A 922,746-nucleotide genomic window follows, 5' to 3' on the forward strand; every position below is an offset into this window, starting at 1 on the left:
CCGCGCCTGTGCCGGCGAGAGCCCGGCGCTGAGCGGCCAGGCGAGGTTGAGGGCACCCGCGGCGGCCGCGGCCTTGAGCATGTCACGGCGGTTCAGCTTCACGACGACCGGCCTCCGGCAGCGGTGGTGGGGGTGAGCGTCAGGGAGATCGCGTCGGCGTAGCCGTCGTTGGAGGTGCCGCTTCCGGTGCGGGTGAAGACGAGCAGCAGGCGGGCGCTTCGGGCCCCGGGCGGCACGGCGGCCGTGGCCTTGCGCTCGACCAGCGCGGTACGGCTGCCCCGCTCGGTGGCGGCGACCGGGCCGAGCACGGCGAGTGCGAGCGGCGTGCCCTTGGCGTCGCGGAACTCGACGGACAGCCGGGCCCCGTCCTCCTGAGTGGCGTAACCGCCGAGCCAGGCGGCGAGGGTGAAGCGCACCTTCCCGGCATCGACGGCGGTGCGGCCGCTGGTTCCGTCGGCGGACAGGACGATGTCCTGGATCAGGGCGGTACGGGGCGAATTGCCGCCGGAGAAGAAACGGCTGCCGCGCTGGGCCGGGCCGGGGTCACCGGTGGTGGGGTAACCGCCGCCGAACGCATAGCCGATGAGGGCCGGCGCTCCCTGGGTGATCCGCCACCCGGTGACGGACCCCACCGGCTCGGGTGTCCCTCCCGGTCCGCTCTCGGCGTCTCCGTTGACGACCAGATTCATATGCGCGCCTCCATGTGGGGGGTGACGCGTGCGCGTCACGCGCCCCGCATCCCACCAGGGGCACATGAACTCGCGCAAGACGCCCACTGAACGTTGATCTCACCCGCCGAGCCGCTCCGCGCCAAACCCGGCCCGCACCACCGGTCGCTTCCGGCCGCGCCCTCAGTGGTGACCGCTATGGGGCAGACGCTGGGGCAGCATCCCGCCTGAGCGACGGCCGCGTCAGCGCGGCGCCCGGCGGTCAAGGTATTGGACGAGACCGGTCAGGCCCCGCTGGGTACACCGGAGCCGCCGCCCAAGGGCAGGTAGAGGGACGGCGGATGTTCGGAGGCTCGTCACCATAGCCGCCCATATATCGGCAACCGTCTGTGTTCCTGCCTCCGGAAAGGAACACCAGATGCAGCGTCAACGGGCGAGCCGCAGAATCCTGTTGGGCACGAGCGCGGCAGCGACAGAAGGTGCCGTACTCTCCGCATGCGCAGGCCAAGCTCGCCGCGTCCGTTCCACCGCCCAGCAGAACGCGTTGAAGTACTGGATGAAGCAGTACCAACAGGCGTGCCCCGGAGTGCAGGTCCGCTACTTGTCCACTGGCTCCGGTGCTGAACCGAGCTGCGCGGCCGTGAACTTCTTGCGCCAGGCCAGGGACACATACACCAGCGCGACCAGGACGGGGACCTCGATCAGCGGCCCGACGACTCCGGAGAGGGCCTGGCCGCTGGTCACACCGAAGGTGGCGATGGCGACGGCGATGGCGAGCTCGAAGTTGTTACCGGCGGCCGTGAAGGCCAGGGTCGCGGTCCTGTCGTACGCGAGACCGATGACCTTTCCGAGGGCGAAGGTGCCGAACCACATGATGGCGAAGTAGGCCAGCAGCGGCAGCGCGATCCGGGCGACGTCCAGAGGCTGCGAGGTGATCGTCTTCCCCTGGAGGGCGAAGAGGATGACGATGGTGAACAGCAGGCCGTAGAGGGCGAACGGGCCGATCTTCGGCAGGAAGTGGGACTCGTACGTCTCCCGGCCCAGCTTCTTCTCGCCCAAGCGGCGGGTCAGGAAACCGGCCAGTAGCGGAATGCCCAGGAAGATAACGACGTTGAGGGCGATCTTCCACATCGAGATGTCGAGCTGCTCGCCGTCGCCGAGGCCGAGCCAGCCGGGCAGCAGGTCCAGGTAGAACCAGCCGAGCAGGCCGAAGGCCAGGACCTGGAAGGCCGAGTTCAGAGCGACCAGGACGGCGGCGGCTTCGCGGTCACCGCAGGCCAGGTCGTTCCAGATGATCACCATGGCGATACAGCGGGCCAGGCCGACGATGATCAGGCCGGTGCGGTACTCGGGCAGGTCCGGCAGGAAGATCCACGCCAGCGCGAACATCACCGCCGGGCCGAGCACCCAGTTGATGACCAGCGAGGAGACCATCAGCCTGCGGTCGCCGGTGACGGCGTCGAGCTTGTCGTAGCGGACCTTGGCCAGCACCGGATACATCATGATCAGCAGGCCGACGGCGATCGGCAGGGAGATCCCGCCGATCTCGACCTGGGCGAGGGCGTCGTTCAGGCCGGGGATCAGGCGTCCGAGCCCAAGGCCGAGCCCCATGGCGATCAGGATCCAGACGGCCAGGAAACGGTCCAGCGTCGACAGCTTGGCGACGACCCCGGGCTCGGGCTCCGGGGTCGTCTTCGTGGTCGTGGACGGTTCGGTGCTGGTCACGGACAGGCCCTCTTCTTGTTGGCGGCGTCGGCGGCACGGGCGGCAGCGGCGAGGGCCGAGAAGGAGCCCGCCACGGCCTCGATGACGTCGGGGCGCAGCTTGTAGTACGTGTAGCGGCCGCACGGCTCGGTCTCCACCACGCCGGCCTCACGCAGGACGCGAAGGTGGTTGGAGAGGTTCGTCTGTCTCGCGCCGGTCTCCTCGACCAGGTGGGTGGTGCAGAGGGTCTCGTGGGCGAGCAGGGACACGATCTGGAGCCTGAGGGGGTCCGCGAGAACCCGGATCAGGTCAGTGTCGACTGACGTCATCATGGACTGATACTCTCACATCAGTGGCGGCTGACGCCACCAGGTGCTGATGTCACTCGCACCTGATGCCGTCGCCCGGTTTCGTCGCCTGATTTCGTCATGAGACACCCGATTTCGTCGCCTGATTCCGTCGTGAGACAAGAGAGACCCTGATGTCCGAGAAGCCTTCTGTGCTGTTCGTCTGCGTCCACAACGCCGGCCGGTCCCAGATGGCCGCCGCGTGGCTGTCCCACCTCGCGGGCGACCGCGTCGAGGTCCGCTCCGCCGGCTCGGCCCCCGCCGACACGGTCAATCCCGCGGTTGTCGAGGCGATGCGCGAGGTCGGCATCGACATCGCGGCGCAGACGCCCAAGATCCTGACCGTCGACGCGGTCAAGGCGTCGGATGTCTGCATCACCATGGGGTGCGGCGACGCCTGCCCGGTCTTCCCCGGCAAGCGCTACCTCGACTGGAAGCTCGAAGACCCGGCAGGTCAGGGCGTCGACGCCGTACGCCCCATCCGCGACGAGATCAAGACCCGCATCGAGGCGCTGATCGCCGAGATCGCCCCGGAAGCAGCCAAGTGACCACCGAGATGACCAGCGCCGACGCCGACATCCGCAACGCCATCGTCATCGTCATCGGCTGACCATCGAGGTCGGGAACTTCCCCGGCTTCGCCGAGGGCATCCAGGGCCCGGACCTCATGGACGGCATGCGCGCCCAGGCCGTCATCGTCGCGACCGGCTTCGGATACCGCAGGCTCGGCCCGTCCGACGAGGAAGCGGACGGCGAGCTCGCGGGCCTCGTCCTGCGCGACGCCCTCACCGGCGCCATTCGCGAACTGGTCGCCACCGGCCTGTTCATCGCCATCGGCACGACCCGCGCACCGAACTGTTCAACGGCCGACCGGAGTTGGACGACGAGGGCTGCCTCAAGGTCGAAGCGCCCTCGACGCGCACGAACATCGCCGGCGTCTCCGTCGGCCTCTTCGCCGCCGGTGACGTCGTCGACCACACCTGCCGCAGGCCATCACCGCCGCCGACACCGGATGCGCAGCCGCCCTGGACGCCGAACGCTACCTCGCCGCCCTCTCCGACGGCGAGAACAGCGAGAACACCGCCGAGCCGGAGAAGGTCACAACGGCGGTCCGACCCAACTACGGCAGAAGGCCGCCATGTTCGGCAACGGGCCGCCGGTCCGGTGTGGGCGTAGGGTCGGGAGCCGATATCGGTTTCGTCACTGCCGGAGGTGGACGGAGTGCGGGAGTTCCAGCGGGGTGCGGTGCGACTGCACATCCTGCACCACGCGGCCAAGGACGAGATCCACGGCGCGTGGATGACCGGGGAACTGGCCCGCCACGGCTACCGGATCAGTCCCGGCACGCTGTATCCGACGCTGCACCGGCTGGAGGCCGACGGGCTGCTGACCTCCGAACAGCGTGTCGTCGACGGCCGGGCCCGGCGGGTCTACCGCGCCACGAAGGCCGGGAAGATGGCCCTGGCCCAGGACCGCAAGGCCCTGGCGGAGCTGGCCCGCGAAGTCCTCGGCGACGCCGCGCCGTAGAAGCCCGTGCCGTGGAAGCCGCGCCGGCAGTCAGCGGCGCCCGGCGCCAGCCGCGCCGGCCAGGGCGGTAGCGCGGTACAGCCCGGCGTCCAGGGAGTAGGCCCCAGCGCCGACGATGAGCAGGAAGAGGCTGCCGCACAGCTGGGCGAGGTCGGTGCGGGACTCATGGGCGAAGTCCCACCAGCCGGATTTGCCGTCGAAGAGCGGGGCGTCGCCCCACAGGATGGGCAGCTTGGTGATCAGCAGCGCGCCGAGCATGTTCACCACCATCGGGATGGCGGCGAGCCGGGTGAGCAGCCCCGCCAGGATCAGCAGGCCGCAGCCGATCTCGAAGACCCCGTCGAGCGGCCCGACGAAGCCCGGGGCGGGGACGCCGGCCTTGTCGAACCGGCCCGTGCCCTGTGTGTCCGGGCGGACGAACTTCAAGATCCCCTCGGAGAGGAAGACCACCCCGACGTACAGGCGGACGAGGACCACCGCCGCGGGCGCGCTGGTCGAGGTCAGCCGGGCCTGCCATGTGCTGAGCCGCGTCATACGAGGGTGCCCTTCCGTCCCAGGGACATCGGATGCCGAAATCGTCCCGCGGAGCGGAAGGGCATCGGCGGTTTCGCGTCTTCTCCGACCGGCGCGTCGTGCTCGGCCTACGGCTCCCGGCGGGCGGCGACCGCACGGCGGATGCCGAAGGCGGCGGTGCCGACGGCCAGGACCGCGGCCCCGGAGATCACGGAGGACACCGGCAGGGCGAAGGCGAGCACGAGGCAACCGGCCAGCCCGACGACGGGAACTACCGGAGCCGGACGGCCCTCTTCCGGGGTGAGGGTCCAGGCGGAGGCATTGGCGAGGGCGTAGTAGACCAGCACGCCGAAGGAGGAGAACCCGATGGCCCCGCGCACGTCCGCCGTCGCGGCGACCACCACCACCACGGCGCCGACCACCAGCTCGGCCCGGTGCGGCACCTTGAACTTCGGGTGGACGGCGGCCAGGGCGTGGGGCAGGTGCCGGTCGCGGGCCATGGCCAGGGTCGTGCGGGAGACGCCGAGAATCAGCGCGAGCAGCGAGCCGAGCGCCGCGACGGCCGCACCGACGCGCACGACCGGTACCAGCCAGTCGGCGCCCGCGGCCCGGACGGCGTCCGACAGCGGAGCGGTGGCGTCGGCCAGCTGTTGCGGGCCGAGCACCGTCAGGACGGCGATGGCTACGACGGTGTAGACCACCAGGGTGATGCCCAGCGCAAGCGGGATCGCTCGGGGGATGGTGCGTGCGGGGTCGCGGACCTCCTCGCCGAGGGTGGCGATGCGCGCGTACCCGGCGAAGGCGAAGAACAGCAGGCCCGCCGCCTGGAGCACGCCGCCGAAGGTGGCGTCCGCACCGATGTCCAGCCGGACGGCGTCCGCCTCGCCGGAGGTGAGGGCCGCGACGGCCACTGCGGCGAGCACGGCCAGGACCACGGCGACTACGGCACGGGTGAGGAGTGCGGATTTCTGCACGCCGGCGTAGTTCACCGCTGTCAGCGCCACCACAGAAGCCACCGCCACGGCGTGGGCCTGACCCGGCCATATATAGAAGCCGACGGTGAGGGCCATGGCCGCGCAGGAGGCGGTCTTGCCGACCACGAAGCCCCACCCCGCGAGGTAGCCCCAGAAATCGCCCAGCCGCTCGCGGCCATAAACATAGGTGCCGCCGGAAGCCGGATACCGGGCGGCCAGCCGTGCGGAGGAGGTCGCGTTGCAGTACGCCACCACCGCGGCGAGGGCGAGCCCGAGCAGCAGCCCGGAGCCGGCCGCGTGCGCCGCCGGGGCCAGGGCGGCGAAGATCCCCGCGCCGATCATCGACCCGAGTCCGATCACCACGGCGTCGGACAGCCCGAGCCGCCGCCGCAACTCGTCCGGGGCACCGCCGACGGTCGAAGGATTGCTCATGGGCACACTCCTCGGCGGCCTGGCCGCACCCTTTACGGACTCCGATATCGGCAGACGATATATGCCGGGGCCGGGACCCGTCGCGCCTCAGGTCCTGACCGCCCCTGCCACGTACAGCTGCCACTCGGACCGGGACGGGCGAACTCCGTATCCAGGCTGACGATGGTGCCCGAGCGCAGGCCCGTGTAACCCTTGAGGGCCACGTCGGCGACGAACTCGCCGTCGTGGCCGGGCAGCAGGACGGCCCGCTCGACCGTCAGGGGGAAGCATCACTGCTCCCCATCAGTTGCCGCCTTCAGTTGCCGCCTTTGCCACCCAGCCGAGCGGCATCGGCCAGATCCTCCAGGAGTACGTCGGCGATCAGTTCCTCGACCACGGCGGTGCCGTGCTCGGTCATCGCCATGGTCAGCTCCGGGTCCCAGGGCGCCTCGGTGAGACGGCCGGGCGAAGGGCCGTGTGGCGTGCGGGCGACTGCGGCACGGTAGTCCGCCGCCGTCATGCGCCAAGGCCGCGCGGGCGTCTTGTCCAGGACGTACGCGGCGATGCGGATGCCTTCGCCGTCGAAGTCGCCGTGATAGCTCAGGGCGGCACCGTGGTCCGCGAGCACGCGAAGGAGGCGGATGGCCGCGCTGTTGGGCCAGCCCGACGTACAGACGAGTGGCGGGCAGTCCGGGCCGAAGCGGCGTAGGGCGAGGGCCAGGACGCTGGGGTTCTCCACGATGTGGACGACGGGTGCGGGGCCTGTGGTGAGGGTGAATGTGCCTGGGGCGCGCAGCTGGGCGAGGGTGAGACTGGCCGCCTGTCCGGCCTCGGCGCACACGCATGCCACCCGGGCGAGCAGCCCGTTGCCGAGGGGGCGCAGCCCGGCGGCGAGGACGGTGGCGGACAGCTCGTCGTCGGCGATGCCCGCGCGGTCCCACAAGGCCCGCCGGTCCGCTGCGGACTGTGGCGGGTCGGTGTCGTGGACGGTCGCCAGGGCTCGCAGTACGAGGGAGGACAGGCGGGTGCCGTCATCGAGCGCGTGGGAGTCGCCCTTCAGGACCCGGGCGGCGAAGGCCGGCAGCGGCTCTCCCTGGGCGGGGAGTGCCGCCAGCACCGCGAGTGCGTCGGTGAGCAGGGCGCGGGTGCGCTCCGGAGAGCCGCCGACCAGGCCGGCGGCCCGGCAGGCGGCCGCCCAGTCGGCGAGCGCGGGCTGAGCCCGTACGGTGCCGTGACCGTCCAACCACGCCCAGAGGCCGACCCGTTCGTCCTCCTGGCGGCGCCGCTCGGACGCCCGGTCCACGAGCGGTCCGACCAGTTCGGCGACGACGTCGCGCACCGTGCGGCCGCAGGTCTCGGCCACCGCCTCTTCCAAGCGGGTCAGGAGGACGGAAGGGCGCGCGTCCGGCAGGCGGTCCAGGCCGAGGAGGTCGGCGAGGGCGTGGCGTTGCGGGTCGTCGAGGGATCCGAGGCGCACGCGGGTGACCGGTCGCCCGGAGGAGAGGCGGTCGTGGACGGCCTGCCACAGCGGGCGCAGCTCGGGGCGACGCAGGGCCCGTTCGCCCGGGGGCGTTCCGCTGTGCGTCATGCCGACGGCTCCGCCCTCGTGCCCGAGGGCCCGCCCTGTTCGCTCGCCGTGGTGGCGGGCTGTTCCCGCGGCTCAGGTCCGTCCTGGCCCGCCTCCAGATCGGTCCCGTTCCATACGAAGCGGGCGCTGGTGACCGCGTCGTCGTCCGCGCCCGTGAGGAGCTGGTGGACGGCGATGCCGGGCAACTCCCCGTAGGTGCACCACTCGTGGTCGGAGGTGAGCATGAGGTCCAGGTCGAGCGCCGTGAGCAGGGCGAAGATCTGTCCGCGGTTGACGGTGTCGACGCCGACGAAGACCTCGTCCAGCAGGATCAACCGGGGCGCCTCGGGGACGGCCTCGTAGTGGGCGGAGACGGCGGCGAACAGCGGCAGGTGCAGGGCGATGGCCTTCTCTCCGCCGGACAGCGCGCCGTGCAGCTTCTTGGTCAGCGGCTGCCAGCCCGTCCCGTTCGCGCGGTCGAGCCGGACGGTGAACTGGTGCCAGGCGGTGTAGTCGAGCACTTCGCCGAGCTGCTCCTCCCAACTCGCCGCCGTGTCAGTGGCCTTGGCCTCCTCGATACGGGACCGGAAGAAGGAGTGCAGCGCCTCCCGGTCGGTCTCGGTGACCCTGCCCGGGTCCTTGAGCAGCAGCTCGCGGGCGGTGCGGGTGCCGTCGGGAAGGTCCGGACGGATCTGCCACACCAGCTGGACGGCGATGTGCGAGGCGGTGCGGACGCGCTCCAGGTGGCCGTTCATGCGGTCGACGAGTTCGCCGGCCTGACGGATACGGGCCGCGAGGTGGCGACGGATGTCGCCGGTGAGGATCTGGTCGAACAGGCGGCGCTCCGCGGCGGTGATGTCGTCCCGACTGCGGTCGCGCTCCTGCGTCAGCGTGGTGAGAAGGCCCGTCGCCCCGACGCGTACGCCGTCGAGGGTGGCGGTGAAGAGCTGGATATCCTCGTCGGCCTCCAGGTCCAGGTCGGCGCGGGCACCGAGGTGCTGGCGGGCCTGGTGGACCGCTTCGGACAGGCGGGTGGCGGCGTCGCCCAGGTTGCGTGGGGCGTGCGGGATGCCCGGCCACGTCGCCGCGGTCGAGCGGGCGGCCTCCAGGGTGGCCTTGGCGCCGTCCTCGGCACCGAGCTCCAGTGTGATATCGGCGTCTTCGGCCATGCCGACCAGGCACAGGTGCCGGAAGCGGCGCGCTGCGTCGTCCCGGGCCCCGATGGCCTGCTCTCGCCGCTCGGCGTCCCGTTCACTGGTGGTCCGCAGCTCTCCGATACGCCCCTCCAGCCGGAGCAGGTGCTCGCCTGCGAGCCTGGCTTCCTCCCGGCAGCGGGCCAAGTCGGTCCGTGCCTCGGCGACGCGCGCGACGACGTGCCGGTAGTCCTCGCCGACGGTGGACTCCACCGCCTCCAGGCGCGCCCGCAGCCCCTCGGCCTCGGCCTCGGCAGCTGCCGCTTCCTCGGCCTGTTCGCGGGCGGTCTGCAGTGAGCGGGCCGCCTGAGCGGCCAGCTGCCCGGCACTGTCGGCCGCCGCGGTCGCGTTCAGGCGGGCATCCACCCAGGTGTCGGCGGTGTCCCGGAACGCGTCGACGGCGGTGGACAGTTCGCGCAGCCGTCCGCGGTCGGTGGGCAAGCCGTGTTCCGCCGACTGTCGGCTGAGCGTGCGCAGAGCGGACGCCACGTCGTTCTCTCGTTGCTCCAGGCGCACCGCGGCATCGCGTACGGCGTCGTCCCGGGCGGCCACCCGTTCCTCGGCGCGGTCCCAGTCACGTCGCCGGGCGTCGAGTTCCCGGTGGTCGGGACGGGCCGCCCGGTCGGCGTCCAGGCGGGCGCGGCGGACGGTCAGGGTGCGCAGCTGGTCGTCGAGCGTGGCGAGCGAGGCGTTCATCTCGCCGATCCGGTCGGTCAGTTCGCCGATCCGGCGCTGCCGGGCCCGCTGCCGGGCGAGGGCGCCGATGTGCGCGGGCTCCGGTTTGCTCCAGGTGCCCGTGGCGGATGCGAGGCGCCACGCACCGTCCGCGCCGATGGCTGCCGGGTGTCCGCCGGGCAGGCACGTACCGTACGCGACGCCGGCGAGGAGACGAGTCACGGTCTCGGCCGGGACCGGGATGTCGTCCTCGGGGCACAGCACCTCCAGCACACTCGGGCCCGGGGCGGGCAAGGCCAGGGCTGCGTCAGCGCGGGTGTCGTGGCCGGGCAGTGTGACGCCCTCGTGGGGACTGACCCAGGCGTCCAGCAGACCCGACGCCTCCAGCGCGGCCTCCACCCCTGCCTGTACGGCGGCGGGGACGTCCTCGCGGAAGGCGACCAGCCGCCACAGCGGCGCGCCCACCATGGTCGAGCGGTCCGCGGTGCGGGTGGGCGGGGGCAACGGTGGCAGGTCGGTCTCCTGGCGCAGCCGCTCCACCTCCTCCATCAGGCCGTTCCGCTCGTCCAGCAGGCTCCGGCGGGCGGCCCGGGCGGCGGCCTCCCCCTCGGTGATCTCCCGCTCCGCCGTGCGCGCGGCGGCCTCCACCAGTGCCGTCACCTCGACCTCGGAGGCTGTTCGAGCCGCCAGTTCCTCGGGGTCGGCGAGCCGGAGTTCCGTACATGCCGCGGCCCAGGCGGTCAGCCGCTCCGCCTGTCCGGCGAGGGCGTCGTCCCAGGCAAGGGCCGCTTCGTCACGCCGGGCGGCTGCCTCCGCGAGTCGGATACGTGTCCGTTCCAGCGTCTCCTCGGCGGCGCCGCGGTCCCGTACCGCCCGCTCGTGCGTGTCCATCGCCTCGGCGACGAGCGTGATCTGATGCCGCCGGGCGGTGACCGCGCCGCGCAGCACCAGCCGGGCCTGCCGGGCCCGGTCCTCGCCCGCCGGACCACCGGCCGGTGCGTCCTCGAAGGTGCCGGTGCGCATCGCCCGCGCCGTGCCGCCCGCAGCAGCGCCTAGCATGTCGAGGAGCGACTTCGCCTCGTGGTGGATGGACTCCAGGCCCGCGGCCCGAGCGGACCGACGGGCCTCCTCAGCGGCTTCGTAAGCGTGGTCGTCCAGGGTGCGAGCGCGGCGCGCGACGTCGTCGGCGCGCCGCTGGTCCTCCTCCGCCCGGTCTCGCGCTGTCTGAGCGGTGCCGCGCAGCCGCCGGGCGGCCGCTGCCGCGTCCTCGGTACGGCGGCGGAGCCGGTCCAGTTCCTCACCTTGCTGGTACGCGTCACTCTCCCGCAGACCCTCGATGGTCTCCTCCAGCGCGTGCCCGCGCCGCTCCTGCTCCTGTCGTCGCTCCTGGGCCGACTCCCGCTCCCCCAGGGCCTGTTCATGCTCCTGGGCACTGAGGCGGGCGACCCGGGTGAAGTTGTCCATCTCGGTGGTCGCCGAGATCAGCGCGGCCGAGCCGGCGCGCAGTACCCGCCGTGCGTAACCGCGCTGGCGGAATGCGACGGTCTCGGCCGCCGTCACCTCCTCGTCGAGCTGCTTGAGGTGTTCGCGCTGTCTGTCCAGCCGTTCGAAGCCCTCGGCGAGTTCGGCGATCTCGCCCTCGCCCAGCGGGGGCAGGGCGCGGGACAGCAGGGTGGAGAGCAGGGACGGGTCGAGCCGCTCGGACAGCTTGGGCTGGCGCAGCTGGAGCAGGGCGGTCAGGAGCGACTCATAACGCTGCTCGCCCATGCCCACGAAGAGCTCGCGCCGGACCGCCGTGCGATAGTCGGCTGCCGAGGTGTGCGCCTCGCCGCGGCCGCGCACGGCCTCGGCGAGGGCGGCACGGGTCAACGGCTGCCCCGCCTCGTTGACGAGGGACACACCACCAGGGTGGGCGATCCCGCAGGTGGTGGTGAAGTAGTCGGCGTGCACCCCGCTGGTGTGCACGCTCGCCTGCAGGCGCGCCCCGCAGCCGAACCACCGCTCCGCGCCGTCCTCGCCGACGCGGCGGAACTCCATCCACACGTACCCGACGCGGGTCTTGCCGGAGGCGCCCTCGCCCAGCAGGTTCCAGTGCATGGTGCGCTCCGAACCACCGAACGTGGACAGACGGTTGGGGCGCAGGCTGGCGTCGAAGAGGAAGGGCAGCAGCAGCTCCAGGGCCTTTGACTTGCCCGAGCCGTTCTGGCCACGCAGCAGTAGGCGGCCCTGGTGGAAGGAGAAGGTCTCGTCGTGGTAACGCCAGACGTTGAGGATGCCCGCGCGGTGCGGCTGCCAGCGGATCCGGGCCGCGTAGTCCCCGAGCTCCCCAACCGGCTCGCTGGACTCCTGCGACCGCCGCAGCGGAAGTTCCGTCACGCTCACTGCTTGTCTCCCTCCTCCCGACCGCCGCACGCGGCCGTCGTGCTCGCCGTCTCGCGCGGGCGGGTGCCCTTCCCCTGCCTGTGCCTCTCGTCCGCGCCCGTGCTCGTCGTCTCCGCGACGCGGTAGCGGTACGCGGCCGGGCGTGCGACGACGCGGCCCCCGGCCCGGCGGACCAGCCCGACGTCGCACAGCACCCGCACGGCGTCCTCTGCCAGCCGCGCCGCCCCGTCCTCGGACTGGTACGCCTTCGCCCAGCGGGGAAAGCGGCGCAGGAGATCAGCGCCGGCCTCGGCGAGCTGTTCGGGCAGCATCCCCGCGGGCATGGCGCAGACCGGCTCCAGAAGCAGCAGCGCGGCGACCCGGGCGGTGGACGTGTCGTCGGGGAAGCGGAAGTCGGTGGCGAGCGCGTCCGGATCGACGAGCAGGAATCCCTCGGCTCGTTCCTCCAGGACGAAGCCGGCCTGATCGACCGAGCGGCGCAGGAGCTGGCGGCCTGTCAGGGAAGTGACGTACGTCAGCTCTTCCTCGGTGAGGTCCGCTCGGTAGAGGACGGGGTCGTCGAAGAGGCGGCGCAGCACCGAGTGGCGCAGCCGCAGATTGCGCTGTGCGTCCGAGGCGGCGGGCTCGCTCCGCACCTCCTCCATCGTCCCGTCACCGGCCGCTTCGGGGCTTCCGCCGTAACGCCGTTCCCGCACCAGCCCGGCGAGCAGTTCCGCGAACCGCAGCGGCACCTCGTCCGGCGGCACGGCCAGCCGGGAGGCCCCGACAGGCGCCGCGGACAGCCGCATCAGCAAGGTGGTGTCCACGCGGTAGAGCACCTTGGCCTCCGCCGACTCCACGTACGCCTCCGTCGCACCGTCCACGGCCCGCAGCACACCGTATGACTCCAGCAGCTTCAGCACGTCGACGAACGCCATCCGCTCCGACCGGTGGACCGGGTCGAAGGCGGGCAGCGTCTGATCGGCTGCCGTGGCCTGGACGACGCGGTCGGCGAGCAGGCCGATGGTCGTCATCGGCACCGACAGCAGCTCGGCCGCGGTCACGCACAGCAGCACATAGCGCCGACGGTCGAAGGGGGCCCGGCCGGAACGCGGCCTGCGAGCCGGGCGGGAGGCATCGGCGTCGGCACGAACCTTGGCCAGCCGCGCATACCCGCGGCGGGGCTCCACCACCAGGCTCCAGCCGCAGGTGTAGTCGAACCACTTGGCCAGCGGCTCCCGGCGGCGCCGTACCAGATCGAAGCCGGGCGGGTCGCCGGCCTCGGTGAGCAGTGGTCGGGCAAGCAACAGGCGGATGCCGCGGGCTACCTCTTCCCGTTCGGCGGCGGCCAGCTGGTTGGCCAGCGTGCTCATCCCGCCACCTCCTGCCTCGCGGCGCGTGGCGCCGGGAAAGCCCCCGCTCCGCCCACCGCCGTGATGCAGACGGTGTAGTCCGGCCCGGCCAGCACGCCCTTCGCGGTGCGCAGCACGGCGGTGCGGTCGTCGGGCGGAGGGGACAGGGCGATCTCCACCCGGCCGTCCCCGGTGGTCGCGCGCCGGAGTCCGGTGACATCCGGGCGGGCGGACAAGGCCCGGCCCAGCAGGTCGAGCAGCCGCTCGAAGACCGCGGGGTCCAGCTCGCCGAAGGAGGACAGCCGAACCGGTCCGCCGGTCGCCAAGTCCCGCCAGGCTCGTGCGAGTTCGGCGCGTTCCTGGCGGGCCCGCGCGGCGCGCTCCTCTCTAACCGCCGCGACGTCACGCACCCTGGCCGTGCGGGTGAACCGCTCGATCCTCCCGCTGGTACGCAGCAGTGCGGACACCTCCACGGGCGGGGCCTGGGACCACGGCAGCGAGGACGGGGTCAACTCCGGGTCGGGGTGGCTGAGATGGGCATGCCGCGCGGAGCCCAGGCCGAAGGCCGCCGACCACAGCCGGTGCAGATCGTCCTCACCCGGCGCCGCGGCGAACCAGCGCGCCAGCTCCCGGAAGTCCTGCACGGCACTGGAGGAGCGGCGCCGCGATTCGTTGATCCGCTCCAGGACCTGCAAGAGGGAGACGATGGCCCGCCGGGCGATGTCGTGCAACTGCTCGATCCGAGGCCGTACCCCCTCGTCCGGAAGGAACCACGCCCGCAGACCCGCCCAGCGCGCCCGCCGGCTCTCCAACCACCCGGGCGCGGGATCCTCACCGGCCACCGGTGGCAACTCGGCTCCCCGCAAGGCCCGCTCGCGCAGCACGGCTATCCCCCGCTCCTCCACCCGGGCCGCGGCAGCGGCGACGGCCTGCCCGCGCCGGTCGAGGTTGACCAGAAACTCCTGCAGATACGCGACGGTGGCGGCCTTCACCTCGCGGAACACCTCCAGATCCGCGCCCTCGGCGCGCAGCAGCCGCTGCAGCTCGCCGTTGAACGCCTTGGTGTTCTCCACCAGGGCCTCCAGGTGCCCCTCCAGCTCCCGCAGCGTGCTGAAGATCCGGCGATCGGCCGAGGCGGGCTCGTCGGACAGCAGGCACAGCTCATCGAGACGGTCGGCGATCGCCTCCAGCACGGCGGTCTGCAGCGCCCCCGTCGAGGCGAGGACCTCCAGCGCGTGCCGCACCCCGGCGAGCGCGGCCTCACCCCGGCGGGTCAGGGAGTACTGGAGGTTGCGCCGCTCGTACTCCTCGGCCGTGTGGTAGTTCTCCGCGTGGTTCTGGACGACGTCCAGCAGCTCCCAGCGCACCAGTTGCTTCAGCGACTCGTGCAGGTCCTCGTCCTCGACCGCCGCCAGCCATCCCACCGCGCGCAGCCCCTCGCGTACGCCGTCGAGCCCCAGCGCTGTCTCCAGGCGCTCACTGGCCGCACCGAAGGCGTCCAGCACCGCCCCGTACAGGTCGGCCCCCTCCCGTGTGGTGAACCGGAACATCTCCGGTGGAACCCTGTGCACGCCCCTCGGCCCCTCCGCCATCACCTCGGCAGCATCTGGTCCCCCCACCGTAGAGGTCAGCACTGACATTCAGGTGCGAGTCCGGATCACCGGGGTCCGTCTGCCAGTTCCGCCAGTCCCGCGGCGAGTCGCCATCTCGGGCCCGTACGCTGACGCAGCGTACGGGGCGCGGCGCTGGCGAACGCCCCCACGCGCCCGCCACCGTGTCCCGTGATCACGATCGGCGCCCAACTCCCGACCGTCATCCGTACGTTCGCGCAGCTGCTGTCGTCCACTCGGCGCGGGGCCTGCGTCGCCCGCGAGGGCCTCCTGGCGGATATCACGGCCGTGGCGCACCAGATGACCACCAGATGACCCGTGCCTACTCCTGGAACAGGTCGTGGCACAGGGCGGGTTGCCCCTCCTGGTCGTGGGAATCGTCGGTTTCCTGCACCTCCGGCTCTTCCTCCAGGCCCGGTGCGGGGTACCGCGCGGATCGGGTTCGGCGGCCGGAGCCGCGTCGTCACCGCGTATGATCCCGTCCCCGGCCCGCTCGCTCGCGGCCGTTCACGAACAGCGCCGAGCCCTTCAGACGCAGATCGAGGCCCTGCTGGAGGCGCACCCTCTTCTCCCGGTCCCGACCTCGATACCGGGCGTCGCGGTCAGGACCGCACCGTCCTGGTGATCACCGTCGGCGACGGAACCAGTTTTCCAGCGCCGCCCAGCTGGCTTCGCCCACCTGACCTTCTACGCTCAAGAACCTCTATGGCACCGGCGGCCAGGAAATCCGGCCGGCGACGCGCTGCCCGGCGTCACTTCAACCGCAGGCCTGTGCCTGTCTCTCTCTTCGCCACATAGACGGTGTTGGCCGCTGTTCCCCCCTGCAGGGGATTGTCGAAGTTGACGACGTGGGCTTCTGATTCCGTGAAGACCTCCGTGAGCACGGAGTTGAACTCTTCGTCCGGCGGGTCGTTCGACCACAGAGCGAAGACACCGCCGGGGTGGAGGCGATGGGCAAGGGCGCGCATCCCCGCAGGCTGGTAGAGCGCCGCGTGCCGTGGGTGCAGCACTTGGCGTGGCGAATGGTCGATGTCCAGCAGGATGGCGTGGAAACGGCGGTCCGGTGTCTGGGGATCCAGGCCGCGGGAATCGCCGACCATCGCGAAGAAATCGCCCTGGACCAGTCGGCAGCGGGTATCCGACGTCAGACGAGCCCCCAGCGGTACCAGCCCGCGCTTGTGCCAGTCGATCACTTCGCCGAGCGCCTCGACCACGGTCAGCGAGCGGACCCGCGGGTCGTCCAGCGCCGCTTGGGCGGTGTAGCCGAGGCCGAGTCCGCCGACGGCGACGTCGAGTTCGTGGAGTCCGGTGCCCGGCAGCTTCGCCAGGCCGAGCCGGGTGAGCGCGGTCTCCCCCGCCGTGAAGAGGCTGGACATCAAGAACTCGTCGCCGAGCTTCACTTCGTACACGTCGTCACCCGAGACCGGGTCCCGCCGGCGCCGCAAACTGATGTCTCCCATCGCCGTCGGACGCCAGTCGATCTCTTCGAAACGCGCGCTCATCCGTTCACCTTTCTGACGTGCCACCGTTCACTCTTCTGACGTGCCACGGGTGCCGGCTTTCTGACATGCCACGGGTGCCGGCGAGTTGGCGCCTGGGCCGCCGGTCTTCGCGCGCCAGGTACCAAGTCGACCCCGCCGCCGACCATGGCAGGGACGGAGAGTAGCCCGGAAACAGATCAACGGGTCAGGCGTCGATGATGACGGGGATGATGAGGGGCTTGCGGCGGTGGGTCCGAAACGCCCAGGCCGCCACGGCGCGGGCGATGAGCTGTTCGAGCTGGTGCGCCTCGCCGACGCCTTCCTCGGCCGCGGCGGCCAGGGTCTTTTCGATCACGGGGATGGCCGGCTCGAAGGTGGTGTCGTCGTGGACGAATCCGCGCGCCAGGAAGTCGGGGGTCTCGGCGAGGGCGCCCGTGTCGGCGTCGACGATCGCCACGACCGTGACCACGCCTTCCTCCGCCAGCGTCAGTCGGTCCTTCAGGGACGCTTCGGTGGCGCCGCCGACCTCCATGCCGTCCACGTAGACGTAGCCGGCGGGCACCTTGCCGGTGATCGACGCGCGGCCGTCGACGAGGTCGACGACGACGCCGTCCTCGGCGATCACCACCCGGTCGGGGGCGACTCCGGTGCGGACGGCCAGATCGGCGTTGGCCCGCATGTGCTTCCACTCGCCGTGCACGGGCATGACGTTGCGGGGCTTGACGATGTTGTAGCAGTAGACGAGTTCGCCGGCGCTGGCATGCCCGGAGACGTGCACCTTGGCGTTGCCCTTGTGGACGACGTTCGCGCCCCACCTGGTCAGCCCGTTGATCACCCGGTAGATGGCGGTCTCGTTGCCCGGGATCAGGGAGCTGGCGAGCAGGACGGTGTCCCCCTTGCCGATACGGATCACATGGTCGCGGTTGGCCATACGGGACAGCGCGGCCATCGGCTCGCCCTGGGAACCCGTGCACACCAGCGTGATCTTGTTCTCCGGCAGCTTTTCGAGTTCCTTGACGCTGACCACCAGGCCGGGTGGAACGTTCAGATAGCCGAGGTCGCGGGCGATGCCCATGTTCCGGACCATGGAGCGGCCCACGAAGGCGACCTTGCGGCCGTGCTGGTGGGCGGCGTCCAGCACTTGCTGGATGCGGTGCACATGGCTGGCGAAACTGGAGACGATGACCCGTCGCGGGGCGGTGCGCAGGACCTGTTCGATCGCGGGGTTCAGCTCGCGTTCGGATGTGGTGAAGCCGGGCACCTCGGCGTTGGTGGAGTCGGTGAGGAACAGGTCGACGCCTTCCTCGCCGAGGCGGGCGAAGGCGCGCAGGTCGGTGATGCGGTCGTCCAGGGGGAACTGGTCCATCTTGAAGTCACCGGTGTGCAGCACCATCCCGGCACCGGTGCGGATGGCGACCGCGAGACCGTCCGGGATGGAGTGATTGACCGCCACGAACTCGCAGTCGAAGGGCCCGAACCCGCGCCGGTCCCCTTCGCGTACCCGTGCCGTACGCGGCTTGATGCCGTGCTCCTTGAGCTTGGCCTCCAAGAACGCCAGCGTCAGCTTCGAGCCGACGACGGGGATGTCGGCCCGCTCACGCAACAGGTACGGCACCCCGCCGATGTGGTCTTCGTGACCATGGGTCAGCACCACGGCCACGACATCGTCCAGCCGCTTCCGGATCGAGGTGAAGTCGGGCAGGATCACGTCCACGCCGGGCTGATTCTCCTCGGGGAACAGCACCCCGCAGTCGACGATCAGCAGCTTGCCGGCGTGCTCGAAGACGGTCATGTTGCGGCCGATCTCACCCAGGCCACCAAGGGCGACGACCCTCAACCCTCCGACGGGCAGCGGCGGGGCGGCTTTCAGCTCTGGATGCGGATGACTCATACCCTGACGCTACCGAAGAGTGTCGAAGTGATCCACTGCTTGCACAACCAGCCGGCTCAACGCTGCGCAGCCGAGGCGCTGCTCCGGCTCGACGGAGAGCTGCCGGGCGATGCCCGTTCGCCGCTCGTGGCCGTAGATGTCCGTGCCACCCTGAAGGCCAGGGTGGCCGCGCGGGGCTTGACGCCCTTCACGGCGATCGCGACGGTGCGAGCTCGACGACCGTGCCGATCCAAAGGTGACATCGGTCGCGGTGATGTCGTTGTCGGTGATCTTCGGCACGCCGACGATCGGCAGCCCCGCGCCGGAGAATAGCCGGGGCGCCTTCAGCCTGCCCTCGCCCCCGGTCGGGATGATCGCGTCCGGAGCGGATGACGGCGTTCGAGCCGGGGCAGTCGCCGCCAGAAGTGGGCACACCAAGACCGAATGCCGGTGCCGGCGGCTCGGCGGTACGGACTGCTGATCGGTATCGGGCGGTCGGCGGCGCAGCGGGTCCCGCCCGTGTGATGGTCTGGGGGCGGCGCCGCCCCTCGGGGGACGACGGGGCGGCGCCGCCTGACGACGACGGCGGCCTCTGTCGGAGCCGCCCTCGTTGCAGCGATTGTCAACCTACCCTAACGTCACGGTAGATTTGTAGTCGGCAAGGGTGCCGGGCGAGCGACGCGAGGCGGTGGAGCCGTGGGCGGAAGGCTGATGCAGATCGGCGAGGTGTCCGAGCGCACGGGGCTGTCCCTGCGCACGATCCGCCACTACGAGGATGTCGGTGTGGTGGCCCCCAGTGAACGCAGCATGGGCGGCTTCCGGCTCTATACGGAGGCGGAGGTGCGACGGCTGGCGCTGGTGCGCAGGATGCGTCCGCTCGGCTTCTGTCTGGAGGACGTGCGGGCGCTGCTGGACGTCCTGGAGCAGCTGCCCGACGCGGGCGGACCGTTGCCGGAGACCGATGAGCAGGCGTACGAGGAGCTGGTGACGAGGTTGCGGAAGTACTGGGTGCAGGCCGATGCGCGGTGTGAGGACCTGCGCCGGGAGCTGGGGGCGGCCGAGGAGTTCGCCCGTTCCCTGCACGGACATCTGGCCCAGCTGCTGGATGCCCCCGTCGTGGTCTCGAAGGCGGCACGGTGAACGCCACGGGCATTGGGGGCTCCCCTGCTCGAACGGAGTTGAGAGCTTGGGGACGGGCGGCGAGCGAGGCGGCCCGACGGCGCACCTTCGCCGTGATCAGCCACCCGGACGCGGGCAAGTCCACACTCACCGAGGCCCTGGCTCTGCACGCGCACGCGATCACGTCGGCGGGCGCGGTGCACGGCAAGTCCGGGCGGCGCGGGGTGTCCTCGGACTGGATGGAGATGGAGAAGGCCCGCGGCATCTCCGTCACCTCCGCTGTCCTGCAGTTCGCCCACCGTGGCTGCGTGCTCAATCTGCTGGACACCCCCGGTCACGCCGACTTCTCCGAGGACACCTACCGGGTGCTGGCGGCGGTGGACTGCGCGGTCATGCTCATCGACGCCGCCAAGGGCCTGGAGGAGCAGACCCGCAAGCTCTTCGACGTCTGCCGGCATCGCGGCATCCCGGTGATCACGTTCGTCAACAAGTGGGACCGTCCGGGGCGCGAGGCGCTGGAGCTGCTGGACGAGATCGAGCGGGAGTTCCGCCTCAAGCCCGCTCCGGTCACCTGGCCGGTCGGCAGCGCCGGATATCTGCGCGGCCTGGTCGACGTGAACTCACCCGGCCGGATGCTGCGCTACACCCGCGCCCCCGGCGGCACACACGAGGCGGTCGAGGAGCCGATCCCGGCCGAGCAGGCCGCCTTCGAGGAAGGAGCCGACTGGGAGCAGGCCACCGAGGAACTCCAGCTGCTGCAGGCCGACGGGGCCGAGTTCGACCGCGCCTCGTTCCTCGCCGGCACCTCCACCCCGGTCTTCTTCGGCGCGGCGATCTCCAACATCGGCGTACGACTGCTGCTGGACGCCGTCGTCGACCTCGCCCCACCGCCGGGTGCGCGCGAAGTGGAGGGCGGCGGCAGCCGCCCGGTCGACGCGCCCTTCTCCGGCCTGGTGTTCAAGGTGCAGGCGAACATGGACCCCTCCCACCGCGACCGGATCGCGTTCCTGCGCGTGTGCTCGGGCGTCTTCGAACGCGGCGCGACCGTCACCCGCGCCGCCTCCGGCAAGCCGTTCGCCACCAAGTACGCACACAGCGTCTTCGGGCAGGACCGCTCCATGGTCGACACCGCCTACCCCGGGGATGTGGTCGGCCTGGTCAACGCCACCGCCCTGCGCGTCGGCGACACCCTCTACGACGGAAAGCCGGCCCTCTTCCCGCCCATGCCCACCTTCGCGCCCGAGCACTTCGCCGTCGTACGCCCGGTCGACATCGGCCGCTCCAAACAGTTCCGGCGCGGCATCGCCCAGCTGGACGAGGAGGGCGTGGTGCAGGTCCTGGTGTCCGACGTCCGCGGGGACCAGGCGCCGGTGCTCGCCGCGGTGGGACCGATGCAGTTCGATGTCGTCTCCGCGCGGATGGCGGGCGAATTCTCCGCCCCCGTACGACTGGAGACCCTTCCGTACCGCCTGGCACGGGCCACCGACGCGGCCGGGGCCGAAGCCCTCAACCGCTCCCGGCTCGTCAGGGGCGAGGCGCTGACCCGCATCCGCGACAAGGCGCTCCTCGCGCTGTTCCCGGACCGCTGGCAGACCAACTCCTTCGAGCGGGAATTCCCCGACGCCCGCCTCGAACCACTCCTCGCCGCACACGAATAGGGGCCGCACACGAATAGGGCAGGCCGCGCAAGGCCGAGCGGCGACCGCCACGGAGCCACCCGGAGCCTCCTCTAACGTTAGGGTAGACTTGAGTGGCTCGCTCAGTCGGATGAGGCTCGGACAAGGCAGCCGGGAGGGAAGGGCCCATGACGGGTGTGGCGCAGTGTCCGTCGTGCGGGGAGGGGGAGGAGCTGCGCGGAGAGCCCTGCGAGGGCGACATCCGGGTCACCTGCCTGTCGTGCGGCGCCCAGTGGATGCGGGGCGCTCCCCGCTGTGCGGGCTGCGGCGGCCAGGACATCATGGAACGGCCGCAGGCGATGACCCGCCACTCGCGCGGCACCCAGCTCGCCCACGCAACCCCGAGCGGCGCGCAGCCGCCCCCGCCCGGCCCCCTCCGCCGCGCCCACCGTGCGGCAGGCGATCGCCGCCTTCCTCGCCGAAGCCTCCGGCGAGGTCGACCACACCGCCATGCTGCTGCTCGGCACCCACCTCGGCTCCTACAACCGGCTCGGCATCCTGGACGCACCCGACGCCGCCGACGCACTGGCCGCCTGGTGCGACGGACACTGGAACGACCGCGACAGCGCAGGCGCGCAGCGCGCCCTGGACACCACCCTGCGGGCCGTCGACTTCTGGGGCGCCCGCGGCTGGCTCACCTCCGACCCCGCCGCGAAACTCTGCCGAACGGGCGACTGAGACAGCAAGGGAGGCGGCCCCGACCGCCGGAGAATCGCACCGGGACCGCCGCGTCGGCGCCTCACCGGCCCACTCCGCTGCGCCGACCGACCCACCGTATCCTCACGCCACGAGAGAGTCGTTCGCCCGGAAAGGCGTTGCCCTGCGGCTCGTCAGCATGCGCGAGTGGATGCCATTTGAGCCAACTGACGACGAGAAGCGGGTGACTTGTCATCCCACTCTACCCTTGCGTTAGAGTAACGTTGCTCGCCGACCTGGTCGGCCTGCTTCCAAGCCGTTCCCGGGCACCGGCGGATCCATTCCCTCGCCACCGCCCGGGACCGGCGGAAGCCGCCCGTCGGGGCTGCCGCGACCTCCACCCGCGCAGCCATCCGCTTCAGGCGCGCACTCGCCAACTGGGAGTCTTTTCATGACTGATGACGTCACCCGTAGGGAAATCGCCGAGCACCTGTCCCCGCTCTTCGCGAACAGCGGGGTGAGCACACACGATCTGCTCCTCGGGGCGTCCGGCGCCCGCCCCGAGGTCCGCAAGGTGCTCGAACAGCTGCCGCCCGACCGCCGCTACACGGAACTGCGGCAGGTCTGGGAGGACCTCCCCGCGATCCCCGTCGGACTCTGAGCGGCGCGGAGCACGGACAATGGCCCTCTTCATGCTGCAACTCGCCCACGGCGAGGACACCGTGACGGAGGCGGACGCCGCCGGGCGCACGGCGTCCGGCGAGATCGCGCTGGAACGTTCATGGCGAAACCGACCGTTGCCCGGCAGCGCCAGGCCCTGTCGTCAAACTCACGGCCTCGCCGAGGACGTTTTCCCCGGGGATCTCCGAGCGGATCGAGGGCCGACCGGCCGACACGGGAGGAGGTCGCTCCTCGCGCGCCGCCGTCAGCTCTCCGCGCCGAGCCTGCGGCGGAGGGTGGCGGCGAAGTCCTCGGCGGCCATCATCTGGGCGCGCAGCGTCTCGCAGCGCGCGTCGGCCACCTTGCGGTAGGAGTCGAGGCGCTCGCGCAGCCGCTCCCGCTCCTCGTCGGATGAGGTCTCCCCTGCTCCGTCCGAGCTTGGGGAAGGGTCGCCGGTGGCCGCGACGCGGTCGGTGATCTCCAGCAGGTCCCGCATCTCCTCCAGCGAGAAGTCCAGCGGCTTCATGCGCCGGATGACCATCAGCCGCTCGACGTCGGCTTCGGTGTAGAGGCGGAAGCCGCCCTTGCTGCGCGCGGAGGGAGCCACGAGGCCGACTTCCTCGTAGTGGCGGATCGTGCGCAGCGACAAACCGGTCCGCTCGGCCACTTCGCCGATCTGCATCTGCCGCTCACCCATCGTCGAGTCTTCTCCTTCTGCGTTCCGCCGCATGTCCACCCCATGCCCACCAGATCGAAGCGCTCCAGCACACGTGTCTGGAATCACATGATCCGAGGAGGTGTTTACCCGCATTTCATAAGCCGCAGGTCGCACCCTGCCCTCACGTCAGGGTAGAGTCTTCGGCGAGGGCAGCCACACTGTAAAGACGCAGCCAGGTCCGCCCCCGCCAGTGCGGGCCCGGACCGGGGCTTGCAGGCGCCCGCAGACTTCCGGGAGCGCGTCGCGCACCTGGCCCAGGTCTCCGGTGTCGTCGACCCGGACGGCAAGCAGGCCGTCTACGCGGTCACCGGCGAGCTGCTCTTCGCCTCCTCCAACGACCTCGTCTACCAGTTCAACTACAAGGACGACCCGGACGACGTCGTCATCGACCTCACCGACGCCCACATCTGGGACGCCTCCTCCGTCGCCGCGCTGGACGCCATCGAGACCAAGTACGCCGACCGCGGCAAGAAGGTCACCATCATCGGCCTGAACGAGCCCAGCGCCGAGATGCACGACAAGCTCGCCGGCCAGCTCACCGCCGGCCACTGACAGACCGGCCGCCCCTTCCCGCCGACCACGGATGACGGGAAGGGGCGGTCTTCTGCGCGCGGGCCGGAGTGCTCGCCTGCTGCGACGCCTGCAACGAAGACGGCCCGGACGGCCGGCACCGGGTGCGGGTGCGGGTCACGATGTGGAGGAACGGGCCCTGCCGGGGCTGGTCGTGTCGGAGTGGGGCGCGTCGTCGTCACCCGGGTGGGACGTGGTACGCGGGCTCCGTACGGAACGGTGTCGGCGGGTGGCCCAGTGCACTGCCCAGCCCGCCACGAGCAGTACCGCGACGGCGGTCAGGACCGGGGCCGGGCCGAGCCCGTCCAGCCAGCGGGTGGCCTCGCCCTGCCAGCGGGTGGCGGCGCCGACCACCGGGTCCTCGGTCACGTGGCCGTGCAGGAGCCGGAGTTCGTACCAGCCGTAGTACGCGACGTAGCCGCCTGCCGACAGCAGGAGCGCGCCGGAGGCCCGGGTGACGTACGGCAGTGCCCGGCGGATGCGGCTGATGAGGGCTTGGCGGGAGAGGGCCACGGCGAGGGTGAGTACGCCGACGACGGCGCCCATCCCGGCCGCGTATACGGCGAAGACCCCCACCACGCCGGGCAGGCTGCCGGTGCGGAAGGCGGCGGAGGTCAGCGCCAGGAACGGGCCGATGGTGCAGGACAGTGAGGCGATGGCGTACGAGATGCCGTACAGGGTCATCGTCCAGGCCGAACCGGCGGGGCGGGACGTGGCGCGCACCTTCGGTACGGGGACGCGCAGTTCGCGTCCGGTCAGCAGCCAGACGCCGAGGGCGAGGAGCACGAGGCCGATGGCGACGGTCACCCAGGGCAGCCAGCGCTCCACCGACAGCGCGAGCGGGCAGACGATGAGTGCGAAGGCGCCGAAGACGGCCGCGAAGCCGCCGGTCATCGCCGCCGTCGCCACCAGGGCCCGCACCAGCGAACTGCGCCTCTCAGGTTCCGTACGTGAGTTGTCCGTGCCGGAGACGAACAGGGTCAGGTAGGCGGGCAGCAGCGCGAAGCCGCAGGGGTTGATCGCGGCCAGCATCCCCGCGGCGAACGCCAGCGCATAGGGTACTGAGCTCATTTCCGCGTCAGCCGTTCCACCTTGTCGTTCAGCTTGGTGGCATCGAGGCCGCCGGGGACGACGTCGATGGTGCCGTCGTCGTCGACGAAGGCGAGAGCGGGCTGCGCGGTGACGCCGAAGCCTGCCCAGAGCGAACCGTCGGTGTCGACGGCGTGCTGGATGCCGTCCAGTCCGGTGTCGGTGACGAACTGCTTCATGTCGGCGGTGCGGCCCCGTCCCGGCACGCCCACGAAGGTGACCTTGTCACCCCACTTGGCGGCGGTCTTGGCGATGGTCGGCGCTTCGGACCTGCAGACGGTGCACCAGGGGGCCCAGAACCACAGGACGGCGTGCTTGCCGGCCAGCGAGGCACCCTTGAACTCCTCGCCGTCCACGGTGCGGGTGGTGAAGTCGAGTTTTGTCGGCACCTTCGGCGTCGCACGGTCTTCGGCCGCCTGTGAGGAAGCCCCCGGGTCGACGGGCCGGGTGGCGGATGCCGCCGAGGACGGACGGTCGCCGCCGGTGCCACAGCCGGTGGCCAGCAGGGCGAGGGCGAGGGCGACGAAGGTGGCGGTGACGGTCGTGCTGAATCGCCGAGTGCGCATGGGATTCCCTTCTCTCGGAGTGTCGCCGGCGGGTGTGCGAGCGGCCGACCAGAAGGGAACCCGCTCTCCCCCGTGCTCGATTCCGCCCGCCCCATCTGTCCCGTCTGTTCCATCCGCTCTGTCTGTTCCGTCTGCTCTATCTGATCTGTCTGCTCTGTCTGCCGGCGAAAGGGCGCGCTATTGGCGGCCGCCCGATGACGAGGTGACTCAGGGTGCCCTCTCGCGGTGGGAGAGGGAAGCCGTGTGCGGGTGACTTCCTGGTCGCCCCGCGGGGGACGTGTGGAGCCGACCGCGAGGGTTCGTACGGTCGGCCCCACCGCTCCGGTGGACGGTGATACGGGGGATGCCGTCCACCGGGGACGGGCACGGGAGCCGGGCGGGCCGGTGGAGAACAGCGTGACGACGTACCGGCCCGTACGGACTCGCGCTGCCCGGCGGGTGCCGCGGCGCCAACCGTGCCCTTACGACCTCAGTCGGTACGGGCCGTGCCGCGGCGGTATCGCTGTGCCAACGACGGTGCGCGGGGGAGGGAACCCGCTGGGCCACAGGGCGCCGTCCCCAGTGTCAGCGAGCTGACACAATCCGGCATTTGCGCCTACTAATGTCTGCTCGGGGGATTCAGCCGGGTGGCGGTGCGGTGCTCAGTGCGGCAGCGGCAGCTCGGACTGCGGAACCCCGGAGGGTCAGGACGTAGCTCGTGGGGCTGCCCGGCGGCAGGCCGAGCTGTTCGGGCGTGTCGGGGGTCGGGTGCGGGTGCAGGCAGATCGCGGTGGCTCCGAGGCCGTTGACGCGGTAGTCGAAGACTTGCAGGTTCGATGTGCCGGGCGAACTCGGCCCGGTTGGCCGGGGCCAGCATGATGGCCGGCTTCGGGCGTGCGTGGGCGAACGGCACACCGTCCTGGCCGACCTGGTGCAAGGTGTGCTGGTCCACGTGCAGCCACATCAGCCGGTGCGGTGCGGCGTTCAGCACCCGCCACCGCTGGACCTCCCCCGGACGCATCCGCACTTCCGGCGTGAGCTGCCCGTTGACGGTGAACAGCCACTCGGTCGGTACCGCGGGGACCGAGGTGAACGGGACCGACCCGCCGGACGGCAGCGGGACCGCGTTCGGCACCTCACCGCAGGCGCCCCGACGACACCCAACGGCCCGCCGGTGGACACGAAGTGCTGGCCGGTGCCATCCGCCCCGCCGACTCCTCCGGCGCGATCGACAGCCAGGCCTGTCTGACCACTCTTCTCGGCGGCACCCTGATCCAGCAGACCGCCGCCCCGCCGTGGCCGTAGCCCCAACCCCAGCCGCAGCAGTACTGCGGGGCGCTGGTGGGGAAGGTGACACAAGTTCTTTTGTGTCAGCGTGCGTGCGGAGGAAATGCGTGGGAGCCCTGGCGGGTTTCCCCAGGGACTCCGCAGCGCCGACGGCGTGGCGGCAGGCAGATGCATACAACCTAGGAGGGTCATGTCCAGGATTCCCGTCCACACCGTCGACAGCGCGCCTGAGGCAGGCCGGGAAACACTGTCGAAGCTGGCGAAGCGTTTCGGGAAGGTGCTGAACATCCACGGCGAGATGGCCCATGCGCCGGTCGTGCTGGAGACCTACGCGGCCATGAACGCGGCGATCACCCGGCACGGCACCTTCGACGCCCGCACCCGCGAGGCGATCGCCCTGGCCGTCGGTGCGGTCGACCACTGCAGTTACTGCCAAGCGGCGCACACCCTCTCGGCCAAGGCCGCCGGCCTGACCGAAGAGCAGACGGTGGCCATCCGCCGCGGCGCCGCGGACTTCGACGACCCGCTGGACGCGCTGGTGCGTGTCGTACGGGAGATCGCCGGAGAGATCGGTGAGGTATCCGACGACACCTGGACACGCGCCCGGGAAGCGGGCTGGAGCGACGCACAGCTCACCGAGGCGTTCGCCCATGTCGCGGTGAACATGTTCACGAACTACTTCAACCACTACGCCCGAACCGACCTCGACGTCCCCGCAGCCCCGGCCCTGCGCGGCTGACGACCGTCTGCACGCCCTGTCCGTCAGCGGCGTCCACGGGACCCTCTCCCGTCCCCTTCTACCTCGGCATCCGCTCCGGCTCCGGCGGCGTCTCCGGAGCCGGGCGCGTGAGGAAGAACGGGATCATCAGCGATCCGAAGATCAAGGGGTGGGCGAGCCCCCCGAAGATCTGGAACGCGACGTGGGAACCGTCGAAGGCCGGGAAGACGGTTTTGCCCAGGACGTGGAGGTTGAACACCCACAGCGCCAGGCCATAGCCGAGTGCGCCGCCCACCAAGGCGGGCACGGTGCGCAGCCAGGGCACCAGCGCCAACGCGAAGCCCATGCCGAATCCCAGTGACAGCGTGATGTGCATGGTCAGGCCCAGCACCGCCTCGGCCGCAGTGGGCACAGGCGCGCTGGAGGCGTCGAAGACGGTCGCCATGATGTGCAGCGGGGAGAGTGCCGACATGCCCCGGGTCACGGCAAACCACATGTGCGCCAGCAGGAACGCCAGCCCGGCTACGAGTCCGGCGGCCACCCCACGGGTCAGCAGACCGCCCAGGTCGAGCGGGCGCAGTTCCCCCACGCTGATCACGTCGAGCATGCGCGGCATGCCCAGGCCGGTCTTACGGAGCCGCTGTCGCTGGAGTGTCATGACTGACTCGCCTTTCCTCTGGCGCATGAGGCGAAAGGCCCCGGGAAGGGATCCGTCTCGCTTCGATCCGAACCGTCCGGAAACCCGTCGGCCGTGAAGTCTCTTCCCCTGCCGGTGAGGCAGCCTGCTGCCGTAGGAGTGAACCGCTGGTCGTCATGCGGCAAGTGAGGGGCGTCAACTGACTCGGCGCTGGGCGGATGGAAGGGGAATGCGGGTCAGGGGGTGGGGGTTTCCGGTCCGTGGAAGAACAAGGCCCCCCACCCGATTCCGGTATGGACCGCACCGTGCCGACCGGAGAAAGTCGGCACGGTGTGGCCGCCGGGCGGGATGCGCCGCTCCGCCCGCCTGTGGGACACGACCGCGGCGAGGTATCAGAGGAGCCAGCTCAGCAGGCCGCCGTAGCCATAGCCGTAGGGGCCGTAGCCACCATGCCCGTATCCGCCGTAACCGCCATGCCCGTACCCGCCGTAACCGCCATGGCCATGCCCGCCATGGCCGTGGCCGTAGCCGCCGTGGCCGCCCCGGCAGTCGTGGTGACCGTGGCCGCCGCCGTGGTGACCGTGGCCATCGGAACGCGCGGCCGATTGTGCCGAGGCCGAGCCGTGATGAGCAGAGGCGGCCGACGCGGTACCTGGCACCGGTGACCACAGCTCCTGCCGCCAGAATCGAAGCCGCGGCCCCGAGCGCAGCGCGGCGCAGCAGCCCGAGGGCAGCGCGGTGCATCAGATGGATACGCATCACAGGGTTCTCCTTTGTGCGGGGGCGGCGGGCGCCGCCCTCGCCTCACAGGTATGCCGCCCCCGTCCCCTGCTATCGCCAAGTGCGCCGACCAGGTGACCCATTGGTCAGAGGAATGACAAGACGTGACACACCGTGATGCAGACCGGCCGCCCGCAGCACCGGCCCCGGCTGCGCAGCGCGCGGCGGTATGGGCCCTGCGCTGTCCGGGAGGCCGCCGCCCGCCCGGCCGTCGGGACACCGAGGCGCTGGCGGCTCGTGTGGAGTCGCGTGTGCTGGAGCCCGGCACGGTGGTCTTCGCTCAGGGGCAGGTGCCCGACGGGGTGTGGATCGTACGCAGTGGAACGCTGGAGCTGGTCTCGGGCACCGGCCGACGGCGTGTGGTGGTCGGAGTGCTGTCGGAATGCGGAATCGCCGGGGACGTACCGCTGTTGCTGGGACGCCCCGCGGTGTGCACCGTGCGGACGCTGACCACCGTGCAGGCCGTCTTCCTCCCCGCCGGGACCCCGAGACCTACATCCTGCGTCTCCTGGTCGGCGTACCCCAACCACTTCAGCTCAGCCTGCCCTCCCCGCTGTAGCGGCGGAACCGGCCGTCGCGCTGTACCGCCGGTTCCCGGTGCGGTCCACAGGCCGGGTACACGGCTGCGGCGACCCGCTTCCACTGCTGTCACGCTCTTGCGTGGGTCGTGTTGACCTTGACCCGGGGGCAAGGTTCCACGATGGGGACGCAGCCGGGACAACCCGGTTGCGTCCCCATCCATCGAGGAGTGAAGAGGTACACCATGTCGATGCGTGAAGGCGAGATCTACACCTGTCCCTGTGAGAACTGCGACTGCACGGTCAAGGTCCTGGTCTCCGCCCCGGCGAACTGCTCCGGTACGGCCCCGACCTGCTGCTGCGGCAAGGTCATGATCAAGACCGAGGCCGTGGCCGGAACCGAGCAACCGTAGGGATTCCGGCGTCAGCGCAGCGCCGCGAAGACTCCGGCCGACGCCAGTGCGGCAACAGCCGGAGTCAGCGTCCAGGCGATCGCGGCTCCCGTCGACCGGCAGAGCTGGTGCCCTGTCAGGAGACGGGTGAACGGGACGGCTTGGTGGCGCCGGGCCTCGAAGGTCCGTTATGGCGCCGGTCGCCGTGACGGCGCCGCCGATGATTGCCGTCCGCACACCGCCGCTCCGCGCGCCGCCGGTCCCAGGGGCGGTGAGTCCCCTCGGACCGGCGTAGGCTGCTGCCGCAGCCCGTACTGCGTCTACTCCTACGAGGCCGTCGAGATCCTGCGGCCCCGCGGTTTCACCGTCCGGCGCCTGGTCGGCGGCTTCTTCGAGTGGCGCGCCGCGGGCCTTCCCCTGCAGCGCGCCTGCCCCCCTCCCCCGACTCTCCTTGAGAGGTCCTCATGACCGGATCCGTATCCGCCACCGCCTCCGCGAGCAGTCCCCCGGCTGACATCGGTTGCCGTTTCGAGATCACGGACAGTTTCACGGTGGACGCCCCGGAACGGTGCCGACGGCTGCGGCTGTGGGCGCCGGTGATCCCCGATGTCCCGCACCAGCGGGTCCTCGACCTGGCCGTACGCGCCGACCTGCCCGCGGAGCTGACCCGGGAGGCCGAGTTCGGCAACACGCTCCTGCACGCCACAGCCCCGGCCCCCACGGCCGGGCGGTACTCCTTCGAACTGCGCTACGCCATCAAGCGGGTCCCCCGGCCCGGCACGACGGACCCGGCCCGCGCCACGGCTCTCGCCAGCCCCGAGCTGTTCGCCCGGACTCTGCAGCCCGAGCGGCACGTCGACGTCGACGACCGCACCCGGGCCCTGGCCGCCGAGATCGTCGCGGGCGAGACGAACCCGCTGGAGCAGGCCCGCAGGATCTACGACCACACCACCGGTGCCATGACGTACGACGCCACCCAGCAGTCGTACCGGGGCAGCACCGAGCACGCCCTGGTCTGCCAGGTCGGCAACTGCAATGACATCCACGCCCTGTTCGTGTCCCTGTGCCGCTCGGTGGGCATCCCGGCCCGCTTCGTCCTGGGCCAGGCCCTCGAAGCCCCCACCGGCACGGCCGAGGACTGTGAGGTGTGCGGCTACCACTGCTGGGCGGAATTCTTCATCGCCGGGCTCGGCTGGCTGCCCGCGGACGCCTCCTGCGCCTGCAAGTACGGCACCCACGGACTCTTCGGCCGTCTGGAGTGCAATCACATCGCTTTCTCCACCGGTCGCGACCTGCTCTTCGACCCGCCGCAGCACGCAGGCCGCGCCCTGTTCTTCGCCGCCCCCTACGCCGAGGCCGACGGCGCCGCCGTCCCCGTGGAGCGCCGCCTGGCCTTCACCGAAGCGCCGTGAGGGAGACTGCCCCGGCGTCCCTCCGTCGCGGGAGTCGACAGCGGCCGGGTGGTGCGTGCCGTCACGGTCCGGCTGCTTCCCCTGCTGCTGGCCCTGTACGTCGCCAACTTCATCGACCGGGTGAACATCAGCGTCGCCGCACTGCGGATGAACGCCGACCTGGGCCTGTCGACCACCGCCTACGGCCTGGCCTCGGGCATCTTCTTCACCGGTTATCTGCCGTGCCAGGTCCCGGCCGGCATCGTGCTGCACCGACTCGGCGCCCGCCGGTGGATCGCCGCCATGGCCATCGGCTGGGGCATCTGCTCGGCCGCCACCGGCCTGGTCACGACCCCCGGACAGCTCTACGCGGTCCGCTTCCTGCTCGGCGCCGTCGAAGCGGGCTTCTTCCCCGGCGTCGTCCACTACCTCGGCTGCTTCTTCCCCGGCCCGGCCAAGGCCCGCGCCACCGCGTACTTCCTGCTCGGCGTGCCGATCGCCAACGTGGCCGGAGTCCCCCCTGGCCGGACTGCTCATCGAACACGGCGGGACGGGCACGATCGCGGGCTGGCGCACCATGTTCTGGCTGCTCGCCCTCCCCTCCGTACTGCTCGGCCTGGCCGCCCTGCGCGTCCTGCCCGACACCCCCCGCCACGCCCCCTGGCTCACCCGGGCCGAAGCCGCCTGGCTGACCGCGACCACCGCCGCCGAGCACACCCCGATGGCCGACCCGCCACGCCGTCCGGTGCTGACCGCGCTCCGCCACCGACGGCTCCTCGCCCATGCCGCCGTGTACGCGGGCCTCTGCTTCGCCCTCTACACCCTGCAGTTCTTCCTGCCCCAGATGGTCGCCGACGCCTTCGGCAGCGACTCGGTCACCCGCGTCTCCGCTGCCGTCGCGCTCTGTTACACCCTGGGCGCCGCGTGCATACTGGCCGTCAGCCGCCGCTCCGACCGCACCGGCGAACGCACCGGCCACCTCTCACTGGCTGCCCTGACCGGCGCGCTCGCCCTGGCCCTGGCCCCGGTGGTCGCTTCCCCGCTGCTTGCCGCGGCCACGCTGACGGTTGCCCTCGCCTGCGTCCTGGCCGCCGTCCCCGTCTTCTGGGCCCTGCCCCTCGCCCTGCCCGCCGGTCTGTGCGCTTCGGCCGGAGTCGCGGCGGTCAACTCCCTGAGCAGCGTCGCCAGTTTCCTCGCCCCGTACACGACCGGCGCCCTCAAAGACCTGACCGGCACCTACGGCGCGGCCCTGCTGAGCGCGGCCGGGCTCCTCGTCCTCAGCAGCGGCAGCGCCCTGTTGCTGGGACGGACGCGCCACCCAGCCGGAACGTAGGCGGAGCCGACCCCGCTGACCTGGCCGTATCGGTGCCCGGCAAGTAGGTGTGGAGGCGGCTGCCCTCCGGGGGCCGGGCTCCACCCGCCGGCTGTGGTGCCTGGTCCTGCTCCTGCCGCTGCCTGCCCTTGCCCGAACAGCGCCTGGCTCGGCCGGGATACGACGGTGGGGCAGCGCGGGCCGCTGGTCACCGACTGGGGTCGGGGCCGGTCTCGATGATCCGGCACACGACGGCGTCGCCGCCGGCCCTGCGGGTCTGGTCGGCGGTGCGGCGGGCGTCGAGCAGCGCCGCGCGGAGCCGGCGCAGCTCGGTCAGGGTGCGGTTGATCTGGTCGAGGTGGGCGTCGAGGAGCTGGGTGACCCGGGCGCAGGGCTGGGCGCCACCGCGCTGCAGGTCGAGGACGTCGTTGATCTCGTCCAGGGTCAGGCCGAGGGCCTTGGCGCGGCGGATGAAGCGCAGCACTTCCAGATCGGCCTCGTCGAAGAGCCGGTAGCCGGCCTCGGTCCGCTCGGCCTCGGGCAGCAGCCCCTTGGCCTCCCACAGCCGGATGGCTTTGCGGCTCACCCCGGCCAGCTCGGCCGCCTTTCCCACGGTCACGCCTCGCATGCGCTGCCCCTTTCTCCCCTCGCCCGCCAAGCTTGACCTTACCCCTCGGGCAAGGTTTCAGCGTCATGGCAGAGCGAGGTACGAGCAGCCTGAGGGCTGTTCCCGGCCTCTGGAGGAGCGATGGGCGCAAAGGATGCGCAGGACCTCCTGCTGTACGTACAGGGCATGACCCGCACCGGCTGCGAGGAGCGCGTCGGCAGGGTGTGTCCCGGCTGGTCACCGGGGACAACCCCCGGGCCGCCCATCACGTCGCCAGGCAGCTGGGCATCGCCGAGGTCCGTGCCGAGGTCCTTCCGGACCGCCAGGCCGCCCTGGTACGCGAACTCCAGGCCGACGGCGCCAAGGTGGCCATGGTCGGGGGACGGCATCAACGACGCCCCGCCCTGATGCAGGCCGACGTCGGCATCGCGCTGGGCAGCGGCACCGACATCGCCACCGAATCCGCCGACATCATCGCCGTCCGCGACGACATCTATGGCGCGGTGCGGCGGCGCCAGGGCAGCCATGCCCGCCGTGGTGCGGCGCCGGCGGCTGGGGCAAGGTGCGGGGCATGTGCACGGACCATGGCCAGCACCTCGCGCGCGCTGGGGTTGGTCAGGGCCCGCCCGGCCACCTCCACGGTGGGGACGGTCTCGTTGCCGCCGTTGAGGGACCGCACGTACGCCGCGGCGCGGCCGTCCTCCCAGATGTCGTGCCACTCCACGGGCAGGCCGGTGCGCTTCAATCCGTGGCGCAGCATCGCGCAGTACGGGCAGCCGGGCCGCCAGTAAACACGGACGGCCTCCGTTTTCGGGGCCTTGGGGTCGCTCATGCCGGTCTCCACTTCGTCTGTGGTCCAGAAACCCGCCGGGACGTCGTCGGCATTCCGGCGTGCAGGGCACGGGGTGGCTTCGTCCGGGCGATGGGCTCACCACCGGGGCCCGGTGTGCGGGGGTTCGCGTGCGGTGCAGGCGAGTGCGGCCGGCTGGGTGGGGAAAGGGGGAACGAGCGGGCGGGGCGGTGGCCGCGTGGACACCGACGAGGGAGGCGGTGGCCCTGCTGCTGCGGGGTGCACGGTGCGTACTGCCGTGCCGGTCGCGGCGGTGGTGGGGAACGGAAGTCCCCTCCGGCGGCGATGGTGGGGAAGGGAAGCCCCCTCCGGCGGGCTGATGTCTCCTTTACGAGGCGGTCGGCACCTCCGTACATGGCTGCCCGGCCGGGGGATGCGCCGACACGACCGCGTCGACCTGTTCGTACCCGGTGCGCAGGAGGAAGGTGTTCAGGCGGCCGTAGGACTTGGCGCCGAGGATGAAGAAGCCGGGTTCGGGGGTGCGGAGTTGGTCGATGCCAGGGGCGGGCTGGGCGAGGCAGTCGCCGCCCGCTGCTCCTAGGAGGGCGGCGGAGAGGTTCATCGGGGCGCCGGTGGCGTAGCACTCGTGGACGTGGAGCTGGCGGTAGAGGCTGTGGTCGCCGGTGTAGCCGGTGAGCGAGATGACGTGGTCGCAGATCACCGAGCGGGGGCCGGCGGCAGTGGCGAGGCGGGCGCACATTGGGGCCTCCCCTGCGCAGGGAGGTCCCCCCTGTTCGAGCGGAGTCGAGAACGTGGGGAAGGAGTCGAGAGCTGGGGGAAGGTCGCCGTCGGGGTGCAAGGACTGGACGTGTGCGCCGGTGTGGACGGTGACGCGGTCGCAGGAGCCGTCGGCCAGGTGCTGGGAGGTGTCGACGAGTTCCTGGCGGCCGGGGAGGGTGTCGTCGGTGATGGCGCCCCAGTCGGGGGCCGGGCTGCGGACGGCCCACTCCAGGCGGGTGCCTGGGAGGGTGGCGAGATCGCGGGCGGCGGTCTGGGCGGACTTGCCGGCGCCCACGAGCAGGACGGTGCCTGCCCAGCGGTCCGGGTCGTCGACATTCGGGAGGGTGCGGGTGATGCGGTGGGCGAGGGCGCGCTCGCCGGGGGCGGGGATGCCGCCGTTGCCGAGGGTGTTGGGGTGGGAGTAGGTGCCGGTGCAGTCCAGGACGAGGTCGGCTTCGACGGTGTCCTCGCCGTCCGGGGTGTCGAGCAGGAGGGTGAAGGGAGCGGTGGCGCGGGCGGGGGTGCCGATCTGTTCGTGTTTGAGCAGTCCGGTGCGGGCGATGGCGGCCACACGGGTGCGGTAGCGGATGCGGCCCGCGAGGGCTGGTGATGGGGCGAGTGGCTCAAGGAGCTGGGTGACGAGTTCGCCGCCGGTGGGGCAGCGGTCGCCGGACGGGACGGGGTGGCCCGCGCGGGTGAGATGGGTGCGCATCCGCCAGGAGGTGTTCAGGTCCCAGGGGGTGAAGAGCCGTACGTGGCTCCAGTCGCGTACGTGGCCGGCGATGGTGTCCGATGCCTCGTAGACGGTGAACAACCATCCGGCGTCGGCACAGGCGAGTGCGGCATCGAGGCCGACGGGGCCGGCGCCGAGGATGGCGACGTTCGGCTGCATCAGGAACTCCCTCGTGGTGATGTCAGATGGCGCAGTGGACAGGGCGGGGCAGGCTGCCGTCGGTGAGGCGGGCGGTGAAGAACCGCTCGGTCACGAGCTGCTTTCCCGTCTCCAGTGGGGTGCCCGTGGGGGCGAGGTGCATATCGGGGCTGGTGGCCGTGTCGGCGCCGACGGGGTGCCAGTGCAGGCCGTCGGCGGTGACGGTGAGTTCGGGGATGCTGGAGTCCTCGCCGATCTCGACGCCGGTGTCGGAGAAGCCGCGGCGGAGGAGGGGGCGTACGGCGAAGTGGTCGGCGGGCAGGCCGAGTTCGGTGAGCAGGGCGGCTACGGCGGGGATTTCGGCGGTGTTGTCGGAGGTTTCGGTGAGGGCGACGCGGGGTGGCAGGCCGAGGTCGATCAGGTGGCGGATGCCGTCGAGGGTGCGGGTCCAGGAGCCGGGGCCGCGGTGCAGGTCGTGGACGTGGGCGGTGGCGCCGTCCAGGGATGTCTGGACGGTGAGTTTGCGGCCGGCGAGCGCCCCGAGGCCATCCGCTCGTCGGCCGTGCAGCAGCATCGCGTTGGTCATGGCGACGGTGGGCAGCTGGGAGCCGGCGTAGTCGAGGAGTTCAACGATGTCGGGGTGGAGGAAGGGTTCGCCGCCGGTGATGTAGAGCTCGGTGAAGCCGGCTTCGACGGCTTCGTCGACCAGGGTGCGGAAGGTGGCGGCGGGCAGGGTGCGCGGGGCGGCCTTCGGCGAGGAGGCGACGGCGCAGTAGTCGCAGGCCAGGTTGCAGTGGAAGTTGGTGTAAAGCCAGAGGCGGGAGGGGAAGTAGGGGCTGCCGAACAAGGGGACCACCGGCCGGTCGCCTTCCAGTGCCTGGGGCGTGGTCTCGCCCCAGCCGTCGTCGGCGGGCCGGAACCCGGACGGGAGGGTGGAGCGGTAGAGGTGGTAGCGGCCCCGGGAACGCTCGGCCGGGGGCAGGACCTCAAGGCACGTGGTCCACCAGCCGGTCTCTACGGTCTCCACAAAGATTTCAGGAAGTCCCGCGTCACGCATGGAGCGGGCCTGTGCCTGCCAGTCGTACCCGAGCGGGATCAGCTCGGCCTCAGCCTTGCCGTCCTCGATGTCGAGGACCGCGTACCAGACCTCGCGACGGCCGTCGTTGGCAGGTTTCCCCAGGACGCCGACGTTGACCGCGAGGGTGTCACCGATGCGTCGCCGCCAGGGCAGTCCGCTGTGGGTGCACAGGATGACGTCCGCGCCGGATGCCTCGGCGCGAAGGCGATGCCGGTCGTCGGGCAGGGACTCCCACCAGAAGTCGTTCAGCGTGAGAGTGGAGCCGTGCACCATGTGCACATCCAAGCCACCGATCATCTCGCGGTGCTCGGTGGGCAGGGTCCCCATCCAGGCGGCGAAGTCGCGACTGGTGGTGGCGAGGGTGTGGTCGTAGACGATCTGGGCGTACGCGTTGTCCTTCGGGTCGCGGTAGCCGCAGCCGCAGTCCGTGTCGCCGCGGGCGATCGCCACGTCGTAGTTGCCCGCGATGCACTCGACGCCGGCATCGGTCAGGATCGGCCACAGGGCGTCGACGTCGGCGCCGAAGCCGCCGAGGTCGCCCAGGCAGAACAGCCGCTCGGCGCCGCGCGCTCGGGCGTCGTCGACGAAGGCTTGCAGGGCGTACGGGTTGCCGTAGGGGCCGCCGCATACAGCGATCCGCATGAGGGGTCTCTCCAACCTGGTGCGGGAACGGGATGGTTCAGGGACGGTCGACACCTTCATGCCGTCATGTCATGGCGTCATGCCGTCTCCAACGGGTCCAGCAGGGCAGCGATACGCTGCGGCAGGAGCGGGGCGTCGCGCAGCGCGGCGGCGTCTTCGGGGGTGTCCAGGTCCCGTAGCGGGGAAATGAGTTCGGCATGCAGCCCCGTGTCGGTGGCGAGCGCGAAGGTGGTGGCCAGCACCTTGTCCGTGCTCCAGCAGGCCGTGTCGAGGGCGAAGAGCTGGGGGTGCGGGGAGTGCATCCCGATCAGGTAGTAGCCGCCGTCCAGGGCCGGGCCCAGCACCACGTCCCTGCTCTCCAGGGTGGTAAAGGCGGCGGCCAGGTGGTGTGCGGTCAGGGTCGGGGCATCGGTGCCGATGACCAGCAGTGGTCCCGCGCCGTCGGCGAAGACCTCGGCGACGGCGGCCGTCAGCCGTTGTCCGAGGTCCCCGCCGCGCTGAACGAGCAGCCGGACCGCGGCCGGTGCCAGGTCGCGCACGCCGTCCTCGTCCTCCCCGCCGTCCGGGGCGTACGCCAGGTAGGTGCGCAGCCCCTGGGCCGTGGTTGTCTCCAGGGTGTGGCGGATGAGTTCGGCTTGGAGGACGGCGCAGCGCTGGGGGCCGAGCAATGGATGCAGCCGGGTCTTGACGGTGCCGGGCCGGGGGGTCTTCGCCATGACGAGTACGGCGGGGGTGCGTGCCGTGCTCATGAGTCGAATCGGTGGACGAACCCGGCGGGGGTCGCCGCGTTCAGAGTGGGCACGGCGCGTGCGACGAGTTCGGCGAAGATCGTCTTGCTGGCTGCCATCCGGTTGAGGAGTGCCTGCACGGGTTCGGGTTCGGGGGCGATGCCGTTGGCGTAGTCGGTGACGAATCCGACGAGGGCCAGGGGCAGTTCGGCTTCGCCGGCCAGTACCGTTTCGGGCCCGGCGGTCTGGCTGACCGCGGTCACTTTCGCGGTGGCGAGCGCGGCGATCTCGGCGCGGGAGTTGAAGCGGGGGCCGTCCACATGGCCGTAGACGCCCTGTTCCACGACCGGTGCCCGGGTCTCGTGGGCGGCGGTGATCAGTGCCTGGCGCAGGGGTTCGCTGAAGGGGCGGTCGAAGATCCAGTGACCGCGCCCTGCCTTGCCCGGGGTGTCGTGCCAGGTGCAGGGGGTGCCGTCGGGTAGCCGGTTGGCGGGGAAGTACAGGTCGTCGAAGATGATCAGTGAGCCGGGCGGGGTGGCCGGGTCGACTGCTCCGCACACCGTCAGGGAGACCACGGCGTCGACGTTGGCGGCCTGCAGTGCCGTGAGGTTCGCCTTGTGGTCGACCTGGTGTGACAGCCGGTGGTGCCCGGCGCCGTGCCGGGACAGCTGGACGATCTCCACCCCTTTGAGGCGGCCCTCGGTGACCGTGACCTGGCCGTAGGCGGTGGTGACGGTTTGTGGGGCCGCGCTTGCCATGTGGGGCCAGTCATAGCTGCCCGATCCGGTGATGACGCCGATACGCATGGACTACTTCTTCTCCTTGGGGACGGGGCGGGAGACGGGTCGGGAGGCGAGGCAGTCAACGGGGTTGGCGGTGGCGGCGAGCAGGGCGGGCGGGGTGCCGGTGGTCAACAGCGCGCAGTGTCGCCACGAGTCCCATCAGCTTGCTTCCTGCTCTCTTGGTGCGGCGGCCATGCGGTCGAGTACCGGGTCGGTCAGGGCGGGGGCCCGACGGCTGGTCCTGCGCAGCAGCAGCCAGGCGTACAGCAGCATCAGCGCGTCCTCGACGAGGACCCACCACCGCAGCGGCTGGCTGAAGTAGCTACCGAAACAGCCGCAGTTGTCGATGGCCAGTCCTCGTGCGTATGCCTGTACGGCGAGGGCTGCCCACAGCAGTGACACCACCGTGTAGATCCACGCCGGGGCCATCGCCGTGGAGCGGGGCCGGGCCAGGAACCACACCCCCGCGACCGCCTCACCGGCGATCAGCACCACCGCCAAGACAGTCGAGGCCGCCCCACCGGTCACCCCGTACGCGCCGAGGATGTCCCCCATCGCGTCGAACGAGGCGAGCTGGCCCAGCGCCATCGCCGCGAAGACAGCACCGAGGACGAGCCGCAGGATCATCGCACCACCTTCCTGCGCAGGCCCAGCAGCGCGCCCGTGGCCCGCTGGTTCTCGAAGAGCCGGGCGTAGACGTCGCTGAGCGCGGCGTGCCAGGGCCCGTCCGCGTATGTCGGATACGGGTGCACGGTCTTGGCGTAGTGCGAGGCCGTCCAGCCCAGCCGCAGGTCCCGCTCGACCAGCAACGAACGCGCGCCGAACCGCCCGGCGGTGCGCGCCGCCGTCAGCCCGGCACTGCCACCACCGATGACCACCAGGTCGTATGCGCTCATGCTGCAGTCTCACTCCGGCTCTCAGATGGGTGCCGACGGACTTGCCTGTGGCCGGCGGCATGGGAAGGAAACCCGCTACGACGCTTCACCCTTCCCCCTGGGCACAGATTTGCGCACAGACTTTCGGTGGCGAGCCGCCGATCCGGCCTTCCTCCCTCGTACGGCGTGTCCCGGACGGAATGCCGCAGGGACCGGCCGGGTTCCTTGCGGCAGCACGACGGCCTCGTGCGGCCGATCACACCGGACGGCAACGCATGACCGAACAGGAACCGGCCGAACAGGACAGACACATATGAGCCGTCACGAAACCGTGTCCCCCACACCCGCCTCACTCTCATCGCATTCGGCGGAAGCGGAAGCGGAAGCGGAAGCGGAAGCGGAAGCGGAAACGGAAGCAGAGGCGAAGGCGGACGCAGAGGCACCGGTCGGAGAGAAGCGACCAGCCTCCACCCGAGGCGCCGTGGTCAAGCTGCTGGTCCTCGCGTCGCTGCTGGTCGGTCTGGGCTGCTGGGTGGCGCTGGGCGGCGGAGGGACGCTTGCCGACCTGGGACGGTGGACCGAGTCGCTCGGCTTCTGGGGGCCACTGGTCTTCGCTTTCTGCTACGCCCTGGCGGTAACCGCGCTGCTGCCCGGGTCGGTGCTCACCGCGTCCGCCGGGGCACTGTTCGGACTCCCGCTGGGTGCGGCGGCGGTGCTGGTGGGTGCCACCGCGGGTGCCGCGCTCTCGTTCGGCCTCGCGAGGCCGCTGGGACGTCCGGCGGTAGCCCGGTACACGGGCTCGGGGCGGCTGGCCGCTCTGGACGCCCACCTGTCGCGCCGCGGCTTCACCGCCGTACTCCTGCTGCGCCTGGTGCCGCTGTTCCCGTTCGCCGCGGTCAACTACGGCGCGGGGGTGGCCGGAGTCAGGTTCGCGCCCTACGTGACCGCCACCGCACTGGGCATCGTGCCGGGCACCCTCGTCTACACAGGCCTCGGCGGGGCACTGCGCGATCCCGGCTCCCCGGTGCTGTGGATCGCGCCGGCCGGGCTGGTGGCCCTGAGCGCCGGCGGGTGGTGGGCGGCGCGACGGGTCCGTTCCCGTACGCCGGACGAAACCCGCTCCCGCACGCCGGACGAGATCTGCTCCCGTACGCCGGACGTCAGCACAGCACGCGGTAGCCGGTGACAACCCGGTGGACGGCGGTGACGGCCACCACGGCCGCCCATCCCCAGGCCACCGTGTGCGCGTAGGCGGGCAGCAGGCACCACAGGGTGTGGACGGCGATCGTCTTGCCGCCCTCGGCCAGTCCTCCCAGGAAGTTCAGCGTACGTCCGCGGGAGAGCGGCTGCGCGCCTTCGGCACTGCCCTGCTCAAGACGCCCCCCAGGTCGCACAGGACGTACAGGACGGAACGGCCTGCCCCGACGGAGCCTGAGCGGGGCGGCGCGCGTACCCACTCGCCTGAGGACGCGTACCCGCTCGAAGGAGGACGAGCCCAGCATCGAGGCGGAGTGGGTCGGCGGCGGATGCCCGTACTGGGGGTGTGTCCCCAGCACGAGGATGATCCGCGCCGCGAATCCGCCGACCGAGGTCCGCGCGCAGAGGGCCGATGCCGTGGAGAGGGCCGATGCCTGGGGCCGTAGGGGCCGACCCCGGGGCGAGTTCAAGCCCCTGCTCCGGACCGGGGATCACCGGCCCAGCAGAAGTCGCCTTCCGCCACCAACTCCTCCTGGTGCTCAGCTTCGAACTCCGCGATCCGGCGCAGCACTTGCTGCTGTGCGGCGATGCGCTGCCGAAGCCGCTCGCGGGAACGGCGCAACAGTTGCGCCAGGCGAGGTCCGGCCGGCCCGTCGGCACCGTCGAGAGATGCGGTGGCCAGCTCGCGGATCTCGGCCAAGGTCAGCCCAAGTCCGCGCAGTTGGCCGATGAAACGCACGCACCACAGGGCGTCGGCGTCGAACAGCCGGTAGTTCGACGGACTGCGGCCGAGGGTGTAGATCAGCCCGAGATCGGTGTACTCGCGGAGCGTCTTGACCGGCACACCGGTGCGGCGGGACAGCTCACCGACCGTCATGGGACGGGGCCGCTTCATGCTCCGATTCGCGTCCATGGACATTGCCTCCGATCTTCTTCGGTGCCTCAGCCGGCGCAGCAGGAGAGCCTGGCGACATCGCTGGTGAAGGTCTGGGCGGCCAGCTTGAGGGCTTCGGCCATGGTCAGGTACGGCGCCCAGGCGTGGGCGAGCTGGTCGACGGTCAGCCCGGCGGTGATCGCGTACGTGGCGGCGGTGATGAGGTCCCCGGCGCCGTCGGCGATCGCATGGACGCCGAGCACCCGGCCGGTGTCGGTGTTGACGACGAGCTTGACCAGTCCGCGGGTGTCCCGATTGACCAGGGCGCGCGGCACGTACTGGAGCGGCAGGACCCGGCAGTCGCAGGGCAGCCCGGCCTCGGCCATCTGCGCGTCGGTCATCCCCACCGCCGCGATGGCCGGGCTGGTGAACGTCACTCGCGGCAGTGCGGTGCAGTCCAGCGTCCTGCCGGCGGCGCCCAGGGCGTTGTCGACGGCCAACGTGCCCTGGGCGGCCGCCACGTACACGAACTGAGCGCCTCCGGTGATGTCGCCCGCGGCCCACACGCGCTCGTTGGTGGTGCGTTGGTGGTCGTCGACCATCACCTCGCCGCGTGTGCCGGTCTGCACGCCGACGGCGTCGAGGTTCAGCCCCGTGATGTTCGGGCGGCGGCCGGTCGCGATCAGCAGATGACGGGCGCGCAGCTCCACGGTTTCACTGTCGCGAGTGCGGACGGTCGCGACCCTCTCGCCGCCGTCCGTACGTACGGAGGTCAGGGTGGCACCGGTGTGGACGGTGATGCCCTCGTCCGCGAACACGCTCTCGATCACCTGCGAGACCTCGGGCTCCTCGAACGGGGCGAGCCGGTTCAGTGCCTCGATGACGGTTACCCGGGTGCCCAGGCGGGCGAAGAGCTGAGCCTGCTCCAGGCCGACCGCGTTGCCGCCCACCACGAGCATCGACTCCGGGAGAACAGTCAGCTCCATCGCGGTGGTGGACGTCAGGTACCCGGCCTCCTCCAGGCCCTCGACGGGCGGGGCCCACGGGGCGGATCCGGTCGCGATCAGGTAGTGGCCGGCCTCGATCCGGCGGGAGCCGCCCTCGTTCAGCGCGACCTCCAGCTCCGGGGCGTCGACGGTCCCGGCGAAGGTGGCGGTGCCGTGCACGATCTCCCAGCCGTAGTCGTCCGCGAGATCGGCGTACTTCTCCGCGCGCAGCTCCTCGACCAGGGCGTCCTTGCCGCCGATCACCTCACCGAAGCCGGCCGGCGGTTCGGCCGGGGCCAGGCCGGGAAAGCGGTCGGCGACAGCAGCGGTATGGCGGGCCTCGGCGGCGGCCAGCAGTGCCTTGGACGGCACACAGCCGACGTTCACGCAGGTGCCGCCGATGGTGCCGCGCTCGACCATCACCACCCGCCCGCCCTGGTCGGTGGCGGCGATGGCGGCGGCGAACGCGGCCGAGCCGGAGCCGACGACCGCCAGGTCGAAGCCGGGTTCCGTCGTGGTCACGGTGCTGCCTCCTCGTTCGGGCCCGGGATTCCGGGCCCGCTGCTATGCGCGTTGCCGAATAGGGCGATAGATCCATAGTATGCGCCTAGGCAAATAGCACCAGTGGCCAAGAGTTCCATTTATGGAGGCCGGACGTGGCCAGTAGTTCCAGTTGTGGAGGGCGGACGTATGCCCCAGCGCCATAACACCCCTGCCCCGTCCGCCCCGGTTGCCGATGAGGTGCCCTGCACACATCCGGACACGGTGGCGAAGTTCTTCCGCGCCCTGGCGGACCCCACCCGGCTGAAGCTGCTTGAGTACATCCTCAGTGGCGAGCGCACCTCGGCCGAGTGTGTTGAGCATGCCCGGATCTCCCAGCCGCGCGTGTCGGTGCACCTGTCCTGTCTCGTGGACTGCGGCTATGTGACCGCCCGCCGGGACGGCAAGAAGCTGCGCTATTCCGTCGGCGATCCGCGCGTCGCGGACCTGGTCGTGCTGGCCCGCTCGCTGGCCGCCGACAACGCCACCGCCCTGACCTGCTGTACCCGCATCCCCGACGGACAGGACTGAGCCGCAAGGAGAGTTCGTCATGCCTGCCACCCACCGGCCCCCGCGTCGCGGTCAGGAGCGCTCCGGCAGCGGCACGGCCGCCGCCGGGTTCGGCGTCGCCCACCCCGGCGTGCGGGTGCTCGTGCTGACCACCTACGACACCGACGCCGACATCATCGCGGCCATCGACGCCGCGCGTCCGGCTACCTGCTCAAACGGCCCGGCAGGCACGAGCTGTGCACATCGACGCCACGGACTCCTGGAACCGCCGGCCGCTGCTGCAGGCCGTGGCCGGCGGCAAGATCGCCGCCGTCGGCCACCTGCTCGCCCACGGGGCCGACGCCGACCAGGGGGACGCTGAACACCGCACGGCACTCGAACTGTGCCGCCGGCACCATCGGGCAGGCAGCCTGGTTCGTGCCCGGCTGGAAGCGCTCCTGGCCCCGGTCGCCGGGACCGATGGCAGCGCCACACGGCCGGATCAGTGATCGCTGCCGACCTCCGTGTCGCTGTGCGGCCGGTGGAGCGGTGGCGGGGCTTGGCCGCAGGGCGGATCGGGGCAGCGCCGCGGCCGCCCGTGCCTCGCATGCTTCGGCTTCAGCGGGATGTTCAGTCCAGCGTCCTCCCGCGGGTCTCCGGGAGCAGCAGGAGGTAGACCACTGCGGCAATGGCCTCCAGGCACAGGATGTATGTGCCGAGTGCGAGTGTGTGGTGGTGGGCGATGGTCCAGGCCGCGATGATCGGGGTGCTGCCGCCGAAGAGTGTGGTGGCCAGTTGGTAGGGGACGCCTATCCCCGAGGAGCGGACTCCGGTCGGGAAGAGCTCGCAGAACAGGGCGGCCATGTTCCCGTAGCTGAGGGCGAGGAGCGCGTTGCCGGCCACCGCCACCAGCAGGTATCCGGCGGGGGTCGGGTTTTGGAGGAGGGCGAGCATCGGGTAGGCGAGGACGGCGAAGCCCAGAGCCTCGGCGATGATCAGGGGCGGCGCCCGGTCACGCGGTCGGACAGGGCGCCGACCAGCGGGAGCAGCAGGATGAAAGCGGCCAGCGCGATCGCATTCAGGGCCAGGCTCGTCTGCAAGGGGAATTCGGCGACCAAGTGGGCGTACGTGGGCAGGAAGACCTGCCAGGTGTAGTAGGTGACCTGGCTGAACTGGAGCACCACCACCAGCAGTAGGCTCCGCCGATGCTGCCGTACGGCGGTGCGCAGCGGTCGGCGTTCGACCTCGCCGGCGGCTCGCAGTCTGGTGAAGGACGGGCTCTCCGGCACGGCCCGGCGCAGCCGGACGCCATACAGGCAGAGCAGGGCGCCCAGCAGGAACGGTACCCGCCAACCCCAGTCGGCCATGAGCGCCTTGGGCAGGTTGGCGGTGAGCGTGACCGAGACCAGGGTGGCCGCGAGAAGCCCGGCCCCGGCGGTCATGTACTGGACGGCGCCGACCGATGCCCGGCGGTCGGGCGGGGCGTGTTCGACGATGAAGGTGGTGGCCGCCTGGTACTCGCCGGAGTTGGAGACGTTCTGGATCACCCGGCCGAGGACGAGGAGGACGGGCGCGAGCGGGCCGATGGTGCGGTAGGCGGGGGTCAGGCCGATCAGGAGCAGGCCGGTTCCCATGATGAACAGGGTCAGCGAGAGCAGCTGCCGGCGCCCGTGGCGGTCGCCGTAGGGCGAGAGCACCAACGTGGCGAGGGGACGCACGATGAAGGCGATGCCGACCACGATCCCGTAGGTGTAGTGCAGTGCGACCGCCTTGTTGTCGACAGGGAAGAACTGCTGGGAGAAGACAGGTGCGAGCAGTGTGTAGACGGCGGCGTCGTAGAACTCTATGAAGTTGCCGATCGCGGCTGCCGTGATCGCTTGCCGGGAGAAGCGGGTGGCCGAGCCGGTCGCGGGTACGGCATGCCCTGAGACCGGCTTCGTCGGCTTCACCAGGCGACCGCTGGTGTGGGCAGGCCCTGCGGGCGCGAGTGTTCCTTCCGGACCGCGTCGGCGTCGGCTTCACCAGGCGACCGCTGGTGTGGGCAGGCCCTGCGGGCGCGAGTGTTCCTTCCGGACCGCGTCGGCGTGGGCTTCGGCACGGCGGAGGGCCGGAGAAGGTGCCGGCAGGCGCGCCAGGCCGACCCGGCGTTCCGGTCTGGCCAGGCGGGATACCGGACGGCGGTGGATACCGTGCCCGGAGGCGGGGTGGTGGTTGTCCGACCGGGCGGACATCTGACGCTCCTTTCGGGCTTCAGGGCTTGTGGAACGACGGGTCGTGCCGCTCGCCCAGGGCCGCCCGGCCGATGGTGGCCAAGATGTGGTCGTCGTTGTCATGTCGCTGATAAACCGTCAGGTCGCGCAGGATCCGCTCCACGGGCGCGGGCCGTACCAGGCTGCGGGCTCCGCAGGCACGGATGCAGTGGTGCACGGTCTGCTCGGCCAGGTGCTCGATCGCGTGGCGGGCGCGGCTTCCGGCGATCCTCGCCTGGTCGAGCCGGCCCTCGTCCCGGTGGCCCCGGCCGGGCCGAGGTGCTCGCAGAGCCGGGTGTGGACGGATGCCTGAATCCTGTGGGCGCATGCGCGATATGCCTCGGGTGATCGGCCCGCCGGATTCGGGATGTCTCCGGCCGGGTCCAGGCAGACCACCCGCCCGTCGAGCCCGGGGGCGAGTGTGGCCACCTGGTCGCACTGCGCCCGGGTCATGCAGTAGATCACGGCGCTGCTGTGGCAGAGCGCGGGTGTCACCGGTCGGGCCCGGTGACACCGGTACGCCGCCGGCGGGATGTCCAGCCCCGCGAGCGCGGTCTGCGCGCCCTCGCTCATCGTCGCGCCCGGTCGCTTCACCTCCAGCCCGGCGCTGGCCACCCTCAGCGGCATCACCCTGGTGCGTGGCGTCAGCGCGGCCAGTTCGGCCCTGGCCATCGACTCCGCCATGGCCGAGCGGCTGGTGTTGCCGCCGCAGACGAACAGCAGTCGGCGGCGACTCCGCCTGGCCGCCAGGGACGGATAGGACAGGGCCAGCGCCGCGCACAGCACGAAGACCAGAGCGACCAGTTGGGCGCTGCCGGGCGCCGCGAGCCCGGCGAGCCAGACCAGGGCGTACGAGGCGACCAGGCCGGAGAGCAGGCTGGCACACCGGTTGGCCGGGACGCACCAGCTGTACTCTCGGCGGTCGAGGTAGATCAGGGTGCCGAAGACGAAGAGTGCCTCGTATCCGACCCCGATCGCGGCCGCGCCCAGGGCCACGGGCGTGGTGAGGAAGGTGGTGAAGCCCTCCCGCAGCTGCGGCTGGCCCAGGATGGCACCGAGCGCGAGCAGCAGCAGCTGCCAGGCAGGGGCGGCAGCGTGCTCCTCGACGAAGTAGCGCCGATCGGTCGCCACGGTCCCCGTCTTGGCCACCCGGCTCATGATCTCGAATCGGCCCACGTATCCCGCCTGGTAGACCACCAGGCTCAGGACGGCGCCGACGGTCAGTCGGTGGCCCGTCACATCGCCGAGCGCCACGCCGACCGCGACCAGGCTGAACGCCACGGCCACCCAGGCGGAGGCCCTGACGTGCCGTCGACGGAGGGCGTCCATCACGGGCGAGATGATCAGCACTCCGCCGCGCATCAGGAGCAGCATGAGCAGGATCGAGACACCGGCGAAGGTGTAGTTGAGCGTGGTCGTGGCGATGATCAGCGCTGCGAAGAGCCCCGACACCACCGCGCCCCGACCGGGGCCCGGTAATTGACGGCCCATCAACTCATGTCGGCGAGCGTACCGCCACCATCCGGACGCGGCCAGGAACACCGGCATGACGACCAACTGGCCCATCGCTGCGGCGGGTAACAGGACCAGCCCCCGACCGGGTCGTGGGCGCCGGGCAGCACACCACTGGAGAGGGCCTTCACCAACATCGCGTAGGGAATATAGGAGACGAAATATCCGAATGCGAGCCATCCCATGCGCCCACCCTGAAATCGGGATTCATGTGCAGTGTGACGGTCCGACATGGGGATGACAAGACGCCACATTATCCGCCTTTAACTAAGGGACCGTAAAGAATCAAGGTGTGGGTTTTGCTTGTGGCGTGAGAGTGACGCCGTGCGCCGTGGCGTAGACGAGGAGGCCGGTGAGGGTGCTCAGGTGCGCCGCTGCGGGCCCGAGGGAGTGCCCGTGCTGGACCATCAGCTGTCTGATCTCGCCGGTGGCCTCGCGGATGGTGTCCTTGCTGACGGTGAACAGGCGGGCGAGCGCGGTGGGCGGCAGGGCGAGGTGTTGCTGCAGCGCGGTAGCCAGGACGCGGTCGGCCAGGTTCAGTTTGGCTTTGCGGCCGCCTCCCGGGGCCCGGCGACGTGTGCCGCCGTCGCGTCGGGTGGTGTGGTCCGGGGCGTGCAGTGCCTGCCAGGGGGCGGCCAGGGCCGTGGTCAGCTCGGTCAGTGTGGTGCTGGTCATGCCCGTCAGGGCGGGGTGCGACAGGGCCCCACGGTCGAGGCCGACGGTCGGCCCGCTGAGGCTCGCCGGCTCGGTGAGGCGGGGGTGCACGGTGTAGTTCCACTCCCCGTGGAAGGCGTGGCCGGTCAGCGGCACCGCGTTCATCTCGGCGTCGCTGACCTTCACACCGGTGGGGTAGCGGCCGGGGTCCAGTTCGGCGTGGACGGTGAGCCCGGTGCGTGTGGTGGTCGCGGCGATGCTCTGCACGACGACCTCATAGCTGGTCAGCGGACGGCCGCGCCAGTTCATCGTGATCGCGGAGAACAGCCGGTGCTCCACCTTGTTCCATTTCGACGTGCCCGGAGGCATGTGACAGACAGTGACGGCCAGGCCCGTCTCGGCGGCGAAGGCCGCGAGTTCGGTCTTCCAGGCCCGGGTGCGGTAGCCGTTGGAGCCACCGGCGTCGGCGATGATCAGCAGCCGGGTAGCGCCGGGGTAGTCGAGGCGTCCTCGCCCGTTCCACCAGCGGCGGATCGACTCGACCGCGAAGGCAGCGGTGTCGTGGTCACAGCCGACGCTGACCCAGCCGGTGTTCGAAGTGATGTCGTAGATCCCGTACGGGGCGGCCCTGCCGAGCTCCTGATCGGGGAAGTCATGGGTACCGACCCGCACCGGCCGGCCCGTCGGCCGCCACTCGCGGCCCGCGTTCTTGAACTGGCCGACGACTTCCTTCTTTTTCGTATCCACGCTGACCACCGGCTCGCCGCCCGCCTGATGGTCCCTGACCTGGTCGTTGATATACCGGAACTGCGCATCCCGATTCGGGTGCTGGGCTCCCTCCAGGGTCTTCGCGTTGGCCTGCAGGCTGAAACCGTTCTCCCGCAGCAGCCGGCCCACGGTCGGCGCCGACACAGCATGGCCCTGCCGAGTCAGCTCCCCGGCCAGACACCGCAGCGACTTGGTCGTCCACCGCAGCGGCGACATCGGATCGCCCCGCTCATCCGGCTCCACCAGCGCCAGCAGAGCCGGAACGAGCAGACGGTCAAGCTCCTCGGCGCTCTTGCGACCGCCGCCGTCGCGGCGCACCCGGCCATCGGGCAGTGGGTCCTCACCACCCTCCAGCTCGAAGACTCCTTTCCGCACCGTCGTCTCGCTCACCCCCGCGGCACAAGCGACGGCCCGGACCCCACCGTGCCCCAGCAGCCGGGCCTCGGTAGCCAGCGCCAGCCGCTGCTGCCGCTCATTCAGATGAGGGAACAACACTCCGAATCTCAGGGAAAGTTGGTCACGAACCTCGCTCGGTATGCGCATACCACACCAACGACAGGAACACCGGGAAGCAGCATGTTGATTCTTTACGGTCCCTAACGGGACGGAAGAGAATTGCGGCAACCCGGGTGGTCAGAATTCACCCCGAGTGCCGAAGCGTCTGCCGAGACGATTCAGCCACCATCCGGCTCAGAATTCCCACCAGGACGAGTCCGCAGCCGGCCGCACTCGTGGTGAAGGCCATGCGGTAGCCCGCGTCGCCGGGCAGGCCGTCGGCGGCGGTGTGAGCGGCCAGCACCGCGCCGGTCGCGGCGCTGCCCAGAGTGGAACCGGCGATCCGCAGCACATGGTTGAAGCTCAGTACGCTTCCCAGCTCGCCGGCGGGTACCGCACCATGGACGAGCATCGGCACCGACGTCCAGGTCAGGCCCGTCCCCAGACCGAGGAGCGCTATGGCGAGCAGCAGGTGCCACAGCCGGTAGTGGTAAGCGCTCAGGCAGAGTTGGGCGACGGCCACCAGGGCTGCGCCCGCCGCGAGAGTCGCCCGCGGCCCGGCCTTCGCGGTCAGCCGGCGGCTCAGCCGTCCCGCCGACTGGCTGCCGGCCGACATCGGCAGCATCAGGCACCCCCCTGCGAAGACCGACAGGTCGAGGCCGTACCCGGTCGAAGCGGGAGCCTGCGCCATCGTGCCGACGGCGGACAGGCCGACGAAGGCGGCCGCGCCGAGCGCGAATGCGGCGACATTGGCCAGCACGACGTCGGAGCGGCCGAGCAGCGCGGGTCGTACCAGCGGCCGGCCGGTGGGCCGCTCCCACCACGCCCAACCACCCGCGGACAGCAGGGTGCCCAGAAGCAGCCCCAGGACGGCCGGCGAGCGCCATCCCCACTGCGCGCCCTGGCCGGCCAGCAGGATCAGGCAGACCAGCCCGGCGGCGAGCAGCGCGACGCCCACCGGGTCGGCGGCGGGACGTGGTTCCCGGTCCGCACGGTCGGGCGGCAGGATCAGCAGTACGCCCGCGAAGGCCGGGGCGACGAACGCCAGCGCCAGCCAGAACGCCCAGTGAAAGTCGAGGTGTTGGGCGATGAAGCCGGTCAGCGGACAGCTGAGACCCGCACCGGTCGCGGCCGTGACGGCCAGCGTCGCGATGGCCCGCCCCACCCTGTCCGACGGCAGATGGCGGCGTGCCAGGGCCATCGTCACCGGGACCATCCCACAGGTCGGCCCCTGAAGTGCCCGACCGGCCAGCAGTTGCGGGAAGGTCTCGGCGGTGGCCGCGAGCGCCGAGCCCAAGGCCACCACGGTGAGCGCCAGCAGGAGCATCCGTCGGCTGCGCGGACCGTCGGCCAGCCGGCCCAGGACCGGGGTGGTGACGGCGCCGACCAGCAGGTTCCCGGTCAGCATCCACTGGGCCGTGCTCACCGGAACCCGCTGGTCGGCCGCCACCGCGGGAATGAGCAGCGCCCCGAGCGAGCTGATCACCGTGGTGCACAGCCCGCAGTACACCAGCAGCGGCAGGACGGCTCCGGCCCGCCGCACCCTCCAGGCGTCCATGGAGCAAGCCCTTCGCGAGCCCCCTCGTCGGCCTCTGCCGAAGGTTGACACGCCCCAACCGCCCCAACCGCTCCTTACCTCCGCCCGAGAGCGTGTCTTTCACCCGAACGGAGCCGGATGTGGCGAGGTGCGTGTCGCACCTACAACGGAGGACATGTGAGTGTGCAGGGCGGGGTGTTGCGGCTGTCGATGGTCGGCCGGTCAGGCACGGCAGCGCAGCATCTCCAGCGGCGGGTTCGCGAGGAGGTCCGCCCAGAAGTCCTCGCCGAACTCACGGATGCCGGCATCGGACACCTGCAGCGGAACCCACTCCACCGCAACGAACCCGGTCACCCGCAGACACTCCTCGTAGACCTCGCGGCGCGGGGCCGTGGCGACAATGCTGATCGGCTGCGGGTCGAGGAGAGCCGTGACCCGCGCCCGCGGACCCGTCTCGCTTTCCTCGCCGGTCGGCTCACAGCGGAACCCGTACTTGTCCAGGGACGGACAGTCGAACCGGTAGTCGGGCTTCTGGGCGAGCACGAAGAACGCTCCACCCGGCACCAGGCTCCGGTGGATGGTGCGGCACATCCGCTCCATCGCCGCGATGTCCTCGGCGTAGTTGAGGCACTGCACTCCCACCGCGATGTCGAAGCGCCGGTCGACAGGCCGCAGCTCGGCCACGTCACCGACCTCGTAGCGCACGCCCAGCGGGTCACGCTGCTCGCTCTCCCGCGCGGCGGCGATCATCTCGACGGAGATGTCGACACCGAGGACATCCTCGGCGCCGCGCCGCTTGAACTCCCTGCTGTAGAAACCGGTGCCGCACGCCAGGTCGAGAACCGACTTGCCGCTCACGTCCCCGACCATGCCCAGGAAGCTCGGCACCTCCCCGTAACGCATCAGCGGCAGGGACTTGAACCCCTCGAATGCCTCGCCGATCTCGTCGTACTGCTGCACGCTCACGTGCCGCCCCCTCCTGCGCTTCGTCCTGTACGTGGCCGCGCCGGACCTCCGGATTCAGAGGCTCGCCGGGTCGTGGTCGTGGCAGAAAGTCTCCTCCGCGCTGCCTGGCCGTCGTACTGGCAGATGACACAAAGAAGTTGGCCGGTGACCCTCGTATCACCCAACACCACCTCGCAAATCCGATGCCTACCGGACGGGCACAGCGCGCGGAGTGCCGACACGGGCGCGAGCCATCCACCTCCTCGGCCAGATGCTGACCAGGGCCGGAACCAGACTCACCCGGTCACACGCCAGGCAGCGACGTCACCGCGGGCACGGCGCACCGCTCACGGCCCTGACTCGGACCCGGCGAGGGCGTACATAGACGTGCTCTCCACCAGTTGCGCCCCACCAGCACCGCACCGTCGGCACACACCGCTGGATATGGACCCAGCTCCCCGGCGAACTCCCCCCGGAACAGCACCTCGACCACCTCTGCCGCAACCGCGCCTGCGTCACCCCCGACCACCTCGAACCGGTGTCATGCGCCGAGAACCCGCGCCGCGGTCACCGCGCACGGGACGTACATCGGTCCCGAGTCGCCTCTTCGCGCACGTGAACGGTCCGACCGGGCTGCGCCGGCCGGACCGTTTGCCCGCATTCCTGGTTACGAGGACCTGACGCGCCCGTCCGGCTCGTACCAGACGACGCCGTCACCGCCGTCGTTGCCGATGGTCTGCGCCATGACGTTGCCCTCCTGCACGTACTTGGGGTGCTGGTTCAGGAAACCGGGTATGGACTGGACCGAGGTGGCGTCGCACGCCAGGTCGGTGCGGATACAGAAGCGTTGCACCGGGACGCCGTCGAACTTCGCCGGACCGGCGCCCGTGGACGTGAATCCCAAGGCGCTCCACCCCTTCGGAACCCGGGCCCAGATGCCGGTGTCGGGCTGCATGGGGTCGGAGTACAGCATGCCGTTCACCTGCGAGCGGGGGATGTCGGTGCCGCCCTTGGCTATCGTCTGGAGCACCAGATCGGCCACCTGCGCGCCCTGGGAGTAGCCGACGATCGTGAAGCGGGCGCCCGGATCGCGACGGTAGGTCTCCTCGGCCTTGGCCAGCAGATTGCGGTACCCCTCGCGCACACTGGCGTCGAAGCTCGGTGCGTTGATGTCCGGCTTGTTGTGTCCGTTGAGCCAGGGGCCGGCGCTCGCCGGATAACAGACCGGCACCGGGATACCACCGTTGAGGTGCTTGTTGGCGATTGCGTAGGTGCCGCTGCAGTCGGGCGCGGGCGCCGCCGCACCCGTACCGCCGACCTCCAGGTAGTAGTGATGGACCGGTTCGGCGTGGGCAGCGGTGGGTGCGACGGCGGTGGCGGCCACCATGGCTGCCACCGCACCGCCCACACCAATCGCCCTCTTCCCTTTGTTGGCCAGGGTCATGCTCTGCTTCTCCTCGACGAGTTGAGGTGGTGCACAAGTGACGAATCGAGCGGTGCACGAGTGGTGCACCACTGCACTGCTGTGCTCGGCCCTGACGTTAGGGACGGCCGCTGGAATTGCGATGAAGCGACGATGAGTGGGCTGCCGGCGCCGGATCCGGACCCACAACTGCGGTGCGTCATCGGACTCCCGCATCGGCGGATGCGTCATGACCGGCTCATCCTCATGAGCGCGCGGCGTCTGTCCGAAGGCGCTCGACGAGTGCGCAGAAGACCAAGAGATTGGGGATCCGGGACACCGTTGGCCCCATCCCGTGCCAGTTCCCGTCGATATCGAGGCTGATGGCCCCTTTCTCGATCTCGCACCGCCGCACCTGCTGCCACCGCGCGGACACCTCCCCGGATCCGACCTTCTCCCTGGTCAGCCAGATGTCCCCGAAAGTGAGTCGCTCGCCCTTGTCGAGCGCGGCCAGTGCCCGGGGCACTTGGGCACGGGCGACGGCCCGTTGGATCTCATGCCCCCACTCCTCCGATTCCTCCGCTTCCTCCGCATCGCTGTTCTCCGGAACGCCGTGCAGCACGACCCGCTTTCCTTCGACATCGGTGAGCGTGTAGGTCGTGTAGGTACGAGTGGTGCCTATGCGGGCCGAGCCGTGCGGGTGCCGGGTGCTGTTCTGGAACACAGAGGTGGTGTCGTACTGGAACACGGAGGTGGTGTCGTAGCGGACGACGTGGATCCGTCCGTTGACGGCAACCGTCATCCCGTGCTCGTACAGGTCCACTCGCGCGTCCGCGCTCGCCTTCGTCGCGGAAGGCCGGCCGTATCGGACGAAGGCCAGCAGGGCCCGGATCCCCCGGACCGGCACGGCATGTGCGTGGGCCGGGTGCGCGGCTCCCCCGTAGGTGGCACATCGCTTGCCGAGGTGCTCGCGGCCGGCCGCTGCGGAGATCCTCGCCAGCAGCAGCTCCTCACCGCGGGTGGGCGGCGTCGGCGGGGTCACGGCGTGGTTCGGGTGAGGCCGAGGCCGGCGTCGTACCCACGCAGGATCATCCGGTGCGTCCGCCTCAGCATCGGGCCCGGAGACACCCCGAGGTCGTCGGCCAGACGGCGGCGGGTGCGGTCGAACACGGTCAGCGCGTCGGCCTGTCGGCCGCTGCGGTACAGCGCACTCATCAGCATCGCGGCGACCGGTTCGTTCAGGGGCTGTGCCGCGGCCAGGGCCCACAGCTCGGCGATCGCCTCGGAGTGCCGGCCCAGCCGCAGCTGCCAGTCCAGCTTCCGCTGTACGAGGGCGATCCTGCGCTCGGTGAGCCGGAGCCGCTCCATCTCGGCGAACGGTCCGGGCAGGGCGGCCAGGAGCTCCCCGCGGAACAGATCCAGCGCCTGGGAGCAGATGCGGACCGCCTCGGTCAGTTCTCCGGCTCGCTCGGCCGTCCCCGCGGCGGTGACCAGTTCCTCCATGCGCGCCACGTCCACCTTGACCGCGCCGGGGACCAGCCGGTAGCCGCACCGCTCGCGCTGGATCACCGCGTCCGGGCTGTCCCCGATGCGCAGGACCTTCCGCAGTCGGTAGATGTAACCCGGCACCACGTTCGTGAGCGGCGGCTCCATCCCCCAGACTCCGTCGAGCAGTTCCTGCCGGCTGACCGTCCGGTCCGGGCACAGCGCCAGCGTTGCCAGTACGGCTTGCTGGCGGAGGTGGCCGAGGTCCACGGGCTGTCCGTCGCGCCACGCCCGCAGCGGTCCGAGCACGGAGATCCGCAACCGCGGTTCCCGCGCCGGGCCGATGACGGTCCGCGGCACCGGGCTGGCCGTCTGCCTGCGGGGGCCGTGGCCGGGGACGACCAGGCCGCAGTCGAAGGCGTGGACGATGGCGGCGGCCCGGTCACGCAGCCCGAGTTCGGCGAGGATCCGCGCGAGGTGTCCGGCCACGGCGTCCTTGGGGATGGCGAGGGCGGAGGCGATCTCGGCGTCTCTCAGGCCACAGCCGACCGCGTGGAGCACCTCGCGCTCCTCATGCGTGAGCGTGGTGGCGGTCGGTTGGTCCATGGTCGCGGTCGTCGGCATCGCGGCTCCCCTGCCTCCGGGTGGTCGGTCTGGCGGATGCCGTTGACGCTGGCCCGGGCACCGGGCAACGGACAGGCCAGCAGACCGGCCGTATCCGGCCGGTGGCCGCGCTAGAGTCCCTCACCTGGGGAAATCGACATGCGGGGGAAAGGCCATGACCTGTGACCAGTGAGTTCAGCGCGCTGTTACGGCGGCTGCGGCGCGAGGCGGGGATGACTCAGGAGGCCATGGCAGAGCGCTCCGGAGTGGGCGTGCGCACCATCCGGGGGTTGGAGACCGGCGAGCGCGCCGACCCCAGGGTGACCACGGTGCGGCTGCTGGCCGACGCGCTCGGGCTGAACCCCGAGGAACGCGAGGAGCTGCTGGCGGCTGCCGTCCGCCGCACCGGGGACGGGAGCCGGCCTGAGGGCTCAACCGGGGATGGGAGCCGGCCGGTGAGCAAGACCAGGGACAGGAACCCGCCGGACGACTCAACCGACCGCATGGAACCTGACGCGGGCGGGCGGCCGGGGTCGGCGTTGCACGCAACCCTGGCCGACGTCGCCGAGCAGCTCGCCCAGACGGTGGCCGCCCGCTGGCAGCGCGAGGAGGAGCAGCGGCAGGTCCACGATCCTTACCCGCTGCCGGTGCGCTGGCGGCCGGTTGCCGAAGAGTTGACCGATCACTGGGCCAACATCCGCCGGCTGCCCGCCGGGGGCAGGCACGGGCCCATGGACCTGAGCGGGACACTGGACGAGATCGTGAGCGTGTACCGGCGGATCCCGTCGGGGCGGCTCGTGGTGCTGGGGCGATCGGGCTCCGGGAAGACGATTCTCGCCGTGCGGTTCGTCCTGGACCACCTGAAGTCGAGGGGCCGCACCGAAGCCGTGCCGGTGATCTTCAGCATCGGCTCGTGGGATCCGACCGCCCTCACGTTCCGGGACTGGCTGGCCGCGCAACTGACGCGCGATCACCCCGGCCTTGCCGCCCCGGGACCCGGCGGGTCGAGCCTGGCCGCAGCACTGGTCGAGACCGGCCGGGTGCTCCCCGTGCTGGACGGCTTCGATGAGATCGCCGGCGGCCTGCGCCGTCCCGCGCTGGAGGCGCTCAACGCCACCACCCTCCCCCTGCTGCTGACGAGCCGTCCGTCCGAGTACTCCGCCGCGGTCGCGGAGACCGACGTGCTCACCTCCGCCGCCGCGGTGGATCTGACCGATCTCACCCTGAGCGACCTCGCCGACTATCTGCCGCGCACCACGCGCAAGGCCCGTGGCGGGGCCCTCGCGGCGACCGACTGGGATCCCGTGCTGAGCGAGCTGCGCAAGCGGCCGCACAGCCGGGCCGGTGCCCACCTCGCCGCGGTGTTGACCACTCCGCTGATGGTCACGCTCGCCCGCGCCGTCTACAGCGACACCCCCGACAACGACCCGGCCTCGCTTCTGGACACCCAGCGATTCGGCAGCCCCGAGGAGCTGGAGGACCACCTCCTCGACAATTTCACCCCCACGGTCTACCGCCCTCGGCCCGAGCACCGCCCGGGCAGCGGGCCGCCCTACGCCGTCGACCCGGAACGCGCCCAGTACTGGCTCGGCTACCTGGCCCACCACCTGACCCGGCTCGATACCCCCAACCTGGAGTGGTGGCGGCTCGGTTGCGGGCTGCGTCGCACCACGCGCACGCTGGTGACCGCGCTGGTGATCTGTCTGGCCATCGGGCTCGTCGACGGCGCCGTCGGCACCCTCTTCGACACCGTCGCATTCCAGCTCGCGGACGGGTTGGTGGCGGGGCTCCTCTCCGGGCTCCTGTTCGGGATCACGTACTGGTTCATGGTCGCGGCCAAGGACGCGCCGGTGGAGCCGTCCGGCGTGCGCATGAAGATATTCGGCAGGGAGGGGAAGGCCAGGCGGAGGTGCCTCCCCCGACTGGTGATCGGGTTGCTGTGCGGGCTCGTGTTCGGCGTCGGCTACGGCCTCGTACGCGGAGTGCTCAACGGCGTCCTGTCCCACGCCGGCCTCCCGACGATCCTGGCCGTCGGCCTCGGCGACGGCATCATCTACGGCCTTGTGTTCGCGCTGGGAGCCGGCCCCACCTTCGGCCTCCTGACCTTCTTCGAGACCCCTCTCGACATCCGATCCGCCGTCAATCCGGTCAGCCTCCTGCGCACGAACTGCCGCACGGTCGCCACCCAACTCCTCCTCTGGGCCCCCACCTTCGGACTTCTGGTCGGCTTCGGGTCCCTGGTGGTGATCCGGCCCGCGCCGGCGATCCTGGGCCCGGTCGTCTGGAATCTCACGGCCGCGCTCAAGCTCGGCGTCATCAGCGGGCTCGGTGGCGCCCTCGGCTACGTACTCAGCCTGACCGCCTGGGGCCAGTGGGCGGTCTTCTCCCGGATCTGGCTGCCGCTGACCGGCCGGCTGCCCTGGTCCGTCGTCGCTTTCCTCGAAGACGCCTACCAGCGGGGCGTGCTCCGCCAAGCCGGCGCTGTCTACCAGTTCCGCCATGCCCGCCTGCAACACCATCTCGCCCGCGCCTACCGGTCACCCCGTGTCCCACAGCGGCCCACCGGACCGGGTAGGCGCACGCGCACGCGATGACAGCGCCCCGCCGCCACCTCATGTCGACCGCGCGATCCGCTCGGGCCCACCCCTCACGTACACCTCCGGCCGGTGGGAGGGCGCTGCGCCGCGTACGTCTCGCCGGGCACAGCGGGCTGCTCCAGGACCGCTGCGCGACCGGCAGGTGCCTGGACGCGTCGGAGGAGCCTGCAGCCGTGCGACCGCTCGGCGAGCCCGCGGCGTGCAGGCCCGCCGCCCTCGTCCATGGGTGGAGCGGGCGCGCACGCCGGCCCGTCCCGCCGGCGTCGGGCCGGAGAAGCGGTTTCCGCTCCGGCTATGAGCAGATCCAGCAGCGACAGCAGGGCACCGCGCGCATCCGAACGGGAGCGGGCGTCAAGCATGGGGATGGGCGTATTCGGGTCGCTCAGGTGCAGGGCCGCCTTGATCTGCTCGGCGCTGTACGGCTGCTCGCCGTCGAAGCAGTTGGCGCCGACGACGATCGGCAGCCCGCGGTTCTCGAAAGAATCGACGGCCGGGAAGCTGCGGTCCAGCCGCCGGGTATCGACCAGGAGGACCGCCCCGAGCGCTCCTTCCAGCAGGTCGTCCCACATGAACCAGAAGCCCGGTCCACGCAGTCCAGCCGTTGGGCGCCGCCGGCCCGAGGGCTGTGCGGCCCGTTCCGGAAAGCACTATTGGGCAGGGACGGTTGACCGACTCCACGGTGAGCCGTCGAAGAGCGAGCCGCGGTCGAGAGCAAGAGGCGGTCGTGCCACTTGAAGTCACCCCGACCAGCACCGTCTGATGCTGGTCGAGGGCGCTGAGCCCGCAGCCGGTGGGGAGCTCCTGCGACGTGCGGGCGCCTGGCGTCCCTCCCAGCAGTGGTTCCTACGGTGCTGTCGTGGCCTCGGAGTACTTCTTGATGAGTTCGTAGGAGCGAATGCGGTCGCGGAGGTTGTAGACGGGTGTGGTCAGCATCAGTTCGTCTGCTCCGGTCTCACCAACGAGTCGGGCAAGCCGGTGTACGACGGTCTCGGGTGTCCCGACGGCCTGCTGTGCACGGAAGCCGGCCAGCGCCCGCCGCTCCTGTGCTGTGAAGGGGTGTGCGGCCGCGTCCGCGGGCGTGGGGAAGGGGATCTCGCTCTGGCCTTTGAGGAGTCCGGCTTTGACGACGTCCATCGGTCCGACTCGCCACGCGGCTTCTTCTTCCGTCTCGGCGCACACCGCCTCCACGCACACCAGCACCCGAGGTTGCTCGCACCAACGGGACGGGGTGAACGCCGCCCGGTAACGGTCCAGCGCCGCTCGGGTGTTGTCCGGCCGGATGTGGTGTGCGATGGCGATCGGCAAGCCGAGTCGTGCGGCGAGAGCGGCACCTGCGGTGCTGGAGGACAGCAGCCATGGTTCCGGCAGCGGGTCGAGTGCGACTTCATCGATCAGAAAGGACAGGATCGCGGCCACGTCGCCGTGGTACTCCGCATCCGTCGTCGGTCCGGCTCCGCGGCGCAGTGCCCGTGCGGTGGCCTCGTCAAAGGTGCCAGGGCCGCGGCCGATCCCCAGGTCGACGCGGCCCCGGTGCAAGGCGGCCAGCGTTCCGAACTGCTCCGCCAGCATGATGGGTGCGTGGTTGGGTGCCAGCACGCCGCCCGACCCAAGGCGGATGGCCGAGGTCGAGGCAGCGGAGTGAGCGGTCAACACAACTGGGGGGAACGCGCCGATTGCGGGCGAGTGGTGATGCTCGGCGTACCAGATCCGGTGGTAGCCGAGCCGTTCCAGTTCCTGCGCGAAGGCGGTGGTGTCGCGCAGGGTCTCCACGGCTCGGGTGCCCGTTTGGACCATCGCGACTTCCAGCGCTGAAAGCGGTACATCGATCATGTCGCCAGCATAGAGATCGAGTGTTCGACGAGGGTGCGTTGATCTTCCTGTGCGCGCTACGGAGCGCAGGCTGGTGCGGCGAGTTGGAGTGACGCGGTGTGAGCCCGCGGTTTTCGGCGCCTCGGGCATCCACGCGCACGGCCTGGCGGAGCGGGTCGGTTTGGCGAGCGACCATCTGTCTGTTCGCGCATACCGCCGTTGCATCTGGCACGCGTCCGGCGGCCGGGGCCTACAGTTCGCCCTCTCGCCGGAGGCGGAGCGGGGAAGCTACGCCGCGGCGTTCAGCCTCGGCCCGACCGCCGAGGAGATGATCGCCGAGGGGATGGCCGGTCCCTCCCTGATCGCGGCCGGGATCGTGGCTGCGGGCTCGATGGGTGGCTGGCGCTGGCCGTGGCTTTCCTGGTCGGCGGGCTGGGCGCGGCTGCGGTCACGGCGCGCGCCGCTTCCCGGCCGCGATCCGGATCGGGCTCGAAGACTGCTACATCGTTGGCGGACGGTCGTGCAGAATCCGCTGGAACAGCCGATGATCCTGCCACTGCCCATTGATGTGCGGATAGCGGGGTGCGATGCCGATGGCCTCGAAACCGCAGCGCTCCAGGACGCGTTGGACCGTATGTTGTCCAGCAGCGTGGTGGCCTCGATCCGGTGCAGCCCCAGTTCCTCACCGGTCACACGGCACACCCGCTCGACCGCCGCAGTGGCCAGGCCCCGGGCCTTGGTGGTCGGCGGCCGTCCAGTAGCCCAGATAGGCACTATATATCGGCTCACAATGTATCCTCACAGACATGGCGTCGAAACCACTGACCGAGGCGGTCTTCTTCGTGCTCCTGGCGCTGCTCGACGAGCCGCGCCACGGGTACGGCATCAAGCAGGAGGCCGCCGCACTCTCCGACCAGCGGGTCGATCTACGCGTGGGCACTCTCTACGGCGTCCTTGACCGGCTCACGGCCGAGGGCCTGGTCGAGCACGACCGCAACGAGGTCCACCAGGGCCGGCTGCGCCGCTACTACCGCCTCACCGGCGACGGGACCCGGGCCCTGGAGGCGGAGAAGGCGCGGATGGCCGCCAACGTCAGGGTCGCCGAGCAGCGCCTGACGGGCTCCGGTTCGGACGTCGACGCCCCCGCAGCACCCAAGTCCCGCGGGCGGGCCCGGCCTGCCGGAGCAGGAGGTATCGCATGAACACGTCGGACACGCTGCTGGAGGCCCGGTTCCGCGCCGTCCTACGCGTTCTGCCCGCCTACTACCGACAGGAACGCGAGGAGGAGATGGTCGACACCTTCCTCAGCGACCACGAGCCGCTCGACGAGGACACGGCCCTGGGCCGTCCCGGGCCCCGCGAGGTCGCGGGCGTCCTCGTCCTGGCGGTCCGCACCCGCCTGGCCGGGCCGGGCGCCCCCGCCCGTTACGTCGCCTACGGCCATACCGCGCGACTGGTCGGGCTCTTCGGGGTGGCCCTGCTCGCCGCCTCGACGGCGGTGAGCTTGCTGGCCGAGGTGGCCGTCCTCCTGGCGGGTTCGGCTCAGGAGAGGCAGTTGGTGCTCGGCGCGTTCGTCGGGCGGTCGCAGGGATCGACGCCGGACGCCTTCACCACGGGCTGGGCCTTGATGGTCGAGCTTCTCCCCCTGGGCTGGATCGCCGCCGCTGTGGCCCTGGGGACGGGCCACCGGCGACGGGCCGCGGTCTTCTGTGCTGCGGCCGCCGTGCCCACGTTTGTGGATCTGGGGCAGTCGGCGAGACTCGGCTTCCTGCCGAGCGCTTCGTCCCTGGCCGCCATCGCCCTCGTCGTCGCTGTCACCGCGTCCGTGACGATGGCCTTCCATCCCGCGGCTCCCCGCGTCGAGGTCTCGCGCCTCACGAGCGAGTGGATCCCGGTCGGCTGCTTCCTGATCCTGCTCGCCGCTGTCGTGGCAGGTCGGCTCGTCCTGGGCTTCGACGACGGGAGCTACGGGTGGGCGTTCCTGGTCGGCGGCGTGGTCTGCCTGGTCCTTCGGGTGCGGAACCGCGACCGGCACCCGGATGCTCCGCCCCTTCACGGAGCGGATCCGCGCGCCTTGGCCTCGGGTCCCGCGCTGCCCGCGGCCTTGGCCACTCTCGGTCTGCCCGTCCTGACCATGCGTCTCGACGCGGCGGCCTTGTTCACGAGCACTCCTGGGGTTCCCGCCGAGGCACTCGTCACCAACGTGGCCCAGTCTGTGGCTGTCGCGATCCTCGAAGCCACGCTACTCGTGGTCGCGGTCCGCGCGCTCCGGCGTGAATCCCGTACGTGGCCTTCCTCGACCGCCGTCTCCGACTACTCCTGCGCCCCCGGCTCCCACCCGTAACTCCCCTCCCGCATATGCGGGGCAACCTGCGCGAGATCTCGGAAGAGGGGGCCTTGGAGCGGCTGCGTCAGCCGTACGGGACAGAGACGGGTACGGGTACGGGAGCCTGCCTCTCGCGCCGCATACCGCAAGGACATGTGGCGTGCGCACACCGAGGGCCCCGGCGAAGTGGTCAGCCGCTGCTGCTGACCGCATCTCCGTGGCCGCGGCGCGACGCCCCCGGTCAGCGCGTGGCTATCCGCGCGGCCACGCAGGGGTCCTCGTTGCGGTAGCCGAGGCGGGTGTAGAGCCGTTCGGCGGGGGAGTTGTCGGCGAGCTGCCACAGCGTGCAGAACCCGTGCTGCCGTATGGCATGCCGGGTCAGCCACGAGGTCAGCGCCGCGCCGAGCCCCTGGCCGCGCAGGCCGGCGTCCGTCGCGACCGACGCCATCAGCGGAGCGCCGCTGTCCCGCAGGCTGCTCAAGGCACCACAGGCCACCAGCCGCCCGTCCGCGTCGCGTATTCCGACCCACAGGGTGACGTCGGAGGAACCGGGCCCGGTCGAGTGGTCCGGGCTGTGTTCGTTGAGGAAAGCGAGCAGCTCCTCATGGTGCGCCTCGTCGAGCTCGACCACTCGCTCCTCGGCCCGGTGGACAGGCGGTTCCTCCAGCGTCCAGCGGAAGACCCACTCGACGACATCGGTCACCGCCAGATGGCGGCCGACCAGGACGTCGGTGCGACGGGGCCCGGTGAACTCCCGCACCTGGCCGGGAAGTACGTGCGCGGCACGCAGGACGAGTCCGGCGGCGGCCTCCGGTTCGCCGACACTCCACACGTGACCGCGGGCGTCGTCGAACCAAGCGGCGGCACCGTCGCCGGACCAGCCGATCCGGTCGTCCTGGCGCTGCCGCGCGGCGCCGAAACGCAGCAGGGCGGCACCGGCCTGGGATTCCAGGCCCTGGTCGAACAGGTCTTCCATCCGGTGGACAAGGGTCGTTGCCTGCATTGCTCTCTGAGGAAGGACGTACGGGGGCCGACAGGGCCCGGACACGCGTGGACGCAGCCGGAACCGTCTGTCTCAGGTATGGGGAGCCCGGTAGCGGCTGCGCACGAGGCGCGCCCGGCCGACCGGACGGCCCACTGTCGCACACCGCCCCTGGCGTGGGGCAAATTCTCGACTCATCCGCCGACGACGCCTGGGCCTGCCGGTGGATGCCCTCCGTACACGTGCCCCCTGGGCCGACCCGGCTGCGCGGCTACTTGCCTACGCGGTACGGCGCGATTCCGCTCAAGCCCCGTGTGCGCATTGCCATGGAGGCGGACCAGGGCCCAGTCCCCCGGCCGCCATGAGGTGGCAGCAGTGGCGCGACAGGGCGACCAAGCCGACGCAAGGCGATCAGCGGCGCCGCGTCAGACACCTGGCCCGGCTCGAAGCCCTGCCCGAAACGGCCCACCAGGGGTCTTCCGGAGAATCCGACTGGCCGTCATGGAAATTCTGGATTCATTTCGCCAGGAAACGAAGAACCAGAAACGGAGAACAAGCCAAGCTGCGGTACTTGCCGCTGGCTTCATTACTCTGTACTACCCGCCAGTCGGCCTGCCCCAGCATGGCGGATCAGTGTGTGCGCAGCGTTTTCCTTTCCCTCTCTGCACAGCGCTTTCACGCCGAAAAGCGTGTTTACGCCACAAGGGCGGTGGCCGGTTCTCGGTACCAGCCCGATGACGCGGGGTTGAGCGGCCCCAGCGAATCCGGGAACCTGAACGCTCGCCATCCGCGGAAGGATTTCCATGACCCGTGACACCCCACACCTCTGGACCGAACAGAAACTCGACGCGCGTTACGAGAATTTGTTCGGGCGGGCGGCCGGATATCTGCCGGAGAACCGGGCAGCACTCGACGCGTGGCTGGATGACTTCAGTCGGGACGTCCATGAGCGGCGCGCCCGGAACGCCATCGTCAGGCACCCGTCCGTGGCGGACCTGGCGCGACTCATCGAGCGCGACAGAATCGTACGCATGTATGTGAGCCGCATGATCAACGAGGCCCACCAACGGGACTGCAAGAACACGGTGAACGACATTCCCGATCTGCTCGATCACCTGGACTGCATCGTCACCAGCACGCCCAAGTACCAGGGCCCCACCGCCTTCCCCATGTCGGCCCTGTTCACCTACCTGATGATGACGACCGATGGTTACGCGGTATTCCGTGACCAGGGATTCAACAAAGCGCTGCTCGGCATCCTGCGGGAGTGGTGCGCCCACCTGGACAGCAAGGACAGTCAGGAGGTCCTGAACCAAAAGAACGGCTGGCTGTCCCCGGCCGCCTTGGCGGACAAGAAACTCAATCTCCAGGATTTCCAGATCAATCTGCAGGACCCCTACGGCGGATTTCCCTCCTTCAACGCGTTCTTCCACCGCGAGCTCAGGAAAGACAAGGACGTCCGGCCGATCGACGATCCGGACGACCCGCGGATCATCGTTTCGGCGAACGACGGAAAGGTGGTGCGGATCCGGCGGGACATCAAGCGGAGCGACGAATTCTGGGCCAAGGGACAGCGCTACTCCCTCTACGACATGCTCGACGGAAGCGACCTCACCGACCTGTTCGTCGGTGGCGACGTCTTCCAGTCCTTCCTGTCGGGCGGTGATTACCACCGCTGGCACGCGCCGGTGAGCGGCGTCGTACGCAGCGCGCGGGTGGTCGAGGCCCTGATGTTCACCGAACTGGAGCACACGAGCGGGCGCGATGCCGGCACGGAGTCGCAGGTCTACGGAGCGTCGGTGAACACCCGGGGTCTGGTGTTCATCGAATGCCCGCCGCCGATCGGCATGGTGTGCGTCATGCCTCTGGGCATGACCGAGATCTCATCGGTCACGCTCACGGTGCAACCCGGCGACCAGGTCACCAAGGGCCAGGAGATGGGCTACTTCAGCTACGGCGGCTCCAGCATGTGCCTGCTCTTCCAGAAGGGAGCCATCGAGAAATTCTTCCCGAAGGACAACACCGGGGACATGGAGGAAGGCGACCCGATCAAGGTCAACGCAAGGATCGCGCAGGCCGTCGGCGACGAGGCCTGAGGGGAGACGGGGATGGCAGGGAAGGCATGAGAGGGGAGAGGCACACCATGGCCGCGAAAGAGTCGCCAGGAAACGCCTGTGGCCGGCCGACCGCAGGAGAGGAACTCCACGTCTGCATGGGTCTCAACGCCTGCGCGGGCCAGGACGTCGGCGGGAAGGCGACCATGGCCGGCACCGGCCAGTGCGCCACGGTGCAGCACGTCTGCCACGGTGAGGGAGCCTGCCGTGGCCAGGGCGGCTGCGGTTACGCCGGGGACGACTTCGAGCAGTTCCACCCGGGTGAACAGTCCTGCCGGTACAACGGCAGCTGTGCCAGCCCCATCAACGAGAGCCGGGTCTTCTCCGCCGGCCCGTTGAAGGGCAGGAGCGTCTGGCAGCAGGCGCGCCGCCTCTTCGAAGCGCGGATGTACGCGGCGGGCAAGGCATTCGGCCCGTCCCCCGGGCAGGGCGTCCCCGATGACCGCTTCCCCGACTACGACCGTCTGGAGCCCGGGCACACCCCGGTGCCGGGATCGTCCGACGAGGCCACCGCTCTCTTCCGGGCCTCGGCGGACAATCCTCGCCGGCACGAGGGCAAGGCTTTCCCGGACCTGCAGGCCATCGCCCGCAATGGCATCGGTCGGCACCTGCCGAACGTGAGCATCACCTTCACCATCCCGCCGAGCGCCTCCTCCCTCCTGTACTTCCAGCGGGACGGTGAGGCGAAGACCAGCAGCTGCACGGTCGCCACCGGCGCCACGGGGGTGGCCACCGCCCTCCCCCTCTACGCCGGACACACCAGCCCCAACGACCAATGGGTGACCGTGACCGCCACCGGCCCCGTCTACGCCAACGGCTCCGCCACATGCGAATTCCATGTCACGGTCCTGGCGCCCGAGGAGCAGCAATAGCGCCGGGAGAGGCGGCCGGCACGGCGACGCGGACAGGCAGCGCAGCCCAACGCACCACCCCTGATCTGGGGTTCGGACTCGGACTGCGCGGACCTCACATCCCGTATATCCGCGAGCACCGGCCGCCCGTCGACTTCTTCGAGATCATCTCCGAGAACTATCTGAAGCCCCGGACCGCCCGGCGACGTGCCCTGGACGAGATCGCCGAGCGCTATCCGATCGTCCTGCACGGGGTGTCCCTGTCGATCGGGAGCACCGACCCGCTCGACCTCGACTACCTGCGTCACCTGAAGCGCCTGGCGGACGCCGTGGACACCCCGTGGGTGTCGGACCATGTGTGCTGGACCGGAGTGCTCGGCGTGCACACTCACGACCTGCTGCCGCTCCCCTTCACCGAGGAGTCGCTACGGCATGTCATCCAGCGCGCCCGCACCGTGCAGGACATGCTGGAGCGGCCCCTCCTCCTGGAAAACCCCAGCAGCTACCTGCAGTTCCGCGCTTCGACGCTCACCGAGTGGGAGTTCCTGGGCCGGCTGGCCGAGGACGCGGACTGCGGACTGCTGCTCGACGTCAACAACGTCTACGTCTCCGCCGTCAACCACGGCTTCGACCCGGAGACGTACCTGAAGGCTCTGCCGCACCACCGCGTGGCGCAGATGCACCTGGCCGGACACACCGACTACGGCACGCACCTGATCGACACCCACGACGCGGACGTGCCGAACCCGGTCTGGGAGCTGTACCGGCTCGCCGTGGAGCTCACCGGGGGCGCCGCCGCCACCCTCATCGAACGCGACGACGGTCTCCCGCCCTTCCCCGTGCTCCGGGCCGAACTCGACACGGCCAGGGCAGTGGCCGCGGCAGCCATCGGGCAGGAAGGCGGCGGCGATGACTGACGTCCCGTGCTCGCTCGCGGCGATACAGCGGTGGATGCAGGGCGCGCTGCTGGCACCGGGCGGGGCCGCGCAGGCGACGGAGGGGGCACAGACGGCGCAGGTGGCGGAGGTGGTCGCCGCGCCCGGGCGGCTGACGGCCGAGGAGTGCTTCGGTATCTACTACCGCGGCTACCGCCTCCGGCTGCTGCGCTGCATGCGCGACCAGTACCCCGGGATGGTCCGTCTACTGGGCCGCGAGCTCTTCGACCGGTTCGCGCTGGACTACGTGGACGCGCACCCGTCCCGCTCGCCGAGCCTCGACGGCCTCGGCGCCGGCTTCCCCGGCCATCTGGCCCGTACCCGACCGGACGCCGCCTCGGACGGCGCGCCACGCGAGGAGTGGATCGACCTGCTGATCGATCTGGCCCGGTACGAGCGGGATTTCGCGGCCGTCCTCGATGGCCCCGAGGCCGACGGGGGCGCCGCCCCGTGGACCGAGCCGGAGCCCGGCTCCGGGGCCGACCCGGGCTCCGGCTCGGGGGCGGGCCCGAACTCCGGCTCGGGGACACGGCTCTTCGAGGCCCAGTTCCCCGTCCACCGCTACGCCGCCGCCGTCCGCCGCGGGGAAGACCCGGAACCGCCCACCGCCGAACCGGTCTTCCTCGCCCTGTCCTGCCAGAACGGCACCGTCGTCGTCCACGACCGCGCCGAATCCCGCTACCGGACCCGTCAGACGGCGCACCGGCCGTCCCCTGCCGCATGACGTCCGCACTGGAGGAACCCCATGCCCCACCTCACGACTCCCCTGGCCGTCCGGGCGATCGACGGCATCACCACCCGCGACGAACTGGCCGATCACCTCGGCGACGCGGCACGCATCGAGCTGTCGACCATTCCGCCCTACCCCTACGCGGCGTACTCCCTCAAGACGCCCGGCTACTCGCAGCGGGCCCAGGGCGCATCAGCGCAGCGCACCCTCATCGGCATCGCGATCGAGGAGATGCTGCACATGGCACTGGTGCGGAACGTGATGGTCGCCACCGGCTGCGAGACGGTGAAGACGAAGGACGGGAATCAGCGGAAGGCGTCCCGCTTCTACGACAAGGACAGCATCCCCACCTACCCCGGTGACATGAGCCACCGCACCCCACCCCTGCCCCTTCACCTGCAGCGCATCTCCACCGCCGCCGTTGAGGGGTTCATGGAGGTCGAGCTCCCCGAGACCGCACAGCAGCAGCTCCTCACATCCGCCGACGACTACTCGTACCAGACACTCGGCGAGCTGTACGACGCGATCGGCAAGGGCATCGTCCACCTGACCGGAACGAAAGACATCACCTGGGGACTGACGGAGTCCCGCTGGCAGCAGCAGTACCTGCGGGCGTTCTGGAACCAGTGGGGAGGCCCGCCCAAGCCCATCCCGGTCGTGGACCAGGGGAGCGCACTCGACGCCCTCTACATCATCGTCTCCCAGGGCGAGGGCGCCCCCGACGAGCAGGAGGAGTCCCACTACGAGAAGTTCACCCGCATCCGCGACCACGTGGACGGCATCGGTGTCGTGTGCGACGACTCCGGACGGCAAAAATACACCATCGACAGCGGAGACGAGGCCGTCTGGCCGGTGGTGACCGACCCGAACGCCTCCGACTTCACCGGATCGCTCAAGCAGCTGGCACTGCTCTCCGACGCGGCTTACTGCTATGTGCTGGCGCTGCTGGACAAGCTCTACCTGACTCCGGCGGACGACCCCGACTCCGGCCCCGGGCAGGGCGAGCCGCACCCGACGTCCAAGCGGTACGCCCTCGAACGCGGCTTCATCGCCGCCATGCAGGGAGTCCTCTCTCCGGTCGCCAACATCCTGGTGAGCACACCCCTCACCGACGGGCCGAACGCCGGCCGGCACGCCGGGCCCACGTTCGGCCACTACGACTTCCAGGGCGTGCCGCCCAGGCAGGCTCTCCTGGACCTGTGCACCGACAAGGACCTGGCGACGGACTTCCCCCAACTGGGCGGCAGCGACGGCGTCCTGAACCAGATCAGGCTGCTCCCCGACTTCACGATCTAGGGGTCGGTGGGCCTGTCCCAGAACCCACGCGACACGTGGACGCCCCGTAGACGACCGCAGGCGCCCCCGTAAGCGACACCCTCGATTTCGTCGTCACCTGGGCGCCGGCGTTCGACCGGGACCCACGCAAGCAGATCTTCCTGCCGATGTCCGCGCTGTTCGGCTATCTGCGTCTGACGCCGGCGGGCGCGGTCGCCTTCCGCCTGCCGCAGTTCAACGACGGTCTCCGGGCCATTCTCCAGAGGTGGTGCACGTACCTGAACAGCCCGGAGAGCGCGCACGTGCTCAACACCCGTGACTGGTTCTCCCAGTCCGCCATCGAGCTGAACAAGCTGTACGAGTACCAGTGCTGGGACTGCCGCGACCAGGAGCACTGGGGCTTCTCGTCGTTCAACGCATTCTTCCACCGCCCGATCAAGGACGAGTACCGGCCGCTGGCGGGCCACGGAGACCCCGCGCCGTCGTCGCGCCGAACGACGGCACCGTCCACCAGATCCGGCGCAATGTGGCCAGGCAGGCGGACTTCTGGCTCAAGGAGCAGTACTCGCTGGAAACCATGCTCAGCGGACCGGAGTGCGGAGCCGAGTACGTCAGCAGGTTCGTCCGCGGCGATGTGTACCAGTCATTCCTGTCGGTCAACAGCTTCCACCGGTGGAACGTCCCCGTGGACGGAACGATCAAGCACCTGGAGATCGTGCCGGGCCTGATGTTCAGCGCCGCCGACCACGAGAGGCCCGGACCCCGAGACCTGGACGCACTCGCAGAGCTACCAGGCACATGTGAACACCCGCGGCCTGGCGTTCATCGAGTGCGGTCCGGAACTGGGCAGCCGCATGGTGTGCGCGGTGGTGATCGGCATGGACGAGGTCTCCTCCATCTCCTGGTCGGTCTCCGTGGGCGACACCGTCCAGCGCGGCCAGGAGCTGGGCTGGTTCAGCTACGGCGGTTCCAGCATGGCCCTGGTCTTCGAGCCGGGCATCGTCGATGAGTTCACCGTTCCGTTCAACGACCCGCACGAGCACCCGGACGACGGCCCGACCGTCTTCGTACGCTCGCAGATCGCGCGGGCCCGATAACCGCTCGCCGCACCGCACCACGGCCGCCGGCCTCACCGTTCACGCGGCGGGGGGCCACAGGGCCGGAGAGGCTCAGGGCCGCAGGCTTGACGGGCTCGACGCGGCCCTTGCGGTCCTGAGGAGTTGTGCAGCTCACGCACCGAGGCCGGGGTCCCACCACCAGGCGACGGAAGGGATGGGCACAGGGCTGGTGTCCTTCGGCGGGGTGGAGGTCGTGGAGCCGGAGGTGGTGACGGCGTCAGGGGATCGTCCGTCGGGGTTGCGGTAGCGGTCTGCTGCCAGCCCCCAGGCGAGGTTCCCGGGTATCAGATGGGACAGGTGGTCCAGGTAGGCGCTCAGCGGAGCACTGGCGCGGGTCAGCACGCGATCGCGTAGTTCGACGAATCGGAGGGTGAGCCGATCGCACAGCTGCCCCGCCTCCCGCAGGGCCTGTTCGTAGGAGTGACCGTATTCGTGCCGCAGGATGTCGACCAGGTTGAGCCGGCAGGGAGACGGTGTGCGCTCACGGCGGGCGAACCACAGCTCCTTGCCATAGGAGAACAGGTCGTCGTCCCAGGCGGCGGTGGTGAAGGCGAGTTCAGTCAGGGCACGCACCGCAGGCGCATCAGATTCCCGGCCGGGGATCTCCTCACCGTCGACAATCTCCGCCCAGGCGAGCGTTGCGGAACCCGCTGCGGTGTGCTGCCGCATGGAGGCGTAGTCGTTCAGTGCGGGTGTGATGCCCGCAGTGCGGTGGCCCATCTCCCAACACTTGCGCGCTTATGCACGAGGCGAACGGCGCAACTGCACTGGACCCCGGTCGTGTTGCTGCGGGGGCTTGCTGGAACACCCATGGACAGGGGGTGCGGAGGTTCACCGGCACCAGCGACGTCTCCTTTCGGACCGAAGCCGGTGTCGACCGTCGGACCGGGGTCGCCTACGCCAAGGCCGATGTGCCCTACGACCGGATCCGCTCCGACTCGCCGGTGCGCGCTCTGTTCAGGAGTCCGTCTCCTCGACAAGCCGCCGGCGCAGGCCACCCGCCGCCCGGCACCGGCCGAGCGCACCTCGCGGCCGAAGCCGAAGCCGCCCTTGCACGAGCAGAGAGTAATGCTCGCTCCTTGAATCGCGCTACCACTCCGCCGCAAGCGCCTAGTTGACAAGGTCATCTCCAATCACCACTCTCATGCCGGCGTGAGCGCCGCGCAAAGCTCTTGCGTCCGTTCGGGGGAAGGGCGAGGGCGCAGAGGTTGCGGAAAGCCGAGGCAATCTGAGCTGGGAAACTCGCGGTGGTATACGGGATGCCGTACCGCTCACAGATGTTCCGGACCTGATATGAGATCTCGCGGTAGCGAGACGAAGGGACATCCGGGAAGAGATGATGCTCGATGTGATGAGTGAAATGGCCGGCAAGGATGTGCAGCATTCGACTGCCTTCGATGTTGGCGGCGCCACGGATCTGTCTGACGTACCGCTGGCCTCGTGTCTCGTTCTCCAGAACGTCCTGGTTGAAAACTGTGACGTCCTCCGGATAGTGGTTGCATAGTGAAATCGCGAAGATCCAGAGATTTCGGAGAACGAGGGCCGAAGAGTTGGCGATAAGCGTGTCCCCGGCCCGGCGTCCTGAAAGAAGCGGGAACAGGACGAGGTCCTTGGCCGCTTGCCGGGCGGCTTTAAGGAGGATGTCCTGACGTAGCCGCTTCGGGGTCGACTTAAGGTCGGACGAAGTGCTGCCGCGCCCAATCTCGTCCGCGGCGTGTAGTGCGATGGCCAGTTCAGCGATAGGGGCAGTAGCGAGAAGCAGCAGAGGACCAGCAATGTGGTGAGGCTGCCATGGCTGCTGCACAGAGAGGCGAATCGGCCCGGCTCTCAGGTTCTCGTCCAGGCCGTAAATGTTGGCATAGACGTGGTGCACGAAGTTGTGCTGATAGCGCCACAGGCGCGCCGGTAGGATCGTGTCCCATTCATAGGAGTCGGAGTGGAGGTGGGGATCCTTCGCCCAGTCGTACTGTCCGTGGAGGACATTGTGGCCGATCTCCAGGTTATCCAGAATCTTTGCGGCTGCCAGCGCCAGTACACCCGCCACTCTTGCCGGACGGGAGCGCCCGAACTGGATAGTGCAGCGGCCAGCTGCTTCCAGGGCTCGCTGAGCGCGTACGATGGATCGCAGGTAGCGGACGTCGTTCTCATCCAGTGTGCCGATAGTCCGGCTGTAGACGTTGTCGAGTTCGGCGGCCAAATCTGCCAGCTGTTCTTCGGGAACGTGTGACGGAGTGACTTTCGGATATGTTCTACTCATGATGGCTTTCAGTCCGTACCGTTAGTCAAAGGTCGAGAACGACGTCGCTTTCAGGGACACAGACGCACAGCCGGACAGGGGACCCGGGCTCGCTGATCGTGTTTCCTGCCGCCACATCGCTGACGCTGCCCCTGATCAGGGGGCGGATGCAACGACCGCAGATGCCTTGCCGACAACCGTATTCGGGGGTCAGCCCCATGTTCTCTGCTTGGTCCAGCAAACACTCCCCGCTGGATTGCGCCCGACGCCCGCTGGTGGCGAATTCGACAAGCCACCGTCCCTCGGACTGTCGATCGGTGGGTGTTGCCGGCTGGAAGCATTCGGCGTGTACTCGGGTCCTGGGGTGCCGGGCGTTGAAGTGGGTCGTGACTGCGCTGATCAGCTCAGCTGGCCCGCTGACGAAAACCTCTCTGGCTGCGTATCCCGGGATTTCGTTCAAGTGCCGTTCACTGAAGTGCACGGAGCCCGTCGCGCGTTGGCCGCGGGTAAAGAAGGTCAGGAGTTGCAGCGCGGAGTGGCGCTTGGACAGAGCCTCGGTCTGACGTCGGTATAGCTGCAGGTCGGGACTGCGACTGTAATGCAGTAGACCGACTGGCTCCGTGCGGTTGCGCATGACGAGGGTGCGGACCATCGAGAGGGCCGGGGTGATGCCGCTCCCGCCGCAGATGAACAGCAGTCCCTCTGGGGTGTGCTGGGGCAGGACGAACTGCCCCTGGGCAGTGGACAGGGCCACCACCGTGCCAACGCGTACCTTGTCGCGGAGGTAGGTGGTGAATCGACCGCCGGTGCAGGTGGCAGTGATCTCCAGCAGCCCATCGGGCCGGTCAGGGCTGGATGCGATGGAGAAAGTGCGGGCGCGGCGGACGCCTCCGATCTGTACCCCTAATTGGACGTGCTGGCCCGGCATATGGCCCCGCCATGCCTGGTTTGGGCGCAAAGTGAGAGTTACTGCGGCTGCGGTCGGATGCTCGACACGGGTGACGATCGCCCGGACCTCTGACCGGGTCCAGGCCGGGTGGATCAATTCGAGGTAAGTGTCCACACTGTGCGGCGATGTGAGCAGACCAGCGACCGGCCGGAGCATATTTCCGATGATCCGGGCAACCGTTGCTCCTCGGCTGCGCCGCGGCGCAGTGGGAGTCGTCATGGCAGGTCCCAACGCACGGCTGTCATCCCGTGTCCGTAGAGGGCAGTTGGGTGGACGTGCTTCCCATTCGTGCCCGAACACCGCCGTCCCTGCGCGGGCGGGCCTCCGTATGGGCAACGCCGGCAGTGGTGGCGAGCTGGGCGCGGAACAGGACGAGGTTCAGGTCTATGAGGCACGCTTCGAGCACGAGGCTGTCGGCACCGGAGCGGCCATGGAGGGGTGGCGCATGGCCGGACGCTCTCTCCAGCAACTTCCCGTGCCGCGTGGGACCGATCGCGGGATTCGCCGGCCTTGGAACAAGGGCGGTTTGGGGAGTCAAGGGTGGGCATCCATTCGGCGAGCACCTGTGGAACCGCCCCAGGATCGCCTGCCAGAGCAGTCGGATGGTGCCATTAACCCATCTGTGGGCAAGTCTGATGAAAGGGTTTCGGTGCCCGAAAGTAGGGTTCCGGCCCCTGACGCGCAGGCCGTGGCCGAGGTGACAGAGGTCAGCAACGTGGCCTTGATGGCCCGCGCCGACCTGGCGGTCCGTAGCTCCCATGACCAGGGGAGGCATGACCAGGGGAGGTGCGACGTCTCACTCGTACGGGAAAGAGCGTGATCGTTCCTCCTCTGCGTACGAGACAGGGGCGCCATCGAACCCCCAACCGAGTCACACGGGCCTCGCCTGCGCCTGCACCGGCAAGCCGGTGATGCGCACCGGGGTGTACGTATCCGGCGTAGAGTCCGGGATGATGCCTTCTTTACGCCCTACCTGCTCGAAGGCCGTCAGAACCTGCTCCAGATGGCCGTCCGTATGCGCCGCGGTCAGCGTGATGCGCAATAGCTCACTCCCCTCAGGCACAGCGGGATAGACCATAGGAGTGCTGAACACCCCCGCTTCACACAAGGCCTGCCACGTTCGGAAGCAGCGCATTCTCTCCCCGACATGAACCGGCACTACCGGCGTGGTCGAACCGCCTGTATCAAACCCCATCGCCCGGAGTCCGTTATGCAGCCGCTCAGCCAGCGTCAGCAACCGGATGCGGCGCTCCGGCTCGCTCTGCAGGATCTCCAGGGCGGCAAGAGCCGCCGCGACGTTGGCTGGAGAGGCGGCCGCTGTGAAAGTGAAGGCCCTGGCGTGGAAACGCAGATAGTGGATCATCTCCGAGGGGCCGGCGATCACCCCGCCGACCGAGGCCAGGCTCTTAGAAAGCGCACTTGTGACGATGTCCGCACCGGTGCCGAAATGTTCTGTGACCCCGGCGCCGTTCACGCCGAGCACGCCCAGGTCATGCGAACTGTCCACCACGACCCGGGCGCCGCAGGCCCGCGCGAGCCGAGTGATGCCAGGAAGGTCGCATACATCCCCGTCCACTGAGAACATCCCGTCGGTCAGGACCACCTTGCCGGCCTGGGACGGCGCCGCATCGAGCATCTGCTCCAACTGCGCCAGGTCGGCGTGCCGGAACCTCCTCTCCTCACCCGCGCTCAGACCGACGGTCTCGCGCAGTGAGGCATGGTTGGCGAAGTCACTGAAAGCTACGTCGCCAGTGCCCAACAGCGGGGCCAGCATCAGGTTCGCCTGGAAGCCCGAGGGCACCACTGCCGCGGCCTGTTGCCCGAGCATGCGCGCCAGCCGGTCCTCCAGGTCCTCGTGCAGCGCCAGTGAGCCGCTGACCGCCCGGGAACATCCAAGCGAAGTGCCATAGCGGCGAACGGCCTCGACAGCCGCCTCACGGACCCGGTCATCCCCAGAAAGGCCCAGGTAATCGTGTGAGGCAGCTATCACTACCCGCCTGCCTTCGAAATGTGCCTCAGTTCCGCCGAAGCAATCATCAACGGTTCGGTAGTAGGAGTCGAGCCCAATGCTCCGCAGATGGTCCGTAGTCCAGGAGCGGCACTTATCCAGCACATCCATCGCATGTTCTCCCGTTCGCCGACGAGGGTAACTATCGAAACTCCAGGAGGTCCTGTTCGTACTGCGTTCGTACTGCCCTCAACTTGCGCGAAAATCGGCGTCGCGCGCACACGACTGGTGCTGTTCACCCCCTGCGGCGGTGAAATCGGTTACTAGGCCGGGGGCCATTGTGAGTACCTGGGGAGCATACTTGACCAGGGAATTAAGGAACTTATAGCGGATGCTGGGGACATAGGTGACCGGCGGGCTGGGGCGGTGGATTGCTCGGACAGCTGCGTTGGCTATAAAGCGAGCAGGGAGAGTGATAACCCTCGGGGAGGGCGGAATTCCGGCACGTTTGTGAAACTCGGAGACCGTGTGGCCCAGCACCAAGCATGTCAGCCGTACGTTCGATGCACGGATCTCCCGAGAGCGGCTGATCGACTGGGTCAACGCCAACAAATAAGCCTTGCTCGGGCCATAGGTTGATGACGCCCAGACCGGAGCAGTCCCGCTTACTGAGCCGATGTTGAGGACCCGCCCGAAGCCACGCCGCATCATCTGCGGAAGCGCCGCATGGATCAGGCGAGTCGGTGCACTGACATTGAGCGCGAGCATTGCCTTCTCGGTGGCTTTCTGCCCTTCCCAAGCAGTACTCGTAAAAGGGGCAGCGAGAGCTGCGCCGGCGTTGTTGACAAGGATGTCGATGGCGCCTGCCGAGTTGGCGACCAGCTCCAGTTCACCCGGGGCGGCGAGGTTCGCCGGCAGAACTGTCGTACTGACTGTGTACCGGGATTCGACGTCGTGGGCCAGGTCGTACAGGGCGTCAGCGCTCCTGGCGACCAGGATGAGGTCGTATCCACGTGCAGCCAGCTCGTGGGCAATTTCGTGACCGATGCCGTAGCTGGCGCCGGTCACCAGCGCTGTGGTCATAGGTGCCTTCTAAAGCGCAAACCGAGTTGGAGTGGGCCGCACAGGTGCGGCCTGATCATTGTTCCTATCTCGCAAGATCTTGCTCGTTCCTCGCCAAGACAAGCGTCGCTACCGGACAGCAAGGCCGAGTTCGTCAGACGCCGCCTACGTAGCGCACGACTTCACGAAACCAGAGGTTCCCACCCAGTGCCACTTGCCGCCGCTACCCCACCATGCGAAGCACCAGTGCCGTGCCCGATGCCCTGACCGGATGTGCAACCGCTCTTGCCCAGCATTTCCCGGGCTCGGCCACACCAGTTCTGGGCTGTCAAAATCCTGTGGGAACCCCGCATTCCACCTACTAGCGGCGCACCCGAGTGGGTGACGCGTTCGGAAAGTCGATGCGACAGGGGCTACAGACCGAAGGCGACCCAGACCTGGCTGCGTAGACGAGGCATACACACCGTGTTCCCGAACCGGCCGACCAGGAGCGCAACCAGCACCGGCACGGCTGCCGGATGCGACCCCGAACCTTCGGATACAGCTCTACACCCACCGCACCGTGGTGGCAGACTGTTCCAACCGCCTGAAACAGTGGCGCGGCATCGCCATCCGCCCCGACCGTTTCCACGCGATACCACTCGACCTCGACCTCGACCTCCCTAAGTCTTGCGACGCTGCGGGTGATCAGTCCAGTGCCTTGACAGCCGCGAAGCTTCTTGAGCAGCTCCCTCGCGCGGTAGCTACTCCCATGCCTGGCTGACGATTTGCTTGTTATGTCGCCGCCACAGTTCCCCTCCGCCATAGTTCCTCTCCGTCATAGTTCCTCTCCGTCATAGTTCCTCTCGACCACTATCGCGACGGCCGTAAGCTCGAAGGCTGGTAGCGCTTCATGTTTTTTTGTACCGATCTTGGCTGGTCGGGGGCGCGGTGGCATGGGGAGGTGGAACGGCTCCGGGGTGCGTTGTTCGGAGTTCGTTGCTGATATGTTCGCCTCGCTATCCGGCGGAATCAGCGTCGGTGGGGTGGGTGTTATCTGCGCGTCTGATGCCGGACGGTCGACGTAAGCCGATACAGGCGATGGCCGAGCGACTGCCGGACAGGAACATGCAGGCTCTGCAGCAGCTCGGCAGGCTCTTTCCGCTTCATCACGTCCAGCCCGTGGGATCCGGCGCATGTGGGACCGGGGCGCGTGGAAGATGCAGGAAGACGCAGAACGTCATCGAGCCGAGCGCATTGGTCATCGATGACACAGGCTTCCTCAAGGACGGCGAGGCGTCAGCGTGCGTGTCGCGGCAGTACACCAGCAACTCCGGCAAGTTCACCAAGTGCCAGGCAGGGAGTCCCTCTTCACCTGGCCTCCGACCACGCCTCGGCCACTGTGAACTGGCGTCCGTTCCTCCCCAAGACCTCGAACCCGCCTCGCCGAGGGCTGACACCGATCGGCGCGGCCGGTCATCTCCGAGGAGGGTGAGAGCCCGGCCGGCCATCGCCGAGGAGGAGGACGCTGATCGGCCAGACGCCCGCCGGGGACGCCGGTGGACGCATGAGCCGGGCAGCGGGCGGTGGCCCACCTGTGCCGCGGCGGCCGCCACGTCGAGTCCGACGGCACGCTCGCCCGTCCCGGCCGCCTAGGTGCGGACCTGGTGGGCAATGCCTGGCCGCCTCGATGAGGCGTGGAGACGGTCGCCCCTCCCCTCGTCGTGCGCGGCGGTCCGGCTGCGGTCTGCGTGGGTGGGCATGCTACGATGATGGGTTGACGCGCCTGCCGGGGGCGGCTTCGCCGGCGGGCGACTGGTCCTTCTTGTCGGCGCTGGACCAATCGGGCGGCTGCTGGTCGGTGTCGACTTCCAGGCTCTCCGCGAAGATCGCGTTCAGGACGTAGTGACCGATGAGCATGGTGGCGATCGCTACACCGTTGTCGCCCAGCGCGGCGCGGGCGGCCTCGAAGGATTCGACGCTGGCCTTCCGCTTGGTCACGCATTCCTCTGCGTAGCGCAACAGCGCGGCCTGTGTAGGGTCGAGGGCGGAGAGGTCGCCGGTCGTGGCCGCGACGATGTCCTTGTCGGAGGCCCCCACCTGTTTCGCCCGCGGCTCATGGTGGTGGCGCTCATAGTCGCAGCCGGTGAGGGCGGCAACCCGCAGGATCGTGAGTTCCCGCAGCGGAGGGCTCAGTGCCGAATTCTGCAGTGCATTGCCCTGACGCAGGAAAGCCTCCGTGACATCGGGGTCCGCGACGAGCATGGCCCGTACCAGGTTGATGGGGAACAGGTCGTAAAGCTCCCGCTCACGCGGGGTCATCGTGGCGGGGTCGCGAAGCGTGATCCGGGCCATCGTGGACCTCCTCTGTCGAGTCTGCACGGTCCTCACTCAGAGCGAACGCCGAAGCGAGTCGGCTCGACGGGGGGGGTGGCAGGTCCGGTGGGCCCACCGCCGGCGATGAGCACCCGCGCCGCCTGCGTACGTGCCCGGGAGCCCCAAGGCTGGATGCCTGGGGTCACAGCTGTTCCTTCGGCCGGCTCCGACTCTACTCACATTACGACATATCGACTCATAAGAGGGAAAAGCATGCTTTAAACCTGGAACGGACCGCGTCGGCTTCGGCCCACGTCAAGCCGACGCGCCCGGGCGTCCAGGAGAACGGCTGTCCATTTGTACGGGGGACCCGGCAACCGAGCACAGCCGGCCCTCGGCAGTGGCCCGCCAGCCGCACCCAGTGCTCCCCCGCACGGCCGGCAAACACACCGCGACCCGGCCACCAACCGCAGCCGCTCCCGGCGTCCGCTCGTGGGCCAACGGCCCGGCGGTGGCGGCGAACAGCACCCGCAGCGGCTCCGACCCCAGCCGCTCCCTCGCCCACCGGCACCACCCCCGAACACCGCGCCGGCAGCGCACCCCCCGAGCCGGCGAAGGCTGAGGACAACGGCATCGGCCCTAAGCGTCGATCCGGTACACGCGCATGGCGTTGTCGCGGAACACCTTGCGCAGGACGTCTTCGCCGCGTGGTCCCAGAACGTTGACCAGCATGCCGATGATGTCGGGCAGTGAGGCGTTGGGCTTGTCCATGGGAAAGTTCGATCCGAACATCACACGGTCGGGACCGAAGGAATCGGTCACATGATCGACCATGGGCTGCAGGAGTTCCTGGAGCTTTTCGAGGCCGCCGATGTTGCCGTCGGGTGAGTGGCCAAAACCCAGTTGCGGGAACGCGCAACCGGAGTGTTTGGCGACCACGTTGGGGCGCTCTGCCACGGCGGCGATGTTGTCCTTCCAGGTGCGGTAGATGTCCGCGCGTTTGGCAGCGGTGTCCCCGGTGTCGGTGCCCGTGGGACCGAACACGCCGACTGGCGTTGCGTAGTGACTCACGATGATGGTCGTCTCGGGGTATTCATGCGCCAGGATCTCGACGTCTGGGAGCTGGCCGGAGTAGACCGTGGCCTCAAAGGGCAGGCCCCGTTCGGCGATCGCGGAGAAACCGGCGAGGAAGTCTCGGCTCTTGAGGAGCCCAGGTTCGTCGAACCAGTTCAGGACCTTGGGGTCAGGGTGCCAGGCAGCGAGCTGACGTATGCACGTGACCTTGGGACTGGCCTGCAGGTGGGCATCGATCAGGGTGCCGCAGTGCGGGTCGGTGGGGTTCGCGTGCGCCGTGATCGCGACCAGGTCCGGTAGACCGTCACTGCCCCAGGGAAGGGAGATCAGCCACTTGGTCTCCTCCACCGGCGCCAGCGGCTCCTTGCCCTGCCATCCCGCCTCCACATGCACGAGGGCGACGACGGGCGCTCCTACGACCTTGGCGACCCCCTCGGCGTCAGCGGCGTACTGTTCGGGCAGGAAGGGCTGTGCCACGTACCTCGGAGTCAGGATGAGCTGCCGCTGCTTCACCGGCGCCAGCTTGCCGAATGCCTTCTCGACCAGGTGCGGTGCCGCCCGGTAGAACTTCGCCGCGGGACTGGCCTGGCGCGGCGTCGTAAAGGGATCCCATTGGTGGACGTGGGTGTCGATGATCCCATCGACAACGCCCGCGAGACTGTGTGTCATTGCCCTTTTCTCCTCTGAAGTGTCCTGGCACGTTCTCCTCTGAAGCGTTCTGGCACCGTTCTCCTCTGAAATGTTCTGGCGCGTCACGTCGCAACAGCGAGCGCCGAGCTGAAGGGCTGTCCACCACAACGTGATCCCGCACGTGCGTTCCTCGCGACAGCGCACCGGGCCTTGTCCGTCCCAGGTGCTGATCGTTCCGGTGGCGCAGTGGATCACCGCGCCGGTGCCGGTGAGATCAGCGTGGTGGAGCCGTGTACTGCTTGCTGCTGTCGACGACCGCCGTGCCCAGCGGCTTGTCAATGTCGACGTCGAGGGTGCAGGTGATGCGGGCCATGGTCCAGTAGTAGCCGACGACCAGGATCACCTCCACGATTTCCTTGTCCGACAGGTGCTTGGTGAGCGGTACGAAGTCCTCGTCATCGCCCCGAGGCCGCTCCACGATGCCGGCGGCGAATCCGACCAGGGCGCGGTCGGCGTCGGACAGAGCGCCCAGGTCACCGCGTCGGATCGCCTCCCGTTCGGTGGCGGTGACGCCGACGCTTTCGCAGGTGACCTCGTGCTGGACCCACTCGTACCCACCGTCGGCGGCGTTGACGGCGGCGAGGATGGCCGGCTCCCGCTGCCGGGCCGACAGGGTGAGGGCGGTCAACTGGGCCGCTCCCAGTTCCAGCCGCGGCTTCAGCGCCCCCGCGGAATGAGCCATCATGTCGTACAGCACGAGCGGCGGTACCTGCTCAAGAATCCGCCGTGTCTCGGCAGGCCGGCGCGGTCGGGATACGGGATGCGGGGCATGGCACTCCCCTTGGCAATCTGGTGTTTGCCCGGTGACACCCCGCAAAGCCTTTGATCACGGACGCCACCGGATCGATGTCTGGATGGTGCTCTCCCTGATCGCCGGTGAGATCCTGACGCCGCACCGGTGAACGTGGCTCTGCAGGAACCAGATGCTGCCATTCATTCTCCCACGCGCGATATTTGGCGCAAACCGGTCGACGGGAGGTGCCATATGTCATGGAACGCTCATCATCCGGTGGCGGCCTGGATCTCGTGGCATGGCGCGTAGGCCCGCAATGATCCCCTTGCCGCGGCAGAAGCGCGGCGGCCCATGGATGGCTCCCGCGCCGGGTCATCGTCCGCCAGCACCATCTCGAACACGCGCTGAACTGGTCCTGCTGGCGACGATGGCACCGGGCCGCCACCCCCGGTGCCTGGACGCAAGGACCATCAACTCCGGCCGGGTGGCCCGGCGACCGAGTGCCGTACCCGGCGCATGGCGACCGGGCAGCCGCTACGAGACGACGTCCCGTAGCGAAACCTCACTCAACCGGGCAGTGGCCAAGGGCAAACTCTCCGAACCGGCCGGCAAAGCCGCCCTGGACGGAATCTCTCTCACACCCGACATCAAAGAACTGGCCGACCGGCAGTTGGTTATCGAGTCCATCAATGAGGACGAAGCCGCCAAGGCCGCGTTGTTCAAAACCCTGGACCGTATCGTCGAGGCTTCGGACGCCCTGCTCGCCTCCAACACCTCATCCCTCCCCGTCATGCGGCTGGCCCGCGCCACCACCAGGCCCCAGCGGGTCATCGGCATGCACTTCTTCAGCCCCGTGCCGGTGCTCCCTCTGGTGGAGCTGACCGGTTCCCTGCTCACCGACGAGACGGCGTGCGACCGCGCCGAGCGCTTCGCGACCGAGGTACTCGGCGCGGGGTCGGCTGGGGCCGGTCGGCAGGAAGAACGGCTGGCAGCTCGCGGAAGTACGCAGGTCACGGGACGACGTCCGTGACCGAATCGATCTTGCCGGCGGCTCCCGCGCCGTATCGCTCGTACCTCACCCCGTACCGCGCGACCCGAATGGCCGCTGTCACCGTCCGAACCGCAGGTGCAGACCTGGGTCCTGCGCTGTGTGCCGCGCTGGCGCGACGCCAACGCCCGCCACCCCGACGTACTGGACCCTGTCGTCGAACTCCCGCCTGCCCCGCGCCCCCTGGCACGCGCTCCCCCAGCTAACGCTGGGAGGTGCCCCCAGCGGGGCCCGCCCTTCGGGCGAACGACGGGAGTTCGACGTCAGGGCCTAGCGCCGCGGAAGTTCCGCCGATGGCTACTGGGCGGTGAGGTGTTTGTTGATGGCCTTGATGTCGAGGTGGTCGGGATCGAAGGCGCCGCCGATTGACGAGGCAACCGGTTTCGTGGTGGGCGTGGTGTTAGCGTGCCGCAATGCTGACCGTCGATCAGCGGCAGGCACGCCGGTTTCGCCTCGCCCGCCACCACCTCCTCAAGCCCGCACGACGCAGTGCGTTGCTCACCGTCGCCGGAGCAACCGGTATTCAGCACACCCCGCCGGGGTCGGCCGCCCAGTCGCTGCATGTCCGGCTTGACGGGCTCACGCCCGAGCACGTCACCGCCGCGCTGGCCGAGGACAAGACCCTCGTACAGGTCTGGAGCCTGCGCGGTGCGCCCCATGTGGTCGGTGTCCAGGACGCGGCGGTGTTCACCACCGGACTACTCCCCGACGACGAGGACTCCTGCCTCGCCTTCATTCCGGGCGTCCAGCGGCATCTGGCGGCCTTCGGGCTGACCGCGGGCGCTGCCGTGGAGCACACCCGCGAAGCACTCCCGCAGGTCCTGGACGGACGTCAGTTGACCAAGGACGAGCTGGGGGTGGCGCTGGCCGAGCACGTCGCGGTGCGCGTTCCCGGCGTCCGGAAGGGGCCGTGGGAGGAGCCCGACGGACTGGGCCACAACACCTACGGGCAGAGCCTGGTGCGCTTTGCGCTCTACGTCGCCGGGCTGTACGGCACCGTCTGTTTCGTGCCCACGCGGCAGGGCGCAGCCCGGTTCGCGCTCACCGAGCAGTGGCTCGGCACGCCGCTGCCGCGGTGGGACGCCGCACGCGCGCGTGCGGAGCTGCTGCGGCGCTATCTGCGCTGCCATGGGCCGAGCACGGCACGGGAGTTCGCCGCGTGGACCGGCGTATCGACGGCCTATGCGTCCCGGAGCTGGGAGCTGCTGGCCGGGGAACTGGCCGAGGTGCGGTATCGCGACGCGCCGGCCTGGGCCCTGGATGCCGATGTGGACCTCCTGCGCGACCCGCCGGAAGCCGTGGGGGTCCGGCTGCTCCCGCCGTACGACCCGTATCTGGCGAACCAGGACCGGGCCTGCCTGCTCGCTGACCCGGCGCTGCGGCGGAAGGTCTGGCGCACGACGAGCAACCCGGGCGTGGTCCTGGTCGACGGTGACGTCGCCGGTCTGTGGCGGCCTCGGAAGCAGGGCCGGCGACTGACCTTGCTGGTCGAGGCGTTTGCCCGGCTGTCGGCTGGGACCAAGGCCGCGATCAGGGATGCCGCTGCCGAACTCGCGCCGTTCCGCGGGGCGGAGACAGTGATGGTGGAGTTCTAGCTGCGCCGCGGAAGTTCGGCTGATGGCTATTGGGCGGCAAGGGCCTTGTTGATGTCTTCGACGTCGAGCTGACTGGAATCGAAGGCGCCGCCGGCCCACTCCAGGAGTTCGTCGTGCTCCTCGTGCCCGGGGTCGGCGATGGCCTCGGTGAAGTTCGCGTAGCCCCACGGGCCGCCGCAGTCCTCCGGCGGGCAGGCCCGGCGGCCGGTGAGGCAGCGGGGGTAGGTCGTTCCTGGCTCCCGGGGCAGGGCCTTCTCCGCCTCGATGCGGTGCACCCAGTCGTCACCGACGTCGTCGGTGTAGCTGATCTTGTCCCCGATGGCGGGGGGCGACAGCGTAGAGCGGGACATTGCGTTCGTCGCGGTGGCCGAGCTCGCTGTCGCGGCGCCCGTAGTCGCCGGCCGGGGTCGCGGCGGTGACCGAGACGGTGCCGTGGCGGATGTACTCGAACTCCCGCAGGCGCACCCGTCCGCGGCCGGGCGGCCGGGCGGGCTGCTTGCGGGAGCGGGCGGCCATCGCGGTCTTCTCGTCCACCGACACCACCACCGAGCGCGGCGGGCGACTGCGGTAAAGAGCGCAAGAACAGCCACGCGTACCAGTCCCTGACCAGAGGCAGTTGACCGGCATCGGCGTCCGGATGGCAGGAGGCCGTCAGCAGGCCGTAGTCGGCCGACTCGAAGGACGCCTCGCTCCAGACACCACCGGACTCCAGCATGCCCATGCCACCGGGCGGTACTCCCCCCGCATGCTCCACAGTCTGCGCGGGTGCGATGGTGCGACCAGCACGGAGCGTCCGTTGTCCACACTTACCAGCGCCCGGACCGCATCCGACGATTCTGGGTGGGCGTACTCGTTCGTCGCGGCGCTGGAGCCGGGGATCCCCGAATGCCGAAACCAGCGGACCAACCGCCGGCGTCGTGGCAGCGCCGACGGACGTCCTTTCGGCTTCGACAGTTCGATGCACAGGCGCCGTAACGAGGTTGAGCGAACGATCAACGCCCTCAAGGGCTTCCGGGCCGTTGCTACACGCTTCGACAAGCGAGCGTATGTCTTTCACGGCACCGTGACCGTCGCCGCTGTGCGCCCGTGGCTCCGCTCATGACCCGCCGAACAGCCTCTGGCCTGCTGGTCTTCGGGAGGGGTGACGTGCTCTGCTGGCGCACCGTCATCCGGCTGGGACCGCGGAGTTCCCGTCCGCGGTGGTGGCTGCGCCCTGGCTGGGGGTGAGGAGAAGGTCCTCGTAGGTGTGGTGATGGCGGGTGGTGGTGCGGTGGTGGAGCAGATGGGTGGCACGTTGGGGTTGGCCGGCGTCGATGAGGGCGCGGGCGAGGGTGTCCTGGATGATTTCGCGTTCGACGCGGACGCCGCCGATGCGTTGGGCCTGGTCGCCGAGGGCGGTGAGGAGGTCGACGGCGTGCCCGGGGCGGCCGGTGGTCAGGTGCGCCAGGGCCTTGGCGACGGGGGCGAGAACCTCGGCGTAGTCGGGGCGGGGGTCGTCGGCGGCGCGGCGGGCGAGGGCTTGCAGGGCATCGGTGTCGGTGGCGACGGCGAGGCCGAGGGCGAGTTGGAAGGTGTGGAAGACCTCAGCCCAGCCGCCGGGTTCGGACAGGAGCCGGTGGATGTGGTCGAGGTCGGCGGTGCGGGCGGGGGTCTGTCCGGCGAGCAGCAGGCGCCAGTTGGTCGCCGAGCGCATACCGACGTCTCCGTAATGGAGTTCGGCATCGGCGCGACGGCGGGCGTCGGCGAAGTCGCCTGCGGCGATGGACTGCAGGGCAGCGTGCCATTGCAGGTGGCGGCGCTGCACCGCGTGCGGGTCGGCCTCCAGCCAGGTGTCGATGAAGGCGGTGTATCCCGGGCCGGTGCCGTGTTCGTGTTCGGCGTGGGCACGGGCGTGGGCTGCCGGGCCCGAGCGGGGATTCAGCCGCAGGGCGTGCTCGGCCAGGGACCAGGCGTCGTCCGGGCGGCCCTGCTCGGCACGTGCCCCGGCCAGCCAGGAGGCCCACGGCCACGCCTCGGGCCCGGCAAGGGCGTACTGCTGCTCGGTGAGCGCCTGGCCGTGCTCCCGGTACTCCACAGGCCCCGCCAGGTCGAAGGCGCTCAGCATGCTGCCGGCGATCTCGTCGGCCGGGAACTGCGCGAAATGCACGACCAGGTGATCGGCCGCCGCCTGGTAATGCCGGTGAGTGAACAGGTAGATCCCGTAGACCAAGGACTGCTCACGCGCGCCGGCCTCCCGGGCTTCCTCGTGAGCGAGTACCAACTCGCGGCGTAGTGCCTCGTCATCCAGCGCGTCACTATCCGCCAGCACCACCAGCGCCCGGGCCAGCCCGCACCCGGCGCGCCGCCGTACAAGGTCCTGGAGCGCGGCGGCGGAACGACCGGTCGCGGCCAGCCATTCACCCACCGCAGGGTCGTCCACCGACAGGTCCGCAAGCACCGGTGTCATCACCACACCTCTCCACGGGGGGACGCAGTGCGCAGCATGGGCATCACTTAACCGGCAGTTGGATGGTGCCGACATCAGAGTTGGATGATGCCGACATCAGAATCGTCGACCCCAATCGCGTCGGAAACACACGTGAGGCCGCTGTTGCCGCAGTGGTTCCGGGGCAGCCCGACCGGCAGCTTCCCGGCATTGCCCGCCACGGTCCCCTTGCCGGATGTCGTCGCACCGGCTGCCCGTGCACCTCCCGCCTTGGCACAGACGTTGCCGAACGTGGGGTTCCCGACACCGATGACCGCGTGCGCCGGCGCCGCCGACAACGCCACCGCGCCCAACCCCGCGCCGACCAGCACCGCCTGCCTCCGCACCGACCTGACCCGCGTCGCCGCACCCATACGCCACCCTCCATTCCGCCCGACCCGGCGCCCCGACTGAACCGCTGACACCTTTTTTCCAAGCAACGACCGAACCGCCACTAGCGACACGACATCGCCACAGGTGTCATTCCGAGACCAACGACGCTTCCACCGCCCAGGCACCCGAGGAGACGTGGGTGCGGGTCCAACCGACCCCGCATCGGACAGCTCACCCCGCCCCATGCGACCGTGAACGATCCACGATGCAGGCCGTCACCGACCCGTCGGACTCATCCAGCGAATCCCGGCGATCCGCGCCGGGGTCCGGGCGATGGTGCCGCCTGGCGCGTAGGCGAGGCAGTAACGGTCTCGTCGCGTCTGGCCAGGCTGCGGCGGGGCCGGCACCCACCGCTGGATGGGTGGCTGGTCGCCATCGAAGTCCGCGATGGCCGGCAGGTGTCGGCCGCCCAGTGGAGGCGTGGTCCCTTGGCGCCGTCCCGCACGAGATCCGCTCCCACGTCTCCTCGATGCCTGGGCAGTGGTGTGGTCGATGCTGGATGGCGGGGAGGGGACGGCCGACGGCCGAGCTGGTACTGACCGATGACGAGCGTGAGACCTTGACCCGCTGGGCCAGGCAGGCGCCGGACCTCGTCGCAGGGCCCCTGGCCCTGCGGTGCCGGACCGTGCTGGAGAGTGCAACCGGCGCATCGAACAAGGACGTTGCCCCCGGCTGGGGATCGAGGCACATACGGTCAGCCGGTGGCGGGCCCGCTTCGTCCGCGACCGGCTCGAAGGGCTGGTGGACGAGCCGCGTCCGGGTGCCCCGCAGATCACCGACGAGCAGGTCGAGGACGTGATCGTCGGGACGCTGGAGGCCGCGCCGAAGGATGCCACGCACTGGTCGACACGGCCGATGGCCGGGGAGACGGCCTGTCGCAGACGGCCGTCTCCCGGATCTGGCGGACCTTCGGCCGCAAGCCGCACCTGGTGGACACCTTCAAGCTGTCGAAGGATCCGCAGTTCATCGAGAAGGTCCGCGACGTGGTGGGACTGTATCTGGCGCCGCCCGAGCACGCGCTGATGCTGTGCGAGGACGAGAAGACGCAGATCCAGGCGCTCGACCGGTCCGCTCCGGTGCTGCCGATGACGGTCCCAGCCGCCGAGCACCGTCCACGCCCACCGTGGGAGACGCTGCGCCGCGACATGACGCCGTCCCCCGGAAGTCGCACGCCCCCGATGGCCGCCGGCTCGGCAAAGCCTCATCTGGGAGGACACGGGTCAACGGGAAACGCCGGACCTCTCTTACTTACGGCCGGGATCACAACAACGTTGCACGGTGCGACTGCCGACGGCCGGAATCTCCCGGTGACTGAGCGTCGCAGTCGGCGGATGAGCGCGATGGTTGGCGAGAGTCGGCAGGTGACGCGCTCCGCGACCAGGGGTCCTGACCCTGCTGCGCCTGGGTGTCAACTGGGACACCGTCCGCTCGGCGTTCGACGCCTGATGACGTCCTCATTGGGGGCGCCCGGAGTCGACGGTGCTGCTCGCGGATCAGGAGCCGACGCTTCCGGGGTCGGACCAGACGTCGAGCGGAACCACGCCGACGGACCGAGCATGCGGGTCGAGGATGTGGCCCAGCAGTTTCTCGTGCCGCAGAGTGATGACCCGCTCGGCGATGTCGAGGCTGGGGTGGGTGGTGGCAAGGTGGGTCTCGAAGCGGAGGACATCGGCGACCGAGTGCAGACTCGCCTGCAGGATGAGGTTCTGAGTGCCGCTGACGGCGGCGCAGTTGCGGGTCTCCGGCAGCCGGATGAGGGAGTGTCCGATGTCCGGCAGGTCCAGGGGGGGAACTTGGGCCCAGAAGGTGACGGCGACGGGCCAGCCGCCGAGAGGGCGGGCGAAGTCGCAGCGGAAGCGGAGCAGGCCGAGTCGGGTGAGCTGGTCGATGCGCCGTTTGACCGTGGATGCGCTGGTACCCAGCGCGGCGGCCAGTGCCTGGTAGGAGGCTCTGCCGTCGCGTACCAGGCGGGCGATGATCGCTCGGTCGGATGGAGTGATCTGGCGTGGCCCCCGGTTGGTGGGCGGGGTTTCGGCGTCGGCGCTGAGCTGGGCACGCTGCCCGGAGGCGAGTGCGGCGATCCGCCAGCGCCCGCCCTCGGCGAACATGTGGGTGACGATCCGGGCTCGTACGGCGCTCACGCCGGGGACCGAGGGCAGCACATCGAGGGTGTAGCGCGACATGGCGGGCAGGTCGCGTGTGGCCACGGTCGCGAGGAGGTCATGGGCGCCGGCCGCCCGCTCGATGGTGAGCGTGTGGGGGTGGCGGCTCAGTGTCCGGACCACGGTGGCGGGGCTGCCCACGGCGCAGTCGATCTCGATGAAGGCCACACAGACCTGCTCGAACAGGTGCGGGCCAGGCGAGACGCCGACCCATGCCTCGCCACGCGCGGACAGGCGGCTCCAGCGCCTGGACACGGTGACCGGATCCACCCCAAGGGCGCGCCCGAGTTCGGTCCACGAGGCCCGTGGATGCAGTTGGAGGGCGTGGATGAGCGCCAGGTCATCCTCGCTCAGCAGCTTCGCCGGATCCTGCATCTGCGTCTCTCTTCGTGCGGGATTCCTGCAATCAGGGGACGGGCGCTGACCAGTATCGCAGCCTTCTCGGAGGCACACTGTGTCCGTTGCTGCTGGTGCGGGAAGGGAAGAGGTTGGCTGATGCGTCAGGCGTTCGGCTCCTATCAGGACGAGATCTACCTCAACGGGCTCGGCGGCGTCATGCCGCGTTTCCCGATGAGCTCCGCGGAACTGGAAGCCCGGGCGGAGGCTGTGCTGCCGCCCTCCGTGTGGTCGTACGTCGCCGGCGGCGCCGGGGACGAGCGCACCCAGCGAGCCAATGTCACCGCCTTCGACCGCTGGGGCCTCATTCCCCGGACGTTCGTCGGCGCCGCCGAGCGTGACCTGTCGGTCGAGCTGTTCGGGATGACGTTGCCCTCGCCCGTGCTCATGGCGCCGGTCGGTGTCATCGGCCTGTGTGCGCAGGACGGGCACGGCGATCTGGCCACCGCACGGGCCGCCGCCCGCACTGGGGTGCCGTTGATCGCCTCCACGCTCTCCGTCGATCCGATGGAGCAAGTCGCCGCCGAACTCGGCGACACCCCGGGGTTGTTCCAGCTCTACACTCCGACCGACCGGGACTTGGCGGAGAGCCTGGTGCGGCGGGCCGAAACGGCCGGGTTCAAGGGCATCGTGGTCACGCTGGACACCTGGATCACCGGCTGGCGTCCGCGTGACCTCGCGACCAGCAACTTCCCGCAACTGCGCGGGCACTGCCTGGCCAACTACACCTCGGACCCGGTCTTCCGAGCACAGTTGGAACGTACTCCGCAGGAGGATCCGCAAGCCGCCGTCCTGCGCTGGGCACAGGTCTTCGGCAACCCGCTCACCTGGGCGGATCTGCCCTGGCTGCGCTCCCTGACCGACCTGCCGCTGATCGTCAAGGGCATCTGCCACCCCGAGGACGTACGCCGCGCCAAGGACGGCGGTGTGGACGGCATCTACTGCTCCAACCACGGCGGCCGGCAGGCCAACGGAGGGCTGCCCGCCCTCGACGTGCTCCCCGCGGTCGTGAAGGCCGCCGACGGGCTGCCCGTCCTGTTCGACTCCGGCATCCGCAGCGGAGCCGATATCATCAAGGCCATCGCCCTGGGCGCCACCGCCGTCGGGATCGGCCGCCCCTACGCCTACGGTCTCGCCCTGGGCGGCACCGACGGCGTCGTCCACGTGCTCCGCACACTGCTGGCCGAAGCCGACCTGATCATGGCCGTCGACGGGTACCCCACCCTCGAGCAGCTCACGCCCGAAGCGCTCCAGCGCGTCGCATGACCGTTCCGGCTCGGCCTGCGTACCCCGAGCACGTGCGGCTACAGAGAGCTGCACAGGAGCCCGGGCCCGCCGGTCGAGGCCGCATCGGCCACCGCGGCGGCCGAGCCGATCCGGATCGGGTACGCCCGCTGCTCACCTCCCCGCCCCACCGCTCGGCTGTGGTCCGGTCGACTCGCAGAATGCGCTGACCCGTTTGGCCACGTAGTCCTTACACCGCCGCTTGTCGGCCTCCGCGATCACCTGACCCGCAGCCCTGTGTGAAGGACGGCCAGGTCCGCTCCCGAGCGGGGCCGCCTGCGGATCCCGCGTGGGCCAACTGCGCCTGCTCTGAAGGTGTTGACCTGCTGGACTTCGCCGGGCGGCGGGCCCTCCATGAGCCGTGGTCACAACTGCGTCGACCGCGTTGTGCACGGTGCAGGGCATCACATCGCGCACTCACTGCTGCGGGACTGCTCGCGCAGCGGAACGAGCAGCCGCACGACCCGGGACGGCCTTGGCGTGCGGCCGTTCCCGGCTGGGGCCTTCAGGGCGATGCGGCGGGGCCCGGGCCACATCGGCAGGAGTGACACCTCGCTCCGCCCCACGCCCGGTCGCCAGGAGTCATGTGGGGCCCTTCGCGCCGCCCGGCGTCGGCCGGGACCGGTCCGGGGCGGCACCGGAACACCCGGGGAGTGGCGGCCGCGAGTGGCCGATTTCCGCCCTCCCCCATTGGTCCGTACCTGCTAAACCTCTGAGGTGTACACGCAACGCTCTGGACACTCCAGTGCGCTCGCGTGTCATACCCCCCACACCGCGCCGAAAGGAGCGACATGCACCCCGTCAGACCTTCGCGCATCGCAGCTGCCGTCCGTCCCACGCGATTAGCCGCCGCCCTGGCCGGACTCGCCCTGATCCTCACCGCCGGCCCCGCCGCAACCGCGGTACCGGCGGACACCGCCGAGCCGCGGCCGCGGTCCGTCACCCTGGAGGAGGCCGTGACGACCGCGATGCTCGGCCAGAGCCGCGCGGAGCGCTCGCCACTGGCCGAGCGCAACGCGGGCACCGAGGTCAACATCCAGCGCCGACACGGCGGTTGGGTCTTCGGCTCGGCCGTCATCAAGGCGCCGAAGGAGCGGCGGGCCCACCCGCGGGGGTGGCTGTTCCTCGCGCACGAGCAGGACGGCGGCGGCTGGAAGAGCGCCCTCGACACGGATCCCGCGTTCGCCGCGCTCGTCCAACGGGCCCCGGCCGCGGTGGTGAGCGCGGGCGAGAAGAAGACCTTCGCGGCGAACGCGATGAACGCGCAGGACACGCCGAGCACACAGCCCCCGCAGAACGCACGGATCACGCAGAACGCGCCGGGCTCCCGACAGGAGAAGACCGGCCTCGCCCTGCCCTACACCCTCGGCAAGACCTGGAAGATCATCGGCGGTCTGCACGGCTGGAGCGGACAGCCACGGCCCTGGAGCTCCATCGATCTGGACAGCCGGGAGTCCAACCGCGAGGTCCTGTCCGCCCAGAGCGGGCGTGCGTACTGGATGTGCAGCAACGGCGGGCACCTCCGCGTGGTGCACGACAACGGCTGGACCACCGAGTACTACCACCTCCTCGACGAGATCAGGCCGGACGGGGACCCGGTCCGGCTCGGCGAGTATCTCGGCCTGACCAGCACCCGGATCCCGTGCGGCGGTTCGGCGGGCAGCAACCATGTGCACTTCGCCCTCAAGAAGGGCGGCTCCTTCGTGCCCATGGCCAGCAACGTCATCGGCGGCTGGGATTACTTCGAGGGCAATTCGGCGTACGGCGGCGGCGCCGTACGCGGCGACGACTACCGCTACACCGGGGACGACCTGCGCAACTACGGGCCTGAGGACGGCCGCACCTTCCACCGCGAGGGCCGCACGGACATCCCCGACCCCGGCGAGGCCACCGCGGCCGTGAAGGTGTCCGGCATCGAAGGCAACGCACCGGCCGACCTCCAGGTCTACGCGGACATCCACCACCCCTACCGGGGCGACGTCCAGCTCGACCTGATCGCCCCCGACGGCACCGCGTACCGACTGCGCGACGCCGACCCGAACGACGGCGGGGACCTCATCCACGAGCAGTACACGGTCGACGCGTCGGCGGAACCGGCCAACGGCACCTGGCGGCTGCGCGCCACCGACACGGACGGGGGCGACAACGGGTACATCGACGCGGTGTTCCTGACCTTCTGACCCCTGAACGTCGTACGGCACCACGGCCGCCCGGCGCGCGGACCGCGGCTCACCCCTACGCGGACCGCGGCTGACCGTACGCCGGCCGTGGTCGCCCGGCCACGGATCACGACCGCCCGTACGGGGATCACGAGCGCCCCGTACGGGAGTTCCGGTCCCACCGGCGCGCGCCGCGCGACGATACCGGCACGACGGACGACCGGCAGCGACGCGCCCACGACCCCGCCGCCCTGGTCACCCCGCCGCACCCCACCACAGCTTCCCCGCAGCGACACGGTCACCATCGGAGTCGACGACAACGCCGAAGTCCCCCTCGATGCTCCAGCCATCGCCGGTGGCTGCAGCTGGAGTGGCCCCGGCGCCGAGAACGCCGCCCGCGCCCTGCTCACCGGCATCCTCACCGCAGCCGAACGCATCGTTGGTCCCGTCGACCTCGGCTGGCACTTCCTCGACCGAGGTGTCACAGGAGCCGGGGACTTGGTGGACTGGCGGTATGACGCCACCGCCGCACCAAGTCCTCCGAGCTCTCGACCAGTTCGATGCCGCCCACCCCTGGGACCACAACGCCGCCCTCACGATCAGGTGGGCTGGTCTGCGGCGCTGTCGTGGTCTTGGGCGTCGGCGGCAGCGATCCGGCGCGGCAGCTTCGCGGCAACGACGATCGTCACCAAGGTGAGAGCGGCCGCGACGCCGAAGGCCAGCTTCATCCCGCTCAGCTGTGCGGGCACGGCGGCGACGCCGTCGGCGACCAGGTGCCCGGTGCGCGCGGACATCACGGTCACCACAAGCGCGGTCCCGAACGCTGCGGCGACTTGCTGCAACGTCCCGAGCATCGAGCTGCCGTGCGAGTACAGGTGCGGGGGAAGGGCCCCCATGCCAAGCGTGAAGACGGGGGTGAACGTCGCCGCCAGGCTCACCATCAGCAGCGCGTGCAAGCCCAGCACTTGCCAGTACGGCATCGTCATCGAGACCTGGGTGAACCCACCGAGGGCGAGCACCATGCCGATCGAGCCGGGCAGCACCAGCGGCCGACTGCCGAACCGGTCGAGCACCTTTCCCACGGTCGGTCCGAGCAGTCCCATGGCCAGACCGCCCGGCATGATCAGCAGGCCGGTCTCCAGCGGGCTGAGGCCGCGCATGTTCTGCAGGTACAGCGGTAGCAGGATCATCGACCCGAGCATCGCCAGGAACCCGATGGACATAAGGGCCAAGGACAGGCCGTAGGTGCGGTGCCCGAGGGTGCGCAGGTCCATCAGAGGCACACCGGTGCGTTGCAGCTTGAGCTGGCGGATCACGAAAGCCGCGATGGCCGCGACCCCGGCGATGACGATGCCGATGCCGAGCCCGACTCCGCCGTCGGTCTCGCCGAAGAGGCTCAGGCCGTACACCAGGCCGCCGAAGCCCAGCGCCGCCACGGTGACGCTGAGCCAGTCGATGGAGCTCACCTGCGGCTCGCTGATGTTGTCCACCTTGCGCAGCCCGAGCAGGGTCACCAGAGCCGCGATCGGCAGGACGACCACGAACAGCAGTCGCCAGGAGCCGACCTGCAGGATCAGCCCGGACACGGCAGGTCCGAGCGCGGGCGCCACCGAGATCGCCAGAGTGACGTTGCCCATCACCCGGCCGCGGTCGTGCTCGGGCACCACGATCATCAACGTGGTCATCAGCAGCGGCATCATCACGGCTGTGCCTGCGGCCTGCACGATCCGACCCAGCAGCAGCACCTCGAAGGACGGCGCGACGGCTGACAGGACGGTACCCGCGAGGAACACGCCCATCGCGATGGCGTAGGCCTGGCGGGTGGTGACCCGCTGCAGGAACCAGCCGGTGATCGGAATCACGGCGGCCATGGTCAGCATGAACGCGGTGGACACCCACTGCGCCGACTGCTCGGTGATGCGCAACGAATCCATCAACCGCGGGATAGCGTTGATCAGGATCGTCTCGTTCAGTATCACCACGAACGTGGCCAGCACCAGCAGCCGCACCACGGCCGGTATGCGGCCCGCCTGCACGGCCGGTCGTTCTTGGATCACAGCTGACATGGCAGCACCTCGCTGGGGTTCCTTGTCACAGTCGCCTCGCAGCCAAGGGCCGTCGGCATGGACGTGGGGTGGTGATACCGGTAAAGACCGGCACGCCTGGCAGAACTCATCGGTCGGCCCGAGTGTTCCGCATCGTCGCGCCGATCTCACCCGGATTTTCGCCTGCTCACGAAGGTATCCGTCGACGACGCCGCGGTCGACGCGCTTCGTCGACACCCGCTACGACGCCGGGACCAGTGAAGCAGCAGGCCCCGCACGCCACGGAGCACGTCCATCCAGCCTGGGGCATGCTCGCCCTGGTTTTGCTCGGTCTGCTGTAGGGGGCCTTGAGGACCAAGCGCCCAGTTGACGTTCTTGCCGCCGTCGAAACCGCCGCCGTCCGATCCGGCGACGGCGTACACCTTGGCCGATTGCGAGTCGATCACCTCGGTGTCGGCTCGCTGTCCCGGCCCAGCTTCTCGCGGGCGCACTGTTGTTGACGCCACGTCAATTTCCCCCTCTGTCCGACAGTCCCCGGGTGACGAGGCTGAGTGCGTTGGCAAGGTCTTCGCGATGCCGTTGCAGCGTTTGGGGGGTGACGCCATTTTGGGCCGTGTCATGGGCGAGGCGGTCGGTCGCCGCTTTGAGTACGGCGTTCATGGCGGCGGCTTGCACGCGGACTTCGAACGCGTCGGCCGGCACGCCCATACGTTCGGCGAGCACTTCGGTGAAAGTGTCTTCCGCGCGCTCCCGGAGCGCGAGGTACGCGGCGCGCAGCGCGGGTTCGCCATGGGTCATCCGGACCACGGAGAGAACCGTCTCGACGTCCACGCCGGATGACGAGCCGAGGACAGGCTGGTAGGCCGCTCGCAGGTGCTCTGTCAGGGCGAGTTCGGGCGGCCAGGCGTGCAGTACTGTCTGGAAGGCGTCGATCATCTTCGTGAGCAGAGGCTCCACGCAGCTTTCCTTGGTGGGGAAGTAACGCCACAGCGTGCGTTCGGAGACTCCGGCGGCCCGCGCGATCTGCTCCCCGGCGGTGGCGGCCACGCCCTGTTCGGCGAACAACCGAACCGCGTGGCGGGAGATGACGAGGCGTTGCTGTTGGCGTTGCCGGTCGCTCACCGGCGGCCGTCCCCGGCGAGGCACACCGCCGCTGTCCGCCATGAAGTCCTCCATCGGGCGATCTAAGCATGCCTCCACGGCACAGACCGTCCGAAACTTTATTGGCAGCTACTGCCAATAATGCTACGGTCAAGCCATCCGGGAGATCACATTCGCAGGTCCCAGGAGGAGAGCCATGAGCATTGCCGCCGAGCGTCCACAGTTACCCTTCGCCAGGCCGAACATCCTCGATCTCGCGCCTCTGTATGAGGTGCTGCGCCGGGAGGCGCCGGTCACACTGGTCACCACACCGACCGGGGATCCCGCCTGGCTGGTCACACGCTTCGAGGAGGTTCGTGCCCTGCTCGGCGACAAGCGACTCGGCCGCTCCCATCCCGAGCCGGAACGGGCGTCACGCATCACGACCGCCGCGGTACTGGACGGGCCCTCGGGCGACTACGACACCGAGGAGGCCGACCACACACGGATGCGCCGGCTGCTGACCCCGGCGTTCTCGGCCAAGCGGATGCGGGCGCTCTCGGACCATGTGCAGCACCTGGTCGACGGCTGTGTCGACCAGCTGCTCGTCGAGCATGTCACCACCCCCGAGGGGGTCGTCGACCTGCAGGCCGGGCTGGCCTTCCCGCTGCCGGTCGCGGTCATCTGCCGGCTGCTCGGGGTGCCCGAGAACGACCGCGAGTACTTCGCTTCGTTATCGGAGCGCATGGCCAACTACGCCATCGGCGACGACGCCCACCAGGCGCGGGACGAGTTCAACCACTACATGGCCGGTCTCGCCGAGACCAAACGCGCGCGGCCGGGCGAGGACGTGATCTCCGACCTCGTACGTGCCCAGAGCGCCGACGCGGACTTTGACTACGCCGACATGGTCCAGCTCTGTGTCGGGCTGCTGTTCGCCGGGCACGAGACCACGGTCAACCGCATCGGCCTGGGCATGCTGTTCCTGCTTACCCGCCTCGACCAGTGGCAGGCGCTGACCGCCGACCCCGCCGGCCGGGTAGACGCCACCGTCGAGGAGATCATGCGCCTGGGCGCGCCCGGTGACCTCGGTCTGCTGCGGTACGCCCACACCGACGTCGACGTCGCCGGTGTCACCATCCGCCGCGGCGACGCCGTGATCCTGTCGGTCAACTCCGCCAACCGCGACCCGTCCGTCTACACCGACGCCGAGACCTTCAACCCCGACCGCTCGGAACGCACCCACCTCGGATTCGGCCACGGTACGCACTTCTGCATCGGCGCGAGCCTGGCCCGCATCGAGCTGCGCGTCGTGTTCGCCACCCTGGCCCGCCGCCTACCCAGGCTGCGGCTTGCCAAGAAGCTCGATGAGCTGGAGGTGCGCACCACGCTCACCGGTGGTGTCACCGACCTTCCAGTGACCTGGTGAACGCCCCCCGGGACGTCAGCAGGCCGCCCGCATGATGACCGTTCGGGGTGGGAGCGACGGGCATCACCACCTCCGCACCCACCACAACGACCGCCTCCACTGCGGCCGTTCAGATCTGCCACCGGCAAGGTCGCTCGACGTACTGGACCATCTGCAGGTGGTACCAGAGTGACCGGCTAACCGATCCGGCGACGTACCGGCCCACCCCCACGACGGACATGGGCAGCGCTGCCGCCAGCAGGCGAGCATCTCCCACCAGGGACGGGGCCGCAGGCATTGCGCGGATGGAATCATGTCGCGGAAGAGAAGCGCTGCGCACGGGTGGGCGCGGTCGGCGGAATACGGCACCGCGAGCAGGTAGACGAGCCAGGCCACAACCCTGCAGCCACGAGCAGGGCCGGTGGCCTGAGTTGGGGACTGTCTTCAGATATCCGGCGAGGCGTTCGAGAATCTCGTCCGCGGTCGTGGCGTCCCTCGGCGTGGTCTCCGGCGTCTTGACGACCACTTCGTCCACCTGAGCGTCAGCGATCTTCCGGGGCCCACCCGGGCACGGCTCGTCGGCCAGCCCTTCCAGCCGGTCGCGCACGAAACGGGCCCGCCACCGGCTCACCGTGTGCTCCTCGCCCCCCAGCCCGCCAGCAACATCCCTGTTCATCGCGCCCGTTGCGCACTCCAGCACGATCCGGCACCGCAGAGCCAGGGCGGGCCTGCGACGAGGTCCGGCGCCTGACTGGCCCAGCGGGCAGCCGTCTCTCACGGATGGGCCGTCCGTGGGTGCGGTGCTGTGGCCGAAGCGGCCCCGTCAGTGGAAGCCCGGTATTCCGGGTGAGTCGATGTCGACGGTGACCACGCCGGGTGGGTAGGCGCCCTCGTTGGCAGTCAACAGGATCGACATGCCGGTGAACTCGGGGCGCGGCAGTGCGCAGTACAGGGCGTGGCAGGTGTCCGGGCCGCCGTAGCCGTCGCGGATCACGGCGCCGACGCTGACGGCGGCCATCCTGTCGAGACTGTCGACGACCACGGCGGAAAAGGCGAGTACGCGCAGCGAGAGGTTCTCTTGATCGGCTTCGGCCTGAATGAGGCACAGGGCGGGGATGCTGAGGTGTTCGCCGGGTGTCTTGGCCATGTTGCCTGCCAGGAGGTTCAGCGTTTTGTGGCCGCCGGCGAGCGCCCTGACGGCGCTGGTGTCGAGGATGATCACGCTGCGGTGCCTCTGTCGGCCCGGACCTTCTCGGCAGCGATCTTGTAGATGTCGGCGAGCACGCCGGACGCCTGTTCGAACCCCTCGTCGCGGATGCCCACGCCCATCATGCGGCGTACCACCTCCCGGTCGGCGGCCAGCCGCGCTGCCCGCTGCGCCGCAGTCGGCTGCTCCGCGGCAAGCGCTTCGACCAGCTGGCCGATGCTCACACCGCGCTCCTTGGCGAGCTCGGCAAGGTGATCACGGGTTTCTCGCCGGACCTGAATTCACACGTTCGCACTGATGACCGATGGTGCCGCCGGACGGGTGTTCAGCGGACCGCGGAGGCCCACAGAGGGAAGGCTTCCGACCGACGTCGTCGCAGCACCGACTCTCCCGCCGAACGGACCGTCCCATGAGCCGCAGGGAATCCCCCACCAGCCGCCCCTTGGACTCACCCGCCCGCGCCAGGGGGCGGAGCAGCCGCGACGTCGACGGCCGCCGACACGCCCGACCGGTCCCCTGGCCCTGGGCTGCGGCGGCCGCTTTCCTAGCTGCCTGCCTCTCAGCGGGCTGCACCGCCGACCCTCCGGAGCCCCGGGAAGCCGGCCGTGCCGCCACGACCACTCCGGCGCCCACCATGACGCCCCCCCACGCCAGCCAACTGCAAGCCGACTACCAGCGCATCGTCAAGGAGGCCCTGCCCTCTGTCGTGCAGATCGACACACCCAGGGGTCAGGGCTCCGGGATCGTCTACGACAAGGAGGGGCACATCGTCACCAACGCCCACGTCGTCAGCGGCTCCCGAACCTTCAAGGTCATGCTGGCCGATGCCGAGGAGCCCCTGGACGCCAGTCTCGTCGGCAGCCACACGCCGGAAGACCTCGCCGTCATTCGGCTCGACAATCCACCGTCCGAACTGCGGCCCGCCGCTTTCGCGGACAGCTCCAAGACCGCGGTCGGCCAGATCGTTCTGGCCATGGGAAACCCGCTGGGCCTGTCCGGCAGTGTGACGCAGGGCATCGTCTCCGCCACCGGCCGTACGGTCACGGGCCCGCCCACTGCCGACCGGCCCGGTGCCACCATCCCGAACATGGTGCAGACCTCCGCAGCCATCAACCCGGGCAACAGCGGTGGGCCACTGGTGAACCTCGCCGCAAAGGTGATCGGCGTCAACACGCTGGCAGCCACCGAGGCGGGTGCCGACCGCGACGCCTACCCCGGCATCGGTTTCGCCGTGCCCGGCTCCACCGTCACCCGCATCACCCGACAACTGATCGAGAAAGGCAGGGTTGTCGACAGCGGCCGCGCCTCCCTCGGAGCGGCCGTGCGGACCGTACTAGGACCTCGTTTCGAGCCAGTGGGAGCCGGAGTCGTCAGGGTTGAAGCCAACGGCCCGGCCCACACAGCGGGGATCCGGGCGGGCGACGTCATCACCCGACTCGACGACACGAAGATCACCACGGTCGCCGACCTCGCCGAGACCCTGGCCGGCGACCACCGTCCAGGTGACCGCGTGCGGATCGGCTACACCCGCGACGGCCGGTCACACGCCGCGGACGTCGTGCTCGGCACCCTCGGATCATGACATCCCGCCGCACCCGCGCCCCGGCCGCACTTCGAATCGTGCCCAGCCGCAGGCCCAGCCGGAGACCCAGCCGGAGGCGGTTTCACGTGTGCGTACCGCCTCCCGGTTCGTTCCGCGGCCCGGTCTCCTCATACGCTGAGTTCGGCCCGACGACAGGCGGGACACACAACGCGCCGGGCGGGCACCTCGCTGGTTGACTTGCCCAGTCCCGCCTTCTTGGACATCGGCTGCGTCTCCACGTAGAGATGGCCTTCACATAGCGCCACTCCGCATTCGCGGCATACAGCCACTGCCGAGGCGGAACGGTGGAGCGAGTGGCACTCATAGCATTCCATCGCTGACCAGATCCCTTCGCCGCCGTTGCTCCGCCCTTCCCGGGTACCGGCGGCCGGTCATGCACCTCAGTACCGTTTTACCCGTTTGTTATGGATTCACGTGGCTTGAGCCGAATCAGTCGGCGGGCGGGGGCATACCTTCGCCTCATGGACTCAACATCACCGCGGAGCTCGTCATCGAGCAGGAACGGGAGCTGACCTGATCGACGATCGCGCGGTGTGCAGTGTCCAGCCGGAGGGTGTCGGAGATCCACCGGAGGGTGTCGGAGGTCCACCGGAGGGTTTCGGAGGTCCACCGGAGGGTTTCGGAGGTTCATGAGTGCGGCAGTCGAGGTCACGTCGTGTGCACCGCATGTGGCGTCACTGTCGCTTCGAGTAGTCCCCAGTGGGGCCTGTCGGATAGTCAGTCGTCAGTGTTTCAGGAAGGATCTAGTGTCCTCGCTTGTGACTGAACTTTCCTCGTATCACCGTGCGACAGCTGATGCCTACGATGCCGTCGCCGTTCTCTATGCCGAACTCGCCCGCAATGCGCTCGACGCTCTTCCGCTGGATCGCGCGATGCTCGCCGCGTTCGCCGAGACCGTGCGGGCCGCCGGCTCCGGGCCCGTCGCCGAGCTGGGATGCGGCCCTGGAAGTGTCACCGCACACCTGCGGGATCTGGGGCTGGACGTCTTCGGCGTCGACCTGTCGCCCGTGATGATCGATCTCGCCCGCGAGACATACCCGGACCTGCGCTTCGAGGTCGGTTCCATGGACGCCCTGGACCTGGCCGACGGTCAGCTGCAAGGCATCGTGTCCTGGTATTCGGTCATTCACACCCCACCGCAGGACGTGCCCCCGTACTTCGACGAGTTCCGTCGGGTACTCGCGCCCGACGGAACACTTCTGCTCGCCTTCTTCGAGTCGGAAGGTGAGCCGACCACGGCGTTCGACCACAAGGTGGCGACAGCCTACCGATGGCCGATCGACGACCTCGCGGGGCTGGCCGGTGAGGCCGGCTTCACCGAGGTCGGCCGGATGCTGCGTGAGCCATGCGAGGGGGAACGGTTCCGCCGGGGGCATCTGCTGATGCGCGCAGGAAAGTAACTCAGGTCGTCGCGTGCCGCTATTGATGGCACGCGGCAACCTGGGCTGCCTCAGCCGCGTTGGTTGAGAGCTCTGGTCAGATCCCGGTTGGCCGACCTCGCGGCATCCAGATCGGACCGGGCCTCCTCCAACGCGGAGATCAGCTCGACGTTTTGTTGCTCCAGTCTCGTGATCTTCCGTTGAAGTTCGTCGATGTCCGTTGGAGCTCCGTGCCCCGACGCCTGCCATGCGTGAACGCCCAGCGCCTGCGAGAGCCGTTTCTCCAGCTGCTGGATGCGGGCGGCCAGGCGGCTGTTGTGGGCCTGGGCGTTGGCGAGGTCGGCTTGGAGTGAGGCCCGGCTCACCCGGCGAGCCGCCGACCGTGACCTCGTCGTCCGCTGCGATGTCGGGGTAGTGCTGCGGAAACCGGGCCAGGAGGTCCGCCGTCCCCCTTCGGCGGACGGTGATACGTCCGGGACCTTCCGCCCCGCGGGCCGCGTACGCGGTACCCCGGGAGATCCGTCACCGAGAGATCCGTCACCGTGCGTCGCGTAGCTGAAGAAGGTACGCCGCAGTCAGCGCAACGGCACGGTCCTCGTCATGCGACAGCTCCACGAGTGCACGTGACGCCGTCGTCCCCGGGATGCCCGCCAGCGCCTGGGTCAGCCGTCCACGTGCAGGCGCTTCAGTGGTGTCGTGGGCGAGGCAATCGACGAGCCTGGTCGCGATCTGATCCGCCGTCGTGGCGTCGCCCGCCAGCACGCTCAGTGCATCGGCCGCATCGGTGTCGTTCTTTCCCTCCACGATCAAGTCGATGAGCGTGGGGACCGCATCGGCCACTCCACGTGTCCCGAGCGCCAGAGCCGCATACCCGCGGACCACGACGTCGGGGTTCGCGAGAGCTTCCCGCAGCTGCGCGGTAGCCTCACCACCGGGCATCTCGGCGAGGGACTGAACGGCACGTTCCCGCACCGCTGCCACCGGTGAGCCGAGGCCCTCCGCCAGCAGTGCCGGGGCGCCGTCGCCCGATCGCGCCAGCGCCCATCGAAGGGCTCCGGCGACGTTCGGCTCCGTCTCGCTCAGTGCCGCCTCGACCAGGGCCTCCACCGGCACCGGAACCTCGTCGACCGAGGAAAGGGCCGCGCGCTGGCGCGCGTCGGCGCTCTTCGACCCCAGTGCCTGGAGGAGCGCAACGACCTGGAGGACGTCCTCCCAGCCGGCGGGGTCCGCGGCATCGATCCGGCGCAGCCGCGTGAGCAGCTCGGTCTCGGCCGCGATGCGGTCGCGTGTCTGACGGATGAGGTCGCCGACGAGCGCCGAGGGTGTGAAGCCGGGATCGTCGAGCGCGCGCCCGATCTCACGCAGCGACAGACCCAGCGACCGCAGGCTCTCGATATGGAAGATCCGCCGGATGTCCTCACCGGAGTACTCCCGATAACCGGAGCCCGTACGGCCCGAAGGCCGCACCAGGCCGAGCGATTCGTAATGCCGGAGCATGCGGGCACTGACCCCGGACCGTCGCGCCACCTCACCGATCAACACGTCCTATTGTCCCTCCTGACCGGAGCCGCCAAGGGCCACGACGCGCTTGGCCTCCTCGATCGCGAACTCGAATCCGGCGTCCGGGTCGCGTAGCAGCCGTTGTGTGGCGAACGCGTGCGCGCGAACGCGCGGGGCAGGGGCCGTCGTCGCAGCACGCAGAGCCGGCACAATCACTTCCCCCAGCGCGACCAGCGCCCGGCTGAGACTCAGCTGTGTCTCCCGCTCACCGCGCCCGAGCTGCGTCACCAACCCCGTGGCCAATGCGGACTCCTCGCCTTCCGGCACGAGCACGACCGCGGCCCGCCAGGCGCTCCGCGCCACCTCGTCGTCGGCGTCGGACAGCAGCGCCTGTGTGATCGCCGGCCACGCCTGCCGGTCCCCGATCTTGGACAGCGTGTGCAGCGCCTGGCTCCGTGCCTGCACACGCTCCGAGCGAACTTCGCGGACCAGCTCGGGCAGCGTCATGGACACCGGGTGGCGGGTGAGCGCCCAGGTCAGCATGTCGCGGACGAAGAACTCGGGCTCGATCGCGCATCGCTCGATGAGCTTGTCGACGCAGCGCGGGTCAGGTGTCGTGCCGACCGCCAGAGCAGCCCGCAGTCGCACGGACGTACGGCCGTCCTCCAGCCCCTGGAGCGCCCGTATCGCATCCGTGTCCTGTCTCGTGATCGTCATCGAGACCACCTCCTTGGCAAGCAGTGAAGGCCCTGTCACCGTGTCAAGGTCAATCAGGGCAAGGAGGCGCACAGAGCCGACCTCGCGGTCGAGAGCCAGGAAAACGTCCACTTCACACGGACCTGGGCGGACCCCGAGTCCGGTCAGGTCTACTGCCCGTCCGAGGCCCCCTCGGCCGAGGCCCCCTCGGCCGAGGCCGTGCAGCGCGTGCACGAGCGTGCCGGTCACGAGGCGGACGAGGTCCACCCGGTGCCGCTGACGGTGTGATGCGGCCCGGACACCGCAGCGGCCCCCACCGGCAGAACGCCGACAGGGGCCGCTGTCATCGCACTGTCGCTCCCGCGCGCGGGCCCGTCTGCGGTAGGCCCCCCGCACAGGCCGCCGACCGGCAGCCGCAGCCGCTGCGGCAGGGCCGGGAGTACGGAGCGCCGCTGCACCGCGGCCCGGCGTCCGGGCTGGGTCAGAGGTGGCGCATCCGCCCGGCGAGCAGGTGTCCGGCGAGCAGATAGATCGCGGCAGGCAGACCGTAATTGAGGACGACGCGCAGCCCTTCGGTGTCCATGGTGAAGATGTCCCGCGCCCACCAGGCGAGCGGGTCCGCCACGCCCTTCACGAACTGGACGAAGACGTTGCCCTGGTTCGCGTCGAGCAGGAAGAGCAGAACCCAGAGCCCCAGGAACGCGGCGGCTATGTCGACAATCGTGTGGATGACCAGGGCCGCCCGCTTTACGGCGGTGCCACCACGGCTGCCACCACGACCACCACCACGGCCGCCGCTGTACTGATCGTCTACGGGTGGAGATTCGCGCATGTGGCTCATGGGAGTCGCGATCTGACGTACGCAGCGCCTCGACAGCAGGAAGGAGCGAGCACGGCCAGGGTGGCCACCCCCCACAGGAGTCACTCTGGCCGTGATCGCATACGGGGGCGACCGCGCGCGCCCGTATGCAGTTCTGCGTCGCAGCATGCCGCCGCGTTACCCGACCGAGCGATACATCCCATATACGCAGGCATTTGCACTCTTCCGTCATATGCACTCTTCCAGACGCCTGGCCGTGCGGGTGTGACAAACGATCAACCGGTGGCGCAGTAGAAGTAGCCGACTGGTCATCGGCGCACGCGGATCCGACGGTTCCCCCCGTGCCGGCGAGTCCGCCACCCGGCGCGGGCTGCGCCACCTCCCTCTGCGGCCCCGCCCGCGCCGGCCCCACACGCCCATGAGCCATTGACAGTGCGTGTTCCGCTCGTGGATGCCCTGAGCCATCGTTCAGGTGTCGGGTCCCACAGAGGGTGGTGTGCGTACGTGCTGACCGCAGACCGGTATCGGCTGCTGGAGGTGCTGGGCCGCGGCGGAATGGGCGAGGTATGGCGGGCCGAGGACACCACGCTGGACCGCGAGGTCGCGGTCAAACTGCTGCTGGACCGCACGGCGGTACCCGATGCGGTGGAACGTTTCCGCCAGGAGGCGCGGACCGCGGCCGGGCTGGCAGCCGCGCACCGCGCCGGGGTGGTGCACCGCGACATCAAGCCCGGCAATCTGCCGCCGGACCGGCCGTGTGCGCCGTGCCGCCGCCCTCGCCGGCGCGGCGGCCGCACTGTGCGCGGCCTCGACCGCCGTGGGCCATGCCCTCCTGCCCGGCACCGGCGGAAAGGCAGGCCCTCCGCCCCGTACCACCGAATCCGCGCCCCCCCGCACGCCCGTCCGCCACTCACGCGGACCGCCGTACCTCCGGTCCGCAGCCCGCCGGAGCTACGGAACAGCAGCGCCCCCGGCGCCCCGCACCGGTGACCGTGCTCCCGCAGGGCGGGGACGCCGAAAAGGCCCCCGGTGCACAGAAGCGGGCCGAGAAACAGGCCGGCAAGGCAGGCGGAGCGGACCGCGGGCGTCATGAACGGGAAGAGCGGAAGAAGGCCGCGGCGGGGCCCGGCAAGAGCGTGCAGGGGCGGCGAGGCGAAACCCGCCGGCTAGGCGCAGCGTTCGCCCACTGGTGTGCTGTTGCCATGACGCCAATGGCGCGGGCGGCCGGCTGGGGACCGCCCGCGCCTCGCACGGCGACTTGGGGCGGGGGACCGCGGACATCAAGGCACCGCGCGGCCGATAACGATGGCCCTTCCCGCTGCGGCGCCGCCGGGCGAATGTGTCACACCCGGCCGCCCGCCCGGGAGGCCCGGTCGCAGCCCTCGCAGGCCGAGGTCCTTGAAGTATTCGAGGTCGCAGCAGAAGTCCGGGACGGCGACGTACAAGCGGGAGGTGATCCCGCCACGGCGGAACGGCGAGGGGTGGCTAACCTCGACCCTTGAGCGTGACGGACCACCAGTCGGCCGTCCCTGCTCGGTCGGTGCGCCCCAACAGGTCGGACAAAGGGGGTGAGCGGGACTTACGGGCGGGCAGCCGTGTTGGAAACAAGCCAGCGAGGCATTAGGTTAGGCTCACCTAAGCGTTTGTGGCCGAATGTGGCCGCCTGACTCCGTTTCCCTCGGAGGGACCGTGCCTCGTTCGATCAGTTCCATCACGCCCAAACCCATGGGCTCGCCGACCGGATTGGCGATCGAGTACCACGGCGGAGCCGCCGTCGCCGCGCATCCGGAACGGTGGGCACGAGCCTACGAGGACGTCTACGCCGAGGGGCTGGGGCTTGCCGACCACTGCGACCCACCGATCTCGGACCGCCTGATGCGGCATGCGGAGCGCCCCGGCTTCGCACTGGTGGCCGCACTGGACGGCGATGACGTGGCCGGATTCGTCTACGGATACACCCTGCCGCCCGATTCGCTGTGGTGGGACGGCCTGACGCCGGACCCTGGGGCGGAGTTCCGCCGTGAGTATCCGGACCGCACGGTAGGCGTGTGCGAGTTGCTGGTGCGCTCGTCATGGCGGCGCTCCGGTACCGCGGTCTCGCTGTTCGAGGCGTTTCTCGCGGAGCGGCGGGAGGAGCGCGCCGCGGCCCTTGTGGCCGCGGACAACGACGTGACGATCGCCCTCTACGCCAGGTACGGGTTCAGGCCGATCGGCCGGATGGCACCGTACCCCGGGTGGCGGCCGCACGTGATGATCGTGCGCGAGCTCGGCCGCCGCTGAACGCTTCGACATTCCTTTTCCACCTTCCGACCTACCCCGACCTGAGGCAGAGCCGTGTCCATTGAGTTGCCGCCCTCCGCAGCCCCGCGATCCGCTTATCCCCTGGACGTGCTCCCCGGCACGGTCCGTCAACGGCTGCTGGAATTGACGCAGGCCGGGACGCCGGTCTCGGCCTATGTGTATGACGGCGCGGTCGCCGCCGAGCGTGCGCGCGAGCTGCGCACGGCGCTCCCGGAGTGGGCAGCCGTCTACTACGCCGTGAAGGCCAACTCCTTCCCGGGGATTGTCGAGGCGCTCGCCCCGCACGTCGACGGGTTCGAGGTCGCGTCCTGCTCGGAGCTCGAACTCGCCGCCCCGGCAAAGCCGGTGACCGGGGGCACCCCGATACCCGTCGTCGCGGCCGGCCCCGCGAAGTCCGTCCCCGTCCTCACTGCCCTGGTCCGCGCCGGAGTTGAGGCGATCAACGCCGAGAGCCTGCTGGAGCTCCACCGGATCAGCAGGATCGCGGTGGGTGAAGGCGTCCGTGCCAGGGTGGCGCTTCGCGTCAACCCCGCGAGCATCCCGGTCACCGGTTCCCTGCACATGGGCGGTGTTCCCGCCCAGTTCGGGGTCGCGGAGCCCGACGTGCCCGAGGTGCTGCGCGAGGCATTGCGGCTGCCCGGCCTGGACGTGATCGGCTTTCACATCCACGCGGCGTCCAACAACCTCGACGCCGAGGCGCATGCCGCGTATCTGCGCTGGTGCGTGGAGTGGAGTGTGCGGACCGCCCAGGAGAACGGGGTCGACCTGCGGCATGTCGACATCGGCGGCGGCATCGGCGTCGCTTTCGAGGGCGAGAAGCCCTTCGACATCGTCCGCTTCGGCGAGCTGGCCTGTCAGGTCGACGTCCCCGCCGGGGTGAAGGTCGTGCTGGAGCCCGGCCGTTTCCTGGTCGCCGACTGCGGCTGGTACGCGGCCGAGGTGACGGACGTGAAGCAGTCCTACGGCGAGGCGTTCGTCGTCCTGCGCGGCGGCATCAACCACTTCCAGCTGCCCACGTCCTGGGACATCGTCCACAACATCGCCGTACTTCCCGTCGACAACTGGACCGAGGACTGCCACCGCCCGGCGGCCGAGAACACCCGTGTGACCGTCGTCGGCGAGCTGTGCACCCCTGAGGACACCCTGCTGCGCGACGTCCACGTGGACCGAGTACGCGCCGGTGACCTCGTCGTCTTCCCGTACGCGGGCTCCTACGGCTGGGAGTTCGCCATGCACCGCTTCCTCGGCCACCCCGTCGCCGACCGCCTCCTGGTCTGAGGCGTGAGTCCCATGGGCCGCGCCGGCCCTCGCGCCCGTCCTCGGCGCCCGCTCGCTTCCCTCCCCTCCGCCCCCTGGAGCCGTACGTCATGACTGTGCACCCCACCGACCACCCAAACCTCGATCATCCCCCGGGCAAAGCGGATGCCATCCTGCAGCGTCAGCGGGCGCGGGAGTCCTCGGCCCGCACCTACGCCCGCTCGTTCCCGATCGTCCCGGCCCGTGCTCAGGGCATGACGATCGAAGGCACCGACGGCCGCCGCTACCTCGACTGCCTGTCCGGCGCCGGCACCCTGGCCCTCGGTCACAACCACCCCGTCGTGCTGGAGGCCATTCAGCGGACCGTCAGCAGCGGTGCCCCGCTGCACGTCCTGGACCTGGCGACCCCGGAGAAGGACGAGTTCACCGACGCGCTGTTCGCCACTCTGCCCAGCAGCTTCGCCGACAAGGCCCGCATCCACTTCTGCGGGCCCGCCGGGACCGACGCGGTCGAGGCCGCGTTCAAGCTGATGCAGACCGCCACGGGGCGGCGGGGGCTGCTCGCCTTCACCGGCGCGTACCACGGCATGACGGCGGGAGCCCTGGCCGCCTCCGGTGGTGTCACCACCAAGCAGCCGGTGCCGGGGATCGCCGCGGACGTGACCCGGCTGCCCTACCCGTACTCCTACCGCTGCCCGTTCGGCGTCGGCGGGGAGGGCGGAGCGCAACTGTCCGCCCAGTACACCGAACGGCTGCTGGACGACCCCAACGGCGGCGTCGTACCGCCCGCCGCGATGATCCTCGAAGCGGTGCAGGGCGAGGGCGGCGCGGTACCGGCCCCGGACGCCTGGCTGCGCGAGATGCGGCGGATCACCGCGGAGCGGGAGATCCCGCTGATCGTCGACGAGGTGCAGACCGGGGTCGGGCGCACCGGCGCCTTCTGGGCCGTGGAGCACAGCGGGATCGTGCCGGACGCCATGGTGATGTCCAAGGCGATCGGCGGCAGCCTGCCGCTGGCCGTGCTCGTCTACCACGAGGACTACGACGGCTGGCTGCCCGGCGCCCACACCGGCACCTTCCGCGGCAACACCCTGGCCATGGCCACCGGAACCGCCACCCTGCAGCACGTCGCCAAGGAGGGACTGGCCGAGCGGGCAGCCACCGTCGGCGCCCGGATGACGGCGCGGCTGGAGGGCCTGCGCACCGAACTCCCCACGATCGGCGACGTCCGCGGCCGCGGCCTGATGATCGGCGTCGAGCTGGTCGACCCGGAGGGCGAGCCCGACGCGTGCGGTGCCCGGCCCTTCGCACCGCAGCTGGCCAGGCAGGTGCGGGCCGCCTGCCTCGACCGGGGCCTCATCGTGGAGTTGGGCGGTCGCCACGACTCGACCGTCCGGCTCCTGCCGCCGTTGGTCATCACCGACGAGCAGGCCGATGCGGTGCTGGACCGGCTGGCCGACGCCATCACCACGGTGACGGCACCGCAGTTCACGGGGGTGCAGGCATGACGGGCGAGATCCACAGCCTGGAAGCGCACCGCCGGGAAACCGCGTCGGGGCAAACCGCCGGCATGCCGTCACGCGGGGGACTGAGCCTCGCGCCTGAACCCACCCCGGTGGAGACCGGTCTTCTCGACGAGGCCGTGGCCGGATTGCTCCCCGGTGCCATGGCCTCAGGCACGGGGATCCGGCAGACCGCGCTCTCCGGAGGCGGGCAGGGCCCCGGCGCGCTGGAGCCGCTGGTCCAGACCGTGTTGGAGGCGCTGGCCAAGGGCGCTGTGCGGCGCGGGGGCCCCGTTCCCGCCGGGACGCCCCAGGAACTGGCCGCAGACGTCGAGCGGGTATGCGCCGAGGCCGACGGCGATGACGCCCTGCACCGGCTGACCGAACTCCTGGCCCATGGCAGCGCCGACCCCGCCGACCCGTCCTGCGCCGCGCATCTCCATTGCCCGCCGCTCGCCGTCGCCGTCGCAGCCGATCTCGCCGTCTCCGCGCTCAATCCCTCCCAGGACTCCTGGGACCAGGCGCCCGCCGCCACCGCTGTGGAGACCCTGCTGTTGCAGGAGTTGGCGCAGCTCGTCGGGTACGACCCGGCGGAGGCTGCCGGTGTGCTCACCTCGGGCGGCACCGAGTCCAACCTCATGGGCCTGATGCTCGCCCGCGACCGTGTGCTCGGCCGCGCGGCCGCGCGTCAGATCGAGCTGAGCGGCGTGCCGGGCACCGGTCCCCGTCCGCGGATCTTCGCCTCCGCCGCCGCGCACTTCTCGGTGCAACGGTCGGCGGCCCTCCTGGGCCTCGGCGAGGACGCGGTCATCCCCGTCCCGGTCGACCACGAGCTGCGGATGAAGCCTGAAGCGCTGGCGACCGCCCTCCGCGACTGCGTCGCGCGCGGTGAGGTGCCGGTGGCCGTCGTGGCCACCGCCGGAACGACCGACACCGGTGCGATCGACCCGCTGGGCACCTGTGCGGCGCTGGCCGCCGAGCACGGCGCCTGGCTGCATGTGGACGCGGCCTATGGCGGCGGTGCCCTGCTGTCCGACGAACTCGCCCCGCTGGTCGGCGGCATCGCGCTGGCCGACTCCGTGTCCCTGGACTGGCACAAGCTGGGCTGGCAGCCGGTCGCCGCGGGCATCTTCCTGGTCCGGCGGGCGGAGACCTACGCCTCCCTCGCACGACGCGCGGTGTACCTCAACCCGCAGGACGACGAGGAGGCCAGCTACCCCAGCCTGCTCGGCCTCTCGCTGCGCACCACGCGCCGCGCCGACGTCTTCAAGATCGCTGTCACGCTGCGCACCCTGGGGCGTGCGGGCTTGGGCCAACTCGTGGACGCCTGCCACGAGCTGGCGCGCGGCGGTGCGGAGGCGGTACGGGCACATCCCAGGCTGGAGCTGCACGCCGATCCCGTCCTGACGGCGTTTCTCTTCCGCTACCTGCCCGAGGGCGCCGATCCCGCACACACCGACCAGGTGAACGCGGCGCTGCGGCGCAGGCTGCTGCGCGAGGGGCGGGCGGTCGTCGGCCGCACCGAGCTCCCGGGCGAGGGGCCGGGCCGGGTCCGCCTGAAGCTCACACTGCTCAACCCGCACACCACCGCCGCCGAGGTCGAGCGGCTGCTTCACGCTGTCGCCGCGGCGGGCCAGGCCGAGGAGGAGAACCAGTGAACCGGCCCAACGATGTCGGGCAGTCGGCAGCGGCGGTGACGCCCGCAGACACGCTGGCGGCCCCCGCAGCCGGCCCGGACCCGCTCGACGCCGCCGACGCCCTGCGCGCCGGCGACGCCGCCGCCATGGAGACGCTGCTGCGCGCCTACGTACGCGAGACCGGAACCGAGGTCCCGCCGACCGGCCAGGCGCTCCTGCTGGATCTGCCGGCCAGCCGGCTCACGTTGTCGGTGCCCGTGCGGTACCGGTCGCCCACCGGCTGGCACCGGTTCGGTGCGCCGTGCGTGGCCACCACCGAGGACAGCCACGGTGTCCCGGCCGATGCGGCCCTGGTGGCCGCCGGGCTGATCCGGGAGACCACGCTGGGCCGAGGTGTGCTCCCGCACCACGGGGGTGACGCCACCGCCCGGGTGCTGGACTCCGCCCGGCGCACCGCCACGCACCTCGCCCGCCGGCGCGCCGAGGGCGAGCACGGCCGAGGGCCGACGCCGTTCCTCGACAGCGAGCAGGCGTTGCTGCTCGGCCACCCCTTCCATCCCGCGCCCAAGAGCCGCGAGGAGGCGTCCGACGCCGAGCTGGACGCGTACTCCCCCGAGTTGCGTGGCTCGTTCCCGCTCCACTGGTTCGCCGCCCACCCCGACGTCGTCGTCGGTGGGAGTGCGGACGGCAGTTCTCCCGCGGAGCTGCTGCGGCCGCTTGCCGCAGGGCTGGAGGTGCCCGACGGGATGGTGCCGGTGCCCGCCCACCCGTGGCAGGCCCGCGAGGTCCTGGCCCGTCCGGAGGTCGCCGCGCTTGTGGACGCCGGACTGCTGCGTCCGCTCGGCGCGGCCGGACCGGCCTGGTATCCCACCTCCTCCGTGCGGACCGTGCAGCGGCCGGACGCCGAGGTGATGCTGAAACTGTCCCTCGGCATGAGGATCACCAACTCCCGGCGGAACAACCTGCGCAGTGAGATGCGTCTCGGCGTGCGGGCCGCACAGCTGCTGGCCGCGGGCCCCGCGGACTGGCTGCGTGCCGAGCACCCGGAGTTCGGCATCCTGCGTGACTTCGCCTGGGTGTCGGTCGGCACCGACGGACCGGAGACCGGACTGGAGACCGCGATCCGTGACAACCCCTTCCGGGGCGGCGGCGACGGCGCGCCGGAAGGGCTGTGCGTGGCAGGTCTGCTGGCCGAGCGGACGGGTCCCGGTGACGGCACCCCGCCGCGGCACCGCGCCTTGCTGTGTGAAGCGGCCGAGCGCGCCGCTCGCGCGTTCGGTGTCCCGGTGGCCGAGGCGTCGGAGCGTTGGCTCGCCCGCTATCTGGAGGTGCTGGTCATTCCCCTGATCCGCCTTCAGGCGCGGTACGGCATCGCCCTGGAGCCGCACCACCAGAACACCCTGGTCGCCCTCGACGCGCACGGACTGCCCCGCGCGGGCTGGTACCGGGACAGCCAGGGCTACTACCTGGCCGCTTCCCGCACCGCCGACATCGAGCGCCTCCTGCCGGGCGCCACCGACGGCGTCGATCTGGTCTTCGACGACGCCTTCGTCGACGAGCGGGTCGCCTACTACCTCGGCATCAACAACCTGCTCGGTCTCGTCGGAGCATTCGGCACGCTCCAACTGGCCGACGAGGGCCGCCTGCTGCGCGTACTGCGCGGCGCGCTGGAGCGGCTGCGTACGGCCGAGCCCACCGCCAAGGGCCTGCTCGACCTGCTGCTCGACGCGCCCGTGCTGCGCTGCAAGGGCAACTACCTGACCTGCGTGGACGGACTCGACGAACTCGTCGGTGACGTGCACACCCAGTCCGTCTACATCGATCTCCCCAACCCTCTTACGGAGGCCCAGCGGTGACCGCTCCCTCGTCTTCCCCCGACCACAGTCGCCCCTACGACCTGGTCGGCGTCGGCATCGGCCCGTTCAATCTGTCCCTGGCCGCGCTGGCGGACGGCGTACCCGGCTTCCGGTCCCTCTTCCTTGACGCCAAGCCGGCGTTCTCCTGGCATCCGGGACTGCTGATGGAGGGAACGACACTTCAGGTGCCGTTCCTCGCCGACCTGGTCACCATGGCCGACCCGACCAGCCCGTGGTCATATCTGAACTACCTCCGCTCCCACGACCGGATGTTCAAGTTCTTCTTCTCCGAGCGCTTCCACATACCGCGCCGGGAATACGACCACTACTGCCGCTGGGCCGCCGAGCGGCTGCCCTCGTGCCGCTTCGACGCCGAAGTCACCGCGCTGGAGTGGGACGAGAGCGCTGACGCGTTCGCTGTCGTCCACCGCTCCGCCTCAGGCGCCGAGACCCGCGTCCTGGCCCGTCAGGTCGTGCTCGGCGTGGGCACCAACCCCGTCGTCCCCGAGCCGCTGCGCCCGTTGCTGACCGACTGCCACACCGGTCGCATCCTCCACAGCGCCGACTACCGCACCTACCGGACGCGGCTCTCCGCCGCCGACGACGTCACGGTCATCGGCGCGGGCCAGTCCGGCGCAGAGGTCGCGCTCGATCTGCTCCGCAACCAGGACGGCGACGGCCAGGGCGGCCCGTACGTCCGCTGGCTGGCCCGCACCACGGCCTTCGCGCCGATGGAGTACTCGAAGATCGGCCTGGAGCACTTCACCCCGGACTACATCCGGTACTTCCGCCACCTCCCGGAGGCCACCCGAGAGCGGCTGGTGCGCGAGCAGTGGCAGCTCTACAAGGGCGTGAGCGAGGAGACGCTGGGCGAGATCTACGATGAGCTGTACGAGCGCACCATCGGCGGCGGCGAGCCGCGCGCCACCCTGCAGCCGGGCGTGGAGATCGTCGCGGCGGAGGCCGACGGCGAGGGGTATCTGCTCACCTGCCGGACTCAGCAGCAGGACACGCTCTTCGAGATCCGGACCTCCGCCGTCGTCTCCGCCACCGGCTACGCCGCCTCCCGTCCGGCCTTCCTGGAGTCGATGGGCGACCTGGTCGACTGGGACGACAGGGGCCGCTACCAAGTCGACGGGGAGTACCGGGTCGCGCTCGACCCGCGGGTCTCCGGCACGCTCTACGTGCAGAACGCCGAGATGCACACGCACGGCGTGGGCGCCCCCGACCTCACCCTCGGCGCCTGGCGCGCCGCGACCATCCTCAACACCGCCGCTGGGCGCAGCGTACTGCCCGTTGCCCCGCGGCAGGCTTTCACGACCTTCGGGGCACCGGAGGTTCCGGCGTCCGTCGAACCCGCGGCCCCGGTTCCGGACGAGACTGCCACCACGCCCTCTGGTACGCCGCGATGACGGTCGTGGAGAAGACCGGCGCGCCGGCCCCGGGGGGAACGGCGCGCCACGCCAAGACCGTGCTCATCTCCGTCATCGGCCTCCACCTGGTCGCCGAGACCGCACTGACACCGTTCCTCCCCCAGCTGTTCCAGCGGCTGTACGGCATCGAGGATCCGGAAGCTACCGGGCTGTACATCTGGATCTGCCGCATCGTCGGGCTCGCCGCCCTCCCCCTGTGGGGGCTGGCGGCCCGGCGTTGGTCACTGCACAAGCTGGTGCTGGCCGGGTTGTGCGGGTCCGCCGTTCTCGATCTGCTCCTCGGCCTGGCACCCAGCTATGCCGCGTACACGGTGCTGTCGACGCTCATCGTGACGACCAACAGCGCCCTGCTGCTGGCCTATCCGGCGTTCATCGCCGAGCACGGTGACGAATCGGAGGGCGGCGAGCGGGCCCGGCTGGCCGGGGTCTGCACTCTGGTGGTCGTCTTCCATCTGTCCGTCGTCGTCTCCACGATGGTGGGCGCGGGAGTCCTCTCGCTGCCGGAACCGCGCATCGGCATCTCGGCGTTCGCGGTCCTGGACACCCTCCTGGCCGTGGTCACGTACCGGATCCTGGGCCGACGCCCGGACCTGAAGACCGACGGCTCCGCCGCCGACGGTGCATCGGAAGCGGCGCCTGCCCGCGCCGGCGCGGCAGCCGCCCCCAGCGCGCGTTCTTCGAGCCGTGTCTCGTGGTTCATGATGCTCGCCTACGCCGCCCTGATCGGGGTCGCGTTCGACTTCTCGGTCAATGTGTCGCGCCCCTTCTTCACCGAGTTCTCCGACAGCCTCGGCAGCGGCTCGGTCGGGTCCGCCGTGCTGTTCTTCCTGCCCAGTGTCTCCGCGCTGGCCGTGCTTCCCTCGGTACGCCGCTGCTACGACCTGCTCGGTGACCGGCTGCTGCCGCTGGCTCTGACCGTGGGCGCGGCCGGGCTGGCCTGGACATGGCTGGCCGACGGCCTGCCGGGGCTGGTCGGCGGCCGGCTGCTGTTCGGCGTCGGGCTCGGCCTCGGCCAAGTCGCCGTCGAGCTGCGGATGTTCCGTGCGACCGGCACGAAGGGCCCGGCGTTCACCGCCGTGGAGACCGCCCGCTCCGCCGGTCTGCTGGCCGCACCGCTGGCCGCCACCGCCGCGGTCTCCTACGACCTGGCGCTGCCGCTTGCGGTCGCCGCGGCCGTACAGATGGGCGCCGCCGCCCTGTCCCTGAGGCGCACTCGAAGCGCAGCCGCCCCGGCATCGGCCACGCCCGATCCCGCCGTGTCCGAGGCCGGGGCGGCCAGGCCCGCCATTCCCAGGCAGGCCGGGCCGGTTGCGACCGCCCCGGAATCCCCAGGTCCCCGGCCTGCCCTGACAGCCCCCGCCTCCCCCGCGCACTCCGAGGAGAAGCATCGATGAACCGCACCACACGTGAAGCCTGGGCACAGGCGGGCGAACGGCTACTTGTCAAAGCCGTGGAAGAGTTCGCGTACGAGGAACTGCTCGTCCCCGAGCCCGACGCGTCGGCCGGCGCCCCGGACGCGTACCGGCTGGACCTCGCCGACCGTATCCACTGGACCTTCCGGGCAGCCCGCGGCACCTTCGGCACCTGGCGGCTCGTGCCCGGCACCCTGCGGCGGCACCCCGCGCCCACCGGCGGCACGGCCGGCCCCGAGCAGCTGCTGCTCGACGCCCGCCCGGCCCTCGGATGGGACGGGCCCACCACCGCCGAGGTGCTGCGCGAACTCACCGCCACCCGGCGGGCCGAGGCCGAGGTCATCTCCCGTGCCCTGCCCGCGGCCGAACTCGCCGATCTGGACCACCTCGACCTGGAGGCGCATCAGGACGGCCATCCGTGCATGCTGCTCAACAAGGGGCGGCTGGGCTTCTCCGCCTCCGACGCCGCCTCTTACGCACCTGAGGCAGCCGGTTCGGTGCAGCTGTTCTGGGCCGGCGTCCACAGCAGTCTCGGCTCCTACTCCGGTGTGCCCGGTCTCGACGCGGACACCCTGCTGACCGAGGAGCTGGACGAGGTCACCCGCAAGCGGTTCGCGACAACCCTTCAGCGAACGTGCGCCGAAACCGGCTACCACGCCGCCGACTTCTGCTGGCTGCCGGTGCACCCCTTCCACTGGGACGAGGCCGTCGCGACGCTCTTCGCCCCGTATCTCGCCGACGGCCGGATCGTGCTGCTCGGTGTGGGCCCGGACCGCTACCGGCCGCTTCAGTCCATCCGCACCCTGGCGAACCTGGACCACCCGCACCGCCGCAATGTGAAGGTGCCGCTGTTCATCCGCAACACCCTCGTCTGGCGCGGCCTGTCCACGAAGCCGACCGAGGCCGCACCCGATGTGAGCGCCTGGCTGCACGCCGTCCGCGACGCCGACCCGTATCTCCGCGACGAGCTGCGCTTCCACCCGCTGGGCGAGGTGGCGGGCGTGGCCGTGCACCATCCGCTGTACGAGTCGGTGAAGGACGCCCCGTACCGCTACCACGAACTCCTCGGCGCGGTCTGGCGGGAGCCGGTCGCTGCGCTGCTGGGCGACGGCGAGCGGGCCCGCACCATGGCCGCACTGCTCAAGAGCGGATCCGACGGCCGCGCTCTGGTCAGCGAACTGGTCGACAGGTCCGGGCTCGCCCCACGCGCCTGGCTCGACCGCTTCTTCCGCGCCCTGCTGCCCGGACTGCTGCACTACCTCTACCGGTACGGCGTGGCGTACTGCCCGCACGGCGAGAACACCGTCGTCCTCTACGACTCCTCCGACACCCCCATCGGCATCGCGGTCAAGGACTTCGCCGAGGACGTCAATCTGCTGCCCGGCAGCCATCCCGAGTACGCGGGCCTGTCCGAGCGCGCTGATGCGCTGCTGCTGCGCTGGCCCGCCGGCGAGCTGGCCCACTCGCTGCTCAGCGCGATCTTCGCCGGCCACTTCCGGTTCTTCGCCCCGCTGGCCGCCGAGCACCTCGGGGTTCCGGAGGAGGAATTCTGGGCCATGGTCCGCGCCGAGATCGAGCGCTACCACGCCCGCTTCCCCGAACTGGCCGACCGTTTCGAGGGCTTCGGCCTGCTCGCCCCGGAGTTCGACCGGGTGGCGCTCAACCGCGAACAGCTGCTCGGCGGTGGCTTCCACGACCGCGCCGAGAAGGACGAGGGCTTCGACGTCGTCCACGGCACCCTCGCCAACCCCCTCGCCGTCGCAACCGGCGTACCTCAGGAACCTCAGGAGCAGATATGACCACCTCGCCGTACGAGCGACTGCGCGCCGACGCCGAGGAGGGACGCGTAGAGGAAGTGATCGTCAGCGTCCCGGACCTCCAGGGGAGGCTCCAGGGCAGCCGCCTGTCCGTGCCCTATTTCCTGGACGAGGTGGTCGGGCTGGGGGTTCCCCCGACGGAGTCAGGGGGAGGCTTCGGCGCCTGCGTCTATCTGCTCGCCTCCGACGTCGAGATGGACACCGGTCCCGGATACGCCATCGACGCCTGGCAGAGCGGCTTCGGTGACTTCGTCCTCCGTCCCGACCCGGCCACGCTGCGCACCCTCCCCTGGGACCCGGGTACCGCGCTCGTCCTCGCCGACGCCGTCTGGCCGGGTGGCGAGGCCGTCGAGATCGCCCCGCGCCAGGTACTGCGCACCCAGCTCGACCGGCTCGCCGAGCGCGGGCTGACCGCCTTCGCGGGCACCGAGCTGGAGTTCCTCGTCTTCCACGAGTCGTACCGTCAGGCATGGGACCGTCGTTACCACGGCCTGGAGACGGCCACCGCCTACAACGTGGACTACTCCCTCCAGGGACTGGCCGGGATCGAGCCCGTGGTGCGCCGTATCCGCCGGGAGATGGTGCGCGCCGGGCTCACCATGGAAACGGCCCGAGCAGAGGTCCATGCCGGCCAGTACGAGATCGTCTTCCGCTACGACGAGGCGATGACCACTTGTGACAACCACGTCCTCTTCAAGAACGGCGCCAAGCAGATCGCCGCTCAGGAAGGGGTCGCGCTCACCTTCATGCCCAAGTACGACGAGGGCGAGGGCAATTCCTGCCACATCCACCTGTCGCTGCGTGGCACGGACGGCTCTGCCGCCCTCGCCGACCCGGCGGCGGAGGACGGCATGTCCGATCTGATGCATCACTTCGTCGCGGGTCAGCTCGCCTGTCTGGCCGACTTCGCGCTGCTGATGGCGCCGAACATCAACTCGTACAAGCGCCTTCAGCCGGGCGCTTTCGCCCCGACCGGCATCACCTGGGGCCGGGACAACCGCACCTGCCCGGTCCGCGTCGTGGGCTCGGGCCACTCGCTGCGGATCGAGCACCGGGTGCCCGGCGGGGACGCCAACCCCTACCTCGCCGTCGCCGCCGCGGTGGCCGCCGGCCTGTACGGCATCGAGAACCGTCTCGCCCTCCCGGCGCCGCACACCGCGAACGCCCTGGCCGATCCGTCGGTGCCACGGCTGCCCGGCACGCTCACCGAGGCCCTGCACCGGTGGGAGAACAGCGAGATCGCGGCCAAGGTGTTCGGCGAGGCGGTCGTCGGCCACTACGCACAGGCCGCCCGTACGGAGCTGGCCGCCTTCGAAAGGGCGGTCACCGACTGGGAGCGGGTCCGCGGCTTCGAACGCCTGTGACGTGCTGAGCCTCCGCAACGACTGCGGCCCTGGCCACGGATGTTCCGTGGCCAGGGCCGCAGTCGTCGTGTCCGGTACCGCCGTTACTTGAGGCTCTTTTCCATCTCGTCGAGGATCTGGTTGGCGCCGGTGTAGCCGATGCCGAGCATCCACAGGCTGTCGTCCACCTTGAACGCCTTCTTGTTCTTCACGGCGTCCAGCCTCTTCCACAGCTTGCCGCCGGTGACGCTGGTCTCCTTGGCCTTCGCCGGGTCACCGTAGGTGGAGTAGAAGATGACGTCGGAGTTGCCCTCGCTGATCCGCTCGGGGCTGATGTCGAGAGAGAAGCCGGTCTTGTCCACGTTGGCGGGCCGGCCGACCTTGAGGTCCTTGAGGATGCTGCCGACGAACGTGTCGTTCATGTACAGGCGGGTGTCCGCGCCTTCGATGAAGCGCACGAAACCGACCTTGGTCTTGGCGGCCTTGTCCGCCCCGCCAAGGGCGTCGGTCACCTTGGCGATGTGCTTCTCGTACGCGGCGACGACCTTCTTCGCCTTGTCCTTCTTGCCCAGCACGTCGGCGTGCAGTTCGAAGTTCTTCCGCCAGTCGGGGCCGGTCGTCTTGGTGAAGACGGTCGGCGCGATCTTCGACAGCTCCTTGTAGCTCTTCTCGTCGCGCTCCTTGCTGCTGATGATCAGGTCCGGGTTGAGCCCGTCGATCGCCTCCAGGTTGGGCTCCATGATCAGGCCGACGTTCTTGATGCCCTTGATCTGGTCCTTGGGGAGGTAGGTGGACATCGGCGCGCCGGCCTCGGACGTGACGGCACCAACCGGCTTGACACCGAGGGTGATGGCCGAGTCGAGGGCGTCGGTGTCCAGGACGACCACACGCTTGGGGCTGTCGGAAACCTCCACCTTGCCCATGGCAGTGGTCACGGTGTGCTTTCCGCCCTCGGCGGCCGACTTGGCGTCGTCCTTGCCGGAGCCGCATGCGGTGGCGGTGACGGCGAGCACGACAACGCCGGCGAGAGCGGCGGCACGGCGATTGAGGGATGGGGCCATGAGGGAAGAGCCTTTCCTGACGGTTGTACTGTCGGCGCGGGGGGTGAACTTAGGTAAAGCTAACCTTACAAAAAAGCCTGGGCAAGGCCGTCAACATCACAACTCGGACTACGCGGCGATACGCCCGACTTCGCCCCCGCCTGCACACCGAACGGGTATCCGCTCGCGCGAACGCGAATGCACGGTTGAACAGTTCCGAAGAGTCTGAAGAGTGCTGAAGAATTCAGCCGACCTCTGCCGAGACCGCTGCCGCGGCGGAGGCGTCTGCTGCGGCGGAGGCTTCCTCGGCTTTCTCTTGCCAGGGGCTGCCGGGGACGACCAGCGGGCTGCCGGTCACCGGGTCCGGTACGACAACCGATGCGAGACCGAAGACATCACGCACCAGATCCACCGTGACGATCTCCGAGGGGTGTCCCTGCGCGACGATGCGCCCGGCCTTCATCGCCACCAGGTGATCGGCGTACCGCGCCGCCTGGTTGAGGTCGTGGAGCACCGCGACAACCGTCCGGCCGCGCTCCCGATTGAGCTGCCGGACCAGGTCCAGCACCTCCACCTGGTGGGAGATGTCCAGGTACGTGGTGGGCTCGTCGAGAAGCAGCAGATCGGTCTCCTGCGCAAGCGCCATGGCGATCCACACACGCTGCCGCTGACCGCCCGACAGTTCATCGACGGGCCGCGCGGCGAGGGCGGTCACATCGGTGCGGTCCATGGCGCCGGTGACCGCCCGCTCGTCCTCCTCCGACCACTGCTGCCACCAGCGCTGGTGCGGCTGGCGGCCGCGCGCGACGAGATCGGCGACCGTGATCGCCTCCGGCGCGACCGGCGTCTGCGGAAGCAGCCCGATCGACTGCGCGATCGTACGGGTGGGTGTCCGGTCCAGCGCCGTACCGTCCAGGAGCACCTCTCCTCGCCGGGGTTTGAGCAGCCGTCCGAGGGCACGCAGCAGCGTGGACTTGCCGCAGGCGTTCGGGCCGACGATGACGGTGACGCGGCCGTGCGGGATGTCCAGGTCGAGGTCCTCGACAACCGTGCGTTCCTCGTAGGCCAGGGTCAGGTCGCGGGCTGTCAGCCTGCTCTCGGTCACGCTCTTCCTCCAGTACGGCTGCGGATGCTGCGGTCTTTCACAATGAGCCAGATCAAATACGGCGCGCCGACAGCTGCCGTCAGGACACCCACGGGCAGTTCGACCGGCGCGAACAGCAGCCGCGCCGGCAGGTCGGCGGCCACCACGATCAGCGCACCGAGCAGCGCCGAGCACAGCAGCGGGATCTGCGCCGTGCGGGTCAGCCGGCGGGCGATCTGCGGAGCGAGCAGGGCCACGAAGTCCACCGGGCCGGCCGCACCCGTCGCCACCGACGCGAGGAAGACGCCCAGCAGCGCCAGCCCGAACCGCGTCCGCTGCAGCGGCACGCCCAGCGACGTCGCGGTGTCGTCGTCGAAGGCGACGTTGCGCTGCGCCCGTGCGGCCCAGACCACACAGGGCACCAGGGCGAGCAGCGTCCAGCCGAGCGGTGCGGCCTCGTCCCAGCCGCGCCCGTTGAGTGAACCGGTGAGCCACACCTGTGCCTGATGGGCGACCAGATAGTCGCCCTTGGTGATGAAGAGATGGACGATGGACCGCAGTGCGATGGCGACACCGATCCCGATGAGCACGAACCGCGCCGCCTGCAGACCACCACGCCACGCGAAGAAGTAGACGAGCACCGCGGCGATCACCCCGCCCGCGACCGAGAAATACGGCAGCACGCCGAACGACCCGACACCGAACGTCAGGGCGCCGATGGTCAGGGCGCTGGCCCCTTGGGAGACGCCGATGATGTCGGGGCTGGCCAGTGGATTGCGGGCAACGGTCTGGATGAGGGCACCCCCGACCCCAAAGGCGGCACCGACCAGCAACCCCAGGACCATCCGCGGCAGTCGCAGCTCGCCGACCACGAAATCGGCCGTCGACGACCGGCCGGCCAGCGCGTTGAGCACCTCGCCCGGCTCGACGTACCTCTCACCGAGGCAGAGATACGCGAGGCAGACAGCCGCCGTGAGCGCGGCGAAGGCACCCGCGACCACCGCGGCACGCCTGTGGACGAGGAAGGAGGCGCGTTCGCGTCTCACGAGCCCGTACCCGTCAGGGCAGGCGCCCGCCGCCCGGCCCTCGATGAGCGAGGACGTCATGCGCTCACCGCCTTGCGGCGGCACATGACGATCAGGAACGGCACACCGATCAGGGCGGTCATCACACCCGCCGGCACCTCGCCCGGCGGGAAGAGGATCCGTCCGATGACATCCGACACGAGCAGCATGACCGGGCCGAGCAGGGCCGCCATCGGCAACACCCAGCGGTGGTCGCTGCCGACGATCGCGCGGGCGATGTGCGGAACGGCCAGGCCGATGAAGGCGATCGGCCCTGCGGCCGACACCCCGACGCCGGTCAGCACCGTCGCACCGATGCCGCCCACGATCCGTACGGCCGCCACGTTCTGACCGAGCCCCTTGGCAACGTCGTCGCCCAGCGCCAGGGCGTCGAGCCCTCGCGCCACCGACAGCACCAGTACCACGCCCACCACAAGGAACGGCCAGATCTGACCGGCCACTTCCGCGCTCCGCCCGGCGATCGAGCCGACCTGCCAGAAGCGGAACTCGTCCAGAGACGCGGCGTCCGTCGTCAGCATGCCCTGGATGACGGAAATGAGCAGTGCGTTGATGGCCGCGCCGGCCAGCGCCAGCTTCACGGGCGAGGCCCCGCCCCGCCCGCTGGAGGCGACGGCGTAGACGGCCACCGACGCGACTCCGGCACCGACGAACGCGAACCACACATAACCGGCGAGCGTGTGCACCCCGGCGAACGCGATCGCCAGCACCACACCCACCGCGGCCCCCTGGCTGATGCCCAGCACGCCGGGGTCGCCGATGGGGTTGCGTGTGATGCCCTGAATCACGGTGCCGGCCAGGGCCAGACCCACACCGACCAGCACGCCGACGAGGGTCCGGGGCACCCGCAGCGACCGTACGATCTCGGCGGCCTCGCTCGTACCGTCGTGCAGCAAGGCATCGAAGACCTCACTCGGGGCGATCTGGCGGGCTCCGACGGCAAGACTGAGCAGCACCGCAAGCAGCAGCGCGACAACGGCCGCCGTTGTCCAACCTATTCGGCGGCCGACGAGGGCGGCTCTCGGGCTGCTTGTCGTGGCGGCTGTCATCGCATCCATTCCGATGTCATGGCATCCATTCCGGCGTGACGGGATTCTCGGTGATCACATACTTAGGCGACCCTAAGTGTACGGGTGACTCCGCGGCCGCGTAACTGGCCGGAAGGAGGCGCATCCGCGAGCTCAAACGACAACGAAACCCACGGCATCTGCCCCATTTTCGCCAGCCATGAGCCGGAGCTCTCGCGCCAGGCTAGATCATCCACGAAAGGAAAAGCGCAGCGATAGCGCCACCCGCACCGGCGCCATGCATCCTCCCGCTCATGACAACGCCTCAAACGGAGCCACCTCGGCCCGGGCCCAGGTGTTCCTGGAAGCTCTGCGAGACGGCGAGACGGTGGAGCAGTCCGCGGCCCGAGCCGGTCCATCCCGAGGAGCCTTCCATCGGCTGACCGACGGCGCACCACGCGATGATGCCGCCGGTGAGGCTGCGGACATCACGATGCCCCATGCGCGGAAGCGACCGGCTCGGTGCGAGGACGCCGGATTCAGCCGTCCGCTCGTCATGCGCCCGGAGCCAGGCTGCTGCCTGTCCGGGCGACAGGAACAGCGAAGTGCCCCTCACCCTCATCCACACACGCACGGCGCCGTTCACCGGCCCCACCACGGACCGGTGCGCCGCAGTTCAGGAGGTTTCCGCACCTCCCGGCCCCCGAACGAACATCATCACTGGGTACTGCTGGCCGTTGTGCGGGCTTTGGCGGTGGGGAAGGCACCCGCGAAGCGGGTGAGGACCGGGCCGGTGATGGCGAGGACGAAGACGTAGGCGGTGACCAGGGGGGCGAGGTTGTCGTGCATCGTGCCGACCAGGCCGATGATGACGAGGGAGAACTCGCCGCGTGCGATGAGGGCGGTTCCGGCCCGGAGCTGACCGCGGCGTCCGACCTGTTCCCGCGAGGCGGCGTAGTGACCGGTGACAAGTTTCGTCACGGTCGTGACCGCGGCCAGTGCGAGGGCGGCCGGCAGGAGTGGCAGCAGGTCGTCCGGGCTGACGGAGATCCCGATGGCGAGGAAGAAGACGGCGGCGAACAGGTCCCGCAGAGGGCTGAGCACGGCGCGGCTGCGGTTGGCGGTCTCGCCGGTGAGGGTCAGTCCGACGAGGAAGGCGCCGACCGCCGCGGAGGCGTGGATGAGTTCGGCCCCTGCGGCCACGATCAGGGTCAGGCCGAGCACCCGCAGCATGAGTTGTTCGGCATCGGGGGGTGAGAGCAGTCGGCCGAGGTGGTGGCCCCATCGGTAGGAGGCGGCGAAGGCTGCGAGGACGGCGCCGACGGCGGCGAGGACGCCGAGTGCGGCTTGCCACCAGGGGCCGCCGGCGGCGAGGACGGCCAGGAGGGGCAGGTAGGTGGCCATGGCGAAGTCCTCCATGACCAGCACGGAGAGGATCGCCGGTGTCTCCCGGTTGCCCAGTCGGCGCAGGTCGGCCAGGAGCCGGGCGACGATCCCGGAGGAGGAGATGTACGTGGCGCCGGCCAGCGCCAGGATGCCGATGCCGTCCAGACCGAGCAGCCACCCGGCCACCGCGCCCGGCGCGGCGTTCAGCACCAGGTCGACCAGGGCAGAGGGCACGTGCCGACGAAGGCTGGCGGTGAACTCGATGAGGGAGAACTCCAGGCCGAGGGTGAGCAGCAGCAGGACCACGCCGATGGCGGCTCCGATTTCTACGAACTCGCCGGCGGCGGGGATGGGGGCGATGCCTCCCTTGCCGAGGGCCAGACCGGCAAGCAGGTAGAGCGGGACGGGCGACAGCGAGAACCGCCGTGCCACGGCACCGAGCACACTGAGGGCGGCGAGGATGATCCCGAGCTCGAACAGCAGCGTGATGGGCGTCTGCACGCTCAGCCCTGAACGATCTGTTCCACGCCTGCGATCCCCTCGCGGGTCCCGATGATCACCAGCACATCACCGGCTCGGAGTACCTGGTCCGGGCCCGGTGAGGCGATCACGTCCTTGCCGCGGACGATCGCCAGGATCGAGGCACCGGTACGGGTCCGCGCCCTGGTGTGGCCCAGCGGCTGACCCACGTAGGGGCTGCCGGCCCGCACCTCGGCCTGCCCCGACTGCAGTCCGGGCACCTCCTTGGTGAGATCGGCGAACCGCTCGGCGATACGCGGGGCCCCCAGGATCTCGGCGACCGTATCGGCCTCCTCGCTGTTGAGCCGGACCACGGGACGGGCCTCGTCAGGGTCACCGCCTGCGTAGACGACCAGTTCGAAATCGCCCGCCCGTCCCGCGACGATGCCGACGCGGTCCCCCTCGTGGTTGGTGAATTCGTAGCGGAGCCCGACCCCCGGCAGGAGTACCTCGGTGACGTCCATGCGCTCATCATCGCGGGATTGCGTAGGTCCGGCGGGCATGCACGTGAGGCGTGTCAGCCCCACGGGAGACGACCTCTGTAGTTGTTGTCGGGGCGCCGGCGCAAGGGTGAGCCCGTCCGGCCGCGCCGTCGGGCGGCCGGACGCCAGGCCAGGTGAACGAGGCTCGCCGGCCACATCACGATCAGTACGGTGAGCGGGAGAGCACTGGAGGCGGAGGCTTCAAGATCATCCCAGTGCCCCGTTGCCGCGTATCCGGGTCATACCCCTCAGCGGGTGGGGGCCCAGGCTCGTCCCGGTACGGCCGGTCCAAGCGACGCGGTCACGACTCCGCGGGGCGGAATCCCCTTCACGAACCGGTCTTTGCAGGGCCACGGCCCGTTCTTCCGTTCTCAGCCGTCGAGTGCTGGGATCTTGCCATGCCGAAGACGCCGACGTACGAGAGAATCCCTGGCGGTCGCGCCCGCCCTCGCCTGATGCGCGGGGCCGCCACCGTGCTCGCGGCCGGACTGGCCTGGACCGCCGTGCCCGCGCCTGCCGCTGCGCGGCCCACTGCCGCGCCGGAGTCCATGCGGGTCCTGTCCTGGAACATCTTCCACGGCGGCAAGGACGCGGAGCTGGGCGGCGCGGAGAACCTACCGCGCGTCATTGATCAACTCGTCGACATCGCGCCGGACGTCTTCTTCTCCATCGAGACCTACGGCTCTGCGGAGGACATCCGCACCGCTCTGTCCGCACGGGCGGGCAAGGGCCGCTACACCGCGGTACGGGTCACTTCGGGCAGCAGCGACAACCTGTGGGTCTTCACCCGCTACACAGTGGTGACGACCTTCCCGAAGCCGACCGGCAACGCGGTGAGCGACTTCAACATCGGGGGTGCGCGCGTGCAACTCCCCAGCGGGCGGAAAGTGAATCTCTTCGACACCTGGCTCTCGTACACGAACCCATGGATCGGCGACATGATCGACACCAATGCGCACGATCTGCAGGCGGGTCGCACGCCCCGCTACACCCGGCAGCAGGTGGCCGCGGCCGAGGCAGGGGCGCAACTCCCGCAGATCCGGGACGTCGTGCACCGACAGGTGCCCGCCATGCTCGGCGGAAACACCGATCCGGTGCTGCTCGCGGGCGACTTCAACACCGTCCCGGCCGTCGACTGGAACGGCCGTTGGGCGCACTGCGCGGACCACTTCGGCATGAGCTACGAGCTCAGGACCACCGAGGTCCTCGCCGACGCGGGCTTCCGGGACACCTATCGTGAGGCGAACCCGGACGTGTGCGCCGCGCCGGGCCGGACCTGGAGCCCGCAGCCCGAGCACGCGTCGTTGATCACCCCGGACCGTATCGACTTCATCTTCGCCAAGGGGGCCCCGGTGCAGGTGCGCGGCTCGTACACGGTGGACGAGCGGCTGCCGCAGCACGAACCGGGCCGCTTCTACTCCGACCACGCCGCGGTCGTCACCGACCTCGTCGTGAGCTGATACGACGTTCCGTCGGGTCCCACAGGTCCCGGGACGCTCCGAAGGCCGGCGCGTCACCGCGGTGGTACGGGCGGCCCGGGGAAAGGCCGATGTCGCCGCGGAGTTCCGCCGGGGACGGAGCCTCCGGCTCAGCGAGCCGGACCTTCCGTGAGGTCGTGGACGGTCAGGGCCGCGGCCAGGAGCCGGACGCTGTCGGGGTGGGCGGGATTCAGGCCGGTGAGCGCGGCCACCCGGCGCAGCCGGTAGTTCAGGGTGTTGCGGTGCACGTGGATCGCGCTTGCGGCCTGATGGCGGTTGTAGCCGTGCGCCACGTACGAGCGCAGCGCTTCGGTCAGGTGCGGATGGCCGGCGAGCGGGCGGAGCATCGCCGTCAGGCGGTCGCGGGCAGGGCCCGGCCGGGAGAGCTGGTGCTCGATCAGGACGTCGTCCAACCGGTACAGGCCGAACGGCCGGCCCAGCCGTGCGGCCAGGTCCGCGGCCTCGCGGGCCTCCCGCACGGCCGCCGGAACGGCCTGCAGGTCAGGGGCCGAGGCGGCTCCGGCGTGCACGTCGCCGCCGATCCGGGCGACCAGGTCGGCGAGGCGTTTGAGCTCGGTGTCCAGAGTCGTCTCGTCGGCCGACACCAGCACCGGCCCGCCGGTGGCGTCCAGGGCCGCCAGCACGTGGCCTCCGGCGGGGGTGTGCGCATCGAGCTCGGCCTGCACCAGGCGCAGCATCCGGCGGGTCGCCACCGCCGAGGCCCGGTCCACGGTGGGCCTGGGATGCAGCACGAGGATCGCGTAGCACGGCGCGAGGTCCAGGCCGGCGCGTTCGGCCAGCTCTGCGAGGCGGAGCTGGTCGTCACCGGCGAGCAGGGCCGCCACCAGAGCCCGCCGGACCGCGCGCTCCTCGCCGTGCAGGGCCTGCTGTTCCTGGATGTAGGCGTCGGTGACGACAGGGATCATGCTCTGCAGGTAGCGGACGGCGCGCGGCCCGGCGGCGATCAGGGCATCGGTGTCCTCGGGGCCGGCCAGCTCGCCCAGCATTTCCAGCGCCACCCGGGCACCGGTGTGGCAGGCCGCGAGTATCGCGTCCAGGGGGATCCGCTCCTGGGCGCGGCGCGCGGCGGAGGACGCAAGCTCCGCCAGCTCCCATTGCTCGGGCTCCCGGTCCCCCCGGACCACCCGGTAGAACAGTCGCATGTTGGTCGCGGCGGTCTCGGTGATCTCGCCGTCGAGCAGCTCGCGAGGCAGCACCCTGTAGAACGGCACCTCGGCGGCGAGTGTCGCGGTGATCCGGGCCGCCGCCTCGGGGATCCGGGCCGCCGCGCGCCGGTAGAGCGGAGCGTCCATGCAGGGATCGTAGTGGGCGGCTAGCCCGACCGCTTGACGACGAAGTCGGCGAAGGTCTTCGAGACGATTTCCGGCTTGCCGTTGTTCTGCCTGGCCGCGGCCGCCGCCATGTCGATGTGGTGGTAGCCGCGTGCGAGGACGGCGTCCTTGGGCACCAGCCCAATGAGCTGCCAGTACTTGATCGGGCTCTCCTCGGCGATGGCGCTCACCTGCGGATTGCGCTTCGGGCCGTCCTCGTGCTTGAGGTGCGCCAGGTCACCGGAGCGGACCCCGGCGAGCGCCAGCCCCCACTCGACGGCCAGCCGGGTCGGGAAGTACCACTCGTCCACGTCGGCCGGGCCGGGGCTGGACAGCGAGACCGCCAGCTGCTTGATGTCGGTGACCACCTTGCCCGGCGTCACGTACGGCTTGCCGAGGTCGTCGACCTGCTTGGGCGCGTCCGGGGCGCCCACCTGGTCGTAGTTGCGCCACCGGTACAGCTTCTTGGTGTCCGTGGGCGCGTACTGGTTCACCAGCCCGGCGGTGTTGGCGAGCAGATCGCCGAGGAACGGGATGTGGCCGAGCTGTCCGGGGACCGGGAAGTACTTCTGCCCGACCGGCCCGCCGTCGAGCGTGCCCAGGCCGAGCTGGAGCAGGCCGAGCGGCTGGGAGGCGCGGTTGAGCATCACTCCGAGCGCGGCCTCCCCGGTGAAGCGGAAGTCGCGCAGCTGGGGTTTGCCCGAAAGGAACTGGCCGTAGGTCCGGGAACTGGTGAGCCGCAGGGCCAGGTCCACCTGATCGTCCTTGGGGAGCCGCTTGTAGACATCGGTCTCGCGGTTGCCGTCGTAGCGGGCGGCGAGGCCGAGCAGCGCGACGGTGGCGAAGACCTTCGGCGACATGATCTGGGTGAAGCCCAGGCTCCGCGGGCCGTTCTTGATGACCGCGTTCAACGTCCCCAGGGTCGGGCCGCCGAGCGTGTCGAGGACCTGTTTGAGGAAGGGGAACGAGCGGAGGGCGAGCGGATCGGTGCTGATGAAGGTGTCGATGGAGAAGTACCCACCGCGGCACAGCGACCATCCGGGCGTGCCGTTGAAGTCCCAGGAGGCGAACATCGCCGTCAGCGGGCCGCCCATCGAGTGGCCGCCGCACAGCGTCCGCCGCGGGTTCAGCCCGGCCTCGGAGATCAGGGCGTGCCAGTCGTCCATGGTCCGGGCCAGCCCGATGTCGCCCAGCACACCGAGCTGCTTGTCACTCGGCCAGCCGGCGAACTTGTGCCCGTCGACCTCCTTGCCGTGCCAGTAGTAGTCGATGGCGACGTCGGGGTTGTGGGTGCGGTTGGCGGCGTCCAGACCGCGGTGGTCCTCCAGGCAGTTGGCGCGCCGGTCCATCGCCCAGTACTCGACGTGCTTGCCCTTGGCCAGGGCCTTGTCGACGGTCTGGGCGCCGTTCTGGGTCAGCATCGCCGCGCCGCCGGTGAAGCCGGGCATCGAGGTCATGACGGCGTCGGCGGCCTTGGAGTCACGCGGCCCGCTCTTGGCGCGGAAACGCAGGTAGCCGATCCAGTCGCAGGCCTCGGGGTGCGGCGCCCCGCCCATGGGGACGCGCAGTTTGACGTAGGTCTCCTCGACCGTGTCGGGGATCGTCGGGTCTTTCACCACCGTCTCGACCCGTTCCGTCTTCGCCTTCGGGGCGGCCGAGGCGGAGGAGGGGAGAGCAGCCAAGGCGGGGCCGGGCAGGACGGCCGCCGCCACCACGGTGATCAACGCCGCGATCACGGCACCGATGACGCGGGCTCGTCGATGAACTCGTCGATGTGGGGTCACGACAGCTCCTTTGCACAGCGCCGGGAGCGGGCAGTGCGCACATCATGGCGGTGGGCACCCTCCCGGTCTGTATGCAGGCAGCGCAACCTTTGGGCCACCGCCTTGTGCAGACCGACGAACAGGCGGCCCCCGCTGCCATACCGCTCCACCAGCCCCACCCGATGGGCGATGTTCCCCAGAAGCAGCTCGCGGCTACCTGTCCTAGGCGCCCCGCATGAGCACCTTTTGTGCGATATCGCGTGGGTTCTCCTGATCCCTGCTGAGCCCCCGACCCCGTGGCCAGGGGGTTCTTCCTCATTTGAGTGCTCTGCGGCTCTGTGACGTCACTTCGGGATTCCTGAAGCGCTCGGGCCCTGTCCGACCGTTGTGCAGTCGGGCTGAAGACGAGGAGGCTTGGGTTGGCGGGGCTGGCGGTCGTGCGGGACCTGCGTGAGGGATGTCCATGAAGGCGCGGAACTCTTCGACGATCGCTGCCATCTGCTGACGTCCAGGCGCCGACGCAACTCGCGGTCGTCGGCGAGCCGTTCCCGTACCAGCGCGAGCAGTTCATCACGGGGCAGCGATTCCAGCCATGCCTCCAGAGCTCCGGCCCTGGAGGCGGCAGCGGCCCGCTGCCGCGGAATCAGTCCACCTGCCGCAGCACCATGAGACCCACCGCAACGCGGTGCTTGCAGAAGTTGCCCGCTGGCCGTACGGGCAGTCGCACTCGCCAAGCGGCACCGTCAGCCCCAGTCACACGACCGGGTGACCAGTTGCCCACCGACCCGGCACCGCCCTGCTGACCAACGCCATCGTCGGCGGAACCCCCGCCCATCGCCGCGAATTCCCCCAGGGCGACACCCCACAAGGGCCCGACGACTGGGTCGCCCGCGCGGTCCTCGATTCCGCCCGCCCCCTCTCCCGCGAGGCCCGCTATCTGCCGGCGGAGGAACCCGACCTCCACGACGTCGCGCTCCACCACTCCGTACTGGCCGCGATCGCCGGCGGCAACGCCTCACCCGGCGGCACCGCCGACTACCTCGGCCGCGAATCCACCGACCTGGCCCACCCCTCAGCGGCATCACCGGCGCGCCGCCCCGCGGTGCCGCGCAAATCGATGCCCAAAGGCACGAAGCGAGTTGCGCCCTCCTGACGGCACCGGCACAGTGCGGAGTCATCCCATTCGGCAGGAACCTTGGGTGGACACGCCGGCAGCGCGTACCCGGCGACACGCCTCCAGTCAGCCTCGGCGTCGTCACGAATTCATGCCGCGGGCAAGCACCACCGCCCATGTCAGGATCGATCTTCCTTCAGGCGGTATTCGCTCCGTAGTCCGGGTCGTACAGCCGCAGCATGGATACGAAGCGGTCGAGCAGGTCGAGTTGCTCATGCCTGAGCGACGGCGCGTTGAAGTGCATGACCGTGTTGCGGACGTCTTTCACGCGACTGAGCAGTCCGACGAAGTGCTCCCTGTCAACACCGGGCCAGCCCAGTTTGCGCCAGCGTTCCTCATTGTCCAGGAGCCGGATGTACTCGCCGAACATCATCTCGTCGACGGATGTCTTCTTCTTGTGCACCTTCTGGACGTCAGCCTCACCGTAGACCCGGCCCAGAGAACGCCGAAGTCGCCGCTCAATCTCCCCAAGGGTGAAGAAGGGCCGGGCGACCGCACCGAACTCCCCGGCAAGGTCAGCAGAGGTGACGATGCCGCTCACCCGCCCGTCCGCAGTTCGGACCAGGACGAACTCGTGGGCCTGGATGAGCGGTAGCACCGGCAAAAGGTGAGCCGACGCATTGACGATCTCGTACTCGCTGGTGATCGCACTGGCGAGGCACGGCTTGCGACCGGTCGCGTGCATATGGGCAATCGATGCCCAGGTAATGACCCCATGCAGAGTACCTGCGATGTCGAGCACGGGAAGTTGTGAATATCCGTGCTCCGCCATCCTTCCCATCGCGAGCGGGAGGGGATCGTCAGGGGCGATCGATGTGACTCCATGGGCAGATGGCAGGTCGTGGACCCGCATCGCCGCCTGCGGGAACATACCGACGGATTCTTCGATGTCCTCAGTTCCGTCGGCGGCCTCCGGAGCAGAGCCACTGTCCGCATCATCGGTGCCGACGCACCCGTCCTGCTCACGAGTGACCGGGACGACGGCAATCTTGTCGTCCAGTGCCCCGACGGCAAAGTCCGGCACTGTGGTCAGGCCGACATTTCTCAGATCGAGTTCGACCTGCGGGACGGACACGTGGTCACGGATCCGGAATCCCCACAAGGACAGGATGTCGCGGATCGGCAGGGTCGTACCTTCCAGCCCTTTGACGGTCGCGTCATCCGGCGTAGCCATCGCTCGCCCCCTCACGGACCGCGGCTTTGCCCATCTCCCGCTCGACGAGTCCCAGAAGTCTGACCGTCCGGTCCCGGTAGAAAGCCTCGAAGTCGTCCGTGCGCAGCGTCTTGGAATCAATCAGATGAGTGCTGACGATGTCATCGAACCAGTCGCCCGGACTACCGGTATGCCGTTCGAAGGAGGACAGGAAGGCCGAGGGTTCGCTGGTCCCCATGATCTGCTGCGCACGGTAGGACAGCGGGGTCTTGTTCACAATGCTGTTCATACGGGTGCTGTCCATGCCGTTGTGCTCGAACCACGTCTTCGGGAAGACCTGACGGATGTCCACGTACTGCCCGATCACCGACTGCTCGCTGATCGGCTCTCCGTGGAAGTACCAGTCAATTGCCCCATCCTTGATCAATAGAGCGTAGATTCCCTTGTACGCTGCGCTGTTGCGAGAGGAGAGCCGGTGCAGGCGCTGTTCCTGGAAGGTCGCTTCCGTGAGGGTGTCGGGCTCCGGACCACCGTCCCTGATCCAGCTGACCACCTGCTCGACATCCCGGACGAACCGGGTGTCCGTGACCCCTCCGTAGAGCTCGCCGAGCACTCCACACCAGTACCAGCGTGCGAGCCTTTCATGGACGCCCGGGTCCTCCACCGTATCTCCGAGGATGACCCCGATGGCCGCAAGGGGGACCACCTGAGATCCATAGGGCAGGTCGCGCTCACGGAACACATGCTGTTTAGCCAAAAACCGGCCGACCCAGGAGAGCGCTTCCGCCGTTTTCGGGGCGATCTGCGTGTAGTCGGCGAGCGGGAGGTGCAGCAGATCCCGACGTTTACAGCTCACCGCCGGCGGATTCGTCGCACCCGGATTCTCTGCCAGGAAATCCCGTTTACGCCGGTACGTTCGCACCAGAGCGATGGCCTGGAGAAAATCCAAACTGGTGAGCCCGGTCTCCTGGCCGCTCTCCTTGTCCAAAGTGCCGAACACCGGGTAATCGGAGCACAGTGCGGCCTTGATCGCCCGCCAGTCCTCGATGAGGCTGAAATCCTCGCCACCGTTTCGCTCGGCATACAGCGCGTCACCCGCGTAGGTCGCTGTGAGCAGTTCGAATACGTTGAGGACGACGCCACCGGTATTCACCCGCTCAAAGACCGAGCACACCGCCTCCTTGCGGGTTTCCTTCGGCAGACGGATCAACGGGACCTTGAACCCCTTGACCGTGTCGATGACCCGGGCCTGGAACGCCGACCACAGGTCCCAGCGGTCGTCGGCACCGCTGACATAGGCACGGTGCCACTTCCCGGTCTGCTCCGGCTCGAAGAGCAGATTCAACGGGAACAGACCGCTCTCACACTCTTTCTCCCGCGTCGCAAGGTTCCAGGCCGTGCCACGGCCGAACGCGCCCCGTACGATCCGGTCCTCCGGGACAGAAAGGATGGCCTCATCCCGGTCCGCCGTGTCGTCCACCGCCTTGGCGATGTCGATGTAGTACCAGCGCCTGAGCGGCTTGTTCCGCGCACCGGTCGTCTCCACCGGACGCTCCGATTTGAGCGCCTGGAACAACGACGTCAGCCGCTGCTGTCCGTCGAGGAGCAGCTGTTCCGGGACGACGACCGGGTCCACCCCGGTGCCATGCAGCGGCCGGGCCTTGAACTGAGCCTCACCGCCGGTCTCCAGCGTCATGGCAACACCCAACGGATAGTCAAGCGTCACTGTCGCCAACAGGGCACGGATCCGATCGTCGTCCCACTTCCACTGCCGCTGGAAGTCGGGGAGCTGGATCCTCCCTTCCGCGACGTCTTCCAGCATCTTGCCCAGGCTCGGCCCGTCCAGCGCCACCCCACACCCCCAGTAACAAGGACGCTTTTCTGCGTCACGAGGCAGACATGTTACTGGCCGTCACTTCACCGCGCGCGGCGTTACATGATCTGCCGGATGGCACCCTTCGAAGTGCACTGTGGACGGCACCGCACGCCTGTCGACATGTCTTCTTCATCCAGCCTGCTGGCGCTCACGCCGAGGCCGGCATCGACGGCCGCGCGGTCGAGTTCGCGGCCGGTGGCGAAGGCATGCAGGTAGGGCAGGTCGACGGCACGCGCGCCGCTGATCCACTTCGTGGGTGCGGCGTCGTTGCCCAGGGCCGGGGAGAAGGTTTGGCGAACTGGCGGACCAGTTGGGCGAGGGCGGTCATTTCGGGGCAGGCGGGGCCACACGCCAGCCTCGGTCCAGTCCCGCAGACGGCGCCAGCAGGTCACCCCGCTGCAGCCGATCCGCTCGGTCGGGACATCCCGCCAGCTCACCTGCTTGCACAGCACGTAGACGATGCCGGCCAAGGCAACGCGGTCGTCCACCGGCAGCCTGCCGGGGAAGCGGCGCCGCCGCGGCGGACGAGCCGGGAACAGCGGGGCGATCCGCTCCCGCAGATCATCAGGAACAAGAGCGTGACACCCCGCAGCCCTGTCTGACGTCGCCCTCAACTACCAACCGCCACACCGAACTCATTCTGAAACGATCAGTAAGAGCGACGGGCCGGTACCGCCCCAAGACGCACGGTACCGAGCCCGCCATCATCGCCCCACCGCGGACGTACGGAGCCGGCACTCTGCCGCAGGCCGGAAGAGCCGCCGCGGACCGCGGCTACCACACTTTGGGAATGAGGCGGGGGGTGGTGGCGGCGTAGTCGGTGTAATCGGGGCCGAGGTGGTGGATGAGGATGGCGTCTTCGGTATGGATGCGGTACAGCAGTGCGGCCACGGTGCTACCGGTAAGGACCAGCCAGGCAGGGGCATCGTTGAGCACGGCGGCGGCGCCGGCCACGGCGAGCAGGCCGCCGGTGTAGGAGGGATGGCGGACATGCCGGTACGGGCCGGTGCGGACGACGGGCTGGTCTTCGCGGATGTCGATGGTGGCGCGGAAGTGGGTGCCGAGGGTGCGCACGGCCCACCAGCGCAGGGCGAGGCCGGCCCACACGGCGGGCAGGGCGGCGGCCGCCGCCCTGGTGCGGTCGGCGGCCAGGGGCACGGTCGGTGCGCGCCAGGCGAGCGCCACCGCGCCGACTTCGCCGAGCACACCCGCGCCGACCATGATGAGGGTGCTGCGCCGTTCGGACACCAGCGGCTTGCCACCGCTCCCCCGCCGCCTGGCCATCCAAGTGGCTTCCGCCGCGGACCAGGTCGCGTAGGTCAACCCGACGGCGGTCCAAACACCGACTCGCCAGTCCATCATCGCTCGTGCCCTTATCTCTATGAATGTCGCTAATGTCTGGGTATGCACGAGGATCTGATCTGTCGCCCGCTCCGTGAGGAGGACCTGCACCTGCTCGACCGCTTCGCCCAGGACCCCGCGATGCTCGGCCCGTACGCGTGGACGGGCTTCAGCAGCGGACTGCGCCGCCGCTGGGCGGAAACAGACCTGTTGGGCGACGACGGCGGAGTGCTGGCCGTGGTGGACCAGGACAAGCCGATCGGACTGGCCTCCTGGCGGAGGATGGCCTACAACACCACCTCCCACGCCTGGAACCTCGGGCTGTGCATGCTCCCGCAGGAGCGCCGCAAGGGAAGCGGTGAGCAGGCGTTCCGGTGGCTGATCGACTACCTGTTCGCGCACACCCAGGCCAACCGGCTGGAGGCGCACGTCGACGCCGAGAACGTCCCGGCGCGCACGGGGATGGAGAAGGTCGGCTTCGTCTGCGAAGGCATGGCGCGCGGCGCCGCGTTCCGCAACGGGGCCTGGCGGGACGTGTGCCTGTACGGCCTGCTGCGCGAGGATCTCCACCCGGCGCCACCCACGCCCGCGCGGGTGTGAAGCACACCTACCGCCCGCCTGCACGCCGCGCCCGGCGGCACCGCTGCCGGCCCGATCCCGCCGGTGCCGGTCAGACGGCCGTGCGCATGCGGGCCAGCACCTCGCGGTCGAAGGGGCGGGCGGGCAGCGGCGGCACCACGAGCGTGGAGATGGCCGTCAGCTGCGTATCGGCCAGCTTGGCCAGCGGCACCGGGCTGATCCGCGGCGGTGTCACCGGATACGGGGACGCCTCGTACACCGTCACCTCGTGATCGCCGCCGTACGCCGCGACCAGCCGCTCAGCCAGCAGCGCCGCACCGTCGCGCGCGTCGAAGTCCAGGTCGCGGTCGGTCATACCGATCACACCGACCTGCCACAGCACCAGCAGGCTGGTCGGATCGAAGATGCGCCGGCGCAGCAGGAAGTCGCTCGCCTCGAAGCTCTGACACCCGGACGTCGCGGGGTCCAGCCCCAGGTCCGCGAACAGCCAGTCCTCGGCCGAGGAGCCCGCGAGCATCCGCGCCGGGATCCCCTCCAACCTGGTCCGGCGCACGGCCTCATGCCCCGGGTAGGCGAACACCCCCGGATGCCCGTACAGCGCGCAGCACACCAACCGGTCCCGGCGGACCTCGGCCAGGATCTCCCGCACCATCTCCTCGTAGGACTCCTGCCGCCGCTTGCCCTTGGCGTAGAAGCCGTCCAGCGTGCGTACCGACGGGTTCAGCCGCGCCAGATAGCCGGTGACCATGGGATCACCGACCAGGCACAGCACCGTGTCCGCCTGCACGATGCTGGCCTTCGCCTCCAGTGTCAGATCGCCGATGGCCCGGTAACCGGTACCGACCACAATGAGTTCTGCCCTACTGCTGGTCACCGTCACCGGGCCACCCACTCCTCAAACTCGAATCCGCAGTCTGCCGCTGCTCAGTCCTCGTCCGGCGCGATCGCGACGACGACGATGATGGCGCCCGGGCGCTCCTTCACCGAGCTGTGCTCGGCCATCATCGACCGCACCTGCTCCGCCTCGCCCGACAGCACCGCCTGCCGCTGCTGCTCCGGCAGTCGCGAGTCGGCGAGGTACTGCTCCGGTGCCTCACGGAAAGCGCGCTGCTTGGCGACGTCCGTCGCGAGGTCCTCCATGAACTCCACAACCGCGGGTGACATAGCTCCTCCTCAAGCCAGGAAAAGAACTTATCGGGCATAGTCATTGCACCCCACCCTCACCCACCTCGCCACCGCAGACCCGCGCCTGACAACGCCGTCACCCGAACAGCGCACACTGCCCTGCCAGCACGTTCTGACCGCGATGGTCTGCAACCTCATCCGCGTCGCCGACCGGATCAGTGAACCCCGGACGACCCACCGCTGATCAACCCACTTCCACGCACTCTGCGCCGCCGCGGCATGAACCCGAGAAGGTGCGGGGCGGGGGAACTGGAGGGTGGCGAAGCGCCGCGCCGTCGCTGCCGGCCTCACCACCCCGCACCACAACGGCCGCCGAAGGAGATGCACGGCCGAGCCGGATTCACCCTCATCCGCCGCCGCATCCTCCTCCGGTGATCGCTGCGGGCTGCAACCACCGATTACGCGACAGAGCCGATTACGTGACAGAGCCCGATTGCGTGGCAGAGCCGTTCTCTGTACAGGCCCGCACATCGCAGCCGGGCTCTCGGCTCACGGCCGCGGGGCATACGCGGTCTTCGCGTCTGTGGTCGATGGTGCGGTGTTGGGAAGGTGGTGCTCGACGAGTTCGGTGAGGTGTCGGTGGACGCGGTCCAGGGGTTGGAGCGAGCGTGAGCAGATGGCCAGGACGACGGCGCCTTCGACCGAACTGATCGCCATGGTGGCCAGCGATCGGGCGGCCTCGGGTTCGATCCCGGCGGTGGCCAATTGCGCGGATATCAGGTCGTTCCATTCGGCGAAGGCGGCGGCGGCGACCGCGGGCACCCCTGGGGCATCGGTACCGGCCAGGGCGGCGGCCACGATCGGGCACCCGGCGGTGAAGTCACTGGCAGTGAGGGTGTCCTTCCATCCCCGTACGAACGACGCCAGGCCGTCGAGCGGGTCGTCGGTGGTGGCTGCGGTGGCGATCGCGGCACTGATGGCCTTCCCGGCAACGCGGGTGGATTCCGCGATGAGTTCATGCTTGCCGCCGGGGAAGTGCTGATACACCGACCTGCGTGCGGCGTTGCTGGCCGCGAGCAACTCGGTGATTCCGGTGCCGGCCACGCCGTGGCGGCGGACGAGGCCGATCGCGCTGCTGATGAGTCGCTCACGCGGCCCGGGGGCCATATCGAAGCCTTCCCTTCGTCACGATGTCTTGTGGTAGACCGTTCATTCTATTACTCTGCGGTAGGTGTTACTAGCAGTAACACCTAGGTGGGCCTGCGTATGACATCGGAGGCCGACGCCACAGCAGCCCCGGAGAGAGGAAACCACGATGGAGCCGTCCGAGACGCGTTCGGGACCCGATACCCACCGCTTCGACGCCATCGTGGTCGGTTCGGGAGTGGGTGGAATGGTCAGCGCCGCCTATCTCGCGGCGGCTGGCAAGCGCACCCTGGTCCTGGAGTCCTACGACGTGATCGGCGGGTGCACCCACGTGTTCCGGCGTGCCGGGAAGTGGGAGTTCGACGTCGGCGTGCACTACTTGGGCGACTGCGGGCCGGACGGCCAGATCCCGACGATTCTGCGAGGTGTCGGTCTGGACAAGAAGGTCGAGTTCCTGCCGCTGGATTCTTCGGGATTCGACACCATCGTCTTTCCCGATTTGACGTTGAAGATCCCGGTCGGCTGGGACAATTACGTGCGTAACCTGTGCGCTGCCTTTCCCGCCGAACAGCGGCAGATCCGTAAGGTCGTCGGCATACTGCGGCGCATCGGTGGCAGCATCGACCACAGCAGCACCCCGGCCTCGCTGCGCGGCTACGCCATGTTCGCGCAACGGGCCGGGTTGGCGGCGCGATGGGCGATGCTCCCGCTGACGCTGCTGCTCAATGCGTACCGGCTCAGCCCGCGGCTCAAGGCCGCCATGGCGGTGCAGTACGGCACCTACGCCAGCCCGCCGCATCGCACACCCGTGGCCGTGCACGCGTTCATGCTGCAGAACTTCCTCAGCAGCGGGGCCTGGTTCCCCCAAGGCGGCGGACAGGTGCTCTCGGCGCGCCTCGGCGAGGTTGTCGTGGCCCACGGTGGCCAGATCCGTACCCGCTGCCCGGTCAAGCGGATCCTCGTCGAGGACAAGACCGTGACCGGCGTCGAACTCGAGAACGGCACCCGGTTCACCGCGCCGATCGTGGTCTCCAACGCCGACATCAAGAAGACCTATCTCGACCTCGTCGGTAGCAGGCATCTGCGCCGCTCTACCGTCCGGCGGGTGGAGCGTTTCCGGATGTCGCAGTCGTTCTTCAACTGCTACCTCGGCGTGGACATCGACCTGAGCGAGCGGATCCCGAACACCAACTTCTACTCGGTCCCCACCTCCGAAGACGTCACCTCGCTGTTCAAGGACCTGGCTGAGAACAGGGGAGGGTACACCCTCGACGAGCGCATCGAGCAAGCACGCAAGCGGCTGCCCGCCTATATCAGCGTGACCACCATCAAGGACCCGGACAACCCGACGGCTGCCCCGGCGGGCTCATCGGTGCTAGAGGTGATGACCCTGGTGCCGGACGAACCTCAAGCCTGGGGGCTCGGCGGCTGGCCCGAGGTCGGTGACGACAGCTACCGAGCCGACGTCGACTACCTCCGCATCAAGGAGGCCTTCACGGAGATCATGATCCAGCGGGTCAGCGAGGTCATCCCCGGCATCGAGGACCACATTCTCTGGCGCGAGGCCGCCACGCCGGTGACCCAGCATCGCTACACCCGATCCAGTGCAGGCACCCCCTACGGGCTGGAGATGTCCATCACCCAGTTCGGCCCCTTCCGCCCCGGCGTGCGCACCGAGATCAACGGCCTGTACCTGTGCGGCGCCTCCACTGCGTGGGGTCCCGCCGTGGAAGGAGCCATGCTCTCCGGACTGCACGCCGCCGGCGCCGCGCTCAACCGCGACCTGGGCGCGGAGATCCACGCCGGCACGGTCCTGGGCAACGGCCACCCCCACCACGACCCCCACAACTGGGATCCGCTGGCGGCCGCCAAGAAACTGGCGACCCGCACCCCCCGAACGCCCCCGACAACAATCGGGGTCGGACGACAGCGGCGATGACCAGCACCGTGACCCTGTCGAACCCGCTGACGTTGCCCGTGCAGCCCCAGCGTTGCGAACTACTCGGCCGCTCGGATGCCGTCCCGCGTCATACAGCCCGGTTTCCTGGCCGGGCACCGCGAGGCGCTGTTCCCGGCGGTGATGTTCGCGGGACATGTACGTGTCGGCGAACGGCCGTCCGGGCACGCCCCCGTAGACCCTGGCCGGGACGATCATCCAGCAGGCTCTGCACGGGCTCTCGGACTTCGAGACAGTCCAGGAACTGCGCTGCGACCTGCGGCGGAAGGCCGCTTGCAGGCCGACTACGCTGACCCGGGCAACTCGCATCGCCCGGAACGACGAACAGGCCCGCGCCGCGCTGGTCGATGCCCTGGTGGGTGACGCGCTGCGGCTGCTGGGTCACCTGCCCGAGCAGCAGCTCGGTGACAGGGCCACGAACGCGGTCGGCATCCTGACCCTGGCATCGGGCCAGGACGTCGAACCGGCTTCAGACTCCGATGGCCGCGACGGGTGCTGGCGCATCACCGGGGGCACCGCCCCCGACGGGATGGTCTCCACCGTCGCGCCCGAAGGCCGGCACGTGCACAAGACCGCAGCCACTAGCAGGGACCGAGCGATCACCGCCCGCCTGGTACGCGACGGCAGAGCCTCCCACCAGGCTCATCCGCTGCCGGAGACCCGCAACTGCGCCGCCGTCAGCGGCACTCAGAACCTCATCCTGCAGGCGAGTCTGCACTCGGTCGCCGATGCCCTCCGCTTCGAGACCCACCTTGCCACCACCCACCCCAGCCTCGACATCGCCGAGCGGGTCAACACTCCGCGGCACGAGAAAACGAAGCCACCTCCATCATTCCCGGCTGCGCCGGCCCCCCGCCTGCCCTTCACGGGCTGTCGATGAGAACCGTCGGTACCGCGGTGTGTGAGGGACGTCGTCCCCCGGCACCGGCTGGCCGGTGGGCTGCGGGGCGTACTTGTCCGTTGCGGTGGGCGCTGATCGTGGTCACTGGCTGGTGTGCTGAGCGGTTTTTCGGGAGAGCCAGGACTGGACCGCCGGCAGGAGGAGCACCATGAGGAACAGCCGCAGGGTCTGCACACTGGAGACCAGTCCCAGATGTGCATGGGTGGCCGAGGCGCTGGCGAGGACCGCGTTGATCCCGCCGGGAGTCGTCGCAAGGTAGGCATCGGTCCGACTCACCCCGAGTGTCGAGGCCAGGCCGATGGCGATCAGCCCGATGACACCGCTGAGCAGCAGGATGGCTCCCAATATCAGCGGGATCATCCGTGAGAGCGCCTTGATGGTCCCGCGGTCGAAGCGCAGGCCCACTTCGAGTCCGACGAGAACCATCAGCATGTGCTTGAACGGCCCTGTCGGCGAGTAGCCGTGTGTCAGTCCGAGAGCTGTGACGAGCCCCGAGAGCAGCATGCCCCCCAGGAGCGCCGGGCTGGGCAGTCCGATACGTCGGGCCAGGCGCGTACCTGCGGTGGCCAGGACGAGGGCGACGCACACTCCGGCGAGCTGGTCGCCTCGCGGCACCACGCTCCATGTCCACCCACCCGCCGCGCTCGCACCGTCCGCTCCGGAAGCAGCGGCCTGCGGCTCGGCGATGATCACGGACACCAGCGGCGCTGTGGCTGATATCAAGGCAACCCTTGTGAACTGCATAAACGCTACGACCCGGGAATCCGCCCCCAGGTCCTTCGCAGAGGACGTCACGGCTGCTGACCCGCCGGCGATCATGCCGAGCGTCGCGGTGATCCGGTCCATTGTGCCTGTACGGGCCACCATGAGAGCGATCCCCAGGCTGAGCACGGTCGTCACCAGGGTGAGCAGCGTCAGCGGAAGCATGGCACCGATCGCTTCGCGCAGCACCGAGACCTGGAGGTAGGCGCCGATCATGACGCCGATCAGCCCCTGCACCCCCTGGTCGAGGTTGTTCGACAGCCGGCGAGGCGCTCTGCCGCGCAACGCGATGACGGCCCCCGCAAGCATACCGAGGAGAAACTGAGGTGCTGGAACACTCAGGCGTTCCAGCACCTCCGAGACGACAAGAATCCCCATCGAAACGAACACGATTTCCAATGGGCTGCCGAGAGAAATCCGGGCCCATATCGGGAGCCGCTCAGCCAAGCGCATGGCATAATCTCCGAGGTTTTTCGTAAGCTAGCGGCCAGGCTAGGCAGCCCAATGTTTCTACTCCGCGAATTCGAGCTTTAATTCGGGTTAGCTGTAGCGACACCCGTAAGTTCCCCTGAGCCCTGCTGAGCCCCTGGCAGCCCCGAACAGGACACTGCCGCAGCCCAGGCTGCCCGCGCGCTGATCGCCGACTGTGATGCCAAGCGCCACTCACCGCGCCGCATGAAGCCGGCGCCGGCCCCGCCCTCGTCACCCAATGGACCGCCGAAACCCAGGCCAGCCGAGCCCGCGCCGAAGCCGAGCTGCGCACTGCCGCCAAAGGCCCCAGCGGCCGCATGTCCCGTGACGAGATCGCCCGCCTCGTCCGGTCCGTCAGCGACCTCGCCGTCGTCGTCCCGCAGGCCGAACCCGAGGACGAAGCCGAGATCCACCAGCAGCTTGGCTCACCTACGACATGACGTTCCCTGCCTCAGCATGGCGATGTACTCGGTGGCCCGTGGCCGTCCGTCCTGTCCATTCGCGGCACGGTGCTGGTGGCGGCCGGGCAGCGCCTCGGTGCCAGGGTCCACGGGTCGCTGAGGATCGCCAGGATCCGGTCCACTGCGTGCAGCGAGCGGGGCGGCACGACGCCGAGGTAGGCGAAGGCCGCGGGCTCCCCGTCGGCGTCCCTGACCTGAAGGGTGCCGGTCGACGGGTCGTGGCTGATGGTGGAGCCCCGTAGATCCCGCGCGGCACGGCCGAGCTCGGCCAGCTCGGGGCCCCAACCGACACGAGGCAGGCCGCGCACGGCGGGGCGCTGGAATTCGATCCAGTCCGCGTGGGCCGACATCCGGTAGACGCGGCATCCCGGGTGCAGGTCATGCAGCCAGCCGGTGACGGCCTCGTCGACCCGCTCGTGCAGCGCGGGGATGGCCGCCCACCGTGCGACCACCCCGCTGAAGCCGCTGTACACGCGGTTCACGACGAGCAGAGGGCGGGCGTTCGGCGGTTCTCCGGTGCGGTCGTCCGGAAGAAGACGGTGTGGGCGGCACACGGGCGAGCGTCCGGTGCCCGGCGAGCGCACCCGGGCCGGGGACGGCACCGCTCGCACCGTCCTGGCGCGCGTACCAGAACGGGTCGTCCGGGCCCGTGGTGAGGAACTCGTAGCAGAACCCGAGCAGATCGCGTGTGCCGTCCGCGCCGTGATGCCGTAGAAATGGTTCATTATCCGGTCGTAGAGGGCCGACCGGCGGATCCACGCCTGGATGCCCATACCCGTCTCCCGCAACTGCTCACGGATTTCGGGGCCCAGCGACGGACGCTGTTCCGGGGCGTGGGACACGGCCTCGTGCAGCAGCCCTGTGTCCGGGAGCGCCGACCAAACCCGCTGGGCTCCGGAGACGTCGGTGATCTCGTCCTCACGCGGAAAGACCCCGCCCGCGTGAACGAGGGCTTCGGACTCACCCTCACCCTCGACATGAAAAGAGGGCTGTGACTGTGGAATCACAACCCTCTTCTTTTCATGTGCATAGGGAGAGTGTCCGAGGGGACGAGGGGACACGCACCATATGCACATGCCGGTGATGCGGGGTGAGTTGCGGCAGGGGTTGTCCCGTAACTGATCTTTGGCACGAGGGGGTTGGCCGGGATTGGATTCTGGGTCCCACCCTTTGGAGGCACCGACATCGTTCACCCCTGCGACCGGACGACACAGCAGCGGCTAGCAGGGACCGTCCTCCCGACAACGTGCGGATCCCTACCGGGAGATGAGCAACAGAGTCCCCCTGCTACGGTGCGCCGATGTCATCGATCAAGCAGTTCCAAGTCACCTTCGACTGTGCGGAACCTGAGCGTCTCGCTCGCTTTTGGTGCGAGGTGTTGGGGTACGTCGTACCGCCGCCACCGGCGGGGTTCGCCACTTGGGACGATGTCAACCGCTCCCAGGCTCCCGAGGATCAGGGTTCATGGTTCGCCTGCAGTGATCCCTCAGGTGTGGGCCCGCGACTGTACTTTCAGCGCGTCCCCGAAGGCAAGGTCGCCAAGAATCGGCTGCATCTTGACGTGAGGGTCGGTACCGGACTCGTGGGGGAAGAACGCCTGGCCGCGCTCGAGACCGAATGCGCACGACTGGTCCCGCTCGGCGCGGTACGCGTGCGACTCCTGTATGACGGCAATGATTCGTGCATCGTGATGCAGGACATCGAGGGCAACGAGTTCTGTCTCGACTGAGCATCCTCCGAGCAGGAGAGGTCGGGAGCCGCCTCCCTGGGACCTCTCCGGTCTCCTAGGGGTCGGGAGTTATCCCGTGAGGGCGTGGTTGTGCAGCCGGGCGATGCCAGCATCGCGGTGTGAACGCCGTCGCCCTTCAGACGGCAGTCGCGAAGGACCTTCCAGGTCTTCATCCGCGCGAAAACATGCTCGACGCGGGCCCGGATCTTGCGGTGGGAGGCGTTGTACTCCTCCTTCCATGCGTGCAGTTCGGTCTGTCCGCGTTCGCGGCGGTGCGGGATGACCAGGCCGGTGCCCCGGTAGCCGCCGTCCGCGATGACCGTGGTCCGGCCGACGGCGGCCTTCGCACCGGACAGTTCCCACGCCTTGCAGTCGTTGCGGTTGCCGGTGACCGGCCGGCCGCCGGCGACGACGAGTCGGGTGTCGGCGTCGGTGACGACCTGGTGGTTGATCGAGTACCGGTAGTTCTTCGACTGCTCGGCAACCGTATGATCCCGCGTGGGGACCAGGGTGCCGTCGACGATCAGCACGGCGTCTTTATCGGCCGACGGCGTCCCGGAAGGGGCCGCCCCCCGAAGGGGGCGGACACCAAGGCCAGCCGCCCTCCTGGCCGAGCCCGCCGAGCCCGACCGCGACTTCGACGCCTTCGTCATCGTCATCGGCTCCAGTGAACGCGCCTTCCACGGCACCCAATTCACCGTCATGGCGCCGCTCTTCGCCCACTACATGATCCCCGTGTGGATCCCTGAGCTGGGCGGCGCCGATCCACAGACCGCCGGTCACGAGGAACTCATGGTGCGGCTCGGCATCCTGGCCAAGCGCGAGGTCGCCCGCGCCCGCATGCGCGCCTTCACCTCGATGACCGTCCAAGCGCGCGACCAGGGCCTATCTCGGCGACCGCCCGCCCTACGACCACCGGCTCGCGGACGCCGGCCCCCACCCCAACCGGGGCCTGGCGCCTGGCCCGACGCGGCGTACGCGCTCACCGCCTCGTCCCGGCCCCACCACCGGCCCCGTCGTCACCTGGCTCTTCACCCAACGCCTCGCCGGCCACAGCATGGCCCGCATCGCGCGCCTGGAACGACGCGGACATCCCATGCCCCTCGTTCCCGTCCGCACGACGGCCTGCTGAATCACCCACCAGCCGAACCGTCATGCGAGCACGCCCCGCGATCAATCGCGGCGCAGCCCGTAAGCAGTCTCGGTGAAGTCCGCTACTGATCCTTGGACGCGGGCTCGTTGGCGGATCAGGCCCGCCGCCGGCGAAACGGTGCACCAACTCACGCCCCGTATGCGGATCGCATTCCAACACCCATGAGGGCTGGGGCTGTCAAGGCGCACGACGCACCTCGGTTCTCGGTGGTCCTTCAGGCGGTGCAGTGCTTCTGTGAGTCCAGGCGCACCTTGCGGCCGGTGAACTCTTCCAGGATGGCGATGTTCTGCGGGGCGTAGTTTGCCGCGGTAATCTTGTCGGCATCCTTGCTGCCCAACTTGCCGGTGTAGGGTGCGGACTTCTCCAGCCAGTAGGCCGTCCGCAGGAACTGGGTCAGGACCAGGTCTCTCAGCTTGGGCTCGGCCTTGATCTTGGCCCAGTAATCGGGGTGCTTGTCCTTGGCGACGCGTAGGTAGAGCAACAGGTACCGCAGGTTGGTGGCGGCGATGTCCCGGGCGTTACTGGCACCGATCCCCTTGATGTACTCCTGGAGTACCGTGACCGCCGGCAGTCCGGTCAGCCCTGCGTTCTGCTCCGCCAGCACACCCTGGAGGCGGTACTCCCCCTGCGTCTCGTCCCGCAGATAGATGTCGTCCATCGAGGAGGAGAGGCTGTCCTTGATCAGCGGCAGGATCTCCTTGCGGGGGAAGCCGCCGTGCAGGGGCACCGTCAGCGCCTGCTGATGGCTGTTGATCCACGCCGCGGTGTGGACGTCCCACTCGGTCCGGGACGGGTCGAGGTCCCACATGTGGGTTTCCTCGTGGATCGCCACCATCATCGACTCGGCGAAGCCCTCGAAGCTCCGCTTGTCCACGAACTGGTCCCAGTACTTGTCGTCGGCCTGGGCGATCGCCAGCGCCTCCCCGCTGGGCCAGCGCCGCTTGTACATCGCCTGGAGTATCTGCATCCAGTTCGAGGAGTTGAAGGCCGCCTTGAGGTCGCTCAGGTCGGCATCAGGCTGCGACGGTTCGTCGTAGCAGTAGGGATCGGGGATACGGATCTGGCCGGTGTCCTGGGCGGGGCCGGCCGACGCGGGACCGGAGGCGGCCATGGTGCCCGCTCCCAGGGCCAGGACAAGACATGCGGTCAGCAGACGGGGGGAGATTCTACGGCTCACGAGGACCTCGTCTCGAAGCGATCGTGTGGGGGTAGCGGTAGGGCAGGGCGCTGCACCGCCCATCGCTGACGACGCAACCTATTGCCCCGCACGCCTCGCGTCTACTGTCATTGAATAACATTCAGACATGAGTTCCCGCTCGCGGAATCCCGTACGTGCAGACCGCCACGGCGGCTGGAGAAGAAGGCATCGGCACCGCCGTCGACCGGGAACTGGCCTGACAGGAACCCGCGTCCAAGGATCAGTAGCGGACTTCACCGGAGCCGCTTACGGGCTGCGCCGCGATTGATCGCGGGGCGTGCTCGCATGACGGTTCGGCTGGTGGGTGATTCAGCAGGCCGTCGTGCGGACGGGAACGAGTTCGGTGCTCGGCTTGTGCCGGGTGGCTCGCTTGGTGGCGCGGTCGGAGGCCAGGCCGGCGATGGCGCGATACGTGGTGCCGTAGTCCTCGCGACGGCCGGTGCACCGCTGCAGCGGGCCCCACTGGCGGCGTTCGGCGTTGGCCTTCACGGTGGGATGTCGGCGGAACTGCCCGCGAGCCTTCGGTGCGCACGCAGGTCTGGTCATGTATCCGGCCGGAACGCACCGCAACGGACCACAGGGTGCGGCCCTGGCGGCCGCTGATCGTGGTGGTCTCGATGGTGTTTCTGCCGGCGCTTGCCGGAGACGAAGGCCAGCCTGCCGGGAGAGTGCGCCTTGGGGCGCGGACCTGGGTCTTGGTGCCGTCGAGGCGCAGCGTGATGTTCTCGGCTGCGGCGTAGGCGAACACGTCCTCCAGGGTGCGCAGTCGGATGCCGGGCCGGTCGGGACGGCGAATCCGCGGCCGGCAAGCCGATAGCGGATCCCGCTGATCGCGCGGCCGATGGTGGAAGAGCCGACCTCGTAGATCACGGCCAGGACCTGGTGGGTGAGGCCGGTCCGCAGATGGACCAGGGCGGCCGGCAGCCGGTCGGTGAAGGCCGGTTCGCACTTCGGCCCGGCACCGGCCCGTCGCCGATACGAGCGGCCCGGCGCCGCTGGTGGCGCGCGGACTCGCAGCGCGCTTCCCGGCGTGGCGCGAGTTCTTCGGTCAACTCGCCGAGATGTTGGCGCGTGACGCCGCACAAGGCAGGATGCGACATGGTCGCGCGGGCCTGCTTGATCTTCACACCTCAAGAACCCCCGCGGCCTTCGCCATCTCACGGCCACTCCGCGATCAATCGCGGAGCAGCCCCTTAGAAGGGCTTGGTGGGCAGGTACTTGCCGTCCAGGGTGATGACGGCGCGCTCGCCGCCCTCGGGGTCGGCGACCTTCTTCACATCGAGCTTGAAGTTGATCGCGGAGATGATGCCGTCACCGAACTGCTCGTGGACCAGGGCCTTGAGCGTGGTGCCGTAGACCTGGAGGATCTCGTAGAAGCGGTAGATCGTCGGGTCGGTCGGGATGCCGCCCTCGATGGAGCCGCGGGTCGGGATCGTCTGCAGCAGCATCACCGCGTCCTCGTCCAGGCCGAGCAGCTCGGCGACCGCCTTCGCGGACGCCTCCGGCAGGGCGTGCTGGCCGAGTACGGCGGCGGTGACGAACGCGACGGACAGTCCGGCGACGTCGGCGATCTGCTGCCAGGTGAGGTCCTTGCGGGTCTTGGCCTCGACCGAGGCGATCGCGAGCTGCTGACGGGCGTTGTTGTCGAACTGGGCGTGCACCATGGGAATGCTTCCTTTCGGACGGCCCGTCCCCTTGAGGTTGCAGGGGATCGGGAAGAGTGGCCCCGGAAACCGGCAGGCCGGGCGGGAGAGGGGAAGAAGGACGGGTCAGGCCACGAGGGCGGGGCGCGTGCCGGCGTCGAGTTCTTCGACGGTGCCGGTGGGGATGTCGAAGACCCAGCCGTGCAGCAGCACGCTGCCCTCGGCCAGGGCACAGGCCACCGAGGGGTGGGTGGCCAGGTTCGCCAGCTGGGCGGCGACGTTCTCCCGCACCAGCGCGGCGACCTTCCGCCCGCTCTCGGCGGCTCCGGTGCGGGCCTGGGAGGCATCCGCGTGGCGCAGCCAGTCGGCGACGGCCGGGGCGGCGCTGAGGTCGTGGCCTTCGGCGAGGGCGGTCATGGCGCCGCAGGCGGAGTGCCCACAGACGATGACGTCCTGCACACCCAGGACGGCGACCGCGTACTCGATGCTGGCGGCGACACCGTCGGCGCCGGGGGTGTAGGCGGGGACGAGGTTGCCGGCGGTGCGGATGACGAACAGCTCGCCCGGGTCGGTCTGGGTGATCAGCTCGGGCACGACGCGGGCGTCGGAGCAGCTGATGAACAACGTGCCGGGCTGGTGGGTGGTGGCCAGGTGGGCGAAGAGCCCGGCCTTGGTGGGGAAGACCTCCCGCTGGAAGCGGTCGACTCCCTCGGCGAGATGACGCATGGCCTATCACTTCCTTTGATCGGGATAACTCCCTTTGAACGGCGCCGTCGGTGCGGCCGACGTCATTCACCATGCATGACCAGTGCCTATAGAGTCCAAGAGCGAATAGCACTAGAAGTCATCGATGTCACCTATAGTTGCTCCATGAAGCCGGAACTGCGTCATCTGCGCTATCTGCTCGCGGTCGCCGGGCACGCCAACTTCACCCGCGCCGCCGAGGAGCTGCGGATCTCCCAGCCCACCCTGTCCCAGCAGATCAAACAGCTGGAGACGGCCCTGGGCGTTCGGCTGCTGGACCGCACCGGCCGCACCGTCCGCCTCACCGACGCCGGGACCGCCTACATCCACTACGCCCGGCGCGCGCTACGGGATCTCGCGGCCGGCGAGCGGGCGGTGCTGGATGTGCAGGACCTCTCCCGCGGGCACCTCCGACTCGCCGTCACCCCCACCTTCACCGCCTACCTCACCGGCCCCCTCGTCGCCGACTTCCACACCCGCCATCCCGGCATCACCTTGGACGTACGCGAGTTGGCCCAGGACCGCGTCGAAGCGGACCTTCTCGACGACCGACTGGACCTCGGCATCGCCTTCGCAGGCGCCCATCTTCCGGGCGTTGAGGCCACCGCGCTGTTCACCGAGACCCTCAGCCTCGTCGTCGGCCCCCACCACCCCGACACCGCAACCCCCGGCCCCCTGCCTGTCACCGCCCTGCACGAACGCCATCTCGCGCTGCTCAGCGGTGACTTCGCCACCCGTCGGCACATCGACGAACACTTCGCCGCACACCACGTGCAGCCGCGGATCGCGGTGGAGGCGAACTCCATCAACGCCCTTACCGAAATCGTCGCCCGCACCCCGCTGGCCACCGTCCTGCCCGACGCCATCAGCCGCGAGCACCCCCACCTGGCCCCCATCCCGCTCACCCCCGCACTCCCCTCCCGCACCGTCACTCTCCTCCGCCGCGAAAGCACCTACCAAAGCGCCGCCGCCCGTGCCTTCACCCACCAGACCACCCAGTGGGCGCACGCCCTGGGATACACCCTCGACTGAAGCCGGACTTCGGGGCACCACCCGCTGATGGGCTTCGCCGACCACGGCCGCGCGAGTCGCTGGCCGGGCTGAGCAACCCCGAGCTCATCCGCAAGTGTTCCGGACGGGAAACCGCGTTCGGGACCGGCCCGGCAGCGGCGGCTCTACCAGACGGTCAGTTCCGCCCAGGCGGAACGCAATGACACCAGTGTCTGCCAGTTGACACCCTTAGGGGCATCAGCCGGGGCCGGCACACCCGCAACCACCCAACAAACCGAAACGGTCCACCAGATGAGCTGACGGGCATCAGGAAAGATCGACGTTGGCCGGGCATACACCAGCAGAGCCGTAGACGCCGCCCTCGCGGCTCTTCGCATGTGTGGCTCGCATCAGCAAAGGTCGCGGCCATATCCACCAGCCGGCTGGTCGTCCTCTCTGACTGGCCTGGCCGCACGCACCTGACGGCCCAACAGCGCATCAGGGGATTCAGCATATGAGTTCATGCGATGGCTGACGCGGGGAAGGGCCAGCGCCGGGGACTTGCACCTGCCATCCGTCGAAACACAGCGGTGCTGCACTTGATGCAACGCTCGCCCACCCCTTCCGGAGCGCATTCCCGGGGCGTCCCTGGAAATGTTGATCGGAACCTCAATGAGTTACTGATGCCATATCAACTCACAAAGAACAGAGCCTCCCCCTCCCACCGCCACACACTGTTCTGCCGACTATAGCCGCCAATTGACAACTGTACTGGCGCAACAATCGCGACATGAATATTTAGCACTGCAGCTCATGTTTCGCCGGTCGGGCAGCCATCTCCCCGTAGGATCTGCCCGGCTTTGCTGTTAAGTGAGCTCAAGCGCCCGACTGTTCGGCTCCGACGGATCTGTGTATCGGCACGACCGGTCTTAGCGGGCGCGTAGTGGTAGTTCTTTTCATCCGAGCTGAGCCAGGACCTGTTGCCGCTGGCAAGGGGCAGGTATATCTGCTCGTCTAGCATTTTTGGGGTCTGTTCATGCCGCGTGACCGACGTCATGTCCCAAGGTCGCAGCGTGGACTGCTCACGGTGCCGGCGAGGCTGGCCTGCGGACGCCCCTGGCTCCTGCTCGCAGTCACCGGGGTGCTCCTCGTCCTCGCCGCTGTGCTCGGTGGCGGAGTCACCGAGCAACTGCGCCACGGCGGCGGCGAGGATCCGGCTGCCGAATCCTCCCGCGCGGCCCGGCTTTTGGAGCGGAATTTCCCGCGCAGTCGCCCCGATCTGGTACTCATGGCCACCGCTGAGCAGGGTGTGGACCATCCCCTGGCGGTGCGCCGGGGACGCGCCCTGACGGACCGGCTCACCAGCGAACGGGGTGTCCTTGCCGTCACCTCCTACTGGACCACCAGGGCGAAGTCCTTGCGCGCGGACAACGGGCGCGAGGCGCTCATCGTGGCTCGTCTCACTGGCGATGAAGGCGATGCCGTACGCGCCTGGGAACGGATCGCACCGCGGTATCGGGGAGACCACGGCGTCCTGCGGGTCCGGGCCGGCGGCACCGCGGGTATCCGCCACGTCATCCAGACCACCATCTCCGAGGACCTGGTCCGCGCCGAGCAGATCGCTCTGCCGGTCACCTTGCTGATCCTGGTGTTCGTCTTCAGAAGCGCCGTAGCGGCCTTGCTGCCGGTATGCATCGGGGCCATAGCCATCGTCGGAACCAATGCGGTACTGCGTGCTCTCGCGGCCATCACGGAGGTGTCGGTCTTCGCACTGAACATCACCACCGCATTGGGTCTGGGGCTCTCCATCGATTACGCGCTGCTGATCGTGCGCCGCTACCGGGAAGAGCTAGCGGATGGAAAGGACATACGCGCTGCCATATTCGTCACTTTGCAAACCGCAGGCAGGACTGTGTTGTTCTCGGCTGCAACAGTCGCCGTCTCACTCTCCGCGATGCTGAACTTTCCGCTTTACTTCCTGCGTTCCATGGCCTATGCCGGAGTGAGTGTGGTGGCCCTCTCCACAGTCGCTGCCCTTGTGGTGCTCCCCGCGCTGCTGACGGTTCTCGGACCGCGCATCAACGCACTTGACGCTCGCACACTCGTCTGTCGCCCCAGTGGCCGCCATGCCGCGCCCCGTTACATGCGAGAGTGGACTCGCCTGACCAACCAGGTGATGCGGCGTGCACCGTTCTTCGCAGTCGGCACGGTCGCCTTCCTCATACTGCTCGGAATGCCGTTCCTCGGCGTACGTTTCGGTACCTCCGACGACCGGCAACTTCCCCCTGGAGTTGAGGCTCGCATCGTCCAGCAGCAGATCCGCGACGATTTCACGGAGAATGGTGCAAGTGGAATCGATCTCATCACCCAGCGGGCTGACGTCGCCGATCTCACCCAGTTCTCCCGTCAGTTGTCCAAGCTCGACGGTGTGAAGCGGGTGGACGGGCCGACCGGACAATACAGCCACGGTTCACGATTCGGGCCTGGCGACCGATCGCGCACCTCAGGCACGACATCGTGGCTCACTGTGGTGCCCACTGCTGACCCTGCCTCAAAGGAGAGCGAGGACCTGGTACGCGCCATACGAGGCATGCGTGTTCAATTCCCGGCGTACGCCACGGGGATTGCCGCGGTCTCCGTGGACAGCCAGGCCGCCATTGGCACCCGTCTGCCCCGGGCAGCGATCTTCATCGCCATGGCGACGCTGAGTCTTGTCCTCTTGCTCACCCGCAGCGTTCTGGTGTCACTGCAGGCCGTGGTGCTCAACGCCCTCAGCCTCACCGCGATGTTCGGCGCCGTGGTATGGGTCTTCCAGGACGGCCACCTCTCCGGACTACTCGGCTTTACGCCGACCGGGTCGATCGATGCCCTGTTGCCAGTGCTCATGTTCTGCGTGGCCTTTGGGCTCTCGATGGATTACGGGGTTTTTCTGCTCTCCCGGATCAGAGAAGAGTTCCTGCGCACCGGCGACCACCGGGAAGCCGTACTTGAGGGAATGCGGCGAACCGGAGGAGTCATCACCGCCGCGGCCGTGATCCTCGCTGTCGTGCTGGCCAGCGTCGGCACATCGAGAACGACCAACACCAAGATGCTGGGACTGGGTGTCGCGCTGGCTGTCCTGGTGGACGCCCTGGTGGTCCGCACCCTTCTGGTGCCTGCGGTCCTGGCACTCACGGGTCGGGCAGCCTGGCGGTTTCCGGTACCGCCGCGGCGCCCCCCTGAGATCGGCGGCCGCGCTGCAGCTCGGCAAACGCGCATACCCGCACCGGACCCGCCGACCTCACTGAACCGACCAGAGCAATCCCCGAAAGTGAGGAATTCATAGAGTGGGTGCAGCTCGGCGACGACGGCGTCTTCGCTCTTGTCGAGCACGCTGAAGACGGCCTTGCCGATGCCGTAGTGACGGTGGAAGAGGCCGTCGGCCTTGGCCAGCGTGTGGTGGACGGCGTCGGCTGCGGTGTTCCGGACCGTGACAACGGCACCGGCCCGCACAACTTCCCGGATATCGGTGGCGTGACCAAGGTGCGGCGACCGAAGAACGTCCGAACGAAGGCCAACGCCGGCCCAACCGGTGTCTCATAGGTGGCCCGGCGTCAAGGCGTCGTGCACCCGGTTCGTGGAGTCGCAACGGTGAACCGAGATGATGGGGCCCTGATCGTGGCGTGCCGATGTTGACCGCAGCGCAGACGGGGGACGGGTGACGGAACCCGCCTGTCAGGCGGCGGCATTGGGCGGGTGACGGGCGGGCGATCCGGCCGGGGCGCGCGTCCCTCCGGGCACCCCGCCCGGTCCCCCGCCTCGGTCGGCTTGCTCAGCGTGCCTCGCCGATGACCAGGACCGTCGTCGCCCCCTCCCCCTCGAAGACGAAGACCGCACTCGGGGTCTTCACCCGCACCGCGCCGTCCGGCAGATCCGTCGCCCTCACCCCGGCCCTGAGGTGGTTCAGCGCGGCGGTGTAGTCGTGCCCGGGCACGGTGGCCGCCTCGAGGTTGTACAAGGCCGCCAGGACGTGAAGGCCGTGTTCACGTCGGTCGGCGGGCCGCGTGCCCGCCATGAAGCCCTTGCGGAAGGCGTCGCTCGCGTAGCGGGCCTCGTTGGCCGCCGCGACCTCCTGGTGGTACTTGGCCTTGTCCGGCCTGTTCGCCACCGCGTCGTAGGCCTTGTCCCGCAGCCTCGTGGCCATGATCACGGTGTTGGCCGAGCTCTTCTGGCTCTCGTACACGATGAAGTCCAGGGCCTGGTCGTAAACGGCCCGGTATTCCTCCCGGCTCACGACTCCCGGGAGACGCTTGAGGATGTCCTCGAACCTCTCCAGGTCGGTCTTCCGCGCACCGCCGCCCCGCCCGTTACCATAGGCCAGATTCGTCACCCGCAGCCGGAATTTCAGGCCGAGCGTCTTGGTCTTGAACGCGAAGGGCAGTTCTTCGGTCACGGTGTACTCGGACTCGTCGGCGATCCGGTGGAGATCGGGCACATAGGCCGCGTCCCCCATGTGATAGTCCTGCCCGTTCCAGGTCCGCCAGAGTTCGACCCGGAAGGGGTCGCCCTCGCCTTCCGCGCCGAACCGATGCCGTGCCTCGAGCGGCGGGAAGATGCTGCCGTCCTCGTCGAAGTAGCTCCGCTTTCCGTCGAGCGTCAGCCAGTACTTCCGGACCGGCGGCTCGGACAGGCCGAGAATCTCCAGCTTGAGGTCGAACCTGGCCGGCTCATAGCGGATGTCGTCGTACGTCGTCGTCTCGCTCATCCGCGCGGGAATGTTGGTGTCCAGCGTCTTGAGGACGAAGCCCATGGGGCTGTAGTCGGCGAGACTGGGCAGCTGGTTGAAGTAGTCGGCGAGCTTGCGGCTCTGGAGGAGGTCGTGAATGGGCTGGGCGCTGCCGCCGATGTTGATGAGGTTGATCTCCGCCTCTCGGTTGATCTTCTTGTACTTGGCCTCAAGCTCCGCGTCGACCTGCGCCGCACCGCTGTAACCGAAGTTGAGGGCGGCGGTGATGTCCGTGATGCTCTCGGAGGAGGTGAAGGTAAACATCAGGATCCTGCCGTAGGTCACCGACGCGACCACGAGAGGGGGATTGTCCACCCCGATACGGCCGTACTTCTTCAGCTCCTCCAGGACCTGGTAGGTGAAGGCCTCGTTCATCCAGGCGTTGGGCAGTCGGTTGGTGTCGCAGGAGGCCGTGAACGCCGACTCCTTGAGATAGGCGACGATCGTGTTCTTCTGCTGTTTGCGGCTGGCCTCGATCTTGGTGCTGCTGCTGAATCCGGAGTACGAGGCGGAGAAGCCGAAGTTGAGGGCGATCTCCTCGTCGCTGAACGCCTCGCGCATGTGGAAGACCTGGCTGCGGTGGCCGCCCGACACCCCCTGGACCATGCGCTTGATGGCGTCGGTGACCGTGCCGGTGTCCGGCTGGCTCACCACCTCGGAGGGCTTGGCCGCCAGGTTGTCGATCGTGATCCGCACCGGATTGCGCTGCTCGCCGGTGATGCCGATCTCCCTGAGCAGACCGTTCTTCGCGGTCTGCCCGGACACCAGCGCGCCGGGCCACAGCCCCTCGGCGTTCGGGTTGAACGTGATGATGTCGCCGGGCGTCCGGGTGAGGGAGTAGGTTTTGCGGACCTCGACGACGTAACCCTTGTCGGTGGTGATGTGGGTGACCTGCGTCTTGCCGTGTTGTCGCTGCTCGTCGGGCTTCTGCGGTGCGATGTGTTCCCACTTCCTGAGCGTGCTCAGGAAGTCGCCGAAGTCCACCGGGTCCTTGGGCTGTCCCGGCAGCACGTCCTTGACCTGGTCGGGGTCTCCAGACCTGGCGAAGGACACCAGCACGTATTCGCCCGGCCCGCGAGTGCCGTAGTCCGGGTCGACGATTTCGCCGCCGCCCGACGATCCCTCGCTCACCAGCTCCGGAAGGCCCTCGGCGGGAATCCACCACAGTTCCCAGGGCCCGGTTCCGGTGGCGCTCCTGCCGGTGCCGGTGGCCGGCAGGGCCTCCGGGACCACCCGCAGCCCCTGGTCGCCTTCCCTCGCCCAGACAGGCCCGCCGTTGTCGTGTTCCGCCACGGTCGATCACTCCTCGCCAAGAAGGAAGGGCAGCACCGGTGTGTGCTGCCCACTGGGACGCTTCTGGGTTCTGCGATACGTGCTAGCCGTCGGCGGATTTCCCCGGGCCGTTGCCGTTGCGGGTCGGCTGCTCCCGGGCGTCGACCACGGTGACGGTGATGGATTCGGTCTCGTTCAGACCGATGAATCCGTCGAGAGTGGCGATGATCTCCGGGTGGGAGGTCTCGACGTTCACGATGTTCGTCGTTCCGGGCACTCCCGGCATGTCCCAGCCGATCTTCACCCAGGCCGACTCGTCACTACCGACCTGATAGACGACCAAGCCCCTCACATAAGGGCTGCGGGTCTGGCGGATGACCTCGATCTCCTCGGCCTTCTTGCGTCCCGGAATGACCTCGGGGTAAACGACCCACCTGCCCAAGGGTAAGTCGGTGCTCTGCGGCCTCATTTCGTCGTACGCGAGGTTGTTGATCGTGCAAACGAACGGGGCTTCACTCACCGATGACTCCTTCCGCCGGTCGAATTGTGGTCACTTGATGCGGCCCACCGTGATGGTCACCGATTCCGTGCTTCCGCTGCCCACGAAGCCGTCCATGGGCGCAAGGATGTACTTGTTGGAGGGCGTCACCTTCACTGTGTTCGACGAACCCGCGACCCAGGGAACATCCCAGTAGATCTCCACCGTGGCCGTCGATTCGTCGCCGATCTGGTAGACGACCTTGCCCTCGGTCCCGGAGGAGCTGCTCTGCCGGCCGCTGGTACGGAACGCCTGCCGACGCTCGCCGGCCGGGATCTCCACGGGCTCGTGATTTCCGCGGTCGACCCACTTCCCCCAGTACAGCTCCTTGGATTTCACCTTGAGCGGGGAAGCTGTGAGGTTCTCGATGGTGCACACAAACACCAGGGTTTCAGCCATCGGCTCTCCTTCCAGGGGCGGATTCGCCGATGCTCAACGTAGGTGTACGGGCAGGCCGTCGTGTACAGCCGATCCGGCCACGGGTAATGGCCCGAACACATCAGGCCAGGGCGGAATTCGGCCGGGCCGGCCTGCGGGTTCGCTGCATACGGCGCGAATTTATCGATCAATGATTCGGCTGCCTGTAAGTGCGTGAGCCATGGTCGGCCCCTGACCTCTGGCGAGACGTTTCACCGGTCCAGTGGCCTGATGGCATGTGCCGGTGGCGGGCCTGCCACCGGCACATCCCTGATCGGCCGGGCAGGCCGTCTAGACGGTGGTGCCCTCTAAGGCGTGTCTGACGGCTCTTGGCCGGTGTGGTGGGTCTCAGGCCGTCGCGGGCAGGAGCCTGGCATGACGCGTCGGCATGAACTGACCAACGCTCAGTGGGAACGTATCGCTCCGTTGCTGCCGGAGGCCGGCATGCGGGGCGGGCGGTGGGCGGATCACCGAAGGGTGGTCAACGGGGTGCTGTACCGGACCCGGACCCGGATTCCCCTGGTGTGACCTGCCTGAACACTACGGCCCCTGGCAGAACGTCAATGAGCGCCCCGCTCGGTGGAACGCTGGAGGCGGTCCTGGCGCGCGAACGGCATTGATGATCTTCGTAGTTCGGGGTCGGCCAAGGTTCCGAAGGTGGGCCCATAGGCCTTCGTCACGGTGGAGGAACAGCAGGGCGGAGGCGACGACGGCGTCAGTGGTGGTGAGAGGCATGGTGTTCCTCCACGTGTGCGGTGGTGCGGAAGTGTTGGTAGAGGTCGGCGTCGTAGTCGCCGGCCAGGGGGCGGGGAACTGCCGCTGCGGAGAGGGCGACGGCATCGCGCAGCAGGTCGGGCCACGGCTGCCCGACGGACAGTCCGGCGGCGAGCGCGGCGACGCATGCGTCGCCGGCGCCGGTCGGGTTGCCGGTCAGCCGCTGCGGCGGGACGGCACGCCAGCACCCGGCCGGTGTGACGGCGAGCAGGCCGTCAGGGCCCAGGGAGGCGACGACGCTGCGGGCGCCCTGCGCGCGGAGTGCGGCGGCCGCGCGCAGGATGTCCTTGTGGCCGGTGGCGTCCAGGATCTCGGTGGCGTTGGGTTTGGCGAGGGACGGTCCGCCGCTGAGGCCGTCCAGCAGAGCGGGCCCGCTGCTGTCCAGGATCGTCGTGGCGCCCGCCTCCGTAGCGGTATGGATCAGCTCGGCGTACGCGTCGGAGGGCAGTCCGAGCGGCAGGCTGCCGGAGAGTACGACCACCCGGGCGTCACGTACGAGAGGGCCGAAGCGGGCCGTGAACCCATCCCAGGCCGCTGCGTCCGCCACTGGTCCGGCCTCGTTGAACACCGTGGCGTCTCCGTCACGGCGGGAGACCACGGTCATGGTGCGGCGGGACTCGCCGATCATCGGCACCAGTTCGTCCCTGAGCCCGGCCATGCGCAGGTCGTCGCGGATGAGTTGGCCCGTCGCTCCACCAGCGAGCCCGGTTACCACAGTGGGCACACCGAGCGCGGCCAGCACCCGGGAGACATTGACGCCCTTGCCGCCCGCGCGCTTGTGGATGACCTTGGTGACGCGGTGTGAGCCGTGCGGGACGAGCGCTTCGACTTCGTAGGTGACGTCGAGCGCGGCGTTGAGGGTGACTGTGACGATCACAGTGCCCACCTCCTCGTTCCGTCTGCCTGCTCGTGGAGTTCGGCGACCGGTTCGTGCGCGCGCTGCCATGCGAGGAGGCCGGCGCCCAGACAGCCGGCCTGATCCCCCAGGGCGGCTCGGACCAGAGACGGGCGTCGCTGGAAGGTGAGACGTCCGGCGAGGCGGTCGCGCAGCGGGTCGAGCAGCAGCTTGTCGGCTTGGGCGAGTCCGCCGCCGAGGACGACGAGTTCGGGCGCGAGGATCGCGCCGACCGTCGCGAGAGCCACGGCCAGTGCGTCAACCGCGCGGCCCCAGACGGCCTGCGCATCGCAGTCGCCGGCCCTCAGCAGCGCCGCCACGGCGGCCGCGCCGTCCACCCGGCGGTTGGTGCGGGCGGTGTAGTCGGCGGCGATGGCCGCGGCCGAGGCGATGGTCTCCAGGCAGCCTCTTCCGCCGCAGACGCAGGGCTTCCCATCGGGTTCGACGGTCAGATGGCCGAGTTCGCCCCCGTAGCCCCCGGCCCGTACGGGGTGCCCGTCGATGAAGACGGCCGCGGATATCCCGGTCCCGATGGCCAGGAAGAGCGCGTCCCCTGTGCCCCGGGCAGCGCCGATACGGCTCTCGGCCGTACCGCCGGCCCGTACGTCGTGCCCGAGGACGACCGGGAGTCCGAGCGCCGGCGTGAGCCGGTCCGTGAGGGGCAGGTCGCGCCAGCCGAGGTTGGCGGAGTACACCGCCATCTGGCTCTTCTCGTCGACGATGCCGGGCACCACCACGCCCACGCCGTGGACGGTCGCGCCCCGCGCGTCTGCCGCGTCGTACAGCTCGCGCAGCGTGGCGACGATGGCCGTCACCACGGTGTCCGGGCCCGCGCGGCAGGGTGTCGGCCGACGGGTCGTGCGCAGAGGCCGCAATGCGCGGTCGAGCACCGCCCCTTTCATGTTGGTGCCGCCGACATCCAGCGCGATCACGCAGTCCGTCGCGGCCCCGGCGTCACGCATGGGGCCCGAGAACGACAGACCGGGTGAGGTTGCTGGGACGGTCCGGATCGAGACCACGTGCCTCGGCGAGGAAGACGGCGAGCCGCTGAGCTCGGATCAGGTCCGCCATCGGGTCCAGGTCCGAGACGGAGGTCCCGGACCGGGCGACGTATGTCCCACCGACACGTACCACGTCGTCGGCCAGACCCTCCGGCACGCCACCGAACACCCACGTGACGCGCCCGGGACCGGTGACACTGATCGGGCCGTGGCGGTATTCCATGGTCGGATACGCCTCGCTCCACGCCCCGGCGGCCTCCCGCACCTTCAGCGCCGCCTCGAGCGCGAAACCACAGGTCCATCCGGTGCCGAGGAAGGTGAACTGTTCGGCTGCACACACCCCGGCTTCAAGCGCCGCGGTGACGGCCCGCTCCGCGTCGGTGATCGCCCGCACCATCGGACGCACTCCGGTCGGCAGGGCATCCGCCACCTCCAGGTGCCTGCGGAGCAGGGCGAGGGTGGCGGTGGCGAAACGGGTCTGGACGACCGACTCCTCGTCAGCGAAATCGAGCACGGCCACGGCGCCGGCCGCCGCGACGAGGGGGGTCCGAGGGGTGGCGGTGATCGCTCCCACCGGTGTCCCACCGCTGACACGGGAGAGCAGGTCCAGGACCTCCGTCGTGGTACCCGAGCGGGAGATCGCCAAGATCCGGTCGTAACGGCGGCAAAGAGGGAACTCGGAGGCGGCGAAGGCGTCCGTTTCGCCGTGGCCGCCGGCCTCCCGCAGCTCCGCGTACACCTGGGCCATGAACCAGGAGGTGCCACAGCCGACGACGGCCACGCGCTCGCCCTTGCGCGGCAGTACGTCACCGACGTGGGCGACGCTTTCGGCCGCGCGTCGCCAGATACGCGGCTGCGAGGCGATCTCGGTCGACGTACGGCTCTTGACCGGCCCGAACGACGTGGACATGGGGCGGACTCCTTCGTGGTGCGCAACGGGTGACGGCGACGGCCCTCGGGGCGGCGCTACTTGACGGATCCGGCGGTGAGCCCGGAGACGACGTGCCGCTCGATGACGGCGAAGAGGATGACGACGGGGATGATGGCGACGACCGAGGCGGCGAAGAGGTAGTTCCACTGGACCGTGTAGCTCCCGATGAAGTTGTTGATGCCCACGGTCAGCGGCTGCTTCTCCGGCTCGGTGGAGAGCGTGAGGCCCATGATGAACTCGTTCCAGGACGAGATGAACGTAAAGATCACCGCCGTCACCACGCCCGGCAGCGCCAGCGGCAGCGTCACCCGCATCATCGCCCCGAACCGACTGGTGCCGTCGACCATCGCGGCTTGCTCCAGCTCGGGCGGGATCGAGCCGATGTAGGCCGAGAGGATCCAGACGGCGAAGGCGAGGTTGAACGCGGCGTTGCACAGGATCAGCGTCCAGACCGAGTTGAGCATGTCCAACTGGTGGAACTCCCGGTAGAGCCCCACCACCAGCGCCGTCGGCTGGAACATCTGGGTGACCAGCACCAGCAGCAGGAACCACTTGCGTCCTCGGAAGCGCACCCGTGCCGTGTAGTAGGCGGCGGGCAGCGAGACCAGCAGCACCAGCACCGTGGCGCCGCCTGCGATCAGCAGCGTCACCTGGAGGTTGTCCCCGAGCGAGGACTCCTTCCAGACGTCGACGAGGTTGGACCACTCCAGCTTGTCGGGGGCGTACGTCCGATCGCGCAGCTCGTTCGCCGGGCGCAGCGCCGTGATCACCATCTCCAGATACGGCGCGAGAAAGACCGCGGCCAGCAGCCAGGCGACCGCGGTGATCACCAGCGTCCGGGGCCGGAAGTTCCGCTTCGGCGGCCGGACCTTCGGGGGCGCGGGCGGCGCGGTTGAGGTCGGGGGGACGGTCGTCATGAGTCCTCCTCGTTCCACCGGCTGACCTTGAGGAAGATCAGCACCAGCAGCACGACCATCGCGAAGTTGACCGTCGACATCGCGGCGGACTCCCCGATATCGGTTTCCTTGAGCTTGTACATGAACACCGTGCTGGTGGCGGTGTCGCTGCCCGGTCCGCCCTGTGTCATCGCCCAGATGATCGGGAACGAGTTGAAGACGTTGATGAGGTTGATCACCACGCCCACGAGCAAGGCGGGGCGGAGCAGAGGAAGGGTGATGCCCTTGTACGTCTGCCAGGAGCCCGAGCCGTCGATACGGGCCGCCTCGTAGACGTCGTGCGGAATGGTCTGGAGCCCCGCCAGCAGGGTGTAGGTGGTGAACGGCAGGGAGACGAAGACCGCGACGAACATCATCCAGGGCCAGGCGGTGCCCGGCTCGCCCAGCCAGTCCCTCGACCTGTCGATGATGCCGAGGTCGATCATCACCGTATTGAGGACGCCTGCGGTCCGGTTGAGCATCCACTTGAAGCCGATGGCGGTCATCAGCACGGACGCCGCCCACGGGGCGATCAGCGCCCAGCGGGTGATGCGGCGGCCGGGAAAGCGCTGGTTGAACAGCTGGGCGAGGCCCAACGAGAGCACCATGGTGACCCCGACGACCACCACGGTCCACAGCACGGTCCAGAGCAGGACGTGCCCGAAGTCGGTCTCCTCGAAGAGCTCTTTGAACTTGTCCGTGCCCGCCGAGCCGCGCACCTTGCCCGCGATGCTGATGTTCAGAAACGAGGTGCGGACCAGTTCAATGATCGGATAGACAACGACGGCGAGGATCAGCAGGATCACCGGGGCGATCCAGGGAAGCGGGCCCAGCCGGGCGAGGCCACCGCGCGACGCACGGCGCTTCGTCCTGGCGGGGGGCCCGCCCCGTCTTCGGCCGCGGGCCGGGGACGGCGGGGCTTTGATGGACACAGAGACTCCTAGCGGTGCGGGTTCAGCGATGAAGAGGGCGCCAGCGGCTGATCGGCCGGACACGGCCCGTCACTACTTGTCGGCGACCGCTTCCTCCGCCTTCTTCTGCAGGTCGCCCAGCACCTTCTTCGGGTCCTCCTGCGCCGCCTTGCCGACGGTCTTCTTCATCTCGGCCGAGACGACGTCCCAGGCCGGATCGCCCACCGGGTAGAACGACGCGTTCGGCAACTGCTGGAAGAACGGCTCCAGGTCTTTGTGCTTGCCGTTGGACTCCATCGTTTCGAGGGCGTCCTCGGTGACCGGCATGAAGTTGTACATCTCGTCGAACTTCAGCATCTTCTCCGAGTAGGTGAAGTCGAGGAACTTCCTCACCTCTTCTTTGTTGTCGCCGTCTTTGAACGCCATCATCCAGTCGGCCACGCCCAGCGTGGACTTCAGCGGCCCGTTCCTGCCGGGGATGGTGGTGACGCCGTAGTCGACCTTGCCCCCCTTGGCCATCCGGACGAGGCTCGGGTGGCCGTTGAGCATGCCGACCTTGCCCGCCGCGAAGTCCGCGAAGGCGGTCTTGCGGTCGGTGGTGGCCGGGTTCTCGTAGGTGAGGCCGGGCTTCACCAGGTTGTCCTGGAGCCACTTGAAGGTCTCCACGTTCCTGGCGCTGTCCAGCTGGTACGTGCCGTCGCCGTCGGTGTGGCCGCCGCCGTTGCCCAACTCCCAGATCATCGACTCGCCCTGGGCCTCCTCGGGGCCGAGCGGCAGTGCGTACGGGATGTCGGCGGCTTTCTTCGACTTGATCTTCTTGGCCGCGGCGGCGAGTTCGTCCCAGGTCTTCGGCGGCGCCTTGACGCCGGCCTCCTTGAGGACTGTCTTGTTGTAGAAGAGCACGCGGGTGGAGGAGACCCAGGGGATGCCGTACTGGATGCCGTCGACCTCGCCGGCCTTGGCGAAGGAGGGGATGAGGTTGGCGCGGGTCTCGGCCGAGGTGACCTCGTCGGCCTTGTAGAGCAGGTCGTCGGCGACCTTGTCGGCGTAGCCGCCGGTCTGCAGCAGGTCCGGAACGTTTCCGCTCTGGATCATCGTCTTGACCTGCTTGTCGATCTCGTTCCAGTTGATCACCTGGACGTCGACCTTGGTGCCCGGGTTCTGCTTCTCGAAGTCCTTGACGACGTCCCGCCAGTAGAGCTTGGAGGCGTTGGACGCCTTGTCGCCGTAGTCGGCGGCCACCAGCTTGATGGTGGTCTTGCCGTCGGAGCTCTCGCCGTCGCTGCCGCCGCACGCCGTGAGCCCCAGGCATCCGATGAGGACCAGGGCGCCCACGGCGCGGGCCGGGGGGAGCCTTCGTGGCTGCTTCATCTCGCGCTGTTCCATCTGACTGACCGCCTTGGTGACGTGTGACCGTTCACTGCGAACCCGGACTGCGCAGGTGCCGTGCACCGTAACTGGCGAGAATTGCTTGATGCAATGGCTCTGCAAACAAAAACATGCGTATTCTATGAGCAGCTTCGACATCCGTGGTCGACCCGGAAGGCCTGCTCGCAGCACGCCACGGTTCGGACTCTAGAGTCGAGGCTCAGTTCTGCGTCCCGACAAGGAGTTCTGCGCATGTCCAAGCGCGAGCGGTGGAACCGGCTGCTGGAGTCGCTGGCCGCCGAGGGCAAGCTGGAGGTCGATGCAGCGGCCACCGCTCTTGAGGTGTCCAGTGCCACCATCCGAAGGGATCTGGACGAACTCGCTGAGCAGCAGATGCTCGTCCGCACACGGGGCGGCGCGATCCCGCACGGGGTCTCCTACGAGTTGCCGCTGCGCTACAAGTCCACCCAGCACGCATCCGAGAAGCAGCGCATCGCCACGGCGACGGCTGATCTGCTCAACGACGGCGACGTGGTGGGCCTCAACGGCGGCACGACCACCACCGAAGTCGCCCGTGTCCTGGCGTTGCGGACGAACGGTGGCCAGGAAGCAGCGGGGGGCGTCGCCGCGCCGCTGTTCACCGTGGTCACCAACGCCCTGAACATCGCGAGCGAACTCGCCGTACGGCCGCAGATAAAGATCGTGGTGACCGGCGGGGTGGCCCGCCCGCAGACGTACGAACTGATCGGCCCGCTGACCGCGGGCGTGCTCAACGAGGTGGTCCTGGACACCGTCATCCTCGGCGTCAACGCCGTGGACCCGCAGCTGGGCATCATGACGCACCATGAAGAAGAAGCCAGCTTCAGCAAGCACTTCGCCGAACGCGCCCGCCGCGTCATCGTCGTCTGCGACTCGTCCAAGATGGGCCGCCGCGCCTTTGCCAGAATCTGCGCACTGGACGCCATCGACGTACTGGTGACCGACACGGGAGTTCCGGCGGACACCGTCGCCTGGCTCAAAGACGCAGGAATCGACGTCCGCGCCGTATGACGGCCGGTCCTGTCACGGCGGATATGCGATGCGCCGTGACAGGACCGGTGTCCATGCGCCGTGGTGTCAGGCCCGGTTCAGGACTTTCCGGCCAGCCAGCGTTGCTGCTCCTTTCCCGCGTCAGTGGCCTGTGCGAGGCCATCCCCGGTGGCGGTCAGCGCGAGGCCGCTGTGCTGTGCCTTCAGCGTCAGCCCGTCGCCGTCCGCGTTCTCGGTGACGGTCCAGCGCTGGTTGGGGGTCTTGTAACAGGGGAACTGGTTCACCTCGGTGCCGGTGGCCCGCCCGCTCCTGGGCACGTCGGCGCACAGGCCGCTGCCTGCGTTCTTCACCTGGTAGGTGCCGTCGCCGTTGTAGGTGAGCTGCCACTTCTGGTGGTCGGAGGCGGACTTCTTGCCCAGCCGCAGCCGTCCGTTGCTGGTGTCGCCGGGTGCTTCGAGCCGCCCGTCTCCGGCGGCGCTGTCCAGGGTGTACGTGCCGTCGGCCAGCGTGGGGGTGCCGCCGACGGAGCCGGCTCCGTCGACCGTGACCTCCAGCGACTGCCCGGTGGACACCTCGGCGGTCTTCACCTGCACGGTCCCGGTCCTGCCGTCGTACCACCAGCCCGAGTCGGCCGCGTCCAGCTCCTTCTTCGACCGCACCTCGGTCAGCCGCTGCCCGGCGGCAAAGACGCCGGACGGGGCCGCGTGGGTGTGCACGCTCAGGCCGTAGCGGCGCTGGGCGGGCTTGCCCGCGTACTCGCCGTCCAGTGAACCGACGGAGACCTTTATCTGGCCCCGCTTCCCGGCCTGCGGTGCGGTCACGTCGATCTTCTGGGTGGCGGACTTGCCGGAGGCGTGCTCGCGGGTGCGACCGTCGTCCTCGCGGAGGGTGAAGGAGTTCTGCCCCTCGGGGTAAATGTCCAGGTCGAGGCGGCCGGCCTGCTTGCCTTCGGCCCAGTCGGTCGTGCCCTCGGGAAACATCGGCACGATGGCCCCGGCCCTCACGAACAGCGGCAGGGTGTCCAGCGGCGCCTTGTAGCCGTCGATCGTCTTCCCGCCCTCGTGGACCTCGCCGGTCCAGTAGTCGACCCAGCGGCCCTTCGGCAGGTAGATCCCATCGCGGGTCTCACTGTCCTTGTAGACCGGCGCGACGAGGAAGTCGTCGCCGGCCAGGAACTCGTACTTGGCCTTGTCGCCCCAGGTGTTTGGGTCGTCTGGATAGTTGAGGTAGAGGGGGCGGGTGGGGCCGACACCGTTGTTCGAGGCGTTCGCCATGTGCGTGTCGAAGTACGGCAACAGCCGCTCGTGCAGCTTCAGGTACTTCCTGTTGATGGCGGTGTACGGCTCGCCGTACCGCCACGGCTGCTTGTCCTGCGGCTTCCCCTCCGCGTCCGTCGCCCAGCCGCTCATCGAATACGTCATCGGCAGGAACATCTTCCACTGCAGGTCACGCACGTACGTCTGGGCACTGCCGCCGTGGATGCCGTCGATGTCGCCGGTCGTGGCGTGCTGGCCTGACATGGTGGATCCGGCGTAGGTGGGGATCTGCCAGCGGATGTAGTCCCAGGAGCCGTGCTGGTCGCCGCTCCACATGGCGCCGCAGCGCTGGGTGCCTGCCCAGCCCGCGAGGGTGAGCACGTTCGCGCGGTCGAGGCTGTGCTGCTGGATGCCGTCGCGGGACTTCTCGCAGGCGTCGAGTGCCATGCGGTAGCCGGGGCCGACCCACTTGACGTCGGTCTTGCGCACTCGTACCCCGGCCTTGACCTCGGCCTCCTGCTCGGTCAGGTCGGACTCGGTCCACAGGCCCAGCTCGGAGCCGCTGCCATGCAGCATGTCGCCGGTCTGGGGCAGGTCCTCGTAACCGCAGCCGTAGCCGTCGTTGACCAGCATCCAGCCCAGCGGGATGCCGCGGCTGCTGTAGCCTTCGGCTACCTTCTTCGAGTCGCGGAGGGTTTTGCGCTTGCCGCGGTTCTCGTTGTGCAGATAGCAGTCGGCGTCGCCGACCTCCAGGGCGGACATCGGTATCCGCAGCGGGCGGCCGGTCAGCTCGGTGTAGCCGTCGATGGCCTGCTTGGCGTCGCCGACGAAGTAGTAGGCGTCGAAGCGCTGTTCCTGGTGCGTGGTTCTGACCGGGGCGCCGAAGTCGTACGAGCCGGGAGCGAAGGTGTTGCGCAGGACGCCGTAGCCCTGGCTGGAGAGGTAGAACGGGACGGCGTTCGGGTTGCCGCCGTCGTTCCACCTGCCGTTCCCGTCCTCCTCCCCATTGGTGATGTCGATCTTCTCGCCGCGGTGGCTGAAGCGTCCGTTCTGCATGCCGCCGCCGAAGAACTGCTCCTGCCCGCCCTGCGCCAGGGTCTGCACCGTGCCCGCGTCCGACCAGGCCAGCGGCTCGGCCTCCCGCCACAACTCGGTGCCGTCCGCGTCGGCCAGTGCCAGCGTGACCGGCGACTTGGTGACGGTCAGCGTCGCCTTGTCGGTCTTGATGACGTACGCGTCGTCGGATTCGGTGTGGGACGAGCCCGCGCCCTCGTAGTCGCTCTTGACGACGATGTCGGCGTCCGGGGCACCGGGCTTGGCCGGATCGTCATTGGCCGGATCGGTGAACTTCCCGTCCGGGGCGAGGTGGACGCGGAAGAGGTCGTCGTTGTGGAAGTCGATGCGCAGCTCCGCCTCCCCGGCGGTGACCGTGTAGGTGTCACCGTCCGCGGTGAAGCCCGTGGCTTTGCCGAGCCGGTCGCCCGCTGCGGGCTCGTCCGCGCCCGCGTACACCGGCACCACCACCGTGATCAGTGCGGTGGCCAGCGCGGAGACGAGCAGCCGTGCCCTGGTCTGTTTGTTCATGGGGGGTCTCCAGTCCGTCGACAGGGGTACGGAGATCCAAACCCTCCGGTCGATCGCAGTCAACACTTATGCTGCAACCTTTTGTTCTTTGATATCGGCAAGCAATCATGTTCCTGCATGTCGATCTTCGAATAGCTCGGTGGGGATCCGTGGCGCCGATGACGCCGACGTGGACGCTCACACGGCGCGCGTACGCCTGGACGGAGGGTGCGACCGCGGTCCGACCAGGAAGGCGGGGCCGGAGAGCCCGGCGGTAGAGGAACCACCCGCCCCCGTAGGGGAGTTGAACAGAGCGGCAGGTGCGTCCGTGCCGCCGCGCGGTCCATCCGCACTCGGGCGGGTCGCGGACCACGTGCCGAACACGTCAACCCACACGAGCCAACGCGCGTAGGCGCGTTGGATCTTCGCGCGCGCGTGCCGCGCAAGCAGCTCAGCGACCGGAACCGTGGGACACTTCGGCGTGTTCACGGTCGCTCACCTACGTCCGCTGCTTCCGCCCCGCTGTCGTTCCACGGCTGTCGTTCCACGGCGCCGCGCTCAGTGTGGCATCCTCCCCCTCGGCGACCTCGAACCAGACCGACACCTCCCGGTTTCGTCCTCGTGCCTGCCCCCCGCTTCGCGCAGTCACTCACTATCAGGAGGCCGCGCGCACCGACATCGCTCGGTCGCGGCCCTTTCACGCGGGGGATGCGCGCCGTCTGAGGGTGGTCCGTTACGCGGTCCAGGACGCGATGGTCCGTTCGGTCGGCCAGGCCGTGGAGCTGCTGGGCGGGATGCCCATGTCTCCTCCTCCGGCATCGGACGTCGCCAAGGCACCACGCCTCTACGACTGGGCGGCCGCCCACCTGCCGGCCATCGCGGACTTCGATGGCGACCAGCCACCCACCAGCGGTGGGTGCCGGCCCGCCGCAGCCTGGCCAGACGCGACGAGACCGCGCCCACGCCGGCCACCAGCGACACCGCTTCGAACACGCGCTGACCTGGTCCCGCTGGCGGCGGCGACACCAGGCGACCGCCCGCACGTGCCACTACCGACAGCGCACCGCGACGACACGTCACGAACCGCCATCACATGACGCGCCGTCAGCCAGATAGCCTCAGAAACAGCCCCCTGACCAGCACAGACACCGAAACGCTGCTGGAGTACCAGGTGTGCTGTCCGGCAGATCCACCGGAGCCGGCCTGCTCCCACGGCACTCCGCCATGCGGTGGATCTCCATGGCCGCACCTCCGCCGCATGGGGGAAGCGGATCATGCGCCGGCCCGATCCCTGCACGCTGCGGATCCAGCACAGTGATCCCATGGCAATCAGCGAGACGAGTCCAACGACGGCGGTCGAGGGAACCGAGCGGCCTGTGCCGCTCTGGGCAGAGCACATTGCCCGAGATTGGGAGCCACCCCTATCGGGTGACATACGACGCTGCCGGGATGGGTGGCGGAGTGTCTGTGCGAGCGGTCCACGCGCGGACCGCTGTCTGGAGCCCCGAGTATTCCCAGTCCGCACGTCCGATGAGAACGACGCCCACCCTTCCGCCGTTTCCCGGCAGTCAACTGTCCTGAGGACGATGAGGGACCATCTGTGACGATTTGGCTCATGTCATTCCCGGCGTTCGCGTGTCTACTGGTCCTGTTCGCCCTGGTGGAGAGCGCGTGGCGATGGTTCACGGGGCTGGGCTTGATCCCGTGGCTACACAGGCGCACGGGGCAGTCGTTGTCGAACACGGCCTTCGATGAATTCACGGCGGTCGTGAACGGAAACAAGACGGTGGAGCTGGAGCAGCGTCGGGTGGAACTGCTGCGGCGGGACGACGAGAGCGACGGTGCGCCGCCCCGCTCCAGCATCGACCTGACCAAGGGCACCGCGTTCCTCGTGTTGCCCCAGGAAGCGGACGGCCCGTGCGCTGACAGGCGCGATGCCCTTGAGGGCCGGCGGTGAAACGCGAACGGGAGGGAACGGGTGCAGAACCGTCCACGTCGTGGGGGCGTATCGCATGCGTGTGGGCGGCCGCGTTCGCCGGGGTGCACTTCTACTGGGCCGTCGGCGGTGATGTGGGGCTGAGCATCTCCGCCGGTCCGCTGGCCACCGAGCGCCCGCCGTGGTTCGTCATAGCCGGTTTGTGGGGTGTGGGTGTGCTCTGTCTCCTCGGCGCCCTGCTGGCATGGCTGCTTGCCCGGTGCAGGCTCCGGGGCGTTCCCGCTCTGCTGGCCAGGTGTCTGGGGTGGGGAGTCGGTGCCCTCCTACTGGCCCGTGGCATCGGTATCGAGGTGCTGCTGCTGACCAGCACGACGCACCTGGACCTCTCCGTGAGCGCGGAGCAGCGGGCCTGGACGCTGGCCCTCTGGAACCCCTGGTTCATCGCCGGAGGACTGGCCTTCGGCCTCGCCGCCCTCCGGTCCCGCAGGCATACCGACGCAGAACCGCTACCCCCGTCCAGAAGCTGATTGCTCCGCCAGCCAGCCCGCCACTCAAACAGCGGCGGGTCACACGCCATCAGACAGGGTGGCTCCCCACTTCGTTGCTGCACGTCGTCGGGTGGACGAGCTGCGGGAGGAAGCTGACCGTGTCCAGGCCGAACTGGCCGTGGCCGAGCGGGAAAGGCAGACCACGGCCCCAGCCTGGTGGATGTGTTCCACGCCGCCTTCCCGAGGCGGCGGTCGGTATCTGGTGAGACACCGTCACTGCTGCGAAGGCGGGCGTGGTCGCTCAGAGGTGGAAGGTGGTGAGGACGGCCAGGTGGTCGGAGGGCCAGCCCGAGCCGCCCCCGAAGGTGTGGGACGTGACGGGCTTCAGCGAGCCGCCCTTGTGCAGGATGAAGTCGATGCGGTCCTGAGGCTCCGGTTTGTTGCCGTAGTCACTGTTCTTCTTCGTCACGGGAGACCAGGTGTTCCCCGGCACCTTCGCAGGGCTCGGGTGCAGCTCACGGTAGGAGTCCTTGAACCCCTTGTCCGAGAAGACCTTGGTCGCGGGCCATTCGACCGCCGAGTTGCAGTGCTTGGCCTTGGTCCCCTCGGTCCAGTCCAGGTGGGAGGGCGTGTTGAAGTCTCCCGCGACGATCGCCGGTGCCGAGCCGGTCCACTCCGCTATGTCCTGGGCCTGGGCCTTGCGGCTCGCCTCGTCCGCGTAGATCTGCTGGTAGCCGTCCTCGTCGAAGCAGGCGTTGTACGGGCCGTACTTCGTGTAGTCGAGGTGAATCGAGTACACCCACACGCCCTGGATCTTCGCGGCGATCGCCTTCGCTCCGGAGGACTTCTTCGAGAACGAGTCGGTCTTTTCGATCGGCTTCTTGCTGATGACATCGACGTCCGTGCCGCTGGCCGTGTGGTACTTCCACCCCAGTTTGCCCGCGATCTCCTTGGCGACCGGGCTGGAGGATTCCTGCAGGGCGACGATGTCGGCGCCGGAAGACTTGACCTGGTGTGCGATCTTGTTGACCCCGTCCGAGACCTTCGCGCCACCGTGCCAGGTGTTCAGACTCATGACCTTCAGGGACTGCGCGGACGAGTCCCCGCTCGTGCCGGCCCCACCGGTGGAGGCCGCCACCGCGGTCGCTGCCACGGCCAGTGCCGCCACTCCGCCGGTCAGGCCGAAGACGAGTCGCCGCTTGTTCCTCGCGTAGTTCGGGTCGTCCGAGTGCTTCGCGCTCTCGCTCACGTGGTGCTCGTTCCTCTCGTATGCCGGAAGAACCGGCAGGTGTGGGGGAAGGAGCCGGGCGACGGCCACTCCATCACCCATGAGGCTCCCGTCCGGCGCCTCTTGCCGGACGCCGGAGACCTAAACCGGCTCCCCCGCCCGGCAAGGCGGTCTATTACAGGGCTGTGACAACGCAACCGCGCTTCATCCGGCAGCTCGCGCGAATAGCCGCGATCAGCGGGTTGACGTGGGCTTGGCCAGGGTCGTCATGGAGGTCCATGAACACCCTTCCCGAGCGCCGGGCGCCGAGCGACACCCGCGTACCGCGGCCACGACCCCGGCAGCACGTACCGGATGCCACTTCTGGCGTCTTGGATACGCTGAGATCAGGTGTTCATCATGGACTGGCCGACAAAGCTTCCGGTGATCGCACGGCTGATGCGTACGCATATGTGGCGATCGTGCGAGCGACTGGTCACGGTCCACTGGGCTCAGCTCGCCGCCGCCATCACCTTCACCAGTTTCATCGCGCTTTTCCCCCTGATAACCGTCGGGGCGGCTATCGGCGCCAAGCTGCTGAGCGACGACCAGCTCGGGACACTCCAGAACGAGATCGCCGAGCAGGCGCCGGGCCTTTCCAGCCTGCTCGACCTGGACAGCCTCGTCGCGCACGCGGGAACCGTCGGGCTCATCGCGGGCGCGCTGCTGCTCGTGATCGGCATCAACTGGGTCGGCCACCTGCGCGGGGGCCTGCGCGCGGTATGGCAGAGGGAACAGGCCCCGGGAAATCCGTTCCTGCTCAAGCTCAGGGATGCCGGTGTGCTGGTCGGGCTCGGCGCGGTCGGGCTGGTCGCGATCGGCAGTTCGGTGTTCGCGAACGCTGCGGTCGGCTGGACCGCCGACAGGGTCGGGATAGAGGGCGGGGCAGGTCGGGTGCTGCTGTTCTTGGGCGGCCTGGGCACCGCCCTGCTCGTCGACTTCCTGCTGTTGATCTACCTGCTCACCCGGCTGCCGCGGGTCCATCCCGGCCGACGTGCGGTCGTGGTCGCCGGTCTGATCGGTGCCGTCGGCTTCGAACTGCTCCAACTGCTGCTGACCGGCTACTTGCAGGGCGTCGCGGTGAAGAGCATGTACGGCGCCTTCGCTGTGCCGGTCGCCGTCCTCCTGTGGATCAACCTCGTGGCCAGGCTGCTGCTGTTCTGCGCCGCTTGGACCGCGACAGCGGTGCAGTCCAGCGAAACAGCTGCGGATGAGGCCCTTGGGCCCGGGATCAGCCCCGCAGTCGGGGACCCACCACAGCGTCGTAGGCCAACGGAGGCGCACCAGCAGCACCGCGCCACCGAACGGCGCCTCCAGCGCGCGGCCCGTGATGCCGAGCGCCGTAGCGAATCAAAGTAGCGACTCATGTGTTCGACCCGCCCTCACCTGCGCCGCTTCAGCGCGTGTGACAGGCGCGGCAACTCCCCGTGCAGAACGCGGCCCACCGGCGCACCGCCGAAGACAACAACGCCCACGCCGACCAGCCAGGACCGGATGACCAGAACGGTTCCGAACGCGCCGTAGGTGACAGCGTTGGATGCGATCAACGGCGAGAAGACGAGCCGGGAGAAGCCCCTGAGACCGAGCGACCCGATCACGATGGCCACCGCGCCGGGCAGGGCACGCCGGGCAACCCGCCCGCCGAGCAGCGTCCGTTGCGACCACCAGAAGAACAAGATGGCGCTCAGCGACGCGGCGAACCCACCGGCCGGGCCACTTGCAGCGGCGTCGTGGTCGCGGAGACGAAGAGGTATCCCGTGAGGACGCCGAACCACACCAACATGCCGCCACCTGGCCCACCAGCGAGCCGACGGAAGATCCCAGACCCTCTCATAGCCGGTCTGCACCGCCGCCCCGAAGGTCAGGCCGAAGACGGTGAGGGCAGCGATGCCGAACGCGGTCGTGGTCTGCAGTGCCTGGCCGGGCAGGGTGAACAGTTCCTCGACCTCCTCTCCGGAGGCCGTGGACACGTCGAGCCCTTCGCCGAGCCAATGCGCAATCCCCTGCCCGTGCTCGGGATCGACCGAGGAGACAATGATCAGTAGCGGCACCAACGTGAGGAATCCGAGCGCAGCGAGCCCAGGGAACGCGGCAACAGTTCGAGATCGCTGCTCCGTCTCCATCCGCCTCCGACAAGTGAACGGCTGATTACCCGGTGTAGCCGCCCGAACAGAGATGGACGGCCTGTTGTGCTGGAGGGCTGCGTCGGCATGCCTGTCGACTACCACGGTAGATACCGTCACCGCGCGAGGGTGCGACGCAGGGATTCCCCAATACCCTGGAAGGGCAAAGGGCTACCGGTCCCGGCGGTGCGGCGACTACTCGTGGACGGCTCGCACCCGCCCGGGGGAACGGCTCAGGAGGATAAGCCATGATCCATGCAGCCGATGTCCGTGAGTGGCGCAACCACAACGTCCTCGACCCGAAGGGCCACAAGATCGGCGTGCTCGAAGCGATCTACGTGGATACCACCACCGACGAACCGGCCATGGCCACGGTCCGGGCCGGACTCCCCACCCGTCACCGCCTGGCCTTCGTCCCCCTCGACGACGCGACCCTCGGGCCGGACTACGTCAAGGTCTCCTACGCCAAGGCGCTGGTGAAGAAGGCGCCTTCGGTCGGTATGGATGACATCCTGCCCGCCGAGGCAGAGGAAGCGATCTTCCAGCACTACGACATGACCTACCAGGCGGGCGCAGGCGGCGAGCGGCAACTCGCGCGCCGCTGACCACCCATGCTCAGCCCAACGTCGAAGACGAGCCATGACCGACGTGCTGGACGCGCGCTGGGGCCGGATCACTCATGTCACGGTGAACCCGACTCGCTGGCCCGTGGTGCCGCGAAAGATGCCGGTGACCGGGCATACGGTGCACGTGGGCTGGTTCGCCGAAGAGCAGGCCCCGAACAGGCTGGTCCTCCTCTCCTGCACCGCGGGTCGCTGGGACCTGCTGGTGATCCCGCCGGAGACCGGCGCTGCCGCCGCCGCCCGGCTGATGTCCGCCGCGGCCACTCCCGGCGGCCTCCGCACCGCCAGCGCGCTGATGGCGAGCGAGGACACCACCTGCGAGGATCCGGACGGCGGAGCCGCCCGAGCCGCCCGGAAAAGGTCGGTGTCATCTGCGGCCCTCCACCTCACGTGCACGCTCACGCGTGACTGATCGACACAACGGCACGCGGGCGGGATCCGTGAGTTCACGTCCGTGGACATGGTCTGCAGCGAACACGGTTCCAGCGCTCCGCCTTGCCGGGACTCGGTACGCGTGCCCTGCCGCGATCGGGCTTCTCGGGCGGGAGCATCGGCTCTTGGACGCTCCCGTTCGGCTCGGGGAACCAGGACGGCCTTCGGCGGACCGACCGGCGCGGGAATGCCGTACACCCCGCACCACGGCGGCCCCGCTGCCGCACCCTGGGGGCGATACGGTCACCCCATGGCTGACGTGCGGTTGACGACCTCCTCCTACCTGGTGCTCGGGATCATCGACAAGCTGGGCGAGGCGAGTGCCTACGATGTGAAGGGGGAGGCGGCGCGGACGGTGGCGCCGTTCTGGTCGGTGCCGCACGCGCAGGTGTACGCGCAGTGCGACCGGCTGCTGGAAGCGGGTCTGCTGTCGCAGGTACGGCAGGAAAGCGGACGCAACCGCAGAGTGCTGGCGCTGACCGAGCGGGGCCAGGCCGCCCTTGAGGAGTGGCTCGACAATCCCGAGTTCGTGCCGGTGGAGGCGAGGGAACGCGGCATCCTGAAGCTGTGGTTCGGGGGCCGACCGGAAGTGCTGGCCCCGGTTCAGCTGGACGAGCACCGGCGCACCCTGCGTTCGTACGAGGAACTCGCCGACGAGGTAGGGGAGTTGCTGGAGCCGGGGCAGCGCGAGGCGCTGGAGTTCGGGATCCGTTACGAGCGGATGATGGTCGACTTCTGGAAGTGGGTGCGGCGCCGGGAAGAGCGTACGGCGGGCTCCTGACGGCCATGGACCGTTGACCTCGGCGGCGGTTCGCTCTACCGTCTCGATAGTCCAACATGGACTATTGGCTGGCCGTGTAGCGGCCAGGAGCAGGAGGTCGCCGTGCGTCTTCCGACGAAAAGGACCTGGCGCCGTGGTGCTGCGATCGCGGTGACGGTCGTGTGCGTCGCCTACGCGCCGATCGCGATGACCGAACTGTGGCCGTACGCTCGCTCCGGCGCCCCCGCGTTCGGCGAGTGGCTGCTGTCCCGCGCCGTCTCGCCGCGCTATGTCGCCGACGCCCTGGCCACCAGGATCGAGCCCTACCGGCACAGTCTGCTGCCGATGATCCTGCACTCGGTGCTCGGTGGCGTACTCATGCTCCTCGGCCCTGCGCAGCTGCTGACGGCAGCGCGGCGGCGTACCCGGCTGCACCACGCGCTCGGCGTGGTCTTCGCGGTCACGGTGTACGCCTCGATGGCGGGCGCCGGACTGTACCTGGTGCGCACCGCTCCCGAAGACGCCTTCAGCGGGGCGGCGTTCTGGATCGTGCTCGCCACCATACTGGTGGGCACCGTGCTGAGTGTGACCTTCGGCATCCTGGCCGCCGTCGGCGGCTTTCCGGACCTGCACCAGCGGTGGATGCTGCTGTGCTACGGCTTTCTGCTGACCGCGCCCCTGCTGCGCCTGGAGTGGGGCGGTCTGCCGTTGCTGCTGCCGGGGCTGTCCATGGCCGAGATCAACCAGGTGGCGATCATGCATCTGGGGTCGGTGGTCGCCTTCGGCGCTCTCATCGCCTCGCGCACCCTGGACCGGCGCACGACGGTTGACGGGGTGTCCGGGTCGTGGGCCCCGCTGCCGGTGCTGGCCGCGGCCCACCTGGCCGGCGCCGCCGCTCTGACCTGGATCGCCTCCTCGTACCTGGACTTCGGAGCGACGGGGCGGCGTCTGCTGCTCGCCTACTTGTTGCCGTACGCCGTCACGTACGTCGTCATGGTCACCAGCGCTCGGCGAGCGGGGCGGCAGGGGCGCACCTGGGCCCGGGAGGAGTGGCGGCTGCACCTGACGGCACTGTGTCTGGCCCCGGTGCTGTCGGTCGGCGCGGCCCCGGTCTTCGAGCGCACCCTCGGCCTCGACCACCACACGGCGCTGTCCGCCGGCGTCACCATCGGGTGCGGACTCCTCGCCGTCGCGGCGACCTCGGTGGTGAGCCTCCGTGTCATGTACGCCCGCGAGCTGCGCAAGCGGGCCGCCGTTCCTGTCGCCCGGCCCACCTCCCCCACCGCCTCACCCATCCCGTGACGCGCACCGCGGTACGCGGTCACCCGCCCCGGCACATCGCCGCAACCGGAACCGTCCGCACGCTCCCCAGGCCGCCCCGCCCGGAAACGGAAGCCCTCCTCATGCCGCATCAAACCGACGCATCCAACACCCCCGAATCCGCCGAGCCGGGCACCCCGGCACCCGTGTCCGTGCCCCCGGCCACGGCGCGCACGGCCGCCTCCGGCGGACGCCGCCTGACCGCAGGAGTGGCCATGCTCGCCACCGCGGTGGCCGTGACCAGCCTCCTCGTCGGCACACTCCTGACAGCCGTCAGCCTCACCGGCCACGTCTTCGGCGCCTGGCCATCCCCCGAGTCGCTGACCCCGGGCCTGATCGGCGCCGCCATGCTGGGGACCGCGCCGGGCCTGTTCGCCGTCAGGCGGGCGGGGCGCTGGGAGGAAGCGCGCACGCTTCTCCACCCCTTGGCCATCGCCCTCGTCGGACTGTTCACCGTGGGCCTGCTCAACGTCGGCCGGCTGTACGTCGCCGAGGGCGGAACCGTCCTCTCCGTGCTGTTCAGCCTGGGCTGGCTCTTCGTACTGGGCCTGCTGTGCGTATGGGCCGTGATCTCCCTTGCCCTGCAACACCTCGTCCCCGCCGAACCGCTCAACGCCCCCGCCGTGCCCCTGCCCAGCTGGTCCAAACCACCCATGGCCGTACTCGGCTCGGCATGGCTGGGCATCGGCACCGGCCTGCTGATCCGCCCCGGCTTCTGGGCCGACTTCGTCCCCTGGAACACCAACCGCCTCGACGCACAGGCACTGGGCGTGTGGGCCCTCGCCCTCGGCGTCGGCGTCCTGGGTGCTCTCGCCGAGGACGACCTGACCCGAACCCGCCCCGCCCTCCTCGCCCTGCCGGGCACCGCGGCCGCCATGACCGTCGTCCTGGCCTGCCGCGCCGCCCACGTCGACTGGACCTCCGGCCCCGCCCTCAGTCTCGTCTTCATGGTGACGGGCTTGCTGTGCGCGGGCGGGAGCGGACGCGTCCTGCTGTCGAGGTCCTCGGCACCCCACAACTGACGACAACTGACGAGGCCCGCACGGACAGCCCGGCTTCGACGCATGAGACGGCCGCCCTGGGAAGTCTGCGTTCGAGCTGTCCCGCACGCAGTCGTTCGTCGAGAGCCACCCAGCCACCCCTGCCGCCGGTGGCTGGGGCCCCCACCGCGCCGCTGCGCTGGATTCGGCGCGCTCAGCGTGCGTAGATGGCATCGATCACCCGGGCGTAGGCCGTCTCGATCGCGCGGCGCTTGATCTTGCGCGAGGGCGTCATCAGGCCGTTCTCCTCGGTGAAGGGGGTGGGCAGGATGCGGTGGGCCCGGATGGACTCGGCCTTCGAGACCAGGGTGTTGGCGGCGCTGATCGCCCTGCGGATCTCGGCTTCCAGGTCGGGGTCGCGCACCATGTCCGGGTCCGGGTATGCGATGTCGAACGGCCGCTTGCCGCGCAGGGACAGCCACTGCTCCAGCGCCTGCAGGTCCAGGGTCACCAGGGCGGCCACGAACGGCCGGTCGTTGCCGACGACGATGCAGTGCTCGATGAGCGGGTGTTCCCGTACGCGCTCTTCGAGGATCGCGGGCGACAGGTTCTTGCCGCTGGCGGTGACGATGAGCTCCTTCTTGCGGCCGGTGATGGTGAGGTAGCCGTCCTCGTCGAGGGAGCCGAGGTCGCCCGTGGCCAGCCAGCCGTCCTTCAGGGCCTGCGCCGTGGCCTCTGAGTCGCCCAGGTAGCCGGAGAAGACGGTGTCCCCGCGCAGCATGATCTCACCGTCGTCGCCCAGGCGCAGGCTCATGCCGGGGACGGGACGGCCAACGGTGCCGAAGCGGACCTCGCCGGGCGGGTTGGCGGTCGCGGCGGCGGTGGACTCGGTGAGGCCGTAGCCTTCGTAGATGGTCACCCCCGCTCCCTCGAAGAACAGTCCGAGCCTGCGGCCCATCGTGGAGCCGCCGCTCACGGCGTTCTGCACCCGGCCGCCCATCGCCTCGCGCACCTTGCCGTAGACGAAGGTGTCGAAGAAGAGGTGTTGCAGACGGAGCGCCGGGGAAGGTCCGGGTCCCTTGCCGAAGGCGGACCGCTCCCGTGCTTCCGCGTAGCGGACGGCGACGTCCACGGCCCGGTCGAATGCCGCGAGGTTCCCCTCCGTTTCGGCCTTGAAGCGGGCCGAGTTGAAGACCTTCTCGAAGACGTAGGGGACGGCGAGGACGAAGGTGGGCCGGAAAGCGGCGAAGTCCGGCAACAGCGCCTCGGCAGACATGTCGGGCTGGTGGCCGAGGCACCCCCCGGCCCGGACGGCCCCGACCTGGATCATCCGTCCGAAGACATGGGCGAGGGGCAGGAAGAGGAGGGTGGACGGCTGATCGCCGTTCGGAGGCTCGAAGATGGGGCGCCAGCGGGCGATGAGGTTGTCGCACTCGGCCATGAAGTTGCCGTGCGTGAGGACGCATCCCCGGGGCTGTCCTGTGGTGCCGGAGGTGTAGATGATGGTCGCGACGGCGTCGGGTGTGACGGCGAGCCGGTGGCGGTGCACCACGTCGTCGCCGATCCGCTCGCCGTCCGCCACCAGGATGTCGACGGCGCCGGCGTCGAGCTGCCACACCCGGGTGAGCCCGGGAAGCCGGTCGATGACCGAGGCGAGGGTCATCGCATGGTCCTCGTGCTCGACGACGCAGCCCTGGGCGTGGGTGTCGTGCAGGATCCAGGCGAGCTGCTCGGCGGAGGCGGTGGGGTAGACGGGGACGGGCTCGGCGCCGATGCTCCACAAGGCGAAGTCGAAGAGCGTCCACTCGTACCGGGTACGGGACATGACGGCCACCCGGTCGCCGAAGCGGATGCCCTGGGCGAGCAGCCCCTTGGCAAGGGCCAGTACCTCGTCGCGGAACTCGTTAGCGGTCACATCCCGCCACCGGCCGTCCACCTTGCGGCCGAAGAGCACCCTGTCCGGTGTCTTCTCGGCATGGCCGAAGACCGAATCGGCAAGGCCGCCGACACGGGGCGCTGTCTCCAGGGACGGCACGGTGATTTCGCGCACGCGTGATCCTTGCGGGAGTGTACGGGGAGGGGGTGGCCGTAAGGTACCTGTTCTCCCGGCGTCCGTCCCGTCACCCACCGCAAGGCGAAAATCAGACAATTATTCAACTTGCTGCCCTGACCTGCTCGGCCATGGCCTCTCGATGACCGCCGACGCGCCAGATCCCGCTAGCAGCCACCGGGATCTTCACCAAACCTCCTCTCAAAGCATCGCATCGATGAGCTCTTCACCGGCTCCATGTGCGCCATGGCACAGCGCCACGGCGTCCCGGCTTTCCCGGCCGCTTCGGTGGCGGAGGTGTCAGTCCGCGAGGACGTTACCGCCGACGACGGCCGATACGTCACCGCCTACCGCTACGAGGTAGGTGCTGTGCCTGGTGCATACCTGGGAGAGGCCGGCAGCTGATGCCACGCACCGCCTGCTGCTCCAACAGCGCGTCATCGAAGCCGGCGGCCGTACAGCCACCACGTTCGACGAGTCTGCCCGGCCCGCCCCGAGCGCCCTTGTCGTCGGGAGGATCCCGTGACTCCTCACCGGCGGCGGACGACAGCGCTGGACGCGATCGAGGCCGCACGATGAGCGGCCGTCAGCATCCACAGATCGGCGATGAGGTCGAGCACGCCACTGACCGCCGGACGATTGTCACGGACATCAGGAACGGCATTCCGTACCTGCCGAGCGGTGGGGCATGGGGTGTGGGCGGCTGAGGAGCCGGACTCACTGAGGGTGGTACGGACGCGGTCGCAGCGGTGTGGTGCTTGGTGCGGGCGTAGTGCAAGAACGGGTCGGGATGTCAGTCCAGGGTCATGCCGCGGCGGCCGATGCGGTTGAGGTCGTCGAGGGTGGAGCGGCCGGTCCAGGTGCGCTCGTAGTGCTCGGAGGGGAAGTCGCTGGGGCTGGAGCCGGTGAGGAAGGCTGCGCGGACTTCGTCGGCGTAGCGCTCGTTGCGGGGGCACCAGGGGGCGGCGGGGATGTACATGACGTTGCCCCACCCCTTCTGGTCCTTGACCGGGGCCACGCTGTGGATCATGTCGCAGTGCCACCAGACCGAGTCGCCCGCGCGCACGTCGGGGATCGGGGTCAGGGCTCGATACAGCATCGGGTGCCAGCGCTTGGTGACGGGGAAGACCTGGTTGACGGTCACGCCGCACATGGAGTCTTCGGGGACGTCCGGCAGCAGGGGCCGCAGCAGCAAGTAGGCCATGATTTCGGGTATCGGCACCGTGTGCAGCACGCCCTGGTCGGCGTCCATGTCCGACAGTGCGGTCCAGCCCTGGAAGGTGCGGAACGCGGAGCACATGGTGGAGCCCGGGTACTGGGGTCCGGTGGTGCGGTGGGCGGCGTCCCAGGGGTCGTACTTCTCGGCGGAGCCGTCGAAGAGGTGCCGGAAGGCCTTCTGGTACTCCTCGGTCATCCACAGGTCCAGGGTGCCCGGGTCGCAGTGGGTGCCCAGGCCGGAGGAGTCCGTCCCGGGCGGACGGCGGCGGATGCGGTCGGGGTACAGCGCATCGCGGTCGGGGTCGAACCACTGCGTGCCGTCGGAGGTGTGCTTCCAGAACGAATTGAGGAAGGACTGGACCGTGGCCATGCGCTCGGACTGCCGCGCCTGCATCTGGGCCCGGGACCAGTAGACGGGGTAGATCTCGGGCTTGGAGCCGACGCTGCCGAAGAAGTCGTCGCCGGGACCGGCGTAGTTCTCGAAGAACCCGTTGCGCCCGACGTAGTCGACGATGTCGGCGTCCCAGGCCAGCGCCTGCTCGCGCGGGAAGTGGCCGCGTACGACGAGGCACCCCCGCCGCTTGATTTTGGCCATGTCCGTCGGCGTGACGGTTCCGTCGTGGATCGCGTCGTAGTCCAGGACCGGCCACACCTCCTCACCGCGTTCCCGCTCGGCCTCGATCTCGGCGATACGGGTCTCGATGTGCTCTTCGATGATCGCGAGCACCTCCTGGACCGTGCGGCCCGAGGCTTCGATGCGGGCGCGCAGTGCGGGCTTGATCTCGCGGATGGCGGCCCCGAGGTCGTCCGGGGTCTCCTCCCAGTGCGGCAGGACGGGTGCTTGGTGTGACTCGGCGGCGAGCGTCATCGCTCGACTCCTTTGGTGAGGGCTCCTTACTGAATATGACGGTAAACCTCCTCCGAACATTTGGGCAAGAGTCCTTACTAGCATGGCGTTCATGGCCCCACGGAAACCGTCGCTGGAGATGCTGCGCGCCCTGACCGATGAGAACGTGTTGCGCTCCCTCATGACGCACCCGCGCCTGACCCGGGCGGAGATCTCCGCCTGCACCGGCATCTCCAAGCCCACGATCTCCGACAGCGTCCGACGCCTGAGCGAAGCCGGCCTGGTCATCGACACCGGTGAACGCACCACCGGGCGAGGACGCGTCGGCTCGTACTACTCACTCGCCCCGCAGCTCGGCACCGCACTGGTGGCCAGCATCACGCCGCACGAGGTGGTGGCCGAAGCCGTCGACGCGCTCGGCGATGTCCAAGGAGAGGTGCACACCGCACTGGGGCCGAGCGCGGGAGTGCAGCTGGCCACCGAGTCCCTCGCCGCGGCAGTCGGCCGACTGGCCGAGCAGACCACCGGAGAATTGCGCACCGCGGTGGTCAGCGCCGCCGACCCGGTGGACCGCACCACCGGCCGGCTCGTCCACCTGCCCGACGCCCCCTTCCTCGTCGGCGACCTCGACCCGCCCGCCGTCCTGGCCACCCGCGTGACCGGTCCCGTCCTGGTGGACAACGACGTCAACTGGGCCGCCCGCGCCGAGCACCACGCCGGCTGCGCCGCCGGTGTCGACGACTTCATCTATCTCCACCTCGGCGAAGGCCTCGGCTGCGCCGTGGTCAACGACGGCGCCGTCCGGCGCGGCCACCACGGACTCGTCGGGGAGATCGCCCACCTCTGTACGGCAGGCCCCGACGAAACGGCCATGCCCTTCACGGAGGTCTTCGCCGCCCTCGGCCTGCGCCGGCCCGCCTCCACCGCCATCGACGTCACCGCCCTCCAGGCGCTCCTTGACGGAGACGACAAGCAGACAGAGCAGACCTGCACCGCCCTCGCCCGCGCGATCGGTGGAGTGCTGGCCGCGGCCGTCTCCCTCGCGGACCCGCAGATGATCGTCATCGGGGGCGAATGGGGCGGCCACCCTCGCATGGTCACCGCGATCGACGACCACTTCAGCCACACCCCGCGGCCCGTCCCCGTCACCGCCGCCGCACTGGCCTCACCCGAACTGGCCGGCGCACGCACCCGCGCCGTGGAAGAACTCCGCTCACTCATCGTCCAATCGGCGCTTCCCACCGCGGACCAGTGACCCGGGCGGATCCCGCCCCTTTCCACTCTCACAGGTCTCCCATGACTTCACCGCACCGCTCACGGCACCTGTCCACCGCATGCCCCGACAGCGGCTCGTCGTTACCGACATGGACGGCACTCTCCTGGACGACGGCATGGTGTACATCGCCGAGAAAGGCACCCACATCGTCCGAGACGGCATTGAACTCGGCGCCGACCCTCTCGACTCTGCCGTCACGCCGCGGATCGTCAAGTCCGCGCGACAGTAATCCACTTCTCCGACCAGTCCTCGTCTCATGCCCGTTGCTCCGGCTCGCCCGATAGCCCCGACCGCCGCCGAGCGCGAGCGGCTGAAGAAGATGGCCTACGGCCACAAGACCGGGCACCGGCCGCGGATGCGCGCGCAGGTCGTCGTGCACGCGGCGCGCGGACGCTCCAACGCGCGCGTGGCCCGAGAAACCGGCCTGCACCTGGACACCGTGCGGACCTGGCGGGACCGGTTCGACGACCAGGGCATAGCCGGGCTGACCGACCGCCGCCGCCCGGGACGCCCGGCCGCCTTCACGCCTCTGCAGCGAGCCCAGGTCACCGCGCTGGCCTGCCAGTTGCCCGCCGAGAGCAGCGCACCGCTTTCGCCCTGGTCAGCTCCCGAACCGGCCGGGAGGCCATCGTGCGCGGCATCGGCGGCCTTCGTGTCCGCATCCACGGTCCGCCGCTGGCTGAAGGCCGATGCACAGACGGTATCCCGTGCCCGTCCGCACACGACCCACGGCGCAATCCCCACCGGGAAGGCAACGCCTGGAGGTCTATTCACGGGGCTTTACCAGCCTTTCTGTAGAAGGCGAGGGCAGTGACAGCCTTGGCGACGAGGGCGAAACGGGCGCGTCATCGACCGCACCGTCGGATTCCCGACAACATCGGCACCGGCCTCGACGCGAACCACACACCAGGAGCAGGGGAACGCTGCCGCATCGCATCCCCGACGCTGGGCCGGATCGGACGCATGGCCAGATACCGTCCTACGTGACAGATTGGCCGGTTTTAAAGCCATGACGTTGTCGGGGAGCTAATACGGAGACATGATCACTGCTCGTATCAACCTGATCACTCATCCAGGAGCCGAGACGTGATACGTCGAACCGCTTTCCGCGCCCTCACCACCGTCGCCGTGACCGCGGCCCTCGCCCTGCCCCTCGCCCAGGGAGCCCAGGCGGCCGCCCCGGATACGACCGCCCCGGCGACCGCCGCCACCGCTGCCACGATCAACGCGAACGACGACAACCCCTTCCGCTGGATGGAACTGGACGGCCTGCGGGCCGACTTCCAGTTCATGTGTCCCGCGGGCCACTGTGCGGGCCTCTGGTCCCTGGTCCTGACGGACAACGTCGCGCAGCAGAGGTTCGAGGGCCGCAAGTTCTTCGTCTACGCCCCGGCCACGGGTGAGTTCAGCTTCTTCCTCGACACGGACATCGCCGTGCGCACGGTCGACCACCCCAGTCAGGTCCGCCTGGTCGACACCGACTTCATGCGCTCCCACCCACGCGTCGAGGTCCGCTACGGGGACCCCGACCACCCGGACCGGGCCCGCGTCGTCGCCTCGGCGACGACCCTGATGTAGCGAGCCACCGGCGACGACCGCACCGCCACCGCCGTCTCCCGCATTTACTGCATCTCGATCCGCATCGCGGCGGCCTTCCTGCCGCCGGCGCAGCGACGCAGGACAGCTCGGCCAAGGCCCTGAGCGGCAGCTCGCCGCAAACCCCTCCACTGCGTCGTTCTCTCACATGCCCTCGTTTCATGAGATTTCACCACAAGGGAGTTATTGATTTTCATGTATAAACGTCAGAGATTTCTTGCCTTCGCCACTTTGGGTGCGGTCATGTGCACCGCTGGATTCATGCCGTCGGTCAGCCAGGCCGCCAGCAGCGGCCACGGGGAAAAGAAGGGGTCCTACGCCGAAACGCACGGCCTGACGGCGGATGACGTCAAGAATATCAACGCACTGAACGAAAGAGCTCTGACTCTGGGTCAACCTGGCAAGTCTCCGGCGGAATTGCCGCCGAGCGCCAGCGCGTTCTTCCGGGCCCCCGACTTTGTCGGCGATAGGGAAATACCTCCCGCCGAGCCGCTCAACAGGATGCCTGACGCGTACCGAGCCTACGGAGGTAGGGCCACTACGGTCGTCAACAACTACATACGCAAGTGGCAGCAGGTCTACAGTCACCGCGACGGCAAACAACAGCAAATGACCGCAGAGCAGCGAGATAAGCTGTCCTACGGTTGTGTTGGCGTCACCTGGGTCAATACGGGCCCCTACCCGACGAACAAATTGGCGTTCGCGTTCTTCGACGAGGACAAGTACAAGAACGACCTGAAAAACACCAGACCCCGACCCAATGAAACGTATGCGGAGTTTGAGGGACGCATCGCCAAGGACGCCTTCGACGAGAGGAAGGGTTTCAAGCGGGCGCGTGATGTGGCGTCCATCATGAACAAGGCCTTGGAAAACTCCCACGACGAGGGTACGTACATCGACAACCTCAAGACAGAGCTCGGGAACAAGAATGACGCTCTGCGCTACGAGGACAGCCGCTCGAACTTTTACTCGGCGCTGAGGAACACACCGTCCTTCAGAGAAAGGGATGGAGGCAACTACGACCCATCCAAGATGAAGGCGGTGATCTACTCGAAGCACTTCTGGAGCGGGCAGGACCAATGGGGCTCCTCTGACAAGAGGAAGTACGGCGACCCGGATGCCTTCCGCCCCGACCAGGGCACAGGCCTGGTCGACATGTCGAAGGACAGAAATATTCCGCGCAGTCCCGCCAATCCTGGCGAAGGTTGGGTCAATTTCGACTACGGTTGGTTTGGGGCTCAAACAGAAGCGGATGCCGACAAAACCATATGGACCCACGGCAACCACTATCACGCACCCAATAGCGACCTGGGCCCCATGCACGTATACGAGAGCAAGTTCCGGAACTGGTCTGCCGGGTACGCGGACTTCGACCGCGGAACCTACCTGATCACGTTCATACCCAAGAGCTGGAACACCGCCCCCGCCAAGGTGAAGCAAGGCTGGCCGTGACAGAATCGGGTAGAGGGGCCGGTTCGCCCGGCCCTGTTCAGCCCTCCCCAGCCCGCCACACACCGGCGGCCATCCCGGCTGTAGTACGGCCTCTGCTGACTTGTGCCCGGTCAGCCCGAGCCTCTCGACGCGGACCGTCGGCGCGGCGACAACCTCAGCACGACCGACACCCGAGCAGACTTGCCCGGATAAGAACGACCACTGTCCCTGGAGGCCTGCTTACAGAGGTTTCGGCTCGCTGTACTTGATCACGAGGGCGGCCCTGCTCGGTAGCGACGCCTGAGTCAACGTCAGTTCCCTACCGGGGCAAGGCCGTTTGAGCTGGAACGGTCTCCCAAGCCACCGTCGCGCGCCGTTGGACCGCCTTGCTGCCGGTCGTGGAGAAGGAACCGGCTGTACCGCGCCCTCGGGCTACGCATGACGTACGAGCCCGCACAACGCATCATGCGGGTCGGGATCACTCCCGACCCGCATGATGTTGGTGAATGGTCGGTGTCCGAGGGGGACTTGAACCTTACGCACATGCCGGTGATGCGGGGTGAGCTGTGGCTGCCTCAGGGAGAATCGAGGCCCAGCGCGAAGGCCGGCGAACCCTCGAACGCCCGCAGAGCGACCGGCATGAACCAGAACCGCCCCGGCGGAACAGCCGACGATCGCTACGCATATGGGTCGTCTGGCCAGTTCAGCTCCCAGTTGAATCCGAGGGCGAAGTAGCACCAGCTCAGCGACCGGCTGCCCCTGACGCCCAACGGCAAGATCGACCGTGGACGGCTGCCCGAGGCCCGCGTCCGGTCCGCCGCCGCGCGCCGCCTGTCTGCTGCTGGTCATGGCCCTTGGCGCGGGGGCGCTGCTGCCCCGGCGCTGAGGTCGGCCGGGGCGGCGACGCCCGCCGTCGCCGATGTCTCCCAGCGGCCGGACTCCCCCGGCCGGTCGCTGGGTCTCTCTCACTGGGGACCGCGACGGGCCGCTCAACGGGCGGCCCGTCGTCCCGCGTGGCTCTCATGACCCTCGCCGGGCTGCCGGAAACGAGATGACAGGTGGCCGCCGACGGGCCAGAGTTGGCTGGTGCTTGATCGTGTGGAGACTTCTTCCGGCCTGGTGCCGCGCAGGTGGGCGTCGCGCGACGCGAGTTCCCTGAGGACCGCGTTCGCAGGTCAAAGCTCTGACACCGCAGCGAAGCACGCCTCGAACGCACACAATCTTCACATGAACCCGACACGAACCCCCACGGCCTCGCTCGGAAGGAAGTCCAGGTCAGCACGCTGCTCTGCCGAGAGTCACGTATCCGAACTTCGAGCGCCCGGTCGAACCCTTATGCAAATCGCCTGGTCAGCGCACTGACCAGGCGATTTTGGGGTGAGTGTCCGAGGGGCGAGTTGGACCAATTCCCCACGGATTACGCCGCTTACTACCGAGCTGGAGCTACTCCAATAGTCCATTTGCTATCTCTACGGTACTCAGGGGCGCCGGGGCCGTCATCACTCAATCGTGTGACACCCGCTATTTGTCTGCGCGGGCTCGACCGTGTGGTTGCCGCAGCGAGGCTGTGGAGATGCCGTCGACTGCTTCGCGTTCAGCGCCGCCGCCAGTCTTCGGCGCGGTTCCGCGTCGAGCACGCCAACACCGAACTCAAGCAGTGGCGGCCGCTCCAGCGGTTTACCGACCGGCGCGAGACCTACGCAGAGACCCGTCTCGCGATCGCCGGGCTGGTCTCCGACCGCTCCGCCCGCAGGGCCACCCGCCGCAAGACCAGCACCGAACTGGCGCTCGTCCGGCAGATAGCCTGCTGATCAACCACCAGCTGAACCGCCAGGCCCAGCACGCCTCGACCTCAATCGCTCCCAAAATCGTAAGCCGCAGGTTCTCGTCTTGGGCAGGAGCCCCAAAACATGGGAAGCCGCATCGTCGCGGGTCAGCGGTGGGTCGCTGGTGGTGGCGGTGGCCGTCTCGCTTTGAACGCGACGCCCGCGTGGTGGCCGTGCCTTCGCGCAGGTTCGAATCCCCGGCGGGGGAACCAGACCATGGGGATCGGTGGAAACCATGACCAATGGGGGGCAGCTGGTGATCGAGATGGTTATCGAGCTGAAGCGGTAGACCGCCGGTACTTGGCCGTGAGTTCGAATCCCTCGCAGGGCGCGACGCCCGGAACAGGCACGAGATGTGGTTCTGCGGATCCATAGTCACCGTCGGCGTCACGTACTATGTGGCAGGACGTGCGCGATGCCGTCCTGCGAGCGCGTGAGCGCAGTGACTTCAATGAGCGACACCCAGAGCGGTTCTGTGGGGTTCTGGCCATTGGCCAGTCTAAGCGGCGCACCGACGAAAATGTGGCTGGTCAGGCCCACTGCTCGGCATCCGACGATCATTCCCCCGACCGGCGGTCCGCCCTATTCCACCGACCAGGCCAGAGGCTCGATCCGGCATGGCGGCGGTCAGGGTCGCCCTCGGTTCAAGGAGTGTGCGAGCCCGGCGCCGCGGGAGGCAGCCAAGTGGCCGTTTCGTCGGCCATTCGGTACGCGATCCGCTTCTGAGGCGAACGGTACCCGGTCTTCGAGGGCACTACAGGGGATGGATGCCGGAAGATCCGCCTGGCGACGACGAGCTTTCTCGCGCGGCGGGAGCACCGCGCGAGCGGAACGGCTGCTGGATGGTGGTTCAGTCTGCGATGCCGTGGAAGGCGATGGCGCGGTCGACAGTGGCGCGCACCAGGTACTCGCCTGGCACGGAGTTACGTCGCCCGTAGGCGTCAGCGTGGTCGTATCCCATGTAGCGCGCTCCAATACGGGTTGCCCAGGAGAGCAACTCGCTTGGGTTGTCAGTGAGTTCGGCCGTGCACTCCAGCGTGACGTAGCCGTAGGGCGGCTCCTGGTCGTCGACGCACAGGGAGAAGCGCGGTTCGCGGCATAGCGCTTTGTACTTCAATGATTTGTGCCAGGTGGTGAAGACCACCTGGCCATCGGCCTCCTCGTCGAGGAGGAACCAGACGGGGGTGACGTGCGGGCGGCCATCCTTGCGGTTGGTGGCCAGTTTGCCGGTACGTGTTCCCGTGAGGACGAATGAGCGCCATTCGTCCTGGGGCATGGCTCGCACAGAGTCTCTCCTATCCCGTCTAGTGGGGGCTCAGGGCTTCGATGGTCTCTTCCAGCCAGGCGAGTTCGGCCTGCGAGGTGGCCTTGGCGATGGTGAGGACGCCGCGTCGGAAGGGGTCGTCGACATCCTTGATGCTCAGGGGGCGATCCCCGCTGTAGAAAAAGCTGCTCGGTTCCCGGAGGAAGGCGAGGCGCCGGCGCAACACGTTTGCCTGTGCCTCCCGATCCGGCAGGTGGCGCAGGAAGGCGAGGAGCGTGAACCAGCGGTTCTCGTCGGTGATGAAGGGATCGTCGGGCTTGCGGAGTTGTTCCAGCAGGGCCTGTTTGCCTTGATCGGTGAGGCTCAACATGTGCCGGGGGGCGGCCGCGGCACCGGGCTGCGACTCGCGAACCAACAGGCCAGCTTTCTCCATGCGCTTGATGGCCGGATACAGGGTGCCATGGCTGATCGCTCGGACGTGACCGGTCAGCCGAGTGATGCGGGTGCGCAACTCGTAGCCATGAAGGGGCTCTTCGTAGAGGAAGCCCAGGGTGGCGAGATCCAACATGCTTGACATGGTCGGACAGCATAGGGCTAAGGTTGGCCATAGGTCGATGCGACTCATGGCGTAAATGACATATATAGATAACGACGCCTGGCTTGCTGCGTGTCTTTCATTCGCGGAACCGGGCAAGGAGGTACAACCTTGTCGGCCTCATCCATGCCACAGACCGACCGGAGTGCACAGGATGGCGGGTTAACGGACATCGAGTTAACGGCCGTCGAGCCGTCGCGCTCGACGTTCCCTGTTGCGGCACTGGCGGCCTTGTCGCTCTCGGTGTTCGCCCTGTGCTCAGCGGAATTCGCCCTCATCGGTCTGCTGCTCAACGTCTCCGATGACCTGCACGTCTCGGTGGCCAGTGCGGGCCAGTTGCTAAGTGCCTATGCGATCGCGGTGGCCGTTGGCGGGCCGATCGTCACCGTTGCCACCGCGCGCGTCCCCCCAAGGTGCTGGCGCTGATCCTGCTACTCGTATTCGCCGTTGCAAACATTCTCGGAGCCCTCGCGCCATCCTTCTCCATGCTCATGAGCGCCCGTGCCCTGGGCGCACTGACCCACAGCACCTTCGCTGCCGTGTGCATCCTCATCGCCGTGCGCCTCTCACCGCCGGACCGTCGGGCCTCCGCTATCGCCTGGGTGGCAGGCGGGCTGGGCTTGGCCACTGTGCTGGGCGGGCCCATCGGCACCGCGATCGGTGAGGAGTGGGGCTGGCGGGCCACGTTCTGGTGCGTGGCCGGCGCGGCCGTCGTCGGGTTCGCCGCCCTCTCCCTCCTGGTACCCGGCCGACTGGGCCGTGGCGAGAGCGATTCCATGCGCAGCGAGCTGGGCATCCTGCGCCGTCCACAGGTGCTATGCGCGTTGGCGGTCACCGCGGTTTCCCAGGGTGGCTGGTTCATGCTCTACAGCTACATCTCGCCGCTGCTGCAGAACGTGACCGGATTCGGTGCAGGAGTGGCCACGATCTTGCTCTTCGTCTTCGGCTTCGGCGGCTTCGTTGGCAACGCACTGGGCGGCAAACTGGCTGATCGCACCCTTCGCGGCACACTGGGCGGCATGCTTGTCCTGCTGGCCGTGACGTTGTCGGTACTCTCCTTCGTTGCCGGGTCCAAGGTTGTCGTGCCGGTCGCCGTCTTCCTCATCGGCTTGGCGTCGGGTGCGTTGGTGCCCCCGCTGCAGTCCTGGGTGCTCGGTGCGGCGGGCGGTGGTTCCGCGCTGGCTCTGGCCGCCAATACCTCCGCTTTCAACCTCGGCAACGCCCTGGGCTCCTGGTCCGGATCGCAATTCCTGGACTCGGGGACGGATGTCACCGCGCTGGCCTGGATCGGTGCCATCGTGGTGGTGGTGGTGGCCCTCCTCGGCGCCTTGGCTGCCCTCGGCCGGCGCCGGGAGCGCGGTACCACCTCTGCCTAAAGACTGCGGGCCTGCGCGGAGAACCCCCGCTCCGCGTGGGCCCGCTCTTCCTGTGGCCCGGGGCCTGACCTTCCAGGCCCCGGGCCCTCATATACGGGGCCGGAGCGATGAACCGGCGGAACCCCAGGCATGAACAGCGAAGGTCCCACCGAAGCCGCGGCCGGGTCCACGCCGTCTGGCTTTGATACCGGTCGTCGTCCACGAAGAAGGCGAACCGCCGGGACGACGGTCGCGGCGCGTCAGCGGCGGTGTGTCACCAGCTCCCGACGGGGGCCAGCGAGGGGTGGCTCGCGTGGTACACGCCAGCTGATACGAGCGAGGAGGAGAGGGGCTGTGGCGGAAGGCGACGTGGGACATCGCCAGATCGCTCGACAGGCACGCAGGAGGGTGTCAGGAGCGGATCGCCGGGACCTTCGCTCACCGGCAGGCCATCCGCGTCGAGTTGGAAGTAGATCTCCGAGAGGTGAAGTGGTGCCCCCTCAAGGGAGACTCCGTAGTCCACGCGGGTGATCAGGAGAGCCGCCGGCCAGATTGTCTCCGCCAGGTGCGGCTCGCATTGCGAGCCTTCCACGGGGATGGAGAAGGCGTGCCCGCACGGCCATGGGGCAGTCGCTGGCAACGGCCATGGGGCAGTCGCTGGCAATGCGTTGACCTGGCCTTGTCGGCAAACGAGGGGCAGCAACCTGGAGTTGGACGGTCGGTGAACGAGCGGGCACAGCTTTGGTACTCCAGCAGCGTTTTCGGTATCTGTGCTGGTCAGGGTGCTGTTTCTAAAGTTATCTGGCTGACGGTGTGCCATGTAGTTGTGGTTCGTGATCCGTGGTGGTGCGGCGGCGGCAGTGACACAGGCGGGCGGTTGCATGGTGCCGTCGTCACCAGCAGGACCAGGTCTGTCGGTCGGCAGGGTCGATGCGGGCTGCATCCATGAGCCGCCGCACTTACGCCACGGTGAGGGGAGCAACGCGGGAACCATCGTTCTTACGCGGAACGCGGCTCAGGCCGCCGGCCGGTGGAACCCGGTTGGCTTGGCCACCGGATCGCCGACGACCGCCGTCTCAAGCGACGGCGGTCGCTATGCCAGGAGTGGCGTCGATTGCCGGCACACCTCACCCTCGCTGGGTAGGCGAGCGGGCCGGTAACGTCTGGCTCTGCCCTAATAGGACTCCGTTAGGTCTGTCTCGATCTTGGTGTCATGTGTGTCCTGGTGGGCAGGCGTTGTTGGCAGGTGGTGCAGATGCCGGTCCAGCACCTCAAGACGTCCTGGAGGGCGTCGAGTACTTGGTAGAGGGTGAGACCGGCGTGGGCACTTTTGGGGCCAGGCGCTGTTCGGTGAGGAAGGCGTGGGCGGCGGTGACGAGGGTGACGTGGTGGTGCCAGCCGGGCCAGGAACGGCCTTCGAAGTGGTCCAGGCCCAGGCCGTGCTTGAGTTCGCGGTAGTCGTGCTCGATGCGCCAGCGGACCTTGGCCAGGCGGACCAGGTCAGCGATGGGTGTGTGCGCCGGTAGGCTGGACAGCCAGTAATTTGTGGGTTCCTCGCTGTCTTCGGGCCATTCGATCAGCAGCCAGCAGTCGGGCAGGATTCCGTCCCACCAGCCCTGTTCGGCTGAGGCGGCGGCTCGGATGGGGCGTTCGACTGCCTTGCCGGCCGGGCGTACACGCACGGCGGCGAAGCGGGAACGTAACTCCCCTCGCGAGCCTTGCCGCCACGTCACGGGGGTGAAGGCATCCGGCCCAAGGCCTGAGGCGAGAGCTGCCACGGACGGTGCGGGTTCCCGGTATCGGGGCTGGGGCCGGCAGCCGACGGTCCCGTTGCGGCGTGGGGTCACGGGTTTCGCGTCGAAGGGGTGGGCGGTCACATCAGCGCGGACGGCCAGCACGTAGGCGAGTTGGCGGTCGGACAGAGCCGCCCGCAGGTGCGCGTTGGTGCCGTAGGCGGCGTCGGCCACCACGACTGGTGGTGTCATGCTCCAGGTGGCGAGCGTGTCGAGCATGTCCAGAGCCAGGCGCCATTTCTCGCGGTGTGTGACCTCGGGCGGGATGCGGGTCCTGGCCCGCCGATCGGTGTCCCAAGCCCACTCCTTGGGCAGGAACAGGCGCCATTGCAGCGGGCAGGAGGCGGTGTCGGTTGCGGCATGGACGCTGACCGCGACCTGGCAGTTCGCCCGTTTCCCCAACGCTCCGCAGTACTGCGGAGCCACCCCGACCGACATCCGGCCGTCCTTGGGCACCGACACGTCGTCGATCACCCAGGCGGTCGGGCCGATCAGTGGCAGCATCCGCTCGGCGATCCGCCGCTGCACCGGCACGGGATCCCACGTGGACTGGTTCACGAACTGCTGCAGGTTCTGCTCGTTGCCGTCCGGCAGCCGCAAAGCCATGGCCTGGACGGACTTGCGGCGACCCTCCAGCATCAGACCCCGCAGATAGCAGTCGCCCTTGGCCCGCTGGTCCTTGCGCGGTACTGAGGCGAACACATCCTCCACGAACAACGCCAACTTCGCCCGAACCCGGTTCACTTCAAGTGCATCCACACACCCAACATGCTCCTGATCTAGCACAACAGGAAGACCTAACGGAGTCCTACTAGGACGTGACAGGCGTGCACCCGAGCCCGCACACCAGCGTCAGCTCCGCAGGTGTCCCAGCGCCACGTGCCCAACGGGGCAGGGTCTGATGGGACGTCGCCGCAGGGTGGCCCCGCCCCGTGCGAATCCGTCGCAGGGACGCGGGGCCACCCCAGGTGGTTCAGGGGAGGTGTTCTGCTAATCCTGGCGCTTGACCCATGACATCGGAACCGAGCTGCCAGGTGCCTGTATCAGGACACGTGCCGGGATGAGGACCATCTTCTGCTTTCGGTTGTTGTCGGCGTTCGTGAAGTCGAGCTTGTAGACGACGTACCCGATGTACTTACCGCCGATGGCGCGCCCTTGGACCCACCCGTTGACGCGGTCCGGGACTTGATAGGTGTTCGTCTGCCGGATCAAGTTCGTCCACTTGTTAGTGGTGGTTGTCGACTCGCTGTAGGTGAAGTTGAGTTCCGTGCCGGCCTTGCCGCCGCCCGGTGTGCCGGGGGTCGTCAGTTCTGCGGTGACCTTTCCGCCGACGGACCAGCCACTGGTCATACTGCTGTCCTGTCCGATAGTGGCCTGGGTCGTGTAGGAGAACTCCCCCTTGCCCATCACCTTTGTCGAGGACTGCATGACCGGGTACTTCTCGTCGAGCACGCCGACGAAGCCGCACGGCATCGGCTCGCCGCCGGGCTTATGGCTGGGCTGGCCGCACATCGACTTGGCGTCCCAGTTGCTCAGCCACGGCTCCCTGTCGTCGCTGCTGCTCTTGCGGATGTCGGGGTCCTCGGTGGTGATCGTCGATGGGAGGTTGAATCGGCTGCCCAGCTTGGTCGGGATGTCCTTGAGCGCCTGGTCGTGCGGGTAGGCCTTCTCGACGTCGTCGAGCTTGACCTGCTGTGAGTCCTGTCCCTGGACCGGGTAGCCCTTGATCGCTTCCTTCTGGTTCAGGGGCGCGCCCTGCTTCAGGAAGTCGAAGACTTCCTGCTCGGTCTTGAAGTAGGTGTTGCCGTCGGCAGCGCGAGCCGGGGCGGGGGAGCCGATCAGCGACATGCCGGTGAGGAAGGTGGTGGCGAGGGCACCCGCCACCAGGCCGCCGCTCCGTCGGCCTCGAAGGGCAGGGGTAATGCACCGTGTGGACACGCGGATCTCCTATCTTGTTGGGAACTTCTCGGCGTCGGCCGCTTGTCGGTCGCGCCGTATTCAGAGGGCTTGTTCAGGGGCTGATCGCTCCGCCACCGGGGCGCAGGCGGGGTGCCGCCCCTGGGTTCAGGGCTCAACTCGACTGGATCGAGCGCAGCATGTTCAGGCGGGCCGCCCGGCGGGCCGGCCAGATCGCGGCCAGGACGCCGATCGCCAGCGCCAGGGCCAGGAAGGTCCCCAGCCTGTCCCACGGCAGGACCATCTCGTACTCCTGCATCGAGGACGTGGTCAGGCTGCCGCCGGCCCAGGCCAGGAAGATGCCGATGCCGATGCCGAGCACCGCGCCGAACAGCGAGATCACCACCGACTCCAGCCGGACCATCTGCCTGATCCCGGCCCGGTCGAGGCCGATGGCCCGCAGCATCCCGATCTCGCGGGTGCGCTCGAAGACCGACATGGCCAGGGTGTTGACGACGCCGAGGATCGCGATGACGACGGCCATGCCCAGCAGCCCGTACATCATGTTGAGGGCCATGGTGATCGCCCCGTTGTTCTCCTTGATGAGCTGCTCCTGGCTTCGGACCTTCAGCAGCGGGCTGTCGCCGAGAGCGGCACGGATCTTCCGCTCAAGGCCGGCAGCCTTGCCGGGCTCGGCCTTGACCAGCAGCTTGTCGGGCTGCTTCGTCACGGAGTACGGGAGCACGTCGTCGAGCGTGCCCAGCGCGTCGTCGGTGGCGCGGGTCTTGGCGTAGATGCCGACGACCGTCAGCTTCTTCTGGGTCTTGCCGGTTTCCGTGCCGGTGTCCATCTCGGCGCCGATGGTGGCGCCGACGTCGATCCTGGCCTGATAGGCGAACTCGTCGGAGACCGCGATCTTCCCGGGGCCGATATCGCGCAGCGAGCCGGTGCGGAAGTCGAGTTGGGCTGCCTTGCCGAACGCGTTCGGGTCGGTACCGGTGATGACGGCGTACCTGCCCTGGGTGTCGAGGCCCGCCGAGGTGACCGGGGCGGCCGCGGCGACCCCGGGAACCCGGGCGATCTTGGCGGCCGCGTCCTCGTCGAGCCCGCGGGCGGTGTTGTAGTTGACCTGGTAGTCGGCGGCCAGGCCCTGTGTGGCCTCAATTTCCATGGCGCGCTGGGCGGAGTGCCCGCCGACGGTCAGGCCGGTGATCAGAGCGAGCCCGATCATCAGGGCGGACGCGGTGGCGGCGGTGCGGCGCGGGTTGCGCAGCGCGTTCTGTTTGGCCAGCTTGCCGCTGACGCCGAAGAAGCGGGTGGTGACCCTGCCGGCCAGGGAGATCAGCGGCCGGGAGAGCAGCGGAGCCAGCACGATCACGCCGCCGAGCGTCAGTGCACCACCGAGCATCGCGATCAGCAGGTTCGACTCCTTGCTGGTCTTGAGCGTGGAGACGTACAGCATCACCAGCACCCCGGCCCCGGTGAGCAGGGTGCCGAGCACGTTGCGGACCCTCAGGGCGCGGGCGAGCGGGGCCTGGTCGACGCTGTTGAGTGCCGCGACGGGGGCGATCTTCGCGGCCTTGCGGGACGGCAGCCAGGCCGCCAGAACGGTGACGAGGACACCGACCGCGAGCGACGACAGCGGGGCGGCGGGCGTGATGACCAGCGGCCCGTCGGGCAGTCCGGCACCAGTGGTGTTGAGCAGCGGGCGCAGGGCGGTGGCGATGCCGAGGCCGAGCGCGAACCCGCCGGCGGAGGCTACGAGCCCGAGGAGGGCGGCCTCGACGAGGACGGAGCGGACGACCTGCCGGCGTGAGGCGCCCACGGCACGCAGCAGCGCGATCTCGCGGCTGCGCTGGGCGATGAGCATGGTGAAGGTGTTGGCGATGAGGAACACGCCGACGAACAGCGCGATGCCGGCGAAGACCAGCAGCGTCTTGGTGAGGGAGCTGGTGTTCTTGGCGATCCGGGCGGACTGCTGGGCGGCCAGGTCGGCGCCGCTGGTGGCCTTGGCGCCCTGCTCGGGGAGCAGCGCCTGCACCTGGTCGGTCAACGCGCGCTCGTCGGTACCGTCCTTGGCGGCGACAGCGATCTCGTCGAACTGGCCGGGGTGGCGGAACAGTTGCTGCGCGGTCCGGGTGTCGAAGAGCGTGAGGGTGCCGCCGGCGGTGATCTGGGGGTCGTCGGTGGAGACGATGCCGACCAGCTTCTTGGTCAGAGCGGGCCCATCGATGGCGTAGCGGACGGTGTCGCCGACCCGGTAGCCGCCCCTTTCGGCGGTCTTGGCGTCCAGGGCCAGTTCACCCTCGGCGGCAGGACCGCGGCCTTCCTTCAGCGGGAAGTGGCTGTCCTTGCCGTCCTTGCCGGGCAGGTAGTTGGTGGCCAGGTTCGGCCAGTTGCTGTCGGCGTTGACCGGACGGCCGTCCTTGGCGGCCAAGGTGGCCTCACCGTGGACGGTCGGACGCACCGATGCGACACCGGGCAGCCGGCCGATCTTCCCCGCCAGCGCCGTGTCGAGGACAGTGGTCCGCTTACCACCCTCGCCGTCGGTCGGATCGGTATCGGTGACCGCCTCCGCCCGCACGGAGACGGCCACGCCCTTGAGGCTCTGGGCTGAGGCGTTGCGGAACGCGCTCGCGGTGGTGTCGGCGAAGACGAGGGTGCCGGAGACGAAAGCGACACCGAGCAGGACCGCGAGCGCGGTCATGACCAATCGGGCTTTGTGCGCAAGGACGTTGCGTAGGGCGGTACGCAGCATGGTGATCGGTTCCGTCCTGGAGTACGAGGTACGTGGTGGGGATGGGGAAGCCGTACGGGAAGGGAAGCCGTGCGGGCGGGACGCGTCAGCTCGTCCGTCCCTTGGCGTCGAAGCGCCGCATACGGTCCAGTACGGCCTCGGGGGCAGGGGCGGGCAGATCGTCGGTGACCCGTCCGTCGGCGAGGAAGACCACCCGGTCCGCGTAGGAGGCGGCCACCGGGTCGTGGGTGACCATCACCACCGTCCGCCCCAACTCGCGTACGGAATCCCGCAAAAAGCCCAGGATCTCCGCGCCGGAACGGGAGTCGAGGTTGCCGGTCGGCTCGTCCGCGAAGACGATCTCCGGTCGGCCGGCCAGCGCGCGGGCCACGGCGACCCGCTGCTGCTGGCCGCCGGACAGCTGCGAGGGGCGGTGCCGCAGCCGCCCGGACAGGCCGACGGTCCCCACGATCAGCTCCAGCCACTCCCGGTCGGGCTTGCGGCCGGCGATATCCATCGGCAGCGTGATGTTCTCCAGGGCATCCAGCGTGGGCAGCAGGTTGAACGCCTGGAAGACGAAGCCGATCTTCTCCCGGCGGAGCCTGGTGAGCTGACGGTCGTTCAGCCCGGACAGTTCGGTGTCACCGATCCGGGCAGAGCCGCCGGATATGGCGTCGAGGCCCGCCATACAGTGCATCAGCGTCGACTTGCCGGAGCCGGACGGGCCCATGATCGCGGTGAATTGGCCGCGCCCGAACTCCACGGTCACCGAGTCGAGGGCGACGACGCGGGTCTCGCCCTCGCCGTAGACCTTGGTCAGCCCCGTCGCGCGGGCGGCGACGCCGGAGGGGGCGCGGAGGCAGGTGGTAGCAGTGGCAGGCTGCGGCATGGGAACTCCTGGAAGGGGCGTGAAACTCCCGACCATCGTGGCCGCGACGCACCCGCGAACACGTCGCTCTCAGGTCGGGAATGCCCCGCCTACCGAACGGCAGACCCACCGCCGTCGTGTCCCTCGCACGGACCACGGCCCCTCTCCCCACAGAGAGAGCCGACACCTCTACCCGAAGAGCGAGCCAACGGCCCCGGCACGGGGCTCAGCCCATCAGCCCGGCCTGGTGCGCCAGCAGCGCCGCCTGCACCCGCCCGCTGCACCCTGTCTTCTCCAGGATCGACCTCACGTGGGTCTTGACCGTCCCCACGCCAATGCCGAGCCGCTTCCCGATCTGCGGATTCGACAAGCCCTCCCCCAGCATGACCAGCACCTCCCGCTCCCGGCCCGTCAGCCCCGCCACCCTGCTGCCCGGGTCGGTGGCTCCACCGCCGCTCAGCATCCGCCGGATGACAGTCCCGGTGACACCGGGCGAAAGCACCGCATCCCCCACTGCCGCCGCCCGCACCGCACGGATCAGCTCCTGCGGCCCCTCGTCCTTGAGCAGGAAACCGGTGGCGCCGGCCCGCAGGGCGCGGGTGACGTTCTCCTCGTCGCCGAAGGTGGTGAGCATGACCACCTGCGGGGCGGGGGCGAGGGCGACCAGCGGTTCCACGGCCGCCAGCCCGTCGAGCACGGGCATACGGACATCGAGGAGCACCACATCGGGCCGGTACTCGGCAGCGAGCCGAACGGCCTCAGCGCCGTCGACCGCCTCGCCCACCACTTCGATCCCCTCGGCGTACCGGAGAATCAGCCGGACGCCGTGCCGGATCATCTCCTCGTCGTCGGCGAGCAGCACCCGGATCGCCGAACCCGCCCCGGATCCTGCGGAGTTGGCCTGGTCAGTCATGCGTGCTGCTCCTACGGGGCGGCTCGGTCGGCTTCTCCGTCACCATCGGTACGATGAAACGGTCGATCGCGATCAGCGTGTCGGACCGGAAGCAGTAGCGGACGATCTCCACTCCCCCGCCCTTGGTCTTTCTGTCTGTGTACGGATACAGGCAGTCCGTGGCAGAACCCGGACGCGGCGGCTCGTGCCCGACAGCGGCAGCACGCGTCACGGAGTCATCACCCGCCACGTTCCGCACCACCTGCTCCCGCGACATCCCCACCCGCGGCTGTTCGGGAGTCCGGTGCGCGGGCCCGCGCGCCTCAAATACCAGCACGACCCCGAACAGCATCATCACACCCACCCCCGCCAGACCCAGCAACCCGGTGACGGCACCGGCGACACGCCGCTGGAGGACGGAGAGCCCGCCGCGGGGCTCATCGGCACCGGCACTCGGCCCCTTCTCGTACGGCACCACGTCCTCCGCCTCCGCGCCGGGCCCGGGGTCGGCGGGGATATCGGCCGTCACAGCGAAGCCGCCGCCAGGCGCCGCCCCGGCCTCCAGGTCACCGCCGAGCAGCGCCACCCGCTCCCGCAGCCCGATCAGCCCGCGCCCGGTGCCGAGCCCGGTCGCGGCGGCGGGCCGTACGGGCGGAACGCCGTTGCGCACCCGCACCTCCACCCGGTCGCCGGCGTGGCGGACGGAGACGGTCACATGGGCCCCGGCCGCATACCGGTGGACATTGGTCAGCGACTCACGCACCACGCGGTGGACCGCCCGTCGCACCCGGGCCGGCCGCGCGTCGAGATCGGCCCCCTCCCAAGAGAACTCGACGGGGATGCCGCCCCCACGTGACTCCTCGACCAGCGCCTCGATGTCCGCGCGCGTCCCCGTAGCGTCAGTCAGCGCATCGGTGCCCGTATCCCGCTCCAACGGGCCGAGAACCCCGAGCACCTCCCGCAGCTCCCGCATCGCCTCACGGGCGGCACGGCCCACCACAGCCACCTCGTCCCGCAGCCCGGGCGCCTCCTTGCGCAGCGCCACCTCCAGCCCGCCCGCATACAGCGAGACCAGGCTCAGCCGGTGCCCGACCAGATCGTGCATCTCCGCAGCGATCCGCGACCGCTCGCGCATACGGGACTCGCTGTCCGCCAGCCGCCGCGCCTCCTCGGCAGCGGCCGTACGCTCCCGCAACGCCCGCAACAAACGGTCCTGCTGCCCCGCAGCGGTACCCACCAGCCCGGGCACCACGACCGTGCTCGCGGCGAGCACCGCACCCAGCGCAAGGCCGAACGACCAACTGCCCACCCCCACCACAGGCGCGAACACCGCGCCGGCCACCATCGCCACGGCACCCGCCCCGAGCAACAACAAAGCCCGCCGCCGCGGCGTCTCCACCTGCCGGGTCGCCGTGTAGGAAGCCACCGCGGTCAGCAGCGCCAGGGCAGGCACCACCCCCATCAGCACAGCCAACCCGACCACACTGGCCACCGGGAACCGACGCCGCACCAACACCAGCCCCATGCCGATGAGCCCCAGGGCCGTCACCGCCGCCCAGCCCACCTTCAGCCTGGTGTCGATCTCCGACTCACCCGTGTAGATGAGCAGCACCAACGCCCCGGCCAGAACCGCCTCCCCCACCGCCCGCCACAGCAGCGGGCCACGCTCCCCGGCCCGGGCGAAGGGGCCGCGGGAGGGGTGATTCCCGATGGTCGGTGGAGCACTGGACGACATGACGTCGATTATCAGGGGCCCGGTACCCGGGTTCCCTGCACCTTGCGGATGATCCGCCTCTACCGAAGGACAGAGGCCCGACCGAAGGGCAGAGGCCCGCCTGGCGGCTGCGAACGGGAGGAGCCATGGGGCGGTCACCCTCCCCGTGCCTCACCCCGTCCACGGGCCACCGCTTCAGCTGCCCGGCGAGCTCGCGAGAGAAGGCCGCGACCCGGGTGTAGACGCCGAGTGCCGGTGTGGCGGCGTTGTCGTGGGAGAGCCAGCTGACGACCACGATCAGCTTGCCTCCCGCGACGAGCGGACCCCCCGCTGTCACCCTCCGCACGATGGTCACCGGTGACCGGATTGTTCGCGCAGACATGCGTCCTGGGGTCGAAGTCCCCGGGGTTGAGCCGCGCGCACGTCCGGTCGGGCAGGACGCGCAGGTTGGCCGACCTAATGGCAGCCGCGCATAACCGACAGGAATGCCTTTAGGCGAAGACGAAGACGAGGACGAGCAGCACAACGAGAACGGCGAGCGTCTCCCACGCCTCTGGCCGCCTGGTGTCGACCGCACGGTTCGCGCGGCAGCATCGTCAGCCAGATCCCCGACCCGCCATTCCCACCCCAACGATCAAATCATCGTTGGAACACGGCCCAGGCGTCGCTCGACAGACGAGCCAACATCACTTTGGGCAGCTGGGGATAACCAGGTACTGTGCAATGCATGGAACCTGACATCGCAGGTAAGCCCGTCGCAAGCAAGGCGGAGAGCCAGCTCCGCAAGGGGGTGCTGGAGTACTGCGTGCTTGCGATCCTGCGGGACGGCCCGCGCTACGGCGTCGAGCTGCTCGAAACCCTCGGCGCGGTGAACGTCATGGTCACGAGCCAAGGGACCATCTACCCCTTGCTGTCGCGGCTGCGCCGTGACGGACTGGTGGAGACCCGCTGGCAGGAGTCCCCCAGCGGGCCGCCCCGGCGCTACTACGAGCTGACACCGCCGGGGCATGCGGCGCTGAAGGAGTTCACCGCTATCTGGCCGCACTTCCGTGACGCGGTCGACCACTTCATCACCGACTGACAGGAGACCACCATGACGATCACCGAGCACCCGCTGGTGAAGAAGTACCTGGCCGCCGTGGCGCGTGAATCGGCCGGACTCAGCCCGGAACGCCGCAACGAACTGCTGGCCGACCTGGAGGAGCACATCGCCGTGGCCCTCGCGGAAGAGTCCGCCTCCGGCGACGACGAGATCCGCGCCGTGCTCGCACGCCTCGGCGACCCGCGCACGATCGCGGCCACCGTACTCGGCGATGAGCCCCCCGCTCCGCAGGTGAGCCGGGTGCGTCCTCTCGCCCTGCTGGTGCTGCTGGCGGTGGCCGGCCCGCTGATGGTCTTCCCCCTGCTGGGCCTCCCGGCCCTGATCTGCGCGATCTGGTTGCTGTGGACCGCGCCGCAGTGGCGCAACCGCGACAAGGCGATCGGAACGGCAGCCGCCCTCGCGCCGCTGCTGTTCTGGGTGGCGCAGTTCGTGGTCTCCGCGGGCACGCTGAACTTCGGCCTCGGAGCATTCATCCCGGCCATGCTGGCCGTCCTGGCGCTCCCGGTCGCCGCCGCCGTCTATCTGCTGTGGGCGGCGAGGCGCCGGTCGTGACAGGGGCTTACCTGCTGCCGATCGGTACGGCTGCGCTGCTCTTCCCCGCTCTGGCCTTCGCGATGTTCGTGCCGACGGCGGTCGTCCTCTACCGGCGGCACGGCGTCATGACCCGCTGGCGGGTGCTGTCGCTGTACGGCGGCGTGTACTACGCGCTGACCGCCTTCTGCATGACGATCGTGCCGCTGCCGAAGCCGTCGGTTGATGTCTGCACGGCGTATCCGTCCTTCGTCGACCCCCAGTTCACGCCGGGCGTCGCCTTCTCAGACATCTGGAAGGAGGCACACCACCGCGTCACCCTCGACGCGCTGATCCTGCACAACCCGGCTCTCTGGCAGACCGTGTTCAACCTGGTCCTGCTGCTGCCGCTGGGTGCCTTCGTACGGATCCACTTCCGCCGCGGCCTCGCCGCTGCCACGGCGGCCGGATTCGCCGGATCGCTGTTCTTCGAACTGACCCAGTACAGCGGGCTGTGGGGCCTCTACGAGTGCCCGTACCGCCTCTTCGCCGTCGACGACCTCATCGTCAACACGGCGGGCGCCGCCCTCGGCTGGGCGGCCGCCGGGCCCCTGGCCCGTGCGCTGCCCGCCCTGGACGCCCTGGACGACCGCGCGCTCGCCCCGCTGGCCGCCGGAAAGGTCCCCTTCGGCCGCCGCCTCGTCGCCCTGCTGCTGGATGTCACGGGCACCGTGCTGCTGACCCCGGTCGTCGCGGCCATCGGATATTTCGTGCTCGGCGCGGAGACAGTGCTCTTGGCGCCGCCGGTCGCCTTCGGACTGTGGTTCGTTCTCATCCCGTGGCTGACGGGCGCGACACCGGGCAAGCACGTGCTGCTGCTGCGACTGGTCACGCCGGACGGCGGACGGCCGAGCCCCGCCCGGCTCGCGCTGCGCGCCCTGCTACTGAGTCCTCTCCTGCTGCTCACATGCCTCGGCGGGGGTGCGGCCCTTTCCCTCGCCACCAGTGCGGTCTTCGTCGGCGCCACCGCTTCCGCCGCCAACCCCGCCGCGCTGATCGAGATCGCGGGCCAGTTGAACTACCAGGAGGTCGCGTACAGCCTCGCGGCCGACCCGGTAGCCGGACTCGTCCTGTTGCTACCCCCGGCCCTCTGCCTGACCCTGATCGGCGCCTGCGTGAGAGCCATCCGCCGCCACCCCCAGGGCCTGGGCCCACACGAAACCCTCTCCGGCATCCGCAACCACGCCCTCCCCCACACGCGCGCACGCACCAGCCCGGACGCGCCCGAGCCGGCCGATCCACACATGCCGGCGCCGGTGGCCGCGGCCGATGGCTCCCACACAGGTGGGTAACCGCCTCACACCTGCGCCCACACACCTGGTGCGCCACTCGCCCTCACCGCCGGGCACCACACGTCCAACCCCACCGACGAACTCTGAGAATCCCCCACCAGCAAGAGGAGAGAACAATGCAAACGCAGCTCGCACACCAGATGGCCCTCGCCCCTACGGGCGACATCATGATCGCCGGCGCAGTAGCCGCCGTGGCCCTCGGCGCTCTCGCGTTGTTCTTCGGCGCCCTGCTCAGCATCGTCAGGTCCGACCTCACCAGCGGGATGAAGCTGGTCTGGCTCGTTTTCTCCTTGATGGCCCCCTTCCTCGGGAGCCTGCTCTGGTTCCTCATCGGTCGCCGCGACTCCCAGCATCGGGCCGGCATCGCCTGATTCCAAGAGCGCCCCGTCACCGTCTTCGTGTCCTGCAACGGGGCTCCCCGTATCCGCTTGGCGCGGTCTCCCACGTCATCACCCGCAGCCCCGCAGGAGGACCGATGCGGTGCGCCGGGTTCGCGGTCACCGACGACCGCGAGTGGACCTCCCGCGGCCGATGCCTGGCTGCAGGGTCCGCGACTCCATGCGCAATGTCGACGCTCGATGCGCAGTGAATGCGCAAGTCCGGGCCTCGGTGCGCGCTGACTCCGGACCGCAACTACTGGGTGCTGATCTCTTCTGATCCTTCAGGGGGCACCCGCACATACTCGGCTCCGACATGAGTAGCCGTACTCATTGCTCCCCGAACCCGGGCCCCAGCACGATGGCGCCACCTGCACCAAGGAGCCCACCCATGCCCGAGCCCCTCCTCACCTCGCTCACTCGACGCCCGGTGTCCGGGAAACGCGTACCGCGGCGGCCGCTGCCGACCGCACTCGTCGTGGTCGTCGTCGCGGGCATGGCGCTCTCCGCCTGGCACCCGTACGACTCGACGACGTGGCTGCTGGAGACTGTGTGGGTGCTTGTCGGGCTGCCTTTGGTCGTGCTGAGCCGACGGTGGTTCCCTCTCACGAATCTGCTGTGCTGTCTGCTCGCGGCGCACGCGCTGGTGCTCGCCGTGGGCGGCCATTACACGTACGCGCAGGTCCCGTTGGGCGACTGGGTGCAGGGCGGGCTCGGACTCGCCCGCAATCCTACGACCGGTTCGGACACCTCGTGCAGGGCTTCGTGCCCGCCGTCCTGGTGCGGGAGCTGCTCAGCCGGACCTCACCGCTGCGCGGCAGTCGCTGGCTGGCGCCGCTGACCGTGTGCGCCTGCCTCGCCTTCAGCGCGATCTTCGAGATGTTCGAGTGGGCGGCCGCGGAGATCGGCGGACACACGGCCAACGACTTCCTCGCCACCCAAGGCGATGTGTGGGACACCCAGTGGGACATGTTCTGCGCGCTGATCGGGGCGACTGTCTCGGTGCTGCTGCTGAGCCACGTGCACGACCGTCAGCTCGACGCACTCGCGGCGGCGGAGCGGCGGTAGTGCCGTAACAGACGGCCGCCCGGTCGTATGTCGTTCCTACCAGCAGCCCTCCACCTGCTTTGATGTGATCGCTGAACGAGTCTGCTGGGAGCCGAGGCGTTCCAGAGGACCACTCCTCGACCAGACCGCCGAGATGTGGGCGGGAGATGCTGGTGAAGGCAGGATGGGGCAGGGCCGCACGGGCGCACTCCTTCGTCATCACACACAAGGAATCCGTGCGGCCGTCTCCACGTCACGCGACGACGTGGCCCGCGGCCTGGTCAATCCTGGTCTCGGTCGGTGAGCGCCGCTGCGGTAGCGCGGGCGAAGGCTTCCGGGTTGTCCAGCATGATGTTGTGTCGGCAGTCCGGGATCGCGACGACGGACACCCCGGCTTCGGTGAGGGCGTCGGTGCCCGGAAGCGGGCCGTCGGCCTCGGGGAGCAGGTAGGTTCGAGGAGTCTTCAGGTCCAGCAGAAGCTCGCGCACGGTGGGGACAGTGCCGCGGGTGAGGTGGACCGCGCTGCGATGCAGGGCCTCCGGCCGGCCAGCCGCATCGTGGACCACCAGTGGGCGCCGGCCGGTCCCGGACGTCCTCCCACCCGCCGGCCAGAAACTCGTGCTCGGCATAGGCGGCAATCCCGCTGCTGCCTCCCGAGCCGGGCGTGGGCTCGATTGGGTCGAAGAGTCCCCGGAAAATGCTGGTGAGCCTTTGCCTGCCCCCGGTTGTCCTGCCTCGTCCTGAACAGGCCAGGGAGGTCCCCCACCGTGAGCAGCACCACGTCGTCCTTTCCCGAGCGGATCGAGCTCTCGGGGAAGGGTCTCGTCCTCCGCGACTGGACGGAGGCGGACCTGGCCGCGATGCCGGAGCTGTTTGACCACCCCGACATCGCGTACTGGACACCGATCGTCTCCCCCTTCGACAAAGCGGCCGCCCGCGCACGGCTGGACCGGGACCGGCAGCTGCGGGCGGAGGGCACGACCATCCTGCTCGCCATCACCGTCGACGGCGACGCACCGCTCGGCGAGGTGATGTTGCGGCGTGCCCCGGAGGGCACGGAGCTCGGCTACGCGGTCGGCCCGGCGCACCGCGGCCAGGGGCTGGCGGCGCGGGCGGTGCGGGTGATGGCCGCGTACGCCTTCGAGCAGTTGGGCACGGGGCAGGTGATCCTGGAGCTGGAGGCCGAGAACGCCGCCAGCGTCGCCGTGGCCACCAAGGCGGGCTTCAGACTGCTCGACGTGCCGCTGATCACGGGTGAGGAGAAGGGGCGGCCCTACGCCCTGCAGACGTGGGGTCTGAACCGCCCCTGACCCTCAGCCTCCACCACGAGCACCCGATCGCACGCTCACCCCAGGACCATGACCGCCAGCTTCCGGATGAACAAACCTCATTGAGCTGATTCCAACTTGAAAACTGCTGGTCAGTGGGGATGGAGGGGCACCGGCTCACCTCAGGGACGACGGTCGCCCCTCGAAGCCGGCACGAGCATGCCCAGCGATCACGCCGTTCCGTCCGGGACTCTCAAGGCCCCGACAGAATCACTTCTCTGGCGGGGCATCAGTTCCTTCTGTTGCTTGCAACCCTCTTTCACTGCCATGTGAACTGTGAAATTGTACGGTCACACTTTCCGCGAGCATGACAGCTCCGAAAGTGTGCAACTTCCCTTGCCATCACGGTCCGCACCCCCCACCCCCGTGCCCCACGCACGGCTGCCGACCGGCCTGGAGGCCATCGCTATGCGCAGACCCCCCACCTTCAAGAAACTCGCCCAACTGCTGATACCTACCGTGGCCGCCGCCGGTCTGGGGCTCACCATGCTCGCCCCCAACGGCGGGGCGGCACCGGCCGGCGCCGAGGCACCCAAGCCCGCACCGAGGTCGGCCCCCGCCCCACAGCCCGCCTCCGCCACCGTGCTCGCCGCCGATCTCGCACCCGGACACGCCGCCGACCCCGCACGATCGGCCACGAACGCCGCGCAACGCCCTCCGCGCCCCGCGGCCCAGAACGCCGCAGAGCGCAAGAAGGCCCGCTCTGCGGCGAAAGCCGCGGCGGACTGTAACGTCAGCGACTTCACTTCGAAGACCGGTGCTGCCCTGGTCGAGCAGATCAAGCAGTCGGAAACCGCCTGCATCAACACGCTGTTCAACGTGGCCGGTGAGGACTCCAAGGCCCTCTTCCGCGAGGAACAGATGGTCACGGTGGCGAACGCGTTCAAGGATGTCGCGACCAACTACCCAGGGGACAACAGCACTTCCGCAACCCAGATGGTGCTGTACCTGCGCGCCGGCTACTACATCCAGTACAACCAGCCGGAGAACGTCGGCGAATACGGCCCGACGCTGAAGAGCGCCATTCAGGGCGCCCTGGACGGCTTCTTCGGCTCGTCCCACGCCTTCGACGTCACCGAGGCCAACGGAGAAACCCTGTCCGAGACGGTCACCCTGATCGACAGCTCCGAAGAGAACGCCCGCTACCTCGACGTGGTCAAGCATCTGCAGAAGGACTACAACTCGTCGTACGACCAGTTCTACGGGATGCTCGCGGCGGTCAACAACACCTACACCGTGCTGTTCCGCGGGCACCAGCTGCCGGAGTTCGCGGAAGCCGTGAAGGCCGACCCGAGCGTCCTCACCGGACTGCGTGACTTCGCCGTGGCCCACGACGATCTGCTCGGCACCGACAAGTCCTACCTGGCCAGCAATGCCGGACGCGAACTCGGCCGCTTTCTTCAGCACGCCGGCCTCAAGGACACCGTCAAGCCGCTGATCAAGGAGCTGCTCGGCCGCAGCGAGATCACCGGGCGCACCGCCCCGCTCTGGGTCGGCATCGCCCAGATGACGGATGAGTTCGACAAGGAGAACTGCGCCGAGTACGACACCTGTGACCTGCAGAACCGCGTGCGCGACGCCGTGCTGACGGTCAAGCACACATGCGGTCCGAGCGCGAAGATCCTCGCGCAGGAGCTGACCACGTCCGAACTCTCGGCCACCTGCGACAGCATCCTCAAGCAGGACCCGGTCTTCCACGACATCGTCAAGGACGACGGCCCGGTCAAGGACGACAACAACACCAGCATCGAGATCGTCGCCTTCAACTCCAGTACCGACTACAAGACCTACGCCGGTGTCGTCTTCGGCATCGACACCAACAACGGCGGCATGTACCTGGAGGGCGACCCGGCCGCCGAGGGCAACCAGCCGCGCTTCATCGCCTACGAGCAGCCGGCCGAGGACGGCTCCTTCCAGATCTGGAACCTCAACCACGAGTACACCCACTACCTCGACGGCCGCTTCGACATGTACGGCGACTTCGCAGCCGGGCAGACCACACCGACCGTGATGTGGATCGAGGGTTTCGCCGAGTACCTCTCCTACTCCTACCGCGGCATCACCTACGACCGGGCGATCGAGGAGGCGGGCAAGAGCACCTACAAGCTCAGCCAGCTCTTCGGGACCACCTACGACAACGCCGACACCACCCGTATCTACCAGTGGGGCTACCTGGGCGTCCGATACATGCTCCAATCGCACCCCGAGGACGTGGCCACCCTGCTCGGCCACTACCGCGCAGGCGAGTACGACGCCGCCTACAGCCTGCTTCGCGACACCATCGGCACCCAGTACGACGCCGGCTTCACCGACTGGCTGAGCAAGTGCGCCGGCGGCGACTGCGGCCAACTGCCGGCCCGGAGCGGCCGGTGACCGGGGCCTCGGTCACCGGCAAGAACTGAGCCAGGAGAGCCTGGTGTCCCGCGCATCGTTCGTGCGCGGGACACCAGGCTTCTCAACTGTCCCGGTTCGTCATGGGAGGCCCGGTGCACGGTGTCGGCGACCCGGATGGCCAGACGGGTCTTGCCGGCCCCGCCGGGACCGGTGAGCGTCAGCAGACGGGAGCCGGACAGCAGCCTTTTCGCCTCGGCGATCTCGCGTCGACGGCCGACGAAGCTGGTGACATCGGGCGGCAGAGCGCCGACGCCGTCCGGGGCGATGGTTTCGGCTTTCACGTTCTTGCATCCGCGACAGACTGCTGATCCACAACAGAGTGCCGACAAGTCGATGGCAGTTCAGTGCGCGGAACTCGGCCTGCCGGGCTGCTCACCTTTCAGCCTAGGTGCTCGCGTGAATACGTACCCATATACGTATTTTCCCCATCGTCCCGGGCGCCTCCCCCCGCGCATGGTGAACCTCTCATTTCCCATTCGACGCGGGACGTCCCATGCACCAGGCCATCCTCACGTGCTCCCTCACCGACACCGCCTCCGTGGGCACGATCCTGCCGCCCGTCGCATCGTCGGTGCGGCAGGCACGGGCCCTCACCCGCTCCGAGCTCGCCTCCCGAGGGCTGACCGACCACGAGGGCACCGCCGAGCTCCTCGTCAGCGAGCTGGTCACCAACGCGCTGCGTTACGCGGCCTGCGCGGTCCGGCTGTCCCTGTCCTTCCGGGGCGACACACTGCACTGCGAGGTCGAGGACACCAGCCTTGGTCCATCGGTCGTGCGCGGAGCCCGCGAGGAGGACGAGAGTGGCCGCGGCCTGCTGCTGGTCCAGGAGCTCGCCCGAGCATGGGGCAGACGTGACTCGCGGGTGGGCAAGGTCGTCTGGTTCGAACTCGGGCTGTGAGACTTCTGCACGCGCCCTCCCCAGTCGTGGACTCCGAGCACGGGCTGCGGCTCCGGCGGCGACCCCCACGCCCCGATATCCACAGAGGCCGACGCCGCACCGCCACGAGAGCCGCCGTCGGCCCTGCTCTGCCTGTGCTGGGACCAGTGGCAGCCCTGCGTGGATGTCGGTTCCCTGCAGGCCGAGGACGACGTCCTCCTGCGGGTTACGACCTCGTGATACGCACGGTGTCCCCGGAGCGGCCCCCCGCACGTACCTCGATGCGGACCCCGGTAGCCGCGTCGGTGAAGGTCTGGCCCGGGCCGTGGGCGGCCATGTCCAAGGGGCCGCAGTCGGAGTCGGCCTGGGGAGGGGTGACCGGGGTGGCGGGCATGACTCTGATCGGGCCGTCTCCGGTCTGGGTGGCGGAGTCGACCTTGTAGATCAGTACGCCTGTCGAGCAGGGGGTGGGGTCGTTGCCCCTGGCCCGGCGGGATTCCGCCACGTAGGCCGTGCTCTCGCCGGTACGGACCACGGCGATCTTGGTGCCGCCCGGCCGCTCCACGGGAGTCAGCCGGACCGTCCGCCGGCCGGGTGCGTCCAGGCAGGCCACCTGGCGGTCCCGGGTCCAGCCCAGCTTCCAGGAGTGCCAGCCGAGGTACTGCGGGGCGTGACCCGCGATGTTTCCCATGACGTCCCAGCCGCCCACGTACCGGTGGGTCTCACCGGTGAAGGCGTACAGATCGGGCAGCCCGAAGGTGTGGGCGGTTTCGTGGGCGGCGACCTTGTGGCCCCAGCGCCAGATGTCCTGGCCGAAGGTGACGGCCCACTTGACGCGGGTGCCGTCGGCGGTGACGCCGGTCGTGGCCGGGTCGTGGAGGTACGTGGGTGAGAAGGAGATCGCCTTCGCAGCCTTCGTAGCGACGACATAGACCATGTCGTAGCGGGAGAAGTCGGCGTACGGGTCGGCGGCCTTGACGGCGTCGCGCATGTACCGCTCGTGAGTCTCGAAGGTCAGGCCGCGCTCGAAGCCGTAGGAGGTGGACTGCGCCGGCATGCGGATCCAGCGGTGCAGCGGGGTGATGTCCAGTCGGGCGCGGCCGTAGGAGGCCCGGCGTATCCAGTCGGCGGCGGGGGCGAGTTGGGCTGCGTAGGGCTCCGTGGAGTCGGTGGCCTGGGCGTCGGGGAAGTCCACGAAGAGGGTGAGGGTGCGCAGCCTGCCGGTGGACCGCTGGAACTGGACCGGGTCGGTGTCCAGGCCCTCGTCGGTCCAGCCGGTTCTGCCGGGGAGGGCGCAATCGGCGGCGCGGGGTGCCGGGTCGGTGTGGGGTCTGGGTTCCGCCTGCGCCGTTGTGGCGAGGGTGGAGAGGCATGCTGTGAGGGCGAGGGCCGCCGCGGTGAGGGGCCGCAGAGGGGTGGGGACGGTGGGCATGGCTGTCCCTTCCGGGTCAGGGAATCATCGGTTGGCGCTCATGGGTGCGTGGTTGGCCGTGATATCCGTGCTCATGTGGTTCATGTGGTTCATGGGTGGTTACGCGCGGCCTGCTGCGAGGTCCATCAGGCGGGACAGCACCTGGCCGCCCGAGGCGGTGATGCCGTCGTGTTCCCACTCGTTGGTGATCCAGGTCCGTACGGCGCCGACGTCCCGCGCGGTGCGCAGGGAGAGCCCGGCGTCCACGTACATGTCGTCGTGGTAGACCACCGCCGCGAGGGGGACCTCGTTGGCGGCCAGGCGGTGCCGGTCGTACAGCGGCGGCCAGTCCGTCCGCTCGGCCAGCAGATCGGCGGCCTCGGCGAAAGGACGCAGTCCCGCTATCTCCTGGAACATCCAGGGGTAGATCATTTCGCCGGTGAGCGTGAGGGGGTCCGCGTCCTCGGAGAACTCGGGGAAGCCGACCTGGGCCCGCGCCGCGGCCCAACCCGTGGGCTTGTCGCCCTGCCCGTAGAGCGTCTCCTGCATCACGGCGAACAGCGGGTTGTCCGTGAAGCCGGTCAGGCCCATCACCTGGTGCAGGAAGGTGGTGGTCAACTCGCCGTGGGCGTCGAGGGCTTCGTCGAGCAGCCAGTGCACCCGCTCGAAACCGTCGCCCATGCCGAAGGCGAGGCCGAGTGTACGCAGCCGACGGGGGGTGAGCCGGTCTCCGTCCGGCAGGCGGACATCGGAGGTGGCCAGCAGGTCGGCTATCCGCCGCAGCGGGCGAGCGTCGCCCGGGTATCGGTCGTAGTACTCCAGGACCCGATCCGCCACGCGGGGATAGGTGCGGGCGTATACGTCGTCGGCGGTGGCGGTGAGACCGGGCAGGCCGCCCGCGACGTAGCACGCCCGCAGCCCCTCGGGGGCCTGGGAGAGATACGTGAGAGTGATGAAGCCGCCGTAGCTCTGGCCGAGCGTCTCCCAGGGCTCGTCGCCGCAGAGCTCGCGGCGGATCAGCTCGGCGTCCGCGACGATGGAGTCTGCCCGGAAGTGGGCGAGATACGTGGCGAGTTGGGCGGCCGTGGCGAAGCGGGAGGCCGCGCGGGTGGTGACGGGGGTGGAGCGGCCGGTGCCGCGCTGGTCGAGGAGCAGTACCCGGTGGGTCGTGAGCGCGTGTTCCAGCCAGGCCGGGGAACCGGCGGACGGGCGGGGTGACTTGCCTCCGGGGCCGCCCTGCAGGAACAGCAGCCAGGGCAGTTTCTCGGCCGCACGGGCGGGGTCCGCGACCTCGCGGGCGAACACCTGGATTCGGGGGCCGCTCGGAGCGGCGTGGTCCAAGGGCACGCTGAAGACGTGGTCGGTGGTCGCGTACGCGGGGTTCATGCAGGTCCCTTCACGGCCAGGTGCGTCAGGGGAGGGTCGGGGCTTACAGGTATGTGACGTGTGACGTTGTACTCATGCTCAGAGTCCTGGACCGCAGGCTTCGCCGACAGCTCCCACTTGGCCATAACCCGGCGCTATGTCACCGGGCCGCCGCGCTCAGCGGGTCGCGCTCAGCTTCCTCCGGGGACCGGGGCTCTTCCTGGCCCCCGGCTGCTTCTCCCCCTTGCCCTTCGCCCACAGCGAGCGCACATGGCCGAGGTGCCGCGCCATGCACTTCTCGGCGCCCTTGGCGTCGCCCGCCAGCATCAGGTCGAGGAGTTCGAGGTGCTCCTCCGCCGAAGGGATCAGCTCGCCGCGCTCGTCCAGGGCGGTCAGCCCGTACAGGCGCGAGCGCTTGCGCAGATCGCCGACCATTTCGACGAGCCGTTCGTTGCCGGAGAGCGCGAGCAGGGAGAGATGGAACTGGCGGTCGGCCTCCAGATAGCCGAGGAGGTCGTGTTCGCGCGCGGCGCGCACGATCTCCTCGGCTGTCGGGCGCAGGGCTTCGAAGTCTTCGCGGGAGGCACTCCGGGTGATCCGGCCGACGGTCGGGACCTCGATGAGGGCGCGGATCTCGGTGTACTGGTCGAGGTCGCGCTCATTGACCTCGGTGACCCGGAAGCCCTTGTTGCGGACGGGCTCGACCAGGCCCTCGCGGGCGAGGTCGAGCATCGCCTCGCGCACCGGGGTGGCGGAGATGCCGAAGTCCTCCGCGAGCCCTGGCGCGGAGTAGACCTCGCCGGGGCGGAGTTCGCCGGAGATCAGGGCCGCCCGCAGGGCGTGGGCGACCTGGTCGCGCAGCCGCTCCCTGGTGGTGATGAGGTTGCGGTGCTTCAGGTGCCCCATGGTGTTCCCTGTTCCCTTTTCCTCCGTGCCCGACCGGGCCACCAGCGTACAATGTCACGTTGTTTTCGCAGGTGCCAGGGTGTAGGTGCGGGACGAGGTGTAGAAGTCCAGGGCCGCTCGCCCTTGCTCGCGCGGGCCGTAACTGGATGCCTTCGCGCCGCCGAACGGCAGGTGGAAGTCGACCCCGGTGGACGGTGCGTTGACACGGATCATGCCGGTGTCCAGCTGGTCGAGCCCGTGCAGGGCTGCATCCAGGTCGGTGGTGTGCACCGAGGTGACCAGGCCGTACGGGACGGAATTGGTGATGCGCACGGCATGGCTCGGATCGGCGGCGGGCAGCAGCGCGGCGATGGGGCCGAAGACCTCGTCCCGCAGCAGCGGATGGCCCGCCGGTACGTCCTCCACCAGGGTGGGGGCCGCGTACCAGCCGGGGACGTCCGGGCCGGCGCTCTCGGCGAGGACGCGTGAGCCCTCCCGGGCCTGCTCCACCCGGGAGCACGCCTGCTCGGAGATCAGCGGCCCGCACACCGTGGCCGGATCGGCGGGGTCGCCCACCGGGAGCGCGCGCAGTGCGTCGGTGAGGGCCTCGCGCAGCGGGCCGAGGGCGGTGCCGACCGCAATCACCCGGCTCGTGGCCGTGCACTTCTGTCCCGCGTATCCGGCGATCGCGGCGGCGATATGGGCGGCGGCCTGTCCGATGTCGGCATCCGGCAGGACGATCGCCGCGTTGAGTCCGCCCATCTCGGCCTGGACGGGGATGCTCCGGTCACCGGCCGCGCGGACGACCGCACCGCCGACGGCGTCCGAGCCGGTGAAGGAGACGACATCGACGGCGGAAACGAGGGCGTTGCCCTCGGTGGCGTCACCCTGGATCAGGGTGAACACGCCGTCCGGAACGGCCTGTTGGACGATCTCGGCCAGGCGCCGGGCGCAGGCGGTGGCCTCGGGCGCGGGCTTGAGGACGGCCGCGTTGCCGGCCGCCAGCGCCGGGGCCGCCTTCCAGCTCGGGATGGCGAAGGGGAAGTTCCAGGGCGTGATGAGCCCCGCGACACCGTGCGGGCGGCGCCGGGTCAGCAACAGCCCGGGGCCGCCCGCCGTTTCGTGCACGGCGCCGGTGGGCTCGTACGGGGCCTGGGCGTAGTAGCGCCAGATCGCCGCGGTACGGGCCACCTCGGCCCGCGCTTCGGCGAGCGGTTTGCCCACCTCCCGTACGGCGAGCGCGGCCAGCTCCTCGGCCGCGGCCTCGATGGCGGAGGCGATCGAGCCGAGCGCACAGGCGCGGGCGGCCGCGCCGCCGAGGAGCCAGTTGGGCTGGGCCACGCGGGCCCGCTCGACGGCGTCGACCGTGGCGAAGGCCCCGGCTGCCGGGACCTCGGCGAGGATGTCGGAGGGGTCGGCCGGGTTGTGCGATACGAGGATGGAGGGGGAGGTGGTCACAGCAGGAAGCCTCCGGGGAAGGGGTCGTCCGGGTCGAGGAAGTACTGGGCGGTGCCGGTGATCCAGGCGCGGCCGGTGATGGTGGGGACCACGGCCGGCACCCCGCCGACCCGCGTCTTTTCGACCAGGCGGCCGGTGAACCGCGTGCCGATGAAGGACTCGTTGACGAAGTCGCGGCCCAGCGGCAGCTCGCCGCGGGCGTACAGCTGCGCCATCCGCGCGGAGGTTCCGGTCCCGCACGGCGAGCGGTCGAACCAGCCCGGATGAATGGCCATGGCGTGGCGCGAGTGGCGCCCGTTCGAACCGGGGGCCGCGAGGTAGACGTGCTTGACACCGCTGATCTCCGGAAGGTCCGGGTGGACGGGCCGATCGGGCGAGGCGTTGATGGCCTCCATGATGCCGAGCCCCGCGGCGAGGAGGTCGTCCTTGCGGGACCGGTCGAACGGCAGGCCCAGCGCGTCGAGTCCGACGAAGGCGTAGAAGTTCCCGCCGAAGGCGAGGTCGTAGGTCACCGCCCCGTAGCCCGGCACGTACACCTTGCGGTCGAGTCCGACGCAGAACGCGGGCACGTTGGTGAGCGTGACGGCCTTCGCCGCGCCGTCCCGGACGTGGACGTCGACGGAGACCAGGCCGGCCGGGGTGTCGAGGCGGACCGTGGTGACGGGCTCGACGGCCTGCACCATCCCCGTCTCGACGAGGACGGTGGCCACGCCCATGGTTCCGTGCCCGCACATCGGCAGCACACCGGAGACCTCGATGAAGAGGACCCCGTAGTCGGCCTCGGGGCTGGTCGGTGGCTGGAGGATCGCTCCGCTCATGGCGGCGTGGCCACGCGGCTCGTACATCAGCAGCGTACGGAGGTGGTCCAGGTGCTCGATGAAGTGGAGTCTGCGCTCGGCCATGGTGGCGCCGGGGATCACCCCGACGCCGCCGGTGATGACGCGGGTGGGCATGCCCTCGGTGTGCGAGTCGACGGCATGGAAGACATGACGAGTGCGCACGAAGGTCCCTTTCCGTGGTCGGCGGTCAGCGGTGCCCGTCGGCGACCGCCTTCTCGGTGGCAGCCCGCACCGCCGCCCCGGTCTCCCCGGTGAGCGGGACGCGCGGCGGCCGAGTTGGGCCGCCGGGGCGGCCGACGATATCCATGGAGAGCTTGATGGCCTGGACGAACTCGGTCTTGGAGTCCCAGCGCAGCAGCGAGTGCAGGGACCGGTAGAGCGGCAGCGCCGTCTGGAGGTCCCCGTCGACGGCGGCGCGGTAGAGCTCGGCGCAGGTGGCGGGGAAGGCGTTCGGGTACCCGGCGATCCAGCCGACGGCACCGGCGACGGCGAGTTCCAGGAGGACATCGTCGGCCCCGATCAGCAGATCGAGCTCCGGGGCGAGTTCGGCGATCTCGTACGCCCTGCGCACATCACCCGTGAACTCCTTGACCGCGACCACATGGCCCTCGGCGTGGAGCTGAGCGAGCAGCGCCGGGGGCAGATCGACCTTGGTGTCGATGGGGTTGTTGTACGCGACGACGGGCATCCCGGCCTTCGCCACCTCGGCGTAGTGCGCACGCACGGCGGCGGTGCCCGCGCGGAAGGCGTTCGGCGGCAGCAGCAGGACGGAGCCGCAGCCTGCTTCGGCGGCCTGCTCGGCCCAGCGCAGGGCCTCGCCGCTGCCGTACGCGGCGACCCCGGGCATCACCCGCGCGCCGTCGCCCGCCGCCTCGACGGCCGTGCGGACCACGCGGGCGCGCTCCTCGTCGGTGAGGGTCTGGTACTCGCCCAGGGAGCCGTTCGGCACGACCCCGTCGCAGCCATTCGAGATGAGCCAGCGGACGTGCTCGGCGTAGGCGTCGTAGTCGACCGAGAGGTCCTCGCGCAGGGGGAGCGCGGTGGCGACCATGATGCCGCGCCAGGGGCGGTCGCTGTTCCAGGTGGTGGCGGTCATGCCGTCAACCCTTCTATGGTGTGTGACATTTTACTTATGTGTATGCAGGGTCCCGCAAGGGGTGCCCCACGGGTCAGGAGGTCTTCATGTGTCGGGCTCGTCGAGCGAGCCCAGCACCCCGAGCGGTATCGGCACGGCGAGCGGCCGGCGCTCCGCGGACGGCGGTACGGCCGCGCCGCCTCCGCCCGCCGCGAGACAGGCCACGGCCGTTCCGCACATCCGGCCCTGGCACCAGCCCATGCCCGCCCGGGTGAGCAGCTTGACGGTGCGCGCGTCGCGGGCGCCGTAGTCGGCGACCGCCTCGCGGACGCGGCCTGCGGTCACCTCCTCGCAGCGGCAGACGTCCGTGGCGTCGTCGAGCCAGTCCGTCCAGCCGGGGCCGGGCGCGTGGGCGGCGGCCATGGCGTTGGCGAAGGCGCGCAGACGGTCCCGGCGGCGCCGGAGCTCCCGGACGCGCTCGCCGCCGAGGAGCGCGGGCCGGTCGTACAGTCGCGCCGCCACCGCGGTGCCCGCCACTTCGCCTTCCAGCTGCGCGAGTTGTGCGCCGCCGATCCCGCCGGTCTCACCCGCCGCCCACATTCCGGAGACCGAGGTCTCCTGGGAGTCGTCCAGGGCGAGGGCGCGCGTCCCGTCGGGTGTCGTACGGGTCGCACAGCCGAGCCCCGTCGCCAGCTCGATCTGCGGCGCCAGCCCGTGCCCCACGGCCAGGGCGTCGCAGGCGATCCGGCGGTCCGTCCCCTGGACGGGCCGCCAGTCGCGGTCGAGCCGGGAGACGGTCACCGCCTCCACCCGGTCGGTGCCGTGCACCCGAGTCACCGCACTGCGCGGACGCAGCGGTACCCGGTGGCGCAGCAGGGCCGAGCCGTACACCAGCGCCTCGACCAGCTTGCGCGGGTTGGCGGCGAGGGCACGCGGATGGCGGGCGTACCCGAGATAGCCGGATGCCTCGACCACCGCGGGCACACGTGCCCCGGCCGCGGCGAGAGAGGCGGCGACCGCGAGCAGCAGCGGCCCGCTGCCCGCGACGACGACCCGCCTGCCGGGCAGTACAAGACCGGACTTGAGCATCGCCTGGGCACCCCCGGCGCCCACGACCCCGGGCAGGGTCCACCCGGGGAAGGGCAGCTGCCGCTCGTACGCACCGGTCGCCAGCAGGACGGCCCGGGCCCGGACGCGTACCGGACGCGGCTCGTCGCCGTCGGCTCCGGTGACGGCATGCACCGTCCACAGGCCGTCGCTCTCGCGCGTCACCGTCCAGACGTGGTGTCCGGCGCGGTGGTCGATGCCGCTCGCCCGCAGGCGTTCCCGCAGCTCGGTGAAGGAGTGCCAGCCATGGTGCAGGGCCTGCGGCCGGGTGGCTCTCAGGTCCGGGGCCGGATGCCGGTAGAACTGTCCGCCGGCCTGCTCGGAGGCATCCAGCAGGGCGACTGAGAGGCCGAGTTCGGACGCGGTGACGGCCCCCGAGAGACCGGCGCAGCCCGCACCGATCACCGCGAGGTCACAGGGGTCGTGCGGGTCAGACGCCGAGCCCGTCATGGCCGTTTCCCTCCTGGGTGGTGATGACGTCGCCGGGGCGGGCCGGGACCAGGCAGGCCCTCCTGTTGGGCTCCCCGTTCACAGTGGCGAGGCAGTCGTAGCACTGCCCGATGCCGCAGAAGGCGCCGCGCGGGCGGCCGCCGAGGCGCGTGGTGCGCCAGGCCAGAATGCCGGCACTCCACAGTGCGGCGGCGATCGACTGACCGGGCAAAGCGTTCACCGGACGGCCGTCGATGGTGATCGCGAACGGCGGGGCGAGCTGCGCCCCGACCAGTTCGGCGGGGGTACGGGCCACTGCGGGCCTCCTCTCGTGGGATGCGTCGGACGTTCGGGACTCGTCGGGGGCGGAGCCGGTCAGGCCGCGGCCGGGAAGCGGCCGGGGCCGAACGGGGTGATGTCCATCGGCGGTTCGGCGCCCGTCAGCAGCCGAGCGATCAGCAGTCCGGTGGCCGGGGCGAGTCCGATGCCCGCGCCTTCGTGACCGCAGGCGTGCAGCAGCCCGGGGGCATGGGGATCGGGGCCGATCGCGGGCAGATGGTCGGGCAGATACGGCCGGAACCCCGCGTACGTCCGGATCGCCCTCACCCGGGTCAGCACCGGGAACAGCGCCGTGGCCTGGGCGGCGAGGCGCCGGAGCACCTCCGTCGACAAGGTGCGGTCGAAGCCGACCCGCTCGCGGCTGGCGCCGATGAGGACCGGGCCTGCCGGGGTGCCCTCGACCACAGCCGAGGTCTGGAGCGCCGCCGCATCGCTCGCCACATCGGCCACATAGTCCGCCGCGTACACCTTGTGGCGCACCACGCGGGGCAGTGGCTCGGTGACCAGCACGAACCCGCGCCGGGGAAGGACGGGCAGGTTCACCCCCGCCAGCCGGGCCAGTTCACCACCCCAGGCCCCGGCCGCGTTCACCACGTATGGGGCGTGCACATCGCCGGCCGGGGTCCGTACGCCGCGCACCTCGCCGTTCGCGCCGGTGAGGATGCCGGTGACCTCCTCACCAAGCCGGAGGCGGGCACCCGAGGCGCGGAGCAGATGGGCGGCGGCGAGGGCGGGCTGGACCTGGGCGTCCTGGGGGTAGTGGACGCCGCCCGCCAGGCCCGGGGCGAGGTGCGGCTCCAGCTCGTTCAGCCGGTCGGCCGGGACCTCGTGCGCCGTGACGCCCGCCCGCCGCTGCGCCGCGGCGAAGGTCCGCAGCGCACGTATCCTCGCCGCGTCCGAGGCGACGACCAGGCCGCCCTTCGTCTCGTACTCGATCCGGGGCGGGAGCAGTTCGGCCAGCTCCCGCCACAACCGCGTGGAGAGCAGGGCCAGTTCCAGCTCGGGGCCCGGTTCCTTGTCGGAGACCAGGAGATTCCCCTCGCCGCCCCCCGTGGTCCCGCCCGCGACGGAGCCACGGTCGATCACGGTGACGGAGAGGCCGCAGCGGGCGGCGTAGTGGGCGCAGGCGGCGCCGACCACTCCCGCCCCGACGACGATGACATCCGCGGAGTTTCTCGTGAGCACGAGAGTAATATTTCACATTGCACTGCGTCTTGCCAAGATCTCCCCGCAACCGGCTTTCGAAGGACTGCCGGGCCCGGTCAGCCGTAGAGCAGCGCGCCCATCCAAGCCTCGACGGCGTCGGGAGTGCGCGGCAGCGCCTGCGACATCAGCCGCGCCCCCTCCGACGTGATCAGCAGATCGTCCTCGATCCGCACGCCGATGCCCCGCAGTTCGGGCGGGAGCGTCTCATCGTCGGGCTGGAGATAGAGCCCCGGCTCGACGGTGAGCACCTGCCCCTCCTCCAGCACGCCGTCCAGGCACGTCTCCGCGCGCGCCCGGGCGCAGTCGTGGACATCCAGACCGAGCATGTGTCCGCTGCTGCACAGCGTGTAGCGGCGGTGGAAGTCACCCTCGGCGCTCTTCAGCACGCCCCACTCCGCCAGCCCCTCCGCGATCACCCGCATGCCCGCCCGGTGGAAGTCGCGAAAGCTCGCGCCCGGCTTCAGTGCGGCGATGCCCGCCTCCTGCGCGGCGAGGACGAGTTCGTAGACCTGGCGCTGTACGGGTGAGAAGCGGCCGGACAGCGGGAGGGTGCGGGTGATGTCGGCGGTGTACAGGCTGTCGGTCTCCACGCCCGCGTCGAGCAGCAGCAAGTCGCCAGGGTCCAGCGGCCCGTCGTTGCGGATCCAGTGCAGGACGCAGGCGTGCGCGCCGGACGCCGCGATGGTCTCGTACCCGGTGCCGTTGCCCTCCGCGCGGGCGCGCAGCTGGAAGATCCCCTCGATCCAGCGCTCACCGCGCGGGTGCGCGAGCGCGCGCGGCAGCGCCCGTACGACGTCCTCGAATCCGGCGGTCGTATGGTCCACGGCCAACTGCAGCTGGGCGACCTCCCAGGCGTCCTTGACCAGACGCAACTCGCTCAGGACGGAGGCCAGTTGGGCGTCGTTCGGCGCGTCGCGCCCCGGCGGCGGCTGTCTGTACGCGTCCAGGTGCGCGCAGCGGATGCCGGTCATCCGCTCGGCCTCGGCGAGGTCGGGGCGCCGGCCGACCCAGAACTCGCCGTAGCGCCGGTCCCGGTAGAACTCCGTACCGCTGCGCGGTGAGCGCGGCCGTATGTACAGCACCGCCTCGTGGCCGTGCGGACCGTCCGGCTCCAGGACCAGCACATGGCCCGCCTGGTCCTCGCCGGTCAGGCCGGTGAGCCAGGCGTAGGCGCTGTGCGGGCGAAAGCGGTGGTCGCAGTCGTTGGAGCGGACCTTGAGCTCTCCGGCGGGGACGATCAGCCGCTCGCCGGGGAAGTGCGCGGACAGCCTGGCCCGGCGAGCGGCCGCCGGGTCCGCCGCGGGCAGCCGGATGCCGGAGGGCAGCGGGGTGGCCGACCAGTCACCGGTCATGAAGCGTTCGAGCTCCGGCGACACGGGGAGGTCGTGACTCACGGTCCCGGGGGCGGCTGGTTCCTTCATGCGGGGTCCTCCTCGGACACGGGTGGATAACGCACATCGCCGCTATCTTGCGCAGTGCAATTTCACATTACTATGTTACGGGTCACATTTCAGCTTCCCCAGCTGTCCGACCCGTGCACGGAGACACCCATGAAGAAGCGCAGTTGTACCGCCGTCGCCCTCGCCGCGACCCTCGCACTCGGAGCGACCGGCTGTACCGGCGACGACCAGTCGCGGTCGGGTGCCGACCGAAACCCCGCCGCCGAACTCGAAGGCCAGGTCATCGGCGGCACCCCGAAGAAGGGCGGCACCCTGACGGTCCTGTCCCAACAGGACTTCACCCACCTCGACCCGGCCCGCAACTGGGTCATGAGCGACATGGCGTTCGGGACCCGCCTGCTCTACCGCACCCTCGTGACCTACAAGGCGTCCCCCGGCACGGCAGGCGGCGACCTCGTCCCCGACCTCGCCAGCGACCTCGGCACCCCCTCCAACGGCGCCAGGACGTGGACCTTCAAGCTGAAGAAGGGGATCACGTACGAGGACGGCACACCGGTCACCGCCCAGGACATCAAGTACAACGTCGAGCGCTCCTTCTCGCCCGACCTCCCCGGCGGCGCCGACTACGCCGCCCGCTATCTGGCCGGCGCCGAGGGCTACAAGGGCCCCGCGCACGGCGAGCACCTCGACTCGATCAAGACCCCGGACGACCACACGATCGTCTTCGAACTGCGCAAGCCCTTCGCGGAGTTCCCCAACGTCACCGTCATGCCGACCTTCGCGCCCGTACCGAAGGCCAAGGACAAAGGCCCGCGGTACGACAACCGGCCGTTCTCCTCCGGCCCGTACAAGATCGAGTCGTACGCCCGTGGCAAGAAGCTCGTCCTGGTCCGCAACACCCACTGGTCGCCGGATACCGACGAGGTACGCAAGGCGTACCCCGACAAGCTGGTCGTGGTGATGGGCCTGAAGCAGAACCAGGTCGACGACCGGATGATCGCCAGCCAGGGCGCCGACGCCTCCGCTGTCTCCTGGTACGCGCTGCGCCCGGAGAGCGCGGGGAAGGTGCTGCCCAACGCCGAGGTGAAGAAGCGGATGCTAGCCGAGTCCACCAACTGCACGGACATGGTCCAGATGCACACCGGCCGGGCCCCGTTCGACAATGTCAAGGTCCGGCAGGCGGTGCAGCACGCCCTCGACAAGGACGCCGTCCTCACCGCCTCCGGCGGCCCCGCCTTCAACGACCTGTCCACCGCCTACATGCCCACCACCCTCTTCGACGGCAAGCAGCCCGACACCCTGAAGATCCCCGCCACGGGCGATGCCGAGAAGGCCAAGCAGCTGCTGAAGGAGGCGGGAAAGCCGAACGGCTTCTCCACCAAGATCACCGTGTCGACCGGGGACAAGGGACGGGCCGAGGCGATCCAGCAGTCGCTCGCCAAGGCCGGCATCAAGGTCACCATAGAGACGGTCGACCCGTCCGCGTTCTACGCCACCATCGGCGACACCACGAACCGCACCGACATGGTCTACACGGGCTGGTGCCCGGACTACCCCTCCGGCTCCACCTTCCTGCCCTTCGTCTTCGACGGCCGCTACATCAAGGAGAAGGGCAACTCCGGCAACCACTCCCTCTTCCGCGACAAGGCGACCATGAAGCGGATGGACGAGATCGCCGCGATGACCGACGTCAAGCAGGCGGACAAGGCCTGGCGGCAGCTCGACGGCGAGATCCTCGCCAAGGCCCCGGCCGTCCCGGTGCTGATGCGCCGTTGGCCGCTGGTGCTCGGCACCAACATCGCGGGCGCGTACGGCCAGACCTCCTTCGGCGGACAGCTCGACTACGCCACCGTCGGTCTCAAGGACCCGGCCAAGAGCAAGAGCTGAGGTCCCCGCACCATGACTTCCCTCAACACCTCAGCCGCGGCGGCCCCCGCCGCCCTCGCGGGCAGCAGCCCCTGGCAGCTCGCCCGCAGGGAGCTGCGCCGCCGCACCTCCGTGAAGGTCTCCCTCGGCGTCGTCTCCCTCTTCCTCCTCATGGCGGTGGGCGCCCCGCTGCTGAGCGCGCTCGGCGGCTGGTCGCCCGAGGAGTTCGACAAGTCCGCCGTCGACCCGTACCTCGGCGGCCAGCCGATCGGTCCGCTCGGCGGCGTCTCCGCCGACCACTGGCTCGGGGTCGAACCCGTCACCGGCCGCGACCTGTTCGCCCGGGTCGTGCACGGCGCGCAGGTCTCGCTGCTCATCGCCTTCGCCGCCACCGCGATCGTGGTCATCGTCGGTACGGCGGCCGGGATCGCGGCCGGCTACTTCGGCGGCCGCACCGATGCCGTGCTCTCCCGGCTGATGGACCTCACCATGTCCTTCCCCTCCCTCATCTTCATGATCGCGATGATGTCGGTGGCGAAGGACGTCAACCGGATCCTGCTGATGACCGTCGTCATCGGCCTCTTCGGCTGGCCCGGTGTCGCCCGCGTCGTCCGCGGCCAGACGCTCTCGCTCAAGCACCGCGAGTACGTCGACGCCGCCCGCGTCGGCGGCTCCGGCGCCTGGCGGATCCTCACCCGCGACATCCTCCCCGGCGTCTCCGGGCCGGTCATCGCCTACACCACCCTGATCATCCCCGGGATGATCGCCACCGAGGCGGCGCTGAGCTATCTCGGCGTCGGCGTCCGGCCGCCCACCCCCTCCTGGGGCCAGATGATCGCCGAGAGCGTCGCCTTCTACGACACGGATCCCATGTACTTCGTCATCCCCAGCACCTGCCTCTTCCTCACGGTGCTCGCGTTCACGCTGCTCGGTGACGCGCTGCGCGACATCCTCGACCCGAGGGGCAGCCGCACATGACCCTCTACCTCGGCCGCAGGCTGCTCGGCGTCATCGGCGTCCTGATCGCCATCGCCGCCGTCACCTTCACCATCTTCTACGTCCTGCCCTCCGACCCCGCGGCCGCCGCCTGCGGCAAGTCGTGCAGCGCCGAACGCCTGGCGGCGATCCGCACCCACATGGGTCTCGATCAGCCGCTGCTGCGGCAGTTCGCCGACTTCGTCACCGGCATCTTCACCGGCCGCACCATGGGCAGCGGCCAGTACGCCCTGCACTGCGACTTCCCCTGCTTCGGCTACTCGTACGAGAACAGCGAGGCCGTGTGGGACCTGCTGATGGACCGCCTCCCGGTCTCCGCCTCGCTCGCGCTGGGCGCCGCCGTGCTCTGGCTGCTGCTCGGCCTGACCGCCGGAGTCGCCGCGGCTCTGCGCAAGGACACCCTCACCGACCGCGTCCTGATGGTCGGCGCCGTCGCCGCGGCCTCGCTGCCGGTCTACTTCACCTCGATGATGCTGATCTACGGCCTGATCCGGGTCGCGGGCCTGCTCCCGTACCCGCAGTACGTGCCGTTCGGCGAGGACCCCGCCCACTGGGCGTCCAACCTGCTGCTGCCCTGGTTCGCGCTGGCCATCCTCTACGCGGCCATGTACGCGCGCCAGAGCCGCAGTTCGATGATCGAGACGATGGGTGAGCCATTCATCCGCACCGCCCGCGCCAAGGGCCTGCCGCGCCGCACCGTCGTCGTCAAACACGGGCTGCGGGCGGGCATGACGCCGATCCTCACCATCTTCGGCATGGATCTGGGCGGGCTGCTCGCGGGCGCCGTCATCACCGAGTCCATCTTCGGACTCCCCGGCATCGGGCGGCTCTTCTACGGTGCGCTCTCCACCGGTGACCAGCCGGTCATCCTCGGCGTCACGCTCCTCGCCGCCACCTTCATCGTCGTCGCCAACCTGGTCGTCGACCTGCTGTACGCCGTCGTCGACCCGCGAGTGAGGTTCTGATGGCCGATCCACAGCCGATCCTGGACGTCCACGACCTGACGGTCACCTTCCGCACCGAACGCGGCCCGGTGCGGGCCGTCGACTCGCTCGGTTTCTCCGTGCGCCGCGGACAGACCCTCGGCATCGTCGGCGAGTCCGGTTCCGGCAAGTCCGTCACCTCCCTCGCCGTCATGGGCCTGCACCGGGGCGCCGAGGTCACCGGATCCATCACGCTCGACGGCCGCCAGCTGACCGGGCTCGCCGAGCGCGAGTTGGGCAGGCTGCGCGGCCGCCGGATGGCGATGATCTTCCAGGACCCGCTCTCCAGCCTCCACCCCTACTACACGGTCGGCGAGCAGATCGCCGAACACCACCGCGTCCACTTCGGATCGGGCCGCTCCGCGGCCCGCAGACGCGCCGTCGACATGCTCGGCGAGGTCGGCATCCCGGAACCCGCCCGCCGTGCCGGCGAGTACCCGCACCAGTTCTCCGGCGGCATGCGGCAGCGCGTGATGATCGCCATGGCGCTCGCCTGCGAGCCCGAACTGCTCATCGCCGACGAACCGACCACCGCCCTCGACGTCACCGTCCAGGCCCAGATCCTCGACCTGATCGCCCGCCTCCAGGAAGAGCGCGGACTCGCCGTCATCATGATCACGCACGACCTCGGCGTGGTCGCCCGCGTCGCCCACGACGTGCTGGTGATGTACGGCGGCCGGGCGGCCGAACAGGCCCCGGTGAACGACCTGTTCGCCGCTCCGGCCCACCCGTACACCCGGGGCCTGCTCGACTCCCTGCCCCGACTCGACGACAGCGACGACGAACCGCTGCGGGCCATCCCCGGCAGCCCACCGTCCCTCCTCACCCCCACACCGGGGTGCGCCTTCGCACCGCGCTGCGCCCGGGCGGCGGCCGCCCCGGCGGACGCGCGCGGGCGCTGTGCGGAGGTCCGGCCCCAACTCACCGCCGAGGGCGGGCACGTGGTGGCCTGCCATCTACCCCTGCGGCCGGCCACCACCAAGACCCAGCCCCGCGGAGGCACCCCATGAACAACACCCCAGAGCCCCTGCTCACCGTACGGAACGTGACGATGACCTTCCCCAGCCGCCGACGGCGGGCGGCTCCCGTACGGGCCGTCGACGACATCAGCTTCGAGGTCGCGGCCGGCGAGACCCTCGGCCTGGTCGGGGAGTCCGGCTGCGGCAAGTCCACCACCGGCCGCATGATCGTACGGCTACTGGAGCCCACCACCGGGGCCATCACCTACGGCGGCCGGGACATCAGCCACCTCGGTCAGCGTGAGCTCAGGCCCCTGCGCCGGGACCTCCAGATGGTCTTCCAGGACCCGCACTCCTCCCTCAACCCGCGCCAGACCGTGGCCCGGATCATCTCCGACCCCCTGCTGGTGCAGGGCAGTTCGGCCGCGGAAGCCCGCAAGCGGGCCACGGAGCTGATGGAGCTCGTCGGGCTGATCCCGGAGCACATCGACCGCTATCCGCACGAGTTCTCCGGCGGGCAGGCCCAGCGCATCGGCATCGCCCGCGCGCTGGCCACCGGCCCCCGGCTGGTCGTCGCCGACGAACCGGTCTCGGCCCTCGACGTCTCCGTCCAGGCCCAGATCGTCAATCTGATGCAGCGGCTGCAACGGGAGCTCTCGCTCGCCTATCTCTTCATCGCCCACGATCTGTCGGTGGTGAAGCGGGCCTGTGACCGGGTCGCCGTGATGTACCTGGGCCGCATCGTCGAAATCGGCCGCAAGGAACAGGTGTACGCGGCCCCCGCCCACCCCTACACCCGGGCCCTGCTGTCCGCCGTACCGCTGCCCGACCCCGCAGCCGAGCGGACCCGGGAGCGCATCACCCTGCTCGGCGACCCGCCGAGCCCGGCGGCACCCCCGCCTGGCTGCGCCTTCCACCCGCGCTGCCCCAAGGCCCAGCAGATCTGCCGGACCGAGGCGCCCCTGCTGCGGGTGACGGGGCCGTGGGAGGAGCGGCAGGTGGCCTGCCACTTCCCCGAGGCAGCCTGAAACGGTCTGTGCCCTGGATCCGGGGGGGGATCCAGGGCACAGCCATGGTCTGCTGCTGGTGTCTTACGACTTGGTGATGCGGACGGTATCCCCGTAGCCGTCGGTGGCGGTGACCTCGATCTTCACTCCGGCGTTGCTGTCCTCGAACGACTGGTTGATCCAGTACGGCGCGTCGTCCAGCGGGTGACAGCCGCTCTTCGGCACGTCATTGGGCTTGGCGTCCATCACGCGTATCGGCCCCTCGCCGGTCTTGACGGACGTGTCCACCTTGTAGACCAGGGCGCCGGTCGAGCAGGCGTTCTCGTCGTTGTGGACCGCCCTTCGTGATTCGACGACGTACGCGGTCGTGGAGCTTGTCTTGATCACAGCCAGCTTCTTGTAGCTGGTGTACTCGACGGCGCTCAGATACACGGTGTCCGTGCCCGCCTTGGCCCGGCAGAGGACCTGATCGTCGGCGGTCCAGCCCAGCTTCCAGGAGTGCCAGGCGAAGAACTGCGGACCCTTGCCCGAGACGTTCCCCATCACGTCCCAGCCGCCGATGTAGCGGTGGATGTCGCTGCTGGAGTCGAAGGAATACAGGTCCGGCAGGCCGAAGGTGTGGCCCGTCTCATGGGCCGCCACCTTGGGGCCGAAGTCCCACATGTCCTGGCCGAAGGTGACGGCCCACTTGACGATGGTGTTGTCGGCGCGGATGCCGGTCGTGCCCGGATCGTAGACGTAGGTGGGGGTGAAGGAGATGGCTTTCGCGTTCTTGGTGGCTACGACGTAGACCATGTCGTACTGCGAGAAGTCCACCTTCGGGTCCGCCTTGGTCACGGCGTCCTTGATGTACTCCTCGTGCGTCTCATGCGAGAACCCGCGCTCGAATCCGTACTCGGTGGAGTTCTTCGGCATACGCAGCCATTCGTTGTGCTGGCTGATGTCCAGCCATGTCTTGCCGTACGAGGCCTTCCACATCCAGTCCTTGACCGGTGTGAGCTGGGCGGCGTCGCTGGACGTGGTCTCGGTGGCGGCGGCGTCCGGGAAGTCCGCGAAGAGCATGATGACCTTCTTGGTCCCGGTGGGCCGCTGGAAGACGTTGTAGTCCGTGTTCTGGCCTTCGTCCGTCCATCCGGTGGTGCCGGACAGCCTGCACGAGGACACGGGGTCGGCCGCCTGGGCGGACGGCGTACCCAGCAGGAGCAGGGCGGCAAGCACGGCCGACGCGATCGTCGGCCGCGCGGTCCGCGGGGAGATGGGTATTCGGCTCATCGCTTCACAACCTCCGTGTGAATGACACGTGACATTTGACATAAGGCTGTGACCGCACGGGCCTGTCGGGAAGCTCTCGGCTGTGCATAACATCCGCGCCATGGATCTCGAGGTACGCCATCTGCGAGTGGTGTGCGCCATCGCGGAGTCCGGGAGCCTCACGCGCGCCGCCGCGGCGCTGCGTATGACCCAGCCGGGGCTGAGCGCCCAGCTGCGGCGCATCGAGACGGTGCTGGGCGGGACGCTGTTCGAGCGCGGGCGCGCCGGAGTAGCCCCGACCGCGCTGGGCGAGCTGGTGCTCGGCCGGGCGCGCGCCCTCCTGCCGGGCATCGACGGACTGCTCGCCGACACCGCCCGCGCCGCCCGCTGCCATGCCGCGCCCGCCCGCATCCGGCTCGGCTCGGTGGGCGCGCCCCTGCTGGGGCATCTGATCCTGGCAGTACGGGAACTGCTGCCGGAGGCGGAGGTGACGACGCGCTGCCAGTACTCCTCCCTGCCGCTGCTCGACGACCTCGCCGCCGGCCGTCTGGAGGCGGCCGTCCTCGGCGACAACCCCGGCTGTGAACTGGCGCCCCGGGACGGGGTGATACAGCAGCCGCTGGTCACCGAGCCGGTGTTCGCACTGCTTCCCGCGGCCCACCCCCTGGTGGCGGGGAACGAGGTGAGTCTGGCCCGGCTCATGGAGGAGGAGTGGGCCGTACCCCGCCTCGACAGCGACCGCACCCGCGAGTACTGGTCGTCGATTTTCGCCCTGACCGGCCGGCACCCGCACACACCGTACGAGGCCGAGGGCCGTCAACTGATCGAGATCATCCGGGCGGGCCTGGCCGTCAGCCTCTGCCAGGCAACCTTCATCGAGGTCCCGGGAGTGGTGGTCCGTCCCCTCGCCGGGAACCCGCTGTGGTATCGCCACATACTGGCCTGGCATCGCGACAGCCCACTCGCCGCGCACGGCCCCGAGATCCTGCGCGGGGTCCGCGACGGCTACCTCGCCATCCGCGCCGCCAGCCCGGCGTACGCGGCCTGGCGGGAAGGGTATCCGGGGAAGGCGCCGCTGCCGGAGTGAGACCGCGTCCGCACTCCGTCCGCCCAAGTCCACGGCCGCGCCGGGCAACTGAGACCAGAACTGAGATCACGGCACGTCGAAGGCCCCGACTGTGATCGGTCGGGCGGTGGGCACGATCCGCGGGTCGGCGGTGAAGACGCCGTCGACGTCGGTGTAGATCTCGCACAGGTCGGCGCCGAGGGCCGCGGCCGGCGCGACGGCGGTGGTGTCGGAGCCGCCGCGCCCCAGGGGCGTCACTTCCTGCGTGTCCTGTGGGATTCGGCGTCGGCCACCGAGGAGCCGCCGTACTTCTGCACGACGAGCGCCATCCGTTGTCCTTTCTCCACCCTGCGGGTCCGCGCCCGCAGGGTGTTCGCCCCGGGGCTCGCGCTCGGGCGCCGGGAAACAGCGCCTGGATCTAGAGGTCGAGCAGTTCCTCGACCGTGGAGCTGCAGCCACCGCAGCCTGTGGTGGCCCTGGTTCGTTCCGCGACGGCGGCCAGGTCGGAAGCGCCCGCCGTACGGCAGCGCAGCAGCGCGCCCTTGGTGGCGCCGTTGCACTGGCAGAAGACGGTGTCGCCCAGCAGTACCGCCGGCGCTGGTGGCGCCAACATCCTCGCCAAGATGAACTGCCCCAATCGCACCCAGGCGGCGGCCATCGCCGTACGCGAGGACCTCGTGGCCGCGAACCGTCCCGTCACCTCCAGGCAGTGATAGGCACCGTCCGGCCGCCGCCGAACGGACGCTCCGTGGCGACCGGACCCGTGTCCGGTCGCCACGGTATTGGTCACGAGGGCCTGCACTTCTCCCAGCGACATGGGGCCATCACCCTGGGCGGGCTCTTCCGGGATTCCCGACAAGCGTGTGTGGGGCGTCGAGCCGTTCGTCCAGGGCGCCGAGCGCGGCCTCGTGCTGCGCCGCACCAGCCCGCACGGCGAGATGGGCTACCCGGGCACGCTCCGGGTCGCCGTCACATACACGCTGACCGCGCGCGGCGACTGGCGCATCGCGCCCCGGCCGGACACACCGGTCCGACCACGGTGCGCTCCTGCGGAAGCTGAGCAAGGTACTCGGTCTGTGCGGCCTACCCCTCGCGTGGAGTGGAGGAAGGGGTGTGGGGGTCGGCGTGGGGGGCGCGGGCGGTGACCGCAAGCAGCTGATCGACCAGCGGGAGCAGCGCGTCGGCTCCGTGGAGCAGGAGTCGGCCCGCCGCGGTCGGCGTGGCGCCGTGGTGGCTGCGGTGGAAGACGATGAGGCTGGTGGTCCGTTCGATCCGTTGCAGTCGACGGCTCAGATTGCCCTGGTGGGTGCCCAATTCACGGGCGGCTCCGGCCAGGCTGCCGGTCTCGGCGACAGCTCGCAGGAGGCGCAGGTCGGATATCTCGATCTCCATGGTGGCCAGGTATTCATCGGTCGGTACGGGAGGGGCGGAGTCGTGGACCACCGGCCGTACGGGCGTCCATGGCGGCGGCCCGACCGGTGAGCCGGCCAGGTGTCCCGCTCGCCAGCTCTTGATATGCCTGGCCCAGGAGTTGGACCAGCAGGGGGACCTGTGCCGCGAAGTGGCTGTCGCGGCGGATGGCGACCGCGTGCCGGACCAGCAGCGGCAGGTCGGCGATCTCGCGGTAGACAACTCCCGGGCCCACCGGGCGCATGGGCTGAACGAGCGTCACACAGCGCTGGTGGCGGATCACATCATTGCGCGGGCCGCTGACCGGAATGTCGTGGCTGATGCGCGGGGTGAAGCCGAATGCCCCGCATAAGCGGCGTAGTTCCTCGTGGCATCTGTCCGGTCCATATACGGATATCCAGTCCTCCTCGGCGAGTTCGGCCATGGTGACGGCCGGGGCGGTGGCCAGTGGGTGGTCGGCGGCGAGTGCGAGCAGCACCGGGCTCTCGGCCCATACGATCTCCGAGACCAGGTCGTCGCCCGGCTCGGCGGAGGCGCGCCGCGTGGCGGCCGGCTCGTCGCTGACGCGGTCGCGCAGCGCCACATCGACGTCCCCGGCGCGCAGCAGTCCGGCCATGCTGCGGGAGGAGTCGGCGACGACGATGCGCGGCTGTCCGTTGCCGGGGAGTTGGCGCAGGCTGTGCAGCAGCGGTTCGTGCAGCGCGCTGGTCGCCCAGCAGGCCCGCACGCCGCTGCGCCGCTGCGCCGCTGGAGCCGATGGGCTCGGAGCTGCTCACCGAGGTGGTCGGAAACCCGGATGATCGACTCGGCATGGCTGATCACCTCTGAGCCGAGGGCGGTGGGCCGTACCCCGTTGCAGTCCCGCTCGAAGAGCGGGCCGCCGAGCAGTTGCTCCAGTCGCCGGACCTGGCGGCTCAGCGCCGGCTGGGGAAGGCAGAGTGCTATCGCTGCGCGGTTGAAGCTTCCCGCGTCGGCAATAGCACACAGATTACGTAAGTGTCGGAGCTGGAGGTCCATAGGTCAGAAGATAACCGCGTTTAAGTGGCCGCGACCAGGCCCGGACATGGAATCCGGAGGGGTTTATCGGCGATGCCACGCGCGTAGCGTATCGGGCAGTTCTCGTCGTAACGCAGAGCCTTCCAGCGGCGACCCGAGCCCACCCGAGGGTATGCGTTCACGGCATAACTGGCTGACAGTACCCAGAACCTGCCACATCGAGCGACGATTTGAGTCCCGCAGGCGTTTCCTCTCCCCCACCTTATTGGTCCAGACCAATATGCGAGGAAGTCATGTTCGATGCCCAACCCCTCACCGAGAATTGCTGTGCAGCACAACGAAAAGCATCGCACGCATGCATCGGAGTCAGCCCGTTCAACAGCTACTTCACCACCAAACGACTGGTCGCATTGGCAGACTGGGCATTGTCGAGATTCGACAGCTGCCACTTCTTCGTCCCCGACACGGTCGCGGCCTACACGCTGGAAGCGCTCGGCTATCCGCCGGACCGCGCCCGGCACAAGGCCCAGCGCCAGGGCCAGTACGTGCACAACAAGATCACCACGGCCCTGCGCACCCTGTCGGTCGACGACCCCACCCGGCTGATCCTCGGCATGGCCCGGCTGGACGGTAACCCCCGCTACCGCGAATTGCTGGACCATGCCCACGGACTCTTCGCCGACGACCCGATATTCCAGCAGGCATGCCTGGACGCCGCCCACTGGGTGCTCGACCGCAAACTGCCGCCGGATACGCCGCCGAGCCAGGAGCAGCTCCATCTCGCGGTCCGCTATTTCCTTGCCGAGCTTCCACTATTCGTCGACTCCGGCAGAATAGCCCAGAGCGGGCCTTCGGTGTTCGTTTATCACCATCCCGTGGATTTTTTGGAGCGCCTCTACCGGAATGAGCTGCCCTGGTCACCGGTACCGGGCCAGGGATTCCTGGTCGTACAGGAACGGGAAAGCGCGGGCCCGCGACACGGCGCGCGGCAGACCAGCGAAGCAGAAATCTGATGGCTGCCGCAGCGCAGCCCGGTAATCCACCCAGCCATCCGGATGAGCGGCTCGACGACTACTCGCTGACCCGGGTGCCGGAGGAATCCCGGCATTCCTGGTTTTCCGTCGCCTGTCCAGCGATTCGGGCAGGTGTCGTCGTTCCAGCAGTTCATGGTCGGGGCCGTGCTCGGTTTCGGTATGGATTTCAGCGACGCGGTCCTGGCGATCACCATCGGATCGGTGTTGCTGGAGGCCATCACGATTCTGCTCGGCATCGCCGGTGTCCGGGAGGGGTTGTCCACCTCGGTGCTGGCCCGCTGGTCCGGGTTCGGGCGCAAGGGCTCGGCCCTGGTGGGCCCGCTGATCGCGCTCAGCCTGGCCGGCTGGTTCGGCGTACAGAACGGGGTCTTCGCTCAGGGCATGCACGATCTCGCGGGCTGGGCACCGGAATGGATCTGGGCGCTGGTCGGCGGGAGCGTCATCACCGCGATCACGGTGCGGGGTTTCCGGATGATGGCCTGGACCGCCTATCTCACCGTGCCGGCCTTCCTCCTGCTCACCGCCTCTTCGATGGGGGACGCCCTAGCGGACCGTTCACTGGCCGACCTGATCAGCTCCGCTCCCCCGGGGCCGGCGATGTCGCTGGCCGAGGGCACCACCCTGGTAGCCGGCGCGTTCATCCTCGGCGCGATCATGACGCCCGACATGACGCGGTTCAATCGCCGTCCCTCCGACGTCGTCAAACAGACCGTCATCGGCGTGACGCTCGGGGAGTATCTGATCGGGCTCACCGCGGTGCTGCTCTCGCACGCCGCCCGCACCTCGGACATCGTCGGGATCATCACCTCCTCCTCGGGATTCCTCGGGACCCTGATTCTGGCGACGGCCATCCTCAAGATCAACGACTGGAACCTCTACTCGTCCTCACTGGGCCTGGTGAACTCCATCGACGTGCTCCTCGGCCGACGGGTGGGCAGACGACCGGTCACCCTGCTGATCGGCGTCATCGGAACCACCCTGTCCGCCATGGGAATCGTGGACAACTTCTCCGATTTCCTGGAGACCATCGGCATTCTGGCCCCGCCGGTGGCCGGGATCATCATCGCCGAGTACTTCGTGGTGCGGCAGTTCCGCGCCGCACTCGACCGGGCCCGGCACAGCGGTGTGATGCCCGGTGAGAGCGCTGACTGGATGCCGCTGTCGCTGGTGTGCTGGGCGGCCGGTGCCGCGGTCGGAAAGTACCTGGACTACGGGATTTCGGCCATCAACGCGGTGCTCGTCGCATTCCTGCTCTACGCGGCCATCGGCCGGATCGCCCCCACACGTGCCGCGCCCCGGTCCGGCCGGGCATCGCGCCGAGCCAGGCGCCAAACCCCAACCCCCGAAGCCGACTTGACGAAATCCGGAGGCTGACGTGCTACCGCTGGTGAAGAGGGAAGAGCTCAAAGCCGAAATCGAGGCCGGGTCGGTGACCGTGGTCGACACCATGCCGGTGGACTACTACGAGCGCGAGCATCTGCCGCACGCGGTGAACATTCCGGGATTCCCGTACGAGGACGCATTCCGTTTCACCGATGAACTCGCCCCCACCGTGCTTCCCGATCGCTCCGCCCCCATCGTCGTGTACTGCGCCAATGTGCCCTGCCGCAACAGCGAACTCGTCGGCACCCGGCTCGTGGAACTCGGATACACCCATGTCCGCAAGTACCTCGAAGGCATCGAGGACTGGGTGAGCGGCGGCCTGCCGACAGAGAAATCCCCTGCCGGCTGACCGACCGGCTCATCCGGCCGACCGGCCGCCAAGCCCGGCGACCGGCGGCCCGATCCGTACAGCGCCATCCGCAGCACCGCGCGTGCCGCGCCTGCGGCACAACCCACACACCCGCATATTCCGAAACGAGAGGACACCTCCATGCTCCGCAGGTTCACCGTCACAACCGCCGCCGTCGCCGTGCTGGCCGGTGTCGCCGTCGCACCGGCGATGGCCGCGCCGACGCCCACCCTCACCGCCGCGCCGTCCACCGCCGCCGAGATCCCCAACGAGGTCGATGTGGCCTCGGCCAACTTCGACCAGGTCATGGAGTGGTCGAAGACCAAGCCGGTGGTCCTGGACTTCACCGCCTCCTGGTGCGGCGCGTGCCAGGCGCAGAAGCCGTATCTGGAGAAATACAACAAGGAAGACAACGGCAAGTGGGTCTGGGCCCGGGTCGACGTCGACACCAATCAGGAACTCTCGGACCGCTACCACATCGAGTACATCCCGACCCTGATCGACATCAAGAAGGGGGAGGAAGCGGGCAGCCGCCAGGTCGGCTTCGACGCCCCCGAGTCGCTGCGTGCCTGGCTGAACAAGCTGTAGCCGCCGCCTGCCGGCGGGCACGCCCTTTCTCCCCATCCCCCACGCCTCGGGGCAGGGCAGGACGGCCTGCCCCGCCCCGAGGTCACCGGTCACCACCGGCCCGATGCGAAAGGCACCCCCCACACCATGAAGAAGACCCCGTTCCGTGCGACTTCGCGCCGTGCGCACACTGTCGCGGTGGTCGCGGCCGCCACGGCCGCGCTGGCCGCTCCCCTTCTGTTCGCCGGCCCGTCCGCGACGGCGGCCGAGCCCCACTCCGTCGGCACCGTGCACATCGTCCAGATACGAGGCGTTGCCGCCTCCGCCGACGAAGTGACCAAAGTGGCCACGGAGATGACCGCCCAGAACGGCGGCGAGCTGCGCCGGATCTACTACTCGGCCTCACAAAGCTTCTCCGCGACCCTGACCGACGACCAGGTGGCGAAGTACCTCAACGACAGCCGGGTGGACTCGGTGACGAAGGACCACACCTACCAGGTCGCCGGGGAGCCGGGCGCCGCCCCCAGCGGCTTCGGCGGCTTCGGCGGCTTCGTTCGTTCCGACGACGGGCCCTCGGCACCCGGCTGGGGACTGGACCGTATCGACCAGCGGGAGCTGCCGCTGGACGGCGGCTACTCCGCGCCCAACACCGCCTCCGATGCGCGCGTCTACATCGTGGACACCGGACTCCGCACCACTCACGAGGAGTTCGGCGGGCGTGCCCACACCGCGTACGACGCCATCGCCCAGACCCGCGGCGAGGACGGCGACTGCCATGGGCACGGCACCGCCTCCGCCGCGATCGCGGCCGGAGAACGGTCGGGTGCCGCCAAGGAGGCCGGGATCGAGTCGGTGCGGGCGTTCGGCTGCGACGGCACCGGTTCGATGGAGCACATCATGACCGCGGTGGACTGGATCACCGCCCATGCCGAACGGCCCGCGGTGGTCAGCCTCGGCTTCTCCGGCGAACCCGGCACGGTGGTAGACCGCCAGCTGTACAACATGACGCGCCTGGGCATCCCCTACACCGCGGCGGCCGGTGGCGGCTCCGGCGGCTCCGGCAGCGACGCCTGCATGCAGAGCCCCGGCAGGCAGACCACCGGGATCACGGTCGCCGCCACCGACCAGCGGGACAGCCGCCCCGCCTGGTCCAACTACGGGGCCTGTGTGCACCTGTTCGCGCCGGGCGAGAACATCCCCACCGCCGGGGCCGCGAGCGACGACGCGTACCGCAGCCTGTCCGGGACCTCCGCCGCGACCGCCGAGGCCACCGGTGCCGTGGCGATGTATCTGTCCGACCACCCGGACGCCACCCCGGTCGACATCGACAAGGCGCTGATAGAGGCGTCCACCAAGGATCACGTGCAGGATCCGGGCACCGGGTCCAAGAACCGTCTGCTGTACGTCGGCGACGGGTCCGCCGCCGGAGACCCCCGGTGAGCGCCATGGCCGTTGGCGACGGCGGTGAAGTCCGGGACGTCGTCGTCATCGGCTCCGGCCCAGCCGGATACACCGCGGCCCTCTACGCCGCCCGCGCGGGCCTGTGCCCCCTGGTCTTCTGCGGCAGCCTCTTCATCGGCGGCTCGCTGGCCACGACCACCGAGGTGGAGAACTATCCCGGCTTCCCGGCGGGCGTCCAGGTCCCGGATCTGATGGGCGCGATGCGGGCCCAGGCCGTCCGCTGCGGCGCCCAGATGGTCGACGACGACATCGTCGAGGTCGACCTGATGGGTATGACCAAGCACCTCACCGACGCCCACGGCCACACCCACCGGGCGCGGGCCGTGATCGTGGCCACCGGATCCGGCTATCGCAAACTGGGCCTGCCGCGCGAGGACGAGCTGTCCGGACGCGGGGTGTCCTGGTGCGCCACCTGCGACGGGTTCTTCTTCAAAGGGCAGCATCTGGCCGTGGTCGGCGGCGGGGACACCGCACTGGAGGAGGCCACCTTCCTCACCCGCTACGCCGAGTCGGTCACTCTCATCCACCGCCGCGACACCCTGCGCGCCTCCAAGGTCATGCAGACCCGCGCCTTCGCCGATCCGAAGATCTTCTACGCCTTCGACAGCGAGGTGACCGAGCTGAGGGGCCAGGAGCGACTGAACGGGGTGGGGATCCGCAACACCCTCTCCGGCAGGACGCGGTAGTCGGCAGCCTGCCACCCTTCACTCTCTAGTCAGCACGTACCACCAGCGCGAACCCCTCGCCCGCGAACTCCTGGCCCAGACCACCCGGCCGCGCTCCGCGTCCCAGATCGGCCCCTCCCCCAGCTCGACGTCCTCCCGGACCGCGATCTCGAACGGGCTCACACCGCGCGCCGGTGCTCCAGCCGTGCGGAGAGGTCAGCGGCCCCCTGGACGGCAACCTCCTCCAGCACCGTGCGGCGATAGGAACTGCTCCAGGGCGGGCGCGAAGTCGCCGGAGGACAGACCGTGCAGATAGAGCAGCGGCAGCACCTCGCTGATCTTCGGGGACTTGCCGCACCACGGCGGCAGGATCGCTGAGGAGAACCGCTTGCGCTCGCCCGTCGCCTCATCGACACGCTTGTCGTTCACCCGCGGCGCCTGCACCTCCACCACCCCGGCCGCCGTGGTCACCTTGCGCGGCTGGTGATAGCCGTTGCGCACCACCAGACGGCGCCCGGTCTCGTCCCGACGATCCGCCAACTCTGCTATATACGCGTTGACTTCGGCCTCAGGCGCGGCGGCCAGCATCCGCCTCGCGCCCTCGCGGACGATCTCATCGATCAGGGAGGAGCCGTCGGCGGTGGGTGCCGTCGGAGTTCACTACGCTGAGCACGGGCGTGCCTTCCCGACCCGCGCGGCAACGCGGGCCTACTCGATACCAGTCGATCGATCACTCGGGAAGGTACGCCCTCCCGAGCCGATCCACAGGATCTGAGCATTGCTCTGGCTGAAGCCGCGCTCGAAGTGGTAGTCCGTGGAGTCGGGGGCATCCGCACCCAGCGCTGGTGCTGGGTGATGGCGAGCCATGCCTTGCCGTACGACGCCTGCCACACCCAGTCCGCGCCGGGCGCGACTTGGGCCGCGTCCGTCGGCCGGGGACTCGATGGCAGGGGCATCCGGGAAGTCCACGAAGATCATGCCGACCTTGATAGTCCCGGCCGGGCGCTGGAAGCCCGGCCGGGCGCTGGAAGACGGAGAAGTCGGTGTCATGGCCCTCATCCGTCCATCCGGCGAGACTCGGCAGCGCGCAGTCAGCGGCACTGTCCGCCGCCTTGGGGCTATCTGCTGCCTTGGGACCGTCCCCGCGGAGCGCCGGTCGTGTCCGCGGCGCGGCTCCGCTGATCAGCGCCCTGCGCGACGGCGCCGCGCGATCAGGAACGCTGCCCCGCCGCCCAGCGCGACAGCGGCGGCCGCCCCCGCCCAGAGGGGGGCGGACGACGACGTGGCGGCCTTGTGTCCATCGGCGGACTGGGCCGACGCCTCGGCGGCCGGCCGGTCCTTCTGCCGGTCCTTTGGCGGGTCGGCGGGCGGGCTGGTTCGGTTGTCGGTGGGCTTGTCGCCGGCGGCGGGCACGTTCACGGTGGCCTCGCCATGGCCGAGGTCGGGGAAGCCGCAGTCCACGGTCACCTTCCAGCGGCCGGGTGGCAGCGCCTTTTCGGTGGTGTAGGTGGCTTTCTCCCCGGGGACGGGGACGAGCTTGAGGGGGCCGAGGGAGCGGCCGTTCACATCGACGGCGGAGAGTGTGCCCGCGATGGATTCGGTCACCGGGTCCTTGTCGTTCTCCCAGGTTGCGACGGTGCGCACGCGGCCGTCGGCAGGCTGTGTGGTGACGATGTCGATGTCGATGGTGTCGCCGTGTGCGGAGGCCGGCGGGGCCGGGGCGACGGCAAGCAGTGCGGCGAGCGCGGCGACCGGGGTGAGGCGGGAGGAACGGGAGGAACGTGGGTGTCGCACAGGTGCTCCTGGCGCTGGAGGGCGATGAGGGGGGGGGAGGTGTGATGAAGGCGAAGGGCCGATGGATGAGCCGGCGACTGCTAGGGGGCGAGCAGCCGCCGGCTCGGTCACTGGGCCGTCAGGCCGTCAAGGGTCGAGTGACCACCGGGCGCCGCTCAGGAGGAGCGCTGCAGGGTCCACTTCTGGTAGCCCTCGTTGTTCTGCCGCTGTAGTTCGAGCAGCCAGCCGCCGTAGTACCAGCGCTTGCTGACGCCCAGGACGAGTTTCGAGCCTTGCGGCTGGAGCACATACGAGCCGTCTCCGCCGTTGCGCAGCCGCCACTTCTGGGACGCGGCATCGCTGCACGGTTGCTGGGCGACGTACTGGCCCGCGGTGGCGGAGTTGAACTGCAGGCACTTGCCGGAGACCGCCGAGGTGACGGTCACGGCGCTGTCGCCGGCCTGCTTGAAGGTCCACTGCTGGTTGGCGTAGCCGGTGCGCTGGTAGGCGATGGCGACCGTGCCGTTGTTTTTGGAACCGCCCCAGATGTCGGCGGCGTGCCCGGTGAGGGCGTTGACCATCACGTACTTCGTCCCCGGCCGGGTGGGCTTGTCACCGTCGGACGCGGTGAGGGTGCGGAAGGTGCTGACCGGGCCCGGCTGCGAGGTCTTGCCGCCGGCGTACCGCGCGGCGATGGTGATCCGGTAGGAGGTGTCGGGCGTCAGCCGGACGACGCGGGTCGCGATGTCGCCCACGTCGGCGAGTTTGCTGCCGTTGAGGAAGACGGTGTAGCCCGTGGCGGAGGGCACCTTGGTCCAACTGGCCACGGCGGAGTTCGCGGTGATCTGGGTGACCTTGGCGGCGGGGCCGGTGCCCGGGTTGGGCGTGGAGGTCGGGGACGGCGTCGGGGTGGGCTTGCCGGTCGGGTTCGGGTCGGGCTTGGTGCCGTCACCGCCGTCGGATATCAGGAAGCGGTTGTTGGCGACGTTCCAGTGGGAGGCCAGGTAGCTGCCGGGCTTGGGGGCGGTGTTGTAGTAGTCGTCGTGGTGGCAGTCGAGCCGCTCGTCACCGGTGCGCTCGGGGCACAGGATCTGCATCTTGGGGTAGTTCGGGTAGTCCGAGTAGCACATGATGTCCCACTCGTCCACGCAGTGTGCGCCGCCGCTGGCGTGCGGGGCGTTGTTGTTGACGGCGCCGAGGTTGTGGCCCAGTTCGTGGGCCGGGGTCGAGCCGCCCCAGCAGCCGGCGTCCGTACGTCCATAGGAAGGGCCGAAGTTGCTGAGGTTTTTCGGCCCGGGGCGCTCGTCGCCGTTGAAGGAGCCGATGCCGCAGTAGACGTTGGAGTCCACGAACATCATGTACTTGCGGTCGCGGCGGTTGAAGCCCTTGGCGGCCAGCGCGGTGTTGGTCGCGCCGAACTCGCTCAGGGCGGCGGCCGAGACCTCGACATTCAGGACGTTGGCGGTGCAGTCGGAGTCGGTGACGAACCGTATGTGGCGGCGGCCGCCGGTCTCCTTGGCGCTCTCGTCGTAGATGACGTCGGCCTCGGCCGCCCACTTCTTGAACGAGGCCGCGTACTTGGCGAACCGGTCGTTGCCGGGCGCGTGCACGTAGAGCACCTGGACACGGTTGCCCGAGGAGCCGTCGCCCTCACAGACCACCTTGGAACCGGCATCGGCCGCGGCACCGGTGGCCGAGCCGGAGGCGGCCGAGGCGGGCCGCTGCGCCTTGCCGGTACGTGCGTCGAGCGCGGGCATACCGCCGGGCAGTACGTCGGAGGCGTCCGGGGCGCTGCTCGTGCTGCCCTTGAGCGCAGGGGCCGGGGCGGTCCGCCGTACCGCGGGCGCGGCGTCCTTGGTGATGTCGACGCCCTTCGGCGGGGCGTCAGGGCCGTGCGTGCACAGCTTCGCCTTGGTCTTGGACACGACGTAGACACCGACGCAAGGGTCACCCTCGGGAGCCGGCTTGAGCCCCTGGTAGACCATGCCGCGCCGCTCGTTGCTCTTGGGTACGTCGCTGAGCGGCTCCGGCGGGGTCTCGTGGAGCGGTTCCACGCCGGGCGTGGCCCTGCCCGCGGCGCTCGGCCGGTCGCCGGGGCTGGCCGATCCGATGGTGACCACGCCAACAGCGAGACCGACGGCGGCCGCGGTCGCCGCGGTCACCACCGCCACACGGCGCTTGGCTCTGCCGCGCCGGTGTGTCGAGCGTCTTATGTTCATAAGGGGATTCCCGTCTGTACTCGTGGGGGATGAGAGCGGAGAGGTGGCTGAGGGGCGCCAGGGCGAAGGCCCGGTGCAGTGGGGACTGAGGAAAGCGCGGCGCGGCGGCCGGTGGCCCTGTCGGCGTGCGGCGATGCCCTCGCCCCGTAGGTCCGCCACGGGTACCGGCGGCGGTGATATCCGCTCGCCGGCGAGCCGGGGGCGGGGGCGGGGTGTGATCAGACGCCGCCGCTGGATGGCCCGCGCCTTGCGTTGCCTCCGCAGGAAACGGGGCCACCTCAGGTGGTTCAGGGGGTGTGCGCCGCTACCCCTGGCGCTTGACGAACGTCATCGGAACCGAGTTGCCGGGCGCCTGGATCAGGACACGTGCCGGGATGAGGACCAGCTTCTGCTTCCGCTCGCCGCTGGCGTTGGTGAAATCGAGCTTGTAGACGTTGTATCCGGTGTACCAACCGCCGTTGGCGCGCCCCTCGACCCACCCGGACACGCCGTCCGGCACGTCGTAGGTGTTGTTCTGCTCGGTCATGGTCGTCCACTTGTTGTTGGTGGTGGTCGACTCGCTGTAGGTGAAGTTGGCCTCCGGGCTGGGCTCGCCCGGAAGACCAACGGACACGCTGACCTTTCCGCCGACGGACCAGCCACTGGTCTGGCTGGTGTCCTGGCCGACCGTGGCCCGGGTCTTGTAGGAGAACTGCGCCTTGCCCATCACTGCTGCTGAGGTCTGCATGACGGGATACGCCTTGTCGAGGACGCCGACGAATCCGCAGGGCTGCGACTCGCCGCCCGGGTCGTGGCTGGGCTGGCCGCACATCGACTTGGCGTCCCAGTTGCCCAGCCACGGCTCCTTGTCGTCGCGGCTGCTGTAGCGGATGTCGGGACCCTCGGTGGGGATGGTCGGCGGCAGGTTGAACCGGCTGCCCAGCTTGGCGGGGATGTCGTTGAGCGCCTGGTCATGCGGGTAGACCTTCTCGACGTCGTCGAGCTTGACCTCCTGCGAGTCCTGACCGCTGGCCGGGTAGCCCTTGACGGCCTCCTTCTGGTTCAGGTGCACCCTCCGGCTGACGAAGTCGAAGACTTCCTGTTCGGTCTTGAAGTAGGTGTTGCCGTCGTCGGCCATGGCCGGCGACGCCGCGCCGACCAGCAGCGGCACGGCTATGAGGGCGGACGCCGCAAGGACGGCCGTGCATTTCCCCGTTCGGCGCGGTGCCTTGTGTACAGGGGAGGTGACGGGAGTGGTCATGTCCGTCTTCGCTTTCTTTCGGCAGGAGTTGAGGGGTACCGCACGCGCAACGTGAAACGCGCGGGAACTCAGCCGCAGGCACGTGGGGGGTGGCTAAGGCAGGATGCGACACCGCACCCGTCTGCGTTCCCCCGGATGTTCGCCGGCGCTTTGGAACGCCTCAGCGATGGGTGTGAGGGCGCGGGAGAAAACTAGGAAGCTACTGTTGCGTTCATCCGTCAACTTTGTAACAGAAGCCCCACGGTCATCACTTGTCACAGTTGCACCAGTAGTCCCATGCCGGCCTGTGTGACGTGCGGCAAACGTAAGGTGACGAAAGGTCAGGAATGCAGGAACGCAGTGTGGTGTTTCGGCAACAGTCGGGTACCCACTGGCTGACTCCAACAGACCGACATGCGCACGACTGCGCCGGGCACCGCACTGCTCTCAGCTTGGCGTTTAACCTCGCCGGGTCACCTGACCTGCTGATCTTGGCTTCTTCGTGAGACAGCAGGGCGGCCGTTCTTCACGCTTCGAGGTGTCGAGCAACGTCGCGTGAAGGAACGGCCGCTGTGAAGAGTCTGGCTTGTGCAGGTCCCGCTGACGCCGCGCTGAGCGTGCTGTCCCACTTTCGTGTCGAGTTCCACGACTGCCTCTACTCCCGTGCGGATGCGCTCTTCGACCTCACCGACGCGGTGCTGTGCGCGGACAGTCCGGTGACGTCGCTGGCCGAGCTGACGCTTGCGGCCGAGCACCGGCGCGGGCACGGAGTGATGTACGACGCCGTCAATCACGGCTGGCTGGAGCCGCGCCGCCTGCGCAGGCTGCTCGCCTCCACGCCGCTGCCCCGTGCGGCCGACGGTCGGATCGTGCTTGCGGTGATGTGAGCAACTGGCTGCGTCCTGACGCCCGACCAGCCCGGAGTTGCTGTTCTGCCACGTCTACGGGCGGGCCGCAGCGCGGATCAGTTCATCCCCGGCTGGCCCCCCGTATGGGCCAACGGTCCCGATCACTCCCGTGGCGCGACCTGAGCGGCCTCGATGACCGTGAACCGCCGCGGCTTGTCACCGGTCTGATGTGCCAGACCGAGCGTCACCAGCGTGTCCAGGGCGTTGCTGATTGCGCCCGAAGACGCCTCCAACCGGCGTGACAACCCGGTCGGCCCCCACTCCTCACCCGGCCGCTCGCGCAGAAACTCCAGTATGCGGTCACGTAGTTGGCCCGGGGCCCGCAGCGGGCGCTCCCCGCTCGGGACCACCGCCACCGCTCGGAACTTCGCACCGTCCTCGTCCATGCCGTCACGCACAGCCTGCCCTTCGGCGGCCAGCTTCTCGAGGGTCTTCCTGACGGCCTCGTCGGTCACTTTCACCTCATCCGTGTCCCCGGATGACCCACATACGTCCCGATGGTCGGCCAGGGCGAGCTCGATAAGCCCCATGCGCTCTGCGGTACCGAAGTCTGAGGGCTCCAGGCAGCTGTCCGGATAGCAGAACGTCGTCCGCTCCAGCGTCCGGGCGGTGAGCCGGAAGTGGGAGCAACCGAAGCGCGGCGCCGCGCCGACCGGATTGTGGCCGAAGTTCAGTGCCCCATAGACGGCCGCTCGCTGGCAGCGGCGTTGTCGTAGGCGCCGTTGAAGATCCGGCTCTCCCACCGCCACCGGTTCCCGCCGGGGTAGGCAGTCAGGCCGCCGTTGCTCGGGCCACCTCTACGCGTGATCCATTGGGATCGGCCAGCGCCACCGGCGACTACACCGAGCTGCGCGACAGTACGTCCGGGACCCGCCTCACTTCGTCGCCGAACGACACGACGGCGACCGAGCACAGAGCGCCGACCCCGGGCGGGCAGTTCTACGCCAAGAGTCACGGCATCTACGTGAATCCGGACACTCCGCTCGCGCTCCGCGTCGCGCACAACGACTGCGCGCCGCGCAACGTCGTCCTCGCGGAGTTCAATCTCTGCATCCACCCGGCCGCCGGACCGGCCCTTTAGCCCGCCATGTCCCCTTCCGCGGAGGTAGTCCCATGCCCGACCAACGGCCCTCGGTCGGCCGGATCGTCCACTACGTCAGCCACGGCACCCCCGTGAGGAGCGACGGCTCCCAGGCGTTCGCGTCGGCATGCCGCGCCGCCATCGTCACGGAAGTCGCCGCCGACGACCCCGGCCGCGTCGGGCTCGCCGTCCTCAACCCCACGGGGCAGTTCTCCCCCCGGTTATGTTTCTTCGCGGTCCTGCAATGGGGCCGCTGGCCTCCGGGCCCGGCATGACTGTGTCCCCTGTCGAAGGCATGACCTGGGGGGTGGTGTCACCGGGCCCGAGGGGGGCCGTTGGAGACGCTGATGAGAGGTCCGGCTACCGCCAGGCCTGCGCAATGCCCGGCCGTTCGCGGGCGGCAGGTCTGCATAACGTGGATGCGCGCGTACGGCACCACCGCCCTGGCCAGCACCGCACGAGCCCTGGCCGGAGGCCGAGTGATGTCGGACTCGATGACCGCCGCACGCTTCCTCCAGGCCCTCCACGACAAGGACGTGGACGTCGTCGAGGTCGGCAACTGGCGTACGCACAACCGCAACAGCAAAGGCGCGTGAGGCGGCGTGCACGGTGTGATAACCCATCACGCCGTGACCAAGGGCACCACAGACACGGTGCGGATCGTGCGGGACGGGTACAGCACCCTCCCGGGCCCGCTCGCACACGGAGTGATTGCCAAGGACGGGCGGGTCCCCCTCGTCGCGTACGGCCGGGCGAATCACGCCGGGCTTGGCGACCCGACGTCCCTCTCTGAGGTCATCGCGGAGCGCGCTCTGCCCGCCGACAACGAGCCGACGACGGACGGCAACCGGGCGTTCTACGGGTTCGAGTGCGAGAACCTCGGCGACGGGAACGACCCGTGGCCCAGCGCCCAGTTGGACTCGATCGAGCGCGTGAGCGCGGCTATCTGCCGCGTCCACAACTGGAGCGCCCGCTCCGTCATTGGACACCTGGAGTGGCAGCCCGGAAGATCGACCGCAAGGGCTTCACCATGCCGGGCATGAGGGACCGGACCTCGTCCCGCCTCGGCCAGAGCAAGCCCCGCGCGCTCCCGAGCCCGTCCTGGCCGAAGGTCTTCCTGTCACGGCTCATCGCTGCGGCGAACGCAGTACTCCGCCGGCGAAGGGCTAGCCCGTCACCTACAGCGGCGTCAAGACGTACGAGGCTGCTCTTGTCGACGAGGGCCTGCTGGCCAAGACGTACCTCGACGGCCACTTCGCTACGAGCGAGTGGCAGGAGCGGTGCGGCCTCCGGGGCCGAAAACCGGGCCAGCCCGCGGACGGCATCCCCGGGTGGGACTCCCCCACCTGCCTCGGCAAGAAACACGGTTTCGACGTAATCGACTGAAAGGACTCTGATCATGGCAAACAAGCCCGTTGAACGGAAGTGACCGCGTCGTCCGCTGCCGCCTACCTCGCATTGTCCGGCCTCCTCGGCGTCCTCGCCGCGGTACAGGACAACGCCAGGCTGCTGGAGTGGATGCCGGACACCCTGAGCCCGTTCGTCCTCGCGATCGTCCCGACGCTCGTCACCTTCGCAGCTGGTTGGAAGCCGAAGCACACCCGCGCACTTCGGACGGCATCGAACCGACCGGAGGGGTGAGCGTGGAGGCGACCGGCATCCCGGCTCTCGACGCGGCGCTGGTCTGGGGCGGTGCGATTACCGTCCTGGCCAGGCATCCGGGGTGTCTGTGTGGGGGCAAGGGCGTCCCCTCCGTACGCGGTCGCCCGGCTTCAGGCGGTCGCCCCAGCTTCGCTTGGATCTCCACGCCTGCGCCCGCCTGTACCGGGGCCAGTTCGACCACATCCACCGGGCCGCCGCACGCCAGGGGGACGGACATCTCCAAATCCGCCCCGGGCGGGGTTGCCGGGGAGGCAGGCGGGGATCCGTCCAGTGAACACAAAGTTGCGCGGACATGAGCGCTACGACGCGAGGTATCTACGACAGTGCCGGCCGACGAGTCAGGAAGATACTCGGAGGCTCACTCACTCGGCGCTCCAGTGGTAGTCGCCGGGGGACTCGCTAACGATCTGGTTTGGTCTGGTCGGCACACCATGGATGCCGTCCACATAGATGACCTCAACACCGTCGCCGAGCTCCTCCTGGAGCTCGGCGGCAAGATTCGAGCCGTCCTCCGTGAACGCTTCACGCTCACTCGGGTCATCACTCTCGAACGCGGCGGAGGAAAATCGGTAGTTCCACGCTTCCAGCTGCTGAGCCAGCTCGTCGCTCAGCCCCAACTCATCGTAATCGATGGAGTCATTTATACGACCAGGGGTCCTGTCCCACAGAGGGGTAGCGACGTACTCCGCTTTCAACAGGACATGAGTGTAAAGGTGCTTCCCTCGGTCGCCAGGGTTACTCATGCTTCCTCCCACCTTTACATTGACCGTGCGTCTGCATAGGGTACTTGGCGCTCTGCTCCGTTGACCAGGGGCCCGGCCTCCAACGGGCTGGCGGAACGGAAAGACCGATTGAGGGGGATTTTTTTCATGATATCTCGTGGGGCTCGCCGACTCCTTGTCGGCTCCTTGGCAAGCTGTCTCCTTTTCACACCAGAAGTAGCAGCCGCCGACCCCTCGCAACCCCACAGCAGTACGCAGCAGGACGTTGAGTACTACTCCGGGAAAGACGAGAAGGGGCAGACTTGGACAGTGTCGACCGAGCCTCTTGACCGGGAACAGCTCAAGAAGGCCGACGACACCGCCCACGCCAGAGCGCAACTGAAGGGTCGCCCGCTCCCTCCCGCCAATTGGCACGCCTGCGCGTGGAATGCCAAAGAGACCAAGCTGGTCCACAGCTACCTGCGCATCCGCGTCCGCTACGGCAACCGCATCAAAGGTACTCATGCGTCACTTGAGTGCGGAAACGCGAAGTTCGGCTACAAGCACATACTAAACGGACACCAAGATGACTGGTCTCAGGAGTCCTGGTACATCGGGCAGAACTGGCGTGATCTTGCCGGGTTTTCCATCAAGCACATTCTCAGCGATCCCGACAAAGTCGTCAGTCGCAAAGACAAGTCCTGGTGCTGGTCGAGGGCGATTTTTCTCTACAAATGGAGTGGCGCCGCTCTCGAAGCTGGAAACGCTGGTCCCGCCATCGAGACGGTCACCATCAATTACGAGGACGTCGACGTCGAATTCCCATAAGTCGCAGGCTCCAGCCGCTGAGAGGCCCCCACTTGTGGTGAAGGACCTCTCGGCGTTTGGCTAGGTAAGTGGGCTTTGGCGTGCGCCTCGCGATGTGGTGCTACGCGTTACGCCGACCATTCCACCGCGGCCTTGACAATTCCCTTGGTCGGCTTGGACTCATCAAAGGTGTTGTCTGCCTTCTTGGTGTCCAGCTCCGGGTACCTGAAGATCTTCCCGCCGTAGAGGTGAAGCGTGTCGATGTAGTCGGCGCGGAACTTCTCTGACTGGCCCTCACGGAAGCCCGTGAACTGGCTCGCGTAGGTGGCGAATGCCTTGTGTCCGGCCACGATGTCCACGCCCTTGGGCATGGCGGTGGTGGAGGCTACGGTGAACCCGCCCAGACGCGCCACGACGCCGTTAGCGGTCACACCTCCCTCGCCATAGGCGGCGGCATTGGCCACGGCCGGATGCTCCACGAGGTAGCGCTTCACTCGGGGCGAGACGACCACATATCGGCCCGAGGGAACGTCGTTCTCGTCCAGGGCCAGCATCATGTCCAGGATGGTGCCGTACATGGCGGCAGGGATGTTCCCAGCGGTCGCCTTAATCTTCGGCAACTCCGTGGCACCCTTGGTGATCACGTTGCCCATGAACGTGTCGGTCTCCCGGGCCAGAGCCCGGATCATCTGCTGGTTGATCGGGGAGTTCATGCCCCCGGCCGCCTGGTACTGTTCCACGGTCTCGATGAGGACCTGAAGGTACTTGGCCTCAGTGATCGGGAGCTTCTGATCCACGGTCTCCGGCCGCTGCGCGGTCATGCCGTCGGCAATGGTGTAGTCGCCAACAGTGGGGCGCATGAGCGAGTTGATGTGGACGACATCGCCCATTTTCTGAATGGTGCCCTCGTAGTCGTTGTTCGCAACGAACGGGGCCGCCCACACCAGCAGCGGGTCAAACTGTGTCAGCAGCTCGGCATCCCACAGCTCCGGAACGAACGTGTGGGTGGCGGGGTTCTGGTAGGCAAAAGTCATAGGGGTACTCCTGGTTAGCGGTTACGGATGTCGAGAGAAACGCGGGGGACGGACCGGAGCGGTGCCGGGTAATAGCCCATACCCTTGAGCTGGGGGAACTCAGGCTCAGCAGGCTTCAGCGGCTCAAGAGCCTTCGCAATGACCTCGGCTGACGGAGCGCCGTCCTCATTCAGGAGCTTGGAAGCGTCCAGGTAGTCGGTGAAGCCGTCGCTCAGCTTGATGCCTGCCTGGGACCGAAATGTTGGCCCTGCGAGGGGCAAACGCCGGTGCAATACTCAAGAAGATCAACCCGATCGTGCGGGGTTGGTCGGCCTACTACCGGACGGTGGTGTCCAGCGAGATCTTCACGGCGCTGGACAATCACATGTGGAAGCTCGCTTACAAGTGGGCCAAACACAGCCACCCGAACAAGCCGAAGCACTGGATATCCGACAAGTACTTCGGCCGGTTCAACAGGACCAGGAAGGACCGATGGGTGTTCGGCGACCGCGACAGCGGCGCTTACCTCCTCAAGTTCTCCTGGACGAAGATAGTCCGGCACCAGCTGGTCAAGGGAAAGGCGTCCCCGGACGATCCCACCCTGGAATCCTATTGGGCTCAGCGGCGCCGCAAGGGCACCCCTCTACCAGTCGACGCCATGACCGTACGCCTACTACAGGCACAGCACGGCCGTTGCCCGATCTGCGGAAGGCTCCTGCTGCACGCCGACCACTCGCCACAAAGCCCACGAGAATGGGAAGCGTGGCGGGTCGTCATCCGGAAGGCGATCTCCAAGCAATACATCGCGTTTCCAGACGAGAGCACGCCGGACGGTCAACGAATCCGTCTCCTCCACACTCATTGTCAACGGCGGAATGGAGCCGCCGCAATGACAAGTCCAGCACCTTCTCCTGTCAGCCAGCCTTTGGGGCTTGCTTGAGCCGTGTGCGGCGAATAGCTGCTTGCACGGTTCTGAGGGGGCGGGGACGCAGTAATGCGTCCCCGCTACCCGACTCATCATCGGCACCGACCGGTCCGCGATCGGCACGCTCGTGGAGCGCACGACCAGGTTCACGATGCTGCTGCACCTGCCACGGATGGAGGGCCACGGGATCGAGCCGCGGACGAAGAACGGGCCAGCCCTGGGCGGATACGGCGCGGAAGCCATGAGGGACGCGCTCGCGGCCAGGATCACCACCCTTCCTGAGCAGTTGCGCCGCTCGCTGACCTGGGACCGCGGCAAGGAGCTGGCCCAGCACGCTCAGCTGACGATCGAGACCGGGCTGCCAGTCTACTTCGCCGACCCGCGCAGCCCGTGGCAGCGCGGTACCAACGAGAACACCTATTGGTGCAGCCTTGGCGGGCCGGGCTTCTTCGACGGGAGGAGTTCGGCGAGACCGCTGGGTGACTCGGAGAACACGTGCCGGAAGGCTTTCCGTTGAGATGTCCACGGCGGTCTGCAGGGCGAGAGCCCTGACCGGGAGTGACTTGATAGAAGCCTGCTGAGCCGTCAACTCGCAATAGGTCTGTCCCCTGGCCAGGGCCCTCGCGTCTGTCCCGTCATCCGCGAAGCAGACAAGAGGACATCTCGATGGTGACAGTGGGGATCGACCCGCACAAGCACGTCCACGTCGCAGTGGTGATCGGTGCGGACGGCAGGCGGGTCAGCCGGCCGCTGACCGTCAAGAACGACGCGGCCCTGATCGGCGTACTACTCAAGTGGATCCGCTCAATCGCCGACGGCACGCCTGTCACCTGGGCCATCGAGGACGGCCGCGGCTTCGCCCGCCGCCTGGCCGACAGCCTGCTGCTGGCCGGCCACAAGGTGGTCTGGGTCCCCACCCGGCTGATGGCCGCCCACCGCAAGCTGCACGCCGCCACCGGCTCCAAGTCCGACCCCGTCGACGCCGTCGCGGTCGCCCATGCCGCGATCGCCACCCCCGGCCTAGACCGCCACCGCATCGACGAGCGCGTGCGCGAGCTGCGCGTCCTGGTCGACTTGCGAGCCGACCTCGTCAGGCGCCGAACGATGGTGATCAACCAGGTCAAGGCATACACGCACCTCTGGCTCGACCACACGCCGGGCGACCTCACCCGCCAGCCGGGCATGACCTCGTTGACAACGCTGCTGGACACCACTGAGACGAGCGCGCACGTTCGCCGGGTGCTGGTCGAGATGGTCACGGAGATAGCCGAGCTGAACGAACGCGTCCGCGGACTTGAGGCCACGATCCGGGAACTGGTCAGCCCGCTGGCCCCCGCTCTCCTGGAGATCACCGGCATCAGCCACGTCTCGGCAGCGGTCCTGCTCGCCGAGATCGGCGACATCACACGCTTCACCAGCTCGGCCAAGCTCGCCCGCTACACCGGCTGCGCTCCGATCCCGGTCTACTCCTCCGACAAGGAACGCCACCGCCTGCACCGAGGCGGCAACCGGCGGCTGAACAGCGTGCTCTACACGGCGGCCATCGTCCAGAAGCGGTTCCACCCCGGAGCACGAGCACTACTGGCCCGCCACGAGCCCCCCAAGGGAGCCCGCGGAGCCCGACGCATCCTCCAACGCCACCTGATCGACGTCATCCACCGCGCGATGACCCGGGACAGGGCTTCCTGGCAGCACCACGTCACCCGACATCAACTTGCTGCTTGACATAGAAGCGTCAACGGCCTGCTGCGGCAGTACTTCCCGAAGGGCACGGACCTGTCCCGCTGGAACGTGGACGAGATCGATGCTGTCGCCACCACCCTGAACTCCAGGCCCCGAAAGACACTCGGCTGGAAGACACCCGCAGAGGCCCTCAACGAACAGCTACTGTTGATCCAACAGGCCGGTGTTGCGACGACCGGTTGAACCTGGGCTGCGAGCCGCGATCGGAATGCACGATGCACCCGGCCACCTGGCCGCGGCGGGCGACGGCGGATTCCAGGGCGGTCACCGCGAGGCGGGACTTCATCCGGGAGTCGACGGAATAGCCCACGATGCGGCCGGAGAACGCGTCCTTGACGGCGCACAGATACAGCTTGCCCTCGCCGGTTTGGTGCTCGGTGATGTCGGTGAGCCACAACCGGTTGGGGGCAGTGGCGGTGAAGTCCCGCCTCACCCGGTCGTCGTGGACCGGCGGCCCGGCCTTGGCGTTCTTGCCGCGGCCCTTTCGCTTGCCGAAGGCGCTCCACCAGCCGTTGTCCCGGCAGATCCGCCAGGCGGTCCGCTCGGCCATCGCCTCGCCCGCGGCACGGGCCTCGTCGAGGAGGAACCGGTGCCCGAACTCGGGATCGTCCCGGTGCGCGTCGAACAGGGCGTTGGCCCGATACGCCTCGGCCAGCTCGGCATTGGTGACCCGACAAGCCAGCCACCGGTAATAGGGCTGGCGGGCCAGCCCGAGCACCCGACACGTCACCGCCACCGGCACCCGCACGGGCACATCGGCGGCGGCCAGCTCATGGACGAGCGGGTAGATCATTTTGCCGGCAGGTTCGCCTGCGACAGGTAGGCCGCAGCCCTCCTGAGCACCTCGTTCTCCTGCTCCAGCATCCGGATCCGCTTGTGGGCCTCGCGCAACTCAGCCGACTCGCTCGAGGTGGTCTCTGGCCTGGCGCCCTCGTCGGTGTCGGCGCGGCGCAGCCACTTCGTCAACGAGGCCGGATGGACGCCGAAGTCGGCGGCCACCTGCTCCAGGGTCACTCCGGGCTCACGGTTGCGCGCGACCCGCACGACGTCCTCGCGGAACTCCTTCGGATACGGCTTGGGCATTGCAACATCCTTCCAGCCCGCCTCTCAGCAAGCCAGGTCAGGGGTCACCAAACCCTGCAGCAGTCCCGTGCAAGCTGCCGCAGCGTCAGGTTCGTTCGCCAGTAAGCGGTGAGCAGGAGCACTCGGTCGGCCAAGGGAAGGCTCCAGGGTCGGCCTGCGCGGGCATGGTCGATGCCTTCGCGCCGGAGCGCGTTCACCAGTTTGGTGAAGGATCGCGGGCTGAGCCCACTGAACGGCGCTATCCAGGACGGTTCCGCTGCGGTGATCACTTGAGGCATGCGGTGAGGATCTCACCACGTGCTCGTGGCACCGCTCAGTCCTGCGAACCCTCCGTGAGCAGGGACTGCAACCGTCTCACCTCAGCGATCAGGAGAGGTACGTATTGACGGGCACATGCGATGAAGTCAAGATCTGCATCCAACTGCCGGTCCGGGCCGAGAACCTGCCGAGCGCCGACGAGCCGGTTGACATAGATTTCATCATCTTCCTCGCCATGCTCGGGGTCGACCTGGATGAAGCTCCCGCCCCCTGTCGCTCCGCGCGTCTCCAGCCAAGGCACCCACGGCCTCCGGCGATGCGGCTGCAGCCGCTCAGCCATCGCATCAAGGTCGGCTTCGGAGAGTGCCTCGTCCATGGACATGCTCAGATCATTCATCCCAGTCAACCCGCAATCCATAGCGCAGAACTGACGCCTCAACCGTCACACCCGTGACGGGACAGGCCACACCCCGCGGCGCCCACGTGCGCATCACCCGCAGCGGGTGGTGCGCTCATTCATGCTGTCTCTCGGTTTGCATCGGTCCAGCCGTCGACGAGATCCAGAATGGTTCCCAGTGTGCGAATGTGGAAGTACTCGCGCCCCCGAACGGGTTTCTCTCCGGCGTCCCGCATGGCGGCTATACAGGCGTCCTCCAGCTTGCGTGCCTCGGGATTGCCCTCCATCAGACGAACGATCTGGTCAAGCCCGTCACGCTCGTGGTGAGATAGGCGTAGACGCGGGTTTCCGGAAGTGATGCCGAACTTAACGACCTCGTTTACGTCATCCGTGACGACGTAGAAGACGTCCCAGGCCTTACCTGCGCAGATGCGGCATATGCCGCACCCCGCGCGGACGTTACTCGGGGTGGGCGTTCCCGTATGCCCCTTGGCGCACCGCACCTGATGCGGCGCGTGATTGCCGAGCCACTTCGGCTCAAGGACCGTTCCTCCGAGCTTGGCAACCCTTACGCGGAAGGCGACCTCGGCGGTCTTCGGGTCCTTTCCAGCGCAGACACGGCAGATCCCCTGCCCCCGCTGGACACCGGACGGCCATGGAGCACTGACGTGGCCCTGGGCGCATCGGACTCGATGCGGCGTGGTCGCTCCAAGCCACTGCGGCTCAAGGACAACGCCCCCAGCTCCGCGACCCGGGCCCTGAACTTCGCTTCGACGATCTCTGGGTCCCTCCCGGTGCAGGTTTGGCAGATGGCTGCGCCACCTCGCACCAGGGCCGGCCTGGGGCGGCATTCATGCCCGTTGGGGCAGCGAACCCGGTGCGGCTCGTTTGCGCCGAGGTACACCGGTTCCAGGAGTGATGCGCCTACCATTGCAAGAGCGCCCCGGAAGGCGCCTTCGGCCACCTCCTTATTGTTTCTGGCGCACGTGGAACAGATTCCTTCGCCCTGCTGTACGTGGGCCGGTCGCGGTGCGCATTCGTGCCCGTTGACACAACGGGCACGGTGAGGCTCGTGGTTACCAAGCCAGCCCTCCTCAAGCACGATCCCGCCCAGTTCAGCCACCCGTTCCCGGAAGGCTGCCTCGGCCTCCTGGGAACGCGCCTGGTGGGCGCAGGTGCGGCAGATGCCCTTGCCGGCCAGGACATTGGTCGGATAGGTCGCGTGCTCGTGTCCCGCCCCGCATCTCACCCGGTGAGGTTTCCGGGTGCCGAGCCACTCGGGTTCGAGGACCTCGCCACCCAGGTCGGCCACGCGCGCTCGGAACAGTGCGTCGGCTCGCATGGAGCTCGCCCTCGACGCGCTCACGACCCACTCACCCTGTGCGAAGCCGGAACGTTGCCCACCTCTGAGGGCGGGGTTGTCGCCTGATCCTCGGCAGGGTGGTGCTTGTCTGCCGGAGTGGTTGCGGGCGTCACGCCGCTGGTCATGTCTCCCCACGTACATCTCCCCATGACAGGGGATCATCGCAGGGGCCACTGACATCCGAGTTTCAGGCCGCACTCTCGCCAGCCCCGTTCACGAGCCGGCCAAGAAGCATGGCGGCGGTGTCGTCGGTCCTGCGGATCACCGTGTAGACCATGTCGGGCTCAGCAATGGCCGTGCCGATGTGAATGCCGCAGCACGAGACGACGTTGCCCTCCTCGTCCAAGACGAGGAAGCCCGTCGTTCCTACAGGGCGCCGGGGTCTTGAGAGTGGTGTGCCGGCACATGCTGGTCATGATGGTGCCCAGCCGTCGCCCTGAAAGTAGTGGGGCTCACCGTCGACATCGGCGAGGCCGGCACGCGGGAGCACAACCGGTCCCACAAGCAGGTCCGGGCCCGTGTCGAGCACGTCTTTGCCCGCATGAAGACCTGGAAGGTCCTCCGCGACTGCCGCCTCAAAGGCGACGGCGTCCACCACGCCATGCTCGGCATCGCCCGGCTACGCAACCTCACCCTCGCCGGATAGGAGAGTGGCCCGTACCTCGGGCGATCACAGCCCAGGCCACTCGGAGAGAGCAATGCTCATGACCTGTGGATCGGCCTCGGGTAGGACGCGAAGGGCGTACCTTCCCGAGTGATCGACTTCTGGTCATCGAGTAGGCCGACGTTGCACCGTCGGTCGGGAAGGCACGCCCGTGCTGAGCGTAGTGAATGCCGATGGAACGACCGAGACCGGCTCCCTGATCGACGACATTGTCCGCGAGGGCGCGAGGCGGATGCTGGCCGCTGCCCTGGAGGCCGAAGTCAACGCCTATATAGGTGAGTTGGCTGATCAACGTGACGAGCACGGGCACCGCCTGGTCGTCCGCAACGGCTATCACCAGCCGCGGTCGGTGACGACCGTGGCCGGGGCGGTCGAGGTGAAGGCGCCGCGGGTGAATGACAAACGTGTCGATGAGGCGACGGGTGAGCGCAAGCGGTTCTCCTCGGCGATCCTGCCGCCGTGGTGCCGCAAGTCCCCGAAGATCAGCGAAGTGCTGCCCTTGCTCTACCTGCACGGCCTGTCGTCGGGCGACTTCGTGCCCGCGCTTGAGCAGTTCCTTGGTTCCTCGGCCGGCCTGTCCCCGTCCACGGTGACCCGGCTGACGGCCCAGTGGCAGGCCGACCACAAGGCGTTCGGCGAGCGCGATCTGTCCGCCACGGACTACGTCTATGTCTGGGCCGACGGCATCCACCTGCGGATACGTCTGGAGGAGGCGAAGGCCGCGGTCCTGGTCGTCATGGGCGTGCGCGCGGACGGCACCAAGGAGCTGATCGCGATGGCTGACGGCTACCGCGAGTCGTCGGAGTCCTGGGCCGGCCTGCTGCGGGACGGCCAGCGGCGCGGCATGCGTGCTCCCGTCCTCGCCGTCGGCGATGGCGCACTCGGTTTCTGGAACGCACTGAACGAGGTCTTTCCCGAACCCCGCCACCAAAGGTGCTGGGTTCACAAAACGGCCAACTGCCTCGACAGCCTCCCGAAGTCGGCCCAGCCCGCTGCGAAGAAGGCCATCCAGGACATCTACAACGCCGAGGACCGCGAGCACGCGGCCAAGGCCGTCGCCGCGTTCGCCAAGCAGTACGGGGCGAAGTTCCCCAAGGTCGTCAAGAAGATCGTCGATGACGAGGCCCAGCTGCTGGCGTTCTACGACTTCCCGGCCGAGCACTGGATCCACCTGCGGACCACGAACCCGATCTGGGTGTTGTACTTCCCCTACCAGTCGGGGAGTTGCTCCCCCGGCTGGCGCTCGAAACGGCCCGCCCTGACTCTGAATCCGATTGGCGCCGGAAGGTTGCCTTTGATTCGAAGTGTCGGGCGGGCCGTCGGCGTGGCCCCCGGACGCCTGGCTTGAAGAGAGCCTGTCCGACTCAACCCAGATCTGCCGACGTCGCGGGGCCGCGCTGCCACCGTATCGGCAGCAGGGAAGGCACAGGAGTTGGAAGCACGCCATGGCGTCGCCGGAATCGACCCGCACAAGCACAGCGCCACCATCTCGTTGGTCGACCGGAGAGGCGAAGCGGGGGAAGCCGCTTCCTTCGCCGTCACGCCCGACGGGATCACTGAACTGTTGGGCTTCCTCAGCGACAGTGAGTTGGTGATCGACCGGATCGGTATCGAGGGATCGTCCAGTCTGGGACAGCCACTCGCCCTCGCCCTGGCCGCGGCCGGGTACGACGTGCGCGAGGTGCAGCCGAACCGCACCGCCGAACGCCGCAGGTGCCGACGCCGCGCCAAGACCGACATCGAAGACGCGGAAGCAATCGCCCGCGAGACACTGTCCGACCCGCACCTGCCCCCGGCCGGCAAGCACTCCGCGCCGGATGCTGTCTGGGACGAACTCACCGCCATCCATGACTGGCGGTCCTCCCTGGTCCTGCAGCGGACACGCCAGCTGAATGAGGCCGAGGCCGTCCTCGTCTCGCTGCCCATGGCCATCCGGGCCGAGCTTCCGGCGACCAGCCGCGTGCTGCCACAGTTGGAGGCGCTGGAGACCATCGCCCGGCAGCAGCCCGAGGTGTCTTCTGCGACCTTGATACACATCGACCGGCTGGTCGCCGCCCTCAACGACATCCGCTGGCTGACCCGGCGGATCAAAGACCTCGACAAGAAGGTCCCCGCGCTGCTGTCCATGCTGGGCTGCACGCTGACCGAAATCTGCGGCATCGGCACAGTCACCGCCATGGAGCTGTTGGTCGAGGTCGGAGACCCGTGCCGGTTCCGCACCGAGGCCCAGTTCGCCCGCTGGTGCGGTGCCGCTCCGCTGGCCGTCTCCTCCGGCGAGGGCCACGGCCGGGCCCGCCGCCACCGGCTCGACGTCGGCGGCAACCGCAAGGTCAACTCTGTGCTGCACATCGTGCACGTCACCCAGGTCCGCTGCCACGAGCCCGCTCGCTCCTTCATGGCCCGCAAGATCAGCGAGAACGTGCCCAAACGGTCCGCGCGCCGAGCCCATAAACGTCAACTTGCCAACGTGATCATCCGACACATGTGGAAGGACGCAGAGCGTCGAACCGCTCAACCACCCGCATACAGGGCAGCTTGACAAGAGAGCTTCGAGTCGACCTTCGCGGCTGTCCGACTGCGGACGAAGGTCACCAAAGGGGCCGGTTCCCGAGCGGCCGCTCTGGCGATGGTGTTCAAGCTCGTGGAGTCCGCCCAGGCCCGCTGGCGAGCCGTGAACGCACCCCACCTCGTCGCTCTCGTCCGAGCCGGAGCCCGCTTCGAACGCGGCGAGCTCGTCGAACGACCCGAGGCCCTCGCAGCGTGAACAACCTCAACTGATCCACAGGAATTGACAATTACTCACTCGGAGATCTCTTACGGGACAGCCCTTAATACTCAGGCACAAATAACCGATCGGTACACCGCTGCGGTCACCAATCTGGGTAGCGAGCAATGGCCGTGATGGTCGGCTATGACCAGGGTGTGGCGTGCCTGGGCGGGGATTTTCTGGCGAATGCGTTCGCGGGTGCCGCGCTGCTCGTGGGGATCACCCTGCCGGTGTTCTACGTCGCGTCCTGGATGGTGGTGGCCGTGCGGCGACGATCGGCGGGCGCGCCCAGACAGTGATCAGCCGGACGCTATCCCGTGGAGGGGTTACGGACCCGACCCGCCGCCGAGCTGGTCCGGGCCCGTGTCAGCACGCCTCAGGGGTGGAGTACCCGACCTACCCGGCCCCGGCGGTCTGATCCCGGCGCACGGGACGACTCGTCCGCGAACTGTGGCCCTGACCAGGGAACTCTCCCCATCAAGGCCACAGCTCCTACGGGCGAAGTGCCCGCTCCTGCCAGCGGATTCCCGAGTGGCCCCGCGTGGGTGTTCCCGCGTGGGTGAGCACGCAGGGGAGGGGCCGTCAGGGGCGGGCGGCGTTCCCCAAGTGCTGGAGCATGAGCCGGATCGCGGGCACCGACTCGTAGGCGGGCAGGGTCAGGGCGACCACGGCCCGCTCGATAGTGGGAACGATCGGCGCCAGGCGGATCGCCTCGGACCGCATAGAGCTGAGCGCAAGCTCCGGCAGCACCGCGACCCCCATGCCCGCGCCGACCAGACCCATCACCGTGGGGTAGTCATCCGTGGCCAGATCGATCCTGGGGGTGAACCCGGAGCGCTCGCAGAGCTTTACCACATGGCCGCGGCAGCTCGCGCAGCCGACGATCCAGGTCTCGTCGGCGAGATCGGTGAGTTCCAACTTCCCGGCGTCGGCGAGTCGATGGCTCTCCGGGAGCAGGCCGACCAGCCGGTCGGTCAGCAAGGGGTGCACGACAAGACCGTTCCAGTCGGTGCCCGCCGCCCTTTCCGCGTCCGGGGTATCCGGATGGGCGCCGGGGGGCTGCGGATACCGGAAGGCCAGGGCGATGTCGCAGTCCCCGTTGCGCAGCATGTCGATGGCGCGCGGCGGGGTGGCCTCGTTGAGCGTAACCTCCACCTCCGGCTGGGCGGCGCGCACTGTGGCCAGGGCGGGCGGGACCACGGTGGAGGTGCCGCTGAGGAAGGAGACAAGCCGCACACGGCCCGCGTGCAGGCCCGCGATGGCCGCTATCTCCTCCTCGGCCGCGGTCAGTCTGGTGAGAACAGCAGCGGCGTGCCGGGCGAGTATCTCGCCGGCTTCCGTGAGAAACGCATTCCGGCCCGAGCGGGCCAGAATCGGCGTGCCCACAGATTTCTCAAGGGCTTTTATCTGCTGGCTGACCGCCGGTTGCGTGCACCTCAGCTCACGTGCGGCTGCGGTGAATGAACCGGCCTGCGCTACGACCTGCAGTACACGAAGGTGCCGGGGCTCGATCATGCGGCGAGCATACGGAATTGCCGCATTGATGATCAACCCCATCAACCCCATGAGCCGCGGCACCGAAACGGCTGAGTAATCCTTCCGAGAGCTCCATCCCAGTACTGCATGCCACCAAGGTCATCCCATCTCCAGGTAAAGATGCGGGATGCAGGGAAGTGGAATTTACAACTCCAGAGGGCCTCGATGGCAGCCTGAACTGGTGCAGATCAGACCACAGTTGAGCCCACGAGGCGCCTCAAAATGCCCAAACAGGGTAAAATGGACGAAAAATTCTACACCCAAAAGAACATTTATAGGAGCCCAAAGGGAGTCTTGGATTGCGATCCTGATCTTGGACGTATAGAACTGTCCGCATGCCTGCCGAGATAGTAACCACGGTCCATGGCACTTTCGGAGAAATTCTCCAGGGGTATACCTTTGGTGCGCATGGGTTCGAGCATTTTCTCTTTACTGCTCCAGTCGAAGAGTTAAGAAGCAGGGCGCGACTGCGCCCACATGACGGCACCGCGGAAAGACGGCTCCATGTCACTCCGAGCGACCGGTCCAAGGCCCTTTCCGCTTTTGAAATGCTGAGCGCCGAGCTGGGACACGGTGCCCTTAACTGCACCATCGAGATCGAGTCCAACATCCCGGTGGCGAAGGGGTATGCCAGCTCTACCGCGGACATTCTGGCCACCGCTCAGCTCTGCATACGCAGCCTGCACCCGGACACCCCGGACGAGGTCGTGCAGGCGCTGGCGCTCTCCGTGGCCCGGCAGCTGGAGTACGGCGACTACCTCCTGCACCCCGGCGTCGCGGCCTGCGCCCAGCGCTCCCAGCGGCTCCTGGCCGCCTACCGCACGGATCTGCGCTGGACCATCGTCGGCGTCGACGAAGGCGGCTGGGTGCGCACCGAGGAGTTCCACCAGGAACGCCCCGAGGATCTAGGCAAAGCCCGTGTCTACGAACAGCTCTTTGCGCAGCTCGACACCGCTCTGCGAGCGAACAATTACGTGGCCGCGGCCGAAGTTGCCTCCCACAGCGCCGAGTTGCACAATGACCGGCTGCCCAAGAAGTCACTGGACGACCTGTGGCGGATCCAGAACGAGCTGGGTGCCCTGGGCATCTGCGTCGCGCACAGCGGCACCCTCGCGGGGCTCATCTTCTCCCGTCATCAGCCGGACCACGACCTGCGGGTCCGGGAATGCCGATCGGAGCTGGAGTCTTGGGGATACTCCAGCGATATGTTCACCCTGAAAGAGGAACAGCGTTGACGACCAGCACCACCAGCACGCCCCCGGACCCGGGAGCCGCTCCCGAGCCGGCCGACGCCCCGCCCGCCGCGCAGGCCCCGAGCCCACCGCCTCCCCGGACACAGGCCCGCTACCAGGGCATGGTGCTGCTCGCTGTGTGCTGTCTGGCTCTGGGCGGTGTGTTCGTACGGATCAGTGAGGTCGGCCCGGTCGCCACCGGCGCGTACCGTTCCCTTTTCGCCATCCCGCTCCTGCTCGGGATGTCCGTCGCCCTGGCGCGGCACGCGGCCAAGTCGGTCGGCGCCGCGCAGAACCCGGGGGAGAGCGGCGCCCCGGCCAAGCAGGCCAAGGTCACGCCGCGCGACCGCTTCCTGATCGTGCTCGGAGGGCTGTTCCTCGCGGCCGACCTGTGCCTGTGGAACATCTCGTTCCTCTACACCTCGCTGGCCGAGGCCAATCTCCTGGCCAACCTCGTGCCGTTCATCATCGCCCCGCTGCTGTTCTTCCTCTTCGGGGACCGTATTCCGTGGAAGCTTCTCTTCCCGGCGCTGCTGGCACTCGGCGGCTTGTACATCCTCGTCATCCTGGGTACCGGCCTCGACCCGGAACACTTGCGCGGTGATGTGCTCGCCCTGCTGACCGCGGTGTTCTACGCCCTCTTCCTCGTCGTGACCAAGGGCCTGCGCGAGCGCTACGAGGCGACCCGCATCATGGCCACCCTGAGCCTGGCGTGCGCCGTGGCCTGCTTCGTCGTCGCGGCCGTCCTCGGAGAGAGCCTGTGGCCGACGACGGCCAAGGGCTGGCTGGTGCTGATCGCGCTCGCCGTGACCTCACAGGTGCTCGGGCAGACCCTCATGGCGCACGCGGTGAAGTTCCTGCGGCTGCAGCTGGCCGCCGTCTATGTGCTGCTCCAGCCGGTCGCCGCGGCCGTGTACGGCTTCGTCCTGTTCGGCCAGGAACTCAGCCTGGTCCAGCTGGCGGGCATCGCCATCCTCCTCATCTCCATCTTCTGGGCCAAGAACCTTTTGGAGGGCCGCTCATGACCATCGAGCATCTGGCCTCCGCGCCCGCGGACCACGTCGATCCCTACGCCGTCATCGACGAGCTCAGCCGACTGACCACCCTCAACGTCGGACGCGTCGACGACACCCGGCTCAGCCTGCGCGCCGTCCACGGCAGCCCCGCCACCGAGACCAGCTTCAAGTCGATCCTCGGACTCGGCCTGCTGCTCCTGGCCAAGGAGCGGGGACTGCTCGCCGAGGGCCGACCGGTGATCGAGTCCACCTCCGGGTCACTGGGCCTGGGCCTCGCGGCCGCGGGCCGCCTGCTCGGCCACGAGGTCCATCTGGTGTCCGACCCCGGAATCCCGGCCGTGACCCGGCGCAAGATCGAGCTGGCGGGCGCCGTGCTGCACCTCGCGCCCGAGCCGCACCCCGTACTCGGCTTCCAGCAGGCCCGTGACGACCTGCTGCAGATGCTGCGGGCACAGCACCCCGACTACTACTGGACCAATCAGAACGACAGCCCGCTCAACCCCGAGGTCTACAGCCGCTGGGTGGTCCCCCACCTGATGCGCACCCTGGACTTCTCCCGTATCGCTGCCGGGATCTTCTGCGTCGGCAGCGGCGGTCACTTCTCCGCCCTGTCCGCCATGCTCGATGCCAAGGGCATCCGTTCCTACGTCGCGGACCGGCACGGCTCCATTACCTTCGGCGGCGACCCCGCCCCCAGCATCCTGCGGGGCACCGGCAATCAGAACCGCATACCGGCCGTCATCGACTCCGTCCGGGACCGCGTGACCGGAGTGTTCGAGGTATCCGACGCCCAAGCCTGCGCAGGGGTCCAGGAGTTGGCGGCCCGCGGGATCAGTGTGGGCGGCTCGTCCGGCGTCTGCTACATGGGAGCACGGCAGCTGGCCGCCGCTCTGGGCCCGGACGCCGAGGGCGAGATCCTCACCTTCTTCGCCGACCGCGGTGAACTCTATGGCACCACGCTACTGACCTGGGGAGACAGCAGTGATTGAAGCCGCCCTGTGGAGCTCTTGCCCACCCACCAAGCAGCTCTACCACCACGATCCATATGCGACGACGGGCACCGCGACGGTCCTGGCGGCCAGTGATCGCTACGCCATCTTCGACCAGTCCGTCTTCTACGCCGAGTCCGGCGGCCAGGTCGCCGACCAGGGCACGGTGAACGGGCAACGCGTCATCGACGTACAGAAGGCAGGTGGCCGTCCGTTCCAGCTGCCCAACGGCGAAGTCGCCACCATCGAGGCGGTGTTCTACCACGAGTTCGAGGAGCCCTGCGCCCTCACCGTGGGCGAGCAGGTCACGATGGAGATCGACTGGGAGCGGCGGCTGCACAACATGCAGATGCACACCCTGGCGCACTTCCTCTTCCACGCGACGGGCGAATACCTGGAGTCCCAGGGCCTGACACGGTCGACGCGCGGCTGCCACATCAGCGACAGCTCCGCCCGCTTCGACTTCAACTGCGCGATCGCGACGGACGCCGTCCCTGGCATCCAGGAACGCGTCGTGGATCTGCTGGCCGGTTCCCCGGAGGCGACCGTCGACCCGCTGCCCGGCACACAGGACGTCTTCGTGTGGCGCTCGGGCGACATCGAAATCCCCTGCGGCGGTACGCACGTCAGCCACCCGAAGGAGATCCAGGGCAAGGTGACCGTGCGCCGCCGGACCAAGGGCAAGGGCGGTACCCGGCTCTATGTCGAACTGGACCGGAATGCCGAATGACCTGGGGGCGGCGATAGCGCGGGAGCCCGCGCTCTCCCACGCCGGCGCGGCCGCGCACGTTCGGGCACCGGCGCGGCCGCGCTTCATCGCCGACCTCGACCTGCTGCGGGCCCGCCGCACCCTGAAGTGGCGGATCGGTGCAGACGACCCCGACCGCATCTGCCTCGGCGTCGCCGAAATGGACCTGCACCCACCGGAGTTCCTGCGCTCCGCTCTCGGCGAGGCCCTCGACCTCGGTGAGACCGGATACGGGCTGCCCGAGGCGCAGGAGGCGGCGTGCGGGAGCTATCTGGCCGAGCACCATGACGCCCACGTCGCCGGAGTGCGCTGCACCACGGACGTGTTGACCGGGCTGCGCACCCTGATGCGGTCCGGCCTGGCGCCGGGCAGTCCCGTCATCGTCGAGACGCCGGTGTACGGCGACCTGTTCACGGTGGTCCGTGAGGCGGGCCTCGAACCGGTGGCCGTGCCCCTGATCCGCACCGACGCGGACTGGCGGCACGACTGGGCGGCGCTGGCCACCGCGGCCCGCGAAGGCGCCCGGGCCTGGATCGTGTGCCAGCCGCACAACCCGGTGGGACGAGCCTGGACGCTCCAGGAGATGTCCCAGGCCATCGAGGTGTGCCAGGAGCATGAACTGCTGCTCCTCGCCAATGAGGTGCACATTCCGCTGGGGATGCCCGGCCGCCCGGTGCCCTCGGCGTTCGCGGACACCGCCATCCACGGGATACGCGCCTTCGGGCTCACCTCCGCGTCGAAGGCGTTCAACATCCCCGGGCTCAAGAGTGCGACCGTCTACGGCTCGGAGCACTCCGCCGCGGCCCTCGCAGAGCTGCCGCTGAGCCTTCTGGGACGGCCGGGCAGCCTCGGCACCATCGCCACCGTCGCTTGCTACCAGCAAGAGGGCGTCGCATGGCTGGACATCCTGCGCGAGGAACTTGCCGAGCGGGTGCGGCTCGTCCTCGACGAACTGGCGAGCCTGCCCGTGCGGATCTCCGCGACCGCCCCCGACGCCACCTACCTGGTGTGGGCCGAGATCGCCGACGAACAGGACGCGCGACGGCTGAGCCAGGCGCTCGACACGAGCGGCATTCACGTGCTCGCCGGGGAGAGCTTCGGCGGTAGAGCGTACGACCGCTGCTTCCGCATCAACGCGGCGAGCCATCCGGCAGTCCTGCGCACGGCCTTCACCCGGCTGCACGCCGCGCTCCGCTGACGGGAGTGTGTTGCACGCTTGCTCCACCATTCCTGAAGACCTCCAAGCTGCTCATGCGCCTCCCCGTCCGCCGCGATCACTACGAACGGATCCAGCCAAAGAGATGCCTATTGCGCGAGATCTGGCGGTGATCTACTGATGGCACATACACATGACTAGATTGCTCGTATGAATCCATTGAGTGAGCGTTCCGGAATGGACCGTCCCGCCCTGCTTGCTGCCTCGGTCACCGTAGTCTTATGGGCTTCGGCCTTTGTATCCATTCGTGCGTCGGCGGACCATTTCGGGCCCGGTGCCCTGGCCCTCGGGCGGCTTGCAACGGGCTCCATCGCGCTGGTGTGCGTCCTGCTGGTCAAGCGGGGCGGTGTACCGCCGCGTAAGGCGTGGCCCGGGATCGCATGCTCCGGAGTGCTCTGGTTCGGGTGCTACATGGTGGCGTTGAACTGGGGCGAGCAGCTGGTCGACGCCGGCACGGCTGCCATGGTCGTCAACATCGGGCCGATGGTGATCGCGGTGTTGGGTGGCTGGCTGCTCAAAGAAGGGTTCCCGGCCCTGCTGCTGGCTGGCATGGCGGTGTCGTTCGTGGGCGCGGTCGTGGTGGGCTTCTCCACGTCCGGAGGCGGTTCGTCGTCTGTGCTGGGCGTGGCGCTGTGCCTGCTGGCCGCTGTTGCCTACGGGGCCGGTGTCGTATCGCAGAAGCCCGCACTGCGGCATGCCACACCGATGCAAGTGACAACGTTCGGCTGCCTCATCGGCACCGTGGCATGCCTGCCGTTCAGTGGGCAGCTCGTCTCGCAGGTGTCCGCGGCGCCGCTCTCGGCGACCCTCAATGTCGTCTATCTTGGCCTGTTCCCGACTGCCCTCGCCTTCAGCACGTGGGCCTACGCGCTGTCGCGGACCAACGCGGGCCGGTTGGGGGCGACCACGTACGCGGTGCCCGCGGTCGTCGTTCTCATCTCCTGGGTTGCCCTGAAGGAAGTGCCCGGCTGGGTCACGCTCCTAGGTGGTGTCATCTGCCTGGGCGGCGTCACCGTTTCCCGGCTGCGCCCCAGCCGCGCCCCTCAGACGCCGCCGACTGCAGCCCCGCCGATACAGGACAGCGTCCCGTCTTCCTCAGCCGAGCCGACACGTTGACCCGAGGGCGGTGAAGGGACGCGCACACGGGCGGCCCTTGCCCGCCTCCCCGCATACGCATAAGCGCCCCCCTGGAGGTTGTCCTCCGTGGGGGCGCTCATCATGTGGCGCTCACGGCATGGCCTTCACAGCACGAGCGTAGTCTCGTCTCTGCCCAGCAGGTAGCCGAGCTGCAGCCGCGTATGTGCCCCCAACTGCTGCTTCATCGTTGCGATATGACCTTGCAACGACCGTTCGCTGATGCCGAGCCGGCGCGCGATCCGCTTGTCCGAGTAGCCGCTGATGAGCAGCCTGCTGATCGACTCGCGCAACGACGGGATGACGTCGTCGGCCGCCTTCGCGGCGTGCAGGGGGACGAATGGGAAGGACTTCGCGCGGTCCCAGGAGCGTTCGAAGGTGTCCTTGAGGAAGCGCACGATCGCCGGCTCCCTGATTGCCAGTCCCGTGGTGCGGCTCTCGTTGGCGGAAATAAATGCCACGGAGTCGTCGACGATGATGAGACGGTCGAAGAATTCAGCCAGGGTCCGTATCCGTACCCCGTAATTGGTGACCGCCCGCACATAATTCTTCGTCGCCTCATCGAAACGCGTCGTGTGCTGATAGAGCGTACGCATAGCGACCCCGGCCTCGATATGGCGACGCACGGATTCCAGGGCCGTATCGAGAACTGGTCCGGGGCGAGGGCCATCAGGTTGGGCTGTCAGTATTTCACGATGTGCGCCGTTGAGTGCCTCGTCGATGGCGGACCTTATCGCGTCCAGCCCGTGAAGGTATGAAATACGAGGCTCTTCGGGAATTGGTGCATCCTCCAACTCCTTTGTTTCGCTGACGTCAATGGGGTGTCTGCCGGTTCGTCGGTGCAGCGCACTCAGCTGTGCAGTAATGGATCGCAGGGCGCTCTCCAGTCCTTCCGGCCGCATGGACACGTTTGCGTCAACTTGCACAAAATGATCCCCATTTGAGCGCTCTGCCGAGCTCACGACTCCCCCTCTGATGTCCGTTATTGGCATCTACGCCCTAGAATGTGTCCCTCAGTTTCCGGCAGTGCGGAAACCTGAGCCATCTTAAAGCTTCAATCCGGGCTTGCGGCAAGGAAGATTGAAGCCAAGTGATCAGCTTGAGCCGCGCTCGCTTCATGAGTCGGTGAGGGGAAACCCCCTCTCCATCTACTGGTCATTTTCCTCGAGTCCTACGTGCGCAGACGGAAAGAGAGGTGTAGGGTACATGCGGTCAAATCCTTTGCCCTTACGCATGCCCGGACGAGCTTCGCTCTTAGTGCGTGCCAGATTCGCCGCTACAGGTGTTCTGATGGGAGCGTTGGGGTTTTGCGCACTTCCGCACATGGTCTCTCAGAACCCGGCCGAAGCGGTAACGCTCGCCGACGTCGGCTGGAATGCGACCGGTCCCCGGCCGGCTTCCTGAACGCCCCATGGTGCGAGAGATCGGTGGATTGCTGTGACTTCTTCTCCGTGGTTTCTGCGCGACTCGGCAGTGTCTGAGCGCGCTGCCCGCATCTACTGCTTCCCCCACGCAGGAGGCAACCCGCGCTCGTTCCTCGGCTGGCAGCGGGATATGGGGGACGATGCTGAGATCGTCGCGGTCTGTCCCCCAGGCCGTGGCCCCCGCTACCAAGAGCCTGCCATCACCGACGTGATGGAGCTCGCCGACGGTGCGGCGGCCTCCATTGTCGCCACTGCCGACCGGCCCTTCGTCCTCTTCGGACACAGCTTCGGAGCGGTCCTGGCCTTCGAGGTCGCACGCCGCATTGGCGGTCTGCCCGACTTCCGCCACTTGGTTGCCTCCGGATGCGCGGCGCCGGCACTGCTGCCCACTCGGCGCGTGGTGGAGGCTGCGCGCCTGGAGGGCCGTGCGTTCACCGAGGCCGTCGGCTTCTTCGGCGGACTGCCGCCTGAAGTCATCGCCGACGAGGCATTGCAGGATCTGCTGCTGCCGCATCTGAAGTCCGACTTTCGCATGGTCGCCCGGTACACCCACCGGTCGGCCACCCCCCTGCACGTCCCCGTCACTCTCGTCAACGGAGCCGACGACCCGCACGTCAAGGAAGCCGATCTCGAACTGTGGGCGCGCGAATGCACCGATGAGCCAGCCCAGCACTGGCCCGACGGCGGCCACTTCTACTTCGACGGCAGGCCCAGCGCCATCACTGACCTCCTTCGGCCGCTCGTCCGTGCCGAACATGGCGCAAATCCGCCTGCCAGCATGCATGTTGAGGTTATTTGAGAAGTGCCTCACACCTGGCTCACGAGCACCGCAGAGGGGACACCACCATGAACCGCTCCGCCACAGACCAGTACCGACGGGCTGCCACCTTCCACAAGCTCCACGAGGGTCCCGACCCCTTCGTCGTCCCTAACCCGTGGGATGCGGGCACCGCACGCATCCTGACCCGGCTCGGCTTCCCAGCGCTCGCCACGACCGGCGCGGGCCTGGCCCACGGCCTCGGTCAGCCCGACGGCTCCCTTGCCCGCGAGACCATCCTGGGCAACGCCAGGTCGATCGTCGCTGCGACCACCCTGCCGGTGACCGCAGACCTGGAGAGCGGATTCGGTGACACCCCAGAGGAGGTCGCAGAGACCATCCGGCGCGCCGCCGCGGCGGGCCTGGTCGGCGGCTCGATAGAGGACTCCACCGGTCGCGCCGATGACCCCGTACGCCCCCTTGAGGAGGCCGTCGAGCGCGTGGCCGCGGCCGTTGCCGCTGCCAGGGAGCTCGACTTCCCCTTCACGGTCACTGCGCGGGCTGAGAACTTCTTCCAAGGTAGGCCCGATCTGCCGGACACCATCCGCCGCCTGAAGGCGTACGAAGCGGCCGGCGCTGATGTGCTCTACGCGCCTGCGCTACCGGACGCCGACGCGATCCGCGCGGTGTGCTCCTCCGTAGGGCGCCCGGTCAATGTCCTGATGGGTTCGCCCGCACTGCCGCTGACCGTGGCCGAGCTCGGCACCCTGGGTGTGCGACGGATCAGCGTCGGCTCGGCACTGTCCCGGGCCGCACTCGGCGCCGTCGTCTGCGCGGCGAAGGAGATCCGTGACTTCGGCACCTTCGGGTTCGGGGCCGACGCAGTCCCGTACCCCGAAGCCAACAAGATGATGGCGTTGGTCCACCCGGCCGACCCAGAGAGTGATCCCGCACGGTGAATGTCGCCCCGGTGTATCTGTCCAGCCCCCGCTACGTCCTCGGCGAGACCGAGCACGAGCACACCTCGATCGAGAACCTGCTCCGCAAAGCCCACGAGTTCGGCATGCCTCCCAAGGCATCGATATGGGGCTGGGGCAACGTCCGACTCACGGACGAGAGCCTGGAGACCCTGGCCGTGCGCAGCGGTCTGGCGGCGCTGAACGCCGCCGGGACCGCCCCCTCGTCCGTTGACTGCCTCGTGCTGTGTTCCACAGAATTCCCCGGCGGGCCCCGTACCCACGGACAGTTCGTCGAGACGGTGATGTCCGGACTCGGCCTGGGCAACGCCGCCTTCACCGGCATCACCCTTAACCGCTGCACCAACCTCCTGGTCGGCCTGCGCACCGCACAGGCCCTCGTGGCCGCCGGACACCACCGCACGGTGCTGGTCGTCACCACCGACCGGATCACCGACGAATCGGTGCGGATGGAGAACTTCGCCCTGTTCAGCGACGGCGCCGCCGCCGTTCTGGTGAGCGATGCACCCCAGGGCCAGGACTCCTACGAGATCGTGGCCGGGGCGTCCGCGCAGGAAACCCGGGCCCTGGAGTGGACCAACGAGATCAGCTCGGACCTGGCCCGTGCGGTCAACGAACGCATCCTCGACGCTGCCGACATGAAGATCGGCGACATCGACGGCGTCCTGCACCCCAATCTCTACAAGCCCATCGTCGCGCTCAAAGAACGTCAGGCCGGATTCACGCAGGAGCAGTTGTTCCTCGACAACATCCCTCGCCTTGGCCACTGCTTCGCCGCCGATCCGCTCATCAACCTCGCGGACCGGGCCACGGCCGGGCAGCTACGGGACCACGGCCACTACCTGCTGGTGGCGAGCGTGCCCGGCGTCCGGGTAGGCGTGCTGCTGCGCAAGCTGCCCGCCGCACCGACATCCGAGGCGGCGGCAACCGAAACCCGGGAGCTTCGATGAATGTACACACCGGATTCCCCCTTCCCGACCTGACCACCTCACTGCCCCGCGCCCCGTTCCACTTCAGCCCGAAGGCCGCGAGGGAGGCTACGGCGGTCATCGCCGGGAAACCCGCAGGCATCTTCCGGCAGCTGCTCGGCGACCAGGAGAGTGAGACCACGCTGCTCGTCGCCCGCCGCACTCTGGAGGCGTTCCTCACCACCGCTGAGCCACAAGCCTGCACGGACGCCGACGCCATCGCCGCGTGGGTGAAGCAGACCCGCACCGAACTCGTGCCGGCCGTCACCGCGCTGCGTGAGGCCGCCCCCGAGACGCGCGAGCTCGTGCTGCGCCAGCGCGCCCCACTCACGCTGCTGGGTTGCTGCTGGCTCGACACCGTCTCGCAGGCCGCCACCCAGCCGTCCGTCATCGTCAACCAGCTCTTCGGCCAGCACTTCTTCCTGCAGGGCGAGGGCATTCCGCAGCGCGGACAGCTGGCTCGGCGCCGTCGCGCCCTGGCCGAACTGGGCGTGCACTTGCCCGAGATCGAGGCCGCCGACTTCCTCCGACAGGCCGCGGTCCGCCCGCTGACTGCCCTGCACGCTTCCTTCTACCTCGCGCTCTCCCGGCTGCCCGCCTCTTTCCTGCCGGAAGTGCTCGGCGTGCACTATGCCATGGCCGCACTGGGCGTCGACGACCTGCTCTTGGGCACCGAGCCGCACCTGCCGGAGGCCGAGGCCCGCGCTGTCCTGGCCGACTACCTTGCGCTCACCGACCAGTCACCGACTGGGGACGAGGACCGGCGTCGCATGCTCGCCGCCATCGCCCTCGTCCTGCGGCTAGAGCATGAGCACACCACCTTGCTCACTGAACTGGCCACCTGGTACGAGGGGCTCTCCCTCGACGCCAGGGTCGCGCAGATCGTAGCCCGCCACGCGTCATTCGCCGGCCGCCAGCACCGCAGCGTCCGCATGGGCGACCGGCGGCTGTCCGACTGGCTCGACGGCGAGCCTCTCGACCTGGCCGAGTTCGTCGCCGAATTCCGCGCCTCGCGGCAGATGAAGCCCGCCCGCGACGGAACCTGCCGTTTCCTGAAGTCCATCAAGTTCGGCGGTCCGATGTTCGGCATCTTCGACGAACGTGAGGCGGCCACCTTCACAGCATGGGCGGAGACGATCTCAGCCGGCGAACCCGCTGACCTCGACTTCGTCCCCAATACCGCCGGAGACGACCGGGCCGTTGGCTGGGCCGAGGCCCTGCGCGGAGCAGAACCTCAGGACGTCGTCATCGCCGATGCCGAAAGCGGGCTGGAGGACCGGCAGTTGTTCCACCGCATCGTCAACGTCGAGCAGTTCGCCCACATCATGGCGGCTGCCCGGGACCGAGCCGAGGCCGGTCTCGCCGATGCGGAACTCCTCTTCACCCACGGAGCCGACGGACGGATCACCAACGCCGAGTACTTCGACTACACCCCCGAGGCGCTCATGGAGCGCGTCGAGCGCATCTACTGGGACAAGTTGGTTAACCCCTACCAACCGCTCACCGAGATCCCCGACCGCGACGAGGTTATCTTCGAGCAGACCACCTACGCGCTCGCCAGCCTTGTCGACGGCAGCTGGGCCCACCGCATCGGCAACCTCGGCCGCAACCACCGGCAGAGCGACGCCATGCTGTTCGCTATCTACGCCGACGAAATGGGCCGCGGCGACATCACCAAGAACCACATCACGCTCATCCACCAGGTCCTCGCCAGCATGGACATCCACCTGCCGCACATCCGGCAGCCGGAATTCCGCAACCAGGGCGACCTCCCCGACCCCACCTACGGGTTCTCCATCCACCAGGTCTGCCTGTCGCTTTTCCCCGACACGCTCTACAACGAGATCCTCGGCTACAACCTGGGCATCGAGATGTTTGCCCTGGGGGAAATGCGGCTCCACGAGATACAGAAGCTGCGCCGGCACCACCTCGATGTCTCCTACGCGGAGGCGCATCTGTCGATCGATAACTTCTCCGCCGGCCACGCCCGGCAGGCGGCCGACATCATCGTCTCGTACCTCGACGACGTGCGGCGCAACTCCGGCGACGAGGCCGTCCAACGGGAATGGCGCCGCATCTGGCGCGGCTACGCCTCCTTTGCTTACTTCGTCGAGCGCCAGCTGGTCAAGCAGGTCCGCGAACAGCAGCAGGCCCCGGCCGCTCCCTCGCCCGCCGCCCCGGCCGACAGCGTTGACCTGGTCATCTGACCCCCGTGCACCATCACTGAACCACTCACCCTCGTCCTCGCACGGAGAAGCACCTTGGAACTCACCACGAGCTTCGACCCGGAAATCCTCGGCCTCCCCTTCTACGACGACCGGCACCGTCGCCTCGCCGACGCCATAGGCACTTGGTGCGACGGCCGCACCGCACTGTGGGACGAGGTCCGCGCGGAGGAACCGGACAAGGCCGGGCTACGCCTCGTACGGCAGCTGGGGGAGGATGGCTGGCTCGCCTTCCTGGACCCCGACTCCGAGCCCGATGCGCGACCGGGCGACTACCGCACCATCTGCCTCATGCGTGAAGCCCTCGCGTACGCCGAGGACCTGGCCGACTTCGCCTTCTCGATCCAGGCGCTGGCCGCAACTCCGCTGATCCGCTTCGGCAATGACGAACAGAAGCGCCACTACCTGCCGCACATGGCACAGGGCTCGCTCGTCGGCGCCTTCGCAGTCTCGGAGGAGCAGGCGGGCTCCGACGTAACCGCCGTCGGCCTCGCCGCCGCACGCACCGACGACGGTGGTTACGTCCTCAACGGGCACAAGGCATGGATCGCCAACGGCACCCTCGCCGATGTGTACGTCGTCATCGCCCGCACCGGCGAAGGCCCTGGCCCCCTGGGCCTGACGGCCTTCCTCGTGCCCGCCGACACCCCCGGTGTGCGGGTCCGCGACCGGCTGACCCCGGTAGCCCCCCGCTCGTTCGCCCACCTCGCCTTCGAGGAATGCCGGGTGCCACGCGAGGCTGTGCTGGGCAAGCCCGGTAAGGGCTTCGTCATCGCCATGGACCTGCTCGAACGCTTCCGAATGACCGTGGGCGCGGCGGCGCTCGGCTTCGCCCGCCGGGCCGCCGACACCGCCCTGGCACGCGCCCGCACCCGGCAGGTCGGCGGGGCCTCGCTCATCGACCAGCAACTGGCGAAGGTGTCCCTGGCCGACATGGACGTCCAGCTGAATGCGGCCGCCCTACTGGTGGCCCGCGCCGCCTGGGAGGCCGATCGCGGCAGCCCCGGCTTCGCCCGCCACTCCAACATCGCCAAGCTCCACGCCACCGAGGAGGCCCAGCGCATCGTCGATACCGCCGTCCAGCTGCTCGGTGCCTCGGGCGTCGTCAAGGACAGCGTCACCGAGCGCCTGTACCGGCAGATCCGCTCCCTGCGCATTTACGAGGGCACCTCTGAAGTCATGCGGCTGACCATCGCGGGAACCCTCGACATGCGGCGTGCGGACCGTGCCGCCCGGGCCCTTTGACCCCCCAGTTCCGCCGTTCCACCAACAAGGAGTTCCCGGGTGACCACCCCGATCGAAGCGGTCCGGCTGCCAGACCCGTACGGCTACTACGCGACTCTGGTGACTGAGCGTCCCCTGGCGTTCGACGAGGCCGTGGGCGCCTGGGTGGCGTGCGACGCGGCGGCGGTACGAGCCGCGCTGGCCTCCGGTGCCCTGAGGGTGCGCCCAGCCGTTGAGCCGGTGCCCGCCGGAATAGCCGGGACCCCCGCCGGTGACGTCTTCGGCGACCTGGTGCGGATGACCGACGGCGAACTCCAGCGCCGCCTGAAGGCCGTGGTCGTCGACGCGCTGGGGTACGTCGATCCAGCGCGCGTCGCCGGCCTGGCGGCAAAGCGGACCCGCGACGTCCTCGCGGCAGGCAGTCGACCGCCCTTCGAGGAGCTGATGTCCGGCGTGCCCGTCAGGGTGGTGGCGGCCCTGTGCGGCCTGGACCAGGGGGCGGACGCCGAAGCCACCCGGTTCATCGGCGACTTCGTGCAGTGCATCCCGGCCTCCGCCACTCCCGAGCAGCAGAAGACCGCGGCGCTCGCGGCCGGCCGGTTACAGGAGCTACTGGGGCCCGGCATCGAGCAGGGGGAGGGCGGCACGGGTCTGCTCGCCGACCTCGTACGGGCCGCGCACCGTGCCTCCTGGTCCCGTACCGCGCCGCTGCTGGCCAACGCGGTCGGCTTCCTGTCCCAGACCTACGACGCAACGGCCGGCTTGATCGGCAACACCCTGGTGGCGCTGGCCCGCGGTGCGCAGGTGCCCGCCGACCCCGCCGATGCCGAGACGTTCGTCCGCGAGGTCGTACGCCACGACGCGCCGATCCAGAACACCCGCCGCTTCGCCGCCGAGCCGTTCCGCCACGGCGAGGCCGAGATCGCGCCGGGCGAACACGTGCTGGTGGTCCTCGCAGCCGCCAACCGCGACCCGGCCGCCAACCCCGATCCGCACGCCTTCCGGCCCGGCCGCATGGACCCCGCAGTCTTCACCTTCAGCGCCGCGGCCCACCGCTGTCCGGGGGAGACCCTGGCCGTCACCATGGCTGTTGCGGTCGTCCGCGAGCTGCTCGCGGCAGGGTTCGACCCGGCGGAGCTCCCGACCGAGGTGACCTACCGGCCGCTGGCCAACGCCCGCATCCCGGTGCTCTAGCCACCGCACGACTCCCCCACGCACAGCAATCCCTCGAAGAGAAAGTGCGAAGCTGATGTCGGACATGCCACGCCTGTGGATGCGACACGAGTCCCGTACCAGTGAGCGCAGGGCACCGCTCGTCCCCGAGGACGCCGCGCGGCTCGTCGCGCACGGCGTTGAGATCACCGTCGAGGAGTCGCCGCAGCGCGCCTTCCCGCTCACGGACTACGTCGCAGCCGGCTGCCGCACTGCGCCGGCCGGCAGCTGGACCGATGCCCCACGGGACCACTACATCCTGGGCTTGAAGGAACTGCCCGACGAACCCGCTTGCCTGATCCACCGTCATATCTACTTCGGCCACGCTTACAAAGGCCAGGCCGGCGCCCGGGAGCTGCTTGGCCGGTTCACGGCCGGTGGCGGAACACTGCTGGACCTGGAATACCTGACGGACAACGACGGCCGGCGCGTGGCCGCGTTCGGCTACTGGGCCGGCTACGTCGGCGCGGCTCTGGCCGTGCTCCACCACCGTGGCCTGCTCCGGGCCCCGCTGCGCCCCCTCGACCGGGCCGCACTGGACGCCCAGCTCTCCGACAAAGGATCCCCGGCGGACGAGAGAGCCCTGGTGATCGGTGCGCTTGGCCGCAGCGGCCGCGGCGCGTGCGACGCCCTGGAGGCGGCCGGCATCACCCCCACCCGCTGGGACGTGGCGGAGACCCGCGCGCTGGACCGGACGGCGCTGCTTGGCCACGACATCCTCGTGAGCACCGTGCTCACCACACGGGCCGTAGCACCCTTCCTCACCGCCGCGGACCTCGACGACCCCAAGCGCCGCTTGTCCCTCATCGCGGACGTCACCTGCGACGTCACCTCCGAGTGCAACGTCCTGCCGGTCTACGACGAGATCACCGACTGGGAGCACCCGGTCCGGCGGCTACGCGAGGGTGACCGGCCCGCCGACATCATCGCCATCGACAATCTGCCCTCGCTGCTGCCCATCGAGTCCAGCCGCGCCTTCTCGGCCGAGCTGCACCCCCAACAGTTGCGCCTGAGCGACACCGACCCAGTCTGGGCGCGCGCGCTGCTCGCCTTCGAGACCGCGGTCGCCACCAACCACGAAGGAAGCACCTATGCCCATTAGCCGGAACACAAGCGAAGGGGTCGCACCGGTCCCCGCAAGCGGCACCGTCCACTGGATCGGCACCGGCCTGTCCACTGGCCCGTCTGGCCTCGGCCTGCTGTGCGACCGGGCCGAGCGCGTGGTGCTGTGGGACCGCACCGCCGAGCGCGCCGCCGAACGCCTGGCCGCCCTCGGCCTGGCCGGCCGTGCCGAGGTCCGCACGCTCGCGGATGACGCCCTTCAGGACACGGTCCGCGCCGGCGATGTGGTCGTCTCTATGCTGCCCGCCGCCGAACACCCCCGCCTGCTGTGCCTGGCCGTCGACCGCCGGGCCCACTTCGCCTGCACCAGCTATGTCTCCGACGCCATCGCCGAGCAGGCCGCGGTCGCAGCCGAGGCGGGCGTCGTGGTACTTACCGAGGCCGGACTCGACCCGGGCATCGACCACCTGATGGCACACCGGCTCATAGAACGCGCCCGCGTGGCGGTCGGCGACACGGCCGAGTCGGTCGACTTCACCTCCTACTGCGGCGGCATACCCGCCGTTCCCAACGACTTCCGCTACCGCTTCAGCTGGGCGCCCTACGGCGTTCTGGCAGCCCTCGGCTCCCCAGCCCGCCACATCGACGAGGGCCGGGAGCGCACCGTCGTCCGCCCCTGGGAGGCCACCCGCATCCACCGCCTCGGCGGCGAGGATTTCGAGGTCTACCCCAACCGCGACAGCATGCCGTTCGTGGCCCACTACGGCATCCCGGACGGCTGGCAGCTGCGAACCTTCGTCCGCGGCACCCTGCGCAACGCGGGCTGGCGGCAGGCATGGAGCGATGTCTTCTCCACCGTGACCACTGGCGAGCAGGAGCGGATCCGTTCCCTGGCCAAGGACCTAGCCGCCCGCTATCCCACTACCGACGCCGACCGCGACCGCGTGGTGCTCTCCGTCGGGCTCGACGTCCGCGCCGCCGGTGGCGAGCGCTGGCAGGGTGCCTACCTGCTGGACCTCACCGGCGACGAGACCGAGAGCGCCATGGCCCGCCTCGTGTCCCTGCCGCTCGCCCTCGGTATCACGCGGATGCTGGCCGGCGCGTTGCCTGCTGGCCTGAACCGCGCCGCGGAGTCCGCCGACGAGGCCGCCCGCTGGATGGAGTTCCTGGACAAGGCCGGGCTGCGCAGCACCTTCGCCGACAGCGTCCCCGCCCCCCACAGAGAGAAGGCATAACCACGATCCCACGCCTCGGAGCCTCCGTTCTCACCCCCTGTTGACGTTCGGCCCCGGGAGCGCGGTCGACCCGCTGGCCGGCAGCCGGCTCTTCCTGCACCTGGGCGGCGGCCCGGTCCGGCCGTCGTGGCTGTCGGGTCCTTCCTCGCCGCAGTCTGCGGCCTGGCCGCTGTACGCAGGCCCAGGCCACCGCAGCCGCCCGGCGGACCTCCGTCCAGGCCAGGGCGCCGACCGCCGGATCACCGGCCTGCCCCTTACGACACCCCGCACCGCCGGCCACCTCATCCCACACGTCCACGCAAACAGGCATGCCTTTTCGCCGATCGATCCATCACTGTTCCGCACCCTCTATCCGGTACGTCCCGAGCCGGCGCGCCGCCGGCACCCGTCCGAAGGAGAGATCCGACCATGGGGCACGAGAAAGCCACGCCTGACTCCGCGCACTACCGCTGCGTGGGAGTCGGCGTGGGACCTGCCAACCTGAGCCTGGCGTCACTGCTGCACAGCCGACCGGAAGTGCGCAACCTCTTCATCGACCGCAAGGAGTCCTTCGGCTGGCACGACAGCCAGCAGATCCCCGGCACGACCCTCCAAGTCTCCATGTTCAAGGACTTGGTCTCGCTCTCCGACCCCAAGTCCCCGTTCTCCTTCCTGGCCTATCTGCACGACCAGGGGCGGGTGTACCACTTCCTTAACGCCCAGTTCGACGACGTGCCGCGCCTGGAGTTCCGCAACTACTTGGCCTGGGCAAGTCGACGTAACGAGAACATAGTTTTCGGCGAGGTGGTCGAAGAGGTCGGCTTCGACGGCGTCTTCACCGTCCGCACCGACCGTCGCACCGTCACCGCCGACAATATTGTTGTCGGCGTGGGCAACCAGCCCTGGGTGCCGGTGCAGGGCCGCAGGCACCTCGGCGCCACCCAGTTCCACGTCAACGACTTCATGACCTCGGCCCGGAACCTGGGCGGCAAGCGGGTCGTGGTGGTCGGCGGCGGCCAGTCCGGCGCCGAGGCATTCTCGGACCTGATCTCCCGCTCCGGCGCCGAACTGCCGCGGCGCGTGTCATGGATATCGCGGCGCCGCAACTACTTCCCCATCGACGACTCGCCGTTCACCAACGACTACTTCATGCCGGACCACTCCGACTACTTCTACAGCCTGGGAGCCGAGGCCCGCGCCGCGTTCAACGCTCAGCACATCCTCACCAGTGACGGCATCTCCGAGTCCACGCTGCGCGACGTCTACCAGCGCATCTACGTCCACCGCTTCGTGGAGGGCAACCCCGACCTGGTCGGGCTGCACCCCAACCGCGAGGTCGTCGGCGTCGAGGCCGGCGCGGCAGGCGACTGGGGCATCACCGTCCGGCACAACGACAAGCCCGACGCCCTGGAGCACTTCGAGGCGGACGTCGTCGTGTGGGCCACCGGCTTCAGGCCCGCTGCCATGGACTTCCTTGCCCCGATCGCCCACCGCCTGGAGCGCCACGGCGACGAACTGCGCATCGACGAGGACTACGCGGTGTGCTGGGACGGCCCGGCCGATCGCAGCATCTTCGTGCAGAACGCCGCTCGCGGACAGCGCGGTCTCGCCGACCCCAACCTCAGCCTCAACGCCTGGCGCAGCCAGCGCATCGCCGACCGGTTGTGCGGCGTGCGCAGTGACGAGCAACTGGCGTCCTTCATCGAATGGTCGACCAAGACCGGCACCAACGTCCCGTGGGGGGCATGATGACGACGCGGCGCACCGACTACGCGGTGATCGGCGCTGGAGTGCTCGGCTGCCTGATCGCCCGGGAGATTCTCACTCGCGACCCGCACGCCTCCGTGGCCCTGTTGGAGCGGGACGCCGTCGCCAGCGGCGCCACCCGTCGCTCGGCCGGCCTGCACTTCCCGCGCGGTTCCTCTCCACGCGTGCGCCGCATGGCCTCGCACAGCCAGCAGTGGTACGCGGCCCTCAAGGCCGCCCGCCCCGAACTGCCCGTGCACAGCCTGCGGATGACCGTCGTCGCCCCCACCGCGGAGGAAGCACAGCTGCGCCGCACCTACCTGCCCGAGGCGAAGCTACGGCCCGCAACCGAACTGCCCGCGACCATCGGCCCGCTACCCGCGGGCATGAGCGCCTGGGAGGGCGACGGCTGCCAGTACGCGGACGTCCACGCCCTCACCCAGGTCCTGGCCCGCGAACTGCGCCCGACCGCCGAGTTCCGCGAAGGAGTCCAGGTCACCGGCGTGACCCCCACCGCGGACGGGGTGCACCTGGACCTTGGCACCGGCGATGCCCTCACCGCCGGGCACGTGGTTCTCGCCCCCGGCCCGTGGCTCGCGGCCCCGGCCTGGAAGGACCTCGTCGCCCCGCTCGGTGCCCGGGTGAAGAAGGTCGTGGCCCTGCACATCGAAATACCGCCGGCTGCCGACGAGCGGGCCATCATCTTCCAGGACGAGGACGCCTTCCTTCTGCCCTATCACGAGCGCGGCCACTGGCTGTTCAGCTACACCTGCCAGGAGTGGGACGTCGACCCCGACACCGTCCCCGCGAGCCTGTCGCCCACCGGCCGTGGCGAGGCCCTCGCCACCCTGCGTCAGTACGCCCCCCACCTGGTCAAGCACTGCACCTCCGGGCGCGTCTTCTGTGACGCGTACGGGCCCGACGCCGAGCCGCTGGTCCGCGCACTTACGGAGGACGGGCGCGTGGTCTTCGCAGGCGCCGCCAATGGCTCCGGCTACCGGCTCGCCCCGGCCATCACGGCCGAAGCCGCCGACCTGCTCCCGCTCCCGCCCGAGCGAAACCTTCCGTCCCAGCGAACCCTCCCGTCCCAGCGAAAGGACGCGGCGTGATCATCAACACGTACGACGACAACGCCCTCTCCGAGGCGTTCGGCATCGACATGAGCAGCATCGAGGGCCTTGGCACGGGCGCCGGCTGGGGACGCGTCGCCCCCGGCCGGGCCTCCGACAGCCATCAGCACGACGAGACCGAGGTCTTCGTGATCGTGGCCGGCCGCGGCGAGTTCATCGTCGACGGGCAGCGCCACCCGGCGGCCCCCGGCACCGTGGCGCTCTTCGAGCCCTTCGAGTCCCACGTCCTGGAGAACACCGGCGATCAGGACCTCGTCTTCCTCACCCAGTACTGGCGTGACGCCTCACGGGCCCTGGTCTCCGCGCAGAACACCGAGCGCAAGAACTTCGGCGAGCGGCCGGTCTTTGTCTTCTCCACCCCGCCTACCCCCAACGGCGATCTGCACCTGGGTCATCTCTCCGGGCCGTACCTCGGCGCCGATGTCTTCGTCCGCCACCAGCGGATGAACGGCACCAACGCCTGGCACCTGACCGGCAGCGACGACTACCAGAGCTATGTGCCCGCCGCCGCCCGCGCCGAGGGTCGCGAATCCGCCGAGACCGCGGCCCACTACAGCGCCGAGATCGCCGCGACGCTCGCGCTGATGGACATCACCCCTGACCAATACACCGTCACCAACAACGACCCCGCCTACCGCGGCGGCCTGCAGGACTTCTTCTCCCGTGTCGTCTCCTCCGGCACCGTCAAGGTCACCGAGGCCGCCGCGCTCTTCGACGCGGAGAGCGGCCAGTACCTCTACGAGGTCGACGTCAAGGGCGGCTGCCCTGGCTGCAGTTCGGGCACCAGCGGCAACATCTGCGAGGAGTGCGGCGAGCCCAACACCGTCACAGATCTCGCCGAGCCCGTCTCCACCCGCTCGGCCACGGCCCCGCGCCGCGCCCGAGTGGCCCGCTGGACGCTGCCCCTGCACACCTTCCGCGACGACATTGCCGCCCACCACCAGCTCGGCCGAGTGCCGGCGCGGCTGCGAGAGCTCGCCGACCGGCTCTTCAGCCGCCCGAGCCTGGACATCCCGATCACTCACCCCTCTTCCTGGGGCGTCCCCCCGGCCGAGAAGGACGTGGACGGCCAGGTCATCTGGGTGTGGCCGGAGATGTCGTACGGCTTCCTGCACGGCATCCAGACCCTCGGCGCCCGGCTGGGCGAGAAATGGAAGGCAGCCGAGCCCGGCCAGGACTGGAAGATCGTCCATTTCTTTGGCTACGACAACAGCTTCTACCACTCAGTGCTCTACCCGGCCCTGTACCGGCTGGCGTTCCCAGGATGGGCACCCGACATTGACTACCACGTCAACGAGTTCTACCTGCTGGAAGGCAGCAAGTTCTCCACCAGCCGGCGCCACGCCATCTGGGGCAAGGAGATCCTCGGCCCCGACTCCGTCGACGCCGTCCGCTACTTCCTCGCCGCCACCCGCCCTGAGGGGACACGTACCAACTTCCAGCGGGCGGCTTATGAATCGGCCCTGACCGACACCCTCATCGGCACCTGGCAGACTTGGCTCAACGACCTCGGCTCCCGGATCGCCAAGCGCTACGGCGGCACGGCCCCGGACGCCGGCAACTGGACACCCGAACACTCCGCCTTCCTCGGGCGGCTTGGCTCCCGCTTGGCCGCGGTCACCGGCGCCCTGGGCTCCGACGGCTTCTCCCTCAACCAGGCTGCCGTCGAACTCGACGGTATTGTCAACGACACCCTGCGCTTCTCCCGTCAGGAGGCGCTCCTCGCCGAGACCGCCGGTTGGGAGAACGAGGCCCGCACCGCCATCACCCTGGAACTGGCCGCGGCCCGCCTCCTCGCCCACTCCGCCGCCCCCATCATGCCGCGCTTCGCCGCGCGCCTGGCCGAGACGCTCGGCATGCCCGAGCCGTCTACCTGGCCGCGCACCGTCGAACTCGTCGCCCCTGGCAGCGAGATCCACCTCGCGGACGCTGTCTTCTTCCTGCCGATGCAGCTCCCAGTGGCGCCCAGCCCTGCACCCGTCGGCCCGCAGCTCGTGCCGTGGCTGAGCACCCTCGTACGGACCCTGCTCCAGCTCCCCGAGGACGAGGTGGTCTGCGACCGCAGCCTCAGCCAGCTGAACACCAGCTCCCTGCAGGCCGTCACCCTCCAGTACCAGATTCTCGAAGCCCTCGACGTGGACGTCAGCGTTGAGGAACTCCTCGGCAGCCAGGACATCAACGCCCTCGCCACGATCATCGATGAACGCGCCGAGCCCGCAGCCCTGGCCGCGCTCGCCGAGGCGGACGCCCGATGAGCTACCGCGACGTATTGCGCGAGATAGAAAGCCGCGGCCTGTCCGTCTCCCTCTCCGGCAACGACCTGCGGCTCCAGGGCGGCCGCGAGCGCATGGACCCGCAGTTCATCGCCCGCATCAAGAGCGTGAAGGAGGAGCTGATCGCCCACCTCGCCGAGGAGGAGCGACACGGTCCGGGCTTCCCGCTCACCACGCTTCAGCGCGCCTATCTGCTCGGGCGCAGCGGCATCTTCGAGATCGGCGACGTGGCCAGCCACGTCTATCACGAGATCGAGGGCGTGTGGGATGTCGACCGCCTGGAGTCCGCGCTGGAAGCGGTTGTGGACGCGCACAGCGCGCTGCGCTCCCGCTTCGTCGGCGACGACCGCCAGATCACCGAGTTCCGTCAGTATCGGCCCCGCATCCCCTGCCTGGACTTGCGTGGAGAGAGCCCCGAGGAACAACGCCGCATCCGCCGCGAACTGCGCGAGCAACGCTCCCACCGGGTGCTCGCCGCCGACCAGGTGCCGCTGATCGCCGTAGAAGTGACCATCCTCGCCGATGACCGCATGGTGCTCCACGTCAGCCACGACGGGCTGGTCATGGACGGCATCAGCATGTTCCTGTTCTTCCACGCCTGGTGGCAGTGCTACCGCGACGGCATCGACGAGGGCGCGCCCCAAGAGCTGCCGTATGCGGAGTATGTCGCGGCGCTGGAAGTCGGTCGAGACCGGGCCCCCGCCCGCCGCTCGCGCGAGTACTGGCTCGCACGGATCGACGAACTCGCGCCGCATCCGGACCTGCCGCTGCGCACCAGCCCGTCCGCGCTGACCACTACCCGCTTCTCCCAGCGCGAGGTGCGCGTGGGCGAGCAGGAGTGGACCACGCTCAAGGAGCGGGCCGCCTATGCAGGGCTCACCCCCTCGGCGCTGCTGCTCGCCGCCTACGCCGAGACACTGGCAACCTGGGGCGCCGACTCACGGTTCACCATCAACACCACGGTCGCCAACCGCCCGCCCATCCACCCTCGCGTCTTCCAGGCCATCGGCAATTTCTCCGACACCATGCTCGTCGAGGCCGAGGTCGACCGGACCCGCACTTTCGAGGAGCGGGCCCGTGCCTTGCAGGCTCGGCTGCGGCGCGACCTCGACCACCGGCACTTCTCCGGCGGTGACGTCATGCAAGAACTGGCTCGCCGCCGCGGCGGCGTGGCCGGCGCCCGGATGCCGTTCACGTTCAACAGCGCGATCGGTCATATGGGCGGAGAGGTCGACGGCTCCGCGCTGGAACTGTTCGGGCCGGAGGTGTACACCGTCAGCCAGACCCCCCAGGTGTGGCTCAACGCCTTCGCGATGGAGCAGCACGGCGGGCTCGTCGTCCAGCTGGACGGCATCGACGAGCTGTTCCCCGAGGGGATGCTCGACGATCTCGCCCACGGATACCGCACACTCCTCGACACGCTCGGCGACGAGGCCGCCTGGCAGCGCACCACGTTCGACCTGTTGCCCGAGGCCCAGCGCGAGCGGCGCCGCGAGGCCAATGACACCGCCGTGCCCCTGCCCGAGACCATGCTCGGCGACGCGTTCACCGCTCAGGCCGAGCGCGTCCCGGACGCGCCCGCCATCATCACCTCCGGACGGCAGATCAGCTACGGTGAACTGCTACGCCGTGCCGCCGCAGCGGCATGCTGGCTGCGTGCGGGGAATGTCGGCCGCAACGAGCTGGTCGGTCTGGTGATGAGCCGTGGCCCCGAGCAGATCGTCGCCATCCTCGCCACTGTGCTGGCCGGTGCCGCCTATCTGCCCGTCGACGCAGCACTGCCCGCCGAACGGCAGAACTACATGCTGCGCGACGGCCGGGTGCGCCGTGTGCTCACCAATACCGGATGGCAGGACACCAGCGGCGAACGACAGGTGCTGCACCTGGACGTCGCCGGGGCCGCCGACGGGACGCCGGACCTTCCGGCCCTGCTGCCCGGTTCCCATCCCGACGACCTCGCCTATGTGCTCTACACCTCCGGCACCACGGGTGAGCCCAAGGGCGTCATGGTCAGTCACCGCAACGTCGCCAACGTCGTAGCCGACTGCCAGCGGCGGTTCGGCATCACGCCCGCGGACCGGTACTTCGCCATCAGCGCGTTCAACTTCGACCTGTCGGTGTGGGACGTCTTCGGCGCGCTGTCGGCCGGGGCGGCCCTGGTGATGCCCGACCGGGACCGGGCCGTCGACCCCGCCCACTGGCTGGAGCTCTGTGAGAGCGCCGGGGTGACCGTGTGGAACTCGGTGCCCGCCATCGTCTCCCTCCTGCACGACCAGGCCGTCGCCGACGGCACCGTGCCGCCCGCACTGCGCCTGGTGATGATGAGCGGCGACCGCATCCCGCCGGCCCTGCCCTCCGCGCTGCGCCAGATGAAGCCCACCGTGGATGTCGTCTCGCTCGGCGGGCCGACCGAGACGACGATCTGGAACATCCTGCACCCCGTCGGCCCCGATGAGGACGGCAGCGAGTCCATCCCATACGGTCGTCCGAACGCCAATAACCGCGCCTATGTGCTCGACCGGGATGGACTGGACTGTCCCGACTGGGTGACCGGCGAGATCTGCGCGGCGGGTACCGGCCTGGCCCGCGGCTACTGGGGCGACGAGGCGCGCACCGCCGAGCGGTTCTTCCACGACGGCCGTCGTGGGGAACGCCTGTACCGCACCGGTGATCTGGGTCGCTATCTACCCGACGGCAACATCGCGATTCTCGGCCGCAGCGACTTCCAGATTAAGGTCAACGGCTACCGCATCGAGGCCGGCGAGGTCGAGACGCGGCTGGTCGCCATCGACACCGTGGCCAAGGCCGTCGTCGCCGGTCGCCCCGGTGCCCAGGGCGACCGCCTGGTGGCCCACCTGGTGCCGGTCGGCGAGCAGCGGCCCAGCGTGGCCGAATTGCGCGACGCCCTACGCCGCGACCTGCCCGACTACATGATCCCCACAGCCGTGATCTGGCACGACGAACTACCGCTGACCAAGAACGGCAAGGTCGACCGGGGTAGGCTCGCCGACGTCCCGGTCAAGGAAACGGCGCCCGCCGCCGACGCCCCGGTCAGCGGCGGCGAACCCGAGACGGACACCGAGAAGGCCCTCGTCGAGATCTGGTCGCAGGTGCTGCGCGGCACACAGGTCGGCGTCCACGACAGCCTGGGCGCCCTCGGCGGCGACTCCATTGCCGCGGCCCGCATCCTCACCGCCGTCCGCAAGCGGTTCGGCGTTGCCATCCCGCTCGACATGTTCGCCGAAATGGACACCATCCGGGCCATGGCCATTGCCCTTACCACCCGAGAGGAGGCTCAGTGACCGACCATTCGACGATCAATCACATCGTCTCCATCGCACCGATCGCCGGACGCATCTCCTTCGCCCGGCTCGACGGTACGCAGAGCATCGGCCTGCCGGAGCTGTACGAGATGGCCGGCCGCCTGGCACGGCGGCTGCGGGAACGCGGTATCGGACCGGGTGACCGGATCGGCATCCTGGCCGCCAACAGCCTGGAGTGGGTGCTGCTCGACCTTGCCGCACTGCGACTGAAGGCCGAAACCGCGGGCTTTGAACCCGGCAAGTTCGACCCCGACGACCAGCTCACCACGTGCTACCACGTCAAGCTGCTGTTCACCGATCGGCCTACGAACGCCCCCGGGACCGTGCCGATCGGCGAGGTCCGTGCCCTCGCCGAGGGGCCGGACGGCGCGGACGCCGAGCCGCTGCCCCCTGTCACCTGGGCGCCGCGCGACGTGACGACCATCAAGTTCACCTCGGGCAGCACCGGTACCCCCAAGGGCCTGGGCGCGACCGTCGGCAGCATCGACAGCTCGCTGGCCGCGGTGCAGGAGATCTTCGAACACAAGCCCGGGGATGACCTGTTCGTCTTCCTGCCGCTGTCGCTGCTCCAGCAGCGCTACTGGATCTACTCCGCGCTCGCCCACGGCCACGACGTCACCATCAGCACCTATGAGGCGGCATTCGCGGCGCTGCGCCGCGTCGAGCCCACCGTCGTCATGGGCGTACCCGCCTTCTACGAGACGGCCAAGCGGCAGATCGAGGCACGGTTGCGCCGCGCGGACGGCACGGAGACCCTCCAGCAGGTCGCCCGCCGGATGTTCGGCGACCGCATCCGCTACCTATGGACCGGATCCGCCCCCGCCGCTTCGGCGATGCTGCGCTTCTTTACCGAGGCCGGGCTGCCCATCTACGAGGGCTACGGGCTCAACGAGACCTGCATCGTCACCAAGAACCACCCCGGTGCCAGCCGCGAGGGCAGCGTCGGCAAGGTTCTGCGCGGCAAGAAGGTGCTGCTGGACGAGGACGGCGTCATCAGCGTCCACAGCGACCACCCCGTCGGGTACGGCTACGCATACGCCGCCCCAGGCGACTCCGAGCGGGTCTTCGGCCGCGATGGCTCCGTACGCACCGGCGACCTTGGGTACGTCGATGAGGACGGTTTCCTCTTCATCCGGGGCCGGGCCGACGATGTCATCGTCCTGGACAACGGCAAGAAGGTTGTCATCCGGCCGATCGAGGAGAGCATGCGCAGCAGCCCGGCCGTCGCTGAGTGCGTCCTGTTCTGCCCCACGCAGACCGACCTGGTGGCCGTCGTCTCCCCGGCCACGGTGCCCGCCGACCGGGATGGCATCGCTGCCCAACTCTCCCTGACCAACGCATCGTTGGCCAAGGATGAACGGATCAGCAGGGTCGTCGTAGCCGAGACCCCGTTCAGCATCGAAGGCGGCCTGCTCACCTCCCAGTACAAGCCCAAGCGCAAGCAGATCCTCGACGCCTACCGGGCCGAGATCCACGACAGTAAGGAAGGTATCCATGCGGCCTGACATCGAAGGCGCGGCCAGGGACGCTCTCTCTGCGGTGCTCAACCCGTCCGTCGCCCCCGACGACATCGACCTCGATGCAGACATGGCCGGCACCTACGGCCTGACCTCCCTCAACAAGGTCCTCTTCCTGACCGAGGTGTGCGAGGCGACCGACACCGACCTGGCCAACTTCACCGAGCACGACCTCGCCGAGATGCGCACCCTGCGCAGCGTCGCCGAGTCCCTGACCCGACACACGAACAAGGTGGCCTGACCATGACCTGGGCACAGAACGCGGCAGCGGTCCTGGAGAACGAGCACGTCCTTCTGCGACCGGTCACCGAGGCCGACCGCGAGGGCGTACGGGCCGTGGCCATGGACCCCGACATCTGGCGCTACTTCGTCTCCGCCGTCGAGACCGACACCGATTTCGAGAAGTTCTTCGACGCCTGCCTCGCCGACCAGGCGGCCGGCCGCCGCGTCGTCTACGTCATCACCGACAAGGCGAGCGGTCGTATCGCGGGCAGCATGAGCTACGGCAACATGGCCGAGGTCGACGCCCGCCTGGAGATCGGCTGGTCCTGGCTCGGCCGTGATTTCCGGGGCCAGGGCATCAACCGCTGGGCCAAGTACCTGCTGCTGGAGCACGCCTTCGAGAAGCTCGGCGCCGAGCGCGTCGAGTTCAAGACTGACATCCTCAACACCCAGGCCCGCCGTGGTCTGCGCAACATCGGGGCCGTCGAGGAAGGCACCCTGCGCAGTTTCAACTACATGCCCGGCGGTCGCCGCCGCGACGCGATCTTCTACAGCGTGTTGCGCGCCGAATGGCCACGCGTGCAGCAGGAGCTCGCCACCAAGCCGAAGGTCTCCCAGCTGGACGCCGTCGGATGACCGCAGGCGGGGGCATCCCCTTCATCCGTGCGTCCGGCGATCCCTTCGCCGTCGGACGCGCTCATGGCGAGGCCCTCGCCGGTCCGCTGCGCACGTTCCTCGACGACTCGCTCTGCCGCCTGAACAAGGTCATGCCGGAGCCGGTCACCCGGGACGGGCTGCTGCCGTCGATCGCCGCCTACCGGGCGGCGGTCGCGGCGGCCCTGCCGGACCAGGCGGAGGAGGTGGCGGGCCTCGCGTCCGGCGCCGCGATCACCCAGGACGAGGCATGGCTGCTCCAGCTGCGCCGGGAGATCATGGGCTACCACAAGGTACCGACCGCGGGCGACTGCACGACGTACGCCCGCACCGCCCACAGCGCTCCGGTGCTTGCGCAAACTATCGACCTCAACGGCGACCTGGATCACTACATCAGCGTCCTGGAGATCGCCCGCAGTGACTGGCCACGCCGCTCGGTCGTGCTCAGCTTCGGCGGTCTGCTCGGCTATCTGGGCCTCAATAGCGACGGCCTCGCGGTCGGTCTCAACCTGGTCCTGGGCGGCGACTGGCGCCCCGGAGTGCCGCCCTATCTCGCCATTCGCCACCTCTTGGACACGGCACGGGACGTCACAGAGGCATTGGAGATCCTGCGCACCCTGCCCCTCGCCAGCTCCCGCACGCTCGTGCTGTGCGACCGGGAACGCGCCGTGTGCGTGGAGATCCTCGGGGACAAGCTCAGGACCATCGAGGACGCGGAGGTCGCGCACACGAACCACTTCCTGCACCCCGATTTCGTACCGGGCGACGAGATCAACGTCTTCGCCCGCAACTCGTCGGTCCGCAGGCTGAAGGCGGCCACGGCCGGACTCGACGAACTGCCCCCTGAAGCCGGCCCGGAGGAGCATTTCACGCTGTTGTCACAGTCCCCGATCTGCGTACCGAACCGGGGAGACATCCGCGCCGAACGCACCGTCGCCGCCGTCGTGCTGCTACCGGACCGCGGCGAGCTGCACGTACGCCCCGGCGACCCGTCACTGTCGCGGACGCAGGTTTTCCGCCTGTAACACCAACGGCCGGTGGGCTTTTGGAGCGCACCGGCGCTTTGAGGCTTTCGGGGTCCGGGGCAGATCGCCGGGCAGCGGTGGAAAGTTCGGCTTGAAGAAAGGGATCTGTCACGTGCAGACATGGCTGGTGAACCTGGACGCGAAGGAGCCGACCTGGGCACGCGATGGCGCCCTGACGGAGGAGGAGCGGCGGCGCGGCGCCGAGTTCGCGGACACGCTCCTGGCACGTCGCTTCCTGCGTTCCCGGCTGACCGTGCGCCATCTGCTGGGGGAACGGCTGTCCGTTCCCCCAGCGGAGCTGCACATCGCGTACCATCCTGGCGGCAAACCCTATCTACCGGACCATGCGGGGCTGCAGATCAGCTGGTCGCGTTCGGAAAGCCTGCTGCTGCTCGGCGCATCGAGCAGTGGGCCCATCGGCGTGGACATCGAGAGGCAGCGGCCGGTGCCGACACCTCTGGACGTGCTCGCCACCGTTTACCCCGCCCTTCCGGCCGCCGTCGGCCCTGAGTCATTCCTCCCCGCGTGGACGCTTCTGGAGGCGGCGGTCAAGGCGACGGGCCGCGGTCTGTCCCGCGGCGCACGAGACGTCGATCTCGTATTTGACGTCATGGGGGCAGTCGCCCTGCGCGGAATCCGCGGCCGAGGTTTGGGCGCCTGGTCCGGCCGTACGGGTGTGCTCCCCGCGCAGGGCGGCACACCTGCGGCTGTCGTAGCCGTCGTGGTCCAGGGCGAGATGGTGGGGTCCTGCTTGTCCTCGGTCAAGGTGCGGCCCTAGATGTTCTGTCCGGGGAGGTTGTGGACAGGTGATGCAGCTCTCGGGTGAGGGATCTTGAAATGGGTGAGGGCCTTCTGGCTCGGTGTGGATTGCGACATCTCCACCGAGCACCAAGAAGGCCCTCATGCCCCACCGTAATGCACCCCTGACCGAGACCGGCCGCCTGCGTCTGGCCCGCTGCATCGTCGATGACGGCTGGCCCCTGCGCCGGGCCGCCGAACGCTTCCAGGTCTCACCGACCACGGCCCAGCGATGGGCCACCCGCTACCGCGAGCTCGGCGAGGCCGGGATGAGCGACCGCTCCAGCCGCCCGCACCACAGTCCACGCCGCACCCCCACCCGCACCGAGCGCCGCATCATCAAGGTCCGCGTCCTGCGCCGCTGGGGACCGGCCCGCATCGCACACCTGCGGCACCTGGTGCCCTCGACCGTGCACCGGGTGCTGACCCGCTTTGGCCTGGCCCGCCTCACCCACCTGGACCGGGCGACAGGACGGTCCGTACGCCGCTACGAACGCGCCAGGCCCGGCGAGTTGATCCACGTCGACATCAAGAAGCTCGGCAACATCCCCAACGGCGGCGGCCACAAGACACTGGGCCGAGCCACAGGCCGCAAAAACCGCGCGAACGCCGGCTACAGCTACATCCACACCGCCGTCGACGACCACTCCCGCCTCTGTAGGTGCCGATAATTCATCCGCCCAGCTCAAGCTGCATGTCGATACTCGCGAAGGGTTCCGCCGAGCCGGTCTCGTCGGCGGATCTTCAGGCGTCTGATCTGTCCTGGCTCGGTGATCGGTTCGGGTAGCGGACGGAGCGGAGCTGCTTGATTCAGGGCCCGGTGCGGCCGGTGCCCGTTGTAGTACAACTCGAACTCGCGCAGAGCATGGAGCAGATGGCGCTGGTCCCAGATGAGGGTGCGGTCCAGCAGTTCGTGTCGGCAGGTCTGTATCCAGCGCTCCATGATGGAGTTCATCCGCGGCATCTGGATGCCGGTGGTGACGACCTCCAGCCCGGCATCGGTCAGCACAGCATCGAAGGTGCCGTGAACGTGGAGTCTCGGTCGCGTATCAAGAACCTGGCCTTGCTGTCTGCGTCCTCCAAGTCCATGACGAGGTTGCGTCCGAGCTGCACCATCCAGTCCGCGCTGCGGTGTGCGGTGGCACCGAGGATCCGGATACGTTTCGTGGCGTGCTCGATGGCCGCGAAGACGTACAGGCGCGCCCCGGTCAGGGTGCGGGCCTCGAAGAGATCGCACGCAAGCAGCGCCTGGGCCTGGCTGCGCAGGAAGTCGGCCCAGGTCGTGCTCTGGCGTTCCGGCGCGGGCGGGATGCCGTGCTCGCGGAGGATCTCCCAGACCATAAGGCGGCGACCATGATGCCCAGCGCCGCGAGCTCGCCGTGGATTCGACGATAGCCCCACGAGGAATTCTCGTGAGCCAGGCGTAGGACCAGTGCGCGGATCGAGCGGACGGTGGGCGGGCGCCCACGTCGCTTCGGCACGCAGGTCGCGGCGTGGCGCCGCTTGAGCAGGTTGCGGTGCCACCGCATGATCGTGTCCGGGCGTACCAACAGCAGGAGCTGGCGCAGCTTCCCCATCGGGAGGTGGTGGAGCAGGCCGGCGAGGACAGCGCGGTCGGGGTCCGTGAACGTGGGTTTGCCGACCTGACGTTGCAGTACGAGCAGTTGGTGCCGCAGGGCAAGAAGGGACTGCTGCATGATTTGGTGACAGCGGGGTTTATGCAGCCAGGGCTGCGGGTGGGGTCATGATGGTCTCGTACTCGATAGGGGTCAATCGGGCCAGGCGTCTTTGGCGTCGGCGCCGGTGGTAGATGCGTTCGGTCCAGGTCACAATCGCGATCCGCAACTCCTGCCGGGTGGCCCAGGTGCGGCGGTCGAGGACGTTCTTCTGCAACAGTGCGAAGAAGCTCTCCATGGCCGCGTTGTCGCCCGCCGCCCCGACCCTGCCCATCGAGCCGGCCATGCCGTGCCGGGCGAGAGCGGACACGAACTTCCGTGACCGGAACTGCCCAGGTTCAACCGGTCGTCGCAACACCGGCCTGTTGGATCAACAGTAGCTGTTCGTTGAGGGCCTCTGCGGGTGTCTTCCAGTCGAGTGTCTTTCGGGGCCTGGAGTTCAGGGTGGTGGCGACGGCATCGATCTCGTCCACGTTCCAGCGGGACAGGTCCGTGCCCTTCGGGAAGTACTGAAGTTCCCCCGCGATCTTGGACACTCGATCCTTACGCTGCGAGGACGTGACCTTGCTCGTGCCGCTGCCGTGTCTCCAGGGGAGTGAGGTAGCCCCACTCGGGGTGCTTGCGCAGTCGGCGGCGGTTATAGAAGGTCTCGATGAAGGAGAAGATTTCCGCGCGGGCGGTGGCCCGGTCGGGCCAGAAACGGGTTCCGATCTCCTCTTTCAGCACGGCGAAGAAACTCTCGGCCGCGGCGTTATCGTAACAGGAACCCGTTCTTCCCATGCTCTGCCTCAGATTCAACTGGCGTATCTCACGGCACAGTTCATCTGAGGTGTATTCGCTGCCGCGGTCCGAATGTGCGATGCATCCGGGCTTCAGGCGGCCGCGTCCGGCGGCCATCTTGAGTGCATCGACCACGAGCGTGGCCCGGTGGTGGTCGGCCATCGAGTAGCCGACGACCTCGCGGGTGGCCAGATCAAGCCACGAAGCGAGATAGAGCCAGCCCTCGCCGGTGGCGATGTACGTGATGTCGCCGACAAGCTTCGTGCCGGGCGCGTGCGCGGTGAAGTCGCGGCCGATCAGGTCCGCAGCGGGCACAGCCCTCTTTGCCTGCCTCGTGAGGCCGCAGCGCCTGCGGCGGGTGTGGCCGGCAATGCCCCGCTCACGCATGACCCGTTCAATGCGCTTACGGTTCACCCGCTTGCCCAGGCGCCGCAGTTCGGCGTGGATGCGCGGGGCACCGTAGGTGCCTTTCGAGGCGATGTGGAGCATGGTGATCTCGTGAGCGAGGCGTCGTCGGCGGCTTCCCGGGCCGCGCGGGCCTTGGCCGCGGCCTGCCAGGCGTAGAAGGAGGAGCGGGCCACCTTCAGCAGCTGGCACAGGAAAGCGACCGGGTGGGTGGTCTTCTCCGCCTCGATGAACGCGTACACCTCGTTCACCGATCGCTCTCCTTCGCGAAGAAGACCGTCGCTTTTCGCAGGACCTCGATCGTCCGGGCCTGCTCGGCGGCGAGCTTGCGCAGCCGCTTGAGCTCTTCACGCTCCTCGCTGGTCAGCTCGCCGGCCTGGCCCTGACCCCGGTCGATCCTGGCCTGCCGGTACCAGCCGCGCAGCGACTCCGGGCTGACCCCCAGCTCCCGGGCGACCTCGGTCACCGTCTTCCCGGACGAGTCGACGAGCGCGATCGCGTCCCGCTTGAACTCCGCCGTATACCGCTTCTTGTAGTTACTTCCCACCTGGCACTGCTTTCCCTGGGCTCACTCGTCCCAGTGTCCAGGTGCCCAGCTCACCGGGGGAACTTCAGTACGAGATATGGAATCAAGACACGCGTGACGTGCTGATGACGTGCTCGCTCCAGACCCACATCTGGTGGATGCCTGCAAGGACAGTGGCGCCGGAGGCCCGAGGTCGCGACCATCGAGCCGACGGCGGCTATCGTGGGCGATGGCCTCGGTCAGCCGGTGCATCACGTGCGGACCGGGGAGTTGGTCGGCTACCTCACCCCCGAGAAGTTCTTCCCGATTGACCAAGTGGAGAAGCGTTGAATAACGAGCTGGCATGCCTGGATGCCCGGCACAGTGGATGTGCCGGGGAGGTGCTGTACCGCGAGAGCCTGAGCGGCACCGGTACCGCGATCCCCAGGTGCGACCAGCACCAGGCCCTCGCGGAGGCACGCGCCGAGAATGGCCGTCGAATCCAACCCGGCTGAGCAGCTCGTAAGCCTCTCGATGAACTCATCGAGATCCTTCGGGACGCCCCTAAGACTGGAGGAGGGCCGAAGTGGGATGAGCGGAACGCCCTCGACATCAGCAATAGCTACCGCAAGAACATCATTCAGAAGGGTCCCCGATTCGGAGACGTTGCGCTTTAAACGCAGAAAGGCGCCCTCCCCGGCCATACGGCCGGGGAGAGCGCTGAATGGTGCTGGGCATGCCGCTGAAGCGCCCCGATTCGTTCGGGGCGAGGTCCGCCGTTCGGCCTACTTTGAGCATCGCGCGGCAGTACCGCTCTATCCGGACGCCGGACTGCGGTGAGGACTGGCCCCATGGGCCCGGCACACCCCTGGTCGCCCTCGGGACCGGGCTCAACAGCACCAGGCCCCCTAGATGGCATACACCAGGTGGTATCTGCCGCACGCCGATGGATCATGGAGGTACGGCTTCTCTCCAGCCACCCGCGGCCTGAGATGGGGTTCCGCCCAAGCTCACGGGACGGACGAGAGCAACAGGCACGCAGCATGGCTCGGAGCGTCCTCCGTGACGTCCCGGCAAGGAACGCCTGGACGTCACGGCAGACCGAAGCCTGATTCACCACCGAAACAGCCCAAAGGAAGGAACACCGTGACACGTATCAGACTGGCCGCCGGAGCCCTTGCCGCCGCAGCGCTGCTGACAATCTTCGGCGGAGGCGTCGCCAACGCCGCACCCTCAGACAACTACGGCGTTGGCCACTGCAGGGCGGAGGGGATGTTCGGAGACTGCTACGGCGTCTCGTGATCTGCCCGGCAGGCACGTAGCCAAGCCGCTTGTGGTCGTCTTCACTTACCAGTCTTGGCAGGTGAAGACGGCCGCACCGGGGCGGGAACGACCCGGCGAGGGCCATGAGCATCTGCTGACGCTCCGCCACCGCTGAAACATCAAACGCGACTGGCGGACGGCACGCCTCTCCAGCATGGATTCAATAATTCATTCATTCGCTATGGCGTTCTGATCCTCTTCGATCTCGGCAAGCCGCATGTGGATCTTGGCAAGCTCGTCATTGGGGGAGGAGACATGCAGAGCATCGTGGGTCTTGCGGTCCTCGACGCGCTGGGCGACTTCTCCGGCACCCAGGAGGGCGCCGGCGACGGCGGCCAGGCCGTACCAGTCAATGCCCGGCCAGCGGGCGACAAGCATGGGCAGTAGCGCTCCAATGGCCGCCACGATGCGGACTGAGTGGGTGCGGAGGAAGGTCAAAGGCGATTCCTTACTTGCTGGTGGGCTTAGCGCTCGGCACGTCAGGGGTGGGCTCGGTCTGCGGTTCGTGGGCCGGCGGCACGCTGTCCGTCTCGGAGCGCTCGGCTCCGGTCGCCGAGTCCAGCCTCGGCATCTCCACGGGCTTCTCGACGGGCTTGGGTTCAGGCTTCGGCTTCAGCTTGTCGACCTTGCCGGAGACCTCGTTGAGCTTGCTTTTGACCTCGCGCAGCTCCCGCTCGATGCGGGCCAGACGGTCATCCTGAACGGCCGACCGAACCGGAGTCGCAGCCGGGCGCGTGGCAGGACGGGAGTGCTCACGGGGCTTCGGCTCCTTTCGCGCCACTGAGGCCGTGACCGAGGGCGTCACAGCAGCGTGCTTTCCGGGTCGGACCTTGATTCGCTGGCCTGGATGGATCAGGTTCGGGTTCGCGGCCAGCGCCGGGTTCCAACTGAGGAGTTGGGACAGGGTGGCCCCGGAGCGTTCGGCAATGGTCGACAGGGAGTCGCCGTTGCCCACGGTGTACGTGGTGCCGCTGATCGGGGGGGGCCGAAGGGTTCGGCGGCGCCGGCTTCTCCGGAGGCGTGGTCGGCTTCACTGGACTCGTGGGGGGCGCAGGCTTCGCCGGAATGTTGATCTCCTGGTCTGGGTGGATCAGGTTCGGGTCCTTGATCTGTGGGTTGGCCGCCAGGATGGATGCCAGGGACACGCCGAGCACAGCGGCGATGGCGCCGAGGGTCTGTCCCTTCTTCACCTTGTACTTGCCCGTGGACGGTGCCGTGCCCCCCCCGAACCGGTGGTCGGCCCCGAGGCCTCGGCCTTGTAGGTGAACCCGGCCCGGCCCTTCAGAGCCGGGTCTGCGGTGACGATGCCTTCGGAGTACGCGGGCAGACCGTAGCCATGGACGTAGGTGTCGCGGCGGCGCCGCTTCCTGGCCATCACGCCGTTGCCGTTTGCATCGTTCGTGGTCGAGGTGTTGCCTTCGACCGTGTAGATCCACGTCTCGTCGTAGCCGACACAGAGACCGGTGTGCGTGCTGCCGGTCGTGCCGTAGATAACCTGCGCACCGACCGCCGGATAGGCGGACCAACGTCCCTTGTTCCTGAACCACTGCATTGCGGACCATACCGAGGCAGTACGTGGAAACAGGCTGGAGACCCCAGCCTTCAGCGCAACCCACGAGGTGAATGTGGCGCACCACGGCTGGTAATTCGACCACTCAAGGCCGGGCACCTGACCGCTGTATTTCTGGTGGCCACTCGGCCGCTCTCCGGGCGCACGCTGCGCTCGGTATCCGACCTCCCTGGATGCCACGGAAATAACCTTGGATGCTTGACTCAAGCTGCCTCCTTCAGGCATGAAAAAGGCCCGGCGCTCAATAGCCGGGCATCGGTAAGCGTTTGGGTCAGATTCGGTGGGAGGTCACTCGCTCGGGATCCAGCGCCATCAGAAGCTGGACTAGGCGCTGATTCTCCGTCTCGATTCGAGTCAGCCGCGCCTTGATCTCTTCCATGTCGGCCTGGAGCCGGTCAGCGCGGGTGCGCTGGGCTTCGGCCTCTTCGCGCCAGACCTTCGAGGTCTGTGTCTGCCACGCCGCCTTCACCAGAACAAGAGCCGCCACGACCGAGGCGGCCGTGCCGGCGTAGCTGAAGATGTCGTTGGGCGTCATCAGGCTGCCTTGGTTGTCTCATGGGTGTCGCTCAGGGGCTGTGGGGGCTGAGTCGCGTCTCGGCCGGGGACCGTGATCAGGTACAGGCCGGCCAACGGTGTCCTGGTGTTGAGCAGCAGGCTCCCGGAGACGCCTGCCTTGGAAGTGTCGGCTGTGACGAGGCTGATGCCCACCCGACCGAAGGTGGCTTTGCGCGCTTCGCGGGGTGTAACTCCTTCGGGCCAGCGGAAGCTGGAGAAGTCCTTGGCGACCACAACGGCCGCGAACACCGAGGTGTACTTCTCTGACGGCATCAACGGGATTTCACTCACATCCCGGAATTCCCGCCCAGCCGATATGGGAGTGACGCTCGTGTTCGCCAAGTCGCCATACCGGTACAGCAAGTTGATCACCACACCTTGTTTGGCTCGCTCACCCAGGTCCCATATCAAGCTGTCCTCGGTGCCCAGGTAGGGGATGACGGCGGCGGAGAAGTACACGCCGTCCTCGGAGGTGTAGGTCTGCGGCAGCCTGGTTAAGCTCGACGGCTACCTCCACGAACGCACCGACGGCGCGATCGACAGCCTCTCCCAACTGGTTCGAGGGGCTGCCCTTGAGGCCATCATCAGCGGCAACGAGGCCATCACACGCAAGACCCTCGACACCATCGAAGTTGACCAGACCGCCGAGGACGCCCGCACTGAACGGAGCCGGGCCCGCAAACCCCGCCGTCGGAGGCCGCATGCCGACGCAGCCTGACCAACTCCGCCCGCTGCCCGTCTCTCCCGGCCCCGTCCACAACGAGACGCTCGGCTCCTACCTGCACCGCCTGGCCATCGCGAACAACCGATCCGCAGGCGTCCTCGCCCGACTGCTGGGCCCCCTCCCCCCAGAGTTCTCCCCGCTCAGCGACACCACAGCCACCTGGACTCCTCGATCACCGCACGGCCTGGCCACCCTCGCCGGACGCCCAGTGACCGAGCTTGCCAGGGCCCTGCCCGCACTCGCGGACTTCCTCAACCCCGACGGCCCGCAGCCCCGACCGCACCGGGTGATCGGCCGTCCCTGCCGATGCTGCACCGCCCACCGCAGCCCCACGGCATCCCTGGTGATTCTGGTCCTGCCCGCTCACCAGCACCTGTGCTGGCGTCACCAACGCTGGACCCGCTCGACCCACGACATCCCGCTCACGCATCTGCCGGAAGTCATCCCAGCTCAGCGGCGACTCGATCAACTCGCCCGCCGCCACCGGCACCTCGGACAAGCTCTCGACCTTGCGCGGAAGATCGTCGAGGAGTGGTCTTTCTCCGGCATGCCGATCGACCTCGCCAGCGAATGGACCGACCGCCTCGATCGCATCGAGAGGCACCCCGCCAGCATGAGGATCCCCGCCGAGGACCGCCACCACCTCGCGGCCTTCCCCGAGATCGCGGTGCTGGCGAACCTGATCATCGACCCTCCCACCCACACCATCGATCCCAAGGAGCTCTACATCGCCACGACAGCAGAACTGAGAGGTCGTCTGGTTCATGAAGTTTGTGAGTGATTGTGGTTTATGCGTCTCGCCAGGTAGGGGTTGTTTCGCTGGTTGCTCGCTTCGCGAGGTTCGAGATCATTGCGAGGCGGATCATGCTCTCGGAGTGTTCGGGCTTGGTCTCGTAGTCACGGGCCAGTCGGCGGTGCATCATGATCCACCCGAAACTACGCTCCACTACCCAGCGCCTTGGGGTCACCGAGAAGCCCTTGACCTGCGTGTTCCGTGGCACGACGTCGACGTCGATGCCAAGGGCGGCTCCGTGTTCGATGGCCTGATTCTTGTAGCCGGTGTCGACCCACGCTTTGGTGACGGTGGGGTGGTTGGCGGCGAGTTGGGTGAGGAGCTGTTTGCCGGCTTCGTTGTCGGAGACGCTGGCCGCGGTGACCATGACCAGCAGCAACAGGCCGAGGGTGTCGACGACGATGCTGCGCTTGCGTCCCACGATCTTCTTGCCGGCGTCGATCCCTTGGGTGCTGGTGGGGACGCTGGGGGCGGTTTTCACGCTCTGGGCGTCGATGGCGCAGGCGGTGGGCTCGGCCTTGCGTCCCTCCTGCTCGCGGACGAGGCGGTGCAGGCGGATGCCGAGCTTCTCGATGGTGCCGTCTGAGGTCCAGGCGCTGAAGTGGGAAAAGACGGTGGTGTGCGCAGGGAAGTCGTGCGGCAGGTAACGCCAGGGGATGCCGGTGCGGTTGACATAGAGGATCGCGTTCATGACTTCGCGCAGGTCGGCGAGCTTGCCGCCGAGGTTGAGCGAGGTCTTCTGCCGCTCGGCCCGCCAGGCGGTCAACGTCGGCTCCATCAACTCCCAGCGGGCGTCGGACAGGTCGCTCGGATAGGACTTGCGTGGTGGCTGAGTCGTCATGACAGCACTGATACGTTCTGGGGCTGCAAGCTGGGTATCGCTCGTCCGGGGGACTGGCGTGGACTGATCCAGGCATATTCGAACCGGACAGGAGCTATCCGGGTGAAACAGGGCGAAGCGAGCTGCTGAAACCCGTCACGACTCAGGGGCGTTCGGAGCGAAGGGCCTCTAGGTACTCAATTCGGGCGCACGGCAAAACGGTCAAAGGCTCACATCAATAACAAGAACGTCCTCTGAGCCGACGATTCGCCCGGATCTACACCACCTTCGGAACCCAGGATCCGCTCTACCAGCGCTTCTGCAAACCCTTCGCAGCCCAGACACCCGATTGATCAGTACGGCGTCCAGGACTGCCGTCTTGCCGGACGCCGAGATCTACTGGAGATCCCCCCAACGCGGAGCCGGAACGGCACCATGTGACCATGCCGAAATGACATCTGGTCGGATCATCTTCCTCAATGGCACCTCCAGTTCAGGGAAGTCGAGCATCGCCCGAGAGCTTCTGGACATCCTGGATGACGGCGTTTTCTTCCACCTGGCGGTCGACAGCTTCAACGCGATGCGCAGCAAGCGGGAGCTCGAGGCGGAGGAGCTCGACGCCGCGCTGCGGCGGACCAGGATGGGCTTCCACCGCTCGATTGCGGCCATGGCCGAGGTGGGCAACGACATCGTGGTCGACCATGTGCTGAGCGAGCCGTGGCGACTACTCGACTGCCTGACGGTGCTGCCACCCGAGGACGTACTGTTTGTCGGCGTCCACTGCCCGCTGGACGAGCTGGCCCGCCGCGAACTGGCCCGGGGCGACCGCCCGTCGGGCCTCGCGGCACACCAATACGACCTGGTCCACGCCCACGGCGACTACGACGTGGAGTGCGACACCAGCACGGCAAACCCACGCGAATGCGCACAGCGCATCAAGGAGCTCCTCCCGCACCGCCCCAGCCCCGCCGCCTTCACCCGCCTCCGACGACGCTACCTGACGGGCAGCCAAGAGCCGCCGACGGCGAAGCACAGCCTCTTCGGCTAGGGCCAAACGCGCTCATGCCACGCTGGACTTCCACAGAAGCCAGGTGCAGTGACAATCCTGAGCCATGCCAGTCTCACCCCAACTGGCAATACCGCAGCTCAGCGCGAGATCCACAGTCAACCTCGCTCCGACAGGACACGGCTCTCCAGATCGGCCACGACCGGTCTGTTGGCCTCCGCCCATGTACGGGCATCAGGCACTGCAGGTTTCGGGTTGTCGACACACCAGCGCAGGACATCCAGCATCAGCGTAACCGCCTTGTCTGCGGAGCCCGTGGAGTAGTCGACGTACTCCGGGCCGGTGTGCGTGCCCAGTGACGGATGAGAGACCGTCTTCTTGGGCTTCTCCTCGTGGTGAACCGCCGCATCCCGAAGGTCAAATAGCCACTCGAAGTCGGCGATCCAATCTGCGTTGAATGGCCCCGAAACGAACACAAGCTTCAGGGCCTCGCGGATATTGCTATGCCGGTTCTCCCCCAGCTTCCGGCCTTGGACCGCCGCGCGTACCACTAGGGAGCCGTAGAGAGCATCGAGCGCGTGCGCTGAGGCGGCCACAGCGACCAGCGATGCGTCGAACTCCTCACCCAACGCGTAAGACTCCGCAGCGGAGACAGGCAATGCCTCGGCCCGCTCACGGGCCCGGCGGGCCACCAGTGCCCTGTCGATCGCAATACCTGCCCAGCACGGCCAAAGATGAGCCGTGATCTTGATGTCTACAGTGTCGCTGAGGGGCGCGGAAACGGCGGCGTGGCCAGCAGGCGCCTCTACGCTGACGCTGCTGCTCCCGCACTGTGGACAGCGCTGGTCCTCCGGCACTGTTTGCTGGATGACAGTGTTCGGGTATTGGTATCTGCACTGGCTGCAGAAGTGAGCCATGGAGAGGCGGTAGTCAGAGCGGTGGAAGATAACACTCGACACGCGCGACAGATGATCTGCCGGGAGACGCCCGGCACCCGGATGGTTCCGCAGTTCAGGACGCGTGCCGGTGGCCAGTTAGATTTCCCCGCCCCGCCCGACGAGCAGGACCCCGGCCACCTCGACCACACGCTGCAACCCAGGAGCCCTTAAATGACATGCCGTCAAGCCCGTTTTACTCGGCGAAGGTAACCCGTCGGACAGGCTGTGTTTTCTCAGTACAGTCGGCGCACGCTCAAGTCGATCCGCACCACCGGCCGTCGAGACATCGGCGAGGCCTCATCCTGACGCCAGATCAGTTCTCGAGCGCAGGGATCAGCTGTCCGGCGGTGGCCTCTGTCAAGAGGCTCTGCGTGCTGGGATGACGTTGGTACAGGGCATTGATTTCGCGGGAAGCGGCTGCATCGTCATGAGGGAACGCGAGCTGGCGCGCAACAGCGCCCCTGATTTCGTCAGCAATGCCTTCGTCCAGGTCGGCGACACGCAGTCCCTCGACAATGCCCGTGCCAGAATCAACGAGCACCATGTATGCGGGGAAAGGCTCTCCTTCCCGACCCGGCACTCCGACAACGCGGTCGCGTTGGCGATGAGCCTCCCAGGGTGAGTCGCCCCAGCCGAGAGATGCGGACTGGATCCCTGGCCTCGTCGGCACCTCGAAGCGATAGCACCACATGAGATGCCGGTCGCCAGGGACGATAGCGAACGCCGCCGCTCCTGTATTGAACGCAGCCCGCTCGTCGGGTGTGAGGCCGTCGAACGCATAGATGATCTCTACGTATGCCTTGCTGAGTACGAGATTGGCCGCAGATTTTGGCCAGTTGACCTCCTTGGGGTAGGGAGCACCTACCTCTAATGAGTACCCCATGAGCTGTCCCCTCTTCGGTCTGTGGCGCCAGACCGGCTGATCGGTTCTGTTTCGGTGTCGAGTCGCCATTCGACGGTCGGCTCATGGTCGCCTGTGCTTCGAGCACGACTGAATGGTCTGACGATTTCGCACGGGTCACTGCTCGCCTGATGCGGTCTTGGTTCCTCCGCCGTGCTTGGTCACCCGGGGGCGGCACCGGATGCGGACGGCGCCGTAGGTGAACGCCGGGTCGGTTGCCTTGCTCGACCAGACGTACGCCTCACCGGGACCGAGCTGGGCCAGCTGCTCGGCGGTGAGTCCTGACAGGGCGGCGTTCGCCTTCTGCAGATGCTTCAGCCAGGCCGGGGAGGTGCACTTGTGCAGGATCACATGGTTGGACAACTCGATCAGCTGGACGGGCACAGAGGGCGGGTCCTGGCTCGCGACAAGGATGCTCATGCCCTTGTGGCGCATCTCTCGGGCCGTCTCGACGAGACCGGCCACGAGGTCGGGGCTGTCGATGTACTTGTGTGCTTCGTCGAAGACGACCAGCTTGTTGAAGCGGCGGTCGCCGTCCCGGGCGTCTGCGAAGAGCTGCATGAGGACGACGAACAGGCCGAGAGCGTCGTCCTTTTCGATGAGATCGTCGCGCAGGTCGACGATGACGAGTCGGCCGGGGCGGATCTGGCTGGTGAGCTGGACGCTGTCGTCGATGTACTCCTCGGCGAGGTCAAGCCGGTCCTCAGCGAGGTCCTTGATGTGGTCGGGCATCCGCGAGTGGGCCAGTTCCTGACGGATCGCATCAAGACTGAGGTCGTTGCGCCGCTTGCGGATGGCCTTGGTTATCTGCTTGATGTAGGTGGACCGGTTTCCGACAGCGCCGAGGAGAAATCTCCAGTGCTCGGCCTTGAGTTCGGACGAGGAGAAGGTCAGGGGCTGTACCTCGATCCCGGGATGTTCCGCGCGCCGGTCGTCCACCTGGGCCTCCGGCGCGAGAAGCAAGACGTCGGTCAGGGCACGCGGTTCCGCCCCGTAGCGGTCCTTGAGGGCGGCTAGCTGGGCACTGTCGTCGTTGGGATGGACCATCGAAGTGAACTCGGGTGCATAGGCATCGGTCTTGCTGTAGTGGAAGACGATGGTGGCCAGCGGGTGCGGGAGGGCGTTGACGGGCGGGGCCGGCAGGGAGGCTGCCTCGATGATGCTGCCCAGGGTGTAGCTCTTGCCGCCTCCCTGGACTCCGAAGAGGCTGATGGTATGGGTCTCGTAGAGGTCGAGGGCAACTTTGCGCCCGGCGACCTCGCCCAGCACGCCGTACTGGGGCGAGGGGCGGGTGACTCCGAGGGTGATGTCGGGCCACTGGGCTCCAGTGACGGGCGGACCTACGGGGGCTACGGCGGGGCCTGAGGCTTCGGTGGTGGGCGTGTTGTGGAAGCTTTGCTGGTCGAGGACTGTGGCCGAACGAGGGGGCTGATCGACGGATTCGGGCGCGGGGGTGTCCAGCGGGCCGGACGTAGCCCCCTCTCGTTCGCTCTCTCCTGCCGTTGGGTGTACGTGCTCCGGCTCCGGCTGGTCTTTCGGTGGCGGTTCGTGCTGCTCGGTGGAGGGCTGCGGGACGTCGGCCTGGGGCGCCTCCGCGGCATGGTCCTGTGCCGGTTCCGCGGCTGCTTCGGTCGCCTCCCCCTCCTCCTCGTCCGTCACTGCGGGGTCCTTCGCGCGGAAACCTGCGTCGGCGAGACGCGGCACCGAGAGACGCAATAGTGCCAGGGTGGGCGCCGTGGCCGCTCCGTCCGTCTCTGGTGCCGCGTCGGCGTCGTATTCCGGGACGATGCTGCCCAGGGAGGCTGGTGCGCCGGGCCGCACCGTGGGGATCGCCTGGATCAGTTCGTCGATCAGGTCGCGGCCGATCCGGTGGAACTCCACTCCGTCGTCGGTCTCCCGGTCGGTTCCGCTTCGGGCGAGGTCGAAGATCAGGCCGCTTCGGGTGAACCGCAGCTGGTAGCCGTCGTCGAGGCTGTCGAGCAGCTGGTGTGCGGCCGTGCGGGCAGTTGGGTTCATGGTGCCGTGGCGGGCGGCCCGTTCCAGGTAGGAGCGGAGCATGGCGCCGAGGACGAGGTTTTTGACGGGGCGGTCGACGCGGTCGGGGGTGTTGAGAGTGGGGTCGAAGGCCCCGGCGAGTATGGTCTGGCTCCGTTCCAGCTGCCGGGCGACCTTCGTCTTGAGGTGCTGGTAGGCGCTGATGTCGTCGAGCGCGGTGTAGCACTTCACTTCCACGAGGCGGCAGGTGATGGTCCGCTCGCGTGCGTTGAGGTGGAAGAGGGCGAGGTCGCTGCGCTGGAAGGAGAGCACGTCGCCGAGTTCGCGGGCCTGGCGGCGGGCTTCGGTGTACAGCTCTGGGTGGGCGTCGAGGGGAACGACGATCTGGTTGTGCAGGACATCCTGGTAGTCGAGGTAGAGGCGGGCCAGGGAGAGGCCGAGGACCTCGGTGCGCTGGTTGGGGGCGGTGGAGGCGAGTTTGAAGGCGAGGTTGCCGGACAGCAGCCGGAGCTGGTCGAAGAAGGTGTTGAGGTGGCGTTCCTCGACGTCGAGGCCATGTTGCCGGGCCGTGGGGCCGAGCAGGGTGCGCAGTTCGTCGGTCGAGTTGGAGCTCACCATGATCTGGTGTCCGAGTCCGCTGCTCTGGGAGGGTGCGTAGTCGATGACGTATTCGGGCCTGCCGTGCTGTCCGGCGTGGTCGAAGTATTCCAGGCCGAGGGTTCGGTCGATGGTGACGACCCAGTCGCTGGTCTGGTGGGCCTGGTAGAGGAGGGCGCGGTCGGCGGTGTCGAGGGAGAGGACGGTGCACGGGACGTTGCGCGGCGCCTGTCCTGCGGTGGCCACGCAGGCGGCCGCGGTGGCGAGGAGCGCCGGCAGTCGGCTCATCAGAGTGGCAAGGTCTTCGGCGTCCTCCATAGCCGGCGCCGCGCCGTGGCAGGGGGCGGTGCGCCAGACGATCTGCTGGTCGTTGTCCTCGTAGGTGGAGGTGGTCGCCTGCACCAGGCCGTGGACGGGGGCGTGGGCGATGGTCCGACGTGGGGTGGAGGAGTGCTGTTCGCCGCCGAAGGCGTCGATGAGGACGGTGAGGTGGGCGTCGAAGTCGGCGGGCTGCCGGATGAACTCTTCCACCGAGCGTACGGAGTGGACGAGCTTGGCCGTACGAGCCGGGCCGGTTGTGTGCAGGAACTCCTCGGCCTCGGCGGAGGAGATTTGGCTCTGCGCGCTCTGCAGTTCCGTCAGGGCCGCCCCGGTCTCCGGCGCCTCTGGGTCGGTCACGCACAGGCGGATGTCGTACGTGAGGTCGCGGGTCGGGGTCCGGCGCTGTAGTTCTAGGAGGGCGTCGGCGACGATTTCCGCGCGGCCCGCGTTGACGATGTTCAAGACGAGGGTGCGGACGTACGGATGGAGGCGGGTATACCGCTCGATGCGGTCGGCCAGGGCCGTTCCGGACAGTGCACCGGCGCCGTTGGCGGGGCGCGCTCCCGTGACCGGGAGGCGCAGTGCGGCAGCGAGACGGCCGAGGAGGCCGCGGGGGTCGGTGGTCTCGCTGGGCAGGTAGGCGCCCCAGTATGGGGTGAGGTTGTCTGCGGCGGCCATCAGTCGGCCGTCCTGGCGCGGGACGGCGAACGGGAAGCCGAGCGGTGCCAGGGAATCCTGCAGAGAGTCCTTGGCAGTGAGTACAGCCTTCTTGTCCCCGGCGTCGAGCCGTCCGGTCCAGTCCAGGCCCATGGCGGACCAGGTGGCCAGCCAGAGAGCCCGCAGCGGGTGAGTAGGTGAGATGAGCAGGACGGTGTCCCGTCGGCCAAGGCCATCGGTGAGGGTTACTGCCACGCAGTCAATCTGCTGGATTCTGGCCAGTGCCACCAGGGCGCTGCCCCGGGCTGCATCCGTGGCTCGTTCGAGGTGAGTTGACTGGACGTCGACCAGTTCGGCGTATGCCTCGACGTAGGCGACGAGTTCGTCCCGAACGCTTTCGAAGTCGACGGCCTCGCTGACCAGGAGGTTGGCCGGATTCACCGGACCACCCTCCGCGTCAGCGCTGCTGACCGCGGTGAAGTAGGCGTGCCGCGCTGCGAGGAAGGTGTCGTACGCCTCGGCGGCCTGTCCCGTCAGGGACTGCCGTAGGTCCTCGTCAGATCCATTTACTGTCTCGGCGGTGCCGTCGGGGTGTAGGAGCAGGCGGCGCAGCGTGGTGTCGCCGGGCCGCGCCAGGAGGTCCTGCTGGGCCTGTACGAGCCAGGGAGAGAGCCGGATCTCGGCACTGCCCGCCGGTTGGATCTTTGCGCTGAGGCTCCGATGCGGGCTGCGGGCCGTCGCTGTCTTCCAGCGGATGTCGGTCACCACGACACGTGCTGGGTCCTCGCTAGCGGCCAATGCGTCGAGCTGCAGTGAGCGAAGCGACTGGGTGACGCCGGCGAAGCGTCCGGCACTGCGTTCCGGGGGTTCCTCGGTCTCGGCGTTGGGGATGACGTAGAAGCGCTCGCTCTCGCCGCCGGGCAGGTCGTGGGCGCCGGGCGCAACGTCGAGGGGTCCGTCGTCCGCGTCGAGCGGGACGACGCGGACGTAGTGCCACCCCTCCTCCCAGTCGATCTCGTTGAGGCGGCGCAGCGGCGCCTTGTACTCGGCTTTCGCGGCCTTCCCCTTGTCGCGGTGTGCGATCCTCCCGGTCGGCCCACCGTCTTCGGAGACGATCTCCACACGGAACCGTTCGAGCCCTTCCACCCTGCGGGGGTCGGGCTGTACCGCGAAGCGCGCGGCGATCTCGCGGACCCCCTTCTCGCCGGCGAGCAGGTAGGGCTGGCCCTCCATGGCCGAAAGTGCCGGGTAGTTGCGTACGTCCTCGGCGTTGTCGCCCGCTGCGGGCAGGCCAAGTTCGCGTACCTCGATGGAGACGGTGGCGCGTCGCCGCTCGTCGATGCGCCAGTTGCTGAAGGACAGCCCCCAGTTCTCCCGGTCGACCACAATGCGGCGGGTCCACACCACAGGGTCTTCCAGGCCACAGCGGGTGGCGAACAAGGCGAGGCGTGCCGCGAAGTCGCCGTCGCTCAGGCCGAGGTCCAGGACGCGCTGTCGTTCGGACCGGGGCGAGGCGGTCAGCTTTTCCACCAGGCTGTGGTTCTTCTCGACGCGCTCGCGCACGAGCGCGGGGTCGGCAAACAGGTCAAGTCCGGTACCAGCCCGAAGTGGTACACCGCTGCCCCGGCGACCTGGTCACGGTAGGCGTTGGCCTGCAGCGTGAGGAGGTACTGGGCGACGGCCCGGTCGCCGACGCGGCCCTCCGTGCGGTCCCGCAGGGCGGCGAGCAGTTCGTCAACGCCTGGGCGCAGCCTCTCGGGCACCTGCTCCAGCAGGTGGTCGGCAAGGTGGGTGTAAGCGTCGCCGAGCGGTACGTCTTCGAAGGTCGCGATGCCGAAGGAGTCCTCGGCGCTCACCCGGGTGCCGGGCGGCACGAAGACGAGGAGCGGTCCGGGCAGGACGCCTTCACCCTCGCTGCGGTTGCGGAGTTCTACCAGCTTGGTGCTGGTGACGCCCACGTCGTGGAACCGCTGGTCCGGGGCGAGCTCGTCGGCAGTGGCGAGCAGGCAGACGGTGACGTCGGGGCCCAGGGCCCCGCGCAGGCGGCGTACTAGCGAGGCCGCGAGTTCGGCCTCTAGCTCAGTGATCCGCATGCAGTGGCCGGCACTCCGCTCGCCAACGAGTTTGGCGAGCCGGGGCACGAGGACGCCTTCGAGTGCCTCCCGGAGGTCCCTCGGGGTGGTCTCTGACATTCCGGTCGTGCTCATCGGGCGCCCGCTCCCGTCCGTGCCGTGGTCCCGATGGCGTACCGGGGGGTGATGGTCTGCGTCAGATAGGCGTCGGACATGTCCTGGTAGTAGCCGATCTCGCGAAGCCGGTTGAGGAACGCTGTGGAATTCGCGCGCAGCGCGGCCTGGTCGTCAAGGTGGGCGCCGGTGAAGCCGTCGCCGACCGGAAGGCGGTCGATGTAGAGCCCATAGCGATCCCTCAGCAAGGCAAGGAACTCGTCAACCCGCATCGGCGAGGTCGCAAGGTCGCCGGACCCGTCGCCGCCCTCTCTGAGCAGCGAGACCTGGAGGAGCACTTCGAGGAGTCGGGCGTCCAGGACGAACCTGCGGGCGGAGGCGTCGCCCCCACGTCCGCCGCGCGGCTGAGCGAGCAGGGCGCCGGGCCGGTGTTTCAACAGCATCGAGTCAAGGCACTTCACGAACTGGCCTCGGTAGTACCGCCCTTTATAGTGCATCAGCATCTCGGTGTACTCGTCGAAGGGGTCGAGCCCAAGCTGGATGATCCGCTTGAGTTCGGGGGGAAGCTCGTCCTCTTCGTCCCGCACCCGGTTGACCCTTTGCAGGAAGAAGGCGTCGCGGTCTTTGCGGTAGGACTTGCCGAGCAGCCGCAGTGCCTCTTCCGGGGTGAAGTAGCTCCTTCCATTGGGGCGGCTCAGGGTGCCGGTCTTGGCGGCGAGGTGTTCAGCGAAATCATCGAGCTTCTTGATCTGGTACGTCGCCTGGATGAAGGGCGGGATGCGCCGGTACCAGATGTCCGCGCTGTGTTCGGCCAGGGCGGCGGCCGGCGTGCCCGGGGTGCCCTCCGCGTCGAGGAAGAGCCGTACCCGGTACGGGCAGCGGTCGGCTGCCGCCGTGCCGGTGTGGCCCTTGCGGCAGGACCCTGGAACTGTGCTGGCATCGACGACCGCGGGCAGCAGCTTCATCATCCGCAGGTGGTAGAGCGACAGATGGAAGGCGAACAGCACCTTCAGGTAGTCCACCAGGACGGTGCGTGGCATGTGGTCCTGGTGGTAGAGCAGCCGCATGACGTCCTGGCAGAGCAGCTGTGCGGGTTCCGCGCACAGCTGCGGGTACGGAGTTCGGGGCTTGCCGGTGTCCGCCCGGTCCTGCATCTGGCCTCCGGCCAGCTCCACCAGGTGCAGCAGCGCTTGGGTCTCGACGTCGGTGCCCGCGCCGGGTGTGATCGTTCCGGTGGCGCGGTCCACGTCGGAGAAAAAGAACTCGCGGAGCCCTTTGAGGGCTCCCTCGTCTGCGGTGAGCATCTCGTACAGCTGCTCGTCGGCCCCGTAGGGGCGTGACTTGCGGCTGTTGCGGAAGCGGTAGGTGAATCCGTGCAGTGGCCGTGGGCCCGCCACCGACTCGTCTGCCTTGCCCCGGTTGACCAAGTCCAAGAGGTGGGTGGCGATCCACCGGGTGGTGTTCTCTCGATCGAAGCCCTCGAAGGCGTCGGGGTGCTCCAGGAACAGCTTGACGAACACCTCGACATCGAGCGTCCGGGATCGGCTGATCTTGCTGGGCAGGCCGCGGTGCCACAGGCGTGCGAGCAGCGCGGTGAGGACCCGGTCCATGTCAAGGGGCTTGTAGTCGATCCGGCTGACGCCCGGATGGTGAAAGGTGCCGAGCGCCCCGGTCAGCGCCATGCCGCCTCCTCTGCCCCGTCGGTGGCTCGTCCTTCGGCGGCCGAGCCATTGCTTTCCTGGCCGTCCTCAGCCGGTCCCGCTGTCAGTTCTTCCATGTGCAGTACGGAGTCCTCGGTGCGATGGATCCGGCGCAGGTCGTGCCCATGGGTGGTGAGGAGCACCTCCTGGTACGGGACGGCGGACAGCCGGTTCTTGAACACGGCGAGGGCGAGCTGTTGGCCCTGGAGGTCGGCGACCGACGGCCGGTAGCCCTGCTCGAACCGCTGAAGCAGTTCGAAAAGATCAAGTCGGATCTCCATCTCGGCGTTGCCGCCCCGACTGCCGACGGGGTCCCGGTAGCTGAGGCGCAGCGCGGTGCGGCCGGATTCGACGTATGGGGAGTCGGGTGCGGCGCCCGGTTCGAGGCGGAACCCTGCGGCGGGGAAGCGGCGGAAGCTGCGGATGGTGCCGCCCGACACGTTGCGGACCTTCAGCGCGAGTGCGCTCCCGACGCGTTCCGGCGCCATCAGTCCTTCGCCTCGGTTGAGGGCGCGCAGGACGGCGTCTCGCTCCTGGTCAACTGAGGCATCGGTGGTCAGGAGTTCCATGAAGCGCAGCACCGAGGGGTAGGGCAGCATCCTCTGGGCCCGTTCCTCGTCATGGAGTTCGAAGTAGAGCAGGCGGCGGACGGCGTCCAGGTAGCGGCGGTGTTCTGCCGCCTGGTCCCCGTGGGAGGTACTGGCCCGGCCGAGCTCCTCGAACTGCCGGCCGAGCAGAACGCGGTCGCGGTCACCGCGCCCGTCCACAGTGACCAGCGCTCCGTCCTCCAGAAGGCCGGTGTAGTCCAGTCGACGGTCGAGCCGGGGCTGGGGCGCGGCGGCGACGTCGGCTTCGCGGAGCAGGGACAGTAGACGGTCGCGTTCCCGCAGACTCCCGTCATCGGCCGGGGGTGTACCCAGGTGCGCGGAGAAGTAGAAGCTGTCGAGGATCTGCTGGGTATCGCCGGCTGCGTACAGCTGGTGGATCTCGGAGCAGTCGCGGCCCGAGGTGAGGGTGTAGGCGAGGGCCGAACGCAGATCGCGCAGGGTGATGTGCAGCTTGCCGCGGAGCTGGGTGAGCTGGGGCTGGACGTAGTGAAGTCCGCAGACGAAGTCGCCACGTGCAGATCCAGCTCGCGGGCTGTGCTGGTCAGGCGGTGGCGTAGGGCCTGGTCGCGGGACTGGGTGCGGGTGTGGATGAGGAGGGCGGGGCGGGTGTCGGTGGCGGTGGTGAAGGCGGCGTAGCCGGTGAGTTTGGCTTCGACGCGGGGCAGGGGTTGGCTGCCGGTGTCGTATTCGAGGAAGAACGGCAGCAGACGGTCGCCGTCGTGCCAGTGGGCGTAGGCGTCGGGGCGGATGATGTCGCCCCAGCGGCGGGCCGTGGAGCGTTCGGACAGCCACAGGCGTAGTCCGGTGTCGGGGGTGGTGTGGGCTTTGGCGGCGAGGTGGGTGAGGAGTTCGTTGACGCCCAGGTCGTGGCCGAGGGATGGGGAGTAGGCGATGCGGCCGGTGTGGGTGGGGCGCCAGCCGAGTGCGGAGGTGTCCAGGCCGGCGTGGGCGGCGAGAAGGGCGGCTCCGAGGGGGCCGAGGGTGTAGTGCTCGGGGGCGGAGCCGGTGGCGGTGAGGGGGCGGAAGGAGTCGAGGACGGCGTGTTGGTGGAGGGTGCGCAGGCGGCGTTGGGCGGAGCGCAGTGAGATGTGGGCGAGGCACGCGAGCTGATCTGTTGTCAGGACGCGGTGCTCGTAGAGCATCCGTGCCAGCCACAGGTCGCGGGCGGTGAGTCGGCGGGCGAGCTCGGCGACGTCCGTGTGTCGGGTGGTGCGGGGGCGGGTGGTGGCGGCGCGGGCGGTGTAGCGGGAGCCGGGGCCGAAGGCGGGGCGCGGGAGTGCGGGCATGACGGATCACCACACGGTGCTGAGTCGGGGGATGAAGGTTCAGGGGCGGGCGGCGGGTCGGGGTCCGTTGCGGCCGGCGGCTGCTGCCCGTAGGTCTTTGGCGCGGCCGGGTACGGCGGGTGGTAGGGGGCGGGTGGTGAGGGTGAAGGCGGTGGATTCCGCGCCGCTGGTCAGGAGGTGGGCTGTGGCCTGGTACGGGCCGAGGTGGGCCAGGTCGTGCGCGGCCAGGGAGGGAAGCGTGTGGCGTTCCAGGGCGTTGGCGTCTTCGGGGGAGGCGTTGAAGAAGACCTTGTTGCGGGCGTTGGCGGAGATGCCTTCGCGCAGGTCGCGCGGGAGCTGGGCGAGGTGCTGGTGGGCCAGGAGCATGGACAGCCGGTAGCCGCGGGCTTCGGCGAGCATGTCCTCCAGCGGGTAGGGCAAGTTCAGGAAGTTGTGGGCCTCGTCGATGCTCAACGTGGCGTCGACCCGCCGGTGTTCGGGCATCCGTGCGCGGGCAGCGGCGGCCTGCCAGGTTCCGGCGACGATGAAGGAGCCCAGCAGGCGGGCGGTTTCTTCGCCGAGGGCGCCTTTGGGGAGGCGAGCGAGCAGGATGCCGCCGTCGAGGACTTGGGTGAGGTCGAAGGTGGAGGGGCCGGCGGCGATGGCGCGGCGGGCGAAGTCGCGCAGCAGGAAAGCGCGCAGCTTGTTCATCACTGGGCCGACCACTGCGGCGCGGGAGGGTTCGGACATGGACTCGTACCAGGCCCAGAAGCCCCGCAGGACGGGGTCTTGGAGGGCGGGGATGATGCGTAGCCGGTAGGCGCTTTCGCCGAGCAGGCGGGGGATGTCGGCGAGGGTGACGAGCTGGTGGGTGCGGTGGCGGTGTTTGAGGAGGGTCAGGCAGGCGGCGCGCATGACGTCGTCGGTGCGTGGGCCCCAGAAGGCGGTGAAGATCCGGCGGAAGATGCCGGTGATGTTGTCGACGACGACATCGATGTCCGCGCCGTCGAGCACGTTCAGGCACGGGGGCAGGTGCGGGTCGTCCGGGTCGATGAGCACGAGACGGTCGGCGCAGGTGTCGGGGAGGCGGTCCAGCAGGTCGGTTACCAGGTCGCCCTTTGGGTCGATGACGATGACGCCGCGGTGCTGGCGCACGTCATCGAGCGCGAGGTTCGCGATCAGGGTGGACTTGCCCGACCCTGTCGCACCCATGACATGAAGATGGTGGCGGGCGTCGGGCACCGCCAGACCTACGCCCCGGCGGGCACCCGTATCGGAACGCCCCAGAGGCTTGACCCCGTTGCCAGGCGCAGGCTCGGGGATCTGCGGCGGTGGCAGGACGGAGCGTGCCCCGGCCCGCCGAATACCTGGCGCATCTGCGTCGAAGGGGAGGTGGGCAAGGGCGGCGAGTTCGGGGACAGACAGCAGCGTGGTGCGGGAGGAAGAAGGGTAGTGGCGTGCGCTCAGGTGGGGCTCGGGGTGGGCCAAGCGGGTGCGGGCGAGGTAGGTGCGGTCGGCGAACAGGCCGAACGCGGACGCCAGCGCATGCGCCCGGCCCCGCGCCGCATCCTGCGCTCGCTCGTGTTCGGGGGCGCAGGATGCGGCGTAGGTGAGGACGCACTGCCACTGAGAGCCGGAGAGCTTTGCCGCCGACTGCCGTACCGCAGTGCTGTGTTCGGGATCCTGCTTGCTCGTGGCGGAGGGCTGGGCACGGTGGAGGAGAAGTGCGGCCAGGGCGGGCAATCGGGCGGGAGTGCGCCCGGCTTTGAGGCGGCGGGCCTGGCGGTGGGCTCGGCGTAGTGCGCTGCCGGTGGCCGGGCGGGCCAGGATCTGCACGCACGCGGACTCCTCGTCGGCCATGCCGGTGGCGGCCTGCAGCAGTGCACGCAGGGGGTCGGTGGGGTGGTCGGTACGCAGAGGCAGGACATCGGGCCGGGCCAGTCGCAGGTGTCCGGCAGTGACCGGGTGCCTGTCCGGGAGGAGGGAGGCGGGTTCGGTGACGCGGGTGTGGGCGCCCGGCCAGGCGGCCTCCACCGCGCGACGTACCAGGCCCAGCGGCACCGTGCCCGGGACCCACAAGCGGATACACAGGCCGGTGTGTGACCAGGTGTATTCGAAGGCGAGGTGGGGCTGCCCGGTGGTGATACGCCGCCACCACGGACGCAGGAGACCAGACAGCTGCGCCCACAGCACTTCCCCGCCTTTCGGCGCGACGTGTGGCGGGGCGAGGACCTCTACGCAGCGGGCGCCGTTGGCGAACTTCCGTTGCTGCCAGCGCAACAGGCGGCGCCAGCCGGTGTACCCACATGCCGTGGACACGAGGGCGGCGGGAATCAGGAGAGGTGCGGACGCAGCACACCGGTCTAAGGCTGTGCGGATGGCCGTGATCCCGAACGACTGCGGGTGGGTGAGGAAGTCGACCAGCCATCCGTGCGGCTGGGCGGCAGAAAGCAGTTCGTACGCTGTCACGTCTCCCACTCCCCGGCGCTGGCGGCCTGATCGATGTACCCGCCATCGGGATCGAGGCCGTCGTTCAAGTGCTGGGCGGCGAGCTCGCCCGGGTCCGTCGTGATCACGTCGTGTTCGCCGGGCGCTGCGACGCTGATCAGGGCGACCTTGTGGCGGCGGTCGCCGGTCAGCAGCAGTGCCTCGCCACGGGAAGCCGAGAGCAGAAACTGCCGCTCGCCGTGGCAGAGGTGGAAGTTCTCGCTGATCGTTTCGATGGCCTGCGGGGCCTGGCGCAGCAGGATCTGGGTGGCGGCGTTCGAGACGATGGCCCGCCCCAGCGGAGAGCTGAGCACATCATCGGCGTCCTGGGTGATCACGTCCAGACCGGTCCAGTACTTGCGGGCGGCTTTGGCCATACGGAACAGGAACTGGGCGCCGGCCCCCTCGCGCATCAGCAGCCACGCCTCGTCCACCACCACGAGATGGCGGCCGGCTTCGGGACGGGAAGTGACCTGCCGCCAGATCGCGTCCAGGGCGAGCAGCATCGCCGGTGCCTTGACTTCTTCCGGCAGCTGGCGGAGTGCGTAGATCACCAGATGACCGGAGGTGGCTGTGGTGCTGGGGCCGTTGAACAGCTGGGCGTGGGAGCCGGTGGTGTACGGGGCCAGCCGGTCGTCGAGATCGGCTGCCGCCTGGCTGCCGTCCTCGGCCAGGACAGCGGTGAGGTCGGCGAGTGTCGGTGGGGTGCGGGTCCAGGTGCGCGCGTCGCCGGTGATCCCGGCACGTGCGTACGCGGCGAGGACTGCCCGGTCGAGCACCGCCTTCTCCGCCGGAGTGAGGTCGGTGCCCAGGAGGACGGCCAGGAAGGTGTGCAGGAACAGCACCCGGCGGGTCAGGACATCTTCCTCGCCATCTTTTGCAGCCGGGAGGTCGAAGGGGTTGAGGCGTACTCCATCGGCGCCGAGCGCTACGACCTGTCCGCCGACGGTTTCGGCGAGGCGGACATACTCGTCTTCCGGGTCGATCACGGAGGCGGTGACGCCGGTGAACAGCAGCCGCAGCAATTCGAGTTTGGCGAGATAGGACTTGCCGGCGCCGGAGCGGGCCAAGGTGATGGAGTTGTAGTTGTCCTGCGCGAAGCGGTCCCACAGCACCGGCGCCCCGGAGACCGCGTTGAGCCCGTACAACACCCCCGCGGCTTCGCCGTCCGCACCGGTCGCGGGCGGCAGGTCGGGGCTGGTGAAGGGGAAGCACGTGGCGAGGGCGGCGGTATCGAAGGTGCGGCGGATCTTGAGCGTATCGATGCCGAGCGGGAGGGTGGCGAGCCAGCCGGGCAGCGCCCGGTAGGTGGTCGGCGCCACCGACATGAGCAAGGACTCGGCGATAGCGCGGACGGCGGCGGCCTGCTCGGCGAGGGCGTCCTCGTCCGGGGCGTGGACGGTCAGGTAGAGGGCGACGTGGAAGAGTTTTCCCTCGCCACGAGCGATGCGGTAGGCGAGTTCAGCTGCGTCCGCAGCAACGGCCTCCACCTCCGGATCATCCAGGTTCCCCTTGTCGAAACCTGCGCGGCGGCCGGATTCCAGCCGGGCGCGCTGCTTCTTCAGCCCGGCTGCGGCCACCGGGTTGGGGACCGGTTCGATGTGCAGAGCGATATCGAGATGCCCGGGGAAATTCAGCAGCGGGGCGAGCCAGCCAGGGGTGACCTCGGCCGGGTAACCCGTGACCACGAGCGTGGTGGCCAGATGGGCGCCGATCGCCAGGGCTCGGGCATGGACTTCGATGGCCTCGGGGCCGGCCACGTCGAGCAGTGCCGCACCGTCGAGGGCTGGGTCTGGGGAGGGGCGGCGCCAGCGGCCAGGGAGCAGGCGAGTCACGTGCGGTCACCGTCCGATCCGTCGGCGGGCAGGGTGGGGGTGTCGGGGTTGCAGGCCGCGCTCACCAGCTCGGCGCTCTGTGGGCCATCCAGGGGCGTGAGGGTGATCTCGGCCGGAGTCAGAGCACGGGCGGCCTCGTCCAGGCGCTGCAGCACCCGCCCCTCACCCGAGCTCCGCCGCACGCCGTGCGCGGTGGATTCCTCGCGGGCGACCAGAAGGACCTGACGTCCCAGCAGGTTGTCGCCCGCAGCGAGGTCGGCGAGGAAGTCGGCATGCGCGCGGGCGGCCTGCTCCAGCGCCGGGTGCGGCAGTGCGGCGGCATGGTGGTGCAGCGTGGCGGCGAGGGGGGTGAGGTTGATGCGGTGGCAGCGCACCAGCAGCTGGGTGGGGCCGGTCAGAGAATTGAGCCAGCGGGCGAAGGCGGCGGTCAGGCCCTGTTGTTCGGCGCCCGAGCGCAGTTCGAAGTTGACCGTGGAACACGTCGCCACGGCGGAATTCCCCTCGCCGCCCAGGTCGAGCACCCCATCAGGGGTGATGCCGTCATAGGGCATACGCATGGCGGCTGGAGGTGCTCCTGCGGCCTTCGCCCAGCGGGAGGGGACGACGGTGGGCAGGGGTGGTACCCCTTCGGGGGCATGCACCCGGCGTTTGGCGGTGCGGGCGTGGGCGAGGGCGGCGGCCAGGAAGCGATCCAGACCGATGCCCTCCCGCTGGCCGAGCGCGAGCGCGGCGACCGCCCCGGCGACGGGAATCACCAATGCCGCGTAGGTGAAGGGCGTCATGAAGGAGCGGGTCGCCCACCAGCCGCCGTAGAGCACCGCGGCTGCGGAGGCGAGGATGGCGGTCTGCCTGGCGGTAAAGGGGCCCAGAAGGCGGTCGGGACGGGAGATGTCCGCGGGGATGCGCGTGCCGTGCGGAGCATCTGCCGGGTCGTCAGGTCCGTTCATGTGGGTTACCTCCGTGGGGGTTCGAGGGGGAGCCGTAGCTGCATCGGGCGGGGTGGGCGCACACGTACGCGGTCGGCGGGGATGCGAAGGGGCAGCTGACGCGCACCCGGCACCGTGGCAGGGCGTGACGGTGGCGGGGGTGGCAGGTTGCGGGAGGGCGGCCGTGGCTGGGCGGGGGCGTGCCCGGCGCGGATCGGCAGCCACATCTGGGTGGGTCGGGGCGGTCGGGCTGGGACGCGTGCGGCGGCGATGGGCAGGGAGAGCTGTCGGGGCCGACGGGCTTGGGCGGGATGGGGCACTGCGCGGGGACCTCTCGGTGCACGGGTGAGGGGAGGTGCGCTCGGACCACGGCGCCGGGGAGTTTGGCCGCTGGATGGAGTGGGCGCTGCGCCGGAAGGGCTGGTCAGGGCGGGCGCCGAGAGCGTGCCGCCGACAGCGCCCGCTTTGTGTGCGTCTCGTGCGGCCGGGGTGCCGGGTGCGGATTGGCGGGTTGTGCCAGAGCGGGGAGTCGGACGGCCCAGGGCAGAACGGCCGCGAGCGATCCGTGCGCGGCTCCGGCCCTGGCCTCGTGCGCTCCCGCCGCGCCCAGGGCCGGGCGCAGGTGGCCGACCGCCACCCCCGCCAGGGCGGCCACCTCCCCCTCCCGGCCCACCCCGGCCTCCGCCGAACCCTGCCGCTCCACCTCCGCCTCGGCCGGGCCGGCGCCGCAGCAGACTCATGCCGGGCAGGTAGTGGTCCATGAACCGGTACATCGCAAGGTGCCGCAGCATCCGCACGGCAGGGGGAGCGTGCGGATTGTGGGCCGGGGTGCCGCGCAGGATGACTTGGAGCGTCCAGCCGGGGATTTTGAACAGGACCCAGAACAGGCCGGACCCGGCGAGCATCGTGCCCAACTGGTCGGACTTCGGGATGCCCAGTGTCGTGGCGCCGGGAGCGAAGAACAGTTTCACGGCGAGGACGAAGGTGATCGATTGCGCGACCTGTATGGCCAGGCACCCGCCCAGGGCCCGCCACCACAGCTTCGCGACCGGATCGGTCAGCGGGTGGGCGTGACATGCCAGGGCGAGGGGCGCGCACACGGCCAGCAGTGCGAGCACGGCGACGCGCATCATAAAGCCGATCAGGACCGCGAGGACCAGCGCGACGATCGTGATCGCCAGCAGCAAGAGGTACAGCTTGAGTCCGGCGGCTCCGAACAGTGCGAAGGGCAGGACGCGTTCGACCATGCCCTGTCCGGCATCCGCCATGTCGGTGGCCATGATCGCGTGGGCGAGGGCGCTGGCCAGGCCGATGGCCTTGCCCATCACGGTCAGGGAGGTGGTTGCCGCGGCCATGCCCAACAGCAGGCGGGGCAGGATCTGTTTGAGGGCGTAGCGGGTCTGGACGGTCTCGTAGCCCATGACGGTGATGCCGCCCGCGGTCACGAACAGCACGTAGATGCCGCAGGTGATCTCCAGCATGACGGTCCACAGCCGCTTGACGTCGGCATGCTTCGTGACGTCCGGGGTGGCCAGCAGGGTGTCGGCGAGGAATTCGCGGACCGGTTTCATGACCTGCTCGATCAGCAGGCCGAGGAACGAGGTGATCGCGTTCACGATCATTGCGGGGAAGTCGGTCAGCACATCCCAGCCCGAAGAGGTGTCCTTGACGCACTCCCTTCCCATGGCCTCACACGCGGGAGGCGTCGGCCCCGGCGCGGGCTCAGGGGACGCGGGCCGCGAGGGCTTCGGGGAGGGGCGGCCCGGTGCGGGGGTCGGCCCGGGGGCGGGGTCGGGCTGCGGTGACCCCTGATGCGACTGTGTGGGGGTGGGTCCGGGAGCGGGCTGAGGCTCGGGCCGGGGCGGCCCCGGTTCCGCGGGCACCTGGACAGCAGCATGCGCGAAGGCTGGCTGGGCGGACACCGGGGCCAGGACAAGGACCGTCAGGGCGAAGAGCGTGGGCACGGCGCGAGCGAGGTAGCCGGTGCGGTTCACTTTCCGCCACCGCCGTTGCCGCCTGCGCCGACGATGCCTTGTAGCACGGTGACCAGGGCGGGGGCCAGGATCGCCAGCCCGTAGCCGATGGCCGCGGCCTTCAAGGCCCGCTTGGCGGACTCGACTTCACCGGGATCGCCTCCGGCCATCAGGTAGCGCAGCCCGCCGAAGGTGAGAAACAACGTGGCGAGCCCGGAGAGCATGCCGACGATCCAGTTCCGCAGATTCCTGATCACGGTCGGGATGTTCGCGACCGCCCACACCTGCGAAGAGCTCGCCAGCAGCACGAACACGGTCAGTGCGGTGATGAAGGTGAGCCGGATCGTCCAGCGGCCCACCGGCCAGATCAGCCGTCGGCGTGACCGGCGAAGTTTCGCGAACATGGCGGACGCACCTCCAACAGGCACAGCACGGCGGAAGAGAAGAGCGGGATAAGGGGAAGACGACGCGGCGAGCTGCGTCGCGTGGTGTGTGCGGTGTGGGGCGAACACGGATCCCGGCCCGGGGCCGTCCTCCTCCAGGAGCGGCAGCGGAAACGGGGGTGCTCGGGTGTCAGCACGAGACGGTGCGTCCACCCCACACGGCAACGGCCTGGCAGCAACCGCGGGACGGGGCTGTGCCGGGAGACTGCGCCGCCGGTGATGGTGCGCATCCGGCGGCGCCGCTTACCCGTAATAGAGATTCACGGCCCGGAAATTGACATCCGACGCCGGAAGTTCCCCCAGGCGGCGCTGTTACTGCTCGCGCTGCTGGTGGTGCAGATAGGCCGCCAGGTGCTGCTCGGCGGCGGCACGGTGGCGGTAGAGCTGACGCGCACTCACACCTCGTTCGACAGCCAGGCGTTGCATCGGCTCACCCTCCAGCCGTGTACGGGCGATCAGCTGCGCCTCGTCGATACCCACCACGCGGGCCCGCACCGCACGGGCCAGCACGGTGTACTCGTCGCCTCCTTCGGCACCCGGGTCAGTGGCCTGACATCCGCTCTGGGCCAGGCGGCCCAGGTGCACCGCCTGGGGACCGGTCTCCCGCTGGGTCCGTCGGCGCGCGGCGTGCACCAGCCGGTGCACGGCCCGGTCGGCTGCCGCGAACAGCTCCCGGGCAACGTCCACAGCGTTCGCATCCACCAACGGCAGGGCGGAAGCGACGGCGGCGAGAGCCTCCTGCTCGATTTCGGCGCGCTCCAGGTGGGCGGGGCAGGCCAGACGGGCCAGCATCCGGCGCAGTACCGGCACGGTCATCGCGACGGCCACAGTGTCCCAGGGCTCGCCCAGTTGCTGGGCGCGGCGTACGACCTCACGCCAGGTCTGTTCACGCAGGGTCGGCGAAGTGGCGGAGTGGGCGAGGCGGGTGCGGACCTGGTCGACGGGCAGCGCCTGCTGCTCCGGCTCCTCGCACACCAGGTACGCGGGCAGCGTGAGCGGCTGGGGCGCAGTGCAGAGCGCGAGGAAGGACTCCTCCAGCGTCTGCAGCGGTGAGTGGCCAGCCGTACGTGTACAAGCGATGCGGCTGTTGGCCGGGTGGGGGGCGTGGCTCATGCGGGGGGGCTCCTTGCGGAAGTGGCGGACAACGTCTGCCGAAGCCCTGTCACCGCCCCGTGTCACCCCCGGACCGGTCGCGTGCCAGCCCGTGCGATCTCTGAGCCAGTGGCTCGCTCTGTGCGAGGGGTCGGCGCTGGCTCGCCCCTGATGACCAGCACCACTCCACAGCATCACCCGATCGGAATCGAACACAAAGAAATTCTGGACGGTGCTGGGTGAGCTCACCGAGCCACCCACAGAGTGGCTCGGCAGTGGCTCGCAGGTGGCTCGCCACTGGACCGCTGGGCCGCTGAACTGGGCAAAGATGACGGGCTGGCCGAGGCCGAACCTCAGCGGACGAGAGTGTCCTGCTGTCGCTGGCCAGGTTCGAACGCCTTCGGCGGCGATGGCAAAATCGCCCTGCCCTATTACTCACGTCAGCACCAGACGGCATGGACCCCGCATCCCGGGCGCCACCCACCGATGCCCACCACCAACCGCCCCACTCAAAGCACCGCTCGCCGCCACACTTCCCGGCCCCTGCCAACCACCCTCTGGCTCCCTGCCCCCGACCAGCCCGACGCCGTGCCCGCCCCCGGCACCGTGCTGCCCGGCTGGGCGATCGAGCGGATCCGCACCGAGTTCACCACCCGCCCCGGCCAAGCCCCCGCACCCCTGCTCAAAATCTCCGTCCGGGATGCCGAGCCGGGCATGGACGCCCGCACCCCCGTGGTCACCTACACCGACGGCACACCCAGCAGGCTGTCGATGCTGCTCGCCGAACTCCACCCCAACGCCCTGCCCGCCCGCACGGACACCCTCACCGGCGGGGCTGTCAGCGAGATGCCCGCAGCCATGGACGAGGGCTGGTCCGGCTTCTTCCACCGCGCCCACCGCCTCCTGCCCACAGACGGACTGCTGCTGCTGGCCACCCGCCAGCGCCGCGACGCCGACGCAGGACTCACCGACCCACTGGGCTCACTCATCGCCTGCGCACGCACCGCCGGATTCCGCTACCTGCAGCACCTCATCGTCGCCCACGCCCACCCCGCCGGCGATCAGCTCATCCCCGCCCCGCCCGCCGACGCAGACCCCGGCGTCATCCACAGCGATCTGATCGCCCTCACCGCCATCCACCACGCCTGAGCCCAAGGAGCCTGCTCGTGACGCTTCCCCTCTCGGTGTGGAACACCGCCCCCACCTCCGCCCCCGCCCAACGCAAAGGCCGCTACCTCCCCGGCTCGGCCGCCCACCCCGCCAAAATGCTCCCCGGCATCGCCGCTCACGCCATCACTACCTACACCCGCCCCGGTGATCTGGTCCTTGACCCGATGTGCGGCATCGGCACCACCCTCGTCGAAGCCCTTCACCTCGGCCGCAACGCCGTCGGCGTCGAATACGAACCGAAGTGGGCCCACCTCGCCCGCCTCAATGCCGCTGCAGCCGCACACGAAGGCGGCACAGAGGGTGCAGTCTGTACCGGAGACGCCCGTCAGCTCACCAGCCTCGTCCCGCCCGCACTCCACGGCCAGGTGGACCTGGTGGTGACGTCACCGCCTTACGGGCCCAGCGTCCACGGACAGGTCCGCTCCACCCGGGAGACCGGCGAACGCGGCGTGGTCAAGAAGGACTTCCGCTACAGCCACGACCCCACCAACCTCGCCCACGTCTCCACCGCCCACCTCCTGGACGCCTTCACTCAGATCCTCACCCAGTGCCGCACCGTGCTCCGCCCCGGCGGCACAGTCGTCGTCACCACCCGCCCCTGGCGCGAACGCGGCGAACTCATCGACCTGCCCTCCGCCGTCCTCGCCGCAGGCAAAGCCGCCGGCCTCACCCCCACCGAACGGTGCGTCGCCCTCCTCGCCGGCATCCGCGACAGCCACCTGGTAACCCGCCCCTCGTTCTTCCAGATGAAGAACGTCCGCGACGCCCGCCGACAGGGCATCCCCCTCTCCGCCGTGCAGCACGAGGACGTTCTGGTCTTCACCAAGCTAACCGGCAAGCCATGCCCCAAGAGCGGCGACTCGACGTGCGCTGCGGCGTTCCGCTCCCGAACCTGCCCCGGCAGACCCCGTCGTGACCACTGAAGGCAACGAGGGGCGTGTCGACGTCAGCGTCGACTCCGTGGAGGCTGGGCCGTCAACTGCGCCCATGGAATCCCCCGACACGGCTGAACGACGGGCACCGCGCCCAGAGCCCGTTGGCGAGCTGACCGTGCGCCTGCCCGACACGCCACCGCACCTCACCGACAGCGCCGCAAAGGGCCTGCTGCACTTCATCCGCCAGGAGTACAACCGCCTGGCCGACGCGCAGCCACCTCACACAATCCTGTGAATCAGCGGGCACGGTGGACGACTGGCCCTCTTCGCCAAGCAGGAGGTACCACGGACCACCGTCATCCGCCGTGCCCGCAGCACACCAAGCCAGAGAGCCAACGACCCATGGTCCACTTCGCTTTCGCCGGACGCTGCTCCACCGAGGACCTCCAGGACCCTGAGACCTCCCGCAACTGGCAGCTCACCCGCGCCCGCGCCCTCATTGAACCCGCCGGGGGCAAGATCGTCACCGAGTACTTCGACGCCGGCCACTCCCGCGCCCTGCCCTGGAAACGCCGCCCCCAAGCAGCCGCACTGCTCAAAGCTCTCCGCGACCCGCACCGCGGTTTCGATGCCGTCGTCATCGGAGAGCCCCAGCGCACCTTCTACGGCAACCAGTTCGGCAACACCTTCCCCCTCTTCGTCCACTTCGGCATCCCGCTGTGGGTCCCCGAGGTCGGCGGAGCCATCGACCCGAACAATGAGGCCCACGACTTGGTCATGTCCGTCTTCGGCGGCATGAGCAAGGGCGAACGCAACCGCATCAAGATCCGCGTGCGCACCGCCATGGCCTCCCAAGCCCAGATCGAAGGCCGCTACCTCGGCGGCAGACCCCCCTACGGCTACCGGATCGCCGATGCGGGCCCGCATCCCAACCCGGCCAAGGCCGCCGACGGAAAACGCCTCCACCGTCTCGAACCCGACCCCGCAGCCGCACCCGTCGTCGTCCGCATCTTCACCGACTACCTCCGCGGCAAGGGGTACTACGCCATCGCCGAGAGCCTGACCCGTGACGGCATCCCGTGCCCCTCCGCCCACGACCGCGCCCGCAACCCCCACCGCCCCGGCCACGACTGGTCCAAGGGCGCCGTGCGCGCGATCCTCCGCAACCCCCGCTACACCGGCCACGAGGTCTGGAGCAAGCAACGCAAGGACGAAGTCCTCCTCGACATCGAGGACGTCACCCTCGGCCACCGCACCAGACTCGCCTGGAACACTCCGGACCAGTGGGTCTGGTCGGCGCAGCCCGTGCATGAGCCGCTGATCAGTATGGAGATCTTCACCCGCGCCCAGGCCAAGAACTCCGCCCGCGGCTCGGCGGCGTCCGAGCGCAGCCCGCGCCCCACCGACCGGCCCTACGCGCTCCGTGGTCGGCTGCGCTGCGGCATCTGCCGTCGCAGGATGCAGGGCAACTACAACAACGGCCAGCCGTACTACCGCTGCCGCTACACCGCTGAATACGCCAAGAACACGGCGCTCAACCACCCTCTGACCGTCTACCTGCGGCAGAACGAGCTCCTGCCGGTACTCGATGCCTGGATTGCCCGTTTCTTCGCGCCCGGGCATCTGGGCCGCACCCTCCAGGCCATGTGTGAGAGTCAGCAGCGGCACTCGCCAACCGACCCTGCCCTGGAAGCGGCACGGCGGACCATCACAGAGACGAATCGCAGCATCGCCCAATACCGGGCCGCGCTGGACGCCGGAGCCGACCCCGTCATCGTCGCCGGCTGGATCACGTCTGCCCAAAACGAGCAGGCCGCCGCCCGACAGCAACTCGTCGCAGCGGCACGCTCTTAAGAGGAAGCTCTCACCGAGGAACAGATCCAGCACATGATCAAAACGCTCGGCGACATGGCCGACCGGCTTCAAGCCGCGGACCCCGAAGACAAAGCCCCGATCTATGCCGACTTCGGGCTTGAGCTGGAGTACCACGCAAATCAGCGGACTGTGATCGTTCAATCACAACCCGCTGATATGTGCGTATTTGAGTGTCCGAGGGGGGACTTGAACCCCCACGCCCGATAAAGGGCACTAGCACCTCAAGCTAGCGCGTCTGCCATTCCGCCACCCGGACCAGGTGTGATCTTCACGGGGCGTTCCCCGCGGCGACAGGGACAACAATACCAAGGTTTCGGAGTGGCTTTCACCTGCGTATCCGCGCGCACATAACCTGGGCTTATGGGTAATGAAGGACAGCTCGCGCAGGGACGGACGCCCGGTGGGGCCCTGTGCGCCGCGGGCGCTCTCACCATTGCGGGAGCATCTGCGGGACACATTCTGGGTCGCGCCGACGGCGGGGCCGGGGGTGGCGCCGCTGTGGTGGGCGGCGTCGGCGCTGGATGTCGAAATAGTCGCCCGTCCGCATGGGTGCGACGGCTTATGACGAGGTCAGAGACCTGGTCACGATCGCTATGGCGCCAAGACGATCATGACGACGGTCAGCTCGGCGATGATGACCTTCATCGGCGTCGTTTTCAGCATTTCGCTGGTCGCGGTGCGGATGACGAGCGGGCAGCTCACTCCTCGGGTGGTGCGGATCGTTCTCCGGAGCTGGATCAGCAAGCTCACGCTCACCCTCTTTCCGGCCACGTCTCTGTCCTCGCTGCTGGTCCTGATCTCGCACGAGAGAGAGGGTCGATGTGCGGCGGATCACCTCGGTGCCGCTGGTGCAGAGCCTACTGACTCTGGTGCTGGTGGGCTCAGCCTGCTGCTGTTCATTGCGTATGTGTCGGCGATGCTGCAGGTGGTACGGGTGGTCGACCGGATCGCACGGCAGGTGGTCGTGCTGTGCCCACGGCTTGGGTTGCGGCAGCTTTCGGATCTCGCGCTGTGGGCGATATCGCCTGCTGTGAATGATCCGACGACAGCCGTGCAGCGTCTGGACCGGATTGTGCAACTTCCTGGCCATGGTGGTGGGCCAGCCCCTCGGGCGGTGCATTACCGGGACGGGAAGAGTGTGGTGCGGTTGGTGCAGGACGTTCCGGGGTGGCGAGATCTGGTGGATCTTGGGCTCGCGGGGATTCGGGCGTGCGCGATCGGGAGTCCTCAGGGGACGCGGCGGCTGCTGGCCGGGATCGATGAACTGTTGCGGCTCGCGCCGGAGGATCGGCGGGAGCCGCTGGTGCGGCACCGTACGCCCTGTTCCAGGCGGTGGAGCGCACGGTGCCGACGGCCGCCGAGCGGCGGTTCGTGTCGTATCCGGTCGGCAGGGGTTCGGGGAGAGAGTCGGGAGGTGGGCGGGGACGGGCGAGGGACCTGGCTGCCTGGGGCTGGCGGCTTACGGCAGCAGGTGGTCGTCGGGGAAGTTGCGTTGCGTGGGAGGCGGTCTGCCGGTGGGCCTTCGTCCACCGGCCGTCCTAGGAGTTCGCCAGGAGCTCGCCCCCTACGAAGACACCGCTCCGGGAGTTGCCGAAGCCGCCGAGGAGTTCGCGGTCGCCGGGCAAGCGGAGTGTGCCGTGGACGGCCTTGTAGGTGCGGATCTGGGGCCGAAGTCGAGTTTGGAGAAGGGGACGTTGGGGTCGGTGATGGCCAAGGAGGGCCACGCTGCGCGTGGTGCGTACGGCCGGTGGAGAGGCGACCAGAAGTCGGCGAACGCAGGGCCGCTGAGCGGCGCCAGGGGGGACACGTGCGTTGCCGTGTTGCCAGGTGGTGGTGATGGTGCTGATGGACCGTGGTGGTGCTGCGGGACGATCCGGCGTCGGGGATGGCGAGTGTCGCTCGCGGGTGGACCGTGCGACGGCGTAGGTGATGGTCTATGTGAAAGTGAAACCTGCCTCCGATTGGGCGAGTTGAGATGACGTCGGTGACGGCGCGCATCTGTCCTCGGACGCGCTCGTGCCTGTTCAGCACGCGCGCCACCTGGCCGGCCGGCGAGGGTTGTTAGGGGCGGTCTGATGGTAGGAGAGGTGGTGGGGTAGGGGGTTGGGCTGGGGGTGACGGTTGTATGGAGGTGACGGGTTGTCTGGGGCCGGGGGCGAACCGTACTGGGGTTCCCTAGCGGCGCCTGAAACCTCACCACTACACCCACCCGCCCCCGAAGGGGGGCGGGTGGCGGGGTTAAAAGAAGAGGCGCAGCTTTGCGGGCCACCAAGAGAAGAGGTGCCGTTTTGCGGTGCGCTACGGGTGCGCCGGGCACTACGGGCTTGCCCGGCGCTCAGGGGTACGCACGCGCGGACGCTACGGGCACTCAGCAACTCAACAACAGGGCGCGGGGCACCTCAGCCGACGGCCGGTCCGTCCGGCTCCTCCGGTGTGCGGTCGGCGATCGCCCGGTGGTGGCGAACGACCTCGCCGATGATGAAGTTGAGGAACTTTTCCGCGAACGCCGGGTCCAGCCGGGCGTCCGCCGCCAGTCTGCGCAGCCGCTCGATCTGTGCCGCCTCACGGGCCGGGTCGGCGGGCGGCAGGCTGTGCCGGGCCTTGAGCTCGCCGACCTGCTGGGTGCACTTGAAACGCTCGGCGAGCAGATGCACCAGGGCCGCGTCGAGGTTGTCGATGCTGCTGCGCAGATAGAGCAGCCGCTCGCGGGCTGCCTCGTCGGCGACGGAGGCCGCGTCGTCGGCCGCCTGTGCTGTCCCTTCGCTCATGTGCGTCTCGCCATTCGTGGTGGGGTGCTCGGTGCGTGAAGCGGGGTGTACGTGATGCGTGTGTACGTGGCGTGTGATGCTGATGCGTAATGCGTGATCTGTGTGGTGCGTGATGTGTGTTGTTCGGTGAGGCGTTGATCAGTGGTGTGGTGATCGGCTGCAGATTAGCCGAATGACGGGAGCCGACCGGGAATGGTCTCGCGTATCGGACCGTTTCCCTGGCCAACCTGCGCCCCCTCCCCCGCCCAGGGACAGCGTCGCGAACCATCAGCCACTCTCGCCCTCGTTCTCGCCCTCGACCCTGATTTCGCGCTCGTGGTACGTACGGCGGGTGTGCTCGTGCGTCCGCATCACGGCCGCGGCGCGCGCCTCGTCGCGGTCGGCGATCGCCGCGATCAGCTCACGGTGCTCGGTCCACGACTGTCGGCCGCGCTGCCGGGCCACCGGGGTGTTGAACGGCGTTGCCGGCCAGCTCCATCGCCTTGGCATGGAACTCGGCATGGGCCGCCACCGCGGTATCCACGTCACCATCCGCCACGGCGCGTTCGCCCTCGGCGCACAGCCGCTTCAGCTCCGCGATCCCGGCCGAGTCGGCGTTCGCCGCCGCGAGCCGGGCCGCCTCGGCCTCCAGCAGGGTGCGTACCGTCAGCAACTGATCCGCCTCCTCCTCGGTGGGCTCACGCACAAACGCACCCTGCGCCGGTCGCAGATCGACCCAGCCATCGGTGTTGAGCCGCTGCAGGGCCTCGCGGGACGGCTGCTGGGAGACGCCCAGATAGCCCGCGAGCTCGTTCTCGACCAGGTGCCGGCCGGGCCCCAGCGCATGCGTGGTGATGAGTTCGAGCAACGCTTCGTAGACGCGCTCTCGCAGCGGGCCGGGCCGGGCCGAGCCGTTCAAGCCTGGGCCCGGCGCCCTGCGGTAGCCCTGTGGGCACCATCGAGGTCCCTTCCGACCGATTGGTTATTGTCTACAGACTACGAATACGCACAAAAATCCACGAATATGCACGAACACGCGAGCGAGCTGACGGGCCGGGACGACCACCGTCCGCGCGTACTGCGAAGTGGGCTGAAACCTCACCTTTCGCGTGCAGGACAATGACATCGTCAAGGTCTTCTCGCCGGACGACCGCCCGGTGACCGTTGACGAAACCGGACACACAACGCGGGCAATGCAACATCGGCACGTACAACACCGGCACATGCAACACCTGCACATGCAACACCGGCACGTACCGCAGCGCGCTGCCTCACACGACTGGGACTGATCAGACATGGGACGGGTCACCGAGCGACGTCGCGTCATCCGGGTCCGCGACGGTGTCGTGAGCACCCGACCGGACACCCTCGTCGCCGAGGAGCCACTGGAGATCCGCCTGGGCGGCAAGCCGCTGGCGATCACCATGCGTACGCCCGGCGACGACTTCGCACTGGCCGCCGGCTTCCTCGTCAGCGAGGGCGTGCTGGCGAGCGCCGACGAGCTGGCGAACATCGTCTACTGCGCGGGAGCGGCTGAGGACGGGCGGAACACGTACAACGTCGTCGATGTGCGGCTCGCGGACGGGGTGCCCGTCCCGGACATCACCCTGGAACGCAACGTCTATACGACGTCCTCCTGCGGACTGTGCGGCAAGGCCAGCCTGGACGCGGTCCGCACCAGCGCCCGCTGGACCCTGGACACCTCGCCCGACACCCCGGTCCGCATCGAACCGGCGACGCTGGCCACCCTCCCCGACCGGCTGCGGGCCGCCCAGCGCGTCTTCGACCGGACGGGGGGCCTGCACGCCGCCGCGCTGTTCACCCCGGATGGCGAACTGCTGGACGTCCGGGAGGACGTGGGACGTCACAACGCCGTCGACAAAGTCGTCGGGCGCGCGCTGCAACAGGGGCTCCTGCCGCTGTCCTCGTGCGTGCTGATGGTGTCCGGCCGGGCGTCGTTCGAGCTGGCGCAGAAGGCCGTGATGGCGGGCATCCCCGTCCTCGCCGCGGTGTCCGCCCCCTCCTCGCTCGCCGTCGACCTGGCCGCGGAGACCGGGCTGACCCTGGTCGGGTTCCTGCGGGGAGCGTCCATGAACGTGTACGCCGGCGAGCACCGCCTCGCCCTGCGCGCCACGACCGCTACCACCTCCACGGGCTGAGGCCGCGCATCCAGTGCGCACGGCCACCGCTACGGGCTGAGGCCGCACGTCCGGTGCGTACGGGGGCACTACCGGGCTGAAGCCACACGCCCGCCACACAAACCGACGGACCGGGCGCTCACTCCCTGGGCGCGGCAATACGGGTGAGCAGGTCGATCAACTGCGCCCGCTCCTCCGGGGTCAGGGCCGCCGTCAGTTCCGCGTTGGCTTCGTCGCCGAGGCGCTGGGTACGACGCAGCCGCCGGCGGCCCGCCGCCGAGATCCCGATGGCGTTCTTGCGCCGGTCGTTGGGGTCGGGGGTGCGGGTGACCAGCTCGTCCTTCTGGAGGTCGTTGACGATGGCGACCATGTCCTTGGGGTCGATGCCCAACGTCCGTCCGAGCTCCGCCTGGGAGACCGGGCCGAGTTCGGCGACTGCCGAGAGCACGGCGTGATGCATCATCCGCATGCCCTCGGCGGCGAGGGCATCGGCGACGAGGCGGTGGCCGCGGGCGGCGGCCCGGCCCAGTAGCCAGCTGGGGAGAGCGCGGATACGGCTGGGGGCGTACGGGAGGTCGGACATGGGACCACCGTACCGAGATTCATTGGCGGACCCAATGGAAAAACATGGGTGGGGATAGTGGAAACTTATTGGCCTACCCAATGGATTAGTGGTTATCGTTGGGGGAGCCAATGAACGGGGGGCGCCGTGCTGCTCATCGCCCTCACGTCTCACATGGTCACGTCTCGCGTGCTCATGTCTCGCGAGCGCATGTCTCGCGAGCGCATGTCTCGCGAGCGCATGTGCTCACGTGCTCACGAGCTCCCCTGCCCACACCCGCTCTCCGACCGACGACCCATCCCTATCCGATCGGTTCGCGCCGATCGACGCCCCCGGAGGTGCCCCCATGCGCCGAGTCCGATTCCATGCCTACGGAGGCCCCGAAGTCCTGCGCGTCGAGGAGGCCGAGGCACCCGACCCCGGCCCCGGCGAACTGCTGGTGCGTACCGAGGCGATCGGCGTGACGCTGCCGTGCGTGCGGCGGGTGCGCGGCGACGGCGACGGAGGCGGTGATCCGCTGCCGGGCACGCCCGGTGGCGAGATCGCCGGTGAGGTCGTCGCACTCGGCCCCGACGTCACCGGATTCGCCGTCGGCGACCGCGTCACCTCGCTCACCCTCGGCGGCTCGTACGCCGAACTCGCCCTCGCCCCGGCCTTCCTGGCCAGCCGTATCCCCGACGACGCGAGCGCGGTGCGGGCGGTGGCGCTGGTCCGTCCCGGACATGTCGCGCTCGCCGCGCTGAGCACCGCCGCGCCGACCGGTGCCGAGTCCGTGCTGATCACCGGGGCGGCCAGCGGCACCGGGCACCTCGCCGTCCAACTGGCCAAGCTGCAGGGCGTGTCACGGGTGGTGGCCGCGGTCAGCTCCACGGCCAAGGCGGAGTTCCTGTACGGGCTCGGGGTCGACGAGGTGGTGACGTACGACGAGGCGCCTTGGGGCGAGCCGGTCGATATCGTCCTGGACGGTGTCGGCGGCGACCTGCTGCCGCGGGCCCTCGCCGCACTCGCTCCCGGCGGGCGGCTGATCTTCTTCAACTCCGGTGGCGGCACAGTCCCCGCGTACGAGCTGCTGGCGGGCTCCAAGACCATCACCGGGCTGACGATGCGGCGCTTCTCCACCGTCCATCGGGAGCTGTACGAGCGGCACCGCGCGCGGCTGTGGGAGCTGGCCGGTGCCGGGCGGCTGCGGGCGGTCGTCCATGCCGAACTGCCGCTGGCCGACGCCGCGAAGGCGCACGAGATCATCGAGGCGCGGGCCAATCTCGGCAAGGTGGTGCTCCGGCCATGACGCCCCGGCCATAATGCCAGGTCACATGCGGGGCAGACGGCGCATCCTGCACACGCGGCGCATGCACCGCACCCCACGCTGCCGGCCTGCACAGCGCACGCACCGCACCCCGCACTCCCGGCCCGCACAGCGCACACGGCGCAGTGTCCGCGGGCCGGGAGAGTGAATTCCCGTCCTGGGACGGAGAACCGACGCAGGCTCCTTGTCGCGGTCCACGGGCGGCAGTAGCTTCCGACGCAACGCACATAGGACGTCGGATGTCCTGATGGCCCGTCTGGGCTTCCTGATGACCCGTCGCCGACGCCTCGAAGGGCAGGCCGGACCATGACGTCAGTTCTCCGCGCTCACCCCAGCCCCGGCAGCAGACCACGGCGACACCGCGCCGCCGCCGTGCTCGCCGGGCTGGCCGCCGCGGCCCTCGTCCTCCCCCCGACCTCCTCCGCACAGGCCGCGTCCGACGCGACGTCGGAAACGCCCACCGCATCCGCCGCATCCACCGTGTCCATCGCACCCGCCACACCCGCCCCGGCGTCCCCGACGTCCCCGGCGGGCGGCTTCGACCAGCAGGTCCTCTTCAAGGCCGACCACGAACAGGGCTATGCGTGCTTCCGCATACCGGCCGTCGTGAAGTCCGTACGCGGCACCCTCCTGGCCTTCGCCGAGGGCCGGGCCCACGACTGCGGCGACGCGGGCGACATCGACCTCGTCCTCAAACGCTCCACCGACGGCGGCCGCACCTGGGGTCCGCTCCAGATCATCAATCACGGCAACGGCGACACCCACGGCAATCCCGCCCCCATCGTGGACCACCGCACCGGACACATCGTCCTCGCCGAGACCTACAACAAGGGCCGCGACGACGGCCTCAGCTGTGACGTGCCCTGCGACCGCACCCCGCACCTCCAGTACAGCGACGACGACGGCGCCACCTGGTCCGCACCCCGCGATCTGACCCCCGCCATCCGTCCCCCACAGTGGAACTCCTGGTACGCCACCGGCCCCGTGCACGGCATCCAGCTCACCCATGGCCGGCACGCGGGCCGCCTGGTCTTCGGCATCAACGCCGAGAGCTACGCGGACGATCGCGTCACCGCCAACCACGCGGCCCTGGTCCACAGCGACGACGGCGGCGCCACCTGGCGGATCGGCGCCCTGGACACCTGGCCGATCGCCGACGACGGCACCTTCCGGCAAAAGCCCTCCGAAATGACGCTCCTGGAACGCTCCGACGGCTCGATCTACGTCAACGGCCGCGAACAGGACGGCACCGACCTGGGCCACCGGGACGCCACGGTCAGCCGCGACGGCGGCAACACCTTCGCCGCGCCGTTCCGCGCGATCCCCGACCTCTACAGCCCGATGGTGCAGGGCTCGGCGCTGCGTCTGCCGTCGTCCCGCTACACCGACGGCGGCAGCCGTACGCTCTTCGCGGCGCCCGCCGACCCCGATCGGCGCCGGACCATGACCATCCGCTCCTCCTGGGACGAGGGCCGCACCTGGGAGGGCGTCGACCGGGGCGCACGGGTGACCGGCGACTGGTCCGGCTACTCGGACATGGTCGCCATCTCACCCGACGTCATCGGGCTGCTCTACGAGGGCGGCACGGCGGACGCCCGCGACGAGATCCGCTTCGCCCGCTTCACCGAGGACTGGCTCGGCCCGCGCCGCGGCCCCGACCCGACGACCCGCGACGACGCCCGGGGCGCCCGCCCCGCACTCGTACTGGGCGGCGCACACACCACCGACGGCGTCTTCGGCGACGCGCTGTCCTTCGACGGCAAGGACGACGCCGTACGCCTGCCTTTCCGCGACTCCCTCCCGCTCGGCACCCACGACTTCACCTGCACGCTCTGGTTCCGCTACACCGCCACCAGCGGCGAGCAGCCGCTGCTGTGGATGGGCGGTGTGGGCAGCGGGTCCCCGCAGGTCGCACTGCGCGCCGACCCGGCGGGCGGCCGGATCACCGCGCACCTCACCACCGTTGACGGCGCCGCACCACCCACCACCGTGCAGGCCGCGACGACCAAGGCGTACAACGACGGCGCATGGCACCATCTCGCGCTGCGGCGCGCCGGCGGTCTGCTCCTGCTCACCGTGGACGGCTTCGACACCGTCGTCGTCCCGGACGCCTCCGGGTCGGTCAGCCAGGGCTCGGTCTTCGGCGTGCACCTCGGCCAGAAGCCGGACAGCCGAGCGCAGTTCACCGGTGCGCTGGACGAAGTACGCGTCCACCGGCACGCGCTGACCGACGCCGAGCTGTCCGCCGTACGCGCCGCCGATGCCAGGCCGACCGGCGACCTGGTCCTCGGGCTGTCGCTGGACGAGGTGCGTCGGGGCGGCCGGGGCTGAGCGGAGCGGTGCTGCCGGCCAGGGGCTCTGACCCGGGCGGGAGCGGCGTTGTCAGTGGGCGATGGTAACTATGTGTGCATGAACGACGACACGCTCAGTGATGCCAACCCGCTCAGTGACACCGATTCACTCACGCTGCCGGAGCCGTACCGCACCCCCGTCGCCGAGATCGCGGACGGGTGTGCGGGCGGGCCGCCGGACTACGAGCTCGTCCCGCTGGCCGCGCTGCCCGACGACCGGTCGGACGGTGCTGCCGAGCGGGCTCTCGACGCACCGTTCGCGCTGACCGAGGCATGGTTGTGGGACGAATGGGACGACGATCCACGGCCGTCCGAGGAGATCGAGCCGCTGCTGGCGCCGGTCTCCGATCACGATTCCGTGGTGCTCGGCACGGACGGCTGCGGGATGTACTGGCTTCTGATCGTCACCGGTGAACACGCGGCCATATATGGCAGATCACCGGCGATGGCGCGGCCCCGTTCGGAGCGCCGTTCGGCCATACGACGGCGGAGCCGGCGTTCGCGGGTGGGTGCGCCACTGGGCGCGGGAAAGGACTGGTGTGACGTGTGCGACGTGGCGTAAGGCAGTGGGCGGGAGCGGGAACGGAAGCACGGCTAGCGTGGCACGCCGCCTGCGACGCCCTTGGGCTCGGGCTCGCCCTGCGTGTCGGCAGGCGATGCGGAAGGGGACTCGGCAGGCGATTCAGCAGGGGATTCGGGAGCGGCATCAGGGGCGCCGTCGGGGCCGGCCTCCGCCTCCGCCTGCCGTGCATAGCGCTTCGCCAGCACCGCGCACACCATCAACTGCATCTGGTGGAAGAGCATCAGCGGCAGCACGGCAAGCCCGGCCTCCGCGCCGAAGAGCACACTGGCCATCGGCAGTCCGGCCGCGAGGCTCTTCTTCGAGCCGGCGAAGGTGATCGCGATCCGGTCCTCGCGGGGGAAGCCCAGCTTCTTCGAACCGTACGTCGTGCTGATCAGCATCAGCGTGAGCAGTACCGCCTCGACGCCCAGCAGGCACAGCAGGCGCAGCGGTGAGACCTGGTGCCATATCCCCTCGTTCATGCCGGCGCTGAAGGCGGAGTAGACGACGAGCAGTATCGAGCCGCGGTCCACATAGCCGAGGACCTTCTTGTGACGGGTGAGGGCCGCTCCGATCCAGCGCCGCAGCAACTGCCCGGCCACGAAGGGGAGGAGGAGCTGGCAGGCGATCGAGAGCAGCGAGTGGGCGGAGAATCCGGCGCCGCCGCCGTTCAGGACCAGCGCCGCCAGCAGGGGCGTGAGGACGACGCCGATGATGCTGGAGAAGGAGCCCGCGCAGATCGCCGCCGCGACGTTGCCGCGGGCGATGGAGGTGAAGGCGATCGAGGACTGGACGGTGGAGGGCACCAGGCACAGGAACAGCAGCCCGGTGTAGAGGGCGGGCGACAGGACGTACGGGACCAGTCCGCGGGCGGCCAGTCCGAGCAGCGGGAAGAGCACGAAGGTGCAGGCCAGGACGGTGAGGTGGAGTCGCCAGTGGCGCAGCCCTTCCAGGGCCTCCCGGGTGGAGAGCCGGGCGCCGTAGAGGAAGAAGAGCAGTGCGACGGCCCCTGTGGAGGCGCCGTCCGCGACGGTGGCGGCCGAGCCGTGCGCCGGCAGCAGGGCTGCCAGAGCGACGGTCGAGACCAGGGCGAGGAGGTATTTGTCCAGGGGCAGCCAGGAGGGCAGCGGGATCAAAGGACGGCGCATGGGCTCTCTTCGCGTCGTTCGGGGCTGGGGGACGGCAGCCTGCACCGGGCCCGGTCAAGCACGGGAGTCGGTACGGCCGGCGCCGGCTCCAGACTGCCCGCCCTAGCGGCGATCGGGAACCCCGCTTACCGTAGTCACTGTCATTTTGAATCGCGATGGACCTCGTCACGCGATGAGTCGGATCCCGATGAGTCGGATCCCGATGAGTCGGATCGCGATCAGTCGCCGATGAGTCGCACCCAGCCCTAGCTAGGCCCTGACAGCCGACCGGAAGGGCGAGCCCATGTTCGATCCCACGCAGCTGCGCACCTTTCTCACCGCAGCGCAGACGCTGAGCTTCACCCAGGCCGCGCACCGTCTCGGGCTGCGGCAGTCCACCGTGAGCCAGCACGTACGGAAGCTGGAGGAGGCCGCCGGGCGGCGGCTGTTCGTCCGGGACACCCACGCCGTGGAGCTGACCGAGGACGGCGAGGCGATGCTCGGCTTCGCGGGCACGATCCTGGAGGCGAACGAGCGGGCCGCCGGCTTCTTCGCGGGGACCCGGCTGCGCGGCAGGCTGCGGTTCGGCGCATCGGAGGACTTCGTACTGACCCGGATGCCGGAGGTGCTGGAGGGGTTCCGGCGCGAGCATCCCGAGGTCGATCTGGAGCTGACGGTCGAGCTGTCGGGGACGCTGCACCAGCTGCTGGCGGCCGGCCGGCTGGATCTCGTACTCGCCAAGCGGCGCCCGGAGGAGGCGCGCGGGCGGCTGGTGTGGCGCGACCGGCTGGTGTGGGTGGGCACCGAACGGCTGCGGCTGGATCCGGAGCGGCCGGTCCCGCTGGTGGTCTATCCGACGCCGGCGGTGACCCGCGCCCGCGCGCTGGAGGCGCTGGAGCGCGCGGGCAGGGAGTGGCGGATCGCCTGCACCAGCGGCAGTCTGAACGGGCTGATCGCGGCGACCCGGGCGGGCCTGGGCGTCATGGCGCACACCCTCGGCATGATTCCGCCCGGTCTGGTCCGGATTCCGCCACGCGCCGGGCTGCCGGAGCTGGGCGGGGTGGAGTTCGTCCTGCTGCACGGACCGCGCGACACGGCGGCGCGGGGTCCGGCGGAAGCGCTGGCCGAGGCGATCCTCGCGGGCGGGGCCCGGCTGCATATGCCGTAATGGATATGCCGTAATCACCACCCAGACGGCGCGAAACGCCGATACGCCCGGCGGCAAGTGCAGAGATTTGGTGCAGATTCCGTTCCGGCATGGTGATTTTTCGGCGTCCAAGTGGCCGGATCATGTCCCTCCTTACCCGGAGTAACCCAATTTCGCCCGTTGGCCAGTTCCCGCACCACCGGTTCCGGTCCGTGGTAAGGCACTGCCGCTCGTCGTCGCCTTGGGGTACGGTCGCGGCCCTGTGAGAGCACCATGAAGGGCCGAGGAATTGCGCGAGTTCACCGTCCCGCCGCTGGCTACCGCGCCCCAGGTCGGCGGGCTGGCGGACGCAGTCTTCGACAACGCCGACACCGATCCCGGCCGGGTGGCCCTCGCCCGTAAGAACCCCGAGGGGCGGTGGGAGAACGTCACCGCGGAGCAGTTCCGGGACGAGGTCCTCGCACTGGCCAAGGGCCTGCTCGCCCAGGGTGTCCGGTTCGGCGACCGGGTCGGCATCATGTCGCGTACCCGCTACGAGTGGACCCTGTTCGACTTCGCGGTGTGGTCCGTCGGCGCCCAGTCCGTGCCGCTGTATCCGACCTCGTCGGCCGAGCAGGTCTTCTGGATGCTGCACAACGCGGGCGTCTCGGCGTGCCTGGTCGAGCACGAGGACCACGCGATGACCGTCGGTTCGGTCGTCGACCGGCTCCCCCGGCTCCGGAAGCTGTGGCAGCTGGACTGCGATCCGATCGCCGAACTGACCGCGGCCGGTGCGCATATCGAGGACGATGTGGTGCACCGGCACCGGATGGCCGTCACCGCGGATGCCGTCGCGACCATCATCTACACCTCGGGCACCACCGGCCGCCCCAAGGGCTGCGTGATCACCCACGCCAATTTCATGTCCGAGGCGGACAACATCGTGATGCGCTACGAGACGGTCTTCCACTCGAAGCCGGGCGACGAGGCGGCCACCCTGCTCTTCCTCCCCCTCGCGCACGTCTTCGGGCGGATGGTCCAGGTCGCCGCCATCCGGGGCCGGGTCAAGCTGGCCCACCAGCCCGAACTCGCCGCCCGCGCGCTCCTGCCCGATCTGCAGACCTTCCGGCCGACGTTCATCCTGGCGGTGCCGTACATCTTCGAGAAGGTCTTCGCCGCGGCCCGCCGGAAGGCGGAGGCGGACGGCAAGGTGGGGCCCTTCGACAAGGCCGTGGACGTCGCGGTGCGCTACGCCGAGGCGCTGGAGCACAAGGCGTTCGGTATCGCGTCCGGCCCCAGCGCGGCACTGCGCATGCAGCATCAGCTCTTCGACAAGCTCGTCTACAGCAAGGTCCGCGAGGCGATGGGCGGCCGCGTCCGGCACGCGATGTCCGGCGGCTCGGCGATGGAGCGCCGGCTCGGGCTGTTCTTCGCCGGCGCGGGCGTGACGATCTACGAGGGCTACGGCCTTACGGAGAGCACCGCGGCCGCCACCGCGAACCCGCCCGAGCGGACCCGTTACGGCACCGTCGGCGTCCCCGTTCCCGGCACCACCGTGCATATCGCGGAGGACGGCGAGGTCTGGCTCTACGGCGGCCAGGTGTTCCAGGGCTACCACGACGACCCGAAGGCGACCGACGCCGTGCTGCACGACGGCTGGTTCGCCACCGGTGACCTGGGGTCCCTGGACGAGGACGGGTATCTGACGATCACCGGGCGCAAGAAGGAAATCCTGGTCACCTCGGGTGGCAAGACGGTCTCGCCGGTGGTGCTGGAGGAGCGGGTGCGGGCGCATCCGCTGGTGGCGCAGTGCATCGTGGTCGGCAATGACCGGCCGTTCATCGCCGCGCTGGTGACGCTGGACCCGGAGGCGGTCGCGCACTGGCTGACCATGCGCGGCAAGCCGGAGATGCCGCCGACGGACCTGGTGCGCGACCCGGATCTCGAAACGGAGATCCGACGGGCCGTGGTCGCCGCCAACACACAGGTGTCACAGGCCGAGTCGATCCGTACCTTCCGGATACTGGCCCACCAGTTCAGCGAGGAACACGGTCTGCTGACGCCGTCCCTGAAGCTCAAGCGGAAGGCGATCGAGGGGGCGTACTCGGTCGAGGTGGACGCGCTGTATCGGACGTGACGGGAGCCGTATCGGACGTGGGAGCCGTATCGGACGCGTAACGCGCGCCGTATCGGACGCGTGACAGGAGCGGCCTCAGCAGGGACCCGGCGCTCCCCCGTGTGGCGGAGCCGTACCGTCCCGGCGCCGGACGCCCGGTCCGCGCCCGCCCAGCAGACTCCTGGTCCAGGGGCTGCCCGCGCTCACCGGGGCGGCCGGTCTGCTGCTGCTTCTCTCTCCCCGCCTGCTGCCTGGCCGTACGCTGCTCGCCCGGCTCCGGCTCCGTACGCCGCTCGCGCTGGCCTGGGCCGGCAGCGCGTCGGCCTTCGCCCGCGGCGGTCTGACGTGGCCGGTCGGGACCGTCTCCGCCGGCCTCGGCCTGGCGGGTCGCCGGACCCGGGCGGGCTCCCCGGGCTGGTCGGCGCCCTCGAACTTGTCACCGGGCTGGCGGTGCTCTGCGCCGGCGCCTTCACCCTCTGCGAGTGGGCGCGGTGACCGGCCCCGGGAAAATACGGGGTAATCCGCAATCGTGAGGATGCGCGGGAATGCATAACGGCGGATGATCGTTGACGACTACAGCCGGCTCATCTCCGGACAGCCGGTACACCAGCACAAGAAGTCGACGTAAGGATCGAATCCCCCGTGAGCAAGGTCCCCTCCATCACGCTCAACAACGGCACCACGATGCCGCAGCTCGGGTTCGGCGTCTGGCAGATCCCCGACGACGAGGCGTTCACCGCCGTCAACCACGCCCTGTCCGCCGGATACCGCAGCATCGACACCGCGGCGATCTACGGCAACGAAGAGGGCACCGGAAAGGCCCTCACCGCATCGGGCATCCCCCGTGACGAACTGTTCCTCACCACCAAGCTCTGGAACAGTGCCTCCGAAACATGGACGCGGGACAGCGTCCTCCGCGAGTTCGACTTGTCCCTCGACAAGCTTGGGCTCGATTACATCGACCTCTACCTGATTCACTGGCCGCGCGCGATGCGCGACGACTACCTCACCATCTGGCGGACCTTCGAGGAGATCGCGAAGAGCGGTCGCGCGAAGGCGATCGGTGTCTCGAACTTCCTGCCCGAGCACCTGGAGCGGCTGCTGGGCGAGACCTCGGTCGTGCCGGCCGTCAACCAGATCGAGCTGCACCCGCAGCTCCAGCAGGCCGAGTCCCGCGCCTTCCACGCCCGGCACGGCATCGCCACCGAGGCATGGTCGCCGCTGGGCCAGGGTAAGGGCCTCCTCAGCGACCCGAAGATCGCCGAGCTCGCCGCGAAGCACGGCAAGACCCCCGCCCAGGTGGTCCTGCGCTGGCACCTCCAGCTCGGCAATGTCGTCATCCCCAAGTCCGCGACCGCGTCCCGGATCAAGGAGAACATCGACGTCTTCGACTTCGAGCTGGACGACGAGGACCTGAGCGTGATCGCCGCGCTGGACGAGGGCAAGCGTCTGGGGCCTGACCCTGCCACGTTCGACGTGTGATCTGGTCCCGGCGACTCCGCCGCTGCCCGCAGCTCGGTGGCAGCGGCGGAGTTTCTCACTGGCGGGACGTCAACGGTGGTCGCGGTGGCTGGGGCACCGCCGCTGTGACGCGCGGAGGGTTCTTGATGCCGCTCGTGCACGACGTGACGCGCAGTCGGTGCGCGAGGCCGCTCAAGCTTTTACCGGGGTGGCCTGAGGAAATACACCTTTCTCACATGGCGAGAGGGACGATACGAGATAGCCAGACATTGGCCTATTACGGAGCTATGTGGCCGCTAAGCGGCAGGTGGCCGCGTTCCCGAACGGACGGAGACCCATGGCACGGCTGTCCGGCTACGCCAACGTCGGGGTGCTGAACCCCGAGGAGGCCGCGGGACACCGCAAGGCCGTCTCGATGCTGCCCTGGTGGCACATGAGGCCTTCCGGGAGATTCCCCAGCGTTCCTCGGCTGCGGCAAAACTTCTCCGGATCTGTAACGTGGTGAGTCACACCAATCAGCATGGCTCCTCATCCCTCTTCTATGGGCCTGAAGGACGGAGCCGAAGCCTTGCTCATCGACGTCGAGAACAGTGCCTACGATGGTGCAACGGCGCGCGATTCGTCAGTGCTCATCGCCGGGAACGGCCCGGCCGGCATCAGGGGCTTGGGGGCAACCCTCGTGTTCAGTCACGGAGTCATCCTGTTGATCGCGGTGGCGGTCCGCTATCCGTAGAAGTACTCACGTGCGACGGTCGTCTCCGACGCGCCGCCTGGCCGGGTAGGAATCGACATGGCCGCCCATCGGTTGTGACTGAGCGGCTCAGTTGGCGGATGTGCGCTTGAGTCGGCCGGGCTGAGCATTTCGGTTGGCGGGCAGGTGAGCCGTGACGCGTCAGTTGGAACCTGGTCACGCAAGGTGGAACCGCGCGATGTCCGCGCCCATGTCGACACAGTGCCCGCGGACCTGCGCGGCTTTGGGAACCGGGTTGATGCGCCGCCCCCCGCCCCCCTGCGTACCCTCTTCCCCGTGCCAGTCTCACCCCTCTATCACGTCGCCGTCCTCGTGCTCGAAGGCGCGAAGCCTCTCGATGTGGGTATTCCTGCGCAGGTGTTCACGACCCGCGCGAGCATGCCGTACGAGGTGCGGGTGTGCGGCGCGGCACCCGGCCTCGTGACCGGCGGCGACGGCCTGTCGTACCACGTCGCCCACGGCCTCGATGCGCTTGCGTGGGCCGACACCGTCTTCGTCCCCGGCTACCGGTTCCCGGACCACGACGACCCGCCGCAGGCCGTCGTCGACGCGCTGACCGCCGCACACGATCGGGGCGCGCGGCTCGCCGCCATCTCGACGGGTGCCTTCGCGCTCGCCGCCACGGGCCTGCTCGACGGCAAGCGCGCCACGACACACTGGCACTACACGCGGGAGCTCGCGGCGAAGCATCCGCTCGTTCAGGTCGACGAGAACGTTCTGTTCGTCGACGAGGGCAGCGTGCTGACGTCGGCCGGCGCCGCCTCCGGCATCGACCTGTGCCTGCACATTCTGCGCGGCGACCTCGGAGTGGCCGCGTCCAACCACGCTGCCCGGCGCCTGGTCGCGGCCCCCTACCGCAGCGGCGGACAGGCGCAGTATGTGCCGCGCAGCGTGCCCGAGCCGCTCGGCGAGCGGTTCGCCGCCACCCGCGAATGGGCGCTGCACCGGCTCGGCGAGCCACTCACCCTGGAGGTGCTCGCCCGTCATGCGGCGGTGTCGCCGCGCACGTTCTCGCGGCACTTCGTCACAGACACCGGGTGCACGCCGATGCAGTGGGTCATGCGCGCCCGGATCGATGTGACCCGCGAGCTGCTCGAACGTTCGGAGCGGAGCGTCGAGCAGATCGCCGCCGACGTCGGTCTCGGCACAGGTACGAATCTGCGGCTGCACTTCCAGCGCATCCTCGGCACCACGCCGAGCGAGTACCGGCGCACCTTCACCCGGGGCGAGTAGCCCGCCGCCGCATGGCGCGATCCTTTCGAACCGTGGCGCTCACGCCGCTGCCACGGGGCGGATGCCGCGCGCGAACCTGGTGGCGAACCGAAGGGACACCACTCTTGACTCGCATCGCCATCAACGGATTCGGCCGCATCGGACGCAATGTGCTGCGCGCACTGCTGGAGCGCGACAGCAACCTTGAGGTCGTCGCCGTCAACGACCTCACGGAGCCCACCACCCTCGCGCGGCTGCTCGCCTACGACACGACGGCCGGCCGGCTCGGCCGCCCGGTGACCGTCGACGGGGACGCCCTCGTCGTCGACGGCCGTCGCATCACGGTGCTCGCCGAGCGCGAACCGGTGAAGCTGCCGTGGGCCGAGCTCGGCGTCGACATCGTGCTCGAGGCGACCGGCCGCTTCACGTCGGCCACGGCCACTCGCGCCCACCTCGACGCGGGCACGAGGAAGGTGCTCGTCAGCGCGCCATCGGACGGCGCCGACGTCACGCTCGCGTTCGGGGTCAACACCGACGCGTACGACCCGGCCGCGCACACGATCGTTTCGAACGCCTCGTGCACGACCAACGCGCTTGCGCCGCTGGCCGCGGTACTCGACGAGCTCGCCGGCATCGAGCACGGCTTCATGACGACGGTGCATGCCTACACGCAGGAGCAGAACCTGCAGGACGGTCCGCACCGCGACGCGCGACGCGCCCGCGCCGCCGCTGTCAACATCGTGCCGACCACGACGGGCGCCGCCAAGGCGATCGGCCTCGTGCTGCCGAACCTTGCCGGCAAGCTGTCGGGCGACTCGATCCGGGTACCGGTTCCGGTGGGCTCGATCGTCGAACTCAACACGACCGTCGCCCGCGACGTGACGCGCGAGGACGTGCTGGCGGCGTACCGCGCCGCGGCGCAGGGGCCGCTCGCCGGCGTACTCGAGTACTCGGATGACCCGCTCGTGTCGTCCGACATCACGGGCAATCCGGCCTCGTCGATCTTCGACTCGGCTCTCACCCGCGTCGACGGCCGCCACGTCAAGGTGGTCGCCTGGTACGACAACGAGTGGGGCTTCTCGAACCGCGTGGCCGATACGCTCGAACTCCTCGCCACCAGCTGACCGGAAACCGGGCAGTGCTTCTGCGGAGGCCGCGCTGCCCAGCGTCTCCTGTTCGTGCTCCAGTTGGCCAGCCGGGCCAACTGGAGCACTCAGCCAGTTACTTCCTGCCAATGTCAGACGCTGGTGGGCGATCCGAGGCCGGTGCAAACAAGCGCGGCAAAGCACCGCAGGTGCCGACAAGAATGTCCTGTCGGTTCCAACTGCAGTGTCCCGCCGCCCGAAGGGAAGCAGGTCGCCAGACCCCCGCAGTTCCCACTACCCCGTCCCGGCACAGCAGGGTAGTTGTTGGGCCGGGCTGGTGATCCCGTCTTCGGTGAAGTGGTAAGGGCGCTGTACGCGAGGGCTGCGCTGGATGCGGAGCTCTGGGGCTGTACGCGGCCGAGGCAGCTGTTACGGCCCCAGCAACATGCGCCAGCTGTGTCGCCGCTCCCTGGAGGGCCGCACAGTCCTCTGGCCCGCGGCGCGCCCGTCACTCATCGTTCGGCGACGACGCTCAGGCTTCGCTGCGAGAGGTCACCTTGGCGGCGGGGTCCGGGGTGCTGTGTCGAGTGAACGCCCACAGCACGAGCCCGAGGCAGCTGAACGCGGCACCCAGTGCGCATACGGCGCCCCAGCCGGCCACCGTGTAGAGGGAGGTCGCGGCGATGGCACCGGTGGCGCTGCCGATCGAGTAGAAGACCATGTATCCGCCGATCAGCCGGCTGCCCGCGTCCAGGTGCAGCGCGTAGACCAGGGTCTGGTTGGTGACATGGACCGCCTGCACGGCGAGGTCGAGAAGGATCACCCCGACGACCAGGCCCCAGAGCGAGCTGCGGGTGAAGGCCAAGGGCAGCCAGGAGGCGGCGAGCAGTGCCAGGGCGATGCCGGTGGTCCGCCGGGAGAGTCCGCGGTCGTTCAGGCGGCCCGCCACGGTCGCGGCCAGGGCGCCGGCGACACCGATCAGCCCCAGCGCCCCGATCGCGCTGTGGGGCAGAAAGTACGGGGCCTCGCTGAGCGGCAGCGCGACGCTGCTCCAGAGGGTGCTGAAGGCGGCGAAGATCAGCAGACCGAACAGGGCCCGGAGCCGCAGCAGTCGTTCCCGTGCGAACAGGGTGATCGTGGAGCGCAGGAGCTGTCCGTAGCGCAGGGTTGTCGGCTGAGCGTCACTGTGGCGTGGCAGCACTCGGTACAGGATCAGGGCGAGCAGAGCGGTGAGCGACGCCGAGGCGAGGTAGACGGAGCGCCAGCCCGCGAGATCGGCCATGAGGCCGGATGCGGTGCGGGCGAGCAGGATTCCGATGACCACGCCGCTGGTGACCAGACCGACGACCCGTCCGCGCCCGGCGGGAGGGGCCAGTGATGCCGCGAAGGCCACCAGCGTCTGCGTGACGACCGCGAGAAGCCCCGTCGCGGCCATGCCCGCGAGCAGGATCGCCGCCGTGTGGGCGGCGGCTACCACGGCCAGCGCCACCACCAGGAGCAGCAACTGGGCCACGATGAGCCGTCTGGGGGCGGCCACGTCGCCCAGCGGCACGAGGAAGAAGAGTCCCAGCCCGTATCCGACATGCGTGAGGGTGACCACGCTGCCGACAAGCGCCGGGCTCATGGCGAGGTCGTGGCCCATGGTCACCAGGAGCGGCTGGGAGAAGTAGACGTTGGCCACCGCGGCCCCGCAGGCGACGGCGAACAGTATGACGACGCCACGGGACAGGACGAACGCGGAACCTTCCCGGCTTCGGGCCTCGGTCCGTCGTGTCACAGCCTCACCGTTGCCGGGCATCGGCACTCCCCCGCATATCTGGTTTCATCTTGCTACCAATGGCGACGGCGACGGTAACCTTTTTGGTAGCATGTTGCAACCATTGAGAGTGAGGGACGCCATGGTGACCAGGACGCGCTTCGACGACAGCGAATGTCCCGTCGCCCGGTCGGTGGACGCGATCGGCGACTGGTGGTCCCTGCTGATCGTGCGGGACGCCTTCGACGGAAGCCGGCGCTTCGGGGAGTTCCAGCGCAGCCTCGGCGTGGCGAAGAACATCCTCACCGCGCGTCTGCGCACCCTGGTCGCCGGCGGTGTCCTCGAATCCGCTCCCGCCTCGGACGGCAGCGCCTACCGCGAGTACGTGCTGACTCCGAAGGGCAAGGCGCTCTTCCCCGTCATCGTGGCACTGCGGCAGTGGGGCGAACAGAACTTCTTCGCCCCCGGCGAAGCACACTCACAGTTGGTCGACCGCCGACAGGGACATCGCCTCCGCGCACTGGAAGTGCTGTCCGCGGACGGGCGACGACTGAACCCCGACGACGCCACCGTCCACAAGATCTCCACCCAGTGACCCGAGCCGGACACCCGGTGCCGCACCACGGCTTCGGCTACCCGACCACAACTGCTCGCCAGCTCCGACACGCGACCGCCAAGCGAGGCGCTCAGTCACATCGATCGGCGTCACATTCACCCGTGAGCGCGCTGCACCATAATTCGAACATGTGATGCAATCTCGGGGTGATGCCTTACGCCTTCCCCGACGACCTCCTGCAAGCCCAGCGCGACTGGTACACCGCGTACCGGCAGCTCGCCACGACAGAGAATCCCGCCCAGACCACGGTCCTGCGGCGCACGCTGCAGCGGCTGTCCGTACGAATCACCACCCATCCGTACTGGGCAACCATCCCGGGCCGGGCGCCAGCTGCCCGTATGGCGCTGAAGCAGCAGGCATGGGAGCCAGAAGAGGCCAGCTCATGACCGCCGGCTACCTGGCCCACCCGCAAATACGGATCGCGCGAGCCATCCGCGAGCTGACCGACAGCGCCGGCTATCCGCCGTCCATACGAGAGATCGCGGACGAGGTCAGGTTGAGTGCTTCGACGGTGGCCTATCACCTGCGGGCAATGGAGCGTCACGGGATCGTCACCCACACCCCGCGTCGCAGTCGTTCGTACCAGGTGCTGCAGTAGGCGAGATCGGGCCGAGCCGGGCGGCCGGCGATCCTGCCGCCGTAAGCATGTGCATGCCGCCGCCCAGTGGCAGCAGCAATCAGCTGGGGGCTGGGCTGCCTACGCCGCCGACGTTACCCGCCGCGCCCCGGAGAACCGATGAAGCTACCCATCACCATCCATCAAGCACGCCTCGGGCCTGTGGAGTTCAAGGTGATCCGACCAGCCCGGCCATTGGCCCGCGCCGCGCTCATCGAGCACGACCGTGTTTGCCCGCGGCTGACGGCCCAGCGTGGCCGGGCACGCCGTAAGCGCGCGGGCCAGCGGACGGAGGCCGAGGAAAAGTGTCCGGTGCGAGGCCGGAATCAGTCTGGGCCGCAGTTTGGGGCCCAGCCCCGTTCCCAGGGCCGCCTCCAGGAGCCGTGGGACGGGCAGTCCATCACTGGGCCGTTGGGCAGTTACTGCCGCCGCTTCTGCCCCAAGGCTTGCGGACGGAAGCTGACCGCAAGCCTCCCTACGGTCGTTCCATGACGCAGAAGCAGAAGATTCTTGTCACCGGCGCTACCGGAACCGTCGGCCGCCAGGTCGTCGCCGAACTACTCGCCCGCGGCCACGCGGTCCGCGCCCTCACCCGGGATGCCACGAGCGCCGTCCTCCCGGACGGCGTCGAGGTCGTCCAGGGCGACCTGGCCGAACCCGACAGCCTGATCCCGGCCCTGGAGGGCGTCACCGGCCTCCATCTGATCACCTTCGGCGGGGCCTGCTTCACCCCGCTGGAGAGCGGCCCGCGGATCCTGGAGCTGGCCCGCGCGGCCGGCGTACGCCGGGTCACCGTGCTGCACGGCGGCGGACCGTCCCTGCTGGAGGACGCGGTGCGTGCCGACGACAGTGTGGACTGGACCGTGCTCATGCCGGTCGAGTTCATGGCCAACGCCCTGGAATGGGCGGACCGGCTCGTGGCCTCGGGCGAGGTCCGCGAGCCGTTCGTCTCGCGGACCAGCGCCATGGTCCACGAGGGCGACATCGGCGCCGTCGCCGCGGTCGCGCTCACCGAAGAGGGCCACGGGGGCCAGGAGTACGTGATCACCGGTCCCGAACTGCTGACCGTCGGCGACAAGGTGGCGACGCTCGCCGCCGCCCGCGACCGGGAGATCGCCCTGGTCGAGCTGACCGAGGCAGTGGCGCGCGATTGGACACCCGGAGGACGTGATCGGCTTCCTCATCGAGGCGTACGGGAACACCCCGGAGGTGAGCCGTACGGTCGTCGACACCGTCGAGAAGGTCACCGGCCACCCGGCCCGCACCTTCGCCCAGTGGGCCGCCGAGCACGCGGACGCCTTCACGGCGCAGTCCCCCGCGGCCACGGCATAGCCCGGACCGTACGCGGGACGGACGCGGAAGGATCCGCATCACAGGTGACAACCGCGTCCGCCCCCGCCCGCGCCCGACAAGGCCGGGGCGACTTCCGCTCTCCTCAATGCGACATTGAACGCAGTCGACCACCGCGTCGAGGGACGTGGATCCCTGCTGCCAGGACCTGCGAGATGACGCCCGGAACGGATGCTCCGCAGGGCCGAGACATCGTTGAAGCAGGCTGGCATGCCGTTCGTGAGGACGGACGAGTCCGAGATGAACTGGTTGACGCTGCCTGCCAGGAGCCCCGCCCGCGGCAGTTGTTCCCTTGGACCGGCATGGGTGAACTGCACTTCAGTCGTTGCACCGAATGCCGCCGGAGCTGGGACATTCCCGAAATTCAGCCCGCAAGAGGCGGCGGCTACTGGATCTCCGGCCCTCTCCGCCACGAGTTGGTCGGCCCGGCAACAACCAAGGGAGAGGCGGTCGCCATGGTTGTCGAGCGACTCCCTCTCGGGTGCGGCCCAGCCTTCGCGGAGACGCCCGAAGAGCTCGCGGACTATGAGGCCGCAGCACCGCCCCTGCATGGCAGCAGTACTTCCAAGCCCTGATCCGGCACCCGCTCTCGGCCACCCCTCTGACAGCGAAGGCCGAGCGTGCGTAACTGCCGCCCCGCTCCGGTAGTTCGCCGGTCCCGTGCTGGAGCGAGGCGGCAGTGCGGCAGCGTGTAAGTGTGGGTGCCAGTCAGTGCCCGTTGGCGGCGCGGCGACGGGAGGCGATGACCAGGCCCGCGCCGGCGTACAGAACGGCGGCGCTGCCGCCGATGGCCCAGGGGGGTGGCCGAGCTGGCACCGGTGGAAGCCAGCTGTGCGTCCCAGCCCGAGGATTCGGCGCAGCCAGGCAGCAGTTGGCACCCGCACGTACACCGGCACTCAGCTCAGCACCGCCGGCCGGGTCCGCTACGAGTACGACGCCGCAGGCCGCACCACGCAACGTCAGATCACCCGCCTGTCGAAAAAGCCCGCCACGTGGCACTACACCTGGGACGTCGAGGATCGCCTCACCCTCCCTGGCCCCTACACCATGAGCTGGGACCACCGGGGCCTGCACCCGCTCGCCCAGACCGAGACCATCACGACACCGGCCACGGCCGACACACCGCAGGACCAGATCGACCGCCGCTTCTTCGCGATCGTCACTGATCTCGTCGGCACCCCGACTGAACTCGTCGACACGGCCACGAACACCATCGCCTGGCGGGCCACCCCGACTCTCCGGGGCCACACCACATGGGCGGCCGATCGGCGACCGGCCACGAGAAGGCCGTGAGCGACGCGATGCCCGACGAATCGCAAGGCACGGACGGACGCCCGCCTGGTGTGTGCGGAGAGCCGCGGATGTTCACCAATGCGATCAAGGACGGTGCAGATCCAAAGAACATCGATCTGGTAACCGTCAACACCAAGGGCAAGAAGTTCAAGATGTGCGACAACTGTAAGTCGTGGGTTCCCGATTTCGGGGGAGAGGTTTTGACAGGATGAACGACAACCCTGAGCGACCGGCGATCCAGAAACTGCGGGACGCCCTGTCGGGAGCCGCGAACTTCGAGGTCCACCCGCTGGACATCGAGGAGGCCTGTCGCCGGTACGCCGAGGACGGGTACGAAGTCACCCCTCAGCTCCGGGAGTTCCTTGAGAACTACGGCGAACTCACCGTGACCTGGCGATTCCGGGATTCGGAGGTGGAGGTCACGACGTCGGTCGAGAGGACGCTGGAGGCTACGCACGCCACGCCCAGGAACGCGCGTATCTTCGCCAAACGTCTCGGCGAGCCCGTCCTGGTGGTCGGTCCCGCTTTCGAGACCGAAGAGTGCGTGCTGCTGGCGGAGAGCGGCGACATCCTGCTCGCCGGAGACGCCGGATTCCAGAGAGTCGCGAACGGCTTCGGAAACGCGATTCGCGCCCTCATCGCAAGCGACCTGGACAAGACGTTCTTCTGATTCTGGAGCGGTCCCTGGGAGCTTGTCTCACCCACCAGGGACGGCCTGAGTCCGCAATTCCGCCCAACCGGACACAGGCCAGGGGCTCTTTCGTTGGTCACGCACCTTGCGACCATAAACGCGACGGCAGCCGGTGAACGGTAGCGGTGGAGTTGGCGAGTCGATCAATCCGGAAAGGCCGAGCAAGTCCCGACTTCCTCCCCGAACGCGTATCCTCCTCAGGAACTGAGCGCCTCGTCGTCCCGAGGTCTGCGACAGAGCCGGAATGTGTGCCCCTCGACAACAAGCGCGCACGCAGACGGCCTCGACTCCGGCAACCGCCTCGGCCCGGCCCCACCACCTTCGAGCTGGGCTGACCGGCATCGACATCGGCATCCGTACCCGGCGGTGACGGCCGGGACGCGGACGGCGAGGACCTGTCCGGTCAGGCCCTACGGCCCGCTCGCCCTGTCCCGGGCGGGCGGGCCGTTCCGGTGCCGCGTCGCCGAGTGGCGGGCTCGGCGGGCGGCGGCAAGTGTGGAGAAAGGGGCCCTTCGACGGGTCCACAGACCGAAGGGGCAGGCCCCGCTCCCGAGGAGGCACCGATGCCCGACGTCACCGCTCCCTACCAGCCCGGGACTCCCTGCTGGGTCGATCTCGCGGCCCTCGACCAGCAAGCCGCCCTCGACTTCTACTCCCACGTCTTCGGCTGGAGCGGCGGGATCGGGCCACCGGAGCACGGCGGCTACTCCGTGTGCCTCCTCGACGACAAGCCGGTGGCCGGCATCATGGCCGCGACCCCGATGGACGACCAGCCCGCGCCGCCGACCGTATGGACCACCTATCTGGCATCGGCCGACGCGAACGCCACCAAGCAGGCCATAGAATCCGCCGGCGGCACCGTGGTCATGCCCGTCATGGACGTGACGACGCTGGGCCGGATGGCCATCGCGGCCGACCCGACCGGTGCGGTGTTCGGCATCTGGCAGGCCGTCGACTTCCCCGGCGCCGGCATCGTCAACGAGCACGGCACCGTGATCTGGAACGAGCTCAACACCACCCATCAGGACGCGGCAGCGGCCTTCTACAAGACGGCGCTGGGCATCGACAGCGAGGCCGTGAAAGGCGCCGAGGACTACTTCGCGCTCAAGGTGAACGGCCGCCCCGTCGGCGGCATGCAGTCCCTTCCGCCGGATCTGCCGCCCGGCGCACCCTCCCACTGGCTGACGTACTTCGCGGTGGCGGACACGGACGGAACGGTCGCCAAGGTGACGGCGGCCGGCGGCTCGGCGCTCAGGGAGCCGTTCGACATGATCGCGGGCCGGATGGCCGTGGTGACGGACCCGCAGGGCGCGACCTTCGCGGTGATCGCCCCGAAGCCGATGAGCGAGGGGTGAGACAGGGGAGCTGACGTGGTGTCAGGCGCTGCTCGGCGTGACACCGCTGACGCCGCCGGTCACGGCCGCGCGGTGGAGGCACGCGTTATCCGTCAAGCCTTGTCGCAGGTCAGGGACTGGTACAAGTCTTCAGGCAGGTAAGCCACGTTGCTGTGTGCCTGCGGGTCCAGCGGGTTCGTCGAGGCCCTTGCGGCAGCGCACCCATACCTCGCCGAGCTGTACGGCCTCGGCTCGGTGACCGAGGTCGACAAACATGTGCTCGATTCCGGCCGACCGTGCTCGTCCCCGCCCATGGCGATGGGTCCGGTCGCACCTAGAATCAGGGCAGTCGTACAGGACGAATGATCAGGGCGACCGCCCTGGAAGGAGGGGCGTGTGACATCTTCGGCGGCGGCGCGCGGACATGAGGTACGGCAGCGGCTGCTGACCGCCGCAGTCGAGCTCATCCCCGAGCGCGGCTGGACCGCGGTGAGCACGCGAATTCTGGCCGAACGTGCCGGGGTGACGCCGAGCGTTGTGCACTACCACTTCCCGTCCCTGTCGGCGTTGCTGAACGAGGCCGTGGTCGGCCTCATGCGCCGGGCACTGGCCGAGCTGGACGCCCTCCTGGACACCGCGCGTACCCCTGTCGACGCGGTCGACGCGATACTCGCGTCGGTGGACCAGTACACCGGGGCCGATCCGACATCGCTGCTGACCGTCGAGGCGTACCTGGCGGCCACGAGGGACGAGCGGCTGCGCGAACAGATCGGCGACGTGGTCGAGGTCTTCCAGCAACGGTTCGGCCGCTGGCTGGGCGAGCGTGGGGTGCCCGCACCCGACGAGACCGCCGCCGTCCTGGTGGCCGCCGTCGACGGCCTGCTCCTGCATCGCGGGCTGGGCACCGGCCCGGACGCCGGGCCCGTGGTGACCGTCCTGCGCAGGCTTGTCAGCGAGAGCACCGCAAAGGAGGAGCACGGATGCGAATAGTGATCTGCGGGGCCGGGATCGCCGGTCTGACCCTGGCGAACCGGGTGTCGGCGCTCGGCGGCGAGGCGGTGCTGCTGGAGCGGGCACCCGGCCCCCGCTCCCAGGGGTACATGATCGACTTCTTCGGACCGGGCCACGACGCGATCGAGGCGATGGGGCTGCTGCCCGCGATCGAGGAGGTCGCCTACCAGCTGGATGAGGCAAGCCTGATCGACGAGTACGGCCGCCGTCGTGTCGGTGTGGAGCCCAAGCAGTTCGCCAACGGCCCCCTCTTGAATCTCATGCGGCCCGACCTCGAACGGGTGCTGCGCGAACACCTGCCGACGGAGGTCGACCTGCGGTTCGGTACCGGTCCGGTCGCCGTGGTCGACCACGGCGATGGAATTCGGGTCACGCTCGACGATGGCGCGGAAGTCGAAGCCGACCTTCTTGTCGGCGCCGACGGCATCCATTCGACCGTCCGCCGGCTGGTGTTCGGGGCAGAGTCACGGTTCTTCCGTTACCTCGGTTTCCACACCGCAGCCTTCTCCTTCGACGCCCCGGAGATCCACGCGGCGACCCGGGGCCTGTTCTGTCTCACCGACACCGCCGACAGGCAGATGGGCTTCTACGCTCTCCGCGACGGTAGCGTCGCCGCCTTCGCCGTGCACCGCACGCCGGATCCGGCGTTGCCGGACGATGTCCGGGCGGCCGTGCGCGACTCGTACGGCGGGTTGGGTTGGGTGGTGCCCAAGGCGCTCGACCAGTGCCCGCCGTCGACGGAGATCTACTACGACCAGGTCGCGCAGATCGACATGCCCACCTGGAGCGAGGGAAGGGTCGTACTGGTCGGGGATGCCTGCTACGCCGTGTCGCTGCTCGCTGGTCAAGGCGCGTCACTGGGCATCGCCGGCGCATACCTGCTGGCCGACCAGCTGGCCCGGGCGCAGTCGATCGGCCAGGCTCTGGCGGAGTACGAACGGTTGTTCCGTCCGGTGACGGAAGAGAGGCAGAAGGCAGGCCGTACCAGTGCCCGCTGGTTCTTGCCCGAGTCCGCGTTGCAGCTCCGAGTACGCCGAGCCGCGCTGCGAATGGCCCGGCTACCCATGATCAATCGCTACGTGGCCGCGACCCTGGCCGGTAGATCCACCGCGCTCATCACGAAGACAGCAGTTCACTGACCAGCGGGAATGCGAGTCGGCACGCGGCGGTACGGCGAGGAGGCCGGCCATGGCTACTGCGCGCGGGCCGTGTGGACGGTCTGGGCCGACAGCAGGAAGGCGTCCGGGCGGCGGGTGATGCCCGCGGGGTCGTCGGGGTCGGTGAGGCGGCCGAGGGTCGTACGGTCGTCCTCGTCGAGACGGTCGCCGTACACCTCGACGCTGCGGAGCAGGGTGGCGCGAAGGTGCTCGCGCGCCTCGGCCGACAAGGGGGCCGGCAGGTCCAGCAGGAAACTGCGGGTGCGCGGGGTGCGCAGTCCGGCGTCGGCGAGGAAGGCCGGCCAGTCCTCGACGGCGTCCACGGCGTCCGGCAGCGCCGCCCGCATCTCGGTGAACGCCTCCTCCCCCACCGCGTCCAGGCGGGACTGCAGCCCCGGGCGGCCGATGCCGATGTCACGCGGCAGGAAGCGGGGGTTGAGGCCGCCTTCGAAGACGGCGAGCAGGCCGCCGGGCCGCAGATGGCCGGCGAGGGCGGCCACCGCGCCCCGCTGGTCGCCGACGTGATGCAGGGCCTTGCTGGACCAGATGAGGTCGGCCCCGTCGAGGGCGTCGAGCCCGCCCGGGAGTTCGGCGAGGTGGGTGCGGACGCGGTCGCCGAGCCCCAGGCGGGCGGCGCGGTCGCGAGTGCGCGCCAGGAGGGCTTCGGTGGCGTCCACCGCTACCGCTTCGGCGTCGGGGAAGGCTTGGGCCAGGAGGCAGGTGGTGACGCCCGGTCCACTGCCGACGTCGAGGATCCGGCGTACGGGGTGGGGGCGAGGGCCGGTACGGGGGCCGGTGCGGGGGCCGTCGGGACCGGCGTCGGCGGTCGCGGCGGCCTCGGGGGCATCGGCATCCGTGAGCAGCTCGCGCAGCCAGGCCGCCGCCGCTTCGAAGAACGGCGCCTGGACCTCGGCGCCCTGTTCGAGGAGCGGTCCCAGCACCGCCCAGTCGATGTGCGTGATGTGGTCGTGCGTGGTGTGGTCGCCGATGCCGTGGTCGCTGAGGTGCCTCTGGCCGGGGTTGTCGTGATCGCTCATGGACGGGAGCCTCCGACACGGGAGCGTGCGCGGGCAATCTTCCTTGCCGGTTCGGCAACCCCCGATTCCCGGCGGGCTCCCGACTCACCGTAGGGTCTGGCCTGTGGGTACTCCGGGATGGATGCCGCCGACCGAGACGGAACGGCGGCTGTGTGAAGCGACGGCGCGTGGTGACTGGGACGGACAGGTCACCGCGATCGCCGGTGAGGATCTGTATCTGGCGGCGCCGCAGCAGGGCCAGGACCCGCTGCCCGTCTGCATCGACCCCTCGACCGGCGCCACCTGCATTCCCGTCCTGACGCGCGGCATGCTCCCGCCGTGGCAGCCGCAGCAGTTCTTCGACCGGGTCTCGGTCGAAGAGCTGGCGCAGGACTGGCCGAACGACAAATGGCAGCTGGCGGTCAATCCGGGGACGCCGTGCGCGGTGTATCTGGCCGCCTCACCCATGCACCGCGCCGCCTGGCTGCGGATCCGCGCACACGTCGGCATACGGCCCGGCGGGCTGCTCACCACCCTCCTCCATAGCCCTCAAGGCATGGGAGGTGCCCCCATCGGCGGTCCGCTGCACGGTCCGCTGGCCCATGGGCTGGCGTGCGGCGCGCCGATCGCGGTGCACCACAGCGTGCCGTGGAACGAACTCGGCACGGTCTTTCTCGACCATGCCGCGGACGCGCAGACGCTGCGTGAACAGTGGTCGGTGGTCGATCCGGCCTCCTGGCAGCAGCGCCTTGACCAGCTGCTCGGCGGGCAGTTCGTACCGGCCGACACGGAGGCGGCGCTGCGGGCCCGCGCCGCCAAGGGGCCGAAGGGCGGGGAGGGTCCGCAGTTCGCTGCGGACGCCAAGGGGCCGGAGCGGGATGGCGCCAAGGACACCCAGGGCCGCCAGGGGGACGGCGCCGAGGCGGCCGCGCCCGAGATCCCTGAGATCGTCAGCCGCTATGAGGAGCGGTTCCGTACGGACGGGCTGCTGCCGGCGGACGGCCGGGTCGGGTCGCTCGTCGCGCTCGACCACGCGCACGCCGTCGGCCTCGTCCGCTGGGGGCTCGGCGCCCGGCTGTGCGGGCCGCAGCAGGCCGAACAGGCCGTGCAGCGGATCGGAGCACAGGCCAGGGAGGTGTACGGCTCGTGGCAGGAGTTCGCCGCCGGCTATGCGCTGGGCCGCGTGCTGGCCTTCGACAACGGCTGGTTCGGCCCGCAGTACGCGGAGACCGTGCATATCCACCGGGTCCTCACACAGGACCCGGGCTCCCCATGGCGGGCCCTGGCATTCGCCTGACGCCCGCGCCACGGCGGCAGCGCCGTTGCCGAGACCTGCTCCCGCGCACTCGCGGGAGCGACGGAGAAGGATCGACGAAGTGGACGGACCGGACGAAGCACAGCACGAAGTACAGAACGAAGTGCCGGACCACGCAGAGGACACGGGCGTGATCGGTGTACGGACAGCGGCGGCCGACGTGAAGCGCACCGCACCGGCGACCTGGGCCCAGTACCGCACCGCCCTGCGCCGTACCCCGGTGTCCGTCTGGAACGACGATGTGACGGACTGGGCGGCGAGCCTGACGTACTACTCGGTGCTGGCGTTGCTGCCGACGCTGATCGTCACGGTGTCGCTGATCGGTGTAGCCGATCCCGCGGCCACCGAACAACTCATCAACCAGATCAGTGAGATCGCGCCGGCGGAATCGAGTGCGACCGTGCGCCGCGCGCTGATCAGCATGGCCCATCAGCACACCGCTGCCTGGGTGGTGGTGGGCGGCGCGCTGGCCAGTGCGCTGTGGTCGTCGTCCAGCTATCTCGCGGTGTTCCGCCGCGCGCTGCACGCCATGCACCGTACGAAGGACGACCGCCCGCCGTGGCGCAAGGCGCCGCGTATTCTCGCGACGGCGCTGGTGCTGATGGCGTTGCTGATCAGCAGTGCCGTGGCACTGCTGGCCAGCGGGCCGATAGCGCGGGCTCTCAGCCGGACGCTCGGTCTCGGCGAGACGGGCGAGACGACCTGGAACCTGCTGAAGTGGCCGTTGCTGCTGCTTCTGGCCACCGTGCTGGCGATGGTGCTGTTCCGTTCCGGGCCGCCCAGTTCGCGCGGGGTGCGCCGGGCGGCGCCCGGCGGGGTGGTCGCGGTGCTGCTGTGGCTGGTGTCGTCGGCGGGCTTCGCGCTCTACGCGTCGTACGTCGGCACCTTCAACCGGCTCTACGGCTCGCTCGCCGGCCCGGTGGTGTTCCTGATCTGGCTGTGGTTCTCCCATCTGTCGCTGCTGTCCGGGGCGCAGTTCAATGTGGAACTGGCGCGCGCGGGGCGGGTCGTGAGGGCGCGGACCCACTCCTGAGAGCACCCTGTCCGATCGCTTCGTGTCCTCAACGCGCTCGTGTCCTCAACGCGCTCGCGTCCTCAGAGGGCTGGTGTCCTCAGCGCAGTCGTGCCCAGCGCGGTCGGCGTCCTCAACGCGCTCCGTGGCAGGGGGCGATCGCCTCGATGCGGGTTGCGAGGCCGAAGTCGAGTTCGGTGATCCGGCCGCCGATGCTGCGGGTGTTCACCGAGACGGTGAGGCGGTTGTAGCCGAGGGTCAGGTCGGCGTGATGCCCCAACTCCTCCTGGATCTGTGCGATATGGATCACCATCGCGGCGGCCGGAAGGTGCCGTTTGAAGGCGTAGCGACGGCACAGCAGCTCGCCCTCGACGGACCAGCCCGGCAGTTCCGCGAGGCGGTCCTGGATCTCCTTGTCGCTGAGCGGTTCCACCTGCTCGTTCATGGCGCTCGCCTCCCGAGATGTGTCCGTCGCGGCCCGCCGTCGGTCACGGCCCGCCACCCCTCGCCGTCCGTCATCCGTCGCCGCCCGTTGCCCATGGCGCGTGCTTCGCCATTCCAGCCTGTCACACGCCGAGGGCGCTTTCGCGTCAATGTACGGAGGGGTGAGCCGGTGACCTTCCGTGCTGCATGTGGCCCTTCTAGGCTCCCGCTCCTGATGTGGCGCGTCACCGACGGTAGTGGGGGCGAGATGCGGGACGGTCTGCGCGGCGACACCGGCATGGCGGGCGGCACACAGGGCGATCGGCACGGCACCACACAGAGCACCAGCCGCCGCGGCTTCCTCGGCGGGGCCGTCGGAGGAGCGCTGGCCCTCGGCGGTGCGGCCGCCCCCGGCAGTGGCGTCGTCACCGCGCCCGAGGCCGCCGCGGTCCCGCGTCGTACGACCGGGAAAGGACGGCGGGCGGCCCGCCGGGTCGCCGTACTGGGCGGCGGCGTGGCCGGCCTGACCGCCGCGCACGAGCTGGCCGAGCGCGGCTTCCAGGTCACTGTCCACGAACGCAAACCGCACGGGCTCGGCGGCAAGGCCCGCAGCATGGACGTCCCCAACAGCGCTCACGGCGGCCGGAAACCACTGCCCGGCGAACACGGCTTCCGCTTCATACCCGGGATCTATCACAACCTCCCCGACACGCTCCGCCGTATCCCCTTCCCCGGCAACGCCAACGGCTGCCATGACAACCTCGTCGCCTCCACCGAGGTGATGCTGGCCCGCACCGGCGGCCGCGAGAACATCCGGTTTCCTTTCTCCTCCATCGGCACCCCTCCACCCGTACTAACACCGGACGCGTTCCTCCGGTTGCTGACCGGCCAGCTGGAGACATTCACCCGCCTCCCCGCCCACGAGATCGCCTACTTCGCCAACCGGATGCTGGTCTTCTTCACCAGCTGCGAGCAGCGCCGCCTCGACGTCTGGGAGCACACGCCCTGGTGGCGCTATCTGCGCGCCGACGACATGTCCGCCGACTACCAGCAGCTACTGGCCATCGGGATGACCCGGAACATCGTCGCCACCAAGGCCGAGATCGCCTCCACCAGGACCGTCGCCACCTGCGGTGAGGCATTCATCTTCAACCTTCTGGGGCGGGGCGCGGACGGCGAACCGGACCGGGTGCTCAACCTCCCCACCAATGAGGCATGGATCGATCCCTGGGTGGCCTGTCTCCGCTCCCTGGGCGTGGAGTTCAAGGTCGGCTGGTCCGTACGCGATCTGACCTTGGCCGGCGGACGGATCACCGAGGCCGTCGTCACCGACCCCCAAGGCGCCCGGCACGCCGTCACCGCGGACCATTTCGTCCAGGCGATGCCCGTCGAGCACGCCCGCGCCACCTGGAACGCGTCCGTACGGGCCGCCGATCCCCAACTGGTGCGCTGCGACCGGCTGGAGACCGACTGGATGACCGGCCTGCAGTTCTATCTCACCGAGCCGACGCCCATCCTCCACGGGCATATCAACCACATCGACACCCCCTGGGCACTGACCGCCGTCGCACAGGCCCAGTACTGGAAGGACCGTGACTTTCCCGCCGACTACGGGGACGGCACGGCCGCCGACTGCCTCTCTGTCGACATCTCCGAATGGAACCGGCCCGGGCTCCTGTACGGCAAGACCGCCAAGCAGTGCACCAGGGAAGAGGTGGCACGGGAGGTCTGGGCCCAGATGAAGGCCGGACTCAACGACACCGGTGCCGCCGTCCTCCGCGATGCGACCGTCCACTCATGGTTCCTGGACCCGGCCGTGGACGGCCTCGGCACCCCACACCCCGCCAACGACGAACAGCTGCTGATCCATCCCACCGGCACCTGGTTCAACCGCCCCTCCTCCAGGACCGCGATCCCCAACCTCTTCCTCGCCGGGGACTACGTCACCGTCGACATCGACCTGGCGACGATGGAGGGGGCCAACGCGTCCGCGCGGCAGGCGGTGAACGCGCTGCTGGACGAGGACGGATCGAGCGCGGCGCGCTGCGAGGTCCAGCGCCTCTACCGTGCCCCCGAGTTCGAGCCGCTCAAGGCGGACGACGCCAGGCGCCACCGGCTCGGCCTGCGCAACGCCTTTGACCTGGGTTGACGTAGCTACCCCGGCTCCCCGTCGGCTACCGTCCTCCCATGACCACTGCTGCGGCGCCCTCACCGGGACGACGACGGACGTAGGGACGCTGTTACGCGAATGGCGTGACCGGCGCCGGATCAGCCAGCTGGAGCTGGAGCTGCGCGCCGACTCCTCCGCCCGGCACATCAGCTTCATCGAAACCGCGACGCTGTACGACGAGGTGAGCGGCTATCCGCTGCCCGAGGGCGGCCGGGAGTCCGCGGTGGCCGGGGACCACCTTCCCTTCGCCCTCCCGATGCGGATCGAGCACCGCGGCACAGTCCTGTCCTTCATTTCGTCCATCGCCACGTTCAACACCCCGATGGATGTGACCGTCTCCGAGCCGGCGATGGAGACCTTCCTGCCCGCCGACCCGGAGACGGCCGACCGGCTGCGGACGCTGACGCCGTAGCGGCGGACTCCGGTCGGCCGGGATCCGGCCCGTCCGGAGAACCACCGGAGAACTACGTGACGTCGGCGGCCACGGCCGGCGCGGTGGATGCAGCGGACGCGGTGGATCCGGCGGACGTAGTGGACCCGGTGGACGCGGCAGCCACCGCCGCCGTCGGCTCGGGGGCCGTGTCCCGCCCGCCCCGTCCCGCCTTCCTGGCCGCCATCCACGCATAGACGAGGATACCGGCGAAGAGGAACAGCACGCCCTGGTAGATCGCGGCGTAGCCGGCGCCCGCGACGAGCCAGAAGGTGAAGCCGAAGGCGGTCAGGGCGAGCGTCAGATCACGGGCGAAGCGGGCCGGGCGGACCTTGTCGCGGCGGCCGGTGAGCAGGAAGTAGAGCTGGGCGCCGGCCGCGAGCAGGTACGGGACGGTGGCCGAGAAGGTGGTGATCAGTACCAGGATCTCGAAGACGCCGCCGACGCCGATCAGGTAGTTGACCACGGTGAGGGCGCTGGCCAGCACGGCGGCGGCCAGGACGCCGAAGGTCGGCACACCGCGCCGCTTCGTCAGGAAGGCGGCCGGGAAGAGCCCGTCCTTGGCCGCGGCGTACGGGGACTGGGCGCTCATCAGGGTCCAGCCGTTGAGGGCGCCGATGATCGAGACGACGGCCGCGCCGGCCACGACGGTGCCGCCCCACTGGCCGCCGAACATCGCGTTCACCGCGTCCGAGAACGGCGCCGTGGAGTTCACCAGCTCGTCGTGGGCGACGGTGCCGAAGACGGCGAGGGTGCCCAGCAGATAGACGACGGCGGCGCCGATGGTGCCGAGGACGGTGGCCCGGCCGACGTTGCGCTCCGGGTCGCGGACCTCGCCCGCGCTCATCGCGGCGGACTCCACCCCGACGTACGAGTAGAGGAGGATCGCGGCCGCCGCGGACATTCCGCCCACCGCACTGCCGCCGCCCGCGTTGAACGGGCCGAGCTTGCCGGGGTCGAAGAAGAACAGGCCGACGACGGCGATGAAGAGGAGGGGGACGAACTTGAGGACGGTGGAGACCAGCTGGACCGCGCCCACGTAGCGGGTGCCGGCGAAGTTGGCGAGCGCCGGGAGCCAGAGGGCGCCGAGCGCCACCGCGAGGTTGACGCCGGGGGACGCGTGGCCGGGGACGAGAACGTGCACATAGCCAACGGCGGCGACCGCGAGGGCCGCGTTGCTGACCCAGGTCATGGTCCAGTACGACCAGGCGGACAGGAACCCGGCGAAGTCGCCGAACGCCTCGCGGGCGTAGACGTACGGGCCGCCGGTGTCCGGGTGGCGCTCGGCGAGCCGTCCGAAGACCAGGGCGAGGGCGATGGCGCCGATGGTCAGCAGGCCGAAGGCGGCCAGGCTGACGGTGCCGAAGGGGGCCACCGAGGCCGGCAGCAGGAAGATGCCGCCGCCGATGATGTTGCCCATCACCAGGGCGGTGGCCGTCATCAGATTCATCCGAAACGGCCGCTTTGCTTGAACGTGCTGGTCAGAGGCGGTAGGGGGGACCTCTGCGGCAGGGTCGCGGTGCATGGTGTGTGACGCGTCTCTCATCGTGCTGGCTCGCCGGGGTGCCGACTGCGCCTATGGTCACCGGCAGCACGCACGGCTCAAAATCGCCGCGGATCCTCCTGCCAGTGCCCCTCGCCGGGCGAATATCTTCGGCTGCGCCGTGTCTCTGCAGGACATGCGCCGAGCCTCCGATCGCATCGGCTTCCGTGCGCAGTGCGCCGCGACTTCGCCGCGCACGGGTGTCTCATGCGGTCCTGTCACATCCTGCCGAGCTGTTCCGTCGAAGAGGTGTCACCACAACAACGGCAAGGAGTGCACCATGAATGCTCGCTTGAACCTCTTCGGCAGCCCGGTCGCGACCAATGCCCTGAAAGGCATCATCTCGGCGGGCAAGGTGGTCTCGGACTCGACGCTGCCGGCCGCGACGCAGGAGCTGGTGAAGATCCGCGCCAGTCAGATCAACGGCTGCGGTGTCTGCACCGACATGCACACCAAGGAAGCCACGCAGGCCGGGGAGACGTCGGTGCGCCTCAACCTGATCGCGGCCTGGCGGGACGCCACGGTGTTCACCGACGCCGAGCGGGCCGCCCTGGAGATGACCGAGCAGGGCACCCGCATCGCCGACGCGGCCGGTGGTGTCACGGACGAGGTCTGGGCGAAGGCCGCCAAGCACTACGACGAGGACCAGCTCGCCGCCCTGGTGTCCCTCATCGCGCTCATCAACGCCTTCAACCGTGTGAACGTCATCGTCCAGCAGCCCGCCGGTGACTACCAGCCCGGCCGGTTCGGATAACCATCGGCTCACCAGGAGTACCTGGCTGGGACCGCTGGTGGCGTCTCGCACCGGCAGCAGCGCACGCCCCGGGCACCTCTCGCGGGAGCCCGGGGTGCGGGTGTTGCGAGCGTGGCCTGTCGGGGTCAGGCGGCCGGGACGGTGTCCTCGAAGGCGGTCCCGGCGGCGCGGCGCTCGTCGACCCCCGCCTTGATCTGGGCGGGCGTGAGCACCTGGTCCTTGACGTGCAGCACATGGTCCACCCGCTGGTCATAGCCGCGGGACTCGGTGCCGGTCTGCCCTTCGAGATCGATCAGCCACTCATTGAAGTCGATCGACATCGGCTTCTCCGGGAGGTACTTGGGGTCGTGCCGGGCGAATTCCCGTCCGTCGACGTAATAGGCGATGCCGGTGGTGTCGATGGTGACCGCGAGGTCGTGCCAGCCGGCGAAGCTGCGGCGCTCCTCGGTGTGCTGGTTGACCACTTCCCAGGGGTCGGGGCGGAAGGTTTCCCAGGAGGTCGTGTGGAGGATGTCGCCGCTCTCGCCCCAGCCGCCGTTGGGCAGATACTCGAAGTCGTACTCGGCGTAGTCCTCGTCCATCGGGGCCTTGAGCTCGTTGATGGCGAAGAACGCCTGGTTGACGTGGTCACCATCGGGTCCGGATGCCGGGGCGTCGGGGCCGGGGGTCGGCGCGTCACTGAACTTCACCCGCGCCGCGTAGGTGCCGTACCCGAACTTCATGCGCTGGGTGTGGAGTTCGGCCTGCCTGGTGCTCTCGGCGGTACCGGATGTGGAGGTCCGCAGGGTCAGCACGGAGTTGCCGCCGTCCTTGGCGAAGGTGATGTTCTCCGGTGCCCAGGTGGCGCCCGGCACTCCGGGGCCGCCGGATCCGGAGCGTACGGTCCAGCCGTGCGCGCCGAGGGCCGGGTCGTCGTGCCCGGTGTAGTCGAAATCCTCGAAGAGGACTTCGCCGGCCAGGGCCGAGGATCCCGCGGTGGTGGCGGTCGCCGTCGCGGTGGCGCCGGCGGCGAAGCTCGTCACGGAGAGCGGTCCCGCCTGCCCCGCGGCGTCCGACGCGGGCCCTAGCTAGGCGGAGTCCTGCCAGGAACGCCGGAGTTCGTCCGCCTCGGGTCTGACGGGCTGACGCGGGCCCGCCGCCTCGCTCAGCCAGCGCCGGAACACCCGGTGCACCTGTTCGGCGCCGGTCAGCGGCTCGCCGTCCGGTGTGGGCGGGGTCAGTTCCACGGGCCACAGGAGGAAGGGGCGGCTCTGAGCTCCGCCGAGCCCGCCGTGGGAGCCGATCTGCTCCTCGAAGGCGTGCACCGTGCCCGTCACGGGATCGTAGGCGGAGTTGATCATGAGGTCGGCGGCATGCGGGAAGCGGTCGGTACGGCGTACCGCCTCGGCCGCTCCGGGGCCGAACGCGGCGAGCGGATCGGCGCCGGTGATGTGGCCGGTGTCGAGGTGGTGCTCGGCGCCGGCCGGGCCCAGCACGACCGCGCCGTGTTTCCCGGAGCGGACGAGGACGAAGCCGATGCCGGGGTGATTGGCGAGGGTGCCGAGCAGTGCGGGGTGTCTGCGGTCCAGTTCCTCCCGGGTGATCCGGCCGGGCACGTCGGGGAAGGACACCAGCCCGAGGTTCCCGGAGGTCAGCACGAGGGGGTGCGAGCCGCCCTGCCGCTCCTTGCCCTCCGGGCGGTGCAGTGCGGCACGCGCCGCCTCCCTGGCCTCGGCCCCGCTCGGCGTCCGCCCGGCGCGCCGCGGCACCGGCAGCCCGCACCCGGCGCGTACCAGATCGGCCAGGCTCAGCCCGTAGCGGTCGAGGAAGGTCACGCCGTGGCTCTGGCCGTGGTCGGAGAGCAGCACGATGCGGTACGGGCGCGGTGCGTGCCGGGCGACCTTGGCGATCAGTGCGACAGCGCGGTCGAGGCTGCGCAGCACCTGATGGGTGTCGCGGTGGCCGGGGCCCGAGTGGTGCGCGACCTCGTCGTAGCCGACGAGATCGGCGTAGACGGCGGTGCGGCCCGCGAGCATGTCGCCGATGACGGCCGCGATCACCACATCACGTTCGACGATGGTCGCGAAGGCCCGGAGGACGGGGTAGAGGCCGCCCCGTTTGACGCGCGGTGTCTCGCGCCGGAAGCGGGCGCGCAGTGACTGGACGAGCTCGCGGACGACCTCGGCGACGAAGGAGACCGCGGTACGGGTGGCGTTGGCCGGGTCGGAGAAGTACGCGAAGTAGCCGGCACGGGAGCGGTTGTGTTTGTCACGACGGGCCGCCACCGACATCACCAGGGCGACCTGGTCGGCGCCGCCGCTGAAGAGATTGCCGCGGCTGGCGCCGTCGTGGGCGAGCAGTCCGCCGTCCCCGGTGCGCTCGACGGCCCGCCGCTGGAGTTCGGCGGCGCTGGTGGGCCGGTTGCTGACGATCAGGGCGCCGGATTCCTTCTCGTACCAGCGGAAGGCGGGCAGATCCTCGTTGCTGCCGTGCAGGATGCCGAGCTGGCTGGCGCCGGTCTGGCTGGACCAGTCCGTGTGCCAGGGGGTGAGCCGGTGGCTGCCGCCGGTCCAGCCGGCGACGGTCGCCATCAGCGGGCGGTCGCCGTGGGTGGCGGCCCGTAGCAGGTCGTGGCCGAGGCCGTCGAGCTGGAGGAAGACCGTGCCGGGGGTGACCGGGCCGGGTACGGCGGCCCGGCCACGGCGGCCGGCGAGCCGCACCAGCCGGCGGTGATACGCCTCGTCGTTGCGGACCGCCAGGAAGGTGGAGGTGGCCGAGGAAGCGGCGGACATCGCGGCCGCGACGATCACAGCGGTCTCCGGTGCGGCCTGCCCGCGCGGCTCCGGGATCAGATTGAGGGCGACCAGCAGCAGGGTGCCGTTGAGGAAGAAGACGAGGAGGCCGAGCACAAACGCCGGCACCAGCAGCAGAGCACGTACGAGAACCGGCCACACCAAAGCGCTGAGCAGGCCGAACGCGCCCGCGCCAAGCCCTGCGGTGAAGGCGGTACGGGTGAGGCTGTCGCCGCTCGGGGACTGCAGCCGGAAGTCGGGCAACAGCGCGGCGAGGACGAGCAGGGTGAGGCTGGACACCAGCCAGACCGCGAGCACCCGCAGCACGGCACCGCTCAGCGTCTTCCACCGTGGCGTCCGCACGCCGTCCCACCTCACACTCCGGCCCGCGCCGGCTGCACAGGACTGCCGACAAGCGTGTCACAAGTGGTGGGGTTGGAGGCTTATGTCCGGATGGGGCGGTGGCCGGTGCCCGGGCGGCTTTCGGCGTCGGCGACGGTGGCGGCGCCGGTGTGGAAGCCGGCGTCCGGACGGCCTGCGGTGGTCGGTGCCCGTTCGGCCTTCGGGGGACGCATGAGGGAGGATCGGGACAGATGGAGGATCGGGTCAGCGGGACGGACGAAGGTTCGGTTCGGTTCAATTCGGCGATGGGGAGGGTCGGGAGGTCATCGGTGTCGGTGCGGGTCACATGGTGGGGACATGCCACCGTGACGGTCGAGGACTCCGGGGTGCGGGTGCTCACCGATCCGCTGTTCGTGCGCCGACTGGCCCATCTGCGGCGCCGCCGGGGCGCGCCGCCGCCCGCCGAGGCCGCACGTGCCGACCTCGTACTGGTCTCCCACCTCCACGCCGACCACCTGCATCTCGCGTCCCTCGCCCGCCTCGCGCCCGGCACCCGGCTCGTGGTGCCACACGGGGCGACGACGGCGGTGCCGGGGCTGCGCCGGGTGGCCGGAGCCCACAAGCTGTCCGTCACGGAGCTGCGGCCGGGCGAGGAGTTCACGCTCGGAGCGCTGACCGTACGGGCGGTGCACGCGGCGCATGACGGGCGGCGGCTGCCGTACGGGCCCCACCGGGTGCCCGCGCTCGGCTATGTCGTGCGCGGCGCGGCGCGGACCTACTTCGCGGGCGACACCGGGCTGTTCGAGGAGATGGCCGACGAGGTCGGGCCGTGCGATGTGGCGCTGCTGCCGGTGGGCGGCTGGGGACCGTTCCTCGGACACAGTCATCTGGACGCGCGGCGGGCGGCCGTGGCGACGGCCCGGCTCGCGCCGCGCAGCGCCGTCCCGGTGCACTACGGCACCTACTGGCCGATCGGACTGGACGCCGTCCGGCCGCGTGAATTCCACGCTCCTGGCGAGGAGTTCGAGCGCCTCGCGGCCCGGCTGGCGCCGGAGGTCGTGGTGCACCGGCTCGGGCACGGTGAGTCCGTATGGCCGGCGGTGGCGCGATGACGCCGTGGGGCGAGGCGCTGCGGAGTGTGCCGCCGGAGTCGACCCAGCAGGTGGTGGGCTATCCGTCGCTGTTTCTGCTGGTCGTGCTGGGGTCGTTGGTGCCGGTGGTGCCGACGGGGGCGGTGGTCAGTTCGGCCGCGGTGGTGGCGTTCCATCAGTCGTCGCCGTTCCCGCTGCTGATCGTCTTCGGGATCGCGTCGCTGGCCGCGTTCCTCGGTGACCTGGGGCTGTACGCGCTCGGGCGGCGCGGCAGCCACTCGCGGACCGGCGACCGCTGGCTGACCTGGATGCGTGCCCGCGCCGCGCCGGATCGGCTGGCGCAGGCACAGCGGAGGCTGCGGCAGCACGAGGTGCTGGTGCTGGTGCTGTCGCGGCTGGTGCCGGCCGGGCGGATCCCGGTCATGGTGGCGTGTCTGCTCGCGGCGATGCCGCTGCGGCGGTTCGTCCGGGGGAACGTTTCGGCGTGCCTGGCGTGGGCCGCGATGTACGGACTCATCGGACTGCTGAGCGGCTCGCTGTTCCCCGAACCGTGGCAGGGCGTGACGGCGGCGGTCGGGCTGACACTGGTGATCGGCGGGGCACCGGGGGTGTGGCGGCGGGTGCGGCGGGCGGAGAGGTCCTGACGGCACGGGCCGGGCCCGTCCAGGAGGAGGACGGGCCCGGGATGTTCTCCATGGGTACCGGGGTCAGAGGTAGATCCCGAGCGTGGCGAGCGTGTGCACGAAGGCCCCGACGGTCGGGCCGAGGCCCGTGTGAATTTCCGCGGCGTGGGCCGGTGCCGCGAGAACGATGCTTCCGAGGGCGAGCAGGGCGGTGGTGAGCGTGGCGACGATGCGGTGACTGCGCTGCAAAACAGCCCCTTTCAGTCCGTACGCGGGCAGCGGCGACGTGCGCACGCGACCGCGTGGTCTCTTGATCAGGGCGCCCTGAGGGGTGGTGAAGCCGATCCGCAAAGAGGCTGTCCTGCCCGCCATTCGGGCTAACGTCATGTCACCCGTACGTGTCTCCCAGCACCCGCGACGCCCCCACCGCCAGGTCCCACAGGTCCTCCCGAGGCCGCCCGGTGGCGGCCCACGCGGCGCGGACGCGGCGCAGCGGCTCCAGCGGCGGTTCGGCGGAGAGCAGGAACGTGGACCAGTGCATCGGGACCAGGGCCCGTGCGCCGAGATCCTGGCAGGCCCGGACGGCCTCCTCCGGATCGGTGTGCACCGGCCGCAGCATCCAGCGCGGGTCGTACGCCCCGATGGGCAGCAGCGCCAGGTCGATGCCCGTGTAGCGGCGGCCGATCTCCTCGAACCAGTGGCCGTAGCCGGTGTCCCCCGCGAAGTGGATCCGCCGTCCGTCGGGCGCGGTGAGCATCCAACCGCCCCACAGGGAACGGCAGGTGTCGGTCAGTGTCCGCTTGCTCCAGTGGTGGGCGGGGACGAAGTCGAAGCGTACGGGGCCCCCGGGCGCGGGCAGTTCGACCGCCTCCCACCAGTCGAGGTCGGTGACGTGGGTGAAGCCTCGGCGGCGGGCCCAGGAGGCCAGACCGGCCGGGAGCAGCAGCGGGGTCTCGCGTGGCAGCCGTTTGAGGGTGGGGGCGTCCAGGTGGTCGTAGTGGTTGTGGCTGATGACGACGGCGTCGATGGACGGCAGATCCTCCCAGCGGACGCCTACGGGGGTGACCCGCGCGGGCGTGCCGAGGATCTTGCGGGACCAGACCGGGTCGGTCAGTACGGTCAGCCCGCCGATCCGGATCACCCAGCTGGCGTGCCCGGCCCAGGTCAGGGCGAGGGTCGTGGCATCGGCGGCCGGCATCGGGCCCGGTTCGAAGGGGAGTTCCTGGATCTCACGGAGCGCCTCGGGCGCCGGGCGCAGCTTGCCGTCCCGGGCGATCCGGGCCAGCGCGCGGACACCGGGCAGCGGTGCGGTCAGCCGGTCGGTGAAGTCGCGGGGCCAGGTGCGCTTGCCGCCCAGGTGGCGCGGCTCGGGGAGCGGCGACGGGGCGAGCGGGGGCTCGGTGGACGCGGCATCCGTGGGGGCGGGATCCGTGGGGGCCGTGAGGGCGGGATCCGTGGGGGCGGAATCCGTACCGGGCTCGGGTGGCACGGACTCGCCGCGGGAGGGCTCGGTGAGGGAGCGCTCGGTCTGTTCGGTCATCGAGGGGCTCCATTCGGTGGACAGAACCAGAGGGTGCGGGGCGACGGGATACGGGTACTTCCCCAGCTCCCTGCCGGGGCGCCCCACCCATGCCCTTAAGGCAGGGGAGGGTCAGCCGGGCCCTCGTCCACCGGCGTTGCAAGTGCGGCCAGCGCGCGCGACAGGGTGTTCAACGCATCGCGGACATAAGGGAGTTGGAGAGGGTCGGGGGCGTCCAGAGCGCGCCCGCGCAGCTCCGTGTCGGCGCCGAGCAGCCCCTCTGCGCCGAACCGTACCCGCAGGGCGCCCGGCTCGTCACCGTAGTGGTGGCCGCCGCGCGCTGCCCAGGGTGCCAACTCCCGCTCCAACGCCACGGAATCGGTGATACCCCGGGCCGCGAGGGGCCTGCCCAGCGGTTCAAAGTCGGCGTACACATGGCTGCCGGAGTGCGGCGGACGGCAGACGGCGCCGGCCTTGGTGAGGCTGCGATACAACGCCCAGGTGAGGGCCCCGTAGACCCGGGCGAGGGCGGACGTCCTCGCGCGTACGGAGTCGGGTTCGCCGAGCGCGTGGGTGACGGCGCGGGCGAGCGGGCCGGGCAGCGGGGTGCCCAGGACGGACAGCGCGTCCAGCGTCGCGGACCGCAGTGCGGTGCCCCCGTCGGTGTCCGGGAAGCGGGCGAGCACGGCGGGCCAGGTGGCGGGGACGAGCGTGGCACGCAGGTCGGTCAGCACCACGACCTCGTCGGGCAGCATCTCGGCGGGGCTGAGCACCACGGTGTCATGCGGATCGTGCAGCAGATCCCGGCGCGATTCGTCGCTGATCACCCACAGCCCCTCCTCCGCCGCCGCTTCGCAGACCTCGTGCAGCTGCTCGGGCACCGGGCAGGTGCCGGTCGGTTCGTCGGCGACCGACAGCACCAGGGCGCGCGGTGTGTCGCCGTGCATCCGGATCCGGCGGACGGTCTCCAGCAGCGCGAACGGATCGGGCATCCCGCCCGACTCGGCCGGTACGGGCGCGAGGTGCACCGGTCGGCCGAGCAGCCGGGCGGGGGACGCGTACCACCCCGAGCAGGGGCGCGGCAGCACCACGGCACCGTCCGCCGCGGCGTACAGGGCGAGCAGCAGGGCGCCCGCCCCCGGGGTGGCGACCACCTGCTCGGGCGCGGTATCAAGACCGCGGCGTTCCCAGTAGCCGCAGGCGGCGGTGCGCAACGCCGGGGAGCCGCCGACGGGTTCCGGTTCGGCGCTGCCGGCTGCCGCGGAGAGATGCGCGGCGAGATCCGGAAGGACCGGCAGACCCACCGGGGCGTCCGGGTCCGGCTCCCGCGGCGGATCCGGGGCGGTCCGCTGCATCCGTGCCTCCACACTCCACGACGGCTGGTCGATCGTGGGCCCATCACATGAGTGAGGGGGCCCCGACCACCTTTACAGATCCCGGGGCCGGGGCGGGGGCGACACGTCAGCGGAGCGAGAGCACCGGCCGCCCGGCGGGACGCCGTGGGGCAACGCCCGCGCCCGTATGGGGCATCCACTCGCTCACCCGTACGAGTTGCCGCACGCCCGGCTGGGCCGGCCGCCTCTTCCGTCGCCCGTCCCCGCTCACCCACTCAGGGTTGACCGAATGGCGAGACGGGACTCTCATCATTCGAGATCGCCTACTACGGTGTACACCACACCGAAAGGCACCGCCGCGGGAGCTCATCACCCACGTCCGATCCAGGCCCGATCCACACCGTTCCACACCTGATCGCTTCCGTCCCCCGCACCCGGTGACGCAAAGGAGCCGACCATGCCGCAGGAGACCGCCGTCTACACCCACGGCCACCACGAGTCCGTACTGCGCTCCCACACCTGGCGCACCGCCGCCAACTCGGCCGGATACCTGCTGGATTCGCTGCTGCCGCACATGCGGATCCTGGACATCGGCTGCGGCCCCGGCACCATCACCGCCGATCTGGCCGCGCTGGTGCCGGACGGCGAGGTCACCGGCCTGGATCAGGTCCCGGCCGTCCTGGAGCAGGCACGTGCCACGGCCGCCGGACGAGGGGTGGCCAACGTCCGCTTCGCGGTCGGAGATGTCCACGCACTGGACTTCCCGGATGACAGCTTCTGTGTGGTGCACGCCCATCAAGTACTGCAACATGTGGGCGATCCCGTCCAGGCGCTGCGCGAGATGCGCCGGGTCACCAGGCCCGGCGGGATCGTCGCCGTCCGCGATGCGGACTTCTCGGCCATGACCTGGTACCCGGAGGTCGACGGGATGACCGACTGGCTGGACCTGTATCTGCGGGTGGCCCGCTCCAACGGGGGTGAGCCGGACGCCGGTCGCCGACTGCACGCCTGGGCGCGGCAGGCCGGTTTCGACCCGGCCGCCCTCACCGCCACCGCCGGCACCTGGTGCTACCGCACTCCGCGGGAACGGTCCTGGTGGAGCGAGCTGTGGGCGGACCGCACGATCGCCTCGGCATACGCCCGAATCGCGGTCGACGGCGGGCATGCCACGCCGGACGAGCTGGCCCGGATCGCGGAGGCATGGCGGGAGTGGGGCTCCCAGGAGGACGGCTGGTTCACGGTCCTGCACGGCGAGATCCTGTGCCGCGTCTGAGATCCGGACGCCGATCGCCCTCGGCCCCACCTCCGCACCCCTTCAACTAGGCTTGCCCGTATGGACATTCTGGGGACCTCACTGCGGGTGTGCGTCGGCGATCTCGATGCCGCGATCAGCGTCTATGAACGGCTGACCGGCGCCGAGGCCATACGCTTCCAGCGCGGCGGTGTCGCGGTCGCGGCCGTCGGGTGCTTCTTCCTGATGAGTGGTCCCGAGGCCGAGTTGTCGGTACTGCGGAAGATCACCGCGACCCTCGCCGTGCAGGACGTGGACGAGGCGCTGGCCGATCTGAAGGCCGTCGGCGCGGACATCATCGCCGGTCCGCTGCCCACGCCCATCGGCCGCAATCTGGTCGCCCGCCATCCGGACGGTTCCATCTTCGAGTACGTCGACCGGAGACAGGACGCTTGAGGGCATGACCGGCCGGCCGCCCCCACGCCGGACCGCGACGAGCCCGCCGACGCCCCCGCGCTGCAACGGCCGCCATCCAGAACGGCCGGGCAGCGCGCGGCAACGGCCGCCCGACGCTGGTGGGCTGAACAGCCCCCATGAGCCGAGCGGCCGCCCGTACGCCGAGCGCTGACGGCGCGCTGAGCGGGGCCGTGAGCCGAGCACCGACTGTGAGCTGAGCACTGTTCCCCGAGGTGGGCAGTGGCGCCCGCCTCACGGCACGGACACCTCCAGGACGATCTTGCCGCGCGCCCGGCCGGACATGCTCAGCCGGAACGCCTCGGCCGCCTTCGCCAGCGGGAACGTCGCCTCGACCGGAACGGTCAGCTTCCCGGCGTCCGCGAGTTCGGCGAGCGCCGTCAGATCCGCGGCGTCCGGCCGCACCCACACCAGATGGCCGCCCTTCGCCGTGGCCTCTCCGTCGGCGATGGACACCACCCGCGTCCGGTCCTTCAGCAGCTGCTGCGACACATCGATGACGCCGTCGCCGACGAAGTCCAGCGCGACGTCCACCCCCTCGGGGGCCAGCGCCCGCACCCGGTCGGCGAGCCCCTCGCCGTACGTCACCGGCTCGGCGCCCAGGGACCGCAGGAAGTCATGGTTGCGCTCACTGGCCGTGCCGATCACGCGGGCGCCCTGGGCCACCGCGATCTGTACGCCGAGCGAGCCGACGCCACCGGACGCGGCATGCACCAGGACCGTCTCGCCCTGCTTCGCACCGCCCCGCTTGAGCGCCTGATAGGCCGTCAGTCCGGCCAGCGGCAGCCCCGCGGCCTGCTGCCAGCTGAGCCTGGCCGGCTTGCGCGCCAGCGTCCGCACCGGGGCGGCGACCAGCTCGGCGTAGGTGCCGTGCTGCACCTCGTCCTTGCGGACATAGCCGATGACCTCGTCGCCGACCGCGTACTCGGTGGCGTCCGCGCCGACCGCCTCGACCACACCCGCGACATCCCAGCCGGGAATCAGCGGGTAGTGCGCGTGCAGCATGCCGTCCAGATAGCCTTCGACGATCTTCCAGTCCACGGGATTGACACCGGCAGCCCTGACCCGGACCAGCACCGAATCGGGACCCACCTTCGGGTCGGGCTGCTCGGTGTACTCCAGGACCGAGGGCCCGCCATAACTGTTCGTGGTAATTGCCTTCATGGCCGTTACAACGCGTGACGGTCACGGATCATTCCCGCCCTCCCGCACACGCTCACCGAATGGCGTAACTCCCCCGCGACGATTCCTTGTCGATCCGCCGTCCCCCTGAGGCGCCGTCATTCCACCGGCTACGACACCGGCATTTCACCTGCTGCGACACCGGCATGGCACGGCATCACACCGTCCGCATCCGGTACTCGTACCGCCCGGGAAGCGGGTGCTCGGTCCGGGCCTTGGCGCGTACGTCGTCGGTGACCGGCCCCTCGCCCGCGACGAGGCGTTCGGCGATGGCGTACCAGGTGTCGCTGAGGGTCTCGGCGCCCTCCCGGAGATCGGGGATCTCGAAGCCGGCGTCGAAGATCTCGCGCGCGGCGGCCGGTTGCCCCTGGGCGAGCAGGATCTGAGCGGACATCAGCCGGAACCGGCCGCCGGCCAGAACCTCCTGGGGCAGCCGTGCCAGGAGTTCCGCGGCCTCCTCGGCCCGGCCGGCGGCCAGCAGCATGGGCACCGCCTCCCGGGCGAGCGCGGACAGCACCGCTCGCCAGACGCGGGCGGACGGATCCGGCCCGATACCCTCCACCCCCCGTGCGATCGGGTCCGGCCCGGCACCCTCCGCGGCCCGTGCCGCATGGGCGAACGCCTCCGCGTACCGGTCGGCGGCCCGCGCCGTTTCACCGGCCTCGGACTCGGCGACCGCCAGGCAGTACAGCGGCAGACAGCCGACGTGGTGCGCCAGCGCGCGCTCCCAGCTGCGGACGGCCTGGGCGCGGTCGCCCGCGTGCCACTGGGCGAGGCCGAGGTGGTAGTCGGTGGACGGGCCGGACGGCGCGGACTCCAGCAGATCCCGCCAGGCGGGGGCGACCACCGTCGCCCCGGGGAGGGGCCCGCCGTCCGGCAGATCGCCGGTTCTCAGCAGGGTCAGCCAAGGCTGCTGCTCCTCGCCCAGCGTCGCCGGGCCGAACGGTGTACCGGGCAGGACAAGGCCCCCACGGGCGACTTCGAGGGCTCCCCAGCCGGAGCCGGTGGCCAGCGACTCCTTCGGTTCGGCGTCGGCGTACGGCCGCCAGGCGGCGTAGGCGGCATCGACGTCCGCCCGCGGCAGGGCCGCCTCCAGCCGCGCCGCGACCTCACCACACGCCGCGCCCCAGTCCGCGCCGTGCACCGCGGCGGGGTCGGCGGACAGCGGCCCGTACGCCTCCAGCCAGGCGAACTCGGCGCCCCCGTCGAGCGGTACGTGCTCCAGTTGTGTACGGGCCAGTCCCGCCTGGATCTCGGCGTAACCGCCGGCGCCGGGCTCGGTGAGCCACTGCTGCCAGCGCCGCCCGGCGCGCCCGCTGCCCCAGAGGAAGAGCTTGCGGCCCCGGAGGGTGTCGGTGGAGGTCTGCACCAGGCCGCGGCCGTCCGCGTCGAGGGCGGTGATCCAGCGGCGGGCGCCCTCGGGAACGTCGTAGAAGTAGTCGGCGGGGAACGCGCTGCGCAGCGGGTAGCTGCGGTCGGCGCCGTCGGCGTGGGGGACCGGGACGCGGCGCAGGGCGCGCTCGTAGCCGAAGTACCAGGCCGCGTCCGCGGGGGCGAGGACGCGAGTGCCCGCCTGCGTGACCGCTGACGGCACGGCGCCTTCGGGGACCGCGATATTGGACCACCAGTAGACCGGGGCCGTTTCATGGTGCGGGTTGCGGACGCGTACGCCCACGTAGAGGAACTCGGAGCCGTCCGGAAGCCACAGATCCACTTGGAACGGCAGATCGCTCAGTCGCTCCCACTCCCACAGCCGGAGCATCTCCCCGCCATCCGGCGCCGGGACGCGGGCGGTGTGCAGCGGGGCGCAGGCGAGGGTGGAGTGCCCGGTGGCGCCGATGTTCCATTCGATGCCGCCGGAGAACCAGGCGCCGTTGAGGGCGAACGCCGCGGGCTGAAGTACCGGGTTGCGGTAGAGCAGTTCGCGGTCGGTGGGCTTGTGGTGCAGGGAGTACACCCGGCCGCCGAGGCCGGGCAGGACGGTGGCGCGCAGCCGGTCGTTCTCGATGACGAGCGCGTCCAACGCGGTGTCACGGCGTTCGCGGCCGTATCCGTCCCGCAGCCGCGCGGGCAGCAGCGAGCGCAGCGGACGGTAGCCGATCTGGCGCGCCATGTCGGCCGGCAGTGCGGCGCTCCCGGTGATCTCGACACGGTGCGGATCGGCCGCGCCGCGCAGCGCGGGGAGCGGGTTGTCCGGGCCGATGGGGGCCGCGGGAAGGGTCAGGGTGGTGCGTCGCACGCTCGTGGCCACGGCTGCCTCGCAAGGTAGGACCGGGCCGCCTCGGCTGCGGCGGCCCCTGTTGACCATGGAACATCGTCAACGCCCGGCTGAACAGGGCCTCTTGCGACGCGATCGGCGCAAGATCGAGTCAGGATCGAGTCAGGATCGAGTCAGGGCTGCGCAAAGAAGCTCTCCAGGGGGCCGACGAGCGGCACCGCGCCGGCGCCCTCCGGGGCGCGGTCCGGATAAGATCCGGAAGACCGGCACGGTACGGCGGAAGACGATGCCCATGGCGGACCTGGCATCACGCCGATGCCATCCCGACGTCCCGGACCGGGCATCACCCCGCGTCCTCGGGCAGCATCTCCCTGGTGATCGCCCAGCGCTCGTGGTCGCGCCAGGCCCCGTCGATGAAGAGGAAGTCCGGGGAGAAACCTTCCAGCCGGAACCCGGCGCGTTGCACCAGGGCGATCGACTGCACATTGGCCGGCTGGATGTTGGCCTCCAGGCGATGCAGCCCCATCGTCCCGAAGGCGTGCCCCATCACGAGCCGCAGCCCCTCGCTCATCAGCCCGCGCCCGGCGGCATGCGCGAACACGCCATAGCCGATCGCACCGCACCGGAACCCGCCGTAGACGATGTTGTTGATCGTGACGAAGCCCGCGATCCGGCCGCTCTCGCGCTCGCAGATCAAGAAGCCCGCGCGCACCGGCTCCTGAAGCCTCCGGAAGTAGCCGTCGTACGCCTCGTCGGTGACGGGCGGGAACAGCCAGGGATGGTGCAGCTCCGCGCTCTCCCGGGCCGCCGTCGTGAACTCGTCCCGGTCGGCGGCGGTGAAGGGCCGGATGGCCACCCGGGGGCCACGTGCGAGGTAGCGGTCATTGGGCCTCATCGGGCGATCGTACGAAGGGTGACGGTCCCTGGCCAGGCTCCGCGCCCGGCGTCCGGCAAGCCCCGCGCCTCGTGCGACACACCATGCGGCCCGGGGCGCTCAGCAGGCCCTGCCGACCGGTGCGGCGCGCGACGGCCATCTCGACTCGGTCATCGACACTCTCTGCTTGGACGGAACGGAGTGGAACGGGATGGGACAGGACGGAACGGAACGAAACAGGACGGGACGGAGCTGGACGGAACGGCGGCATACGGACTGCCTTCGCGAGACACTCCCCTTCACTGTGACGCGCCGTCACATCGCGCCCCAGAACCGTGACGGAGCCATCGGAAGGCATGCGAGCGGGCCGAACACGTCCGAAAACGGCGCAAGTTGGCCGAACTGCGCGTAGACGTTCCCGGTACGCCTGACTTGAAGTGGAGATCTGCGCCGCGAACACGGCGGCATCAGCGTTGACATCCGACAACGCGAGCAGCTCAAGTCACTCGTCCCAGGAGGCGAGAGCCGTGACCGAAGCAGTCTCCTTCCCTCAGGACCGCACCTGTCCCTACCACCCGCCGACCGACTATCAGCCGCTGCGCGAGGCGGGCCCGCTGTCGCACGTCACCTTCTACGACGGCCGGTCGGTATGGGCGGTGACCGGCCACGCCGAGGCGCGGGCGCTCCTCGCCGACCCGCGCCTCTCCGCCGACCGGCAGAATCCGGCGTTCCCGATACCCGTCGAGCGCTTCGCGGACGCCTCCCGGCGGATCAGGACACCGCTGATCGGCGTGGACGACCCGGAACACAACACCCAGCGCCGGATGCTGATCCCCAGCTTCAGCCTGAAACGGACCATCGCGCTGCGGCCGGAGATCCAGCGCATCGTCGACGATCTGCTCGACCGGATGCTGGCCCAGGGCCCGCCCGCGGAACTGGTGTCCGCGTTCGCACTGCCCGTCCCGTCGATGGTGATCTGCTCGCTGCTCGGGGTGCCCTACGCCGACCACGAGTTCTTCGAGGAGCAGTCCCGTCGCGCCCTCCGCGGCCGTACGGCGGACGAGGCGGAGGACGCGCGCCGCAAGCTGGAGGACTACTTCACCGAGCTGATCGCCCGTAAGGAGCGGGAGCGGGGCGACGGGCTGCTGGACGAGCTGGTCGAGGACCAGTTGCGCACCGGCTCCCTCGAACGCGAGGACCTGGTCCGGATGGCCATGATCCTGCTGGTCGCCGGCCATGAGACCACCGCCAACATGATCTCACTGGGCACCTTCACCCTGCTGGAACACCCGGAGCAGCTGGCGAAGCTGCGGGCCGACGAGAGCCTGGTGCCGGCCGCGGTGGAGGAGCTGCTGCGGTTCCTGTCCATCGCCGACGGCATGCTGCGGGTCGCGACGGAGGACATCGAGATCGGCGGCCGGACCATCCGGGCCGACGACGGGGTGGTGTTCCCCACGTCGCTGATCAACCGGGACGACACCGCGTATCCCTCGCCGGACGCACTGGATCTCGGCCGCGCCGCCCGCCATCACGTGGCGTTCGGCTTCGGAATTCACCAGTGCCTGGGCCAGAACCTCGCCCGCGCGGAGATGGAGATCGCACTGCGCTCGCTCTTCCGCCGGATCCCGGATCTGCGACTCGCCGTGCCGGCTGCCGAGATTCCGTTCAAGCCGGGTGACACTTTGCAAGGCATGATCGAACTGCCTCTGGCCTGGTAGCGACGGCGGAGGCGGACGAGTGAGAGACGAGTGAAAGGGGTCCCGGATGCGGATCACCATTGACAAGGAAACCTGTATCGGCGCCGGTCAGTGCGCCCTGACGGCGCCCAGTGTGTTCACCCAGGACGACGACGGTTTCAGTGCCCTGCTGCCCGGCCGTGAGGACGGCGGGGGTGACCCTCTGGTGAAGGAGGCCGCCCGCGCCTGCCCCGTAGGCGCCCTCACCATCGAGGACGACTGACGCCACCCGGCACGGGCGGCCGACGCCCTGTCGCGGTACGACGCGGACGACGCGGAGGCCGCGGACGGCGCACGGCCGCAGCCCGGCGCCCGCCCCGCGCACGACCCGTGCCGCTGTCCATCCTCATACCTACGGCATCCACCTCATCCGCTACCGCAACGTCCCCTGCGTGACGGGTAGTTCGAGGACACCCGTGTCCTCGGGCGTGCTGGTGACCGTCACCGGCTTGACGCCGCGATTGCCCGTATAGGCGGAGTCGCTCGCGGCGACGACGAAGCGCAGGCGGTGCCCCGGCCCGAAACGGTGCACGATGCCCGGGAGTTCCACGGTGAACCGCCGCGTCACATCGGGCACCCGGGCCGGGGCCACCAACCGGTGCACCAGCTTCTTCCTGCCGTCCGGCGCGACGTCGTACAGCTTCGCGAAGAGCACCAGCTTGTCGGCCGCGTCGGCGGAGTTCTGCACCCGCTCGGTCTTCGGCGAGGCGACCTTCAGCGTCACCCTGGGCACGCCCACGACGTCCACGGGGCCGCCCGTCACCGGCTCGGACGTCCAGCCCAGGTACGTGCCCTTCGTGTCGAACGCCGCGGAGTCCGGCAGTCCGCGCAGCGCGGCCATCGAGTTCTCGGAGTGGCTGCTCGCCACCCGCTTATTGCGGTACGTCCGGCTGCCGGCCGCCACCTTGCCACGGCTGCCGACGAGCTTGCCGTCGCCGGAGAGGAAGAGCCGCTGCTCGCCGCCCACCGGATAACCGGACGAGGTGGCGTAGGCCGGCCCCTTGCTGACCCAGTCCCGGTAGTACGCGAAGACCGGCCCGGTGCCGGTCGCCTTCCGGTGGCGCAGATAGCGGTCGAACCAGGCGAGGATCCGCCGTCCGACGTAGCTGGTGTCCAAGTTGCCCTGGGCGAGGTTGAGTTCCCCCTTGACGGGCTTCCGCATGCCGCCGCTGTGCCCCCAGTGCTGCCAGATCATCTTGGTGTCGGTGCCCTGGGCGGTGAGGGTCCGGTAGGTGGTCACGGCCTCGTTGAGATTGAAGAGGGTGTCGTCCTGGCCCTGGACCAGCAGGGTCGGCGCCTTGACCGACTTCAGATACGAGACCGGGGAGACGCTCCGCGCGTAGGCGACCACCACCTCGGTCCGGCCGTCCGGATACTTCCCGGAGTCCAGCAGCCGCTTCATCCCGCAGGCCGCCTCGACGAAGTGCAGACAGCCCGCACCGCCCATCCGCGAGCGGTCCAGCCGCGGCATGACCAGCCCCTGGGCCTCGCCGAGCAGAAAGAACCCGTTGGTCCACTGGTACTTGTACGCGCCGGGCACCGACGCACTGACGCCCTTCGTGCGGCCGATGTTGTTGGGGTCCAGGGAGTAGGAGAGGTCGTTCCAGGTGATGAGCGGGACCAGCGCGTCCACCCGGTGGTCGACGGCCGCGGTGGCCAGCTGGACCGCCCCGCCGTACGACCCGCCGATCATGCCGACCCGGGGGTCCTTCTTGCCGTCCTTGGTGACGTAGTCCACGCGGGTGCCGTTGTCGGCCCTCCGGGCACCGGCCAGGAAGTCGATGAGCTGACGGGCCGCCATACCGTCGATCTGGGGGTCGTCGAGGGAGATCGGGCAGCCGGACTTGCCGAAGCCGAGCCCGGAGTAGGCCAGCGCGACATAGCCGCGGGTGGCGAACGCCTTGGCGCTGGCGGCGGTCGCACTATCCGACTTACTGCCGCCGAAGCCGTTGGTGGTGACCACGGCGGGCGCCGGATGTCGGGCGTTGACACCGGACGGGCGGTAGAGGTCCGCGTCGACAGCGCACTGGCGGCGGCCGGCCTGGACGGTGATCTTCAGCGCGGTGACGGTGTACGGGTTGGTGGCCTCCGAGGTCGCGGGGGCGGCCAGGGCCAGGGGCGCGGCGAGGGCGGTGCCGGCCAGCAGGGCGACAGAAGTGCGGAGCAGAGGCCTTGACACGGGTCGGGACTGGGCTCGGGACACGCCTGGAGACCTCCACAGAACGGAAAATTTCGTACCAACTAGTCGGTAAAGGCGCGCTCATGCTGTGACACGAATAACAGAATGTCAACGAAACCGGGCACGAGTCGGCGATAGGACGTCAGTTCAGGGGCTGTGCGTGGGGCGTGGACGGGCGCAGGGAGGTGACATCAGGACCTGGAAGGGTGAACGAAGCGTGACGGCGCGTCAGGCCACCTCCTTCCGGTTCACTGCGCATGCCGGTCAGGTCAGCGCCCCGAGCCCGCCCGGCCGGTCCACCAGCACCTGCCGCAGTCGCTCGTACGGGCCGCAGCGCGGAGGGTGGATCAGCCGGGCGCGTCACGGGAGGGGGAGGCGGATCAGCCGGCGGGCGGATCGGCGGGGGCACCGTCATCTGCGGAGCTCAAGGGTGGGGACGTCGTCGCGAGGGAAGCCGAAGGTCTGGGCGTAGAGGGAGAGTTCGGCCTCCACGGCGCGCACCATGGTCTCCTCGCGGCGGAAGCCGTGGCCCTCTCCGGGGAACGTCAGATAGGCATGCGGGATGCCGCGGCCGGCGACCGCGGCCAGGAACCGGTCGCACTGCGCGGGCGGGCAGACCGCGTCGTCCAAGCCCTGGAGCAGGAGGAACGGCGCGGCGATACGGTCCGCGCGGTGCAGCGGGGAGCGTTCCCGGTAGCGGTCGGGGACGTCGGCGAGCGGGCCGACCAGCGACTCCAGATAGTGCGACTCGAAGTCATGGGTCCCGCCCGTCGCCCAGCCGGCCAGGTCCAGGACCGGGTAGCTGATCGTGCCGCAGGCGTAGAGGTCGGTGGCGGTCAGCGAGACGGCGGCCGTCCAGCCGCCGGCGCTGCCGCCTCGGATGGCCAGCCGGGCGCGGTCGGCGGTGCCCTCCTCGGCGAGTGCGCGGGCGACCGCCGCGCAGTCCTCGACGTCCACGACGCCCCACTGGCCGCGCAGCCGCTCGCGGTACTCCCGGCCGTGGCCCGTCGAGCCGCCGTAGTTGACCTCGGCGATGCCGATGCCGCGGGAGGTGAAGTAGGCGATCTCCAGGTCGAGCACCAGGGGGGCGTGGCTGGTGGGGCCGCCGTGCGCCCAGACGACGAAGGGCGGCAGCTCGCCCTCGGGGGCGGCGTGGCCGGGGTTGTGCGGCGGGTAGATGTGGGCGTGGATGTCCCGGCCGTCGGGCCCGGTGAAGGTGCGCTCCTGCGGCCGGGGGTAGTAGGCCGGGTCCAGGACATCGGTGTGCCGGGCGGCGATCGCCCGGGAGCGGCCGGTGCAGGTGTCCAGCTCGACGATCTCGTACGAGCGGTGCGGGCCGGCGGCGATGCCCATGACGCGGCTGCCGTGGACGGCGAGTGTGGGGGCCCAGGCCGTCCAGGGGCCGACCGTGTCGACCAACTCGCCGGTGACCGGGTCGAGGATGCCCAGGGTGTTGGCGCCGCGGCCGTGGATGACCGCCAGGGTGCCGTTCTCCAGCGGCAGGAACCAGCGCTGGCCGACGGCCCACAGCGGACCGCCGAACTCCTCCTCCCGGGCGGGGCACAGACGGCGGCTCGCCGCCACGCCATCGTCCCCCGGTCTCGGCTCCTCCCCCACGCTCGGCTCCGCTCGCGCGGGGGGACCCCCATGCCCGGGGGGACCCCCGCCGTCAGGGTCGATGCGCTGCAGCTCCCACCAGCCGCTGAGGTCGGAGACGAACAGCAGCGAGCCGTCGGCGGACCATTCGATCTGGGCGATGGACTCGCCAGGAGCTCCGCCCGGCGCGCCGGTGCCTGCGGCGCCGGCGTCGCCGACGAGCGGCCGGGCGTCCGTGAACTCCCCTTTGGCGGTGATCTCGGCGAGCATGACCAGCGTGCCGTCCCACGGCATCTGGGGGTGGTCCCAGACGATCCAGGCCGCCCGGCGGCCGTCCGGGGAGAGCCGCGGGCCGGTGACGAAACGATGCCGGTCGTCACTCAACTCCCTTACGGCACACCGGTGTTCGGTGGCCGAGCCGTCCAGGGGCACGGCGGCGATCACCCGGCGGACGTCCGTGGGCAGTTCGCCGGTGAACTCCTCCAGGACGCACCACACTTCCCCGCGGTCCGGGAGCAGCACCGGGTCGACCCAGCGCAGGCCGCCGCCTACGGAAGACAGCGGGGTGAGCGGGCGCGGGGCGACGCCGCTGTCCGGTTCGTAGGCGTACAGCCGCTGGTCGGCGAAGTCGCTGAAGACGATCAACGGTCCGTCCTCGGTGACCGTGCCGGCCCAGGGCTGGCCGCCGTACTCCAGCACCCGGCTGCGGACGTTCCAGGGCGCGGGCAGCACCGACTCCTCTGCGCCGTCCGGCCGTCGGCGTATCAGCGCCCGGCGGCCGCCCTCGGCGGGCCGCGGCTCCGTCCACCAGACCTCATCGCCGACCACACCGAGGAATGCCGGGCGGCCGTCATGGCCGGCGACCGTCCGGGCGTCTATCGGGGACGGCCAGGTTCCGTACGGGGCCGTGGTCACCATGCTGGAAGCCTCCTCTGCCGGACACCCCGGGGGTGCCCTACGCCGTTCGCAGAAAGTGGTCGAGTACCCGGACACCGAAGTGCAGTGCGTCGACGGGAACACGTTCGTCCACGCTGTGGAAGAGCGCCTGGTAGTCGAAGTCGTCGGGGAGTCTGAGCGGGGAGAAGCCGTAGCCGGCGATGCCGAGCTGGGAGAACTGCTTGGCGTCCGTGCCGCCCGACATGCAGTACGGGACGACATGGCCCCGCGGGTCGAACGACTCGATCGCGGCCCGCATCGCGGCGAACGTCGGGGAGTCCGTGGGGGCCTCCAGCGCGCTCGCGCCGTGGTGGTAGTCCCACGTGACATCCGGTCCGGTGAGCGCGTCCATGGTCGTGCGGAACTCGGCCTCGGCGCCGGGGAGAATCCGGCCGTCGACATAGGCGACGGCGGTGCCCGGGATCACATTGATCTTGTAACCGGCCTCCAGCATCGTCGGGTTGGCGCTGTTGCGGACGGTGGGCTCGACGAGCTTGGCGGACGGGCCGAGCTTGCCCAGCAGGGCGTCGACGTCGAAGTCGGGGGCGTCGATGTTGACGTCGATACCGTGCAGCGCGGCCAGTTCGCGGAGCGCGGCCCGCACGGTCGGGGTGAAATGGACCGGCCATTCGTGCTGGCCGATGCGGGCCACGGCGGCTGCCAGCCGGCTGACGGCGTTGTCGTGGTTGACCTTCGAGCCGTGCCCGGCCCGCCCATAAGCCGTCAGTTTGAGCCAGGCCGTGCCGCGCTCGCCGGCCGCGATCGGGTACAGCTGCAAGCCACCGCCGGCGTGGAAGGTGAACGCCCCGGATTCGCTGATGCCTTCCGTACAGCCCTCGAAGAGATCTGCATGGTGGTCCACGAGGAACCCCGCGCCGTAGGTGGCGCTGGACTCCTCGTCGGCGGTGAAGGCCAGCACGATGTCGCGCCGCGGCCGTACCCCCGCGCGCGCCCAGCGGCGGACGACGGCGAGCATCATCGCGTCCATGTTCTTCATGTCGACGGCGCCGCGGCCCCAGACCACGCCGTCGCGGATCTCCCCGGAGAACGGGTGCACGCGCCAGTCGGCGGGCTCGGCGGGCACCACGTCCAGATGGCCATGGACCAGCAGGGCGGCGGCCGCCCGGTCGGTGCCCTCGATACGGGCGACGACATTCGTCCGGCCCGCGCGGCGCTCCAGCAGGGTCGGTTCGATACCGGCCTCGGCCAGCCACTCGGCGACATACTCGGCGGCGGGGCGCTCCTGGCAGTCGCCGTCCCCGGCATTGGTGGTGTCGATACGGATCAGTCCGGAGGTGAACCGGACGACCTCGTCGAGGGCCTGCTGATCGACCGGCCCGGTGTGGTCAGCCATATTGTTCCTCCACGGCGGACGAGACGACGGTGGTGACCGCCTTGAAGCACCGGATGGCTTCATACATGTTCTGACTGGTATACGCGACGCGGCGCTCCGCGCTGCGCTCCACGCCGGGGACGACGGTCGCCGCGCCCGCCAAATGCTCGGCGTCGAACTCCATCTCCAACCGGAACGGGCCACGCCGGGCCGGCTCATGACGCTCCGCCAGCGCCGCCCCCTCGCGGGCCGCCGCCCGGATATCGGCCGCCGTACGGGCCGGCGGGCGGCACACCGCGGCGTAACGCGACACATAGTCCTTGACCGCGGCCTTGGGCGCCTGCGGCGCATAGCCCAGCGCGTCCTCACACGTCAGGTCGTCACCGGTGACGAGCACCACCGGCACGCCGTATTCGGCTACCACGAGGGAGTTGAGATAGCCCTCGCTCGCGCGGGTGCCGTCGACCCAGACACCGGTGAGGGAGTTCGCCAGGTACGTATGCGCGAGCACGCCCTCGGTGCCCGCGCCGGTGTGGTAGCCGACGAACGCGATCCCGTCGACATTGCCGTGCTGCACGCCCTCCACCATGCTCAGCGACTTGTGCCGCCCGGTGAGCATCTGCGCGCGCTCGTCGAGCTTCTCCAGCAGCAGATTGCGCATCGACCAGTGCGCCTCATTGACCACCACCTCATCGGCCCCACCGTCGAAGAACCCGGCGATCGCCGCATTGACATCGGAGGTGAACAAATGGCGGCAGCGCTCCCACTGCGCCGTGCCGGGCAGTACGTCGGCGGGCCAGGTCACGCCGGTGGCGCCCTCCATGTCCGCGGAGATGAGGATCTTCATGCCGTCACGGTACGCGCGACCGAACAGCCGAACCAGGCCTGTGGATAACTCCGGAGGTCTAGTCCACCGAAGATCGACCCGGGTGGCTCAACAGCACCTGCGGTTCAGCTGAGGCCCCGAGGCGCTGCGAGGCCGGACGCCGACGCGCATCCCCAGCCACCCCGAAACCACACCACTACACCCGCCCACCCCCGAAGGGGGTGGGCGGCGGGGAAAAACAAAAGGGGCGGGTGGGCGACGGCGAACAGGGGGTGGCGGGGAACAAGGGGGCGACGGGGCACAGGAGGGCGGCGAGGAAGAACAATAAGGGCGGGTGGGCGGCAGGGGAACAGGAGCGGCAAGGAACAAGGGCGGCAAGGACACAAGGGCTGAGGCCCACCCGCTCAGGACACCGCCTCCTGAGCGGAGCGGGAGGTGATCCAGCGGTGGCTTACGGCCCACGTGCCGCCGTCGGGGGTGGCACCGCGGAGGCCGTGGAGGGTCTCCGGGCCGGCGAGCGCGGGCAGGGCGGACTGGCGCAGCGAGGCGAAGGCCACCGTGCGGGCCGGGTCCCAGTCGGTGCTGTGCCGCAGCCGGCGGCTCATCTGGGCCCAGCCGAGCGGGGCGGCGGCCACGACCCACGCGTCCGGTGTCTGCGCGGTCAGCCGCCGGGCCGGACGCAGCCAGGAAGCGGCCGTCTCGGGCCAGTCGACCACCGCGATGACCCGGTGGCCCAGCTCCCGCCAGGCGGTGGTGAAGGCGTGCGCGGCGGCGCGGGAGGGGGCGTCGCGGCCGTGGCCGACCGTCACGGTCTCGACGCGCGGCTTCCACCGTCCCAACATGTCGATGAGGGCGGCCAGTTCGGCCTCGGTGTGTGGGACGGGCTGCGGCAGGTCGCCGTACTGGGCCAGGTCTTCGGCACCGATCAGCGGCGAACGGCAACGGGAGGGATGGGGGGAGGTACTCATCGCTCCGGGCGCCTCCCCCGACGAGGTGACCTCGCCCGCCGGACCACCACGCCCTCACGCCGCATCATGAAACACCAGCCCCAGCGCCCGCCGCCGCCCCGAGCGGACGGTGCTCACGCCGTGTCGCATGGCTCCTGCGGACCAGCCGCGTTTGCTGGCGACGGGGCGGTCCCGGGTGGTGAAGATCAGACCGTGCCCCTGTCGCAGGACGGTGCTGGTGCCCCGGGACTGGGCGCGGGGGCGCTGTTCGACGAGCAGGAACTCGCCGCCCGTGTAGTCGGTGCCGTACGCGTCCAGGCCGATGACGACCTGAAGGGGAAAGAGCATGTCGCCGAAGACGTCACGGTGCAGGGCGTTCCAGTCGCCCGCCTCGTAGTGCAGCAGGATCTGCGCCGAGCGGGCCTGGCCCGCCTCGTGGCACATCGTCAGCCACTCCTCCAGGGAGTCCGGCCAGGGCGCCGGGCGAGCGAGCCGGGCGGCCCAGTCGCGGGCGATGGTCAGCAGATGCGGGTAGAACGCGGCGCGGAGTTCGGAGATCGGCTCCGGCAGGTCATGGCGGAAATAGCGGTACTGGCCGGAGCCGAAGCGATGACGGGCCATGTCGACGGTGTTCCGGAACAGCTCCGTCCGGTCATAGAGACCGGCGATCTCGCGGCACTCGGCGGGTGTGAGCAGCTGCGGGGTGAGCGCGCACCCGTGGGCCTCCAGCTCCTCTCCCAGTGCGGCCCAGTCGGCGCCGTCGATATGCGGTGTGAGCTGTGCAGTGGCGGTCTCGGTGGTCGTCATGGCGGGCCTCAGGCCGCCCGCGTGGCGCCTTCGAGCAGCAGAAGCTGCTGCTTGCGCTCCAGGCCGCCGGCATAACCGGTGAGCGCGCCGTCGGCGCCGACGACACGGTGGCAGGGGCGCACGATGAGCAGCGGATTGGCCCCGATCGCGGTGCCGACGGCGCGGACCGCGGTGCGCGAGGCGCCGATCCGCGTGGCGATCTCGCCGTAGCTGCAGGTCTTGCCGTACGGGATGGTTTCGAGGGCCTGCCAGACCTGCCGCTGGAAGGGGGTGCCGCTGGTGACGTACTCGATGTCGAACCGGGAGAGGGTGCCCTCGAAGTATGCGGTGACCTGGGAGGCGATTTCGGTGAACGCCGCCGTGTCCTCGGTCCAGCCGTCCTGGACGGTGACGCCGCCCTTCTGCCCGGGGACCGACAGCGAGGCGAGCGCGGTGCCGCCGGGGGCGGTGGCGGACCTCTCGCCCACCAGCAGCAGCTCCCCCAGAGGGCTGTCGATTGTTGTGTAGACCGTCATCGGTCAGGGTCCTTCCTCATGTCCAGCGCCACGTCGCACTGCGCCGCGTTGTTCTCGTCGATGCGTTGCGTCGCACTGCGCGGCGTCGTTCTCGTCGACGCGCCGTACTCGTCGACGCGTTGTTCTCAACCTCTTCAACGACAACTCTGCGGCCGTCGAACCCAAATATCTGGCGGGTTTCGGACATCGCATTGGGGCACGGAGCGGCCGCGCACGCAGGCGTAGGCAGCGCCTTTCAGAGCACGTCGCCGGCCGAATCCGCCGGCCTGCGCCGGGCCGCGCGGGCGGCCGGCAGGACCGAGGCCGCCGCCGCGGCCACCACCGCGAGGGCGCCGACCAGCAGCAGGACGCCCAGGCCGGGTGGCTGTGCGAGGCCGGTTCCCCAGCCGCTGGTGCGGCCCTGGAGGTCGATGAGCCAACCGGAGGCGGAGCCCCCGAGCACGGTCCCGGTGATCGCGGCCGCCAGGGCGATGAAGACGGTGGCGGACACGATCACCGCGCTGACCTGACGTGGGGTCAGTCCGATGGCCTTCAGGGCGAGCAGGTCGCGGCCGCGTTCGCGGACCCCGGCGCTGACCGTCGTCGACAGTTCCGCCAGCCCGATGAGGACGAGGACGGTGATCAGGCCGGCGGTGACCGCGCGGACCGCCGACAGCTGGTCGGCGGGGTTGGGGATCTCGCGTATCTCGACGCGGCCGTCGGAGGCCCGGGTCAGGGCGTCGCGGACCTCGGCGGGGTCGGCTCCGGGGCGCAGCACGAGGTGGTAGAAGTCGGCGTGCAGGGCCGGATCGGTGTCGCGCAAGGTGTCCAGGGCGGTGGAGATCACCCGGCCGCCGTCGGACGGTTCGATGCTGCGGCCGACGATGTGGAGGACGTGCGGCCGTCCGGCGACGGTCATCCGTACCCAGTCGCCGACCCGCGCGTCCAGGAGGTCGAGCAGCCCCTGCCCGGCGATCGCCTCGTCGGGGCCGTGCGCGGCGCGGCCCTCCACGAGGGAGAACGGGTAGGGCCGGGCGTCCGTGCCGAGGCCGCGCAGGGTGATGGTGCCGGTCTGGCCCGGTACCAGGGCCTGAACCTCGACCCCCGGGTAGGCGGTCACTTCCGGCCGGTCCGTGAGCCGCTGTCGCAGCTCCCGCTCGCCGAGGCTGTCGGAGCGCGCCGTGAGCGCGGCGGGCAGGCCGACGTCCTCCGGGTGGGAGGAGAAGCGGTCCAGGGTGGACCAGGCTCCCAGCGCGATGGTGATCAGGAGGAGCGGGACGGTCAGCCGGCCGACGGCGGCCAGGCCGCGCAGCGGGCGGTGGAAGGCGCCCCGCCAGCCGAGCACCAGGGCCGGTGGGAGCCGGAGGCCGAGCGCCCGCCGGGTGGTGGCCAGCCGGCGGCCGGCGGCCACGGCGGCGCGGGCGACGGGGACCGGTGGTACCCGCCCGGCCCGCCAGGCGGCCAGGCAGGTCGCCGAACCGATGAAGGCCACCACGCCGCCGGAAATGGCGTAGGGCAGCCAGGTGTGCTCGGGGAGCTGGTGCCACAGGGCCATCGCCTCGCCGATCCGGCCGGGGACCAGGGTGCCGAGCGCCTGGGTGAGCACCACGCCGAGCGCCACGCCCAGCAGCGCGAAGCCGAGGTGCAGCGCGAGGAACATCCGGACGACCTGGCCGGGGGTGAATCCGATGGCCTTGAGGACCGAGATGTCCCGTAGGTGGCCGCGGACCCGGGTGCTGATGGCGCCGCCGACCGCCAGTGCGGCGGCGAGCAGCGCGCCGAGCCCGAACAGGCCGAGCAGCCGGCCGAGCAGCTGGTTGTCGCTCCCGGCCTCGGCCTTGGCCTGCCGCCAGGTGGAGACGTCGGTGATCTGGTCGGCGCCCAGCCGGGTGACCGCCCGTTGGACGACGTAGTCGGTGTCCTGCTGGTCGGCGAGCCGAAGGCCGATGGTCCGGCCGCGCTGGTCGGGGCCTGCGTGCGAGGCGTCGAGGGCCGCGGGGAGCACCCAGGCCACGCCCGGCGTCTCGCCCGCGCGGAACGCGGCCTCGGCGGTGTCCGCGACGCCCACCACCCGCAGGGGCGACGGGAAGCCGCTCAGCGCGAGGGAGTCCCCCGGTTTGACCCACAGTGCCCTGGCCACCGAGGCGTCCAGGACGATGCCGTTGACGGCGTCCGCGTCGGTGTCCGGATCGAGCCAACGGCCCTCGGTGATCTGCGGGGCGGCGGTGGCGGGACGGTGCGGTGTGCCGCGGAGCTCCAACGCCGCCTTGGATCCGCCGAGTTGACGGCTCGCGGTGCTGCGGACCGTACGGAAGGGGCCGGAGGCGGCGCGTACCTCGTCCAGTTCGGCGAGTGATCCGGCCGGGGCCCCGGCCTGGGTGTGGATCCATACGTGGGCGCCGGAGGACTGGGTGAAGACCCGCTGCCAGGGGTCGGCCGCGTAGGCGAACAGGGTGGTCGCCAGCAGCAGCGAGATGGTGATTCCGGCCGTCGCCAGCACGATGAGCACGGCCGCGGCGCGGTTCGCTCTGAGGTGCGCGTGTGTCCAGCGCGCCGCTGCTCGCACGGCGGGTCAGCCCTTGAGCTTGAGGACGTCGGCCACACCGGCCTCGGGGCGGGTCCGGCCGCCGTCGAGGCGCGCGTCGTCGGCCACCTGGCCGTCGAAGAAGCTGATCACCCGGTCCGCGGCGCTGGCCATGCGCGCGTCATGGGTGACCAGCAAGATCGTCTGGCCGCGCTGGTGGAACCGGGTGAGCAGGCGCAGCACCTCCCGGGTGCCCTTGCTGTCCAGGCTGCCCGCGGGTTCGTCGGCGAGCAGCAGGCTGGGGGCGTTGACCAGCGCGCGGGCCAGCGCGACACGCTGCTGTTCGCCGCCGGACAGCTCGCCCGGCGTGCTGTTCTCCTTGCCCGTCAGGCCCAGCTCTTCGAGCAGTTCGACGCGGTGCGCGCGGGCCTTCCGCGGCGAGCTGCCGGCCAGCAGCGCGGGCAGCTCGACATTGTCGGCGACGCTGAGGTTGGAGACCAGGTTGAAGAACTGGAAGACGATGCCGATGTGGTTGCGGCGCAGCACGGCCCAGCGTGCCTCGCTGCAGGAGTCGACCCGGCGGCCGTCGAGCCAGATGGCACCGCTGTCGGGCCGGCCGAGGCCGCCGAGCAGGTGCAGCAGGGTGGATTTGCCCGCTCCGGAGGGCCCGGTGACGGCCACGAACTCGCCACGCTCGATACTCAGGTCGACACCGCGCACCGCGTGGACCGGCGCGGCACCTTCCGGCCGGTGGGTCTTGACCAGGCCGGCTGCCCGCAGTATCGGGCCGGACGGCTCGTCCCGGTTCATTCCAATTCCTCCTGACAGCGCTCCAGCCAGTCCAGATCCGCCTGGAGATGCAGCATGGCGCCCTCGATCAGCAGCTGCGCCACCCGGTTGTCCCGGTCCTCGACCGCGGCGAGCTTCGACAGATCGCGCATGGTGTTGAGGTAGTGCCGTCGCTGCTTGTTGATCAGGGTGATCTGGTCGGCGATGCCGGTGCGCGGGGCGAGCGCGAGCTTCATGAAGAACTCGTCGCGCACCCGCGGCTCGGCGGTGGTCTCCTCGAACCACGCGTCCACCGTCTCGCGTCCCGCCGCGGTGATCCGGTAGATGCGCTTGTTCGGGCGGTCGGCCTGCTCGACGTCCTCTCCCTCGATCAGGCCCGCCTTCTCCAGCCTGCCGAGGGTGACGTAGATCTGGCCGACGTTCGGCTGAGGGTATGCGGCTCCCAGGAGGTTCTCAAGGGCCTGCTTGAGTTCGTAGCCATGGGCGGGTCCGCCGACCAACAGCGCCAGGAGTGCCAGCCGCACGCTCTCCCTCTCCCTCCCCGCGGTACCTGTCGGTTAGCTGAACCCGTTCCGGTGTGATCAGGCTCGCTGTCGCATCTTCCTGCGACATCTAGTATCCCGCATGCCTAACAGGTATACAGGGGTCGGCCATCGGGCCAGCGTCAAGGACGACGCCTGTACGAGGAGGAGCTCATGCGGTGGAAGCGTGCCGCGGGTCGCCTCCTGCTCGTCTGCTCGCTGCTGTTCGCGGGCCAGGCGGGTGCACAGGCCGGTGAGCCTACCCTCGACACGGACAGGCGGGGCCCGCTCACCCTGGTGACGGGCGGCGATCTCACCGGCTATCTGCGCGGGGTCCTGGACGGCTGGAACAAGCGGCACCCCGGCGAGAAGGTGACGCTGGTCGAGCTGCCGGACGCCGCCGACGAGGTGCGCGCCCAGATGGTCACCGAGCTGCGCTCCGGCAGCGACCGCTTCGATGTGCTGAACATCGACGTGGCGTGGACATCGGAGTTCGCGGCCGCGGGATGGATCACTCCGATGGACGGCGGGCAGTTCCCGCTGGACCGTTTCCTGCCTCCGGTGGTCGACACCGCCACCTTCCGGGGGCAGCTCTACGCCATCCCGTATATCACCAATGCCGGACTTCTCTACTACCGCAAGGACATTCTCGACCGCGAGGGCGCGCGACCGCCGCGCACCTGGGCCGAGTTGAAGCACCTGGCGAAAACGGTCGCGCCCAAGTACGGGCTGGACGGTTACGCGGGCCAGTTCCTGCCGTACGAGGGGCTGACCGCCAATGTCGGCGAGGCCGTGCAGTCCGCGGGTGGCTCGGTGCTCGCGGGTGAGGGCACACGCGTCACGGTGAACTCCCCTGCGGCTCGCCGGGGCCTGTCCTTCCTGCTCGACGGAGTGCGCGAGGGGTGGATCCCCCAGCGGGCGCTGGCCTTCAAGGAGGAGGAGTCCCGCAAAGCCTTCGAGGACGGCCGGCTGCTGTTCCTCCGGAACTGGCCGTACACGTACACGCTGGCCAACGCGGAATCCTCGAAGGTGGCGGGAAAGTTCGGCGCGGTGCCGTTGCCGGGACCGGACGGACCGGGTTCCAGCGTGCTCGGCGGCTCCAATCTGGCGGTCAACACACACTCGCGGCACCAGAAGTCGGCCGCCGACCTGATCTCCTATCTGACGAGTGAGCCGGTCCAGCGCGAGGTACTCACCAAGGGGGCGCTGCCGCCGGTGTGGGCGGATCTGTACGGGGAGCCGCAGTTGGTGCGGCGCTTCCCGTACCTCCCGACGCTGAAGCGGAGCGTGCTGACGGCCCGGCCCCGCCTCAAGAGCCCGCGGTACGACCAGGTGAGCCTGGCGATCCAGGCCGTTGTCCATGACGCGCTCACCCACCGTCGGAGCACGGACGCGACCGTCGCGCGCCTGACGCGGGAGCTCCGGGCCATCGTCGCCCGCGGCTGACCCCGACCGGAACGGCCGGGCCCAGGCCGTTCCACTCACACTCCATCCATCTCCCTCTACTTACTTGTTATGCACACACAGCAGTGATCGCAATACACCACAAAATCGGGTATCTCGCAGCCATTTTCGGTCTTTCCGTTGACACCTGGAAGCCACGTCTACTTAACATGCATGCATAACAGAGGCCCCGCAGGCCGCACGGCATGCCCAGGTAAGAACGGGATCACGGCAGATGCTCATCGCCACCGCAGGAGACGGCCACCCGGCCGACCCCGCGCCCTCCGCGTCACTCCCCCGCCCGACGTCCCCCGACGCGGTCTCCCAGAAAGCCGCGGTCTCGCCCGCCACTGAAGGCGTGTCACACGGCACGGCACAGCGCTGGTGGCGCGACGCGGTCATCTATCAGGTGTACGTCCGCAGCTTTCTGGACAGCACCGGCGACGGCATCGGCGATCTGGCCGGAGTGCGCGCCGGGCTCCCGTACCTCCGCAGGCTCGGCGTGGACGGCGTCTGGCTCAGCCCCTTCTACCCCTCCCCGCAGCACGACCACGGCTACGACGTCGCCGACTACCGGGACGTGGACCCCGTCTACGGCGATCTCGCCGAATTCGACCACCTGGTGGCCGACGCGCACCGGCTGGGCCTGAAGGTGCTCCTCGACATCGTGCCCAACCACTGCTCCAACGCCCACCCGTGGTTCCGCGCCGCCCTGGAGGACGTGCCGGGCGGCCCGTCACGGGCGCTGTTCCACTTCGCCGACGGGCGCGGACCGCACGGTGAGCTGCCGCCCAACAACTGGCGGGCCATGTTCGGCGGCCCCGCATGGTCCCGGGTCGAGGAAGCGGACGGCACGGACGGCCAGTGGTACCTCCACATGTTCACGCCCGAGCAGCCCGACCTGAACTGGCGGAACCCCGCCGTGGCCGCCGACTTCGACAAGGTGCTGCGCTTCTGGCTGGACCGCGGCGTCGACGGCTTCCGCATAGATGTCGCCGCCGGGCTGTTCAAGCACCCCCAACTCCCCGACTCCCCCGACCCGTCGGCCGACGAGCGGACCCGCGACTCGGTCAACCCGCTGGCCTGGAACCAGCCCGAGGTGCACCAGGTGTGGCGCGACTGGCGCGCGCTGTGCGAGGAGTACACGGCCCGGGACGGCCGCGACCGGCTGCTGGTCGGCGAGGTCTCCGTACGGACACCGGGCGAACAGGCCGCCTACGTCCGGCCCGACGAGCTGCACCAGGCGTTCTTCTTCCATCTGCTGACCGCCCGCTGGGACGTCGACACCTTCCGCACGGTCATCTCCGAGGCGCTGACCGACATCGCGGACACCGGCTCCACCGTCACCTGGGTGCTCAACAACCACGACCAGGTCAGGACCGTCACCCGGTACGCGGCCGAACCCGGAGGGGAACCGGGCGAACTGGGCCCGGCGCGCGCCCGCGCCGCCGCGCTGCTGATGCTGGCGCTCCCCGGCGCCGCGTACATCTACCAGGGCGAAGAACTGGGCCTGCCCGAGGTCGTCGACCTGCCGGACGAGGTCCTCACCGACCCGATCTTCCACCGTACGGGCAGCCGGCAGCACATCCGCGACGGCTGCCGGGTGCCGCTGCCCTGGACCGGGGACGCCGCCCCGTTCGGCTTCACCAGGGGTACCGACGCGGCGCCGCCCTGGCTGCCCCAGCCCGCGTGGTTCGCCGCACACGCCACGGACCGGGCGCTGGCCGACACCCGGTCGTTCTGGCACCTGTACCGCGAGGGTCTGCAGCTGCGCCGCAGCCTCCCGCAGCTCGGCGAGGGCACGCTGCGCTGGCTGGAGTCCCCGCCCCAGGTGCTGGCGTTCGTCCGCGGCGACGGACTGGTCTGCGCCGTCAACTTCGGAACCGAAGCGGCGCCCGCCCCCGTGCCCGGCAGCCCGCTGCTCGCGAGCGGCGACTGCCCGGCCGGCACGCTCCCCGGCTCCACCGCCGCCTGGTGGACGCACACCCCCGACCCCGACCTCCGATAGCCCCACCGAAGGGAATCCCGCCGTGAGACACACCACACCACGACGCAACAGCCACACCAGAACCGCCATATCCGGCGCGGCCGTGCTCGGCCTGGCGCTCACCGCGACCGCATGCGGCGGCGGAGTCTCCGCCGGGGGCGGCGAGCAGAAGCTCAGCGGCCAGACGCTGACCGTCGCCGGCGTCTGGACCGGCGTGGAACAGGCCAATTTCCAGAAGGTCCTGGACGCGTTCTCCGCGAGGACCGGCGCGAAGGTCACCTTCTCCTCCACCGGCGACAATGTCTCGACCGTCGTCGGCAGCCAGATCGAGGGCGGCAACGCCCCCGACGTGGTGATGGTGCCTCAGGTCGGCGTGCTCCAGCAGTTCGCCGAGAAGGGCTGGCTCGCGCCCCTGTCGGCGAAGGTCGGCGCCAACGCGAAGGCCAACTTCGCGAAGGTGTGGAAGGACTACGGCACGGTCGACAAGTCCTACTACGGCCTCTACTTCAAGGCGTCCCACAAGTCGACGGTCTGGTACAGCCCGGAGGCGTTCGAGCAGGCCGGCGTCAAGCCCGCGAAGACGTACAAGGACATGCTGAAGGCGGGCCGTACGCTCTCCGAATCGGGCGTACCGGCGTTCTCCGTCGCGGGCGAGGCCGGCTGGCCGCTCACCGACTGGTTCGAGAACATCTACCTCTCCCAGGCGGGACAGGACAACTACGACAAGCTCGCCGCCCATCAGATCCCGTGGACGCACCCCACCGTCGTCAAGACGCTCACCACGCTCGGCGAGCTGTTCGGCGACAAGAACCTGGTGTCCGGCGGCGGGGCGGGGGCGCTGCGCACCGACTTCCCCGAGTCCGTCCAGCAGGTCTTCGGTCCGGAGCCGCAGGCGGCCATGGTCTACGAGGGGGACTTCGTCAGCGCCCTGATCACCGAGGAGCTCCACAAGGAGGTCGGCACGGACGCCAGGTTCTTCCCCTTCCCCGCGGTCGACGACGGCGAGGCGCCGGTGGTCAGCGGCGGTGACGCGGCCGTGGTGCTCAAGGCCGGGAAGAACAAGAAGGCCGCGATGGAGCTGGTGGAGTATCTGTCCACGCCCGACGCGGCCGCCATCTGGGCCAAGGCCGGCGGCTTCATCTCGCCCAACAAGAACGTGCCCGCCGACGCCTACCACGACGCGATCACCCGCAGCGCGGCCAGGTCCCTGACCGACGCCGGGAATTCCGTGCGGTTCGACATGTCCGACCAGGCCCCGGCGGCCTTCGGCGGCACCCAGGGCGCCGGTGAGTGGAAGCTGCTGCAGGACTTCCTGCGCGACCCCTCCGACCCCAAGGGCACGGCCGCCAAGCTGGAGGCCGCCGCGGCCAAGGCGTTTCGGAACTAAGGATCACCAGGACCCACAGGACCACGAGGCCGATCCATGCCTGTCACCACATCTGAGGTGCCGCCCGCCACGACGGGCGGCACCCCGGCCACCCCGCCGCCCCCCGCACCCGGCACACGCGGCGCCGCTCCCCGGCGGCGCGCCGTCCGCCGGCGTCGTCTCATCGCCGCGGTATTCGTCTTCCCCGCGCTGTTGCTGCTGGGCGCGCTGGTCGCGTACCCCATCGGGTTCTCGGTCGTCCGCAGCCTGTACGACGCCTCGGGCAGCACCTTTGTCGGAGCCGGCAACTACCACGAGATATTCCAGGACCCGGCGACGCTCCGGGCCCTCCGGAACAGCGCCGTCTGGGTCGTCTTCGCCCCGGCGCTGCTGACCGGACTCGGCCTGGTCCTCGCCGTGCTGACGGAGAAGATCCGCTGGAAGACGGCGTTCAAGGTGCTGATGTTCATGCCGATGGCGATCTCCTTCCTCGCCGCCGGCATCATCTTCCGCCTGGCCTACGAGCAGGACCCGCAGCGCGGTGTGCTCAACGCCGTCGCCGTCGGGATCCACGACGGCTTCCGGGGCGACACCACCTCCTACCCGACCGCCAAGGCCCGTATCGGCGACAAACAGCTGGTCAAGGGCGAGGACGGCGGCTACCGCACGGCCGGCCCGGCCGAGCCGGGCAGCATCGTCAACCTCGGTCTGGTCGGCGTCCCGCCCAAGGAGCTGCCCAAGGACGCGAAGCCCGCGGCGGAGGCGGCCGAAAAGCCCGCCGCGAGCGGCGCGTTGCGCGGCGTGGTCTATGTCGACTTCACCCCCGGAGGCGGCGGCGAGCCCGGTGTCGTGGACCGTACGGAGCGGGGGCTGCCCAAGCTCACGGTCGAGGCGGTCGACGCACACGGCGAGGTGGCGGCCGAGGCCACCACCGGACCGGACGGTTCCTACCACCTGACCGGCCTGCCCGCCGGGTCGTACACCGTCCAGCTCCCCGCCGAGGACTTCGCCCCGCCGTACGAGGGCATCTCCTGGCTCGGCCCGGCCCTCATCACCCCCGCCATCATCGGCGCCTACATGTGGATCTGGACCGGCTTCGCCCTCGTCCTCATCGGCGCGGGACTCTCCGCGATGCCACGGGACGTCCTGGAGGCGGCCCGGATGGACGGCGCGAACGAATGGCAGGTCTTCCGCAAGATCACCGTGCCGCTGCTCGGCCCCGTCCTGGGCGTGGTGTTCGTGACCATGGTGATCAACGTGATGAAGGTCTTCGACCTCGTCTACATCATCGCCCCCGGCCCCGTACAGCAGGACGCCAATGTGCTGGCTCTGCAGATGTGGCTGGTCTCCTTCGGCGGCGGCAACAACCAGGGGCTGGGCAGCGCCCTCGGTGTCCTGCTGCTGCTCCTGGTGGTGCCGGCCATGGCCTTCAACGTCCGACGCTTCCGCAGGAGCCAGTCATGACCACCATTCAGGATGCCGTCGCCGTGTCCCGGAGGCGGGCGAAGGGCGGGCCGTCGAAACGGATCGGCCGCGCCGTGATCCAGGCGTCGCTGCTGATCATCGGCCTGATCTGGCTCACCCCGGCCGCCGGTCTCTTCCTCTCCTCGCTCCGTACGGACGAGGCCAATTCCAGCAGCGGCTGGTGGCAGGCGCTCACCGCGCCCGGCCGGCTCTCCTTCGACAACTACGCAGCCCTGCTCAAGGATTCCGGCATCACCCAGGCGTTCTGGAACACGGTGCTGATCTCCGTGCCCACCACCCTCGCCGTCGTGGTGATCGCCGCCCTGGCCGGATACGCCTTCGCCTGGCTGGAGTTCCCCGCACGGGACTGGATCTTCCTGCTGGTCGTCGCGATGCTGGTGGTACCGGTCCAGATCGGACTGCTGCCGGTGGCCAAACTGTTCGGCGCGCTGGGCCTGTTCGGCTCCATCCCGGGAGTCATCCTCTTCCACACCGCGTACGGCCTGCCCTTCGCGATCTTCCTCCTCCGCAACTACTTCGCGGAGATCCCCAAGGAGATGCTGGAGGCGGCGCGGATGGACGGCGGCGGGGAATGGCGGATCTTCTGCCGGCTGGTCCTGCCGCTGGGCCGGCCGGCCATCGCCAGCCTGGCCATCTTCCAGTTCCTGTGGGTGTGGAACGACATGCTCGTGGCGCTGCTCTTCGCCGACAACGGGTCACAGCCGCTGACGGTGGCCCTGCAGTCGCAGATGCGGCAGTTCGGCAGCAATATCGGTGTGCTGGCGCCGGGCGCCTTTCTGTCCTTGATCGTGCCGCTGATCGTGTTCTTCGTGTTCCAACGGCACTTTGTCCAGGGCGTGATGGCGGGGTCGGTGAAGTGACGCGCGGGTGATCGGGTGGCGGCGCCGGACCGTGTCCGGCGCCGCCGGTATCCCCCGTACTCGTCCGGCCAGCGGTTCGGCCCACCGTAACCTCCTCCGCGCGAACCTCCGCCCGAACCGCGGGCAGGCGTGGAACGCTGTGGCTCATGATCGAGGAGCGCACATGAACCGCGAGACCGTCCGGTCCGTCTGGTACGCCGCATACGGCTCCAACATGCGTCTGGAGCGGCTGGTTTACTACCTCGCCGGAGGCCGTCCGCCCGGCGGCAGGCGTACATATCCCGGATGCCGGGACCCCCGACGGCCCGCCCGTTCGGTGCCGGTCATGCTGCCGGGGCTGATGTATTTCGCGACCGAATCGCCGGTGTGGACGGGCGGCAGGGCGTTCTACGACCCCGACGGGCACAGGCACGTGCCCAGCCGCGCCCATCTCCTGACCCCTGGCCAGTTTTCGGATATCGCGGCACAGGAGATGTACCGGGAGCCCGGACAGGACCTCGATCTGACGGAAGTGCTCACGCACGGGCGGGCACAGCTGGGTCCGGGGCGGTACGAGACGCTGGTGTGCACCGGGGAACTGGAGGGGTACCCGCTGCTGACCTTCACCGCCCCGTGGCGTAGGGAGGACGTCACGGCGAACCGGCCCGCCGCGGCCTATCTCCGGCACCTCGTGGCGGGAATCGTGGCGGCACATGGGTGGAGCGCGCGCCGGGCCGCCGAGTACCTGGCCGGCTGCCCGGGAGCCGAGGGCGAGTGGACGGTGGCGGAGATCGCGGCGTTGGTCGCCGAGAGGTCTTGAGGGGGCGGCGTACCGGAACGGGTTGCCGGAAACGGCTTGCCGACCGGGGTTGCCAGGCCGGGGCCGAGCCAGGTGGCGGCCCGGATCATCGGCTGGTCACCCAACCGGCCACCTCCCCTACCCACTGCCCCCGTTCGCCCCCTCCGCCCGCTCCAGCAGCGCAGGCAGATCGGCGAACGAATCGAGAACATGGTCCGGAGTGCCGTCCGCCGCCTCGTGCGTCTCCGGGAGGTACTTGCCCGTCTTGACCAGAACGCCGGTGATTCCGCTGCGCTGAGCCGCCAGTACGTCGGACTCGATGTCGTCGCCCACCATCAGTGTTCCGGACGGGGTGGCGTCAAGGTGCGCCAGGGCGGCGGCGAAGAACGCCTCGGCGGGTTTGCCGGTGATGACCGCCTCCGTCCGTGCAGCGCGTTCCAGGCCCAGGAGGAAGGCCCCGGTGTCGAGGTCGAGCCCGCCCGCGGTGCGCCAGTACAGGTTCCGGTGCATGGCGACCAGCGGGACGCCGCGCTGCAGATGACCGAAGGCGGCGTTGAGTGCCGGGTAGGTGAAGGCGTCGCCCGCGCCGCCGAAAACGATCACGTCGGGTCGGGCGGCGTCCTCGTCCCCGGCGGCCTCCGTCGCGTCGACGAGGGTGATGCCGCTCAGGTCGTCGCTGACGTCACCGGTGTTGAGCAGCAGGCAGCGCGCGCCCGGGTAGTGCCGGCGCAGGTACGCGGCGGTGGCGGCGGGCGCGGTGAGGATGTCGTCGACGCCCACGGGGAAACCCGACGCGGCGAGTTTCCCCGCGATCGAGGCGCGGGTCCGTGAGGTGGTGTTGGTGACCAGCAGCAGGGGGAGCCCGTTGGCGCGCAGTCTCTCCATGGCCTCCACAGCGCCGGGCAGGGGCTTCCAGGACACCGTGAGCACACCGTCGATATCGATCAGGACCGCTCCGATTCGTTCCATACGACGACGGTAGCCACGTCGTGCGGCGGGCGTGGTGCGCAGGCTGCGACACTTGCAAAATGCCCGCAAATGGGGTTGTTTCGAAGTAGGTGTGGACGTGGTTCCATCTCCCCTGGGTAGGGGGTGCTACACGTGCTGTTCACTGATCGCACGGATGCGGGGCGCCGTCTCGCCGACGCGCTCCAGCATCTCAAAGGGGAAGATCCCGTCGTGCTGGGCCTGCCCCGGGGCGGAGTCCCGGTGGCCTTCGAGGTGGCGCGGGGGCTCGGTGCCCCGCTCGATGTGATCGTGGTCCGTAAGCTCGGCGTCCCGTACCACCGTGAGCTGGGGTTCGGCGCCATCGGCGAGGGCGGGGTGCGGGTGATCAGCGACGACATCGTCCGGCGTGGCGGGGTCAGTCGGCAGGACGTCGCCACCGTCGAGCACTCCGAGGAGGCGAAACTCGCCCGGCAGGCACGGAGGTTCCGCGGCGACCGGCCGCGGCTGCCGCTCGACGGCCGAACGGCGATTCTGGTGGACGACGGCGTCGCGACCGGCGCGTCGGCGGCCGCCGCCTGCGAGGTCGTACGGGCGCAGGGCGCGGCCCGGGTCGTCCTGGCCGTGCCGGTGGCGCCGCCGGACGCCGTGAACTGGTTGCGCACCAAGGCCGACGAGGTGGTGTGCCTGTCGACGCCGGTCGGCTTCTCCGCCGTCGGCGAGTGGTACGAGGACTTCTCCCAGACCCCGGACGAGGACGTCGTCTCCCTGCTGGAACAGGCCAGGGCCGATCCGCCCCACGAGTCCGGGCCGCTCACTCAAGCCGAGGTGGAGATCGACGCGGGCGGCGTACCGCTGGCCGGGGATCTGACACTGCCGGAGAACGCCGGGGCGGTCGTGATGTTCGCGCACGGCTCGGGCAGCAGCCGGCACAGCCCACGGAACCGGCTGGTGGCGCGAGCGTTGAACCGGGCGGGTCTGGGCACCCTGCTCTTCGACCTGCTCACGCCGGTGGAGGAAGCCGACCGGGCCAACGTCTTCGACATCGAAACCCTGGCCCTGCGGCTGGCGGACGCCACCGACTGGCTGGGCGCCCGGGTGTCCATCCCGATCGGCTACTTCGGGGCGAGCACCGGAGCCGCCGCGGCGCTGCGGGCCGCCGCTGTTCCCGACTCGCGGGTGGGCGCGGTGGTCTCCCGCGGCGGGCGGCCGGATCTGGCCGGTGCGGGGCTCGGCGACGTACGGGCGCCGACGCTGCTGATCGTGGGCGGCGACGACACCCTGGTGCTCGATCTCAACCGGCAGGCGCAGGCGCAGCTGCGCTGCGAGAACGACCTGAAGGTCATTCCCGGGGCCACGCACCTCTTCGAGGAGCCCGGGGCGCTGGACGACGTCGCCGATCTCGCCCGGGACTGGTTCGACCGGCACCTGGTGCCACGGGTCGGGTAACAGCGTTACAGGCCCGTGCCATGGCCGTTCCGGCGGACGGTCGGCGCTCTCGGCTGTGCCTGGCCGGTCCTACGGCGTCTCGTCGCACGGCCACCAGTCGCACGGCGTCAGCCAGTCGTACGGCCATCAGTCGTGCCGCCCTCAGCCACTCCACCTCCCGTCACGCCGCCCTCCGTCACGCCGCCCTCAGCCACACCACCCTCCGTCACCCCGCCCTCAGTCATGCGGCGGAAGATGCCCCAGCTGGTGGTCGGCGACGCTCAGCGCCTCCTCCACCAGCCGGCGGAGATGCCCGTGCCGCAGGGTGTAGATCACCCGGCGGCCTTCCTTGCGCCCGGTGACGAGTCCGGCCAGACGGAGCCGGCCCAGATGCTGACTGACGGCGGGCCGCGCCGCGCCACAGGCGTCGGTGAGGGTGGTGACATCCGCCTCCCCCTCGGCCAGGCGCTGTACGAGGGCCAGCCGAGTGCGGTCCGCCAGCAGGGCCAGGACCTGCGCGGCGACGGTCAGCCGCGCGCCCGCGTCCCGGTCGCCCGCGTCTCGCTGCTGCGAGCCGTGCGCATCTGATAGGTGCATGCGTGCGCTCATACGCACATAATGGGGAGACGGTCGGCCGGTGTCCAGGAGGCCGGTCGCTTCACCCCGCGCGACGGAAGGCGTGAGCTGCCGTGAGTGAGATGCGCGAGCCGGCCCCGGTCCATGAGCCGCACGGACATCGCCCTCACAAGCCGGGCCGCCGGTCGCGGTTCCGGCACCGGATCGCACATCTGGTCACCCCGCACCACCACGAGGCGTCCGACAAGGTCGACCCGGCGATGAAAGCCTCGGCGGAGGGCATGCGCACACTGTGGATCTCGCTCGCCGTCCTGGGGGTCACCACGGCGCTGCAGGCCCTGGTCGTGGCGCTGTCCGGGTCGGTGGCGCTGCTGGGCGACACCCTGCACAACGGCGCCGACGCGCTGACCGCCGTGCCCCTGGGCATCGCGTTCCTCCTCGGGAGGCGGGCCGCGACCCGGCGGTTCACCTACGGTTTCGGCCGCGCCGAGGACCTGGCCGGCCTGGTCATCGTGCTCACCATCGTCGCGTCCGCCGCGCTCGCGGCCGCCACGGCGATCGAGCGGATGCTGAATCCGCGCGAGATCACGCATCTGCCCGCGGTCGCCGTCGCCGCGCTGATCGGCTTCGTCGGCAACGAATGGGTGGCCCGCTACCGCATCCGCACCGGGCGCCGGATCGGCTCCGCCGCGCTGGTCGCCGACGGGCTGCACGCCCGCACGGACGGCTTCACCTCGCTGGCCGTCCTGCTCGGCGCGGGCGGCGCGGCGCTCGGCTGGCACCTCGCGGACCCGGTCGTCGGCCTGCTGATCACCGTCGCGATCCTGATGGTGCTGGGCGGCGCGGCCAGGGAGGTGTTCCGCCGGCTGATGGACTCCGTCGACCCCGCACTGGTCGACACCGCCGAGCGCGCGCTGCGCGCGGTGTCCGGTGTGCGGGAGGTGGGTGAGCTGCGGATGCGGTGGATCGGCCACCAGCTGCGCGCCGAGGCCGCGGTCGTCATCGACGGGGGCCTGGACCTGTTCTCCGCCCATCAGGTCGCCGTCGAGGCCGAACACGCCCTGCTGCACGCCGTCCCGCGGCTGACCGGCGCGCTGATACACACCGACCCCACGCCCCGTACGGGCGCGCGGGATCCGCATGCCACGCTGGCCCACCACCGGGCCCCCGCCCACACCGCATAACGGCCCTCCGTAGGGGCGCCGGCCGGGTCAGCGCCCAGCCACCACCCAATTCGACGGCAGTTCGATCCGCGCTCCGTCCCTCCTGTCGAATTCGGTGGTCGCCAACGGCAGCTGCCCCTCACCGATCACCCGGAGCCCGCATTCCCGCATCAGTTCCGGGAGTTCGGAATCGGCCATCTCGGCGGGTGCGAGGCCGTGCGAGATGACGGCGACCAGCTTCGGCGGCGCTCCGCCGGGGTCCTGTACGAGGGACATCAGGACCTCCTTGACCGCCTGGGCCGGCTCGACGGCGAAGATCCGGCCGCGGGTGCCAAGGAGACCGGCGATGTTCGCCGCGATCCGCGCGCGGTCCTCGGGGGCGCACTGGTGCAGCACACCGCGCATATAGATATGGGCGTCGCCCAGTTCCTCGTGCAGGGCGTGCATCGTGTCCGCGTCGGCGGCGTCCAGCTGACGGTATGCGGCCACGCTCTTCTCGTCGGCGGCCCGCGCGAGCCCGATCGCCGCCGCGGAGAGGTCCACACCGAGGACAGGGGCGTAGCGGCCGGCCAGGAAGCGGGTCTGGGTGCCGTTCCCGCACCCCAGGTCGACGACCGGCAGTCCGGCGTCGAAATGCTCCTCGAAAGAGGCCAGATGGGACTGTACGGTCAGGGTGGGATCGGAGTCCCAGAAGACCTCGCCCTCGCCGGTCGGGGCATCGCCCCAGAAGCCTTCCCATGCCTGCAGATACTGGCTCGAAGCGTTCATGGCCAATTGCTATGCCCGGGGGTGACCGACCCGCAAGGGCGCCAACGGGCTTCACCCGACGTTTCACAGGGTGTTCGAGCCCGGTCGGCGCCGGGCCCCGGCGTCGGTTCCCAGGATGGGATTGCGGGTAGGCATCGGTCTGGGGCGCTGTGGACCCTTACGGGATTTCCCCTAAGGGTCCACAGCGCCCCAACCTGTCTCTACCCCGCCACGCCCCTGCGGACGCCCGGCGCGCACCCGCGGACGCCCGGCGCGCGGCAGCGACTGCTCGAACCAGACCGTCTTGCCGGTGGACGTCCGGCTCGTCCCCCATTCCCGGGCCAGCCGGCTCACCACCCGCAGCCCGCGCCCGCATTCATCGGCGGGGCCCGCGCTCAACAACTGCGGCAGCGCGTGGTCATCGTCCGAGACCTCGCACAGCAGGGCGTCGGTGTGCACCAGCCGCAGCACCACATGCTGGGTGTGCGCATGCCGTACGGCGTTGGTGACGACCTCGCTGACCATCAGCTGCGCCGTCTCGACGGACGAGTGCAACCCCCAGCGAGCGAGCTGATTCCCCGTCAACCGCCTGGCCCGGCTGACTTCCTGGGGATCGATGGCGAGGCGCCATTCGGCGACCACGTCCGGTGCGATGCCGTTGAGCCGCGCCATCAGCAGCGCCACATCGTCCTTGCGGTCGTCGGTGACGTTCAGCGCCCGGATGATCGCGTCGCAGGCGTCGTCCATGGAGGCGGCCGGGTGCGCGGCGGACTCGGCGAGCGCCGCCAGCCCTGCCCCGATGTCCCTGCCGCGCACCTCCACCAGGCCGTCCGTACACAGGACGAGCCGGTCACCGGGCTCGACCGGCACCGTCACGGCCTCGAAGGGCACCCCGCCGACACCGATCGGCGCGCCCGTCGGGAGCCGGAGGAGCTCGCTGCGGCCGTCCACGGCACGCACCAGGACGGGCGGGATGTGCCCGGCGTTGGCGATCGTGAGCCGCTGCCCGATCGGGTCGTAGACCGCGTACAGACAGGTGGCGAGGTAGTTGTCGCCCAGCCGCTGGGCCAGGTCGTCCAGGCCGCGCAGCAGTTGGGCGGGCGGCATGTCGATCGCCGCCATGGTCTGTACGGCGGTCCGCAACTGGCCCATCATCGCCGCCGAGTTCAGCCCGTGGCCCATCACATCGCCCACGACCAGGGCGGTCCTGGACCCGGGCAGCTTGATGGTGTCGAACCAGTCGCCGCCGACCCGGCCGAGGCGGGTGCCGGGCAGATAGCGGGTGGCGGTGTCACAGCCGGCCATCCGGGGAGCGATATGCGGCAGCATGCTGTCCTGGAGCGTCTCGGCGACGTTCTCCTGGAACGTGTACATCCGGGCGTTGTCGAGCACGAGCCCGGCGCGGGCGGCGAGTTCGGCGCCCGTCACCCGGTCCATGTCGTTGAATTCCGTGCGCTCCGGATGGCGCAGCAGAATCATGAAGCCGAGGACCACATTGCGCGCCTTGAGCGGGACGACCAGCAGCGACCGCCCGTTGATCAGTGGGCTGATGTCACGCTTCTCGAACTGCGCGGCGATGGCGTTGCCCATCTCCTCGCTGATCCGCGGTACCAGGACCGGCTGCCCCGTGGTCATGCACTGGAAGAACGGCGTCTGCACGGGGAACGTCATCGACTCGCCGACCGGGACGACATCGTCCCAGCGCCCCGGCTCGTCGTTGTGCTCGACCGCGACGCGGTGCCACATGGTCATCGCGTCCGGTGGCCCGTCGGGGAAGCCCTCGCCCGCGACGACCTGTTCGCGGAGATAGGTGCCGGCGACATCGGTGAACCGGGGGACGACGGCCTCGCTGACCTCCTGGATGGTGCGGGCCAGATCCAGCGAGGAGCCGATCCGGCCGCTGACCTCGTTGAGGAACTCCAGCCGCTCGCGGACCGCGGCGTATTCGAGATCCGACTCCAGCTCGGCGGCGGCCGCGGCGGCGGCCCGCGGGTCGTCCGCCACCGCGCGGGCCGCGCGCAGCAGACGGTTGCGCCGCTCGACACGGCGCGGCACACCCCAGTCGGGGGTCACGGGGAAGCGCTCCTGCCGGCTGACCTCCAGCACCGGATAGCCCAGTTCCAGTACCTGGGCGACGATCCGGGCGCTCTCCTGGGGGCTCATGCTCGGCAGGATGTGCGGCAGCCGGCGGGCGAGCTCGTCGGAGCCGGGAAGCTCGGTGTGCAGCGCGAAGGCGGGGGCGAACCGGCGCCGCTCCCCGCCGTCGTCCTCGCTCTCGGCAGGCACCTGGGCGGCGTCCGCGGCGAGTACGAGCAGCCGCTCTTCGCCGGGCCCGACGAGCGGATACGCCCACCAGAGCACATCCGCCACGGCGGCCCCTGCAGCGGCCATCCGGGCCCGGCCGGCCGTGGGATAGGACGTCGCGCCGCCCAACGACGCTTCGAGGCCGGGGCCGTGGCACTCCTCGGGGCCGTCCTGGCGCCCGTTCCATTCTTTGCCGCCGAGCGCGCCGGTCACCGGCAGCAGATCGAGGACGCAGGAGCCCACGGCCTCCTCACGGCTCGGTCCGAAGAGCCTGCGCGCACCGCTGCTCCAGTGGGAGATCCGCCCGTTCGCGCCCACGACGACCACGGCGAGCGGAATCCGTCCGGGAACGGGGCCCCGTGGCGCGGGCACCCGCGGTGCCGCACTGGCGGCGGCGTTCACGGTGTACTCGCCGTGCGACTGGCCACGCTCCATGGGCGGTTGCTCCTTCGTACACCGATCTTGCACCACCACGACCACGGTACGGCTGCCGGGCAATGCGGTGGGCCGCATTCCATGAATAGGGGGTGCGCTGGCGCGAACGCGCACCCCTCCGCCGAGACGCCCGGCTGCTCTTCGCTAGTCCTCGTGCCCGACCTGAAGGTCGCGTTCGGTGCGTCCGCCGCCCGCCACCTGCAGAACGGTGGCGACCGGCGGATATCCGGCGGCGATCACGGTGTACTCGCCGGCCGAGAGGTCCACGAAACGGAACAGGCCGTCGGGGCCGGTCGTGGCGGTGTCGACGACATTGCCCGCCACGTCCAGGAGCGTGACCCTGGCGTCCTCGACGGGGCGGCCGCCGCCGGCCCGGACGGTCCCGCGCAGGACCGCGCCGCCGGCGAGTTCGATGTCCTGCCGGGTCTCGCGCGACGCCTGGACGGACACCGGCAGGGCGGTGGGCCGGAAGGCCGGGGCGCTGGAGGCGAGGGTGTATTCGCCGGCCACCAAGTCCCCGATGACATAGGCGCCTTCGCGTCCGCTGCGGGTGGTGGCGACCACATCGCCGCGTACGTCGGTGAGGGTGACCATGGCATCGCGTACGGGTGTGCCGTCGGCGGTGGTGACGACCCCCGCGAGGCGGCCCGCGCCGCCGAGCACCACATCCAGCTCGACCGGCCGCTCGCCGACGGTGACGCTGACCGCCTGCGGCTGATGACCCCCGGCGGCCGCGATCAGCACATACGCGCCGGCGCCCGGGGTGCTCAGCGCGTACCGCCCGTCCTCGCCCGTGGCGCCGCGGCCGATCTGCCGGCCGGCGACGTCGATGAGGGTCAGCGCGGCGCGCGGGACGGTGGTGCCGTCGTGATGCTGGACGGTGCCGCACACGGGAGTGCCGGCCGGGGTCGGGGGCTGTCCGGTGGTGCCGTACGGGCGGGAGTAGGCAGCCGTGGAGCCGTGGGGGTTCGGGGACGCGGCATACGCGTCCGACGCGACGGCCGATTCCGCGGAGGCGGCGGACCGGGCCGGTGGTACGGCGGCGGGGCTCTCGGGGTCGCCGTAGGGCGTGTGCGGGGTCTGGGGGGCCTGCGGAGCGTGAGAGGCGTGGGACACCAGGGGGTTCTCTTTCAGGAAGAGGGCGAACAGGAAGCCCAGGACGAGCACCGGCACGAGGTAGAAGAAGAGCCGCGGCATGCTGAGCAGCTGCGCGGCGACGAAGGTCTCGCGCACCGCGGCGGGCAGGGCGTCCACCAGTTGCGGAGTGATCGACTCCGGGGCCGGCGGCCGTCCGGCCACGGACGGTGCGGGGGCGGACTGCCCGGCGAGACGGTTGGCGAAGAAGGCGACGAAGAGGGTCGCGCCGACGGTGCCGCCGATCTGCCGGAAGCAGCGGCGGGTGGTGGCGGCACCCGGGCCGGCACGGCGTACGGAGTTCCGCACGGCGAGCACCAGCACCGGCAGGACGAAGCCGATACCGAGGCCGAGGATGCCCGTCCAGAGGCTGTGGACCTCGCGGGAGGTGTCCTCCGCCATCCGGGACAGCAGCCACATCCCCTCGCCGGCCACCGCACAGCCGAGGATCGGGAAGACCCGGTAGTGGCCGGTGCGGCTGATGATCCGGCCGGAGACGGTCGAGGCGATCACCAGGCCGACCGTCATGGGCAGCATCAGCAGTCCGGACGCGAGGGCCGTGCTGCCGCCGGTCATCCGCGGAAAGGCCGGCAGATAGCTGGCGGCGCCGAAGAGCGCGAGGCCGACTGCCGCGCCGACCAGGCCGGTGACGTTGAAGACGGCGTCACGGAACAGCCGGAGCGGAAACAGCGGTTCGCTGACGAAGTGCTCGACGGCGAGGAACAGCAGGGCCGTGCCGAGCGTTCCCGCGGCGAGCCCGAGCACCACCCGCGAATCCCAGGCGTACTCCGTGCCGCCCCAACTCGCCAGCAGGGCAAGGAAGGTGAAGAAGGCCACCAGCAGAAGCGCGCCGACGATGTCCACCTTGGGGCGGTCGAGGGGCTTGGGCAGCCTGAGGGCGAACGCGATGAGGAGGACCGTCAGGACGCCGAACGGGATGTTGAGGTAGAAGCCCCAGCGCCAGGAGAGGCGTTCGGCGCAGAGGCCGCCGGCCAACGGCCCGGCCGCGAGGGCGAGTCCGAAGGCCGCGCCGGTCAGGCCCATACAGCGGCCGCGGGACTGCGGCGGCACGACGCCGGCGATGATCGCCTGGGCGCCGATCAGCACACCGCCGGCGCCGGTGCCCTGGACGGCGCGGAAGATGATCAGCGCATCCATGGAGTGCGCCCGGCCGGCGAGCGCCGAGCCGGCGAGGAAGACCACGACCGCGATGAGGAAGACGGCCTTGCGGCCGAAGAGATCGGCGAGCCTGCCGAAGAGCGGCAGTCCGGCGGCCGAGGCCAGCAGATAGCAGGTCACCGGCCAGGACAGGGTGTCCGGCCCGTGGAGCTCACCGGAGATGTCCGGGAGTGTGATGGCGAGAACGGTCTGATCGAGGGCGGTGAGCAGCAGCGTCGGCAGCAGGCCGACGAAGACGGTACGGACCCGGCCCTTGCCGAGGGGGATGTACGCGGCACCGTCGATCCCGGGGCCGTCCCAGGGATCCGGATCGGGTTCCGGCCCGTGCGCGGGCGACCCGGGCCGCCGGCCCTGTTTTCTCAGGGTGGTCCCGCCCACGTACTGCTCCCCTCATCACGCCTGCTGTCGGCGCCCATTTCTCGCATCGGGCGACAACAGCGATCAAGCGGGACGAATCGAGCGTGCGGGGCGGGAACTGACATCAAGTACGTTGCCCGGGGTGCCTATTGGGCGCCCATCAGGGGTTTCCGCGACGCGGTCACCCGGCGGTCCGGGCAGCGCGGCTCACCGGAAACCACCCGAACCGGTGAGCATGACGAGATCTCAAGCTGGTTACGGAGCGGCCGGCGCTCACTTCTCCATCTCGGCGGCGAGGTTGGCAAGGATCCGGTCGTAGATCCGGCCGAGCCCCTTGGGCGCGAAGGTCCGCTCGAAAAAGCCGCCGATACCGCCCGCGCCCTGCCAGGTGGTGGTGACCACGACACGGGCGCGGCCCTCGCCCGCCGGGGTGACGACCCAGGTGGTCACCATCGAGGAGTTGCGGTCCGTCTCCACCAGCTGCCCGTCGGTCGGCTCGTCGACCTCCAGCAGGCAGTCACGCACCCGCTTGCTGGTGGCCTGGAGCTTCCAGTGGACGACGGTGCCCTTGCCGTCGCCGCCCTCGCGGACCTCGTACTCGCTGAAGTGCTCGGGCAGCAGCTTCTGGCGCGTACCGCTGTAGTCGGCGAGCGCGTCGAACACGTCCTCCGGGTCCGCCGCGATCTCGCGCTGCGTGGTGGCCTCGACCTGACCCATGTGTGTCTTCCTCCAGTAGTCGGCTGCCGGTCCTGCGGTGCGCCGCCAAGCCAACCACCACTGGGCGGCCCGCCCAAAATCGGGTTGACAGACCCGAAGGGAACGTGTGTTCTATTTATCGAGGCCGGGGACTCGGCTCATCGAGGCCGGGGACTCGCCGGGGCTCGGCACGATTCCCGGCAGGACGCAGAAGGAGGCCCGATGCGCTGGGACAATCTGGGCGACGGCCCGGCCGCCTTGTTCGGCACGGACGTCGTCAGCCGGACGATCGACACCCCCGAATTCCGCGGCATCACCTTCCACGAGGTGCGCGCCCGCTCGATCGTGAACCGCGTCCCGGGCGCCTCCCGGATGCCGTTCGCATGGACGGTGAACCCGTACCGCGGCTGCAGCCACGCCTGCGTCTACTGCTTCGCCCGCAAGACGCACAGCTATCTCGACCTGGACACCGGCCTCGGCTTCGACTCGCAGATCGTGGTGAAGGTCAACGCCCCCGAGCTGCTGCGCCGCGACCTGGCCGCCCGCCGCTGGCGCGGCGACCACATCGCCATGGGCACGAACGTCGACTGTTACCAAAGGGCGGAGGGGCGCTACGCGCTCATGCCCGGCATCCTCACGGCGCTGCGCGACCACGCCAACCCGTTCTCGATCCTCACCAAAGGCACGCTGATCCTGCGCGATCTGGAGCTGCTGCGGCAGGCCGCCGACGTCACCGACATCGGCATCTCCGTCTCCGTCGGCTTCCTGGACCGGGATCTGTGGCGCACGGTCGAACCGGGCACCCCCGCCCCGGAACGCCGGCTGGACGTGGTGCGCACCCTCACCGCGCACGGCATCCCCTGCGGCGTGCTGATGGCACCGGTGATCCCCTTCCTGGGGGACAGCCCGGACCGGCTGCGTGCCACGGTCCGGGCCATCGCGGAGGCCGGCGCCGGCTCGGTCACCCCGCTCGTCCTGCATCTGCGGCCCGGCGCCCGCGAATGGTTCATGGCGTGGCTCGGCCACCACCACCCGCATCTGGTGCGCCGCTACGAGCGGATGTACGCCGACGGCTCGTACGCCCCCAAGTGGTACCAGCGCCGTATCACCCGCCAGGTCCATGAACTCGCCACGGAATACGGCATCGGGCCGGCCCGCTCCGGCGAGGCACGCAACATCACCGCACCCGAGACACCCGACACGCCTTCCGAACCAACTCAGTTGACCCTGCTCTGACCCCACCGACCGGCTACGACGGGGCCGGAACCGCCTCCAGGGCCCGCGCCAGCCGGTCGCGTGCCGCCAGCTGGGCAGCGATCCGCTCGTCGATGACGGCGAGGCGCTCGCGGGCGATACGCAGACCCTCGGGTGAGGGCGGGGCGGTGCTCATATCGCCGTCCAGGCACGGGCTGAAGCAGTGGACGTCGGCGAGCGTCAGCCCCGCGTCCAGCAGATACCTGATGTTGCGCACCCGTATGACCGCGACGGCGTCGTAGACGCGATAACCGTTCGCCGCCCGCTCCGAGGCGATCAGCCCCTCACGCTCGTAGTTGCGCAGCGCGCGCGGTGACGCCCCCGTGATCTGCGCCAGCTCCCCGATCCGCACCGGGCCCCCTTCCCTCAGAGCCCGTTTCTACCAGCGAGCACTGACAGGGCCACCGCCGACCACCAGCTACCGGCCACTGGCTGCCGACCGCCGACCGCCTCAGCCGACCACCGCTCCCCCGTCGACCGGGAGGACCACCCCCGTCACGAACGACGCGGACGGCGCGGCGAGCCGTGTGACGGCCCAGGCCACTTCCTCCGGGCAGCCGATCCGCCCCAGGGGCGTGTGGTCGATCTGCCACATCCGCAGGGCCCTCCGCCGCTCCGGCGGCCAGCCCTGGTGCAGGGCGATCGGGGTGTCGATCGCCCCGGGCGCGACGGCGACGACCCGGATGCCGCGCGGTGCGAGCTCCACCGCCCAGCTACGGGTGAGGAGTTCGAGGCCCGTCTTGGTCGCGGCATAGACCGAGTTGCCCGGCCAGGCCCGCTGTCCGACCGAGGTGCTGAGGTTCACCACCACCCCGCCGGTCCGCTCCAGATGCGGCACGGCCTCCTGGGTGAGCAGCACCGGGGCGACGAGGTTGGTCGCCAGCAGGGGAGCCATCCGCTCCTTGGTGTAGGTGCCGAGCGCACCGTCGCCCACCACCCCGGCATTGTTGACCAGCACATCCAGCCGCCCGTAGGTCCCGGCCACCTGCCGTACGAGCTCGTCCGGCGCGCCGTCCGGGGTGATGTCGCCGGCATACGGGATGATCTCCCCTCCCCCTGATTCCGTCCCGGCACCCGTTCGCGGCCTCCCGGCCCCCGCCGCCGTCTCCTCCAGCGGTTCGGCCCGCCGCCCCACCGCCACCACGCGCGCCCCTTCCGCCGCAAAGGCGCGGGCGGTGGCACGCCCGATCCCCGTCCCGGCTCCGGTGACGATCACGACCCTGCTCTGCTGCCCGGACGTTTCGGGCCCGGCGCTCATTGTGTGTTCCATGCCGGGAGTCTCGAACGTTGCCTCTGGGGTCAAGGTCAAGCGGACGACCCGACGGAGGGGCTCACCGGGCGCCGAAAATTCCCTTGACCGGCGCCCTGATGGCAGCAGGGATGGAGCGCGCACGGGCGTCCGGGTTCCGCTCTCTCCGTCTATGGGTGGTGCGGGGCAACGCCCGCGCCCAGCGGTTCTACGAGCGGGCCGGATTGGCGCCGGACGGGTCGGAGGAGGCGTACGAGGTGGGTGGCATCAGCGCCCCCGAGCTGCGCTATTGGTGTCCGCTGCCCCCTGGATCCGGCCCGTTCGCGCCACCCGAAGCATGACCGCTGCCGTCCCGCCCTCACCCCTGCCTCCGTCACCCACCCTTACCCTCTTCACTCACCCTTGTTCGCTTTGCTCCCCTTGTCCCCCACGTCCTCGTGCACCCCCAGCCGCGCCAGCGAAGCCGCCGCCGCGGCCGCCAGGCGGGGATGGGCGACGGCGGCGGTGAGGGTGGGGACGGCGCGGCGGTCGCCCAGCGCTCCCAGGCCCTCCACACAGGCGAGGGCCACCCGCCAGTACGGGTTGTGCGGGGTGAGCAATCGTTCCAGCGTGGCGATCAGGGCCGGCACGGACTGCGGGGCGCGGAGTTCGGCGAGCAGGCGTACGGGGTGCAGGGCGTAGGCGGTACGCAGGGGATTGGTGGCGAGTGCGGCGGCGGCGCGGGCGGTGCGCGGGTCGCCGAGCCGGGCCAGGGCGCGCGCGGCGGTGGCGCAGCGCACCGGGTCCCGGTAGTTCAACAGCAGCACGAGCGTCTCGAAGGCCCGCTTGTCGCCGGCGCAGCCCAGGACGAAGGCGGCGATCTCCCTGGCCCACAGGGGCCGTTCGACGGCGACCAGTATGCGGGCCAGCTCCTCCCGTCCGGCCGGGGTGTTCTTGCGGGCGAGTCCCAGCAGCCGCTCGTAGGCGACCAGATCCTGCGGGGAGCGGAGTTCGGCCCGCACCCGGTCCGTCAACTCGTGGAATTCGTCTTCCATTTACCGTTCCCCTCCCGCTGAGCCTCCGCGGTTCGCGCGACGTGGCCTGCGCCACAGCCTAATGACGGCCACTACCCCTGGCGCTCTGGTTACCCACCGGTTAACCTTCTGGCACGAGCAGCACCCCTGCTCGGGCGGCCTGGTGACGCAGCCGCCCAAGAGTGAAGTCGGTTCGGCACCGCACAGCACCGTATTTTTCACGGAGCGTACGGCTCGGCCCCGGGACAGGGCCGGTCGCGTCTTCTCTACCGCCGGCGCTGCCCGCAGTGGTCGGCGGCCTCCCGCGGCTCACCCCGCTCCCTGCGGCCGCGCGCTGCCTCTCGTCGCGTCTGCGCGGACGCTCCTCAGTCGTCACCTCTCCCCTGCCCTCAGGGGAACACCCTCAGGAGTCTCGCGATGGGCACTCAGTCCACCCCAGACCGCTCAACTGATATCTCCCCCTTGTCCCTTTCCACCGTGGCCGTCGTCGGCCTCGGCACCATGGGCACCGGTATCGCCGAGGTGCTCGCCCGGGCCGGCCGCGAGGTCGTCGGTATCGACACCGACGACGGCGCGGCCCGCAAGGCCGTCGCCGCCCTCGAATCGGCCACCGCCCGCGCCGTGCGACGCGAGCGGATCACGGAGCGGGAGCGGCAGGACATCCTGGCCCGTTTCCGTACTTTCCCCGATCTGCAGGCCGCCGCGGACGCCGATCTCGTCATCGAGGTGGTGCCGGAGGACTACGAGCTCAAGCGGCAGGTCGTCACCGCGCTCGACGGCGTTGTGCGACCGGAGGCGATCATCGCCACCGGCACCAACGCGCTGTCCGTGACCCGGCTGGCCGCCGACTCGCAGCGGCCCGAGCGGGTGATCGGCGTGCACTTCTTCAACCCCGCGCCGGCCATGAAGCTGGTCGAGGTGGTCTCCTCGGTGCTGACCGCGCCGGCCGCGGTCGCCGCCGTCACCGAGCTCGCCCGCGACCTGGGCAAGGACCCGATCGCGGTCGGCGACCGTCCCGGATTCGTCGCGGACGGCCTGCTGTTCGGCTATCTGAACCAGGCCGCGGCGATGTACGAGTCCAAGTACGCGACCCGTGAGGACATCGACGCCGCGATGCGGCTCGGCTGCGGGCTGCCGATGGGCCCGCTGGCGCTGCTCGACCTGATCGGGGTGGACACCGCCCGCACGGTCCTGGAGGCGATGTACGCCGACTCCCATGACCGGCTGCACGCCCCCGCGCCGATCCTGGGGCAGCTGGCCGAAGCCGGGCTGACCGGCCGCAAGGCGGGCCGCGGCTTCTACACGTACGAGGCTCCCGGGAGCGCCACGGTCGTGCCGGACGCGGAGACCCCCGCAGCCGCCGGCGGGCAGGCTGCGGGCCGTACGGTCCGCAGCGTCGGCGTGGCCGGGTCCGGGACGATGGCCGGCGGTATCGCCGAGGTCTTCGCCAAGGCGGGCTTCGACGTCGTCCTGGCCGCCCGCAGCCTGGAGAAGGCGGAGAAGGCGAAGGCGAGGATCGCCAAGTCGCTGGGGCGGTCCGTGGACAAGGGGCGGCTGGCCGCGGAGGCACGGGATGCCGCGCTCGCGGCGATCACCCCGGCGGGCTCGCTGGACTCCTTCGCCGAGGTCGACCTGGCCGTCGAGGCGGTCGCCGAGGACCTGGAGGTCAAGCAGCAGCTCTTCGCCACCCTGGACAAGGTCTGCAAGCCGGGTGCCGTCCTGGCCACCACCACCTCCTCGCTGCCCGTCGTCGCCTGCGCCCGCGCCACCTCGCGCCCGCAGGACGTCATCGGTATGCACTTCTTCAACCCGGCTCCGGCGATGAAGCTCGTCGAGGTGGTCCGTACGGTCCTGACGGCGGACGAGGTGCACGCCACCGTGCGGGCGGTCTGCGCCACGGTCCGCAAGCACCCGGTGGACTGCGGCGACCGGGCCGGTTTCATCGTCAACGCGCTGCTGTTCCCGTACCTGAACAACGCGATCAAGATGGTCGAGGAGCACTACGCCTCCCTGGACGACATCGACGCCGCCATGAAGCTCGGCGGCGGCTACCCGATGGGTCCCTTCGAACTCCTCGACGTCGTCGGCCTGGACGTCTCGCTGGCCATCGAGAAGGTGCTGCACGCCGAGTTCCGCGACCCCGGGCTGGCCCCGGCGCCGCTGCTGGAGCACCTCGTCGCCGCGGGCTGCCTCGGCCGCAAGACCGGCCGAGGCTTCCGTGAGTACGCCAGGCGCTGACGGGTGGGGGCGTCCCCGGCCGGGAGCCGGGGCGGCGTGGGGCGGACTGCTGGCACCATCCGGCGGTCCGCCCCAGGTCAGGGGGGCGGAGACGGCACCGAATACCGCGGGCCGCGGCAATATGCAGTACCGTCCCCACATGTCCCAGCCCGTTCGCACGCAGCCGTCCGACGCACCCGACACCAGCACTCCCGGCGCCCGCCGCGCGGCCGCCCAGAAGCTCAAAATGCGCCGCGAACTGTCGGCGGCGGCGATGGAGCTGTTCGCGACCAAGGGATACGAGGCGACGACGGTCGACGAGATCGCGGCCGCCGCGGGCGTCGCCCGGCGCACCTTCTTCCGCCACTTCCGCTCCAAGGAAGAGGCGATCTTCCCCGACCACGACGACACCCTCGTACGCGCCGAGGCCGTCCTGGACGCCGCCCCGCAGCACGAGAACCCGCTCGACACGGTCTGCCGCGGCATCAAAGAGGTCATGCGGATGTACGCGGCCGCACCGGCCGTGTCCGTGGCCCGTTACCGCCTGACCCGTGAGGTCCCCACGCTCCGCGAGGCCGAGATCGCCTCGGTGGCCCGTTACGAACGCCTCTTCACCCGCTACCTCCTGGGCCACTTCGACGAGGGCGCGCACCGCGAGGGCGACGACGATCCGCTGCTCGCCGAGGTCGCCGCGTCGGCCGTCGTCACCGCGCACAACCACGTACTGCGGCGCTGGCTGCGGGCCGGCGCTCAGGGCGATGTCGAGGCCCAGCTCGACCACGCCTTCGAGATCGTCCGGGAAACCTTCGGCACCGGCATCGGCGCGGGCCGCGCCCTCACCGGCGAGCCCCCGGCGACCGTCTCCCGGGAGGGCGAGGTCCTGGTGACGGTGGCCCGCACGGACGCACCGCTGGACGAGATCATGCGCACCATCGAGAGGGCGCTGAAGAAGCGCTGACCGGGGCGCTGGCGGGCCCGGCGGGCCCGCCGGCCCGCCCCCACATGAACGATCATCGCTCAGATGTGACCGGCAGGTTTCAGCTGAGAGAAATTCCTGGCACTCAGTGTCTTGCCGCCTGGCACGCGGTGTCATACCTTGAGGGTGTCCGGGCGGCCGGCGCGCAAAGCACCCTCGTGCGCCGGCTGTCCCAGCAAGCCACTTGTGGCCCGCCCGCCCGGACGCCTGCGTCACAGGCAATTTTCCGCGCCACCCGCGCTGCCAGGCCCCGCGGCCGACGGCTCTGCGACCACCACAGAGACGGCGGAAACGGAGCCACCCCGGCCGAACCGACGGCACCACCTCCGCACCACCCCGACGTTCCCTCAAGCCGTTCCCTCACGCGCTTCGCCGGAGGCACACCGTGAATGAAATCCTGGACGCGATCCTCGCGCCTGACAGCAAGAGCGAAGACTTCGCCAACCTGTCCCTCCCCGAGTCCTACCGCGCGGTGACCGTGCACAAGGACGAGGCCGAGATGTTCGCAGGCCTTCCCGCCCGGGAGAAGGACCCCCGCAAATCGCTGCACGTCGAAGATGTGCCGGTGCCCGAGCTCGGGCCCGGTGAGGCGCTGGTGGCCGTGATGGCCTCCTCCGTGAACTACAACTCCGTGTGGACCTCGATCTTCGAGCCGATGTCGACGTTCGGGTTCCTGGAGCGCTACGGCCGCCTCTCCCCGCTCGCCAAGCGGCACGACCTGCCGTACCACGTCATCGGCTCCGACCTGGCCGGCGTGGTGCTGCGTACCGGCCCCGGCGTCAACGCCTGGGGCCCCGGCGACGAGGTCGTCGCCCACTGTCTCTCCGTCGAGCTGGAGTCCTCCGACGGGCACAACGACACCATGCTCGACCCCGAGCAGCGGATCTGGGGCTTCGAGACCAACTTCGGCGGCCTCGCCGAGATCGCGCTGGTCAAGTCCAACCAGCTGATGCCCAAGCCCCAGCACCTGAGCTGGGAGGAGGCGGCGGCACCGGGACTGGTCAACTCGACCGCGTACCGCCAGCTGGTGTCCCGTAACGGCGCCGGGATGAAGCAGGGCGACAACGTCCTGATCTGGGGTGCCAGCGGTGGACTCGGGTCGTACGCCACGCAGTTCGCGCTGGCCGGCGGCGCCAACCCGATCTGTGTGGTCTCCAGCGATCAGAAGGCGGAGATCTGCCGGAAGATGGGCGCCGAGGCGATCATCGACCGCAACGCCGAGGGCTACCGGTTCTGGAAGGACGAGCACACCCAGGACCCCAAGGAGTGGAAGCGCTTCGGGAAGCGGATCCGTGAGCTGACCGGCGGTGAGGACGTCGACATCGTCTTCGAGCACCCGGGACGGGAGACCTTCGGCGCGTCCGTCTACGTCACCCGCAAGGGCGGCACCATCGTCACCTGCGCCTCGACCTCCGGCTACCAGCACGAGTACGACAACCGCTACCTGTGGATGTCGCTGAAGCGGATCGTCGGCTCGCACTTCGCGAACTACCGGGAGGCGTGGGAGGCCAACCGCCTGATCGCCAAGGGCAAGATCCACCCGACCCTGTCCAAGACCTACACCCTTGAGGAGACCGGACAGGCGGCGTACGACGTGCACCGCAACCTGCACCAGGGCAAGGTCGGAGTGCTGGCGCTCGCACCCGAGGAGGGGATGGGCGTGCGCGACGAGGAGATGCGCGCCAAGCACCTCGATGCCATCAACCGGTTCAGGAACGCCTGAACCACGAGGATACGGGTCAGTTATGACTGAGCGTCAGAAGGATCGTCCGTGGCTGATGCGGACATACGCCGGGCACTCCACCGCCGAGGCCTCCAACGAGCTGTACCGGCGCAACCTCGCCAAGGGCCAGACCGGCCTGTCGGTCGCGTTCGACCTCCCGACGCAGACCGGTTACGACCCCGACCACATCCTCGCCCGCGGCGAGGTCGGCCGGGTCGGGGTCCCGGTGTCCCATCTGGGTGACATGCGGCGGCTGTTCCAGGACATCCCGCTGGAGCAGATGAACACCTCGATGACCATCAACGCGTCGGCCATGTGGCTGCTGGCGCTGTACCAGGTGGTGGCCGAGGAGCAGGGCGCCGACATCACCAAACTGGCGGGGACGACACAGAACGACATCGTGAAGGAATACCTCTCGCGCGGAACGCACGTCTTCCCGCCGGGGCCTTCGCTGCGGCTGACCACCGACATGATCACGTACACGGTCAACCACATCCCGAAGTGGAACCCGATCAACATCTGCAGCTACCACCTGCAGGAGGCGGGGGCCACTCCGGTCCAGGAGATCTCGTACGCGATGTCCACCGCGATCGCCGTTCTCGACGCGGTGTTCGCGTCCGGCCAGGTCCCCGAGGACCGCAAGGGCGATGTCGTCGCCCGTATCTCGTTCTTCGTGAACGCGGGTGTCCGGTTCGTCGAAGAGATGTGCAAAATGCGGGCGTTCTCCCGCATCTGGGACCAGATCACCCACGAGCGGTACGGCATCGAGAACCCCAAGCAGCGCCGCTTCCGCTACGGCGTGCAGGTCAACTCGCTCGGTCTGACCGAGGCTCAGCCGGAGAACAACGTCCAGCGGATCGTGCTGGAGATGCTGGCCGTCACCCTGTCGAAGGACGCCCGCGCGCGCGCCGTCCAACTCCCCGCCTGGAATGAGGCGTTGGGCCTGCCCCGACCCTGGGACCAGCAGTGGTCGCTGCGTATCCAGCAGGTCCTGGCGCACGAGAGCGACCTGCTGGAGTACGAGGACATCTTCGCCGGCTCGCATGTCATCGAGGCCAAGGTCGACGGCCTGGTCGAGGACTGTCTGGCCGAGATCGCGCGGATCCAGGAGATGGGCGGCGCGATGGCGGCCGTGGAGTCCGGCTATCTCAAGTCGCAGCTGGTCTCCGCGCACGCCGAGCGGCGGTCCCGGATCGAGGCCGGCGAGGAGAAGATCGTCGGGGTGAACTGCTTCGAGTCCACCGAGCCCAATCCGCTCACGGCGGATCTCGACACCGCGATCATGACCGTCGACCCGGCCAACGAGGCACGTGTCGTCCAGGCGCTGCACGACTGGCGGGACAACCGGGACGAGACGCGTGCGCAGGAGGCACTGTCGGCCCTGAAGAAGTCCGCGGCCGGCGACACCAACCTCTTCGCGGCCACCCTCGAATGCGCACGCGCCGGTGTGACGACCGGCGAGTGGGCCTGGGCGCTGCGGGACGTCTTCGGCGAGTTCCGGGCCCCCACGGGCGTCTCCAGCGCGCCGGTGGCGGTCGCCGCCGAGGAAGGCACCCCGCTCGCGGCGGTCCGCGAGAAGGTCGCGCGGACCGCGGCCGAGGTGACATCGGCGGCAGGCGGCGCGGGCGGCGGCGGCAAGCTGCGTCTGCTGGTCGGCAAGCCCGGCCTGGACGGGCACAGCAACGGTGCCGAGCAGATCGCCGTACGGGCCCGGGACGCCGGCTTCGAGGTCGTCTACCAGGGCATCCGGCTGACCCCGGAGCAGATCGTCTCGGCGGCCGTCGCCGAGGATGTGCACTGCGTCGGCCTGTCGATCCTGTCCGGTTCGCACGCCGAGCTGGTGCCGGATGTGCTGGCCCGGCTGCGCGAGGCGGGCGCGAGCGACATCCCCGTCATCGTCGGCGGAATCATCCCCTCCGCCGATGCCACCGCGCTCCGGGAAGCCGGGGTCGCGGCGGTCTTCACACCCAAGGACTTCGGTATCACGGAGATCATCGGCCGTATCGTCGACGAGATCCGGAAAGCGAACAAGCTCGACCCTCTGGAGGTCCCCGCATGAGCCCCGTCAACCGCCTTCGCCCGCGCCGTTCCTGCCTGGCGGTCCCCGGCAGCAACCCGCGGTTCCTGGAAAAGGCCCAGGGCCTCCCGGCCGACCAGGTCTTCCTCGACCTGGAGGACGCCTGCGCGCCGCTGGCCAAGGAAGGCGCCCGGCACTCCATCGTCGACGCGCTGAACAACGGCGACTGGACCGGCAAGACGCGTGTCGTGCGGGTCAACGACTGGACCACGCACTGGACGTACCGGGACGTCATCACGGTCGTCGAGGGCGCGGGCCCCAACCTCGACTGCATCATGCTGCCGAAGGTGCAGGACGCGCAGCAGGTCGTGACGCTGGACCTGCTGCTGACGCAGATCGAGAAGACCATGGGCTTCGAGGTCGGCCGGATCGGCATCGAGGCGCAGATCGAGAACGCCAAGGGCCTGGTGAACGTCGACGACATCGCCGCCGCCTCGCCGCGCCTGGAAACCATCGTCTTCGGCCCGGCCGACTTCATGGCGTCCATCAACATGAAGTCCCTGGTGGTCGGCGAGCAGCCCCCGGGCTACCCGGCGGACGCCTACCACTACATTCTGATGCGCATCCTCATGGCGGCCCGCACCCACGATCTGCAGGCCATTGACGGTCCGTACCTTCAGATCAAAAACGTTGAGGGATATCGCGAGGTGGCGGACCGAGCGGCCGCCCTGGGCTTCGACGGCAAGTGGGTGCTGCACCCGGGTCAGGTCGACGCCGCCAACGAGGTGTTCTCGCCCTCCCAGGAGGACTACGACCACGCCGAGCTGATCCTGGACGCCTACGAGTGGTGCACCTCCGAGGCGGGCGGCAAGAAGGGTTCCGCGATGCTCGGCGACGAGATGATCGACGAGGCGAGCCGGAAGATGGCGCTGGTCATCGCCGGCAAGGGCCGGGCCGCCGGCATGACCCGTACGTCCAAGTTCGAGGCCCCGGAGGCGTAAGAGCGATGCAGTTCGGCCGTACCTACGAAGAGTTCACCGTCGGCGATGTCTACAAGCACTGGCCGGGGAAGACCGTCACGGAATACGACGACCACCTCTTCTGTCTGCTCACCATGAATCACCATCCGCTCCACATGGACACGAACTACGCCGAGCAGACAACGGACTTCGGCAAGAACGTGGTGGTCGGCAACTACATTTATTCACTGCTGCTCGGCATGTCCGTGCCGGATGTTTCCGGGAAGGCCATCGCGAATCTGGAGATCGAGTCGCTGCGGCATGTGGCGCCGACCTTCCACGGCGACACGATCTACGGCGAGACGACAGTGCTCGACAAGACGCCGTCGAAGTCCAAGTCGGACCGCGGCATCGTGTACGTCGAGACCAAGGGCTACAAGCAGGACGGCACCCTGGTCTGTGTCTTCCGCCGCAAGGTGATGGTTCCGACGGCCACCTACATCAAGGAGCGCGGCGGCGAGCAGCCCGGCCGCCCGGAGCTGCAGGCCCCTCCGGCCAAGAAGGAGAAGTAGCCATGGCGCGCCTCGCACAGACCGAGGGTCTGACCGACATCCAGCGGGAGATCCTCTCCACCGTCCGCGATTTCGTGGACAAGGAGATCATTCCGGTCGCGACGGAGCTGGAGCACAAGGACGAATACCCGACGCAGATCGTCGAGGGCCTGAAGGAACTCGGCGTCTTCGGTCTGATGATTCCCGAGGAGTACGGGGGTCTTGGCGAGTCGCTGCTCACCTACGCGCTGACGGTCGAGGAGATCGCCCGCGGCTGGATGAGCGTCTCGGGCATCATCAACACCCACTTCATCGTGGCGTACATGCTCAAGCAGCACGGCACGCAGGAGCAGAAGGACCACTTCCTGCCGAAGATGGCGGCCGGTGAAATCCGGGGCGCCTTCTCGATGTCGGAGCCGGCGCTGGGCTCGGACGTCTCGGCCATCTCCTCCAAGGGCGTCAAGGATGGCGACGATTACGTCCTCAACGGCCAGAAGATGTGGCTGACCAACGGTGGTTCGTCGACGCTCGTCGCGGTGCTCTGCCGTACGGACGAGGGCCACCCGGAGGGGACCGCTCCGCACAAGTCGATGACGACCTTCCTCGTGGAGAAGGAGCCCGGCTTCGGCGAGGTGCGGCCCGGCCTGACCATCCCGGGCAAGATCGACAAGATGGGCTACAAGGGGGTCGACACCACCGAGCTGATCATGGACGGCCTGCGCATTCCGGCCGATCGCGTGCTCGGCGGCGAGACCGGACGTGGCTTCTATCACATGATGGACGGCGTCGAGGTCGGCCGGGTCAATGTGGCCGCGCGCGGCTGCGGTGTCGCCCAGCGCGCCTTCGAGCTGGGGGTTTCGTACGCGCAGCAGCGTCACACCTTCGGCAAGCCGATCGCTCAGCACCAGGCCATCCAGTTCAAACTGGCGGAAATGGCGACAAAGGTCGAAGCGGCCCATGCGATGATGGTTAATGCCGCCCGCAAAAAGGACTCGGGACAACGAAACGACCTCGAAGCGGGCATGGCGAAGTACCTGGCCTCCGAGTACTGCAAGGAGGTGGTCGAGGACGCTTTCCGCATCCATGGCGGCTACGGCTTCTCCAAGGAGTACGAGATCGAGCGTCTCTACCGGGAGGCCCCGATGCTCCTGATCGGTGAAGGTACGGCTGAGATCCAGAAAATGATCATTGGGCGCCGGGTACTGGAGGAGTACCGAATCCAGGGGTGAAAGTCCCCTTTGGGGCGTTTCCTTCTAGACGAAGATCACACCCTGTCATCGTACTTCGGCCACGGATTGGCTCTGGCTCTTGGCCAGTTGCCGCTCGCAACCGATAGCATCCACGGAAAGCCGCCGTCCCCCGTATCCATACGCGGCATCCTCCGCTACGAAGGTCATCCATGCCCCACAGCCAATCCTCTGCACCACGCGGTCGCGTCCGCCTCGCGCGCGGAGCGTCGCCGTGGCTCCTCCCGACCGTGGCAACGGCGGCGGTGAGCCTGGCCCGCTCCCGTCGCTCGGGACGCTGGGCTGCCGTCGCCGTGCCCACCACCGCACTCGCGGCGGGCATGCTGTGGTTCTTCCGTGACCCCGAGCGAGAGATCGCTCAGGGCCGGATCATCTCTCCGGCGGACGGCGTGGTGCAGAGCATCATGCCGTGGAAGGACGGGCGCACCCGCGTCGCGATCTTCATGAGCCCGCTGAATGTTCACGTCAACCGGGCGCCGCTGGCCGGCACGGTGACGTCCGTGGAGCACATCCCCGGCGGATTCGTTCCGGCGTTCAACAAGGAGAGCGAAAACAACGAGCGGGTCGTCTGGCACTTCGACACCGAGCTCGGCGACATCGAGATGGTGCAGATCGCCGGCGCGGTCGCCCGCCGCATCGTCCCCTACGTGCCCGAAGGCACCAAGGTCGAGCAGGGCGAGCGAATCGGCCTGATCCGCTTCGGCTCGCGCGTCGATGTGTACCTCCCGGAGGGCGTCGAGGCGGCGGTCGAGGTCGGCCAGGCCACCACCGCGGGGGTGACTCGCCTTGACCGTGATTGATCCTGAGACACAAGCGGGCTGGGCGCCCGAGAACGAAGAGGACGGGGACGACATGCCGCTGTCCACGCGGCTGTCAATAGCGGACACCCTCACCCTCGGCAACGCGATCTGCGGCTTCATGGCGGTGTACTTCACCACCACCGGCGTCCTCATCCCACATCTGACGGGCACCGAGGACGGCGGGATGGCCCGGCACAGCGCGGCGATGGCCGTGATCCTGATGCTGCTCGCCTCGGTCTTCGACCTCTTCGACGGGCTGGTGGCGCGCAAGCTGCGAGCCTCGGCGATGGGGGCCGAGCTGGACAACCTCTCCGACCTGATCAGCTTCGGCCTGGCTCCCGCGTACTTCGTGGTGACCTGGGGCATGGTCGCCCAGGACGCGAACCAGCGGGTGTCGGTGGTCGCGGCCGTCGTGGTGCTGCTGGCGGTGGTGCTCCGGCTTGCGCGGTTCTCCTGCGTCACGCTGCGCGACGGCATCTTCCAGGGCATGCCGAGTCCGTTCGGCGCCCTGACCGTCGTCGCCATCGTGCTGCTGGAGCTGCCGTTCCTGCCGACGCTGCTGGCGATCATCGGGGTGGCCTGGCTGATGGTGAGCCGGGTCGAATACCCCAAGCCGCGGGGCCGGCTCGCGGTGGCGATGCTCAGTTGGATCGTGCTCAGCATGGGCATGCTCGCGGCCTGGGCGCTGGACGCCCCCGGCGGCCAGCTGCTGCTGCAGACCGGCTGCGCCCTGCAGGTGGTCATGGGCGCGATGATCCCGCTGTTCGCGACGGCCCGGAGGGTGAACACCTTCCGTGACAACCGCCGTGAGTCGCGGGCGGAGGCCCGCGCCGCGCATCTTCCGTAGGGCGGCGTTAGGGCGGCTTCCATAAGGCCGCCGCCGTGAGGCGGGACGACATCTCGAGAGCCCCGAGCGAGTGATTCGCTCGGGGCTTACGGCCTATCCGGTGGTGGGGCTTACCCAGTGGTCTGGCCCCGGCGTTCTCGGTGCGGCACGGCGTTTCCGGGGACACGCGGCCTGCGGCGCCGCCCCCGGGAGGGCCGCACTCCCCCGGCTCAGACCAGGAAGTCCCGGGCCAGGCTCTCCGCCGCGCGCTCCAGGAGCGGGCCCGCCTCGGCCATGCAGCGGGCCGGGTCGGGCTCCAGGTCCGTCAGGGCGTAGGCACGCTGGATCCCGGCCGCGGTGAGCGCCTCGGCGGGCAGCGCCAGGCGGCCGCAGACCGCGACGACGTCGATGCCCGCGGTGCGGGCCGCGGCGGCCACGCCGGCCGGTGCCTTGCCGTGCAGCGTCTGCTCGTCGAGCGAGCCCTCGCCGGTGATGACGAAGGTGGCCCGCTCCAGGGCCGGGGCGAAGCCCAGGACGTCCAGCATCACGTCGATACCGGGACGGAACGTCGCGTCGAGGCCGACCAGCGCGCCGTAGCCGATGCCGCCAGCGGCGCCCGCCCCGGGAGCCAGCGCGTGTTCCGCGGCCCTGGGGCCGACGGCGGTCCCCAGCACCTCGGCGTAGTGCGCGAGGGCCGCGTCCAGAGTGGCGACATCCGCCTCGCTCGCGCCCTTCTGCGGCCCGTAGACGGCAGGCGCGCCCTTGGGGCCGGTGAGCGGGTTGTCGACGTCGCTGGCGAGCACGATGTCCGTATGGGCCAGCCGGGGGTCGAGGCCCGACAGATCGGCCGTGGCCAGGTCCGCCAGGGGACCGCCGCCGGGGCTGATGGTTTTCCCGTCCGCGTCCAGGAACCGCGCGCCGAGGGCGGCGAGCATGCCCGCGCCGCCGTCGGTCGTGGCGCTGCCGCCGACACCGAAGACGATGGACGTGGCACCCGCGTCCAGCGCCGCGAGCAGCAGCTCGCCGGTGCCGTACGTGGACGCCGTCAGGGGCGCGAAGACGCCCTCCGGGAGGTGCTGGAGGCCGGACGCCTCCGCCATCTCCACCACCGCCGTGCCGTCACGGCGCAGCGCGAAGGTGGCCGTCACCGGCTCGCCCGTAGGGCCGCTGACCCGCGCCTCGTGGCGGGTGAAACCGGCCGCCAGCGCGGCCGCGACCGTACCGTCGCCGCCGTCCGCGACCGGGACCGCCGCCACGTCCAGATCGGGGACCACACGCCGCAGACCGGCCGTGACATGCTCGGCGACCTCGACGGCCGTGAGCGAGCCCTTGAACTTGTCCGCGGCGATCAGCACGTGTGCTGTGCTTGTCCTTGCTGCGTCCGCCACCGTGTTTCCCCTTGCTTTCGAACTGGCAGTCGCGCCGCTGTGACCTTATCCGGCGAGGGGCCCGGCGAACAGGGCAGAGGGCTCCAGAAGACTGCCGAAAGCCTCAGCAAAGGGATTTTTTATTTCTCTTAGCGCTATTGGTGTTAACGGCGCTAACAGCGGGATGACCGGTGATGGTGGGTCGGTGGCGGGCGGTGCGGTGTCCCCGCGGACCGTGCGCCGTATGGTCTCGGGAATGCCGACGGGCGACTTCGCTTGCCCTCGCCCGCCTCCCGGCGGCCTCGGGGCAGCCTCTGCCGGCTTCTGCTGACTTCCGACGGTTTCCGACGGCTTCTGGCGGCTTCCGGACTTCGGGATGGCCGCCGTCGGCGTTCCGTTTAGGCTCGCGGGGTGACAACCGTGGATTACGCCACCTACATCGCAGGCCTGCCCCGTGTGATCGCGGGTGCGGGAGCCATCTTCCGGGACACCGAGGGCCGCGTCCTGCTCGTGGAGCCGAACTACCGCGACACCTGGATCCTGCCGGGCGGCACCGTCGAATCGGATACGGGCGAATCGCCCCGGCAGGCCGCCCGCCGTGAGACCGCCGAGGAGATCGGCCTGGATGTCGAGCTGGGCGCGCTGCTCGCCGTCGACTGGGTGCGCGGGGAGGATCGGCCGCCGCTGGTGTCGTATCTGTACGACGGCGGGGTGCTGGACACGGCGCAGCTCGCGGCGATCCGGCTGCAGGAGGAAGAGCTGCTGTCCTGGCGCCTGGTGCATTGGGACGAGGGCCAGAAGCTGGTGAAGCGGGATCTGGCATTGCGTATCGGTGCCGCTCTGGAGGCCCTTGCAGGCGGTCGGGGGCCTGCGGAGCTGGAGGACGGTCTGCCGCCGAAGGGGAGCGTCCCAACCACAGGTTGAGAACTCCAACTACAGGTTGAGAACCGTGGGGAGCGCTGGAACGTACCCTGCCAAGGTCACATCGCGTCGCACATCGCACAGCACATGGCCCGCGCACACCCGCCCCCGTCAGTCGCACGCCTCCGCCGGGAACAGCGCGCCGTCTGCGCGCTCGAAGGCGAGCAGACGGCGCTTGCGGTCGAGGCCGCCGCCGTAGCCCGTGAGGCTGCCGTTGGCGCCGACGACGCGGTGGCAGGGGACGATGATGCCGACCGGATTCCGCCCGTTGGCCAGGCCGACGGCGCGGGCCGCGGATGGAGCGCCGAGCCGTTCGGCGAGCTGCCCGTAGCTGACGGTCTCGCCGTACGGGATCGTGCACAGCGCGGCCCAGACGCGGCGCTGGAATGGCGTGCCGCGCAGTGCGAGCGGCAGGTCGAAGCTGGTCAACTCGCCGCGGAAGTGGGACCGGAGCTGGGCGATGGCCTCGGCGAACGGCGCGTCTCCGGGGTCTGCCGGGTGTCCGAAGGTCTCCTGTGGCGGACGGTGACGCTGGTCCGTCATATAGAGACCGGTGAGAGCGTCCCCGGCGGCGACGAGGGTGAGCGGGCCGACCGGGGTGTCGTGCAGGACGCTGTGCGTGAGGTGGGCGTCGGGATCGGGTGCGTCAAGGGACATGACCGTGGGCTCAGTTCGTAGGCAGGTGGTTGATGGGGTGGTCGTAGGTCGCCCATAGGTACTGGACGGCGTAGGCGCGCCAGGGGCGCCAGATCGCGGAGTGCCGGACGAGGGCCGCGGGTGTGGCGGGCATACCGAGCCCGGCGGCGGCGCGGCGCAGGCCGAGGTCGGTGGGGGTGAAGGCGTCGGGGTCGCCGAGCGCGCGCATGGCGACGCATTCGACGGTCCAGGGGCCGATGCCCGGCAGGTCGGCGAGCGTGGCTCGGGCCGCGTCCCGGTCGCTGCCGACGCCGAGCTGCAGCGCACCGGAGGCGAGGGCGGCGATGACACCGGTGAGGGTGGCACGGCGGGTGCGGGGCATCGCCAGGGACTCTGGGTCGAGTTCCGCGAGCGCGTGGACGGTGGGGAAGAGGTGGGTCAGGCCGCCGCCCGGGTCGTCGATCTGCTCGCCGTGGGCGCGGACCAGCCGCCCCGCGTGGGTGCGGGCGGCGGCGGTGGAGACCTGCTGGCCGAGTACGGCGCGGATCGCGAACTCGTCGGCGTCGACGGTGCGCGGCACACGGCGGCCGGGTGCCTTGTCGACCAGGGAGACCAGCTGCGGGTCCTCGCGGAGCAGCCCGTCGACGGCCTCCGGGTCCGCGTCGAGGTCGAGCATCCGGCGGCAGCGGGCGATGGCTCCGGCGAGGTCGCGCAGATCCGTGAGGGCCAGTCGGCAGTCGATGTGGTCGGGGCGGGGTGCGAGGGCGACGATGCCGTGGCCGTACGGGAGGCGCAGAGTGCGGCGGTAGGCGCCGTCCCGCCATTCCTCGACTCCGGGGACGGCGGTGGCGGCGAGGTGCCCGAAGAGGTTGTCGGGGTTGAGCGGGCGACGGAAGGGCAGCCGCAGGACGAGCGTGCCGGGCAGTGCGGTGCGCGGGCCCGGCTCGGCGCGCTGCCGCAGTTCCGTCGGGGCGAGCCCGAAGACCTCCCGTACGGTCTCGTTGAAGCTGCGGATGCTGGCGAATCCGGCGGCGAACGCGACATCGGCCATCGGCAGCGCCGTGGACTCCACCAGGAGCCGGGCGGTCTGGGCGCGCTGGGCGCGGGCCAGGGCGAGCGGTCCCGCGCCGAGTTCCGCCAGCAGCTGGCGCTCGATCTGGCGGGTGCTGTAGCCGAGGCGGCCGGCCAGGCCCGGGACACCCTCACGGTCGACGATCCCGTCGGCGATCAGCCGCATGGCACGTGCGACGAGGTCGGCCCGCTCGTCCCACTGCGGCGACCCCGGGCCGGCGTCCGGCCGGCACCGCTTGCAGGCCCGGAACCCGGCCTGCTGCGCCGCGGCGGCGCTTGGGTAGAAACGCATGTTCGCGGGCTTGGGCGGCACCACCGGGCAGCTCGGGCGGCAGTAGATGCGAGTCGTGAGTACGGCGGTGTAGAACCAGCCGTCGAAGCGGGCGTCCCTGGACTGCACGGCGCGCAGACAGCGCTCGGTATCGGTGTGCATGGCCTCAAGGATTCCTCAGCCGACGGGAGGCCGGCTGGCGGAAATCCGACATCAACGTTCGGGGACCCGAGGTCAATGTTCGGCCTTCCGGCAGGCGGACTCCCGCTGGGCGTCTAGACCCTGCAACCGGGGCGGGACTTGTGCCATCGGGACGGGACTTCGCCGGGCGCCGGGGGCGCTGCTCGCGCCAGTGTGGGGCGCCGGCCACTGGCGCCAGCCTGTTCGTGCGGCCTGGGCGCCGCCCTGCCTCGTCCCTGCCTGGCCCCCGAGTCGTCTCGCCTCGCGCACGGCCGGTGCCTCGTCCCGCCTGGTCGGTGGGTCGTCCCGCCTGTGTGACGCCTCCGGCTTGCCTGTGTGCCGCCTCCTTTGTGCCGCCAGATCCGCACCAGGGCCTGGCGGGCCACCGAGGGCCGGTCTTCGTAGGGGGTGGGCGCGCCGTGCGGCTGCAGAGAGAGCACCGCGTCCTCCCAGGCGCACCAGTCGGCGGTCGCCTTGTCCCGTACCGCGGGGTCCGGGTCCTCCATCAGGCGGGCGGAGGCGCCGACGATGTCCCCGTCCCGGTCCACCCCGGGGGCGCCGGCCAGGAACCGCTCCCACTCCTCCGGGAAGAACCGGCCGACGCCCCGGTAGAGCCAGTCGATCTCCGAGCGCCGGGTCGTGGTGACGCTGGGGATGACGATGTCCGATACCCGGTCCGGGTGGCGTTGCGCATACGCCAGGATCAGGGCCGAGCCCCATGAACCGCCGAACAGCAGCCAGCGGTCGATGTCCAGGTGTTCGCGCAGCCGCTCCATGTCGGCGAGCAGATGCTCCGTCGTGTTGTGCCGCATGTCGGTGGCCGGATCGCTCGCATGCGGGGTGCTGCGGCCGCATCCGCGCTGGTCGAAGAGGACGACCCGATAGCGGTCGGGGTCGAAGTACCGCCGCACCCGTGCCGTACAGCCCGAGCCCGGGCCGCCGTGAACGACCAGGGCGGGCTTGCCGTCCGGGTTGCCGCGGACCTCCCCGTACGCGCGGTTGCCGTCGTCCGCGTCGAACATGCCGACGTCGAACATGCCGCTGTCGTAGGGGGCGATCGCCGGATACAGGGAATGCCGGTCCGCGACGGTGGATTACTCGACATGCGCGGATCGCTCGACATGTGCGGATCGGACATGCTTGGTGTACGACGGGCTGAGGTCGAGCACGTCCACGGATGCGTGTACCACCGTGTCGGGCACGGAGGCCGTGTGGGTGCGTACCAGATCGAGTACCGCGCGGCTCAGCGCGGTCTTGATCTCGGTCGTACGGCCCGGCAGGATCGCGAACTCGACGTGGATCAGGGCCTGGCCGGGCTCACCGTCCGCGATGACGACCTCATCGACGGACCGGAAGCGTGTCTTGCAGCTTTCGACGGTGATGCCGTCGACCGTCTTGGCCGCCAGCGAGTGAAGTGCGAGCGCGAAGCGGCGGCGGTCGAAGGAGTCGTGCAGGGGCTTGTCGTAGTCGACGGTGATATGCGGCATTCAATACTCCGGGATGAGGGGCTGGTTGAGGGTAGTCGTCCGCGTACCAGGACGGCAGGGCAGGGGCAGGGGCCGCTAACGGACTGCCCAGCCGCGCTCGCGCAGGGCGTCGGTCAGTGGGCGGGCCGCGTCCGGGGCGACCAGGAGCTCGACCGCACCGTGCGGCGGCGCCGGCGTGTCGGGGAACGCCATGTCCTCCAGGTCCACGCGCGCCTCGCTCACATCGTCGAGCAGCCGCTCCAGGCGGCGGTCCTGTCCGCTGATGGAGACCGAGAGCGAGGTGGCGGAGCCCATCCCCCCGCCGCCGTACGGTGCCGTGATACGGGCCCGGCCCTCGCTGCCGCGGCGGAGGACGTCGGTGAGGTCGGCCAGGGCACCGTGCTGCTGTTCCGGGTCGCCGTCGGTCAGTCGTGCCAGTGCGTCGGCCGTTCTGCGCAGGTCCGCGGTGAGTTCGGCAAGCAGCACGCTGACGGCGGCGGCGTTGGCGGCGAGGATGTCGGTCCACAGCGCGGCGTCGCCGGCGGCGATCCGGGTGACGTCCCGCATGCCGCGGCCGGCCAGCCGTACCGCCTGGTCCTCGCCCTCCAGCAGCCGGGCCGCGGTGAGGCTCGCCATCAGGTGCGGCAGATGGGAGACCAGGGCCACCGCCCGGTCGTGCTCGGGTGGGTCCAGCAGCACCGGTACGGCGCCGCACAGGGAGACCAGTTCCAGGGCCCGGTTGAGCGCGTCTTCACTGGTTTCCGAGGTCGGGGTGAGCACCCAGTGGCGGTCGTGGAAGAGATCGGCGCGGGCCGCCAGCGGGCCGGAGCGTTCCCGTCCGGCCAGCGGATGCCCGCCCACCAAGGCGGTGGTGTCGCATCCGAGGGCCAGGCACTCGGCGTGCGGCAGGGCCTTGACGCTCGCCACGTCCGTGTAGACCTTGGCCAGTCGGGCCTTCTGGTGGTCGGCGATGGTCCGGGCGATCTCCGACGGCGGGACGCAGATGACCGCGATGTCCACGGGCGCCGACGGCGGTTCGGGGGTGCCCGCGCCCCGTGCGGCGGCGATCCGTACGCGGTGCCGGTCGCGGTCGATCACATGGGTGGTCACTCCCCGGGCGGTCAGTGCCAGGGCGATCGATGTGCCGACGAGTCCAGTGCCGACGACTGCAGCGGTATGCAAGGGGTCGCTCCTCGACCGTGGTGAGTGGGATGGCGCGGCGCGGCCGTTCAGCCCGCCGGGCTGCGGACGGACAGCGGACGGACTACGGACGGGCTGGGAACGGGCTACCGGTCGGCCGCGCTCGGTGCCGTCGGCTCCGGTTGTGCCGCCTGCTCCGCGGGGAACCGGTTGCCGGTCAGGCGCCGTAGCAGCGCCGGATTGGTCAGCATCACGGCATTGCCGACCAGGATCAGGACGACGCCGGTCAGATCCCGTACCGTCCAGTGGAATTCCTCGAACACCGTGGACAACAGCAGCGCCACGATCGGGAAGAGCACCATCGCGTAGGCCGCACGCTCCCCGCCGATCCGGCCGAGCAGGGTGAGATAGGCGCCGAATCCGATCACCGAGCCGAAAACGGCCAGGTAGAGGAGCGAGCCGGTGTACTGGAGCGCGGGGTCGAACAGGCCGCCGTCCCCGAGGAACCCGGCGAACGGGGCCATCAGCAGCGCCCCGTAGGCCATGGCGTAGCCGGTGCCCTGGACCACCGGGATGCCCGCGGCCTGGGTCTTGCCGGAGACCACATTGCCCAGGCAGAACACCAGGGTGCCGAGGGCGGAGAGCGCGATGCCCTGTCCCGTTCCGGAGGTGAGGCCGAAGTTCTGGAATTCCGGCCAGAACACCGTGGCGATGCCCAGCAGCCCGATCCCGCCGCCGATGAGCATCTTGGCGGTGATCGCACGCTTGAAGAAGAGGCGGGCGAACGCCATGTTCACCACCAGCGACATCGCGAAGATGATCGAGACGAGGCCGGTGGTCAGATGCTGTTCGGCGAAGTAGAAGCAGACGAAGTTGGTGGAGAACATCAGCCCGCCCATGAGGACGAACTGTCCGTGTACACGGAGCGGATAGCGCAGGGGCAGTCCACGCAGTCGCGCCCACGCCAGCAGGATCACGGCCGCCAGGGCGAACCGGTAGGCGATCGATGCCGTGGGGTGCACCTCTCCGAGCTGGCCCTTGATCGCCAGCCAGGTGGAGCCCCAGATCAGCACCGTCACCATGTAGAGGACGGCGTTCACAGGCAGCTCCGTTCCAGCAGGGCCACCAACCGGCGGGCTCCTTCGGTGACTTGTTGCGGCGTCAGGTAGCTCAGCGAGAGCCGCATCTGATGTCCGCCGCCGCTGTCCGGGGCCGGATCCGGATCCTGGTCCGGGCCCGCGCCCCCGTCCGCATCCCCGTCCGCGTCCGGATAGAAGTACCTCATGGGCGTCCAGATCACCCCGTGCTCCCGTGCGGACTCTTCGAGCAGCGCGTTGTCCGCCGGGACGGGGAGGGTCAGGGTGAGGAAGAAGCCGCCCTCGGGCGCGTTCCAGTGGATCCCGGCCGCCTCGCGCCGTTCCGGGGGCAGCAGCCGTTCCAGGCAGTCGAGCAGGACCGCCAGGTTCTCCCGGTAGAAGTCGGCGGCCGGTTTGTTGGCCTCCCGCAGGCGGAAGTCGTGGGTGAGCAGCATGCCCCCGATGACCGCCTGGCTGATGGCCGGGGTATTCACCGTCACCATGCCCTTGATCTTGGACAGTTCGTCCGCCAGCAGCGTACGGCTGCCGTCCGGCGCCTGGACCTGCTGGTCGGCGACCACATAGCCGACCCGGGCGCCGGGGAAGCAGGTCTTGGCGAAGGAACCGAGGTAGATCACCCGCTGCCGACGGTCCAGCGCCTTGAGCGTGGCCAGGCCGCTGCCGGTCCGTGTGAAGAACCCGTACGGGTTGTCCTCCAGGAGGAGCAGGTCGTCCTCCTCGGCCAGTTCGAGCAACTGGTGGCGGGCGGGCAGGGGCAGACAGGTGCCGGTCGGGTTGGAGAAGTCCGGCACCAGGTAGAGGGCGCGCGGCCGCTTGCCCGCCGCACGCAGCCCGGCGACGGTCCGCCGCACCGTCTCCGGGTCGGTCCCGTTCTCGCCCTCCGGCACGTGTACGGTCTCGATGTTCAGCAGCCGGGCCGCGCCGGTGACCCCGACGTAGCAGGGCGAGGAGACCAGCAGGACGTCCAACGGGTCGCGGAACAGTGCGCGGAGGGCGAGGAACATGCCTTCCTGGCAGCCGACGGTGACCACGAGGGACTCGGGGGACACCTGGATGCCCTCGTCGTTGCGCAGGGCGCGGGCCACCAGTTCATGGATCTGGCCGTTGGTCCGGCCGTACTGGAAGAGCATCGTCCGGACCTCGTCGGGGGTCCGGCCCAGCTCCTCGGAGAGATACCGCTTGTAGGCGTCGAGGTAGTAGCCGATCCGCTCGACCTCGAACAGCCCCTCATAGGGGCGGCCCGGCCCGAAGGAGATCGCTTCCGGATAGCGGGAGGTGACCTCGTTGAGGAAGTTCATCACCTCCATCAGCGGGTCGCCGAGCGAGCCGTGCAGATCGTCGGCCGACAGCACGGTGGCGGGGGAACCGTGACTCACCGGGGGTCCTCCCACAGGACGGGGCAGAAGTCCGGGTCGGTGTAGTCGGGGTTGCCGTTCGCGTCCGCGCGGACGAGCACGTCGTTGTTGTAGACGACGCGGTTGCCGGTGGAGAGCTCGTAGGGCCGCCACTGGTTGGTCCGGTCCTGCAGGTGCAGGGAGATCGCGCGGCGCGGCCGGTCGCTGAGGTTGTAGCCACTGCCGTGGTAGGTGCGGCAGTGGTGGAAGCTGATGTGGCCCTTGGGGATGTTCACCGGGACCTTGCGGACCTCGCCGTTGTTGAAGGCGGCGTTCTCCTGGAGCATCTCCTCCAGCTCCGAGCGGTCACGATCGGCGAAGTGCCGGCTGGTGGAGTCGTCGCCGCCGGTCTCCTTCCAGCGGTGGCTGCCGTCGACCATCGTGATCGTCCCCATCTCCTCGTCACAGTCGTGGAAGGGGATGAAGGCGGTGAGCATCTCGTCGGAGGAGCAGGTCTGCCAGTAGTGGCGGTCGAAGTGCCAGGGCACGATGTTGCGGGCGTCGTCCGCGCGCTGCGGCTTGTGGATGAGGGTGCTGTTCCACAGGCGTATCTGGCCGGTCTGCGCGATACGTGCCGCCACCGCCGCGATGAGCGGCTTGGCGAGGATGGAGCCGATGGTGTCGTGCTCGTAGAAGATGTAGTCGTTGTGCCGGTGCACATCGCCCTGCTCGGGCTCCCAGTACGCCAGGCGGGGCGGCCGCTGGGGCAGCGTACGGTCCCGGTGGCCGGCGTAGAAGCGGTCGGCCGCGGCGTTCATGAGGTCGACTTCCTCGTCGGTCAGCAGCTTCTTCGACAGATACCAGCCGTGCTCCTGGTAGAACCGCACCTCTTCGTCGGACGGCAGCAGATCCCGCTCGGCGTCGGTCAGCGTGAAGCGTGCGTCGGTCGGCGTGCGGCGTGCGTCGGTCAGCGAGTGGCGTGCGTCGTTCGTCGTCATGCCATGTCCTTGTCGTTCGGGGTGGGGTGGTGGGGGAGGCGCGCGGAACGGTGCAGGAGGTCCCGGTCGATCAGGTCCAGGCGGGGGCGGCCGGTCAGCGCCATCGCCTCTTCCAGCTCGGCCCGGAGTGTGCCGAGGACCCGTTCGACGCCGTCGGCGCCGTCGACGGCGAGGCCCCAGAGCACGGGGCGGCCGACGAGCACCGCGCGGGCGCCGAGCGCCAGTGCCTTGAGGACGTCCGTACCGCGGCGGATACCGCCGTCCACGAGGACCTCGCAGTGGGCGGGCACGGCGTCGACGACTTCGCGGAGCGCGTCCAGTGCCGGTACCGCGCCGTCGAGTTGGCGGCCGCCGTGGGTGGACACGATCAGCCCGGCCACCCCGAGTTCCGCGGCCCGCCGGGCGTCCCGCGCGGTGAGGACGCCCTTGAGCACCAGCGGCAGGCTGGTCAGCGAGCGCAGCCAGGCCAGGTCCTCCCAGGTGAACGCGGCGTCGTGGTGCAGGGCGGCGTGTTCGGCCAGTGTGGAGCTGCCGGAGCGGCCGCGGTGCAGTCCGGCCCCCTGGCCGTCGTCGAGATTGGCCGGCCGGACGTACGGGGGCAGGCCGAAGCCATTGCGCAGATCGCGTTCCCGGCGCGCCATCCTCGGGGTGTCGACGGTGATCACCAGGGCCCGGTAGCCGGCGGCCTCGGCCCGGCGTACGAGGGACTCGGTGATCTCCCGACGGCGCATCACATACAGCTGGAACCACAGCGGGCCGGTCGCGGCCCGTGCGGTCTCCTCCAGCGTCTTGCTGGCGAAGGTGCTGGCGATGGTCAGCGCGCCCACCGCACCGGCCGCGCGGGCGGTGGCGATCTCACCGTCCGCGTGCACCAGTCGGTGGAAGGCCATGGGCGCGATACCGACCGGGAAGTCCACGGGCCTGCCGAGCAGGGTGGTCCCCAGCTCGCAGTGCGACACATCGACGAGGGCCGAAGGACGCAGCCGGTAGCGGTCGTAGGCCGCGCGCTCCTCGCGCAGGGTGACCTCGTCGCCGCTGCCGCCGGCGATGTAGTCCCACACGGACCGGTCGAGCCGGGCGCGTGCCGCCGCCGCGTAGTCCTGCGGGGTCAGGAGCGTGTCCGGCCGGTCGTCGGAGGGTTCGGCCCGTCCGGCCCCCGGTGCGGTCATGCGTCGGCCCCCGCCGCGGCACCGACCGGTACGGCGGCGCTCGGGGCATCGGCGCGCTCACGCTCCACGGCCTCGTAGAGGGCCTTGATGTTGCCGCTGCCGAAGGTACGTGCGTCCAGCCGCTGGATCAGCTCGAAGAACACCGTCCGGCGGGCGTAGGGAGAGCGGGTGAACACCTGGATCAGGTGGCCCCATTCGTCCCGGTCGGCCAGCAGGCCCAGTTCCTGCAGCACCGCCGTGTCGATGTCCACCTTGATGCCCCGCTCGGCCAGCGCGGAGTAGTATCCGGCCGGGGTCTTCAGCAACTCCACGCCGGAGGCGCGCAGTTCACGGGCTGCCCGGACGATGTCGTCGGTGCCGTAGGCCACATGCTGGACGCCGGGGCCGTCGAAGCCTTCGAGGAAGTCGTTCAGCTGCCCGCGGTCACCGACCGGATCCGGTTCCACCATGGTGAAGGTGACGCCCCGGGTCTCGTCCTGGACGACCTTCGAGGCCATCGCCTGACCGCCGACGACGATGTACTCGTCGTAGGTGTGCCGCAGCCCCAGCGCCCGCCGATAGAAGTCGACCATGGTCTCCAGGGATCCGGCGCGCAGGCACAGGGCCAGGTGGTCGACCGAGCGCAGCAGCTCGGGGCCCGGCTCGGCGACCTCGGGGAAGGACTGATATCGCCGAGGCAGGAAGGATCCCGCGGGCTCCGGCGTTCCTGATGCGCCGTCATTTTCACGCTGTATCAGGGTGTGGACCAGGTCGTTGGTGGCGGCGATGGTGGCCCGGGTGACCCGGCCGGTGGCGTCCTCGAAGATCTCCGGCTCCGCGACGGCCTCGGCCCCGGCGGCCAGCGCCCGCTCGAAGTCGCCGGCCGCGTCGTCCGTCCGGAGGGCCACATCGCGCACCCCGTCGCCGTGCCTGCGGACGAAGCGGGATGCCGCGTGGTCGGCGTGCAGGGCGGAGGTCAGCACCAGGCGCACGCCGCCGTGCGCCAGCACCAGCGAGCGGGCGCCGGCCAGTCCGGTGAGCGGCCCCGCTTCGGCTACCACCCGGAATCCGTAGGTGCCGCAGTAGTAGTGGGACGCCTGGAGGACGTCCCCCACGAAGAATTCGACATGGTCGACGGAATGGACAGTCACATTGATCCAATCGCTGGTTCAGATCGCCGGTTCAGATCTCTGATCACTACTGATCACTGGGGTTCGGATCAGTGGTTCAAGACGTTCGGAAAGACGCGGGGACGCGTTGCGGGAGCGCCCCGGGTCCGGCGCGGAGGTGGTCGGTGGCGATACGGGCGGGGCCGTCCGTCGCGGGGTTCCGGCCGGGTGACGAATCAAGAAGTCGTCAGGTGCCGCATGAGTCATGGACCAAGGCGGCGATGTTCAGCCGTTCGGGCGTCGCATCTGGGGCCGTTCACACCGCTCCGGTCGCCTCCGCTTCCGTTGCGTCGGCGAGAGCGCGGAAGACATAGGCGGTCGAGGTGGCCCCCGGGTCCTGGTGACCGACGCTGCGCAGCCCCAGATACGACGCCCGGCCCTTCCCGGCCTGCATCGCGACGGTGGCCCGCATCCCGGCTTCGGCCGCGTCGGCCGCGGCGTGTGCGGCCGTACGGAAGTCGGCGCCGGAATGCGCGGCGTCGTGGAACGCGCGATAGGCGGGCGCGTAGGCGTCGATCATGGTCTTGTCGCCGGGCACCGCAGCACCCAGCTGCTGGATCTTTTCGAGCCCGGCGGCGAGCGCCGCCGCGAACCGCGTGGCGTCGGTATCCGTCTCTGCCTCGTGGTCGGTCCCGGTGCCCAGCTCGGTGCCGTTCTCGGTGTCGTCCTCGGTGCCGTCCTCGGTGTCGAGGGCCGCACCGAGGGCACGGAAGGCGCTGCCGAACAGCGGGCCGGAGGCTCCCCCGACGACGGACACCAGGGTCCTGCCCGTCTGCACGAGTATCTCCTCGGCCGTGGCGGCGGACCATGTGCCGCTGTCGAGACCGGCGCGCACCGCGAAGAAGCCACGGGCCATGTTGGCCCCGTGATCGCCATCCCCGATGGCCGAGTCCAGTGTGGTGAGGTGCTCCTGGTTCCGGCTCATGGCAGAGGCGATGTTCTGCACCCAGTGACGGGCGAGCGAAACATCCACCGGTACTCCTTCGGTTTCACGGTTCGTCGTGCGCTTCGCGGGTCGTCGTGCGAATCTTCGCGGGTCGTGCACTTCGGGGTCGTCGTGCCTTTCGCGGTCGGGGTGCGCTTCGGGGTCGGGTCCCGGAGCTGCGGGACTGCTCACGCCGGGTTCCGCGGGGACTACCGAGGACTACGTTGGCCTCGGCGAGGACGTCGAACCCCAACAGGGCGGTGTCACCATGGAGGTCGACGGAGACGAGAGTGCCTGAGGTGAGGCACGCCGACCGCCCGACGGCGGTACGGACTCGGCTGAGTTGACGGGCTTCTTCGCAGTCTTCCGCATGGCAGGCGCTCCTTCGCTCCCCCGTGATCGCAGCCGTGAGCGGTGAGTCGGACCACTGGCAGGTCCCGAAAGCTGTTCGGCATTACCGAATGACCACGGGAAGCAAAGCCCACTGACCCCGGCCCCGTCAAGGGCTTGCCGCAGAGTGGCCCGGAAGACCGCTGATCTTGACCGAACGGTCGCTCGCGCATGGCGAGTTGATGCGCCCTCAATGACGCCGAGGGCGCTCCGAGGCGTACCCCTTGGGGACGCCCAAAGGAGTGCCCCAGGGGACACCCCGAAAGGCGTCAGCCGCAGGCGCGCAGACCCGCGTCACGCGGTGCGCCGAGATCCCGCGACAGACTGCGGGCCACTTCACGGACCGCGATGGCACACTCCTGACGTGCGCTGTCGGCGAGCAGCCGCTCGACGGGTCCCACCACGCCGAGGCCGCCCACGACCTCGCCGGTACGATCGAAGACGGGCGCCGCGATGCCGGCGTCGCCCAGCGTCAGCTCCTGGTCGTCCACCGCGTATCCGGTCTCGCGCACCCGGTCCAACTGCGGGGCGAGGCGCGCCGGATCGTCGATGCTGGCGCCGGTGACCCGGAGCAACTCGCCCGCCAGCAGCTCCTTACGGCGTTCGGCGGGCAGGAAGGCCGCGACGGCCTTCCCCAGGGCGCAGGTGTTCCAGGGCAGACTGGCCCCGGTCTCCAGGACCTGCGCCGCTCCCCCGGGACGGAACGCATGGTGCACGACCAGGACGCGGCGGTCCGTGAGGACTCCCGCCCACACGGCGGCGCCGGTCTGGGTGGCCAGCAGATCGGCCCAGGTCACCGCGCGGGTGCGCAGCTCGTGCGAGTCCAGGTAGGCATTGCCCAGGACCACCAGGCCGGGGCCCAGCTGATACTTGCCCGTCTCCCGGTCCTGGACGACCATGCCCTCCATCTCAAGGGTGCGCAGCAGGGCGTGCACGGTCGGCTTGGCGATGCCGACGCGGTCGGCGAGTTCCGTCACGCCCAGGCGCGGGGTCGCCGTGGCGAGCTCCCGGAGAACGTGGATCGCTCTGTGCACCGCCTGGACCATGAAACAACTCCTGTTCGGTATTGATGAACGGCGTTCTGACTCGTAGAGTCCTCGTTCATGACACCGTTGGTTGGCATCGTACTTGTGTCGCACAGCGCGGAGATCGCCCACGGCATACAGTCCCTGGTCGGACAGCTCGGTTCCGGCCAAGTCGTCGTCGCCGCGGCCGGCGGTATGGAAGACGGTGGTATCGGGACGAGTTACGCCCGCATCCGCGACGCACTGCGCACCGCCGATACCGGCGCCGGCGTGCTGGTCCTCCCGGACCTGGGGAGCTCGGTCCTCACCGCACGCCTCGTCCTGGAGGACCACCCGGAGATCCAAGCCGTCCTGGCCGACGCCCCGTTCGTCGAGGGCGCCGTCGCAGCCACCGTGTCGGCCGCATGCGGCGCCGATCTGTCCACCGTCGCCAAGGAGGCCGAAGAGGCGCGCCATATCAGCAAGTTCTGACGCGCCTGACCCGATGCTGCTTGTCCTGAGGGGCTTGAGGGGCGCCGACGCCCGTCCTCCAGAGCGCGCGCCGGGCGGGACCTTTTTGCCGGGGCGGCACACCCGTCGCCACCCCGCAACCGGTCTGGGTTCCGGCGCCGGCTCCTTTCTGAGTGCCGGGCAGCAGCACGGCGGGGGACCCGGTGCACCGGCAAAGGTGCACCGCCCGGCAGCGTGCTCCGCGGCCGCACCGGTTGGCACATACCGCGCCCCGATCAGGGCATGCGAGGCGGCCAGCACAGCCTCGGAAGAGGGCGGCACGCAATCTCCCATCGGGCAGCACGGAGCCTCCCGTCAGGTGGCAGAGCCTCCTATCGGAGCACGTACTCTCCGTCAACAGCCCTGACCACTCGCGAACTCCCCGTCGCTCTCACTGCACCTGCGCCGCGAACGCCGCATACGCGTGCTCGTCGAAGAGGACGAAGCACACCTCCTCCACGGCCGTTTCCGTGTCGCACACCGTCTGGACGGCGATGCGGGCGGCGTCGTCCATGGGCCAGCCGTAGATGCCGGCGGAGATGGCCGGGAACGCGACCGTCCGCGCGCCCAGTTCGTCGGCGACCCGCAGCGATGCACGGTAGCAGGAGGCCAGCAGGTCGCTGCGGTCCTCGGAGGCGGCGTACACCGGGCCGACCGTGTGGATGACCCACCGGGCGGGCAGCCGGCCGGCGGTGGTGGCGACGGCCTCGCCGGTGGGCAGGCCGCGGCCGTACTTCGAGGCGCGCAGGGCGCGGCACTCGGCGAGGATCTCCGGTCCGCCGCGCCGGTGGATCGCGCCGTCCACTCCCCCTCCGCCCATGAGCGAGGAGTTGGCTGCGTTGACTACAGCGTCCACGGCCTGTTCGGTGATATCGCCCTGGACGAGGGTGAGGGCGGGGGCGGAACGGGAGGGCGGCGAGGTGCTCATGTGCCCGAGCGTAGGCAGGCTCGCGCGGGGCGGCCAGTTGACGACGGGCGCGTCGCGCCGACCAGAGGCGGCGGTTCGCCCGTACGGGCAGGGAGGATGGGGCTGCGCAGCCGCAGACCAACGACGCCCGGCACGAAGACGGCGCCAGACGCGCACCTGCTGATCAACGACGACCCGCACGCAGCCACCGCCAAACGGTCCTGGCCGCATAATGCCCCGACATCCCATGCACCCCCGGGCCCGGCGGCGTCGCCTGGGAGCAGAGGAAGACGGCGGGGTGGGCGGTTTCGTAGGGGATGCGGGTGAGTTTGGGGCGGATGAGCAGGCGCAGCCCGGCCGCGGAGCCGGTGGCGGTGTCGCCGCCGATGTAATTGGCGTTGCGGGCGGCGAGTTGGGGCGGGCCGGCGACCGCGCGGGCGAGGACGAGGTCCCGGAAGCCGGGGGCGAAGCGCTCGATCTGGCGCTCGACGACGTCGGTGGCGTCGCCTTCCCAGCCGTTGGGGACATGGCCGTACGCCCAGAAGACGTGCTTGCCCTCGGGGGCGCGGGTGTCGTCGATCAGGCTGGGCTGGGCGGTGATCAGGAAGGGGGTGGACGGGTCCTGGCCGTGCGTGGCGGCGTTGAGCGCGGCGGCGATGTCGCCGCTGGTGGGGCCGATATGGACGGTGCCGGCCCGGCGGGCCTCCTCGGCCGTCCACGGGACGGGGCCCGACAGCGCGTAATCGATCTTGAAGACGCTGGGGCCGTACTTCACCTCCCGGTACGCGTTGCCCAGACCGGCGATCCGGGCGAGCGCGGTCGGCGAGGTGTCGAAGACATAGGCGCGGGCCGGCGGCAGATCGTCCAGCCGCTTGACCTCGAAGTCGGTGTGCACGGCGCCGCCATGGGCCCGCAGCAGCCCGGCGAGCGCGTCGGAGATCGCCTGGGAGCCGCCGCGCGCCACCGGCCAGCCGTTGGCGTGCGCGGCGAGCGCGAACACCAGGGCGAGGCCGGCGGTCCCGAAGCTGCCGAGCGGCGCGATGGCGTGCGCCGCGAGGCCGGCCATCAGCGCGCGGGCCTTCTCGTCCTGGAAGCGGCAGTTGAGGAGCGTGACCGGCTGCATCGCGACCAGCCCGAACCGGGCGTAGGTCAGCGGGTCGCCGGGCAGGCCGAGCCACTGGGTGCGCAGGAAGTCATGCGCCAGGGCGTCCCATTTGCCGACGAAGGGCGCGACGAGCCTGCGGTACGTGCCGGCGTCGCGCGCGCCGAACGACATCGCGGTCTGGCCGACGGAGTGGGCCAGCACCGCGGCCGTGCCGTCCGGGAAAGGGTGCGCCATCGGGAGCTCGGGGTGCAGCCATTCCAGGCCGTACCGGACCAGCGGCATGGCGTTGAAGGCGGGCGAGCCCGCGCCGAGGGGGTGCACCGCCGAGCAGGGGTCGTGGCGGAAGCCGGGGAGGGTCAGCTCCTCGGTGCGGGCTCCGCCGCCGATGGTGGACCGGGCCTCGAAGACCTCGACGGACATCCCGCGGCGGGCCAGCTCGACGGCGGCGGTCAGGCCGTTGGGTCCCGCCCCGACCACCACGGCATCGAGCATCCTCGGCACCTGCGCCACTCCCCTCACGTCCGACCCTCGGCGTTGAGGATCAGTTGGCGGCTGCCAGCAGTCCGAGGATACGCCGCGCCGTTTCGGCGTCCCGGGCCGCGGTGAAGGGCAGGGCGTTGCCGCCTTCGATACGGAACGGCTGCCCGGCGACCGTGCCGCTGGCGCCGCCCGCCTCCTGCACCAGGAGCAGCCCGGCGGCGTGGTCCCAGGCGTTTTCCCAGCTGAACGCGATGGCGTCGATCTCACCGCGGGCCACATGCAGATACTCCAGGCCCGCCGAGCCGCAGGGGCGCGGGGCGACGCCGCCGGTGTCCAGGGTGGCCAGCACTCGCTTCTCGTCGTCGTTGGTGAAGTCGAAGTGGGAGGTGGCGACGTTGAGGATCGCATCGGGGGCCGGGCTGCCCGCGCGCAGCGGTATGCCGTTCAACTCGGCGCCGTGGCCTCGGCGGGCGATGGCCATCAGGCCGAGGGCGGGGGCGTACGTCCAGGAGGCCAGCACCTCGCCGCGGTGGGCGAGCGCGACGAGGGTGGCGAAGCCGGGGTCGCCGTGCACGAACTGGCGGGTGCCGTCGACCGGGTCGACTATCCAGACGGGAGCGTCGCCGTGCAGTGCGTCCAGCACGCTCGGGTCGGCGTGCACCGCCTCCTCGCCGACCACCCGGGAGCCGGGCAGCAGGGCCGTCAGCGCGGCGGTGAGGTGCTCTTCGGCGAGCCGGTCGGCGACCGTGACGAGGTCGTGCGGCCCGTTCTTCTCGACGATGTCCTCGGCGGCGAGCTGCTGGAAGCGCGGCATGATCTCGTCGGCGGCGGCCTGGCGGACGGCGGCCTCGACGGCGACCAGGTCCGGCGCGGAGAGGTCCGGCTCCGCGCGATCCGGCGAGGACGGGTGGGCGGGGGCAGTGGGGGTCAGGGCCACGGCCGCATCACCGTTCGTGACAGCGGCGCCGTGCGTTACCGCGCCGTTCGTGGCATCGGTGCTGCTCAGGGCGTCGGTGATGTCCGTGGTGTCTCCCTGATCTTGGGTACGGAATGCTTCGATCATGCGTCAATCGAACCACGCCCCACTGACACTCCGACTGGCCGCCAGGTGAACTCCCGGTGCCGCGGAGTGCACAGGGCGGTGGTGCGCACACCCGCCGTGACGGTCCGCGTGCCCTCCGCGTCGCCCACCATGCCCCCGCCGTCCCACCGCGTCCCCGCAGCGTCCCCGCCCCGCCATTCAGCGCCCCACCGCGCGCACCCCGCATCCCGCACGGATTCAGCGCCCGACCGCGTACCCCTGCATCCCCCGAGGATTCGCCGCCGCCGACAGCACCCCCGTCTCCGGATCGCGGGCAACCGCGCACAGCCGCCCCTCCGACCAGGGGCCGCCGACCGTGACCCGATGACCGCGCCGCCGCAGCTCATCGACGGTCTCCGCGCCGATCCGGGACTCCACGGTGACGCTCCCCGGCCGCATCCCCCGCGGGAAGAACGAGCCCGGGAACGCGTCGTTGTGCCAGTTCGGGGCGTCGATGGCGCCTTGGAGGTCGAGGCCCCCGCACACCGCCGGCCGCAGCGCCACGGCCAGGAAGAAGTGCACCTGCCACTGGTCCTGCTGGTCCCCGCCCGGCGTGCCGAAGGCCATCACGGGGACCCCGTCGCGCAGCGCGAGGGACGGAGTGAGGGTGGTGCGGGGGCGGCGCCCGGGGGTGAGCGAGTTCGGCAGCCCCTCCTCCAGCCAGGCCATCTGCAACCGGGTACCGAGCGGAAAGCCGAGCGCCGGGATGACGGGGTTGGACTGCAGCCAGCCACCGGACGGTGTCGCGGAGACCAGGTTTCCCCAGCGGTCGACGATGTCGAGATGGCAGGTGTCGCCCCGGGTGGCCCCATTGTGGCCGACCTCGGGCGCGACGTCCGAGGGCACGGAGTCCCCGGGCACCGGGTCTGCAGGCACGACGTCCGAGGGCATGGGGTACGCGCCCCCGGCGTCCGAAGGCAGATCCCCGGACGCAGCACCCGACGGCGCGCCCCCCGACACAGCCCCCCGCCCCACCGTCGGCTCCCCCACCCCGCTCCCGGAGGTCCCCATCGGGTCAAAGCCGCCCTCGCCCGCCACGACCGCCCGCGCCTGCTTGCTCAGCCGCGGCGTACGGCCGTCCGGGCTGCCGGGCCGCAGCTCGTACGAGGCACGCTCGCCGATCAGCTTCCGGCGGGCGGCGTTGTAGTCCGCGCCGAGCAGCGTGCCGAGCGGCACCTCGGCGGCATCGCCGTACCACGCCTCCCGATCGGCCATCGCGAGCTTGCAGCCCTCGATCAGCAGATGGACGTACTCGGGACTGCCGTGGGCGGGCAACTCACTCGGCAGCAGGGCGAGTTGCTGAAGGAACACCGGTCCCTGGGACCAGCCGCCGGCCTTGGCGACGGTCCAGCCGTTCCAGTCACAGGTCGCCGGAGCCTCATAGGTCGCGGCGAACGCGGCCAGGTCGTCGCCGGTGAGGGTGCCCGCGTGGCGCTCCCCCGAGGTGTCCATGGCCGGACGGGCGGCGAAATCGGCCAGCGCCTCGCCGATGAAACCCTCCCGCCAGACGCTGCGGGCGGCCTCGATCTGCGCCTCCCGGCCGGCGGACACGGCCTCCACCTCAGCGATCAGCCGGCGCCAGGTGGCCGCCAGCGGACGGTTCCTGAGCAGCTCTCCGGGCGCGACGGCACGGCCGCCCGGGAGATAGATCCCGGCCGAGGAAACCCATTCCCGCTCGAAGAGTTCCCGCACCGTCTCCACGGTCTCCCCGACGCGCTCGACGGCGGGGTGACCGTGCTCGGCGTAGCCGATGGCGTACCGCAGCACCTCGGCCAGCGACTTGGTCCCGTGGTCGCGCAGCAGCAGCATCCAGGCGTCGAAGGCGCCGGGGACGGCTGCGGCCAGCGGTCCGGTGCCGGGCACCAGGTCGAGGCCGAGCGCGGAGTAGTGCGCCACCGTCGCACCGGCCGGCGCCGGTCCCTGGCCGCACAGCACCCGCACCGGCCCGTCCGCGGGCGCGAGAATGATCGGCACCTCACCCGCGGGACCGTTCAGATGCGGCTCCACGACATGCAGCACGAAACCGGCGGCGACGGCCGCGTCACAGGCGTTGCCGCCGTCCTCCAGGACGGCCATCGCGGACTGGGACGCCAGCCAGTGCGTGGTGGAGGCCATCCCGAAGGTGCCTTGGAGAGTGGGACGGGTGGTGAACACGGGGGCGGCTCCTCAGCGGGGGTGGTGCGGCCGATGTGCCTGACGGGGTTGTCCTCTTGGGTGTCCCCTACCCTCACCCCATGGCCACGCACCACACGCCCCTCCCCCGCTCGGCCAGCGGCGTCCGCTGGGACGGCCTGGCCCCGACCGTTACCGGACCGGCCCGCCCGCCGCTGCGCTGCGGAGTCGCGGACGGGCGGCGGCTGGGCGCAACCTGCTGCCGGTGCGCCCGCTCTCCGCGCCCGACGCGCCACGGGTGAAGGCGCACCGCCGTCAGCACCACGAGGGCATACTGCCGCCCGCCCTGCTCTGGTGGGTCGGCGGGCTCGACTCGCTGGTGCTGCTTGACGGGCACGACCGGCTCGCGGCGGCGCTCGCCGAGGGCGGCCGCCCGGCTGCCCTGGCACTCGCCCGCGAGAGACCGGAGCGCCGGGTGAGGTGGGCCGTCCAGCCGATCGTCCGCGACTACGAGGAGCGCCTCGCGCCCCTGGAGCGCGCACGCGGGCTGAGCAGGGATCGAGGGACCGGGGGACCGACTGAGCGGGGATCGAGGGGCCGGCTGACGGGGATCGAGGGGCCGGCTGACGGGGATCGAGGGCCCGAGGAGGGACCGGCTGAGCGAGGATCCAGGGACCGGCCCAACCGGTCCCCGCGCCAGACCCCGTTCCCCCTTCGGCCCCCTTTGTCGGGAATGCCGGCGCCCGCGTTACGGTTGATCCCGCTGCCGGCCGCGTGGGCCGTGTGGCGGACGTGACCGGAGAAGGAGAGCGCCGTGCAGGGCAAGCACCACGGTGAGTACAAGGTGCCGGGCGGCAAGCTCGTGGTCGTCGATCTCGATGTGGTCGACGGGGCGCTGCGCGGGGTCCGGGTCTCCGGGGACTTCTTCCTGGAGCCGGACGAGGCGCTGGACGCGATCAACGGAGCGCTGGAGGGCGCTCCTACGGAGCTGGACGCCCGGGGGCTCGCGGCCAGGATCGACGCGGCACTGCCGGCCGGCACGGTGCTGTTCGGCTTCGGCAGCGAGGCGGTGGGCATCGCGGTCCGGCGGGCCGTCGCGGGCGCCGCGGAGTGGACCGACTTCGACTGGCGGATCATTCATGACGGGCCGCAACCGCCCGCGCTGCACATGGCGTTGGACGAGGTGCTGACGGGCGAGGTCGCGGCGGGACGGCGGCCGCCGACGCTGCGGGTGTGGGAGTGGGACCGCCCCGCGGTGATCATCGGCAGCTTCCAGTCACTGCGCAACGAGGTGGACCGGCAGGGCGCCGACCGCCACGGCGTGACGGTCGTCCGCCGGATCAGCGGCGGCGGTGCCATGTTCGTGGAGCCCGGCAACACCATCACCTACTCGCTCTGCGTCCCGGACACGCTCGTGCAGGGGCTCTCCTTCGCCGAGAGCTATGCATATCTGGACGACTGGGTGCTGACCGCGCTCGGCGACATGGGCATCAAGGCCTGGTACAAGCCGCTCAATGACATCGCCACGGACGCCGGGAAGATCGCCGGCGCCGCTCAGAAACGCCTCGCCACGGGAGCCGTGCTGCATCACGTGACCATGTCGTACGACGTCGACGCGGACAAGATGGTCGAGGTGCTGCGGATCGGCCGGGAGAAGCTCTCGGACAAGGGCACGACCAGCGCGAAGAAGCGGGTCGATCCGCTGCGGCGGCAGACCGGGCTGCCCCGCGCCGAGGTCATCGACCGGATGGTCACGTCGTTCCGGACCCGCTACGGCGGGGCGGCGGGCGCGGTCTCGGACGACGAGCTGGCGCGGGCGCGGGAGCTGGCGACGGGCAAGTTCAGCTCGGCGGAGTGGCTGGCGCGGGTGCCGTGAACGCCTGCCCGGAAACCTCAACTCACCCCGCACCGGGCCCCGCTCCCGCACCGGCGCCCCTGTTCGCTCCACAACTGCATGGGAAATCAGTGACTGCACCAGCCCGACGAGAGGTCAGCGGAGCCGATGGAAGAGCTGTCGTCACCGAGAGCTAACTGCCTGGCATGATGCGGGCGTTGCGGCTGCTTATGCTGCCGCGCCGCACACGCTGGTGCGGACGATCGGCTATCCGGCCGTATTCGCTTCCTTGCGCCCGGGCCGACCGGGCCCGGTCACGCTGCTCGACTACGGCTGCGGGCCGGAGAACGCGGCCCGCGCGGCCGCACGTGTCTTCGGGGCCCGCGTGTGCGTGGTCGATACCTCTCCGGCGATGCTGGAAAATCGCCCGCAGTCGACCGGTTCCGCAGGTTGACTACCGGCTGAGCCGCGATGGCGGCCTGCGGTTTCTCCGGAACGCATCGGTGGACGCAGCCATGTGCTGCTTCGTCTTCGTTTGCGTGCCCAGCCGAGACGAACTCGGCTCCATCTGCGCCGAGATCCATCGGGTCCTCCGTCCCGGCGGCCGGTTCGCGGTACTGGATCGGAGAAGACCGCGTCGGGCGGACAAGTCCGACCGTACGCCGGGCTCAGTTCCGCAGAGCAGGGACAATGCCCGCCCCGTACCCGTCGATGACGTTCTCCCGGGCGTCATGCATGGCGTAAACCGCGAACTGGTCGACGCCCAATGCCTTCAGCTCCCTCAACTTCTTGATGTGTTGCTCTTTCGTGCCAATGACGCAGAACCGGTCGACGATCTCGTCGGGCACGAAGGCGGTGTCAGGATTCCCGGCGCGACCGTGATGGGCGTAGTCGTAACCCTCGCGTTCCTTGATGTAAGCGGTGAGGGCCTCGGGTACCGCGTCGGAGTGTTCCCCGTACTTGGCGACGAGGTCGGCGACGTGGTTGCCGACCATGCCGCCGAACCATCGGCACTGCTCGCGCGCATGCGCAAGCGCGGCAGGCGAGGTGTCGTCGGTGAGGTAAGCGGGTGCGGCCACGCAGATCGTCACCGACGACGGGTCGCGGCCCGCGGCAGCCGCCGCGTCGCGTACCGCCTTCACCATCCACTCCGTCAGGTACGGGTCGGCCAGCTGGAGAATGAAGCCGTCGGCCTGCTGTCCGGCCAGGGACAGCGCTTTCGGGCCGTACGCCCCCATCCATACCGGAAGGCGCCCGTCCCGTACCCAGGGAATCCGCAGTCTCCGGTCATCCACCTCGGCCTCCCGGCCCTCCGCCAATTCACGGATGACATGGATCGCCTCTCCAAGCGTGGCCAGCGTGTTCGGCTTGCGTCCGGCCACCCGCATCGCCGAGTCGCCGCGACCGATACCGCACACCGTGCGGTTGCCGAACATGTCGTTGAGAGTCGCGAACGTCGATGCGGTGACCTCCCATGTGCGGGTCCCCGGGTTCGTCACCATCGGGCCGACCGTCAGCTCGGTCGTATGTTCAAGAATTTGGCTGTAGATCACGAAGGGCTCCTGCCAGAGCACCGCCGAGTCGAAGGTCCAGCCGTAGCGAAAGCCGTTGCTCTCGGCGCGCCGCATCAGATCGACGATCGCCGATGCGGGCGGGTCCGTCTGCAGGACGATTCCGAAATCCACGGGAGTGCCTCCTATTTCAGGTACTGACAGGTGGCGCGGGGCGTATACAGGCCGTGGCCCGCACGGCCGGTGAACTCGCGTTGGTCGATGACGGGTTCACCGCGTGACAGGACGGTCTCCACGCGCCCCGTGACCCGCTTGCCCTCATACGCCGAGTAGTCGACGTTCATGTGGTGCGTCGCGGCCGACATGACCTGCTCGGCGGCCGGGTCGTAGATGACCACGTCCGCGTCCGCGCCCGGTGCGATCGTGCCCTTCTTGCCGTACAGCCCGAACATACGGGCCGGGTTGGCGCACGCGATCTCGATCCAGCGGCGGCGGCTGATGCGCCCGTCCACGACCGCCTGGTGGAGCAGGTCCATACGGTTCTCCACCCCGGGCAGACCGTTGGGGATCTTGGAGAAGTCGCCGCGGCCCAGTTCCTTCTGGCCCGCGAAGCAGAAGGGGCAGTGGTCGGTGGAGACCACCTGAAGGTCGTTGGTGCGCAGGGCCCGCCACAGCGCCGCCTGGTGCTCATGTGGCCGCAGAGGGGTGCTGCAGACGTACTTCGCGCCCTCGAAGTCAGGCTCGGCGAGGTTGTCCGTGGACAGATACAGGTACTGCGGGCAGGTCTCCCCGAATACCGGCAGCCCCTTGTCCCTGGCCGCCGTCAGCTCCGCGACGGCCTCCTCGGCCGACACATGCACCACATACAGCGGGGAACCCGCCACCCGCGCGAGCTGGACCACCCGGTGTGTCGCCTCCGCCTCCAGCAACGCCCTGCGCACCTCACCGTGATACCGCGGGTCGGTCTCGCCTCGTTCCAGCGCCTGCCGCACGAGCACATCGATCGCGATGCCGTTCTCCGCGTGCATCATGATCAGCCCGCCGTTGTCCGCGGCCTGTTGCATCGCCCGCAGGATCTGCCCGTCGTCGCTGTAAAAGACCCCCGGGTACGCGGTGAAGAGCTTGAACGAGCTCACTCCTTCGCTCACGAGCCCGTCCATCTCTCGCAGCGATGACGCGTTCACGTCGGACAGAATCATGTGGAAGCCGTAGTCGATCGCGCACTGGGCGTCGGCCTTGGCGTGCCAGACATCCAGCCCTTCCCGCAGCGACCTGCCGGCCGGCTGGATGGCGAAGTCGATGATCATGGTGGTGCCGCCCCACGCTGCCGCGCGCGTGCCCGTTTCGAACGTGTCGGAGGCGAAGGTCCCTCCGAACGGCATTTCCATGTGTGTATGCGCGTCGACACCACCCGGAATGACGTATTTGCCCGAAGCGTCGATGACACGCTCCGCGGTCCATTCCTGCGTTCCGGCGGAAGCGATGGCCACGATGCGGGTGTCTTCGATCAACACGTCCGCGTGGGTCTCGTCGGCGGCCGTGATGACCAGGCCACCGGTGATCAGAGTGCGGGTCATCCTTCGCGCCTCCCTGCACCCACCGGGCACTTCCGTGATCCCGGTGTAGTCGTCGAGTCGAACCTGATCCTGCGCGCCCGCCGATGACGGCGCGGCACGTGCGGTGGAACCGGTCGTGGCACCCCGGCCTCACCGGTGCGAGTCGGTGTCCGCATGAGTCCCAGCGGTCTCAGCGCACTGGGCGTCGGACCCGGCGTGCCAGAGGCCCAGGCCCGCGCGGAGCGACCGGCCGCGGGCTTGGACGGCGAAGTCGTCGATGGTGGTGGTACTGCCCATCGGCGTGCCTCTCATCGGCGGCGGTGATGATCAGTCCGCCCCGGACGACCGTACGGCTCACCATCTCAGCTCCCTACCTGACGCCACGCCATAGCGGGTCTACACCCGTAGATTCCGGTGGAGAAGGAGACACCGTAGAAGCATGTCACCCGATGTGGCAATACCGTGACCGTTAATCAGCGGGGACGTTCGTGTTGCCGCGACGATCAACCGGCCGGTTCAACGGGCGGGCGGTCCGTGGGGGTGTTCCGGCGCGCGGAGGGGTGCGGAGCGGCCGTGGTGGGCAGGTAACAGCCGACACCGGCGGGCGGTCCTTGCCATTGGCCCTTGCCGGGGGAGCCCGTATGCCGTACGCGGAGGACACCGGGGCGGGCTCGGGTCCGACGCATCGGAGACACGCAGGACGGACAACCAACCCCACGGACAACGTAGGAGCCACGTCAGGATCACCTACGAACCACGCACGAGCCGCACCAGGACCTCGCACGGGCAACGTACGAGCGACGCAGGACCCGCAGGACCACGCACGAACGACGCGCCAACGACACAGAGATCACGCACGCACCATGCACGGACCACAAACCACGAACCCGACGAACGAGGAACTCGACGAACGAGCACACAGGACATCAGAAAGGGCGACACGTCATGGAGCAGAGCACGCCGTGGGAGTTCTCCGACGACCGCGGGCGCCTGGCGGTGGCCGGGGGCCGACCGGCAAGGATCGTCGCGTACATACAGGCGGGAGCGACGCTGTGGGACCACGGCATACGTCCGGTGGGGCTCTTCGGGTCCCCGCACGACGGCACCGGGCCCGACCCGGCCAAGGGAGGTGAGCTGCCGCTCACGGAGATCCCGTATCTCGGTTCGGGTGGCGCGCTGCACCCGGACACCCTCCTGGAGGCGGAACCGGATCTCGTGGTGGCCGTGACCTACGACTGCGAGCAGGTCTACGGCCTGGAGTCGAAGACGGCGCTGGAGCTGGAGGCGCATGTCCCCGTGGTGACCGTCGCGGTGGGGCCGGGGCGGGGGCTCGCCGAGGTACGGGAGCGGTTCGCGGCGCTCGCCGGGTCACTGGGGCGAGGTGAACCGCTGTCGGTGGCACGGGAGTTGGACGCCGCGGAGGATGCCCTGCGGCAGGCGTCCGGGGGCCCCGACGCTCCCCGGGTGCTGGCGCTGTCGGCCGCGGGGCCGGAGCGGGTGCATCTGGCCCGGCCCGGCTCCTGGCCGGACCTGCGGGCACTGGCCGAGCACGGCGTCGGGCTGCGGGAACCGCCGGCGGGCCCCGGCACGAACTGGACCACGGTCGGCTGGGCGGAGGCTGCCGAGCTGGCTCCGGACATCGTGCTGAGTGACGCCCGGTTGAACGCCGCCCGGCGCGAGGAGCTCCGGGCCGTCGCGGCCTGGCGCGCGATCGAGGACAGCGCGAGCGTGCTGCCGTGGAATCCGGAGTCCCCGTGCAGCCGTCGCGCACACACCCGCTTCTTCACGCTGCTCGCGGAGACGATACGAGAGCGCGCCGCCAGGGCGTAGCGGGCAGAGTCCCCGCGCGTCGGATACCGACCTGCCGAGCCCGGTCCCGGGAGCGCCGGATCGCCCGGCGGTCCCGGACGCACAGCGAGACGCGGCACTTCCATGACCGCCACCGCCTCTCTCAGCGGAACTCCCACGGCTGTCACCGCCTCTGTCAACCGCATCTCTCAACAGCGCCACGGAGGGCAGGAAGTTACGAGGACGTCACGGCAGCCCGGTGACCCCACACCGACGGGGGGCGGGTGACAACGCTGCCCGCCCCCACCACAGCTCTCCCCTCCCGCTAAGAAGCCGCCGTCCGCGACTGCGCCTCCCGCAACGCCTCTCCGAGCAGCCCGGCGCCCTCCTCCGCCTCCGCCACGGTCAGGGAGAGCGGCGGCGCGATCCGCAGGGTCGCGCCCGTCTGGCCGCCCTTGCCGATGAGCAGGCCGCGCTCCCGGGCCGCCTCCAGTACCAGTGACGCCGCCTCGGGCGACGGCTCGTCCGTGCCGGGGCGGACGACGTCGACGCCGATCATCAGGCCCCGGCCGCGTACTTCCCGTACGGCATCGAGCCCGGCGGCAAGGGCCCGCAGCCGCTCGATGAGCAGGCCGCCGACCCGACGGGCGTTGCCCTGGAGATCGTGTTCGAGGAGGTAGGAGAGGTTGGCGAGGCCGGCGGCCATGGTGACCGGGCTGCCGCCGAAGGTGGAAATGGAGTTCGCGGAAAGGGTGTTCACCACCTCGGCACGGCCCACCACACCACCGATCGCCATGCCGTTGCCGATGCCCTTGGCGAAGGTGAGCAGATCCGGCGGGCCCTTGCCGGCGTGTGCCTGCCAGCCCCAGAAGTGGTCGCCGGTACGGCCCCAGCCGGTCTGCACCTCATCGCTGACCCAGAGGATCCCGTGCCGGTCGAGCACCTCGCGGAACGCCGCGTACAGACCGTCCGGCGGCGCGGTGAACCCGCCGACGCCCTGCACCGGTTCGGCGATCAGCGCGGCGACACCGCCCGCGGTCTGCTGGAGCATGTCCTCCAGGTCCGCGACGCAGGCCGCGATGTACTCCCCGTCAGAGAGACCGGCGTACGGGCCCCGCGAGCGCACCCCGCCGTGGACGTACAGCGTCTGGAAGGGCGAGAGGCTGGTCGGCGACCAGCTGGTGTTGCCCGTGACGCCGACGGTGGAGAACGAACGGCCGTGGTAGCTGTTGCGCATCGCCAGGATCTGGTTGGAACGGCGGTACGCGGTGGCCAGCAGTATGGCCGCATCGTTGGCCTCGGTGCCGGAGGTGGTGAAGAAGACCCGGGCGTCGGGGATGCCGGAGAGCGCCGCGATCCGCTCCGCCAACTCGACCATGGGGCGGGAGAGATAGAGCGTCGAGGTGTGGATGATGCGGCCGGCCTGTTCGCTGACGGCCTTGGTCACCTCGGGCAGCGCATGCGCCGTCATGGTGGTGAGGATGCCGCCGAAGAAGTCCAGATAGCGGTTGCCCTCGGCGTCCCAGACGTGCCGTCCCTCGCCGTGGGTGAGCTCCAGCGGATGTTCGTAGTAGAGGCTGAGCCAGGAGGGCAGGACGGCTTGGTGGCGGGCGTGCAGGGCGGCGGTGTCCTGGGGGGTGTGCGTCACGGCCGCACCAGTCCCTCGTACGCGTCGGGGCGGCGGTCGCGGTAGAACGCCCACTGCTGACGCACCTCGTCGATCATCCCGAAGTCGAGGTCGCGGACGAGCAGCTCCTCCTTGGAGTCGCCGGCGACGTCACCGACGAACTGACCGCGCGGATCCACGAAGTAGCTGGTGCCGTAGAAGTCGTTGTCGCCGTACTCCTCGACGCCGACCCGGTTGATCGCCGCGATGAAGTACTCGTTGGCGACGGCGGCCGCTGGCTGCTCCAGCTTCCACAGGTAGGCGGACAGACCGCGGGAGGTGGCGGAGGGGTTGTAGACGAGCTGGGCGCCGTTGAGGCCCAACTGCCGCCAGCCTTCCGGGAAGTGGCGGTCGTAGCAGATATAGACGCCGACCTTGCCGACGGCGGTGTCGAACACCGGCCAGCCGGCGTTCCCCGGCTTGAAGTAGTACTTCTCCCAGAAGCCCTTGACCTGCGGGATGTGGTGTTTCCGGTAGGCTCCCAGGACCGTTCCGTCGGCGTCGATCACGGCAGCGGTGTTGTAGTAGAAACCGGGCTGCTCGACCTCGAAGACCGGGACGACGATGACCATGCCGGTCTCGCGCGCCAGGTCCCGCATCCGGCGTACGGTCGGACCGTCGGGCACCGGCTCGGCCCAGCGGTAGTGCTCCGGCTCCTGCACCTGACAGAAGTACGGGGCGTTGAAGACCTCTTGGAACCCGATCACCTTCGCGCCCTGCGCGGCCGCCGCTCTGGCGTGTTCCTCGTGCTTCGCGATCATCGATTCGGTGTCGCCGGTCCAGGTCGCCTGGACCAGTGCGGCACGCACAACATCGGCCATGAGCTGCTCCTTTGTCGATGCGCCAGCCTGCGGCCACGCGGGATCCACGACGCTGATCTACGCGTGTGGAGGTGACCGTAAGCCCCGTCACGCACGGTGGCAAGACCATCTCCCACGCGGCGCGTCCGAGACGGGCGGCGGACAGCGCTCAGGCATGGACGTCGCACCCCGCGGCGCGCAGGGCGTGCGCGATATCGCTGTGCCGGTCCCGCGAGACGGTCGCGGCCGCGTCGAGGAGCAGCGGCCCGAGCGGGTCCGGGGCGACGGCTGCCGCCGCTGCGCACTCCTCCGCCGTACGGACCCGTACGAGCGCGGCCAGCAGCTCCAGAGACTGTGCGGCGCGCCGCCGGGCGAGCAGCTCCAGGGCGGCGTGTGCCACCTCTTCGACGGGGCGTGCCACGCTCTGCCGGAGCAGGCCGGCGCTGTCCTCCGTACGGTCTGCGGCGGCCAGCGCGTCGGCGGCCGCGGCGAGCCCGGCGGGTGGTAGCGAGGCGACTTCCCAGAGCAGGGTGGGGACATCGGAGCCGAGGCCGGAATCCTCCAACCAGTCGATGAACAGCGGCAGTTCGGGAGCCGGGCGGCTCGCGGCCGTACACAGTTCGGCATACGCCGACCCGCCGCCCCCGGACGCACGCAGCCGCGCCAGGCGCGCTACGGCGTCACCGATGGCCTGCCTCGCCTCCTCGTCGACGGGGGGCACGGCCGGGACGGACGCGGCATCCGCGCCATCCCCCGGCGGCCCTTCCTCATACGCCCCGGCGAAACGGGCGCCGCGCGGGGCGGTCACGGGCTCGGCCGGCGCGCCTCCCTCGGCCGGTGCCCCGTCGAGCGCAGGCTCCGGGGCCATCGACGGCAGCAGCGCCGCGACGTCCTGCTCGTCCGCGCCCTCGTCCGCCGGCTCCAGCCCGGCGAAACGGGCGCCGCGGGGGCGGGGGGTGTGCGCCTTGGGCTTGCCCTTGTTCCTGCCCTTTCCCTTGTCCTTGCCCTCGGAGAACTTCTTGCCCTCGGGGAGCTTCTTGGCCTTGGCGAGCCTTTTGGTTTTGGTGCGCGGTCGGGCGGGCTGGTCGGCGGCCGGCCCGGGAGCCGGGTCGGCGGCCGGGTCCGGCATCTGGCCAGTGGGCGGCTCGGGAGTCGGACCGGCGGGCGCGTTCACGGCCGGTTCGGACACCGGCCGTCCCATCGACCGCGTCTCGGTCCGGGTGAGCGTCTCCAGACGTGCGCGGAGCTCGCGGACGCGGACGCCGGCGCGGGCGTGGTCGTCGTGGGCCCAGGCCAGCTCCTCGGTCAGACGCGCCTCCTCCGGGGTGCCCACCGCTGCCCACACCGCCCCCTGGAGTTCACGAGCGCGGAGCGCCGCTTGCCGGTGCTCGCGCAGCATGACCTCCAGACGGTGCTGCAGTGCGGGCTTGCCGCCTGGCTGCGCGTCGTGGTCCGCGACCGCGCGCGCGTGCAGCCGCCGGGCGCGCGGGCCCGCGGTGCGTACGGCCTCGTCACCCTCCAGCCCCGCCAGGTCGTGCAGCATCGACTCGACCACGTCCCACGGCGGTACGTCCCGCCCGTCCAGACAGGCGCGCAGGCCCTCCGGGTCGCGATGCGCGAAGACTCCGTACCAGCCGGACTCCGCGTCGAGCAGCGACGCGAGCCCGGTCAGGAAGTGTGCAAACTCCTCGACCGGTCCGAGGAGTTGAGTGTCCGACATGCCTTCACCTCTCCCCCCGTAGACCGGACCTACCGGCCCGCCCGCATTTCACACCAGACATGTTTCGGCAGGGATAACAGCAGCGCTCCAGGGAGTTTCCCGGAGCGCACACCGGCCATCACCGCGGGGCCGGCTCAGAGGTCCGACTCCGACCGGCTGGTTCTCGACGAAGAAGTCGCCTTCGATGTTCTCCCGGGACCATTCCGTGGCGCGATCCAGCTCCGCTTCGCGGAACGCCGTGAGGATCACCCGGTTCCCCGTCAGGGGCGTCGATGGTCACGTCGGAGGTGAACCAGGCGGTGTCCGCGGGGCCCTCGATGCGCACTTCCCTCGGGGTGGCGGCTCGGAGGGCGGTCGCCGGCTCCGCGAGGTCCTGCCCGCCGGCGGCGAAGCTCACGGTGGTGCTCCCGCGGCTCCGGCTCACCAAGAGACGAGCAGGAGGTCCTGGTACCGCATCCGCCGTAGGCGCACCAGGACGGGGGAGCCGTCCGGTCCCGGGATGGCGGCCAGGACACCAGGCGTCAAAGCGCTGGGTCCGGCTCCTGAACCGGGCCCTGCGAAGGCCCGCCGCTGCCCGGCACCGGGTGGCCGGCCGGCCATCGCTCATGCCAGCGCAGCGCGTCCTCCAACTGCGCGGCCAGCGAGATCAGTCGCGGCTCGCCGTGCGCCGGGCCGAGCAGCTGGGCGCCGAGCGGCAGCCCGTCCGCGTTGAATCCGGCGGGTACGCTCACGCCCGGCCAGCCCAGCACGTTCCACGGCCAGGCATACGGGCAGGCCGCGATCATGGCTCGATCCGTGCGCCATCCGTTGAGCTTCGCGAGCGTCCCGATGCGCGGCGGCGGGGTGGCGGTGGTCGGCGTCAGCAGCACGTCGTACGGGCCGAACAGCGCGCCGATACGCCGCTGTTGACGCTGCTCGACGGCCCGCGCCCGGCGCAGCACGGGCCCGCCCAGCAGCCGCCCCATCCGGGCCGCGCCGCGCGTACGGGGGTCCAGCAGAGCACGGTCGGGGACCCGGGCCGCCCACTCCCCGACGCCGACCGTGGCGCGCGGCAGGAAGGCCAGCCCGATCAGCCCGTAGTCCGGTTCCGCCGGCTCGACGACATGGCCGAGGCGGGTCAGCGTACGGGCCAACTCGGTGACCGCTACCCGGACTTCGGGGTGCAGTTTCTTGGGCGTACCGGTGAAGGCCGGTGTGAAGGACAGCGCGATGCGCAGCCGTCCCGGGTCGCGTCGTGCCGCTTCACGCGCCGCGATGGCGGGCGGACGGTGCAGATCGCCGTCGTGGTTGCCGCTCGCGACGTCCAGCAGCAGCGCCGCGTCCTCGACCGTACGCGCCAATGGGCCGATCCCGGTGATCCCTTGGAAGGCTTCGGCGTCCGGCCAGGTGGAGATGCGGCCGCGCTGCGGTTTGATGCCGACGAGATGGGACCAGGCGGCCGGGATACGGACCGAACCCGCGCCGTCCGTGCCAAGAGCGGCGGGGACCAGTCCGGCGGCGACCGCGGCGGCCGAGCCGCCGGACGAACCGCCCGGAGTGTGGGCGAGACTCCACGGATTGCGGGTGTCGCCGAACGCCGGCCCCTCAGTGAACGGCCATTGGCCCAGCTCACAGGCGTTGGCCTTGCCGACGATGACAGCGCCGGCCGCACGCAGCCGCCGGACGACCTCGGCGTCCCGCTCCTTGGGCGGGAACTCCCCGGCGCATCCGAACGCGGTGGGCTCACCCGCCACATCGGTGTCGTCCTTGACCGCGACCGGCACCCCGAGCAGCGGCAGCCGTTCACCGGCGGCCAGTCTGCGGTCGGCGTCCGCGGCCTCCGACAGCGCCGCCTCGGCCCGTACCCGGCGGAAGGCGTTGACACTGCCCTGGGTGGCTTCGATGCGTTCCAGCGACCGTTGCACCAGCGCGGCCGAGGTCACGCTCCCGTCGGCCAGCGCCCGCGCCTGCTGGGCGAGCCCCTCGCACTCCCCGGCGGGCGCGCCGGTGTGGCCCGCCGGGAAAGGCCTGGTCTCCCTGTCACGGCTCTCGTCAACGCTCACGGTACGCGCCCTCCCTGGGACCGCCCATTCGAACGAACGGTCCCAGGAGGCTAATCGCTCCCGGCCGAGGCCAGCAATCACGCCGCGCGGCAGGGCACATGGACGACACACGGACGGCACACGCCGGACCGGGACGTGCCGGTGAGGTTACGGCGGCAGAGTGTGGTGACCTGGCGGCGGACGGACCCGGGTGACGCCACGGCGCCAGGGCCCCGGTGACCTGACGACGCAGGCCGGGTGACATGACGACGCCGGTCCGGGTGGCATGACCACGGGCCCGGGTGACATGACGAAGCGGGCCGTCCGCCGGACGGGCATAGCGGGGCAAGCCCTCCCAGCCGCCCGCCCCGAACTCGAACACAAACCCGGTCAACCGCTACGCTCCCCGCCCATGGACGACACCCTGCTGCTCCTGATCGTGGCGGTCGCGGCCCTTCTCGTCGGCCTGGCAGCCGGCTGGGCGGGACAATCCGCCGCGTCCCGCCGGAAACTCACCCGCGAGCAGAGCTTCTTCGGGCTGCCGGACGGTTCGGAGTGCGTACTGGTCACCCACCGGGACAGCAACTCGCCCCACTGGAGCATCCCGCGCCATGACGCACTGGCCCTGCTCGGACTGGCCTCGGTGGTCGAGAACTGCGGCGCGCACCCGGAGGTGGCGCCGCATGACACCGCCCTCCAGGGCTTCGGGGCGCGCACCGAGTTCTGCGTCGGCGATCCCACCGCGCACCGGCGGCTGGCGGCCCATGTCGCCAATCTGCTGCCGGGTGTCGCGGTGCACCCGGGCGACGAGTCCGGCGCCGGCCGTGGCACCTTCACCATCGGCGGTTCGACGTACCGGATGGAGCCCGGCGCGGTCGAATACGTCCTGCTCGCCCGGCTGACGGCCGGCGAGACCGGCCGTCCGGTGTTCCTCGCCGCCGGCCAGCGCCCGGTCACCCACCGGGCCGCGGTCCGCCACCTCGTACGCAACCGGGCCCGGCTGGCCCGGAAGCACGGCGCCGACGGCCAGTTCTGTCTGCTGCTGAAGGTGATCAACTCGCAGGCGTACGGGCCCGATGTCGTGGAACTCGTCGCCGACGTCACCAAGGCCGCGACCGCCCCCACAGAGTCGAAGGGACACCGGGCGGCGGTCTGAGGGAGCCCGCCCCGCGGCTCCTGCCCCAGACCCTGTGTCGCAGGTCCTGTGACCCAGGTCCTGTAACCCAGCCTGTGACCCAGGTCCTGTGATGCAGGTCCTGCTGTGACGTGGTCCCCGTGTGACCCAGTTCCTTCCGGCCGGTTCCGCGGCCTGCCTACGCTGCTGACGACCGACCCCACCACCCGCTCCCTCCAGAGCGCAGACCGGTCCGGAAGGAGATTTCTTGACCAGCGCCCCCGTGCCCCACGCCATCACCGTGACCCACGACGGCCAAGCCGTCGTCACCTTGGAGGGCGAGCAGGACATCCTCACCGCACCGCGCGTTCTGAAGCTGCTCACCGCGGCCGCCGCGAACCGGGACCGGATCGTCGTCGACCTCCGGAAGGTGACCTTCATGGACAGCACCGGCCTGGAACCGCTGGTCAGAACCGCCCGCCGGCTCCTTACCACCGGCGGCGGCATCACGCTCGTCATCGCCGATCAGAGGCTGCGCAAGCTCCTGGCGCAGAGCCGCGTGGACGATCTGTTCACCCAGGTCAGCTCGCCGCGCTACGGCCACAGCGCCTTTCTGCCGGCCGCCGGCGCGTGACAGCCGTCACTCGCGGCACCAGAACACCGAACAATGGTTTATCGTTAAATTGCAAGCGGGTGCTGCGATGACGGTGCCCCGGGCCAGGGCGCCCCTCGCCGGGAGACCCGCCCGCAGCCGTACGGCAGCCTTCCCCGTGAGGTGACCGCCGTCACCACCCGCACCCCATAGCCGCCTCGGCCGGTCCCCCCCGTCCGGCCGAGGCCGCCCCGGCCGGAATCCCCCGTCTGGCCGGGGCCCCTCTTTTCCGCACCAATGCGTCATTGCGTCACTCGTCCGCACCACTGCGTCACTCGCGGCTCACCCCGGCGTCGCTCCCGGCACCGTCGCGTCACGCCGAGCGACCCCGCCTCATGCACATCACCGCAGGTGGGACGCCCCATTCACATCGAGGACGGCACCCGAGGACCAGACCGCCTCGGGCGAGGCCAGGTAATGGACGGCGGCCGCCACATCCCGCGGCGCCGCCACCCGGCCGAACGGGCTCTGCTGCCGGACCTCGTCCGTGATCCGGTCCGCGACCCGTTCCGTCGCGACGAACCCGGGGGCGACCGACGCGACCCCGATCCCGTATGACGCCAGATGGACCGCCAGCGACTGCCCCATGGCGTGCAACGCCGCCTTGGACGCGCCATACGCCGGATGGTCCGGCTCACCACGGAACGCGCCGCGCGAGCCGATGTTGACGATCCGGCCCTCCACCTCGCGCTCGATCATGTTCCGTGCCGCGCAGTAACTCATATGTGCGGCACCCAGCAGGTTCACGTCCACGACCCGCCGCCAGGCGTCCTGCCAGTCCTCGAAGGACGTACGGTCCAACGGATGCACCACATTCGCCGCGGCATTGTTCACCAGGACATCGATACCGCCGAGCCCGGCCACGGCCGCCTCCGCGATCGCGGCCGCGCCGTCCGGGGTACTCACATCCCCCTGCACCAGGACATGCCCGCTGCCCTCCAGCGCCGCGAACGCCTCCGCCGCCGCCTCGCGCCGCGACGCGTAATGCAGCGCGACGCGGTCCCCGTGCGCGGCGAAGAGCTCCGCGACCGCCCGGCCGATCCCCCGCGAGGCACCGGTCACCAGTACCGCCCGGCTCACCGCGGCCCCTCCGACGTCCCGAACGGCCGGGGCCGACTCCGCTGACTCCTCTGATCCCGCAGACTGCGCTGATCCATCGGCATTCCTTACCTGGCGGCGGCAAACGATCTCAAGGAATCGTAGGCAGCCGCACGGGGCGGATAATCGAGCGAGGTGGGCGGCCGTGTCCGCGGCGATGACGAGTCATGAGCGTGGTGGCGGGAGTGACGGTGCCGGAGGCCGGGAGGAATGGTGCCGCGAGGGTCCCGGGGTGGTGGTACGTCGCCGACGTCGGCTCAGGCATAACGGGCCCTTACGCGTTCTCGAGGGTGCTTACTCGGGTGTGCGAGAGCGGGCCATCCTGGCCGCCAGGGTGCGCGGCGCATGACGTACCGCCAGGGCGTACGCCTTGTATTGCCAGCCGGTGATGCTGACGGGCTTGCGGCGCCCGAGGTCCTTGAGCGCCTGGTCCACGACCCTGTCGGCCTCAAGCCACGCCCACGTCGGCAGGCTGCTGACATCCATTCCGGCGCGCTCTTGGAATTCCGTACGCGTGAAACCCGGGCACAGGGCGAGCACCCGTACGCCGTGCGGGGCGAGGTCGACACGGAGGGATTCGCTGAAGGCGGTGAGCCACGCCTTCGCGGCGCCGTATGTACCGGTGGGCAGCAGTCCCGCGACCGAGGAGACATTGAGTATGACTCCCCGTCGACGAGCTGTCATACCGGGCACAGCGGCGTGCGTGAGCCGTAGCGGGACCTTGGTGAGAAGGTCGAGCATCCGCTCTTCGTCATCAACGGGACTGTGCGGGAAGGGAGCGGGAAGTCCGAAGCCGGCATTGTTGACAAGGACGTCCACGGGATGCGCCGATGAGGCGAGACGTTCTTCCACGGCGGCACGTCCGGTGGCGTCGAGGAGGTCGGCGGCGATTGTCTCGACGTCGACGCCATAGCCGGTGCGCAGTTCTCCGGCCGTACTGTCCAGGCGCTCCCTATGACGAGCAACCTGTACGAGGTCGAATCCCTTCGCCGCGAACCGGCGGGCAAAGGAAGCGCCGATACCGGAGGTCGCACCGGTGATCAGAACTCTCGTCATGGGGAACCCGGCTTCCTTGTCTCTTGGGGTCAAGGCTTACCGAAACGCGCTGGCGCTACGCGCAACGTGCTACGCGCAACGTGCAACGTGCAACGTGCAACGTGCTACACGTCATCCCGTACGCGATTTCGGTATCCGACTACTCTTACACCCGGCCGGACGCCGAGCCGATCGGATCAAGCCGCTGACGGAATGTCTTGAGCAGGGGCGATGTGTACTCCTCGGCGGCCTGGAGGAGGAACGCCTTCTCGTCCGTGAAATCGCCGCTGTCATGCCCCAACGGCCCTATGGGATTCGGCCTGTGGGGAAGACCGGCGAGCTTGCTCCGGCGGGCCTCCCCCATGACACACGCCAGCACGGCGGCCTCTCTCCTCGGCTCCGGGATGCCCGAGTCGTCCACGAAATCGCGTGCGGCGGTGAGCAGCGCGGAGTCGACATGACTGTGCAAGACAAGGAGGGCATCGCGCGTTTCGATGACCTTGCGATACACAAGAAGTCTCCAGGGAGTGAGCGGCCACAGAATCTCAAGTGCCCGCGGCCGCGCCCGGGACAGTGCCACCTGCGGCACCGCGTCCATCAGATCGCGCCAAAGCGGCCACAGGCACCACACCGTTCTGATGTCCGTCACCGCGCGGCGGCCGGCGGCGAATGTCGGTACGAGGATCGCCATGGCGCGGAACAGTGCATGCGCTCCCATGACCATCGTCATGCCGGGCGTTATCCAGTCCGCGCTGCTGAACAGCCGGACGACATGGCCGAGCCAGTAGACGCCGGCGAGCGCGGTACCGAGGCCGAACAATTGCAGGCTCGACCTCAGCAGCGGCGGAGCGCTGGACCGGCCGTAACGCCAACACATCAAAACGCACGCCGTGTTCGCGGTGAGGTGCGCACTAACCAGGATCAGACAGTAGGCGACCGCGGTGGGAGGGGGATCCGTCCCGGCGAGGGGAAAGACATAGCTTTCTCCGTCCACCCACAGCAGTGCGGCCAAGGCGGCAATCGTGACGGCCATCGCGCCGTACAACCGCCGCCCGCAGCGCCGGCCGCCCACGGTCATGGTGAGGAAGAACAGCACGGCGCCCACCGACAGCACACCGAAGAAATTGGTCGTGATGTGGATGAGGCGCATCGATGCGCCATCGCCGCGGAACTCTTGCCGCACGACGGGAAGGCTGAGCGTCATGGCCATCGCGGCCGTTGCCACGGCGAGCCACAGGCCACGTTGACGACGGCAGCGCACCGCCGAGGGCAAGCGGACCAATACCGCGCCCCATAAGCAGATCGCGCCGACGGTTTCCAGTCGATCCCCGAACAACGCCAGGTCAAGCCTCATGAGAGGGCCCCAGCCCCAGGCCGGCGCCGAGCCTGGCCAGCACCTCGTCCCGCTGTCCTTGACGTGGCGGGCCGCCCGCGGAGTCCATCCTCGTACGCATCAGGCTGGCGATCATTTCCGCCTCGCGCTCCTGGGACGTGGAATAGTTGGTGCGGCCCAGCAGCCGGCCGACAAGACCGAGGTCCAGATCCGGCAGGAGTTGACCCGTCCAGCTCTCCACCGTGTCCGACGTACGATGGTCGAAAAGTATATGCCCGATCTCGTGCAAGACGATGTGTTCTCGATGCACGCGCGAGGTCTGCTGCTCGTAAAAGATGTGGTCATCGACCGACGTGCCCAGCCAGAGTCCGTAGGCCCCGGCCATGACCGTCTGCATGGGCAGCGCATGGAGATACAGCGGCCGCCCACGCCGCTCCCCCATGTGCCGGCACAATGTCTCGATCGAAAAAGGCTGGGGCGGGCTGAATGTGCTGAGTACCGCATGACAACGGCGGCGCAGAGCTATGTCCCTGTACGGCATGCGTAACTTCCCTAGCCCCTGTCCGGGGCAACGACGGTAGGCGTGACACACGGACTGACATCGCTCCTCCCGGCCCGCAAGCGGCCGACGTCGCGGCGGAGCGCGCTTGCGACGTACGCTGAACCGCGGGTTTCACGCTTTGGGTTCGGCGGGATCAGCGGTGGACGTGGCGCGCCGATCGGCATGAGCGGGGACATCATTACCGGCCGGCAGGTTCTGGATCCGCCGGGCTTCGTTCACCATGGTGAGCAAGGCGTCCAAACTCGCCGGGGACAGCCCGTCCGCACGAAGCGCCAGGCTGCGGACCCGGGTGTCGCGCAGCGCGGTAGCCAATTTCAGTTGGGTATTGACCTTTTCAGTGACCTCGTCGTCGAAGAAATACGCGGGAGGCACTCCGAAGAATTCCGCCAGCGCCGCCAGATGCCGGAGCGTCGGATTGTCCCGCTGTCCCTTGCGGAGCAGCCAGATATAACTTCCGGAGATGGAGACTCCGCGTGCCGAAATCGCCTGGGCGGCTTCTTCGGTGCTGTACGACCCACGACCGGCCGGCACCACGGTCCGAAAAAGGTGATTGATTTTGTCAGCGAGACTGAGCCCAGCCGAGTTGGCCGTTCCGGACATGGTCACGCCCCTCCAATCCCCATACGTTTCCCCACTCGTGTGCGGCAAGGCCATCGTGAACAGCGGGCACGGTCAGCGGTTCCGCATCCTACTACCCGTCAACCCGCGTTGGCAGCCGAACCGTTGGCCCGCCCGGGGCTCGGAGCTGTGGACGTCCTGCGCAGGCACCTGCCGGCAGGTCCGTGCGCCACCGCTTCGCCGACGGGAACCAGCGGTGGTCGGTCGGCGGCCGCCAGCCATGAATGAATCATTCCGCATAACCCGCGGAAATCGCTCGTTAACATTTCACACGCGCCGGATTCCGCGCCACCACCGCTCCCACCACCGGAGAAGGCAGCCGATAACGGTCCGCAGCCCTGCCAAAAGTTAACAGAATCCACGGGGCCCATCTGCAGCGCAATACCCATATTTCCCTGAGAACACCAGGATCCGCGGGCTCCCGAATGAGGGCGGCGGCGCACCCGATCTGCGAACATGCCCCCGGCCCCCGATCATCGAAACATGGCCCCCACCGCCGAGCGCGGCTTCGCCCCGTACCCCGTGATCCGGCCGATGCTGGCCGCCGTCGGGCCGCTGCCCGCCGAGGGCGACGACGCGGCATGGGCGTTCGAGGCCAAATGGGACGGGGCGCGCTGCATCATCAACACACCGGGCGACGGGACGATCCGGCTGATCACCCGGGCCGGCAACGACGCGACGATGACGTACCCCGAGCTCGGCGCCCTCGGTGAACAGCTGCGCGGCCCGCCCGCCGTTCTCGACGGCGAAGTGGTGGTGCTGGACGCGCAGGGCCGGCCCGACTTCGGGCTGCTGCAGCGCCGGATGGGCGTGGTCAATCCGCGCCGCACCGCCCGTCTGGCCATGGAGCATCCCGTCCATCTCGTGCTGTTCGACGTGATGTACCTGGGGCGTTCGCTGCTCGACGCGCCGTACCACGAGCGCCGGTCCGTGCTCTACGGGCTGGACCTGCGCGGTCCGAACTGGTCGGTGCCCGCACATATGGAGGGTCACGGCCGGCAGGCATGGGAGGCGTCGTTGCGGAGCGGCATCGAGGGGGTGGTGGCGAAGAAGCTGAACTCCGTTTACACCCCCGGGGTCCGGTCACCCGACTGGCGCAAGACGAAGCATGTGCAGACGCTGGACGTGATCATCGGCGGCTGGGCGGAAGGCCGCGGCGGACTCGCCGGGCTGCCGGGGGCGGTCCTGGTCGGCGTCGAGGACCCGTTGGGGCTGCGGTACGTGGGCTCCGTCGGGTCGGGCCTCTCCGACCGCGAGCGGCGTGACCTCGCCCAGTACCTGAGCGTGATCGCCCGCGCAGAGTCCCCCTTCATCAACCCCGTGGACGTCCCGGGCGCGCACTGGGCCGAGCCCCGGCTCGTCGCGGAGATCACCTTCTCCGGCTGGACCTCGGCCGACCGGCTGCGGCATCCGATCTGGCACCGGCTGCGGCCGGATCTGACGCGCTTGGGCTGACGTGCCCGGGCTGACGCGGGCCGGGACGGCTGCCCCTCGCCGCCCCGTTCTCGGCCGCCCTCACCTCGGCCGCCACGCCTGCCACCGCGTCACGACCGCTCCCGCGTCACGGTCGGCAGAACTCCGCAGCGGCGATCGATCCGCCGCCGTTCTCATCGTCCGTGCCCAGAATTCCCTTACCGGACCACCCTCTGCCCGGCCATCCCTGGCCGTACCGTCCCTTGCCCGACCTCGGCGGACAGGCGAGCGCCTCGATCTTGTGCCCGGGGAACGTGGCAAGGTGTCGCGGCACGTCCGGGACATGCAGGCGAAGCTCGCTGCCGACGGAGACGCGTCCGGCACGATAAAGCGCGGAGTCGTACGGACCGTCATCACCCGGGTCCGAGGCCGACGAGACAGGTGTATTCGGTACGCCGTCCCACTACTGGCGAGTGCCACATACCCACCGTCCCGGCCCGGCACGGCTCAGCGCGTCAGTTTGTCGAGCGTCTATCGTCGTTACGCGCCCCAGGCATGCCGACTACGGGCGCCCCAGGCATGCCAAGGGGGCGGCGGCGCATGACCCGACCCGAGTCAGCAGCCGCAGGCGCGCCCCGGCGTCCCGCCCGCCTCCGGCTGGATGTCGCGCCTGCCGCGCGGCCGCCCGAAGGTTCCGTTTGGAGCAAGACGAGAAACCTCAATACGATCCGGCGATGATCATAAGAAGATGGCTGGCGACCGCCGTGTCCGGCCTGGTCGCCGCCCTGGCCGCCGGGCTCCTCGCGACCCCCGCCGCCGCCGATGAACCGGACGCCGAGCCGTCCCGCAAGCCCTCCCCCAAGGTCGAGTTGGTGCTCGACGTCAGCGGCTCCATGAGAGCGCGGGACATCGACGGCCAGAGCCGGATGGCCGCCGCGAAGCAGGCGTTCAACGAGGTGCTGGACGCGGTACCGGAAGAGGTGCAGCTCGGCATCCGCACCCTCGGCGCCAACTACCCCGGCAACGACCGCAGGACGGGCTGCAAGGACACCGAACAGCTCTACCCGGTCGGGCCGCTCGACCGCACCGAGGCCAAAACCGCGGTGGCGACGCTCGCCCCGACCGGGTGGACGCCGATCGGCCCGGCCCTGCTCGCCTCGGCCGACGACCTCAAGGGCGGCGACGCGACCCGCAGAATCGTCCTCATCACGGACGGCGAGGACACCTGCGCCCCGCTCGACCCCTGCGAGGTGGCGCGCGATATCTCGGCCAAGGGGATCCATCTCGTCATCGACACCCTCGGGCTGCTGCCGGACGCCAAGACCCGTAGTCAGCTGAGCTGCATCGCCGAGGCCACCGGCGGTACCTACACATCGGTGCAGCACACCGGCCAACTCCGTGACCGTGTCCGTCAGTTGGTGGACCGCGCCGCCGATCCGGTCGTCACACCGGTGGCGACCGAGGGCGCCCGGCAGTGCGCCGACGCCCCGAAGCTCACCCCCGGCCTCTACAGCGACCGCGAGAAGTTCGGCGAGCACCGCTGGTACCGGGTGGAGGTGCGGCCGGGGCAGGAACTGCGGGCGTCGGTGAGCGTCGCCGCGGACCGCGCGGTCAACAACGACTACGGCGTGATGCTGCGTGCCTCGACCGTGCACGGCAGGGAGATCGTCCGCGGCTCGGAGGCGGGCAACGGCCGTACCGATGTGATCTCGTCCGGGCTGCGCTATCCCAAGGCTCCGGCGGACGACGCGGACAGGGACGGGGACGGCAAGCCCGCCGCGGAGACCGTCTGTCTGCAGGTGAGCAACTCCTTCTCCGCCCCCGCGTCGGTGAAGACATCGCCAGGTCTGCCGGTCGAGCTGGCCGTCGACCTGGTCGACGCGCCCGACGACGCCTCCGATGTGGCGTCCTTCGGGCTCGGCCACGGCTGGTGGCTGCTGGGCGTACTGGTCCTGGTCGGCCTTCTGGCCGGTCTGCTGTGGGGCTGGATCTCCCGCTGGCGCGTCACCGTCTGGAGGACCAACTGATGCGTGCTGTACGAACATTGACGAGTCTGCTGCTGGTGGGCGGCGGTATGTTCGGCGCGACGGGCACGGCCGTGGCGGACGCGACTTCAAACGCCCCTGCGGACAGCCCGTCAGCCGGCTCCTCGGAGAGCAGCCCTTCGGGGACCCCGAGCCCGAGCGGGAGTGCCGCCGGCCCGACCGAGGCGGGCACCTCCTTCCGCACCGCGGCCAAGATGAAGCTGGACCAGCGGGCCGTCGCCGACGCATCCACGGGCGACTACCTCTACTGGGTGCTCCCCCTGGACAGCGGTCAGCGCGCCACGGTGAAGGCCGAGGTGAAACTGCCCGAGGCCGCCCGGCACGGCACCGCCACCTGGCAGCTCGACGTCTATGACGGGCTGCGGCGCCGGCAGGCGTGCAGGTACGGCGCGCAGAGCAGGGCGGCCGCCGAGGACGCCGGATCCGTGGAGCTGTCCTGCACCCTGCGGTCGGTCCGCGCCTGGGCCGAGCCATGGGCCAACGATCCGCTGCCCGGCAGCTATTACGTACGCCTGACGGTTGTCGATCTGCCGCAGGAGGACCTCGGTCTGCCGGTACACGCCGAGGTCGAGGCCACCGCGGCGGACACGGGCGGCAGCCAGGCGGTGGACGGCGCGCTCTCCGCCCCGCTGGTGCCCGGCATCAGCACCGGCACACCGCGGGCCGATGACAAGGGATCCGACGGGGGATCCGACGGCGGACCTGATGGTGGATCCGACGACGGATCACAGCCTGACGGAGGCGGTTCGACGGAGCGGGCCGCCGCCTTCGGCGAGCCGGACGGCGGCTGGTCCTCCGGCTGGTGGTCCGGCCGCTGGATCTGGACCGCGGCCGGCGGGCTGCTCGGCGCGCTCGCGGGCATCGCGGGCTACTCCTTCACGCGAGGGTCCGGCCGCCCGTCGCGAGTGCCGCCGGGGCCTGATCCCGGGGCCTGACCCCGGGGGCCCGACCGATGGGGAGCGGCCGAGGTGCCGAGCCACGACCGCCCCCATCGTCAACTCAATGTTGACGCATCTTGTCCGTCAACTTATCGTTGACGCATGACGAAACCAGTCCAACTGACGCACCCCGTACGCCTCGACGACCTGATCGAGGCCATCAACAAGGTCCACGCCGACCCCCTCGACCAGCTCTCCGACGCGATCATCGCCGCCGACCACCTCGGCGATGTGGCCGACCATCTGATCGGCCACTTCGTGGACCAGGCGCGGCGCTCGGGCGCCTCCTGGACGGAGATCGGCAGGAGCATGGGGGTCTCCAAACAAGCAGCCCAGAAGCGGTTCGCCCCGAAGGACCCCGGCGCGTCCGCGAGCCTCGACCCCACTCAGGGGTTCGGCCGGTACACCGAACGGGCGCGGAACGTCGTGATGACCTCGCAGAACGAGGCCCGCGCGGCGGGCAACGACGAGATCCGCCCCGAACACGTGGTCCTGGGCCTCCTCTGCGAGCCGGAGGCGATCGCCGCGAAGGCGATCGTGGCGCAGGGCGTGACGCTGGAGGCCGTACGGGAGGCCGTCACGGCGACGCTGCCCGCGGCGGCGGAACGGGTGCCCGACCTCATCCCATTCGACGCGCAGGCCAAGAAGGCGCTGGAACTGACCTTCCGCGAGGCGCTGCGGCTGGGACACAACCACATCGGGACCGAGCACATCCTGCTGGCCCTGCTGGAACTTGAGGACGGCCAGGGCGTGCTCGCGGGGCTCGGGATCGACAAGGCGACCTCCGAAGCACACATCGCGGACATCTTGGCAGGAGCCTGACCAATCGACCAGGCTCCCGTCCGGCCGATCTCCCGGTGACCGGCCCCGACCGGCTGACGCCCCGACTGACCGACGCCCCAACTCGCCACACTGCCGGGCCGGCCGGCCACCACACTCATCGGTGGCCGGCCCCTCCCTCCCAACTGAAGGGCGTCCATGACGTCGTGGGGCGCGACGACACCGACCCTGCCCACCAAGCGGCCAGACCCGCCCCACAGAGGGAAACACCTCAGCCATCCCGCGCCCTCCACCTCACCCCCATGGCGTTACCCAGCCGTAACCTACCGATGGGTTACCCCAGGTAAGTAGCGGACCTTACTCTCCAGTTAACTCGGGCCGCCGTACGCCCCTCCTGTCCTCGGACAGCGTTCGGCCGGCCCGCTTCGAGATCTGGAGCAGAAGATGACGCCCTCCCGCACGACCTTGCGCGCCGCGATCGGCACCGTCTCGGCAGCGGTGCTCGCTACCACGGTTCTCACCGGCGCACCGGCGACCGCCGACGCCACCACGGCGGCAACCCCCACGTCAGCAATGTCCACCGGCACCACATCCGTGAAATTCGTCGACATCAAGGGCGATGGCGGCACCACCCTCAAGGCGAATGTCGTCACGCCGGCCGGCGCCGACGGAACCCGGCGCTACCCGGTCATCGTGCTGCCCACCAGCTGGGCGTTGCCACAGGTCGAGTACCTGGCGCAGGCCGAGAAGCTGGCCAACGCGGGCTATGTGGTCGTTGAATACAACTCGCGCGGCTTCTGGCAGTCCGGTGGCCGGATCGAGACGGCCGGCCCGAAGGACATCGCCGACGCGTCGAAGGTCATCGACTGGACGCTGGCCCACACGCCGGCCGATCCACAGAAGATCGGCATGGGCGGAGTCTCCTACGGCGCCGGCATCAGCCTGCTGGCGTCCGCGTTCGACAAGCGGATCAAGGCGGTCGCGGCGCTGAGCGGCTGGGGCGACCTCATCGACTCGATCTACAGCGGCCGTACCCAGCATCTCCAGGCGGCGGCGCTGCTCGGTGGGGCCGGTGCGCTGACCGGCCGCCCCAGCGCCGAACTCCAGGAAATCCTCAAGAATTTCCTCACCTCGAACCTGTCCAAGGAAAAGGAGATGATCGCCTGGGGGAAGAAGCGCTCTCCCGCCACCTATCTCGACAGGATCAACGCCAATGGCGCGGCGATCATGCTCGGCAACGCATGGGGCGATTCGCTGTTCCCGCCCAACCAATACGCCGACTTCTACGAGAAGCTGAAGGGACCCAAGCGGCTGGAATTCCGTCCCGGTGACCATGCGACGGCCGAAGGCACCGGTCTGCTGGGGCTGCCCAATGACACCTGGACCAATACCAAGCGGTGGTTCGACCACTATCTCAAGGGCGTGGACAACGGCGTCGACCGTGAATCGCCGGTGCTGCTCAAGTCCCGTTCCACCGGTGCGTACGAGGGGTACAAGAGCTGGCGGGACGTGCCGTCCGCACACCGGAAGATCGCGCTGAACGACACCCGGCGGATCCGCACCAATATCGATTCCGGTGCCAACGGCGGGCTGATCTTCCTCTCCAGCATGCTGGACCAGTTCCTGAGGATGCCACCCATGGCCTCGATCCCGCTGCTGCCCCGATCAGCGGCCGCCGTCTGGCAGTCCGAGCGCTACGCGACCCAGCAGCGGGTACGTGGCACCACACGCCTGCACACCACCGTGACCGGCACCGCGGAGAGCGGAACCGGTATCGCGTACCTCTACGACGTGGGACCGCTCGGCCTCGGCAGGCTGGTCTCGCACGCACCCTTCACCTTCCATGGCAAAACCCCGAACCAGCCGTTCGGGGTGGATCTGGAGCTGTTCTCGACGGCATACGACGTCCCGGCCGGGCACCGGTTGGCGGTGGTCGTGGACAGCGTCGATCCGCTGTATATCGAGCACAATCCGGATGGCGCCCGGCTGACGTTCTCCTCTCCGGCGAGCGATCCGTCGTATGTCTCGGTGCCGGTGCGCGAATAGGCCGAACAGGCCGAACAGCCTTGAGTGGACCGAATAGGTCGAGTAGGGCACATGGGCTGAATGGGCTGAATGGGCTGAATGGGTCGACGGGGGTCCGTCACGGCCTGGACCATAAGGGTCCGGGCCGTGGCCGCCAAGAACCCGGTGGCGGGATGAAGTGCCCCATAAGGCATGATCGCCGTCATGGTCCCTCCGCATCTGCCGACCACCGAAGCCGCCGTCACCGCGATCCGCGCGGTCGCTGACGAGTACGAACTGGAGCCGACGGTCACCCACGACATCGGCGCGGATCAGACCTCCCGCCGTACCGCGGCCGGGGCGTTCACCGCCCTGGACCCGGACGGCTCGCTGCCGCACGAGGCGTTCGTCGAGCTGGGCGGGTCGCCCGACGTCACCGTCCAGATCTTCCCGGAGGACGATGCGAAGATCACCGTCGACGGAGTGGGGTTCGCGGACGTTCCCCGGGACTCGGTGCCGGCGTTTCTGCGGTCCGTGTACGGCGGACTGGCCTACGTGAAGCCGCGTTTCTTCCCGCCGGGCCAGTGGCTGATCGTGCCGCTGCCGGGCGATGAGACCTACAAGGAGCTGGTCCTCCGCGGCGCGCTCAGCCCGTGGCTCGCCCGCAGCATCCGCTGAGCGGGCCGCGGGCCGGCCCCTGAAGACGTCAGGCGGTGGGCGGCTGGTGCCCGCCCGGCAGCGGTGGGCCCGGTTCCGGAGCGGCCACCACCTCGACCGCCTCGACCTCGGGACTGCGCTTCTGCCGCTTGGAGACCCAGTTGGCGAACCGGGAGAGCAGCATGCACATCCCGATGTAGATCGGCGAGATGACCATGACGACGGGGATGAACGGCAGTCCGTAGTTGAGGTTGGCGGCGATCAGCTTGCCGGCGTGCAGAAATTCCTCATAGGAGATCAGAAAGCCCAGAGAGGTGTCCTTGAGCGCGACCACCAGCTGACTGATGATCGCCGGGAGCATCGCGCGCACCCCCTGCGGCACCAGGACATGCGTCATGACCTGCGTCTTGCGCATGCCGAGCGAGTACGCCGCCTCCCGCTGGCCGCGTTCGACGGAGTTGACGCCACTGCGGAAGACCTCGGCGAGCACCGAACCGTTGTACAGGGTCAGGCCCGCGACCAGGGCGGACAGCGGCTCGACCTGCAGCGCCACATAGATGAAGAAGATCATGACGAGTACGGGCATCGCGCGGAAGAACTCCACCATCAGGGTGCTCACCCAGCGGATGAGCCGGTGCTCGGAGAGCCGGCCGGTCGCCAGCACCGCGCCCAGCGCCAACGACAGCACCGCCGCGTAGCCGAACGCCTTGAGTGTGTTGCCCAGGCCGCGCAGCAGCAGTTCCTGAATTCCCTCGTAGGTGAAGGGACTCCATTTCTCGGCGACGAACTGGCCGGTGTCGAAGAGGAGATAGATGACCCAGGCGATGAGGGCGACGATCACGGCGCTGGCGACGAGCCCGTAGACGAGATGCCGCCGCCTGGTCCTCGGTCCCGGGATGTCATAGAGGACGGTGGTCATCGGGCGACTCCGAAACGCTTCTCCAGCACGTTGAACACCGCGCTGATGGTCAGGGTCACGATCAGATAGCCGACGGCGATCCAGATGAAGCTCCAGATGATGCTGTAGCCCCGCTCGTTGAGCGGCTTGTAGACACCGAGCAGCTCGACGACGCTGAAGGAGCCGGCGATCGCGGAGTTCTTCGCGAGCGCGATCAGCGTGGAGCCGATGGGCGGGATGACGGACCGGAACGCCTGCGGGAGCACCACATCGCCGAGGGTCTGCGGGAAGGACATGCCCAGGCTGCGGGCCGCCTCGCCCTGTCCGACCGGCACCGTGTTGATGCCGGAGCGCACCGCCTCGCAGATGAAGGCGGAAGTGTAGCAGCCCAGGGCGAGGACGGCGAACAGTTTGAAGGGCAGCACCACTCCGAAGCGCGGCAGCCCCAGCACCACCCCGAAGAACAGCAGTGTCAGCGGCGTATTGCGCAGCACCGTCACCCAGGTCGTGCCGAAGGCCCGCAGGGACCGGACCGGCGCGACACGGAAGGCCGCCATGACGAAGCCGAGGCCGAGCGCCAGCAGCGAGGCGTAGACGGTGAGTTCGACGGTGCCCAGCAGCCCGTCCCCGTAGATGGAGAAGTTGTCGAGGAGAACGTTCATCGGTCAGGTCCTCGATCCTCAGCTCGCCGGATAGCGGTCGACCGGCGGCGGCTTCGGTGCGGGCACTCCGGACAGGCCCAGCGTCGCGTCGTACGCCCTCTTCCAGTCACCGTTCTTCTCGTCCGCGACCAGCGCGTCGTCCAGCGCGAACCGCAGGGCGTTGTCGCTGCGCGGGACCCCGATGCCGTACGGCTCCTGGGAGAACGGTTTGCCGACCACCTTCAGCTCGTCGGGCGCCTTGGCGGCGTAGCCCAGCAGGATCGCGTCGTCGGTGGTGACCGCCTCGACCTGATAGGTCAGCAGGTTGTCCACACACACCGAGTAGGTGTCGTAGGCGACCAGGACCGCCCTGGGGTAATCGGACTGGATGCGCTGGTACGGGGTCGAACCGGCCGCCGAGCAGACGCGTTTGCCGGCCAGGTCCTGGGGCCCTTTGATGTCGTCCTCGTCGGCGCGGACCAGCAGCGACTGGCCGGCCATGTAGTACGGGCCGGCGAAGCCCACCAGTTGCTTGCGCCTTTCGTTGATGGTGTAGGTGCCGACGTAGAAATCGATCTGGCCGTTCTGCAGGGCGGTCTCGCGGTTGGCGGAGGCGATCGTTTTGAACTCGATCGCCTCCGGGGGGAATCCGAGCGACGCGGCCAGCATCTTGGCGATCTCGATGTCAAAGCCCGTGTAGCGGCCGGACGCCGGGTCCTTCTCGCCGAGGTAGGGCTGGTCCTCCTTGGCGCCGATGACGAGACGGCCGCGCTTTTCGGCCTTCACCCACGTCGGCGACTCGGGCAGCCGGAAGTCCTCGGCAACCGTGTAGCGGGGAAGGTCGCTGCCTCTGGGACCCTTGACGGGCGGGCTGCCTTCCCGGCCACAGCCGGCGGCCAGCACGAGAGCGGTGAGCGCGACCGCCGCCAGGACGACGCGCAGGCGGGTGAAGTGGGGATGCATCGCGCCCCCTTCAGTGCTTGAGGATCTTGGAGAGGAAGCCCCTCGCCCGGTCGCTCTCCGGCGCGGTGAAGAAGGCCTCGGGGGTGCGGTCCTCGACGATGCGGCCGTCGGCCATGAACACCACACGGTTGGCGGCGGAGCGGGCGAAGCCCATCTCGTGGGTGACCACGACCATGGTCATCCCCTCCCGGGCGAGCTGCTGCATCACCTCCAGCACCTCGTTGATCATCTCCGGGTCGAGGGCGGAGGTCGGTTCGTCGAAGAGCAGCGCCTGCGGGTCCATGGCAAGTGCACGGGCGATGGCGACGCGCTGCTGCTGGCCACCGGAGAGCTGCGCCGGATACTTGTCGGCCTGGGATGCGAGCCCGACCCGGTCCAGGAGTTCGCGGGCCCGCCGGGCGGCCTCGTCCTTGCTCTTCTTACGGACCTTGACCGGCGCCAGCATCACATTGGCCAGCACGGTCTTGTGTGCGAAGAGGTTGAAGGTCTGGAAGACCATGCCGACGTCGGCGCGCATCTGGGCCAGCGCCCGGCCCTCTTCGGGCAGCGGCTTGCCGGCCAGGGTGATGCTGCCCGACTCGATCGCCTCCAGGCGGTTGATGGCCCGGCACAGGGTGGATTTGCCGCCTCCGGAGGGCCCGATGATCACCACCACCTCCCCGCGGCCGACGGTGAGGTTGATGTCCTGGAGGACATGGAGTTGCCCGAAGTACTTGTTGACCCCGCGCATTTCGATCAGCGCCTCACCGGCCATGTGCAGACCTGCCCACTCTCATCCGTACAGCGGAGAGCCCGCAACTTACCGGCAGGAAAGGGACGCACTTCTACTGACACGCACAGACAGGGTTATGTGCGGCGATAAGCCCAGGGGTTCGGGCACGGTCAGGAGAATCGTTGCTCATGCGGCCTCGTATGCCCGTCCCGGCGGAGCGCAGCATCCCTCTCTCGCCGGCGTCAGCACTCCGAGCACTCGGCGTAGACCCGGGACAGCTCGGGCGCCCCGACATCGGCCCAGTCATGCCCCGCCTGCACCACATCGATCTCCCGTCCCGATGCCAGCCGGACCACCGGCTGCCCGTGCGGCCACACCTGCCATACGGCGCCGGCCACCGTACGCACCAGCACGGTGCCGAGGTAGAGACCCGCGTCGTTGCCGAGCCAGGGCACCGCCTCGGGGTCGTCCCGCCAGACCGGCCGCAGCTGGTCCAGTTCCTCCAACGACCGTACGGAATCGTCCAGTTCCACTCCCGCGGCGGCGGCCTGGACCCGCAGCAGCTCGCATTCGGACAGCAGCTCGATGACGCTTCCGGGGTCGGCGCGCACCGACTCCGCGAGCGACACCGGATGGTCCGCGCGCGGGCGCCTGCGCCACTTGTCCAGAAAAGACATGTTCATGGTGTGCAGGGTCCCACCCACCCCGGGGGCGCGGCCACAGGCGCGCGGCGGGTCGGTCACCTGACCCGTCACGCGGCACGGCGACCCGACCATCACACTGCACGGTGCCCCGACCGTTCACCTTGACGCTCCCTGTCGGCCTCCCTACTTTCATGGCGCTCGGATCGGATCTGTGGGATCCGCAAGAGCTCCCCCAACCTCTCGCGGGAACGGACGGATCGCAGCTCAGCACCTGCCTGTTGACGCCATCGGGAGGGAACGGTTCATGCGCGTACGACGATGTCTCGGGGTCGGCACCCTGACGCTGCTGCTCTGCGCCGCCGGTTTGCCGGGCGGCACCGCGGTCGCCGCAGCGGGCACGGCGGCTCCGACGGTCCCGACGGCCCCAACGCCCTTGGCAGCCCCTTCCGCCTCAGCGATTCCATCGACTCCATCGGCTCCATCGGCTCAACACCCGCCCGGTTCGAAGCCCTTGGCGCGCTTCTTCGACAACACGGCGATCAGCGACGACTCCCGGCCCGGTGCCGCCGACTTCGACGGTGCGGGCCGTTCGCTGTCGGCGCAGGACCTGGCCGCGGCGGGTTGGACGCGGGGCAGCGTACTGACGATCGACGGAACGCGGCTCGGCTGGCCGCGCTCGGCCGCCGGGAGCCCGGACAATGTGGTGGCCGACCGGCAGGCGGTGACGGTGACCGGGCGCGGCAACGGGCTGACCTTCCTGGTCGCGGGCACGGGGGTCGGGAACGGGCCGGATGGCGGGAGCGACGCGGACGGGGGGAGCGACGCTTCGGTCTCCGGGACGCGCACCGGAAGCGGCATGGCGGTCTCCGGAACGGGTACCGTCCGCTATCGCGACGGCTCCAGCAGCCGCTACGAACTGACCGCGCCCGACTGGCGGTCGGGGCCCCTGAGCACCAAGGCGGTGGCACTGCCGCACATCAACGGCGAAGGCGGGCAGACCACGGAGACGGCCCGGCTGTACGCGGTGACCGTACCGCTGCGGGCCGGGCGCGAGGTGACATCGGTGGTGCTTCCCGCGGACCCGGGCCCGGCAGGCGATCTGCATGTCTTCGCAGTATCGGTACGCGTCAACGAGCGGGGCAGGACGGGGAGTTGGGCGGCCAGCACGGCCGGCTACCGGGCGGTCGGGCCGTGGCAGGACCGTACGCTGCGGCTCGTCGTGCACACCGGTGCGGGCGGGCCGAGGGCGCGGATCCGGCTGGCGAACACCTTCGCGGCGGCGCCGGTCGACATAGGCGCGGCGAGCGTGGCGGTACAGGACTCGGGGGCGGCGGCCCAGGCCGCGCCGGTGCCGCTGACCTTCGGCCGGGGGCACACCGGGACCCGCATCCCCGCAGGCGCCGAGGCGTTCAGCGACCCGGTGGACTTCACCGTCCCGGCCGGTACCACTCTGCTGGTGAGCATCCATCTGCCGGGGACGGTAACGGCCGCGCCGGTGCACCAGAAGGCGACCCAGCTCTCGTATGTGAGCGCTCCGGGGAGCGGCGACCGCACCGGTGACCGCGGTGGCACGGCCTACCCGGAGACCATGTCCTTCTGGCCGTTCCTGACCGGCGTCGATGTCGAGGGAGGGCCGGGGTCGGTCGTGGCACTCGGTGATTCGATCACCGACGGGGTGAAGTCGACCAGCGGCGCGAACCGGCGCTGGCCCGATGTGCTCGCCCGCCGCTTCCAGGCACAGAGCCGGCTCCCCCGCTACGGCGTGATCAACCACGGCATCTCGGCGAACCGCATTGTCACCGACCGCTATCAGGGCGACGGGGTCAGCAAGGACACCGGCGGGGTCAGCGCCCAGCACCGGCTGGAGCGGGATGTACTGGCGCAGCCCGCCGCGCGGACCGTCATCGTCTTCGAGGGCATCAACGATGTGCGGTGGGGCACCGCGGCGGGCAAGGTCATCGACGGCCTGCGGGCCATCGCCCGGCGGGCACACGAACGCGGCCTGCGGGTCGTGGCGGCCACCATCGCGCCCTGCGAGGGCTACCCCGACTGCACCCCCGCCGTCGAAGCCCGCCGCCAGGCCGTCAACGCCTTCATCCGTGCCCATGGCGGCGTCTTCGACGCGGTGCTCGACTTCGATGCCGTACTCCGCGATCCGCAGCGCCCCCAGCGGATGCTGCCCGTCTACGACAGCGGCGACCATCTCCACCCCGGCGACGCGGGCTTGAAGGCACTCGGCGACTCGGTGGACCTCAGGGCGCTGGTGCCGCCGGAGCGAAACAGCTGAGGACGGGCGAACCGGGGGCCGCAGACAGGCCATCATCCCCGACCCGGGCGGGGCGCCGCTGACGACAGGCAGGCCCAGGGCCGTCGCCAAGCCGTCATCCGCGACCCGGACGGGGGGCTCTGAGGACGGGCCCGGCCCGGGACACCCCAGGCCGCCATCCGCGCCCGGGCAGGGGCTGCTGAGGATAGGCAGGCCCGGCCCGGGACCGCTGCGGAAAGGCAGGCCGGCCCGGTCCGGGACCGCTCCTAAACATCCAGATCCACCACCACCGGTGCATGGTCCGAGGCACCCTTGCCCTTGCGCTCCTCGCGGTCGACAAAGGCGTCCGAGACGGCCTTGGCGAACGGTTCGTTGCCGTAGACCAGGTCGATACGCATGCCGTTGTTCCTGGGGAAGGCGAGCTGACGGTAGTCCCAGTACGTATACGGGCGGTCGTACTTGAGGGGGCGGGGTACCACATCCGTCAGGCCCGCCTCGCGGAGCGCGGACAGCGCGGCGCGCTCGGCCGGGGTGACATGGGTGGCGCCGTCGAAGACGGCGGGGTCCCAGACGTCCTCGTCGGTCGGCGCCACGTTGTAGTCGCCGAGGACCGCGAAGGGGCGGGAGCCTGCGGCGTCCTGGGCGACTGCCGTCTTCAGTGCCTCGAACCAGTTGAGCTTGTAGGCGTAGTGCGCATGGCCGACCTCGCGGCCATTGGGGACGTACACCGACCAGACGCGGGCCGGGCCGCAGGTCACCGCGATGGCGCGGGGCTCCTGCACGCCGTCGTAGTCCGGACCGCCGGGCAGGCCGCAGACGACGTCCTCCAGACCCACCTTGGACAGGAGGGCAACGCCGTTCCACCGGCCGTTGCAGTTGATGGCGGCTTCATAGCCCAGCTCGCGCAGCTCGTCGTGCGGGAACTGCTCGGCCGAGCACTTGGTCTCCTGAATGCACAGCACGTCCGTGCCGGTGCTCTCCAGCCAGGCCAGCAGCCTCGGGAGGCGGGCGGTGATCGAATTGACGTTCCAGGTCGCGATGCGCATATCCGTAAACCTACAGCCAGGGTCTGACAGTCAGCCGAGTTCGGTGGTGGTGCCGGGCGCGAGACGGCCGTGATCCGACCCGCCCAGTTTGTCGATCATGGAGTCGTAGACCGGCCGGGCGTGGTCCTGGAGCAGGCTGTCGTGGATGTCGATGGCCCGGCGGGGCGCGACCTCCCGGACGTAATCGATGACCTCGGCGACCTTGTTCCAAGGGGCGTGGACCGGCAGCAGCAGCGTGTCGACGCTGCGGCCCTCGGGGACGGTGAGCGCGTCGCCCGGATGGAAGACCGCTCCGTCGAGGAGATATCCGACGTTGGTGATGCGCGGGATGTCGGGGTGGATGACGGCGTGCAGCTGTCCGTGCACCTCGATGTCGAAGCCCGCTGCGGTGAAGGTGTCCCCCTCCCCCACGGTGTGCACCCGGCCGGGGAACGCGGCCGAGATCTGCTCGGCGACGCTGGCCAGCGTCCAGATCTCGGCGGCCGGATTGGCCTCCATGCCGGACCGCAGCCGCTGCTCGTCGAAGTGGTCCATGTGCTCATGGGTGACCAGGATCGCGTCCGCGCCGACGGCCGCGTCCTCCTCGCTGAAGAGACCGGGGTCGATGACGAGCGTCTGCCCGTCCTTCCGGAACCGGACGCAGGCATGGGTCTTCTTCGTGAGTTCCATACGGCCATCTTGCCGGGCGCGGGGGGTTGGGAGGGGCACGGGGCGCGGGATGGGAGGGGGCACGGGGTGGCAGGGGCGCGCGGCGCCGCGTGAAACTGCGTCGCTACGGGCGCCGACCGGAACCGGGCCCACTACGGGCGCGGCCGGAAACCACACCACTACACCCGCCCACCCCCCGAAGGGGGGTGGGCGGCGGGGAAAAATCCAGGGGCGCGGCGCACGAACGAGAGCAGTCCCCGCACGAATGAGGGCAGGCGCAACGGGGCCAAGCCCCGCGCGAGCGAGGGTCAAGCCCCCAGCGCCCCGGGCCCCGAGAGAAGCCCCTCCCCGCTCACCCCTTCCCGCTCCCCCTTCCCACTCATCCCTCGCCCCTCACCCCTCCGGCGTCGTCTCCTCCTGTATCACCCGCTGGGCCACCGCGAAGGCAGAATTCGCGGCCGGGACGCCGCAGTAGACCGCGGTGTGCAGCAGGACCTCCTTGATCTCCATGGGAGTGAGGCCGTTGCGCAGCGCCGCGCGGGTGTGCAGCGCCAGTTCTTCCTGGTGGCCGCGGGCGACCAGCGCGGTGAGCGTGATGACGCTCCGGGTGCGGCGGTCCAGCCCGGGCCTGGTCCAGGTCTCGCCCCAGGCGTAACGGGTGATGAAGTCCTGGAAATCGCCGGTGAAGGCGTCGGACGCGGCCTCGACGCGGTCGACATGGGCGTCGCCGAGCACCTCGCGGCGGATCTTGATGCCCTGCTCGTACGTGCCACCACGGGCGTGTTCCGGCTGGGCGAGGCCGGACTCTATGGCGGCCGGGGCCTCCTGCGGGGGCGGCGGAGGCCCGATCTGCGGCTTGGGGGCGGCGGCGCCGATCGCGGCCGGCGTACCGGGGCCCGGCTTGTCGTGCCAGGCGGTGGTGAAGTGTCGGATGAGGAGTTCGGTGACGGCCGCGGGCTGTTCGACGGGCGCGAGGTGCGAGGTGCCGGGCACCAGCGCGAGGCTCGCGTCCGGGACGCCGGCGACCAGGGTACGGGCGTCGGTGGTCGGGGTGACCTGGTCCTCGGAGCCGACGACGACGAGCGTGGGCACACCGACCCGGCCGAGGGAGGACCGTACGTCGTACGAGGCGAGCGCCTCGCAGGCGGCGATGTAGCAGCCGGGGTCTGTGGTCCGCACCATCTGGACGGCCCACTCGACGATGGCCGGCTGGGCACCCGCGAAGCCGGGTGTGAACCAGTGCTCGGGGGCGGTGCGGGCGATCGGGTCGAGCCCGTTCGTACGGATGACGACACCGCGTTGCCGCCAGGCGTCGGCGGTTCCGTAGCGTGGCGAGGAGGACACCAGCGCCAGGGAGGTGACCCGGTGCGGGCGTGTGAGGGCCAGCTGGGTGCCGATGGCGCCGCCGATGCTGCAGCCGGCGTAGCCGAAGCGCTCCACACCCAGTCCGTCGAGCGTGGTGACCAGGCGGTCGGCCAGTTCGGCGATGGACGAGGCCGGGTGGGCGGGCGAGCCGCCGTGACCGGGCAGGTCGAAACGGATGACGCGCCAGTGGCGGGTCAGCTCGGGAATCTGCCGGTCCCACATGTGCCATGTGGTACCGAGCGAGGCGCCCAGTACGAGTACGGGGGCATCGTCGGGGCCATCGATCCGGTGCTGCAGGGTCTTCTCGCTCACCCGGCCACGCTACCGAACTCTCTGACGCGGTCCTGACACCCGGGTCAGGAAGAGCCGACACGAGGGGCCAAGGCGTGGCCGCCAGCCGCACCCAAAGCGGGGAAGCGCAGGTCAGAGTCTCACGGTCGAGACGGCGTAGACGACCGGGTGACCCGACTCGACGTAGCTCACCATGATCCGCTGTACGGATGCGGTGCCTTGCTCGTGATCAGGACCGGGGCGTCTTCTGGCCCATCAAGGCGGTACTGGAGAGTGCGCGTCGGTATCTCGCCACGCCCTGCACGCTCTCACATCTCACCTCCACACCCTCATCCAGGTTTGCCCCTGGCCCAAGCACGCGGCGACGTACGCACGGATGATCCACGCCGATCACGCCCGCCAGATGCTGCGCATGCACGCCGAACGCCTGGCCCAGACCGCGACCGACACCACCTTGCCCAACCCGGCCGCCACTACCCTCCCCCAGGCCGACACGCTTGGAGGGTTCCTGGAGGAACTCACCGGCCAGTTCGCCCCGCACCCCGGCTCACTTCCCCGCACCGTGCTGCCCCAGACACCTCCGCGGGACACCGGCGAGGAAGCCCTGGACGAGGAACGGCTACTGCTCGCGACCGCGACGCGCACCCCGCAGGGCTCAAAGACATGCGGTGGCTGATGCCCGAGGACTTCGCCCTGCCCCTGCACGCCGCCCTCTGGCAGTGCCTGACCTCGCTCGTCCACCGCGGTGATCCCGTCGATCCGGTCACCGTGCGGTGGGAGGCCCAGCACCGCGGCCTCCTCACCAAGGACGTCGCCCCGGCCGACCTCATGACTCTCGTCTCGACGCAGGCCGGCTCACCCGAGTACTGGGGCGAGAAGGTCTTGCACCGCGCCCTGCTCGCCCGCGCCCACACCGTCGCCGTACGGATCCAGGCGTTCACCGACGACCCCGCCAACACCCCCCATCAGCTGATCACCGGCAGCCGCCGCGCCCTGGCCGACCTGACCTCCCTGCGTACCCGCTGGCAGCACGCCACCGCGCCCCCTCCCCCTACGAGGCCGCACGCATCGCGCACCCCGGCGGCCACCCGGGCTGGGCCGCCACCCACAACCGCCGCGCCCGCAGCCCGAGCCACCCGATGAACCACCCCGCTCCGGTCGGCATGATCTATGACACCCCCGGCGAAGCCATCGCAGAATTCGAGCGCCTCAACGGCGACGCCGTCCGCCCCGGTCCTGCACCCGCCACCACCACCGAACTTCAAGCGGCCAAGGCACTGGCCACCACGTCGTCGGGAGCAACCACGATCCCCTCACACGACACATCGTCCGAACCCTCTCGGTCGAAGACGGAGACCATCCCCGTGTACGCCGCAGACCCCGGCGACCACGAGGCGCTGCTGAGCGACTTCTTCGAGTGCCAGGTTGGGTGGGAGAAATGCGCACCTAGGACGACAACACCACCATCGCCACGACGAATCGCTCACCCTGCGCGTCCTCTTCGACCACGACGCCGAATCCCGTGACACGAAATGGACCATCGCCGCCTACGAATCCCCCGTCAGCGACCGCATCTGGCACGCCACCGCCACCGCAGCCACCCCCGTAGAAATCGTGGGCACCCCCTCCTCGACACTGTGGCCTGCGAAGACCCGTGGGCCACCGGGCTGGGGACCAACGTCACGGAGAAGACCATCGCCGAGGCCACCCGCCCCCTGGCCGACGCCGGCTGGCCGCAAACAATCGAAGGACGTTGGATCCAGTGGACTCCGGCGGACGACAACGCCGCCGGCGTCCAGTTCGACGCCTTCGCCGCCCAGAAACACAACGCCCGCTGCCGACCTGGACCATGTAGGGCGGCAACACCCTCCACCAATCCACCTGGGCCCTGCACTTTCCCCACACACACCGGCCGGGCTGCTGCAGGACATCGCCGCCGAACTCGCCCACGGCCAATCCGTAAGACAAACTCCCCACCCACGTCCTGCCAGCAGGCAAACTTCGCCATCCGCCCAGGCGCCTGCCAGCTGCCCCCCTCACCCGCCGGGGTGTTCGAGTCGAGTGCTGGATGCATGCCTTCTGAAGAACGGGCCTCGATGCCTCTCGCCAGATCGGTGGCATCCAGCACCGACGCGTCAACATCCATCACCTCTGCCACTCGTTGGTGTTGGTGGTGCGAGCCCGCCGCATGGTGACCTCTTGGTACCCCGAGCCGTCCGAGCTCCCACGCAGACCGGGCCCGTGAGGCGCGCTGGTGCCACGAACGGCTAGTGAGGTGAAGGTACGTCCGCAACGCGGTCGATGCCTGGGATTAGTGCGACGCGTGGCCCGCATGCGCTCGTGACCAGCGCAAACCCCAGAGCGTCGGGAAGGAATTGCCCTGATCTACTGCGGAATCGACCGGGCTGAACGCACGCACGACGTCACCCTGGTCGACGACACCGGCATGCTGGTGGCCAAGCGGCACATCACGGACGACGCTGCCGGTTACAAGCTGCTGCTGGAGCTGCTCGCCGAGCACGGCGACACCGAGGATAGCCCGATCCCGGTGGCCATCGAGACTTCCCGCGGCCTGCTGGTCGCCGTGCTGCGGACCGGGAAGCGGAAGGTGTACGCGATCAACCCGCTGGCCGCCGCACGCTACCGAGACCGCCACAGCGTCACGCGCAAGAAGTCCGACCCGGGCGACGCCCTCGTCCTGGCAAACATCCTGCGCACCGACATACACGCCCACCGGCCCCTGCCCGACGACTCCGACCTCGGCCGGGCGATCGCCGTCCTCGCCCGAGCCCAGCAGGACGCGCTGTGGAATCGGCAGCAGACCGCCAACCAGCTCCGCTCCCTGCTGCGCGAGTACTGCCCCGCCGCCCTGGACGCCTTCGCTACCTGGACCAACGGCCTGTGCCGCCCCGAGGCACGCGAACTGCTCAAGACCGCCCCGACCCCGACACGGGCCAGGCGACTGACTCGCAGCCAACTCCAGGCCACCCTCAAGCGCGCCGGACGCCAGCGCGGCATCGAGGCCGAAGCCGACCGCCTCCGCGACGTCTTCCGCGCCAAGGGCGCCCACCAGCCGCCGCTCGTCGAAGACGCCCTCGGCCAGCAGAGGCTCACCCTCCTCCTCCAGCTCGACGCCGCCTGCACGGCCGCCGACCAGCTCGCCAAGGCGGTGGAAGAAGCGTTCCCCCAGCACCCGGACGCCGAGATCCTGCTGAGCTTCCCCGGACTCGGCATCCAGCTCGCCGCCCGGATGCTCGCTGAGATCGGGGACGACCGCACCCGCTTCGCCGACGCCCGCGGGCTGAAGGCATACGCGGGCTCCTCGCCCATCACCCGCGCCTCCGGCAAGAAGTCGAGCATCACGCGCCGGCGGGTGAAGAACGACCGCCTCAGCCACGCCGGATACCCGTGGGCCTTCTCCGCTCCCAACGGATCGCCCGGGGCCAAGGCCCACTATCGTCGGCGCCGCGACGAGCACGGAGACTGGCACGCGGCCGCCCTGCGGAACCTGTTCAACCGCATGCTCGGACAGCTCTACCACTGCCTTCAACGACGCGAGTTGTTCGACGAACGCACCGCTTTCCCCACCGAACTCGCCCATGCCGCTTGACACATCGGCAACGTGAGGTGTCTGGCGCATCCTCACCAAGCTCCGCTTGGAAGCTGGAAGTCCGTCACGCCACCACGCTGTTGCGTGCGCTCCTCGTGCTGACCAACCTCGAAGTCACGCGCTGACAGACGATCTTGACGCCGGACAACCGCCCCAGACCAGCACGAGAACACGATCAACGGCTCACACCAGCCCCGTGACCAGCGACTTCAAGATGGCGGAGCTTCAATGAAGGTGATCTGGCCGGCACCGGGCAGCAGCGGGGTGTGCGCGGCGAGTTGGCTGAGGAACCTGCGGTGCACGGCGTGCAATTGCAAGGCATGGCCGTGGGTGAAGGAGCGCAGGAACGTTCCCAGCGTCGACGGGGCCCGTATCCCGCCGAAGAGCAACGGCATGGCGCCGTGCCGCCGCCGGTCGGCGTCCTCGATGCTGTCCGCGCCGGCACACATCGCCGCGATCAGCGACGTCACCTTGGCCGCCGGGTTCGTCCTGCCGCTGTTGTCCGCACCGTCGATGCGTACGGTCTCGCGGACGAGCTCCGACAGCTGCCCGCGCGCGGCGAGGCGCATCACGGGGACCAGGCCGGTGTGCGCGACCAGGTTGGAGTCATCGAACGCTGCGGACACCGCATGTGGCGACATGGAAGAATGCATCCCGGAGATGCGCCTCCGAACTGGTCGAGTAGAAACCTAGAGAACTCCTATTCTCCCAGGTCAGAGCGCATCTCCACTTTCATGTCCAGGCACTGGACCGACCGTGACCCGGTGGATCCGGGCTTACGACGTTGTCGGCTATTGAAGATCGGGGCCGTGGCCGTGACATGCAGGCGGCCGCCCGGGTTCCTCGTGTGTGACGACGAAGGAATGGGCCGTGCGGCCTTGTCCCATCCTGCCTTTACTGGTGTCTCCCGTGCACATCTCGGCGGTTTGATCGAGGAGTTGGCTGCCCCATGGCAGGCCCGGCGGGAGTCCGAGCTGCGCGAGTGGTGTGGTGGGGATCGTCGCCGACAGGCCGGGGCCGGCCGCAAGCACGAGCTGGTGTTCACCGACCCGGTGCTGGTCACCCTGGCCCACCTGCGCACCCAGGCTCCCGCACGCCGCGCTCGCCGAGCTGTAGGGCGTGGGCCGTTCCACCGTCACCGGGGTCATCGGCGCAATCCGTCCGCTGCTGGCCGACCGCGGGTTCGCTGCCCCTGACCGGCCAGGAGTTCGGCTGCGGACACTGGCCGATGCGTTCGCCTACGCGGAGGCGGAGGGCGTGAAGCTGCGGATCGACGGCACCGAAACCCAAGTCCGCCACCCGAAGGCCCACCGTCCTGGCCGTTGCGCGTTCGTCTCCGGGAAGAAGAAGCAGATTCCCAATGGACTTGTCAAGCCGGGGAAGTGGCTCTCCGTGAGGGGGTCATGCTGCTGCGGCATCTGTTTGAGGCGGAGCGCTCTCGAAGGGGCGCCCGTCGCGTATGAGCGCCCACAGGACGTTGAGCCGAAGCCTGGCGAGGGCGAGGAGTGCCTGCTTGTGTCCTTTGCCTTCGCTGCGTTTACGGTCGTAGAACCGCTTGGAAACAGGGCAGCTGCGGGCCGCGACCTGAGCAGACAGGTAGAAGACCCGCAGCAGTCGGCGACTGTAGCGGCGTGGTCGGTGCAGGTTTCCGCTGATACGCCCGGAGTCCCGGGGCACGGGGGCCAGCCCTGCGACGCCGGCCAAACGGCCGGAGGTGCCAAAGGCGTCCATAGAAGCCGAAGGAGGACGCCCCGCTGGGCGAGCAGTACGCCTGGCGCGAGCGGCGGCGCCAGTCCTCCGCGCGGATCTGCGTCGAACACGCCAACCCCGAACACAAAAAGTGGCGCCCACTGCAACGCTTCCTCGGACGCCGCGAACACCACCCCGCCACCCAACGGGCCATCGCCGGCCTGGTCTCCGACCGCGCCGCCCAGCGGACCACCCGACGCAACACGAGCACCGAACTCGTGCCCGTCAGCGTGACGGTCTGCTGTATCACCCACCAGCCAAACCCCCAGGCCAGCACACCCGATCTTCAATAGCCGACGACGTCGTTAGGCCGGACCGCGGCGGAATTGCACCGAACATCAATTCACCAGTCGCACACATTGCCGCATTTTGGTGCCTCGGTATGAGAGTGTCGCTCACTCACGGGAAACAGTAACCACTTCCGGCATCAGCCGTTCACGGCCCGGACATTGAATTTGATGCGACTGTATTTATTTCCTATGCGGGCTTGCCGCATAGAGCAGATGCGGTGCTAGTATTTCCATTCGATCAAGTCCCTGGCATGTGACAGGTGATTGTGTCGATCACGACTGCGCCGGGATCAGTGCATGTCAATTCTCGGTTCGGCCAGGGTGACAGGTACACCAAAGATCACTGAGGAGACGTCATGAAGAAGGCGTACGAAGCCCCGACCCTCGTCCGGCTCGGCACGTTCCGTAAGCGGACCGGTCTCTTGCAGCGCAACGGCAACGACCGTCTGATCTTCAGCAAGAACTAAGGCAATCGGCGCACGGAATCGACGCCATGCCTACGTCGTATGAGACGGGGGGAGTGGGCCCCGGTGACGCGCACTTCGCGGTCCTTCCGGACTGCGCGGACGCGGTCGCCGCGGCCCGCTCCTTCCGCCGTCCAGAAGCCAGGACTCTGGCGCATCCCTCGGGCCGGCCGTGGCTGGTCGGCCGGTGGAGCGACCAGGAAATCGTTACCGCGCACGCCGGGTGGGCCGCCATCGCCGTGGTGGGTTGCTGCCCGGTCGGCCCGGACGAACTCAAGGGGTACGCAAGCCGGTTACGGGACCTCACCGAACTCGACGCACTGGCCCGAAGGCTCTCCGGCAGCTTCCACCTCGTCGCCGCGCTCGACGGACGGCAGCGCGTGCAGGGGACCGCGTCCGGTCTGCGCCTCGTCTTCCACGCGGCCGTCGACGGCGTGCGGGTTGCCGCCACCAGTGCCGATGAGCTCGCCGCCGCGATCGGCGAGGAGCCGGACGAAGAACGGCTGGCCGTACGGCTGTTGTGGCCGGCGCCCTACCCGCTGTCGGAGACTTCGCTCTGGCGCGGCGTGACGGCCGTGCCGCCCGAGGACGCGCTGATCGTCGCGCCGGACGGGCGGACGGCTCGGCACTCGCGCTGGTGGACTCCGCCCGACCCGGTGCGCTCCCTGGCCGAGAACGCGCCCCTGGTGCGGGAGGCGCTGTCGGATGCCGTCGATGCCCGTACGAGCGCGGGCGGCGTGGTCAGTTGCGACCTGTCCGGCGGTCTGGACTCCACCTCCGTCTGCTTCCTGGCAGCGCGGTCACCGGCCCATGTGGTGGCCAGCACCTGGCCCGGCCGCGACCCCGCCGACTCCGACCTGTACTGGGCGCAGAAGGCCGCCGGCTTCCTCCCGGACGTCGAGCACGTGATCTGGGACGCCGACGAATCCCCGCTGGTGTACGACGACCTGCTGGCGGTCGACGACCTCATCGACGAGCCGACCATCGGCGTCATGGACCGGTCACGCGTCCTGCACCACTTGCCGGCGCTGGGGCAACGAGGCAGTCGGCTGCATCTCACCGGCATCGGAGGCGACCACGTCGCGTGGTGCTCCGAAGCCTATTACCACCGGCTCATCCGTACCCGCCCGCTGCTCGCCCTCCGGCACCTGCGCGGCTTCCGGACCCTGTTCCACTGGCCGCTGGGCGCCACCGCGCGCGCCCTGGCCGACTCCCGGTCGTACGGCCAGTGGCTCGCGCACGCCGGCCGACAGCTGCGCGAAGCGAAGGCACCGCCCGTCAGCGGGACCCTCGGCTGGGGGTCACCACCGCGCCTGTTCGACTGGATCACCCCCGAGACGGCACGCATCGTCGGGCGGGCCCTGCGCGACGCGGCCGAGAGCGCCCAACCGCTCCACCCCGACCGGGGCATGCACGCCGACCTCGAGCAGATCCGCGTCTGCACGAGGATCGTCCGGCAGTGGGACCGGATGGCCGCCCGCGCGGGCGTGCCCATGGCCTCACCGTTCTTCGACGACCGGGTGATCGAGGCGTGCCTGGCCGTCAACCCCGTCGAGCGCGTCACGCCCTGGGCGTACAAGCCCCTGCTGACCGCCGCCATGCGGCAGATCGTGCCGGACGTGTGCCTGGAGCGCGCCAACAAAGCGCAGGCGTCCATGGACGCCACCAACGGGTTGCGCGAACGACGCGGCGATCTCATGGAGTTGTGGGAGGACTCGCACCTGGCCCGGCTCGGCCTGGTGGACGGCCGTGCATTGATGGAGCTGGCCCGGCGGCCGTCCACACCCGGTCTGAATGAGGGGAACTTGTATTCGACGATCGCCTGCGAAGTCTGGCTGCGAAGCCTTTCGCGTAAGAGGCGAGAGGTTTCCAGCGGCTGAAAGCTCAAGGGTTCGCCGGCTTACGGCAGAAGAGGACTCCCCATATGGCACTGCGTTTCGCCTCTGACATCACCACTGCGGAGACCGATTACGGCACCGTTCTGCTCGACCAGCGGAACGGTCACTACTGGGAGCTCAACCCCACCGGCACGCTGGTGGTCCGGACACTGCTCGAAGGCGGCGAGGAAGCGGACGCCGTCGACGCGGTCATCGCCGAGTTCGACATCGACCGCTCCCAGGCCACGCAAGACGTCGCGGCACTCATCGAGTCGCTGCGGACCTCGGGGCTGACCGCATGACGACACCGAGTGCGCTGACGCGGCCTACGGGTGTCCCGCTTGCCCGGCGGCTGGTCGCGCGGCTCGTCTTCATCGCCGCCGTTCTTCTGTCCTTCCTGCCCCCGCGCCGGATCCGGGCGGTGCTCGAAGCCGTACGCCACGGTGCGGCGCCCGCCTCCGCCGCACAGGCCAAGTCCGCACGGGACGCGATGTGCGCCGTCAGCCTTCTGTGTGCCGGCCCCCGCGGCTGCCTTCCGCGCTCCCTGGGCACCGCGCTGCTGTGCCGGCTCGGGGGAACCTGGCCGACCTGGTGCACCGGGGTGGGCAAGGTGCCCCCGTTCATGGCACACGCCTGGGTGGAGATCGACGGCCGGCTGGTGGGCGAAGGAGTACCGGACGACTACTTCAACCGCCTGCTGACCGTCCCTCCGGTACGGCGGGCGACTCGGTGAGCGGGAAGGCCGCGGCCGCGCGTGCGGACGGCCCGTCGGTGCGGGGCGCGATCGCCGCCATGTTCCGGCTCACCGCCGGACACAGGTCGTCGATGACCGTCGCCTCGGTGCTCACCTTGGGGGGATCCGCCCTCGGGCTGGCCCAGCCGCTGCTCGCCAAGACCATTGTGGACGCGAGCGCCCACGGCCACGTCGTGGGGCCTGTGCTGGTCCTCGCGGCCCTCTTCGTCGCCGAAGCGGCGACGGGCGCAGTCGGCCGGTTCGTCCTGGAACGCATGGGAGAAAGGGTCGTCCGCGGCCTGCGCAGCAGTCTGGTCAGCCGGTTGCTGCGCCTGGAGATGAGGGAGTACGACAGGCACCGCACCGGCGATCTGATTTCCCGGGTCACCACCGACACCTCCCTCCTGCGCGAGGTCGTCTCACAAGCACTGGTGGACCTGATGACCGGCTCCCTCGTCGCCCTGGGAGCCGTGGCGCTGATGCTGTGGATCGACCCGCTGCTGCTGCTCCTGGTGACGCTGACCGTCGTCGCGGCGGTCAGCGTGATGGCCTCGCTGCTGACCGGACTGCGCACCGCCGCCGAGCACATGCAAGGAGCCATCGGGACGGTCGCCGCCGAACTGGAACGGGCGCTGGGCGCACTCCCAATGGTGCGGGTGCACCGGGCCGAGGAGCGGGAGGCCGAGCGGATGGGGAGGTGTATCGACACGGCGTACAGCGCAGGCGTGCGCACCGCGCGACTGTCATCCGTGCTGAGCCCCGCGGTCGAACTCGCCGTGCACGGCTCGTTCCTGCTCGTCCTGGTCATCGGCGGCCTACGGGTGAACGGGAACGCCAACACGCTCGGCGACCTCGTCGCCTTCATGCTCTACGCCACCTACCTGGTGGTGCCGCTGTCGTCGGTGTTCCGGGCGGTCGGCCTGGTACAGCGGGGCATGGGAGCCTTCCAGCGCATCGACGAGGCGCTCGCCCTGCAGGCGGAGCCCGCGGAACCGGAGCCGCCGGCACGGCAGGCGCCCGCCCGCTGCTCCCCACGGCCCGCCCCGGCCGCGCCGGAGCCCGCCCTCGCCCTGGACGACGTGTGGTTCGGCTACCGCCCCTGCCGCCCGGTCCTCCAAGGCATCTCCCTGACCGTGCCGCCTCGTCGGCAGGTTGCCCTGGTCGGCAGGTCAGGCGCCGGAAAGAGCACGATCTTCGCCCTGATCGCGCGCTTCTACGAGCCGGACTCCGGCACGCTCCGGTTCGACGGGCGCCCGGCGGCCGAACTGGGCCGCAAGGAGTGCCGGGCGCGCATCGCCGTCGTCGACCAGAACACCCATGTCGTCCACGGCTCGCTCTGGGACAACATCACTTACGCGGCGCCCACGGCGAGCCCGGCCGAGGTCCAGAGGGCGGTGGAACTCGCCAACCTCACCGACGTGGTCAACCGCCTGCCGGGCGGTCTGGACGGCACCGTGGGCGAACGGGGCAACACCCTCTCGGCGGGAGAACGCCAACGCGTGGCCCTCGCACGGGCCCTCCTCACCCGCCCCTCCCTCCTCCTCCTGGACGAGCCCACCTCCCACCTGGACGCCATCAACGAAGCGGCACTCAGCCACGTGCTCCAGGACGTCACCCGCCAATGCGCCCTCCTGGTCATCGCCCACCGCCTCTCCACGGTCCAGAACGCCGACCAAATCATCCTGCTGGAAGCAGGCCGCGCCATCGCCTCGGGCCGCCACGAGGACCTCCTGACGACCAGTGCCGCCTACCGGGAACTGGCGTCGGGGCAGGCGCTGCGGACACAGGGCACGAACGGGCGCGGGGCGATGCGGCTTCACTGACCTCAGAGCGGGCACACACCTTGCGCCACTGGTGATCTTCGTCGCTTCGCACCGGGAGAAAGACCGCATCGCCGCTCATACCCCGCCCGGTCAGCGCATCGTGGGTTCCTGCGGTGCCCACAGCTCTACAGAGATCGTGTAGCTCGGCGCCGACGGGACGATCGAAACGCGGAGACGGCGATGATCCGCGCTGTACTCATCGGCCAAGTGCAGACCACGGCCCACCTCACTGCCGCGCTGGGCATGGGCATGCCTCTGGGCGCCTTTCGAAACACCGAGCCCCGTCCTTAGCCGACGCGCTGGGTACCTGAGGGCTGTCGCACACAGGGCGGTCGCCTCTCGCGAGCGTTCGTCCCGGTGCGAACGTTCCGCTGGCTTACGCCACTTCGCGTGGCCCGATGCCAGACCGGACCAGGTTGAACACTTCTCGGGCGGCGTAGCGTTCCAGACAGCGGATGATCTCGCGCCGGGTCTTGCCCTCCGCGGTGCGCCGCTCGTAGTAGTTGCGGGTACGCGCATCGAACCGGAGCCGTGACTGCACGATCCGATACAGGGCGCCATTGGCTCTTCGATCGCCACCACGGTTGAGCCGATGGCGACGCTGACGACCGGAGGAGTACTCGACGGGGCTGACCCCGCAAAGCGCCGCGAACGACGCCTCAGTGCGCAGACGTTCCAGGTTGTCCCCCATCGTGATCAGCAAGGTGGCGGCACTATCCGGACCGATACCCACCGGGATAAGCAACTGCGGAAAGTGACGCTCGACCAGCCCAGTCAGGCGCCGCTCCAAGTCAAGAATCTGCCCGGTCAGCTGATCGATCCGCTGAGCCAACAGACACAGGGCGATGCGGGTGGCCTGCCCGACGGCATCCCTCTCACCGTCGTCCCCCGCACGCTCTTCGAACTGCGCGCAAGTCCGGACCAGGGCTGGAGCCTTCAGACCGGCCAGCTGCTCGCGCAGGTCCGGATCGGCGGTGATCAGGACCGCCTTGAGCTGATTGATCGCCTGCGTACGGGCCTTGACAGCGGAGTCCTTGGCCAGTTTGAACAGACGGGCGCACTGCACCGGCCCATCCCCAGCCTTGGCCTGGGAGTGAGCGCGGCCACTAAGCACCGACCGTGCCGCCTCCTGCGCATCCACCGGATCCGACTTACCACACCGTCGACGAACCGAGCGATCAGGCCGGTTCACCTCGAACACCTCGACCCGGCGAGCCAGCAAGTAGCGGGAGAGGGCAGCTCCGTAGCTGCCGGGCCCTTCCACCCCAGCCTTGTGCACCGTACCCAGCCGGCTGGCCCACTCCCAGAGTTCGCGATAGCCCACCGCCGTGGCGGGAAAGGACGCGGTGTCCATGACCGCCCCTAGCGTGGAGAGCACGGCGGCCACAAGAGGGTTGCGGCGTCTTGTGTCCGCTTGATGGCCGAGAGGTGCGCGGTGGCGTCGGTGCTGGGAATGCTGGAGGAGCGGGAGGCGGCTGCCCGGGTACGGGTGGAGGGTCTGCGGGAGGAAGCCGCGCGGCTGGCTGCGGTGTTGGAGGCCGCGGAGATCGAGCTGGACCGACGGGTGATCGCGCGGGAGGAACTGGTCGAGGCCCTGGCCGCCTCCGCGGCCGAGTCCACTGCCGTGACCGAGGCCGAGGCCGAGGCGGAGGCGGAGAAGGGAACCGTGCCCGTGTCGGTTCCGATGCCGGGCTCGACGGTGCCGTCCTGGCGGGAGGGGCTGCCGGTGACGGTGCTGGCGCCGGACTACCAACGGATTGTGGGCGTGCTGGATGAACAACGATCAGCGGGCAAGGGACCGGTGAAGGCCAAGGAGGTCGCGGTGGAGCTGGGCCTTCAGGCGACGCCGGCGAAGGTCGAAGGGGTGCGTTCGAAGGCCAGACGTCTGGCGGAGCGCGGATGGCTGCTGCAGGAGACGTCGGGGATGTTCAGTGCCGGCCGGCGGCCCGTGGCCGCGCCAGACGCCGGCTCATCCGCGTGACCATCGACCACCGGATCATCGCCTCACCGCAAGCGGGCAGAGTCTCGTAATCACGGGCCAGACGGCGGGAGTTCATCAGTCAGGCGAACGTGCGCTCCGCCACCCACCGTCTCGGCATTACCACGAACCCCGTCGTGTCGTCGGTGCGCTTGACGATCTCCAAGGTCAGAGCGAGTTTGTCCCGGCACCAGTCGACGAGGGAGCCGGTGTAGCCGCCGTCGGCCCAGACGAGGGTGATGTCGCGGTGCAGACGACGCAGCCGCGTCAGCAGGCCCAAGGCGGCGTCCCGGTCTCCGATGTTCGCGGCGGTGACCGCGACGACCAGGAGCAGGCCGAGGCAGTCCGTCACGATGTGCCGTTTGCGGCAACGGACTTGAACGTGATCTCGACGCTGTCATCGCGGGCCTCACCTTGCCCTGGAACTCGGGAATCGTGGAAGGCCATGTCAACCGGATCATTCTGTGGAATCAGAATTGTCAAGCTTGCGGTGCTTTGCCCTGCTGGACGTCGACGATCGGCAGGAGGGTCGCGTTCGGCGGGACGTCGAACTGGCGGGGTGTTGGCCCGGCCGGGGTGGGGATGTCGGCGAGGCGTCCCAGGAGACGGTCGAGGGCTGCCTGGCCATCGTCGACGGCGGCCTGCTCGTCCTCGGACAGGGGGATCATCGCTCGCATCTTCTGCAAGTTGCCTTTACCTTCGAGTAGTTGGGCCTTGCTGGAGTCCTTCGGGGTGTAGAAGTCGCAGCGTGCGCAGGCCATGCGGTGCGGGCATTGCTCGAAGAAGGTGTAGGTGCAGTAGCCATGCCCGAGGTCGTAGTGCTGCCAGGGTTCGCCGGCCGCGGCGGCGCCAGAGGTGACCGCGTCGCGGTCGACCAGGACCTCGATCGTGCGAACGTTGCGGGAGAAGTACCCCGCGTCGTCGTAGGCCCGGGTCAGCGTCGTGGGGCTGATCTTCGCGTAGAACTGAGTGGACTGCGGTGAGCTGTGTCCGAGCCAAGCCTGCAGCTCGAACAGCGTCATCGGCTCCTTCGCGTTGTAGAGCTGGCTGGCGATCGTGGAGCGGGCCCGGTGGCTGGTGATGTTCCCGCGAACGTCTGCTGCGGGGACGCCGGCCTTGCGGCAGAGCATCGGGATCACGGTGTTGTTGATGTAGACGGAGGAGACCTTCCGGGCCCGAAAGGCGAACAGGGGGTCCACGAGTTCACCGGTGCGGCGGTCGGTGAACTTCGGCTGGACGGGGCGGACGGCCTGCCAGGTATCGAGGGCCTGGCCCAGGATCGGATCGACCGGCTTGGTGAAGGCGGTGCCGGTCTTGTGGGTCGGCACGTCGAGCAGGCAGACCGCGTCACGGGCCAGAACCTGCTGCGAGTCGCCCGCGATCACGGTCCCGTCGTGCTCCCAGCGGATGCAGCCGGTCCGCAGCCGGGCTATCTCATCGCTCCTCTGCCCGGAGAACAGCCAGGTCAGCGTGACCGCGCGGACCAGTTCCAGAGGGTAGAAGTTCCCGGCCTGGGTCTGCGGGAGGTCGTCCTCTGTGAGGTTCAGCCCAGCCCACATCAGCTTCGCCCATATGTCGTCCGCGATCACGCGCGGGTCCGGGCCAAGCAGGGCCGCGATGCTGCGCGGGGTGCCCAGTGCGCGCTGGGGATCGAAGCGCCTCGGTATCCACTCCCATTCCTGGAGATCGCGGAAGAATGTACGGACTGCGGTGAGATGCCCCGCCTTGGACGGCGCCTCCAGCGGTTTGCCGAGGTGATCCTTTAGGCCAGCGGTGCGCTGGAGGTAGTCGCCGACCTTCATCCGGTCCACCGCGGCGACCCAGGTCGCGCAGGTCTTGCGGGTCCACTCGGCCGGATCGGCGGCCTCGGGGTGCTCGGCCTCGATCCACCGGCCGACCTTGAAGAGTGTCGCGCGCAGGCTCCCGCGGACCCGGGTCGTGAGCGTGGAGGTGTCGTACCAACGCTCCACCCACGTCGCCCAGGCCGGGGAGCCCCCGCTCGCCCGCGCCGAGTGGCGGCCCGTCATCCGCTGCGGCGGGTCGCAGAAGCCCAACTCGGCGACGGCCCGCTGCATGGCATGCAGCGTGTTGCCCCGTGCCGCCGGCAGCAGGCGCTCGGCTCGGATCTGTTCGAAGAGATTCGTGGTCAAGTCCTCCAGGTGCGGGCTGCGGTTGAGGAGGAGGACCTGGCAGACCACCATCGGCAGTAGCTGGTCGTCCTCGCGGCCGAGCTGGTAGCCCCATCTGGCGAGGACCTTGCGGATCCGGCGGATCTCGCCGTCCACGCGGTCGCGGCCGAAGACGCGCCAGGCCAGCGCGAGACGTCCGAAGCTGCCCAGCTTGTAGAAGTCGGCGAAGCCGCCGAGCAGGAAGGCGTGCACGGCCAGTTGGGGACGCGCCGCCTCCTCCGCCCAGGCGGGAACGCTCGCGCGGAAACCCTGCAGATCCTTCCCGAGCAGATGGGCCCACTCCTCGCCGCTCCAGGCCCAGTAGGAGCGGCCGGTCTCCGCGCACCGCAGCAGGACCACCGCGGCGGCATCCAGACGTCCCCGCCGCCGGTGAGAGGTGGCCGGCTCGTGCAGTGCGGCGGCAACGTCGTCCAGGGGTCGCAGCAGCCGCCGAATCGCTTTCCAGCCCGGGGCGTCAGGATCGTGACGGGCCATCCGGCGCAGGTTGACCAGGCCCAGCTCCGCGATGGCCCGCTTCTCCGCAGGCCGCACCGCAGCCGCGGTGTCATAGCGGCCCGGGTCGATCGGCCATGCCCAGCGGTCGGCCAGATCCGGGTTCGTCGAGGGTGAGACGAGCGCGGTCACCGGCCGGCCTCCCCAGCAGCGTCATCCCTGGTGAGTGCCTGGATGCGCCAGGCGTGGATGTGCTCCATGCCGCGGCTGAGCTTGTCGGCCAGATCGCGGCCGGACAGGTGGATGTACTGCAACGTGGAGTCGGTGTGCCGGTGCCCGGCGAACGAGGCAATGGCATGCACTTCCCAGCCCATCCGTGCCAGGTCCGTCAAGCACAAATGCCGGGTGGTATGCGTGGAAAACCGCTCAACCCCCGAGGCCAGCGCAATCCTGCGGATCACCTTCGACCACGTCCACAGACTGAGCGGCTGGGCGTGGTTGCGGCGCGACTCCGACAAGAACAGTGGCCCGCGGGCGCGGCTGATCGAGGCCCGGTGGGCGAGGTAGCCCGACAGCAGCACCCCGGTCGATGCCGAGTACGGCACCACCCGCTCCAGCCGGTTCTTCGTCGTCTCCGCCCGTATCCGCAGCGTGCGATGGGCCGGATCGAGATCATCGGTCCGAAGTGAGCAAAGCTCCTCGCGACGCAGAGCGGCGTCGTAGGCCAGGGCGAGCATCACACGGTTGCGGACCGGCTCGTGCCGGGCCACCTCCAGGATCTGCAGCCACTGCTCTTCGCCGGGAATCCACGGTAGCTTCGTCAACCGCGGCACCAGCCCGCGCTGCTGGCCGCCGCCTTGTCGGCCCGGGGTGTACCGACCACGACCGACAGGGTTGGACTCCCGCAGCCCCTCCTCCATGAGGAAGTCGTAGAACAGGCGCACCGGCACCAGCCGCTGCTGGATCGTCGCGTTCGCCAGCCCGGCCCCTGAGTCGATCGAGATCACGTTCACGCCCCAACGATGCGGCCGTGAGGTCAACTCGCGTACGTAGATCGCGACATGGGCACGGTTCGCCGTGACCGGATCGACGTCCTCGCGCTCGCACATCAGCAGGTACTCGGCCAGCCCTCGGCCGTAGGCGTCAATCGTGCGCGGGGCACGTCCGAGGTCCGTCCAAATCGTCAGCCAGGCCGCCGCCTGCTCGTGCCGGCCGAGCACCGGCCACTTCTCCGTCAGCACCGTCGTGCCGCTCAAGCCATCTCCCAAGTCCGTGGTTACGCCGGAGAGACATGATTACCCCGGCAGATTCCACGTAACTTTTAAAGTGATCAGGCGTCAAATGTACGGCCGAGCTGGGTTCGCACTTCTACGGAAACGCGTCCTCCTGGCCTGATGTTGACCACAGCGTGTGACCATCACCCGGCTCGCAATCACCCACCCAAGGTGCCGCCCCCTCCTGACACGATGGGTGCGAGAGCGATGCACCCAAGGCCGTCGGGCCGCGCCCGGAGCCGAATGCAGTCAAGCCGCAGGGGCGGCTGCGCCGGATGCCGACCGCGCCCGCCGCGCAGTCCGGTGGGCATCTGCGTTTTCCGCATCTGAACGGTGAGCTGGTCTGCTTCGCCGCCGAGGACGAGCTTTGGGTGGCGCCGATCGCTGCGGAGGGGCGAGGATCCCGGACGGGCCTGGCAGCTGACCATAGACAGCACCCGGGTCGGTCAAAAGGAGTCTCGCCTGATGTGGGGCCACTGGGAGCCAACCCTCTCCCCGAACCCTCCCCAAAGCACGCGAGATCCACCGATCCCAATGACCTGACCTGCGGAAACACCAAACAGGCAGGTGGCGTTCTTGTCCGAACCTCTTTCGGGACGAAGAGGTAGCCGGCTCAAGTCCGCCCGCCATGACTGCCGGCTATCGGCCTCCCGACCCGCGTGAGTCTGGCGGCTCCCAGGCCGTGTTTGAGATGTACTCACAGCGCCTGCCGTATCAGGGCGAGTTGGCGGTGGGAGCTGCAACTGTGCCTGAAGCCGCTCCCACTGCGCCGTAAGATCGTCACGAGTCATCCCGAGATCGCTCAGCCGCCTTGATCAACATCCTGCGCCATCGGGGATGGGCTCGCTGTGCGGCTGTCACCAGGCGACGGGGAGGCTCGCGGGTTTGATGAAGACGAGGTTGTCCTCCCAGGGGATCTCGCGTTCGGGGAGGGCGAGGAAGAGGGACGGGAAGCGGGTGAAGAGGGCCCGGTAGGCGGTCTGCAGGAAGAGGCGGGCCAGGGGGGCGCCGAGGCAGAAGTGGGGGCCGGCGCCGAAGGTGGCCGAGCCGTCGGTGGTGCGGTGGATGTTGAAGCGGAAGGGGTTGGGGTAGTGCGCGGGGTCGTGGGTGGCTCCGAGCATGGGGCAGCAGACGCCCTCGCCTTTGCGGATGGTGACGTCGTGCAGCGTGACGTCTGTGGTTGCGACCCGTGGCATTCCGAGTACGCCGTTGTGGTGGTAGCGCAGGATCTCTTCCACGGCTTTGGGCCACAGGTCCGGGGCCGTGATGCACTCCCGGAGTTGCCGGGGGTTGGTGAGGAGGGTGACGGTGCCGGTGCCGAATGAGGCGGTGAGTGGTTCGGATCCGGTGACGAACAGGTACGAGGTGGTGCCGATCAGTTCGTCTTCGCTGATGAGGCCGTCGTAGCGGGCCAGGATCAGTGCCCCGATGGGTTCGTTGGGGTCCGGGTGCCGTCGTTTGGTCTCGATGACTTCTTTGGTGAAGTCGGTGATGGCCGCGGTGGCCTCCGCGACTGCCTCTGCGGATGCGGCGAGGTGGGTCTGGGTGCGGAAGCAGCTGTGGTAGAGGCTGTGCAACTCGGATGGTACGGCGAGGATTTCACGGGCCACGTGCAGGGGGAGCGCGTCGGCGTAGGCGGGCATGAGGTCGGCCGGGTTGGGGCCGTGGGCCATGTCGTCGAGGAGCTGGGCCGCGTGTTGTTCGATCATCGGCCGGTGGTGTTCGACGGCGCTGCGGGTGTAGAAGCGGCTGATCACCTGGCGGACCCGGGTGTGGTCGGGTGGGTCGAGGTTGAATATCCCGCCCGGGACGGAGGTGAAGTCGTCGCCGACGAAGCGGGGTGCCCCGGGGTAGGTGAGGTTGCGGGAGAAGCGCGGGTCGGTGAGGACGTGCGTGATGTCGTCCTTGCGGGTGACCATCCATACGCGGTCGCCGCTGGGCAGCGCGACCGGGCACACCGGCTGTTTCTTGCGGGCCCAGGCCAGGACCGGTGGGGGCGTGCCGAGCTCACCCGGTGGGAAGGGGTAGCGCAGCGGTAGGCCGGGGTCGTCGGTGGGGTGCGTCATGTTTGGGGCTCCGTTCGCTGTCATGAGTGGCGGGCGGGTGAGGCGGCGGGCTGGGGTGCCTTCACCACGGCGTATCCCTGTCCGGGGGCGGGGCGGAGCCGGGTGGTCTTGCCGGTGATGAAGGGGGCGAGGAGATCCATGTCCCGGTGGATTCCGTTTCGAAGATCGCCGGTGCGTCGAGGACGAGGGGCAGTTCGGCGATGGCGTAGCTGACGGCCTGGTCGATCTGCTGCTCGGTCGGCTCGTGCCCGGCGGCGTGCAGCACGGCCCCGCGGGCGGTGAGGCGGCATGCACGGCGCACCGCTTCATCGGTCCGGTAGGCATGACGCACGCGCTTCAACGTGTGCTGGTAGGCGGGGCGGTTGACCAGTTGTGTCCAGCTGTGGAAGCGGAGCTCCGGGTCGGTGATACCGGTGCGGCGCAGGGCGCGCTGGGCCGGGTTGCGCAGCTGACTGACGGCGCGCCGGGTGCGGTGGACCGCTTCGCGTGGTGGGAGGCCGGCCGCGGTCAGGGTGTGGGCGGCCTCGTATCCGGGGACGAAGACGTCCACGGCCGCGAAGTTCGCGCAGGCCCATTCCACCAGGGCCTCGACGGTGCGGGGTTTGTAGTAGCCGTTCCAGGGGCTGAGCCCGATCAGTACGTGCTCGGCGCGGTTGAGGATGTTCCGGCTGTCGTCGGTGCACGGCCGTATGAGGAACTCCACGTCGGCGGTCCTTTCAGCGGGTACCGCTGCCGGGGGCGTCGTCCGGCCCCGCGATGGCGTCGATGATCAGCGCGTGCGGGCAGGAGAGGTAATTCGTCCAGTGGTCGTCCCCGAACCATCTGCGACCCGCCTCGGACACTTCGGGCCGGATCCAGTCGACCGTGGTGAACCCGGCGGTCCGCAGGGCCCGTTCATGGACGCGGGCCGACCACCGGCGGGCGTCGACGTCGATCACGTGGTCGCCGACCCGCGCTGTCAGATGGACCGTGGCCCCTTCGCCGCCGGGCCGGTCCGTGGTGAGCGTCATGCCGTAGCTGCGGTACCAGTCGGGGTGGGTGGCGAAGTCGGGGTTGAGGGTCATCGCGACGAACCGCCCCCCGTGGGGACAGCGCCTGACGGGCCGTCGCGCACATCCCGGCGAGATCGTTCTCCGACGTCGCGTAGGGGAGTACGTAGACGGATGTCACCAGGTCGAAGGCGCCGGCGAGACCGTCGTCGAGGGAGCGCGTGGCGTTGTGGTGCACGTACGTGATGCCGTGTCGCTCCTGCTCCTCCTTGCGGCGGGCGTATTCGATCATGGACTGCGACGTATCCATGCCGACCACCCGCTTGGCACCCAAGGCACGGAAGCGCCGCGCATACAGGCCCGTACCGCAGCCGAGGTCGAGCACGGCAAGCCCCGTCAGACTGCCGATGGCCTTCAACAGGCTGTACGCCTCGACGTGCTCACGGAACGGCAACCGGTTCATGCTCTGCTCGTACGCGGCAACGATGGAATCGAACTGACTGTCCAAGACGCTCTCCTGGTCATTCGTCGGATGGAGCGATGCGCCACAGGTCCCTCCGTAGGGCCGGAAGGAACAGGCTCGCAGGACTCAGGAAAGCGTGATCCGTGCCGCGTCTCCACGGACTCGAATGTGCCTAAGGCATGCCTTGCCCCGCTCCACGGACTCGGATGTGCCTAAGGCGTGCCTTGCCCCGCTCTGCTGGTGCGGGGACCCGAAAGAGCTCTCTACGATTCGGTTATCTTTCAATTACCCACGAGGGTGATATGTACCAGAGGCCAGGTAAATCCGGGATTGTGCGGCACCCGTTGAAGGCGGCACGGGAATCGCTCGGCCTCTCCCAGACCGCGTACGCACGGCTGATCGCCAAAGCCCACAACGAACTCGGCTTTGGCCCCAAAATGGTCAAGACCCACTACACGGTCTTGCACTGGGAGTCCGGGCGGAACGAACCCGAGCCCAACACACAACTCGCCATCGCACACATCCACGGGGTGAACCTGGAGGACGTGCTGCGCCTCGGCTGGCCCCACTGGCTGCACCTGGCCACCGACGACGCCACACTGCTGAACCAGTCGTGGACCCCCCAGAGCGCCATCGATGCCCTGCACAGCACCGCGCGCCTCGCCGATACGAGACCCCGCTCCTACCTCGCCGTCACCGGCCCCGCCCTCGACTCCCAGATCAGGGCGACGCTTGCCGCCCTGGCCGACCCGCAGCCGCCACCTTCCCGCGAGGGACGCCGCGTCACCCCCGACACGCTGACCCGTATCGAAGCCCGTATCGAAGCACTGGAACTGCAGGAGGCAAGGGCATTGACCACACCGATGGCCCTGTACTTCGCCACCCGCGCAGAACACCGGCTGCTCACCACACTCCTGACCAGCAGCGGCTACGACCACAAAGCCGGGGCCCGGCTGCTGCTCCTCGCCGCGCGCACCGCCGCGCTGTGCGCATGGCTCAGTGGGTGCCTGGGAGAGGACGCCAGGGCAGAACGGTACGCCCTGGCGGCGATCCGCGCCGCCAGCGTCGCAGGCGCGCGACGGCACGTTGCCGCGTATATGCCCGACCTGGCATTCCGTCATCTCGTAGCCGGCGACCCGAAGGACGTGTTGTCCTTGGTTCATGCCACACGGGCGATCGTCCGGCACCCCTCGCCCGGCCTCGCGGTCACCCTGCACAGCAGGGAGGCCCAAGCCCTCGCCCGCCTCGGGGACATCACCGCCAGCACCCGGGCGCTGGATCGAGCCGTCAGCACACTGGTCACCGGGCCGACCGAGGTGGACCCTACGATCGACCCGCTTTCCATCAACGTCGACGAGGAATGGCTTGACGTCTCCTCCGGGGCCGCCTGGCTTCATCTGGGCCGGCCCGAGAAGGCACTGCCGCACTTGACCACACTGCTCGACGACGGCCCCCCTTCGCGCCCGCCCACCCCTCCCTCCCCATGCGCAGCCAGCCGCCTCCTATATGTGGTCGACGCACAGCTGGCCCTCGGCGAACTCGACGCCGCCACCCACAGCGCCCACCGCGCCGCCGCCCTCGTCGGTAACCTGCCCCCTGACCTCGCCCACCAGTTCCGGCAACGATTCGCCCCCCACACCACCGAACCCGCCGTGCGAGACCTCATCGACACCCTGACCGAACACCCCACACACTGACCCCGGCATGGAGAAATCCGCTCTCCACCCAGCCCACCCCACCCAGCCGGCGACACCATCGGCAAACCGAAGGCGGCGCGAGGTGTTGATCAAGGTCTTGGAACGATCTCGGGTTGGCTCAGGCGAACTGACGGCAGCACAGCGAGAGCAGCTTAAGGTGCTGTTGCCACCGATGCCGCGGATCGGGCGCCCGCCCCGGACTGGCCGCAGCACCTACGCCCGTCTGTACGGCCACGCGGCCGCGCCCCAGCAGGCGGCCGGGCATGAGCGCGTGGCCCGCCGTACGCGATACCCGGCGCGCGGCACCGTCTCCACCACCGCCGGCTCCCCGAGCCTTGACCGCAGCCGGCTGACCGAGATCCGTACGGCATTGCCGCCGGCGCCCAGGTCCCCGCCTCACACCTGCGCCATCAGCTCCTCGGCGGACTCCTTGCCCGCGCCCTTGATCCGGCAGGGGTTCCGGCGGATCAGCTCGTCATCGGCCGCGATTTCCATGATGGCGCTCAGCAGCCGGTACGACTTGGCGACGGTGGTCGCGCCCTTCCTGGCGCTGCTGCGCCCGGACAGCGTCTCCAGCCGCTCGACACGGTCTTGGTCGCGAAGGTCTCCGGCGAACGGCGGCGCAGACCCGTGGGGTTCACATAGCTCGCCGTCCAGCGCCCGGACGCGGGCGAAGCGGCTCACGGAGCGGCTGGGCCCTGAAGCAGGGCGAAGGGCGAGAAGCGGAGGGCGTCAGCGATGGCGACGAGGTCGTCGGCGTCACAGCAGCGCTGGGCGCGCTCGATGCGGGACAGCATCGTGTTGGACATCGGTCGGCCGAGTCCGGTGACGCGATCGGCCAACTGACGCTGCGCGAGACCGCATTCGGTGCGGACAATTTCGATAGTGCGGGCGGTCCGCATTCCTGCCGGACCGATTTCCAGGGATCAGGCTGCCATGACTCAGTTTTAGCTTTCGGTCGCGGGTTTCGGTAACCGGGCTTTGTCGGCTATATATCGCCCAGCACGGTGGCCAAGCAGGCATCCGACGCGGGCATGCGGGTCTCGGACGAGATTGCCGTCCAGTTTTCGAAATGGCCTTCTGACCTGGTGTGTTGTGTTGTAGCTTGCACCGCGGCGGGCGGTCAACAGTTTCCCGATGTGATCCTTCTGGCTCGGCCACTGGGCGGCTGATTTCGGCAACCGGGGGTCCGGGTCTACTGTTTTGAGACTGTCGCGCAGAGCCCGTTCGCCGTGAGCTGTTTGCTTTCTCGGCGGAATGCTGGACTTGCACGGGCGCGTGTGACTTTCTTTGCCATACGCGCAGGAACACCCGTGCCGAGGACATGGAAACCGCGGCATGCCAATGCAGGGGCCAAGGAGTCCCGCGCGGCATCGCCCGTGTCCCACGAACCGGACCCATGGTCGTCCCGACTGCCCCTGCTCACACCCGCGGCCCTCACCAAGACCCTTGACGTCGCGCCAGTCCGGGGCAAAACTTCCGTTCACCGGTCGGCATTGCCGAACACTTACCGGCAATACGCGATGAGTGTGGCAATGCCAAGGGCCGGCAACGCCCTCACCTGAGGGCGCGGACCACCGGAGGGGACCCGGGTGTTCCCTGGCATCACCCACTGCCACGGTGCCGCGTCCGGCCCGGCCGATCGAAATCCGATGGGTCCTCAGGGCCGTTCCCGCATATCCCGCTGCCTCCGCGCCTGTCGTACTCCCCCTTCACGAGGACCTGATGACACAACACATACCGGAGGCGGTGTTCTGGTGCCTCGCCGCGGTCACGCTCGCCGGAGTGTCGCTGCTGGTACGCCAGTACCGGATCACCGCCGCCCTGCGCCGTCGACTGACGATCCACGAAGCCGGCCTGCTCGCCCGGGAGGAGGAGGTCCGGCACCTCTCCGAGGTTCGGCTTCCCGCACTGGTCGAGGCGGCCCACGGCAGCGCACCCGTGCCCGGGCCTCTCGATGCGGATCTCGCCGGAACGACGTACGGAAAGAACCTGCAGCAGATCGTCGAGCAGTTCACCGGGGCCGCCGAGGCCACGCGATCCCGGGCGGACAGGTCGGCGAAGGCGACACTGAAGTCGGCGATGCGCGCCCTGCAGGCATTGGCGAACGAGCAGCAGGTGTCGATCTCCGACATGCAGGACCGGCACGACGACCCCGATGTGCTCCGGGACCTCCTGGAGATCGATCATGCAAATGCGCAGTTCGGCCGGAGGACGCAGGCCATCGCCATGCTCTGCGGCTCGTGGCCCGGACGGCAGCGGACCGCGTCACCGCTGCTCGACGTCGTACGCGGTGCGACATCGAGGATTCGGGACTACCGACGCGTCAAGGTGCACTCGCGCGTCGACATGGACGTCGTGAGCCGAGCCGTCGAGCCGGTCGTCCTCGCGGTCGCCGAGCTGCTGGACAACGCGGCGCGGCACTCCCGACCCAACACCACTGTCGAAGTCGGCATCCAGCCCGCCCACAACGGCGTCAGCATCGTCGTCGACGACGCCGGCATCGGCATGGACGCGCGCGAAACCGAGGAAGCCGGCCGGCGTCTGTCCGGCCTGGTGGACATCGACATCAACAAGCTCGGCAGCCCGCCGCAGTTCGGCTTCGCCGTCATCGGCGCACTCGCCGCCCGGTACGGATTCAGCGTCTCGGTCAACACGCAGTCCCCGTACGGCGGTGTGCGGGCCGTGCTCTTTCTCCCTAACGCGCTCCTCAACCGGGTACGTTTCATGGGCCCGCCGATCCCCGCGCTGGGAGCCGAGACACCGCCCGCCCCGGAGCCGGCCTCACCCGGCGCGTCCGAAGAGGCAGCGCCGTCGTCCACCGCGGGTGGTCTGCCCAAGCGCCGCCGATGCACGCAGCAGCACCAGGCAGCCGACGGCGGCCCCGAGGCCCCGGCCTCCACTCCCGCGCTGGTCCGCCCCGCCGCCGAGACCGCCTCCCGTATGGGCGCGTTCGCCCGCGGCACCCGCTCCGGCCGCGACTCCTCCCCCGACACCGAAGGAACCCCCCAGGAATGACCGGCCAGATGACCAACGAACTCGGATGGATGCTCGACGAGGTCCTGAAGGTCCCGGAAGCCCGCCACGCGATCCTGCTCTCCGCGGACGGCATGCTCCGCGCCCACTCCCAGGGCATCAAGCGCGACGAGGCCGAGCGGCAGGCCGCGGCGTTGTCCGGACTGCAGTCCATCAGTCGCAGTACCGCCGAGTTCTGCGGGCTGGAGACCTCGCCGTGGCAGCAGACACTGGTCGAGTTCGCCGACGGGTACGTCTTCCTGGTGGCCGCCGGCACGGGCGCGTATCTGGCGGTCTCGGCCGGCCAGGACGTCGACATGGAAGCCGTCACCTACAGCATGCACAAGTTGGTCGACCGGCTGGGCAAGGAGCTGACCAGTCTGCCGCGGCAGCATTCCGTACCCGGCAGGCCGGACGACTCCGGTACGGCATGACCCCGCCGCGCCCCCCGCACGACAGAGGACTCGTACGGCCGTACGTCGTCACGGAGGGCCGCGCCCATCCGACGCGCAACACACTGGACGTTGTGGCGCTGGTGACGGCCGTGCACGACCGTCCCCTGAAGGGGCTGAGCCCGGAGAAGCGGCGTGTGATCGAACTGTGCCGACCCGGGGCGCTGTCGGTCGCCGAAGTGGCCGGGCATCTCACTCTGCCGATGAGCGTCACCAAGGTCCTGCTCAGCGACCTCGTCGACAGCGGCCATGTCCACGTCCGGCCTCCCGTCCCCAAGGCACAACTGCCCGACGCCCGATTCCTGCAGGAGGTGCTGGATGGGCTCCGCTCCCGTTTCTGACCCGGTCGACCCGATCTACGTCTCGGACACGGTCACGACCGCGATCAAGATCCTCGTCGTCGGCCACTTCGCCGTCGGCAAGACCACGTTCGTCGGCACCCTCTCCGAGATCCGGCCGCTGCGCACCGAAGAGACCATGACGCAGGCCGGCGAGCTCGTCGACGACCTCGCGGGCGTCCCCGACAAGACCACGACGACCGTGGCCATGGACTTCGGCCGCCTCACGCTCAACGAGTCCCTGGTGCTGTATCTCTTCGGCGCCCCCGGGCAGAAGCGCTTCACCCAGCTGTGGAAGGACATGCTGAACGGAGCTCTCGGCGCACTTGTGCTGACGGACACCCGAAGGCTCGACCAGTCGTTCGACATCATGGGCCTGCTGGAAGAGCACGGCATGCCGTACGCGGTCGCCGTCAACCAGTTCGACGGCGCGCCGGTGTTCCCCGAGGCGGAGATCCGCGAGGCTCTCGACCTGCTGCCGGAAACCCCCCTGGTCACCTGCGACGCGCGGGAAGCCACGTCCGGTGCCGGAGCGCTGATCTCCCTCATCGAGTACCTCCAGACCCGCACCCCTCAGGAGCAAGAATGACGACACCCCGGCCCGCACACCACGCGGCGCCTCCTCTCGACTGCCCGGCGCACGCCGGCGCACGTACGGTGGAGCGGCTGTACGGCCCGGAGTTCGCCGCCGACCCCATGGCGTCGTACACCCGACTGCGCGCCCACGGCTCCGTCGCGCCCGTGGAGATAGCGCCCGGCGTGCGCGCTTCTCTGGTCATCGGCTACGACACCGCTCTGGAGGTACTGCGCAGTCCGGAGCGCTTCTCCAAGGACCCGCGCCGCTGGCGGGCTCTCGCCGACGGGACGGTGCCGGCGGACAGCCCGGTCGTGCCGATGATGGCGTACCGGCCGAACGCCCTGTGGACCGACGGCGACGACCACAGCCGACTGCGTGGCGCCATCACCGACAGCCTGGGCCGCGTGGACCCCGACGCGCTCATGCGCCACGTGGAGCACAGCGCCGACACCCTCATCGACCGGATCGGCCCCAAGGGGCGGGCGGATCTCCTCCACGAGTACGGTGCTGTCCTGCCCCTGCTGGTCTTCAACGAGCTCTTCGGCTGCCCGCCCGCCACCGGGGACAAGCTGGTCGAGGGCATGTCCGGGATCTTCGACGCCGACGCCGGCTCCGAGAAGGCGAACGCGGTGCTGGCCGAGGGCGTCGCCGAGCTGGTGGCACTCAAGCGGGCAGAACCGGGGCCCGACGTGACGTCCTGGCTGATGGCCCATCCCGCCGGGCTGACCGACGAGGAGATGTCGCACCAGCTGGTGGTGCTCCTGGGCGTGGGCACCGAGCCCCAGCTGAACCTGATCTGCAACGGCCTGCGGCTGCTGCTGTCCGACGACCGGTTCGCCGGTGATCTCGCACGCGGCACCATGCCCGTCGAGGACGCCATCGACGAGGTGCTGTGGACCGACCCGCCGATGGCGAATTACGCCGTCCACTATCCGATCCACGACCAGGAACTCGACGGAACCCTCGTGTGCGAGGGTGAGCCCATCCTCATCAGCCTGGCCGCCGCGAACACCGACCCGGGCCTCAGCGGCGAACGCCGGACCGGCAACCGCGCGCACCTCGCGTGGAGCGCGGGCCCGCACACCTGTCCGGCGAAGGGCCCGGCCCGGGTGATCGCCGCGGTCGCCCTGGAGAAGCTCCTCGACCGGCTCCCCAACATCGAACTGGAAATCCCGGTCGAGAAGTTGGAATGGCGGCAGGGCCCCTTCCACCGGGCTCTGGCCGGCCTGCCCGTCCGCTTCCCACCGATCAGCCGGCGGGTCTGACGGTCTCCGGTGTGACGACGTGGTCGGCAATTGAGATAGGGGTGTGTCGGCCTGGCGGTTCGGCTGGCGGGTGATCAGCGGGAAACCCGGTGGGCGAGTACCGGTTCGGTGCTCGGCTTGCGGACAGTGGCCCTGCGGGCGGCGCGGTCGGAGACCAGACCGGCGACGGCTCGGTGGATTTCCGCGTAGGTTTCGCGGCGGGCGGTAAACCGCTGGAGCGGACGCCAGTGCCGGTGCCCGGCGTTGGCGTGTTCCACGCGGATCCGGGCGGCGGGGCGGCCATGCCACCGCGGGCGCGGTCCTGGTCGGCCCCGACGGCCGCATCCTGCACATCCACCACCTCGCCACCGGCAAGTGGCTGCTGCCCGGCGGCCACCTCGAACCGGAGGACAACACCCACCTGCAGGCCGCCGGCCGCAAGCTCACCGAGGAGACCGGTATTCCTACCCACGTGCTCACGCCGCACGGCGAGACCCCGCTGCAACATCGACGTCCACCCCATTGACGCCAACCCCGCCAAGCACGAGCCCGCCCACCAGCACTTCGATTTCCGCTTTCCCTTCCACACCACCGCCGACATCGGAGAACTCCAGACCGAAGAGGTCTCCGACGCCGCCTGGCGCGAGATCGACACCATCAGCGACGCGCCCCTGCGGCAGCACATCGCCGAGGCCCTGCTCAACCCGACAGCGACGCCGCGATGACCGGCCAGCCGCCCCCTTGCCGAGCCCTGGCCGATCACGGGCGAGCGAGAGCGGCAGGGACAGACAGGGACACGCCTGATCCACTTAGGCAGTGTCCTGGCGATCAATCCACACCCTCAGCCAGCGGGGGGCGGTGTTGGGGTGGCAGCAGAGGCGGCCCTGAGGATGGATGTGCCCAGGGTCGCGATGGGACGGCGGGGCCACAGTCGGCGCAAAGTGGTCTGGGCCGTGAGGCGCAGAGGCGGCTCTGTGGGGAGCCAATACTGTCCAGCGGTTTCTGTGTGGCGTTTGCGAGCTGGTTCCTGTTCCGTCGTAGACCGCAACCGGCGCGTACCGCCGGTGAGGCCGCAGCGTGGCCTGTCTGGGCAGGGAACGATCTTCGTGAGCCACAAGCGCACCGTGGCATCAAGGTCCTGGGTACCCGGATGGCGCAGGGTCGGTGGTCGCGGGTTCCGAAGGCTGCATCCCGCTTACGGTGTTCCTGGAGTTGGGGTGGGGGTGTCCGGGTTATCGGTGTGCCCCGGTTCGGTGCGTACGGACGAGATGCCGATCGCGAGGCAGCCCGATGAGGTGCCTGCGATGAGCATGCCGTGGCATGCAGCCAGTGCGTGAACTTTTGTCGCCAGGGGCAGTGTGTGCCCTGTTCGTGATTGCGGGTTCCAGATCCGTACCGTCTCGTCGCCGCCGCCGGTGGCCAGGCGCGGGTTGCCGTCGGCCGCGGTGAACGCCGCCACCGCCCGCACCGCGCGGTGGTGGCCGGTGAGGGGTTCGCCGATCTGGGTACCGGTGGCCGGGTCCCAGATCCGCACCGTCCCGTCGTCGCTGCCGGTGGCCAGGCGGACCGTGCCGTCCGCTGCGGTGAACACCGCCACCGCCCGCACCGCGCCACTGTGGCCGGTGAGGGGTTCGCCGATCTGGGTACCGGTGGCCGGGTCCCAGATCCGCACCGTCCCGTCGTCGCCTCCGGTGGCCAGGCGGACCGTGCCGTCGGCCGCGGTGAACACCGCCACCGCCCGCACCGCGCCACTGTGGCCGGTGAGGGGTTCGCCGATCTGGGTACCGGTGGCCGGGTCCCAGATCCGCACCGTCCCGTCGCCGCCGCCGGTGGCCAGGCGCGGGTTGCCGTCGGTCGCGGTGAACGCCGCCACCGCCCGCACCGCGCGGTGGTGGCCGGTGAGGGGTTCGCCGATCTGGGTGCCGGTGGCCGGGTTCCAGATCCGCACCCTCTCGTCGCCGCCGCCGGTGGCCAGGCGGACCGTGCCGTCCGCTGCGGTGAACGCCGCCACCGCCCGCACCGCGCGGTGGTGGCCGGTGAGGGGTTCGCCGATCTGGGTGCCGGTGGCCGGGTCCCAGATCCGCACCCTCTCGCCGCCGCCGGTGGCCAGGCGCGGGTTGCCGTCGGCCGCGGTGAACACCGCCACCGCCCGCACCGCGCCACTGTGGCCGGTGAGGGGTTCGCCGATCTGGGTGCCGGTGGCCGGGTTCCAGATCCGCACCGTCCCGTCGCCGCTGCCGGTGGCCAGGCGGACCGTGCCGTCCGCTGCGGTGAACGCCGCCACCGCGTACACCCCGCAGTGGAGGGTGAGGGGTTCGCCGATCTGGGTGCCGGTGGCCGGGTTCCAGATCCGCACCGTCCCGTCGTCGCTGCCGGTGGCCAGGCGCGGGTTGCCGTCGGCCGCGGTGAACGCCGCCACCGCGTACACCCCGCAGTGGAGGGTGAGGGGTTCGCCGATCTGGGTGCCGGTGGCCGGGTTCCAGATCCGCACCGTCTTGTCGTCGCTGCCGGTGGCCAGGCGCGGGTTGCCGTCGGCCGCGGTGAACGCCGCCACCGCGTTGACCCAGCGGTGGTGGCCGGTGAGGGGTAAACCGTCCCGAGTACCGGTGGCCGGGTCCCAGATCTGCACCCTGTTGTCCTCGTCGCCGGTGGCCAGGCGCGGGTTGCCGTCGGCCGCGGTGAACGCCGCCACCGCCCGCACCGCGCGGTGGTGGCCGGTGAGGGGTTCGCCGATCTGGGTGCCGGTGGCCGGGTTCCAGATCCGCACCCTCTTGTCGTCGCCGCCGGTGGCCAGGCGGACCGTGCCGTCCGCTGCGGTGAACACCGCAACCGCCCGCACCGCGCCACTGTGGCCGGTGAGGGGTTCGCCGATCTGGGTGCCGGTGGCCGGGTTCCAGATCCGCACCGTCTCGTCGTCGCCGCCGGTGGCCAGGCGGACCGTGCCGTCCGCTGCGGTGAACACCGCCACCGCGTACACCCAGTCACGGTGGCCGGTGAGGGGTTCGCCGATCTGGGTGCCGGTGGCCGGGTCCCAGATCCGCACCGTCCCGTCGCCGCTGCCGGTGGCCAGGCGCGGGTTGCCGTCGGCCGCGGTGAACACCGCCACCGCCCACACCGCGCGGTGGTGGCCGGTGAGTTGCAGGTGAAGTTGGCGTCGCTGGACGGCGCCGGCAATCAGGGTGGGGGGCCACTGGTTCGGGTGGTGGGAGTGCGTCTCGGTGGGGGGCGTGGCGCCTTGGATGTAGGTGGTGCCGAGTCGGCGCCACCACCGGCGCCATCCGGTTGTGCTGCCGGCCTGCTGGTCGGGGGCGGTGTCGCGGGCGTGGTGCTGGAGCAGGACGGTTCCGGCGATGGCGGGCGGCAGGTAGTGGGAGGGCAGGCCGTGGTTGAAGGCGGCGGTGGTGATGCTGGTGAGGTCGAGCGTGTCGAGTACGTCGATGTGGTCGGCGAGGGTGTCGAGGGCTCCGGCGACGTGGCCGAGGCGGGCGTGGGCGGCGAGGTGGTGGCGGATGTAGGGGCTGACGACCAGGGGCGGTGGTGGGGTGGTGGTGTCGTCGCTATGGGTGTCCAGGGTGTGGCGGGCGTGGTGGGTGAGGGCGGTGGTAAGGAGGGCGTGGGCCTGTGCGGCGCCGGGCGCGGTGGTGAAGTGTTCGGTGAAGGTGCGGTGGGCGAGGCGGTAGACGCTTCTTTCGTGTTCGTGGTCGAGGGCGAGGTAGGGGGCGGCGTCGCGGAGCAGGTCGGGGATGCTGCTGCCGGTGTCGGTGGGGGTGAGGGCGTCGGCGGCGTGGGCCCAGATGCCGTCCTGGTCGGGGAGGCCGCGGCCCTGGGCGAGGCCGAGGGAGTGGAGCAGGGGGGTGTAGGCGGGGTTGGTGTGGTGGAGGCGTTGGAGGGCGCGGGTGAAGAGTTGGCGGTGGGTGCGGCCGATCAGGGGGGTGGGGTCGGTGAGGAGGGTGGGGTCGTTGAGGAGTTCGTGGGCGGCGAGGCGGGCGTAGAGGAACTGCTGCGGTTCGGCGCCGTTGTGCTGGTGGTCGGTGACGAGGCGGTGGACGGTTTCCGCGATGTGGGTGTCGTCGGCGTGAAGGGTGCCGCGTCGTTTGGCGGCGTCGAGTTTGGCGCGCAGGTATCCGGCGAGGGCTTCCGGGTCCTGGGACACCTCGACGTATTGGAGGTCGCTCTCCGGGTCGGTTCCGTGGGCGGTCGGCCGGGGCCGGAGGGTGTCGAGAATGTCGGTGTCGGTGGGGGCGGGCTGGTCGGGGCCTTCGTGGGTGGAGCGGCGGGTGCCGATGACGACGCGGACCGTGGGCAGGGCGGCGAGGGGGCGCAGGAGGAGGTCGGCGATGGTGAGGGGTTGTTCGGCTTCGTCGAGGGCGTCGAACAGGAGGGTCAGCGGGGTCTGTCGTGTGCGGAGCCGGGTGATGAGTTGGGCGGTGAGGTCGGCGGGGGGCCGGCTGTCGGCGGCCTGCTGGGCGAGGTCGGGCAGGTCGGCGGCGTCGGCGAGGAGTTGGAGTGTGCGGGTGAGGGTGAGGCCGGAGAGGTGGGTGACGAGGTCGAAGGGGTCGTCGGGGCAGGGGGTTCCGGCGGGGAGGGGGTGCAGGTGGCCGTGGCGGGTGAGGATGTCGCGCAGGTGGCTGCGGGTGTGCAGGAGGACGTGTCCTAGGAGGGCGGATTTGCCGGCGCCGGCGGGGCCGGTGACCGCGAGGGCGCCGTGGGGGGCGGTGGTGAGCCAGTGGAGAATGCGATCGCGTTCCAGGGTGCGGCCGTGGAAGTACCAGGCGAGTTCGCCGAGTTCGGCGCCGGTGGCTTTGGGAAGGAAGTGGCGCTGTTCGTCGGTGGGGAGCTGGTCGATGACGGCTTGGAGTTCGGCGAGCTGGTCCAAGGGGGCGGAGCCGGTGGTGGCGGCGTCGGGGAGCAGGCGGACGAGCTGGTCGCGGCGGTCGTCGGCGGTGTCGGCGCGGTAGCCGCCGAGTTCGGCGGCGAGGTGGATGCCGAGGGTGGCGAGGCCGACGGCCGGCTGCCCGCGGAAGGTGACTGTCAGGGCCCGGTCGAGCGTTCGGGTGAAGGAGCCGAGTTCGGCGTAGCCCTCGGCCGCGGTGGACAGCAGCAGGTAGCGGTCGGCATCGGGGTACCGGGTGAGGAGTTCGATGTGGACGGCCTGGGCGAAGTTGCGGGAGAAGCAGGCGTCGAGGACGACGATGGCCCAGTTGCCCGCGGTATCGGGGTGGAGCTGGCGGCTGCCGATGGCGCGGGCGATCTCGTGCGCGGAGACACCGCTGGTGTTGCGCGCCGGGCTGCGGTAGTGGGCGAGGCTGTCGGCGCTTCCGTGACCGACCCAGTAGAGCACCGTGTTGCCGCTGCCGACAGGGGCTGTCTCGCCCGTCCAGATGCCGAGCCGGTCCTCGACCGCCTGCCTGTCCCGTTCCTCCCCCGCGACGGCCCACCGGTTGAGGCGCAGGCCGTAGGGGGCGAGCAGGTCGGCGATCGCCCGCACATGCTTGTCGGTCTCCAGGTGCGGGTGGTGCCGGTAGGTGGTGAAGTTCACCGGGAACAGTTCGACCGCGCCGTCATCGGCACCGGCAGGGGCCGGGTGCGGGGTGTCGGCCGGGGTGGTGGGAGTGGTCATGGCGTGCTGCCGGGTTCACGCGTCGGGCGGGCTGACGAGTACGAGTTGGGAGATGGGCACATGGGATCCGGTGTCCAGGACCACGCGGTACAGGTCCGGCGCGTCGGGGGTGAAACGGGCGGACCAGGTCCGGTCGGGGCCGCCGGTGAGAGTGAGCGGGTGGTTCAGGCGGCCGGTGGTGGCACTGCGGACGCTCAGGCGCACGCCCGCGGGGGTGTCCAGGCCGGTGACCCTCAGGGTGAGCGGCTCGCCGAAGTTCCCGCCGAGGTGGGGAGTTTCCAGGCCGGGCCCATCCCCGCTGCCGTCACCGCCCAGGTGGGCGCCCTGCGGGCGCTCCAGGGCGATACGGCGCACCTGGCGCAGGACTTCGTCGTGGCGGGGCAACGTGCCGTGCTGGCCGAACACGTAAATGTTCGCCTCGGTGCCCGCCTGGGCGGACGGCCCGTGGACGGTGCCGTCGCCGTAGGTGTTGCGCCGGGCGGGGATCCCGGTGAGCGAGTCGCGGACGAGCTCGCCGTCCTCGCCCACGTCGAAGGCGTGGTGGCGGCCCACGGCGACCCCGCGGCCGGCCCGCTCATGCTCGTCCAGGGTCTGCACGGTGACCTGGGCATCGCCGACGATTGCCCGGTGCCCCGGCATCGTGAACGGGCTCTCGCGGTGGCGCGTGTGCTCGTCGAGGGCGCGCGCGGCCAGGTGCGCGTCGCCGCCGAACCGGGCGACGTCCGCGGGTGTGAGGCGCTCGACGTCGAGGCCTCGGTCCAGGCAGCGGTAGCCGGGCAGCAGGTCGTGGACGCCCGGCAGCGTCGCCGCCATCGCCTGGACGTGCCGCAGCAGCCATGCCGGCTTCGCCCCGGCGTGCAGGAGGTTGAGCGCGAGGACGGACTTCGCCGAGCCCAGGAACGGCGTCCCGACGGTGATCACCGCTCGGGTGTCGGCCGCGAGTTCCGGGTCCTGTTCCAGAGCGGCCCGCACCACGAGCCCGCCCATGGAGTGGGCGGCGAACAGCAGCCGCGACTGCCGCTCGCCTGCCGCGCGCCACTCGGGCCGGGCTGCCACCTGCTCCCGCCACCGTGCGAGGTGCGCACGGGCCTCACGGGCTAGCAGGGCCCCGTTGTAGGCGACGGCCAGGCGCCAGTCGTACGGGAATGGTGCCACCGCGCGCGGATTTAGGGTGACGCTCTGCAGCGCCTTGTGGAGGTCGGTGTAGGGGTCGAGGCCTTCGAAGACTGGCAGCCACCATGGTTTGGTCAGCAGCGTGGTGGCACGGATGCGGGTCAGCGGGTTGCGCCGGGCGGTGTCGTCGTCGGCGGCCTGCTCCTGCCCATTGGCGTGCAGAGTTCCGAGGAAGCCCTTGCCAGTCAGCGGGTCGGTGAGCATCCCAGGGTCCGCGCCCCACAGCTCGGCGCCCGTCGCGGTGTCCTCCAGGACGCTGCCCATGATGCCCGGCACGACGATGCAGGCGTCCCTGGTCCGGTCCTCGAACACCGGCGGCACGCCGGCGTACGGCACAGCCCGGCGGTGCCCGTCCCCGTCATCCCCCACAATCCCCATGCCACCGACGATAAGGGAGCACACCCACCGCCCGCGTGGGCTTCGCCGAGAACGCCCCGCGGCCCAGGAGCCGATCGCAATACCCAGTGTTGGTGTTCCTCCGAATCGTCGGCCGGGCCAGGCCCCACGACTGGACCGTATCCCGGCGATCCGGGGAGCCGTTGACAGGACCATGGGATATAGGGGCGACCTGACGGATACCCAGTGGGCGCGGCTGGAGCCGCTCCTGCCGGTGAGCAACGGGCGTTGCGGCAGGTGGCGGGACCATCGCCAGGTCGTGAACGGGGTGCTCTACCGGATCCGGACAGGCGTGCAGTGGCGTGACCTGCCGGAGCGGTATGGGCCGTGGAAGACAGTGCACGAGCGGCACCGACGCTGGTCAGCAGACGGAACGTGGGAGGTGCTCCTGCAACGGATCCAGGCCGAGGCCGACGCGGCAGGCGAGATCGACTGGGACATCTCAGTCGACTCCACCATCGTGCGGGCGCATCAGCACGCCGCCGGCGCCCGCACCGACCCGCCGTCGGCTCCTGTGTCAAGGGGGGACGGACCAGCAGAACACCAGGGCGAGACACCGTGGCAGAGCCTCGTCGCCCGCCTGGTGGAGGCGGCGCGGGAGGCGAGGGCCTTGGTCGCTCGCGCGGCGGGTTCACCACCAAGCTCCACCTGAGTGTGGCGGACGGCCGCTGCCGGCCGCTCTCCCTGGTCGTCACACCAGGACAGCGGGCGGACTGCACCCAGTTCAAGCCCGTGCTGGAGAAGATCCGCGTCCCCCGTATCGGGCCGGGCAGACCCCGCAGTAAACCTGACACCCTCGCCGCGGACAAGGCATACAGCAACGGGCCCTGCCGCGAGTACCTGCGGCACCGGGGCATCCGGCATACCATCCCGGAGAAGACCGATAGCCAGGCCGCCCGCCTGCGCAGAGGTACACGTGGCGGGCGCCCACCGGGGTTCGACGAAGAGCGGTACAAGAAGCGCAACACTGTCGAACGGGCGATCAACCGGCTCAAGCACGCACGAGCCGTAGCGACCCGTTATGACAAGCGCGGCTACATCTTCCTCGGCACGGTTACCGCAGCAGCCTTGGTCATTTGGCTTCGAACGTGATCGTCCGGACAAGTCCTAGACCCCTGATTCGTTCCCGAAGATCGTTTGGGAGAAATCCGCGAGAAGATCTTGGTCGGCTTCACCCAGGCGGATGGCCTCCGTTGAGCCAGCCCCACACTGCGGGTCTCGCCGACCCCCGGCCATGTCCCCAGCTAGGCCGTGTCTCTTAACTGCGGGCACGCGCGAGGGGCTTCGGCCGAGCCTCGTAGAATCGCGGTATGGCATTCACAAGCACTCCGCACTGCTGCTTCCACTGATCGGGAGGCTGTGAGGGCGATGCCGGACGGCATCGCCCTCCTTGGTGTGCCTGCCGCATGACCCGCGTTTCGGCGCTGCCCGCATCGAGGGCCGACGCCGATCCGTTCCTCCTGGGACGGCCATCTTCTGAGCGCGCGTTGCAGGCACGGTCCCTTCCCTTCACCGTTGCCAGGAGTGTCTTATGCCTGTTTCGCTTCACCCTGCCCTCGAATCGTTCCTCGCTCTCCTGCGCTGTCCGACGTGCGGCGCTTGTCTCCACCCCGACCGCGGCGCGCTGCGCTGCCCGGCGGGCCACACCTTCGACATCTCCCGTCATGGCTATGTCAGCCTCCTGACGGGCACCCGCGCCACCAGCGGCGACGACGCGGCCATGGCCCGAGCCCGGGACCGGTTTCTGGCCACCGGCAGGTACGGGCCGATCCGCCGGATCGTGGCTCACCTGGCGGCCGACACCGTGCCCGGGCAGAGCACCGTGGTGGACGTGGGGTGCGGCACGGGCTACTACCTGGCCGGCGTCCTCGATCAGCTGCCCGATGCCCGCGGTCTGGGCCTGGACACCTCGGTGCGCGCCCTGCGCGCGACGGCCCGTGCCCATGAGCGAGCAGCTGCCGCGACCTGGGACGTCTTCCGTCCCCTCCCGCTGGCCGACGGGATGGCTGACGTCGTGCTGGACGTGTTCGCCCCGCGCAACCCATCCGAGTTTCACCGGGTGCTGCGCCCGGGCGGTCGGCTGGTCGTAGTGCGTCCGACCGGGCGGCACCTGCGTGAATTGCGCAGCCAGGTGTCCGGAATGGTCGCGATCGACCCGGCCAAGGAACGTCGCCTGCACAAGGTGCTGGCCCCTTTCTTCGAGGCCGCGGGCACCGAGCTGGTCGAGTACGTCACGTCCTTGACCCGACCGGAGGCCCTTGATCTGGTGGGGATGACGCCGAGCGCACGCCATCTGAACGGTGCGGACCTGGGCGATTACGGTCTCGTGCCCGACAAGGTCACCGTCTCCGTGCTGGCCACCGCCTACCAGCCTCGGTGACCACAAGCGGGCGCACGCGCCTACTGGCCGACGAGCAGTGGGCACGTCTGGCGCCCTGCTTTCCCTGCAACACGGGGAAGGTAGGGCGCCCGTTCGCCGACCACCGCCGCATCATCGAGGGAATCATCTACCGGTACCGCACCGGCATCCCCTGGCGAGACCTGCCCCACGAGGTGTTCGGACCCTGGCAGACGGTGTGGACGACATCGCAGGTGGGCCGCTGACGGCACGTGGGACTCGGTTCTGGCGCAACTGACCTCCCAGGCAGACTCGGTCGGCGAGATCGACTGGACGGTCTCAGTGGACTCGACGATCAACCGGACTCATCAGCACGCCACGAACACGACTCGGCCGGAGTCGGACACCAGCGCCGCCACCCGCCGCGGCCAGAGCGAGGCTACGGTGATCGACCGTGAACCTGCGGCGCACGCAGTAGGCCGATCCCGCGGCGGCCTGACAACCAAAATCCATCACGCCGTGGACGGCAACGGCCGCCCACTGGCCATCGTGGTCACCCCGGGCCAGGTCCACGACGGACAGATCCTGCCGCTCCTGCTGAGCGATATCCGGGTCCCGCGATGCGGCCGAGGCAGGCCACGAACCACACCGGACGCCCTGCTCGGAGACAAGGCGTACTCCTGCAAACAGATCCGCGCAGACCTCGCGTGCCGCGGCATCCGCGCTGTCATCCCCGAACGTACCGACCAGCAGGCAAACCGCAAGAGAAGAGCCGTGACGGCGGCAGGACCCGCATCCTGGACACCGAAACGGGTCTGTAAAACGTTCGGCCCTGTCTCATTTTCGGTGGTGACGGAGCGCTGCTATCCGAGGAGGATGCGGTGGCGAAGCAGGGTGAAGCCTGCTCGTCCGTGCATCTGGCGCGCGATCCGCTTGGTCTTGGTGTTGACACCCTCGGTGGGGCCGTTGCTGTACGGAAGCGTGAGCCCGGCGATCACGGCGTCGAGGTCCCGGTCCAGGCCCCGGGCGAAGGCATGCAGGTGGGGCAGGTCGGCGCCGCGGACCTGGGTGGCCCAGCGCGTGAGCGCGTCGGCATTGTCGGCGTGAGGCGCAAGCAGCGGGGCGAAGGCCCTGATATCTGCAGCCGGTTGGGTCATCTCGGGGCAGGCGGCGGTGAGCTTGGCCAGGAGCTCGTGTTGCTCGTCCTTGAGGTTGTCGGGCCTGGTCAGCAGCATCCGGGCGAGCCTGCGTGGGGAGATATGGCTGCGGTCGGAGTCCGTACGGCCCTGGTTGATGTACTTGTGCAGGAGGTTCAGGCAGCCCGTGAAGCCGAGGGCCTTGATCTCTTCGAAGAGGTGCTTGACGGGGACGCCGGGGTCCTGGGCCCGGCGTCTGCGCAGGTGCTCGCGGTAGGGATCGACCAGGCGCGGTACTTGGGGGCGCGGAGCATGCGCTCGGGCCGGTCGGCGCGGGCATGGCGTTTGACGGTATTCAGGGCCAGTTGCAGGCGGCGGGCGCATTCGAGCAGGCCCACGCCCTGGTCGAGCAGGCCGTGGACCTGGTGCCAGCGTTCGAGGGTGGTCCGGGCGCGGGGCCCGTCGTGGATGGGCTCGCCCAGTACGGTGGCCCAGCAGGTGCTGTGCGCTTTGACCTCGCTCAGAGCGGCTTCGCACAGGTTGTGCCACACATGCCGGCGATCGGCAACCTGGACCGCGTCAGGCAGAGCGCGCCGGATCGCCTCAGCACAGGTCGCCGAGCCGTCACGGCACACGACCTCGACGCCCGGATGCTCGCGCAGCCACACCTGAAGGGTGTCGGCCCTGCGGCCGGGCAGCACGTCGATCCGCTCATGGGTCTCGGCGTCGATGATCACGGTGGCATAACGGTGCCGCCGGCGCAGAGCGAAGTCATCGACACCGGTCACCCGGGGCACCCGCCCAGACGGGCGGCGGGATCCGCAACAGCGTGCGCAGAGCCGTGTGACGCGACAGGCTCACCGCCATTATCGCCAGCAAACGCGCCCCGGCTCGGCCCGCTAACTCTTGACCACGGTCTTGACTTGCCTGGTCAGACGGACGGTTCGCCGCTGGTATCGGTCCAGCACTCCGGGCACCTGCTCGCGGAAGGTGCGGCGGCAGCCGCGCGTGGGACACACCGGACGCCGCACCCGCACACGGACCACCACCCGGCGTTCATCGACCGGCACGTCGGCCACCGTCCGCCAGTGATAGCCGTGCACACGTTCCGACGAGGCCCCGCACACCGGGCAGACCGCAGTGTCCCGCGGAGTCCGTGCCCGCACCACGATCCGCTCACCTTCGTCGACCACATCCTCGATGACCAGCGGGGACAAACCCGAAAACACCGTCTGCACGAGCTCATTGACATCCTTCACGCGAATGTCAACGACCCATCACGACTCTCCGTCACCACCGAAAGTGAGACAGGGCCGTTCGTTTGACAGACCCCTCGCCGGGCGCGTACCGGCGTCGAATCTCTGCAATGCCGTTGGCGAGTTGTTCGTCGGCGAATGACGACAGCATCGACATTCACCGGTTGGCCACCAGCCCCATCCAGTGGTTCCGGTCGACGCGTACCTGATATTCCTCGCACCCGTAGTTGGTGATGAGTCCGGATTCCCGCATGTGGTTCGGCGATGGTCTCTGGCCGCCTGACCGTCTTGCCCACGTCGTAGCGGGTGGCGGGTGGCGGTTCTTCGAGCCGAGCGGCCTGCCGGGGCCAGGCCGGTTGCCCCAGATCACGGGCGAGGAAGGCGAGAGCACCCCGGGCAAACGGGAACGAAGGCGCAGCCGACGACGACGCCGAGCACGCTCGAAGGCCGCCCGGCTAGGCCGCTCACGCGGCGGAGGACTGACCGGCAAGGTCCACCTCGCCGCCGAGCGACGCTGCCGCCCGCTCTCCTTCGAGCTGACCGAGGGCCAGGCCGCCGACACCCCGCACTTCATCCCGATCCTGGACAAGGTCAAGGTCCGCGGCTCCATCGGACGCCCGCGCACCCGGCCCGACGCAGTCGTCGGAGAGAAGGCGTACTCCTCCAAGGCCAAGGCGCCTATCTGCGCGAAAGAGAGGTCAAGGCGGTCATCCCAGAGAAGACCGACCAGGCGGCCAACCGGAAGAAGAAGGGTAGCCCGGGGCGGGCGTCCCATCTCCCATGACGCCGAGCTCTACCGTGACCGCAACACGGTGGAACGCTGCATCAACAAGATCAAGGCATGGCGGGGCTCGCCACGCGCTATGACAAGACGCCCGAGAGCTACCTCGCCGCCCTCCACCTGCGCGGAGCGGTCATCTGGCTCCGCAGCCTCCACCCCACCGCATGATCACGACTCGAGACAGGCCCTAACTTGCCGGGCGCTTCAACTACCCCCGGGCGAAGAGTCGTTGCCGACTGTAGGGGCACCCACTGACAATCGGGCCTCCAACGCCCTGACCCGCCCATCACGCCGTACGCCGGATCGCCGGGGCCTGCGGCACAGGGACCGCAGGTCCGGCCTGCTGGGCAGCACGCTCAGCTCGGGCACGGCGCAGCGCCATGGCGCGCACGGCATCGGCCTCCCGGCGACGCTGGGCGCGGACGGTCTCGATCGGGCTCGGCCCGTCGTCCGCAGCCGGCTCCGGAAAGGCGCGCTGGCTCAGCTGACGCAGGGCGCGGTTCTGCCGCTCTATGGCGGCCGCGATGGCCGGTCGACGTGCCGCTCGGGCCGGGCCTGCTGGTGCGCGGCAAGCGCTTGGCGGAAGCCGTCCGAGGCCTTTTCACGTGTCTTGACCGGCTCCTCGGAGGCGGGTGCCGCCGCCGTGGCGGGTATCGGCTCGCGGGGTGCCGGGGCTGTCGCACCGACGGGAAGGACGCGGACCGTGCGGACCGCTTGCGTGCCTGTCACTCGTTCGCCGCGGCGACGATCCGGTCGCTGACCAGCCGGAGCTGGGTGGCGTATGCGGGCGAGTCGGGGCGCAGGTCCAGCTGCCCGTTCTCCGGGTGGAAGGCCACGGCCCGGACGTGGTCGGGCAGTTGCGGTGCGACGGCGGCTGCGATGTCCGGCCACTGGTCCAGCACGGTCCCGCCGGCCGCCGGGAGCTGCCAGGCCCGGTCGGCCATCAGGCTCTGGAGAACGGCGGCGAACCCTTGCGGGTCCCGCCCGTCACGCCGAACGACACGTTCCTGACGGCGACGCGGCGCACGGGCGTCGGTGGCGCCGCACTTCTTCGCGGCCTCGCGCGCGGCGTGCAGGGTGACCCGGGCCAGGTCGACACCGGACAGCACGAGAAGGATGGCTGGGCGACGTCGAGCAACTGACCGTCAGCCTCACCGCCACCGACGACAAGATCAGCCAGATTGAGGCCAATGAGAGACGGAAGAGCTCGCCGGTGTTCGTCGGCACGCCGCCGATCAACCAACTCGTAGTTCGGGAAGCCCAAATCCAGAACAAGACCGAGTAGCCGCGACGCAGTCGGACGCCAGGCAGTGTCCGATAGGTCGTGTGACTGGGCCGTGGGCGTCCTTCTCGGCCTGTTGGGCCGCTTCACTGGCCGCTGGTTCGGCGCACTGCGGTGAGGGCGGCGCGGATAGCCGTCGTCGTAGGGTGCCCCGCTCCCAGCAGCCGTACCGCGTCGGTGAGGGCTCGCTCGTACAGGGGGATTGCGAGGTCCGGGCGCCCCGTCGCCGCGTACGCGGCGGCGAGGTCGAGGCGTACCGCCCCGGTGTCCGGATGGTCCTCCCCGACACTGCGTACCGTGGCGTCGAGGGTCTGCTCGAGCAGTGGAACGGCCAGGTCCAGGTGGCCTCTGCGCGCGTGTGTGGCGGCGAGGTTGTGGCGCACAGTGCGCGTCAGCTCATGGGTGTCCCCCAGGTTGCGCGCCGCGTCGCGAAGGGCCTGCTCGTACACCGGAAGGGCCCGGTCGGGGCGGCCCGCCGCCACGAGCGCGCCTGCGAGGTCGTTGCCGGAGACAACGGTGAGGGGAGAGCCGGCTCCGAGGACCCGCTCCCGGTCGGCCAAGGTCTGCTCGTATAGCGGGATGGCCCGTTTCAGGTCTCCCGCCGCCTCATAGGCGTCGGCGAGGCCACCACGCGTCGCGAGGGTGTGCGGGTGGTCGGCTCCGAGGAGCCGCTCACGGTCGCCGAGGACCCGCTCGTACAGGGGGACGGCGCGGCCGAGGTCACCCACGGCCGCGTAGGCGCCGGCGAGGTTGTTGCGCATGATCAGGGTGTGCAGGTGGTGCTCGCCGAGGATCCGCACCGCGTCCTCGGCGATCTCGCGGTGCAGCGGAAGGGCCCGCGCGGGGTCTCCCGCCGCCGTGTAGGCGAAGGCCAGGTTGTTTCGCGCGATCAGGGTGTCCGGGTGGTCCCGGCCAACGGTGCGGATCCGGTCGTGCAGGGTCTGCTCGAACAGCGGCAGCGCCCTGGCGAGATTCCCGGCCGACTGGTGAGCCTGGGCGAGGTTGTTGCGCGTGGACAGGGTATGCGGATGGTCTGTGCCCAGAACCCGCTCCCGGTCCCTGAGGGTGTCCTCCAGGAGGGAGAGGGCCCGGGCCGCGTCTCCTTTGAACTCGTATGCCCGTGCAAGGTTGTTGCGCACGGTGAGGGTGACGGGACCGGTGTCGCCCAGTTCCCGTGCGGCGGCGGTGAGGGCGCGTTCGTAGTAGGTGATCGCGCGGCTCGTGTCGCCCTGGTGGGTGAGAAAGAGGCCGGCCTCGTTGAGCACCCTTCCGATGTCTTCGGAGGTGTCCGTCTCGGGGGGCGAGTGGTCGATGAGGGCGTCGATGTGCGGCGTCAGAGCCCGCCAGGCGGGCCAGGTGGCGGGGTCCAGCGATGTGGCGGGCAGCGCCGCCTGCAGGTGGGCGGCCGCGGCCCGGCGGGCGCGGTCGACGAGGTCCGGGGTGCGGTGGGGGTCGCGGGGGTCGGGGGTGCGGGCCAGGGCCTGCACGAGGCGGTGCACGGCGAGGGTGCCGGTGGCGGGGTCGGCGGTCGCCATGCTGTAGGCGGTGAGCAAGCCCAGGGCGCCGGTGGCCTCCGGGGTGCCCGGCACACCGCCGAGGAGGCCGACGGGGATGCGGTCGGGCGCGTACCAGGCCAGGAGACGCAGCAGGTCGGTGGCCAGGGGCTGGGTCCGCCGGATCCGGTCCAGCGTCAGATTCCAGACGCGGGCGACAGTGCGTTCGCTGTCGGCGCCGGGGACGCCGCCGGCCCCGTAGAGGTCCGCCGGGTACCGGGCCAGGAGGCCGAGGTAGCCACGGGGCGTCAGCAGCGGGGCCTGGGCGAGATAGGCGGCGGCCTGCTCGACGGCAAGGGGCAGGTGACCGAGCTCGGCGCACAGTTCGGCGGCGCCGTCCATGTCGCGCGGGTCGGCGCCGGCCGTGGCGATACGGGTGAGCAGCGCCAGTGACGCGTTCTCGTCCAGGACGTCCAGGCGGACCACGGTGGCTGCGTCATGCCACACGGTCGCGAGCCTGCTGGTGATCAGGAAGCGGCCGCCTCGGGCTCGGTCGAGCAGAGGGGCGATATCCCGGGGATCATTGACGTTGTCCAGCACCAGCAGCCAACCGCCGTGGGTGGCCAGCCACTGCAGGGCGCGCTCGGTCAGGTCGGCGGCGCGCAGCACCTCGGCCAGGGCGGGTTGCAGCGCGCTGGCCAGGTCGGCGAGGCCCCGCTGGACGGAGGCGGCGCTGTCGGCGGTGATCCAGCGGATGGGCGCGCAGCCCGCCGCGTGGGCGCGGGTGACCGCCCAGTGGGCGGCCAGGGCGCTCTTGCCGATGCCGCCGAGCCCGTGCACCGCCTGCACCACCACCTCGCCGGGGTGGGAAAGGACCTTGTCCAGCCGGTCGAGTTCGGCAGTGCGTCCCACGAAGGCACCCCGCCGGGGAAGGTTATCCAGCCCGGGCGGGGCGTCCACATCAGCGGGCGGCAGCAGAGCCTGGGGTGGCAGCATCAGGGCACGGGCGCCGTCTCCGGTCTGCGCGACCCCGTAGAAGCCGCCGGGCGCCGCGATGGCAATGGAGCGCGGGCCCGACGCGTCGGCGTGGACAGGCGTAGGCGGACCCTGGGCATGCCGCTGATCACGCGCCGGCCGCTCACGTCGGCGCTTGCGGAACAGAGGCGTCATCGCGGTGCCCCGCCGGAGGTGTCACCGGTGGCGAGGCGGCCGTGGTTGTCGCCTGCGATGGCGATGGACTGGTCACCGGACGCGGTTGCAGTGGCCGCAGACGGCGGAGGCCCGGAAGGGGGCGGTGCCGGAGGATCCGGAGAGGGCGGCGACACGAGCCCGGGAGATGCCGCACTGGTGGAGATGTCACCCCTGTTGCAGCCGCCGATGGCCACCGAGCCCGCTCCCGAGGCGGTCGCCGACGCCAGGTCCGCGCCGGGCCGGCCTGTGGCGGGTGGGGTGCCGCAGGTGGCGAACCCGTGACCCCACATGGCCGCCAGGGCGGACAGAGCCGCCCCCACCCCGCAGGCCACGGCCCACCGCACGGCCGGGTCCTCCATCACGGAGCGCAGTAACGCCCCACAGATCCAGGTGCCACTGGCGAACGCGGCCACCGTCGCCACGGCCGCGACCGCCCATCTGCCCAACAGCCCCATAAGCCCCCCCGGCGCGATCACTCTCGGCGCTTCCACCATGCCACTAAGGGCCCGGACTCGTACCCCTTTCGATGATGCTTGTCCGGCCAGCCGTCGGGGCGGCGCGGCCAGGCGCAGCAGTCCGTGTCCAGCCCCGCCAGCAGCCTGTCGGGACAGCACACCTGGATGCACCTAGATGGCCTCTCTCGCTGCTCTTCATGGGCATCGCGGGCGGTCTGGAGGCCCACACGTTCAACATCAACATGGTCGCCCGTCCTTTTTCCCAGGGCCTGCCGTCCGTGCGGGACCGCAGCCTCCGCGTACGGCAGGGGCTTGAGCTTGCGGTCCATGGTGTTGTTGCCGGGTGATACGAGCTCGGCGACCAGCCGCGCCCAAGCTCGCCGGACGGTTCTGCGAGCGGCGGCGGTGAGATTCCCGCCGCCGACTCACCTAGATCCGTATCGGCCCCAGCGCCGGAGGGACAAGGGGACGAAGTCCCCCCCAATGGCGTAATCCGCGAAGGCGGCGACAGACGGGAGACGAAGGGGGGATTCCACGCGTGGCCGCCCCTGGCGAGAGCGGCTACCGTCGAGAAGCGGATGAATCGGATACGCATAAGGCTTCGGGCCGGTGCCGAAACGTGCGCCGTGCCGTCACCTCGTTGCGCCGGTGCTGCCACAAGGAGTCACGATGGATACCTTGCGTCCTATGTCGGCGATCGATTCGACCGAACGCATCGAAGACGTCGTCGCCAAAGTGGTCCAGGAGTGCCAGAACGGCTTGCCCAGCCGAGTGCTTTCCCTGGTGGCCGAGGTGCCCTGGAATGAATTGAACGAGCGCATCATGCATTACGCGGACTGTACCGAGGCGCCGTACTCCTGCCGGGCGACCGGCATCGATATATGGGTGGCGCGAGCGATCGTGACGGTGGAGTGGCTGGCGGGTACCGTCCTCGTATGCGGTCACCGCATGGGCCCGCCGGTTCTGGCGGACCACGATCACAAGGTACTGCCTTCTGACGGCGCGGCCGAAGTCTGGCGGCAGGCCGACCGGTTGATGGAGCTTGTGTCCGGGGTGTCGACCGAGGAGCCCGGCCGTATCGAGGGATTGTTGAAGCACGACAGCTGGCTGGTCGCGACCTTGGCCTCCGACGTGCTCAACCGCATGGGAATACCAGCGGTTCCGCAGTTCGTGCGCGACCACGAACCACATCTTGAGCCCAACGGCCCTGCGGCCACCAGCGTGCGGCCTGTGGACGGCAGATTCACCGAGACCTGGGAATCACGGATCAGCGTCGACGAGTACGCGCTCTTCGAGGCCACTCACCCCGCGTATGCGGTGCAAATGGTGGAACTCGGCCGCATGGTGCGTACGCATTCCCGGCAGCGGGCTGATTCCATCCTCGATGTGGGCAGCGGGCCCGGTCTGCCGACGGTCATGCTCGCCGAGATGTTCCCCGACGCCGATATCGACGCGGTGGAACCCAGCGCGGCGGCATTCCCGCACTTGCTACGGAACACCTCACGGCACCGCATCACCGCACACAACAGCGGCATCGTCCAATTCTCCGGGCGGGACGACTACCCTCTCACCGTGTCCGTGGGAGCCTCGCACCATCTGGATACCCGCATGTTTCTGCGCGGTATGAAGCGACACACCGCGCAGGGCGGTCTGATCATCGTTGCCGATGAGATGATCGGGAAATTCACGTCCGCCGATGAGCGATCGCGGATCATCGCGGACCATCATCTCGCTTACATCGAGCAGACGCTCGCCCATATCTGTGAAGAGGACCTTCCGCCGGCAGAGCAACGCAGGCTGCGGGCCATCCGCGACGTCGACCGACGAGCGCCGGGAGCTCTGCACGAACTCCTCGACGAAGTGCGCCGTGACCGGGTCTTCTACCGTGGCGACGACAGTCCATGGCATCGCGTGCGGTTCACGGTGCTGGAGCTCGAAGCCCTGGTGGCCGGCATCGATTACGACGTCGAGCGCAAGACCTACCCGGAGAACTTCCTGGCCCTCGCCGAGGACGAAGGGCTGGAGGTCATCGCGCACAAGCGCGTGCACGCAACCTTGGGGACCAGCGATCTCGACGCGGGCACGCATGTCGTCGCGCTGCGCAACGGGTGCTCGTCTGACGCCGCCACCGGGCCGTCATGACGGCAGAGCCAAACGGCTATCCCGCTCAAGTCTCCATCGAGAGCCGGGAATGCAGCCCACAGCTCCTGGAGCGACTGATCGGCGCGACACTCTTTCCGGAGCGTCTGGTGGGCTCGGCGATCATCAACACGGTGTGCCGAGCCGGCGGGCGTCTCCTCTATGTCACGGCGCCGCCGATGCTCGAAGCCGACCAGCAAGTGGACTACTACCTCGGGCTGCCGGGCGGTGGCCACGACAGCGGCAGGGCCCGGGTCCACATGGTGAGTCTGGATGATGCCACCTCCCGCTGGCTGAGTGAGAAGGTTCTCGACCCCGAAAACCCGCAGGCTGCACAGGTTCGCGAGGTGATCCGCGAGTTCGTGGACAGAGAGCGGCGCAACGGCGCGGATGTCCGGCTGAGTTACTTCGAACCGTCCAAGCCGCTGGAGCGCTTCGCCCAGGCCCTGGGAGTGCCGGGTAACCAGTCGCGCTCACCCCACATCCCCCTGGGTACCAAGCACGCCGGACGCCAACTCTTCACCAGCGTCGGCATCGATGTCCCCGCGGGCACCGGGCCGTGCCGCAACACCACCGAACTCGCCGAAGAAGTGGCCCGGATGAGGCTGTCGGGGCATCGCACCGTAGTGATCAAGCTCAACAGCACCGCGTACGGGGGCGGCCTCGGCAATGCGTTGCTGGATCTCGGTGACCTCGTTCCTCCCGGGACGCACGACGATGCCGCCCTGGCCGAGCAGGTCCTTGCCGCGCTGCCGCAGGCCACCTTGGTGGACACCAAAATCACCTGGAACGACTTCGCCGGGATGATCGAAGAGTCCGGTGCCATCGCGGAGGAATGGGTCGAGGGCGGTGCGGCCCGCAGCCCCAGCTTCCAGGGCAGGCTCACAGACGAGGGCGGGGTCGAGGCGGTCTCGACCCATGACCAAGTGCTCAGCGCCCACAGTCAGACCTATACCGGGTGCTTCTTCCCGGCGAGCGTCGAATACCGGCGGACGCTCATCGACTACGGGCTACGGATCGGCCGGGCCCTGCTGGAGCAGGGCGTCGACAGTGGCGACTACGGAGTCGACTTTCTGGCGATGCGCACCTCTGCCGGATGGCGGCTCCTGGGATGCGAACTCAATCTCCGCGCCACGGGCACCAAGCACGCCTTCACCACGGTCACGGGGCTGCTCGGGGTTTCCGCCACGGAAGACGGACGGTTGCTCATCGATGGTTCGGAGCGTGCCTACGAGGCGTCGGACAGCATCATGGACCCCCGCTATGTAGGACTGCGCCCGACCCAATTGATCCGCGCGGTCGCCGGATCTCGCCTCGGTTACGACCCCACACGTAAAAAGGGAGTCGTGCTGCACATGATGAGCGCCGTAGTCAGGTACGGGAAATTCGGCGCGGTATGCATCGGCGAAAATCAGGCGGAGGCGAGAGCCCTGATGCGGAGTCTTCGTGAACTCGTCAACGGCCTTGCAGAGCCGCAGGCATCGAACGGCGTCCTGATCGGATAAGGCCGGCCACTACGTGGCGAGTTGGCCGTTGATCCGGCCCCGGGGGTGTGGGGGCGGCCGCACCAGACCGTGCTCGACGAAAACGCCGCACAGGATCTGGCGCCCGCTGGTGCTAATTTAGGTACAGGGAGGTTGGAAAAATGGCGTAGGCGCCTCCTTCGGGCGGCCCCTGCTACCAGGGAAGCGTGTAATAATGAATATTCTTCCGTCCGTGATCGAAGCCATCGGCTCCACGCCCCTAGTGCGGCTTGACCGGATCACAGAGGGGATGAACGGGGCGATTTTGGCAAAGCTGGATTACCTCAATCCAGGTCTATCCAAAAAAGATCGCGCGGCCAAGTGGATCATCGAGGAAGCAGAGCGGTCGGGCCAACTCAAGCCAGGGCAACCTGTGGTCGAGCTCACCAGTGGAAATATGGGTACCGGGCTTGCGATTGTATGCGGCATTAAGGGCTATCCATTCATTGCAGTCATGTCAAAGGGAAACTCGCAGGAGCGGGCGGACATGATGGCGGCACTCGGGGCCGAGGTGGTCCTGGTCGATCAGCTGCCGAACTCCATTCCGGGGCAGGTCTCGGGTGGAGACATCGAACTCGTCGAAATCACGACTCGCGAGATCACTCGGGAGCGTGCGGCTTTCCGGGCCGATCAGTTCGAGCGTGACGGCAATTGGATCGCTCACTACAAGGGGACTGGTCAGGAGCTGTGGGGGCAGAGCGGGGGCGACATCAGTGGATTCGCGGACTTTATCGGCTCCGGGGGGACGTACGCCGGCGTGACGAGGGCGCTCAAGGAGCATGATCCCAGCATTCGGTGCTACGCGGTTGAACCCTCAGGTGCTGCGATCCTGGCAGGCCAGCCCGTGACGAGCCCTGATCACCCGATCCAGGGCGGCGGCTATGCCATGGGCGACCTGGCCTTCTTGCGCGGCATACCCATCGACGGGTTTGTTCAGGTTACCGGGGGCGAGGCCAAGGCTGCTGCGCGCAACCTCGCGACCAGGGAGGGAATTTTCGGCGGGTTCTCGTCCGGTGCAAACGTTGCAGCTGCCCTTAAGTTGTTGGAAGGGGAAATGCTGGGAATGACCATCGCGGTGGTGATCTGTGATTCTGGGCTTAAATACCTGTCGACGGATCTCTGGACCGACTCTTGAAAACAGCTGGACCGACTCAGGGGGCGGCCGCAGGGCCCCGGGGAGAGTCGCGTTCGTCCGATTTGCTCATGGGATTTCGTGGAGTGTGAGGGCGATGCCGCCGACGCCGCCGAACCGTGATGCGGTTTTGCAGGCGTTCCAGGCCGGTGGCGCGGGCGTAGAGGTAGACGGCGGCGACGATGCACCGTTCAGCACAAGATGTCATCCGTAGCGTGCCAGGGCTTCGGCGAGCGGGTGGTGGCAGACCTCGCAGACCGGCTGGCCCCCTTGCCGGGGCACCCGCCGCATGGGTGGCGGGGCGTGCTCGTGGCGGCGCCGGGCCTGTCGGGTGGCGGCTTCGCGCCGCCACCGCTCGGCCTGTTCGCGCCGCCACCGCTCGGCCTGTTCGTGCCGGCGCCGGGCTTGGTCGGCGTCCCGCTGGATGCGGGCGGGCTCTTCGGCCAGGCGCTCTTTTATGGCGGGCGGGAGCGGTCACGCCGTCGGAGTCAAGGCCGAGGTCGGCGAGCGGGAAGCGTTCGCGGACGACCGGGTCGCCGGGGCAGGGGGATGGTGAAGCCCGGACAGGTGCAGGTCCTTTGTCCACCACTGCGGGCCTCGCGTGTGCGGCTGCCCCAGCCACCCAGCAACGCGCTTCTCCAAGGTGTCGGGAAGAACGCGCCAGAGGGGAAGGTCACCAGGAGCTCACCGGTCGACACCCGCACCACGACCGTGCCGACCGGGTCCTCCGGACGGTCTGTCGCCTCCCGCGGCGTGACCCGGTCCCCGGGCACGAAACGCCGGGAAGCAGCAGAACCCCCCAGTCGTCCTTCTCCAGACATGAGTCGCGTCCGTTCGGGCCCTTCTGCCCGTTGGTCCAGTAGGCCGTGATGATGTCCTTCTGGCCCATGTTCTGTCCAAGGAAAGTGGAGTCGACGCAATCGACGAACACGCACATCGTGCGCTTCTGTGAGCCCTGCTTACAGGGATGGCGGTACAGCGTGTCGGCATCGCTCGTCCGAGAGGCATCGCCGTGACCATCGGGTACGAACTCGCGAACCGACGTGTCACCCTGCGCCTGAACGGGCACCTCCCGCACGTCCACGACGGCGTGCTCGCCATGACGGTTCCCGCGTCGATCGACGCTGACCAGCGCACCGGTCCAAGGAGCAGCGACCGGTCACCCGCTTCAGAGCGAAGATTCATGCACCAAGGCTCTCACCGCCGTCATCGAGCAGCGCGCGGATCCCGGCCCGATCGATCGCGTAGACGCGGGACGAAGTGGCCGGTCACGTACTTGGGTGTGCCGGGCTTGAGCAGGCCGTCCAGGGCATGGAGTTCGCAGGAGTTGGTCTGCTTGTCGCTGGAGTGCCGCGAGTACAGGCGGTCGGTCACGCGCCGTCCCCTCTTCGCTTTTGCGGCAGAGTGCCGGATCGCGACCGCAGGGGGCCCCACTGGAGCACCCCGCCCGGCTCGACCGGGTGGACTCAGTTCCGCGGACTCAGTCCCGCGCCTCGCGGAACCGCTTCACCACCGCGCCCGCGCCCACCGCCAGGATTCCCACCACCGCCACGGTGCAGAAGGAGTCCGGAGTCTGCCAGCCACCGTTGACCTCGGACAGGAAGGCCGGGTTGAAGAACTCCTGCCGATACAGGACCCACGCCAGCGGCAGCGTGAGGACTGCCTGGGCGACGGCGCTCCAGACCGCCAGCGAACGCGTCCACACCCGCACCGCCCGGATCGCGTCGAGCGTCACGAGGCCGACGAGCCCGGCCAGGATCGGCCAGATCCAGCCCGACCACAGGCCCGGGTTGAGCACGTCGAGGCGTGTGCCGCCGTCGGTCCGGTACGGCTGCGCGGTGTGCTGCCAGACGATCAGGGCGATCAGCAGCGCGTGCCACGCCACCGCGGCGTAGGCCGCCGCGTCGCGCTCCTTCGGCACGCGGCGGTCGGGCAGGTCGTCGGGCGTCCAGGTTCCGCCGACGGCGCCGGCCCGCTCGATCAGGGCGAACACCACGGTGAGCCAGGCGATCATCTGGGCGCCGGCGGAGAGCACCACAGCGACGGCTCCGGCGATCACCTCGCCGACCCCCTGGCCGTCCAGGACGTCGAGCACCGCGGTCACGGCGGTGACCACCGGCAGCACGGTGGACAACAGGACCGTGAGGAGTCGTACGTACGTCGGGTAGAGCCCGGGCCCGATCAGTGCGAGCGGCCGGTCCGCGTACCGGGCGGCGAGCCGGATCGGGTCGCCCATCTCCGTGAGCACCTCGCGCTCGGCGGCCTCCGGGCCGGCCGGGCCGCGGGCCTCGACGGTGTCGGCGATCGTGGCACGCAGCTCGTCGGCCACGTCGCCGCGCTGGTCGGCCGGGATACGCCGGACGACCTCCGCCACGTAACGGGCGGTCGGCGTGCCGGTGTCGGACGCATGCGACTTACTCAACGGTCCCCCTTGGTCAGTCGTGATATCGCGGCGCCGAGGTCCTGCCACTCGCGCAGCAGTCCGGTGCGGACCCGAGCGCCCTCGGGGCTGACCCGGTAGAACTTGCGCGGCCTGGACTCGTCGGTGTTCCACTCACTGATGAGCAACCCCTGCTTCTCCAGGCGGCGCAACAGCGGATAGAGGGTGTTGCCGTCGACGGTAATCCCGGCATCGCCGAGCGTTTCCAGGAGCGCGTAGCCGTACTGCGGCTCCTCCAGGAGCGCCAGGCAGGCCAGGACGACTGTGCCGCGGCGTAGCTCCTGGGCCTGACTGAGGATCAGTTCATCGGTGCCCACACAGGACACGATACTGTGTGTCGCACACCAATGTCACCCCCACAGTATTGGGAGGTGCTGGAGACCGCCCCCGCGACTTCACCGCGAAACCACGGGCCCACCCCCTAACATCAGGGCATCGGACCCTCGGGTTCCCGTTGAGAACCCTTCAGTTTTCGCGAACTCGCGGGGGTCTCCGGGTGTGAGTAGTTGAGCAACAGGAAATCCCGGCGAGATTGATCTTGCTGGGATTCCCCTACTCCAAAGAGCGCTCGGGGCGCTGTGCCCGGGTCGGCGTGTTGTCCTCTTCGGGATCCGCGGGGCCGGGCCAGGGGCCGAAGGGCCCGTGTTCTCCAGGTCCGGTGGCGCCGAGGACGCCGGGTCCCTTCCAGCGGTGGGGCGGCATGGGGTTCACCGGGTGTCTCCGTTCCGGCCTGTGCGAGCAGTTGGCCACCACGTCGTCGGAGGCGTCCTCGGCCTGGCGGGCCAGGTCGTCCAGCACAGTGTCGCCGTCGAGGGCCTGTGCAGTTGCGGTCGAGCCAGGCGGCGACGGCGAGCACGGCGAAGAACATCGCGCCCATGCCGTTGGGGTCAGGCCGACGACCTCTACGAGCTGGTCAGCGAGCGGCAGGGCCGGTCCTTGATCATCACAAGCAACCGGGCGCCCAGCGACTGGTATCCGCTCTTCCCCAACCCCGTTGTTGCCGAATCCCTCCTCGACCGGCTGATCAACACCAGCCACCAGGTCATCATGAGCGGCCCCAGCTACCGGCCGAACAAACGGCCCAAGAACCACACCGACAAGACCACGGCCAAGTAGGTCACCGAGGCTCATCGCACCCGGTGGTGCGTGCACCAATGCAGTGGCGTTCTCCCGAGGTCGCAGGGACAATCCACGGATGCGTGATCGAATGTGGTTGCCGACCGGGCTGCGTTTACGTCCGTGGGAGTCATCTGATGTCCCCGTCGTGCTGGAGGCGTTCGCAGAACCGGTGATGGAGCGGCAAGCCGACGCAGCCATCACCACAGCCGCAGACGCCGAGCAATGGGTCCAGCAGCGGCAGAACCAGTGGCACCAAGAGGTGGCCTACGGCTTCGCCGTCACCGACAGCACCAACGTCGCGTTGGGCGGTATCGCGGTCGGCGACCTCAACCCCCAGCACGCCACCGGATGGGTCTCCTACTGGACCACTGCCGCCGCCCGCGGCAGGGGCGTGGCATCCCACGGCTGCCGGGCGGTGGCCAATTGGTGCTTCGCCGACCTGGGACTCTTCCGGCTGGAACTGGGACACCGCACCAACAACCCTGCTTCCTGCCGGGTCGCCCTCGCTGCAGGCTTCGCACCCGAAGGACTGCAACGGCAAAAACTCGCCTACGACGGCGTCCGCTACGACGTCGAGATGCACGCACGACTCGCGACGGACGCACAGCCGCGATAGCCGACAAGCCGTCTCACAGAGAACCGGAGAAGCCCCAGCATCAGGCGAGCACCTGGGGAATTACGCCGACATGGGCGTGGGGAATATCGCCGACGTCGACACCGACTGCTACCACTTCCGCGGTGACCCGGACTGCGTCGAATGGGCCGAGACCCACGGCCTGAAGGCCAGCGACGTTGGACGCTGCCCTCTGTGGCTCGGCCGGCGCGCGAGCCGACGCTGCGCCAGCCAGACCCGCCAATGCGCCCACTACGGCAATGCCAACAGCACCTCTGACAGCAGCTGGATGGATCACACCACCGCCTGGCTCAGGACGGCGAGCCTGCTGTCCTCACCACTGCGCCCTACGCCGTCAGCGCCCGGGACTGCCCGCTGAACGTGAACTCGCAGGTATAGCTGGTGATCGCGGAGTAGTCGGGCCGAGGGTCCTGGATCGCGTAGTCCACGAAAGGGTGCTGCACTGACACGATCAGTCGGCCGCCGGGCCTGAGCACGCGCCGCATCTCGGCCAGCGTCGGGCCCCAGTCCTCCAGGCAGTGCAGCACCAGCCTCCAGGTAGTGCAGCACCAGCGACGCGACCACGTCGTCGAACGCACCGTCGGCGAACGGGAGGGGGGTCGCTCAGGTCGACCACGTGCAGGGCCGCGTCGGCACCGAGCCGCCGCCTGGCCAACGCCAGCATCCCGGCGCTGGCGTCAATGCCGGTGACGTCGGCACCGCGGTCGCGTAATGCAGCGGACAGGCGTCCCGAGCCGCAGCCGGCGTCCAGTATCGGCGGCCGGCCACGTCTCCGGCGAGGGCTATCATCGCGGGCCGCTCGTAGTACGTGTTCAGGAGGTTGTTCTCGTTGTCCGCCGCGTACGCCTCCGCGAAGCTGTCGTAGTCATCCGCCTGGGCCGGATCTGCACGCTGGGCGAGAGTCTCGGGCATGTCGGTTACTCGGTCCATCGTCGCAGCCTGGTGTTCACATGATCCGCCGGGCACAACCTAGTCGAGTCGGCCGTCGCCCGCCCTCGACTCCTCAGTCGATCGATCCCCAGGCCCGGTACGGCCGTTGCGGCTCGGGGGCGTTCTGGACCGCGGCAGGTTCGTGCCGCCTGCGGGAGCGGTGCTTGAGAAGAGCAACCAGGCCCGCTACGAGACCCCCAGCAAACGGGAGGAAGAGCAGACCGGCCATCACCAGCATGCCGATACCCCCCACCTCATTCCCGTCCCGCAGCGCGCCAATGCCGGAGACGATGAAGATCACGATGAGTGTGATGGGAGGCAGGAGCCATGGCCACCAGTTGGGCTCAAGGGTCTCCCGGAGAGCTGCGTACCAGAAGCGGGCGCACCACCAGGCGACCACGAAGGTCGAAAGCGCAAGTGCGGCGAAGGCGATCATTGGCAGAGGGCGGTCTGCGCTGCTCGCAGCCACGATGGAAAACACCACCCCCATCAGAGCCATGAAGGGTCAGCGTCCCTCCCACGATGAGGCGTCGACTACGGGGGCCGCTGAGTGCGTTGGACGGAATGTACATGACCAAGCACCCTAGGGCCTGTCCGACGGATCATGCCGGTCACGCACCCCGGGGCAGGTGTCAGCGGCGCACGTCGACGATCCACGGGAACTCGTGTGGGGTCGCCTCGTACACGGTCTTCCACTTACCGAAACGCGCCGGTAGATCCCGCCACGGGACTCCGGGATTCGAGGTCGTGCTCCCAGACCGGCGTGTCGAACGCGAACAGCCGCTCGCCGCCCCAGACATCGTTGACCAGCACGTCGAGCCGTCCCTGCTCGGCGTCGATGCGCTCGGCCAGCGCACGGACCTGCTCGGCCCCGGGTGGTCGGTCGGCACCGCGATGCCGGTTCCGCCCGCGGCGGTGACGAGTTCCGCGGTCTCCTCGATCGTCTCGGGCCGGTCGCACTCCGAGCGCCGTTCCCGAGCCGTGCGGCCGGTGACGCAGACCGTCGCACCCGCCCGCGGGCGAGCAGCACCTGAAGCGCCGGCGAGTGGTCGGCGCAGTAGTCGAACAGTTCGCCTACGAACTCGGGGGAATGCGGTCGGCGTTCAGTTCGACCTCACCGGCGAGCCGGTCGACTGATCGGCGAACTCGGCGAACTCGGCGAACTCGGCGACAGCGAGGATCCGTTTCTTGGCGGGCGTGGTATCCCGGGGCATGGCATGAGCGGTCCGTCACACTCGTATCGAACGAACCGGTTCGCGTGATACTTTGCGCCGGATTTGACCAAGACGGCCCGCAGAAGCCGTCGGCACCACGGGGAGCGAGGACAACGGGGAGGAAACCAACCATGTCCGCATCGTGTGCCGAACCTGCCAGCAGCGTGAGTCGAAGGAACATGCTGCGGACGACCGCGGCCGCCGGACTGGCCGGTACGGCCGCGCTCACCGCGGCGCGCTCGGGGACGGCACAGGCCGCGGAACAGACCATGGCACAGGCCGGAGCGGACGGCCGCAGCGGGGTACACCTGCGGTGGCTCGGCGTAGCCGGCTGGGAAATGGTCTTCGACGGACACCGGCTGCTCATCGACCCGTACCTCACACGCCAGCAGTACGCGGGCCCCGACGGCACGATGGACATGCAACGCCCACTGGAGGTGAACTCGCGGATCATCAACTGGGTCCTGAGTGAACACCTGGGTGGCGCACCGGAGTTCATCCTGGTTACCCACGGGCACTGGGACCACCTCGCCGACATCCCACCGCTGCTGAACCATCCGCAATGGACCGACCAGCAGATCCGGGTCCTCGGCGGCGAAACGCACCTGAACCTCATTCGCGCGATGGGGATCCCACCGGAGCACGAGTCCGACCTGGTACTGGTCACCGGCGGCGAACACCTGCGCTACCCGCTGCGCAGCCCCGAACGGCCGCACCCCGACTACACCATCGAGGTGTTCCGCAGCCTGCACAGCCAGCTGGGCGGTTACGGCTTCGCCCCCGTCGGCACCCTGACCACTCCACCGGAGAAACCAACGAAGCTCGGAGAGCTGTTCGAGGGCGGCTCGTTGGGCTACCAGGTCACCGTGGGCGACCGGCTGCGCGTGATGTTCCTCAGCGGCACCGCCAACTTCGCCGAGCGGGAAGTCGCCGGGGCCAGACCGGACGTGCTCGTACTCGGCGCGAGCGGCAACGCGGCGGTGCACGACTACTTCGAGCGCGTGCTCCAGACGCTGGGCTGGCCGCGGATCGTTGTTCCCTCCCACCACGACGACCTGGTGACCGCCCTGGACGACCCGGAAGTGCACGACGGCGTCAACCGTGAGATCGTCGCCACCTTGCAGAACATCATGGGCAACCGGGGCCGCGTCCTCGACCCACGCCACCTCCAGCCATTCCAGCTCTGACATCGATGATGTTCGTGGTGACTCCGCTGGCAGGTCCGCCCCGAGCTCCGACAGTCAGTGGCCGGTCACGCGGTCGTCTTCTTGTCGGTGGGGGGAGCGGGCCCAGCTTGCGCGCCTCGGCGATCCACCGGCCCGCAGTTGCCCCGGACTTCCCCAGCGGGCCGCGATCGCCCTGCGAGGTGGCGTCTTGTTGGCCACTGCCCACCGGTATACGCGGGCTAAGGCCCGTGCGTGTTCGTCCCCTCCCCCGTATGGACGCGCAGCGGCCTCCGGCGCTACCGACTCGCCGAGTGCCTTGGTCTTCTCCTCGGATGCCGACTTCATCAGGCGGCCGCAGGGAAGGCGGCGCTTGAGGGTCGGTGTCATGCTGACAGCGGCGAGGGCTTCATCCGTGATGCGCACGTAGAAACCGTTGAGTACAGGCTGGCCCGCACGTAGCGTGTCGGCCACGAATGAGCCGTAGAGCCCACCACTGATGCGCAACCAGAACAACGCCACGGAGCACGCTCCGTGGCCTCGGTACATCCGTGCCCGTGAAGGCCACGACCCTAGTCTGCCGCGCAACGTTTCCCCCCGCCTTCTGCTGCACTTCGGCCACCGCACCCGCATCGTCACCGCTGCCCTCCCCACGCCATCGAGAACGGCGAGCCGGAGCACAGCAAGACCGCGTCGAACACCACGCACCAGGCCCATCCCCGAACACAGCAACCCCCGCCGGAGCCAGCCGACGCGCCCCCTTCCCTTGAGCCCCTCAGTCGGTACGGGCCGATTCAGGGGCGGCCGATTCGGCCGCGGTGGCGATGTTGCGGGCCATGCCGCCGAAGACCGCGGCGTGGAAGGGGGCCACGCCCCACCAGTAGGCGTGCCCGGCCAGGCCGTGCGGATGGAACAGGGCCCGCTGCCGGTACACCGTGCGCCCCTGTGGATCCCGGTCGACGGCCATCTCCAGCCAGGCCAGGCCAGGCAGCCGCATCTCCGCGCGCAGCCGGAGCAGGCGGCCCGGCTCGATCTCCTCCACTCGCCAGAAGTCCAAGCTGTCGCCGACCCGCAGCCGGGTCGCGTCCCGGCGGCCCCGGCTCAGGCCGACACCGCCCACCAGGGTGTCCAGCCAGCCCCGCAGGGACCAGGCCAGCGGCGAGGAGTACCAGCCGTTCTCACCGCCGATCGCCTCCACCACCCGCCACAGCGCCTGCGGCGACGCCGCGACCGTGCGCTCACGGTGATCCGTGTAGAGGCTCCCGCCCGCCCAGTCGGGGTCGGTCGGCAGCGGGTCGCTGGGGGCGCGGGGAGTCGAGGCCGAGGACCACCTAGTGGCCACGTCCGCCTCCTGCACGCGCCTCAGAGCCAGCCGGATCGCCCGGTCGAGGGTGACCGGGCCCTCCGGCGGGTCCGGCACGTAACGGACGATGTCCCGCTCGGCGCAGACCACCTCGTGCTTCAGTGACTCGACCAGCGGGCGCGCGAGAGCGCCCGGCACCGGGGTGACCAGACCGACCCAGAGGCTGGACAACCGGGGGGTGAGAAGCGGAACGGGCAGGATGACCCGCTTCGGCAGCTCCGCGATGGCGGCGTACCGCCGCATCATCTCCTGGTACGTGACAACATCTGGCCCGCCGATGTCGAAGGCTCGGTTCACGTCGTACGGCAGCCGCGCGCACCCCACGAGGAGGCGGAGCACGTCGCGGACGGCGATCGGCTGGATGCGGGTGCGCACCCAACTCGGGGTCACCATCACGGGAAGCCGCTCGCTCAGATGGCGCAGCATCTCGAACGAGACCGAACCCGAACCGATGATCACGGCTGCCCGCAGTACGGCGACCGGCACGCCCGAGGCCAGGAGGATGCGGCCCACTTCGGCGCGGGACCGCAGATGGGGTGACAGTGCGTGCTCGGGTACTCCGGAAGGGCTCAGCCCGCCGAGGTAGACGATCCGCCGGATTCCGGCGGCACGCGCCTGCTCACCGAAGATCCTGGCCGCGCGCCGGTCGGTCTCCTCGAAACCCCGCCCGGTGTCCAGCGCGTGCACCAGGTAGTAGGCGACGTCCATTCCCTCCATGGCCGCGCGCACGGACTTCTCGTCCGTCACGTCCCCGCGCACGGCCTCCGCCTGCGCGGCCCACGAATGGTCCCGCAGCTTGCCGGGCAAGCGGGCCAGGCAGCGCACCGAGTACCCGGCGGCCAGCAGCTCCGGCACCAGCCTGCCGCCCAGGTAACCGGTGGCGCCGGTGACCAGACAGCGCAGCGGCCGGTCGTCGTCGGTCATGCCGATCGCACTCGTGCCGGTCGGGTGCTCTTTGTCCGGCGACGGCCGGCGGACCGGGCCGCAAGAAACGTCATGGCTCTCATGTCTTCCCGGGACGTGCGCCCCTCCGAGGGGCTCTGTCGCTGTTCTCCTGAGCCCATGCTTGGGGCCGAGGACGAGCCCCGCAACCTCGCCGATCCCGGCCGGAGGGTGACAGCGGGTCGGCGCACGGGCTTAGGCCGGTCTGGCTATCGATGTTCAGGCGTGCTGGCCTGGAGGTTCGGCTGGTGGGCGATTCGACAGGTCGTCGTGTGGACGGGCCGAGCTCGGTATCGACCCCGGCTTCGATATCCGGGTCCAGGCGGCGCCGTTCGGCGATGCCCTCGGTGCGGACCGCGGTCCGATCGTGCATGCGCCCGGGGCGGGCGACCTGCCGGGCCAGGCGTTCCTGGCTCATCACCACGCGGCGGGTGCCTTCCACCAGGTAGGGCAACTACTACCTCTCCAGCCCTGACCTGCGCCGGGAGATCCACGGCGGCCTCCAGGTCGTGGAGAACCGGAGCAGCGCGAACATCGTCATCCGCTACGGCAAGTACGCGTCCTGACCGGCCCGGACAAGGGGCACGCCGAGACCTCGATGCTCGCCCGGCACCTGCTCCAGTCCGCGTTCGTGCACGTCTTCTCTGGTCCAGCAGGTCCGCGCCGAACCGGCCTGGGCGAAAAAGCGGACAGACGAGGACCGGCGCGGGCTGACCGCGCTGTTCTGGTCGAAGACCAACCTGTACGGAACTTTCCGCCTGGAGATGGACAAGCGGTTGGACCTCGGGCTGCCTGTCGCGGCGCCCCGACCGTAGTCCGCAAAGGCCGCCGCGGCAGTGGCCGCTATTCTGCGCCCGGGATGGGCGGCTGGCCCCATCGGGCCTCCAGCGTCGTCCGCAGGGCATCGACCCTGTCCTGGCCGATCCGCCCGGCGAGCTGCTCTTCCAGCCGTTCGAGGATGAGGCCGGCCCGCCGGTGCGCGTGTTCGCCTTCCTGGGTACGCCGGATCAGCCGCTGCCGGGCGGAGGCGGGGTGGGGAACCTGTTCGAGCAATCCGGCGGCGACCAGGCCGTGCACGGCCTGGTGCGCGGTCTGCCGGGTGACGCCCATGCGCCGGGCCAGCTCCGACACCGTGGTGCCCTGGTCATCCAGTACGGCGAAGAGCTGCACCTGTGTCGGGGACACCGGCGTGGCGCCGTCCGCTTCCAGGGCTGCCAGCAGTCCTTCTTCGAACCAGCGCCGGGCGTCACCGAGCAGTTGGGGGAGGTTGCGGCGGGTGGATTGCATCTGTTCCTCACGATGGCAGGAGGCGGGGACCGGGATCACCTCCGCGGTTTGCCCACCGGCATTATCTTATGTCAGGCTGCCTGACATTCTGTCAGGGAAGTCGGTCGAGGAGACTGCATGACCATCGAGTACGCCACCCGCTACCGGCGCGCTTCACGCATACCCGACGAGCCGGGCAAGCCCTACTTCATCGAGAAGGGCGAGGGGGACCGCGCCCACCTGTTCGGCGACCTGGTCACCATCTACGCCGGCGGCGAGCAGACCGAGGACACCTTCAACTTCTTCACCGTCGAAGGCCCCAAGGGCGACCTCATCCCGGCCCACCTGCACCCCGACACCCACGAGGTCTTCTACATCGCCGCCGGCGCCGTGCGGCTGTTCGTCGAGGACACCGAGGGCAACCAGCAGGAGAAGCTGCTGACCCCCGGCGACTTCGGCTTCGTGCCCAAGAACTGCCCGCACGCCTACCGCATGGAGCGCCACCACAGCCAGGTCGTCGGCGTCGCCGCCGGCCCCGGCGGCACCTTCGAGCGGTTCTTCGAAAACCTCGGCGCGCCCGCCGAGCACCTCGGCCTGCCACGCAAACCTGTCCTCCCCGAGCCCCACAAGTTCGCAACCGTCCCCGAACGGTACGACGTGCGCTTCCTGCCCGACCACCAGTGGCGGACCCGATGACGCCAACGGAGCCCTCGCTGAGGGAACTGATCGCCGCGCCCCACCCCGACCGTGCTTCCCTGCCGCCCGCAGCGCCCGGCGTACGCGAACTGCGCGGCGTACCCTACGGCGAAGTCGAGGGCAGCCGCCCGCTGGAACTCGACCTGTGGCTGCCCGAGACCGACCAGGCGGCCCGGCCTGTTCCGTTGGTGCTGTTCGTGCACGGCGGCGCCTGGCACCGGGGGCGGCGCGACGACATGGGCCTGCGCACACGCCACTGGGCTCCCAGCCCCTTCGCGCACATCGCGGCCGCGGGCTTCGCCGTCGCCTGCGCCGACTACCGGCTCAGCGGCGAAGCCACCTTCCCCGCCCCGCTCGACGACCTGCGCGCCGCCCTGCGCTGGCTCACCCTCCGCTCCGCGGAACTGGGCATCGACACCGAGCGCACGGTGGTGTGGGGAGAGTCCGCCGGCGGACACCTCGCCTCGCTCCTCGCCCTGACCCACACCGACCCTTCCCCCAGCCCTGCGAGCAGGGGATACCCCATGCCGGCCGGTGCCGTGGTCTGGTACGCACCGAGCGACCTGACCACCGCACGGGGCTGCTTCACTCCCGAAGACGCCGCCACCCCCGAGGCGCGCATGCTCGGTTCGGCCCCGGCCACCGTCCCGGAGCGGGCCCGCGCGGCCAGTCCCCTCGCCCACGTCCGCTCCAGCGCGCCACCATTCCTCCTCATCCACGGTGACGAGGACACTCTGGTGGACCGCTCGCACAGCCAGTCCCTCGCCACGGCACTGGAGCAGGCCGGAGCGCCGGTCGACCTGTTGAAGGTCACGGGGGCCGACCACGGCTGGCACCGGCTGCCCGATGCTCACATCGAGGAGATCTTCACCCGCTCCCTGGCCTTCGTCCGTCGCCTTCTGCCCTGACGATCTCGGGGGAAACTCGGGCGGTACCGGTCGGGCCGTGACATGAGCAGGGCGGCACGGGTTCTTCGGGTGTGAAGACGAAGTGGGCCGTGCGGCCTTGTCCCATCCTGCCTTCTGTGGTGTCTCCCGTGCGCATCTCGGCGGTCTGGTTGAGGAGTTGACCGGTCCGTGGCAAGCGCCGAGGGAGTCGGCGCTGTGCGAGCGGCGGGGCGGCGAGCACCGTCGGCAGCCCGGGGCCGGGGCAAGCACGAGCCGGTGTGCACCGACCGGTCCTGGCCACCCTGGTCCACCTGCGCACCCAACTCCCGCACGCCGCACTCGCCGAGCTGTATCGCCGAGCAGCTCCGTCTTCCCCCACCGAACCATCGCCGCCCTGGTCTCCGACCGCGCCGCCCAACGGCCACTCACCGCAAGCCGAGCACCGAACTCGTACCCGTCAGCACAATGGCCTGCTGAATCACCTACCAGCCCAATCTCAGGCCCAGCACACCCGAACATCAATAGCCGACACCGCGTAAGCGGGCTCGGCGGCGTGCGTGGGGGGCAGCATCCGGCCGGGTGGCCAGGGCGAGAGGTTAGGAGTACGAGCGCGATGACATCCCTTCCGGCCGACAGGAGGGGGCTGTCCCGGTCGTGTGACTGGTGGGCTCGCATGTTCAGGTGTCGCGTATTCGCAACCATGGCGCTCGCCGGCTCCCCGTGAGCCGGGCGCGAGGGGGGCGGGACTTCCGGTGACGCCGGGAGTGCACCAGGATGTCGCCCCTACGCCTTCGCCCGGCCCCACGCACGACGACCGTACTCGCCCCGCACGGCGCAGGGCCGCACGCCGCGTGCGGGGAGACAGGAGAATCCGATGGACATCGCCGCCGCCCCTTCCGCCGCCCATCCGGTCGACGCCGTCGTCGTAGGGGCCGGGCTCTCCGGCCTCTACCAGCTCCACCGGCTGCGTGAACTCGGTTTAACGACGGTGGTCTTCGAGGCCGGTGACGACATCGGCGGGACCTGGTACTGGAACCGGTACCCCGGGGCCCGCTGCGACGTCGAGAGCTTGTCGTACTCCTACTCCTTCTCCCCGGAACTGGACCAGGAATGGGAGTGGAGCGAGCGCTACGCGTCCCAGCCGGAGATCCTGCGCTACATCCACCACGTCGCCGACCGCTTCGACCTGCGCAGGGACGTCACGCTGCGCACCCGCGTCACCCGCGCCGCGTACGACGAGGACCGTCACGTCTGGCGGGTCTCCACGGACACCGGACGGACCGTCACCGCCCGGTTCGTCGTACTGGCCTCGGGCTGCATGTCGGTCCCCAAGGACCCCGGCGTCCCCGGGGCCGGCAGCTTCACGGGCGCCGTCTACTACACCGCCCGCTGGCCGCGCGAAGAGGTCTCCTTCACCGGCAAGCGGGTCGCCGTGATCGGAACCGGATGCTCCGGTGTCCAGGCCATCCCCGTCATCGCCGAGGAGGCGGCCGCACTCACCGTCTTCCAACGCACCCCGGCCTACGCGCTGCCGGCCCACAACCGCCCGCTGCGTGGCACGGAAATCGCGGAACTCAAGGCCCGATACCCGGAGTTCCGGCGAGCCCAGCGGCTGTCCAGGGGTGGTACCGTCTTCGAGCCGCCGACCCGGTCGGCCCTGGAGGCGGACGAGGCGGAGCGCAGAGCCGCCTACGAGGCAGCCTGGGGCTCGGGCCTGCTGAGCGGCCTGCTGCGCACCTACACCGACATCCTGACCGACGAGAAGGCCAACGAGACCGTGGCCGAGTTCGTACGGTCCAAGATCCGGTCGATCGTCACCGACCCGGCGACGGCCGAACTGCTCTCCCCACGCACGTTCCCGTTCGCCACCAAGCGTCCCTGCCTGGACACCGGCTACTACGCCACCTACAACCGGCCACACGTGACGCTGGTGGACCTGCGCACGACGCCGATCGAGACGATCACGCCCCGGGGCATCCGGACCTCGGACGGCAGGGAGCACGCCCTCGACGCGATCGTCTTCGCCACCGGCTTCGACGCCCTGACCGGCTCCCAGCTCGCCGTCGACATCGTGGGCAAGGGCGGCGTGACGCTCCGGGAGAAGTGGGCGGACGGCCCGCGGAACCACCTGGGGCTCGTCTCGGCCGGCTTCCCCAATCTCTTCACCGTCCTCGGGCCCCTCAGCCCGTCCGTGCTCACCAACATCGCGGTGTCCCTGGAACAGCAGGTGGAGTGGATCACCGATTGCATCGCCCATCTGCGGAGGAACGGCCTCACGGAGATCGACGCCGCTCCAGCGGCCGAGGCGGACTGGGGTGCCCACGTGGCGGAGCTCGCCGCCCGGACGCTCTACCCGGCCGTGGCCTCCTGGTACACGGGAGCGAACATACCGGGCAAACCCCTCGTGTTCCTGGCCTACGCGGGCGGGCTGGACCGGTACCGGGAGGAGTGCGACGCCGTGGCCCGGAGCGGTTACACCGGTTTCATCCTCTCTGCCACCTCCTCCTCATAGGCAGCCTCGCCCCGCAGCCCTGTTCCGCAGTTTTCCATTGTCCGGGTGTCGAGGGAGGTGGAGTCACGCCAGGCTGGTCTTGTTGTCCGCCTGTGAACGGTTCAGACGCCCGGCGCGGGGGCAGCTGCTTCCTCCGGCAGGCCACGGGACGTGACGAGCTGGGCACTGCCGTCGGCCAGCCGGTAGGACAGGCCCACTACGGCCGTCTTTCCGGCGGTGACCCGGTCGGCGAGGAGCCGGGAGCGGTCCAGGAGCAGGTCGACCGTGTGCCGTATGTGCTCGGCGATGATGTCGTCGTCCCCGGTGACCCCGGCGGCGCGAGCGGCCAGGACGCTGGTCGTGACGCGCTCGATGACGTCGCGCACGTACCCGGTGGTACCAAGACCGTCGGTCAGAGCGGCACGGGTGGCCGCGACCGCGCCGCACGAATCGTGGCCCAGCACCACGACCAGCGGACAGTCCAGCACGCTCACCGCGTACTCGATACTGCCCAGCACCTCAGGCCCCGCCACATGGCCCGCGGTGCGGACCACGAACAGGTCGCCCAGGCCCCGGTCGAAGACGATCTCGGCGGCCAGGCGTGAGTCGGAGCAGCCGAAGAGCACGGCGAACGGACGCTGGCCGGGTGCGGTCTCGGCGCGGCGCGCGGCGTCCTGGTTCGGGTGCTCCGGCGCGCCCGCGACGAAGCGCTCGTTGCCGGCCAGCAGCAGCTCAAAGGCTTCGGACGGAGTCAGGGGCAGGTCGTCAGTCATGGCCGCAGGGTACGGCCGAGCCCGGCTCACCGCGATGGCGGGGGCCACCGGCAGCGGCGCGGGCGCGGCGGTCGGGGACTGGGCGCCCTGGTGTCGCCGGCATCCCCAGGCGCTGGGCGACGGCGGCTTCCAGCAGGATTCTCAGTGCGCGGCGGACCTGGTCACCCTGGTAGGGCTGCCGGTTGCCGTCGGGCACCTGGGCAGCGTCCCGCGCCCCGCCGCCCACGCGCTGTTCGCTGTGCACCGCCATACCGTGCACAACGACGGCATCGCGATCATGAAGGCCGCCGAACGGGTGGCCGAAGCGGCTGCCGCGCCGCCCTGTGCTGTCGCCGGCGAGCCGGGTCACGGCATGTATTCCTCATACCGCGGGGCAGCTCTCGACAATCAGCCCGAAGTCAGCCATTTCGCGAATCGGTAGGGTGGCGGCGGATGGCACCGGAGCGTGCGTCCGCCTGCCCGCATCGACACCACTCATCAGGGGGACCGCCGTGCCCGTTCCACGCCTGAGCAGTACACCTCTACCGGGAATCGGGGTCCGCTACGACCTCACCACCCGAGAGCACCGCCGCCTGTCCGTGGTCGCCCACCGCGACGGCGCCCGGACCGTCAACGCCTACCGCAGGGACGATCCGGAGGAGTGCGCGCTGTCGGTGAGGCTCACCGCCGGTGAGACGGAGGCGCTGATCGACGCGCTGATGCCCTCGCACCACAGCCCGAACCTGCTGTCGACCACCGATCTCGGGCTGGTGGCCGAGCGCATTGAGCTGTCCTCCGTCTCGTACTGGAACGGCCGGGTGCTGGGTGATACCCGGATGCGCACGGAGACCGGAGTGTCCATCGTGGCGGTGCTGCGCCGGGCCGAGGCGATTCCGTCTCCCGGGCCCGAATTCCGGCTGGCCGGCGGGGACATCCTCATCGTGATCGGCACCCGCGAGGGCCTGGAGGCTGCCGCCACGATCCTGGGACGGGACTGATCCGGTGCACTCGTCCGCTGTCTTTCTGATCGAATTCGGCGCGATCATCCTCGGCCTGGGACTCCTGGGCCGCTTCGCCGGACGTTTTCACTTCTCTCCGATCCCTCTCTACCTACTGGCCGGGCTCGCCTTCGGTGAGGGCGGTCTGCTGCCGCTCGGTACGAGTGAGGAGTTCGTCGCCATCGGCGCCGAGATCGGCGTCGTCCTGCTCCTGCTGATGCTCGGCCTGGAATACACCGCCAGCGATCTGGTCTCCAACCTCAAGACCCAGTACCCGGCCGGGCTCCTCGACGCCGCCCTGAACGCCCTGCCGGGCGCGGCGATGGCCCTGCTGCTCGGGTGGGGCCCGGTGGCCGCCGTGGTCCTGGCCGGGGTCACCTGGATCTCCTCCTCCGGAGTCATCGCCAAGGTCATGGGCGACCTCGGGCGGCTCGGTAACCGCGAAACCCCGGTCATCCTGAGCATCCTGGTCCTCGAAGACCTCGCCATGGCCGTCTACCTGCCCATCATCACCGCCCTGTTGGCGGGGGTGAGCCTGGCGGCCGGCAGCGTCACCCTGGCGATCGCGCTGGGCGTCGCCGGTCTCGTGCTCTTCCTCGCACTGCGCTACGGACGGGTCATCTCCCGTTTCGTCTCCAGCGACGACCCGGAGAAGCTGCTGCTCGTCGTGCTCGGCCTGACGCTGCTGGTCGCCGGCATCGCCCAGCAGCTCCAGGTGTCCGCCGCCGTGGGTGCGTTCCTGGTCGGTATCGCCCTGTCCGGGGAGGTCGCCGAGGGCGCGCACAACCTGCTCAGCCCGCTGCGGGACCTGTTCGCGGCGGTGTTCTTCGTCTTCTTCGGCCTGCACACCGACCCCGCCAGCATCCCGCCCGTCCTCCTCCCGGCACTTGCCCTGGCGGTGGTCACCGCCTGCACGAAGATCGCCACCGGGTACTGGGCGGCGAAGCGCGCCGGGATCTCCGCCAAGGGCCGGTGGCGGGCCGGTGGCACGCTGGTCGCCCGTGGTGAGTTCTCCATCGTCATCGCCGGACTCGCCGTCACCGCCGGCATCGAACCCTCCCTCGGCCCGCTCGCCACCGCCTACGTGCTGGTGCTGGTCATCATCGGCCCGCTCACCGCCCGCTACACCGAACCCCTCGCCACCCGCCTGACCGGGCGCCGCAAGCAGCCTCCCGCAGCCCGGGCCACGAAGACGGAAGCCCTCCCGGAGGCACTGGAGCCGGTGGACGACGGCACAGCCGACCGGGCATGACCCGCGACGCCTGGGCGGCGATCACGGACCGGGACACCGTCCTGCTGCTCGCGGCCCTGGCTGTCCCCCTCGGCGGCGTCGCCCCGATGAGGACCGTGAGTGGGAGCTGACCGTGCTTGGGCGCGGAGGGTCCGGGGCCGGACACCAAGGAGCTGAACCGCCTCGCCGAGCGAGCAGACCCCCGGCCGAGCCGCCGGGTGGGCTTCCGCGGTTCCCCTCGGCCGCTGTCCTCAGCGGAACCATGCGTGGGTGGAGAGTTCCGGACGTATGCCGCGCTGGGTGCGGGCGAGGACGACGGCGCTGGAGAGGAAGCCGACGTGGCTGAGTGCTTGGGGATAGTTGCCGAGGAAGGAGCGGTCACTGGGGTCGATCTGCTCGGCGAACAGGCCGAGCGGGCTGGCGTAGGAGCACAGCTTCTCGAACAGTTGGGAGGCTTCGTCGACGCGGCCTTGGCCCGCGAGGTTGTCCACGAGCCAGAAACTGCACAGCAGGAAAGCCCCCTCCGGCTGGTTGATTCCGTCGGGTGACTCCTGCGGCAGGTAGCGGTACAGCAGGCCGTCGCCCGCGCCGAGCCGTTCGGCGACCGCCCGCGTGGTGGCGACCATGCGCGGGTGATCGGCGGAAAGGACGCGTCTGAGCGGCAGGGCAAGGAGCGAGGCATCCAGTCCCCCTCCTGGACCGAGGTGCTCGGTGAGGGAGTTCATACGCTCGTCCCACGCATCGCCGATGATCCGACCGCTGAGGTGACGGGCCTCCCTGGCCCAGGTGGTGGCGTCGCCGGGGAGGTCCAGGCGGGTGGCGAGGCGTGCCGCGCGGTCGAGCGCCACCTGGCACATCGCTGCGGAATACGTGAAGGGGCGCCCGCGGGTGCGTACCTCCCAGATTCCGTGATCCGGCGTCTTCCAAGCGGTGCGGGCTTGTTCGGCCAAGCCGGCCAGACGGTGCCACAGGCCGTCACTCAAGGTTCCGCCCGTGGCCGCCCACTGGAAGGCGCAGTCCAGGATCTCCCCGTAGACGTCATGCTGCACCTGCTCGGCCGCGGCGTTGCCCCAGCGCACGGGAGAGGAATTGCGGTAGCCCCCCAGTTCGTCATCGATCACTTCCACCGGCGGCGGCCGGCCCTCTACGTTGTACAGGACGCGCAGCCGCCCCTCCCGCTGGGCGGCGGTCAGCGCCCAGTGGACGAATCCTCCCGCTTCATCGGGAAGCCCGATCCGGCGCAGGGCGAAGACGGTGTACGCGGCATCGCGGATCCACGCATAGCGGTAGTCCCAGTTCCGGTCGCCTCCGATGTGTTCGGGCAGCGATGAGGTGGGAGCGGCGACGATGGCACCGTTCTCGACGTGATCCAAGAGCTTGAGGGTGATGGCTGAGCGGCGTACCAGGTCCGCGCGAGGCGTGTCGCCGACCACGTGTGCCGACCAGCGCCGCCAGACCCCTTCGGTGTCTTTGATCCGTCGATCGATCGATGGGCTCATGTGGGGAGCTCGTCGCTCACTCCAGCGCAAGGCCACCCAGACGTCTTCCCCTTCGTTCAGGGGCAATGTGCACTGAGGGCCTGACAACGGCCGGGAGGCGCTCAGGTACAGCTTCAGGGACTGCCGGGGGCAGGTCAGCTCCCACCCCCCGGCACGACGCTCGGATTGGGCGCCACCGCGCGGTCGCAACGCCACCGTCAGATCGACGCTGCCGCGCGTGACTCTCGCGTGCCGGACCAGTTCTCCCCTGCCGGCTGGGGCGTCTTCCTCCAGGCGTGCACCCGGTTCGAGGAGGAATGCATCGGTGACCTCAACGACTCCTGTGTCCGCGTGCAGATCTGTCACGAGGACACCGGTGTCCTCCACGTAGTGCTGGCGGCTCTGCCGCAGCCTGTCCGGTGCCAGCAGGAAGGATCCGCCGAGGTGCCGGTCGAGCAGTGAGCAGAACAGGGGTGGAGCGTCGAAACGTGGGACGCACATGAAGCTGATCGCACCGTCGCGGCCCACCAGGGCACAACCGCGGCCGTCGCCGATCAGGCCGTGGTCTTCGATCGGCAGATACCCCTCCGCCGGCGCTGGCGACCACTCGCTCATACTTGATCCTGTACCCACTGAGCGCGGCAAGGATCAGTCGACGGGGCGGAGGGGTGAAAAGGACGGCCCGGGGGACGGCATCCCGGGCCCCCGGGTGGTCACCGTGACGGGCGACTCATACAGGCACTTCGCCGCGTGCGCCGCCGATCACGGCCAGGGCCCCGGAGCCGGAGTCGCCTCCGGAGGTTCCTGCACCGAACCATCGCCACCCGCCTGGCCGTGCGCCGCAGGCAGCCTTCCGCAGCCCGGGCCAGGAAGACGAAGCCCTCCCGGACGCGCTGGAGCCGGTGGACGACGGCACGGCCCGCCGGGCATGACCGACGACGCCTGGGCGGCGTCCACGGACCGGGACACTCCTTCTGCTCGCCGCCCTGGCCGTCTACCTCGGCGTCGTCGGCTTCACCGGAAGCCTGCCGCGCCTCCTGCTCCGCTACCAGGGGATGGCGGCGGGACACCGCGGGGCATCCCGCCTCCAGTGCCCTGACACTCATCCTGCTGATCACGTTGTGGCCGGTGAGCATCCTGTATCCGGCCTGGCGGATCGCCGTCCGACGACGCGGACGGACCCGCTGACCCCTCAGCCGGTGACCCGGCCGGTGGGCCCCGGATCGCCTTGCTCACCGAACCAGCGGGCGAGTTTGCCACGGCGGCCGACGGCACGCAGCCGTCGTTCGGCGGCCTCCCGCACCTTCGGTGTCGTGATCAGCAACAGCTCGTCCCCCGTACGCAGCACCGTGTCCTGACGCGGGACGATGGTGACGCCGCCCCGGACGATCAAGGTGAGCATGGTCGGCGGCGGCAGGCGCAGTTCGAAGACGGCCACCCCTTTGAGCCGTGAACCGGGCGGGATGATGACGGTGAGCAGGTCCGCATCCAGCACGTCCAGTGGGGCCGTCTCGACCTGGACCTCCCGCAGGGCATCAGGACGGACCAGGCCGAGCCTGCGCGCGACGGCGGGCAGGCTGGGGCCCTGGAGCAGGGTGAACAGGACCACCAGGACGAAGACGATGTTCAGCACGTCGATGGCGCCGCTGACCCCTTCGACGATGGGGAAGGTGGCCAGCACGATCGGGACCGCGCCGCGCAGTCCGGCCCAGGAGATGAACGCCTGCTCGCGCCACGGCAGCCGGAACGGCAGCAGGCAGGCGAGCACGGAGACGGGCCGGGCCGCGAGCACGAGAACGAGCCCGACCGCGACGGCCGGGAGGACGGCGGAGGGCAGCTCCCTTGGGGTCACCAGGAGGCCGAGCATGACGAACAGGCCGATCTGGGCCAGCCAGCCCGTTCCCTCTGCGAAGGAGCGGATTGCAGCGCGATGCGGCAACTTGGCGTTGCCCAGGACGAGCGCGGCGAGGTAGGCGGCGATGATGCCGCTGGCGTTCACGGCGCCGGCGGCGGCGAACGCGATGATGCCGAAGCCCACCGTCGCCAGCGGATACAGGCCCGTGGCCGGCAGCGCGATGTGCCGCAGGGCAGCGACACCAAGGCGCCCCATGGCCAGCCCCAAGGCACCGCCCACGCCGAGCTGGTACACGACGTTGCCGACGATGTGCGCCGCATCGGGCAGGTCCTCGGCCGCGGTGCTGAAGACCAGCACCAGGATGATGGTGGGCGCGTCGTTGAACCCCGATTCGGCCTCCAGCAGCCCCGACACCTTCTGCGGCAGCGGCAGCGCCCGCAGTACCGCGAAAACCGCCGCCGCATCCGTGGACGAGACGATCGCACCCAGCAACAGCGCCAGATGCCAGTCCATCCCCAGAAGCCAGTGCGCCCCGGCCGCGGTGACCATCACCGACACGGCCACACCCACCGTCGCCAGCACCCCGGCAGGCAGCAGCAGCCGCCGGACGTCCGTCCACTGCGTGGTCAGACCGCCCTCGACGAGGATCACCGCCAGAGCCGCGATGCCGAGGGACTGGGCCAGCCCCGCGTCATCGAACTCCAGACCGAGGACGTCCTCACCGAGGATCACGCCAACGGCGAGGAACAGCAGCAGACCGGGCAGCCCGATCCGGTGCGCCATGCGGGCCGCGGCGATGCTGGCCAGCAGCACCGCGCCGCCGACCAGCAGGGCCAGATACAGCTCCTGCAGCGTCACCAGACCGCCCCAGCACCCCTATACGCGCGGTGCACCAGCGACATGCCGCGCTCGGTCACACTGGTACATCTCACGGCTGGTCCAGGAAATGCTCCATCAACCGAGCCGCGCTGATCGCGCCCGCGGTCCGTGTCCGCTCCCCAACGATCGCGTACGGCCGGCCATCACGATCGAGCACCAACAGCGCCGGCAACCGCCGCTCCACGGACAAACGAGCCGCGTCGACGGCGTCATCATCCGTACACACGGTCGGATACGGCTCCGCCGGATCGCCCGCACGCATACGCGTCCCCTTGCGTCACCGGGGCAGCATCACGCCAGCCTTGGCCAACGCAACGGCCAGCTGACCACGACCGCCAACCAGACTTCCGTACATACCACCCCGGACCCTACCGCCGCCCTCCCCGCACATGCGGATATCCACACGGAAGCCCGTCGCCGCGCCGCATGATGAGCAGGCCGATGCCGAGATAGGCCATGCCCAGGAGAGAGCCGGTCATCATGAGCGTGATGTCGAGTGGCACGGGAAGCACGGCTGGCTCCTGACGGTGATCGGTCTCAGGAGGGGGGATGGAGCAGGAAGTGCCAGCCGCGGACGAAGGTGTGCCGGCCGAACCACAGCCACGGGGCGAACAGCGCCCAGCGGCCGGCGGGGGAGCTGATGACGGCTCTGGGGGCAGTCGGGGTTGCGGGATCAGCTCGCCGGGCGCGGCGGATCATCCGGTTCCTGGGGTTGCTCAGCGTGACCGCTGCCGGTCCCGCGGTTCTCGGTTGCCGCGTCGGACGGAGCGGCCGCCTTCTCGTTCGGAGCGGCTGGAGCGGTGGGGGGTGCGGCGGGTCGGCGCAGGCTGAGGACGACGGAACCGGCCAGGACGATGACGATGATCGAGAGGCTGATGAGTGAGGGGATCTCCGGGATGCTGGGGCTGATCGTCTTGTGGGACGCCTGGAGGACGAGCTTGACGCCGATGAAGGCGAGGATGATCGCGAGGCCCTTGCCCAGGTAGTGGAAGCGGTCCAGGAGGCTCGCGAGCATGAAGTACAGGGCTCGCAGGCCGAGGATGGCGAAGGCGTTGCTGGTGTAGACGATGAAGACGTCGTGGCTGATGGCGAGGACGGCGGGGACGCTGTCGACGGCGAAGATCAGGTCGGCTGCCTCGATCGCGGCAAGCACCGCGAGGAGCGGGGTGGCCACGCGTTTGCCGGCTTCCTTGACGAAGAACTTCGTGCCGGCGTACTCGTCCCGGACCGGCATGATCCTCCGGAGCAGCCGTACGGCGAAGCTCTTGCCCGGGTCGAAGCTCTCCCGTTCGTCCTTGAGGAGCTTGTAGGTGCTGTAGAAGAGGATGGCGGCGAAGGCGAACAGCACGGCCGTGAAGCGGTTGACCACGGCGACGCCGACCGCAAGGAAGATTCCGCGGAAAACCAGGGCGCTGATGACGCCGAAGAACAGCACGCGGTGCTGGTAGGCGCGGGGCACCCTGAAGTAGGCGAAAATCACGGCGAAGACGAACAGGTTGTCGACCGACAGGCTCTTCTCCAGCAGCCACGCGGTGGTGTATTCCATGCCGGCTCTCGTGCCGAGGACGAGGAAGACGACGCCACCGAAGATCAGGGCGAGGCCCACCCACAGGCCGCTCCAGACGGCGGCCTCCTTGAAGCCGATGACATGCGCCGCGCGGTGGGCCAGCAAGTCCACCGCCAGCGACACCACCAACGTCGCGGCGAACGCCCCCCACAGCCAGAGCGGGACCTCAAGCACACCGGTCACTTCCCGACGGTCCGCGCGCCCATGCACGGACCCTTACACGGAGTCTGCGGGATTTCGTCCCACTGAGCGACACCAGGAGCGTGGAAGATGTTGGCATGCCCCGGCCACCTCGCGGCAAGTGCGCCGACCGCAGCGACAGCCGAGGCAGAGGCGCGGCGCGCGGGCACGTGCGCGTGCGCACGTCACGGCGGTGGACCCGGCCGCCCTGTAGCGGACGGCGAGGGCCAGGGGGCACCTTGGGAAGAGACGGCGTCGCGGCGACGGTACCGGTCGGTAGAAGCCGTACCCACCCGCACCGGGCACGTCGCAAGGGACGGGCCCCAGACAGGAGAAACAGACGATGAACGGTCCGGTGGTCGTGGGCGTGGACGGCTCGCCATCCGCCCTGGAAGCGGTGGACGCCGCGGCCCAAGAAGCACAGCTGCGAGACGCGGAACTGCGTGTTGTGCACGCGTTTCTCTGGCCCGGGCTGCACGCACCGCCCGGCTCGTCACCGCTGGGACCTCCCACAGGCGCCCTGTACGAAACGGTCGAACGGATCGTGGTTGAAGCCCTGGAACGCGCCCGAAGCCGGGCGGCGGGCCTACACGTCAGCCACGCCGTGATCGCCGGTGAGGCGGTGGCGGCCCTGCAAGCGCAGTCTCGCACCGCGCAGCTCATCGTCGTCGGTCACCGAGGCTCCGGGGGCTTCGCCGAGCTCCTTCTGGGATCCACCGCCGTACAACTGAGCGCGCACAGCGACTGCCCAGTGATGATCGCCCGTGGGCGGCCGGCCCCGACCGGTCCGGTGCTGGTGGCTGTCGACGGGTCTCCCCAGGGGCAGCCCGCCATCGCCTTCGCCTTCCTCGAAGCCGCCCTTCGGGGCACGGAGCTCGTCGCATTGCACGCCTGGAGCACCAGGTCCGACCACGGCGAGCATGCGCTGGGCCGCCGGGTGGACATGGCGGACCCGGGGGGCGACGTGGATCACCTCCGGCAGCAGGAAGAGCGCGAGCTGACCGAGGCCCTGGCGAACCACCGCAAGCAGCACCCAGGCGTGACCGTGCGGCCCCGCCTGGTTCGCGGGCGCACCCGCCCGGTACTGATCGACGCGAGCGCGGACGCCCAGCTGATGGTGGTCGGCGCACGTGGACACGGCGGATTTGCCGGCCTGCTGCTGGGATCGGTCAGCCAGGCCACCCTCCATCACGCCCACTGCCCGGTAACTGTGGTGCGAGCCAATCCCTGACCAGGACCACACCGGTGGCGTGGGCGCAAGGCCGCGGCCAGACCGTGGATTCGAGGACAGAGCCTTCGGATACACACCGGGCAGCGGTCCGCACCCCGCTCGATCGGCGGCGGCTCAGGATCTCCCCAGACCTGCTCACCGTCGTTCCCCGTCCCATCGAGCGCTGGCAGCGAGGGCGTGCGGGGCGGGAAATCCAGATGGTGGAGCGGACGTGGTGCGACGGTGCCGGGTCCGGGAGTCGGCCCGCCCGGCCAACGGGTCCCGGTCCCGGAGCCTGTTCCGGTCCCGGAGCCTGTCCATGCCTTGAGTCGCTTCGACTCCCTGATGGTGGTGGCGAGGGCGAACCTTGTTTTTCGTTGCCACCCGTCGCGATCCGCCCCGCTGTCGCATGTGCGCGGCCGGGAATCCTACCGGGCCTTCCTGCCGCCGGCCTCGTTGACTTTGTAGAGGAGAAGGAGGCCCACATGACCGAGCTCACCGGCCCGGCGCGCACCCACACCAACCGCGCCAGCCTTAGCCACAAGATCCGTTATGCCGTGCAGAACCCCGACCGCGTGCGGCCTTATCTGCGTCGTCTCGCCCGTGACTGCAGCCTGCGGCTGACCACCCGCGACCACGTCGCCTACTACCGGGCGGTCATGAAGGCCGACGCCGCCACCAGCCCCTCGGCCGCCGTCGGCAGCGCCTCACACGAGCGGTGGCTCGCGCTTGGCCAGATGCAGTTCGACTACCTGATCCGGCACGGCCTCACCTCCAAGGACCGCATGCTGGAGATCGGCTGCGGCAACCTGCGCGCAGGCTGGCGCTTCATCGACTACCTGGATGTCGGCCACTACTACGGCATCGACATCTCCCCCGAGATCCTCCTCGCGGCCGGGGACACCTTGGTCCAGCAGAGGCTCCAGGACAAACGTCCCCATCTGAGTCTCGTCCGCGATCTGCGCCTGGCGGCCCTGCCCGACGCGTACTTCACTGTGGTGCACGCTCACAGCGTCTTCTCCCACAGCCCCATCGAAGTCATCGACGAGTGCCTGGCACACATCGGCCGTGTCATGGCCCCGAATGCCTTCTTCGACTTCACCTACAACCGCACCGACGGCACGGAACACCACGTCCTGCGCGAGGACTTCTACTACCGCACCGGCACCCTCACCGCTCTCGCCGAAACCCATGGGCTCACCGCCCGCCCGATGGAGGACTGGGATCAGCTTCCCCACAAGCAATCCAAGATCCGCATCACTCTCTAGCAGCCCAGGAGCGCGGAGAGATGAGAATGGGGCCAAGGAGCGGTCGCTCCTGGCCCTGCTCCTGACGCTCCGGCGGCGGGTCCGACAGCAATCCCAGCTCCAACCCCCGTGCCCAACGGCGGGGTTCGACTCGGGCGAAGCGGCCGGCGTTCCGGCCCATCAGGTCCTCACATCCCTCCCGCCAGCCTGATCACGAAGTACTGCTGCCGTAGCCCTGCACAGCGGCCCCCTCGCTCTTTCGCACCATCGTCAACCAGCTCGGCCACTGAGCGCCGGGAAGATCCCTGGACGTCGGGCGGGAGAGTTCCGCCGTCGCCAGGCAGGTGGTGGCAAAGCAAAATGCGTCGTATCAGGCCGTGGTCGTACGCGGGCTTCCTCCTGGGCGGGGGCCGATGAGGACGCGGGACAGCAGGCGTGGGTCGGCCAGTGTCAGGGGCCTCGCGGTCATGTGGAAGAGGCCGGAGAACGCGGTGTAGAGCTGCGGGTCGTGGGGGACGGTGTCGATCAGGCGGTTCATGAACCAGTTGCCGGCCTTGACGGGCCAGGCGGGCCGCGACTGCTCCCAGGCTCGGTCGGGGGTGGTCGCCATCAGCCATGAGGAGGCGGTGACGCGGGCCAGCCGCTTCTGGAAGACCTGCCCGTCGAGGGGAGTGCGGGCGCGCCTGTTGCCGAGCATCTGCTCCAGGAGACGGGCTTCGAGGGCGGCGACGGTCATGCCCTGACCGTAGGCGGGGTTGAAGGTGCACACCGAGTCCCCCAGGGCGATCAGCCCGTCGGGCCAGCGGGCAAGGCGGTGGTAGGCGATCTTTCGGCTGACCGTACGGGCGTAGCGGCGCACGGCGGATGTGGGGGTGAGGGAGGCGATGGTGTCGGCGACAGGGCCGCGCAGTGTTTTGGCGAAGGCGAGGAAGTCGTCGTCGCTGTGGGGAAGTTGGGTTCCCTTGGCTCCGTGCAGGGTGACGTGGAGCGCATTGTTCTCGATCTGGATCGCGTAGCATCCCTTGTGGAAGTCGGGGGCCCGCAGGGGCTGCAGCACGCCCATCCATGAGGGCGGGGCCTGTCCTTCCGGGTAGGAGTAGGTGCGTGAGGCGTAGCCGAGCTGGGCGTCGACGGTCGTCGTACGGGGGCTGGGCAGGCCGAGGGCGGCCAGCCATCGCGGCAGGTGGGAGGAGCGGCCCGAGGCGTCCACCACGAGGTCCGCGGCGATCTCGTCCTCGCCGTCGCCGTCCTTGACGCGCACCCCCGTGACCTTCCCAGGCGTGGCCGTGCGCAGGCCGGTGACGGCCAGTCCGTCCCGTAAGGTGACGGGCTCCAGTGCCGTCACCCGTTGACGGAGAACATGCTCCAGGAGAGGACGGGAGAAGGTCTGGATAGGCATGCCCATCGGTGTGGGCGGTGGGGTGCCGTTGGGCAGCACGGCACACAGCCCTTCGCCCCAGTCCCACACCGGCGCACCGGCCTGTTCCAGCTCGGCCCGCAGCCCGGGGAAGTACCCCTCGAACACCTCGGCGCCGAGGGCCAGAAGGCCATGGACATGGTGCCCCTGCGGTGCCCCGGCCCTGGGTGCGGACGCTTTCGGAAGCGTGTCGCGTTCGATGACGGTGACGACCTCGAAGCTGTCGGCCAGGACACGGGCGGCGGCAAGTCCCGCCATGCCCGCCCCAATCACCACCGCGTGCCGGACGTCCGTATCCATGAGCATGCTGCTCCCTCCCTCTGCGGACCGAACCCCGCTGCTCCCGGGCCCTTCCCTGCCCCGAACGGCCGACAGGTATTCCGAAAGGCGTAAGCCACTGAGCACGCTCCGTAATCAGGGTGATACTGCCCCGAGTCCGCCGGCGGCTCGACCCGGCCGTCGGCCTGGTCGTCGCGGCCACCGAGACGTTCCTGGTGATCTCGCGGCACCGAGCCGGAACCGCAATGACGGTCTCCTCGCCGCCGTCCCTCCTCGACCTGTTCCCGGCCATCGACCGGGACGACGCCAGTACGGGCCGCGGCGATGGCGGTCCGGGGAGTACGGGAGAAGTCAGAACTTGACGGTCGAGACCACGTAAACGACCGGATGCCCGGGTTCATCAAAGCTGACCATGATCCGCTGCGCCGGCTGCGGCGGCTTCGCCTCGACCGTCGTCCCGGCCCACGGCCAGTCGACGCCGAAGTCCCAGCCGACCTTCGCCGCCTGGCCGGACGGGATGGTGATGTGGTCCTTCTTGAGGGCGGCGGTGCTGCTCCCGATGGACTTCAGATAGTGGTCAAGGCCCCAGTCGTTGGTGCGGAACTGCACGAACAGCGAGCTCGTTTCCCAGGAGTTGGTCTCGTAGTAGTAGACCGGGGTGGAGCCGATCGGCACCGGGACGTTGTAGATCCGCTGCTGCACCCGGGAGGGGAAGGCATTGGTCAGGCCGGTGGCGGCGGCCTCCTGTTCCTTGTCCTCCCCGCTTTCGCGGCTCTGTTCGGCGGAGATCACGATATAGCCCGCCGGGATCGCGATCAGCAGGAAAATGATCAGCGCGGACAGCCATCTGCGACCGCGCCTGGCACGGGTCGGCAGGGCGGGCTGGCGGTCGTCGTTCATCAGCGGATCCGGTTCAGTCATCGTCGGCCGGCCCGTTCGTAGCGCTCATAGCGCTCGACGCGGCGCCGGTTGGCACGGCGGAAGCGGCGGGCCACCAGACGTGCGAGGTCGGCGGCGCCCACCATGCCGGCCTCCGGGCCCAGCTGGGCCTTGGCGATCCGGGCCTCCGGGCGGTAGCCACGGCCGGTGAGATGGCGCCGGAAGGCGTCCCTGGCCGGGCCGATCAGCAGGTCGTCGGCGGCGCTGACGCCACCGCCGATGACGAAGCAGGACGGGTCGAGGGCGGCGGCGAGGTTGGCGATGCCGACGCCGAGCCACTGGCCGATGTCCTCAAGGAGTTCGACGCACATCGCGTCGCCCTCCCGGGCCAGCTCGGTGATCAGCGGTCCGGTGATGTCGCCGACCCGCCCGCCGACCCGGTCGATGATGTTGTACGCCACCGGGGAGTCGGCGGCGGCCAGCTCGCGGGCCTCACGGACCAGGGCGTTGCCGGAGCTGTACTGCTCCCAGCAGCCGCGGTTGCCGCAGGGGCAGCGGTGGCCGCCGGGCACGACCTGCATATGGCCGAACTCGCCGGCCACGCCGTACTTGCCGCGCTTGACGGCGCCGTCCTCCAGGATCGCGCCGCCGATCCCCGTACCGAGGGTGATCATGACGAGGTGGTCCTCGCCGCGTCCGGCACCGAACCGCCACTCCGCCCAGGCGGCGGTGTTGGCGTCGTTGTCGACCATGACCGGGACGGCCAGACGGCCGGCGAGGCGATCGCGCAGAGGTTCGTTGCGCCAGTTCAGATGGGGGGCGAAGAGCACCTTGGAGCGGTCCGCGTCGACCCAGCCGGCCGCGCCGATGCCCACCGCGTGGACGTCGTGCCGGTCGGAGAGGTCGAGCACCAGCTCGGTGATGGTGTCCTCGACGACCTCGGGGCTCTTGGACTTGTCCGGCGTCTCGGTGCGGACCTTCTCCAGGATGATGCCGTCCGCGTCGACCACACCCGCCATGACCTTGGTGCCGCCGATGTCGATGCCGACGGTGGGCACGCGGGGCGCGGTCAGATGCGAACGCCGCTCCCGGGTGCCGACCGTGCGCAGGACGGTGGCCCGCGCGGTGCCTCGGTGCACCCGTTCCCGGTACGTGCTCATCGACCCACCCCTTTCCCGTGACGTTCTCCGTTACGGATGCCGTTACGGTCGCGGCGGCTGCGTGCTCGCAAGAGTCGTCTCGTCCCTGCGGGTCTCAGGAGGCCGGGGCCTCGGCGTGCTTCGTTTCGGTGCGATTGTGCATCACGCGCACCGTCCGGCGCACCGCGACGTGGGGCAACGCGCCCCGCGGCCGGTGGGTCGGCCGCGGGGCGCGTCGGGGGCGAGGCCGTGCTATTCAGGCCGGTGGCCGCCGGGGAACTCCGGCGTCGCCGTGCGGGCGAGTTCGTGGCTGAGCTGTTCCAGCTCGCTGCCGCCCGCCATTTGGCGGGTGAGCTCTTCCAGGGCGATCTCCGACTTGGCATGGCGTCCGGCCATCGCGCCGCGCTTGAGGAGCACGAAGCGGTCGCCGACGAGGTAGGCGTGGTGGGGATTGTGGGTGATCAATACCACGCCGAGTCCGGCGTCCCGGGCGGCCGCGACGTACTTCAGGACGACGCCGGACTGCTTGACGCCGAGCGCCGCCGTCGGCTCGTCCAGGACGAGGACCTTGGCGCCGAAGTAGACGGCGCGGGCGATGGCGACGCACTGCCGTTCACCGCCCGAGAGAGTACCGATGGGCTGGTCGACGTCGCGCAGGTCGATGCCCATCCGCAGCAGCTCGCTGCGGGTGGTCTCGCGCATGGTGCGCACGTCGAGCCGCTTGAACGGGCCCACTCCCGTCCTCGGCTCGGAGCCGAGGAAGAAATTCCGCCACACGGGCATCAGCGGGACGACGGCGAGGTCCTGGTAGACGGTGGCGATGCCGCGGTCCAGCGCCTCCCGCGGGGAGGAGAGCCGGGCCTCCTCGCCCTCGATGGTGAAGGTGCCCGTGTCGTGCTGGTGCAGCCCCGCGACGATCTTGATGAGGGTGGACTTGCCGGCGCCGTTGTCGCCCAGCACACAGGTGATCTCCCCGGCGTGCACCTCCAGGGATACGCCTGCCAGCGCCTTGATGTTGCCGTAGAACTTGCTGACGCCGGTCAGCTCGACCAGGGCCGGCTTCCGGTCCGGTGCGGTCTTCTCGTCGAGCTTCTTTTCCAGGGCCGTCATGATCTGTCCTCCGCCCGCTTGCGGACCCATGCGTTCAGGAGCGTGGCGAGCAGCAGCATCGCGCCGAGGAAGAACTTGTACCAGTCCGGATTCCACTGCGCGTAGACGATGCCCTTGCTGGTCATGCCGAAGATGAAGGCACCGACCGCGGCGCCGATCGCCGAGCCGAAGCCGCCGGTCATCAGACAGCCGCCGACCGCCGCCGCGATGATGTAGAGGAACTCGTTGCCGACGCCGTCGCCGGACTGGATCTGGTCGTACGAGAACAGCAGATGCTGGCCGGAGACCCAGGCGGCGAAGGCGACGCCCATGTAGAGGCCGATCTTGGTCTTGGTGACCGGGACACCGACCGCCCGTGCCGCGTCGGCGTTGCCGCCCACCGCGAAGATCCAGTTGCCGACGCGGGTGCGCAGCAGGATCCAGGTGGCCACCGCGACCATCGCGATCCACCACAGGATGGTGATCTGGATGTCGACGTTCCCCACGGTGACGTGGGAGGCGAAGACCGCACGGGCCGACTCGAAGCCCTCCATGTCGGCGATGGACTTCGTGGAGACGGTGCCGCTGATCAGCTTGGTGAAGCCGAGGTTGAGGCCCGTCAGCATGAAGAACGTGCCGAGCGTGATGATGAAGCTGGGGAGTTTCGTACGGGTCAGCAGCATCCCGTTGAACACCCCGAAGGCGAGGGTGACCACCAGCGACACCCCGACACCGACCCAGTTGTCGGCCGTCATCTGGTAACTGACCATGGACGAGATCAGCGCCGAGCTGACGACCATGACACCGGCCGACAGATCGAACTCGCCGCCGATCATCAGCAGCGCCACCGGCACCGCCATGATGCCGATCGTCGAGGACGCGTACAGCACGGTGGAGAGGCTGGACGCCCGCAGGAACGGTTCGGCGGCGATCGCGAAGAAGATGAAGACGGCGACGGCGCCCACGACCGAGCCCAGCTCGGGGCGGCTCATCAGCCGACGCACCAGGGAGCGGTGCAGCAGGCGCTCATCGTCGGTGCCCTCGGCGGGTGGACCCGCGGGCTGCAGAAGGGGGGCGTCGGTGGTGCTCATCGTGTGCCCCGCTTCGTGTACTCCTGCAGCGCGGCGGCGTCCTTCTTGGTGATCACCTGGGGGCCGGTGAGCACCGGCTTGCCGCCGCCGAGCACGTCGGCGTTGTACCTGTAGAGCCAGAGCAGGTCCACCGCCTCATAGCCCTGGAGGTAGGGCTGCTGGTCGACGGCGAAGCCGAGCGAACCGTCCTTGAGGCCGTCCGCGACCTGCGCGTTGAGGTCGAAGGTGTCGATCTCGGCGTCGCTGCCGGCCTGGTCCCTGGCCTTGACGGCGGTGGCGGCGAACGGCGCGCCGAGGGTGACGACGGCGTCGATCCCGCGGTCCGACTGGAGCTTGGACTCGATCGAGGACTGCACATCGGGCATGTTCGTGCCCTCGACGTAGAGCCTCTGCAGATCGCCCTTGAAGGTCTTCTCGGCACCGTCGCAGCGCTGCTCGTGACCGACGTTGCCCTGCTCGTGCAGCACACAGAGCGCCTTCTTCCTACCGCGCTCGTTGAGCTGCTCGCCGACGGCCTCGCCGGCCACCGTCTCGTCCTGGCCGATGTGGCTGAGCGCGCCGAACTCCTTCGACTCCGCAGCCCCGGAATTCACCGTGATCACCGGTATCCCGGCCTTCTGGGCCTTGAGGACCACGTCCTTCATGGCCTTCGGCTTGGCAAGCGAGACGATCAGCCCGTCGACCTTCTGGTCGATATAGGTCTGCACGAGCTGACTCTGCCGGCCGGCCTCCTTGTCGTGCGCGTAGACGAAGTTGATGTTGTCCTTGTCCGCGGCCTGCTGGGCACCGTTCTGCACGATGTCCCAGAAGGTGTCGCCGTCTCCCGAGTGGGTGACCATCGCGAACGTCCACCTGGGGGTGTTCACCGCGGCCTTGCCACCGGCGGCCTGGGCGGCACGCTCCTTCTCCGCACGCAGGCCACCGGTGCTGCTGCATCCCGCCAGCGACGCGCCGAGCGTCGCTGCCAGAACGACGCTCACGACGCGTCCCCTTCTCCGAACCCTTGCCACGAGGACTTGCCCTTCCCGCTGATGTCACGCTGTGTCGGCTGTATTGGCTGTCTCGACCGTGTCGGCTGTGGTGACGGTGTCAGCCGCGCCGGTCGCCTTTTCCTTCTATGTACGGTTTCGCGCACCGGCGCCGAGCGGCCGGCCCCAATCGCACAAGTATCCGTTACCGGTGATCTGTACCGGTTCATCGGGTCCCGCCTCCCCTGGGGCTTCACCGGGTCCCGCGCCCGGTGTACTCCTCCAACTTCGGTACGTCCTTGTCGCTGACCAGGGCGGGTCCGGTGAGCACCGGCTTGCCGCCGCCCAGCACATCGGCATTGGTCCGGTGCAGCCAGAGCAGGTCCACCGCCTCATAGCCCTGGAGGTAGGGCTGCTGGTCGACGGCGAAGCTGACGTTCTTGGTCTTGAGCAGCCTGACGACGGCGGAGTTCAGGTCGAAGGTCGCGACCTGTGCGGCACTGCCGGCGGCCTCCTTGGCCTTGACGGAGATCGCCGCCATCGGCGCGCCGAGCGTGACGACCGCGTCGATGGACGTGTCGGACTGCAGCTTGGCCTCGATCGAGGACTGCGAGGCCGGGGCGTTGGTGCCGTCGATGTTGAGGCTCTCGACCGTTCCCCGGAAGCCCTTGCGGACACCGGCGCAGCGGTCCTCCAGCGATACGTTGCCCTGCTCGTGGATGACGCACAGGACCTTCTTGGCGTGCCGCTCGTCCAGTTCGTCGCCGACCGCCCGGCCTGCCACCGACTCGTCCTGGCCGATATGCGTCAGCGCGCCGAACTCCTTCGAGAACTCGCCGCCGGCGTTGATGGTGATGACCGGAATGCCCGCCGCGACGGCCTTGCGGACGGCGGCCTTGACGGCCTGCGGCTTGGCGAGGGTGACGATCAGCCCGTCGACCTTCGCGTCGATATAGGACTGCACCAGCTCCGCCTGCTTGGCGCCCTCTTTGTCGTTGGCGTAGAGGAACTTCACGTTGCCCTTGGCGGCGGCCGCTTCGGCGCCGTTCTGGACGATGTCCCAGAAGGTGTCACCCGCACCGGAGTGGCTGACCATTCCGATGGTCATCCGGGGCGTACTGACGCCCTTACGTCTGGCCGACTCCCCGGACGCGTCCTCGGACTCCTCGCCTCCGGAATTGCCGCACCCTGCGACCAGCGTGAAAACCGCCGCCAGGGTCGCCGCGCTGAGGACTTTGACGGGTCGAGCCATACGTACGTTTCGCACGCCGATCATCGTGGGACCGCCTTTCTCCCGGCCGCCTGAATGCGGCTGGAAGAGTTCTAAGGCGCGTATGGAGCCACGTCAATACTTTGTCCGAACATTCTGACGCTGGGGTGTGGCAGATCGGGGCATAACGGTTCATACGGGCCGCCACCAGCCCTCCCGGCGGACTCGGAGGCAACTGAGCGCGGGCCCAGGGCGGGGCCGAGAGCAAGAAATGGGCAACCGGACATGTCAGTCCCGGGCGCCCAGAATTCCGGCATTCCGCCCTCGGAATTCCAAGATCGGGAAACTCGCCCCACCCGAGGTATTTACGGAGTTCGGCGCTCAGGGGCGAACCAGCAGCTGGAATTCGAAGGCATAACGGGACGCGCGGTAGACATGCGAGCCGAACTCGACCGCCCGCCCGGTGTCGTCGAACGTGGTGCGCTGCATCGTGAGCAGCGGGGCACCCTCGGGCTCGTCGAGCCGCTCGCCCTCCTCCGCCGTCGCGGCGCGCGCACCGACCGCCTGACGGGCGCTGTGCAGGGTGATCCCGGCCGTCCGCATCAGGCGGTACAGGCCGGTCTCCTCCAGGCCGGCGGTCTCCAGCTTCAGCAGCCCGACGGGGAGGTAGTTGCGCAGATGCGCGACAGGCTCACCGTGCGTGAGGCGCAGCCGCTCGACGAACGCGACCTCCGCGCCCTCGGCGATCCCCAGCGCGGCGGCGACTTCGGCGTCCGCTTCGGTGGTGGTGTTGAGGAGCACCCGGGTGGCGGGCTTCTGCCCGGCCGCCTCCAGGTCGTCATAGAGGCTGCTCAGCTCCAGGGGGCGCTTGACCTGACTGTGGACGACCTGGGTACCGATGCCCCGGCGACGGACCAGCAGCCCCTTGTCGACCAGCGACTGGATCGCCTGCCGCACCGTCGGCCGGGACAGGCCGAGCCGGCCGGCCAGCTCGATCTCATTGCCGAGCAGACTGCCCGGAGCCAGCCTGCCGTTCTCGATCGCGGCCTCCAGCTGCTGGGACAGCTGGAAATACAGCGGGACCGGACTGCTCCGGTCCACGCTGAACTGAACGGGGCTCTCGGCACCCGCGGCTTCTGTCTCGCGTTTCCCCACGCCCGCGAGCGTAACCGTCCGGGCAGATGACGGGAAGTCCAGAGGTCACATTGTCCGGACAAGATGGGGTGGGGGTGAGCGGAGCGGGTCAGGGGAAGTACGGACCGACGCGAGCCACGCCGGTCACTTCATCCACGCGTCCTCGTACTTCCGGTACGTCCCGTCATGGGTGGCGAGGTGCACCCACTGGTCCACATACGCCTTGAACGCGTCGTCGCCGCGCGGGAGGGCGTATGCCTTCTCGGAGAACGAAAAGGGCTTGTCCGGGTGGACCGAGCACAGTTCGGGGTGGATCTTGGCCTGATAGCGGGTCTCGCCGGCGTCCGTCATCATCACATCCGCCCGGCCCGCGATGATCTCGTCGAAGATCGTGGTGTTGTCGGGGTGGACCTTGAGGGTCGCGCGCTTGATGTGCGCACGGGCGAATTCCTCATTCGTGCCGCCGGGGTTCACGATGACATCCGTCCCGGGCCGGTCGATCTGCTCCAGCGTCCGGTACCTGTCCTTGTCCTCACAGCGCACGATGGGCGTCTTGCCGTCCGTACGCGTGGGCTCGCTGAAGTAGGCGGTACGGGCGCGTGCGAGGGTGATGGAGACGCCGCCCATGGCGATGTCGCAGCGGCCGGCCGCGAGGTCGCCGACGAGCTCGGCCCAGGTCGTGGCGACGTAACGCGGCTTGGCGTCCAGGCTCTCGGCGAGGTTTTCGGCCATCTCGATGTCCACGCCGCTGTATTTGCCGGTCCTGGGGTCGAGGTGGGTGAAGGGGCGGTAGTCACCGGTGGTGCAGACACGCAGCACACCGCGCCGTGGAATGGCGTCGAGAAGCGTACGGGGGCGCTGGGCGCGCTTTGTGGCGGTGTGGGCGGCGGCCGTCGGCCCGTCGGCGGCGACAGGTGCGGCCCCCGGCGTCGGTGCGGGGGTGACGTGGTGGCCTTCCGGGCCCGCCGGGGCGGCAGCGGTGACGGCGAGCAGGCAGGCCAGGACGGGGAGCGTGACGGCGCGCTTCATGGGGACTCCTGTACGCGGCGGGAGGTGGACGGTTGAGACCGGGCGACCGGGCGGCTGGACGCGGGGCTCGGTTCACGGTCGGTTCGACCGCGCGACCTTCAGTCGTCGGCCGACCGGACCGCGATCACGTGTGATCGAAGCGCTCAGGTTGGCAGAGCTCACGTGCCAGGTGAACCCCCTGACCGGCCGGTGGGACGCCGAGCAGCGTGAACACGATCGGGCGCCTCGGTAAGGAAGTTGACGCCCGGTCATGCCGCTCGCGTCCTCGTACCCGTTGTGCCCTCGTCTCCCGTCGTCCCCTCGATTCCGCCGGGTCCTCGTCCCCGGCATGCGCCCGCTTCCGCCGCTCCCTCGTCCCCGCCGCGTCTCCGTCGACTCGTCTCCGTCGCCTCAGTCGTCGTAGAGGCCGCCCCTGCCCCCGGCCCCCAGCCCGTCAGGGGTGATCTCGGCCAGGCGGGTGAGGAGTTCGGCGGCGCGCTTGGCGACGGTGTCGCGGTCGCCGTCCGAGAGAGCCGAGCCCATGCCGACCGCGACCGCGCCGGCCGCTACCCACTCCGGCGCGCTCTCGACCGTCACCCCGCCCGTCGGCAGCAGCGGCGCCTGAGGCAGGGCGGCGCGTACGTCCTGCAGCCAGGACGGGCCGTACCCGGAGGCGGGGAACAGCTTGAGCGCGTCCGCCCCGAGCTCCAGGGCGCGGACCATCTCGGTAGGCGTCGACACCCCCGGGAAGACCGGGACCCCATAGCGGTGGCCGGTACGGATGACCTCGGCGTCCAGGCTCGGCGACACCAGGAAGCGGGCACCGGCGTCCACCGCCATCCGGGCCGACATCGCGTCAAGGACCGTGCCCGCGCCGATGACCGCGTCATCGCCGAGCTCGCGGGTGAGGGTGGTGACGGCCTCCAGAGCGAACGGCGTGGTCAGAGATATCTCCAGGCTGGTGATCCCCGCGGAGAGCAGGGTGTCGGCCGTGGCGCTCGCCTCGTCGTAGGTCTTGCTGCGGACGATGGCGAAAACACGCTGCGCCAGTGCGGCCCGGGTGATCTCCCAGCGATACACGGCAGTTCGCCGCCCTTCCTTGTCTCCACGCGCATACCGCCTCGCCATGACCCACGGCGAACGCGGCACTGCCTGCGGCACGCGCCGCGGCGACCGACCACCATGGCCCCTTTGCCGCCGATGCCCGCCCACTCCTCGTTTCTGCCGAAACGCTACCGGGCCCCACCGACAGTCCTCCTCCGGGGGTCCTTACCGCGCTCCTCTTCCGCCGAGAACGCGGAGAGCCGCCGTGGACCGGGCGCGCGAACGGAGGGCACGGAGAGCGCACAACACGGCGGCGGCCGGGATGCCCATGCACCCGGCCGCCGCTCTCCCGGCCGCGCGTCAGCAGCCGCGATCGATGAGGTCGAACGACTTGTAGTGGTCAGCGGTGTAGTAGTCCTCGTCCGCCCGCTCACCGGTCACGATGCGGCGGGCGCCACGGTCGGGCGAGCCCGGTGTCTTGACGGTGTACTCGTGGTAGTAGCCGGAGTTCTGCTTCGGGAGGATGCCCTCCCGGTTCTCGAAGACCGTGCCGTCCTGCGGATACGGGTAGGGCCCGCCCTGCTCGATCAGGTCCAGCGTGTCGTGGGCCTGGGACGGGAGCTTGGAGTAACAGATGTCGCCGACGGCGTTCACGCGCGCGGACGCGGCGTGCGCGCCCGAGGGGTGAGCGGTTGTGGTGTGCGCCGTCGCGGCGTACGCGGTGGCCGGGTGCGCCGTGGCGACGGCGGACGGGGCGGCGGCCGCGGATCCGCCGATGAGAAGGGCCGATACGAGGGCGCCCGCGGCGCCGATCCTGGTGATCCGTGGGGGGATTCTCATGCCCTCCAGAATGACGCGCGTAGACATGACCCTGTCAATCCCACGTTCATAAGTTTCCCGGGAGTTCACACGGTCAAATGGGGCAGGCCGGGGAGAGGAGGGCCAGGGCGCCACGTGGGAGGGGGGTCGGAGGAGCACCCCAAGGAGTGTTTGCCTACGGCACCACGGTATCCGACCTGCTCGTCGAGACCGCGCCCGAGCCGGACCCGATCGTACGGGCCGGCCGTACGGACGCGTCGGAGGCCGGTGGCTGGACGTACTGGACCGTGGGCGGTGCAGGGCGGGCGATGCAGGCGCTGCGGGTGCATGTACCGAAGCGCGCCCAGGGCGACTTGGTGCGCGTCCATCCGGGCCTGGCGTTCCCGAGTCTGCTGGTCCTCATCGCCAAGACGCGCTGAGGGCGGGCCGGATGCGGGCGCCCGTTTCGGTCGACTCGGCAACGTCCATCCATCCAGCGGGAAAGTCCATTGCCCCGCACTGGTAACCGGGTGAAGCCTGCTGCCGCGCCCCACCCTCGCCCATGCACCCGCACTCCCGCCCGCCCGCGGCACCGAGGAGGACCGAAGGATGCACCGTACGCGCACCGCGGCGGCCACCGCGCTCGCCGTAGCCCTCGCTCTGATCCCGCTGACGGGCATGGCGGGGCCACCGGGCGCGGCTACCGGTGACCACGACGGCGCCCGGGACGAATCCGACGCCGTCCGGTCCCTCTCGCCCACCCCCAGGTCCGTCCACCCCCGGCACGACCGGGTCACCATCACCCCGTCGGTGACGGTCGTCGCGGGGCCGAAGACCGATGCCCCGGCCCTGGAACTCGTCGAGAAGTCCCTCAAGGAGGCCGGCGCCGAGCGGATCGTCCGGACGGAGCGTGCCGGGCGGACTCGGGCCGGCCGCCTGACCGTGTACGTGGACGGGCCGGGCGCGGCACGGACCCTGGCGGACCTGGGCGCTCGCGGCACCGGCGGACTGCCCGCGGAGGGCTATGCCCTGGCCGTGGGCGAGGGCCGGATCACGCTGTCCGGTAAGGACGCCACCGGCACGTACTACGCCGCCCAGACGCTCCGTCAGCTGCTGCCGCGCCGCGACCGGCCCGGCGCCCGTGTCCAGGGGACCGCCGTACGGGACTGGCCGGCCACCCCGCTCCGCGGCGTCATCGAGGGCTTCTACGGCACCCCGTGGTCGCACGCCGCCCGCCTCGACCAGCTCGACTTCTCCGCCGAGCACAAGATGAACATCTACGTCTACTCGCCCAAGGACGACGCCTACCTGCGCGAGAAGTGGCGCGCCCCCTACCCCGAGGACCGTCTCGCACAGATCGCGGAGCTGGTGGACCGGGCGCGGTCCCGGCATGTGGAGTTCACCTACGCGCTCTCCCCCGGCCTGTCCGTCTGCTACAGCTCCGACGCCGACCTCAAGGCGCTGACCGCGAAGTTCCAGACGCTGTGGGACATCGGCGTACGGACCTTCGCGGTACCGCTGGACGACATCAGCTACACGGACTGGAACTGCGCCGCGGACAAGGACAGGTTCGGGACCGGCGGCGGGGCGGCCGGTGCCGCGCAGGCGCATCTGCTCAATCGCGTCAACCGGGAGTTCATCGCCCGGCATCCGGGGGCCGAGCCGCTGCAGATGGTGCCGACCGAGTACTACGACGTGAAGCCGTCCCCCTACAAGAGGGCGCTGGCCACGCGGTTGGACAGGGATGTGCTGGTGGAGTGGACGGGCGTGGGCGTGATCGCGCCGACGATGACCGTCGCGCAGGCCGAGCGGGCCCGGGAGGTCTTCGGGCATCCGATCCTGACGTGGGACAACTATCCGGTCAACGACTATGTGACCAACCGGCTGCTGCTCGGGCCGTTCAACGGCCGGGAGAAGGGGCTGCCGGGGCGGCTGGCCGGGATCACCGCGAATCCCATGATCCAGCCGGCCGCGTCCAAGATCGCGCTGTACACGGTGGCGGACTACGCGTGGAACGACCAGGCGTATGACGCGCGCGCGTCCTGGGGCGCGGCGATCGAGGAGCTGGCGGGCGGCGACACCCGTACGGTACGCGCGCTGCGCGCCTTCGCGGACGCCAACTACTCCTCGTCCCTCAATCCGCGACAGGCACCCGAACTTGCCGCCGTCATCGCACGGTTCGGCAAGGACGGAGACGCGCGACGGCTGGACGCGGCACTGCGCACGCTGCAGGACGCGCCGGCCGTGCTCCGCGAGCGGCTCGCCGATCGCGGATTCGTCGAGGACAGCGGGCCATGGCTGGACGCGACGCACGCCTGGGGCGAGGCGGCGCGTACCGCCCTCCGGCTGATCGAGGCGGTCAAGGCGGGCGACGGCGCCGAGGCACGGCAACTGCGCCAGATGCTGCCGGAGTTGGTGACCACCGCGAAGTCATTTGGGTATGTGGACCTGACGGGGAAAAGGATTCCCGTGCTGGTCGCGGACGGGGTGCTGGACGCCTTTGTCGACGACGCCATCGGCGCGCACGATGCGGCCCGGGCGTGACCGGCCGCCCCAAGGCGTCCACCGATCTGGCCGTCTACCAGGACAACGCCGCCTCCCGGATGACCGACGGCAACGACGCCACCTACTTCTGGAGCGCCGCCGGCCCCAAGGCCGGTTCCTCGTTCGGCCTGGATCTGCACGACGAGCGCGCGCTGGGTACCGTCACGCTGACGATGGGCGAGCGCGACAGCCCGGACGACTATCTCCGGCACGGCGTCCTCGAATACTCCTCGGACGACAAGAACTGGACGCCGCTGGCCGCCTTCGAACGGCAAGGCGGAGGTGACCGCCGAGCCGCCGCCGGGCGCCAAGGCCCGGTACGTACGTGCCCGGGCCACGCAGGCGCAGGACACATGACGCGACTCCCGGCGGGCGACGACACCATCGAGGGCGTACGGCTGGCTTGGCGGGGTGGGGCGGCGGCGCCAGTGGTGCATGAGGCGGTGGTGCACTGATGCGTCTGGCGCGACACGGAAGGTCCGCTGATGTGTCTGGTGTGACACGGCAGTGCGCTGAGGTGACACGACAGGTCCGCTGAGGCGGGCTGTCTGCGGTACGTCCGGCACATGGGAGCTCGGCCGATACGGGGCCCGATACACGCGGCCCGCTCGACGCTGCCCGCGGTCCACTCCGCCGGAGTCCGCTCAGCCCGGAGTCCACTCCGCCCGGAGAGCGCTCAGCCCGCGATCCGCCCGCGCCCGGCCCGCGTCGCCTGTACGCCGCGGCACCATCCGCCGCCCTAGCCTGGGGCCCCGGCCACCGCGCCCCGCCCCGGAGGAGACCGAGACCATGGCCCGCCGACCCGCCGAAGCCCCCCGTCCGACCGCGGCCGCCGTCCTCGATGACGCCGTACGGACACTCGCCCCGAACGCCGACGCCAACCGGCTCGTGCCACGTATCGCGGCGGGCGAGGCGCCGCGCAGCGTATTCGCGACGTTCGCCCTCGAACAGCACCAGGTGATCGCCTCCGACCGGCTCAGCTTCCAGCACCTGGCGCGTCGGGCCGACGGCGATCCGCCCATCGCCGACTTCTTCGATCTGCTCGCCCAGAGCGAGACCCTGGCCCTGGAGCAGCTGGCGGGCCTGGCGGAAGCCTGCGAACTGACCGGCCGGCAGATCACCGAGTACCGGCCGCGGCCCGGCTGCCAGGCGTATCCCTCCTACGCTGCGCGTCTCGCGCTCGGCACCACGCCCGCCGATGTGGTGATCGCCGTCACCGCCAACTTCGCCTCCTGGTCCGGCTATTGCGCCACCGTCGCCACCGCGATGCGTGACCACTACGGCTTCCCCGAAGCGGCCCGCGGCTTCTTCGCGTTCTTCGCCGAACCTGCCGCGGACCTCGGCGCCAAGGCCCGCGCGGCGGTCCGGCACGGCCTGGACACCGGCCAGGCCGTGCCGGCGACCGCGTACCGCTACGGCCATCTCCTCCAGGCGTACGAGCTGATGTTCTGGAACTCCATCACGGACTGACCGGAACGCCATCGCGGGCTGATCGGTGCTCACCGCGCTGACGGCGCAGCGGGAGGACGGACCTTGCATCCGGGCGTCTGGGCTTCCCGGCTTCCGGACGTCAGGACGTCCTGGGATCAGCCGCCCAACTCCTGGTAACGGGCGGTCAGCCGCCGCTCCCCCTCCCCCGTCAGCGCGCCGTGCAGCCGCAGCCGGGCGATGCCGCCGTCCGGGAAGATGTCGAGCCGGACGTGAGTGACGGCCGGTGCGTCGGCCAGCAGGAAGCGGTGGACGGTGTCGGGCTGCAGGCGCGTACGGGGCAGCAGCTCTCCCCAGTCGCCGCGCTCACCGTCACGTCCGTACAGGGCTGCCCAGCCCGCCGATTTCCCTTTGAGGTAGTTGGTTTCGTCGATCTCCACCGCGCGGATCACGGCCTGCCCGGTGAGCCGGTAGCGGACCCAGTCGTTGCCGGTGGCGCGGCGGCGCCGGGTCTCCCAGCCGTCCATGATCTTTCCCCTGGGACCGAATGCCTCGGGGGCGAAGTGAGCGGGCTCGGGCTTGAGGAGGTTCGCGCACTCCGCGAAGAACTCGTCGTTGGCGGCGGTCACCCCCGCGCCGAGCCGACGGTCGGCGAGGTCGGGGAGGTGGCTGAAGGGGAACCCCGAAGGGCCGGGGGCGCGGTAGTCGGCATACGGGTCGCCGCCCCCGTAGGGGGCGGCGTCACCTGTTAAACGGGGGAGGTCGGCGCTGGCCATGCGGTGTGCCTCCGATCGACAAGCTCGCCCGTGGGCTCGGCCAGGGTGGCGCCGTCGTTGATCTGCCGGCCGCGCAGCCAGGTGGACCGGACGACGCCGTACAGGGTCTTCCCAGCGTATGCGGTGATCTTGTTGCGGTGCTGGAGTACGGCCGGATCCACGGTGAAGGTCTCGTCGGGGGCGAGGACGGCGAAATCGGCGTCCCGGCCGGGCTCGATGGCGCCCTTCCGGCCGAGGCCGACCAGCGCGGCGGGGGCGGTGGCCATCCAGCGGACGACATCGTCCAGGGTGTGCCCGCGCTCGCGGGCGGCGGTCCAGATGGCGGGCAGGCCGAGCTGGAGGGAGGAGATACCGCCCCAGGCCGCGCCGAAGTCGGCGGTCTTGAGGTCGGCGGTGGAGGGCGAGTGGTCGGAGACGATGCAGTCGATGGTGCCGTCGGCGAGGCCCTGCCACAGCGCGTCCTGATTGGCGGCCTCGCGGATCGGCGGGCAGCACTTGAACTCCGTTGCGCCGTCCGGGACTTCTTCGGCGGTCAGGGTCAGGAAGTGCGGACAGGTCTCGACGCTGACCTTGACGCCCTCGGCCTTGGCGGCGGCGATCAGCGGCAGCGCGTCGGAGGAGGAGAGGTGGAGTACGTGCACCCGGGCGTCGAGCCGCTTGGCGAGGGCGATCAGCCCGGCGATGGCGTCGTCCTCGCAGACCCGGGGGCGGGAGGCGAGGAAGTCGGCGTACTTGGGGCCGTGCGGTTGCGGAGCCGCGTCCAGGTGCTCCGGGTCCTCGGCGTGCACGATCAGCAGACCGTCGAAGCCCGCGATCTCCCCGAGGGCGGCGGCCAGTTGCTCCTGGTCGAGCTGGGGGAACTCGTCCACGCCGGAGGGCGAGAGGAAACACTTGAAGCCGAAGACCCCGGCGTCGAAGAGCGGACGCAGGTCCTTGACGTTGCCGGGGACGGCGCCGCCCCAGAAGCCGATGTCGATATGCGCCTTGCCGCGCGCGACCTCGCGCTTGGTGTCGAGGTTGGCGACGGTGGTGGTGGGCGGGAGGCTGTTGAGCGGCATGTCCACGAGGGTGGTGATACCGCCGGCCGCGGCCGCGCGGGTGGCCGTCCAGAAGCCCTCCCACTCGGTGCGGCCCGGGTCGTTGACGTGTACGTGGGTGTCCACGAGGCCGGGCAGCAGCACGTCGTCACCGAAGTCCTCGACCCGCGCTCCGGCCGGGGCCTCGGCGTCGTACGGCAGGACCGCCGCGATCTTGCCGCCCTGGACGGTGACGGACGCGGCGCGCGTCCCCTGCGGGGTGACGACGCGCGTGGAGCGCAGCACCAGCTCTGTTTCGGACACCCGGTCCCCTCCTCGTATCGTTTCTTCCCGGTCGCTGATTCAACAGTCTGTTGAATCGGAGTCTTCACTCAGGGCCCCCACCCCGTCAAGCGATCCGCTGCGCTTCACCTGAGCGTTCGCCTGCGGCGGGCCTGCGCCCCACGTTGTCGGCTGTCCCGCCGTGAGGGGTTCGCCTGCGGCGGGCGTGGGTTTTTCGGGTGCGGTGACGGGCCTCCGGACTCCGTCCTGCGGCCCTCCCCTCCCCGGCGGGTAGAGAGGGGCCGGTGGGGGCGCATGACCGGCTACGTGTCCCCCCAACGTCTTTTCCCCACCTCCCTCGGGAGGCGCTGGACCGCGGGACGGAGTCCGGAGGTCCGGCGCCGCTGCCGAACAGCCCCGCGCAGCGGTAACAGCCCACCGCAGGTGCAACGGCGGGACAGCCAAAACGTCGACTCAGGCCAGCCGCAGGCGAACCCCCACGGCGGGACAGCCGACAACGTGGGGCCCAGGCAAAGCGCAGCGAACCCCTTTGGATGATTCCACAAAATGGACAGTATTTTTCGCATAGCAGAACATAGCTACCACCCAGGGGATTCCGGCCGACACCCCGTACTGTGGAAGAAAAAGGGCCCTGACCGGCGGGAACGGGCGTGAGAGAGACAGTGTTTCTTCCCCAGGGGACCGGTAGGCTGCTCCGGTCGGGCCCGGCGCCCACAAGCCCTAGGGTGGCACCCTAGGGCCCACCTGCCCCGAAAGGAACGCGACGTGCCGCCGTCCAGCGCCAGCACCTCCGCCGCCGATGCCAAGCCCGCGGGCGCCGGCGGCGGCGTCCAGTCCCTTGAGCGCGCCTTCGACCTCTTGGAGCGGATGGCCGACGCCGGGGGCGAGGTCGGCCTGAGCGAGCTCTCCACCAGCAGCGGCCTGCCGCTCCCCACCATCCACCGCCTGATGCGGACCCTCGTCGCCTGCGGCTACGTCCGCCAGCAGCCCAACCGCCGGTACGCGCTCGGCCCCCGTCTGATCCGGCTGGGCGAGAGCGCGTCGCGGCTGCTCGGGACGTGGGCTCGGCCGTACCTCGCCCGGCTGGTCGAGGAGACCGGCGAGACCGCCAATATGGCGCTGCTCGACGGCGACGAGATCGTCTATGTCGCCCAGGTGCCGTCCCGGCACGCGGTACGGATGTTCACCGAGGTCGGCCGCCGGGTGCTGCCGCACTCCACCGGCGTCGGCAAGGCGCTGCTCGCGGGCCACCCGCCGGAGGAGGTCCGCGCCCTGCTCGGCCGTACGGGGATGCCCGCCGCGACCGAGAAGACGATCACCGACCCGGACGCCTTCCTCGAAGCTCTCGCCGAGGTCCGCAGGCTCGGATATGCGGTCGACGACAGCGAACAGGAGGTCGGCGTCCGCTGCTACGCGGTGCCGGTGCCCGACTCCCCCACCTCGGCGGCGATCTCCATCTCCGGCCCGACCGGCCGGGTGACGGAGGCGTCGAAGGACAAGATCGTGCCGGTGCTGCAGGACATCGCGGCGCAGCTGTCGGTCGCGCTCGCCGATCAGACACCCGCGTAGGGCGGCCGGGCGTACGGGGCCTTGCACCGTCACATCACACGGGGACTGTGCACCGTCGAGCAAGAGGGTTCTTCCGCACCGTCAAAACAAGCGAGGCCCCTCCGCCCACGACGGCGGCGTGTACGCCTCCCGGCCGGGAGGCGTGCCCCCCTCCCGGCCGCGCGGCAGCTCCCCGAAGCGGTCGATCCCCTCACGCACCTCGGTCAGCGCGGGCGACAGTGCGCTGACCGAGCCGACCGCCCCGGCGATCAGCAGCAGCGAGCGACGCAGCCGGGGCACTTCCGGCATCCCGTGGCTCACCATCGCGTCCAGCGCGGCCAGTTCCTCGTCCGCGGCCGCCCGGTCCGGTAACTCCACCGGAAGCATGGCTAGTTGACGACGAAGCCGGGCCACCGCCCCACGCAGCACCTGGACCCGTGCGTCCTCCTCGACCCCGGTCACCATTCGCTTCTGCCTCTGCCTCTGCCCCTGCTCCACAACGGCGGCGCCCTCCCAGGCCGTTGGCCGCTTCGCAATGCGGGCCAGTTAACGCCACTCTGTGGTCATCGCGCCATACGGAGAGCGAAAAAACCGGATCATCGACCAAATCCACGCGCCGGGGGCGCAGTGCGGCGATCCCCGCCGGGCCGGAAGGAGCGGGCCCTGACGGGGATCGTCAAGCCGAGGTGATCAGTTGTGCGGCGGTGCTCACGGGGTCGCCTCGGGCGTCACCGCGTTGCGCCACACACGCACATCGACGGTCATATAGCTGCTGGGGCTCGACTTCGGCGCGAAGCCCTTCAACGTGATCAGCGCGACATGGCCGTAGTCGGTGGTCAGACACATCTGCGCGTCCTTGGTGAGCTGCTTGGTCAGGATGCGCTCGGTGAACCGGGTCTCGTTGCGGCAGGTGTCCAGCGAGCCTTCCTGGCCCGCGGTGAGGAGCACCAGCTTGCCGTTCTCGGTGCTGACTCTGTCGTCCGAGTAGTTGTTGTCCGTGTAGGTGAAGTCTTCGTCCGTGTCGTTGTCCGCGTTGCTCGGCTTGACCGGCTCGTCGGACATCGACAGGTGGTACTCGTCGGGCAGGTCGATGCCCTTGTAGTCGACCGGTTCCGGGTCCTGCGCCGGGGTGGCGGGGGCGGAGGGGTCGCCCCCCTCTTCGGGGGTCGCCGATGTCCCGCCGGTGGCGTCCGGAGCGCCCTCGGCGCCCTTCTTCTTGTCGTCGGCCTGGTTGCTCGTCTTCTTGGCGTCGCCCTTCATGAAGTAGTAGACGACGCCACCGCCCACTCCCGCGAAGACCAGCAGGCACACCAGCACCAGGGCCGTGATCAGCCCCTTGCGCTTCTTCTTCGGCGGCTGCGGGGCGGGCACCGTGGTGGTCGGGCCGGTGCCCGAGGAGCCGCCGGGCGGCGTCGCAACGGGCGCCGACGCGGCGGGCGTTGCGCTGGTGGCGGTCGGCGCGTAGGCCGCGGGACCGAAGCCGGGCGGCGGGGTCTGCGGCTGGTTCAGCGTGGTCGGGACCGGCTGGGCAGGGGCCGCGGGCTGGGTGGGCGGTGCCGGGGGCTGGGCCGGCTGGGCAGGGGGCTGGGCCGGGGTCTGCGGGGCGACCGCCGGCTGGGCCGGTGCCTCCAGCGGGGGCGGCGGCGCCTGGGCGGGCGCGGGGGCCGCCGAACGCGTGGTGATGTCCGCGGCGACGGCGGTGGGCAGCCACTCCTCGGGGCGGCGCAACTGCGTCTCCCCGGAGGCCGCGCCGCACAGCTCGATCACCTCGGCGACGGACGGCCGGGCCGACGTGTCCTTGGTCAGACAGCGGGTGACCAGCTCGTGCAGTTCCTCGGGGAGTCCGGTCAGATCCGGCTCCTCGTGGACGATGCGGTAGAGCACACCGTGCGAAGTGCCCTCGCCGAAGGCCGGGTTGCCGATGGCCGCGTACGCCGCGACCTGGCCGAGCGCGAAGATGTCGGTGGCCGGGGTGATGGTGCTGCCGGCGGCCTGCTCGGGCGCCATGAAGGTGGGGGTGCCGACGGTGACGCCGCTGCTGGTCAAGGATGTGGCGTCGGCGGCGCGGGCGATACCGAAGTCGATGACGCGCGGGCCGTCGGCGGCCAGCAGCACATTGGACGGCTTCAGATCACGGTGCACGATGCCCGCGCCGTGGATGACCTGCAGCGCCTCGGCGATACCGGCCACCAGCAGCAGCACGGTGGGAACCGGAAGCCGGCCGTGTTCGGCGACGGCCGCGGAGAGCGAGGGGCCGGGGACGTACGCGGTGGCGAGCCAGGGGCTGGGGCCGTCGGCGTCGCTGTCGATGACCGGGGCGGTGAACAGGCCCTGGACGCGCTGTGCCGACTGCACTTCCTGCTTGAAGCGGCGGCGGAACTCCGCGTCCTCGCTGAACTCCGGCCGGATCACCTTTATGGCCACCGGCCGCCCGCCGGGCGTGTAGGAAAGGTAGACCTTGCCCATACCGCCGGAGCCGAGCTTCGCCGAGAGGCGATAGCCCGCGATCGCCTTCGGATCGTCGTCCTCCAGCGGCTGGAAGATCCCGGACGGGTCCACACTGTTCACCACTCGGTCCCCCGACTCAAAAGGGCCGTCATGTCGGCTCGACGGCCACGGTGTCCGCAACGGGGCAGCACTTTATCCGGCCATGGGCCGCGCCGTGACATCGAAGGCGGGGAACCGTACGCCATGTCCGAAGAGCCGGTTTCGCTCCCGGTTCACGCTGGGTTTCGGCGGCATATCGCGCGTTGCCCCTGGGTGGCCTGATCGTGCGTCAGACGCGTGTTCCCCCGGGCACCCGTTGGCGTGGGTGTATGCGCTCCGATGCGTGCGGCGCGGCAGGATGGAGCATTCTCCCTTCCGGGGAAATATCCGGCATATCACTGGATCGGAGACCGCCATGGAGCCTGACCCCGACCCCGAGACCGGCCCCGGGACCGGCCCCGGGACCGGCCCGCACCCTCGCCGCCTCAGCATCGTGCAGCTGATCTGCCGCGCGTACGGCCTCTCCGACGCGTCCGAGATCACCGTCGAGCACATACACCGCTTCGTCACCGAACGACGGCTCACGGACGCACGGACCCGGCAACTCCGGGACCGTTTCCGGCCGAGAATCCCGCGCCAGAGGGCGTCCGGCGGCACGGCCTGACCCACCGCGCCGCGGCGCAGAGTGCCATGAGGTAAGCAGGGCCCATGGCACCGCACGCAGCAACACCAGAGTCATCCGCGCAACTGACACCTGCACATACAAAGTCACCAGCACTTACAGAATCACCAGCTCAAGGGGCATCTGCGCAGCAGACATCAGCACGAGGGGCGTCCGCGCGACCCGAAGGAAAGGTCGCCGGGCTGCTGTTGGCCGCGGGCGGCGGGCGGCGGCTGGGCGGGCGGCCCAAGGCGCTGCTCGACCATCGAGGACGCCCCTTGGTGGAGCACGCAGCGCGCGTGCTGAGGGACGGCGGCTGCAGCCCGGTGCACATCGTGCTGGGCGCTGCCGCCGATTCCGTACGCCAGCGGGCCGACCTCTCCGCGTACACCACGTCGGACAACCCGGACTGGGCGCAGGGCATGGGCTCCTCGCTGCGGGTGGGACTGGCGGCACTGGCCGGCTCGGGGGCGGACGCGGTGGTGGTGGCACTCGTGGACCAGCCGGGAATCGGTGCCGCCGCGGTGGCGCGGGTGGTGGCCGCGTACGAGGGCCGCGCTTCGCTCGTATCGGCGGCGTACGGAGGGCGACGCGGCCACCCGGTCATGTTCGGCGCCGATCGTTGGGCGGACGTCGCGGCGAGCGCGGAGGGCGACCGCGGCGCGCGCGCCTATCTGCGGCGGTACGCGGATGCGATCACGCTGGTGGAGTGCGGGGATGTAGCGGAGGCGTACGACATCGACAGCCCCGAGGATCTGCACAGACTGGAGTGACGGGCGGAGCGACGGGCCGCCGGGACACGCCACGCGGTCGGCCACGCCGACGCAATGGGCCACGCACCGCGTAATCGACAGTGACCGCCATGGCACTGAGAGCCATTCGATCACCACTTCTGTCGAGTCAGAGAATCTCGACGTCAACAAACCATTGAAGTTCCGCAATAAGGAAACTACTCTCCACTGGTCAGAAGCGACCTGAACCCAGACGGCGCCCGCGACCGCACTTCGGAGCCGGCGGCACCCCGTGCCGCTCGGGTGCCCAGGCGGCCGCCAGGCACCGCCGCTGAATGGAGTGACACCTCATGTCCGCACCAGCGCCGTCCCCGCTGGCCATCGTCGACGTCGACCCCGACCACACCCCCGCACGGCAGGCCGAGGTGCTCACCGACGCCGCACTCGCCTTCGTGGCGGAGCTCCACCGACGGTTCACCCCGCGCCGCGACGAACTGCTCACCCGCCGCGCCGAGCGCCGCGCCGAGATCGCCCGGACCGCCACCCTGGACTTCCTCCCGGAGACCGAGCGGATCCGCGCGGACGACAGCTGGCGGGTCGCCGAGGCCCCCGCCGCGCTCAACGACCGCCGCGTCGAGATCACCGGCCCCACCGACCGCAAGATGACCATCAACGCCCTCAACTCGGGCGCCAAGGTCTGGCTCGCCGACTTCGAGGACGCCTCGGCCCCCACCTGGGAGAACGTCGTCACGGGGCAGCTCAACCTGATCGACGCCTACGAACGCCGGATCGACTTCACCGACCCCGGCTCCGGCAAGTCGTATGCCCTCAAACCCGCCGAGGAACTCGCGACGGTCGTGATGCGGCCCCGCGGCTGGCACCTGGACGAGCGCCATCTGCAGTGCGAGGGCCGGTCGGTCCCGGGCGCTCTGGTCGACTTCGGCCTCTACTTCTTCCACAACGCCGAGCGGCTGCTCTCCCTGGGCAAGGGCCCGTACTTCTACCTCCCCAAGACCGAGTCGCACCTGGAGGCCCGCCTCTGGAACGACATCTTCGTCTTCGCCCAGGACTATGTCGGCATCCCCCAGGGCACCATCCGCGCCACGGTCCTGATCGAGACGATCACGGCCGCGTACGAGATGGAGGAGATCCTCTACGAACTCCGCGATCACGCCTCGGGGTTGAACGCCGGCCGCTGGGACTACCTCTTCTCCATCGTCAAGAACTTCCGTGACGGCGGCGCCAAGTTCGTCCTCCCGGACCGCAACGCGGTCACGATGACCGCCCCCTTCATGCGCGCCTACACCGAACTCCTCGTCCGCACCTGCCACAAGCGCGGCGCCCACGCCATCGGCGGCATGGCGGCCTTCATCCCCAACCGCCGCGACCCGGAGGCCAACGAAAAGGCCCTCGCCAAGGTCCGCGCCGACAAGGACCGCGAGGCCGGTGACGGATTCGACGGCTCCTGGGTCGCCCACCCGGACCTCGTCCCGATCGCCCGCGCCTCCTTCGACGCGGTCCTCGGCGACAGGCCCAACCAGAAGGACCGTCTCCGCGAAGACGTCTCCGTCTCCGCCGCCGACCTCATCGCCATCGACTCCCTCGACGCCAAGCCCACCTACCAGGGCCTGGTGGACGCCGTGCAGGTCGGCACCCGCTACATCGAGGCATGGCTGCGCGGCCTGGGCGCCGTCGCCATCTTCGGCCTGATGGAGGACGCCGCGACCGCCGAGATCTCCCGCTCGCAGATCTGGCAGTGGGTCGACGCGGGCGTCGTCTTCGAAAGCGGCGAGCACCAGGGCGAAAAGGTCACCGCGGACCTCGTCCGCAAGGTCGCCGACCAGGCACTCATCGACATCCGCACCGAAGTCGGCGAGGAAGCCTTCACCTCGGGCAAGTGGCAGCAGGCGCATGACCTGCTGCTGCAGGTCGCGCTGGACGCCGACTACGCGGACTTCCTGACACTGCCGGCTTACGAACGGCTGGTCGGCTGAACGCCCGCCGAGAGACTCCGAAGGGCCGTTACATACCGCCGCATCGGGGTATGTAACGGCCCTTCGTCATACCCACGACGCTTCCCGCCACCGCCTGCCCGCCCATGCTGTTCTGTGTCTGCTCCGTCATGCGTCAACTCCAGGCGGCAGCGCTGACAACGGACCGTCACCGACCGCTGCGGTTCCGAACGAGCCCGGCGCATGTACGACGAGAGTGGCGGGTCGAGGCGGTAGCGGTGATGCCGAAGCGGCGCCCCTCGCCCCATGTCTCCGTGACAATGCCGGTATCGCCGTCGACGGTGGCAGCGTGGACGCAGCGGTGTGAATATGCGCGGCGGACGAGGACGGCAGAACGGACAGCAGGAGCGGGTGGCGTGGCGCGACGGCGGGATCAGGTACTGGACGCGGCGATCGAGGTCCTGGGGGCCGAGGGCACACGGCGGTTGACGTATCAGGCCGTGGACAGCGCCGCCGGGGTACCCACAGGCACCACGTCCAACTATTTCCGCAACCGCACCGCCCTGATCGACGGCATCGTGGATCACCTCCAGGCCCTGGATCGGCGTGAGTGGGAGGCGTTCGCGGCCGACACCGACCCGGCCGACCACGGCGAACTGGCCGATGCGATGGCCGCCTTCGTCCGGCACGCCACCGGCCCCGCGCGCGCCCGGACCGCCGCCCGCTTCGCGCTCTTCCTGGAGTCCTCGTCCCGCCCGGAGCTGCGCGCGCCGCTCGCACGGGGGCGCGCGGCGGTCCTCGCCTGGAGCACGGAATGGGTACGCCGCTTCGGCTCCGCGGCGCCGGAGCGGCACAGCCGCATGCTGCTCGATCACCTCGACGGCGTCGTTCTGCATCAACTCGCTTTCCCTGAAGAGGACTTCGATCCGACGGTGGATCTTCGCGAGCTGTTGAGCGGATTGCTGACCTAGCTGAACCGAGTGGGCCGATCGGCGCACTCCTCGCCGCACACCGCGCGGGCCGGGGTCGGGCTCGACGATCCGGCGAAGAAGGAAACCGCCATGCAGTTGGTGTCGAGCGCGGAGAACTCCTCACTGCACAGGCCAGGACGACAAGGCGGGGACGACAAGGCCGGTACGGCGGGGAGTCAAGTCGCCGCTCCTCGATGGGCCGCTGCCAGTGGGGAGGACCGTTCAGTGGGCCGAAGGGCTCGACTGGGCCGACGGTGACGCGGGCTCGCCCGAGTCGTCGGCCTTGCCCCGTTCGGACTGCTGCGGAATTTCCGGGGCTCCGCGACCACTCCCGTCACCGTCGCCACGACCGGCTTCGCCACCATGACCGGCCGCATCACCGTCACCATGACCGACTTCGCCGCCACGACCGGCCGCATCACCGTCACCGCGACCGCTCAAACCCTCCCCTGGCGCCACACCCGCATCACTGACCACACCACCGCTCGCCTTCCCCTTTGCCTCACAGTGGTTGAACGCCAGGTTCAGGACGATCGCGACCAGGCAACCGGTGCTGATGCCGGAGTCCAGGACCACCAGCATGTCCTTGGGGAAGTGGTGATAGAACTCCGGCGCCGCGATGGGGATCAGGCCGATGCCGACGGCGGCCGCGACGATCAGTGCGTTCTCACCCTTCTCCATCGCGGCGGAGGCCAGCGTCTGGATGCCGCTGGCGGCCACCGAGCCGAAGAGGACGATGCCCGCGCCGCCCAGGACCGGCAGCGGGACCAGTGAGATGACTGAGGCGGCCACCGGGCTCAGGCCCAGCACGATCAGGATCAGACCACTGGTCGCCACCACGTAGCGGCTGCGCACCTTGGTCATCGCGACCAGGCCGATGTTCTGGGCGAAGGCGCTGTTGGCGAAGCCGTTGAACAGCGGGCTGATCGCCGTACCGAGGGTGTCGGCGCGCAGTCCGCCCTCGATGGTGAGCTCGTCCGCCGGGCGGTTGACGATCTTGCCCAGGGCGAGCATGTCGGCCGTCGACTCGGTCATACAGACCAGCATCACGATGCACATCGAGATGATCGCGGCGATCTGGAACTGCGGGGCCCCGAAGTGGAAGGGCGTCGGGAAGCCGAAGAGGTCCGCGTCGGCGAGGGCGGAGAAGTCGGTGATGCCGACGGGTATCGCGATCAGCGTGCCGGCCACCAGGCCGAGCAGGATGGCGATTTGCTGGAGGAAGCCGCGGAGCATCCGACGCAGCACCAGCACGATGGCGAGGGTCAGCGCGGCCATCCCGATATTCGTCAACGAGCCGTAATCCGAGGCCTGTTGATTGCCGCCCTGGGACCAGTTGAACGCCACGGGGAGGAGGGAGACGCCGATGAGGGTGATGACGGTGCCGGTGACGACCGGTGGGAAGAAGCGTATGAGTTTGGAGAAATAGGGGGCGAGGACGAAGCCCAGCAGGCCGGCCACGATCACCGCGCCGAAGATGACCGGCAGTGCGTTCTCGGGGCTTTCGGACGTACCGATGGCGATCATCGGGGTGACACCCGCGAACGAGACGCCGTTGACGAACGGCAGTCTGGCGCCGACCTTCCAGAAGCCCAGGGTCTGCAGCAGTGTCGCGATGCCCGCGGTGAAGAGGCTGGCGCCCATGAGGAACGCGGTTTCGGTGGGGCTCAGGCCGCAGGCCGGTCCCACGATCATCGGCGGGGCCACCACACCCGCGTACATCGCGGCCACATGCTGGAGGCCGCTGGTGAACATCCTGAAGGGCGGGAGAGTCTCGTCGACCGGGTGCTTGCGGTCTCCCTCCGGCTGCTGCCCGGGAGTTGCGGCCACTGCGGGCCTCCTTCGATTTCTGCGCCGCCGGAACGACGGTGCGAGGCTGTCACGGAGGTGTGCGATGTGGTGCGGTGGTGCGGGTAGCCGCGCTGGTGGGCGGTGCGTTGGTGAGGGCTGCGTTGGTGGGGAGTGGCGCTTGTGGCGCGCGAGGGCAGCAACCCCTCGGTCCCGGAGCGGTGACCGGCCCGGGGGTACGTGGTGCAACCGCGCACCCCCGGGGTCCGGCGCTTGTGGATCCCACTCGGATCCACAAGCTCGGCCGGGAGCCGTCCCTCCCGGCCGAGTCATGGGGTGTGACACCTCCGATCACGGTCACGGGGTGTGTCACATCGAGGGGATCAGCCCTCGGCGGCGATACGGGCCAGACGCTGGGCCTCGGCACGGGCGTTCCGCGCGATGGCGTCCTCGTCGACGTTGGTCAGATGGCTGTTCTCGACGACCGGCTCGCCGCCCACCAGCGACAGCGTGACCGGGGCGGCCGCGCCGAAGACCAGGGCGGTGACCGGGTCGGCGATGGAGGAGTGGCCGAGGCCGTCCAGCTTCCACAGCACCAGGTCGGCGAGCTTGCCGGCCTCCAGCGAGCCGATCTCGGCGGTACGGCCGAGGACCTGCGCACCGCCGTAGGTGCCGAGCCGCAGCGCCTTGCGGGCGTTGAGGGCGGCCTCCTTGTGGGCGCCGAGGCGGTTGATGAGCAGTGCGTTGCGCAGCTCGGTGTGGAGTTCGCCGGACTCGTTGGAGGCGGTGCCGTCCACGCCGAGGCCGACCGGGACGCCGGCCGCGAGCATGTCCGGGACGCGGGCGATGCCGGCGGCCAGACGGGCGTTGGAGGAGGGGCAGTGGGCGACGCCGGTGCCGGTGCGTGCGAAGGCGGCGATGTCGGAGTCGTTCATGTGGACGCAGTGCGCCATCCACACGTCCTCGCCCAGCCAGCCGGTGGACTCGAAGTAGTCGGTGGGGCCCATGCCGAAGAGCTCATGGCAGAACTTCTCCTCCTCGACGGTCTCCGAGCCGTGGGTGTGCATCCGGACGCCCTTGCGGCGGGCCAGCGCGGCGCCCTCCCGCAGGAGTTCGGTGGAGATGGAGAACGGCGAGCAGGGCGCGGCGGCGATATGCACCATCGAGCCGAACGAGGAGTCGTGGTAGGTGTCGATGGCCTCCTCGGTCGCCAGCAGGGCGCCCTCGGTGGTCTCGACGGCGAAGTCCGGGGGCAGACCGCCGTCCTTCTCGCTGCGGTCCATGGAGCCGCGGGCCAGGGTGATACGGGCGCCGATCTCGGCGGCAGCGGCCAGCTCGGCGCCGACGAGGTCCCCGGAGCCCTGGGGGAAGACGTAGTGGTGGTCGGAGGCGGTGGTGACGCCGCCCTTGACCATCATGCCGAGCGAGCCCTGGGTGGCCGCGGCGAGCATCTGGGCGTCGATCCGGGCCCAGGTCGGGTAGAGCGCGACCAGCCAGTTGAACAGGTTGTGGTCGGTGGCCAGGCCCCGGGTGATCCACTGGTAGAAGTGATGGTGGGTGTTGATCAGGCCGGGAGTGACCAGGTGTCCCGTGCCGTCGACTCGGCGGACGACGTTCGCCAGGCCCTCGGGGGCCTTGCCCGCGCCCACCGACTCGATGACGTTCCCGGCGACGACGATATGGCCGGTGGCGTATTCGGTGTTGTTGGCGTCGACGGTCGCGATGGCACAGTTCTCGATGACAATGCGCTCGATCGCGCTGTCATGGGCTGCCGGTGCTGCCATGGTGCGTCCTCGTGCTTTCTTGATGAGTGGCGATTGGGGCACGGCATGGCCCTGTGTATTTGAGTGCCGGAGCCGGGCGCGGCGGCTGACGGTGCCGCTGCCGGGGTGTGCTCCGGGTGCCGAGGTGGTGGAAGAGCAGGTTCAGGGGACCGCGGTGCGCATGGTGTGCCATGGGTCGTTCCCCTCGGTTTTCGCGTCCCTCCCCCCGCCGCGGGGTGGGGAGGGACGCGCGGCACGGCGCCGCGTATCGGCCCGTCAGAGGTTGGTCAGATCCACCGGGATCCGGGCTTCGACACCGTCGCGCAGAACAGTGGCTTCGATCAGGCCGTACGGGCGGTCCGCCGCGTAGTAGACCTCGTTGTCGTTCTTGAGCCCGAACGGCTCCAGGTCCACCAGGAAGTGGTGCTTGTTCGGGAGGGAGAAGCGGATCTCGTCGATCTCGGAGCGGTTGTTGATGACCCGCGCACCCATTTGGTACAGGGTCTGCTGGAGAGAGAGGCTGTAGGTCTCCGCGAAAGCCTGCAGCATATGCTTCTTGACCTGCTCGTACGACCGCTCCCAATTGGGCATCCGCTGGTCGTCGTCGGTCCAGTTGAACCGCCAGCGGCCGGATACCTCGGTGGCGAGGATACGGTCGTGCGCCTCCTTCAGCGTGGTGTACTTGTCCTTGATGTAGCCCCAGAATTCCGAGTTGGTGGAATTCATCACGATCAGGTCCTTCAGCCCCGAGATGACCTGCCACTTCTCACCGTCGTAGGTGATTTCGGTGAGCCGGGTCTCCTGGCCCTTGCGGACGAAGGAGTGGTTGACCTCGTCCGCGCCGATGAAGCGGGAGTTGCTGTCGGAGCTGGCTATCCGGTCCCAGGCGTACTCCTCGATGCGGATACGGGCCTGCTTTATCGGCTCCTGGCTGGTCACGAAGTGCCGCGCGAGGTGTATGCCGAACTGTTCGGCCGACTCGATCCCGTATTCCTTGGCGAAGGCGAACACGGTGTTCTTGGTCGTGTCGGTCGGCAGGCAGTGGGCGTTGGAGCCGGAGAGGTGGACCTCTTCCAGGTCGCCGGAGAGCGCGACCGAGACGTTCAGGTCCTTTATGTGATGGGTGCCGCCATCACGGGTGATCTTGACAACACGGTTTTCCGCTTTGCCGTACTGGTTCTGGCCGAGAATCACCGGGCGGGACGGGTGGGAATGGGCAGTCATGTCGGTGCTAGCTCCCTCGGTATACGGAGTAGCCGAACGGGTTGAGCAGCAGCGGTACGTGATAGTGCTCGCCCGGGTTGACGGCAAAGGTGATTGCCACCTCCGGGAAGAAGGCTCCGCTGTCCCTTACGCGGGGGGCGTCCTGCTGTTCCTCGGCTTGCTGGTTTGCCTGGTGGTGTACGCAGTGCTTGTTGGAAACGCGGTGTTCGTTTGAAACGAAGTAGTCCTCGACGGCGAAGTCGAGGCGTACGTGGGTGGTGCCTTCCGGCAGGGCCGGCAGGGCCTTGCAGCGCCCGTCGGCATCGGTCTCGGACGCGCCGTGGGCGGTCCAGGCGGCGTCGCGGCCGGAGCGCACCGAGAGCGTGAGGGCGACGCCCTCCGCGGGGCGGCCCACGCTGGTGTCCAGGATGTGCGTGGACACCGACGTCGGTGCGGCCTTCTCGCTGCTCATGCTGCGTCTCCTTCCGCGAGTTCCGCGATACGGGACAGGCGTATGCGGTTGATCTTGCCGAGTTCCCGCCGAACGATCTCTCGTTCCTGTTCCGGCGTGTTGTCGATCCGGTTACGGATCGCGTCCCGCATCTGCTCCCCGGTCCGGCCGGAGGCGCAGATCAGGAAGACATGGCCGAACTTCTCCTGGTAGGCCAGATTGAGTTCGAGCATCTCCGCCTTGAGCGCGTCGGAGGCGCCGGCCATGCCGCGCTGTTCGCGGGCGGAGGCCGGGTCGCCCGGCTTCGGCCGGCCGATCGGCGGGTGCCCGGCCATCGCCTCGGCGAGATCGTCCGCGGTGAGCTCGCCCATGGCGGCGTCGCTCGCGGCGAACAGGGCCTCGGTGGTGGCGTACGGGCGCTGGGCGAGGATCCTGTTCCCCCATGCCCGGCTGGCACATACCTCGTGCAGCGCGGCCTCGGCCGTACCGTCGTCGGCGGTGTTGAACCGGGAGAGCCCCGCGGGGGCCTTGGGGGCCTCCGCCGAAGGGCTCGGTGAACTCGAAGACACGGGAAAGCCTCCGTGGCCTGGTGCTGGACAGCTTTGGTCTGGCTGGAAACAGCTAAGACCCCTGGCAACTTCTCGTCAACACTTTGTTGAAAAGTTGGCCACGCAAAAACCGCCGCCCGGAGGTGTCGGACGACGGCTCCGGGGATCGGCACAGGCCGCGACCAAGCCCTCTCAGTCGGCGCCCTTCGCGGCGTTTTCCCTGTTCAGATAGTTGTAAACAGTGAAGCGGCTGACGCCTAGCGCGCTCGCGACGGTCTCCACGCCGTGCCGGACGGAGAAGGCACCACGGGTCTCCAGAATCCGTACGACGGTTTGCTTGGTCTTGCGGTCCAGCTCCGACAGCGGCATGCCGTGCCGACGCTGCAGCTCGGCGAGGATGTGGTCGAGCGAGTCCGACAGATGCGGGAGCCGTACGGCCACCCGGTCCTGCCCCTCCCAGGCCAGCACCACATCGTCACCCTGGGCCTGGTCCGGCGCGACCATCTGGCCGCCCATCGCGTCCACCAGCGGCTTGACCGCCTGAACGAAGGGGTGGTCGGCGGGCTGCGTCACGAGCTTCTCCCCTCAGCCCCCGCGGCATCCGCGTCGGACCCCGCGGCATCCGCGATCACATTGACCTGCAGGGAGACCCGGGTGGCGCCCGCCTCCAGGGACCCGCGCAGCAGCTCGGCCACCGCGCCGAGCACCTGGTCCGCGTCTCCCTCGGCCGTATTGCCGAACGGACCGACATCGACGGCGTCCAGCTCGGCGCCGGTGACGATGTCCCGCGCCACCAGCGCATGGGCCGGCGCCTCGTCCAGGTCGAACGGCTCCGTCGTGAACTCAACTCTCAATCGCACGCCGCTCAACCTACGCGCGGTTCGGCCAGGCCACCAGAAATTGCCCGGAGTCCCCCTTGACAGCCTCGGAGCCCGCCAGGCAATGTTCCATTAAGCAGAAAGTAAGTTCCACAATTCGGAAGGAGCGCCGACGGCTCCATGGGTTTCACGGACACGCGCTTCAACGTCAACCTGTCGATCCTGTTCACCGAGCTTCCGTTGCTGGAGCGGCCGGCGGCCGCGCGGGCGGCGGGGTTCACGGCGGTGGAGCTGTGGTGGCCGTGGGTCTGTGCCCCGGTCCCGGAACCCGCCGAGCTGGACGCGCTGCGCGAGGCCCTCGACGACGCCGGGGTGCGGCTGGTCGGCCTGAACTTCTACGCCGGGCAGCTGCCGGGCCCCGACCGCGGGGCCCTGTCGATCCCGGGGGAGGAGTCGGACAGGTTCCGCGCCAATGTGCCCGTGGCGGTCCGGTTCGGAGCGTCGCTGGGATGCACCGCCTTCAACGCCCTGTACGGCAACCGCGTCGAGGGCGTCGACCCGGCCGCGCAGGACGCGCTGGCGCTGGAGAACCTGGCCTTCGCCGCCCGTGCGGTGGGTGAGGTGGACGGGACACTGCTGATCGAGGCGCTCAACGCACCCGAGTCGCCCACATGCCCCCTGGTCTCCGCACCGAAGGCCATCGAGACCGTCGACGCGGTCAACGCCGCCACCGGGCTGGACAACGCCAGGTTCCTGATGGACCTGTACCACCTGTCGATGAACGGCGAGGACCTCGACGCGGTCATCGACGCCTACACGGCCAAGACCGCGCACGTCCAGATCGCCGACAACCCCGGCCGCGGCGCCCCCGGCACCGGCACCCTCGACTTCCCCGCCCTGCTCGACCGCCTGAAGAAGAACGGCTACGACGGCTGGATCGGCCTGGAATACAAGCCCGGAAACGCCCCCAGCGCCTCGTCCTTCGCCTGGCTGCCGGCCCCGCTGCGCGCGGCCGCCTCCTGACCACCAGCTTTTCGAAAGAGGCTTCGCTATGAGCAATCTCCCCAAGATCGCGTGGATCGGTCTGGGCATCATGGGCTCACCCATGGCCGAGAACCTGATCAAGGCCGGCTACCAGGTCACCGGCTACACCCTGGAGCAGGACAAACTCGACCGGCTCGCCGCCGCCGGCGGCACGGCGGCCGCCTCCATCGCCGAGGCGGTCCAGGACGCCGACGTGGTGATCACCATGGTCCCGGCCTCCCCGCAGGTCGAGGCCATCGCCTACGGCCCCGACGGCATCCTGGACCACGCCAGACCCGGCGCACTGCTGATCGACATGTCCTCGATCACCCCGCAGACCTCCATCGACCTGGCCAAGAACGCCGGCGACAAGGGCATCCGCGTCCTGGACGCCCCCGTCTCCGGCGGTGAGGCCGGCGCCATCGAGGCCGTCCTGTCGATCATGGTCGGCGGGCAGCAGGCCGACTTCGACGCCGCCCGGCCCCTCTTCGACGCCCTGGGCAAGACGATCGTGCTGTGCGGCCCGCACGGCGCCGGCCAGACCGTCAAGGCCGCCAACCAGCTCATCGTCGCCGTCAACATCCAAGCCTGCGCCGAAGCCGTCGTCTTCCTGGAGAAATCCGGCGTCGACCTCACCGCCGCCCTCGACGTCCTGAACGGCGGACTGGCCGGCTCCACCGTCCTCGCCCGCAAGAAGGACAACTTCCGCACCCGCGACTTCACGCCCGGCTTCCGCATCGACCTGCACCACAAGGACATGGGCATCGTCACCGACGCCGCCCGCACCGTCGGCGCCGCCCTCCCCGTCGGCAGCGTCGTCGCCCAGCTCGTCGCCTCCCTGCGCGCCCAGGGCGACGGCGGCCTGGACCACTCCGCCCTCCTCCGCGGCGTCGAACGCCTCTCCGGACACACCACCGGAAAGTGAGGCCCCCTGCCGGCCGTACACCGGGGGCCGGCCGGCCATGCCCCCCCGGCTTCCGGGCGGCGGTCGCGCTGACACCTGTCCTGTCGCGCCCAGGCGCGGCCGCCGCCCGGAACACCACCCCGCTTTGTTTTCAACAAACTGTTGACGTTTGGTCGGAGCTGTTCTTACGCTCCGACATGCGGAAGCCAACTTCCGCGCTCTCGTACGGAAGGTCACCATGTCGAAGCCCACGCTGACGACCGAGTCCGGCGCCCCGGTAGCCGACAACCAGAACTCCTCAACCGCCGGCGTCGGCGGCCCGATCCTCCTCCAGGACCAGCATCTGCTGGAGAAGCTCGCGCGCTTCAACCGCGAGCGCATCCCGGAGCGCGTCGTGCACGCCCGTGGCTCCGGCGCGTACGGCTACTTCGAGGTGACCGACGACGTCACCGCCTTCACCCGCGCCGACTTCCTGAGCGCCGTCGGCAAGCGGACCGAGACGTTCATCCGCTTCTCGACCGTCGCCGACAACCTCGGCGGCCCGGACGCGGCCCGCGACCCGCGCGGCTTCGCCCTGAAGTTCTACACCGAAGAGGGCAACTACGACCTCGTCGGCAACAACACCCCGGTGTTCTTCATCAAGGACCCCCTCAAGTTCCCCGACTTCATCCACTCGCAGAAGCGCGACCCCTTCACGGGCAAGCAGGAGCCGGACAACGTCTGGGACTTCTGGGCGCACGCCCCCGAGGCCACCCACCAGGTCACCTGGCTCATGGGCGACCGCGGCATCCCGGCCTCCTACCGCCATATGAACGGCTACGGCTCGCACACCTACCAGTGGACGAACGCCGAGGGCGAGGCGTTCTTCGTCAAGTACCACTTCAAGACCAACCAGGGCATCCGCTGCCTGAGCAGCGAGCAGGGCGCCGAGCTGGCCGGCAAGGACCCCAACAGCCACCAGACCGACCTGCTGCAGTCCATCGAGCGCGGCGTCTACCCCTCGTGGACCCTCTACGTGCAGATCATGCCGGCGGCCGAGGCGGCGGACTACCGCTTCAACCCGTTCGACCTGACGAAGGTGTGGCCGCACGCCGACTACCCGCTGCAGCGCGTCGGCCGGCTGGTCCTGGACCGCAACCCGGACAACGTCTTCGCCGAGGTCGAGCAGTCGGCGTTCTCGCCGAACAACTTCGTGCCCGGCATCGGCCCGTCCCCGGACAAGATGCTCCAGGGCCGGCTGTTCGCCTACGCCGACGCGCACCGCTACCGCCTGGGCGTCAACCACACCCAGCTGCCGGTGAACGCCCCCAAGGCGACCTCGGCCGACAACTACGGCCGGGACGGCTTCATGGCCACCAACCGCTACGACCGGTACGCCAAGAACTACGAGCCCAACTCCTACAGCGGCCCGGTGCAGACCGACGTGCCGCTCTCCGCTCCGCTCGCCGTCACCGGCCACGTCGGTACGCACGAGGCTCCGGCGCACTCCAAGGACGACGACTTCTTCCAGGCCGGTGAGCTCTACCGGCTGATGTCGGAGGACGAGAAGAAGCGCCTGGTCGACAACATCGCCGGCGGCCTCTCCCAGGTCGGCCGCGACGATGTGATCGAGAAGAACCTCGCCCACTTCCACACCGCCGACCCGGACTACGGCAAGCGCGTCGAGGAGCGGGTCCGCGAGCTGCGCGAGGACTGACGGGAGGTCGGTTCCTGGCGCATCCGTACCGGCCGGCCCGTTGAGGGGTGGCCGGCCGGTACGGAGAGGTTGTGCGGAGCTCCGCGGCATCCGGGGAGAAACCAGTGCGGTGGAGCACTCGCCCGACAGGGAAGGGCGAGCCTCTCCCGCCGCGGAGCCCGCCTCCTCCAGCAGTTCCCGCCCCTCTCCACGACTCCGTCCGGCGGTGCGATGTCCCGTCGCGCCCATCTCTCGCGCTGCCGGACGGGAACCACGCGCAGGGCCCGGACTCCGTACGGTCACGGAATCCGGGCCTTGTGTGCGTCCCGGTCGCCACTGTGCGCTGTTTCCGGCCGGCGCTGCCGTTCTCCGGGCCCTGTGCGTCCCGTCGCGCTGGTGGTACGTCGCGCTCCGGTGGTGCCTCCGTGCGCCGCTCGTGTGCCCCTTGTGCGCTGCACTGCGCCCCGTATGCGCCGCGCTCCCCCGCTTTTCTCGCCCGACGTGCGGTTCGCGGCGCAAAATCTGCCCCCGGCGCCAGTTTTTGGAGAGACCATGGACGTCAGCAGCAGTCCGTCCTGTCTGCCTCTGCCGACCTACTGCCAGGAGCCGACCATGGCCGACAGCGTGCCGGTGCGGTGCCCCACGTGCCGCCGCGAGAACGCCTTCACCCCGCCCACCTTCCCGTGCGCGTGCGGTGCCCCGCTGACCATGCCCGTACTGCGCGGTGGGGTGCCCGTCGAGATAGTGCACCGCACCTGGCAGGCGTCATGGGTGACGGTGCGCTGCGACGTCTGCGGACGCCAGGACGAATGGCCGGCACCGGAGTCCGGCTGTGCGTGCGGCACGGTCGTCCGCGTCCCCGTCGTTCCCCCGTCCAGCTCACCACCGCCGGGCCTCCCGGCCCTCGGTACGCACGGCACCGCCACTCCCCGGCCGTCGTCCGGCACGCCGCACACCGTGCTGCGGCCCGCGTTCCGCCCGGTCACCATCCGTACGGCCCGCGACTGTGTCACCGCCGCCGCCCAGTACCTGAAGTGGCTGGGCTACACCGATGTCGCACGGACCCAGGAGCGGACCGCCTCCGGCGTGGATCTGCGGGGCACCGGGGTGGTGGCCCAGGTCGACCCCACCACCCGCTCCACCAAACTCCGCGAGATCGAATGCGTCTGGCTCAACGGCCTCAACGAATCCGCCATCGCGGTCTTCTTCTCCCTCGCCGGCTACGCCCCCGACGCCCGCTCGCGCGCCGACGAACTGCACATACCGCTGTTCGTCATGGATCTCACCGGCACCCCGCAGCCGGTGAACGACCCAGCCGACGATCTGATCAGGTACGGCGCACAGCAGCGGTGACGCGGACGGAGCGCGTGCTGCGCCCGGAGCGTCAGGACGGCAGGAGCGCCAGGACGGCGTCCCGGCCGCTGCCGGAACCATGCCGTGGAGACCCGGCCGCCTCCGACACCCCGTCGCCGCGGAAACCCGGCCCCGCCGCCGATTCCCGGCCGCCGCCAAAACCCGATCGCCACGGAAACCGGTCGCCGGACGTGGCCGAACCGGCGAAACTGGCCGGATGATCATTCGTACCCCGTCCCTCGCCGAACTGCCCCTGCTGCGTGACATCGAGCGGGCCGCCGGGGAGCCGTTCCGCCCCCTCGGGATGGCGAGGATCGCGGACGATGAACCGCCCTCGGTAGCGGAGTTGACGCGGCATCAGCGAGTGGCACGCGTACTGGCCGCGTACGACTCCTGCGACTTCTGCGACGCCTGCGGCCGCGATGACACCCACGGCCGCTCTGATGCCCACGGCCGTGACGATGCCCCCGCTTCGTCCGTCGATGGACCGCCGGTCGGCTATCTGCTGTGGGAGCCGGTCGACGGATGCACGCATATCGAGCAGGTTTCGGTACGCCCCGACCACGCCCACCGCGGCATCGGCCGAGCCCTCATCGACCGCGCGATGCTGGACAGCCGGGCGGCGGCACTGACACTGACCACCTTCGCCGAGGTGCCGTGGAACGCGCCGTACTACACCCGGATCGGCTTCCGGGTGCTCCCGGACTCCGAACTCAACCCGGGCCTGCGGGCCATCCGCGCCCGGGAGGCGGAGCTGGGGCTGGACCGGTGGCCGAGGGTGAGTATGCGGCGGTCGGCGGTCGGGGATCCGGCCGGGGCGTAGGGCAGGAATCGACCAGGATCCGGTCAGGGAGTCCTCGCCCGCTCCTGCTACGCCCGCGCCGTCCGCCCCAGTTCCTCCGCCAGCCGCTCCCGCAGCTCCACCTTGCGGACCTTGCCGCTGACCGTCATCGGGAAGGTGTCGACGATGTCGAGATAGCGCGGGACCTTGAAGTGGGCGAGCCGGGAGCGGCAGTAGCGGGCCAGCTCATCGCGGGTCAGCGGGACTTCGGGGTCGCGGAGGATGACACTGGCGGCGATCTCCTCGCCGTACTTCTCATCCGGAACGCCGACGACCTGGACATCGGCGATCTTGGGATGGGAGTGCAGGAACTCCTCGACCTCCCGCGGGTAGACGTTCTCACCGCCCCTGATGATCATATCTTTGATCCGGCCGACGATCCGGACATAGCCGTCGTCGTTCATCACCGCGAGGTCGCCGGTGTGCATCCACCGTGCGGCGTCGACGGCCTCGGCGGTGCGGTCCGGCTCCTCCCAGTAGCCGAGCATCACGCTGTAGCCACGGGTGCACAGTTCGCCCGGTGTGCCGCGTGGCACGGTCACGCCGCTCACCGGGTCGACGACCTTCACCTCGATGTGCGGGAGCACCCGTCCGACGGTGGCGGTGCGATGCTCCAGGTCGTCGTCGCGGCGGGTCTGGGTGGAGACCGGCGATGTCTCGGTCATGCCGTAACAGATGGACACCTCGGCCATGTGCATCTCGGCAACCACCCGCTTCATCACCTCCTCCGGGCACGGCGAGCCCGCCATGATGCCCGTACGGAGCGAGGAGAGGTCGTACGAGCCGAAGTCGGGGTGGTTGAGTTCGGCGATGAACATCGTGGGGACGCCGTAGAGCGAGGTGCAGCGTTCGTCCTGGACGGCCTGGAGGGTGGCGGCGGGGTCGAAGGCGGGGGCCGGGACGACGATGCAGGCCCCGTGCGAGGTGGCGCCGAGGTTGCCCATGACCATGCCGAAGCAGTGGTAGAAGGGGACCGGCAGGCACACCCGGTCGTGTTCGGTGTAGCCGAGGGTCTCACCCACCCAGTAGCCGTTGTTGAGGATGTTGTGGTGGGAGAGGGTGGCGCCCTTGGGGAAGCCGGTGGTGCCGGAGGTGTACTGAATGTTGACCGGGTCGTCGGCGGTCAGGGTCTTCTCGCACTCGGCGAGCCGGGTGTGCGGGACGCCGGCCCCGGCGGCCAGCAGTCCGCCCCAGGTCCGGTCCCCGATGTAGACCACATCGCGCAGCGCCGGGCTCTCGGCCCGTACCTGCTCGATCATCCGGCGGTAGTCGCTGGTCTTGTGGTGGACGGCGGAGACCAGGACGGTGATGCCGGCCTGCCGCAGGACATACGCCAACTCGTGCACCCGGTAGGCCGGGTTGACGTTGACGAGGATCGCGCCGATGCGGGCGGTGGCGTACTGGACGAAGACCCACTCGGCGCAGTTGGGCGCCCAGATGCCCACCCGGTCGCCCTTGCCGACGCCCTTGGCGAGCAGCCCGAGCGCCACCTCGTCGACGGCGCGGCCCAGTTCGGTATACGTCCAGCGGCGGCCGCTCGCCACCTCGACCAGCGCCTCGCGGTCGCCGAACCGGGCGATGGCGCGGGCCAGATCGGCGCCGATGGTGTGGCCGAGCAGCGGCCGCTCGGCGACTCCGCTCGCGTAGGACAGCTCTGGCTGCGGCTGGCTCATCGGGGGTTCTCCTCCCAGTACTCGGCAACTCCGGTCGCCGGACGCGCTTACAGGGGCCAGCACCTCAGGGAGTGCTCGAAGAGCAGTTTCGCGGTCTCCGGGCCCGGGTGTCAGCGAAAGTCCGCGGCGTGGTCGGATACCTCTCCACGGTAGGTGTGTGCCGGTGTACCTGTGACCGTCTCGACCGTGGAGGCGGCGGCGGCGGGCAGGGGCGTCGAACCGAGGGCGTCCGGGAGGGTATCGACTCCCCCCGTCAGTTTCGCCGGGACGAGCTGGGTCTGGGGCCTGTCCGGCCGCGACCCAGCCCACAGGGCCTAGCGCCCCTGTGGTGGGGCGGCGGAGCCCGGTTGCTGTTCCAGCCCTGTTCGAGGGGCGGGCACACGCTGTGGGGGCCGGTGCCCCCGCTCGGTGCGGTGAGCAGGCCGGTGAGGGGGGTGACGGCGGCGGTGGTCAGCAGTGCGATCAGGACGAGCATCGTGAACAGCTTGTCGCCGATCAGTCCGGCCTGACGGCCCATGGCGAGGACGACGAGTTCCGTTACGCCGCGGCAGTTGAGCAGGACGCCGACAGCCGCCGACTCCCGCCAGTTGGCGCCGAAGGCCCGGTGGGCCAGGGCGGCGCCGGAGAACTTGCCCACCCAGGCGGCGACCAGCAGGAGCACGGCGCTGAGGACGCCCAGGCCGCTGAGCGTCGTCAGGTCGGCGGACAGGCCGGTGACCACGAAGAACGCGGCGAGCAGGAGGGAGCCCATCTGCTGGAGGGGAGCGACGATGGCCTGGCGGGTGGCGGGATCCTGATGGCGGGGCATGGCGACGCCGAAGGCGAAGGCGCCGAGGGCCGCGTGCACGCCGATCCAGGCGGTGACGCCGGCGGAGAGAAAGAGCCCGGCGCTGACGACGGCGAGCGCGAGCGAGTGGTGCTGAGCGAGGTCCATGCGGTCGGCGAGCCGGCGCAGCACGGGGCGGATCAGGAAGGCCATGACCAGGCCGTAGCAGACGAGTTCGGCGGCGGTGCGGGCGATCTGGCCCGTTCCGCCCCCGCTGCCCAGGGCGATGACGGCGGTGACCCCGCACCAGGCGAAGACCTCGCCCACCCCCGCCGCGGCCGTCGTCATGGTGCCGACCGGTGAGTTGTGCAGCCGGTTCTCGTGCAGGACACGGGCGAGGACGGAAAAGGCGGTGATGGACAGGGCGGTGCCGACGAAGAGCGAGAAGGCGAGCGGGTGTACGTGGCGGGCGGGGAGAGCGGGGTGGACGGCCTGGACGGCGAAGGCGGTCGCGGTGACGCACAGCAGGGGAAGGGCCATGGAGGAGACGGAGACGGCCACGACGGCGCGGCCGCGTCCGCGCAGGGCACCGAGGTCGAGTTCCCAGCCCGCGGCGAACAGGAAGAAGACGATGCCGATTTCGGCGATCACGCCCAGGTAGGGGCGCACTTCGTCGGGGAAGAGCAGATGCGGCAGGTCGCCGGGCATCTGGCCGAGCACGCTGGGCCCGAGCAGGATGCCGACGGCGATCTCACCGATGATGACGGGCTGACGCAGCCGTCTGCACACGGGGACGAGGGCGATCCCGCACAGCAGGATCACGGCGAGGCCGGTGAGGGCGACGACGGGGGTGGGCCCGTGGGCCTGGTGCATGGGCATGGTGATCCTCTTCACGGGGGTGCCGTGATGGCAGGCGGTGGTCGCTCGCCCGGTGGGCGCGGCGGCCGTGCGGGGGGGGTCGGTGTCCGATGGGCAGGGCCGTCTTCGCTGCCCGGGACTGTGTCCGACGCATATGACCTAGAGGGAATCACCCCGGATTTACCGCATTCCCCTATTCCCCGGAAATGCCGGATTATTTCTACCTGTTGAGTTGCTCTCATCCGTACAGATATCCCTTTCTCGCCATTCCGTTCGCTCATGACGACGGGATGTCGCTCAACCGGTTTCTCGCGCGTCGCGCACGTCGTGCGCCGCACCACCTGCGCCATTTCCACGCCATCGGGCGTCGTCGCACTTCAGATGCCCCAACTCCACCCCGCGCGCTCCCTCCGGCCGGTCAGGCCCTCCAGCACACTCTCCGTGGCGTTCTGCGCAGAGATGAGGGCAGAAATGAGGAGGGATATCAAGCCAATGGACAGCTTCACGAGCCCAGTTGGCCCGCTCTACGGCACCCGCCGCAGACGGGGCGGACATCCCGCGGCCCCTTGCGCCGACGACGGACTCATATCCCGCGTGCGCGCCTTCCCCTGGGCGGTATGCGGCCTGGCGCTCCTCATCGGGGCCGGCACGGCGGTCGGGGCGGCGGGCGTCGCGGGCCTGGTCACCGGCCTCACCCTGCTCTTCACCGGACGTTCGGACGGACCGTCCGGGAGCTCGCCGGCGCTCCTGCTCGCCCCCGTCCTCGGCGGCCTGATCGCCGGGCTTCTCCTCCACAGCGTCACACCGGGCAGCAGCGGCATACCCGAGCTGCAACGGAACCTGAAACGTGGGGTACGCATCGACCCGGCAGGCCCCGTCGCCCGCGCGCTGGCGGCCGCCTCGACCGTCGGCTCCGGCGGCTCACTGGGCACCGCCGGTCCCGTGCTCCACCTCAGCGCCGCCCTCGGCTCCGTCCTCCACTCGGCAGGTACCCGCATGGGAACCGCGATCGCGGCGCATCACCGCCTGCTGACCGTCTGCGGGGCGGCCGGCAGCATCACCGCCGTCTTCCACGCGCCACTGGCCGGCATGCTGTTCACCGTCGAACTCCTCGGCGCCCAGGGGGCGGTCGCCCTCGCCGCCACCGCCCTCGCCACCGCGGCAGCAGCCACCACCACCCACCTCCTCCTCGGCCCCACTCCCCTGCTCGCCCTCCTCCCCGCCCCACCACCGCCACCCGCCGCCTACGCCCTGTTCGCCGTCCTCGGACTCCTGGCCGGCGCCGCTGCGGCATGCCTGCACCACCTCCTGACCGTCATCAGGCGAGGCTGCGCCGCCGCCTGGCGCGCCTGCCGCGTCCCCACCTGGCTCCGCCCGGCCTGCGGCGGCCTCGTCCTCGGCGCGTTGCTGCTCGCCCTGCCCTGGATCTACGGCAGCGGACTCACCGTCATCGGGCCCGCGGCGCACGGCCGGTACGCGGTGGAGCTGCTGCTGCTCCTCCTGCTCGGCAAGACCCTCGCGACATGCCTCACCATCGGCACCGGCGGCTGCGGCGGCCTGCTCGCACCGCTGCTGAGCCTCGGCGGCCTCCTCGGCAGCCTCTGCGGGCAGACCGCCGCCGGGGTCTTCGGCCAGGGCGTAACGGGCTCCCCGGCCCACTACGCCGTAGCCGGCACCGCCGCCCTCGTCGCCGGTGCACTCCGCGCACCCGCCACAGCAGCCCTCCTCGCGCTGGAACTGTACGGCCGGTACTCCCTCGCCCTGCCCACCGCCGTGGCCGCCCTCACCGCCGCGTTCACCACGCGCGCCCTCTTCCCCGCCCCGCGACGCCGCCAATGGCGACGTGCCTGAGGACGAGCCGCTGTGCATCGACCACGTCGGACCGGCGTAGCCGACGCACAGCGGATGAGTGGATCACCCGCTTGCCCCTCCTCCGCCCCGACGATCTGACCTCGCTGGTCCTGCGCACCGACTTCAACGACGACGCGTCCTGGGACGCGGTCCGAGCAGCGGTCGACGCCGCGGACCATATGTCCACGCCACCTACGTCAGCGATCCTCGCTTCACCGGGGTGAGCGTCCAGGCCCTGATCGACGAGGAAGCCGCAGCCGACGAAGACGACGAGGAATTCCACATATTCCACGCGTTTTTCGTGGACACGACCACCTTCACCGACCCGTCGCGCCCACTGCTGGCCGTCGACCTGCACAACGAACCCGGGCGGACGTTCCGGGTTCCAGCCCGGTGGTTTCCCCAGATCTCCGCCAATCCGAGCATCGCCGATATGGACGTCGCCGAGTACGCCGACCCCGCTGACGCTTCAGGCGCGTTCCGCGGCTTCGATGACGGCTGAAGGTGACGGCTGACAACCGCACCCGCGGAACTCCCGGTACGGGCCGGCTTCCTGGCCGGTCCGCCACAGCTGACGGCTCGCAGCGGACGATGGCGCGGCCGGCGGCGCGGACTCGGGCCGGGCCGCCGCCTCGGTCGTCTGCCGGCCGACCAGGGCTCCGCCTGCCGAAGCACCACTCCGGCGACGCACTCGCGGAGCCCGGCCCGCCGCCGCGGTCAGTTGACTCCCCTGTCGAGGCCGGACCAGTACGGCCGGCGGAGCTTGAACTTCTGGACCTTCCCGGTGGCCGTGCGAGGGATGGCGTCGCGGAACTCGACGGATGTCGGAGCCTTGTAGCCGGCCATGCGCTCTTTGCAGTGGGCGATGATGTCGGACTCCCGCACCGTCGCACCCTCGGCGAGGACCACCAGGGCCTTGATCGTCTCGCCCCACTTCTCGTGCGGCACGCCGATGACGGCGACCTCGGCGACCGCCGGGTGACTGAAGACCGTGTCCTCCACCTCGATCGACGACACGTTCTCGCCACCGGTAATGATCACGTCCTTCTTCCGGTCCGAGATCGTGAGGTGGCCGTCCGTCGCGTCGAGCGTGCCGCCGTCGCCGGTGTGGAACCAGCCGTCCTCAAGCGCCTCCGCCGTCTCCTCGGGCTTGTCCCAGTACCCGTCGAGCACCGTGTTCGAGCGGGCCAGCACCTCGCCGGACTCGGAGACGTTCAGCCTGACGCCGAGCGCGGGCAGTCCCGCCCGGGACAGCTTGCGCGCCCGCTCCTCGGCGGGCAGCTCCGCGTCGGCGGGCCGGGTGCGGTTGAAGGTGAGCAGCGGGGACGTCTCGGTCAGGCCGTAGATCTGGGTGAACTCCCAGCCCAGCTCCTCCCCCACCCGCTGGATCGTCTTGCTCGGCGGCGGGGCGCCCGCGCAGATGACCCGTACGCGGTCGCGCCCGGGGATCTCGCCCTCCCACATCGCCGCCGCGTCCAGCACCGCGTTCCAGACCGCGGGCGCACCGCACATCAGCGTGACGCCGTGCTCATCGACCCGCCGCAGGATCTCCGCGCCGTCGACCTTGCGCAGCACCACTTGCCTGACGCCGAGTCCGGCCATCACATACGGCATCCCCCAGCCGTTGCAGTGGAACATCGGCAGCGTGTGCAGATAGACATCGCGCTCCCACACCCGGGTGTGCAGGCCGAAGGTCAGGCCGTTGACCCAGATGTTGCGGTGGGTCAGCTGAACCCCCTTGGGGCGGGCCGTCGTTCCGGAGGTGTAGTTGATGGTGGCGGTGGCGTCCTCGTCCGGGTACGACCACGGGCGTGGCTCGACGCCGAACCGCATCAGCCCGGTCTCGGTCTGCTCGCCGAGGACGAAGCGGTGGCGCGCCGTGACGCCGGAGAGCGCACCGTCCAATTCCGGGTCGACGAGCAGAACCGAGGCACCGCTCTGCCGCACCACGTAATCGACCTCTTCCGGCTTGAGACGGAAGTTCGCCGGGACGCAGACACGGCCGCTCATCGGCACCGCGAACAGCAGCTCCAGCAGGCGCGCGGAGTTATGGCCGACCACCGCCACCCGCTCCCCCTCACCGACTCCGAGGGCGTCCAGTCCCGCCTGCCAGGCACGGACACGTTCGCCGAACCGCCCGTAGGTCGATTCGGGCACCGGCGGGGCGGGCTGACGCTGCTCGTCAACCACGCCGGGGCTGTCGCGGAACCCCAGCTCGGCCCGGTAGAGGAAGTCCGCAATCGTCATCGGTGTCCGCATCGTTCTCTCCTGTATCCGGAAGACATACGTCTGTGGTGGGAGTCTGGCGGAATTGGGGGGTGGCGGTTGCCGATTCCATGATGCGCCGGGCGGACGCGTCCCTCCCTCCCTTCCTGTCCTTTCCGAGCCCTTTCAGTCCCGGCGACGCCCCGGGGCGGGCGGCCGTTCAGTTCCCTTGCCGTGGCAGCTGCCGCCCCTGCATCATCCCTCCGTGATCAATACCAGCGCGCTCTCCGAGAAACCGGTGCTGTACGGCGCCCGGGTCCGGCTCACGCCGCTCTCGTGACGGCACGCGGCCGCGTTCCACGACGTATGTCTGGAACCGGAGATCCGCCGACTGACCGGTACCCACCGGCACTTCACGCGGGAAGAAATCGAGCGTTGGTGCACCGGCCGCGCCGGCTGCGAAGACCGCCTCGACCTCGCCATCGAAGACCGGGAGACCGGGCACTTCCTGGGTGATCTCGCGCTCAACCAGATCGACAAGGACAACGCGCACGGCGGTTTCCGGATCGCGCTCATCCCGGACGCCACCGACCGCGGCATCGGCAGCGAAGCGATCCGTCTGCTGCTGGACTACGCCTTCGAGCGCGTCCGGCTCCACCGTGTCCAGCTGGAGGTCTTCGCCTTCAACGACCGGGCCAGGCGCGCCTATGAGAAGTGTGGCTTCGAGGTGGAGGGCCGGAAGCGCGAGGCCCTGGTCTGGGGCGGCGAGTGGCATGACGTGCTGATGATGGCGGCGCTGTGCGACCGACGCCCGGCGGCGGTGCGGTGACGCCCCTCCCCCTCAGTAGTTCTCACCGGTAAACGGCAGCCACTCCGTCTCCAAAGCGGTGTCCAGGCGACGGACCGCACCCGGAGTGTGCTCGGTGACCAGACCGGCGTGCGCGAGGTGGCGCAGGCGGGTGCCGCCCAGGTAGCAGGCGCCCAGCTCCCTCACGTCGAGGGAGATATCGGGTTCTTCAACGGTCGGGGTCCAGGTGGCTGTGCCGCCCGCCGTCCAGGTCGCTCCGGGTTCGGCTCCCTCACCTGCTGCGGTCAGGCGGAACCGGCCCGCGTTCGCGGGCAAGGCCGTATCGCTCAGGTCGAGGACCAGGTCGACCGGGGCCGCCCAGGAGCGGGCGGTCAGTGCGGTGCGGACGTCCACGAGGCGGACCCACAGGCCGATTTCCTGCCGCGTCACGCGCACCTGGTCGCGGTCGGCGGCGAGGTGCAGCAGCGGGTCGTCGGCGGGCCGGGCCTGGACGCGTACGGTCGTCGTCAGGTCGATCGACGCGAGGTACGACCACAGGGCGGCGGCGGCCGGTGCGGAATCGGCCTCCAGCTCGTCGAGCGTGACGGTACCCGGGCTCGCCTCACCCGGGCCGCCCGTGCGGTAGAGGGCATACCCGGCCGGGGTCTCGCCGGGCGTCCCCAGCACCACCACGCGCGGCGCCCCGGAGCGCTCCGGTCCGCCGCTCTCGCGAGCGCCGTCGAGGTCCAGCACCTCCGTACGCCACCATGCCGTATCACGGGTGAACCGACCGGCGCGGTGGGCCAGGGTCGCGTCGAAGAGCGGCCCGAGGACGGCAGGGGCCTGGGCCGGGTCGATCAGCCGCAGCGGACGGCTGTCGGGGCGATCCGCAGCGCGAGCGGCCGGGCGGAGTCGATCTCGATGCGGTACGCCTCGGTGGCCGGGGCGTAGCCGAAGCGGCCGTAAATGGCGCTCTCGGAGGCCCAGAGGCAGGAGAGCGGCTGTCCGGCGGTGGCACAGCAGCGCCACAGCCCGTCCACCATCGAACTCAGTATGCCGCGGCGGCGGTGGGTGGGCGCGACGGAGACGAAGTCCAGGGCGGCGCAAGGGAGTTGACCGCCCGGGATGGAGAGGGCGAGGGGGTGCGCGGCGGCCAGTCCCGCGAGCAGTTCACCGTCGTAGGCGCCGATGCGGGCGCAGCGCCGTAGCAGTTCGCGGTGGTGGGTGCGCCGCTTGTCTCCGGGGGCGAGGTGGAAGGCGAGGTAGACGAGGTCCAGGGCCCTGTCGAGTTGTTCGTCGGGGAGGTCCCGGATGTCGTTCCGGCCGGGCGCGATGGCGGTGCGGGTGGGGGTGTCCGTGGTCACTCCGGGACGCTAACCCGAGGCACGGTGCCCGTCATCTCGTTTTCCCCGCGACGGAGACGGTGGGGGCAACCGCTCGCCTCCAGGCCCTTACCCGCGGCAGGTTCGTCCTCAGCGGCAGGGGGCGCCGCGATGTCCCTCCGGTCTCCTCGGCGGCTTTTGGTCATTCGCCGTGGCTTCATCCGTGCGGCATACTCAGCTCAACTGCGGTTCGTGCGGCCGGGGCTGTGCGGAACGGCAGCCGCGACGACTTTCCGATGCGTCGCACGGCGGAGCCCGTACTCCTGGGGAGGGGGTACGGGCTTCTGCTGTTGCCAGGGTCCGCCTGGCCTGTTTTGCCTGCCTGGCCCGCTTGTCTGGCCCCGGCGTGAATGGACGGCCAGGATGTGATGTGCGTGGGCCGAGCGGGGTGAACAGCCGGGGGGCGTGTGGCGGTGGAACGCGGGGTTGGTGGCTGGGCTTTTCTTCGGGGCTGTCCTGCGGAGATGGTGGCCGGGCGGCCGAGGGAGGTGCGGGACGACGGAGCGGAGGCCGAACGTGGCCTCGGGGCACCGCGGTCGATCGTCGGCCACCGGGAAGCCCGGCGGTTCCTGACGGACCCGAGCCGGCGTATCGCCCCTCGGCGCCCACCGATCGGCCCGGCTCCGTGATGTCGCCCGCTGAGGCGAACCCGCCTCGGCACACCCGGACACGGGCCCTGCTGAACGGCGCGTTCGCGGCCAGGGCGGTGCGGCTGCGCCGGCCTCGGCTGGAGGCGCGCGCCCGTGCGCTGGCGGCGTCACTGCGCACGGCCGGCCGACCGTGCAATGTCATCGCACAGTTCTGTACGCCGTTCGCCTTCGCCGTGCACTGCGACATGCTGGGCACGCCCGAGCGGCTCCGGCCGGAGCTCTTCCGCTGGTCGCTGGCGCGCTCAGGCGATCCCGATGCCGGGCCGTACGAGATCTACCGGGCGGAGATGCGGCTGCACCGTGTGGTCGTCGAGATGCTGGACGAGCTGCGCCACCGCCCGCGAGCGGGCGTACTGGCCCACCTGTTGCGGGTGCGGGCCCAAGGCTTCCTCAGCGAGGGCGAGTTGACGGGCCTGGCCGCGTCGCTGTTCTTCGACGGGGCGCATCTCGTCTCCGCGCAGTTGGCGAGCGCGCTGCTGTGCCTGCTCGTTCACCCGGAGCAGCTCGCCCGGCTGCGGGCGGAGCCGGAGGCGCTGCTGGCACCCGCCGTCGAGGAGGTTCTGCGGTACAGCCCGGCGATCGCCCTCGGGATGACCCGCGTCCCAGCGGCGCCCTGGGCGGGACCGGCGACGGCGGCCACGGTCGCGTTCATGCCGGTCAACCGGGATCCGTCGGTCTTCGAGGCGCCGGAACGCTTCGACATCACCCGCCGCCCCAACCGCCATCTGACCTTCGGGCGGGGCATTCACCACTGCCTCGGCGCCGAGCTGGCGCGCCAGGAACTGCTGGTCGGCCTGGGCACCCTGCTGCGCGAACTCCCCGGGCTGCGGCTGGCCGTGGACGAAAGCCGCCTCCGCTGGGCGGCGAGCCCGGCGATACGGGGGCTGATCACGCTCCCGCTGGCCTGGGACTGAGCACCGCGCGGCTGGGACTGAGCAATTCGTGGGTCCCCAGGGAGCGGAGGCGGTCGCCTCCGCTCCCGCCGGCGCCTGGGACGGAAACCGCACGGCTGGGACTGAGCACCACGGCCCGGGGCCTGGTGCCTGGGGCCCGGCCCCCTCAGGCCACCGACCCGATCCTCCCCACCGCCCGCCCCCCGTCATGGTGGATCGGCGTGTGCGCCCCGGTCAGCGGTACGCCCGTACCCCCGCGTCGGTTGGCGACGATTTCGGCGGCGATGGAGAGGGCCGTCTCCTCGGGGGTGCGGGCGCCCAGGTCGAGGCCGATCGGTGAGCGCAGGCGGTTGAGTTCGAGTTCGGTGAGGCCGACGTCGCGCAGGCGCTGCAGGCGGTCCAGGTGGGTGCGGCGGGAGCCCATCGCGCCCACGTAGGCGACGGGGAGCTTGAGCGCGCGTTCCAGGAGGGGAACGTCGAACTTGGCGTCGTGGGTGAGGACGCAGAGGACCGTACGGGAGTCGAGGTCCTGGGAGTCCAGATAGCGATGGGGCCAGTCGACGACGATGTCGTCCGCCTCGGGGAAGCGGGCGCGGGTGGCGAAGACGGGGCGGGCGTCGCAGACCGTGACCTGGTAGTTGAGGAACTTGCCGACTCTGACCAGGGCCGAGGCGAAGTCGATGGCGCCGAAGACGATCATCCGGGGGGCGGGGACGGACGATTCGACGAGGAGGGTGACCGGCCGGCCGCAGCGGGAGCCGTCGGCGCCGATCTCGATGGTGGTGGTGCGGCCGGCGTCCAGCAGAGCGCGGGTCTGCTCGACGGCGGTGTGGTCGAGGGCGGGGTGGCCGCCGAGAGTGCCGGTGTGGCTGCCGTCGAGGCGGACGAGCAGGGCGCGGCCGAGGAGTTCGGCGGGGCCGTCGACGATCCGGGCGACCGCCGCCGCCTCTCCTCGGGCGGCGGCGGCCAGCGCGGCGGCGAGCGTGTCGGCGGTGCTGTCCACCGGCTCCCCGGATCCGCTGTCGCGGGCGGATCCGGGGGCGCTCGTCCGTACCGGGGTGACGAGGATGTCGATGATGCCGCCGCAGGTCAGGCCGACGGCGAAGGCGTCCTCGTCGCTGTAGCCGAAGCGTTCCAGGACCGGTTCGCCGGTCCGCAGAGCCTCCTGGCACAGCTCGTACACCGCTCCCTCCACACAGCCTCCGGAGACCGACCCGATCGCGGTGCCCTCGCTGTCGACGGCGAGGGCGGCGCCTGGCTGGCGGGGCGCGCTCCCGTTGGTGGCCACGACGGTGGCCACCGCGAAGTCACGTCCCTGCTCGACCCACCGGTTCAGCTCTTCGGCGATGTCCAGCATGTCGGTCTCCTTTACGGATGGTGGGGAGGGGAGCGGGCGGTCTCGCTACCTCAGGCCCAGCAGCTGCTCGATCGGGTGCAGGGCGAAGTAGACGGTGAAGATGCCGGTCAGCACCCACATGAAGGCACCGACCTCACGCCACTTGCCCTGGGCCGACTTGATGGCGGCGTAGGCGATGACACCCGCGCCGACACCGGCGGTGATGTTGTAGGTGAACGGCATCAGGGCCACGGTCAGGAAGACCGGGATGGCCACCGAACGGTCGCGCCAGTCGACGTGGTTGGCGGCGCTCATCATCATCGCGCCGATGACGACGAGGGCGGCGGAGGCCACCGGCGCCGGCACGATCTGCGTCACCGGGGTGAAGAACAGACACAGTGCGAAGAATCCGCCCGTGACGATGCTGGCCAGGCCCGTACGGGCGCCCTCGCCGACGCCGGTGGCCGACTCGATGAAGACGGTCTGCCCGGAGGAACCGGTGACACCGCCGACCGCACCGCCCGCGCCGTCGACGAACAGTGCCTTGCTCAGTCCGGGCATCCGGCCCTGGGAGTCGGCCAGCTTGGCCTCGGTGCCGACACCGATGATGGTGGCCATGGCGTCGAAGAAGCCGGCCAGCACCAGGGTGAAGACGAGCATGCCCACGCCCAGGGCGCCGATCTGCTCCCAGCCGCCGAACTCGACGGCGCCGAAGAGGCCGAAGTCCGGGCTGGACACCGGGTTGCCGGGCAGCTCCGGAGGGGCGCCGCCCCAGTCCTTGACGTTGGTGACGCCGATGGCGTTGGCCGCCACGGCGAGGACCGTGCCGGCGGTGATGCCGATGAGGATCGCGCCGGGGACGTTGCGGGCCTGCAGCATGAAGATGAGCAGCAGGGTGATGGCGAAGAACAGGACGGGCCAGCCCTGGAGCGTGCCGTCGAGACCCAGCGCGACCGGCGGACCGTGCTCCGGGCCCTTGCCGACGAAGCCTGCCTTGACCAGGCCGATCAGCGCGACGAACAGGCCGATGCCCATCGTGATGCCGTGCTTCAGCGGCAGCGGGATGGCGTTCATGATGAGCTCGCGGAGCCCGGTGACCACCAGCAGCATGATCACGACGCCGTACATCACGCACAGACCCATGGCCTGCGGCCAGGTCAGGTCCTTGATCACCTGACCGGCGAGAACCGCCGAGACATTGAGTCCGGCTGCCAGAGCCAGCGGTACCTTGCCGACGAAACCCATCAGGAGGGTGGTGAAGGCGGCGGCGATTGCGGTCGCGGTGATCACTGCGGTCGGGCTCAGCGTGTGTCCGCTGGCGTCCGGCCCGCCCAGAAGAATCGGGTTGAGGAGGAGGATGTACGCCATCGCCATGAAGGTGGTGATGCCGCCGCGGATCTCGCGGGAGATCGTCGATCCTCTGTCGGATATGTGGAAGTACCGGTCGAGCCAGGACCGGCCGGCGGGCTGACGCGTGCCCTCGCCCGCGTCTTCCGCCGTGGTCTGCGGCTCTGTGGACTGCTGGGTCATGGTGCCTGACTCCCAAGGTTCATAGGGACACTCGCGAGGGGGGTGCGAGATTTGGGATGGATCTTCGGCTGCACGACCCGGGGGACGGCCCGAGACGAACGTGGGTACTGCCAACGTGGTACGCCGGGCAGCGACTGCGGTGTTGCTACGTGGGCTCCGGGCGGTGCGCGGAGGAGGACGGACAGGGACACCCCTATCGCGCGCCGCCCGGAGGTTCGGGGGGTTGTCCGGGGCTGGGCGGGCCCCGGAGTTCCGGGGGTTGCCCCCAGGGGATTCGGTCAGGTGCCGGTGAGGTGCTCGGGGCGTACCGGTGTCTTGTCGAGCTCCAGCCCGGTCGCGTTCCGGATCGCCGCGAGGACGGCCGGAGTCGACGAGAGGGTCGGGGCCTCACCGATGCCGCGCAGCCCGTACGGGGCGTGGTCGTCGGCGAGTTCGAGCACGTCGACCGGGATGGTCGGGGTGTCGAGGATCGTGGGGATGAGGTAGTCCGTGAAGGAGGGGTTGCGCACCTTCGCGGTCTTGGGGTCGACGACGATCTCCTCCATGACCGCCACGCCCAGGCCCTGGGTGGTACCGCCCTGGATCTGGCCGACGACGGAGAGCGGGTTGAGGGCCTTGCCGACGTCCTGGGCGCAGGCCAGCTCGATGACCTTGACCAGGCCGAGTTCGGTGTCCACCTCCACCACCGCACGGTGCGCGGCGAAGGAGTACTGGACGTGGCCGTTGCCCTGACCGGTCTTCAGGTCGAACGCCTCGGTGGGGCGGTGCCGCCACTCGGCCTCGATCTCGATCGCCTCGTCCTCCAGGACGTCCACCAGGTCGGCGAGGACCTCGCCGCCGTCGGTGACGACCTTGCCGCCCTCCAGGAGCAGCTCGGCGGTGGCCCAGGCCGGGTGGTAGCTGCCGAACTTGCGGCGGCCCAGCTCCAGGACCTTCTCGCGGACGAGCTCGCAGGAGTTCTTGACGGCGCCGCCGGTGACGTACGTCTGCCGGGATGCGGAGGTGGAGCCGGCCGAGCCGACCTGGGTGTCGGCCGGCTGGATGGTGACCTGCTGGACACCCAGCTCCGTACGGGCGATCTGGGCGTGGACGGTGACACCACCCTGGCCGACCTCCGCCATCGCGGTGTGCACGGTGGCGACCGGCTCGCCGGCGACGACCTCCATCCGCACCCGGGCGGTGGAGTAGTCGTCGAAGCCCTCGGAGAAGCCGACGTTCTTGATGCCGACGGCGTAGCCGATACCGCGGACCACGCCTTCGCCGTGGGTGGTGTTGGACAGACCGCCGGGCAGCGCGCGGACGTCGGCGCCTTCACCGGCCGCGAGCCACTGCTGCTCCGGCGGCAGCGGCATCGCCTTGACGCGGCGGAGCAGTTCGGCGACCGGGGCCGGGGAGTCGACCGGCTGCCCGGTCGGCATGACCGTGCCCTGTTCCATGGCGTTGAGCTGCCGGAACTCCACCGGGTCCAGGCCCAGTTTCGCGGCGAGCTTGTCCATCTGCGCCTCGTAGGCGAAGCACGCCTGGACCGCGCCGAAGCCGCGCATCGCGCCGCAGGGCGGGTTGTTGGTGTAGAGGGCGAGGGCCTCGATGTCGACGTCGTCGACGACGTACGGGCCGACGGAGAGGGAGGAGGCGTTGCCGACGACCGCCGGGGAGGCCGACGCGTAGGCCCCGCCGTCCAGGACGATGCGGCACTTCATGTGCGTGAGCTTGCCGTCCTTGGTGGCGCCGTGCTCGTACCAGAGCTTCGCCGGGTGCCGGTGGACGTGCCCGAAGAAGGACTCGAACCGGTTGTAGACGATCTTGACGGGCTTGCCGGTGCGCAGCGCCAGGAGGCAGGCGTGGATCTGCATCGACAGGTCCTCGCGACCGCCGAACGCGCCGCCGACGCCGGAGAGCGTCATCCGCACCTTCTCCTCGGGCAGGCCGAGGACCGGGGCGATCTGGCGGAGGTCGGAGTGCAGCCACTGGGTGGCGACGTACAGATCGACGCCGCCGTCCTCGCCGGGCACCGCGAGGCCGGACTCCGGGCCGAGGAACGCCTGGTCCTGCATGCCGAAGACATACTCGCCGGAGACGATGACATCGGCCTGCTCGGCGGCCTCGTCGGCGTTGCCGCGGACGATCGGCTGGCGGTGCACGATGTTCGGGTGCGGGACATGGCCGGAGTGGTGGTCGTCGCGGTTCTCGTGGACCAGGACCGCGTCCTGGGCGAGCGCGGACGCCTCGTCCGTGATGACCGGGAGTTCCCGGTACTCGATCTTGATCTTGGCGGCCGCGCGGCGGGCGGTCTCCGGGTGGTCGGCGGCGACCAGGGCCACCGGCTCGCCGTGGTGGCGGACCTTGCCGTGCGCGAGAACCGGGGTGTCCTCGATCTCCAGGCCGTAGTTCTTCACCCCGGTGGGCAGGTCGTCGTAGGTGAGGACGGCGTGGACACCGGCGGTGGCCAGCGCCTCGGCGATGTCGATCGAGACGATCTCGGCGTGCGCGACGGTGGAGCGGAGCGTGAAGCCCCACAGCATGTCCTCGTGCCACATGTCCGAGGAGTACGCGAACTCGCCGGTCACCTTGAGGGTGCCGTCGGGCCGCAGCGTCGACTCACCGATACCGGCCTTGGTCTTGCCGCCCTGCGTGAGGTTGGTGGGTGTACGAGTGACTCCCATACCGGTCAGGCCCCCGTTCCAGCGGTCTGCTGCTCGCCGCGGGCGGCCGCCAGCCGGACCGCGTCGAGGATCTTCTCGTAGCCCGTGCAGCGGCACAGGTTGCCCGACAACGCCTCACGGATATCGGCGTCCGACGGGGAGGTGTTGCGCTCCAGCAGTTCGTCGGCGGCGACCAGCAGGCCCGGGGTGCAGAAGCCGCACTGCACCGCGCCGGCGTCGATGAACGCCTGCTGGATCGGCGAGAGCGTCGCATGCGGGAGGGTGCCGGTTTCACCGGTTTGTGAATCCGCAGGCCGGGCTTCCCAGCGCTTCGCGTCGTCCAGGCCCGTCCCGCAGGCCCCTGTGCCACAACCGCCGTGCTCGGCGCGCTGCTTGGCGTAGTCCGCGAGTCCCTCGACGGTGACCACCTCGCGGCCCTCGACCTGGCCGGCGGCGACCAGGCAGGAGCAGACCGGCACACCGTCCAGACGGACCGTGCAGGAACCGCATTCGCCCTGCTCGCAGGCGTTCTTGGAGCCCGGCAGGCCCATCCGCTCGCGGAGGACGTACAGCAGGCTCTCGCCTTCCCAGACGTCGTCGGCCGTCTGCTCACGGCCGTTGACGGTGAAGTTCACGCGCACTGTGCGCTCCTCTCATTGCCGCGGTAGGACTCCCAGGTCCAGCCGAGGGTGCGACGCGCCATGATGCCGACCGCGTGCCGGCGGTACTTGGCGCTGCCGCGCACATCGTGGATGGGGTTGCATGCGCCGGTGGCGAGCTGCGCGAACTGCTTCGCCACGGACGGGGGTATGGGGGCGCCGGACTCCCAGAAACCGCCCTCCGCCAGCGCCGCGGTGAGGAAGTCCTCGGCCTCACGGGCCCGTACGGGGGTGGGCGCGGCGGAGCCGATGCCGGTGCGTACGGTCCGGGTCTCGGGGTGCAGCGCGATCCCGAAGGCGCACACCGCGATGACCATGGCGTTGCGGGTGCCGACCTTGGAGAACTGCTGCGGCCCGTCGGCCTTCGGCAGATGCACCGCGCGGATCAGCTCGTCGGGCGCCATCGCGTGACGCTTGACGCCGACATAGAACCCGTCGATCGGGATCATTCGGATGCCCCCGCGTACCGACTCGACCTCGACCTCACCTCCGGAGGCGAGCAGCGCGGGGTGCGCGTCACCGGCCGGGGAGGCGGTGCCGAGGTTGCCGCCGACGCCGCCGCGGTTGCGGATCTGCGGGGACGCTACGGTGTGCGAGGCGAGCGCCAGACCGGGCAGCTCGGTCCGCAGATTCTCCATGATGTTGGTGTAGGACACGGAGGCGCCAAGACGTACGGTCTTCTCCCCGACCTCCCACTCGCTCAGGTCACCGATACGGTTCAGATCGAGCAGGTACTCGGGGCGGCGGTGGTCGAAGTTGATCTCGACCATCACGTCCGTGCCGCCCGCGATGGGCACAGCGGTGGGGTGCTCGGCCTTAGCGGCGAGCGCCTCCTCCCAGCTGGCGGGGCGAAGGAAGTCCATGGGTGGCCTCTTCTACGAAGATCGGGGCGTTCGCTGCTCATGGTGAGGACCTTTGGCCCTCGTCGCCATCGAGCCGTTCATGTCTCGTTAACGAGCTTGGCTTCAGTGAACGCGCCCACAACCCGCCCGGTGCAGTCACCGAAACCATGAAGCGGTTGGCTGGCCAAAGGACCCGTCTTGTAGATTCGAACGAAAGACGAGGCTCCGAAACCTCGCGGCATTCCACCGGCAACACCAGACGGCAAAGAACGGCGGGCGAGGACATGCGGCTCCGCGCACTCCTGGAAACGACCACCCTCGGGCTGCGGCTTCTCGGGGGCGAGGAAGAGCTGGACCGCACCGTACGCGGGGTGATGACCACCGACCTGCGCGACCCCAGCCGGTACCTGTCCGGCGGCGAGCTGGTGCTGACCGGTCTGGCCTGGCGGCGGGAGCCGGAGGACTCCGAGCGGTTCGTCCGCATCCTGGCCGGCGCCGGGGTCGCCGGGCTCGCGGCGGGCGAGGCCGAGCTGGGCGCCATCCCGGACGATCTCGTGGTGGCCTGCGCACGGCACCGGCTGCCGCTGTTCTCGGTCGTCGAGGACGTCTCGTTCGCCTCCATCACCGAGCATGTCGTCCGCCAGGTCTCCAGCGAACGGGCCGGTGATCTGGCCGCCGTGGTGGACCGGCACCGGCGGCTGATGACGTCGGGCCCGGCCGGCGGCGGCCCGGAGGTGGTACTGGACCTGCTGGGCTCCGACCTGGACCTGCGGGCCTGGGTGCTCTCCCCCACCGGACGGCAGATCGCCGGTTCGACGCTGGCGGACTCCGGGCCCGAGCTGCCCGGCGAGCTGGGCGCCCGGCTCGCGGGCGAGCATCTGGCCGCCGCCCGCACCGGCCGCCGCGGCCCGCACCGCGTCACGATCGAGGAGGACGGCGCGCAGCGCCTCGATGAGGGGCGGCGGTCGGGTGGCGGGCCGGGGACCACCACGTACTCGCTGTTCCCCATCCGCAACGACGGCCGCGATCTGCGCGAGACGGTGCTGTCGGACTGGCTGCTGGCCGTCGAGGCGGACGCCGGTGACTGGTCCGAGGAGCGCCTCGACCTGCTGAACGGCGTCACCCAGCTGATCGCCGTGGAACGCGACCGGCGCGATGCCGCGCGTACCGTCCGCCGGCGGCTGGCCCAGGAGGTGCTGGAGCTCGTCCAGACCGGCGCGCCGCCCGCCGAGATCGCGGCCCGGCTGCGGGTGGCGGCCCCGGTGCTGCTGCCCGGCCTCGGCACCGCCCCGCACTGGCAGATCGTGGTGGCCCGGGTCGAGTGGGCGGACGGCGACGTCCCCGGCGGCCCGGTGGCGCAGTCCCTCCTGGAGGAGGTGCTGGTCGATCCCGGCACGTTCGGCCCGGAGCCCTCGGACCGGATCGCCGTGGCGCACACCGGGGACGAGGCGGTGGCGCTGGTGCCGCTGCCCGCCGTCCCGGACGAGTCCGGTGACACCGGGGCACCCGGTCTGCACGCCGACGATCTGCTCACCGCCATCCAGGAACCGCTGGGCCGCGGCCTGGCGGACGACGGCCGGCTGACGGTCGGCGTCAGCGCCTCGGTGCATTCGGCGGACGGGCTGCGCGGTGCGCTGGAGGAGGCCCGGCACGCCCGCCGGGTCGCCGCCGCCCGGCCCGGCCGGGTCTGCGCCGCCGGACACGAGGAGCTGGCCTCCCACGTCCTCCTCCTGCCCTTCGTCCCGGACGACGTCCGCCGGGCCTTCACCGCCCGGCTCCTGGACCCGCTGCGCGAGTACGACCGCAAGCACCGCGCCGAGCTGATCCCCACCCTGGAGACGTTCCTGGACTGCGACGGGTCGTGGACCCGCTGTGCCGGCCGCCTCCACCTGCATGTGAACACCCTCCGCTACCGGGTGGGGCGCATTGAGCAGCTCACCGGCCGCGATCTGTCCCGCCTGGAGGACAAGCTCGACTTCTTCCTGGCGCTGCGGATGAGCTGACGGGGCGGGCGGCCGGGCGGTGGAAGGCGGCCGCTCGGGGTGCTCCGCGAGCTGTGGAATCCCTCCAGCGAGGCGGGGCGGGTCTTGTGGCCGGGGCGGGGATGACGGTGGGGTCGGGTGGACGGGCCCCTAAGGGGTGGGCCTTAAGGGGCACCGATGCGGCGCCCGGCGAACCCGCACCCGTCCGTCGGGCAGTAACTCGATCGGGCGTCATCGCGTCAACACCGTTACGGCGGCCGGCGACCCGGCCGTGCCGCAGCATGGCCGATCAGGGCCGCTTTCCCTTGCACACAGGCCCTGTTGGCGATTGTGAAATCATTCACCCACCCCCTTGGCCGCACCACGGAATTCGTGCTGAGATTCGCCCACTGCATCCAGTTCCAGCTCAATGGCGCGCTCGGGGAGGGCAATGTGGCGGACACCGCCATGTCAGGATCCGCGGATTCCGCGGATTCCATCAGGTCCGCGGAATCGGGATCAGAACCCGGATCGACATCCGGATCGGACTCCGGATCACAACCGGGATCCACGTCAGGACCGGCATCGGTAGCGGTGCCCGGACCGGCACCCGCACCGGCACCCGCACCGGTGGTTCCGGCATCCAGAGCGGTCGAGGGGGACAACCCCCTCGACCGCGCCGTTTGGCGGCTGCGGTCCCGCGGCTGCTGGGCCGACGCGGCCGCGCTGCTGGAGCCCCACTCCGCCCATCACGCCCCCTCCGCGCTGCGTCGCGCGGCCCTCCTGGTGGAGCGCTGTATGTTCACGGCCACCGGGTGGGCCGAGGCCGAGGACGCGCTGCGCAGCGCCGAAGCGCTGGCGGGCGACGACGACGAACGGGGCGGCGCGGCCTGTGAGCGCGGTCATCTGGCGTACGCCGCCACGGTCTTGGGCGTCCGCGACCGGGCCGACGAGGCACGCTCGGCGCTCGGCCGGGCCGCCGCGCTGCTCGCCCCGGCGTCGCCCGGCCGCCCGCTGCTGGACTTCCGGCGCGGGCTGATGGCCGAGCACATCGCCGACAGCCCGGACGCGGCGCGCGCCGCCTACCGTCGCGCGCATGCGGGCGCCACCGTCCAGGGCGACACCCTGCTGCTGTCCTTCACCTGGCGCCATCTGGCCGGACTCGCCCTGCGTGAAGGGGAGTTGGCGGAGGCCCGGCACGGTTTCGCCGAGTCCCTGCGGATCCGCGAGGAGCTGGGCTTCCTCGTCGGTACGGCGCCGGCGCTCGCGGCCCTGGCCGACGCCGCCCCGGACGGCGAGGCCGAGCGGCTGCGTACGGAGGCCGCCCGGCTGTTGCGCCTCATGGGCGGTGTGCCCACCTGGTTGGCGGAACATCTCCCGCCGGCTCCATAGCGCGCACGGGTCGTAGCGCGCAGGGGGCGTAGCACGCACGGGTCGGGACGCGCGCCACGCGACGCCCCGGGGAAGCGCGTCCGGGCCGTGCAGGGGTTGCGGAGGAACCTGGTGAAGATCACGCAGGAAGCGTGTAGGGGGCGCGACGCAATACCCGGCGCCGTCCCGTCAACCCCTCGTCGTCGGCCATGCCCGCCCCGGCAAGGATTGGCCGAAACTGTATGCAGTCGCCGGTGCCTCGGCCGGGCCGCGGCGGCGCCGGGGGCGGGCCGCCGGGCCCGGCTCCGACGTCCCGCCGGATCGCCGCGGGGACCGACCCCATCAGGCGGAATCCGGCCGTCCGGGGCCCGGCGGCCCGGCCCGAACAGGCTCCGCGACGCGACGACGAGCGGAGTGAAAGACGAGGTGAGAAGATCGGGGAATGACGCGGGACCAGTGTGCCACCCCGCGTCCCACACGCCCCGAGAATGGCCGCAAGTCGCACTGTAAGGCGGTGGCGGGGCCTGGATGCTGGTCCGGAACCAGCGCACGCCCACTCTCTGGCAGCCTTTCAGGAGGCCCATCCGTGGCAGCAGGAGCAATCAATACAACCGCTGGATCCGACTGGGGCAAGGCGGATTTCGAGGCGATCTACAACTGCCCTGATCCCCGTCGGTACTTCACCACACTGCAACCCCTGGAGTATCAGATTCCGCACCACGGCCAAGCGGTGTTCCGCGCCGTGGCCGAGGTGCTGCGGCGCCGCCGGCCGAACCGTACGCCACTCAATGTCGTCGACCTCTGCTGCTCATACGGGGTCAACGCGGCACTGCTCAACCACCGGCTGGACCTCGGCGATCTCTACCGCCGGTACACGGCGGCCGACCCCGGCGCGTCCCAAACGGAGCAGCTCGCCCACGAGGACCGTACATTCTTCGCCACCCGGCGTCTCCCCGGAGCGGCCCGGGTGATCGGCCTCGACGCCGCGAAGAACGCGGTCGACTACGCACAGACGGTCGGTCTGCTCGACCACGGCTTCGCCGAGAACCTGGAGTGCGACGAGGTGAGCCCGGCGCTGCGGAAGGCGCTGGCCGGCACCGACCTGATCACCGTCACGGGCGGCGTCGGCTACATCACCGAGCGCACCTTCGGCCGGCTCGTCGACTGCATGTCGACACCGCCCTGGGTCGCGGCGTTCGTCCTGCGGGAGGTGTCCTACCAGCCGGTGTCCGCGCTGCTCGCCCGCGCGGGCCTGGTGACGGAGAAGCTCGCCACCCGCACCTTCCGGCAGCGGCGGTTCGCCGACGCCGACGAGCGGCGGGGGGCGTTCACCGCGCTGACCGCCCGCGGGCTGTCCCCCGAGGGCAAGGAATCGGACGGCTTCTACCACGCCGAGCTGTATCTCTCCCGGCCCGCCGCCGATGCCGCGGCGCTGCCGCTGCCGGAGCTGCTGCCCGACTGAGCCGCGCGGGTCCGGTGCGGCCGGATGGCCGCCGCCGAGCCGGCAGCCGCCGCGTCCACGACCGCCGACCGGTCAGCGCCCACGACCGACCGGTCAGTGCGGGTGGCGCGCCACCGAGAGATGATCGCGCGCGATGCGCTCGACGACCGCGTACTCCTGGGAGATCAGGGCATCGAGCAGCGCCGTGTGCTCGGAGGCGTCGGCCAGCAGCTCGGCGGTCCGCAGCCGGGGGCCCCCGCTCGCCGGCCACTGGGCGCGACGCAGCAGATCGTCGGCGACCTCGGTGAGCCGACGATTCCCGGTGAGCGAGATCACCGCGTGGTGGAAGGCGTGGTCCGCCTCGGCGTAGCGGACGCGGTCTCCGCGTGCGGCGGCCGCGACGCCCTCGGCGGCGAGCGGGCGCAGCTCCTCCCAGCGCGCCGGCGGCACCGCCCTGGCCAGCCGGATGATGGCGGGCACCTCCAGCATGGCGCGTACTTCGGCCAGCTCGGCGAGGTCGCGGGAGCTGCGCTCGCAGACCCGGAAGCCGCGGTTGGGCACGACCTCGACGGCGCCCTCGCCCGCGAGCTGCTGCATGGCCTCGCGGACGGGGGTCGCGGAGACGCCGTAGCGCTCGGCGAGCGCGGGCGCGGAGTAGACCTCGCCGGGGGCCAGCTCGCCGCCGAGCAGCGCCTGGCGCAGCGCCGCCAACACCTGGCCGCGGACCGAGTGCCGCTGTGGCCGCGGGGCCGGCTGCCGAGGCACCGGCGGCGGCTCCGCGGCCCCGGTGCGGGGCGGCGGCGCGGGACGGTCACGGGGGCCGTGCGGCGTCGCGAAACCGGCTCGCGCGGGCATCCGCGCCCGCGTGCGCGGCTCCCGTTCCACTGCGCCCTGCTCCATTGCGGCTCCTTCTGACGTTCCCAGCACCATAGGCGGCGTTGGCAACAGTTCACATCCGAGAGGGTTCGGGTAAAGTCTCCGGATAAGGTTAGGCTTACCTGCTAACGATCGCGATTCGGTGGTCTCCCCCATGACCCGTGCCCTCGCCGCCGTGCCCCTCGTCCAGCCCTTCGCCGGTGCGTATGCCCGGCTCTCCGAGGCGTTTCCCGCCTTGCGGGTGTCCGAGTGGCACGCGGCGCCGCCGAGCGGCGACGGCTGGGTGTGCGCGGCCGGTCTGGCGGACGGCGGTGAGACCCTGGACACCTTTCTCTCCTGGGACGACGAGCAGATCCTGCGGGAATACGGACAGCGCGCCCGCCCCGACGTCGTCGCCGGCTTCGCGCTGCATCGCTACGCCTGGCCGGCCTGTCTGCTGATCACCATCCCCTGGTTCCTGCACCGCCGGGTTCCACGGCTGCCGGTACAGGACGTCTCCTTCCAGCGGGAGTTGGGTCAGATGGCCGTCCGCATCGGCTCGTTCGCGTGCCTGCCGGACGATCCGGCCGCCGCGCTGCCCCACGCCCGGGTGGTGCCGGACGAGGAGGCGCTGCGCGCCGAGGTGCGGGACGCGGTCGCCGAGCATCTGCGGCCCGTACTGGACGGCTTCCGCACCAGGATGCGGCGCGGCCCGCGCGCACTGTGGGGCATGGCGTCCGACGAGATCGTCGAGGGCCTCTGGTACCTCGGCCATCTGCTCGGCGAAGAGCCGCGCGCGGTGGCCGAATTGGAGCGGTTGCTGCCGGGTGCCACCGCCCCGTACGTGGGCAGCGCGGCGTTCCGTGAGCTCACCGGACCCGGCGGCGAGGCACTGCCGACCCGGGATCGGGCCAGCTGCTGCATGTTCTACACACTGCGCCCGGAGGACACCTGCGTCACCTGCCCGCGCACCTGCGACGCGGACCGCATCACCCGTCTCACCGCCACCGCCTGACAGCACACGTAACCCTTTCGGGGGACTAATTCGAACTCAACTCGACTCCCCCACAAGGGCGTTCGGTGCGACAGTCACATATCCGCCAGCCCGGCACCCCCTTGGCGTTCTCTTGCTCCGAAACCCTCTGTGTGGGGGACGTCCTCCGCCAGGATGTCGCGCGAAACCGCCCACGCGATGCAAGGGACCAAGAATGATCATGACCGAAATATCGCTGGATTGGCTGGTTCCGGCAGCCCTGGTGATCGCCGGCGGCTCGACCGCCGTGGCCCTGGTGCTGCGTGGCAAGCGCGGGTCCACCCGGTCCGCCAGTGACGACTCCTGGGAGCGCAGCGAGGAGCGCCGCCGCCGCAAAGAGACCCTCTTCGCCTCGGCCTCGTATGTGCTGCTCTTCTGCTGTGCGGCGGTCGCCGCGGCGCTCTCCTTCCACGGCCTGGTCGGCTTCGGCACCCAGAACCTCAACCTCACCGGAGGCTGGGAGTACCTGGTGCCCTTCGGGCTCGACGGCGCCGCGATGTTCTGCTCCGTCCTCGCGGTGCGCGAGGCCAGCCACGGGGACGCGGCGCTCGGCTCACGCATGCTGGTGTGGACGTTCGCCGGTGCCGCCGCCTGGTTCAACTGGGTGCACGCGCCCCGGGGTCTGGAGCACGCGGGCGCACCGCAGTTCTTCGCCGGTATGTCGCTGTCGGCCGCGGTCCTCTTCGACCGGGCGCTGAAGCAGACCCGTCGGGCGGCGCTCCGCGAACAGGGCCTGGTGCCCCGCCCACTGCCGCAGATCCGCGTCGTCCGCTGGCTGCGCGCTCCCCGCGAGACCTTCGCGGCCTGGTCGCTGATGCTGCTGGAGGGCGTACGGACGCTCGACGAGGCCGTCGAGGAGGTCCGCGAGGAGCGCCGGGCGAAGTCCCAGCGTCGCCACCGCAGGCGCAAAGAGGGCAAGCTGGACCGGGCTCGCATCAAAGCCATCAACCGGCAGCACCGCTCCTGGGGCATCAGCAGAGGCAGCCGTCAGCTGACGGTGGCGCAGGCCGCGGCCGCGGAAGTGGCCGGCCCGGACTCCGCCATAGCCGGCGAACGGGAATCGCTGACCGCAGGAGAACTGCCGGTGCGCTCACGCCCGGCCCTCAAGGCCGTGACCGGCGCTGAGCCCGGCATCACCGGCTACCCGGCCGAGCCCCGGCTGACCGTGGATCTCACGGCCGAGGACGACACCCAGACGATTCCGCGCCTGGACTCACTGGAGGAGAAACTCGCCGCGATCGAGCGGCAATTCGGCTGAAAAGCGCTCGGCGGACCGCGCCGACGTGACGCCCCCGGCTTTTTGCGCCCACGAGAAAATGTCACCGTCAGGCCGGTCCGCCGCCCAGCTCGAACCACACGCTCTTGCCCACCGCGTGGGACCGTACGCCCCACGCGTCCGCTAATGACCGCACCAGCGTCAGCCCCCTGCCGGACGTTCCGTCAGCGCTCGGCGTGCGCGGCTCGGGGCGCTGGGGGGCGAAGTCCCGGACCTCCACCCGCAGCCGGTCGGTGACCATGGCCCGGACCACCGCACCGCCCTTCGCGTGCACCAGGGCATTGGTGACCAACTCGCTGGTCAGCAGGGTCGCCGTCGCGGCGGCATCGGCGCTCACCGCCCAGCGGCCGAGCAGCTGGCGCAACTCGCCGCGCACCTCGCCGACCGCCCGCAGATCACCCGGCCGTACCTTGCGCTCCAGCACCCGTGGATGCCATGCGGCAAGCCCGCCCCTACGGCTCCCCTCGGCCGCCGTCTCTGGTCTGTCACGTTCCTCGCGTCGCACAGGCTGACGCATCTTCTCCCCCGCCCCCGGACGAATCGTCGGCCCCCGGTCGAACAGCCTCACGCTCAGCATGCCCATAGGACCAGGCACCATGCTTGGGCCCGCGGGCCATAATCCGGGGCGCCCCGTCCCGTCCCGGCCCCGGCTCCGCCGCCCGCGTGCCCGGTGGGCCGACCCGGCCGCCAGCGGGTATGCCTGCCGTGACCGCCCCGGACAGGACGGATCGCCCCTACGACCGTGAGGAGCCGCTGTGCACGACGACCGACTGCTGGTGGAGGGGCGCCTGGAGCGGGCGCTGGGGCAGTTCATCAGGCCCGCGCAGTACGCGGCACGGCTGCCGCTCCGGCTCTCCGTATGGCATGCGCCGGGAGAACCGGTGCCGGTACGGGAGGCATTGGAGGCCGCATACGAGCCGTTCACGGCCGGTGACGTCTGGGGGCCGCCATGGTCGACGAGCTGGTTCCGGCTGGCGGGCGAGGTGCCGCGGGAGTGGGCCGGGCGCCGGGTGGAGGCCGTGATCAACCCCGGTTTCAGCGGCGACGGGCCCGGTTTCCAGGCGGAGGGCCTGGTCTACGAGACCGACGGGGTGCCGCTCAAGGGCATCCACCCACGCAACCGGCACATCCCCATCGGCTCCCCGGCACAGGGTGGTGAGGAGGTACGCCTGCTGCTGGAGGCCGCCGCGAACCCGGCCGTGCTGCGGGACTTCCGCCCCACCGATCTCGGCGACGTACGGACCGCCCCGCGGCAGCCGCTGTACCGCTTCGCGTCCGCGGATCTCGCCGTCCTCGACGAGACCGTCTGGCAGTTGACCCTCGACATCGAGGTGCTGTCGGAGCTGATGTACCAGCTGCCCGCCGACCGCCCGCGCCGGCACGAGATCCTGCGCTCCCTGGAGAACATGCTGGACGCCCTCGATCTGCACGACGTCCGCGGCACGGCGGCCGCGGGCCGGGCCGAGCTGGCGGACGTCCTGAGCCGCCCGGCCCACGCCAGCGCCCACCTCGTCGCGGCCGCCGGACATGCGCATATCGACTCCGCCTGGCTGTGGCCGCTGCGCGAAACCGTACGCAAGGCGTCCCGCACCTTCGCCAACGTCACCCACCTGGCGGGCGAATACCCGGAGTTGGTCTTCGTCTGCTCGCAGGCACAGCAGTACGCCTGGGTCAAGGAGCACCAGCCGCGCATCTGGGCACGCATCAAGGAGGCGGTCCGCCGGGGGAACTGGGCGCCGGTCGGCTCGATGTGGGTGGAGTCGGACGCCAACATGCCCGGCGGTGAGGCGCTGGCCCGGCAGCTCCTCCACGGCAAACGGTTCTTCCTGGAGGAGCTGGGGGTGGAGACCGAGGAGATCTGGCTGCCGGACTCCTTCGGCTACACCGCCGCGTTCCCGCAGCTGGCGCGGCTGGCCGGGGCGAAGTGGTTCCTCACCCAGAAGCTGTCGTGGAACCAGACCGACCGGATGCCGCACCACACCTTCTGGTGGGAGGGCATCGACGGCACCCGCGTCTTCACCCACTTCCCGCCGGTCGACACCTACAACTCCCAGCTCCACGCCCACGAACTCGCCCACGCCGAACGGAACTTCGCCGACAAGGGCCGCGCCACCCGCTCCCTGGTGCCCTTCGGCTGGGGCGACGGCGGAGGCGGCCCGACCCGGGAGATGCTGGAGCGGGCCCGCCGGCTGCGCTCCCTGGAGGGCTCGCCCCGGGTGGAGATCGAGCCGCCGGCCCGGTTCTTCGCGTCGGCGCACGAGGAGTACGGGGCCGCCGCGCCGGTCTGGTCGGGCGAGCTGTACCTGGAGTTCCACCGCGGTACGTACACCTCGCAGGCGAAGACGAAGCAGGGCAACCGGAGGTCCGAACACCTCCTACGGGAGGCCGAGTTGTGGGCCACGACCGCCGCCGTGCGAGCGGGCGGCGCGTCGTACACCTACCCGTACGACGCACTGGACCGCCTCTGGAAGACCGTTCTGCTGCATCAGTTCCACGACATCCTGCCCGGCTCGTCCATCGCCTGGGTCCATCGCGAGTCCCGTGCCACGTATGCCGCGGTGGAGGCGGAGCTGACCGCGCTGATCGACGAGGCGCTGGCGGCGCTGGGCGCGTCGGACGGAGCGGGGGCCGCGCTCCCCGCGGTGTGCAATGCCTCGCCGTACGACCGGGACGAGATCGTCGAGCTGCCGGCGGAGACGGGAACGGGGCCGGCGGCAGGGGCGGAACCGGGAACAGGAACGGGTGGGCCCAGCGCCGTCGCCGTCCATGTCCCCGCGCTCAGCGCGGCCGCCGTCGTGCCTCGTGCGGACGCCGCCGTGCTCCCGCCCCTGCGGTCGGAGGCCGACGGCGGCACCCTCACCCTCGACAACGGCCTGCTGCGGGTGTGCGTCGACGCCGACGGGCTGCTCTCCTCCGTACGTGATCTGCATGTCGGACGGGAGGTCCTGGCTCCGGGCGCGCGCGGCAATCTGCTCCAGCTGCACCCCGACCACCCCACCGAATACGACGCCTGGGACCTCGACCGGCACTACCGCAACCGGCACACCGATCTGACCGACGCCGAGTCCGTCGAGCTGTCCGCGTCCGGGCCGCTGTCCGCGACAGTGCGGGTGACCAGGGCGTTCGGCGCTTCCCGCGTCACCCAGGAGCTGACGCTGCGCGCCGGCTCGCGGCGGCTCGACATCACCACCGACATCGACTGGCACGAGTCCGAGAAGGTCCTCAAGGCCGCCTTCCCGTTCGACGTACACGCCGAACGGTCCACCTCCGAGATCCAGTTCGGTCATGTGCACCGCCCCACGCACACCAACACCAGCTGGGACGCGGCCCGTTTCGAGATCTGTGCGCACCGCTGGCTGCGGGTCGCCGAACCGGGCTACGGCATCGCCGTGCTCAACGACTCGACCTACGGCCATGACGTCACCCGCACGCCGCACGAGAAGGGGCTGGGCACGACCGTACGGCTCACCCTGCTGCGCGCCCCGCACAGCCCGGACCCCGAGACCGACCAGGGCACCCACCGCTTCACCTACGCCCTGCTGCCGGGCGCCGAGGTGGGCGACGCGGTCGCCGAGGGGCTGGCCCTCAATCTCCCGCTCCGGCCCGCCGCCCTGCCGCCGTCCGGCCACTCCGCCGCCGCGCCGCTCGTCGCCCCGCTGATCCGCGTCGACCACCCGGCGATCACCGTCGAGTCGGTCAAGCTGGCCGAGGACCGCAGCGGGGATGTGGTGGTGCGGCTGTACGAGTCGCGTGGCGGTCGCGCCAACGGCACGGTCTCCCCCGGCTTCGCCGTCGAACGGGCCACCGTCACGGACCTGTTGGAGCGGCCGCTGCACGAGGAGGAGGGAGGGCCGACATCGGACGTGACGGTCGACCTGCGTCCGTTCCAGATTCTGACGCTGCGGCTGCGGCCACAGCATCCGCCGGGGACGTGACGGGGTGCCGATGAAGTGATGGGGCCGATGAACGGAGGGGGCGCGCCCGCTCGTCCGGGCTCCGGGCTCCGGGCTCCGGGCTCCGGGCTCCGGGCTCCGGGCTCCGGGCTCCGGGCTCCGGGCTAAGACTCCCACACCCCCACGGCCGTCCGGTCCTGCGCATGACCCTTGATACGCAACTGTGCCGCGCCCAGGAACTCGACGAGGCCCGGCGCCTCCGTACCCGACCACTGGCCGGCCAGTCGGGCTGCGAACGCGGGCTCCTCCCTCAGCGGCTCGGCCAGCCCTGCACTGCACAGCAGCAGGGTGTCTCCCGGCCGGGCATCGGACACACGGAAGAGAAATGACTCCGGCGGCGCCACCTCGTGGTCCGGACCGCGGACCGGTTCCCCATCGCTGTCCATGGCAGCGGGCTCCAGATCCTCCCAGGCGCCCCCGTGCAGTCGGAACAGCCCGCCCTCGCCGACGCCGAAGAACACCCGGGTACGGCACTCGGGGTCGGCGGGGAGCAGCAGACAGCGCAGCGCGGCGGTGTGCTCCTCCGGGGCGGCGTCCAGCTGTGCAGCCTGGCCGCGCAGCTTGCCGTAGCTGTGGTCGGTGAGGCGCTGCAGTCCGGACTTGAGGGCGCTGCGGCGGTCCGTACGGATGTCCTCCGCCAGGTGGGCGCAGCTGCGGCCGACCGCGCCGCCGATCCAGGCGCAGGCGTCGTGGGCCGCGCGGTGGGATCCCTCGACGGCCGGGCGGCCGGTCGCGACGGCGACCAGGATCAGGGTGTGCCGGCCGGTGCCGAAACGTGCGGTGAGCAGGGCGTCGCGGCGCGGTTCGCCGCGGTAGCGGGCGGAGTCGCCGCGCAGGGAGGCGGCGCGGAGCGTCAGCGAGCCGTACGCGGCGCCGTCCAGGACGGTGTCGGGCACCAGCGCGTCGAGCGCGGCGGGGTCGGCGGCGGGCAGTGCGACGGGCTCGGGGTGGTAGGTGGGCGGCCGGTCGCCGATGAAGGCACGGGGGGTTCTGGGCGGGGGCGGCTCCGGCGTCCCCGCGGACGGCTCAGGGGGTGTCGGCTGCCGGGGCGCGACGGGCGCGCCCGGTAACGCCGCTCGGGGCGCCTCCCCACACGCTCCCCCGGGCACCTCCACAGACGCCTCCACAGATGTCTTCGCCGACACCTCCGCATCCGCATCGACCTCAACCTCCACCTCCACCAGAGGTGAACACACCGCCCGCAGCGCCGAATTGACCCGCTCGTCGAGCGTGTCCGACGCGTCGGACGGTCCGGCGTCCCGCACCGCGCCGCGCCCCGGACGCCCCTCTCCCCCACCCTCCCCGTACAACTGCCGCCACCAGTCGTCCTCGTGGCCGCGTCCGCGGTATGCCCCCTGCTGCTTCATGAGCCGTATTGTCCACCGGCGGACGCACCGGAAACAGGGCGCCGAAGGCGATCCGCCGAGCGGCCCACCCCCCACAGGTGACCGCCCGGCGGAGCTCAGAGGCCGGCCGCGCCCACCGGCTCCCAACTGGTGTTGTGGTGCCGACACCTTGGCAGAGCGCGGGTCGGTACGGGGATGATGTCGGCGGCGGATTTGCGCCATGGCTCGTTCCCGCCACCTGACCAGTGGAGGGAAGACGGATGCGGCGGACGCGGCGGAGGGGATGCGGATGCTGAGTGCCATAGGGCTGGACGAGGCACAAGAGTCGGCCTACCGGACGCTGGTGGGGCTCGGCGCCGCCGACGTCTCGTATCTGGCACACCGGTTGGCGCGCACCGAGGACGAAACCATCGGCACCTTGCGGCACTTGGAGCGACGGGGGCTCGCCGCCCAGTCCTCCGTCCGCCCCGGCCGCTGGGTCGCCCGCGGTCGCGCTGGGGGCGCTGCTCACCCAGCAGCGGCACGAGTTGGAGCGTGCGGAGCTCGCGGCGGCGCTGCTCGCCGAGGAGTACCGTGGCCAGGGCGCCGAGCCCGCCGTACACGATCTGGTCGAGGTGGTGACCGGCCCCGGCACCGTGGCACACCGTTTCCTCCAGCTCCAGCTCGGCGCCGCGGACGAGGTGTGCGCGCTGGTGACGACCAACCCGGCCGCGGTCACGGACATGGAGAACGACGCCGAGGACCGGGCCGTCGAGCGTGGTGTGGACTATCGCGTGGTGATCGAGCGCGGTGTGCTGGACGCACCCGGCGGGCTGCTCGGGCTGGCCGAGGCGCTCGGGCGCGACCAGCGGGTGCGGGTGCTCGACGAGGTGCCCACGAAGCTGGTGATCGCGGACCGGTCGATCGCGATGGTGCCGCTGCGGACGCGCGGCGCGGCGGTCGGTGAGCCGGCCGCGCTGGTGGTGCACGGCAGCGGGCTGCTGGAATCCCTGCTCGGCCTGTTCGAGGCGGTCTGGCGGCAGGCCGTACCGCTCCGGCTGACCACCGACGGCACCGCACACGAAGCGGACTCGGCCGAGCCGGACGGCCCCGACCTGCAGGTCCTCTCGCTGCTGCTGGCGGGTCTGACGGACGCCAGCGTCGCCAAACAGCTCGACCTGGGCCTGCGCACCGTCCAGCGCCGCGTCAGGCATCTGATGGACGTTGCCGGGGTGACCACCCGACTGCAGCTGGGTTGGCATGCGTACGAGCGGGGCTGGGTGGCACGGGACGGCCGGGAGCAGCGGCACTGACGCCGGGCCGCTCCAGGGAGCGCTCACGCTTCGGGTCCGGCAGGCTTGGCGCCATAAGCGTGTCCGGACGGATGGAGTGAGGCCGGCGGGTGAGCACAGCGAGGTCTCGGCGTGAGTGAGCGCAGCGAGCGAGCCATGGGAAGGTGCGCGCCTCGCGAAGGCGGGGCCGAGCGTAGTGAGGCTTCGGCATGAGCATGATGCAGTTGGTCGTGGTCGGTCTGGTCATGCTGCTGGGTCTGTTCGGGGTGCTGCTTCCGGGCGTCCCCGGGCCGCCGATCGTCTGGGCGGCGGTGCTCTGGTGGGCGATGACCGATCGGTCCGGGCTCGCCTGGACGGTCCTCATGGGTGCCACCGCCGTCCTGCTCCTCAACCAGGCCGTCAAGTGGCTGCTCCCGGCCCGCGATCTCCGCGCTGTCGGCGCGCCCTACCGCACCCTGTTCCTGGCCGGGGCCGCCGGCATCGTGGGCTTCTTCGTCATCCCCGTCATCGGGGTGCTGCTGGGCGCGCTCGGCGGGCTCTACGTGCTGGAACGCGTCCGGCTCGGCAGCCGCGGCGACGCGTGGGCGTCCACCCGTACGGTGATGCGGGCGATCGGCCTGAGCGTGCTGATCGAGCTGATCGCGTGCCTGGTGGTGGTGGGTGCGTGGACGGGGGCGGTCATCGCGGGATGAGCCGCCGCCGGGTGAGCCGCCGCCAGCCCTGCCCCGGCTGTCACCGCTCCCTGTCCGGGCACGCTCCCCAGGCTGCGCATACTCCCTAGCCGCACACGCTCCCGAGCCGGACGTTTCCCTGGCCGGGCATCTCCCCCGACGGAACCAACCCGGCACTCCACAAGTAGTGCAAGGCATAAGCACCCCACGGCCGCCACGCATCCTCCACACACACCGCGGTCCCGGCCCCTGCCCCTGGTTCCGTCCCCGTCCGGGTGCCCACGTCAGGGTCGCCCAGCCCCCGCATCCTGATGTACGCCGCCGCCCGCGGGCCGACGCCCGGCAGCGCGGCCAGTGCCCGCTCGGCGGCGCCGCGGTCGGCGCCCGCGTCCAGCAGGACCGCCCCGTCAGCGAGCGCCCTGCACAGCGCCCGCACCGGCTCCCCGACGTCCGCTCCGGTCAGCTCGCCGGGCGCCGGGAAGAGGTGGGTGAGCCCGCCGTCCGCCACATCCAACGGTTTCCCGTACGACCGCACCAGCTCCGCCGCGCGCTCCGGCGGCCCGCCGAGCACGGTCCGTACGGCGAGCTCCTCGGGATCGACGGTGCCCGGCGAGCGCAGCCCCGGGCGCTCCGCGACGAGCGGGCCGAGCCGTGGATCCGCGCCGAGACGCTCGGCGACGGCGTACGGATCGGCGTCCAGGTCGAACAGCCGGCGCAGCCGCTGCACGGCCGTCGACAGGTCCCGCAGATCGGTCAGCCGCAGCCGGCACTCCAGCCAGCCACCGTCCGTGCCCCGCGCCGCCGGGCACACCAGGCCCGCCCGTGGCCGGCGCCGTGGCCGCCCGTCGCCGTCCTCGTCGACCTCGGCGATACCGCTCCCGTACGCGAGCCGGAGGGTGCGGCGGTAGCTGCGGTCGCCCCGCGTCCCCCGCATCTCCTCGACCCCGGGCACCACCCTGACCTGCAGAAAGTCAAAGATCTCGGCTGCCGCGTACGGACCCCGGTAGGCGAGCCGGAGCGGTATGCCGCTGGGGGACGGACAGGTGCCGGCGGCGGCGCGGGGCCGCCGGGCCGCCGCCCGCAGCTCGCTCGGGGTGCCGGCGTAGATCTCCCGGATCGTGTCGTTGAACTGGCGGATGCTGGCGAATCCGGCGGCGAAGGCCAGCTCGGTGACCGGCAGCGAGGTGGTCTGCAGCAGCACCCGCGCGGTGTGCGCCCGCCGGGCGCGCGCCAACGCCACCGGTCCGGCGCCCAGTTCCGCGGTCAGCTGGCGCTGCACTTGGCGCGCGCTGTAGCCCAGACGCCGCGCCAGCCCGCCGACACCCTCCCGGTCGACGACCCCGTCCCCGATGAATCGCATGGCTCGTCCGACCAGGTCAGCGCGTACGTTCCAGGCCGCGGAGCCCGGCACGGCATCCGGCCGGCACCGCCGGCAGGCCCGGAAGCCGGCTGCCTGCGCGGCGGCGGCCGACGGGAAGAACCGCACGTTCGCCCGCTTGGGAGTGACCGCGGGGCAGCTCGGCCGGCAATAGATCCCGGTGGTCGTCACCGCGAAGAAGAACTCCCCGTCGAACCGCGCGTCCCGGCTGGACACCGCTTCGTACCTGGTCTCGTCGTCCATCACCTCCCCAGTGTGCGCCGCGGCAGCAACTCCCGCACCGCACCGTCGACATGGTCGCCCACACGCCCGTTCTCCAGGTCGATCACGGCCTACGTATGTCCCGTACGAGAACCCAAGGGTTGACGAGGCGCCCAGCGGGCGGGGGGCACCTTGCTAGCGCGGTGCGCCGGGCGCAAGCTTGTGATGTGGGTGGTCAGGACGGCCCTACGCTGATCACGTCCGTGCAGCGAGCCTTCCGTCTGCTGGAGGCCGTGGGGGCACACGAGGGCGGTGCCCCTGCGAAACAGCTGGCACGCGAGGCAGGGCTGCCCTTGGCGACCACCTATCACCTGTTGCGGACGCTGGTCCACGACGGCTACCTGCGGAAGCTGGACGACGGCGGGTTCGTCATCGGGGACAAGCTGCACATGCTGCACTCCGGCAGCCGGGGGCAGACGCTGCTCACCCGTATCCGTCCCGTGCTGGCCGCTCTGCGGGACGAACTGTCGGCCGCCGCTTACCTGACCTTCTACGAGGAGGGAGAGATCCGGGTCGCCGAGATCGTGGACGGGCCCCGGGCGCCTCGGGTCGACCTCTGGGTCGGATTCGAGGACGCCGGGCATGCCACGGCACTGGGCAAGTGCGTCCTGCGCGAGCTGGACGACGACTCCCGCAACGACTACCTCTCCCGGCACCCGCTCGCCGATCTCACCCCCCGCACCATCACCCACCGTTCCGAACTGCTCCGACGGCTCGACTCGTCGCCCGCCGCCCCGGCCGTCCTGGATCTGGAGGAGTACTCCCTCGGGACGGTATGCGTCGCGGTGCCCGTTTACAGCGGGGACTCTCTCGGGGCTCTCGGTGTCTCCCTGCGGGCTGACCGGCTGAAGCCGGACCAGCGCTCCCGCATCGACCAGGTCCGCGCCCGGCTTCTCCCGACGGCGAGTCGCGTGACCAGGGACCTTTCGCTCACTATCTGAAATTCCTGACCTTGTGACTCGGCCACGCACCCCTGTTTCCTGGATGAAACGGACGCTGAGGCATACACGAACGGAGCAGGGAGTTGCGGACGAGAACAATGAGTCAGGCCGGAGATCCTCAGCGTGACCGCCGACGGACCTGCAAGCCCGCGAGGCGGGCGAGCGGCTCGGGGGCACCGGCCCGGGCGGATCACCGTCCGGATCCGGCCCCCGCTTCAACCGCGGCGCCGATGGACCGGCCGCACACCGCGGCCCACCTCGTCGCCGGGGCGCCCGCACTGATCGTCGCCGCCGTGGCGTTCCTCGCGCTCGTCGCCGGAGCAGGTGTGAACTGGCTGCCCCTGCTCGCCGTCGGGCCCGCGCTGGCCGCCGCCACCAGCACGCCGTGGGGAGTACTGCGTATCGGCGTGCTCGCGGTGGCACTGGGCGCGGTGCTCGGCATCCGTGGCGGTGCACCGGGGCGTGAGCTGGCCATCGTGCTGTCCGCACTCGTCGCCGTCACACTGGCGAGCAGCCTGGACAGTGTGCTGCGCGGACGCCGCGAACGGGTCCTCGCGGCCGTCCGCTCGGTCGCCGAAGCCGCCCAGCACGCCCTCCTCACGCCCGTGCCCGCCACCGTCGGCCAGTTCCAGGCGGCCGTCCGCTACAGCGCCGCCGCGGCCGAGGCCCGGATCGGCGGGGACCTCTACGCGCTGGTGCCCACCCCGTACGGGGTCAGGCTGATCGTCGGTGATGTGCGCGGCAAGGGGCTGCCCGCGGTGGGGACCGCCGCTCTGGTGCTCGGTGTCTTCCGTGAGGCCGCCTATGACGAGCCGGACCTCCTGGACGTCGTCGGCCGGATCGAGCGGAGCCTGGCGCGCAACCTCGGTCCCGACGACTTCGTCACCGCCGTGGTCGCCGGGTACCCCGAGGCCGGGCATATGGAGGTGGTCAACTGCGGACACGCCCCTCCGCTGCTGGTTCGCGGATCCGATGTCATGGCCGTCGAGCCGACCCGGCCGACTCCGCCTCTCGGGCTGAGCGCCCTCACCGGCGAGGCCCCGAGCCGCAGTGTGCTGCCTTTCACCGACGGTGACCAACTGCTTCTCTACACCGACGGGGTCACCGAGGCCCGCAACCACAGCCGCGAGTTCTACCCGCTCATCGACCGGGTGGCGCGGCACGTGTCGGACGAGCCGTCCCGTACCCTCGCCGCGCTGCACGACGACCTGCTGGCGCACGTGGGAGGTCGGCTCCACGACGATGCGGCGCTGCTTCTGCTCCGCAAACCGGCCGTTGCGCACTCGACGCCCGCCACTGCCCGCCGGCCCTCGGCCCCGCAGCCGGCGTGTCTCCCGGCCGAAGCACGCTGACACATCGGCACCTGTCGTGACCGACACGTCTCCGTGTGTGGACCGGCCCCGGCAGATCGCCGACTGCCTACGAGAGCTGATCGCCGCCGGCGCCTGTCCACCCGGGACACCGCTGTCGTTGCGAGCCGTGCTCGCCCGCAATCTGGTCTCCGCCGATCCCTCCATCTCTGACGCGATCCGGATCCTCATCGACGACGGCACGCTGATCCGCTACCCGGGGAAGCGTCCCCTCGTGCGACCGACCATCCCGACGCGGGCAGAAGGACCGCCGAGCTCATCCGGGTATTCGCCCAACCCCCCTGCCCCACGCGACCGGTGGATCTGAGCGACTCCGGCATCCCGGAGGCGGTCCGGGTGGCCCAGGCCGACGCTCATCGCTCCCGGTACTCCTCGGCCACCCGCTCGGCGAACGACTGGGAGGTGCGCAGCGCCTCCTCGACGGACTCGGCTCCGGCGATGGCGTTGCTGATCTCGTTGGAGACCTTGGTGCCGAGATCGGAGAATTCCGGGATGCCGACGAACTGGATGCCGATCGCCGGCCGCGGCTGGACGCCGGGGTTACGCGGATCGGCGCTGCTGATCGACTTGCGGGTGGCTTCGGCGAACGCGGCCGCGGCGGCTCGGTAGTCGGGGTTGGTGTAGGTGGAGGCACGGGTTCCGGCGGGCACGTTGGCCCATCCGCTGGTCCGTCCGACGAGCCGCTGGTACTCCTTGCCCGAGGCCCAGGAGATGAATTCCCAGGCGTCATCGGGCCGGGTGGACGACTTCCGCACTCCCCAGGCCCAGGTGTAGAGCCATCCCGAGTGGTCGGTCTTCTCGACCGGGGCGGGGGCATAGCCGATCTTGCCCCGTACCAGGGAGCCCGGGGCTTCCAGGGAACCGGCCGCGGCGGTGGAGTCGTACCACATGGCGGTCTTGCCCTTTCCGAAGTCCTTGAGGCACTCGGCGTACCCGGACTCGGCGGCGTCGGACTGGCCGTGCTTCCGGACGAGATCGACGTAGAACCCGGTGGCGGATTCAAAGGCGGGCGAGGTGAGCCGTGCTTTCCAGTCCTTGGTGAACCAGGTTCCGCCGAAGGTGTTCACGACGGTGGTGAGCGGGGCGATCACCTCTCCCCAACCCGGCTGGCCGCGCAGGCAGATGCCCTTCATGCCCGGCTGCGTGCCGTCGGTCTCCGCCGCCAGGTCGGCGACCTGCTTCCAGGTGGGGCGGGCCGGCATGCTCAGGCCCTGGGCGGCGAAGACGTCCTTGCGGTACATCAGGAACGACGACTCGCCGTAGAACGGTTCGCCGTACAGCCGGCCGTCGTCCGCGGTCAGGGACTTCCGCATCGGCGCGAGTATGTCGTCCTGATCGAATTCCTCGTCCCGGGCGGCGCGCTCGTCGAGCGGCAGCAGCCATTTGTTCTTGGCGTAGAACGGCACCTCGTAATTGCTGATGGTGGCGACGTCGTAGGGCCCGGCCGGGCTGGCGAAATGACGGCTGATCTCCTCCCGGACCTCGTTCTCCGACAGCACGGTGAAGTTGACCTCGATGCCCGTCTCTTCGGTGAAGTGCTTCGCGGCGAGCTTCCGTACCTCCAGCATCTGCGGATTGTCCACCATGAGCACATTGATGGCCCGGCTCCCGGAAGAGTCACCGTCATCGTCGACACACCCCGCGAGCAGCGCCGCTGCCGCCAGTGCCACGGCCGCGGTGCGCAACCGACGTTCTCTGCGGACGGATCGGATCACCATGATCGGCTCCTGTTGGTATGCGGTGAGTGACTCGGGTGACTCGTGAGAGGCGAAATCGGTCCCACACAGATACACATCGACGTCGCTTCGCGGAAGGCGGCGGCGTCACTTCCCGAATTTCTGTGGCCGGATCATGGCGGCCGCCCCACACTCGGGCAGCCGCCTTCCGCTCCCTTCTGCGCCCCTGCAGAGTCGTCGTGGCGGGCTTCGCCGGAAACGACCATGAGGGCAGCCATGTGGGCGGCGTCCCGTGGACCATGGGGCAACGGCGGAGAGGATTCGGCCCGAAGCAACGCTCCCCCTGTCCGTCCGTGGCGAGCACGACGGGCAGGGGGAGCGGCGGTGCCGCGGTTTCGGCAGGGCCGGTGGTGGCCTACAGCCTCACGGCGGCCTTACAGACTCAGCATCCTCAGCGGCTCGGTCTGTGTCACCTCGGTGATCCGCTCAGGGGTCAAGCCCGCCTGTTCGAAGCACTGTTGACTCCAAATCAGCCAGGGTTCGATGTCCGGCTGGGACGGCTGGCCGAGGTCGGAGCTGTAGACGACCCTCGGGAGAAGGGTCAGAACGTCGGCGAAGTCCGTCCAGTCCTGGTATGCGAGGAGATGGGTGAGCGCGGTCTGTTCGGTCCAGACCTGCTCCGCGGCGGCCACCTCGGCCAGGTCCTTGCAGGTCAGCCCGGTCATGGGGTTGGCGGGCTGGTTGAGCATCAGGCGGGGCAGGTCCAGCCGTACGGCCTCGTCGACCAGGAGCCGGACCTCGTGGCCGTCGGCGTGGCCGGTGGAGACGACCACCGGCAGGTCCCGGGCGGCGCGGAGGAGTTCGCGGACGTCGGGCCGCAGCGCCCGGTCGTCGTCGGTGACGGTGAGCGGTCGCTGCCCGTTGGCGAGGAGCGGGTGGGAGGGGGTGCGGGTCAGCCGGCTGCGGTGGGTGCGGCCGGTGACCGTGGGGAGGTGGACGATCAGCCGCAGGCCGCTGTCCTCGCCGTGCTGGATGACGGCCTGCTCCACGGCCCGGAGGTCGAAGCCGCCGGCCAGGTCGTTGAGGACGACCGAGCCGGAGACGGGCAGGCCCTGTTGGCGGGCCTCCCATGCCTGGGCGGCGGTCGAGCCGAGGTGGTTCTTCAGGACGACCCAGCCACCGCGCCCGGCGTAGAGCGCGCCGGCGGTGGCGGCGGTGTGGCGGCGCAGAAACGCGTCCGGGCCGACGTGATAGTGGACGTCGATGAAGCGGGCGTGCTGTGGGGGCGGCGGGGCCACGCGCTCGGACGGGGCCACGGGCTCAGCGGTCGTCATGCTCGCCCCCGTCCTCCCACGGACGCGCATAGCCGAACCGGGCGCGCGCCTCGTCCAGCCGGCTGCCGCCGAGCGCGGCTTCCCGGATACGGGCCTCGGTACGCTCCACCGCCTCGGCGCGGCGGACGACCTCCGCGACGAGACCGGCCGGGATGCGCAGCGCGCCGTTGTCGTCGGCGAAGATCCAGTCGCCCGGGGCGACCGGCGTACCGGCGACGTCGACCTCGGCGCCGGTGCGGTCCAGCACCACCCGGTTCTTCCCGCTGACCATCGTCACATCGGCGCTGAACAGCGGATATCCGGCGGCCCGGCTCTCCTTCACATCGCGTACCGAGCCATGGACGACGGTGCCCGAGATGCCACGGTGCAGGGCTACGGAGCTGAGCAGGGAGCCCCAGTTGGTGCAGGTGCGGCTGCCGCCGTTGTCCACGACGACGACCGAGCCGGCCGGCACGTCGTCGATGTAGTCGGCGGCGTTGTGGAAGGTGGTGTCGTCGTCGATGGCTCGGTAGCGGACGGTGAAGGCGGGGCCGCAGGCGACGGCGCCGGGGGTACGCGTCGCGATGCCGGGCAGCACGCACGGCGGGGTGCGCAGGCTGTCCATGGCGTCGGAGAGGGCGGCGGTGTCCAGGCGGGACAGGCACTCGCGCAGCGCTTCGGCCTCCACAGGGGCGGCGGTGGTCATGCGGATTCCTCCATGGGCTTCGGGTGGCGGCCGGTGAGGTGCCGGACGAGGGACCAGGCCGCGAACTGGGCGCAGTAGGTGGTGACTTCGGGCCCGCGGTTGGGGATGGTCAGTTCGTAGGTGTGCTCGTGGGGGTGCTCACCCGTGTGCGGGGCGGTGGGTTCGCCGGTCGTGTCGCGGACGGTGCAGGTGAGGGCGATGGTTCCGGTGTAGCTCGTACCGTCCCCGCCCTGCCGGACGCCGGAGAGGGCGACGCCGAGCGCGCCCGCGCCGTCGCTGGTGTCCCGTTCGCGGGCCAGCTCGGCTGCGAAGACGCCGTCGGTGAGCCGGTCGTCGAGGTCCAGGACGAGGCCGCGCGCGTCGAGGAGCACCGCCAGCTCCTGGACGGCGGTGCGGTCCCGGTCGGTGACGAGGTGGTCGGCGAGTGCCGCGTCCAGGCGCCCGGCCAGGTCGTCGGCGGCCTCGGGCGGGCAGCCGAGCCGGATGTCGACATAGGGGTAGTGCCAGTGGTAGGCGGGTTTGACCGGCACCCCGCTGTCCCGGACCAGCTCGTCGACCAGGGCCGCGGCGTCCGCCTCGATGATGCCGAGGGTGCGGCGGAAGACGCAGGTCACCTCGGGCGGCTCGGGGAGGTGCGGCAGGCCGTCGCGCAGGACCGCTGCCAGCATCGGCAGGCATTCGCGCGGCGGTCCGGGGAGCATGACGACGGTGCTGCCCTGGGCTTCGGCGCGGCATCCCCAGGCGGTGCCGTTGGGGTTCGGCAGCAGGTCGGCGCCCTCGGCGAACAGTGCCTGGCGGCGGTTGTCGTCGTGGATGGCGACGCCGAAGCGGGTGAGGCGTTCGACGACGCCCTGCCATGCCTCCTCGCGGTGTTCCAGCGGGCGTGCCAGCGCGCGGGCCACCGCGCTGCGGGTGACGTCGTCGGAGGTGGGGCCGAGTCCGCCCATCACCACGATGACGTCGTCGCGGCCGATGGAGGGGCGGATGGCGTCGGCGATGGTGGCCTCGTCGTCGCCGATGGTGTGCCGGACGCGGACCGGGACGCCGCGCTCGCCGAGCATCCGGGAGGCGTTGCCGGCGTTGGAGTCCTCCAGGTCGCCGCGGAGCAGTTCGTCGCCGATGGTGACGATGGCGGCGGTGGGGGCCTGTGGCACCTCGCGACAGGCGTCGAGGACGGCCTGGGCGGCTTCGGTGGTGGTGGCGCTGCCGCCCAGGTCGTAGGTGACCCGGTCACGGCGGCGGGTGACATGCCGTACGGCGTCCTGGATGCTGCCGGCCGCGTCCTGGAGGCCGAGGTGCTCCAGCATCAGACCGATGGTGAGAAACGCCGCGGCCGGGTTGGCGCGGCCGCGACCGGCCATCGCCGGGGCGCTGCCGTGCACCGGCTCGAAATAGTTGCCCTTCTCGCCGATGTTGGCGCTGGGTGCCAGGCCCAGTCCGCCCATCACGCCGCCGCCGAGGTCGGAGAGGATGTCGCCGAACATGTTCTCCGCGACGATCACGCCGAAGCGCTCCGGGCGGCGCGCCATCCACAGGGCGACGGCGTCCACGTTGAGGACCTCGAAGGGGATCTCCGGGTAGTCGGCGGCGATCGCCTCCAGCCGCTCCAGGACGTAAGCGCTGCTCTGCCGCAGTACGTTGGGCTTGTCGGCGAGGGTGACCCGCTCGTGGCCGTGGGCGCGGGCGGTCTCGAAGGCGAAGCGCAGGATGCGGTCCAGGCCGTGCGAGGTCTGCAGCCGGATGCCGGCGGTGGAGCCGGGGCGTCCGCTGCGGCGTACGTTGGGGTGTTCGGCGACCAGCGGCCACATCCCGTCCGGTACGTGGTTCCAGTCCAGGCCGGCGTAGAGGCCCTCGGTGTTCTCCCGGACCACGCAGAAGCGGTACGGCGTGCCGCCGCCGAGGTAGTTCTCCACCGGCCGCAGGTTGGCGAACAGGTCCAGGCGCTGGCGGAGTTGGATGATGGGAGAGAGGTACTGCGGGGCGCTCTCGCGCAGCTCGGGAGCAAGCTCGGCCAGTGCCTCGCGGCGCGGCTTGCTGGTGGTGGCGCCGAGCAGGACGGCGTCACTGCGGCCGATCAGGTCCCAGGTACGGTCGGGGACGGGATTGCCCTCGGCGCGCCAGCACTCCCAGCCGATGTCACCGAATTCCAGGTCGAGGGGCAGGCCGAGGGCCTCGATCACCGGCAGTGCGGCGTCCAGGACCTCCGGCCCGATTCCGTCGCCGGGCAGGACTGCGACGGTCTTGCGGTTCATGACTTCTCAGCTCCCAGGAAGCGGGCGACGGCGTCTCGGGTGAGGGCCGGTTGGTCGGCGTGCGGGCGCATTCCGGCCTGCGGGATGCCCACGAGGTGGTGCTGTGGGCCGGGGCCGGTGGCCAGGTGCTTGCGCTGGACGAGCAGCGACCGTTGGCCGTAGAGGTGCAGCAGGGGTCCGGGGAAGTCCCTTACGGGCTGCCGGACGTCGGCGTCGTGCAGCAGTCGCAGGCCGGTGGACAGCCGTCGGCCCGCCAACCCCTCGTCCGGGCAAGGGGGTTGGGGACTCTTGGTGCCGTTGTGCGCGGGGGTGGCGGGGCCGCGGACGGCCTCTTCGAGGAGTCGCAGCGCCGTGGACAGGCCCTGAGCGCCGACGGCGGAGGCGATCCGCTCCAGCTTGGTGTTCAGTTCCTCGTCGGCGACGGTGGGGCCGGAGAGCAGCAGCACCCTGGCGCGGTGGGTCCACTCGTGGGTGAGCAGGGCCTGGACGACGGCGCCGCCCAGGGCGTTGCCGGCCAGGACGTCGGGGGCGTCGGCGGCCGACGCGAGGTGGCCCGCCCAGCGGTCGGCGAGCGCCTTGAGGTCGTCGCCCTCGCGCAGCAGGGACAGAGTGTCGTGGACGGTGATCCGGTGCCCCGAGGCGAGCAGCGGCTCGGCGGTCCGCCGGAAGAACGCGCCCTGGTCCCAGCGGGGCATGACCGGGGCGAGGACGACCGCATGGCGTGGTGCGCCGGGCTCGCCCAGAACGGCGGTGGCCGGAGCCGGCGCGGCAGCGCGCGCCGACTCCGGACGCGGGGGACGCGAGGTCACCGGGCACCCGCCGCGGTCAGCTCGCGGGCCGCCGAGAAGGCGTCGCCGATCCGGTCCACGGGGAGCTTGGCCCGCTCCTCGACGGACAGATCGAAGTGGCCCAGGACCAGGTCGGGCAGTGGCAAGGAGGGCTTGGCCTCCGCGAACTGGGACTCCATACGGTGGGCGAGGCTGAGTATCCGGCCGAGGTCGTAGGTGTCGTGGCGGGCGTCCCGGCCGTAGCGGCCGAGGTAGGCCAGCCACTGCTCGGTGACCAGGTTGCCCGGCCCCTTGCCCATGCCCAGGACGGAGGAGTCGATCCAGGTGGCGCCCGCGTCCACCGCGGCGATGGCGTTGGCCAGCGCCAGACCGAGGTTGTTGTGGGCGTGCAGGCCGATCTCCGCGTCCGTCACCGAGCGGACCAGGGTGACGAGTTGGGACACCTCGCCCGGGAGCAGGCTGCCGTTGGAGTCGGCCAGGTAGACCACGTCGGCGCCGGCGTCGCCGGACAGCGCGGCGAGTTCGACCAACCGGCGCCGGTCCAGCTGGCTGACCCGGGTGATGTTGACGGTGGTGGTGAAGCCCAGGTCCGCGGCCTCGGCGAGCAGGGCGAGCCCGGGTTCGGGCGTACCGGAAGGCAGGCAGAACCGTACGAGGCGGACACCGGCCTCGTACATCCGCGGCAGATCGTCCTCGGTGATGTTCTTCGGGTGCAGGATCATGCAGAGGCGGTCGGGGGAGACGACCTCGGCGACGGCACGGATGTAGTCGTCCGCACCCACGCCGGTCCGGCCGATGCCGGGCTTGGGTTTGAACGAACCGTTGCGGTAGCCGATCTCGACCCACTCCATGCCGGCCGCGACGCTCTCCCGGGCGTGGTGCAGCGCGTAGGCGAGCGGGAAGTCGAAGTTGTTGCGGTAGCCACCGTCACGCAGCGTCACATCAAGATTGATGATCATCACCCCTCCATATATGGCGCATGCAGTTGGCGGGGTGGCAGTCGGCGTGTACGTCGGTCGTGATACGACGGACTGAATGAGAAGAAACACGCTTCTTTTATTTCGGCGAGATTTTTTGAAATCCCGCGTTCACCCCGTTACGAACTTCACGGCTCGGCCGTCCACACTCTTCGCCGACGGAAAACACATCGGCGAGGCGGAACCGGAAGATCGACACGCAAAACGTATCGCACGATCTCCAAGAAAACGCAACGCCAGGGTAAAGAATCACCCATGCCGATTTCTCTGTGTCTCCGCCGCAACCTTCCGGCGAACTTGTGCACTCGTCGCGGTAAGCAATTCTAGACGGGCCGGATCAGCGTTTTCTCGCAGGGCGAGAAACATTCGGATGGTGAGCGGCTCCCCGTTGAGCGGCAGCAATGCGATCCGGCGGGAGGAGACCGTATTCGCCGCTGTCGGGTACATCGGCGTCCAGCCGCCCGCGCCCGCACCGATGTCGGCGAGGGTGTCCTGGAGGCCGGTGGAGGGCGGGCCGAACGTCGGCTCGAAGCCCGCCGTGCGACAGGCGGCGTGGACCGTGTCGTGGAGGACCGGGTTCTCGCCGCGGGGCGCGATGCGCAGCGGCATCCCGGCCAGATCGGCCAGATCGAGGCGGCCGCGTGCGGCCAGCGGGTCAGACGCGGACAGCGCGACCACCAACGGGTCGTACCAGAGGGTAAGAAACCGCAGGCCAGGGGCGCTTTCGACGCCGCGGACGAAGGCCGCGTCCAGCCGTCCGGCGCGGACCTCCGCCAGCCGGGTGGGGGCGTCGAGGGTCTGGAACTCGAAGCGGGTGCCGGCGCCGCGGTCGGGCAGCGCGTCCAGGAAGTCGTCCAGCCGCTCACCCAGCGCGGAGCTGATGCCGACGCGGAAGGTGGCCTCGCTCCGCACGGCCAGCTGCTGGGCCTTGGCGGTGAAGGAGTCCAGTGCCTTCAGCAGTTCGCGGCCCTCGGGCAGCAGGGCCGCCCCGACCGGGGTGAGGGTGACGGTACGGCCGGAGCGGTCGAAGAGCTGGGTGCGCAGTTCCCGCTCCAGCCGGCGCACCTGCTGACTGACCGCGGGCTGCCCGATGTGCAGTCTTTCGGCCGCGCGACCGAAATGCAGCTCCTCGGCGACGGCGACGAAGTACTGAATCTGACGCAGTTCCACAGGACCCCCCGTTGCTCAGGGCGATCCCTGTTGCGGAAAGCAAAGCATTCCGGTGTCCGGGACCGCCACCGGAGAGGATCCTTGCATACCGGGGAGCGGCACCCGCCACCGGGCGGGGCCGCTCGTACGGTTCGCAGAGCCGGGAACTGTTCTTTACTCGGTGGTAGCTCCCTGCAATTCGTCGTCCCGGCTGTCATCGCCACGGCGCTCGTCGCCGCGGCTGCCATTCCCGCGGTCGAGATTCCCGGGATTGTGACTCCTGCTGTTGTCGTCGACGAGATTTCCGTTGCCGCGATTGTCGTTGCTACGGATTTCGTCGGCAGGTGTTTGCGTAACAGCCGCCTGCCGGGCCGCCAGCGAAAGGAACAAAGCGAAGGCGACAATTCCCACCAGCGAGGCGGCCAGCACAAACCAGCCCAGCGCGTACAGATCTCCCGACGGCAGCCGGCTGGAGAGGAAAATCCCCAGCGAAGCGGCCAGCAGCTGCAGCGCGCCCATCAGCCCGGAGGCCGAGCCGGCGGACGAGCGGAAAGTCGTCACCCCCGCGCTCATCGACAGCGGCAGCAGAAAGCCGTTGCCGAACGTCATCACCGGCATGAAGACCAGCACCAGCAGGCCCCAGGGCGCACCGGCCCCGCTCAGCCCCAGGCCCAGCATCATCAGCGCACCGGCGAAGAAGAAGCCGTGGCCCATCCACAGCAGCCGGTTGACCGGCCGGTTGCGGACCAGGCCGCGGGAGGTGAGGTTGCCCGCCACATACGCGATCGAGACGGTGATGTAGCAGTAGCTGGTGGTCTCGGTCGCCAGGCCCATCTTCTCGAAGACCAGCGGGGAGGCCGCCAGATAGCCGAAGTAACCTCCGTACGCCACCGCCAGGTTGAGGGTGTACGCCCAGAACAGCGGGCGGGTCAGCAGCTTGGGATAGCCCTTGAGCGTGGCCCCCAGGTGCTTGCTGCGCCGCTCCGGCGGCAGGCTCTCGGGGATCGAGGTGACCATCACGACCAGCGTCGCCAGGCCGATCAGCGCGGTCACCACGAACGGCGCGCGCCAGGAGACGTACGTGGTCAGATAGCCGCCGACCAGCGGGGCGACGGACGGGGAGACACCCACGATCGGCATGACCGTGGCGAACATCCGGGCCGCGTCCTTCTCCTCGTACAGGTCGCTGATCACGGCCCGGCCGAGCACCATGCCCGAGCCGGCGCCCAGCGCCTGGAGGAGCCGGCCGGCGCCGAACACCTCGACCGTGGGCGCCACCGCGCACACCAGGGAGGCCAGGACGAACAGGCCGAGCCCGGAGACGATGACGCGCTTGCGCCCGTACGCGTCCGAGATCGGCCCGTAGACCGCCTGCGAGACCGCGATGCCGATCATGAACGCGCTGAACGTCCACTGCACGGACGCGACCGGGGTGGCAAAGGCGTGCGCGGTGGCCGGCACGCCCGGCAGGTTGATGTCGGAGGCGAACAGGCCAGCGGCGTTCAGCGAGCACAGGACGGCGAGCAACAGCGCGTAGGGCGTGCGTGTTGAGGCGGTCTTCATGACAACTGGCAACTTCCTTGATCAAGAGTGGGTCGGCGGTGGACTCACCCGGCGGGCACCGGCGCCCGGGCGATCTCCGCCCCGGCCAGCCGGCCGAACGTCAGCGCGCGCAGCACCGAAGTGGCCCCCGGATAGCGGCTGTAGTAGAGCCCCGCGGTCTCGCCGATGGCGTACAGGCCGTCGATGGGCTCGCCCTGCTCGGTCAGCACCCGCGACCGGGCGTCGGTGCGCAGTCCGCCGAAGGTGAAGGTGATGGCACAGTGCACCGGCCAGGCCATGTACGGACCGGTGTCCAGCTCCACGGCCCAGTTGGACTTCGGCGGCACCAGGCCGACGGTGTGCTTGCCGTCCCGTCGCGTCGGATCGTAGGGAGCGGGCCGGCAGGCGTCGTTGAACCGGTCCACGGTCCAGCTCAGCTCATCGGGCGCGATGTCCAGCTTGCGGGCCAGTTCGTCGACGCTCGGCGCGGTGATCGGCTCCTTGTCGGTCAGCAGCGACCGCTCGTGCCCCCCGATCCGCAGCAGCTTGGCGTCGCAGATCAGATACGCGGACTGCCGGGCCTCCCGCCAGATGCGGTAGGCGACTTCCTCGAAGGTGTTGTCGGGGGTGTCCGCCCCCTCGTCCAGGAAGCGCCGCCCGTCCGCGTTGACCAGGATCCCGTACGGGTAGGCCATGACGAGCGCCTCGGCCTGGTGGCTGCGCGGGTCGACGGGCTCGCCGTGGAAGCGGTCGTACTGTCCGCTGCGGGCGGCGCCCACCGCCACCGCCATCTCGATGCCCTCGCCCTTGTTGTTCTTGCCGCCAGGCGCGATGGTCCGCAACTCGCCGCCGGTGGGACCGACATGACGCTCCAGCAGTTGCGGACTGCCCTGGAATCCGCCGCATGCGAGGACGACCCGCCGGGCGGCGATATGCCGCGGCTTGCCGCCCTCCTGCACATGGACGCCATTGACCGCGCCGACAGCATCCGTGCTCAACGACGTGGCCCGCACCCCGTACGCGATCGCACCGCCCAGCCTCTCCAGGGACTTGGCGAGCTTGTCCACAAGACTGGCGCCGCCGCCGGCGGGCATCAGCCGGGGCCCGCGCGCCGTGACGAAGTAGGTCGGCCGGGTCTCGAATTCCACGCCGTGCCGGTCGGCGAGCCAGCGCACGGTGGGCTCCGCGTTCGCACACAGCGCCGCGACGCAGTCGGGGTCCGACTGCCCCTCGCTCAGCTCGTGCATCCGGCTCTCGAAGTCGTCCGCCGGCGTGCCGTCCGCGGCGAGCCGGAAGAACGAACCGGTCCAGGTGGTGTTCCCGCCGCGGTTGTAGCGGCTGGAGCGCTCCAGAACCAGGACCCGGCTGCCCGGGGCGTTCTCGGCGAAACTGACCGCAGTCGCCAGCCCGCCCGCACCGCATCCCACGACCAGCAGATCCAAGGGACCGGCGGCATCGGCCGCGGCGTCGGAAGGCGGTACGGCGGGGGCAGGCACACTGCTCACGGCGGATCGTCAACTCCTGTTCTGATGCGGAGGGGCGGGTGGGAACGGGGGGCCCGTGAGCCCTCCGGTTAACGGACCGCCCTAGGAGGTCAGCGCTTGGCGGCGCGGGCGGCGAGCGTTTCGCCGCCGATCGACCAGCTGTCGGTGCCGATCTCCTGCACGGTCACCCACACGCTCTCCGGCTTGCCTCCGGTGGCCTTCACATACGCGTCGGTCAGCTCACGGACCAGCTCGGCCTTCTGCTCGGCGGTCTTGCCGGGGGTCTGCTGGACGTGGATGAGAGGCATGACGTTCTCCGTGGGGTAGAGGTGGAACTGATGACGTACGGTCCCGGGCCGCCAGGGCCGGGGAACCGCCGTGGATCAAGTCCAGCACCGGGCCGCAGGCCGTCCAAGACGCAATCCGCTCTGGCAACGATCACGAATCGTGATACGTCCGGGGCCGCAGCCGCCCGGCATCGCCCCCTCCGCGCCCTCCACCCCGCTCAGATCCTGCGCACCGCGATCAGTGCCGCCAGCCCCATCGAGGCGAGGCACACCACGACCACGCCCGTCCATCCGGCGCCGTGGTACGCGGAGGCGGCCAGCGTGCCGCCGATGCTGTTGCCGATGTAGTAGATCGTCAGGTAGACGGCGGACGCCTGGGCACGGCCCGTCGCCGCGTTGCTGCTCACCGAGCTGGACGCGATCACATGGCCGGTGAAGAAGCCGACGGTGACCAGGACCAGACCGGCCACGATCGCCACGACGCCGTTGACGACGGTCACCACGACCCCCGCCGAGGCCACCGCCATGCCGGCGTACAGCGCCGTCCGACGCCCGAAGCGCTCGGCGAACCGGCCGATACAGGTCGAGGTCACCGTCCCGACGAGGTAGATCAGGAAGAACGCGCCGATCACCCCCTCGGGCAGGCCGAACGGCGCCGCCGACAGCCGGTAGCCCAGCACCGTGAACACCGCCCCGAACACCACCATGAACAGCGCACCGAGAAAGTACAGCCGCAGCAGCAGCGGATTACGCAGATGGCCGGAGACCGTACGGGCCACCGCGCCGGGATTGACGGGCACGGAACGGAAGTTGGCGGCCCGGGGCACGGTGAGGCGGAAGACCACCGCGCAGCAGAGCGCGATGACACCGAGCACACCGAGCGAGACCCGCCAGTCGCTCCACTGCGCGACCAGGCCCGCCACGAACCGCGAGCTCATCCCGCCGATGCTGTTGCCGGCCAGATACAGACCTATCGCCGAGGAGACCGCCTTGGGCGAGACCTCCTCGGCGAGATAGGCCATGGCGGTCGCGGGCAGTCCCGCGAGAGCCACGCCCTGGAGAGCGCGCAGCGCGACAAAGGCGCCGAGGTCGGTCACGAACGGCAGCGCCAGGCCGATCACGGACGCGGTGAAGACGGACGCCGTCATCACGCGCGTACGCCCGTACTTCTCGGACAGCGCGCTCAGCGGCAGCAGCGCGATGGCGATGGCGGCGGTGGTCGCCGAGACCGTGAGGCTGGCCTCGGCCGGGGTGATCCGCAGCTCGTCGGAGATCTCGGGGAGCAGCCCTTGGGTGACGTACAGCAGCAGGAAGACGGCGACGCCGGCCGCGAAGAGCGCGGTGATGGCGCGGCGGTAGGCCCGGGTTCCGGGGGCGAGTTCGGCGGTCCCGGCCGTGGCCGAGACGGGAGAGGGGGCACCGGCCCCCGTAGTTGTATCCACCATGCGTGCGACGCTAGGCAGCACCGATCAATGCGTCCAATGGCGGAACACTGCGATACTGATGCAGATATGCATCAGCGAAACCAGTGGGGCGATCGTGACGCAGCAGGATGAGCAGGACGCGTACGCCGACGAGCCGGCCGGGTCCCCGATCACGCTGACCCCCGACTCGGCGGCGCTGCTGCTCTCGCCCCGGCTGGCCCAGTTCGTGGCCGTGGCCCGCGCCCAGCACGTCACCCGCGCCGCCGCCGAACTCGGGGTCCCGCAGCCGACGCTGAGCCGTACCATCGCCCGGCTGGAGGCGGACCTGGGCGTCCAGCTGCTGTCCCGGCACGGCCGCAGCGTCCGGCTGACCTCCTCGGGCCGCGCCCTCCTCGCCCACGCCGAACGCGCCCTGGCGCACGCCGAACGCGGCGGACGGGCCGTACAGGAGGACGCCGATCCGGACAGCGGCCGGATCGCCTTCGGCTTCCCGCACACCCTCGGCCCGTCCACCGTGCCCGACCTGCTGCGCGAGTTCAGCGAGCGCCATCCGCGCATCCGCTTCCAGCTGATGCAGGACTACGGCGCCGCGCTGCTGTCCCGGCTGCGGACCGGCGAGCTGGCTCTCACCCTCATCTCGCCTCCGCCTGTCGAGCCCGATGTGACCGCCCGCCGGGTGCACCGGCAGCGGCTGCGCCTTGTCGTGCCTGCCGGACACCCGCTGGCCGGGCGCCGGCGGGCCCGGCTCACGGAGGTCCGCGACGACGCCTTCGTCTCCCTGCCGTCGGGCTACGGCCTGCGGCAGATCACCGACCGGCTGTGCGCCACGGCCGGCTTCATCCCGCGGATCGCCTTCGAGGGTGAGGAGGTGGAGACCATCCGCGGACTGGTGGCCGCGGGCCTGGGCGTGGCCCTGCTCCCCGCCCCCGCGGTGCCCCGGCCCGGCGTCGTCGAACTGACCGTCGACGGGCCGGGCGCGGTCCGGGATATCGCCCTGATCTGGATGACCGGACGCCAGGAGCCCCCGCCCGTCAGCGCGTTCAGGAACTTTCTCCTCGCCCGCCGTGACCGCCTGCTGCGCGACTGACGACTCCCCCGCGACCGGCCGCGTCGTCACGCCCGGTCACGTCCGACCACCGGCTGCGTCGCCACGACCGACTCCGTCCTCGCGGCCGGCTTCGCCCTCGCGGACGACGCCCCCGCGACCGGCTGTGTCGTCACGCCCGGCATCGCCCCCGCAACCGGCTGCGTCCTGACGCCCGGCTCCGTCCTCGCGGACGACTCCGTCCCCACGAGCCGCTTCACACTCACGGCCGCCTCGCCGACGGGTCGCCGCCACCATCACAACGGTGACACTGATCAGAAGCGCCCAGGCGCCGAATTTGTCCGGGCCGACCGGCTGCCAGCCGTCGAGCTGGTACGGATAGCGCCAGGCACCCAGGTAGGTGGCGATGTTCTCGGCCAGCCACAGGAAGAATCCGATCAGCGCGAAGGAGAGCGCCAGCGGCATGCGGTGGCGCGCCTTGCCCACGCTGAACCGCACCGACGTACCGGCGGTGACCGCGACGAGCAGCGCCGCGAGGGGCCAGCGCACATCGGGCAGCCAGTGGTGGCTGAAGAAGTTCACATAGATCGCCGCGGCAACCACGGCGGTGGACCGGGGGCGGTAACGGACGAGTTCCAGGTCCAGCAGCCGCCAGGCGCGGCAGACATAGCTGCCCACCGCGGCGTAGAGAAATCCCCCGTACAAAGGCACGCCCGCGACCTTGAACAGCGCGGGCTCCGGATAGCTCCACGAGCCGAGCGAGACCTTCACCAGCTCGAAGGCCAGCCCGATCGCATGGCACCCGGCGATGACCATGACGTCCCGCCCGGACTCCCACCCACGCAGCCGGAACACCAGCGTGAGCAGAAGACCGTAGACGAGCAACAGGTCATACCTGGCGACCGGCAACCGTGGCGCCAGAGTGGACAGCGCGACCCCCGACAGCAGCGCCACGGCGAACGCGCAGCTGCGTGCCTGGAGCCGGGTGAAGAGCAGGAGCTGCTGTACGGGGGCCACCATCGCGTACATAACACCAGAGACGTCATTGTGACTGCTGTGGTTCCCGAGGCCGCTGTGACTTCAGAGGCTCCGGAGCCACCGCCGACCACCGGGTGCCCACGCGATTACGCGAGGGCGAAATAGCGGAGCCAGATCCACCCTGCCGAGATCACGACCGTCACGGCGGTGACGATGAGGCCGTATTTGGTGAACTCCCAGAAGGTGATGCGCTGGCGGTTGCGTTCGGCGATGCCCAGGACGACGACGTTGGCGGAGGCGCCGATGGCGGTGGCGTTGCCGCCGAGGTCGGCACCCAGGGCGAGGGCCCACCACATGACGTGGTCGGGTGCGCCGCCCATCTGGTTCACCAGGTCATGGGTGATGGGGCCCATGGTGGCGACATAGGGGATGTTGTCCACGATGCCGGACAGCGCGGCGGAGGCGCCGAGCAGGACCATGGAGCCGCCCGCCTCGTTGCCGCCGATCGCGTCCGCCAGGGCGTTGGAGACCTCCTTGATGACACCGGTGTGGATCAGGCCGCCGATCATGACGAACAGCCCGGCGAAGAAGGCGAGGGTGGGCCACTCGACCTCCTTGAGCACATCGCCGGTCTCGACCTTGGAGACGGCGACGAGCAGTCCGGAACCCAGGAGCGCGACGACGCTGGGCTCGAAGTGCAGCACAGGGTGCAACACAAAACCGGCCACGACGAGGGTGAGCACGATCAGCCCCTGGATCAGCAGCCGCGGATGCTTGATGGCCTCGCGCTCGTCGAGCTCCATGATCTCGGCGGCGCGTTCCTCGTCGTAGACGAAGGTCTTGCGGAACAGGAACCGGCACATGGCGATCAGGACGACTATCAGGATCGCGCTCAGGGGGGCGAGGTGGATGAGGAAGTCGTTGAAGGTCAGCCCGGCGCGGCTCGCGATGATGATGTTGGGCGGGTCACCGACGAGGGTGGCGGTACCACCGATGTTGGAGGCCAGCACCTCCGCGATCAGGAACGGCGCGGAGGGCAGCCCGAGCCGCTCACAGACCAGCAGCGTGACGGGAGCGATCAGCAACACCGTGGTGACGTTGTCGAGCAGGGCCGAGGCGACCGCCGTGATCACCATCAGCATGGCCATCACACGGAACGGTTTCGCCCGCGCTCTCTTCACGGCCCAGATCGCCAGATACTCGAACAGGCCGGTTTTCTTGAGCACGCCGACGATCATCATCATGCCCATCAGCAGGAAGATGACGTTCCAGTCGACGCCGGATTCCTCGGAGTAGAAGGCGGAGACGTCATCGGTCGCACCGATGGCGAGCATCAGGCCGGCGCCGCCCAGTGCGGCGGCCACCCGATGGATCTTCTCGCTGATGATCAGGGCGTAAGTGCAGATGAAGACGGCAATCGCCGCCCAGCTGTGCCAGTCGTTCATTGCTCCCCGTTTGTGAGAGGTTTATCCAGCGGCTTGCAGTAGTTTGCTGAGCAGATGCGAAGCGGTGATCACACCGAGCAGACGGACGCCCTCCTCACGGTCGACCACGGCCACCAGCGGACTACGCGTCTGAGCCATCAGCGCGGCCACCTCCACGGCGGTGTCGTCGGGCGCGGCGATCGGCGGCGGTGTGGCCGCACGGGGCAGACAGTCCGCCACCCGACGGCCACGCAGGCTCTCACACAGCCGGTCCGCGTGCCGCTCGTCGATGACCGCGGCCAGGTTGGGATCCTCGATCACATAGCCGGGGACCAGCACCTTGACCAGCTGCGACGCGGGCAGGATCGCCCGCGGTTCGCCCCGCTCGTCCAGGACGAGCAGGCCGGGCAGCTTGTGCTCGGCCATCAGCCGGGCGGCTTCTATCGCGTCGCCGTCGAGGCGAACCGACTCGTACTCCTGGGCCAGATTGCATGCGCGCACGGCAGATCCTTCCACTTGTGCGGGAACGTCACGGCATATTTCTAGCCGCTTTTCCCAGCCACTGGTTCAAGCCGCGCATCAGCCTTCCATCAACGTCCGATAAGTCCTTCGGCCACCGGGTGGCCCCGCTCTCGCCCGGCCCGTGGACATGGCCTCTCCGGCCCGCCGCGAGGTCACTTGCGCGCATGACCGGACTCCTCGGCGGTCGGCGCAGCGGAAGCGGTCCCGGCGGTCGCGGGCGGGCCGGCGCCGTCCCGCTTAGCCGTGTGGTCGTGCTGGTTGGGGATACCCGCGATGTCGTCGACATGGAACATCCGGGCAATCGGGACGTCCGTGCTGCTGTGCGCGATGATCGAGAAGGCGATGCATACGGCGACGAGGGTGAACGCCTCCTCGCCCTGTGGGATGCCCGCCTGAAGGACCAGCAGCCCGTAGACGACGGAGGCGAAGCCCTTCGGCCCGAACCAGGCGGCGGTCAGCTTCTCCCGGCGGGTGAAGCTGGTGCCGATGATGGAGAGCAGCAGCGAGGCCGGCCGGATCAGCACGATCGCCAGCACCACGGCCACATACCCGCCCAGCGACAGGTCCGCGAACAGGCGCGGGGTCAGCAGCGCGCCGAAGACCAACAGGGCGGCGAACTTGGCCAGTTCCGCCAGGGCCTCGCCCAGCGGCTCGAAGGCCGACTTCGCCTCCGGCGACACATGCGCCAGGACCGCGCCCGCGGAGAAGGCGGCGAGGTAGGGGTTGGCGTGGGTGAGGTGGCACAGCCCGTACACGGTGACGCCGATCGCCAGCGGCAGCAGCGGCTGCAGCTTCGGCTCCGCGCCCAGCAGCTTCAGCCGCGCCAGCTGACTGACCAGCAGCGGGCCGACGATGCCGAAGCCCAGGCCGAGTGCCAGCTCCAGGGCGATACCGGAGGCGTGCAACGGCTCATGGCTGCCCGTCGACGCGGCGGCGATCAGGATCAGCACGACCGGCAGCGCCAGCCCGTCGTTGATACCGCTCTCCACGTTCAGCAACTGCCGCAGCTTGGAGGGGACTTCCTTACGGCCCACGATCGCCGAGGCGAACACCGGGTCGGTGGGGGCGAGCACCGCACCGACCAGGAACGAGGTCGTCCAGTCCAGCCCCACCAGGTAGTGCGTGATCAGCGCCATGCCGACGAAGGCCAGCGGCATGCCCAGCCCCAGCGCGCGAGCGGGGTTCTTCCAGTTCTCCCGCAGCTTGGGGAACGAGACATGCATGCCGTCGGTGAAAAGCACCGCGAACAGCGCCAGATCCGCGGTCACCGACACGATCGGGCTGTCCGGTCTGATGTGGATCAGGCCCAGAAAACCGTCACTGACCAGGGCCCCGCCCACCAGGAAGAGGAAGGAGGTGGACAGCACGGTCCGGGCGGCGAGCCCGGAGAGCAGTACGGCGATGAGCAGCGCGGCACCGAAGACCGCAACAAGCACCATGAAACGGAAGCCCCCGATCGGGAAAGAGTTCTCTCATGTTCGCCGACCAGGCTTCCCGGCACTCCTGCCAGAGAACTTACACGATGCTTACGGCTCGCTGGCGAATTCTTGATGCCCCGTGGCGTAGGTCACGCTAGGCGTGACCTGCTCCGACATGGTGCTCCGCTGCGCTTTGCCTGGGCCGACATCGTTGCTCGCCGTTTTCGACTTTCCCGCCGTGGGCTTGCGCCTGCGGCGGGCGTGCGCTGTTTTTGGCCATCCGGCCGTTGTGGTTTGTCGCCGTTGCTCCCCCACTGCCTGAACGGCGTGGGAGGTACCCCCACGCGGCGGGCGTGGGTCTCCGCTGCGCTCGGCTTGGGCCGGTTTGGTACTCGTCGTTGTCGGCCGTCCGACCATCGGGGTGTCTCGCCGTTGCGCCTGCGGCGGGCGTAAGTCTTTCGGGTGCGGTGCCGCTCCTCCGGACTCCGCCCTGCGGAGCGGCTCCTCCCGACGGTGGGTGGGATAAGGCCGGTGGGGGCACAGGTGGTCTGTCAGGTGTCCACACGGTGCAGCTGACCGACTACATGCACCCCACCGTCCTTTACCCCACCTCCCTCGGGAGGTGCTGGACCGCAGGACGGAGTCCGGAGGTCCGGCACCGCTGCCGAACAGCCCCGCGCAGCGGCCACCAACTCGCCGCAGGCGCAACGGCGATAAACCCCCTGCGGCGGGAAGCCGAAAACGGCGGAAACCTAGTCGGCTCGGCCAAGCGCAGCGTGGAACCAAGTCGGCTCGGCCAAGCGCAGCGTGGAACCAAGTCGGCTCGGCCAAGCGCAGCGTGGAACCAAGTCGGGCACATAAGGGTCCACAAGGGCGTGCCCACACTCCCCACTCAATCCCCCATATCCGCAGCCCACATGGTCGTCTGTGGTGATGACGCGCTCGCGCCCAGGTTGGCCGCCGAGTTGCGCAGCATCTACCACCAGTCCGTGGTACTCGTCGTTCCGTCCGCCCAGTCGGCCGCCGAGCGGACGGCGTCCCCCGCGCGCGGCGCCGGGCGGGCCGCGGCGCTGCGTGACCGAGTGGCGGCCGTCATGACCTGGCGGGCCGGCGCATCGGACCGGGCGAACCCGTCGGAGGATCAGCTCCGGGGCGGAATAACGGCGTTGGACGCATCCGAGGTGGACGAGGCGGTGCTGACCGAAGCCGGGATCGAGCGGGCCGCTGCGCTCGCCCTCGTCTACGACGATGACGAGACCAACATCCGGGCCGCGTTGATCGCCCGACGCCACAACCCCCGCCTCCGGCTGGTGATCCGCCTCTACAACCGCAAACTCGGGCAGCACCTGGAAGAACTGCTCGACCAGGCCGCCATCCTGGCCGCCCCCGACCTGGACGCGACGGAGCTGGAGGCGTCGACGACGGTGCTCTCCGACGCGGATACCGCCGCGCCGGCGCTGGCCGCCACCGCCGTCGCCGGCAGCAGCAAGGTCGTCCAGGCCGACGGGCTGCTGCTCCGCGCCGCGGAACGCACCCCGCCCGGCCGTGGCGAGATCGCCGACCCCGGTCTGTGCACGCTCGCCCTGTCGTCGGCCACCACCAACGACCCGGCCGGGACGGAGGGTTCGGACAGCAGCGGGGACGAGGCGCCGCTGCTGCTCCCGGACGACAGCAGCGTGGCCGCCGCCACCGGGCGCGGCACGGTGGTCCTGGAAGCGGTCAGCTACGAGGGGCCCGGTACGCGTACCGGGCCGCTGGCGGGGAGGTCCGCGCCCCTCGGTTCGCTCTTCTCCCGCCGGCTCCGGTGGTCACTCGCCGGGGCGGCCGGCGCGGTGCTCGCCCTGGCCATCGCGTCCTGGGCGATGACCGGCGACGATCCGCGGCACGCCGCCTATGTGACGGTGCTCGATCTGCTCGCCATCAACGACCCCGCCCTGGGCGAGGAGGACGACCGGCAGATCCTCCAACTGCTCACCGGGGTGCTCGGACTGCTGCTCCTGCCGGTGATGATCGCGGCCGCCATCGAAGCCCTGGGCACCTTCCGTACCGCCTCCCAACTGCGGCAGCCTCCGCGCGGGCTGTCCGGCCATGTCGTCCTCCTCGGGCTGGGCAAGATCGGCACCCGCGTCCTGGCCCGGCTGCGTGAACTCGACATCCCCGTCGTCTGCGTCGAGGAGGACCCCGAGGCCCGCGGCATCCCGCTGGCCCGCCGACTGCGCGTACCCACCGTGCTCGGCGACGTCACCGAGGAAGGCGTGCTGGAGACCGCCCGGATCCACCGCGCGCACGCGCTGCTCGCCCTGACCAGCTCCGACACCACCAACCTCGAAGCGGCCCTGTACGCCCGCTCCGTCAAGCCCGACCTGCGGGTGGCCCTGCGGCTGTACGACGACGACTTCGCCGCCGCCGTCTACCGGACCCTGCGCACCGCGCATCCTGACGCCCTCACCCGGAGCCGCAGCGTCTCCACCCTCGCCGCCCCGGCCTTCGGCGGCGCCATGATGGGGCGTCGGATTCTTGGCGCCATCCCCATCGAGCGCCGGGTGCTGCTCATCGCGGCCCTCACCGTCGCCGGCCACCCGCAGTTGGAGGGCCGCACCGTGGCCGAAGCCTTCCGGCCCGGCGCCTGGCGGGTGCTGGCCCTGGACGCCGCCACCCCCGACGACCGGCAACCCGATCTCGCCTCGCCCCTCCCTCAAGACCCCAAGAACCCACGCTCCGGCCTCCTCTGGGATCTCCACCCGGGATACGTCCTCCAGCCGGACGACCGCATCGTCCTGGCCACCACCCGCCGCGGCCTGGCCGAACTCCTGGGACACCCGGCACCCGGTGAGAGCCGGGACGGCTCGGCGTGAGGGCACACGGAGACCCACCGGGACTGGTGACGGACGGCCAGGTGCCGGACGGTAGCCTGCACCGGTCAACGACACGTTGACCTTCATTCCTGTCATCAACCATGGGGGATCCCAGTCTTGTCCGCCCCGCCGCCGTATCAGAACCAGCCGCCCCAGCAGCAGTACGGGTATCCGCAGCAGCAATACGGGCACCCCCAGCAGCAGCACGGGCAGCCGCAGTACGGTCGGCCCCAGCCGCCGCGCGGTCCGCAGCGGCCGCAGCGGAGCCCGTTGCGCGCGCTGATCAGCGTCACCGTCGTCCTGGCCGTCTTCGGCGGCGTGGCCTGGTACGTGTGGGACTACAACACCCATCCCAACGGCGGCAAGGCCAAGGCGGAAGCGTCGCGCTCCGCCCAGGCCGAGGAGAACGAGAAGTACAACCCGGAGGAGGGCGATTGCGTCAGGATCCTCGACGCGCACGGTGACAACCCGACGCCGGAGATCGTCGACTGCAACTCCCCCGAGGCCGAGTACAAGACGGGCGAGCAGCTGAGCGGCACCCACGCGGAGTGCGAGTCGCCGCCGTACGACACCAGCATTCACTACTCGGGCCGCAGCAACTACACGTTGTGCTTCACCAAGCTCTGACCCGCCCGTCGGGCGGCTCTCCGGCCGTCACCCGCAGGGGCGGGTGACGGCCGGTGCCGTTCCCGGAACCTGTCGGCCGTCCACACGGCCGTGGGCCTGCCCGCCCTGGTGTCAGGTCGGACAGGCCCACGGAATCAGCGTCGGGTCAGGCGTCGACGCCCGCGTCGACGCTTTCCTTGGCGGGGTCGTCACTGCCGCCGGACTTCCGCGACTTCACGAAGTCCAGGAAGGAATCCAGCTCCCGCTTCACGATCGGGGCGAGCAGGTACAGGCCGATGATGTTGATGACCGCGAGCATGAAGAGCACCGCGTCGGCCATGTCGATCAGCGTCTGCAGCGTCAGCAGAGAGCCGGCGACGGCGAAGAGGCAGTAGATCACCTTGAAGGTGAGCTCGCTGGCCTTGCTGCGGCCGAACATGTGCGTCCATGCCTTGAGGCAGTAGTAGCCCCAGGTGATCATCGTGGAGAAGGCGAACAACAGGACCGCGAAGGTCAGCAGGTACGGGAACCACGGCATCACGGTGGCGAAGGCGTCCGAGGTGATGGTGACACCGCCGATGTCCTCGCCGGCGCGGGCCTCCAGCCAGCTCTTCGGGCTCGCGATGACGATGGTCAGCGCGGTCATGGTGCAGATGACGACCGTGTCGATGAACGGCTCCAGCAGGGCGACCAGCCCCTCGGAGGCGGGGTGCTTGGTCTTGACCGCGGAGTGCGCGATCGGCGCGGAGCCGAGGCCGGCCTCGTTGGAGAAGGCGGCCCGCTTGAAGCCGATGATCAAGGCACCGATGATGCCGCCGGTGACACCCTTCGGGCTGAAGGCCTCGGAGACGATCTTGCCGACGGCGTCCGGAACGACGGTGACGTTGGTCAGGATGACGACCAGGCAGGCGAGGATGTACATGATCGCCATGGCCGGGACCAGGCGGCTGGTGACCGAGGCGACCGAGCGGAGGCCGCCGAGCAGGACCAGGCCGACGAGGGCGGCGATCAGCAGGCCGAAGAACAGCGCGTACGTGGAGGAGCCGCCGCCGGTGACGGACGCCAGCTGGGTGTAGCTCTGGTTGGCCTGGAAGAGGTTGCCGCCGAAGAGGCCGAAGAACAGGACCATGACGGCCGAGGCGAAGGCGAGGACCTTGCCCGCGGTCTTGGCGCCCTCGCCGAAGCGGTCGACGAGACCCTTGCGGAGGTAGTGCATCGGGCCACCGGAGACGGTGCCGTCCTCATGGACCTCGCGGTACTTCACGCCGAGGGTGACCTCGACGAACTTGGAGGCCATGCCGAGCAGGCCGCAGAGGATCATCCAGAAGGTCGCGCCCGGGCCGCCGATGGAGACGGCGACGGCCACACCGGCGATGTTGCCGAGGCCGACGGTGCCGGAGACGGCGGCGGTCAGAGCCTGGAAGTGGTTGACCTCACCGTCCGAGCCCTTCTCGTCGAACTTGCCGCGTACGACGTCGACGGCGAGCTTGAACTTGCGGAACTGGACGAACCCGAACCAGCTGGTGAAGACCAGACCGGCGACCACGAGCCAGGCAACGATGAGGGGAAGATCCGTTCCCGCCACGGGAACGGAATAGAAGACGACTTCTCCGAGCCACTGGGCTATGGGCTCGAAGAATCCGCTGACTGCTTCGTCTACGGACTTTGTCATGGAGTCGAGTGACACGTGGCTACCTCGATGGCGCAGGGGCCGGAGCACGGGAGGAGTGCTGCCGTTGGTGTGCGGTCTTTAGGCGAACGCCGTTGTCCGGTTGGCGAACCCGGATGGCGGTCCGCGGACTCGGACCGTGATCATCCTGGTCGTGCCGCCGGTCGTGCCGGCGCTCCCCAGGCGGCCAGGGGTGCGGCCGTCTGCGGAGTTGCGCAGTTTTACCACGTCTTTAACAGGATCACGAGTGACGCAGGTCACAGAAGGTTGCGTAATCAATGAAAGCCCCAGCATATGAGACCGGACCGTTATCCGAATCACAGCAACCGTTGAGCGAACGGCCCGCCCGCAGCGGAATGATCCACTCCGCTGCGGACGCCCCGTACTGGTGAGTACCCCCCTCAGCTCAGTTCCGCGAACGCCTCCACCGCCTGGGTCTTGCCGGTGACGATGATGACGTCGGCCCGGACCACCACGGTCTCCGCGGTGGCGTAGGTGAAGTCCTCGCCCGCGCGCTTGATGCCGACGACCGTCACCCCGTACTTCGACCGCACCTGGCTCTCGCCGAGCGGCATGCCGGTGACGACTTCCGGGGCGACCGTCTTGACCAGCGCGTAGTCGTCGTCGAACTGGATGAAGTCCAGCATCCGGCCGGTCACCAGATGGGCGACGCGCTCCCCCATCTCGTGCTCGGGCAGCACGACGTGCGGAGCGCCGAGCCGCTCCAGGATCTGGCCGTGCTGCCGGCTGATGGCCTTGGCCCAGATATTGGGCACCCCGGCCTCCAGCAGGTTGGAGGTGATCAGGATGCTCGCCTCGATGTCGGTGCCGATGCCGACGACCGCACTGGTGAAGTCGTTGACCCCGAGCTGCCGGAGGACCTCGGGGTCGGTGCAGTCGGCGACCGCGGCATGCGTGAGGGCGTCGCTGTACTTCTGGACGAGGTGGGCGTCGGTGTCGATGCCCAGCACGTCCCAGCCGCGGCTCATCAGTTCGTGGGCGAGCGAGCTGCCGAACCGGCCGAGGCCGATGACGGCGACGCGCTGGTCCCCGAGCTGGGTGTGCTGGTCGGCCTCCCGCTTACGACGGCGCTTGCGCAGGGAGTGCAGATAGTTACCCAATGACTGGTCGCTCCTCGGGAAGCTGGTAGCGGCGCTTGCGCTCGCGCAGGGCCAGCGCCGAGACCAGGGTGACGGGGCCGAGTCGGCCCATGAACATGAGCAGGATGAGGATCAGCCTGCCGGAGTCGGGCACATCGGCGGTGATGCCGGTGGACAGCCCCACGGTGCCGAACGCGGAGATGGCCTCGAAGAGCACCGCCTCGAAGGGCGCCTTGGTCACGGTCAGCAGCGCCAGTGTCCCCGTGATCACCAGCCCCACGCCCAGCAGCGCCACGGTCAGCGCCTGCCGTACGACGTGCGGGGCGAGCCGGCGCCCCATGACCACGGCATGGGGCTCACCGCGTACCTCGGCGATCATCGCGGCCGCCAGCACGGCGAAGGTGCCGACCTTGATACCGCCGGCGGTACCCGCGCTGCCGCCGCCGACGAACATCAGCGTGCAGGTGACCAGCAGCGTCGAGGCCTGCATCGCCCCGACGTCCAGCGCGTTGAAGCCGGCGGTGCGGCTCATCGCGGAGTGGAAGAAGCCGTTGAGCAGCTTCTCGCCCCAGTCGAGGGGCCCCAGGGTGCCCTTGCTGTTCCACTCCAGCAGGCACGTCAGCAGCATGCCGACGGCGAGCAGGGCGACGGTGGTGATCAGCGTGAGCCGGGTGTGCAGCGACCAGGTCCGCCGCCCTGTGGTGCGCCGGCGGGTGCGGTGGCGCAGCAGTTCCAGCAGAACGGGGAAGCCGAGGCCGCCGAGGATGACCGCGGCCGCGACCGGCAGGGTCACCCACGGGTCCTGTGCGTATCGGGTGAGGCTGTCGGCGCGCAGCCCGAAGCCGGCGTTGTTGAATGCCGAGACCGCGTGGAAGAAGCCCACATACAGGGCTTCGCCGATGTCGTTGCCGTAGCCGTAGCGGAAGCGCAGCGAGAGCAGCGCGCCCACCGTGAGTTCCACGATCAGGGTGGTGCCCGCGACGCCGAGCAGGACCCGCTTCACATCGCCGATGCCCAGGCTCTTCGTCTCCGCCTGCGCGGTGAGCTGCATGCGCAGCCGCAGCTTGCCCGAGGCCAGCAGGGCCAGTAGCGAGGCCATGGTCATGATGCCGAAGCCGCCGAGCTGGAACAGCGCGAGGATGACGCCCTCGCCGAAGTCGCTCCAGTACGTACCGGTGTCCACCACGACCAGACCGGTCACGCACACCGCCGAGGTGGCGGTGAACAGTGCGGTGACGAAGCCGGTCGTACCGCCCTTCTCGGAGGCCACCGGCAGGGAGAGCAGCAGGGTGCCCACCAGAATCACGGCGGCGAAGGCCATGACGACCGATCGTGCGGGGTGGGCCGTGAACATCCGCCACACGCGCGCGACGCGTCCTGGCACGTGCCGTTCCTTCCTTGCCTTCCACTGGCTGACGGCCGGACGGCGGGGCTGTCAAAGACCCGTCAAGATCCGGCGCGTGGCCACACTATCCCGGGGGTCGGCGAAACCGACCCCGCACCCGCTTTCCCCGCCCGCCGAGCTCATCCGCATGGCCGCCGACCAGCCGAAAGGGAGCGGAGAGCCGACAGAGCCGGAGGTGCGGAGCCGAGAGAGCCGGAGGTACCGCCGTCCGGCATCAACGGCACATAAAGATTGCCGGGATCCGGCAATGCGGCGGACGTCGTCAGCGGTCCAAGATGGAGGTGCAAGCAAACGGGGGGCGCTCCCGGTGCCGGACTCTGGCAGCAGAGTCCGGCACCGGGTTGCGCTGGGACAGGATCAAGGGGGGTGACGGAATGACGGAGTTTCTCGACGTGTCGATGAGGTTTCCGGCCATCGTCTTCAGCGTCGCCCTGGTCGTGGTCCTCGCCTTCTGGCTGCTGGTGCTGCTGGGCGTCACCGAGGCGGACGGCTTCGGGACGGATACCGGCCTCGCGGCGGCGGGGCTCGGTGGGGTGCCGGTCACCGTGACGGCGTCCCTCATGACCGTCTGCGGCTGGCTGACCAGCCTCGGCGGTTCGGTCCTGCTGAGACGGGCCGGATTCCAGGGCCCCGGCCGCACCGTCGCCGATGTCGCCCTGCTGCTGCTGTCACTGCTCGTGGCCTGGTGGGTGACGCGTCTCCTCGCCGGTCCCCTGGCCAAGGTGTTCCCCGACGAACCCGGGCCGTCCCGGTTGGACTTCGTCGGTTCGACCTGCGTCATCCGCACCGGGCGGGTGGACACGCACTTCGGCCAGGCGGAAGTCACCGCGCGGGACGGCTCCACCGCCGTCGTCCAGGTCCGGCAGACCGGCACGGACGCACTGCCCAGCGGCAGCACAGGGCTGCTGTACGCGTACGACGAGGCAGGCGAGTTCTTCTGGGTCGCGCCCTTCGACGCGGCGCTCGACCCCGGCCCCCGGGCCGACCGCGGCTGACGCCGGCTCAGTCCGTCCGTCGAGCCGCCGACACTTCACAGATTTCGAGGTCTTCACATGGATGCCATCACGGTGGGCATAGGCGCGTCCGTCGCCGCTGTCCTGCTCGTCACGGTCGTACTGCTCCTGGTGCTCACCCGGCTGTTCCGCAAGGTCGAGCAGGGCAAGGCGCTGATCGTCTCCAAGATGCGGAAGGTCGATGTGACCTTCACCGGGCAGGTGGTCCTGCCCGTGCTGCACAAGGCCGAGATCATGGACATCTCGGTGAAGACCATCGACATCACCCGGACCGGACGCGACGGCCTGATCTGCCGGGACAACATCCGCGCCGACATCCGTATCTCGTTCTTCGTCCGCGTCAACAAGACCGTCGAGGACGTGGTGAAGGTCGCCCAGGCGATCGGCACGACGCGGGCCAGCGACCAGGCGACGCTGCAGGAACTGTTCAACGCCAAGTTCTCCGAGGCGCTGAAGACCGTCGGCAAGCAGATGGACTTCGGCGACCTCTACACCAAGCGTGATGAGCTGCGCGACCGGATCATCGAGGTCATCGGCACCGATCTGAACGGCTACAGCCTGGAGGACGCGGCGATCGACTACCTGGAGCAGACGCCGCTGGCCCAGCTCGACCCGGCCAATGTCCTGGACGCCCAGGGCATCAGGAAGATCACCGAGCTGACGGCCGTGGAGCACGTCCGCACCAACGAGTTCCAGCGCAACGAGGAGAAGGAGATCACCCGGCAGAACGTCGACGCCCGGGAGGCCATCCTCGAACTGGAGCGCCGCAAGGCCGACGCCGAGATCAAGCAGAAGCGCGAGATCGACACCGTACGGGCCCGTGAGGAGGCCGAGACGGCACGGGTGGTGGAGGAGGAGCGGCTGCGGGCGCAGACGGCCTTCCTGCGCACCGAGGAGCAGCTGGGCGTGCAGCGCGAGAACCAGTCGCGTGAGGTGGCCGTCGCCGCCAAGAACCGCGAGCGGGTCATCGCCATCGAGAGCGAGCGCATCGAGAAGGACCGGCTGCTGGAGGTCATCGCCCGGGAGCGGGAGACGGAGCTGACCCGGATCTCCGCCGACAAGGAGGTCGAGGCGGAGAAGCGGGAGATCGCCGAGGTGATCCGCGAGCGGGTCGCCGTGGACCGTACGGTCGCCGAGCAGGAGGAGTCCATCAAGAAGCTGCGCGCCGTGGAGGAGGCGGAGCGCGGGCGGCAGGCCGTCATCATCGCCGCCGAGGCCGAGGCGCAGGAGCAGCTGGTCAAGGACATCAAGGCCGCCGAGGCCGCGGAGCAGGCCGCCACACACCGGGCGGCGGAGGAACTCACCCTCGCCGAGGCCCGGTTGAAGTCCGCCGACCTGGACGCGCGCGCCAAGCTGCGGCTGGCCGAGGGCGTCCAGGCCGAGAGCGCGGCGCCCGGTCTCGCCGAGGTGCAGGTGCGCGACAAGGAGGCCGAGGTCATCGAGAAGGCCGGGCGTGCGGAGGCGGAGGCCACCGAGGCGCGTATGCGGGCGGAGGCCGAAGGCGCCCGTGCCAGGGCGCTCGCGAACGCCGAGGGCGCCAAGGCCAAGGCGCTCGCGGACGCCACCGCGATCGGCGAGAAGCTGAGGGCGGAGGCCGAGGGCATCAGCCAGAAGGCGGCCGCGATGGCGGCGCTGGACGAGGCGTCCCGCGGGCATGAGGAGTACCGGCTGCGCCTGGAGGCGGAGAAGGACATCCGGCTGGCCGGCCTGGACGTCCAGCGGCAGGTCGCCGAGGCACAGGCCACGGTCCTGGCGACCGGTCTGGAGAGCGCCGACATCAACATCGTCGGCGGTGAGTCGGTCTTCTTCGACCGCCTGGTGTCGTCGATCGCGCTCGGCAAGGGCGTCGACGGTTTCGTCCAGCACTCCGAGACCGCACAGGCCCTGGCGCAGCCGTGGCTGGACGGTACGGCGAGCTTCACCGACGACCTGAGCCGGATGCTCGGCTCGGTGTCGACGTCCGATGTGCAGAACCTGACGGTCTCCGCACTGCTGATGAAGCTGATGAAGGGCGGCGGCAAGCAGTCCGAGCAGCTGCGTGAACTGCTCGACAAGGCAGGCGCGTTGGGAATCGCCGACATGCCGCTCGCCGAACTGAACGGCTCTGTGAAGAGCTGACAAAGACCGGCCGGGGCCGCTGTACGGGGGTCAGCGGTTCCGGCCGCACGCACCGCACCACCACGGAGAGGGAAGGAAGCCGGACATGGAGACCGGTCTGGACGCGGGCACATACGAGGTGCTGCGGGACCGGCTTGCCGGGCAGGCCCGGCAGCTGGCCGAGCGCGCCACCGCGCTCAACGACCGCCGAGTGGAGACGTTCGGCTCCACCGGACTGGCGCTCACCGGCACCGAGCACATCCGCACCGAACAGCCCTGCGTCCCGCGCGACATCGTCGCCGTCGGTGACACACTGCTGTTCGGCTACAACACGCTCCCCGGGCTGCGGCCCGAGACCGCCGTCGGCGACGTCTTCGCCCTGCACGACAGCGAGTTGCGGCCGCTGCCGCAGGACGCGGTGCCCGGCCTGCTCGACGATCCGGCGTTCGGACGGGAATTCACCGCCCTCTTCCGCTACTACCGCGAGGCCCGTCTCCTCCAGCTGCGTCACATCGACGGCAAGCTGCTCGCCGTCTTCCAGACCGGCGAGAAGACCGAGGACATCCGGGTGCTGCGGTGGGCCCTGTCCGACGACGGGCGCGCCGAGTTCCTCGACGCGCGCGGTGACCGGGACCATGTCTTCCCGGCCTCGCACGGCTTCGCGTGGACGCCGGCCACCCGCGACGACCACGTCCTGGGCCGGCACCCGCACATCTCGGTCGGCGGTGAGATCTTCGTCGACACGCTCGGCGGTACGCTCACGGTCAAGCTGGAGGACAACACCGAGACCGGCGACGGGATGTACGCGGAGCCCGTCGACGAGCCGCTGCAGTCCCTCGCCGACGCGGACGTCGAGCACGCACGCGTCGGCGCGCTGATCCTGCTGCGGATCCGTCCCTACAAGGAGGACACCTGGCGCCACCTGGTCTTCAACTCCCTCACCAAGGCCGTGGTCCGCCTGGACGGCATCGGCCTGGCCTGCCGGCGGCTCCCCGAGGACCAGGGCATCGTCTTCCCCGGCGGCTACTGCCTGGCCACCGGCCCGTACAAGACGTTCGACACGGACGCCACGCTCCTGGCGGCCCTGGAATTCGAGCGGATGGTGCGCTCCCCCAACGGCGAGGACGTGCTCTTCGCCTTCCACGCGCGGGAGGCTGGCCACAGCCTCCTGCTGCCCTACAACCTGATCCGCAAGGAGATCGCGACCCCGCTCTCCTGCCACGGATACGCGGTCTTCGGCGCCGGCACGCTGTTCGTGCTGCGTGCAGGCGCGAAGGAGCCCGCGCGGGTCCACCCGCTGCAGATCTGGCAGTCACCGTACGTCTCCGACACCTATGCCGCCGAACGGCCCGCCGAGGACAGTCCGTTGGGCCGCATCGGCAACGCCGATCTCGTCCGCGGCATCTCGGACTGCCTGTCCGTCGCGCGCGCCGTCGCCGAGACCACCCCGACCGCCGCGGTGTACGAGACGCTCGCCGCCTCCTGCACCCGTGCCGCGGACCAGTACCACTGGCTGGCCGACGCGGAACTCGGCGATCTGCGCACCCCGCTGGACGCCCTGCGGACCACCGCCGAACAGGTCCTCGCCGAGTTCGAGACCGTCCAGACCCTGACCCGGCAGGCCGCCGAAGCCCTGGACGACGCCGCGGCCCGTATCGCCACGCTCGTCCGGCGCATCCGCGGCGAGGCCCCGCGCACCGCCCCGGCATGGGTCGAGAGCATCACCGAACTCCGCCGCGCCCAGGGCCGCTTGATGACCCTCAAGGAGATGCGGTACGCGGACACGGACCGTATCGACGACCTCGCCGAGCAGCTCGCGGGCGACATCGACACGGCCGGGCGGCGCGCGGTCACCTTCCTCCAGCGGCCGGACGCCTTCGCATCCCACCACACCGCCGTCGAGGAGCTCACCCAGGACACCGACGAGGCCGCCACGGTCGCCGCGACCGCGCCGGTCGCGGACCGGCTCCAGGAGCTCACCGTCCAGCTGCAGACCGTCACCGAGGTCGTCGCCGGACTCGACATCGGTGACGCCACCGTCCGCACCGCCGTCCTGGAGCGCATCTCCGAGGTCCTCGCGGGCGTCAACCGCGCCCGTGCCACCCTCGACGCCCGCCGCCGGGAACTGACGGCGCAGGAAGGGCGCGCCGAGTTCGCCGCCGAGTTCTCGCTGCTCGGCCAGGCCGTCACCGGCGCGCTGGCCGCCGCGACCAGCCCGGAGAGCTGCGACGACCAGCTCGCCCGGCTGCTGCTCCAGCTGGAGAACCTGGAGTCCCGGTTCGCCGACTCCGACGGCTTCCTCGCCGAGCTGGACGCCAAGCGCACCGAGGTGTACGAGGCGTTCGCCGCGCGCAAGCAGACCCTCCAGGACGCCCGCGCCCGGCACACGGACCGGCTGGCGGTCTCGGCGGGCCGCGTTTTGGAAACCGTCGCGCGCCGGGTGACCACGCTCGACTCCAGCGACGAGATCCACACCTACTTCGCCTCCGACCCGATGGTCGCGAAGGTCCGGCGCACCATCGACGAGCTGCGGGAACTCGGCGACCAGGTACGGGCCGAAGAGCTGGCGGGCCGGGTCGAGGCCGCCCGCCAGGACGCCACCCGCGCGCTGCGCGACCGCACCGAGCTGTACGCGGACGGCGGCGACACCATCCGCCTGGGCCGTCATCGCTTCGCGGTCAACACCCAGCCGCTCGATCTCACGCTGGTGCCCACCGCCGACGGTGACGCCATGGCGTTCGCCCTCACCGGCACCGACTACCGGGCCCCGGTCACCGACCCGGGCTTCGCGGAGCTGCGCGCCTACTGGGACCAGCTGCTGCCGTCCGAGACGCCCGACGTCTACCGCGCCGAACACCTCGCCGCCCGCCTGCTGGCCGAGCACGGCGCCCAGGCACTCCTCGCCGCCGACGATCTGCCCGCCCTGGTGCGCGCGGCGGCCGAGGCGGCGTACGACGAGGGCTACGAGCGCGGCGTCCACGACCATGACGCCACCCTGATTCTCGGCGCCCTGCTGCGCCTGCACACCGGGGCCGGCCTGCTGCGCCACACGCCCCGGGCACGCGCCGCCGCCCAGCTCTTCTGGGCGTACGACACCGAGCCGCGGGAGCGCGAGCTCTGGACCCGCCGCGCGGTGTCCCTGGCCCGCGCCCGCGACACCTTCGGGCTCGCGCCCGCCATCGCCGACTGCTGCGCCGAACTCGCCGCCCGCATCGCGGGGCCGGACGCCGTCCCGGCCGCCGACTACCTCTTCGAGGAGCTCACCACCGGCGCCGCCGGGTTCGTCACCGCCGCGTCCACCCGCGCCTTCCTCGACAAGTTCCGCCGCGCGGTGGACGGTTCGGCGTACGAGGCGGATCTGGCGGCCATCCCGGACCCCGCCGTCCGGCGGCAGCTGGTCGAGGCATGGCTGTCCTCGTACGCCGCCTCCGCGGGCGAGAGCACCGAGGACCTGCCCGAGGCGGTGGCGGTCGAGCTCTGCCCGGAACTGGACCGCTACGACTGCGACGCCCCGCTCACCGACACCGTCGACGGGCTGCTGGGCACCCACCCCCGTATCGACGGTCGCCGCCTGCGCGTCCGTATCGACGAACTCCTGGACCGCACCCGCCGCTTCCGTGCGGAGCGGCTGCCGGGCTTCCGCGCCTACCAGGCCCGCCGCACCGAGCTGGTCGCGGCGGAGCGCGCCCGGCTGCGGCTGGACGAGTACCGGCCGAAGGTGATGTCCACCTTCGTGCGCAGCCGCCTCATCGACGAGGTGTATCTGCCGCTGGTCGGCGACAGCCTCGGCAAGCAGCTCGGCACCGCGGGCGGTCTGCTGCTCCTCATCTCGCCGCCCGGCTACGGCAAGACGACCTTGATGGAGTATGTCGCCGACCGTCTCGGCCTGGTCCTGGTGAAGGTCAACGGCCCGGCCCTGGGCCACTTTGTCACCTCCCTGGACCCGGCCGAGGCCCCGAACGCCACCGCCCGCCAGGAGATCGAGAAGGTCAACTTCGCGCTGGAGGCGGGCAACAACGTGCTGCTCTACCTCGACGACATCCAGCACACCTCGCCCGAACTCCTGCAGAAGTTCATCTCCCTGTGCGATGCGCAGCGCCGGATGGAGGGCGTCTGGAACGGCACGTCCCGCACCTATGACCTGCGCGGCAAGCGGTTCGCCGTCTGCATGGCGGGCAACCCCTACACCGAGTCCGGCCGGCGGTTCCGGATCCCCGACATGCTCGCCAACCGGGCGGACGTGTGGAACCTCGGCGACGTACTGACCGGCAAGGAGGACGCTTTCGCGGTCAGCTTCATCGAGAACGCGCTCACCGCGAACCCGGTGCTCGCCCCGCTGGCCGGCCGCGGGCGCGCCGACCTCGATCTGCTGATCCGGTTGGCCGAGGACGACCCGGCGGCGCGGGCGGACCAGCTCCGGCACGCCTACGCGCCCGCCGAACTCGACCGGATCGTGGCCGTGCTCCGCCATCTGCTCACGGCCCGCGCGACCGTCCTCGCGGTCAACGCCGCGTACATCGCGTCCGCCGGACAGGACGACGCCACCCGCACCGAGCCGCCGTTCCTGCTCCAGGGCTCCTACCGCGATATGAACAAGATCGCCGCACGTATCGACCCGGTCATGAACGACACCGAACTGGCCGCCGTCATCGACGACCACTACGCGGGCGAGGCCCAGACCCTCACCACCGGCGCCGAGTCCAACCTCCTCAAACTAGCCGAACTGCGCGGCACCCTGACGCCCGATCAGGCCGCCCGCTGGGCCGAGGTCAAAGCCGGCTACGTCCGGGCCCGCACGCTCGGCGGCCCCGAGGAGGATCCCGTGGTCCGCGCCGTCGCCGCCCTCGGCCTGCTCGCCGACCGGGTGGCCGCCGTCGAGTCCGCCATCACCCGCGCCACCGACCCGCGCCATGGCCTCGCCAACCCCGCCGCCCGCCCATGACCGTCCCCCCGTCCGGCCACCCGCCCGGACCGCCGGACCTCGGCGGCGCCGCCCGCCCCCGCTGGTACGCCCGCCAGGAGCCTGCGCTAGAAAGGCGTTATCGATTCATCAGGAACACGGGGGCGGGCGTGGCGGAGCAGGACATACCCGACGAGTATCTGGACGGGTACGCCCGCATCCTCGCGGACGTCTCCGCGACCGGCCGGCGGCTGACCCGCGACGAACTCGACTCCCGCCGGGTGCTGGGCGAGCGGGCCGCGGAGGCGGGGTACGGGCTGCGCGCCCTGGTCGGGGCGCATCTGGCCGCGACCCGCGCCCACTGGCCCGGCACCGCCTCGGCCGACAGTGTGCTCGCCGCGACAGCCCAGGCCGTCGACGCCTTCGCCGAGGGCTACGAGCGGGCCCAGCGGCTCGCCGTACGCCAAGAGGAGGCCGCCCGCCGGGAGTTCATCGACGACCTGCTCTACGGACGCAGTGATCTCGGGCTGCTCGCCGAGCGTGCGGAGCGGTTCGGGCTGCGGCTGTCCTACGCGCACGCCGTCGCGGTGGCCCAGGGCGCGTCCGCGTACGACGACGGCGATGCCGTGCCCCGCGAGGTCGAGCGCGCGCTGATCGGCCGGTTCGGCGACCGCAGCATCCTGCTCACCACCAAGGACGGCCGTCTGGTCTGCGTCGCGCCCGGCGACCAGGACGAAGTGCTCGCCTTCTTCGCCAAACAGGCGTACGCCGCCACCGACGGCGGCCAGATCGCCATCGGCCGCCCCCAGCCCGGTCCGGGCGGCGTCGTCCAGTCGTACGAGGAAGCCCTCAACGCCCTCGACCTGGCCGAACGCCTGGAACTCGGTGCCCCCGTCCTGCGCGCCGCCGATCTGCTCGTCTACCCCGTGCTCACCCGCGACCGGCAGGCGATGGCCGACCTGGTCCTCAACGCTCTGGGCCCGCTGCAACAGGGCCGGGGCGGTGCGCAGCCGCTCATCGACACCCTCTCCGCCTACTTCGACTCGGGCTGTGTCGGGGCGGAGGCGGCCCGGCGTCTGGCACTGAGCCCGCGCGCCTTCACCTACCGCCTGGAACGCATCCACAAGCTGACGGGCGCCGACCCGGCCGACCCGGTGCACCGCTACACCCTGCAGACCGCGGTGATCGGCGCCCGGCTGCTCGACTGGCCGGCCAAGCAGTTCTGAGGACGACGGGGTGTGTCCCGACCAAGAGGAGGACGGGGCGAGCCCCCAAGGGGAGGACGGGGCAAGCCTCATCCAACCGGCAAAATCCCACACAAACCGGTCGTTCCGTAAGCACATCCCCCACTCCGCCGTCTGGCGCCCGCAGGGCCCTTTCGAGACCGGCACGATCACGAGATATCTTGATGTCGAGCAATGTTGCAGACGTGGAGCGGAGCACCCGGTGACTGACTCGACCATCATCTACACACACACTGACGAGGCCCCTGCCCTGGCAACGCATTCGTTCTTGCCCGTGGTCCAGGCGTACGCCTCGACGGCCGGGGTGCGTGTGGAGACGCGTGACATCTCCCTGGCGGGACGGATCATCGCCAGCTTCCCCGAGCGTCTTGAGGAGGGCCGGCGCATCGACGACGCGCTGGCCGAGCTCGGCCGACTGGCCAAGACTCCCGAGGCGAACATCATCAAGCTGCCGAACATCTCGGCTTCGATTCCGCAGCTCAAGGCGGCCATCGCCGAGCTGCAGCAGCAGGGCTACGCGCTGCCGGACTACCCGGACGACCCCAAGACCGATGAGGAAAAGGACGTCCGCGCGCGCTACGACAAGGTCAAGGGCAGCGCCGTGAACCCGGTGCTGCGTGAGGGCAACTCCGACCGCCGCGCCCCCGCGTCGGTCAAGAACTACGCCAAGGCGCACCCGCACCGGATGGGTGCCTGGACGGCCGACTCGAAGACGAACGTCGCCACCATGGGCACCGACGACTTCCGCTCCACCGAGAAGTCCGCCGTCATCGCCGAGGACGGCTCGCTGCGCATCGAGCTGGCGGGCGACGACGGCAGCACCACCGTGCTGCGTGAGTCGGTCCCGGTGCTGGCCGGCGAGGTCGTCGACGCCTCCGTCATGCGCGTCGCGCCGCTGCGCGAGTTCCTCATGGCGCAGGTCGCCCGCGCCAAGGCCGAGGGCGTGCTGTTCTCGGTGCACCTCAAGGCCACGATGATGAAGGTCTCCGACCCGATCATCTTCGGTCACGTGGTGCGCGCCTTCTTCCCGAAGACCTTCGCCGAGTACGGCGAGGCGCTCGCCGCCGCCGGCCTCACCCCGAACGACGGTCTCGGCGGCATCCACCAGGGCCTGGAGTCGCTGCCCGAGGGCGCCGAGATCAAGGCGTCCTTCGACGCCGAGCTCGCCGACGGCCCGGAGCTGGCCATGGTCGACTCCGACAAGGGCATCACCAACCTGCACGTCCCGTCGGACGTCATCGTCGATGCCTCCATGCCGGCCATGATCCGCACCTCCGGCCACATGTGGGGCCCGGACGGCGAGGAGCACGACACCCTCGCGGTGCTGCCCGACAGCAGCTACTCCGGCGTCTACCAGGCCGTCATCGAGGACTGCCGGGCGAACGGCGCCTTCGACCCGTCGACCATGGGCTCGGTGCCGAACGTCGGCCTCATGGCGCAGAAGGCCGAGGAGTACGGCAGCCACGACAAGACCTTCGAGATCCCCGCCACGGGTGAGGTGCGGGTCCTCGACGAGAGCGGCAACGTCGTCCTGGAGCAGACCGTGGGCGCCGGCGACATCTTCCGTATGTGCCAGGCCAAGGACGCTCCGATCCGGGACTGGGTCAAGCTCGCCGTCACCCGCGCCCGCGCGACCGGCGACCCGGCCGTCTTCTGGCTCGACGAGCACCGCGCGCACGACGCACAGCTGATCAAGAAGGTCAGGCAGTACCTCCCCGAGCACGACACCGAGGGGCTGCGGATCGAGATCATGTCGCCGGTCGAGGCGACCAAGTTCTCCCTGGAGCGCATCCGCCGGGGCGAGAACACCATCTCGGTCACCGGCAATGTGCTGCGTGACTACCTGACCGACCTGTTCCCGATCCTGGAGCTGGGCACCAGCGCCAAGATGCTGTCGGTCGTCCCGCTCATGAACGGTGGCGGGCTGTTCGAGACCGGTGCCGGCGGCTCCGCTCCCAAGCACGTCCAGCAGCTGGTCAAGGAGAACTACCTGCGCTGGGACAGCCTGGGCGAGTTCTTCGCGCTCGCGGCCAGCTTCGAGCACCTCGCGCAGACGACGGGCAACGCGCGCGCCCAGGTGCTCGCCAGCACCCTCGACCGCGCGACCGGCACCTTCCTCAACGAGAACAAGTCGCCGAGCCGCCGCGTCGGTGGCATCGACAACCGCGGCAGCCACTTCTACCTGGCGCTCTACTGGGCGCAGGAGCTGGCGAAGCAGACCGACGACACGCAGCTGGCGGAGGCGTTCGCGCCGCTCGCCAAGACGCTGACCGAGCAGGAGCGGACGATCGTCGACGAGTTGGTCGCGGTGCAGGGCTCGCCGGCCGACATCGGCGGCTACTACCATCCCGACGCCGCCAAGGCCGCGGCCGTGATGCGTCCGTCGGCGACCCTCAACCAGGCTCTCGCGACGCTCGGCTGACGCGAGACGACGAGAGGCCGACGCCGGACCGTGGAGGACCGCACCGCGGTCCGCCCGCGGTCCGCACCGCGTCCGATCCGCCCCGGCCGGCACCCTGCCCGGCCGGGGCGGCCCCGTTCCGGCCGACGGCCCGCTCACGCCCCCTCGCGCCCTGGCACCGCTGGTGCGGTGCCACTCGCGGTTGCCGCCGAGCCGGGCCCACATGCCGAGCCGATCCGGACACGCCACGAACACGCTCCGCTTTTCGACCGAAGCGCAGTGTGATGGCGTTCCTCAACGGCACGCGGGGATGGGTGCGGTGGTACGCGCACAGCCGCACCCATCCCCCGTACATCCACACGCCCGTTTGAGACGGGCGCATGCAGGCCGCTCACCCATTCGGACCACATCGGCACCCCGGCGCTCGTCCATATCACGAGCCCGCCCGACGCGCACGGCCCAGGCCCCTCTCCCGGGAAGCGTCATGGGGCCATTCGTGGTGTCATCGAAGGCGAAGCAAGCATTGCTGCGAAGGCGGGAGGAATCATGGCCAAGAACCTTCGAGCCCGAGACATCATGTCCAGCGGGGCGCAGTGCGTCGGTGCACACGAGTCGCTGTACGACGCGGCGAGGATGATGCGCGATCTGGACGTCGGTTGCCTGCCCATCTGCGGTGACAACAACAGGATTACCGGCGTGATCACCGACCGCGACATCGTCGTCACCTGTTGCGCCGATGGGATTGACCCGGCGACCGTACAGGCCGGCACGCTGAGCGGGGATCTGTTCTGGATCGACGCCGACGCGGAGGCCACCGAGGCGCTGGAGGTCATGGAGAACAACCACATCAAGCGGCTGCCGGTGATCGACGTCAAGGGCGGCCACCGCCTGGTCGGCATGATCACTGAGGCCAATGTCGCCAAGAACCTCAGCGACAAGCAGATCGCGGAGTTCGCGACCGGCGTGTACGCGACCGCTTAGCGAGTCCAGGCGGTTGCCTCATCGGCGACCCGCTACCGGTATCCGCTCCGGTAGCGGTATCCGATGACGCAACCGCCCTCGGCTGAACACCGCTCGACACCGCTTGATCTCGACGCCGCTGATACCGCGCGGCGGCGTCAGGCGTCCTCCTGCAATCGCCGCAGCGACGCCACCAGTTGGTCCACCTCCTCGGATGTGTTGTAGAGCGCGAGAGACGCACGGGCCGCGCTCTCCAGGCCGTAGTGGGCCAGTGCCGGCTGGGCACAGTGATGGCCGGCCCGGATCGCGATGCCGTCCCGATCCAGCCAGTCGGCGATCTCCGCCGGATCGTGGCCGGCGAGGGTGAAGGTGAGGACGGCGATCCGGTCGGGTGCGGAGCCCAGCACCTCAAGCCCCGGGACCGTGGCCAGGGCTTGCTGCGCGTACGCCATCAGTGCGGACTCGTATGCGGCGATGGCGTCCCGGTCGAAGGACGTCAGCCAGTTCAGCGCGGACAGCATGCCGACCACCCCGGAGATATGCCCGGTACCGGCCTCCAGGAGGTGGGGTACGAGCGCGAAGGTGGTACGGCCGAACTCCACCGAGTCGATCATGTTGCCGCCGCCCTGCCACGGCGCCATCTCCCGCAGGATCTCCGGCTTCGCGTACAGGGCGCCGATGCCCGTGGGGGCGAACAGCTTGTGACCGGAGAAGACGTAGAAGTCCGCGTCCAGGTCCCGCACGTCGACGGGGAAGTGCGCCACCGCCTGCGCCCCGTCCACCAGTACCTTCGCCCCGTAGCGGTGCGCGAGCGCGGTCATCTCCCGCACCGGCGGGACGGTACCGAGCACGTTCGAGGCATGGCTGATCGCGACCAGTTGGGTCCGCATGGACAGCAGATCGGCGTACTTGTCGAGGTCGATCTGCCCGTCCGGCCGCAGCGGTACGGGGACCACCCGGGCCCGGGTCTCCTTGGCGACCAGCTGCCAGGGGACGATATTGGAATGGTGTTCCAGGACCGGCACCAGGATGTCGTCGCCGGGGCCGAGGTTGGCCCGTCCCCAGCTCTGGGCGACGAGGTTGATCGCCTCGGTGGTGCCGCGTACAAAGACGATGCCCTCCGGGGACCCGGCCCCCAGGAACTGGGCGACCGCCGCCCGGCCCGCTTCGTACGCCTCGGTGGCCTCCCGGGCCATGGTGTGCGCGCCGCGGTGGATATTGGAGTTGGCCGCACCGTAGAAGCCGGCCACCGCCTCGATCACCTGACGCGGCTTCTGCGTCGTGGCCCCGTTGTCCAGCCAGACCAGCGGGTGCCCGTTCACGGTCCGGTGCAGGATCGGAAAGTCCCTGCGGGCCATCTCGGGTGAGAAGGCGGGGGGTTGATCGGCGGGGAGACCGGAGGTCGGCACGGCGCCGGAGGTCGGCACACCGCCCGAGGTCGGCACGGCGCCGGAGGTCGGCACACCGCCTGGGCCCGGTAGGGCAGTTGGGCCCGGCAGACCGACTGAAGGCGCGACGGCCTCCGCGCCCGCCGGCACCGCTGGCCTCACCGTCCCCGCCGGCACCGCCACGCTCTGCGGATCCACGCTCTGCGAGTCCATGCCCGACAGCCCGCCGCCCAGCGGATTCAGCACCGTCGCCGACGGCAGGCCCCCCATAACGTCAGGAGTAGTCATGGTAGTTGGACACCTCGACGTTCTGGAGCACCGCGGTCGCGTCCTCCACCAGCACCGCGGCGTTGAAGTACGCCGTCATCAGGTACGACGTGATGCCCTTCTGGTCGACGCCCATGTTGCGCATCGCCAGCCCGGGTTCGACCTCGTCGTTGACCTTCGCGGGACGCAGACCCACCACGCCCTGCTCGGCCTCGCCCACGCGCATCAGCAGGATCTCGGTGGTGCCGATGCCCCCGCCACCGGAGAACCGCACCTTGTCGGAGGGCAGCAGCGGGACTCCCCGCCAGGTCAGCAGCGGGCTGCCGAACCGGTTGTCGATGACCGGGGGCACCCCCCGCCGCGTACACTCCCGGCCGAACGCGGCGATGGCCTTGGGGTGGGCGAGGAAGTAGCCGGGCTGCTTCCAGACCCGCGACAGCAGCTCGTCCAGGTCGTCGGGCGTCGGGGCACCGGTGCGCGACTGCACCCGCTGTCCCGGGGCGACATTGTTGAAGAGGCCGAACTGCGGGTGGTTGAGCAGCGAGGCCTCCTGCCGCTCGCGCAGCGCGTGCACGGTGAGGTTGGACTGGGCCCGGGTCTGGTCGATGGGGCCGTTGTAGAGGTCGGAGACGCGGGTGTGGACGCGCAGCACGGTCTGCGCGAGGGTCATGTGGTACTCGCGGGGCGTGTCCTCGTAGTCGACGAACGTCCCGGGGAGGTCGGGTTCGCCGTCGTGCCCGGCGGTGAGATCGACCGGCACCTCGGCGCCCGCCATCACCTCGCCCGTGGCGAGGTAGGCGTCCAGCGCTTCCCGCACGGCCGCGTCGCGTTCGCACAGCCCGGTGAGCACGCTGCGTTCGACGCACAGGGCCACGCCGGGGGTGAGCGCCTTGACGCGGTACGGCATGGGCTCGGCGCGGGTCCAGGCGGCGAGGTCGAAGAACTGGCCGTCGCCGATCACTTCGAGCAGCGCGTCCTCGCCGTAGCGGCCGCTGGACCGCTTCTCGGCGCGCCCCTGGACCAGCATCCACAGCCGGTCGTGTGAGTCACCGTCCTGGGCCAGCATGTCCCCGGCCTCGAAGGTGACCTCCGTGAAGGCACCGGCCAGTTCGCCGAGCAGCGATTCGTCGGCCTCCCGCAGGTACGGCAGTTCCCGCAGGTCACCGGGGACGATGCGCGGCGAACCGCCGTCGGTGTGGGTGCTGATGCGGTCGTCGCCGAGGACGTACGTACGGCGGCGGTTGACGCGGAAGACACCGGATTCGACGTCCACCCAGGGCAGGGCGCGCAGGAGATAGCGCGGGGTGATGCCGCGCATCTGCGGAGTGGTCTTGGTGGTCGTCGCGAGTTGCCGTGCCGCATCCGGGCCGAGACTCATCCGATCGTTCACAGGTCCTCCTCGGAGACAGGCATGCCGGATGAGCGCCTCACGGCCGGGCGGCATGCGGGATCTGCGTCCGATCGTGTTGTCGGACCGCGACACCCCGCAACCGACCGTTGATCCGAGTTCGGCCGGAAATACCTGTTTCAACGAATGCACAATTCCGCATATGCGTGCGACTACTGCCCGTCGCATACCGCACTACCACGCGTGGAATTACCGGAAGCACCTCTTCCAAGGGGTACCGGACACACCACACCACACCCCACATGCGACGAGATTTACCCTCATAAGGCCGCTTTGCATTTCCAAAAGGGCCGCTTATGAAGAGGGTTAGGGCGCCACGCCTTGTTGAGCACCGGGGCACCGAGCTCCTCAAGGAAGGCGGCGAGAGCGAGCGCCCTCGGCGTACGCGCTTTGAGGAGATAGACGTCGGCGAGTCCGGCCGGTCCGACCGGCCTCCGGGGGACGAGGGCAGGAATCCCCCAGGCCCTGCCCCGGTACTTCGCGGGACAGGGCCTGGGGCGCTCGGGGAACGGGCCTCCGGCCGCGCTCAGCGGATGGCCGGTTCCGGATAGAAATCGCGTGGCCGGCCGCTGTTGTCCTTGAGACGGGCGAGCAGACCCGCCGGGTACTCGATGAGCCAGTAACTCAGCACCGCCGTGGGCAGCGCCGCCAGCAGCACGATCACAAGGGCGAGCGGGAAGCCCGCCTGGCCCGCGGGCAGCAGACCGGATTTGTGGAGCTGGAGCATGACCGGCTCGTGCCAGATGAAGAGGCTGTAGCTGACCAGTCCGACGGCGGTCAGCCAGCGGGCCGTCAGCAGGCGGTTCCAGCGGGTCCGCCGGTGTATGTGGAGAGTGCTGAAGAGCAGAACCATCCAGAGGGCGGAGGCGAGCGGGTGGTAGAAGGTGAAGGTGAAGTTCTCAGGGGCGGAGAGGAGGGAGAGAGCGTAGAGACCGGCGAGTGCGGCCATGGACAGGGGGAGCGCCGAGCCCCGGTGCAGTCTGCCGCGGTCGCCCAGGGCGACCATCAGCACGGCCAGCCCCATGCCCACGGCGAATCCGCCGAACCGGGCCTGCGGGCCGAAGTACACCGCCCAGTGGGTGTGCGGCACCCCGTACACATAGTGGGCGACCGCGATCCAGACCAGCGGGATGACGTACAGCAGCAGGCACCCGCCCGCGCACACGGCCACCCGGGTGCGCCGCTGCCGCAGCTGCCGGCAGGCGCGTACCGCCAGCGGCCCCAGGCCGACGAGCACGAAGTAGAACAGCACCTCCAGCGACAGCGACCAGGTGGGGCCCAGGGTGTAGAAGATCCGCTGCTGGTCGAAGACATGGGTGAAGGTGAGGTGCTCGACCAGATCCTGCCAGTTGCCGGGCAGGGTGGGATTGCGGGTCGCCCAGACGACCAGGACCGCGAGGAAGTACAGCGGCAGGATCCGGATCGCGCGCCGGAAGAGGAACACCCGGGCGGGCCGGGTCGACCCGCCGTCGATCGCGGCGCGCGCGTACGACAGCGTCAGCAGGTACGCGGACAGCACGAAGAAGAGGTCGATGACTTCGAAGGAGAGGACGGCCCCCAGGTAGGCGTTGTCGACCGGTGGGTGGACGCCGTTCGCGTCGTAGCGGAAGTACTGCTGCCAGACGTGGAAGACGACGGTGCTCAGCGCGGCGAGCCCGCGGAAGCCGTCGATGTCGCCGGCCCGGCTGCGGGCGGGCGCACCTTCCGGCGAACGGGACCGCTTGGAGGCGGGGGTGGTTGCCGGACGGGCTTTTGACACCGTGCTCATCGGCGGGCCACCGCCTTCCCGGCCGCTCGCGGGGTGACCCGCCACTGCCGGTCGCCCAACGCCTCCTTCAGGTGGGCCTGTCGGGCCACCATGTTCTTGAAGTGACTGTAGAAGAAGGTCGATACGAAGAGGTACGACCAGAACCAGGGGCGGCGCTGCCGCAGTTCGGGTACCGCCAGCCGCCAGGCGAACAGTGCCTGCACCGGCCCGGCGGCCAGCGTGAACACCACGGCCAGGACGCAGACCGGCACCGCCCAGTCCAGCCGCTCGAAGCCACCCGCGCGCCACACCGAGTAGAGGAGGATGGGGAGGATCTGCAGCGTCAGCCAGGGCTGCACCTCTCGCCAGCCCAGCAGAACGAACATCCCCAGCTTCTGACGTGCCGTGAAGACGGGCGAACGCAGCCCTCGCCACAGGTGCTTGAGCGAGACCTGGAGCCAGCCCTGGGCCCAACGCGACCGCTGGTTCCACAGTGCCTTCAGCGTGGTGGGCGCCAGTTCACGGGAGATCAGCGTGCGGTCGACGGCGAAGCGGGAGCCCTCGTTCAGTGCGCGCAGCGTCGAGTCGATGTCCTCGGTCAGCATCGATCCGTGCATACGGGTCCGGGCGAGCAGATCCGTACGCCAGAAACCGTTCGAGCCGCCGAAGACGCCGAAGCCGAAGAGCCGGGTGCGTCCCGGGTGGCTGACCGCGTAGATCGCCTCGAACTCCACCGCGACCAGCTTCGCGACCCGGGAGCTGTCACCGTTGCGGATCACGCAGTGGCCCTGCACCACGTCATAGCCGTTGGACAGCCAGTGCCAGGCGTCCCGGAAGGAGGTCGGGGCCGGGTGGTGGTCGGCGTCGAAGATGCCGACGAACTCGCCGCGGACGCGGGTGACGGCGGCGTTGATGTTCTGCGCCTTGGACGTACTGCCGGCGACGGGCAGCAGCACCAGCCGCGGGTCGCGGGCCGCGATGTCGCGGAGCGTGTCCTCGACGGGCAGGGGGTGCGGTGTGTTGTACGCGAGGACGATCTCCAGCTCGTTGGGGTAGTCGAGGCGGAGGAACGATTCGACGGTGTCGACGATGGTCGCGGCCTCATTGGGCAGATACGCGGCGATGACGGCGCTGGCCGGCGGATAGGGCCGGCCCGGTTTCTCGGGGCGTGGTGTCGCGTCGAGCGAGTACAGGCACTCCAGGACGATGAGCAGCGCGGAGAGGACGAGTCCGGCCACCACCACCCAGTACATGGCCGAGCCGAGGTCCCAGCCCAGCTCGTACATCTGCTGATAGAGCGCGAACGGCACCGCCACACCGAGCACCAGCGCCAGGACCGGGGACAGCGCCGAGAGCGCGGGGCGGATCAGCGAGCTGAGCGGGCGGCGCCGGTGGCGGTGCGGTGCGCCGCGCATCCAAGGGGCGTATCTGACGGGCTGCAGATCCCGGTGACGGATGGCTTCCTGGACCGCGTCCCGCGCGCGGCCGAGCGCCTGTGTGCCGTCGGGGCATTCGGCCAGCGGCAGCCAGCCGACGGCCGGGGTCAGCCGGACGTTCTCGTCCGCGACGATGAACCGGGTGCCGGCCACGGTGCCGGCGAACCTCCGCAGCCCACGGCGTGCCGTCTCCTCGTCGACGCCGGGCATCAGCATGAGCAGATGCCCGGCGTCGTCCCAGCCCAGCCGGTCGCAGAAGCTGCCGAGCCGCTCCGCCACACCCGCCAGCCGCTCGGCGACCTCCCGGCGTACCCGCGGCCCGAGCCGGGCTTCCAGAGCGCCCATCTCGGCCACCCCGACCATGGCGATGACCCCGCCACGGCGGCCCGCCTCCGGACGCTGGAGTTCCCGGTCGAGCTCGTCCAGGAAGTGCGCGGAGGAGTACAGGCCGGTGCGCGGGTCCAGGGGCAGATTCTCGACGGGGACCGGGACGCGGCGGAGTTTGGCCTCGATACGGGCGGACAGCTCGACCGGAGCGGACGCCTCGGGTATGCAATCGTCGGCGCCGCCGCGCAGCATGTCGGCCACACCGGCGGGTCCCTGCCCGGCGGTGACCATGACCAGCGGCAGGGCACGCCCGCCCGGGACGGTGCGGACCTCACGTATCAGATCGAGCCCGGGACGCCGGTGGTCCGGCATCCGGCTCGGCTGCGGGCTGTGGTGCCCGTGGTGTTCGTGGTGTTCTTGGTGTCCCTGATATGCGGGGTGTTCATAACCCCCGTAGTGGTGTTCATAGCCCCCTCGGTGGTCTTCATGGCCCCCGTGGGGGTCTTCATCACTCGCGTAGTGGTCTTCGTGCTGCTCCTCCAGGGCGACGACCGCGTCCGGGTGTGCCTGCTGGACCTGCTGGCTCACCTGTCCGGGCAGGGCGTGGCTGACCTGGTGTCCGGTCGACCGCAGGCTGTGCGTCAGCCCGTCCAGACGCGGTCCCGGCCGGCCGACGACCAGCACATGGCCGCCGACGGTGGGGACATCGGCGTGGGCGGTGGCCGCATGGTCGGTGGCCGAGTGGGAGGCGCCGGCGTGGGGAGCGTCGGCGGGTTCGGTGTAGGGGGTGACACCGGTGTGGACTCTGGTGTCCGCGCTGCCGAGCAGCGCTACGGATGAGTCCTGGGGGCCTGATTGGTGCGAAGTGAGCACCGGGAATGTCCTTTCTTGCACGGATCTTGCACGGAGGCACGCGAAAGCCGGCCCGGTCGCCATGGGGGAGCGGGAGTGCGGACCAGGGGGCGGCGGCCTGAGGCCGAGGGCACGACGGGCTGCGGCCGCTCGACGCCAGAAAGCGGTCAGCGGCCTTTGCAGTGGCCGTACACACACAGAGGGAGGCTCAAGCGGCCTTGCCTGAGGGCTACTTCATCTGACGCCGGAGGCGGCGTGGCGAGGTCTGCCCCGGAGGGGAATGCAGGGAAGCGCGCGGACAGGGATACAGGGAAGCTCCCGTGCGGATGCATGAGAAGGACACGTAACGGAGGCACCGAGAGGCCCTGTCCGTCGGACAGGGCCTGGAGTCTGTCTTTCCGCGCGTCGGCCTGCCTCGTCGGGACGCGCGGGTATTAAGCCTCGGAGCGCGCGAGCGCGATCCAGGAATATTCGCATTGGAGGCCCTATCCTGATTCGGATTGTGGGGGGAGGACCGGATCTCATTCACTGTTGTCGACGGAACCCCGCTCGGCGGGCCCCGGCGACAACACCAGCCTCAACGATCACTGTGAAGCTGCATCTTCGTCCGTGTAACACTCTCATTACGGCTGCCTGTATTGCCAGACCCCTGCATCCAGAACGCCTCGGACGCCGACGATCCCGGCCAACTCCCGTACTTCGCTTCATCCGCCCGATAGGCACTCCTCAACCACCTGTACCCATAAGCAATTTGATGACCGAAATCCACAGCAATCCAACACCAGGGAGTAACACCCTTGCATCTTCCGGGCGTCGGCCCTGGGCCTTCGCTTCACAGGGACACTGGCGATCCGTACCTCTGAGCTCTGTGGCGGTGCCCAGGTGCGGGTCCGTCGGGTCGCTGTCCTCGATCTCGTCCCAGTCGATCTCCATCGACTTGCGGCGCGCGATCACGTTGAAGAAGAGATTCAGCAGGATCGCGGTGAGACTGCCCAGCGTGATACCGCTGTTGAGGACCGCCCGGACGTCCTCCGGCATCCGCTCGAACAGCGGCGGAACGGCGATGCCGCACCCCGACACGGGTGGACGCGGGGCCGGCCCAGGGGCCACGGAGCGCGGCTCCCCCACCGCCGCCTCGCTGGGCCACGCCGGTGTTCCCCGGCCGCGAGGGATGACGGCGGAGGGGAACGGGGCCGTGCAGCCGGGTCGTCGACAGCGCTCCGTGACGGCCGGACGGAGGCCGGGACACGGCGGGGGCGCGGGAGGAAGGCCCGGGAGGAAAGCCAACTGCCCAACGCCGGCTCACCGTCGGGCGCCGGTCGCCCCTCGCCCCTCGCCCCTCGCCCCTCGCCCCTCAGGCAAGAGTGTGGCCCGTCGGCCCCGCCCCCGTCAGGCGCCCGTCGGGCCACCCGCCCCTCAGCCCGCCCCGCCGCCTCTGGTACCCCGACCGGCCGCCCCCGCGTCCCGGACTTCGCCCGGGTGTCGTACCCGCCGCGCCGGCACACTGCCGAGATAGCCGGTGGCCAGGCCCCGGACCGCGCCCGCCCCCACCAGCCGGAGGAGTTCCGGCAGCAGGGGCCTTGTCGACATGGCCGGTCCAGGCGCCGCCGGTGCCGACGCCGAGCGCGATCCAGGCCAGGTTCGGCAGCCCGAGCAACAGCACGGCGAGCGTCTCGGCGGGATGCCCCTCGGTGATGAGCACGATCACGCCGACGATCAGCCCGATCACCGCGTAGCAGAGCAGCACCAGCAGCATCGCGAAGGCGGGCGGCCGTACGGAGTTCTGGAAGTGCAGCAGTCGGGAGGAGAGCGGGGCCCTACGGGAGACGAGGAAGGTGAGGGCCAGCAGCGCCAGGAGCCAGAGCAGGCCGAAACCGAGCGTCGCGGGCACATCGGCGCGGAGCCGATGGTGGGTGTCGCGCCGAGCTCCGCTCCGATTTCGTCGGCGATGTCGTCGCCCAGGGAGACCGTGAAGCTGCTCCGGGCGAAGAGTGCGAGGAGCAGCAGAAGCAGCAGCCAGCACACGGCCGTTCGGGCGATACGGGCGAGCAGCTCACCGGTGCGCGCCACCGCCCGGTGGCGCAGCGGTGCCAGGAAGACGGTGGCCGTCACCAGGGCGCCGGCCAGTGTCACCGACAGCGGCACGACATCGAGGGCGGCGACCACGCACATGGTGACGATGCCGGCCGCGGCCGCGGCGAGCGCCTGCCCCCAGGCCCGCAGGGGCGGCGTGGCGCCACCCGGAGCCGCCGGGTGCGCGGGGACGGCCGAACCGGGACCGGGACCGGATATCTGGCTCACGCTGCCTCCTGCCGGACGCAGGACGGAGTGACGATCCGAATACGGGACGGTGCGATCCCCCGATACGGGACGGAGTGGCGACCCGAATACGGGACGGGGTGAGGATCCGGATGCGGGAGGACGGTGCGCGACGCTTTGTCCGAGATCCCGACGAGTCATCCGCCGTCCAGCCCCAGAGCCACCGCCGCCCGATCCCGACGAGCGATCCGGCGTCCGGTCCCGACGGTCGATCCGCCGCCCGATCCCGACGAACCAACCGCGTCCGATCCCGACGTGCCATCCGGCCTGAGGCGCGCCCGCCGAACTGAGGCCACCTCACGGTTCTCAGGCCGCACGGCTCGCACGACGGCTCCCAAGACGTCTCGCACGACGGCCCGCATGACGTCTCGCCAACTCCTGTACGCACCACCGTGAGCACGCACGGGCCGCCCCGCTTGCGGACAGCACGGGACCCGAGCACACAATTACCTCAACCTAGACAAATTAGGGCAAAATCCGCATCGCCGAATGGCCCACTCGCGCCGGAAGAGGGACCCGTGACAGCTCCACCGTCGCCGGACAGCCACCCCACCGGACCGCCCTCCGGACCACTCTCCGGCCCCCCGTCCGGCACACCCTCCGCCCCCTCCCACGAACCGACTCAGGTGGGTGCAGGCCCGCCCGAGGGCCGGCCGGAACAGCCCATCGCACCGGGACGGCCCGGCCCCCCGGGCGGCCCCGGCGAGGGCGGCGGGGGCGGAGGCGGTGGCGGCGGGGGCAACGGCGGCGGTCCTGGGGGCGGCGGGCCCTGGTGGCGGTCCGTGCCGCGGGTCGTGATCATCTCGGTGGCCGTGGTCGCGGCCATCATCCTGACCATCGTGCTCACCCGTCCGGACGGCACGGCCGGCGGGGACGAGCTGAGCCTCCAGCCCGCAGCCGCCGAAGGTGACGACCCCTTCACCAAATCGACGGCGGATGAGTCCGACGCGGCCACCGCGCCGGCCGTGCCCCCCAGCGCGACGGCCGAGGGCAATCGCGCGCCCAGTGTGTCCGGCGGGCAGTCCGGCCTGTACGGCGGCAGCCAGCGCACGTCGAGCTGCGATGTCGAGCAGCAGATCGCCTTCCTGCAGCGCGACCCGAAGAAGGCCGAAGCGTTCGCCGGCGTGCTGGACATGGACGCGAGCGCGATCCCGTCCCATCTACGCTCCCTGACACCCGTACAGCTGCAACGGGACACCCGGGTCACCAACCACGGCTACAAGGACGGCAAGGCCATCGACTACCAGGCGGTGCTGCAGACCGGTACGGCCGTGCTGGTGGATGCGCGCGGACTGCCGCGGGTGCGCTGCCGTTGCGGGAACCCGCTCACTCCACCGGTGTCCTTCGAGGGCAAGGCGCCGAAGGAGGTCGGCGAGAAGTGGTCGGGATACCAGCGCTCGAACGTGGTCTTTGTGGAGAAGTCGTCGGCCCCGATGGAGATCTTCATCCTCGTCGACCCGGAGACGGGGCAGTGGTTCAAGCGTCCCAACGGGGACACCGGCGACACCGATACTCCGACGAGCCCTCCCACGGAGACCCCCGGGACGGAGTCGCCCACATCCCCGGGTGAGTCCCCGACCTCCCCGCCGACCTCGGAGACCGAGACGGACACCGGGACACCGACCGATGCGCCGGACGGACCCCCGGCGCCCGGCACCCCCGGCCCGACGACCGAGGCCCCCGGCCCCACGCCCCAATACAGGTCACAGCCATACACGGACTGACATGACTTTGAGGCGGTTTGTCCTGTTTGATACGGAACACTTCCGTATTCCTCTACGTCCCCGCGTAGGCGATTTGCGGCACTTCACTGCAACCCATCGAGATCAAACCGTGTCCTAAACAACAGATGCTCCGGACAACCTCCTAAGCAGACAAAACATCTGCATATGCGGCGGATGCGAGGGGCCTGAACGGGCCCGGACGGCCCTGGACGGTGATGCCGTCACCGGGCCGGGTTCCGCCACTGTCAGTTGTTCTGTTTGGGAGGGACCCTCGTGCACGCCGGATCACGTCGCCACCTTGCCCGGTTGATACCCGCCGTGACAGCGGCCGCCGCGCTGCTGACCGCGTGCGGAGGAGGTGCCAATGCGTCGTCGCCGGACGCGGGCGCGGCCAAGGTGACCGTCACCCCGGCCGGGGGCAGCAAGGCGGCCCAGCTCGGCTCCGGGATATCGGTGCAGGCCGACGGCGGCAAGCTGGTCTCGGTAGAGGTCAAGGACGACGACGGCGCCAAGGTCGCCGGACAGCTGGCCGGTGACGGCTCGTCATGGAAGTCGGACAACAAGGTCAAACCGAAGACCACCTACACCGTGCGGACGAAGGCGAAGTCGACGGAGGGCAAGGAATCCTCCGCCACCTCGGTCTTCACCACGGAGGAGGCCGACAAGGTCAACAAGCTGACCAACACGCCGGGCGGCGGGCAGACCGTCGGCACCGGTATGCCGATCTCGATTCTCTTCGACAACCCGATAGCCAAGGACAGGCGCGCGGAGATCGAGAAAGCGATGAAGGTCACCTCGCAGCCGAAGGTCGAGGGCGCCTGGGGCTGGGTCAGGGACTGGACCGGCAAGGACCGCATCGACTGGCGCCCCAAGGACTACTGGCCGGCCGGCACCAAGGTCTCGGTGAAGGGCGCACTGGGCGGTATCAACTCCGGTGAGGGCGGCTGGTTCGCCCGCGACTACAACTTCGACTTCCGTATCGGCGCCGACCGCAAGGCCGTCATCGACGTCCCCTCGCACACCCTGACCATGTACGAGGACGGCAGGAACGTCGGCTCCGTCACCGGCTCCGCGGGCTCCCCGCAGGACCCGACCCGCGGTGGTGTGCACACCGTGCGCAGCAAGAACGCGGCGGAGACGATGGACTCCTCCACCATCGGGCACGGCAACGAGTGGATGCTGGACTCGCAGTGGGTCACCCACCTGACCGCCTCCGGGACCTTTCTGCACTCCGCCCCGTGGAACAAGTCCCTGGGCGTGGTCAACAACAGCCATGGCTGTTTCGGTATGACCACCAACGACGCCAAGAAGGTCTACGACTTCCTGTCGATCGGCTCCACGGTCGAGGTGAAGGGCACCAGCAACACCAGCAAGACCGATGTCGGCAACGGCCTTGAGGTGTGGCAAGAGACCTGGTCGCAGTGGCAGCAGCGCAGCGCACTGAAGTAGCGGGACTGCCTGAGTAACCGAAACACCTGCATCCTGAACATCGTCACCGCGAACAGGGCGGTCGTGGCCGTGGGGCTACGGCCGCCCTGACGCAGTTCCTCATCCGGCCACCCCTCCGGTTCTGCCGCTCCACCGGTGGCGGCAAAGGCGACCCTCCATGCGCGGCCGCCCACCTCCACTACAACGCAACCAGCGACTTCCCGCCATCGGGCTGAGGCGTTCGGCGTACCACCGCAAGATTCGGCGTACCCCACCACCGGATCCGGCGCACCCGCCGCCGGATCGGGGTCGCGGCCCGCCCCCCATACCGACCGCGAACGTCCTCGTCTACGCTGGCCGTGCAACTGGTTCGCCCTGTCCGCCAGGCAGGCGCGTCGCAAGAGGGAACCCGGTGGGAATCCGGGACTGCCCCGCAGCGGTGAGTGGGAACGACCGCCGTCTTACGCACTGGGCCCGATCCCGGGTCTGGGAAGCGACGGCCAGTAGATGTCCGCCTTCGGCGGATGTGCCCGCGAGTCCGAAGACCTGCCAGTGCCCGTGCGCGACACCGCGTGCGGAGATCCCGGTGACCTTCGAGGGCGGGTCGGCGACATAGCAGGCGGGCACGTACGGCACGGTCTGGCGTCGTGGTCCGCCCGTTGTGCCATCCCTTCGCGTCCTCGGCCCCGTCCCGGGGTCACATGGAGACACGCTCGCGAAGGAGAGTTCCGTGACCAGCAAGTCCCCAGCCGCGGCAGTACGGGCCACCGTGCACGGCTATCCCCGTCAGGGGCAGCACCGGGAACTGAAGAAGGCCATCGAGGGCTACTGGAAGGGCCGGGTCACCGCCGACGCCCTCCGGGACACCGCCGCCGAACTGCGCCGCGGCAACTGGCGACAGCTTGCCGAGGCCGGTGTGCACGAGGTGCCGACCGGCGACTTCTCGTACTACGACCATGTGCTGGACACCACCGTGATGGTCGGCGCGATCCCGGCCCGGCACCGGGCCGCGGTGGCCGCCGATCCTTCCCCAAGCTCTCGGCTTCGCTCGAGCAGGGGATGCCCCATCGACGTCTACTTCGCGATGGCGCGCGGCACCCAGGAGGCGGCGCCGCTGGAGATGACCAAGTGGTTCGACACCAACTACCACTATCTGGTACCGGAGTTGGGACCGGAGACGGTCTTCACGGCGGATTCCACCAAGCAGGTCGCCGAGCTCCGCGAGGCTCTGGCGCTCGGTCTCACCGCCCGGCCCGTCCTGGTCGGCCCGGTCACCTATCTGCTGCTGTCCAAGCCGGCGCCCGGCGTCGCCGCGGACTTCGACCCGCTGACGCTGCTCGACCGGCTGCTGCCGGTGTACGAGGAGGTGCTGGCCGATCTGCGGGCCGCCGGTGCCGCGTGGGTGCAGCTGGACGAGCCGGCGCTGGTGCAGGACCGCTCCCCCGCCGTGCTCAACGCCGCCGCCCGCGCCTACCGTGTCCTCGGCACACCAGCCGACCGTCCGAAGCTGCTGGTCGCGGCCTACTTCGACCGGCTGGGCGACGCCCTGCCGGTGCTCGCCAAGGCGCCCGTCGACGGCCTCGCGCTGGACTTCACCGGCGCCGCGGCCGCCAACCTCGGCGAGCTGGCGGCGGTCGGCGGGCTGCCCGGCAAGCGGCTGGTCGCGGGCGTCGTCAACGGCCGCAACGTGTGGATCAACGACTTCGAGAAGTCACTGTCCACCTTGGGGACCCTCTTGGGCCTCGCCGACCGGGTCGACGTGTCGTCGTCCTGCTCCCTGCTGCATGTCCCGCTGGACGTCACCGCCGAGCGGGACATCGATCCGCAGATCGCCCGCTGGCTCGCGTTCGCCCGGCAGAAGGCCACCGAGATCGTCACGCTGGCGCGCGGCCTGGAACGGGGCACCGACACCATCGCCGCCGAACTGGCCGCGAACCGGGCCGCCTTGGCGTCCCGTGCCGGTTCCGCGCTGACCTACGACCCCGCGGTACGGGCGCGCGCCGCGGCGGTCACCGACGCCGACACCCGCCGTTCGCAGCCGTACGCCGAGCGGGCCGCGGCCCAGCGCGCCCAGCTGCGGCTGCCGCTGCTGCCGACGACCACCATCGGCTCGTTCCCGCAGACCACCGGGCTGCGGACGGCCCGCGCCGATCTGCGCACCGGGCGGATCGACAGCGCCGCGTACGAGGAGCGCATCGCGGCCGAGATCCGGGACGTCATCGGCTTCCAGGAGAAGGCCGGTATCGATGTGCTGGTGCACGGCGAGCCGGAGCGCAACGACATGGTCCAGTACTTCGCCGAGCGGCTGGCCGGCTATCTCGCCACGCAGCACGGCTGGGTGCAGTCCTACGGCACCCGCTATGTCCGGCCGCCGATCCTGGCCGGGGACATCTCCCGTCCGGAACCGATGACGGCGCGCTGGACCCGGTACGCCCAGTCGCTCACCGACCGCCCGGTCAAGGGCATGCTCACCGGCCCGGTCACCATGCTCGCCTGGTCCTTCGTCCGCGACGACCAGTCGCTCGGCGACACCGCCCGCCAGGTGGCGCTGGCACTGCGGGACGAGGTGAACGACCTTGAGGCGGCGGGAAGTTCGGTGATCCAGGTCGATGAGCCGGCGCTGCGCGAGACGCTGCCGCTGCGGGCCGACGGGCACGCCGCGTACCTCGCCTGGGCGACCGAGGCGTTCCGGCTCACCACGGCCGGAGTCCGTCCGGACACCCAGATCCACACCCATATGTGCTATGCGGAGTTCGGCGACATCCTGCGGGCCATCGACGATCTGGACGCCGATGTGATCAGCCTGGAGGCGGCCCGTTCCCATATGCAGGTGGCCGGGGAGCTCGCGGGCGCCGGCTATCCGCGCGAGGTGGGCCCCGGCGTGTACGACATCCACTCGCCGCGGGTGCCGAGCGCGCAGGAGGTGGTGGCCTTGCTGCGCAAGGGGCTTGAGGCGATTCCGGCCGAGCGGTTGTGGGTCAATCCCGACTGCGGTCTGAAGACCCGTGGCTGGCCCGAGGTCACGACCTCCCTGGAGAACCTGGTCGCGGCTGCGCGTGAGATCAGGGCCGGCCTGCCTGCCTCTTGACCCCGCTGTGGCGGGGGCCGGTCATGGACGCGAGCCGCCTGAGGGCCTGCCCCCGCCACCCGCATGGCTACCGCGGATTGCCGGGCGCTGCCGCCCCGCTGCGCCGCCGAGCCGGCATACCCGCGAATACGCATCATGGCGGATGCACGCCATGCCCGCACCCCGACCGACTCCCTTCCAGTGGAAGGTGACCACCGGTTGAATGACGCGGCGGCAAACGGCCTTCGGCCCGGGAAACCCTTATATATGCCTCCCAGCTCGGGCACCTGGCCGGGCGAGGCTCGACAACGGCACTCTCTTGGGGTGCCCTGACGAACAGGGAGATTATTGATGCGAATACGCGTCGTAACCGCCGCCATCGCTCTGACCACCGCTACTCTTCTCGGCGCGGCGGGCACAGCTGCCGCCGACCACAAATCCCATGACCACAAAGTCGCCAGCCACAAGGACACCGGAAACGGGATCTGGTGGCCCGGAAACGACATCTGGTGGCCCGGAAATGACATCTGGTGGCCGGCTGACACCGGTCACGGTCACGGTCACGGCCACGGCCACAAGAAAGGCGGGGCCGCCGGTCACTTTCACTGATCGGGCTGTGGCACGCCCCTGACGATCGAACCGGCCCGGCCCGGACGCGCACTGTCCGGGCCGGGCTGTACACGCGGCCGACTGGTCAGCCGGTGATGATTGCCGGGTCGCTCACCCCGGGCTCCCCGTTCTCGACATGTCCGGCGAGGCGGCGCAGGAAGGCGGCGTCCGTGTCGGAGACCACCGTCAGGTCGTACCAGCGCTTGCTCGCCCGCAGGTCCAGCGTGTGTTCCACGGTGGCGCCCGCCTTCACCTTGAACGTCTCCGCCGCGCCGCCGTACCCGTTCGTCAGGGTGAGGTTGACATCGGCCGAGCCCTCGTTCGTCAGGGTCAGCTTGAGGTTGCCGCCGGCCTTGTCGTGGCGTGCGGTCACCTCGGGGCCCGCGGTCCCGCCGGGGCTCTTGAAGGTGCGCAGGAAGCCGTTCGGGCCGAACACCGTCAGGTCGTGGGCACCCTTCGAGTACGCCGAGTTCCAGGTGTCGGAGAGGGTCTTGCCGGCCTCCGTGGTGTACGTCCAGGGGCCGTCGGTGCGGTTGGCGGACCGGACGTGGAAGCAGACGCCCGCCGCGTCGCCACCGCTGAAGGTGAGCGTGAACTTCCCGGCGGCCGGGTCGGCGGCGCCGTCGACCAGGGGCGCGTACGGCAGCGGGCGGGCGGGGCGGGAGCCGGGTTCCTGCTTGGGCAGGGCCGGGTTGGCGGGGGCGTGTGGGAAGTAGTCGGGGTGGCGCTCGTGGTCCGGCGGCTCGTAGCCGGCGGTGTCCGGGAGCTCCGCCGGGTCGGTGTCCTTGCCGGTGAAGTCGAAGGCGGAGGTGAGGTCGCCGCAGATCGCGCGCCGCCACGGCGAGATGTTCGGCTCCCGCACACCGAACCGGCTCTCCATGAACCGGATGATCGACGTGTGGTCGAAGACCTCGGAGTTCACGAAGCCGCCGGTGCTCCACGGCGAGACGACGAGCATCGGGACCCGCGGCCCCATGCCGTAGGTTCCTTCTGCGTAAGTCGCGTTGCCGGGGAAGTAGTCGAGCGTCGTGTCGACGGTGGACTTGCCCTGCCTGGCGCCGTACGGGACGTACGGCGGGATGATGTGGTCGAAGTAGCCGCCGTTCTCGTCGTAGGTGATGAAGAGGGCGGTCTTGCTCCACACGTCGGGGTTGGCGGTCAGGGCGTCCAGGACCTGTGCGATGTACCAGGCGCCGTAGTTCGTGGGCCAGTTGGGGTGCTCGTCGAACGCCTCGGGGGCGGGTATCCAGGAGATCTGCGGCAACCGGTCCGCCTTGACGTCGGCCTTGAGGAGGTCGAAGTAACCGTCGCCCTCCTTGACGTTGGTGCCGGTGCGGGCCTTGTCGTAGAGGGGGTCGCCGGGCTTGGCGTCACGGTACTGGTTGAAGAAGAGGAGCGAGTTGCAGCCGTAGTTGCCGCGATAGGCGTCGTCGATCCAGCCCCACTTCCCCGCCGCGTCCAGGCCGTCGCCGATGTCCTGGTAGACCTTCCAGGAGATTCCGGCCTTCTCCAGGCGCTCGGCGTACGTCGTCCAGCCGTACCCGGCCTCCTCGTTGCCGAGGACCGGCCCGCCACCGGTGCCGTCGTTGCCGGTGTACCCGGAGAGCATGTAGTAGCGGTTGGGGTCGGTGGCCCCGATCGTCGAGCAGTAGTAGGCGTCGCAGACGGTGAACGCGTCGGCGAGCGCATAGTGGAAGGGGATGTCCGGCCGGGTCAGATACGCCATCGTGCGCTCGGACTTGGCGGGTATCCACTGGTCGTACGCGCCGTTGTGGAAAGCCTTGTGGCCGCCCTCCCAGTCATGATTGAGGTCCGCGATGAACTGCATGCCGAGGTCCTCGGCGTCCGGGTGGAAGGGCAGTACGTCCTTGCCGCCGTCGGGCTGGTTCCACACCGGCTTGCCGTTCGGCAGCGTCACGGTGCGCGGGTCGCCGAAGCCGCGTACGCCCTTGAGCGTGCCGAAGTATTGGTCGAAGGAACGGTTCTCCTGCATCAGCACGACGATGTGCTCGACGTCCTGGAGGGAGCCCGAGCGGCGCGCCGCGGGGATGGCCGCGGCACGGGCGATGCTGCCCGCCAGGGCCGCGGTGCCCGCGGTGGCGCCGGCGATCTGGAGGAACCGCCGCCGGTTGAATTCAGCCATAGTTCTCAAGCCCTCTTGAAGTGTGGGGAGACAGGGGTTCGCAGAGTGTGCAAGAGGGACGAGTGGCAGGGAAGGGGTGGTGTCGACCGTGAGAGAGGTCACAGTACGTACGGAGAGCGGCCTGGCCAGAGGCCGGCTGCCGGCGAGGGCCGCCCCCCGTACGGCACAGGGGGCGGCCCGAACGGAACTGACGCGGGCTCAGGCCGACGCCGGCTGGGCCTGCACCAGCGGGGTCAGACGGCCCGTGCGGTGCAGCCAGTGCAGAGCGGCGGCGCAGGCCAGCCCGAGCGTCGGCAGGACAAGCCACGGCAATGCGGGCATACCGGCCGCGCGGGAGGCGTCCAGCGCCGCACCGGTGAGCAGATTGCCGAGGGTGATGCCGATACCGCAGATGGTGTTGTAGAGCCCGTAGTGGGTGGCGACCAGGCGGTCACCGGAGAGCCGGACGATGGTGTCCATCTCGAACGGGTACGTGATCATCGTGCCGAGGGCGAGCAGCAGTGCGGAGAGCGCCGGCGGGACGGCGGCGAGCGCCCAGCGGCCGGGGCCCGCCGCCGGCACCGGCAGCGCCGTGGCCGCCAGCAGCGGGACGAAGGCCAGGCCCATTGTCAGCAGGCCCCAGGCGAGCGCGCGGCCGGCCGGCATCCGGGCCTTGCACCAGGTCGTCACCCGGGTCTGGCCCAGGATCGTGCTCAGCGCGGACACCGCGAACAGCACCGCCACCGCCGCCGTGCCGAACCCCCCGTCGCCGCCCAGCCGACGTACCTCCAGGGGCAGCGCCAGATAGACCTGGAAGGACAGCACATACGAGCCGATCATGGCTCCGGAGAAGAACAGGAACGGCCGGTTGGCCAGGATCCGCCGCCACTGCGACAGCACATTCTCCCCGGCGTCGCCCCGCGCGCGGCTGCCCCCGCGGGCCGGCAGCGCGCGGATCTGCACCACGCTCAGCAGCGCGAAGATCCCCGCCGCGACCAGGCACGTCAGGCGGAAGCCGACGCCGGTCAGCACCAAGCCCACCAGCGGGCCGAGCAGTATCCCGGCCTGGTAGAAGACGTTGAACAGGGCGAAGGCCGCCAGCCGGCGCTCCCCCGCGTCCACGGCCAGATACGCCCGGACCGCCGGGTTGAACAGCGCCCCGGCCAGCCCGGTGGCCGCGGACGCCGCCACCAGCGCGGGCAGCGAGTCCACCAGTCCGAGCGTCGCGAAGGCGGCGGTACGCAGCAGGCAGCCGGTGACGATCAGCGGTTTGTAGCCGAACCGGTCGGCGAGGGTGCCGCCGACCAGGAACATGCCCTGCTGGCTGAAGTTACGGACCCCCAGGACCAGTCCGACCAGCCAGCCGGCCAGGCCGAGGGTCCCGGACAGATGCGCGGCCAGATACGGCATGAGCATGTAGAAGCCGAGGTTGATGGTGAACTGATTCACCATCAGCAGCTGGACGCTGCGCTCGTAGGAGCGGAACTGCGCGAGATTGCCTTTCACCGGGCCTCCCGCACCGCGTCGGAGAGGGCCGCCCCGTCCGCGCCCGGCAGGCCGAGCGGGTCGGCCACGCGGGCACACCGGCTCCAGGACGTGACCTCCTTCTCGTCCAAGCGGCTCACCGTCTCCGGATGGTCCGCCGGTGGTGCGTCGAGCAGCCCATGGGCGGCGCAGTAGTCGTCGTCGAACACCGTGCTCAGATAGCGCTGCGGACCGTCCGGGAAGACCGCCGCGATACGGGTGCCCGCCGGCTCGGTACGGCTCAGCCAGCCGGCGACCAGCGCGACCGCTCCGACGCTCCAGCCGCCGGTGGCGTAGTGCGAGGCGGCCAGCCGGCGGCAGCTCCACACCGCCTCGCCCGGTGCGACCCAGTGCACCTCGCTGAACTGGTCGTAGGCGACATTGCGCGGATAGATGCTGGACCCCAGCCCGCGCATCAGCCGGGTACGGGCGGGCTGCCCGAAGATGGTGGAGCCGATGCTGTCGACGCCGACGAGGCGCAGCTGCGGGGAGAACTGGCGCAGCACCCGGGAGATGCCCGCGGAGTGCCCGCCGGTGCCGACGCTGCAGACCAGGACGTCGATATGGCCGAGCTGGCCGGCGAGTTCGAGGGCCAGCGGGAGGTAGGCGGTGGTGTTGTCGGGGTTGTGGTACTGGTCCGGGCACCAGGAGCCGGGGTGTTCGGCGAGCAGCTGGGTCACGCGGTCGCGGCGGGCCTGCTGCCAGCCGCCGGCCGGGTGCGGTGCCGGGACCACGTCGACATCCGCCCCGTAGGCGGTGAGCAGCCGGATCATGGCGGGTTCCAGGCCGGGGTCGGTGACCAGACTGACCGGATGCCCGTAGACCATCCCGGCGAGCGCCAGGCCGAGGCCGAGCGTCCCGCTGGTGGACTCGATGATCCGGCCGCCGGGCGGCAACTCTCCCCGGGCACGGGCGCGTTCGACCATGTGGAGGCCGGGGCGGTCCTTGATGCCGCCCGGGTTGCGCCCCTCCAGCTTCGCCCAGAAGCCACGGCCCGCCGGGGCGACGGGCTCGGAGATGTGCAGGACGGGGGTGTTGCCGACCAGCCCGGAGATATCGGAGGCACAGGCGGCGCCGGAGAGGCGGACGGGGGACTGTGCGGCGTGCGCGGCTTGTGTGGTGCGGGTGTCTTGTGTGGTGTGGATTGCTTGCGCGGGGCCTTGGGCCGGGAGGAAGAGGGCAGCCGTGGGAACGGGGTGCATGGTTCGGGTTCGCTCTCGTTCGGGGTTCGTGGATGGGTGCGCTCGTTTCACGCGCCGGAACGACCGGGGCAGAGGGCGTACTGCTGCTGTCCCGGTGGTGGCGCGCGGCGGCCGGGTGGTGCGTCCGGCCGCGTCGGCGGCTCCTATCTGCGGCACCGGCAGAGGGCAGCGAGCGTGGACCGGCCGGTGGGCGCCGGTCTGCGCTGCGGGGAGGGACTTCGTACGGTGGGCGGTACGGCGGCGGCCGGGACGACCGCTCCGAGGAGCGCGGGCGCGGCCGCTTCCGCGGCGGACCGGCCCTGCGGTGAACGGCCGTGCGTACCGGGCATACAAGGGGACGCGGAGTGCGGACCGTGTGTGTGGGTGCCTGCTCCCGCCGGGGCGTAGCGCTCTGCGGACAGCGAAGTCGAAGGGCGGAGTGCCCGAGGCCGTCCATCGGTACGGACGCCGGCGCTGGAGTCGCCGCTGGTGTCGCCGCCGACGTCGGCACCGACCGCGATAGCGGCCTCAGCGCCGACTTCCATGCCGACTGCGGTGTCAACTCCGGTGTCCGTGGAGCACGCGGTCGCCGACAGCAGCAGGCTGCCGAGGAGCAGCAGCAGAGCGATCAGCCGACGGGGCCGGGAAGGCTCGGGGCAGGGGCGTGGAAGCGCGCGGGTACGGAAGGGCACGAGTCCTCCGTGACGTGGCCGCCGCGTCGGGATGAGCGAACCCGAGTGCGGAATCGGCGGGATCAGCAGGGGGGTGGCGAGGGGCGGCAGCGCGAAACGGCTACTGCCGAAGTCGCCGTACACCCGGAAACATCCAGGCATTCGCGACATCACAGCGTTTCAGACATCCAGGCATCATCCGGGCATCCGGGCATGCGGACATCCGAGCGGCGAAGCGCCGCGACGGTGCACCTCTGGAGAGTGAAGCTCTGGCCGGAAATTGGCCGGAATCTAGACCTGCTGAACCACGGAAGACGTGGCGCTTCTCAGGAGGGGAAGCGCGGACGTGTCGCCGACCGCCCCGAACCGGCCCTGCATGGCGGCGGGGAAGGCGGCTTCCGTGGTGGGCGCGGCACAGGGAACCGGGAGTTCGGCCCCCTGCTGCGGCTGGCTGGACACGCAGGTCTCGGCCTGGTGGTGGACGGGATAGCCGCCCCCGTCCTCGTCAAGCGCGTCGATCGGGGAAGCCGTTGACGGGGTCTCCTGGTCGTACGCCCCACCATGGGAAGCGGCATGGGACGACACCACGGCCGGCCCGCCGGCGCCGAGATGGGCCTGACTGCTCGCCGCACAGGCGCCGTGTGCGAGCACCACGGCGAACAGCAACGCGGCCAGCCACAGCGCATGGAACGGAACCGCTGCCACGCGGAACCGCACGATGCCGAAGGGCGACCTGGCCGTTGCCATGCCGTGATCGTAACCGGAGCGAAGCGCCGTGGCGATACGCATCCGATAAGGGGCGGCGGTTACCGGCCGGGCCGCCATCGGCCCTTGACCGATCAGACCGCGACTGATCACGGTCACAGGTGGGGCAGCACCTTGTCCGGGGTGAGCGGGAGATCGCGGAGGCGGATGCCGATGGCGTGGTGTACGGCGTTGGCGAGGGCCGCCGCGGTGCCGACGATGCCGATCTCGCCGATGCCCTTGCTGCCCATCGGGTTGAGGTGCGGATCCCGCTCGTCGAGCCAGTGCGCTTCGATCGCGGGCACATCGGCGCAGGCCGGGACGTGATAGGTGGCCAGGTCGCGTTCGGCGAAGTCGCCGAAGGCGGCGTCCAGTCCGCTGCCTTCCGTCAGCGCCATGCCCATCCCCATGGTCATCCCGCCGATGAACTGGGAGCGTGCGGTACGGGGGTTGAGGATATGGCCGGCCGCGAACATGCCCAGCAGACGGCATACCCGGATCTCCCCCGTGAGGGTGTCGACCTGGACCTCGGCGAACTGGGCGCCGAAGGAGTGCCGCGCGTAGGGGCTCTCCTCGGCGGCTTCCCGGCGGGTGTCCGCGGTGACCGTCACCCCGTCGGCGGGCAGCGGCCCCGTGTGCTCGCGCAGCCGCGCCGCGAGCCCGGTGCACGCCTGGTGGACGGCCCGGCCCCAGGAGCCGGTGCCCGCCGAGCTACCGGCCAGCATCGCGGGCGGCAGATCGCTGCTGCCGATCTCGATGCGGACCTGCTCCTCCGAGGACAGACCGAGCGCGGCGGCGGCGATCTGGGCGAGGACGGTACGGGCCCCGGTGCCGATGTCGGTGGCGTTCACACGGATGCGCCAGCCGCCGTCGGCGCCGGCGTGCGCCTCGGCGACGGATCCGCCGCTGAAGACGGGGTAGGTGGACGCGGCGACGCCGGTACCCAGCAGCAGGTCCCCTTCGCGGCGTACGGCCGGGCGGGGATCCCGGGGCAGCCAGCCGAACCGGTTCGCGCCCTCCCGGAGGCAGGCGACGAGGTGCCGGCTGCTGAAGGGGCGGCCACTGTCCGGGTCGGCGTCCGGTTCGTTGTGCACCCGCAGTTCGACGGGGTCGATGTCCAGGAGGACGGCGAGTTCGTCGACGGCGGACTCCAGGGCGTACATGCCGGGGGCCTCGCCCGGTGCACGCATCCATGACGGGGTCGGTACGTCCAGCGTGGTGACGTGGTGTGTGGTGCGGCTGTGGGGCGCGCCGTACATGACACGGGCCGGGACGGCGGCCTGCTCGACGAATTCGGTGACCGTGGAGGTGTAGGTGGTGATCTCGTGGGCGAGGGCGGTGATGAAGCCCCCGGTGGTCGCGCCGATGCGGACCCGTTGGACGGTCGGTGCGCGATGGCCGACGATGGCGGCCATCTGGCTGCGGGGCAGGGCCAGCTTGACGGGGCGTCCGGTGTGCCGGGCGGCCATCGCGGCCAGGACGGCCTGAGGGCGGGGCGTCCCCTTGGCGCCGAAGCCGCCGCCGACATGCTCGGAGATGACGGTGATCTCGTCCTTGCCGATCTTGAACAGGGCGGCGAGGTCGTCCCGCACCTTGGTGGAGCCCTGACTGGAGTCGTGGACGGTCAGCCGGCCGCCGTCCCAGTGGGCGGTGGCGGCGTGCGGTTCCATGGGGTGGTTGTGCAGCGGGGGCATGGTATAGGTCGCGTCGAGTGTGATCAGCGCGGCCGCGAACGCCGCCTCGAAATTGCCCCGTTCACGGATCGCCGGGAAGCCGCCGTTGACCGTCCCCGGCAGATAGCGGCCCGGGTGGCCGGCCGAGAACCGTACGTCGTGGTCGGCGGCCTCGTAGGTGACGCGGACGGCCCCGGCGGCCTCGCGGGCGGCTTCGAGGCCGTCGGCGACCACGAGCGCGACATACCAGCCGCGGTGCGGGACATGGTCGTCCTGCAGCACCTCCAGGATCGGGTCGCCGGCCGAGCCGAGGCGGGGCGCGTTCTCATGCGTCAGCACCGCGCAGACACCGGGCAACGCCAGCGCCTCGGTGGTGTCGATCGCGATGATCCGGCCCCGGGCGACGGTCGCGGGCACCGGCCAGGCGTAGGCGCAGTCCGGCGGGGTGTGTTCGGCCGCGTAACGGGCGGTGCCGGTGACCTTCTCGCGGCCTTCCCGGCGGACGAGCGGGGTGCCCAGGGGGTGCGGGGGCGTGCCCTGCGGGAACGGATCGTGGGTCATGGCGCGCGTCCTCGGGTCGTGGGCTTGGTTCCTTGTGCGTCCGTCCCGTCAGGTGCACTCGTTTAGGCCGGCCAGCACGCCGACCGTGAGATTACGGGCCAGGGGGACCTTGAAACCGTTGTCGCGCAACGGCCGGGCGGCGGCGAGCTCGGCGTCGGCGGCGCGCCCGAAGGTGCCCTGGGTGGCGGAGGCGCCGAGGAGCACCTTTTCGGCCGTGCGGGCGCGCCACGGCCGGTGCGCGAGCCCGCCGAACGCCAGCGCCGCGTACTGGACGGTCCCGTCCCGCACTTCGAGCACCGCGGCGACGGAGACCAGTGCGAAGGCGAACGAGGCACGGTCCCGGGCCTTCCGGAAACGCGACCGCGCACCGGGACGCTCCGGCGGAAGCTCGACGGCGGTGATCAGCTCGCCGGCCCGGATCACGGTGTCCCGCTCGGGCCGGTCCCCCGGCAGCCGGTGGAAATCCGTCACGGGTACGGCCCGCTCACCGTCGGGGCCGCGCAGATGAACGGTCGCGTCGAGCGCGGCGAGCGCGACCGCCATATCGGACGGCTGGGTGGCCACACAGTGCTCGGAGTGGCCCATGACGGCGAGATCGCGATGGGCGCCGTCACGGGCCGGGCAACCCGTGCCGGGTGCCCGTTTGTTGCACGGCTTGGAGACGTCCTGGAAGTACGTACAGCGGGTCCGCTGCAGCAGATTTCCGCCGGTGGTGGCGGTGTTCCGCAGCTGTCCCGAGGCACCGGCCAGCACCGCCTGCGACAGGGCCGGATAGCGGTCGCGTACCACGGCGGCCGCGGCGAGATCGCTGTTGCGGACCAGCGCACCGATCCGCAGTCCGCCGTCCGGCAGCTTCTCGATACGGTCCAGCGGCAGCCGGCTCACATCGATGAGCAGCGGCGGGGTCTCCACTCCGAGCTTCATCAGATCGACGAGGTTGGTGCCGCCGCCGAGAAAGCGGGCACCGGGGTGATCGGCACCGGCCCGTACGGCCTCGTCGACGCTCCCGGCGCGCAGATATCCGAACGGTTTCACACCGCCCCACCTCCCGCGACGCGGCCGGACCGGGCATCCCGGTCGGCGCGGCCCTCCGGGCCGGCCCAGCCGTCGCCGACCGCTTCGACGATGTGGGGATAGGCGCCGCACCGGCACAGGTTGCCGCTCATCCGTTCCCTGATCTCGTCGGGCGTGAGCTCCACCGGCGCGCCGGAGGCCGCGGTGTACGGCGTGACATACGAGGGGAAGCCGTCCGCCGCCTCCGCGAGCACCCCGACAGCCGAACAGATCTGTCCCGGAGTGCAGTAGCCGCACTGCAGGGCGTCCCGCTCCAGGAACGCTTCCTGCAGCGGATGCAGCCGCTCCCCGTCGGCGAGCCCCTCCACGGTGGTGATCCGCCGCCCCTCCTGCGCCACGGCCGGCAGAAGACAGCTGTTGGCGCGCCGCCCGTCGACGAGGACCGTGCAGGCACCACACTGTCCGTGGTCGCAGCCCTTCTTGGCGCCGGTGAGCCCGAGGTGCTCGCGGAGCACGTCCAGGAGGGTGGTCCGGTGGTCCAGGGTCAGCGGGTACGGCGTTCCGTTGACGTGCAGGACCAGGTCGGAGCGCGCGTCCGCAGCCGTCAGCGGCCGCTCCGCGTCCGCCGGTTGATGGGTGGACTCCACTCGCTCGCGCCCTTTCCGGTCCGAAGGGTGGGGGTGGTGAATGAGCCGGGCTGTTTCCTGCCTACCAGGAGATCGCGGTGGCCGCGCGGCGGCCGCCAGGGGCTAACGCAGGCTCTCCAGCAGCAGCTGGACCTCTTGTTCCTGGTCACCGGCGGCGGTCCCGAGCACCCGCACCGCGAACGCGGTCGCCAGGCCCTCGCGCAGCCGGGCGACAGCCCAATAGCCGCCCTGCACATTGACGGTCACGGGCTCCGCCAACGGCCGCGGCTCGCCCTCCGCCCGGAGGTCGGTCACGTCGACGGTCGCGGTCCACACGGTTGCTCCCGGCCCCGGCGCTTCCGCCGGCACATCGTCCGCGGCCCGGTCGGAGACGAAGATCGCGCGCAAGGCGCTGAAGACGGTGTGCGCGTCCTCGGTTGCGCAGCTGTCGACCTCCACCACGACCTCGGCCGAGGGATGTTCCGCGTGTGTCACCTGTTCTGCGCTGTTCACTCTGGGGCCTTCCTCTGGGAGCCGAACGCTTCCACCCTCTGGGAGCCGAACGCTTCCAGGCTCGCCCGCCCGCCCGGTGTGTGCGACCTGAGACTCGAACGAGTGAGGTGAACGGAGGCAAGGCCGCAATGCACCCCACAGGCGTCACTCTGTGTAGCCATCGCTCCGCTCGGGACCCGGCCCCGGGCCGGCCGTCCGGACATGCGTCGCTGAGCCGTATGGGCCCTCACGGTTGCCATGGGCATCACCCCGGACGGATCATCCCGTACGGCGGTCCCCGCGGAGGTGATGCCACACCTGAGCCGACCGCACCAGGACGCCCGTACAAGGACGACGACGCTAGGGAGAGCCACCGTGAAACGACCCTCCGGGGAACGCACCTCCGGGGAACGACCCTCCATGGAGCCGGAATCCGTGGCGTCGAAAGCAACCATGCCGCCCGACTCCGTGGCGCCGGCCGCCGTCAGCGGGCACTGTGCACCGGGCTTCGAGGGTGTACGTGCCGCGTTCGAGCGGAACTTCCGGGAGCACGGCGATGTGGGTGCGGCGGTCACCGTGACGGTGGACGGCGAGGCGGTGGTCGACCTGTGGGGTGGTCACGCGGACGAGGCCAGGACCCGCGCATGGGAGCGCGACACGCTGGTGAACGTCTACTCGACATCGAAAGGGCTGACCGCGCTCTGCGCCCATCTGCTGGTGGACCGGGGCGAGTTGGACCTCGATGCGCCGGTCGCCCGTTACTGGCCGGAGTTCGCGCAGGCCGGCAAGCAGGACATACCCGTGCGCTGGCTGCTCAGCCACCGTGCCGGCCTGATCGCGCCCGGTGAGCCGCTGGCCGTCCCGCGTGCGTACGACTGGGACGACGTCTGCGCGGAACTGGCGGCCGCCCGCCCCTGGTGGGAGCCGGGAACGGCGCAGGGCTATCACGCGGTGACCTTCGGATATCTGGTCGGCGAGGTCCTCCGGCGGATCAGCGGACAGTCGCTCGGCGCGTTTCTGCGCGGTGAGATCGCCGAACCGCTCGGTGCACGGGTGTTCATCGGCACACCGCCCGAAGAGCACGCCGGGTGTGCGGACATGGTGGGGCAGCTGGACGAGGCACGGCTCGCCGAGCGGCTGCCCGGCATCCCGAAGCCGCCGTTCAGCGCGCTGGCCGATCATCCGCTGGCCGCCGTCGCGCTGGCGATGAGGTATATCCCCACCGGTGACGTCAACAGCGCGGCCTACCGCTGCGCGGAGATCCCGGCGGGGAATGCCCACGCCACGGCCCACGGACTGGCCACGGTGTACGGGGCCCTGGCCGGCGGCAGGCTCGTCCGGCCCGGGACCCTGCAGGCGATGCGCCGGCCGCAGAGCCTCCCGGACGAGCCGGATCTGGTCCTGGACGCGCTGTCGCCGGACGGCACACAAGTCTGTTGGGGGCTGGGCTACATGCTCAACCACCAGGGCACGGCCGGGCCCAATCCCCGGGCGTTCGGGCACGGCGGCGCGGGCGGCTCGTACGCCTTCGCCGACCCGGAGAACCGGTTGTCCTTCGCGTACACGATGAACAAATACGGCGGGGACACCTCGGGCACCGACCCGCGCAACAAGGGCTTGATCACGGCGGTTTACGAGGCCCTGGGGCGGATGCGGGGCTGATGCCGGGCGAGCGCCGGACAGATACCGAAAGCCTGGGGACGGTGAGTACAGGATCACTCACTTTTGGCAACGATCCCCTGGTGGCGGCCACCGGAGGGCGCCACCTCACAGTCCGCGTAGTGCCAATCGCCATGAGCTGGGGCAATAATGGATGAACGCGACAGGGATCCGGTCCCGGCGCGAGTGCGGTGGGCCCGGGAGAGGGCGTGGTGAGCATGGCCAGGGACGACTCGGTTCATGAGGCGTATGCGTTCGTCTGTCTGCACTGCGGGCACGGGTGGGAAGAGGAGTACGAGATCCGCCACACCCTCGATCTGGCCGGCCAACGGCGTGCCGAGTACTTCGTCCACGGCCTCCGGGTCGCCTCCCCCCTGAGCCGTGCCGACTGCCCGTTCTGCAGGCGGGGCCCGATCCGCATCCTGCGCCCCGGCCGGGTGAAGGCCGCCCGCTCGTTCCTCCATCTCCCTTCGCCCATGTAGTCGTGCGGCTCACCTGTCCCACCCGGCTGCGCTTGCGGCTGCCGTTCACCGCCCTGTGTAGAGCAAGTGGTTGATCAGGAGTGCCAAGGCTGCCTGGGCGGCCAGCCAGTGGCGGTGCCGGGCCGCGGGCAGCAGGGCGGTCGCGGGCAGCAGCCAGACGGCTAAGGGCAGCCGGATGCGCTCCGTCTCCGCCTTGCTCATCCCGGAGAGATCGGCCGTGAGGAGCGCGATCAGTGCGGCCAGGACGAGGATGACGAGCCGGTCGGACGGAGTGCCCGGCGGCACGGAGCCGTGCGGGTTCCGAAGCGGTACGGCGACGGACAGAGGCCGTGGGAGCGCGCCGGACGGGCGTGGCTGCCGCAGAGCGGTGGAGGACGCCGCGAGGGTGCGGCGGAGGCCGGCGGCCGTGGCGAGACCGGTGATCAAGACGGTGCAGGCGAGGTTGCCCCAGATCCAGCAGGCATACGGGCGGACGGCTGCGGCGCCTTGGTAGTAGCGCTCGACCAGCAGAAAGTAGCCCTCCCACCAGTTGAATCCGGCGAGGGTGAAGGCGGTCGCGACGACGGCCACCCCCGCCAGCACCAGGGGCAGCGGGCGGACCGCGCGGTGATCAGCAGCAGCGCGGCGGCGATGACTGCGATGAGGGTGAGGCCGTAGGAGAGGTAGCAGGTCAGGCCCAGCAGCGGCCCCGAGGCCAGGACGGCCGCCGCGGGGGCGCGGGTGGTGCGGGTGGCGGCGAGCGCGAGCAGGGCGAGCGCCCAGGCGGCGACGGCGGCGAAGTAGCCGTCCGCGGATGTGCCGACCCAGACGGCGGCCGGTACCAGTACGAGGAACGGGGCCGCCCGGCGCGCGGTCGCCTCGTCGGTGAGCGCGCGCAGCGCGATGAGGACCGCGGCCACGGCGGAGGTGCCCAGGGTGATGCACCAGATCCCGGCCCAGGCACCGCCGCCGGCGGGGTGCGCGGGGCCGAGGTGCGGGAACCAAGAGACGTACAGCGGGGGCCGGTTGACGTGCAGGCTGCCGTTGGAGCGCTCGATGACGGTGCCGACGGCGGCGGCCACGGCGACGAGGAGGACAGCGGCCGTGGCGGCGAGCAGAACGGCGCGGTGGCGCGAGTACCCGGGGGTTTCGGCCGAGGGCAGCAGCGCGTCAAGGACGACGGGCTCGTGCCCGCGCGCGATGAGCGCCTCGACGACCTGCGATCCAATGAATCCGGCACCGCCGGTGACCAGTACACGCATGCCGGTCACGCTAGGCGCGCGACGGCGATCCGGCCCGTGCGCCGACCGCCGCGTCACACCTCCGTAAGCAACTCTCAGCCCCGCCCTCGCCCGACGAACGACAGCTCAGGACGCACTCGCCCGCTCCCCGCTGCAATTCGATAACAGCGACGCAGGCGACGTAATTCCGCCCAGCAAAGGTTGCATATGCTCAGGTCGGGGCCAATTCCGGCCACCGTCCCGTGACACCGTCGGAGAACACCTTGGCCGTGGAGAACGAGGAGCCGCGCCTGAGCTCCCGTGTGCTGTCCGCGTTCCCGTATGCGGTCATGGCCGTCGTCGGCGTGGCGGACCTGACCGCGGGCCCCGGTGTCGGCCTGCTGCCCCTGATCTCCCTGGGGCCCGCGTTCGCCGGGCTGGTCGGTGGCTGGCGCCGTACGGCGCTCGTCGGGCTGATCGCCTCCGTGCTCTGCGTCGGACTCGGGGTCTACAACGACGTGTTCGAGGGCCGGCGCGGGCTGATCGCCCTGCTCACGGTGGCCGGGGTCACCGCGGCCGGCGTGGTGGCCGCCGTCATGCGACAGCGCCGCGAGGAGGAACTGGCCAGCGTACGTTCGATCGCCGAGGTCGCCCAGCGGGTCCTGCTGCGCCCGGTGCCACGCGGCGCGGGGCCGCTGCAGATCGCCGTCTCGTACACCTCGGCGGTGGCCGAGGCGCGGATCGGCGGCGATCTGTACGAGGTGGTGACCTCGCCCGCCGGGGTGCGGATCATCGTCGGGGACGTACAGGGCAAGGGCCTTGAGGCGGTGGAGAGCGCGGCGGTGGTGCTGGGCGCGTTCCGGGAGGCGGCACACGACGAGCCGGATCTGCCGGCCGTCGGTGAGCGGGTGGAGCGTGCGCTGAACCGGCATCTGTCCGGCGAACGCTTTGTGACGGCGGTGCTCGCCGAGATCGGGGACGGCCCGAACGCGACACTGCTGAACTTCGGGCATCCGGCGCCCCTGGTCGTCCGCCCCAACGGCGCGGTCGGCTACGCGGCCCCGGCCGACCGGGCGTTGCCGCTCGGACTCACCGCCCACGGCTCCGCGGTGCCGCTCCCCTACGAGGTGCCGTTCGCGCCCGGCGACCAGATGCTCTTCTACACCGACGGCGTCACCGAGGCCCGCGACGCGGCGGACCGCTTCTACCCCCTCGACGAACGCGCCGCCCTGCTCAAGGACCCCGACGCCGAGGCCGCACTGCGCGCGGTACGCGAAGACCTGGTGGAGCACGCCGAGGGCCCGCTGCACGACGACGCGGCAATGCTGCTGGTCCGCTTCCGTACGGCGCACCCGGCCCCGGACCGGCGCTGACGCCGTCGGCCCGCTCATCCCACGGGCAGCCCCGTGTAGTTCTCCGCGAGCTCGGCGGCCGCGTGCGGGGAGCTGGTGACGCGGTCGAGCCGGGCGAGCTGCAGCCGGGTCTCGAACGGGCTCTGGCCGGGGGCGATGTGCAGGGTCGTGGTCATGGCGGACGAGAACTGTACGGCGCACCAGACCCGGCGCAGACAGGTGGCGGAGTAGGCGTCGAGAAGCTCCGTCGCCCCGGTCTCGTACCGCTGGGCGAGGGCGCGGGCCAGGACGGTGACATCGGCGACGGCGAGGTTGAGGCCCTTGGCCCCGGTGGGCGGCACGATATGCGCGGCGTCGCCGGCCAGCAGGACGCGTCCGTACCGCATCGGCTCGGTGACCCGGCTGTGCAGCGGGAGCACGGACTTGGCGGCGATCGGCCCGCGCTCCAGCCTCCAGGGGGCGTCCTTGCCGGTGGCGTCCCTGGGGGCGTCTCCGGTGGCCTCCCTGGGGGCGTCGATGGTGGCGTCGATGGTGGCGTCGACGGCCGAGCGGGCCTCCAGTTCGTCCCAGATACGGTCGTCGGGCCAGTCCTCGGGGTCGGTGCCGTTGGGGACCTGGAGGTAGAGCCGGCTGACGGCCGGTGTCCGCATGCTGAAGAGCGCGAAGCCACGCTCCGAATGCGTGTAGATCAACTCGCCGCTGGAGGGCGGGACGTCGGCGAGCACACCGAGCCAGGAGTACGGATAGTCCCGCTCGTACGTACGGCGTGCGCGCTCCGGGATCGCCTCGCGGGTGATGCCGTGGGAGCCGTCGCAGCCGACCACGTAGTCGCAGGTGAGGGTCTGTTCGCGGCCCTGATGGGAGTAGTGGATCCGCGGCCGGTCGGTATCCGCGCCCGTTACGGCGAGCGCTCGGGCCTCGAACAACAGCGGTGCGCCGCCGTGGTCGAGTTGAAGCGCCATCAGGTCCTTCACCAGCTCCGTCTGGGGGTAGACCAGTACTCGGCGGCCGCCGGTCAGCTCCACGAAGTCGAGCCGGTGGGCACGCCGGCCGTAGCGCAGCTCGATGCCGTCGTGGACCAGGCCCTCCCGGTCCATCCGCTCCCCCGCCCCGCAGGCGCGCAGCACGTCTGCCGTGCCCTGTTCGAGGATGCCGGCGCGCTGCCGGTGCTCCACGTAGGAGCGGTCACGGTTCTCCAGGACGACGCAGTCGATGCCGGACTGGTGCAACAGCCGCGCGAGGAGGAGGCCGGCGGGGCCGCCGCCGATGATGCCTACCGCTGCGCTTTGCCTGGGCCGACTCTGTTCCCGCCGTTGTCGGCCCTCCCGCCGTGGGGGTTCGTCCGCGGCGGGGTTGCGCCGTTTTCGGTCGTCCCGCCATTGCTCCCCCACTGTCTGAAGGGCGTGGGAGGTAGCCCCACGCTGCGGGCTGTTGCCGCTGCGCGGGGCTGTTCGGCAGCGGTGCCGGACCTCCGGACTCCGTCCTGCGGTCCGGCCCCTCCCGATGGGGGTGGGAGAAAACCCGTGGGGGTACACGTCGACGGTCATGTGCACCAGTGGATGCGACCACCAGGAGCAACCGCATACACAACGCGCGGCCCCACCGCGCTTTTCCACCCACCCGCGGGAGGGGACAGCCCGTAGGACGGAGTCCGGTGGGCTGTCCCCTCCCCGACAAACCCACGCCCGCCGCAGGCGAACCCCCTACGGTGGGGAAGCCGAAAACGGCGAGCACCAAGCCGGCCCAGGCAAAGCGCAGCGGACAGCCGAAAACGGTGCAGGCACGCCGCGGGCGAGCAACCGTGTCGGCATAACGTGGCCCCATGGCCACGCATACCGTTACAAACCAACCCCCACCCCTCATCGGATACGACGTCTTCACCACCGACCCGGTCCTCACCGAGGGCATCACCCGATACGTAGCGGGCCCCCGCATCGATGAGGTGCGGGAGGAGCTGAGCAGGCTCGGGCAGGCGGCGGGCTCGGCGCAGGCCCAGCGCTGGGGGGAGCAGGCAAACAGCAATCCACCGGTCCTGCGGACGCACGACCGTTACGGCCACCGCATCGACGAGGTGGAATTCCACCCGGCCTGGCACCGGCTGCTCGGTCATGCCGTCACGGCCGGCCTCACCGACGCCTGGTCGCGGCCGGACGGCCACCTCCGCCGTACCGCCGGGTTTCTCGTATGGACGCAGGTCGAGGCCGGGCACGGCTGCCCGCTGTCGATGACCCATGCGGCGGTGCCCGCGCTGCGCGCCGAGCCGGAGCTCGCGGCCGAGTGGGAGCCGAAGCTGACCTCGCGGATCTACGAGCGGGAACTGCGGCCGGTCGCCGAGAAGGGCGGTGCGCTGGCGGGCATGGCCATGACGGAGAAGCAGGGCGGCAGCGACGTACGCGCCAACACGACGCGCGCGGAGCCGCTGGCCGCGCCCGGCGAGTACGTACTGACCGGGCACAAGTGGTTCTGTTCGGCGCCGATGTCGGATGTCTTCCTGGTGCTGGCGCGGGCGCCGGGAGGGCTCACCTGCTTCCTGCTGCCGCGGGTGCTGCCGGACGGAACCCGTAACCCGTTCCGTATCCAGCGGCTCAAGGACAAGCTCGGGAACCGCTCGAACGCCTCGGCGGAGATCGAGTTCGACGGGCAGAGCTGGGCGCGCCGGGTCGGCGAGGAGGGGCGCGGGGTGGCGACGATCATCGAGATGGTCGCGGCGACCCGGCTGGACTGTGTCAGCGCCTCGGCCGCGGTGATGCGGCAGGCGGTGGCGCAGGCCGTGCACCACTGCGCGTACCGGGAGGCGTTCGGCGGTCCGCTGATCGACAAGCCGCTGATGCGCAATGTGCTGGCCGATCTGGCGCTGGAGTCGGAGGCGGCGACGACGCTCGCGCTGCGGCTGGCGGCCGCGTACGACGGGGGCACGGAGCAGGACCGGAACTTTCTGCGGCTGGCGGTGCCGGCCGCCAAGTACTGGGTGACCAAGCGCTGTACCCCGGTGGCGACGGAGGCGCTGGAGTGCCTGGGCGGCAACGGCTATGTCGAGGAATCGGGGATGCCGCGGCTGCTGCGGGAGGCGCCGCTGAACTCGATCTGGGAGGGCTCGGGCAACGTCCAGGCGCTGGATGTCCTGCGGGCGCTGCAACGCGAACCGGCCGCGCTGAACGCGGTCTTGACCGAGATCGGGGCGGCCCGCGGCGCGGATCACCGGCTGGACCGGGCGATCAAGGGGCTGCTCACCGAACTCGCCGACCTGGAGGGGATCGAGGGGCGTGCCCGGCGGCTGGTGGAGCGTCTGGCGCTGGTGCTGCAGGGCTCGCTGCTGGTGCGTTTCGCGCCGCCCGAGGTCGCGGACGCGTTCTGCGCGTCCCGGCTGGGCGGCGACGCGGGGGCGGCGTTCGGGACACTGCCGCACACGCTGGACCTGGCGGCGATCGTCGCGCGGGCGCGCCCGGTGCGGGACCTGTAGCAGCGCCCGGGGAGGGGCACGCAGCAGGACGGCCTACGGGCGTCGGCGCGGCGGCGGCTCCCCGTCCCCTCAAGGTGAGTCCGCCTCAAGGTGACTCCCCCTAGGGGGAGTCACCCCTCAACGGGACGGGGACAGGGGGTTACCGCCGCCGCGCCGGTCAGGGAGCGGTGCCGCGCCGACTCGGCGCCGCTCCCGGTCTCAGGGCCATCTCGGCGGATCGGTCGTGGTGCGCCCGCGAAGCGCCGCGTCGATGGCGACGATGATGTCGCCGTCGGGCGCGTCCGGCGGATAACCGACCAGCACGCCCCGGGCCTCGTAGTAGCGGATGACCCGGCAGGCCGTATCGGTGTGCGTCCGTACGGCCCCCTGGAGATGGACGACGAGATCGGCGAAGGCCAGCGCGGGCAGCAGGCCGCCGACACCGGCCACCCGGTCGAGCAACTGGGGCGACCCGTCGATGACATAGCCGTCGTCAGGCAGGGGCGGACAGTTGACCAGGACGTCGACGGCGGGGATCCGGGGGACCCCGTAATGGCCCGCCAGCCGGGCGGCGCGTGCGATCCGCACCCCCTCGCCCGCACCGATCACCACGATGCGCGGAGCGATGGCCACGATGGTGAGCCCCTCCCCCACGTGGTGCTGACGGTGCGTGCGGCCGACGGCGTCCTGGCGGACCACCGATGGCCTCCGACGGGTGACCGGGCAACCTCGGTGCGGGACGCCATCGGCCGCGCACCACAGATTCCCCTGCACACGTCATAGGCCACAACGGTTGCACGACGTTGCGGTGGATCTGTGGAATGGCCCTTCCGGAACGGCCTGTTGACGGCACCATGGGCACGTCCAGACGATCAGTGCCCAACGGGAGCAGCGTGAGCGAGACACCGATCAACCGGGCCGTCTGGTCGGCCCGGGACATCCGCGAGACCACGCGCCGGCTCGCTTCGGTCCGTGAGGCCGCGCTCTCCGGCGAACCGCCCCCGGACGGGCCGTCCGACGCGCCCCGCCAGGTGATCAGCGAATCCTGGCTCCGGGCGCTGGGCTCCGGCGTCGACCCGGAACGGGACAGCCAGCAACGCCTCCTGTCCGTCGCGGAGTTGGAGCACCGTCGGCACAACTCCCAGCTGACGACGGTGCTGCCGGTGCTGTACGACGGTCTGCTGTCGGCGTCCGACGCGGCGCAGCAGATCATGGTGGTCACGGACGCGGACGGCCGGGTGCTGTGGCGGGAGGGCTGCGCGCCGGTCCGGCGGATGGCCGACCGGCTCGGTTTCGACAAGGGCGCCGACTGGACGGAGGGCGTCGTCGGCACCAATGCCATCGGCACCGCGCTGGTGGCCCGGCGCCCGGTGCTGGTGCATTCCGCGGAGCATTTCGTCCGCGCCCACCATCAGTGGACATGTGCCGCCGCGCCGCTTCACGACCCGGGCGACGGACGCCTGTTGGGCACTGTCGACATCAGCGGCCCCGCGCACACCTTCCATCCCACGACGCTCCCGCTGGTCTCCGCGGTCGCCCGGCTCGCGGAGGGCGAGCTGCGCACCCGGCACCAGCAGTCCCTGGAACGGCTGCGGTCGAGCGCGGCGCCGCTCCTCGCGCGGATCGGCGGGCGGGCGCTGGCCGTCGATCCGCACGGCTGGGTCGCGGGGGTCACCGGGATGACCCCGACGGACCGGGTCGCGCTGCCCAAGGCGCCCGAGGCCGGTCCGCTGTGGCTGCCGCGGTACGGCATGTGCACGCTGGAACCGCTGCCCGGCGGCTGGCTGATCCGCGTCGGCCGTCAGGAACCGGCCGCCGGGCCGAGCCGGGTGCTGCTGGACGTCAGCGGCCGGGACGGCGCGAGCATCACCGTCACCGGTCCGGTCGGCGGCTGGTCGCATGAGCTGACCCCACGCCATGCCGAGCTGTTGTTCGTCCTCGCCACGCGTCCGGAGGGACGCAGCGCCGCCGAACTGGCGCAGGACCTGTTCGGCGACGGCGGCCGCACGGTCACCGTCCGCGCCGAACTGTCCCGGCTACGCCGCCATCTCGCGGGGCTCCTGGCCCATCGTCCGTACCGCTTCGCGGACGGCGTGCAGGTGGAACTCCGTCTGCCGGCGACGCCCGTGCAGCTGCTGCCGCAGTCAACGGCACCGGCGATAGCGGCGGCGAGGAGGGGGTAGGGGCGGAAGCAGCATGGATGCAAAAGGCGGCGCCGGGACCTGGAACCACGCCAGGGCCATGAGGGATGGCCATCGCCCCCGGTTCTCGCCGCGAAAATGCGGCCCCTCGGCCCTCCCTTTGGCGACCCCGCGCAGCTGCTGACCTGGGCCCGGCGCGCCGACACCACCCCGTTCACCGCCGTGGCCCTGCCCGGTCGGCCGGTGTTCGGCGCTCCTGAGCCGTTGATCACCCTGGCCACGCTGGCCGGCGCCACATCCCGGATCCGGCTCCAGGCCGAGGTTCCGCTCACCCCACCGCACGGTACGGAGCTGCTAGCCCAGCAGGCCGCCACCCTCGATCTGCTGACCGGCGGGCGCTTCACGCTCGGCTTCGGGCCGGGCGGCCGACCCGACGAGTGCGACGAGTGCGACGACCGTGACGAGTGCGACGAGGGCGAGGACCACGACGGGGGTCCGGGCGCCGGTGCCTGCCTCCGTACCCGCAGCCGTCGGCTCGATGCGCGGATGGCGACATTGCGGCGTATCCGGACGAGTGCGAAGCCCACCGGGGACGTCGGCCCCGCCCCCGCGCGCCCGGGGGTGCTCTTCGGCGGCGCCACGCCCACCGTCGCGGAACGCGTCGCCCGCTGGGGTGACGGCTTTGTCGGCGCCGCGCTCCCGTCCCAACAGATGGACCTGCTGTTCCGTTATGTGGAGACGGCCTGGGGCCGAGCCGGGCGTACCGGCCACCCGCGGCTGCTGGCCCAGGTCGATGTGGCGCTCGGACCACGGTCGACCGTCGATCGTGCCCGCCAGGCACTGCGTACGTACTACCAGTCGCTCGGCCCCGCCGACCACATGGTGGACGGGATACTCACCAGCCGGGACGAGATCCGCGACGCGGTGGCCGGGTACACGGCGATCGGCGCGGACGAAGTGCTCCTCCACTGCTGGTCATCCGATCCCGAGCAGATCGACCGGCTCGCCGACGCACTGTTTCCACCGGACGGCGATTGGCCGGGCATCGGCGAGTAGCGGCATCGACCTCACAGATATCGCCTCGCGCACGTCGCCTCACAGATCTCACAGATAGCACCTCACGGATACCGCGTGCCCCACCCGTTCAGCCGTCTGCTGTCGCCGCTGTCCCGGCACGCCTCTAGCGTGCCGACAGCGGACGACGCACGCGGGGAACGCGACCGCGGGAGGAGCGGGAGGCACGCGATGAGCCCGATGGGCGCACCGGAGGAGCGGCACCCGGAAACGCCCGGCCCGCACCGCCCCAAGTGGGGTGTGATCGCCCTGGTCGGTCTCACGGGTCTCGCCTTGGTGCGCAACGGGCTGTCTGACGAGGCCGACGGACCGCCGCAGCCGCACGGTGCCGTCCGGCGCGTCTCCCCCACCGACAGCCGCCCCGACGTGAGCGCGCCGGCCCCGCTGCCCCGTTCCGCCGCCGCCCGGGTGACCATCCCGTCGATCAAGGTGTCCGCCCCGGTCATCCCGGTGGGCCTGGACAAGGACGGCTGGATCGCCGCCCCACCACCCAAGAATCCCCGTCTCGCAGGCTGGTACAAAGACGCGCCTGCCCCGGGGGAGAACGGCACCGCCGTCGTCGTCGGCCATGTCGACAACTTCAGCGGCCCCGCGGTCTTCTACGGGCTGGGCGGCCTGAAGAAGGGAAACACGATCCGGGTGACCCGTGAGGATGGCAGGACCGTGGTCTTCGAGGTCTACGGCATCCAGGTCTTCGCCAAGAAGGACTTCCCGTCCAGGCAGGTCTACGGTGCCACCGGCCGCCCGGAGCTGCGCGTCCTGACCTGCGGCGGCGGCTATTCCGCGAACAGCGGCTACGCGGGCAATGTGGTGGTCTTCGCCCGTATGACCGGAGTTGGGTAGCCGGGGCCCAAGGGTCGCCGTACGGGTCTCGCGCACAGGCGCCGTACGGGTCTCGCGCACAGGCGCCGTACGGGTCTCGCGCACAGGCGCCGTACGGGTCTCGTGCACGGGCGCCGTACGGATGTCGAACGAATGCCGTACCGGATGCCGTACGGGTCTCGTGCCCGGCCTCGGCTCGTGCCCGGCCTCGGCTCGGGCCTGGCCCCGGCGCATGCCCGCTCTCGTCTCACGGCCGGTCTCGCTCCATGGACCTCTCGTCTCATGCCGGGCCACCGCCCCGCAGCCGCCCCGTCCCCTTCTCCGTCCCCTCCCTCCGTCCTCCCCCACCTCTCCGCCCCGTCTCACAGAACGGCCCAGCCCCCGCCCCCGGATTCCCGTGTGATGTGCTGACCGCATGAGCACGAGCCACACGGTCACCACCTACTACCTCGAACAGACCTCGCCCGCCGACCTTGCCCCCGCCGAGGGCCCGCCAGCCGAGCAGGGTGTCCGGATCGTCCGCTCCGAGATCCCGTCGCCCGAATTCAGCCGCTTCCTCTATACGGCGGTGGGCGGGGACATCCGGTGGACCGACCGGCTGTCGTGGTCGTACGCGCAGTGGGCGGAGTACCTGGGGCGGCCGGGCGTGGAGACCTGGGTGGCGTACGAGCGTGGCACACCGGCCGGGTTCGTCGAGCTCGACGCCCAGCCGGAGGGCGCGGTGGAGATCGCCTACTTCGGGCTGCTCCCGGCGTTCCAGGGACGCCGGATCGGCGGGGAGCTGCTCGCGTACGGGACCGCGCGGGCCTGGGATCTGGCGGAGCGCTGGCCGCAGCGGCCGAAGACCCAGCGGGTGTGGCTGCACACCTGCAGCGACGACGGGCCGCACGCGATGGCCAATTACCGGCGGCGCGGCTTCCGGCTGTACGACACCACGGTGACCGAGGAGCCCGAGGTGCCGGCCCCGGGCCCGTGGCCCGGCGCGGGACCGCGCACGCCCGCCGGAACGTGATCGACGACACATCGTCTCGCACTGCGGGACAACGCTGTCCAAATATTGGATAACGGTGGACTGCCCAGAGAGCGGCGTGCCACGCTTCCGTCATGTCTACAGCTGGAATTGCCTTGGTGAGTCGGCGGCACGTCGACCTCGGCCGCATGTCCAGCGCCATCTGTCCGGCGGGCTGACAGTCACAGCACCACTGCCTCGCACGCCGTCCGCACCGTCGCGGACGCGCTGACGCCCCCGGCCTCGCACCGCACTCACGACGCGTCCCCACGCGCCGGCCCTTAGGTGTGTCCACGCAGGTCACAGCGGGCGTCACCCGCCCAGCCCGCCCCCTTGAGCCGCCCAGAAGGACGTACACCCATGGCCGCCACGCCAGAGAAGCCCGCAGCCGCCACGAGCCGCCGCAAGGCCGGACGCCACCGTGGCGAGGGCCAGTGGGCCGCAGGTCACTTCACGCCGCTGAACGGCAATGAGCAGTTCAAGAAGGACGATGACGGTCTCAATGTGCGGACACGCATTGAGACGATCTACTCCAAGGCCGGTTTCGACTCGATCGACCCCAACGACCTGCGCGGGCGGATGCGTTGGTGGGGCCTCTACACCCAGCGCAGGCCCGGGATCGACGGCGGCAAGACCGCGATCCTGGAGCCGGAGGAGCTGGACGACGAGTACTTCATGCTGCGGGTCCGTATCGACGGCGGGCGGCTGACGACCGAACAGCTGCGGGTGATCGGTGAGATCTCGCAGGAGTTCGCGCGTGGCACCGCGGACATCACCGACCGGCAGAACGTCCAGTACCACTGGATCCGGATCGAGGACGTACCGGAGATCTGGCGGCGTCTTGAGGCCGTCGGCCTGTCCACCACCGAGGCGTGCGGTGACACGCCCCGTGTCATCCTCGGCTCGCCGGTCGCCGGTATCGCCGAGGACGAGATCATCGACGGCACCCCGGTCATCGAGGAGATCCACCGCCGGATCGTCGGCAATCCCGCGTTCTCCAACCTGCCGCGCAAGTTCAAGTCCGCGGTCTCCGGCTCACCGCTGCTGGACGTGGCGCACGAGATCAACGACATCTCGTTCGTGGGGGTCGAGCACCCCGAGCACGGTCCGGGCTTCGATGTGTGGGTCGGCGGCGGCCTGTCCACCAACCCCAAGCTCGGTGTGCGGCTGGGCACCTGGGTCTCCCGCGACGAGGCCGCCGATGTCTACGAAGGCGTCATCTCGATCTTCCGCGACTACGGCTACCGCCGGCTGCGCACCCGCGCCCGGCTGAAGTTCCTGGTCGCCGACTGGGGCCCGGAGAAGTTCCGTCAGGTACTGGAGGACGAGTACCTGAAGCGGAAGCTGACCGACGGGCCCGCGCCGGCGCAGCCCGCGCAGCGGTGGCGCGATCACGTGGGCGTGCACAAGCAGAAGGACGGCCGCTTCTACGTCGGCTTCGCGCCGCGCGTCGGCCGGGTGGACGGTGCCACCCTCACCAAGATCGCCGAGCTGGCCGAGGCACATGGCTCGGGCCGGCTGCGTACCACCGCCGAGCAGAAGATGATCGTGCTGGACATCGACGAGACGCAGGTCGACTCGCTGGTCGCCGGCCTTGAGGCGCTGGACCTGCGGGTCAAGCCGTCCCCGTTCCGGCGCGGCACGATGGCCTGCACCGGCATCGAGTTCTGCAAGCTGGCGATCGTCGAGACCAAGGGCCGTGGCGCCGCGCTGATCGACGAACTGGAGCGCCGTCTCCCCGGCTTCGAGGAGCCGGTCACCGTCAACATCAACGGCTGCCCCAACGCCTGCGCCCGTATCCAGGTGGCGGACATCGGTCTCAAGGGGCAGCTGATGCTGGACGACAACGGCAACCAGGTCGAGGGCTACCAGGTGCACCTGGGCGGCGCGCTGGGTCTGGAGCCCGGCTTCGGCCGCAAGGTCCGCGGGCTGAAGGTCACCGCCGACGAACTCCCCGACTACGTCGAGCGGGTGCTGCGCAACTTCGAGGAGCAGCGCGGCGACGGTGAGCGGTTCGCCCAGTGGGCGGCCCGTGCGGAAGAAGGTGCGCTGAAGTGAGCGAGCGTGCGGCCCCCTTCTACTGCCCGTACTGCGGTGACGAGGATCTGCGGCCCTCCGAGGAGGGCTCGGTCCGCGGTGAAGGCGCGGCCTGGGAATGCCGGGCGTGCAGCCGGGCGTTCCGGCTGAAGTTCCTCGGCCTGCTTTCCCGGGGCCTGTCCACTGCCGCCTCACCATCTTCTGGAGACGCGTCGTGACCACTGCCACCGATCTGCCGCAGCTCGCCGAGCGGGCCGGCCGCGACCTGAAGGACGCGGCCCCGCTCGACATCCTCAAGTGGGCCGCCGAAACCTTCGGTTCCCGTTTCTGTGTGACGTCGTCCATGGAGGACGCGGTCGTCGCCCACCTCGCCTCGCGCGCCGTCCCGGGCGTGGACGTGGTGTTCCTCGACACCGGCTACCACTTCCCGGAGACCCTCGGGACCCGGGACGCGGTGGCCGCGGTGATGGACGTCAATCTCATCACCCTGACGCCCCGTCAGTCCGTCGCGGAGCAGGACGCCGAGTACGGTCCCAGGCTGCACGACCGCGACCCGGACCGGTGCTGCGCGCTGCGCAAGGTCAAGCCCCTCGAAGCGGGCCTGACCGGCTATGACGCCTGGGCGACCGGGCTGCGCCGGGACGAGTCCCCGACCCGTGCGAACACCCCGGTCGTCGGCTGGGACGCCAAGCGCGAGAAGGTCAAGATCTCGCCGATCGCCCGCTGGACGCGGGCCGACGTGGACGCGTACATCGCCGAACACGGTGTGCTGACCAACCCGCTGCTGATGGACGGCTACGCCTCGGTCGGCTGCGCGCCCTGCACCCGCCGGGTGACGGCGGGCGAGGACGCACGGGCCGGGCGCTGGGCCGGTACCAACAAGACCGAGTGCGGGCTGCACTGATGGCACAGGGTTCGGATGTGTCCCCCGGGAGGACACGGCTGCGGACACAGCTCCAGCAAACGCAGCTCCAGCAGACACCGCTTCAGACACGCCTTCAGAAGACACAGCTTCAGGAGATACAGATGACGGGCGCCACGATCTGGCTGACCGGTCTGCCGAGCGCGGGCAAGACGACCATCGCGCGCGAACTGGCCGGCCGGCTGCGCGGCGAAGGCCACCGGGTCGAGGTGCTCGACGGCGACGAGATCCGCGAGTTCCTCTCCGCGGGCCTCGGCTTCAGCCGCGAGGACCGGCACACCAACGTCCAGCGCATCGGCTTCGTCGCCGAGCTGCTGGCGAGCAACGGCGTCAAGGCGCTGGTGCCGGTGATCGCACCGTACGCGGACAGCCGGGAGGCGGTGCGCAAGCGCCACCAGGCCGAGGGCACCGCGTATCTGGAGGTGCATGTGGCCACTCCGGTCGAGGTGTGCTCGGAACGCGATGTGAAGGGCCTGTACGCCAAGCAGGCGGCGGGCGAGATCTCCGGACTGACCGGCGTGGACGACCCGTACGAGGCGCCCGAGTCGCCCGATCTGCGCATCGAGTCGCACACCCAGACCGTGCAGGAGTCCGCGACGGCGCTGCACACGCTGCTCACCGAGAGGGGACTGGCATGACGACCGCGCCCGTTGAGACCGGGCCGGGCCGGGAGGACTCCCCGTACGCCCTCTCCCACCTGGACGCCCTGGAGTCCGAGGCAGTACACATCTTCCGCGAGGTCGCGGGCGAGTTCGAGCGGCCGGTGATCCTCTTCTCCGGCGGCAAGGACTCCATCGTCATGCTGCACCTCGCGCTGAAGGCGTTCGCACCGGCGCCCGTCCCCTTCTCACTGCTGCATGTCGACACCGGGCACAACTTCCCCGAGGTCCTCGACTACCGGGACCGCACGGTGGAGCGCCACGGCCTGCGGCTGCATGTCGCCTCCGTGCAGGACTTCATCGACCGCGGTGAGCTGCGCGAACGTCCCGACGGCACGCGTAACCCGCTGCAGACCGTCCCACTGCTGGACGCCATCGAGAAGAACCGTTTCGACGCGGTCTTCGGCGGCGGCCGCCGGGACGAGGAGAAGGCCCGCGCCAAGGAGCGGGTGTTCTCGCTGCGTGACGAGTTCGGCGGCTGGGACCCGCGCCGGCAGCGCCCCGAGCTGTGGCAGCTCTACAACGGCAAGCACTCCCCCGGCGAACATGTCCGGGTCTTCCCGCTGTCCAACTGGACCGAGCTGGACGTCTGGCAGTACATCGCCCGCGAGAAGATCGAACTGCCCGCCATCTACTACGCCCACGAGCGCGAGGTCTTCGCGCGGGGCGGCATGTGGCTCGCACCCGGCCAGTGGGGCGGCCCCAAGGACGACGAGCGCGCGGAGACCCGGAAGGTGCGCTACCGCACCGTCGGCGATATGTCCTGCACCGGGGCCGTCGACTCCGACGCCGACACCATCGAGGCCGTCATCGCGGAGATCGCCGCGTCCCGGCTCACCGAACGGGGCGCGACGAGGGCCGACGACAAGCTGTCGGAGGCCGCCATGGAGGACCGCAAGCGCGAGGGGTACTTCTAACCATGAGCACCACCAATGCTGTTGAGGGCATCGTGGACGCGGGTGCCACCTCGCTGCTGCGTTTCGCCACCGCCGGCTCCGTCGACGACGGCAAGTCGACCCTGGTCGGCCGGCTGCTGCACGACTCCAAGTCGGTGCTCGCCGACCAGCTGGAGGCCGTCGAACACGCCTCCCGCAACCGCGGGCAGGAGGCACCCGACCTGGCACTGCTGACCGACGGGCTGCGCGCCGAGCGCGAGCAGGGCATCACCATCGACGTCGCCTACCGCTACTTCGCCACACCGCGACGCCGGTTCATCCTCGCCGACACCCCCGGGCATGTGCAGTACACCCGCAACATGGTCACCGGCGCCTCCACCGCCGAGCTGGCCGTGGTACTGGTGGACGCCCGTAACGGCGTGGTCGAGCAGACCCGCCGGCACGCCGCGGTCGCCGCCCTCCTCCGCGTCCCCCATGTCGTCCTCGCCGTCAACAAGATGGACCTCGTCGACTACGCGGAGCCCGTCTTCGCCGCGATCGCCGAGGAGTTCACCACCTACGCGGCCTCCCTGGGCGTCCCGGAGATCACCGCCATCCCGATCTCGGCGCTGGCCGGCGACAACGTCGTGACGCCGTCCCCCAACATGGACTGGTACGGCGGTCCGACCGTGCTGGAGCACCTGGAGACGGTGCCGGTCGTCGCCGATCCGTCGGACGACCCCGGCCGTTTCCCGGTCCAGTACGTCATCCGCCCGCAGACCGCTCAGCACCCCGACTACCGCGGCTACGCGGGCCAGATCGCCTCCGGCGTGCTGCGCGTCGGCGACGCCGTCACCGTGCTGCCCTCCGGCCGCACCAGCACCATCGAGGCGATCGACGCACTCGGCCAGGGCGTGGACGTCGCCTGGGCGCCGCAGTCGGTGACGGTCCGGCTCGCCGACGACGTCGACATCTCCCGCGGCGATCTCATCGCCCCGACCGCTTCGGCGCCGGCCACGTCGCAGGACATCGAGGCGACCATCTGCCATGTGGCGGACCGCCCGCTCACCGTCGGCCAGCGGGTGCTGCTCAAGCACACCACCCGCACGGTCAAGGCGATCGTCAAGGAGATCCCGTCCCGGCTGACGCTGGACGATCTCTCGCAGCACCCGGAGCCCGGCGAACTGGTCGCCAACGACATCGGCCGGATCACGCTCCGCACCGCCGAGCCGCTGGCCCTGGACGCCTACGCGGCCTCCCGCCGCACCGGCTCCTTCCTGCTGATCGACCCGGCGGACGGTACGACGCTGACCGCGGGCATGGCGGGCACCGCCTTCGCGGAGGCGGCCGCGGACGCCACGCCGGCCACCGAGGCGGACGACGACGGATGGGACTTCTGAGCATGCTCAGCGACTTCTTCTCCACCTTCGCGAAGGAGGGCGGCCGGGTGGGCAGCGGCGCCCTCGGCAGCGGCCAGGGCGGAGTCGGCCGATGTGTGCGCTGATGACGCTCGGTTCCGTATGGCCCGTGCCCCCCTTCCGAAGACCGACTGAACCGCCGGGTGCGCCCTAGAGAGGCGCGCGCCGTCCCGGCCCTCCGAGAGGAAAACCTCCCGTGTCTGCCGTTCGCTTCCGCCTGTTGGCGGCCGCCGTCACCCTCCCCGTCCTGATAGCCGCACTGGGGGCCTGCGGCTATGGCTCCAAGGCCAAGAAGGACACCGCGGGCGGCGTCGCCCCCAAGGGCGCGAAGGTCGACGGACTCGACCAGGTCAGGATCGGGCTCTTCGGCAACACCACGCACGCCACCCCGCTGATCGGCCTCCAGAAGGGCTTCTTCCAGAAGGAACTGGGCGGCACCGAGGTCAAGCCCTCCGTCTTCAACGCGGGCCCCGCCGAAATCGAGGCCCTCAACTCGGGCGCCATCGACATCGGCTGGATCGGCCCCTCCCCCTCGATCAACGGCTTTGCCAAGTCGCACGGCAGGAGCCTGAAGATCATCTCGGGTTCGGCCTCCGGCGGAGTCTCGCTCGTGGTCAACCCCGAGAAGATCAAGAGCCTGGACGACCTCAAGGGCAAGACGATCGCGACCCCGCAGCTCGGCAACACCCAGGACGTGGCACTGCTGCACTACCTGGCCGGCCGGGGCTACAAGGTCGACGCCACCACCGGCACAGGCGAGGTCACCGTCCAGCGCACCGACAACAAGGTGATGCCGACCGCCTTCAAGCAGGGCAGCATCGACGCCGCCTGGGTCCCCGAACCCACCGCCTCCAAGCTCGTCGCCGCGGGCGGCAAGGCGCTGCTGGACGAGACGAAGCTGTGGAAGAACGGGAAGTTCGTCATCACGCACGTGATCGTCTCGCAGCAGTTCCTCAAGGAACACCCCAAGGCCGTCGAGGCGGTACTGCGCGGCTCGGTGAAGACCAACGCCTGGATCCGGTCCCGGCCGGCGGAGGCGCAGAACGCGCTCAACGACAAGCTCGCCGACTCGAAGATCGCGGGCCAGTCGCTGCCGCCCGATGTCATCGCCCCGGCGTTCAAGAACATCGAGGTCACCGATGACCCGCTGGCCGCGACCCTGCAGAAGCAGACGGACTACGCCGTCCAGGCCGGCCTGCTGGCGAAGCCCGACCTCAAGGGCATCTACGACCTCACGCTGCTGAACAAGGTGCTCAAGGCCGAGGGCAGACCGCAGGTCGACGACGCCGGCCTCGGCAGCGAGTGACCCCCGCCCCACCAGCACCGCAATTCCCCAGGAGGTGACACCGATGACGACGCCCACGCTCACCAAGCCCGCCACGGCGGACCCGGTCACGACCCGTCCGTACGCCGCTCGCATCGACCATGTCTCGAAGTCGTTCGGCCGTCCCGGCGCGCAGCAGCATGTGCTGGACAACATCAGCATCGATGTCGCACCGGGCGAATTCGTCTGCCTCCTGGGAGCCTCGGGCTGCGGCAAATCCACCCTGCTCAATCTCGTGGCAGGTCTCGACGCGCCGTCCGTCGGCACCATCCACACGCCCGGCGGCCGTCCGGCCCTGATGTTCCAGGAACACGCGCTGTTCCCGTGGCTGACCGCGGGCCGCAACGTCGAACTGGCACTGCGGCTGCGGGGGGTGCCGCGCGCGGAGCGCCGCGACGAGGCCGAGCGGCTGCTCGAACTCGTACGGCTCAAGGGCGCGTACGGCAAGCGGGTGCACGAACTGTCGGGCGGAATGCGCCAGCGCGTCGCGATGGCCCGCGCGCTCGCCCAGGACAGCCAACTGCTGCTGATGGACGAGCCGTTCGCCGCGCTCGACGCCATCACCCGGGACGTGCTGCACGACGAGCTGACCCGCATCTGGCAGGACGCGAACGCCGACGGCTCCGGCAATGGCGGCCTGTCGGTCCTCTTCGTCACCCATAACGTCCGCGAGGCCGTACGGCTGGCCCAGCGGGTGGTGCTGCTCTCCTCCCGTCCCGGCCGGATCGCCCGCGAGTGGCAGGTGGACATCCCGCAGCCGCGCCGCATCGAGGACGCCGCGGTCGCCGACCTGTCCATCGAGATCACCGAACAGCTGCGTGGGGAGATCCGCCGCCATGGCCAGCACTGAGACCAAGGCCCAGTCCGCCACCGGAAAGGCCGGGCAAGGCGCCGCCGGACGGGCCGATGACACAGCCGGTGCCACCACCGCCTCGGCAGGCGACACCTCCGGTGATCTCGCCGGTCTGGAGGCGGGCCTCGACGCGCTGGAATCCACCGTCGTCGCCCGGCAGCCCTGGCTGCGCACCGTCGCCGCAAAGGCGTTCCCTCCTCTCATCGCCATCGCGATCGTTCTCGCACTGTGGCAGCTCGCCTATCACTTCCAGCTCAAGCCGCACTACCTGCTGCCCAGCCCGGTCGACGTCGGCCGGTCGCTGCAGGACAAGTGGCTCGAAGGCACCCTGCTGAGCTTCGTGTGGACCAGCGTCTCCCGCGGCGCCCTCGGCTTCCTGGCCTCCGTCGCCCTCGGCACGGTGCTCGGGCTGATCGTCGCCCGGGTCAAGGTCATACGGGCCGCCGTCGGACCGATCCTCAGCGGTCTGCAGTCACTGCCCTCAGTGGCCTGGGTCCCGGCAGCGATCATCTGGTTCGGGCTGAGCGACGCCACGATCTACGCGGTGGTGCTGCTCGGCGCCGTCCCGTCCATCGCCAACGGGCTGGTGGCCGGCGTCGACCAGATCTCTCCCCTCTACTTGCGGGCGGGCCGCACCATCGGCGCGAGCGGTCTCTCCGGCGTCCGGCACGTTCTGCTGCCGGCCGCGCTGCCCGGCTACATCTCCGGACTCAAGCAGGGCTGGGCGTTCTCCTGGCGTTCCCTGATGGCCGCCGAACTCATCGTCAACGCGGCCGATCTGGGCACCGGCCTGGGCCAGCTCCTGGAACAGGGCCGTGAGCTCCAGGACATGTCCTGGGTGCTGTCCGCGATCCTGCTGATCCTGATCGTCGGTATCGGCATCGAGCTGCTGATCTTCGCCCCGATCGAGCGGCGCGTACTGCGCAGCCGCGGCCTCCTCATCAAGAGCTGACCCATGGACGCACGCCCCACTCTCCTCGTCATCGCCCACGGCAGCCGCGACCCACGGCACGCGGCGACCGTCTCCGCGCTCTGCGCACGGGTCCGGGCACTGCGCCCCGGGCTGCGTGTCGAGATCGGCTACCTCGACTTCAACGCGCCCAGCGTGCCCCGTGCGCTGGAGCGTCTGGCGGCCGAAGGCATGCGGGATGTGGTGGCCCTGCCTCTCCTCCTTACTCGCGCCTTCCACGCGAAGTCCGATATTCCGTCGGTACTGCGGGAGGCCGCGCTACGGCTGCCCCTGCTGACCGTCCACCAGGCCGAGGTGCTCGGCCCCTCCTCCCTCCTGACCGCCGCGCTGGAGCGCCGGCTGGAGGAAGCCGGGCTGCGGCCCGGCGACCGTCGCTCGACCGGGGTCGTCCTGGCCTCGGCGGGCTCCAGTGACCCGGAGGCGATCGCAGTGATCGCTGAAACCGCGCGGGAGTGGCGGCGCACCGCTGGTTGGTGTGCCGTGCGGCCTGCGTTCGCCTCCGCATCTCTGCCCCGTACGGCCGACGCCGTACGGGCCCTGCGAGCCGATGGCGTCGACCGGGTGGCCGTCGCCCCATACGTCGTCGCACCCGGCTTCCTCCCGGACCGCATCGCCACCGGCGCCCGGGAAGCCGGCGCCGACATCCTCGCCCCGGTGCTCGGCCCCGCCCCCGAACTGGCCCGCCTCCTGCTCCGCCGCTACGACGAGTCGGCCGAGGCCCGTCTGGATGTGTCTGCGCTGGCGGCCTGACGGGCCGAGGGGCTGATGGGGCGTCACTTTCCGCGCGGCAGGGCGCCCGTCGCGTCACAGCGCCGCCGCGGTCGCCGCCGCCGGAAATCCGCGCCTCTTGGCTGACGGTGTCCGGACTCTGCGCGCCGGGTCGTCTTGTTGCGCACTGCCGCGTTGCCCAGTCGCGCCCCTCAGCGTTTGCCTGCCGTAGACCTCTATCCAAGGAAGTCCGATATGCCCCTTCCATCCCATATTGCTATGATCAGCACGCCTATGGTCGGCCATGTGCTGCCCAGCCTGGAGATCATCCGTGAGCTCGTGGCCCGCGGCCATCGCGTGACGTACGCCAACGCCGACCACGTCGCCGAGCTGGTTACCCCCACCGGTGCCGAGCTGGTCCGCTTGACCTCCACACTGCCGGTCGCCGACAGCAACTGGCCACAGGATCCCATCGCCACCGCCTCCCTCTTCCTCGATGAGGCGATGGCCGTACTGCCGCAGCTGCACGCCGTGTACGACGACGACCCCGCCGACCTCTACCTCTACGACATCGGCGCGTACGCGGGCCGCGCGCTGGCCGAGGCGCAGGGCCGAGGCCTCGTCCAGCTGTCGCCGACGTATGTGGCCTGGGAGGGTGCCCAGGAGGAGATCCGTGCGGCGTTTGCCGGGCTGCCCGGAGGTTCCGCCCACCGAGCGCGGTTCGCCGCCTGGCTGGCCCGGTGCGGTGCGGTGACCACGAACGTGGAGGAGTTCACAGGTCGGCCGCGGCGGGTGCTGGCCTTGATCCCGCGCGCCATGCAGCCACATGCGGACCGGGTCGACACCGAGGCGGTGACGTTCGTCGGCCCGTGCTTCGGCGCCGGTGAGGAGCAGGGCGGCTGGATGCGGCCGGCCGGTGCGAAGAAGGTGCTGCTGGTGTCGCTGGGCGGCTCGACGTACCCCAGGCAGCGGGAGATCTACCAGCAGTGCGTGGCGGCCTTCGCGGATCTTCCGGGCTGGCATGTCGTGCTGCAGATCGACAGCGGCAGCGATCCGGACCGGCTGGGGGAACGGATTCCCCCCAACTTCGAAGTGCTGCCGTGGGTGCCACCGTCGACTCTCCTCGAGCAGGTGGACACATGGGTGACCCATACCGACATGGGCAGCAGTGGTGAGGGTTTGTACGCCGGTGTGCCGATGATCGCGGTACCGCACGGGGCCGAGCAGTGCCTCTACGCCGGCCGGCTCGTCGAACTGGGCGTCGCCCGTCGGATCGACACCGCGGACGTCACGGCGGCGGCGCTGCGTACGGCCCTGATGGAACTCATCGGCGATCCACAGGTCGCCGCGCGCTCGGCATGGCTGTGGGCCGAGGTGCGCACCGAGGGCGGCACCCGCCGGGCCGTGGATCTGATCGAGGAGCAGCTGGTGGAGGAGCGAGTGAGCTGATCTCGCCGGGCAGCAGGCACCGCGCCGGGCCGGCCAACCAGGCAGGCGCTCCCGTCGTAGGCAGGATGCCCCACCCCACTGCGATCACGGGTGAAGTCGGCCGGGGCGCGGTTCCGGTCTTTCGACCGTTCCGTTTCCCCGGAGCCGCTTCCCGAACCGGTCATACGACTTGGCACGCACCCGGCTCTCCACAAGCCCCGAGGGCTTCGTGGTGGTGTCCGCATCCCATGGCGTCCCGGGGAGTGGGAGTCACCAGGCCCGGTAGCGGTGGCGAGTGGTGCCTACCGTGATCGGGTTGAACAACTCCCTGTTCTCGCCGACCCACCAGGATCCGACGACCGCCGCGGGTCGGGCGCCCCCCGGTTGTGAACGCAATATGAACTCAACTAGGCGGCCTGACCTGGGAGTTACTTCCTGGTTCGACATCATCCGGAACCGACAATCGGGTAGGTTTTCGCTGTCGCCGCCACACCGGGAACACGGGGTTCCCAGGGACTAGCGGCACGTAGGGACATCGTCTCTTGACGACAGCGACCGAGATCTTTCACGTCCGTCCGTACACCCCGCACTGCCAAGTCATCACCGACGAAGGTGATCACGCCGTCATCGGCATCTCTCCGGGGAACTCCTACTTCACCCATCAGCGAGTGCTCAGCCTCGCCGCCTGGGGGTGGGAGAACTTCCGCCAGGTCGATCTCCTCTATACGGATCTGCATGTCGCCGACATGTATGAGGCGCTCGGTTATCCGGCCATCGAAGCCCAGCGCAAGGCCGTGAAGAACCTGCGCGGTGTACGGGCCAAGGTGACCGCCGCCGTTGCCGCGCTCGACCCGGACGGCACCAGGCTCCGCGGCCGCCCCATGTCCGCGCTGCTGGACATCCCCGCCTATCGGGTCATACGCAAGACCCTCGACCATCAGCTGTCCACCGACCCGGCGTTCCGCGATATCTGTGATCAGCTCGTGGGCCAGTTCCTCACCGGCAAGATTCTCGACGGGCAGCAGCCCACGGACCGTCAGCGTCAGGTCTGCCTCGACTACGTCTGTGCCGAAGCGCCGCTGTTCATCGACACCCCCGCAATCATGGGCGTCCCCTCATCGCTCAACTGCTACCACCAGGCATTGCCGATGGCCGATCTCCTGTACTCACGCGGGCATGGCCTGCGCGCCACACGCAACCAGGGCCACGCCGTGATAACCCCCGCCGGCACTATCACCGAAGGACACGACCAGTGACGACCGCCCCGCCCCTGATCGACTTCCCGTTCTCCCCGCGCGGCGACCGCCTCCCCCCGGAGATCGAGCGACTTCGCGCCACCCCGGTCACCCGGGTGCGCACCATCGCCGGGGATGAGGCGTGGCTCGTCTCCTCCTACGAGCTGTGCAAGCAGGTGCTCGAAGACCCCCGCTTCAGCCTCAAGGACACGTCCGCCCCTGGCGTTCCCCGGCAGTACGCGCTGACCATCCCGCCCGAGGTGGTCAACAACATGGGCAACATCACCGGCGCCGGTCTGCGCAAGGCCGTACTCAAGGCGATCAACCCCAAGGCCGGTGGCCTGACGGAGTGGATGACCGACCACGCCGCCCACCTGGTCGACGGCATCCTCGGCTACGGCCCGCCGGTCGACCTGCGCGGGCAGTTCGCCAGCCCCTACGCCGAGCACCTCCACTGCCACATCCTCGGCATCCCCCGCGATGACGCACCGCTGCTGGCGTCCAGTCTCGACATCGCGTTCATGAACTCGGCATGCCCCATCACCGGGGCGCGCCTGAACTGGGACCGCGACCTCGCGTATATGACGGGGCGGCTCAACGACCCCTCCACTGACGGGCTCATGGCCGAACTCGCCGCCTTCCGTGGTGACCCCGACTATGCGCACCTCACTGACGAGATGCTCGCCACCGTCGGCGTCACCATGTTCGGCGCCGGAGTCATCTCCACCATGGGCGCCTTGACCATGGCCGTGTTCACGCTCCTTCAGAACCCCGACGTCTGGGAGCTGTTGTGCGCGGATCCCGGCAAGATACCGGCCGCCGTGGATGAGCTGCTGCGTGTGAACCTGTCCATCGCCGACGGGCTGCCCCGCCTGGCCATGGACGACATGCAGCTCGGCGACACAGAGATCAGGAAGGGCGAACTCGTCCTCGTCCTGGTGGAGGCCGCCAACACCGACGAGAGCGTGTTCCCCGACCCGCACACCATCGACATCGACCGGCCCAACGCGGCCGCTCACCTCTCTTTCGGCTACGGCGGGCACTACTGCCCCGCCGTCCCGCTCGGAAGGAAGCACATCGAGATAGCGATCGAGGCCCTCACCACCCGCATGCCCGGCCTGCATCTGGCCGTCCCCGTCGACCAACTCGTCTGGCGCACCCGCTTTATGAAGCGCATCCCCGAGCGCCTGCCGATCGCCTGGTAGGACCAGAAGCGCCGGCGTAAGCTGGCGCCCAACCCAACACGATGACCCCGACCTGGGAGAGGTCGGGGCCATGGTGTTGGGGGAATCGCGGGCTCAGTGGAGGGCTGTCCGTTCGCTGGTGGTCGTGACCTCGTCGATGGGTTCGGATGCGTACCGGCGAAGGTCAGCCGCACCGCCGGCCTCAGGCGCCGTCAGGCCGCGTCGGCCAGAATGCGCTCGACCAGGGGCGTGGCGTCCTGGGCGGTCACCACATGCTCTGGGATGTACGGATCCGTCACGGGCCCCGATCCGCCGGTGTACACCGGAAGGACCCTGTTGCCCGCAGGGATGACGCCGTCGCTGATCGCTTCGAGCGCGCCGGCCAGCGAGTACAGGCCGGCGCGCTCCTGTGGCTGCCCGTCCGGGGTGTGGGTGACCATTATGCCGACGTCGGACAACATGGCGATGGCGTGCGGTTCCCACTTCAGGTAGTGACGGTTGGGTAGACAACGCACCGTGCCGTTGGTTCTGGTGCACACCTGCCGCATCTCGTCAATCAGGTCCGAGGACAGGGACTGGCGGAACAGGGTGGGTTCGAGCATCGCCGCCTCCGGGGCCGCAATGGCGCCGTCGAGCGCGCAGGCGTACGGGGTGACCGCCTCCTGCTGCACCCCGAGGAAGCGCGGTGCCACCCTCGGCACGGCGGGATCCGCCTCGGCCACTCCCCGGTAGAAGCCCAGTGGCCCGTAGGCGCTGGACACGGCCTGCACATGCCAGTCCCAACCATGGCCGATCGCCCGCGCCGCGTCCCGCAGGAAATACGCGCGCAGCTTGTTGCCCTCGAACTGGTCGTGCGCTCCCGGCAGGGCAGGAACGCCGACGGCGCACGTGGCCGCGTGCAGGATTTCCTTGATCTGCTTCTCGGGTGCCTGCACCTCGACGAAGTCCACCCGGGGATGTCGTGCCAGCCGGGGGTGGATCCGCCTACGGGACGCGGGAGGGTACAGCGCCACAAGCCGGATTCCGGTCCGGGAGGCGTAGGCGGCCAACGCGTTCGCGGTGTTGCCGGAGCTCTGTGCCGCCGCGGTGCGGTGACCGGCGGCCAGGGCACGGGCGACGGCGACGCAGGCGACCCAGTCCTTGAAGGTGCCGGTGGTGGACAAGGTGGACAGGTCCAGTACGTCGATGTCGACCTGGTGGAACGAGGGGAGCCGCAGGATCCTTGCTCCCTCGCGCAGGGAGGCGCGGCGCAGCGCGGCGGAGTCGATGCCGCTCAGATGCTCGGCGTAGCGCAGGACCACGCTCTGGTCCTCTCGGTAGAGCTCCATGGGTCACCGGGAGTCCTCTCCGCTCAGTTCCTGCTCGCCGATCCGGGACAGCAGGACGTCGTTGGGTGCGCCGACGATCGGCAGAGCCAGGGCATCGCGGTAGTGTCGGCCCAGGGCGGTCAGGGTCCCCGCGTAGGCGGCTCCTCCGCACAGGAGGGCGGCCGCGCGGACGAGTTCCGATCGGCGCGCCCGCCGGAAGCTGGTGCCAGTATTCGTACTCGTACAGTGATGGTGCCCGATGGACGCTCGAGTCCCGACTGGGGCGCCTTCTGCGCGACCTCGAAGACCTCGCGGCCGAAGCCGAACGCCGGCAACGGGAGAAGGAGCTCCGCGAGGCCGAGGAGCGGCGCCGTTGGTACGCGGCCGTTGCGCAGACACGCAAGCAGCAGGTCGAGCAGCACCGAGCGAAGGTCCTGCCCGAGCAGGCACGGGCGTGGCATCAGGCTGCGGACATCCGTTCCTTCTGCCACGCTGACCGAACACGGGCCGATGACGCCTCGATTCCGTGGGACGAGCTGGAATGGCTCCGATGGGCCGAGGCGAACGCAGCACAGCTCGATCCCCTTCGCAACCCGCTGCGGATCCCGCCGGATCCGCCGGCCAGCCGTGAGGCTCTGCGCGACCTATTGAGGTCGACATCTACGCCCCCTGGCCGTTTTGACGCCGAGGGTCGCTGGACGCGCTCCGAAGACAATCCGGCCGACCGGCACCCGTGATCCTGGCATCGCCCCCCACACAGCGCCTCCGCCCTGCCCATGGAGGACAGGGCCGAGGAACGTCTATGCGGCGATGTTCAACGGGACGTCCAGGCGCTCCCAGGCGCCAAGGACGGACTTGTGGGCGTCCGGTTGCAGGCGTAATGGTGTGCTCGGGTATTGGAACTCCCGGAATACCCCCGCTGTCAGGAGCTGTTCCGGCGGCTGACCTCAGCCGCGTAGGTGCCCCAGTCTCCGGCGACGGCCCGTTGCCATTTGACGGCGACGGTGATGCCGATGCCGAGGGTACGGGCGAAAACCGCGGCGGGCAGCTCGGTGGCGAGTTGGAACAGGGCAGTTGAGCGAGTCTCTGCGAGCCGGATGCCGAGTTTACGGAGACGTTCGCCCATGGCCCAGACGCTGATCGGTCGGCCGAGCTGACCTCCGGGGAAGAGCCAGGGTGAATCCGTCCGGGCGAGAGCGGCATGGCTGCGACGAACCGCGACTTGTTGAAGGGCCAGCTCAGCGACGGGGCCGGGCAAGTCGACGGGGACGTCGCCGAGCCGGAGGCGGACTACTCCGTCGGTCTCCTCGATGTGGTCGACGGTGAGCCGGAAGATCGCCGACTTGACCGAGCTGGCGGCGGTCGGGCTGCCGTCCGGCAGCGTGTCGAGCGCACGCATGGCCGCATTGACGTGCTTGGTGTCCCCCCAGGCCACTATGGGCAGGGAGTTGCGGCCGATCCACGACAGGATGGTGCGGAGCTCGGACGGCGCCTTGTCGCGCCGGAGCTTGTTGAAGGCGTACTCGCGCAGGGCCCGGCGCACCTGGACAGGCCGAAGCGGTCCGGGAGTTCGGTGCGCAGCAGGGCGAGTGTGACCTTGGTGAGGGCCTTGGCCGTGCTCTTGTGGTTGTTCGCCGAGATGCGCGGCCACTTCATGTCCGGCCATGTCCTCCTCATGCGCGCGAACTGGGACGACCAGGAGTGCTACTTCCTCCCCGCGGGGGCCAACATCCCGGGGAGAGTCTCGGCGACGCCGTCCGCCGCGAAGTCGACGAGGAAACCGGCCTGACCGTCACCGTCGAACGGCTGCTGTGGCTCCGCGAATACATCGGCGCCCACCACGACCACCCCGTACAAGAAGCCAACACCCACCGCATCGAAGCGATCTTCCTGTGCACCCCCACCACTGACCCCGGCCAACTCGGCGGCCACGCCCAGGACGAGGTTCAGACCGGTCTGGAATGGGTGCCGCTGGGCAAAGTTCCCACCCTCAACCTGCTGCCGCAGGCCATCCGTCACCCCATCGCCTCCCTCACCGAGGCGCCCGACAGCTACCTCGGCGACGTCGCCTGACAGCGCCATGAACGGCATAGACGGCCGCCTCCCACCCGAGGCCCGCGACATCACCACCGGCCAGGCCAACCGCGTCTGGTCGGTGGACGGACCAACGCCGTACATTCTCAAGCACTACGACGACCCGGCCCGCGCCGCAAACGAAGCCGCAGCTCTCCGCCTCCTGGCCACGCACCGCGCCCCAGCTCCACAGCTGCTCGCCGCGTCCCAGGGCAACACCCCGCCGTGGACCGCGCAGAACGCCATTTACGCAAAGCTGTGCCCGCAGATCAGTTCCTGGAGGAGCTTGCCGAACCCCTGGCTGCCGTCCACCGCATCCCTGGCACCCACTTCGGCCGCCTCGCTGGCGCCCGACGACACGGCGACTGGACCGACTACACCCACGACCAACTGCACGTGTACGCGACGGCCGCCCCGGCCCTGCTCGCCACGGCCCGATTGCTCCACCAGGAAGTCGATGTCAGGGGGCGCGGTCCAGCCAGTGCTGCTGCATCACGACCTGCAGCCGGGCCACCTCCTTCGCAAACCTGACGGTTCCCGACTGCTCATCGACTGGGAGCTGGCCATCTTCGGCGACGAGAAGTCCGACCTCGGACGCCTCGCCGTACGCCTCGGCCTCGACGACCCCACGCCCGTACTCGCGCTCGCCAACCGGCCGGGTCCCACTGCCGAGGGCAGGATCCAGCTGTACTGGCACATCCACCTGCTCGCCGACGCCGCGCTGAGCACAGACCCCGTCATACGAGAACGGGCAGCCGCGAGACTGTCGAGGAGACGGTAAGTACAGCGTCCCCGCCGCTATGACAAGCAGCTGCCACTCCGGCGTTGGGCGACGAGTACCTTGGCGCCCTCAGTGGCCTGTGCGGGACGTGCTGGGCGAATGCCTTCCCAAAAACCCACCGGCGGCTGCGGAATCCATCCCCAACCGGCCTCTCGGTGACTCTGCTCCGGGTGGTGGTTGCACGCATCCGGAAGATAAGCCACGCCATGCCCGAGGAAGCCGTGGCGGTCGTCTGACTCGCCCCCTGCGATCTGGAGCCCACGGCGGCACCGCCTGGATACGGGCGCTGGCGGCGCCCACCCGCGGGTCCACGGAACCGGTCATCGGGTGCGGCTTGTAGAGCAGCCGAACGTTGTCGTCGGCCAGCAGCTCCCGGACCATGTCTCGCCCGCCAGGATCACCGAGGTGCTGCCCAGGTTGCCGTCCCAGCCCTCCCAGGTCGGGGCGTACAGCACGGTGGTCAGACGGTCCTTCGGCGCACCCTGGTACGGCCGGATCGGGGACAACTGCGGGCGGCCGACCTCGACGACGTCCTTGTCCTCGACGCCGATGTCGGCGAGCTGGTAGCGGTCGCGGGCCACGGGGCTCGGCCACCGTCAATGCGCTGCGGATAGCCCACGGCTGAAGAATCTGTAGCACGGCTGCTCGTGCACAGCGATCGTCGTAGCGAGTACATCCTGGCCGAATTCCATGGCACGGCCATGTGTTGAAACTTCGACAGAGCACCAACACGACCGGCTCGTGTCTTACCAACATCGCCGCCGAGAACTTACGGCCATCCTCAAGGGGGAGGGCGGCACCGGATCTGGTCCGAGCCGACCACTGCTCGTGGCAAGGACTTCGCGTTCATCGAGAGCTTCTACAACCCGGCGCCGACTGCGCAAGCATGCCCTCTTCGAGAATCTCACACCCCATGAGTCGCGCCAGCGGCTCCGCAATCATACGTTTACGGCGCAGAAAACAAATGTTCAAGATCAAGCAAATACTTCGCTCGCATACCGCCGCGTCGAACCTGCCATCCGGGTAGGGCGAGTACTCCGCGTCGTCGGCAGTGAAGGCGACCCGCTCGGAAAACTCCGAGCGCCCGCCGTGCAGGGAAAACACCCCGTGAACCGGGTCTTACTAAGCTCCCGGCGCCCATCGGTCCCTTGCGCATGGCCCCCTCGATACCGACGCCCCATCAAGTCAGTCCACTCGGCGGGACAGCAGGTCGGTGAGCATTTGACTCCAATTGACGCCTCAGGTAGGAAGAAGGTGACCAAGAGGGGAAATTATGTACAGACTCGCGGGGGCGCGGATTCGCAGTCGCGGTATGCGCAATCACCAAACGACTAGCTGGCAAGCGAAGTCGGCTGAGGTAGTGCCGAGAGAAAGTGTGCTGCAGCCGACGGGCACGTGACGCCCGACGTGCAAGGCGGTTCACAGCCTCCCCATTCCTGGCATCCCATCATTCCGCCGCCTCTAGCAGTTCTTGCGCTGTTGGATGATCGCCCCTTGCAGTTTTCTGCCTGCACAGATTCAACCAGGGGTCGCGGCCTCCGGTAAGTCAGCAGTCGCTCCGGTCACGCGCCGCTTCTCTCGCGCGACTTCCTCGCTTATGCACTCGTCAGAATACCGATTCACGGAGCCAATATCACGATTCCGCGAAACGGTCATGCCTGATCCCTATGGAGGATGTTCTCATGTCAAATCCCTTCGAAAACAACGACGGCACGTACCTGGTTCTCGTGAACGAGGAGGGCCAGCACTCGATCTGGCCCAACTTCATCGACGTGCCCGCCGGTTGGTCCATTGCGCACGGCGAGGACAGCCGGGAGGCGTGCCTGGCGTATGTGGAACAGAACTGGAAGGACATCCGGCCGAACAGTTCGCTGCCGACGACTGAAACCTCCGGTGTCTAGGACGATCGGTGTCTAGGACGTCCGGTGTCTAGGACGTCCGGCGCCGAAGATCTCCGGCGTTCAGGCAAGGCAATACAGGATCTAGTCCGTTGGGGCAATGTAATGACTGAAGTTGCGAAGGATGTGCTGCCGCTCCTGGCGGCTCAGTCGGGTGTGTGGGTTGCCCAGAAGATGGATCCGGCCAGCCTGACCTACAACGTCAGTCAGTACGCCGAGATCGACGGCACGATCGATGTGGCCCTGCTGGAACGCGCCGTGAAGCAGGCGCTGTCCGAGACGGAGGCGCTCCGCATCCGGATCGTGGAGGACGACCGCGGCATCGGGCAGACGCTGGCCTCGGAAGCCGCCTGGCGCCTGTCCGTCGTCGACGTGAGCGGCGAACAGGACCCGAAGGCCGCGGCAGAGGCATGGATGCGCGATGAGATGAGCCGGCCCTTCGACCTGACGGCCGGCCCCCTCTTCACCAGTGCCCTCTTCAAGATATCCGGCCAGAAGTTCTTCTGGTATCAGCGATGCCATCACATCGCCATGGACGGATACAGCTCGGGCCTCGTCGCACGCCGGGTCGCGACAATATACACGGCGCTCGCCGAATCAGGTGCGGATTCCCATGCGGACCCTGAAGCGGAACCTGATACAGAACCCAACAAGGAATCGACCAACTTCGGCTCGCTATCGCGACTCATCGAAGAAGACCTCTCCTACCGGAATTCCAGCCAGTTCGAACACGACCGCGCACACTGGGCCGAGCAACTGTCCGACCGCCCCGAACCGGTCACCCTCGCAGACGGCGCCGCCCCCGCAGCGGACGTCTCCCTCCGCGAGTCGACCCGCCTTCCGGTCGAGCCCTTGGCAAGGCTCTGCGCGCATGCCGGGCTGGCGTGGTCCGCGTGGTCGGGCGCCGTCATCGCACTGAGCGCTGCGTACGTGAGCAGGCTCACCGGCGCGACGGACGTGACGCTGGCCCTGCCGGTGACGGCGCGCAATACGGCCGTACAGCGACGCACTCCGGGAATGCTGTCGAACATTCTCCCCCTCCGCCTCACCGTCGCCCCCGAGATGACGATGTCGGAACTGATCACGGAGGTTTCGCACGAAGTGCGCAACGTGCTTCGACGGCAGCGCTACCGACAAGAAGACCTGCGTCAGGATCTCGGACTCCCCGTCGGCCAGCGCCTATTCGGCCCGCTCGTCAACATCATGTCGTTCGACACCGAATTGGACTTCGCGGGGCAGCGCGCCGTTGTCCACCACCTCGCCAACGGGCCGGTGGACGACCTCGCGATCACCGCGTACGGCGGGTCGGGCGCCCAGGGAGTACGGTTGGATTTCGACGCCAACCCGTCGCTGTACACCCGGAGCGAAATAGCCGAGCACCAGCGGCGCTTGGTCGGGCTGCTGGAGACGGTCGCCGCTGAGCCCAACCTGCCGATCGGGCGGCTGGACGTCCTCATACCCGAGGAGCGTCACCGCGTTCTGGTGGAGTGGAACGACACGACACGGCCGGTGCCCGACGCCACGCTTCCGGCCCTCTTCGAGGCGCAGGCCGCCAAGACCCCGGGCGCGGTCGCCGTTGCGTGCCAGGGCGAGGAGCTGACGTACGCGGAGCTCAACACCCGCGCCAACCAGCTCGCGCGCCTCCTCGTCCAACAGGGCGCAGGGCCCGAGCAGTTGGTGGCGATGGCGCTGCCGCGGTCGCTGGACTTGATCGTGGCACTACTCGCGGTGCTCAAGTCCGGCGCGGCCTATGTGCCCATCGACCCGGGCCATCCGGCCGACCGCATCGCCCACATGCTGCAGGACGCCAACCCGGCCGCAGTACTCACCACGGCAGAGACCGCCGCTGCGCTCCCCGAGCAGGGCCAGAACACACGGCGCGTCCTCCTGGACCAGACCTCCCTGCACCACCTGCCCGGCGCCGACCTGACCGACGGCGAGCGGACCGCGCCGCTGACGGCGAGCAGCCCGGCGTACGTCATCTACACCTCCGGCTCCACCGGACGCCCCAAGGGCGTCGTCGTACCCCACCGGGCACTGACCAACTTCCTGACCTCCATGCAGGATCGCTTCCAACTCGACGAAAACGACCGCCTTCTGGCCGTCACCACCGTCGCCTTCGACATCGCCGCACTAGAGCTCTACCTCCCCCTTCTGACCGGCGCCCGGACCATCCTCGCCTCCCACGAAGCAGTACAGGACCCGCAGGCCCTGCGCGCCCTCGCCGACGCCACCGGAGCCACCACCCTCCAAGCCACCCCCAGCCTCTGGCGCGCCCTCATGACCGACACCGGCACCGGCCCCGGCCACCAACTAGCCGGCATCCGCGCCCTCGTCGGCGGCGAAGCACTCCCCACCGACCTCGCCCGCACCCTCACCACCCACACCACCTCGGTCACCAACCTCTACGGCCCGACCGAAACCACCATCTGGTCCACCGCCCACCCCATGGACACGGCACCCACCACCACACCCTCGATCGGCCGACCGATCGCCAACACCCGCACCTACGTCCTCGACGCAGCCCTGCGCCCCGTCCCCACCGGCGTCGCCGGCGAGCTCTACATCGCCGGCACCGGCCTCGCCCACGGCTACCACAACCGCCCCGCCCTCACCGCCGAGCGGTTCGTCGCCGACCCGTACGGCGAACCCGGCACGCGCATGTACCGGACGGGAGACTTGGCGCGCTGGCGCGCCGACGGCACCCTCGAATACCTCGCCCGCGCCGACGACCAGGTCAAGATCCGCGGCTTCCGCATCGAACTCGGCGAGATCGAGTCCGTCCTCGCCGAACACCCCGACGTCGCGCAGGCCGCGGTGATCGTGCGCGAGGACCGCCCCGGCGACCAGCGCCTGACCGCCTACGTCGTCGGTACGGACAACACCGAGCCCGGCACCGCCGCGCTCCGCACCCACCTCCAGCAGCACGTCCCGGACTACATGGTCCCCGCGGCCTTCATGACGCTGGACGCTCTCCCGTTGACGCCGAACGGCAAGCTCAACCGCAAGGCCCTGCCCGCCCCGGACCTCAGCGCAGACAGCACCGGCCGCGCCCCGCGCACACCACAGGAGCAGACCCTCTGCGCAGTGTTCGCCGAGATCCTCGGCCTCCCCCAAGTCACCATCGACGACAACTTCTTCGACCTGGGCGGCGACAGCATCCTGTCGATCCAATTCGTCTCCCGGGCGCGCCAGGCAGGCTTCGTTCTCACACCGCGGGACGTCTTCCAAATGAAGAACGTCGAGGGGCTGGCGACGATCGCAGAGGCGGCGACTGACAACACGTCAGAAGATCCGGACGCAGGAATCGGGGAGTTCCCGCCCACCCCGATCATGCATTGGATGCGCGGCAGGGGTGAGTCGTCAACCGACCACTTCCATCAGGCGATGGTCGTGCGGACCCCGAAGGGGCTCACTGTCGACCACCTGACGACCGCCATGCGCGCCGTGGTCGAACACCACGACACCTTGCGCATGCGCGTCAACCCACGGGCGGGTGGTAGTGGTTGGTCTCTTGAGGTGCAGCCGAGAGGGACCGTCGACGTGCATACGCGCGTCGTCCGTGTCGACGTCGCCGGGTACGACGACGAGAAGTTCCGGTCGGCCGTCACCGACCGTGTCGACGAGGCCGTCGAGCAGCTGAATCCGGAATCTGGGGTCGTGTTCGCGGCGGTGTGGTTCGACGCCGGGCCGGACCGGCCGGGCCGACTGCTCTGGGTGATCCACCACTTGGCCGTGGACGGCGTTTCGTGGCCCATCCTCGTTCCGGATCTGGCCACGGCGTGCAGTGCGGCGATGGCCGGCACGGCGCCCGTTCTGGCCCGGCCGGTCACGTCGTTCCGCACCTGGGCGAATGAGCTCAGCAGCGCTGCCGCGCAGCCGGAATGGCTGGCCAGTCTGCCCCATTGGACGGACATTCTCAGCACTCCCGATCCACAGCTCGGAGCCGTCGCCCTCGATTCCGGGCGGGACACCAACGGAACGACGCGGGACATCACTCTCTCGATGTCCAAGGAGCATACCGACCTGCTCCTGACAACGGTGCCGACGGCCTTTCACGCCACGGTCAACGACGTACTGCTGACCGCTTTGGCCGTCGCGCTCTCGGAATGGCGCCGACGGCACACGGGCGTCGACGAATCCGCCGTTCTCCTGGATCTGGAAGGTCACGGCCGAGAAAGCGTCGCCGAGGGAATCGACCTTTCCGGCACCGTGGGCTGGTTCACCAGCCTCTATCCCGTCCGGCTCGACCCTGGCCCATTGGACCGGGACGAGGTGTGGTCGGGCGGCCCCGCGATGGGCCGCGCGCTGAAGCAGGTGAAGGAGCAGCTGCGCGACCTTCCCGGCAACGGAGTCGGATTCGGTCTGCTGCGCTATCTCAACCCGGAGACCGAAGGCGCCTTGTCCAGCCTTCCCAAGCCGCAGATCGGCTTCAACTATCTCGGTCGGTTCGAGTCGTCCGCCGGGACCGACGGAGCCAATGGAACCAATGAAGCCAATGGAACTGACGGAATCGACTGGGCGGCGGATTCGGAACTCGGCCTGATGGGCGGCGGCAATGCGGAGATGACGGTGGCGCACGCCATTGATGTCAATGCCCTTACGGAGGACCGCGCCGACGGCCCGAAACTTACGGCCCGGTGGACCTGGCCTCAGGCGCTGTTCAAGGAAGCGGATGTCCGCGACCTCGCCGAGAGCTGGTTCCGCGCCCTTGAGGCGCTGGCGACTCATTCGCAGCACCCCGACGCGGGGGGACACACTCCGTCGGACCTGTCACTGGTCGACTTGAGCCAGGACGAAATTGACGACCTCGAAATCGAATTCGACTCTGAGTTGGGGGCCTGGTGACCAGTCGACCGCGCATTCAAGACATCCTTCCGCTGTCGCCGTTCCAAGAGGGCCTGCTCTTCCATTCGCTGTATGACGCGTCCGACGCGTCCAGCGCGGACGTGTACACCGTCCAGTGGTCGTTCGACCTGGCGGGGCCGCTCGACGCGGAGGCGCTCCGAGGGGCGGCCGAGGCGATGCTGCGCCGCCACCCCAACCTGCGCGCCGCCTTCCGGCAGAGCAAGTCCGGCGAGCCCGTGCAGATCGTGCCGACCGCGGTTCCGCTCCCCTGGCGCGAGGTCGATCTCAGCGCGGAGTCGCGGGAAACGGCGGACGCCGAGTCGGACCACATTCTGCTCGAAGACCGTGCGCGCCGTTTCAACCCGGCGCGCCCGCCGCTGCTGCGCTTTACGCTGATCCGCTTCTCGGCGGACCGCCATCGCCTGGTTCTGATGAACCACCATCTGCTGCTGGACGGCTGGTCGATGCCGCTGTTCATGCAGGAGCTGTTCACTTATTACGCGAAGGGCAGCGATTTCGCGGGCCTGCCGCACGTAACGCCCTATCGGGACTACCTCTCCTGGCTCGGACAGCAGGATCAGGACACCGCCCGTAAGGCATGGGGAGAAGCGCTCGCGGGCCTGGACGGACCGACACGGGTCGCCGCGGCCGCTTCCCACCAGGTCACCGTATTCCCCGAACGCGCCGAGGTCGTGCTTTCCGCCGAGGAAACACTGACGCTGGAACAGAGCGTGCGGCAGAGCGGCCTCACGCTCAACAGCGCGATACAGGGCGCATGGGGAGCGGTCCTTTCCCAGCTCACCGGGCGCGCCGACGTCACGTTCGGTGCGACGGTATCCGGCCGGTCACCGGAACTTCGCGGCGCCGAGACGATGGTCGGGCTGTTCATCAACACCGTGCCGGTGCGCATACGTATCGATCCCGCCGCCTCTCTGCGCACCAGTCTGTCCCGCCTCCAGGACGACCAGGCGCAGCTGATGGAGCACCAGCATTTGGGGCTCTCCGACATCCACCGTGCTTCCGGTCGCAGCGAACTCTTCGACACCTGCATCGTCTTCGAGAACTACCCGCTGGATTCCGCTCTCTTCGACCTTTCCGACGCCGGTCTGCGCATTACGGCGGTCCAGTGCAAGGACGCCGCTCATTACCCGCTGCGACTGGTCGTCGTTCCGGGAGAGCGCCTCCGCCTTTGGCTGGACTACCGCCCGGACCTGTTCGACCAGGCTTCCGCGGCGCGCATCCTCGCCCAGTTGGCGCGTGTTCTGGAGGCCGTGGTCGCGACTCCCGAACTGCCCGTCGGACGCGTCGAGATCACGGGCGCGGACGAGCGGCTGCAGGTGCTGGAGACCTGGAACGACACCTCCCGCCCGGTGCCCGACGCGACGCTGTCCGGCCTCTTCGAGGCGCAGGCCGCCGAGAACCCTGATGCGATCGCTGTCACCTTCGAGGGTGAAGAGGTCTCCTACGGTGAACTCAACGCTCACGCAAATCAATTGGCGCGCCACCTGGCAGCGCAGGGTGCAGGACCGGAGCGGCGGGTGGCGGTGGCGCTGCCGCGCTCCGTCGAGCTGGTCACCGCGCTGCTGGCCGTACTGAAGTGCGGCGCGGCGTACATACCGGTGGACCCGGACTACCCGGCCGACCGCATCGCCTACATGCTCCAAGACGCCGACCCGACCGTGGTACTGACAACGGACGCGGTACGGGCGGCACTGCCCGGCAACGCCAGCGACAGCGACGACATCCCGTACATCGCCCTGGACCAGGTCTCCCTGGACCACCTGGCCGACACGGACCTCATCGACGGTGAGCGGACCGCTCCGCTGACGGCGGACTCCCCGGCGTACGTCATCTACACCTCCGGCTCCACCGGACGCCCCAAGGGCGTCGTCGTATCGCACTCCGGCATCGTCAACCGACTGCTGTGGATGCAGGACCAGTACGGACTCGCTGCGGACGACCGCGTGCTGCAGAAGACGCCGTCCGGATTCGACGTGTCGGTCTGGGAGTTCTTCTGGCCGCTCATCACCGGAGCTGTGCTGGTGGTGGCCCGTCCGGAGGGTCACAAGGACCCCGCATACCTGGCCACGCTGATCCAGGAACAGCGGGTGACGACCGCCCACTTCGTACCGTCCATGCTCCAGGTCTTCCTGCAGGAACCGGCCGCGGCCCGCTGCACCGGCCTGCGACGCGTCATCTGCAGCGGCGAGGCCCTCCCCGCCGAACTGGCCCAGCGCTTCCTCACAACGCTCGATGTGCCGCTGCACAACCTGTACGGACCCACCGAGGCATCCGTCGACGTCACCTCCTGGGAATGCCACCGCGACAACCAGGCCGCATCTGTGCCGATCGGCCGACCGGTCTGGAACACCCGGCTGTACGTCCTCGACGCCGCCCTACGACCCGTCCCCGAGGGCGTAACCGGCGAACTCTACATCGCAGGCGCACAGTTGGCCCGGGGCTACCTCAACCGCCACGCCCTGACGGCGGAACGGTTCGTCGCGGACCCATACGGCAAGCCGGGCACGCGCATGTACCGCACCGGTGACCTCGCACGCTGGCGCGCCGACGGGGCCCTTGAGTACGCCGGGCGCACCGACGACCAGGTCAAGCTTCGCGGCTTCCGCATCGAGCTGGGCGAAATCGAGTCGGTCCTGGCAGAGCGCGCCGAGGTCGCGCAGGTCGCGGTCATCGTGCGGGAGGACCGCCCCGGCGACCACCGGCTGACCGCGTACGTCGTCGGTAGGGGGGCGGGCACACGGGGCGCGGGGACACCGGGCGCGGGGACGCCTGATGCGGGGACGCCTGATGCGGACGCGCTCCGCGCCCACCTCCAGCAGCGTGTGCCGGAATTCATGGTGCCGGCAGCGTTCATGGTGCTGGACGCGCTGCCGTTGACGCCGAATGGCAAGCTGGACCGTAAGGCCCTGCCCGCACCGGAGTTGACCACTGACGGCACGGGCCGTACTCCGCGCACGCCGCAGGAGCAGAAGCTGTGCACGGTGTTCGCCGAGGTCCTCGGACTGCCCGAGATCACGATCGACGACAGCTTCTTCGACTTGGGCGGACACTCCCTGCTCGCCACCCGCCTCATCAGCCGCATCCGCTCGACCCTCGACCTCGAACTGGACATCCGAGCCCTCTTCGAGACCCCGACCGTCGCCGGCCTGAGCGAACGACTGAACCACGGCAACAGCAAGCGCCCCGCCCTGCACCCGGCAACCCGCCCCGCACAGACACCGCTGTCCTTCGCCCAGCAACGACTCTGGTTCCTCGGCCAGCTGGAGGGACCCAGCGCGACCTACAACATCCCGCTGGTCGTACGACTCACGGGCGCTCTGGACATCGACGCCCTGCGCGCGGCATTCGGCGACGTCGTGACGCGCCACGAGAGCCTCCGCACCCTCTTCCCGGAGGTCGACGGGCAACCCCATCAGCACGTCCTCGATACGCACGCCTTCGGCGACGCCGAGCACGGGCAACTGTTGACCATCGCGGAGAGCAGCCCGGAGACTCTGGACGCGGACATCGCCGCCGCGTCGCGGCACGCCTTCGACCTGACAACCGAACTGCCCGTACACGCCTGGCTGTTCAGCCAGACCAACGATCAGCACGTCCTGGTCGCCGTCGTCCACCACATCGCCGGCGACGGCTGGTCCATGGGACCGCTGGCCCGCGACGTCGCCACCGCCTACACAGCCCGCCTCGAAAACGAGGCACCGCAGTGGACTCAGCTCCCCGTCCAGTACGCCGACTACACCCTGTGGCAGCGCGAGACACTCGGCGGTGAAGACGACGCCACCAGTCTCATTTCCGCCCAGCTCGACTACTGGAAGACGGCCCTGGCCGACCTCCCCGACCAGCTGGAACTGCCCACCGACCGGCCCCGTCCGGCCGTCGCCTCGCATCGCGGCGACACCATCCCGCTCACCCTCAGCCCGGAGCTCCACCACCGCCTGACCACCCTGGCCCAGGCACGCCAGGCCAGCCTCTTCATGGTCATCCAAGCCGGCCTCACCGCGCTGCTGACCCGGCTCGGCGCAGGCACGGACATCCCCATCGGCACCCCCATCGCCGGACGCACAGACGAAGCCCTCGACGACCTCATCGGCTTCTTCGTCAACACCCTCGTCCTGCGCACCAACACCGCCGACAACCCCACCTTCGACGAACTGGTCGACCGGGTCCGGGAGACGGACCTTGCTGCCTTCTCCCACCAGGACCTGCCCTTCGAGCGCTTGGTAGAGGTCCTCAACCCGGCCCGCTCCATGGCCCGCCACCCCCTCTTCCAGGTCATGCTGGCCTTCCAGAACGCCCCGGCATCCGACCTGACCATGCCCGGCCTGACCACCACCGTCGACCCCATCGACGCAGGCGCAGCCAAGTTCGACCTCTCCCTCAGCCTCAGCGAGCTCTTCACCGCCGACGGCACCGCCCAAGGCATCACCGGCACCCTCGAATACGCCACCGACCTCTTCGACCACAAGACGGCGGAACAGATCACCGAACGCCTCATCCGCCTGCTGGAAGCGGTGACCGCAGACCCGCAACTTCCCATCGGACAGGCCGAGATCCTGACTCCGGACGAACGGCAGCAGGTCCTGATTGAGTGGAACGACACCTCGCGTCCGGTGCCCGAGGACACGTTGCCCAGCCTCTTCCAGGCACAGGTCGCCAGGACTCCCCACGCGATCGCGGCCGTCTTCGACAGCGAAGAGATCACCTACCGTGAACTTAACGACCGCGCCAACCGGTTGGCGCGGCTGCTGGTCAAGCAGGGCGCGGGCCCGGAGCGGCTGGTGGCGGTCGCGCTGCCGCGCTCGCTGGACTTGATCGTGGCGCTGCTCGCGGTGCTCAAGTCCGGTGCGGCCTATGTGCCCATCGACCCCGGCCACCCGGCCGACCGCATCGCCTACATGCTCCAAGACGCCATGCCGACAGTGGTGTTGACCACGGACGCGGTACGGGCGACGCTTCCCGGCAACGACGGCATCCCCCACATCGCCCTGAATCAGGTCTCCCTGGGCCATCTGGCTGACACCGACCTGACCGACGGCGAACGGACAGCTCCCCTGACGGCGGACACCCCGGCGTACGTCATCTACACCTCCGGCTCCACCGGACGCCCCAAGGGCGTCGTCGTACCCCACCGGGCACTGACCAACTTCCTGACCTCCATGCAGGAACGCTTCCAACTCGACGAAAACGACCGCCTCCTGGCCGTCACCACCGTCGCCTTCGACATCGCCGCACTAGAGCTCTACCTCCCCCTCCTGACCGGCGCCCGCACCATCCTCGCCTCCCACAAAGCAGTACAGGACCCGCAGGCCCTGCGCGCCCTCGCCCACGCCACCGGAGCCACCACCCTCCAAGCCACCCCCAGCCTCTGGCACGCCCTCACCACCGACACCAGCCACTCCCTCACCGGCATCCGCGCCCTCGTCGGCGGCGAAGCACTCCCCACCGACCTCGCCCGCACACTGACGGCCCGCACCGCCTCGGTCACCAACCTCTACGGCCCGACCGAAACCACCATCTGGTCCACCGCCCACCCCCTCCACATCGCACCCGACACCTCGCCAGCCATCGGCCGACCGATCGCCAACACGCAGGTCTACGTCCTCGACGCAGCCCTCCGGCCGGTCCCGGCAGGCGTCGCCGGCGAGCTGTACATCGCGGGCAATGGCCTTGCCCGGGGCTACCTCAACCGCCGCTCTCTCACCGCCGAGCGGTTCGTCGCCGACCCGTACGGCGAACCCGGCGCACGCATGTACCGGACGGGAGACTTGGCGCGCTGGCGCGCCGACGGCACCCTCGAATACCTCGCCCGCGCCGACGACCAGGTCAAGCTCCGCGGCTTCCGCATCGAACTCGGCGAGATCGAGTCCGTCCTCGCCGAACACCCCGACGTCGCGCAGGCCACGGTCATCGTCCGCGAGGACCGCCCCGGCGACCAGCGCCTGACCGCGTACATCGTCGGTACGGACGCGGGAACGCCGGACACGGCCGCACTCCGCGCCCACCTCCAGCAGCGCGTGCCCGACTACATGATCCCGGCCGCCTTCGTGGCCCTCGACGCGCTCCCGCTCACCCCGAACGGCAAGCTCGACCGCAAGGTCCTCCCCGCCCCAGACCTCACGGCGGACAGCACCGGTCGCGCCCCGCGCACGCCGCAGGAGCAGAAGCTGTGCACGGTGTTCGCCGAGGTCCTCGGACTGCCCGAGATCACGATCGACGACAGCTTCTTCGACCTGGGCGGACACTCCCTGCTCGCCACCCGCCTCATCAGCCGCATCCGCTCGACCCTCGACCTCGAACTGGACATCCGAGCCCTCTTCGAGACCCCGACCGTCGCCGGCCTGAGCGAACGACTGAACCACGGCAACAGCAAGCGCCCCGCCCTGCACCCGGCAACCCGCCCCGCACAGACACCGCTGTCCTTCGCCCAGCAACGACTCTGGTTCCTCGGCCAGCTGGAGGGACCCAGCGCGACCTACAACATCCCGCTGGTCGTACGACTCACGGGCGCTCTGGACATCGACGCCCTGCGCGCGGCATTCGGCGACGTCGTAGCGCGCCACGAAAGCCTCCGCACCCTCTTCCCGGAGGTCGACGGGCAGCCTTACCAGCTCGTCCTCGCCCCCGACCAGGCCCGCCCGGAACTGACCATCGCGGACAGCACCCCGGACACCCTCGACGCCGACATCGCCGCCGCGTCGCGGCACGCCTTCGACCTGACAACCGAACTGCCCGTACGCGCCTGGCTGTTCAGCCAGACCAACGATCAGCACGTCCTGGTCGCCATCGTCCACCACATCGCCGGCGACGGCTGGTCCATGGGACCGCTCGCCCGCGACGTCGCCACCGCCTACACAGCCCGCAGCAAGGACCAGACCCCCGACTGGGTCGAACTTCCGGTCCAGTACGCCGATTACACCCTGTGGCAGCGCGAGACACTCGGCGGTGAAGACGACGCCACCAGTCTCATTTCTGGCCAGCTCGACTACTGGAAGACGGCCCTGGCCGACCTCCCCGACCAGCTCGAACTGCCCACCGACCGCCCCCGCCCCGCCATCGCCTCACACCACGGCGACACCATCCCACTCACCCTCAGCCCGGAGCTCCACCACCGCCTGACCACCCTGGCCCAGGCACGCCAGGCCAGCCTCTTCATGGTCATCCAAGCCGGCCTCACCGCGCTGCTGACCCGGCTCGGCGCAGGCACGGACATCCCCATCGGCACCCCCATCGCCGGACGCACAGACGAAGCCCTCGACGACCTCATCGGCTTCTTCGTCAACACCCTCGTCCTGCGCACCAACACCGCCGACAACCCCACCTTCGACGAACTGGTCGACCGGGTCCGGGAGACGGACCTTGCTGCCTTCTCCCACCAGGACCTGCCCTTCGAGCGCCTGGTAGAGGTCCTCAACCCGGCCCGCTCCATGGCCCGCCACCCCCTCTTCCAGGTCATGCTGGCCTTCCAGAACGCCCCGGCATCCGACCTGACCATGCCCGGCCTGACCACCACCGTCGACCCCATCGACGCAGGCGCAGCCAAGTTCGACCTCTCCCTCAGCCTCAGCGAGATCTTCACCGCCGACGGCACCGCCCAAGGCATCACCGGCACCCTCGAATACGCCACCGACCTCTTCGACCACAAGACAGCGGCACACATCGCCGAACGCCTCATCCGCCTGCTGGAAGCGGTGACAGCAGACCCTCAACTTCCCATCGCGCAGGCCGAGATCCTGACTCCGGACGAACGGCAGCAGGTGCTGGAGGGGTGGAACGACACTGACCGCCCCCTGCCCGACGCGACGTTCCCGGCCCTCTTCGAGGCACAGGCAGCCAAGACCCCTGACGCCATCGCCGTCGCCCTCGAAGGCGGAGAGCTCACCTACGCGGACCTCAACACCCGCGCCAACCAGCTCGCACGCCTCCTCATCCAACAGGGCGCAGGACCAGACCGGTTCATCGCCGTAGCACTCCCCCGCTCGGCCGACCTGGTCACCGCACTGCTGGCCGTACTCAAGTCCGGCGCCGCCTACATGCCCGTCGACCCGGGCTACCCGGCCGACCGCATCGCCTACATGCTCCAAGACGCCAGCCCGGCAGCGTTCCTGACTACGCAACTGCTCGCAGCAACGCTTCCCGACCAGGAGCAGAGCACGCCGCGCATCCTGCTGGACCAGGTCTCCCACAAGCACCTGTCCGGTGCCGACCTGGCCGAGGGTGAGCGGACCGCGCCGCTGACGGCGGACACCCCGGCGTACGTCATCTACACCTCCGGCTCCACCGGACGCCCCAAGGGCGTCGTGGTGCCGCATCGTGGCCTGGCCAACCAGGCACAGTGGACCCAAGCCGAGTTCGGTGTCGGCACCGGGGACGTGATGCTCGCGCGGACCTCGATCGGCTTCGACGTCTCCCTCTGGGAGATCTGCCACCCCCTCGCCGCAGGCGCAGCCGTCTGCCCGGCCCCCGACGAGGCCACCCACGACCTGCGTGACCTGCTCGATTACGCCGAACAGCACCAGGTCACCCTCGCCTCCTTCGTCCCCTCCCTCCTCACCACCCTCCCCACCGACCTCGGCCCGGGCTCCCTGCGCCAGGTCTTCTCCGGCGCTGAAGCTCTGCCCACCGCGCTCGCCCATCGCATCACCGCCCAGTGGAACCTCCCGCTGGCCAACCTCTACGGCCCCAGCGAAACCACCATCCAAACCACCGCCCACCACAGCGGCATCGAAAGCGGCAGTGACCAGGCCGCCACTGCGCCCATCGGGCATCCGGTCTGGAATACCCGCACCTACGTCCTCGACGCCAACCTGCGCCCGGTCCCGGCAGGCGTCACCGGCGAGCTCTACATCACCGGCACACAGTTGGCCCACGGCTACCTCAACCGCCCCGACCTCACCGCCGAACGGTTCATCGCCAACCCCTACGGCGAACCGGGCGAGCGCATGTACCGCACCGGGGACTTGGCGCGCCGACGCACCGACGGGGCCCTTGAGTACGCCGGGCGCACCGACGACCAGGTCAAGCTCCGCGGCTTCCGCATCGAACTCGGCGAAATCGAATCCGCCCTCGCCCAGCACCCCGACGTCGCCCAGGCCGCAGTCATCGTCCGCGAAGACCGCCCCGGCGACCAGCGCCTCACCGCGTACGTCGTCGGCACGGACGGCGCAGAACCCAACGCCGCCGCACTCCGCGCCCACCTCCAACAGCGCGTACCCGACTACATGATCCCGGCCGCCTTCATCACCCTCGACGCCCTCCCCCTCACCCCGAACGGCAAGCTCGACCGCAAGGCCCTCCCCGCACCGGACATCAGCGCCACCAGCACTGGCCGTGCTCCGCGCACCCCACAAGAAGAAACCCTCTGCACGGTGTTCGCCGAGGTACTCGGCCTGCCCGAGGTCACCATCGACGACAACTTCTTCGACCTGGGCGGGCACTCCCTGCTCGCCACCCGCCTCATCAGCCGCATCCGTTCCACTCTGAACGCCGAGCTCGACATCCGGGCCCTGTTCGAGACGCCGACCGTCGCCGGACTGGCCGAACGACTCGACGGGGACACCGCGACACGTTCCGCCCTGCGACCAGCCATCCGACCGGAGCGCATCCCGCTGTCGTTCGCCCAGCAACGACTGTGGTTCCTCGGCCAGCTGGAGGGCCCGAGCCCGACGTACAACATCCCGCTGGTCGTACGACTGACAGGCGCTCTGGACGTCGAGGCGTTGCGTGCGGCGTTCGGCGACGTCGTGGCGCGCCACGAGAGCCTCCGCACCCTCTTCCCGCAGGCCGACGGGCACCCCCATCAGCTCGTCCTCGCCCCCGACCAGGCCCGCCCGGAACTGACCATCGCGGACAGCACCCCGGACACCCTCGACGCCGACATCGCCGCCGCGTCGCGGCACGCCTTCGACCTGACAACCGAACTGCCCGTACGCGCCTGGCTGTTCAGCCAGACCAACGATCAGCACGTCCTGGTCGCCATCGTCCACCACATCGCCGGCGACGGCTGGTCCATGGGGCCGCTGGCCCGCGATGTCGCCGCCGCCTACACCGCCCGCCTCGAAAACGAGGCACCGCAGTGGACTCAACTTCCGGTCCAGTACGCCGATTACACCCTGTGGCAGCGCGAGACACTCGGCGGTGAAGACGACGCCACCAGTCTCATTTCTGGCCAGCTCGACTACTGGAAGACGGCCCTGGCCGACCTCCCCGACCAGCTCGAACTGCCCACCGACCGCCCCCGCCCCGCCATCGCCTCACACCACGGCGACACCATCCCACTCACCCTCAGCCCGGAGCTCCACCACCGCCTGACCACCCTGGCCCAGGCACGCCAGGCCAGCCTCTTCATGGTCATCCAAGCCGGCCTCACCGCGCTGCTGACCCGGCTCGGCGCAGGCACGGACATCCCCATCGGCACCCCCATCGCCGGACGCACAGACGAAGCCCTCGACGACCTCATCGGCTTCTTCGTCAACACCCTCGTCCTGCGCACCAACACCGCCGACAACCCCACCTTCGACGAACTGGTCGACCGGGTCCGGGAGACGGACCTTGCTGCCTTCTCCCACCAGGACCTGCCCTTCGAGCGCCTGGTAGAGGTCCTCAACCCGGCCCGCTCCATGGCCCGCCACCCCCTCTTCCAGGTCATGCTGGCCTTCCAGAACGCCCCGGCATCCGACCTGACCATGCCCGGCCTGACCACCACCGTCGACCCCATCGACGCAGGCGCAGCCAAGTTCGACCTCTCCCTCAGCCTCAGCGAGATCTTCACCGCCGACGGCACCGCCCAAGGCATCACCGGCACCCTCGAATACGCCACCGACCTCTTCGACCACAAGACAGCGGCACACATCGCCGAACGCCTCATCCGCCTGCTGGAAGCGGTGACAGCAGACCCTCAACTTCCCATCGCGCAGGCCGAGATCCTGACTCCGGACGAACGGCAGCAGGTGCTGGAGGGGTGGAACGACACTGACCGCCCCCTGCCCGACGCGACGTTCCCGGCCCTCTTCGAGGCACAGGCAGCCAAGACCCCTGACGCCATCGCCGTCGCCCTCGAAGGCGGAGAGCTCACCTACGCGGACCTCAACACCCGCGCCAACCAGCTCGCACGCCTCCTCATCCAACAGGGCGCAGGAGCAGACCGGTTCATCGCCGTAGCACTCCCCCGCTCGGCCGACCTGGTCACCGCACTGCTGGCCGTACTCAAGTCCGGCGCCGCCTACATGCCCGTCGACCCGGGCTACCCGGCCGACCGCATCGCCTACATGCTCCAAGACGCCAGCCCGGCAGCGTTCCTGACTACGCAACTGCTCGCAGCAACGCTTCCCGACCAGGAGCAGAGCACGCCGCGCATCCTGCTGGACCAGGTCTCCCACAAGCACCTGTCCGGTGCCGACCTGGCCGAGGGTGAGCGGACCGCGCCGCTGACGGCGGACACCCCGGCGTACGTCATCTACACCTCCGGCTCCACCGGACGCCCCAAGGGCGTCGTGGTGCCGCATCGTGGCCTGGCCAACCAGGCACAGTGGACCCAAGCCGAGTTCGGTGTCGGCACCGGGGACGTGATGCTCGCGCGGACCTCGATCGGCTTCGACGTCTCCCTCTGGGAGATCTGCCACCCCCTCGCCGCAGGCGCAGCCGTCTGCCCGGCCCCCGACGAGGCCACCCACGACCTGCGTGACCTGCTCGATTACGCCGAACAGCACCAGGTCACCCTCGCCTCCTTCGTCCCCTCCCTCCTCACCACCCTCCCCACCGACCTCGGCCCGGGCTCCCTGCGCCAGGTCTTCTCCGGCGCTGAAGCTCTGCCCACCGCGCTCGCCCATCGCATCACCGCCCAGTGGAACCTCCCGCTGGCCAACCTCTACGGCCCCAGCGAAACCACCATCCAAACCACCGCCCACCACAGCGGCATCGAAAGCGGCAGTGACCAGGCCGCCACTGCGCCCATCGGGCATCCGGTCTGGAATACCCGCACCTACGTCCTCGACGCCAACCTGCGCCCGGTCCCGGCAGGCGTCACCGGCGAGCTCTACATCACCGGCACACAGTTGGCCCACGGCTACCTCAACCGCCCCGACCTCACCGCCGAACGGTTCATCGCCAACCCCTACGGCGAACCGGGCGAGCGCATGTACCGCACCGGGGACTTGGCGCGCCGACGCACCGACGGGGCCCTTGAGTACGCCGGGCGCACCGACGACCAGGTCAAGCTCCGCGGCTTCCGCATCGAACTCGGCGAAATCGAATCCGCCCTCGCCCAGCACCCCGACGTCGCCCAGGCCGCAGTCATCGTCCGCGAAGACCGCCCCGGCGACCAGCGCCTCACCGCGTACGTCGTCGGCACGGACGGCGCAGAACCCAACGCCGCCGCACTCCGCGCCCACCTCCAACAGCGCGTACCCGACTACATGATCCCGGCCGCCTTCATCACCCTCGACGCCCTCCCCCTCACCCCGAACGGCAAGCTCGACCGCAAGGCCCTCCCCGCACCGGACATCAGCGCCACCAGCACTGGCCGTGCTCCGCGCACCCCACAAGAAGAAACCCTCTGCACGGTGTTCGCCGAGGTCCTGGGCCTGCCCGAGGTCACCATCGACGACAACTTCTTCGAGCTGGGCGGCCACTCCCTCCTCGCCGTCACCCTCGTCGAGCGCCTGCGGGCACAGGGCCTGCCCATCGAGGTCCGCGCCCTGTTCACCTCACCCACCGTCGCCGCCCTCGCCACCACCATCGGCCGCGAAAACATCACCATCCCCGCCAACCTCATCCCGGCCAACGCCACCACCATCACCCCCGAGATGCTCCCCCTGGCCGACCTGAGCCAGGGCGAGATCGACAAGATCACGACCACCATCCCCGGCGGCACCCGGAACGTCGCCGACATCTACCCCCTCGCACCCCTCCAAGAGGGCATCTTCTTCCACCACTTGATGACGGCCGACGGCGACAGCGACGTCTACGTCCTCCCCAGCGTCCTCGGCTTCGACTCCCGCACCCGCCTCGACACCTTCCTCACCGTCCTCCAAACCGTCATCGACCGCCACGACATCCTGCGCACCGCCGTCCTCTGGGAAAGGCTCCGCGAACCCATGCAGGTCGTCTGCCGACAGGCCACACTGCCCGTCGAAGAGGTCACTCTCCCTCTCGACACCAGCGACCCGGTAGCCGCGCTGCTCTCTGCGGGCAGTTCCTCAGTGGATATCCGCCGCGCGCCGCTCCTGCGGATGCACATCGCGGCCGAGCCGGGCAGCGACCGGTGGCTCGCACTCCTGCAAATCCACCACCTCGCCCAGGACCACACCGCACTCGACGTCCTCCTCGACGAAGTACGCACCCTCCTCAACGGACACGACGACCGACTCCCCGAACCCCTGCCCTACCGCAACTTCGTGGCCCAAGCCCGCCTGCGCATCCCCCGCGAGGAGCACGAGGAGTTCTTCGCCGACCTCCTCGGCGACGTCACCGAACCCACCGCCCCCTACGGCCTCCTCAACGTCCACGGCGACGGCACCACCATCACCCAAGCCGAACAAGCCCTAGAGCCCCAACTCGCCGCACGTATCAGGGAGCAGGCCCGCCGGCACGGCGTCAGCGCCGCCACCCTCTTCCACGTCACCTGGGCCCGCCTCACCACCACCCTCGCCACCCGCGACGACGTCGTCTTCGGCACCGTCCTCTTCGGCCGCATGGACGCCGGCACCGGATCCGACCGCATGCCCGGCCTCTTCATCAACACCCTCCCCGTACGCGCAAACACCCACGCAACCACCGTGGCCAACGCCGTACACACCATGCAAAACCAACTCGCCAACCTCCTCACCCACGAACACGCCCCCCTCGCCCTCGCCCAACAAGCAAGCGGCGTAGCGAGCCAAGCCCCCTTGTTCACCTCACTGTTGAACTACCGCCACAGCCCAGCCTCCGACCAACAGCAAAACGCCGTCCTCGACGGAGTCGACTTCCTCCACAGCCAAGAGCGCACCAACTACCCGCTCACCATCTCCATCGACGACACCGGCACCGGCTTCGGCCTCACCGTCCAAGCCACCACACCCATCGACCCCCAGTCGGTGTGCACACTCCTCAACGCCACCACCGAAAACGTCGTCGCCGCGCTCGAAACGGCACCGCAGACCCCGCTCCAGGACGTGGAAGTCCTCGCCGCCGACCAGCGCCACCAGGTCCTGGAACAGTGGAACGGCACGGCGCGGCCGACGCCCGTCGCCACGCTTCCGGCCCTCTTCGAGGCCCAGGCAGCCAAGACCCCTGACGCGACCACCGTCACCTCCGGCGACCAAGAGCTCACCTACGCGGAGCTCAACACCCGTGCCAACCGGCTCGCACGCCTCCTCGTCCAACAGGGCGCGGGTCCGGAGCAGTTGGTGGCGGTGGCGGTGCCGCGTTCGCTGGATTTGATGGTGGCGCTGTTCGCCGTGTTGAAGTCCGGTGCGGCGTACGTGCCGGTGGACCCGGGCTACCCGGCCGACCGCATCGCCCACATGCTGCGCGACGCCGCCCCGACCGCGATGCTCACCACGCAGGAGACTGCCGCTGCGCTCCCCAGCGAGGAACACGGCCAGGAACACGGCCAGGGCCAAGACGTGCCGCGCATCCTGCTGGACCAGACCTCCCTGGACCACCTGTCCGGCGCCGACCTGACCGACGACGAGCGGATCGCCCCGCTACGGATCACGACTCCGGCGTATGTGATCTACACGTCGGGTTCCACGGGCCTGCCCAAGGGCGTCGTCGTCCAGCACGCCAGCGTCACCAACCTCCTCACCTGGGCCCGCACCGAATTCACCGCCCAGGAACTCTCCCGGGTCCTGGCCTCCACATCCCTGAACTTCGACGTCTCCGTCTTCGAAATGTTCGCCCCCCTCGTCTCCGGCGGCAGCATCGACATCGTCAAGGACCTCCTCACCCTCACCGACCACCCCGACCACACCTGGAACGGCAGCCTCATCAGCGCCGTCCCCTCCGCCTTCGCCCCAATCCTCCACACCCACACCACCAACACCCGCACCCCCGCCGCCGACACCGTGGTCCTCGCCGGCGAGGCCCTCACCGCCCACGCGGTCCGCGACATCCGCCAAGCCCTCCCCCACGCCCGTATCGCCAATATCTACGGACCCACCGAAGCCACCGTCTACACAACGGCCTGGACCGCAGACACCACCGGCACCACAGGCACCGAAGCCGACGGCACCGCCCCGCCCATCGGCCGCCCCATCGCCAACGCCCGCACCTACGTCCTCGACGCCAACCTCCAACCCGTCCCCACAGGCGTCACCGGCGAGCTCTACCTCGCCGGCACCGGCCTCGCCCGCGGCTACCTCAACCGCCCCGACCTCACCGCAGAACGCTTCATCGCCGACCCCTACGGCGAACCCGGCGCGCGCATGTACCGGACGGGAGACATGGCGCGCTGGCGCGCCGACGGGACCCTGGAGTACGTCGCCCGCGCCGATCACCAGGTCAAGGTCCGCGGCTTCCGCATCGAGCTCGGCGAAATCGAATCCGTCCTCGCCGAGCACCCCGACGTCGCCCAGGTCGCGGTCATCGTCCGCGAAGACCGCCCCGGCGACCAGCGACTGACCGCCTACATCGTCGGTACGGACAACGCAGAGACCGTGGACACGAACGGGGTGCGCGCTCACGTCCAGCAGCGCGTACCGGACTACATGGTCCCCGCCGCCTTCATCACCCTCAACGCCCTCCCCCTCACCCCGAACGGCAAACTGGACCGCAAGGCCCTCCCCACACCGGACCTCACCACAGACAGCACCGGCCGCGCCCCACGCACCCCCCAGGAAGAAACCCTCTGCACGGTGTTCGCCGAGGTCCTGGGCCTGCCCGAGGTCACCATCGACGACAACTTCTTCGAGCTGGGCGGCCACTCCCTCCTCGCCGTCACCCTCGTCGAGCGCCTGCGGGCACAGGGCCTGCCCATCGAGGTCCGCGCCCTGTTCACCTCACCCACCGTCGCCGCCCTCGCCACCACCATCGGCCGCGAAAACATCACCATCCCCGCCAACCTCATCCCGGCCAACGCCACCACCATCACCCCCGAGATGCTCCCCCTGGCCGACCTGAGCCAGGGCGAGATCGACAAGATCACGACCACCATCCCCGGCGGCACCCGGAACGTCGCCGACATCTACCCCCTCGCACCCCTCCAAGAGGGCATCTTCTTCCACCACTTGATGACGGCCGACGGCGACAGCGACGTCTACGTCCTCCCCAGTGTCCTCGGCTTCGACTCCCGCACCCGCCTCGACACCTTCCTCACCGTCCTCCAAACCGTCATCGACCGCCACGACATCCTGCGCACCGCCGTCCTCTGGGAAGGACTTCGCGAACCCATGCAGGTCGTCTGCCGCCGAGCAGACATCCCCGTCGAAGAGGTCACCCTCAAGCCAGGCGACTTGGACGCGGCGAGCCAGCTCATGGCCGCCGGCGCGCCGTCGATGGACATCCGCCGTGCACCGCTCCTGCGGATGCACATCGCGGCCGAGCCGGGCAGCGACCGGTGGCTCGCACTCCTGCAAATCCACCACCTCGCCCAGGACCACACCGCACTCGACGTCCTCCTCGACGAAGTACGCACCCTCCTCAACGGACACGACAACCAACTCCCCGAACCCCTGCCCTACCGCAACTTCGTGGCCCAAGCCCGCCTGCGCATCCCCCGCGAGGAGCACGAGGAGTTCTTCGCCGACCTCCTCGGCGACGTCACCGAACCCACCGCCCCCTACGGCCTCCTCAACGTCCACGGCGACGGCACCACCATCACCCAAGCCGAACAAGCCCTAGAGCCCCAACTCGCCGCACGTATCAGGGAGCAGGCCCGCCGGCACGGCGTCAGCGCCGCCACCCTCTTCCACGTCACCTGGGCCCGCCTCACCACCACCCTCGCCACCCGCGACGACGTCGTCTTCGGCACCGTCCTCTTCGGCCGCATGGACGCCGGCACCGGATCCGACCGCATGCCCGGCCTCTTCATCAACACCCTCCCCGTACGCGCAAACACCCACGCAACCACCGTGGCCAACGCCGTACACACCATGCAAAACCAACTCGCCAACCTCCTCACCCACGAACACGCCCCCCTCGCCCTCGCCCAACAAGCAAGCAACATCCCCGCCCAAGCCCCGCTCTTCACCTCCCTCCTCAACTACCGCCACACCACGACCCCCGCCCCCCAGCAAGACACCCCCCTCGAAGGCATCGACCTCCTCCACAGCCAGGAGCGCACCAACTACCCGCTCACCATCTCCATCGACGACACCGGCACCGGCTTCGGCCTCACCGTCCAAGCCACCACACCCATCGACCCCGCCACACTCTGCGTACTTCTGCAGACCACCGCCCAAAACCTCGTCACCGCACTGGAAGCAGCCCCCGACACCCCCCTCCAGGAGATCGAGATTCTCAGGTCGGGCGAGCAGCGGCAGTTGCTGGAGACCTGGAACAACACGGCGCAGCACGTCCCCGACGCCACACTCCCGGACCTCATCCAGGCACAGACCGCCAGGACCCCCGACGCGACCGCCGTCGCCTTCGAGGGTCAGGAGCTGACGTACACGGACCTCAACTCCCGTGCCAACCAGCTCGCTCGGCAGCTCGTTGCGCAGGGTGCGGGCCCAGAGAAGTTCGTGGCGGTGGCGCTCCCCCGCTCGCTGGACTTGGTCGTCGCGCTGCTCGCGGTGCTGAAGTCCGGCGCGGCGTACGTACCCGTCGACCTCAGCTATCCGGCCGACCGGATCGCCTACATGCTGGAGGACGCCACTCCGGCCGCCGTCCTGACCACGCGCGAGATAGCGGCGACGCGTCCTGCCCAGGGCGTGCCGTGCATCGTCGTGAACCAAGCGGACCAAGCGCACCAAGGCGACCTCAACGACCCGACTGAGGCGGACCCGACCGACACGGACCTCACCGACGCGGAGCGGACCGCCCCGCTGACGGCGGACTCCCCGGCGTACGTCATCTACACCTCCGGCTCCACCGGACGCCCCAAGGGCGTCGTCGTACCGCACTCGGGCATCGTCAACCGACTGCTGTGGATGCAGGACCAGTACGGACTGGCGACGGACGACCGCGTACTGCAGAAGACGCCGTCCGGATTCGACGTGTCGGTCTGGGAGTTCTTCTGGCCGCTCATCACCGGAGCTGTGCTGGTGGTGGCCCGTCCGGAGGGTCACAAGGACCCCGCATACCTGGCCACGCTGATCCAGGAACAGCGGGTGACGACCGCCCACTTCGTACCGTCCATGCTCCAGGTCTTCCTGCAGGAACCGGCCGCGGCCCGCTGCACCGGCCTGCGACGCGTCATCTGCAGCGGCGAGGCCCTCCCCGCCGAACTGGCCCAGCGCTTCCTCACAACGCTCGATGTGCCGCTGCACAACCTGTACGGACCCACCGAGGCATCCGTCGACGTCACCTCCTGGGAATGCCACCGCGACAACCAGGCCGCATCTGTGCCGATCGGCCGACCGGTCTGGAACACCCGGCTGTACGTCCTCGACTCCGCCCTACGACCCGTCCCCGAGGGCGTAACCGGCGAACTCTACATCGCAGGCGCACAGTTGGCCCGGGGCTACCTCAACCGCCACGGCCTCACCGCCGAACGGTTCATCGCGGACCCGTACGGCCAGCCGGGCACGCGCATGTACCGCACCGGTGACCTCGCACGCTGGCGCGCCGACGGCGCCCTCGAATACCTCGCCCGCGCCGACCACCAGGTCAAGATCCGCGGCTTCCGCATCGAACTCGGCGAAATCGAGAGCGTCCTCACCCAGCACGACGCCGTCGCCCAAGCCGCCGTCATCGTCCGCGAAGACCGGCCGGGCGACCAACGCCTGACCGCCTACCTCGTCGGCACAGACAACACCGACGGCACCACCACCGATGGCACCGACGGCACCAACGGGACCTCGCCCGACGCCACCGCGCTCCGCGCCCACCTCCACCGGCGCGTACCGGAGTACATGGTCCCGGCGGCGTTCATGGTCCTCGACGCCCTCCCGCTCACCCCGAACGGCAAGCTGGACCGCAAGGCCCTCCCCGCACCGGACATCAGCACCACCCGTACCGGCCGCGCCCCACGCACCCCACAGGAGCAGGAGCTGTGCGCGGTCTTCGCTGAGGTCCTCGGGCTGCCCCAAGTGACCGTCGACGACAACTTCTTCGAGCTGGGTGGCCACTCCCTGCTCGCGACCCGACTGATCAGCCGCGTCCGCTCGGCCCTCGACGCCGAGCTGGACATCCGGGCGCTGTACGAGGCCCCGACCGTGGCGGGGCTGGCCGAACGGCTTGGCAGCGCGAAGAAAGCACGCCCCGCTCTGCGCCGGATGGCCAGGCCCACTTCTGAGGAGAACGCATGATCCCGCTTTCGTTCGCGCAGCAGCGGCTGTGGTTCCTGAGCCGGCTGGAGGGCCCGAGCCCGACGTACAACATCCCGCTGGTCGTGCGGCTCACGGGCGCTCTGGACGTCGACGCGCTGCGGTCGGCGCTCGGCGACGTCGTCGAGCGCCACGAAAGCCTGCGCACCCTCTTCCCGGAGGCCAACGGGCAGCCCCGTCAGCACGTCATCCCGCCTGATCAGGCCCGCCCGGAACTGACGGTGGTCGACAGCAGCAGGGCGACGCTGGACGCGGAGATCGCCGACGCCTGCGCCCACGCCTTCGACCTGGCCACCGAACTGCCCGTACGTACCTGGCTGTTCACCCTCTCCCCCGACGAACACGTCCTGGTCGCCGTCGTCCACCACATCGCCGGCGACGGCTGGTCCATGGGGCCGCTCGCCCGCGACGTCGCCACCGCCTACACCGCACGCTGCAAGGGCCAGACCCCCGACTGGGTCGAGCTGCCCGTCCAGTACATCGACTACACCCTGTGGCAGCGCGAGGTTCTCGGCAGCGAGGCGGACCCCGAAAGCCTCATCACCGCCCAGCTCGACTACTGGAAGACCGCTCTGGCCGGCCTGCCCGACCAGTTGGAGCTGCCCGCCGACCGGCCCCGCCCGGTCGTCGCCTCGCATCGCGGCGACACCGTGCCGGTCGTCCTCGGCCCCGAGGTCCACCGCAAGGTGATCGCTCTGTCGCAGGCCCGACAGGCCAGCGTGTTCATGGTCGTGCAGGCCGGCATCGCCGCGCTCCTGACCCGCCTGGGCGCCGGTACGGACGTACCCATCGGCACCCCCATCGCCGGACGCACGGACGAAGCACTCGACGACCTCGTCGGCTTCTTCGTCAACACCCTCGTCCTGCGCACCGACACTTCCGCCAACCCCTCCTTCGGCGAACTCGTCGACCGGGTCCGGGAGGCGGACCTTGCGGCCTTCTCCCACCAGGACCTGCCGTTCGAGCGCCTGGTCGAGATCCTCAACCCGGCCCGCTCCATGGCCCGCCACCCGCTCTTCCAGGTCGTGCTCGCGTTCCAGAACGCGCCCGCGGCGGACCTGACGATGCCCGGCCTGACCACCGCCGTCGACCCGGTGGGCGGCGAAGGGGCGAAGTTCGACCTGTCGTTCAACCTGGGCGAGCTCTTCGCCTCCGACGGCTCACCCGGCGGCATCAGCGGCACCCTCGAATACGCCACCGACCTCTTCGACGAGGAGACCGCACGGGGCATCGCCGAGCGGCTGGCGCGCTTCCTCGAAGCGGTGACTGCGGACCCTGAACTCCCCATCGGACAGGCCGAGATCCTCACTCCGCAGGAGCGTCACCAGGTCCTGGTGGCATGGAACGAAGCCGACCGGTCCGCTCCGCTCGACTCCGGCCAACATGCCTCCGACGGCGCCGCCCGGCGGCCGACCGCCGCCACGGGCACCGCCCGCCCGGCCCCTGGAGCCACGCTGCCCGACCTCTTCGAGGCCCAGGCTGCCAAGACCCCCGACGCGACCGCCGTCACCTTCGAGGGCCGGCACCTGACCTACGCGGAACTCAACGCCCGTGCCAACCAACTCGCCCACCACCTCATCGACGTGGGCATTGGTCCCGAGAGCCTCGTGGCCGTGGTGCTGGATCGCTCCGCGGACCTGGTCGTCGCGCTGCTGGCCGTGCTGAAGTCCGGCGCCGCCTACGTGCCGGTCGACCCGACGTACCCCGCCGAGCGCATCGCCATGCTGTTCCACGACGCCGATCCCGGCGCCGTCCTCACCACGGCGGCGTACGCTCCGGTCGTCGCCGAGGCCACGAGGAACTCCCGCCCCACGGTGGTGCTGGACGACGCGACCACCGTCGGCGACCTGACGGCCCGACCGCGCACCGATCCCGACGACGCACACCGCAGCCGCCCGCTCGCCCCCATCCACCCGGCGTACGTCATCTACACCTCCGGCTCCACCGGACGCCCCAAGGGCGTGGTGATCCCGCACGAGAACGTGGCGAACCTGCTGGACTCCGCCGACGGCCTGTTCGGCTTCGGGCCCGACGACGTCTGGGCGCTGTTCCACTCCTTCGCGTTCGACTTCTCGGTCTGGGAACTGTGGGGACCGCTGCTGACCGGCGGCCGCCTGGTCGTGGTCCCGTACGCGGTCTCCCGTACGCCCGCCGAGTTCCTGGAGCTGCTGGCCCGGGAGCGGGTCACGATCCTCAACCAGACCCCGTCGGCCTTCTACCAACTGGTGGAGGCCGAGGCGGAGAACCCCGACATCGGCGATCAACTCGCCCTGCGTTCCGTGGTGTTCGGCGGCGAAGCGCTGGACACGGGACGTCTCGACGAGTGGTACGCGCGCCACCCGGACCGGCCGACGCTCGTGAATATGTACGGGATCACCGAGACGACGGTGCACGTCAGCCACATCGCCCTCACCCCGGAGTCCGCCTCGGAGCACTCCGGCCGGAGCGTGATCGGCCGGGGCCTGCCGGGCCTGCGGGTGTACGTACTGGACGGACAGCTGCGGCCGGTTCCCGCCGGAGTGACGGGCGAGATGTACGTAGCCGGGCGACAGTTGGCCCGCGGCTACCTCAACCGCCGCGCCCTGACGGCGGAGCGGTTCGTCGCGGACCCGTACGGCGAGCCGGGCACGCGCATGTACCGATCCGGGGACTTGGCGCGCTGGCGCGCCGACGGGACCCTTGAGTACGCCGGGCGCGCCGACCACCAGGTCAAGGTCCGCGGCTTCCGCATCGAGCTGGGCGAGATCGAGTCCGTCCTCGCCGAGCACGCTGACGTGGCCCAGGTCGCGGCCATCGTCCGCGAGGACCGCCCCGGCGACCAGCGGCTGACCGCGTACGTCGTCGGTAGGGGCGCGGGCACACTGTGCGCGGGGACACCGGACGCGGGGACACCGGATGTGAGGACGCCGGACGCGAGGACGCCGGATGTGGACGCGCTCCGCGCTCACCTCCAGCAGCGCGTGCCGGACTACATGATCCCGGCGGCCTTCATGACGCTGGACGCGCTGCCGCTGACGCCGAACGGGAAGCTGGACCGCAAGGCCCTGCCCGCCCCGGAGTTGACCGCCGACGGCACCGGTCGCGCCCCGCGCACGCCGCAGGAAGAGACCCTGTGCGCGGTGTTCGCCGAGGTACTCGGGCTGCCTCAGGTCACCATCGACGATAGCTTCTTCGACCTGGGCGGGCACTCCCTCCTCGCCACCCGCCTGACCAGCCGCGTCCGCTCGGCCCTCGACGTCGAGCTGGACATCCGGACGCTGTTCGAGGCACCGACCGTCGCGGGGCTGGCCGAGCGGCTGAAGCAGGACGGCGCCAGGCGGCCCGCGCTGCTCCCGGCCGTCCGGCCAGAGCGGATTCCGCTGTCGTTCGCGCAGCAACGGCTGTGGTTCCTGGGCCGCCTGGAGGGCCCGAGCCCGACGTACAACATCCCGCTGGTCGTACGGCTCACGGGCGCTCTGGACGTCGACGCATTGCGCGCGGCGTTCGGCGACGTCGTCGAGCGCCACGAAAGCCTGCGCACCCTCTTCCCTGACGACAACGGGCAGCCCTACCAGCGCGTCATCGACGCCGACCGTGCCCGCCCGGAACTGACGGTGGTCGAGAGCAGCGAGACGACGCTGGACGCGGAGATCGCCGACGCCTGCGCCCACGCCTTCGACCTGGCCACCGAACTGCCCGTACGCACCTGGCTGTTCACCCTCTCCCCCGACGAACACATCCTGGTCGCCGTCGTCCACCACATCGCCGGCGACGGCTGGTCCATGGGACCGCTCGCCCGCGACGTCGCCACCGCCTACACCGCCCGCAGCAAGGACCAGACCCCCGACTGGGTCGAACTTCCGGTCCAGTACGCCGACTACACCCTGTGGCAGCGCGAGACCCTCGGCGCTGAGGACGACGCCACCAGTCTCATTTCCGCGCAGCTGGACTACTGGAAGACGGCCCTGGCCGACCTCCCCGACCAGCTGGAGCTGGCCACCGACCGGCCCCGCCCGGCCGTCGCCTCGCACCGTGGTGACTCGGTCCCCATCGCGCTCGGCTCGGAGCTGCACCAGCGACTGACGACCCTGGCCCAGACACGCCAAGCCAGCCTCTTCATGGTCATCCAAGCCGGCCTCACCGCACTCCTGACCCGGCTCGGAGCCGGTACGGACGTACCCATCGGCACCCCCATCGCCGGACGTACGGACGAAGCACTCGACGACCTCGTCGGCTTCTTCGTCAACACCCTCGTCCTACGCACCAACACCGCCGACAACCTCACCTTCGAAGACCTGGTCGACCGCGTCCGGGAGACGGACCTGGCCGCCTACGCCCACCAGGACCTCCCCTTCGAGCGCCTGGTAGAGGTCCTCAACCCGGCCCGCTCCATGGCCCGCCACCCCCTCTTCCAGGTCATGCTGGCCTTCCAGAACGCCCCAGCATCCGACCTGACCATGCCCGACCTGACCACCACCATCGACCCCATCGACGCAGGCACAGCCAAGTTCGACCTGTCGTTCGGCCTCAGCGAGCTGTTCGATGACGACGGCTCGGCCCTGGGCATCACTGGCACGCTCGAATACGCCATGGATCTGTTCGACCGGAAGACGGCGCAGAGCATCGCCGAGCGGCTGGTGCGCTTCCTCGAAGCGGTGACAGCAGACCCTCAACTGCCCATCGGACAGGCCGAGATCCTGGCTCCCGGCGAGCGGAAGCAGCTACTGGAGGGCTGGAACGACACCGACCGACCGCTGCCCGACGCGACGCTCCCGGCCCTCTTCGAGGCGCGGGCCACCGAGACCCCCGACGCGACTGCGGTCGTCGCCGAGAACGAAGAGGTCTCGTACGGTGAACTCAACGCCCGGGCCAACCAATTGGCGCGTCTCCTGATCGAGCGGGGCGCAGGCCCGGGGGCCCGCGTGGCGGTGGCGCTGCCGCGCTCCGTCGAGCTGGTCACCGCGCTGCTGGGCGTACTCAAGTCCGGCGCCACGTACGTACCGGTGGACCCTGGCTACCCGGCCGACCGGATCACCTACATGCTCCGCGATGCCGCCCCGGCCGTGGTGCTGACCACGAACGCGATACGGGCTACGCTCCCCGGCGACGACGGCAACGTCCCCCGCATCTCCCTCGACCGCACTTCGCTGGATCACCTGTCCGGTGCCGACCTGGCCGAGGGCGAGCGGAGCGCGCCGCTGACGGCGGACACCCCGGCGTACGTCATCTACACCTCCGGCTCCACCGGACGCCCCAAGGGCGTCGTGGTGCCGCATCGTGGCCTGGCCAACCAGGCACAGTGGACCCAAGCCGAGTTCGGTGTCGGTGCCGGGGACGTGATGCTCGCGCGGACCTCGATCGGCTTCGACGTCTCCCTATGGGAGATCTGCCATCCCTTGATCGCCGGGGCAGCCGTCTGCCCGGCCCCCGACGAGGCCACCCACGACCTGCGTGACCTGCTCGGTTACGCCGAACAGCACCAGGTCACCCTCGCCTCGTTTGTTCCGTCCCTCCTCGCTACCCTCCCCACTGGCCTCGGCCCGGGCGCCTTGCGCCAGGTCTTCTCGGGTGCCGAGGCCCTGCCCACCGCCCTCGCCCACCGCATCACCACGCAGTGGAACCTCCCGCTGGCCAACCTCTACGGCCCCAGCGAAACCACCATCCAAACCACCGTCCACCACAGCGACAGCAACGACGACCAGACCGCTACCGCCCCCATCGGCCACCCGGTCTGCAACACCAAGCTGTACGTCCTCGACGCCAGCCTGCGCCCAGTCCCAGCAGGCGTCACCGGCGAGCTCTACATCACCGGAACACAACTCGCCCACGGCTACCTCAACCGCCCCGACCTCACCGCCGAACGCTTCATCGCCAACCCCTACGGCCAGCCCGGCACCCGCATGTACCGCACCGGGGACTTGGCGCGCTGGCGCGCCGACGGGACCCTTGAGTACGCCGGGCGCACCGACGACCAGGTCAAGCTTCGCGGCTTCCGCATCGAACTGGGCGAAATCGAATCCGTCCTCGCCGAGCACGCCGACGTCGCCCAGGTCGCGGTCATCGTGCGGGAGGACCGCCCCGGCGACCAGCGCCTCACCGCGTACGTCGTCAGCACGGACAACGCCGAGACCATGGACACAAGCGCCATCCGCACCCACCTCCAACAGCGCGTACCGGACTACATGATCCCGACGGCCTTCGTAGCCCTCGACGCGCTGCCGCTGACGCCGAACAGCAAGCTGGACCGCAAGGCCCTCCCCGCACCGGACCTCACCACAGACAGCACCGGCCGCGCCCCGCGCACCCCGCAGGAAGAAGCCCTCTGCACGGTGTTCGCCGAGGTCCTGGGCCTGCCCGAGGTCACCATCGACGACAACTTCTTCGAGCTGGGCGGCCACTCCCTCCTCGCCGTCACCCTCGTCGAGCGCCTGCGGGCACAGGGCCTGCCCATCGAGGTCCGCGCCCTGTTCACCTCACCCACCGTCGCGGCTTTGGCTACCACGATCGGTCGCGAGGCCATCGCGGTGCCGGCTAACCTCATCCCGGCCGACGCCACCGCGATCACTCCGCAGATGTTGCCCCTGGTGGACCTGGACCAGGACGAGATCGACAAGATCACCACTGTTATCCCCGGTGGTGCAGCTAACGTCGCTGATATCTATCCGCTGGCCCCGCTGCAAGAGGGCATCTTCTTTCACCACTTGATGGCTACGGACGGCGACAGCGACGTCTACGTGCTGCCGACCGTCCTCGGCTTCGACTCCCGCACCCGCCTCGACACCTTCCTCACCGTCCTCCAGAAGGTCATCGACCGCCACGACATCCTGCGCACCGCCGTCCTCTGGGAAAGGCTCCCCGAGCCGGTGCAGGTCGTCTGCCGACAGGCCACACTGCCCGTCGAAGAGGTCACTCTCCCTCTCGACACCAGCGACCCGGTAGCCGCGCTGCTCTCTGCGGGCAGTTCCTCAGTGGATATCCGCCGCGCGCCGCTCCTGCGGATGCACATCGCGGCCGAGCCGGGCAGCGACCGGTGGCTCGCACTCCTGCAAATCCACCACCTCGCCCAGGACCACACCGCACTCGACGTCCTCCTCGACGAAGTACGCACCCTCCTCAACGGACACGACAACCAACTCCCCGAACCCCTGCCCTACCGCAACTTCGTGGCCCAAGCCCGCCTGCGCATCCCCCGCGAGGAGCACGAGGAGTTCTTCGCCGACCTCCTCGGCGACGTCACCGAACCCACCGCCCCCTACGGCCTCCTCAACGTCCACGGCGACGGCACCACCATCACCCAAGCCGAACAAGCCCTAGAGCCCCAACTCGCCGCACGTATCAGGGAGCAGGCCCGCCGGCACGGCGTCAGCGCCGCCACCCTCTTCCACGTCACCTGGGCCCGCCTCACCACCACCCTCGCCACCCGCGACGACGTCGTCTTCGGCACCGTCCTCTTCGGCCGCATGGACGCCGGCACCGGATCCGACCGCATGCCCGGCCTCTTCATCAACACCCTCCCCGTACGCGCAAACACCCACGCAACCACCGTGGCCAACGCCGTACACACCATGCAAAACCAACTCGCCAACCTCCTCACCCACGAACACGCCCCCCTCGCCCTCGCCCAACAAGCAAGCGGCGTAGCGAGCCAAGCCCCCTTGTTCACCTCACTGTTGAACTACCGCCACAGCCCAGCCTCCGACCAACAGCAAAACGCCGTCCTCGACGGAGTCGACTTCCTCCACAGCCAAGAGCGCACCAACTACCCGCTCACCATCTCCATCGACGACACCGGCACCGGCTTCGGCCTCACCGTCCAAGCCACCACACCCATCGACCCCCAGTCGGTGTGCACACTCCTCAACGCCACCACCGAAAACGTCGTCGCCGCGCTCGAAACAGCCCCCCACACCCCCCTCCAGGAGATCGAGATCCTGGGGTCGGGCGAGCAGCAGCAGTTGCTGGAGACCTGGAACAACACGGCGCAGCACGTCCCCGACGCCACACTCCCGGACCTCATCCAGGCACAGGCCACCAGGACCCCCGATGCAACCGCCGTCGCCTTCGAGAGCCAAGAGCTGACCTACGCAGAACTCAACACCCGCGCCAACCAGCTCGCACGCCTCCTCATCCAACAGGGCGCCGGCCCAGAGCAGTTGGTGGCGGTCGCGCTGCCGCGCTCACTGAACTTGATCGTGGCACTACTCGCGGTGCTCAAGTCCGGCGCGGCCTATGTGCCCATCGACCCGGGCCATCCGGCCGACCGCATTGCCTACGTGCTGCAGGACGCCAACCCGGCCGCAGTACTGACCACGGCAGAGACGGTCGCTGCGCTCCCCGGCCAGGAACAACACGGCCAAGGCCAGGACGTGCCGCGCATCCTGCTGGACCAGACCTCCCTGGGCCACCTGGCCGGCACCGACCTGACCGACGGCGAACGGACAGCTCCCCTGACGGCGGACACCCCGGCGTACGTCATCTACACCTCCGGCTCCACCGGACGCCCCAAGGGCGTCGTCGTACCCCACCGGGCACTGACCAACTTCCTGACCTCCATGCAGGAACGCTTCCAACTCGACGAAAACGACCGCCTCCTGGCCGTCACCACCGTCGCCTTCGACATCGCCGCACTAGAGCTCTACCTCCCCCTCCTGACCGGCGCCCGCACCATCCTCGCCTCCCACAAAGCAGTACAGGACCCGCAGGCCCTGCGCGCCCTCGCCCACGCCACCGGAGCCACCACCCTCCAAGCCACCCCCAGCCTCTGGCACGCCCTCACCACCGACACCAGCCACTCCCTCACCGGCATCCGCGCCCTCGTCGGCGGCGAAGCACTCCCCACCGACCTCGCCCGCACACTGACGGCCCGCACCGCCTCGGTCACCAACCTCTACGGCCCGACCGAAACCACCATCTGGTCCACCGCCCACCCCCTCCACATCGCACCCGACACCTCGCCAGCCATCGGCCGACCGATCGCCAACACGCAGGTCTACGTCCTCGACGCAGCCCTCCGGCCGGTCCCGGCAGGCGTCGCCGGCGAGCTGTACATCGCGGGCAATGGCCTTGCCCGGGGCTACCTCAACCGCCGCTCTCTCACCGCCGAGCGGTTCGTCGCCGACCCGTACGGCGAACCCGGCGCACGCATGTACCGGACGGGAGACTTGGCGCGCTGGCGCGCCGACGGCACCCTCGAATACCTCGCCCGCGCCGACGACCAGGTCAAGCTCCGCGGCTTCCGCATCGAACTCGGCGAGATCGAGTCGGTCCTCACCGAGCACCCCGACGTCGCGCAGGCCACGGTCATCGTCCGCGAGGACCGCCCCGGCGACCAGCGCCTGACCGCGTACGTCGTCGGTACGGGCACGGGGACGCCGGGTGCGGGGACGCCGGACACAGCTGCGCTCCGCGCCCACCTCCAGCAGCACGTACCGGACTACATGATCCCGGCCGCCTTCATCACCCTCAACGCCCTCCCCCTCACCCCGAACGGCAAACTGGACCGCAAGGCCCTCCCCGCCCCGGACCTCACCACAGACAGCACCGGCCGCGGCCCGCGCACACCACAGGAGCAGACCCTCTGCGCGGTGTTCGCCGAGATCCTCGGCCTCCCCCAAGTCACCATCGACGACGACTTCTTCGAACTCGGTGGTCACTCCCTGCTGGCGACCCGCCTCATCAGCCGCATCCGTACCGCCCTGGGGGTGGAGCTGAGCATCCGGACGCTCTTCGAGGCCCCCACCGTGGCCGGGCTGGCCGAGCGGCTGGGGGTGGACAAGCCGGACGACGCGTTTGAGGTTCTGCTGCCGCTCAGGTCGTCGGGCACGGCGACGCCGCTGTTCTGCGTCCACCCGTTGGGCTCGCTCAGCTGGTGCTACGCCGGACTCACGTCGCACATCGGCCCGGAGCACCCGGTTTACGGCCTGCAGGCCAAGGGGCTGCTGCGCCCCGGCGGCCTGCCCAGGAGCCCGGAGGCCATGGCCGCCGAGTATCTGGCTCACCTCCGCACTGTGCAGCCCATGGGCCCGTACCAGCTGCTGGGCTGGTCGTTCGGGGGCAACATCGCCTACGAGATGGCGGTGCAGCTTGAGGAGCAGGGCGAGGAGGTCTCACTCCTGGCGGTCCTCGACGCGCCCATCGACGTCGCCGAACCGCTCTCCGAGTCGTTCGTGGAACGGCAAGTGCTCGAAACGCTGCTGGATAGCCTCGGGCACAATCCCGAGGAGTCCGAAATCGAGTCGCTCGACCGCACGAACGTCATCGCCTACCTGCGCGGCGTGTACCCCGACTGGGGCGAGAAGGAAGAGGTCAGGGTCAACTCCTTCGTGGATTCTGCCCTTCACAGCGGAAGGCTGCTGAGGCAGTTCACGCCTCGTGCGTATGCGGGGAACATGCTGTTCTTCAACGCGGAGCCGGCCGAGCCCGGAATGCCGGTTTCGGCGGCGCCTTGGCGCAAGCACGTCAGCGGTGAGATCACCGAGATTTCCGTCGGCTGTGCGCACGCGGACATGATGCGGGCCAATCCGCTCGCTTATATCGGAAAGGTCGTGGCGAACGCCATGGCGGGCAAGCCGCCGCTGGGCGGGAATGCCTGACGAGCACCGTTGTGCCGCCTCGGCTCCGGAACGTTCAGCCAGAGCCGGGGCGGCCCTCATGGGAAGAATTCACCGGGCCGACGCGCATCCTCAAGCCACGTCGGCCGGCCAGCGCCGGAACAGCACTACTGGGGGTAACAGGATGAACTTCGGAATATTGGGCCCGCTCCTGCTGGAGACGGTCGACAGGAAGCCCTGTACCCCTAGCGCCATGAAGCCGAGAGTCGTCCTTGCCAACCTCCTGGTCCGGCCAGACCAGGCAGTTTCTTCGTTGCAGTTGATGGAAGAGCTGTGGGACGGATGCCCGCCTCGCACCGCCGGCACTGCACTGCAGGTGTACGTCTCCAATCTGCGCAAGCTGCTGGACAAGGGAGGGTTCCGGGCCGGGCACGCGACGATCGTGACGCAGCCGCCGGGCTATGCCCTCCGCATGGCTGGGCACGACGGCGACATGAACCAGTTCGCATTCTTCCGTCGGCAGGCCGACGCATTGCAGGGCAAGGGTGACTTGGAAAGCGCCAGCGAATGCTTGCGGGCAGGGCTGGCGCTGTGGCGTGGCTCAGCATTGGCGGACGTACGCGTCACACCACGGCTGATTCGGGCGGCCGATTACCTCGACGAACTGCGCATGACCACGCAGGAAAAGAAGATCGAGCTTGAGCTGATGCTCGGCCGCCATGTCGGCCTGGTCGGGGAACTGTATGCGCTGGCAGCCCAGTTCTCGGCACGTGAGCGCGTACACGAACTCCTGATGGTCGCTCTGTACAACTCCGGCCGGCCCGCCGACGCGCTGCGCGTGTATCTGTCGCTCCGCCGGAATCTGAACGACATGTCAGGGCTCGATCCGAGCGCTCGGCTGCAGCGACTTCAGCGTGCGATCCTCGCCCAGAAGCTGGAATACCTTCCGGTCCCCCAAGCGCAGTTCACCCCGCATCAGCCGCTGCACGGACAGCTCGGCTCCCGCGATGTGGCCGCTGCCCAGGTCCTTCATCACGCATGAGTCAGGTCACGCACCTGTACGCCTACGCTGCGTCCCGCAGTCGCTGTGACAGCTCCGTCAGCAGCGCGGCCTCGGCGTCGACGAGGTAGAAGTGACCGCCGGGGAAGGTCTTCAGTGCGAAGCCTCCCGTGGTCGCCGACCGCCAGGACTCCGCGTCCTCGACGCTGACGTCGGGATCACGGTCACCGATGTACACGGTCAGCGGGGTCGGTGTGCTGCGCCCGCGGGGCGGGTCGTAGCGTTCGACCAGACGGAAGTCGGATCGCAGGGACGGCAGCAGCAACTCTCGCAGCTGCGGGTTGTCGTACACCTCGGTGTTTCCGTGCCCGAGGGTCGCGATGTACTCGATCAGCGAGGCGTCATCGTCCCCGGCCGAATCGCGCTCACCGTGCCCGGGGGCCTCAGAGCCGGAGAGGAACAGCGCGGCGGGCTCCCTGCCGTACTCCTTCTCCAGCCGGAGCGCCACCTCGAAGGCGATCTTCGCCCCCATGCTGTGGCCGAAGAACGTGAAGCCGTCGTCGAGCAGCGGCGCCAGCTGCCTGGTGACGGCCTCGGCCATGCGGTCCATGTCGTCGATGCATGGCTCGTTGATGCGGTCCTCACGGCCGGGGTAATTCACCGCGAGGACCTCGACGTCCGCGGGGAGCCCGCGGGCCCAGCGGCTGAAGAAGCTCGCCGCACCGCCCGCATGGGGGAAGCAGATGAGGCGCGTGCGGGCTCTGCCGACTGCACCGGACCTGCGCAGCCAGTTTGTCGGATTCGGCGGGGGCGGCGTCATGAGCGAGTTCCTTCTCGTTCGTCGGATGTCGGTGCGGCCACAGCGGCCCGTTCGTCGGAAGCTGATGCGGCCCCGGCGCCTCGTTCGTCGAGCGTCGGTGTGGACTCGACGGACGGCGTCGAGGCGAAAAGGCGCTGTTCGGGGCGGCTCCTGAGATATCCGGCCGCGAGGACGAGGACGACCGCCATGGTGACGAGCACGATCCGGTAGTCCACCGCGGCGACCAGCGCCGCGCCGAGGCTGATGGCCAGGACTTGGGGGACCGTCAGGACGGTGGAGAAGGCCGAGTAGACGCGGCCGATGATCTCGCGCGGCGTCACGCGTTGGCCGACCGTCAGGTTTCCGATGAAGACCCAGGGGGTGGCCACGCCGGTGAGCAGCATCCCGATGAGCGCGGGCACCAGAGACGAGGCGACCAGGAGTGCGGCGCCGAGCGCGCAGGAGAGCAGGCCGAGCACGACGATCACGGTCTCGTTGAGCCGGCGCATGATCCAGCCGGCGGTGAGCCCGCCCACCACCGCGCCGAGCCCTTCCATGGTCAGCAACACGCCGAGAAACGTGGGCGGCCGGTGGAGTCCGGAGCTCACCACCGCGAAGCTCAGCGTCTCCATGAGCCCGAAGGCTATGACGGTGAGGGAGCTCGCGGCGACGAGCTGACGGAGCACCGGGGTCGCCGCGATGTGTCGTACGCCCGCCGTCAGTTCGTCGAACCAGGACACCCGGGGCTTGGGTCCGTCGGAGCCGGGCTCCACGGCCACGCGGAGCGCGAACAGCGTGGCGGTGGAGCCGAGCAGCATGACGGCGTCGATGACGGCGATCCACCCCACGCCGACGGAGGTGAAGAGCGAGGCGCCGAGGATCGGTGCGAAGAGCCGGATGCCCTGCCGCACGGTCTGGATCGCGCCGTTGACGTTGGGCAGATCCGGCTCGGGGAAGAGGTCGACGATGAGGGCCGTCTGCGCGGTGTCGATCACTCCGCCGGAGACTCCGCAGCAGAACATGACGGCGTAGATGATCCAGACGTCCTGCTCCCCGCTGACGGTCAGGAGCAGCAGGACGACCAGCGCGGTCAGCAGGTTGGCACAGATGAGCAGGCGCTTGCGGTTGAGCCGGTCCGCGAGCACCCCGCCGACCGGTGCGCAGAGCGCCCCGAGCACGACCATGAATATGGTCATGCCCGCCGCTGAGTTGCTTCCCGTCAGTGTCTTCACCCAGATACCGGAGGTCAGCAGAAGCAGGCTGGTTCCGATAATGGAAAAGCCCTGCCCGATAATGAACAGCCTGCCGTTGCGGTGGCCGAACAGTATTTTCACGTGCACTCCTTGGGCAGTATCGGGGGGCGCTACACTGAGGCACTCGGCCCGTGCGGCCGCCGTACCGCTGTCGGATGGGGTGAGGGATGCTGAGAGAAGCCTTGCGGAAGGAGTCCTGGTACGGGCGAATGCGCCGACTTCCGCAGTGGAGCCGATGGGCCGTCGCACTGTACCTGTTCGCGTTCGGGCAGGCTTTCTTCGTGCATCTCTACGCGCTCCTGGACGGAGGCTTTCACGCCTATGCGTGGGCGCCTCCCGCCGTGCGGACATATTTCACGCTGCTCGTCGTGCTGGACCCTTTGGCATTCTTCCTCGTGTGGCGACTGCGCCCCGTCGGGGTCGTTTACTCGTGCGTCGTGATGGCCCTGGACGCATTCGCCAACTGGTACGCCAACTGGGACTTCGTCATGCACAATCCGTGGACGCTCGCCCAGCCGGTCGGCCTCACCCCTATTACCCTCTTCACCGTTTTCGTGCTGGCGAGCGCCGTTCCACTGCGCCGGGAGTTCGGCCGCCTGTCAGGCGCCGGTGCTGCGGGTTCGCCGCCGAGTTGACGGTGCGGTATCTCAGGGCAGGGGGTGAGATGCCGCACCGCCTGTCACTCGGGCCGAGCGAGTGACAGCAGGGAGAAGGTCTCGCCCTCCTCCAGGCAGGTGAACATGTGCTCCTCGACGGCCGGCAAATGTTCTTCGCTCAGCTCGGCGGGCAGCCTGATCTGCTGGGCCAGCCGCTGCAGGCACAGGAGGAGCCAGCCGCCGTCGGCGAAGGCCGCGCCCCGCGTGTCCCGGTTGGTCAGCCACGTGTACAGGCACGAGGCCATGGCGTGGAACACGCAGTGCCGTTCCGCCTCGGTCAGCGCCTGCGCCGACCGGCCGTCGCGGTCCTGCGCGCCGGCGATGTCCGCGTGGTGCCGCGCCCGTACGCGGTCGATGTCGCGCAGGATCGCGGCGATGGCGTGAACCGCCGTGTCCGAGGCGACGTCCTGTGCCAGCTTCTCCACCTGCTGAACGGCCGCGTCCCAGCCGTGGGTGATCTCGTCAAGCCCTTCGTTGGTGAGCTGGAGGTCCATGCCACGCGGCTCCCAGCGAGGCGCGGCGTCGGTCAGGGAGAACAGCCGGGCCAGCGTCTCGGCCCGCTCAGCGTCCTGTTCCGCGGCCGCCTGCGCCGCGACGCCGACGCCGTGCTTCAGGACATACGGCAGCTGATCCGCAATGGTGTGCAGGTTTACATGCGTGGTGCCCTCGAAGATGCTGGCGATCGCGTGGTCGCGCTGTAGCTTCTGGAACACGCCGTCCGCCACGCCCTCGCGCAGGTAGCTCCGGGCGCCGAGGACCACGGCCATACTGGCCACGGTCTTCTCCGCCATGACGGGGACGAAGTACTTGACGACCGAGGACCACAGGCTCATGCGGTCGGGGGCGATGCTCAGCGCCTTGGTCACCGGCACGGCCACGCACTCGCTGATCATCAGGTCGATGTGCCCGTTGACCAGGTGCTCCCGGATGACCGGGAGATTGTAGATGCACGAGCCGTAGAGGTTGCGCTCACGGCTGTACTGGAGGGCGATGCGCAGCGTGGCGTCCATGGTCCCCACGGAGAGGGCCGAGATCGCGGTCCGGGTGATCTGCAGAGCCTTGAGCACCTGCACCAGGCCCGTTCCCTCGCGCCCGAGCACCGCGCTCTGCGGCAGGCGGCTGCCCTCGAAGGAGACTCCGCTGAGGTCGTGCCCGCGCAGCCCGACAGTCTTCACGAAGGGGAGCGTGGACCAGCTCGCAGGATCGAGCGCTTCCTTGTCGACCAGAAGCAGGGAGAATCCGGCGGCGCTCGTCTTGGCGAAGGTCGTGACGAACCGGCCGCGCGTGGCGTTGCCGACGGGCCACTTCTCCGCGGTGAGGAGGTAGTCGTCGCCCTCCTTGTCGGCGTGCGCCTCGCAGGCGCGCAGGTCGCTGCCGTGGTCCGCTTCCGAGACGCCGAAGCAGGTGAGGCTCCCGTCCAGGATGGCCTGGGCGACCTCCTTCTTCTGCTCGTCGCGGCCCCAGAGCCAGACGGGGTTCGCACCGAGCAGGGCGGAGCCGTACCGGACGGCCACGGTCAGATTCCGCCGGGAGAGGGTGCGACAGATGAAGAAGAGTTCGTCCAGCGCGTGCAGTCGACCGCCCAGCTCCTCGGGCACGAGAAACTTCTCGAACCCGAATTCCCGCATAGCCTCCAGCGTGCCCGCGGGATTCTCGTTGCGCTCCTCCGCCTCGACCATGGCCCGATAGGAGAACGGCCCCTCCGGATTTCGCGGGTCACCGAGAAAGACGTCCAGGTCCTCTGCTGCCTCGTGCGCGGAGTTGAGGACCGGAGAGACGGCTCGACTCATATCGTTCCCACCAGTTTCCTTCGTTTTCATGACTGACGCATCAGCCCTGATCCTAGCGTTCCCGACGAGCCTCGACCCATACGCTTAAGCAGTTCTTAAGCAGGTCTTTAGTCTCAACTGCTAGGGTTTCTTTGAAACTGGATCCAGGAGTTCTCAAAATGGCACCACGCTTGAGGCTGGGACCTCAAATCCCTGACACTTTTGTCGATGTATTCATGCAGCAGGCCCGGGAACTGGCAGACCGCGAGGCTTTCTCTTTCCTGAGCGACATCAACAGTGATCAGGTCGACTGCACGATCACCTATGGCGAACTACACCGCGAGGCTCTCGCCGTCGCCGGTTGGCTCAGTGATCGGGTCTCGCCCGGTGACCGAGTCCTCCTGCTCTTCCCCTCTGGACTGGATTTCATCAAGGCGTTCATAGGGTGCCTCTACGCCGGGGCAGTCGCCGTTCCAGCCCCGCTGCCGGACGGCTTCCGGGCACAGAGCGACCGGGTGGACGGGATTCTGCGCGATGCCGCGGTCTCCGCAGTGCTCACGGACGAGAAGAACCTCCCGGGCATTGCGGACTGGCTGACCGGCCAGGCCGGGCCCGAGGCGGTCTGCGGAGCGGTGGGCGACCTGGGTCCCGCGGACGGCGCGGGCGAAGGGCAGCTGCCGGCGGTCTCCAGGGATTCCCTGGCCCTGCTGCAGTACACCTCCGGCTCCACCGGTGAGCCGAAGGGTGTCATGATCACCCACGGGAATCTCCTGGACAACCTCGAACTGATCCGTCAGTGCGTGGGCGGCGGCCCGGAGACCCGCGGCTGCGGCTGGCTGCCACTGATCCATGACATGGGCCTCATGGGTCAGGTCCTCTGGATCGCCTACGTCGGTGGACGGTGCCTGCTCATGCCGCCCACCGAGTTCCTACGCCGCCCCTACCGCTGGCTGGAGCTCATCGACGCCCACGGCATCGACAGCGTGGCCGCGCCGAACTTCGCCTACCAGCTGTGCAATCGGACGGTCACCGACGAGCGGATCGCGAAGCTGGACCTCTCGCGCTGGAAGGTCGCCTTCAACGGCGCGGAACCGGTGCTGGCTGACACGCTCGCGACGTTCGCCGAGCGCTTCGGCCCGGCCGGATTCCGGGTGGAGACGTTCGTACCGTGCTACGGAATGGCCGAGGCCACGCTCTTCGTCTGCGGTACGGACAAGGGCGTCGCCCCGACGGTGACCACCGTTGATCCAGCGGCGCTGGCCAAGGGCGAGTTCACGGCCCCGGCCGACGGCGCAAGCGGCCGTGAGCTGGTCAGCAGCGGTACGGCAGATCCGGCCCGTATCCGCATCGTCGACCCGCAAACTGAGGAGGCCGTGCCAGACAGCGGCGTCGGTGAGATCTGGGTCCGCGGCGGGAGTGTCGCGCAAGGCTACTGGCAGCAGACAGAGTTGAACGGGCGTACCTTCGACCGTTCCATGGCGGACGAGCACGGCTTTCTGCGCACTGGCGACCTCGGAGTGGTGTACGAAGGCCAGCTCTACGTCACGGGGCGGCTGAAGGAAGTCATCAATGTCCGTGGCCGCAACCTGTATCCGCAGGATCTGGAGCGAACCGTCAGTGGGCTGCACGAGCGGCTTACCGGAGCCGGCGCGGTGTTCTCGCTGCCCGAGCACTCCAACGCCGTAGTCGTCGTGCAGGAGATCAAGCCGCGCTCGCTCGAACTCGACGACTTCCAGGAGATCACCGACCTAATCCGCAGGACGCTGGTGCGGGAGTTCAGCATCACCGTCCCCAGCGTCGTCCTGGTCCGGCCCGGTTCGGTGCGGAAGACCACCAGCGGAAAAGTACGGCGGACACTGATGAAGGATCTCTTCCTCCAGTCCTCGCTGACGCCGATCCACGAGGAGCTGAGCGACGGCCTTCGTATCCGCTGAGCTTGCGACACACTACCCAACACCCCATAGAGGAAAACGAACAATGACAGACATTCAGGGCGGCGCCACGTCTGAGGAACTCGGATCCTGGCTCACGGAGCGGGTGGCGTTCTACCTGGACAAGCCCATCGAGAAGATCGACCGCAGCGCCGAACTCGCCGGCTACGGCATGGACTCGCTCTACAGCGTGGCCATCATCACCGAGATCGAGGACAACCTGGGCATCAAGGTGGACATGATGGCGGTGTGGAAGTATCCGACCATCAACGACCTGGTCGAGTACCTGCATACCCTTCTCACGGAAAAGACCTCGCAGCCCGACGCGGGTTGAACCATCCTTCTGAAAGAGGACTCGTGTCCAACACCGCCGCAGTACGTCGCGTCGCCACCCCGCGCCGTTTCCTGATGTGCCCGCCCACTCACTTCGACGTCACCTACTCGATCAACCCGTGGATGGACCCGGACAAGCCGTCCGATGCGGGCCTGGCTATGGCCCAGTGGGAGCGCCTGCGCGACCTGTACCGCGAACTCGGGCACCAGGTAGAGGTAATCGAGCCGGCCCGCGACCTGCCGGATATGGTATTCGCTGCCAACGGCGCCACCGTCGTGGACGGCAAGGTCCTGGGCGCCCGCTTCCGGCACGTGCAGCGCACCGGTGAAGGTCCCCGGTACCTCTCTTGGTTCCAGGAGAACGGCTTCGGCGAAGTCTGCTGGCCTGAGCACATCAACGAGGGAGAGGGCGACTACCTGCTAGCGGGCCGCCGCCTGTTGGCCGGTACGGGCTTCCGTACGGACCAGCGTTCGCACGCAGAGGCTCAGGAGTTCTTTGGCGTGCCGGTCACTGGCCTGACGCTGGTGAACCCCTTGCATTACCACCTGGACACGGCGCTGTCCGTGCTTTCCGAAGACGAGGTCATGTATTATCCGGCGGCCTTCTCCCCGGGAAGCCAGGCCGTCCTGAGGGAGCTGTTCCCCAACGCACTCCTGGCCACGGATGAGGACGCCGCAGTCTTCGGCCTCAATGCCATATCCGACGGCCGCCACGTGCTCCTTCCCGAGGCAGCAACGCACCTGATCGCCGAACTCAAGGACCGCGGCTTCGAGCCGATCGGCGTGGACTTGTCAGAACTGCTCAAGGCTGGCGGCAGCGTGAAGTGCTGCACCCTCGAACTCCGGGACGAATAAGGGCTGAGCCGACCGTGGGGTCACGTCCGGGACCCATGCCTGAAGCAGCTGCGCGGACCGAAGGTCCGCGCAGCTGCTTTGGTTGACAGCCGCGGATCACCGCCCGCTGCCCGTTCCCACGAGATCGCGTGATCCACCTGGCCTCCAAGGGCGCCTACGGGGTCCCGCGCGCACTCGCCGAGCTGTAGCGGATGGACGGATGGTCAACCGCAAGCAGATGGAACGGATCACGCTCAAGCGCGAGATCACCGGCGTCACGCGTCCAAGACGCCGCTCGCTGCCCCACCCGGGCAAGCCTTCCAATCCGAAGCGCCGGAACACGAAGTGCGGTCCAGTGTGTCCATCGGCTGGAGGCTGCTTCGCCAGCATCGCGGTGACCACCTTGCGCCCCACGGCGATCTGCTGGGAGCTCAGGCCCCGGAATCCTTGCTGGCGGAACGTCGTTCGCCGAAGGAGCATCCGCCGGCACCGACCGTCCGGGTCGCACCGCTATCGGACGGGCGGGTGACCGTCACTGTCTCGGGCCAGGGACACGAGGTGCGGTTGCGCCGGACCCGCTCGCTGGACGTCCCGGCCCGGTACATACCCGAGGTGGCGACCGCCCGACTCAACGACGGCACCGCCGCCATCGTCGATGGTCCGCTCCCCCTGTATGTCCGCCACACCTGGCTCGCGGAAGCTCGCTACGGGCCCGATCCGGCGCAGGCGGCGGGCACAACCCCGCCCCCGCCCGATCCACTGCTCGTCCGGCCGGTCTGGCGAACCCCCACCGACCCGGTCCCCGGGACATGGGGCCCGGTCTCACTGCCCGCGTCAACCATGGTCGTGCCCGGCCCGCCGAAGGCCCCTGTCGGCGCAAACGTGTCCGTGGCCACGGACGGCACCGCCACCCTCAACCGTGCCCAATCCGCCCCTGACCCACCCGAGCGCCGAGGGCCGATATCGCCTCACGGCCTTTCGACACGCCGACGCCTCCCCCATCACCACGCTGGGACCGACCGACATCGTCGCCGCACCCCACACCATCACCGACACCGCCGCCGGCAGCTCCTACACACTGATCACCACCGACCCACTCGGCCGTGACAGCCCTCCCGCCACCATCCCCGCAGCCTGACCGTGGCCCCGCCCGGTAATTCCTCGACGCCTGAACCGCAGGACCAGCAGCCGCCCCCTACGACCATGCCCCACTCGGCCGCACCCGGTGCCCGACCGTACGGGGATCCGAGGCCAAGATCCGGACCAGTTACGGACCCAGCGCCCGGCGGACGGCGCCATCGCCGCCATTTCAGCAGGTCAACGCCACTCTGACGTGTGTACCGGCAGACGAAGAGGCTGCTCACAGTGTCAGGGCCCGCCGCTGTCCCGTCGGTAGGAGCCGCCGCGCGGATGCCCCTCTCCGAGTAAAGGCTCCCAAACCGTCCAGCGGAATCGGCCACGCGCACCACACTGACCTGGGGTCACACCACCTGACACCACATCAGAACGAGCGTCAGATGAGCGTCAAGACAGCGTCGAGAGCGTCAAAATATCACCCATACCGCACACAGTGCACATTATGTGCATTCATCAAATCCGCAGGTCAGCGGCCCTTTCGGCACGCTCAAGGATCGCCACGCACTCCACATGATGTGTCATCGGGAAATGGTCGAAATACCTACTCCGGAGGCGACGCGCACCCCGCCTCGGCGAAGTACTTTAGGTCGCGGGCAAGAGCAGTCGGGCCTCAAGCTATTTTGGCGGTATGACGGGAAGCGGGGGTGGCGAGGCCGACGCCCTTAATGCCGATGCAGGGATGATCCGATCAGCGTTCCCACCTTCGGAAACCACTGCATAGTACCGGCCCCCCATAGGGAGCAGGACCTCGATCGCGCTGGGCATCCAAGCCATCGCACGCATGACACGTCTTCCGACGCCCCAAGCACGCCCCCTCAGCCATCTCGATCGCAGTGGTACTTCCGGGACGCCGGCTATTTCCTCAAGACAGACGTGAGCATCGCCGGACCGCAAAATCGATCCTGCTCAAAGCTCAGCATCGGAGCCCGTCCGTCCCCGATTCAACGAACGCGCTGCGAAGGAAGTGACATGCCATCACCTTAAGCTGATGGTACGTCAGCTAAGTCAGCATTGGGTCAGCATGCACCCTGCCAGAGGTGGTGGCAGATGGCGACACATGCACATGCGCCAATTCGCTCTGCACCACCTCTGAGCTGCATAGATGCTGGCCGACCCGCTGCACCCGCAACGTTGCCCTAGAGCCGGTGCCAGTGGAACCCGAAGAGGCTCGGCAGGACATCGTTGCAGGTCAGAGGGCATTTCGAGGTCAGCAAGTCAGCACAAAGTCAGCATCGGCGGCGCTACGCCGGGGAACAGGCCGACTCCTGGGGGTCATGCGGCGCGCCGTGGTCCAGACCTCCGCAGACGTCCGGGGTCGAGACCCGATGCCAGTTGTCGCACAACAATATTACTTCCCTCGCCATTGCTAACAGTCGTCAGTCTGCCCGGAGTTGGACCGTGCCGATGTCGGCAGGCCCGATGCCTGTTGCATTTGCCTCTCCAACTTGGCTGACAGAAAACTGGTGTTGGCCTCTGACTGCTGACCATCGCGAACGCGACGTGTCAATCCCCTCGAACTGTGGAGTCCTTCCTATGCAGCCAGTGCCACGGTGAGGCTGGCCCAGTACTCGTTCTCGTTGATCGGGCTCTTGAACCTGCTGGAGAGTCAAGAAGGCTACGGCTGCTCCCTTGCGCCGAATTCGACGATGAGGCTCCCGGATTGTTTGATCCCGGTGAGCATGACGCTTCCGTTCGGACAGATGCCGAGTTGGTGCAGCGGATCCGGGACGAGGCGCAGGACGGGATCGGAGTCCGCCGCGAGTCCGGACACCACGACGAGGAAGAACTCGGCTCCCGAGGCCGCCCTTTCGCATTCCTTGGCGGTGAGGGTCACCGTGTCCTGTTCGGGTCCGTAGGTCGTCTTCAGCTCGTAGAACCGATCGAGCTTGTCCACGGCGTCGGCGCCCACGCCGTGCTGGTGCCGCAGATCGCGCAGCCACTCCGGTTCCTGCTCCGTGCCCTGAACCTTGCGCAGGAGGTCCAGGGCCACCCTCTCCTGGCGGTCGGTGTTGGGCGCAGGGGGAACCGGACGCGGGGCGGGCACGGCCGGTGCGTGTGCGGGCGGGGCGAGGCGGCCCCTGGCGGGTGCCCCTCTGCCGGCCCCGGACACACCACCAGCGGACGGCTGCGCCTGGGCGGTCCGGCGGATGCCGGTGATGCGGAGAGCTGCCGGATCGACGAACTTTCGCGGTTCCAGGAACGGGACGGCCGGAGCCGGGCGGACGGTGGCCGGCGGCAGGGATGCCGACGCGGTCGGCCGGGAGCCTGCCTTGTTCTGGACCGTCTTGACTTCGGTCTCCAGCGCGGCAAGGCGTTGGGCACGCTTGGCATCCGTCGCCGCCTGGTCCTGTGCGACCCGCTCCTCGGCCAGCTCGAGCCGCACCGCCTCTCGTCCGCGCTCCGCCTCGTCGTAGGCGGCTGCCCAGGAATAGGCGACCTGGCGCCGTCCTCGGTGAAGCGAGTCGCGATGGCCCGACCCGCCTCCGACGGCCGCCTCAGCAACTCGCGGTCCACCGTCCACAGAGTGCGGGAGTCCCGGTCGAGGGCGGTACGTACCGGCCCCCGAGCCGCCTCCCCATCGGGCAGGGCGACCAGGCACTCCAGCGACGAGGTGACCCGCACCTCGACCTGAGCCAAGTCCTCCCAGGGGCAGTCGAGCGATCCCGCGACAGCGACGGCGTTGCGCTGGAGGTCCTCGCGGAGCAGATCCAGCGCGTGACGCACCAGATCGGTCGCTTCCTCGTCGACGGGCGCGTCCTCCGCGGGACGGAAGGTGATGTCCGCCGCTCCCAGCTCGGTCACCCGCAGAGGTCCGAGGAGCGCTCTGAACTGTTCGAGTTCCGCGCCCGGCAACCAGACCGGTATCCGCGAGCCCAGCGCCTCGGCCAATGTCGCGTCGGCCGCATACACCGGACGCTTGCTCGTCCACCCCCGACTCGTGCGCAGCGGCAGCCTGCCCACCAAGGCGGCGGTCACCCTCTCGGGCCGTTCGCCAGCTGTTCCAGCGAGCATCTGTAAGGTCTCGAGCATCACGGTCTCGGCGTCGACCGGCACCCGCGCGTCCCGCTCCTCCCTCACCTCACGGGCCACTTCCCTGACGACCCGTACCGCATCCTCCACGCCGACCTCCGGAACTCCGAGGGTCTCCCAAAGGACGTCACTGCCCTTGAACGACGTCGCGAAGGCGGCCCACCGGCCGAGGACCGGGAGGCCACGGAAGCAGTCGCCTGGCCGGCGCCAGCCCAAAGTCGTAAGGACCAGTCCACGTTGCTGCCCGAAGGCACTCAGGACACCGGCGGTCACCTGTGCTGCGTCCTTGCCCCGGTGGGCGGCTAGTCGCTCGGCAAGCGCCCGGTAGACGATCTGCGCCGCCGGATGGTCGAGGGCGCCGGCCTCCCGGTCGCGGAGTAGGCGCAGTGCCTCCAAGAGGTCTGCTATTTCCGGCTCGCCGGTGACGCCCAGTGCAACCAGCACCTCGCCTCGCCTGCCCACCGCCTGCTGGAGGTCGGGGTGCAGGAAGCCTGCACCTTCCGCACCGTAGACGGCGACGGTACTGGTCGTACGCTCACGCAGGCCGCAGGGAGCGGCCGGTTCGCCGTCCTGGTTGTCCAGCCATGCCGTGGTCTTCAGCTGCCACAGCCAGAAGCCATCCGTCTCTCCGCGGGAGTTCCACGTGTGGTAGTCCGAGACGGCGCGGACCCTGTGGTGCTCGGACAAGGCGCCCCAGGCGCGTCCCAGTACCCGCAGCAGTGCGGCGGCCCGCCGGCGACGTACCGACCCGTCCTTCTCCGCAGCGATGTCACGGAGGACGGCCATCAGGTCAGGGCTGTCGTAGTCCTCCAAGGTGTAAGTGGCCGACCGGTTCTGGAGGTCCTAATTCGTGAGTAGGTGGTTCCAGACCAGCCCGAACGGGGCTGCTGGACTGTCGAAGTGGTGGGGATCCGTAGCGGCCGCGTGGGCGCCGGGCAGACTCCTGTGTGGTCCGGGCCCGTCGAGGCCTCACGAAAGACCGGTGGCGCCCGGCGTCTTCGGGCCGCTGCGGAACTCATCCACCCGTGCCGAACATTGATCTTCGTGGTGCGAGCCCGTCGCAGGATGACCTCTCCTTGTTGTCCCGAGCCTTCGAGCTCTGTCCGAGATCGGGGCCCCTGCGAGGCGCTGGCGTCACGAACGGCTGGTGAGATGGCGGACCCGCGAGTCCTGGAATTAGGTCGCCGCGTGGCCCACACAGGCTTGTCACCTGCACAAACGCATAGGGCAAGGAGCAGAGATTGAACGTGTACTGCGGGATCGACTGGGCCGAACGACACCATGACGTCACCCTGGTCGACGAGGCCGGCACACAGCTCGCCAAGCGGCGGATCACCGACGACGCCGCCGGGTACCGGATGCTGCTGGAACTGCTCGCCGAGTACGGCGACACCCCCGAGGACCCGATACCGGTGGCCATCGAGACCAGCCATGGCCTGCTCGTGGCCACCCTGCGCACCGGAACCCGCCGGATCTACGCGGTCAACCCGCTGTCCGCCACCCGCTACCGCGACAGGCACAGCGTCTCGCGCAAGAAGTCCGACCCCGGCGACGCCCTGATCCTGGCGAACATCCTGCGCACGGACATGGACGCCCACCGGCCGCTGCCCGCTGACAGCGACCTGGCCCGCGCGATCACCGTGCTCGCCCGCGCTCAGCAGGACGCCGTCTGGAACCGCCAGCAGCTGGTCAACCAGGTCCGCTCGCTGCTGCGGACCTACTTCCCGGCTGCCCTGGACGCCTTCATGGGCAAGCAGTACGGCCTCGCCCGCCCAGAAGCCCGCGCCGTCCTGACCGCGGCCCCGACCCCGGCCCGCGCGGCGAAGCTGTCGATCGCGCAGCTGCAGGCCGCACTCCGCCGCGCGGGCCGCAGCCGGGGTATCGAGGCCGAGGCACGGCGCCTGCGGGAGATATTCCGCGGCGACTACGCCCGCCAGCCACAGGCCGTCGAAGACGCGATGGGACACCAACTCGCCGCCCTCGTCGTCCAGCTGGACGCCGCTTGCCGGGCTACGGACGAGTTGGCCGAGGCGGTGGAGGAGTCTTTTCTCCAGCACCCGGACGCTGACGTGCTGCTCAGCTTCCCCGGCCTCGGCGTCCAACTCGGCGCCCGGGTGCTCGCCGAGACCGGAGACGACCGCGACCGCTTCACCGACGCCCGCGCCTTGAAGGCATACGCCGGATCAGCCCCCATCACCCGAGCCTCGGGCAAGAAGAAGTTCGTCGGACGGCGGCACATCAAGAACGACCGCCTGATCACGGCGGGATTCCTGTGGGCCTTCTCCGCGCTGCGGAGTTCGCCCGGCGCCGACGCGCACTACCGCCGCCGACGTGCGGCGGGAGACTGGCATGCCCAGGCCCAGCGGCATCTGTTCAACCGGCTGCTCGGCCAGCTCCACCACTGCCTGCAGACCCGGCAGCTCTTTGACGAGCATCACGCGTTCACCTCCTCCTCAGCGGACCTGGCCGTCGCGGCTTGACTTGTTAGGCACGTGAGATGTCTTTCGGCGCTCCGCCGGGCCGCCCTGGATCCGGGCCGGCAGGCCCTCGTTCGGGTTGGAGGCGGTGAACCGGTGCTCGACTCCGGGGTGTGGCCGGAGCCGAGGTCCCTTCTCGGCACCGAGCAGGTGGAAAAAGGCTCGGGCGCCCAGGCCCGTCCCTGCCCCGGGTAGGACCTGGGCATAGCGGGGGCGCAGCCAGGTCAGGCCGCTGGCCCCACCCGACGCGGTCTCGAAACTATCCTCTCGGTCCACACTGTCCAGCCGGGCCGGCAGGTAGGCATCCGCAGGACGGACCTGTACGTCCTCCCAGCGGCCCCCCGTCCTGGACCGCCGGCCCTGCAGCAGGACGGCGCGGCCCACGTCCTTGCCCAGCCGACGGCGCTCCCTCACGGGGACACGCAGGAATCCATCGCGCAGCGCCACCAGTTGGACGTCGTCCAGAACCAGAGGCGCGACGTCCCTTCGGGTGCCACGCGCGGCGAGTTGGCGGATGGCGGGTACCGGTTCCGCGCCCGTCACGAGAACCTGTTGGTCTCTCAGCCACGCACTGACCCGGGCCGCTTCCCCGGTCTCGGCGAAGAACGCCGGGTGCAGGACGCAGCTGAGCCCGAGCACCTTCCAGAGCCCCTGGGCCTTGTCGGTGAAGATCTCCGCGGCTCCGGGCCGGGGTACCCGGTGCCGTGCCCCCGAGACATCCACCAGCCATTTGTGCCATCGAAGCGTCAGCGTCTCGTCTTCGGCGATGGCGACGGAAGCGAGTGCGACCGTCGCCTCTGGGCTCCGGGGCCCATCGCCGAGAAGCTCGTCCAGGGCCATCGCGACGGTGACGGTCTCGGGCGCGGCACCGTCGTGTTCGGCCCAGTCATCGAGAACGTCCTGCCACCGCCCGTCCGCATCCCGCGCAGCTGGAGGCAATACAGCTATGCGTCCGGCCACCTGCGCGATCTCCGCCTCCGAAAGGGCGCGTGATAGCGCCTCGTCGCCGACTGCGAGGTCGGCGAGTCCGAGGTCGCCATGAAGCGGCGTCCGCAGGCGCAGCTCGTTCGACACCCTCGCGCGGGCCAGGGCGAGGAACCGCTGCTCCAAGTCGTGTACAGGCCCCTTCGGCGACTGGACGTCGTGCGGCAGCGGCAGGCACTGCCAGGCCGCGGTCGGGTCCAGGCGGAGCTGTCGCACGATGACGGCGGCCCAAAGGTCGGCCAGCAGGGGAAGCAGCGCCTGGTTCCACGGGGTGTCGTTGACGTGCTGACGGCTCGGGTTCGGATCGAACTGGGCGCCGACCCGGAGCGGCAGTCCCAGTTCGGTCACGGGCAGTCCGACGTGCACTTGTCCAGCCACCTCGTCGCCCGCGCCCTCGTGCAGCGGGATCGCGACGGCGAGGACGGTCGATTCGCCCGCGGCCTTGCGGATCCTTGGCACGTCGGGCGGGCTCGGTACGGTGGCACGGCTGACCTGCCAGGACATGCCGCCGGAGGTCCGAGCTGTGCGCACGTCGACTACGGTTTCCCGGCCGCCGACGACCGCTTCGCAGGCATCCGGTTCGCCCCACTCCAGTGCCAGCCGGGTGCGTACGTCACCCCCCTCGTGCTGGTGCACGACCGCGCGCACGTGGTGGAGAAAGAGCAGCGCCTCGTCACCCCACGCGGCGAGCCAGTCGTCCACGTCCTGGCCCCGCACCTCGGCGGGCGTGGCGAGCGGGATACGCAGGACAGTCCAACTGTCCTGCGCCGACCAGGCGGGAACCGAGAAGGGCTCGGCGAGGGACACGTCGGGATCCCCGATCCGGACGCGGTAGAAACCGCAGAAGATCTCCAAGACAGGGGACAACCGACGGAGGGTCATGAGTCCGATACCGAACCTGCCCGTAGCGTCAGGGTCGTCGGCCTTGCTCGTCAGCGAGGGCATGGCGAGCGCCATTACATCGGTCAGCCGTACCGGACGGCCGTCGTGCGCCACGAGCAGTTCCGTGTCGCGGACGAGAATCCTGACCTGGGATGCCCCGAGATCGTCGGCGTTCTGCACAATCTCGGACAGCCCCTGCAGCGGGTCAGTCGACAGGTCCCCGCCGTTGTCCCGCTGCCGACGCAGCCCGTACCGCATCTGCCCGGGCAGCTCCACGAACAGATCCCCGAGCCGCTGAACGGCCGCGCACGTTGCTTCAGGCCCGACCGGTTCGGGCACCTCCGCACCGTCTGTCAGCCCCTCCCGTTCCATGAGGTCCTCGGCCGCCCGAATCGCCCGCTCCACGTCAGCCGCCGTCGATCCGCCACGCTCAGCAGTCATCCCTCGCCCCCTTGCTGCGATGCCCCGGTTAGCGATCGTAGATCGTCAAGGAAAGCGAGGGGGCGGGAACGGCGGTCGGCGGGAATCCCTCGTTTCCCGCCGACCGGCCACACCGTTGTACCTGCCATGCCAGCCAGTTCGCGCGGGCACGAGGATCGCTTCAGGAGGTGCCGCACTCCTGGCTGGCACCTCCCGAGCTGGCCGCTACAAGGACCTCATCTACAAGAGTTGGTGGTGCCGACGCCGACTGCTCGGTCAAAGCCGGCCTTCATCGGCTGGCCCGGTCCGTGGAGGAGGGCACCCATGAGGTAGTTCTGGTTGGCGGCCTGCAGCTGCTCAAGCACTCTGATTGCGCGGACGACGGACTCGCAGACGGTCCATGTCGCCTCGACGCCTTCTGCGTCCTCTTCGCCCTTGAACGCTCGGCTGTGTACTCGCCAGCGGTAGGCGTATCCGGCCTCGTCGCGCTTGGCTTCGACGCAGCCGCACTTGATGTTTTTGACTACTGGCGGGAGGGGGTTATGTCCGACCGTGCACTATTCCGGCCTTGGGGACGCGCAGGGCCCCGCACGAAACCGGGAGGTCGGGGGTTCACGTGCGGGGCCGCTCACGGGGTGTGGGCCGTCAGACTCCAATCAGGCTGTACGTACCCGTACCGTCCTGCCTACCACTGGAGTACTGGCGTATGAACTCCCCGTCCGCGTACCGGTCGTGGCCCATCATGGAGCCGGTGTACTTGTTCTGCACACCGATCTTCGAGCTGCCGGGTACGTCGCGGTAGATGTAGAACCGCTGGAGGTCGTCCTCCGTGCAGGGGGCCGTCTGCAGGACCGCCCGTTCGGTGGCCGCGTTCTGCTCGGCGATGGTCGCGCACCCGCCGTTGCCCCAGTTCCACAGGGACGCCTCGAGGACCCCGTTGTTCTCCGTCACGTTGCACAGGCGCCAGTTGTCCAGGTGGGCGCTGAAGATCGACGAGGGCCGCAGGCGGACACCGTCGTCCGCCAGGAGCGGCGCGCCCCAGGACAGGGGCTTGCCGGGTACGGCGATCTTGTAGACCTCGGCCTTGCAGTCGAGAGCGGCCCGCGCGCTACGCCCGGTGGCCTTGGGCTGTTCGGCGGACGTGCCGCTGGTGAGCGCCGGGCGCTGCACGAGGCGGTCCCGCTTCTGCTTCGCCGTCGGCGCCACCGCACCCGCCGGGTGCTCGGCCCTCGCGGCGGCCGAGCCGCAGTCGAGGAGACCTTGTGCCTTGGCCATGATGCTGCCTGCGGGCACCTCGTCCTGGCAGCGCACCGCGCCTTCCTCGAGCGTGGTGTAGGTGGTGAAGTTGCCGCCGTCGGGCCCCTCGATCCACTTCAACGCCCAACTGCCGTCGCCCTGTTGGACGCGGTTGCAGTTGAGGCTTCCGTACGTACCGGTGACCTTCTTGGTGCCCTTGTAGGCGCCGTAGTAGCCGGGCTGGTTGAAGTTCCACGTGACCGCGTTCGACTCGGTGCTGGTGGAGGTGTAGTCGACCTTCACGTTCAGGCCCAGGCTCGCGCCGACCTTGCCGAGGGTCTCGACGGCGAAACTGCCCTCGACATTGCCGTTGAGGCCGACGGAGACCGAGATGGTCGTCTGGGTGCTGGTGGTGACGGTCTGGGTGCCGGTTGTGCCCTCGGTGACGTACCAGCCCTTGAAGTGAGTGATCGTCGGGGACACTTCGGTGCTCTTGATGTACGGATGGCGTGTGCCGAGGTCGGCCGCCGTACAGGTGTCGCCGGGCTTTGCCTGAGCAGCGGCGGGCTTTGCCGGGGCGGCGGCGGCCGGTGAGGCCGCGAAGCTCATGGCGGCTATCGCGGAGGCAGCCGCAGCGGTGAAGGCTATGAGCCCTCTGCCGAAGCGGCCGGTCGATCTTAAGTGACGCATCGTTTTCTTTCCCCCTTTGGCCGGCCCGCGCACAGGCGGGAACCCCGGCCGGTGGTGTGGTCAGTGTGATGGTGCTGAGCGCGACTAAACATAGGGCCACCCGATGAAAAGATGATGACGGAATCAGCTAATTTGATCACGCCAGGGCGGAATGGCTTGTTCTCAGTTGGTACGCGCGGGCGTTGCCCGAGTTCACCGTGATGTCCGTCCAGCATGTGGCCGGCGGGCGCCGAGAGCGCCGGGAGCGGGTACAGCCGCGGGACGACCGGGGGTGTGCCCAAATACCCAACCGCCGCAACCACCACGGCCACATGGCATGTTGGCCCGAACGGTTCCTCGTCATGGGCGACGCACTATGCCTCTTTAACCCAATCTACGGCCAAGGCATGACCGTCGCCGCCCTCCAAGCACAAACCCTCCAGGCCACCGCTACCCACCTGCACCGCCACCCCTCCCGTACCCGCACCGTCCAACGTCGACTCGCCCGCCGCACCCACCTTCCGTGGATCCTGGCCACCGCCCTGGACTCCCAGTGGGCCGACCCGGCCCCCCGGTACGGGCCGCTCGTGGGCACCGCCTTGAACCGGATGCTTGAACGAGTTGGCCACAGTCCCCACCTGTATAGCGCCTTCTTCAAGACCCAGCACCTCATGGCCCCCATTGCACTCCTGCACCCCCTCGCTCTGGCCACCCTCCTCCGCCCCACAGCAAAAACGCCCGACGCGGCAGACGAGTCGGGAATTCCCACAGGTTCCTCATCTCCCCGGCCGTAGGAGGTAGTTCATGACAACAGGTCAACAGCGCCGACCAGATCCCTTCCGGCAACAGCACCACCACAAGCAAGATCTACTGACGGTTCGTCAGGAAAGTCAGCATGAGGTCAGCATGAAGACTGCCGGAGCTGCCCACACATGAGCACACCTGCACATTCGCGAATCCGGCCAGCACTCTTCGCGACCTGCAAAGACACCGGTCAGCGCGTCACCTGCAAACCAGATGCAAATCACCGTGCCAGTGGAACCCGAAGAGATACTCGGTGGAGCGGCCGCTCCCGGATCGTGCGGGTATGGCGTTTCGATGCAGTCGGGTGCGAGGACGGTGTCCGCGTCGACGGCGAGTACGAGGTCGGCGGTGCAGTTACGAGGTCGGTGGTGCAGTGCGGCAGGGAGTAGTTCTGCACCTTGGCCTTGCTGCCGAGGTCGCGCGGCGGGCGGATAACGGTCACGCCATGTGATGCCGCCACCTCGCCCGTACGGTCGCTGGAGGTGTCGTCCACGACCAGGACGCGGTCAGCCGGGACCGTTTGGCGCACAAGGATTCGAGTGTGGCCGGCAGCCCCTCCTCCTCATGGTGAGCTGGGACGAGGAAGGTGACGGTGTGCATGCTGAGCTCCCCTGTACTGCGGATCTTGGCGGCTGCAACAGCGATCAGGCCGGTGCAGCCGTAGACGACGGTGCTGATGCCGATGAATGGCAGTCCTCGGTACATGTCACCGACAGTAGCGAGATTCCCCGTCAGATGGTCCCGGAGGCTTCCTTCTGTGGATAACTTCGCCTCGCCTCCCGCGCGTTGTGGACCGCAGCACGCAAAAGCGCCGGCCGCCGCACCCCGTGGGGGCGAGCGCGACGGCCGGCGTGGTAACTGAGGGACTGAGCCGGTTACTCGGTGACCTTCAGCAGCTTGTTGGGCGTCCCCTCACTCGGGTTCGTGATCTTGTCGGGAGTGGCACCGTCCGTCAGGGCCTGGGCGACCTCTTCGGGGGTGGCGTCCTGGTGACCGGCCAGGTAGACCGCAGCGGCCCCCACGACATGCGGGGTGGCCATGGACGTACCGGAGATGGTCTTCGTGCCCTCGTCGCTGTCGTTCCAGTCCGAGGTGATGTCGGAGCCGGGAGCGTAAAGGTCCACGACTTCGCCGTAGTTGGAGAAGTCCGACTGCTCGTCCGCGTCGGCGCTGGAGGCGACGGTGATGGCCTCCTTCACCCGGGCCGGGGAGCCCTGGCCGGCGTCGGTGGACTCGTTGCCCGCCGCGACGCCGAAGGTGACGCCGGAGTCGATGGCCTTCTTGACGGCCGCGTCGAGCGCCTCGTCGGCGCCGCCGCCGAGCGACATGTTGGCGACCGAGGGACCCTCGTGGTTCTTGGTCACCCAGTCGATACCGGCGACGACCTGCTCGGTGGTGCCGGAGCCCTCGTCGTCCAGCACACGGACGGCCACGATCTTGGTCTTCTTGGCGACGCCGTGCTCGACGCCGGCGATGGTGCCCGCGACGTGCGTACCGTGACCGTTGCCGTCGGTGGCGTCGTCGTCGCCGTCCACCGCGTCGAAGCCGGAGGAAGCGCGGCCTTCGAAGTCCTTGTGCGTCGTGCGCACACCGGTGTCGATGACGTAGGCGGTGACGCCCTCACCCGCGTTGTCGGGGTAGTTGTACTTCTTGTCGCCCTCGGTGTCCGCCTGGTCGATGCGGTCCAGGCCCCACGACGGCGGGTTGTCCTGGGTGGCGTTGATGTGGAACTTCTTGTTCTGAACGACCTTGTCCACAGCGGGGTCGGCGGCGAGGCGCTTGGCCTCCTCCTCGTCCAGGCCGGTCGTCGAGAAGCCGCCGACGGAGGAGTAGCTCCGCTTGATCTCGCCGCCGTACTTGGCGGCCAGGTCGCCGCTCTCGGCGGTACGGACCGACTCCTTCAGCATGACGATGTAGCTGCCGTTCACGGCACCCTTGGCCTCGGCACCATAGATCTTGCCTTCGGCCGCGGGAGAGGCACCAGCGGTGACCGCGGTGACGGTGGCGATACCAGTGGCGGCAACCGCGGCGGCTATCGCCGTGATCAACCGCTTCTTGCTGGAACGCTTGTGAGCCATTGCGAGGGTTCTCCTCGTTCGTGGTGTGGGGGGAAAGCGTTGCGCAACAGCCCGACGGGACCGGAAGATCCGCGTCGAGCTGGCTCGAAACCTTGTCGGATTAACGGGTCCGATTCAAGGCCGACCCGGCCGTGTGAGATAAGCAACAAGCTGCAAAAAGGCGGAATCGGAACGGAGTTGACCAAAAGGCCCTGCCGAGATGAAGCCAAGGGGCTCAACTCTGTTTACATGCGCGCAACAGGGGGTGACATCGGGGACAAGGCACAGAAGACCGGTTGCCCCGGTATGGCAGGCTTGCGCCTCGCGAGATGTGTGTTGCGGAGAGCGTGCGCCACTGTCGACGATGTCGGCCACAAGGGCGCGCTTCTCAACTCGACCTCTTAACAATTCCTGTTCAGGCGGGAGTTCGCCTCGGCGAGGTCGGCTGCGCGTGAGGTGTAAAGAGGGCCGCCACTCAGCGCTGGTAACGCGCCAGCACCAGATTGCCGTCGTCAACCAGCCGCTTCCGCAGGGCGTCCAGACCGATCGCGCCGCTGTAGTACTCCTGCAGGCCCGGTGTCGCGATCTTGTCCTTCCACTCCGGATAACCACGGACGGACTGGGCCGGCGCGGAGCGCAACGAGCCCGCCAGCGCGGTGCCGGTGGTCCAATCATGTCTGGCCACCCGTAGCGCCGGGTCCTTCAGAGCTTCCTGACCCGTCGGCAGCATCCAGTCGCCCAGGGCCAGCCGGACCATGTTCGGCGGCCGGAGGAGGAAGTCGATGAAGGCCATCGCCTCCTCCTTGTGCGGGCAGTCCTCGGCCACCGACAGGGTCTGCGGACTCACGCCCTGCTCCAGGACGGTGCCCTTGGGCGCGGGCAGTACCGTCCAGTCGAAGTCCTCGGGTGCCTGCTGGGCGATCTGCTGGCGGTAGGAGAACCCGAGCGGCACCATCGCGTACCGCCCGGCGAAGAAGCCCGGCAGGGTGTCCGAGCCGCCCATGCCCAGGGTCGTACGGGAGGCGGTGCGGTCGATGTTCAGCTGGTCGTGGATGGTGCGTGGCACCACCTGGTCGACGGCGTCGAAGCGGACCTCCACCTTGCCCCCGGGGTGGCGGTGGAAGACCCGGCCCCCCGTGGACAGAGCGAGATTGAGCGTGGCGGACACCGGTTCCTTCAGCGGCCATGCGACGCCGTAGGTGCCGCCACGGGTCAGCCGCTGCGCCGCTTCCGCGAACTCCTCCCAGGTCCAGGGGCGTTCGGGAGTGGGGATGCGGACGCCGGACCGCCTCAGCTTCCTGCGGTTCGCGATCAGCACCCGCGGTTCCTGGAGGAACGGGATGCCGTACACCCGGCCGCCGAACATGCCGGTCTCCCAGCTCTGTTGTGGGATATCGCGCTTGAGACGCGGCGGCAGCAGGGCGGTGAGGTCGGCGAGATCGCCGCCGTAGGCGAAGTCGGCGAGGTCGTCGGAGGCGTCATGGATGATGTCCGGCGCCTCGCCGCCCTCGAAGGAGGTGAGCAGCTGGTCGTGGACGGTGGGCCACGCACTCTGGACGTACCGGACCTGGACGTCCGGGTGGTGCCGGTTCCATTCGGCGACGAGTTGTCTGTTGGCCTTGACGGAGTCCTGCTGCCAGGCCAGCGACTGGAAGCGCAGGGTGATCCGGCCGCCGGCCTTCCGCCGGTTGTCGTCGGAGCAGCCGGGCAGCAGGGCGGCCGCGGGCAGCGCGGCGGCAGCGGCAAGCAGGCTCCGGCGGTGGAAACGGGCGCGGGTCCGCTGCGGCAGTGTGGGCTCGGAGCGCATCAGCCTCTCGGGTCGCATCAGCCTCTCGGGTCGCATCAGCTCTTCACCGCCCCGGCGAGCATCCCGCCGGCTATTCGCCGCTGGATGACGGCGAACAGGAGCAGGCTCGGGAGGGTGGCGAGGAGCGCGGCGGCGGCGAGCGGGCCCAGATCGGCGACGCCCTCCGCCCCGAGGAAATGGGTCAGCACGACCGGCAGTGTCTGTTTCTCCGGCGACTTGAGCAGCACCAGGGCGAAGAAGAACTCGTTCCAGGCGGTGATGAAGGAGAACAGCGCCGTGGCGACGATGCCCGGCGCGAGGAGCGGCGTGGTGACCGAGACGAGCGTACGTGTCCGGCCCGCACCGTCCACCGCAGCGGCCTCCTCCAATTCGTGGGGTATGGCGCGGACATAGCCCGTCAGCATCCACAGGGCGAAGGGCAGCGACCACACCACATAGACCATGATCAGACCGATCCGGGAGTCGATCAGCTGGAGGCTCTTCAGGATCAGGAACAGCGGGATGATCACCAGCACCAGGGGGAACGCCTGACTGATCACGACCCAGGCGGTGGCCACCCGCGAGAAACGATTGCGGAAACGGGCCAGGACATAGGCCATCGGGGTCGCCAGCACGATCGCGGTGACCGCGGAGACCGCCGCCGCGAGCAGGCTGTTTCCCACGGCCTCCAGCAGCGGCTGCTGAGCGAACGCCTGCCGGAAATTCTCCAGGGTGGGCGCCTCGGGGATCCATGCGGGGTGGATGCTGCCCAGTTCGCGGGGCGGTTTGAGGGCGGTGGAGAGCAGCCAGAGGAAGGGGAAGGAGAGGAAGGCGAGGTAGCAGAGGAGCGCGACGTACTGGCCGGTGCGGCCGGCGGTACGCTTCACGGTGGCCCGGCGGCCCAGTTGTCGTGTGCTGACTTGTCGTGTGCTCACTTTTCGTCTGGTCGCTTTTCGTCTGGTCGCTCTCAGTCTGCTCACTTGTCCTCGTCCCTCTTCAGCCGGCCGGCCAGATAGACGGCCAGCAGGACCGATATCACCGCGACCATCGCCAGTCCCATCGCGGCGGCGTATCCGAACTGCCCGTAACGGAATGCCTCTTCGTACGCGAAGAGCATCGGCAGCCGCGTCCGGCCGCCGGGGCCGCCGTCGGTGAGCACGAAGACCAGGGCGAAGGAGTTGAAGTTCCAGATGAAGTTGAGCGCGGTGATGGCGAGTGCGATGGGTCTGATGGCGGGCCAGGTGACCGTACGGAAGCGCCGCCAGCCACCCGCGCCGTCCATCGACGCGGCCTCGTGCAGCTCGCGCGGGACGTTCTGCAGGCCGGCCAGCAGCGAGACGGTGGTCTGTGGCATACCGGCCCATATACCGACGAGGATGACCGCGGGCAGGGCGGTGGCCAGACCGCTCAGCCAGTCCCGGCCGTCGCCGGCTCCGGCCAGGCCGAGGCGGCGCAGCGTTTCGTTCAGCACGCCGGCGTCCGGGTGGTAGACCAGCCGCCACATGATGCCGACGACGCCCTCCGGCATCGCCCACGGGATGATCGCCAGCGCGCGGGCCAGCCACCGCAGCCGCAGATCAAGGTTGAGCAGCAGCGCGAGGCCGAGGGCGAGGACGAACTGCGGGACGGTGACGCCGACGGCCCACACCAGGCCGATCCGGAACGATTCCCAGAAGAGGGAGTCCCGCAACAGGTCGGAGAAGTTCAGCGCACCCACCCACTGGGTGGGCTGGGTGCGGCCCGACTGGGCGTCGGTGAACGCCAGCCCGATGCCGTACAGCAGCGGTCCGACGCTCAGCACGAGGATCGGTAACAGCGCGGGCAGCACGAGGAACCACGCACCATGGTCGCGCCGGGGTCCGACGGTGCGCCGGGAGCCGGCTGTGGTTGACCGCCGTGGCGCGGTCGTCAAGGTCACGGCAGTGGCTCCTTTGGACGCGGTCGGACGCGGTCAGGCAGTCGGACGCGGTCGGCCCGGCGCTCTCCCTGGCGAGACAGTCCGGCTTCCGTGGTGCGGGGATGCGGTGGTGCGGTGAACCGGTGGTGTGCTGCACTGGTGGTGCGGTGAACCGGTGGTGTGGTGAACCGGTGCCGGTCGCTCCGATGTCGGTGCGGACTCCCGCCCTCGGCGCTGCTGGAGTCGCCCCGTCGCCCCCTCTCCCCCGTTGGTCGCGGCCGACCGCCGTCATCGTCGTGAGGGCCGCCATCGCCGTCAAGGTGCCCGGTCGGTAGGCGTGAGGGATCTCCCCACCTGGGAGGGCTTCCGTACCTGCGACACTGGTCGGGATCACGCACCGCAGGAGGCAGCACGATGACCGAAGCGAGCCCCGGCGCCTTCACGGAGGCGCGCGCCCGGGATGTCCTGGCCGCGGCCGGACGGCCCGACGCGGCGGCCGACGCCAAGCTGCTCGCGCTCGGCGAGAACGCGGTCTTTGTACTCGGCGACGACGGTCCGGTCGTACGCGTGGGCCGCAGCGCCGATCTCCGGGAGCGCGCCGAACGGGAACTCGCCGTGGCCCAGTGGCTGGCGGCCGAGGGCGTACCGGCGGTACGGGCCGCCGAGCCCGAGGCCACCCTGGTCGACGGGCACCCCGTGACGTACTGGCACCGGCTGCCGGAAGCCGTCCGCCCCGCCGAACCGGGCGATCTCGCCGCGCTGCTCAAACTCGTGCACGCCCTGCCGGAACCGCCGTTCGCGCTCCCCCGGCGCGAACTCCTCGGCGGTGTCGAGCGCTGGCTGCGACTGGCGGGCGATGCCGTATCGGCGCAGGACGCGGAGTATCTGAGGGGGCGGCGGGACGCGTTCGCCGCGGCCGCCGCCGCATTGGCGCCGCAGCTGCCCCGCGGCCCCATCCATGGCGATGCGCTGCCCCGTAATGTGCATGTCGGGCCCGATGGTCCGGTGCTGGTCGACCTGGAAACCTTCGCCTCCGATCTGCGTGAACACGACCTCGTCGTGATGGCCTTGAGCCGGGACCGCTACGGCCTGACGGCGGACGCGTACGACACGTTTGTGTCGGTCTACGGCTGGGACGTGCGGGACTGGGAGGGCTGTGCGGTGCTGCGTGGCTCCCGGGAGACGGCGAGCTGTGCCTGGGTCTCCCAGCACGCGCCTGGAAACCCGGCGGCCCGCACGGAATTCCGCCGCCGGATGGCCTCCTTGCGCGACAAGGACGCGACGGTGCGGTGGTATCCGTTCTGAGGCCCGGCACCGGGTCGAAGTCTTGGGGCCGGTTTCGGGGCCGGGTCCGGATCCCGCTCGCCGCCCCGGCCGCCCGCCCCAACCAAGGGCTCGATCTCTGCCTCGTTCCCGGTCCCGTTATCGGTCTCGGTCCCCCTCAGCCCTGGTACGGAATCAGCGGCCAGGCCCGCTCGACTATCGCCTGCGGATCGCCGGAGCGACGCAAGTACGCCTGGAACGAGGCCGCTTGTTCGGCGGCGGCCTCCTCCTGGAGCGCGTGCAGGGCGCGCGGTGAGGGGATGGCGACGGACGGGTGTTTCTCCCCGATGCGCCGGGCGACACCGGCCGCGGCCGCCGCGTCGGCGCCCGCCTCATGCGCGCCGTCCAGCCGCACGCCGTAATGCCCGCAGAGCGCCTGCAGCGCGCGCTTGCCCTTGCGGTAGCGATCCACATGCTTGTCCAGGATCAGCGGATCGATGATGGGCGCGGGCGGATTGCCGAGCCGCTCGGTCAGCGTGCGCACGCCATGGCGACGGCACTCGCGGTCGAGCAGCGAGAGGTCGTATCGCGCGTTCATCACCACCAGGGGGATGTCCGCGCGCAGCGCATCGGCCAGTGCCTCCGTGATGTCCGCTATCGCGGTCGTCGGCGGCCGGCCGTGTTCTCGGATATATTCGGTCGAAATGCCATGAATGGCTGCTGCCTCATCGGGAATCGGTACGCCGGGATCGAGGAGCCAGGACTGCTTGGCGACCACCCGGCCATCGCCCTCCAGCCGGATCAGCGCGGCGGTGACGATACGGTCCCGCTCGACATCGGTGCCCGTGGTCTCCAGGTCGAAGCTGACCAAGAGCTCCTGATGCCAGTTCATGCCGGCACCTCGCTTCGCCCGGCCCCGCCCTCGCTCGGCGCGCACCGTTCTTCCCTGCCGCCCCAGCCTTCGGCCGGGTGGCCCCCCATGCTCCGCTCGCTCACGCGGCCTCCTTCGGTGGTACATCCCCCGTTGCTCGAACACTCTCGCATGCACCACTGACAATCGGCCTGCGAGCCTTGTCGCGCGGCTCACAACCGGGGCCCGCAGCACCTCCGCCGCCCCTAGGCTGACCGTCATGGACCTACGGCTGGCGGGACACGGCGCTCTGGTGACGGGGAGCAGTTCGGGGATCGGGGCGACGATCGCCGAGACCCTGGCGGACGAAGGGTGCGATGTCCTTGTCCATGGGCGGAACGCGGCAGCCGCGGCGGCCGTCGCCGAGCGGATCGCGGTCCGCGGCGTGCGCGCCGAAGTGGTGCTCGGCGATCTGACGGAACCGGGCGTCGCCGAGCAGGTCGCGGTCACCGCACGCGACTTCGGGGCCCGCATCCTCGTCAACAACGCCGGTCCGTTCGCCGAACACGACTGGGAGAGCTCCCGGCCGTCCGACTGGCGGGCCGCGTTCGAGGGCAACGTCCTGCCGACGGTACGGGTCACCCAGACCCTGCTGCCGTCGCTGCGCGCGCAGGGCTGGGGCCGCGTGATCACCATCGGCAGCCGGGCCGTACGGACACCGCTGCCCAACATGGTCACATACTCCGCGGCCAAGGCGGCCGTGGTGAACATGACCACGAGCCTGGCCCGGCATCTGGCCGGTACCGGGGTCACCGCGAACTGTGTGAGCCCCGGAGTGATCGTCACCCCCTCGATGCGCCGGATGTTCGAAGAACGCGCGGCAGCGGCGGACGAGGGCGACGACGGCGGAGCGGCCGAGGCGGACATCCTCGCGGAGTACGCGCCGAATCCGACCGGGCGGCTGGGGCGGCCGGAGGACGTCGCGGCCGCGGTCGGGTATCTCGCCAGCCCGGTCGCCGACTACGTGAACGGCATCGAGCTACGGGTCGACGGCGGCATCACGGGGACACCGTAGGGCGCCTCCGTGACAGGGCCTGTCCACAGGCCCCTGGTAGCCGAGCGACAGCCCGCGCCCCTACGAGACGGGCCGCGAATCCGCCCACACGCTCTCGAACTCCTCGCGATACGTCTCGAACAGTCCCTCCCCGTCACGCGCCTCACGCCCGTCCCGGCCGTCCTGGCGGACCACGTCGCGACCGCCCCCACGGAGGACCAGCACCGGCGACTCCATACCGCGGCTCTTACGGAGATAGGGCTGGACGACGGCTATGCCATCGGGACCGTCGCCGTCAACGAGATACGCCGTGAAACGCGGGGTCTCGTCGAAGACCTGGATCTCGAAGGCGCCGGGGTCGCGCAACCGGGCGCGTACCCGCCGCATGTGCAGGATGTTCACCTCGATGGAGCGGCTCATCTCGCCCTTCTTCAGGCCGATTTCGCGCTCCCGGCGGCGGACCGCACTGCTGGCGGGATTGAGGAAGAGCAGGCGGACACGGCAGCCGGACTCGGCGAGCCGGACCAGTCGGCGGCCCGAGTAGTTCTGGACAAGAAGGTTCAGTCCTATGCCTACGGCGTCGAGGCGGCGGGCACCGCCGAACAGGTCCTCGGCGGGGAGCTGGCGCTGGAGACGGACCCGGTCGGAGTGGACGCCGATGACATCCGCGTACCGGTCACCGACGAGATCTTCGACCGCGTCGATCGGGAGCCGCCCGGAGATCCGGGTGCCGACGCCGGAGCCCAGGATGTCCAGCAACCGGGCCGACGCCCGCTCCGCCTGGGCGAGGACGGTCTCGGACAGGGCCCGGTTACGGGAGACGATGTTGCGGGCGACCTCCAGTTCGTCCAGCCCCAGCTCGACATCGCGGCGGTCGTCGAAGTACGGCTCGAAGCAGGGCCAGTGCTGGACCATCAGCTCGCGGAGCTGGGGAAGCGTCAGAAAGCTGACGATGTTGTCGTCGGCGGGGTCGAGGAGGTAGCCCTTGCGCCGGCTCACCTCGCGGACGGCGACCGCGCGCTGCACCCACTCCTGCCCGGCGGGACCGGCCGCGGCGATGACCCATTCGTCGCCGTGCACCGGCTCGTAAACGGGGCGCAGCACCGCCGAGACAACGGCCCGGAGTCGCTGCTCGACGAGATTCAGCCAGATATAGGCACGTCCGGCCCGGCGGGCGCGGGTGCGCACCTCGGCCCAGGCTTCGGCGCCCCAGTCGAGTTCCGCGCCGATCTCCAGCGGCCGTGCCAGGGACACCGCGCCGGGCGGTGCGTCGACGGAGCCGCCCTCGTGACCCTCGTGACTCTCATCACCAGGGGGCAACTCCAGCCCGCCGCTCACCTGCCACCGCCTTCCGAACCCCCGTGCCAACGATCAAGGCAGACTACTGCGGCGCGGGAGGCAGTGCAGCAGGATGCTTCGAGTCGTCCGCCAACTCCCCTTATTCATATTGCCCGTTGCGGCCGGAAAGCGCGGGTGGAGTGAGCGGATTCATAGCTCTGAGGCCGTTGAGCTGCCGGCTTATGGCGCTGCGGGAGGACGCGGGCGGGCCGACGGTGGCCGGCCGTCCACCCGTGTTCGGCATCGCCCGGCAGTGTGATCGAACCTGATGTGGACCCGCGCGATGGGGTGTTTCGGCGGCCGTCCGTTGACCCGGCCGCGGGAGGTCCCGCTCGCGCACGCGGCACGGTTGGCCAGGTTGTCGCTGGTGAATTGTTCGTAGCTGCTGTATAGGCGGGGGGGAGAGAGGGTGCTTGATGTAGCGGCACCGGCCCCGGGCCCTCGGGATCTGCGCATCGTACCCAACCGGCTACTCCCGTAGGACAACCGACTACGTCCGTAAGAACCGGTAAGCCCCAGCAGGCCCAGCCGGACCCAAGAGAACCAGCCAGACCCGGTAAGACCATCGGACGGCATCGCGAAGGATTGACCACAGTTCAGCGAAGATCTCGCGAAATTCCCGCTGTGCGGGACAGGTTGAGGAAAGATGCTGATTCGGTCCGCGGACGCTTGTCGTGGAGTTGCCGCAGCCCCTGACGAGAGAGTGGAAGAGTCTACGCATGCAGGTCTGGCCGGGAGAGATGTATCCGCTGGGTGCCACCTACGACGGGGCGGGCACCAACTTCGCGGTGTTTTCCGAAGCCGCGAGACGCATTGAGTTGTGTCTGCTGAACGATGACGGTTCGGAAACCGCCGTCGAGTTGCGGGAGGCCGACGCCTTCGTCTGGCACGTCTATCTCCCGGGCGTGATGCCGGGGCAGCGCTACGGATTCCGGGTGCACGGTCCCTACGAGGCGGAGCGAGGGCACCGCTGCAATTCCGCGAAACTGCTGCTGGACCCGTACGCGCGGGCGATGAGCGGCCGTATCGACTGGAACGAGGCGGTGTACGGATACCACTTCGGGCGGCCGGAAACGCGCAATGATCTGGATTCGGCGCCGCACACCATGACGTCCGTGGTGGTGAATCCGTATTTCGACTGGGGCGATGACCGCCCGCCGCGTACCGCGTATCACGAGACGGTGCTCTACGAGGCCCATGTGAAGGGGCTGACGATGCTCCATCCGGAGCTCCCCGACGAGCTGCGCGGCACCTACGCGGCGCTGGCGCATCCGGCGATCATCGACCATCTGACGAAGCTGGGGGTCACGGCCCTGGAGCTGATGCCGGTGCACCAGTTCGTGCAGGACCACCGGCTGGTGGACGCCGGGCTGACCAATTACTGGGGCTACAACACCATCGGGTTCTTCGCTCCGCACAACGCGTACGCGTCCTGGGGGGACCGCGGGCAGCAGGTGCTGGAATTCAAGACGGCGGTACGGGCACTGCACCGGGCCGGTATCGAGGTGATTCTCGACGTGGTATACAACCACACGGCCGAGGGGAATCATCTGGGACCGACGCTGTCATTCCGGGGGCTGGACAATGCCTCGTACTACCGGCTGTCCGAGGACAAGCGCTACTACACCGACACCACCGGCACCGGGAATTCGCTCCTGATGCGCAGTCCGCATGTCCTGCAGCTGGTGATGGATTCGCTGCGCTATTGGGTGCAGGAAATGCATGTGGACGGTTTCCGGTTCGATCTGGCGGCGACGCTGGCCCGGCAGTTCCACGAGGTGGACCGGTTGTCGTCGTTCTTCGATCTGGTGCATCAGGACCCGGTCGTCAGCCGGGTGAAGCTGATCGCCGAGCCGTGGGACGTCGGTGAGGGCGGCTATCAGGTGGGGAATTTCCCGCCGTTGTGGACCGAATGGAACGGGAAGTACCGGGACACCGTGCGGGATCTGTGGCGGGGCGAACCGCGGACCCTGGCGGAGTTCGGGTCCCGGCTCACCGGCTCATCGGATCTCTACCAGGGGGACGGGCGGCGACCGCTCGCCTCGGTGAATTTCGTGACCTGCCATGACGGATTCACGCTGCACGATCTGGTCGCGTACAACGAGAAGCACAACGAGGCCAATGGCGAGGACAACCGGGACGGCGAACGTTTCAACCGGTCCTGGAACTGCGGGGTGGAGGGCCCGACCGACGCCCCCTCGGTGCGTCGGCTGCGGGCCCGGCAGATGCGGAATTTCCTCGCGACGCTGATGCTGTCGCAGGGTGTGCCGATGCTCAGTCACGGAGACGAGTTCGGGCGCACACAGCGCGGCAACAACAACGCGTACTGCCAGGACAACGCGTTGTCGTGGGTGCGGTGGCCGGAATCGGGGGCGGACAACGGGAGAACGGCCGGGGTCGGGTCAGAGGATCGGGATGGTGCAGAAGGTCGGGACGGTGCCGAGGGGCGGGACGGTGCCGAGGGGCGGGACGGTGCCGAGGGGCGGGACGGTGCCGAGGGGCGGGACGGTGCCGAGGGGCGGGACGGTGCCGAGGATTATGAAGGCGCCCACGAGGAGGACGGGACGGGCGAGGAAGAACGTCAGGCTGGCAACGAGCGACGGACGGGCGCGTCCGTACCGCCCGATGACGAGCCGGCGCTGCTGGCCTTCGTACGGCAGATGGTGTGGCTGCGGCGCGACCATCCGGTGTTCCGGCGCCGGCGGTTCTTTCAGGGCCGCCCGGCGGAAGGCACATATGACGAGCTCTCCGATATCGCATGGTTCAGGGCCGATGGCAAGGAGATGGGGCCGCGCGACTGGCAGTCCGTCCATGCCAAGGCGTTGACGGTCTTCCTCAACGGCAACTCGATCTCCGAACCGGGGCCGCGCGGCGAGACGGTCACGGACGACTCGTTTCTGCTGATGTTCAACGCCCATGCGCAGGAGAAGGAGTTCATGGTTCCGGTGCACCACGGTCGGCAGTGGCAGGTGGTGGTGGACACCGACCGGCCCTGGGCGGTGGCGGACGGCGGCGGGGCGAAGGTCAAGGCGGGCGATCGGCTGACGCTCACCGACCGGAGCCTGCTGGTGTTGCGGCGGCCGGGGTAGCGCCGGGCACCGGCGCGGCGGTCCGGGGCATCACCTTGGCGGTGATCGCGACGCCGAGGATCAGGACCGCGGCGCCGACCGCGGTCGCGAAGGCGGCCGACGGTCCGTGGGCGTCGGCGAGGCGGCCGGAGGCGGCCGGTGCCGGCGCCTGGCCGCCGACCACCGCACTGGTGAGGAAGGCCATCGACTCGGCCAGCCGGGTGGCCGGCACCATCCGTTCGGTGAGGCCGAAGAGCGTGATCAGGTGCGGGGCGAAGGCCCACCCCGAGGTCCACGACGACCAGGTAGAGCGCCCATAGGGACCGTACGAACAGCATGGGCAGGGAGAGCGCGATCACCTGGCGACAGGTGGTTGAGGTGGTTGTCATGGCGGTCATCGCCTGACGACAGGGGCTGGCGGCCACGGCGCCGGGGGCCGTACGCACCGGACGTACGAAGGTGTGCGGTGCGTCGGCTTCCCGGATCGGAGGAACCGACGACGTGGAGGGCCGGGGGGGGAACGGGGGGAACGGGGGCGGGGAGTGCTCGGGGCAGGCCCGACGGCAGCAGACGGCAGCTGTGGATGACGCAACAGGCCGCCAATGGGGTACGGGTGTTCCCATGACGCAGCCATCGAATCCGTCGCCGACCGCCACCTACCGGCTGCAGCTTCAGCCGGAGTTCCCGTTCTCCGCCGCCGAGCGGGCGGTGCCGCATATCGCCGCGCTCGGCGTCTCCCATCTGCATCTCTCCCCCGTCCTGGAGGCGGTACCGCGGTCCACGCACGGCTACGACGTGGTCGACCACACGGTGGTACGGGCCGAGCTGGGCGGCGAGCGGGGGCTGCGGGCGCTCGCGGGGACGGCCCGGTCGCACGGCCTCGGCCTGATCGTCGACATCGTGCCGAACCATATGGCCGTGCCGGCGCCGGCATCGCTCAACGGGCCGCTGTGGGAGGTGTTGCGGGACGGCCCCGCGTCCCCGTATGCCGCGTGGTTCGACATCGACTGGGATGCCGGGCACGGCGGTCGGCTGCTGCTTCCGGTGCTCGCCGGGCGCCTGGGCGAGGAGTTCCCCCACTTCCGGGTCGAAGACGGGGTGCTGCGCTATCACGAGCACGCCTTTCCGCTGCGTTCCGGTACCGAGCGGCTGCCGCTGGAGCGCCTCCTGGACGCCCAGTGGTACCGCCTCGCCTGGTGGCGGCTGGCCCGCAGCGAGCTCAACTACCGGCGCTTCTTCACCGTTTCGGAGCTGATCGGCGTACGGGTGGAGAACCCCGACGTCTTCGAGGCGACGCATGGCACACTGCTGCGGCTGACGCGCGAGGGCGTCATCGACGGGCTGCGCGTCGACCATCCGGACGGGCTGGCGGACCCGGGTGGCTATCTGGCCCGGCTGAAGGCCCGGACCGGCGGCCGCTGGACGGTCGTGGAGAAGATCCTGACCGGTGAGGAGCGGCTGCCGGACCGCTGGGCGTGCGCGGGCACGACCGGCTATGACGCGCTGCGCCGCATCGACGCGCTGTTCGTCTGCCCGCAGGGCGTAGGACGGCTCTTCGCCCACTACCGGGACCACGTCACCCCGTTGGCCGACACGGGCGGCGACTGGGAGGAGACGGTGCGCCGGGCCGCGTACGAGGTCGTCACGCACGATCTGGCGGCGGAGGTCGAGCGGCTGGTGCGGACGGCGGCGCGGATCGGCGAACGCGTTCCCCGGCCGGGCGACCACGCGCCATGGGCGCTGCGCCAGGCGATCCGGGAGCTGCTGGTGCGGCTGCCCGTCTACCGTCCGTACGCCGCGGACGCGGACCGGGCGGGGCGGGACGCGGCGATGCTGGACACGGCGGCGGCGCGGGCACGCACCACGTTCCGGGTCCCGGAAGAGGCGCGCGCGGTGGATCTGATCCGTGATCTGGCGCTGGGGCGGTTGGGTGGCGGGGAGGGGGAGGTTGGTGGGGAGAGGGAGAGGGAGGGCGGCACGGACCCGTCGGACACGCCCAGTGCCGATGTCGCCGACTTCGCCGCGCGCTTCGCGCAGACCGCGTCCGCGCTGCGCGCCAAGTCCGTCGAGGACACCGCCCTCTACCGCTACCCGGTGCTGCTCTCGGCCTGTGAGGTCGGCGGTGACCCCGGGGAGCCCGCCCTCGGCCCGGCGGCGTTCCACGCGTACTGCACCCGGGTGCAACAGGACTGGCCCGCCACCGGGACGGTGCTCTCCACGCACGACACCAAGCGCAGCGCGGACGTCCGGGCGCGGATCGCTGTGCTGTCGGAGTGCCCGGACCGGTGGCGGGATGTGCTGGGTGCGGTGACGGGCGAGGCCGGCGAGCGCGGGGTGATGGGCGCGGCGCCCTGGGATCCGATGGTCTCGTGGCTGGCCTGGCAGACCGTGTTCGGACTGGGGGCGGCGGCCGCTGACGGGCCGTCGGCGGACGGTGGGCGCGGTGTGGAGCGGGTGTCACAGGCCGTTCTCAAGGCCGTACGGGAGGCCGGGCTGCGTACCTCGTGGACAGAGCAGGACACGGAGTACGAGGAAGCGGTGGCGGAGTTCGTACGCGGCGGCCCGTGCGGTCCCGGGGCGGCCCCGCTTGCCGCGCTGGACGAGGATCTGGCGCCGTTCGTCCGGGCGAATGTGCTGGGTGCGGCGCTGTTGCACCTGACCATGCCGGGGGTGCCCGATCTCTATCAGGGCACCGAGCGGGAGTACGCCGCGCTCGTCGACCCGGACAACCGACGGCCCGCCCGCTTCCGGCCGGAGCTGCTCGCGGAGCTGGACGGCGGGGCCGCGCCGGGGGATCTGTCCGGTGAGAAGCTGCGGCTGACGGCGGCGGCGCTGCGGCTGCGGCGCGACCGTCCGGAGTGGTTCGGTGCGGCCGCGTCGTACGAGCCGCTGCCCGCGGAGGGGCCCGCGGCCGAGCACTGTGTGGCCTTCTGCCGCAGCGGGCGGGTGGTGTCGGTGGCGACCCGGCTGTCGCTGCGTCTGGCGGAGGCGGGTGGCTGGTGGGACACGGTCCTGCGGCTGCCACCCGGAGGACCTTGGCGCGAGCTGCTGACCGGCCGGGAGGTGGCGGGCGGTGCGGTGGTGGGGCTGAGCGAGCTGCTGGCGGAGTCGCCGGTGGCGCTGTTCGTGGCAGGGTGAGGACGGGGTGCCGGGGCACGACCGGGGTGAGTGTTTCCAGTCACCGGGCATTCCCGGCCGCCGGATTCTTCTCGTCGCCCGACACGGCGCGCAGCAGCTCACTGAACACCGCTGCCGCGCCCGTCAGTTCGACCCGTGAGAAGACGCTGATATCGCGGCGCCACGGCGGATCGGTGGGCACGGACGCACAGTCCAGGCCGGTGAGTTCATGGGCGGCGGTCAGCAGCACGCCGACACCGGCCGACGCCATCCGTACGGCCGTCGAGCTGTGCTGGGTGCGGACCGCGGTACGGGGCACGAAACCGGCCCGCTCGCACTGCAGGTCCAGCCACCGCCGACCGTCCACCACCGGCTCCAGGCTGCACCGCACCCATGGCCGCTCCGCCAGGTCCGTGAGCCGTACGGACTCCCGGGCGGCCAACGGATCGTCATGCGGCACGACCAACACCATCTCCTCCCGGCCGATGACGGTGACCGGCCCCTGCCAGTCCTCGGGGCGCGGCCCCACGGCGACATCGGCGACGCCTCGCTCCATCTGCTCGTACAGCTCCTGGGTGGTGGCGTACTCGTGGAGGAGCAGACGCACCCTCGGGTGCTCGCGGGCCCAACGGGCGCAGACCTCCGGCAGCACACCGATCGCCTGGCCGTGCACCGTCGCGATATGCAGTTCGCCGCTCTCCGCGCCGGCCGCGGCCAGGGCGGCGCGGCGGGCCTGGCGGGCACTGCGTACGGCGAGTTCGGCGTGCGGAAAGTAGGCCCGGCCCATCACGGTCAGTCGTACTCCGCGGCTCATCCGCTCCAACAAGGGGCCGCCGACCTCGCGTTCCAGCGCCTTGATCTGGTGGGAGAGCGCGGACTGGGTGACATGCAGCGCCTCGGCGGCGCGGGTGAAGGACGCCTCCTCGACGACCGCCACGAGGTATTCCATCTGTCGCAGACTCATCGGGTCTTCCTGTCCTCCCCACGCGCGACGTTCGCTGCGTTCCCACCGTGCGTCCCACGCACGCGACTCGCCTCATGCACACAGCTCATCGTCCCCATAGAAACATTGCCTTGGACGCATCGGCGCAGGTGGGCGCAGCCTTGACGGCATGAGCAACGTCACGGGCGGAACTACAGGCGGACCCACGGTCGGAACGGGTACGGCCGGCGGGATCTCCGGCGTCCCCGAGCCGGACGTCATCGTGATCGGCGGTGGCACCGGCGGCTACAGCACCGCGCTGCGCGCCGCCGGCCTCGGGCTGCGGGTGGTGCTCGCCGAACGCGATCTGATCGGCGGTACCTGCCTGCATCGCGGCTGCATTCCCAGCAAGGCGATGCTGCACGCGGCGGAGCTGGTGGACGGCATCGCGGAGGCGCGCGAGCGGTGGGGGGTGAAGGCCACGCTGGACGCCGTCGACTGGGACGCGCTGACCACCACCCGGGACGGCATCGTTTCCCGCAATCACCAGGGTGTGGCAGGCCACTTGGCGCGCGCCGGGGTACGGGTGGTGCACGGTACGGCGCGGCTGACCGGACCCCGTTCGGTGCTGATCGACGGCCCCGAGGGCGGCGCGTTCACGGCCCGGCGCGGCATCGTCCTGGCGACCGGCTCCCGGCCGCGGAGGCTGCCGGGGCTCTCGGCCGACGGCCGACGGGTCGTCACCAGCGATGACGCGCTGTTCGCCCCGGGGCTGCCGGAGTCGGTGCTGGTGCTGGGCGGCGGCGCGATCGGCGTCGAGTACGCGTCCTTCCACCACTCCATGGGCGCCGAGGTGACGCTCGTCGAGGCTGCGGACCGGCTGCTGCCGCTGGAGGACGAGGATGTCAGCCGGCATCTTGCGCGCGGTCTGAGGAAGCGCGGCATCATGGTCCGTACCGGCTCGACGCTGGTCGGCACGGAGCTGCTGGCGAACGGGGTGCGGGCCATCCTCCGTACGGCCAAGGGCGAGGAACTCGTGGTCGAGTCGGAGCGACCGCTGGTCGCGATCGGGCGGACTCCCGTGACGGACGGGCTCGGCCTGGAGGCGGCCGGACTGTCCACGGACGGGCGGGGGTTCCTCGCACCGGCGGACTGGACGCGGCTGGAGACGGCCGTGCCGGGCGTGCATGTGGTCGGCGATCTGCTGCCGCCGCCGTCGCCGGGTCTTGCGCACGCCTCGTTCGCGGAGGGGCTGCTGGCCGCCGAGACGCTGGCGGGCGTCCCGTCACCTCCGGTGGACTATGCGACCGTGCCCCGGGTGACATATTCCAGCCCGCAGACCGCGTCGGTCGGTCTGAGCGAGGCCGGGGCACGCGCCCAGGGGCGGGACATCAAGGTCAACACCATGCCGCTGACGGCGACCGCGAAGGGCATGGTGCATGGGCAGGGCGGCATGGTGAAGGTGATCGCGGCGGCGGACGGGGCGGGTGGCGAGGCGGCCGAGGCGGTGCTGGGCGTCCACCTGGTCGGCCCACATGTCTCGGAAATGATCGCGGAGAGCCAGCTGATCGTGGGGTGGGATGCCGAACCGTCGGATGTGGCGCGGCATCTCCACGCACACCCGACGCTGTCGGAGGCGGTCGGCGAGGTGTTTCTGACGTTGGCGGGGCGGGGATTGCATCAGCACTGAGCAGTGCTTGCACCAGCGCTGACCTGGCGTGCATCAGCACTGAGGGCGCCAAGGGGCCACGGGGGACGGTCCGTTGGCGCCCCGGCGGCGGCCGTCAATCCGGTTGCGGCCCATCGCTCCGCCGACAAAGCCCGGCACACGGTGGTGCGGTGCATGCGCCGCCGCGCGACGAGGCACCGCCGGGAACACCGCCCGGAGCGCCGCCGGAATGACCGTCCGCAGCGCCGCCGGGAACACCGCACGGAACGTCGCCGGGAACCACCCGCAGCGCCACCCGCCTCACCGCTCCGTCAGGACGTAGTCGACGCGCCCGAAAGTGATGTGATCCCCCGGCCCGACCGGCACCTCTCCCACCACCCGGCGCCCGTTGACGCAGGTGCCGTTGGTGGAGCCGAGATCCCGCAGCATCCAGCTCTTGCCTGCGCTGCGCAGTTCTGCGTGCGCGCGGGAGACCGTTTCATGGTTGAGGCGTAGGCCGACGCCCGGAGCCCGCCCTATGAGCAGCGGGAACGGACCCGGCTCGGGCAGCAGGAGTTTGGGCAGCCGCTCCGTACGCCAGGCCCTGCGGATCCTGATATGGAAGGCCGACATCCGGCCGACCAGCCGCAGCAGCGCGCCCTGGACCTTGCCGCGGCTCTCCACATCCGCCGTGGCCAAGGCCAGTTCGGAGTGTTCCTGGGCGGTGAGGACGAGTTCCATCCGGCGCAGGAAGGTGTCCTGGGACAGCCGTCCCTGTGCCGCGCCATCCCGCAGCAGATCGAGGGCGCGCTCCCGGTCGGCGTCCGACGGACGCGCCGGCCGTGCGGGGAACTCCAGCGAAGTCATGCCGGTGATTCTCCGGCCACCGTGACCCGCTGTCCAGGCGAGATACCCGTCATGGGCCCTCCGCGCGCTGGAACCGGTGCAGGTCAGCGAGCCGCTTCCGCTGGTCCCGTCAGCTGCGCACCGGCCCGCACTCGCCGGAACGGCGCAGCGGAGTCGCCCGGCGGTATGGCCCGATGTCGGCCGTAGCGCCACGTCGGGGTGTCGGGCGGCACACCGACGTGCTTTCTTCATCTGGAAACGGGGCCGGGACACCGGTGACGTCGGGACCTGGTGACAGGGACCCGGTGACCAGGACGGTTACCAGGGACCTGGCGACAGGGCGTCCCTACCCCTGACGTATGACGTATGACGGATGGCGCAGAAAGGAGGACGGCGTGCTGTTCGAGGTATGGGCACCGAACGCCGCCCAGGTGACGCTCCAGTGGGCGGGCGACCGGGCCGACGACCCACCGGTGCCCATGGAGCCCGATCCCGACCGCGACGGTTGGTGGCGTACCGACACACCGGCCCACGACGGCGACCGCTACGGCTTCCGCCTCGACGACGGCCCCCCGCTCCCCGACCCCCGCGCCTGCCGCCTGCCGGACGGCCCCGGCGGCCCCGCCGCGGTCGTCGACCACGCCCGGTTCGCCTGGCGGCACCCTTGGCCTGGCCGCCCCCTGCCCGGCGCGGTCCTCTACGAGCTGCACATCGGCACCTTCACCCCCGAAGGCACCTTCCATGCCGCCGCCACGCACCTTCACCACCTCTCCACTCTGGGCATCACCCACATCTCCCTGATGCCGGTCTGCCCATTCCCCGGCCGCCACGGCTGGGGCTACGACGGCATCGCCCCATGGGCCGTACACGAGCCATACGGCGGCCCCACCGGCCTCAAGCGTTTTGTCGACTCCGCGCACGGCCACGGCCTCGGGGTCATCCTCGACGTCGTACACAACCACCTGGGCCCCTCCGGCAACCATCTGCCCGCCTTCGGCCCGTACTTCACCGACACCCACCACACACCATGGGGCGCGGCCGTCAATCTCGACGCACCCGGTTCGGACGAGGTACGCGCCTATCTCATCGGCAGCGCGCTGAGCTGGCTACGCCACTACCGTCTGGACGGCCTACGCCTGGACGCCATCCACGCACTGCACGACACCCGAGCACGGCACGACGCCCGAGCACTGCACGACACCCGAGCACTGCACGACACCCACGCGCAACCCACCCCCCAACCACCGCACGAAACCCACCCGTCACACCAAACCCACCCCCACACCCACACACCGGACGCCCCCCAACCCCTGCACTTCCTCGCCGAACTCTCCGCCGCCGTAGACACCCTTTCCAGCCACCTCCAGCGCCCCCTCTTCCTCATCGCCGAATCCGACCTCAACGACCCGCGTACCACCGCTCCGCGCGCGACCGGCGGCCACGGCCTGCACGCCCAGTGGAACGACGATCTGCACCACGCCCTGCACACCGTCCTCACCGGCGAATCCCAGGGCTATTACGCCGACTTCGCGCGCGCCCCACTGGCCGCCCTCGCCAAGACCCTGACCGGCGGCTTCTTCCACGACGGCACACATTCCAGCTTCCGCGGCCGGGCGCACGGCGCGCCGCTCGATTTGCGCGTCACACCCCCGTACCGGCTGCTGGCGTACGCCCAGACCCACGACCAGATCGGCAACCGCGCACTCGGCGACCGCCTCACCGCCACTCTCTCCCCCGGCCTGCTGGCCTGCGCCGCCGCACTGATCCTCTGCTCCCCCTTCACACCCATGCTGTTCATGGGTGAGGAGTGGGGAGCGCGCACGCCCTGGCAGTACTTCACCGACCACACGGATCCGGAGCTTGCGGAGGCCGTACGGGAGGGGCGGCGCCGCGAGTTCGCCTCACACGACTGGGACGGCACCTCCGCCGACTGGCCCGATCCACAGGCCCGGGCCACCCGCAACCGCTCCGTCCTGAACTGGGCCGAACCCGCCGCCGAGCCACACGCCTCCCTCCTGACCTGGCACCGCACTCTGCTCACCCTGCGCCACACACTCCCCGCGCTCACCGACCTCGATCCGGCCAACACCGATGTCACATACGACGAACGGGCCCGCTGGCTACTGATGCGACGGGGCCCGGTACGGGTAGCGGTCAACCTCGCGCGACACACGGCAGCCACCATCCCAGTCCGCACGCCGAACACCCCTGCCCCGGAACTGCGCCCGCTGGCCGCCTGGCCGGAGGGCTGCGTGCCCGGCAACCCCGGTGACAATGACGCAGTACGCCTGCCACCGGAGTCGGCGGTTGTGCTGGAGGAAGTCCCTTGAAGCCCAGACGACAGTCTGCGGCATCGAGCCCCACCGTGCCGCGTTCACCGATCGCCGCCTGACGACCGACCTTCGGCGTCAATCTCAGGCTCCACACCACTGATTTTGCGACTGTCCAGAAGTGCGGGCCACAGCATCATCGCAGGTCGTCGACTTTCGCCGACCGTTAAGCCATGCGCATTGGGCCAAGTTACGGGAACTCATCCGCCCTCATGACGACCTATGCCAAAGTCGTGACTCCGAGGTTCCGCCCACACCAGTAAAAGAAATCTGCCATTCCGTTAGGGCGATCCCATAGGGCGTTCCCCAACAGCTGAGGAGTCTAGAGAGTTGAAGTGGAATAAACTGGGTACGGCTGCCGGGACAGTCACCGCCGCCGTGGCGATCAGCCTGTTCGGTACTGCTCCGGCGTTCGCCAGCGTGAGTTTCACGACCACGGACAAGCATATGGGCGGCAGGGCGTACTGGGAGTCCCCGGGCGACAGGCTGCGGGTGTTGGACCAGAGGCGTGATGGCTACTCCGCCTGGGCGGGCCTCTACACGAGTCACGGCAAGTTCGTCGGCTCGGTCAAGGCCAGTGGTAAAGGCAAGCTCGCGTCGAAAAGGCTGAACCGGAAGGAAGGCAGGAAGGTGATTGTGAAAGTGTGCCTCGTCAAGGGCGGCGGAAAGAAGAAGTACTGCGCCCAGCGGATCAACTACGCCTGAGGCGGATATCGCTACGCCACCCCTCATAGCTCCTCCGTGGCGAAGAAGACCGACGTGCTGACGCTGTCTCCCGGGTCTGGCAATGGCCGCCCCGCCAGCCATGGAGCCACTCGGCGCCAACAGCCGTCACTCCCGTGCAGAAACGGCCGGCGGCAGCGCGACCCGTGATGAGGACAACCGTTTTGCGAGCTTGAGGATCCTCGCGAACAGGGACACGGGCCGCGGAGTCCGTGAGGGGAGAGGGCACTGAACGGCACGCCTGAGGACCGCGTGCGCTTCCTGGAATCGGGCTGACGCCGCGCCCAGGAGGAGGACGACCGGGTTCGTGTCGCCCAGATCATGTTCTCCGGTGGTCCTGCGGTGCAGGCAGCCGGCGGCAAGGCCCTGGTCGGTACGGCGGAAGACGTCCGGCACTTCCTGGAAGTCGGCCAGTACGAGGCCCGCGCCAAGGACAAGGCGGCCGAGGACGCGGCCAAGAACAAGCCCTCTCCCGGGACAGGCGACAGCGCCAAGACCGAGGACGAGGACAGGGACAAGGACGAGGTCGAGGGCAAGGACAAGGCCGAAGCGGCCAACGGCGGCAAGGACGCCAAGCACGCCGGGGCAGCTACCGGCGACCGGCCGAAGCAGATCAGCAGTGAGGGCACCAAGCCCGCCGTCGCATCGTCCGAGAGCACCGTCACGGCACCTGGTGACAACGGTGAACTGGCCGGCACGGGAGCCGGGTCGGTGACCTCGTGGGCGGTCGGTGGTACCGCCATCGCCCTCAGGGCGGGTGCTGGTTTGGTCATCGCGGGCCGCCGCCGCGCCTCCGTCGAGCACTGAGAACAGGATGTCCGGGGCGACTGCCCTCGTCGTCGGCCGCCCCGGAGCCCACACGTTGCTGACCGTCGAAGGTGCGAAGCCCGCCGAGGGTTCCGGTGCGTCCATCGCGAAACGGGGCGCTGCTGCGAAGCAGGTTGACCAGGGGCGGAGCGCACACAAGCCAGGCCGAGACCAGCCGCACCCCCTACGCGGAGAATTCCGCCACGCACGCCTTGCAGAAAGCATGCAGGTCAGCGGGCCTCCGGCTGGTGATCAGTGTGTTCGGTCCGGCGGTGCAGACGCTGACCTGTTCGTCGACCCAGGTGCCGCCCGCGTTGCGGATGTCGGTCCGCAGACTCGGATAGGACGTCAGCGTCCGGCCGCGCACCACATCGGCCTCGACCAGGGTCCAGGGCGCATGGCAGATGGCGGCCACCGGCTTGCCCGCGTCGAAGAACGCCTTGGTGAACGCCACGGCCTTCCGGTCCTGGCGCAGCGCGTCCGGATTGGCCAGCCCGCCGGGCAGCACCAGACCGTCGAAGTCCGCCACGGACGCCTCGGCCACGGTCAGGTCGACGGGGAACCTGTCGGCCTTGTCGAGGTGGTGGAACGCCTGCACCTTTCCCGCCGCGGTGGAGATCAGCTTCGGCGTGCCACCGGCGGCGATCACCGCCTGCCACGGCTCGGTCAGCTCAATCTGCTCGACCCCCTTGGGGGCCATGAGAAATGCCACTCGCATACGGCGTCACGTCCCTCCGTACACAGGTATCGATGCTCTCGAGCCTTGGAAGGCTTGAGGATCTTGAGGCGCCTTGCTTCTTCCTGGACGCCTTGGCACCTTGCCCACTCTCCCATTTACCCCAATGAGGGAAAATCGACCACTGCCGCGATCGCCCTGCCGTCCATTCCACACCCACGTGCTGGACACTGTGTCCATGCCGCTGCATATCTCCGACCTGCTGGCCCGGCCCGATCTCGCGTTGTCGGTCGCCTACGACATGCCGCCGGAGCTGCTGGCCCGCGCCGTCGAGGCGGCGACCGTCTCGGATCTGCCGGCACCCGGGAAATGGCTGCAGGGCGGTGAACTCCTCATGACCATCGGCCTGTTGCTGCCGATGGAGCCGGCCGACTGCCAGACGTACGTACGGGACGTCGCCGAGGGCGGCGCGGCCTGTCTGGCGCTCGGGCTCGGGCAGGGGCTGCCCTACCAGGAAGCGCCCGAGCCGCTGGTGACTGCCGCCAGGGAGTCGGGGCTGCCCCTGCTGACGGTGCCGGACGAGGTGCCGTTCATCGCCGTCACCAAGGCCGTCTTCGACGCGCGGGCCAACGAGCAGCGCGAAATGCTGCACCGGGCGTTCGCGACCCAGCGGCGACTCACGGCCGCGGCCACGGGTGGCGAGCTGCGGGCGATGCTGGAGGAGTGGACCGCCGCCACGGGCGTCGGCGCGGCGGTGCTCGACCCGCTGGGCCGGCTGCTCGCGGCGGGTGAGCCGGATGCGCGGTCGCCGCTGGCCGAGGCACGCGACCTGATCGAACGGGTCGCGGCGCGCGGGCTGCGCGGCAGCGCGTCCAGCACGGCCGCGGGGCGGCAGTTGGAGGTCCAGCCACTGGGCGCGCGGCGGCTGCGCGGACTGCTGCTGCTCACCGGCCGGCCCGATGACGCGGCCCGGTCCGTCGTACCGGGCCTGGTGTCGCTGCTCTCGCTGGAGCTGGAGCGACGCCATCTGAGCGATGAGCCGGAGCGTCGCCGCAGGTCGGCGCTGTTGTCGGAGCTGCTGGCCGACGAGGAGCCGTCCGCCGAGCGGGCCCGGGACATGCTGGTAGCCGCCGGTCTGACCGCCGAGCGGGTACGCGGGGTTGTGGTGGAGCCGGTTGGGGCGGAGTCGGTCGGGGGGCCTCCCGGAACCGGATCCAGGGCGGCGGCCGGGGCGGCGTCACGTAGAGCATCCGGGGTTGGTTCCGGCACCGCTTCCGGGAGCGCGGAAAGCGCCGCGCAGGAAATGGCCGCCGACCTGGCCCTGGCCATCCCCGGCGGCCTGGTCCGGGTGCGGGACGCAGCAGCCAGCGGGCCGGTGAGCGGGGCCTCGGGCGGGAAGTCGAAGACGGGCACGGGCACGAGGACAGCCACGGGCACGGGGACGGACATGCGCACGAGAACAGCCACCAGCACAGGGACGGGGACGGACAGGGCGAAGGGCGCTGCGACGGATACCGCGACGGACACCGGGGGGATCATCGAGGCGGTCGTCGGCGAGGATCTCGACATCCGCGATGTGCTCGGCCGGTTCGCGCCGGGCCGTCCGGCGGGCATCGGGCCGGCCACCGCCCCCGAAGCGGTACGGGTGTCCCTGCGCCAGGCGGCCGGACTGCTCGCCGTCAGCCGGTCGAGCGGCGCGCCCGCCGAGGCACGGCAGAGCCAGGCCAGCCGGTTGCTGCTGGACCTGGGCGACCCCCGTACGCTGCACGGCTACGCCGATGCCGTGCTCGGCCCGCTCGATGTCGCGGACAACGGCGAGGAGTTGCTGGCCACCCTGGCAGCCTGGCTGGAGACCGGCGGCGCCTGGGACGCCACCAGCCGCCGGCTCGGCGTCCACCGCCACACCGTACGCAATCGTCTCGACAAGGCCATGGACCTCACCGGCCGCCGCCTCGACGACCCCGACGACCGCTTCGACCTCTGGCTCGCCACCCGCATCCGCCGCGGCGGCGCCCCCGCCCCCGGCACCCCCGTTGACGCACCATCCAGAATCCGGAATTCAGGGAGCGGCACGCACACGAGCGCGTGAGCGCATGAGCCGGAAATCACATGAGCCGGCAAGTCCATGAGCCGGCGAGCGTATACCACACGCCCTCGCCTCCCTCAGACCACGATCGGCATCCGCATTCTTTCTCTCCCCCGCATTCCGCATTTCCATAATCAGCAGCGTGCCAGGCCGGTCTCCCAAGGGCGGCTCCATCCCCTCCCCCATTCCGCCCTTTCCCTCTCCCCCCACCACCGTATTTACTTTCGAACGTGACCTACGAGATCCGCACCCTCCCTCCAGAAACCCCCAGCACACGCACTCCCGACCGCACCACCACCCCCGCACCCGCCACCGGCTCGCCCCTCGGACGCGACCGCAGGCACGGGCGCGGGCGCGGGCGCGGGCGCGGCACGCTGGTGGCCGTCAGCGATCTGCACGTCCGGTACCCGGAAAACCGCGAGATCGTCGAGCGGCTCAGACCGGAGTCCGACGACGACTGGCTGCTGATCGCCGGGGACGTCGCCGAGTGCGTCGCCGATATCCGATGGGCCCTGGCCCTGCTCAAGAGCCGGTTCGCCACCGTCGTATGGGTTCCCGGCAATCACGAACTGTGGACCCCCGCCAACGATCCCGTCCAGCTGCGCGGCGTCGCCCGATACCAGCATCTGGTCACAATCTGCCGGGAGCTGGGCGTCCTCACCCCTGAGGACCCGTATCCGGTCTGGGAGGGCGAGGGCGGCCCGGTCGTCATCGCGCCCCTGTTCCTCCTCTACGACTACACGTTCCGGCCGCCGGGGGCGCACTCCAAGGAAACCGCGCTCGACATCGCCGAAGAGGCCGGAGTGGTGTGCAACGACGAGTTCCTGCTGCACCCGGATCCGTATCCGACGCGGGACGCATGGTGCCGGGACCGGCTGACGGCCACCGAGACCAAACTCGCCGCCGTGCCGGCGGAGCTGCCCACCATCCTCGTCAACCACTTCCCGCTGGTACGCGAACCCACCCGCCCGCTGTGGTATCCCGAGTTCGCGCTCTGGTGCGGGACGGAGGCCACCGCGGACTGGCCGCGCCGCTTCCGCGCGGCCGCCGTGGTCTACGGCCATCTCCACATACCGCGCCTGCTGATCTGCGACGGCATCCCCCACCAGGAGGTGTCGCTCGGCTACCCACGTGAATGGCGACGCCGTTCCACCCCGCCGGGCCGCCCCGTCCAGATCCTCCCCACCACCACAGGAACCACAGGAACCGCAGGAACCACCGCATGATCGACAAACTGCTGCCGCCCCCGATCGCGACCGCCGCAGCCTTCCACGACGACCACGACGACGACCCGGCGTCCACCATGTTCCCCGAGGAGCTGGAGCTGGTGGCCCGCGCGGTCCCGAAACGGCAGAAGGAGTTCCACACCGTACGCCGCTGCGCACGCCGCGCCCTGTCCGAACTCGGCATCGCCCCCGCCCCCATCCTGCCCGGCCCCGGCCGTGCACCACGCTGGCCGGACGGCATCATCGGCTCGATGACACACTGCACCGGCTTCCGCGCCGCAGCCGTCGCCCGCGCGACGGACGTGATGACCATCGGCCTGGACGCGGAACCCAACGAGCCGATCGCCGACCCCGCAGTCGTCGACGCCATATCGCTCCCCGAAGAGCGCGCCCAATTCCCCCGGCTGACAGCCCTACAGCCCGACGTGTGCTGGGACCGCCTGCTGTTCAGCGCCAAAGAGAGCGTCTACAAGGCGTGGTATCCGCTCACCGGCCGCTGGCTGGACTTCGAAGAGGCCCACCTCACCCTCGACCCGACGAACGCCACCTTCACCGCCCGTCTCCTCGTACCGGGACCCGTCGTCAACGGCACCCGGATCACAGAATTCGGCGGCCGATGGCTCATCGCGTCCGGACTGGTGGTGACAGCCATCTCGGTGATGGCGCAAGACACGACGGCACAACCGAGATGACATGACCGAGATGACATGACGGAGATGGCATGACGGAAGGCCCCCGTCGTGCGAGGGCTGACGAGGCCGCCGTTGCACAAGCCCCGCGCCACGTCAGCTCCCATCGTCTCCCCCTGCACAGGGATGGGGACGACTGGCGGCAGGAAGACATCTTGCGGGCGTTGCGGGCACTGATGGAGGAACTCCTCGCACACGCGTTGTGGCAGCGCCGAAGTGCTGCTCTCCTCCAGAGACATGCGGCCCCGGAAACCGTGACCGCGTCGTTCCGCACACCGGCCGTGGATGAGCTGCTGGCCCACCTGACAAACCTGCGCGACAACGGCGGGCCCGGCGCCAAGGGCCGTCACATCGTTCTCCACCGGGGAGGGCGCTGCGTCGTCCGGAGGAGAAGCTGAAGACGGTGGAGGCCGCACTCGGGGTAGGTGTACACCCGGTGACGGCACAGGAGTTCACGGCCCTTTGCCTGCACGGGCCTGCGGAGGAAGGTACCGATGTGATGGACAGCGAACTGCTCTCCTCCGGCTCTCTGGCGGGGACGAGTGTGGCGATCTCTGTGGCGCGGGGCGCCGATCTCGGCTGTCGCGGCTTCTCCGAGCTCCATTTCCGCGAACTCCTGGGTGAGTTGACCCAGCTGATCGTGCACGCGGGCGGAAGGATGCGCGGTGACGCATCATGGTTGTGTGAGTGGGATGTCTTCCTCAGCTACAGCCGTACCGACGCGCAACGGGCCGCACTCCTCGTCCGAGCCCTGCGGGACCGCGGACTGCGGGTGTTCGTCGACGACAGCGCGGTGGACGACTTCGCCTCCATCACGGATACGATCACCCGGGCTCTCGCCCAGTCCAAGGCTCTCCTGGCTCTGTATTCGGCCGCCTATCCAGGGCGCCGCGCCTGCCAGTGGGAGCTGACGTACGCATATGTGGCCGGTCGGCGCGAGGGGGATCCGCGGCAGCGGATCCTGGTGGTCAACACCGAGCCGGGCACCGATCACATTCATCCGCTGGAACTGCGGGATGCCCGGCCCTTGTCCTGGTCCTCCGCTCCCGAAGACGTCGACCGACTGGCCGGCCAGGTGGCGGCGCACACAAAGTCGCTGACCGCTGCCATGGGAGGCTTCGCTCGCACGCCATTCGTCCCGTGGCTGCCCGCACCCGCTCATACCGGCTCGTCCCGCTTCGTCGGCCGCCTCGCGGAGCAGTGGCGCATCCACTCCGCTCTCCACCGGCACCGTGTTCCGCTGGTCTCCCAGTCCGGTACGGGTCGCACCGCGCAGCTGTGGGGCATGCCCGGTATCGACAAGTCGCTGCTCGCCCAGGAGTACGCGGTGCGCTTCAGTTCCGCCTTCCCGAACGGCATCTTCTGGTTCGACCTGCACTTCCCAAGGGCGGTGCCCCGTCTCCGGACGGCGATACGTCACACGCCATGCACGCTCAGGCCGAGCAGGCCGTGCATGCCTATGCTGAGCAGGTCGCCACCGTGCCTTCCGGGACTGCTGCGGGTCAGCGGTTCCGGAAGACACCGGCGCGGCGGAGTGCCAAGGGTCGTACGTCAACGGCGGCCTGGGCGGGCGTGGCCCCGTACCTTGCCTGTTATGGCGTTTGTCTCCTTACTTACGCCTCGGATCCGGTCTTGCGACGACGCACGAGGAAAACGGCCCCGGCACCCGCTAGGGCGGCGGCACCACCGATGGCGGCGAGGGTCGGCAGTGTGTCCGAGGAGCCGGTTTCAGCGAGCTTGCCGCTGACCGGGAGCTCGTCGAGGCCGCTGCCGCCGTGCGGCGCTGACTTGTTCCCGGCGGTGCCCAGCTGGCCAGGCTTTCCCGGCCTGCCCTTACCGTCCTCGGGCTTCCCGGGCTTGCCCTTGGCGTCGTCCACCTTGCCGGGCTTGCTGCCGGGGGAGAGGACGCTGAAGTCGAACTGGCTGATGTCGTCAAAGCCGCACTTGTCGTCCGCGCCGTATGAGTACCCGGTCGTGAAGAAGTAGCCCGAGCCGGCCTTGGCCTTCTCGCCGATCTTGATACGCATCTTGGCGTCCGCGTATTCGCCCGGCTCCAGCCGCTTGATGGTGGCGAAGTCCTCGTTGTCCTGGAACTTGGCACCCTCACCCTCGACGGGCTTCCACTCGCGTGTCTTCGGGCTGAACCACTCGACCGTGACGTCCAGTTCGGCGACGTCGCTTAGTCTCGGGTCGGCGGTGCCGAGGGAGAGAGAGATATCGGTCTCCATCACCGTGATCTTGGAGACGTTGGTCACGCGGTATGTGAACTCATGCCAGCCAGAACCGGCTACGACCTTGCCCGGAAGACCAACCAGCCCCGTCTTCCCGCGCTCTTCGTCGAAGATCGGGGAGCAGAACGTCGGGCGGGTGTAGGTGGGGGACGGCGTGGCGCTCGGCTTCGCCGAGCCCGAGGTGGCGGGGGTGGGCTTGGCCGAGGCGGCGGGGGTCGACACCGCAGTCGGCCGCCCGGTGGCAGGCTCGCCGCTCGCACCACCAGCGGTGCTACCGCCGGCATCGGTGCCACCGGCGGCGGTCGGCGCAGGCGTTGGCGCGGCGGTGGCCGGGGCCGACGCCGAAGGCGTGGCACCGGACGCAGGCGCCTTTCCCGTCGCGTATGCGGCAGGGGTCGCGAGCAGTGCCACGGGGCCGATGACCGTCGTCACGACTGCGGTCGCCAGAGCACGGTGAAGCTTCAACTGAAACCTTTCTTTGAAGTCGGCCCGGACGGCCCCGATGGGGCAGCCCTGGTGTGGCCGTACACGAACACGTACGTGACCTGGTAGTTCATCGGAAGGTTGTGCACCAGGCGGACGCGCCCCGTGTGATCGTCCTCACTGGGAACTCGCATGATCAACGGGCATTCCCGGGGCGTTCCGGAGCCCCATGCGGTTGTCGCGGCAAGCCGCTGCAGCACGAACTGGGCCTGGCGGACGGCAAGAAGACCTGGGTCACCAACACCTATGAGTGGGGCACCCAGCGCCTGGCCACCACCCGCGTGGACCGCGAGGGCCAGAAGGCGTTGACCAGCAGGCCGGCTACGCCTACGACGAGACGGGCAACGTCCTGTCGATCAAGGACGTCTCGCGCACCGGCGCGGACAACCGGTGCTTCCGCTACGACTACCTGCGGCGCCTGACCGAGGCGTGGACGCAGGGCGACAAGGCGTGCGGTGAGTCCCCGTCCGCCGAGGCCCTCGGCGGACGGGGACTCGTACACCTACGACAAGACCGGCAACACCACCGGGCGCGGCGACCAGAAGCTGACCTGGGACGCGGAGGGCAACCTCACGAGTTCAACAATGGAGCGGCTGGACAACAAGGAGCAGTGGCACATCCAGAAGGGATGGGGCGCGCTGAAGAACATGTCGTCGATCCTGGAGAAGGATCGAAAGGCCAGGGAAACGGGCAAGGGTATGGACGACTTGCTGAACGACCAATCTGGCCGTCGCCAAGGCTGAGGCGAAAGAACTCTGGGGCGCGCTCAACTCCCGTGATGTCATCGGAAAGGTCGCAAAAACGGTGAGCGCGGACGCAGGCATGAAAGCCCAGATTAAGAAGAACTTCGATGACGTCATGAAGACGGCGGCCGTCAAGAAGCTCACGGGCAGAAGTTCGAGCCGACCAAGCACAAGGGTCCGCAGCCGGTCGGTGAACCGACGCGACTGCGCGGTTTCGCCAAGTCGTTCGGCATCGCGGGCGGTGTGACCACTGCCGCCCAGGCCCCCAGTTATGCGAGGGAGTACGGTATGAAGCGAGGTGCGTGGGAGATGTTCAAGGACATCATCGACCCCTTCGGTATCTCCAAGGGACAAGACTCCTACTGCCCTGAGAACGACGGCGGCAGATCCATTTGCGATCCTTCATCCGGCAATTGCGCTTGAAGGGACACATGATGAGTGAGATTGACCCACTAGAGGCTCCCGCGCTGTTGCTGCGCATGGTGCCGGAAACGGCTGAGCACATCGCCGAGATGTACGAGATGCCCGCGGCCGAGGCCGTCAGAAGCGAGGCTGCCGAGTACGACACCTTCGCGCTCCTGGACGAAGCGTTCACGAGACCGGTCGTCCAACCAGAACTCAGAAGAGCGTCGCCGGACTTTGAACTCATGAGCAGATGCTTCGAGTTCGTGGACCTTATGGTGCGCAGCTCGACCCGCGCCCTTACTGGACCCGTGCACTTCCAGGTCCTGGAAGCACTCCTGGAAGAGGAAATGTTCCTTGAGAGAACCATCCCCTTCATGCAGGAGAGGACCCGGAAGGAAACGGCGCAGATGCTGATCGGGTACGGAAACCCGGTACCTGAAGAACTGCTCCGGTGAGATAGCCTGTATCCGGATATAGGCCCCTTTGATGGGGGAAGGGGCCCATATTGACAGAGTCTTTCACTTCTGGCCCAGGGGCTTTCCGCTGTGCAAGCAGGGAAGGCGCTGATCAGGGCCTATGTCAGTGATCCTGCACAGCGGCTGCTACACCACTACGGTGGGCAGCCGCAGCGGTGGACGCCCCGTTAGGCGGCGCCAACAGTTCGGTCACCGTACTCGATCGACACCACGAGCCGAGCGCCGCAGCGAGTGTGCGCCTCGTCTGCAGGTTATGGATCTCGCGCCGTTCGATCCGGGAGACCCGTCCGCGTCCCAGCACTCATACCGCGATCGCAGCGCCGGACGCGACTGCGACCGCCATGCTCGCCGCCGTTCTTGCAGCACCGCGCGCGAGCACACGATTGGACGGAGTCGTCCGCTTCTTCACGAGCGACACTTCCACTGCCTGTCACCCGAAGAACCAGCACATGAACGCATCCGCCCCGCGACCGGCTCCCCCTCCACGCCACGTGCGCCCCATGCCAAGACGCCGCGTTCTGCGGGAGCAGTGACACGAGGTGCGGGGATCAGTCCTCCTCCGGGATCAGCCGCAGCGAGATGGAGTTGATGCAGTACCGCTGGTCCGTCGGCGTCGGGTACCCCTCGCCCTCGAATACATGGCCGAGATGCGAGCCGCACTTGGCGCAGCGGACCTCCGTGCGCACCATCCCGTGTGAATGATCTGCCACCAGTTCCACCGCTTCCGAGTTGCGTGCGTCCCAGAAGCTCGGCCAGCCGCAGTGGCTCTCGAATTTGGTGTCGGAGCGGAAGAGTTCGGCGCCGCAGGCGCGGCAGGAGTAGACGCCCGCGGTCTTGGTGTCCGTGTATTCGCCGATGAAGGCGGGCTCGGTGCCGGCCTGGCGCAGGACCTGGTATTCCGCGGGGGTCAGCTCGGCGCGCCACTGCTCGTCGGGCTTGTCGATCTCGTATGGCATCCGGGGTGGCTCCTCAGCTCAGCTGTCGAGGCGGGACAGGATCGCCGGGCCGAGGTCGGTGACATCGCCGGCGCCCATGGTGAGAACAAGGTCACCGGGCTTGGCCATTCCGGCGATGACCTCCGGGATGGCGCTCTGGTCGCTCTCGGCGGTGACCTCGGCGCCGGCGGTGCGCGCGGCGTCGATGATCAGGGCGCTGGTGACGCCCGGGATCGGGTCCTCGCGGGCCGGGTAGATGTCCAGGACGACGGAGGCGTCGGCGAGGGCGAGCGCCTGACCCATTTCCGCGCCGAGTTCCTGGGTGCGGGAGAAGAGGTGCGGCTGGAAGACGACCAGCACTCGGGAGGTGCCGTCCACGGCGCCGCGGATGGCTTCCAGGTCGGCGGTCATCTCGGTGGGGTGGTGGGCGTAGGAGTCGATGACCTGCACTCCGCCCGCCTCGCCCATGAGCTGGAGGCGGCGCTTGACGCCGGTGTACTTGCCGAGCGCGGAGGCGAGGTTGTGCGGCGGCAGGCCCAGGGCGACGCCCGCGGCGAGGGCGGCGACGGCGTTGTGGGCGTAGTGCCGGCCGGGGACGGAGACGGTGAAGGTGAGGATCTTGCCGCTGGTGAGCATGACGGTGACATCGCTGGTCAGGCCGCGCGGGTTGACCTTGAGGACGCGGACGTCGGCGTCCGTGGACTCGCCGTAGGTGACGATCTCGATGTCGTAGCGGCCGGAGATCCGGGTGGCCAGCTCGCGGGCCCCGGGGTGGTCGGCGGCGATGACGAGGGTGCCGCCGGGGCGGATGCGGCCGACGAAGGTCTCGAAGGACTCGTAGATCTCGTCCATCGAGGCGTAGTTGGCGTGGTGGTCCAGCTCGACGTTGAGGACGATGGCGACCTCGGGGGTGTACTTGTGGAAGCTGCGGTCGCTCTCGTCCGCCTCGGCGACGAAGATCTCGCCGGCGCCGTGCTCGGCGTTGGAGCCCGGGGCGTCCAGATCGCCGCCGATGGCGTAGGACGGCTTGAGGCCGAGCGCGCCGAGGGAGACGGCGAGCATGGAGGTCGTCGTCGTCTTGCCGTGGGTGCCGGCGACGGCGATGGGGCGCAGGCCGTCCATCAGGGAGGCGAGGGCGTCGGAGCGGTGCACGACCGGGATGCCGCGCTCATGGGCGGCGGCGAGCTCGGGGTTGTCGGAGCGGATGGCGGAGGAGACGACGACGCTGGTGGCGTCCGCGGCCAGATGGGCGGCGGCGTGGCCGATGCGGACGGTGACGCCGAGGGCGCGCAGGGCCTGGGCGGTCGCGGAGTCCTTGGCGTCGCTGCCCGCCACCCGGGCGCCGCGCTGGGCGAGGATCTTCGCGATGCCCGACATACCGGCTCCGCCGATGCCGATGAAGTGCGGCCGTTCCATCGAGGCTGGGATGGCGGGTGCCATGGGCGGGTCTCCCTGATCGTCGCGAGCGTGGTGCCGGTCAAGCCTTGAGCGCGCTCAACCTTGAATGCGCTCAAGCTTGAGTGCGCTCAACTTGAGCGCGGTCATGATTCTCGCACCTGGCACTGACAACCTGCCTCGCGCTGGGTCGCTCAGCGGCGGATCAGGCCCTGGGCCGTGGCGGCGGCGACCGCGGAGGTACGGGAGTCCACGCCCAGCTTCGAATAGATGTGGACAAGATGGGACTTTACGGTCGCCTGGCTGAGGAAGAGCCGTTTGCTGATCCGGGCGTTGGACAGGCCGTCGGCGACCAGCTGGAGGACCTCGGTCTCGCGGCGGGAGAGACTGGTCGCGGGGGCCCGCATCCGGTCCATCAGGCGCAGCGCGACGGTGGGCGCGAGCGCGGACTTTCCGGCGGCGGCGGTCCGGACGGCTGCGGCCAGTTCCTCGGGCGGGGCGTCCTTGAGGAGGTAGCCGGTGGCGCCGGCCTCGATGGCGGCGAGGATGTCGGCGTCGGTGTCGTACGTGGTCAGGACCAGGACCCGCGGGGCCTCGTCGCGGGCGGTGAGGGCGGCAGTGGCCTGGGAGCCGAGCATCCGGCCGCCGAACTGGAGGTCCATCAGGACCACGTCGACTTCGAGCCGTGCGGCGAGGTCGACGGCCTGTTCGGCGGTGGCGACGTCGGCGACGACGTCGAAGTCCGGTTCGGTCTCCAGGACGGCGCGCAGTCCGGCGCGTACGACGGGGTGATCGTCGGCGAGCAGCAGCCGGATGGGGGCTTCCGGGGTGGTCACGAGGCGGCCTCCGGGGTGGCGGGTGCTGCGGGGCAGGGCAGGGTGACGGCGACGGCGGTGCCCTCTCCGGGGGCGGACTCGACGGCGAGGGTGCCGTGGAGGGCGCGGGCCCGCGCCCGCATCGCGGCCAGGCCGAAACCGGTGCCGGTGGTGCTGGTGATGTCGGTGGCGCCAGTGGTGTCGGTGGTGCCGAGGCCGCCGCTGAGACCGGCGGAGCCGGGTGCGGGGACCTCGGAGGGGGTGAAGCCGACACCATCGTCGACGACGTCCAGGGCGACCTCGGTGTCCATGTAGCTGAGGGTCAGCTCGACGCGACCGGCGGCGGCGTGCTGGACGGTGTTGGCGAGCGCGGACTGGGCGATGCGCAGCAGGGCGACCTCGTGCGGGGTGGGCAGTTCGGTGGGGGCGCCCGAGACCTGGCAGTGCACGACGAGGCCCGACGAACGGGCGGTGGTGGCGCAGAGCCGCTCCAGGGCCGCGGGCAGCGAACCGGCCTCCAGGTCGGGCGGGCTCAGGGCGCGGACGAACCGGCGGGCCTCGGCGAGATTGTCGACGGCGGCGGTGCGGGCCTGCTGGACGTGGCCCAGGGCCGTGGCGGTGTCGCGCCCCTGGGGGAGGGCGCGTTCGGCGGCCCGTAGGAGGAGCTGGATGCTGGAAAGGCCCTGGGCGAGGGTGTCGTGGATCTCGCGTGCCAGCCGCTCGCGCTCGGCGAGGACACCGGCGGCGTGTTCCGCGGCGGCCAGGTCGCTGCGGGCGGCGGTCAGCTCCTCGATGAGGCGGCGGCGCTGTTCGCTCTCCCGGTAGAGGGCCTGGTAGCCGAGGACGACGGCGACCGCGACGGCCGCGCCCAGAACGGGGCCGATCACCGTACCGACCGTGAGGGTGTGGGTGTGCCAGCCGAATCCGGCGATGGCGATGACCGTGGTGGCCGCGACGGCGGGCAGCGCTGAACGCCGCGGCAGCAGATGCAGCTGGACGAAGAAGAGCGGGAAGGCCAGCCAGATGCCGTCCGGGGTGAGGGCGAGCAGCACCATCCAGACCAGGCCCACGGCCGCGAGCCAGAGCGCGGCGGCGGAGGTGGAGGTGCGCAGGCGGGGGATGGACGGGCCCGCGACGTAGAGGGCGAAGAGCACGACGGCGGTGATGAGGACGGCCGGTGCGTACGGGGCGTGGCCGGCGGCCGCCCGTACGGCGGCGAGCGCGAGCAGCGCGGCCACCATCAGGTGGAGGCACATGCGCAGCACCCGCAGGACGGGGGTCAGGGAGTGATCGGTCACGGCTTCTTCGGTCACGGCGTCGTCGGCCACTGATTGCCGGCACCGCTTGTTCGGCACGGCGTGATCGGCACGGCGTGTTCGGGCACGGACCCCTCAGGCTAAGCGCCCGGTTCCCCCTGCGGCATCAATCAAAAGGTGGAAACCGGACCGAACCCTTCGATCCCGGTGAACCACTCCGGGGCGCGATGCCCCGGACCCCGGTGGCGGGCGACGGTGGGGGCCAGCCGCCGGACAGTGGGTCCGGCGCCCGGACCCGAGGATGGCAGCGCCTGTGTTCGTCGCCTGGAGAGACCTGAGATTCGCCAAGGGCCGGTTCGCCCTGATGGGCACCGTCATCGTGCTGATCACGGTGCTGGTGGGGCTGCTGTCGGGCCTGACGGCGGGCCTGGGCCGGGAGAACACCTCCGCGATCACCTCGCTCCCCGCCGACCACCTAGTGTTCTCGGCGCCCCCCGAGGGTGGCGCCGTCACCTTCACCGAATCGCGGCTGACGGAGCGGACCGTACGGGACTGGGCACGGGTACCGGGCGTACGGCGGGCGGAGCCGCTGGGGATCGCCACGGCCAAGGCGGAGGCGGGCGGCCGGACCGCCGCGCTGTCGGCGTTCGGTGTGCGCCCCGGGTCGCCGCTGGCGCCGCCTGCCGGGCGGGTCGGGGACGGTGCGGCGGTGCTGTCCGAGAAGGCCGCCGCGTCCCTCGGCGTACGGGCCGGCGGCCGGATCACGCTGGGCGGCCGGGCGGTACGGGTCACGGCGGTCTCGGGCGCGGCGATGTTCAGCCATACGCCGGTGATCTGGACGTCGCTCGGTGACTGGCGCGCGCTGACGGGCGGACCGGGCGGACCGGGCGGATCAGACGGCTCCGGAGGCGCGACCGTGCTCGCCCTGTCCACCACCGGGACGGACGGTCTGGCCGCCGTCGACCAACAGCTCGGCACCCGGACGGTCCCCCTCGACGACGCCCTCCAGGCCATCGGCTCCTACTCCGCCGAGAACGGTTCGCTCCAGCTGATGCGCGGCTTTCTGTTCGCCATCTCCGCGCTGGTCATCGGCGCGTTCTTCACCGTGTGGACGATCCAGCGCAGCGGCGATGTGGCGGTGCTGAAGGCGCTGGGCGCGTCTACGGGCTCGCTGCTGCGGGACGCGCTCGGCCAGGCCGTCGTCCTGCTGGTGATCGGTACCGGCCTGGGCACCGCCGTCGCGGCCGGGGTCGGCGCCGGGGTGCGCGGCACGGTGCCGTTCGTCCTGGACCCGTCGACGGTGCTGGTTCCGGCCCTGATCATGATCGCGCTCGGTGCCGCCGGCGCCGCGCTGTCCATCCGCCGTATCACGTCCGTGGACCCGCTGACCGCGTTGGGAAGTGCCCGATGAGCCTCGAACTGACCGATGTCACCCTCACCTATCCCGACGGCGGCACCCGGCTGACCGCGCTGGACCAGGTCTCGCTGACCGTGCCCGCGGGCTGTCTGACCGCGGTGATCGGCCCGTCCGGCTCGGGCAAGTCCAGCCTGCTGGCGGTGGCCGCCACGCTGATCGCCCCGGACGGCGGGCGGGTGGTGCTCGACGGCACGGACACCGCCGGGATGAACCGCGCCGAGCTGACGACGCTGCGCCGCACGGCGATCGGGACGGTCTTCCAGCAGCCCCATCTGCTGCCGTCCCTGACGGCCGCCGAACAGCTCCGGGTCATGGCACACCTGGACGGCCGTTCGCCCCGTAAGGCCCGGTCGCGGGCGCTGGACCTGCTGGCCGCGGTCGGCCTGGCCGATCTCGCCGACCGACGGCCGCACCAGCTGTCGGGCGGTCAGCGGCAGCGGGTCAATATCGCACGGGCGCTGATGAACGACCCGGCCGTGCTGCTGGTGGACGAGCCGACCAGTGCGCTGGACCACGAGCGGGGCGCGGCGGTGCTGGAGCTGCTCACCACGCTCACCCACCAGCGCGGCACCGCGACCGTGCTGGTGACGCACGACCCGACGCATCTGGACGCGGTGGACGAGGTCGCCGAGATGCGGGACGGACGGCTGCGGCCACGAACGGGGGCGGCGCGGCCGTATGGATGCCGTGTAACAGGCAGAGAAGGGAACGGGCAAACGGGCCAGCCGCTCGTCACATAGCGCGGCACCCGCCCGGCCGCGCAGGCGGCGGTGCAGCACGCGGAACGGATGACCGCAGGAATCGTCGGGCCTGAGTCCCGCAGCGGTGTCAGCAGAAGCCGCTCCAGCCATCGAGATCGGAACGATCATCGCGCCAACAGCCATAGCCGGGGGTCTTCGTCCTGCTCGCGCTGCTGCCGGAATTCGCCGACGTCGGCCGGATCTGCTTCCTCGCCCTGCCCGGCACCGATTCACCGTGGTGGCCCGGTGCGGTGCCCAATCCGTACGGCGCAGTGTTCCAACACTTCTCCGCCGACGGCTGCCTAGGGCCGATGAACACTGTCTTCGATGTCTGCCAATGGCGCCCCAGGAAGGGGCTGGACATCGACCGCGGTCACTCTCCTCACGCTCCCCTACGCCGTCCTCGGCTCGGCTTGCACGGCCCTGGTGGGTGCAGGTGTCGCATGGGCCGTGCGCAGGTTGCGCGGGCAGCCGACGGCGAACGTTCCCGCGACCCCGGCGCCGACCGTACCGGTCTGTCGGCGCCTAGGTGCGGTGAGTTGGACGTCTGACCTGCGACTCCGGGACAACCGCCCAGCGTCTTGTCTCCGCCTGTCCCCGCGACGCAAAGACGCCCTCTCGGAGCACTGTGGCATCAGCCGTCGGTTCGCTCCGCGTTGACCGACGGCTCGTGGGTGGCCCTCTCAGAGTTGCATTCGGGCCGGCATCGCACAGGTCGCAGCGGTCCGAACGAATGGTTCCCGGAACGATTGGTTCCCCGAGGTGTCTCACTCCCGGGGTCACGCGCCGCAGGTCCGTGCCGCACCTCACGTCCTTCCCGTCCCGGCCCTCGCGGCGGCTTGCGTCACTCGTTCACCGGTGCCGGTATGCGCTTCGGACGCACCGGGTTTTCACTGTTCCCGGGGGGCGACGACCGATCACCGGAGGGCGAGTGTCGGTACCGGACAAGCCGCGGGGGCGCGGGGTGTTGCCGCGGCTGGGGGAGTGGTGCGCCCGGCACTTCCTGGTCGTCTTTGTGGTGTGGGTGGCCGCGTTGGGCGGGCTTCAGGGGCTGAACAGAGCGGTCGGCGGATCGTTCTCCGACGACTTCACGCTTCCCGGTACGCAGTCGCTGAAGGGGTTGGACGTGCTCAAGGCGCACGATCCGGCGGCCGGCGGATACGGCACCCCCGTCGTCCTGCACAACGCCGCGCAGCCCCTGACCAACCTCTCACCTCAGGTCGGCGACGCAGTCACGGCTCTCCGGAAGCTGCCGCACGTACTGGCCGCGGTGAACCCGCTGGTGACGCCGCCCACGGTTGGGCAGACGGCCGGTCCACTGTCGTCCGACCGGCGGACCGCCTACATCATGGTGCGGTTCGACGTCCCGCCGGCCACCCTGGGCAAGGGCTATCTGCACGGTGTGGACCAGGCGATGGCGCCGCTGCGCGCGGCCGGTGTCGAGGTGGAGTACGGCGGACCGCTGGGCGAACTCTCCCGGCCGCGGCCGAGCGACACGCTCAGCGAACTCGTCGGGTTCGCCGCGGCGGTGGTGGTCCTGTTGGCCGGGTTCGGCAGCATCCTGGCCGCTGCGCTGCCCTTGCTTGCCGCACTCATCGGCGTCGTCACGGGCCTGGCCTGCCTCGGCCTGCTGGCGACCGCGTTCACCTTCTCCACTATCTCCCCCACCCTGGCCACCATGATCGGCCTGGGCGTGGGCATCGACTACTCCCTCTTCCTTCTCACCCGCCACCGGCAGAACGTGATCGACGGCGTGGACGTGGCCGTCAGCGCGGGACGGACAGTGGCCACGAGTGGCCGGGCTGTCCTCGTCTCGGGCTGCACCGTCATCGTCGCCCTGGCCGGGCTGTGGGCCTCCGGCATCTCCTTCGTCGGCAAACTCGGCGCCGCCGCCGCGCTCACCGTCGTCACCGCCGTACTGAGCGCGCTCACCCTGACCCCGGCCCTGCTCGGCCTGATCGGACGGCGCATCGACCGCTACCGCGTCCGCACCCCGGTCGCCGAGAAAGCCCCCGGCACCGCCAGCGAGAGCAAAGGGGGCTGGCACCGGTACTCCCAGCGCATCGAACGCCGTCCGTGGTGGTTCCTGGCCGCCGGCCTCGTCGTCGTCGGCATCCTCGCCATCCCGCTGTTCTTCATCCGGATCGGACACATCGGCGACAACGCCGACCCCACGAGCTTCACCGACCGCCGCGCCCACGACCTGATGTCCTCCGCTTTCGGCCCCGGCTCCAACGGACCGCTCACCGTCGTCATCGACGGAACCTCCGTACCGCCCACCGACCGGAACACCCTCGTCCAGCAGGTCACCGGGGCCCTCACCGGCCTGCCCGGAACCGCCTCCGTCAGCCCCGTGCGGACCACCCCCGACGGCAACGTCCTGAGCGCCACCGTCATCCCCTCAGCTTCGCCCCAGGCCGGGAGCACCACTGCCCTGGTCAACCACCTCAAGGACACTGTTCTCCCCAAGGCTGTCGCCGGTACCCCCGCCGACGGCTACGTCACCGGCACCACCGCCGTCCAGGTCGACTTCACCAACCTCCTCTCCAGCCGCCTGCCCCTCATCATCGCCATCGTCGTCGGCCTGGCCTTCCTCATCATCCTCACCGTCTTCCACGGACTGGCCGTGGCCCTCAAGGCGGCCCTGCTCAACCTCGCCTCCATCGCCGCCTCCTACGGCGTCGTCGTCGCCGTCTTCCAATGGGGCTGGGGCGGACCCGCTCTCGGCGTCAACGGGACGGTGCCGATCGAGAGCTACGTACCGATGATGATGTTCGCCATCGTCTTCGGCCTGAGCATGGACTACGAGATTTTCCTGCTCTCCCGCGCCCACGAAGCCTGGCTGCGCACAGGCGACCCCCATGGCAGCGTCGCCCACGCCTTGGAGATCACCGCACGCGTGATCACCTGCGCTGCGCTCATCATGGCCAGCGTCTTCGCCGCGTTCATCATCAGCCAGACCATCGTCGTCAAAATGCTCGGCCTCGGCCTGGCCGTCAGCGTCCTCATCGACGCGACCGTCATCCGGCTCGTCCTCGTCCCGGCGAGCATGACGCTGCTCGGCAAGAGCAATTGGTGGGCGCCTCGCTGGCTCGACCGGATCCTGCCCCGCCTCGACGTCGAAGGCCAGGGGCGGAACGGCGTGGGTACCGGCCAGTCACTCGACTCGTCGGACACGGCCTAACTAGAGGCGGTGGGCACGGACGGATTTGAACCGCCGACATCTTCGGGGACTGGGTTCTGCTGACGCTGGGCCGAGTTTTAGCAGGTCAGAATGGGTAGCGGGGCTCGCGGGGGCCGTTCAAGGTGCTCCTTATGCGGCCTCGTCTTCCCTCGTTTTTCCTTGGTCGTCTTCGGCCTTCTGTCCCCCGCCGTACGTATCCCGGGGCATACAGCCAGGCCCTGGTTTCGGAAGGGGTGAATGGGAGCCACGTTGCTCCGTCCGTGGCGGCGATGGACACCTACAGAGGTCCATGATTGGCAACGACCTGGGAGCCACCCCTTTCGAATGACTCCCGCGTCGTCAGCCGACCGCTCGCTCCCTGCTCGATCTCCGCTCATCGGCGGCGAACGTAGTTCCGGACAGTCTTGAGCTCGCAGCCCGCCTCTGATCACTCGTCCACCCGACCAGAGAACCAAGGGGCACGAGGCCGTCGCGGTCCCCGTCAAGCTGCGGGGCCGGCCAGCAGTGCGTCGACCTGGTTCAGGGCTGCGGACATGCCCTCGACCATGCCCATGGACACCAGTTGCTCCATCGCCTCGGGCGTGGGGAAGGTGCTCTCGATCGTCATCGTGGTGGCCGTCTCGCCTTCTGCGGTGAGCTGCACGCGGACGGTCATAGTGGGCATGTCGGGGTTGGGATGGCCGGAGTCGTCGGCAAAGCCGTCTTCGAACTCCAGCCGGTACGGGGCATCGACGGACACGATGCGCCACCAGCCGTTGTGCTTGTCGCCTTCCGGCCCGGTCATGAAGTACGTGACCGCACCGCCGGGGGTCAGGTCATGGTCGACTACGGTCGCGGGGTAGGTCGGCGGGCCCCACCACCGCTCAAGCTGGCGGGGGTCCTGCCAGATCTGCCACACCCGCGCCGGCGGCGCGTCGAACCGCGCGGTAATCGTCAGCGTAAGGGTTTCAGGGTTCTTCTGGACGTCGATCACGGTCATGCGCTTGCTCCTTGCTGTCTCCTGAGTTGCGATCGGCGAGGATCGCGCCGATCCGGTCGATGCGCCCGCGCCACACGGCCTCCAGCTGGTCCAGCAGCCGATGGACCTCGCGCAGGGCGTCCGCGTTACCCCGCACCCGCTGCTCCCTGCCTTGCCGTTGCTTGGTGATCAACCCGGCGCGTTCCAGCACCGCTACGTGCTTCTGGACGGCGGCGAAACTCATCGGGAACCGGCTGGCAAGGTCCGAGACTGAGTGCTCACCGGCCAGGGTGAGGGTCACGATCTCTCGCCGCGTCGCATCAGCCAGAGCATGGAAGAGGCGATCGGCCTGGTCGGCGGACCCTTGATTTACAACCATCAGGTTGTACGTTAGCGGGTGACGTCGGACTGAGCAAGCACCGCCGCAGCTGTCTCCAGCCACCCAACCCGGCAACTACCGCCAACAGCGGTATGAGTCACCCGGTCAGGCAAGGTGGCCCCCTATTCCCGATGCCGACCGAGCCCGTCGCTCTGGTGGCCTTACGCCCCCTGTCGAAAACAGCCAGGCCCGCACGATGAAGCCGGGCGGGGGCGGGGCCTGGAGGATTCGGGCGGATCAGGCCGCGACTGGCTGGTCTGGGGCCAACCGGGGGACGAGGCTGAGCTGCGGGGGCTTGGAGGATGCCTCAGATGCGGGCGCATCCGGTCGCTGGCCGCCGTCAGGATCGGTCGGCAGCGCAGGCGCGGTGCGCCGCGGGACCATAGCGACGGTGGCGTCCGCTTCGGCTTTCGCGAATTGCGGCATGAGGCTGGTGTACGTGTCGGCGGTCAGGGAGTAGCTGGCGTGGACCAGGAGGGCCTGGATGGCCTTCATGGAGAGGCCGGCGGCGAGGCCTGAGGGACGCTGCGCAGTGTCGCAGGTCGTGCAGGCGGATGGGGGGGCAGGCCGAGCCGTGTGATGAGTCGGCTGAACGCCTGGGAAACGGTGTCGGGGTGCCAAGGGCGGCCATCGGGCATGGTGAACACGTAGCCGGAGTCGACGTAGGGTCCGTATTTCTGAGGGTTCTTGCGGTGCTTGGCCTGCCATGCGGCTTTCTCTTCCTTTTGGATGTCGCGCCAGGCGGACATCAGCGCGAAGGTCGCGCTGTCGAGGGTGATTGTTCGCTTGCTCGCCCGGCTCTTGGTCGTGTCTGAGCGGGCCTTGTGCTGGTAGTTGGTGACCGGGTCTCCGCGATGTTGGCGGTGCCGAGGGTCATGTCGATCTCCGCCCAGGGGAGGCCGGTGACTTCTCCTCGGCGTGGGGCGCGGAAGACCATGAGGTGGAAGGCGGGGTAGAGGCGGCGGTCAACTGCGGCGTCCAGGAATTTGCCGGTGAGTTGGGGGGTCCACACCATGACAGGGCCAGGGACCTCGCCGGTTTCGCGCCATCGGGTAACGCGCTCGTCGATCCACACGAGCGGGTCGGGCTTCTCGTACTTGGGGATGACGACGTTGTCGCACCAGTTCTCGGTGATCAGTTTCTGCTTGACGGCGTCCTTGAGTGCGCCTGAGAGGGTGTTGAGGAGTTTCTTCTGGCGTCCGGACCCTGTGTCCTTGCGGGGCTTGGCCAGTGCCTCCTTGCGGGCGATCTTGGCGAGGTTCCAAGTGTGGCGCAGCTCGGGTGGCCGCGGCGTAGGAGCGTTCTTCCATGCCTGGTGGGCGGCCTCGCACGCTGCCTTTGCCTGTTCGGCGGCGATCCGGTTGGCCTTCTTGACTTCGTTGAACGCCCAGATGTCTTCAAACATCGCCTGGATGGACTCGGTGCGCAGTTCTCGCATCGCGAGGTGTCCGAGGGCGGGGATGAAGACCTTCTCGATGTCGGCCTGGTAGTCGTCGCGGGTGCCGATCTTGAGGTCCGCGTTTGGCTATCCAGCGGCGCAGGAAGGCGGCGACGGTCTCCTTGGAGTCGATATCGATGCCTGCGTGGGCTTCGTCCCAGATCTTGTGGGCGGCCTCTTCGGCTTTCTTCTGGGTGAGGAAGCCGCCTTTGCGGGGGCGTCGGCGCTCGCCTCGGGGGCCGTCGGGGAGTTTGACGTAGTAGTACCAGGAGCCATGGCCACGCTTGCTCAGTTCGGGGCATGCGGAGCCGAGTTCGCGCAGCTTGGGTTTGCCGGCGGCATCGAGTACAGGCTGCCCTGATTCATCCACCTTGGTCTCGGTGCACTTGCACCGTCGGTAGGTACTTCCGTCGAAGGCCACGAGGTCCCTTGGCGAGCTGGGTTGTCCTTACGTGCCCTGATATTTCTGTAGCGAAGGTGACGCTTCCTTGGGCGCCGTATGCTTCCGGTCAGGTGGCGCGGGGAAGAGGGATGTGACCACCTTTGTCCTCATCTTCATCTGCCACTGAGCCTCGCGGCCCGATGACCATGGAGGAGCTGTTGTCGCTACCTCCGGTGGTGAGCGTGCAGACCGCCGCTCGGGCTTTCCGGATCGGTGCGGACAAGGCGTACGAGTTGATCAAGAGCGAGGCGTTCCCCGCGCGGACGATCTCTCTGGGGCAGACGAGTAAAGTCGTGACGACTTCCCTTTGGGAGGTTTTGGGGGTACAGCCATGCCGCTGTGATGCGTCGCAGCCCATTTAGCACGCGACCCGCTGCCCTACAGGGCGGCGGGTCGCCTTGATTTTGCAGGTCAAAGACGATGGGAGCCTCGGCTTCATTGGCGCGGTTCACGCACGAGTGGTTGCAATGACCTCAACCACAGTCCGGTTCGCGGTTGCGTGGCTCTGACTGCGGTGACCTGCGGAAATGAGCCTTTCTCGCATGGCGAGAAGAGCGTTAGGAGATGACCCGGCGGGCATCCCAAGTACATTGGCCTATGCCAGGTCTAAGCGGCCCTAACGTGAAGTCGTCGTCAGCGGTCGCAGGTGCGAATCATTGATCGGAGTCAGCTGCGTGGGACGGTTGTCGGGCTACGTGCGTGCAGGGGTGGCACACCCTGAGGAGGCCCCCCTACTGCGAGAGGCCGTCACGCTGGTGTTCGACGGTGGCTCGGAAGCCGATGCGACGCGATGGCTGACCGGCAAGGGGATGCTGACGCCGCGCGGCAATGCGTTTCGCCGCGAGGTGTTGCACCGGCTCCTCACCAATCCGCGGCTGGCAGGTCTGGACGAGAATGGCGAGCCGATCGAGGGCTGGGAGGAGCGGGTTTTGGAGCCTGACGTCTTCCGTCGCCTGCAGAAGCTCTTCGCCGAGCGCAGCGAGAAGCGCGGCGAGTCCCGTGATGCGTACGAGTACCTGCTCACCGGCGGGTGCGCAGTGTGCGACGAGTGCACAGAGGCCATGGTGGGCAGCCGCGCTCACGCCGAGGCGCCGCCGTCCTACAAGTGTGATGGCTGTGGCAAGACCCGTATCAACGCCGACAGGCTCGAAGACTTCGTGGCCGAGCATGTCCTTGCCGAGCTGCTGAAGCCGGGGGCACGCGCGCGGCTTGAGAAGTTGGAATGTGACATCGAGGCGGAGATCACCTGCCTCAAAAGGCACATCGAGGGTGCTGACGAACGGTTCGCCGGGATTGGCGAGTTGTACGGTCGTGGGCTGATGGTGAAGGCCGCGTTCGTCGCCGCGCAGAAGGCCAGCAAGGAAGACCTGCGGGTCTCCAAGCTCCGGCTGAAGCACCTGGAGCAGATGACCGACCTGCCAATCGGTGATGTGCACGACTTGGTGGCCTGGTGGCGTACGTCCCCGTACGCGTCGAAACGGGGCCTTGTGCTGCTGTAGATCGAGCGCGTACGAGTCGGGCGCGCCGAGGGCAGTCAGGCTCCGGAGAAGCGTGTCCTTATCGACTGGCGGCAGCCGGCCGTCTGAAGAGCACCGTGACCATGCGCATTGCGATACCTGATCAGCCTGCCCTTTGCTCTCTGTCCGAGGCGACGTGGGCGTGGATGCACGACCGCACCGACTGGGGCTTCAGCAACAGCGGCCTCATCGCCTCCCAGGGCCAGGCCCTCTTGGTGGACACGCAGTTCACCCTGAAGGCCACGCGGGAACTCCTTGCCGCCGTCGAGGAGATACGTCCCCTCGATGACGTCGGCGCGGTGGTCTCCACGCACCAAAACCGTGATCACACATGGGGTAACCAGCTTCTGCCGCAGGCCGAGATCATCACCTCGGCGGCAAGCGCCGCAAGCGGCTGCCACGAGATGGGCCCCGACCAGCTCACGCTGCTCGCACGCTCGGACGGGGCAGACGAGGCATCGGCCTATGTGGCCGAGCACTTCGCACACTTCGACTTCACCGGCATCACGGTGATGGCCCCCACCCGCACGTTCGAGGGGCGTGAGGAAATCAAGGTCGGCGGCACGCTGGTGGAACTGCTTGATCTGGGTGCCGGGCACAGCGCGGGAGATGTCGCCGTTCATGTGCCGGACGAGGGGGTGGTGTTCGCCGGGGACGCGCTGTTCTCCGGTGCTCACATGGTGGTGTGGTCAGGATCGCTCAGCGGCTGTATCCGGGCCTGCCAGATGCTGTTGGACACTGGGGCCGAGGTGTTCGTGCCGGGGCACGGACCGCTGCTCGATCGTGCCGGGGTCATCGCCATCCAGGATCAGCTCACTGGCGTGGCCGAGACCGCGGGCGCGTACGCACAGCGTGGGGTGCCGCTGGCCGACGCGGCTCGCCTGGTCAAAGCGAGCCACGCCGGCGCCTGGGCGCATCCGGAGAGGCTGTTCACCCAGGCCGCGGCCGCTTACGCGGAAGCCGGGGTGCCTGGGGTTCCGTCGGGCACTTGGGCCATGGTGGAAGGCATGGCGGCTTTGTATGTGTGACCTTCGCTTATGCAGCCAGCATGGCGTCCTTGATGTCCTGACGGATCTCGCCGGGCATCACCACCATGAGACGGGTCTTGTTGCTCATCCGGCCGAAGCTGAAACTCGACCTCGACTTCCTCGTCCCTGTGCGGCAGGAACAGGCGGCGCCGGTCACCGTCGGGATGGATGACCGTGGTGACGTCGTCTACGAGGATCCTGCGGGCAACTTCGTCGCGCTGCTTGATCTCGTCGCAGACTTCGTTGAGCCGCGCGTCGTCCGGGTTGGCCTTGTGGGCGATGCGCAGCTGTGAGGCCATGGGCTTGGCCCATTTCTCTTCCCAGTCGCTCAGCTGCAGCCTGGCCTCGCGGTAGGTCAGGGCCCAGATCATGACGTTGATGCCGTGGAGCATCCACGGGTAGTCCCGGGCCGCGGCTTTGTTGAAGACGCGGATGTCCCACCGTTGGTCGAAGGTGTATGCCGGCCAGGGCAGTTGGTGGATGATCGCCGACACCACAGGGTCGATGGTGCGGGCGTCCGGGCGGGGGCGCGGCGGCGGCTCGCACTTGTTGGCTTCGAGGAACAGGTGGGCTCGCTGAGCGTCGTTGAGGTCGAGGACGCGGACGATACTTTCCAGGAACTCGTCGCCGACGTGGTCGAGCTTGCCGCGCTCCAGCTTGCCGTACCAGCCCTCGGTCACGCCGGCTAGTTTGAGCCGCCCCGAAGTTCTCGGACAGTGGTCCTCATAGGATCGAAGTCCGGAACGACGGAGAGAGCACGTGGCACAGAAGCGTAGGAAATTCAGTCCTGAGTTCAGAGACGAGGCGGTCAAGATGGTGGTCGTGGAGTCACGGCCGATCGCCGAGGTCGCGCGGGAGATACAGGTGAACGAGGGAACTCTCGGCACCTGGGTCAGCCGGTACCGCCAGGAGCATGCCGGCGAGGAACCTCCGCTGAACATCAGCGAACGCGCCCGCCTACGGGAATTGGAGAGGGAGAACCGGGAGCTTCGGATGAAGACCGAGTTCCTGGGAAAAGCGGCGGCCTTCTTCGCCCAGGAATACCGGTGACGGAGAAGTACGAGTTCATTGACGGCGAGTCCGGCAACTACCCCGTGCAGCAGATGTGTGCCTGGGCGCAAGTGTCCAGATCGGGTTTCTACCACTGGCGGTCGCGGCCGTCTTCGGCCACCGCCCAGCGCCGCGAGGAGCTCAAGGCCGTCATCCGCCAGATCTTTACCGACTCGGGTGAGACCTATGGATACCGGCGCGTCCACGCGGCGCTCCAGAGGATGAACGTGCAGGCCGGCCCGGAGCTGGTCCGTGCGCTGATGCGCGACCTGGGGCTGGTTCCGTGCCAGCCAAGGCCGTGGCGGATCACCACGATCGCTGACGAGGCGGCGCCGCGGGTACCCGACCTGATGGGCCGTGACTTCACCGCCGGTGAACCCGGGCAGAAACTGGTCAGCGACATCACCTACATTCACACCTGGGCGGGATTTCTCTACCTCGCTACCGTCATCGACTGCCACACTAAGGCCGTGGTCGGCTGGGCGATGGCTGACCACATGAAGACCGCTCTTGTTACGGATGCGCTCGACATGGCGCCCCGGAACATCGACCTCGCCGACGGCTGCATATTTCATAGCGACAGAGGGAGCCAGGGCGGATTCAATCGGTCGTCGCAACACCTCCATGGTGGAGGAGCGTGTTGTGGCGCAAGGAAGAGCGCGTGCGGCGATTCAGGCCGGTCGTCCTCCGCTGCGGTCGCCGGGACGTCCCCCGGTCAACCGGCGTGCGGAGAAGCAGCGGTTCTGGCGGAAGATCGCTGAGGGGCTGTCCAGTGAGGACGCGGCGGTCGCGTGTGGCGTGTCGCAGCCGTTGGGGCCGAGGTGGTTTCGTGAGGGTGGCGGCATGCCGCCGATCAGCCTCGATCCACCGTCGGGACGTTACCTGTCATGCTCCGAGCGCGAGGAGATCGCACTGCTACGGGCGAAGGAGTGCGGGGTCAGGGAGATCGCTCGCCGGACCGGCCGTTCGCCGTCGACGATCTCGCGGGAGCTACGGCGTAATGCGGCGACGCGCGGCGGTCGTCTGGACTACCGGGCCTCGGTCGCGCAGTGGCATGCCGACCGGCAGGCCCGCCGGCCCAAGACGTCCAAGCTCGCCAACAACGCGCGGCTCCAGCAGTACGTACAGGACCGGCTTGCCGGCGCGGTCAGCGCGGCGGACGGCAGCGAGATCCCAGGTCCGCAGACGCGCTGGATCGGGCGACGGCACGGCCGTCGGCAGGACCGGCGCTGGGCGACCTCCTGGAGCCCGGAGCAGATCGCCCGCAGACTACCGGCCGACTTCCCCCATGATGAGTCGATGCGCATCCCACACGAGGCGATCTACCAGGCCCTCTACATCCAGGGACGTGGTGGTCTGCGCCGCGAGTTGGTGGCCTGTCTGCGCACCGGCCGGGCCCTGCGTGTTCCCCGGGCCCGCGCCCGCGGCCGTGGCAAGAAGTTCGTCACCGAGGAGGTCAAGATCAGTCAGCGGCCTGCCGAGGCTGAGGACCGGGCGGTGCCCGGACACTGGGAAGGCGACCGTGCGACACGATGCCGCACGAATTTGAGTGGACTGACCGATTGGAGAGGCGGTTGATGAAACCGTAGGTGCAGTCACGGGTCCGTGTCTGTATGACCCGTCCCCGCCCTTGACGTGCGATGCCGGCAACGGCCTGGTGCGAAGCTCAGGGGAAAGCCCAAGGACTTCCGTTCCATCCGGGAGTTACCGGCAAGGGGAAGACCGGACGGGTGAAGCAAATGAACTCCCGATGATGCCTCGTGATCCCAAGCCCCGCCGATGGAATGCGTGAGTGGGGTGCATGGCTAGCCGTTGAGAAGCGGCAGGCGCTGGCCGGTAGAGGTCACTCCGGCCAGGTGGACACCGCCGCCTCGGGGTAAAGGGAGCACCCACCCCGGTCGTATCTCATTCGTGTGGAACGTGGAAACCCCGTTGCGGTCCGGGCCTCTTTGGCTCGGTCAGCCGACCGCGAGGAAGGCTCAACTCCCCAGCGGGAACAGGACGGCCCAACAAGCCAACGCCGGAAGCCGAAAGGAAACGGGAAAGCGGTGCATCATGACCGGCCTCTCCGCCGGACGCCTCGCATAACCGTCCGGATACGGGCGCACTGCCCGGACCCGAAAGGGTGCTGACGTGGGCCGGGTGAGCCTGTGCAGAATCACTGGATAAAGACGACGGAACCGAGGGGCAAGTTGGACACCATGCAGATAGTGGACGGATCGGCCCCGGCCCTTCCGGCTGCCTCTGTGCCGGTGAACGGACCCGAGGGCGAAGACTTGGACTGGGCGTCGATTGACTGGCGGCGGGTCGAGGAAGACGTACGGCGTCTGCGGCAGAGGATCTTCACGGCATCGCAGGCAGGGGACTTGAAGAAAGTCCGCAATTTGCAGAAGCTGATGCTCCGGTCTCGCTCGAACACACTCCTGAGTGTGCGACGGGTAACGGAGATCAACGCTGGACGCGCGACGGCGGGAGTCGACGGAAAGGTCGTGTTGATGTCCCAGTCCAAGGCCGCATTGGCCCACTGGGTCCAGCACCGCGCCCGACCGTGGATTCCCAAACCCGTCAAAAGGGTGTTCATCCCCAAACCGGGAACCATGAAGAAGCGCGGACTCGGGATTCCCGTGATTGTCGACCGGTGCCTGCAAGCTGTGGCACTGGGAGCATTGGAGCCCGAGTGGGAAGCGCGGTTCGAGCCGAAGTCGTATGGCTTTCGGCCCGGCCGCGGCTGTCACGACGCGATCGGGGCCATCTACTCCACGCTCAACGGGAAGAACCCGCAGCGGGCGTGGGTACTCGACGCGGACCTGACGGCGGCGTTCGATCGCATCGACCACGCCCGGCTCATGGCCGCACTCGGCACCTTCCCCGCCCGGGGATTGGTCCGGCAGTGGCTGAAGGCCGGGATCGTGGATCGCGGTCGGTTCGCCCCGACCGAGGAGGGAACTCCGCAGGGTGGGGTGATCAGCCCATTGCTCTTCAACGTGGCCCTGCATGGAATGGAGGAAGCCGCAGGGGTCCGCTACTACACCACCGGCAGAGATGCCGGGAGTGCACAAAGCGGCAGCCCTGTGCTGGTGCGGTACGCAGATGATTTTGTCGCGATGTGCACAAGCCGTGAACAGGCTGAACAGGTCAAAGAGCGGCTGGCTGCCTGGCTGACGCCCAGGGGACTCGCCTTCCACGAGGACAAGACACGAATCGTCCATGCGGAGAGCGGGTTCGACTTCCTGGGATTCAACGTCCGCCGCTATCACGGCAAACTGCTAATCAAACCGAGCAAAGCGGCTCAGCGACGGATCCGGGAACGGCTCAGCACCGAAATGTTGGCCCTGCGAGGGGCAAACGCCGGTGCAATACTCAAGAAGATCAACCCGATCGTGCGGGGTTGGTCGGCCTACTACCGGACGGTGGTGTCCAGCGAGATCTTCACGGCGCTGGACAATCACATGTGGAAGCTCGCTTACAAGTGGGCCAAACACAGCCACCCGAACAAGCCGAAGCACTGGATATCCGACAAGTACTTCGGCCGGTTCAACAGGACCAGGAAGGACCGATGGGTGTTCGGCGACCGCGACAGCGGCGCTTACCTCCTCAAGTTCTCCTGGACGAAGATAGTCCGGCACCAGCTGGTCAAGGGAAAGGCGTCCCCGGACGATCCCACCCTGGAATCCTATTGGGCTCAGCGGCGCCGCAAGGGCACCCCTCTACCAGTCGACGCCATGACCGTACGCCTACTACAGGCACAGCACGGCCGTTGCCCGATCTGCGGAAGGCTCCTGCTGCACGCCGACCACTCGCCACAAAGCCCACGAGAATGGGAAGCGTGGCGGGTCGTCATCCGGAAGGCGATCTCCAAGCAATACATCGCGTTTCCAGACGAGAGCACGCCGGACGGTCAACGAATCCGTCTCCTCCACACTCATTGTCAACGGCGGAATGGAGCCGCCGCAATGACAAGTCCAGCACCTTCTCCTGCCAGCCAGCCTTTGGGGCTTGCTTGAGCCGTGTGCGGCGAATAGCTGCTTGCACGGTTCTGAGGGGGCGGGGACGCAGTAATGCGTCCCCGCTACCCGACTCATTATCGGCCTGAACAGCTCCGCGATCGGCACCCTGGTCGAGCGCACTACCCGGTTCACGATGCTGCTACACCTTCCGCCCATGCCCGGACACGGCGGGCCCCGCATCAAGAACGGCCCGGCACTGGCCGGGCACGGAGCAGAGGCCGTGCGTGACGCCGTGGGCATGACGATCACGACCTTGCCCGAACAGCTCCGCAAGTCGCTGACCTGGGACCAGGGTGCGGAGATGGCCCAGCACGCCCAACTCCGCGTCGATACCGGCCTGGAGATCTACTTCGCCGATCCCCACAGCCCGTGGCAGCGCGGCACCAACGAAAACACCAACGGCCTGCTCCGGCAGTACTTTCCCAAGGGCACCGACCTGGCCCGGCACACGCGCGGCGACCTCGACGCCGTCGCTTCCGCCCTCAACTCCCGCCCACGGAAAACACTCGGCTGGCGAACTCCCGCAGAAGCCCTCAACGATCACCTACTCTCGCTACAGAACAGCGGTGTTGCAACGACCCCTTGAACCTGAGCAGTACACTTCGAGAGAACTCCGGAGCAAACTCCACACTTTGGGCCTGCGGGCATCGGTTGGCCGCACCGGAGTCTGCTGGGATAATGCAATGGCCGAATCATTTTTCGGCGCCCTCAAGAACGAACTCGTTCACCGAACTGCCTTCCCGACACGGGCACATGCCCACCGGGCGATCGTCCGCTACATCGAGATGTTCTACAATCGAAGACGTCTTCATTCCCGGCTCGGCTACAGGACTCCTGCGGAAGTCCAAGCCGAGTACGAAGAGTCCCAAGCAGCATAGGAAACCCTCAAGGACGCTGTCCGAGAAACGCATGGCCCCTCACACGCCGCCGCCCTGCGAGAAGGCGACACCTTCACCCTCGTCGGCGACGGCAGCCCCCTGACCATCCTCACCAGGCGACGCCACCTTCAGCCGCTGTGGCTCCTCACCCTCGAAGACCAGGAAGCGCCAATCACGCTGCGCAACGACGAGCAGATACGGCCCCTGCGCATGCTGCGCGCCTTCGACCTCACCTGCCAACTCTGCACGCGCACCGGCCGACGCGTCCTCGACCTCCCCGTCCACGGCATCCCGCAGACCTGGGTCTGCGACCAGCACTAGCCTCACCAGGGCGGCCGGACCGCATGCCGGCCGCCCCGCCTCCCTGCATCAAGGACGCACGAACATGCCCTCCACCGACCGCACCATACGTGTCGGCTCCATCGACGTCACCATTCGCACCAGCAACAGGGCCACGCTCGCCGTCACCGTCAACAAGCGCGGCAACATCATCGTCCACGGCCCGCACACCACGACCGACACAGACGCCGCCGCCCTCGTCAAACGACGGCGCTCATGGATCTACCGGCAACTCAATCGCCTCGCCAAGACCGCCCCCGAAGACCCCCTCAAGGAACTCACCCCCGGCGCAGGATTCGACGTTCTCGGCCGACCGCACCGCCTGCGAATCGTCCCCGACAGCCACCAGAAAAAGCCACTGATCCAGCTGCGGAGCACTCCGGCCGGCGGCTGGCTCCACATGCGGCGCAGCACAACGCCAAATCTGGATGAAGCACAGCGAACCATCATCAACTTCTATGCCGAAACCGGTCGTGAATGGCTGAAACTCAACCTGTCACAGATCGCGGCAAACATCCCAAACAAGGACCTACCCGTAACCTTCTCGACCCGGATGCGCACCACCTGGGCCCGCCACCACCCAGACCGCGGACTCACCCTCCACTGGGCCACAGCCCAACTCCCACCCACCCTCCTCCGCGAACTCATCCACCGCACCCTCAACCTTCACACCGTCGCCAGCAACGGTGACCTCGACAACGCCCTCCGCACTCTGGCTCGGCCGACTCGCCACCCCATCACCCCCGAACCGCGAACCCACCTGTCCCCCGTGTCCCCCGGACGTCCCCCGCCGGACGCCATGCCTGGGCATACAGCCAGGCCCTGCACGGTGGTGCGGAGCCTTCGCCGTGCACGTGCCCCTGCCACGGGGCAAGCTCGCCGTATGAGCGAACGGCTTGAGCCCGAGGCCCCCGGTGGGGTCCGGCTGGCCTCGTCGCAGGGGCGCTGGGTGCTGGCGACGGCGGTGCTGGGCTCGGGCATGGCGATGCTGGACAGCACCGTCGTCAATGTCGCCCTGCCGAGGATCGGCACCGACCTGGACGCGGATCTGGCAGTCCTCCAGTGGACCGTCACCGCCTACATGCTCACCCTCGCCTCGCTGATCCTGCTGGGCGGCGCGCTCGGCGACCGCTACGGCCGACGCCGGATATTCGTGATCGGCGTGGTCTGGTTCGCGGCTGCCTCCCTGTTGTGCGGTCTCGCGCCGCATGCCGGGGTGCTGATCGCGGCCCGTGCGCTCCAGGGCGTCGGCGGGGCGCTGCTCATGCCGGGCTCGCTGGCGCTGATCCAGGCCGTGTTCCGTCCGGACGACCGGGCGCGGGCTGTCGGCGCCTGGTCGGGGCTCGGCGGGGTGGCCGCGGCGGTCGGACCGTTCGTCGGCGGCTGGCTGGTGGACGGCCCGGGCTGGCGCTGGGTGTTCTTCCTGAACGTGCCGCTGGCGGCGGCGTGCGTCCCGGTGGCGTTGCGGTACGTACCCGAGACCCGGGAGAGCAAGGCGGCTGGGCGCCGCGGCTTCGACGTACCGGGCGCGGTGTTGGGGGCGCTGGCGCTGGCCGGGGTGACCTATGCGCTGATCGCCGCGCCGGACCGGGGCGCCGCGCCGAGCGTGATCGTTCCGGCGGTGACCGGGCTGCTGCTCGGCGCGGTCTTCGTACACGTCGAGCGGCGGCGGGCGGATCCGATGCTGCCGCCAGCGATCTTTGCGATCCGGCAGTTCACGGCCGTCAATGCGGTGACGCTGTGCGTCTATGCGGCATTCAGCGGCTTCTTCTTCCTCTCCGTGCTCCAGCTCCAGGTCGTGGCGGGCTATTCGGCATTGGAGGCCGGTACGGCACTGCTGCCCACGACCGTGCTGATGCTGCTGCTGTCCGCCCGCTCCGGGGAGCTGAGCCAGCGCATCGGGCCGCGGATCCCGCTGACCGTCGGACCTGTGTTGAGTGCCGCCGGCATGCTGCTGATGATGCGGGTGGGCGTGGACGCGTCGTATCCCGCCGATGTGCTGCCCGCGCTGGTGGTGCTCGGCGCGGGGATGGTGACGCTCGTCGCGCCACTCACGTCGACCGTGCTGGCTTCGGTGGATGTGGACCGGGCGGGCCTGGCCAGCGGCATCAACAACGCGGCCGCGCGGGCCGCTGGCCTGTTGGCGGTGGCCGCGCTCCCGCTGCTGGCGGGCATGGGCCCGGACGCGTACCGCTCGGCCGACGAGTTCGCCGCGACGTTCCGCCGTGCGATGCCGCTGTGTGCGGCCGTGCTGCTCGTCGGCGCCGTGATCGCCTGGCTGACGGTACGCCCCGATGTACTGCGCGCTGCGAAGCCCGGAGCCGAGGAGCCGTGCCACCCGGAGTGCACGTACCACTGCGGGGCGAGCGCGCCGCCGCTGGACCCGGGGGAGCCGGGGTAGTTTTTCCCCTCGCCGTGGGGCGGCCAAAGACGCGGCGGATGCAAGCGCAGCGGACCGGCCGGAAAGCCAAAGACGCAGGAGACAACGGTCTGCTGCGGCAGTACTTCCCCGACTTGTATGACGGCTTCGCTCTGATCGCCTATGTCCTGTTCATGCTTTTTGGCGTTTGGAGGGCGCAGCCGCAATCGAGAACCGCAGCAGCACGAGCGGCCTTAGGCCTGTCGGACGGGTCTCATGATCCGCCAGACGTCGGGTCGCTGGAACGAGTCGCACCTACTGGCGCCCCGGCTTCTGGCAGTTGGCGGACTGGCGGCGAGCTTCAGGATGACGCAATGCCAGCGGCCACCCCGGCTGCAAGTCGACCGATCCCCTTACGCACTCAGCGGTCACACGCCGTCCACCGCGCGGCCGGGCCTCTTCGGGGGCGCACACAGCGGACCGGCCCAGCCGCAGAAACCGGCCGCCACCAGGCCACAAACCCCGGCAATGATGTAGCTCAGATCCCCAGATGGCGTGGCTGATCACCATACAGGGGAGCGCAGGCGACTCTTGGCCTGACCGGCTCGCTGGGATAGGCCCCGCCGGGGTGCGGTAAGGGCTGACGGCCCCAACAGTGGAAGTCATGAACGACAACGTCCTCTTCCTGAACGTCGACGGCCCACAGGCCGGCCACCGTGCGCTCGATGCGCTGCGGCAGGCGCACGTCGACGGCGAGGTGAAGCTGCGCGAGGGGGCAGTCGTCGCGCGCGACGCCGACGGCGCCCTCGACTTCCCCGATGCCGTCGACAACACCGGCACCGCCCGTGCCTTCGCCGTCGGCGGGCTGATCGGCGGGCTCCTTGGCATTCTCGGCGGCCCGCTCGGCGTCATGATCGGCTTCGGCGCGGGCGGGCTTGTGGGCGGGGCCCATGACGCGCGCGAAACGACGGCGGCGAATGCGGCACTAGAGATGCTGGCGGCGGAGGTGCCACCGGGTAGCACGGTGCTGGTCGCCGAGATCGTCGAGGGCGATTCGGCGTATGTGGACGGGCTGCTCGCCTCTTACGGGACGGTGGCGCGGTATCCCGCGCAGGAGATCCGCAAGGAGGTGGAGGAGGCGATCACGGAGAGACGCTAGCTGAGCTAGCGCGAATGCCGCTGGGGCCCCACAGCCCAGTGCATGATCCTTCCGAGGCCGTAAGGCCAGAATCGCCAACGCGGAGCAGTAGTCGCAGGTCTGCGAAAGCCCTGGTCCGCGTATGGATCTCTGTCTCCTGCCGGCACAGGCTGTGCGCACCCGTTACCGGCTGCATGTGTGACCAGTCAAACGGAGTGTCACCGCGGCCTAGCGAGGGCCCATGGATCAGGTCCGGCGAGTCGAACGCCTCGCCCTGCGGACTCCGGCGGGACGCTGCCCAGCACCTTGTCCCCCGCCTGTCCCCCGGAGACCAAAAATGCCCTTCCGGAGCGTGCTCCAGAAGGGCATTTTCTGCGTTTGCGCTGGTCAGCGCGGTGGGCACAGACGGATTTGAACCGCCGACATCTGCTTTGCAAGAGTGCCGAATCCCCGAATGCTCAACGGCGGCCTTCGCCGAGATGACCAGCCTGCCGGCACTCGGCAACAGCCGCCGCTACCCCCTTGTTCTCCACACCTGGATATCGGAGTCCCACAGCTCGGCGGTCTTCGATCACGGGACGCTACTTTCAGTAGCGCCCGTTACTTTACGTGAGCATGGAGGTGGGTGCCGCCGTGCAGCGTGGACGCCAACCGGACCAAACGAGCCCTCGCCCGCGGCCATCCCAGGTTGCCGCGAGCCAGTGCGCCCCCGGTACGCCGTTCGGGGGACTCGTCGCCACCGGCCGGTGCCCCCGTGGGACCGGCTCAGCTCTCGCCGGAGTCCTGCGACTGGTCGTCGGCCGTGTGCGAGAACAGCTTGAGGACCGGCACGCCGACCTTGTGGCGGGCGCGGGAGGCCCAGTCGCGGTGAAAGAACTCCTCGACGAAGTGCGGGGTGGTCAGCACGATCACCTCGTCCGCCTTGGTCTGCTCGACGACGGACTTCAGCAGGTCGATGGGGTGCTTCTCGACGACCTGCCCGATGGCCTCGGCCCCCCTGGCGCGCAGCGCGTCGAGGGTGTGCGAGAGGGCGCGTTCGGCGGGGAGTTCGGCCTGCGCGCCCGCCGTCTCCGCGCCCTCGCGTACCGCGTCGTCGAACTCGCCGAGCGCGACGTCGTCGATCGCCCGCAGCAGGATGTCCTGCTTGCCGCGCGGCTGCATGAGGACGACGAAGGAGGTCGGGTCGTCGCCGTGCAGCGAGCTCACAAACTCCACGTCGGCGGGCGTCAGGGGCTTCTCGATCATCAATACGCTCGTGAACACGACGGGCGCCCTTCTCCTCTTCCGGGCACCGCATGGCAACGGCGCCCACAGAAACCATCCTGCCCCGTCGCCACACGGGGCCTGTTGGCCTTAAGTGTGCCCAACGGAAGCTAAGCGGAACGGGTAATTCCGTTGATATTCACGACCGACGGTAGCGGGTGAACAGAAACCCGGCCTCCTCCAGCACGGAGACCAGCGAGAAGCGTTCGGGAACCGGGACCGCCGGACCGTTCATGATCCGCGGAGCGTCACCGACGGCAACGACCGGAGCCAGCGACAGACACATCTCGTCCAGCGTCCCGGCCGCCGCGAACTGCCCCAGCAGCCTCGGCCCGCCCTCGGTGAGCAGCCGGGTGAGCCCCCGTCCCGCGAGCGCCCCGGCCACCCGCTCCGGATCGACGCCCAGGCCCTCGCCCGCGAACAGCACCTCCACACCTGCCGCACGGGCCTCGCGCACCCGGTCGGCGGGGGCGCCCGCGCCGGTCAGGACGAGCGTCGGGACCAGCGGCCCGGTGAACAGCGGCAGGGTGAAATCCAGCCCCAGACCGGCCGTCACCACGGCGATGGCGGGGGCCGGCCGCTGCCCGGCGGCGGCCCGGCGGGCGGCGAACGCCTCCCGGGCGCGGGCCGGCCGGTACCCCTCCTGCCGGACCGTTTCCGCGCCGACCACCACCGCGTCCGCGAGGGCCCGCAGCACGCCGAAGATCCGCATATCGGCGGCGCTGGAGAGCGGCTGCGAGCGGCCCTCGTGATGGGCCGCGCCGTCCACGGACGAGACCATGTTCGCGCGCAGCCACCCCGGCCGGCCCGCCCGCACCGGATCGTCCGCCTCCGGATACGCATAGGCATCGGCCAGCTCGTCCAGCGTCCACTCACGCTCCACGGAGTCGGGGACCGCTACGGGGCGCCCGGCGTCGGGGGCGGGCACGGACGGGGCGGGAAGGGGGAACAGGCGTCGCATGGCGGCAGTGTGACATGGCTCGCTGCCCGGACCACTCGGTCTCCTCCAGCGACTAGGCTGGACGGCTGTGTCACCTTCCCAGTCCTCGTCCCCGCCGCCCGCCCCGATAGCCGGAGAGCCGGCCGACGGGAGCGACGCGGCCCCCGCCGCGCTCACCGCACGCGCCCCGCACGTCCCGGCCGAGCATCTGGTCGCCGAGATGGTGCCGCCGCCGCGCTTCCAGGGCGCCCGCTTCGACACCTACATCCCGGACCCGCAGCAGGCCAGCCAAGGCGAGGCCGTCGACGTCCTGAGCGCCTTCGCGGCGAGCATCGACGGCGGGACACGTGCGGGCAAGCGGCGCTGGTTCGGCAAGAGCGCCAAGAAGAGCACGGCCCCCAAGGGCCCGCGCGGTGTCTACCTGGACGGCGGCTACGGCGTCGGCAAGACCCATCTCCTCGCCTCCCTGTGGCACGCCACCCCCGCCCCGGCCGAGCACAAGGCGTTCGGCACCTTCGTCGAGCTGACCAACCTCGTCGGCGCCCTCGGCTTCCAGCAGACCGTACGCACCCTCAGCGGCCACCGTCTGCTGTGCATCGACGAGTTCGAACTGGACGATCCCGGCGACACGGTCCTGGTCTCCACACTGCTCGGCAAGCTGGTGGACAACGGGGTGGCGCTGGCCGCCACCTCCAACACCCTGCCCGGCAAGCTCGGTGAGGGCCGGTTCGCGGCCGCCGACTTCCTCCGCGAGATCCAGGGGCTGAGCGCCCACTTCCGGCCCCTGCGCATCGACGGCGAGGACTACCGCCACCGCGGCCTGCCCGAGGCGCCCGCCCCGTACGACGACGCGACCGTCACCCGTACCGCGTACCGCACCCCCGGCGCTTCCCTCGACGACTTCCCCTCCCTCCTGGAGCATCTGTCCAAGGTGCACCCCAGCCGGTACGGCGCGATGTGCGACGGCATCCAGGCCGTGTGCCTCACCGACGTCCAGGCGGTGCCCGACCAGTCCACCGCGCTGCGCCTGGTGGTCCTCGCGGACCGGCTCTACGACCGTGAGGTACCGGTGCTGGCCTCCGGCAAGCCCTTCGACGAGCTGTTCAGCGACGAGATGCTGCGCGGCGGCTACCGCAAGAAGTACTTCCGGGCCATCTCCCGTCTGACGGCGCTGGCACGCGACGCGGGGGCGCTGGTAGCGGGGTAGGGACCGGCAGCCGGAGCGGGGCCGGGCGGGGCGGGGCCGACAGCTGTGAGCGGTGCAGGGCCGGCAGCTGGAGCGGGGTGGAACCGTCGCCCCCGGTTACGGCGCCCCCCGGTTCCGTGGCCACGGCATCTGGAGGACGGCGCTTCGCGGATGGTTCCCGGCGGCCGGGGTGCGTGATACACACATGCGGTCACGTCACCTGTCCGCCAACAGGGAGTTTCCCATGACTGCGACACGACGTCAGATCCTGGCCAGAACCGGTGCGCTGGGCGCGGGGATCACCTTCGCCGGCAGCCTCTCGGAGATCTTCGCGGGGACCGCGACCGCCCGGACCATGGGACAGGGCGGCTACGGCCCGCTGATCCCGGACCCCGACGGTCTGCTCGACCTCCCCAAGGGCTTCCGCTACAAGGTCCTCTCCCGGGAGGGCGACCCGCTGCCCTCCGGCGAGGGCAATGTCCCCAGCAACTGCGACGGGATGGCCGCCTTCCCCGGGAAGGGCGGCCGCAGGCACCTCGTACGCAACCACGAGAACCGTACGGCGTCCCGCTCCGCCGTCCCCACCGTCCGCGGCCTGACCTACGACCCCGGCGGCGAGGGCGGCTGTACGGCCCTGGAACTCGACGCGGGCAACGGCGTCCGCTCCGAACGTGTCGCCATCGCCGGCACCTCCACCAACTGCGCGGGCGGCCCCACTCCCTGGAACACCTGGCTGACCTGCGAGGAGACCGAGTTCCGGGCCGGTGACGAGAACTACACCAAGGACCACGGCTTCATCTTCGAGGTCGATCCGTACGACCCGCGCCGCACCGGCGCCGTGCCGCTGACCGCGATGGGCCGCTTCCAGCACGAGGCGATCGCCGTGGACCCCAGGACCGGCACCGTCTACGAGACCGAGGACGCCTTCGAGAAGCCGTTCGGGCTCTTCTACCGCTTTCTGCCCAACAAGCCGCTGGGCGGCCGGGGTTCGCTCCGGGCCGGTGGCCGCCTCCAGGCGCTGCGCGTCCCCGGCGTGCCCGACCTGTCCACCGTCCAGCAGCCGGGCACCACCTTCGACCACGTCACCTGGGTCGACGTCCCCGACCCGCTCGCACGCCGCACCCCCATCCGCTTCCAGGACTTCGGCCCCGGGGGCATCACCCACGCCCAGAAGCTGGAGGGCTGCTACTGGGGCGGCTCCTGCGTCTACTTCGTCGCCAGCTTCGCGCACCGCAAGGACGGTTCGGCGGCCGACCACTACGGCCAGGTGTGGAGGTACGACCCGAAGCGGCGCCGCCTCACCCAGGTCGTCGTCTTCGGACCGGACAGCGACCTGCAGCTCCCCGGAGAGTCCCCCGACAACATCTGCCTCGCACCCAGCGGCGGCCTGATGGTCTGCGAGGACGGCGACGGCGCCCAACATGTGTACGGGCTGACCCGGCGCGGCAAGGTCTACGCGATGGCGCGCGGCCGGCAGAACATCGGCACCCCGGAGAAGCCGAAATGGGGAGAGTTCGCGGGCGTGACGTTCTCGCCCGACCACCGGACCATGTATGTCAACTGCTATGAGCCGGGGACTACGTTCGCGGTGATGGGGTCGTTTGTTTAAGCCGACTGGGTTGCTCGCCGTGTTCGGCCGTCCGACCGTGGGGGGGCGCCCGCGGCGGGCCTGCGCCCCGCGTTGTCGGCTTCCCCGCCGTGAGGGTCCGCCTGCGGCGGCGGGCGTGGGTTTTTCGGGTGCGGTGACGGACCTCCGGACTCCGTCCTGCGGCCCTCCCCCATAGCCTGAAGGGCATGGGAGGTACCCCCATCCTCCCGACGGTGGGGGAAAAGGGCCGGTGGGGCACATGTGGTCTGTCATATGTCTGTGATCGCGACCACAGGGCGCACACGACCGGCTACGTGCACCCCACCGTCTACTCCCACCTCCCTCGGGAGGTGCCGGTCCGCAGGACGGAGTCGGGAGGACGGAGTCGGGAGGACGGAGTCCGGAGGTCCGGCGCCGCTGCCGAACAGCCCCGCGCAGCGGACCACAGCCCCGCAGCAAGCGTTACGGCGGGACAGCCACAAAGTGGGGCTCAGGCCCGCCGCAGGCGAACCCATGTCGGCTACGCGGAGCGGCGAGCGCTCAGCGCACAGGCGACGGCGGTGGCGGACGCGATCAGCACGGCGGCGGCGAACGGCAGCCAGGGTGTGCTGATCGTGCCGCTCGCGGACCCGGTGACCAGCCCCGTCACGGCGGCGTTCGCGGGCGAGGCGCCCAGGACGAGCAGCAGCAGCGCCGCGAGCAGGCCCGCCGGTATCGAGGAGCCGGGGCTGCGCAGCACCGGCCAGTTGCACAGCGCGCCGATCGCGATCCCCAGCAGCACACAGGCCAGCGCGGTGAGCAGCCCGGCCCCGGTCGCGGCGGGGACCGGGACGGCTACGCGGTGGTTGGAGAAGTGCGGGTCGGAGAGCAGCGCGACAAACGCCGTGCCGAGGAGCGCGAGGAACACCGACGCGCTCGTCGCGGTCAGCACGCCGGCGAGATGCACCCTGCCGGGCCCGGCGGCGGCCGCGGCACAACTGCGGGCGGCGGGCGGCTCATTGGTGACGCAGATACGGGTGAGCCATACCGCGACGGGCAGCACCCCGGCGGCGGCGTAGCCGTATCCGTCGAGGATGGGCCCGCCCGTCTGGACGCCGACGGCCAGCCATGCGGCGTAGACGATGACCGGCGGCAGCCAGCGGTGCGAGCCGACGAGCAGCGCCGTCTGATAGCGGAGGAGAGCGATCACGGGAGGTAACCCTGGTCGGAGTTGGGGGCAGGGGGAGGAGTGGGGATGGAGGGAGGGGTCGCGTCGGGGGCGGTCCCGGGGCCCGGGGCGAAAGCGCGGCTCCCGGGCTGGTCAGCGGGCTCGTCCGGCCTCGGGGCAGCCATGACCGAGCGGATGTGCCACGGCGGACGGGACGTGAGCAGGGCCCGCAGCAGCGCATCGGAATGGACGGCCGGGACGGTGAGCCGGGTCGTACCGTCCGGGCCGGCCGCGATGTCCGGTGCGCCGGGCAGCGCCGGGCCAGTGCCCGGCAGTTGGTCCGGCGCGGCTCCCGGTGCCCCCTCGGCCTCGATGATCACTCGCGGACCCGCCGGGCCCACGGCACCGTAGACCGTCCCGCTCTCCCCGGCCAGCAGCCGCCCGTCCGCGACCCGATGGCGCGCGTCGGCCGCGCCCTCCAGGCGGCGCGGGTCATGGTCGACGAACACCACGGTGCCGCCGTCCGCGACCCGCTCGGCGACCGCCCGGTCCAGGACATCACGCGCGCCACGGTCCAGGCCGGTCCACGCCTCGTCCAGAACGAGGAGTTCGGGCTCGGCGAGCAGCGCCTGGGCGACCGCGACCTTCTGGCTGGTGCCTTTGGACAGCTCGACCAGCGGCGTACGCGCATGCCCGGCCGCTCCGAAGCGTTCCAGCCACTCGGTGGCGCGCTGGGCCGCCACGGGGCCCCGGAGGCCATGGACCCGTCCGAGGTGGGTGAGGTAGCCGACGGCGGTGAAGGGCAGTGCGCCCGGGAACCGCTCGGGTACGTACGCGGTGCGCGGGCGGCCGGTGATCCGTCCGGTGCTGGGCCGGTCGATCCCGGCGAGGAGGCGCAACAGGGTGGACTTCCCGCTGCCGTTGGTCCCCTCGACGCGTAGCAGCGCACGCGCGGGCACTTCAAGATGCACATCCCGCAGCACCCAGGGCCCGCCCACCCCGTAACGCCGCCCGACCCCGTCCAGTCTCATGCGTTCCTGCGCCTCCCCCGGCTTGCCCCGCTCCCCCCACCTTCCCGACGTTTCGCGGGCGGATCAGTTCCCGGACGCCTTCTCGGGGCGCAGCTCGCTGGGCCGTACGATCACGAAGCCCTCACCGTCCAGGCGGAGTTGGACGGCCTCTCCGGAACCGCCGCGGATCATCGAGCCGACGCTCTGCGAGCGGTGCAGGGAGGTCTGCAGGGAGCTGCTCCAGCCGACCACCGCGTCGGTGTCGACGAACACCGGCGCCTGCGGCGAGACGGGGATGACGATGGGGTTGCCCTCACACATCACCCCCAGCTTGCCCTGGCCGCTGAAGACGGAGTTGAACAGCCCGCCGCCGGCCATGCCGGCGCCCTTGACGACCGTGATCTCGTAGGAGAGCGACGGGTCGAAGCACAGCACATTGCGGCCGTTGACGGTGATGCCGTCGCCTTGGGCGAGGTCGATGATGAAGCAGTTGGCGGCTTCGTGGGCGAACCACACCTCGCCCCGGCCCCGTACGGCCATCAGCGCCAGCCCCTCACCCGTGACGGCGCGCTTGAGAAACCTGCCGACTCCTTGTCCCTGCTTCTCGAACTGCAGGTCTCCACGGAAGGCGATCATCGAGCCCTGACGGGCGTAACACTCACCGTCCAGGGCGTACTTGAGCGACTTCGCGTTCTGCTGCGTCATGCCGGGCGCGGTCGCCGACCTGGCCATGTTCTCCGCGGCGAAGAGGTCACTGTTCATGGCCAGGATGCTAGGGCGGGACGGAGAACGGCCCGCCGTAATCGCCGCGTCCGGCGACAGGCTGGGGTGAGGCCGGGGGGCGGCGCCCGTCGAAGACCGTTTGACGAAGAAGTCTGACGAAGAAGGTCTGAAACGGAGAAGGTCTGAAGGAGAACGGTTGTCAGTGGTGGCTGGCAGACTTGGTCGCGTGATCAGCACCGAGAGCACCTGCCCCGGCAGTCCCAGTGACCCCAGCGGGACGGGCGGCAGCAGCAGCCCGTTCCACCACGAGGAGACCGGCCGGGACGCCGCCCCGCAGTTCGTGCTGCCGCTCGTCGCGCGGATCGAGAAGGCGTCGCCGCCGGCGCGTACGGACGCTCTGGAGACGGCGGCGCGGGCGGTGCTCGTGCTGCTGTCGGACGAGCGGGCGGTGGGTGACGGCGAGTGGGCCGAGGCGGTCCGGGACTGGCAGGACGCCCGGATCCGGAAGGTGGTGCGGCGGGCGCGCGGCGCGGAGTGGCGGCGGGCGGAGGCGCTCCCCGGGATCACGGTCCATGGCGAGAGCGCGGAGGTACGGGTCTTCCCGCCGGTGCCGCTGGACGGATGGCCGAAGGAGCTGGCGCGGCTGCAGGTGTCGGGGACGGAACTGGCCGATCCGCAGCGGCCCGCCGCGCCCGGATCGCAGGAGGCCGTGCTGTGGCTCAACCCCGATCTGGAGATGTCGGCCGGCAAGGAGATGGCGCAGGCCGGGCACGGAGCGCAGCTCCTGTGGTGGGAGCTGGGCGCGGCGGAGCGGGCGGCCTGGCGAGCGGCGGGGTTCCCCCTGGCGGTGCGGTCCGCGGAGCCGGGGGCATGGGAGGCGCTGACGCGCAGTGGGCTGCCCGTGGTGCGGGATGCCGGATTCACGGAGATCGCGCCCGGGGTAACTCTTGCAGTGGAAGGGATCGACCGTATCCGTTCTCTTTCGCGCCTGCAGCGGCCGTAGGCGGGCTGCTCTGCGTCCGGACGCGGGAGCGGTGGGGCGTGTGTGTTCCCGGCACTCAGCGGTTGCTGCGTGCCCACTGCGCGGCCCGGACCGTTCCTTCCTGGATGTCCTGCTGGGGCAGTTGAAGGCCGAGTGCGTAGATGGCCTTCGCGGCGCATGCGCTCAGCTCCACCGTCTCTGTGACTCCGAGCCGCATGAAAGCGCCCTGGCGGCGCTGTGCGTCAAGAAGCTCGCGGAGAGATCTCGGGTTCAGGGCGCGTACCTGTCCGAGGCACCAGCGTCACCCCCCTGGGGTCCTCAACAGCCAGAAAGACAGGGAATAATGCAGGTGAGACCACAAATCCAAGGGCTCGAACGAGATCCCCCCGGGAACACTCTGGTAGTCGAAGGGAGGTGATCGTTTCTGCCCTCTCCCGCACGTACGACGGCCGTCTGGCAGGTAAACGGGACTGCGGGGTTCGACCGCAGTGAGCTGACGGCTTTGTTTGACCTGCGTCAAGTACCGCGGAGGACACGTCGCTGCGACGGTTGACCCTGACGCAGGGGCAACCTCTCAGCATGGTGGGCATGACCACGAGAAACAGTACGAGCGAGGTCTCTGGAAAGCGCACGCCGTACAGCGCCCATGCAGTGGCCGACCGAGTCGAACAAGGAACCCACCATCGGACAGTTGCCGGCATGCCGACAGACGGCGGGGAACAGAGCGAGAGTGGCGACGGGACTGTGCGGCACTTCACGGTCCACCACGACGGCGTCACGATCCCGGTGTCCCGCGGTGGCCGGGAACGGCCACTGGTCCTGTGCCCTGGACTGAACTCGACGGAGGCCGACCTGCACGAACTGGCCGGGCTTCTCCGGCGTGACCACGACGTGGTGACCTTCGACCTCAGGGGACATGGCCTCGCCTCGGCCGCCGACCGGTACTCCTTCGGAGCATTTCTGAGCGATCTTGTCGTCGTGCTGGCAGAGCTCGACCTGCCTTCGGCGCCCGTTCTCGTGGGCTACTCGCTGGGGGCGGACCTGGCCGTGCACTACGCCTCCGAGCATCCTGACGACGTCGCCGAGCTGGTCCTCATCGATGGGGCGAACCCGCTGCCCGCGCCGTTCATCACCGATGCTGACCTGGCGGAATTCCGCGAAATGGCGGACGACCTGGCGACGGAGGCTGAGCGGTCCAAGGGCACCGCACGTCAGGTGTTGCTCACCGCACAGGACATCCACGACCTGAACCTCGAAATGGATGTGGTTCGGTCCGCAATCCTCGACCGGTACCGGAAGATCGACCACCCGATCAGCATGATCATGTCGGCCTCGGTCGCCGGTGACAGCACCGAAGGGCGCGCGCCACGGCACAACCACCTCTGGCGTGCCGGCATAGAGCAGCTCGTCCGCGAGCGGCCGCACACCTCCACGTCGTGGCTCGACGCCGATCACCGGCTGGTCTTCACCCATGCCCCGGAAATCACGCAGATTATCCGGAGCGCCCAAGGACCAGCCAGGCCGAATTCTCGGCCCGACCTTGGAAGACTGGTCCGATGCTGAGCATCGGCGAGCTGGCGTCGTACGCCGGCGTGACGGTGCGTGCGGTGAGGCACTATCACGCCAAGAGCCTTCTGCCGGAGCCGGAGCGGGACCGCTCCGGATATCGCAGGTACGACGCCGCCGCTGTGGTCCAGCTGATCAAGATCCGGACCCTCGCCGAGGCCGGGGTCCCGCTGGCGCGCGTGCGGGAGCTGCTCCAAGCCGACGGGAAAGAGTTCGCCGCGGCGGTCGCAGACATCGACAAGCGGCTGCGAGCGGAAATCCGTGAGCTACAGCGGCACCGCGGGCGGATCGCCCGCCTTGCCGCGGGGGACAACCTGGCACTGCCTGAGGAGGTGGTCGAGTTCCTCGACCGGCTGCGGGCGCTCGGGGTCGACGAGCGGATCGTGCAGGCTGAACGCGACGGCTGGATCCCGCTTGCCGCGCACGCACCCGAGCGAGTCCCGGAGTGGATAGCACGCAAGCGGGAGCAGATCGCCGACCCGCAGCCCATCGACTTCTACCTCACCCTGAGCCAGGCTCTCGACCGGACCGACGACGACCCACAGCTGAGCGAGCTGGCCGACAAGCTGGCCGCCTACCTCACGCAGATGGCCGGCGAGCGGGGCGAGGACTACATCGATGATGCCGACATCGAGCCACCGCTGGCCAAACTCATGGACACCCTGGCGTTCGACACCGTACCGCCGGCCCGTCGACTGATCGAGCTGCTGAAGAAGCGAGGCTGGACCGGCTGGACCAAGGTCGAGCGCGTGAGCGCCACACGGAGTGAGAGCGGAACGCAGCAGGAAGACACTGCGGAGCTGCGTTCCCGGCGTAAGCGGTGACGGCGCTCGGCCATAGAGAGTCCCCAGGATCGCCGGCCCGCACCGGGGTAGAACGCCGTCTCCATGCCCCGACCGTACCGAGATCGCCCCCGGGAAAACTCTTGTCGTCGAAGGGGGCAGTCGGTTCTGCCCTCTCCCGCGCGAACGACCGGCGTAGGCGGGCTAGACCCTGCCAACGTGCGTCGCCCTGGGGCGGCTACTTGCCGGAGAAGAAGGCGTTCAGCAGCAACTCGACGACGATCAAGCCGACACCAGCGATGCCACCGGCTGCCGCGTTCTGATAAAGGATCGCCGCGACCACCACAGCGGCGGCAATCGCGGCTGGCTCAGGAACCCCCTGCCGCGCTGCCACGATGACAATCGCCGCGACCAGGACAGCTGTGAGAGACAGACACAACGCATCGCCCATCCGACGCGGTCGTTTGAGGTCAGGCTCGTCCAAGAGCGCTCCGAGCCGCCCCGAGGCGTACCGCTCGCTGATCGTCAGCGCCATGCGCGCAAGGTCGCGCGCCGCCTTCCGCGGATCCTTGTCCAGTTCGGCCTCAGCGGCCCGCAACGCCCCCACGACCTGGGCCGCGCGGCCCTTCAGCGGGCCGTTACGCCGCGAGAACAAGGGGACAGTCCCCCGGGTCATCCGGGCACCCCGCACGCGCATCACTGGAAGCCGAAGGGACAGATTCCGGAGGTGAACATCACGGCTTCCGGAAGAGCGCACGATGTCCGCACACTGCCCAATCAAGCGAGTCCGGACGTTCACGCGTTCGAAGGTGTAGCCCCCTGCACCACACATCCGGGCAACAGAAGCCAGAAGCGACCACAGAGGGTATGTCAGCAGCAGCAAGGCGATAGCGCCTGCGCCTACGTCGCCGATGAACCAAACGACCAGAGCTTTCGCATCGCTGTAGTACGGAAACTGCTCGGCACGTTCGTCTGTTTGCTTCACATAGATCGACAGCACATTGCCGCTCACGCGGAGGCAAACGAAGGCGAACACAGCCCACAGCACCCACGTCCGTACTCGACGCTGGTGGTAGTGCCGTAAAGCCACCCGAGCCGGGCCCGGTACAGGACCGATCCCGAGCACTTCGGCGTCCTCACGCAGCTTCCGTATCGCCTCATCCGCCTGCCGCCTGTGGCGTGCAGCCAGAGGAGCCCCCCTCCATCTCATCACCAGCCGATCATCGCATCCGGCGACCAGTAGCTTCGGTCGTCCTCAACTCCCTGCGGATGAGCGCCACCTGGGAACAATGCAACATCCTGCCCCCGAACGAGATCGCCCCCCGGATAACTCGTGCAGTCGAGGGATACGAACGCGTCGGCGCCTCGCCGGACCCGCGCGCGCCGGCCGATCACCTGGCGCTGAGGGGCGTGGAAACTCTTCGCGGAGCTGAGGAACACCCGGCGGGTGGCTCTCCTGCAGGGAAGTGACCGGGCCCGGTCGGCGGAGGACTTGTCAGGCCGGCTGGGCGGAGGAGCTCATCGCCGGGGTGGGAGCGGGGGCCGGGGTCTCGGGAGCGTGGGGGTAGGCGGCTGTCCGGTTCTGGAAGGAGAGGATCTTCGGGTTCAGGACGACGCCGTCGCGGATCTCGATGGCGTTGCTGACCGTGGCGTCGGTCTCCCATACCGCCGGGCCGCTCATGACCTTGCGCAGGTAGGGCAGGAGCGCCTGGCTGATTTCCCACGTGGCCGAGTTCCACAGATGGGACGGGCTGTGGTCCACCGCGTAGTAGTGGCAGCCCGGCCCGACCGTGGGCATCGGGTCGCCGAAGGAGGTCGGTCGGGACCATTCGAAGCCCATGCCCTCGTCGCAGGCGACGTCGATGAAGAAGGTTCCCGGCCGGAACAAGGCGAGTTCCCGGTCGGAGACGAACACGAGCGGCGCGTCGGTGTCCTGCCGGATGCAGTTGACGATGATGTCGAACCCGGCCAAGTACTCCGCGAACGGCACGGGACCGGCCGCGCTGAGCGTCTGCAGGCGCGACGGATCTCCTTCCTCCTCCTGGAAGTGGCCCATCACGACCGACGGCATCGGCGATGCCACCGCCGCTGCGGCGCGTTGAGTGAGCACCGTGACGTCTGAGACCCCCATGGCACCCAGGCCCGTGACCGCTCCGCGCGCCGTGGCGCCGAAGCTGATGACCACTGCCCGCAGGCGACGCCCATAGCTGCCGGTCAGCCCGCCGAGTTGCAGGGCGTGCAGCACCGAACAGTAACCGGCGAGCTCGTTGTTCTTGTGGAACACATGGACGCTGAAGGCGCCCGTGGAGGTCCAGTGGTTCATGGCCTCCCAGGCGATCAGCGTCAGCCGTCGGTCGATGCCGATCTGGGTCATCTTCTCGTCCTGCACACAGTGCGGCCATCCCCAAAGCACTTGACCTTCGCGCAGCGCCGCGGCGTCTTCGTGTCTGGGTTTGGGCAGCAGCAACACATCGCACTCGGCGAGGAGTTGCTCGCGGGAGCGCAGGCCGGCCACGAGGGGGCGCAGTGCGTCGTCGGCGACGCCGAACCGTTCACCGTACCCCTGTTCGAGGAAGATCCTCTCGCGTACGTCGGGGGCGATCCGGCCGAGGTGACCGGGGTACAACGGCAGCCGGAACTCGTTCTCCTTGCGGGAGGAGGCGAGTACTCCGAGGCTCATCAGGCTCATGCGCTTCCTCATCATTTCGTTCTTGTCGTGCCGGTTGTGGCTGCCGGGTTTCCGGGTCAGGAGTGGTCGGCCTGGTGCCTGCGTACGCGCTCGGCCAGAGGGAGGGGCGTCTCGTCCAGACCGTTGACCGACCCGCTCGCCATGCGTGCGCACGTTCCGTGGCAGGCGAGCAGTCGCCTGTCGTCGCGGTGGGAAACCACCACCGCCTCCGGGGCCGGCGCGCTCCGGTAGTCGGTGCCGCAGATGAGGCACGCCAAGCCGGAGAGCATCTCGGCGGTCGGTTCGGTGCGGCCGCGGCGGCGGCCGGAGATCGATTCCTGTGAATACATGCGTCCTGCATCCTCTTGATCGGTTCAGGGCGTGCATGAGGCGCCGGAATACCTCTCGGACGCCCCGGGAACAAGGAAATCCACTACCGCGGGGCGCGGAACGGGATACCGAAGACAACGCGTCAGGACGAGCCAGGGGGCATGGTGCGGCTCTTTTCCGGCCGGACGCGATGTGCTCCGGCCTTGCCGTTCCCCGAGGGCGACGCCGACACGGATGACGGCATGCGAGGTGCGCTCGGTGCCGCAACCGTACTCCCCTCCGGACCTGCAGACGACCCGTGAGGGTGTCGCCGGACCCTTCCCCGACCGACCGGGAACGTTCTCGGTGCTCCGGACGTTGTAGCGAGTGGTTGTAGTTGAAGTTTGCGACGTGTAAGCGCCCGCGGAGTTCTGACAGCGGGTGCTTCGCCGTTTTCGGGGGTTTTCTTCGACTGCTGGCGACCAGCAGCCCGGGATCGCGCGAGTGCGCGTTCTCCGACCTCCTCGCCATCTCGAAGGAGACGTCACATGGCTCAAGGAAACCGTGAGGTGGTTCAACCCGGACAAGGGCTTCGGCTTCATCGCCCCCGATGAGGGCGGCGCCGGCATCTTCGTCCACCACTCGGCGATCGACATGGGTGGTTTCCGCTCTTTGGAGGAGAACCAGCGAGTGGAGTTCACCGCCAGCCAGGGCCCCAAGGGTATGCAGGCCGACCAGGTCAGCGCGCTCTGAAGACACCCCATTCCGAGGCAGGCCCGCGCCACGGTCCTGCCTCGCGCTGCTTCCGAACGGGTGCCGCTTCCGGCGCCCCCTTCGCGCCGGAGGCAGCGCCCGTGCACGCCGAAAGGAACACTGTGGCCACTGACATCAGCTACCGGGGCACCGGTCCGGCGGACCACGCCGAGATGACCAAACCCCCGCCCGCCGGCCGGGGCAGCGACTACGCCGCGCTGTCCCGCGAGGTGAAGCAGAGCGGGCTGTTGAAGCGGCGGCCGGGCTACTACTCCGTCAAGGTGGGGACGAACCTGCTCCTGCTGGCCGCCGGCTGGACCGCGTTCGCCCTGATCGGGCAGTCATGGTGGCAGCTGCTGACGGCCGCCTTCCTCGCGGTGATGTTCACCCAGACCGGGTTCATCGGGCACGACGCCGGACACCACCAGATCGCCGCCTCCAAGCGCGTCAACAACCTGATCGGCCACGTGCACGCCGACCTGCTGATCGGCCTCAGCTACAGCTGGTGGATCTCCAAGCACAACCGTCACCACTCCCACCCCAACCACGTCGACCGCGACCCCGACATCGCCGACGGCGCTATCGCCTTCACCCAGGACCACGCTCGCGTCCGCCGCGGACCGTATGCCTGGCTGGCCCGCCACCAGGCCTGGCTGTTCTTCCCGATGCTGCTCCTGGAAGGACTCGCCCTGCACGTCGCCGGCGTACGGGCGCTGCTCGACCGCACCGGCACCGCAACCTCGCGGAGGACCAAGTTGGCCGAGGCGGGACTGCTGACGGCGCATCTCGGCGGCTATCTCGCCGCCCTGTTCCTGGTCCTGTCCCCCGTCCAGGCCGTGTGCTTCCTCCTTGTGCACCAGGGGCTGTTCGGGCTCTACATGGGGTGCTCGTTCGCCCCCAACCACAAGGGCATGCCCATCTTCGCCAAGGACGACAAGATCGACTTCCTGCGTCGGCAGGTACTGACGTCACGCAACATCCGTGGCCATAGGTTCACCGACTTCGCGCTCGGCGGGCTGAACTACCAGATCGAACACCACCTGTTCCCCTCTATGCCGCGGCCCAGCCTGCGCCATGCCCAGGAACTCGTCCGCACGTTCTGCGTCCGGCGCGGCATCGCCTACCACGAGACCGGACTCTTCAACTCCTACGCCCAGGTCCTGCGGCACCTCCACGCGGTCGGCGGCCCCCTGCGCCCCGAACTGGAATACTGATCGCCAGTCCGCTGCCGTAGGCCACGATGTCTTGACGAGATCACCCCCGGGAAAACTCTTGGGGGTCGGCTCCGTGGAACTGAGCGATCTGTTCGACGCTGATGTCGTCGCCGCGGAAGAAGGCCAGGTTGGTGTAGGGGTCCTGCCCCTGCCATGCGCCAGCGATCCAGGCAAGACGTTCCAGCGGATCGTGCCCGCACGGTTGTGCCGTCTGCGTACCGTCCATACCGCCGCTGCGGAATCGTCTGCCCCATGCGGGGTCGATCTGGTCCAGCATCTCGGCCTGCCCGGTGACGAGGTTGGTGACCGGGCCGTACCCAGGGGAGCGGGCTGCGATGTGCTCAGCGAGATTGTGGACACTGTGGTGGCCGCGCACGGTGCCGTCCTCGTCCAGGAAGGCTCCCAGACGGGAGGGATCGCCCCGGGAAAACTCTTACGGTCGATGTCGTGCGGAACTCACCGGATGCCCTCCTGGACAACCCCGCGCCGTCTCGCCGCCGCCGTGGTCCTCTGCGCGGTGTTCGCGTCCGGCTGGTTCCTCGGCCAGCCCGTGTACGTCCCCGAATGCACCATAGGCCCCCACCGCTACAGCGATCACCTGGAGGCGGAAAACTGCGACACCCGACCGCGTCTGCTCGCGTGGTTGAACGGCGACTGGAGCTGACCGCGAACCGGCCCGCTCAATGCCCCTCGTTGAGCGGGCCGGTACCGTTCGTGTGCCAGAGTTCGCCGGTGAGGGCGAGGACGGTGAGGGTGAAGAGGACAACCGTTGCGAGGAGGATGAGCGCGGCCAGCGCATACACCTTCCCCTCCCCATCTTTCCGCTGCGGCCGCTGTGCCGCCTCGATGCTGGCCTGAGGAGCAGCCCGCAGCGACGGTAGCCAGCACCCAGCCGTCGTTCTCCAGGTCCCAGTACTCCAGGAGACTGCCGCACCGTATGCAGTTGACCGTGTATCGCTGCTGCACCATCACCCCGTCAGCAGGGCGAAGGCGGCGAGGACCAGGACGAGGCCGGCGGCGACGATGGCGACGGACGCCCAGGAACGGCGGTATCCGGAGTCGGTGAACCGCGCAGGCCGCACACCTGGGTCCGGGTCCGCGCGGAACGGCTGCGGTCCGGGCGGGTTGTCCTTCCACCGTGCGGCGAGCATACGGGCACGCGCCGATGGCTCCTTCGGCCCTTGCTCCGCCCACTTGATATCGAACTCGTCGGGTATGTCGCCCTGTCGCTCTGTCATAACGAGCACTGTAGCGACGCCGCCGGAGCACGAGTGGTGAGATGGGGCGGTACAGACCAATCCTTCGGGAAGGAGCACCCCGCCATGCGCATGCGTATGCCCCTCATCCTCCTCGGCTCCCTCGTCGTCCTGGCCGTCGGCGCCGATCTCGCCGCCGAGCAGATAGCCGAGAACATAGCCGCCAACAAGTTCGGTGAGAGACTGCCGGGGCAACAGGGCAGCGCCGAGGTGGACATCAAGGGCTTCCCCTTCCTCACCCAGGCCGCGACCGGGACGTTCGACGAGATCAGCGTCACCGTGAAGGACACGGCTGCCCCGGCCGGCTCCTCCACGGTGACCCTGCCCAGAGCCACGCTCACCGCGCGCGGAGTGAAAGTGGAGGGCACCTCATCCGCCGTGGCCGATCTGGTCGAGGGGCAGGCAACCGTCCCCTACAGCGCACTCGCAACCGCCCTCGAACAGCAAAACCCCTCGGGCGGACCGGTGGAGATAGCTCCTGTCACCGGCGGTGCCGCCCGCGTACGGATCACCCAGGGCGGACGGGACCTCATCGCCCGACTCTCGGGCCAGGGCGAGGACATCGCGTTCACCCCGGAGGTCGAGGGTGCGCCGCCGCAGGCCGTCGCCGTGGCTACCGGGCCCCTGCGGGCGGACATCACCGGCGCCACTCCGGATGAGGGCGGAGTTCGGCTCCACTTCGCCGGGCGGCTGGTCAGCCTCGGTTAGGCACCTCGCGGGACTCACGGCGCGCGTGAGGACCGCCTTCGAAACTTGCACCCGGGCCCCCGGACTTGCCAACCCGGGGGCCGCGCGCTGCCAGAAGACCGCCCTTGACCGGGCACCTCTTATCCGGACAGGGGATACCTGCAGGTGAGAGCAGAATGCAAGGTCCCGCCCCCGAACGAGATCGCACCGGGTTCGTGCACGTTGTCGCCGATCATCCCGCATTGCGGGGCCGCCGGCGCCGACACGGGCGAGAGCGTTCCCGCCTCCGGGCACAGCGGGCAGGGCCACGAGCTGTCGGCGGGCGCGGTCGCAGGGGTCACGAGCTCTCACCGGGCACGGCGGGCAGGGCCACGAGCCGCCACCGGGCACGGCGGCCGGGGTCACGAGCCGCCACGCCCCGCCCCCACCGCACCACCGGAAGCTCAAATCAACCTCTGAACCCCGCGCGCGAAGGGTTCGGCTCGCCGTAACGGGCCATGAGTACCGACACCACGGAGCGAGAGGGGGAAGCATGGAGCGCCTTGGCACGGGAATCGGCTGGCGGCCGGAGATCGCCGCCGAGATCGCGGGGCTGCCCGGTGTGGACTGGGTGGAGGTCGTGGCCGAGAACATCTGCCCCGGCCATCTGCCGCCCGCCCTGCGGGAGCTGCGCGAGCGCGGCACGACCGTCGTCCCGCACGGTGTCTCGCTCGGCCTCGGCGGCGCGGACCGTCCGGCCCCCGGGCGGCTGACCGCCCTCGCCGAACGCGCCGTGGCACTGGGCGCGCCGCTGGTCACCGAACACATCGCGTTCGTCCGCGCCGGCGGGCCGCTCACCGCCTCACCGGTGGTGGAGGCCGGGCATCTGCTGCCCGTGCCGCGCACCCGCGACGCCCTGGACGTGCTGTGCGAGAACGTACGGATCGCCCAGGACGCGCTGCCCGTACCGCTGGCCCTGGAGAACATCGCGGCGCTGATCAACTGGCCGGGCGAGGAGCTGACCGAGGGGCGGTTCCTCCGCGAACTCGTCGAGCGGACCGGCGTACGGCTGCTCATCGATGTCGCCAACCTCCATACGAACCACGTCAACCGGGGCGAGGACCCGGCCGTCGCACTCGACGAGCTGCCGGTCGAGGCCATCGCGTACGTCCATGTCGCGGGCGGGGTGGAGCGGGACGGGGTGTGGCACGACAGCCATGCGCACCCGGTGACCCAGCCGGTGCTGGACGTGCTGGCCGAGCTCTGCGCCCGGATCACGCCCCCCGGTGTGCTGCTGGAACGGGATGAGGACTTCCCCGAGGGCGGCGAGCTGGCCGGGGAGCTTGATGCGATCCGCGCCGTGCTGAAGGAGGCCCGTCGTGCCGAGGCGGCTTGAGCCGGTGACGGACCGGTCCCAGGGCGGGACGGCAGCGCCGCCCGGGTCCACCGAGGCGGCGCGGCAGCGGCTGGCGCTCGCCCAGACCGCGCTGCTGTCCGCGCTCGTCGCCGGGACGCCCGCCCCGGAGGGTTTCGACCGCGCCCGCTTGCGGGTGCAGAGCCGGGCGCTGACCGCCAAGCGGGCCTCCGTCGTCGCCAAGGTGGCCCCCGAGCTGCCGGAGATCCTCAGCGAGGACTTCCGGATGGCGTTCCTCGGCTACGCCCGGCACCGGCCCATGAGCGGCGGCTACCGGCAGGACGCCCTGGACTTCGCGGCATATCTGCTGGCGCAGGGCCGCCCCGACGACCCTGCGGCACGGCGGCGGTTGGCCCAGTGGTGGCATGATCGCGCCGGACCCGAACCGCCGTCCACGGGCCCCGCGTCCCGTCTCACCCACGCCATCCGGCGCGCGCTGCACCGAAGGTGAGCGCCCCGCCCGGCTGACGCCGATAGCCCCCTGCCACACAGCCCACAAACGGCCGCGTAACACGCAAGACGGACCTTCGTGGCTCAATCCCTCCCGGCTCCCGGACGCCGCCCTCACCGCCATAGGGCCCGACGGCCAGCGCCCCATCCCCGCGATACGCGACGGCCTGGCCACCGCCGATGAGGTACGGGAGCTGTCCGACCGGTTCGTCGGCTCCGGTCTCGCGCTGCCCGCCGCGGCCCCTACGGCCATCGTCCGGGCGGTCCGCCAGGTGAAGGGCGCCGTTCTGCTGGTGCTGCCGACCGCCGCGGCATCCGTGTGGACTGCCCCCCTCCGGCACGGAGACCGGGCTGCTCCTGGCGTGGTTCGCGCTGCCGCTGATCCTTGCCGCCGGCACCCGGGCGATGGCCCACTTCGAGGTCAACCCGTCCGCCACATGGGCGACCGCGGCGGGCGAACGCCTGCTGCGGCGCGTCGCCGCCGGACACGCCGGAAACCCCCGCCCCGCGCTCACCGCGCTCGCCGTCCACGGCCCCGGAACCCTCACCGAACCCGCACTGCGGACCGCCCTCCACTCTTCCGGGGCATAGCGCCCGACACCGGTGCCAGGTGCTTTACTTCGGCAACCACCCCCTCAACTATCCCTTTTGTATGCACACCGTGCGGCCCAGCGGAGTGAGCCTCTCGCCGTGCGCCACGCACCATACGAAGGGACGGCTCGTGAGAGCACTCGCGTTGTACGGCACCATCGGATCGCTGGTCCTGACCGCGCTCGCCACCGCCCCGGCGGGGAGCGCCGACGGCCCTCCCCTCAAGCCCCCCGCCCCGGTGCCGCACCCCATCGACTTCGGCACATGCTCTCCCGTCGAGCATCTGCCGGACTCCGTCGAATGCGGCAAGGTCACCGTGCCGCTCGACTACGCGCACCCCGACGGCAAGAAGATCAGCCTCACCGTCAGCCGGATCCGGGCCACCGCGCCCAAGGAGCGGCAGGGCGCCCTGGTCTTCAATCCCGGCGGTCCCGGTGCGAGCAGCATGGATTTCCCGCTCTACGGCGCGCTCGCCAGATGGCGCAAGGTCGCTCGCGTCTATGACTTCGTCGGATACGCGCCGCGCGGTGTCGGCCGGTCCGCGCCGCTCTCCTGCCAGGACCCGGAGAAGTTCGCCAAGGCTCCGACGGACAGCCAGCGGCACCCCACCGAGGAGTTCAAGCGGAAGAAGGTGGCACAGGCGAAGGCGTACGCGCGGGGGTGCGTCCGCAACGCGGGCGCCGACCTGCCCTTTTACAACTCGGTCAACAACGCCCGCGACCTGGACATGATCCGGGCCGCCCTGGGCGAGAAGAAGCTGACGTTCATGGGCGCCTCGTACGGGACGTACTTCGGTGCCGTTTACGCGGCGCTCTTCCCCGGCCACATCCGCCGCATGGTCCTCGACAGCGTGGTCAACCCCGAGCCCAGCCAGATCTGGTACGCCAACAACCTCAACCAGAACATCGCCTTCCAGCGCCGCTGGCGCGACTGGCTCAAGTGGGTCGCCAAACACCACGCCCGATACGACCTCGGCAAGACGCCGAAGGCGGTGCAACGCTCGTACGACAAGGCCGTCCGGCAGGTCCGCCGAGCGCCCGTCAACGGCAAGATCGGCCCCGCCCAGCTGCAGGCGGCGTATCTCAAGACCGGCTACAACGACGCGTACTGGGCGATGCGCGCCCAGGCGCTCTCGGATTATCTGCACGGCAATCCGAAGCAGCTGATCGCCCAGGCGGAGCCCAAGGCCGGCGCCGCCAAGGAGGAGGAGAACAGCAACGCCGTCTACACGGCGGTCGAGTGCAATGACGCGCCCTGGCCGCGCGACTGGCGCGTCTGGGACCGCGACAACACACGGGTCGCGAAGGTGGCGCCGTTCGAGACCTGGGACAACGCCTGGATGAATCTGCCGTGCGCCTTCTGGCCGGAGCGGTCGGAGCAGGCCGTGGCCGGGCTCGAAGACGCGATCAGCAGGGCCACCGACCGCGCCACCGGGAAGAACGCCGACAGCGCCAACGGCGACGATGTGGTGGACGGGCTGGCCGCCGCCACCAGCCGTACGGTCGAGGCCGGTCTGGACGACGTGTTGAACGGTGGTTCCCGGCCCCTCGACATCCGTACGGCGCCCGGCGCGCTGCCCCCGGTGCTGCTGCTGGCGGCGGAGCGGGACGCGGCGACGCCGTATCCGGGGGCGCTGAATCTGCAGCGGCGACTGCACGGCGCCTCGCTGGTCACCGAGAAGGGGGCCGGCACACACGGCATCGCGCTCAACGACAACGAATGCGTCAACAAGTACACGCTGGCGTATCTGCTGCGCGGGGAGGCCCCGGGGCACCGGGTGTACTGCCCGGCGCGCGCGGAACCGAAGCCGGACGACCGGGCGAAGCCCATGAAGTAGCGCCAGGTGCCGACGGAAAAGCGCTGCGGGCCGTCCCCTGGGGGACGGCCCGCAGCGCTTGCGCGGCGAGGTCAGGCGAGCCCCGCGACCAGCTCGGACACCGGCTTCCGCCGCCCCGTGCTGCATCCCCCGGGGGATAACCCCCGGACCCCCAGCCCAACGCCCCGCGCACCCCGACTACGCCAAGCCCGCGACCAGCTCGGACACCGGCTTCCGCCGCCCCGTGTAGAACGGGATCTCCTCGCGGACGTGCAGACGCGCCTCGGAGCCGCGCAGGTGCCGCATCAGGTCGACGATGCGGTAGAGGTCATTGGCCTCGAACGCCAGGATCCACTCGTAGTCGCCCAGCGAGAACGCCGGCACCGTGTTGGCGCGGACGTCCGGGAAGCCGCGGGCCATCTTGCCGTGGTCGGCGAGCATCCGGCGGCGGTCCTCGTCGGGGAGGAGGTACCAGTCGTAGGAGCGTACGAAGGGGTAGACGCTCACATAGTCGCGGGGCTCCTCGTCGGCCAGGAAGGCCGGGATGTGCGACTTGTTGAACTCGGCGGGGCGGTGCAGCGCCATGTTCGACCACACCGGCTCCAGCACACGGCCGAGGCGGGTGCGGCGGAAGAGGTTGTACGCCTCCTGGAGGGCGTCCGAGCTCTCCGAGTGCCACCAGATCATGACGTCGGCGTCGGCACGCAGGCCGGACACGTCGTAGGTGCCGCGCACGACGACGTCCTTGGCGGCGAGCTGGGCGAACAGCTCCTCGACCTCGTCGGCGTAGCCGCCGCGGTCCTCCGGGAGGACGTCACGCAGCTTGAACACCGACCAGAGGGTGTAGCGGATGACCTCGTTGAGGTCCTTCGCCTTCTTACCGGCGTTCGGGGTCTTCTCGGGAGCGGTGGCGGGGGTGGAAGCGTCTGTCATGTCGTCCATTCTCACTCGCCGCCCGCGGTGCCCGCCGCCAGGGTGGCCAGGACGTCGTCGGCGGCGCGGTGCGCGGAGCCGATGCAGGCCGGGATGCCGACACCGTCGTAGACCGCGCCGCACACCCGCAGCGCCCCGGGCAGCCCGGCGACCGCGTCACGGATCCTGGCCACCCGCCGCACATGGCCGACGGAGTACTGCGGCAGCCCGCCGTGCCAGCGGGTGACCGTGTTCGCGACGGGCCGGGCCCGCAGGCCGACCGCCGCGCCGAGGTCGGCCAGCGAGAGATCGACCAGCTCGGAGTCGTCGCGCTTGAGGTCGGCGTCGTCCTCGTACCGGCCGATGGAGGTGCGCAGTACGAAGAGGTCGGGGTCGGCGTCCCCGATCCAGCCCCATTTCTGGCCGGCGAACGTCGATGCCTTGATCCGGTGCCCGTCGACGGGCGGTACGAGGAAGCCGCTGCCGCTGGGGACGCTGCCCAGGTCCGAGCGGCGGAAGGCCATGGTGACCAGCGCCATCGAGGCGTAGTCGACGGTGTCCAGCTCGACGGCGGCGGAGGGGCAGTCGCGGCGGAGCAGGCGCGCCGCCGCTCCGGCCGGGGCGGCCATGATCACCGCGTCCGCCTGGAACATCCGTTCGTCGGCGCGGATCTGCCAGCCGTCGTCGCCGGCCCACCGCAGCTCCCGCACGGCGGAGTCGAGGAGGATCTCACCGCCCCCCGCGCGCACGGCGTCGGCGACGGCACCGGGCAGCGTCCCGATCCCGCCGTCGATCCCTATGAAGACCGGACCTTCGGGCGGTGCCGTGGCGGCCGCGCGCGCCTGGATGGCCCGTACGCCTTCGAGCAGCGAACGCTCGGCACGCGCGGCCTCGAAGAGCTGGGGGACGGCGGCGCGCATCGAGATGCGGTAGGCACCGCCCGCGTAGACGCCGCCGAGCAGCGGCTCGACGAGCCGGTCGACGACCTCGCGGCCGAGCCGGGCCGCGACATACTCGCCGACCGCGACATCCTCACCGGCCTCGGTCCGCGCCAGCGTCTCGTCCTCGGCGATCCGCGCCAGACCGGCCGGGGAGATCACTCCGGACGCGGCGAGCGGATCGAGGTCCCCCGGGACGCCCATGACATGGCCCTTGGGCATCGGGCGGAGCGCGTCACGGGTCCACAGGGACGCGGTGGTGGTGGCGGGCGGCTGCAGCCGTTCACCGAGTCCGACGGCACGCGCGAGCCGCACCGCCTCCGGCCGCCTGGCCAGCATCGATTCGGCCCCGAGGTCGACCGGTACACCCGCGATCTCACCGGCGCGCAGCTTGCCGCCGAGCCGGTCGGACGACTCCAGGACGGTGACCTGGACGCCGCCTTCCAGAAGGCGGTGCGCGGCGGCCAGTCCCGAGATGCCGCCTCCGATGACGACGACATGACGGACGGTGCCCGGCGCCCGGCCGGTACTGGTGTGCGCAGGGCTCATGCCCCCAACTCTCTCAGAGTCAGGAATGCGCCGGTTTCGGGGAGGAGGTGAGGGCCGGGCCAGGACGGCCGCACCCCCCGCCGGCCGCCCGGCAAGGAGTCCGTCCGGAGTCCGGAACGTGACCGCATCGCGACCCGCGGACGGCAACCCGTCGCCCCTGGGCGGCGTCGAACGGGCAACACCATCAAGCCACTTAGAGGGGGATGAGGCATGCGGGGAGCAGGGCGGGTGCGGCAGGTCCGGGGAACCGGGCGGATGCCGGGAGCCGGTGCGAGGCGCGCTCCGAAGGGCCGTCGGGGTGCCGCGGCCGGGTTGCTGCTCGCGGCGTCGCTGACGGTCGCCGGGTGCGGTGCGTCGGACAGCGAGAGCACGGCGAGCGACGCGATGGCCGACAAGGGGGCGGCCCGGCCGACCCGGGCGCCGGGCAGCGGATACGCGCAGGGCGGGCAGCGGACCGGCAGCGACGGGCGAACCGGGACGGCGGCCGAGGAGAGCGCCCCGGGGCGGCCGAAGGCGACGAAGATCGCACCCGCCCAGATCATCCGGACCGCCACGGTCACCGTGCGGACCAAGGACGTACCGGAGGCACTGGCCAAGGCACGTACGGCGGTGGAAGGCGCGGGCGGCTATGTCGGCGACGAGACCACCGACCGGGATGCCGAGGGCCACGACCGGTCACGGCTGGTGCTGCGGGTGCCGCCGAAGGAGTACGACGCGGTGCTGGGACGACTGTCCCGGCTCGGCAAACTCGTCTCGCGGGAGGTCTCGACGAAGGACGTCACCGATCAGGTGGTGGACACCGACAGCCGCATCACGTCGCAGCGGGCGAGCGTGGCACGCGTCCGGGAGCTGATGGCGAAGGCCACGACGATCAGCGACATCGTCTCCCTGGAGTCCGAGCTCAACACCCGCGAAGCGAGCCTGGAGTCACTGGAGGCGCAGCTGCAGTCGCTCAAGGAGCGGACGGGGATGGCCACCATCACCCTGCTGCTGCGGGAGCCGGACGCCGCCCCGGAGAAGAAGCCCGACGAGCCGACGTCCTTCGGGGACGCGCTGGCCGGCGGCTGGCACGCCTTCACGGCGGCGGTGCGGTGGCTCCTGGTGATCATCGGCGCGGTGCTCCCGTTCGCGGTGGCCGGGGCCCTGCTGTACGGGCTGTGGCGACTGGTCCGCGGCCGGCTGCCGGCGGGGCTCCGTACGCGACGGAGGGCGAGTGGCGGGGACGCCGAGAGGCGGGCGGGTGCGACGACGGGGACGGGTACGACGATGGCGGCGGGCGCGGCGAAGGGAGCGGGCGCGGCGACGCGGACACGCGCGGCCTGTGAACCGGAAGTCTCAACCGGACCGGAGGCCTCGGACGAACCGGCAGCCGGCGACGAACCGGAAGCCTCGTCCGGCCCCGGAACCGGCGCCGGCCCCTCCCACCCGTGAGCCCAGCCCCTGTATGCCAACCCGCCCCCGTGAGCCCGAATCGCCCCGCCCCCGACAAGGTGGCCCAAGACCCCGTTGACAGCGGGAGGCGACGGGCCAAGACTCGGGGCGGGCGGCAGCGATCTTCACACCGCCGCCCGCCGACCTCCGAGCCGGGACCGCGAGCACAGCGAGGACACACCCTGATGACCGACCCACACGTACGGGATGTCTACATCGTCGATGCCGTACGGACCCCCGTCGGCAAATACGGCGGCGCACTGGCCGGAATCCGCCCCGACGACCTGGCCGCCCATGTGGTCAGGGCGCTGGTGGACCGCACCCCGGAGCTGGACCCCGCCCGGATCGATGACGTCTGCTTCGGCGATGCGAACGGCGCGGGCGAGGACAACCGGAATGTCGCCCGGATGGCCGTGCTGCTGGCGGGACTTCCGGTCACCGTCCCCGGCGTGACCGTCAACCGCCTGTGCGGCTCCGGTCTGGAGGCGGTTGTCCAGGCCGCCCGCGCCCTCGCGCTCGGCGATGCGCATATCGCGGTGGCGGGCGGTGTGGAGTCGATGAGCCGCGCGCCGTACGTCCTGCGCAAGCCCGACCGGGCCTTCCCCGCCGGCCATCAGGAGATGTACTCCTCGACGCTGGGCTGGCGGATGGTCAATGAGCGGATGCGCCCCGAATGGACGGTTTCCCTGGGCGAGGGCGCCGAGCTGATCGCCGAACAGCACGGCATCACCCGCGAGCAGCAGGACGTCTTCGCGCTGGCCAGCCACCAGAAGGCGGTACGGGCATGGCGGGAGGGCGGCTACCACGCAGAGGTGGTGCCGCTTGCGGGCGTCGCGCTCGAACGGGACGAGACGATCCGGGAGGCGTCCTCCCTGGAGTCGCTGTCCAAGCTGAAGCCGGTGTTCCGTACGGTCGGGGGCACGGTCACCGCGGGGAACTCCTCGCCGCTCAACGACGGCGCGGCCGCGCTGCTGCTGGTCGACGAGGAGGGCCTGCGGGCCACCGGGCGCGAACCGCTGGCCCGTATCCGCGCAAGCGCGGTGACCGGCGTCGAGCCGCAGCTGTTCGGCCTCGGCCCGGTGGAGGCGGTACGGCGCGCGCTGGACCGGTCCGGGCGCGGCTTCGGCGATCTGGCGACGTTCGAGCTCAATGAGGCGTTCGCGGCCCAGGCGTTGGGCTGCCTCGGCCAGTGGCCCGACCTCGACCCGTCGGTGGTGAACCCGCGTGGCGGCGCCATCGCCATCGGCCATCCCCTGGGCGCGTCCGGCGCCCGTCTCGCGGGGTCGGTGGCACATCAGCTCGCCGCGCTGGGCTCGGGAACGGGGCTGGCGGCACTGTGCATCGGCGTGGGGCAGGGGCTCGCGCTCGTCCTGGAGCGGTAGGGCCTGTCCGGCGGGTCAGACCGGAAAGGCCCCGGCCCCCGGCCGATCACGCCGCGTGGCATCTCCGCGTGGCATCTCCGCGTGCGTGTCCACGCCGCATTCCCCGCATCGTGACGGCGCCCGACAGGCGCGTCCGATCAGCACGTCAGGACGCCGTGCGGCAGGACCGGAGTCGCCCCCTGCCCCGTCCTGCCGCGTCGTCCTGCCAGGTCCCGCCGCCCTCGGCGTCCCGGCTGCCGTACTCCCCGCTGCCGCATGTGTGGCGCAGACATGGCGCCGCCCGCCGCCCCGCGGGAGAATGAGAACACCCATTCATGCCTCAACTGTTTCCCTGTGACCGGAGGTTGGCCCCGATGCCCCTGCTCGACCCGAAGGACCAGCTGTCCCTGCACGGCGGCGAGGCCGAGGCCGTCGAGCCCGCGACGGGGGACGTGCTGGACACCTTCACGCTGGCCGCCCCCTCCGATGTCGAGGATGCCACGATCATCGCCGCCCGCGCCCAGCGGGACTGGGCCGCCAGGACGTATACGGAGCGTGCCGCGGTGCTGCGCCGGGCCGGCGATCTGATCCAGCGGTACGAGCCGGAGATCGCCGAGTGGATCATCCGCGAGTCCGGCAGCATCCGGGGCAAGGCGGACTTCGAGGTCCGCACCGCGACCGAGGAGTGCTACCACGCCGCCGCGCTCGCCCACCGGCCGATAGGCCAGGTGCTTCCCTCCGCCGCGCCCCGTCTCTCCTACACGTCCCGGGTGCCGGCCGGTGTCGTCGGCGTGATCGCGCCGTTCAACGCCCCGCTGGTGCTCGGCATCAGATCCGTCGCGCCCGCCCTCGCGCTCGGCAACGCCGTCGTCCTCAAGCCCGACCCGCGCACCGCGATCTGCGGCGGCCATGTCCTGGCGGCGGTCTTCGCGGAGGCCGGGCTGCCCGAGGGGCTGCTGCACGTTCTGCCGGGCGGCGCGAAGACCGGCGAAACGCTGATCACTGATCCGCGGGTCCGCGTCATCTCGTTCACCGGCTCGAGCGCCACGGGCCGCAGCGTCGGCGCGCTGGCCGCGACCCATCTCAAGCGCGCCCACCTGGAGTTGGGCGGCAACAGCGCGTTCATCGTCCTGGAGGACGCCGATCTGGACGCCGCGATGTCCACCGCCGCCTGGGCGTCCTTCTTCCACCAGGGCCAGGTGTGCATGACCGCGGGCCGCCATCTCGTGCACGCCTCGCTCTACGACGAGTACGTGGCGCGGCTGGCGGCCAAGGCGGACGCGCTGACCGTCGGTGACCCGTTCCGCGAGCAGGTGCACCTCGGCCCGGTCATCGACCGCGGTCAGCTCGCCAAGATCGATGAACTGGTACGGAGCAGCGCCGAGGCCGGTGTGCGGATCGCCGCCGGCGGCACCCACCGCGACCTCTTCTACCGTCCGACGGTGCTCGCCGACGCGGGCGCCGGCTCCGCCCAGGGGCCGGGCTCCGTGGGGGCCTGCGCCGCCTACGCCACGGAAGTCTTCGGCCCGGTGGCCCCCGTGCGCGCGTTCCACACCCCCGACGAGGCCGTCGAGCTGGCGAACGACTCCGCCTACGGCCTCGCGCTCGGGATCGTCACCCGCGACGCGGCCCGCGCTCTGGACCTGGCCGACCGCATCCCCACCGGCCTCGTCCACATCAACGACCAGACGGTCAACGACGAACCCATCGCGGCGTTCGGCGGCCTCGCCGACTCCGGCACCGGCTCCCGCTTCGGCGGCGAGGCCAATCTCGACGCGTTCACCGAAACCCGCTGGACGACGGTGCGCGCGACACCCGCCGCCTACCCGTTCTAGGCCCCGTCCACAGGGCCCAGGGAAAGTCCCGGGTCAGCGCGCCGTCTGCTGGTGCACGTACTCCACCAGCCGCGTCAGGGAGTCCGGGTCGGTGTGGGGCAGGACGCCGTGGCCGAGGTTGAACACATGGCCCTCCAGGCCGGCGGCCGCGTCGAGGACCTCGCGAGCCTTGGCCTCCACCGCCTCACGCGGGGCGAAGAGGACGGCCGGATCGAGGTTGCCCTGGAGCGCCCTGCCAGGGCCGACGCGGCGGGCCGCCTCGTCGAGCGGGACGCGCCAGTCGACGCCGACCACGTCCGCGCCCGCCTCGCCCATCAGGCCGAGGAGTTCACCGGTGCCGACGCCGAAGTGGATGCGCGGGACGCCGTAGGAGGCGACCGCGTCGAAGACCTTGGTGGAGGCCGGCATCACGGAGCGGCGGTAGTCGGCCGGTGCGAGCGCGCCGACCCAGGAGTCGAAGAGCTGGACGGCGCTCGCCCCGGCCTCGATCTGCACCTTCAGGAAGGCCGCGGTGATCTCGGCGAGTCGGTCCAGGAGGTCGGCCCACAGCCGCGGGTCGCCGTACATGAGCGCCTTGGTGCGCTCGTGGTTACGGGACGGGCCGCCCTCGACGAGATAGCTGGCGAGGGTGAAGGGCGCGCCGGCGAAGCCGATGAGGGGGGTGGTGCCGAGTTCCCGGACGAGCGTGCCGATGGCCTCGGTGACGTACGGGACGTCGCCGGGCTCCAGGTCGCGCAGCTGCGCCAGGTCGGCGCGGGTGCGGATCGGGTGGGCGACGACCGGGCCGACGCCCGGCTTGATGTCGAGGTCGATGCCCATGGCCTTGAGGGGGACGACGATGTCGCTGAAGTAGATCGCGGCGTCGACGTTGTGGCGGCGTACGGGCTGCAGGGTGATCTCGGTGACCAGCTCGGGCCGCATGCAGGAGTCGAGCATCGCGATGCCCTCGCGGACCTTGCGGTATTCGGGCAGTGAGCGCCCGGCCTGGCGCATGAACCACACCGGCGTGTGCGGCACCGGCTCGCGGCGGCACGCCTTGAGGAAGGCCGAGTCGTATGTAGCGGTCTGCTGCTGGCCCTTGGGGCTGTGGTTGGCGCTCACGCCCAAATCTTCGCATGCGCACCCGGGGGCATCGTCCCGGTCCCGTGGTTCGCCCGTGGTACGGGGCGGGATGCCTCCGGGACGGCTCCGGCGGAGTCCGGGAGGAGCACGTGAGAGGGACTGTGCCCGCGTCGTTGCGGGCACCTCCGAATGGGCGACGCGCGCACCGGGTGTCCTCCCGGGATGAGGGCCTCCTTCCGCCTAATCTTCCGGGCATGGCTGCGGCTCAAGAACACCTCGCGGACAGCGCTGACGAGACCCCGATCCCCTTCCGTCAGGCGGTCGAGGCGCTCCGCGCGGCACGACTGCGGCCGGAGATCGAGATCGACCCGACGCCGGCGCCGAAGCGGCTCGCCCCGTTCGCGTACGCGCTGGAGGCGGCGGTCGTCGAGCGTGCGTCGGGGCCGGGCGACGAGGACCGGGATCTGGCGGACGGGCGGCTGGTACTGCTCCACAATCCGGCCGGGCACGACGCCTGGCAGGGCACGTTCCGTGTGGTGACGCTGGCGCGGGCGGAGCTGGAGCCGGAGATGGGCGCCGATCCGCTGCTGCCGGAGGTGTCCTGGTCGTGGCTGACGGGCGCGCTGGAGGCGCGCGGGGTGCGGTACGGGGAGCCGAGCGGCACGGTGACACGGGCCGGGTCGCACTACTTCGGTGGTCTCGCGGCGCGGGAGCCGGCGACGCAGATCGAGATCCGGGCGTCCTGGACGCCGGCCGAGGGGCCGGGCGGGGTGCCGGATCTCGCGGCGCATCTGTCGGCGTGGTGTGATCTGCTGTGTCAGGTCGCGGGTCTGCCGCCGGCCGCGCCGGACTCGGCGGAGCGCGGCGGCGGTGTCGTCGCCCTGCCGCAGCGCCGGGGCCCGCAGGCCCGCTGAGGGCCTGACGTCCCGGGTGCCGGACGTCGTCCGAAACCCCGGCCGGGCTCCTGGCCGGGCGGGTCCCACGGCACCCTTCGCGGACAGCCTCTGAGCACCTACGACAACGCTTGATCACGTTCGCGCGTCAACCGTGCTCTTCGCGTTTCGTCCCTGAAGGGTTCCGGGCGACAAGGCGTCACCACATACGCCTCTGTTCACCTCTGTGGTCACTCGATGCTCAGCTCTGATCGACCAAGCGTCCGATTTGCCCGAATTGCCCCTAACTAAATCGTGATCAAACTCTAAAGTCCCGCCCGATTACTGCCGAAGAGGTCAGTGACCCTTCAAACACGGATCATTCCGACGCTCCCAAGTCGGCTTCCGTCCCCAGCCACTCCCCCCAGGAGGCCCGGTGTCTGTTCTCCTCGAGCAACCTTCGAGCCTGGTCGCCTACCGCCCGAACAAGCCGACGGCCATGGTCGTCGTGGCCGACCCTCGCGTCCGCTCCACCGTCACCCGCCATCTGTGGGCGCTCGGAGTACGTGATGTGATCGAGGCGTCGTCCATCGCGGAGGCCCGTCCCCGCGTCGGCAATCCGCGCGACATCTGCGTTGCCGACGTCCACCTTCCCGACGGCTCCGGCCTCACGCTGCTCTCCGAGACGCGGGCCGCCGGCTGGCCCAACGGCCTCGCCCTGTCCGCCGCCGACGACATCGGCGCGGTACGCAACGCCCTCGCGGGGGGCGTCAAGGGCTATGTCGTCACCGGCACCCGCACCAACCTCGCCCTTCCGGGCCGACCGGGCGCCGCGCCCATCGGCGCCAACGCGGCCCGTATGCAGCGCCGGCCTCCGGGCGCCCCCGGCCACCCGGGCGGTTACCGCGAGCTGTCGGGCCGCGAGGTCGAGGTGTTGCGGCTGGTGGCGGAGGGCCAGTCCAACAAGGCCATCGGCGTCTCGATGGGACTCTCGGCACTGACCGTCAAGAGCCACCTCGCCCGCATCGCACGCAAGCTGGGCACCGGCGACCGGGCCGGAATGGTGGCGGTCGCGCTGCGCACCGGCATCATCCACTGACCCCCTGCAGCGGCCCTTACACGCAACCGGATCGCCCGTCGAGGGAACGTTCCCTCGACGGGCGACGTGCATACACAGATACCCTTGACTGGTGACCGACGCCCAAAAGACCGCAGCAGACACGACACTGCGAGCAGCCGGAGAGTCTCCTCCGGATCTCGGACCGGCGCCGGTACCGCTATTGGAGCCCCGCGAAGGCATCCCCTCGGTGACCGCCACGAACGAGGCGCTCGCCGAGGTGGTGGCCGCGTTCGCGGCCGGCACCGGCCCGGTCGCCGTCGACGCCGAACGCGCCTCCGGCTACCGCTACGGCCAGCGCGCCTACCTGGTGCAGCTCCGCCGCGAGGGCGCGGGCAGCGTTCTGCTCGACCCGGTCGGCTGCCCCGACCTGACGGCGCTCGGCGCCGCGATCGACGACGCCGAGTGGGTACTGCACGCCGCCACCCAGGACCTGCCGTGTCTGCGTGACATAGGGATGGTCCCCACCCATCTCTTCGACACCGAGCTGGCCGGGCGGCTGGCCGGGTTCGCCCGGGTCGGCCTGGGCGCGATGGTCGAGAACGTCCTCGGCTTCGCCCTGGAGAAGGGGCACTCCGCCGTCGACTGGTCCACCCGCCCGCTGCCCGAGCCATGGCTGCGCTACGCGGCGCTCGATGTCGAGCTGCTGGTGGATCTGCGCGACGCGCTGGAGGAGGAGCTGGCGCGGCAGGGGAAGCTGGAGTGGGCCCGCCAGGAGTTCGCGGCGATCGCCGCCGCTCCCCCGCCGGCGCCCCGCAAGGACCCCTGGCGCCGTACGTCCGGTATGCACAAGGTGCGTCGACGCCGTCAGATGGCGGTCGTACGGGAGCTGTGGACGGCCCGGGACCGGGTCGCCCAGCGGCGCGACATCTCCCCGGGCAAGGTGCTCGGTGACGGCGCGATCGTGGAGGCGGCGCTGAATCTGCCGGCGAACAGCCATGCGCTGGCCGCGCTGCCCGGCTTCGGCCACCGTATGGGCCGCCGTCAGCTGGAGCAGTGGCAGGCCGCCGTGGACCGCGCGCGAGCGCTGCCGGACAGCGAGCTGCCGCAGCCCGGCCAGCCGCTCAACGGGCCGCCGCCGCCCCGCTCCTGGGCCGACAAGGACCCGGCCGCCGCGGCCCGGCTGTCCGCCGCGCGTGCCGCGGTGACCGCGCTCGCGGAGAGTCTGAACCTCCCCCAGGAGAACTTGATCACCCCGGACACGGTGCGCCGGCTGTGCTGGGAGCCGCCGGCCGAGCCGACTCCGGAGACGGTCGTCGAGGTCCTGCGGGGGTACGGTGCCCGTCCGTGGCAGATCGAGCAGGTCGCGCCGATCCTCACCGAGGCGCTGCTGACGAACGACGACTGACCTCACTGGTGGCCGATGGCCCCGGCTGCGCGAGCGCGCGCCGGGGCCGTCGTCGTACCTGGAGACCGGAAGACCGGAAGCTCCCGGGCACGCCCCCACCGTCGTCTGCCGCACCCGGCCGTACGGGCACCCCCGGTCGGCCCAGGCAAAGCGCGGCAAATCGGTGTGACGTTCGCCGCTCCGGCCGATGGGGGTGTGCAGCCTGGTTACCCGTAAGTAGCATGTGGGGTGTGAAGCGTCCCCCGGGGCGCCCAGCAGCAGTGCCATCCCGCACCCTGGAGGAGAGCCAACGTGCCTCGTACCGCTAGGGACGTCGTCTTCGTCGACGGCGTCCGCACCCCGTTCGGCAAGGCGGGCCCGAAGGGCGTCTACCACGAGACCCGCGCCGACGACCTGGTCGTCAAGTGCATCCGGGAGCTGCTGCGCCGCAACCCGGACCTGGACCCTGCCAAGATCGACGAGGTCGCCCTCGCCGCGACCACCCAGATCGGCGACCAGGGCCTGACCCTGGGCCGTACCGCCGGCATCCTGGCGGGCCTTCCGCAGTCCGTGCCCGGCTTCTCCATCGACCGTATGTGCGCCGGCGCGATGACCGCCGTGACCAGCATCGCCGGCGGTGTCTCCTTCGGCGCGTACGACATCGCCGTCGCCGGTGGTGTCGAGCACATGGGCCGCCACCCCATGGGCGAGGCCGTGGACCCCAACCCGCGCTTCGTGTCGGAGAAGCTGGTCGACCAGTCCGCCCTGTTCATGGGCATGACGGCGGAGAACCTGCACGACCGCCTCCCGCACCTGACCAAGCAGCGCGCCGACGAGTACGCCGTGCGCTCCCAGGAGAAGGCCGCCAAGGCGTACGCCAACGGCAAGATCCAGGCCGACCTGGTGCCGATCTCCGTCCGCCGGACGAACGCCGAGGCGGGCGAGACCGGCTGGGGACTGGCCACCGCCGACGAGCCGATGCGTCCGGGCACGACCCTGGAGAACCTGGCCGGCCTGAAGACGCCGTTCCGCCCGCACGGGCGCGTGACCGCGGGCAACGCCGCCGGCCTCAACGACGGCGCCACCGCCTCGCTGATCGCCGCCGAGGACGTGGCGCGCGAGCTGGGCCTGCCGGTCAAGATGCGCCTGGTGGACTACGCGTTCGCCGGTGTGGAGCCCGAGGTCATGGGCATCGGCCCGGTCCCGGCCACCGAGAAGGCGCTGGCCAAGGCCGGTCTGACCATCGACGAGATCGGTCTGTTCGAGATCAACGAAGCCTTCGCGGTACAGGTGCTCTCGCTCCTGGACCACTACGGCATCGCGGACGACGACCCGCGCGTCAACCAGTACGGCGGCGCGATCGCCTTCGGCCACCCGCTCGCGTCGTCCGGCGTGCGTCTGATGACGCAGCTGGCCCGGCAGTTCGAGGAGCAGCCGAACGTCCGCTACGGCATCACCACCATGTGTGTCGGCTTCGGCATGGGCGGCACCGTGATCTGGGAAAACCCGCACTTCGAGGGGAACAAGTGACTACCACCGCAGAGCTTCTGAAGGGCGCGGCCGAGCTTTTTCCCGACGAGGTCGTGACCCAGGCGCATGTACGCCATCTCGACCTGCCGCAGGGCGCCGGCCGCTTCGCGCTGATCACGCTGGACAACGGCCTGGACCACACCAAGCCCACCACCTTCGGCCCCCAGTCGCTGGCGAACCTCGACGCCGCCATCGACCAGGTGGAGCAGGAGGCCGCGGACGGCTCGATCGTCGGTGTCGGCCTCACCGGCAAGCCGTTCATCTTCGCCGTCGGCGCCGACCTCAAGGGCGTCGAGCTGCTGAAGCAGCACGACGAGGCGCTCGCCATCGGCAAGGGCGGCCATGACGTCTTCAAGCGGCTGTCCGGCCTGGCCGTGCCGACCTTCGCGTACTACAACGGCGCGGCGATGGGCGGTGGCGTCGAGGTCGGTCTGCACTGCAGCTACCGCACCGTCTCCAAGGCGCTGCCGGCGTTCTCGCTGCCCGAGGTCTTCCTCGGCCTGGTCCCGGGCTGGGGCGGCTGTGTGCTGCTGCCGAACCTGATCGGCGCGGACCGCGCGGTGAGCGTGATCATCGAGAACTCGCTCAACCAGAACAAGCAGCTCAAGGGCCAGCAGGTCTTCGACCTCGGCATCGCTGACGCGATCTTCGAGGGCGCGGACTTCCTGGAGCAGTCGCTGATCTGGACCGCGGGCGTCCTCAAGGGCGAGACCGAGGTCGTACGGGCCGAGATCGACCGCGGTGCGGCCTGGGACGACGCCGTGGCGCGCGGCAAGGCCATCGCCGACGGCAAGGTGCACGGCGCGGCCCCGGCCGCCTACCGCGCGCTGGACATCATCGCCGCGGCCAAGGGCCTCGGCTCCGCCGACGAGGGCTTCGACGCCGAAACCGGCTTCGATCTCGAAAACGTGGCGCTCGCTGACCTGATCATGGGCGACGAGCTGCGCTCCGGCATCTACGCGTTCAACCTGGTGCAGAAGCGCGCCAAGCGTCCCGCCGGTGCGCCGGACAAGAACCTGGCCCGCCCGGTCACCAAGGTCGGTGTCGTCGGCGCCGGTCTGATGGCCTCGCAGCTGGCGCTGCTGTTCGCGCGCCGCCTCGAGGTCCCGGTCGTCCTCACGGACATCGACCAGGCCCGGATCGACAAGGGCGTGGAGTACGTCCACGGCGAGATCGACAAGCTGCTGCTCAAGGGCCGGGTGAACCAGGACAAGGCGAACCGCCTCAAGGGCCTGGTCTCCGGTCACCTCGACAAGGCCGCCGCCTTCGGCGACGCGGACTTCGTCATCGAGGCCGTCTTCGAGGAGATGGGCGTCAAGCAGCAGGTGTTCGCGGAGGTCGAGGCGGTCGTCCCGGAGCACGCGATCCTGGCGACCAACACCTCCTCCCTCTCGATCACCGAGATGGCGTCGAAGCTCAAGCACCCCGAGCGGGTCGTGGGCTTCCACTTCTTCAACCCGGTCGCGGTCCTGCCGCTGCTGGAGATCGTCCGGGCGGAGAAGACCGACGACGCGTCGCTGGCCACCGCATTCTCGGTCGCCAAGTCCCTGAAGAAGACGGCCGTGCTGGTGAAGGACGCCCCGGCGTTCGTCGTCAACCGCATCCTGACCCGCTTCATGGGCGAGATCCAGAACGTCATCGACGAGGGCACCCCGGTCGAGGTCGCCGAGAAGGCCATCGAGCCGCTCGGACTGCCGATGTCGCCGCTGGTGCTGCTGGAGCTGGTCGGCCCGGCGATCGGTCTGCATGTGTCGGAGACCCTCAACAAGGCGTTCCCCGAGCGCTTCAAGGTCTCGCCGAACCTCAAGGCCGTCGTCGAGGCGGGCAAGCGCGGCTTCTACGTCTACGACTCCGGCAAGCCGGAGCTGGACCCGGAGGTCGCCGCGCTCCTCAAGCAGGGCGATGCCGTCCTGACCGAGCAGCAGGTGCGGGACCGCGTCCTGGACGCCGTCGCGCAGGAGATCGGCCTGATGCTGGACGAGGGTGTCGTCGCCGAGCCGCAGGACATCGACCTGTGCCTGATCACCGGCGCCGGCTGGCCCTTCCACCTGGGCGGCATCACGCCGTACCTGGACCGCGAGGGCGTCTCCGAGCGGGTGACGGGCAAGAAGTTCCTGGCACCGGGCGTCGCGAGCCTGCCCGCGTAGGCGCGCGCAGGCAGTGCGGATGCGCGGGCCGGCTCGGCGGAGCCGGCCCGCGCATCCGTGTGTCCGGGAGCGGGGACGGTCGTGGGAGGCTGGCCGCATGGATTCCTTGGTGATCGTCGATGCCGCGAATGTCGTCGGCTCGGTGCCCGACGGCTGGTGGCGGGACCGGCACGGTGCGGCGGAGCGGTTGCGGGACGCGCTGCCCGAGTACGCCGCGACCGGGCTGCCGGGGCTGGTCGAACCTCCCCTGGAGATGGTCCTCGTGGTGGAGGGCGCAGCGCGCGGGGTGACGTCCGTCGAGGGCGTACGGGTGGTGTCCGCGGGCGGCAGCGGCGATGACCGGATCGTGCAGCTGGTGGCGGACGAGGGCGGCGGCCGGGAGTGTCTCGTGGTCACCGCGGACCGGGGACTGCGGGAGCGCGTCGAGGCGCTGGGCGCCCGGGTGACGGGGCCGCGCGCGGTGTGGGGCGGGGGCGGCGGCCGGCGGAACGGCGGAGCGCGGCATCGGGCTTAGGGGGCTTGGAGGGGGTCTCCGATGGGTCGGGGCAGGGCCCACGGCGTCCGGCACGGCACCGCCCCGCAGCCGCGGGCGACGCGGCATACGGGGCAGTTGGGGCGGCGGATGAAGGAGGGCGGGTCAAGTCCGGGCAAACGGCCGGTTTCAGCCCTTGCCACCGGCCCGGTTCCGGATGCCGAGGCGGCTGTGTGAGCGCCCGTAGACGAAGTAGATGCCGAAGCCGGCCACCATCCAGACGGCGAACCGGATCCAGGTCTCCGCGGGCAGATTGAGCATCAGCCACACCGAGGCCATGACGGACAGGATCGGCACCAGCGGCACCAGCGGGGTCCGGAAGGACCGCGGCAGGTCGGGCCGGGAGCGGCGGAGCAGGACGACACCGACAGCGACCACGACGAACGCGAACAGCGTGCCGATGTTGACCAGTTCGGCGAGTTCGTCGATCGAGGTGAAGCCCGCGACCACGGCGACGACGACACCCAGGACGACGGTCGACCGGTAGGGGGTGCCGTACCGCGGGTGGACCCGCGAGAAGACCTGCGGCAGCAGCCCGTCACGGCTCATCGCGAAGAACACCCGGCTCTGGCCGAGCAGCAGGATCATGCTGACCGTGGTCAGGCCGACGGCCGCGCCGAAGCTGATCACGCCCGCGTAGAAGGGTTGCCCGGAGGCTTTGAAGGCATCGGCGAGCGGGGCGTCGGTGGAGAGTTCGCTGTATTTCTGCATGCCGGTGACGACGATGGACACGGCGACGTACAGCAGCGTGCAGATGGCCAGCGAACCCAGGATGCCGCGCGGCACATCGCGCTGCGGAACGCGGGTCTCCTCCGCGGCGGTGGCCACGATGTCGAAGCCGATGAAGGCGAAGAAGACCACGGCCGCCGCGGCGAAGATGCCCATGGTGCCGAAATGGGCCGGGGTGAACCCGAACATCAACTGGACCAGCGGTGCGCCCAGCCCGTGGCCGCCCTCGCTCGGCTCGCTCGGCGGGACGAACGGCTCGTAGTTGGCACCGCTGATGAAGAAGGCGCCGACGACGATGACCAGCAGGACGACGGTGACCTTGATGGCGACGACCACCGCCGTCACCCGCGAGGACAGTTTCATCCCGAGGACCAGGATCGCGGTCAGCAAGAGCACCAGGATGCAGGCGAGCAGGTCGAAGCCGAACTGTCCCTCGTGCGTGCCCGACAGTCCCGCGGGGAGATGCACCCCGGCGGTGTCCAGGAGCGAGCGCACATAGCCGGACCAGCCGACGGCGACCACCGCACAGCCCAGCGCCATTTCCAGGATCAGGTCCCAGCCGATGATCCACGCGGGCAGCTCGCCGAGTGACGCGTACGAGAAGGTGTAGGCCGATCCCGCGACCGGCACGGTGGACGCGAACTCCGCGTAACACAGCGCCGCCAGCGCGCAGACCACGCCCGCGACGACGAAGGAGAGGGCGACGGAGGGACCGGCCTGTTCCTTGGCGATCTTGCCGGTGAGGACGAAGATGCCGGTACCGATGATGACGCCGACACCGAAGACGGTCAGGTCGAGTGCCGAGAGGGACTTCTTGAGCGAGTGCTCCGGCTCCTCGGTGTCCCGGATCGACTGCTCAACGGTCTTCGTCCGGAACAAGCCGCGATGGCGGCGTGCATCGTTCTTCGCGCCGTGCTGTGTGCTCATGCCGATACCTCGCTTCGCCCGGCCCCGCGCCCCCTGGGGGCACCTCCCAGCGGTAGCTGGGGGACTTCGGCCGGGAGGTGCCCCCAGCTCGATGTCCACCTGTCAGTGATTCGCTCGCTACGCTCGCTCATGGGCGAACCTCCGCCTCGACGACCCTCGCAACTCTCCTGAACTGACCGAGTCTCCGCAATGGCGGGAAACAGACAGGTACGGCGGGCCCTCGCGGGACGGGTATTCACCCGATGAGGCGTGGCGGCGGATATGCCGATGGGCCGGGCGGAACACCCGTACGGGTGGCCGGCCGGCCCATCGCGGTGGTGTGCGGATCAGTCGCGGGCGACCTCGGCGGGCCGGACCGCGCCCGTGGCGTCCGGAGCATCGGCGGCCTCCTCGGCGCCTGCCCCACGGTTGTCGATCCGGACGACAAGTCCCGTCACCTGCCGGGCGATATCCGGCGCGGTGAGCCCGATCTCCGCCATGACCTCCTTACGGGAGGCGTGGTCGAGGAACCGCTCGGGAATGCCGAAGTCACGCAGCGGGAGGTCCACACCGGCGTCCCGCAGCGACTGCGCGACGGCCGAACCGACGCCGCCGGTACGGATGTTGTCCTCGACGGTGACCACCACCCGGTGCTTGGCGGCGAGTCCCGGCAGCGCCGGGTCGACCGGCTTGACCCAGCGCGGGTCGACGACGGTGCTGGAGATGCCCTGCTTGTCGAGCAGATCGGCGACCTCCAGACACATCGGGGCGAGCGCGCCGACGGAGACCACCAGGACGTCCGGCTTGTCGGCCGAGGGCTTCCGCAGCAGGTCCATGCCGCCGATCTTCCCGACGGCGGGGACGGCCGGGCCGACGACGCCCTTGGAGTACCGCAGCACGGTCGGGGCGTCGTCCACCTTGACCGCCTCGCGCAGCTGGGCGCGCAGCTGCGCGGCGTCGCGCGGGGCGGCGATCCGCAGCGTGGGCACGACCTGGAGCATCGACATGTCCCACATGCCGTTGTGCGAGGCGCCGTCATCGCCGGTGACACCGGCCCGGTCGAGGACGAACGTCACTCCGCACTTGTGCAGCGCGACATCCATCAGGACCTGGTCGAAGGCCCGGTTGAGGAACGTCGCGTACACGGCGAAGACCGGGTGCACACCACCGGTGGCGAGACCCGCGGCGGAGGTGGCCGCATGCTGCTCGGCGATGCCGACGTCGTAGATACGGTCCGGGAACGCGTCCGCGAACTTCTTCAGGCCGACCGGCTGCAGCATGGCCGCGGTGATCGCGACGATGTCCTCGCGCTCCCGGCCGAGCTTGACCATCTCGTCGCCGAACACGGAGGTCCAGCTGGCGGCCGCGGTCTTGACCGGCAGGCCGGTGTCCGGGTGGATGACCGGTACGGCGTGGAAGCGGTCGGCCTCGTCCTGGACCGCGGGCTGGTAGCCGCGGCCCTTCTCCGTGAGGCAGTGCACGATGACGGGGCCGCCGAAGCGCTTGGCGCGGGCGAGCGCGGACTCCAGGGCCTCGATGTCATGGCCGTCGATCGGCCCGACGTACTTCAGGCCCAGGTCCTCGAACATGCCCTGCGGGGCGATGAAGTCCTTGAGGCCCTTCTTGGCGCCGTGCAGGGTCTCGTAGAGCGGCTTCCCGACGACGGGCGTGCGCTCCAGGATGTCCTTGCCACGGGCCAGGAAACGCTCGTAGCCGTCGGTGGTGCGGAGAGTGGCGAGGTGGTTGGCGAGGCCGCCGATGGTCGGGGCGTAGGAGCGCTCGTTGTCGTTGACGACGATGACGAGCGGGCGGTCCTTGGCGGCCGCGATGTTGTTGAGCGCCTCCCAGGCCATGCCGCCGGTGAGGGCCCCGTCACCGATCACCGCGACGACGTGGTCGCCCTTGCCGCGCACCTCGTTGGCCTTGGCGAGGCCGTCCGCCCAGCCCAGCACCGTCGAGGCATGGCTGTTCTCGATCACATCGTGGTCCGACTCGGCACGCGAGGGGTAGCCGGACAGCCCGCCCTTGGCCCGCAGCCTGGAGAAGTCCTGCCGACCGGTGAGCAGCTTGTGGACGTAGGACTGGTGCCCGGTGTCGAAGAGCACCCGGTCCTGCGGGGAGTGGAAGACCCGGTGCAGGGCGATGGTCAGCTCGACCACACCGAGGTTCGGCCCGAGGTGTCCGCCGGTCTTGGCGACCGCGTCAACGAGGAAGGTACGGATCTCCCCCGCCAGCTGCTCCAGCTGCTCCGGCCCAAGCCGGTCCAGATCGCGCGGTCCCCTGATGCGGGTCAGCAACGCCACCCCTGCCTCCTTGCTGTCGAGCTTCGAACGGGTCGAGCTAGCGATCAGATGAGTCTAATGTTCCGCCCGCTGCGGCTGCGGCCGGGCCTCGCGATGTATGTCACTCGGGTGATGGGACCCGATGCGGCCAAACGGAGCCGTTTCCGGACACGGGTCGGCCCCCACCCTTGATACCTGGTGGGGGCCGGTCCGGTCGGCGCGCGGACACGTGCGCCCGGAGCGCTGCCGCAGAAGAACGACGACCTGCGGTTACGTGCGCCCGGAGCGCCGCCGCAGTCCGACGACAGCCGGCACCCACGTGCGCCCGGAGCGCCGCCGCAGTCCGACGACAGCCGGCACCCACGTGCGCCCGGAGCGCCGCCGCAGTCGAACGACAGCCGGCATCTACGTGCGCCCCGCAGTCTTCTGCGTCCGCCGCGACACCGAGTCGATCACGACCGCCGCGAGCAGTACCGCGCCGGTGATCATGTACTGGATCTCACTGGCCATACCGAGCAGGTTCAGGCCCTGCTGGATGGACTGGATGACCAGCATGCCCAGCAGCGCGGACCAGATCTTGCCGCGGCCGCCGAAGAGGCTGGTGCCGCCGATGACGGCCGCCGCGATGACGTTCATCAGCGTGTTGCCGGCGCCCAGGTTCTTCGTCGCGCCACCGGAGAGGCTGGCGATGAAGAGTCCGCCGAAGGCGGCGAGCATGCCGGAGATCGCGAACACCGTGATACGGATCTTGTTCACGTTGATACCGGCCCGGCGGGCCGCCTCGGCGTTGCCGCCGACCGCGAAGATCTGCCGCCCGTAGGTGGTGCGGCGCACCACGAAGTCCGCGATGACCAGCACCGCGAGGAACAGCACCAGGGCCAGCGGGAGACCGCGGGCACCGGCCGGCTCGTTCAGGACGTAGGCGACGGCGAAAGCGAGCAACGCGACGACGCCGGAGCGCAGCAGGATCTCACCGAGCGGCCGGGCGGGCAGCGCGGCGGTCCTGCGGCGCTTGGCGTCCAGCAGCAGCGAGCCCGCGTAGGCGAGCACCGCGATCAGCGCGAGGCCATAGGCGGCGGCCTTGTCCTCGAAGTAGTAGCCGGTGAGGCTCTCCACCAGGCTGCCGCTGGGCGTGTTGATGGAGCCTTCGTTGCCCATCATCCAGATCTGCAGGCCGCTCCAGCCGAGGAAACCGGCCAGCGTGACGACGAACGCCGGGACACCGATCTTGGCGAAAAAGAAACCGTGCAGCGCGCCGATGGCGCACCCCGCGCCGATGGCGATCAGGACCGCGAGGACGTCATTGACGCCATTGGTGACGCCGAGCACGGCCCAGACCGCCGCGCCGACGCCCGCCACCGAGCCGACGGACAGGTCGATCTCGCCCAGCAGCAGGACGAAGACGATACCGACGGCCATGATGCCGAGGCCGGAGGTGTAGACGCCGATGTTCGCAAGGCTGTCGGCGGACAGGAAGCTGCTGTTGTTGACCTGGAAGACGATCGCGATGACGATCAGGCCGATGATCACCGGCAGGGAGCCCAGCTCACCACCGCGCACCCGGCGCTTGAAGTCACCGAGGTAGCCGGCGAAGCCCGCCTCGCGGACCAGCAGCCGGGGGTCGACGGCGGCCGACTGCAGGGCGTCGGCGGCCGCCGGCGCGGCCTCCGCAGCCGTGGCTTCCGTGTCCTCGGCAGACTGCTTCGTGAGATCACTCATCACCGGCCTCCTTCTTCACCTGGTCCGTACGCGCCTTGCGGCGGGTCACGGCGTTGTCCGACGCGCCGGTGATGGCGGCGATGATCTCTTCGTGGGAGGTGCCCTCGACGTCGAAGACACCGTTGTTGCGGCCCAGCCGCAGCACCGCGACCCGGTCCGCGACGGCCTGCACATCGGCCATGTTGTGGCTGATGAGGATGACGCCGAGGCCACGCTCACGCAGCCGCTCGACGAGGTCGAGGACCTGTGCGGTCTGCTCGACGCCGAGGGCGGCGGTGGGCTCGTCGAGGATGACGACCTTCGGGTCGCCGATCAGCGCGCGGGCGATCGCGACGACCTGCCGCTGGCCGCCGGAGAGCGCGGCGACGGGGATCCGCACGCTGGGGATGCGAATGGAGAGGGTGTCCAGCAGTTCCTTGGCCTGCTTCTCCATCGCGATCTCGTCCAGGACGCCCGCGGTACGGATCTCGCTGCCGAGGTAGAGGTTGGCGACCACATCGAGGTTGTCGCAGAGCGCGAGGTCCTGGTAGACGGTCGCTACGCCGAGTTCCTGGGCGTCGTGCGGCTTCTGGATGCCGACCGCGTTGCCCTCCCACTCGATGACGCCGTCGTCGACGGGGTGGACGCCGGAAATCGTCTTGACGAGCGTGGACTTGCCGGCGCCGTTGTCGCCGACGAGGGCGACCACCTCACCGGGGTGGATCTCCAGGGTGACGTCCGTGAGTGCCTGGACGGCGCCGAACCGCTTGGAGACTCCGCGCAACGCCAGCACAGGCGTAGCGGACACGTGAATCATCTCCTTCGCCGCCGTCACAACGGCGGGGATGGTGGTGCGAAGAGCGGGGTGTGCGGGGACGGTCCGGCGCTGCCCCGGGGGCGGGGGAAGTGGGGGCGGGCGCCGGACCGCGTTCGCGGGGCCGCGGGCTGTGCCGGGCGGCCCCGCGTGACCGGGGGTGCTACTTGATGCCGGCCGCCTCGCACGCCTTCTTGACGTCGGCCGTGCAGATCTGGCTCGCCTTGTAGACCTTGTCCTTGAGGATCGTGTCCTTGATGTTGTCCTTGGTCACGATCTCCGCGTCGTACAGCTTGGCGGGGATGCCCTTGACGTCACCGCTGAGGCTGTCGACCTTGGTGGGCGCCAGGGAGTCGATCTTTTCGCCCTTGAGCAGCTTGACCGCGATCTCGGCCGTGGTCTCCGCCTCCGGCTTGATCTGCTTGTAGATGGTGAACGCCTGGGTGCCCTTGAGGATCCGCTGCAGTCCCGCGAGCTCGGAGTCCTGGCCGCCGACCGGGACCTTCACGCCCTGCTGCTTGAGGGCGGTGATGATGCCGCCGGCCATACCGTCGTTGGCGGAGTAGACGCCCTGGAAGCCGTCCTTGCCGAGCGAGTCGATGGCGGCGCTCATCTTCTTGTTGGCCTCGTCCGGCGACCAGTCGGGGATGTCCTGCTCGTAGCTGATCTTCTTGACCTGCTTGTCGAGGACGCTGTGCGCGCCCTTCTTGAAGAACGGCGCGTTGGGGTCGGTCGGCGACCCGTTGATCATGACGACATTGCTGTCCTCGGCCTTGTCGCCGAGCGCCTTGACCAGCGCCTCGCCCTGGAGGCGGCCGATCTCCTCGTTGTCGTAGGAGACATAGGCGGAGATCTCCCCCTCGGCCAGCCGGTCGTACGCGACGACCTTGACGCCCTTCTTGGCGGCCTGGTTCACCCAGGACCTGGTGGCCTTGTAGTCGACGGCGTCCAGAATGATCACCTTCACACCCTGGGTGATCAGCGCGTCGAACTGCTTCTTCTGGGTCTGGGTCTCCTGCGCCGCGTTGTTGTACTTGACCGTGCAGTCGCTGCACAGTTCCTTGATCTTCGCCTCCATCAGCGGGCGGTCGAAGGTCTCGTAACGCGTGGTCTTGTTCTCCGGCAGCAGCAGACCGATGGCCTTGCCGTCGCCATCGTCGCTCTTGGCGCCGTCACCGGCCTTGCCACAGGCGGCCACGGAGAGCGCCATCGAGACGGCGGCGGTGCCTATGACGACGCGACGCGTCCAAAGGTTCATTGGGGTTGCCTCCCTGACGAGGCCGCGTCGTTGCGGCCGAGGTGGCTGGAAGTCAACTCGGCCGTCAGCCGACCGTCAAGGAGTAAACCCTTAACGAGATGACAACGGTGCCATGCGTTAGCTGTGTGAACTCAATGCGTTCACGCTATGGCGGGTGCGTCCACGGCCTGGACACCGTCGAGAAGCGTCGAATCGCCCATCTCGCTCAGCACCAGCGCGAGCGCTCCCAGCACCTCGGCCCGGCCGCCGAGCGTGCCCGTCACGATCCCCAACTGCCGTGCCGCGCTGGGGATTGCGTACCGCGACACCGACTCGCGGATCGGCGCCAGCACCAGCTCCCCGGCCTCGGCGAGATCGCCGCCCAGCACCACCCTGCTCGGATTGAGCAGATTACACAAATTGGCCACGCCGCTGCCGATATGGCGGCCCACGTCCGCGACGACCCGCCGGCAGCCCGGATCGCCCTCGCGGGCCAGCTGGACCACCCGGGGCATGGTCAGATCGGGGCCGTGGCTCGGCTGCAGCAGCGGGAGCACGTACCGGGCGGCGGTGAAGGTCTCCAGGCAGCCGCGGTTGCCGCAGCGGCACACCGGGCCCGCCTCGTCCAGGGTGATATGTCCGATCTCGCCCGCCGTACCGCCCGGCCCGCGGTAGATCTGCCCGCTTATCACCAGTCCCGCGCCGACACCGCTCGCGACCTTGATGTACGCGAGGTCGGAGGCTCCCCGGCCGCCGCCCCACACCAGCTCGCCCAGCGCGCCGAGGTTGGCGTCGTTGTCGACGTAGACGGGCACGCCGAGGCGCTCGGACAGCTCCTGGCTGGGGTTGGTGCCGGACCAGCCCGGCAGGATCGCCGTCGACCCGAGGGTCCCGGATTCGACGTCGATGGGACCCGGTACACCGAGACCGACACCGATGACCTTGCCCGGGTTGATCCCGGTCGTCTCGATCAGCCTGCTCACCAGATGTTCCGCCCGGTCGAAGCCCTCCGCGGCGGAGGCGTCCACATCGATCGGCTCGGACTCCTCGGCCAGCACCTGGTGCGCCAGGTTGCCGACCGCCACCCGTAGATGGGAGTGGCCGAAATCGACGCCTACGACGATGCCCGCGTCGCCGGAGAGCGAGACGCTGCGCGCCCGCCGGCCGCCCGCAGAGGTGGGCGTCACCTCGACGGTGCCGCTGTCCTTCAACTCACGAACGATGTTGGAGACCGTGGCCGCGGACAGCCCGGTGCTCCGGGCGATCTCCGCCTGGGTGAGCGAGCCCGCCATACGTACCGCGCGTACCACCCGCTCCAGATTGGCCCGGTGCAGCGAGGACTGCGATCCCGGAGTCTCCATCGACTCATCCACTCCCGCCTGCGGCGGCCGGCACGACGACCGGCCGCCGGGCCGGGCCACAGCAGCGGGGCCCGGCTTGTCTCCAACATGTGAATCTAAGCTGAGCGGCCCGAGCCACGTCCCGTCAAGCCCTTTGAGACGGCGAGAGAGAACTGGAGGGAAGGGGAACAGGCGGTGTGGGCGGTTTGCGTGTTTGATCACGTCGGGTAGCGGGGTGACGCCGGTCTGCGACCCTGGAGCGGGGCGGGGCGAGCGCGCGCCGGTACGAGGCGGGCCGCCGTGTGAGCGCGCGCACCGCTGCGTGGCGGGGCCTGCCGTCAAGGCGCCGGTCGGCTACTTGAGCGCACCGGCCGTCAGACCGGCCACCACCTGCCGCTGGAAGATGATGTACGCCGCGAGCACCGGCAGCATCGCGATGGTCAGGCCCGCGAACAGCCCCGACCAGTCCCCCTTGTAGCCCTGGCTCACCGCCAGCGCCACCAGTCCCTGCGTCAGCATCTTCTTGTCCGGGTCGCCGACGTTGAGCACCGTCGGCAGCAGATACTGATTCCACTGCCCGAGGAAATTGAAGATGCCGACGCTGATCAGGCCGGGCTTGGCCATCGGCAGCATCACCTGGAAGAACGTCCGGGTGTGCGAGGCGCCGTCGATGAGTGCCGCCTCGGCCACCGACGTCGGCAGCGTTTTGAAGAATCCGCACAGGAAGAAGACCGTGAACGGCAGCGAGTAGCCGATATAGACCAGGATCAGGCCGTGATAGGTGTCCAGCAGGGTCATGTTCTGCATGACGAAGAACAGCGGGACCAGCGCCAGAATGACCGGGAAGCCCATCCCGCCGACGAACAGGAAGTACAGGAAGCGGTTGCCCGGGAAGTCGAAACGGGCCAGCACATACGCCGTCATCGCCCCCAGCAGCATTGTGCCGATCAGCGAACCGCCCACCACGATGAGCGAGTTGAGGAAGTACTGGCCCATGTTCGCCTTGTCCCAGGCGCGCGACCAGTTGTCGAAATGCAGGACCGACGGCAGCCCCCAGGGCGATCCGAAGATCTCGCCGTCGTCCTTGAAGGAGCTGACCACCGCCCACAGCAGCGGCATGGTGACCAACAGGCCCCAGATCACCAGCACCCCGTGGGAGAAGACATTGAGGACCCTGCCCTCGCCGCCCTTCTTCTCGTTCGCGGTGCCCGATTTCGTCATGCCCGGGAGGTCCGCGGGGTCCGTGTGCGCACTCATCAGAACTCCAGTCGCTCGCGCCGTCCCAGCCGCATGACGATGGCCGAGAAGATCAGGGTCACAATCAGCAGGGAAACGCCGATGGAGGTCGCGTAACCGGCCTGACCGTCACGGAAGGTCTTCTGGTACACGTACAGCGGAAGGACCTCGGTCGAATAGTCGGGGCCGCCCGGACCGACGCTCATGATCTGTACGAACGCGAAGGCCGACACATCCAGCGCGAGGATGCCCATATAGATCCAGCCGGTTTGCACGGTGTCCCACAGCAGCGGCAGCGTGATGCGGAAGAACGTGTTCAGGCGGTTCGCGCCGTCCAGCAGCGCGGCCTCGTAGAAGTCCTTCGGAATGGAGCTCATACCGGCCGAGAAGAGCACGACGTAGAAGCCGACGTTGGCCCACACCATCGCGGCCATCACACACCACAGTGCGAGCTGCGGATCGCCCAGCCAGTCCGGCTGCACAGTGTCGAGGCCGATCGCCTGGAAGAACGCGTTGAGCGCACCGCTCTCCGGGTTGTAGGCGAACTGGAAGAGCAGCGCGACGATCGGGATCGACAGCACCTGCGGGAAGAAGTAGAGAATCTTGTACGCGCCCGATCCTCGTACTCCGCCGATGACCGCCTTCTTCCGGCGGCGGCCGCCGACATTGAGCATGAAGGCGAAGAAGAGCCCGAGCGAGAGCGTCACCACCGGCAGCAGAAGCAGCAGCGTCACGCTGTTCCCCACTGCGGCCCAGAAGATGTCGTCCTGGAAGAGGCGTGCGTAGTTGCCGAAGCCGACCATCTTCATGTCCGGACTGAGTCCGGTCCAGTCCGTGAAGGAGTAGTAGATGGCCTGCACGAACGGCGATATCACGAAGATCGCATAAATCGCCAGCGGGAGCACCAAGAATCCCGCGATGAAACGGTACTTACCGTGCTGCATGACTACCGATCCCGTTCTCTCCGTGGGGGTACCTCCCACGCATGGGGTCCCCCGCGCATGGGGCCCCACGCATGGGGGTCCCCCACGCGAGCGAAGCCGAGCGTGGGGGAGAAGCCGAGCGCGGGGGAGGACGCCGCCGCTGGTGACGCCCCGAACTCAGCGGTTCGAACACATCGGTCAGCGCTTGTACTTCTTGACACTGGAGTCGTCGCGGGTGTCGTCCGCATACTTCTGGATCTTGTTGATGGCCTCGTCGGGCGTCAGCCGGCCGGCCATCATCTCGCCCAGCGCGCCGACCCCGATCCGCTCCTTCTGCAGCGCCACATACCAGTCCTGGAGCCGCGGATTGACGATGTTCGAGCCGGCCTTCTGCAGTGCCGCCTGCGCCGAGGCCAGGCCGGGCGGCAACGTGATTCCCCCGGTGCCTCCGTTGAACGAGGTGAGCGAGGAGACCTGCTTGATGAAATTCTGCGAGGACTTGTTGCCGAGCATGATGCGCAGCAGTTCCATACCGCCCTCGGCGTTGCTCGCCTTTCTGGGGACGATGAACGGTTCGCCGCCCGAGGCCCAGATGGTGCCGTACGGCATTTTGTCGGAGGCGGAGAGACTGGACGGCGCGCCGACCGCGAGACCGAAGTCCGGGTTCTTCTCGATCTGCTTGGCGGACTCGTTCTCCACCCATGACCCGTTGGGGATGAACAGCGCCTTGCCCTCGGCCCATGCCTTCTGCGACTGGAGGTGGTCGAGGCCGGGCGAGCCCTTGAGGACATAGCCCTTCTTGTAGAGCTCGTAGTACGCGTCGAACGCCGCCTTGACCGCCGGGTCCTTCCAGGCGTTCGGCTCCAGATTGTCGATCTTCCGCAGGACCTCCGTGCCGCCGATCTTGGCGATGAAGGGGTAGAGGCTGAAGGGCAGGTAGTAGGGGTACTTGCCCGGGTACGTCCAGCCCGCGATGCCCTTCTTCTTGGCCTTGGCGCACAGGGCGAGCATGTCGCCCCAGGTCTCCGGGTATTCCGCGTCCAGCTTTCGCAGATTTCCCTTGGAGTACCAGACGCCGTAGACCGTGTAGGCGTAGTACAGGATCCAGGTTTCCTTGCCTCCGAACTGGCCCATCTCGACGACGCCGGGGCGCAGTGTGTCCCGGACCTTCTTGTCCGGGTCATCGATCGAGGGGGCGTCGAGAAGGGGGGTGAGATCGGTGAGCTGGTCCTTGGCGACCAGAGTGCCGAAGTCCATCTGTTCCGCGCCGGAGTTGTCGACGAGATCCGGGGGATTTCCGCCGTTGAAGCGCGGCTGGAGCGTCGACTGGATCTTCTGGGTGGAGGAGAGTTTGATCTTGCCTTCGGTCTTGGGGAAAGCCTTGATGTACTCCGCTTGGGCGTCCTTCGCGTACTTGTCGCCGAATCCGCCGTCGAAGATGACGACATCGAGGCCGGCGGACTCATTGACCGCGAGTGGATTCTTGGCCGATTTCTTGCCCTTCTCGACCTTCTCGCCGCCACCGCTGCCGGCGCCGGCGCACGCCGACAGCACACTCATGGCCGGAACGGCGACGATCCCCAGGGCCGCGGCCCGCTTGACCAGATCGCGGCGGTTGAATTCCGAGGTGGATCCCATGCTCAAGTCCTCGCCTTCTTCAGGACTCAGGCGGTGTACCGGAGCCACCCCGGCACCGCAGGTCAGGTGAAGCTGAGTTGTACGGGATGTGCACCGGGCACGCTGGGAAATTGCCGGGAAATCACTCTGCCCCCGCGTTTCCCCCCGGATCCACGGCCATGTTCACACAGCCGATCGGACGCCGACAGGTATAGTCCACTTCCAGCCGATCGGGCAAGATCGAATGCATGGTCGACCGCCACTTTTTCCTAGTTGAGACCTCCCCGGCGGGCGGCGGATCCACCCATGGTTCACCCGTCGGACCGACCCGGGGCTCCGCGGCTCACGGATCACGGCGACACCCTTGACACCAAAGTCCCCACGCACCTTACTTATCTCTGCGTTATCCAACTGACAACGATGTCAATCTCGTTGAGAGGGCTCGCGTGCGGCTCAGACACCGGCACAGTCCACTGCGGGGGATCGCCCGCCCCACCGCCCTCGCGGCGGCCGCTCTGCTCGTCATCACGCTGCCCGGCCCGGCCGAGGCCGCACCACCCCAATTACCCAGGAAAACAACGGGGTTCAGCTCCTCCTTCGAGTCCGGAGACCCCCGGCCGGACTGGACCGACACTCCCGAAACCGGACCGGACGGAGAGCCGCGGACCTCCGGCGTCACTCCGGAGACCAACCCCGCCGCCCCCGGAATGACCAGCCGGACCGACACCGGCCCCGCCGACTCCCCCACCGCCAAGGCGCACGCCGGTTTCTCCGGCGGCCACGCCCTGCGCTACGGCGGCACCCACACCGCCGCCGGCCGCGGCTACGCGTACAACAGGATCTTTGACGTCCATGTGCCCGTCACCTCGGCCACGTCCCTCTCCTACAAGCTCTTCCCGGAGATGGCCACCACCGACCTGGCCTACCCGGCGACCCATGCCGCCGTGGATCTGGCCTTCACCGACGGCACCTACCTCAGCGAACTGCACGCCGTCGACCAGTACGGCGCGCCCTTGACGCCCCAGGGCCAGGCCGCCGCCAAGACCCTCTACGTCAACCAGTGGAACAACCGGGAATCACGGATCGGCGCGGTCGCGGCCGGTAAGACCATCGACCGGATCCTGATCGCCTACGACGCGCCGTCGGCACCGAAGACCGCTCCGTCCTTCCGTGGCTGGGTCGATGACCTCACCATCGCCCCCAAGGCCCCGGAGAAACGCCTGGCGCATCTCTCCGACTACGCGGTGACCACCCGCGGCACTCTCTCCAGCGGCAGCTTCTCGCGCGGTAACACCTTCCCCGCCACCGCCGTCCCCAACGGCTTCAACTTCTGGACGCCGGTGACCAACGCGGGCTCGTCCGATTGGCTCTACGAATACGCGCGGAAGAACAACGCCGACAATCTCCCGACGCTCCAGGCATTCAGCGCCAGCCATGAGCCGAGCCCCTGGATGGGCGACCGGCAGACGTTCCAGGTCATGCCGTCCGCCGCGGCCGGAGTCCCGGACGCCTCGCGCTCCGCACGCGCGCTGCCCTTCCACCACGCCAACGAGATCGCCAAGCCGCACTACTACGGCGTCACCTTCGACAACGGCCTCAAGGCGGAGATCACCCCGACCGATCACGCCGCGATGATGCGTTTCACCTTCCCCGGCGACGACGCGAGCCTGATCTTCGACAACGTCAACAACGAGGGCGGACTGAGCCTCTCTGTCGAGCAGGGAGTGGTCACCGGCTACTCCGACGTCAAAAGCGGCCTGTCAGTAGGAGCCACCCGCCTCTTCGTCTACGGCGTCTTCGACGCGCCGGTCACCAGCGGCGGCAGGCTCGACGGCGGCGGAGGCAAGGACGTCACCGGCTATCTGCGCTTCAAACCGGGCGCGGACCGTACGGTGACCATGCGGATCGCCACCTCCCTCATCGGCGTCGACCAGGCGAGGGCGAATCTGTCCCGCGAGATTCCGGACGGCACCTCCTTCGCGCGCGTCAAGGACCGTGCACAGAAGCAGTGGGACGACATCCTCGGCCGCATCGAGGTCGAGGGCGCCGGCCGCGACCAGCTGACCACCCTCTACTCCAACCTCTATCGCCTCTACCTCTACCCCAACTCCGGCTCGGAACAGGTCGGTTCACGTATCCGCTATGCCAGCCCGTTCTCCCCGCAGGTGGGTCCGGACACCCCCACCCACACCGGCTCGAAGATCGTCGACGGTGCGGTGTATGTCAACAACGGATTCTGGGACACCTACCGGACCACCTGGCCCGCGTATTCCCTCCTCACCCCGAAACGGGCGGGGAAAATGGTCGACGGTTTCGTCCAGCAGTACAAGGACGGCGGCTGGATCTCCCGCTGGTCCTCCCCCGGCTATGCGGATCTGATGACCGGTACGAGTTCCGATGTGGCCTTCGCCGACGCCTACGCCAAGGGGGTGAAATTCGATGCCGAATCGGCCTATGAAGCGGCCCTCAAGAACGCCACCGTCGCTCCGCCGAGCCCCGGCGTCGGCCGTAAGGGCATGACCACTTCCCCCTTCCTCGGCTATACGAGCACCGATACCCGCGAGGGCGCGTCCTGGGCACTGGAGGGCTATCTCAACGACTTCGGCATCTCCCGCATGGGCAAAGCCCTCTACGCCAAGACCCACAACCCCCGCTACAAAGAAGAATCCGACTACTTCCTGGGCCGCGCCCAGAACTACGTCAAACTCTTCGACGACCGGGTCGGCTTCTTCCAGGGCAAGGACGAGAAGGGCGACTGGCGGCTGCCCGCCGACCGGTTCGACCCCCGGGTCTGGGGTCATGACTACACCGAGACCAACGCCTGGAGCTTCGCCTTCACCGCGCCCCAGGACACCCGGGGGCTGGCCAACCTGTATGGCGGCCGGGCCGCCCTGGCCGAGAAGCTGGATGCGTACTTCGCCACCCCGGAGACCGCCGCCAAGGAATTCGCCGGCTCCTACGGCCATGTCATCCACGAGATGACCGAGGCCCGCGACACCCGTATGGGTATGTACGGCCACAGCAACCAGCCGTCCCACCACATCGCCTACACCTACAACGCCGCCGGGCAACCGTACAAAACCCAGGAAAAGGTCCGCGACGTGCTGAGCCGCCTCTATCTCGGCAGCGAGATCGGCCAGGGATATCCGGGCGACGAGGACAACGGCGAGATGTCCGCCTGGTATGTCTTCAGCTCACTCGGCTTCTATCCGCTGGTGATGGGCCAGGGCGAATACGCGGTGGGCTCCCCGCTGTTCACCAAGGCCACCGTCCATCTGGAGAACGGCCACGACCTCGTCATCAAGGCCCCCCACAACAACCCCGAGAACATCTACGTCCAAGGTCTGCGGGTCAACGGCAAACCCTGGAATTCCACGGCCCTGCCGCATTCGCTCCTGGCCCGCGGCGGCACCCTCGAATTCACCATGGGCGCCCAACCCTCCGCCTGGGGCACCGGCAAGAACGCCGCCCCGACGTCCATCACCCGGGACGACAAGGTCCCCAGCCCACCCGGCGACGTAGCCGACCCCGACCACGGCCCCCTCTACGACAACACCTCCGCCACCTCGGCGCCCCTCACCGGGACACCGGTGGACCTGAAGAAGGCCACCCGGGTCACCTCGTACACCCTCACCTCGGCCGACCGGGCCACCGCCCCCACCGGCTGGCGGCTGGAGGGCTCCACCGACGGCGAGCGGTGGACACCGCTCGACCACCGCACGGACGAGCCCTTCACCTGGAACCGCCAGACCCGGGTCTTCACCGTCGACCGGCCCGGCAGCTACCGGCATTACCGCCTGGTGCCGGACTCCCGGTCCACCCTCGCCGAGGTCGAGCTGCTCGCGTAGCGGTACGCGGACGGGCGCACCCGAAGAGGTGGACGGGCCACCCCCGAAGACGCGGACGGGCCGCGCCCCCTCTGAGGGAGTGCGGCCCGTCCACCCGCTTACCGCTGCCCTTACTTGCGGATCAGCGAGCGCAGCACGTACTGCATGATGCCGCCGTTGCGGTAGTAGTCCGCCTCGCCGGGGGTGTCGATGCGCACCTTGGCGTCGAACTCCACACCGGTGTCGGTGGTGACCTTGACGGTCTCCGGGATGCCGCCGTCGTTCAGGGCGGTGATGCCGGTGATGGAGAAGGTCTCCTCGCCGGTCAGGCCCAGGGTCAGGGCCGAGGCGCCCTCGGGGAACTGGAGCGGGAGCACGCCCATGCCGATCAGGTTCGAGCGGTGGATGCGCTCGTAGGACTCGGCGACGACGGCCTTGACGCCGAGCAGCGCGGTGCCCTTGGCGGCCCAGTCGCGGGACGAGCCGGAGCCGTACTCCTTGCCGGCCAGGATGACCAGTGGGATGCCGGCAGCCTGGTAGTTCTGCGACGCGTCGTAGATGAAGGAGACCGGAGCACCCCCCTCGCCTTCGGCGGCCCGCGTGAAGTCGCGGGTGAAGCCGCCCTCGGTGCCCGGCGCGATCTGGTTGCGCAGACGGATGTTGGCGAAGGTGCCGCGGATCATGACCTCGTGGTTACCGCGGCGCGAGCCGTAGCTGTTGAAGTCGCGGCGCTCGACGCCGTGCTCGGTGAGGTACTTGCCCGCCGGGGTGTCCGCCTTGATGGCGCCCGCCGGGGAGATGTGGTCGGTGGTGACCGAGTCACCCAGCTTGGCCAGCACCCGGGCGCCGGAGATGTCCTCGACCGGGGTGGTCTCCATCGTCATGCCCTCGAAGTACGGGGGCTTGCGGACGTAGGTGGACTCGGCGTCCCACTCGAAGGTGTTGCCGGTCGGGATCGGCAGCGCCTGCCACTGGGCGTCACCCGCGAAGACGTCCTCGTACGAGGTCGCGAACATGTCCTGGCCGATCGCGGAGGCGACGACCTCGTTGACCTCGGCCTCGGAGGGCCAGATGTCCTTCAGGTAGACCGGGTCGCCCTCGGTGTCCTTGCCGATGGCCTCCTTGGTGATGTCCACCTTCATGGAGCCGGCGATGGCGTAGGCGACGACCAGCGGCGGGGACGCCAGGTAGTTCATCTTGACATCGGGATTGATCCGGCCCTCGAAGTTGCGGTTGCCGGAGAGCACCGAAGTGACGGCCAGGTCGGCCTCGTTGACGGCCTGGGAGACCTCCTCCGGCAGCGGGCCGGAGTTGCCGATGCAGGTGGTGCAGCCGTAACCGACGAGGTTGAAGCCCAGCTTGTCGAGGTACGGGGTGAGGCCGGCGCGGTCGTAGTAATCCATGACGACCTTGGACCCGGGGGCCAGGGTGGTCTTGACCCAGGGCTTGCGGGTCAGGCCCTTCTCGACCGCCTTCTTGGCCACCAGCGCGGCGGCGACCATGACGTACGGGTTCGAGGTGTTGGTGCAGGAGGTGATCGCGGCGACGGTGACGGCGCCGTGGTCGATCTCGTACACCGTGCCGTCGGGCGCGGTGACCTGGGTCGGCTTGGTCGGCACGCCGTTGTGGTCCACCGCCGGGGCGTCGGAGGCCGGGAAGGATTCCTTGCCCGCCTCCTCGTCCGCCTCGCCGACGTAGTTGCGGACGTCCTGCGAGAACTGCTGCGCGGCCTCGGCCAGCACGATCCGGTCCTGCGGACGCTTCGGACCGGCGATCGACGGCACCACCGTCGACAGATCCAGCTCCAGCTTCTCGGAGAAGTCCGGCTCGGCGGCCGGGTCGAGCCACAGCCCCTGCTCCTTGGCGTACGCCTCGACCAGCGCGACCTGCTGCTCGGAGCGCCCGGTCAGCTTGAGGTAGTTCAGCGTCTCGCCGTCGATCGGGAAGATGGCGGCCGTGGAACCGAACTCCGGCGACATGTTGCCGATGGTGGCGCGGTTGGCGAGGCTCGTCGCGGCCACGCCCTCGCCGTAGAACTCGACGAACTTGCCGACGACGCCGTGCTGGCGCAGCATCTCGGTGATGGTGAGGACGAGGTCGGTGGCGGTGGTGCCCGGCGTCAGCTCACCGGTCAGCTTGAAGCCGACCACGCGCGGGATCAGCATCGAGACCGGCTGGCCGAGCATCGCCGCCTCGGCCTCGATGCCGCCGACGCCCCAGCCCAGCACGCCGAGGCCGTTGACCATGGTGGTGTGCGAGTCGGTGCCGACGAGGGTGTCCGGGTACGCCTGGCCGTTACGGACCATGATGCTACGGGCCAGGTGCTCGATGTTCACCTGGTGGACGATGCCGGTGCCCGGGGGGACGACCTTGAACTCGTCGAACGCGGTCTGACCCCAGCGCAGGAACTGGTAACGCTCCTTGTTGCGCCCGTACTCCAGCTCCACGTTCTGCGCGAACGCGTCGTTGGTGCCGAACTTGTCGGCGATGACGGAGTGGTCGATGACCAGCTCGGCCGGGGCGAGCGGGTTGATCTTCGCCGGGTTGCCGCCGAGCTCCTTGACGGCCTCACGCATGGTGGCGAGGTCCACGACACAGGGCACGCCGGTGAAGTCCTGCATGATCACGCGGGCCGGCGTGAACTGGATCTCCTGGCTGGGCTGGGCCTGGGAGTCCCAGCCGCCGATCGCCCGGATGTGGTCGGCGGTGATGTTCGCACCGTCCTCGGTGCGGAGCAGATTCTCCAGCAGCACCTTCAGGCTGTACGGCAGACGGGCGGAGCCCTCGACCTTGTCCAGCCGGAAGATCTCGTACGACTCGTCGCCCACCTGCAGCGTGCTGCGGGCGTTGAAGCTGTTCGCCGACACGACAGTCTCCTTCATGCATGAATTCGCGCGTACCCACCGCATCCTGCCGTCACAGGACCTTGCCCATCCGCTAAGGTGCACCTAAGTTAGGTACACCTAACTGGCGCGGCAGCGGTACGCCTCTCGGCAGATATCTCGATGTCGAGATAACTCTAGTACATCGCTGCGCCCGGGTCATGCCCTGGCCGGGTGTGACCTCTCGCAGCGAAGCTTGAGCGATTCTCAGCGGAGGCTGGTGACAGGCGCTTTTCTCACCGAGGTTTGAGCGCCCAGGCTTCGATGCGGAGGCCCGGGCGAGCATGGCTCAGATTCTGTGGTCGATCTTCTTTTCCCGCATCAGCTTCTTCAGCTCTGCGTCTGACAGTGGGGGCAGAGTCTCCAGGAGATGGCGTAGCCCGGGTTCGTCGAGGGTCTGGCTGGTGACCTGGCACTCCGCGTTCCGGAGGCGGCGGATGAGGGTGACTTCGCGAGTGCCGCCGGGGAAGTCGCGGACCATGCGCATCTCGCCGTGCGCGTCGACCGTGCAGGTCATGCGCCTGTCCGCGGGCTCGGGGCATTGAAGTACCGGCGTGAGCGGCGGGCGCACTGTGAGGCCCACGTACCCGAACTCGTGCCCCTCCCGGAGGGGACGGTACTCGACGTATGCAGGTCTCCCGGGCCGACCTCGGCACGGGAGACCTGCATACCCGGCGGCGCAGCGCCCAGGTACAGCAGCTCCGACTTCTCCCGGTAGCGCGCGACCTCCGCCTCGTGCCGGCGCTGCCGTGCCTGCGCCGGGCCGACGAAGCCCCCGTAGGCCACCGCGGCCGCCAGCGCGACCAGCGCCCCCAGCCGCACCCACCGGCTCGGCACGAAGAACGCCGCGGCCACGGCGTACGGGACCCCCGTCAGCGCGATCCGGGTATTGGCGCTCCCCAGGTCAACGTCCCCGCCGTAGGCGGCCAGACCTGCCAGGACGCCGAGCGTGCCGAGGACGAAGACCAGGACCGCCCAGCCCAGCCGCTGCGGCGCGGAGCCGCACAGCGGTACCACGGTCCGCGCCGGTAGGCCCGCCGTGGCCAGCAGTCCCCCCGTCAGCGGCACGCCCAACGCGAAGACCGGCACCGTCACACCGGCCCCACCACCCCAGTCCGACAGCACCAGCCGGAAGCCGAGCGTCGGCACCACGGCCGCCATCAGTGCCCAGACCAGGAAGAGATGCAGGGCAGTCAGCGCCCTTCTGCCACTGTTCATATCGTGGAGCCTGTCAGCCGGCGTCCTGGCGCACATGAGTTCTCGTACTCACAACGCTCTGCCCTGCGCGCTTAACCACGCCGAGAATCGCTCAAGCCGACGCACCGGTCACCGGCCCCACCAGGGCCCCCTACGACCGCAGCCGATCCATGAAGGACGACCAGCTGGAGCCGGGGAGTGCGGTACGGTCACCCGCACCTGACCGGGCGGTGGCCGTTACCACCACAGCAGCCCAGTGACGCTCAACCGCGACACCAGCCCCCGACTCGCACTAATGCTCACGCCGGAGGCCGGGGCCGCCTTCCTTCCCTGCGAGCTACGTGCGCTCGAAGGCGCTGGGGTAGGGGAAGTAGCTTTCGAGGAAGGTGTGGAGACGGGCGGTGACCCGCTCCTGGGCCTCGGCTGGGACGTCGACGTCGTTGAGGCAGAAGAAGTCGAAGCGGTGCGTCCGCTCCAGCTCGGCCAGGCGCTCCTGAGCATCCTCTTGTCCGATGTCGACGTACCGGAAGCGGAAGGTGCCGGGGACCGCGCGCCCGGTGAGGTGAGCGTAGTGGTGGTGCAGGGACGCACCCATGGCGATGTCGGTGGTCGAGCGGAAACGGGAACGGCTGGTGCGGTCGATGTCCGCGGCGAACCGCTCCTCCAACTCACGCATCACCGAACGGATCTGCGGGTGCGGGGTGTGCATGAACTTGTTGGTGATGAACCGGCCGTTCGACTCCAGCAGGAGTTGCCGTACGTTCTTGCCGGCGGAGTTCGGCGCCGGCTCCTCGGGGTGGGGCTCGCCCAGGCCGAACTGGAAGGGCGAGAAGGGGAGGCGGGCGATTCCGTTGCCGTGGAAGAACTGCTGCGGTGTCATCGGTCGGCCGACGAACACGTCGTCGTTGAAATAGAGATAGTGCTCGGACAGCCCTGGTATGTGGTGCAGTTGGGTGCCTATCGCATGCGAGTTGAAGACCGGAAGCGCGTCCGGGTCCGAGAAGATCTCCTTGTGGTCGACGACCGTGATTCCGGGAGCGTCGAGGTTGAGCCATGACGGCGTCTGGCCGTCGGTGACGACATAGACATGGCGGATGAACTCCGCATACATCTCAAGGGAGCGCAGTGAGTACTTCAGCTCGTCATGGCTGGTGTACCGGGATGCGCCGGTCTCTCTGGCGCTGATACGCGGCGGGGCGCCCGTGCGGTAGAACTCACGCTTGGCCCGCAGCTCCGGATCCGAGCCGTCCACCCACGTATAGACGACATCGATGGGGAAGTCGACCGCGTCGATGCGGGGTTGGAGGAATTCGGCGAAGGTGGGGACGTCACGTCCCCGCACCCGGAGGACGGCCGTCTTCTGCGCCGCGGCGGGCAGCACATCCGAGACGGCATTGCGGCGCGGTGCGACCAGAGCGTCCGCGAGGACGTCCGGAGGGGCCTGGGTGCGCAGTTTGGCGATGCGTGCGGGGCCTCCTTCGCTCTCCAGAAGCTTCGAGCCGTCTCGCCAGAACTCCACATCACAACCGAAGTCGAGGTCCGCCAGGACCTGGCCGGCGGGGCCGAGCAGGATCTCGCCGAAGCGGATGGTGTCCGATCTCTTCACAGCGGTGGGAAGAGCGCCGTCCGCGTAGAGAACGGATTCCGCGGGCAGGCCCTCGCGGCTGGGTGTGGCGGCGTAGAAGGCGGTGCCGCGGTAGAGCTCCCGGAGTGACTCCAGAAACCGCTTGCGGTCGGCCAGGCGCACCCCCAGAACGTGCCTCGTGCTGGAGTGCCCGGGCACGAGGAAGTAGCCGATCCCGGCCTGCTCCAAGGCGTCGGCCACCAGGTTGAGGTTACGGGCCGACGTATCGGCGGCGGTGGACCCGTCGACGACCCGGCCGTAGAACGTCCGGCCGTCGACGACGATCTCCCGCAGCGCACTGTCCGACTCCAGCAGGGCTTGGCGACGCTGAGCGATCCGCTCGGCTCGCTTCCGCTCCGCCTCCTCCGCCTTGGCGATACGGCGCTGCTCCGCGCGCCTCTCTCGCACCGGGGTCGGGAGCAGGCGTTCCCCCACGGCCTTGAACCGTGACCGCATGTGCGTACTTCCACTCTCTCCGGGCCAGGAGCTGTGCTGCCGACTCGGTCTCCGTGGGGGAGGGCGGTTCGTGTGCACCATCTCTATGGCATCTGATGTCTCTTCCGCCCAGGCAGCTCAGAGCGACGCCGCAGCGGTGCAGTGAGGGGAGCGGTCGGACGCTCTGACAAGATTCGCACGATTGTATGAACCAGCGACCGCAAGGTGTGCACAGGGGAGCTTTCGCTTCGAATCTCATCTCACTTGTGACGCATCTGTGATGATCGATTTTCCCTCCCATACCAGGTATGAGATCTTGTTGTGCCTGGTGACACTGCCCGGTGAGCTGATGGCCTGGCCGCACTGGACCGTGAGGAACCTGTATGGGCTGGTGGGGCTCATGTTCGGGAAGTCTTGGGCCGGTGAAGAGAGCGCTGATCGGCACGGGGTGCGCATCCCGCCCCGCACTTCTCGTTCCTCCCGACACGCTCCGCCATCCGGCAGAGCGGAGGCCATGCGGCGAGAGGACCGGGTCAGCTCCGGTGACGGCCGGACTCCAGCACGCACATGTATGGGCCGGTGCTCGGAGACGTTGCCGAGAAGGTCTGCGAACAGGCACAACGCGGCTGATCGGCGGGCGGTGGCCATCGCGGTGAAGGCGAGGACGGTCGCGGCCGTGGTCTCGGTCAGGAGCCGGCAGTTCGGCAGACCATTGCCTGAGGAGTGCTTCTTCCTACGCGACGATCAGGACCTTCGACAAGCCCGATCGTTGCAGTGCAGGAGCCACTCCTCTTGTTTTTGATCACACCTTGGACGACAGCCCTCGTGCAGGCACGAGGTTAATGCGCCGCAGGCGCCCCAGCGAAGACTTGGCCACACGCCACCTCCAACCGGAGCTGGTGCAGCAACGACCAGTGTCGCTGCACCAGCTCGGCAAACATCCTGGCCGACTTGCGCACCCGCACACCATGCGCGGAGCGCCCGGCCCTCCATCATCCCCGCAGAGCTGGCGGGGCGGTGAGGCGTGTGGCAGCAGCCTCGATTCTCAAACCTTCGTGAGGGGCCGGTAGTTGTCAAGTCAAATGAGACGTTCGCGGTGCTATGAGCCTTGTGGTTCGGGTTCCCTACGTTTCGTTGGGTCGTTGATCCAGACGTGGCCGGGTATCTGGGGGGCTTCGGTCGGCGGGCGAAGCGTTCGGGGTGACGCTCGTATGCCTCGGCGAGAGCGGCAGCCCGTTGGTCTCGGACCTCCTTCGCAGTGCCGAAGTGGATCGAGGCGGGGGTGTGCAGGCCGATCCCGGAGTGCCTGTGCTCGTGGTTGTAGTAGGTGATGAAGGCGTCCATCCACTCCCGGGCATGGGTCAGCGAATCGAACCGTTCCGGGTAGTCGGCGGCGTACTTCGTGGTCCTGAACTGGCTTTCCGAGTACGGATTGTCGTTGCTGACCCTGGGGCGCGAGTGACTCCTGGCGATGCCGAGGTCGATCAGCAGTTGGGAGACCTTCTTGCTGGTCATCGAGGTGCCGCGGTCCGCGTGCACCGTTTCGGGCACGATGCCGTTGCGCTCGACGGTCGCGCGGATCAACTCCTCGGCCCGCTCAGCCGTTTCGGCCCGCTCGACGGTGTGGCCGACGATGTAGCGGCTGAAGATGTCGATGATGACGTAGGCGTGGTACCAGATGCCCTTGTCCGGACCGGGCAGCTTGGTGATGTCCCAGGTGAACACCTGCGACGGGCCGGTCGCCACCAGTTCGGGGATTGCCCTGGCGGGGTGAGTGGCCTGGCGGCGGCGTTCGCCGTTGTGCCCGGCGGCGGACAGGATCCGGTACATCGTCCGCTCCGAGCACCAGTAGTTCCCCGCGTCCAGCTCACGCGCCCACACCTGCGCGGGCGGCAGGTCGACGTACTCCGACCGGTTCAACAGCGCGGGATAGGGCCTGCAAATACGCCTCAAATTCGCTCAAAGGTTCACTTGTCATCTATACCTCGGCCTTTTGTACTTGTTCACTAGGCGATCCGGTCCGACCTCGACCCAGGCCGTAGTGATGTGCAGCACCCCCAGCAGCAGAAGCCCCGTCAGGACTCACCTGACGGGGCTTCGTGATCCCTTACAAATCCCATGCCACGGGGGTGTCAGTAGATTTGCTGACACCCCCGTGGAATGATCCTCCTAGTGGTTTACTATCGATCACCCTTCGGTTAGAACCCAGGATAGATAGATCGAGTACAAGTGGCCATCATCGAACTTGAACTGGATCTCGGGATCCTCTTTCCCTTGCGATTGAACGTCGAGTAGCACCCATCCCTCGTCGTCCGGTGGGGTTTCTTCCACCGGCACGCCGTACTTCCTGAGCTGTGTGCGACATTCGGGGAGCGTGGCTGGTGTGCGCACTAGCCATTCCACAAGCGGGGGCATGGTTCGCGTCCCGCTTTCGCGCTCTTGATAGTTCGCTTCGAGGGATAGGAATCTCTGACCGTGCCACGTGGCGACCAAGAGGAAGCCGAAGATGTCGGGCCAGTACTCCAGGCTGCGGAACCGGCCATCAACATGGATGTCCGAAGGTTCCCCGAGAAGCGCCCGCAGATCTTCTGCTGTTGTCGAGCTGCTGAGTGCGGTAGCGTTCACTGTCAGTAGATTTCCGCCCCACTCGTCTCTCTGTTCAGCGGCTGAATCCATCCGTCTTCTCCAGGTACTTGAGCATCCGGTGAAGCTCGATCGACTCATTGCGAATGAGGGGGTCAGGGCTACTCCGCCAACTATCGAAGGCGGTGCTCATCTGCTCGTACAGCTTCTTTCTGAAGGCGCGGTCCAGAAGCGCCTCCTGCACTTCAGCGGATGCCGCGTCGAACTTCCCCGCATCCTTTCGGTAGATCAGCCGCAGAGCGAAGCCGTCTTTGCCTGGCCACAGTGCGACTTCAGCTCCGTTGCTGGCATGCAGGTGGACTCCCTTTTTGCCGATGTCCTTGGCGCCCAGCTTGCCGATCTTGACCTTGCAGTTGCTGTTGTGAACGAGAACCGGGGTCTCGCCCGCCATCACATAGTACGTGTGCAGGCCGTCGACGGTGAGGTTGTAGGTGCGTGCGTTTTCGGTGTAAGGGCGGTTTGTCTGGATGGCGACGGTGCTGCCGTCGACGGTTCGCAGGGTCATGCCGACCTTGAGATCGGCTGCTTTTGACCCATGCCTTTTGGGATGGAGACCAGAAGGGGTGCTCGTGTGTGGCGGTGAGTCGCTCGTTGCCCTGCCGGGTGGCGAGGGTGAGGTCGTTGAAGTGCTTGTCGTGTTCGGTGACGATGAGTTGGGTGACCTTGCGCCCCGCGGTTTTCCCGCTGATGGGGTTTGTGGCGACAGCCTGATCGCCGGCCTTGACGGACTCGATGTTCTTGGTCGAGTGGTCCGCCATGAGCACTTTGGTGCCGGCCAGGAAGCATTGGAAGCACTTTTTGGCGATCCGCGTGCCCTTGACGATGTCCTCGACGCCCTCTGTAGCCTTCTTGGCGAGCTTCCACTTGCCGTCACTGTCGTCGCTGGCGTCACCTCGGCCGGGTTTCCCTCGTCATGGTTATGACGGTCCGTGACGGAGGTGGACCGGTGGACCGGTGGACCGGTGGACGCCCGGAACGAACGGGAATGGCCGGCGGAGCGGTTCGAGGAGAACCGCCCGCGCCTTCGGGCGGTGGCCTACCGGATGCTCGACCCGCTCAGCGAGGCGGACGCCGTCCAGCCGGGTCAGCAGCTCGGCACCTCGCCGCCCTTCGCCAGTGCGCGCAGGGACTGGACCGCGTCCTTGAGGGTGGTGACGGGTATCAGCCGCAGACCGTCGGGGGCGGACCGCGCGTTCGAGCAGTCGGCCTTCGGTACGAGGAAGACGCTCGCCGCGTCGCGCTTGGCCGCCTGCGACTTCAGCGCCACCCCGCCGACGGGGCCCACCGTCCCGTCCGCGTCGATGGTGCCCGTACCAGCGATCTTGCGACCGCCGGTGAGATCGCCGCCGTTGCCGTCGCCGTCCAGTTTGTCGACGATGCCGAGGGAGAAGAGCAGTCCGGCGCTCGGCCCGCCCACATCGCTGAGCTTCAGTTTCACCTTCACCTGGTCCGGGTCCTTCTTCAGATACCCGAGCGCGGCCGCCGTCGCGGCGTCCTGCGACGACGTCATGTCCGCGCGGTTGTGCTTCGCGATCTCCGCGTCGGTCAATCCGGACGGAAAGACGGTGTCCTTCGGCATCACGGCACGGTCGGTACGGAACCAGCCGTCGATCACATCACCCAGGCGGTTCTCGGCACGCGGCGCGGTCGCCAGGATCGTCGCCATCCGCAGTTGGCCGCTGGTCTTGCGCACCGGGGCACCGCTGATGGAGATGACCTCGGCGCCGCGGTGCGCACCCAGGACATCCGTGGTCTGGCCGGGCCGCGCGACGGCGTAGGGCAGCGGCGCGAGCCCCGCGACGGCCAGCAGTGCCGCGGGCGGTACGGCGCTGAGCGCGAGGGCACGGGCACGGGAGCGAGGTCGGGCGGGTGCTCCGTCACGGGAGGGGCGAGTGATCACGCCGTCAATCTAACGGGCGTGCGCGAAGGGCCCGCAGGCCCGTCCCTCTCGGAGACCCCGCGGCGGCCGTACCCCCGGCGACCGACAATGGCGGCACCGGCCGCCGCGAGCGCGTGCCGCTCACCGAACCGGTGCCGCTCACCGAACCCGTGCCGATCACGAACCCCGTACCTGCCGCTCAGCGCCCCGCCCCAGCCCCGTCCGATCGCCGCCCCCTGCTCCCTCCCCCTCCCCACTTCCTCAGCGTCCCGTCAGCCCCGTCCGTACCACCCCCACGATCTCCTCATCGGAGAGCCCCAGCTTGCGGGCCTCCGCGATCGGCCGTTCGGCGGCTTCGCGAGGCAGGCACGGCCGGGGGACGCGGCGCCGGTGACCACCGCGCCGCGCCCGCGCCGGAGTTCGATCAGCCCCTCCTTTTTGAGGCGCTGGTAGCCGCGCACACACGGTCCGGGTAGGCGTTGAACCGCGCGGCACCGGTCGCCGCGTCATCAACCGCCACCACGGACTCCCGGCCGCCGACCAGCCGCAGCACCAGCCCCTCGGCCGAACGGAGCAGCAGGCCGCTGCGATCGGGACGGGGGACGGACGCGGTCCCCAGCCGCCGAATTCGCCGGCTATCGGGGCCGGCCGGCTCACGCCCGCACCACTCGATCGAACGGGACACGTCGGAAACGGATGTGCAGCAGCGTCGACGCAAGCCCCAGATCACACCGGTCCACGGTTGCCCGTACCGAGGACACCGCGATGATGACCCCGCGGCGGCCGGCAGGCTCCCCGCGGTCAACCACTCGGTGAGGAAGCCGAAGACCAGCCCGGCACCCGGCATCGGCACGCTCAAGCGTGCCGGCAGCGGTGAGCTCACGGTGTGCGACCAGCGGGCCGACTCGCCGTCAGCCAGGACGAGCCGTGGCGGGCCGCCGGCCGACGCGGCCGATGTGCGGTCGCCTTGCCCGACGTAAGCGGGTCCGGCCCGCCGGCCGGCACGGCCACCCCGAGCGCCACCGCCACCACCACAGGGGAGGTGGGACGGCCTCCGCGGTCCCGGCCCGGGCGTTGCCGGGCAGCGTCGGACAGACCGGGAGGCCGAGCACGACGGCGAGTCTCCTCGTGCTGGTGCTGATCACCCAGCGTGTCGCCGGGCCGTGCGGCGGAGCCGGGTGAGCACCCCGCTGCCCACGGCGAGGCACCAGCACGAGGAGACTCGCTGTCAGAAAGCCCCGAATGGAGGAATGGCCGTCGCGCCGTCCATCGGGGCCGAAGTGCGTGGCAAGAGGGTCGGGCAGTTGGCCCGCCACCTGGTTGAGAACGCCGGCGAGGGCGACGAGCGCCGCCAGGAACGGAAATACCGCCATTCGGGGACGCAAGGGATGCAAGGGACGCATCGATAGCGGGGGGAGACGTGGGGCGGCCTTCATGGCCAACCCCCGTTTACTCGTATGCCAGTAGAACCATAGAGGAACCAGCAAATCGCGCATCCATCTCATATCTGAGATACGGTCGAGCCATGGCAGACGACTACCTGGTACGCATCGGCAGGCTCATCCGGGACGCGCGACAGCATCGAGGCTGGACACAGAGTCAGCTCGCGGAGGCGCTCGGCACCAGTCAGAGTGCGGTGAACCGTATCGAGCGCGGGAATCAGAACATCAGTCTTGAGATGATCGCGCGTATCGGAGAGGCCCTCGATAGCGAGATCATCTCGCTCGGCTATGCCGGCCCGATGCATCTGCGGGTGGTCGGTGGCCGTCGGCTGTCCGGCAGCATCGATGTGAAGACGAGCAAGAACGCCTGCGTCGCGCTGCTTTGTGCCACGCTCCTCAACGCGGGCCGGACAACTCTGCGCCGGGTGGCCCGTATCGAGGAGGTCTACCGGATCCTCGAAGTGCTGGGCAGCATCGGCGTCCGCACCCGGTGGATCAACGACGGCAACGACCTTGAGATCATCACGCCGGCCGAGCTCAACCTCGACACGATGGACACCGAGGCGGCCCGCCGCACCCGTAGCGTCATCATGTTCCTCGGCCCGCTGCTGCACCGGATGGACCACTTCAAGCTGCCGTACGCGGGTGGTTGCGACCTCGGCACCCGGACCGTGACACCGCATATGACGGCGCTGCGGCACTTCGGTCTGGAGATCACCGCGACCGACGGCACCTACATCGCCGAGGTCGACCGCGACGTCGCCCCCAAGCGCGCGATCGTCCTGACCGAGCGCGGCGACACCGTCACCGAGAACGCGCTGCTCGCCGCGGCCCGGCACGACGGCGTCACGGTCATCCGCAACGCCTCCTCCAACTACATGGTCCAAGATCTCTGCTTCTTCCTGGAGGAGTTGGGCGTCCGGGTCGAGGGCGTCGGCACGACCACGCTCACCGTCCACGGCGTCGCGCACATCGACCGCGATGTGGACTACGCGCCCTCCGAGGACCCGGTCGAGGCGATGAGCCTGCTGGCGGCGGCGGTTGTCACCGAATCGGAGCTGACGATCCGTCGGGTGCCGGTGGAATTCCTGGAGATCGAGCTGGCGGTCCTGGACGAGATGGGCCTGGACCATGAGCGCAGCCCGGAGTACGCCGCGGACAACGGCCGCACCCGGCTGATCGATCTGACGGTCCGCCCCTCCAAGCTCCAGGCCCCCCTGGACAAGATCCACCCGATGCCGTTCCCGGGCCTCAATATCGACAACGTCCCCTTCTTCGCGGCCATCGCCTCCAGCGCCCAGGGCCAGACCCTCATCCACGACTGGGTCTACGACAACCGCGCGATCTATCTGACCGATCTGAACCGGCTGGGCGCCCAGGTCAAGCTGCTCGACCCGCACCGGGTGCTGGTCGACGGCCCGACCCGCTGGCGCTCCTCGGAAATGATGTGCCCCCCGGCCCTGCGGCCGGCCGTGGTCGTCCTGCTCGCCATGATGGCCGCGGAGGGCACGTCCGTCCTGCGCAATGTCTATGTCATCAACCGGGGTTACGAGGACCTGGCGGAACGGCTCAACTCGATCGGCGCGCAGATCGAGATCTTCCGCGACATCTGACCGGGCAGGCCGCCGCACCTCATCTGGCCTGCGATGAAGCGGGTCAGGAAGGAGTGCGGCGGCATCTCTGGGACTTCTCTGGGACTTTGGGCCCGCAGCGGGCTACAGGCCGCGCTCCACAGGCTCTGCCGACCGGCCGCGGCTACGCGAAGATCGCGTCGATGGCAGCGCTACCCCGTGCGCCCGCGCGGGGCAGGAAGTGGGAGTACTTCCGCAGCGTGGACCCGGGGTCGGAGTGCCCCAGCCAGCGTGCCAGGGAGACGATCGATTCGCCAGCCTCCAGTTCCTCGGAGGCGTAGAAGTGGCGCAGCCACTTCACCTTGAGGGCGTTGAGCGCGAGGTCCTTGAGGCACTTCGGGGACTTCGTACGGGCACATGCCTCGATCTCGTCCAAGCCGATGTACCAGGCGATCATCCGGTCGAGGGTGGTGCTTGTGGTGCAGCCCATTCCACCGGCGCCGTCGCCACCGCACACGAGGATCATTTCGCCGGGCTTGAGGTCCTTGATGTCTCCGCTTTTGAATAGCCCGCGCCGGTACTCGGTGAACCGCTTCTCCACGGCTGCACGAAGTTCGTCGTCCGACATCGGCTTGCTGGCTTCGCGGATCTCCTTCTTCATCTGGTCCTGCAGTTCGGCGACCAGCTTGTCCGCCGCGGAGACCAGCGCCTCCGTTTCCGCCTTGGCCGCCGCGACAGCGTCCTTGCCCGCGGCCTCGGCGGAGAACCCGGCCCGGTACCCCGAGCGTCCTGCTGGGCGGACGCGGCGGCGCTGCGGGCCGTCCTGGCGGATTTGGCGGCCTGATCGGCGGACTTTGCCGCCCGGTCGGCGGCCTTGTCGGCACGCTGGGCGTCCTTGGCCGCCCGCTCAGCGGATGCCTTTGCCGCGTTGGCCCACTTGACGGCTTCCTTCGCCTTGTCGCGGGCGTGCGCGGCAGCCTTCTGGGCCTCGGCGGCGTCCTTGTGCGCGAGGGCCGCCGACTTGTCCGCGCCCGCCAGGGGCGCATCGATCTCGGCGATGTGGGCGGCGGCGTTGGCATCGCGCTGCTGCGCCTTGTACTGCCCGTATGCGAGGAAGGACCGCAGCCACGACGCCGGGCCGGACAGAGCCGCCTGTGTGGCCGCCTCGACCTCGGGGCCGCCCGTGGACATGATCTGGGCGGCCGTGACGCGGTCGTCGGCTTCCTGGGCCTTGTATTGACCCGTTTCCATGAACTCCTGGAGGTCGGCCGAGGTTCCGTCAAGTGCCTTGTTGGCGGCCTCCTTTACGCCGGGTCCGCCCTTGGCCATGATCTGCGCGACCGCGACACGGTCGTCGGATTCCTTGCCCGGGTAGGCACGGGTCCGCAGGAACTCCCGGACCTTGTCGATCGGCTGGCCGAGCGCGTCCACGGCAGCCTGCTGCTGGGCCGGCTTGTCGGCGGTGGCGGCGATGTGGGCCACGCTGGCGCGGTCGTCCTGCTCCAGGGCGAGACCCAGCCGGGTGTCTACGAACTCGGACACACCTTCGTCGGTTCCCGCCAGCGTGGCCTCGGCCGCAGTGCGAACCCAGGTCCCACCGGTGGCGAGGAGGCTGACCGCAAGCTGCTTGCCCTTGGCCACCTTGGCCTTGGGGTCCGTCGCCGCGGTGGCGTCCTTCCAGAGCGTCCGTGCCTCGGCGTTGAGCTGCTGAATCCGGCCCGCTTCCCATTCGGCGACGGCGACCCGGGAGTCCTCGGCCTTCTTGGCCTCCTCGGCCGCGAGGATGTTCTCCTCTTCCTGCTCGGCCAGACGCTCGGCGTCGACCTTGCGGGCCAGCGTCACGACGGACTTGGCGCTGTTGACGGCCTTCTGTGTGTCGTCGGCGGCCTTGGTGGCGGCGTTCGCCGCATCGCTGGATGCCTTGGCGGCATCCACGCCTTGCCTGCTTCGGCGGCGGCCTTGTCCGCCGCCTTGGCCGCTGCCCTGGCGTGCTTCGCGGCGTCCCTGGCGGCGTCCCGCGAGCGGCGTGCGGCCGCCGCGGCCTGGTTGGCATTGGCCTGGGCGGCGTTGGCCGCCCGCGTGGCCTGGCCGGCGAGCCTCTTCGTCTGGGCCGCCGCCTTCGCCTCGTTGGCCTTGCCGCCTGCCTGGCCCGCCCATTGGCTGGCCTCGGCGGCCTGGTCGGAGGCGATGCTGGCCTGATCGGCCGCGTCCGCCGCCTTCTCAGCGCCCTTCGCGACGTCCCGTGCCTTCTCCGCGGCCGCGCGTGCCGCCTTGGCCCGGCAAGCGTCGGTCGCCGCGGGCCGCGGCAGCGGACTGGGCCGATGACGCCGCGCCTCCGTCGATCAGTGCGGCCGGCGCCGCCACGAGCCGCGATTCCATGAACAGCAGGCGCCCCGGGGACGAGCGCCGGTGCAGGAAGATCTCCTCCAGCGGACCGGCCACCGGGCGCAACGCGGTGGACCGTCCCAGATACCGCTCGCGCGCGACGTTCTCCGGTCCGGTGGCCGGTAGAGCGCCCACACCGGGATTGCCGAGGTAGGACTCCAGCCCGGTCCAGGTCCCGGTGATCGACACCGCTCGGTACCGCTCGCCGTCGCCGTGTGCGACGACACCGTCGGTGGCGCACCGGGGGCTCAGCGACACCGAGCGGGCGTGCAGGTCGCCGGCGCCGGTGTTGGCCTCGCTGATGTGCATGCGCCCGTCGACGCAGTGCAGAGACGAACCGCTGAGGCGGCGTCAGTCGTCAGCGGACCCCTCCGGAACCGGCCGACCGGGAACCGGCCCGCCCGGAACCGGCCTCTCCGGAACCCTCCTCTCCGAACCGGCGTCTCCGGAACCGGCTTCTCCGCCGGAGGGATGCGCGGCCCCCCGGTACAGCTCCTTCGCGATGATCGACCGCTGTACCTCGGTGGCGCCCTCATAGATGCGCGGCGCACGCACCTCGCGGTAGAGGTGCTCCAGGAGGTGGCCACGGCGCAGCGCGCGGGCGCCATGGATCTGGACGGCCGCGTCGACGATGTACTGGGCGGTCTCGGTCGCCAGCAGCTTGGCCATGGCCGAGCGACGGGCGATGTCCGGGGCCGCCGTGTCGTACGCCGACGCGGCCGCGTACACCAGCAGCCGGGCGGACTCGACCCGGGTGGCCATCTCCGCGAGCTGGTGGCCGACGGACTGCAGGTCCTTGAGCGGACCGCCGAACGCGGTGCGCGCGCCCGCGTGCGCCACCGCCGCGTCCAGCGCGGCCTGCGCCATGCCCACCGCGAACGCGCCGACGCTCGGCCGGAAGAGGTTCAGCGTGCGCATCGCGACGCCGAAACCGCCGTCGACCGCGCCGAGCACATCCGCGCTGGTCACCGGCGTCCCGTCGAACTCCAGCGTTCCGATGGGGTGCGGACTGAGCATCTCCAGGTGTGCGCCGGTCAGTCCCGGCCGGTCGGCGGGCACCAGGAAGGCCGTGACGCCACGGGCGCCCGCGCCCCCGGTGCGGGCGAATACGGTGGCGAAATCGGCCTCGGGGACGTTGGAGATCCAGCACTTCTCGCCGGTCAGCCGCCAGCTGCCGGGCCCGTCGGGTGCGGCGGTCAGGGACAGCGCCGCGGCGTCCGAGCCCGCGCCCGGCTCGCTCAGCGCGAAGGCCGCGACCGCGCGCCCGGCAGCCACCTCCGGTAGCCAACGGGCGCGCTGGTCCGGGGTCCCGGACTGCACGACCGGGTAGGCGCCCAGCCCCTGGAGGGCCAGTGCGGTCTCCGCCTCCGTGCACTCCTGGGCGAGGGACTCCCGCAACAGGCAGAGGTCCAGGGCGCGCAGGGATCCTTCGGCGGGGAACAGGCGGCGCAGCAGGCCCAGTTCGCCCAGCGCGGCGACCAACGGGCGGTTGACCCGGCCCGGTTCACCCTTCTCCGCCAGTGGGCGCAGCCGCTCGGCCGTCAGCGCACGCAACTCCGCGCACCACTCCTGCTCTTCGGGTCCCAGCGCGAATGCGGTCACGAGCAGCTCCTCCGGTAGCGCTGCGATGGTCCTCTGTCTTCTATCGCGGTCTGTTGACTGCCGTCATGAACACGTTACGCTGACGACGGATCCGCACGGCAGTCCCCGGCGGCAGTCGAGCAGTCTCCGGGCGGCAGTCGAGCAGCCCCCGGCCAGCCCCCGCAGAGAACCGTGGGCAGTCCCCGAGCAGCCCCTGCACAGTCCTCCAGCACCCTCCGCCCGGTTCCCGTACCGGCCCGCACAGTCCCCCATCCCTTCCCCGGCCGCCCGTCGGTCACCTCGGCGCAAGGGGGCGCATCCGCCATGGAGCTACGGACTTCGGCCCATGCCGACACCTTCGCGCGCGACCGGCTGCCCCCTCCCGAGCAGTGGCCGCATCTCACCGATCTGGGCTACCCCGATCGGCTCAATTGCGGTACGGAACTGCTGGACGGCACCATCGCACGGCTGGGTCCGGACCGGCCCGCGGTACGTGACGCCACCGGCACGGTATGGACGTACGGGCAACTGCGCGACCGGGTCGACGCCATCGCCCATGCGCTCAGCGGCCGGCTGGGCGTACGCCCCGGCAATCGCGTCCTGCTGCGCGGCCCCACCACACCCTGGCTGGCCGCCTGTTGGCTCGCGGTGATGAAGGCGGGCGCCGTCGCGGTGACGGTGCTGGCCGCCCAGCGCCCGCACGAGCTCGCCACGATCTGCGAGATCGCCCAGGTGCGGTACGCGCTGTGCGACGCCCGCTCCGTCGACGACCTGGCCGAGGCCGAGGTCCCGGGGCTACGGATCACCACATACGGCGGGGACGCCCCGGACGATCTGCGGCAGCTCGCGCGGCCCGGCGCCACGCCGTACCCCTCCGTCGCCACCGCCGCGGACGATGTCGCGCTGATCGCCTTCACCTCGGGCACCACCGGCCGCCCCAAGGGCTGTCTGCACTTCCACCGCGATGTGCTCGCCGTCGCCGACACCTTCTCGGCGCGGGTGCTGCGCCCGTCCCCGGACGACGTGTTCGCCGGCAGCCCACCGCTCGGCTTCACCTTCGGCCTCGGCGGCCTGGTCATCTTCCCGCTGCGGGCCGGCGCTTCGGCCCTGCTCGCCGATTGGGGCGGGCCCAAGCGGCTGCTCGGCGATATCGCGGCACACCGCATATCGGTGCTGTTCACCGCGCCGACCGCCTACCGCGCGATGCTGCCCGAACTCGCCGGGCACGATATCTCCTCGCTGCGCCGATGCGTTTCGGCCGGCGAGAATCTGCCCGCCGCGACCTGGCAGTCCTGGTACGACGCGACGGGCCTGCGCCTCATCAACGGCATCGGCGCGACGGAACTGCTGCACATCTTCATCTCCGCCGCCGACGACGCGGTCCGGCCGGGCACGACCGGGCTGCCGGTGCCGGGTTACCAGGCGCGGGTGGTGGACACGGACGGGGCACCGCTGCCGGACGGCGAGCCGGGGCTGCTCGCGGTGCGCGGCCCGACCGGCTGCCGCTATCTCGCCGATCCCCGGCAGTCGGAGTATGTGCGGAACGGCTGGAACATCACCGGGGACACCTACATCCGGGAGCCCGACGGCTACTTCCGCTATGTCGCCCGCGCGGACGATATGATCATCTCGGCTGGGTACAACATCGCGGGCCCGGAGGTCGAGGAGGCGCTGCTGCGGCACCCCGACATTCGCGAGGCCGCGGTGGTCGGACGGGCCGACGAGGAACGCGGGCAGGTGGTCGTCGCACACGTGGTGCTGCGGGCGGGTGTCCCACGTCGGGATGACACCGTCGCCGCGCTCCGCGCCTTCACCAAAACCCGGATCGCGCCTTACAAATGCCCGCGCGAATTCGTCTTCCACACGTCTCTTCCACGCACCCCGACCGGCAAGCTCCAGCGCTTCCGGCTGCGTGAAGTCGATCTACAGTGACCCGGTGACCGACCAGCAAACGCAGCGCACTCCACGGTCCCTGATCGTCACGTTCTACGGCGCCTACGGGCGCGGCACACCGGAAGAGCCGGCCAACAGCGCCGGTCCGGTGCCGGTCGCCGCTCTGATCCGGCTGCTCGGCGTGCTCGGGGTGGATCCGCCGTCGGTGCGCTCAGCCGTCTCCCGGCTCAAGCGCCGCGGGCTGCTCGTCCCGGAGCGCACGGCCACCGGGGCCGCCGCGTACGGACTCTCCGAAGCCGCCCGCCAGTTGCTGGCGGACGGCGACCGGCGGATCTACGGGCGCCCGGCCGCCCGGCTGTCCGACGGCTGGGTGCTGGCCGTCTTCTCCATCCCGGAGGAGGAGCGGCACAAGCGCCATCTGCTGCGCTCCCGGCTGGCACGGCTGGGCTTCGGCACCGCCGCGCCCGGCGTGTGGATCGCACCGGCGCACCTCCACGAGGAGACCCGGCACACCCTGGAGCGGCTTCAACTGGCCCCGTACGTGGATCTGTTCACCGGGGCGCACGCGGGCTTCGAATCCACCGCGCGGGCAGTGGCGCGATGGTGGGACCTGGACGCCCTCGCCGCGCAGCACCGCGCCTTCCTGGCGGACCACGAACCGGTCCTGGAGAAGTGGTCCCGACGCCGCGTGGTCCCCCCCGAGGCGGCCTACCGCGACTATCTCCTGGCGCTGGACGCCTGGCGTCGCCTCCCGTACGCCGATCCCGGTCTGCCCTCCGCGCTCCTCCCGGAGGACTGGCCGGGCGGCCGGGCGGCGGAGGTGTTCGGCCGGCTGCACACCAAACTGCGGGCGGCGGGGGGCCGTTATGTGCGGGAGGGCGCCGCTTGGGGGATAGTCGACCAGATCCCCTAAGGGGTGCGTGGGCCCCTTGCAGGTCCCAACGCGGCGGGACGGGGAGGTATTCCCGCCGACGGAGGGTCCGGGCAAGTTTCCCGCCAGCAGGGGGCCGGCGAAATTCCCACCGCTGCGGATTCGGGCGGGAGTCCTGCCGACGGGAGGGCCGGGCGGATTTCGCGCCGACGGAGGGGCCCGGCGGAACCCGCGTCGGCGGAGGGGCCCCGGTGGGACACCCGCCGACGGGGATCCGGGCGGGATACCCGCTGACGGAGGATCCTGGCGGGATTCCCGCCGACGGGGAATCCGGGTGGAACTCCCGCCGACGGAGGATCCGGTGTGGCCCGTCGCGTCCTCGCCCTCAGCGTCGACGTGGCGCACCCACGGCCGCGGCAGGCCGGGGCCGGGCGGCCCCGATCACGGATACCACGTCCTTGAAGGAGCTGCACATCCGGGTGCCCGCGACCGCGGCGAGTTCGCCGAACGAGCCGATGCCGTAGGTGACCGCGACCGGTTCCATGCGCGCGGTCACCGCCATGCGCATGTCCCCTACGGTGTCCCCTACATACGCGCTCTCCCCGGGCGCGACTCCCAGCCGGCCGGCCGCCCGCAGCACCATCTCCGGGTGCGGTTTGCCGCGCCGGACCATGTCCTGTCCGATGACCGGGCCGACCAGGTCGCGGATGCCCATGACGTCGAGCAGCGCCTCGGCGCTCCGGGTGGTCTTGGACGTGGCGACGGCCAGCTCGACGTCGTGGGCACGCAGCGCGGAGAGCCCCGCCGTGACACCGGGGAAGAGCAGCTGCGGGCCCTGGCAAAGGACTTCGTAGGAGAACAGTTCGCGGTAGCGGGCGATGGCGGCCTGCACCCGGCCGTCGTCCTCCGGCCTGCCCAGCAGGCGGCCGAAGGCGGGGCCGGGAGGCTTGCCGATGGCGGCCTTCGCCTGCCGCGCGGTCACCGAACAGCCCTGCTCCGACGCGACCCTGACCAGCAGTTTACTGATCGCTGGCAGGGTGTTGGCGAGCGTGCCGTCGAGATCGAAGACGGCGGCCTTGATCGTCTCGCCGCCGGCGCACCGCGCGCCTCTCACAGGACGTTCGCGAACTTCCGCTGGTACGCGCATGGCTGGAGACCTTTCCGGATTCCGTTGGATGCAGTGGCTCGGGTGACGTTGCTGACTCGGCCGATGAGGCGGCCCGCGGTCGACGACGGGTGGTGGCGGAGGCGGTCTCGCCATGACGTACCGCCCTCCAACGGCGGTACGCGAGGTCGAGGCGGCTGCAACGGGAGGGCTGGATCTCGTTCACCGCCTTTGCCGATTTAAAAACCGCCTGCGCTGTTTGTCAATGTGCCCCTGCCATACCCTTACGGGTCGACAGCTCATCCCCGCAACGCCACACTGGTGAGCGCGGGCTCCACGGTGGCCACCGACCGCCGAAGCAATCCGCCATAGACGAGTTCGCGACAAGGCACTTGCAGATCTGGCCACTTGACTTCGGCATACAGAACCGCATGGTTGGTTTGTTCTGTAGACTGCAGTGAGCTCGCAGCCGTACTAGAGACGGGACGGACACCGTGCCCACGCAGCATCGCGCCATCCAGAGCCGCCAGGCGCTCATCCGCTCGGCGGCAGAGACCTTCCTGGAGAAGGGAGTGCCCGCGGCGGGCATGGTCGAAGTCAGCCGGCGGGCCCGCCTGAGCAAGGGCGCCCTCTACTTCCACTTCACGTCCAAGGACGACCTCACCCTCGCGGTGCGCGACACCGCGCTCGCCACGCTGCGCGAGATCGAGGACGGTTTCGCCCGTTCCCCGGAGCCCCTCACCCTCGCCGTACGCGACTTCGCCGTCGAGCTGTTCGCCCGGGTGGAGTCCGACGTCGTCCTGCGCGCCGGGCTGCGGCTGCGGCCGGAGACCGCGCCGGGGCTCGACATCCACGCCCTGGAGCACCGCTGGTACGCGCTGTTCCTCGACAAGGCGGTCACCTGCGGGACCGGTTCGCCCGCGGGATCCCTCGGGCCCCTGGGGCCGGGCGACCCCGATGGTCCGCAGGTATCGGACGCCGAACCGCGGCGCAGCGCCCAGCTGTTGACCTCGGTCGTGGTGGGCCTGCTGCACCTCGGCGGCGCGGACCGGACGTGGTGGGAGAAGGAGTCCCTCATCGGTGTGTGGACACTGCTGTCGGGCGCGGTGGCCAGTGGCACCCCGGCGCCGGACCGCATCCCGGCCGGCTGAACCGCTCCGGGGACGGCCTCGGGCGCCCACCGCCCACGCCACGATCACCTCCGATCCCCTCACACCCCCTCCCGGCCCCCGCCCCCGATCCCGAACGTCAAGCGCCAGCACCAGCACCAGCACCAGCACCACCGAAGCGGGCGGACGGCAGCACCTCCACCGCCGTCCGCCGTCATCCCCTCCCCGTCCGAGCACACGACATCCGGTACATCGGTGAACCCCCGCCATCCGTACGGGTGATGGACGTGACCACACCGTCCTCACACGAGTGCGCACCGGTCCCGGTTTGAGCCGCGATCCGGGCGCGAACCCGGCTCCGGCGCCCCGGCGGCGCCCTGAAATGCCCCGAGGTCAGTTCCCGTACGGCGCTCCCTGAGCGCGGACGGTGCGCGGCATCGGACCGTGCCGCCCCAGTGGCACTGCGCCGGAACACGTCAACACCATGTCGTCTCGGATTTCCATACCGCCTGGTTGGCTTCTTTATGATGCAGCGCGTGACTGAGCCCTCACCGGACGGCTGGTCACCCTCAGGCACAACAACTCCAAGATGCAT

Annotated in this window: 739 protein-coding genes, 1 tRNA gene, 76 pseudogenes and 1 riboswitch (1 of these 817 running past the window's edge); of the genes and pseudogenes, 389 read left to right on the top strand and 427 right to left on the bottom strand. The window is 69.6% G+C overall.

What is annotated here, in order from left to right; genetic code table 11:
- The 4 genes from K9S39_RS08675 to K9S39_RS08690 all read right to left on the bottom strand — a co-directional run.
- Nucleotides 1–102: the 5' portion of an alkaline phosphatase D family protein gene (locus K9S39_RS08675; RefSeq protein ID WP_248862743.1), read on the bottom strand. It extends 1,455 nt beyond the left edge of the window; only the first 102 of its 1,557 coding nucleotides appear in the window; its start codon is at nt 100–102; the stop codon falls past the left edge of the window.
- The gene (locus tag K9S39_RS08680) at nt 99–689 is read right to left on the bottom strand and encodes a phosphoesterase (protein ID WP_248862744.1); all 591 of its coding nucleotides are present in this window, start codon (nt 687–689) and stop codon (nt 99–101) included. Before K9S39_RS08680 ends, K9S39_RS08675 begins: the two co-directional genes overlap by 4 nt.
- Nucleotides 690–1,265: 576 nt before the next feature.
- Nucleotides 1,266–2,393 (bottom strand): ACR3 family arsenite efflux transporter, encoded by a 1,128-nt coding sequence (gene arsB / locus K9S39_RS08685; RefSeq protein WP_248862745.1) that lies wholly within the window; start codon nt 2,391–2,393, stop codon nt 1,266–1,268.
- Entirely contained in the window at nt 2,390–2,704 is a 315-nt protein-coding gene (locus K9S39_RS08690; RefSeq protein ID WP_248862746.1) for an ArsR/SmtB family transcription factor, read from the bottom strand. The genes arsB and K9S39_RS08690 overlap by 4 nt, the downstream gene beginning before the upstream one ends.
- Before the next feature lie 149 nt (nt 2,705–2,853).
- Here K9S39_RS08690 and K9S39_RS08695 point away from each other — a divergent pair, with 149 nt between their 5' ends.
- The 3 genes and pseudogenes from K9S39_RS08695 (at nt 2,854) to K9S39_RS08705 (ending at nt 4,245) form a co-directional block, all read left to right on the top strand.
- Nucleotides 2,854–3,267, top strand: a complete 414-nt coding sequence (locus K9S39_RS08695; RefSeq protein WP_248862747.1) for an arsenate reductase ArsC — start codon at nt 2,854–2,856, stop codon at nt 3,265–3,267.
- Nucleotides 3,268–3,328: 61 nt separating this feature from the next.
- Nucleotides 3,329–3,815 (top strand): annotated as a pseudogene (locus K9S39_RS08700) (NAD(P)/FAD-dependent oxidoreductase); the annotation flags it as partial.
- Nucleotides 3,816–3,939: 124 nt separating this feature from the next.
- On the top strand, nt 3,940–4,245 hold the full coding sequence (locus tag K9S39_RS08705; RefSeq protein WP_248862748.1) for a PadR family transcriptional regulator: 306 nt from the start codon (nt 3,940–3,942) through the stop codon (nt 4,243–4,245).
- A gap of 30 nt (nt 4,246–4,275) precedes the next feature.
- Here the strand turns inward: K9S39_RS08705 and K9S39_RS08710 are convergent, their stop codons facing one another.
- The 6 genes from K9S39_RS08710 to K9S39_RS08735 form a co-directional block, all read right to left on the bottom strand.
- On the bottom strand, nt 4,276–4,779 hold the full coding sequence (locus K9S39_RS08710) for a DoxX family protein (RefSeq protein WP_248862749.1): 504 nt from the start codon (nt 4,777–4,779) through the stop codon (nt 4,276–4,278).
- Between the two features lie 107 nt (nt 4,780–4,886).
- Nucleotides 4,887–6,164: an APC family permease gene (locus K9S39_RS08715; protein ID WP_248862750.1), complete on the bottom strand. Its 1,278-nt coding sequence runs from the start codon at nt 6,162–6,164 to the stop codon at nt 4,887–4,889.
- A 295-nt stretch (nt 6,165–6,459) separates the two neighbouring features.
- A complete protein-coding gene (locus tag K9S39_RS08720) occupies nt 6,460–7,731 on the bottom strand; it encodes a TIGR02679 family protein (RefSeq protein WP_248862751.1) in 1,272 nt (423 codons plus the stop codon).
- Entirely contained in the window at nt 7,728–11,960 is a 4,233-nt protein-coding gene (locus K9S39_RS08725; RefSeq protein WP_248862752.1) for a TIGR02680 family protein, read from the bottom strand. Before K9S39_RS08725 ends, K9S39_RS08720 begins: the two co-directional genes overlap by 4 nt.
- Nucleotides 11,957–13,312, bottom strand: coding sequence for a TIGR02678 family protein (locus tag K9S39_RS08730; protein WP_248862753.1), 1,356 nt, complete (start codon nt 13,310–13,312; stop codon nt 11,957–11,959). The genes K9S39_RS08725 and K9S39_RS08730 overlap by 4 nt, the downstream gene beginning before the upstream one ends.
- A complete protein-coding gene (locus K9S39_RS08735; RefSeq protein ID WP_406707893.1) occupies nt 13,309–14,862 on the bottom strand; it encodes a TIGR02677 family protein in 1,554 nt (517 codons plus the stop codon). The genes K9S39_RS08730 and K9S39_RS08735 overlap by 4 nt, the downstream gene beginning before the upstream one ends.
- Nucleotides 14,863–15,072: 210 nt before the next feature.
- Here K9S39_RS08735 and K9S39_RS08740 point away from each other — a divergent pair, with 210 nt between their 5' ends.
- Nucleotides 15,073–15,216 (top strand): hypothetical protein, encoded by a 144-nt coding sequence (locus K9S39_RS08740; RefSeq protein ID WP_248862754.1) that lies wholly within the window; start codon nt 15,073–15,075, stop codon nt 15,214–15,216.
- A gap of 136 nt (nt 15,217–15,352) precedes the next feature.
- Nucleotides 15,353–15,633 (top strand): annotated as a pseudogene (locus K9S39_RS42885) (IS110 family transposase); the annotation flags it as partial.
- Nucleotides 15,634–15,653: 20 nt separating this feature from the next.
- Here K9S39_RS42885 and K9S39_RS08750 read toward each other — a convergent pair.
- From K9S39_RS08750 to K9S39_RS42890, 3 genes and pseudogenes are all read right to left on the bottom strand, one after another.
- A complete protein-coding gene (locus K9S39_RS08750; RefSeq protein WP_248862755.1) occupies nt 15,654–16,403 on the bottom strand; it encodes a polyamine aminopropyltransferase in 750 nt (249 codons plus the stop codon).
- A 184-nt stretch (nt 16,404–16,587) separates the two neighbouring features.
- Nucleotides 16,588–18,273 carry a ribonuclease J gene (locus K9S39_RS08755; protein ID WP_248862756.1) on the bottom strand — a complete coding sequence of 562 codons (1,686 nt, stop codon included), beginning with the start codon at nt 18,271–18,273 and terminating at the stop codon, nt 16,588–16,590.
- A 231-nt stretch (nt 18,274–18,504) separates the two neighbouring features.
- Nucleotides 18,505–18,633, bottom strand: a pseudogene (locus K9S39_RS42890) (6-phosphofructokinase); the annotation flags it as partial.
- A 315-nt stretch (nt 18,634–18,948) separates the two neighbouring features.
- Between K9S39_RS42890 and K9S39_RS08765 the strand changes: the two are divergent.
- The 4 genes from K9S39_RS08765 (at nt 18,949) to K9S39_RS08780 (ending at nt 22,344) form a co-directional block, all read left to right on the top strand.
- A complete protein-coding gene (locus tag K9S39_RS08765) occupies nt 18,949–19,392 on the top strand; it encodes a MerR family transcriptional regulator (RefSeq protein ID WP_248862757.1) in 444 nt (147 codons plus the stop codon).
- Between the two features lie 38 nt (nt 19,393–19,430).
- Complete coding sequence (locus K9S39_RS08770) at nt 19,431–21,029, top strand: peptide chain release factor 3 (protein ID WP_248862758.1); 1,599 nt, start codon at nt 19,431–19,433, stop codon at nt 21,027–21,029.
- Nucleotides 21,030–21,437: 408 nt separating this feature from the next.
- On the top strand, nt 21,438–21,725 hold the full coding sequence (locus K9S39_RS08775) for a hypothetical protein (RefSeq protein ID WP_248862759.1): 288 nt from the start codon (nt 21,438–21,440) through the stop codon (nt 21,723–21,725).
- 409 nt (nt 21,726–22,134) lie between these two features.
- Entirely contained in the window at nt 22,135–22,344 is a 210-nt protein-coding gene (locus K9S39_RS08780) for a hypothetical protein (RefSeq protein WP_248862760.1), read from the top strand.
- A 264-nt stretch (nt 22,345–22,608) separates the two neighbouring features.
- On the opposite strand, the gene K9S39_RS08785 is transcribed toward K9S39_RS08780, so the two are convergent.
- The gene (locus K9S39_RS08785) at nt 22,609–23,040 is read right to left on the bottom strand and encodes a MerR family transcriptional regulator (protein WP_248862761.1); all 432 of its coding nucleotides are present in this window, start codon (nt 23,038–23,040) and stop codon (nt 22,609–22,611) included.
- A gap of 249 nt (nt 23,041–23,289) precedes the next feature.
- Here K9S39_RS08785 and K9S39_RS08790 point away from each other — a divergent pair.
- Nucleotides 23,290–23,613 (top strand): annotated as a pseudogene (locus K9S39_RS08790) (STAS domain-containing protein); the annotation flags it as partial.
- A 135-nt stretch (nt 23,614–23,748) separates the two neighbouring features.
- Here K9S39_RS08790 and K9S39_RS08795 read toward each other — a convergent pair.
- Nucleotides 23,749–24,702 carry a cytochrome c biogenesis CcdA family protein gene (locus K9S39_RS08795; protein ID WP_248862762.1) on the bottom strand — a complete coding sequence of 318 codons (954 nt, stop codon included), beginning with the start codon at nt 24,700–24,702 and terminating at the stop codon, nt 23,749–23,751.
- Nucleotides 24,699–25,286, bottom strand: a complete 588-nt coding sequence (locus tag K9S39_RS08800) for a redoxin domain-containing protein (protein ID WP_248862763.1) — start codon at nt 25,284–25,286, stop codon at nt 24,699–24,701. The genes K9S39_RS08795 and K9S39_RS08800 overlap by 4 nt, the downstream gene beginning before the upstream one ends.
- A gap of 1,456 nt (nt 25,287–26,742) precedes the next feature.
- On the opposite strand from K9S39_RS08800, the gene K9S39_RS08805 reads away from it, so the two are divergent.
- Entirely contained in the window at nt 26,743–27,291 is a 549-nt protein-coding gene (locus tag K9S39_RS08805; RefSeq protein WP_248862764.1) for a carboxymuconolactone decarboxylase family protein, read from the top strand.
- 58 nt (nt 27,292–27,349) lie between these two features.
- On the opposite strand, the gene K9S39_RS08810 is transcribed toward K9S39_RS08805, so the two are convergent.
- Complete coding sequence (locus tag K9S39_RS08810) at nt 27,350–27,928, bottom strand: hypothetical protein (protein WP_248862765.1); 579 nt, start codon at nt 27,926–27,928, stop codon at nt 27,350–27,352.
- Between the two features lie 371 nt (nt 27,929–28,299).
- A complete protein-coding gene (locus tag K9S39_RS08815; protein ID WP_248862766.1) occupies nt 28,300–28,566 on the bottom strand; it encodes a hypothetical protein in 267 nt (88 codons plus the stop codon).
- A 372-nt stretch (nt 28,567–28,938) separates the two neighbouring features.
- On the opposite strand from K9S39_RS08815, the gene K9S39_RS42895 reads away from it, so the two are divergent.
- The 5 genes and pseudogenes from K9S39_RS42895 (at nt 28,939) to K9S39_RS08830 (ending at nt 32,321) form a co-directional block, all read left to right on the top strand.
- Nucleotides 28,939–29,361 carry a cyclic nucleotide-binding domain-containing protein gene (locus K9S39_RS42895; protein ID WP_406708130.1) on the top strand — a complete coding sequence of 141 codons (423 nt, stop codon included), beginning with the start codon at nt 28,939–28,941 and terminating at the stop codon, nt 29,359–29,361.
- An 89-nt stretch (nt 29,362–29,450) separates the two neighbouring features.
- Complete coding sequence (locus K9S39_RS08820; RefSeq protein ID WP_248862767.1) at nt 29,451–29,618, top strand: hypothetical protein; 168 nt, start codon at nt 29,451–29,453, stop codon at nt 29,616–29,618.
- Between the two features lie 443 nt (nt 29,619–30,061).
- Nucleotides 30,062–31,009 carry a transglutaminase-like domain-containing protein gene (locus K9S39_RS08825; protein WP_248862768.1) on the top strand — a complete coding sequence of 316 codons (948 nt, stop codon included), beginning with the start codon at nt 30,062–30,064 and terminating at the stop codon, nt 31,007–31,009.
- A gap of 51 nt (nt 31,010–31,060) precedes the next feature.
- Nucleotides 31,061–31,492: pseudogene (locus K9S39_RS42900) on the top strand (MFS transporter); the annotation flags it as partial.
- Nucleotides 31,493–31,517: 25 nt separating this feature from the next.
- Nucleotides 31,518–32,321: an MFS transporter gene (locus tag K9S39_RS08830; protein WP_283113459.1), complete on the top strand. Its 804-nt coding sequence runs from the start codon at nt 31,518–31,520 to the stop codon at nt 32,319–32,321.
- Between the two features lie 187 nt (nt 32,322–32,508).
- On the opposite strand, the gene K9S39_RS08835 is transcribed toward K9S39_RS08830, so the two are convergent.
- Complete coding sequence (locus tag K9S39_RS08835) at nt 32,509–32,928, bottom strand: heavy metal-responsive transcriptional regulator (RefSeq protein WP_248862769.1); 420 nt, start codon at nt 32,926–32,928, stop codon at nt 32,509–32,511.
- A 65-nt stretch (nt 32,929–32,993) separates the two neighbouring features.
- Between K9S39_RS08835 and K9S39_RS08840 the strand changes: the two are divergent.
- Nucleotides 32,994–33,278: pseudogene (locus K9S39_RS08840) on the top strand (hypothetical protein); the annotation flags it as partial.
- Nucleotides 33,279–33,400: 122 nt separating this feature from the next.
- On the opposite strand, the gene K9S39_RS08845 reads toward K9S39_RS08840, so the two are convergent.
- The 7 genes from K9S39_RS08845 to K9S39_RS08875 form a co-directional block, all read right to left on the bottom strand.
- Nucleotides 33,401–33,739, bottom strand: coding sequence for a mycoredoxin (locus tag K9S39_RS08845; protein WP_248862770.1), 339 nt, complete (start codon nt 33,737–33,739; stop codon nt 33,401–33,403).
- Nucleotides 33,740–34,085: 346 nt separating this feature from the next.
- Nucleotides 34,086–35,369 (bottom strand): NAD(P)/FAD-dependent oxidoreductase, encoded by a 1,284-nt coding sequence (locus K9S39_RS08850; RefSeq protein WP_248862771.1) that lies wholly within the window; start codon nt 35,367–35,369, stop codon nt 34,086–34,088.
- A 22-nt stretch (nt 35,370–35,391) separates the two neighbouring features.
- On the bottom strand, nt 35,392–37,068 hold the full coding sequence (locus K9S39_RS08855) for a radical SAM protein (RefSeq protein WP_248862772.1): 1,677 nt from the start codon (nt 37,066–37,068) through the stop codon (nt 35,392–35,394).
- 77 nt (nt 37,069–37,145) lie between these two features.
- A complete protein-coding gene (locus tag K9S39_RS08860; protein ID WP_248862773.1) occupies nt 37,146–37,817 on the bottom strand; it encodes a TIGR04282 family arsenosugar biosynthesis glycosyltransferase in 672 nt (223 codons plus the stop codon).
- On the bottom strand, nt 37,814–38,602 hold the full coding sequence (locus K9S39_RS08865) for an MTAP family purine nucleoside phosphorylase (RefSeq protein ID WP_248862774.1): 789 nt from the start codon (nt 38,600–38,602) through the stop codon (nt 37,814–37,816). The genes K9S39_RS08860 and K9S39_RS08865 overlap by 4 nt, the downstream gene beginning before the upstream one ends.
- 135 nt (nt 38,603–38,737) lie before the next feature.
- Nucleotides 38,738–39,205: a MauE/DoxX family redox-associated membrane protein gene (locus K9S39_RS08870; protein ID WP_248862775.1), complete on the bottom strand. Its 468-nt coding sequence runs from the start codon at nt 39,203–39,205 to the stop codon at nt 38,738–38,740.
- A complete protein-coding gene (locus K9S39_RS08875; protein WP_248862776.1) occupies nt 39,202–39,474 on the bottom strand; it encodes an FAD-dependent oxidoreductase in 273 nt (90 codons plus the stop codon). Before K9S39_RS08875 ends, K9S39_RS08870 begins: the two co-directional genes overlap by 4 nt.
- A 460-nt stretch (nt 39,475–39,934) precedes the next feature.
- On the opposite strand from K9S39_RS08875, the gene K9S39_RS08880 reads away from it, so the two are divergent.
- Nucleotides 39,935–40,639, top strand: coding sequence for a TVP38/TMEM64 family protein (locus tag K9S39_RS08880; RefSeq protein WP_248862777.1), 705 nt, complete (start codon nt 39,935–39,937; stop codon nt 40,637–40,639).
- Here K9S39_RS08880 and K9S39_RS08885 read toward each other — a convergent pair.
- From K9S39_RS08885 to merA, 3 genes are read right to left on the bottom strand one after another with little or no spacing between them, the layout of a single operon-like run.
- Nucleotides 40,614–41,120: a hypothetical protein gene (locus tag K9S39_RS08885; RefSeq protein ID WP_248862778.1), complete on the bottom strand. Its 507-nt coding sequence runs from the start codon at nt 41,118–41,120 to the stop codon at nt 40,614–40,616. The genes K9S39_RS08880 and K9S39_RS08885 overlap by 26 nt on opposite strands.
- A complete protein-coding gene (locus tag K9S39_RS08890) occupies nt 41,117–41,545 on the bottom strand; it encodes a MerR family transcriptional regulator (RefSeq protein WP_248862779.1) in 429 nt (142 codons plus the stop codon). The genes K9S39_RS08885 and K9S39_RS08890 overlap by 4 nt, the downstream gene beginning before the upstream one ends.
- Before the next feature lie 47 nt (nt 41,546–41,592).
- Nucleotides 41,593–43,032 carry a mercury(II) reductase gene (gene merA, locus K9S39_RS08895; protein WP_248862780.1) on the bottom strand — a complete coding sequence of 480 codons (1,440 nt, stop codon included), beginning with the start codon at nt 43,030–43,032 and terminating at the stop codon, nt 41,593–41,595.
- A gap of 168 nt (nt 43,033–43,200) precedes the next feature.
- Between merA and K9S39_RS08900 the strand changes: the two genes are divergently transcribed.
- On the top strand, nt 43,201–43,581 hold the full coding sequence (locus tag K9S39_RS08900) for an ArsR/SmtB family transcription factor (protein ID WP_248862781.1): 381 nt from the start codon (nt 43,201–43,203) through the stop codon (nt 43,579–43,581).
- A 215-nt stretch (nt 43,582–43,796) separates the two neighbouring features.
- A complete protein-coding gene (locus tag K9S39_RS08910) occupies nt 43,797–44,048 on the top strand; it encodes an ankyrin repeat domain-containing protein (RefSeq protein ID WP_248869229.1) in 252 nt (83 codons plus the stop codon).
- 121 nt (nt 44,049–44,169) lie between these two features.
- Here K9S39_RS08910 and K9S39_RS08915 read toward each other — a convergent pair whose 3' ends face one another.
- The 8 genes from K9S39_RS08915 to K9S39_RS08950 all read right to left on the bottom strand — a co-directional run bounded on the left by K9S39_RS08915 (nt 44,170) and on the right by K9S39_RS08950 (nt 51,720).
- Entirely contained in the window at nt 44,170–44,493 is a 324-nt protein-coding gene (locus K9S39_RS08915) for an MFS transporter (RefSeq protein ID WP_248869230.1), read from the bottom strand.
- Nucleotides 44,494–44,534: 41 nt separating this feature from the next.
- Nucleotides 44,535–45,488 (bottom strand): MFS transporter, encoded by a 954-nt coding sequence (locus K9S39_RS08920; RefSeq protein WP_248862782.1) that lies wholly within the window; start codon nt 45,486–45,488, stop codon nt 44,535–44,537.
- A 69-nt stretch (nt 45,489–45,557) separates the two neighbouring features.
- Nucleotides 45,558–45,770, bottom strand: coding sequence for a hypothetical protein (locus tag K9S39_RS08925; protein WP_248862783.1), 213 nt, complete (start codon nt 45,768–45,770; stop codon nt 45,558–45,560).
- Between the two features lie 19 nt (nt 45,771–45,789).
- A complete protein-coding gene (locus K9S39_RS08930) occupies nt 45,790–45,966 on the bottom strand; it encodes a hypothetical protein (protein ID WP_248862784.1) in 177 nt (58 codons plus the stop codon).
- The gene (locus tag K9S39_RS08935; protein WP_248862785.1) at nt 45,888–47,279 is read right to left on the bottom strand and encodes an arsenate reductase/protein-tyrosine-phosphatase family protein; all 1,392 of its coding nucleotides are present in this window, start codon (nt 47,277–47,279) and stop codon (nt 45,888–45,890) included. The genes K9S39_RS08930 and K9S39_RS08935 overlap by 79 nt, the downstream gene beginning before the upstream one ends.
- Before the next feature lie 306 nt (nt 47,280–47,585).
- The gene (locus tag K9S39_RS08940) at nt 47,586–49,265 is read right to left on the bottom strand and encodes an ISAzo13 family transposase (protein WP_248861314.1); all 1,680 of its coding nucleotides are present in this window, start codon (nt 49,263–49,265) and stop codon (nt 47,586–47,588) included.
- Between the two features lie 97 nt (nt 49,266–49,362).
- A complete protein-coding gene (locus K9S39_RS08945; protein WP_248862786.1) occupies nt 49,363–50,775 on the bottom strand; it encodes an MFS transporter in 1,413 nt (470 codons plus the stop codon).
- A 201-nt stretch (nt 50,776–50,976) separates the two neighbouring features.
- Nucleotides 50,977–51,720 carry a class I SAM-dependent methyltransferase gene (locus K9S39_RS08950; protein ID WP_248862787.1) on the bottom strand — a complete coding sequence of 248 codons (744 nt, stop codon included), beginning with the start codon at nt 51,718–51,720 and terminating at the stop codon, nt 50,977–50,979.
- A gap of 418 nt (nt 51,721–52,138) precedes the next feature.
- Here K9S39_RS08950 and K9S39_RS42905 point away from each other — a divergent pair.
- Nucleotides 52,139–52,318 (top strand): annotated as a pseudogene (locus tag K9S39_RS42905) (HNH endonuclease); the annotation flags it as partial.
- Between the two features lie 48 nt (nt 52,319–52,366).
- On the opposite strand, the gene K9S39_RS08955 reads toward K9S39_RS42905, so the two are convergent.
- The 3 genes from K9S39_RS08955 to K9S39_RS08965 form a co-directional block, all read right to left on the bottom strand.
- Complete coding sequence (locus tag K9S39_RS08955) at nt 52,367–53,143, bottom strand: PE-PPE domain-containing protein (protein ID WP_248862788.1); 777 nt, start codon at nt 53,141–53,143, stop codon at nt 52,367–52,369.
- 223 nt (nt 53,144–53,366) lie between these two features.
- The gene (locus K9S39_RS08960) at nt 53,367–54,143 is read right to left on the bottom strand and encodes a DUF6585 family protein (RefSeq protein WP_248862789.1); all 777 of its coding nucleotides are present in this window, start codon (nt 54,141–54,143) and stop codon (nt 53,367–53,369) included.
- Entirely contained in the window at nt 54,140–55,210 is a 1,071-nt protein-coding gene (locus tag K9S39_RS08965; protein ID WP_248862790.1) for a BTAD domain-containing putative transcriptional regulator, read from the bottom strand. Before K9S39_RS08965 ends, K9S39_RS08960 begins: the two co-directional genes overlap by 4 nt.
- A 161-nt stretch (nt 55,211–55,371) precedes the next feature.
- Between K9S39_RS08965 and K9S39_RS08970 the strand changes: the two genes are divergently transcribed.
- On the top strand, nt 55,372–57,783 hold the full coding sequence (locus tag K9S39_RS08970) for a helix-turn-helix domain-containing protein (protein WP_248862791.1): 2,412 nt from the start codon (nt 55,372–55,374) through the stop codon (nt 57,781–57,783).
- Between the two features lie 53 nt (nt 57,784–57,836).
- On the opposite strand, the gene K9S39_RS42910 is transcribed toward K9S39_RS08970, so the two are convergent.
- Nucleotides 57,837–58,355 (bottom strand): hypothetical protein, encoded by a 519-nt coding sequence (locus K9S39_RS42910; RefSeq protein ID WP_406707894.1) that lies wholly within the window; start codon nt 58,353–58,355, stop codon nt 57,837–57,839.
- A gap of 274 nt (nt 58,356–58,629) precedes the next feature.
- Nucleotides 58,630–59,616: an LLM class flavin-dependent oxidoreductase gene (locus tag K9S39_RS08980; RefSeq protein ID WP_248862792.1), complete on the bottom strand. Its 987-nt coding sequence runs from the start codon at nt 59,614–59,616 to the stop codon at nt 58,630–58,632.
- 785 nt (nt 59,617–60,401) lie between these two features.
- Between K9S39_RS08980 and K9S39_RS08990 the strand changes: the two genes are divergently transcribed.
- Nucleotides 60,402–60,797 carry a PadR family transcriptional regulator gene (locus K9S39_RS08990; protein ID WP_248862793.1) on the top strand — a complete coding sequence of 132 codons (396 nt, stop codon included), beginning with the start codon at nt 60,402–60,404 and terminating at the stop codon, nt 60,795–60,797.
- Entirely contained in the window at nt 60,794–61,939 is a 1,146-nt protein-coding gene (locus K9S39_RS08995; protein WP_248862794.1) for a hypothetical protein, read from the top strand. The genes K9S39_RS08990 and K9S39_RS08995 overlap by 4 nt, the downstream gene beginning before the upstream one ends.
- Before the next feature lie 223 nt (nt 61,940–62,162).
- Here K9S39_RS08995 and K9S39_RS09000 read toward each other — a convergent pair whose 3' ends face one another.
- The gene (locus K9S39_RS09000) at nt 62,163–62,924 is read right to left on the bottom strand and encodes a GNAT family N-acetyltransferase (RefSeq protein WP_248862795.1); all 762 of its coding nucleotides are present in this window, start codon (nt 62,922–62,924) and stop codon (nt 62,163–62,165) included.
- Nucleotides 62,925–63,706: 782 nt separating this feature from the next.
- On the opposite strand from K9S39_RS09000, the gene K9S39_RS09005 reads away from it, so the two are divergent.
- The 8 genes and pseudogenes from K9S39_RS09005 to K9S39_RS42035 all read left to right on the top strand — a co-directional run.
- Nucleotides 63,707–64,999 (top strand): phosphatidylserine decarboxylase family protein, encoded by a 1,293-nt coding sequence (locus K9S39_RS09005; RefSeq protein ID WP_248862796.1) that lies wholly within the window; start codon nt 63,707–63,709, stop codon nt 64,997–64,999.
- A gap of 116 nt (nt 65,000–65,115) precedes the next feature.
- Complete coding sequence (locus tag K9S39_RS09010) at nt 65,116–65,889, top strand: hypothetical protein (protein ID WP_248862797.1); 774 nt, start codon at nt 65,116–65,118, stop codon at nt 65,887–65,889.
- Nucleotides 65,844–66,785 (top strand): MNIO family bufferin maturase, encoded by a 942-nt coding sequence (gene bufB / locus K9S39_RS09015; protein ID WP_248862798.1) that lies wholly within the window; start codon nt 65,844–65,846, stop codon nt 66,783–66,785. Before K9S39_RS09010 ends, bufB begins: the two co-directional genes overlap by 46 nt.
- A complete protein-coding gene (locus tag K9S39_RS09020) occupies nt 66,778–67,527 on the top strand; it encodes an HvfC/BufC N-terminal domain-containing protein (protein ID WP_248862799.1) in 750 nt (249 codons plus the stop codon). Before bufB ends, K9S39_RS09020 begins: the two co-directional genes overlap by 8 nt.
- Before the next feature lie 21 nt (nt 67,528–67,548).
- Nucleotides 67,549–68,829, top strand: a complete 1,281-nt coding sequence (locus tag K9S39_RS09025) for a ferritin-like domain-containing protein (RefSeq protein WP_248862800.1) — start codon at nt 67,549–67,551, stop codon at nt 68,827–68,829.
- 89 nt (nt 68,830–68,918) lie between these two features.
- Nucleotides 68,919–69,140 (top strand): annotated as a pseudogene (locus K9S39_RS42915) (phophatidylserine decarboxylase associated domain-containing protein); the annotation flags it as partial.
- A gap of 35 nt (nt 69,141–69,175) precedes the next feature.
- Nucleotides 69,176–69,529 (top strand): annotated as a pseudogene (locus K9S39_RS42920) (phosphatidylserine decarboxylase); the annotation flags it as partial.
- Nucleotides 69,530–69,593: 64 nt separating this feature from the next.
- Nucleotides 69,594–69,905 (top strand): annotated as a pseudogene (locus tag K9S39_RS42035) (phosphatidylserine decarboxylase); the annotation flags it as partial.
- Between the two features lie 132 nt (nt 69,906–70,037).
- Here the strand turns inward: K9S39_RS42035 and K9S39_RS09035 are convergent.
- The 5 genes from K9S39_RS09035 to K9S39_RS09055 form a co-directional block, all read right to left on the bottom strand.
- On the bottom strand, nt 70,038–70,646 hold the full coding sequence (locus K9S39_RS09035) for a terpene synthase family protein (protein ID WP_248862801.1): 609 nt from the start codon (nt 70,644–70,646) through the stop codon (nt 70,038–70,040).
- A 403-nt stretch (nt 70,647–71,049) separates the two neighbouring features.
- Nucleotides 71,050–72,123, bottom strand: coding sequence for a fatty acid desaturase family protein (locus tag K9S39_RS09040; protein WP_248862802.1), 1,074 nt, complete (start codon nt 72,121–72,123; stop codon nt 71,050–71,052).
- A gap of 85 nt (nt 72,124–72,208) precedes the next feature.
- A complete protein-coding gene (locus K9S39_RS09045) occupies nt 72,209–73,267 on the bottom strand; it encodes a ferredoxin reductase (RefSeq protein WP_248862803.1) in 1,059 nt (352 codons plus the stop codon).
- A 715-nt stretch (nt 73,268–73,982) separates the two neighbouring features.
- Nucleotides 73,983–75,230: an aminotransferase class I/II-fold pyridoxal phosphate-dependent enzyme gene (locus K9S39_RS09050; RefSeq protein WP_248862804.1), complete on the bottom strand. Its 1,248-nt coding sequence runs from the start codon at nt 75,228–75,230 to the stop codon at nt 73,983–73,985.
- A gap of 78 nt (nt 75,231–75,308) precedes the next feature.
- Nucleotides 75,309–76,142 (bottom strand): SDR family NAD(P)-dependent oxidoreductase, encoded by an 834-nt coding sequence (locus K9S39_RS09055; protein ID WP_248862805.1) that lies wholly within the window; start codon nt 76,140–76,142, stop codon nt 75,309–75,311.
- 1,059 nt (nt 76,143–77,201) lie between these two features.
- Here K9S39_RS09055 and K9S39_RS42925 point away from each other — a divergent pair.
- The gene (locus K9S39_RS42925; protein WP_406707895.1) at nt 77,202–77,756 is read left to right on the top strand and encodes a transposase; all 555 of its coding nucleotides are present in this window, start codon (nt 77,202–77,204) and stop codon (nt 77,754–77,756) included.
- A gap of 108 nt (nt 77,757–77,864) precedes the next feature.
- Here the strand turns inward: K9S39_RS42925 and K9S39_RS09065 are convergent, their stop codons facing one another.
- From K9S39_RS09065 to K9S39_RS09075, 3 genes are all read right to left on the bottom strand, one after another.
- Nucleotides 77,865–78,455 (bottom strand): carboxymuconolactone decarboxylase family protein, encoded by a 591-nt coding sequence (locus tag K9S39_RS09065; RefSeq protein ID WP_248862806.1) that lies wholly within the window; start codon nt 78,453–78,455, stop codon nt 77,865–77,867.
- A 600-nt stretch (nt 78,456–79,055) separates the two neighbouring features.
- Nucleotides 79,056–80,246, bottom strand: a complete 1,191-nt coding sequence (locus K9S39_RS09070; protein ID WP_248862807.1) for an amidohydrolase family protein — start codon at nt 80,244–80,246, stop codon at nt 79,056–79,058.
- Nucleotides 80,247–80,394: 148 nt separating this feature from the next.
- Nucleotides 80,395–80,865, bottom strand: coding sequence for a carboxymuconolactone decarboxylase family protein (locus K9S39_RS09075; protein WP_248862808.1), 471 nt, complete (start codon nt 80,863–80,865; stop codon nt 80,395–80,397).
- A gap of 475 nt (nt 80,866–81,340) precedes the next feature.
- Here K9S39_RS09075 and K9S39_RS09080 point away from each other — a divergent pair, with 475 nt between their 5' ends.
- Entirely contained in the window at nt 81,341–81,943 is a 603-nt protein-coding gene (locus K9S39_RS09080) for a 3-hydroxyacyl-CoA dehydrogenase NAD-binding domain-containing protein (RefSeq protein WP_248862809.1), read from the top strand.
- Nucleotides 81,944–82,374: 431 nt separating this feature from the next.
- A complete protein-coding gene (locus K9S39_RS09085) occupies nt 82,375–83,556 on the top strand; it encodes a winged helix DNA-binding domain-containing protein (protein WP_248862810.1) in 1,182 nt (393 codons plus the stop codon).
- A gap of 26 nt (nt 83,557–83,582) precedes the next feature.
- Here K9S39_RS09085 and K9S39_RS09090 read toward each other — a convergent pair whose 3' ends face one another.
- Both K9S39_RS09090 and K9S39_RS09095 read right to left on the bottom strand, forming a co-directional pair.
- On the bottom strand, nt 83,583–83,906 hold the full coding sequence (locus tag K9S39_RS09090; protein ID WP_248862811.1) for a plasmid pRiA4b ORF-3 family protein: 324 nt from the start codon (nt 83,904–83,906) through the stop codon (nt 83,583–83,585).
- A complete protein-coding gene (locus K9S39_RS09095) occupies nt 83,839–84,090 on the bottom strand; it encodes a hypothetical protein (protein WP_248862812.1) in 252 nt (83 codons plus the stop codon). The genes K9S39_RS09090 and K9S39_RS09095 overlap by 68 nt, the downstream gene beginning before the upstream one ends.
- 343 nt (nt 84,091–84,433) lie before the next feature.
- On the opposite strand from K9S39_RS09095, the pseudogene K9S39_RS09100 reads away from it, so the two are divergent.
- A pseudogene (locus K9S39_RS09100) lies at nt 84,434–84,658 on the top strand (IS5/IS1182 family transposase); the annotation flags it as partial.
- A gap of 63 nt (nt 84,659–84,721) precedes the next feature.
- Here K9S39_RS09100 and K9S39_RS09105 read toward each other — a convergent pair.
- Both K9S39_RS09105 and K9S39_RS09110 read right to left on the bottom strand, forming a co-directional pair.
- Entirely contained in the window at nt 84,722–86,002 is a 1,281-nt protein-coding gene (locus K9S39_RS09105) for a hypothetical protein (RefSeq protein ID WP_248862813.1), read from the bottom strand.
- A gap of 74 nt (nt 86,003–86,076) precedes the next feature.
- The gene (locus K9S39_RS09110; RefSeq protein ID WP_248862814.1) at nt 86,077–86,394 is read right to left on the bottom strand and encodes a chaplin family protein; all 318 of its coding nucleotides are present in this window, start codon (nt 86,392–86,394) and stop codon (nt 86,077–86,079) included.
- A 518-nt stretch (nt 86,395–86,912) separates the two neighbouring features.
- On the opposite strand from K9S39_RS09110, the pseudogene K9S39_RS09115 reads away from it, so the two are divergent.
- Nucleotides 86,913–87,501: pseudogene (locus tag K9S39_RS09115) on the top strand (IS630 family transposase); the annotation flags it as partial.
- Between the two features lie 405 nt (nt 87,502–87,906).
- Here K9S39_RS09115 and K9S39_RS09120 read toward each other — a convergent pair.
- Entirely contained in the window at nt 87,907–88,950 is a 1,044-nt protein-coding gene (locus K9S39_RS09120) for an Lrp/AsnC family transcriptional regulator (RefSeq protein ID WP_248868667.1), read from the bottom strand.
- 120 nt (nt 88,951–89,070) lie between these two features.
- Here K9S39_RS09120 and K9S39_RS09125 point away from each other — a divergent pair, with 120 nt between their 5' ends.
- Complete coding sequence (locus K9S39_RS09125; RefSeq protein WP_248868668.1) at nt 89,071–90,237, top strand: alpha-hydroxy-acid oxidizing protein; 1,167 nt, start codon at nt 89,071–89,073, stop codon at nt 90,235–90,237.
- A gap of 809 nt (nt 90,238–91,046) precedes the next feature.
- Nucleotides 91,047–92,435: a proprotein convertase P-domain-containing protein gene (locus tag K9S39_RS09130; protein ID WP_248862815.1), complete on the top strand. Its 1,389-nt coding sequence runs from the start codon at nt 91,047–91,049 to the stop codon at nt 92,433–92,435.
- Nucleotides 92,436–92,669: 234 nt separating this feature from the next.
- Here the strand turns inward: K9S39_RS09130 and K9S39_RS09135 are convergent, their stop codons facing one another.
- The 3 genes from K9S39_RS09135 to K9S39_RS09145 all read right to left on the bottom strand — a co-directional run bounded on the left by K9S39_RS09135 (nt 92,670) and on the right by K9S39_RS09145 (nt 95,635).
- Nucleotides 92,670–92,879, bottom strand: coding sequence for a hypothetical protein (locus tag K9S39_RS09135; RefSeq protein WP_248862816.1), 210 nt, complete (start codon nt 92,877–92,879; stop codon nt 92,670–92,672).
- 134 nt (nt 92,880–93,013) lie between these two features.
- Entirely contained in the window at nt 93,014–94,423 is a 1,410-nt protein-coding gene (locus tag K9S39_RS09140) for an MDR family MFS transporter (RefSeq protein WP_248862817.1), read from the bottom strand.
- Between the two features lie 543 nt (nt 94,424–94,966).
- Complete coding sequence (locus tag K9S39_RS09145) at nt 94,967–95,635, bottom strand: TetR/AcrR family transcriptional regulator (RefSeq protein WP_248862818.1); 669 nt, start codon at nt 95,633–95,635, stop codon at nt 94,967–94,969.
- Nucleotides 95,636–95,756: 121 nt separating this feature from the next.
- Here K9S39_RS09145 and K9S39_RS09150 point away from each other — a divergent pair, with 121 nt between their 5' ends.
- Nucleotides 95,757–96,968: a cytochrome P450 gene (locus K9S39_RS09150; RefSeq protein ID WP_248862819.1), complete on the top strand. Its 1,212-nt coding sequence runs from the start codon at nt 95,757–95,759 to the stop codon at nt 96,966–96,968.
- Between the two features lie 109 nt (nt 96,969–97,077).
- Here the strand turns inward: K9S39_RS09150 and K9S39_RS09155 are convergent, their stop codons facing one another.
- From K9S39_RS09155 to K9S39_RS09165, 3 genes are all read right to left on the bottom strand, one after another.
- A complete protein-coding gene (locus K9S39_RS09155) occupies nt 97,078–97,623 on the bottom strand; it encodes a helix-turn-helix domain-containing protein (RefSeq protein ID WP_248862820.1) in 546 nt (181 codons plus the stop codon).
- A 147-nt stretch (nt 97,624–97,770) separates the two neighbouring features.
- Complete coding sequence (locus K9S39_RS09160) at nt 97,771–98,169, bottom strand: hypothetical protein (protein ID WP_248862822.1); 399 nt, start codon at nt 98,167–98,169, stop codon at nt 97,771–97,773.
- The gene (locus K9S39_RS09165) at nt 98,166–98,378 is read right to left on the bottom strand and encodes a hypothetical protein (protein WP_248862823.1); all 213 of its coding nucleotides are present in this window, start codon (nt 98,376–98,378) and stop codon (nt 98,166–98,168) included. The genes K9S39_RS09160 and K9S39_RS09165 overlap by 4 nt, the downstream gene beginning before the upstream one ends.
- 410 nt (nt 98,379–98,788) lie before the next feature.
- On the opposite strand from K9S39_RS09165, the gene K9S39_RS09170 reads away from it, so the two are divergent.
- A complete protein-coding gene (locus tag K9S39_RS09170) occupies nt 98,789–99,736 on the top strand; it encodes a S1C family serine protease (protein WP_248862824.1) in 948 nt (315 codons plus the stop codon).
- Nucleotides 99,737–99,864: 128 nt separating this feature from the next.
- Here K9S39_RS09170 and K9S39_RS09175 read toward each other — a convergent pair whose 3' ends face one another.
- Nucleotides 99,865–100,071: a DUF2180 family protein gene (locus tag K9S39_RS09175; protein ID WP_248862825.1), complete on the bottom strand. Its 207-nt coding sequence runs from the start codon at nt 100,069–100,071 to the stop codon at nt 99,865–99,867.
- 444 nt (nt 100,072–100,515) lie between these two features.
- Between K9S39_RS09175 and K9S39_RS09180 the strand changes: the two genes are divergently transcribed.
- Nucleotides 100,516–101,157 (top strand): class I SAM-dependent methyltransferase, encoded by a 642-nt coding sequence (locus K9S39_RS09180; RefSeq protein ID WP_248862827.1) that lies wholly within the window; start codon nt 100,516–100,518, stop codon nt 101,155–101,157.
- 50 nt (nt 101,158–101,207) lie between these two features.
- Here the strand turns inward: K9S39_RS09180 and K9S39_RS09185 are convergent, their stop codons facing one another.
- From K9S39_RS09185 to K9S39_RS09195, 3 genes are all read right to left on the bottom strand, one after another.
- Complete coding sequence (locus K9S39_RS09185) at nt 101,208–101,501, bottom strand: hypothetical protein (RefSeq protein WP_248862828.1); 294 nt, start codon at nt 101,499–101,501, stop codon at nt 101,208–101,210.
- A 172-nt stretch (nt 101,502–101,673) separates the two neighbouring features.
- Nucleotides 101,674–102,678, bottom strand: a complete 1,005-nt coding sequence (locus tag K9S39_RS09190; RefSeq protein WP_248862829.1) for a MerR family transcriptional regulator — start codon at nt 102,676–102,678, stop codon at nt 101,674–101,676.
- Nucleotides 102,679–102,681: 3 nt separating this feature from the next.
- Nucleotides 102,682–103,353, bottom strand: coding sequence for a HEAT repeat domain-containing protein (locus K9S39_RS09195; protein WP_248862830.1), 672 nt, complete (start codon nt 103,351–103,353; stop codon nt 102,682–102,684).
- 54 nt (nt 103,354–103,407) lie between these two features.
- On the opposite strand from K9S39_RS09195, the pseudogene K9S39_RS09200 reads away from it, so the two are divergent.
- Nucleotides 103,408–103,620 (top strand): annotated as a pseudogene (locus K9S39_RS09200) (nickel-binding protein); the annotation flags it as partial.
- Between the two features lie 193 nt (nt 103,621–103,813).
- Here the strand turns inward: K9S39_RS09200 and K9S39_RS09205 are convergent.
- On the bottom strand, nt 103,814–104,164 hold the full coding sequence (locus K9S39_RS09205) for a hypothetical protein (protein WP_406707896.1): 351 nt from the start codon (nt 104,162–104,164) through the stop codon (nt 103,814–103,816).
- 492 nt (nt 104,165–104,656) lie between these two features.
- On the opposite strand from K9S39_RS09205, the gene K9S39_RS09210 reads away from it, so the two are divergent.
- From K9S39_RS09210 to K9S39_RS09255, 10 genes are all read left to right on the top strand, one after another.
- The gene (locus tag K9S39_RS09210; protein WP_248862832.1) at nt 104,657–105,142 is read left to right on the top strand and encodes a hypothetical protein; all 486 of its coding nucleotides are present in this window, start codon (nt 104,657–104,659) and stop codon (nt 105,140–105,142) included.
- 699 nt (nt 105,143–105,841) lie between these two features.
- Nucleotides 105,842–106,432 (top strand): GNAT family N-acetyltransferase, encoded by a 591-nt coding sequence (locus K9S39_RS09215; protein ID WP_248862833.1) that lies wholly within the window; start codon nt 105,842–105,844, stop codon nt 106,430–106,432.
- A gap of 108 nt (nt 106,433–106,540) precedes the next feature.
- Entirely contained in the window at nt 106,541–107,731 is a 1,191-nt protein-coding gene (locus K9S39_RS09220) for an alanine racemase (protein WP_248862834.1), read from the top strand.
- A gap of 89 nt (nt 107,732–107,820) precedes the next feature.
- The gene (locus K9S39_RS09225; RefSeq protein WP_248862835.1) at nt 107,821–109,218 is read left to right on the top strand and encodes a diaminobutyrate--2-oxoglutarate transaminase; all 1,398 of its coding nucleotides are present in this window, start codon (nt 107,821–107,823) and stop codon (nt 109,216–109,218) included.
- A gap of 158 nt (nt 109,219–109,376) precedes the next feature.
- Nucleotides 109,377–110,870, top strand: a complete 1,494-nt coding sequence (locus K9S39_RS09230) for a pyridoxal phosphate-dependent decarboxylase family protein (protein WP_248868669.1) — start codon at nt 109,377–109,379, stop codon at nt 110,868–110,870.
- Nucleotides 110,867–112,705, top strand: coding sequence for an IucA/IucC family protein (locus tag K9S39_RS09235; RefSeq protein WP_248862836.1), 1,839 nt, complete (start codon nt 110,867–110,869; stop codon nt 112,703–112,705). The genes K9S39_RS09230 and K9S39_RS09235 overlap by 4 nt, the downstream gene beginning before the upstream one ends.
- Complete coding sequence (locus tag K9S39_RS09240) at nt 112,702–114,117, top strand: lysine N(6)-hydroxylase/L-ornithine N(5)-oxygenase family protein (protein ID WP_248862837.1); 1,416 nt, start codon at nt 112,702–112,704, stop codon at nt 114,115–114,117. Before K9S39_RS09235 ends, K9S39_RS09240 begins: the two co-directional genes overlap by 4 nt.
- Complete coding sequence (locus tag K9S39_RS09245) at nt 114,114–115,532, top strand: MFS transporter (protein WP_248862838.1); 1,419 nt, start codon at nt 114,114–114,116, stop codon at nt 115,530–115,532. The genes K9S39_RS09240 and K9S39_RS09245 overlap by 4 nt, the downstream gene beginning before the upstream one ends.
- Nucleotides 115,529–117,349, top strand: a complete 1,821-nt coding sequence (locus K9S39_RS09250; protein ID WP_248862840.1) for an IucA/IucC family protein — start codon at nt 115,529–115,531, stop codon at nt 117,347–117,349. The genes K9S39_RS09245 and K9S39_RS09250 overlap by 4 nt, the downstream gene beginning before the upstream one ends.
- Nucleotides 117,346–118,731, top strand: coding sequence for a glutamine synthetase family protein (locus K9S39_RS09255; RefSeq protein ID WP_248862841.1), 1,386 nt, complete (start codon nt 117,346–117,348; stop codon nt 118,729–118,731). The genes K9S39_RS09250 and K9S39_RS09255 overlap by 4 nt, the downstream gene beginning before the upstream one ends.
- 83 nt (nt 118,732–118,814) lie before the next feature.
- Here the strand turns inward: K9S39_RS09255 and K9S39_RS09260 are convergent, their stop codons facing one another.
- The 7 genes from K9S39_RS09260 to K9S39_RS09290 all read right to left on the bottom strand — a co-directional run bounded on the left by K9S39_RS09260 (nt 118,815) and on the right by K9S39_RS09290 (nt 125,292).
- On the bottom strand, nt 118,815–119,771 hold the full coding sequence (locus tag K9S39_RS09260; RefSeq protein WP_248862842.1) for an ABC transporter substrate-binding protein: 957 nt from the start codon (nt 119,769–119,771) through the stop codon (nt 118,815–118,817).
- Between the two features lie 223 nt (nt 119,772–119,994).
- Entirely contained in the window at nt 119,995–120,855 is an 861-nt protein-coding gene (locus K9S39_RS09265) for an ABC transporter ATP-binding protein (RefSeq protein WP_248862843.1), read from the bottom strand.
- Nucleotides 120,852–121,940 (bottom strand): FecCD family ABC transporter permease, encoded by a 1,089-nt coding sequence (locus K9S39_RS09270; protein WP_248862844.1) that lies wholly within the window; start codon nt 121,938–121,940, stop codon nt 120,852–120,854. The genes K9S39_RS09265 and K9S39_RS09270 overlap by 4 nt, the downstream gene beginning before the upstream one ends.
- Nucleotides 121,937–122,965, bottom strand: a complete 1,029-nt coding sequence (locus K9S39_RS09275) for a FecCD family ABC transporter permease (RefSeq protein ID WP_248868670.1) — start codon at nt 122,963–122,965, stop codon at nt 121,937–121,939. Before K9S39_RS09275 ends, K9S39_RS09270 begins: the two co-directional genes overlap by 4 nt.
- A gap of 283 nt (nt 122,966–123,248) precedes the next feature.
- Nucleotides 123,249–123,425 carry a hypothetical protein gene (locus K9S39_RS09280; RefSeq protein ID WP_248862845.1) on the bottom strand — a complete coding sequence of 59 codons (177 nt, stop codon included), beginning with the start codon at nt 123,423–123,425 and terminating at the stop codon, nt 123,249–123,251.
- A gap of 215 nt (nt 123,426–123,640) precedes the next feature.
- Nucleotides 123,641–124,810: a cation:proton antiporter gene (locus K9S39_RS09285; protein WP_248862846.1), complete on the bottom strand. Its 1,170-nt coding sequence runs from the start codon at nt 124,808–124,810 to the stop codon at nt 123,641–123,643.
- A gap of 2 nt (nt 124,811–124,812) precedes the next feature.
- Nucleotides 124,813–125,292, bottom strand: coding sequence for a cation:proton antiporter regulatory subunit (locus K9S39_RS09290; RefSeq protein ID WP_248862847.1), 480 nt, complete (start codon nt 125,290–125,292; stop codon nt 124,813–124,815).
- 473 nt (nt 125,293–125,765) lie between these two features.
- Here K9S39_RS09290 and K9S39_RS09295 point away from each other — a divergent pair, with 473 nt between their 5' ends.
- Nucleotides 125,766–126,770 carry an endonuclease/exonuclease/phosphatase family protein gene (locus K9S39_RS09295; protein WP_248862848.1) on the top strand — a complete coding sequence of 335 codons (1,005 nt, stop codon included), beginning with the start codon at nt 125,766–125,768 and terminating at the stop codon, nt 126,768–126,770.
- Between the two features lie 128 nt (nt 126,771–126,898).
- Here the strand turns inward: K9S39_RS09295 and K9S39_RS09300 are convergent, their stop codons facing one another.
- The 6 genes and pseudogenes from K9S39_RS09300 to K9S39_RS09335 form a co-directional block, all read right to left on the bottom strand.
- On the bottom strand, nt 126,899–128,101 hold the full coding sequence (locus K9S39_RS09300; protein WP_248862849.1) for a PucR family transcriptional regulator: 1,203 nt from the start codon (nt 128,099–128,101) through the stop codon (nt 126,899–126,901).
- Between the two features lie 20 nt (nt 128,102–128,121).
- Nucleotides 128,122–129,903 (bottom strand): hypothetical protein, encoded by a 1,782-nt coding sequence (locus K9S39_RS09305; RefSeq protein ID WP_248862850.1) that lies wholly within the window; start codon nt 129,901–129,903, stop codon nt 128,122–128,124.
- Between the two features lie 1,289 nt (nt 129,904–131,192).
- Nucleotides 131,193–132,230 (bottom strand): CBS domain-containing protein, encoded by a 1,038-nt coding sequence (locus tag K9S39_RS09320; RefSeq protein WP_248862851.1) that lies wholly within the window; start codon nt 132,228–132,230, stop codon nt 131,193–131,195.
- Nucleotides 132,214–134,061 (bottom strand): DUF262 domain-containing protein, encoded by a 1,848-nt coding sequence (locus K9S39_RS09325; RefSeq protein ID WP_248862853.1) that lies wholly within the window; start codon nt 134,059–134,061, stop codon nt 132,214–132,216. Before K9S39_RS09325 ends, K9S39_RS09320 begins: the two co-directional genes overlap by 17 nt.
- Nucleotides 134,062–134,420: 359 nt before the next feature.
- Nucleotides 134,421–134,699, bottom strand: a pseudogene (locus K9S39_RS09330) (transposase); the annotation flags it as partial.
- 160 nt (nt 134,700–134,859) lie between these two features.
- Nucleotides 134,860–135,447 (bottom strand): methyltransferase family protein, encoded by a 588-nt coding sequence (locus tag K9S39_RS09335; RefSeq protein ID WP_248862854.1) that lies wholly within the window; start codon nt 135,445–135,447, stop codon nt 134,860–134,862.
- Between the two features lie 42 nt (nt 135,448–135,489).
- Here K9S39_RS09335 and K9S39_RS09340 point away from each other — a divergent pair, with 42 nt between their 5' ends.
- Nucleotides 135,490–136,026, top strand: coding sequence for a GNAT family N-acetyltransferase (locus tag K9S39_RS09340; protein ID WP_248862855.1), 537 nt, complete (start codon nt 135,490–135,492; stop codon nt 136,024–136,026).
- Between the two features lie 70 nt (nt 136,027–136,096).
- Here the strand turns inward: K9S39_RS09340 and K9S39_RS09345 are convergent, their stop codons facing one another.
- The 3 genes from K9S39_RS09345 to K9S39_RS09355 all read right to left on the bottom strand — a co-directional run bounded on the left by K9S39_RS09345 (nt 136,097) and on the right by K9S39_RS09355 (nt 138,297).
- Entirely contained in the window at nt 136,097–136,885 is a 789-nt protein-coding gene (locus tag K9S39_RS09345) for an SAM-dependent methyltransferase (RefSeq protein ID WP_248862856.1), read from the bottom strand.
- Between the two features lie 44 nt (nt 136,886–136,929).
- Nucleotides 136,930–137,169 (bottom strand): hypothetical protein, encoded by a 240-nt coding sequence (locus K9S39_RS09350; RefSeq protein WP_248862858.1) that lies wholly within the window; start codon nt 137,167–137,169, stop codon nt 136,930–136,932.
- Between the two features lie 510 nt (nt 137,170–137,679).
- Complete coding sequence (locus K9S39_RS09355; RefSeq protein ID WP_248862859.1) at nt 137,680–138,297, bottom strand: TetR/AcrR family transcriptional regulator; 618 nt, start codon at nt 138,295–138,297, stop codon at nt 137,680–137,682.
- A gap of 148 nt (nt 138,298–138,445) precedes the next feature.
- Between K9S39_RS09355 and K9S39_RS09360 the strand changes: the two genes are divergently transcribed.
- Together K9S39_RS09360 and K9S39_RS42930 are read left to right on the top strand one after the other, a co-directional pair.
- On the top strand, nt 138,446–140,215 hold the full coding sequence (locus tag K9S39_RS09360; RefSeq protein WP_248862861.1) for a phytoene desaturase family protein: 1,770 nt from the start codon (nt 138,446–138,448) through the stop codon (nt 140,213–140,215).
- Between the two features lie 325 nt (nt 140,216–140,540).
- A pseudogene (locus K9S39_RS42930) lies at nt 140,541–140,825 on the top strand (IS5/IS1182 family transposase); the annotation flags it as partial.
- A gap of 390 nt (nt 140,826–141,215) precedes the next feature.
- On the opposite strand, the gene K9S39_RS09370 reads toward K9S39_RS42930, so the two are convergent.
- Nucleotides 141,216–142,343, bottom strand: coding sequence for an AbrB family transcriptional regulator (locus K9S39_RS09370; protein ID WP_248862864.1), 1,128 nt, complete (start codon nt 142,341–142,343; stop codon nt 141,216–141,218).
- A gap of 341 nt (nt 142,344–142,684) precedes the next feature.
- Between K9S39_RS09370 and K9S39_RS42040 the strand changes: the two genes are divergently transcribed.
- Nucleotides 142,685–142,807 (top strand): hypothetical protein, encoded by a 123-nt coding sequence (locus K9S39_RS42040; RefSeq protein WP_283112297.1) that lies wholly within the window; start codon nt 142,685–142,687, stop codon nt 142,805–142,807.
- An 11-nt stretch (nt 142,808–142,818) separates the two neighbouring features.
- Here K9S39_RS42040 and K9S39_RS09375 read toward each other — a convergent pair whose 3' ends face one another.
- Nucleotides 142,819–143,835 (bottom strand): hypothetical protein, encoded by a 1,017-nt coding sequence (locus K9S39_RS09375; protein ID WP_248862865.1) that lies wholly within the window; start codon nt 143,833–143,835, stop codon nt 142,819–142,821.
- 293 nt (nt 143,836–144,128) lie between these two features.
- Here K9S39_RS09375 and K9S39_RS09380 point away from each other — a divergent pair, with 293 nt between their 5' ends.
- Nucleotides 144,129–144,557: a VOC family protein gene (locus K9S39_RS09380; RefSeq protein ID WP_248862866.1), complete on the top strand. Its 429-nt coding sequence runs from the start codon at nt 144,129–144,131 to the stop codon at nt 144,555–144,557.
- 69 nt (nt 144,558–144,626) lie between these two features.
- On the opposite strand, the pseudogene K9S39_RS09385 reads toward K9S39_RS09380, so the two are convergent.
- The 7 genes and pseudogenes from K9S39_RS09385 to K9S39_RS09410 form a co-directional block, all read right to left on the bottom strand.
- Nucleotides 144,627–145,096 (bottom strand): annotated as a pseudogene (locus tag K9S39_RS09385) (transposase); the annotation flags it as partial.
- Complete coding sequence (locus K9S39_RS09390) at nt 145,095–145,427, bottom strand: hypothetical protein (RefSeq protein ID WP_248869231.1); 333 nt, start codon at nt 145,425–145,427, stop codon at nt 145,095–145,097. The gene K9S39_RS09390 and the pseudogene K9S39_RS09385, both read right to left, overlap by 2 nt.
- 497 nt (nt 145,428–145,924) lie before the next feature.
- On the bottom strand, nt 145,925–146,887 hold the full coding sequence (locus K9S39_RS09395; RefSeq protein WP_248862867.1) for a hypothetical protein: 963 nt from the start codon (nt 146,885–146,887) through the stop codon (nt 145,925–145,927).
- A gap of 330 nt (nt 146,888–147,217) precedes the next feature.
- Nucleotides 147,218–147,397 (bottom strand): hypothetical protein, encoded by a 180-nt coding sequence (locus tag K9S39_RS09400; RefSeq protein ID WP_248862869.1) that lies wholly within the window; start codon nt 147,395–147,397, stop codon nt 147,218–147,220.
- Between the two features lie 381 nt (nt 147,398–147,778).
- A pseudogene (locus K9S39_RS42935) lies at nt 147,779–148,075 on the bottom strand (hypothetical protein); the annotation flags it as partial.
- A gap of 26 nt (nt 148,076–148,101) precedes the next feature.
- The gene (cynS, locus tag K9S39_RS09405; protein ID WP_248862870.1) at nt 148,102–148,572 is read right to left on the bottom strand and encodes a cyanase; all 471 of its coding nucleotides are present in this window, start codon (nt 148,570–148,572) and stop codon (nt 148,102–148,104) included.
- 105 nt (nt 148,573–148,677) lie between these two features.
- On the bottom strand, nt 148,678–149,277 hold the full coding sequence (locus tag K9S39_RS09410) for a carbonic anhydrase (protein WP_248862871.1): 600 nt from the start codon (nt 149,275–149,277) through the stop codon (nt 148,678–148,680).
- Nucleotides 149,278–149,421: 144 nt separating this feature from the next.
- Between K9S39_RS09410 and cynR the strand changes: the two genes are divergently transcribed.
- The 3 genes from cynR (at nt 149,422) to K9S39_RS09425 (ending at nt 153,867) form a co-directional block, all read left to right on the top strand.
- A complete protein-coding gene (cynR, locus tag K9S39_RS09415) occupies nt 149,422–150,327 on the top strand; it encodes a transcriptional regulator CynR (protein ID WP_248862872.1) in 906 nt (301 codons plus the stop codon).
- A 994-nt stretch (nt 150,328–151,321) separates the two neighbouring features.
- On the top strand, nt 151,322–153,610 hold the full coding sequence (locus K9S39_RS09420) for an MMPL family transporter (RefSeq protein ID WP_248862874.1): 2,289 nt from the start codon (nt 151,322–151,324) through the stop codon (nt 153,608–153,610).
- 5 nt (nt 153,611–153,615) lie between these two features.
- Nucleotides 153,616–153,867: a hypothetical protein gene (locus K9S39_RS09425; RefSeq protein WP_248862875.1), complete on the top strand. Its 252-nt coding sequence runs from the start codon at nt 153,616–153,618 to the stop codon at nt 153,865–153,867.
- Between the two features lie 229 nt (nt 153,868–154,096).
- Here K9S39_RS09425 and K9S39_RS09430 read toward each other — a convergent pair whose 3' ends face one another.
- From K9S39_RS09430 to K9S39_RS09440, 3 genes are all read right to left on the bottom strand, one after another.
- Nucleotides 154,097–156,343 carry a thiol-activated cytolysin family protein gene (locus K9S39_RS09430; protein ID WP_248862877.1) on the bottom strand — a complete coding sequence of 749 codons (2,247 nt, stop codon included), beginning with the start codon at nt 156,341–156,343 and terminating at the stop codon, nt 154,097–154,099.
- A gap of 82 nt (nt 156,344–156,425) precedes the next feature.
- Nucleotides 156,426–156,842 carry a hypothetical protein gene (locus tag K9S39_RS09435; RefSeq protein WP_248862878.1) on the bottom strand — a complete coding sequence of 139 codons (417 nt, stop codon included), beginning with the start codon at nt 156,840–156,842 and terminating at the stop codon, nt 156,426–156,428.
- 30 nt (nt 156,843–156,872) lie between these two features.
- Nucleotides 156,873–157,259 carry an aegerolysin family protein gene (locus K9S39_RS09440; RefSeq protein ID WP_248862880.1) on the bottom strand — a complete coding sequence of 129 codons (387 nt, stop codon included), beginning with the start codon at nt 157,257–157,259 and terminating at the stop codon, nt 156,873–156,875.
- Between the two features lie 393 nt (nt 157,260–157,652).
- Here K9S39_RS09440 and K9S39_RS09445 point away from each other — a divergent pair.
- Nucleotides 157,653–157,872 (top strand): annotated as a pseudogene (locus K9S39_RS09445) (transposase); the annotation flags it as partial.
- A 120-nt stretch (nt 157,873–157,992) separates the two neighbouring features.
- Here K9S39_RS09445 and K9S39_RS09450 read toward each other — a convergent pair.
- The 6 genes from K9S39_RS09450 to K9S39_RS09475 all read right to left on the bottom strand — a co-directional run bounded on the left by K9S39_RS09450 (nt 157,993) and on the right by K9S39_RS09475 (nt 164,095).
- Nucleotides 157,993–158,928, bottom strand: a complete 936-nt coding sequence (locus K9S39_RS09450; RefSeq protein ID WP_248862882.1) for a 1-phosphofructokinase family hexose kinase — start codon at nt 158,926–158,928, stop codon at nt 157,993–157,995.
- Complete coding sequence (locus K9S39_RS09455) at nt 158,925–159,908, bottom strand: ROK family protein (protein ID WP_248862884.1); 984 nt, start codon at nt 159,906–159,908, stop codon at nt 158,925–158,927. Before K9S39_RS09455 ends, K9S39_RS09450 begins: the two co-directional genes overlap by 4 nt.
- The gene (locus tag K9S39_RS09460; protein ID WP_248862885.1) at nt 159,901–160,857 is read right to left on the bottom strand and encodes an SIS domain-containing protein; all 957 of its coding nucleotides are present in this window, start codon (nt 160,855–160,857) and stop codon (nt 159,901–159,903) included. The genes K9S39_RS09455 and K9S39_RS09460 overlap by 8 nt, the downstream gene beginning before the upstream one ends.
- Before the next feature lie 56 nt (nt 160,858–160,913).
- Nucleotides 160,914–161,795, bottom strand: a complete 882-nt coding sequence (locus tag K9S39_RS09465) for a carbohydrate ABC transporter permease (RefSeq protein ID WP_248862886.1) — start codon at nt 161,793–161,795, stop codon at nt 160,914–160,916.
- Nucleotides 161,792–162,745 (bottom strand): carbohydrate ABC transporter permease, encoded by a 954-nt coding sequence (locus K9S39_RS09470; protein WP_248862887.1) that lies wholly within the window; start codon nt 162,743–162,745, stop codon nt 161,792–161,794. Before K9S39_RS09470 ends, K9S39_RS09465 begins: the two co-directional genes overlap by 4 nt.
- A gap of 72 nt (nt 162,746–162,817) precedes the next feature.
- Nucleotides 162,818–164,095, bottom strand: coding sequence for an extracellular solute-binding protein (locus K9S39_RS09475; protein WP_248862888.1), 1,278 nt, complete (start codon nt 164,093–164,095; stop codon nt 162,818–162,820).
- A gap of 249 nt (nt 164,096–164,344) precedes the next feature.
- Between K9S39_RS09475 and K9S39_RS09480 the strand changes: the two genes are divergently transcribed.
- Nucleotides 164,345–165,142: a DeoR/GlpR family DNA-binding transcription regulator gene (locus tag K9S39_RS09480; protein ID WP_248862889.1), complete on the top strand. Its 798-nt coding sequence runs from the start codon at nt 164,345–164,347 to the stop codon at nt 165,140–165,142.
- Nucleotides 165,143–165,219: 77 nt separating this feature from the next.
- Here the strand turns inward: K9S39_RS09480 and K9S39_RS09485 are convergent, their stop codons facing one another.
- Nucleotides 165,220–167,961, bottom strand: coding sequence for an RICIN domain-containing protein (locus K9S39_RS09485; protein WP_248862890.1), 2,742 nt, complete (start codon nt 167,959–167,961; stop codon nt 165,220–165,222).
- 800 nt (nt 167,962–168,761) lie between these two features.
- Between K9S39_RS09485 and K9S39_RS43340 the strand changes: the two are divergent.
- From K9S39_RS43340 to K9S39_RS09495, 3 genes and pseudogenes are all read left to right on the top strand, one after another.
- Nucleotides 168,762–168,898, top strand: a pseudogene (locus K9S39_RS43340) (IS701 family transposase); the annotation flags it as partial.
- 657 nt (nt 168,899–169,555) lie between these two features.
- The gene (locus K9S39_RS09490) at nt 169,556–169,897 is read left to right on the top strand and encodes a DUF6191 domain-containing protein (RefSeq protein WP_248862892.1); all 342 of its coding nucleotides are present in this window, start codon (nt 169,556–169,558) and stop codon (nt 169,895–169,897) included.
- 59 nt (nt 169,898–169,956) lie between these two features.
- Nucleotides 169,957–170,403, top strand: coding sequence for a DUF3995 domain-containing protein (locus K9S39_RS09495; RefSeq protein ID WP_248862893.1), 447 nt, complete (start codon nt 169,957–169,959; stop codon nt 170,401–170,403).
- A 262-nt stretch (nt 170,404–170,665) separates the two neighbouring features.
- Here the strand turns inward: K9S39_RS09495 and K9S39_RS09500 are convergent, their stop codons facing one another.
- Nucleotides 170,666–171,613, bottom strand: a complete 948-nt coding sequence (locus K9S39_RS09500; protein WP_248862894.1) for an endonuclease/exonuclease/phosphatase family protein — start codon at nt 171,611–171,613, stop codon at nt 170,666–170,668.
- Nucleotides 171,614–171,991: 378 nt separating this feature from the next.
- On the opposite strand from K9S39_RS09500, the gene K9S39_RS09505 reads away from it, so the two are divergent.
- Nucleotides 171,992–172,990, top strand: a complete 999-nt coding sequence (locus tag K9S39_RS09505) for a YihY/virulence factor BrkB family protein (RefSeq protein ID WP_248862895.1) — start codon at nt 171,992–171,994, stop codon at nt 172,988–172,990.
- A 23-nt stretch (nt 172,991–173,013) separates the two neighbouring features.
- Here K9S39_RS09505 and K9S39_RS09510 read toward each other — a convergent pair whose 3' ends face one another.
- On the bottom strand, nt 173,014–173,754 hold the full coding sequence (locus K9S39_RS09510) for a ribonuclease BN (RefSeq protein WP_319949548.1): 741 nt from the start codon (nt 173,752–173,754) through the stop codon (nt 173,014–173,016).
- Nucleotides 173,755–174,002: 248 nt separating this feature from the next.
- On the opposite strand from K9S39_RS09510, the gene K9S39_RS09515 reads away from it, so the two are divergent.
- The 5 genes and pseudogenes from K9S39_RS09515 to K9S39_RS09535 all read left to right on the top strand — a co-directional run bounded on the left by K9S39_RS09515 (nt 174,003) and on the right by K9S39_RS09535 (nt 177,911).
- Nucleotides 174,003–174,359, top strand: coding sequence for a PRC-barrel domain-containing protein (locus K9S39_RS09515; protein WP_248862896.1), 357 nt, complete (start codon nt 174,003–174,005; stop codon nt 174,357–174,359).
- A 19-nt stretch (nt 174,360–174,378) separates the two neighbouring features.
- Nucleotides 174,379–174,789 (top strand): annotated as a pseudogene (locus K9S39_RS09520) (DUF5994 family protein); the annotation flags it as partial.
- Between the two features lie 270 nt (nt 174,790–175,059).
- Nucleotides 175,060–175,590, top strand: a complete 531-nt coding sequence (locus K9S39_RS09525; RefSeq protein ID WP_248862897.1) for a PadR family transcriptional regulator — start codon at nt 175,060–175,062, stop codon at nt 175,588–175,590.
- Nucleotides 175,591–175,692: 102 nt separating this feature from the next.
- Complete coding sequence (locus tag K9S39_RS09530; protein WP_248862898.1) at nt 175,693–176,871, top strand: DUF2306 domain-containing protein; 1,179 nt, start codon at nt 175,693–175,695, stop codon at nt 176,869–176,871.
- Nucleotides 176,872–176,972: 101 nt separating this feature from the next.
- The gene (locus K9S39_RS09535; protein WP_248862899.1) at nt 176,973–177,911 is read left to right on the top strand and encodes a hypothetical protein; all 939 of its coding nucleotides are present in this window, start codon (nt 176,973–176,975) and stop codon (nt 177,909–177,911) included.
- Between the two features lie 172 nt (nt 177,912–178,083).
- Here the strand turns inward: K9S39_RS09535 and K9S39_RS09540 are convergent, their stop codons facing one another.
- Nucleotides 178,084–179,919 (bottom strand): AMP-dependent synthetase/ligase, encoded by a 1,836-nt coding sequence (locus tag K9S39_RS09540; RefSeq protein WP_248862900.1) that lies wholly within the window; start codon nt 179,917–179,919, stop codon nt 178,084–178,086.
- 246 nt (nt 179,920–180,165) lie between these two features.
- On the opposite strand from K9S39_RS09540, the gene K9S39_RS09545 reads away from it, so the two are divergent.
- The gene (locus tag K9S39_RS09545) at nt 180,166–180,324 is read left to right on the top strand and encodes a hypothetical protein (RefSeq protein WP_248862902.1); all 159 of its coding nucleotides are present in this window, start codon (nt 180,166–180,168) and stop codon (nt 180,322–180,324) included.
- Between the two features lie 388 nt (nt 180,325–180,712).
- On the opposite strand, the gene K9S39_RS09550 is transcribed toward K9S39_RS09545, so the two are convergent.
- Nucleotides 180,713–182,005: a DUF1479 domain-containing protein gene (locus K9S39_RS09550; protein WP_248862904.1), complete on the bottom strand. Its 1,293-nt coding sequence runs from the start codon at nt 182,003–182,005 to the stop codon at nt 180,713–180,715.
- 91 nt (nt 182,006–182,096) lie between these two features.
- On the opposite strand from K9S39_RS09550, the gene K9S39_RS09555 reads away from it, so the two are divergent.
- From K9S39_RS09555 to K9S39_RS09580, 6 genes are all read left to right on the top strand, one after another.
- Nucleotides 182,097–183,239: an ROK family transcriptional regulator gene (locus tag K9S39_RS09555; RefSeq protein WP_248862905.1), complete on the top strand. Its 1,143-nt coding sequence runs from the start codon at nt 182,097–182,099 to the stop codon at nt 183,237–183,239.
- A gap of 109 nt (nt 183,240–183,348) precedes the next feature.
- Nucleotides 183,349–183,489 (top strand): hypothetical protein, encoded by a 141-nt coding sequence (locus tag K9S39_RS09560; protein ID WP_248862906.1) that lies wholly within the window; start codon nt 183,349–183,351, stop codon nt 183,487–183,489.
- 27 nt (nt 183,490–183,516) lie between these two features.
- Nucleotides 183,517–184,074, top strand: coding sequence for a helix-turn-helix domain-containing protein (locus tag K9S39_RS09565; protein ID WP_248862907.1), 558 nt, complete (start codon nt 183,517–183,519; stop codon nt 184,072–184,074).
- Between the two features lie 272 nt (nt 184,075–184,346).
- Complete coding sequence (locus tag K9S39_RS09570; protein ID WP_248862908.1) at nt 184,347–184,838, top strand: hypothetical protein; 492 nt, start codon at nt 184,347–184,349, stop codon at nt 184,836–184,838.
- Nucleotides 184,839–185,051: 213 nt separating this feature from the next.
- On the top strand, nt 185,052–186,308 hold the full coding sequence (locus tag K9S39_RS09575; protein WP_248862910.1) for a protein-glutamine gamma-glutamyltransferase: 1,257 nt from the start codon (nt 185,052–185,054) through the stop codon (nt 186,306–186,308).
- A gap of 1,526 nt (nt 186,309–187,834) precedes the next feature.
- On the top strand, nt 187,835–188,098 hold the full coding sequence (locus tag K9S39_RS09580) for a hypothetical protein (protein WP_248862912.1): 264 nt from the start codon (nt 187,835–187,837) through the stop codon (nt 188,096–188,098).
- Nucleotides 188,099–188,963: 865 nt separating this feature from the next.
- On the opposite strand, the gene K9S39_RS09585 is transcribed toward K9S39_RS09580, so the two are convergent.
- Both K9S39_RS09585 and K9S39_RS09590 read right to left on the bottom strand, forming a co-directional pair.
- On the bottom strand, nt 188,964–189,389 hold the full coding sequence (locus tag K9S39_RS09585; protein WP_248868671.1) for a PPOX class F420-dependent oxidoreductase: 426 nt from the start codon (nt 189,387–189,389) through the stop codon (nt 188,964–188,966).
- Between the two features lie 28 nt (nt 189,390–189,417).
- The gene (locus tag K9S39_RS09590; protein WP_248862913.1) at nt 189,418–189,945 is read right to left on the bottom strand and encodes a PadR family transcriptional regulator; all 528 of its coding nucleotides are present in this window, start codon (nt 189,943–189,945) and stop codon (nt 189,418–189,420) included.
- A gap of 138 nt (nt 189,946–190,083) precedes the next feature.
- Here K9S39_RS09590 and K9S39_RS09595 point away from each other — a divergent pair, with 138 nt between their 5' ends.
- Nucleotides 190,084–190,398, top strand: a complete 315-nt coding sequence (locus K9S39_RS09595; RefSeq protein ID WP_248862914.1) for a hypothetical protein — start codon at nt 190,084–190,086, stop codon at nt 190,396–190,398.
- Nucleotides 190,386–191,348: an MFS transporter gene (locus tag K9S39_RS09600; RefSeq protein WP_248862915.1), complete on the top strand. Its 963-nt coding sequence runs from the start codon at nt 190,386–190,388 to the stop codon at nt 191,346–191,348. The genes K9S39_RS09595 and K9S39_RS09600 overlap by 13 nt, the downstream gene beginning before the upstream one ends.
- Before the next feature lie 1,250 nt (nt 191,349–192,598).
- On the opposite strand, the gene K9S39_RS09605 is transcribed toward K9S39_RS09600, so the two are convergent.
- The 6 genes from K9S39_RS09605 to K9S39_RS09630 form a co-directional block, all read right to left on the bottom strand.
- Nucleotides 192,599–193,879 carry an IS701 family transposase gene (locus K9S39_RS09605; RefSeq protein ID WP_248862916.1) on the bottom strand — a complete coding sequence of 427 codons (1,281 nt, stop codon included), beginning with the start codon at nt 193,877–193,879 and terminating at the stop codon, nt 192,599–192,601.
- A gap of 231 nt (nt 193,880–194,110) precedes the next feature.
- A complete protein-coding gene (locus K9S39_RS09610; RefSeq protein ID WP_248862917.1) occupies nt 194,111–195,058 on the bottom strand; it encodes a hypothetical protein in 948 nt (315 codons plus the stop codon).
- 133 nt (nt 195,059–195,191) lie between these two features.
- Nucleotides 195,192–197,774 (bottom strand): ABC transporter permease, encoded by a 2,583-nt coding sequence (locus K9S39_RS09615; protein ID WP_248862919.1) that lies wholly within the window; start codon nt 197,772–197,774, stop codon nt 195,192–195,194.
- 85 nt (nt 197,775–197,859) lie between these two features.
- Nucleotides 197,860–198,642 (bottom strand): ABC transporter ATP-binding protein, encoded by a 783-nt coding sequence (locus K9S39_RS09620; RefSeq protein ID WP_248862921.1) that lies wholly within the window; start codon nt 198,640–198,642, stop codon nt 197,860–197,862.
- Nucleotides 198,643–198,847: 205 nt separating this feature from the next.
- A complete protein-coding gene (locus K9S39_RS09625) occupies nt 198,848–199,534 on the bottom strand; it encodes a response regulator (RefSeq protein WP_248862923.1) in 687 nt (228 codons plus the stop codon).
- Entirely contained in the window at nt 199,527–201,248 is a 1,722-nt protein-coding gene (locus tag K9S39_RS09630) for a sensor histidine kinase (protein ID WP_248862925.1), read from the bottom strand. Before K9S39_RS09630 ends, K9S39_RS09625 begins: the two co-directional genes overlap by 8 nt.
- 706 nt (nt 201,249–201,954) lie before the next feature.
- Here K9S39_RS09630 and K9S39_RS09635 point away from each other — a divergent pair.
- The 5 genes and pseudogenes from K9S39_RS09635 to K9S39_RS09655 all read left to right on the top strand — a co-directional run bounded on the left by K9S39_RS09635 (nt 201,955) and on the right by K9S39_RS09655 (nt 205,636).
- Entirely contained in the window at nt 201,955–202,308 is a 354-nt protein-coding gene (locus K9S39_RS09635) for a PadR family transcriptional regulator (RefSeq protein ID WP_248862926.1), read from the top strand.
- Nucleotides 202,309–202,320: 12 nt separating this feature from the next.
- On the top strand, nt 202,321–202,881 hold the full coding sequence (locus K9S39_RS09640; RefSeq protein ID WP_248862928.1) for an HAAS signaling domain-containing protein: 561 nt from the start codon (nt 202,321–202,323) through the stop codon (nt 202,879–202,881).
- Nucleotides 202,878–204,191 (top strand): VanZ family protein, encoded by a 1,314-nt coding sequence (locus K9S39_RS09645; protein ID WP_248862929.1) that lies wholly within the window; start codon nt 202,878–202,880, stop codon nt 204,189–204,191. Before K9S39_RS09640 ends, K9S39_RS09645 begins: the two co-directional genes overlap by 4 nt.
- 116 nt (nt 204,192–204,307) lie before the next feature.
- Nucleotides 204,308–204,562 (top strand): PLD nuclease N-terminal domain-containing protein, encoded by a 255-nt coding sequence (locus K9S39_RS09650; RefSeq protein ID WP_248862930.1) that lies wholly within the window; start codon nt 204,308–204,310, stop codon nt 204,560–204,562.
- 502 nt (nt 204,563–205,064) lie between these two features.
- Nucleotides 205,065–205,636 (top strand): annotated as a pseudogene (locus K9S39_RS09655) (DUF2238 domain-containing protein).
- A 260-nt stretch (nt 205,637–205,896) separates the two neighbouring features.
- On the opposite strand, the pseudogene K9S39_RS09660 reads toward K9S39_RS09655, so the two are convergent.
- A pseudogene (locus K9S39_RS09660) lies at nt 205,897–206,296 on the bottom strand (alpha/beta fold hydrolase); the annotation flags it as partial.
- Nucleotides 206,297–206,382: 86 nt separating this feature from the next.
- Here K9S39_RS09660 and K9S39_RS09665 point away from each other — a divergent pair.
- From K9S39_RS09665 to K9S39_RS09680, 4 genes are all read left to right on the top strand, one after another.
- Nucleotides 206,383–206,925: a GNAT family N-acetyltransferase gene (locus K9S39_RS09665; RefSeq protein WP_248862932.1), complete on the top strand. Its 543-nt coding sequence runs from the start codon at nt 206,383–206,385 to the stop codon at nt 206,923–206,925.
- A gap of 426 nt (nt 206,926–207,351) precedes the next feature.
- A complete protein-coding gene (locus K9S39_RS09670; RefSeq protein ID WP_248862933.1) occupies nt 207,352–209,316 on the top strand; it encodes a collagenase in 1,965 nt (654 codons plus the stop codon).
- Between the two features lie 113 nt (nt 209,317–209,429).
- Nucleotides 209,430–209,645 carry a hypothetical protein gene (locus tag K9S39_RS42045; protein ID WP_283113628.1) on the top strand — a complete coding sequence of 72 codons (216 nt, stop codon included), beginning with the start codon at nt 209,430–209,432 and terminating at the stop codon, nt 209,643–209,645.
- A 185-nt stretch (nt 209,646–209,830) separates the two neighbouring features.
- Nucleotides 209,831–210,235: an ATP-binding protein gene (locus K9S39_RS09680; RefSeq protein WP_248862934.1), complete on the top strand. Its 405-nt coding sequence runs from the start codon at nt 209,831–209,833 to the stop codon at nt 210,233–210,235.
- A gap of 205 nt (nt 210,236–210,440) precedes the next feature.
- Here K9S39_RS09680 and K9S39_RS09685 read toward each other — a convergent pair whose 3' ends face one another.
- The 10 genes from K9S39_RS09685 to K9S39_RS09730 all read right to left on the bottom strand — a co-directional run bounded on the left by K9S39_RS09685 (nt 210,441) and on the right by K9S39_RS09730 (nt 221,749).
- Nucleotides 210,441–211,646 carry a M6 family metalloprotease domain-containing protein gene (locus K9S39_RS09685; RefSeq protein WP_248862935.1) on the bottom strand — a complete coding sequence of 402 codons (1,206 nt, stop codon included), beginning with the start codon at nt 211,644–211,646 and terminating at the stop codon, nt 210,441–210,443.
- Between the two features lie 99 nt (nt 211,647–211,745).
- Nucleotides 211,746–213,011, bottom strand: a complete 1,266-nt coding sequence (locus K9S39_RS09690) for an alpha/beta fold hydrolase (protein ID WP_248862937.1) — start codon at nt 213,009–213,011, stop codon at nt 211,746–211,748.
- Between the two features lie 156 nt (nt 213,012–213,167).
- A complete protein-coding gene (locus tag K9S39_RS09695; RefSeq protein ID WP_248862939.1) occupies nt 213,168–213,896 on the bottom strand; it encodes a GntR family transcriptional regulator in 729 nt (242 codons plus the stop codon).
- A 54-nt stretch (nt 213,897–213,950) separates the two neighbouring features.
- Nucleotides 213,951–215,333 (bottom strand): aldehyde dehydrogenase family protein, encoded by a 1,383-nt coding sequence (locus K9S39_RS09700; protein ID WP_248862940.1) that lies wholly within the window; start codon nt 215,331–215,333, stop codon nt 213,951–213,953.
- Complete coding sequence (locus tag K9S39_RS09705; protein WP_248862942.1) at nt 215,330–216,334, bottom strand: proline racemase family protein; 1,005 nt, start codon at nt 216,332–216,334, stop codon at nt 215,330–215,332. Before K9S39_RS09705 ends, K9S39_RS09700 begins: the two co-directional genes overlap by 4 nt.
- A gap of 25 nt (nt 216,335–216,359) precedes the next feature.
- The gene (locus K9S39_RS09710; protein WP_248862944.1) at nt 216,360–217,268 is read right to left on the bottom strand and encodes a dihydrodipicolinate synthase family protein; all 909 of its coding nucleotides are present in this window, start codon (nt 217,266–217,268) and stop codon (nt 216,360–216,362) included.
- 84 nt (nt 217,269–217,352) lie between these two features.
- Nucleotides 217,353–218,804 (bottom strand): NAD(P)/FAD-dependent oxidoreductase, encoded by a 1,452-nt coding sequence (locus K9S39_RS09715; protein WP_248862945.1) that lies wholly within the window; start codon nt 218,802–218,804, stop codon nt 217,353–217,355.
- Entirely contained in the window at nt 218,785–219,099 is a 315-nt protein-coding gene (locus tag K9S39_RS09720; protein WP_248862947.1) for a (2Fe-2S)-binding protein, read from the bottom strand. The genes K9S39_RS09715 and K9S39_RS09720 overlap by 20 nt, the downstream gene beginning before the upstream one ends.
- A gap of 59 nt (nt 219,100–219,158) precedes the next feature.
- Nucleotides 219,159–220,307, bottom strand: coding sequence for an NAD(P)/FAD-dependent oxidoreductase (locus K9S39_RS09725; protein ID WP_248862949.1), 1,149 nt, complete (start codon nt 220,305–220,307; stop codon nt 219,159–219,161).
- Nucleotides 220,308–220,384: 77 nt separating this feature from the next.
- Nucleotides 220,385–221,749, bottom strand: coding sequence for an aminopeptidase P family protein (locus K9S39_RS09730; protein WP_248862951.1), 1,365 nt, complete (start codon nt 221,747–221,749; stop codon nt 220,385–220,387).
- A gap of 129 nt (nt 221,750–221,878) precedes the next feature.
- Between K9S39_RS09730 and K9S39_RS09735 the strand changes: the two genes are divergently transcribed.
- From K9S39_RS09735 to K9S39_RS09755, 5 genes are read left to right on the top strand one after another with little or no spacing between them, the layout of a single operon-like run.
- On the top strand, nt 221,879–223,615 hold the full coding sequence (locus K9S39_RS09735) for an ABC transporter substrate-binding protein (protein WP_248862952.1): 1,737 nt from the start codon (nt 221,879–221,881) through the stop codon (nt 223,613–223,615).
- A 12-nt stretch (nt 223,616–223,627) separates the two neighbouring features.
- Nucleotides 223,628–224,572 (top strand): ABC transporter permease, encoded by a 945-nt coding sequence (locus tag K9S39_RS09740; protein ID WP_248862953.1) that lies wholly within the window; start codon nt 223,628–223,630, stop codon nt 224,570–224,572.
- Nucleotides 224,569–225,555: an ABC transporter permease gene (locus K9S39_RS09745; RefSeq protein WP_248862955.1), complete on the top strand. Its 987-nt coding sequence runs from the start codon at nt 224,569–224,571 to the stop codon at nt 225,553–225,555. The genes K9S39_RS09740 and K9S39_RS09745 overlap by 4 nt, the downstream gene beginning before the upstream one ends.
- On the top strand, nt 225,555–226,583 hold the full coding sequence (locus K9S39_RS09750; RefSeq protein WP_248862957.1) for an ABC transporter ATP-binding protein: 1,029 nt from the start codon (nt 225,555–225,557) through the stop codon (nt 226,581–226,583). Before K9S39_RS09745 ends, K9S39_RS09750 begins: the two co-directional genes overlap by 1 nt.
- On the top strand, nt 226,580–227,560 hold the full coding sequence (locus tag K9S39_RS09755; RefSeq protein ID WP_248862958.1) for an ABC transporter ATP-binding protein: 981 nt from the start codon (nt 226,580–226,582) through the stop codon (nt 227,558–227,560). The genes K9S39_RS09750 and K9S39_RS09755 overlap by 4 nt, the downstream gene beginning before the upstream one ends.
- A 63-nt stretch (nt 227,561–227,623) precedes the next feature.
- Here the strand turns inward: K9S39_RS09755 and K9S39_RS09760 are convergent, their stop codons facing one another.
- Nucleotides 227,624–228,811, bottom strand: a complete 1,188-nt coding sequence (locus tag K9S39_RS09760; RefSeq protein ID WP_248862959.1) for a M6 family metalloprotease domain-containing protein — start codon at nt 228,809–228,811, stop codon at nt 227,624–227,626.
- Nucleotides 228,812–228,911: 100 nt separating this feature from the next.
- Between K9S39_RS09760 and K9S39_RS09765 the strand changes: the two genes are divergently transcribed.
- Nucleotides 228,912–229,877 carry a LysR family transcriptional regulator gene (locus K9S39_RS09765; RefSeq protein WP_248862961.1) on the top strand — a complete coding sequence of 322 codons (966 nt, stop codon included), beginning with the start codon at nt 228,912–228,914 and terminating at the stop codon, nt 229,875–229,877.
- A gap of 93 nt (nt 229,878–229,970) precedes the next feature.
- On the opposite strand, the pseudogene K9S39_RS09770 reads toward K9S39_RS09765, so the two are convergent.
- Nucleotides 229,971–230,111, bottom strand: a pseudogene (locus tag K9S39_RS09770) (amino acid kinase family protein); the annotation flags it as partial.
- Between the two features lie 163 nt (nt 230,112–230,274).
- The gene (locus K9S39_RS09775; RefSeq protein ID WP_248862962.1) at nt 230,275–230,469 is read right to left on the bottom strand and encodes a (2Fe-2S)-binding protein; all 195 of its coding nucleotides are present in this window, start codon (nt 230,467–230,469) and stop codon (nt 230,275–230,277) included.
- A 241-nt stretch (nt 230,470–230,710) separates the two neighbouring features.
- On the opposite strand from K9S39_RS09775, the pseudogene K9S39_RS09780 reads away from it, so the two are divergent.
- Nucleotides 230,711–230,863, top strand: a pseudogene (locus K9S39_RS09780) (aldose epimerase family protein); the annotation flags it as partial.
- A gap of 76 nt (nt 230,864–230,939) precedes the next feature.
- Here the strand turns inward: K9S39_RS09780 and K9S39_RS09785 are convergent.
- The 3 genes and pseudogenes from K9S39_RS09785 to K9S39_RS09795 all read right to left on the bottom strand — a co-directional run.
- Nucleotides 230,940–231,248, bottom strand: a complete 309-nt coding sequence (locus tag K9S39_RS09785) for a helix-turn-helix domain-containing protein (RefSeq protein ID WP_248862964.1) — start codon at nt 231,246–231,248, stop codon at nt 230,940–230,942.
- Between the two features lie 13 nt (nt 231,249–231,261).
- A complete protein-coding gene (locus K9S39_RS09790; protein WP_248862966.1) occupies nt 231,262–231,993 on the bottom strand; it encodes a LysR substrate-binding domain-containing protein in 732 nt (243 codons plus the stop codon).
- A 161-nt stretch (nt 231,994–232,154) separates the two neighbouring features.
- A pseudogene (locus tag K9S39_RS09795) lies at nt 232,155–232,283 on the bottom strand (helix-turn-helix domain-containing protein); the annotation flags it as partial.
- 272 nt (nt 232,284–232,555) lie between these two features.
- Here K9S39_RS09795 and K9S39_RS09800 point away from each other — a divergent pair.
- From K9S39_RS09800 to K9S39_RS09825, 6 genes and pseudogenes are all read left to right on the top strand, one after another.
- A complete protein-coding gene (locus K9S39_RS09800; RefSeq protein WP_248862967.1) occupies nt 232,556–233,275 on the top strand; it encodes a tRNA-dependent cyclodipeptide synthase in 720 nt (239 codons plus the stop codon).
- Nucleotides 233,276–233,407: 132 nt separating this feature from the next.
- The gene (locus K9S39_RS09805) at nt 233,408–234,670 is read left to right on the top strand and encodes a purine-cytosine permease family protein (protein WP_248862969.1); all 1,263 of its coding nucleotides are present in this window, start codon (nt 233,408–233,410) and stop codon (nt 234,668–234,670) included.
- Between the two features lie 13 nt (nt 234,671–234,683).
- A complete protein-coding gene (locus K9S39_RS09810) occupies nt 234,684–235,028 on the top strand; it encodes a rhodanese-like domain-containing protein (protein ID WP_248862971.1) in 345 nt (114 codons plus the stop codon).
- A gap of 141 nt (nt 235,029–235,169) precedes the next feature.
- Nucleotides 235,170–235,616, top strand: a complete 447-nt coding sequence (locus K9S39_RS09815) for a thioredoxin family protein (protein ID WP_248862973.1) — start codon at nt 235,170–235,172, stop codon at nt 235,614–235,616.
- Between the two features lie 126 nt (nt 235,617–235,742).
- Nucleotides 235,743–237,035 (top strand): S8 family peptidase, encoded by a 1,293-nt coding sequence (locus K9S39_RS09820; RefSeq protein ID WP_248862975.1) that lies wholly within the window; start codon nt 235,743–235,745, stop codon nt 237,033–237,035.
- A 5-nt stretch (nt 237,036–237,040) separates the two neighbouring features.
- Nucleotides 237,041–237,739 (top strand): annotated as a pseudogene (locus tag K9S39_RS09825) (NAD(P)/FAD-dependent oxidoreductase); the annotation flags it as partial.
- A gap of 21 nt (nt 237,740–237,760) precedes the next feature.
- On the opposite strand, the gene K9S39_RS09830 reads toward K9S39_RS09825, so the two are convergent.
- The 6 genes and pseudogenes from K9S39_RS09830 to K9S39_RS09855 form a co-directional block, all read right to left on the bottom strand.
- Complete coding sequence (locus K9S39_RS09830; RefSeq protein ID WP_248862976.1) at nt 237,761–237,904, bottom strand: SMP-30/gluconolactonase/LRE family protein; 144 nt, start codon at nt 237,902–237,904, stop codon at nt 237,761–237,763.
- Nucleotides 237,905–237,958: 54 nt separating this feature from the next.
- Nucleotides 237,959–238,394, bottom strand: a pseudogene (locus tag K9S39_RS09835) (transposase); the annotation flags it as partial.
- Between the two features lie 35 nt (nt 238,395–238,429).
- Nucleotides 238,430–238,771 carry a hypothetical protein gene (locus tag K9S39_RS09840; protein ID WP_248862978.1) on the bottom strand — a complete coding sequence of 114 codons (342 nt, stop codon included), beginning with the start codon at nt 238,769–238,771 and terminating at the stop codon, nt 238,430–238,432.
- A gap of 132 nt (nt 238,772–238,903) precedes the next feature.
- Complete coding sequence (locus K9S39_RS09845) at nt 238,904–239,515, bottom strand: hypothetical protein (RefSeq protein WP_248862980.1); 612 nt, start codon at nt 239,513–239,515, stop codon at nt 238,904–238,906.
- 155 nt (nt 239,516–239,670) lie between these two features.
- Nucleotides 239,671–241,713 (bottom strand): RICIN domain-containing protein, encoded by a 2,043-nt coding sequence (locus tag K9S39_RS09850; protein ID WP_248862981.1) that lies wholly within the window; start codon nt 241,711–241,713, stop codon nt 239,671–239,673.
- Nucleotides 241,714–242,017: 304 nt separating this feature from the next.
- Nucleotides 242,018–242,953 carry a hypothetical protein gene (locus K9S39_RS09855; protein WP_248862982.1) on the bottom strand — a complete coding sequence of 312 codons (936 nt, stop codon included), beginning with the start codon at nt 242,951–242,953 and terminating at the stop codon, nt 242,018–242,020.
- Nucleotides 242,954–243,543: 590 nt separating this feature from the next.
- Between K9S39_RS09855 and K9S39_RS09860 the strand changes: the two are divergent.
- Nucleotides 243,544–243,918: pseudogene (locus tag K9S39_RS09860) on the top strand (transposase); the annotation flags it as partial.
- 413 nt (nt 243,919–244,331) lie between these two features.
- Here K9S39_RS09860 and K9S39_RS09865 read toward each other — a convergent pair.
- Nucleotides 244,332–244,753: pseudogene (locus K9S39_RS09865) on the bottom strand (DUF3626 domain-containing protein); the annotation flags it as partial.
- Between K9S39_RS09865 and K9S39_RS09870 the strand changes: the two are divergent.
- The 4 genes and pseudogenes from K9S39_RS09870 to K9S39_RS09885 all read left to right on the top strand — a co-directional run bounded on the left by K9S39_RS09870 (nt 244,652) and on the right by K9S39_RS09885 (nt 246,562).
- Nucleotides 244,652–244,921, top strand: a complete 270-nt coding sequence (locus K9S39_RS09870; protein ID WP_248869232.1) for a hypothetical protein — start codon at nt 244,652–244,654, stop codon at nt 244,919–244,921. The pseudogene K9S39_RS09865 and the gene K9S39_RS09870 overlap by 102 nt on opposite strands.
- Before the next feature lie 32 nt (nt 244,922–244,953).
- Complete coding sequence (locus tag K9S39_RS09875) at nt 244,954–245,196, top strand: hypothetical protein (RefSeq protein ID WP_248862984.1); 243 nt, start codon at nt 244,954–244,956, stop codon at nt 245,194–245,196.
- Between the two features lie 207 nt (nt 245,197–245,403).
- Nucleotides 245,404–245,987: pseudogene (locus K9S39_RS09880) on the top strand (N-acetylmuramoyl-L-alanine amidase); the annotation flags it as partial.
- A 359-nt stretch (nt 245,988–246,346) separates the two neighbouring features.
- On the top strand, nt 246,347–246,562 hold the full coding sequence (locus K9S39_RS09885) for a holin (protein ID WP_248862986.1): 216 nt from the start codon (nt 246,347–246,349) through the stop codon (nt 246,560–246,562).
- 383 nt (nt 246,563–246,945) lie between these two features.
- On the opposite strand, the gene K9S39_RS09890 is transcribed toward K9S39_RS09885, so the two are convergent.
- Nucleotides 246,946–247,326 carry a hypothetical protein gene (locus K9S39_RS09890; protein WP_248862988.1) on the bottom strand — a complete coding sequence of 127 codons (381 nt, stop codon included), beginning with the start codon at nt 247,324–247,326 and terminating at the stop codon, nt 246,946–246,948.
- A gap of 288 nt (nt 247,327–247,614) precedes the next feature.
- Between K9S39_RS09890 and K9S39_RS09895 the strand changes: the two genes are divergently transcribed.
- Entirely contained in the window at nt 247,615–248,112 is a 498-nt protein-coding gene (locus K9S39_RS09895) for a hypothetical protein (RefSeq protein WP_248862989.1), read from the top strand.
- 107 nt (nt 248,113–248,219) lie between these two features.
- On the opposite strand, the gene K9S39_RS09900 is transcribed toward K9S39_RS09895, so the two are convergent.
- Nucleotides 248,220–249,125: a hypothetical protein gene (locus tag K9S39_RS09900; protein WP_248862991.1), complete on the bottom strand. Its 906-nt coding sequence runs from the start codon at nt 249,123–249,125 to the stop codon at nt 248,220–248,222.
- A 238-nt stretch (nt 249,126–249,363) separates the two neighbouring features.
- Here K9S39_RS09900 and K9S39_RS09905 point away from each other — a divergent pair, with 238 nt between their 5' ends.
- From K9S39_RS09905 to K9S39_RS09920, 4 genes and pseudogenes are all read left to right on the top strand, one after another.
- Nucleotides 249,364–250,044 carry a group II intron maturase-specific domain-containing protein gene (locus K9S39_RS09905; RefSeq protein ID WP_248862992.1) on the top strand — a complete coding sequence of 227 codons (681 nt, stop codon included), beginning with the start codon at nt 249,364–249,366 and terminating at the stop codon, nt 250,042–250,044.
- 73 nt (nt 250,045–250,117) lie between these two features.
- A pseudogene (locus K9S39_RS09910) lies at nt 250,118–250,447 on the top strand (transposase); the annotation flags it as partial.
- Nucleotides 250,448–250,695: 248 nt separating this feature from the next.
- Nucleotides 250,696–251,754: an IS110 family RNA-guided transposase gene (locus K9S39_RS09915; protein ID WP_248862993.1), complete on the top strand. Its 1,059-nt coding sequence runs from the start codon at nt 250,696–250,698 to the stop codon at nt 251,752–251,754.
- Nucleotides 251,755–251,955: pseudogene (locus K9S39_RS09920) on the top strand (transposase); the annotation flags it as partial.
- Here the strand turns inward: K9S39_RS09920 and K9S39_RS42940 are convergent.
- The 6 genes and pseudogenes from K9S39_RS42940 to K9S39_RS09945 form a co-directional block, all read right to left on the bottom strand.
- Nucleotides 251,948–252,298: pseudogene (locus K9S39_RS42940) on the bottom strand (DDE-type integrase/transposase/recombinase); the annotation flags it as partial. The pseudogenes K9S39_RS09920 and K9S39_RS42940 sit on opposite strands and share 8 nt — an antisense overlap.
- A 263-nt stretch (nt 252,299–252,561) precedes the next feature.
- Nucleotides 252,562–252,855 (bottom strand): transposase, encoded by a 294-nt coding sequence (locus tag K9S39_RS42945; protein WP_406707897.1) that lies wholly within the window; start codon nt 252,853–252,855, stop codon nt 252,562–252,564.
- Between the two features lie 68 nt (nt 252,856–252,923).
- A pseudogene (locus K9S39_RS09930) lies at nt 252,924–253,133 on the bottom strand (IS5/IS1182 family transposase); the annotation flags it as partial.
- 35 nt (nt 253,134–253,168) lie between these two features.
- On the bottom strand, nt 253,169–253,495 hold the full coding sequence (locus K9S39_RS09935; protein ID WP_248862994.1) for a hypothetical protein: 327 nt from the start codon (nt 253,493–253,495) through the stop codon (nt 253,169–253,171).
- Between the two features lie 134 nt (nt 253,496–253,629).
- Nucleotides 253,630–253,797, bottom strand: a complete 168-nt coding sequence (locus K9S39_RS09940) for a hypothetical protein (RefSeq protein ID WP_248862995.1) — start codon at nt 253,795–253,797, stop codon at nt 253,630–253,632.
- 1,263 nt (nt 253,798–255,060) lie between these two features.
- Nucleotides 255,061–255,219: a hypothetical protein gene (locus K9S39_RS09945; protein ID WP_248862996.1), complete on the bottom strand. Its 159-nt coding sequence runs from the start codon at nt 255,217–255,219 to the stop codon at nt 255,061–255,063.
- Nucleotides 255,220–255,357: 138 nt separating this feature from the next.
- On the opposite strand from K9S39_RS09945, the pseudogene K9S39_RS09950 reads away from it, so the two are divergent.
- The 5 genes and pseudogenes from K9S39_RS09950 to K9S39_RS09970 all read left to right on the top strand — a co-directional run.
- Nucleotides 255,358–255,519, top strand: a pseudogene (locus tag K9S39_RS09950) (transposase); the annotation flags it as partial.
- Nucleotides 255,520–255,688: 169 nt separating this feature from the next.
- Nucleotides 255,689–256,729 (top strand): annotated as a pseudogene (locus tag K9S39_RS09955) (IS256 family transposase); the annotation flags it as partial.
- Nucleotides 256,730–256,969: 240 nt separating this feature from the next.
- Nucleotides 256,970–258,076 (top strand): IS110 family RNA-guided transposase, encoded by a 1,107-nt coding sequence (locus tag K9S39_RS09960; protein ID WP_248862997.1) that lies wholly within the window; start codon nt 256,970–256,972, stop codon nt 258,074–258,076.
- A 12-nt stretch (nt 258,077–258,088) separates the two neighbouring features.
- Nucleotides 258,089–258,301, top strand: a pseudogene (locus tag K9S39_RS09965) (IS256 family transposase); the annotation flags it as partial.
- Between the two features lie 128 nt (nt 258,302–258,429).
- Nucleotides 258,430–258,603, top strand: a complete 174-nt coding sequence (locus tag K9S39_RS09970) for a DUF6256 family protein (protein WP_248862998.1) — start codon at nt 258,430–258,432, stop codon at nt 258,601–258,603.
- 283 nt (nt 258,604–258,886) lie between these two features.
- Here the strand turns inward: K9S39_RS09970 and K9S39_RS09975 are convergent, their stop codons facing one another.
- Nucleotides 258,887–259,819 (bottom strand): LysR family transcriptional regulator, encoded by a 933-nt coding sequence (locus K9S39_RS09975; protein WP_248862999.1) that lies wholly within the window; start codon nt 259,817–259,819, stop codon nt 258,887–258,889.
- Between the two features lie 356 nt (nt 259,820–260,175).
- Between K9S39_RS09975 and K9S39_RS09980 the strand changes: the two genes are divergently transcribed.
- The 6 genes from K9S39_RS09980 to K9S39_RS10005 all read left to right on the top strand — a co-directional run bounded on the left by K9S39_RS09980 (nt 260,176) and on the right by K9S39_RS10005 (nt 266,157).
- Nucleotides 260,176–261,075, top strand: coding sequence for a GHMP family kinase ATP-binding protein (locus K9S39_RS09980; RefSeq protein WP_454894953.1), 900 nt, complete (start codon nt 260,176–260,178; stop codon nt 261,073–261,075).
- Nucleotides 261,072–262,097 (top strand): DMT family transporter, encoded by a 1,026-nt coding sequence (locus tag K9S39_RS09985; RefSeq protein WP_248863001.1) that lies wholly within the window; start codon nt 261,072–261,074, stop codon nt 262,095–262,097. The genes K9S39_RS09980 and K9S39_RS09985 overlap by 4 nt, the downstream gene beginning before the upstream one ends.
- Entirely contained in the window at nt 262,094–263,077 is a 984-nt protein-coding gene (locus K9S39_RS09990; RefSeq protein ID WP_248863002.1) for a pyridoxal-phosphate dependent enzyme, read from the top strand. The genes K9S39_RS09985 and K9S39_RS09990 overlap by 4 nt, the downstream gene beginning before the upstream one ends.
- A complete protein-coding gene (locus tag K9S39_RS09995) occupies nt 263,070–263,807 on the top strand; it encodes an alanine--tRNA ligase-related protein (RefSeq protein ID WP_248863003.1) in 738 nt (245 codons plus the stop codon). Before K9S39_RS09990 ends, K9S39_RS09995 begins: the two co-directional genes overlap by 8 nt.
- A complete protein-coding gene (locus K9S39_RS10000) occupies nt 263,797–265,023 on the top strand; it encodes an aminotransferase class I/II-fold pyridoxal phosphate-dependent enzyme (RefSeq protein WP_248863004.1) in 1,227 nt (408 codons plus the stop codon). The genes K9S39_RS09995 and K9S39_RS10000 overlap by 11 nt, the downstream gene beginning before the upstream one ends.
- Before the next feature lie 195 nt (nt 265,024–265,218).
- The gene (locus K9S39_RS10005; protein WP_248863005.1) at nt 265,219–266,157 is read left to right on the top strand and encodes a DMT family transporter; all 939 of its coding nucleotides are present in this window, start codon (nt 265,219–265,221) and stop codon (nt 266,155–266,157) included.
- Nucleotides 266,158–266,282: 125 nt separating this feature from the next.
- Here the strand turns inward: K9S39_RS10005 and K9S39_RS10010 are convergent, their stop codons facing one another.
- On the bottom strand, nt 266,283–267,137 hold the full coding sequence (locus tag K9S39_RS10010) for a LuxR C-terminal-related transcriptional regulator (RefSeq protein ID WP_248863006.1): 855 nt from the start codon (nt 267,135–267,137) through the stop codon (nt 266,283–266,285).
- Between the two features lie 511 nt (nt 267,138–267,648).
- Here K9S39_RS10010 and K9S39_RS10015 point away from each other — a divergent pair.
- From K9S39_RS10015 to K9S39_RS10100, 18 genes and pseudogenes are all read left to right on the top strand, one after another.
- Nucleotides 267,649–268,398, top strand: a complete 750-nt coding sequence (locus K9S39_RS10015; protein WP_248863007.1) for a thioesterase II family protein — start codon at nt 267,649–267,651, stop codon at nt 268,396–268,398.
- 47 nt (nt 268,399–268,445) lie between these two features.
- A complete protein-coding gene (locus K9S39_RS10020; protein WP_248863008.1) occupies nt 268,446–269,315 on the top strand; it encodes an isocitrate lyase/PEP mutase family protein in 870 nt (289 codons plus the stop codon).
- On the top strand, nt 269,312–270,283 hold the full coding sequence (locus K9S39_RS10025; protein WP_248863009.1) for a 3-oxoacyl-[acyl-carrier-protein] synthase III C-terminal domain-containing protein: 972 nt from the start codon (nt 269,312–269,314) through the stop codon (nt 270,281–270,283). The genes K9S39_RS10020 and K9S39_RS10025 overlap by 4 nt, the downstream gene beginning before the upstream one ends.
- Nucleotides 270,280–272,508 (top strand): iron-containing redox enzyme family protein, encoded by a 2,229-nt coding sequence (locus K9S39_RS10030; RefSeq protein ID WP_248863010.1) that lies wholly within the window; start codon nt 270,280–270,282, stop codon nt 272,506–272,508. The genes K9S39_RS10025 and K9S39_RS10030 overlap by 4 nt, the downstream gene beginning before the upstream one ends.
- 54 nt (nt 272,509–272,562) lie before the next feature.
- Nucleotides 272,563–273,771 (top strand): acyl-CoA dehydrogenase family protein, encoded by a 1,209-nt coding sequence (locus K9S39_RS10035; protein WP_248863011.1) that lies wholly within the window; start codon nt 272,563–272,565, stop codon nt 273,769–273,771.
- Nucleotides 273,772–273,810: 39 nt separating this feature from the next.
- Nucleotides 273,811–274,944 (top strand): cytochrome P450, encoded by a 1,134-nt coding sequence (locus K9S39_RS10040; protein WP_248863012.1) that lies wholly within the window; start codon nt 273,811–273,813, stop codon nt 274,942–274,944.
- 55 nt (nt 274,945–274,999) lie between these two features.
- Nucleotides 275,000–276,064 (top strand): saccharopine dehydrogenase, encoded by a 1,065-nt coding sequence (locus K9S39_RS10045; RefSeq protein ID WP_248863013.1) that lies wholly within the window; start codon nt 275,000–275,002, stop codon nt 276,062–276,064.
- Nucleotides 276,054–277,259, top strand: a complete 1,206-nt coding sequence (locus K9S39_RS10050) for a saccharopine dehydrogenase C-terminal domain-containing protein (RefSeq protein ID WP_248863014.1) — start codon at nt 276,054–276,056, stop codon at nt 277,257–277,259. The genes K9S39_RS10045 and K9S39_RS10050 overlap by 11 nt, the downstream gene beginning before the upstream one ends.
- 408 nt (nt 277,260–277,667) lie before the next feature.
- Nucleotides 277,668–278,987, top strand: coding sequence for a lysine N(6)-hydroxylase/L-ornithine N(5)-oxygenase family protein (locus K9S39_RS10055; protein WP_248863015.1), 1,320 nt, complete (start codon nt 277,668–277,670; stop codon nt 278,985–278,987).
- The gene (locus tag K9S39_RS10060) at nt 278,984–280,093 is read left to right on the top strand and encodes an NAD(P)/FAD-dependent oxidoreductase (RefSeq protein ID WP_319949549.1); all 1,110 of its coding nucleotides are present in this window, start codon (nt 278,984–278,986) and stop codon (nt 280,091–280,093) included. Before K9S39_RS10055 ends, K9S39_RS10060 begins: the two co-directional genes overlap by 4 nt.
- A complete protein-coding gene (locus K9S39_RS10065) occupies nt 280,090–282,369 on the top strand; it encodes a class I tRNA ligase family protein (protein ID WP_248863016.1) in 2,280 nt (759 codons plus the stop codon). The genes K9S39_RS10060 and K9S39_RS10065 overlap by 4 nt, the downstream gene beginning before the upstream one ends.
- The gene (locus tag K9S39_RS10070) at nt 282,366–285,689 is read left to right on the top strand and encodes a non-ribosomal peptide synthetase (RefSeq protein ID WP_248863017.1); all 3,324 of its coding nucleotides are present in this window, start codon (nt 282,366–282,368) and stop codon (nt 285,687–285,689) included. The genes K9S39_RS10065 and K9S39_RS10070 overlap by 4 nt, the downstream gene beginning before the upstream one ends.
- The gene (locus K9S39_RS10075) at nt 285,686–287,215 is read left to right on the top strand and encodes an AMP-binding protein (protein ID WP_248863018.1); all 1,530 of its coding nucleotides are present in this window, start codon (nt 285,686–285,688) and stop codon (nt 287,213–287,215) included. Before K9S39_RS10070 ends, K9S39_RS10075 begins: the two co-directional genes overlap by 4 nt.
- Nucleotides 287,205–287,468 carry an acyl carrier protein gene (locus K9S39_RS10080; protein ID WP_248863019.1) on the top strand — a complete coding sequence of 88 codons (264 nt, stop codon included), beginning with the start codon at nt 287,205–287,207 and terminating at the stop codon, nt 287,466–287,468. The genes K9S39_RS10075 and K9S39_RS10080 overlap by 11 nt, the downstream gene beginning before the upstream one ends.
- Nucleotides 287,469–287,470: 2 nt before the next feature.
- Nucleotides 287,471–288,085, top strand: a complete 615-nt coding sequence (locus K9S39_RS10085) for a GNAT family N-acetyltransferase (RefSeq protein ID WP_248863020.1) — start codon at nt 287,471–287,473, stop codon at nt 288,083–288,085.
- Nucleotides 288,082–289,128 (top strand): C45 family autoproteolytic acyltransferase/hydolase, encoded by a 1,047-nt coding sequence (locus K9S39_RS10090; RefSeq protein ID WP_248863021.1) that lies wholly within the window; start codon nt 288,082–288,084, stop codon nt 289,126–289,128. The genes K9S39_RS10085 and K9S39_RS10090 overlap by 4 nt, the downstream gene beginning before the upstream one ends.
- A 112-nt stretch (nt 289,129–289,240) precedes the next feature.
- Nucleotides 289,241–289,906: a 4'-phosphopantetheinyl transferase family protein gene (locus K9S39_RS10095; protein ID WP_248863022.1), complete on the top strand. Its 666-nt coding sequence runs from the start codon at nt 289,241–289,243 to the stop codon at nt 289,904–289,906.
- 124 nt (nt 289,907–290,030) lie between these two features.
- Nucleotides 290,031–290,582, top strand: a pseudogene (locus K9S39_RS10100) (leucine zipper domain-containing protein); the annotation flags it as partial.
- Nucleotides 290,583–290,611: 29 nt separating this feature from the next.
- On the opposite strand, the pseudogene K9S39_RS10105 reads toward K9S39_RS10100, so the two are convergent.
- Nucleotides 290,612–291,503 (bottom strand): annotated as a pseudogene (locus K9S39_RS10105) (integrase core domain-containing protein).
- On the opposite strand from K9S39_RS10105, the gene K9S39_RS10110 reads away from it, so the two are divergent.
- Complete coding sequence (locus K9S39_RS10110; protein ID WP_248869233.1) at nt 291,420–291,674, top strand: hypothetical protein; 255 nt, start codon at nt 291,420–291,422, stop codon at nt 291,672–291,674. The pseudogene K9S39_RS10105 and the gene K9S39_RS10110 overlap by 84 nt on opposite strands.
- On the opposite strand, the pseudogene K9S39_RS10115 reads toward K9S39_RS10110, so the two are convergent.
- The 5 genes and pseudogenes from K9S39_RS10115 to K9S39_RS10135 form a co-directional block, all read right to left on the bottom strand.
- Nucleotides 291,643–291,933 (bottom strand): annotated as a pseudogene (locus tag K9S39_RS10115) (IS3 family transposase); the annotation flags it as partial. The gene K9S39_RS10110 and the pseudogene K9S39_RS10115 overlap by 32 nt on opposite strands.
- A 7-nt stretch (nt 291,934–291,940) precedes the next feature.
- Nucleotides 291,941–292,114, bottom strand: a pseudogene (locus K9S39_RS10120) (IS30 family transposase); the annotation flags it as partial.
- A gap of 31 nt (nt 292,115–292,145) precedes the next feature.
- On the bottom strand, nt 292,146–292,871 hold the full coding sequence (locus tag K9S39_RS10125) for an IS3 family transposase (protein ID WP_248863023.1): 726 nt from the start codon (nt 292,869–292,871) through the stop codon (nt 292,146–292,148).
- On the bottom strand, nt 292,793–293,038 hold the full coding sequence (locus K9S39_RS10130; RefSeq protein ID WP_248863024.1) for a hypothetical protein: 246 nt from the start codon (nt 293,036–293,038) through the stop codon (nt 292,793–292,795). Before K9S39_RS10130 ends, K9S39_RS10125 begins: the two co-directional genes overlap by 79 nt.
- The gene (locus tag K9S39_RS10135; RefSeq protein WP_248863025.1) at nt 293,035–293,334 is read right to left on the bottom strand and encodes a transposase; all 300 of its coding nucleotides are present in this window, start codon (nt 293,332–293,334) and stop codon (nt 293,035–293,037) included. Before K9S39_RS10135 ends, K9S39_RS10130 begins: the two co-directional genes overlap by 4 nt.
- Nucleotides 293,335–294,438: 1,104 nt before the next feature.
- Here K9S39_RS10135 and K9S39_RS10140 point away from each other — a divergent pair.
- Nucleotides 294,439–294,594 carry a hypothetical protein gene (locus tag K9S39_RS10140; protein ID WP_248863026.1) on the top strand — a complete coding sequence of 52 codons (156 nt, stop codon included), beginning with the start codon at nt 294,439–294,441 and terminating at the stop codon, nt 294,592–294,594.
- 189 nt (nt 294,595–294,783) lie between these two features.
- Here the strand turns inward: K9S39_RS10140 and K9S39_RS10145 are convergent, their stop codons facing one another.
- The 5 genes from K9S39_RS10145 to K9S39_RS10165 form a co-directional block, all read right to left on the bottom strand.
- Nucleotides 294,784–295,053, bottom strand: a complete 270-nt coding sequence (locus tag K9S39_RS10145; RefSeq protein ID WP_248863027.1) for a hypothetical protein — start codon at nt 295,051–295,053, stop codon at nt 294,784–294,786.
- 10 nt (nt 295,054–295,063) lie between these two features.
- Complete coding sequence (locus tag K9S39_RS10150; protein ID WP_248863028.1) at nt 295,064–295,570, bottom strand: LysM peptidoglycan-binding domain-containing protein; 507 nt, start codon at nt 295,568–295,570, stop codon at nt 295,064–295,066.
- A 231-nt stretch (nt 295,571–295,801) separates the two neighbouring features.
- Nucleotides 295,802–296,392 (bottom strand): C40 family peptidase, encoded by a 591-nt coding sequence (locus K9S39_RS10155; protein ID WP_248863029.1) that lies wholly within the window; start codon nt 296,390–296,392, stop codon nt 295,802–295,804.
- Nucleotides 296,393–296,456: 64 nt separating this feature from the next.
- Complete coding sequence (locus K9S39_RS10160; RefSeq protein ID WP_248863030.1) at nt 296,457–296,720, bottom strand: hypothetical protein; 264 nt, start codon at nt 296,718–296,720, stop codon at nt 296,457–296,459.
- On the bottom strand, nt 296,720–297,199 hold the full coding sequence (locus K9S39_RS10165) for a hypothetical protein (RefSeq protein WP_248863031.1): 480 nt from the start codon (nt 297,197–297,199) through the stop codon (nt 296,720–296,722). The genes K9S39_RS10160 and K9S39_RS10165 overlap by 1 nt, the downstream gene beginning before the upstream one ends.
- Nucleotides 297,200–297,441: 242 nt before the next feature.
- On the opposite strand from K9S39_RS10165, the gene K9S39_RS10170 reads away from it, so the two are divergent.
- A complete protein-coding gene (locus K9S39_RS10170; RefSeq protein WP_248863032.1) occupies nt 297,442–298,245 on the top strand; it encodes a TniQ family protein in 804 nt (267 codons plus the stop codon).
- A gap of 7 nt (nt 298,246–298,252) precedes the next feature.
- On the opposite strand, the gene K9S39_RS10175 is transcribed toward K9S39_RS10170, so the two are convergent.
- Nucleotides 298,253–299,098, bottom strand: a complete 846-nt coding sequence (locus K9S39_RS10175; RefSeq protein ID WP_248863033.1) for an IS5 family transposase — start codon at nt 299,096–299,098, stop codon at nt 298,253–298,255.
- 430 nt (nt 299,099–299,528) lie between these two features.
- Between K9S39_RS10175 and K9S39_RS10180 the strand changes: the two genes are divergently transcribed.
- On the top strand, nt 299,529–300,125 hold the full coding sequence (locus K9S39_RS10180) for a chloramphenicol phosphotransferase CPT family protein (protein ID WP_248863034.1): 597 nt from the start codon (nt 299,529–299,531) through the stop codon (nt 300,123–300,125).
- Nucleotides 300,126–300,241: 116 nt separating this feature from the next.
- Here K9S39_RS10180 and K9S39_RS10185 read toward each other — a convergent pair whose 3' ends face one another.
- The 13 genes from K9S39_RS10185 to K9S39_RS10245 all read right to left on the bottom strand — a co-directional run bounded on the left by K9S39_RS10185 (nt 300,242) and on the right by K9S39_RS10245 (nt 320,028).
- Nucleotides 300,242–301,000 carry a hypothetical protein gene (locus K9S39_RS10185; RefSeq protein WP_248863035.1) on the bottom strand — a complete coding sequence of 253 codons (759 nt, stop codon included), beginning with the start codon at nt 300,998–301,000 and terminating at the stop codon, nt 300,242–300,244.
- A gap of 334 nt (nt 301,001–301,334) precedes the next feature.
- Nucleotides 301,335–301,904, bottom strand: coding sequence for a hypothetical protein (locus tag K9S39_RS10190; RefSeq protein WP_248863036.1), 570 nt, complete (start codon nt 301,902–301,904; stop codon nt 301,335–301,337).
- A 135-nt stretch (nt 301,905–302,039) separates the two neighbouring features.
- A complete protein-coding gene (locus K9S39_RS10195; RefSeq protein ID WP_248863037.1) occupies nt 302,040–307,055 on the bottom strand; it encodes a hypothetical protein in 5,016 nt (1,671 codons plus the stop codon).
- Nucleotides 307,010–307,699 (bottom strand): methylation-associated defense system ATP-binding protein MAD8, encoded by a 690-nt coding sequence (gene mads8, locus K9S39_RS10200; protein WP_248863038.1) that lies wholly within the window; start codon nt 307,697–307,699, stop codon nt 307,010–307,012. Before mads8 ends, K9S39_RS10195 begins: the two co-directional genes overlap by 46 nt.
- Nucleotides 307,696–309,360: a methylation-associated defense system protein MAD7 gene (mads7, locus tag K9S39_RS10205; protein WP_248863039.1), complete on the bottom strand. Its 1,665-nt coding sequence runs from the start codon at nt 309,358–309,360 to the stop codon at nt 307,696–307,698. The genes mads8 and mads7 overlap by 4 nt, the downstream gene beginning before the upstream one ends.
- Nucleotides 309,351–309,977 carry a hypothetical protein gene (locus K9S39_RS10210; RefSeq protein ID WP_248863040.1) on the bottom strand — a complete coding sequence of 209 codons (627 nt, stop codon included), beginning with the start codon at nt 309,975–309,977 and terminating at the stop codon, nt 309,351–309,353. Before K9S39_RS10210 ends, mads7 begins: the two co-directional genes overlap by 10 nt.
- On the bottom strand, nt 309,935–311,272 hold the full coding sequence (locus tag K9S39_RS10215) for a replication-relaxation family protein (RefSeq protein WP_248863041.1): 1,338 nt from the start codon (nt 311,270–311,272) through the stop codon (nt 309,935–309,937). The genes K9S39_RS10210 and K9S39_RS10215 overlap by 43 nt, the downstream gene beginning before the upstream one ends.
- A 39-nt stretch (nt 311,273–311,311) precedes the next feature.
- The gene (locus K9S39_RS10220; RefSeq protein WP_406707898.1) at nt 311,312–313,729 is read right to left on the bottom strand and encodes a type IV secretory system conjugative DNA transfer family protein; all 2,418 of its coding nucleotides are present in this window, start codon (nt 313,727–313,729) and stop codon (nt 311,312–311,314) included.
- Nucleotides 313,717–315,564, bottom strand: coding sequence for a VirB4 family type IV secretion system protein (locus K9S39_RS10225; RefSeq protein WP_248868673.1), 1,848 nt, complete (start codon nt 315,562–315,564; stop codon nt 313,717–313,719). Before K9S39_RS10225 ends, K9S39_RS10220 begins: the two co-directional genes overlap by 13 nt.
- Before the next feature lie 5 nt (nt 315,565–315,569).
- Nucleotides 315,570–316,520, bottom strand: coding sequence for a PrgI family protein (locus K9S39_RS10230; protein ID WP_248863043.1), 951 nt, complete (start codon nt 316,518–316,520; stop codon nt 315,570–315,572).
- A gap of 5 nt (nt 316,521–316,525) precedes the next feature.
- Nucleotides 316,526–318,184, bottom strand: coding sequence for a hypothetical protein (locus tag K9S39_RS10235; RefSeq protein ID WP_248868674.1), 1,659 nt, complete (start codon nt 318,182–318,184; stop codon nt 316,526–316,528).
- Nucleotides 318,185–318,489: 305 nt separating this feature from the next.
- The gene (locus tag K9S39_RS10240) at nt 318,490–318,876 is read right to left on the bottom strand and encodes a pilin (RefSeq protein ID WP_248863044.1); all 387 of its coding nucleotides are present in this window, start codon (nt 318,874–318,876) and stop codon (nt 318,490–318,492) included.
- Nucleotides 318,877–319,227: 351 nt separating this feature from the next.
- Nucleotides 319,228–320,028 (bottom strand): hypothetical protein, encoded by an 801-nt coding sequence (locus K9S39_RS10245; RefSeq protein WP_248863045.1) that lies wholly within the window; start codon nt 320,026–320,028, stop codon nt 319,228–319,230.
- A gap of 465 nt (nt 320,029–320,493) precedes the next feature.
- On the opposite strand from K9S39_RS10245, the gene K9S39_RS10250 reads away from it, so the two are divergent.
- The 4 genes from K9S39_RS10250 to K9S39_RS10265 all read left to right on the top strand — a co-directional run bounded on the left by K9S39_RS10250 (nt 320,494) and on the right by K9S39_RS10265 (nt 323,906).
- The gene (locus tag K9S39_RS10250; RefSeq protein WP_248863046.1) at nt 320,494–321,156 is read left to right on the top strand and encodes a hypothetical protein; all 663 of its coding nucleotides are present in this window, start codon (nt 320,494–320,496) and stop codon (nt 321,154–321,156) included.
- 17 nt (nt 321,157–321,173) lie between these two features.
- Nucleotides 321,174–322,100 (top strand): TRM11 family SAM-dependent methyltransferase, encoded by a 927-nt coding sequence (locus tag K9S39_RS10255; protein WP_248863047.1) that lies wholly within the window; start codon nt 321,174–321,176, stop codon nt 322,098–322,100.
- Between the two features lie 64 nt (nt 322,101–322,164).
- Complete coding sequence (locus K9S39_RS10260; RefSeq protein ID WP_248863048.1) at nt 322,165–322,347, top strand: hypothetical protein; 183 nt, start codon at nt 322,165–322,167, stop codon at nt 322,345–322,347.
- Nucleotides 322,348–322,454: 107 nt separating this feature from the next.
- The gene (locus K9S39_RS10265) at nt 322,455–323,906 is read left to right on the top strand and encodes a recombinase family protein (RefSeq protein ID WP_248863049.1); all 1,452 of its coding nucleotides are present in this window, start codon (nt 322,455–322,457) and stop codon (nt 323,904–323,906) included.
- A 192-nt stretch (nt 323,907–324,098) separates the two neighbouring features.
- On the opposite strand, the gene K9S39_RS10270 is transcribed toward K9S39_RS10265, so the two are convergent.
- Nucleotides 324,099–324,183 (bottom strand) — tRNA-Leu (locus K9S39_RS10270).
- Between the two features lie 378 nt (nt 324,184–324,561).
- Between K9S39_RS10270 and K9S39_RS42950 the strand changes: the two genes are divergently transcribed.
- Entirely contained in the window at nt 324,562–325,764 is a 1,203-nt protein-coding gene (locus tag K9S39_RS42950) for a DUF2254 family protein (protein WP_406708131.1), read from the top strand.
- 562 nt (nt 325,765–326,326) lie between these two features.
- Here the strand turns inward: K9S39_RS42950 and K9S39_RS10285 are convergent.
- Nucleotides 326,327–326,695, bottom strand: a complete 369-nt coding sequence (locus K9S39_RS10285; protein WP_248863050.1) for a chorismate mutase — start codon at nt 326,693–326,695, stop codon at nt 326,327–326,329.
- Nucleotides 326,696–326,962: 267 nt separating this feature from the next.
- Nucleotides 326,963–327,633, bottom strand: a pseudogene (locus K9S39_RS10290) (GntR family transcriptional regulator).
- Nucleotides 327,634–327,969: 336 nt separating this feature from the next.
- Between K9S39_RS10290 and fdhD the strand changes: the two are divergent.
- Nucleotides 327,970–328,833, top strand: coding sequence for a formate dehydrogenase accessory sulfurtransferase FdhD (gene fdhD, locus K9S39_RS10295; protein ID WP_248863051.1), 864 nt, complete (start codon nt 327,970–327,972; stop codon nt 328,831–328,833).
- A gap of 118 nt (nt 328,834–328,951) precedes the next feature.
- On the opposite strand, the gene K9S39_RS10300 is transcribed toward fdhD, so the two are convergent.
- Nucleotides 328,952–329,395 carry a MarR family winged helix-turn-helix transcriptional regulator gene (locus K9S39_RS10300; protein WP_248863052.1) on the bottom strand — a complete coding sequence of 148 codons (444 nt, stop codon included), beginning with the start codon at nt 329,393–329,395 and terminating at the stop codon, nt 328,952–328,954.
- A 325-nt stretch (nt 329,396–329,720) separates the two neighbouring features.
- On the opposite strand from K9S39_RS10300, the gene K9S39_RS10305 reads away from it, so the two are divergent.
- From K9S39_RS10305 to K9S39_RS10315, 3 genes are all read left to right on the top strand, one after another.
- Complete coding sequence (locus K9S39_RS10305) at nt 329,721–330,662, top strand: quinone oxidoreductase family protein (protein WP_248863053.1); 942 nt, start codon at nt 329,721–329,723, stop codon at nt 330,660–330,662.
- A 324-nt stretch (nt 330,663–330,986) separates the two neighbouring features.
- Nucleotides 330,987–333,011, top strand: a complete 2,025-nt coding sequence (locus K9S39_RS10310; protein WP_248863054.1) for an exo-alpha-sialidase — start codon at nt 330,987–330,989, stop codon at nt 333,009–333,011.
- A 78-nt stretch (nt 333,012–333,089) separates the two neighbouring features.
- The gene (locus K9S39_RS10315) at nt 333,090–333,593 is read left to right on the top strand and encodes a hypothetical protein (RefSeq protein ID WP_248863055.1); all 504 of its coding nucleotides are present in this window, start codon (nt 333,090–333,092) and stop codon (nt 333,591–333,593) included.
- Nucleotides 333,594–333,625: 32 nt separating this feature from the next.
- On the opposite strand, the gene K9S39_RS10320 is transcribed toward K9S39_RS10315, so the two are convergent.
- Entirely contained in the window at nt 333,626–334,741 is a 1,116-nt protein-coding gene (locus tag K9S39_RS10320; protein ID WP_248863056.1) for a bile acid:sodium symporter family protein, read from the bottom strand.
- 283 nt (nt 334,742–335,024) lie between these two features.
- Here K9S39_RS10320 and K9S39_RS10325 point away from each other — a divergent pair, with 283 nt between their 5' ends.
- The 6 genes from K9S39_RS10325 (at nt 335,025) to gap (ending at nt 342,510) form a co-directional block, all read left to right on the top strand.
- A complete protein-coding gene (locus K9S39_RS10325) occupies nt 335,025–335,888 on the top strand; it encodes a LysR substrate-binding domain-containing protein (protein WP_248863057.1) in 864 nt (287 codons plus the stop codon).
- Nucleotides 335,889–336,156: 268 nt separating this feature from the next.
- Complete coding sequence (locus K9S39_RS10330) at nt 336,157–337,983, top strand: AMP-dependent synthetase/ligase (RefSeq protein ID WP_248863058.1); 1,827 nt, start codon at nt 336,157–336,159, stop codon at nt 337,981–337,983.
- Between the two features lie 621 nt (nt 337,984–338,604).
- Nucleotides 338,605–339,444, top strand: a complete 840-nt coding sequence (locus K9S39_RS10335; RefSeq protein ID WP_283112298.1) for an aldo/keto reductase — start codon at nt 338,605–338,607, stop codon at nt 339,442–339,444.
- 520 nt (nt 339,445–339,964) lie between these two features.
- Nucleotides 339,965–340,156: a hypothetical protein gene (locus tag K9S39_RS10340; protein ID WP_248863059.1), complete on the top strand. Its 192-nt coding sequence runs from the start codon at nt 339,965–339,967 to the stop codon at nt 340,154–340,156.
- 294 nt (nt 340,157–340,450) lie between these two features.
- Nucleotides 340,451–341,407 carry a GlxA family transcriptional regulator gene (locus tag K9S39_RS10345; protein ID WP_248863060.1) on the top strand — a complete coding sequence of 319 codons (957 nt, stop codon included), beginning with the start codon at nt 340,451–340,453 and terminating at the stop codon, nt 341,405–341,407.
- 104 nt (nt 341,408–341,511) lie between these two features.
- Nucleotides 341,512–342,510 (top strand): type I glyceraldehyde-3-phosphate dehydrogenase, encoded by a 999-nt coding sequence (gap, locus tag K9S39_RS10350; RefSeq protein ID WP_248863061.1) that lies wholly within the window; start codon nt 341,512–341,514, stop codon nt 342,508–342,510.
- Between the two features lie 493 nt (nt 342,511–343,003).
- Here the strand turns inward: gap and K9S39_RS10355 are convergent, their stop codons facing one another.
- Nucleotides 343,004–344,269: an MFS transporter gene (locus K9S39_RS10355; protein ID WP_248863062.1), complete on the bottom strand. Its 1,266-nt coding sequence runs from the start codon at nt 344,267–344,269 to the stop codon at nt 343,004–343,006.
- Between the two features lie 100 nt (nt 344,270–344,369).
- Here K9S39_RS10355 and K9S39_RS10360 point away from each other — a divergent pair, with 100 nt between their 5' ends.
- The 11 genes and pseudogenes from K9S39_RS10360 to K9S39_RS10410 all read left to right on the top strand — a co-directional run bounded on the left by K9S39_RS10360 (nt 344,370) and on the right by K9S39_RS10410 (nt 352,277).
- On the top strand, nt 344,370–344,822 hold the full coding sequence (locus tag K9S39_RS10360; RefSeq protein ID WP_248863063.1) for a winged helix-turn-helix transcriptional regulator: 453 nt from the start codon (nt 344,370–344,372) through the stop codon (nt 344,820–344,822).
- A gap of 170 nt (nt 344,823–344,992) precedes the next feature.
- Nucleotides 344,993–345,229 carry a hypothetical protein gene (locus tag K9S39_RS10365; protein ID WP_406707899.1) on the top strand — a complete coding sequence of 79 codons (237 nt, stop codon included), beginning with the start codon at nt 344,993–344,995 and terminating at the stop codon, nt 345,227–345,229.
- A complete protein-coding gene (locus K9S39_RS10370) occupies nt 345,226–345,441 on the top strand; it encodes a LexA family protein (RefSeq protein WP_248863065.1) in 216 nt (71 codons plus the stop codon). The genes K9S39_RS10365 and K9S39_RS10370 overlap by 4 nt, the downstream gene beginning before the upstream one ends.
- Before the next feature lie 506 nt (nt 345,442–345,947).
- Nucleotides 345,948–346,791, top strand: a pseudogene (locus K9S39_RS10375) (SDR family oxidoreductase).
- Between the two features lie 218 nt (nt 346,792–347,009).
- Nucleotides 347,010–347,384: pseudogene (locus tag K9S39_RS10380) on the top strand (DUF6193 family natural product biosynthesis protein); the annotation flags it as partial.
- Nucleotides 347,385–347,640: 256 nt separating this feature from the next.
- Entirely contained in the window at nt 347,641–348,102 is a 462-nt protein-coding gene (locus K9S39_RS10385) for a hypothetical protein (protein WP_406707900.1), read from the top strand.
- Complete coding sequence (locus K9S39_RS10390) at nt 348,099–348,314, top strand: hypothetical protein (protein WP_248863067.1); 216 nt, start codon at nt 348,099–348,101, stop codon at nt 348,312–348,314. The genes K9S39_RS10385 and K9S39_RS10390 overlap by 4 nt, the downstream gene beginning before the upstream one ends.
- Entirely contained in the window at nt 348,311–348,772 is a 462-nt protein-coding gene (locus tag K9S39_RS10395) for an SUKH-3 domain-containing protein (protein ID WP_248863068.1), read from the top strand. Before K9S39_RS10390 ends, K9S39_RS10395 begins: the two co-directional genes overlap by 4 nt.
- 584 nt (nt 348,773–349,356) lie before the next feature.
- The gene (locus tag K9S39_RS10400; RefSeq protein WP_248863069.1) at nt 349,357–350,148 is read left to right on the top strand and encodes a VOC family protein; all 792 of its coding nucleotides are present in this window, start codon (nt 349,357–349,359) and stop codon (nt 350,146–350,148) included.
- 375 nt (nt 350,149–350,523) lie between these two features.
- Complete coding sequence (locus K9S39_RS10405) at nt 350,524–351,117, top strand: TetR/AcrR family transcriptional regulator (protein WP_248863070.1); 594 nt, start codon at nt 350,524–350,526, stop codon at nt 351,115–351,117.
- Nucleotides 351,108–352,277, top strand: a complete 1,170-nt coding sequence (locus K9S39_RS10410) for an FAD-dependent monooxygenase (RefSeq protein ID WP_248863071.1) — start codon at nt 351,108–351,110, stop codon at nt 352,275–352,277. The genes K9S39_RS10405 and K9S39_RS10410 overlap by 10 nt, the downstream gene beginning before the upstream one ends.
- A 53-nt stretch (nt 352,278–352,330) precedes the next feature.
- On the opposite strand, the gene K9S39_RS10415 is transcribed toward K9S39_RS10410, so the two are convergent.
- Nucleotides 352,331–353,332, bottom strand: coding sequence for a class I SAM-dependent methyltransferase (locus tag K9S39_RS10415; protein WP_248863072.1), 1,002 nt, complete (start codon nt 353,330–353,332; stop codon nt 352,331–352,333).
- 121 nt (nt 353,333–353,453) lie between these two features.
- Between K9S39_RS10415 and K9S39_RS10420 the strand changes: the two genes are divergently transcribed.
- Nucleotides 353,454–354,608 (top strand): DUF1266 domain-containing protein, encoded by a 1,155-nt coding sequence (locus K9S39_RS10420; protein ID WP_248863073.1) that lies wholly within the window; start codon nt 353,454–353,456, stop codon nt 354,606–354,608.
- 151 nt (nt 354,609–354,759) lie between these two features.
- Nucleotides 354,760–355,659, top strand: coding sequence for a YihY/virulence factor BrkB family protein (locus K9S39_RS10425; RefSeq protein WP_248868676.1), 900 nt, complete (start codon nt 354,760–354,762; stop codon nt 355,657–355,659).
- A 112-nt stretch (nt 355,660–355,771) separates the two neighbouring features.
- On the opposite strand, the gene K9S39_RS10430 is transcribed toward K9S39_RS10425, so the two are convergent.
- The gene (locus K9S39_RS10430; RefSeq protein ID WP_248863074.1) at nt 355,772–356,083 is read right to left on the bottom strand and encodes a 4a-hydroxytetrahydrobiopterin dehydratase; all 312 of its coding nucleotides are present in this window, start codon (nt 356,081–356,083) and stop codon (nt 355,772–355,774) included.
- Between the two features lie 276 nt (nt 356,084–356,359).
- Between K9S39_RS10430 and K9S39_RS10435 the strand changes: the two genes are divergently transcribed.
- Together K9S39_RS10435 and K9S39_RS43345 are read left to right on the top strand one after the other, a co-directional pair.
- Nucleotides 356,360–358,210 carry a hydroxysqualene dehydroxylase gene (locus tag K9S39_RS10435; RefSeq protein WP_406708132.1) on the top strand — a complete coding sequence of 617 codons (1,851 nt, stop codon included), beginning with the start codon at nt 356,360–356,362 and terminating at the stop codon, nt 358,208–358,210.
- 190 nt (nt 358,211–358,400) lie between these two features.
- Nucleotides 358,401–358,643: pseudogene (locus tag K9S39_RS43345) on the top strand (transcriptional regulator); the annotation flags it as partial.
- 52 nt (nt 358,644–358,695) lie between these two features.
- Here K9S39_RS43345 and K9S39_RS10445 read toward each other — a convergent pair.
- Entirely contained in the window at nt 358,696–360,111 is a 1,416-nt protein-coding gene (locus tag K9S39_RS10445) for an amino acid permease (protein WP_248863076.1), read from the bottom strand.
- Between the two features lie 373 nt (nt 360,112–360,484).
- Here K9S39_RS10445 and K9S39_RS10450 point away from each other — a divergent pair, with 373 nt between their 5' ends.
- Nucleotides 360,485–360,958 carry a carboxymuconolactone decarboxylase family protein gene (locus K9S39_RS10450; protein ID WP_248863077.1) on the top strand — a complete coding sequence of 158 codons (474 nt, stop codon included), beginning with the start codon at nt 360,485–360,487 and terminating at the stop codon, nt 360,956–360,958.
- 125 nt (nt 360,959–361,083) lie between these two features.
- Here K9S39_RS10450 and K9S39_RS10455 read toward each other — a convergent pair.
- From K9S39_RS10455 to K9S39_RS42050, 3 genes and pseudogenes are all read right to left on the bottom strand, one after another.
- Nucleotides 361,084–361,980, bottom strand: a pseudogene (locus K9S39_RS10455) (glycoside hydrolase family 16 protein); the annotation flags it as partial.
- A gap of 45 nt (nt 361,981–362,025) precedes the next feature.
- Nucleotides 362,026–364,092, bottom strand: coding sequence for a phage holin family protein (locus K9S39_RS10460; RefSeq protein ID WP_248863078.1), 2,067 nt, complete (start codon nt 364,090–364,092; stop codon nt 362,026–362,028).
- A gap of 80 nt (nt 364,093–364,172) precedes the next feature.
- A complete protein-coding gene (locus K9S39_RS42050; protein ID WP_283112299.1) occupies nt 364,173–364,304 on the bottom strand; it encodes a hypothetical protein in 132 nt (43 codons plus the stop codon).
- 96 nt (nt 364,305–364,400) lie between these two features.
- Between K9S39_RS42050 and K9S39_RS10465 the strand changes: the two genes are divergently transcribed.
- Entirely contained in the window at nt 364,401–365,183 is a 783-nt protein-coding gene (locus K9S39_RS10465) for an MBL fold metallo-hydrolase (RefSeq protein ID WP_248863079.1), read from the top strand.
- The gene (locus K9S39_RS10470) at nt 365,162–365,806 is read left to right on the top strand and encodes a DedA family protein (protein WP_248863080.1); all 645 of its coding nucleotides are present in this window, start codon (nt 365,162–365,164) and stop codon (nt 365,804–365,806) included. Before K9S39_RS10465 ends, K9S39_RS10470 begins: the two co-directional genes overlap by 22 nt.
- Before the next feature lie 63 nt (nt 365,807–365,869).
- Here the strand turns inward: K9S39_RS10470 and K9S39_RS10475 are convergent, their stop codons facing one another.
- From K9S39_RS10475 to K9S39_RS10485, 3 genes are all read right to left on the bottom strand, one after another.
- Nucleotides 365,870–366,136, bottom strand: a complete 267-nt coding sequence (locus K9S39_RS10475; protein ID WP_248863081.1) for a hypothetical protein — start codon at nt 366,134–366,136, stop codon at nt 365,870–365,872.
- A 37-nt stretch (nt 366,137–366,173) separates the two neighbouring features.
- A complete protein-coding gene (locus K9S39_RS10480; RefSeq protein ID WP_248863082.1) occupies nt 366,174–367,325 on the bottom strand; it encodes an MBL fold metallo-hydrolase in 1,152 nt (383 codons plus the stop codon).
- A 95-nt stretch (nt 367,326–367,420) separates the two neighbouring features.
- On the bottom strand, nt 367,421–368,659 hold the full coding sequence (locus tag K9S39_RS10485; protein WP_248863083.1) for an aminotransferase class I/II-fold pyridoxal phosphate-dependent enzyme: 1,239 nt from the start codon (nt 368,657–368,659) through the stop codon (nt 367,421–367,423).
- A 436-nt stretch (nt 368,660–369,095) separates the two neighbouring features.
- Here K9S39_RS10485 and K9S39_RS10490 point away from each other — a divergent pair, with 436 nt between their 5' ends.
- A complete protein-coding gene (locus tag K9S39_RS10490) occupies nt 369,096–369,911 on the top strand; it encodes a class I SAM-dependent methyltransferase (protein ID WP_248863084.1) in 816 nt (271 codons plus the stop codon).
- Between the two features lie 60 nt (nt 369,912–369,971).
- The gene (locus K9S39_RS10495) at nt 369,972–370,325 is read left to right on the top strand and encodes a VOC family protein (protein ID WP_248863085.1); all 354 of its coding nucleotides are present in this window, start codon (nt 369,972–369,974) and stop codon (nt 370,323–370,325) included.
- Nucleotides 370,326–370,577: 252 nt separating this feature from the next.
- On the opposite strand, the gene K9S39_RS10500 is transcribed toward K9S39_RS10495, so the two are convergent.
- The 3 genes from K9S39_RS10500 to K9S39_RS10510 form a co-directional block, all read right to left on the bottom strand.
- A complete protein-coding gene (locus K9S39_RS10500) occupies nt 370,578–371,507 on the bottom strand; it encodes an NADP-dependent oxidoreductase (protein WP_248863086.1) in 930 nt (309 codons plus the stop codon).
- A gap of 175 nt (nt 371,508–371,682) precedes the next feature.
- Nucleotides 371,683–373,776, bottom strand: a complete 2,094-nt coding sequence (locus K9S39_RS10505; protein ID WP_248863087.1) for a DUF5107 domain-containing protein — start codon at nt 373,774–373,776, stop codon at nt 371,683–371,685.
- A gap of 310 nt (nt 373,777–374,086) precedes the next feature.
- Complete coding sequence (locus K9S39_RS10510; protein ID WP_248863088.1) at nt 374,087–374,638, bottom strand: GNAT family N-acetyltransferase; 552 nt, start codon at nt 374,636–374,638, stop codon at nt 374,087–374,089.
- A gap of 506 nt (nt 374,639–375,144) precedes the next feature.
- On the opposite strand from K9S39_RS10510, the gene K9S39_RS10515 reads away from it, so the two are divergent.
- Together K9S39_RS10515 and K9S39_RS10520 are read left to right on the top strand one after the other, a co-directional pair.
- Nucleotides 375,145–376,335, top strand: a complete 1,191-nt coding sequence (locus K9S39_RS10515) for a cytochrome P450 (RefSeq protein ID WP_248863089.1) — start codon at nt 375,145–375,147, stop codon at nt 376,333–376,335.
- 46 nt (nt 376,336–376,381) lie between these two features.
- A complete protein-coding gene (locus tag K9S39_RS10520) occupies nt 376,382–376,576 on the top strand; it encodes a ferredoxin (protein WP_248863090.1) in 195 nt (64 codons plus the stop codon).
- A 150-nt stretch (nt 376,577–376,726) separates the two neighbouring features.
- On the opposite strand, the gene K9S39_RS10525 is transcribed toward K9S39_RS10520, so the two are convergent.
- From K9S39_RS10525 to K9S39_RS10570, 10 genes are all read right to left on the bottom strand, one after another.
- Complete coding sequence (locus K9S39_RS10525) at nt 376,727–378,532, bottom strand: CocE/NonD family hydrolase (RefSeq protein WP_248863091.1); 1,806 nt, start codon at nt 378,530–378,532, stop codon at nt 376,727–376,729.
- Nucleotides 378,533–378,943: 411 nt separating this feature from the next.
- Nucleotides 378,944–381,046 (bottom strand): S9 family peptidase, encoded by a 2,103-nt coding sequence (locus tag K9S39_RS10530; protein ID WP_248863092.1) that lies wholly within the window; start codon nt 381,044–381,046, stop codon nt 378,944–378,946.
- A gap of 37 nt (nt 381,047–381,083) precedes the next feature.
- Nucleotides 381,084–382,418, bottom strand: coding sequence for a M20/M25/M40 family metallo-hydrolase (locus K9S39_RS10535; RefSeq protein ID WP_248863093.1), 1,335 nt, complete (start codon nt 382,416–382,418; stop codon nt 381,084–381,086).
- The gene (locus K9S39_RS10540) at nt 382,411–383,244 is read right to left on the bottom strand and encodes a M55 family metallopeptidase (RefSeq protein WP_248863094.1); all 834 of its coding nucleotides are present in this window, start codon (nt 383,242–383,244) and stop codon (nt 382,411–382,413) included. Before K9S39_RS10540 ends, K9S39_RS10535 begins: the two co-directional genes overlap by 8 nt.
- Before the next feature lie 383 nt (nt 383,245–383,627).
- Nucleotides 383,628–384,191 (bottom strand): type 1 periplasmic-binding domain-containing protein, encoded by a 564-nt coding sequence (locus K9S39_RS10545; protein WP_248863095.1) that lies wholly within the window; start codon nt 384,189–384,191, stop codon nt 383,628–383,630.
- Between the two features lie 54 nt (nt 384,192–384,245).
- Nucleotides 384,246–384,977: a 2OG-Fe(II) oxygenase gene (locus tag K9S39_RS10550; RefSeq protein WP_248863096.1), complete on the bottom strand. Its 732-nt coding sequence runs from the start codon at nt 384,975–384,977 to the stop codon at nt 384,246–384,248.
- A gap of 8 nt (nt 384,978–384,985) precedes the next feature.
- Nucleotides 384,986–385,492 (bottom strand): methylated-DNA--[protein]-cysteine S-methyltransferase, encoded by a 507-nt coding sequence (locus K9S39_RS10555; protein ID WP_248863097.1) that lies wholly within the window; start codon nt 385,490–385,492, stop codon nt 384,986–384,988.
- Between the two features lie 235 nt (nt 385,493–385,727).
- Nucleotides 385,728–388,037 carry an ABC transporter permease gene (locus K9S39_RS10560; RefSeq protein WP_248863098.1) on the bottom strand — a complete coding sequence of 770 codons (2,310 nt, stop codon included), beginning with the start codon at nt 388,035–388,037 and terminating at the stop codon, nt 385,728–385,730.
- Between the two features lie 6 nt (nt 388,038–388,043).
- A complete protein-coding gene (locus K9S39_RS10565) occupies nt 388,044–388,805 on the bottom strand; it encodes an ABC transporter ATP-binding protein (protein WP_248863099.1) in 762 nt (253 codons plus the stop codon).
- Nucleotides 388,802–389,308, bottom strand: a complete 507-nt coding sequence (locus K9S39_RS10570) for a PadR family transcriptional regulator (protein ID WP_248863100.1) — start codon at nt 389,306–389,308, stop codon at nt 388,802–388,804. Before K9S39_RS10570 ends, K9S39_RS10565 begins: the two co-directional genes overlap by 4 nt.
- Nucleotides 389,309–389,479: 171 nt before the next feature.
- Between K9S39_RS10570 and K9S39_RS10575 the strand changes: the two genes are divergently transcribed.
- From K9S39_RS10575 to K9S39_RS10600, 6 genes are all read left to right on the top strand, one after another.
- The gene (locus tag K9S39_RS10575; protein ID WP_248863101.1) at nt 389,480–390,751 is read left to right on the top strand and encodes an ABC transporter substrate-binding protein; all 1,272 of its coding nucleotides are present in this window, start codon (nt 389,480–389,482) and stop codon (nt 390,749–390,751) included.
- A gap of 232 nt (nt 390,752–390,983) precedes the next feature.
- Nucleotides 390,984–392,756: a glycoside hydrolase family 13 protein gene (locus K9S39_RS10580; RefSeq protein WP_248863102.1), complete on the top strand. Its 1,773-nt coding sequence runs from the start codon at nt 390,984–390,986 to the stop codon at nt 392,754–392,756.
- A 22-nt stretch (nt 392,757–392,778) separates the two neighbouring features.
- Complete coding sequence (locus K9S39_RS10585) at nt 392,779–394,122, top strand: ABC transporter substrate-binding protein (RefSeq protein ID WP_248863103.1); 1,344 nt, start codon at nt 392,779–392,781, stop codon at nt 394,120–394,122.
- Nucleotides 394,123–394,158: 36 nt separating this feature from the next.
- Nucleotides 394,159–395,565, top strand: coding sequence for an ABC transporter permease subunit (locus K9S39_RS10590; protein ID WP_248863104.1), 1,407 nt, complete (start codon nt 394,159–394,161; stop codon nt 395,563–395,565).
- The gene (locus K9S39_RS10595; RefSeq protein ID WP_248863105.1) at nt 395,562–396,446 is read left to right on the top strand and encodes a carbohydrate ABC transporter permease; all 885 of its coding nucleotides are present in this window, start codon (nt 395,562–395,564) and stop codon (nt 396,444–396,446) included. Before K9S39_RS10590 ends, K9S39_RS10595 begins: the two co-directional genes overlap by 4 nt.
- Before the next feature lie 163 nt (nt 396,447–396,609).
- Nucleotides 396,610–397,245 (top strand): histone deacetylase, encoded by a 636-nt coding sequence (locus K9S39_RS10600; protein WP_248863106.1) that lies wholly within the window; start codon nt 396,610–396,612, stop codon nt 397,243–397,245.
- Nucleotides 397,246–397,362: 117 nt separating this feature from the next.
- Here the strand turns inward: K9S39_RS10600 and K9S39_RS10605 are convergent, their stop codons facing one another.
- Complete coding sequence (locus tag K9S39_RS10605; RefSeq protein WP_248863107.1) at nt 397,363–398,193, bottom strand: HAD-IIA family hydrolase; 831 nt, start codon at nt 398,191–398,193, stop codon at nt 397,363–397,365.
- A gap of 132 nt (nt 398,194–398,325) precedes the next feature.
- Here K9S39_RS10605 and K9S39_RS10610 point away from each other — a divergent pair, with 132 nt between their 5' ends.
- Nucleotides 398,326–399,618, top strand: a complete 1,293-nt coding sequence (locus tag K9S39_RS10610; protein ID WP_248863108.1) for a phosphoribosyltransferase family protein — start codon at nt 398,326–398,328, stop codon at nt 399,616–399,618.
- Between the two features lie 216 nt (nt 399,619–399,834).
- On the opposite strand, the gene K9S39_RS10615 is transcribed toward K9S39_RS10610, so the two are convergent.
- Nucleotides 399,835–400,206: an ArsR/SmtB family transcription factor gene (locus K9S39_RS10615; RefSeq protein WP_248863109.1), complete on the bottom strand. Its 372-nt coding sequence runs from the start codon at nt 400,204–400,206 to the stop codon at nt 399,835–399,837.
- An 89-nt stretch (nt 400,207–400,295) separates the two neighbouring features.
- Between K9S39_RS10615 and K9S39_RS10620 the strand changes: the two genes are divergently transcribed.
- Nucleotides 400,296–401,357 (top strand): cation diffusion facilitator family transporter, encoded by a 1,062-nt coding sequence (locus K9S39_RS10620; protein WP_248868678.1) that lies wholly within the window; start codon nt 400,296–400,298, stop codon nt 401,355–401,357.
- Between the two features lie 27 nt (nt 401,358–401,384).
- Here K9S39_RS10620 and K9S39_RS10625 read toward each other — a convergent pair whose 3' ends face one another.
- The 4 genes from K9S39_RS10625 to K9S39_RS10640 form a co-directional block, all read right to left on the bottom strand.
- A complete protein-coding gene (locus K9S39_RS10625) occupies nt 401,385–402,104 on the bottom strand; it encodes a class I SAM-dependent methyltransferase (protein WP_248863110.1) in 720 nt (239 codons plus the stop codon).
- A gap of 171 nt (nt 402,105–402,275) precedes the next feature.
- A complete protein-coding gene (locus K9S39_RS10630; protein WP_248863111.1) occupies nt 402,276–404,822 on the bottom strand; it encodes a SpoIIE family protein phosphatase in 2,547 nt (848 codons plus the stop codon).
- A 144-nt stretch (nt 404,823–404,966) separates the two neighbouring features.
- Nucleotides 404,967–407,513 (bottom strand): MFS transporter, encoded by a 2,547-nt coding sequence (locus K9S39_RS10635; RefSeq protein ID WP_248863112.1) that lies wholly within the window; start codon nt 407,511–407,513, stop codon nt 404,967–404,969.
- A 252-nt stretch (nt 407,514–407,765) separates the two neighbouring features.
- A complete protein-coding gene (locus tag K9S39_RS10640; protein WP_248863113.1) occupies nt 407,766–408,209 on the bottom strand; it encodes an SRPBCC family protein in 444 nt (147 codons plus the stop codon).
- Nucleotides 408,210–408,410: 201 nt separating this feature from the next.
- Between K9S39_RS10640 and K9S39_RS10645 the strand changes: the two genes are divergently transcribed.
- Nucleotides 408,411–409,424 (top strand): Rv2578c family radical SAM protein, encoded by a 1,014-nt coding sequence (locus tag K9S39_RS10645; RefSeq protein ID WP_248863114.1) that lies wholly within the window; start codon nt 408,411–408,413, stop codon nt 409,422–409,424.
- Between the two features lie 13 nt (nt 409,425–409,437).
- Here the strand turns inward: K9S39_RS10645 and K9S39_RS10650 are convergent, their stop codons facing one another.
- Together K9S39_RS10650 and K9S39_RS10655 are read right to left on the bottom strand one after the other, a co-directional pair.
- Nucleotides 409,438–409,794: a MerR family transcriptional regulator gene (locus tag K9S39_RS10650; protein ID WP_248863115.1), complete on the bottom strand. Its 357-nt coding sequence runs from the start codon at nt 409,792–409,794 to the stop codon at nt 409,438–409,440.
- 99 nt (nt 409,795–409,893) lie between these two features.
- Nucleotides 409,894–410,712 (bottom strand): SDR family NAD(P)-dependent oxidoreductase, encoded by an 819-nt coding sequence (locus K9S39_RS10655; RefSeq protein WP_248863116.1) that lies wholly within the window; start codon nt 410,710–410,712, stop codon nt 409,894–409,896.
- Between the two features lie 98 nt (nt 410,713–410,810).
- On the opposite strand from K9S39_RS10655, the gene K9S39_RS10660 reads away from it, so the two are divergent.
- On the top strand, nt 410,811–411,032 hold the full coding sequence (locus tag K9S39_RS10660) for a GNAT family N-acetyltransferase (RefSeq protein ID WP_248863117.1): 222 nt from the start codon (nt 410,811–410,813) through the stop codon (nt 411,030–411,032).
- 51 nt (nt 411,033–411,083) lie between these two features.
- Here K9S39_RS10660 and K9S39_RS10665 read toward each other — a convergent pair whose 3' ends face one another.
- Nucleotides 411,084–411,725, bottom strand: a complete 642-nt coding sequence (locus tag K9S39_RS10665) for a HEAT repeat domain-containing protein (protein ID WP_248863118.1) — start codon at nt 411,723–411,725, stop codon at nt 411,084–411,086.
- A gap of 396 nt (nt 411,726–412,121) precedes the next feature.
- Between K9S39_RS10665 and K9S39_RS10670 the strand changes: the two genes are divergently transcribed.
- From K9S39_RS10670 to pssA, 9 genes are all read left to right on the top strand, one after another.
- Nucleotides 412,122–413,942, top strand: a complete 1,821-nt coding sequence (locus tag K9S39_RS10670; RefSeq protein ID WP_248863119.1) for a 3-hydroxyacyl-CoA dehydrogenase family protein — start codon at nt 412,122–412,124, stop codon at nt 413,940–413,942.
- 139 nt (nt 413,943–414,081) lie between these two features.
- On the top strand, nt 414,082–414,879 hold the full coding sequence (locus tag K9S39_RS10675; RefSeq protein ID WP_248863120.1) for a TetR family transcriptional regulator: 798 nt from the start codon (nt 414,082–414,084) through the stop codon (nt 414,877–414,879).
- 403 nt (nt 414,880–415,282) lie between these two features.
- A complete protein-coding gene (gene ccrA / locus K9S39_RS10680) occupies nt 415,283–416,620 on the top strand; it encodes a crotonyl-CoA carboxylase/reductase (RefSeq protein WP_248863121.1) in 1,338 nt (445 codons plus the stop codon).
- Nucleotides 416,621–416,642: 22 nt separating this feature from the next.
- Entirely contained in the window at nt 416,643–418,679 is a 2,037-nt protein-coding gene (locus K9S39_RS10685) for a protein meaA (RefSeq protein ID WP_248863122.1), read from the top strand.
- The gene (locus tag K9S39_RS10690) at nt 418,676–419,638 is read left to right on the top strand and encodes an HpcH/HpaI aldolase/citrate lyase family protein (RefSeq protein ID WP_248863123.1); all 963 of its coding nucleotides are present in this window, start codon (nt 418,676–418,678) and stop codon (nt 419,636–419,638) included. Before K9S39_RS10685 ends, K9S39_RS10690 begins: the two co-directional genes overlap by 4 nt.
- Before the next feature lie 5 nt (nt 419,639–419,643).
- Complete coding sequence (locus K9S39_RS10695) at nt 419,644–420,168, top strand: MaoC family dehydratase (protein ID WP_248863124.1); 525 nt, start codon at nt 419,644–419,646, stop codon at nt 420,166–420,168.
- 2 nt (nt 420,169–420,170) lie between these two features.
- Nucleotides 420,171–421,376, top strand: coding sequence for an acyl-CoA dehydrogenase family protein (locus tag K9S39_RS10700; protein ID WP_248863125.1), 1,206 nt, complete (start codon nt 420,171–420,173; stop codon nt 421,374–421,376).
- A gap of 170 nt (nt 421,377–421,546) precedes the next feature.
- On the top strand, nt 421,547–422,194 hold the full coding sequence (locus K9S39_RS10705; protein WP_248863126.1) for a phosphatidylserine decarboxylase: 648 nt from the start codon (nt 421,547–421,549) through the stop codon (nt 422,192–422,194).
- On the top strand, nt 422,181–423,041 hold the full coding sequence (gene pssA / locus K9S39_RS10710) for a CDP-diacylglycerol--serine O-phosphatidyltransferase (protein ID WP_248863127.1): 861 nt from the start codon (nt 422,181–422,183) through the stop codon (nt 423,039–423,041). Before K9S39_RS10705 ends, pssA begins: the two co-directional genes overlap by 14 nt.
- Nucleotides 423,042–423,250: 209 nt before the next feature.
- Here the strand turns inward: pssA and K9S39_RS10715 are convergent, their stop codons facing one another.
- Entirely contained in the window at nt 423,251–424,375 is a 1,125-nt protein-coding gene (locus tag K9S39_RS10715; RefSeq protein ID WP_248868679.1) for a glycerate kinase, read from the bottom strand.
- A gap of 423 nt (nt 424,376–424,798) precedes the next feature.
- Here K9S39_RS10715 and K9S39_RS10720 point away from each other — a divergent pair, with 423 nt between their 5' ends.
- Nucleotides 424,799–425,311: an NUDIX domain-containing protein gene (locus tag K9S39_RS10720; RefSeq protein WP_248863128.1), complete on the top strand. Its 513-nt coding sequence runs from the start codon at nt 424,799–424,801 to the stop codon at nt 425,309–425,311.
- A 108-nt stretch (nt 425,312–425,419) separates the two neighbouring features.
- Here the strand turns inward: K9S39_RS10720 and K9S39_RS10725 are convergent, their stop codons facing one another.
- From K9S39_RS10725 to K9S39_RS10780, 12 genes are all read right to left on the bottom strand, one after another.
- Complete coding sequence (locus K9S39_RS10725; protein ID WP_248863129.1) at nt 425,420–425,965, bottom strand: methylated-DNA--[protein]-cysteine S-methyltransferase; 546 nt, start codon at nt 425,963–425,965, stop codon at nt 425,420–425,422.
- 10 nt (nt 425,966–425,975) lie between these two features.
- On the bottom strand, nt 425,976–427,448 hold the full coding sequence (locus K9S39_RS10730) for a DNA-3-methyladenine glycosylase 2 (RefSeq protein ID WP_248863130.1): 1,473 nt from the start codon (nt 427,446–427,448) through the stop codon (nt 425,976–425,978).
- 113 nt (nt 427,449–427,561) lie between these two features.
- On the bottom strand, nt 427,562–428,503 hold the full coding sequence (locus K9S39_RS10735; RefSeq protein ID WP_248863131.1) for an alpha/beta fold hydrolase: 942 nt from the start codon (nt 428,501–428,503) through the stop codon (nt 427,562–427,564).
- 57 nt (nt 428,504–428,560) lie between these two features.
- A complete protein-coding gene (locus K9S39_RS10740; RefSeq protein WP_248863132.1) occupies nt 428,561–428,953 on the bottom strand; it encodes a 5-carboxymethyl-2-hydroxymuconate Delta-isomerase in 393 nt (130 codons plus the stop codon).
- 75 nt (nt 428,954–429,028) lie between these two features.
- Nucleotides 429,029–430,114, bottom strand: coding sequence for a prephenate dehydrogenase (locus tag K9S39_RS10745; protein ID WP_248863133.1), 1,086 nt, complete (start codon nt 430,112–430,114; stop codon nt 429,029–429,031).
- 104 nt (nt 430,115–430,218) lie between these two features.
- On the bottom strand, nt 430,219–431,172 hold the full coding sequence (locus K9S39_RS10750) for a DMT family transporter (RefSeq protein ID WP_248863134.1): 954 nt from the start codon (nt 431,170–431,172) through the stop codon (nt 430,219–430,221).
- Nucleotides 431,169–432,545 carry an aminotransferase-like domain-containing protein gene (locus K9S39_RS10755; protein WP_319949550.1) on the bottom strand — a complete coding sequence of 459 codons (1,377 nt, stop codon included), beginning with the start codon at nt 432,543–432,545 and terminating at the stop codon, nt 431,169–431,171. The genes K9S39_RS10750 and K9S39_RS10755 overlap by 4 nt, the downstream gene beginning before the upstream one ends.
- Nucleotides 432,542–433,501 (bottom strand): phytanoyl-CoA dioxygenase family protein, encoded by a 960-nt coding sequence (locus tag K9S39_RS10760; RefSeq protein WP_248863135.1) that lies wholly within the window; start codon nt 433,499–433,501, stop codon nt 432,542–432,544. Before K9S39_RS10760 ends, K9S39_RS10755 begins: the two co-directional genes overlap by 4 nt.
- Nucleotides 433,498–434,670, bottom strand: coding sequence for an alpha-hydroxy acid oxidase (locus tag K9S39_RS10765; protein WP_248863136.1), 1,173 nt, complete (start codon nt 434,668–434,670; stop codon nt 433,498–433,500). Before K9S39_RS10765 ends, K9S39_RS10760 begins: the two co-directional genes overlap by 4 nt.
- Nucleotides 434,667–435,800: a 4-hydroxyphenylpyruvate dioxygenase gene (gene hppD, locus K9S39_RS10770; RefSeq protein WP_248863137.1), complete on the bottom strand. Its 1,134-nt coding sequence runs from the start codon at nt 435,798–435,800 to the stop codon at nt 434,667–434,669. The genes K9S39_RS10765 and hppD overlap by 4 nt, the downstream gene beginning before the upstream one ends.
- A 274-nt stretch (nt 435,801–436,074) precedes the next feature.
- Entirely contained in the window at nt 436,075–436,791 is a 717-nt protein-coding gene (locus tag K9S39_RS10775) for a DAK2 domain-containing protein (RefSeq protein WP_248863138.1), read from the bottom strand.
- Nucleotides 436,792–437,402: 611 nt separating this feature from the next.
- The gene (locus K9S39_RS10780; protein ID WP_248863139.1) at nt 437,403–438,179 is read right to left on the bottom strand and encodes an IclR family transcriptional regulator; all 777 of its coding nucleotides are present in this window, start codon (nt 438,177–438,179) and stop codon (nt 437,403–437,405) included.
- A gap of 57 nt (nt 438,180–438,236) precedes the next feature.
- Here K9S39_RS10780 and dhaM point away from each other — a divergent pair, with 57 nt between their 5' ends.
- Entirely contained in the window at nt 438,237–438,629 is a 393-nt protein-coding gene (gene dhaM / locus K9S39_RS10785) for a dihydroxyacetone kinase phosphoryl donor subunit DhaM (RefSeq protein WP_248863140.1), read from the top strand.
- Nucleotides 438,630–439,038: 409 nt separating this feature from the next.
- Here the strand turns inward: dhaM and K9S39_RS10790 are convergent, their stop codons facing one another.
- The 4 genes from K9S39_RS10790 to K9S39_RS10805 form a co-directional block, all read right to left on the bottom strand.
- Nucleotides 439,039–439,575 (bottom strand): O-acetyl-ADP-ribose deacetylase, encoded by a 537-nt coding sequence (locus K9S39_RS10790; RefSeq protein ID WP_248863141.1) that lies wholly within the window; start codon nt 439,573–439,575, stop codon nt 439,039–439,041.
- Between the two features lie 163 nt (nt 439,576–439,738).
- Nucleotides 439,739–441,160, bottom strand: a complete 1,422-nt coding sequence (locus K9S39_RS10795; RefSeq protein WP_248863142.1) for a phytoene desaturase family protein — start codon at nt 441,158–441,160, stop codon at nt 439,739–439,741.
- A gap of 40 nt (nt 441,161–441,200) precedes the next feature.
- Nucleotides 441,201–442,202 (bottom strand): inositol monophosphatase family protein, encoded by a 1,002-nt coding sequence (locus K9S39_RS10800; RefSeq protein ID WP_248863143.1) that lies wholly within the window; start codon nt 442,200–442,202, stop codon nt 441,201–441,203.
- A gap of 216 nt (nt 442,203–442,418) precedes the next feature.
- On the bottom strand, nt 442,419–444,374 hold the full coding sequence (locus K9S39_RS10805) for a gamma-glutamyltransferase family protein (protein ID WP_248863144.1): 1,956 nt from the start codon (nt 444,372–444,374) through the stop codon (nt 442,419–442,421).
- Between the two features lie 223 nt (nt 444,375–444,597).
- Here K9S39_RS10805 and K9S39_RS10810 point away from each other — a divergent pair, with 223 nt between their 5' ends.
- The 3 genes and pseudogenes from K9S39_RS10810 to K9S39_RS42955 form a co-directional block, all read left to right on the top strand.
- Complete coding sequence (locus tag K9S39_RS10810; RefSeq protein ID WP_248863145.1) at nt 444,598–445,128, top strand: hypothetical protein; 531 nt, start codon at nt 444,598–444,600, stop codon at nt 445,126–445,128.
- Nucleotides 445,129–445,146: 18 nt separating this feature from the next.
- Nucleotides 445,147–446,208, top strand: coding sequence for a lipoate--protein ligase family protein (locus K9S39_RS10815; protein ID WP_248863146.1), 1,062 nt, complete (start codon nt 445,147–445,149; stop codon nt 446,206–446,208).
- Between the two features lie 188 nt (nt 446,209–446,396).
- Nucleotides 446,397–446,768, top strand: a pseudogene (locus tag K9S39_RS42955) (class I SAM-dependent methyltransferase); the annotation flags it as partial.
- Nucleotides 446,769–446,834: 66 nt separating this feature from the next.
- On the opposite strand, the gene K9S39_RS10820 reads toward K9S39_RS42955, so the two are convergent.
- The 3 genes and pseudogenes from K9S39_RS10820 to K9S39_RS10830 form a co-directional block, all read right to left on the bottom strand.
- Entirely contained in the window at nt 446,835–447,851 is a 1,017-nt protein-coding gene (locus K9S39_RS10820) for a TIGR03842 family LLM class F420-dependent oxidoreductase (protein ID WP_248863147.1), read from the bottom strand.
- Nucleotides 447,852–447,862: 11 nt separating this feature from the next.
- Nucleotides 447,863–449,254, bottom strand: coding sequence for a dihydropyrimidinase (gene hydA / locus K9S39_RS10825; RefSeq protein ID WP_248863148.1), 1,392 nt, complete (start codon nt 449,252–449,254; stop codon nt 447,863–447,865).
- Nucleotides 449,255–449,407: 153 nt separating this feature from the next.
- Nucleotides 449,408–449,594 (bottom strand): annotated as a pseudogene (locus K9S39_RS10830) (hypothetical protein); the annotation flags it as partial.
- 584 nt (nt 449,595–450,178) lie between these two features.
- Here K9S39_RS10830 and K9S39_RS10835 point away from each other — a divergent pair.
- A complete protein-coding gene (locus tag K9S39_RS10835) occupies nt 450,179–451,063 on the top strand; it encodes an ABC transporter substrate-binding protein (RefSeq protein ID WP_248863149.1) in 885 nt (294 codons plus the stop codon).
- Between the two features lie 283 nt (nt 451,064–451,346).
- Here K9S39_RS10835 and K9S39_RS10840 read toward each other — a convergent pair whose 3' ends face one another.
- The 4 genes from K9S39_RS10840 to K9S39_RS10855 form a co-directional block, all read right to left on the bottom strand.
- Entirely contained in the window at nt 451,347–452,669 is a 1,323-nt protein-coding gene (locus K9S39_RS10840) for an aspartate aminotransferase family protein (protein ID WP_248863150.1), read from the bottom strand.
- Nucleotides 452,666–453,508: a nitrilase-related carbon-nitrogen hydrolase gene (locus tag K9S39_RS10845; RefSeq protein ID WP_248863151.1), complete on the bottom strand. Its 843-nt coding sequence runs from the start codon at nt 453,506–453,508 to the stop codon at nt 452,666–452,668. Before K9S39_RS10845 ends, K9S39_RS10840 begins: the two co-directional genes overlap by 4 nt.
- A gap of 148 nt (nt 453,509–453,656) precedes the next feature.
- Entirely contained in the window at nt 453,657–455,207 is a 1,551-nt protein-coding gene (locus K9S39_RS10850) for a hypothetical protein (RefSeq protein ID WP_248863152.1), read from the bottom strand.
- Nucleotides 455,208–455,728: 521 nt separating this feature from the next.
- Nucleotides 455,729–457,249 (bottom strand): amidase, encoded by a 1,521-nt coding sequence (locus K9S39_RS10855; RefSeq protein ID WP_248863153.1) that lies wholly within the window; start codon nt 457,247–457,249, stop codon nt 455,729–455,731.
- A gap of 391 nt (nt 457,250–457,640) precedes the next feature.
- Here K9S39_RS10855 and K9S39_RS10860 point away from each other — a divergent pair, with 391 nt between their 5' ends.
- Both K9S39_RS10860 and K9S39_RS10865 read left to right on the top strand, forming a co-directional pair.
- Nucleotides 457,641–458,384, top strand: a complete 744-nt coding sequence (locus tag K9S39_RS10860; RefSeq protein WP_248863154.1) for a hypothetical protein — start codon at nt 457,641–457,643, stop codon at nt 458,382–458,384.
- Nucleotides 458,385–458,610: 226 nt separating this feature from the next.
- Nucleotides 458,611–458,976 (top strand): anti-sigma factor antagonist, encoded by a 366-nt coding sequence (locus K9S39_RS10865; protein ID WP_248863155.1) that lies wholly within the window; start codon nt 458,611–458,613, stop codon nt 458,974–458,976.
- Nucleotides 458,977–459,336: 360 nt separating this feature from the next.
- On the opposite strand, the gene K9S39_RS10870 is transcribed toward K9S39_RS10865, so the two are convergent.
- The 5 genes from K9S39_RS10870 to K9S39_RS10890 form a co-directional block, all read right to left on the bottom strand.
- Nucleotides 459,337–460,074 (bottom strand): SDR family NAD(P)-dependent oxidoreductase, encoded by a 738-nt coding sequence (locus K9S39_RS10870; protein WP_248863156.1) that lies wholly within the window; start codon nt 460,072–460,074, stop codon nt 459,337–459,339.
- Nucleotides 460,075–460,386: 312 nt separating this feature from the next.
- A complete protein-coding gene (locus tag K9S39_RS10875; protein ID WP_248863157.1) occupies nt 460,387–461,148 on the bottom strand; it encodes an SDR family NAD(P)-dependent oxidoreductase in 762 nt (253 codons plus the stop codon).
- Nucleotides 461,149–461,293: 145 nt separating this feature from the next.
- Nucleotides 461,294–462,481: an MAB_1171c family putative transporter gene (locus tag K9S39_RS10880; protein WP_248863158.1), complete on the bottom strand. Its 1,188-nt coding sequence runs from the start codon at nt 462,479–462,481 to the stop codon at nt 461,294–461,296.
- Entirely contained in the window at nt 462,471–462,902 is a 432-nt protein-coding gene (locus K9S39_RS10885; RefSeq protein ID WP_248863159.1) for a hypothetical protein, read from the bottom strand. Before K9S39_RS10885 ends, K9S39_RS10880 begins: the two co-directional genes overlap by 11 nt.
- A 231-nt stretch (nt 462,903–463,133) precedes the next feature.
- The gene (locus K9S39_RS10890) at nt 463,134–463,622 is read right to left on the bottom strand and encodes a helix-turn-helix domain-containing protein (protein WP_248863160.1); all 489 of its coding nucleotides are present in this window, start codon (nt 463,620–463,622) and stop codon (nt 463,134–463,136) included.
- Between the two features lie 501 nt (nt 463,623–464,123).
- Here K9S39_RS10890 and ligD point away from each other — a divergent pair.
- From ligD to K9S39_RS10920, 6 genes are all read left to right on the top strand, one after another.
- Entirely contained in the window at nt 464,124–465,095 is a 972-nt protein-coding gene (gene ligD, locus K9S39_RS10895; RefSeq protein WP_248863161.1) for a non-homologous end-joining DNA ligase, read from the top strand.
- Between the two features lie 692 nt (nt 465,096–465,787).
- Nucleotides 465,788–467,080: a VWA domain-containing protein gene (locus tag K9S39_RS10900; RefSeq protein WP_248863162.1), complete on the top strand. Its 1,293-nt coding sequence runs from the start codon at nt 465,788–465,790 to the stop codon at nt 467,078–467,080.
- Nucleotides 467,080–468,033: a hypothetical protein gene (locus K9S39_RS10905; RefSeq protein WP_248863163.1), complete on the top strand. Its 954-nt coding sequence runs from the start codon at nt 467,080–467,082 to the stop codon at nt 468,031–468,033. The genes K9S39_RS10900 and K9S39_RS10905 overlap by 1 nt, the downstream gene beginning before the upstream one ends.
- 105 nt (nt 468,034–468,138) lie before the next feature.
- Entirely contained in the window at nt 468,139–468,858 is a 720-nt protein-coding gene (locus K9S39_RS10910; protein ID WP_248863164.1) for a Clp protease N-terminal domain-containing protein, read from the top strand.
- A gap of 402 nt (nt 468,859–469,260) precedes the next feature.
- Complete coding sequence (locus tag K9S39_RS10915; RefSeq protein ID WP_248863165.1) at nt 469,261–470,862, top strand: alpha/beta fold hydrolase; 1,602 nt, start codon at nt 469,261–469,263, stop codon at nt 470,860–470,862.
- Nucleotides 470,863–471,045: 183 nt separating this feature from the next.
- On the top strand, nt 471,046–471,498 hold the full coding sequence (locus tag K9S39_RS10920) for a hypothetical protein (RefSeq protein ID WP_248863166.1): 453 nt from the start codon (nt 471,046–471,048) through the stop codon (nt 471,496–471,498).
- Between the two features lie 28 nt (nt 471,499–471,526).
- Here K9S39_RS10920 and K9S39_RS10925 read toward each other — a convergent pair whose 3' ends face one another.
- The 5 genes from K9S39_RS10925 to K9S39_RS10945 all read right to left on the bottom strand — a co-directional run bounded on the left by K9S39_RS10925 (nt 471,527) and on the right by K9S39_RS10945 (nt 475,374).
- Nucleotides 471,527–472,396, bottom strand: a complete 870-nt coding sequence (locus K9S39_RS10925) for an amino acid ABC transporter permease (protein WP_248863167.1) — start codon at nt 472,394–472,396, stop codon at nt 471,527–471,529.
- Nucleotides 472,393–473,037 carry an amino acid ABC transporter permease gene (locus tag K9S39_RS10930; RefSeq protein ID WP_248863168.1) on the bottom strand — a complete coding sequence of 215 codons (645 nt, stop codon included), beginning with the start codon at nt 473,035–473,037 and terminating at the stop codon, nt 472,393–472,395. The genes K9S39_RS10925 and K9S39_RS10930 overlap by 4 nt, the downstream gene beginning before the upstream one ends.
- Nucleotides 473,038–473,055: 18 nt before the next feature.
- The gene (locus K9S39_RS10935; RefSeq protein ID WP_248863169.1) at nt 473,056–473,979 is read right to left on the bottom strand and encodes a glutamate ABC transporter substrate-binding protein; all 924 of its coding nucleotides are present in this window, start codon (nt 473,977–473,979) and stop codon (nt 473,056–473,058) included.
- Between the two features lie 10 nt (nt 473,980–473,989).
- Complete coding sequence (locus K9S39_RS10940; protein WP_248863170.1) at nt 473,990–474,733, bottom strand: amino acid ABC transporter ATP-binding protein; 744 nt, start codon at nt 474,731–474,733, stop codon at nt 473,990–473,992.
- A 200-nt stretch (nt 474,734–474,933) separates the two neighbouring features.
- Entirely contained in the window at nt 474,934–475,374 is a 441-nt protein-coding gene (locus K9S39_RS10945; protein ID WP_248863171.1) for a DUF6278 family protein, read from the bottom strand.
- Nucleotides 475,375–475,639: 265 nt separating this feature from the next.
- On the opposite strand from K9S39_RS10945, the gene K9S39_RS10950 reads away from it, so the two are divergent.
- A complete protein-coding gene (locus tag K9S39_RS10950) occupies nt 475,640–477,622 on the top strand; it encodes an SGNH/GDSL hydrolase family protein (protein ID WP_248863172.1) in 1,983 nt (660 codons plus the stop codon).
- Between the two features lie 245 nt (nt 477,623–477,867).
- Here the strand turns inward: K9S39_RS10950 and K9S39_RS10955 are convergent, their stop codons facing one another.
- The 3 genes from K9S39_RS10955 to pcaDC all read right to left on the bottom strand — a co-directional run bounded on the left by K9S39_RS10955 (nt 477,868) and on the right by pcaDC (nt 480,972).
- On the bottom strand, nt 477,868–478,647 hold the full coding sequence (locus K9S39_RS10955) for an exodeoxyribonuclease III (protein ID WP_248863173.1): 780 nt from the start codon (nt 478,645–478,647) through the stop codon (nt 477,868–477,870).
- A 30-nt stretch (nt 478,648–478,677) separates the two neighbouring features.
- A complete protein-coding gene (locus K9S39_RS10960) occupies nt 478,678–479,316 on the bottom strand; it encodes an MBL fold metallo-hydrolase (RefSeq protein ID WP_248863174.1) in 639 nt (212 codons plus the stop codon).
- 372 nt (nt 479,317–479,688) lie between these two features.
- Complete coding sequence (pcaDC, locus tag K9S39_RS10965; RefSeq protein WP_248863175.1) at nt 479,689–480,972, bottom strand: bifunctional 3-oxoadipate enol-lactonase/4-carboxymuconolactone decarboxylase PcaDC; 1,284 nt, start codon at nt 480,970–480,972, stop codon at nt 479,689–479,691.
- 355 nt (nt 480,973–481,327) lie between these two features.
- Between pcaDC and K9S39_RS10970 the strand changes: the two genes are divergently transcribed.
- From K9S39_RS10970 to K9S39_RS10980, 4 genes are all read left to right on the top strand, one after another.
- Entirely contained in the window at nt 481,328–481,627 is a 300-nt protein-coding gene (locus K9S39_RS10970) for a hypothetical protein (RefSeq protein WP_248863176.1), read from the top strand.
- Nucleotides 481,627–482,094 (top strand): DnaB-like helicase N-terminal domain-containing protein, encoded by a 468-nt coding sequence (locus K9S39_RS10975; RefSeq protein ID WP_248863177.1) that lies wholly within the window; start codon nt 481,627–481,629, stop codon nt 482,092–482,094. Before K9S39_RS10970 ends, K9S39_RS10975 begins: the two co-directional genes overlap by 1 nt.
- A 282-nt stretch (nt 482,095–482,376) precedes the next feature.
- Entirely contained in the window at nt 482,377–483,222 is an 846-nt protein-coding gene (locus K9S39_RS42960) for a DUF317 domain-containing protein (protein WP_406707902.1), read from the top strand.
- 109 nt (nt 483,223–483,331) lie between these two features.
- A complete protein-coding gene (locus tag K9S39_RS10980; RefSeq protein WP_248868681.1) occupies nt 483,332–484,561 on the top strand; it encodes an IS110 family RNA-guided transposase in 1,230 nt (409 codons plus the stop codon).
- A gap of 209 nt (nt 484,562–484,770) precedes the next feature.
- Here K9S39_RS10980 and K9S39_RS10985 read toward each other — a convergent pair whose 3' ends face one another.
- Entirely contained in the window at nt 484,771–485,202 is a 432-nt protein-coding gene (locus K9S39_RS10985; protein ID WP_248863178.1) for a hypothetical protein, read from the bottom strand.
- 222 nt (nt 485,203–485,424) lie between these two features.
- Here K9S39_RS10985 and K9S39_RS10990 point away from each other — a divergent pair.
- Nucleotides 485,425–485,914, top strand: a pseudogene (locus K9S39_RS10990) (transposase family protein); the annotation flags it as partial.
- 48 nt (nt 485,915–485,962) lie between these two features.
- Here K9S39_RS10990 and K9S39_RS10995 read toward each other — a convergent pair.
- Nucleotides 485,963–486,295: pseudogene (locus K9S39_RS10995) on the bottom strand (transposase); the annotation flags it as partial.
- A gap of 661 nt (nt 486,296–486,956) precedes the next feature.
- Here K9S39_RS10995 and K9S39_RS11000 point away from each other — a divergent pair.
- From K9S39_RS11000 to K9S39_RS11020, 5 genes are read left to right on the top strand one after another with little or no spacing between them, the layout of a single operon-like run.
- On the top strand, nt 486,957–487,067 hold the full coding sequence (locus K9S39_RS11000; protein WP_248863179.1) for a keywimysin-related RiPP: 111 nt from the start codon (nt 486,957–486,959) through the stop codon (nt 487,065–487,067).
- 26 nt (nt 487,068–487,093) lie between these two features.
- Complete coding sequence (locus K9S39_RS11005) at nt 487,094–488,944, top strand: lasso peptide isopeptide bond-forming cyclase (RefSeq protein ID WP_248863180.1); 1,851 nt, start codon at nt 487,094–487,096, stop codon at nt 488,942–488,944.
- A 44-nt stretch (nt 488,945–488,988) separates the two neighbouring features.
- On the top strand, nt 488,989–489,243 hold the full coding sequence (locus tag K9S39_RS11010) for a lasso peptide biosynthesis PqqD family chaperone (RefSeq protein WP_248863181.1): 255 nt from the start codon (nt 488,989–488,991) through the stop codon (nt 489,241–489,243).
- On the top strand, nt 489,240–489,674 hold the full coding sequence (locus tag K9S39_RS11015; RefSeq protein ID WP_248863182.1) for a lasso peptide biosynthesis B2 protein: 435 nt from the start codon (nt 489,240–489,242) through the stop codon (nt 489,672–489,674). The genes K9S39_RS11010 and K9S39_RS11015 overlap by 4 nt, the downstream gene beginning before the upstream one ends.
- The gene (locus tag K9S39_RS11020) at nt 489,671–491,497 is read left to right on the top strand and encodes an ABC transporter ATP-binding protein (RefSeq protein ID WP_406707903.1); all 1,827 of its coding nucleotides are present in this window, start codon (nt 489,671–489,673) and stop codon (nt 491,495–491,497) included. Before K9S39_RS11015 ends, K9S39_RS11020 begins: the two co-directional genes overlap by 4 nt.
- Nucleotides 491,498–491,873: 376 nt before the next feature.
- On the opposite strand, the gene K9S39_RS11025 is transcribed toward K9S39_RS11020, so the two are convergent.
- A complete protein-coding gene (locus K9S39_RS11025) occupies nt 491,874–492,851 on the bottom strand; it encodes an IS110 family RNA-guided transposase (protein ID WP_248863183.1) in 978 nt (325 codons plus the stop codon).
- A gap of 63 nt (nt 492,852–492,914) precedes the next feature.
- On the opposite strand from K9S39_RS11025, the gene K9S39_RS11030 reads away from it, so the two are divergent.
- Nucleotides 492,915–493,478 (top strand): hypothetical protein, encoded by a 564-nt coding sequence (locus K9S39_RS11030; protein ID WP_248863184.1) that lies wholly within the window; start codon nt 492,915–492,917, stop codon nt 493,476–493,478.
- Nucleotides 493,479–493,557: 79 nt separating this feature from the next.
- Here K9S39_RS11030 and K9S39_RS11035 read toward each other — a convergent pair whose 3' ends face one another.
- The 7 genes from K9S39_RS11035 to K9S39_RS42970 all read right to left on the bottom strand — a co-directional run bounded on the left by K9S39_RS11035 (nt 493,558) and on the right by K9S39_RS42970 (nt 500,933).
- A complete protein-coding gene (locus tag K9S39_RS11035; RefSeq protein ID WP_248863185.1) occupies nt 493,558–493,827 on the bottom strand; it encodes a transposase in 270 nt (89 codons plus the stop codon).
- Nucleotides 493,828–493,954: 127 nt separating this feature from the next.
- Complete coding sequence (locus K9S39_RS11040; RefSeq protein ID WP_248863186.1) at nt 493,955–496,288, bottom strand: tyrosine-type recombinase/integrase; 2,334 nt, start codon at nt 496,286–496,288, stop codon at nt 493,955–493,957.
- Complete coding sequence (locus K9S39_RS11045) at nt 496,285–497,352, bottom strand: tyrosine-type recombinase/integrase (protein ID WP_248863187.1); 1,068 nt, start codon at nt 497,350–497,352, stop codon at nt 496,285–496,287. Before K9S39_RS11045 ends, K9S39_RS11040 begins: the two co-directional genes overlap by 4 nt.
- Nucleotides 497,353–498,227: 875 nt before the next feature.
- Entirely contained in the window at nt 498,228–499,436 is a 1,209-nt protein-coding gene (locus K9S39_RS11050; protein WP_248863188.1) for a cytochrome P450, read from the bottom strand.
- A 61-nt stretch (nt 499,437–499,497) separates the two neighbouring features.
- Nucleotides 499,498–500,139: a tRNA-dependent cyclodipeptide synthase gene (locus tag K9S39_RS11055; RefSeq protein WP_248863189.1), complete on the bottom strand. Its 642-nt coding sequence runs from the start codon at nt 500,137–500,139 to the stop codon at nt 499,498–499,500.
- Nucleotides 500,140–500,152: 13 nt separating this feature from the next.
- The gene (locus tag K9S39_RS42965) at nt 500,153–500,374 is read right to left on the bottom strand and encodes a hypothetical protein (RefSeq protein WP_406707904.1); all 222 of its coding nucleotides are present in this window, start codon (nt 500,372–500,374) and stop codon (nt 500,153–500,155) included.
- Nucleotides 500,331–500,933, bottom strand: coding sequence for a class I SAM-dependent methyltransferase (locus K9S39_RS42970; RefSeq protein WP_406707905.1), 603 nt, complete (start codon nt 500,931–500,933; stop codon nt 500,331–500,333). Before K9S39_RS42970 ends, K9S39_RS42965 begins: the two co-directional genes overlap by 44 nt.
- A 287-nt stretch (nt 500,934–501,220) precedes the next feature.
- Here K9S39_RS42970 and K9S39_RS11065 point away from each other — a divergent pair, with 287 nt between their 5' ends.
- On the top strand, nt 501,221–502,585 hold the full coding sequence (locus tag K9S39_RS11065) for a helix-turn-helix transcriptional regulator (protein ID WP_248863191.1): 1,365 nt from the start codon (nt 501,221–501,223) through the stop codon (nt 502,583–502,585).
- A gap of 414 nt (nt 502,586–502,999) precedes the next feature.
- Here K9S39_RS11065 and K9S39_RS11075 read toward each other — a convergent pair.
- Together K9S39_RS11075 and K9S39_RS11080 are read right to left on the bottom strand one after the other, a co-directional pair.
- Nucleotides 503,000–503,125: pseudogene (locus K9S39_RS11075) on the bottom strand (tyrosine-type recombinase/integrase); the annotation flags it as partial.
- Nucleotides 503,126–503,265: 140 nt separating this feature from the next.
- A complete protein-coding gene (locus K9S39_RS11080; protein WP_248863192.1) occupies nt 503,266–503,487 on the bottom strand; it encodes a helix-turn-helix domain-containing protein in 222 nt (73 codons plus the stop codon).
- Nucleotides 503,488–504,310: 823 nt separating this feature from the next.
- Between K9S39_RS11080 and K9S39_RS11085 the strand changes: the two genes are divergently transcribed.
- From K9S39_RS11085 to K9S39_RS11105, 5 genes are read left to right on the top strand one after another with little or no spacing between them, the layout of a single operon-like run.
- Nucleotides 504,311–505,603 (top strand): ATP-binding protein, encoded by a 1,293-nt coding sequence (locus K9S39_RS11085; protein ID WP_248863193.1) that lies wholly within the window; start codon nt 504,311–504,313, stop codon nt 505,601–505,603.
- The gene (locus K9S39_RS11090; RefSeq protein WP_248863194.1) at nt 505,600–506,034 is read left to right on the top strand and encodes a roadblock/LC7 domain-containing protein; all 435 of its coding nucleotides are present in this window, start codon (nt 505,600–505,602) and stop codon (nt 506,032–506,034) included. Before K9S39_RS11085 ends, K9S39_RS11090 begins: the two co-directional genes overlap by 4 nt.
- Complete coding sequence (locus tag K9S39_RS11095; RefSeq protein WP_248863195.1) at nt 506,031–506,393, top strand: DUF742 domain-containing protein; 363 nt, start codon at nt 506,031–506,033, stop codon at nt 506,391–506,393. Before K9S39_RS11090 ends, K9S39_RS11095 begins: the two co-directional genes overlap by 4 nt.
- Nucleotides 506,371–506,979, top strand: a complete 609-nt coding sequence (locus K9S39_RS11100; RefSeq protein WP_248863196.1) for a GTP-binding protein — start codon at nt 506,371–506,373, stop codon at nt 506,977–506,979. The genes K9S39_RS11095 and K9S39_RS11100 overlap by 23 nt, the downstream gene beginning before the upstream one ends.
- The gene (locus K9S39_RS11105) at nt 506,976–508,232 is read left to right on the top strand and encodes a cytochrome P450 (protein ID WP_248863197.1); all 1,257 of its coding nucleotides are present in this window, start codon (nt 506,976–506,978) and stop codon (nt 508,230–508,232) included. Before K9S39_RS11100 ends, K9S39_RS11105 begins: the two co-directional genes overlap by 4 nt.
- 74 nt (nt 508,233–508,306) lie before the next feature.
- On the opposite strand, the gene K9S39_RS11110 is transcribed toward K9S39_RS11105, so the two are convergent.
- On the bottom strand, nt 508,307–508,489 hold the full coding sequence (locus K9S39_RS11110; protein ID WP_248863198.1) for a hypothetical protein: 183 nt from the start codon (nt 508,487–508,489) through the stop codon (nt 508,307–508,309).
- A 74-nt stretch (nt 508,490–508,563) separates the two neighbouring features.
- Between K9S39_RS11110 and K9S39_RS11115 the strand changes: the two genes are divergently transcribed.
- Entirely contained in the window at nt 508,564–508,737 is a 174-nt protein-coding gene (locus tag K9S39_RS11115; protein ID WP_248868683.1) for an NUDIX domain-containing protein, read from the top strand.
- On the opposite strand, the gene K9S39_RS11120 is transcribed toward K9S39_RS11115, so the two are convergent.
- From K9S39_RS11120 to K9S39_RS11130, 3 genes are all read right to left on the bottom strand, one after another.
- The gene (locus K9S39_RS11120) at nt 508,688–509,020 is read right to left on the bottom strand and encodes a hypothetical protein (RefSeq protein ID WP_248863199.1); all 333 of its coding nucleotides are present in this window, start codon (nt 509,018–509,020) and stop codon (nt 508,688–508,690) included. The two genes, K9S39_RS11115 and K9S39_RS11120, sit on opposite strands and share 50 nt — an antisense overlap.
- Nucleotides 509,021–509,406: 386 nt before the next feature.
- Nucleotides 509,407–513,831 (bottom strand): WD40 repeat domain-containing protein, encoded by a 4,425-nt coding sequence (locus K9S39_RS11125; RefSeq protein WP_248863200.1) that lies wholly within the window; start codon nt 513,829–513,831, stop codon nt 509,407–509,409.
- Nucleotides 513,832–513,846: 15 nt separating this feature from the next.
- Nucleotides 513,847–515,382: a lipase/acyltransferase domain-containing protein gene (locus K9S39_RS11130; protein WP_248863201.1), complete on the bottom strand. Its 1,536-nt coding sequence runs from the start codon at nt 515,380–515,382 to the stop codon at nt 513,847–513,849.
- 172 nt (nt 515,383–515,554) lie between these two features.
- Here K9S39_RS11130 and K9S39_RS11135 point away from each other — a divergent pair.
- From K9S39_RS11135 to K9S39_RS11145, 3 genes and pseudogenes are all read left to right on the top strand, one after another.
- A pseudogene (locus K9S39_RS11135) lies at nt 515,555–516,492 on the top strand (IS5 family transposase).
- Nucleotides 516,493–516,931: 439 nt separating this feature from the next.
- A complete protein-coding gene (locus K9S39_RS11140; RefSeq protein WP_248863202.1) occupies nt 516,932–517,780 on the top strand; it encodes a putative RNA methyltransferase in 849 nt (282 codons plus the stop codon).
- Nucleotides 517,777–518,550, top strand: a pseudogene (locus K9S39_RS11145) (IS5 family transposase); the annotation flags it as partial. The gene K9S39_RS11140 and the pseudogene K9S39_RS11145, both read left to right, overlap by 4 nt.
- A gap of 51 nt (nt 518,551–518,601) precedes the next feature.
- On the opposite strand, the pseudogene K9S39_RS11150 reads toward K9S39_RS11145, so the two are convergent.
- Nucleotides 518,602–520,133 (bottom strand): annotated as a pseudogene (locus tag K9S39_RS11150) (ISL3 family transposase).
- A 533-nt stretch (nt 520,134–520,666) separates the two neighbouring features.
- Here K9S39_RS11150 and K9S39_RS42975 point away from each other — a divergent pair.
- Nucleotides 520,667–520,942, top strand: a pseudogene (locus tag K9S39_RS42975) (IS5/IS1182 family transposase); the annotation flags it as partial.
- Between the two features lie 694 nt (nt 520,943–521,636).
- Here the strand turns inward: K9S39_RS42975 and K9S39_RS11160 are convergent.
- Nucleotides 521,637–522,020: a DciA family protein gene (locus tag K9S39_RS11160; protein ID WP_248863203.1), complete on the bottom strand. Its 384-nt coding sequence runs from the start codon at nt 522,018–522,020 to the stop codon at nt 521,637–521,639.
- A gap of 259 nt (nt 522,021–522,279) precedes the next feature.
- The gene (gene fxsT / locus K9S39_RS11175; protein ID WP_283112301.1) at nt 522,280–524,856 is read right to left on the bottom strand and encodes an FxSxx-COOH system tetratricopeptide repeat protein; all 2,577 of its coding nucleotides are present in this window, start codon (nt 524,854–524,856) and stop codon (nt 522,280–522,282) included.
- 177 nt (nt 524,857–525,033) lie between these two features.
- Here fxsT and K9S39_RS42055 point away from each other — a divergent pair, with 177 nt between their 5' ends.
- The 5 genes from K9S39_RS42055 (at nt 525,034) to K9S39_RS11195 (ending at nt 530,129) form a co-directional block, all read left to right on the top strand.
- On the top strand, nt 525,034–525,159 hold the full coding sequence (locus K9S39_RS42055) for a hypothetical protein (RefSeq protein ID WP_283112302.1): 126 nt from the start codon (nt 525,034–525,036) through the stop codon (nt 525,157–525,159).
- Nucleotides 525,160–525,529: 370 nt separating this feature from the next.
- Nucleotides 525,530–525,679, top strand: a complete 150-nt coding sequence (locus K9S39_RS11180; protein ID WP_248863204.1) for a hypothetical protein — start codon at nt 525,530–525,532, stop codon at nt 525,677–525,679.
- Between the two features lie 322 nt (nt 525,680–526,001).
- On the top strand, nt 526,002–527,474 hold the full coding sequence (locus tag K9S39_RS11185; protein ID WP_248863205.1) for a class I SAM-dependent methyltransferase: 1,473 nt from the start codon (nt 526,002–526,004) through the stop codon (nt 527,472–527,474).
- A complete protein-coding gene (locus tag K9S39_RS11190) occupies nt 527,471–528,976 on the top strand; it encodes a peptide ligase PGM1-related protein (protein ID WP_248863206.1) in 1,506 nt (501 codons plus the stop codon). Before K9S39_RS11185 ends, K9S39_RS11190 begins: the two co-directional genes overlap by 4 nt.
- Before the next feature lie 211 nt (nt 528,977–529,187).
- Nucleotides 529,188–530,129, top strand: a complete 942-nt coding sequence (locus K9S39_RS11195; RefSeq protein ID WP_248863207.1) for a PLP-dependent cysteine synthase family protein — start codon at nt 529,188–529,190, stop codon at nt 530,127–530,129.
- Nucleotides 530,130–531,332: 1,203 nt separating this feature from the next.
- Here the strand turns inward: K9S39_RS11195 and K9S39_RS11200 are convergent.
- From K9S39_RS11200 to K9S39_RS11215, 4 genes are all read right to left on the bottom strand, one after another.
- Nucleotides 531,333–531,500 (bottom strand): hypothetical protein, encoded by a 168-nt coding sequence (locus K9S39_RS11200; RefSeq protein WP_248863208.1) that lies wholly within the window; start codon nt 531,498–531,500, stop codon nt 531,333–531,335.
- A 106-nt stretch (nt 531,501–531,606) separates the two neighbouring features.
- Nucleotides 531,607–532,548, bottom strand: a complete 942-nt coding sequence (locus K9S39_RS11205) for an HAAS signaling domain-containing protein (RefSeq protein WP_248863209.1) — start codon at nt 532,546–532,548, stop codon at nt 531,607–531,609.
- Entirely contained in the window at nt 532,545–532,883 is a 339-nt protein-coding gene (locus K9S39_RS11210) for a PadR family transcriptional regulator (protein ID WP_248863210.1), read from the bottom strand. The genes K9S39_RS11205 and K9S39_RS11210 overlap by 4 nt, the downstream gene beginning before the upstream one ends.
- 235 nt (nt 532,884–533,118) lie before the next feature.
- On the bottom strand, nt 533,119–533,364 hold the full coding sequence (locus tag K9S39_RS11215; RefSeq protein ID WP_248869235.1) for a hypothetical protein: 246 nt from the start codon (nt 533,362–533,364) through the stop codon (nt 533,119–533,121).
- A gap of 90 nt (nt 533,365–533,454) precedes the next feature.
- On the opposite strand from K9S39_RS11215, the pseudogene K9S39_RS43350 reads away from it, so the two are divergent.
- A pseudogene (locus K9S39_RS43350) lies at nt 533,455–533,682 on the top strand (ATP-binding protein); the annotation flags it as partial.
- A gap of 79 nt (nt 533,683–533,761) precedes the next feature.
- Nucleotides 533,762–534,301, top strand: a complete 540-nt coding sequence (locus K9S39_RS11225) for a GNAT family N-acetyltransferase (protein ID WP_248863211.1) — start codon at nt 533,762–533,764, stop codon at nt 534,299–534,301.
- A 362-nt stretch (nt 534,302–534,663) separates the two neighbouring features.
- On the opposite strand, the pseudogene K9S39_RS11230 reads toward K9S39_RS11225, so the two are convergent.
- From K9S39_RS11230 to K9S39_RS11240, 3 genes and pseudogenes are all read right to left on the bottom strand, one after another.
- A pseudogene (locus K9S39_RS11230) lies at nt 534,664–535,231 on the bottom strand (class I SAM-dependent methyltransferase); the annotation flags it as partial.
- A gap of 91 nt (nt 535,232–535,322) precedes the next feature.
- On the bottom strand, nt 535,323–535,685 hold the full coding sequence (locus K9S39_RS11235; protein WP_248863212.1) for a hypothetical protein: 363 nt from the start codon (nt 535,683–535,685) through the stop codon (nt 535,323–535,325).
- Nucleotides 535,686–535,987: 302 nt separating this feature from the next.
- Nucleotides 535,988–536,307, bottom strand: a pseudogene (locus K9S39_RS11240) (short-chain dehydrogenase); the annotation flags it as partial.
- A 335-nt stretch (nt 536,308–536,642) separates the two neighbouring features.
- Here K9S39_RS11240 and K9S39_RS11245 point away from each other — a divergent pair.
- On the top strand, nt 536,643–537,650 hold the full coding sequence (locus K9S39_RS11245; protein WP_248863213.1) for an MBL fold metallo-hydrolase: 1,008 nt from the start codon (nt 536,643–536,645) through the stop codon (nt 537,648–537,650).
- Nucleotides 537,651–538,401: 751 nt separating this feature from the next.
- On the opposite strand, the gene K9S39_RS11250 is transcribed toward K9S39_RS11245, so the two are convergent.
- Together K9S39_RS11250 and K9S39_RS11255 are read right to left on the bottom strand one after the other, a co-directional pair.
- A complete protein-coding gene (locus K9S39_RS11250) occupies nt 538,402–539,913 on the bottom strand; it encodes an SDR family oxidoreductase (RefSeq protein ID WP_248863214.1) in 1,512 nt (503 codons plus the stop codon).
- Nucleotides 539,914–540,774: 861 nt separating this feature from the next.
- Nucleotides 540,775–541,218, bottom strand: a complete 444-nt coding sequence (locus K9S39_RS11255) for a MarR family winged helix-turn-helix transcriptional regulator (protein WP_248863215.1) — start codon at nt 541,216–541,218, stop codon at nt 540,775–540,777.
- A gap of 117 nt (nt 541,219–541,335) precedes the next feature.
- Here K9S39_RS11255 and K9S39_RS11260 point away from each other — a divergent pair, with 117 nt between their 5' ends.
- The 3 genes from K9S39_RS11260 (at nt 541,336) to K9S39_RS11270 (ending at nt 545,292) form a co-directional block, all read left to right on the top strand.
- On the top strand, nt 541,336–541,893 hold the full coding sequence (locus tag K9S39_RS11260) for a quercetin 2,3-dioxygenase (RefSeq protein ID WP_248863216.1): 558 nt from the start codon (nt 541,336–541,338) through the stop codon (nt 541,891–541,893).
- Entirely contained in the window at nt 541,890–542,801 is a 912-nt protein-coding gene (locus K9S39_RS11265) for an alpha/beta hydrolase (RefSeq protein ID WP_248863217.1), read from the top strand. Before K9S39_RS11260 ends, K9S39_RS11265 begins: the two co-directional genes overlap by 4 nt.
- A gap of 853 nt (nt 542,802–543,654) precedes the next feature.
- The gene (locus K9S39_RS11270) at nt 543,655–545,292 is read left to right on the top strand and encodes a flavin-containing monooxygenase (RefSeq protein ID WP_248863218.1); all 1,638 of its coding nucleotides are present in this window, start codon (nt 543,655–543,657) and stop codon (nt 545,290–545,292) included.
- Between the two features lie 101 nt (nt 545,293–545,393).
- On the opposite strand, the gene K9S39_RS11275 is transcribed toward K9S39_RS11270, so the two are convergent.
- Nucleotides 545,394–546,044 carry a carbonic anhydrase gene (locus K9S39_RS11275; protein WP_283112304.1) on the bottom strand — a complete coding sequence of 217 codons (651 nt, stop codon included), beginning with the start codon at nt 546,042–546,044 and terminating at the stop codon, nt 545,394–545,396.
- On the opposite strand from K9S39_RS11275, the gene K9S39_RS11280 reads away from it, so the two are divergent.
- The 3 genes from K9S39_RS11280 (at nt 546,043) to K9S39_RS11290 (ending at nt 548,273) form a co-directional block, all read left to right on the top strand.
- The gene (locus tag K9S39_RS11280; RefSeq protein ID WP_248863219.1) at nt 546,043–546,465 is read left to right on the top strand and encodes a hypothetical protein; all 423 of its coding nucleotides are present in this window, start codon (nt 546,043–546,045) and stop codon (nt 546,463–546,465) included. The genes K9S39_RS11275 and K9S39_RS11280 overlap by 2 nt on opposite strands.
- 70 nt (nt 546,466–546,535) lie before the next feature.
- On the top strand, nt 546,536–547,021 hold the full coding sequence (locus K9S39_RS11285; protein WP_248863220.1) for a cation:proton antiporter regulatory subunit: 486 nt from the start codon (nt 546,536–546,538) through the stop codon (nt 547,019–547,021).
- A gap of 4 nt (nt 547,022–547,025) precedes the next feature.
- Complete coding sequence (locus tag K9S39_RS11290; RefSeq protein WP_248863221.1) at nt 547,026–548,273, top strand: cation:proton antiporter; 1,248 nt, start codon at nt 547,026–547,028, stop codon at nt 548,271–548,273.
- 230 nt (nt 548,274–548,503) lie between these two features.
- Here the strand turns inward: K9S39_RS11290 and K9S39_RS11295 are convergent, their stop codons facing one another.
- The 5 genes from K9S39_RS11295 to K9S39_RS11315 all read right to left on the bottom strand — a co-directional run bounded on the left by K9S39_RS11295 (nt 548,504) and on the right by K9S39_RS11315 (nt 554,205).
- Nucleotides 548,504–550,345 (bottom strand): glycoside hydrolase family 15 protein, encoded by a 1,842-nt coding sequence (locus K9S39_RS11295; protein WP_248863222.1) that lies wholly within the window; start codon nt 550,343–550,345, stop codon nt 548,504–548,506.
- Between the two features lie 577 nt (nt 550,346–550,922).
- Complete coding sequence (locus tag K9S39_RS11300; RefSeq protein WP_248862359.1) at nt 550,923–552,443, bottom strand: potassium/proton antiporter; 1,521 nt, start codon at nt 552,441–552,443, stop codon at nt 550,923–550,925.
- 70 nt (nt 552,444–552,513) lie between these two features.
- Nucleotides 552,514–552,726, bottom strand: coding sequence for a CBS domain-containing protein (locus K9S39_RS11305; protein WP_248863223.1), 213 nt, complete (start codon nt 552,724–552,726; stop codon nt 552,514–552,516).
- Nucleotides 552,727–552,832: 106 nt separating this feature from the next.
- Nucleotides 552,833–552,976 (bottom strand): hypothetical protein, encoded by a 144-nt coding sequence (locus tag K9S39_RS11310; protein ID WP_248863224.1) that lies wholly within the window; start codon nt 552,974–552,976, stop codon nt 552,833–552,835.
- Between the two features lie 161 nt (nt 552,977–553,137).
- Nucleotides 553,138–554,205, bottom strand: a complete 1,068-nt coding sequence (locus K9S39_RS11315) for a TerC family protein (protein WP_248868687.1) — start codon at nt 554,203–554,205, stop codon at nt 553,138–553,140.
- 349 nt (nt 554,206–554,554) lie between these two features.
- Between K9S39_RS11315 and K9S39_RS11320 the strand changes: the two genes are divergently transcribed.
- Together K9S39_RS11320 and K9S39_RS11325 are read left to right on the top strand one after the other, a co-directional pair.
- Nucleotides 554,555–555,442, top strand: coding sequence for a universal stress protein (locus tag K9S39_RS11320; RefSeq protein WP_248863225.1), 888 nt, complete (start codon nt 554,555–554,557; stop codon nt 555,440–555,442).
- 464 nt (nt 555,443–555,906) lie between these two features.
- The gene (locus K9S39_RS11325; protein ID WP_248863226.1) at nt 555,907–556,689 is read left to right on the top strand and encodes a class I SAM-dependent methyltransferase; all 783 of its coding nucleotides are present in this window, start codon (nt 555,907–555,909) and stop codon (nt 556,687–556,689) included.
- A gap of 349 nt (nt 556,690–557,038) precedes the next feature.
- Here the strand turns inward: K9S39_RS11325 and K9S39_RS11330 are convergent, their stop codons facing one another.
- The gene (locus K9S39_RS11330; protein WP_248863227.1) at nt 557,039–558,391 is read right to left on the bottom strand and encodes an NAD(P)/FAD-dependent oxidoreductase; all 1,353 of its coding nucleotides are present in this window, start codon (nt 558,389–558,391) and stop codon (nt 557,039–557,041) included.
- Nucleotides 558,392–558,504: 113 nt separating this feature from the next.
- Between K9S39_RS11330 and K9S39_RS11335 the strand changes: the two genes are divergently transcribed.
- Nucleotides 558,505–558,726, top strand: coding sequence for a hypothetical protein (locus K9S39_RS11335; RefSeq protein WP_248863228.1), 222 nt, complete (start codon nt 558,505–558,507; stop codon nt 558,724–558,726).
- Here the strand turns inward: K9S39_RS11335 and K9S39_RS11340 are convergent.
- From K9S39_RS11340 to K9S39_RS11385, 10 genes are all read right to left on the bottom strand, one after another.
- Nucleotides 558,716–559,264, bottom strand: a complete 549-nt coding sequence (locus K9S39_RS11340; RefSeq protein WP_248863229.1) for a hypothetical protein — start codon at nt 559,262–559,264, stop codon at nt 558,716–558,718. The two genes, K9S39_RS11335 and K9S39_RS11340, sit on opposite strands and share 11 nt — an antisense overlap.
- 17 nt (nt 559,265–559,281) lie before the next feature.
- Complete coding sequence (locus K9S39_RS11345; protein WP_248863230.1) at nt 559,282–560,403, bottom strand: ROK family glucokinase; 1,122 nt, start codon at nt 560,401–560,403, stop codon at nt 559,282–559,284.
- Between the two features lie 231 nt (nt 560,404–560,634).
- Nucleotides 560,635–561,492: an ATP-binding cassette domain-containing protein gene (locus tag K9S39_RS11350; protein WP_248863231.1), complete on the bottom strand. Its 858-nt coding sequence runs from the start codon at nt 561,490–561,492 to the stop codon at nt 560,635–560,637.
- Complete coding sequence (locus tag K9S39_RS11355; RefSeq protein ID WP_248863232.1) at nt 561,489–562,562, bottom strand: ABC transporter permease; 1,074 nt, start codon at nt 562,560–562,562, stop codon at nt 561,489–561,491. Before K9S39_RS11355 ends, K9S39_RS11350 begins: the two co-directional genes overlap by 4 nt.
- A complete protein-coding gene (locus K9S39_RS11360; protein ID WP_454894954.1) occupies nt 562,559–563,572 on the bottom strand; it encodes a sugar ABC transporter substrate-binding protein in 1,014 nt (337 codons plus the stop codon). Before K9S39_RS11360 ends, K9S39_RS11355 begins: the two co-directional genes overlap by 4 nt.
- A 211-nt stretch (nt 563,573–563,783) precedes the next feature.
- On the bottom strand, nt 563,784–564,806 hold the full coding sequence (locus tag K9S39_RS11365) for a substrate-binding domain-containing protein (RefSeq protein WP_406707906.1): 1,023 nt from the start codon (nt 564,804–564,806) through the stop codon (nt 563,784–563,786).
- A 315-nt stretch (nt 564,807–565,121) separates the two neighbouring features.
- On the bottom strand, nt 565,122–565,895 hold the full coding sequence (locus K9S39_RS11370; protein WP_248863234.1) for a GntR family transcriptional regulator: 774 nt from the start codon (nt 565,893–565,895) through the stop codon (nt 565,122–565,124).
- A 123-nt stretch (nt 565,896–566,018) separates the two neighbouring features.
- Nucleotides 566,019–566,903: a transporter substrate-binding domain-containing protein gene (locus K9S39_RS11375; protein WP_248863235.1), complete on the bottom strand. Its 885-nt coding sequence runs from the start codon at nt 566,901–566,903 to the stop codon at nt 566,019–566,021.
- Between the two features lie 390 nt (nt 566,904–567,293).
- Complete coding sequence (locus K9S39_RS11380) at nt 567,294–567,962, bottom strand: bifunctional 4-hydroxy-2-oxoglutarate aldolase/2-dehydro-3-deoxy-phosphogluconate aldolase (protein WP_248863236.1); 669 nt, start codon at nt 567,960–567,962, stop codon at nt 567,294–567,296.
- Nucleotides 567,963–568,286: 324 nt separating this feature from the next.
- Nucleotides 568,287–568,766, bottom strand: a complete 480-nt coding sequence (locus K9S39_RS11385) for a ribonuclease (protein ID WP_248863237.1) — start codon at nt 568,764–568,766, stop codon at nt 568,287–568,289.
- 155 nt (nt 568,767–568,921) lie between these two features.
- Here K9S39_RS11385 and K9S39_RS11390 point away from each other — a divergent pair.
- The 3 genes and pseudogenes from K9S39_RS11390 to K9S39_RS11400 form a co-directional block, all read left to right on the top strand.
- Nucleotides 568,922–569,119, top strand: a pseudogene (locus tag K9S39_RS11390) (XRE family transcriptional regulator); the annotation flags it as partial.
- Between the two features lie 214 nt (nt 569,120–569,333).
- Nucleotides 569,334–571,619, top strand: a pseudogene (locus tag K9S39_RS11395) (beta-N-acetylglucosaminidase domain-containing protein); the annotation flags it as partial.
- 438 nt (nt 571,620–572,057) lie between these two features.
- Nucleotides 572,058–572,738 (top strand): thiaminase II/PqqC family protein, encoded by a 681-nt coding sequence (locus K9S39_RS11400; protein ID WP_248863238.1) that lies wholly within the window; start codon nt 572,058–572,060, stop codon nt 572,736–572,738.
- A gap of 116 nt (nt 572,739–572,854) precedes the next feature.
- Here the strand turns inward: K9S39_RS11400 and K9S39_RS11405 are convergent, their stop codons facing one another.
- Together K9S39_RS11405 and allB are read right to left on the bottom strand one after the other, a co-directional pair.
- Nucleotides 572,855–573,472: a hypothetical protein gene (locus tag K9S39_RS11405; protein WP_248863239.1), complete on the bottom strand. Its 618-nt coding sequence runs from the start codon at nt 573,470–573,472 to the stop codon at nt 572,855–572,857.
- On the bottom strand, nt 573,445–574,812 hold the full coding sequence (gene allB / locus K9S39_RS11410) for an allantoinase AllB (protein ID WP_248863240.1): 1,368 nt from the start codon (nt 574,810–574,812) through the stop codon (nt 573,445–573,447). The genes K9S39_RS11405 and allB overlap by 28 nt, the downstream gene beginning before the upstream one ends.
- 744 nt (nt 574,813–575,556) lie before the next feature.
- Here allB and K9S39_RS11415 point away from each other — a divergent pair.
- Nucleotides 575,557–576,360 (top strand): IclR family transcriptional regulator, encoded by an 804-nt coding sequence (locus K9S39_RS11415; protein ID WP_248863241.1) that lies wholly within the window; start codon nt 575,557–575,559, stop codon nt 576,358–576,360.
- An 81-nt stretch (nt 576,361–576,441) separates the two neighbouring features.
- Here the strand turns inward: K9S39_RS11415 and K9S39_RS11420 are convergent, their stop codons facing one another.
- Nucleotides 576,442–576,804 carry a DUF5955 family protein gene (locus K9S39_RS11420; RefSeq protein ID WP_406707907.1) on the bottom strand — a complete coding sequence of 121 codons (363 nt, stop codon included), beginning with the start codon at nt 576,802–576,804 and terminating at the stop codon, nt 576,442–576,444.
- 243 nt (nt 576,805–577,047) lie between these two features.
- On the bottom strand, nt 577,048–578,910 hold the full coding sequence (locus K9S39_RS11425; protein WP_248863242.1) for a serine/threonine-protein kinase: 1,863 nt from the start codon (nt 578,908–578,910) through the stop codon (nt 577,048–577,050).
- Nucleotides 578,911–579,241: 331 nt separating this feature from the next.
- On the opposite strand from K9S39_RS11425, the gene K9S39_RS11430 reads away from it, so the two are divergent.
- The 4 genes from K9S39_RS11430 (at nt 579,242) to K9S39_RS11445 (ending at nt 583,141) form a co-directional block, all read left to right on the top strand.
- Nucleotides 579,242–579,490: a hypothetical protein gene (locus K9S39_RS11430; protein ID WP_248863243.1), complete on the top strand. Its 249-nt coding sequence runs from the start codon at nt 579,242–579,244 to the stop codon at nt 579,488–579,490.
- Between the two features lie 200 nt (nt 579,491–579,690).
- Nucleotides 579,691–580,260 (top strand): nucleotidyltransferase family protein, encoded by a 570-nt coding sequence (locus K9S39_RS11435; protein ID WP_248868689.1) that lies wholly within the window; start codon nt 579,691–579,693, stop codon nt 580,258–580,260.
- Between the two features lie 308 nt (nt 580,261–580,568).
- Nucleotides 580,569–582,212 carry a malate synthase A gene (aceB, locus tag K9S39_RS11440; RefSeq protein WP_248863244.1) on the top strand — a complete coding sequence of 548 codons (1,644 nt, stop codon included), beginning with the start codon at nt 580,569–580,571 and terminating at the stop codon, nt 582,210–582,212.
- Nucleotides 582,213–582,586: 374 nt separating this feature from the next.
- Nucleotides 582,587–583,141 (top strand): TetR/AcrR family transcriptional regulator, encoded by a 555-nt coding sequence (locus K9S39_RS11445; protein WP_248863245.1) that lies wholly within the window; start codon nt 582,587–582,589, stop codon nt 583,139–583,141.
- A 222-nt stretch (nt 583,142–583,363) separates the two neighbouring features.
- On the opposite strand, the gene K9S39_RS11455 is transcribed toward K9S39_RS11445, so the two are convergent.
- The 7 genes from K9S39_RS11455 to K9S39_RS11485 all read right to left on the bottom strand — a co-directional run bounded on the left by K9S39_RS11455 (nt 583,364) and on the right by K9S39_RS11485 (nt 589,754).
- On the bottom strand, nt 583,364–584,971 hold the full coding sequence (locus K9S39_RS11455; protein WP_248863246.1) for a nucleobase:cation symporter-2 family protein: 1,608 nt from the start codon (nt 584,969–584,971) through the stop codon (nt 583,364–583,366).
- Nucleotides 584,972–585,312: 341 nt separating this feature from the next.
- On the bottom strand, nt 585,313–586,713 hold the full coding sequence (locus K9S39_RS11460; RefSeq protein WP_248863247.1) for an 8-oxoguanine deaminase: 1,401 nt from the start codon (nt 586,711–586,713) through the stop codon (nt 585,313–585,315).
- Between the two features lie 255 nt (nt 586,714–586,968).
- Complete coding sequence (pucL, locus tag K9S39_RS11465) at nt 586,969–587,916, bottom strand: factor-independent urate hydroxylase (protein WP_248863248.1); 948 nt, start codon at nt 587,914–587,916, stop codon at nt 586,969–586,971.
- A 7-nt stretch (nt 587,917–587,923) separates the two neighbouring features.
- Nucleotides 587,924–588,367, bottom strand: a complete 444-nt coding sequence (locus K9S39_RS11470) for a hydroxyisourate hydrolase (RefSeq protein ID WP_248863249.1) — start codon at nt 588,365–588,367, stop codon at nt 587,924–587,926.
- Nucleotides 588,364–588,915 carry a 2-oxo-4-hydroxy-4-carboxy-5-ureidoimidazoline decarboxylase gene (gene uraD, locus K9S39_RS11475; protein WP_248863250.1) on the bottom strand — a complete coding sequence of 184 codons (552 nt, stop codon included), beginning with the start codon at nt 588,913–588,915 and terminating at the stop codon, nt 588,364–588,366. The genes K9S39_RS11470 and uraD overlap by 4 nt, the downstream gene beginning before the upstream one ends.
- Before the next feature lie 171 nt (nt 588,916–589,086).
- Nucleotides 589,087–589,467 carry a helix-turn-helix domain-containing protein gene (locus tag K9S39_RS11480; protein WP_248863251.1) on the bottom strand — a complete coding sequence of 127 codons (381 nt, stop codon included), beginning with the start codon at nt 589,465–589,467 and terminating at the stop codon, nt 589,087–589,089.
- Complete coding sequence (locus K9S39_RS11485; RefSeq protein WP_248863252.1) at nt 589,464–589,754, bottom strand: hypothetical protein; 291 nt, start codon at nt 589,752–589,754, stop codon at nt 589,464–589,466. The genes K9S39_RS11480 and K9S39_RS11485 overlap by 4 nt, the downstream gene beginning before the upstream one ends.
- Before the next feature lie 138 nt (nt 589,755–589,892).
- On the opposite strand from K9S39_RS11485, the gene K9S39_RS11490 reads away from it, so the two are divergent.
- The 5 genes from K9S39_RS11490 to K9S39_RS11510 all read left to right on the top strand — a co-directional run bounded on the left by K9S39_RS11490 (nt 589,893) and on the right by K9S39_RS11510 (nt 595,490).
- The gene (locus K9S39_RS11490) at nt 589,893–590,735 is read left to right on the top strand and encodes a TIM barrel protein (RefSeq protein WP_248861715.1); all 843 of its coding nucleotides are present in this window, start codon (nt 589,893–589,895) and stop codon (nt 590,733–590,735) included.
- A gap of 28 nt (nt 590,736–590,763) precedes the next feature.
- Nucleotides 590,764–591,660, top strand: coding sequence for a 2-hydroxy-3-oxopropionate reductase (locus K9S39_RS11495; RefSeq protein ID WP_248863253.1), 897 nt, complete (start codon nt 590,764–590,766; stop codon nt 591,658–591,660).
- Nucleotides 591,661–591,877: 217 nt separating this feature from the next.
- Nucleotides 591,878–593,335, top strand: coding sequence for a catalase (locus K9S39_RS11500; RefSeq protein WP_248863254.1), 1,458 nt, complete (start codon nt 591,878–591,880; stop codon nt 593,333–593,335).
- 591 nt (nt 593,336–593,926) lie between these two features.
- Nucleotides 593,927–594,667, top strand: a complete 741-nt coding sequence (locus K9S39_RS11505; protein WP_248863255.1) for a hypothetical protein — start codon at nt 593,927–593,929, stop codon at nt 594,665–594,667.
- Between the two features lie 217 nt (nt 594,668–594,884).
- Nucleotides 594,885–595,490 carry a GNAT family N-acetyltransferase gene (locus tag K9S39_RS11510; RefSeq protein ID WP_248863256.1) on the top strand — a complete coding sequence of 202 codons (606 nt, stop codon included), beginning with the start codon at nt 594,885–594,887 and terminating at the stop codon, nt 595,488–595,490.
- A 47-nt stretch (nt 595,491–595,537) separates the two neighbouring features.
- On the opposite strand, the gene K9S39_RS11515 is transcribed toward K9S39_RS11510, so the two are convergent.
- Nucleotides 595,538–597,181, bottom strand: a complete 1,644-nt coding sequence (locus tag K9S39_RS11515; protein WP_248863257.1) for an AMP-binding protein — start codon at nt 597,179–597,181, stop codon at nt 595,538–595,540.
- A gap of 253 nt (nt 597,182–597,434) precedes the next feature.
- The gene (locus K9S39_RS11520) at nt 597,435–598,826 is read right to left on the bottom strand and encodes a cation:proton antiporter (RefSeq protein WP_248863258.1); all 1,392 of its coding nucleotides are present in this window, start codon (nt 598,824–598,826) and stop codon (nt 597,435–597,437) included.
- Nucleotides 598,827–599,297: 471 nt separating this feature from the next.
- Between K9S39_RS11520 and K9S39_RS11525 the strand changes: the two genes are divergently transcribed.
- The 3 genes from K9S39_RS11525 to K9S39_RS11535 all read left to right on the top strand — a co-directional run bounded on the left by K9S39_RS11525 (nt 599,298) and on the right by K9S39_RS11535 (nt 601,158).
- Nucleotides 599,298–600,656, top strand: a complete 1,359-nt coding sequence (locus K9S39_RS11525; protein WP_248863259.1) for a chloride channel protein — start codon at nt 599,298–599,300, stop codon at nt 600,654–600,656.
- A gap of 71 nt (nt 600,657–600,727) precedes the next feature.
- Nucleotides 600,728–600,880 (top strand): DUF6924 domain-containing protein, encoded by a 153-nt coding sequence (locus K9S39_RS11530; protein WP_248863260.1) that lies wholly within the window; start codon nt 600,728–600,730, stop codon nt 600,878–600,880.
- Nucleotides 600,877–601,158, top strand: coding sequence for a DUF6924 domain-containing protein (locus tag K9S39_RS11535; protein ID WP_248863261.1), 282 nt, complete (start codon nt 600,877–600,879; stop codon nt 601,156–601,158). Before K9S39_RS11530 ends, K9S39_RS11535 begins: the two co-directional genes overlap by 4 nt.
- A 215-nt stretch (nt 601,159–601,373) precedes the next feature.
- Here K9S39_RS11535 and K9S39_RS11540 read toward each other — a convergent pair whose 3' ends face one another.
- Complete coding sequence (locus K9S39_RS11540) at nt 601,374–602,915, bottom strand: AMP-binding protein (RefSeq protein WP_248863262.1); 1,542 nt, start codon at nt 602,913–602,915, stop codon at nt 601,374–601,376.
- Nucleotides 602,916–603,252: 337 nt separating this feature from the next.
- On the opposite strand from K9S39_RS11540, the gene K9S39_RS11545 reads away from it, so the two are divergent.
- Entirely contained in the window at nt 603,253–603,690 is a 438-nt protein-coding gene (locus tag K9S39_RS11545; protein ID WP_248868690.1) for a GNAT family N-acetyltransferase, read from the top strand.
- Nucleotides 603,691–603,702: 12 nt separating this feature from the next.
- Here K9S39_RS11545 and K9S39_RS11550 read toward each other — a convergent pair.
- A pseudogene (locus K9S39_RS11550) lies at nt 603,703–604,982 on the bottom strand (GNAT family N-acetyltransferase).
- Nucleotides 604,983–605,658: 676 nt separating this feature from the next.
- Here K9S39_RS11550 and K9S39_RS11555 point away from each other — a divergent pair.
- A complete protein-coding gene (locus K9S39_RS11555; protein ID WP_248868691.1) occupies nt 605,659–606,594 on the top strand; it encodes a cytochrome P450 in 936 nt (311 codons plus the stop codon).
- 145 nt (nt 606,595–606,739) lie between these two features.
- Here the strand turns inward: K9S39_RS11555 and K9S39_RS11560 are convergent, their stop codons facing one another.
- The 5 genes from K9S39_RS11560 to K9S39_RS11580 all read right to left on the bottom strand — a co-directional run bounded on the left by K9S39_RS11560 (nt 606,740) and on the right by K9S39_RS11580 (nt 613,603).
- Entirely contained in the window at nt 606,740–607,930 is a 1,191-nt protein-coding gene (locus tag K9S39_RS11560; protein WP_248863263.1) for an XdhC family protein, read from the bottom strand.
- Between the two features lie 45 nt (nt 607,931–607,975).
- Nucleotides 607,976–609,439 carry an NCS2 family permease gene (locus tag K9S39_RS11565; protein ID WP_248863264.1) on the bottom strand — a complete coding sequence of 488 codons (1,464 nt, stop codon included), beginning with the start codon at nt 609,437–609,439 and terminating at the stop codon, nt 607,976–607,978.
- A gap of 278 nt (nt 609,440–609,717) precedes the next feature.
- Nucleotides 609,718–612,102 (bottom strand): xanthine dehydrogenase family protein molybdopterin-binding subunit, encoded by a 2,385-nt coding sequence (locus tag K9S39_RS11570; protein WP_248863265.1) that lies wholly within the window; start codon nt 612,100–612,102, stop codon nt 609,718–609,720.
- Between the two features lie 5 nt (nt 612,103–612,107).
- Nucleotides 612,108–612,722, bottom strand: a complete 615-nt coding sequence (locus K9S39_RS11575) for a (2Fe-2S)-binding protein (RefSeq protein WP_248863266.1) — start codon at nt 612,720–612,722, stop codon at nt 612,108–612,110.
- Nucleotides 612,713–613,603: an FAD binding domain-containing protein gene (locus K9S39_RS11580; protein WP_248863267.1), complete on the bottom strand. Its 891-nt coding sequence runs from the start codon at nt 613,601–613,603 to the stop codon at nt 612,713–612,715. The genes K9S39_RS11575 and K9S39_RS11580 overlap by 10 nt, the downstream gene beginning before the upstream one ends.
- Before the next feature lie 263 nt (nt 613,604–613,866).
- Here K9S39_RS11580 and K9S39_RS11585 point away from each other — a divergent pair, with 263 nt between their 5' ends.
- From K9S39_RS11585 to K9S39_RS11595, 3 genes are all read left to right on the top strand, one after another.
- A complete protein-coding gene (locus K9S39_RS11585) occupies nt 613,867–615,585 on the top strand; it encodes a PucR family transcriptional regulator (protein WP_248863268.1) in 1,719 nt (572 codons plus the stop codon).
- Between the two features lie 411 nt (nt 615,586–615,996).
- A complete protein-coding gene (locus tag K9S39_RS11590) occupies nt 615,997–616,935 on the top strand; it encodes a hypothetical protein (RefSeq protein WP_248868692.1) in 939 nt (312 codons plus the stop codon).
- A 565-nt stretch (nt 616,936–617,500) separates the two neighbouring features.
- The gene (locus K9S39_RS11595) at nt 617,501–618,376 is read left to right on the top strand and encodes a hypothetical protein (RefSeq protein WP_248863269.1); all 876 of its coding nucleotides are present in this window, start codon (nt 617,501–617,503) and stop codon (nt 618,374–618,376) included.
- Nucleotides 618,377–618,469: 93 nt separating this feature from the next.
- On the opposite strand, the gene K9S39_RS11600 is transcribed toward K9S39_RS11595, so the two are convergent.
- Entirely contained in the window at nt 618,470–619,255 is a 786-nt protein-coding gene (locus tag K9S39_RS11600) for a GntR family transcriptional regulator (RefSeq protein WP_248863270.1), read from the bottom strand.
- Nucleotides 619,256–619,385: 130 nt separating this feature from the next.
- Between K9S39_RS11600 and K9S39_RS11605 the strand changes: the two genes are divergently transcribed.
- The gene (locus K9S39_RS11605) at nt 619,386–620,225 is read left to right on the top strand and encodes a (2Fe-2S)-binding protein (RefSeq protein ID WP_248863271.1); all 840 of its coding nucleotides are present in this window, start codon (nt 619,386–619,388) and stop codon (nt 620,223–620,225) included.
- 193 nt (nt 620,226–620,418) lie between these two features.
- Complete coding sequence (locus K9S39_RS11610) at nt 620,419–621,501, top strand: DUF2637 domain-containing protein (protein ID WP_248863272.1); 1,083 nt, start codon at nt 620,419–620,421, stop codon at nt 621,499–621,501.
- 67 nt (nt 621,502–621,568) lie between these two features.
- Here K9S39_RS11610 and K9S39_RS11615 read toward each other — a convergent pair whose 3' ends face one another.
- A complete protein-coding gene (locus K9S39_RS11615; RefSeq protein WP_248868693.1) occupies nt 621,569–621,940 on the bottom strand; it encodes an ATP-binding protein in 372 nt (123 codons plus the stop codon).
- Nucleotides 621,941–622,274: 334 nt separating this feature from the next.
- Here K9S39_RS11615 and K9S39_RS11620 point away from each other — a divergent pair, with 334 nt between their 5' ends.
- Nucleotides 622,275–625,454 carry an alpha-mannosidase gene (locus K9S39_RS11620; protein WP_248863273.1) on the top strand — a complete coding sequence of 1,060 codons (3,180 nt, stop codon included), beginning with the start codon at nt 622,275–622,277 and terminating at the stop codon, nt 625,452–625,454.
- Nucleotides 625,455–625,576: 122 nt separating this feature from the next.
- Here the strand turns inward: K9S39_RS11620 and K9S39_RS11625 are convergent, their stop codons facing one another.
- On the bottom strand, nt 625,577–626,839 hold the full coding sequence (locus tag K9S39_RS11625; RefSeq protein ID WP_248863274.1) for a protein phosphatase 2C domain-containing protein: 1,263 nt from the start codon (nt 626,837–626,839) through the stop codon (nt 625,577–625,579).
- A 268-nt stretch (nt 626,840–627,107) separates the two neighbouring features.
- On the opposite strand from K9S39_RS11625, the pseudogene K9S39_RS11630 reads away from it, so the two are divergent.
- Nucleotides 627,108–628,110, top strand: a pseudogene (locus K9S39_RS11630) (helix-turn-helix transcriptional regulator).
- Nucleotides 628,111–628,298: 188 nt separating this feature from the next.
- Entirely contained in the window at nt 628,299–628,781 is a 483-nt protein-coding gene (locus K9S39_RS11635) for a DUF456 domain-containing protein (RefSeq protein ID WP_248863275.1), read from the top strand.
- An 85-nt stretch (nt 628,782–628,866) separates the two neighbouring features.
- Here the strand turns inward: K9S39_RS11635 and K9S39_RS11640 are convergent, their stop codons facing one another.
- Nucleotides 628,867–630,381 (bottom strand): DNA-3-methyladenine glycosylase 2 family protein, encoded by a 1,515-nt coding sequence (locus K9S39_RS11640; RefSeq protein ID WP_283113466.1) that lies wholly within the window; start codon nt 630,379–630,381, stop codon nt 628,867–628,869.
- A 185-nt stretch (nt 630,382–630,566) separates the two neighbouring features.
- Between K9S39_RS11640 and K9S39_RS11645 the strand changes: the two genes are divergently transcribed.
- The 3 genes from K9S39_RS11645 (at nt 630,567) to K9S39_RS11655 (ending at nt 633,017) form a co-directional block, all read left to right on the top strand.
- Nucleotides 630,567–631,340: an IclR family transcriptional regulator gene (locus K9S39_RS11645; protein ID WP_248863277.1), complete on the top strand. Its 774-nt coding sequence runs from the start codon at nt 630,567–630,569 to the stop codon at nt 631,338–631,340.
- Nucleotides 631,341–631,570: 230 nt separating this feature from the next.
- A complete protein-coding gene (locus tag K9S39_RS11650; RefSeq protein ID WP_248863278.1) occupies nt 631,571–632,692 on the top strand; it encodes a PP2C family protein-serine/threonine phosphatase in 1,122 nt (373 codons plus the stop codon).
- Between the two features lie 16 nt (nt 632,693–632,708).
- Complete coding sequence (locus K9S39_RS11655) at nt 632,709–633,017, top strand: helix-turn-helix domain-containing protein (protein WP_248863279.1); 309 nt, start codon at nt 632,709–632,711, stop codon at nt 633,015–633,017.
- 46 nt (nt 633,018–633,063) lie between these two features.
- On the opposite strand, the gene K9S39_RS11660 is transcribed toward K9S39_RS11655, so the two are convergent.
- From K9S39_RS11660 to K9S39_RS11710, 11 genes are all read right to left on the bottom strand, one after another.
- A complete protein-coding gene (locus tag K9S39_RS11660) occupies nt 633,064–634,428 on the bottom strand; it encodes an ABC transporter substrate-binding protein (RefSeq protein ID WP_248863280.1) in 1,365 nt (454 codons plus the stop codon).
- A gap of 392 nt (nt 634,429–634,820) precedes the next feature.
- Nucleotides 634,821–635,720 (bottom strand): DUF6282 family protein, encoded by a 900-nt coding sequence (locus tag K9S39_RS11665; protein ID WP_248863281.1) that lies wholly within the window; start codon nt 635,718–635,720, stop codon nt 634,821–634,823.
- A complete protein-coding gene (locus K9S39_RS11670; RefSeq protein ID WP_248863282.1) occupies nt 635,707–636,405 on the bottom strand; it encodes an RraA family protein in 699 nt (232 codons plus the stop codon). The genes K9S39_RS11665 and K9S39_RS11670 overlap by 14 nt, the downstream gene beginning before the upstream one ends.
- Nucleotides 636,402–638,657, bottom strand: coding sequence for an isocitrate/isopropylmalate family dehydrogenase (locus K9S39_RS11675; RefSeq protein WP_248863283.1), 2,256 nt, complete (start codon nt 638,655–638,657; stop codon nt 636,402–636,404). The genes K9S39_RS11670 and K9S39_RS11675 overlap by 4 nt, the downstream gene beginning before the upstream one ends.
- On the bottom strand, nt 638,654–639,466 hold the full coding sequence (locus K9S39_RS11680) for an alpha/beta fold hydrolase (protein WP_248863284.1): 813 nt from the start codon (nt 639,464–639,466) through the stop codon (nt 638,654–638,656). The genes K9S39_RS11675 and K9S39_RS11680 overlap by 4 nt, the downstream gene beginning before the upstream one ends.
- Nucleotides 639,463–640,404 carry a beta/alpha barrel domain-containing protein gene (locus K9S39_RS11685; RefSeq protein WP_248863285.1) on the bottom strand — a complete coding sequence of 314 codons (942 nt, stop codon included), beginning with the start codon at nt 640,402–640,404 and terminating at the stop codon, nt 639,463–639,465. Before K9S39_RS11685 ends, K9S39_RS11680 begins: the two co-directional genes overlap by 4 nt.
- A gap of 267 nt (nt 640,405–640,671) precedes the next feature.
- Nucleotides 640,672–641,592: a LysR family transcriptional regulator gene (locus K9S39_RS11690; RefSeq protein WP_248863286.1), complete on the bottom strand. Its 921-nt coding sequence runs from the start codon at nt 641,590–641,592 to the stop codon at nt 640,672–640,674.
- Nucleotides 641,593–641,745: 153 nt separating this feature from the next.
- Nucleotides 641,746–643,134 (bottom strand): multidrug effflux MFS transporter, encoded by a 1,389-nt coding sequence (locus K9S39_RS11695; RefSeq protein ID WP_248863287.1) that lies wholly within the window; start codon nt 643,132–643,134, stop codon nt 641,746–641,748.
- 44 nt (nt 643,135–643,178) lie between these two features.
- Nucleotides 643,179–644,618, bottom strand: coding sequence for an FAD-binding protein (locus K9S39_RS11700; protein ID WP_248863288.1), 1,440 nt, complete (start codon nt 644,616–644,618; stop codon nt 643,179–643,181).
- A gap of 89 nt (nt 644,619–644,707) precedes the next feature.
- On the bottom strand, nt 644,708–644,905 hold the full coding sequence (locus K9S39_RS11705; protein ID WP_248863289.1) for a tautomerase family protein: 198 nt from the start codon (nt 644,903–644,905) through the stop codon (nt 644,708–644,710).
- Between the two features lie 197 nt (nt 644,906–645,102).
- On the bottom strand, nt 645,103–646,329 hold the full coding sequence (locus K9S39_RS11710) for an MFS transporter (RefSeq protein ID WP_248863290.1): 1,227 nt from the start codon (nt 646,327–646,329) through the stop codon (nt 645,103–645,105).
- A 94-nt stretch (nt 646,330–646,423) separates the two neighbouring features.
- Here K9S39_RS11710 and K9S39_RS11715 point away from each other — a divergent pair, with 94 nt between their 5' ends.
- A complete protein-coding gene (locus K9S39_RS11715) occupies nt 646,424–647,395 on the top strand; it encodes a LysR family transcriptional regulator (protein ID WP_406707908.1) in 972 nt (323 codons plus the stop codon).
- A 222-nt stretch (nt 647,396–647,617) separates the two neighbouring features.
- On the opposite strand, the pseudogene K9S39_RS11720 reads toward K9S39_RS11715, so the two are convergent.
- From K9S39_RS11720 to K9S39_RS11735, 4 genes and pseudogenes are all read right to left on the bottom strand, one after another.
- A pseudogene (locus K9S39_RS11720) lies at nt 647,618–648,382 on the bottom strand (DUF817 domain-containing protein); the annotation flags it as partial.
- 95 nt (nt 648,383–648,477) lie between these two features.
- Nucleotides 648,478–649,776, bottom strand: coding sequence for an ArsB/NhaD family transporter (locus K9S39_RS11725; protein WP_248863291.1), 1,299 nt, complete (start codon nt 649,774–649,776; stop codon nt 648,478–648,480).
- Nucleotides 649,777–649,797: 21 nt separating this feature from the next.
- A complete protein-coding gene (locus K9S39_RS11730; RefSeq protein WP_248863292.1) occupies nt 649,798–650,256 on the bottom strand; it encodes a CBS domain-containing protein in 459 nt (152 codons plus the stop codon).
- Between the two features lie 173 nt (nt 650,257–650,429).
- Nucleotides 650,430–651,716, bottom strand: coding sequence for a cation:proton antiporter (locus K9S39_RS11735; protein WP_248863293.1), 1,287 nt, complete (start codon nt 651,714–651,716; stop codon nt 650,430–650,432).
- An 896-nt stretch (nt 651,717–652,612) separates the two neighbouring features.
- Between K9S39_RS11735 and K9S39_RS11740 the strand changes: the two genes are divergently transcribed.
- Entirely contained in the window at nt 652,613–654,550 is a 1,938-nt protein-coding gene (locus K9S39_RS11740; RefSeq protein WP_248868695.1) for an NAD-binding protein, read from the top strand.
- A gap of 117 nt (nt 654,551–654,667) precedes the next feature.
- Complete coding sequence (locus K9S39_RS11745) at nt 654,668–655,177, top strand: LppU/SCO3897 family protein (protein ID WP_248863294.1); 510 nt, start codon at nt 654,668–654,670, stop codon at nt 655,175–655,177.
- A gap of 145 nt (nt 655,178–655,322) precedes the next feature.
- Here K9S39_RS11745 and K9S39_RS11750 read toward each other — a convergent pair whose 3' ends face one another.
- The 3 genes from K9S39_RS11750 to K9S39_RS11760 form a co-directional block, all read right to left on the bottom strand.
- A complete protein-coding gene (locus tag K9S39_RS11750) occupies nt 655,323–656,843 on the bottom strand; it encodes an alanine/glycine:cation symporter family protein (protein WP_248863295.1) in 1,521 nt (506 codons plus the stop codon).
- Between the two features lie 383 nt (nt 656,844–657,226).
- Nucleotides 657,227–657,946 carry a potassium channel family protein gene (locus tag K9S39_RS11755; RefSeq protein ID WP_248863296.1) on the bottom strand — a complete coding sequence of 240 codons (720 nt, stop codon included), beginning with the start codon at nt 657,944–657,946 and terminating at the stop codon, nt 657,227–657,229.
- On the bottom strand, nt 657,939–659,309 hold the full coding sequence (locus K9S39_RS11760) for a TrkH family potassium uptake protein (protein ID WP_248863297.1): 1,371 nt from the start codon (nt 659,307–659,309) through the stop codon (nt 657,939–657,941). Before K9S39_RS11760 ends, K9S39_RS11755 begins: the two co-directional genes overlap by 8 nt.
- Nucleotides 659,310–659,704: 395 nt before the next feature.
- On the opposite strand from K9S39_RS11760, the gene K9S39_RS11765 reads away from it, so the two are divergent.
- The 6 genes from K9S39_RS11765 to K9S39_RS11790 all read left to right on the top strand — a co-directional run bounded on the left by K9S39_RS11765 (nt 659,705) and on the right by K9S39_RS11790 (nt 671,966).
- Nucleotides 659,705–660,325, top strand: a complete 621-nt coding sequence (locus tag K9S39_RS11765) for a hypothetical protein (protein WP_248863298.1) — start codon at nt 659,705–659,707, stop codon at nt 660,323–660,325.
- A gap of 57 nt (nt 660,326–660,382) precedes the next feature.
- The gene (locus tag K9S39_RS11770; RefSeq protein ID WP_248863299.1) at nt 660,383–662,461 is read left to right on the top strand and encodes an SPFH domain-containing protein; all 2,079 of its coding nucleotides are present in this window, start codon (nt 660,383–660,385) and stop codon (nt 662,459–662,461) included.
- Between the two features lie 85 nt (nt 662,462–662,546).
- The gene (locus tag K9S39_RS11775; protein WP_248863300.1) at nt 662,547–667,382 is read left to right on the top strand and encodes a DNA repair ATPase; all 4,836 of its coding nucleotides are present in this window, start codon (nt 662,547–662,549) and stop codon (nt 667,380–667,382) included.
- A gap of 128 nt (nt 667,383–667,510) precedes the next feature.
- The gene (locus K9S39_RS11780; protein WP_248863301.1) at nt 667,511–668,566 is read left to right on the top strand and encodes a PucR family transcriptional regulator; all 1,056 of its coding nucleotides are present in this window, start codon (nt 667,511–667,513) and stop codon (nt 668,564–668,566) included.
- Between the two features lie 220 nt (nt 668,567–668,786).
- Nucleotides 668,787–671,006, top strand: a complete 2,220-nt coding sequence (locus tag K9S39_RS11785; protein WP_248863302.1) for an NADP-dependent isocitrate dehydrogenase — start codon at nt 668,787–668,789, stop codon at nt 671,004–671,006.
- Between the two features lie 525 nt (nt 671,007–671,531).
- Complete coding sequence (locus K9S39_RS11790; protein WP_248863303.1) at nt 671,532–671,966, top strand: CBS domain-containing protein; 435 nt, start codon at nt 671,532–671,534, stop codon at nt 671,964–671,966.
- Nucleotides 671,967–672,103: 137 nt separating this feature from the next.
- On the opposite strand, the gene K9S39_RS11795 is transcribed toward K9S39_RS11790, so the two are convergent.
- The 7 genes and pseudogenes from K9S39_RS11795 to K9S39_RS42985 form a co-directional block, all read right to left on the bottom strand.
- The gene (locus tag K9S39_RS11795; RefSeq protein WP_248863304.1) at nt 672,104–673,621 is read right to left on the bottom strand and encodes a cysteine desulfurase; all 1,518 of its coding nucleotides are present in this window, start codon (nt 673,619–673,621) and stop codon (nt 672,104–672,106) included.
- Nucleotides 673,608–674,990 (bottom strand): family 2B encapsulin nanocompartment shell protein, encoded by a 1,383-nt coding sequence (locus tag K9S39_RS11800; RefSeq protein WP_248863305.1) that lies wholly within the window; start codon nt 674,988–674,990, stop codon nt 673,608–673,610. Before K9S39_RS11800 ends, K9S39_RS11795 begins: the two co-directional genes overlap by 14 nt.
- 335 nt (nt 674,991–675,325) lie before the next feature.
- A pseudogene (locus K9S39_RS42980) lies at nt 675,326–675,538 on the bottom strand (hypothetical protein); the annotation flags it as partial.
- Nucleotides 675,535–676,776 carry an acyltransferase family protein gene (locus K9S39_RS11810; RefSeq protein ID WP_248863306.1) on the bottom strand — a complete coding sequence of 414 codons (1,242 nt, stop codon included), beginning with the start codon at nt 676,774–676,776 and terminating at the stop codon, nt 675,535–675,537. The gene K9S39_RS11810 and the pseudogene K9S39_RS42980, both read right to left, overlap by 4 nt.
- The gene (locus K9S39_RS11815; RefSeq protein ID WP_248863307.1) at nt 676,773–679,391 is read right to left on the bottom strand and encodes a glycosyltransferase; all 2,619 of its coding nucleotides are present in this window, start codon (nt 679,389–679,391) and stop codon (nt 676,773–676,775) included. The genes K9S39_RS11810 and K9S39_RS11815 overlap by 4 nt, the downstream gene beginning before the upstream one ends.
- Before the next feature lie 705 nt (nt 679,392–680,096).
- Nucleotides 680,097–680,408, bottom strand: a complete 312-nt coding sequence (locus tag K9S39_RS11820) for a hypothetical protein (protein ID WP_248863308.1) — start codon at nt 680,406–680,408, stop codon at nt 680,097–680,099.
- A 316-nt stretch (nt 680,409–680,724) separates the two neighbouring features.
- Nucleotides 680,725–681,830: pseudogene (locus K9S39_RS42985) on the bottom strand (streptophobe family protein).
- Nucleotides 681,831–682,471: 641 nt separating this feature from the next.
- Between K9S39_RS42985 and K9S39_RS11835 the strand changes: the two are divergent.
- The 3 genes from K9S39_RS11835 to metE all read left to right on the top strand — a co-directional run bounded on the left by K9S39_RS11835 (nt 682,472) and on the right by metE (nt 687,929).
- Nucleotides 682,472–683,413: a DUF6777 domain-containing protein gene (locus tag K9S39_RS11835; RefSeq protein WP_248863310.1), complete on the top strand. Its 942-nt coding sequence runs from the start codon at nt 682,472–682,474 to the stop codon at nt 683,411–683,413.
- 318 nt (nt 683,414–683,731) lie between these two features.
- Nucleotides 683,732–684,862: a L,D-transpeptidase gene (locus K9S39_RS11840; protein WP_248863311.1), complete on the top strand. Its 1,131-nt coding sequence runs from the start codon at nt 683,732–683,734 to the stop codon at nt 684,860–684,862.
- Between the two features lie 327 nt (nt 684,863–685,189).
- Nucleotides 685,190–685,409, top strand: a riboswitch (cobalamin riboswitch).
- A gap of 162 nt (nt 685,410–685,571) precedes the next feature.
- On the top strand, nt 685,572–687,929 hold the full coding sequence (gene metE / locus K9S39_RS11845) for a 5-methyltetrahydropteroyltriglutamate--homocysteine S-methyltransferase (protein ID WP_248863312.1): 2,358 nt from the start codon (nt 685,572–685,574) through the stop codon (nt 687,927–687,929).
- Nucleotides 687,930–688,253: 324 nt separating this feature from the next.
- Here the strand turns inward: metE and K9S39_RS11850 are convergent, their stop codons facing one another.
- From K9S39_RS11850 to K9S39_RS11895, 10 genes are all read right to left on the bottom strand, one after another.
- Entirely contained in the window at nt 688,254–688,514 is a 261-nt protein-coding gene (locus tag K9S39_RS11850) for a hypothetical protein (RefSeq protein WP_248863313.1), read from the bottom strand.
- Between the two features lie 88 nt (nt 688,515–688,602).
- Nucleotides 688,603–690,660, bottom strand: coding sequence for a phosphocholine-specific phospholipase C (locus tag K9S39_RS11855; protein WP_248863314.1), 2,058 nt, complete (start codon nt 690,658–690,660; stop codon nt 688,603–688,605).
- A gap of 198 nt (nt 690,661–690,858) precedes the next feature.
- Nucleotides 690,859–692,145, bottom strand: coding sequence for an MFS transporter (locus K9S39_RS11860; RefSeq protein ID WP_248863315.1), 1,287 nt, complete (start codon nt 692,143–692,145; stop codon nt 690,859–690,861).
- Complete coding sequence (locus K9S39_RS11865) at nt 692,142–693,365, bottom strand: PLP-dependent cysteine synthase family protein (protein ID WP_248863316.1); 1,224 nt, start codon at nt 693,363–693,365, stop codon at nt 692,142–692,144. The genes K9S39_RS11860 and K9S39_RS11865 overlap by 4 nt, the downstream gene beginning before the upstream one ends.
- A 143-nt stretch (nt 693,366–693,508) precedes the next feature.
- A complete protein-coding gene (locus tag K9S39_RS11870) occupies nt 693,509–694,036 on the bottom strand; it encodes a hypothetical protein (RefSeq protein ID WP_248863317.1) in 528 nt (175 codons plus the stop codon).
- A 270-nt stretch (nt 694,037–694,306) separates the two neighbouring features.
- Nucleotides 694,307–694,762 (bottom strand): hypothetical protein, encoded by a 456-nt coding sequence (locus K9S39_RS11875; protein ID WP_248863318.1) that lies wholly within the window; start codon nt 694,760–694,762, stop codon nt 694,307–694,309.
- Between the two features lie 113 nt (nt 694,763–694,875).
- Nucleotides 694,876–696,993: a xanthine dehydrogenase family protein molybdopterin-binding subunit gene (locus K9S39_RS11880; protein WP_248863319.1), complete on the bottom strand. Its 2,118-nt coding sequence runs from the start codon at nt 696,991–696,993 to the stop codon at nt 694,876–694,878.
- A gap of 48 nt (nt 696,994–697,041) precedes the next feature.
- Nucleotides 697,042–698,028, bottom strand: a complete 987-nt coding sequence (locus K9S39_RS11885) for an FAD binding domain-containing protein (protein WP_248863320.1) — start codon at nt 698,026–698,028, stop codon at nt 697,042–697,044.
- Complete coding sequence (locus K9S39_RS11890; RefSeq protein WP_248868696.1) at nt 698,025–698,615, bottom strand: 2Fe-2S iron-sulfur cluster-binding protein; 591 nt, start codon at nt 698,613–698,615, stop codon at nt 698,025–698,027. Before K9S39_RS11890 ends, K9S39_RS11885 begins: the two co-directional genes overlap by 4 nt.
- Nucleotides 698,616–698,756: 141 nt before the next feature.
- Complete coding sequence (locus K9S39_RS11895; protein ID WP_248863321.1) at nt 698,757–699,146, bottom strand: hypothetical protein; 390 nt, start codon at nt 699,144–699,146, stop codon at nt 698,757–698,759.
- 432 nt (nt 699,147–699,578) lie between these two features.
- On the opposite strand from K9S39_RS11895, the gene K9S39_RS11900 reads away from it, so the two are divergent.
- Both K9S39_RS11900 and K9S39_RS11905 read left to right on the top strand, forming a co-directional pair.
- Entirely contained in the window at nt 699,579–700,787 is a 1,209-nt protein-coding gene (locus tag K9S39_RS11900; protein WP_406708133.1) for a serine hydrolase domain-containing protein, read from the top strand.
- 215 nt (nt 700,788–701,002) lie between these two features.
- On the top strand, nt 701,003–701,266 hold the full coding sequence (locus tag K9S39_RS11905; RefSeq protein ID WP_319949635.1) for a hypothetical protein: 264 nt from the start codon (nt 701,003–701,005) through the stop codon (nt 701,264–701,266).
- Nucleotides 701,267–701,311: 45 nt separating this feature from the next.
- On the opposite strand, the pseudogene K9S39_RS11910 reads toward K9S39_RS11905, so the two are convergent.
- Nucleotides 701,312–702,507: pseudogene (locus K9S39_RS11910) on the bottom strand (NAD-dependent epimerase/dehydratase family protein).
- Nucleotides 702,508–702,815: 308 nt separating this feature from the next.
- Between K9S39_RS11910 and K9S39_RS11915 the strand changes: the two are divergent.
- Nucleotides 702,816–703,838: a PP2C family protein-serine/threonine phosphatase gene (locus K9S39_RS11915; RefSeq protein WP_248868698.1), complete on the top strand. Its 1,023-nt coding sequence runs from the start codon at nt 702,816–702,818 to the stop codon at nt 703,836–703,838.
- Nucleotides 703,839–703,852: 14 nt separating this feature from the next.
- Here the strand turns inward: K9S39_RS11915 and K9S39_RS11920 are convergent, their stop codons facing one another.
- The gene (locus K9S39_RS11920; protein WP_248868699.1) at nt 703,853–705,088 is read right to left on the bottom strand and encodes a 4-hydroxybenzoate 3-monooxygenase; all 1,236 of its coding nucleotides are present in this window, start codon (nt 705,086–705,088) and stop codon (nt 703,853–703,855) included.
- 551 nt (nt 705,089–705,639) lie between these two features.
- Between K9S39_RS11920 and K9S39_RS11925 the strand changes: the two genes are divergently transcribed.
- Entirely contained in the window at nt 705,640–707,277 is a 1,638-nt protein-coding gene (locus K9S39_RS11925) for an acyl-CoA dehydrogenase family protein (RefSeq protein ID WP_248863323.1), read from the top strand.
- Nucleotides 707,278–707,475: 198 nt separating this feature from the next.
- Here K9S39_RS11925 and K9S39_RS11930 read toward each other — a convergent pair whose 3' ends face one another.
- Nucleotides 707,476–707,955, bottom strand: a complete 480-nt coding sequence (locus K9S39_RS11930; protein WP_248863324.1) for a hypothetical protein — start codon at nt 707,953–707,955, stop codon at nt 707,476–707,478.
- A gap of 194 nt (nt 707,956–708,149) precedes the next feature.
- On the opposite strand from K9S39_RS11930, the gene K9S39_RS11935 reads away from it, so the two are divergent.
- The 18 genes from K9S39_RS11935 (at nt 708,150) to K9S39_RS12020 (ending at nt 725,936) form a co-directional block, all read left to right on the top strand.
- The gene (locus K9S39_RS11935; RefSeq protein ID WP_248863325.1) at nt 708,150–709,439 is read left to right on the top strand and encodes a helix-turn-helix domain-containing protein; all 1,290 of its coding nucleotides are present in this window, start codon (nt 708,150–708,152) and stop codon (nt 709,437–709,439) included.
- A 96-nt stretch (nt 709,440–709,535) separates the two neighbouring features.
- Complete coding sequence (locus K9S39_RS11940; RefSeq protein ID WP_248863326.1) at nt 709,536–710,453, top strand: LLM class flavin-dependent oxidoreductase; 918 nt, start codon at nt 709,536–709,538, stop codon at nt 710,451–710,453.
- A gap of 189 nt (nt 710,454–710,642) precedes the next feature.
- Entirely contained in the window at nt 710,643–711,314 is a 672-nt protein-coding gene (locus tag K9S39_RS11945) for a class F sortase (RefSeq protein WP_406707909.1), read from the top strand.
- A gap of 394 nt (nt 711,315–711,708) precedes the next feature.
- Nucleotides 711,709–712,305: a GNAT family N-acetyltransferase gene (locus K9S39_RS11950; RefSeq protein WP_248863327.1), complete on the top strand. Its 597-nt coding sequence runs from the start codon at nt 711,709–711,711 to the stop codon at nt 712,303–712,305.
- 92 nt (nt 712,306–712,397) lie between these two features.
- Nucleotides 712,398–712,481, top strand: a complete 84-nt coding sequence (locus tag K9S39_RS42385; protein WP_312024626.1) for a putative leader peptide — start codon at nt 712,398–712,400, stop codon at nt 712,479–712,481.
- 181 nt (nt 712,482–712,662) lie between these two features.
- Nucleotides 712,663–714,360, top strand: a complete 1,698-nt coding sequence (locus tag K9S39_RS11955) for a nitrite/sulfite reductase (protein WP_248863328.1) — start codon at nt 712,663–712,665, stop codon at nt 714,358–714,360.
- Nucleotides 714,357–714,557: a hypothetical protein gene (locus tag K9S39_RS11960; protein WP_248863329.1), complete on the top strand. Its 201-nt coding sequence runs from the start codon at nt 714,357–714,359 to the stop codon at nt 714,555–714,557. Before K9S39_RS11955 ends, K9S39_RS11960 begins: the two co-directional genes overlap by 4 nt.
- Nucleotides 714,554–715,243: a phosphoadenylyl-sulfate reductase gene (locus K9S39_RS11965; RefSeq protein ID WP_248863330.1), complete on the top strand. Its 690-nt coding sequence runs from the start codon at nt 714,554–714,556 to the stop codon at nt 715,241–715,243. Before K9S39_RS11960 ends, K9S39_RS11965 begins: the two co-directional genes overlap by 4 nt.
- A 122-nt stretch (nt 715,244–715,365) precedes the next feature.
- A complete protein-coding gene (gene cysC / locus K9S39_RS11970) occupies nt 715,366–715,899 on the top strand; it encodes an adenylyl-sulfate kinase (RefSeq protein ID WP_248863331.1) in 534 nt (177 codons plus the stop codon).
- The gene (gene cysD / locus K9S39_RS11975) at nt 715,896–716,837 is read left to right on the top strand and encodes a sulfate adenylyltransferase subunit CysD (protein WP_248863332.1); all 942 of its coding nucleotides are present in this window, start codon (nt 715,896–715,898) and stop codon (nt 716,835–716,837) included. The genes cysC and cysD overlap by 4 nt, the downstream gene beginning before the upstream one ends.
- Before the next feature lie 2 nt (nt 716,838–716,839).
- A complete protein-coding gene (locus K9S39_RS11980; RefSeq protein WP_248863333.1) occupies nt 716,840–718,195 on the top strand; it encodes a sulfate adenylyltransferase subunit 1 in 1,356 nt (451 codons plus the stop codon).
- Between the two features lie 214 nt (nt 718,196–718,409).
- Nucleotides 718,410–719,519, top strand: coding sequence for an ABC transporter substrate-binding protein (locus K9S39_RS11990; protein ID WP_248863334.1), 1,110 nt, complete (start codon nt 718,410–718,412; stop codon nt 719,517–719,519).
- A gap of 43 nt (nt 719,520–719,562) precedes the next feature.
- The gene (locus tag K9S39_RS11995; RefSeq protein WP_248863335.1) at nt 719,563–720,387 is read left to right on the top strand and encodes an ABC transporter ATP-binding protein; all 825 of its coding nucleotides are present in this window, start codon (nt 719,563–719,565) and stop codon (nt 720,385–720,387) included.
- Nucleotides 720,374–721,342 carry an ABC transporter permease gene (locus K9S39_RS12000; protein ID WP_248863336.1) on the top strand — a complete coding sequence of 323 codons (969 nt, stop codon included), beginning with the start codon at nt 720,374–720,376 and terminating at the stop codon, nt 721,340–721,342. The genes K9S39_RS11995 and K9S39_RS12000 overlap by 14 nt, the downstream gene beginning before the upstream one ends.
- A 3-nt stretch (nt 721,343–721,345) precedes the next feature.
- Entirely contained in the window at nt 721,346–722,110 is a 765-nt protein-coding gene (locus K9S39_RS12005; RefSeq protein ID WP_248863337.1) for a sirohydrochlorin chelatase, read from the top strand.
- Between the two features lie 237 nt (nt 722,111–722,347).
- Nucleotides 722,348–723,517 (top strand): macrolide family glycosyltransferase, encoded by a 1,170-nt coding sequence (locus K9S39_RS12010; protein ID WP_248863338.1) that lies wholly within the window; start codon nt 722,348–722,350, stop codon nt 723,515–723,517.
- Nucleotides 723,518–724,038: 521 nt separating this feature from the next.
- Nucleotides 724,039–724,752 carry a tRNA-dependent cyclodipeptide synthase gene (locus K9S39_RS12015; protein WP_248863339.1) on the top strand — a complete coding sequence of 238 codons (714 nt, stop codon included), beginning with the start codon at nt 724,039–724,041 and terminating at the stop codon, nt 724,750–724,752.
- Complete coding sequence (locus K9S39_RS12020) at nt 724,749–725,936, top strand: cytochrome P450 (protein ID WP_248863340.1); 1,188 nt, start codon at nt 724,749–724,751, stop codon at nt 725,934–725,936. Before K9S39_RS12015 ends, K9S39_RS12020 begins: the two co-directional genes overlap by 4 nt.
- 191 nt (nt 725,937–726,127) lie before the next feature.
- Here the strand turns inward: K9S39_RS12020 and K9S39_RS12025 are convergent, their stop codons facing one another.
- Together K9S39_RS12025 and K9S39_RS12030 are read right to left on the bottom strand one after the other, a co-directional pair.
- On the bottom strand, nt 726,128–727,243 hold the full coding sequence (locus K9S39_RS12025) for a pyridoxal-phosphate dependent enzyme (RefSeq protein WP_248863341.1): 1,116 nt from the start codon (nt 727,241–727,243) through the stop codon (nt 726,128–726,130).
- A 901-nt stretch (nt 727,244–728,144) separates the two neighbouring features.
- On the bottom strand, nt 728,145–728,765 hold the full coding sequence (locus tag K9S39_RS12030; RefSeq protein WP_248863342.1) for a hypothetical protein: 621 nt from the start codon (nt 728,763–728,765) through the stop codon (nt 728,145–728,147).
- A 158-nt stretch (nt 728,766–728,923) separates the two neighbouring features.
- Here K9S39_RS12030 and K9S39_RS12035 point away from each other — a divergent pair, with 158 nt between their 5' ends.
- The gene (locus K9S39_RS12035) at nt 728,924–729,295 is read left to right on the top strand and encodes an NUDIX domain-containing protein (protein ID WP_248863343.1); all 372 of its coding nucleotides are present in this window, start codon (nt 728,924–728,926) and stop codon (nt 729,293–729,295) included.
- A gap of 7 nt (nt 729,296–729,302) precedes the next feature.
- Complete coding sequence (locus tag K9S39_RS12040) at nt 729,303–730,076, top strand: phosphotransferase family protein (protein WP_248863344.1); 774 nt, start codon at nt 729,303–729,305, stop codon at nt 730,074–730,076.
- Nucleotides 730,077–730,301: 225 nt separating this feature from the next.
- Here K9S39_RS12040 and K9S39_RS12045 read toward each other — a convergent pair.
- Nucleotides 730,302–730,660 (bottom strand): annotated as a pseudogene (locus K9S39_RS12045) (hypothetical protein); the annotation flags it as partial.
- A 1,098-nt stretch (nt 730,661–731,758) separates the two neighbouring features.
- Here K9S39_RS12045 and K9S39_RS12050 point away from each other — a divergent pair.
- The 5 genes from K9S39_RS12050 to K9S39_RS12070 all read left to right on the top strand — a co-directional run bounded on the left by K9S39_RS12050 (nt 731,759) and on the right by K9S39_RS12070 (nt 767,820).
- Nucleotides 731,759–731,977 (top strand): MbtH family protein, encoded by a 219-nt coding sequence (locus K9S39_RS12050; RefSeq protein ID WP_248863345.1) that lies wholly within the window; start codon nt 731,759–731,761, stop codon nt 731,975–731,977.
- Nucleotides 731,978–732,079: 102 nt separating this feature from the next.
- On the top strand, nt 732,080–736,822 hold the full coding sequence (locus K9S39_RS12055; protein WP_248863346.1) for a non-ribosomal peptide synthetase: 4,743 nt from the start codon (nt 732,080–732,082) through the stop codon (nt 736,820–736,822).
- Nucleotides 736,819–756,231 carry a non-ribosomal peptide synthetase gene (locus K9S39_RS12060; RefSeq protein WP_248863347.1) on the top strand — a complete coding sequence of 6,471 codons (19,413 nt, stop codon included), beginning with the start codon at nt 736,819–736,821 and terminating at the stop codon, nt 756,229–756,231. The genes K9S39_RS12055 and K9S39_RS12060 overlap by 4 nt, the downstream gene beginning before the upstream one ends.
- Nucleotides 756,228–766,820 carry a non-ribosomal peptide synthetase gene (locus tag K9S39_RS12065; protein WP_248863348.1) on the top strand — a complete coding sequence of 3,531 codons (10,593 nt, stop codon included), beginning with the start codon at nt 756,228–756,230 and terminating at the stop codon, nt 766,818–766,820. The genes K9S39_RS12060 and K9S39_RS12065 overlap by 4 nt, the downstream gene beginning before the upstream one ends.
- Nucleotides 766,821–767,031: 211 nt before the next feature.
- Nucleotides 767,032–767,820 carry an AfsR/SARP family transcriptional regulator gene (locus K9S39_RS12070; protein ID WP_248863349.1) on the top strand — a complete coding sequence of 263 codons (789 nt, stop codon included), beginning with the start codon at nt 767,032–767,034 and terminating at the stop codon, nt 767,818–767,820.
- Between the two features lie 22 nt (nt 767,821–767,842).
- On the opposite strand, the gene K9S39_RS12075 is transcribed toward K9S39_RS12070, so the two are convergent.
- Complete coding sequence (locus tag K9S39_RS12075; RefSeq protein ID WP_248863350.1) at nt 767,843–768,598, bottom strand: thioesterase II family protein; 756 nt, start codon at nt 768,596–768,598, stop codon at nt 767,843–767,845.
- Nucleotides 768,595–769,911, bottom strand: a complete 1,317-nt coding sequence (locus tag K9S39_RS12080; RefSeq protein ID WP_248863351.1) for an MFS transporter — start codon at nt 769,909–769,911, stop codon at nt 768,595–768,597. The genes K9S39_RS12075 and K9S39_RS12080 overlap by 4 nt, the downstream gene beginning before the upstream one ends.
- Nucleotides 769,912–769,997: 86 nt before the next feature.
- On the opposite strand from K9S39_RS12080, the gene K9S39_RS12085 reads away from it, so the two are divergent.
- The gene (locus tag K9S39_RS12085; RefSeq protein WP_248863352.1) at nt 769,998–770,465 is read left to right on the top strand and encodes a hypothetical protein; all 468 of its coding nucleotides are present in this window, start codon (nt 769,998–770,000) and stop codon (nt 770,463–770,465) included.
- 44 nt (nt 770,466–770,509) lie between these two features.
- Here the strand turns inward: K9S39_RS12085 and K9S39_RS12090 are convergent, their stop codons facing one another.
- On the bottom strand, nt 770,510–772,276 hold the full coding sequence (locus tag K9S39_RS12090) for an acyl-CoA dehydrogenase family protein (protein WP_248863353.1): 1,767 nt from the start codon (nt 772,274–772,276) through the stop codon (nt 770,510–770,512).
- A gap of 215 nt (nt 772,277–772,491) precedes the next feature.
- Between K9S39_RS12090 and K9S39_RS12095 the strand changes: the two genes are divergently transcribed.
- The 4 genes from K9S39_RS12095 to K9S39_RS12110 all read left to right on the top strand — a co-directional run bounded on the left by K9S39_RS12095 (nt 772,492) and on the right by K9S39_RS12110 (nt 776,491).
- A complete protein-coding gene (locus K9S39_RS12095) occupies nt 772,492–774,189 on the top strand; it encodes a fatty acyl-AMP ligase (protein ID WP_248863354.1) in 1,698 nt (565 codons plus the stop codon).
- Nucleotides 774,190–774,232: 43 nt separating this feature from the next.
- Nucleotides 774,233–774,520, top strand: a complete 288-nt coding sequence (locus tag K9S39_RS12100; protein WP_248863355.1) for an acyl carrier protein — start codon at nt 774,233–774,235, stop codon at nt 774,518–774,520.
- Nucleotides 774,521–774,543: 23 nt separating this feature from the next.
- A complete protein-coding gene (gene ddaH, locus K9S39_RS12105) occupies nt 774,544–775,374 on the top strand; it encodes a dimethylargininase (protein WP_406707910.1) in 831 nt (276 codons plus the stop codon).
- A gap of 898 nt (nt 775,375–776,272) precedes the next feature.
- Entirely contained in the window at nt 776,273–776,491 is a 219-nt protein-coding gene (locus K9S39_RS12110; RefSeq protein ID WP_248863356.1) for a hypothetical protein, read from the top strand.
- 452 nt (nt 776,492–776,943) lie between these two features.
- On the opposite strand, the pseudogene K9S39_RS12115 reads toward K9S39_RS12110, so the two are convergent.
- A pseudogene (locus K9S39_RS12115) lies at nt 776,944–777,097 on the bottom strand (RNA methyltransferase); the annotation flags it as partial.
- Between the two features lie 1,008 nt (nt 777,098–778,105).
- Entirely contained in the window at nt 778,106–778,873 is a 768-nt protein-coding gene (locus K9S39_RS12120) for a protein NO VEIN domain-containing protein (protein ID WP_248863357.1), read from the bottom strand.
- Between the two features lie 1,888 nt (nt 778,874–780,761).
- Between K9S39_RS12120 and K9S39_RS12125 the strand changes: the two genes are divergently transcribed.
- A complete protein-coding gene (locus K9S39_RS12125) occupies nt 780,762–782,000 on the top strand; it encodes an IS110 family RNA-guided transposase (protein WP_248863358.1) in 1,239 nt (412 codons plus the stop codon).
- Here K9S39_RS12125 and K9S39_RS12130 read toward each other — a convergent pair.
- On the bottom strand, nt 781,974–784,304 hold the full coding sequence (locus K9S39_RS12130) for a sacsin N-terminal ATP-binding-like domain-containing protein (RefSeq protein WP_248863359.1): 2,331 nt from the start codon (nt 784,302–784,304) through the stop codon (nt 781,974–781,976). The genes K9S39_RS12125 and K9S39_RS12130 overlap by 27 nt on opposite strands.
- A gap of 624 nt (nt 784,305–784,928) precedes the next feature.
- Nucleotides 784,929–786,209: a hypothetical protein gene (locus K9S39_RS12135; RefSeq protein WP_248863360.1), complete on the bottom strand. Its 1,281-nt coding sequence runs from the start codon at nt 786,207–786,209 to the stop codon at nt 784,929–784,931.
- A 386-nt stretch (nt 786,210–786,595) separates the two neighbouring features.
- Here K9S39_RS12135 and K9S39_RS12140 point away from each other — a divergent pair, with 386 nt between their 5' ends.
- The gene (locus K9S39_RS12140) at nt 786,596–786,982 is read left to right on the top strand and encodes a hypothetical protein (RefSeq protein ID WP_248863361.1); all 387 of its coding nucleotides are present in this window, start codon (nt 786,596–786,598) and stop codon (nt 786,980–786,982) included.
- A 230-nt stretch (nt 786,983–787,212) separates the two neighbouring features.
- On the opposite strand, the gene K9S39_RS12145 is transcribed toward K9S39_RS12140, so the two are convergent.
- The 6 genes from K9S39_RS12145 to K9S39_RS12170 form a co-directional block, all read right to left on the bottom strand.
- The gene (locus K9S39_RS12145; protein WP_319949551.1) at nt 787,213–787,521 is read right to left on the bottom strand and encodes a glycosyltransferase; all 309 of its coding nucleotides are present in this window, start codon (nt 787,519–787,521) and stop codon (nt 787,213–787,215) included.
- On the bottom strand, nt 787,431–787,697 hold the full coding sequence (locus K9S39_RS12150) for a hypothetical protein (protein ID WP_248863363.1): 267 nt from the start codon (nt 787,695–787,697) through the stop codon (nt 787,431–787,433). The genes K9S39_RS12145 and K9S39_RS12150 overlap by 91 nt, the downstream gene beginning before the upstream one ends.
- Nucleotides 787,698–787,867: 170 nt before the next feature.
- Nucleotides 787,868–789,070 (bottom strand): S8 family peptidase, encoded by a 1,203-nt coding sequence (locus tag K9S39_RS12155; RefSeq protein WP_248863364.1) that lies wholly within the window; start codon nt 789,068–789,070, stop codon nt 787,868–787,870.
- A gap of 454 nt (nt 789,071–789,524) precedes the next feature.
- A complete protein-coding gene (locus K9S39_RS12160) occupies nt 789,525–790,856 on the bottom strand; it encodes an ABC transporter substrate-binding protein (RefSeq protein ID WP_248868702.1) in 1,332 nt (443 codons plus the stop codon).
- 35 nt (nt 790,857–790,891) lie between these two features.
- Nucleotides 790,892–791,770 (bottom strand): carbohydrate ABC transporter permease, encoded by an 879-nt coding sequence (locus tag K9S39_RS12165; protein ID WP_319949552.1) that lies wholly within the window; start codon nt 791,768–791,770, stop codon nt 790,892–790,894.
- Between the two features lie 41 nt (nt 791,771–791,811).
- Complete coding sequence (locus K9S39_RS12170) at nt 791,812–792,753, bottom strand: carbohydrate ABC transporter permease (protein ID WP_406707911.1); 942 nt, start codon at nt 792,751–792,753, stop codon at nt 791,812–791,814.
- Between the two features lie 393 nt (nt 792,754–793,146).
- On the opposite strand from K9S39_RS12170, the gene K9S39_RS12175 reads away from it, so the two are divergent.
- Entirely contained in the window at nt 793,147–794,037 is an 891-nt protein-coding gene (locus K9S39_RS12175; protein WP_248863365.1) for an aminoglycoside phosphotransferase family protein, read from the top strand.
- A gap of 136 nt (nt 794,038–794,173) precedes the next feature.
- On the opposite strand, the gene K9S39_RS12180 is transcribed toward K9S39_RS12175, so the two are convergent.
- Nucleotides 794,174–794,887 carry an exonuclease domain-containing protein gene (locus tag K9S39_RS12180; RefSeq protein ID WP_248863366.1) on the bottom strand — a complete coding sequence of 238 codons (714 nt, stop codon included), beginning with the start codon at nt 794,885–794,887 and terminating at the stop codon, nt 794,174–794,176.
- Between the two features lie 238 nt (nt 794,888–795,125).
- Between K9S39_RS12180 and K9S39_RS12185 the strand changes: the two genes are divergently transcribed.
- Nucleotides 795,126–795,920, top strand: a complete 795-nt coding sequence (locus K9S39_RS12185; RefSeq protein ID WP_248863367.1) for an SDR family NAD(P)-dependent oxidoreductase — start codon at nt 795,126–795,128, stop codon at nt 795,918–795,920.
- A gap of 60 nt (nt 795,921–795,980) precedes the next feature.
- Here K9S39_RS12185 and K9S39_RS12190 read toward each other — a convergent pair whose 3' ends face one another.
- Complete coding sequence (locus K9S39_RS12190; RefSeq protein ID WP_248863368.1) at nt 795,981–797,237, bottom strand: SAV2148 family HEPN domain-containing protein; 1,257 nt, start codon at nt 797,235–797,237, stop codon at nt 795,981–795,983.
- A gap of 719 nt (nt 797,238–797,956) precedes the next feature.
- On the opposite strand from K9S39_RS12190, the gene glgX reads away from it, so the two are divergent.
- Complete coding sequence (glgX, locus tag K9S39_RS12195; RefSeq protein WP_248863369.1) at nt 797,957–800,326, top strand: glycogen debranching protein GlgX; 2,370 nt, start codon at nt 797,957–797,959, stop codon at nt 800,324–800,326.
- On the opposite strand, the gene K9S39_RS12200 is transcribed toward glgX, so the two are convergent.
- The gene (locus K9S39_RS12200; protein ID WP_406707912.1) at nt 800,286–800,540 is read right to left on the bottom strand and encodes a hypothetical protein; all 255 of its coding nucleotides are present in this window, start codon (nt 800,538–800,540) and stop codon (nt 800,286–800,288) included. The two genes, glgX and K9S39_RS12200, sit on opposite strands and share 41 nt — an antisense overlap.
- Before the next feature lie 386 nt (nt 800,541–800,926).
- Here K9S39_RS12200 and treY point away from each other — a divergent pair, with 386 nt between their 5' ends.
- The gene (gene treY, locus K9S39_RS12205) at nt 800,927–803,443 is read left to right on the top strand and encodes a malto-oligosyltrehalose synthase (protein ID WP_248863370.1); all 2,517 of its coding nucleotides are present in this window, start codon (nt 800,927–800,929) and stop codon (nt 803,441–803,443) included.
- Between the two features lie 40 nt (nt 803,444–803,483).
- Here treY and K9S39_RS12210 read toward each other — a convergent pair whose 3' ends face one another.
- On the bottom strand, nt 803,484–804,386 hold the full coding sequence (locus K9S39_RS12210) for a LysR family transcriptional regulator (protein WP_248863371.1): 903 nt from the start codon (nt 804,384–804,386) through the stop codon (nt 803,484–803,486).
- Nucleotides 804,387–804,534: 148 nt separating this feature from the next.
- On the opposite strand from K9S39_RS12210, the gene lpdA reads away from it, so the two are divergent.
- Nucleotides 804,535–806,034, top strand: a complete 1,500-nt coding sequence (gene lpdA / locus K9S39_RS12215) for a dihydrolipoyl dehydrogenase (protein ID WP_248863372.1) — start codon at nt 804,535–804,537, stop codon at nt 806,032–806,034.
- A gap of 279 nt (nt 806,035–806,313) precedes the next feature.
- On the opposite strand, the gene K9S39_RS12220 is transcribed toward lpdA, so the two are convergent.
- Nucleotides 806,314–806,859: a DUF1707 and FHA domain-containing protein gene (locus tag K9S39_RS12220; RefSeq protein WP_248863373.1), complete on the bottom strand. Its 546-nt coding sequence runs from the start codon at nt 806,857–806,859 to the stop codon at nt 806,314–806,316.
- A 371-nt stretch (nt 806,860–807,230) separates the two neighbouring features.
- Between K9S39_RS12220 and K9S39_RS12225 the strand changes: the two are divergent.
- The 3 genes and pseudogenes from K9S39_RS12225 to K9S39_RS12235 form a co-directional block, all read left to right on the top strand.
- A pseudogene (locus tag K9S39_RS12225) lies at nt 807,231–809,168 on the top strand (malto-oligosyltrehalose trehalohydrolase); the annotation flags it as partial.
- A gap of 330 nt (nt 809,169–809,498) precedes the next feature.
- On the top strand, nt 809,499–809,873 hold the full coding sequence (locus K9S39_RS12230) for a hypothetical protein (RefSeq protein ID WP_248863374.1): 375 nt from the start codon (nt 809,499–809,501) through the stop codon (nt 809,871–809,873).
- Nucleotides 809,874–810,203: 330 nt separating this feature from the next.
- Nucleotides 810,204–810,698: pseudogene (locus K9S39_RS12235) on the top strand (hypothetical protein); the annotation flags it as partial.
- A 184-nt stretch (nt 810,699–810,882) separates the two neighbouring features.
- Here K9S39_RS12235 and K9S39_RS12240 read toward each other — a convergent pair.
- Nucleotides 810,883–811,416, bottom strand: a complete 534-nt coding sequence (locus K9S39_RS12240) for a type 1 glutamine amidotransferase domain-containing protein (RefSeq protein WP_248863376.1) — start codon at nt 811,414–811,416, stop codon at nt 810,883–810,885.
- 196 nt (nt 811,417–811,612) lie between these two features.
- Between K9S39_RS12240 and K9S39_RS12245 the strand changes: the two genes are divergently transcribed.
- From K9S39_RS12245 to K9S39_RS12260, 4 genes and pseudogenes are all read left to right on the top strand, one after another.
- Complete coding sequence (locus tag K9S39_RS12245; protein WP_248863377.1) at nt 811,613–813,463, top strand: PucR family transcriptional regulator; 1,851 nt, start codon at nt 811,613–811,615, stop codon at nt 813,461–813,463.
- A 227-nt stretch (nt 813,464–813,690) separates the two neighbouring features.
- Complete coding sequence (locus K9S39_RS12250; protein WP_406707913.1) at nt 813,691–814,686, top strand: metallophosphoesterase family protein; 996 nt, start codon at nt 813,691–813,693, stop codon at nt 814,684–814,686.
- The gene (locus K9S39_RS12255; protein WP_248863378.1) at nt 814,683–815,378 is read left to right on the top strand and encodes a 4'-phosphopantetheinyl transferase family protein; all 696 of its coding nucleotides are present in this window, start codon (nt 814,683–814,685) and stop codon (nt 815,376–815,378) included. The genes K9S39_RS12250 and K9S39_RS12255 overlap by 4 nt, the downstream gene beginning before the upstream one ends.
- A 655-nt stretch (nt 815,379–816,033) precedes the next feature.
- Nucleotides 816,034–816,402, top strand: a pseudogene (locus tag K9S39_RS12260) (toll/interleukin-1 receptor domain-containing protein); the annotation flags it as partial.
- Between the two features lie 586 nt (nt 816,403–816,988).
- Here K9S39_RS12260 and K9S39_RS12265 read toward each other — a convergent pair.
- Nucleotides 816,989–818,071, bottom strand: a complete 1,083-nt coding sequence (locus K9S39_RS12265; RefSeq protein ID WP_248863379.1) for an LAETG motif-containing sortase-dependent surface protein — start codon at nt 818,069–818,071, stop codon at nt 816,989–816,991.
- Nucleotides 818,072–818,544: 473 nt separating this feature from the next.
- On the opposite strand from K9S39_RS12265, the gene K9S39_RS42390 reads away from it, so the two are divergent.
- Nucleotides 818,545–818,832 (top strand): hypothetical protein, encoded by a 288-nt coding sequence (locus tag K9S39_RS42390; RefSeq protein WP_319949553.1) that lies wholly within the window; start codon nt 818,545–818,547, stop codon nt 818,830–818,832.
- Nucleotides 818,833–819,266: 434 nt separating this feature from the next.
- The gene (locus tag K9S39_RS12275; RefSeq protein ID WP_248863380.1) at nt 819,267–819,692 is read left to right on the top strand and encodes a hypothetical protein; all 426 of its coding nucleotides are present in this window, start codon (nt 819,267–819,269) and stop codon (nt 819,690–819,692) included.
- A 569-nt stretch (nt 819,693–820,261) separates the two neighbouring features.
- On the opposite strand, the gene msrB is transcribed toward K9S39_RS12275, so the two are convergent.
- The 4 genes from msrB to K9S39_RS12295 all read right to left on the bottom strand — a co-directional run bounded on the left by msrB (nt 820,262) and on the right by K9S39_RS12295 (nt 824,114).
- Nucleotides 820,262–820,669: a peptide-methionine (R)-S-oxide reductase MsrB gene (msrB, locus tag K9S39_RS12280; protein ID WP_248863381.1), complete on the bottom strand. Its 408-nt coding sequence runs from the start codon at nt 820,667–820,669 to the stop codon at nt 820,262–820,264.
- Nucleotides 820,670–820,687: 18 nt separating this feature from the next.
- Entirely contained in the window at nt 820,688–822,088 is a 1,401-nt protein-coding gene (gene murC / locus K9S39_RS12285; RefSeq protein WP_248863382.1) for a UDP-N-acetylmuramate--L-alanine ligase, read from the bottom strand.
- Between the two features lie 149 nt (nt 822,089–822,237).
- A complete protein-coding gene (locus K9S39_RS12290) occupies nt 822,238–822,879 on the bottom strand; it encodes a response regulator (protein WP_248863383.1) in 642 nt (213 codons plus the stop codon).
- Nucleotides 822,876–824,114 carry a sensor histidine kinase gene (locus tag K9S39_RS12295; protein ID WP_248868707.1) on the bottom strand — a complete coding sequence of 413 codons (1,239 nt, stop codon included), beginning with the start codon at nt 824,112–824,114 and terminating at the stop codon, nt 822,876–822,878. The genes K9S39_RS12290 and K9S39_RS12295 overlap by 4 nt, the downstream gene beginning before the upstream one ends.
- A gap of 313 nt (nt 824,115–824,427) precedes the next feature.
- Between K9S39_RS12295 and K9S39_RS12300 the strand changes: the two genes are divergently transcribed.
- The 3 genes from K9S39_RS12300 (at nt 824,428) to K9S39_RS12310 (ending at nt 829,455) form a co-directional block, all read left to right on the top strand.
- A complete protein-coding gene (locus K9S39_RS12300) occupies nt 824,428–825,525 on the top strand; it encodes an ABC transporter permease (protein ID WP_248868708.1) in 1,098 nt (365 codons plus the stop codon).
- Nucleotides 825,522–826,271: an ABC transporter ATP-binding protein gene (locus tag K9S39_RS12305; RefSeq protein ID WP_248863384.1), complete on the top strand. Its 750-nt coding sequence runs from the start codon at nt 825,522–825,524 to the stop codon at nt 826,269–826,271. Before K9S39_RS12300 ends, K9S39_RS12305 begins: the two co-directional genes overlap by 4 nt.
- Before the next feature lie 931 nt (nt 826,272–827,202).
- Entirely contained in the window at nt 827,203–829,455 is a 2,253-nt protein-coding gene (locus tag K9S39_RS12310) for an MMPL family transporter (RefSeq protein ID WP_248863385.1), read from the top strand.
- A gap of 481 nt (nt 829,456–829,936) precedes the next feature.
- On the opposite strand, the gene K9S39_RS12315 is transcribed toward K9S39_RS12310, so the two are convergent.
- From K9S39_RS12315 to K9S39_RS42990, 5 genes are all read right to left on the bottom strand, one after another.
- Nucleotides 829,937–830,434, bottom strand: coding sequence for an SRPBCC family protein (locus tag K9S39_RS12315; protein ID WP_248863386.1), 498 nt, complete (start codon nt 830,432–830,434; stop codon nt 829,937–829,939).
- Nucleotides 830,403–830,792 (bottom strand): ArsR/SmtB family transcription factor, encoded by a 390-nt coding sequence (locus K9S39_RS12320; protein ID WP_248863387.1) that lies wholly within the window; start codon nt 830,790–830,792, stop codon nt 830,403–830,405. Before K9S39_RS12320 ends, K9S39_RS12315 begins: the two co-directional genes overlap by 32 nt.
- 491 nt (nt 830,793–831,283) lie before the next feature.
- The gene (locus tag K9S39_RS12325; RefSeq protein ID WP_248863388.1) at nt 831,284–831,541 is read right to left on the bottom strand and encodes a hypothetical protein; all 258 of its coding nucleotides are present in this window, start codon (nt 831,539–831,541) and stop codon (nt 831,284–831,286) included.
- Nucleotides 831,541–832,230, bottom strand: coding sequence for a hypothetical protein (locus tag K9S39_RS12330; RefSeq protein WP_248863389.1), 690 nt, complete (start codon nt 832,228–832,230; stop codon nt 831,541–831,543). The genes K9S39_RS12325 and K9S39_RS12330 overlap by 1 nt, the downstream gene beginning before the upstream one ends.
- Nucleotides 832,190–832,651 carry an Arm DNA-binding domain-containing protein gene (locus tag K9S39_RS42990; RefSeq protein WP_406707914.1) on the bottom strand — a complete coding sequence of 154 codons (462 nt, stop codon included), beginning with the start codon at nt 832,649–832,651 and terminating at the stop codon, nt 832,190–832,192. Before K9S39_RS42990 ends, K9S39_RS12330 begins: the two co-directional genes overlap by 41 nt.
- A gap of 728 nt (nt 832,652–833,379) precedes the next feature.
- On the opposite strand from K9S39_RS42990, the gene K9S39_RS12340 reads away from it, so the two are divergent.
- Nucleotides 833,380–834,171: a recombinase family protein gene (locus K9S39_RS12340; protein ID WP_283113470.1), complete on the top strand. Its 792-nt coding sequence runs from the start codon at nt 833,380–833,382 to the stop codon at nt 834,169–834,171.
- A gap of 164 nt (nt 834,172–834,335) precedes the next feature.
- Entirely contained in the window at nt 834,336–835,217 is an 882-nt protein-coding gene (locus K9S39_RS12345; RefSeq protein ID WP_248863392.1) for an MBL fold metallo-hydrolase, read from the top strand.
- Here K9S39_RS12345 and K9S39_RS12350 read toward each other — a convergent pair.
- Entirely contained in the window at nt 835,139–835,897 is a 759-nt protein-coding gene (locus K9S39_RS12350) for a helix-turn-helix transcriptional regulator (RefSeq protein WP_248863393.1), read from the bottom strand. The two genes, K9S39_RS12345 and K9S39_RS12350, sit on opposite strands and share 79 nt — an antisense overlap.
- Before the next feature lie 79 nt (nt 835,898–835,976).
- Here K9S39_RS12350 and K9S39_RS12355 point away from each other — a divergent pair, with 79 nt between their 5' ends.
- From K9S39_RS12355 to K9S39_RS12380, 6 genes and pseudogenes are all read left to right on the top strand, one after another.
- Nucleotides 835,977–836,267, top strand: coding sequence for a transposase (locus K9S39_RS12355; RefSeq protein WP_067343150.1), 291 nt, complete (start codon nt 835,977–835,979; stop codon nt 836,265–836,267).
- Complete coding sequence (locus tag K9S39_RS12360) at nt 836,264–837,028, top strand: IS3 family transposase (protein WP_248863394.1); 765 nt, start codon at nt 836,264–836,266, stop codon at nt 837,026–837,028. The genes K9S39_RS12355 and K9S39_RS12360 overlap by 4 nt, the downstream gene beginning before the upstream one ends.
- Nucleotides 836,910–837,788 (top strand): annotated as a pseudogene (locus tag K9S39_RS12365) (transposase); the annotation flags it as partial. The gene K9S39_RS12360 and the pseudogene K9S39_RS12365, both read left to right, overlap by 119 nt.
- Nucleotides 837,789–838,468: 680 nt before the next feature.
- On the top strand, nt 838,469–840,271 hold the full coding sequence (gene ltrA / locus K9S39_RS12370; protein WP_248861358.1) for a group II intron reverse transcriptase/maturase: 1,803 nt from the start codon (nt 838,469–838,471) through the stop codon (nt 840,269–840,271).
- Between the two features lie 73 nt (nt 840,272–840,344).
- Nucleotides 840,345–840,860, top strand: a pseudogene (locus K9S39_RS12375) (IS30 family transposase); the annotation flags it as partial.
- Nucleotides 840,841–841,152, top strand: coding sequence for an integrase core domain-containing protein (locus K9S39_RS12380; RefSeq protein ID WP_406707915.1), 312 nt, complete (start codon nt 840,841–840,843; stop codon nt 841,150–841,152). The pseudogene K9S39_RS12375 and the gene K9S39_RS12380, both read left to right, overlap by 20 nt.
- A 39-nt stretch (nt 841,153–841,191) precedes the next feature.
- On the opposite strand, the gene K9S39_RS12385 is transcribed toward K9S39_RS12380, so the two are convergent.
- Nucleotides 841,192–841,470, bottom strand: coding sequence for a hypothetical protein (locus K9S39_RS12385; protein ID WP_248863395.1), 279 nt, complete (start codon nt 841,468–841,470; stop codon nt 841,192–841,194).
- Between the two features lie 67 nt (nt 841,471–841,537).
- Between K9S39_RS12385 and K9S39_RS12390 the strand changes: the two are divergent.
- From K9S39_RS12390 to K9S39_RS12400, 3 genes and pseudogenes are all read left to right on the top strand, one after another.
- Nucleotides 841,538–842,119: pseudogene (locus K9S39_RS12390) on the top strand (YgjP-like metallopeptidase domain-containing protein); the annotation flags it as partial.
- A 255-nt stretch (nt 842,120–842,374) separates the two neighbouring features.
- Nucleotides 842,375–843,892, top strand: coding sequence for an MFS transporter (locus tag K9S39_RS12395; protein ID WP_248868709.1), 1,518 nt, complete (start codon nt 842,375–842,377; stop codon nt 843,890–843,892).
- 622 nt (nt 843,893–844,514) lie between these two features.
- Nucleotides 844,515–845,009 carry a DUF1269 domain-containing protein gene (locus K9S39_RS12400; protein ID WP_248863396.1) on the top strand — a complete coding sequence of 165 codons (495 nt, stop codon included), beginning with the start codon at nt 844,515–844,517 and terminating at the stop codon, nt 845,007–845,009.
- Between the two features lie 744 nt (nt 845,010–845,753).
- Here K9S39_RS12400 and K9S39_RS12405 read toward each other — a convergent pair.
- Both K9S39_RS12405 and K9S39_RS12410 read right to left on the bottom strand, forming a co-directional pair.
- Entirely contained in the window at nt 845,754–846,233 is a 480-nt protein-coding gene (locus tag K9S39_RS12405) for an indole-3-glycerol phosphate synthase (RefSeq protein ID WP_248863397.1), read from the bottom strand.
- Between the two features lie 157 nt (nt 846,234–846,390).
- On the bottom strand, nt 846,391–847,212 hold the full coding sequence (locus K9S39_RS12410; protein WP_248863398.1) for a pyrimidine reductase family protein: 822 nt from the start codon (nt 847,210–847,212) through the stop codon (nt 846,391–846,393).
- Between the two features lie 67 nt (nt 847,213–847,279).
- Here K9S39_RS12410 and zapE point away from each other — a divergent pair, with 67 nt between their 5' ends.
- Together zapE and K9S39_RS12420 are read left to right on the top strand one after the other, a co-directional pair.
- Nucleotides 847,280–848,398: a cell division protein ZapE gene (zapE, locus tag K9S39_RS12415; protein WP_248863399.1), complete on the top strand. Its 1,119-nt coding sequence runs from the start codon at nt 847,280–847,282 to the stop codon at nt 848,396–848,398.
- A gap of 223 nt (nt 848,399–848,621) precedes the next feature.
- A complete protein-coding gene (locus K9S39_RS12420; RefSeq protein WP_248863400.1) occupies nt 848,622–849,986 on the top strand; it encodes an alkaline phosphatase PhoX in 1,365 nt (454 codons plus the stop codon).
- 499 nt (nt 849,987–850,485) lie between these two features.
- Here the strand turns inward: K9S39_RS12420 and K9S39_RS12425 are convergent, their stop codons facing one another.
- The 3 genes from K9S39_RS12425 to K9S39_RS12435 all read right to left on the bottom strand — a co-directional run bounded on the left by K9S39_RS12425 (nt 850,486) and on the right by K9S39_RS12435 (nt 852,884).
- Nucleotides 850,486–851,154, bottom strand: a complete 669-nt coding sequence (locus tag K9S39_RS12425) for an ABC transporter (RefSeq protein WP_248863401.1) — start codon at nt 851,152–851,154, stop codon at nt 850,486–850,488.
- Entirely contained in the window at nt 851,151–852,143 is a 993-nt protein-coding gene (locus K9S39_RS12430) for an ATP-binding cassette domain-containing protein (RefSeq protein WP_248863402.1), read from the bottom strand. Before K9S39_RS12430 ends, K9S39_RS12425 begins: the two co-directional genes overlap by 4 nt.
- 63 nt (nt 852,144–852,206) lie before the next feature.
- Entirely contained in the window at nt 852,207–852,884 is a 678-nt protein-coding gene (locus K9S39_RS12435; protein ID WP_248863403.1) for an AIM24 family protein, read from the bottom strand.
- A 187-nt stretch (nt 852,885–853,071) separates the two neighbouring features.
- Here K9S39_RS12435 and K9S39_RS12440 point away from each other — a divergent pair, with 187 nt between their 5' ends.
- Nucleotides 853,072–853,848: a peptidyl-tRNA hydrolase gene (locus K9S39_RS12440; RefSeq protein WP_248863404.1), complete on the top strand. Its 777-nt coding sequence runs from the start codon at nt 853,072–853,074 to the stop codon at nt 853,846–853,848.
- 55 nt (nt 853,849–853,903) lie between these two features.
- Here the strand turns inward: K9S39_RS12440 and K9S39_RS12445 are convergent, their stop codons facing one another.
- A complete protein-coding gene (locus K9S39_RS12445) occupies nt 853,904–854,044 on the bottom strand; it encodes a hypothetical protein (RefSeq protein ID WP_248863405.1) in 141 nt (46 codons plus the stop codon).
- 482 nt (nt 854,045–854,526) lie between these two features.
- Here K9S39_RS12445 and K9S39_RS12450 point away from each other — a divergent pair, with 482 nt between their 5' ends.
- Together K9S39_RS12450 and K9S39_RS12455 are read left to right on the top strand one after the other, a co-directional pair.
- The gene (locus K9S39_RS12450; protein WP_248863406.1) at nt 854,527–855,390 is read left to right on the top strand and encodes an alpha/beta fold hydrolase; all 864 of its coding nucleotides are present in this window, start codon (nt 854,527–854,529) and stop codon (nt 855,388–855,390) included.
- A complete protein-coding gene (locus K9S39_RS12455; protein WP_248863407.1) occupies nt 855,384–856,217 on the top strand; it encodes a helix-turn-helix domain-containing protein in 834 nt (277 codons plus the stop codon). Before K9S39_RS12450 ends, K9S39_RS12455 begins: the two co-directional genes overlap by 7 nt.
- A gap of 196 nt (nt 856,218–856,413) precedes the next feature.
- Here K9S39_RS12455 and K9S39_RS12460 read toward each other — a convergent pair whose 3' ends face one another.
- The 3 genes from K9S39_RS12460 to K9S39_RS12470 all read right to left on the bottom strand — a co-directional run bounded on the left by K9S39_RS12460 (nt 856,414) and on the right by K9S39_RS12470 (nt 859,193).
- On the bottom strand, nt 856,414–857,211 hold the full coding sequence (locus K9S39_RS12460; RefSeq protein ID WP_248863408.1) for a hypothetical protein: 798 nt from the start codon (nt 857,209–857,211) through the stop codon (nt 856,414–856,416).
- Between the two features lie 459 nt (nt 857,212–857,670).
- Entirely contained in the window at nt 857,671–858,864 is a 1,194-nt protein-coding gene (locus tag K9S39_RS12465; protein WP_248863409.1) for a N(5)-(carboxyethyl)ornithine synthase, read from the bottom strand.
- A gap of 56 nt (nt 858,865–858,920) precedes the next feature.
- The gene (locus tag K9S39_RS12470) at nt 858,921–859,193 is read right to left on the bottom strand and encodes a hypothetical protein (RefSeq protein ID WP_248863410.1); all 273 of its coding nucleotides are present in this window, start codon (nt 859,191–859,193) and stop codon (nt 858,921–858,923) included.
- Between the two features lie 523 nt (nt 859,194–859,716).
- Between K9S39_RS12470 and K9S39_RS12475 the strand changes: the two genes are divergently transcribed.
- Together K9S39_RS12475 and K9S39_RS12480 are read left to right on the top strand one after the other, a co-directional pair.
- A complete protein-coding gene (locus tag K9S39_RS12475; protein WP_248863411.1) occupies nt 859,717–859,905 on the top strand; it encodes a cold-shock protein in 189 nt (62 codons plus the stop codon).
- A 173-nt stretch (nt 859,906–860,078) separates the two neighbouring features.
- Entirely contained in the window at nt 860,079–861,119 is a 1,041-nt protein-coding gene (locus K9S39_RS12480; RefSeq protein WP_248868710.1) for a fatty acid desaturase family protein, read from the top strand.
- A 40-nt stretch (nt 861,120–861,159) separates the two neighbouring features.
- Here K9S39_RS12480 and K9S39_RS12485 read toward each other — a convergent pair whose 3' ends face one another.
- On the bottom strand, nt 861,160–861,495 hold the full coding sequence (locus tag K9S39_RS12485; RefSeq protein ID WP_248863412.1) for a hypothetical protein: 336 nt from the start codon (nt 861,493–861,495) through the stop codon (nt 861,160–861,162).
- Nucleotides 861,496–861,582: 87 nt separating this feature from the next.
- Here K9S39_RS12485 and K9S39_RS12490 point away from each other — a divergent pair, with 87 nt between their 5' ends.
- Nucleotides 861,583–861,783, top strand: a complete 201-nt coding sequence (locus K9S39_RS12490; RefSeq protein WP_248869237.1) for a hypothetical protein — start codon at nt 861,583–861,585, stop codon at nt 861,781–861,783.
- A gap of 16 nt (nt 861,784–861,799) precedes the next feature.
- Here the strand turns inward: K9S39_RS12490 and K9S39_RS42070 are convergent, their stop codons facing one another.
- Both K9S39_RS42070 and K9S39_RS12495 read right to left on the bottom strand, forming a co-directional pair.
- Entirely contained in the window at nt 861,800–861,922 is a 123-nt protein-coding gene (locus K9S39_RS42070; RefSeq protein ID WP_283112307.1) for a hypothetical protein, read from the bottom strand.
- Nucleotides 861,923–862,087: 165 nt separating this feature from the next.
- Complete coding sequence (locus K9S39_RS12495; RefSeq protein WP_248863413.1) at nt 862,088–862,357, bottom strand: SCO2583/SCO2584 N-terminal domain-containing protein; 270 nt, start codon at nt 862,355–862,357, stop codon at nt 862,088–862,090.
- Nucleotides 862,358–862,441: 84 nt separating this feature from the next.
- Between K9S39_RS12495 and K9S39_RS12500 the strand changes: the two genes are divergently transcribed.
- The 4 genes and pseudogenes from K9S39_RS12500 to K9S39_RS12515 all read left to right on the top strand — a co-directional run bounded on the left by K9S39_RS12500 (nt 862,442) and on the right by K9S39_RS12515 (nt 867,333).
- A complete protein-coding gene (locus K9S39_RS12500) occupies nt 862,442–863,083 on the top strand; it encodes an LmeA family phospholipid-binding protein (RefSeq protein WP_248863414.1) in 642 nt (213 codons plus the stop codon).
- A gap of 511 nt (nt 863,084–863,594) precedes the next feature.
- A pseudogene (locus K9S39_RS12505) lies at nt 863,595–864,906 on the top strand (DUF692 domain-containing protein).
- A 404-nt stretch (nt 864,907–865,310) separates the two neighbouring features.
- Nucleotides 865,311–865,496, top strand: coding sequence for a hypothetical protein (locus tag K9S39_RS12510; protein ID WP_248863415.1), 186 nt, complete (start codon nt 865,311–865,313; stop codon nt 865,494–865,496).
- A gap of 130 nt (nt 865,497–865,626) precedes the next feature.
- Nucleotides 865,627–867,333 (top strand): alpha/beta hydrolase, encoded by a 1,707-nt coding sequence (locus tag K9S39_RS12515; protein ID WP_248863416.1) that lies wholly within the window; start codon nt 865,627–865,629, stop codon nt 867,331–867,333.
- A gap of 177 nt (nt 867,334–867,510) precedes the next feature.
- Here the strand turns inward: K9S39_RS12515 and hemQ are convergent, their stop codons facing one another.
- Both hemQ and hemG read right to left on the bottom strand, forming a co-directional pair.
- Nucleotides 867,511–868,245, bottom strand: a complete 735-nt coding sequence (gene hemQ, locus K9S39_RS12520) for a hydrogen peroxide-dependent heme synthase (RefSeq protein WP_406707916.1) — start codon at nt 868,243–868,245, stop codon at nt 867,511–867,513.
- 11 nt (nt 868,246–868,256) lie between these two features.
- Nucleotides 868,257–869,711 carry a protoporphyrinogen oxidase gene (gene hemG / locus K9S39_RS12525; protein ID WP_248863418.1) on the bottom strand — a complete coding sequence of 485 codons (1,455 nt, stop codon included), beginning with the start codon at nt 869,709–869,711 and terminating at the stop codon, nt 868,257–868,259.
- A 255-nt stretch (nt 869,712–869,966) separates the two neighbouring features.
- Here hemG and K9S39_RS12530 point away from each other — a divergent pair, with 255 nt between their 5' ends.
- The 3 genes from K9S39_RS12530 (at nt 869,967) to K9S39_RS12540 (ending at nt 874,338) form a co-directional block, all read left to right on the top strand.
- The gene (locus tag K9S39_RS12530) at nt 869,967–871,142 is read left to right on the top strand and encodes a DUF4349 domain-containing protein (RefSeq protein WP_406708134.1); all 1,176 of its coding nucleotides are present in this window, start codon (nt 869,967–869,969) and stop codon (nt 871,140–871,142) included.
- 185 nt (nt 871,143–871,327) lie between these two features.
- A complete protein-coding gene (locus tag K9S39_RS12535) occupies nt 871,328–872,524 on the top strand; it encodes a thiolase family protein (RefSeq protein WP_248863420.1) in 1,197 nt (398 codons plus the stop codon).
- A 353-nt stretch (nt 872,525–872,877) separates the two neighbouring features.
- Entirely contained in the window at nt 872,878–874,338 is a 1,461-nt protein-coding gene (locus K9S39_RS12540) for a benzaldehyde dehydrogenase (RefSeq protein ID WP_248863421.1), read from the top strand.
- Nucleotides 874,339–874,371: 33 nt separating this feature from the next.
- Here K9S39_RS12540 and hemE read toward each other — a convergent pair whose 3' ends face one another.
- Nucleotides 874,372–875,439: a uroporphyrinogen decarboxylase gene (gene hemE / locus K9S39_RS12545; protein ID WP_248863422.1), complete on the bottom strand. Its 1,068-nt coding sequence runs from the start codon at nt 875,437–875,439 to the stop codon at nt 874,372–874,374.
- A gap of 215 nt (nt 875,440–875,654) precedes the next feature.
- Between hemE and K9S39_RS12550 the strand changes: the two genes are divergently transcribed.
- The 6 genes from K9S39_RS12550 (at nt 875,655) to K9S39_RS12575 (ending at nt 882,907) form a co-directional block, all read left to right on the top strand.
- Entirely contained in the window at nt 875,655–876,314 is a 660-nt protein-coding gene (locus tag K9S39_RS12550) for a DUF3000 domain-containing protein (RefSeq protein WP_248863423.1), read from the top strand.
- Between the two features lie 394 nt (nt 876,315–876,708).
- A complete protein-coding gene (locus tag K9S39_RS12555; RefSeq protein WP_248863424.1) occupies nt 876,709–877,371 on the top strand; it encodes a response regulator transcription factor in 663 nt (220 codons plus the stop codon).
- A 91-nt stretch (nt 877,372–877,462) separates the two neighbouring features.
- Entirely contained in the window at nt 877,463–878,737 is a 1,275-nt protein-coding gene (locus tag K9S39_RS12560) for an HRDC domain-containing protein (protein ID WP_248863425.1), read from the top strand.
- Between the two features lie 291 nt (nt 878,738–879,028).
- On the top strand, nt 879,029–880,246 hold the full coding sequence (locus tag K9S39_RS12565; RefSeq protein ID WP_248863426.1) for a thiolase family protein: 1,218 nt from the start codon (nt 879,029–879,031) through the stop codon (nt 880,244–880,246).
- Entirely contained in the window at nt 880,243–882,393 is a 2,151-nt protein-coding gene (locus K9S39_RS12570) for a 3-hydroxyacyl-CoA dehydrogenase NAD-binding domain-containing protein (RefSeq protein ID WP_248863427.1), read from the top strand. Before K9S39_RS12565 ends, K9S39_RS12570 begins: the two co-directional genes overlap by 4 nt.
- A gap of 97 nt (nt 882,394–882,490) precedes the next feature.
- Nucleotides 882,491–882,907 carry a PIN domain-containing protein gene (locus K9S39_RS12575; protein ID WP_248863428.1) on the top strand — a complete coding sequence of 139 codons (417 nt, stop codon included), beginning with the start codon at nt 882,491–882,493 and terminating at the stop codon, nt 882,905–882,907.
- 147 nt (nt 882,908–883,054) lie between these two features.
- Here the strand turns inward: K9S39_RS12575 and K9S39_RS12580 are convergent, their stop codons facing one another.
- From K9S39_RS12580 to ngcE, 9 genes are all read right to left on the bottom strand, one after another.
- Nucleotides 883,055–884,581, bottom strand: coding sequence for an amino acid permease (locus K9S39_RS12580; protein WP_248863429.1), 1,527 nt, complete (start codon nt 884,579–884,581; stop codon nt 883,055–883,057).
- Between the two features lie 326 nt (nt 884,582–884,907).
- Complete coding sequence (gene dxs / locus K9S39_RS12585; RefSeq protein WP_248863430.1) at nt 884,908–886,863, bottom strand: 1-deoxy-D-xylulose-5-phosphate synthase; 1,956 nt, start codon at nt 886,861–886,863, stop codon at nt 884,908–884,910.
- A gap of 384 nt (nt 886,864–887,247) precedes the next feature.
- Nucleotides 887,248–888,561: a sugar ABC transporter permease gene (locus K9S39_RS12590; RefSeq protein WP_248863431.1), complete on the bottom strand. Its 1,314-nt coding sequence runs from the start codon at nt 888,559–888,561 to the stop codon at nt 887,248–887,250.
- Nucleotides 888,554–889,357: an ATP-binding cassette domain-containing protein gene (locus K9S39_RS12595; RefSeq protein ID WP_248863432.1), complete on the bottom strand. Its 804-nt coding sequence runs from the start codon at nt 889,355–889,357 to the stop codon at nt 888,554–888,556. The genes K9S39_RS12590 and K9S39_RS12595 overlap by 8 nt, the downstream gene beginning before the upstream one ends.
- Nucleotides 889,358–889,517: 160 nt before the next feature.
- Nucleotides 889,518–890,612: a substrate-binding domain-containing protein gene (locus tag K9S39_RS12600; RefSeq protein ID WP_248863433.1), complete on the bottom strand. Its 1,095-nt coding sequence runs from the start codon at nt 890,610–890,612 to the stop codon at nt 889,518–889,520.
- Between the two features lie 140 nt (nt 890,613–890,752).
- Nucleotides 890,753–891,952 (bottom strand): ROK family transcriptional regulator, encoded by a 1,200-nt coding sequence (locus K9S39_RS12605; protein WP_248863434.1) that lies wholly within the window; start codon nt 891,950–891,952, stop codon nt 890,753–890,755.
- 333 nt (nt 891,953–892,285) lie between these two features.
- Nucleotides 892,286–893,152 (bottom strand): carbohydrate ABC transporter permease, encoded by an 867-nt coding sequence (locus tag K9S39_RS12610; protein ID WP_248868711.1) that lies wholly within the window; start codon nt 893,150–893,152, stop codon nt 892,286–892,288.
- 35 nt (nt 893,153–893,187) lie between these two features.
- Nucleotides 893,188–894,111 (bottom strand): carbohydrate ABC transporter permease, encoded by a 924-nt coding sequence (locus tag K9S39_RS12615; protein ID WP_248863435.1) that lies wholly within the window; start codon nt 894,109–894,111, stop codon nt 893,188–893,190.
- 177 nt (nt 894,112–894,288) lie between these two features.
- Complete coding sequence (gene ngcE, locus K9S39_RS12620; protein WP_248863436.1) at nt 894,289–895,728, bottom strand: N-acetylglucosamine/diacetylchitobiose ABC transporter substrate-binding protein; 1,440 nt, start codon at nt 895,726–895,728, stop codon at nt 894,289–894,291.
- A 425-nt stretch (nt 895,729–896,153) separates the two neighbouring features.
- Here ngcE and K9S39_RS12625 point away from each other — a divergent pair, with 425 nt between their 5' ends.
- Nucleotides 896,154–899,555 carry a GH92 family glycosyl hydrolase gene (locus tag K9S39_RS12625; protein ID WP_248863437.1) on the top strand — a complete coding sequence of 1,134 codons (3,402 nt, stop codon included), beginning with the start codon at nt 896,154–896,156 and terminating at the stop codon, nt 899,553–899,555.
- 110 nt (nt 899,556–899,665) lie between these two features.
- Here K9S39_RS12625 and acnA read toward each other — a convergent pair whose 3' ends face one another.
- The 10 genes and pseudogenes from acnA to K9S39_RS12675 form a co-directional block, all read right to left on the bottom strand.
- Nucleotides 899,666–902,401, bottom strand: a complete 2,736-nt coding sequence (gene acnA, locus K9S39_RS12630; protein WP_283112308.1) for an aconitate hydratase AcnA — start codon at nt 902,399–902,401, stop codon at nt 899,666–899,668.
- Nucleotides 902,402–902,705: 304 nt separating this feature from the next.
- A complete protein-coding gene (locus tag K9S39_RS12635; RefSeq protein ID WP_248863439.1) occupies nt 902,706–902,933 on the bottom strand; it encodes a hypothetical protein in 228 nt (75 codons plus the stop codon).
- Nucleotides 902,930–903,634: a hypothetical protein gene (locus tag K9S39_RS12640; protein WP_248863440.1), complete on the bottom strand. Its 705-nt coding sequence runs from the start codon at nt 903,632–903,634 to the stop codon at nt 902,930–902,932. Before K9S39_RS12640 ends, K9S39_RS12635 begins: the two co-directional genes overlap by 4 nt.
- A 316-nt stretch (nt 903,635–903,950) precedes the next feature.
- Nucleotides 903,951–905,693: a stealth family protein gene (locus K9S39_RS12645; protein WP_248863441.1), complete on the bottom strand. Its 1,743-nt coding sequence runs from the start codon at nt 905,691–905,693 to the stop codon at nt 903,951–903,953.
- Between the two features lie 723 nt (nt 905,694–906,416).
- The gene (locus K9S39_RS12650; RefSeq protein ID WP_248863442.1) at nt 906,417–907,502 is read right to left on the bottom strand and encodes a DDE-type integrase/transposase/recombinase; all 1,086 of its coding nucleotides are present in this window, start codon (nt 907,500–907,502) and stop codon (nt 906,417–906,419) included.
- A 357-nt stretch (nt 907,503–907,859) separates the two neighbouring features.
- The gene (locus K9S39_RS12655) at nt 907,860–908,348 is read right to left on the bottom strand and encodes a hypothetical protein (RefSeq protein ID WP_248863443.1); all 489 of its coding nucleotides are present in this window, start codon (nt 908,346–908,348) and stop codon (nt 907,860–907,862) included.
- Nucleotides 908,332–908,820: a hypothetical protein gene (locus tag K9S39_RS42995; RefSeq protein ID WP_406707917.1), complete on the bottom strand. Its 489-nt coding sequence runs from the start codon at nt 908,818–908,820 to the stop codon at nt 908,332–908,334. Before K9S39_RS42995 ends, K9S39_RS12655 begins: the two co-directional genes overlap by 17 nt.
- A gap of 73 nt (nt 908,821–908,893) precedes the next feature.
- A pseudogene (locus tag K9S39_RS43000) lies at nt 908,894–909,073 on the bottom strand (hypothetical protein); the annotation flags it as partial.
- A 326-nt stretch (nt 909,074–909,399) separates the two neighbouring features.
- A complete protein-coding gene (locus K9S39_RS12670) occupies nt 909,400–910,215 on the bottom strand; it encodes a S16 family serine protease (protein ID WP_248863444.1) in 816 nt (271 codons plus the stop codon).
- A gap of 403 nt (nt 910,216–910,618) precedes the next feature.
- Nucleotides 910,619–910,879 (bottom strand): hypothetical protein, encoded by a 261-nt coding sequence (locus K9S39_RS12675; protein ID WP_248869238.1) that lies wholly within the window; start codon nt 910,877–910,879, stop codon nt 910,619–910,621.
- A gap of 840 nt (nt 910,880–911,719) precedes the next feature.
- On the opposite strand from K9S39_RS12675, the gene K9S39_RS12680 reads away from it, so the two are divergent.
- On the top strand, nt 911,720–913,249 hold the full coding sequence (locus K9S39_RS12680) for a helix-turn-helix domain-containing protein (RefSeq protein WP_248863445.1): 1,530 nt from the start codon (nt 911,720–911,722) through the stop codon (nt 913,247–913,249).
- 142 nt (nt 913,250–913,391) lie between these two features.
- On the opposite strand, the gene K9S39_RS12685 is transcribed toward K9S39_RS12680, so the two are convergent.
- Together K9S39_RS12685 and K9S39_RS12690 are read right to left on the bottom strand one after the other, a co-directional pair.
- Nucleotides 913,392–913,868: a site-specific integrase gene (locus K9S39_RS12685; protein ID WP_248863446.1), complete on the bottom strand. Its 477-nt coding sequence runs from the start codon at nt 913,866–913,868 to the stop codon at nt 913,392–913,394.
- Nucleotides 913,865–915,142 carry an ALF repeat-containing protein gene (locus K9S39_RS12690; RefSeq protein WP_248863447.1) on the bottom strand — a complete coding sequence of 426 codons (1,278 nt, stop codon included), beginning with the start codon at nt 915,140–915,142 and terminating at the stop codon, nt 913,865–913,867. The genes K9S39_RS12685 and K9S39_RS12690 overlap by 4 nt, the downstream gene beginning before the upstream one ends.
- A gap of 3 nt (nt 915,143–915,145) precedes the next feature.
- On the opposite strand from K9S39_RS12690, the gene K9S39_RS12695 reads away from it, so the two are divergent.
- Entirely contained in the window at nt 915,146–915,406 is a 261-nt protein-coding gene (locus K9S39_RS12695) for a hypothetical protein (RefSeq protein WP_248863448.1), read from the top strand.
- A gap of 21 nt (nt 915,407–915,427) precedes the next feature.
- On the opposite strand, the gene K9S39_RS12700 is transcribed toward K9S39_RS12695, so the two are convergent.
- Nucleotides 915,428–915,901: a hypothetical protein gene (locus K9S39_RS12700; RefSeq protein WP_248863449.1), complete on the bottom strand. Its 474-nt coding sequence runs from the start codon at nt 915,899–915,901 to the stop codon at nt 915,428–915,430.
- A 42-nt stretch (nt 915,902–915,943) separates the two neighbouring features.
- Nucleotides 915,944–917,194, bottom strand: a complete 1,251-nt coding sequence (locus K9S39_RS12705; RefSeq protein ID WP_248863450.1) for an acyl-CoA dehydrogenase family protein — start codon at nt 917,192–917,194, stop codon at nt 915,944–915,946.
- Between the two features lie 303 nt (nt 917,195–917,497).
- Here K9S39_RS12705 and K9S39_RS12710 point away from each other — a divergent pair, with 303 nt between their 5' ends.
- Both K9S39_RS12710 and K9S39_RS12715 read left to right on the top strand, forming a co-directional pair.
- Nucleotides 917,498–919,105, top strand: a complete 1,608-nt coding sequence (locus K9S39_RS12710; protein ID WP_248863451.1) for an AMP-binding protein — start codon at nt 917,498–917,500, stop codon at nt 919,103–919,105.
- A 4-nt stretch (nt 919,106–919,109) separates the two neighbouring features.
- Complete coding sequence (locus K9S39_RS12715) at nt 919,110–919,979, top strand: PaaX family transcriptional regulator (RefSeq protein ID WP_248863452.1); 870 nt, start codon at nt 919,110–919,112, stop codon at nt 919,977–919,979.
- A gap of 343 nt (nt 919,980–920,322) precedes the next feature.
- Here the strand turns inward: K9S39_RS12715 and K9S39_RS12720 are convergent, their stop codons facing one another.
- Nucleotides 920,323–921,051, bottom strand: a complete 729-nt coding sequence (locus tag K9S39_RS12720; protein ID WP_248863453.1) for an HAD family hydrolase — start codon at nt 921,049–921,051, stop codon at nt 920,323–920,325.
- A 485-nt stretch (nt 921,052–921,536) separates the two neighbouring features.
- Here K9S39_RS12720 and K9S39_RS12725 point away from each other — a divergent pair, with 485 nt between their 5' ends.
- Nucleotides 921,537–922,193, top strand: a complete 657-nt coding sequence (locus tag K9S39_RS12725; RefSeq protein WP_248863454.1) for a TetR/AcrR family transcriptional regulator — start codon at nt 921,537–921,539, stop codon at nt 922,191–922,193.
- Nucleotides 922,194–922,746 lie beyond the last annotated feature (553 nt).

The organism is Streptomyces halobius, from assembly GCF_023277745.1.
GTDB classification, from domain to species: Bacteria; Actinomycetota; Actinomycetes; order Streptomycetales; family Streptomycetaceae; genus Streptomyces; species Streptomyces halobius.

What these genes read in the sequence shown, in the direction of transcription:
- K9S39_RS11490 (WP_248861715.1), top strand. Translation starts at nt 589,893, where the DNA reads ATGGGTTTCACGGACACGCGCTTCAACGTCAACCTGTCGATCCTGTTC.
- K9S39_RS10630 (WP_248863111.1), bottom strand. Translation starts at nt 404,822, where the DNA reads ATGGAGCGTGGCCAGTCGCACGGCGAGTACACCGTGAACGCCGCCGCC.
- K9S39_RS11515 (WP_248863257.1), bottom strand. Translation starts at nt 597,181, where the DNA reads ATGAGCCAGCCGCAGCCAGAGCTGTCCTACGCGAGCGGAGTCGCCGAG.
- K9S39_RS12315 (WP_248863386.1), bottom strand. Translation starts at nt 830,434, where the DNA reads ATGACCGTGATCGACGTCCAGAAGAACCCTGAAACCCTTACGCTGACG.
- K9S39_RS11265 (WP_248863217.1), top strand. Translation starts at nt 541,890, where the DNA reads ATGACGCCAACGGAGCCCTCGCTGAGGGAACTGATCGCCGCGCCCCAC.
- K9S39_RS09680 (WP_248862934.1), top strand. Translation starts at nt 209,831, where the DNA reads ATGCACCAGGCCATCCTCACGTGCTCCCTCACCGACACCGCCTCCGTG.
- K9S39_RS10880 (WP_248863158.1), bottom strand. Translation starts at nt 462,481, where the DNA reads ATGAGGCTTGACCTGGCGTTGTTCGGGGATCGACTGGAAACCGTCGGC.
- K9S39_RS10725 (WP_248863129.1), bottom strand. Translation starts at nt 425,965, where the DNA reads ATGTCCCTTGACGCACCCGATCCCGACGCCCACCTCACGCACAGCGTC.
- K9S39_RS10415 (WP_248863072.1), bottom strand. Translation starts at nt 353,332, where the DNA reads ATGAGCGATCACGACAACCCCGGCCAGAGGCACCTCAGCGACCACGGC.
- K9S39_RS12540 (WP_248863421.1), top strand. Translation starts at nt 872,878, where the DNA reads ATGCCCCTGCTCGACCCGAAGGACCAGCTGTCCCTGCACGGCGGCGAG.
- K9S39_RS11820 (WP_248863308.1), bottom strand. Translation starts at nt 680,408, where the DNA reads ATGCCGGAGGACGTCCGGGCGGTCCTCAACAGCGGTATCACGCTGGGC.
- K9S39_RS11955 (WP_248863328.1), top strand. Translation starts at nt 712,663, where the DNA reads ATGGCCGCCACGCCAGAGAAGCCCGCAGCCGCCACGAGCCGCCGCAAG.
- K9S39_RS10160 (WP_248863030.1), bottom strand. Translation starts at nt 296,720, where the DNA reads ATGACGCCCAACGACATCTTCAGCTACGCCGGCACGGCCGCCTCGGTC.
- K9S39_RS08890 (WP_248862779.1), bottom strand. Translation starts at nt 41,545, where the DNA reads ATGAAGCGGCCCCGTCCCATGACGGTCGGTGAGCTGTCCCGCCGCACC.
- K9S39_RS12050 (WP_248863345.1), top strand. Translation starts at nt 731,759, where the DNA reads ATGTCAAATCCCTTCGAAAACAACGACGGCACGTACCTGGTTCTCGTG.
- K9S39_RS09670 (WP_248862933.1), top strand. Translation starts at nt 207,352, where the DNA reads ATGCGCAGACCCCCCACCTTCAAGAAACTCGCCCAACTGCTGATACCT.
- K9S39_RS12325 (WP_248863388.1), bottom strand. Translation starts at nt 831,541, where the DNA reads ATGTCCGCCTGGCGCGACATCCAAAAGGAAGAGAAAGCCGCATGGCAG.
- K9S39_RS11665 (WP_248863281.1), bottom strand. Translation starts at nt 635,720, where the DNA reads ATGACGACCGCTGAGCCCGTGGCCCCGTCCGAGCGCGTGGCCCCGCCG.
- K9S39_RS10950 (WP_248863172.1), top strand. Translation starts at nt 475,640, where the DNA reads ATGCGCGTACGACGATGTCTCGGGGTCGGCACCCTGACGCTGCTGCTC.
- K9S39_RS09110 (WP_248862814.1), bottom strand. Translation starts at nt 86,394, where the DNA reads ATGGGTGCGGCGACGCGGGTCAGGTCGGTGCGGAGGCAGGCGGTGCTG.
- K9S39_RS09685 (WP_248862935.1), bottom strand. Translation starts at nt 211,646, where the DNA reads ATGCCCACCGTCCCCACCCCTCTGCGGCCCCTCACCGCGGCGGCCCTC.
- K9S39_RS09020 (WP_248862799.1), top strand. Translation starts at nt 66,778, where the DNA reads ATGACTGACGTCCCGTGCTCGCTCGCGGCGATACAGCGGTGGATGCAG.
- ltrA (WP_248861358.1), top strand. Translation starts at nt 838,469, where the DNA reads ATGCAGATAGTGGACGGATCGGCCCCGGCCCTTCCGGCTGCCTCTGTG.
- K9S39_RS09510 (WP_319949548.1), bottom strand. Translation starts at nt 173,754, where the DNA reads ATGGAGACGGAGCAGCGATCTCGAACTGTTGCCGCGTTCCCTGGGCTC.
- K9S39_RS12420 (WP_248863400.1), top strand. Translation starts at nt 848,622, where the DNA reads ATGACTGCGACACGACGTCAGATCCTGGCCAGAACCGGTGCGCTGGGC.
- K9S39_RS12075 (WP_248863350.1), bottom strand. Translation starts at nt 768,598, where the DNA reads ATGACGCCGCCCCCGCCGAATCCGACAAACTGGCTGCGCAGGTCCGGT.
- K9S39_RS09615 (WP_248862919.1), bottom strand. Translation starts at nt 197,774, where the DNA reads ATGCTGCGTACCGCCCTACGCAACGTCCTTGCGCACAAAGCCCGATTG.
- K9S39_RS10020 (WP_248863008.1), top strand. Translation starts at nt 268,446, where the DNA reads ATGAACCGCTCCGCCACAGACCAGTACCGACGGGCTGCCACCTTCCAC.
- K9S39_RS09585 (WP_248868671.1), bottom strand. Translation starts at nt 189,389, where the DNA reads ATGCCCCAGGACGAATGGCGCTCATTCGTCCTCACGGGAACACGTACC.
- K9S39_RS10300 (WP_248863052.1), bottom strand. Translation starts at nt 329,395, where the DNA reads ATGTCCGACCTCCCGTACGCCCCCAGCCGTATCCGCGCTCTCCCCAGC.
- K9S39_RS10185 (WP_248863035.1), bottom strand. Translation starts at nt 301,000, where the DNA reads ATGGCTCACTTCTGCAGCCAGTGCAGATACCAATACCCGAACACTGTC.
- K9S39_RS12450 (WP_248863406.1), top strand. Translation starts at nt 854,527, where the DNA reads ATGCCGACAGACGGCGGGGAACAGAGCGAGAGTGGCGACGGGACTGTG.
- K9S39_RS09545 (WP_248862902.1), top strand. Translation starts at nt 180,166, where the DNA reads ATGGCACAGCGCCACGGCGTCCCGGCTTTCCCGGCCGCTTCGGTGGCG.
- cynR (WP_248862872.1), top strand. Translation starts at nt 149,422, where the DNA reads ATGAAGCCGGAACTGCGTCATCTGCGCTATCTGCTCGCGGTCGCCGGG.
- K9S39_RS10660 (WP_248863117.1), top strand. Translation starts at nt 410,811, where the DNA reads ATGGCAGCAGGGATGGAGCGCGCACGGGCGTCCGGGTTCCGCTCTCTC.
- K9S39_RS08860 (WP_248862773.1), bottom strand. Translation starts at nt 37,817, where the DNA reads ATGAGCACGGCACGCACCCCCGCCGTACTCGTCATGGCGAAGACCCCC.
- K9S39_RS10435 (WP_406708132.1), top strand. Translation starts at nt 356,360, where the DNA reads ATGGCGGGCGGCACACAGGGCGATCGGCACGGCACCACACAGAGCACC.
- K9S39_RS11925 (WP_248863323.1), top strand. Translation starts at nt 705,640, where the DNA reads ATGGCCACGCATACCGTTACAAACCAACCCCCACCCCTCATCGGATAC.
- K9S39_RS09205 (WP_406707896.1), bottom strand. Translation starts at nt 104,164, where the DNA reads ATGCGCGAATCTCCACCCGTAGACGATCAGTACAGCGGCGGCCGTGGT.
- K9S39_RS10670 (WP_248863119.1), top strand. Translation starts at nt 412,122, where the DNA reads ATGGGCACTCAGTCCACCCCAGACCGCTCAACTGATATCTCCCCCTTG.
- K9S39_RS12140 (WP_248863361.1), top strand. Translation starts at nt 786,596, where the DNA reads ATGACCGTCGCCGCCCTCCAAGCACAAACCCTCCAGGCCACCGCTACC.
- K9S39_RS11270 (WP_248863218.1), top strand. Translation starts at nt 543,655, where the DNA reads ATGGACATCGCCGCCGCCCCTTCCGCCGCCCATCCGGTCGACGCCGTC.
- K9S39_RS09755 (WP_248862958.1), top strand. Translation starts at nt 226,580, where the DNA reads ATGAACAACACCCCAGAGCCCCTGCTCACCGTACGGAACGTGACGATG.
- K9S39_RS09045 (WP_248862803.1), bottom strand. Translation starts at nt 73,267, where the DNA reads ATGCTCCGGCCGGTCGCTGGTCTGCTCACATCGCCGCACAGTGTGGAC.
- K9S39_RS10530 (WP_248863092.1), bottom strand. Translation starts at nt 381,046, where the DNA reads ATGGTGACCACGGCCCCGTACGGAACCTGGCCGTCCCCGATAGACGCC.
- K9S39_RS12130 (WP_248863359.1), bottom strand. Translation starts at nt 784,304, where the DNA reads ATGACTGCTGAGCGTGGCGGATCGACGGCGGCTGACGTGGAGCGGGCG.
- K9S39_RS10540 (WP_248863094.1), bottom strand. Translation starts at nt 383,244, where the DNA reads ATGAAGATCCTCATCTCCGCGGACATGGAGGGCGCCACCGGCGTGACC.
- K9S39_RS11980 (WP_248863333.1), top strand. Translation starts at nt 716,840, where the DNA reads ATGAGCACCACCAATGCTGTTGAGGGCATCGTGGACGCGGGTGCCACC.
- K9S39_RS10045 (WP_248863013.1), top strand. Translation starts at nt 275,000, where the DNA reads ATGTCGGACATGCCACGCCTGTGGATGCGACACGAGTCCCGTACCAGT.
- K9S39_RS10305 (WP_248863053.1), top strand. Translation starts at nt 329,721, where the DNA reads ATGCGCCGAGTCCGATTCCATGCCTACGGAGGCCCCGAAGTCCTGCGC.
- K9S39_RS08940 (WP_248861314.1), bottom strand. Translation starts at nt 49,265, where the DNA reads ATGCGCATACCGAGCGAGGTTCGTGACCAACTTTCCCTGAGATTCGGA.
- K9S39_RS12160 (WP_248868702.1), bottom strand. Translation starts at nt 790,856, where the DNA reads ATGCGCTCCGAGCCCACACTGCCGCAGCGGACCCGCGCCCGTTTCCAC.
- K9S39_RS09105 (WP_248862813.1), bottom strand. Translation starts at nt 86,002, where the DNA reads ATGACACCGGTGCTTGCGGACCTGTCGGTGGACGACCCTGCGGTGGGT.
- K9S39_RS09875 (WP_248862984.1), top strand. Translation starts at nt 244,954, where the DNA reads ATGCCCGACCAACGGCCCTCGGTCGGCCGGATCGTCCACTACGTCAGC.
- K9S39_RS10925 (WP_248863167.1), bottom strand. Translation starts at nt 472,396, where the DNA reads ATGACCACCGTCCTCTATGACATCCCGGGACCGAGGACCAGGCGGCGG.
- K9S39_RS10835 (WP_248863149.1), top strand. Translation starts at nt 450,179, where the DNA reads ATGGAGCAGAGCACGCCGTGGGAGTTCTCCGACGACCGCGGGCGCCTG.
- K9S39_RS42950 (WP_406708131.1), top strand. Translation starts at nt 324,562, where the DNA reads ATGACCTTCATCGGCGTCGTTTTCAGCATTTCGCTGGTCGCGGTGCGG.
- K9S39_RS09355 (WP_248862859.1), bottom strand. Translation starts at nt 138,297, where the DNA reads ATGGCCCCCGGGCCGCGTGAGCGACTCATCAGCAGCGCGATCGGCCTC.
- K9S39_RS09555 (WP_248862905.1), top strand. Translation starts at nt 182,097, where the DNA reads ATGGCCCCACGGAAACCGTCGCTGGAGATGCTGCGCGCCCTGACCGAT.
- K9S39_RS12605 (WP_248863434.1), bottom strand. Translation starts at nt 891,952, where the DNA reads ATGGAGACTCCGGGATCGCAGTCCTCGCTGCACCGGGCCAATCTGGAG.
- K9S39_RS09505 (WP_248862895.1), top strand. Translation starts at nt 171,992, where the DNA reads ATGGACTGGCCGACAAAGCTTCCGGTGATCGCACGGCTGATGCGTACG.
- K9S39_RS10210 (WP_248863040.1), bottom strand. Translation starts at nt 309,977, where the DNA reads ATGCTGCCCTACCCCTCGGTGCTGCGCTTCATGGAACTCCTGACCACC.
- K9S39_RS09535 (WP_248862899.1), top strand. Translation starts at nt 176,973, where the DNA reads ATGCCGCATCAAACCGACGCATCCAACACCCCCGAATCCGCCGAGCCG.
- K9S39_RS11775 (WP_248863300.1), top strand. Translation starts at nt 662,547, where the DNA reads ATGGAGACCGGTCTGGACGCGGGCACATACGAGGTGCTGCGGGACCGG.
- K9S39_RS10410 (WP_248863071.1), top strand. Translation starts at nt 351,108, where the DNA reads ATGCGAATAGTGATCTGCGGGGCCGGGATCGCCGGTCTGACCCTGGCG.
- K9S39_RS12155 (WP_248863364.1), bottom strand. Translation starts at nt 789,070, where the DNA reads ATGGCTCACAAGCGTTCCAGCAAGAAGCGGTTGATCACGGCGATAGCC.
- K9S39_RS12455 (WP_248863407.1), top strand. Translation starts at nt 855,384, where the DNA reads ATGCTGAGCATCGGCGAGCTGGCGTCGTACGCCGGCGTGACGGTGCGT.
- K9S39_RS10735 (WP_248863131.1), bottom strand. Translation starts at nt 428,503, where the DNA reads ATGTTCGACGTCGGCATGTTCGACGCGGACGACGGCAACCGCGCGTAC.
- K9S39_RS10685 (WP_248863122.1), top strand. Translation starts at nt 416,643, where the DNA reads ATGACTGAGCGTCAGAAGGATCGTCCGTGGCTGATGCGGACATACGCC.
- K9S39_RS42910 (WP_406707894.1), bottom strand. Translation starts at nt 58,355, where the DNA reads ATGTGGGACGACCTGCTGGAAGGAGCGCTCGGGGCGGTCCTCCTGGTC.
- K9S39_RS08780 (WP_248862760.1), top strand. Translation starts at nt 22,135, where the DNA reads ATGACTGATGACGTCACCCGTAGGGAAATCGCCGAGCACCTGTCCCCG.
- K9S39_RS11430 (WP_248863243.1), top strand. Translation starts at nt 579,242, where the DNA reads ATGGAGCCTGACCCCGACCCCGAGACCGGCCCCGGGACCGGCCCCGGG.
- K9S39_RS12680 (WP_248863445.1), top strand. Translation starts at nt 911,720, where the DNA reads ATGGCAGACGACTACCTGGTACGCATCGGCAGGCTCATCCGGGACGCG.
- K9S39_RS12480 (WP_248868710.1), top strand. Translation starts at nt 860,079, where the DNA reads ATGACCAAACCCCCGCCCGCCGGCCGGGGCAGCGACTACGCCGCGCTG.
- K9S39_RS12090 (WP_248863353.1), bottom strand. Translation starts at nt 772,276, where the DNA reads ATGAGTCGAGCCGTCTCTCCGGTCCTCAACTCCGCGCACGAGGCAGCA.
- K9S39_RS10190 (WP_248863036.1), bottom strand. Translation starts at nt 301,904, where the DNA reads ATGGGGTACTCATTAGAGGTAGGTGCTCCCTACCCCAAGGAGGTCAAC.
- K9S39_RS11570 (WP_248863265.1), bottom strand. Translation starts at nt 612,102, where the DNA reads ATGGGAGTCACTCGTACACCCACCAACCTCACGCAGGGCGGCAAGACC.
- K9S39_RS12065 (WP_248863348.1), top strand. Translation starts at nt 756,228, where the DNA reads ATGATCCCGCTTTCGTTCGCGCAGCAGCGGCTGTGGTTCCTGAGCCGG.
- K9S39_RS11500 (WP_248863254.1), top strand. Translation starts at nt 591,878, where the DNA reads ATGTCGAAGCCCACGCTGACGACCGAGTCCGGCGCCCCGGTAGCCGAC.
- K9S39_RS11555 (WP_248868691.1), top strand. Translation starts at nt 605,659, where the DNA reads ATGTCGCCCGCTGAGGCGAACCCGCCTCGGCACACCCGGACACGGGCC.
- K9S39_RS09620 (WP_248862921.1), bottom strand. Translation starts at nt 198,642, where the DNA reads ATGCCGCAGCCTGCCACTGCTACCACCTGCCTCCGCGCCCCCTCCGGC.
- K9S39_RS10695 (WP_248863124.1), top strand. Translation starts at nt 419,644, where the DNA reads ATGCAGTTCGGCCGTACCTACGAAGAGTTCACCGTCGGCGATGTCTAC.
- K9S39_RS10885 (WP_248863159.1), bottom strand. Translation starts at nt 462,902, where the DNA reads ATGGGGGAGCGGCGTGGGCGGCCGCTGTATCTCCATGCGCTGCCCATG.
- K9S39_RS08810 (WP_248862765.1), bottom strand. Translation starts at nt 27,928, where the DNA reads ATGACACTCCAGCGACAGCGGCTCCGTAAGACCGGCCTGGGCATGCCG.
- K9S39_RS10600 (WP_248863106.1), top strand. Translation starts at nt 396,610, where the DNA reads ATGAACCGCGAGACCGTCCGGTCCGTCTGGTACGCCGCATACGGCTCC.
- K9S39_RS09145 (WP_248862818.1), bottom strand. Translation starts at nt 95,635, where the DNA reads ATGGAGGACTTCATGGCGGACAGCGGCGGTGTGCCTCGCCGGGGACGG.
- K9S39_RS11510 (WP_248863256.1), top strand. Translation starts at nt 594,885, where the DNA reads ATGATCATTCGTACCCCGTCCCTCGCCGAACTGCCCCTGCTGCGTGAC.
- K9S39_RS11740 (WP_248868695.1), top strand. Translation starts at nt 652,613, where the DNA reads ATGGTCGTCTGTGGTGATGACGCGCTCGCGCCCAGGTTGGCCGCCGAG.
- K9S39_RS11810 (WP_248863306.1), bottom strand. Translation starts at nt 676,776, where the DNA reads ATGAGCACGGTGTCAAAAGCCCGTCCGGCAACCACCCCCGCCTCCAAG.
- K9S39_RS09035 (WP_248862801.1), bottom strand. Translation starts at nt 70,646, where the DNA reads ATGGGCCACCGCACTGCGGGCATCACACCCGCACTGAACGACTACGCC.
- K9S39_RS11565 (WP_248863264.1), bottom strand. Translation starts at nt 609,439, where the DNA reads ATGACCCAGCAGTCCACAGAGCCGCAGACCACGGCGGAAGACGCGGGC.
- K9S39_RS12635 (WP_248863439.1), bottom strand. Translation starts at nt 902,933, where the DNA reads ATGACCTGCACGGTCGACGCGCACGGCGAGATGCGCATGGTCCGCGAC.
- K9S39_RS10535 (WP_248863093.1), bottom strand. Translation starts at nt 382,418, where the DNA reads ATGGCTGACCACACCGGGCCGGTCGATCAGCAGGCCCTCGACGAGGTC.
- K9S39_RS11635 (WP_248863275.1), top strand. Translation starts at nt 628,299, where the DNA reads ATGAGCATGATGCAGTTGGTCGTGGTCGGTCTGGTCATGCTGCTGGGT.
- K9S39_RS12615 (WP_248863435.1), bottom strand. Translation starts at nt 894,111, where the DNA reads ATGCAGCACGGTAAGTACCGTTTCATCGCGGGATTCTTGGTGCTCCCG.
- K9S39_RS11355 (WP_248863232.1), bottom strand. Translation starts at nt 562,562, where the DNA reads ATGAGCACCACCGACGCCCCCCTTCTGCAGCCCGCGGGTCCACCCGCC.
- K9S39_RS12255 (WP_248863378.1), top strand. Translation starts at nt 814,683, where the DNA reads ATGATCGACAAACTGCTGCCGCCCCCGATCGCGACCGCCGCAGCCTTC.
- fdhD (WP_248863051.1), top strand. Translation starts at nt 327,970, where the DNA reads ATGGGACGGGTCACCGAGCGACGTCGCGTCATCCGGGTCCGCGACGGT.
- K9S39_RS09335 (WP_248862854.1), bottom strand. Translation starts at nt 135,447, where the DNA reads ATGATGGACTGGCGAGTCGGTGTTTGGACCGCCGTCGGGTTGACCTAC.
- K9S39_RS09475 (WP_248862888.1), bottom strand. Translation starts at nt 164,095, where the DNA reads ATGAAGCAGCCACGAAGGCTCCCCCCGGCCCGCGCCGTGGGCGCCCTG.
- K9S39_RS10430 (WP_248863074.1), bottom strand. Translation starts at nt 356,083, where the DNA reads ATGAACGAGCAGGTGGAACCGCTCAGCGACAAGGAGATCCAGGACCGC.
- K9S39_RS09490 (WP_248862892.1), top strand. Translation starts at nt 169,556, where the DNA reads ATGTCATTCCCGGCGTTCGCGTGTCTACTGGTCCTGTTCGCCCTGGTG.
- K9S39_RS12180 (WP_248863366.1), bottom strand. Translation starts at nt 794,887, where the DNA reads ATGAACTGGCATCAGGAGCTCTTGGTCAGCTTCGACCTGGAGACCACG.
- K9S39_RS10605 (WP_248863107.1), bottom strand. Translation starts at nt 398,193, where the DNA reads ATGGAACGAATCGGAGCGGTCCTGATCGATATCGACGGTGTGCTCACG.
- K9S39_RS12495 (WP_248863413.1), bottom strand. Translation starts at nt 862,357, where the DNA reads ATGACAGAGCGACAGGGCGACATACCCGACGAGTTCGATATCAAGTGG.
- K9S39_RS10955 (WP_248863173.1), bottom strand. Translation starts at nt 478,647, where the DNA reads ATGCGCATCGCGACCTGGAACGTCAATTCGATCACCGCCCGCCTCCCG.
- K9S39_RS11000 (WP_248863179.1), top strand. Translation starts at nt 486,957, where the DNA reads ATGAAGAAGGCGTACGAAGCCCCGACCCTCGTCCGGCTCGGCACGTTC.
- K9S39_RS10315 (WP_248863055.1), top strand. Translation starts at nt 333,090, where the DNA reads ATGAACGACGACACGCTCAGTGATGCCAACCCGCTCAGTGACACCGAT.
- K9S39_RS11025 (WP_248863183.1), bottom strand. Translation starts at nt 492,851, where the DNA reads ATGGACACCGCGTCCTTTCCCGCCACGGCGGTGGGCTATCGCGAACTC.
- K9S39_RS09975 (WP_248862999.1), bottom strand. Translation starts at nt 259,819, where the DNA reads ATGATCGAGCCCCGGCACCTTCGTGTACTGCAGGTCGTAGCGCAGGCC.
- K9S39_RS08720 (WP_248862751.1), bottom strand. Translation starts at nt 7,731, where the DNA reads ATGACGCACAGCGGAACGCCCCCGGGCGAACGGGCCCTGCGTCGCCCC.
- K9S39_RS42050 (WP_283112299.1), bottom strand. Translation starts at nt 364,304, where the DNA reads ATGCGTCCCCCGAAGGCCGAACGGGCACCGACCACCGCAGGCCGTCCG.
- K9S39_RS11525 (WP_248863259.1), top strand. Translation starts at nt 599,298, where the DNA reads ATGGACAGCTTCACGAGCCCAGTTGGCCCGCTCTACGGCACCCGCCGC.
- K9S39_RS10915 (WP_248863165.1), top strand. Translation starts at nt 469,261, where the DNA reads ATGACGCCCTCCCGCACGACCTTGCGCGCCGCGATCGGCACCGTCTCG.
- K9S39_RS11100 (WP_248863196.1), top strand. Translation starts at nt 506,371, where the DNA reads ATGGGCTCCGCTCCCGTTTCTGACCCGGTCGACCCGATCTACGTCTCG.
- K9S39_RS11345 (WP_248863230.1), bottom strand. Translation starts at nt 560,403, where the DNA reads ATGAGCACGTACCGGGAACGGGTGCACCGAGGCACCGCGCGGGCCACC.
- K9S39_RS10970 (WP_248863176.1), top strand. Translation starts at nt 481,328, where the DNA reads ATGATCCACGCCGATCACGCCCGCCAGATGCTGCGCATGCACGCCGAA.
- K9S39_RS10690 (WP_248863123.1), top strand. Translation starts at nt 418,676, where the DNA reads ATGAGCCCCGTCAACCGCCTTCGCCCGCGCCGTTCCTGCCTGGCGGTC.
- K9S39_RS09295 (WP_248862848.1), top strand. Translation starts at nt 125,766, where the DNA reads ATGCGCGGGGCCGCCACCGTGCTCGCGGCCGGACTGGCCTGGACCGCC.
- K9S39_RS12430 (WP_248863402.1), bottom strand. Translation starts at nt 852,143, where the DNA reads ATGAGACTGGACGGGGTCGGGCGGCGTTACGGGGTGGGCGGGCCCTGG.
- K9S39_RS12175 (WP_248863365.1), top strand. Translation starts at nt 793,147, where the DNA reads ATGACCGAAGCGAGCCCCGGCGCCTTCACGGAGGCGCGCGCCCGGGAT.
- K9S39_RS10480 (WP_248863082.1), bottom strand. Translation starts at nt 367,325, where the DNA reads ATGACCGAACAGACCGAGCGCTCCCTCACCGAGCCCTCCCGCGGCGAG.
- K9S39_RS10625 (WP_248863110.1), bottom strand. Translation starts at nt 402,104, where the DNA reads ATGAACGCTTCGAGCCAGTATCTGCAGGCATGGGAAGGCTTCTGGGGC.
- K9S39_RS10500 (WP_248863086.1), bottom strand. Translation starts at nt 371,507, where the DNA reads ATGAAGGCAATTACCACGAACAGTTATGGCGGGCCCTCGGTCCTGGAG.
- K9S39_RS09465 (WP_248862886.1), bottom strand. Translation starts at nt 161,795, where the DNA reads ATGACGACCGTCCCCCCGACCTCAACCGCGCCGCCCGCGCCCCCGAAG.
- lpdA (WP_248863372.1), top strand. Translation starts at nt 804,535, where the DNA reads ATGAGCAACGTCACGGGCGGAACTACAGGCGGACCCACGGTCGGAACG.
- K9S39_RS42925 (WP_406707895.1), top strand. Translation starts at nt 77,202, where the DNA reads ATGGCCGAGCGACTGCCGGACAGGAACATGCAGGCTCTGCAGCAGCTC.
- K9S39_RS11245 (WP_248863213.1), top strand. Translation starts at nt 536,643, where the DNA reads ATGCTGCGGACGACCGCGGCCGCCGGACTGGCCGGTACGGCCGCGCTC.
- K9S39_RS08800 (WP_248862763.1), bottom strand. Translation starts at nt 25,286, where the DNA reads ATGCGCACTCGGCGATTCAGCACGACCGTCACCGCCACCTTCGTCGCC.
- K9S39_RS12575 (WP_248863428.1), top strand. Translation starts at nt 882,491, where the DNA reads ATGGATTCCTTGGTGATCGTCGATGCCGCGAATGTCGTCGGCTCGGTG.
- K9S39_RS09980 (WP_454894953.1), top strand. Translation starts at nt 260,176, where the DNA reads ATGCCTGCCGAGATAGTAACCACGGTCCATGGCACTTTCGGAGAAATT.
- K9S39_RS12535 (WP_248863420.1), top strand. Translation starts at nt 871,328, where the DNA reads ATGACCGACCCACACGTACGGGATGTCTACATCGTCGATGCCGTACGG.
- K9S39_RS11795 (WP_248863304.1), bottom strand. Translation starts at nt 673,621, where the DNA reads ATGACTACTCCTGACGTTATGGGGGGCCTGCCGTCGGCGACGGTGCTG.
- K9S39_RS09380 (WP_248862866.1), top strand. Translation starts at nt 144,129, where the DNA reads ATGTCATCGATCAAGCAGTTCCAAGTCACCTTCGACTGTGCGGAACCT.
- K9S39_RS10705 (WP_248863126.1), top strand. Translation starts at nt 421,547, where the DNA reads ATGCCCCACAGCCAATCCTCTGCACCACGCGGTCGCGTCCGCCTCGCG.
- K9S39_RS11585 (WP_248863268.1), top strand. Translation starts at nt 613,867, where the DNA reads ATGCGGCTCCGCGCACTCCTGGAAACGACCACCCTCGGGCTGCGGCTT.
- K9S39_RS09690 (WP_248862937.1), bottom strand. Translation starts at nt 213,011, where the DNA reads ATGAACCCCGCGTACGCGACCACCGACCACGTCTTCAGCGTGCCCTTG.
- K9S39_RS09080 (WP_248862809.1), top strand. Translation starts at nt 81,341, where the DNA reads ATGGCACCGGGCCGCCACCCCCGGTGCCTGGACGCAAGGACCATCAAC.
- K9S39_RS09485 (WP_248862890.1), bottom strand. Translation starts at nt 167,961, where the DNA reads ATGAACAAACAGACCAGGGCACGGCTGCTCGTCTCCGCGCTGGCCACC.
- K9S39_RS10930 (WP_248863168.1), bottom strand. Translation starts at nt 473,037, where the DNA reads ATGAACGTTCTCCTCGACAACTTCTCCATCTACGGGGACGGGCTGCTG.
- K9S39_RS12295 (WP_248868707.1), bottom strand. Translation starts at nt 824,114, where the DNA reads ATGTGCCTCCACCTGATGGTGGCCGCGCTGCTCGCGCTCGCCGCCGTA.
- K9S39_RS09245 (WP_248862838.1), top strand. Translation starts at nt 114,114, where the DNA reads ATGACGGTCGTGGAGAAGACCGGCGCGCCGGCCCCGGGGGGAACGGCG.
- K9S39_RS11180 (WP_248863204.1), top strand. Translation starts at nt 525,530, where the DNA reads ATGGGCATCGCGGGCGGTCTGGAGGCCCACACGTTCAACATCAACATG.
- K9S39_RS11540 (WP_248863262.1), bottom strand. Translation starts at nt 602,915, where the DNA reads ATGCGGACACCGATGACGATTGCGGACTTCCTCTACCGGGCCGAGCTG.
- K9S39_RS09715 (WP_248862945.1), bottom strand. Translation starts at nt 218,804, where the DNA reads ATGACGGGCTCGGCGTCTGACCCGCACGACCCCTGTGACCTCGCGGTG.
- K9S39_RS11190 (WP_248863206.1), top strand. Translation starts at nt 527,471, where the DNA reads ATGACGGCAGAGCCAAACGGCTATCCCGCTCAAGTCTCCATCGAGAGC.
- K9S39_RS09750 (WP_248862957.1), top strand. Translation starts at nt 225,555, where the DNA reads ATGGCCGATCCACAGCCGATCCTGGACGTCCACGACCTGACGGTCACC.
- K9S39_RS11900 (WP_406708133.1), top strand. Translation starts at nt 699,579, where the DNA reads ATGCCGCCCGACTCCGTGGCGCCGGCCGCCGTCAGCGGGCACTGTGCA.
- K9S39_RS11610 (WP_248863272.1), top strand. Translation starts at nt 620,419, where the DNA reads ATGATCATGACCGAAATATCGCTGGATTGGCTGGTTCCGGCAGCCCTG.
- K9S39_RS09560 (WP_248862906.1), top strand. Translation starts at nt 183,349, where the DNA reads ATGGACGGCACTCTCCTGGACGACGGCATGGTGTACATCGCCGAGAAA.
- K9S39_RS11105 (WP_248863197.1), top strand. Translation starts at nt 506,976, where the DNA reads ATGACGACACCCCGGCCCGCACACCACGCGGCGCCTCCTCTCGACTGC.
- K9S39_RS09300 (WP_248862849.1), bottom strand. Translation starts at nt 128,101, where the DNA reads ATGGACGCTCCGCTCTACCGGCGCGCGGCGGCCCGGATCCCCGAGGCG.
- K9S39_RS42040 (WP_283112297.1), top strand. Translation starts at nt 142,685, where the DNA reads ATGTCCCGTGACGAGATCGCCCGCCTCGTCCGGTCCGTCAGCGACCTC.
- K9S39_RS11015 (WP_248863182.1), top strand. Translation starts at nt 489,240, where the DNA reads ATGACGACACCGAGTGCGCTGACGCGGCCTACGGGTGTCCCGCTTGCC.
- K9S39_RS10675 (WP_248863120.1), top strand. Translation starts at nt 414,082, where the DNA reads ATGTCCCAGCCCGTTCGCACGCAGCCGTCCGACGCACCCGACACCAGC.
- K9S39_RS10905 (WP_248863163.1), top strand. Translation starts at nt 467,080, where the DNA reads ATGCGTGCTGTACGAACATTGACGAGTCTGCTGCTGGTGGGCGGCGGT.
- K9S39_RS10890 (WP_248863160.1), bottom strand. Translation starts at nt 463,622, where the DNA reads ATGTCCGGAACGGCCAACTCGGCTGGGCTCAGTCTCGCTGACAAAATC.
- K9S39_RS09820 (WP_248862975.1), top strand. Translation starts at nt 235,743, where the DNA reads ATGAAGAAGACCCCGTTCCGTGCGACTTCGCGCCGTGCGCACACTGTC.
- K9S39_RS09635 (WP_248862926.1), top strand. Translation starts at nt 201,955, where the DNA reads ATGGAACCTGACATCGCAGGTAAGCCCGTCGCAAGCAAGGCGGAGAGC.
- K9S39_RS12710 (WP_248863451.1), top strand. Translation starts at nt 917,498, where the DNA reads ATGGAGCTACGGACTTCGGCCCATGCCGACACCTTCGCGCGCGACCGG.
- K9S39_RS11950 (WP_248863327.1), top strand. Translation starts at nt 711,709, where the DNA reads ATGAGCACGAGCCACACGGTCACCACCTACTACCTCGAACAGACCTCG.
- K9S39_RS12550 (WP_248863423.1), top strand. Translation starts at nt 875,655, where the DNA reads ATGGCTGCGGCTCAAGAACACCTCGCGGACAGCGCTGACGAGACCCCG.
- K9S39_RS10800 (WP_248863143.1), bottom strand. Translation starts at nt 442,202, where the DNA reads ATGATCGAAGCATTCCGTACCCAAGATCAGGGAGACACCACGGACATC.
- K9S39_RS12645 (WP_248863441.1), bottom strand. Translation starts at nt 905,693, where the DNA reads ATGCGGTCACGGTTCAAGGCCGTGGGGGAACGCCTGCTCCCGACCCCG.
- K9S39_RS11640 (WP_283113466.1), bottom strand. Translation starts at nt 630,381, where the DNA reads ATGGACGACGAGACCAGGTACGAAGCGGTGTCCAGCCGGGACGCGCGG.
- K9S39_RS10235 (WP_248868674.1), bottom strand. Translation starts at nt 318,184, where the DNA reads ATGGGAAGGGAGTGCGTCAAGGACACCTCTTCGGGCTGGGATGTGCTG.
- cysC (WP_248863331.1), top strand. Translation starts at nt 715,366, where the DNA reads ATGACGGGCGCCACGATCTGGCTGACCGGTCTGCCGAGCGCGGGCAAG.
- K9S39_RS12025 (WP_248863341.1), bottom strand. Translation starts at nt 727,243, where the DNA reads ATGGAGCTCTACCGAGAGGACCAGAGCGTGGTCCTGCGCTACGCCGAG.
- K9S39_RS12055 (WP_248863346.1), top strand. Translation starts at nt 732,080, where the DNA reads ATGACTGAAGTTGCGAAGGATGTGCTGCCGCTCCTGGCGGCTCAGTCG.
- K9S39_RS11660 (WP_248863280.1), bottom strand. Translation starts at nt 634,428, where the DNA reads ATGGTGATCCGATCCGTCCGCAGAGAACGTCGGTTGCGCACCGCGGCC.
- K9S39_RS10520 (WP_248863090.1), top strand. Translation starts at nt 376,382, where the DNA reads ATGCGGATCACCATTGACAAGGAAACCTGTATCGGCGCCGGTCAGTGC.
- K9S39_RS09125 (WP_248868668.1), top strand. Translation starts at nt 89,071, where the DNA reads ATGCGTCAGGCGTTCGGCTCCTATCAGGACGAGATCTACCTCAACGGG.
- K9S39_RS12005 (WP_248863337.1), top strand. Translation starts at nt 721,346, where the DNA reads ATGGACGCACGCCCCACTCTCCTCGTCATCGCCCACGGCAGCCGCGAC.
- K9S39_RS10565 (WP_248863099.1), bottom strand. Translation starts at nt 388,805, where the DNA reads ATGAACCGGGACGAGCCGTCCGGCCCGATACTGCGGGCAGCCGGCCTG.
- K9S39_RS09575 (WP_248862910.1), top strand. Translation starts at nt 185,052, where the DNA reads ATGTATAAACGTCAGAGATTTCTTGCCTTCGCCACTTTGGGTGCGGTC.
- K9S39_RS09130 (WP_248862815.1), top strand. Translation starts at nt 91,047, where the DNA reads ATGCACCCCGTCAGACCTTCGCGCATCGCAGCTGCCGTCCGTCCCACG.
- K9S39_RS10910 (WP_248863164.1), top strand. Translation starts at nt 468,139, where the DNA reads ATGACGAAACCAGTCCAACTGACGCACCCCGTACGCCTCGACGACCTG.
- K9S39_RS12305 (WP_248863384.1), top strand. Translation starts at nt 825,522, where the DNA reads ATGAGCCTCGAACTGACCGATGTCACCCTCACCTATCCCGACGGCGGC.
- K9S39_RS09120 (WP_248868667.1), bottom strand. Translation starts at nt 88,950, where the DNA reads ATGCAGGATCCGGCGAAGCTGCTGAGCGAGGATGACCTGGCGCTCATC.
- K9S39_RS09255 (WP_248862841.1), top strand. Translation starts at nt 117,346, where the DNA reads ATGACCACCTCGCCGTACGAGCGACTGCGCGCCGACGCCGAGGAGGGA.
- K9S39_RS09905 (WP_248862992.1), top strand. Translation starts at nt 249,364, where the DNA reads ATGTTGGCCCTGCGAGGGGCAAACGCCGGTGCAATACTCAAGAAGATC.
- K9S39_RS11875 (WP_248863318.1), bottom strand. Translation starts at nt 694,762, where the DNA reads ATGGCAACGGCCAGGTCGCCCTTCGGCATCGTGCGGTTCCGCGTGGCA.
- K9S39_RS11330 (WP_248863227.1), bottom strand. Translation starts at nt 558,391, where the DNA reads ATGCTCATGGATACGGACGTCCGGCACGCGGTGGTGATTGGGGCGGGC.
- K9S39_RS11880 (WP_248863319.1), bottom strand. Translation starts at nt 696,993, where the DNA reads ATGACCCACGATCCGTTCCCGCAGGGCACGCCCCCGCACCCCCTGGGC.
- K9S39_RS10645 (WP_248863114.1), top strand. Translation starts at nt 408,411, where the DNA reads ATGCGCTGGGACAATCTGGGCGACGGCCCGGCCGCCTTGTTCGGCACG.
- K9S39_RS10760 (WP_248863135.1), bottom strand. Translation starts at nt 433,501, where the DNA reads ATGACGACGAACGACGCACGCCACTCGCTGACCGACGCACGCCGCACG.
- K9S39_RS09010 (WP_248862797.1), top strand. Translation starts at nt 65,116, where the DNA reads ATGGGTCTCAACGCCTGCGCGGGCCAGGACGTCGGCGGGAAGGCGACC.
- msrB (WP_248863381.1), bottom strand. Translation starts at nt 820,669, where the DNA reads ATGCCATACGAGATCGACAAGCCCGACGAGCAGTGGCGCGCCGAGCTG.
- K9S39_RS12500 (WP_248863414.1), top strand. Translation starts at nt 862,442, where the DNA reads ATGCGCATGCGTATGCCCCTCATCCTCCTCGGCTCCCTCGTCGTCCTG.
- K9S39_RS11405 (WP_248863239.1), bottom strand. Translation starts at nt 573,472, where the DNA reads ATGGCCAGCGCCGACCTCCCCCGTTTAACAGGTGACGCCGCCCCCTAC.
- pucL (WP_248863248.1), bottom strand. Translation starts at nt 587,916, where the DNA reads ATGACTGCCCATTCCCACCCGTCCCGCCCGGTGATTCTCGGCCAGAAC.
- K9S39_RS09565 (WP_248862907.1), top strand. Translation starts at nt 183,517, where the DNA reads ATGCCCGTTGCTCCGGCTCGCCCGATAGCCCCGACCGCCGCCGAGCGC.
- K9S39_RS10070 (WP_248863017.1), top strand. Translation starts at nt 282,366, where the DNA reads ATGAGCTACCGCGACGTATTGCGCGAGATAGAAAGCCGCGGCCTGTCC.
- K9S39_RS11280 (WP_248863219.1), top strand. Translation starts at nt 546,043, where the DNA reads ATGGCCGCAGGGTACGGCCGAGCCCGGCTCACCGCGATGGCGGGGGCC.
- K9S39_RS11260 (WP_248863216.1), top strand. Translation starts at nt 541,336, where the DNA reads ATGACCATCGAGTACGCCACCCGCTACCGGCGCGCTTCACGCATACCC.
- K9S39_RS09225 (WP_248862835.1), top strand. Translation starts at nt 107,821, where the DNA reads ATGACTGTGCACCCCACCGACCACCCAAACCTCGATCATCCCCCGGGC.
- K9S39_RS12345 (WP_248863392.1), top strand. Translation starts at nt 834,336, where the DNA reads ATGCACGACCGCACCGACTGGGGCTTCAGCAACAGCGGCCTCATCGCC.
- K9S39_RS09890 (WP_248862988.1), bottom strand. Translation starts at nt 247,326, where the DNA reads ATGAGTAACCCTGGCGACCGAGGGAAGCACCTTTACACTCATGTCCTG.
- K9S39_RS10060 (WP_319949549.1), top strand. Translation starts at nt 278,984, where the DNA reads ATGATGACGACGCGGCGCACCGACTACGCGGTGATCGGCGCTGGAGTG.
- K9S39_RS12185 (WP_248863367.1), top strand. Translation starts at nt 795,126, where the DNA reads ATGGACCTACGGCTGGCGGGACACGGCGCTCTGGTGACGGGGAGCAGT.
- K9S39_RS12465 (WP_248863409.1), bottom strand. Translation starts at nt 858,864, where the DNA reads ATGAGCCTGATGAGCCTCGGAGTACTCGCCTCCTCCCGCAAGGAGAAC.
- K9S39_RS08690 (WP_248862746.1), bottom strand. Translation starts at nt 2,704, where the DNA reads ATGATGACGTCAGTCGACACTGACCTGATCCGGGTTCTCGCGGACCCC.
- K9S39_RS08695 (WP_248862747.1), top strand. Translation starts at nt 2,854, where the DNA reads ATGTCCGAGAAGCCTTCTGTGCTGTTCGTCTGCGTCCACAACGCCGGC.
- K9S39_RS09630 (WP_248862925.1), bottom strand. Translation starts at nt 201,248, where the DNA reads ATGTCGTCCAGTGCTCCACCGACCATCGGGAATCACCCCTCCCGCGGC.
- K9S39_RS10365 (WP_406707899.1), top strand. Translation starts at nt 344,993, where the DNA reads ATGCCTTACGCCTTCCCCGACGACCTCCTGCAAGCCCAGCGCGACTGG.
- K9S39_RS11420 (WP_406707907.1), bottom strand. Translation starts at nt 576,804, where the DNA reads ATGGTGACCGGGGTCGAGGAGGACGCACGGGTCCAGGTGCTGCGTGGG.
- K9S39_RS10310 (WP_248863054.1), top strand. Translation starts at nt 330,987, where the DNA reads ATGACGTCAGTTCTCCGCGCTCACCCCAGCCCCGGCAGCAGACCACGG.
- K9S39_RS11650 (WP_248863278.1), top strand. Translation starts at nt 631,571, where the DNA reads ATGGACCGGCCGCACACCGCGGCCCACCTCGTCGCCGGGGCGCCCGCA.
- K9S39_RS11235 (WP_248863212.1), bottom strand. Translation starts at nt 535,685, where the DNA reads ATGATCGCCTTCGCCGCACTTGCGCTTTCGACCTTCGTGGTCGCCTGG.
- K9S39_RS09735 (WP_248862952.1), top strand. Translation starts at nt 221,879, where the DNA reads ATGAAGAAGCGCAGTTGTACCGCCGTCGCCCTCGCCGCGACCCTCGCA.
- K9S39_RS10765 (WP_248863136.1), bottom strand. Translation starts at nt 434,670, where the DNA reads ATGACCGCACCGGGGGCCGGACGGGCCGAACCCTCCGACGACCGGCCG.
- K9S39_RS11130 (WP_248863201.1), bottom strand. Translation starts at nt 515,382, where the DNA reads ATGGGGATTGTGGGGGATGACGGGGACGGGCACCGCCGGGCTGTGCCG.
- K9S39_RS10590 (WP_248863104.1), top strand. Translation starts at nt 394,159, where the DNA reads ATGCCTGTCACCACATCTGAGGTGCCGCCCGCCACGACGGGCGGCACC.
- K9S39_RS09290 (WP_248862847.1), bottom strand. Translation starts at nt 125,292, where the DNA reads ATGGACGTCACCGAGGTACTCCTGCCGGGGGTCGGGCTCCGCTACGAA.
- K9S39_RS11225 (WP_248863211.1), top strand. Translation starts at nt 533,762, where the DNA reads ATGCGTGATCGAATGTGGTTGCCGACCGGGCTGCGTTTACGTCCGTGG.
- K9S39_RS09915 (WP_248862993.1), top strand. Translation starts at nt 250,696, where the DNA reads ATGGTGACAGTGGGGATCGACCCGCACAAGCACGTCCACGTCGCAGTG.
- K9S39_RS10085 (WP_248863020.1), top strand. Translation starts at nt 287,471, where the DNA reads ATGACCTGGGCACAGAACGCGGCAGCGGTCCTGGAGAACGAGCACGTC.
- K9S39_RS11050 (WP_248863188.1), bottom strand. Translation starts at nt 499,436, where the DNA reads ATGACGCACCCCACCGACGACCCCGGCCTACCGCTGCGCTACCCCTTC.
- K9S39_RS08715 (WP_248862750.1), bottom strand. Translation starts at nt 6,164, where the DNA reads ATGAGCAATCCTTCGACCGTCGGCGGTGCCCCGGACGAGTTGCGGCGG.
- ligD (WP_248863161.1), top strand. Translation starts at nt 464,124, where the DNA reads ATGGCCCCCACCGCCGAGCGCGGCTTCGCCCCGTACCCCGTGATCCGG.
- K9S39_RS10495 (WP_248863085.1), top strand. Translation starts at nt 369,972, where the DNA reads ATGGACATTCTGGGGACCTCACTGCGGGTGTGCGTCGGCGATCTCGAT.
- K9S39_RS10260 (WP_248863048.1), top strand. Translation starts at nt 322,165, where the DNA reads ATGGAATCCCCCGACACGGCTGAACGACGGGCACCGCGCCCAGAGCCC.
- K9S39_RS10445 (WP_248863076.1), bottom strand. Translation starts at nt 360,111, where the DNA reads ATGAATCTGATGACGGCCACCGCCCTGGTGATGGGCAACATCATCGGC.
- K9S39_RS09695 (WP_248862939.1), bottom strand. Translation starts at nt 213,896, where the DNA reads ATGGGGCACCTGAAGCACCGCAACCTCATCACCACCAGGGAGCGGCTG.
- K9S39_RS09360 (WP_248862861.1), top strand. Translation starts at nt 138,446, where the DNA reads ATGGAGCCGTCCGAGACGCGTTCGGGACCCGATACCCACCGCTTCGAC.
- K9S39_RS10450 (WP_248863077.1), top strand. Translation starts at nt 360,485, where the DNA reads ATGAATGCTCGCTTGAACCTCTTCGGCAGCCCGGTCGCGACCAATGCC.
- K9S39_RS42995 (WP_406707917.1), bottom strand. Translation starts at nt 908,820, where the DNA reads ATGACCCTGCGAACCGTCGACGGCAGCACCGTCGCCATCCAGACAAAC.
- ngcE (WP_248863436.1), bottom strand. Translation starts at nt 895,728, where the DNA reads ATGGGATCCACCTCGGAATTCAACCGCCGCGATCTGGTCAAGCGGGCC.
- K9S39_RS08915 (WP_248869230.1), bottom strand. Translation starts at nt 44,493, where the DNA reads ATGCTCGCCCTCCTCCAAAACCCGACCCCCGCCGGATACCTGCTGGTG.
- K9S39_RS11735 (WP_248863293.1), bottom strand. Translation starts at nt 651,716, where the DNA reads ATGGTGCTTGTTGCGGTCTTCGGTGCCGCGCTGCTCATCGCCGTACTG.
- K9S39_RS10125 (WP_248863023.1), bottom strand. Translation starts at nt 292,871, where the DNA reads ATGCTCCACATCGCCTCGAAAGGCACCTACGGTGCCCCGCGCATCCAC.
- K9S39_RS09730 (WP_248862951.1), bottom strand. Translation starts at nt 221,749, where the DNA reads ATGAAGGAACCAGCCGCCCCCGGGACCGTGAGTCACGACCTCCCCGTG.
- K9S39_RS08965 (WP_248862790.1), bottom strand. Translation starts at nt 55,210, where the DNA reads ATGCCGACGACCGCGACCATGGACCAACCGACCGCCACCACGCTCACG.
- K9S39_RS09025 (WP_248862800.1), top strand. Translation starts at nt 67,549, where the DNA reads ATGCCCCACCTCACGACTCCCCTGGCCGTCCGGGCGATCGACGGCATC.
- K9S39_RS11865 (WP_248863316.1), bottom strand. Translation starts at nt 693,365, where the DNA reads ATGCACCCCGTTCCCACGGCTGCCCTCTTCCTCCCGGCCCAAGGCCCC.
- K9S39_RS09260 (WP_248862842.1), bottom strand. Translation starts at nt 119,771, where the DNA reads ATGGCCCCATCCCTCAATCGCCGTGCCGCCGCTCTCGCCGGCGTTGTC.
- K9S39_RS09005 (WP_248862796.1), top strand. Translation starts at nt 63,707, where the DNA reads ATGACCCGTGACACCCCACACCTCTGGACCGAACAGAAACTCGACGCG.
- K9S39_RS11470 (WP_248863249.1), bottom strand. Translation starts at nt 588,367, where the DNA reads ATGAGCAGCGAGAAGGCCGCACCGACGTCGGTGTCCACGCACATCCTG.
- K9S39_RS11460 (WP_248863247.1), bottom strand. Translation starts at nt 586,713, where the DNA reads ATGGCAGCACCGGCAGCCCATGACAGCGCGATCGAGCGCATTGTCATC.
- K9S39_RS10985 (WP_248863178.1), bottom strand. Translation starts at nt 485,202, where the DNA reads ATGTCGCCACATGCGGTGTCCGCAGCGTTCGATGACTCCAACCTGGTC.
- K9S39_RS09320 (WP_248862851.1), bottom strand. Translation starts at nt 132,230, where the DNA reads ATGGCTACGCCGGATGACGCGACCGTCAAAGGGCTGGAAGGTACGACC.
- K9S39_RS11140 (WP_248863202.1), top strand. Translation starts at nt 516,932, where the DNA reads ATGCCTGTTTCGCTTCACCCTGCCCTCGAATCGTTCCTCGCTCTCCTG.
- K9S39_RS11790 (WP_248863303.1), top strand. Translation starts at nt 671,532, where the DNA reads ATGGCCAAGAACCTTCGAGCCCGAGACATCATGTCCAGCGGGGCGCAG.
- K9S39_RS10780 (WP_248863139.1), bottom strand. Translation starts at nt 438,179, where the DNA reads ATGGTCCAGGCGGTGCACAGAGCGATCCACGTTCTCCGGGAGCTCGCC.
- murC (WP_248863382.1), bottom strand. Translation starts at nt 822,088, where the DNA reads ATGGCACCCGCCATCCCAGCCTCGATGGAACGGCCGCACTTCATCGGC.
- dhaM (WP_248863140.1), top strand. Translation starts at nt 438,237, where the DNA reads ATGACACCGTTGGTTGGCATCGTACTTGTGTCGCACAGCGCGGAGATC.
- K9S39_RS10845 (WP_248863151.1), bottom strand. Translation starts at nt 453,508, where the DNA reads ATGGCCGATGTTGTGCGTGCCGCACTGGTCCAGGCGACCTGGACCGGC.
- K9S39_RS11305 (WP_248863223.1), bottom strand. Translation starts at nt 552,726, where the DNA reads ATGCGTGCGGGCGATCCGGCGGAGCCGTATCCGACCGTGTGTACGGAT.
- K9S39_RS11340 (WP_248863229.1), bottom strand. Translation starts at nt 559,264, where the DNA reads ATGAACGACGACCGCCAGCCCGCCCTGCCGACCCGTGCCAGGCGCGGT.
- K9S39_RS10325 (WP_248863057.1), top strand. Translation starts at nt 335,025, where the DNA reads ATGTTCGATCCCACGCAGCTGCGCACCTTTCTCACCGCAGCGCAGACG.
- K9S39_RS10575 (WP_248863101.1), top strand. Translation starts at nt 389,480, where the DNA reads ATGCGGTGGAAGCGTGCCGCGGGTCGCCTCCTGCTCGTCTGCTCGCTG.
- K9S39_RS12245 (WP_248863377.1), top strand. Translation starts at nt 811,613, where the DNA reads ATGCCGCTGCATATCTCCGACCTGCTGGCCCGGCCCGATCTCGCGTTG.
- K9S39_RS09170 (WP_248862824.1), top strand. Translation starts at nt 98,789, where the DNA reads ATGACGCCCCCCCACGCCAGCCAACTGCAAGCCGACTACCAGCGCATC.
- K9S39_RS12150 (WP_248863363.1), bottom strand. Translation starts at nt 787,697, where the DNA reads ATGTACCGAGGACTGCCATTCATCGGCATCAGCACCGTCGTCTACGGC.
- K9S39_RS10265 (WP_248863049.1), top strand. Translation starts at nt 322,455, where the DNA reads ATGGTCCACTTCGCTTTCGCCGGACGCTGCTCCACCGAGGACCTCCAG.
- K9S39_RS11685 (WP_248863285.1), bottom strand. Translation starts at nt 640,404, where the DNA reads ATGATCATCAATCTTGATGTGACGCTGCGTGACGGTGGCTACCGCAAC.
- K9S39_RS12100 (WP_248863355.1), top strand. Translation starts at nt 774,233, where the DNA reads ATGACAGACATTCAGGGCGGCGCCACGTCTGAGGAACTCGGATCCTGG.
- K9S39_RS09765 (WP_248862961.1), top strand. Translation starts at nt 228,912, where the DNA reads ATGGATCTCGAGGTACGCCATCTGCGAGTGGTGTGCGCCATCGCGGAG.
- K9S39_RS10400 (WP_248863069.1), top strand. Translation starts at nt 349,357, where the DNA reads ATGCCCGACGTCACCGCTCCCTACCAGCCCGGGACTCCCTGCTGGGTC.
- K9S39_RS09075 (WP_248862808.1), bottom strand. Translation starts at nt 80,865, where the DNA reads ATGATGGCTCATTCCGCGGGGGCGCTGAAGCCGCGGCTGGAACTGGGA.
- K9S39_RS08870 (WP_248862775.1), bottom strand. Translation starts at nt 39,205, where the DNA reads ATGATCCTGCGGCTCGTCCTCGGTGCTGTCTTCGCGGCGATGGCGCTG.
- K9S39_RS08855 (WP_248862772.1), bottom strand. Translation starts at nt 37,068, where the DNA reads ATGCGGATCGCTGTATGCGGCGGCCCCTACGGCAACCCGTACGCCCTG.
- K9S39_RS10640 (WP_248863113.1), bottom strand. Translation starts at nt 408,209, where the DNA reads ATGGGTCAGGTCGAGGCCACCACGCAGCGCGAGATCGCGGCGGACCCG.
- K9S39_RS12220 (WP_248863373.1), bottom strand. Translation starts at nt 806,859, where the DNA reads ATGACTTCGCTGGAGTTCCCCGCACGGCCGGCGCGTCCGTCGGACGCC.
- K9S39_RS10080 (WP_248863019.1), top strand. Translation starts at nt 287,205, where the DNA reads ATGCGGCCTGACATCGAAGGCGCGGCCAGGGACGCTCTCTCTGCGGTG.
- glgX (WP_248863369.1), top strand. Translation starts at nt 797,957, where the DNA reads ATGCAGGTCTGGCCGGGAGAGATGTATCCGCTGGGTGCCACCTACGAC.
- K9S39_RS10665 (WP_248863118.1), bottom strand. Translation starts at nt 411,725, where the DNA reads ATGGAAGACGAATTCCACGAGTTGACGGACCGGGTGCGGGCCGAACTC.
- K9S39_RS10945 (WP_248863171.1), bottom strand. Translation starts at nt 475,374, where the DNA reads ATGAACATGTCTTTTCTGGACAAGTGGCGCAGGCGCCCGCGCGCGGAC.
- K9S39_RS09855 (WP_248862982.1), bottom strand. Translation starts at nt 242,953, where the DNA reads ATGACCACTCCCGTCACCTCCCCTGTACACAAGGCACCGCGCCGAACG.
- K9S39_RS12320 (WP_248863387.1), bottom strand. Translation starts at nt 830,792, where the DNA reads ATGGTTGTAAATCAAGGGTCCGCCGACCAGGCCGATCGCCTCTTCCAT.
- K9S39_RS10580 (WP_248863102.1), top strand. Translation starts at nt 390,984, where the DNA reads ATGCTCATCGCCACCGCAGGAGACGGCCACCCGGCCGACCCCGCGCCC.
- K9S39_RS11010 (WP_248863181.1), top strand. Translation starts at nt 488,989, where the DNA reads ATGGCACTGCGTTTCGCCTCTGACATCACCACTGCGGAGACCGATTAC.
- K9S39_RS11080 (WP_248863192.1), bottom strand. Translation starts at nt 503,487, where the DNA reads ATGCGGACCGCCCGCACTATCGAAATTGTCCGCACCGAATGCGGTCTC.
- K9S39_RS10090 (WP_248863021.1), top strand. Translation starts at nt 288,082, where the DNA reads ATGACCGCAGGCGGGGGCATCCCCTTCATCCGTGCGTCCGGCGATCCC.
- K9S39_RS11605 (WP_248863271.1), top strand. Translation starts at nt 619,386, where the DNA reads ATGACCCGTGCCCTCGCCGCCGTGCCCCTCGTCCAGCCCTTCGCCGGT.
- K9S39_RS10740 (WP_248863132.1), bottom strand. Translation starts at nt 428,953, where the DNA reads ATGCCGCATATCACCGTCGACTACGACAAGCCCCTGCACGACTCCTTC.
- K9S39_RS11905 (WP_319949635.1), top strand. Translation starts at nt 701,003, where the DNA reads ATGGCCAGGGACGACTCGGTTCATGAGGCGTATGCGTTCGTCTGTCTG.
- K9S39_RS10555 (WP_248863097.1), bottom strand. Translation starts at nt 385,492, where the DNA reads ATGACGGTCTACACAACAATCGACAGCCCTCTGGGGGAGCTGCTGCTG.
- K9S39_RS10935 (WP_248863169.1), bottom strand. Translation starts at nt 473,979, where the DNA reads ATGCATCCCCACTTCACCCGCCTGCGCGTCGTCCTGGCGGCGGTCGCG.
- K9S39_RS12210 (WP_248863371.1), bottom strand. Translation starts at nt 804,386, where the DNA reads ATGAGTCTGCGACAGATGGAATACCTCGTGGCGGTCGTCGAGGAGGCG.
- K9S39_RS11320 (WP_248863225.1), top strand. Translation starts at nt 554,555, where the DNA reads ATGAACGGTCCGGTGGTCGTGGGCGTGGACGGCTCGCCATCCGCCCTG.
- K9S39_RS09410 (WP_248862871.1), bottom strand. Translation starts at nt 149,277, where the DNA reads ATGCGTCATCTCGCCGAGGGAGTCGACCGCTTCCAGCGGGAGGTCTTC.
- K9S39_RS10550 (WP_248863096.1), bottom strand. Translation starts at nt 384,977, where the DNA reads ATGACGACCACCGAGACCGCCACTGCACAGCTCACACCGCATATCGAC.
- K9S39_RS11185 (WP_248863205.1), top strand. Translation starts at nt 526,002, where the DNA reads ATGGATACCTTGCGTCCTATGTCGGCGATCGATTCGACCGAACGCATC.
- K9S39_RS12095 (WP_248863354.1), top strand. Translation starts at nt 772,492, where the DNA reads ATGCAGCAGGCCCGGGAACTGGCAGACCGCGAGGCTTTCTCTTTCCTG.
- K9S39_RS12395 (WP_248868709.1), top strand. Translation starts at nt 842,375, where the DNA reads ATGAGCGAACGGCTTGAGCCCGAGGCCCCCGGTGGGGTCCGGCTGGCC.
- K9S39_RS11580 (WP_248863267.1), bottom strand. Translation starts at nt 613,603, where the DNA reads ATGGACTTCCTTCGCCCCGCCAGCTGGGAGGAGGCGCTCGCCGCTAAG.
- K9S39_RS10940 (WP_248863170.1), bottom strand. Translation starts at nt 474,733, where the DNA reads ATGGCCGGTGAGGCGCTGATCGAAATGCGCGGGGTCAACAAGTACTTC.
- K9S39_RS09800 (WP_248862967.1), top strand. Translation starts at nt 232,556, where the DNA reads ATGTTCGATGCCCAACCCCTCACCGAGAATTGCTGTGCAGCACAACGA.
- K9S39_RS10510 (WP_248863088.1), bottom strand. Translation starts at nt 374,638, where the DNA reads ATGAGGCCCAATGACCGCTACCTCGCACGTGGCCCCCGGGTGGCCATC.
- K9S39_RS12470 (WP_248863410.1), bottom strand. Translation starts at nt 859,193, where the DNA reads ATGTATTCACAGGAATCGATCTCCGGCCGCCGCCGCGGCCGCACCGAA.
- K9S39_RS08900 (WP_248862781.1), top strand. Translation starts at nt 43,201, where the DNA reads ATGCCCCAGCGCCATAACACCCCTGCCCCGTCCGCCCCGGTTGCCGAT.
- K9S39_RS12040 (WP_248863344.1), top strand. Translation starts at nt 729,303, where the DNA reads ATGAACGGCATAGACGGCCGCCTCCCACCCGAGGCCCGCGACATCACC.
- K9S39_RS11495 (WP_248863253.1), top strand. Translation starts at nt 590,764, where the DNA reads ATGAGCAATCTCCCCAAGATCGCGTGGATCGGTCTGGGCATCATGGGC.
- K9S39_RS10340 (WP_248863059.1), top strand. Translation starts at nt 339,965, where the DNA reads ATGGGCCTGAAGGACGGAGCCGAAGCCTTGCTCATCGACGTCGAGAAC.
- K9S39_RS11095 (WP_248863195.1), top strand. Translation starts at nt 506,031, where the DNA reads ATGACCCCGCCGCGCCCCCCGCACGACAGAGGACTCGTACGGCCGTAC.
- K9S39_RS09590 (WP_248862913.1), bottom strand. Translation starts at nt 189,945, where the DNA reads ATGTTGGATCTCGCCACCCTGGGCTTCCTCTACGAAGAGCCCCTTCAT.
- cynS (WP_248862870.1), bottom strand. Translation starts at nt 148,572, where the DNA reads ATGGTGCACGCCCAGTTCGACAACAACGCCCGTCAGCAGCTCGCGATC.
- K9S39_RS08785 (WP_248862761.1), bottom strand. Translation starts at nt 23,040, where the DNA reads ATGGGTGAGCGGCAGATGCAGATCGGCGAAGTGGCCGAGCGGACCGGT.
- K9S39_RS09935 (WP_248862994.1), bottom strand. Translation starts at nt 253,495, where the DNA reads ATGTCCATGGACGAGGCACTCTCCGAAGCCGACCTTGATGCGATGGCT.
- K9S39_RS09195 (WP_248862830.1), bottom strand. Translation starts at nt 103,353, where the DNA reads ATGACGATCACGAGACAGGACACGGATGCGATACGGGCGCTCCAGGGG.
- K9S39_RS10285 (WP_248863050.1), bottom strand. Translation starts at nt 326,695, where the DNA reads ATGAGCGAAGGGACAGCACAGGCGGCCGACGACGCGGCCTCCGTCGCC.
- K9S39_RS12640 (WP_248863440.1), bottom strand. Translation starts at nt 903,634, where the DNA reads ATGAACAGTGGCAGAAGGGCGCTGACTGCCCTGCATCTCTTCCTGGTC.
- K9S39_RS09775 (WP_248862962.1), bottom strand. Translation starts at nt 230,469, where the DNA reads ATGTTGGCGCCACCAGCGCCGGCGGTACTGCTGGGCGACACCGTCTTC.
- K9S39_RS10215 (WP_248863041.1), bottom strand. Translation starts at nt 311,272, where the DNA reads ATGCCCGCACTCCCGCGCCCCGCCTTCGGCCCCGGCTCCCGCTACACC.
- K9S39_RS09350 (WP_248862858.1), bottom strand. Translation starts at nt 137,169, where the DNA reads ATGTCACCCGCGGTTGTGGAGTTCATGGAGGACCTCGCGACGGACGTC.
- K9S39_RS12435 (WP_248863403.1), bottom strand. Translation starts at nt 852,884, where the DNA reads ATGAACAGTGACCTCTTCGCCGCGGAGAACATGGCCAGGTCGGCGACC.
- K9S39_RS08820 (WP_248862767.1), top strand. Translation starts at nt 29,451, where the DNA reads ATGTCGATGCGTGAAGGCGAGATCTACACCTGTCCCTGTGAGAACTGC.
- aceB (WP_248863244.1), top strand. Translation starts at nt 580,569, where the DNA reads ATGTCCGCACCAGCGCCGTCCCCGCTGGCCATCGTCGACGTCGACCCC.
- K9S39_RS10490 (WP_248863084.1), top strand. Translation starts at nt 369,096, where the DNA reads ATGCCGCAGGAGACCGCCGTCTACACCCACGGCCACCACGAGTCCGTA.
- K9S39_RS10960 (WP_248863174.1), bottom strand. Translation starts at nt 479,316, where the DNA reads ATGGAACTCACGAAGAAGACCCATGCCTGCGTCCGGTTCCGGAAGGAC.
- K9S39_RS10240 (WP_248863044.1), bottom strand. Translation starts at nt 318,876, where the DNA reads ATGTTCGCGAAACTTCGCCGGTCACGCCGACGGCTGATCTGGCCGGTG.
- K9S39_RS12000 (WP_248863336.1), top strand. Translation starts at nt 720,374, where the DNA reads ATGGCCAGCACTGAGACCAAGGCCCAGTCCGCCACCGGAAAGGCCGGG.
- K9S39_RS10485 (WP_248863083.1), bottom strand. Translation starts at nt 368,659, where the DNA reads ATGCAGCGGACCGCCCCGGATCCGCCGCGGGAGCCGGACCCGGACGCC.
- mads8 (WP_248863038.1), bottom strand. Translation starts at nt 307,699, where the DNA reads ATGAGCACGACCGGAATGTCAGAGACCACCCCGAGGGACCTCCGGGAG.
- K9S39_RS12580 (WP_248863429.1), bottom strand. Translation starts at nt 884,581, where the DNA reads ATGAGCACACAGCACGGCGCGAAGAACGATGCACGCCGCCATCGCGGC.
- K9S39_RS10470 (WP_248863080.1), top strand. Translation starts at nt 365,162, where the DNA reads ATGGCCGGCGGTGGCGCGATGACGCCGTGGGGCGAGGCGCTGCGGAGT.
- mads7 (WP_248863039.1), bottom strand. Translation starts at nt 309,360, where the DNA reads ATGGCGCTGACCGGGGCGCTCGGCACCTTTCACCATCCGGGCGTCAGC.
- K9S39_RS12070 (WP_248863349.1), top strand. Translation starts at nt 767,032, where the DNA reads ATGAAGCCGAGAGTCGTCCTTGCCAACCTCCTGGTCCGGCCAGACCAG.
- K9S39_RS09280 (WP_248862845.1), bottom strand. Translation starts at nt 123,425, where the DNA reads ATGGGGCATCGTGATGTCCGCAGCCTCACCGGCGGCATCATCGCGTGG.
- K9S39_RS08875 (WP_248862776.1), bottom strand. Translation starts at nt 39,474, where the DNA reads ATGAGCGCATACGACCTGGTGGTCATCGGTGGTGGCAGTGCCGGGCTG.
- K9S39_RS11295 (WP_248863222.1), bottom strand. Translation starts at nt 550,345, where the DNA reads ATGAGCGAGTGGTCGCCAGCGCCGGCGGAGGGGTATCTGCCGATCGAA.
- K9S39_RS11520 (WP_248863258.1), bottom strand. Translation starts at nt 598,826, where the DNA reads ATGCCCATGCACCAGGCCCACGGGCCCACCCCCGTCGTCGCCCTCACC.
- K9S39_RS11625 (WP_248863274.1), bottom strand. Translation starts at nt 626,839, where the DNA reads ATGAAGCAGCAGGGGGCATACCGCGGACGCGGCCACGAGGACGACTGG.
- K9S39_RS10320 (WP_248863056.1), bottom strand. Translation starts at nt 334,741, where the DNA reads ATGCGCCGTCCTTTGATCCCGCTGCCCTCCTGGCTGCCCCTGGACAAA.
- K9S39_RS08850 (WP_248862771.1), bottom strand. Translation starts at nt 35,369, where the DNA reads ATGCAGCCGAACGTCGCCATCCTCGGCGCCGGCCCCGTCGGCCTCGAT.
- K9S39_RS10175 (WP_248863033.1), bottom strand. Translation starts at nt 299,098, where the DNA reads ATGACGACTCAGCCACCACGCAAGTCCTATCCGAGCGACCTGTCCGAC.
- K9S39_RS11600 (WP_248863270.1), bottom strand. Translation starts at nt 619,255, where the DNA reads ATGGAGCAGGGCGCAGTGGAACGGGAGCCGCGCACGCGGGCGCGGATG.
- K9S39_RS12410 (WP_248863398.1), bottom strand. Translation starts at nt 847,212, where the DNA reads ATGCGACGCCTGTTCCCCCTTCCCGCCCCGTCCGTGCCCGCCCCCGAC.
- hemG (WP_248863418.1), bottom strand. Translation starts at nt 869,711, where the DNA reads ATGAGCCCTGCGCACACCAGTACCGGCCGGGCGCCGGGCACCGTCCGT.
- K9S39_RS09340 (WP_248862855.1), top strand. Translation starts at nt 135,490, where the DNA reads ATGCACGAGGATCTGATCTGTCGCCCGCTCCGTGAGGAGGACCTGCAC.
- K9S39_RS09065 (WP_248862806.1), bottom strand. Translation starts at nt 78,455, where the DNA reads ATGGCCCGGATCACGCTTCGCGACCCCGCCACGATGACCCCGCGTGAG.
- K9S39_RS12240 (WP_248863376.1), bottom strand. Translation starts at nt 811,416, where the DNA reads ATGCGAGTGGCATTTCTCATGGCCCCCAAGGGGGTCGAGCAGATTGAG.
- K9S39_RS09085 (WP_248862810.1), top strand. Translation starts at nt 82,375, where the DNA reads ATGCTGACCGTCGATCAGCGGCAGGCACGCCGGTTTCGCCTCGCCCGC.
- K9S39_RS09970 (WP_248862998.1), top strand. Translation starts at nt 258,430, where the DNA reads ATGGCCGTGATGGTCGGCTATGACCAGGGTGTGGCGTGCCTGGGCGGG.
- K9S39_RS08980 (WP_248862792.1), bottom strand. Translation starts at nt 59,616, where the DNA reads ATGATCGATGTACCGCTTTCAGCGCTGGAAGTCGCGATGGTCCAAACG.
- K9S39_RS10620 (WP_248868678.1), top strand. Translation starts at nt 400,296, where the DNA reads ATGCGCGAGCCGGCCCCGGTCCATGAGCCGCACGGACATCGCCCTCAC.
- K9S39_RS11560 (WP_248863263.1), bottom strand. Translation starts at nt 607,930, where the DNA reads ATGCTGGACATCGCCGAAGAGCTGAACCGGTGGGTCGAGCAGGGACGT.
- K9S39_RS12275 (WP_248863380.1), top strand. Translation starts at nt 819,267, where the DNA reads ATGAGTGAGATTGACCCACTAGAGGCTCCCGCGCTGTTGCTGCGCATG.
- K9S39_RS08945 (WP_248862786.1), bottom strand. Translation starts at nt 50,775, where the DNA reads ATGGACGCCTGGAGGGTGCGGCGGGCCGGAGCCGTCCTGCCGCTGCTG.
- K9S39_RS10850 (WP_248863152.1), bottom strand. Translation starts at nt 455,207, where the DNA reads ATGTCGGACACTCAACTCCTCGGACCGGTCGAGGAGTTTGCACACTTC.
- K9S39_RS11350 (WP_248863231.1), bottom strand. Translation starts at nt 561,492, where the DNA reads ATGACGGCCCTGGAAAAGAAGCTCGACGAGAAGACCGCACCGGACCGG.
- K9S39_RS10875 (WP_248863157.1), bottom strand. Translation starts at nt 461,148, where the DNA reads ATGACGAGAGTTCTGATCACCGGTGCGACCTCCGGTATCGGCGCTTCC.
- K9S39_RS10655 (WP_248863116.1), bottom strand. Translation starts at nt 410,712, where the DNA reads ATGGAACACACAATGAGCGCCGGGCCCGAAACGTCCGGGCAGCAGAGC.
- K9S39_RS09155 (WP_248862820.1), bottom strand. Translation starts at nt 97,623, where the DNA reads ATGAACAGGGATGTTGCTGGCGGGCTGGGGGGCGAGGAGCACACGGTG.
- K9S39_RS10245 (WP_248863045.1), bottom strand. Translation starts at nt 320,028, where the DNA reads ATGAGCCACGCCCCCCACCCGGCCAACAGCCGCATCGCTTGTACACGT.
- K9S39_RS12085 (WP_248863352.1), top strand. Translation starts at nt 769,998, where the DNA reads ATGCTGAGAGAAGCCTTGCGGAAGGAGTCCTGGTACGGGCGAATGCGC.
- K9S39_RS09090 (WP_248862811.1), bottom strand. Translation starts at nt 83,906, where the DNA reads ATGTCCCGCTCTACGCTGTCGCCCCCCGCCATCGGGGACAAGATCAGC.
- K9S39_RS12600 (WP_248863433.1), bottom strand. Translation starts at nt 890,612, where the DNA reads ATGAACCTTTGGACGCGTCGCGTCGTCATAGGCACCGCCGCCGTCTCG.
- K9S39_RS11325 (WP_248863226.1), top strand. Translation starts at nt 555,907, where the DNA reads ATGACCGAGCTCACCGGCCCGGCGCGCACCCACACCAACCGCGCCAGC.
- K9S39_RS12200 (WP_406707912.1), bottom strand. Translation starts at nt 800,540, where the DNA reads ATGGTGCCGGCCACCCGGCTGGCCGAGTCGATGGCCTTCCTCACCAGT.
- K9S39_RS09785 (WP_248862964.1), bottom strand. Translation starts at nt 231,248, where the DNA reads ATGGAGATCGAGATATCCGACCTGCGCCTCCTGCGAGCTGTCGCCGAG.
- K9S39_RS10050 (WP_248863014.1), top strand. Translation starts at nt 276,054, where the DNA reads ATGCCCATTAGCCGGAACACAAGCGAAGGGGTCGCACCGGTCCCCGCA.
- K9S39_RS09900 (WP_248862991.1), bottom strand. Translation starts at nt 249,125, where the DNA reads ATGACTTTTGCCTACCAGAACCCCGCCACCCACACGTTCGTTCCGGAG.
- K9S39_RS09525 (WP_248862897.1), top strand. Translation starts at nt 175,060, where the DNA reads ATGGCTGACGTGCGGTTGACGACCTCCTCCTACCTGGTGCTCGGGATC.
- K9S39_RS10005 (WP_248863005.1), top strand. Translation starts at nt 265,219, where the DNA reads ATGGACCGTCCCGCCCTGCTTGCTGCCTCGGTCACCGTAGTCTTATGG.
- K9S39_RS08835 (WP_248862769.1), bottom strand. Translation starts at nt 32,928, where the DNA reads ATGCGAGGCGTGACCGTGGGAAAGGCGGCCGAGCTGGCCGGGGTGAGC.
- K9S39_RS10920 (WP_248863166.1), top strand. Translation starts at nt 471,046, where the DNA reads ATGGTCCCTCCGCATCTGCCGACCACCGAAGCCGCCGTCACCGCGATC.
- K9S39_RS09640 (WP_248862928.1), top strand. Translation starts at nt 202,321, where the DNA reads ATGACGATCACCGAGCACCCGCTGGTGAAGAAGTACCTGGCCGCCGTG.
- K9S39_RS11275 (WP_283112304.1), bottom strand. Translation starts at nt 546,044, where the DNA reads ATGACTGACGACCTGCCCCTGACTCCGTCCGAAGCCTTTGAGCTGCTG.
- K9S39_RS11945 (WP_406707909.1), top strand. Translation starts at nt 710,643, where the DNA reads ATGAGCCCGATGGGCGCACCGGAGGAGCGGCACCCGGAAACGCCCGGC.
- hemQ (WP_406707916.1), bottom strand. Translation starts at nt 868,245, where the DNA reads ATGACAGACGCTTCCACCCCCGCCACCGCTCCCGAGAAGACCCCGAAC.
- K9S39_RS10180 (WP_248863034.1), top strand. Translation starts at nt 299,529, where the DNA reads ATGACATCTGGTCGGATCATCTTCCTCAATGGCACCTCCAGTTCAGGG.
- K9S39_RS10170 (WP_248863032.1), top strand. Translation starts at nt 297,442, where the DNA reads ATGCCGACGCAGCCTGACCAACTCCGCCCGCTGCCCGTCTCTCCCGGC.
- K9S39_RS12610 (WP_248868711.1), bottom strand. Translation starts at nt 893,152, where the DNA reads ATGACGAAATCGGGCACCGCGAACGAGAAGAAGGGCGGCGAGGGCAGG.
- K9S39_RS42945 (WP_406707897.1), bottom strand. Translation starts at nt 252,855, where the DNA reads ATGCCCAAGCCGTATCCGAAGGAGTTCCGCGAGGACGTCGTGCGGGTC.
- K9S39_RS09550 (WP_248862904.1), bottom strand. Translation starts at nt 182,005, where the DNA reads ATGACGCTCGCCGCCGAGTCACACCAAGCACCCGTCCTGCCGCACTGG.
- K9S39_RS11770 (WP_248863299.1), top strand. Translation starts at nt 660,383, where the DNA reads ATGGATGCCATCACGGTGGGCATAGGCGCGTCCGTCGCCGCTGTCCTG.
- K9S39_RS12400 (WP_248863396.1), top strand. Translation starts at nt 844,515, where the DNA reads ATGAACGACAACGTCCTCTTCCTGAACGTCGACGGCCCACAGGCCGGC.
- K9S39_RS42385 (WP_312024626.1), top strand. Translation starts at nt 712,398, where the DNA reads ATGTCTACAGCTGGAATTGCCTTGGTGAGTCGGCGGCACGTCGACCTC.
- K9S39_RS11995 (WP_248863335.1), top strand. Translation starts at nt 719,563, where the DNA reads ATGACGACGCCCACGCTCACCAAGCCCGCCACGGCGGACCCGGTCACG.
- K9S39_RS10615 (WP_248863109.1), bottom strand. Translation starts at nt 400,206, where the DNA reads ATGAGCGCACGCATGCACCTATCAGATGCGCACGGCTCGCAGCAGCGA.
- K9S39_RS11725 (WP_248863291.1), bottom strand. Translation starts at nt 649,776, where the DNA reads ATGAACGACTGGCACAGCTGGGCGGCGATTGCCGTCTTCATCTGCACT.
- K9S39_RS10900 (WP_248863162.1), top strand. Translation starts at nt 465,788, where the DNA reads ATGATCATAAGAAGATGGCTGGCGACCGCCGTGTCCGGCCTGGTCGCC.
- K9S39_RS12685 (WP_248863446.1), bottom strand. Translation starts at nt 913,868, where the DNA reads ATGAAGAAGGAGATCCGCGAAGCCAGCAAGCCGATGTCGGACGACGAA.
- K9S39_RS08845 (WP_248862770.1), bottom strand. Translation starts at nt 33,739, where the DNA reads ATGAGCGACCCCAAGGCCCCGAAAACGGAGGCCGTCCGTGTTTACTGG.
- K9S39_RS10700 (WP_248863125.1), top strand. Translation starts at nt 420,171, where the DNA reads ATGGCGCGCCTCGCACAGACCGAGGGTCTGACCGACATCCAGCGGGAG.
- K9S39_RS09625 (WP_248862923.1), bottom strand. Translation starts at nt 199,534, where the DNA reads ATGACTGACCAGGCCAACTCCGCAGGATCCGGGGCGGGTTCGGCGATC.
- K9S39_RS10250 (WP_248863046.1), top strand. Translation starts at nt 320,494, where the DNA reads ATGCCCACCACCAACCGCCCCACTCAAAGCACCGCTCGCCGCCACACT.
- K9S39_RS11915 (WP_248868698.1), top strand. Translation starts at nt 702,816, where the DNA reads ATGGCCGTCGTCGGCGTGGCGGACCTGACCGCGGGCCCCGGTGTCGGC.
- K9S39_RS10030 (WP_248863010.1), top strand. Translation starts at nt 270,280, where the DNA reads ATGAATGTACACACCGGATTCCCCCTTCCCGACCTGACCACCTCACTG.
- K9S39_RS12655 (WP_248863443.1), bottom strand. Translation starts at nt 908,348, where the DNA reads ATGGATTCAGCCGCTGAACAGAGAGACGAGTGGGGCGGAAATCTACTG.
- K9S39_RS08795 (WP_248862762.1), bottom strand. Translation starts at nt 24,702, where the DNA reads ATGAGCTCAGTACCCTATGCGCTGGCGTTCGCCGCGGGGATGCTGGCC.
- K9S39_RS09420 (WP_248862874.1), top strand. Translation starts at nt 151,322, where the DNA reads ATGCCGCGTGACCGACGTCATGTCCCAAGGTCGCAGCGTGGACTGCTC.
- K9S39_RS09710 (WP_248862944.1), bottom strand. Translation starts at nt 217,268, where the DNA reads ATGACCGCCACCACCTGGAACAGCGACCGCCCCTGGCGCGGCATCATG.
- K9S39_RS08805 (WP_248862764.1), top strand. Translation starts at nt 26,743, where the DNA reads ATGTCCAGGATTCCCGTCCACACCGTCGACAGCGCGCCTGAGGCAGGC.
- K9S39_RS11705 (WP_248863289.1), bottom strand. Translation starts at nt 644,905, where the DNA reads ATGCCTCTCATCCACGTCCAGCAGACCCCCGGCAAGACCGCCGAGCAG.
- K9S39_RS12330 (WP_248863389.1), bottom strand. Translation starts at nt 832,230, where the DNA reads ATGCGAGAACTGCGCACCGAGTCCATCCAGGCGATGTTTGAAGACATC.
- K9S39_RS10860 (WP_248863154.1), top strand. Translation starts at nt 457,641, where the DNA reads ATGGACGACACCCTGCTGCTCCTGATCGTGGCGGTCGCGGCCCTTCTC.
- K9S39_RS08750 (WP_248862755.1), bottom strand. Translation starts at nt 16,403, where the DNA reads ATGAGCGCGCGTTTCGAAGAGATCGACTGGCGTCCGACGGCGATGGGA.
- K9S39_RS12595 (WP_248863432.1), bottom strand. Translation starts at nt 889,357, where the DNA reads ATGATTCACGTGTCCGCTACGCCTGTGCTGGCGTTGCGCGGAGTCTCC.
- K9S39_RS10055 (WP_248863015.1), top strand. Translation starts at nt 277,668, where the DNA reads ATGGGGCACGAGAAAGCCACGCCTGACTCCGCGCACTACCGCTGCGTG.
- K9S39_RS11505 (WP_248863255.1), top strand. Translation starts at nt 593,927, where the DNA reads ATGGCCGACAGCGTGCCGGTGCGGTGCCCCACGTGCCGCCGCGAGAAC.
- K9S39_RS12510 (WP_248863415.1), top strand. Translation starts at nt 865,311, where the DNA reads ATGGCCCACTTCGAGGTCAACCCGTCCGCCACATGGGCGACCGCGGCG.
- K9S39_RS09000 (WP_248862795.1), bottom strand. Translation starts at nt 62,924, where the DNA reads ATGCAGGCAACGACCCTTGTCCACCGGATGGAAGACCTGTTCGACCAG.
- K9S39_RS08925 (WP_248862783.1), bottom strand. Translation starts at nt 45,770, where the DNA reads ATGTCCGCCCGGTCGGACAACCACCACCCCGCCTCCGGGCACGGTATC.
- K9S39_RS08955 (WP_248862788.1), bottom strand. Translation starts at nt 53,143, where the DNA reads ATGACCCTGGCCAACAAAGGGAAGAGGGCGATTGGTGTGGGCGGTGCG.
- bufB (WP_248862798.1), top strand. Translation starts at nt 65,844, where the DNA reads ATGCGAATTCCATGTCACGGTCCTGGCGCCCGAGGAGCAGCAATAGCG.
- K9S39_RS09480 (WP_248862889.1), top strand. Translation starts at nt 164,345, where the DNA reads ATGTCCAAGCGCGAGCGGTGGAACCGGCTGCTGGAGTCGCTGGCCGCC.
- K9S39_RS09815 (WP_248862973.1), top strand. Translation starts at nt 235,170, where the DNA reads ATGCTCCGCAGGTTCACCGTCACAACCGCCGCCGTCGCCGTGCTGGCC.
- K9S39_RS09150 (WP_248862819.1), top strand. Translation starts at nt 95,757, where the DNA reads ATGAGCATTGCCGCCGAGCGTCCACAGTTACCCTTCGCCAGGCCGAAC.
- K9S39_RS12405 (WP_248863397.1), bottom strand. Translation starts at nt 846,233, where the DNA reads ATGATCGAGAAGCCCCTGACGCCCGCCGACGTGGAGTTTGTGAGCTCG.
- K9S39_RS10000 (WP_248863004.1), top strand. Translation starts at nt 263,797, where the DNA reads ATGCCGAATGACCTGGGGGCGGCGATAGCGCGGGAGCCCGCGCTCTCC.
- K9S39_RS09650 (WP_248862930.1), top strand. Translation starts at nt 204,308, where the DNA reads ATGCAAACGCAGCTCGCACACCAGATGGCCCTCGCCCCTACGGGCGAC.
- K9S39_RS10545 (WP_248863095.1), bottom strand. Translation starts at nt 384,191, where the DNA reads ATGAGTACCTCCCCCCATCCCTCCCGTTGCCGTTCGCCGCTGATCGGT.
- K9S39_RS08710 (WP_248862749.1), bottom strand. Translation starts at nt 4,779, where the DNA reads ATGACGCGGCTCAGCACATGGCAGGCCCGGCTGACCTCGACCAGCGCG.
- K9S39_RS11695 (WP_248863287.1), bottom strand. Translation starts at nt 643,134, where the DNA reads ATGAAGACCGCCTCAACACGCACGCCCTACGCGCTGTTGCTCGCCGTC.
- K9S39_RS12135 (WP_248863360.1), bottom strand. Translation starts at nt 786,209, where the DNA reads ATGCGTCACTTAAGATCGACCGGCCGCTTCGGCAGAGGGCTCATAGCC.
- K9S39_RS11255 (WP_248863215.1), bottom strand. Translation starts at nt 541,218, where the DNA reads ATGCAATCCACCCGCCGCAACCTCCCCCAACTGCTCGGTGACGCCCGG.
- K9S39_RS10360 (WP_248863063.1), top strand. Translation starts at nt 344,370, where the DNA reads ATGGTGACCAGGACGCGCTTCGACGACAGCGAATGTCCCGTCGCCCGG.
- K9S39_RS08755 (WP_248862756.1), bottom strand. Translation starts at nt 18,273, where the DNA reads ATGAGTCATCCGCATCCAGAGCTGAAAGCCGCCCCGCCGCTGCCCGTC.
- K9S39_RS12490 (WP_248869237.1), top strand. Translation starts at nt 861,583, where the DNA reads ATGCCCTCCTGGACAACCCCGCGCCGTCTCGCCGCCGCCGTGGTCCTC.
- K9S39_RS09840 (WP_248862978.1), bottom strand. Translation starts at nt 238,771, where the DNA reads ATGACACCGACTTCTCCGTCTTCCAGCGCCCGGCCGGGCTTCCAGCGC.
- K9S39_RS11670 (WP_248863282.1), bottom strand. Translation starts at nt 636,405, where the DNA reads ATGACCACCGCCGCCCCTGTGGAGGCCGAAGCGCTGCGCGAGTGCCTG.
- cysD (WP_248863332.1), top strand. Translation starts at nt 715,896, where the DNA reads ATGACGACCGCGCCCGTTGAGACCGGGCCGGGCCGGGAGGACTCCCCG.
- K9S39_RS11675 (WP_248863283.1), bottom strand. Translation starts at nt 638,657, where the DNA reads ATGAACCGCAAGACCGTCGCAGTCCTGCCCGGCGACGGAATCGGGCCG.
- K9S39_RS11765 (WP_248863298.1), top strand. Translation starts at nt 659,705, where the DNA reads ATGACGGAGTTTCTCGACGTGTCGATGAGGTTTCCGGCCATCGTCTTC.
- K9S39_RS08995 (WP_248862794.1), top strand. Translation starts at nt 60,794, where the DNA reads ATGAACACGTCGGACACGCTGCTGGAGGCCCGGTTCCGCGCCGTCCTA.
- K9S39_RS12700 (WP_248863449.1), bottom strand. Translation starts at nt 915,901, where the DNA reads ATGCACATCAGCGAGGCCAACACCGGCGCCGGCGACCTGCACGCCCGC.
- treY (WP_248863370.1), top strand. Translation starts at nt 800,927, where the DNA reads ATGACGCAGCCATCGAATCCGTCGCCGACCGCCACCTACCGGCTGCAG.
- K9S39_RS09250 (WP_248862840.1), top strand. Translation starts at nt 115,529, where the DNA reads ATGAACCGCACCACACGTGAAGCCTGGGCACAGGCGGGCGAACGGCTA.
- K9S39_RS09275 (WP_248868670.1), bottom strand. Translation starts at nt 122,965, where the DNA reads ATGACAGCCGCCACGACAAGCAGCCCGAGAGCCGCCCTCGTCGGCCGC.
- K9S39_RS09270 (WP_248862844.1), bottom strand. Translation starts at nt 121,940, where the DNA reads ATGACGTCCTCGCTCATCGAGGGCCGGGCGGCGGGCGCCTGCCCTGAC.
- K9S39_RS11085 (WP_248863193.1), top strand. Translation starts at nt 504,311, where the DNA reads ATGACACAACACATACCGGAGGCGGTGTTCTGGTGCCTCGCCGCGGTC.
- K9S39_RS11365 (WP_406707906.1), bottom strand. Translation starts at nt 564,806, where the DNA reads ATGATCGGCGTGCGAAACGTACGTATGGCTCGACCCGTCAAAGTCCTC.
- K9S39_RS11250 (WP_248863214.1), bottom strand. Translation starts at nt 539,913, where the DNA reads ATGACCGACGACGACCGGCCGCTGCGCTGTCTGGTCACCGGCGCCACC.
- K9S39_RS12530 (WP_406708134.1), top strand. Translation starts at nt 869,967, where the DNA reads ATGCCGGGAGCCGGTGCGAGGCGCGCTCCGAAGGGCCGTCGGGGTGCC.
- K9S39_RS10730 (WP_248863130.1), bottom strand. Translation starts at nt 427,448, where the DNA reads ATGCACACCGATACCGAGCGCTGTCTGCGCGCCGTGCAGTCCAGGGAC.
- K9S39_RS11855 (WP_248863314.1), bottom strand. Translation starts at nt 690,660, where the DNA reads ATGGCTGAATTCAACCGGCGGCGGTTCCTCCAGATCGCCGGCGCCACC.
- K9S39_RS11005 (WP_248863180.1), top strand. Translation starts at nt 487,094, where the DNA reads ATGCCTACGTCGTATGAGACGGGGGGAGTGGGCCCCGGTGACGCGCAC.
- K9S39_RS09990 (WP_248863002.1), top strand. Translation starts at nt 262,094, where the DNA reads ATGACCATCGAGCATCTGGCCTCCGCGCCCGCGGACCACGTCGATCCC.
- K9S39_RS09940 (WP_248862995.1), bottom strand. Translation starts at nt 253,797, where the DNA reads ATGGAGGGCAATCCCGAGGCACGCAAGCTGGAGGACGCCTGTATAGCC.
- K9S39_RS11030 (WP_248863184.1), top strand. Translation starts at nt 492,915, where the DNA reads ATGGCCGAGAGGTGCGCGGTGGCGTCGGTGCTGGGAATGCTGGAGGAG.
- K9S39_RS08865 (WP_248862774.1), bottom strand. Translation starts at nt 38,602, where the DNA reads ATGCGTATCGGCGTCATCACCGGATCGGGCAGCTATGACTGGCCCCAC.
- K9S39_RS10230 (WP_248863043.1), bottom strand. Translation starts at nt 316,520, where the DNA reads ATGAACGGACCTGACGACCCGGCAGATGCTCCGCACGGCACGCGCATC.
- K9S39_RS08935 (WP_248862785.1), bottom strand. Translation starts at nt 47,279, where the DNA reads ATGGGCCGTCAATTACCGGGCCCCGGTCGGGGCGCGGTGGTGTCGGGG.
- K9S39_RS09850 (WP_248862981.1), bottom strand. Translation starts at nt 241,713, where the DNA reads ATGAACATAAGACGCTCGACACACCGGCGCGGCAGAGCCAAGCGCCGT.
- K9S39_RS12650 (WP_248863442.1), bottom strand. Translation starts at nt 907,502, where the DNA reads ATGTACCGGATCCTGTCCGCCGCCGGGCACAACGGCGAACGCCGCCGC.
- K9S39_RS09745 (WP_248862955.1), top strand. Translation starts at nt 224,569, where the DNA reads ATGACCCTCTACCTCGGCCGCAGGCTGCTCGGCGTCATCGGCGTCCTG.
- K9S39_RS10595 (WP_248863105.1), top strand. Translation starts at nt 395,562, where the DNA reads ATGACCACCATTCAGGATGCCGTCGCCGTGTCCCGGAGGCGGGCGAAG.
- K9S39_RS10395 (WP_248863068.1), top strand. Translation starts at nt 348,311, where the DNA reads ATGAACGACAACCCTGAGCGACCGGCGATCCAGAAACTGCGGGACGCC.
- K9S39_RS10420 (WP_248863073.1), top strand. Translation starts at nt 353,454, where the DNA reads ATGCCGCCGACCGAGACGGAACGGCGGCTGTGTGAAGCGACGGCGCGT.
- K9S39_RS12590 (WP_248863431.1), bottom strand. Translation starts at nt 888,561, where the DNA reads ATGAGTGATCTCACGAAGCAGTCTGCCGAGGACACGGAAGCCACGGCT.
- K9S39_RS11385 (WP_248863237.1), bottom strand. Translation starts at nt 568,766, where the DNA reads ATGAGAATCCCCCCACGGATCACCAGGATCGGCGCCGCGGGCGCCCTC.
- K9S39_RS09740 (WP_248862953.1), top strand. Translation starts at nt 223,628, where the DNA reads ATGACTTCCCTCAACACCTCAGCCGCGGCGGCCCCCGCCGCCCTCGCG.
- K9S39_RS09050 (WP_248862804.1), bottom strand. Translation starts at nt 75,230, where the DNA reads ATGGATGTGCTGGATAAGTGCCGCTCCTGGACTACGGACCATCTGCGG.
- K9S39_RS10370 (WP_248863065.1), top strand. Translation starts at nt 345,226, where the DNA reads ATGACCGCCGGCTACCTGGCCCACCCGCAAATACGGATCGCGCGAGCC.
- K9S39_RS08825 (WP_248862768.1), top strand. Translation starts at nt 30,062, where the DNA reads ATGACCGGATCCGTATCCGCCACCGCCTCCGCGAGCAGTCCCCCGGCT.
- K9S39_RS11400 (WP_248863238.1), top strand. Translation starts at nt 572,058, where the DNA reads ATGGCCCGCCGACCCGCCGAAGCCCCCCGTCCGACCGCGGCCGCCGTC.
- K9S39_RS12010 (WP_248863338.1), top strand. Translation starts at nt 722,348, where the DNA reads ATGATCAGCACGCCTATGGTCGGCCATGTGCTGCCCAGCCTGGAGATC.
- K9S39_RS09440 (WP_248862880.1), bottom strand. Translation starts at nt 157,259, where the DNA reads ATGGCTGAAACCCTGGTGTTTGTGTGCACCATCGAGAACCTCACAGCT.
- K9S39_RS09455 (WP_248862884.1), bottom strand. Translation starts at nt 159,908, where the DNA reads ATGCGTGACGCCGGGGCCGCGACGGACTGCGTGATCGCGCTGGATGTC.
- fxsT (WP_283112301.1), bottom strand. Translation starts at nt 524,856, where the DNA reads ATGACGCCTCTGTTCCGCAAGCGCCGACGTGAGCGGCCGGCGCGTGAT.
- K9S39_RS11940 (WP_248863326.1), top strand. Translation starts at nt 709,536, where the DNA reads ATGCGGCCCCTCGGCCCTCCCTTTGGCGACCCCGCGCAGCTGCTGACC.
- K9S39_RS08990 (WP_248862793.1), top strand. Translation starts at nt 60,402, where the DNA reads ATGGCGTCGAAACCACTGACCGAGGCGGTCTTCTTCGTGCTCCTGGCG.
- K9S39_RS11125 (WP_248863200.1), bottom strand. Translation starts at nt 513,831, where the DNA reads ATGACCACTCCCACCACCCCGGCCGACACCCCGCACCCGGCCCCTGCC.
- K9S39_RS09055 (WP_248862805.1), bottom strand. Translation starts at nt 76,142, where the DNA reads ATGACCACAGCGCTGGTGACCGGCGCCAGCTACGGCATCGGTCACGAA.
- K9S39_RS10975 (WP_248863177.1), top strand. Translation starts at nt 481,627, where the DNA reads ATGCCCGAGGACTTCGCCCTGCCCCTGCACGCCGCCCTCTGGCAGTGC.
- K9S39_RS08680 (WP_248862744.1), bottom strand. Translation starts at nt 689, where the DNA reads ATGAATCTGGTCGTCAACGGAGACGCCGAGAGCGGACCGGGAGGGACA.
- K9S39_RS09760 (WP_248862959.1), bottom strand. Translation starts at nt 228,811, where the DNA reads ATGAGCCGAATACCCATCTCCCCGCGGACCGCGCGGCCGACGATCGCG.
- K9S39_RS12445 (WP_248863405.1), bottom strand. Translation starts at nt 854,044, where the DNA reads ATGCGGCTCGGAGTCACAGAGACGGTGGAGCTGAGCGCATGCGCCGCG.
- K9S39_RS11710 (WP_248863290.1), bottom strand. Translation starts at nt 646,329, where the DNA reads ATGGTGGATACAACTACGGGGGCCGGTGCCCCCTCTCCCGTCTCGGCC.
- K9S39_RS11375 (WP_248863235.1), bottom strand. Translation starts at nt 566,903, where the DNA reads ATGAAGCGCGCCGTCACGCTCCCCGTCCTGGCCTGCCTGCTCGCCGTC.
- K9S39_RS09175 (WP_248862825.1), bottom strand. Translation starts at nt 100,071, where the DNA reads ATGGAATGCTATGAGTGCCACTCGCTCCACCGTTCCGCCTCGGCAGTG.
- K9S39_RS09230 (WP_248868669.1), top strand. Translation starts at nt 109,377, where the DNA reads ATGGCCTCAGGCACGGGGATCCGGCAGACCGCGCTCTCCGGAGGCGGG.
- K9S39_RS09460 (WP_248862885.1), bottom strand. Translation starts at nt 160,857, where the DNA reads ATGTCCACGTCGTTCGGGCCGGTCAAGAGCCGTACGTCGACCGAGATC.
- K9S39_RS08730 (WP_248862753.1), bottom strand. Translation starts at nt 13,312, where the DNA reads ATGAGCACGCTGGCCAACCAGCTGGCCGCCGCCGAACGGGAAGAGGTA.
- K9S39_RS10355 (WP_248863062.1), bottom strand. Translation starts at nt 344,269, where the DNA reads ATGCCCGGCAACGGTGAGGCTGTGACACGACGGACCGAGGCCCGAAGC.
- hydA (WP_248863148.1), bottom strand. Translation starts at nt 449,254, where the DNA reads ATGACCCGCACTCTGATCACCGGTGGCCTGGTCATCACGGCCGCCGAC.
- K9S39_RS09515 (WP_248862896.1), top strand. Translation starts at nt 174,003, where the DNA reads ATGATCCATGCAGCCGATGTCCGTGAGTGGCGCAACCACAACGTCCTC.
- K9S39_RS10790 (WP_248863141.1), bottom strand. Translation starts at nt 439,575, where the DNA reads ATGAGCACCTCGCCGCCCTCCCGTTCCGCCCCCGCCCTCACCCTCGTC.
- K9S39_RS11090 (WP_248863194.1), top strand. Translation starts at nt 505,600, where the DNA reads ATGACCGGCCAGATGACCAACGAACTCGGATGGATGCTCGACGAGGTC.